The sequence below is a fragment of the Synechococcus sp. SYN20 genome, from assembly GCF_014279555.1.
GTDB lineage: Bacteria > Cyanobacteriota > Cyanobacteriia > PCC-6307 > Cyanobiaceae > Synechococcus_C.
Genome location: NZ_CP047959.1, coordinates 394,186 through 1,294,692, shown reverse-complemented (window position 1 = coordinate 1,294,692; position 900,507 = coordinate 394,186). Strand labels below are relative to the sequence as shown.

Annotated in this window: 941 protein-coding genes, 21 tRNA genes, 3 rRNA genes, 1 other RNA gene and 9 pseudogenes (1 of these 975 only partly in view); 504 read left to right on the top strand and 471 right to left on the bottom strand. The window is 52.6% G+C overall.

Annotated elements, in window-relative coordinates:
* Window positions 1–25: 25 nt before the first annotated feature.
* Window positions 26–232 carry a hypothetical protein gene (locus SynSYN20_RS06770; RefSeq protein ID WP_186525261.1) on the bottom strand — a complete coding sequence of 69 codons (207 nt, stop codon included), beginning with the start codon at window positions 230–232 and terminating at the stop codon, window positions 26–28.
* A gap of 71 nt (window positions 233–303) precedes the next feature.
* Here SynSYN20_RS06770 and SynSYN20_RS06765 point away from each other — a divergent pair, with 71 nt between their 5' ends.
* Window positions 304–486 (top strand): hypothetical protein, encoded by a 183-nt coding sequence (locus SynSYN20_RS06765; protein WP_186525260.1) that lies wholly within the window; start codon window positions 304–306, stop codon window positions 484–486.
* Between the two features lies 1 nt (window position 487).
* On the opposite strand, the gene SynSYN20_RS06760 is transcribed toward SynSYN20_RS06765, so the two are convergent.
* From SynSYN20_RS06760 to SynSYN20_RS06710, 11 genes are all read right to left on the bottom strand, one after another.
* Window positions 488–5,731, bottom strand: a complete 5,244-nt coding sequence (locus SynSYN20_RS06760; RefSeq protein WP_186525259.1) for a zeta toxin family protein — start codon at window positions 5,729–5,731, stop codon at window positions 488–490.
* A gap of 39 nt (window positions 5,732–5,770) precedes the next feature.
* Window positions 5,771–6,061 carry a hypothetical protein gene (locus tag SynSYN20_RS06755; protein WP_222929763.1) on the bottom strand — a complete coding sequence of 97 codons (291 nt, stop codon included), beginning with the start codon at window positions 6,059–6,061 and terminating at the stop codon, window positions 5,771–5,773.
* A 35-nt stretch (window positions 6,062–6,096) separates the two neighbouring features.
* The gene (locus SynSYN20_RS06750; RefSeq protein WP_186525258.1) at window positions 6,097–6,519 is read right to left on the bottom strand and encodes a hypothetical protein; all 423 of its coding nucleotides are present in this window, start codon (window positions 6,517–6,519) and stop codon (window positions 6,097–6,099) included.
* 64 nt (window positions 6,520–6,583) lie between these two features.
* On the bottom strand, window positions 6,584–6,835 hold the full coding sequence (locus SynSYN20_RS06745) for a hypothetical protein (protein WP_186525257.1): 252 nt from the start codon (window positions 6,833–6,835) through the stop codon (window positions 6,584–6,586).
* 144 nt (window positions 6,836–6,979) lie between these two features.
* A complete protein-coding gene (locus tag SynSYN20_RS06740; RefSeq protein WP_186525256.1) occupies window positions 6,980–7,189 on the bottom strand; it encodes a hypothetical protein in 210 nt (69 codons plus the stop codon).
* A gap of 65 nt (window positions 7,190–7,254) precedes the next feature.
* Entirely contained in the window at window positions 7,255–7,479 is a 225-nt protein-coding gene (locus SynSYN20_RS06735) for a hypothetical protein (RefSeq protein ID WP_186525255.1), read from the bottom strand.
* Between the two features lie 52 nt (window positions 7,480–7,531).
* Window positions 7,532–7,756: a hypothetical protein gene (locus SynSYN20_RS06730; RefSeq protein WP_186525254.1), complete on the bottom strand. Its 225-nt coding sequence runs from the start codon at window positions 7,754–7,756 to the stop codon at window positions 7,532–7,534.
* A gap of 132 nt (window positions 7,757–7,888) precedes the next feature.
* The gene (locus tag SynSYN20_RS06725; RefSeq protein WP_186525253.1) at window positions 7,889–8,044 is read right to left on the bottom strand and encodes a hypothetical protein; all 156 of its coding nucleotides are present in this window, start codon (window positions 8,042–8,044) and stop codon (window positions 7,889–7,891) included.
* Window positions 8,044–8,373, bottom strand: a complete 330-nt coding sequence (locus tag SynSYN20_RS06720) for a hypothetical protein (RefSeq protein ID WP_186525252.1) — start codon at window positions 8,371–8,373, stop codon at window positions 8,044–8,046. Before SynSYN20_RS06720 ends, SynSYN20_RS06725 begins: the two co-directional genes overlap by 1 nt.
* A 53-nt stretch (window positions 8,374–8,426) precedes the next feature.
* On the bottom strand, window positions 8,427–8,684 hold the full coding sequence (locus SynSYN20_RS06715; protein WP_186525251.1) for a hypothetical protein: 258 nt from the start codon (window positions 8,682–8,684) through the stop codon (window positions 8,427–8,429).
* A 52-nt stretch (window positions 8,685–8,736) separates the two neighbouring features.
* Window positions 8,737–8,904, bottom strand: a complete 168-nt coding sequence (locus SynSYN20_RS06710) for a hypothetical protein (protein ID WP_186525250.1) — start codon at window positions 8,902–8,904, stop codon at window positions 8,737–8,739.
* A 38-nt stretch (window positions 8,905–8,942) separates the two neighbouring features.
* Here SynSYN20_RS06710 and SynSYN20_RS14695 point away from each other — a divergent pair, with 38 nt between their 5' ends.
* On the top strand, window positions 8,943–9,632 hold the full coding sequence (locus SynSYN20_RS14695) for a DUF3288 family protein (protein WP_370586722.1): 690 nt from the start codon (window positions 8,943–8,945) through the stop codon (window positions 9,630–9,632).
* A 57-nt stretch (window positions 9,633–9,689) separates the two neighbouring features.
* Here the strand turns inward: SynSYN20_RS14695 and SynSYN20_RS06700 are convergent, their stop codons facing one another.
* Window positions 9,690–11,282, bottom strand: a complete 1,593-nt coding sequence (locus SynSYN20_RS06700) for a DUF4055 domain-containing protein (RefSeq protein ID WP_186525249.1) — start codon at window positions 11,280–11,282, stop codon at window positions 9,690–9,692.
* A gap of 287 nt (window positions 11,283–11,569) precedes the next feature.
* Between SynSYN20_RS06700 and SynSYN20_RS06695 the strand changes: the two genes are divergently transcribed.
* Window positions 11,570–12,100, top strand: coding sequence for a hypothetical protein (locus SynSYN20_RS06695; protein ID WP_186525248.1), 531 nt, complete (start codon window positions 11,570–11,572; stop codon window positions 12,098–12,100).
* Window positions 12,101–12,206: 106 nt separating this feature from the next.
* Here SynSYN20_RS06695 and SynSYN20_RS06690 read toward each other — a convergent pair whose 3' ends face one another.
* The 42 genes from SynSYN20_RS06690 to SynSYN20_RS14365 all read right to left on the bottom strand — a co-directional run bounded on the left by SynSYN20_RS06690 (window position 12,207) and on the right by SynSYN20_RS14365 (window position 37,353).
* Window positions 12,207–12,584, bottom strand: coding sequence for a hypothetical protein (locus tag SynSYN20_RS06690; RefSeq protein ID WP_186525247.1), 378 nt, complete (start codon window positions 12,582–12,584; stop codon window positions 12,207–12,209).
* A gap of 5 nt (window positions 12,585–12,589) precedes the next feature.
* The gene (locus tag SynSYN20_RS06685) at window positions 12,590–12,832 is read right to left on the bottom strand and encodes a hypothetical protein (RefSeq protein ID WP_186525246.1); all 243 of its coding nucleotides are present in this window, start codon (window positions 12,830–12,832) and stop codon (window positions 12,590–12,592) included.
* Window positions 12,833–12,842: 10 nt separating this feature from the next.
* Window positions 12,843–13,247, bottom strand: coding sequence for a hypothetical protein (locus tag SynSYN20_RS06680; protein ID WP_186525245.1), 405 nt, complete (start codon window positions 13,245–13,247; stop codon window positions 12,843–12,845).
* A complete protein-coding gene (locus SynSYN20_RS06675) occupies window positions 13,244–13,429 on the bottom strand; it encodes a hypothetical protein (protein WP_186525244.1) in 186 nt (61 codons plus the stop codon). The genes SynSYN20_RS06680 and SynSYN20_RS06675 overlap by 4 nt, the downstream gene beginning before the upstream one ends.
* A complete protein-coding gene (locus SynSYN20_RS06670) occupies window positions 13,429–13,746 on the bottom strand; it encodes a hypothetical protein (RefSeq protein WP_186525243.1) in 318 nt (105 codons plus the stop codon). The genes SynSYN20_RS06675 and SynSYN20_RS06670 overlap by 1 nt, the downstream gene beginning before the upstream one ends.
* Window positions 13,739–14,215, bottom strand: coding sequence for a phycobiliprotein lyase (locus SynSYN20_RS06665; protein ID WP_186525242.1), 477 nt, complete (start codon window positions 14,213–14,215; stop codon window positions 13,739–13,741). The genes SynSYN20_RS06670 and SynSYN20_RS06665 overlap by 8 nt, the downstream gene beginning before the upstream one ends.
* Window positions 14,212–14,394, bottom strand: a complete 183-nt coding sequence (locus SynSYN20_RS06660; protein WP_186525241.1) for a hypothetical protein — start codon at window positions 14,392–14,394, stop codon at window positions 14,212–14,214. The genes SynSYN20_RS06665 and SynSYN20_RS06660 overlap by 4 nt, the downstream gene beginning before the upstream one ends.
* Window positions 14,384–14,554, bottom strand: a complete 171-nt coding sequence (locus SynSYN20_RS06655; RefSeq protein WP_186525240.1) for a hypothetical protein — start codon at window positions 14,552–14,554, stop codon at window positions 14,384–14,386. Before SynSYN20_RS06655 ends, SynSYN20_RS06660 begins: the two co-directional genes overlap by 11 nt.
* Window positions 14,554–14,835 (bottom strand): hypothetical protein, encoded by a 282-nt coding sequence (locus tag SynSYN20_RS06650; RefSeq protein WP_186525239.1) that lies wholly within the window; start codon window positions 14,833–14,835, stop codon window positions 14,554–14,556. The genes SynSYN20_RS06655 and SynSYN20_RS06650 overlap by 1 nt, the downstream gene beginning before the upstream one ends.
* Window positions 14,836–14,880: 45 nt before the next feature.
* On the bottom strand, window positions 14,881–15,555 hold the full coding sequence (locus SynSYN20_RS06645) for a hypothetical protein (RefSeq protein ID WP_186525238.1): 675 nt from the start codon (window positions 15,553–15,555) through the stop codon (window positions 14,881–14,883).
* A gap of 102 nt (window positions 15,556–15,657) precedes the next feature.
* Window positions 15,658–16,152, bottom strand: a complete 495-nt coding sequence (locus SynSYN20_RS06640; RefSeq protein ID WP_186525237.1) for a hypothetical protein — start codon at window positions 16,150–16,152, stop codon at window positions 15,658–15,660.
* Between the two features lie 41 nt (window positions 16,153–16,193).
* Entirely contained in the window at window positions 16,194–16,499 is a 306-nt protein-coding gene (locus SynSYN20_RS06635) for a hypothetical protein (RefSeq protein WP_186525236.1), read from the bottom strand.
* Window positions 16,500–16,575: 76 nt separating this feature from the next.
* Entirely contained in the window at window positions 16,576–19,179 is a 2,604-nt protein-coding gene (nrdJ, locus tag SynSYN20_RS06630; RefSeq protein WP_255476398.1) for a ribonucleoside-triphosphate reductase, adenosylcobalamin-dependent, read from the bottom strand.
* A 74-nt stretch (window positions 19,180–19,253) separates the two neighbouring features.
* Window positions 19,254–19,547, bottom strand: a complete 294-nt coding sequence (locus SynSYN20_RS06625; RefSeq protein ID WP_186525235.1) for a hypothetical protein — start codon at window positions 19,545–19,547, stop codon at window positions 19,254–19,256.
* Between the two features lie 5 nt (window positions 19,548–19,552).
* Window positions 19,553–19,819 carry a hypothetical protein gene (locus tag SynSYN20_RS06620; RefSeq protein ID WP_186525234.1) on the bottom strand — a complete coding sequence of 89 codons (267 nt, stop codon included), beginning with the start codon at window positions 19,817–19,819 and terminating at the stop codon, window positions 19,553–19,555.
* Window positions 19,820–20,243: 424 nt separating this feature from the next.
* Complete coding sequence (locus tag SynSYN20_RS06615) at window positions 20,244–21,680, bottom strand: hypothetical protein (RefSeq protein ID WP_186525233.1); 1,437 nt, start codon at window positions 21,678–21,680, stop codon at window positions 20,244–20,246.
* A gap of 3 nt (window positions 21,681–21,683) precedes the next feature.
* Complete coding sequence (locus SynSYN20_RS14475) at window positions 21,684–21,812, bottom strand: hypothetical protein (protein WP_255476397.1); 129 nt, start codon at window positions 21,810–21,812, stop codon at window positions 21,684–21,686.
* A gap of 49 nt (window positions 21,813–21,861) precedes the next feature.
* Window positions 21,862–22,656, bottom strand: coding sequence for a sigma factor (locus tag SynSYN20_RS06610; protein WP_222929762.1), 795 nt, complete (start codon window positions 22,654–22,656; stop codon window positions 21,862–21,864).
* 62 nt (window positions 22,657–22,718) lie between these two features.
* Entirely contained in the window at window positions 22,719–24,266 is a 1,548-nt protein-coding gene (gene terL / locus SynSYN20_RS06605) for a phage terminase large subunit (RefSeq protein ID WP_186525232.1), read from the bottom strand.
* On the bottom strand, window positions 24,263–24,784 hold the full coding sequence (locus tag SynSYN20_RS06600) for a hypothetical protein (protein WP_186525231.1): 522 nt from the start codon (window positions 24,782–24,784) through the stop codon (window positions 24,263–24,265). The genes terL and SynSYN20_RS06600 overlap by 4 nt, the downstream gene beginning before the upstream one ends.
* A gap of 66 nt (window positions 24,785–24,850) precedes the next feature.
* Complete coding sequence (locus SynSYN20_RS06595) at window positions 24,851–25,018, bottom strand: hypothetical protein (RefSeq protein WP_186525230.1); 168 nt, start codon at window positions 25,016–25,018, stop codon at window positions 24,851–24,853.
* A 1-nt stretch (window position 25,019) separates the two neighbouring features.
* The gene (locus SynSYN20_RS06590) at window positions 25,020–25,178 is read right to left on the bottom strand and encodes a hypothetical protein (RefSeq protein WP_186525229.1); all 159 of its coding nucleotides are present in this window, start codon (window positions 25,176–25,178) and stop codon (window positions 25,020–25,022) included.
* 170 nt (window positions 25,179–25,348) lie between these two features.
* Window positions 25,349–25,993, bottom strand: coding sequence for an FAD-dependent thymidylate synthase (gene thyX / locus SynSYN20_RS06585; RefSeq protein WP_186525228.1), 645 nt, complete (start codon window positions 25,991–25,993; stop codon window positions 25,349–25,351).
* Entirely contained in the window at window positions 25,993–26,163 is a 171-nt protein-coding gene (locus SynSYN20_RS06580; RefSeq protein ID WP_186525227.1) for a hypothetical protein, read from the bottom strand. Before SynSYN20_RS06580 ends, thyX begins: the two co-directional genes overlap by 1 nt.
* A 45-nt stretch (window positions 26,164–26,208) precedes the next feature.
* On the bottom strand, window positions 26,209–26,694 hold the full coding sequence (locus SynSYN20_RS06575) for a hypothetical protein (protein ID WP_186525226.1): 486 nt from the start codon (window positions 26,692–26,694) through the stop codon (window positions 26,209–26,211).
* Window positions 26,694–27,644 (bottom strand): PD-(D/E)XK nuclease-like domain-containing protein, encoded by a 951-nt coding sequence (locus SynSYN20_RS06570; RefSeq protein WP_186525225.1) that lies wholly within the window; start codon window positions 27,642–27,644, stop codon window positions 26,694–26,696. Before SynSYN20_RS06570 ends, SynSYN20_RS06575 begins: the two co-directional genes overlap by 1 nt.
* A 32-nt stretch (window positions 27,645–27,676) precedes the next feature.
* On the bottom strand, window positions 27,677–28,159 hold the full coding sequence (locus tag SynSYN20_RS06565) for a hypothetical protein (RefSeq protein ID WP_186525224.1): 483 nt from the start codon (window positions 28,157–28,159) through the stop codon (window positions 27,677–27,679).
* Between the two features lie 266 nt (window positions 28,160–28,425).
* Window positions 28,426–28,824, bottom strand: a complete 399-nt coding sequence (locus SynSYN20_RS06560) for a RusA family crossover junction endodeoxyribonuclease (protein WP_186525223.1) — start codon at window positions 28,822–28,824, stop codon at window positions 28,426–28,428.
* A 54-nt stretch (window positions 28,825–28,878) separates the two neighbouring features.
* Window positions 28,879–29,667: a hypothetical protein gene (locus SynSYN20_RS06555; protein WP_186525222.1), complete on the bottom strand. Its 789-nt coding sequence runs from the start codon at window positions 29,665–29,667 to the stop codon at window positions 28,879–28,881.
* Between the two features lie 3 nt (window positions 29,668–29,670).
* Window positions 29,671–29,880 (bottom strand): hypothetical protein, encoded by a 210-nt coding sequence (locus SynSYN20_RS06550; RefSeq protein WP_186525221.1) that lies wholly within the window; start codon window positions 29,878–29,880, stop codon window positions 29,671–29,673.
* Window positions 29,877–30,269: a hypothetical protein gene (locus tag SynSYN20_RS06545; protein WP_186525220.1), complete on the bottom strand. Its 393-nt coding sequence runs from the start codon at window positions 30,267–30,269 to the stop codon at window positions 29,877–29,879. Before SynSYN20_RS06545 ends, SynSYN20_RS06550 begins: the two co-directional genes overlap by 4 nt.
* 34 nt (window positions 30,270–30,303) lie before the next feature.
* Window positions 30,304–30,705 (bottom strand): single-stranded DNA-binding protein, encoded by a 402-nt coding sequence (locus SynSYN20_RS06540; RefSeq protein WP_186525219.1) that lies wholly within the window; start codon window positions 30,703–30,705, stop codon window positions 30,304–30,306.
* Between the two features lie 37 nt (window positions 30,706–30,742).
* A complete protein-coding gene (locus SynSYN20_RS06535; RefSeq protein ID WP_186525218.1) occupies window positions 30,743–31,627 on the bottom strand; it encodes a sigma-70 family RNA polymerase sigma factor in 885 nt (294 codons plus the stop codon).
* Between the two features lie 21 nt (window positions 31,628–31,648).
* The gene (locus tag SynSYN20_RS06530) at window positions 31,649–31,795 is read right to left on the bottom strand and encodes a hypothetical protein (RefSeq protein WP_186525217.1); all 147 of its coding nucleotides are present in this window, start codon (window positions 31,793–31,795) and stop codon (window positions 31,649–31,651) included.
* Window positions 31,792–32,031 carry a hypothetical protein gene (locus tag SynSYN20_RS06525; RefSeq protein WP_186525216.1) on the bottom strand — a complete coding sequence of 80 codons (240 nt, stop codon included), beginning with the start codon at window positions 32,029–32,031 and terminating at the stop codon, window positions 31,792–31,794. The genes SynSYN20_RS06530 and SynSYN20_RS06525 overlap by 4 nt, the downstream gene beginning before the upstream one ends.
* 33 nt (window positions 32,032–32,064) lie before the next feature.
* Window positions 32,065–32,568 carry a dCTP deaminase gene (locus SynSYN20_RS06520; RefSeq protein ID WP_186525215.1) on the bottom strand — a complete coding sequence of 168 codons (504 nt, stop codon included), beginning with the start codon at window positions 32,566–32,568 and terminating at the stop codon, window positions 32,065–32,067.
* Window positions 32,552–32,701, bottom strand: a complete 150-nt coding sequence (locus tag SynSYN20_RS06515; protein WP_186525214.1) for a hypothetical protein — start codon at window positions 32,699–32,701, stop codon at window positions 32,552–32,554. The genes SynSYN20_RS06520 and SynSYN20_RS06515 overlap by 17 nt, the downstream gene beginning before the upstream one ends.
* Window positions 32,701–33,084, bottom strand: a complete 384-nt coding sequence (locus SynSYN20_RS06510) for a hypothetical protein (RefSeq protein ID WP_186525213.1) — start codon at window positions 33,082–33,084, stop codon at window positions 32,701–32,703. The genes SynSYN20_RS06515 and SynSYN20_RS06510 overlap by 1 nt, the downstream gene beginning before the upstream one ends.
* Window positions 33,085–33,107: 23 nt before the next feature.
* Entirely contained in the window at window positions 33,108–34,628 is a 1,521-nt protein-coding gene (locus SynSYN20_RS06505) for a DNA primase (protein ID WP_186525212.1), read from the bottom strand.
* Window positions 34,628–36,226, bottom strand: coding sequence for a DnaB-like helicase C-terminal domain-containing protein (locus tag SynSYN20_RS06500; RefSeq protein WP_186525211.1), 1,599 nt, complete (start codon window positions 36,224–36,226; stop codon window positions 34,628–34,630). The genes SynSYN20_RS06505 and SynSYN20_RS06500 overlap by 1 nt, the downstream gene beginning before the upstream one ends.
* Window positions 36,227–36,229: 3 nt before the next feature.
* The gene (locus tag SynSYN20_RS06495; RefSeq protein ID WP_186525210.1) at window positions 36,230–37,126 is read right to left on the bottom strand and encodes a hypothetical protein; all 897 of its coding nucleotides are present in this window, start codon (window positions 37,124–37,126) and stop codon (window positions 36,230–36,232) included.
* A gap of 47 nt (window positions 37,127–37,173) precedes the next feature.
* Window positions 37,174–37,353, bottom strand: coding sequence for a helix-turn-helix domain-containing protein (locus tag SynSYN20_RS14365; RefSeq protein WP_222929761.1), 180 nt, complete (start codon window positions 37,351–37,353; stop codon window positions 37,174–37,176).
* 177 nt (window positions 37,354–37,530) lie between these two features.
* Between SynSYN20_RS14365 and SynSYN20_RS06490 the strand changes: the two genes are divergently transcribed.
* The 3 genes from SynSYN20_RS06490 to SynSYN20_RS06480 all read left to right on the top strand — a co-directional run bounded on the left by SynSYN20_RS06490 (window position 37,531) and on the right by SynSYN20_RS06480 (window position 39,881).
* Entirely contained in the window at window positions 37,531–38,274 is a 744-nt protein-coding gene (locus SynSYN20_RS06490) for a hypothetical protein (RefSeq protein ID WP_186525209.1), read from the top strand.
* Window positions 38,275–38,351: 77 nt separating this feature from the next.
* A complete protein-coding gene (locus SynSYN20_RS06485) occupies window positions 38,352–38,867 on the top strand; it encodes a hypothetical protein (RefSeq protein WP_186525208.1) in 516 nt (171 codons plus the stop codon).
* A 69-nt stretch (window positions 38,868–38,936) separates the two neighbouring features.
* Complete coding sequence (locus SynSYN20_RS06480) at window positions 38,937–39,881, top strand: recombinase RecT (RefSeq protein WP_186525207.1); 945 nt, start codon at window positions 38,937–38,939, stop codon at window positions 39,879–39,881.
* A 473-nt stretch (window positions 39,882–40,354) separates the two neighbouring features.
* Here SynSYN20_RS06480 and SynSYN20_RS06475 read toward each other — a convergent pair whose 3' ends face one another.
* Together SynSYN20_RS06475 and SynSYN20_RS06470 are read right to left on the bottom strand one after the other, a co-directional pair.
* Complete coding sequence (locus SynSYN20_RS06475) at window positions 40,355–40,642, bottom strand: hypothetical protein (protein WP_186525206.1); 288 nt, start codon at window positions 40,640–40,642, stop codon at window positions 40,355–40,357.
* Window positions 40,643–40,989: 347 nt separating this feature from the next.
* Window positions 40,990–41,283: a hypothetical protein gene (locus SynSYN20_RS06470; RefSeq protein ID WP_186525205.1), complete on the bottom strand. Its 294-nt coding sequence runs from the start codon at window positions 41,281–41,283 to the stop codon at window positions 40,990–40,992.
* Window positions 41,284–41,444: 161 nt separating this feature from the next.
* Between SynSYN20_RS06470 and SynSYN20_RS06465 the strand changes: the two genes are divergently transcribed.
* Together SynSYN20_RS06465 and SynSYN20_RS06460 are read left to right on the top strand one after the other, a co-directional pair.
* A complete protein-coding gene (locus SynSYN20_RS06465) occupies window positions 41,445–42,047 on the top strand; it encodes a peroxiredoxin (protein ID WP_006852528.1) in 603 nt (200 codons plus the stop codon).
* A gap of 496 nt (window positions 42,048–42,543) precedes the next feature.
* Entirely contained in the window at window positions 42,544–42,786 is a 243-nt protein-coding gene (locus SynSYN20_RS06460) for a hypothetical protein (RefSeq protein WP_186525204.1), read from the top strand.
* A gap of 474 nt (window positions 42,787–43,260) precedes the next feature.
* On the opposite strand, the gene SynSYN20_RS06455 is transcribed toward SynSYN20_RS06460, so the two are convergent.
* Window positions 43,261–46,047, bottom strand: a complete 2,787-nt coding sequence (locus tag SynSYN20_RS06455) for a UPF0182 family protein (RefSeq protein WP_186525506.1) — start codon at window positions 46,045–46,047, stop codon at window positions 43,261–43,263.
* Window positions 46,048–46,079: 32 nt separating this feature from the next.
* On the bottom strand, window positions 46,080–47,975 hold the full coding sequence (ftsH, locus tag SynSYN20_RS06450) for an ATP-dependent zinc metalloprotease FtsH (protein ID WP_186525203.1): 1,896 nt from the start codon (window positions 47,973–47,975) through the stop codon (window positions 46,080–46,082).
* A gap of 87 nt (window positions 47,976–48,062) precedes the next feature.
* On the opposite strand from ftsH (SynSYN20_RS06450), the gene rpmF reads away from it, so the two are divergent.
* Window positions 48,063–48,239 (top strand): 50S ribosomal protein L32, encoded by a 177-nt coding sequence (gene rpmF, locus SynSYN20_RS06445; protein WP_006852524.1) that lies wholly within the window; start codon window positions 48,063–48,065, stop codon window positions 48,237–48,239.
* Between the two features lie 2 nt (window positions 48,240–48,241).
* On the opposite strand, the gene SynSYN20_RS06440 is transcribed toward rpmF, so the two are convergent.
* From SynSYN20_RS06440 to SynSYN20_RS06430, 3 genes are read right to left on the bottom strand one after another with little or no spacing between them, the layout of a single operon-like run.
* A complete protein-coding gene (locus tag SynSYN20_RS06440) occupies window positions 48,242–49,183 on the bottom strand; it encodes a kinase (RefSeq protein ID WP_255476396.1) in 942 nt (313 codons plus the stop codon).
* Window positions 49,173–49,511 carry a DUF565 domain-containing protein gene (locus SynSYN20_RS06435; protein ID WP_186525202.1) on the bottom strand — a complete coding sequence of 113 codons (339 nt, stop codon included), beginning with the start codon at window positions 49,509–49,511 and terminating at the stop codon, window positions 49,173–49,175. The genes SynSYN20_RS06440 and SynSYN20_RS06435 overlap by 11 nt, the downstream gene beginning before the upstream one ends.
* Complete coding sequence (locus tag SynSYN20_RS06430; RefSeq protein ID WP_186525201.1) at window positions 49,511–50,275, bottom strand: HAD-IA family hydrolase; 765 nt, start codon at window positions 50,273–50,275, stop codon at window positions 49,511–49,513. Before SynSYN20_RS06430 ends, SynSYN20_RS06435 begins: the two co-directional genes overlap by 1 nt.
* Window positions 50,276–50,336: 61 nt before the next feature.
* On the opposite strand from SynSYN20_RS06430, the gene recJ reads away from it, so the two are divergent.
* Together recJ and SynSYN20_RS06420 are read left to right on the top strand one after the other, a co-directional pair.
* Window positions 50,337–52,232 (top strand): single-stranded-DNA-specific exonuclease RecJ, encoded by a 1,896-nt coding sequence (gene recJ / locus SynSYN20_RS06425; protein ID WP_186525200.1) that lies wholly within the window; start codon window positions 50,337–50,339, stop codon window positions 52,230–52,232.
* Window positions 52,229–53,593, top strand: coding sequence for a chloride channel protein (locus SynSYN20_RS06420; RefSeq protein ID WP_186525199.1), 1,365 nt, complete (start codon window positions 52,229–52,231; stop codon window positions 53,591–53,593). The genes recJ and SynSYN20_RS06420 overlap by 4 nt, the downstream gene beginning before the upstream one ends.
* Here the strand turns inward: SynSYN20_RS06420 and psb30 are convergent.
* A complete protein-coding gene (gene psb30 / locus SynSYN20_RS06415) occupies window positions 53,572–53,679 on the bottom strand; it encodes a photosystem II reaction center protein Ycf12/Psb30 (protein WP_038013133.1) in 108 nt (35 codons plus the stop codon). The two genes, SynSYN20_RS06420 and psb30, sit on opposite strands and share 22 nt — an antisense overlap.
* Window positions 53,680–53,797: 118 nt before the next feature.
* Here psb30 and SynSYN20_RS06410 point away from each other — a divergent pair, with 118 nt between their 5' ends.
* The 11 genes from SynSYN20_RS06410 to fmt all read left to right on the top strand — a co-directional run bounded on the left by SynSYN20_RS06410 (window position 53,798) and on the right by fmt (window position 64,065).
* On the top strand, window positions 53,798–54,172 hold the full coding sequence (locus SynSYN20_RS06410) for a YkgJ family cysteine cluster protein (RefSeq protein ID WP_186525198.1): 375 nt from the start codon (window positions 53,798–53,800) through the stop codon (window positions 54,170–54,172).
* Entirely contained in the window at window positions 54,165–54,494 is a 330-nt protein-coding gene (locus tag SynSYN20_RS06405; protein WP_186525197.1) for a TMEM165/GDT1 family protein, read from the top strand. Before SynSYN20_RS06410 ends, SynSYN20_RS06405 begins: the two co-directional genes overlap by 8 nt.
* 6 nt (window positions 54,495–54,500) lie before the next feature.
* Window positions 54,501–54,806 carry a TMEM165/GDT1 family protein gene (locus tag SynSYN20_RS06400; RefSeq protein ID WP_186525196.1) on the top strand — a complete coding sequence of 102 codons (306 nt, stop codon included), beginning with the start codon at window positions 54,501–54,503 and terminating at the stop codon, window positions 54,804–54,806.
* A 127-nt stretch (window positions 54,807–54,933) separates the two neighbouring features.
* On the top strand, window positions 54,934–57,315 hold the full coding sequence (locus SynSYN20_RS06395; protein WP_186525195.1) for an RNB domain-containing ribonuclease: 2,382 nt from the start codon (window positions 54,934–54,936) through the stop codon (window positions 57,313–57,315).
* A 13-nt stretch (window positions 57,316–57,328) separates the two neighbouring features.
* Window positions 57,329–57,949, top strand: a complete 621-nt coding sequence (locus SynSYN20_RS06390) for a flavin prenyltransferase UbiX (protein ID WP_255476395.1) — start codon at window positions 57,329–57,331, stop codon at window positions 57,947–57,949.
* Entirely contained in the window at window positions 57,946–58,482 is a 537-nt protein-coding gene (locus SynSYN20_RS06385) for a hypothetical protein (protein WP_186525193.1), read from the top strand. The genes SynSYN20_RS06390 and SynSYN20_RS06385 overlap by 4 nt, the downstream gene beginning before the upstream one ends.
* 45 nt (window positions 58,483–58,527) lie before the next feature.
* Window positions 58,528–58,965: a DUF2996 domain-containing protein gene (locus tag SynSYN20_RS06380; protein ID WP_186525192.1), complete on the top strand. Its 438-nt coding sequence runs from the start codon at window positions 58,528–58,530 to the stop codon at window positions 58,963–58,965.
* 74 nt (window positions 58,966–59,039) lie between these two features.
* The gene (gene acsF / locus SynSYN20_RS06375) at window positions 59,040–60,125 is read left to right on the top strand and encodes a magnesium-protoporphyrin IX monomethyl ester (oxidative) cyclase (protein WP_186525191.1); all 1,086 of its coding nucleotides are present in this window, start codon (window positions 59,040–59,042) and stop codon (window positions 60,123–60,125) included.
* Between the two features lie 61 nt (window positions 60,126–60,186).
* Window positions 60,187–61,650, top strand: a complete 1,464-nt coding sequence (locus tag SynSYN20_RS06370; RefSeq protein ID WP_370586721.1) for a TldD/PmbA family protein — start codon at window positions 60,187–60,189, stop codon at window positions 61,648–61,650.
* A 2-nt stretch (window positions 61,651–61,652) separates the two neighbouring features.
* A complete protein-coding gene (locus SynSYN20_RS06365) occupies window positions 61,653–63,020 on the top strand; it encodes a TldD/PmbA family protein (RefSeq protein ID WP_186525190.1) in 1,368 nt (455 codons plus the stop codon).
* Window positions 63,021–63,030: 10 nt separating this feature from the next.
* The gene (fmt, locus tag SynSYN20_RS06360) at window positions 63,031–64,065 is read left to right on the top strand and encodes a methionyl-tRNA formyltransferase (protein ID WP_186525189.1); all 1,035 of its coding nucleotides are present in this window, start codon (window positions 63,031–63,033) and stop codon (window positions 64,063–64,065) included.
* Between the two features lie 532 nt (window positions 64,066–64,597).
* Here the strand turns inward: fmt and SynSYN20_RS06355 are convergent.
* The 6 genes from SynSYN20_RS06355 to SynSYN20_RS06330 form a co-directional block, all read right to left on the bottom strand.
* Window positions 64,598–71,575, bottom strand: coding sequence for a peroxidase family protein (locus tag SynSYN20_RS06355; protein WP_186525188.1), 6,978 nt, complete (start codon window positions 71,573–71,575; stop codon window positions 64,598–64,600).
* A 664-nt stretch (window positions 71,576–72,239) separates the two neighbouring features.
* Window positions 72,240–73,457: a DEAD/DEAH box helicase gene (locus tag SynSYN20_RS06350; RefSeq protein ID WP_255476394.1), complete on the bottom strand. Its 1,218-nt coding sequence runs from the start codon at window positions 73,455–73,457 to the stop codon at window positions 72,240–72,242.
* 95 nt (window positions 73,458–73,552) lie between these two features.
* Window positions 73,553–73,762 (bottom strand): hypothetical protein, encoded by a 210-nt coding sequence (locus SynSYN20_RS06345; RefSeq protein WP_255476393.1) that lies wholly within the window; start codon window positions 73,760–73,762, stop codon window positions 73,553–73,555.
* 243 nt (window positions 73,763–74,005) lie between these two features.
* Window positions 74,006–74,494 carry a hypothetical protein gene (locus tag SynSYN20_RS06340; protein ID WP_186525186.1) on the bottom strand — a complete coding sequence of 163 codons (489 nt, stop codon included), beginning with the start codon at window positions 74,492–74,494 and terminating at the stop codon, window positions 74,006–74,008.
* A complete protein-coding gene (locus tag SynSYN20_RS06335; RefSeq protein ID WP_186525185.1) occupies window positions 74,494–74,832 on the bottom strand; it encodes a DUF6464 family protein in 339 nt (112 codons plus the stop codon). The genes SynSYN20_RS06340 and SynSYN20_RS06335 overlap by 1 nt, the downstream gene beginning before the upstream one ends.
* A gap of 4 nt (window positions 74,833–74,836) precedes the next feature.
* Window positions 74,837–75,559, bottom strand: a complete 723-nt coding sequence (locus tag SynSYN20_RS06330; RefSeq protein ID WP_186525184.1) for a DUF475 domain-containing protein — start codon at window positions 75,557–75,559, stop codon at window positions 74,837–74,839.
* Between the two features lie 85 nt (window positions 75,560–75,644).
* On the opposite strand from SynSYN20_RS06330, the gene SynSYN20_RS06325 reads away from it, so the two are divergent.
* Entirely contained in the window at window positions 75,645–76,400 is a 756-nt protein-coding gene (locus tag SynSYN20_RS06325) for a hypothetical protein (RefSeq protein WP_370586720.1), read from the top strand.
* 1,347 nt (window positions 76,401–77,747) lie between these two features.
* Here SynSYN20_RS06325 and SynSYN20_RS06320 read toward each other — a convergent pair.
* A complete protein-coding gene (locus SynSYN20_RS06320; RefSeq protein ID WP_186525182.1) occupies window positions 77,748–78,044 on the bottom strand; it encodes a DUF3104 domain-containing protein in 297 nt (98 codons plus the stop codon).
* 464 nt (window positions 78,045–78,508) lie between these two features.
* Window positions 78,509–78,703, bottom strand: coding sequence for a hypothetical protein (locus SynSYN20_RS06315; protein ID WP_186525181.1), 195 nt, complete (start codon window positions 78,701–78,703; stop codon window positions 78,509–78,511).
* Window positions 78,704–79,431: 728 nt separating this feature from the next.
* On the opposite strand from SynSYN20_RS06315, the gene SynSYN20_RS06310 reads away from it, so the two are divergent.
* From SynSYN20_RS06310 to SynSYN20_RS06295, 4 genes are all read left to right on the top strand, one after another.
* On the top strand, window positions 79,432–79,707 hold the full coding sequence (locus tag SynSYN20_RS06310) for a hypothetical protein (protein ID WP_186525180.1): 276 nt from the start codon (window positions 79,432–79,434) through the stop codon (window positions 79,705–79,707).
* A gap of 545 nt (window positions 79,708–80,252) precedes the next feature.
* Window positions 80,253–82,124, top strand: a complete 1,872-nt coding sequence (dnaK, locus tag SynSYN20_RS06305) for a molecular chaperone DnaK (RefSeq protein WP_186525179.1) — start codon at window positions 80,253–80,255, stop codon at window positions 82,122–82,124.
* Between the two features lie 274 nt (window positions 82,125–82,398).
* Window positions 82,399–82,659 carry a hypothetical protein gene (locus SynSYN20_RS14690; RefSeq protein WP_186525178.1) on the top strand — a complete coding sequence of 87 codons (261 nt, stop codon included), beginning with the start codon at window positions 82,399–82,401 and terminating at the stop codon, window positions 82,657–82,659.
* Between the two features lie 2,792 nt (window positions 82,660–85,451).
* Complete coding sequence (locus SynSYN20_RS06295; RefSeq protein ID WP_186525177.1) at window positions 85,452–85,637, top strand: PCP reductase family protein; 186 nt, start codon at window positions 85,452–85,454, stop codon at window positions 85,635–85,637.
* Window positions 85,638–85,662: 25 nt separating this feature from the next.
* On the opposite strand, the gene SynSYN20_RS06290 is transcribed toward SynSYN20_RS06295, so the two are convergent.
* The 11 genes and pseudogenes from SynSYN20_RS06290 to SynSYN20_RS06240 form a co-directional block, all read right to left on the bottom strand.
* On the bottom strand, window positions 85,663–86,055 hold the full coding sequence (locus SynSYN20_RS06290) for a hypothetical protein (protein ID WP_186525176.1): 393 nt from the start codon (window positions 86,053–86,055) through the stop codon (window positions 85,663–85,665).
* A gap of 2,097 nt (window positions 86,056–88,152) precedes the next feature.
* The gene (locus SynSYN20_RS06285) at window positions 88,153–88,728 is read right to left on the bottom strand and encodes a site-specific integrase (protein WP_186525175.1); all 576 of its coding nucleotides are present in this window, start codon (window positions 88,726–88,728) and stop codon (window positions 88,153–88,155) included.
* Window positions 88,729–88,902: 174 nt separating this feature from the next.
* A complete protein-coding gene (gene ccsB / locus SynSYN20_RS06280; RefSeq protein ID WP_186525174.1) occupies window positions 88,903–89,835 on the bottom strand; it encodes a c-type cytochrome biogenesis protein CcsB in 933 nt (310 codons plus the stop codon).
* Window positions 89,836–89,876: 41 nt separating this feature from the next.
* Complete coding sequence (locus SynSYN20_RS06275; RefSeq protein ID WP_186525173.1) at window positions 89,877–91,055, bottom strand: LptF/LptG family permease; 1,179 nt, start codon at window positions 91,053–91,055, stop codon at window positions 89,877–89,879.
* Window positions 91,052–91,780 (bottom strand): LPS export ABC transporter ATP-binding protein, encoded by a 729-nt coding sequence (gene lptB, locus SynSYN20_RS06270; RefSeq protein WP_186525172.1) that lies wholly within the window; start codon window positions 91,778–91,780, stop codon window positions 91,052–91,054. Before lptB ends, SynSYN20_RS06275 begins: the two co-directional genes overlap by 4 nt.
* On the bottom strand, window positions 91,777–92,202 hold the full coding sequence (locus SynSYN20_RS06265) for an LptA/OstA family protein (RefSeq protein ID WP_255476392.1): 426 nt from the start codon (window positions 92,200–92,202) through the stop codon (window positions 91,777–91,779). The genes lptB and SynSYN20_RS06265 overlap by 4 nt, the downstream gene beginning before the upstream one ends.
* 66 nt (window positions 92,203–92,268) lie before the next feature.
* Window positions 92,269–92,628 (bottom strand): DUF309 domain-containing protein, encoded by a 360-nt coding sequence (locus SynSYN20_RS06260; RefSeq protein ID WP_186525170.1) that lies wholly within the window; start codon window positions 92,626–92,628, stop codon window positions 92,269–92,271.
* Window positions 92,625–94,427, bottom strand: a complete 1,803-nt coding sequence (gene typA, locus SynSYN20_RS06255) for a translational GTPase TypA (RefSeq protein WP_186525502.1) — start codon at window positions 94,425–94,427, stop codon at window positions 92,625–92,627. The genes SynSYN20_RS06260 and typA overlap by 4 nt, the downstream gene beginning before the upstream one ends.
* Window positions 94,428–94,490: 63 nt before the next feature.
* Window positions 94,491–95,066 (bottom strand): annotated as a pseudogene (locus SynSYN20_RS06250) (U32 family peptidase); the annotation flags it as partial.
* A 7-nt stretch (window positions 95,067–95,073) separates the two neighbouring features.
* Complete coding sequence (locus SynSYN20_RS06245; protein ID WP_186525169.1) at window positions 95,074–95,220, bottom strand: hypothetical protein; 147 nt, start codon at window positions 95,218–95,220, stop codon at window positions 95,074–95,076.
* Between the two features lie 165 nt (window positions 95,221–95,385).
* Window positions 95,386–96,153, bottom strand: a complete 768-nt coding sequence (locus SynSYN20_RS06240; protein WP_186525168.1) for a M15 family metallopeptidase — start codon at window positions 96,151–96,153, stop codon at window positions 95,386–95,388.
* Between the two features lie 100 nt (window positions 96,154–96,253).
* On the opposite strand from SynSYN20_RS06240, the gene chlP reads away from it, so the two are divergent.
* A complete protein-coding gene (chlP, locus tag SynSYN20_RS06235; protein ID WP_186525167.1) occupies window positions 96,254–97,642 on the top strand; it encodes a geranylgeranyl reductase in 1,389 nt (462 codons plus the stop codon).
* Between the two features lie 15 nt (window positions 97,643–97,657).
* Here the strand turns inward: chlP and glyS are convergent, their stop codons facing one another.
* The gene (gene glyS, locus SynSYN20_RS06230; RefSeq protein WP_186525166.1) at window positions 97,658–99,817 is read right to left on the bottom strand and encodes a glycine--tRNA ligase subunit beta; all 2,160 of its coding nucleotides are present in this window, start codon (window positions 99,815–99,817) and stop codon (window positions 97,658–97,660) included.
* Between the two features lie 146 nt (window positions 99,818–99,963).
* Between glyS and SynSYN20_RS06225 the strand changes: the two genes are divergently transcribed.
* Complete coding sequence (locus tag SynSYN20_RS06225) at window positions 99,964–101,703, top strand: NADPH-dependent assimilatory sulfite reductase hemoprotein subunit (protein WP_186525501.1); 1,740 nt, start codon at window positions 99,964–99,966, stop codon at window positions 101,701–101,703.
* Here SynSYN20_RS06225 and SynSYN20_RS06220 read toward each other — a convergent pair.
* From SynSYN20_RS06220 to SynSYN20_RS06195, 6 genes are all read right to left on the bottom strand, one after another.
* Complete coding sequence (locus SynSYN20_RS06220) at window positions 101,687–102,430, bottom strand: M15 family metallopeptidase (RefSeq protein ID WP_186525165.1); 744 nt, start codon at window positions 102,428–102,430, stop codon at window positions 101,687–101,689. The two genes, SynSYN20_RS06225 and SynSYN20_RS06220, sit on opposite strands and share 17 nt — an antisense overlap.
* 87 nt (window positions 102,431–102,517) lie before the next feature.
* A complete protein-coding gene (gene recG, locus SynSYN20_RS06215) occupies window positions 102,518–105,052 on the bottom strand; it encodes an ATP-dependent DNA helicase RecG (RefSeq protein ID WP_186525164.1) in 2,535 nt (844 codons plus the stop codon).
* On the bottom strand, window positions 105,016–106,194 hold the full coding sequence (locus SynSYN20_RS06210) for a hypothetical protein (RefSeq protein ID WP_186525163.1): 1,179 nt from the start codon (window positions 106,192–106,194) through the stop codon (window positions 105,016–105,018). Before SynSYN20_RS06210 ends, recG begins: the two co-directional genes overlap by 37 nt.
* Before the next feature lie 2 nt (window positions 106,195–106,196).
* Window positions 106,197–106,853 (bottom strand): translation elongation factor Ts, encoded by a 657-nt coding sequence (gene tsf, locus SynSYN20_RS06205; RefSeq protein WP_186525162.1) that lies wholly within the window; start codon window positions 106,851–106,853, stop codon window positions 106,197–106,199.
* 106 nt (window positions 106,854–106,959) lie between these two features.
* Window positions 106,960–107,676: a 30S ribosomal protein S2 gene (gene rpsB / locus SynSYN20_RS06200; protein ID WP_186525161.1), complete on the bottom strand. Its 717-nt coding sequence runs from the start codon at window positions 107,674–107,676 to the stop codon at window positions 106,960–106,962.
* A 135-nt stretch (window positions 107,677–107,811) separates the two neighbouring features.
* Window positions 107,812–108,261: a DUF3531 family protein gene (locus tag SynSYN20_RS06195; RefSeq protein ID WP_186525160.1), complete on the bottom strand. Its 450-nt coding sequence runs from the start codon at window positions 108,259–108,261 to the stop codon at window positions 107,812–107,814.
* A gap of 107 nt (window positions 108,262–108,368) precedes the next feature.
* On the opposite strand from SynSYN20_RS06195, the gene SynSYN20_RS06190 reads away from it, so the two are divergent.
* The gene (locus tag SynSYN20_RS06190; RefSeq protein ID WP_186525159.1) at window positions 108,369–109,013 is read left to right on the top strand and encodes an ABC transporter ATP-binding protein; all 645 of its coding nucleotides are present in this window, start codon (window positions 108,369–108,371) and stop codon (window positions 109,011–109,013) included.
* Here SynSYN20_RS06190 and SynSYN20_RS14470 read toward each other — a convergent pair.
* Window positions 108,993–109,121, bottom strand: a complete 129-nt coding sequence (locus SynSYN20_RS14470; protein ID WP_255476437.1) for a hypothetical protein — start codon at window positions 109,119–109,121, stop codon at window positions 108,993–108,995. The two genes, SynSYN20_RS06190 and SynSYN20_RS14470, sit on opposite strands and share 21 nt — an antisense overlap.
* Between SynSYN20_RS14470 and hslO the strand changes: the two genes are divergently transcribed.
* Window positions 109,080–109,928 carry an Hsp33 family molecular chaperone HslO gene (gene hslO, locus SynSYN20_RS06185; RefSeq protein WP_255476420.1) on the top strand — a complete coding sequence of 283 codons (849 nt, stop codon included), beginning with the start codon at window positions 109,080–109,082 and terminating at the stop codon, window positions 109,926–109,928. The genes SynSYN20_RS14470 and hslO overlap by 42 nt on opposite strands.
* 9 nt (window positions 109,929–109,937) lie before the next feature.
* On the opposite strand, the gene SynSYN20_RS06180 is transcribed toward hslO, so the two are convergent.
* The 5 genes from SynSYN20_RS06180 to SynSYN20_RS14460 form a co-directional block, all read right to left on the bottom strand.
* Window positions 109,938–110,627: a CPP1-like family protein gene (locus SynSYN20_RS06180; protein ID WP_186525157.1), complete on the bottom strand. Its 690-nt coding sequence runs from the start codon at window positions 110,625–110,627 to the stop codon at window positions 109,938–109,940.
* A gap of 64 nt (window positions 110,628–110,691) precedes the next feature.
* Window positions 110,692–110,928 (bottom strand): hypothetical protein, encoded by a 237-nt coding sequence (locus tag SynSYN20_RS14465; RefSeq protein WP_255476419.1) that lies wholly within the window; start codon window positions 110,926–110,928, stop codon window positions 110,692–110,694.
* Between the two features lie 59 nt (window positions 110,929–110,987).
* Window positions 110,988–112,652: a peptide chain release factor 3 gene (locus SynSYN20_RS06175; protein ID WP_255476418.1), complete on the bottom strand. Its 1,665-nt coding sequence runs from the start codon at window positions 112,650–112,652 to the stop codon at window positions 110,988–110,990.
* Window positions 112,653–112,701: 49 nt separating this feature from the next.
* Window positions 112,702–113,397, bottom strand: coding sequence for a trans-aconitate 2-methyltransferase (locus SynSYN20_RS06170; RefSeq protein WP_186525156.1), 696 nt, complete (start codon window positions 113,395–113,397; stop codon window positions 112,702–112,704).
* 742 nt (window positions 113,398–114,139) lie between these two features.
* Window positions 114,140–114,271 carry a hypothetical protein gene (locus SynSYN20_RS14460; protein WP_255476391.1) on the bottom strand — a complete coding sequence of 44 codons (132 nt, stop codon included), beginning with the start codon at window positions 114,269–114,271 and terminating at the stop codon, window positions 114,140–114,142.
* A gap of 158 nt (window positions 114,272–114,429) precedes the next feature.
* Between SynSYN20_RS14460 and nrdJ (SynSYN20_RS06165) the strand changes: the two genes are divergently transcribed.
* On the top strand, window positions 114,430–116,772 hold the full coding sequence (gene nrdJ, locus SynSYN20_RS06165; RefSeq protein ID WP_186525155.1) for a ribonucleoside-triphosphate reductase, adenosylcobalamin-dependent: 2,343 nt from the start codon (window positions 114,430–114,432) through the stop codon (window positions 116,770–116,772).
* Between the two features lie 362 nt (window positions 116,773–117,134).
* A tRNA-Ser gene (locus SynSYN20_RS06160) sits at window positions 117,135–117,221 on the top strand.
* 95 nt (window positions 117,222–117,316) lie between these two features.
* Here SynSYN20_RS06160 and SynSYN20_RS06155 read toward each other — a convergent pair.
* The gene (locus tag SynSYN20_RS06155) at window positions 117,317–118,165 is read right to left on the bottom strand and encodes a sigma-70 family RNA polymerase sigma factor (RefSeq protein ID WP_186525154.1); all 849 of its coding nucleotides are present in this window, start codon (window positions 118,163–118,165) and stop codon (window positions 117,317–117,319) included.
* A gap of 429 nt (window positions 118,166–118,594) precedes the next feature.
* Between SynSYN20_RS06155 and SynSYN20_RS06150 the strand changes: the two genes are divergently transcribed.
* Window positions 118,595–118,735 (top strand): hypothetical protein, encoded by a 141-nt coding sequence (locus SynSYN20_RS06150; protein WP_186525153.1) that lies wholly within the window; start codon window positions 118,595–118,597, stop codon window positions 118,733–118,735.
* A gap of 298 nt (window positions 118,736–119,033) precedes the next feature.
* Window positions 119,034–119,387, top strand: coding sequence for a heavy metal-binding domain-containing protein (locus tag SynSYN20_RS06145; protein WP_186525152.1), 354 nt, complete (start codon window positions 119,034–119,036; stop codon window positions 119,385–119,387).
* A 280-nt stretch (window positions 119,388–119,667) separates the two neighbouring features.
* On the opposite strand, the gene SynSYN20_RS06140 is transcribed toward SynSYN20_RS06145, so the two are convergent.
* Window positions 119,668–119,934: a hypothetical protein gene (locus tag SynSYN20_RS06140; protein WP_186525151.1), complete on the bottom strand. Its 267-nt coding sequence runs from the start codon at window positions 119,932–119,934 to the stop codon at window positions 119,668–119,670.
* A 324-nt stretch (window positions 119,935–120,258) separates the two neighbouring features.
* Window positions 120,259–120,693, bottom strand: coding sequence for a thermonuclease family protein (locus SynSYN20_RS06135; RefSeq protein ID WP_186525150.1), 435 nt, complete (start codon window positions 120,691–120,693; stop codon window positions 120,259–120,261).
* 692 nt (window positions 120,694–121,385) lie between these two features.
* Here SynSYN20_RS06135 and SynSYN20_RS06130 point away from each other — a divergent pair.
* Together SynSYN20_RS06130 and SynSYN20_RS06125 are read left to right on the top strand one after the other, a co-directional pair.
* Entirely contained in the window at window positions 121,386–121,592 is a 207-nt protein-coding gene (locus tag SynSYN20_RS06130; protein WP_186525149.1) for a hypothetical protein, read from the top strand.
* Between the two features lie 649 nt (window positions 121,593–122,241).
* Window positions 122,242–122,475, top strand: a complete 234-nt coding sequence (locus tag SynSYN20_RS06125; protein ID WP_186525148.1) for a hypothetical protein — start codon at window positions 122,242–122,244, stop codon at window positions 122,473–122,475.
* A 1,276-nt stretch (window positions 122,476–123,751) separates the two neighbouring features.
* On the opposite strand, the gene SynSYN20_RS06120 is transcribed toward SynSYN20_RS06125, so the two are convergent.
* Window positions 123,752–124,399 (bottom strand): DUF938 domain-containing protein, encoded by a 648-nt coding sequence (locus SynSYN20_RS06120; RefSeq protein ID WP_186525147.1) that lies wholly within the window; start codon window positions 124,397–124,399, stop codon window positions 123,752–123,754.
* Between the two features lie 500 nt (window positions 124,400–124,899).
* Here SynSYN20_RS06120 and SynSYN20_RS06115 point away from each other — a divergent pair, with 500 nt between their 5' ends.
* The 4 genes from SynSYN20_RS06115 (at window position 124,900) to SynSYN20_RS14685 (ending at window position 128,767) form a co-directional block, all read left to right on the top strand.
* Window positions 124,900–127,071, top strand: a complete 2,172-nt coding sequence (locus tag SynSYN20_RS06115; RefSeq protein ID WP_186525146.1) for a glutamine synthetase III — start codon at window positions 124,900–124,902, stop codon at window positions 127,069–127,071.
* Between the two features lie 14 nt (window positions 127,072–127,085).
* Window positions 127,086–127,622, top strand: a complete 537-nt coding sequence (locus tag SynSYN20_RS06110; protein ID WP_186525145.1) for a thermonuclease family protein — start codon at window positions 127,086–127,088, stop codon at window positions 127,620–127,622.
* Between the two features lie 78 nt (window positions 127,623–127,700).
* Window positions 127,701–127,928 carry a hypothetical protein gene (locus SynSYN20_RS06105; protein ID WP_186525144.1) on the top strand — a complete coding sequence of 76 codons (228 nt, stop codon included), beginning with the start codon at window positions 127,701–127,703 and terminating at the stop codon, window positions 127,926–127,928.
* A gap of 569 nt (window positions 127,929–128,497) precedes the next feature.
* Window positions 128,498–128,767, top strand: a complete 270-nt coding sequence (locus SynSYN20_RS14685; protein WP_186525143.1) for a phycobilisome rod-core linker polypeptide — start codon at window positions 128,498–128,500, stop codon at window positions 128,765–128,767.
* Window positions 128,768–129,607: 840 nt separating this feature from the next.
* On the opposite strand, the gene SynSYN20_RS06095 is transcribed toward SynSYN20_RS14685, so the two are convergent.
* The 5 genes from SynSYN20_RS06095 to SynSYN20_RS06075 form a co-directional block, all read right to left on the bottom strand.
* Window positions 129,608–129,760 carry a hypothetical protein gene (locus tag SynSYN20_RS06095; RefSeq protein WP_186525142.1) on the bottom strand — a complete coding sequence of 51 codons (153 nt, stop codon included), beginning with the start codon at window positions 129,758–129,760 and terminating at the stop codon, window positions 129,608–129,610.
* Window positions 129,761–130,035: 275 nt separating this feature from the next.
* On the bottom strand, window positions 130,036–130,509 hold the full coding sequence (locus tag SynSYN20_RS06090) for a hypothetical protein (RefSeq protein WP_186525141.1): 474 nt from the start codon (window positions 130,507–130,509) through the stop codon (window positions 130,036–130,038).
* 261 nt (window positions 130,510–130,770) lie between these two features.
* Entirely contained in the window at window positions 130,771–131,655 is an 885-nt protein-coding gene (gene ppk2 / locus SynSYN20_RS06085) for a polyphosphate kinase 2 (RefSeq protein WP_370586728.1), read from the bottom strand.
* A 152-nt stretch (window positions 131,656–131,807) separates the two neighbouring features.
* Window positions 131,808–133,151 (bottom strand): ATP-binding protein, encoded by a 1,344-nt coding sequence (locus SynSYN20_RS06080; protein WP_186525139.1) that lies wholly within the window; start codon window positions 133,149–133,151, stop codon window positions 131,808–131,810.
* An 8-nt stretch (window positions 133,152–133,159) separates the two neighbouring features.
* Window positions 133,160–133,870: a response regulator gene (locus SynSYN20_RS06075; protein ID WP_186525499.1), complete on the bottom strand. Its 711-nt coding sequence runs from the start codon at window positions 133,868–133,870 to the stop codon at window positions 133,160–133,162.
* Between the two features lie 188 nt (window positions 133,871–134,058).
* Here SynSYN20_RS06075 and SynSYN20_RS06070 point away from each other — a divergent pair, with 188 nt between their 5' ends.
* The gene (locus SynSYN20_RS06070; protein ID WP_186525138.1) at window positions 134,059–134,514 is read left to right on the top strand and encodes an EF-hand domain-containing protein; all 456 of its coding nucleotides are present in this window, start codon (window positions 134,059–134,061) and stop codon (window positions 134,512–134,514) included.
* 12 nt (window positions 134,515–134,526) lie between these two features.
* On the opposite strand, the gene SynSYN20_RS06065 is transcribed toward SynSYN20_RS06070, so the two are convergent.
* Genes SynSYN20_RS06065 through SynSYN20_RS06050 form a run of 4 tightly spaced genes read right to left on the bottom strand, consistent with a single transcriptional unit; the run spans window position 134,527 to window position 136,468 of the window.
* Window positions 134,527–134,976: a hypothetical protein gene (locus SynSYN20_RS06065; protein ID WP_186525137.1), complete on the bottom strand. Its 450-nt coding sequence runs from the start codon at window positions 134,974–134,976 to the stop codon at window positions 134,527–134,529.
* A complete protein-coding gene (locus tag SynSYN20_RS06060) occupies window positions 134,973–135,218 on the bottom strand; it encodes a hypothetical protein (RefSeq protein WP_186525136.1) in 246 nt (81 codons plus the stop codon). Before SynSYN20_RS06060 ends, SynSYN20_RS06065 begins: the two co-directional genes overlap by 4 nt.
* Window positions 135,219–135,266: 48 nt before the next feature.
* Complete coding sequence (locus SynSYN20_RS06055) at window positions 135,267–135,902, bottom strand: DUF4335 domain-containing protein (RefSeq protein ID WP_186525135.1); 636 nt, start codon at window positions 135,900–135,902, stop codon at window positions 135,267–135,269.
* An 8-nt stretch (window positions 135,903–135,910) separates the two neighbouring features.
* On the bottom strand, window positions 135,911–136,468 hold the full coding sequence (locus SynSYN20_RS06050; protein ID WP_186525134.1) for a DUF3038 domain-containing protein: 558 nt from the start codon (window positions 136,466–136,468) through the stop codon (window positions 135,911–135,913).
* A 627-nt stretch (window positions 136,469–137,095) separates the two neighbouring features.
* Between SynSYN20_RS06050 and SynSYN20_RS06045 the strand changes: the two genes are divergently transcribed.
* A complete protein-coding gene (locus SynSYN20_RS06045) occupies window positions 137,096–137,614 on the top strand; it encodes an adenine phosphoribosyltransferase (RefSeq protein ID WP_186525498.1) in 519 nt (172 codons plus the stop codon).
* Here SynSYN20_RS06045 and SynSYN20_RS06040 read toward each other — a convergent pair.
* From SynSYN20_RS06040 to dapB, 5 genes are all read right to left on the bottom strand, one after another.
* On the bottom strand, window positions 137,605–137,817 hold the full coding sequence (locus tag SynSYN20_RS06040) for a DUF2949 domain-containing protein (RefSeq protein ID WP_006852436.1): 213 nt from the start codon (window positions 137,815–137,817) through the stop codon (window positions 137,605–137,607). The two genes, SynSYN20_RS06045 and SynSYN20_RS06040, sit on opposite strands and share 10 nt — an antisense overlap.
* Window positions 137,818–137,836: 19 nt before the next feature.
* Window positions 137,837–138,559, bottom strand: a complete 723-nt coding sequence (locus tag SynSYN20_RS14680) for an FAD-dependent monooxygenase (RefSeq protein ID WP_370586719.1) — start codon at window positions 138,557–138,559, stop codon at window positions 137,837–137,839.
* Between the two features lie 455 nt (window positions 138,560–139,014).
* Window positions 139,015–139,266, bottom strand: coding sequence for a high light inducible protein (locus SynSYN20_RS06030; protein ID WP_186525132.1), 252 nt, complete (start codon window positions 139,264–139,266; stop codon window positions 139,015–139,017).
* A 17-nt stretch (window positions 139,267–139,283) separates the two neighbouring features.
* Window positions 139,284–139,958 carry a hypothetical protein gene (locus tag SynSYN20_RS06025; protein ID WP_186525131.1) on the bottom strand — a complete coding sequence of 225 codons (675 nt, stop codon included), beginning with the start codon at window positions 139,956–139,958 and terminating at the stop codon, window positions 139,284–139,286.
* Between the two features lie 11 nt (window positions 139,959–139,969).
* Entirely contained in the window at window positions 139,970–140,821 is an 852-nt protein-coding gene (dapB, locus tag SynSYN20_RS06020) for a 4-hydroxy-tetrahydrodipicolinate reductase (protein ID WP_186525130.1), read from the bottom strand.
* A 118-nt stretch (window positions 140,822–140,939) separates the two neighbouring features.
* Here dapB and SynSYN20_RS06015 point away from each other — a divergent pair, with 118 nt between their 5' ends.
* On the top strand, window positions 140,940–144,947 hold the full coding sequence (locus tag SynSYN20_RS06015; RefSeq protein ID WP_186525497.1) for a magnesium chelatase subunit H: 4,008 nt from the start codon (window positions 140,940–140,942) through the stop codon (window positions 144,945–144,947).
* Window positions 144,948–145,207: 260 nt separating this feature from the next.
* Here SynSYN20_RS06015 and SynSYN20_RS06010 read toward each other — a convergent pair whose 3' ends face one another.
* The 4 genes from SynSYN20_RS06010 to SynSYN20_RS05995 are packed head-to-tail and all read right to left on the bottom strand — an operon-like array spanning window position 145,208 to window position 147,437.
* On the bottom strand, window positions 145,208–145,609 hold the full coding sequence (locus SynSYN20_RS06010; protein ID WP_186525496.1) for a thiol-disulfide oxidoreductase DCC family protein: 402 nt from the start codon (window positions 145,607–145,609) through the stop codon (window positions 145,208–145,210).
* Between the two features lie 25 nt (window positions 145,610–145,634).
* A complete protein-coding gene (gene folP, locus SynSYN20_RS06005; protein ID WP_186525129.1) occupies window positions 145,635–146,468 on the bottom strand; it encodes a dihydropteroate synthase in 834 nt (277 codons plus the stop codon).
* Window positions 146,469–146,474: 6 nt separating this feature from the next.
* A complete protein-coding gene (tpiA, locus tag SynSYN20_RS06000; RefSeq protein WP_186525128.1) occupies window positions 146,475–147,206 on the bottom strand; it encodes a triose-phosphate isomerase in 732 nt (243 codons plus the stop codon).
* 33 nt (window positions 147,207–147,239) lie between these two features.
* Window positions 147,240–147,437, bottom strand: coding sequence for an RNA-binding S4 domain-containing protein (locus tag SynSYN20_RS05995; RefSeq protein ID WP_255476390.1), 198 nt, complete (start codon window positions 147,435–147,437; stop codon window positions 147,240–147,242).
* A gap of 42 nt (window positions 147,438–147,479) precedes the next feature.
* On the opposite strand from SynSYN20_RS05995, the gene SynSYN20_RS05990 reads away from it, so the two are divergent.
* Both SynSYN20_RS05990 and SynSYN20_RS05985 read left to right on the top strand, forming a co-directional pair.
* The gene (locus SynSYN20_RS05990) at window positions 147,480–149,219 is read left to right on the top strand and encodes an ABC transporter ATP-binding protein (RefSeq protein WP_186525126.1); all 1,740 of its coding nucleotides are present in this window, start codon (window positions 147,480–147,482) and stop codon (window positions 149,217–149,219) included.
* Window positions 149,220–149,272: 53 nt separating this feature from the next.
* On the top strand, window positions 149,273–149,512 hold the full coding sequence (locus SynSYN20_RS05985; protein WP_186525125.1) for a DUF6447 family protein: 240 nt from the start codon (window positions 149,273–149,275) through the stop codon (window positions 149,510–149,512).
* On the opposite strand, the gene SynSYN20_RS05980 is transcribed toward SynSYN20_RS05985, so the two are convergent.
* The 3 genes from SynSYN20_RS05980 to carB are packed head-to-tail and all read right to left on the bottom strand — an operon-like array spanning window position 149,487 to window position 154,883.
* Window positions 149,487–150,827 (bottom strand): sodium:alanine symporter family protein, encoded by a 1,341-nt coding sequence (locus tag SynSYN20_RS05980; RefSeq protein WP_186525124.1) that lies wholly within the window; start codon window positions 150,825–150,827, stop codon window positions 149,487–149,489. The two genes, SynSYN20_RS05985 and SynSYN20_RS05980, sit on opposite strands and share 26 nt — an antisense overlap.
* Before the next feature lie 34 nt (window positions 150,828–150,861).
* Entirely contained in the window at window positions 150,862–151,533 is a 672-nt protein-coding gene (locus SynSYN20_RS05975; RefSeq protein WP_186525123.1) for a DUF3386 domain-containing protein, read from the bottom strand.
* A gap of 26 nt (window positions 151,534–151,559) precedes the next feature.
* Window positions 151,560–154,883 (bottom strand): carbamoyl-phosphate synthase large subunit, encoded by a 3,324-nt coding sequence (gene carB, locus SynSYN20_RS05970; RefSeq protein WP_186525122.1) that lies wholly within the window; start codon window positions 154,881–154,883, stop codon window positions 151,560–151,562.
* A 119-nt stretch (window positions 154,884–155,002) separates the two neighbouring features.
* Between carB and SynSYN20_RS05965 the strand changes: the two genes are divergently transcribed.
* From SynSYN20_RS05965 to SynSYN20_RS05945, 5 genes are all read left to right on the top strand, one after another.
* Entirely contained in the window at window positions 155,003–155,638 is a 636-nt protein-coding gene (locus tag SynSYN20_RS05965) for a DUF3318 domain-containing protein (RefSeq protein WP_186525121.1), read from the top strand.
* Window positions 155,631–155,999, top strand: a complete 369-nt coding sequence (rsfS, locus tag SynSYN20_RS05960) for a ribosome silencing factor (protein ID WP_186525120.1) — start codon at window positions 155,631–155,633, stop codon at window positions 155,997–155,999. The genes SynSYN20_RS05965 and rsfS overlap by 8 nt, the downstream gene beginning before the upstream one ends.
* An 11-nt stretch (window positions 156,000–156,010) precedes the next feature.
* Entirely contained in the window at window positions 156,011–156,505 is a 495-nt protein-coding gene (locus SynSYN20_RS05955) for a CGLD27 family protein (RefSeq protein WP_186525119.1), read from the top strand.
* Window positions 156,506–156,538: 33 nt separating this feature from the next.
* Window positions 156,539–157,510 carry an asparaginase gene (locus SynSYN20_RS05950; protein ID WP_186525118.1) on the top strand — a complete coding sequence of 324 codons (972 nt, stop codon included), beginning with the start codon at window positions 156,539–156,541 and terminating at the stop codon, window positions 157,508–157,510.
* A gap of 53 nt (window positions 157,511–157,563) precedes the next feature.
* A tRNA-Met gene (locus SynSYN20_RS05945) sits at window positions 157,564–157,640 on the top strand.
* 443 nt (window positions 157,641–158,083) lie between these two features.
* On the opposite strand, the gene SynSYN20_RS05940 is transcribed toward SynSYN20_RS05945, so the two are convergent.
* On the bottom strand, window positions 158,084–158,836 hold the full coding sequence (locus SynSYN20_RS05940) for a hypothetical protein (protein WP_186525117.1): 753 nt from the start codon (window positions 158,834–158,836) through the stop codon (window positions 158,084–158,086).
* Between the two features lie 468 nt (window positions 158,837–159,304).
* On the opposite strand from SynSYN20_RS05940, the gene SynSYN20_RS05935 reads away from it, so the two are divergent.
* Window positions 159,305–160,963 carry a GMC oxidoreductase gene (locus tag SynSYN20_RS05935; protein WP_186525116.1) on the top strand — a complete coding sequence of 553 codons (1,659 nt, stop codon included), beginning with the start codon at window positions 159,305–159,307 and terminating at the stop codon, window positions 160,961–160,963.
* Here the strand turns inward: SynSYN20_RS05935 and SynSYN20_RS05930 are convergent.
* A complete protein-coding gene (locus SynSYN20_RS05930; RefSeq protein WP_186525115.1) occupies window positions 160,917–161,207 on the bottom strand; it encodes a DUF2811 domain-containing protein in 291 nt (96 codons plus the stop codon). The genes SynSYN20_RS05935 and SynSYN20_RS05930 overlap by 47 nt on opposite strands.
* Before the next feature lie 393 nt (window positions 161,208–161,600).
* Window positions 161,601–162,716: a sirohydrochlorin chelatase gene (locus SynSYN20_RS05925; RefSeq protein WP_186525114.1), complete on the bottom strand. Its 1,116-nt coding sequence runs from the start codon at window positions 162,714–162,716 to the stop codon at window positions 161,601–161,603.
* A gap of 171 nt (window positions 162,717–162,887) precedes the next feature.
* Between SynSYN20_RS05925 and SynSYN20_RS05920 the strand changes: the two genes are divergently transcribed.
* Together SynSYN20_RS05920 and SynSYN20_RS05915 are read left to right on the top strand one after the other, a co-directional pair.
* Window positions 162,888–164,102: an FAD-binding oxidoreductase gene (locus SynSYN20_RS05920; protein WP_255476389.1), complete on the top strand. Its 1,215-nt coding sequence runs from the start codon at window positions 162,888–162,890 to the stop codon at window positions 164,100–164,102.
* A gap of 36 nt (window positions 164,103–164,138) precedes the next feature.
* Window positions 164,139–165,710: a SulP family inorganic anion transporter gene (locus tag SynSYN20_RS05915; protein WP_186525112.1), complete on the top strand. Its 1,572-nt coding sequence runs from the start codon at window positions 164,139–164,141 to the stop codon at window positions 165,708–165,710.
* A gap of 7 nt (window positions 165,711–165,717) precedes the next feature.
* Here the strand turns inward: SynSYN20_RS05915 and SynSYN20_RS05910 are convergent, their stop codons facing one another.
* Complete coding sequence (locus tag SynSYN20_RS05910) at window positions 165,718–166,050, bottom strand: hypothetical protein (RefSeq protein WP_255476388.1); 333 nt, start codon at window positions 166,048–166,050, stop codon at window positions 165,718–165,720.
* A gap of 114 nt (window positions 166,051–166,164) precedes the next feature.
* Between SynSYN20_RS05910 and SynSYN20_RS05905 the strand changes: the two genes are divergently transcribed.
* The 6 genes from SynSYN20_RS05905 to SynSYN20_RS05880 all read left to right on the top strand — a co-directional run bounded on the left by SynSYN20_RS05905 (window position 166,165) and on the right by SynSYN20_RS05880 (window position 172,636).
* Window positions 166,165–167,217, top strand: coding sequence for an amino acid ABC transporter substrate-binding protein (locus SynSYN20_RS05905; protein WP_186525111.1), 1,053 nt, complete (start codon window positions 166,165–166,167; stop codon window positions 167,215–167,217).
* On the top strand, window positions 167,214–168,113 hold the full coding sequence (locus SynSYN20_RS05900; protein WP_186525110.1) for an ABC transporter permease subunit: 900 nt from the start codon (window positions 167,214–167,216) through the stop codon (window positions 168,111–168,113). Before SynSYN20_RS05905 ends, SynSYN20_RS05900 begins: the two co-directional genes overlap by 4 nt.
* A gap of 25 nt (window positions 168,114–168,138) precedes the next feature.
* Window positions 168,139–168,642: an HdeD family acid-resistance protein gene (locus tag SynSYN20_RS05895; RefSeq protein WP_186525109.1), complete on the top strand. Its 504-nt coding sequence runs from the start codon at window positions 168,139–168,141 to the stop codon at window positions 168,640–168,642.
* The gene (locus SynSYN20_RS05890; RefSeq protein WP_186525108.1) at window positions 168,642–169,670 is read left to right on the top strand and encodes an amino acid ABC transporter permease; all 1,029 of its coding nucleotides are present in this window, start codon (window positions 168,642–168,644) and stop codon (window positions 169,668–169,670) included. Before SynSYN20_RS05895 ends, SynSYN20_RS05890 begins: the two co-directional genes overlap by 1 nt.
* Before the next feature lie 25 nt (window positions 169,671–169,695).
* Window positions 169,696–170,439 carry an amino acid ABC transporter ATP-binding protein gene (locus SynSYN20_RS05885; RefSeq protein WP_186525107.1) on the top strand — a complete coding sequence of 248 codons (744 nt, stop codon included), beginning with the start codon at window positions 169,696–169,698 and terminating at the stop codon, window positions 170,437–170,439.
* Between the two features lie 403 nt (window positions 170,440–170,842).
* Entirely contained in the window at window positions 170,843–172,636 is a 1,794-nt protein-coding gene (locus tag SynSYN20_RS05880) for an iron uptake porin (RefSeq protein WP_186525106.1), read from the top strand.
* 581 nt (window positions 172,637–173,217) lie between these two features.
* On the opposite strand, the gene SynSYN20_RS05875 is transcribed toward SynSYN20_RS05880, so the two are convergent.
* The gene (locus SynSYN20_RS05875) at window positions 173,218–173,433 is read right to left on the bottom strand and encodes a hypothetical protein (protein WP_186525105.1); all 216 of its coding nucleotides are present in this window, start codon (window positions 173,431–173,433) and stop codon (window positions 173,218–173,220) included.
* Between the two features lie 84 nt (window positions 173,434–173,517).
* Between SynSYN20_RS05875 and SynSYN20_RS05870 the strand changes: the two genes are divergently transcribed.
* Window positions 173,518–174,474 (top strand): AEC family transporter, encoded by a 957-nt coding sequence (locus tag SynSYN20_RS05870; protein WP_186525494.1) that lies wholly within the window; start codon window positions 173,518–173,520, stop codon window positions 174,472–174,474.
* Here the strand turns inward: SynSYN20_RS05870 and SynSYN20_RS05865 are convergent.
* Together SynSYN20_RS05865 and SynSYN20_RS05860 are read right to left on the bottom strand one after the other, a co-directional pair.
* Entirely contained in the window at window positions 174,416–175,003 is a 588-nt protein-coding gene (locus SynSYN20_RS05865) for an alpha-ketoglutarate-dependent dioxygenase AlkB (protein WP_186525104.1), read from the bottom strand. The genes SynSYN20_RS05870 and SynSYN20_RS05865 overlap by 59 nt on opposite strands.
* 513 nt (window positions 175,004–175,516) lie before the next feature.
* Window positions 175,517–176,731, bottom strand: a complete 1,215-nt coding sequence (locus SynSYN20_RS05860; protein ID WP_186525103.1) for an outer membrane protein — start codon at window positions 176,729–176,731, stop codon at window positions 175,517–175,519.
* A gap of 524 nt (window positions 176,732–177,255) precedes the next feature.
* Between SynSYN20_RS05860 and SynSYN20_RS05855 the strand changes: the two genes are divergently transcribed.
* Window positions 177,256–177,594 (top strand): hypothetical protein, encoded by a 339-nt coding sequence (locus SynSYN20_RS05855; protein ID WP_186525102.1) that lies wholly within the window; start codon window positions 177,256–177,258, stop codon window positions 177,592–177,594.
* Between the two features lie 107 nt (window positions 177,595–177,701).
* Here the strand turns inward: SynSYN20_RS05855 and SynSYN20_RS05850 are convergent, their stop codons facing one another.
* A complete protein-coding gene (locus tag SynSYN20_RS05850; protein WP_186525101.1) occupies window positions 177,702–178,151 on the bottom strand; it encodes a DUF533 domain-containing protein in 450 nt (149 codons plus the stop codon).
* A 103-nt stretch (window positions 178,152–178,254) separates the two neighbouring features.
* On the opposite strand from SynSYN20_RS05850, the gene SynSYN20_RS05845 reads away from it, so the two are divergent.
* Window positions 178,255–178,512 (top strand): hypothetical protein, encoded by a 258-nt coding sequence (locus tag SynSYN20_RS05845; RefSeq protein WP_186525100.1) that lies wholly within the window; start codon window positions 178,255–178,257, stop codon window positions 178,510–178,512.
* Window positions 178,513–178,883: 371 nt separating this feature from the next.
* Here the strand turns inward: SynSYN20_RS05845 and SynSYN20_RS05840 are convergent, their stop codons facing one another.
* The 6 genes from SynSYN20_RS05840 to SynSYN20_RS05815 form a co-directional block, all read right to left on the bottom strand.
* Window positions 178,884–179,777: a homoserine O-succinyltransferase gene (locus tag SynSYN20_RS05840; protein ID WP_186525099.1), complete on the bottom strand. Its 894-nt coding sequence runs from the start codon at window positions 179,775–179,777 to the stop codon at window positions 178,884–178,886.
* A 174-nt stretch (window positions 179,778–179,951) separates the two neighbouring features.
* Entirely contained in the window at window positions 179,952–181,274 is a 1,323-nt protein-coding gene (locus SynSYN20_RS05835) for an O-acetylhomoserine aminocarboxypropyltransferase/cysteine synthase family protein (RefSeq protein WP_186525098.1), read from the bottom strand.
* Between the two features lie 24 nt (window positions 181,275–181,298).
* The gene (locus SynSYN20_RS05830; RefSeq protein WP_115071790.1) at window positions 181,299–182,003 is read right to left on the bottom strand and encodes a hypothetical protein; all 705 of its coding nucleotides are present in this window, start codon (window positions 182,001–182,003) and stop codon (window positions 181,299–181,301) included.
* Between the two features lie 64 nt (window positions 182,004–182,067).
* Window positions 182,068–183,075: a transglycosylase SLT domain-containing protein gene (locus SynSYN20_RS05825; RefSeq protein WP_370586718.1), complete on the bottom strand. Its 1,008-nt coding sequence runs from the start codon at window positions 183,073–183,075 to the stop codon at window positions 182,068–182,070.
* 22 nt (window positions 183,076–183,097) lie between these two features.
* Entirely contained in the window at window positions 183,098–183,682 is a 585-nt protein-coding gene (locus SynSYN20_RS05820; protein WP_186525096.1) for a DOMON-like domain-containing protein, read from the bottom strand.
* A complete protein-coding gene (locus SynSYN20_RS05815; RefSeq protein ID WP_186525095.1) occupies window positions 183,683–184,837 on the bottom strand; it encodes a phosphotransferase enzyme family protein in 1,155 nt (384 codons plus the stop codon). It abuts the gene before it with no gap.
* A 121-nt stretch (window positions 184,838–184,958) separates the two neighbouring features.
* Here SynSYN20_RS05815 and SynSYN20_RS05810 point away from each other — a divergent pair, with 121 nt between their 5' ends.
* A complete protein-coding gene (locus tag SynSYN20_RS05810; RefSeq protein ID WP_186525094.1) occupies window positions 184,959–186,152 on the top strand; it encodes a DNA repair exonuclease in 1,194 nt (397 codons plus the stop codon).
* The gene (locus SynSYN20_RS05805; protein ID WP_186525093.1) at window positions 186,143–188,794 is read left to right on the top strand and encodes an AAA family ATPase; all 2,652 of its coding nucleotides are present in this window, start codon (window positions 186,143–186,145) and stop codon (window positions 188,792–188,794) included. Before SynSYN20_RS05810 ends, SynSYN20_RS05805 begins: the two co-directional genes overlap by 10 nt.
* Here the strand turns inward: SynSYN20_RS05805 and SynSYN20_RS05800 are convergent.
* A complete protein-coding gene (locus SynSYN20_RS05800) occupies window positions 188,791–190,320 on the bottom strand; it encodes a hypothetical protein (RefSeq protein WP_186525092.1) in 1,530 nt (509 codons plus the stop codon). The two genes, SynSYN20_RS05805 and SynSYN20_RS05800, sit on opposite strands and share 4 nt — an antisense overlap.
* 338 nt (window positions 190,321–190,658) lie before the next feature.
* Between SynSYN20_RS05800 and stpA the strand changes: the two genes are divergently transcribed.
* Window positions 190,659–191,852, top strand: coding sequence for a glucosylglycerol 3-phosphatase (gene stpA / locus SynSYN20_RS05795; RefSeq protein ID WP_186525091.1), 1,194 nt, complete (start codon window positions 190,659–190,661; stop codon window positions 191,850–191,852).
* Window positions 191,853–192,050: 198 nt separating this feature from the next.
* Window positions 192,051–193,028: an arsenosugar biosynthesis radical SAM (seleno)protein ArsS gene (gene arsS, locus SynSYN20_RS05790; RefSeq protein ID WP_186525090.1), complete on the top strand. Its 978-nt coding sequence runs from the start codon at window positions 192,051–192,053 to the stop codon at window positions 193,026–193,028.
* On the opposite strand, the gene SynSYN20_RS05785 is transcribed toward arsS, so the two are convergent.
* Window positions 193,021–193,284: a cell division protein SepF gene (locus SynSYN20_RS05785; RefSeq protein ID WP_255444500.1), complete on the bottom strand. Its 264-nt coding sequence runs from the start codon at window positions 193,282–193,284 to the stop codon at window positions 193,021–193,023. The two genes, arsS and SynSYN20_RS05785, sit on opposite strands and share 8 nt — an antisense overlap.
* A gap of 55 nt (window positions 193,285–193,339) precedes the next feature.
* On the opposite strand from SynSYN20_RS05785, the gene SynSYN20_RS05780 reads away from it, so the two are divergent.
* Window positions 193,340–193,813, top strand: coding sequence for a hypothetical protein (locus SynSYN20_RS05780; protein ID WP_186525088.1), 474 nt, complete (start codon window positions 193,340–193,342; stop codon window positions 193,811–193,813).
* On the opposite strand, the gene SynSYN20_RS05775 is transcribed toward SynSYN20_RS05780, so the two are convergent.
* The gene (locus tag SynSYN20_RS05775; protein ID WP_186525087.1) at window positions 193,814–194,260 is read right to left on the bottom strand and encodes a Fur family transcriptional regulator; all 447 of its coding nucleotides are present in this window, start codon (window positions 194,258–194,260) and stop codon (window positions 193,814–193,816) included.
* 129 nt (window positions 194,261–194,389) lie between these two features.
* On the opposite strand from SynSYN20_RS05775, the gene SynSYN20_RS05770 reads away from it, so the two are divergent.
* Window positions 194,390–194,602, top strand: a complete 213-nt coding sequence (locus tag SynSYN20_RS05770; RefSeq protein WP_186525493.1) for a hypothetical protein — start codon at window positions 194,390–194,392, stop codon at window positions 194,600–194,602.
* 3 nt (window positions 194,603–194,605) lie between these two features.
* Here the strand turns inward: SynSYN20_RS05770 and SynSYN20_RS05765 are convergent, their stop codons facing one another.
* Window positions 194,606–195,010 carry a hypothetical protein gene (locus SynSYN20_RS05765; protein WP_186525086.1) on the bottom strand — a complete coding sequence of 135 codons (405 nt, stop codon included), beginning with the start codon at window positions 195,008–195,010 and terminating at the stop codon, window positions 194,606–194,608.
* A 163-nt stretch (window positions 195,011–195,173) separates the two neighbouring features.
* Between SynSYN20_RS05765 and SynSYN20_RS05760 the strand changes: the two genes are divergently transcribed.
* The 4 genes from SynSYN20_RS05760 to SynSYN20_RS05745 all read left to right on the top strand — a co-directional run bounded on the left by SynSYN20_RS05760 (window position 195,174) and on the right by SynSYN20_RS05745 (window position 198,067).
* On the top strand, window positions 195,174–195,413 hold the full coding sequence (locus SynSYN20_RS05760; protein WP_186525085.1) for a hypothetical protein: 240 nt from the start codon (window positions 195,174–195,176) through the stop codon (window positions 195,411–195,413).
* A 28-nt stretch (window positions 195,414–195,441) separates the two neighbouring features.
* Complete coding sequence (locus SynSYN20_RS05755; RefSeq protein ID WP_370586717.1) at window positions 195,442–196,515, top strand: SDR family NAD(P)-dependent oxidoreductase; 1,074 nt, start codon at window positions 195,442–195,444, stop codon at window positions 196,513–196,515.
* A 261-nt stretch (window positions 196,516–196,776) separates the two neighbouring features.
* Window positions 196,777–197,358 (top strand): glutathione S-transferase family protein, encoded by a 582-nt coding sequence (locus tag SynSYN20_RS05750; RefSeq protein ID WP_186525084.1) that lies wholly within the window; start codon window positions 196,777–196,779, stop codon window positions 197,356–197,358.
* Window positions 197,359–197,407: 49 nt separating this feature from the next.
* Window positions 197,408–198,067: a DUF3598 family protein gene (locus SynSYN20_RS05745; protein WP_370586716.1), complete on the top strand. Its 660-nt coding sequence runs from the start codon at window positions 197,408–197,410 to the stop codon at window positions 198,065–198,067.
* On the opposite strand, the gene SynSYN20_RS05740 is transcribed toward SynSYN20_RS05745, so the two are convergent.
* From SynSYN20_RS05740 to SynSYN20_RS05710, 8 genes are all read right to left on the bottom strand, one after another.
* Window positions 198,055–198,522: a nucleoside 2-deoxyribosyltransferase gene (locus SynSYN20_RS05740; RefSeq protein ID WP_186525083.1), complete on the bottom strand. Its 468-nt coding sequence runs from the start codon at window positions 198,520–198,522 to the stop codon at window positions 198,055–198,057. The genes SynSYN20_RS05745 and SynSYN20_RS05740 overlap by 13 nt on opposite strands.
* Window positions 198,523–198,530: 8 nt before the next feature.
* A complete protein-coding gene (locus SynSYN20_RS05735; protein ID WP_186525490.1) occupies window positions 198,531–198,926 on the bottom strand; it encodes a phosphoribosyltransferase in 396 nt (131 codons plus the stop codon).
* A gap of 176 nt (window positions 198,927–199,102) precedes the next feature.
* Entirely contained in the window at window positions 199,103–199,279 is a 177-nt protein-coding gene (locus SynSYN20_RS14360; RefSeq protein WP_222929760.1) for a hypothetical protein, read from the bottom strand.
* 372 nt (window positions 199,280–199,651) lie between these two features.
* Window positions 199,652–199,828 (bottom strand): hypothetical protein, encoded by a 177-nt coding sequence (locus tag SynSYN20_RS05730; RefSeq protein ID WP_186525082.1) that lies wholly within the window; start codon window positions 199,826–199,828, stop codon window positions 199,652–199,654.
* A 200-nt stretch (window positions 199,829–200,028) separates the two neighbouring features.
* A complete protein-coding gene (locus SynSYN20_RS05725) occupies window positions 200,029–200,235 on the bottom strand; it encodes a hypothetical protein (protein ID WP_186525081.1) in 207 nt (68 codons plus the stop codon).
* A gap of 251 nt (window positions 200,236–200,486) precedes the next feature.
* Window positions 200,487–200,648: a hypothetical protein gene (locus SynSYN20_RS05720; protein ID WP_186525080.1), complete on the bottom strand. Its 162-nt coding sequence runs from the start codon at window positions 200,646–200,648 to the stop codon at window positions 200,487–200,489.
* Between the two features lie 413 nt (window positions 200,649–201,061).
* Window positions 201,062–201,382: an MgPME-cyclase complex family protein gene (locus SynSYN20_RS05715; RefSeq protein WP_186525079.1), complete on the bottom strand. Its 321-nt coding sequence runs from the start codon at window positions 201,380–201,382 to the stop codon at window positions 201,062–201,064.
* Window positions 201,379–202,128: a pyridoxine 5'-phosphate synthase gene (locus tag SynSYN20_RS05710; protein WP_186525078.1), complete on the bottom strand. Its 750-nt coding sequence runs from the start codon at window positions 202,126–202,128 to the stop codon at window positions 201,379–201,381. Before SynSYN20_RS05710 ends, SynSYN20_RS05715 begins: the two co-directional genes overlap by 4 nt.
* Window positions 202,129–202,306: 178 nt before the next feature.
* Here SynSYN20_RS05710 and SynSYN20_RS05705 point away from each other — a divergent pair, with 178 nt between their 5' ends.
* The 4 genes from SynSYN20_RS05705 (at window position 202,307) to grxD (ending at window position 204,197) form a co-directional block, all read left to right on the top strand.
* Window positions 202,307–202,960 (top strand): 1-acyl-sn-glycerol-3-phosphate acyltransferase, encoded by a 654-nt coding sequence (locus SynSYN20_RS05705; protein WP_255444465.1) that lies wholly within the window; start codon window positions 202,307–202,309, stop codon window positions 202,958–202,960.
* A 26-nt stretch (window positions 202,961–202,986) separates the two neighbouring features.
* A complete protein-coding gene (locus SynSYN20_RS05700; protein WP_186525077.1) occupies window positions 202,987–203,526 on the top strand; it encodes a hypothetical protein in 540 nt (179 codons plus the stop codon).
* Window positions 203,527–203,594: 68 nt separating this feature from the next.
* Window positions 203,595–203,828: a BolA family protein gene (locus tag SynSYN20_RS05695; RefSeq protein ID WP_186525076.1), complete on the top strand. Its 234-nt coding sequence runs from the start codon at window positions 203,595–203,597 to the stop codon at window positions 203,826–203,828.
* A gap of 45 nt (window positions 203,829–203,873) precedes the next feature.
* Complete coding sequence (gene grxD / locus SynSYN20_RS05690; RefSeq protein ID WP_186525075.1) at window positions 203,874–204,197, top strand: Grx4 family monothiol glutaredoxin; 324 nt, start codon at window positions 203,874–203,876, stop codon at window positions 204,195–204,197.
* Between the two features lie 35 nt (window positions 204,198–204,232).
* Here the strand turns inward: grxD and SynSYN20_RS05685 are convergent, their stop codons facing one another.
* On the bottom strand, window positions 204,233–204,505 hold the full coding sequence (locus SynSYN20_RS05685; protein WP_186525074.1) for a DUF6761 family protein: 273 nt from the start codon (window positions 204,503–204,505) through the stop codon (window positions 204,233–204,235).
* Between the two features lie 118 nt (window positions 204,506–204,623).
* Here SynSYN20_RS05685 and SynSYN20_RS05680 point away from each other — a divergent pair, with 118 nt between their 5' ends.
* On the top strand, window positions 204,624–205,346 hold the full coding sequence (locus SynSYN20_RS05680; protein WP_370586727.1) for a response regulator transcription factor: 723 nt from the start codon (window positions 204,624–204,626) through the stop codon (window positions 205,344–205,346).
* A 559-nt stretch (window positions 205,347–205,905) separates the two neighbouring features.
* Here SynSYN20_RS05680 and SynSYN20_RS05675 read toward each other — a convergent pair.
* The 7 genes from SynSYN20_RS05675 to SynSYN20_RS05645 form a co-directional block, all read right to left on the bottom strand.
* Window positions 205,906–206,451, bottom strand: coding sequence for a hypothetical protein (locus SynSYN20_RS05675; protein ID WP_186525073.1), 546 nt, complete (start codon window positions 206,449–206,451; stop codon window positions 205,906–205,908).
* The gene (locus SynSYN20_RS05670) at window positions 206,448–206,729 is read right to left on the bottom strand and encodes a hypothetical protein (RefSeq protein ID WP_186525072.1); all 282 of its coding nucleotides are present in this window, start codon (window positions 206,727–206,729) and stop codon (window positions 206,448–206,450) included. Before SynSYN20_RS05670 ends, SynSYN20_RS05675 begins: the two co-directional genes overlap by 4 nt.
* A gap of 80 nt (window positions 206,730–206,809) precedes the next feature.
* Window positions 206,810–208,345: a carotenoid isomerase gene (gene crtH / locus SynSYN20_RS05665; RefSeq protein WP_186525071.1), complete on the bottom strand. Its 1,536-nt coding sequence runs from the start codon at window positions 208,343–208,345 to the stop codon at window positions 206,810–206,812.
* 31 nt (window positions 208,346–208,376) lie between these two features.
* Window positions 208,377–209,330, bottom strand: coding sequence for a cation transporter (locus tag SynSYN20_RS05660; protein ID WP_186525070.1), 954 nt, complete (start codon window positions 209,328–209,330; stop codon window positions 208,377–208,379).
* Window positions 209,311–210,690: an FADH(2)-oxidizing methylenetetrahydrofolate--tRNA-(uracil(54)-C(5))-methyltransferase TrmFO gene (gene trmFO, locus SynSYN20_RS05655; protein WP_186525069.1), complete on the bottom strand. Its 1,380-nt coding sequence runs from the start codon at window positions 210,688–210,690 to the stop codon at window positions 209,311–209,313. The genes SynSYN20_RS05660 and trmFO overlap by 20 nt, the downstream gene beginning before the upstream one ends.
* 43 nt (window positions 210,691–210,733) lie before the next feature.
* On the bottom strand, window positions 210,734–210,856 hold the full coding sequence (locus SynSYN20_RS05650; protein ID WP_006852358.1) for a photosystem II protein Y: 123 nt from the start codon (window positions 210,854–210,856) through the stop codon (window positions 210,734–210,736).
* A gap of 72 nt (window positions 210,857–210,928) precedes the next feature.
* Window positions 210,929–211,432, bottom strand: a complete 504-nt coding sequence (locus tag SynSYN20_RS05645) for a gamma carbonic anhydrase family protein (protein WP_255476417.1) — start codon at window positions 211,430–211,432, stop codon at window positions 210,929–210,931.
* Between the two features lie 94 nt (window positions 211,433–211,526).
* On the opposite strand from SynSYN20_RS05645, the gene SynSYN20_RS05640 reads away from it, so the two are divergent.
* Together SynSYN20_RS05640 and SynSYN20_RS05635 are read left to right on the top strand one after the other, a co-directional pair.
* A tRNA-Lys gene (locus SynSYN20_RS05640) sits at window positions 211,527–211,598 on the top strand.
* A gap of 62 nt (window positions 211,599–211,660) precedes the next feature.
* A complete protein-coding gene (locus SynSYN20_RS05635; RefSeq protein ID WP_186525068.1) occupies window positions 211,661–212,014 on the top strand; it encodes a response regulator in 354 nt (117 codons plus the stop codon).
* Here the strand turns inward: SynSYN20_RS05635 and SynSYN20_RS05630 are convergent.
* Window positions 212,005–213,207, bottom strand: a complete 1,203-nt coding sequence (locus tag SynSYN20_RS05630) for a PAS domain-containing sensor histidine kinase (protein WP_186525067.1) — start codon at window positions 213,205–213,207, stop codon at window positions 212,005–212,007. The two genes, SynSYN20_RS05635 and SynSYN20_RS05630, sit on opposite strands and share 10 nt — an antisense overlap.
* Complete coding sequence (locus tag SynSYN20_RS05625) at window positions 213,197–213,580, bottom strand: PAS domain-containing protein (RefSeq protein ID WP_186525066.1); 384 nt, start codon at window positions 213,578–213,580, stop codon at window positions 213,197–213,199. The genes SynSYN20_RS05630 and SynSYN20_RS05625 overlap by 11 nt, the downstream gene beginning before the upstream one ends.
* A gap of 78 nt (window positions 213,581–213,658) precedes the next feature.
* Between SynSYN20_RS05625 and SynSYN20_RS05620 the strand changes: the two genes are divergently transcribed.
* The 3 genes from SynSYN20_RS05620 (at window position 213,659) to SynSYN20_RS05610 (ending at window position 214,647) form a co-directional block, all read left to right on the top strand.
* A tRNA-Pro gene (locus SynSYN20_RS05620) sits at window positions 213,659–213,732 on the top strand.
* Window positions 213,733–214,083: 351 nt separating this feature from the next.
* Window positions 214,084–214,410: a hypothetical protein gene (locus tag SynSYN20_RS05615; protein WP_186525065.1), complete on the top strand. Its 327-nt coding sequence runs from the start codon at window positions 214,084–214,086 to the stop codon at window positions 214,408–214,410.
* A 36-nt stretch (window positions 214,411–214,446) separates the two neighbouring features.
* Window positions 214,447–214,647 (top strand): hypothetical protein, encoded by a 201-nt coding sequence (locus tag SynSYN20_RS05610; RefSeq protein ID WP_186525064.1) that lies wholly within the window; start codon window positions 214,447–214,449, stop codon window positions 214,645–214,647.
* Between the two features lie 133 nt (window positions 214,648–214,780).
* Here the strand turns inward: SynSYN20_RS05610 and SynSYN20_RS05605 are convergent, their stop codons facing one another.
* Complete coding sequence (locus tag SynSYN20_RS05605; RefSeq protein WP_186525063.1) at window positions 214,781–215,167, bottom strand: hypothetical protein; 387 nt, start codon at window positions 215,165–215,167, stop codon at window positions 214,781–214,783.
* A 274-nt stretch (window positions 215,168–215,441) separates the two neighbouring features.
* On the opposite strand from SynSYN20_RS05605, the gene SynSYN20_RS05600 reads away from it, so the two are divergent.
* The 4 genes from SynSYN20_RS05600 to SynSYN20_RS05585 all read left to right on the top strand — a co-directional run bounded on the left by SynSYN20_RS05600 (window position 215,442) and on the right by SynSYN20_RS05585 (window position 225,339).
* Entirely contained in the window at window positions 215,442–215,642 is a 201-nt protein-coding gene (locus SynSYN20_RS05600; protein WP_186525768.1) for a hypothetical protein, read from the top strand.
* Window positions 215,643–215,656: 14 nt separating this feature from the next.
* On the top strand, window positions 215,657–215,971 hold the full coding sequence (locus SynSYN20_RS05595) for a hypothetical protein (protein WP_222929759.1): 315 nt from the start codon (window positions 215,657–215,659) through the stop codon (window positions 215,969–215,971).
* Between the two features lie 72 nt (window positions 215,972–216,043).
* Window positions 216,044–216,310 carry a DUF1651 domain-containing protein gene (locus tag SynSYN20_RS05590; protein ID WP_186525061.1) on the top strand — a complete coding sequence of 89 codons (267 nt, stop codon included), beginning with the start codon at window positions 216,044–216,046 and terminating at the stop codon, window positions 216,308–216,310.
* Window positions 216,311–216,570: 260 nt separating this feature from the next.
* Window positions 216,571–225,339 (top strand): cadherin-like domain-containing protein, encoded by an 8,769-nt coding sequence (locus tag SynSYN20_RS05585; RefSeq protein WP_186525060.1) that lies wholly within the window; start codon window positions 216,571–216,573, stop codon window positions 225,337–225,339.
* 53 nt (window positions 225,340–225,392) lie between these two features.
* On the opposite strand, the gene SynSYN20_RS05580 is transcribed toward SynSYN20_RS05585, so the two are convergent.
* The 4 genes from SynSYN20_RS05580 to SynSYN20_RS05565 all read right to left on the bottom strand — a co-directional run bounded on the left by SynSYN20_RS05580 (window position 225,393) and on the right by SynSYN20_RS05565 (window position 231,963).
* On the bottom strand, window positions 225,393–230,039 hold the full coding sequence (locus SynSYN20_RS05580; protein WP_186525059.1) for a DNA polymerase: 4,647 nt from the start codon (window positions 230,037–230,039) through the stop codon (window positions 225,393–225,395).
* A 95-nt stretch (window positions 230,040–230,134) separates the two neighbouring features.
* Window positions 230,135–230,290, bottom strand: a complete 156-nt coding sequence (locus tag SynSYN20_RS05575; RefSeq protein WP_186525058.1) for a hypothetical protein — start codon at window positions 230,288–230,290, stop codon at window positions 230,135–230,137.
* Window positions 230,291–230,399: 109 nt separating this feature from the next.
* The gene (locus SynSYN20_RS05570; protein WP_186525057.1) at window positions 230,400–230,549 is read right to left on the bottom strand and encodes a hypothetical protein; all 150 of its coding nucleotides are present in this window, start codon (window positions 230,547–230,549) and stop codon (window positions 230,400–230,402) included.
* A gap of 169 nt (window positions 230,550–230,718) precedes the next feature.
* Window positions 230,719–231,963 (bottom strand): site-specific integrase, encoded by a 1,245-nt coding sequence (locus SynSYN20_RS05565; protein ID WP_255476387.1) that lies wholly within the window; start codon window positions 231,961–231,963, stop codon window positions 230,719–230,721.
* A gap of 190 nt (window positions 231,964–232,153) precedes the next feature.
* Here SynSYN20_RS05565 and SynSYN20_RS05560 point away from each other — a divergent pair, with 190 nt between their 5' ends.
* Window positions 232,154–232,300, top strand: a complete 147-nt coding sequence (locus tag SynSYN20_RS05560; RefSeq protein WP_186525056.1) for a hypothetical protein — start codon at window positions 232,154–232,156, stop codon at window positions 232,298–232,300.
* A gap of 420 nt (window positions 232,301–232,720) precedes the next feature.
* On the opposite strand, the gene SynSYN20_RS05555 is transcribed toward SynSYN20_RS05560, so the two are convergent.
* The 3 genes from SynSYN20_RS05555 to SynSYN20_RS05545 form a co-directional block, all read right to left on the bottom strand.
* Complete coding sequence (locus SynSYN20_RS05555; RefSeq protein WP_186525055.1) at window positions 232,721–233,101, bottom strand: hypothetical protein; 381 nt, start codon at window positions 233,099–233,101, stop codon at window positions 232,721–232,723.
* Window positions 233,102–233,403: 302 nt separating this feature from the next.
* Window positions 233,404–234,135 carry a triacylglycerol lipase gene (locus tag SynSYN20_RS05550; protein WP_186525054.1) on the bottom strand — a complete coding sequence of 244 codons (732 nt, stop codon included), beginning with the start codon at window positions 234,133–234,135 and terminating at the stop codon, window positions 233,404–233,406.
* A gap of 58 nt (window positions 234,136–234,193) precedes the next feature.
* Complete coding sequence (locus tag SynSYN20_RS05545; RefSeq protein WP_255476416.1) at window positions 234,194–234,478, bottom strand: thermonuclease family protein; 285 nt, start codon at window positions 234,476–234,478, stop codon at window positions 234,194–234,196.
* 241 nt (window positions 234,479–234,719) lie between these two features.
* Between SynSYN20_RS05545 and SynSYN20_RS05540 the strand changes: the two genes are divergently transcribed.
* Window positions 234,720–235,175: an ester cyclase gene (locus SynSYN20_RS05540; protein ID WP_255476386.1), complete on the top strand. Its 456-nt coding sequence runs from the start codon at window positions 234,720–234,722 to the stop codon at window positions 235,173–235,175.
* 464 nt (window positions 235,176–235,639) lie between these two features.
* Here the strand turns inward: SynSYN20_RS05540 and SynSYN20_RS14675 are convergent, their stop codons facing one another.
* The gene (locus SynSYN20_RS14675; RefSeq protein ID WP_370586715.1) at window positions 235,640–235,993 is read right to left on the bottom strand and encodes a hypothetical protein; all 354 of its coding nucleotides are present in this window, start codon (window positions 235,991–235,993) and stop codon (window positions 235,640–235,642) included.
* Between the two features lie 354 nt (window positions 235,994–236,347).
* Between SynSYN20_RS14675 and SynSYN20_RS05530 the strand changes: the two genes are divergently transcribed.
* Entirely contained in the window at window positions 236,348–236,923 is a 576-nt protein-coding gene (locus SynSYN20_RS05530) for an outer membrane protein (RefSeq protein ID WP_255476385.1), read from the top strand.
* 2,368 nt (window positions 236,924–239,291) lie between these two features.
* Here SynSYN20_RS05530 and SynSYN20_RS05525 read toward each other — a convergent pair.
* The gene (locus SynSYN20_RS05525; protein WP_186525051.1) at window positions 239,292–239,762 is read right to left on the bottom strand and encodes an early protein (E6); all 471 of its coding nucleotides are present in this window, start codon (window positions 239,760–239,762) and stop codon (window positions 239,292–239,294) included.
* Between the two features lie 576 nt (window positions 239,763–240,338).
* Between SynSYN20_RS05525 and SynSYN20_RS05520 the strand changes: the two genes are divergently transcribed.
* A complete protein-coding gene (locus tag SynSYN20_RS05520) occupies window positions 240,339–240,482 on the top strand; it encodes a hypothetical protein (RefSeq protein ID WP_186525050.1) in 144 nt (47 codons plus the stop codon).
* A 69-nt stretch (window positions 240,483–240,551) separates the two neighbouring features.
* Window positions 240,552–240,818, top strand: a complete 267-nt coding sequence (locus tag SynSYN20_RS05515; RefSeq protein ID WP_186525049.1) for a hypothetical protein — start codon at window positions 240,552–240,554, stop codon at window positions 240,816–240,818.
* A 1,597-nt stretch (window positions 240,819–242,415) separates the two neighbouring features.
* On the opposite strand, the gene SynSYN20_RS05510 is transcribed toward SynSYN20_RS05515, so the two are convergent.
* Entirely contained in the window at window positions 242,416–242,598 is a 183-nt protein-coding gene (locus SynSYN20_RS05510; RefSeq protein ID WP_186525048.1) for a hypothetical protein, read from the bottom strand.
* Window positions 242,599–242,735: 137 nt separating this feature from the next.
* Here SynSYN20_RS05510 and SynSYN20_RS05505 point away from each other — a divergent pair, with 137 nt between their 5' ends.
* Window positions 242,736–242,900 (top strand): hypothetical protein, encoded by a 165-nt coding sequence (locus SynSYN20_RS05505; RefSeq protein ID WP_186525047.1) that lies wholly within the window; start codon window positions 242,736–242,738, stop codon window positions 242,898–242,900.
* A 708-nt stretch (window positions 242,901–243,608) separates the two neighbouring features.
* Here SynSYN20_RS05505 and SynSYN20_RS14450 read toward each other — a convergent pair.
* Entirely contained in the window at window positions 243,609–243,740 is a 132-nt protein-coding gene (locus SynSYN20_RS14450) for a hypothetical protein (protein ID WP_255476384.1), read from the bottom strand.
* Window positions 243,741–243,903: 163 nt separating this feature from the next.
* Between SynSYN20_RS14450 and SynSYN20_RS05500 the strand changes: the two genes are divergently transcribed.
* A complete protein-coding gene (locus SynSYN20_RS05500; protein ID WP_186525046.1) occupies window positions 243,904–244,353 on the top strand; it encodes a hypothetical protein in 450 nt (149 codons plus the stop codon).
* A 249-nt stretch (window positions 244,354–244,602) separates the two neighbouring features.
* Here SynSYN20_RS05500 and SynSYN20_RS05495 read toward each other — a convergent pair whose 3' ends face one another.
* A complete protein-coding gene (locus SynSYN20_RS05495) occupies window positions 244,603–245,145 on the bottom strand; it encodes a tetratricopeptide repeat protein (RefSeq protein WP_186525045.1) in 543 nt (180 codons plus the stop codon).
* Window positions 245,146–245,459: 314 nt separating this feature from the next.
* Between SynSYN20_RS05495 and SynSYN20_RS14670 the strand changes: the two genes are divergently transcribed.
* The 5 genes from SynSYN20_RS14670 to SynSYN20_RS14445 all read left to right on the top strand — a co-directional run bounded on the left by SynSYN20_RS14670 (window position 245,460) and on the right by SynSYN20_RS14445 (window position 247,721).
* Window positions 245,460–245,828 carry an NAD(P)-binding domain-containing protein gene (locus SynSYN20_RS14670; RefSeq protein ID WP_370586714.1) on the top strand — a complete coding sequence of 123 codons (369 nt, stop codon included), beginning with the start codon at window positions 245,460–245,462 and terminating at the stop codon, window positions 245,826–245,828.
* Complete coding sequence (locus SynSYN20_RS14665; protein WP_370586713.1) at window positions 245,807–246,118, top strand: NAD-binding protein; 312 nt, start codon at window positions 245,807–245,809, stop codon at window positions 246,116–246,118. Before SynSYN20_RS14670 ends, SynSYN20_RS14665 begins: the two co-directional genes overlap by 22 nt.
* Before the next feature lie 13 nt (window positions 246,119–246,131).
* The gene (locus SynSYN20_RS05485; protein WP_186525767.1) at window positions 246,132–246,401 is read left to right on the top strand and encodes a hypothetical protein; all 270 of its coding nucleotides are present in this window, start codon (window positions 246,132–246,134) and stop codon (window positions 246,399–246,401) included.
* Window positions 246,402–246,728: 327 nt separating this feature from the next.
* A complete protein-coding gene (locus SynSYN20_RS05480; protein ID WP_186525044.1) occupies window positions 246,729–247,142 on the top strand; it encodes a hypothetical protein in 414 nt (137 codons plus the stop codon).
* A gap of 447 nt (window positions 247,143–247,589) precedes the next feature.
* On the top strand, window positions 247,590–247,721 hold the full coding sequence (locus SynSYN20_RS14445; protein WP_255439736.1) for a hypothetical protein: 132 nt from the start codon (window positions 247,590–247,592) through the stop codon (window positions 247,719–247,721).
* Between the two features lie 255 nt (window positions 247,722–247,976).
* On the opposite strand, the gene SynSYN20_RS05475 is transcribed toward SynSYN20_RS14445, so the two are convergent.
* Both SynSYN20_RS05475 and SynSYN20_RS05470 read right to left on the bottom strand, forming a co-directional pair.
* A complete protein-coding gene (locus SynSYN20_RS05475) occupies window positions 247,977–248,231 on the bottom strand; it encodes a hypothetical protein (RefSeq protein ID WP_255476383.1) in 255 nt (84 codons plus the stop codon).
* Between the two features lie 340 nt (window positions 248,232–248,571).
* Window positions 248,572–248,850, bottom strand: a complete 279-nt coding sequence (locus SynSYN20_RS05470; RefSeq protein WP_186525043.1) for a hypothetical protein — start codon at window positions 248,848–248,850, stop codon at window positions 248,572–248,574.
* Window positions 248,851–249,220: 370 nt separating this feature from the next.
* Between SynSYN20_RS05470 and SynSYN20_RS05465 the strand changes: the two genes are divergently transcribed.
* Complete coding sequence (locus SynSYN20_RS05465) at window positions 249,221–249,487, top strand: hypothetical protein (protein ID WP_186525042.1); 267 nt, start codon at window positions 249,221–249,223, stop codon at window positions 249,485–249,487.
* Window positions 249,488–249,994: 507 nt separating this feature from the next.
* On the top strand, window positions 249,995–250,423 hold the full coding sequence (locus SynSYN20_RS05460; RefSeq protein ID WP_222929758.1) for a DUF3750 domain-containing protein: 429 nt from the start codon (window positions 249,995–249,997) through the stop codon (window positions 250,421–250,423).
* A gap of 296 nt (window positions 250,424–250,719) precedes the next feature.
* Here SynSYN20_RS05460 and SynSYN20_RS05455 read toward each other — a convergent pair whose 3' ends face one another.
* Entirely contained in the window at window positions 250,720–251,148 is a 429-nt protein-coding gene (locus SynSYN20_RS05455) for a cupin domain-containing protein (protein ID WP_186525040.1), read from the bottom strand.
* A gap of 17 nt (window positions 251,149–251,165) precedes the next feature.
* On the opposite strand from SynSYN20_RS05455, the gene SynSYN20_RS05450 reads away from it, so the two are divergent.
* From SynSYN20_RS05450 to SynSYN20_RS05435, 4 genes and pseudogenes are all read left to right on the top strand, one after another.
* Complete coding sequence (locus tag SynSYN20_RS05450) at window positions 251,166–251,516, top strand: hypothetical protein (protein WP_186525039.1); 351 nt, start codon at window positions 251,166–251,168, stop codon at window positions 251,514–251,516.
* A 585-nt stretch (window positions 251,517–252,101) separates the two neighbouring features.
* Window positions 252,102–252,421, top strand: a pseudogene (locus SynSYN20_RS05445) (DUF3303 domain-containing protein).
* Window positions 252,422–253,473: 1,052 nt separating this feature from the next.
* Window positions 253,474–253,674: a hypothetical protein gene (locus tag SynSYN20_RS05440; protein ID WP_186525038.1), complete on the top strand. Its 201-nt coding sequence runs from the start codon at window positions 253,474–253,476 to the stop codon at window positions 253,672–253,674.
* A 142-nt stretch (window positions 253,675–253,816) separates the two neighbouring features.
* Window positions 253,817–254,125, top strand: a complete 309-nt coding sequence (locus tag SynSYN20_RS05435; protein WP_222929757.1) for a hypothetical protein — start codon at window positions 253,817–253,819, stop codon at window positions 254,123–254,125.
* A gap of 209 nt (window positions 254,126–254,334) precedes the next feature.
* On the opposite strand, the gene SynSYN20_RS05430 is transcribed toward SynSYN20_RS05435, so the two are convergent.
* Window positions 254,335–255,189, bottom strand: a complete 855-nt coding sequence (locus SynSYN20_RS05430) for a bile acid:sodium symporter family protein (protein ID WP_186525036.1) — start codon at window positions 255,187–255,189, stop codon at window positions 254,335–254,337.
* 292 nt (window positions 255,190–255,481) lie between these two features.
* Here SynSYN20_RS05430 and SynSYN20_RS05425 point away from each other — a divergent pair, with 292 nt between their 5' ends.
* Window positions 255,482–255,871 (top strand): putative quinol monooxygenase, encoded by a 390-nt coding sequence (locus SynSYN20_RS05425; protein WP_186525035.1) that lies wholly within the window; start codon window positions 255,482–255,484, stop codon window positions 255,869–255,871.
* A gap of 55 nt (window positions 255,872–255,926) precedes the next feature.
* Here SynSYN20_RS05425 and SynSYN20_RS05420 read toward each other — a convergent pair whose 3' ends face one another.
* Window positions 255,927–256,214, bottom strand: coding sequence for a hypothetical protein (locus tag SynSYN20_RS05420; protein ID WP_255444457.1), 288 nt, complete (start codon window positions 256,212–256,214; stop codon window positions 255,927–255,929).
* Window positions 256,215–256,267: 53 nt separating this feature from the next.
* On the opposite strand from SynSYN20_RS05420, the gene SynSYN20_RS05415 reads away from it, so the two are divergent.
* The 8 genes from SynSYN20_RS05415 to SynSYN20_RS05380 all read left to right on the top strand — a co-directional run bounded on the left by SynSYN20_RS05415 (window position 256,268) and on the right by SynSYN20_RS05380 (window position 268,822).
* Window positions 256,268–256,876, top strand: a complete 609-nt coding sequence (locus tag SynSYN20_RS05415; protein WP_186525034.1) for a metallophosphoesterase — start codon at window positions 256,268–256,270, stop codon at window positions 256,874–256,876.
* Window positions 256,870–260,193 (top strand): exodeoxyribonuclease V subunit gamma, encoded by a 3,324-nt coding sequence (locus tag SynSYN20_RS05410; protein WP_186525033.1) that lies wholly within the window; start codon window positions 256,870–256,872, stop codon window positions 260,191–260,193. The genes SynSYN20_RS05415 and SynSYN20_RS05410 overlap by 7 nt, the downstream gene beginning before the upstream one ends.
* Window positions 260,190–263,849, top strand: a complete 3,660-nt coding sequence (locus SynSYN20_RS05405; RefSeq protein ID WP_186525032.1) for a UvrD-helicase domain-containing protein — start codon at window positions 260,190–260,192, stop codon at window positions 263,847–263,849. Before SynSYN20_RS05410 ends, SynSYN20_RS05405 begins: the two co-directional genes overlap by 4 nt.
* On the top strand, window positions 263,846–265,525 hold the full coding sequence (locus tag SynSYN20_RS05400) for an ATP-dependent RecD-like DNA helicase (protein WP_186525031.1): 1,680 nt from the start codon (window positions 263,846–263,848) through the stop codon (window positions 265,523–265,525). The genes SynSYN20_RS05405 and SynSYN20_RS05400 overlap by 4 nt, the downstream gene beginning before the upstream one ends.
* Window positions 265,526–265,879 carry a phosphomannose isomerase type II C-terminal cupin domain gene (locus SynSYN20_RS05395; RefSeq protein ID WP_186525030.1) on the top strand — a complete coding sequence of 118 codons (354 nt, stop codon included), beginning with the start codon at window positions 265,526–265,528 and terminating at the stop codon, window positions 265,877–265,879.
* A 103-nt stretch (window positions 265,880–265,982) separates the two neighbouring features.
* Window positions 265,983–267,788 (top strand): DEAD/DEAH box helicase, encoded by a 1,806-nt coding sequence (locus tag SynSYN20_RS05390; protein ID WP_186525029.1) that lies wholly within the window; start codon window positions 265,983–265,985, stop codon window positions 267,786–267,788.
* A gap of 48 nt (window positions 267,789–267,836) precedes the next feature.
* Window positions 267,837–268,091: a hypothetical protein gene (locus SynSYN20_RS05385; protein WP_186525028.1), complete on the top strand. Its 255-nt coding sequence runs from the start codon at window positions 267,837–267,839 to the stop codon at window positions 268,089–268,091.
* A 374-nt stretch (window positions 268,092–268,465) separates the two neighbouring features.
* On the top strand, window positions 268,466–268,822 hold the full coding sequence (locus tag SynSYN20_RS05380) for an RNA-binding protein (protein ID WP_186525027.1): 357 nt from the start codon (window positions 268,466–268,468) through the stop codon (window positions 268,820–268,822).
* Window positions 268,823–268,841: 19 nt separating this feature from the next.
* On the opposite strand, the gene SynSYN20_RS05375 is transcribed toward SynSYN20_RS05380, so the two are convergent.
* Window positions 268,842–269,027 carry a hypothetical protein gene (locus tag SynSYN20_RS05375; RefSeq protein WP_186525026.1) on the bottom strand — a complete coding sequence of 62 codons (186 nt, stop codon included), beginning with the start codon at window positions 269,025–269,027 and terminating at the stop codon, window positions 268,842–268,844.
* 96 nt (window positions 269,028–269,123) lie between these two features.
* Here SynSYN20_RS05375 and SynSYN20_RS05370 point away from each other — a divergent pair, with 96 nt between their 5' ends.
* The 6 genes from SynSYN20_RS05370 (at window position 269,124) to SynSYN20_RS05345 (ending at window position 278,236) form a co-directional block, all read left to right on the top strand.
* Window positions 269,124–270,932, top strand: coding sequence for an ABC transporter ATP-binding protein (locus tag SynSYN20_RS05370; protein WP_186525025.1), 1,809 nt, complete (start codon window positions 269,124–269,126; stop codon window positions 270,930–270,932).
* A 30-nt stretch (window positions 270,933–270,962) separates the two neighbouring features.
* A complete protein-coding gene (locus SynSYN20_RS05365) occupies window positions 270,963–273,053 on the top strand; it encodes a cation:proton antiporter (protein WP_186525024.1) in 2,091 nt (696 codons plus the stop codon).
* A 67-nt stretch (window positions 273,054–273,120) separates the two neighbouring features.
* Complete coding sequence (locus SynSYN20_RS05360) at window positions 273,121–274,029, top strand: LCP family protein (protein WP_186525023.1); 909 nt, start codon at window positions 273,121–273,123, stop codon at window positions 274,027–274,029.
* A gap of 27 nt (window positions 274,030–274,056) precedes the next feature.
* Window positions 274,057–275,016, top strand: coding sequence for an aromatic acid exporter family protein (locus SynSYN20_RS05355; RefSeq protein WP_186525022.1), 960 nt, complete (start codon window positions 274,057–274,059; stop codon window positions 275,014–275,016).
* Complete coding sequence (locus SynSYN20_RS05350) at window positions 275,016–276,152, top strand: FUSC family protein (protein ID WP_186525021.1); 1,137 nt, start codon at window positions 275,016–275,018, stop codon at window positions 276,150–276,152. The genes SynSYN20_RS05355 and SynSYN20_RS05350 overlap by 1 nt, the downstream gene beginning before the upstream one ends.
* 272 nt (window positions 276,153–276,424) lie before the next feature.
* Entirely contained in the window at window positions 276,425–278,236 is a 1,812-nt protein-coding gene (locus SynSYN20_RS05345) for a TolC family protein (protein WP_186525020.1), read from the top strand.
* Between the two features lie 196 nt (window positions 278,237–278,432).
* On the opposite strand, the gene SynSYN20_RS05340 is transcribed toward SynSYN20_RS05345, so the two are convergent.
* Together SynSYN20_RS05340 and psbP are read right to left on the bottom strand one after the other, a co-directional pair.
* On the bottom strand, window positions 278,433–279,656 hold the full coding sequence (locus SynSYN20_RS05340) for an NHLP bacteriocin system secretion protein (RefSeq protein ID WP_255476382.1): 1,224 nt from the start codon (window positions 279,654–279,656) through the stop codon (window positions 278,433–278,435).
* Between the two features lie 202 nt (window positions 279,657–279,858).
* Window positions 279,859–280,413 (bottom strand): photosystem II reaction center PsbP, encoded by a 555-nt coding sequence (gene psbP, locus SynSYN20_RS05335; protein ID WP_186525482.1) that lies wholly within the window; start codon window positions 280,411–280,413, stop codon window positions 279,859–279,861.
* 104 nt (window positions 280,414–280,517) lie between these two features.
* On the opposite strand from psbP, the gene recR reads away from it, so the two are divergent.
* Together recR and lipA (SynSYN20_RS05325) are read left to right on the top strand one after the other, a co-directional pair.
* Window positions 280,518–281,087 (top strand): recombination mediator RecR, encoded by a 570-nt coding sequence (gene recR / locus SynSYN20_RS05330; protein WP_370586562.1) that lies wholly within the window; start codon window positions 280,518–280,520, stop codon window positions 281,085–281,087.
* A 31-nt stretch (window positions 281,088–281,118) separates the two neighbouring features.
* Window positions 281,119–282,021 (top strand): lipoyl synthase, encoded by a 903-nt coding sequence (gene lipA / locus SynSYN20_RS05325; protein WP_186525479.1) that lies wholly within the window; start codon window positions 281,119–281,121, stop codon window positions 282,019–282,021.
* Here lipA (SynSYN20_RS05325) and SynSYN20_RS05320 read toward each other — a convergent pair.
* The 7 genes from SynSYN20_RS05320 to lysA are packed head-to-tail and all read right to left on the bottom strand — an operon-like array spanning window position 282,003 to window position 288,488.
* Window positions 282,003–282,506 carry a hypothetical protein gene (locus SynSYN20_RS05320; RefSeq protein ID WP_186525480.1) on the bottom strand — a complete coding sequence of 168 codons (504 nt, stop codon included), beginning with the start codon at window positions 282,504–282,506 and terminating at the stop codon, window positions 282,003–282,005. The two genes, lipA (SynSYN20_RS05325) and SynSYN20_RS05320, sit on opposite strands and share 19 nt — an antisense overlap.
* Complete coding sequence (locus SynSYN20_RS05315; protein ID WP_186525018.1) at window positions 282,506–283,483, bottom strand: DUF952 domain-containing protein; 978 nt, start codon at window positions 283,481–283,483, stop codon at window positions 282,506–282,508. The genes SynSYN20_RS05320 and SynSYN20_RS05315 overlap by 1 nt, the downstream gene beginning before the upstream one ends.
* Window positions 283,484–283,518: 35 nt before the next feature.
* The gene (locus tag SynSYN20_RS05310; RefSeq protein ID WP_186525017.1) at window positions 283,519–284,466 is read right to left on the bottom strand and encodes a rhodanese-related sulfurtransferase; all 948 of its coding nucleotides are present in this window, start codon (window positions 284,464–284,466) and stop codon (window positions 283,519–283,521) included.
* On the bottom strand, window positions 284,466–285,443 hold the full coding sequence (bioB, locus tag SynSYN20_RS05305) for a biotin synthase BioB (protein WP_186525016.1): 978 nt from the start codon (window positions 285,441–285,443) through the stop codon (window positions 284,466–284,468). Before bioB ends, SynSYN20_RS05310 begins: the two co-directional genes overlap by 1 nt.
* 49 nt (window positions 285,444–285,492) lie before the next feature.
* Window positions 285,493–286,266, bottom strand: a complete 774-nt coding sequence (locus SynSYN20_RS05300) for an isoprenyl transferase (protein WP_186525015.1) — start codon at window positions 286,264–286,266, stop codon at window positions 285,493–285,495.
* Window positions 286,263–287,096: a diadenylate cyclase CdaA gene (gene cdaA / locus SynSYN20_RS05295; RefSeq protein WP_186525014.1), complete on the bottom strand. Its 834-nt coding sequence runs from the start codon at window positions 287,094–287,096 to the stop codon at window positions 286,263–286,265. The genes SynSYN20_RS05300 and cdaA overlap by 4 nt, the downstream gene beginning before the upstream one ends.
* A 30-nt stretch (window positions 287,097–287,126) precedes the next feature.
* Window positions 287,127–288,488 (bottom strand): diaminopimelate decarboxylase, encoded by a 1,362-nt coding sequence (gene lysA / locus SynSYN20_RS05290; RefSeq protein ID WP_186525478.1) that lies wholly within the window; start codon window positions 288,486–288,488, stop codon window positions 287,127–287,129.
* 41 nt (window positions 288,489–288,529) lie between these two features.
* Between lysA and SynSYN20_RS05285 the strand changes: the two genes are divergently transcribed.
* The 5 genes from SynSYN20_RS05285 to SynSYN20_RS05265 all read left to right on the top strand — a co-directional run bounded on the left by SynSYN20_RS05285 (window position 288,530) and on the right by SynSYN20_RS05265 (window position 294,415).
* Window positions 288,530–289,027: a GNAT family N-acetyltransferase gene (locus SynSYN20_RS05285; RefSeq protein ID WP_186525013.1), complete on the top strand. Its 498-nt coding sequence runs from the start codon at window positions 288,530–288,532 to the stop codon at window positions 289,025–289,027.
* A 166-nt stretch (window positions 289,028–289,193) separates the two neighbouring features.
* Window positions 289,194–291,776 (top strand): ATP-dependent Clp protease ATP-binding subunit, encoded by a 2,583-nt coding sequence (locus SynSYN20_RS05280; protein ID WP_186525477.1) that lies wholly within the window; start codon window positions 289,194–289,196, stop codon window positions 291,774–291,776.
* 7 nt (window positions 291,777–291,783) lie between these two features.
* The gene (locus SynSYN20_RS05275) at window positions 291,784–292,917 is read left to right on the top strand and encodes an iron-containing alcohol dehydrogenase family protein (RefSeq protein ID WP_186525012.1); all 1,134 of its coding nucleotides are present in this window, start codon (window positions 291,784–291,786) and stop codon (window positions 292,915–292,917) included.
* Complete coding sequence (locus SynSYN20_RS05270; RefSeq protein ID WP_186525011.1) at window positions 292,914–293,789, top strand: alpha/beta fold hydrolase; 876 nt, start codon at window positions 292,914–292,916, stop codon at window positions 293,787–293,789. Before SynSYN20_RS05275 ends, SynSYN20_RS05270 begins: the two co-directional genes overlap by 4 nt.
* Window positions 293,777–294,415 (top strand): DUF2993 domain-containing protein, encoded by a 639-nt coding sequence (locus tag SynSYN20_RS05265; RefSeq protein WP_186525010.1) that lies wholly within the window; start codon window positions 293,777–293,779, stop codon window positions 294,413–294,415. The genes SynSYN20_RS05270 and SynSYN20_RS05265 overlap by 13 nt, the downstream gene beginning before the upstream one ends.
* A gap of 17 nt (window positions 294,416–294,432) precedes the next feature.
* On the opposite strand, the gene SynSYN20_RS05260 is transcribed toward SynSYN20_RS05265, so the two are convergent.
* Together SynSYN20_RS05260 and SynSYN20_RS05255 are read right to left on the bottom strand one after the other, a co-directional pair.
* On the bottom strand, window positions 294,433–295,353 hold the full coding sequence (locus tag SynSYN20_RS05260; protein ID WP_186525009.1) for a phosphatidate cytidylyltransferase: 921 nt from the start codon (window positions 295,351–295,353) through the stop codon (window positions 294,433–294,435).
* Complete coding sequence (locus tag SynSYN20_RS05255; protein WP_186525008.1) at window positions 295,350–296,774, bottom strand: aminotransferase class I/II-fold pyridoxal phosphate-dependent enzyme; 1,425 nt, start codon at window positions 296,772–296,774, stop codon at window positions 295,350–295,352. The genes SynSYN20_RS05260 and SynSYN20_RS05255 overlap by 4 nt, the downstream gene beginning before the upstream one ends.
* On the opposite strand from SynSYN20_RS05255, the gene SynSYN20_RS05250 reads away from it, so the two are divergent.
* From SynSYN20_RS05250 to SynSYN20_RS05240, 3 genes are all read left to right on the top strand, one after another.
* Entirely contained in the window at window positions 296,660–296,959 is a 300-nt protein-coding gene (locus SynSYN20_RS05250; protein WP_186525765.1) for a hypothetical protein, read from the top strand. The two genes, SynSYN20_RS05255 and SynSYN20_RS05250, sit on opposite strands and share 115 nt — an antisense overlap.
* A 72-nt stretch (window positions 296,960–297,031) precedes the next feature.
* On the top strand, window positions 297,032–298,681 hold the full coding sequence (locus SynSYN20_RS05245; protein WP_186525476.1) for an AarF/ABC1/UbiB kinase family protein: 1,650 nt from the start codon (window positions 297,032–297,034) through the stop codon (window positions 298,679–298,681).
* A 43-nt stretch (window positions 298,682–298,724) separates the two neighbouring features.
* Window positions 298,725–299,204, top strand: a complete 480-nt coding sequence (locus tag SynSYN20_RS05240; protein WP_186525007.1) for a hypothetical protein — start codon at window positions 298,725–298,727, stop codon at window positions 299,202–299,204.
* Between the two features lie 8 nt (window positions 299,205–299,212).
* On the opposite strand, the gene SynSYN20_RS05235 is transcribed toward SynSYN20_RS05240, so the two are convergent.
* Window positions 299,213–300,178, bottom strand: coding sequence for an RpoD/SigA family RNA polymerase sigma factor (locus SynSYN20_RS05235; RefSeq protein WP_186525006.1), 966 nt, complete (start codon window positions 300,176–300,178; stop codon window positions 299,213–299,215).
* 176 nt (window positions 300,179–300,354) lie between these two features.
* Here SynSYN20_RS05235 and SynSYN20_RS05230 point away from each other — a divergent pair, with 176 nt between their 5' ends.
* Entirely contained in the window at window positions 300,355–301,089 is a 735-nt protein-coding gene (locus SynSYN20_RS05230) for a pseudouridine synthase (RefSeq protein ID WP_186525475.1), read from the top strand.
* A 13-nt stretch (window positions 301,090–301,102) separates the two neighbouring features.
* Window positions 301,103–301,951 (top strand): RodZ family helix-turn-helix domain-containing protein, encoded by an 849-nt coding sequence (locus SynSYN20_RS05225; RefSeq protein ID WP_186525005.1) that lies wholly within the window; start codon window positions 301,103–301,105, stop codon window positions 301,949–301,951.
* Here SynSYN20_RS05225 and malQ read toward each other — a convergent pair.
* Entirely contained in the window at window positions 301,918–303,444 is a 1,527-nt protein-coding gene (gene malQ, locus SynSYN20_RS05220) for a 4-alpha-glucanotransferase (RefSeq protein ID WP_186525004.1), read from the bottom strand. The genes SynSYN20_RS05225 and malQ overlap by 34 nt on opposite strands.
* Before the next feature lie 148 nt (window positions 303,445–303,592).
* Between malQ and SynSYN20_RS05215 the strand changes: the two genes are divergently transcribed.
* Window positions 303,593–304,681 carry an NAD(P)-dependent oxidoreductase gene (locus tag SynSYN20_RS05215; RefSeq protein ID WP_255476381.1) on the top strand — a complete coding sequence of 363 codons (1,089 nt, stop codon included), beginning with the start codon at window positions 303,593–303,595 and terminating at the stop codon, window positions 304,679–304,681.
* A 215-nt stretch (window positions 304,682–304,896) separates the two neighbouring features.
* Entirely contained in the window at window positions 304,897–305,874 is a 978-nt protein-coding gene (locus SynSYN20_RS05210) for an LCP family protein (protein WP_186525003.1), read from the top strand.
* Here the strand turns inward: SynSYN20_RS05210 and SynSYN20_RS05205 are convergent.
* Window positions 305,843–306,394, bottom strand: coding sequence for a hypothetical protein (locus SynSYN20_RS05205; RefSeq protein WP_186525002.1), 552 nt, complete (start codon window positions 306,392–306,394; stop codon window positions 305,843–305,845). The two genes, SynSYN20_RS05210 and SynSYN20_RS05205, sit on opposite strands and share 32 nt — an antisense overlap.
* A gap of 96 nt (window positions 306,395–306,490) precedes the next feature.
* On the opposite strand from SynSYN20_RS05205, the gene SynSYN20_RS05200 reads away from it, so the two are divergent.
* The 3 genes from SynSYN20_RS05200 to SynSYN20_RS14355 all read left to right on the top strand — a co-directional run bounded on the left by SynSYN20_RS05200 (window position 306,491) and on the right by SynSYN20_RS14355 (window position 309,167).
* On the top strand, window positions 306,491–307,486 hold the full coding sequence (locus SynSYN20_RS05200) for a ribose-phosphate pyrophosphokinase (protein ID WP_186525001.1): 996 nt from the start codon (window positions 306,491–306,493) through the stop codon (window positions 307,484–307,486).
* A 70-nt stretch (window positions 307,487–307,556) separates the two neighbouring features.
* Window positions 307,557–308,690, top strand: a complete 1,134-nt coding sequence (locus tag SynSYN20_RS05195) for a glycoside hydrolase family 10 protein (RefSeq protein ID WP_186525473.1) — start codon at window positions 307,557–307,559, stop codon at window positions 308,688–308,690.
* A 216-nt stretch (window positions 308,691–308,906) separates the two neighbouring features.
* Complete coding sequence (locus SynSYN20_RS14355) at window positions 308,907–309,167, top strand: hypothetical protein (RefSeq protein ID WP_222929756.1); 261 nt, start codon at window positions 308,907–308,909, stop codon at window positions 309,165–309,167.
* A 416-nt stretch (window positions 309,168–309,583) separates the two neighbouring features.
* Here SynSYN20_RS14355 and pepN read toward each other — a convergent pair whose 3' ends face one another.
* The 3 genes from pepN to SynSYN20_RS05180 all read right to left on the bottom strand — a co-directional run bounded on the left by pepN (window position 309,584) and on the right by SynSYN20_RS05180 (window position 313,431).
* On the bottom strand, window positions 309,584–312,229 hold the full coding sequence (pepN, locus tag SynSYN20_RS05190) for an aminopeptidase N (RefSeq protein ID WP_186525000.1): 2,646 nt from the start codon (window positions 312,227–312,229) through the stop codon (window positions 309,584–309,586).
* A gap of 100 nt (window positions 312,230–312,329) precedes the next feature.
* Window positions 312,330–312,791, bottom strand: a complete 462-nt coding sequence (locus tag SynSYN20_RS05185) for a cAMP phosphodiesterase (RefSeq protein ID WP_186525472.1) — start codon at window positions 312,789–312,791, stop codon at window positions 312,330–312,332.
* A gap of 67 nt (window positions 312,792–312,858) precedes the next feature.
* Window positions 312,859–313,431 carry a hypothetical protein gene (locus tag SynSYN20_RS05180; RefSeq protein ID WP_186524999.1) on the bottom strand — a complete coding sequence of 191 codons (573 nt, stop codon included), beginning with the start codon at window positions 313,429–313,431 and terminating at the stop codon, window positions 312,859–312,861.
* Between the two features lie 103 nt (window positions 313,432–313,534).
* On the opposite strand from SynSYN20_RS05180, the gene SynSYN20_RS05175 reads away from it, so the two are divergent.
* On the top strand, window positions 313,535–314,686 hold the full coding sequence (locus SynSYN20_RS05175; protein ID WP_186524998.1) for a histidine kinase: 1,152 nt from the start codon (window positions 313,535–313,537) through the stop codon (window positions 314,684–314,686).
* A gap of 46 nt (window positions 314,687–314,732) precedes the next feature.
* Window positions 314,733–314,805 (top strand) — tRNA-Glu (locus tag SynSYN20_RS05170).
* A 210-nt stretch (window positions 314,806–315,015) separates the two neighbouring features.
* Here SynSYN20_RS05170 and SynSYN20_RS05165 read toward each other — a convergent pair.
* The gene (locus tag SynSYN20_RS05165) at window positions 315,016–315,513 is read right to left on the bottom strand and encodes an SRPBCC family protein (protein ID WP_186525471.1); all 498 of its coding nucleotides are present in this window, start codon (window positions 315,511–315,513) and stop codon (window positions 315,016–315,018) included.
* Between the two features lie 186 nt (window positions 315,514–315,699).
* Here SynSYN20_RS05165 and SynSYN20_RS05160 point away from each other — a divergent pair, with 186 nt between their 5' ends.
* The 6 genes from SynSYN20_RS05160 (at window position 315,700) to SynSYN20_RS05135 (ending at window position 322,246) form a co-directional block, all read left to right on the top strand.
* On the top strand, window positions 315,700–316,854 hold the full coding sequence (locus SynSYN20_RS05160; protein ID WP_186524997.1) for an FAD-binding oxidoreductase: 1,155 nt from the start codon (window positions 315,700–315,702) through the stop codon (window positions 316,852–316,854).
* Window positions 316,855–317,012: 158 nt separating this feature from the next.
* Entirely contained in the window at window positions 317,013–318,536 is a 1,524-nt protein-coding gene (gene zwf / locus SynSYN20_RS05155) for a glucose-6-phosphate dehydrogenase (protein ID WP_186524996.1), read from the top strand.
* A gap of 56 nt (window positions 318,537–318,592) precedes the next feature.
* Window positions 318,593–319,888 (top strand): glucose-6-phosphate dehydrogenase assembly protein OpcA, encoded by a 1,296-nt coding sequence (locus tag SynSYN20_RS05150; protein WP_186524995.1) that lies wholly within the window; start codon window positions 318,593–318,595, stop codon window positions 319,886–319,888.
* Between the two features lie 16 nt (window positions 319,889–319,904).
* Window positions 319,905–321,293 (top strand): cobyrinate a,c-diamide synthase, encoded by a 1,389-nt coding sequence (locus tag SynSYN20_RS05145; RefSeq protein ID WP_186524994.1) that lies wholly within the window; start codon window positions 319,905–319,907, stop codon window positions 321,291–321,293.
* On the top strand, window positions 321,242–321,592 hold the full coding sequence (locus tag SynSYN20_RS05140; protein WP_186524993.1) for an acylphosphatase: 351 nt from the start codon (window positions 321,242–321,244) through the stop codon (window positions 321,590–321,592). The genes SynSYN20_RS05145 and SynSYN20_RS05140 overlap by 52 nt, the downstream gene beginning before the upstream one ends.
* 60 nt (window positions 321,593–321,652) lie before the next feature.
* Complete coding sequence (locus SynSYN20_RS05135; RefSeq protein WP_186524992.1) at window positions 321,653–322,246, top strand: histidine phosphatase family protein; 594 nt, start codon at window positions 321,653–321,655, stop codon at window positions 322,244–322,246.
* Window positions 322,247–322,266: 20 nt separating this feature from the next.
* Here the strand turns inward: SynSYN20_RS05135 and SynSYN20_RS05130 are convergent, their stop codons facing one another.
* Window positions 322,267–322,422: a hypothetical protein gene (locus SynSYN20_RS05130; protein ID WP_186524991.1), complete on the bottom strand. Its 156-nt coding sequence runs from the start codon at window positions 322,420–322,422 to the stop codon at window positions 322,267–322,269.
* A gap of 256 nt (window positions 322,423–322,678) precedes the next feature.
* Here SynSYN20_RS05130 and SynSYN20_RS05125 point away from each other — a divergent pair, with 256 nt between their 5' ends.
* A complete protein-coding gene (locus tag SynSYN20_RS05125) occupies window positions 322,679–323,110 on the top strand; it encodes a hypothetical protein (protein ID WP_186524990.1) in 432 nt (143 codons plus the stop codon).
* Window positions 323,111–323,556: 446 nt separating this feature from the next.
* Window positions 323,557–324,243 carry a GAP family protein gene (locus tag SynSYN20_RS05120; RefSeq protein ID WP_186524989.1) on the top strand — a complete coding sequence of 229 codons (687 nt, stop codon included), beginning with the start codon at window positions 323,557–323,559 and terminating at the stop codon, window positions 324,241–324,243.
* A 212-nt stretch (window positions 324,244–324,455) separates the two neighbouring features.
* On the opposite strand, the gene SynSYN20_RS05115 is transcribed toward SynSYN20_RS05120, so the two are convergent.
* The 5 genes from SynSYN20_RS05115 to folD form a co-directional block, all read right to left on the bottom strand.
* Window positions 324,456–324,632, bottom strand: a complete 177-nt coding sequence (locus SynSYN20_RS05115; protein WP_186524988.1) for a hypothetical protein — start codon at window positions 324,630–324,632, stop codon at window positions 324,456–324,458.
* A gap of 2,258 nt (window positions 324,633–326,890) precedes the next feature.
* Entirely contained in the window at window positions 326,891–328,363 is a 1,473-nt protein-coding gene (locus SynSYN20_RS05110; RefSeq protein WP_186524987.1) for an AAA family ATPase, read from the bottom strand.
* A complete protein-coding gene (locus SynSYN20_RS05105; protein ID WP_370586712.1) occupies window positions 328,360–328,845 on the bottom strand; it encodes a divergent PAP2 family protein in 486 nt (161 codons plus the stop codon). The genes SynSYN20_RS05110 and SynSYN20_RS05105 overlap by 4 nt, the downstream gene beginning before the upstream one ends.
* Window positions 328,846–328,877: 32 nt before the next feature.
* The gene (gene crtE, locus SynSYN20_RS05100) at window positions 328,878–329,816 is read right to left on the bottom strand and encodes a geranylgeranyl diphosphate synthase CrtE (RefSeq protein WP_186524985.1); all 939 of its coding nucleotides are present in this window, start codon (window positions 329,814–329,816) and stop codon (window positions 328,878–328,880) included.
* Between the two features lie 41 nt (window positions 329,817–329,857).
* Window positions 329,858–330,739: a bifunctional methylenetetrahydrofolate dehydrogenase/methenyltetrahydrofolate cyclohydrolase FolD gene (folD, locus tag SynSYN20_RS05095; RefSeq protein ID WP_186524984.1), complete on the bottom strand. Its 882-nt coding sequence runs from the start codon at window positions 330,737–330,739 to the stop codon at window positions 329,858–329,860.
* Window positions 330,740–330,810: 71 nt separating this feature from the next.
* Between folD and SynSYN20_RS05090 the strand changes: the two genes are divergently transcribed.
* Window positions 330,811–332,916: an HDIG domain-containing metalloprotein gene (locus SynSYN20_RS05090; RefSeq protein ID WP_186524983.1), complete on the top strand. Its 2,106-nt coding sequence runs from the start codon at window positions 330,811–330,813 to the stop codon at window positions 332,914–332,916.
* Between the two features lie 7 nt (window positions 332,917–332,923).
* On the opposite strand, the gene SynSYN20_RS05085 is transcribed toward SynSYN20_RS05090, so the two are convergent.
* From SynSYN20_RS05085 to SynSYN20_RS05060, 6 genes are all read right to left on the bottom strand, one after another.
* On the bottom strand, window positions 332,924–333,586 hold the full coding sequence (locus tag SynSYN20_RS05085) for an RluA family pseudouridine synthase (RefSeq protein WP_186524982.1): 663 nt from the start codon (window positions 333,584–333,586) through the stop codon (window positions 332,924–332,926).
* A 3-nt stretch (window positions 333,587–333,589) separates the two neighbouring features.
* Complete coding sequence (locus SynSYN20_RS05080; protein ID WP_186524981.1) at window positions 333,590–333,997, bottom strand: hypothetical protein; 408 nt, start codon at window positions 333,995–333,997, stop codon at window positions 333,590–333,592.
* Between the two features lie 41 nt (window positions 333,998–334,038).
* Window positions 334,039–334,335, bottom strand: coding sequence for a hypothetical protein (locus SynSYN20_RS05075; RefSeq protein WP_186524980.1), 297 nt, complete (start codon window positions 334,333–334,335; stop codon window positions 334,039–334,041).
* Window positions 334,328–334,882 (bottom strand): hypothetical protein, encoded by a 555-nt coding sequence (locus tag SynSYN20_RS05070; RefSeq protein WP_186524979.1) that lies wholly within the window; start codon window positions 334,880–334,882, stop codon window positions 334,328–334,330. Before SynSYN20_RS05070 ends, SynSYN20_RS05075 begins: the two co-directional genes overlap by 8 nt.
* Before the next feature lie 124 nt (window positions 334,883–335,006).
* Window positions 335,007–335,309 (bottom strand): MTH1187 family thiamine-binding protein, encoded by a 303-nt coding sequence (locus SynSYN20_RS05065; protein WP_186524978.1) that lies wholly within the window; start codon window positions 335,307–335,309, stop codon window positions 335,007–335,009.
* 10 nt (window positions 335,310–335,319) lie between these two features.
* Window positions 335,320–335,547 carry a hypothetical protein gene (locus SynSYN20_RS05060; protein ID WP_255476380.1) on the bottom strand — a complete coding sequence of 76 codons (228 nt, stop codon included), beginning with the start codon at window positions 335,545–335,547 and terminating at the stop codon, window positions 335,320–335,322.
* Window positions 335,548–335,673: 126 nt separating this feature from the next.
* On the opposite strand from SynSYN20_RS05060, the gene SynSYN20_RS05055 reads away from it, so the two are divergent.
* Window positions 335,674–336,132, top strand: coding sequence for a hypothetical protein (locus SynSYN20_RS05055; RefSeq protein ID WP_186524977.1), 459 nt, complete (start codon window positions 335,674–335,676; stop codon window positions 336,130–336,132).
* Between the two features lie 101 nt (window positions 336,133–336,233).
* Window positions 336,234–336,440, top strand: coding sequence for a hypothetical protein (locus SynSYN20_RS05050; RefSeq protein WP_186524976.1), 207 nt, complete (start codon window positions 336,234–336,236; stop codon window positions 336,438–336,440).
* On the opposite strand, the gene SynSYN20_RS05045 is transcribed toward SynSYN20_RS05050, so the two are convergent.
* Window positions 336,437–336,718 carry a 2Fe-2S iron-sulfur cluster-binding protein gene (locus SynSYN20_RS05045; RefSeq protein ID WP_186524975.1) on the bottom strand — a complete coding sequence of 94 codons (282 nt, stop codon included), beginning with the start codon at window positions 336,716–336,718 and terminating at the stop codon, window positions 336,437–336,439. The two genes, SynSYN20_RS05050 and SynSYN20_RS05045, sit on opposite strands and share 4 nt — an antisense overlap.
* Before the next feature lie 84 nt (window positions 336,719–336,802).
* The gene (locus tag SynSYN20_RS05040; RefSeq protein WP_186524974.1) at window positions 336,803–337,048 is read right to left on the bottom strand and encodes a Nif11-like leader peptide family natural product precursor; all 246 of its coding nucleotides are present in this window, start codon (window positions 337,046–337,048) and stop codon (window positions 336,803–336,805) included.
* Between the two features lie 142 nt (window positions 337,049–337,190).
* Between SynSYN20_RS05040 and SynSYN20_RS05035 the strand changes: the two genes are divergently transcribed.
* Window positions 337,191–337,565: a hypothetical protein gene (locus SynSYN20_RS05035; RefSeq protein ID WP_186524973.1), complete on the top strand. Its 375-nt coding sequence runs from the start codon at window positions 337,191–337,193 to the stop codon at window positions 337,563–337,565.
* On the opposite strand, the gene SynSYN20_RS05030 is transcribed toward SynSYN20_RS05035, so the two are convergent.
* Window positions 337,555–338,406: a carbohydrate ABC transporter permease gene (locus tag SynSYN20_RS05030; protein ID WP_255476379.1), complete on the bottom strand. Its 852-nt coding sequence runs from the start codon at window positions 338,404–338,406 to the stop codon at window positions 337,555–337,557. The genes SynSYN20_RS05035 and SynSYN20_RS05030 overlap by 11 nt on opposite strands.
* A gap of 10 nt (window positions 338,407–338,416) precedes the next feature.
* Window positions 338,417–340,039 (bottom strand): annotated as a pseudogene (locus SynSYN20_RS05025) (2-isopropylmalate synthase).
* 131 nt (window positions 340,040–340,170) lie between these two features.
* Here SynSYN20_RS05025 and SynSYN20_RS05020 point away from each other — a divergent pair.
* On the top strand, window positions 340,171–341,745 hold the full coding sequence (locus SynSYN20_RS05020) for a glycoside hydrolase family 57 protein (protein WP_186524972.1): 1,575 nt from the start codon (window positions 340,171–340,173) through the stop codon (window positions 341,743–341,745).
* A gap of 9 nt (window positions 341,746–341,754) precedes the next feature.
* Here SynSYN20_RS05020 and crtL read toward each other — a convergent pair whose 3' ends face one another.
* Entirely contained in the window at window positions 341,755–343,026 is a 1,272-nt protein-coding gene (gene crtL / locus SynSYN20_RS05015) for a lycopene beta cyclase (RefSeq protein WP_186524971.1), read from the bottom strand.
* Window positions 343,027–343,028: 2 nt separating this feature from the next.
* The gene (gene gyrA / locus SynSYN20_RS05010; protein WP_186524970.1) at window positions 343,029–345,650 is read right to left on the bottom strand and encodes a DNA gyrase subunit A; all 2,622 of its coding nucleotides are present in this window, start codon (window positions 345,648–345,650) and stop codon (window positions 343,029–343,031) included.
* 130 nt (window positions 345,651–345,780) lie between these two features.
* Between gyrA and SynSYN20_RS05005 the strand changes: the two genes are divergently transcribed.
* From SynSYN20_RS05005 to rsmD, 5 genes and pseudogenes are all read left to right on the top strand, one after another.
* Window positions 345,781–346,413 carry a CAAD domain-containing protein gene (locus SynSYN20_RS05005; protein WP_186524969.1) on the top strand — a complete coding sequence of 211 codons (633 nt, stop codon included), beginning with the start codon at window positions 345,781–345,783 and terminating at the stop codon, window positions 346,411–346,413.
* A gap of 64 nt (window positions 346,414–346,477) precedes the next feature.
* Window positions 346,478–347,641 (top strand): GuaB3 family IMP dehydrogenase-related protein, encoded by a 1,164-nt coding sequence (locus tag SynSYN20_RS05000; RefSeq protein WP_186524968.1) that lies wholly within the window; start codon window positions 346,478–346,480, stop codon window positions 347,639–347,641.
* A 197-nt stretch (window positions 347,642–347,838) separates the two neighbouring features.
* Window positions 347,839–348,162, top strand: a complete 324-nt coding sequence (trxA, locus tag SynSYN20_RS04995) for a thioredoxin (protein ID WP_011618905.1) — start codon at window positions 347,839–347,841, stop codon at window positions 348,160–348,162.
* A gap of 42 nt (window positions 348,163–348,204) precedes the next feature.
* Window positions 348,205–348,855 (top strand): imidazole glycerol phosphate synthase subunit HisH, encoded by a 651-nt coding sequence (hisH, locus tag SynSYN20_RS04990; protein ID WP_186524967.1) that lies wholly within the window; start codon window positions 348,205–348,207, stop codon window positions 348,853–348,855.
* A 7-nt stretch (window positions 348,856–348,862) separates the two neighbouring features.
* A pseudogene (rsmD, locus tag SynSYN20_RS04985) lies at window positions 348,863–349,402 on the top strand (16S rRNA (guanine(966)-N(2))-methyltransferase RsmD); the annotation flags it as partial.
* A 10-nt stretch (window positions 349,403–349,412) separates the two neighbouring features.
* Here rsmD and petG read toward each other — a convergent pair.
* Complete coding sequence (gene petG / locus SynSYN20_RS14440) at window positions 349,413–349,526, bottom strand: cytochrome b6-f complex subunit V (protein WP_071778027.1); 114 nt, start codon at window positions 349,524–349,526, stop codon at window positions 349,413–349,415.
* A gap of 56 nt (window positions 349,527–349,582) precedes the next feature.
* Between petG and SynSYN20_RS04980 the strand changes: the two genes are divergently transcribed.
* The 7 genes from SynSYN20_RS04980 to SynSYN20_RS04950 all read left to right on the top strand — a co-directional run bounded on the left by SynSYN20_RS04980 (window position 349,583) and on the right by SynSYN20_RS04950 (window position 356,107).
* The gene (locus tag SynSYN20_RS04980) at window positions 349,583–349,972 is read left to right on the top strand and encodes a cytochrome c (protein ID WP_186524965.1); all 390 of its coding nucleotides are present in this window, start codon (window positions 349,583–349,585) and stop codon (window positions 349,970–349,972) included.
* Window positions 349,969–350,697 (top strand): RNA methyltransferase, encoded by a 729-nt coding sequence (locus tag SynSYN20_RS04975; protein WP_186524964.1) that lies wholly within the window; start codon window positions 349,969–349,971, stop codon window positions 350,695–350,697. Before SynSYN20_RS04980 ends, SynSYN20_RS04975 begins: the two co-directional genes overlap by 4 nt.
* Window positions 350,698–350,723: 26 nt before the next feature.
* Window positions 350,724–351,848, top strand: a complete 1,125-nt coding sequence (locus SynSYN20_RS04970; RefSeq protein WP_186525468.1) for a serine hydrolase — start codon at window positions 350,724–350,726, stop codon at window positions 351,846–351,848.
* Between the two features lie 14 nt (window positions 351,849–351,862).
* Window positions 351,863–353,251, top strand: coding sequence for a DUF3370 domain-containing protein (locus tag SynSYN20_RS04965; protein ID WP_186524963.1), 1,389 nt, complete (start codon window positions 351,863–351,865; stop codon window positions 353,249–353,251).
* Window positions 353,248–354,336 carry a magnesium chelatase ATPase subunit I gene (bchI, locus tag SynSYN20_RS04960; RefSeq protein WP_186524962.1) on the top strand — a complete coding sequence of 363 codons (1,089 nt, stop codon included), beginning with the start codon at window positions 353,248–353,250 and terminating at the stop codon, window positions 354,334–354,336. The genes SynSYN20_RS04965 and bchI overlap by 4 nt, the downstream gene beginning before the upstream one ends.
* Before the next feature lie 6 nt (window positions 354,337–354,342).
* The gene (ruvC, locus tag SynSYN20_RS04955; protein ID WP_186524961.1) at window positions 354,343–354,825 is read left to right on the top strand and encodes a crossover junction endodeoxyribonuclease RuvC; all 483 of its coding nucleotides are present in this window, start codon (window positions 354,343–354,345) and stop codon (window positions 354,823–354,825) included.
* Between the two features lie 931 nt (window positions 354,826–355,756).
* Window positions 355,757–356,107 carry a hypothetical protein gene (locus SynSYN20_RS04950; protein WP_186524960.1) on the top strand — a complete coding sequence of 117 codons (351 nt, stop codon included), beginning with the start codon at window positions 355,757–355,759 and terminating at the stop codon, window positions 356,105–356,107.
* A 15-nt stretch (window positions 356,108–356,122) separates the two neighbouring features.
* On the opposite strand, the gene SynSYN20_RS04945 is transcribed toward SynSYN20_RS04950, so the two are convergent.
* Window positions 356,123–356,458 (bottom strand): hypothetical protein, encoded by a 336-nt coding sequence (locus SynSYN20_RS04945; RefSeq protein ID WP_186524959.1) that lies wholly within the window; start codon window positions 356,456–356,458, stop codon window positions 356,123–356,125.
* A 303-nt stretch (window positions 356,459–356,761) separates the two neighbouring features.
* On the opposite strand from SynSYN20_RS04945, the gene SynSYN20_RS04940 reads away from it, so the two are divergent.
* The gene (locus tag SynSYN20_RS04940) at window positions 356,762–358,465 is read left to right on the top strand and encodes a protein adenylyltransferase SelO family protein (RefSeq protein ID WP_186524958.1); all 1,704 of its coding nucleotides are present in this window, start codon (window positions 356,762–356,764) and stop codon (window positions 358,463–358,465) included.
* A gap of 5 nt (window positions 358,466–358,470) precedes the next feature.
* Window positions 358,471–358,863 (top strand): hypothetical protein, encoded by a 393-nt coding sequence (locus SynSYN20_RS14435; protein WP_255476378.1) that lies wholly within the window; start codon window positions 358,471–358,473, stop codon window positions 358,861–358,863.
* Window positions 358,864–358,905: 42 nt separating this feature from the next.
* Here the strand turns inward: SynSYN20_RS14435 and SynSYN20_RS04930 are convergent, their stop codons facing one another.
* Window positions 358,906–359,172 (bottom strand): hypothetical protein, encoded by a 267-nt coding sequence (locus tag SynSYN20_RS04930; RefSeq protein ID WP_186524957.1) that lies wholly within the window; start codon window positions 359,170–359,172, stop codon window positions 358,906–358,908.
* Between the two features lie 1,281 nt (window positions 359,173–360,453).
* Here SynSYN20_RS04930 and SynSYN20_RS04925 point away from each other — a divergent pair.
* The 3 genes from SynSYN20_RS04925 (at window position 360,454) to SynSYN20_RS04915 (ending at window position 362,214) form a co-directional block, all read left to right on the top strand.
* Window positions 360,454–360,822 (top strand): AbrB family transcriptional regulator, encoded by a 369-nt coding sequence (locus tag SynSYN20_RS04925; protein ID WP_186524956.1) that lies wholly within the window; start codon window positions 360,454–360,456, stop codon window positions 360,820–360,822.
* A gap of 106 nt (window positions 360,823–360,928) precedes the next feature.
* The gene (locus SynSYN20_RS04920) at window positions 360,929–361,153 is read left to right on the top strand and encodes a hypothetical protein (RefSeq protein ID WP_186524955.1); all 225 of its coding nucleotides are present in this window, start codon (window positions 360,929–360,931) and stop codon (window positions 361,151–361,153) included.
* Between the two features lie 320 nt (window positions 361,154–361,473).
* Window positions 361,474–362,214, top strand: coding sequence for a carbonic anhydrase (locus SynSYN20_RS04915; protein WP_186524954.1), 741 nt, complete (start codon window positions 361,474–361,476; stop codon window positions 362,212–362,214).
* A 262-nt stretch (window positions 362,215–362,476) separates the two neighbouring features.
* Here SynSYN20_RS04915 and SynSYN20_RS04910 read toward each other — a convergent pair whose 3' ends face one another.
* Window positions 362,477–362,698, bottom strand: coding sequence for a hypothetical protein (locus SynSYN20_RS04910; RefSeq protein WP_186524953.1), 222 nt, complete (start codon window positions 362,696–362,698; stop codon window positions 362,477–362,479).
* Between the two features lie 295 nt (window positions 362,699–362,993).
* On the opposite strand from SynSYN20_RS04910, the gene SynSYN20_RS04905 reads away from it, so the two are divergent.
* From SynSYN20_RS04905 to SynSYN20_RS04875, 7 genes are all read left to right on the top strand, one after another.
* Entirely contained in the window at window positions 362,994–363,575 is a 582-nt protein-coding gene (locus SynSYN20_RS04905) for a 5-formyltetrahydrofolate cyclo-ligase (RefSeq protein WP_255476377.1), read from the top strand.
* 42 nt (window positions 363,576–363,617) lie between these two features.
* Entirely contained in the window at window positions 363,618–364,094 is a 477-nt protein-coding gene (locus SynSYN20_RS04900) for a hypothetical protein (protein ID WP_186524951.1), read from the top strand.
* Window positions 364,095–364,102: 8 nt separating this feature from the next.
* Complete coding sequence (locus SynSYN20_RS04895; RefSeq protein ID WP_186524950.1) at window positions 364,103–364,564, top strand: SufE family protein; 462 nt, start codon at window positions 364,103–364,105, stop codon at window positions 364,562–364,564.
* A 36-nt stretch (window positions 364,565–364,600) separates the two neighbouring features.
* Window positions 364,601–365,917, top strand: a complete 1,317-nt coding sequence (locus SynSYN20_RS04890) for a homoserine dehydrogenase (RefSeq protein ID WP_186524949.1) — start codon at window positions 364,601–364,603, stop codon at window positions 365,915–365,917.
* Between the two features lie 112 nt (window positions 365,918–366,029).
* On the top strand, window positions 366,030–366,275 hold the full coding sequence (locus SynSYN20_RS04885; protein ID WP_186524948.1) for a hypothetical protein: 246 nt from the start codon (window positions 366,030–366,032) through the stop codon (window positions 366,273–366,275).
* A 25-nt stretch (window positions 366,276–366,300) separates the two neighbouring features.
* Window positions 366,301–367,911: an ABC transporter substrate-binding protein gene (locus SynSYN20_RS04880; protein ID WP_186524947.1), complete on the top strand. Its 1,611-nt coding sequence runs from the start codon at window positions 366,301–366,303 to the stop codon at window positions 367,909–367,911.
* A complete protein-coding gene (locus SynSYN20_RS04875) occupies window positions 367,911–368,930 on the top strand; it encodes an ABC transporter permease (RefSeq protein ID WP_186524946.1) in 1,020 nt (339 codons plus the stop codon). The genes SynSYN20_RS04880 and SynSYN20_RS04875 overlap by 1 nt, the downstream gene beginning before the upstream one ends.
* Here SynSYN20_RS04875 and SynSYN20_RS04870 read toward each other — a convergent pair.
* Window positions 368,924–370,570 carry an alpha/beta hydrolase gene (locus SynSYN20_RS04870; protein ID WP_186524945.1) on the bottom strand — a complete coding sequence of 549 codons (1,647 nt, stop codon included), beginning with the start codon at window positions 370,568–370,570 and terminating at the stop codon, window positions 368,924–368,926. The two genes, SynSYN20_RS04875 and SynSYN20_RS04870, sit on opposite strands and share 7 nt — an antisense overlap.
* An 11-nt stretch (window positions 370,571–370,581) precedes the next feature.
* On the opposite strand from SynSYN20_RS04870, the gene SynSYN20_RS04865 reads away from it, so the two are divergent.
* The 3 genes from SynSYN20_RS04865 to SynSYN20_RS04855 are packed head-to-tail and all read left to right on the top strand — an operon-like array spanning window position 370,582 to window position 372,896.
* Complete coding sequence (locus tag SynSYN20_RS04865) at window positions 370,582–371,877, top strand: MFS transporter (RefSeq protein ID WP_186524944.1); 1,296 nt, start codon at window positions 370,582–370,584, stop codon at window positions 371,875–371,877.
* Window positions 371,843–372,523, top strand: coding sequence for a Coq4 family protein (locus SynSYN20_RS04860; RefSeq protein WP_186524943.1), 681 nt, complete (start codon window positions 371,843–371,845; stop codon window positions 372,521–372,523). The genes SynSYN20_RS04865 and SynSYN20_RS04860 overlap by 35 nt, the downstream gene beginning before the upstream one ends.
* Before the next feature lie 7 nt (window positions 372,524–372,530).
* Window positions 372,531–372,896, top strand: coding sequence for a hypothetical protein (locus SynSYN20_RS04855; protein WP_186524942.1), 366 nt, complete (start codon window positions 372,531–372,533; stop codon window positions 372,894–372,896).
* Window positions 372,897–373,173: 277 nt separating this feature from the next.
* Here SynSYN20_RS04855 and SynSYN20_RS04850 read toward each other — a convergent pair whose 3' ends face one another.
* Window positions 373,174–373,569 carry a hypothetical protein gene (locus SynSYN20_RS04850; protein WP_255476376.1) on the bottom strand — a complete coding sequence of 132 codons (396 nt, stop codon included), beginning with the start codon at window positions 373,567–373,569 and terminating at the stop codon, window positions 373,174–373,176.
* 764 nt (window positions 373,570–374,333) lie between these two features.
* Complete coding sequence (ychF, locus tag SynSYN20_RS04845) at window positions 374,334–375,425, bottom strand: redox-regulated ATPase YchF (protein ID WP_186524941.1); 1,092 nt, start codon at window positions 375,423–375,425, stop codon at window positions 374,334–374,336.
* Window positions 375,426–375,593: 168 nt separating this feature from the next.
* Here ychF and SynSYN20_RS04840 point away from each other — a divergent pair, with 168 nt between their 5' ends.
* The 3 genes from SynSYN20_RS04840 to cysS all read left to right on the top strand — a co-directional run bounded on the left by SynSYN20_RS04840 (window position 375,594) and on the right by cysS (window position 381,531).
* Window positions 375,594–376,769 (top strand): efflux RND transporter periplasmic adaptor subunit, encoded by a 1,176-nt coding sequence (locus SynSYN20_RS04840; RefSeq protein WP_186524940.1) that lies wholly within the window; start codon window positions 375,594–375,596, stop codon window positions 376,767–376,769.
* Window positions 376,770–376,793: 24 nt separating this feature from the next.
* Complete coding sequence (gene polA, locus SynSYN20_RS04835; protein WP_186524939.1) at window positions 376,794–379,775, top strand: DNA polymerase I; 2,982 nt, start codon at window positions 376,794–376,796, stop codon at window positions 379,773–379,775.
* A 259-nt stretch (window positions 379,776–380,034) separates the two neighbouring features.
* The gene (cysS, locus tag SynSYN20_RS04830) at window positions 380,035–381,531 is read left to right on the top strand and encodes a cysteine--tRNA ligase (protein WP_186524938.1); all 1,497 of its coding nucleotides are present in this window, start codon (window positions 380,035–380,037) and stop codon (window positions 381,529–381,531) included.
* On the opposite strand, the gene SynSYN20_RS04825 is transcribed toward cysS, so the two are convergent.
* On the bottom strand, window positions 381,528–381,767 hold the full coding sequence (locus tag SynSYN20_RS04825) for a hypothetical protein (protein WP_186525465.1): 240 nt from the start codon (window positions 381,765–381,767) through the stop codon (window positions 381,528–381,530). The genes cysS and SynSYN20_RS04825 overlap by 4 nt on opposite strands.
* Window positions 381,768–381,833: 66 nt before the next feature.
* On the opposite strand from SynSYN20_RS04825, the gene SynSYN20_RS04820 reads away from it, so the two are divergent.
* A complete protein-coding gene (locus SynSYN20_RS04820; protein WP_186524937.1) occupies window positions 381,834–382,253 on the top strand; it encodes a DUF2721 domain-containing protein in 420 nt (139 codons plus the stop codon).
* 26 nt (window positions 382,254–382,279) lie between these two features.
* Here the strand turns inward: SynSYN20_RS04820 and SynSYN20_RS04815 are convergent, their stop codons facing one another.
* A complete protein-coding gene (locus tag SynSYN20_RS04815; protein ID WP_186525464.1) occupies window positions 382,280–383,617 on the bottom strand; it encodes a sodium-dependent transporter in 1,338 nt (445 codons plus the stop codon).
* Between the two features lie 84 nt (window positions 383,618–383,701).
* On the opposite strand from SynSYN20_RS04815, the gene SynSYN20_RS04810 reads away from it, so the two are divergent.
* Window positions 383,702–384,955, top strand: coding sequence for a 1-deoxy-D-xylulose-5-phosphate reductoisomerase (locus SynSYN20_RS04810; protein ID WP_186524936.1), 1,254 nt, complete (start codon window positions 383,702–383,704; stop codon window positions 384,953–384,955).
* 8 nt (window positions 384,956–384,963) lie between these two features.
* Window positions 384,964–385,299, top strand: coding sequence for a ferredoxin (locus tag SynSYN20_RS04805; protein ID WP_186525463.1), 336 nt, complete (start codon window positions 384,964–384,966; stop codon window positions 385,297–385,299).
* Here the strand turns inward: SynSYN20_RS04805 and SynSYN20_RS04800 are convergent.
* The 4 genes from SynSYN20_RS04800 to SynSYN20_RS04785 are packed head-to-tail and all read right to left on the bottom strand — an operon-like array spanning window position 385,292 to window position 389,261.
* Window positions 385,292–386,392: a YheT family hydrolase gene (locus SynSYN20_RS04800; RefSeq protein WP_186524935.1), complete on the bottom strand. Its 1,101-nt coding sequence runs from the start codon at window positions 386,390–386,392 to the stop codon at window positions 385,292–385,294. The two genes, SynSYN20_RS04805 and SynSYN20_RS04800, sit on opposite strands and share 8 nt — an antisense overlap.
* Window positions 386,393–386,400: 8 nt before the next feature.
* Window positions 386,401–387,816 carry an NAD(P)(+) transhydrogenase (Re/Si-specific) subunit beta gene (locus SynSYN20_RS04795; protein WP_186524934.1) on the bottom strand — a complete coding sequence of 472 codons (1,416 nt, stop codon included), beginning with the start codon at window positions 387,814–387,816 and terminating at the stop codon, window positions 386,401–386,403.
* Window positions 387,816–388,121, bottom strand: a complete 306-nt coding sequence (locus tag SynSYN20_RS04790) for an NAD(P) transhydrogenase subunit alpha (RefSeq protein WP_186518600.1) — start codon at window positions 388,119–388,121, stop codon at window positions 387,816–387,818. Before SynSYN20_RS04790 ends, SynSYN20_RS04795 begins: the two co-directional genes overlap by 1 nt.
* Window positions 388,122–389,261 (bottom strand): Re/Si-specific NAD(P)(+) transhydrogenase subunit alpha, encoded by a 1,140-nt coding sequence (locus SynSYN20_RS04785; RefSeq protein WP_186524933.1) that lies wholly within the window; start codon window positions 389,259–389,261, stop codon window positions 388,122–388,124.
* A gap of 120 nt (window positions 389,262–389,381) precedes the next feature.
* Here SynSYN20_RS04785 and SynSYN20_RS04780 point away from each other — a divergent pair, with 120 nt between their 5' ends.
* Window positions 389,382–389,972, top strand: a complete 591-nt coding sequence (locus SynSYN20_RS04780; protein WP_186524932.1) for an EF-1 guanine nucleotide exchange domain-containing protein — start codon at window positions 389,382–389,384, stop codon at window positions 389,970–389,972.
* A 19-nt stretch (window positions 389,973–389,991) separates the two neighbouring features.
* On the opposite strand, the gene SynSYN20_RS04775 is transcribed toward SynSYN20_RS04780, so the two are convergent.
* Entirely contained in the window at window positions 389,992–390,168 is a 177-nt protein-coding gene (locus tag SynSYN20_RS04775) for a hypothetical protein (RefSeq protein WP_186524931.1), read from the bottom strand.
* 148 nt (window positions 390,169–390,316) lie between these two features.
* On the opposite strand from SynSYN20_RS04775, the gene SynSYN20_RS04770 reads away from it, so the two are divergent.
* The 3 genes from SynSYN20_RS04770 to trxB all read left to right on the top strand — a co-directional run bounded on the left by SynSYN20_RS04770 (window position 390,317) and on the right by trxB (window position 393,563).
* Window positions 390,317–391,726, top strand: a complete 1,410-nt coding sequence (locus SynSYN20_RS04770) for a DEAD/DEAH box helicase (protein WP_370586726.1) — start codon at window positions 390,317–390,319, stop codon at window positions 391,724–391,726.
* Window positions 391,727–391,822: 96 nt separating this feature from the next.
* Window positions 391,823–392,071, top strand: coding sequence for a hypothetical protein (locus SynSYN20_RS04765; protein WP_186524930.1), 249 nt, complete (start codon window positions 391,823–391,825; stop codon window positions 392,069–392,071).
* Window positions 392,072–392,198: 127 nt separating this feature from the next.
* Window positions 392,199–393,563, top strand: coding sequence for a thioredoxin-disulfide reductase (gene trxB / locus SynSYN20_RS04760; protein ID WP_186524929.1), 1,365 nt, complete (start codon window positions 392,199–392,201; stop codon window positions 393,561–393,563).
* Window positions 393,564–393,579: 16 nt separating this feature from the next.
* Here trxB and infA read toward each other — a convergent pair whose 3' ends face one another.
* A complete protein-coding gene (gene infA, locus SynSYN20_RS04755) occupies window positions 393,580–393,849 on the bottom strand; it encodes a translation initiation factor IF-1 (protein WP_006041809.1) in 270 nt (89 codons plus the stop codon).
* Window positions 393,850–394,078: 229 nt separating this feature from the next.
* On the opposite strand from infA, the gene SynSYN20_RS04750 reads away from it, so the two are divergent.
* Together SynSYN20_RS04750 and SynSYN20_RS04745 are read left to right on the top strand one after the other, a co-directional pair.
* On the top strand, window positions 394,079–394,327 hold the full coding sequence (locus tag SynSYN20_RS04750; RefSeq protein ID WP_186524928.1) for a Nif11-like leader peptide family natural product precursor: 249 nt from the start codon (window positions 394,079–394,081) through the stop codon (window positions 394,325–394,327).
* Complete coding sequence (locus SynSYN20_RS04745; RefSeq protein WP_186525461.1) at window positions 394,306–394,941, top strand: pseudouridine synthase; 636 nt, start codon at window positions 394,306–394,308, stop codon at window positions 394,939–394,941. Before SynSYN20_RS04750 ends, SynSYN20_RS04745 begins: the two co-directional genes overlap by 22 nt.
* Here the strand turns inward: SynSYN20_RS04745 and SynSYN20_RS04740 are convergent.
* The 5 genes from SynSYN20_RS04740 to SynSYN20_RS04720 form a co-directional block, all read right to left on the bottom strand.
* Complete coding sequence (locus SynSYN20_RS04740) at window positions 394,916–395,716, bottom strand: methyltransferase domain-containing protein (protein WP_186525460.1); 801 nt, start codon at window positions 395,714–395,716, stop codon at window positions 394,916–394,918. The two genes, SynSYN20_RS04745 and SynSYN20_RS04740, sit on opposite strands and share 26 nt — an antisense overlap.
* A 61-nt stretch (window positions 395,717–395,777) precedes the next feature.
* On the bottom strand, window positions 395,778–395,993 hold the full coding sequence (locus SynSYN20_RS04735) for a hypothetical protein (protein ID WP_186524927.1): 216 nt from the start codon (window positions 395,991–395,993) through the stop codon (window positions 395,778–395,780).
* A 71-nt stretch (window positions 395,994–396,064) separates the two neighbouring features.
* Window positions 396,065–397,027: an NAD(P)H-binding protein gene (locus SynSYN20_RS04730; protein ID WP_186525459.1), complete on the bottom strand. Its 963-nt coding sequence runs from the start codon at window positions 397,025–397,027 to the stop codon at window positions 396,065–396,067.
* Between the two features lie 55 nt (window positions 397,028–397,082).
* A complete protein-coding gene (gene petM, locus SynSYN20_RS04725; protein WP_006852199.1) occupies window positions 397,083–397,181 on the bottom strand; it encodes a cytochrome b6-f complex subunit PetM in 99 nt (32 codons plus the stop codon).
* 27 nt (window positions 397,182–397,208) lie between these two features.
* Window positions 397,209–398,390, bottom strand: a complete 1,182-nt coding sequence (locus SynSYN20_RS04720; RefSeq protein WP_186524926.1) for a N2,N2-dimethylguanosine tRNA methyltransferase — start codon at window positions 398,388–398,390, stop codon at window positions 397,209–397,211.
* 37 nt (window positions 398,391–398,427) lie between these two features.
* Here SynSYN20_RS04720 and SynSYN20_RS04715 point away from each other — a divergent pair, with 37 nt between their 5' ends.
* Together SynSYN20_RS04715 and ilvN are read left to right on the top strand one after the other, a co-directional pair.
* Complete coding sequence (locus SynSYN20_RS04715) at window positions 398,428–399,408, top strand: alpha/beta fold hydrolase (protein ID WP_186524925.1); 981 nt, start codon at window positions 398,428–398,430, stop codon at window positions 399,406–399,408.
* Window positions 399,405–399,935: an acetolactate synthase small subunit gene (ilvN, locus tag SynSYN20_RS04710; RefSeq protein ID WP_186524924.1), complete on the top strand. Its 531-nt coding sequence runs from the start codon at window positions 399,405–399,407 to the stop codon at window positions 399,933–399,935. The genes SynSYN20_RS04715 and ilvN overlap by 4 nt, the downstream gene beginning before the upstream one ends.
* Window positions 399,936–399,944: 9 nt before the next feature.
* Here the strand turns inward: ilvN and SynSYN20_RS04705 are convergent, their stop codons facing one another.
* Together SynSYN20_RS04705 and SynSYN20_RS04700 are read right to left on the bottom strand one after the other, a co-directional pair.
* Window positions 399,945–400,628, bottom strand: a complete 684-nt coding sequence (locus tag SynSYN20_RS04705; RefSeq protein ID WP_186524923.1) for a peptidylprolyl isomerase — start codon at window positions 400,626–400,628, stop codon at window positions 399,945–399,947.
* A gap of 29 nt (window positions 400,629–400,657) precedes the next feature.
* Complete coding sequence (locus SynSYN20_RS04700; RefSeq protein ID WP_186524922.1) at window positions 400,658–401,194, bottom strand: photosystem I assembly protein Ycf4; 537 nt, start codon at window positions 401,192–401,194, stop codon at window positions 400,658–400,660.
* A 219-nt stretch (window positions 401,195–401,413) separates the two neighbouring features.
* On the opposite strand from SynSYN20_RS04700, the gene psbD reads away from it, so the two are divergent.
* Together psbD and psbC are read left to right on the top strand one after the other, a co-directional pair.
* On the top strand, window positions 401,414–402,469 hold the full coding sequence (psbD, locus tag SynSYN20_RS04695; protein WP_115071676.1) for a photosystem II D2 protein (photosystem q(a) protein): 1,056 nt from the start codon (window positions 401,414–401,416) through the stop codon (window positions 402,467–402,469).
* Window positions 402,453–403,841 (top strand): photosystem II reaction center protein CP43, encoded by a 1,389-nt coding sequence (psbC, locus tag SynSYN20_RS04690; RefSeq protein WP_115071677.1) that lies wholly within the window; start codon window positions 402,453–402,455, stop codon window positions 403,839–403,841. The genes psbD and psbC overlap by 17 nt, the downstream gene beginning before the upstream one ends.
* 86 nt (window positions 403,842–403,927) lie before the next feature.
* Here the strand turns inward: psbC and SynSYN20_RS04685 are convergent, their stop codons facing one another.
* Both SynSYN20_RS04685 and SynSYN20_RS04680 read right to left on the bottom strand, forming a co-directional pair.
* Window positions 403,928–404,182 (bottom strand): hypothetical protein, encoded by a 255-nt coding sequence (locus tag SynSYN20_RS04685; protein WP_186524921.1) that lies wholly within the window; start codon window positions 404,180–404,182, stop codon window positions 403,928–403,930.
* A 62-nt stretch (window positions 404,183–404,244) separates the two neighbouring features.
* Complete coding sequence (locus SynSYN20_RS04680) at window positions 404,245–404,847, bottom strand: nucleoside triphosphate pyrophosphatase (RefSeq protein ID WP_186525458.1); 603 nt, start codon at window positions 404,845–404,847, stop codon at window positions 404,245–404,247.
* A gap of 90 nt (window positions 404,848–404,937) precedes the next feature.
* On the opposite strand from SynSYN20_RS04680, the gene SynSYN20_RS04675 reads away from it, so the two are divergent.
* From SynSYN20_RS04675 to SynSYN20_RS04645, 8 genes are all read left to right on the top strand, one after another.
* The gene (locus SynSYN20_RS04675) at window positions 404,938–405,315 is read left to right on the top strand and encodes an Npun_F0494 family protein (RefSeq protein WP_186524920.1); all 378 of its coding nucleotides are present in this window, start codon (window positions 404,938–404,940) and stop codon (window positions 405,313–405,315) included.
* A gap of 17 nt (window positions 405,316–405,332) precedes the next feature.
* A complete protein-coding gene (locus tag SynSYN20_RS04670; protein WP_186525457.1) occupies window positions 405,333–406,838 on the top strand; it encodes a cobyric acid synthase in 1,506 nt (501 codons plus the stop codon).
* A gap of 95 nt (window positions 406,839–406,933) precedes the next feature.
* Entirely contained in the window at window positions 406,934–407,185 is a 252-nt protein-coding gene (locus SynSYN20_RS04665) for a 2Fe-2S iron-sulfur cluster binding domain-containing protein (RefSeq protein WP_186525456.1), read from the top strand.
* Window positions 407,186–407,192: 7 nt separating this feature from the next.
* Window positions 407,193–408,065, top strand: a complete 873-nt coding sequence (locus tag SynSYN20_RS04660) for a DMT family transporter (protein WP_186524919.1) — start codon at window positions 407,193–407,195, stop codon at window positions 408,063–408,065.
* A gap of 52 nt (window positions 408,066–408,117) precedes the next feature.
* Window positions 408,118–408,246 (top strand): hypothetical protein, encoded by a 129-nt coding sequence (locus tag SynSYN20_RS14430; RefSeq protein WP_255476375.1) that lies wholly within the window; start codon window positions 408,118–408,120, stop codon window positions 408,244–408,246.
* On the top strand, window positions 408,243–408,968 hold the full coding sequence (locus SynSYN20_RS04655) for an MBL fold metallo-hydrolase (protein WP_186524918.1): 726 nt from the start codon (window positions 408,243–408,245) through the stop codon (window positions 408,966–408,968). Before SynSYN20_RS14430 ends, SynSYN20_RS04655 begins: the two co-directional genes overlap by 4 nt.
* Window positions 408,969–409,022: 54 nt before the next feature.
* A complete protein-coding gene (locus tag SynSYN20_RS04650; RefSeq protein WP_186524917.1) occupies window positions 409,023–409,688 on the top strand; it encodes a secondary thiamine-phosphate synthase enzyme YjbQ in 666 nt (221 codons plus the stop codon).
* A gap of 305 nt (window positions 409,689–409,993) precedes the next feature.
* Window positions 409,994–410,173 carry a hypothetical protein gene (locus SynSYN20_RS04645; protein ID WP_186524916.1) on the top strand — a complete coding sequence of 60 codons (180 nt, stop codon included), beginning with the start codon at window positions 409,994–409,996 and terminating at the stop codon, window positions 410,171–410,173.
* 19 nt (window positions 410,174–410,192) lie between these two features.
* Here the strand turns inward: SynSYN20_RS04645 and SynSYN20_RS04640 are convergent, their stop codons facing one another.
* Window positions 410,193–410,480, bottom strand: coding sequence for a hypothetical protein (locus SynSYN20_RS04640; RefSeq protein WP_186524915.1), 288 nt, complete (start codon window positions 410,478–410,480; stop codon window positions 410,193–410,195).
* Between the two features lie 87 nt (window positions 410,481–410,567).
* On the opposite strand from SynSYN20_RS04640, the gene SynSYN20_RS04635 reads away from it, so the two are divergent.
* Window positions 410,568–411,869, top strand: coding sequence for an MFS transporter (locus SynSYN20_RS04635; protein ID WP_186525455.1), 1,302 nt, complete (start codon window positions 410,568–410,570; stop codon window positions 411,867–411,869).
* 5 nt (window positions 411,870–411,874) lie between these two features.
* Here the strand turns inward: SynSYN20_RS04635 and SynSYN20_RS04630 are convergent, their stop codons facing one another.
* A complete protein-coding gene (locus SynSYN20_RS04630) occupies window positions 411,875–412,147 on the bottom strand; it encodes a hypothetical protein (protein ID WP_255476374.1) in 273 nt (90 codons plus the stop codon).
* Between the two features lie 1,035 nt (window positions 412,148–413,182).
* A complete protein-coding gene (gene psaK / locus SynSYN20_RS04625) occupies window positions 413,183–413,440 on the bottom strand; it encodes a photosystem I reaction center subunit PsaK (protein WP_186524914.1) in 258 nt (85 codons plus the stop codon).
* Between the two features lie 14 nt (window positions 413,441–413,454).
* On the opposite strand from psaK, the gene SynSYN20_RS04620 reads away from it, so the two are divergent.
* The 4 genes from SynSYN20_RS04620 to SynSYN20_RS04605 all read left to right on the top strand — a co-directional run bounded on the left by SynSYN20_RS04620 (window position 413,455) and on the right by SynSYN20_RS04605 (window position 416,040).
* A complete protein-coding gene (locus SynSYN20_RS04620) occupies window positions 413,455–413,685 on the top strand; it encodes a hypothetical protein (protein ID WP_186524913.1) in 231 nt (76 codons plus the stop codon).
* A gap of 56 nt (window positions 413,686–413,741) precedes the next feature.
* On the top strand, window positions 413,742–414,407 hold the full coding sequence (locus tag SynSYN20_RS04615; RefSeq protein WP_186524912.1) for a L,D-transpeptidase: 666 nt from the start codon (window positions 413,742–413,744) through the stop codon (window positions 414,405–414,407).
* A gap of 118 nt (window positions 414,408–414,525) precedes the next feature.
* A complete protein-coding gene (gene gap / locus SynSYN20_RS04610; protein WP_186524911.1) occupies window positions 414,526–415,536 on the top strand; it encodes a type I glyceraldehyde-3-phosphate dehydrogenase in 1,011 nt (336 codons plus the stop codon).
* A 252-nt stretch (window positions 415,537–415,788) separates the two neighbouring features.
* Window positions 415,789–416,040: an RNA polymerase-binding protein RpbA gene (locus SynSYN20_RS04605; RefSeq protein ID WP_186524910.1), complete on the top strand. Its 252-nt coding sequence runs from the start codon at window positions 415,789–415,791 to the stop codon at window positions 416,038–416,040.
* A 41-nt stretch (window positions 416,041–416,081) separates the two neighbouring features.
* Here SynSYN20_RS04605 and SynSYN20_RS04600 read toward each other — a convergent pair whose 3' ends face one another.
* Complete coding sequence (locus tag SynSYN20_RS04600) at window positions 416,082–416,297, bottom strand: Nif11-like leader peptide family natural product precursor (RefSeq protein WP_186524909.1); 216 nt, start codon at window positions 416,295–416,297, stop codon at window positions 416,082–416,084.
* 989 nt (window positions 416,298–417,286) lie between these two features.
* Window positions 417,287–417,586, bottom strand: coding sequence for a hypothetical protein (locus SynSYN20_RS04595; RefSeq protein WP_186524908.1), 300 nt, complete (start codon window positions 417,584–417,586; stop codon window positions 417,287–417,289).
* Window positions 417,587–418,065: 479 nt separating this feature from the next.
* Between SynSYN20_RS04595 and SynSYN20_RS04590 the strand changes: the two genes are divergently transcribed.
* Window positions 418,066–418,260, top strand: coding sequence for a hypothetical protein (locus SynSYN20_RS04590; protein WP_186524907.1), 195 nt, complete (start codon window positions 418,066–418,068; stop codon window positions 418,258–418,260).
* A gap of 93 nt (window positions 418,261–418,353) precedes the next feature.
* Here the strand turns inward: SynSYN20_RS04590 and SynSYN20_RS04585 are convergent, their stop codons facing one another.
* The 4 genes from SynSYN20_RS04585 to SynSYN20_RS04570 all read right to left on the bottom strand — a co-directional run bounded on the left by SynSYN20_RS04585 (window position 418,354) and on the right by SynSYN20_RS04570 (window position 419,966).
* Window positions 418,354–418,605: a hypothetical protein gene (locus SynSYN20_RS04585; RefSeq protein WP_186525763.1), complete on the bottom strand. Its 252-nt coding sequence runs from the start codon at window positions 418,603–418,605 to the stop codon at window positions 418,354–418,356.
* Entirely contained in the window at window positions 418,602–418,754 is a 153-nt protein-coding gene (locus SynSYN20_RS04580) for a hypothetical protein (RefSeq protein ID WP_186524906.1), read from the bottom strand. Before SynSYN20_RS04580 ends, SynSYN20_RS04585 begins: the two co-directional genes overlap by 4 nt.
* 60 nt (window positions 418,755–418,814) lie before the next feature.
* Window positions 418,815–419,189 carry a hypothetical protein gene (locus SynSYN20_RS04575; protein ID WP_370586711.1) on the bottom strand — a complete coding sequence of 125 codons (375 nt, stop codon included), beginning with the start codon at window positions 419,187–419,189 and terminating at the stop codon, window positions 418,815–418,817.
* A 510-nt stretch (window positions 419,190–419,699) separates the two neighbouring features.
* A complete protein-coding gene (locus tag SynSYN20_RS04570; protein ID WP_186524905.1) occupies window positions 419,700–419,966 on the bottom strand; it encodes a hypothetical protein in 267 nt (88 codons plus the stop codon).
* 779 nt (window positions 419,967–420,745) lie between these two features.
* Here SynSYN20_RS04570 and SynSYN20_RS14425 point away from each other — a divergent pair.
* On the top strand, window positions 420,746–421,063 hold the full coding sequence (locus tag SynSYN20_RS14425; protein ID WP_255476373.1) for a hypothetical protein: 318 nt from the start codon (window positions 420,746–420,748) through the stop codon (window positions 421,061–421,063).
* 143 nt (window positions 421,064–421,206) lie between these two features.
* Here the strand turns inward: SynSYN20_RS14425 and SynSYN20_RS14660 are convergent, their stop codons facing one another.
* Window positions 421,207–421,608 carry an NAD-binding protein gene (locus SynSYN20_RS14660; RefSeq protein ID WP_370586710.1) on the bottom strand — a complete coding sequence of 134 codons (402 nt, stop codon included), beginning with the start codon at window positions 421,606–421,608 and terminating at the stop codon, window positions 421,207–421,209.
* A complete protein-coding gene (locus tag SynSYN20_RS14655) occupies window positions 421,497–421,913 on the bottom strand; it encodes an NAD(P)-binding domain-containing protein (protein ID WP_370586709.1) in 417 nt (138 codons plus the stop codon). Before SynSYN20_RS14655 ends, SynSYN20_RS14660 begins: the two co-directional genes overlap by 112 nt.
* 117 nt (window positions 421,914–422,030) lie before the next feature.
* Here SynSYN20_RS14655 and SynSYN20_RS04555 point away from each other — a divergent pair, with 117 nt between their 5' ends.
* Window positions 422,031–422,225 (top strand): hypothetical protein, encoded by a 195-nt coding sequence (locus SynSYN20_RS04555; RefSeq protein ID WP_186524904.1) that lies wholly within the window; start codon window positions 422,031–422,033, stop codon window positions 422,223–422,225.
* A gap of 700 nt (window positions 422,226–422,925) precedes the next feature.
* Here the strand turns inward: SynSYN20_RS04555 and SynSYN20_RS04550 are convergent.
* A complete protein-coding gene (locus SynSYN20_RS04550; RefSeq protein WP_186524903.1) occupies window positions 422,926–423,150 on the bottom strand; it encodes a Nif11-like leader peptide family RiPP precursor in 225 nt (74 codons plus the stop codon).
* Window positions 423,151–423,866: 716 nt separating this feature from the next.
* Entirely contained in the window at window positions 423,867–424,025 is a 159-nt protein-coding gene (locus tag SynSYN20_RS04545) for a protochlorophyllide oxidoreductase (protein WP_186524902.1), read from the bottom strand.
* Window positions 424,026–425,695: 1,670 nt separating this feature from the next.
* Between SynSYN20_RS04545 and SynSYN20_RS04540 the strand changes: the two genes are divergently transcribed.
* A complete protein-coding gene (locus SynSYN20_RS04540; RefSeq protein ID WP_370586708.1) occupies window positions 425,696–425,980 on the top strand; it encodes a glycine zipper 2TM domain-containing protein in 285 nt (94 codons plus the stop codon).
* A gap of 1,372 nt (window positions 425,981–427,352) precedes the next feature.
* Here SynSYN20_RS04540 and SynSYN20_RS04535 read toward each other — a convergent pair.
* Window positions 427,353–427,655, bottom strand: coding sequence for a hypothetical protein (locus SynSYN20_RS04535; protein WP_186524900.1), 303 nt, complete (start codon window positions 427,653–427,655; stop codon window positions 427,353–427,355).
* Window positions 427,656–428,236: 581 nt separating this feature from the next.
* On the opposite strand from SynSYN20_RS04535, the gene SynSYN20_RS04530 reads away from it, so the two are divergent.
* Window positions 428,237–428,512 (top strand): hypothetical protein, encoded by a 276-nt coding sequence (locus tag SynSYN20_RS04530; protein ID WP_186524899.1) that lies wholly within the window; start codon window positions 428,237–428,239, stop codon window positions 428,510–428,512.
* A 2,126-nt stretch (window positions 428,513–430,638) separates the two neighbouring features.
* Window positions 430,639–430,938: a hypothetical protein gene (locus SynSYN20_RS04525; RefSeq protein ID WP_186524898.1), complete on the top strand. Its 300-nt coding sequence runs from the start codon at window positions 430,639–430,641 to the stop codon at window positions 430,936–430,938.
* 383 nt (window positions 430,939–431,321) lie between these two features.
* Here SynSYN20_RS04525 and SynSYN20_RS04520 read toward each other — a convergent pair whose 3' ends face one another.
* Entirely contained in the window at window positions 431,322–431,720 is a 399-nt protein-coding gene (locus SynSYN20_RS04520) for a hypothetical protein (RefSeq protein WP_186524897.1), read from the bottom strand.
* Window positions 431,721–432,265: 545 nt separating this feature from the next.
* Here SynSYN20_RS04520 and SynSYN20_RS04515 point away from each other — a divergent pair.
* Window positions 432,266–432,607, top strand: a complete 342-nt coding sequence (locus SynSYN20_RS04515) for an alpha/beta fold hydrolase (RefSeq protein ID WP_186524896.1) — start codon at window positions 432,266–432,268, stop codon at window positions 432,605–432,607.
* Window positions 432,608–433,134: 527 nt separating this feature from the next.
* On the opposite strand, the pseudogene SynSYN20_RS04510 reads toward SynSYN20_RS04515, so the two are convergent.
* Window positions 433,135–433,329: pseudogene (locus tag SynSYN20_RS04510) on the bottom strand (carbamoyl-phosphate synthase); the annotation flags it as partial.
* A 262-nt stretch (window positions 433,330–433,591) separates the two neighbouring features.
* The gene (locus tag SynSYN20_RS04505) at window positions 433,592–433,849 is read right to left on the bottom strand and encodes a hypothetical protein (RefSeq protein ID WP_186524895.1); all 258 of its coding nucleotides are present in this window, start codon (window positions 433,847–433,849) and stop codon (window positions 433,592–433,594) included.
* 286 nt (window positions 433,850–434,135) lie between these two features.
* Here SynSYN20_RS04505 and SynSYN20_RS04500 point away from each other — a divergent pair, with 286 nt between their 5' ends.
* The gene (locus SynSYN20_RS04500) at window positions 434,136–435,386 is read left to right on the top strand and encodes a hypothetical protein (protein WP_186524894.1); all 1,251 of its coding nucleotides are present in this window, start codon (window positions 434,136–434,138) and stop codon (window positions 435,384–435,386) included.
* A gap of 39 nt (window positions 435,387–435,425) precedes the next feature.
* Here SynSYN20_RS04500 and SynSYN20_RS04495 read toward each other — a convergent pair whose 3' ends face one another.
* Window positions 435,426–435,812, bottom strand: a complete 387-nt coding sequence (locus tag SynSYN20_RS04495; protein ID WP_186524893.1) for a helix-turn-helix domain-containing protein — start codon at window positions 435,810–435,812, stop codon at window positions 435,426–435,428.
* A 283-nt stretch (window positions 435,813–436,095) separates the two neighbouring features.
* Between SynSYN20_RS04495 and SynSYN20_RS14350 the strand changes: the two genes are divergently transcribed.
* On the top strand, window positions 436,096–436,266 hold the full coding sequence (locus SynSYN20_RS14350) for a hypothetical protein (protein WP_222929755.1): 171 nt from the start codon (window positions 436,096–436,098) through the stop codon (window positions 436,264–436,266).
* A 267-nt stretch (window positions 436,267–436,533) separates the two neighbouring features.
* On the opposite strand, the pseudogene SynSYN20_RS04490 reads toward SynSYN20_RS14350, so the two are convergent.
* Window positions 436,534–437,102, bottom strand: a pseudogene (locus SynSYN20_RS04490) (IS5/IS1182 family transposase); the annotation flags it as partial.
* Here SynSYN20_RS04490 and SynSYN20_RS04485 point away from each other — a divergent pair.
* From SynSYN20_RS04485 to SynSYN20_RS04465, 5 genes are all read left to right on the top strand, one after another.
* Window positions 436,996–437,727 carry an EF-hand domain-containing protein gene (locus SynSYN20_RS04485; RefSeq protein ID WP_255476372.1) on the top strand — a complete coding sequence of 244 codons (732 nt, stop codon included), beginning with the start codon at window positions 436,996–436,998 and terminating at the stop codon, window positions 437,725–437,727. The pseudogene SynSYN20_RS04490 and the gene SynSYN20_RS04485 sit on opposite strands and share 107 nt — an antisense overlap.
* A complete protein-coding gene (locus SynSYN20_RS04480) occupies window positions 437,721–438,482 on the top strand; it encodes a Coq4 family protein (RefSeq protein ID WP_186524892.1) in 762 nt (253 codons plus the stop codon). The genes SynSYN20_RS04485 and SynSYN20_RS04480 overlap by 7 nt, the downstream gene beginning before the upstream one ends.
* Before the next feature lie 40 nt (window positions 438,483–438,522).
* Window positions 438,523–439,656 (top strand): MFS transporter, encoded by a 1,134-nt coding sequence (locus tag SynSYN20_RS04475; RefSeq protein ID WP_186524891.1) that lies wholly within the window; start codon window positions 438,523–438,525, stop codon window positions 439,654–439,656.
* Window positions 439,657–439,764: 108 nt separating this feature from the next.
* The gene (locus SynSYN20_RS04470) at window positions 439,765–440,826 is read left to right on the top strand and encodes a fatty acid desaturase (RefSeq protein ID WP_186524890.1); all 1,062 of its coding nucleotides are present in this window, start codon (window positions 439,765–439,767) and stop codon (window positions 440,824–440,826) included.
* Between the two features lie 45 nt (window positions 440,827–440,871).
* On the top strand, window positions 440,872–441,246 hold the full coding sequence (locus SynSYN20_RS04465; protein ID WP_186524889.1) for a hypothetical protein: 375 nt from the start codon (window positions 440,872–440,874) through the stop codon (window positions 441,244–441,246).
* Between the two features lie 151 nt (window positions 441,247–441,397).
* Here the strand turns inward: SynSYN20_RS04465 and SynSYN20_RS04460 are convergent, their stop codons facing one another.
* The 12 genes from SynSYN20_RS04460 to ftsH (SynSYN20_RS04405) all read right to left on the bottom strand — a co-directional run bounded on the left by SynSYN20_RS04460 (window position 441,398) and on the right by ftsH (SynSYN20_RS04405) (window position 450,839).
* Window positions 441,398–441,886, bottom strand: coding sequence for a hypothetical protein (locus SynSYN20_RS04460; RefSeq protein ID WP_186524888.1), 489 nt, complete (start codon window positions 441,884–441,886; stop codon window positions 441,398–441,400).
* 91 nt (window positions 441,887–441,977) lie between these two features.
* Window positions 441,978–444,416 (bottom strand): DUF3854 domain-containing protein, encoded by a 2,439-nt coding sequence (locus SynSYN20_RS04455; protein ID WP_186524887.1) that lies wholly within the window; start codon window positions 444,414–444,416, stop codon window positions 441,978–441,980.
* Entirely contained in the window at window positions 444,413–444,745 is a 333-nt protein-coding gene (locus tag SynSYN20_RS04450; protein WP_186524886.1) for a hypothetical protein, read from the bottom strand. The genes SynSYN20_RS04455 and SynSYN20_RS04450 overlap by 4 nt, the downstream gene beginning before the upstream one ends.
* Before the next feature lie 2 nt (window positions 444,746–444,747).
* Window positions 444,748–444,963 carry a hypothetical protein gene (locus tag SynSYN20_RS04445; RefSeq protein WP_186524885.1) on the bottom strand — a complete coding sequence of 72 codons (216 nt, stop codon included), beginning with the start codon at window positions 444,961–444,963 and terminating at the stop codon, window positions 444,748–444,750.
* 398 nt (window positions 444,964–445,361) lie between these two features.
* Window positions 445,362–445,434 (bottom strand) — tRNA-Ala (locus SynSYN20_RS04440).
* A 64-nt stretch (window positions 445,435–445,498) separates the two neighbouring features.
* Window positions 445,499–446,122 (bottom strand): transcriptional repressor LexA, encoded by a 624-nt coding sequence (gene lexA, locus SynSYN20_RS04435; RefSeq protein ID WP_186525450.1) that lies wholly within the window; start codon window positions 446,120–446,122, stop codon window positions 445,499–445,501.
* Between the two features lie 54 nt (window positions 446,123–446,176).
* The gene (locus SynSYN20_RS04430; RefSeq protein ID WP_186524884.1) at window positions 446,177–446,647 is read right to left on the bottom strand and encodes a hypothetical protein; all 471 of its coding nucleotides are present in this window, start codon (window positions 446,645–446,647) and stop codon (window positions 446,177–446,179) included.
* Window positions 446,644–446,892, bottom strand: coding sequence for a hypothetical protein (locus tag SynSYN20_RS04425; RefSeq protein WP_186524883.1), 249 nt, complete (start codon window positions 446,890–446,892; stop codon window positions 446,644–446,646). Before SynSYN20_RS04425 ends, SynSYN20_RS04430 begins: the two co-directional genes overlap by 4 nt.
* Entirely contained in the window at window positions 446,889–447,059 is a 171-nt protein-coding gene (locus tag SynSYN20_RS04420; RefSeq protein ID WP_170952885.1) for a hypothetical protein, read from the bottom strand. The genes SynSYN20_RS04425 and SynSYN20_RS04420 overlap by 4 nt, the downstream gene beginning before the upstream one ends.
* A gap of 3 nt (window positions 447,060–447,062) precedes the next feature.
* Window positions 447,063–447,815, bottom strand: a complete 753-nt coding sequence (locus SynSYN20_RS04415) for a carboxylesterase (RefSeq protein WP_186524882.1) — start codon at window positions 447,813–447,815, stop codon at window positions 447,063–447,065.
* Entirely contained in the window at window positions 447,812–448,759 is a 948-nt protein-coding gene (gene argF / locus SynSYN20_RS04410) for an ornithine carbamoyltransferase (RefSeq protein WP_186524881.1), read from the bottom strand. The genes SynSYN20_RS04415 and argF overlap by 4 nt, the downstream gene beginning before the upstream one ends.
* Window positions 448,760–448,955: 196 nt before the next feature.
* Window positions 448,956–450,839 (bottom strand): ATP-dependent zinc metalloprotease FtsH, encoded by a 1,884-nt coding sequence (gene ftsH / locus SynSYN20_RS04405; RefSeq protein WP_186524880.1) that lies wholly within the window; start codon window positions 450,837–450,839, stop codon window positions 448,956–448,958.
* Between the two features lie 51 nt (window positions 450,840–450,890).
* Between ftsH (SynSYN20_RS04405) and SynSYN20_RS14345 the strand changes: the two genes are divergently transcribed.
* Together SynSYN20_RS14345 and SynSYN20_RS04400 are read left to right on the top strand one after the other, a co-directional pair.
* Complete coding sequence (locus tag SynSYN20_RS14345) at window positions 450,891–451,040, top strand: hypothetical protein (RefSeq protein ID WP_222929754.1); 150 nt, start codon at window positions 450,891–450,893, stop codon at window positions 451,038–451,040.
* Window positions 451,041–451,042: 2 nt separating this feature from the next.
* Complete coding sequence (locus tag SynSYN20_RS04400) at window positions 451,043–451,783, top strand: potassium channel family protein (RefSeq protein ID WP_186524879.1); 741 nt, start codon at window positions 451,043–451,045, stop codon at window positions 451,781–451,783.
* A 52-nt stretch (window positions 451,784–451,835) separates the two neighbouring features.
* On the opposite strand, the gene ribD is transcribed toward SynSYN20_RS04400, so the two are convergent.
* The 3 genes from ribD to SynSYN20_RS04385 form a co-directional block, all read right to left on the bottom strand.
* Entirely contained in the window at window positions 451,836–452,954 is a 1,119-nt protein-coding gene (gene ribD / locus SynSYN20_RS04395; RefSeq protein WP_370586707.1) for a bifunctional diaminohydroxyphosphoribosylaminopyrimidine deaminase/5-amino-6-(5-phosphoribosylamino)uracil reductase RibD, read from the bottom strand.
* Entirely contained in the window at window positions 452,921–453,418 is a 498-nt protein-coding gene (locus tag SynSYN20_RS04390) for a DUF3122 domain-containing protein (protein ID WP_186525448.1), read from the bottom strand. Before SynSYN20_RS04390 ends, ribD begins: the two co-directional genes overlap by 34 nt.
* A gap of 175 nt (window positions 453,419–453,593) precedes the next feature.
* Entirely contained in the window at window positions 453,594–456,677 is a 3,084-nt protein-coding gene (locus SynSYN20_RS04385) for a glycosyl hydrolase family 18 protein (RefSeq protein WP_186524878.1), read from the bottom strand.
* Between SynSYN20_RS04385 and SynSYN20_RS04380 the strand changes: the two genes are divergently transcribed.
* Window positions 456,676–456,873, top strand: coding sequence for a hypothetical protein (locus SynSYN20_RS04380; RefSeq protein WP_186524877.1), 198 nt, complete (start codon window positions 456,676–456,678; stop codon window positions 456,871–456,873). The two genes, SynSYN20_RS04385 and SynSYN20_RS04380, sit on opposite strands and share 2 nt — an antisense overlap.
* A 240-nt stretch (window positions 456,874–457,113) precedes the next feature.
* Here the strand turns inward: SynSYN20_RS04380 and SynSYN20_RS04375 are convergent, their stop codons facing one another.
* Entirely contained in the window at window positions 457,114–459,615 is a 2,502-nt protein-coding gene (locus SynSYN20_RS04375) for a GH116 family glycosyl hydrolase (protein WP_186524876.1), read from the bottom strand.
* Window positions 459,616–459,838: 223 nt separating this feature from the next.
* Between SynSYN20_RS04375 and SynSYN20_RS04370 the strand changes: the two genes are divergently transcribed.
* Complete coding sequence (locus SynSYN20_RS04370; RefSeq protein WP_255476371.1) at window positions 459,839–461,326, top strand: MFS transporter; 1,488 nt, start codon at window positions 459,839–459,841, stop codon at window positions 461,324–461,326.
* On the opposite strand, the gene SynSYN20_RS04365 is transcribed toward SynSYN20_RS04370, so the two are convergent.
* Entirely contained in the window at window positions 461,311–461,580 is a 270-nt protein-coding gene (locus SynSYN20_RS04365) for a hypothetical protein (protein WP_186525447.1), read from the bottom strand. The two genes, SynSYN20_RS04370 and SynSYN20_RS04365, sit on opposite strands and share 16 nt — an antisense overlap.
* 74 nt (window positions 461,581–461,654) lie before the next feature.
* On the opposite strand from SynSYN20_RS04365, the gene SynSYN20_RS04360 reads away from it, so the two are divergent.
* Window positions 461,655–462,155: a hypothetical protein gene (locus tag SynSYN20_RS04360; RefSeq protein ID WP_186524874.1), complete on the top strand. Its 501-nt coding sequence runs from the start codon at window positions 461,655–461,657 to the stop codon at window positions 462,153–462,155.
* Window positions 462,152–463,114: a hypothetical protein gene (locus SynSYN20_RS04355; protein WP_186524873.1), complete on the top strand. Its 963-nt coding sequence runs from the start codon at window positions 462,152–462,154 to the stop codon at window positions 463,112–463,114. Before SynSYN20_RS04360 ends, SynSYN20_RS04355 begins: the two co-directional genes overlap by 4 nt.
* Before the next feature lie 14 nt (window positions 463,115–463,128).
* Here SynSYN20_RS04355 and SynSYN20_RS04350 read toward each other — a convergent pair whose 3' ends face one another.
* Window positions 463,129–464,193 carry a sulfotransferase gene (locus SynSYN20_RS04350; protein ID WP_186524872.1) on the bottom strand — a complete coding sequence of 355 codons (1,065 nt, stop codon included), beginning with the start codon at window positions 464,191–464,193 and terminating at the stop codon, window positions 463,129–463,131.
* A gap of 149 nt (window positions 464,194–464,342) precedes the next feature.
* Here SynSYN20_RS04350 and SynSYN20_RS04345 point away from each other — a divergent pair, with 149 nt between their 5' ends.
* The 4 genes from SynSYN20_RS04345 to SynSYN20_RS04330 all read left to right on the top strand — a co-directional run bounded on the left by SynSYN20_RS04345 (window position 464,343) and on the right by SynSYN20_RS04330 (window position 467,305).
* The gene (locus SynSYN20_RS04345) at window positions 464,343–465,371 is read left to right on the top strand and encodes a helix-turn-helix domain-containing protein (protein WP_186524871.1); all 1,029 of its coding nucleotides are present in this window, start codon (window positions 464,343–464,345) and stop codon (window positions 465,369–465,371) included.
* A gap of 325 nt (window positions 465,372–465,696) precedes the next feature.
* Window positions 465,697–465,984 carry a hypothetical protein gene (locus SynSYN20_RS04340; protein WP_186524870.1) on the top strand — a complete coding sequence of 96 codons (288 nt, stop codon included), beginning with the start codon at window positions 465,697–465,699 and terminating at the stop codon, window positions 465,982–465,984.
* 89 nt (window positions 465,985–466,073) lie between these two features.
* The gene (locus SynSYN20_RS04335; RefSeq protein WP_186524869.1) at window positions 466,074–466,928 is read left to right on the top strand and encodes a bile acid:sodium symporter family protein; all 855 of its coding nucleotides are present in this window, start codon (window positions 466,074–466,076) and stop codon (window positions 466,926–466,928) included.
* Between the two features lie 206 nt (window positions 466,929–467,134).
* On the top strand, window positions 467,135–467,305 hold the full coding sequence (locus tag SynSYN20_RS04330) for a hypothetical protein (protein WP_186524868.1): 171 nt from the start codon (window positions 467,135–467,137) through the stop codon (window positions 467,303–467,305).
* On the opposite strand, the gene SynSYN20_RS04325 is transcribed toward SynSYN20_RS04330, so the two are convergent.
* The 5 genes and pseudogenes from SynSYN20_RS04325 to SynSYN20_RS04305 all read right to left on the bottom strand — a co-directional run bounded on the left by SynSYN20_RS04325 (window position 467,289) and on the right by SynSYN20_RS04305 (window position 472,418).
* A complete protein-coding gene (locus SynSYN20_RS04325; RefSeq protein WP_255476370.1) occupies window positions 467,289–468,848 on the bottom strand; it encodes a metallophosphoesterase in 1,560 nt (519 codons plus the stop codon). The two genes, SynSYN20_RS04330 and SynSYN20_RS04325, sit on opposite strands and share 17 nt — an antisense overlap.
* On the bottom strand, window positions 468,845–470,155 hold the full coding sequence (locus SynSYN20_RS04320; protein ID WP_186524867.1) for a diacylglycerol kinase family protein: 1,311 nt from the start codon (window positions 470,153–470,155) through the stop codon (window positions 468,845–468,847). Before SynSYN20_RS04320 ends, SynSYN20_RS04325 begins: the two co-directional genes overlap by 4 nt.
* Window positions 470,156–470,178: 23 nt before the next feature.
* Entirely contained in the window at window positions 470,179–471,033 is an 855-nt protein-coding gene (locus SynSYN20_RS04315; RefSeq protein ID WP_186524866.1) for a phosphatase PAP2 family protein, read from the bottom strand.
* Between the two features lie 93 nt (window positions 471,034–471,126).
* A pseudogene (locus tag SynSYN20_RS04310) lies at window positions 471,127–471,345 on the bottom strand (formylglycine-generating enzyme family protein); the annotation flags it as partial.
* 62 nt (window positions 471,346–471,407) lie between these two features.
* Window positions 471,408–472,418 (bottom strand): neuromedin U, encoded by a 1,011-nt coding sequence (locus tag SynSYN20_RS04305; RefSeq protein WP_186524865.1) that lies wholly within the window; start codon window positions 472,416–472,418, stop codon window positions 471,408–471,410.
* 144 nt (window positions 472,419–472,562) lie between these two features.
* Between SynSYN20_RS04305 and SynSYN20_RS04300 the strand changes: the two genes are divergently transcribed.
* A complete protein-coding gene (locus SynSYN20_RS04300) occupies window positions 472,563–473,636 on the top strand; it encodes an outer membrane protein (protein ID WP_255476369.1) in 1,074 nt (357 codons plus the stop codon).
* 73 nt (window positions 473,637–473,709) lie between these two features.
* On the opposite strand, the gene SynSYN20_RS04295 is transcribed toward SynSYN20_RS04300, so the two are convergent.
* Complete coding sequence (locus tag SynSYN20_RS04295) at window positions 473,710–474,855, bottom strand: DUF1254 domain-containing protein (protein WP_370586725.1); 1,146 nt, start codon at window positions 474,853–474,855, stop codon at window positions 473,710–473,712.
* Between the two features lie 131 nt (window positions 474,856–474,986).
* A complete protein-coding gene (locus SynSYN20_RS04290; protein WP_255476368.1) occupies window positions 474,987–476,099 on the bottom strand; it encodes a DUF1254 domain-containing protein in 1,113 nt (370 codons plus the stop codon).
* 141 nt (window positions 476,100–476,240) lie between these two features.
* Here SynSYN20_RS04290 and cbiE point away from each other — a divergent pair, with 141 nt between their 5' ends.
* Window positions 476,241–477,512, top strand: coding sequence for a precorrin-6y C5,15-methyltransferase (decarboxylating) subunit CbiE (gene cbiE, locus SynSYN20_RS04285; protein WP_186524864.1), 1,272 nt, complete (start codon window positions 476,241–476,243; stop codon window positions 477,510–477,512).
* Window positions 477,513–477,561: 49 nt separating this feature from the next.
* On the top strand, window positions 477,562–477,687 hold the full coding sequence (locus SynSYN20_RS14420) for a hypothetical protein (protein WP_255439906.1): 126 nt from the start codon (window positions 477,562–477,564) through the stop codon (window positions 477,685–477,687).
* A 29-nt stretch (window positions 477,688–477,716) separates the two neighbouring features.
* On the opposite strand, the gene SynSYN20_RS04280 is transcribed toward SynSYN20_RS14420, so the two are convergent.
* The 3 genes from SynSYN20_RS04280 to SynSYN20_RS04270 are packed head-to-tail and all read right to left on the bottom strand — an operon-like array spanning window position 477,717 to window position 479,751.
* The gene (locus tag SynSYN20_RS04280) at window positions 477,717–478,163 is read right to left on the bottom strand and encodes a DUF192 domain-containing protein (RefSeq protein WP_186524863.1); all 447 of its coding nucleotides are present in this window, start codon (window positions 478,161–478,163) and stop codon (window positions 477,717–477,719) included.
* Window positions 478,163–478,846 carry a response regulator transcription factor gene (locus SynSYN20_RS04275; RefSeq protein ID WP_186524862.1) on the bottom strand — a complete coding sequence of 228 codons (684 nt, stop codon included), beginning with the start codon at window positions 478,844–478,846 and terminating at the stop codon, window positions 478,163–478,165. The genes SynSYN20_RS04280 and SynSYN20_RS04275 overlap by 1 nt, the downstream gene beginning before the upstream one ends.
* Entirely contained in the window at window positions 478,843–479,751 is a 909-nt protein-coding gene (locus SynSYN20_RS04270) for an NAD(+) kinase (RefSeq protein WP_186524861.1), read from the bottom strand. Before SynSYN20_RS04270 ends, SynSYN20_RS04275 begins: the two co-directional genes overlap by 4 nt.
* 139 nt (window positions 479,752–479,890) lie before the next feature.
* Between SynSYN20_RS04270 and SynSYN20_RS04265 the strand changes: the two genes are divergently transcribed.
* Complete coding sequence (locus SynSYN20_RS04265) at window positions 479,891–481,510, top strand: FAD-dependent oxidoreductase (RefSeq protein WP_186524860.1); 1,620 nt, start codon at window positions 479,891–479,893, stop codon at window positions 481,508–481,510.
* A gap of 29 nt (window positions 481,511–481,539) precedes the next feature.
* Here the strand turns inward: SynSYN20_RS04265 and SynSYN20_RS04260 are convergent, their stop codons facing one another.
* From SynSYN20_RS04260 to SynSYN20_RS04250, 4 genes are all read right to left on the bottom strand, one after another.
* Entirely contained in the window at window positions 481,540–483,183 is a 1,644-nt protein-coding gene (locus SynSYN20_RS04260; RefSeq protein WP_186524859.1) for an AarF/ABC1/UbiB kinase family protein, read from the bottom strand.
* Window positions 483,184–483,556: 373 nt separating this feature from the next.
* On the bottom strand, window positions 483,557–483,664 hold the full coding sequence (locus SynSYN20_RS14650; RefSeq protein WP_186524858.1) for a DUF4278 domain-containing protein: 108 nt from the start codon (window positions 483,662–483,664) through the stop codon (window positions 483,557–483,559).
* A gap of 277 nt (window positions 483,665–483,941) precedes the next feature.
* Window positions 483,942–484,064 (bottom strand): hypothetical protein, encoded by a 123-nt coding sequence (locus SynSYN20_RS14415; protein ID WP_255476367.1) that lies wholly within the window; start codon window positions 484,062–484,064, stop codon window positions 483,942–483,944.
* Window positions 484,065–484,537: 473 nt separating this feature from the next.
* The gene (locus SynSYN20_RS04250) at window positions 484,538–484,900 is read right to left on the bottom strand and encodes a hypothetical protein (protein ID WP_255476366.1); all 363 of its coding nucleotides are present in this window, start codon (window positions 484,898–484,900) and stop codon (window positions 484,538–484,540) included.
* A gap of 1,046 nt (window positions 484,901–485,946) precedes the next feature.
* Between SynSYN20_RS04250 and SynSYN20_RS04245 the strand changes: the two genes are divergently transcribed.
* Together SynSYN20_RS04245 and SynSYN20_RS04240 are read left to right on the top strand one after the other, a co-directional pair.
* Window positions 485,947–486,438, top strand: coding sequence for a hypothetical protein (locus SynSYN20_RS04245; RefSeq protein WP_255476365.1), 492 nt, complete (start codon window positions 485,947–485,949; stop codon window positions 486,436–486,438).
* Window positions 486,439–487,011: 573 nt separating this feature from the next.
* Window positions 487,012–488,259: a hypothetical protein gene (locus tag SynSYN20_RS04240; RefSeq protein WP_255476364.1), complete on the top strand. Its 1,248-nt coding sequence runs from the start codon at window positions 487,012–487,014 to the stop codon at window positions 488,257–488,259.
* 363 nt (window positions 488,260–488,622) lie between these two features.
* On the opposite strand, the gene pheS is transcribed toward SynSYN20_RS04240, so the two are convergent.
* On the bottom strand, window positions 488,623–489,630 hold the full coding sequence (gene pheS / locus SynSYN20_RS04235; protein WP_186525439.1) for a phenylalanine--tRNA ligase subunit alpha: 1,008 nt from the start codon (window positions 489,628–489,630) through the stop codon (window positions 488,623–488,625).
* A gap of 74 nt (window positions 489,631–489,704) precedes the next feature.
* Here pheS and surE point away from each other — a divergent pair, with 74 nt between their 5' ends.
* Window positions 489,705–490,502 carry a 5'/3'-nucleotidase SurE gene (gene surE, locus SynSYN20_RS04230; RefSeq protein ID WP_186524857.1) on the top strand — a complete coding sequence of 266 codons (798 nt, stop codon included), beginning with the start codon at window positions 489,705–489,707 and terminating at the stop codon, window positions 490,500–490,502.
* Between the two features lies 1 nt (window position 490,503).
* Here the strand turns inward: surE and SynSYN20_RS04225 are convergent, their stop codons facing one another.
* On the bottom strand, window positions 490,504–491,064 hold the full coding sequence (locus SynSYN20_RS04225; RefSeq protein WP_186524856.1) for a DUF3611 family protein: 561 nt from the start codon (window positions 491,062–491,064) through the stop codon (window positions 490,504–490,506).
* Window positions 491,065–491,124: 60 nt separating this feature from the next.
* Here SynSYN20_RS04225 and SynSYN20_RS04220 point away from each other — a divergent pair, with 60 nt between their 5' ends.
* The 5 genes from SynSYN20_RS04220 to SynSYN20_RS04200 all read left to right on the top strand — a co-directional run bounded on the left by SynSYN20_RS04220 (window position 491,125) and on the right by SynSYN20_RS04200 (window position 494,792).
* Entirely contained in the window at window positions 491,125–492,069 is a 945-nt protein-coding gene (locus SynSYN20_RS04220) for a bifunctional riboflavin kinase/FAD synthetase (protein WP_186525438.1), read from the top strand.
* 137 nt (window positions 492,070–492,206) lie between these two features.
* The gene (locus SynSYN20_RS04215; protein WP_186525437.1) at window positions 492,207–493,268 is read left to right on the top strand and encodes a thiamine phosphate synthase; all 1,062 of its coding nucleotides are present in this window, start codon (window positions 492,207–492,209) and stop codon (window positions 493,266–493,268) included.
* 19 nt (window positions 493,269–493,287) lie between these two features.
* The gene (gene thiS, locus SynSYN20_RS04210; protein WP_186524855.1) at window positions 493,288–493,494 is read left to right on the top strand and encodes a sulfur carrier protein ThiS; all 207 of its coding nucleotides are present in this window, start codon (window positions 493,288–493,290) and stop codon (window positions 493,492–493,494) included.
* A gap of 25 nt (window positions 493,495–493,519) precedes the next feature.
* Window positions 493,520–494,491, top strand: a complete 972-nt coding sequence (locus tag SynSYN20_RS04205) for a DUF1517 domain-containing protein (RefSeq protein ID WP_186525436.1) — start codon at window positions 493,520–493,522, stop codon at window positions 494,489–494,491.
* 97 nt (window positions 494,492–494,588) lie between these two features.
* Window positions 494,589–494,792: a hypothetical protein gene (locus SynSYN20_RS04200; protein WP_186525754.1), complete on the top strand. Its 204-nt coding sequence runs from the start codon at window positions 494,589–494,591 to the stop codon at window positions 494,790–494,792.
* Window position 494,793: 1 nt separating this feature from the next.
* Here the strand turns inward: SynSYN20_RS04200 and larB are convergent, their stop codons facing one another.
* The 11 genes from larB to era form a co-directional block, all read right to left on the bottom strand.
* Window positions 494,794–495,459 (bottom strand): nickel pincer cofactor biosynthesis protein LarB, encoded by a 666-nt coding sequence (gene larB, locus SynSYN20_RS04195; protein WP_186524854.1) that lies wholly within the window; start codon window positions 495,457–495,459, stop codon window positions 494,794–494,796.
* A complete protein-coding gene (locus SynSYN20_RS04190) occupies window positions 495,456–495,839 on the bottom strand; it encodes a TIGR03792 family protein (RefSeq protein ID WP_370586706.1) in 384 nt (127 codons plus the stop codon). Before SynSYN20_RS04190 ends, larB begins: the two co-directional genes overlap by 4 nt.
* A gap of 74 nt (window positions 495,840–495,913) precedes the next feature.
* Entirely contained in the window at window positions 495,914–496,435 is a 522-nt protein-coding gene (gene ispF, locus SynSYN20_RS04185) for a 2-C-methyl-D-erythritol 2,4-cyclodiphosphate synthase (protein WP_186524852.1), read from the bottom strand.
* Window positions 496,436–496,816: 381 nt separating this feature from the next.
* A complete protein-coding gene (locus SynSYN20_RS04180; protein ID WP_255476413.1) occupies window positions 496,817–497,896 on the bottom strand; it encodes a carbamoyl-phosphate synthase in 1,080 nt (359 codons plus the stop codon).
* A gap of 83 nt (window positions 497,897–497,979) precedes the next feature.
* The gene (locus SynSYN20_RS04175) at window positions 497,980–498,303 is read right to left on the bottom strand and encodes a DUF1651 domain-containing protein (RefSeq protein WP_255476363.1); all 324 of its coding nucleotides are present in this window, start codon (window positions 498,301–498,303) and stop codon (window positions 497,980–497,982) included.
* Complete coding sequence (locus tag SynSYN20_RS04170; protein WP_186524851.1) at window positions 498,285–498,449, bottom strand: hypothetical protein; 165 nt, start codon at window positions 498,447–498,449, stop codon at window positions 498,285–498,287. The genes SynSYN20_RS04175 and SynSYN20_RS04170 overlap by 19 nt, the downstream gene beginning before the upstream one ends.
* Window positions 498,450–498,837: 388 nt before the next feature.
* Window positions 498,838–498,996 carry a hypothetical protein gene (locus tag SynSYN20_RS04165; protein ID WP_186524850.1) on the bottom strand — a complete coding sequence of 53 codons (159 nt, stop codon included), beginning with the start codon at window positions 498,994–498,996 and terminating at the stop codon, window positions 498,838–498,840.
* A gap of 42 nt (window positions 498,997–499,038) precedes the next feature.
* On the bottom strand, window positions 499,039–499,293 hold the full coding sequence (locus SynSYN20_RS04160) for a hypothetical protein (RefSeq protein WP_186524849.1): 255 nt from the start codon (window positions 499,291–499,293) through the stop codon (window positions 499,039–499,041).
* 223 nt (window positions 499,294–499,516) lie between these two features.
* Window positions 499,517–500,233 (bottom strand): tRNA (guanosine(37)-N1)-methyltransferase TrmD, encoded by a 717-nt coding sequence (trmD, locus tag SynSYN20_RS04155; protein ID WP_186524848.1) that lies wholly within the window; start codon window positions 500,231–500,233, stop codon window positions 499,517–499,519.
* A 6-nt stretch (window positions 500,234–500,239) separates the two neighbouring features.
* Window positions 500,240–500,716, bottom strand: coding sequence for a phycobiliprotein lyase (locus SynSYN20_RS04150; RefSeq protein ID WP_186525434.1), 477 nt, complete (start codon window positions 500,714–500,716; stop codon window positions 500,240–500,242).
* A gap of 24 nt (window positions 500,717–500,740) precedes the next feature.
* Window positions 500,741–501,694, bottom strand: coding sequence for a GTPase Era (gene era, locus SynSYN20_RS04145; RefSeq protein WP_186524847.1), 954 nt, complete (start codon window positions 501,692–501,694; stop codon window positions 500,741–500,743).
* 242 nt (window positions 501,695–501,936) lie between these two features.
* On the opposite strand from era, the gene SynSYN20_RS04140 reads away from it, so the two are divergent.
* Window positions 501,937–502,506 (top strand): hypothetical protein, encoded by a 570-nt coding sequence (locus SynSYN20_RS04140; RefSeq protein ID WP_186524846.1) that lies wholly within the window; start codon window positions 501,937–501,939, stop codon window positions 502,504–502,506.
* Window positions 502,507–502,744: 238 nt separating this feature from the next.
* On the opposite strand, the gene SynSYN20_RS04135 is transcribed toward SynSYN20_RS04140, so the two are convergent.
* From SynSYN20_RS04135 to SynSYN20_RS04115, 5 genes are all read right to left on the bottom strand, one after another.
* Entirely contained in the window at window positions 502,745–503,476 is a 732-nt protein-coding gene (locus tag SynSYN20_RS04135; RefSeq protein WP_186524845.1) for a Bax inhibitor-1 family protein, read from the bottom strand.
* Between the two features lie 99 nt (window positions 503,477–503,575).
* Entirely contained in the window at window positions 503,576–504,595 is a 1,020-nt protein-coding gene (locus SynSYN20_RS04130; protein WP_186524844.1) for a PhoH family protein, read from the bottom strand.
* Window positions 504,596–504,603: 8 nt separating this feature from the next.
* Complete coding sequence (gene rpsP, locus SynSYN20_RS04125) at window positions 504,604–504,999, bottom strand: 30S ribosomal protein S16 (protein ID WP_186524843.1); 396 nt, start codon at window positions 504,997–504,999, stop codon at window positions 504,604–504,606.
* A gap of 76 nt (window positions 505,000–505,075) precedes the next feature.
* Window positions 505,076–506,539, bottom strand: a complete 1,464-nt coding sequence (ffh, locus tag SynSYN20_RS04120; protein ID WP_186524842.1) for a signal recognition particle protein — start codon at window positions 506,537–506,539, stop codon at window positions 505,076–505,078.
* Window positions 506,540–506,635: 96 nt separating this feature from the next.
* Window positions 506,636–508,774: an ARC6/PARC6 family protein gene (locus tag SynSYN20_RS04115; protein ID WP_255476362.1), complete on the bottom strand. Its 2,139-nt coding sequence runs from the start codon at window positions 508,772–508,774 to the stop codon at window positions 506,636–506,638.
* An 87-nt stretch (window positions 508,775–508,861) separates the two neighbouring features.
* Here SynSYN20_RS04115 and pdhA point away from each other — a divergent pair, with 87 nt between their 5' ends.
* Window positions 508,862–509,968: a pyruvate dehydrogenase (acetyl-transferring) E1 component subunit alpha gene (gene pdhA / locus SynSYN20_RS04110; protein WP_186524841.1), complete on the top strand. Its 1,107-nt coding sequence runs from the start codon at window positions 508,862–508,864 to the stop codon at window positions 509,966–509,968.
* Between the two features lie 11 nt (window positions 509,969–509,979).
* On the opposite strand, the gene SynSYN20_RS04105 is transcribed toward pdhA, so the two are convergent.
* Window positions 509,980–510,894, bottom strand: a complete 915-nt coding sequence (locus SynSYN20_RS04105; RefSeq protein ID WP_186524840.1) for a histone deacetylase — start codon at window positions 510,892–510,894, stop codon at window positions 509,980–509,982.
* A 372-nt stretch (window positions 510,895–511,266) separates the two neighbouring features.
* Between SynSYN20_RS04105 and SynSYN20_RS04100 the strand changes: the two genes are divergently transcribed.
* From SynSYN20_RS04100 to SynSYN20_RS04080, 5 genes are all read left to right on the top strand, one after another.
* A complete protein-coding gene (locus tag SynSYN20_RS04100; RefSeq protein ID WP_222929753.1) occupies window positions 511,267–512,586 on the top strand; it encodes a hypothetical protein in 1,320 nt (439 codons plus the stop codon).
* A gap of 1,117 nt (window positions 512,587–513,703) precedes the next feature.
* The gene (locus tag SynSYN20_RS04095) at window positions 513,704–514,555 is read left to right on the top strand and encodes a hypothetical protein (RefSeq protein WP_186524838.1); all 852 of its coding nucleotides are present in this window, start codon (window positions 513,704–513,706) and stop codon (window positions 514,553–514,555) included.
* 214 nt (window positions 514,556–514,769) lie between these two features.
* A complete protein-coding gene (locus tag SynSYN20_RS04090; RefSeq protein WP_186524837.1) occupies window positions 514,770–515,654 on the top strand; it encodes a hypothetical protein in 885 nt (294 codons plus the stop codon).
* Between the two features lie 684 nt (window positions 515,655–516,338).
* Window positions 516,339–516,872: a hypothetical protein gene (locus SynSYN20_RS04085; RefSeq protein WP_186524836.1), complete on the top strand. Its 534-nt coding sequence runs from the start codon at window positions 516,339–516,341 to the stop codon at window positions 516,870–516,872.
* Window positions 516,873–517,808: 936 nt separating this feature from the next.
* Window positions 517,809–518,768: a carbamoyl-phosphate synthase gene (locus SynSYN20_RS04080; protein WP_186524835.1), complete on the top strand. Its 960-nt coding sequence runs from the start codon at window positions 517,809–517,811 to the stop codon at window positions 518,766–518,768.
* Between the two features lie 245 nt (window positions 518,769–519,013).
* On the opposite strand, the pseudogene SynSYN20_RS04075 reads toward SynSYN20_RS04080, so the two are convergent.
* Both SynSYN20_RS04075 and SynSYN20_RS04070 read right to left on the bottom strand, forming a co-directional pair.
* Window positions 519,014–519,754: pseudogene (locus tag SynSYN20_RS04075) on the bottom strand (transposase).
* Window positions 519,721–520,131: a hypothetical protein gene (locus SynSYN20_RS04070; protein WP_186524834.1), complete on the bottom strand. Its 411-nt coding sequence runs from the start codon at window positions 520,129–520,131 to the stop codon at window positions 519,721–519,723. Before SynSYN20_RS04070 ends, SynSYN20_RS04075 begins: the two are co-directional and overlap by 34 nt.
* A 368-nt stretch (window positions 520,132–520,499) precedes the next feature.
* On the opposite strand from SynSYN20_RS04070, the gene SynSYN20_RS04065 reads away from it, so the two are divergent.
* Together SynSYN20_RS04065 and SynSYN20_RS04060 are read left to right on the top strand one after the other, a co-directional pair.
* Window positions 520,500–520,676: a hypothetical protein gene (locus SynSYN20_RS04065; RefSeq protein WP_186524833.1), complete on the top strand. Its 177-nt coding sequence runs from the start codon at window positions 520,500–520,502 to the stop codon at window positions 520,674–520,676.
* 1,712 nt (window positions 520,677–522,388) lie between these two features.
* On the top strand, window positions 522,389–522,541 hold the full coding sequence (locus tag SynSYN20_RS04060; protein ID WP_186524832.1) for a hypothetical protein: 153 nt from the start codon (window positions 522,389–522,391) through the stop codon (window positions 522,539–522,541).
* A 296-nt stretch (window positions 522,542–522,837) separates the two neighbouring features.
* Here the strand turns inward: SynSYN20_RS04060 and SynSYN20_RS04055 are convergent, their stop codons facing one another.
* The gene (locus tag SynSYN20_RS04055; protein WP_186524831.1) at window positions 522,838–523,608 is read right to left on the bottom strand and encodes a transposase; all 771 of its coding nucleotides are present in this window, start codon (window positions 523,606–523,608) and stop codon (window positions 522,838–522,840) included.
* 122 nt (window positions 523,609–523,730) lie between these two features.
* Here SynSYN20_RS04055 and SynSYN20_RS04050 point away from each other — a divergent pair, with 122 nt between their 5' ends.
* The 3 genes from SynSYN20_RS04050 (at window position 523,731) to SynSYN20_RS04040 (ending at window position 526,261) form a co-directional block, all read left to right on the top strand.
* Window positions 523,731–523,949: a hypothetical protein gene (locus tag SynSYN20_RS04050; protein ID WP_186524830.1), complete on the top strand. Its 219-nt coding sequence runs from the start codon at window positions 523,731–523,733 to the stop codon at window positions 523,947–523,949.
* Window positions 523,950–524,486: 537 nt separating this feature from the next.
* Complete coding sequence (locus SynSYN20_RS04045) at window positions 524,487–525,146, top strand: outer membrane protein (RefSeq protein WP_186524829.1); 660 nt, start codon at window positions 524,487–524,489, stop codon at window positions 525,144–525,146.
* 890 nt (window positions 525,147–526,036) lie between these two features.
* Window positions 526,037–526,261: a hypothetical protein gene (locus SynSYN20_RS04040; RefSeq protein ID WP_186524828.1), complete on the top strand. Its 225-nt coding sequence runs from the start codon at window positions 526,037–526,039 to the stop codon at window positions 526,259–526,261.
* A gap of 803 nt (window positions 526,262–527,064) precedes the next feature.
* Here SynSYN20_RS04040 and SynSYN20_RS04035 read toward each other — a convergent pair.
* From SynSYN20_RS04035 to SynSYN20_RS04020, 4 genes are all read right to left on the bottom strand, one after another.
* A complete protein-coding gene (locus SynSYN20_RS04035; protein WP_186524827.1) occupies window positions 527,065–527,430 on the bottom strand; it encodes a hypothetical protein in 366 nt (121 codons plus the stop codon).
* Window positions 527,430–527,636, bottom strand: coding sequence for a hypothetical protein (locus tag SynSYN20_RS04030; RefSeq protein WP_186525752.1), 207 nt, complete (start codon window positions 527,634–527,636; stop codon window positions 527,430–527,432). The genes SynSYN20_RS04035 and SynSYN20_RS04030 overlap by 1 nt, the downstream gene beginning before the upstream one ends.
* A gap of 216 nt (window positions 527,637–527,852) precedes the next feature.
* Window positions 527,853–528,794 (bottom strand): RNA polymerase sigma factor, RpoD/SigA family, encoded by a 942-nt coding sequence (locus SynSYN20_RS04025; RefSeq protein WP_186524826.1) that lies wholly within the window; start codon window positions 528,792–528,794, stop codon window positions 527,853–527,855.
* A gap of 152 nt (window positions 528,795–528,946) precedes the next feature.
* A complete protein-coding gene (locus tag SynSYN20_RS04020) occupies window positions 528,947–530,449 on the bottom strand; it encodes an NAD(P)H-hydrate dehydratase (protein ID WP_255476412.1) in 1,503 nt (500 codons plus the stop codon).
* A gap of 102 nt (window positions 530,450–530,551) precedes the next feature.
* Here SynSYN20_RS04020 and mnmA point away from each other — a divergent pair, with 102 nt between their 5' ends.
* Window positions 530,552–531,727 (top strand): tRNA 2-thiouridine(34) synthase MnmA, encoded by a 1,176-nt coding sequence (gene mnmA / locus SynSYN20_RS04015; RefSeq protein WP_370586704.1) that lies wholly within the window; start codon window positions 530,552–530,554, stop codon window positions 531,725–531,727.
* On the opposite strand, the gene SynSYN20_RS04010 is transcribed toward mnmA, so the two are convergent.
* Window positions 531,651–533,168 carry an apolipoprotein N-acyltransferase gene (locus tag SynSYN20_RS04010; protein WP_186524825.1) on the bottom strand — a complete coding sequence of 506 codons (1,518 nt, stop codon included), beginning with the start codon at window positions 533,166–533,168 and terminating at the stop codon, window positions 531,651–531,653. The genes mnmA and SynSYN20_RS04010 overlap by 77 nt on opposite strands.
* A gap of 52 nt (window positions 533,169–533,220) precedes the next feature.
* On the opposite strand from SynSYN20_RS04010, the gene SynSYN20_RS04005 reads away from it, so the two are divergent.
* Genes SynSYN20_RS04005 through sodX form a run of 4 tightly spaced genes read left to right on the top strand, consistent with a single transcriptional unit; the run spans window position 533,221 to window position 535,124 of the window.
* Window positions 533,221–533,550: a phasin family protein gene (locus SynSYN20_RS04005; RefSeq protein ID WP_186525430.1), complete on the top strand. Its 330-nt coding sequence runs from the start codon at window positions 533,221–533,223 to the stop codon at window positions 533,548–533,550.
* A 34-nt stretch (window positions 533,551–533,584) separates the two neighbouring features.
* Complete coding sequence (locus tag SynSYN20_RS04000; protein WP_186524824.1) at window positions 533,585–534,199, top strand: FKBP-type peptidyl-prolyl cis-trans isomerase; 615 nt, start codon at window positions 533,585–533,587, stop codon at window positions 534,197–534,199.
* 59 nt (window positions 534,200–534,258) lie between these two features.
* Window positions 534,259–534,726 carry a superoxide dismutase, Ni gene (sodN, locus tag SynSYN20_RS03995; protein WP_186524823.1) on the top strand — a complete coding sequence of 156 codons (468 nt, stop codon included), beginning with the start codon at window positions 534,259–534,261 and terminating at the stop codon, window positions 534,724–534,726.
* A gap of 47 nt (window positions 534,727–534,773) precedes the next feature.
* The gene (sodX, locus tag SynSYN20_RS03990) at window positions 534,774–535,124 is read left to right on the top strand and encodes a nickel-type superoxide dismutase maturation protease (protein ID WP_222929752.1); all 351 of its coding nucleotides are present in this window, start codon (window positions 534,774–534,776) and stop codon (window positions 535,122–535,124) included.
* Here sodX and SynSYN20_RS03985 read toward each other — a convergent pair.
* On the bottom strand, window positions 535,107–535,775 hold the full coding sequence (locus SynSYN20_RS03985) for a hydantoin utilization protein A (RefSeq protein ID WP_186524822.1): 669 nt from the start codon (window positions 535,773–535,775) through the stop codon (window positions 535,107–535,109). The two genes, sodX and SynSYN20_RS03985, sit on opposite strands and share 18 nt — an antisense overlap.
* Before the next feature lie 96 nt (window positions 535,776–535,871).
* Window positions 535,872–536,756: an indole-3-glycerol phosphate synthase TrpC gene (trpC, locus tag SynSYN20_RS03980; protein ID WP_186524821.1), complete on the bottom strand. Its 885-nt coding sequence runs from the start codon at window positions 536,754–536,756 to the stop codon at window positions 535,872–535,874.
* A gap of 415 nt (window positions 536,757–537,171) precedes the next feature.
* On the opposite strand from trpC, the gene SynSYN20_RS03975 reads away from it, so the two are divergent.
* Genes SynSYN20_RS03975 through SynSYN20_RS03965 form a run of 3 tightly spaced genes read left to right on the top strand, consistent with a single transcriptional unit; the run spans window position 537,172 to window position 539,473 of the window.
* A complete protein-coding gene (locus SynSYN20_RS03975) occupies window positions 537,172–538,230 on the top strand; it encodes an ATP-binding cassette domain-containing protein (protein WP_370586703.1) in 1,059 nt (352 codons plus the stop codon).
* Window positions 538,231–538,254: 24 nt separating this feature from the next.
* Complete coding sequence (locus SynSYN20_RS03970; RefSeq protein ID WP_186524820.1) at window positions 538,255–539,115, top strand: ABC transporter permease; 861 nt, start codon at window positions 538,255–538,257, stop codon at window positions 539,113–539,115.
* A gap of 4 nt (window positions 539,116–539,119) precedes the next feature.
* Window positions 539,120–539,473, top strand: coding sequence for a hypothetical protein (locus SynSYN20_RS03965; protein WP_186524819.1), 354 nt, complete (start codon window positions 539,120–539,122; stop codon window positions 539,471–539,473).
* A 22-nt stretch (window positions 539,474–539,495) separates the two neighbouring features.
* Here SynSYN20_RS03965 and lpdA read toward each other — a convergent pair whose 3' ends face one another.
* From lpdA to SynSYN20_RS03945, 4 genes are all read right to left on the bottom strand, one after another.
* A complete protein-coding gene (gene lpdA, locus SynSYN20_RS03960) occupies window positions 539,496–540,941 on the bottom strand; it encodes a dihydrolipoyl dehydrogenase (RefSeq protein WP_186524818.1) in 1,446 nt (481 codons plus the stop codon).
* On the bottom strand, window positions 540,938–541,810 hold the full coding sequence (locus SynSYN20_RS03955; RefSeq protein ID WP_186524817.1) for an RNA methyltransferase: 873 nt from the start codon (window positions 541,808–541,810) through the stop codon (window positions 540,938–540,940). The genes lpdA and SynSYN20_RS03955 overlap by 4 nt, the downstream gene beginning before the upstream one ends.
* 4 nt (window positions 541,811–541,814) lie before the next feature.
* Window positions 541,815–542,063, bottom strand: coding sequence for a hypothetical protein (locus SynSYN20_RS03950; protein WP_186524816.1), 249 nt, complete (start codon window positions 542,061–542,063; stop codon window positions 541,815–541,817).
* Between the two features lie 34 nt (window positions 542,064–542,097).
* Window positions 542,098–542,179, bottom strand: a tRNA-Leu gene (locus tag SynSYN20_RS03945).
* Between the two features lie 150 nt (window positions 542,180–542,329).
* Between SynSYN20_RS03945 and murA the strand changes: the two genes are divergently transcribed.
* The 7 genes from murA (at window position 542,330) to SynSYN20_RS03910 (ending at window position 549,830) form a co-directional block, all read left to right on the top strand.
* The gene (murA, locus tag SynSYN20_RS03940; RefSeq protein WP_186525427.1) at window positions 542,330–543,628 is read left to right on the top strand and encodes a UDP-N-acetylglucosamine 1-carboxyvinyltransferase; all 1,299 of its coding nucleotides are present in this window, start codon (window positions 542,330–542,332) and stop codon (window positions 543,626–543,628) included.
* An 84-nt stretch (window positions 543,629–543,712) separates the two neighbouring features.
* Window positions 543,713–543,794: transfer RNA gene (locus SynSYN20_RS03935), tRNA-Leu, on the top strand.
* A gap of 131 nt (window positions 543,795–543,925) precedes the next feature.
* Window positions 543,926–545,167, top strand: coding sequence for an aspartate aminotransferase family protein (locus tag SynSYN20_RS03930; protein ID WP_186524815.1), 1,242 nt, complete (start codon window positions 543,926–543,928; stop codon window positions 545,165–545,167).
* A complete protein-coding gene (locus tag SynSYN20_RS03925) occupies window positions 545,164–546,408 on the top strand; it encodes a folylpolyglutamate synthase/dihydrofolate synthase family protein (protein WP_255476361.1) in 1,245 nt (414 codons plus the stop codon). Before SynSYN20_RS03930 ends, SynSYN20_RS03925 begins: the two co-directional genes overlap by 4 nt.
* Window positions 546,409–546,536: 128 nt before the next feature.
* Window positions 546,537–547,871, top strand: a complete 1,335-nt coding sequence (locus SynSYN20_RS03920; protein ID WP_186524814.1) for an extracellular solute-binding protein — start codon at window positions 546,537–546,539, stop codon at window positions 547,869–547,871.
* The gene (locus tag SynSYN20_RS03915; protein WP_186524813.1) at window positions 547,868–549,172 is read left to right on the top strand and encodes a mechanosensitive ion channel family protein; all 1,305 of its coding nucleotides are present in this window, start codon (window positions 547,868–547,870) and stop codon (window positions 549,170–549,172) included. Before SynSYN20_RS03920 ends, SynSYN20_RS03915 begins: the two co-directional genes overlap by 4 nt.
* Window positions 549,173–549,296: 124 nt before the next feature.
* Window positions 549,297–549,830, top strand: coding sequence for a pentapeptide repeat-containing protein (locus SynSYN20_RS03910; protein WP_186524812.1), 534 nt, complete (start codon window positions 549,297–549,299; stop codon window positions 549,828–549,830).
* On the opposite strand, the gene SynSYN20_RS03905 is transcribed toward SynSYN20_RS03910, so the two are convergent.
* The 3 genes from SynSYN20_RS03905 to SynSYN20_RS03895 are packed head-to-tail and all read right to left on the bottom strand — an operon-like array spanning window position 549,831 to window position 552,838.
* Window positions 549,831–551,162, bottom strand: coding sequence for an FAD-binding oxidoreductase (locus tag SynSYN20_RS03905; protein WP_186524811.1), 1,332 nt, complete (start codon window positions 551,160–551,162; stop codon window positions 549,831–549,833).
* Window positions 551,163–551,198: 36 nt separating this feature from the next.
* A complete protein-coding gene (locus SynSYN20_RS03900) occupies window positions 551,199–552,455 on the bottom strand; it encodes an amidohydrolase family protein (protein ID WP_186524810.1) in 1,257 nt (418 codons plus the stop codon).
* Complete coding sequence (locus SynSYN20_RS03895) at window positions 552,452–552,838, bottom strand: DUF4359 domain-containing protein (RefSeq protein ID WP_255476360.1); 387 nt, start codon at window positions 552,836–552,838, stop codon at window positions 552,452–552,454. The genes SynSYN20_RS03900 and SynSYN20_RS03895 overlap by 4 nt, the downstream gene beginning before the upstream one ends.
* 83 nt (window positions 552,839–552,921) lie before the next feature.
* On the opposite strand from SynSYN20_RS03895, the gene SynSYN20_RS03890 reads away from it, so the two are divergent.
* Window positions 552,922–552,994 (top strand) — tRNA-His (locus SynSYN20_RS03890).
* 1 nt (window position 552,995) lies between these two features.
* Here the strand turns inward: SynSYN20_RS03890 and SynSYN20_RS03885 are convergent.
* Window positions 552,996–554,042, bottom strand: a complete 1,047-nt coding sequence (locus SynSYN20_RS03885) for a DUF1611 domain-containing protein (protein ID WP_186524809.1) — start codon at window positions 554,040–554,042, stop codon at window positions 552,996–552,998.
* 146 nt (window positions 554,043–554,188) lie between these two features.
* Window positions 554,189–555,262, bottom strand: coding sequence for a dipeptide epimerase (locus tag SynSYN20_RS03880; protein WP_186524808.1), 1,074 nt, complete (start codon window positions 555,260–555,262; stop codon window positions 554,189–554,191).
* On the opposite strand from SynSYN20_RS03880, the gene miaB reads away from it, so the two are divergent.
* The 5 genes from miaB to ftsZ all read left to right on the top strand — a co-directional run bounded on the left by miaB (window position 555,210) and on the right by ftsZ (window position 560,388).
* Window positions 555,210–556,781: a tRNA (N6-isopentenyl adenosine(37)-C2)-methylthiotransferase MiaB gene (gene miaB / locus SynSYN20_RS03875; protein ID WP_255476359.1), complete on the top strand. Its 1,572-nt coding sequence runs from the start codon at window positions 555,210–555,212 to the stop codon at window positions 556,779–556,781. The genes SynSYN20_RS03880 and miaB overlap by 53 nt on opposite strands.
* Before the next feature lie 38 nt (window positions 556,782–556,819).
* Window positions 556,820–557,881, top strand: a complete 1,062-nt coding sequence (locus SynSYN20_RS03870; protein WP_186525423.1) for a D-alanine--D-alanine ligase family protein — start codon at window positions 556,820–556,822, stop codon at window positions 557,879–557,881.
* A 19-nt stretch (window positions 557,882–557,900) separates the two neighbouring features.
* Window positions 557,901–558,311: a hypothetical protein gene (locus SynSYN20_RS03865; RefSeq protein ID WP_186524807.1), complete on the top strand. Its 411-nt coding sequence runs from the start codon at window positions 557,901–557,903 to the stop codon at window positions 558,309–558,311.
* Window positions 558,308–559,177: a cell division protein FtsQ/DivIB gene (locus SynSYN20_RS03860; protein ID WP_186524806.1), complete on the top strand. Its 870-nt coding sequence runs from the start codon at window positions 558,308–558,310 to the stop codon at window positions 559,175–559,177. The genes SynSYN20_RS03865 and SynSYN20_RS03860 overlap by 4 nt, the downstream gene beginning before the upstream one ends.
* A 107-nt stretch (window positions 559,178–559,284) precedes the next feature.
* Window positions 559,285–560,388, top strand: a complete 1,104-nt coding sequence (gene ftsZ, locus SynSYN20_RS03855; protein WP_370586702.1) for a cell division protein FtsZ — start codon at window positions 559,285–559,287, stop codon at window positions 560,386–560,388.
* A 5-nt stretch (window positions 560,389–560,393) separates the two neighbouring features.
* On the opposite strand, the gene ffs is transcribed toward ftsZ, so the two are convergent.
* Window positions 560,394–560,490: signal recognition particle sRNA small type (ffs, locus tag SynSYN20_RS03850), an RNA gene on the bottom strand.
* Window positions 560,491–560,533: 43 nt separating this feature from the next.
* On the opposite strand from ffs, the gene panB reads away from it, so the two are divergent.
* Window positions 560,534–561,352: a 3-methyl-2-oxobutanoate hydroxymethyltransferase gene (panB, locus tag SynSYN20_RS03845; RefSeq protein WP_186525421.1), complete on the top strand. Its 819-nt coding sequence runs from the start codon at window positions 560,534–560,536 to the stop codon at window positions 561,350–561,352.
* Here panB and hemW read toward each other — a convergent pair.
* On the bottom strand, window positions 561,273–562,523 hold the full coding sequence (hemW, locus tag SynSYN20_RS03840) for a radical SAM family heme chaperone HemW (protein WP_186525422.1): 1,251 nt from the start codon (window positions 562,521–562,523) through the stop codon (window positions 561,273–561,275). The genes panB and hemW overlap by 80 nt on opposite strands.
* Window positions 562,524–562,593: 70 nt before the next feature.
* Here hemW and SynSYN20_RS03835 point away from each other — a divergent pair, with 70 nt between their 5' ends.
* The 5 genes from SynSYN20_RS03835 (at window position 562,594) to cbiB (ending at window position 567,174) form a co-directional block, all read left to right on the top strand.
* Window positions 562,594–563,742, top strand: a complete 1,149-nt coding sequence (locus SynSYN20_RS03835) for a PIN/TRAM domain-containing protein (RefSeq protein ID WP_186524804.1) — start codon at window positions 562,594–562,596, stop codon at window positions 563,740–563,742.
* Window positions 563,743–563,781: 39 nt separating this feature from the next.
* On the top strand, window positions 563,782–564,447 hold the full coding sequence (locus tag SynSYN20_RS03830) for an ATP-dependent Clp protease proteolytic subunit (protein ID WP_038014693.1): 666 nt from the start codon (window positions 563,782–563,784) through the stop codon (window positions 564,445–564,447).
* 80 nt (window positions 564,448–564,527) lie between these two features.
* Window positions 564,528–565,130 (top strand): ATP-dependent Clp protease proteolytic subunit, encoded by a 603-nt coding sequence (locus tag SynSYN20_RS03825; protein ID WP_186518389.1) that lies wholly within the window; start codon window positions 564,528–564,530, stop codon window positions 565,128–565,130.
* 56 nt (window positions 565,131–565,186) lie between these two features.
* Window positions 565,187–566,182: a ketol-acid reductoisomerase gene (ilvC, locus tag SynSYN20_RS03820; RefSeq protein WP_186524803.1), complete on the top strand. Its 996-nt coding sequence runs from the start codon at window positions 565,187–565,189 to the stop codon at window positions 566,180–566,182.
* A 17-nt stretch (window positions 566,183–566,199) separates the two neighbouring features.
* On the top strand, window positions 566,200–567,174 hold the full coding sequence (gene cbiB / locus SynSYN20_RS03815) for an adenosylcobinamide-phosphate synthase CbiB (protein ID WP_186524802.1): 975 nt from the start codon (window positions 566,200–566,202) through the stop codon (window positions 567,172–567,174).
* Here the strand turns inward: cbiB and SynSYN20_RS03810 are convergent.
* Complete coding sequence (locus SynSYN20_RS03810; protein ID WP_186524801.1) at window positions 567,168–567,926, bottom strand: sugar transferase; 759 nt, start codon at window positions 567,924–567,926, stop codon at window positions 567,168–567,170. The genes cbiB and SynSYN20_RS03810 overlap by 7 nt on opposite strands.
* Window positions 567,927–568,140: 214 nt before the next feature.
* Here SynSYN20_RS03810 and SynSYN20_RS03805 point away from each other — a divergent pair, with 214 nt between their 5' ends.
* Complete coding sequence (locus SynSYN20_RS03805) at window positions 568,141–568,398, top strand: hypothetical protein (RefSeq protein WP_186524800.1); 258 nt, start codon at window positions 568,141–568,143, stop codon at window positions 568,396–568,398.
* A gap of 199 nt (window positions 568,399–568,597) precedes the next feature.
* On the opposite strand, the gene SynSYN20_RS03800 is transcribed toward SynSYN20_RS03805, so the two are convergent.
* The 4 genes from SynSYN20_RS03800 to SynSYN20_RS03785 form a co-directional block, all read right to left on the bottom strand.
* Window positions 568,598–568,996 (bottom strand): hypothetical protein, encoded by a 399-nt coding sequence (locus tag SynSYN20_RS03800; protein WP_370586701.1) that lies wholly within the window; start codon window positions 568,994–568,996, stop codon window positions 568,598–568,600.
* Between the two features lie 479 nt (window positions 568,997–569,475).
* A complete protein-coding gene (locus SynSYN20_RS03795; RefSeq protein ID WP_186524798.1) occupies window positions 569,476–569,730 on the bottom strand; it encodes a hypothetical protein in 255 nt (84 codons plus the stop codon).
* A gap of 137 nt (window positions 569,731–569,867) precedes the next feature.
* A tRNA-Ser gene (locus SynSYN20_RS03790) sits at window positions 569,868–569,954 on the bottom strand.
* A 6-nt stretch (window positions 569,955–569,960) separates the two neighbouring features.
* Window positions 569,961–570,479, bottom strand: coding sequence for a hypothetical protein (locus tag SynSYN20_RS03785; protein WP_255476358.1), 519 nt, complete (start codon window positions 570,477–570,479; stop codon window positions 569,961–569,963).
* 126 nt (window positions 570,480–570,605) lie between these two features.
* On the opposite strand from SynSYN20_RS03785, the gene SynSYN20_RS03780 reads away from it, so the two are divergent.
* The 6 genes from SynSYN20_RS03780 to SynSYN20_RS03755 are packed head-to-tail and all read left to right on the top strand — an operon-like array spanning window position 570,606 to window position 576,123.
* Window positions 570,606–572,195: a tyrosine-type recombinase/integrase gene (locus SynSYN20_RS03780; RefSeq protein ID WP_186524797.1), complete on the top strand. Its 1,590-nt coding sequence runs from the start codon at window positions 570,606–570,608 to the stop codon at window positions 572,193–572,195.
* Window positions 572,196–572,254: 59 nt separating this feature from the next.
* Window positions 572,255–572,431, top strand: coding sequence for a hypothetical protein (locus SynSYN20_RS03775; protein ID WP_186524796.1), 177 nt, complete (start codon window positions 572,255–572,257; stop codon window positions 572,429–572,431).
* Window positions 572,431–574,365, top strand: a complete 1,935-nt coding sequence (locus SynSYN20_RS03770; protein ID WP_186524795.1) for a hypothetical protein — start codon at window positions 572,431–572,433, stop codon at window positions 574,363–574,365. The genes SynSYN20_RS03775 and SynSYN20_RS03770 overlap by 1 nt, the downstream gene beginning before the upstream one ends.
* A 50-nt stretch (window positions 574,366–574,415) precedes the next feature.
* Window positions 574,416–575,150, top strand: coding sequence for a hypothetical protein (locus SynSYN20_RS03765; protein WP_186524794.1), 735 nt, complete (start codon window positions 574,416–574,418; stop codon window positions 575,148–575,150).
* Between the two features lie 33 nt (window positions 575,151–575,183).
* Window positions 575,184–575,582: a hypothetical protein gene (locus tag SynSYN20_RS03760; RefSeq protein WP_186524793.1), complete on the top strand. Its 399-nt coding sequence runs from the start codon at window positions 575,184–575,186 to the stop codon at window positions 575,580–575,582.
* A gap of 1 nt (window position 575,583) precedes the next feature.
* Window positions 575,584–576,123: a hypothetical protein gene (locus SynSYN20_RS03755; protein WP_186524792.1), complete on the top strand. Its 540-nt coding sequence runs from the start codon at window positions 575,584–575,586 to the stop codon at window positions 576,121–576,123.
* A gap of 36 nt (window positions 576,124–576,159) precedes the next feature.
* Here SynSYN20_RS03755 and SynSYN20_RS03750 read toward each other — a convergent pair whose 3' ends face one another.
* The 17 genes from SynSYN20_RS03750 to rppA all read right to left on the bottom strand — a co-directional run bounded on the left by SynSYN20_RS03750 (window position 576,160) and on the right by rppA (window position 590,066).
* Window positions 576,160–576,885, bottom strand: coding sequence for a hypothetical protein (locus SynSYN20_RS03750; protein WP_186524791.1), 726 nt, complete (start codon window positions 576,883–576,885; stop codon window positions 576,160–576,162).
* Window positions 576,886–576,950: 65 nt separating this feature from the next.
* Window positions 576,951–577,316 (bottom strand): hypothetical protein, encoded by a 366-nt coding sequence (locus tag SynSYN20_RS03745; RefSeq protein WP_186524790.1) that lies wholly within the window; start codon window positions 577,314–577,316, stop codon window positions 576,951–576,953.
* A 65-nt stretch (window positions 577,317–577,381) separates the two neighbouring features.
* Window positions 577,382–578,506, bottom strand: a complete 1,125-nt coding sequence (locus SynSYN20_RS03740) for a hypothetical protein (RefSeq protein ID WP_186524789.1) — start codon at window positions 578,504–578,506, stop codon at window positions 577,382–577,384.
* 517 nt (window positions 578,507–579,023) lie between these two features.
* Window positions 579,024–579,449, bottom strand: a complete 426-nt coding sequence (locus SynSYN20_RS03735; RefSeq protein ID WP_186524788.1) for a hypothetical protein — start codon at window positions 579,447–579,449, stop codon at window positions 579,024–579,026.
* Complete coding sequence (locus tag SynSYN20_RS03730) at window positions 579,449–579,745, bottom strand: hypothetical protein (protein WP_186524787.1); 297 nt, start codon at window positions 579,743–579,745, stop codon at window positions 579,449–579,451. The genes SynSYN20_RS03735 and SynSYN20_RS03730 overlap by 1 nt, the downstream gene beginning before the upstream one ends.
* 73 nt (window positions 579,746–579,818) lie before the next feature.
* A complete protein-coding gene (locus tag SynSYN20_RS03725; protein WP_186524786.1) occupies window positions 579,819–580,379 on the bottom strand; it encodes a hypothetical protein in 561 nt (186 codons plus the stop codon).
* A 137-nt stretch (window positions 580,380–580,516) separates the two neighbouring features.
* Window positions 580,517–580,918, bottom strand: coding sequence for a hypothetical protein (locus SynSYN20_RS03720; protein ID WP_186524785.1), 402 nt, complete (start codon window positions 580,916–580,918; stop codon window positions 580,517–580,519).
* Window positions 580,919–580,990: 72 nt separating this feature from the next.
* Window positions 580,991–581,350: a hypothetical protein gene (locus SynSYN20_RS03715; protein ID WP_186524784.1), complete on the bottom strand. Its 360-nt coding sequence runs from the start codon at window positions 581,348–581,350 to the stop codon at window positions 580,991–580,993.
* A gap of 169 nt (window positions 581,351–581,519) precedes the next feature.
* Window positions 581,520–581,834, bottom strand: coding sequence for a hypothetical protein (locus SynSYN20_RS03710; RefSeq protein WP_186524783.1), 315 nt, complete (start codon window positions 581,832–581,834; stop codon window positions 581,520–581,522).
* A gap of 744 nt (window positions 581,835–582,578) precedes the next feature.
* Window positions 582,579–583,388 carry a hypothetical protein gene (locus tag SynSYN20_RS03705; protein ID WP_186524782.1) on the bottom strand — a complete coding sequence of 270 codons (810 nt, stop codon included), beginning with the start codon at window positions 583,386–583,388 and terminating at the stop codon, window positions 582,579–582,581.
* 365 nt (window positions 583,389–583,753) lie between these two features.
* Window positions 583,754–584,572 carry a hypothetical protein gene (locus SynSYN20_RS03700; protein ID WP_186524781.1) on the bottom strand — a complete coding sequence of 273 codons (819 nt, stop codon included), beginning with the start codon at window positions 584,570–584,572 and terminating at the stop codon, window positions 583,754–583,756.
* Between the two features lie 67 nt (window positions 584,573–584,639).
* Window positions 584,640–584,912, bottom strand: a complete 273-nt coding sequence (locus SynSYN20_RS03695) for a hypothetical protein (RefSeq protein ID WP_186524780.1) — start codon at window positions 584,910–584,912, stop codon at window positions 584,640–584,642.
* A gap of 952 nt (window positions 584,913–585,864) precedes the next feature.
* Window positions 585,865–586,779 carry a multicopper oxidase family protein gene (locus tag SynSYN20_RS03690; protein ID WP_255476357.1) on the bottom strand — a complete coding sequence of 305 codons (915 nt, stop codon included), beginning with the start codon at window positions 586,777–586,779 and terminating at the stop codon, window positions 585,865–585,867.
* Complete coding sequence (locus SynSYN20_RS03685) at window positions 586,776–587,531, bottom strand: MauE/DoxX family redox-associated membrane protein (RefSeq protein ID WP_115070382.1); 756 nt, start codon at window positions 587,529–587,531, stop codon at window positions 586,776–586,778. Before SynSYN20_RS03685 ends, SynSYN20_RS03690 begins: the two co-directional genes overlap by 4 nt.
* On the bottom strand, window positions 587,524–587,934 hold the full coding sequence (locus SynSYN20_RS03680; RefSeq protein WP_115070381.1) for a DUF411 domain-containing protein: 411 nt from the start codon (window positions 587,932–587,934) through the stop codon (window positions 587,524–587,526). The genes SynSYN20_RS03685 and SynSYN20_RS03680 overlap by 8 nt, the downstream gene beginning before the upstream one ends.
* Window positions 587,935–587,994: 60 nt before the next feature.
* Entirely contained in the window at window positions 587,995–589,362 is a 1,368-nt protein-coding gene (gene rppB / locus SynSYN20_RS03675) for a two-component system sensor histidine kinase RppB (RefSeq protein WP_186524779.1), read from the bottom strand.
* Window positions 589,362–590,066, bottom strand: coding sequence for a two-component system response regulator RppA (gene rppA, locus SynSYN20_RS03670; protein WP_115070524.1), 705 nt, complete (start codon window positions 590,064–590,066; stop codon window positions 589,362–589,364). The genes rppB and rppA overlap by 1 nt, the downstream gene beginning before the upstream one ends.
* Before the next feature lie 38 nt (window positions 590,067–590,104).
* Here rppA and SynSYN20_RS03665 point away from each other — a divergent pair, with 38 nt between their 5' ends.
* From SynSYN20_RS03665 to SynSYN20_RS03650, 4 genes are read left to right on the top strand one after another with little or no spacing between them, the layout of a single operon-like run.
* On the top strand, window positions 590,105–590,755 hold the full coding sequence (locus tag SynSYN20_RS03665; RefSeq protein WP_255476436.1) for an efflux RND transporter periplasmic adaptor subunit: 651 nt from the start codon (window positions 590,105–590,107) through the stop codon (window positions 590,753–590,755).
* A complete protein-coding gene (locus SynSYN20_RS03660; RefSeq protein ID WP_115070379.1) occupies window positions 590,748–593,879 on the top strand; it encodes an efflux RND transporter permease subunit in 3,132 nt (1,043 codons plus the stop codon). The genes SynSYN20_RS03665 and SynSYN20_RS03660 overlap by 8 nt, the downstream gene beginning before the upstream one ends.
* Window positions 593,876–595,045 carry an efflux RND transporter periplasmic adaptor subunit gene (locus tag SynSYN20_RS03655; RefSeq protein WP_115070378.1) on the top strand — a complete coding sequence of 390 codons (1,170 nt, stop codon included), beginning with the start codon at window positions 593,876–593,878 and terminating at the stop codon, window positions 595,043–595,045. Before SynSYN20_RS03660 ends, SynSYN20_RS03655 begins: the two co-directional genes overlap by 4 nt.
* A 27-nt stretch (window positions 595,046–595,072) precedes the next feature.
* Complete coding sequence (locus SynSYN20_RS03650; RefSeq protein ID WP_186524778.1) at window positions 595,073–595,594, top strand: DMT family transporter; 522 nt, start codon at window positions 595,073–595,075, stop codon at window positions 595,592–595,594.
* A gap of 558 nt (window positions 595,595–596,152) precedes the next feature.
* Here the strand turns inward: SynSYN20_RS03650 and SynSYN20_RS03645 are convergent.
* Window positions 596,153–597,985, bottom strand: a complete 1,833-nt coding sequence (locus SynSYN20_RS03645) for a DUF3987 domain-containing protein (RefSeq protein WP_186524777.1) — start codon at window positions 597,983–597,985, stop codon at window positions 596,153–596,155.
* A 330-nt stretch (window positions 597,986–598,315) separates the two neighbouring features.
* Between SynSYN20_RS03645 and SynSYN20_RS03640 the strand changes: the two genes are divergently transcribed.
* Window positions 598,316–598,687, top strand: a complete 372-nt coding sequence (locus tag SynSYN20_RS03640) for a hypothetical protein (RefSeq protein WP_186524776.1) — start codon at window positions 598,316–598,318, stop codon at window positions 598,685–598,687.
* A gap of 108 nt (window positions 598,688–598,795) precedes the next feature.
* Here SynSYN20_RS03640 and SynSYN20_RS03635 read toward each other — a convergent pair whose 3' ends face one another.
* Window positions 598,796–599,170 carry a hypothetical protein gene (locus SynSYN20_RS03635; RefSeq protein ID WP_186524775.1) on the bottom strand — a complete coding sequence of 125 codons (375 nt, stop codon included), beginning with the start codon at window positions 599,168–599,170 and terminating at the stop codon, window positions 598,796–598,798.
* Window positions 599,171–599,489: 319 nt separating this feature from the next.
* Here SynSYN20_RS03635 and SynSYN20_RS03630 point away from each other — a divergent pair, with 319 nt between their 5' ends.
* From SynSYN20_RS03630 to SynSYN20_RS03600, 7 genes are all read left to right on the top strand, one after another.
* The gene (locus SynSYN20_RS03630; RefSeq protein WP_186524774.1) at window positions 599,490–600,173 is read left to right on the top strand and encodes a hypothetical protein; all 684 of its coding nucleotides are present in this window, start codon (window positions 599,490–599,492) and stop codon (window positions 600,171–600,173) included.
* A gap of 259 nt (window positions 600,174–600,432) precedes the next feature.
* A complete protein-coding gene (locus tag SynSYN20_RS03625; RefSeq protein WP_186524773.1) occupies window positions 600,433–601,224 on the top strand; it encodes a hypothetical protein in 792 nt (263 codons plus the stop codon).
* Window positions 601,225–601,233: 9 nt separating this feature from the next.
* A complete protein-coding gene (locus SynSYN20_RS03620; RefSeq protein WP_186524772.1) occupies window positions 601,234–602,382 on the top strand; it encodes a hypothetical protein in 1,149 nt (382 codons plus the stop codon).
* Between the two features lie 4 nt (window positions 602,383–602,386).
* The gene (locus SynSYN20_RS03615) at window positions 602,387–602,587 is read left to right on the top strand and encodes a hypothetical protein (protein WP_186524771.1); all 201 of its coding nucleotides are present in this window, start codon (window positions 602,387–602,389) and stop codon (window positions 602,585–602,587) included.
* 295 nt (window positions 602,588–602,882) lie between these two features.
* Entirely contained in the window at window positions 602,883–603,311 is a 429-nt protein-coding gene (locus SynSYN20_RS03610; protein ID WP_186524770.1) for a hypothetical protein, read from the top strand.
* Between the two features lie 1,053 nt (window positions 603,312–604,364).
* On the top strand, window positions 604,365–604,889 hold the full coding sequence (locus tag SynSYN20_RS03605) for a hypothetical protein (protein ID WP_186524769.1): 525 nt from the start codon (window positions 604,365–604,367) through the stop codon (window positions 604,887–604,889).
* 35 nt (window positions 604,890–604,924) lie between these two features.
* Window positions 604,925–605,326: a hypothetical protein gene (locus SynSYN20_RS03600; RefSeq protein WP_186524768.1), complete on the top strand. Its 402-nt coding sequence runs from the start codon at window positions 604,925–604,927 to the stop codon at window positions 605,324–605,326.
* A 58-nt stretch (window positions 605,327–605,384) separates the two neighbouring features.
* Here SynSYN20_RS03600 and SynSYN20_RS03595 read toward each other — a convergent pair whose 3' ends face one another.
* Window positions 605,385–606,191, bottom strand: coding sequence for a hypothetical protein (locus tag SynSYN20_RS03595; RefSeq protein WP_186524767.1), 807 nt, complete (start codon window positions 606,189–606,191; stop codon window positions 605,385–605,387).
* 163 nt (window positions 606,192–606,354) lie between these two features.
* Here SynSYN20_RS03595 and SynSYN20_RS03590 point away from each other — a divergent pair, with 163 nt between their 5' ends.
* Window positions 606,355–606,858: a hypothetical protein gene (locus SynSYN20_RS03590; RefSeq protein ID WP_222929751.1), complete on the top strand. Its 504-nt coding sequence runs from the start codon at window positions 606,355–606,357 to the stop codon at window positions 606,856–606,858.
* Window positions 606,859–607,541: 683 nt separating this feature from the next.
* Window positions 607,542–607,730 (top strand): hypothetical protein, encoded by a 189-nt coding sequence (locus SynSYN20_RS03585; protein WP_186525419.1) that lies wholly within the window; start codon window positions 607,542–607,544, stop codon window positions 607,728–607,730.
* Between the two features lie 65 nt (window positions 607,731–607,795).
* Here the strand turns inward: SynSYN20_RS03585 and SynSYN20_RS03580 are convergent, their stop codons facing one another.
* The 8 genes from SynSYN20_RS03580 to hisF form a co-directional block, all read right to left on the bottom strand.
* Window positions 607,796–608,113, bottom strand: coding sequence for a DUF3104 domain-containing protein (locus SynSYN20_RS03580; protein ID WP_186524765.1), 318 nt, complete (start codon window positions 608,111–608,113; stop codon window positions 607,796–607,798).
* Window positions 608,114–608,276: 163 nt separating this feature from the next.
* On the bottom strand, window positions 608,277–609,716 hold the full coding sequence (locus tag SynSYN20_RS03575) for a ComEC/Rec2 family competence protein (protein WP_255476356.1): 1,440 nt from the start codon (window positions 609,714–609,716) through the stop codon (window positions 608,277–608,279).
* Between the two features lie 288 nt (window positions 609,717–610,004).
* Complete coding sequence (gene glyQ / locus SynSYN20_RS03570; protein ID WP_186524764.1) at window positions 610,005–610,898, bottom strand: glycine--tRNA ligase subunit alpha; 894 nt, start codon at window positions 610,896–610,898, stop codon at window positions 610,005–610,007.
* Window positions 610,899–611,372: 474 nt separating this feature from the next.
* Window positions 611,373–611,969, bottom strand: a complete 597-nt coding sequence (locus SynSYN20_RS03565) for a hypothetical protein (protein WP_255476355.1) — start codon at window positions 611,967–611,969, stop codon at window positions 611,373–611,375.
* Window positions 611,970–612,156: 187 nt separating this feature from the next.
* Entirely contained in the window at window positions 612,157–612,510 is a 354-nt protein-coding gene (locus tag SynSYN20_RS03560; protein WP_186524763.1) for a hypothetical protein, read from the bottom strand.
* A gap of 97 nt (window positions 612,511–612,607) precedes the next feature.
* Entirely contained in the window at window positions 612,608–613,309 is a 702-nt protein-coding gene (gene ubiE, locus SynSYN20_RS03555) for a bifunctional demethylmenaquinone methyltransferase/2-methoxy-6-polyprenyl-1,4-benzoquinol methylase UbiE (RefSeq protein WP_186524762.1), read from the bottom strand.
* A gap of 7 nt (window positions 613,310–613,316) precedes the next feature.
* Window positions 613,317–613,517, bottom strand: coding sequence for a hypothetical protein (locus SynSYN20_RS03550; RefSeq protein ID WP_186524761.1), 201 nt, complete (start codon window positions 613,515–613,517; stop codon window positions 613,317–613,319).
* 47 nt (window positions 613,518–613,564) lie between these two features.
* Complete coding sequence (hisF, locus tag SynSYN20_RS03545; RefSeq protein WP_186524760.1) at window positions 613,565–614,356, bottom strand: imidazole glycerol phosphate synthase subunit HisF; 792 nt, start codon at window positions 614,354–614,356, stop codon at window positions 613,565–613,567.
* A gap of 54 nt (window positions 614,357–614,410) precedes the next feature.
* Here hisF and SynSYN20_RS03540 point away from each other — a divergent pair, with 54 nt between their 5' ends.
* The 3 genes from SynSYN20_RS03540 to SynSYN20_RS03530 are packed head-to-tail and all read left to right on the top strand — an operon-like array spanning window position 614,411 to window position 617,600.
* Window positions 614,411–614,632, top strand: coding sequence for a DUF2862 domain-containing protein (locus SynSYN20_RS03540; RefSeq protein ID WP_186524759.1), 222 nt, complete (start codon window positions 614,411–614,413; stop codon window positions 614,630–614,632).
* An 11-nt stretch (window positions 614,633–614,643) separates the two neighbouring features.
* Window positions 614,644–615,597 (top strand): chlorophyll synthase ChlG, encoded by a 954-nt coding sequence (chlG, locus tag SynSYN20_RS03535; protein WP_186524758.1) that lies wholly within the window; start codon window positions 614,644–614,646, stop codon window positions 615,595–615,597.
* The gene (locus SynSYN20_RS03530) at window positions 615,594–617,600 is read left to right on the top strand and encodes a transglycosylase domain-containing protein (RefSeq protein ID WP_186524757.1); all 2,007 of its coding nucleotides are present in this window, start codon (window positions 615,594–615,596) and stop codon (window positions 617,598–617,600) included. The genes chlG and SynSYN20_RS03530 overlap by 4 nt, the downstream gene beginning before the upstream one ends.
* Here SynSYN20_RS03530 and SynSYN20_RS03525 read toward each other — a convergent pair.
* Together SynSYN20_RS03525 and SynSYN20_RS03520 are read right to left on the bottom strand one after the other, a co-directional pair.
* Window positions 617,578–618,933, bottom strand: coding sequence for a 16S rRNA (cytosine(967)-C(5))-methyltransferase (locus SynSYN20_RS03525; RefSeq protein ID WP_255476354.1), 1,356 nt, complete (start codon window positions 618,931–618,933; stop codon window positions 617,578–617,580). The genes SynSYN20_RS03530 and SynSYN20_RS03525 overlap by 23 nt on opposite strands.
* The gene (locus SynSYN20_RS03520) at window positions 618,926–619,303 is read right to left on the bottom strand and encodes an MGMT family protein (RefSeq protein WP_186524755.1); all 378 of its coding nucleotides are present in this window, start codon (window positions 619,301–619,303) and stop codon (window positions 618,926–618,928) included. Before SynSYN20_RS03520 ends, SynSYN20_RS03525 begins: the two co-directional genes overlap by 8 nt.
* Before the next feature lie 124 nt (window positions 619,304–619,427).
* Between SynSYN20_RS03520 and SynSYN20_RS03515 the strand changes: the two genes are divergently transcribed.
* The 3 genes from SynSYN20_RS03515 to trmH all read left to right on the top strand — a co-directional run bounded on the left by SynSYN20_RS03515 (window position 619,428) and on the right by trmH (window position 625,902).
* Entirely contained in the window at window positions 619,428–619,631 is a 204-nt protein-coding gene (locus tag SynSYN20_RS03515) for a hypothetical protein (RefSeq protein ID WP_186524754.1), read from the top strand.
* 1,692 nt (window positions 619,632–621,323) lie between these two features.
* On the top strand, window positions 621,324–624,482 hold the full coding sequence (locus tag SynSYN20_RS03510; protein WP_186524753.1) for a S8 family serine peptidase: 3,159 nt from the start codon (window positions 621,324–621,326) through the stop codon (window positions 624,480–624,482).
* A gap of 730 nt (window positions 624,483–625,212) precedes the next feature.
* Complete coding sequence (gene trmH / locus SynSYN20_RS03505) at window positions 625,213–625,902, top strand: tRNA (guanosine(18)-2'-O)-methyltransferase TrmH (RefSeq protein ID WP_186524752.1); 690 nt, start codon at window positions 625,213–625,215, stop codon at window positions 625,900–625,902.
* Window positions 625,903–625,939: 37 nt separating this feature from the next.
* Here trmH and SynSYN20_RS03500 read toward each other — a convergent pair whose 3' ends face one another.
* Window positions 625,940–626,200 carry a hypothetical protein gene (locus SynSYN20_RS03500; RefSeq protein ID WP_186524751.1) on the bottom strand — a complete coding sequence of 87 codons (261 nt, stop codon included), beginning with the start codon at window positions 626,198–626,200 and terminating at the stop codon, window positions 625,940–625,942.
* A gap of 20 nt (window positions 626,201–626,220) precedes the next feature.
* Window positions 626,221–627,039 (bottom strand): ABC transporter permease, encoded by an 819-nt coding sequence (locus SynSYN20_RS03495; protein ID WP_186525417.1) that lies wholly within the window; start codon window positions 627,037–627,039, stop codon window positions 626,221–626,223.
* A gap of 223 nt (window positions 627,040–627,262) precedes the next feature.
* On the opposite strand from SynSYN20_RS03495, the gene SynSYN20_RS03490 reads away from it, so the two are divergent.
* Window positions 627,263–628,666, top strand: a complete 1,404-nt coding sequence (locus tag SynSYN20_RS03490; protein ID WP_255476353.1) for a sensor histidine kinase KdpD — start codon at window positions 627,263–627,265, stop codon at window positions 628,664–628,666.
* The gene (locus SynSYN20_RS03485; RefSeq protein WP_370586699.1) at window positions 628,663–629,016 is read left to right on the top strand and encodes a hypothetical protein; all 354 of its coding nucleotides are present in this window, start codon (window positions 628,663–628,665) and stop codon (window positions 629,014–629,016) included. Before SynSYN20_RS03490 ends, SynSYN20_RS03485 begins: the two co-directional genes overlap by 4 nt.
* Before the next feature lie 70 nt (window positions 629,017–629,086).
* Here the strand turns inward: SynSYN20_RS03485 and SynSYN20_RS03480 are convergent, their stop codons facing one another.
* From SynSYN20_RS03480 to SynSYN20_RS03465, 4 genes are read right to left on the bottom strand one after another with little or no spacing between them, the layout of a single operon-like run.
* Entirely contained in the window at window positions 629,087–629,662 is a 576-nt protein-coding gene (locus tag SynSYN20_RS03480; protein WP_255476352.1) for a prepilin-type N-terminal cleavage/methylation domain-containing protein, read from the bottom strand.
* Between the two features lie 16 nt (window positions 629,663–629,678).
* A complete protein-coding gene (locus tag SynSYN20_RS03475; protein WP_186524748.1) occupies window positions 629,679–630,197 on the bottom strand; it encodes a Tfp pilus assembly protein FimT/FimU in 519 nt (172 codons plus the stop codon).
* A complete protein-coding gene (locus SynSYN20_RS03470) occupies window positions 630,194–630,622 on the bottom strand; it encodes a type II secretion system protein (RefSeq protein ID WP_186524747.1) in 429 nt (142 codons plus the stop codon). The genes SynSYN20_RS03475 and SynSYN20_RS03470 overlap by 4 nt, the downstream gene beginning before the upstream one ends.
* Complete coding sequence (locus SynSYN20_RS03465; RefSeq protein WP_255476351.1) at window positions 630,622–631,185, bottom strand: hypothetical protein; 564 nt, start codon at window positions 631,183–631,185, stop codon at window positions 630,622–630,624. The genes SynSYN20_RS03470 and SynSYN20_RS03465 overlap by 1 nt, the downstream gene beginning before the upstream one ends.
* A 44-nt stretch (window positions 631,186–631,229) precedes the next feature.
* Here SynSYN20_RS03465 and SynSYN20_RS03460 point away from each other — a divergent pair, with 44 nt between their 5' ends.
* Window positions 631,230–632,051, top strand: coding sequence for a response regulator transcription factor (locus SynSYN20_RS03460; protein WP_186524745.1), 822 nt, complete (start codon window positions 631,230–631,232; stop codon window positions 632,049–632,051).
* Here the strand turns inward: SynSYN20_RS03460 and SynSYN20_RS03455 are convergent.
* The gene (locus tag SynSYN20_RS03455; RefSeq protein ID WP_186524744.1) at window positions 632,020–633,330 is read right to left on the bottom strand and encodes a HAMP domain-containing sensor histidine kinase; all 1,311 of its coding nucleotides are present in this window, start codon (window positions 633,328–633,330) and stop codon (window positions 632,020–632,022) included. The genes SynSYN20_RS03460 and SynSYN20_RS03455 overlap by 32 nt on opposite strands.
* 114 nt (window positions 633,331–633,444) lie before the next feature.
* On the opposite strand from SynSYN20_RS03455, the gene SynSYN20_RS14605 reads away from it, so the two are divergent.
* From SynSYN20_RS14605 to SynSYN20_RS03395, 12 genes are all read left to right on the top strand, one after another.
* Window positions 633,445–633,918, top strand: coding sequence for a type IV pilin protein (locus SynSYN20_RS14605; RefSeq protein WP_304623040.1), 474 nt, complete (start codon window positions 633,445–633,447; stop codon window positions 633,916–633,918).
* Between the two features lie 111 nt (window positions 633,919–634,029).
* Complete coding sequence (locus SynSYN20_RS03445; protein ID WP_186524743.1) at window positions 634,030–634,548, top strand: type IV pilin protein; 519 nt, start codon at window positions 634,030–634,032, stop codon at window positions 634,546–634,548.
* 136 nt (window positions 634,549–634,684) lie between these two features.
* Window positions 634,685–636,331: a hypothetical protein gene (locus SynSYN20_RS03440; protein ID WP_186524742.1), complete on the top strand. Its 1,647-nt coding sequence runs from the start codon at window positions 634,685–634,687 to the stop codon at window positions 636,329–636,331.
* 124 nt (window positions 636,332–636,455) lie between these two features.
* The gene (locus SynSYN20_RS03435; protein ID WP_186524741.1) at window positions 636,456–636,968 is read left to right on the top strand and encodes a prepilin-type N-terminal cleavage/methylation domain-containing protein; all 513 of its coding nucleotides are present in this window, start codon (window positions 636,456–636,458) and stop codon (window positions 636,966–636,968) included.
* Window positions 636,959–637,609, top strand: coding sequence for a Tfp pilus assembly protein FimT/FimU (locus SynSYN20_RS03430; RefSeq protein WP_186524740.1), 651 nt, complete (start codon window positions 636,959–636,961; stop codon window positions 637,607–637,609). Before SynSYN20_RS03435 ends, SynSYN20_RS03430 begins: the two co-directional genes overlap by 10 nt.
* Before the next feature lie 126 nt (window positions 637,610–637,735).
* Entirely contained in the window at window positions 637,736–639,406 is a 1,671-nt protein-coding gene (locus tag SynSYN20_RS03425; RefSeq protein WP_186524739.1) for a vWA domain-containing protein, read from the top strand.
* A 392-nt stretch (window positions 639,407–639,798) separates the two neighbouring features.
* Complete coding sequence (locus SynSYN20_RS14600) at window positions 639,799–640,305, top strand: type IV pilin protein (RefSeq protein ID WP_186524738.1); 507 nt, start codon at window positions 639,799–639,801, stop codon at window positions 640,303–640,305.
* A gap of 548 nt (window positions 640,306–640,853) precedes the next feature.
* A complete protein-coding gene (locus tag SynSYN20_RS03415) occupies window positions 640,854–641,387 on the top strand; it encodes a prepilin-type N-terminal cleavage/methylation domain-containing protein (RefSeq protein WP_186524737.1) in 534 nt (177 codons plus the stop codon).
* Window positions 641,388–641,869: 482 nt separating this feature from the next.
* Window positions 641,870–643,012 (top strand): hypothetical protein, encoded by a 1,143-nt coding sequence (locus tag SynSYN20_RS03410; protein ID WP_186524736.1) that lies wholly within the window; start codon window positions 641,870–641,872, stop codon window positions 643,010–643,012.
* A 2-nt stretch (window positions 643,013–643,014) separates the two neighbouring features.
* Window positions 643,015–643,485: a hypothetical protein gene (locus SynSYN20_RS03405; RefSeq protein WP_186524735.1), complete on the top strand. Its 471-nt coding sequence runs from the start codon at window positions 643,015–643,017 to the stop codon at window positions 643,483–643,485.
* 26 nt (window positions 643,486–643,511) lie between these two features.
* Complete coding sequence (locus tag SynSYN20_RS03400) at window positions 643,512–644,054, top strand: hypothetical protein (RefSeq protein WP_186524734.1); 543 nt, start codon at window positions 643,512–643,514, stop codon at window positions 644,052–644,054.
* Window positions 644,055–644,799: 745 nt separating this feature from the next.
* Window positions 644,800–646,134: a hypothetical protein gene (locus SynSYN20_RS03395; protein ID WP_186524733.1), complete on the top strand. Its 1,335-nt coding sequence runs from the start codon at window positions 644,800–644,802 to the stop codon at window positions 646,132–646,134.
* A 4-nt stretch (window positions 646,135–646,138) separates the two neighbouring features.
* On the opposite strand, the gene lepA is transcribed toward SynSYN20_RS03395, so the two are convergent.
* Window positions 646,139–647,953: a translation elongation factor 4 gene (gene lepA, locus SynSYN20_RS03390; RefSeq protein WP_186524732.1), complete on the bottom strand. Its 1,815-nt coding sequence runs from the start codon at window positions 647,951–647,953 to the stop codon at window positions 646,139–646,141.
* Between the two features lie 89 nt (window positions 647,954–648,042).
* On the opposite strand from lepA, the gene SynSYN20_RS03385 reads away from it, so the two are divergent.
* Both SynSYN20_RS03385 and SynSYN20_RS03380 read left to right on the top strand, forming a co-directional pair.
* Window positions 648,043–648,372: a multidrug efflux SMR transporter gene (locus SynSYN20_RS03385; protein WP_186524731.1), complete on the top strand. Its 330-nt coding sequence runs from the start codon at window positions 648,043–648,045 to the stop codon at window positions 648,370–648,372.
* Window positions 648,373–648,380: 8 nt separating this feature from the next.
* Window positions 648,381–648,740 carry a hypothetical protein gene (locus SynSYN20_RS03380; protein WP_186524730.1) on the top strand — a complete coding sequence of 120 codons (360 nt, stop codon included), beginning with the start codon at window positions 648,381–648,383 and terminating at the stop codon, window positions 648,738–648,740.
* 45 nt (window positions 648,741–648,785) lie between these two features.
* On the opposite strand, the gene SynSYN20_RS03375 is transcribed toward SynSYN20_RS03380, so the two are convergent.
* Window positions 648,786–650,255 (bottom strand): malate:quinone oxidoreductase, encoded by a 1,470-nt coding sequence (locus SynSYN20_RS03375; RefSeq protein ID WP_186525415.1) that lies wholly within the window; start codon window positions 650,253–650,255, stop codon window positions 648,786–648,788.
* A gap of 84 nt (window positions 650,256–650,339) precedes the next feature.
* Here SynSYN20_RS03375 and SynSYN20_RS03370 point away from each other — a divergent pair, with 84 nt between their 5' ends.
* Together SynSYN20_RS03370 and SynSYN20_RS03365 are read left to right on the top strand one after the other, a co-directional pair.
* Window positions 650,340–650,585 carry a NifU family protein gene (locus tag SynSYN20_RS03370; protein ID WP_006854698.1) on the top strand — a complete coding sequence of 82 codons (246 nt, stop codon included), beginning with the start codon at window positions 650,340–650,342 and terminating at the stop codon, window positions 650,583–650,585.
* A 461-nt stretch (window positions 650,586–651,046) separates the two neighbouring features.
* Window positions 651,047–651,757 carry a hypothetical protein gene (locus tag SynSYN20_RS03365; protein ID WP_255476349.1) on the top strand — a complete coding sequence of 237 codons (711 nt, stop codon included), beginning with the start codon at window positions 651,047–651,049 and terminating at the stop codon, window positions 651,755–651,757.
* On the opposite strand, the gene SynSYN20_RS03360 is transcribed toward SynSYN20_RS03365, so the two are convergent.
* The gene (locus tag SynSYN20_RS03360; RefSeq protein WP_255476348.1) at window positions 651,751–652,635 is read right to left on the bottom strand and encodes an alpha/beta hydrolase; all 885 of its coding nucleotides are present in this window, start codon (window positions 652,633–652,635) and stop codon (window positions 651,751–651,753) included. The two genes, SynSYN20_RS03365 and SynSYN20_RS03360, sit on opposite strands and share 7 nt — an antisense overlap.
* A 57-nt stretch (window positions 652,636–652,692) precedes the next feature.
* Entirely contained in the window at window positions 652,693–653,403 is a 711-nt protein-coding gene (locus SynSYN20_RS03355; protein ID WP_186525413.1) for a DUF4079 domain-containing protein, read from the bottom strand.
* 338 nt (window positions 653,404–653,741) lie between these two features.
* Here SynSYN20_RS03355 and SynSYN20_RS03350 point away from each other — a divergent pair, with 338 nt between their 5' ends.
* Entirely contained in the window at window positions 653,742–654,005 is a 264-nt protein-coding gene (locus tag SynSYN20_RS03350) for a hypothetical protein (protein WP_186524729.1), read from the top strand.
* Window positions 654,006–654,034: 29 nt separating this feature from the next.
* Here SynSYN20_RS03350 and SynSYN20_RS03345 read toward each other — a convergent pair whose 3' ends face one another.
* Window positions 654,035–654,388, bottom strand: a complete 354-nt coding sequence (locus SynSYN20_RS03345) for a hypothetical protein (RefSeq protein WP_186524728.1) — start codon at window positions 654,386–654,388, stop codon at window positions 654,035–654,037.
* Window positions 654,389–654,934: 546 nt separating this feature from the next.
* On the opposite strand from SynSYN20_RS03345, the gene SynSYN20_RS03340 reads away from it, so the two are divergent.
* Window positions 654,935–656,164: an aminotransferase class V-fold PLP-dependent enzyme gene (locus SynSYN20_RS03340; RefSeq protein WP_255476347.1), complete on the top strand. Its 1,230-nt coding sequence runs from the start codon at window positions 654,935–654,937 to the stop codon at window positions 656,162–656,164.
* Here the strand turns inward: SynSYN20_RS03340 and SynSYN20_RS03335 are convergent.
* Window positions 656,153–657,391: a hypothetical protein gene (locus tag SynSYN20_RS03335; RefSeq protein ID WP_186524726.1), complete on the bottom strand. Its 1,239-nt coding sequence runs from the start codon at window positions 657,389–657,391 to the stop codon at window positions 656,153–656,155. The two genes, SynSYN20_RS03340 and SynSYN20_RS03335, sit on opposite strands and share 12 nt — an antisense overlap.
* Between SynSYN20_RS03335 and SynSYN20_RS03330 the strand changes: the two genes are divergently transcribed.
* Window positions 657,306–658,598 (top strand): ABC transporter substrate-binding protein, encoded by a 1,293-nt coding sequence (locus tag SynSYN20_RS03330; protein WP_370586724.1) that lies wholly within the window; start codon window positions 657,306–657,308, stop codon window positions 658,596–658,598. The genes SynSYN20_RS03335 and SynSYN20_RS03330 overlap by 86 nt on opposite strands.
* Before the next feature lie 48 nt (window positions 658,599–658,646).
* Window positions 658,647–659,792, top strand: coding sequence for a calcium/proton exchanger (gene cax / locus SynSYN20_RS03325; protein WP_186524724.1), 1,146 nt, complete (start codon window positions 658,647–658,649; stop codon window positions 659,790–659,792).
* On the opposite strand, the gene SynSYN20_RS03320 is transcribed toward cax, so the two are convergent.
* Genes SynSYN20_RS03320 through yidD form a run of 3 tightly spaced genes read right to left on the bottom strand, consistent with a single transcriptional unit; the run spans window position 659,785 to window position 661,835 of the window.
* Window positions 659,785–661,308 carry a UDP-N-acetylmuramoyl-L-alanyl-D-glutamate--2,6-diaminopimelate ligase gene (locus tag SynSYN20_RS03320; RefSeq protein ID WP_186524723.1) on the bottom strand — a complete coding sequence of 508 codons (1,524 nt, stop codon included), beginning with the start codon at window positions 661,306–661,308 and terminating at the stop codon, window positions 659,785–659,787. The genes cax and SynSYN20_RS03320 overlap by 8 nt on opposite strands.
* 25 nt (window positions 661,309–661,333) lie before the next feature.
* Complete coding sequence (locus tag SynSYN20_RS03315; protein ID WP_186524722.1) at window positions 661,334–661,654, bottom strand: glutaredoxin family protein; 321 nt, start codon at window positions 661,652–661,654, stop codon at window positions 661,334–661,336.
* On the bottom strand, window positions 661,635–661,835 hold the full coding sequence (gene yidD / locus SynSYN20_RS03310; protein WP_186525412.1) for a membrane protein insertion efficiency factor YidD: 201 nt from the start codon (window positions 661,833–661,835) through the stop codon (window positions 661,635–661,637). The genes SynSYN20_RS03315 and yidD overlap by 20 nt, the downstream gene beginning before the upstream one ends.
* 136 nt (window positions 661,836–661,971) lie before the next feature.
* On the opposite strand from yidD, the gene SynSYN20_RS03305 reads away from it, so the two are divergent.
* A complete protein-coding gene (locus tag SynSYN20_RS03305; RefSeq protein ID WP_186524721.1) occupies window positions 661,972–663,129 on the top strand; it encodes a hypothetical protein in 1,158 nt (385 codons plus the stop codon).
* A 37-nt stretch (window positions 663,130–663,166) separates the two neighbouring features.
* Here the strand turns inward: SynSYN20_RS03305 and SynSYN20_RS03300 are convergent, their stop codons facing one another.
* Entirely contained in the window at window positions 663,167–664,057 is an 891-nt protein-coding gene (locus tag SynSYN20_RS03300) for a DUF3365 domain-containing protein (RefSeq protein ID WP_186524720.1), read from the bottom strand.
* Window positions 664,058–664,242: 185 nt separating this feature from the next.
* Here SynSYN20_RS03300 and rpsD point away from each other — a divergent pair, with 185 nt between their 5' ends.
* Window positions 664,243–664,851, top strand: coding sequence for a 30S ribosomal protein S4 (gene rpsD / locus SynSYN20_RS03295; RefSeq protein ID WP_186518330.1), 609 nt, complete (start codon window positions 664,243–664,245; stop codon window positions 664,849–664,851).
* A 185-nt stretch (window positions 664,852–665,036) separates the two neighbouring features.
* Here rpsD and SynSYN20_RS03290 read toward each other — a convergent pair whose 3' ends face one another.
* Entirely contained in the window at window positions 665,037–665,300 is a 264-nt protein-coding gene (locus tag SynSYN20_RS03290; RefSeq protein ID WP_186524719.1) for a hypothetical protein, read from the bottom strand.
* 517 nt (window positions 665,301–665,817) lie between these two features.
* Between SynSYN20_RS03290 and SynSYN20_RS03285 the strand changes: the two genes are divergently transcribed.
* Window positions 665,818–666,219: a hypothetical protein gene (locus SynSYN20_RS03285; RefSeq protein WP_186524718.1), complete on the top strand. Its 402-nt coding sequence runs from the start codon at window positions 665,818–665,820 to the stop codon at window positions 666,217–666,219.
* Window positions 666,220–666,289: 70 nt separating this feature from the next.
* Here the strand turns inward: SynSYN20_RS03285 and SynSYN20_RS03280 are convergent, their stop codons facing one another.
* Window positions 666,290–666,547: a hypothetical protein gene (locus SynSYN20_RS03280; protein WP_186524717.1), complete on the bottom strand. Its 258-nt coding sequence runs from the start codon at window positions 666,545–666,547 to the stop codon at window positions 666,290–666,292.
* A gap of 189 nt (window positions 666,548–666,736) precedes the next feature.
* On the opposite strand from SynSYN20_RS03280, the gene SynSYN20_RS03275 reads away from it, so the two are divergent.
* Together SynSYN20_RS03275 and SynSYN20_RS03270 are read left to right on the top strand one after the other, a co-directional pair.
* Window positions 666,737–667,894: a PLP-dependent aspartate aminotransferase family protein gene (locus tag SynSYN20_RS03275; protein ID WP_186525411.1), complete on the top strand. Its 1,158-nt coding sequence runs from the start codon at window positions 666,737–666,739 to the stop codon at window positions 667,892–667,894.
* Entirely contained in the window at window positions 667,891–669,384 is a 1,494-nt protein-coding gene (locus SynSYN20_RS03270) for a PLP-dependent transferase (RefSeq protein WP_186524716.1), read from the top strand. Before SynSYN20_RS03275 ends, SynSYN20_RS03270 begins: the two co-directional genes overlap by 4 nt.
* On the opposite strand, the gene SynSYN20_RS03265 is transcribed toward SynSYN20_RS03270, so the two are convergent.
* Complete coding sequence (locus SynSYN20_RS03265; protein ID WP_255476344.1) at window positions 669,381–670,127, bottom strand: outer membrane protein; 747 nt, start codon at window positions 670,125–670,127, stop codon at window positions 669,381–669,383. The genes SynSYN20_RS03270 and SynSYN20_RS03265 overlap by 4 nt on opposite strands.
* Window positions 670,128–670,289: 162 nt before the next feature.
* On the opposite strand from SynSYN20_RS03265, the gene cysK reads away from it, so the two are divergent.
* From cysK to SynSYN20_RS03250, 3 genes are all read left to right on the top strand, one after another.
* Entirely contained in the window at window positions 670,290–671,276 is a 987-nt protein-coding gene (cysK, locus tag SynSYN20_RS03260) for a cysteine synthase A (RefSeq protein ID WP_186525410.1), read from the top strand.
* 96 nt (window positions 671,277–671,372) lie between these two features.
* Window positions 671,373–671,843, top strand: coding sequence for a hypothetical protein (locus SynSYN20_RS03255; protein WP_186524714.1), 471 nt, complete (start codon window positions 671,373–671,375; stop codon window positions 671,841–671,843).
* A gap of 158 nt (window positions 671,844–672,001) precedes the next feature.
* Window positions 672,002–672,235, top strand: coding sequence for a hypothetical protein (locus SynSYN20_RS03250; RefSeq protein ID WP_186524713.1), 234 nt, complete (start codon window positions 672,002–672,004; stop codon window positions 672,233–672,235).
* Here SynSYN20_RS03250 and SynSYN20_RS03245 read toward each other — a convergent pair.
* A complete protein-coding gene (locus tag SynSYN20_RS03245) occupies window positions 672,232–672,699 on the bottom strand; it encodes a hypothetical protein (RefSeq protein ID WP_222929749.1) in 468 nt (155 codons plus the stop codon). The two genes, SynSYN20_RS03250 and SynSYN20_RS03245, sit on opposite strands and share 4 nt — an antisense overlap.
* 358 nt (window positions 672,700–673,057) lie before the next feature.
* Here SynSYN20_RS03245 and SynSYN20_RS03240 point away from each other — a divergent pair, with 358 nt between their 5' ends.
* Window positions 673,058–673,324, top strand: a complete 267-nt coding sequence (locus SynSYN20_RS03240) for a hypothetical protein (RefSeq protein WP_186524711.1) — start codon at window positions 673,058–673,060, stop codon at window positions 673,322–673,324.
* A gap of 257 nt (window positions 673,325–673,581) precedes the next feature.
* Here the strand turns inward: SynSYN20_RS03240 and SynSYN20_RS03235 are convergent, their stop codons facing one another.
* Window positions 673,582–673,866: a hypothetical protein gene (locus SynSYN20_RS03235; protein WP_186524710.1), complete on the bottom strand. Its 285-nt coding sequence runs from the start codon at window positions 673,864–673,866 to the stop codon at window positions 673,582–673,584.
* Window positions 673,867–673,868: 2 nt separating this feature from the next.
* On the opposite strand from SynSYN20_RS03235, the gene SynSYN20_RS03230 reads away from it, so the two are divergent.
* The 9 genes from SynSYN20_RS03230 (at window position 673,869) to SynSYN20_RS03190 (ending at window position 684,066) form a co-directional block, all read left to right on the top strand.
* A complete protein-coding gene (locus tag SynSYN20_RS03230) occupies window positions 673,869–674,450 on the top strand; it encodes a hypothetical protein (RefSeq protein ID WP_186524709.1) in 582 nt (193 codons plus the stop codon).
* A 342-nt stretch (window positions 674,451–674,792) separates the two neighbouring features.
* Window positions 674,793–675,281 carry a hypothetical protein gene (locus SynSYN20_RS03225; protein ID WP_186524708.1) on the top strand — a complete coding sequence of 163 codons (489 nt, stop codon included), beginning with the start codon at window positions 674,793–674,795 and terminating at the stop codon, window positions 675,279–675,281.
* A gap of 774 nt (window positions 675,282–676,055) precedes the next feature.
* Window positions 676,056–676,859, top strand: a complete 804-nt coding sequence (locus tag SynSYN20_RS03220; RefSeq protein WP_186524707.1) for a hypothetical protein — start codon at window positions 676,056–676,058, stop codon at window positions 676,857–676,859.
* 515 nt (window positions 676,860–677,374) lie between these two features.
* Window positions 677,375–678,235, top strand: coding sequence for a hypothetical protein (locus tag SynSYN20_RS03215; protein WP_186524706.1), 861 nt, complete (start codon window positions 677,375–677,377; stop codon window positions 678,233–678,235).
* A 583-nt stretch (window positions 678,236–678,818) separates the two neighbouring features.
* A complete protein-coding gene (locus SynSYN20_RS03210) occupies window positions 678,819–679,643 on the top strand; it encodes a hypothetical protein (RefSeq protein WP_186524705.1) in 825 nt (274 codons plus the stop codon).
* A gap of 348 nt (window positions 679,644–679,991) precedes the next feature.
* On the top strand, window positions 679,992–680,678 hold the full coding sequence (locus tag SynSYN20_RS03205; RefSeq protein WP_186524704.1) for a hypothetical protein: 687 nt from the start codon (window positions 679,992–679,994) through the stop codon (window positions 680,676–680,678).
* A gap of 1,186 nt (window positions 680,679–681,864) precedes the next feature.
* Window positions 681,865–682,455 (top strand): hypothetical protein, encoded by a 591-nt coding sequence (locus SynSYN20_RS03200; RefSeq protein ID WP_186524703.1) that lies wholly within the window; start codon window positions 681,865–681,867, stop codon window positions 682,453–682,455.
* Between the two features lie 81 nt (window positions 682,456–682,536).
* Window positions 682,537–683,046, top strand: coding sequence for a hypothetical protein (locus SynSYN20_RS03195; RefSeq protein WP_186524702.1), 510 nt, complete (start codon window positions 682,537–682,539; stop codon window positions 683,044–683,046).
* Between the two features lie 393 nt (window positions 683,047–683,439).
* Window positions 683,440–684,066 carry a hypothetical protein gene (locus SynSYN20_RS03190; protein WP_186524701.1) on the top strand — a complete coding sequence of 209 codons (627 nt, stop codon included), beginning with the start codon at window positions 683,440–683,442 and terminating at the stop codon, window positions 684,064–684,066.
* A gap of 383 nt (window positions 684,067–684,449) precedes the next feature.
* On the opposite strand, the gene queA is transcribed toward SynSYN20_RS03190, so the two are convergent.
* The 5 genes from queA to lipB all read right to left on the bottom strand — a co-directional run bounded on the left by queA (window position 684,450) and on the right by lipB (window position 690,237).
* Window positions 684,450–685,556 carry a tRNA preQ1(34) S-adenosylmethionine ribosyltransferase-isomerase QueA gene (gene queA, locus SynSYN20_RS03185; protein ID WP_186525409.1) on the bottom strand — a complete coding sequence of 369 codons (1,107 nt, stop codon included), beginning with the start codon at window positions 685,554–685,556 and terminating at the stop codon, window positions 684,450–684,452.
* A 100-nt stretch (window positions 685,557–685,656) separates the two neighbouring features.
* The gene (locus SynSYN20_RS03180; RefSeq protein ID WP_186524700.1) at window positions 685,657–686,976 is read right to left on the bottom strand and encodes a dihydrolipoamide acetyltransferase family protein; all 1,320 of its coding nucleotides are present in this window, start codon (window positions 686,974–686,976) and stop codon (window positions 685,657–685,659) included.
* 44 nt (window positions 686,977–687,020) lie between these two features.
* A complete protein-coding gene (locus SynSYN20_RS03175) occupies window positions 687,021–687,464 on the bottom strand; it encodes a YlqD family protein (protein ID WP_186524699.1) in 444 nt (147 codons plus the stop codon).
* Window positions 687,465–687,547: 83 nt separating this feature from the next.
* On the bottom strand, window positions 687,548–689,494 hold the full coding sequence (locus SynSYN20_RS03170) for an AMP-binding protein (protein WP_186524698.1): 1,947 nt from the start codon (window positions 689,492–689,494) through the stop codon (window positions 687,548–687,550).
* 20 nt (window positions 689,495–689,514) lie between these two features.
* Window positions 689,515–690,237, bottom strand: a complete 723-nt coding sequence (gene lipB, locus SynSYN20_RS03165) for a lipoyl(octanoyl) transferase LipB (RefSeq protein WP_186524697.1) — start codon at window positions 690,235–690,237, stop codon at window positions 689,515–689,517.
* A gap of 11 nt (window positions 690,238–690,248) precedes the next feature.
* Here lipB and hpf point away from each other — a divergent pair, with 11 nt between their 5' ends.
* From hpf to SynSYN20_RS03140, 5 genes are read left to right on the top strand one after another with little or no spacing between them, the layout of a single operon-like run.
* Window positions 690,249–690,824 carry a ribosome hibernation-promoting factor, HPF/YfiA family gene (gene hpf, locus SynSYN20_RS03160; RefSeq protein ID WP_186524696.1) on the top strand — a complete coding sequence of 192 codons (576 nt, stop codon included), beginning with the start codon at window positions 690,249–690,251 and terminating at the stop codon, window positions 690,822–690,824.
* Window positions 690,825–690,846: 22 nt separating this feature from the next.
* A complete protein-coding gene (locus SynSYN20_RS03155; RefSeq protein ID WP_186524695.1) occupies window positions 690,847–691,527 on the top strand; it encodes a 2-deoxyribose-5-phosphate aldolase in 681 nt (226 codons plus the stop codon).
* On the top strand, window positions 691,524–692,357 hold the full coding sequence (locus SynSYN20_RS03150; RefSeq protein ID WP_186524694.1) for a DNA repair protein RecO: 834 nt from the start codon (window positions 691,524–691,526) through the stop codon (window positions 692,355–692,357). The genes SynSYN20_RS03155 and SynSYN20_RS03150 overlap by 4 nt, the downstream gene beginning before the upstream one ends.
* 19 nt (window positions 692,358–692,376) lie before the next feature.
* On the top strand, window positions 692,377–693,759 hold the full coding sequence (locus SynSYN20_RS03145; protein ID WP_186524693.1) for an MFS transporter: 1,383 nt from the start codon (window positions 692,377–692,379) through the stop codon (window positions 693,757–693,759).
* 28 nt (window positions 693,760–693,787) lie between these two features.
* Window positions 693,788–694,969, top strand: a complete 1,182-nt coding sequence (locus SynSYN20_RS03140) for a glycosyltransferase family 4 protein (RefSeq protein ID WP_186525408.1) — start codon at window positions 693,788–693,790, stop codon at window positions 694,967–694,969.
* Between the two features lie 7 nt (window positions 694,970–694,976).
* On the opposite strand, the gene proC is transcribed toward SynSYN20_RS03140, so the two are convergent.
* The 6 genes from proC to der all read right to left on the bottom strand — a co-directional run bounded on the left by proC (window position 694,977) and on the right by der (window position 699,746).
* Window positions 694,977–695,807, bottom strand: a complete 831-nt coding sequence (proC, locus tag SynSYN20_RS03135) for a pyrroline-5-carboxylate reductase (RefSeq protein WP_186524692.1) — start codon at window positions 695,805–695,807, stop codon at window positions 694,977–694,979.
* Between the two features lie 7 nt (window positions 695,808–695,814).
* Window positions 695,815–696,390, bottom strand: a complete 576-nt coding sequence (locus SynSYN20_RS03130; protein ID WP_186524691.1) for a cell division protein SepF — start codon at window positions 696,388–696,390, stop codon at window positions 695,815–695,817.
* Between the two features lie 108 nt (window positions 696,391–696,498).
* On the bottom strand, window positions 696,499–697,173 hold the full coding sequence (locus SynSYN20_RS03125; RefSeq protein WP_186524690.1) for a YggS family pyridoxal phosphate-dependent enzyme: 675 nt from the start codon (window positions 697,171–697,173) through the stop codon (window positions 696,499–696,501).
* Window positions 697,173–697,439: a PipX family protein gene (locus tag SynSYN20_RS03120; RefSeq protein ID WP_186524689.1), complete on the bottom strand. Its 267-nt coding sequence runs from the start codon at window positions 697,437–697,439 to the stop codon at window positions 697,173–697,175. The genes SynSYN20_RS03125 and SynSYN20_RS03120 overlap by 1 nt, the downstream gene beginning before the upstream one ends.
* 18 nt (window positions 697,440–697,457) lie before the next feature.
* Window positions 697,458–698,372, bottom strand: a complete 915-nt coding sequence (locus SynSYN20_RS03115; protein WP_186524688.1) for an energy-coupling factor transporter transmembrane protein EcfT — start codon at window positions 698,370–698,372, stop codon at window positions 697,458–697,460.
* 6 nt (window positions 698,373–698,378) lie between these two features.
* On the bottom strand, window positions 698,379–699,746 hold the full coding sequence (gene der / locus SynSYN20_RS03110) for a ribosome biogenesis GTPase Der (protein ID WP_186524687.1): 1,368 nt from the start codon (window positions 699,744–699,746) through the stop codon (window positions 698,379–698,381).
* Between the two features lie 133 nt (window positions 699,747–699,879).
* Between der and SynSYN20_RS03105 the strand changes: the two genes are divergently transcribed.
* Window positions 699,880–700,263 (top strand): L,D-transpeptidase, encoded by a 384-nt coding sequence (locus SynSYN20_RS03105; RefSeq protein WP_186524686.1) that lies wholly within the window; start codon window positions 699,880–699,882, stop codon window positions 700,261–700,263.
* Window positions 700,264–700,502: 239 nt separating this feature from the next.
* Here the strand turns inward: SynSYN20_RS03105 and SynSYN20_RS03100 are convergent, their stop codons facing one another.
* A complete protein-coding gene (locus tag SynSYN20_RS03100; protein WP_186525407.1) occupies window positions 700,503–700,964 on the bottom strand; it encodes a DUF1823 family protein in 462 nt (153 codons plus the stop codon).
* A 100-nt stretch (window positions 700,965–701,064) separates the two neighbouring features.
* Between SynSYN20_RS03100 and dusB the strand changes: the two genes are divergently transcribed.
* Window positions 701,065–702,060, top strand: a complete 996-nt coding sequence (gene dusB, locus SynSYN20_RS03095) for a tRNA dihydrouridine synthase DusB (protein WP_186524685.1) — start codon at window positions 701,065–701,067, stop codon at window positions 702,058–702,060.
* Window positions 702,057–704,072, top strand: coding sequence for a glycosyltransferase (locus SynSYN20_RS03090; RefSeq protein WP_186524684.1), 2,016 nt, complete (start codon window positions 702,057–702,059; stop codon window positions 704,070–704,072). Before dusB ends, SynSYN20_RS03090 begins: the two co-directional genes overlap by 4 nt.
* Here the strand turns inward: SynSYN20_RS03090 and SynSYN20_RS03085 are convergent.
* Together SynSYN20_RS03085 and SynSYN20_RS03080 are read right to left on the bottom strand one after the other, a co-directional pair.
* Complete coding sequence (locus SynSYN20_RS03085; protein WP_255476343.1) at window positions 704,058–704,621, bottom strand: DUF4079 domain-containing protein; 564 nt, start codon at window positions 704,619–704,621, stop codon at window positions 704,058–704,060. The genes SynSYN20_RS03090 and SynSYN20_RS03085 overlap by 15 nt on opposite strands.
* A gap of 59 nt (window positions 704,622–704,680) precedes the next feature.
* Window positions 704,681–705,427, bottom strand: a complete 747-nt coding sequence (locus tag SynSYN20_RS03080) for a precorrin-2 C(20)-methyltransferase (RefSeq protein WP_186525406.1) — start codon at window positions 705,425–705,427, stop codon at window positions 704,681–704,683.
* 105 nt (window positions 705,428–705,532) lie between these two features.
* Between SynSYN20_RS03080 and SynSYN20_RS03075 the strand changes: the two genes are divergently transcribed.
* The 4 genes from SynSYN20_RS03075 (at window position 705,533) to SynSYN20_RS03060 (ending at window position 708,150) form a co-directional block, all read left to right on the top strand.
* Window positions 705,533–706,075, top strand: a complete 543-nt coding sequence (locus SynSYN20_RS03075) for an acireductone dioxygenase (protein WP_186524682.1) — start codon at window positions 705,533–705,535, stop codon at window positions 706,073–706,075.
* Between the two features lie 616 nt (window positions 706,076–706,691).
* A complete protein-coding gene (locus tag SynSYN20_RS03070) occupies window positions 706,692–707,396 on the top strand; it encodes a response regulator transcription factor (protein WP_186524681.1) in 705 nt (234 codons plus the stop codon).
* Between the two features lie 189 nt (window positions 707,397–707,585).
* Window positions 707,586–707,954: a hypothetical protein gene (locus SynSYN20_RS03065; protein WP_186525750.1), complete on the top strand. Its 369-nt coding sequence runs from the start codon at window positions 707,586–707,588 to the stop codon at window positions 707,952–707,954.
* A gap of 52 nt (window positions 707,955–708,006) precedes the next feature.
* Complete coding sequence (locus SynSYN20_RS03060; RefSeq protein WP_186524680.1) at window positions 708,007–708,150, top strand: chlorophyll a/b-binding protein; 144 nt, start codon at window positions 708,007–708,009, stop codon at window positions 708,148–708,150.
* Between the two features lie 45 nt (window positions 708,151–708,195).
* Here the strand turns inward: SynSYN20_RS03060 and SynSYN20_RS03055 are convergent, their stop codons facing one another.
* The 5 genes from SynSYN20_RS03055 to aroQ form a co-directional block, all read right to left on the bottom strand.
* Window positions 708,196–708,534, bottom strand: coding sequence for a phenylpyruvate tautomerase MIF-related protein (locus SynSYN20_RS03055; RefSeq protein ID WP_186524679.1), 339 nt, complete (start codon window positions 708,532–708,534; stop codon window positions 708,196–708,198).
* Window positions 708,535–708,891: 357 nt separating this feature from the next.
* Window positions 708,892–709,374 (bottom strand): Coq4 family protein, encoded by a 483-nt coding sequence (locus SynSYN20_RS03050; protein ID WP_255476342.1) that lies wholly within the window; start codon window positions 709,372–709,374, stop codon window positions 708,892–708,894.
* Between the two features lie 556 nt (window positions 709,375–709,930).
* Window positions 709,931–710,437 carry a hypothetical protein gene (locus SynSYN20_RS03045; protein WP_186524678.1) on the bottom strand — a complete coding sequence of 169 codons (507 nt, stop codon included), beginning with the start codon at window positions 710,435–710,437 and terminating at the stop codon, window positions 709,931–709,933.
* 303 nt (window positions 710,438–710,740) lie between these two features.
* Window positions 710,741–711,367: a tRNA-(ms[2]io[6]A)-hydroxylase gene (locus SynSYN20_RS03040; RefSeq protein WP_186524677.1), complete on the bottom strand. Its 627-nt coding sequence runs from the start codon at window positions 711,365–711,367 to the stop codon at window positions 710,741–710,743.
* Window positions 711,367–711,822 (bottom strand): type II 3-dehydroquinate dehydratase, encoded by a 456-nt coding sequence (aroQ, locus tag SynSYN20_RS03035; RefSeq protein WP_186525405.1) that lies wholly within the window; start codon window positions 711,820–711,822, stop codon window positions 711,367–711,369. The genes SynSYN20_RS03040 and aroQ overlap by 1 nt, the downstream gene beginning before the upstream one ends.
* A 67-nt stretch (window positions 711,823–711,889) precedes the next feature.
* On the opposite strand from aroQ, the gene SynSYN20_RS03030 reads away from it, so the two are divergent.
* From SynSYN20_RS03030 to SynSYN20_RS03010, 5 genes are all read left to right on the top strand, one after another.
* Window positions 711,890–711,971 (top strand) — tRNA-Tyr (locus tag SynSYN20_RS03030).
* A 10-nt stretch (window positions 711,972–711,981) separates the two neighbouring features.
* Window positions 711,982–712,053 (top strand) — tRNA-Thr (locus SynSYN20_RS03025).
* A 399-nt stretch (window positions 712,054–712,452) separates the two neighbouring features.
* Window positions 712,453–713,007 (top strand): response regulator, encoded by a 555-nt coding sequence (locus tag SynSYN20_RS03020; protein ID WP_255476341.1) that lies wholly within the window; start codon window positions 712,453–712,455, stop codon window positions 713,005–713,007.
* A complete protein-coding gene (locus SynSYN20_RS03015) occupies window positions 713,007–715,082 on the top strand; it encodes an ATP-binding protein (RefSeq protein ID WP_186524675.1) in 2,076 nt (691 codons plus the stop codon). Before SynSYN20_RS03020 ends, SynSYN20_RS03015 begins: the two co-directional genes overlap by 1 nt.
* Window positions 715,083–715,161: 79 nt before the next feature.
* Window positions 715,162–715,692, top strand: a complete 531-nt coding sequence (locus tag SynSYN20_RS03010) for a hypothetical protein (protein ID WP_186524674.1) — start codon at window positions 715,162–715,164, stop codon at window positions 715,690–715,692.
* A 765-nt stretch (window positions 715,693–716,457) separates the two neighbouring features.
* On the opposite strand, the gene SynSYN20_RS03005 is transcribed toward SynSYN20_RS03010, so the two are convergent.
* Complete coding sequence (locus tag SynSYN20_RS03005; RefSeq protein WP_186524673.1) at window positions 716,458–717,915, bottom strand: glycoside hydrolase family 13 protein; 1,458 nt, start codon at window positions 717,913–717,915, stop codon at window positions 716,458–716,460.
* Between the two features lie 21 nt (window positions 717,916–717,936).
* On the opposite strand from SynSYN20_RS03005, the gene glpK reads away from it, so the two are divergent.
* Both glpK and SynSYN20_RS02995 read left to right on the top strand, forming a co-directional pair.
* Window positions 717,937–719,448: a glycerol kinase GlpK gene (glpK, locus tag SynSYN20_RS03000; RefSeq protein ID WP_186524672.1), complete on the top strand. Its 1,512-nt coding sequence runs from the start codon at window positions 717,937–717,939 to the stop codon at window positions 719,446–719,448.
* Window positions 719,441–721,024, top strand: a complete 1,584-nt coding sequence (locus SynSYN20_RS02995) for a glycerol-3-phosphate dehydrogenase/oxidase (RefSeq protein ID WP_186524671.1) — start codon at window positions 719,441–719,443, stop codon at window positions 721,022–721,024. The genes glpK and SynSYN20_RS02995 overlap by 8 nt, the downstream gene beginning before the upstream one ends.
* On the opposite strand, the gene SynSYN20_RS02990 is transcribed toward SynSYN20_RS02995, so the two are convergent.
* On the bottom strand, window positions 720,961–722,697 hold the full coding sequence (locus tag SynSYN20_RS02990; RefSeq protein WP_186525404.1) for an alpha-amylase family protein: 1,737 nt from the start codon (window positions 722,695–722,697) through the stop codon (window positions 720,961–720,963). The two genes, SynSYN20_RS02995 and SynSYN20_RS02990, sit on opposite strands and share 64 nt — an antisense overlap.
* Before the next feature lie 112 nt (window positions 722,698–722,809).
* On the opposite strand from SynSYN20_RS02990, the gene SynSYN20_RS02985 reads away from it, so the two are divergent.
* Both SynSYN20_RS02985 and SynSYN20_RS02980 read left to right on the top strand, forming a co-directional pair.
* Entirely contained in the window at window positions 722,810–724,210 is a 1,401-nt protein-coding gene (locus tag SynSYN20_RS02985; protein ID WP_186524670.1) for an aldehyde dehydrogenase family protein, read from the top strand.
* Window positions 724,211–724,304: 94 nt separating this feature from the next.
* The gene (locus tag SynSYN20_RS02980; protein ID WP_186524669.1) at window positions 724,305–725,333 is read left to right on the top strand and encodes a LysM peptidoglycan-binding domain-containing protein; all 1,029 of its coding nucleotides are present in this window, start codon (window positions 724,305–724,307) and stop codon (window positions 725,331–725,333) included.
* A 29-nt stretch (window positions 725,334–725,362) separates the two neighbouring features.
* On the opposite strand, the gene SynSYN20_RS02975 is transcribed toward SynSYN20_RS02980, so the two are convergent.
* Both SynSYN20_RS02975 and SynSYN20_RS02970 read right to left on the bottom strand, forming a co-directional pair.
* Window positions 725,363–726,853: an ATP-dependent DNA helicase RecQ gene (locus SynSYN20_RS02975; RefSeq protein ID WP_186524668.1), complete on the bottom strand. Its 1,491-nt coding sequence runs from the start codon at window positions 726,851–726,853 to the stop codon at window positions 725,363–725,365.
* Between the two features lie 50 nt (window positions 726,854–726,903).
* Complete coding sequence (locus SynSYN20_RS02970) at window positions 726,904–727,866, bottom strand: hypothetical protein (protein WP_255476410.1); 963 nt, start codon at window positions 727,864–727,866, stop codon at window positions 726,904–726,906.
* A 218-nt stretch (window positions 727,867–728,084) separates the two neighbouring features.
* Between SynSYN20_RS02970 and SynSYN20_RS02965 the strand changes: the two genes are divergently transcribed.
* Window positions 728,085–728,294: a photosystem I reaction center subunit IV gene (locus tag SynSYN20_RS02965; RefSeq protein ID WP_186524667.1), complete on the top strand. Its 210-nt coding sequence runs from the start codon at window positions 728,085–728,087 to the stop codon at window positions 728,292–728,294.
* 5 nt (window positions 728,295–728,299) lie between these two features.
* Window positions 728,300–729,169: a DNA-formamidopyrimidine glycosylase gene (locus SynSYN20_RS02960; RefSeq protein WP_186524666.1), complete on the top strand. Its 870-nt coding sequence runs from the start codon at window positions 728,300–728,302 to the stop codon at window positions 729,167–729,169.
* Between the two features lie 411 nt (window positions 729,170–729,580).
* On the opposite strand, the gene rrf is transcribed toward SynSYN20_RS02960, so the two are convergent.
* The 5 genes from rrf to SynSYN20_RS02935 form a co-directional block, all read right to left on the bottom strand.
* Window positions 729,581–729,697: ribosomal RNA gene (rrf, locus tag SynSYN20_RS02955) — 5S ribosomal RNA — on the bottom strand.
* A gap of 113 nt (window positions 729,698–729,810) precedes the next feature.
* Window positions 729,811–732,676, bottom strand: a 23S ribosomal RNA gene (locus SynSYN20_RS02950).
* A gap of 418 nt (window positions 732,677–733,094) precedes the next feature.
* Window positions 733,095–733,167: transfer RNA gene (locus SynSYN20_RS02945), tRNA-Ala, on the bottom strand.
* Window positions 733,168–733,176: 9 nt separating this feature from the next.
* Window positions 733,177–733,250 (bottom strand) — tRNA-Ile (locus SynSYN20_RS02940).
* A 184-nt stretch (window positions 733,251–733,434) separates the two neighbouring features.
* Window positions 733,435–734,919 (bottom strand): 16S ribosomal RNA (locus SynSYN20_RS02935).
* The 16S, 23S and 5S rRNA genes sit together here with 2 tRNA genes alongside, the layout of an rRNA operon.
* A 672-nt stretch (window positions 734,920–735,591) precedes the next feature.
* Here SynSYN20_RS02935 and SynSYN20_RS02930 point away from each other — a divergent pair.
* On the top strand, window positions 735,592–737,049 hold the full coding sequence (locus SynSYN20_RS02930) for a glycoside hydrolase 100 family protein (RefSeq protein WP_186524665.1): 1,458 nt from the start codon (window positions 735,592–735,594) through the stop codon (window positions 737,047–737,049).
* Between the two features lie 74 nt (window positions 737,050–737,123).
* Here the strand turns inward: SynSYN20_RS02930 and petD are convergent, their stop codons facing one another.
* Together petD and petB are read right to left on the bottom strand one after the other, a co-directional pair.
* Window positions 737,124–737,606, bottom strand: a complete 483-nt coding sequence (gene petD / locus SynSYN20_RS02925) for a cytochrome b6-f complex subunit IV (RefSeq protein ID WP_006854933.1) — start codon at window positions 737,604–737,606, stop codon at window positions 737,124–737,126.
* Between the two features lie 77 nt (window positions 737,607–737,683).
* Entirely contained in the window at window positions 737,684–738,340 is a 657-nt protein-coding gene (gene petB / locus SynSYN20_RS02920; RefSeq protein ID WP_006854932.1) for a cytochrome b6, read from the bottom strand.
* Window positions 738,341–738,407: 67 nt separating this feature from the next.
* Between petB and ctpZ the strand changes: the two genes are divergently transcribed.
* The 7 genes from ctpZ to SynSYN20_RS02885 all read left to right on the top strand — a co-directional run bounded on the left by ctpZ (window position 738,408) and on the right by SynSYN20_RS02885 (window position 743,172).
* Entirely contained in the window at window positions 738,408–739,706 is a 1,299-nt protein-coding gene (ctpZ, locus tag SynSYN20_RS02915; RefSeq protein WP_255444392.1) for a carboxyl-terminal processing protease CtpZ, read from the top strand.
* On the top strand, window positions 739,703–740,959 hold the full coding sequence (locus SynSYN20_RS02910) for an HD domain-containing protein (RefSeq protein ID WP_186524663.1): 1,257 nt from the start codon (window positions 739,703–739,705) through the stop codon (window positions 740,957–740,959). Before ctpZ ends, SynSYN20_RS02910 begins: the two co-directional genes overlap by 4 nt.
* 27 nt (window positions 740,960–740,986) lie before the next feature.
* A complete protein-coding gene (minC, locus tag SynSYN20_RS02905; protein ID WP_255444391.1) occupies window positions 740,987–741,697 on the top strand; it encodes a septum site-determining protein MinC in 711 nt (236 codons plus the stop codon).
* A 31-nt stretch (window positions 741,698–741,728) separates the two neighbouring features.
* The gene (minD, locus tag SynSYN20_RS02900; protein WP_186524661.1) at window positions 741,729–742,544 is read left to right on the top strand and encodes a septum site-determining protein MinD; all 816 of its coding nucleotides are present in this window, start codon (window positions 741,729–741,731) and stop codon (window positions 742,542–742,544) included.
* Between the two features lie 4 nt (window positions 742,545–742,548).
* The gene (minE, locus tag SynSYN20_RS02895) at window positions 742,549–742,833 is read left to right on the top strand and encodes a cell division topological specificity factor MinE (protein ID WP_186524660.1); all 285 of its coding nucleotides are present in this window, start codon (window positions 742,549–742,551) and stop codon (window positions 742,831–742,833) included.
* A 7-nt stretch (window positions 742,834–742,840) separates the two neighbouring features.
* Window positions 742,841–743,110 carry a response regulator transcription factor gene (locus tag SynSYN20_RS02890; RefSeq protein ID WP_186524659.1) on the top strand — a complete coding sequence of 90 codons (270 nt, stop codon included), beginning with the start codon at window positions 742,841–742,843 and terminating at the stop codon, window positions 743,108–743,110.
* Window positions 743,101–743,172 (top strand) — tRNA-Thr (locus SynSYN20_RS02885). Before SynSYN20_RS02890 ends, SynSYN20_RS02885 begins: the two co-directional genes overlap by 10 nt.
* Before the next feature lie 49 nt (window positions 743,173–743,221).
* Here SynSYN20_RS02885 and SynSYN20_RS02880 read toward each other — a convergent pair.
* From SynSYN20_RS02880 to SynSYN20_RS02860, 5 genes are read right to left on the bottom strand one after another with little or no spacing between them, the layout of a single operon-like run.
* Complete coding sequence (locus SynSYN20_RS02880) at window positions 743,222–743,362, bottom strand: hypothetical protein (RefSeq protein ID WP_186525748.1); 141 nt, start codon at window positions 743,360–743,362, stop codon at window positions 743,222–743,224.
* An 8-nt stretch (window positions 743,363–743,370) separates the two neighbouring features.
* On the bottom strand, window positions 743,371–743,988 hold the full coding sequence (locus SynSYN20_RS02875) for an L-threonylcarbamoyladenylate synthase (protein ID WP_186524658.1): 618 nt from the start codon (window positions 743,986–743,988) through the stop codon (window positions 743,371–743,373).
* Window positions 743,985–744,905, bottom strand: coding sequence for a peptide chain release factor N(5)-glutamine methyltransferase (gene prmC / locus SynSYN20_RS02870; RefSeq protein ID WP_186524657.1), 921 nt, complete (start codon window positions 744,903–744,905; stop codon window positions 743,985–743,987). The genes SynSYN20_RS02875 and prmC overlap by 4 nt, the downstream gene beginning before the upstream one ends.
* 9 nt (window positions 744,906–744,914) lie before the next feature.
* A complete protein-coding gene (locus tag SynSYN20_RS02865; protein ID WP_186525402.1) occupies window positions 744,915–746,021 on the bottom strand; it encodes a DNA-processing protein DprA in 1,107 nt (368 codons plus the stop codon).
* A gap of 29 nt (window positions 746,022–746,050) precedes the next feature.
* Window positions 746,051–746,500: an acyl-CoA thioesterase gene (locus tag SynSYN20_RS02860; RefSeq protein ID WP_186525401.1), complete on the bottom strand. Its 450-nt coding sequence runs from the start codon at window positions 746,498–746,500 to the stop codon at window positions 746,051–746,053.
* 52 nt (window positions 746,501–746,552) lie between these two features.
* Between SynSYN20_RS02860 and SynSYN20_RS02855 the strand changes: the two genes are divergently transcribed.
* Window positions 746,553–747,401, top strand: a complete 849-nt coding sequence (locus tag SynSYN20_RS02855) for a universal stress protein (RefSeq protein ID WP_186524656.1) — start codon at window positions 746,553–746,555, stop codon at window positions 747,399–747,401.
* Between the two features lie 28 nt (window positions 747,402–747,429).
* On the opposite strand, the gene psbM is transcribed toward SynSYN20_RS02855, so the two are convergent.
* Complete coding sequence (gene psbM / locus SynSYN20_RS02850) at window positions 747,430–747,540, bottom strand: photosystem II reaction center protein PsbM (protein WP_006854919.1); 111 nt, start codon at window positions 747,538–747,540, stop codon at window positions 747,430–747,432.
* A 60-nt stretch (window positions 747,541–747,600) separates the two neighbouring features.
* Window positions 747,601–748,068, bottom strand: a complete 468-nt coding sequence (locus tag SynSYN20_RS02845; protein ID WP_186524655.1) for a 2Fe-2S iron-sulfur cluster-binding protein — start codon at window positions 748,066–748,068, stop codon at window positions 747,601–747,603.
* A 243-nt stretch (window positions 748,069–748,311) separates the two neighbouring features.
* Between SynSYN20_RS02845 and psbB the strand changes: the two genes are divergently transcribed.
* From psbB to SynSYN20_RS02795, 10 genes are all read left to right on the top strand, one after another.
* Complete coding sequence (gene psbB, locus SynSYN20_RS02840; RefSeq protein WP_186524654.1) at window positions 748,312–749,874, top strand: photosystem II chlorophyll-binding protein CP47; 1,563 nt, start codon at window positions 748,312–748,314, stop codon at window positions 749,872–749,874.
* A 21-nt stretch (window positions 749,875–749,895) separates the two neighbouring features.
* Window positions 749,896–749,991 (top strand): photosystem II reaction center protein T, encoded by a 96-nt coding sequence (locus tag SynSYN20_RS02835; RefSeq protein ID WP_006854916.1) that lies wholly within the window; start codon window positions 749,896–749,898, stop codon window positions 749,989–749,991.
* 135 nt (window positions 749,992–750,126) lie between these two features.
* Window positions 750,127–750,603: a transcriptional regulator NrdR gene (nrdR, locus tag SynSYN20_RS02830; protein WP_186524653.1), complete on the top strand. Its 477-nt coding sequence runs from the start codon at window positions 750,127–750,129 to the stop codon at window positions 750,601–750,603.
* Between the two features lie 101 nt (window positions 750,604–750,704).
* Window positions 750,705–751,805: a 30S ribosomal protein S1 gene (locus SynSYN20_RS02825; RefSeq protein ID WP_186524652.1), complete on the top strand. Its 1,101-nt coding sequence runs from the start codon at window positions 750,705–750,707 to the stop codon at window positions 751,803–751,805.
* Window positions 751,806–751,818: 13 nt separating this feature from the next.
* Window positions 751,819–752,610 carry an HAD family hydrolase gene (locus tag SynSYN20_RS02820; protein WP_186524651.1) on the top strand — a complete coding sequence of 264 codons (792 nt, stop codon included), beginning with the start codon at window positions 751,819–751,821 and terminating at the stop codon, window positions 752,608–752,610.
* 37 nt (window positions 752,611–752,647) lie between these two features.
* Window positions 752,648–753,907 carry a methionine adenosyltransferase gene (gene metK / locus SynSYN20_RS02815; protein ID WP_186524650.1) on the top strand — a complete coding sequence of 420 codons (1,260 nt, stop codon included), beginning with the start codon at window positions 752,648–752,650 and terminating at the stop codon, window positions 753,905–753,907.
* Between the two features lie 10 nt (window positions 753,908–753,917).
* Entirely contained in the window at window positions 753,918–755,189 is a 1,272-nt protein-coding gene (locus tag SynSYN20_RS02810; protein WP_186524649.1) for an FGGY-family carbohydrate kinase, read from the top strand.
* A gap of 162 nt (window positions 755,190–755,351) precedes the next feature.
* Window positions 755,352–755,639 (top strand): DUF2470 domain-containing protein, encoded by a 288-nt coding sequence (locus tag SynSYN20_RS02805; RefSeq protein WP_186518197.1) that lies wholly within the window; start codon window positions 755,352–755,354, stop codon window positions 755,637–755,639.
* Between the two features lie 19 nt (window positions 755,640–755,658).
* Window positions 755,659–756,288 (top strand): ComF family protein, encoded by a 630-nt coding sequence (locus SynSYN20_RS02800; protein ID WP_255476340.1) that lies wholly within the window; start codon window positions 755,659–755,661, stop codon window positions 756,286–756,288.
* A 30-nt stretch (window positions 756,289–756,318) separates the two neighbouring features.
* Window positions 756,319–756,391: transfer RNA gene (locus SynSYN20_RS02795), tRNA-Phe, on the top strand.
* Between the two features lie 180 nt (window positions 756,392–756,571).
* Here the strand turns inward: SynSYN20_RS02795 and SynSYN20_RS02790 are convergent.
* Window positions 756,572–756,766 (bottom strand): hypothetical protein, encoded by a 195-nt coding sequence (locus SynSYN20_RS02790; protein WP_186524648.1) that lies wholly within the window; start codon window positions 756,764–756,766, stop codon window positions 756,572–756,574.
* A 571-nt stretch (window positions 756,767–757,337) separates the two neighbouring features.
* Between SynSYN20_RS02790 and SynSYN20_RS02785 the strand changes: the two genes are divergently transcribed.
* The 3 genes from SynSYN20_RS02785 (at window position 757,338) to SynSYN20_RS02775 (ending at window position 759,411) form a co-directional block, all read left to right on the top strand.
* Window positions 757,338–757,814, top strand: coding sequence for a hypothetical protein (locus SynSYN20_RS02785; RefSeq protein ID WP_255476339.1), 477 nt, complete (start codon window positions 757,338–757,340; stop codon window positions 757,812–757,814).
* A gap of 458 nt (window positions 757,815–758,272) precedes the next feature.
* Window positions 758,273–758,752 carry a hypothetical protein gene (locus SynSYN20_RS02780; protein ID WP_186524646.1) on the top strand — a complete coding sequence of 160 codons (480 nt, stop codon included), beginning with the start codon at window positions 758,273–758,275 and terminating at the stop codon, window positions 758,750–758,752.
* Window positions 758,753–759,156: 404 nt separating this feature from the next.
* Window positions 759,157–759,411 (top strand): hypothetical protein, encoded by a 255-nt coding sequence (locus SynSYN20_RS02775; RefSeq protein WP_186524645.1) that lies wholly within the window; start codon window positions 759,157–759,159, stop codon window positions 759,409–759,411.
* Here the strand turns inward: SynSYN20_RS02775 and SynSYN20_RS02770 are convergent.
* A complete protein-coding gene (locus tag SynSYN20_RS02770; protein WP_255476338.1) occupies window positions 759,403–759,831 on the bottom strand; it encodes a hypothetical protein in 429 nt (142 codons plus the stop codon). The genes SynSYN20_RS02775 and SynSYN20_RS02770 overlap by 9 nt on opposite strands.
* A 339-nt stretch (window positions 759,832–760,170) precedes the next feature.
* Here SynSYN20_RS02770 and SynSYN20_RS02765 point away from each other — a divergent pair, with 339 nt between their 5' ends.
* From SynSYN20_RS02765 to SynSYN20_RS02720, 10 genes are all read left to right on the top strand, one after another.
* Window positions 760,171–760,617: a hypothetical protein gene (locus SynSYN20_RS02765; RefSeq protein WP_186524643.1), complete on the top strand. Its 447-nt coding sequence runs from the start codon at window positions 760,171–760,173 to the stop codon at window positions 760,615–760,617.
* Complete coding sequence (locus SynSYN20_RS02760; RefSeq protein WP_186524642.1) at window positions 760,614–761,216, top strand: phycobilisome polypeptide; 603 nt, start codon at window positions 760,614–760,616, stop codon at window positions 761,214–761,216. The genes SynSYN20_RS02765 and SynSYN20_RS02760 overlap by 4 nt, the downstream gene beginning before the upstream one ends.
* A 92-nt stretch (window positions 761,217–761,308) precedes the next feature.
* Window positions 761,309–762,055: a phycobilisome rod-core linker polypeptide gene (locus SynSYN20_RS02755; RefSeq protein WP_186524641.1), complete on the top strand. Its 747-nt coding sequence runs from the start codon at window positions 761,309–761,311 to the stop codon at window positions 762,053–762,055.
* A gap of 5 nt (window positions 762,056–762,060) precedes the next feature.
* Entirely contained in the window at window positions 762,061–762,747 is a 687-nt protein-coding gene (locus SynSYN20_RS02750) for a pentapeptide repeat-containing protein (protein ID WP_186524640.1), read from the top strand.
* 172 nt (window positions 762,748–762,919) lie between these two features.
* A complete protein-coding gene (locus SynSYN20_RS02745) occupies window positions 762,920–763,804 on the top strand; it encodes a phycobilisome linker polypeptide (RefSeq protein ID WP_186524639.1) in 885 nt (294 codons plus the stop codon).
* Between the two features lie 98 nt (window positions 763,805–763,902).
* Window positions 763,903–765,549, top strand: a complete 1,647-nt coding sequence (locus SynSYN20_RS02740) for a phycobilisome rod-core linker polypeptide (RefSeq protein WP_186524638.1) — start codon at window positions 763,903–763,905, stop codon at window positions 765,547–765,549.
* A 106-nt stretch (window positions 765,550–765,655) separates the two neighbouring features.
* The gene (locus tag SynSYN20_RS02735) at window positions 765,656–766,390 is read left to right on the top strand and encodes a phycobilisome rod-core linker polypeptide (protein ID WP_186524637.1); all 735 of its coding nucleotides are present in this window, start codon (window positions 765,656–765,658) and stop codon (window positions 766,388–766,390) included.
* A 300-nt stretch (window positions 766,391–766,690) separates the two neighbouring features.
* The gene (locus SynSYN20_RS02730) at window positions 766,691–767,230 is read left to right on the top strand and encodes a phycobiliprotein lyase (protein ID WP_186524636.1); all 540 of its coding nucleotides are present in this window, start codon (window positions 766,691–766,693) and stop codon (window positions 767,228–767,230) included.
* A 15-nt stretch (window positions 767,231–767,245) separates the two neighbouring features.
* The gene (locus tag SynSYN20_RS02725) at window positions 767,246–767,851 is read left to right on the top strand and encodes a chromophore lyase CpcT/CpeT (RefSeq protein WP_186524635.1); all 606 of its coding nucleotides are present in this window, start codon (window positions 767,246–767,248) and stop codon (window positions 767,849–767,851) included.
* Between the two features lie 30 nt (window positions 767,852–767,881).
* Window positions 767,882–768,190 (top strand): CpeR family transcriptional regulator, encoded by a 309-nt coding sequence (locus SynSYN20_RS02720; protein WP_186524634.1) that lies wholly within the window; start codon window positions 767,882–767,884, stop codon window positions 768,188–768,190.
* A 10-nt stretch (window positions 768,191–768,200) separates the two neighbouring features.
* Here SynSYN20_RS02720 and SynSYN20_RS02715 read toward each other — a convergent pair whose 3' ends face one another.
* Window positions 768,201–768,806, bottom strand: coding sequence for a Nif11-like leader peptide family natural product precursor (locus SynSYN20_RS02715; protein WP_186524633.1), 606 nt, complete (start codon window positions 768,804–768,806; stop codon window positions 768,201–768,203).
* A 2-nt stretch (window positions 768,807–768,808) separates the two neighbouring features.
* Window positions 768,809–769,120, bottom strand: a complete 312-nt coding sequence (locus tag SynSYN20_RS02710) for a hypothetical protein (protein WP_186525399.1) — start codon at window positions 769,118–769,120, stop codon at window positions 768,809–768,811.
* Between the two features lie 119 nt (window positions 769,121–769,239).
* Between SynSYN20_RS02710 and SynSYN20_RS02705 the strand changes: the two genes are divergently transcribed.
* The 3 genes from SynSYN20_RS02705 to mpeA all read left to right on the top strand — a co-directional run bounded on the left by SynSYN20_RS02705 (window position 769,240) and on the right by mpeA (window position 771,672).
* Window positions 769,240–770,448: a HEAT repeat domain-containing protein gene (locus tag SynSYN20_RS02705; RefSeq protein WP_186524632.1), complete on the top strand. Its 1,209-nt coding sequence runs from the start codon at window positions 769,240–769,242 to the stop codon at window positions 770,446–770,448.
* Window positions 770,449–770,586: 138 nt separating this feature from the next.
* Complete coding sequence (locus SynSYN20_RS02700; protein ID WP_186524631.1) at window positions 770,587–771,132, top strand: bleomycin hydrolase; 546 nt, start codon at window positions 770,587–770,589, stop codon at window positions 771,130–771,132.
* A 42-nt stretch (window positions 771,133–771,174) separates the two neighbouring features.
* Window positions 771,175–771,672: a class 2 C-phycoerythrin subunit alpha gene (gene mpeA, locus SynSYN20_RS02695; RefSeq protein WP_186524630.1), complete on the top strand. Its 498-nt coding sequence runs from the start codon at window positions 771,175–771,177 to the stop codon at window positions 771,670–771,672.
* Window positions 771,673–771,755: 83 nt separating this feature from the next.
* On the opposite strand, the gene SynSYN20_RS02690 is transcribed toward mpeA, so the two are convergent.
* The 3 genes and pseudogenes from SynSYN20_RS02690 to SynSYN20_RS02685 all read right to left on the bottom strand — a co-directional run bounded on the left by SynSYN20_RS02690 (window position 771,756) and on the right by SynSYN20_RS02685 (window position 774,012).
* On the bottom strand, window positions 771,756–772,697 hold the full coding sequence (locus tag SynSYN20_RS02690) for a HEAT repeat domain-containing protein (RefSeq protein ID WP_255476337.1): 942 nt from the start codon (window positions 772,695–772,697) through the stop codon (window positions 771,756–771,758).
* A 45-nt stretch (window positions 772,698–772,742) separates the two neighbouring features.
* Window positions 772,743–772,967 (bottom strand): annotated as a pseudogene (locus SynSYN20_RS14645) (HEAT repeat domain-containing protein); the annotation flags it as partial.
* 538 nt (window positions 772,968–773,505) lie between these two features.
* Window positions 773,506–774,012 (bottom strand): DUF2656 family protein, encoded by a 507-nt coding sequence (locus tag SynSYN20_RS02685; RefSeq protein WP_370586697.1) that lies wholly within the window; start codon window positions 774,010–774,012, stop codon window positions 773,506–773,508.
* On the opposite strand from SynSYN20_RS02685, the gene SynSYN20_RS02680 reads away from it, so the two are divergent.
* Window positions 773,982–774,902, top strand: a complete 921-nt coding sequence (locus tag SynSYN20_RS02680; protein WP_186524629.1) for a HEAT repeat domain-containing protein — start codon at window positions 773,982–773,984, stop codon at window positions 774,900–774,902. The two genes, SynSYN20_RS02685 and SynSYN20_RS02680, sit on opposite strands and share 31 nt — an antisense overlap.
* Window positions 774,903–774,950: 48 nt before the next feature.
* On the opposite strand, the gene SynSYN20_RS02675 is transcribed toward SynSYN20_RS02680, so the two are convergent.
* From SynSYN20_RS02675 to cpeB, 3 genes are all read right to left on the bottom strand, one after another.
* On the bottom strand, window positions 774,951–775,559 hold the full coding sequence (locus SynSYN20_RS02675; protein WP_186524628.1) for a HEAT repeat domain-containing protein: 609 nt from the start codon (window positions 775,557–775,559) through the stop codon (window positions 774,951–774,953).
* Between the two features lie 155 nt (window positions 775,560–775,714).
* On the bottom strand, window positions 775,715–776,209 hold the full coding sequence (gene cpeA / locus SynSYN20_RS02670) for a class 1 C-phycoerythrin subunit alpha (protein ID WP_006854882.1): 495 nt from the start codon (window positions 776,207–776,209) through the stop codon (window positions 775,715–775,717).
* Window positions 776,210–776,262: 53 nt separating this feature from the next.
* Entirely contained in the window at window positions 776,263–776,817 is a 555-nt protein-coding gene (gene cpeB / locus SynSYN20_RS02665) for a class 1 C-phycoerythrin subunit beta (protein ID WP_115070741.1), read from the bottom strand.
* 338 nt (window positions 776,818–777,155) lie between these two features.
* On the opposite strand from cpeB, the gene SynSYN20_RS02660 reads away from it, so the two are divergent.
* The 10 genes from SynSYN20_RS02660 (at window position 777,156) to SynSYN20_RS02615 (ending at window position 783,351) form a co-directional block, all read left to right on the top strand.
* The gene (locus SynSYN20_RS02660) at window positions 777,156–777,374 is read left to right on the top strand and encodes a hypothetical protein (protein ID WP_006854880.1); all 219 of its coding nucleotides are present in this window, start codon (window positions 777,156–777,158) and stop codon (window positions 777,372–777,374) included.
* A gap of 119 nt (window positions 777,375–777,493) precedes the next feature.
* A complete protein-coding gene (locus SynSYN20_RS02655; protein WP_186525396.1) occupies window positions 777,494–778,054 on the top strand; it encodes a phycobiliprotein lyase in 561 nt (186 codons plus the stop codon).
* 1 nt (window position 778,055) lies between these two features.
* Window positions 778,056–778,757, top strand: coding sequence for a 15,16-dihydrobiliverdin:ferredoxin oxidoreductase (locus tag SynSYN20_RS02650; RefSeq protein WP_186524627.1), 702 nt, complete (start codon window positions 778,056–778,058; stop codon window positions 778,755–778,757).
* Complete coding sequence (locus SynSYN20_RS02645; protein ID WP_186524626.1) at window positions 778,754–779,530, top strand: phycoerythrobilin:ferredoxin oxidoreductase; 777 nt, start codon at window positions 778,754–778,756, stop codon at window positions 779,528–779,530. Before SynSYN20_RS02650 ends, SynSYN20_RS02645 begins: the two co-directional genes overlap by 4 nt.
* Window positions 779,531–779,710: 180 nt before the next feature.
* Window positions 779,711–780,229 (top strand): phycocyanin subunit beta, encoded by a 519-nt coding sequence (locus tag SynSYN20_RS02640; protein ID WP_186524625.1) that lies wholly within the window; start codon window positions 779,711–779,713, stop codon window positions 780,227–780,229.
* 40 nt (window positions 780,230–780,269) lie between these two features.
* Window positions 780,270–780,758, top strand: coding sequence for a phycocyanin subunit alpha (gene cpcA, locus SynSYN20_RS02635; protein ID WP_186524624.1), 489 nt, complete (start codon window positions 780,270–780,272; stop codon window positions 780,756–780,758).
* Between the two features lie 85 nt (window positions 780,759–780,843).
* Entirely contained in the window at window positions 780,844–781,434 is a 591-nt protein-coding gene (locus tag SynSYN20_RS02630; protein ID WP_186524623.1) for a chromophore lyase CpcT/CpeT, read from the top strand.
* The gene (locus SynSYN20_RS02625; protein ID WP_186524622.1) at window positions 781,425–782,234 is read left to right on the top strand and encodes a HEAT repeat domain-containing protein; all 810 of its coding nucleotides are present in this window, start codon (window positions 781,425–781,427) and stop codon (window positions 782,232–782,234) included. The genes SynSYN20_RS02630 and SynSYN20_RS02625 overlap by 10 nt, the downstream gene beginning before the upstream one ends.
* Window positions 782,231–782,866, top strand: a complete 636-nt coding sequence (locus SynSYN20_RS02620; protein ID WP_186524621.1) for a HEAT repeat domain-containing protein — start codon at window positions 782,231–782,233, stop codon at window positions 782,864–782,866. Before SynSYN20_RS02625 ends, SynSYN20_RS02620 begins: the two co-directional genes overlap by 4 nt.
* A complete protein-coding gene (locus SynSYN20_RS02615; RefSeq protein WP_186524620.1) occupies window positions 782,863–783,351 on the top strand; it encodes a low molecular weight protein-tyrosine-phosphatase in 489 nt (162 codons plus the stop codon). Before SynSYN20_RS02620 ends, SynSYN20_RS02615 begins: the two co-directional genes overlap by 4 nt.
* A gap of 4 nt (window positions 783,352–783,355) precedes the next feature.
* Here the strand turns inward: SynSYN20_RS02615 and SynSYN20_RS02610 are convergent, their stop codons facing one another.
* Both SynSYN20_RS02610 and SynSYN20_RS02605 read right to left on the bottom strand, forming a co-directional pair.
* Window positions 783,356–784,840: a bifunctional pantoate--beta-alanine ligase/(d)CMP kinase gene (locus SynSYN20_RS02610; protein WP_370586696.1), complete on the bottom strand. Its 1,485-nt coding sequence runs from the start codon at window positions 784,838–784,840 to the stop codon at window positions 783,356–783,358.
* Between the two features lie 62 nt (window positions 784,841–784,902).
* Window positions 784,903–785,412 carry a septal ring lytic transglycosylase RlpA family protein gene (locus SynSYN20_RS02605; protein ID WP_186524619.1) on the bottom strand — a complete coding sequence of 170 codons (510 nt, stop codon included), beginning with the start codon at window positions 785,410–785,412 and terminating at the stop codon, window positions 784,903–784,905.
* Between the two features lie 337 nt (window positions 785,413–785,749).
* On the opposite strand from SynSYN20_RS02605, the gene purM reads away from it, so the two are divergent.
* Window positions 785,750–786,790, top strand: a complete 1,041-nt coding sequence (purM, locus tag SynSYN20_RS02600) for a phosphoribosylformylglycinamidine cyclo-ligase (protein WP_186524618.1) — start codon at window positions 785,750–785,752, stop codon at window positions 786,788–786,790.
* A gap of 138 nt (window positions 786,791–786,928) precedes the next feature.
* On the top strand, window positions 786,929–787,561 hold the full coding sequence (locus SynSYN20_RS02595; RefSeq protein WP_186524617.1) for a histidine phosphotransferase: 633 nt from the start codon (window positions 786,929–786,931) through the stop codon (window positions 787,559–787,561).
* Here the strand turns inward: SynSYN20_RS02595 and SynSYN20_RS02590 are convergent.
* Window positions 787,549–788,508, bottom strand: coding sequence for an aldo/keto reductase (locus SynSYN20_RS02590; RefSeq protein WP_186524616.1), 960 nt, complete (start codon window positions 788,506–788,508; stop codon window positions 787,549–787,551). The genes SynSYN20_RS02595 and SynSYN20_RS02590 overlap by 13 nt on opposite strands.
* Between SynSYN20_RS02590 and SynSYN20_RS02585 the strand changes: the two genes are divergently transcribed.
* Window positions 788,471–788,737 carry a hypothetical protein gene (locus tag SynSYN20_RS02585; RefSeq protein ID WP_186525746.1) on the top strand — a complete coding sequence of 89 codons (267 nt, stop codon included), beginning with the start codon at window positions 788,471–788,473 and terminating at the stop codon, window positions 788,735–788,737. The two genes, SynSYN20_RS02590 and SynSYN20_RS02585, sit on opposite strands and share 38 nt — an antisense overlap.
* A gap of 4 nt (window positions 788,738–788,741) precedes the next feature.
* Window positions 788,742–789,254, top strand: a complete 513-nt coding sequence (locus SynSYN20_RS02580) for a hypothetical protein (protein ID WP_186524615.1) — start codon at window positions 788,742–788,744, stop codon at window positions 789,252–789,254.
* 116 nt (window positions 789,255–789,370) lie between these two features.
* On the opposite strand, the gene SynSYN20_RS02575 is transcribed toward SynSYN20_RS02580, so the two are convergent.
* Together SynSYN20_RS02575 and SynSYN20_RS02570 are read right to left on the bottom strand one after the other, a co-directional pair.
* Window positions 789,371–790,144 (bottom strand): ion transporter, encoded by a 774-nt coding sequence (locus SynSYN20_RS02575; RefSeq protein ID WP_186524614.1) that lies wholly within the window; start codon window positions 790,142–790,144, stop codon window positions 789,371–789,373.
* A gap of 497 nt (window positions 790,145–790,641) precedes the next feature.
* Window positions 790,642–790,712, bottom strand: a tRNA-Cys gene (locus SynSYN20_RS02570).
* 54 nt (window positions 790,713–790,766) lie between these two features.
* Between SynSYN20_RS02570 and SynSYN20_RS02565 the strand changes: the two genes are divergently transcribed.
* Together SynSYN20_RS02565 and SynSYN20_RS02560 are read left to right on the top strand one after the other, a co-directional pair.
* Window positions 790,767–791,996, top strand: coding sequence for a lipid-A-disaccharide synthase-related protein (locus SynSYN20_RS02565; protein WP_186524613.1), 1,230 nt, complete (start codon window positions 790,767–790,769; stop codon window positions 791,994–791,996).
* A 20-nt stretch (window positions 791,997–792,016) separates the two neighbouring features.
* Entirely contained in the window at window positions 792,017–792,286 is a 270-nt protein-coding gene (locus tag SynSYN20_RS02560; protein ID WP_186524612.1) for a hypothetical protein, read from the top strand.
* Window positions 792,287–792,323: 37 nt separating this feature from the next.
* On the opposite strand, the gene SynSYN20_RS02555 is transcribed toward SynSYN20_RS02560, so the two are convergent.
* Entirely contained in the window at window positions 792,324–792,968 is a 645-nt protein-coding gene (locus SynSYN20_RS02555) for a ribonuclease D (protein WP_186524611.1), read from the bottom strand.
* A 125-nt stretch (window positions 792,969–793,093) separates the two neighbouring features.
* Here SynSYN20_RS02555 and SynSYN20_RS02550 point away from each other — a divergent pair, with 125 nt between their 5' ends.
* From SynSYN20_RS02550 to SynSYN20_RS02540, 3 genes are read left to right on the top strand one after another with little or no spacing between them, the layout of a single operon-like run.
* Window positions 793,094–793,477, top strand: coding sequence for a helix-turn-helix transcriptional regulator (locus SynSYN20_RS02550; RefSeq protein ID WP_186524610.1), 384 nt, complete (start codon window positions 793,094–793,096; stop codon window positions 793,475–793,477).
* A 30-nt stretch (window positions 793,478–793,507) separates the two neighbouring features.
* Window positions 793,508–794,062, top strand: a complete 555-nt coding sequence (locus SynSYN20_RS02545; protein WP_186524609.1) for a cofactor assembly of complex C subunit B — start codon at window positions 793,508–793,510, stop codon at window positions 794,060–794,062.
* A gap of 5 nt (window positions 794,063–794,067) precedes the next feature.
* A complete protein-coding gene (locus tag SynSYN20_RS02540) occupies window positions 794,068–794,967 on the top strand; it encodes an N-acetylmuramoyl-L-alanine amidase (protein ID WP_186524608.1) in 900 nt (299 codons plus the stop codon).
* On the opposite strand, the gene hemF is transcribed toward SynSYN20_RS02540, so the two are convergent.
* Window positions 794,894–795,979 carry an oxygen-dependent coproporphyrinogen oxidase gene (hemF, locus tag SynSYN20_RS02535; protein ID WP_186524607.1) on the bottom strand — a complete coding sequence of 362 codons (1,086 nt, stop codon included), beginning with the start codon at window positions 795,977–795,979 and terminating at the stop codon, window positions 794,894–794,896. The genes SynSYN20_RS02540 and hemF overlap by 74 nt on opposite strands.
* Window positions 795,980–796,093: 114 nt before the next feature.
* Between hemF and SynSYN20_RS02530 the strand changes: the two genes are divergently transcribed.
* The 8 genes from SynSYN20_RS02530 (at window position 796,094) to SynSYN20_RS02495 (ending at window position 806,584) form a co-directional block, all read left to right on the top strand.
* Window positions 796,094–797,176, top strand: a complete 1,083-nt coding sequence (locus tag SynSYN20_RS02530; RefSeq protein WP_186524606.1) for an Mrp/NBP35 family ATP-binding protein — start codon at window positions 796,094–796,096, stop codon at window positions 797,174–797,176.
* 2 nt (window positions 797,177–797,178) lie between these two features.
* Window positions 797,179–798,450, top strand: coding sequence for a rod shape-determining protein RodA (gene rodA, locus SynSYN20_RS02525; protein WP_186524605.1), 1,272 nt, complete (start codon window positions 797,179–797,181; stop codon window positions 798,448–798,450).
* Between the two features lie 7 nt (window positions 798,451–798,457).
* Window positions 798,458–799,867 carry a sensor histidine kinase KdpD gene (locus SynSYN20_RS02520; RefSeq protein WP_186524604.1) on the top strand — a complete coding sequence of 470 codons (1,410 nt, stop codon included), beginning with the start codon at window positions 798,458–798,460 and terminating at the stop codon, window positions 799,865–799,867.
* A gap of 93 nt (window positions 799,868–799,960) precedes the next feature.
* Window positions 799,961–800,392, top strand: a complete 432-nt coding sequence (locus tag SynSYN20_RS02515) for a photosystem I reaction center subunit II PsaD (RefSeq protein ID WP_186524603.1) — start codon at window positions 799,961–799,963, stop codon at window positions 800,390–800,392.
* A 47-nt stretch (window positions 800,393–800,439) separates the two neighbouring features.
* Window positions 800,440–801,972, top strand: a complete 1,533-nt coding sequence (locus SynSYN20_RS02510; RefSeq protein WP_186524602.1) for an anthranilate synthase component I family protein — start codon at window positions 800,440–800,442, stop codon at window positions 801,970–801,972.
* On the top strand, window positions 801,969–803,114 hold the full coding sequence (gshA, locus tag SynSYN20_RS02505; protein ID WP_186524601.1) for a glutamate--cysteine ligase: 1,146 nt from the start codon (window positions 801,969–801,971) through the stop codon (window positions 803,112–803,114). Before SynSYN20_RS02510 ends, gshA begins: the two co-directional genes overlap by 4 nt.
* On the top strand, window positions 803,111–806,122 hold the full coding sequence (gene ppc / locus SynSYN20_RS02500; protein WP_186524600.1) for a phosphoenolpyruvate carboxylase: 3,012 nt from the start codon (window positions 803,111–803,113) through the stop codon (window positions 806,120–806,122). Before gshA ends, ppc begins: the two co-directional genes overlap by 4 nt.
* Entirely contained in the window at window positions 806,123–806,584 is a 462-nt protein-coding gene (locus SynSYN20_RS02495) for an N-acetyltransferase (RefSeq protein ID WP_186524599.1), read from the top strand.
* A 21-nt stretch (window positions 806,585–806,605) separates the two neighbouring features.
* On the opposite strand, the gene SynSYN20_RS02490 is transcribed toward SynSYN20_RS02495, so the two are convergent.
* A tRNA-Arg gene (locus tag SynSYN20_RS02490) sits at window positions 806,606–806,679 on the bottom strand.
* 104 nt (window positions 806,680–806,783) lie between these two features.
* Here SynSYN20_RS02490 and recF point away from each other — a divergent pair.
* Both recF and speD read left to right on the top strand, forming a co-directional pair.
* Window positions 806,784–807,881, top strand: coding sequence for a DNA replication/repair protein RecF (gene recF / locus SynSYN20_RS02485; RefSeq protein ID WP_255476408.1), 1,098 nt, complete (start codon window positions 806,784–806,786; stop codon window positions 807,879–807,881).
* A gap of 30 nt (window positions 807,882–807,911) precedes the next feature.
* A complete protein-coding gene (gene speD / locus SynSYN20_RS02480) occupies window positions 807,912–808,433 on the top strand; it encodes an adenosylmethionine decarboxylase (protein ID WP_186524598.1) in 522 nt (173 codons plus the stop codon).
* A 15-nt stretch (window positions 808,434–808,448) separates the two neighbouring features.
* Here speD and SynSYN20_RS02475 read toward each other — a convergent pair whose 3' ends face one another.
* Complete coding sequence (locus SynSYN20_RS02475) at window positions 808,449–809,843, bottom strand: glutamate decarboxylase (protein ID WP_186525393.1); 1,395 nt, start codon at window positions 809,841–809,843, stop codon at window positions 808,449–808,451.
* Between the two features lie 84 nt (window positions 809,844–809,927).
* Window positions 809,928–810,755, bottom strand: coding sequence for an ATP-dependent sacrificial sulfur transferase LarE (larE, locus tag SynSYN20_RS02470; RefSeq protein ID WP_186525392.1), 828 nt, complete (start codon window positions 810,753–810,755; stop codon window positions 809,928–809,930).
* Window positions 810,756–810,827: 72 nt separating this feature from the next.
* Here larE and SynSYN20_RS02465 point away from each other — a divergent pair, with 72 nt between their 5' ends.
* Window positions 810,828–812,021: a cob(I)yrinic acid a,c-diamide adenosyltransferase gene (locus SynSYN20_RS02465; RefSeq protein WP_186524597.1), complete on the top strand. Its 1,194-nt coding sequence runs from the start codon at window positions 810,828–810,830 to the stop codon at window positions 812,019–812,021.
* 9 nt (window positions 812,022–812,030) lie between these two features.
* Here SynSYN20_RS02465 and moeB read toward each other — a convergent pair whose 3' ends face one another.
* Both moeB and SynSYN20_RS02455 read right to left on the bottom strand, forming a co-directional pair.
* Complete coding sequence (moeB, locus tag SynSYN20_RS02460) at window positions 812,031–813,194, bottom strand: molybdopterin-synthase adenylyltransferase MoeB (protein WP_186524596.1); 1,164 nt, start codon at window positions 813,192–813,194, stop codon at window positions 812,031–812,033.
* Entirely contained in the window at window positions 813,187–813,654 is a 468-nt protein-coding gene (locus SynSYN20_RS02455) for a M67 family metallopeptidase (RefSeq protein WP_255476336.1), read from the bottom strand. Before SynSYN20_RS02455 ends, moeB begins: the two co-directional genes overlap by 8 nt.
* An 89-nt stretch (window positions 813,655–813,743) precedes the next feature.
* Between SynSYN20_RS02455 and SynSYN20_RS02450 the strand changes: the two genes are divergently transcribed.
* Window positions 813,744–814,130, top strand: coding sequence for a CAAD domain-containing protein (locus SynSYN20_RS02450; RefSeq protein ID WP_186524595.1), 387 nt, complete (start codon window positions 813,744–813,746; stop codon window positions 814,128–814,130).
* 24 nt (window positions 814,131–814,154) lie between these two features.
* Here SynSYN20_RS02450 and SynSYN20_RS02445 read toward each other — a convergent pair whose 3' ends face one another.
* Window positions 814,155–815,027, bottom strand: a complete 873-nt coding sequence (locus tag SynSYN20_RS02445) for a fructosamine kinase family protein (protein WP_186524594.1) — start codon at window positions 815,025–815,027, stop codon at window positions 814,155–814,157.
* Between the two features lie 36 nt (window positions 815,028–815,063).
* Between SynSYN20_RS02445 and crtD the strand changes: the two genes are divergently transcribed.
* Window positions 815,064–816,593 (top strand): C-3',4' desaturase CrtD, encoded by a 1,530-nt coding sequence (crtD, locus tag SynSYN20_RS02440; RefSeq protein ID WP_186524593.1) that lies wholly within the window; start codon window positions 815,064–815,066, stop codon window positions 816,591–816,593.
* Window positions 816,594–816,602: 9 nt separating this feature from the next.
* Here crtD and SynSYN20_RS02435 read toward each other — a convergent pair whose 3' ends face one another.
* Complete coding sequence (locus SynSYN20_RS02435) at window positions 816,603–817,499, bottom strand: prephenate/arogenate dehydrogenase (protein ID WP_255476335.1); 897 nt, start codon at window positions 817,497–817,499, stop codon at window positions 816,603–816,605.
* A gap of 66 nt (window positions 817,500–817,565) precedes the next feature.
* Here SynSYN20_RS02435 and SynSYN20_RS02430 point away from each other — a divergent pair, with 66 nt between their 5' ends.
* From SynSYN20_RS02430 to SynSYN20_RS02420, 3 genes are all read left to right on the top strand, one after another.
* On the top strand, window positions 817,566–819,020 hold the full coding sequence (locus tag SynSYN20_RS02430; protein WP_186524592.1) for a helicase: 1,455 nt from the start codon (window positions 817,566–817,568) through the stop codon (window positions 819,018–819,020).
* Between the two features lie 41 nt (window positions 819,021–819,061).
* Window positions 819,062–819,301: a DUF2839 domain-containing protein gene (locus SynSYN20_RS02425; RefSeq protein ID WP_186524591.1), complete on the top strand. Its 240-nt coding sequence runs from the start codon at window positions 819,062–819,064 to the stop codon at window positions 819,299–819,301.
* A gap of 91 nt (window positions 819,302–819,392) precedes the next feature.
* Window positions 819,393–819,743, top strand: coding sequence for a DUF1815 family protein (locus SynSYN20_RS02420; protein ID WP_186524590.1), 351 nt, complete (start codon window positions 819,393–819,395; stop codon window positions 819,741–819,743).
* Here SynSYN20_RS02420 and recA read toward each other — a convergent pair.
* From recA to SynSYN20_RS02390, 6 genes are all read right to left on the bottom strand, one after another.
* A complete protein-coding gene (gene recA / locus SynSYN20_RS02415; RefSeq protein ID WP_186524589.1) occupies window positions 819,740–820,888 on the bottom strand; it encodes a recombinase RecA in 1,149 nt (382 codons plus the stop codon). The two genes, SynSYN20_RS02420 and recA, sit on opposite strands and share 4 nt — an antisense overlap.
* Window positions 820,889–821,041: 153 nt before the next feature.
* The gene (locus tag SynSYN20_RS02410; protein WP_186524588.1) at window positions 821,042–821,806 is read right to left on the bottom strand and encodes an HAD family hydrolase; all 765 of its coding nucleotides are present in this window, start codon (window positions 821,804–821,806) and stop codon (window positions 821,042–821,044) included.
* Window positions 821,807–821,822: 16 nt separating this feature from the next.
* A tRNA-Gln gene (locus tag SynSYN20_RS02405) sits at window positions 821,823–821,894 on the bottom strand.
* 107 nt (window positions 821,895–822,001) lie between these two features.
* The gene (locus SynSYN20_RS02400; RefSeq protein WP_186524587.1) at window positions 822,002–823,636 is read right to left on the bottom strand and encodes an AAA family ATPase; all 1,635 of its coding nucleotides are present in this window, start codon (window positions 823,634–823,636) and stop codon (window positions 822,002–822,004) included.
* A 66-nt stretch (window positions 823,637–823,702) separates the two neighbouring features.
* A complete protein-coding gene (locus tag SynSYN20_RS02395) occupies window positions 823,703–824,674 on the bottom strand; it encodes an LdpA C-terminal domain-containing domain (RefSeq protein ID WP_255444489.1) in 972 nt (323 codons plus the stop codon).
* 68 nt (window positions 824,675–824,742) lie between these two features.
* Window positions 824,743–825,204, bottom strand: coding sequence for an NAD(P)H-quinone oxidoreductase subunit N (locus SynSYN20_RS02390; protein ID WP_186524586.1), 462 nt, complete (start codon window positions 825,202–825,204; stop codon window positions 824,743–824,745).
* A gap of 389 nt (window positions 825,205–825,593) precedes the next feature.
* On the opposite strand from SynSYN20_RS02390, the gene rplC reads away from it, so the two are divergent.
* The 30 genes from rplC (at window position 825,594) to prfA (ending at window position 842,184) form a co-directional block, all read left to right on the top strand.
* Window positions 825,594–826,250 carry a 50S ribosomal protein L3 gene (gene rplC, locus SynSYN20_RS02385; protein WP_186524585.1) on the top strand — a complete coding sequence of 219 codons (657 nt, stop codon included), beginning with the start codon at window positions 825,594–825,596 and terminating at the stop codon, window positions 826,248–826,250.
* The gene (gene rplD, locus SynSYN20_RS02380) at window positions 826,250–826,885 is read left to right on the top strand and encodes a 50S ribosomal protein L4 (protein WP_186524584.1); all 636 of its coding nucleotides are present in this window, start codon (window positions 826,250–826,252) and stop codon (window positions 826,883–826,885) included. Before rplC ends, rplD begins: the two co-directional genes overlap by 1 nt.
* Complete coding sequence (locus tag SynSYN20_RS02375; RefSeq protein WP_011618397.1) at window positions 826,878–827,180, top strand: 50S ribosomal protein L23; 303 nt, start codon at window positions 826,878–826,880, stop codon at window positions 827,178–827,180. The genes rplD and SynSYN20_RS02375 overlap by 8 nt, the downstream gene beginning before the upstream one ends.
* A gap of 15 nt (window positions 827,181–827,195) precedes the next feature.
* The gene (gene rplB / locus SynSYN20_RS02370; RefSeq protein ID WP_186524583.1) at window positions 827,196–828,059 is read left to right on the top strand and encodes a 50S ribosomal protein L2; all 864 of its coding nucleotides are present in this window, start codon (window positions 827,196–827,198) and stop codon (window positions 828,057–828,059) included.
* Window positions 828,060–828,094: 35 nt separating this feature from the next.
* A complete protein-coding gene (rpsS, locus tag SynSYN20_RS02365) occupies window positions 828,095–828,370 on the top strand; it encodes a 30S ribosomal protein S19 (RefSeq protein ID WP_186524582.1) in 276 nt (91 codons plus the stop codon).
* A gap of 4 nt (window positions 828,371–828,374) precedes the next feature.
* On the top strand, window positions 828,375–828,740 hold the full coding sequence (gene rplV, locus SynSYN20_RS02360; RefSeq protein ID WP_186524581.1) for a 50S ribosomal protein L22: 366 nt from the start codon (window positions 828,375–828,377) through the stop codon (window positions 828,738–828,740).
* 21 nt (window positions 828,741–828,761) lie between these two features.
* Window positions 828,762–829,493, top strand: coding sequence for a 30S ribosomal protein S3 (rpsC, locus tag SynSYN20_RS02355; RefSeq protein ID WP_186524580.1), 732 nt, complete (start codon window positions 828,762–828,764; stop codon window positions 829,491–829,493).
* Window positions 829,494–829,509: 16 nt separating this feature from the next.
* Window positions 829,510–829,977: a 50S ribosomal protein L16 gene (gene rplP, locus SynSYN20_RS02350; protein WP_186524579.1), complete on the top strand. Its 468-nt coding sequence runs from the start codon at window positions 829,510–829,512 to the stop codon at window positions 829,975–829,977.
* A 2-nt stretch (window positions 829,978–829,979) separates the two neighbouring features.
* A complete protein-coding gene (gene rpmC, locus SynSYN20_RS02345; RefSeq protein ID WP_006854820.1) occupies window positions 829,980–830,189 on the top strand; it encodes a 50S ribosomal protein L29 in 210 nt (69 codons plus the stop codon).
* Between the two features lie 19 nt (window positions 830,190–830,208).
* Entirely contained in the window at window positions 830,209–830,475 is a 267-nt protein-coding gene (gene rpsQ, locus SynSYN20_RS02340; RefSeq protein ID WP_186524578.1) for a 30S ribosomal protein S17, read from the top strand.
* The gene (rplN, locus tag SynSYN20_RS02335) at window positions 830,472–830,837 is read left to right on the top strand and encodes a 50S ribosomal protein L14 (protein WP_186524577.1); all 366 of its coding nucleotides are present in this window, start codon (window positions 830,472–830,474) and stop codon (window positions 830,835–830,837) included. The genes rpsQ and rplN overlap by 4 nt, the downstream gene beginning before the upstream one ends.
* A 1-nt stretch (window position 830,838) precedes the next feature.
* Window positions 830,839–831,195: a 50S ribosomal protein L24 gene (rplX, locus tag SynSYN20_RS02330; RefSeq protein ID WP_186524576.1), complete on the top strand. Its 357-nt coding sequence runs from the start codon at window positions 830,839–830,841 to the stop codon at window positions 831,193–831,195.
* 49 nt (window positions 831,196–831,244) lie between these two features.
* The gene (rplE, locus tag SynSYN20_RS02325; protein ID WP_006854816.1) at window positions 831,245–831,784 is read left to right on the top strand and encodes a 50S ribosomal protein L5; all 540 of its coding nucleotides are present in this window, start codon (window positions 831,245–831,247) and stop codon (window positions 831,782–831,784) included.
* A 19-nt stretch (window positions 831,785–831,803) separates the two neighbouring features.
* Window positions 831,804–832,205: a 30S ribosomal protein S8 gene (rpsH, locus tag SynSYN20_RS02320; protein ID WP_186524575.1), complete on the top strand. Its 402-nt coding sequence runs from the start codon at window positions 831,804–831,806 to the stop codon at window positions 832,203–832,205.
* 15 nt (window positions 832,206–832,220) lie between these two features.
* A complete protein-coding gene (rplF, locus tag SynSYN20_RS02315; RefSeq protein ID WP_186524574.1) occupies window positions 832,221–832,760 on the top strand; it encodes a 50S ribosomal protein L6 in 540 nt (179 codons plus the stop codon).
* Between the two features lie 33 nt (window positions 832,761–832,793).
* Complete coding sequence (gene rplR, locus SynSYN20_RS02310; protein WP_186524573.1) at window positions 832,794–833,162, top strand: 50S ribosomal protein L18; 369 nt, start codon at window positions 832,794–832,796, stop codon at window positions 833,160–833,162.
* Window positions 833,163–833,175: 13 nt separating this feature from the next.
* The gene (rpsE, locus tag SynSYN20_RS02305) at window positions 833,176–833,835 is read left to right on the top strand and encodes a 30S ribosomal protein S5 (RefSeq protein WP_186524572.1); all 660 of its coding nucleotides are present in this window, start codon (window positions 833,176–833,178) and stop codon (window positions 833,833–833,835) included.
* A gap of 9 nt (window positions 833,836–833,844) precedes the next feature.
* Entirely contained in the window at window positions 833,845–834,297 is a 453-nt protein-coding gene (gene rplO / locus SynSYN20_RS02300) for a 50S ribosomal protein L15 (protein WP_186524571.1), read from the top strand.
* 109 nt (window positions 834,298–834,406) lie between these two features.
* Window positions 834,407–835,726: a preprotein translocase subunit SecY gene (secY, locus tag SynSYN20_RS02295; RefSeq protein ID WP_186524570.1), complete on the top strand. Its 1,320-nt coding sequence runs from the start codon at window positions 834,407–834,409 to the stop codon at window positions 835,724–835,726.
* A gap of 26 nt (window positions 835,727–835,752) precedes the next feature.
* Window positions 835,753–836,304 (top strand): adenylate kinase, encoded by a 552-nt coding sequence (locus SynSYN20_RS02290; protein ID WP_186524569.1) that lies wholly within the window; start codon window positions 835,753–835,755, stop codon window positions 836,302–836,304.
* 47 nt (window positions 836,305–836,351) lie between these two features.
* The gene (gene rpmJ / locus SynSYN20_RS02285; RefSeq protein ID WP_011618382.1) at window positions 836,352–836,465 is read left to right on the top strand and encodes a 50S ribosomal protein L36; all 114 of its coding nucleotides are present in this window, start codon (window positions 836,352–836,354) and stop codon (window positions 836,463–836,465) included.
* Window positions 836,466–836,539: 74 nt separating this feature from the next.
* Window positions 836,540–836,905 carry a 30S ribosomal protein S13 gene (rpsM, locus tag SynSYN20_RS02280; protein WP_186524568.1) on the top strand — a complete coding sequence of 122 codons (366 nt, stop codon included), beginning with the start codon at window positions 836,540–836,542 and terminating at the stop codon, window positions 836,903–836,905.
* A gap of 66 nt (window positions 836,906–836,971) precedes the next feature.
* Complete coding sequence (gene rpsK, locus SynSYN20_RS02275) at window positions 836,972–837,364, top strand: 30S ribosomal protein S11 (RefSeq protein ID WP_006854807.1); 393 nt, start codon at window positions 836,972–836,974, stop codon at window positions 837,362–837,364.
* 50 nt (window positions 837,365–837,414) lie between these two features.
* Window positions 837,415–838,353: a DNA-directed RNA polymerase subunit alpha gene (locus SynSYN20_RS02270; protein ID WP_186524567.1), complete on the top strand. Its 939-nt coding sequence runs from the start codon at window positions 837,415–837,417 to the stop codon at window positions 838,351–838,353.
* Between the two features lie 33 nt (window positions 838,354–838,386).
* Window positions 838,387–838,737: a 50S ribosomal protein L17 gene (gene rplQ, locus SynSYN20_RS02265; protein WP_006854805.1), complete on the top strand. Its 351-nt coding sequence runs from the start codon at window positions 838,387–838,389 to the stop codon at window positions 838,735–838,737.
* A 35-nt stretch (window positions 838,738–838,772) separates the two neighbouring features.
* The gene (gene truA / locus SynSYN20_RS02260) at window positions 838,773–839,663 is read left to right on the top strand and encodes a tRNA pseudouridine(38-40) synthase TruA (RefSeq protein WP_186525388.1); all 891 of its coding nucleotides are present in this window, start codon (window positions 838,773–838,775) and stop codon (window positions 839,661–839,663) included.
* Window positions 839,664–839,832: 169 nt separating this feature from the next.
* On the top strand, window positions 839,833–840,285 hold the full coding sequence (rplM, locus tag SynSYN20_RS02255; protein ID WP_011618379.1) for a 50S ribosomal protein L13: 453 nt from the start codon (window positions 839,833–839,835) through the stop codon (window positions 840,283–840,285).
* Window positions 840,282–840,689 carry a 30S ribosomal protein S9 gene (rpsI, locus tag SynSYN20_RS02250; RefSeq protein ID WP_011618378.1) on the top strand — a complete coding sequence of 136 codons (408 nt, stop codon included), beginning with the start codon at window positions 840,282–840,284 and terminating at the stop codon, window positions 840,687–840,689. Before rplM ends, rpsI begins: the two co-directional genes overlap by 4 nt.
* A gap of 32 nt (window positions 840,690–840,721) precedes the next feature.
* Window positions 840,722–840,988: a 50S ribosomal protein L31 gene (rpmE, locus tag SynSYN20_RS02245; RefSeq protein WP_186524566.1), complete on the top strand. Its 267-nt coding sequence runs from the start codon at window positions 840,722–840,724 to the stop codon at window positions 840,986–840,988.
* Between the two features lie 101 nt (window positions 840,989–841,089).
* Window positions 841,090–842,184: a peptide chain release factor 1 gene (prfA, locus tag SynSYN20_RS02240; RefSeq protein WP_186524565.1), complete on the top strand. Its 1,095-nt coding sequence runs from the start codon at window positions 841,090–841,092 to the stop codon at window positions 842,182–842,184.
* 11 nt (window positions 842,185–842,195) lie between these two features.
* On the opposite strand, the gene SynSYN20_RS02235 is transcribed toward prfA, so the two are convergent.
* On the bottom strand, window positions 842,196–842,696 hold the full coding sequence (locus SynSYN20_RS02235; protein ID WP_186525387.1) for an HNH endonuclease: 501 nt from the start codon (window positions 842,694–842,696) through the stop codon (window positions 842,196–842,198).
* Window positions 842,697–842,770: 74 nt separating this feature from the next.
* On the opposite strand from SynSYN20_RS02235, the gene alr reads away from it, so the two are divergent.
* Together alr and SynSYN20_RS02225 are read left to right on the top strand one after the other, a co-directional pair.
* Window positions 842,771–843,952, top strand: coding sequence for an alanine racemase (alr, locus tag SynSYN20_RS02230; RefSeq protein ID WP_186524564.1), 1,182 nt, complete (start codon window positions 842,771–842,773; stop codon window positions 843,950–843,952).
* 38 nt (window positions 843,953–843,990) lie between these two features.
* Window positions 843,991–844,079, top strand: a tRNA-Ser gene (locus SynSYN20_RS02225).
* A gap of 339 nt (window positions 844,080–844,418) precedes the next feature.
* Here the strand turns inward: SynSYN20_RS02225 and SynSYN20_RS02220 are convergent.
* Window positions 844,419–845,318, bottom strand: coding sequence for a serine hydrolase (locus SynSYN20_RS02220; RefSeq protein WP_186524563.1), 900 nt, complete (start codon window positions 845,316–845,318; stop codon window positions 844,419–844,421).
* A gap of 17 nt (window positions 845,319–845,335) precedes the next feature.
* Here SynSYN20_RS02220 and SynSYN20_RS02215 point away from each other — a divergent pair, with 17 nt between their 5' ends.
* Both SynSYN20_RS02215 and SynSYN20_RS02210 read left to right on the top strand, forming a co-directional pair.
* Entirely contained in the window at window positions 845,336–846,073 is a 738-nt protein-coding gene (locus SynSYN20_RS02215; protein ID WP_186524562.1) for a C40 family peptidase, read from the top strand.
* Between the two features lie 49 nt (window positions 846,074–846,122).
* Window positions 846,123–847,127, top strand: coding sequence for a glycosyltransferase family 2 protein (locus tag SynSYN20_RS02210; RefSeq protein WP_186524561.1), 1,005 nt, complete (start codon window positions 846,123–846,125; stop codon window positions 847,125–847,127).
* Here SynSYN20_RS02210 and SynSYN20_RS02205 read toward each other — a convergent pair.
* Window positions 847,085–847,576, bottom strand: a complete 492-nt coding sequence (locus SynSYN20_RS02205) for a hypothetical protein (RefSeq protein WP_186524560.1) — start codon at window positions 847,574–847,576, stop codon at window positions 847,085–847,087. The two genes, SynSYN20_RS02210 and SynSYN20_RS02205, sit on opposite strands and share 43 nt — an antisense overlap.
* Before the next feature lie 111 nt (window positions 847,577–847,687).
* Here SynSYN20_RS02205 and SynSYN20_RS02200 point away from each other — a divergent pair, with 111 nt between their 5' ends.
* From SynSYN20_RS02200 to SynSYN20_RS02180, 5 genes are all read left to right on the top strand, one after another.
* On the top strand, window positions 847,688–847,804 hold the full coding sequence (locus tag SynSYN20_RS02200; protein WP_006854791.1) for a photosystem I reaction center subunit VIII: 117 nt from the start codon (window positions 847,688–847,690) through the stop codon (window positions 847,802–847,804).
* A 60-nt stretch (window positions 847,805–847,864) separates the two neighbouring features.
* Window positions 847,865–848,356, top strand: coding sequence for a photosystem I reaction center subunit XI (locus SynSYN20_RS02195; protein ID WP_186524559.1), 492 nt, complete (start codon window positions 847,865–847,867; stop codon window positions 848,354–848,356).
* Window positions 848,357–848,467: 111 nt separating this feature from the next.
* A complete protein-coding gene (locus SynSYN20_RS02190; protein WP_186524558.1) occupies window positions 848,468–851,605 on the top strand; it encodes an efflux RND transporter permease subunit in 3,138 nt (1,045 codons plus the stop codon).
* A gap of 71 nt (window positions 851,606–851,676) precedes the next feature.
* Window positions 851,677–852,813 (top strand): fatty acid desaturase, encoded by a 1,137-nt coding sequence (locus SynSYN20_RS02185; RefSeq protein WP_370586695.1) that lies wholly within the window; start codon window positions 851,677–851,679, stop codon window positions 852,811–852,813.
* A 102-nt stretch (window positions 852,814–852,915) separates the two neighbouring features.
* Window positions 852,916–853,869, top strand: coding sequence for a cupin (locus tag SynSYN20_RS02180; RefSeq protein ID WP_186524557.1), 954 nt, complete (start codon window positions 852,916–852,918; stop codon window positions 853,867–853,869).
* Between the two features lie 194 nt (window positions 853,870–854,063).
* Here the strand turns inward: SynSYN20_RS02180 and psaB are convergent, their stop codons facing one another.
* A complete protein-coding gene (psaB, locus tag SynSYN20_RS02175; protein ID WP_186524556.1) occupies window positions 854,064–856,280 on the bottom strand; it encodes a photosystem I core protein PsaB in 2,217 nt (738 codons plus the stop codon).
* Between the two features lie 21 nt (window positions 856,281–856,301).
* Window positions 856,302–858,605, bottom strand: coding sequence for a photosystem I core protein PsaA (psaA, locus tag SynSYN20_RS02170; RefSeq protein ID WP_186524555.1), 2,304 nt, complete (start codon window positions 858,603–858,605; stop codon window positions 856,302–856,304).
* 405 nt (window positions 858,606–859,010) lie between these two features.
* Here psaA and SynSYN20_RS02165 point away from each other — a divergent pair, with 405 nt between their 5' ends.
* Both SynSYN20_RS02165 and cobJ read left to right on the top strand, forming a co-directional pair.
* The gene (locus tag SynSYN20_RS02165) at window positions 859,011–860,471 is read left to right on the top strand and encodes a hypothetical protein (RefSeq protein WP_186524554.1); all 1,461 of its coding nucleotides are present in this window, start codon (window positions 859,011–859,013) and stop codon (window positions 860,469–860,471) included.
* A gap of 89 nt (window positions 860,472–860,560) precedes the next feature.
* Window positions 860,561–862,363: a precorrin-3B C(17)-methyltransferase gene (cobJ, locus tag SynSYN20_RS02160; protein ID WP_255476407.1), complete on the top strand. Its 1,803-nt coding sequence runs from the start codon at window positions 860,561–860,563 to the stop codon at window positions 862,361–862,363.
* A 15-nt stretch (window positions 862,364–862,378) separates the two neighbouring features.
* Here the strand turns inward: cobJ and SynSYN20_RS02155 are convergent.
* A tRNA-Pro gene (locus SynSYN20_RS02155) sits at window positions 862,379–862,452 on the bottom strand.
* Window positions 862,453–862,479: 27 nt separating this feature from the next.
* On the opposite strand from SynSYN20_RS02155, the gene lipA (SynSYN20_RS02150) reads away from it, so the two are divergent.
* A complete protein-coding gene (lipA, locus tag SynSYN20_RS02150; protein WP_186525385.1) occupies window positions 862,480–863,349 on the top strand; it encodes a lipoyl synthase in 870 nt (289 codons plus the stop codon).
* A 43-nt stretch (window positions 863,350–863,392) separates the two neighbouring features.
* Here lipA (SynSYN20_RS02150) and SynSYN20_RS02145 read toward each other — a convergent pair whose 3' ends face one another.
* Both SynSYN20_RS02145 and gltB read right to left on the bottom strand, forming a co-directional pair.
* Window positions 863,393–863,701, bottom strand: coding sequence for a YciI family protein (locus SynSYN20_RS02145; protein WP_186524552.1), 309 nt, complete (start codon window positions 863,699–863,701; stop codon window positions 863,393–863,395).
* 24 nt (window positions 863,702–863,725) lie between these two features.
* Entirely contained in the window at window positions 863,726–868,324 is a 4,599-nt protein-coding gene (gene gltB / locus SynSYN20_RS02140) for a glutamate synthase large subunit (RefSeq protein ID WP_186524551.1), read from the bottom strand.
* Between the two features lie 113 nt (window positions 868,325–868,437).
* On the opposite strand from gltB, the gene SynSYN20_RS02135 reads away from it, so the two are divergent.
* The 9 genes from SynSYN20_RS02135 to SynSYN20_RS02095 all read left to right on the top strand — a co-directional run bounded on the left by SynSYN20_RS02135 (window position 868,438) and on the right by SynSYN20_RS02095 (window position 877,019).
* A complete protein-coding gene (locus SynSYN20_RS02135) occupies window positions 868,438–870,150 on the top strand; it encodes a phosphodiester glycosidase family protein (protein ID WP_255476333.1) in 1,713 nt (570 codons plus the stop codon).
* A 22-nt stretch (window positions 870,151–870,172) separates the two neighbouring features.
* Window positions 870,173–870,499 carry an AIR synthase gene (locus tag SynSYN20_RS02130; RefSeq protein WP_038014828.1) on the top strand — a complete coding sequence of 109 codons (327 nt, stop codon included), beginning with the start codon at window positions 870,173–870,175 and terminating at the stop codon, window positions 870,497–870,499.
* A gap of 77 nt (window positions 870,500–870,576) precedes the next feature.
* Window positions 870,577–870,951, top strand: coding sequence for a 30S ribosomal protein S12 (gene rpsL, locus SynSYN20_RS02125; RefSeq protein ID WP_186524549.1), 375 nt, complete (start codon window positions 870,577–870,579; stop codon window positions 870,949–870,951).
* A gap of 50 nt (window positions 870,952–871,001) precedes the next feature.
* On the top strand, window positions 871,002–871,472 hold the full coding sequence (gene rpsG / locus SynSYN20_RS02120) for a 30S ribosomal protein S7 (protein ID WP_186524548.1): 471 nt from the start codon (window positions 871,002–871,004) through the stop codon (window positions 871,470–871,472).
* A 76-nt stretch (window positions 871,473–871,548) separates the two neighbouring features.
* The gene (fusA, locus tag SynSYN20_RS02115) at window positions 871,549–873,624 is read left to right on the top strand and encodes an elongation factor G (protein WP_186524547.1); all 2,076 of its coding nucleotides are present in this window, start codon (window positions 871,549–871,551) and stop codon (window positions 873,622–873,624) included.
* 41 nt (window positions 873,625–873,665) lie between these two features.
* Window positions 873,666–874,865 carry an elongation factor Tu gene (gene tuf, locus SynSYN20_RS02110; RefSeq protein ID WP_186524546.1) on the top strand — a complete coding sequence of 400 codons (1,200 nt, stop codon included), beginning with the start codon at window positions 873,666–873,668 and terminating at the stop codon, window positions 874,863–874,865.
* Between the two features lie 154 nt (window positions 874,866–875,019).
* Window positions 875,020–875,340 (top strand): 30S ribosomal protein S10, encoded by a 321-nt coding sequence (rpsJ, locus tag SynSYN20_RS02105; protein WP_006042265.1) that lies wholly within the window; start codon window positions 875,020–875,022, stop codon window positions 875,338–875,340.
* 57 nt (window positions 875,341–875,397) lie between these two features.
* Window positions 875,398–876,060, top strand: a complete 663-nt coding sequence (locus SynSYN20_RS02100) for an LON peptidase substrate-binding domain-containing protein (protein ID WP_186524545.1) — start codon at window positions 875,398–875,400, stop codon at window positions 876,058–876,060.
* Window positions 876,060–877,019, top strand: coding sequence for a methyltransferase domain-containing protein (locus tag SynSYN20_RS02095; protein ID WP_186524544.1), 960 nt, complete (start codon window positions 876,060–876,062; stop codon window positions 877,017–877,019). Before SynSYN20_RS02100 ends, SynSYN20_RS02095 begins: the two co-directional genes overlap by 1 nt.
* On the opposite strand, the gene pheA is transcribed toward SynSYN20_RS02095, so the two are convergent.
* A complete protein-coding gene (gene pheA / locus SynSYN20_RS02090) occupies window positions 876,995–877,834 on the bottom strand; it encodes a prephenate dehydratase (protein WP_186525384.1) in 840 nt (279 codons plus the stop codon). The genes SynSYN20_RS02095 and pheA overlap by 25 nt on opposite strands.
* A 31-nt stretch (window positions 877,835–877,865) precedes the next feature.
* On the opposite strand from pheA, the gene SynSYN20_RS02085 reads away from it, so the two are divergent.
* The gene (locus SynSYN20_RS02085; protein WP_186524543.1) at window positions 877,866–878,441 is read left to right on the top strand and encodes a DUF1997 domain-containing protein; all 576 of its coding nucleotides are present in this window, start codon (window positions 877,866–877,868) and stop codon (window positions 878,439–878,441) included.
* Here the strand turns inward: SynSYN20_RS02085 and SynSYN20_RS02080 are convergent.
* The 3 genes from SynSYN20_RS02080 to SynSYN20_RS02070 form a co-directional block, all read right to left on the bottom strand.
* Entirely contained in the window at window positions 878,424–879,017 is a 594-nt protein-coding gene (locus SynSYN20_RS02080; RefSeq protein WP_186524542.1) for a ribonuclease HII, read from the bottom strand. The two genes, SynSYN20_RS02085 and SynSYN20_RS02080, sit on opposite strands and share 18 nt — an antisense overlap.
* Window positions 879,018–879,035: 18 nt before the next feature.
* Window positions 879,036–881,060, bottom strand: coding sequence for an Rne/Rng family ribonuclease (locus SynSYN20_RS02075; protein ID WP_186524541.1), 2,025 nt, complete (start codon window positions 881,058–881,060; stop codon window positions 879,036–879,038).
* Window positions 881,061–881,321: 261 nt separating this feature from the next.
* Window positions 881,322–883,904, bottom strand: coding sequence for a TIGR03960 family B12-binding radical SAM protein (locus SynSYN20_RS02070; protein ID WP_255476332.1), 2,583 nt, complete (start codon window positions 883,902–883,904; stop codon window positions 881,322–881,324).
* 165 nt (window positions 883,905–884,069) lie between these two features.
* Here SynSYN20_RS02070 and SynSYN20_RS02065 point away from each other — a divergent pair, with 165 nt between their 5' ends.
* From SynSYN20_RS02065 to SynSYN20_RS02055, 3 genes are read left to right on the top strand one after another with little or no spacing between them, the layout of a single operon-like run.
* Entirely contained in the window at window positions 884,070–885,296 is a 1,227-nt protein-coding gene (locus tag SynSYN20_RS02065; RefSeq protein ID WP_186524540.1) for an LL-diaminopimelate aminotransferase, read from the top strand.
* 41 nt (window positions 885,297–885,337) lie between these two features.
* Complete coding sequence (clpS, locus tag SynSYN20_RS02060; protein ID WP_186524539.1) at window positions 885,338–885,649, top strand: ATP-dependent Clp protease adapter ClpS; 312 nt, start codon at window positions 885,338–885,340, stop codon at window positions 885,647–885,649.
* A complete protein-coding gene (locus tag SynSYN20_RS02055) occupies window positions 885,649–886,464 on the top strand; it encodes a CPBP family intramembrane glutamic endopeptidase (RefSeq protein ID WP_186524538.1) in 816 nt (271 codons plus the stop codon). Before clpS ends, SynSYN20_RS02055 begins: the two co-directional genes overlap by 1 nt.
* Before the next feature lies 1 nt (window position 886,465).
* Here the strand turns inward: SynSYN20_RS02055 and SynSYN20_RS02050 are convergent, their stop codons facing one another.
* Window positions 886,466–888,070 carry a photosystem II high light acclimation radical SAM protein gene (locus SynSYN20_RS02050; protein ID WP_186524537.1) on the bottom strand — a complete coding sequence of 535 codons (1,605 nt, stop codon included), beginning with the start codon at window positions 888,068–888,070 and terminating at the stop codon, window positions 886,466–886,468.
* A gap of 163 nt (window positions 888,071–888,233) precedes the next feature.
* Between SynSYN20_RS02050 and psbA (SynSYN20_RS02045) the strand changes: the two genes are divergently transcribed.
* Window positions 888,234–889,313, top strand: a complete 1,080-nt coding sequence (gene psbA / locus SynSYN20_RS02045) for a photosystem II q(b) protein (RefSeq protein WP_006854385.1) — start codon at window positions 888,234–888,236, stop codon at window positions 889,311–889,313.
* A gap of 122 nt (window positions 889,314–889,435) precedes the next feature.
* Here psbA (SynSYN20_RS02045) and SynSYN20_RS02040 read toward each other — a convergent pair whose 3' ends face one another.
* Entirely contained in the window at window positions 889,436–890,491 is a 1,056-nt protein-coding gene (locus SynSYN20_RS02040) for a metallophosphoesterase (protein WP_186524536.1), read from the bottom strand.
* A 185-nt stretch (window positions 890,492–890,676) separates the two neighbouring features.
* Between SynSYN20_RS02040 and psbA (SynSYN20_RS02035) the strand changes: the two genes are divergently transcribed.
* Window positions 890,677–891,756 carry a photosystem II q(b) protein gene (gene psbA / locus SynSYN20_RS02035; protein WP_006854385.1) on the top strand — a complete coding sequence of 360 codons (1,080 nt, stop codon included), beginning with the start codon at window positions 890,677–890,679 and terminating at the stop codon, window positions 891,754–891,756.
* 134 nt (window positions 891,757–891,890) lie between these two features.
* Here psbA (SynSYN20_RS02035) and SynSYN20_RS02030 read toward each other — a convergent pair whose 3' ends face one another.
* The 4 genes from SynSYN20_RS02030 to SynSYN20_RS02015 form a co-directional block, all read right to left on the bottom strand.
* Window positions 891,891–892,376, bottom strand: a complete 486-nt coding sequence (locus SynSYN20_RS02030; RefSeq protein WP_186524535.1) for a hemagglutinin — start codon at window positions 892,374–892,376, stop codon at window positions 891,891–891,893.
* 36 nt (window positions 892,377–892,412) lie between these two features.
* Entirely contained in the window at window positions 892,413–892,835 is a 423-nt protein-coding gene (locus SynSYN20_RS02025; RefSeq protein WP_186524534.1) for an OsmC family protein, read from the bottom strand.
* A gap of 89 nt (window positions 892,836–892,924) precedes the next feature.
* The gene (locus SynSYN20_RS02020; RefSeq protein ID WP_186524533.1) at window positions 892,925–893,734 is read right to left on the bottom strand and encodes an HAD-IIB family hydrolase; all 810 of its coding nucleotides are present in this window, start codon (window positions 893,732–893,734) and stop codon (window positions 892,925–892,927) included.
* On the bottom strand, window positions 893,731–895,548 hold the full coding sequence (locus tag SynSYN20_RS02015; RefSeq protein WP_186524532.1) for an alpha-amylase family glycosyl hydrolase: 1,818 nt from the start codon (window positions 895,546–895,548) through the stop codon (window positions 893,731–893,733). The genes SynSYN20_RS02020 and SynSYN20_RS02015 overlap by 4 nt, the downstream gene beginning before the upstream one ends.
* A gap of 10 nt (window positions 895,549–895,558) precedes the next feature.
* On the opposite strand from SynSYN20_RS02015, the gene SynSYN20_RS02010 reads away from it, so the two are divergent.
* Entirely contained in the window at window positions 895,559–896,839 is a 1,281-nt protein-coding gene (locus SynSYN20_RS02010; RefSeq protein WP_186524531.1) for a glycosyl transferase, read from the top strand.
* A gap of 15 nt (window positions 896,840–896,854) precedes the next feature.
* Here SynSYN20_RS02010 and SynSYN20_RS02005 read toward each other — a convergent pair whose 3' ends face one another.
* Genes SynSYN20_RS02005 through SynSYN20_RS01995 form a run of 3 tightly spaced genes read right to left on the bottom strand, consistent with a single transcriptional unit; the run spans window position 896,855 to window position 899,891 of the window.
* Window positions 896,855–897,832 (bottom strand): glycine betaine ABC transporter substrate-binding protein, encoded by a 978-nt coding sequence (locus SynSYN20_RS02005; protein ID WP_186524530.1) that lies wholly within the window; start codon window positions 897,830–897,832, stop codon window positions 896,855–896,857.
* On the bottom strand, window positions 897,829–898,752 hold the full coding sequence (locus tag SynSYN20_RS02000) for a proline/glycine betaine ABC transporter permease (RefSeq protein WP_186524529.1): 924 nt from the start codon (window positions 898,750–898,752) through the stop codon (window positions 897,829–897,831). Before SynSYN20_RS02000 ends, SynSYN20_RS02005 begins: the two co-directional genes overlap by 4 nt.
* Entirely contained in the window at window positions 898,752–899,891 is a 1,140-nt protein-coding gene (locus SynSYN20_RS01995) for a glycine betaine/L-proline ABC transporter ATP-binding protein (protein WP_186524528.1), read from the bottom strand. Before SynSYN20_RS01995 ends, SynSYN20_RS02000 begins: the two co-directional genes overlap by 1 nt.
* Before the next feature lie 275 nt (window positions 899,892–900,166).
* On the opposite strand from SynSYN20_RS01995, the gene SynSYN20_RS01990 reads away from it, so the two are divergent.
* Window positions 900,167–900,507 carry the 5' portion of a class I SAM-dependent methyltransferase gene (locus SynSYN20_RS01990; RefSeq protein ID WP_186524527.1) on the top strand. It continues 502 nt past the right edge of the window, so the window shows 341 of its 843 coding nt (coding positions 1–341); its start codon is at window positions 900,167–900,169; its stop codon lies off the right edge, out of view.

The following is a 900,507-nucleotide window of genomic DNA, read 5'->3' as shown; positions in this document are numbered from 1 at the left end:
AACCTTCCGGCCAGGCCCTGTCCACCTATTCCTCGTCTTCTTCGAGGCGTGCCCTGCCAATCAATTCCAGATCTTCCGGACCATTGGCCGCTGCATACAACGCCTCAAAAAACAGACCCACCATCGGATCACCGTTCTCTGCTTTGTAGAGCTTGACGAGCTTGGCTGGGATCGTTTTGTCCTTTGGCCAGCGCATCGCCAATTTCTGAGCTTTGTCGAAATTGGATTCCATGTCGTCAAGCTATGAGTCGCAGCAGTGTTCCGCTGACAGGAAACCTTGGCCGCACCCGGTAGCTTGTGAGCATGACCAAGGAACGACCCACGGACGACGGCGCTGAAGGCAGGTTCACCGAGCATCCGCACGTCACTCGAGAGGAGGCAGGTCCGGTCACCGGCAAAGACGGCAAAGAGCTCTGGGCCGGCGATCCTGGATTCATGGAAGCGATGGCCGAAGAGATGGGCTTCGACTTCATCGACCTCACTTAACTCAATCGATCAGCTCGAGGTCGACGTCATAGATCACCTGCTTATTGCCGCCGATCTCTAGATCCTCATCGATGCGCTTGGTCACGTTCTTGACCCGGTAACTCTGGCCACTTGGCACCAGAACCTCGCTCTCCGTGGAGAAGTTGGAAGCGCCGGCAATCGGGACGCCGCTCTTGTTCTGCACGCTGAGCACAATCCCGACCATGCCTTTGCGGCCATTTGAGAATTGCTCGGCGGTGGCGTAATCGTCTGACCAACTCTCGACCGAATTGGTCTTCGTGCCCTTGCCCAGGTTCTTGATGAACTGCAGAGCAGACGCGTCGTCGGCCATGTGCAAGCCGCGCATGACCAATCCGTCGTACTTGGGCGCCTTGGCGATGAACTTCTCGAGCTCTTCGGCTGCTTCCATGTCCCTCTGCAGCTTGAGGGCGTTCTTGTTCTTGATCGCCTCCTTCGCCCTGGCTGTCTCGTAAGCGGTCAACTTGCCGCCTGCCTGCAGCTTCTGCGCCCATTGGGCATTCATGAATCGCTTGTAGCCCTCGTCGGTGTACTCCGCCACCTTCTGCAGGGCGCTGGTCATCTCCGCCCGGCTGTTGTAGCCGTAGGCCTTGAAGTCTTTCGCCCGGTAGATGTGCTCGACGTCGGTCGTCGTCCGATCGATCTTCGTGACAACGTCGCCCGGCTCCTCCTGCATGAGCTCGCGCTTCTGCTTTTGCAGTTCGGCTGCGCGTTTCTGCTCTGCTGCGGTCACCTTCTGGCCCGTGAGCGCCTTCTGTGAGATCGCCTTGATCTCCTTATTGATCGCCGCGATCTGATCCTCGACAGCCTTATTGGCGCTCTTCGCTGCAGCCTTGGCGGCCTTGGCGGCCACCTCAGCGTCGAGCTTGGCGATGTCAGCCGCGAGCTTCTTCTGAGCCTTGGCCTCGAGGGCTGCCTCGTACTTCGCCTTGGCTTCCTTCGCTTTCACCTCAGCAGCGGTGAGCTTGGGCGCAGCCGCTTTCTTGGCGGCCGTCTTCAGCGTGAGCGTCTTGGCAGCGTCGCTCTTGCTGCTCCACTGCTCCTTGCTCAGGCCGAGCTGCTCATTGACGAGCTTGAAGTCCTTCTCCGCCTGCGTCAGGTTCTTCTTGGCCTTGGCCTTGCTGGTCTTGATGCCTGCAGCCTTAGGCGCAGCTGTTGCCTCCTCCAGGACCTTGACGAGGTCGGGCTTCTTCAGCTTTGAGTAGCCCTTCAGTCCATTGGCCTTGGCTTCAGCCTGCAGTTGCTTGACGGTTTTCTTGCCGTAGTCGACCGGCTTGACCTCTGGGGTCTTAGCTGCAGCCTTTGGCTTTGCAGGTGTGCCTGTAGGGGAAGACTGTGTCTTTGCAGGGGCAGGCGTACCCGCAGATCTTGTCTTTGAGAGGGCCTCGACGAGCTGCGGCTTGGTCAGTTTCGAGTAGCCCTTCAGTCCGGCTTCCTTGGCCATCGCCTTCAGTTGCGGCACCGTGGCGCCCTTCTGCTTGGCCAGCACCTCGGCTGGGTTGAACAGGTCGTCCGGCTTGACGGTGCCGTTGTTTGCCCAGCGGTTCACCCGGCCTGGGGTGTCCGACATCGCCCGCTTCACGATCTTGTCCACGAACTTGAACGCCTCGGGTGAGGCCGTCTTCAGTGCGTTGGGGGCGATCGTGTACTGGACGAGAGTTTCCGCGAACCACTCCTCCTTGTTGGTCCTGCCGTATTGGCTCGGGGAGTAACGATCCTTGCCGCGGTACTTGGGAGAACCTGCCGCGAAGTGGATCTGGTGGCCCATTTCGTGGACATGGGTGAGCAGCCAGTCGTGATCACCGCGCTGGAGGACCTGGCCATTGGGGCCCTTGATCATCCGGTTGCCCACCCCTGACTTGACGTTTGCCGGTGCGTTGAAGTCCGCTGCGTCCCTGATGCCCTTCTCGATGTTTGAGCGCATCTTTTCGAAGGTGCCGCGATCGATTGGTCTGTCGGTTGCCAGGGTCTTGACCTTGGTGAATCCCCAGCCCTTTGCTGTTGTGCCGTTGACTCCGAAGGTGGGGTCGATGCCCAGGTCCCGGTCGAGTAGTGGAGTGCCGGCGTTGCTGCCCTTGCGCCTGTTCTTGATTTCGAGCAGGGCGGTGTCTTGCCATGACCGATTCGAGCTGTCGCCTCGTGCCTGAGAGGACTTGATCGAGCTCTCGAGCTGCTTGGCCCACTTGCCCCGCGTTGCATACGGCATCTGAGCTGCTGTTTGTCCGCCGGAGCCCATGACCGTGGAGATGTTGTATCTCTCCGCGAAATCCATCAGCTTCCGGAAGTTCGCGCCCGATGCACCGCTGGCCGATGCCAACGTGTTGAAGGTGTCCTTGATGCCCTGACGTGTGAGCCCACCATCGAAGCTGTCCTTCATCAGCAGCTTCTGCTCAGCGACGCGATCCGCTGAGGTCTTGCCCTTGAAGGTGCCCTTGGTTGCTGCTGGCCCTGCAGTCTTCGCAGTGTCGACCGTGCCCAGATTCCTGGCCTGCTTCTTCGCGAGTGCTTCCGCCCTGGCTTCCGCGACCATCTTCTTGGTGTCGATGCCGGTCTTGGCGAATTGCTCTTTGGCTTCCTTGCTGATCGCTGAGAAGAAATCGTCCTCGAGGTCTTCGCCCGAGCGTCCGTTCTTGAACTTGGTCTTCTTGACCGCCTTGGCGTAGACGTCGATCGCTTCTGCGCGGGTGATCTTGTTGGTCTTGACCCGATAGTCGATCTCGTCGAGGTAGTCCTCCTTCGCGCTAGCGACCTTGGCTGAGTTCTTGGCCTTGATTCCCCTCAGTGCGTCCTTCCTGGCCGCCTCACCGGCCTTCCTCATCGCGCTCATGAACGCGTTATCGATGGCCTCGTTGTAGTCAGCGCCGGGCTTCATGCCCGATTCTTTGATCGCCTTGGCGTAAGCACCTGTGGCCGCTTTGATGCTGATCCCGAACTGCTCAGCCCTCCACACGACCTCGTCGTAGTAGTCCTTCTTGCGTTCCTGGGTCTCAGCTGACTTCTTGGCCTTGATCGGCTTGAGCGCCTCGGTGCGCTTGGCCTTGGCTGCAATGCCCTCGACCTTGGCGAGGAGCTTGGCCTGCTGTGCCGGCTGCTCGGCCATCAGCTTCCAGCCCTGCTCGAGGCCCGCATCGATGATTGCCTGAGGAGCCTTCTTTGGTGCCTTGGCCGCTTGCATGTCGGCCTTGCGCTTGGCGATCATTGCGTCGCCTTGTTCCTTAGTGACCTGAGGGGCCTTGGCCTTGTTCAGGAAGTCATCCCAGAGCTTCGGATCGTTGATGGTTGGCTTCTTGCCGCCCACCTGTGTGATGACCTTGCGCAGTTCGCCCGACTTGTTGGTGTCGTAGAGCTCGACCTTGTCGAAGATCCCCTTCTTGATGGCTTCAGGGAGAGTTTTGGAGACATCGGCGTGAACGTTGCGGAGCATCCACTCGGGTGGAAGGCGTCCGGTCTTGAGGAAACGATCCCAGTTGCGTTGCGCTGCAGTGTTTGTGTCGGCGCTGACGTACTTGGCCTCGACCCTGTAGCCCTGGTCGCGCATCTTCTGAACCTTCTTAGACAGGGACTTGATGCCGCTGTCCCCTGTTCCATCGAGAACGACGTCGAACTTGCGCTTGGAGGCCTCGCTCATGATCCGCTTGGCCAGGTAGCTCGATTCCTCGTGCACCAGACCCGCTGCTGCCTGCTGTGCCTTGCCGCCTGTCTTCTGTGCCTTGGCGTACTCAGGGATGAGTTTCTTGATCTCGTCCGCGTCGATCACGACCTTGCCGGGTTGATCCAGGCCGGTCTTCTTCAACATGAAGCCCTTGCCTGAGGCAGGGCCACCACCAGACATGGTGAAGGTGGGGTTCTTGCTGACCACCCCGTTCTTCAGGAATTCGTTGAGGATCTTGTCGTGCAGCTTCTGCCGCTCCTTGGTCCAACGGGTATTGGGCCCTGGCTCTCCGTCCGCGTCGCTGAATCGCTGGTGGGTGAATTCCTCGCTTGGGCGCTCTTGAACCTCTGTGTCCCTGAGCTTCTGGGCCTCAGCCTCTAGCCGCTTTCTCTCGACGCGATTGGTCTCATCCGCTGCGGCTTGCTTGGCCGCTGTGGCCGCCACCTCGACATCGGGAATGATGCTGCCGCTTGGCGCATACAGGGGAGGGGAAGCCGGCTGGCCTGGGCGCAAATAGTTCTGCGTGTTGGTGGGCGTCTGGGCGTAGTTGCGCAGAGCCTGGTCAAGTTCGCTGTTGCTCTTGAGGATCGACTTGGGCTCGCCTCTCTTGTTGAGGTTCTGCTCCTTCTTCCACTGGTCGAGCTTCTGCTTCCTGGAATTGGACCAGTAGCCATCGTCGAGCTCCTCAGCGGCCTGCTTGGGCGTGATCTTCTTGCCCTTCATGTCCTTGGGCACATCGACCGGGATGAGGTCGCAGCGGCAGCGAGGGTGCGCAGGGATTGCGCTCTCGATCTCCTCGGCTGGATAGACCAGCCCGTCACGGCTCATGCAAAAGCCGCAGGTGCGCTCGGCTGCAGCGGACCACCTGACGTGGTCGTATCCCATCTCTCTGTATGAATCGAGCTTTCCGCCGATGTAGACGTTGGAGAGCTCTGTTCTGGCAATCATCTCGGCCCGTCCTGGGATGCCGAATCGCTTGTTGACGGCCTTGGACCTGTCGCTCTGTGTGCCCTGCTTCTCCTCAAGGATCAGCAGTTCGCGGATGTTCTTGCTCAGCTGCCGCCAGCTCATGCCCTGGGCTGCGGCGTTGCGAGTCATCGCCTTCACCCGATCGGTGAATTGCGAGTTTTCCTTCTGCCAGAACTGGTTCAGCCGCCTGTTGGCTGCGTTGACGGCATCGACGTTTGGCTTGGCGTTCTGATTGAGGGTCTTGTCTCTGTTTTTGAGGATGTTGTTGAGATCAACGCCTGACTCACGACCCAGTCGGTCGGCCTTCTTCAGTTCGGCGTCATAAAGGCCCTCAAGTGCCTTGCGCTGCTTGGCCGGCAACAGTTCGATCGTGCTCTCGATCCTGTTGGCCAGTTGCTGCGAGGTGTAGATCTGGGACCTGCTGTTGGGGTCCTTGGCTTTCTCGTCAGCGAGTTTTGTGTAGGACTTGCGCAGCTCAGCGAGCATCTGCTCGGCGCTGTTGGCCAGGATTGCGTTCTGAGCTTTCGTGGTGCCATCACCTAGCCCGTCGAGCTTGTCGACCCAGGCCAGGGTGGAATTCTCAAGATCAGCTCCAGTACCTGCCACTTGCACCAAATCTCAGCGCACAAGTGTTCCGGCGCCTGGCTATTCGTCGAGCTCGTTGATGGCGTCCATGCGCTTGGCCCAGGTGGTGCCGGTGTCGTTGCCGCGCATCGGGTTGATGCACTGCTTGTCGCCGAGGGTGTTGCAGACCAGGCCAGCGAGGTCCTCCTCTTTTGCCTTGGCTCCGGTGGACCAATACAGCTGCCCATCAATCCACTTGGCGCCACATTTTCCGCAGGCTTTGATGTCCATGACGCGCTTGTAAGAACAGCGCAGGATTCCGAGGGCGCTAAGCCGCGGCCCCCGCGCAGCTGCTCCCGGAAGCGAAAACACGAGGCACAAAAAAAAGGGCCCTTAGGCCCGGTGTCTCAGTCCTGTTCGACGTGCTCCCAGTAGCTGTGCTCAGGGTGGAAGACATAGAGGTGCTCAATGTCCATCAGCTCATCCCAGCAGTTCGCGGGATAGTTGCTGGTGATTGGCTCCATACCGTCGCCGCGCTCGCAGTGATAGAGCGGGCCAGGCTCCTGCTCGGTCTCGTAGCGCAAGAGGCCTTCGGCGTCACGCACGAAGCCGCCTTGTGCGTCGCGAAGGACAGAGCCGTTGTCCCAGGTGCTGCGGGTGCGGAGCTGGCTCATCGAGCCATGGGCCACCAAGGCCACGACGGCCTCGGCTGTGGTGTAGTGCTCGGTGAGGATGGGGAGCTGGTGCTCGGGATTGCCATCCCAGTGGCAGTAGCTGGCTCTGATGTTGCCGTTGGGGAGCTTGTAACCGATTGCAGATCTCGTGGCCATGATGTTGTTGGGGTTGTTGGGGTTCGAATAGTGACAGGCTATGGGCCCCGAAGGGCCCAGGTGATCAGGCGGCCTTTGGCTTGCCCAGGCGGGTCAGGTTGCGGGCAACGCCGCAGAACTTGCCATCGACGAGGCGAACCTTGCCGACAGCGCCGACATAAGCGCCGATCTCCTTGGTCTCGATCTCCTTCTTGATCAGGAACTCGACCTCCAGTGGCTGCATCTCACCGCGTGTGACGGTGATGACAGCCAAGCGACCGTGGATGGCTGTGAGGCGACCGACGGCGGTGTAATCGAAGGCGGTGGACTTGGTCATGTTCCGGTTCTTTCGGGGACTCCTTAAGTATCGCCCTTGGTGGACGTGGTGTCAACACTGCAAGCTGAGAGCTGGCTGAGAATCGGCAGCGTCGGCGATCTGACATGGCGCCTATAGGAAAGGGCCACGAAGGGCCCAGGTGGATCAGGCGTTGAGGTGAGCCGTCCCGATGACGTGGTTGGCCACGTCAAAGCCGAAGCGGTGGTGGAGCTCATCGACCATGGCGCGAACCTTGCCGTGTGGTGCTGTGTGATACAGGCCGCGGACGACAGCGATCAACTGATCGTCGGACATGTCAGCCATCTCGAGATCCCAGAGGAAGGAGTCGGTGGCGGTAAAGAGTGGAGCGGTCATGATTGTTGTTGGGGTTGTTGGGGTTCGAATGGTGACAGGCTATGGGCCCCGAAGGGCCCAGGTGATCAGCGCTGGCCGGCCATGGCCTGCTGTCTCGGGTGGATCATGTCCCGCTTGTCCTCGTGGCCCCAGGGATCGAGGCTTGGGCGGCTGGCGATCGTGTCCAGGCTGTCCAGACACTCGGGGTGGTATTTCGCCCACCAGCCCTCGGGGTTGTAGGCGGAGAACCACCACTCGGTGGTCATGTAGAGCGGGCGGCCTGTGGCGCTGTGGGTCTTGGTCTGTTTCATGTTGTTGCGGTTAGAACTCGAACAGAAGAAGGGCCCAGAAGGGCCCGCGGGATCAGGCTCCCTCGGCCTGCTCATCGGCGAACTCATCGGCGAGGCGCATCTCCTTGAGCTGGTCCGCGTTGTCCTGCAGCGTGTCGGTGAGCTCATCGATCTCGACGCCTGCGTTGATGGCGAAGTCCTCAAGGAATCCGGCGCAGTCGCCGGCCTGAATGAACTCAGCGGCGTAGGCGGTGATCGCGGCGATCAATGCTGCAGCCTTGGTCTCGGTCTTGGTCATGTTGTTGGGTGTCTTGTGGACTCCTCCAGTGTAGATCCTGAGGGACGTGGTGTCAGCAGCAGGGATGAGAGTTCGCTGAGAATCCGGCTGAGACTTCGCTGAGGATCTTTCGGCGGGCCCGAGAGCCGCTGCTCATGGCCGCGGCTTAACGACTGGCGTCCCCTGAGCTGTGCGGTGCAGGGTGCCCCGATGCTTGGAGGGGTGCTCCGCCCCATCGGGATCCACCAGCACGACGCGGGCGAAAACCTGGCCTGTGGCGGACTCGATGAGGCGGACTTGGTAGGTCATCAGGCGTTGACCGGAACAGCAACACCGCGAACCGACTCGAAGAAGATCCCAGTGGCGATCGTGCCTCCGTTCTCCCGGTCGAACTCGAGGAGCTCTTTGCCCTGGCGGTAGCCGGCCAGAGCCGTGACCCGCTTCATGGCCTTCTCCACCAGGTCAGGACGTCCAACCCAGGAGGGCGTGTAGTTCACGACCCGGCCATCGCTCATGGTGGCCTCCATGTAGACCGCGTGGGTGTAGGTGTTCTTGGTCTTGCGGGTGAACACCTCGCCGCTCTCGGCGGTGGCTGTGAGCGCGGTGGGCTTGGGTGTGGCGGCTTTCTTCTTGGCCATTGTTGTCAGGGTGCGAATGGTTACAGGGAAAGGTTCCGAAGAACCCGTTCAGGTCAGGCGGCGGCGGCCATGGCTTGCTGCAGCTCGAGGGGGATGTCAGCGAACACTGCGGCCATCACGGCCTCCTCTGTGCAATCTGCGGGGAGCATGTCCCAGCGGCCCTCGCCGATCACGGCTTCGAATGCTTCCTTGGCGGTAAAGCCTGCGGCGTTGATTGCCAGGATTGCAAGGCTCATGGCCTGGCTCTTGGTGGCTTCGAAGTCGACTGCGATCTGGTAGGCAGCGGTTCTGATGGTGGCGATGTTGGTCATGGTTGGCTCCGGTTGCTTGGCTCCTTAAGTGTGCATTCTGTTGGACGTGGTGTCAAGCAATTCGTCTGAACAGCTCGGCCTGCAGCTCCTGAAGCTGAGTGATGTTGCGCTCTTGAGTCACTTGCAACCTCAAGCCTGCCTGGTGTCTGGTGGTGGCCTCGATCAGCTTGATCAGGTTCTCGGTGCGCAGGCGGGTGACGTAGGTGTTGTAGTTGGCCATGATGTCAGGGTGCGAATGGTGATAGGTGAAGGGCCCAGGTGGGCCCGCTTGGCTCAGGTGTTGTTGGCGATGCCCTCGGCCATGTGGCGCAAGAAGTGGTGGATGTCGCCGTTCCTGCAATCGATCTGGCGGATGATCTGCTCGATCTGCTGGCGCTCTTGGCCCTTGGTGCCCTTGATCGCTTCGATCACGACGCCAGTGGGGATGATGTGAGTGGTGCCAAAGATGCCGGCGGCTGGGCGCTTGTCGGTGACCTCGTAGATCTCCTCGGTCAGGTTCTTCTCGTCGAAGTAGGTGGTGAAGAAGTCGGCCATGTTGTTTTCCTTCGGGACTCCTTCATTGTGCTTTCTAGTGGACGTGTTGTCAATGAGAGGACGCTGAGAGTTCGCCGCTGGCAAGATCAGCTCATGAGCGACAACAACGAACAGACCCATCCCCTCTATGCGACCGACCGCGACCGGCTGGACGCTGCGCTTGGCCACCAGGGCGATCCGACGAACACGCACCTCACAACCGTCGCGATGCTCTTCTCCAGGTACGCGGAATTCCCTGGCTCGCCTGACATCAAGCAGGACTTAGAGAAGCTCCTCAAGATCTGGAAGCTCAGCCGCGACGAACTGAACATCAAGACCCGCAAGATCTGGACCAGTGGCTGGAGGCCAGGCCGGGAAGACCAGGTCGACGATGAGGTGGGATCAGGAGCAGACGTCGAAGGATCCGAGCCATAAAAAAGAGCCCCTCATGTGGGGGCTCGCGGGCAGATCTAGATCTTGAGAGGCCTCCGATCAGCTCTCCTTGGCTGGCTTCTTGGCGGCCTTCTTATCGGCTGCCACCTCCTGCTCCTTCTTGGGGTCCTTCTTCTTGGCCTCAGGCGCTTTGCTGAAGTTGCCCGCCGCAGGTGCCATATCCTCAGGGCCACCGGTTAGGCCGCCCATCGCCTCCATCTGGGCCATCGCCTCCTCTTGGGCCTTCTTCTTCTCCTCATCGATGCGAGCGATCTCCTCCTCGATGTCGATGTCATGGCTCAACGCATGACCACGCTGCAGCTCCTCGAGCAGGGTCTGATGACTGATCGCGCTCTCACCAAACAGGTTGAGGTAGCTCTGAACCTCCGTCGCCTCGAGCGGGCGTTGGATCAGGTTGTCGCTCACCTCGATGCCTGACTCCTCAGCCACCTTCTCGCCGGTATAGATCGCCCACAGCTTGAGCACCATGTCGAACAGGCTCTCCTTGTTCTCGATCAGCGTCTTCACCTGGGCCTGAATCTGAGCGCCCTGCAGGACGGCCTCTGTCGCGGTCTTGGTCTGCTCGCTGCCATACATGAAGGCAAGGCTCGAGCGATCCATCAGCGCCTCTACGTGCTTGATCTCCTCTTGGTGCTGGGCCAGGGAAGATCCACTCGGCTCAGCGAAGAAGAAGTCGCCCTCCTCAGGTAGATCGATCGCGGTGTTGGGTCCAATCGTCAGAGGTGCGGGCCTGCCGTGTTGATCAGTCGGTGCTCCCTTGCGCACAGGAACAGGCATCGACAATTTATGGATCAGCTCAGCCAGGTCGCTGCGCAGCTGGAAGTGTTGGATCGAGAGATCGGCCAGGCCATAGAGGGGCACGTCACCGATGCCGAAGCGGCTGCCGGTTGCACCCATCCAGACCAAGGGCACAACAGGGAGGCTCGTTTCGCCCTGGGCCACCACAACTTGGGTCCACTTGCTGTCAGCAGCTCCGCGAACCAGCTTGAACTTCGTGTATCCGCCTGGGTAGAGGTAGCAATAGACCGGCTCGAGCTTGGTGCCGAACTGACCGTCTTCTGAGGGCTCCTCGACGATCGTGCGAATCACGCACTGCTCGACCATCTCCCGGCCAGCTCGCATCGTTGTCCGCCAATTGATGATGTTGGCTCGCTCAACGGGCACCAAGTACGGCCGCTTGCCCGCTTCTGATTCCTCGAGCGCTGACTCCAGGCCTTCGTCTTCAGGTGGCATCTCCACCAGCAGAGCAGCGCCACCATCACGCAAGACCAGCTGGTCCAGGTCGTTGAGCAGCTTGGCCAGGCTGGATCCCATCAGATCCACGTTGCTCAGGTTGTCCTCGAGGGTCTTGGGTAGCTCGTGCTCTTGGTAGTTGCCCAGCAGGCCAGCGAAGGCCTTGATCGCATCGCGAAAGACCGGGGTGTAAGTACTGCGGCTCAGCCGTGATTCGAACGCCTCATCAGGCTCGCCTGGCTCTTGCGTTAAGTAGCGCCCTTTGCACTGGGGGCTCCTCATCAGCTCGTAGCAATCACGAACTTTCTCCAGCTCGGGAAACAGTGCCCGGAGCTCGGGTCTCACATAGCTGACGAGTTCAGGGTCGTCGATCGGATGGGCGACAAGAACGTCAAGCATTGGAGCCCTCTCGGCTGAAGTGTGATGAGACGAGGCATCACGCCTGCGCTGTCAGAGGATTCCGGCCCTGTCTATGCAACATCTGCTCCGCCATGAATGCGGAAGTTGCAGTTGCGTGTGTTTTCTGGTTACTGTGGTGACAACACACGCAGCCTGAGGGAAGCTCGACAAATTACGCAGCCGACCTCCTCTCGGGAGAGAACTTTCTGGCCATTGGCGGCTATCCGATCGATCTTGACCGCGCAGAAAAGAACCAAAACTGGTGTCCGGTGATCCTTCTTCCTGGCATGGAGGTCGCCAATGAGATTGTCGTCTACGACATGAACTGCAGTTGCATCTCCCTGGTCGTTCAAGTCACAGGCTTCAAGCACCTCGGCGGCAACGCATGGCAGCCCAACGTCTCATCAGTCGAGGCGATCGAGACATACAGCGTCCCCTACAGCCTGGAAGCTCGAGTAAACGAAGCCATCACCGGCAACGCCTGCATGATGGGCACGGTTCCTGGCTGGGAGGCCACTTCTTACCGCTACGACTTGCTGAATGGTCTCGCCGAGCAAGAAGGCAACGTTGAACAGACCGAGCTCATCATCGAGGAGATCATCAACGTCCGGGCCACTCAGGCCAAGGAACACCGCGCCAGCAAGAAGGACATCGTCAAGACGGTGAGCCTCCTGCTCGAGGCCCACTGCCAGCCTGAGCTCTTCATTCTGAGAGATGGGCGCGAGATGTTGCGCCGTGCAATCAATCAAGGCTTCATCAACCGCCAGGACCTCGAGGACACCCTCCTGGTCCCTTATGCGTTCGACTTCAACATCTAGGCAACAAGAAAGCCCCCTTTCGGGAGCTCCTGAAGTCATGTGCGGCTGACTTGTGCCGAACTGTGAGCCCTGCCCTTGGGTGTGGGTCTTGCAGCTATGAAACAAACTACGAGGCGACGTCACCCATGGTGGACGTGGTGACAGCGATGATCCGGCCATCACAGAAGCTGAGCCGAGCACAAGGCCTCTTCTCCCATGGCCCGGAGTACTGCGAGGCATAGACCAGGACTGGCCCCCACCATGGCGTGATCAGAACCCTGCCTCGGTTGCCATTGCGTGACCAGGTCAGGGTGTCCCATGGGCCGCGGCGTTCGTCCTCAGGCTTGGCGACATAGTCGGCGGTGTCCCTCAAGCTGATCTCGTACAGCTGACCCTTTGGGCTGATCCAATACCGGCCCATCGAGCACATCAAGTCCTTGGTCTGTAGCTCGTGATCCCAGGGACAGCCAAGGATCTTGTAGCTGCTGGTGACCGTGTCGAACATGCCCATCACTTCCTCGCCCTGTCCTGAATGCGGACAAACTTGAAGGGAGGCAACGGAGCCCAGCCCCGCTCCTTGTGAGCGCGTTGGAGCTGCTTGTACAGCTTCCACTGCATCCGGCGGAGCTTCCAGTTCAGGTGCATCAGCTCCAGCTCGAGGCCGATCTTCATGGCCACCAGATAGGTCTCTTCTGGGAAGCAAACAGCGCAAAGGAACAGGGTGATGGAGATGAAAGCCGTTGAAGCGGTCATAGGGTCACAATCAAAGATCAGAATTCGAACCAGGACTGATGCGGGCGAAAGCTTCAAGCGCCTCCTCCAGCGTCTGGAAGCAGTTGTTCCGCTTCGTGAGTTCAGGCGGCATCTCAGGCATCGGATCGGTGCACCATGCGAACTCGATCCCCATCACGGACATCTCCCACAACTTCATGTGGATCTCCTTGAAGGGATCAACGCCTTGGCCCACGACATAGTCGAAAGCCACAGCCCAGTGGTTCTTGACCAGCCATGGCCGCGGCTCGACATTCAGCTTGTCGCCCAGGGCCTTAGCTGCCTCGAGGTTGGAGCGGATACCGACGAAGGCAAAACACAAAGGGACCCGAAGCTCATCCATCTCGGTGGCTGGGTCCCATGTGGCCAGGCAGTAGTTGCGCTGGCGCAAAGTCACGCGACGATCTCCTCAGCTCCACGCCGGGTGAAGCAAGGCTCCATCTCGGTGTCGAAGATCCTCAGCGCCTCGTACATGCTGTTGGCCTTCACCACCAGCTGTTGATAGAAGTGCGAGCTGCCGCAGGTGTAGAAGATCCGGAAGGACTTGGCCTGTGGCTTGCGAAAGAGAAAACGGAACATCAGTCCACCTCCCCGCGCTCTTCTTCCTCGTCGCTGATCTCGTGCAGAACAGGAAACGGGGCCATCATCTCGACCAGGTCGCGAACCAAGGTGTCCCGGCCGCGCTGCAGGATGTTCAGCTCCTGCGCCTTGCTGGCCAATGTCTGATCAGCGAAGTTGATCACACTCACGCCCTGAACAGCTTCAGGAGTGAAGTCGGCTCGGGCATAGACCTTCTTGTTGATGACGATGTGGAGGTCTTGGTCGTAGGTGAAGTCAGCCATGGAAGAAGTAGTGGTGGTGGAGTGTTCCGGCGAGTGGGTTGAGGACTTAGTCATCAATTCGCCGGGTTTCGGAGTACTGGCCGATCAGCTGCAGAGACCCTTCCTCTGAGAAACCAATCGTTTGCCTCAGGCGGATGTTGTCTCCGATGAAGCGGATCTCCTCGCGGTATTTCGAGCCGCCATAAGCGGTGTGGAACACGACGGTGTCCTCGTCGACGAGCTCGAGACGGCAGGAGGTGGGCTCCTTGGAGAAGTACCCGATGTCACGGACGAGAAGATCGCCGGACAACTCGAGGCGCATCGTTCCTGCTGATGCCTCGCGAAGAACCTCACCGCTTAGGTCGACCATGTCGGAGGACCAGGCCACCTCGTACTTGCAGGTGCCGGTGTGGGTGGTGACGAAGCGGGTCTTGATCAGCTGAGGGATGGTGCCCTTGGGCGTGAAGTAGCGATAAGAGCGATCGGAGTTCCAGGACCCGACGCAGCGGTCAAACCAGGAAGTGAAAGGTGAATAGCAAGTCATGGTTCGAACTCAGATAGGACAGAGGGATAGGAGAAGCAGCGCTCGAGGTGTGAACAGGTTTGGCGTGCCTGGCTGTACTCATCACGCTTGATCGGGTAGCGGAGCATCGTGCTCTGGTCAGCGGATTGGAACCACTCGCAGAGGGTGGCGAGCCATGGTTCGCGGATTTCAGCGTTCATGAGCGGGGACGTCGGTGTAGAGGAGCTCGAGGCGGAGGAGGAGATCCTCTGTTTCTTCAACTTGAACAAGGATGTGAGTGTCGCCACGGGCTTCAGCGACGTCGCGAGAGAGCTGGATGATGTCCCAAAGGGGCCAGTTCTGAATGGTTTGAGGATCCATCAGAAGCACCAAGCACGTGCGATCGAAGCAGCAAAGGCTTCGGTGTTGGCGCCGTAGCTGCTCCAATCGAAGGGGGCACAACGGACCTGAATTTTTTCGAGGCCCGAGGGGCCATAAACGTGAATGGTGTCGGTGGTTCCGTAGCTGCCGGAGTCGTAGAGGTAGGAGACTTCGTAGCCATTGATGTGGCCTCCGGCCTTAGCTGGCTGGGTCACAGCCATGGCGAGGCTGAGGGCAGCGCCGGTTCCAGCAGATGCAGCAAGGAGTGCGAAACGGTTCATAGAAAAGAGGGGGAAGAAGTCGGGGGTAGTTCGGGGTGATACAAACTACGGGTGTTGTGTATGGCTTCGCATACGCTCTCGCGTCTGTTCCAACTCAGATAGGATCTCTTCACGCGAAACGTGGGCGCGATCTCCTCCGCCGTAGTAAGAGCGGCCATCCCAGTAAGCGATCGAGGACCACTCACGAGACATCGCATCAGCAGCGCCTAGGCCATTGCCTGACAACCCGTTGATGTAGAGCCACACCAGCGGACGCTTGTTCTTCAGCAGAGCCAGGAACAGACGATCCTGATTCTCAGGACTGAACATGTCGGCACCTGATAGCCCTGCAGAACGCACAGCCATGGGCATGGTGATCCCGATGATTTGATAGCGGCCTGCCGCATGAAGACGCCTCTGGCCCTGAGCCAGGAGGATTTCACCGATGGTGATCTCACTACAGTCACGCCCGCCAAAGACAGCGCTCAAGCCATCGCGTCCAAGGTCAGAAGCACGCCCACGGTTCGCGGCGTTGTATCCGCCCATGGTTGTGGACTCACCTTTGGCCACGAGATCAGCCAGCGGTGCAAGCACTGAGCGAAGGGTTGAAGTTGGCTCAGGGTTGACCGTGACCTGGATGGTCGTTGCTGGGCCGATCGATGAGAGGGCCTGATCGAGGCGAGACGGTGTAGCTGCTGGGGCCAAGAGAGAGAAGAAGAGGAGAAGAGCTGCGGTAGGCATGGAGCCATGCGAAGAGAGCATCCGGGGATTGACAGGGGGTGTGAGCAGACCCGGCTCCGAGGCTGTGCCTTCTGCTCCCTGTTGCTGTTCTAACTCGAACAGCTAGTTGACAGCAGAGTTCCCGTTGACCTGCACAGCGCTGCAAACGCTGAACTCTGGAAAGGATGCAACGTCGATCTGAATGCCCTGAGCCGCAAAGCCTGCGCATTGGTGGATCATCGTGACCTGGGTGTCGAGCTGCCTTTGCCTGGCGATCTCAACGGCGAGTTCCTTGCAAGCTCTGCCAATGGAGCCACCAAGCGGCATCACATAGGACACAGAAGCTGAATAGCCATCGAAACCACCACTCCCGCCTGCATAAGAGGAGGAGAAGGCAAGCCCAGGAGTTGGGCAGTTGATCCCAGGCCCGAAGCTGTACTCACTGATCGAGTTGTTGTTGATCTGAGTGTTGTGGTTGACCCCGCCTATTGGGCTCTGGTTGACCATGCCGCTGTTGTTCTGGTTGTTGACGGAGTTCTGCTGTGCCGAGCCACCAGCAAAAGCTGGCGCACCAATAGCGGAAAGGCCGAGCAACAAAGGAAGAGCAAAGCGGTGCATGGTTCAGAAAGGAAAGAGGTCAGAAATCAGATCAGCGCTTCTCAGCGAGAGAAGGTGGCGGACTCGGTGAAGCCGCTATTGGCACCACCAGAGAAACGTTCGCGAGTGTTCGTTGTTGAGCCGTAGTTCTCAGTCACGGTGCGGAAACCACCTGAACCACCAAACAAACGAGCACCACCACCAGAGACGGAGTGCTCAGTCACAGATCCATTGACGTGGGAGTCGGTGACGCTGCGGCCTTCGAAGGTGGAATAGGAGGATCCGTGGCTGTGACGGACACCGACTTCAAGAGCCATGGCAGGTGCTCCAAGCAGCAAACCAGCAGATACAAGGAGAAGAGCTTTCATGAATGAATAGGAAAGAAAAAGGGCCCGCCTGCGCGAGCCCTACAAACTACGAGTCCCTGTTCGAACTAGAACAGCTTCAAACCTTGCCTTCTGCTTCTGCCCTGTCCGCTGATGCGATGCAGGCGGCTGACGTGCAAGCAGCTGAGGTTGTCAGCTCGAAGTCAGCGCTGTCGTGCTTGGCCAGGGCCTGGTGGAAGTCCTCGCAGCCCTCACCACGGATCGAGACGCGCTCAACCATCTCGTCGTACACCTCTTTGCTGATCGGTTCAAAGGGAAGACGGGGGAAGGTGGCATTGGCGTCAAACCGCGCAAGCAAAGCGGCGCTGATGTAGCCCTTGCCCATGTGGCCATGGATGAGTTCGGCCAGCTGGTCGATCTCGTGCTCACGGAACTCGATGGTGGCTGAGGTGTTGTGCTCGGTGTAGTGGGTCTGAACTGACATGTACAGACCGAACTGGGCCGCGGCTGACAGCTGAGACAGATCGTGCTGATCAACGCCTGGGATGTTGGCCCATGAAACCTCAGTCGGGATCTCAATCAGCCACTCGGTCGAGCGTGGATCGTTGATGTCGTCGAGCAGGTTGCCCTCCTCATCGCGTGCGCTCTGAGCTGGAATCACCGAGAAGCCGTACTCCATTGCAGCCAAGGCGACGGGATCGTTTGCCCCAACAGTGATCCGGCGGATGAAACGCTGCGCTTTGGGAGGGTGCCAGCCAGAGGAGGCTCCTGTAAGGAGGCTCTTTGTGCCTGCGGGCTGAACTGTTGTCGTGCGGTTAGGCACCTTCAGGTCATGACGCTCGCAGTACTCCTTGACCGTGGTGTGAACAGCACGGCGCCAGATGCCGAGATAGCCCTTCTCTTTCTCGATGAACTCATAGCCCTCCTGAGTATTGGGGCGGCCAGCCATCATCCAGGCGAGCCAAGGCTCACCAAAGGCGTGCACGAAGAAATCGAACAGGCCGGTGAAACTGACGCCAACGATGGGGTCCATCATCCGGCTGTAGGCATAACGGTCGACGGCGAACTCGTGATGGAGAAGAGCTGCGACCTGTAGGCCTGCGGCTTGGAAGGCCTCGATCTGGGCGTCGATGTTGCGGGGGTCGATGGTGTTGAGGTGCACCTCGGCCAGGTTGCAGTGGAAGTCGTGGCCAAGGATCTCACCGCAAGGGTTGAGTCCATAGCGCTGCAAGCGATCGGTCAACTCTTCTTCCTTCTCTTCCTTGTGCATGTCGGGGCGTTCGACATCGATCAGGGAGCAGAGAAAGTCCTTGCCATAGCCCTGCTCGTACATCTCCATGAATGCCTCCATGTCGTCGCGTGTCTCGAAGAGATCAGCGGAAGACCTGGCGATGGCCTCGGGCACGTACTGGATGGCGCCTTCTCCTGAGAAGAACTGCTTGGTCACCGCAGCCTTGACGTCCTCGAGGCTTGGTTTGGTGTGAGCGCAGCGGGTGTGATTCGCCATGCGCAGGTTTTCCTTGATCGGGTCCACCTTCCAGTTGCCCTTGGCGTCCTGCGTGTACAGGTTGTCTTTGGCGTCCTTGGCCTCCAGGTCATCCCAGGAGAACTGACGCATCCCTGCAGACCTGCGGATATTGCCGGCCACGATGCAGGCAGCCGCTTCATCGATCAGCAGGCAACACTCAACGGCTGAGAGCTTGCGGCCCTGGGCCTGGGAGAGCAGCGAGGCCACCTTCTTGAACATGTCGCCCAACTTGACGGGGTTGGATGTTCCGCCAAAGCCTTTGAGCTTGCGGCCAGCGGGGCGAACCTGAGAGAGATCGATGATCACCTTGAGGCAGTCGTTGCCGTCCTTGTTCAGCCTGGCTCTGAGATTCGGGTCGTAGGCCAGTTCGATCAGTCGCTGATAAGCAGAGACCCATCCCTTGCGGGAGTCGCCAACGATGATTCGTGCGCTTGCTTCGTTGAACTTCCCGATCATCCGGGTTTCGGCGTCACCACCATCTGTGCCCAGCTCTGTGACCTTCGTGATCTTGAGGCGGTTCAGGATCTTGGGAAGCTTGGCCACCATGTCCTTCTCGAGGATGGCGCCTGTGCCTGAGCCCATCATCGCGAGCTCCATCATCAGGCCGAAAGCTTCAAGGCTGTCGACGTTGGTGCTCGTGCAGTTGTAGGCGCCGGAGAAATTCTCCTGTTGCTTGATCCATTGGGTGCCACCAACCCAAAGCCAACGGCCTGAAGGGAGAGCGTGCTGCCCCAAAGCCTGCTTCAGGACAAGGGCTTCCTCATCTTCTGTGAACTGGCCAAGCTCCTTGATGTCCTTGGCGACGCGATGGATGGCTTCCTTGAAAGTCTCGCGCTGATCGCTTTCGGTGCGGCGGCTGTAGGTGCGATAGAAGACCACATTTCCCGAGGGTGCGTGCTCGCGGAATTCCTCGGGGTCATAGGTGCCCAAAAGGACGGCATCGACCAAGGTCTCAAACAAAACAGAGGTGATCCGGCCCTCGGCGCGGAAAAGCTCCTCTCCCTCGTTTACGAGAAGGATTGTTGGGATGACCTTGGCGTTGTACTTAGCGGCCTCAGCTTCCTGACGATCAGCGTGGATGATGCGAATTCCAGCGGATGTGAGGGGCTTGAGTTCGAGAACTTCCTGAATACGCGCATCCATGTCCCGGCATGGCTCGCAACGGTCTGGAGCTGAAATAAGAACGATCTGCATCGGGTGGGATAAGGAATTGGGAAAAGAAAGCCCCGGCTAGGCCGAGGCGGTGTACGTGTTCGAACCAGTACTGGTTAGACGTAAGTGGAGAAGAGGGTGAACAAGGTCTGCGCGAATGCCTTGCCGTCCTGATAGCCAGGCTTGTTGTAGACCTGTGTTTCGCCCTTGGTGGCGATCAAGCAAGGGATGCCTCCGGAGAAGCCCAGCTCGGATGCTTTGGCTTTACCTGCTGGTGTCGAGAGATCAACCTCCTCGACCATGGCCTGGCTGCGTGGGTTCATGGCCCTGGTGTTGCTTTGCAAAACCGGGCGGAACTTCTTGCACCAGCCGCACGTCTGGTAGTTGACGATGGCGTAGAGCTTGAACATGGGCGTCAGGGGTAGGAGAGCTGAAAGACCATCGACTCGTCAGAGTTGAAGCGGTCTTTTGTGAGCAGGGCTTCAGCCTCTGCCTTCGTGGCATACGGGCCGAAGATCTCGTCGGGCGTGGCTAGGACGAACCATTCACCGTCGAGTCGCGTCTGCGAAGCAGAAGAGGATTCCGAGACGTCGAAGCCGAGCTTCTTGTCGAAGTTGACGTCAAATGTGTAGACATCGACGCCCTCATACCCATAAGGGTCTTGAGTGAATTCAGTGCTCATGGGTCAGTCCTCATAAATGCGGCACTCGATGGCGCCTTCGTTTTCCTCGCAGAAGCGCTCGAACTTCCTCTCGAAAGTGAGCTCAGTGACTGGGGCGTGATCATCAGGGCAAGTACAGGTGCCGGTCTGTGCGCAGTAGGCGCAAGAGGGAGGGCAACTGCAGTCCTTTTTGGTGCGTTGTCCGGGAGCAGTCATGGAAGTGAAGAGAGGGGTTTTCAGAGATCAGCGACGTCCTTGGCCGCGGTACTTTTTCTTGCCCCTGCCGTAGGAGCCGCGCTTGCGCCTGCCGTGCCCGATTGAGGTGCGTTTCATGGTGTGAGATGCGTCGACAGGACAAGCTACGAGTCCCTGTTCGATTCCGAACAGACACAAAAAAGAGGCCCGAAGGCCTCCTGGTGTCTTGCTTGTTCCAAGTCGAACAGGATCAGATCACAACAACAATCGGCTGGATCTGATGAGTCGAGCGGTGGGCCTTGTCATGGCTCTTGGCGTTGTAGGCCTCGAGCTCTTCGATGATGTGATAACCCTCGATGCCCACGACGTTCTGGAGATCAACCTTCAGCCCGAACATGCTCCCGCCGTGAGCGGCGTCGACCACGTGAAAGTTCTGAGCTGCCTTGGAAGCCAGCTGCAGTGCTTGGCCGCTGTAAGCGTTAGCCCCAGCGAGTGAAGCGTTGCGGCTGATGTAGTCACCAATCCTCGAAGCGTGGATGTGTCCGCACAGGATGTGGGTGATCCGCTGGCCAATGGAGGCTGACTTCTGGCCGATGATCGCCTGGACCTTCTTTTGATCGTCGGCGTTCACCTGGTGACCATGGATCAGAAGGATGGTCTCCTGGTGGACTTGGAACACCTGCTCGTTGCCCTTCAGGGAGTGGAAGCGAAGACCTCTATCGCCGGCCATCACAAACCCGAGGATGTCGTAGATCATCGCGTCGTAGTTGTCGGTGACAGCGAGGTCGCCCCAACCGAGTTCCTGCTTGGCCCTGCCTTCGTTACCGGTGATCCCGAAGCAGTCGACAAAGAACTCCTCGCGGAGATCCATCACGAACTGGCGCAGGATGTGCACCGCAAGGATGGTTGCCCGTGCCCGATTGGTGGACATGGAGAGGAGTTCGTCGAGGCGACGATCTGAATTCAGCAGATCACCGCCGAAGCAGATCACGATCTTCTCGATGCCAAAGACCTTGGCCTGCAACTTGACCACAGAGGCGAGCTTCTGGAGGCGCTTGGCAGCGATTTCGAAGTCGTAGTGATTGTCGACCTGGTCGATCAGCTCGTTGAAATGGAGGTCGCTGAGGTGAACAAGGCCAACGGCAGAGTCAGAGTCATGGGGGCCAGTGCGGACCGTGTAGTCCGGCATGTACTCCTGCATCACCTTGGCGGCTGCAGTTAGCTCGCGGGCATAGGCCTCGATCGCGTTTTCGACGCGGGCGTGCTCACGGAAGGACTTGGCCTCGATGCGGTTCTTGTCGCGCTGTCCTTGGAGCTGCTTGGCCAACCTGACGTTCTGAACCTGGATCTCAAGGTCAGCTGCATCGAGCTTCTCCTCAAGAGTCCATTCAGCGACAGGACTGGGCGGGTGCTCGACCTCCTCAGCAATCGAATCGAGGAAGAGCTGGTCTAGATAGTCGGGATCGTCGCGCTCACCACCAGCGCCAGGGCGTGGGGTGAATTCCTCGGGATAGGCCTTGCGGTACTTAGCAAGGGTGTTCTGTTCGGCAGACATCGGGGTGCCATAGCCATCCATGACCTCGGGGAATTCGAGGGCAAGAGCATCGAAAGCGAGCCCTTTTGTTGCGTACAAGCCCGACTGCAACAGGGAGTGCAATCGCTTGAGGTGGTTAGAAGAGGCAGCCATAAATCAGCGGCGAGGGTTGGACAAGGTGTCGAGGCCGATGGCAATTCCCGCGAAGAGGGCGCCCACTGCAAAGGCCCCGCCATAGAGGGCGAGACCTTGAGACCAAGACGTGATGGTGAAAAGTGGCTCCATAAGGGCCGCGATTGGAGACAGAACAAGCTACCCTTGTCTGTTCGAACTCTTACAGGTAGTCCTCAAAGAGAGAACGCTGCTCTCTGCCGTTGCCCAGATCCTGCGATTCGATCACGAAGATCCCGGCGTCATCCACCTGGGCGCTGGCGGATTGGATCCCGTAGGTAGGGCGGGATGCTTCAGGCGTGCAGCCGTAGTCCATCCAGCAAATATCCCGGCCGTCGTAAATGGCCAGGGAGTTGGAGACGAAGGTGTCTGCGGCGTGTGGCTTCAGCAGGTGGTCGAAACGGTAGTGAGCAGCGAGGTTCTTGGCGAAGACCTCTCCCATTCGTGACCAGGACTTCTGAACGGCCAGCTCGAGGCGGCTGAGCCTGTCGTCCTCCTTGGCTTCCAAAGACTTGTCAGCAACATGGAGGCTCTCCTTGAGTTCAAGAGGTGCACCGCTGCAGGCCTGACGGGTGTCGAGCCACTCAGCGAGCTTGATCTTCAGCTCATCGGCGACCTGCTGATCGGTGTGACCTCGATCAAGGAAGCGCCTGCCCTTGACCCAGTTCTCACGCATCCGGTGAGAGAGCCTCAGCAAATAGGAGTGATCGCGCACGTAGTGCAGCAATTCCCCGCGGATCACAGGCACCGCATAGGTGGAGAACTTCCAGCCCCTGCCAACGTCGAACTTGAAGCAGGCCTTCATCAGGCCGATGAAGGCAACCGATTCCAGGTCGTCGTAGGTCATGTCGGTCCGACGCTGGAAGCGCCAGGCCTCACGGCGAGCCAGGTTCATGTTCTCCTGTGCCTTAAGGGCCTGAGCCTTGGAGAGCTTGAAGCCAAGGGGTCGCACGCCCATAGATGCCACTAAGAGTTGTGACAAGCTACCAGTCGTGATACGAACACTGATAACTTAGAAGGTTAAGCCCAGCCGATCCCTTGCCTTGTTTGAAGGTCCGGAGGAAGCACGGTGCGGGCGTGGTTTGACCGGCCCCAGGTGGCGGTGATCTGACGCATTGGCTCCCGGTCCCGCATCCAGTTCAGGCCCTGGGTGATGCTGTCCACGCAGTCATCGTTACGGCCCACGGGAAAAACAGCGAACTGATCGAGCACAAAGCGCAGCCAGTGAGCTGTGATTGGCATGAACACCATTCCCGCCTCGATCATTGGAGCAGCGCCTGAAGCTCTGGCGATCTTTGACTTGTCGGGCTTGATCGGGATGATGTTCGGGATCTTCTTCTTCATCATCTGGATCACCGCGTGGCCATTGGCTGCCGCTTCGATCAGAACTGCAGACGGCCTCCATCGGTTCACGGCTCCGCGGATGGCGGCCATGGTGTCGACTACATCCAGCCGCTCGTTGATCACATCGATCACGTCGTAGCTGCCGTCTTCGCGCTGACCAAGGGTGGCGATTGACACGAAGTCGCTGTTGGCTGTGGCGGTGAAGGCGCAGTCAACCGAAAGGATGATCCGCTGCCACTTCGCCACGTCTGGATCCATCTCGCGGAACTGCCACCAGCTCGGCTTGAAGATTGCAGCGTCGGTTGCTTGCGGGTTCTGCTGATACAGCGAGCCGTACTCCCGGCTCCCGATCGATGCCTTGATCTGGCCCAGGGCCTGCTCGTTGTAGCGCTCAGGGCAGAGTGCTTCGCCCTTGGTCGTCCGGAAGTCCTCCTCGACGGTGATGCACTCAGGGATGTGTGGCCGGTAGTCCCATTCCTCATACTCAGCGGGAAAGTCGACCATGTGCCAGCCCTCCCTGAACTCAGAGGGTGCGCTCTCCTCGAGATCCATCACCAGGCCGATCGCATCGGTCATCGACCAACGGGTCTGGATGATCACGATGGCGCCACCTTCAGGGTTGATCCTGGTTCTGAGGGTGGATTTATACCAGTCATGCAGCTTGCGGATGTAAGCCGGTGATTCCGCTTCCTCTCTGCCTTTCACCGGGTCATCAAGGATCGCCAGGTGAGCGCCCTTGCCGGTGATGGAGCCGCCTGAACCTGCAGCCCAGCAGCCGCCTTTCTTCTCTGTCTCCCAGAACTGAACGGACTGAGAGGCAGGGTTGAACTTGCCACCAGCGTCTCCGTAGTAGGCCCTCGATGCACGCGAGAAGGTGGAAGCCAAGTCCATCGAATAAGAGGACACGCCGACGAATCGGTTCTGATACCTCAGCAGGTAGTAGCCCGCGAAAAGCTTTGCCAGCTCTGACTTGCCGTGGCGAGGAGGGCACTGGACCAGCAGCCGGTTCATCTTCCCGTCGGCCACCTCCTGGAGGCGGTCAATCAGGATCTCGTTCCACTGATAAAACTGAAACGAAGGCATCACCACCTGGATGTACTCCTTGAAGGTGAGGTTGGTGACGCTTGCTCCCGTGGTCTTGAGTTTCTTCTCGCGAGCATCGGCGACAAGCGGTTGATCCCTGCTGCCCTTGCGCAGGAACTTCGTTCCGAGTCCCTTCTTCACTCCCCTAGCTCCGTCTCCAGGGTGTCGACCAGTTCATCGATCCCGAGGCCGGTGGCCTGGAGATTCATCGCCATGTCAGCCAGTGAGGCGACGGTCTTGGCCAGGTTGCTGATGCTCTGTTCGCTGGGCAGCTCGCCTGCAGCCCTCATCGCCATCAGCTTCTCGGCGGTGAGCTCCATCATCAAATCGGCCAGATCGCCCATGCCCTGGGCGCGGTTCATCTGCTCGTCGCGGAAGCGCTTGATCGCAGCCTTGTGCTTCTTCTGGCTCTCGGCTTTGGCGTCGGCGAAGTTGGCCCGCACCTGATCGGCGTCGTACTGGGCGCAGCGTTCGCGCCAGTTGTACTTCTTGGCGAACTTGCGGATATTGCCTTCAGTTGTGCTGACGATTTCGCCGACCTTTCCATAGGAACGGCTCCTGCCCAGCTCCATGTAGGTGACGAAATAGCCATAGGCCTCGGGGCTCTCTCTGGATCTCCCGCTCGTATCGAAGCCTTGGTTGTGGTCGTAAACGGCCATGAATCTCGTGCTGTTGGGAATCACTCCCAGTTGCACCTGAGGCTTCCGAACAAAAAAAAGCCCCCCTTATGGGAGGCGGTCAAGTGCTCGGTCGAGGCGCTTGAGGAATCGTTCAGGGTCCCAGCCGTTGATGGCGTCGGCTCCTCCGGTGATCTCCTGGCATCGGAGAGCGTCGATGATGCCGAGGATGTCCTCGCGGGTGAGCTTGATCTGGGTCTGGTGGCTCTTGGTCATCTCAGAACTCGATAGAACATTCGTCCTCTGTGGAAGCTACGAGTGGTGGTTTGGTCTCGTAGCCCATGGCCCTGACCGTCTCTTCGTAGCCCGGAGGTTTCAGGTCTGGCCGACGCTTGAACAGGTTGACCCAGAAGCTGGATTGAGATTCAGCGGTCATAGCCAAACGGGGAGAGCAGGGCGAGGACAAAAAGGCCGAGACCGAAAGCCATGAAGGCCGACAAGATGAACGCGAACGAATAGCTGATTGGTGTCACGATAAGAACCCGAACAGGAAGAAAGAGAAAAAAGACCAGCAGACGAAGCCGATCCCCAGGGCGTAGAGCGTGGTCATCCGAAAGCGGCCTCGAAGATCGTCGGGAACTGCACCTCGAAGATGTCCTTGATGGCATTGGCCACCAGGCGATGCTCGAGTTGCGTCGACTCATGAGTCCGGTTCTTCAGATAGAAGATCCAGGTGCGCAGATTGGTTGTCGCGTAGAGCTTCGTGCGTGTGCCGCCGATCGGCAGGATTGAACGAGCTGTCTCCTTGGCCACGCCCTGGCTGAGCATGTACTCATAGAGATCGAAGGCTTGCCCATAAAGGGTCTCGATCTTGCGTTCCATCAAGTGCTTGAACTCAGGGTCCAAGTCGTCATGGGATGACTGCCTGTTCTTGTCGTCTTGGCGGCGAAGGTTCGGGACCACCCAGCCACCAAGCTCGGACACGTCCTGGTAGCGCTGGGAAAATTCCTGGAAGCGCATGTCGTGGTGGCGAAGGATCTGACGTGAGATCTCGGGTGTGGTCTCGATCTGAACCGTCATGTGAGCCTGCTCGAAAATCGAGAAGTGCCCCTCACGCATACAGAAGCGGAGCAGACCAGCGATCGATTCGTTCTCCTGGTTCTTGCTGCTGACACGTGCGCAGTAGGCGATCTGCTTCTCGGCGTGAGGCGTGACCGAGATCAGTGAAGCGGTGTGAATATCGCGCTGCATCACAGACCCTCTTCGCCGTAGACGATGGCGGTGGTCAGGGGCCGGATTTCACAGGCCTGCTGAGTTTCCTCGAAATGCTCCTGCGCCCAGTCGGCTGCTTGCAGGGGCGAGGAAAACGGGCCATAGATGTCTGGCCTCTTGCCTCGGATGGTTGCGATGACCACGAACATGTCGGAGCAGTGCGGTGTGGCACAAGCTACGAGGCCCTGTTCGACTTAGAACCAGGTCTTGAGGTTCTGGGGGACTTGCTCTTTGAACTCTTCAAAGCCGTCCACGATCTCGTCACCCTCCTCAGGGACCAGGCCTCTCGAGGCTCGGTGAGTCAATGCGAAGTGCACGGTCACCCGGCCATCACTCCAAACCACAAAGACCGGGTGGTTCTCAGCACCAACCTGGACTGATGCTGTCAACGCTTTGCGAAGGCTGGCGAAACCCTCCGCCGGCTCTCCTCCGTAGTACCAAATTCCCCAGACCTCACTCTTGATCTGCTTCGCTCTTCTGACTGCCTTGCCTTCTGGGGTCTGCCTCCAGTGGGTGTAGCAAAGGCCCATGTCGTAGGCACGGTTAGCACCCGCGCCTTTCTTCAGCCGCTGGCCGCAGACCGAGCAGGTCTTGACGGGCGCAGCTTCGCCCTTGTCACGCAGCTTTTTAAGCCGCATCCGCTCGGTGCTGGTAGTAGGCCTGCCTTTGGGCAAAGTCACTAGAAGGACTGATCCTCAGGACTGTATAGGCCCCAACCAGGAAGGTCCAGATCGTGAACAATTGGGTCATAGGCAGGCCAGTAGTCCAGGGCTTGGCATTGAGCGAATAGGTCCAAAGCCTTCGCCATCTTTTTTTGCCCGTTCAGGATCAAGTTTGGAGAAGCGCGGAAAACGCTGATACCAAACGGAGGCTTTTTCTCGATCGCGCAGAACAAGAACTCGACCTCGAAGCCTGGCCAGCAACGCTGCGCGAGGTTCGTGTACCAGGCGGCTTGAAGGTCGTAGGAGAAGTTGACGCAGGACTTTTGGAAGTCCTTCAACTCAGCGGACTGGGTTGTCTTGAGATCGAGGATCGTGACCTTTTTGCCCGCCTCATCCAGCAGCAAACGATCGAACCGACCTTTCAGGGTCTGACCGTTTTCGTTCTTGATGTAGGCCGAAACTTCGTTGAACTCCCGATATCCCTCATTGCCAGGGCAAAACCACTCACCAGTGATGTCGTGGGTGCGAAGCGTTTCAGCTGCGCGGATGACGTTCCCGAAGTCGGTCGGATCCATCGAGGTCCTGCTGTCCTTCTTCTTGCCCTCAGGCCAGAGCAGCAACTCAAGGTCGGCCTTCTTGGCGCTCTTTGGATACTCGACCTGCGACTCGTCGAGCATGTCCTTCAGCTCCTGGACCGTTGGCTCCTTGGCCTTGCTGCTCCGGTCGTAGAAGAGATTGTCAAATTTCTCGGGTTCGAGGACCCGTGCATGGAGAGCCAGTCCCCAAGTCATCGCCGCAGTTGCAAACCGCGGTTCAGCATTGGGGCCATAGGCGGACATGTAGTGAGCCGGGGACTTCAGCAGCTCCTTCATGGCTGACTGACTGAGTCCCTCGGTCCTTCTGTAGTCGGGGTCTGGTTGATAGAACGCGACCCTTGGTGCGTTTGGAGCTAATCCCTCGAGCTGCATGAGCCTCTGACAGACGTGGTGTCAAAAACAAGCTACGAGCGGTGAACAAGAGCCTCCATTGCTTGCCGTGTCGAGTCGAAAGAGGAGAACTCCGCTTGAAGCAACCCACGCTTGACCATCTCGTGGTTAAAGCTTCGGCGGTTGACGATCACCTCATCCACGATCTGGCCGGCCAAGTAGTCCACCGAGGTCTCAAGCTCATCGGGGTCAATGTTCACGGCTTCGATGTTGAGCGTGGGAACGCAATCAAGAACCCACGTGTGGTTCAAGGCTGAGGAGGAGATCTCAATTGGCTCCATCAAAGGCATGAACTCGACAACGTTCGGAGTGAAACTGCCGTCAGGCATTGCGATGAAGGGCTGCCCAGCGTGGAGCAAAGCAACGTTTTCGATGGTGTCAGAGCCCATTTCGAGAAACAGGATCTGAGTCGCTTCTGTTTGGTCTGGCCGGAGTGCCATGGCTGGCATCTCGAAGGTTTCTGCTTCGATGCGCTCAATCCCTCTCGCATCGGTCATGACAAGCAGTGCTAGATCGAACATGGGTTTCAGAGACTTGGGTTTGGGTGGGAGCTTGTGCCCTCGTGTACATACTGTCTCTCCTCGTCGACGTGGTGTCAATAGGTGTTCGAACCTTTTACACACAGATTTGGTATAGGAAGATACAGACTCAGATAGTTCTCACTAAAACGGGGATCCCAGTCGTGGGAATGGTTCTCATCGCTTTGGTTTCACTCCCCCATTTGGGGGATTGACAAGCAACAACATCTCCCCCATCTGGGGGATCAGTCCTTACTTATGCGTTTATCGCTTAACAGGACAATTCGAATGTCCCAGTACTGCTCCTTGTCTCTGATCCAGCGAAAACTGATGTAAGGAATCACGGTGACGCGATCGTCTTTCCAAGCACCACGCCATCCCGTCTTCTTGCATGGAAGCCCAGCGTCCAACAGGGCTCCAATCAAATTGTCGGCATCACAGCGACCAGGCCCATGAGCCTCAACATGCAGTTCAAATTGCTCGAGGGTCTCGAGATCGAAGTCGACCCAGTACTGCTTCAAGTGATCACGCGTGGCGTTCTTCCATTCCCTGTAATCCGCTGGAAGGAATGCTCGACCCTTGCCAAGTCTTGGCCTTGCCTTGGACTTCAAAGGCATGTCGAGCCGAAAGTTGATCTCAGCCATGAAAAAAGCCCCGGCAATAGCCGAGGCTTCCGATCCCTGTTCTAACTCGTACAGCTACAGATCAAGCGGAGAAGCCTTCTTGATCTCGTCGTAGAGGTTGTAGGTCCCAAGGATCCGGACGTCTCCGTTCTTCTGTGTTCCGAGGATCGCGCCGTCCACGTAGTGAGTTTCATAGATCTCGTGGGGCTCAAACTTGCTGAGGTCCTTCTTGATCTCAGGGTGCGGGGCGTACAGCGGACCGGCGTAGTTGCCGGCGAAGTGCGAGCGCTCTGCTTCCCAGACGTCCTCCTGATACTCCTCCCACATATCCTCCGGACGCATTTCAAAAGGGACATAGGTTTCACAGTCCGGACCAGGGATCACGGAAGAGGGAATGCGGAACTTTTCCCCCATCGCCAAGAACTCAGCCTCGTCCTGGTCGAATGCTTCATCGATGGTTGGAGCCGAGTCAGAAGCAAAGGTCATCGCGACCATGTCCTGGAGCTGCTCGCGGGTGCGGGTGAGGTCCATGGGCTCGGGGGATCTCGAGAGGGCAATCTTCAGAAGGACCAAGTAACCAATGAGGTCTTGGAGTGTGTCTTCATCGGCGGCGGAGAATCCGGTGGTCTGGATCCTGGAGAGCTTGTCGTCGATGCGGACCTTGATCTGTTCGATGGGGTCTGCGCCTGAGAAAACGCGCTGGGGGTTGAGAGCCGAATCCCCGTACTTCTGATTCTTCTCAAGCAGCAAATCGCGGATGTCGTTGCAGGTGCTGACGATCGCTGAGCGGGTGGGAGTGGGGGCAGGGCTTGCAGAAGGGCGGTTGAAGGCCAACCATTCAGCATCGCGGCGTGCGTTGTTCATGGTTCAGAGAGAAATGATGTTCCGCGCATCACGGACGCGGGTGGTTTTTCGGAGCTGAGACAGATAAACCGTGCAGCCGTCGCGATCTGACTGATTGACAGTGCCCTTGGCCCAACCGGCACCCATAAAGACCTTCACGTCTTGGTTGCGCCTGAAGACAGGCATGGGATGGGCAGGCATTTCGAGGCGCTGCTGTTCGGTCTTCTTGCTCATCGACCAGCTAGGTCGTGGAGCAGGTGATCTGGAAGCTGAGCGTCGAGCTGAGTGACCAGGGAAACCGTTCTGGCGAGAGCTTCCGGCTTGAGAACGTAAAGATCGCCGTTGAAGCGGAGGACATTCGCCAGAACCAAGTTGGCCAGGCAGTCGTCGACAGTTACTTCCAGCGTTGAGCGATCAAGGGGGTCGTCCTCGACCCGGATGTCTTCGTCGCGAACGTGACCGCTGAGTGCACCAACGACCTCGTGTCTGCGGACAGCGCCGCGGAGCAGTAAGTAGGCCCAGATAAAGGGACGAACTCGGCCGGGGGTGACGCGGGGTTGGTCATCAAAGGCGACTGCTCCAAGACAGCCGCCGAGATGTTGAAGGGTGCACTCGTCGATCATGAGGGGTGTCCGTGTTCTAACTCGTACAGGTTGATCAGAAAGGAATCTCTTCGGTAGACGGTGCTCCGAACGAGCCACCGCCACCAGCTGCAGCCTTGAGGGCTTCGGCCTCTTCCTTGTTGTCGAGGAAGGTCACGTTGGGATCGTTGACGCGGAGAACCTTGCGTTTCTCTCCCGACTTGTTCGTGTACTCCTCCCAGACGGCCTTGCCGTGAACAGCAACGCGTGACCCTTTGACGACTCGATCACTGATGATCTCGGCGTACTTGCCCCAGACCTGAACGTCATAGAACTGGCCAGCAGCTTCGTCCTGCCCCTTAGCGGGGCGGACGTACTCCTTGTCGATAACGCTGAAGGTGCACAGCTGTGAACCTGAGTCGAAGAACTTGATCTCAGGAGCGCGAGTGACTTTGCCAGCGATGGAGATAGAAGCCATGAAAAGAAATCAGTGTAAGAACTAGAACAGGTCGTTGTTAGACCTTCTCCAAGATACGAGTCATGCACATATCCGAGGCTGCAGCCGCCTTGGTCAAGCGCTTGATCAAACGTTCGTGGTGGTTCCTTGCATAAGCCGGGTTCATACCCCAATCGCGACCGATGGAGGCATAGGTGCGGGGGTTTTCGCCTTGGCAGTTGCGGGCAATAACCAGCGCCCTGTCTTTGTCCTCAAACCCTGCGGAATCCATCAGGATCTCGAGGATCTGGCGGAGCTTCTCGCCCTTTGCGTCCATCTCCAGGTCGTAGTCAGCACGGCCCATGATGATGTCCTGCAACTGGCCAACGTCATCGCCCTTGACGACGGTTGGTCGGTTCAAGCTGCTGTTGCTGGTGGTGAGGTAGCGCTCAAAGAAGAAGTCGACTGTGTTCAAGGGCTTCTTCACCTTGGCGGCGATGGCCTCCATAGAGGGACGCTGACCTGTGCGAGCCAGTTCATGACTGACGAACTTGCGAGCAGTGTTCACAACAGCGAAGCAGTCAGCGCTGATGCGGATGTTGCGGTCGCGGTCGCGCAGATAGGCGAACATCTCCTTGCGGATCCAGTTGATGGCGTAGGTCGCAAAGGTGTAGCCGGTCCGATAGTCGTACTTCTCAGCAGCACGACGGAGACCAATCGTTCCTTCTTGAAGCAGATCGGTCACACGAGCCTCGCTTGGCTTCACGTAGGCGAACTGCGAGCGCCAGATCTTTGCGACCAACCGGAGGTTGCAGCAGATCAAACGATCAATGGCTCGCACGCGAACTTTTTCACGTGTCGTTGGTTCCTGGATCAAACGAGAAAGCTGAATGACCTGAGGAGTGGTGAGTAGTGGAAAGCGACCTGCCGCATCAAGCCAGCAGGAAAGTGAGTCGGTTGCCATTGAAGAAAAAGAAGAAAGTGATCAGTTGTCCAGGACGTCCTGGATGAGTTGCTTGGTGGTCTTGCCCTGCTTCGCCCGGTGCTTGGCGATCTGGACGTAGATGTTTTCCGAACGCCGACAATTGGGGTTCAGCCGCACACCTCGACAATCGACTGGGTGTTCGCTCATCGATCGCAGAACTCGAGGAGCCCTGCCTCGCAGTACTGGGCGACGCGACTGTCGACGATCAGCTGAGCTTTCGACTCAACCTTGCTGACGGCAGCAATGCCGGCTCCGAATCCGAACGTCCAGATACCAAGGAGACAAACAAAGAAAAGGTTGTTCATGGCTTTGAGTGGATGTGGTGTGATCACGATACGATCACGAACAAACAGAACGTAGCAATAAAAAAGACGCGGTGTCAACAACACCACGCCCATCTCATGCAACTTTCAGAATCAAAGGGTTGAATCCTTACAGTCCTCGACTTCGGTCGCTCCTGAGTACCTGCCAGTGAGGCTGTAGTCGCGCTCAGGGAGAGCATCGAGCCCTGAGAGCTTGAGCTGCACCATCTGCATCCCGGTCTGAATGGTCAGGTGCTCGTACTTCAAGCAGTTCACGAACTCGAGGGTGAGCCGGCCTTCGTAGCCGGGGTCGACATAGCCAGCGAGAGCGTGGTCCCATCCACGCCTGGCGGCGGAACTGCGAAGGATCACCTGTGCCTCGACGTCTGAAGGAATGGAGATCAACTCCTCCACATCAGTGAGGATCCAGCCACCGGGAACGACCTTGAAGCCATTGGTCAGATCAACAGTTCGCCTCCCGCGGGGGGTCTCGATGATTCCCTTGGTTCCAATTCGGAGGTTGTAGCTGGCGGGGTTGAGTTGCTCCTCGCTGTAGGGCTGGATCGCGTCAGCCGAACGGGCCAGGTTCCTGATCTGGTGGTCAACGAGTGTTGACATCGCCCACCTCCCAACAGATGTAGCCAGCGTCGGTGGCAGCTTTGCGAGCCGCTTCGCGCTCTTCTTTGGTCTTGAATTCAGTGGTCTTGGCACCTGCGGGATTCCACAGGCCCAGGCAAAACGTGCGCTGCATCAGTCGAGCTCGTCGGAATCGGTATCTCCGAAGGCGAAGAAGCCATCGGTCAGGTCGTCCACGAAGTCCTGAACATCTTCTGGGTCCCAGCCGTGTTGCTCGATCAGCACACCGGACACCATGTCGAGGCCAATCCCGTGGTGGTTGGCCCAGCCCCCCTGGCCCTTGGCCAGCTCCTTGATGTCGAGCGCAGCATCAAGCGCTTTCAACTCTTGAAGCTCCGGCCCTTGGACCATCACTGCCTCGTAGTACTCGAAACAGGTGGGATCAGCGGCCTTCATGAAAAAGGCGCCGATTTTGGCTGTCAGAACTTTCTGAGCATCGAAGTGGGCCATGTGACGGGCAGAGATCCAGCCAATGGCGTGGAAGATTTTGGTCCGCACGAGTCCTCCTCGAATGGGATAGGCTACCGGTCTTGGTCAGGGTTCGAACTCGAACAGCATTCGGAAAGCAGGACGGCCATCGCTCCCTCCAGTTCATTCACGGGGTTCGCCTCGATCACGCGGGCGACCTCCTTGATCGGGTTGCACAGCGAAGACAGCTCATCAGAGAGATCACGCTCGAGCTTCTGGATCACCGCAGCGAATGCCATACGCAGCATCCGGTCTTGCCCCATTCCCTCCAGGACTTCGATGATCTTCCAGGCTTGCTGCATCCTCGGGTCCGTGTAGCTGATCTCAGCAAGAGCAGGCCTGCACCCCTGATCCATCAAATAGAGACGGATCGCACGACGCTCAGCCCAGGAACACCTGTCGATCTGCTTCTGGGTCTGAACCTTGGCCGGCTTCACGTCAGGGATGGCCTTCAGGACCTCTTTAGCCCTGCGCTGCACCCACTCGCGAAGTCCGCCTTTCGGGAGGATCTGGAGGATTCGCTTGACTCCACGCTCTGCGGTGGTGATCGCATACGGGTCAGTCAGGTCGATCTTCTCGACCGCACGCTCGAACATGTACTCCACCCAGGAGACCGCCTCCTCAAGAAGGAAGGGGAAAACCTCAGCGCAGTCAGCGGGGTCGAGGGTGTCAGGCATCACCAGGATCCGCAGATCCAGCTCACCACGAAGGGCGAACTCCTGCAGTTCGTTGATCGCACGTTCGGCGGCCTTCTGCCCGCCAAGATCTCCGTCGAAGCAGAGGACGACCTGAGTCACGCGGGTGGTGCGGACCAGGTTCTCGATCATGCCCCTGGTCAGGGAGGAACCAGACACCGCGATCACATTGCGCACGTCTTCTTGCCAGAGACGGACCACGTCGAACTGGCCCTCGGTGATGACCACCTGGCTGGTGGCCATGATCCGCTCGCGTGCCTTGTGCAAACCGAAGACAAGGTTGGCCTTCTGGTAGATCGCGTCGTTCTGAGAGTTCTTGTACTTGGGCTTGGAGTCATCCAGGACCCGGCCAGTGAAGCCAACGGTCCGGCCTTGAGGATCACAAAGAGGAAACATCACCCGATTTCCGTTGAAGCCGATGCCCCATTCCTCGATCGTCTCAGCTGTCAACTCACGGCCGAGCAAATACTCGAGGCCTGGTGAATCCCAGATCCGCTCGCTGAATTGCTCTTGCTGCTGTTCGCGCTGGCGAAACAAGGAAGCTCTCTCAAGACGTTCTTCCTCGAACTTCTTGGCGTCCTCCTCGTCAGCGGCCTGGACCTCGATGTTGTACTGGCCCGCCAGGTTCATCACAGCCTCGGAGAAGCTCAGGCCTTGGCGGTCCTGAACCCAGCCGATGGCATCCACGCCTCGAGCGCAGACGTGGCAATAAGCGAAGTTTTTCTGCGGGCTGATGCTGAGGCTGGGGCGACGATCGTCGTGCCAGGGGCACTTGGAGGCGAACTCATAGCCCACCTTCTTGAGGTTCTCCTGTGAAAACTGATCGAGGATCTGAGCGCGATCCCGGACTTGGTCGATCGTGTTTTGGTGAAGTCTCATCAGACGTGAGCCTCTGAAGTGATGGTGATGTACTCGCGGTTGATCTGGAGGATCGACTGTTCGTGATTGACGAAGTCGTCTCCAATTCGCTGGCCGTTGCGGAACTTGCCGTGGAAGCAATCGAGGACGCCGGGATTGAAGGCGACACCCTCTTCTCTTTTCGGGAACTCGAGCAACCAGGCAGCTGTTGCCAACTGACCGATCGCATCGGTGCCATTGATGTGCTCGATGCTTGGCTTGTTCGCCAGGCAGGCGTCACGGTTTAGCTGCGCCATCAAGAACAGATCCACATGGCAAGCTTTCGCCGCTTGATGAAGGAAAAGGATGCGGGCTTCCATCTCCTGGGAGCGGTTGCTGTATCCCTTTGAAGGGCGCAGGGCATGGAAGTGATCCAGGAATACAGAACTCAGGCGGGGGTTCTTCGCCTTGGCTGCATACATCGCGTCGACCATGTCCTCTGCTGATGCGTGGAACATCGCCCTGAAGTTGATGTCGCCGATCGTTCCGTCCTGCTTTTCAGTGGTCCACTGCTGCATCATTTCCTCGTAGCCCTGCGGGATCTCCCGCTTCTTCCCGCGTCCCTCGAGAACCCAAGAGCGGCACTGCATGAAGTTCCGGTGGTAGGCGTAGTGGCTCAGGCAACGGGCACCGATTTCGCGGGTGTTCAGCTCAGTCGACAAGAACAAGGTGTTTCCGCCGTTAAGAGTGAGGCCCATCGCTGCAGCGGCTCCGAGCGTCGTTTTGCCGACTCCGGTTCTCGCGCCGATCACGTTGAGCTTCCCCGTATCGCTCGGCTGAACACCTCCCTGAAGATCCATGTCCAGAGCGACGATGCCGGTGGAGATCGGCAGATCTTTCACTGCAGTCATGGCGTCAGCGAGCTCGTCCTGGATCGAGGCAAAGCTGCTCAGCTCGATGTCCTCACCCAAGCGACCAGCGACCAAGGACTTGGCGCTCTCGATGGTGCGCTGCATGTCCTGCACAACGGTCTCGACATTGCGATCCCGGCGGAGGGCGTTCTCGAGGTTCCGGTTGGCGAGCTTCAAGATCGAGCGGGCTCTGCTTGATTGCAAAAGCTCGATTGCGATCAGCATGTCGTTCTCGACGAAGCTGCCTGCTTCTTCGCGAAGCTCAACCACCATCTGTGAAAGAGCCTGCACCGAGCCGTGAGCTTGATCACGCTCGACCCGGAGCTTGTAGCTCTCGATCAAGGTCCGGCCGTTCAAGGTCCGGACGTCACGGTTTCCGCGGAAGATCGCATCGATCTCCTCAGCGAGGCGGTGGTGGGTGCCCTCAGACCAGATGCTCTCAGGAACGGTCTGGTCAGGACGTAAGCCAAGCGCTTGGCGGAACTTCGCCCAGATCGGGCCGTTGTCCTTCTCACCATTGAGAGTGAATCCAAGGATCAGGCGTTCCTGATCGCTGGAGTCATCGGTGTCGATCTGGCTGGCCTTGCGCTCTTCGCGGCGATCATCCAGCGAGTCGAGGGTGGCCTGCTCGTCGGCAAGGCTGAGGCCCTCGGGGCCATTCACGAAAGTTCCTTCGGCGATCAGCTCATCGACTGCCGAAAGAACCTGGTCTTGGATCTGGTCGGTCATGGATCAGCCCTCCTGGAGTTGGGTGTAGAAGGCGCGGGCGGACTCTTCGGCTGCCTTGCGATCCTCTGGACTTGCGAAGCCATGCTTGGGTCGCATGTCGCCGGTCTTTGGATCAGGCGCAAAGAAGTCCTCGTGCTCCACAGGGTACGGGGCGTTGTTGGAGTTCGAACCCAGACCAGCTGAAGGAACAACTTCCGCCAGCGAGTGCAGATGCCCCTTTGGTGTCGTGCCGCTGCCGATCAGGTTCTCCCAGGTCATGGGCTTGCTGTTCCAGAACCGGGTCGCCTTGGCGCCGGCCAACGAGGAGGGCAACAGATCGATCACTTCCCGGTAACCGCCGAGAGCTTTGATCGAACGCTCACGAGAAGGGGAGATCCCTTTCATCGTCGGCCAGACCTTTGGCTTGTGTGAGTTCCAGGCAGAGATGAGTTCTTCCTTGAGAGAAGGGGTTGGTGCCTTCTTCTCCTCCGAAGGAGGTTTCTTAAAAGCCTTCTTATCTGTTGAAGACTCAGTCGTCACCTCAGTGGAGACCTGCTCGTCACCTAGCGAAGACTCTCTCGTCACCGACGACCTACTCGTCACCGAAGAGCTGCTCTTCACTGGCGCCTCATCGAAGGGGATGTCATGCACCTCGACAGACGTGCCGTTTGCAGTCGTAAAAACCTCGATCCAGCGCCGAGCCGACAAGGTCGCAAGATCTCGGCGGATGGTGTCGCGAGTGAAGCCAGTTTTCTTGTGATAGACGGTCTGCTTAAAGCAGACAGCGTTGCCTTCCGAGACGATGTGCTCGAGGTATCCGTAGAGCTGCAGGAGGCGAAGCGCCTCGTTGGACTTGCATCCGAGGGCCTGGATGATCCAAGCGATCTGATCAAGACTGATGTTCAAGACCTTTCGGGTCATGCCGTGTTGGAGTTGGAACAGGACAAGCTATGAGTCCTGATGACGACCTACTCGTCACCTCCTCGATGTGCTTTGACCCAAAGCTGAATTGTTGTTCGATCGATCAAGCCTTTCATCCGCCTGCCGATCTCTTCAGCTGAAAAACCCTGGTCAACAAGCTTCAAGACCCGTTCGCGAACGCTTGGCCGGTGCCTGTTCGTTGTCACATCTCCCGCTCGGCCAGGCATTGATCTCAATGTGTACTCACCAATTCTTCCTGTTTCGCTGTGTATCAAAACAGACGATCAACCCTGTTCGCCTAACCAGATGATTGACACCTCGACCTGTCCGATGTATGACAGAGGGGTCGAACCGATCAACTCGAAGCCACGGCATCGACAACCTGCTCACTGAACCCACCCCCCATGACTACTGCAACCATCCCAAGCACCCTCGATCGCTCCCAGGTCCTTATGGATAACGCGGCTCGACGTGACTTTGGGAAGACACACACGTCCGCAGTTCTTGTTTACTGGCTGAGCCGAAACAATTGGAGCCACCCAAACCTTGAGGAGCTGGCCAGCTGGGCCCTCTCTGAGGAAGGTGCACTTCACACCAGTCAGATCAGCCACATTCGCAACGGCCGGATGCGGATGCTCGGAGTCAAGACAATCGACGCCCTCGGCGCGATCAACCTTGCAACCTGGGCCTACAAGAACGAAAAAGCAGTTCTCAAAACCCTTGGCACATCAACGCTGACCGCACGCATCGAAGAGATGCTCAAGGACGCTGAGCCAATCATCGACCCACGCACCAACGAGCCCCTGACTCAAGGCGGCTGGATGGAGCTCTATCTCGGATACATCAAAGTTCCCGGCGTTGTCGGCGGTGCCTCTGAAAGCCAAGACTTCTCAAAAGTCGCAGCCCAGCTCGGCACATTCATCGAAACTGTGATCCGCGATTCCGGCAAAGACTTCAGTTCAGCCAAGTCGATCTTCACTAAGAAGCTCAGCGCAGCCCAGGCCACTCGGATGATCTCTGCAGCTGCTCACCTCGAGGAATTCACTCCTGATGAAGTGACCGCTGAAATCGGCAACATCTGCACTGCGCTCGAAGCTCTTGATGGCAAGAAGCGCAACCCTGAAGCCGTCGTCACAGCGATCGGCTGATGCCTGGGAGGGCCTTCTCCCTTGCGCAACACCTGTTCTAGTTCTTACTCGTATCTTTCTTCTATCAATTTCTTATCATGACTGTCGAACTCCTGCTTGCAACCCTTGCAACTGATGCAGACATCGAAAGCCTTTTGCGCACTCGGAGCTGGGACTGCATGTTCCTCACAGAGGACATGGCCAACGTCGGGAGAATCGAGCTGATCGATTCGTCAACAGCAATGGTCAGCCACGGCTTTGACATCAAGTGCTGGGAACCAGTCGATGAGCAGCGCCGGCTTTTTCGCCCCGTTCCACAGAACATCGACTGCTACATCGACCCGTTGAGTCTTCAGGCAACACTGGCAGAACAACTGGCCACACGGGTGTTTGGAGCCAAAGGAAGACATCGGGTCGCGATGCACATGCGCAACGAGCCCCACATTCACGACATGAACTACTGGTACGACGCCGAGGAACCTGAAGCGTTCGAGCAGTTGATCACCACCTGCGCTCAAAACTCACGCGACGTTCGGGACATGCCTGAATTCAGAACCGCGATGAGCACCGTGCAGAGGTTCGAAAAAAAGCAGAACACCTGGGGCGTGGTTTGAGGTAACACGAATCAGGATTCACGTTTTGACACCTCGTAGCTTGGGGGGCACACTCAGCCTCCCCAACTTATGAGTCCTGAAGCATCTGCAAGGTGGGACGACCACACCAAGAAGCTGGTCGCAGCAACTGTTGGCAAGGGCCTGGACGCCGCCAATCTCGCTCTGCTCGAGCACATGGCCATCAGTCGGGGCCTTGATCCACTGAACAACGAGCTCTACGCGATCCCCAAAGGAAACCGCGCAACCTTCATCACCAGCATCAACGGGATGCTCAAAGTGGTGGCCGCTCAACTCGATGGCGTCGATGTTATCTTCTACGACGCTGAAGCAAACAGCACTCCGGTCTGGCTGCCGAAGGCACCACCAGCTGCTTGCGCCGTGACCGTGTATCGCCGCGGTTGTTCTCGCGGTTTCACTTCTGCCGCACGCTTCGATGACTACAAAGGAAGCAACCTCTGGCAGAAAATGCCATCGACGATGATCCGCAAGGTCGCCCTGGCCGCTGCACTTCGTCTCGGTTTCTCCGATCTGCTTGGTGGCTTGTATGCCCAGGAGGAGATGGACCAAGCTGGCTTCACTCGCCCCGAGGCTTCATCACCCGCACCGAAAAGCGAAAAGAAGGTGACCAAAGCCGACCCAGAGGAAGGTCAGAAGATGGCCGCCGCACAGAACGCGATCAAGGAAGCGTTCGCGGGGAAGGAGGTGGAGACGGAGATGAAGGAAGCGCCTTCGGTCTCTACTCCGGAACCGGTGAAGACGGAGACGGTCCCTGCGGTGGATGCCAAGGTGTCTGACGATCTGCCAGAGCGGACAGATCTGAAGGGAGCAATCGGTGCTCTTTATAAGCAGGCACGTTTGTCCGGTCTGACCGTCGACGGTTGGTCCACGCTTGAGAAACAGTGTGGTGGAGAAATCACATCCAGCTCCGCTGCAAAAGCTCTCCCTGCTCTTAAGAACGAGGAGAAAGTTGCACACCTAAACGCTGGCCGAACCACTACTGGGGTTGCGATTTAAGGACGACTCGTAGCTTGTCTCAGGTCGGTAGTCGGCCTGGTTGTTGGGAACGGACCCGCTCTTCACAGGGCGGGTTTTTTGTTGCCCATGCGGAATCTATTGAGCCCCCATCTTGATCAACACGCGGGTTCGATGCCAAACAAATTCACCTCTGGGAGCTAGCGGATTCTTCTTTCTGCAGTGCCTGCCCTCGGACAAGTAGCCGGCCTGCTTAAGCCTGTAGAGGGTCCTCCTATGGCAGCAAAGCAATTCACACATCACCGTTGTGTCGACCCAGTCCCCTTGAAAGCTGCGTTCAGTAGACACCAAGCAAGAAGCGAACATTCGACGCTAAGACATCAATCACAACCCGACAGGAGTGAACTCCCGACCTTCGGGTGAGTTACCCGACGAGCAGGAAAGACCTTCGTGCGAGTTACCCGACGGGCAGGTTTGACCTTCGGGTGAGTTACCCGACGAGCTGCAAAAAGGATCTAGTCAGGTATGCGACCAGCATCAAACTTGGCCTGCAGAGGTGCACGACCTGGCGTGTAGTTCTCCATCTCGAGATACATCGCTTTTGGAAGTTGGCGCCATAGAGCTTTTGCCTCTTTCAGATTGAGGCCAGGAGTCTTTTCTCCCGTCTCCATATTCAGGACATAAAACTGACCACCACTGGGCCCATCTTCATGATCGGGACGTGGTTGGTATTCAGCAATCTGTTGCTCGAGAAGTTTCTTTTGACGCTGCCTTCTGCGGTGCTTGTCTCCACCTCGAGCCATGGAATCAATCGCGGTTCGATGAAGCCTTCCGAGGGGACGCTTCAGAGCAGCTGATCAGCAGGTCAAGAAACAAGCGTCGAAATCTTGAAGGCCTCAGAGCACTACGAACGCCGCAACCCACTGGCACAGCAGTGGCACATCAGATCTCGGAACACTCGAAATAAGAGGCCACACCCCGGCGAGATGGGGAGGGGGCAGGTACAGATGCAGGTACACCTGTTTTGAGCAGGCCAGTCATAGCCTTGTTTCAAGGGTGTGATACTATCATTCATAACCCCAAGGTCGGGAGTTCAAGTCTCCCCCGAGCCATTTTTTGTCTTCATTAAACCGATTTGTTCGACTGATTTTCAACGCATTTCGATCGCATTCAGTCGATCTCTGAATGATGTTGGATTGTCCTTCGTCGTTTCCTCAAGCGTCAAAATTGGTTGATCTTCTGGAACAGGATTTGGCCGCCGCTGTTGTCGTACAGATTGTCCATGGTGAGGCCTTGCCTGAAGCGTGAGCTTTCTGGTCTGAGCGTCACGGTTCAGTGGCTGACTTTTGAGCTCGCTGCGAACTTGATTTAAAAGTCGGAAGTGACCTGTACTGCTGAATTTCCGCAATAAGGCCTGATCCCAAGACATTGGTTGATCCATCATTCTTTGATTTTAGGACTCCATCAGCAGAGTGCTCTCTGCGATTCAAGCCGGCCGCAAGCAAGGGGAGAGCGTGATAAATTAAAAGATGTAACTAGAAGTCGGACCGACTTTGGATTGAGTCTGGTCCGCTGCTTCCGTCACGTATCCATCGACCTTTCATCATGACCGACAACGGTTGCCTGCGCGTGGGCCAACAGGCCCCTGATTTCACAGCTACCGCTGTAGTTGATCAAGAGTTCAAAGAGATCAGCTTGTCTCAGTACCGCGGTAAGTACGTGGTGCTGTTTTTCTACCCTCTGGACTTCACCTTCGTTTGCCCAACTGAAATTACAGCGTTCAGCGATCGCTACTCTGATTTCTCCAGCAAGAACACTGAAGTTCTGGGCATCTCCGTGGATAGCCAATTCAGCCACCTGGCTTGGATCCAGACCGCACGTAATCAAGGTGGAATCGGCGATATCAACTATCCGCTCGTTTCAGACCTGAAGAAGGAAATTTCCACTGCTTACAACGTTCTCGATGACGCTGAAGGCGTGGCTCTGCGTGGTTTGTTCATCATCGACCCTGAGGGTGTGATTATGCACGCCACGATCAACAATTTGCCTGTTGGCCGGAATGTTGATGAGACCCTGCGCGTCCTTCAGGCGTTCCAGTATGTGCAGTCCAATCCAGATGAAGTCTGTCCAGCGAACTGGACTCCAGGCGAGAAGACCATGAAGCCTGATCCCAAGGGCAGCAAAGAGTTTTTTGCTGCGATCGGCTGATTGCTGCCGTCATAAGCCTGTAAGGATTAGTACCTACAGGGACTTGAGGTCGTATGGCCTGATCATTAAAAACACGGGATAGGTCACTGATCTATCCCGATTTTTTATGCTTAGTCTCTCTGTGTTTCCAATACTTCACGAGTCCTTCTGGTTGCCCATGCTCAGGCGCAACACCTACCTGAATACAAATATTGCGGACTGATCCAATCGGACAGTACCCTGCTGACTTGTGTAATTAGTGTCATCGGAGACAGGCAAATGATGACTTGTGGCCAACGATGAGACTGTCTTTCAATCATTCTGATGGGTCTCGTCGTTGTTGCAAGCTGTCTTGTCGTAGTAGCCACCTATGATTCAGGCTTATGAATGAATAAAACCTGCTGACTCATTGGCAGCCGATCAAGTGCAGGTGCAGAGAAGATGAGTATGTATCACTACGGACATTCATACGACGTCTGGCCAACCTTGCCATGAAGCCAATAGCCCTTTGATATCAATGCCCCGATTGCCAGGCGTGATTGCTTTTGCTGCAATGGCTGCAATCACTGTTGTTCCCGCCCATGCAGGCATGGTGGACAAGATCATTTTCGGCAAGTGCTCCTCTGCCATGAGAAAGGAATACGAGAAAGCTGGGAAACAACTGCTCTTGAACCATTTGAATGCCACCTGCAACTGCGTCGTGAAGGAGATGAAAAACAAACAAAGCGTTGAGCAAGCCAAAACCTTCTGCACCTCATAAAGCAAGCGCGTGTACGTTGCTAACCAGAAATTTTTCTTTAACCTCAATTCTTCGACTGGAGAGGTGAGCTTGGAAGGCTTGACTATTTCAAACAGTTCATTAATCGACTGGTGATTCTTTTTTAGATCCTTGGCATCAATATTGGACTGTGCTTATTAGTGGGATTGGAGATCACTGCCGAAAACTGGAATAAAACCTATCATCACTCACAACAATTGCAGCATTTGCAATCATGGTACAAATTGACATTCGAAGGCTAAACGACATTGGAGTCAGCCCTTGGTGGTTAGCACCAGTCTGGATTCTGAGCCAGATTCCAGAGCCTCTTTATGGTTCACCACAGGTTGGCACTTATACATTATTAGTGGTCATACCTTTGTTTCTTTGGGGCCTATTTATTTTATTCAATCCTGGAAAAACATTGAGAGAAGCACTTCGTCAAATGGAATAAGTTTATCCAAACAAAAACTAGGTCTATAAGGCTTTATCCAGCTCCTGTACAACAACATCTCTAGACCCACTCCCCTGCACGAGTGCATCAAGTCCCGTACGCAAATCCTTGGCCATCGCCACACGACTGCCATCACTGACAACCACACGCCGTAAGGCCGGTAAACCACCTCGTCGTGCTCTGAGATAAATCGGTTCAACATAGAGAAGAGCATTTCCGAGCTGTACGACCAAAAGATTTCCTTGGACGACTTGAGAGCCCGCTCGGTCCCAGAGGCCAAACTGCTGGCTGATCAAAGGCTCCTGGTTGATCAGAGCCTGGATCTGCTCAGGGCCAAAAATCGGAACATCACTAGGAAAGCGCAGCAAGACTAGCTCTCCGTAATGGTCAGCATCGTTTCTTGCTGCCAACCAACCAGAAAGATTGGGGCGAGCGAGCGGAGTAAGTGGCTGTAAGAGTAAGAATTCAGAGTCAACGCTTGGCTTTACTTGCGCAGTAATGTGATATGGAGCTACAGGAATCTGTGTTTTTCCATAAAGCTCCATTGGAACCTGCCAAACATCATCTCCGCTATAAAAAATACGTGGATTCGTGACATGATATCGAAGCAATTGCTGCACCTGTAATTCAAACAGGGCACTAGGAACCATCAAATGCTGTCGCAAAGACGAAGGCATAGCGGCCAAGGGCAGGAACAATTCGGGGAACACCTTCTGCCAACCACGAATCATCGGATCATCCGGTTCACTCACATAGAGCCGTACCGTTCCGTTGTAGGCATCAACAATCGCTTTCACTGAATTGCGTATGTAGCGCATCTCCTGTCCATCAGGAAGCGTTGAGGCATAGGGATAGGTGTTGGAGCTGGTGTATCCATCAACAATCCAATATTGATGTTGATCTTCCTGATACTCATTGAGATCAGACTCCATGGGAACGGAGACAAGATAGGGATCACCTTTCAACTGCAAAAAGGGTGCCAAAGCCTTCACACGCTTTTTGACATCGCGTCGAAGCAATAATTTTGAATCAGCTTGCAAGACGCCCGTATTCATCAACCTCGGGTCACGGATATAAATTGATGCAGCAATCCGTTGCCCTAAAGATGCCAGTGGGATACCAGCTCGTCCTGAGTAATGGTTATATGTGTTTTCCTCACCTTCTGGATGATTGAACTCCTCAATTTGAGTTGGTGCAACGGCGTAGGGAGATGGAAGCATTCCAAAATAGAGAGCAGCCCTTCCAATCGGCACATTCTTCTTGACATCGGCGCGACTAATATCTAGGAATTCATTGCCTTCAATACGCGCTGAACGACCGATATCACTAATGAAATAATCCGGAAGACCATCTTCTGCCCTTGAATTCACCGGACTCAATGTGAATCCATAGCCATGCGTAAACACAAAGTGACGGTTTTGCCAGGTGCGTGACCGCTTGGGGAGAGCTGCCTGATCGAGTTCACGCGCAGAAAGAATCACCTGCTGACGTTCAAGCAAATCAGGACGCAACTGATAGCGATCAACTGCTGCATTGGTGAAGCGGTAGTAAACCCTGAGCTGCTGCAGCTGTCGGTTCGTCGCGAGAAGAGGTTGGCTATCCCACAACCGGATATTGCGTAAGGTACTTGCCCCGTCCTGGAGATCCTGGGGACTCAAGCGAGGAGATGGTTCAACCTGGGTGGTGGTAATACCATCCAATTGATAAGCCTGACGCGTGGCCTCAATCGCACGACTGATATAGGGGCTCTCTAGCTGTAATTCCCGCGGACGCAATACAAGCCAGTGCATCAACGGAAACAACACCATCTCCAGGGCAAACGACACCACTGCAATACAGGCCAGGATCAGCCGTAACTGACGGCGACGAAGACTCGAGAATGGTGATGGCAAAACAACAAATGCCAACACGAGCAGCGCAATCGAGCCCACGGATCTCAAAGGAAGCAGCAGATGAACATCAAGCCATCCGGCGCCTGCAACGATTCCATCCTGAGTCCAAAGCAACTGGTGCCTTGAGAGCCACATCAGTCCTGAGCAGGTAAGCAGCACCAAAGCAAAACCTGGCCTCAAACCATGTCGCTGACGCACGGTTAAACCTGGAAAAGCCCAATCGCTAAGGCAAGTTGAACGTGTTAATCGACCCCATAACGCTGTACTCAGCGTGAGGGATAGCTGTAAAAGAACTAACTCAAGGCCAAGCGCGATTGCAGAAAAACGACCCAAACCAAAACTCACATCAGAGCCGAGCATCGGTTCAATGCGACCGAGATCAGGAATCGCAAAAGCAAGGCTCCAGAGTCCCCAGCTCCGGGCAACGATCAAACAAACACAAGCGCTTCCATAAACCTGGGCAAGGCCTAACCGTCGGCTGCGCGTGAGGCCGAACATGATCAACATCAACGCCAAAATTGACACACTCATCAGCGGCCAAGCTGTCGAAAAGGGAAGACTCCACCAGTACGGCAATGAAAAAGGGTCGCTCCAGGCCAGCCAGGCCAGACGGGTATCGATCGCAAGAACGGAGAGCAAAACCAAGAGGCATGCCAACAGGCTGAAGCCAAAGCGATATCCGGTCAGGACAGATTTTTTCTCATCCTTGAGGGATTCAGGTAAGCGCAACCAAGATTGACGCCAAAGCGCACAACCGCCAACAAACAAAAAGGCAAAGAGTGCGCCTGCTAATTGAAGACATAAACGTTTGCCATAAACAGATCCAAGTTCAAACTGATCGAACCAATACCACTCCACCTGCAACCTGGAGACAATCACAATCAGTGGAATCAACAAGATCCCAAAACGCCCCACCATCTGGATGATTTTTGCCACTGGAGTGGAGCGAATCAAGTCGAAGCTGGCTTTTGAGCCAGAAGGGGTTTATAAAAATCGTCATTCGTCAATTGATTTTCCCTACTTTGCGGCTGATCTAGACCCCCTATTTCATAGAAGCGCGAACTCGATAGCGTTTCTTCCGTAATCAAGGCCTCAACAAGACGATCCATGACTTCACGACGGGGCTCTAATAAGGCGATCGCCTCATCGAGAGCTTGGATTGCCAGCTGGCGAACACAACCATCAATCGCTTTACCTGTGCTCTCTGCGTAAGAAGGACGGGTATGGATTAAGTCTCTACCTAAAAACACCTCCTGATCTCCACCTTCAAGAGCAACGGGCCCCAGAGAAGAAAATCCAAAGCGAGTCACCATTTCTCTGGCGAGCTGAGAGACCATTTGCAGATCTCCACTCGCTCCCTGGGTGATCTCACCAGGACCAAAGACCACCGTCTCTGCTGCACGTCCACCGAGTGCCATGACAAGACGCGCCCGCAAATACGCCTTGCTGACCAGACCGGAATCAATCACCTCCTCATCAGGGAAGAATCGGGTAAATCCGCCTACTCCACCACTGCGTGGAAGCAAGGTCACCTTGTCCACAGGATCGGCGTGAGGCGTAAGGGCTGCCACCAAGGCATGGCCAATTTCGTGATATGCGATCAGCCGTTTCTTGGCACTGTCCTGGAGGGGAGACGCCGATAAGCCCATCGTGATGCGTTCAAGGGCTGCCTCTAATTCTGAGCTGCCTACGAATGAACGGTCATGTCGCGCCGTGAGGATCGCGGCCTCATTGATGAGATTGGCCAGATCAGCACCAGAAAATCCTGGTGTTCTTAGGGCCCAATCAGCCAAAGACACCTCGTCTGAAAGAGGTCTACTTCGGGCATGAACCGCAAGGATCGCTTCACGCCCCTTGCGATCAGGCAGGTCGACATGGATACGACGATCGAAACGGCCTGGACGCATTAAGGCCGTATCGAGCACGTCAGCCCTGTTGGTGGCGGCAAGCAAGATCACACCTGAATTATCAGCAAAGCCATCCATTTCAGTGAGCAACTGATTCAGGGTCTGCTCCCGTTCATCATTGCCCCCGCCGATTCCTGCACCGCGTTGACGGCCAACGGCATCAATTTCATCGATAAAAATGATGCAAGGCGATTTCTCCTTGGCCTTGCGGAATAAATCGCGAACGCGACTGGCACCAACGCCCACAAACAGCTCTACAAACTCAGATGCCGCAATCGAGAAAAACGGAACCCCAGCCTCCCCAGCAATGGCCTTGGCCAGCAGTGTTTTTCCCGTTCCCGGCGGTCCTACCAACAGAACACCCCTAGGGATCCGCGCTCCAAGACGAATAAAACTCTCGGGCTGCTTCAGAAAGGTCACGACCTCCTGGAGTTCCTCCTTGGCTTCGCTGATCCCGGCAACGTCCTCAAATCGAACGGTTATTTCATCTTGAGGGCGGATCCGAGCTTGACTGCGACCAAAGCCCATGGCTTTGTTTGCGGCCTGCGCCGAGCGACGAAGCAGAAAAGAAAGGCCGATCACAATCAAGGCGATCAGGGCCAAATTTCCTGCCAACCCAGCCAAAGCTTGTTCCTGACGAACATCTTTCACCGTCAAGGGAACGCCAGCAGATTCAGCTGTACGCAAGATCTGTTGATCGTTCGCCAGTGTGGAAACAGTGGCATTGCGGCCGTCGTCGTATTCCACGATCACTTCCCGACGAGCAGGAACCAATTGCAGATCTTTGACTTTTCCCGCTGAAATTTGCGTCAATAACTCGCTGTAACTCGGCGGGGGATCCGATTTAAAGCGAGCGAACGGATTGGTGGGGCTTTCCTTGGCATCGGTCCCAGATGCCTGGGAGACGATGATTTCACGATCTTCCGGACCTGAACTCACACCGTTCCTGCGATGTATTAAGAGTAGCGATTTGACGAGCGGACTCTCGAAAGTAGATTATGGGCGTTTGGAAGAGTTCCGGCTGCAATGGCTGTACCGAAGAAGAAAACCTCTAAGAGCAAGCGCAATCAAAGGCATGCTGTTTGGAAGGCAAAAGCAGCCACTGCTGCACAACGTGCCATGTCAATCGGCAAGTCAGTGTTGAGTGGCCGTGCTCAAGGTTTTGTGTATCCGGTTGCTGATGCTGATGACAGCGAGGACTGAGTTCATTTCAAGGTGATCTCACGAACGGCGCGTTGGTTTGTGAGATCAATCACAACATCGGATTGATGCAGATCCTGCAGCCAAGGTGCTGGAAATGCAGTTTCAATCATCCGAACAAAATCTTGGACAGCGGATTCAGACACTTGAACACCGGTGGTCCTGGTTTGGGTTTCCACCTGCTGTCGCTTCCAAAGCCGGCTCGATGTACCGCTTTGAGATTTGAGGTGCCAGAGCTTATCGATTCGATTCCAGATCGGTGCATAGTCAGGGACGAGCCGAATGAGCCGCTCGCGATACAGCATCTCTTCGCTTGTGAGCTCAAGCGAGTGCAAGTTCTGAGCGGAACAAATCTCATCAGGCACGCAAACGCCCACGAACCATCCCTCCAGCACCACTAAATCAGGAGTGGAGCGAACCCATTCACTGCGATCCCCTCGACCTTGACGGAGGGATTTATCAAAGCGAGGGGCGTTCAATATCCCTGTCTCTCGCCACTGATCAAGAGCTATGGCCATCAACTCCAGATCGTGACTACCTGGTATTGCCCTGGGCACACCCCAGGGATTTCCTGCCATCCGTCGATCAAGCTCTGGACCAGGCCAATAAAAATCATCGATTGAAAGAAACGCGATCGACCATCCCAACTCGGAACTGGCTTGCACAAGCCAATCGCAAAGGGTGGTTTTTCCGCATCCAGGAAGAGCACTCAGTCCGAGCAGGGGACGACCACCCATCTCCATGAGGCTCTCTACCTGCGAGAGCAATGGAAACGCCACACCCAGCAGCCATTCATCGTTCACGTTCTCGGGCCAGATGCAACGGGCAAGTTCAAAACCACCGCGTTGCTGCCAATGGCCCCACCAGCGCTCGGGTTCGGACCAACCCAAGGCTTCAAGGAGCAAAGGCAACCCTTTTGGAGCCATTGGAGACGGATCAAGAGCCAAGCTTGAAGGCCTCAAACACAACGGAAAAGACGGCTCCAACGCGGATGTTGTCGAGAGCTAGCCAGCCCAGGGGCCATGGTTCTTGCTTCACATAGCTGCGTCCTCGAATCAACAGCTCAATAACAATCACCATGTAAAACACCACGAAAGGGCGTTGTTGATCGACCTTTTGAAACCAATACATGGTGAAGTTGCTGCCCAAAAGGAACCCCAGCAGCAGGGAGAGAACACCCAGGCTGCGGCGACGCCAAGATCCAGTTAGCGCTCGTGTGAGTTGAACACCAATCCGTCTCTGAAACTGTTCATAGCGGGTGAGATGGGTCGTCATCAATCAGGTAAGACGAGAAGCATCTGCAAGTACTCCAGCGTGACAAGCCCATCCAGACAAGGGGGGCCGCTCGAAACAGTGCATGGGATCTGGGCACTCCCCAGATGATCCAGCATCGCCACGGCCTGATCTTGATAGCGATGGAGCTCCTGATCCCATGGAGAAGGCATCAGCAGACAGCGCAGGCCAGCCGTTCTGGCCGAAAGAAGGCCCGGCGTTGAATCCTCAAACGCCAAGGCCGCATCAGGATCGGTGTTACTGCATGCAAGCGCCTTCAAATAGGGATCAGGATTGGGTTTATGCCTCGATACATCATCGGCACTAATCACACCAGCAAACGGATGGTCGCCGCCGGGAAACAGGGTGTCTAACAACGCGGATACGGAAGGACCACCACTACTGGTCACAATCCATTGAGGAATCGCCCGCGCCTGAAGCTCACGAAGAAGTCTTTCCACGCCTGGGCGAAGAGTCACAGCTCCGGCACGCACTGCATCGAGATAGTGACGCTGTTTGGACATGCGCAGCTGAGCAAACTGCGCATCGCTCAAGACCTCACCCTGCTGCTGCGCAAAAGTTTTCATACGAAGGATTCCACCAGGAATGCTGAGCAAACGCTTGTAAGTCTCTGGATCCCAGGTCCAATCCAAACCCTGTTCAACGAAAGCTTGGTTGAAGGCTGGTCGATGCCCATCCATTTCAGTGTCCGCAAGGGTGCCATCCACATCCCAGAACACGGTCTTCAAGACAGGCATGACAGCCATGCAATTCATGGCAACAGCTTGAAGGACGAAGCACAATGCAGGCTGCCTGCGCTCCTGCCCATTGCCGTCTGCCGCCTCAATTCAGCAATGGCAACTACCGCGGGGCATTGACCTCACTGCTCTCGATGCGGTTCCCCTTCCTCTACCCCTGCGTGCACTGCTGTTCCGCCGCGGTCTGACAGAACCAGATCAGGTGAATGCCTTACTGAGTGATTCCCCCTTACCCAAGCCGGATGGCCACTTCCCTGAATTGGAAACGGCGGTCCAACGCTTGCATCAAGCCTGTTTGAAAGCAGAACGCGTTGCCATTTGTGGTGACTACGACGCCGATGGCATGACGAGTACGGCGTTGTTGCTGCGCACCTTGCGCACCTTGGGGGCGGAACCCCAAGCAGCGATCCCAAGCCGTATGGCTGATGGCTATGGCTTGAACTGTTCCATGGTGAATGAACTCCACGATGGTGGCGTTCGGCTCATTGTCACTGTCGATAACGGAGTGGCGGCTCACGAGGCCTTGAGTAGAGCTGAAGATCTGGGCATAGAGGTGGTGCTCACCGATCACCACACGCTCCCAAAGACACGCCCAAAAGCTCTCGCTCTAATTCATCCGGCCACCACGCCGGACCACTCTCCCTATCGAGGATTAGCAGGCGTTGGACTCGCCTATGTCCTGGCGCGCGAACTCGCAGAACGTATGCGCCAACCAACAGCCATCGCCAGTGCTCGTGATTTGTTTTGCATTGGAACGGTGGCCGACATGGCACCGCTGACAGGAGCCAACAGGACACTATTGAGAGAAGGGTTGCTTCATCTCCATCGAAGCAACTGTCCTGGAGTGCGCGCCCTGCAGCAACTTGCTGGACTCGGTGATCGGCCACTGCGCGCCGATGACATCGGCTTTCAACTGGCTCCCAGAATCAACGCCGTAGGGCGAATCGGCGATCCCCAATTGGTGGTGGATTTACTCACCGCCGACGACCAAAACAGCGCGATTGAGCTTGGCCGCCAATGCGACAGTCTCAACCGACAGCGGCGGGAACTGTGTGATGCCATTGAGGCCGAAGCCTTGGCCCTATTGGAGTCTGACCGTGATCCATTACCACCCTTTCTTCTTCTCGCTCAAGGCCACTGGCATCACGGGGTGATTGGCATCGTTGCGGCACGCCTCATGGAACGATTCCAACGTCCAACCGCCTTACTGGCTGCTGATGGCGATGGCCTGATGCGGGCCTCGGTGCGGGCTCCAGCAGGGTTCGCCGTCGACAACGCTCTCAACCACTGCACAGCCCTTCTCGAGCGCCATGGCGGCCACCCCGCCGCAGGGGGATTCACGGTGAAAGCCGAGCAAGTGCATCGCCTGCATGAGGAGCTCAATGCCTTGGCTCTGACCTGGATTCAAAAGCGTGGGGAAGGAATCCTGGTGGAACCAGAAGCACTGTTGTCGCTCGCAGCGATCAATCACGAACTCTGGTCCGCATTGCTCTCTCTGGAACCTTTTGGAATCGGCCATCCAGCACCACTGTTTTGGTCGAGAGCTTGCACAGTGACATCCCAGCGATTGCTCCGCGGCGGTCACCTCAAACTCACCTTGGCGCAAGACAACTGTGAGAGGGAAGCTATCGCTTGGCGCTGGCAACAAAGCCAACCACTGCCAGCCATCGTGGACGTGGCGTTTCGAATCAGCCTCAACCGCTGGCAAGGAGAAGCAAAACTGCAGCTCGAAATCCAGGCCCTACGCGAACATCACGCCTGCTTGGATCTGCACCGCGGCCTTGGCGTTTATCGCTGCACGAGCCCCCACGGATCAACCGTAGAGATTCGGAATCCATCTGGGGAAAGGCTGTCTGGATTGGTCAACAGCAACGGTGTCTTTGAAAGTGAAGACAACAGAGCAAGACACCCTTACGTTGCTGGCCTCATTCAAGACGCTTGCATTGGCCTTGGCCTTCTTCCATGACCTCTGAACTCAACACAACAAACTCACGATTCCGTGGCCCAGCGTCGGTCTTGAACGAAATCAATCGACTTGGGCGCCATTTCATTGGATTGCTAGCTGTTGGCGTCTTGATTGGCCTGGCTTGCCTCCCCCTGAATCTCGTCGATCGCATTCAGGAGTGGTTGTTCGATTTCTTGCCAACAACCGGCCAAACCCGCTGGACCTCCATTGGTCTGCTGATTGCCATGGCTCCCGTTGTGGTGATGCCGATCCTGTTGATGCTTCAACGAGGACCGTGGCGAGGCGGCGCTGGATCTGGAATTCCTTCAACGATGAACGCGCTGGAAGATCCATCGTTGATGCCAGATGCGATGGAAGCAGGCAGCACGCTGCACAGAGGAATCCTTTGGTCGGTAGCGACAGCAGCCATGTTTCCTCTGGGACGAGAAGGTCCAGTGGTGCAATTTGGCTCAGCGGTGGCACGCGCCACGCAAAAACGTTGGCCCAATTGGATGCCAGCTCTCACCGAACGACAGATGGTCGCCATTGGCGGAGGAGCGGGTCTAGCCGGTGGTTTCAACACTCCTTTGCTGGGCGTTGTGTTCATGCTTGAGGAGCTCACAGCTGAATATTCAATCGTCACGATCTGGCCGGCTTTGCTGGTGTGTGTGGCCGCGGCTGGATTTTCAAACCTTGGAGGAGAACCGATCTTCGGCTTAGGTCTCATCAATGTGTATGCGCCAGAAAAAGAACAACTGATGCTGGCGATTCCGATTGGAATCGCCGCTGGTCTTGTGGGCGGATTCTTCAATCGAGGACTTGTGTGGACCACAGCACGCTTATCTCCATTGGTCCGACAGCGTCCCCTGCGCACCGGTCTGTGCCTAGGCGCCGCACTGAGTTTGCTCGCCCTGTTGAGCTGGGGAACAAGCACTGCGGATGGTGAGGCACTCGTGAAACAACTGCTTGAGCGAGGCTTGCCGGAACTTGGCTCTGAGCATTCTGATTTCAGCTCGGGGATCGTGAGCATTTGGATCACCGTTGTCCGGGTGATCGGTCCCATGCTCGCCCTCGCACCAGGAGTACCAGGCGGGTTAATCGACCCATCGCTCACCTTCGGTGCCGTTCTCGGCTACACGGTCTGTGCGGTGATTGGATTCAGCACCCAAGTGGGCGTAGGGCTTGGCTTAGCAGCAGGACTAGCTGGGGCCACCCAATTGCCCTTGGTCTCCTTAATTTTTTCCTGGCGACTCGTCGGCGATCAACAATTATTTGCAGGAGCTTGTCTCACGGCCGTGATTGCCGCTTACACCGGCCGGCTGGTCTCGCGAACACCGGTGTATCACGCACTCGCAAAGCTTCAGAGAGCTCCGCGCCTGTAGAAGAGGATGAAGATCACTGCTGGGCCAGCAAGCGTGATGAGAGCAAGAGCCCCAAAATTTGCAATCAGGTGGATGTCAAATCCCATGGAAGGAAAGCAGTTGATCAGCGTGATGCCTCCAAAAGGGTACGGGGCGTTCCACCGCATTGCCCTTATCGAGAGGTATCACTGTGATGCCTTGTCACAGCAACCTCTGAATTGAACCATGAGCCGCCCGCCCCTTCACTGGTCCTGCCTGAATCACTGCGGTGCTTGTTGCAGGCTTGCTCCGGCTGAACGACAGGACGCTCTTGAAGTGTTATCGGACGATCAGCAAACGATCTATCTGGAGATGGTGGGGGAGGACGGATGGTGCAGGCATTTCGACCAAGGAGGCCGGCGCTGCAGGATTTATGAAGACCGCCCTGACTTTTGCAGGGTGAGCGGATTGGCCGATTTATTTGCGGTACCTAAGGAGGAAGTCAATGCCTTCGCTATTGATTGCTGTCGGCAGCAAATTCGATCGGTTCACGGCGGAAGAAGCCTGGAACTGCGTAAGTTCGAGCGGTTGATTCGCTCACCTCAGAATTCCGATGACTGAAGCAGGTAGCGACAGCAAGCTTGGTTTTAATGCCGTTCTGCTGAGCACCTTTACCACCGTTTTCCTCGCTGAATTGGGTGACAAAACCCAATTAGCCACCCTCCTTCTGTCCGCCCAATCCGGCGAGCCATGGTTGGTGTTCATCGGGGCCGCGCTGGCGTTGATCTGTTCAAGTCTGGTGGGCGTACTGGTGGGACGTTGGCTCTCCACCATCCTTCCCCCAGAACGCCTGGAACAAATGGCTGGTTTGCTGATGGTTGGACTGGGTTTGTGGCTGGGAAGTCAAGCCTTGCAGTCACTGATAGAGACCCAATCACGCTGAATTGTTATGGACTTCACCCTTCTCATTTCCACGTTTGTGACCGTGTTTTTAGCAGAGCTCGGTGACAAAACCCAACTGGCAACAGTGGCGATCAGCGGCACATCGGATCGACCGTTGGCGGTGTTTCTCGGATCCTCCAGCGCCTTAGTCCTCGCCAGCTTGATTGGAGCTGTTGCTGGAGGGTCTTTGTCCGCTGTGATTCCCGCCGACTGGCTGCAACTGGCGGCCTCAACTGGATTTCTGGTCATCGGAGGCCGCTTGCTGATGCCCATGCTCCAAGCCGGACTGGGATCCAGCCAGACCGACGACTAAGAGGGGGATTGCGCCCAGTCGGGCGATTAGAGTTGGATTGTCATTGACTGATTGCATTACCAACTCTTCGAGTGCAACGGTTTTGATTCAACTCCCGGTCCTGAAGGCCGGTTTCTTTCACGCTCCGATGAAATTCACGGTCGCCGACCTTCTCGACCAGGTCCCCCAAGACGGCTCGCTTGAGGTCAGCAAACTCGAGAAGATTCTCCGTCTAACCAACCGAGCCGACAAGCAGTCACTCAGCATTGCGCTAAAGGGCCTTAACCGCCTTGGTGTGCTGAGCCTTGAAGACGAGAGTTCGATCTCCCGTGGTGACGACATTGGCTTCATTGAAGCCCGTTTGCGCTGCAGCAGCAAAGGATTCTGTTTTGCCATTCGTGATGACGGCGGCGAAGACATTTACATCCGTGACCATCAGCTGAATCACGCTTGGAATGGCGACCGCGTGTTGGTGCGCATCATTCGTGATGCAGGCCGTCGTCGATCTCCAGAGGGCGGGGTGCAATGCATTTTGCAAAGAGCCACCACAAGCCTGTTGGCCCAAGTGGAACAACAGGATGAGCGACTGCTCGCCGTCCCCCTCGATGATCGTCTTCTCGCCTCCATCGAGCTACCCGAGGGAGATAGCAACTACCAACTCGAGGGACCAGCCACATCAGTGGTGGAAGTGCAGCTAGACCGATACCCGATCGCTCAACACCCAGCCCGCGGCCATGTGGCCCGTTCGCTGCCACTCAACGGTGGTGTCGATGCTGATCGCGATCTTTTACTGACCAAGGCCCATTTGCACTCCAGGGCCAGTGCCCCCAGAACAACGATCAAGGCTCCAGCAGATAAACGCCGCAAAGACCTCACCGATCAGCCCTGTTTACTGCTGAATAACTGGGAGATTGATGGTGCTCCCCACCTGCCTGCAGTCCATGTCATCCCCCATGACGGTGGAACCCAGCTGTGGATTCATGCTCCTGCTGTCGCTGAACGCGTGAACCCGGGCAACAGCCTTGATCAGTGGCTGTGCGAACAAAGCGAAGCGCTTTGTTTGGGCAATAAGTGGATCCCATTGCTGAGCGCCAACCTTTCCAAAGCAGCCGCTTTCAAGGTTGGGGACTCACAAGCAGCAGTGAGTCTTCGTGTTGATCTCGATGCAGAAGGCGAAGCTCGCGACTGGGAATTTTGTCTGACTCAGATTCGGCCTGTCGCTGAAGTGACGTCGGAGGCTTTGGCTGCTTTGGCGGGGCGCAAGCCCCGATCTCGTGCCATCCCAGCAGCACTCAAATCGATCAAAGATCAGATCGGACAACTCGAGACTCTGATCTTTTGTGCCAAAGCTCTTCATGCCGCAGATTTGAGACATGGCCAAATTGAATTGGATCTCCCAACACCCGATTTGGAAACGCTTGGAGACCTGCGAGTCACCGAACCTGATGGTGGCAATCGGCAATGGATTGAACCGCTAAGGGAAGAGGATCCCTTCTCAATCTTGGCTGTGTTTCTGCGAGCAGCTCACGCCACCTGGACTGAGCATTGCCTGGATTTCAATCTTCCAGCTTTCGTGCTGCAAGCCAATGATCCCGACAGTGGACCGCTGAACGATGTCGCCAAAGCAGCCATTGCCTTAGAGCTGCCTCTCTCTCTCGATGAAGAGGGCACCACCTCAGCTTCAGAACTTGCACAAGCCTTAATCGCAAGCCCATCGAGACGGGTGCTCAATCTGCAGCTGCGACACACCCTCCCCGATCCCCAGTACCGCCTGATCCAGTCGAAGGCCAAGCACATCGCACTCGCCGGTGAAGAGGATCATTCATCGATTGAGACGGAAGATGGTCTTGGAGACATCGACACTGCAAACGACACTGATGAGATAGCTGGTTCTGCTCAGGATGGATCGACTCTCCTATTGGCTCCTTGGTGCTGTCCCAGCCTGCATTACGCCGATTTATTGAACCAGCAGGTGTTGTGTCAGCTGCTCAACGACGGCAAGGATCGTCCAAGCGTTCGCCAAAAAGAAACGGTCAACTTGGGCAGCAAAGGTGCCGCTTCAAGGATGACCTGGCCGCTGTTTAGCGGGTCGCTCCAACAACGCTTGCAGGAGCTTCTCCAAGAACGCCAACTGCAACGGCTCAATTCCCGGCGTCGCCAGCAGACAGAGCTTCGCAGAGATGTGATTGCAATGGCTCAAGCACGAAGCGCGGAACCGATGCTTGATCACGAGCAGCAAGGCGTCATCAGCGGCGTTCAGAGTTATGGATTCTTCGTGGAGATTGCCCCCTCCATGGTGGAAGGTCTGGTGCATGTCAGCTCCTTGAACGACGATTGGTACGAATATCGCTCGCGCCAAAATCGATTGGTGGGGCGTCGTAATCGCCGCGTTTACAAACTTGGAGATCCCGTCACGGTTCGGGTCACCAAAGTGGACGTCCTGCGCAATCAGATCGACCTGGACATCGTGTTGAGCTCGGAAGAAACACAGGAAGAGTCACCGATGCCTGTGGCCGTGAGTGAGGGTTAGGGACGTGTCCTTCTTGGAGCAACCTGATCGTCCCTATGTCTTAGGGGTGAGCGGTGCCTCAGCCCAACCGCTTGCCGAGCGGGCCCTCCAACTATTGCTTCAGCAGGGACGCAGCGTTCACCTGATCATGAGTCGGGGGGCTCATGAGGTTTGGCTAGCCGAGCAATCCATCCAGGTTCCCGTCGATCCTGAGCTTCAGGAACGATTTTGGAGATCGCGGCTGAATGTTGAAACTGGATCGTTGATTTGCCATCGCTGGGGAGATCAAGCCGCCACCATCGCCAGCGGAAGTGTGGCAACCAGGGGCATGGTGATTGTTCCTTGCTCAATGGGCACCGTGGGGCGTATCGCCGCCGGAGTAGCCAGTGATCTGCTTGAACGTTGTGCCGATGTTCATCTCAAGGAGGGACGACCACTGGTGCTGGCACCGAGAGAAATGCCATGGAGCCTGATTCATCTTCGCAATCTCACAACTTTGGCTGAGGCGGGAGCGAGAATTGCACCACCCATCCCTGCCTGGTACAGCCAGCCCCAAAATCTCAGCGAGATGGTTGATTTCTTGGTGGTGAGACTCTTCGATTCCCTTGGCGAAGATTTGAGTCCTCTGAACCGTTGGCAGGGTCGCCAGCCATGACATCATTTCAACGCTTGCTGCTGATTCCCTGTCTGAGTCCGGTGGTGTTGATGTTGTTGATCGCCTCACTCAATCTCGGACAAGCGTCATCGTTGCGGGTGCTCACATGGAGATTGCCCACATTGCCCATTGGGGCCTGGATTGCGGTCGCAACGGCCTTGGGATCGAGCGTCACTGCTGTGGCTGGATTGGCGATGGTGACCTCGAGACCTGTGCTGCGCCGAGAGGTTCGTCGGCCGGCAAAAGGGCCCGATGTTCAAGAGCCGTTGCCTCGTGAGCAACCCCATCAGGCCAGATCAGCTCAACCCACGCCTTGGCCAGAAAGGGATGTGCGCGATCCCGCCCCAACCGTCTCAGTGCCCTTCAGGGTGGTGCATCGAGGCAGCCAGGCCAACGCAACACCAACCCAATCCACAGACACCAAGCCCGTCCGGCCAAAGCAACAACAGGCCGACCCATCGACTGCCGATGCAGGGGGAGGAATGGGGGCTGATGCCGACGATTGGAATCAACAGATTGGCGATGATTGGTAGAGAGAGCACTGGGCTGTCTACAGTTCGCCCAGCAATCAAAGTCCGGTGAGCGAAACTCCCGCAACACCCAAAGCTGAAGCCAAATCAGCGGCTAAGCCAGCAGCAAAACCCGCTCCGAAGCCAAAGCTGGAGGACAAACCCTTTCAGGCGTTCATTAAGGACGATCTCATCCCATCCCTCAGCAAAGCGCTGAGCAGCAATCACCAAATCACCGCTTCGATTGAGCTCATCGAAGGGGACCGTCCTGTCGTTGGTGGCCAATGCTGGATGGTCACCGGTGCCTTACCAGGAGACCGGCGGTTCTGGGTCTGTTTTGAATCGGATTCGATTACATCCGGTAAAACCATTGCGCTTGCAGAATCCGGAACGGAACCAAGTTTGCTGGAATCCTTTTTGATCGATGAGAAGCGCATCAACCTGGCCCTTCTCCAGTCCCGATTGCTACAGCGGCTGAATGGACAAAAATGGCTGGGTGGGAATTAACTGAGAGGTCGTAACACTGGGCTGTTTGTTACCGGAGGGCGACCTACGATGAGTCGTAGTGACTGACGCAACCGATGGTGCCTCCAACAGCCGTGACGGAAGCCACAGCAGCACCAGGGTCCAACGTTACGGCGAAAGACCCGGAGAAGGACACGATCCTGACCCCTCGTTTTTACACGACAGATTTCGAGGCGATGGCCGCGATGGATCTGCGTCCAAATGAGGCAGAACTAGAAGCCATTTGCGAAGAGTTCCGAAAGGATTACAACCGCCATCACTTTGTTCGCAATGGTGAATTTGATGGAGCTGCAGATCAGCTTGATCCAGAAACTCGCAAAGTGTTCGTTGAATTTCTAGAACAAAGTTGCACGTCTGAGTTTTCAGGGTTTTTGCTTTACAAAGAACTCAGCCGTCGGATCAAAACCAAAAACCCACTTCTCGCCGAATGCTTCTCGCATATGGCCCGTGATGAGGCGCGGCACGCCGGCTTCCTCAACAAGTCGATGAGTGATTTTGGTCTGCAGCTGGATCTTGGCTTCTTAACAGCCAGCAAAAGCTATACATTTTTTAAGCCAAAATTTATTTTTTACGCCACATATCTTTCTGAAAAAATTGGTTACTGGCGTTACATCACTATTTTCCGCCATCTCGAACAAAATCCCGACTGCAAGATTTTTCCGATCTTCAACTTTTTCGAGAATTGGTGCCAAGACGAAAATCGCCACGGTGATTTCTTTGATGCCTTAATGAAAGCTCAGCCAGACACCGTGAGGGGATTGCGCGCACGACTGTGGTGCCGTTTCTTCCTTCTAGCGGTGTTCGCAACTATGTATGTGCGTGATGTGGCACGCAAGGAGTTTTACGAATCCCTGGGTTTGGATGCTCGTGAATACGACCGTTTGGTCATCGACAAGACCAATGAGAACACCGCACGGGTGTTTCCAGTGGTTCTCGATGTCAAGAATCCACGCTTCTTCAATGGTCTGGAACGCTTGGTGAACAACAACGCTGCGCTCAGCGCCGTGGATGCCACCCAAGCCCCTGCACCCATCAAATTGCTGCGCAAACTTCCCCATTGGGTGGCCAATGGTGCTCAGATGGCATCCCTGTTCTTGATGGCACCGATCCGCAGCGAGCAATACCACCCAAGCGTTCGTTGAGAGCTGGCAACTGACTTGGGCCTCTGTCTCCGATGTCTTCCGCGATTCTCCATAATCAAGGTTGACGCGCACGAGGGGCTTGGTCCAAACCCATCCCGCTCTTAACCAGACCTTCACTCTGGATCCGAGCCACACTCCCTGGAAAGATCGCCTGGAAACGCTTCTTCAGACAGGGGTTCGTGCTGGTGCTGATCTTGTTGAAGTGTTCCTAGAACGCACGGATCACTTAGGTGTTCTTGCAGAACAGGAGCGCATCACGAGTGTGTCTCCATCCTTTGGAATGGGCGCTGGAATTCGCGTCTTCATGGGTCATCGAGATGGGTTCGTGAGCACAAACGATCTCAGTGAATCCGGTTTAGCCCAAGCCCTTGATCAAGCCTTAGCCATGCTCGAATTGGAGCACAATGCTTTGCAGCATGAGCGAGGCTTTGAAGGACTCAGTCAGCTCAGGGATTTCGGAGCCAATAAGGACACCTGGCTCACGCAGTCTCCTGAGCTCAGTGAAATCACGCAGCGACTTCTGGAAGGAACAGCTCGACTCGATCAGATCGGACAGCACCTAGAGGTCCGTCGAGGCAGCTTTTCACGAGACTGGCAAGAGGTCCTTGTCGCTGCCAGTGATGGGACCTATGCCCGCGATATCCGCCTGCATCAGTCCAGTGGCCTCAGTGTTTTAGCCGCCGATGGCGAGCATCGAGCGAGCATTGCCCGCCGATTTGGATCGAGCGACCGCCCGGATGATTTACGGGAATGGGATGTGGATGCAGCTGCCAATGAAGTGTGCAGCAGTGCAGCAACCATGCTTCATGCCGATTACGTGGACGGAGGACAGATGCCCGTGGTCCTCGCCAATCGTTTTGGAGGCGTCATTTTTCATGAAGCCTGCGGCCATCTGCTTGAAACCACCCAGGTGGAACGCGGGACAACCCCATTTGCAGATCAAGTTGGAAAAACGATTGCCAACCCTGCAGTGACCGCCATTGATGAAGGTCTCAGTACCGGCGCCTTTGGGTCCCTGTCCATGGACGATGAGGGGATGGAATCGCAGCGCACGGTCTTAATCGAGCAGGGCGTCTTAAAAGGATTCCTGAGTGATCGTGCCGGAGAACTACGCACCGGTCATGCGCGGACCGGTAGCGGCAGGCGACAAAACCACGGTTTCGCAGCGGCAAGCCGCATGCGAAACACTTACATCGCAGCAGGTCCCCACAGCACCGATGACCTGATCCAATCGGTTGACCGTGGCCTGTATTGCAAGTCCATGGGCGGTGGAAGTGTGGGACCAACCGGTCAATTTAATTTCTCTGTGGAAGAGGGCTACATCATTGAAAATGGCCAACTTGGCCGTCCGGTCAAGGGAGCAACGCTGATCGGTGAAGCCAAGGAAGTGATGCCAAGGATTTCCATGTGCGCCAACGATCTCGACTTAGCTGCTGGCTACTGCGGATCGGTGAGCGGCAGCATTTTTGTGACCGTGGGGCAACCCCACATCAAGGTTGATTCGATCACCGTGGGAGGCCGTTGACCATGACCCATACACCTCTCAATGTGGAAGAGCTGCGGGATCAGCTCCACGCCCTAGCAACCAGGGACGGGATCCGTCAGTGGGATCTTGGAGCCAGCCGAGGAATGAATGCCTCGGTCCAAGTGGACCGTGGTGAAGCCAAGCAAATGAAGGCGGCTCAACGCAGCTCAATCACGGTGCGCGTGTGGAATGAGCAAGGACTAGTTGGTGTGACAAGCACTTCTGATCTTTCACCAGGAGGACTCGACAAAGCCCTCAAGGGCGCTTATCAGGCAAGTTCCTTTGGCAATGCCGAAGACATCCCAGGTTTCTCACCGCTGGCCACGGCAGCGATCCCCGAGCTTGATCGACCGCTGAAACCCTCTCAGAGCATTCAGACGTTGCTGAGCACTCTGAAAGATGTGGAAGGTGAGTTGCTTGCCAAACACCCTGCGATTGAAACCGTCCCCTACAACGGTTTGAGCGAAGGCAATAGCGAGCGGATTTACCTCAACAGCGAGGGGGCACTCCGCCACATGCAACGGACGCAGGCCAGCCTCTACTTGTATGCACGCGCAGAAGAAAGCGGCAGAAAACCACGCAGCGGTGGGGCCGTTCGTGTGGCACTAGGTAGTGCTGATCTTGACCTGGGTGGCTGCATTCAGGAAGCCGCAGAACGCACCATCAGCCATCTCAACTACCAACCGATCGATACCGGTCGTTATTTGGTCTGTTTCACACCGGAGGCATTCCTAGATCTTCTTGGTGCATTCAGCAGCATGATGAATGCCAGATCCATTCTTGATGGCGTCAGCCTGAGCAGCAAGGAATCACTTGGCCAACAACTCGCCGTGCCATTTTTCAATTTGCACGACAACGGCTTGCATCCCGCTCATGTAGGAGCAGCTGCCTTTGATGGAGAAGGCACACCAACCAAACGTCTCTGCCTGATCGGCAACGGAACGTTGGAAAATCTGCTTCATTCAGAGGCCACGGCTCGTCAGTTTGGAGTGCATCCCACCGGTCACGCCGGACTCGGAGCCAAGGTCTCCGTTGGACCCGATTGGTTTGAAGTGAGTTCAAGCTCAGGCGTGAGCAGCGCCGCCAGCCATCTCGACCATCGCAACGCCGGCGAACCCTTTGTGTTGATCGAGAGCTTAAATGCACTCCATGCAGGCGTGAAGGCTAGTCAAGGTGCTTTTTCACTGCCATTCGATGGCTGGCTCGTGAAGGATGGTGAGCGAATCTCTGTGGAAGCAGCCACGATCGCTGGCGATATCCGAGATGTTCTGAAAGGGATTGTTCACTTAGAACCCAACGAAGTGGTGACCCATCAGGGCGTTTCACCCCATGTTTGGGTGGATGGCTTAGCGATTACAGGCGAAGCCTGAGCTCGCAACGATGAAGATCTTGTTCTGGGGGACCCCCGACTATGCAGTGCCAACGATGGTGGCACTGCATCAAGCAGGCCATACGCTTGTGGGAGTGGTCACGCAACCAGATCGACGCCGGGGTCGCGGGAAAACATTAATTCCATCGCCTGTGAAGGCCACAGCCCTTGAATTGGGTTTGAAAGTATTCACGCCCCAACGGATCAAGCAAGACGAAAGCTGCCAAAAGCAACTCGCAGAGCTACAAGCAGACCTGTCCGTGGTGGTGGCCTTCGGACAAATTTTGCCAACAAGTGTGTTGAATCAACCGCCACTGGGCTGTTGGAACGGCCATGGATCTCTGCTCCCAAGATGGCGTGGTGCCGGACCAATTCAATGGTCGTTGATGGAAGGGGATTCTGAAACTGGCGTCGGTGTAATGGCAATGGAAGAAGGACTCGATACGGGACCAGTACTTTTGGAACGAAGGCTAAGTATTGGCCTTTGCGAAAACGCATACGAACTGAGTACACGACTCAGTCACTTGACCGCATTATTAATGGTGGAAGCGATTCCTTTGATTAAGGAAGCAGGTACAGGTACGGAATCAGAGAGATGGGAGAAACTCGGCGTAATGCCTCAAGCCAATAACAGCTCATACGCAAGAATGCTAGGAAAAGAAGATTTTAAAATCAATTGGAATCAATCCGCATTAACAATCCACAGAAAAGTGATGGGTCTATACCCAGGCGCGACAACGAACTGGAAAGGAAAAAAACTAAAGGTAATAGCAACTGAACCGTTAATAAAAAGACTGAGTGCTGATCTAAGCCATGAGGCAGCAGAACTGACAAAACAATGGGGATTGGAACCAGGCGCTGAAATTGATTCATCGCTTTCGCCAGGACAAATATTAGAGGTTGTTACTGACCTTGGAGTTATTGTGGCAACCCGAGGCTGTCCTCTATTAATACGAGAAGCACAGATAGAAGGCAAAAAACGTGCATCAGGCAAACAACTACTTCAACAGCTCCAGATCAACAACGGCGATCAGTTTGGTACTTAAAGACAAAGAATGGAATTAAACAAAAACACCCCAACCCATCATTCAGAATGAATCACCCCCGCCGAAAAAAATTAAAAAGATAGAACCATCAAGATTTTGAATCAGCAGAAGCAGGAATAATAAATCAAACATACCCGCAAAAGAACAAATCCAATGGAACACATTGTGAGAATTTTGGTATTTTAATAAAAAACCAAAACCCAGAAAGCCTGCAAACCATGACTCCTAAAAGCGAAAAGAGAGAACCACCAGCTACCAAAATTTAACGGGATGCAAAAACGTTAAACAGCAGATTCAAGAAAATAATCTTAGAAATAAAACAGGATCAACAAAGAAAGAAAGCCAATACAAACATGCATTGGCCAAAATCTTCAAAGCACAACAGACGAAAAAATATATAACAATCAAAACAAGGCTCAAACAAAAAACGTGCAATGACACATAAATCTAGTCTTTTGCAGTAAGACAAAAAAATACCCCAGCAAGTGCTGGGGTAACTTTTACAATAACAGCAGGAAGCTTGAGAACAGAATCAAACCATCAAAGCATCATTTTGAAAAGCATTGAATTCACTCTGGGTAATGAATTGACCAGCAATCAATTCACCACTTGGATCAAGATCCCAGGTTGCAAAGTTAGAACTTAGTTGATTTTCCCAAAGAAGGCTGAAGCCAGTCTCAGAGAGTGAATAATCAACAACCTCCCAACCGCTGCCGGGTGAAGACTCAGATGCAAAGCCACCGCTAAAGGTAACTTGAATTTGCTCATCCATAGCACTCAAGAAGGCATAGCCCAATTGATTGCTTCCGAAGGAAGATCCAGGCGAGAAATTCGTGAATTGAAGACCAGTTACGCCATCTGAATTGAGATCCTGACCTGAGACAGACTCCCAAGTAAAGAACTCTTCGTCAGAAAGGAAAGCACCTTCAAGGAGATCACCAGTAGCAGAAACAGACCAATTGGCGAACTGTCCAGTTACTTCATTCTCCCAGAAGATGCGTGTGTTCTGTGCGTTGCCAGTGGCTTCATCAACGATCCCTGAATGCGCCTTCCAACCATCACCTGGAGCGTTCTCAGATGCAATAGTGCCTCCGCCATACGTGATGTGATGCAATCCATCAGAGTTGGAAATGGCATAACCAACCTGGGTAGAACCAAAGGTCGCTAAACCAGCAGCCATGGAAGTGAATTCAAGGCCAATCACAACATCAGAATTGAGATCAGTGCCAAGTGCAGACTCCAATTGGTAGAAGGATTCTGCATTGAGGAACTGTCCATCAACCAATGCAGCATTGGAATCAAGTTCCCACTTAGCAAACTCGCCCGTCAGGGAATTTTCCCAGAAAAGATCGAAACCATCAGCAGTCTGAATGGCAGCATGTGCCTCCCAACCACCGCCTGGATTGGACTCATTCACTGGCATTCCATTCGAGGTGACTAATGCACCACCAAGAGAGCCATTCGCGATGGAATAATAACTCGCATTCGTCACTAATGGGTTCTTGTCATCAAAGCCCATTGCCGCTGCATCAGTAACCGCAGACATGTTGCCAGCGACATCAGTTTGACGAACAGCTGCATTTGGAAAAGCAACAATCGAATTTGTGGAGAAAGTACCAGCAAAACCATCATCAGTGGAGGTCTCAAGAACTGCACCATCCTCAATAGCAAAGGTGGAGAAACCCTCTAAATCGTTGCCTGTAAGAACAGGAGCAACAGGAGACACAGTGTCATATATGAATGAGATCTCAGCAACATCACCTAGACGAGGTGCATCGTTACCATCCTCCACGAGTCGGAAGAAGGCGGAATTAGAACCCTGTTGAAGACCCATCACCTGTGCAGCGATGGCCTCATCAGGATTGCCGAGAAGTGCAAAGCTTTGAGATTCCTTGAGCAAAGCCTCAAAATTAGCTTGAGTGAGACCATCTCTAGCGTTAGCCCCCTCACCGACCATTAGACCAACAGGAACTCCAACCCAAGTCTCAGGCTCACCATTGAATGAGATTTCATAGTGAGTGCCCATTGTGCGTCCATCAAGAACAACGGCAGCATCGGCAGTGATTGCATCCATGTCGGATGCACCAGTGTCATTAAAGAGAGATACGGCAACAGCAGGCATTGGAGCATTAGGCGCCTGAGGACCGTTCTGGGCAAAAGCAGTCACTGAGTTGGCCGCAGCCGCTTCCCGAAGACGCTCAATGTTGGCTGCATTGGCCTCACTATCGAAGACAACACTTGAAGATGCTGTCTGAGCAAATGTTTCACTGATATCCAGTTCAACAATCTGAGGAGAAACTTCAACAGAGGTTGGGTCAAGAAGGATTGGATTCACAAACCGCAGCGATTCAAAGTTACGCATGAAGTCGTAACCCTGATCAACCTCAGCTAATCCAACCTGAGCAGTACGGGCAGGATCAAGAGCCTGAGCAGCCGTTGGATGATGGAATGAACCTAAGAATCCGTCACCAGCACTCCGAAGATCGGAATGAAGTTCGTCACCATTGGGATCAAAGCCGGTATCAGAAACACTGTCTGCAGTGAAACCAGTAACAGACCAGCTGAAGACTCCAGAACCAGGAGTTACTTCAGCGCCATCTGGATCAAGAACTGCAGGAACTGTTTCCATAAGGGTGTAATCAATAGCTACACCATCAGCACCAAAAACTCGAGTCTTAGGGAAAGCACTAGCAAGACCAGCTTGGTTGATAAACGTTGTTCCTACGGGAACATTGAGTACCAAATCAAAGCTACTTAGAGGAACACCGTTAACATCATCTTCAATGAACATCGGCTGGCCATTACCATCCAAGGGATAACCGACCGGAGCACCAGTTCCAGGTGCTTCGATGTAAGTGACAGCATCCGCAATGTCAACTACAAGGAGGCCAGTTGAATCAACTGGCTCACCTGCATTATTGACATAGACTCTCTTCATTCCTTCAAGAAGGAATTCATCGGGACTACCAATGAAGGCTGCAACATCAGCCTGACCTTCGCTCTGTTGGGTTGAGCTCAGAGCACGATGAATCTCAAGATCAGTAGGCTTAATAACCCTGTTTAATACAAGGTTATCAGCGTTGATTTCAGCCATATCGCTGAAATAGACCTCTGTTCCAGCCTCAAGTCCTGCAATATTACCTTCGGGGGCCGTGTACTTAATCTTCACCTCAAGATGAGCATCGCCATCAAGTACATCATCGCCACCGAATCCGTAGATGGTATCACCATGGGCACCACCAATGATGACGTCCCCACCGTTAAAGAAAGGATTAACCTGTCTCAAGTTAGTAGCTGAATCCTCATTCACTGCATCAAACACAGTGTCTACTTCACTGGTTTGAATCAGTGCATTGGGAATCAACTGGGAGAAATTCCGATCAGCAACGTCGGAGAACAAACCATCAATACCACCATCATTTAATGGAAGATCGAAAAGACGGTTATCAGACATGGCATCAATCGCAACGCCTCGAGGAAGCAACCCTGCCTCAGGTCCTACAGGATTACCAGATGCATCCAAGACCTTGCTAATGGTAATCGGCGTAAGATCATTCTCATCAACAACACTGTCATCATTCCAATCTCTGATAACGCCAATATCAAATTGGTCAACAACTCCATCAGGAGCACCACCAGGTCCACTGAAATCTGTAATGCCCAGATCACGCAATGCTTGCAAATCAGAATCCAGAACGCCGTCCATATCAGTAAGAACGCCATCCTCATTGAGATCAAGGAACTGGTTGCCAGCCGTGATCTCAACCAGGTCACTGCCCAGCAATTGATCCGCAAGCATGGAACCAGAAACAGCTTCCGCCGATGAATCATCGACTCTTGGGGATATACCTGCAACACCCAAACCAGCTGCGCGTTGATCGCTCATGCTGAATGCCGCTCCACCAGCATCAGCACCAGCACCAACACCTTCACCATTACGGGCAAAGCTCAACCAGTCGAAACCGGAACCAGCGTCATAACGGTCATCGCCACTACCGTCGATAAAGATGTCATTTCCTTCATCGGCCTGAATCGAATCGTCGCCAGCCTTGGACATTGACACGTCATGCCCTTTCGTCCTTAGGGCACTTTCAACAAAGAGACCGAGAGCATTAACGGCTTCACCATCATCAAGTGATGCCTCATCAGCACCACCTTGGCGGCCCTCAAACCAGTCATTTCCGTCACCACCACGAGCAAATGTTCCAGCATTACTGCCCAACATAAAGTCGTGGCCAGTTTCACCGAAGGTTTCACCACCTTCACCACCGGCAGAAACGGCTAGCCAGTCGTCACCCATACCACCGAAGAGCAACATGCCGCCGAGCATGACGTCATTGCCTGCTTCGCCGCGCATGAAGTTCTCACCTTCACTATCAACAACAAAGTCATTTCCATCACCAGCGAAAACCTGGTCATCACCCATACCTGTATAAATCGTGTCATCACCAGCTCTACCGTAAACAGTGTCATTTCCAGGTCCCGTAGCAATCAGATCATTCTGATCAGACCCGCCAATAGTTACATGTACGGCGCCATTATAGCGAAGTACATTATCAGCTTCGATACCGATCTGATCCGTTGTATGTTCACCATCCTGAACATTAGCGGGATCAACGGCTAGAGAAGTGCGATGCACTTCTTCTAGGCCTGAAGACATCGCTCCACCAGTTGGGTCGGAATTATTAGCAGGACCTAGATTTGTATTCTGCTTGGCTTTATCAATCTCCAGAGTCCAATAAGGGGTTGTGAAGATATTGCCTGCAAGACTTGAGATATCTCCATCTAAAGCCCGAGTGGCCATGGAGGCGAAGGTATTACGTTCAATTTGAGTATTCAAATTACCCGTAAGACGAGCTAAGTAGTAGAACCTATCTGAATTTTGAAGAGCAACCATCTGCTGCTCAAAGACTAAGGCAAAAGTGGTACCAAACGTCTTGACGGCATCTTCAGGGCGCTCTGCAAGACCACCAATCCAAAGATCAATATCGTCTACACCAGCTCTATCAGCGTAATCTCCCTGAGCCAACATAAAGTCGCGAGCATCAGCGTTGGAACCTTCAATGAGTGCCGCTGCTGCAGTACGTTTTTCAGTATTAGTTTCTGCTTGCTCAATGGAGGAATGGGTGCCGTAAGCGGCTACGAAATTCAAAAGTGAATCGTAATGCTTAAGGTGCCCACCGAAGTCAGCCCAACTGGAGTAGGGGGTAAGACTTGAGTTGCCATCCGTTGCTTCAAAGAATTGACGACGCGTTTCATTAAGTTTAGGAATCCCAAGTTCTCTACCACGAGCAATATTAATGGTAGCAAGATCAAGGGGCATTCCCAAAAGGTTTGATCTCAGGGGAGAAGTTACAAACTCATCAATAGCATTACCTTGCTGAGTAGTCATGCCTCGCAAGATAGAGGCAGCAGCTTCAGTAGAAGTAAGAGTCTTAGCAACACCGTTAATAGGGTCAGCAACACCAGTGGTAGGGTCAACTAATGCGCCCTCCAGTGCACCCCGAGGATTCAAGAAAGCTTCAATGAGACTTACAGAATTGTTTTGCCATTCACCATCAGGTCCAAGATCAAATCGATCCACTGATGGGGTCAACATCGAGTGACCATAACGGTAAACAGCATGTGAAAACTCCTGAGTAATTGCAGGATCTACATCAACTTGATAACCAGCGAACAAAGCAATCGCGGGATCAAGATTAGCTCGTACAAAGTCTTCAAATACACCATGCTGATACTGCATCTCAGTCATAAAACGAGACGCCTGGAAGAGACGCTCACCATCCCAAGCATCCGCTGGAATCTCCTCAATCGATGCAGGGACTTCGGTAATGGCAGCGCTAGGACGAAGCCACAGACTGATGAATTCAGGATTCTGGGTTTCGAAAGCAACGCGCTTATAGTCTTCAACTAAACGATCATGCTCATTGTGGAACATGACATGGAAGGCTAGAAGTCCAATGTTTTCATTGGTTCGTCCGTCACCACCAATCAAGTGAGCATCAAGAAGAGCTTCATCGTAATTTAAAGCCTTACCTGTACGTGGATTAATTTGACCTTCTTCGATAGGATTACCATTAACATCAAATAGTATATTATTAGTGATTTGATTATCACCATCAACCATCGGCTCTGCAGATTGATTGATATCGATCAAAAACTGTTGTCCTGTTTGAACAACTCTGAGTCCAGGCTGGACTAAAGACAGTGGATTATCTTGATTACCCTCAAGCAACTCGTAAGTACCAGTACCTACGCCGTCAGCATCGAGAACCTCAAAAACAATTTGTGGAAGACCATTTTCACCTGGAGTAAACTTGCCATATTTATCAGCTGCAACAAGAGGGATATTGCTTACAAAAGAATCAGTTAGCTCAATACCAAGAACGGTTGTGGCCTGATTTTTTACATCAGCCCAAGTTGGCAAGCCATTACCATCTTGTCCGTTAAGGAACTTACCTGTACTGAGTACTTGGCCAAAATTGATTTCAGCCTGTCCCCCAGTAATCAGAGGATTGTTACGTTCCTCGACTGAACTAAGAGCTTCGAATGATGAATTCTGGGTGTATTCACGTAGGAAAACCTGTTGGCTTGAGATATTTCCATACGCCTGGTTCATATCGATCCAGGGTGTTGTCTGATTATCGATTCCTCCCTCAGCATTACGCGTTGCACGCGAAAGAACCATGAAATTTGTATGCGATCCTTCCACATAGAGAGGATCATCTGAGTCAAGAGGCACATAAATTGTCCCTTCACCACCTTTCTCAACATGACCAAGACCATGATCAAAACCCTGTGCAAACAGGGTCAAAAATGCGTTGTATGGTGCACCTGCTGGGTCAGGAGCAACATTACGAACATTGACCTCCAATGGCTCCGTTAGATTGCCATCTTGATGACCAGTAGTGATCACACGGCCGTAACGATCAACAGGCTCCCCATAAGCATTGAGGTTTTTACCAGCAAAGGGAAGTGGGTCAATTTCAGTGTCAAGATTTTCCTGTAAGGCAATAGCCGCAGCAGGATTATTGGTTGTGGTATCCGCAATCAGATTTGAAATGCGACGAGGGCCTGCATCATTGACATCACCAAACTGGAGGTTTCCATCAGCATCTGTCGTTGGTGCATAGCTATCACCGAGAACAACAGGTGGGCCCGGCACTCCTAGAAATGGATTGACACCTGGAGTGCTATCTCCGTACTGAGGTGCGCTAGTGACCAGTTCAGCAGAAGCAGAATAGGGACGGTCAGCAGCACCAAAGTCTCCTTGTCCTTGTTGAAGGTTGTTTAAGGTGCCATCAACTGTTCTCAAGCCGGTTGGGCTTTCAGTAAATCCAGGAATGAGGTTAGCCAAGAATTGGCGATCCTCCTCTACATCTAAACCTTGGCCGTTCTCTATAAGGGCAGTAATACGCGCTAGTTGACTTGTCGATGAATGAGCTTCTGCTACTTGGATTTGTTGCAGAATATTGAGTAGGTCATCAGAAGTAATAAGCATGTTTGCCATGAGTAAATCCTCGGAGAAACGCGAAAGCTGGGTTTGACATCACAGGAATAACCAAGAGCTTTCACATGGAGTGCATAAAAAGAGTGTTAACGCAACAAGCACATTCATTGCGCAAATTGGACAGGGGAATTCTCAGCAAACGATGCGCATTACGAACAAACAATTCGCAATAGAAATCGTTCACGAACGGAATGCAGCACAGCACAAGACAAGAAACCTCGATACTGATCAGCCAAAATCAGTTGGTATACCTGAAAAACATTGTGAAAAGGCTGCACCAGAACCTCCATCGCACTAACAATCTTGCAAGCCATGAGATCAACTCATTTGATCGATCAGTTAAAGCTTGGAAGCAACGACACTGATCAGACGTTGATCAATAGGTCCGAGCAGATAGAAGTCGTTCACCCTTAGTGAACAGAACAGGTGTAACCCAACCGTTGGTAAACCGCCTGCACTCGACATTCATTGGGCGGTCATGGTCCTGTGCCGGGCGAAAAACCACTACCAGCTCAGTTTCGATTTGGCCAGCCAATCCGCTGTAAACCCTTAATCAATCGACAGAGAGATCAGTCATGAGGAGTGCCAGGCGTCGTCTGATCGGTAATCACCAACTAGAACCTCACCAATCTCAATGCCAAATAAGTATTAATGATGGTTATGCCTAACGGCGATACGTTCTCGTGCTACGCGTCTCTTGTCGTCGGCGCGACGAACCTCCTGAGCGGCGACCCCGGCCACCGCTTAGGTCGAGCGGTGGAGCACTGAGAACGGTGGGCTCGAACCCGGGAACATTTTCACGACGCAGAGACTCACCCGTGAGGCGCTCAATCGCCTTCAAGAGCTGTGCTTCTTCAGCAGCAACTAGAGAGATGGCGTGGCCGGTTTCTCCAGCACGACCTGTGCGACCAATGCGGTGCACATAGTCTTCAGCAACGTTTGGCAGGTCGAGATTCACCACATGAGGAAGCTGCTGAATATCAATCCCGCGCGCAGCGATATCCGTAGCCACAAGAACGCGCACCGAACCATCCTTGAATCCCTGCAAGGCCCGTGTTCGCGCACCCTGGCTTTTGTTGCCATGAATAGCAGCCGCTAACAGCCCCTGCTGACTCAGGCGTTCCACGACACGATTGGCACCATGTTTGGTGCGAGAGAAGACCAAAACCTGGAGCCAATCTCCACTGCGAATGAGATGGCTTAGCAGATCAATCTTGCGGACCATATCGCAAGGGTGGACAACCTGTTCCACAGACCGCACCGTTTGGTTGGCAGGTGCAACCTGAATTTGTACAGGATGGTTCAGCAACCCGTTCGCTAATTTTCGAATTGGCGCACTAAAAGTGGCCGAAAACATCAAAGTCTGACGACGATCAGGAAGCCGTGAAATCACCCGTCGGATGTCATGAATAAAACCCATATCCAACATTCGGTCGGCTTCATCAAGCACCAAGAACTCCACCCGATCAAAACGCACAGCGCCCTGCTGGAGCAGATCTAACAAACGCCCTGGAGTGGCGACCAACACATCCACACCCTTTTGCAGACGCTGAATTTGAGGGTTGATTTTCACGCCACCAAACACCACATCACTGGTGAGAGGTAGATGCTTGCTGTAGTCACGAACACTGGCCAGCACCTGGGCAGCGAGCTCGCGAGTGGGGGTGAGCACCAAGGCACGAATTTGACCTCGCCCTGGACGAGCACCATGGTTAAGGCGCTCCAACATCGGAAGCGTGAACCCTGCGGTTTTACCCGTTCCTGTTTGTGCAGCAGCCATCACATCCCGCCCGGATATCACAGCCGGAATGGCCTGCAACTGAATCGGCGAGGGAGCGGTGTATCCCTTCTCCTGCAGAGCCTTCAGCAACGGCTGACTCAAACCCAGTGAATCAAAACCAGAGGTTGCGGAATCCGATGCGACAGGGGAAGCGGAAATGGCCTGACAAGCGAAAGATTCAGCCTAGATCCACACCATCAACATTCCGTATAAAGGATGCGAGCTTGATTCCAAATCTGCTCAAGGTCTTCATCGGAGAGATCAAGCGCTTGCGGGTGGACCAATGCCAACCACTGACGTCGATGCTCCAAGCCCGTACTATCAAAAAACTCCTCACCAGCCGCTAAGACCCTGAATTTCAAAAATTCAAGCAATACTGAGCGAGTTTTAATGCGATCGGCGTCCATCATCAAGTTTCCACCAGCGCAATTGAGAACCCACTCACTAAGTGTTGCTCATTACAGAACAACGGTCAAACCATGCTCATAGAATCCGCAAAAGGCAAGCAAAGCGAGCAGCAAAAAATGATTCAATCAAGCAAAAGAATGAACAACATGCAATAACTCACAGAAAGAAGACGCTATTCTTACCACCAAGCAATTCGCAAAATTGACGACCCAAGAGATTGTCTATAAACCATCAAAACTATATTAAACAGCATATAACAGTTGAATCGCCGTAGGATCCACCCCAAGCTCAAACGGTTGATTGACACAAATGGGACCAATATAGGGAGCCAAGATTTCCAGTACAGATGGATTTTGCCAATGCCTGGCCTTCGTTTCTGGATGCGGATAATAAACCAAACCAGGCACATCAAGACCACAATGACCAATGGAACGCAATCGAATCTTCCAAAACGAAAAAGTCTCAGGAGGATGCAAATGGGTCCATTCAAGATCTTGAAAAAAATAATCAGGATTACTAAGATGGAGCTCTACAGGTGAAAATGAAAGATTTAATGTACCAGGCCAAAATGGGGAAAGATCAAGACCTAACGCTGCAAAATAGGGTGATTGCATCGCAATCGTGCCCTTGGGGTACGGAGATGTCTTTAAATGAACTGAATTCAAAGCTTGACCAGAAGCGACGCCGTGTCCCTCAAGAAGAACAGCTGCATGCCAGCTAAGGGAGGACATCAGCGCGCTTCTCTGTGAATACAGCGATCACATGGTCCATCAGGCAACACAGCGCAACGAAGCAGAGGACTCAAAGCATTAAAGCGACAATCAGAGTCTCCAATCACCCAACCATGACCAACGAAGTTAGCATCAGCAGGCTGCTTTTGTGCTTTAACGTGGAGAACAATCGAAGAGAGTTCATAACAACCGGAGTGCAACTTATAGCGATGTCGTCGCTGTAAAACGAGGTAGCTGACATGATCATGCAGAAACCATTGGCCAGGCGTTGGAGGATCAGTCGACTCCATGCGGGCGAGCAAAACATGACTGACGGACTGACGAAGTTCAACAATCATCAGATCAAACTTCGTGTACCAAAGGCTCTTTCCGCTCTGAAAAGCCCCAAATCATCAGTAGCGCAACAGTCAACAACGTCCACCATTCAGGCAGTTGCCAGTCAGAAAAGATCAATGTAGAAATAAGCTTGACGCCTACTAAAGCAACTGCAATATAGCCCGCAGTTTCTAATCGTGTATAAATATCAAGCCAACGAATGAACAGCCCCGAAGTAAAGCGTAATGCTACAACACCAATAAAAGCACCGGTAATAACAAGAATAAGTTGGTCGCTAATTGCAACAGCAGCAGCAACACTATCGACTGAAAAAGCTAGATCGGTTAAGGCCAATGCAATGATCGTCTTTGTAAAGGAGATCGGAGATGCAGGCCTTGAGGATCCCGAGGAAGTCTCAGAGCTTGATGCTTTGATCCAGACATGAGAAAGGAAGAGCCACAGCAAGTAAACACCGGCAAGGAGTTGCAACGGCTTAAACGTCAAAACCCACTGAGCCAATAAAATTAAGGCAACTCTAAGAAAAAAAGCAATCGCAATTCCATAGTCGAGCGCTTTCTTTTCCTGAGCTGGGTCGTTTTGCTTTCGAGCAACAGCAGCTAAAGCAATGGCATTGTCGGCAGAGAGTACCAGCTCCAAAGCCACAAGCACTGGAAGGAGAGGTAAGAGCTCAGCCCATCGATCAACGCCATCGAGAAAAGGCGTTAGAGACGGTAGGGCTGCTGAATCCATCGCAACAGTTTAGAAATGGTTACCCCCCTCCAGAGGCATGAAGACAAAGGTCGAAATTTGCCACATCGATAGCGACCGATGTGTCGTGCGTGTCAGCGGCATCGAAGGTGAACAGGATCTCGGCAGCTCGCTAGGAGAGGCTGCTGATGCAGAAAAAGCAGAAGACCGTGCACGAGAGCGGCTCGTACAAAGGGTCCTTAAGGCAAAGCCGCCCACTGAACTCAAGCATCCCGTGGAAAGTTCCGTAAAAAAACAAGAACAGGGAGAAGCCAAGCCACCAAAAAAGCAACAAGTTGAAGCTAAAAACGAACAAAGCCAATCAGAACCATCGCGATCAGCCCCGTCTCAAGATCAGGCAACGCAACCAAAAGCAGTCTCTGGAGAAATCGCCGAAACGATCACAAAACAGATCTCAGAACCGAGCGAGGCACCGGTCGACCCAGACGATTGGAGCGAAGAGCTCACCGCTATCGATCTACAACTTAAGCGAATCGGATGGACCCGTGAGCATGAACACATGTATTTAGAGCGAGCATATGGACATGGGAGCAGGCACAAATTAACGAGGTATAGAGATCTAGTGTCCTATCTCAATAAGCTGAAAAGCTTCGAAGTAGGAGCAGAAGCCAGTGCAGTCAAGACTCCTCTACGCAGAGGTGACTTGATCACGCAAGGGGACGAAATACTCACGACGCTAAAATGGGATCAAGAACGAGCAAAAAGTTTCCTTCAATCAAAATCAGGAGCAACATCAAGGCAGCAACTCAGCGATGAACAATTATTTGAATTCAATATGTTTCTAGAGGAGCAGCTGATAGCAAAATTGCCAAAAGGAAATTAACCAGTTAGTAGGCTCCTATGCTGAGTCAGAAACAAGTTGTATCGATCATTAACCAGGCTGAAGAGCAACACACATATCAAAGAACAACTTGAAGAGGTGGAAATTGCATTAATAGAATGGGAGCCTCAGCTCGATCTACTCAAAATAAGTGGAAATACTCAATTATTCAAAAGAAGAAATCTGAGTGATGATGCAATTAAATCCAGAGACGTCGCATCACCTCAATAGGGAACCAAAGACCAATTAGGACAAACAATTGAGGAGGAGTAGCTTTCCATACATGACCTGCTGTCGCGCTGAGAGCTTGAAGACACGCGATCAAAACCGCAAGGAAACAACACGCCGTCGCAACAGTCGCAATCAAGACTTCTTAAGGATTGCTCCATGGCAAAGCAAATGTGTGCGCATACCGTGACAGAACAGACAGGGTTCATTCAATGGTCAGCACTCCCAAAAAAGGTGTTTTCTGCATGAAGTGGGATTCGGATGGCGAGCTTTCTAGCCATGACACGGATGCATTGATCAAACGCCTGGCCAACGCTGAAAAATCTCGGCGCACGATGCTCGACCACCATGAACTCCGAAGATGGCACTCACGGATGAATGAAGACTTTCCAACGTGCCACACACTGGCTAGTTAGTAACTGCATCCTTAAAGATTGAAGCAGCCACGGACACAAATCAAACATTCGATTAAAATTAAAAATATGTTTAATGATTTAAAACCGTTATTTGCAAGTGAAAACCTACCAACTCATGAATTTACAGGAAACCACGAGTGGGATTCTTAGAAGAATCAATGAAGCAAGCGAAATATGGTGCATCTCGCGATGACCAGCAAAGATGAATTCATCAAGGCTAAACCCATACAAAAAACGGCACAGTCACATCAAGTGATTGTCAAACAAGCATCGGGTCTCTAGAGTTTACTGAAGAACTGGAGACGCATCATTTGGCAAAACAGAAGAAGATCAACCTTCCCTATTCAAGGAAAGAGATGGTGGATTCGCTCTGTGCCAAATGGAATTCGATGTGCCACAGCAGCAAAGATCAGAATCAACTAAGTTCTGAAGAATTTCGAGACTTAGCGAGGACAGAGACAGATGATGAACTTTTTAAGGATTGTTGCACTTCTGCAAAAAAAGAAGGTCTCACGCTATCTGAATTCATGGCGCGGTATGTGTAAATAAATACTAGGTTATACGTTCCAAAAATCCATCCGCCTATAAAGAAAAGCTGGGAATATCAATATGCTGAAGACTCTCAAAGATTGACAAGTACACAGTGCAAAAAAGAAACGTTAACGCCAATAACCATTATCCATAACAGCCTGAAAAAGAAGTATTGCTAGTCATTTGACAATCCATCTAGCCCATATAGAACATGTGATACTTCAGCTACATTGACCCAACTAATCTTTTCGTCATCAACATCAACAACTTGAATCACATGATGACCACTAGGGTCTCTAGCCTCTTTTTTACAGGACACAACCTGGCCCATCCACCAACTGTGGTCTTTCTTGAGTGTGACTTGATTATCCCCTTTTACAATGATGTAATCACCAGGCTTTACACCAAGAAAAGCAGGATAAGCAACCTGTCCATAGGGAAATGGCATTCGCTCCTTAGCTTCATAACTCATGACTTCAGCCCTATCTGCTACCGCTCTAACCCACTCAAACAGGAAATGCCAACTTGGATAGCGAAATGTAAAGCAAATCTAAAGAGCTGATCCGCTTTGCCCAGCTGTAAGGGGTTGAATGGAAATCGCAGTAAGAAACAAAGATAACGCCTAAGGACTGGAAAGAATAGGATTGTAATGACATTAAAGAAGGAAAGTCACTCCCAACGACACATCAGCGAAGAAGAATTGATGTTAAACAAAGAACTTTCACATGCAATACCAGATAAGTCAATAAAGCAATATCAATGGATAGATTCATTTAATATCAATGTCAAGCGATTTTTTTAAACATTTTTTGCAATTTGAATTATTTACGTGAAATACACTACATAATAAGTCAAAAAAAAGAACTGTAAGAATATCATCAGCGAAGATGAATTCTCACAGTACCAATTTAAATAGATGAATTAAAAAGATCCGAATCAGCAATCAAAGACTTTGCACATGGGCGAACCAGGATGGGTATCACAGATATCGTCGAGTACTTTATCCTTGTGACGGTTAGCTGGATTATCCAAGCCACCATTCTCTTTAGGGTCAAACTCCTCTGAGGAGTGCTTTTCATTGGTGCTGTAAGGCACTTTGAACTTTTCGTACTTATCAGTGATGTCTGACATGATAGGCGTACAACAACCTTATTATTATAACGAACACTCCTGTCAATTGGGTTAAGTCAATATGTAGGTCCAGACACATAGTATCAACAATCACAATGAAATTGGTGTGGATCTGAAAACAATTTGATTTCATCTCATTTCCTTGACAGGACTAGATGAAAACGATTGAACAAATCGGAAGCCTTGAACTTGTATAGACAGCAGCTTGAATCAAAATAATATTTAAATAGAAACGGAAAAATTTAAAAAGCTCTGCTAGCACAGACTAAATGAGACAAAAAAATGGGAGGTGCATTACTTCTCCCACTAGGCCTTGGTTTTACCCTTCAATTCTGACTGGTCTGACAACAGAAGATGTGACTGAGAACTAGCGAAGCATTGCTAAGTGCAGCGAGGAGTATTACATAACTGTTAGCAAACACATGAATCGAGATACTGAGATACCACTTGATAAGCTTCAGGCGTATCTAGGACGAAGACAATGGATCTCTACTTGACTTAGGTTTGTCTTTAGAAAGGGTATGCGAATCTTAAAATGTTTAATTTAGAAGACTTGGAGATACGCAGTTGTGAGACCAAGGGAAGATGGTATGCAGCTGTTGATGAGGCGAAGGCTATAGTGAAGGAGATCCAAGCAGCGATGGTTCAGCCTTAGCTTCACGCTTTTTATTTTTTAATCCTACCTCTGCAACTTTCATAGAGGAATGGGATAATTCAAATCTGATCTAATGTTAAACGCTAAAGATACAGTATCAGACCAGCGTATTGAAGAGATCAAAAAAATGATTTGGGAGATCTTTGACACCTACAAAGATGGCTCAAGCATCGCTAGACAGTACCAACTATTTAAAGACATGAAAGACCTGAATGTTGAAATTCTAGCCAACAACAATCAGTTTAGGATGGAGAACAAGCAGCTAAAACAACAACTACATGACATCAAAGATTATCTATCCACTGATATCGAAGAAAACTATTTGCCAAATAGAATGATGGGCGAGTAAGTTTAACGCAACCATACCATTTTCGGCTTCAAGGAGTAACTTTATTCCAATTCGTATGAATTCGGTCAGATCCTTGACAGGTTCTATATATCTGGCTGATGTAGATGACCAGGGCAGCCTCCTAGAAGTGAGGAGTTCTCTCTAAGTCAATGAACAGAAGGGCAAAAACTCACTAATTCCAATCGGGAATTGGCATCAGAAGCGGATCTCGAAGGTTGGATCATGCATGGCTTGATGGATACCGAGGCACATGAACAAAGTTGGGATGCACTGCATTTTGGTTAAGAGCTCTTGCTGGATCGGGAATTTCCTCTTTTAGCGGTGCATTGGGAAGAACACTGAGAGCATTCACTAATTGTTGCTTGATGAGTGGGATTCTCCTCAGTAGCGAGACTTAATTTCTTGTTAATCCTCTTATCGTAATAACCCAACCATAACCGAACACCCTCTGTAATAACTAGGGTTTCCCTCACCTGCCTGTAGGGTTTGCCCCCTTCTGCATTGTTGTTTATTTCAATAAGTATGTATGAACACGAAATAAACAAATGACAAAAGTTGTTGGCATTGACTTGGGCACAACGAACAGTTGCGTCTCAGTAATGGAAGGTGGCAATCCCACCGTGATCGCCAATGCAGAAGGGTTCAGAACAACCCCCTCTGTTGTTGCCTACACCAAAGGTAAGGACCAATTGGTAGGTCAGATCGCAAAACGCCAAGCAGTGATGAATCCAGAGAACACCTTTGGATCCATTAAACGTTTTATTGGAAGGCGAACCGATGAGGTGGCTGATGAGACCAAAGATGTTCCCTATACCGTTGAGTCAGTGGGAACCAAGGTGAAGATCAAGTCACCACTGATGGAGAAGTCCTTCTCTCCAGAGGAGATCAGCGCCTGTGTGCTCAGGAAACTTGCTGATGATGCTTCTAAGTATCTGGGTGAAACAGTCACTAAGGCCGTTGTGACCGTTCCTGCTTATTTCAACGACTCTCAACGCCAGGCCACGAAAAATGCTGGCAAGATCGCTGGTCTTGAGGTTCTGAGAATCATCAACGAACCCACTGCGGCTGCTCTCGCCTATGGATTGGACAAGAAGGATTCAGAGAAAATCCTGGTGTTTGACCTGGGTGGTGGAACCTTTGATGTTTCCATCATGGAAGTAGGAGAAGGCGTCTTTGAAGTGATCAGTACCTGTGGTGATGCCCACCTTGGTGGAGACAACTTCGACAAAGTCCTTGTCGATCACATGGCAGAAACCTTCAGGAGTGCAGAGGGAATTGATCTGAGAAACGACAGTCAGGCACTACAACGCCTCACTGAAGCCGCTGAAAAAGCAAAGATCGAACTCTCCTCCTCGATTCAGAGTGAAGTGAACTTGCCCTTCATCACAGCAAGCGCTGATGGCCCTAAGCACCTAACAATGACGGTGACCAGATGCAAGTTTGAGGAGATGTCCTCTGATCTGATTGATCGGTGTAAGATGCCAATTCAACAGGCCATCAAAGACGCAAAACTCTCACCCAGTGAACTCAATGAAGTGGTGATGGTGGGTGGAAGTTCACGCATTCCATCAGTGCTTGAACTGGTGAAGTCAGCTACCGGGAAAGAACCAAACCAGACGGTGAATCCTGATGAGGTAGTGGCGATTGGAGCGGCTGTTCAAGGTGGTGTTCTTTCAGGTGATGTGAAAGACATCCTCCTCTTAGATGTCACGCCCCTATCTGTAGGAGTGGAAACGATGGGCAGTGTTGTGAATGTGATGGTTCCTCGGAACACCACGATTCCAACCAACAAAACTGAGATCTATTCCACTGCCATGGATGGCCAAACCACAGTGGAGATCCATGTTCTCCAAGGTGAAAGGCAAATGGTGTCAGATAACAAGAGCCTTGGAACCTTCCGCTTAGATGGAATCCCTGCCGCCCCTCGTGGCGTCCCTCAGGTGGAAGTGGCTTTTGATATAGATGCCAATGGAATCCTTAGCGTCACTGCAAAGGACAAAGGCTCAGGCAAGGAGCAATCGATCACCATCACCGGTGCATCCACCCTGAGTGAAAGCGAAGTGGATCGGATGGTGAAAGACGCCGAAGCAAATGCTGATTCCGATCAGCAAAAGCGGGAAGCGATCGACACCAAAAACCAAGCAGAATCCTTGATCTACCAAGCTGAGAAGCAGGTAGAAGGACTAGGTGAAAAGGTTTCTCCTGTGGCCAAAACCAAGGTGGAACTAGTTCTGACTGAACTGAAAGAGGCCCTTGCCTCTGATGACACCCAGAGGATCAAGAAACGAGTGGAGGGTCTTCAGACAGCATTGATGGAGATGGGAGCTGCTGTTTATTCAGGAGAAGAGAAACCATCGACCACCTCCTCCAAAGATGACGATGTGATCGATGCTGAGTTCGTAGATTCCCCTCAATAGGGAATCAAAACAATCATTGTGGTGGGGGTGTCTCAAGAATCTCTGAGATAAATGCGCTCTCACCACCAAATGTGGTGTCCTGATGCCACCACGCTGACGCTCGTAGTAAGACTGGTCTCTAAGCGCAGGTCACGGCGTCGCAAGGTCACTCCCCAGTGGCAAAAAGGAAAGTCTACCATTCCTCTCAATCCTGCCCCACCCTACATAGCAAGAAGCGAACCACAAATTCGAGAAAGAAAATTTTATTCTGAAAGAGGGGATTACACCTTTAAATGTGATCATCATCTTCAAACCCCCAGCCAAGAAATTATTTGCAATTGCGGTCTTAGCTGAATTTGCTTCGTCATCCCCTCTCCTCGCGCAATCTCCATCGAGAACTGAATTCACTGTCGTTGATCTTGACGGTAACGGTCAAATTAGTCTTCAAGAAGCATCTAAAGCAGGAATTTCTGAACTCGTATTTAGAAGAGCTGATCTCGACAGAAGCGGATTTCTGACTTTCGATGAGTATCAAAGAACAAACTCGATTGGTTGATTTTAAAGCAAACCAAATGATATAAGCAGAGCTCTCACACGAATGGTAGAGTATGTCTCTATTCAATAGTGAGCTAATTTACATACAGAAAGAAAAATTTCCCCAATCGCCATTATTTTTGCGTTAGCCAAATTGCCTTATTGGGATAGCTAAGTAATAGCCAAGAAAAAACTAATAATCTAAATAACAAGCCAACTCTTAGAAGACGGCTCGTAATGGTGCCTAAGGGTTGGTAGAAAGATGCAAGGCAGAACTAATCATGAGGGATGTAGAGACACCATAGAGAGGAATACAGAGGCGTATTAGAGGGATTTAGATGATTAATGGCAATAAAAAAGAACCTGGAACGAGAACCAGAGGCTTATTTGGGGGAAACCACTCAAACAAATAGATTTTCGAACCCTCCGTGATTAACAAGACCAGTTGAGGGCAGGAAAGTTCTGCCATATAACGGAAGAGGAGTTATTTAGTTACATTCGCAAAGACCCTTCGGGTGACAAGTCAGTCATGTTATACGTGACTTAGCAGCCTCTGTTCCATTGCTAATTAATATATCAAGCATAACATTAATAACAAGAAGTGTATACCCTTATCAAATATCCTTCGCAAGAGAAGGCAAAATGGTATCCATAACTTTCCCTTAAAGTGATACTTAAGGTATCTTGTAGGGTGTTCTGAAGGTTTTAGAGAGAGACTTCTGCATGAACCACCAACCAAATACGAACGATGCGACAATGTAGATTGGAAGTTTCTTGTTAGAAGTCTACAATTGTTGTACCTGATTCTGTAATTCCAGGCATTGTGAAACGAGTGCGCCTTTCTTGAGACGACTTAATGTTGACTTTGTCATAATAATAAATGCATATAAAGTAACAGGATCGACCATCAGGTGCTTAGAATGTTCATACTAGCTAGAAGAAAAGTATAACCTCAATTAACCCCTTTGTTATTTGGTTATAATTATTCTATTTGATAGAGGTATGCCTAGAGGTGAAATAAAGAAGTAGAATAGCAAGGTAACATATTCTTATTAGGAATCCACCGATTACCTTATAGAGCTTAAAAACAACAAGGTATAAGCTATTATAGTCATAAGGTAACGCTCAAAGATGGTTATCTTATAAATAAAGATAGTTACATTGTTAAAGTGATTAAAGAAACCGAATTCCTAACCGCGATGAACACCAAATGGGTGAACCACGGTAATACATTACTCCGAAACGAACAGAGGCATGGAAGAAGATTCTGAGTGCCTTTAATGCCCAGTTAGGCGGTGTTGGTGGGTTGCATGTATGTGTTGCAGTTTGTGAAACAGGTAAAACCACAGGTCTGGAAAAGGCATGTGCAATACTCGCCAAGAGAAATCCCAAAGTTAGTGTGTTAGTAGTTGTACGACTACAGCAACAAGAAGATAGAACGGTAAGAGAAATTAATGAGTCGGCAGGTGAGGATGTTACTGTCTCAGTACACACAGGAGGTCGAAAGAACGACCCTGAACGTGTCAGTATCCATGAGAAATTGGAATAAGCCCAGGAAAGCAAGTCGAAGGCAAGAGAGACGATTAAGAATACTCAGATTGTTATAATTACACATGCCGCTGACTTGTGTTCATTGAGTAATGCTAGTGGTAATACATCATTTAAGAGATGGATGAGAGGAAAGAGACAATTTCGTGTCGTAGATGAGGCACTTGACCTGATAGAACGTCATCACTTGAACATGAGCGAACTACTTGAAGTTAAATGCAGTTTCGATACTCATAGGATTTTCTACCTGGGACTTAATAAAGAATATAAGGAAGAGTTTAAGTTCTTGAACGAGGTAAACCAAAGAATTTCCGAGATGGATGATAAGAGATTGGGAATTATTGACCATTGATTTGATGACCTATTAACCAATATGAATACACCAGTATCTTGTTCGGTCTTCAGCATATCCAGCAGAGTCTTAGCAAGGATGGCAATGCCTTCTCCTCGAATCAAATCAATGTTCTTATAAAGCGTAGTCTCACCTTCAGGCAGCCAAGACAAAAGAAACTCATAAATATTACAAATAGTGGTTAAATCAAATAGGAATGGAAATCGAACTGCAAGCAGTCCTTTTGGTGTTTAGAAAGTATCTTTTCCCGTATTATTGTTTTATCACACCTGCAGAGGCATCGTATAGCGACACCGTTAATTAACAGTGTGAGGAGACTCAGTAACATTCAACTGTTACCCAGTCCAGTTTCCAAAGTCCTTTTGTCTTGCAATAAGGATGTCCCAGTCATTCTCTTTTTTTCCGGCATCGTATGAGAATGCATAACCCACATTGATAAGTCTTTGGTTGAAGCACTCTTCGCCTCTCAAAAATTCATCAAGTATCCTACCTTACTTAACGTCCTTCGATGTTTTGACAATAATCTCACCATCCTGAGAGAACCACTGTTTCGCAAACTCAGAGGCATCTCTGCCCAATGACTTTTCCAGTAAGTCTGTTGTCCATACTTCAGGAGTGTCTACGCCATACACTCTTACCCTCTCCTTTTTTGTCAGGGAAATCGCAAGTCAATAAGAACATCAATGGTGCCACCATCGACAATTTTGATTACTTCTTTTGCCTTATATTCATACATTTATTTTTAGTTATACTGTACTATTTACTCTCGATATCTCTGTATTGTCCTTCTTGCGTAACTATACCTATGCCAGCACAGATGCGCAAATTCAATGTATGAAAAGCGTAGACTTTTCTGTATATCTGACTTTTGTCTCTCCACTAGTCAAACTGAAGTTTGAACTAGGTGTGGACTCATGTACTGGTCTCCTATCGCCGAGCAAAGCTTGAAAGAGGTTCCCTTTTTTATTCGTGGTGTTGTTAAAGAGGGAGTCGAGATTATGGCACAGAATTGCGGGAAAATGTCTATTGATGATGCTTTTTATCGAAAAGCAAATGAATCTAGGTGGCAAAATTTATACGGGAGTGATTCGTTGGATTAACGCTGGAAGTCACTTTCAAAATTTATTAGATTTCGTAACCTAGTTCCCTTGCTAATGGTGCCATTTTCGTTGCATAAATGACAGGGATGCTTTGTTTACCACATCTATTGTTTAATGTCTTAAGAGTCATAGTCTCAAATTTCCTTCCTTCTCCTTTCTTTATCACCATATCACCCAAATTAGGATGCAACATTACCGTTTCTAGCAAAGCAAGTCTTGCCGCTTCTTTTCCATTTGCACCACTGAATATTTGTTTACATGCGGCGATAGCATATGTATCTGCAGCAGGATAATAATTATCATATTGTGCTCTTACGGGTGCTGCAACCATAGTTAGGGCAGACAATGAAACTAGTAGTGTCTTCATCATTGTAATTTCTTCTTTATCCTTTAAGTTTGTTTGGAATTGAATTCCCACCGCCTAATATCTTCGACCATCATGATTTTGTCAACAATATTATCTGAGAGTTTACTTAGAGTCTACCCAGTATTCAGGTTACTAATACACTCAATCTCTCTGTATTTTTTATCCATCAGAGTCACCTCAGAATCCATGTAAATCCCTCTCCAGATAGACCAAACCTGGGGCAAAATTTTTGGAGGATAGGTTGAGGATGGTTGTATTTTTCGTTGAGTTTTCTTCAAGACACTTTTGAGGTTCTTTGAGACTCTCGGAGTTGCTGGCAAAATATTTTTAGTTTTATCTTTTTAGAGAAGTTGAATTTCCTCTGAGTTAAGTAAAGACTGGTGGAGCATTCACATGACTTGATATGGGTTTATAGATAACCCTCTATGAAATTATCATATAGTTTCCTCAAGATGGTATCTTGTCTAGACATAAAAAAGGAACCCTGAGGGTTCCCTGTATGGCTCTGTGTGGTGTCTCTTAGAAGAGGAGACTCCATATGGTTACGACACCTAGGAGAACGAAGAGAGACGTCTGATGCTCTTAAAACCAGTAGGAATTCAATTAGTAATAGTAAAAATATCATATTTTACTAGCAATTTCCTCAATTACATCGTCAGTTAATAGTTGTATTTTGTTAATTGCGTATTGAATATAACAACGCTCTCGTGAAGACTCAAGTGTGGTCTCCCACTGTGAGATAGTCATACCGTATAGTTTTGAGGATGCATAATCACTTTGAGACTTTGCTTCGTCTCTATAGGTTCGTGTGAGATATTGAGAGCAATCTAAATTTGTAATGGATTCATAATAAGTTCCTTACTTGTACTGAGTTAATAGTTCAACCGTTTAGCGATTCACCAGACTCAATTAAACGATGTATAGTCTGAGAGTTGTTGCAATTACCAGTAATTGAGGTTAATACTTGACGAATACTCTTAAAGATAAGCTAATTTTCTTTGTAGTCAGATGCCGTAATTACAGAACGACGATTAGTACTTGATAGAGGTTGTGCAAACTCATCACTCTGGTATCTAAACAAATCACCATCTACACTACGAACACTATAGACATAGTAATAGAAGCCTTGAACGCTTATACTATTTTCACGAGCGGCAGATAATATACTCGGATAACTCTTCACGAGTTTGGCTTCGAGGTTGTACTTATCAACAGGTCATGAACGTTTACCAGGACGTGATTTCTTAGCAATAACTACATCTTCGGACTTAGGGCAACTGGCAGCATCAAAGGTCATAAACCCACCAATTATTAATTTTGCATCAACAGGAGACTTCAGTGAACGCTTAATACGTGACTGATATCTTTCACTACCATGGGCAAAGACTGCTGCTTTGCGGATGGTGTTGTGTGTCGAGTAATTCCGATCGGAATCGTATAGGGAAACTTTTCTCATAATTTAATCCTCTTTGATTTTAGAGTACGGATTTCACTTTCAAGTTCGGTGATTAACTTTGCAAATAATTTGATATACTTGATATAATCATTGTCGTCAGACATTGTCATTTAGGTTTTGTGTAGAGTTTTCATTATTCCAGCGCTCTTCTTCAGTACCAGACCAGGAAAACGTATAAGGAATGAAATTGAGATTGTCAGTGTTAAACCAATCACCATGGAACGTCTCAGAATTTGATTCATTAACTCTAAATTCACCACGGAATATAGGATAATCGTATAGACCAAGAAGTTTCAGACTGTTTAACAGATACATCGAAATATCTTTGGCATCATCCTGAGGGAATACTTCCTCATCAGATTCATTCTTATGAATTACTGTGAGAGATTTGTCATAATAGTGGATAATGGAACGAACGATGCCATTTTGTTGTAACAGTTTTCTGAAAATTGCTTAAGAGCGAAGACCTACTATGTATCGCTCATCAAATACCTAAGTTTATCTACACCCTGGCATTATAAAAGAGACCCGAAAGTCTCTCTCTGATCAATATGAACTAGGATGACGAAGTCACACGAACTGTCCCAACTACCATTTAATACTTGTGATTAGAACATTGCCAATCATTCAATATCAGTAATGTAATCACATAGAACAAAGAGAGCATCTAACAGAAGAATCATGGTAATCACCTATACATTGCCAGAGATAATGTAGCATAGAAGAATCAGTATTATTACTATAGGAAGAATCAGACGAATCTGTTTTAAGTCTCCATCAGCAAAAGGTTCACCACCTGTTCTGTTTTCTATTGCTTGTCGTAACTTCGGCATATCCCAAGGACGTGCAACTAACTCTTCACTCTGTAACCAACTCCAGAACATCCTGAAATAGACAACTTCTAGGTTCACCGTATTTGGACTGAGGCCATCTTTACTGACCCTATCCATGGCATACGACCTAAGCGATGTTCTCTCTATGTCAGAGAGTCTCTTATACCCATTACACAGCAACCATTTCATAAAGTGCCTACCACTCTTGTTGTAAATCGTCAGGGTTGCCTCTGAGATTTCACCTACTAGCTGTCTTTGCTGTTGATATTCAAGATGTGTGCTTATCAAACGAATCAATGAAGACACACCTCCACCTCTCTCCACTGGTTTGAGAGCAAATAATTCATGTAGGTGAGTCATCACCCATTGAGTTGCTTCTGGAACCGTTTCCTTTCCTGTACTCCTTTTGATATACCACTGGGCATTCTTTTCCAAGACCCTTACAGATAGGTATCTCGACTTCGGTTGCTTGAAGAGTTGGACTCCGAGCAAGACTTCAGTGACGTTCTTTGCCCTGATATCACCTTGTAATGGCATACCACCCTCCTACTGAGACCAGTACAACCGGTAGGTAACGGGTAGGAAGATGCGAGATGCCAGTTTGAGCGGTTAACTAAAGAACCAGCCATAGCTATGAAGACCAATACCAAGAAGATTCACTCCGATATAACAAACCCCAATCACAACCAAACCTGCGCTCGCCACTAGGGCAGGACGCCTGCCCTGCCAACCTCTACTTAAACGCGTATGTAAGTACGCCGCGTATACCAACCAACAAATCAGGGCCCAGGTTTCCTTGGGATCCCAACTCCAGTAGCTGCCCCAGGCCTCGTTGGCCCACACCGCGCCGCTAATAATTCCAACGGTAAGAAGCAGAAATCCAACCGTAATCGTGCGATAACTAAGGCTGTCCAACAGCTCATTACGCGTGAACTGCACAGAAGACAACTGAACGTCAGGCTCGCCCACGCTGCCCAGGGGAGTTGCAAGGGCAGCACGCCGATATCCTCCACTTCCAATCGAGCTGCTGCGCAGTTCCAAGGCATGACCACGATCCGTCACCAAAACAGCGACTGACAACAGAGAGCCCACCAAAAGGGCGGCGTAACTCACCATGATCACGCTCACATGCATCACAAGCCAGCTCGATCGAAGCGCTGGAACGAGCGGAGAAGCCTCTTGTAACTGATCAGGAAGCGCAAAGCTGGCAAAAGCAATACATCCCAGGCCCATTGGAGTCGCTGACGCAGCAACGATCGGTGTTGGCCAAGATCTCTCCACCAACAGCTGAGTAAGCGTGCATGCCCACGCAAGGAAGCAAAGCGATTCATAGAGGTTGCTGATCGGGAAATGCCCCGACTGCCACCAACGGAAAACGAGTTGAGCGGTCAAGGCGAGGTTTGCTGTTGCGATCAACATCGTCACAAGGCCAGACGTTTTCTCTGAGCTCACTTTCCAGAAGGCGAGCGGTAGGGCCAACAGCAAAAGAGCGAAAGCAAACAATCCCAGCCCAAGAACCGGATCCATCCCAGCCATCTCCATGAACCACTTCACCGTTTAATACCTGATTCTGACGTGTTTGCTTACCGGCTGGCCTGCCGCAACAACACTCCACCACCTGCAAGAGAAATCAAGACAGGCCCCCAAGCAGCCAGAAGGGGTGCCAACGTCCCTTTGACACCAAGTGAACTGAAGCTAAAACTCAACACGTAGTAAACAAAAATCAGCACCACACTGATACCAAAGCCCTGACTGCGGCTCGTTCTGCTGTTGGGCTTGGCACCCAAGCTCGATCCAATCAAACCAAACACCAAGCAAGCCATTGGAACGGTGAATTTCTCTTGAATCCGAACTCTGAGCCTGCGAGCTTCTTTACGGTCACCAGCATCAGATAAAAGTTGTTCGGCCTCTATAGCCTCAGATACAGTCATATTATTGGCATCTTTTGGCAATCTTGCGATACGTAGAGGCGCAGGACTCAGCGGGTAAAGGTATCGATCGAAATCAGCTGATGTTGTACTACCGGATGGCGTAAGAGTAAGAATTTGGCCATCTTTAAACTCCCATTTAGCCTGAGATTCGTTCCAATTTGCCTTGTCAGCAACAAGCATCTGAGTAAAGCCAAATCTAGAAAAATCTAAAACAGTTACGCGACTCATCGTTCCATCCCTGAACTCACGTGCATAGAACAATTGGGTTAATCCCTTACCCATATCACCATCGGGACCAGAAACTCGGCCGAAGCGAGAATAAACAATATTGTTTCCCTTCTCAGCTGCAATAGCCTTACCAAGAGCGCGTTGTAACGTGAATTCAGCGGAACGATTTGTTCGTGGAACGATCACATCATTGAAAAGAAACGACAGACTCGTCATCAGCAGGGCCAAAGCGATTGCAGGTGCAACCATTCGACTCGCAGTTACGCCAACACTACGAAGCGCGGTGAGTTCACTATTGGCAGAAAGACGGCTGTAGGCGAGCAAAGATGCCATCAATGTGGCCATCGGAAAAGAAATCACCAAAAAGCTTGGCAGCTTCAGCAACAGCACTTGAACAGCAATCGTCCATGGAAGGTTTGATTCAACAATCTTGCGAACCAGATCAAACATCACCCCTACGGATAGGGACACCACCGTGAATGCTGTAAGAGCAAACAACAAGGGCCCGATCAGTTCACCAAGAAGCCAACGATCAATTAATGGAACGCGATGAACAAGCCTGCGGAGCTGACGTTGCGCTGAAATCCAAAGGTCATTGTTCAAAGCTGGAATCCCTCCCCTAGATAATGGCGTCGTACAAGTGGGTCATGGGCTACTTCATCGGAACGACCGGACGCGAGGATGCTGCCATCCGTCAAAATGTAAGCCCGATCAGTAATGGCAAGGGTTTCGCGAACGTTATGGTCGGTGATCAGAATGCCCATTCCGCGCTGGCGTAGTCCATGGATCATTTGCTGAAGATCCGCAACAGCCAATGGATCTACCCCCGCGAAGGGCTCATCGAGAAGTAGGTAGCGAGGACCTTCTAAACCAACAGCAAGAGCTCGGGCCACTTCGCAGCGCCGACGTTCACCACCCGAGAGTTGGTAGCCACAACGATGGATAAAAGGCTCGAGATGGAAATCCTCGATTAATTGATGCAAACGTTGATGACTATCAACCTTGGAAAGTCCGCTTTGAACTAACACAAGTTCCAGATTTTCTTGAACCGTCAATTGGCGAAACACGCTGGGTTCCTGTGGTAGGTAGCCAATTCCAAGACGCGCCCTTTGGGGCATCGACAGGTCAGCGACGGGATGCCCATCCAGAAGAACTTGACCACTATCAGGACGCAACAACCCAATCACTAAATTGAAGCTGGTGGTTTTGCCTGCCCCATTGGGCCCCAGCAAACCAATGACTTCACCTGGCTTCAAGGTGAGCGAAAGGGAGCGCACCAAGGTCCTGCCACCGAGGGTCAGAGTGACCTGATCAAGACTAAGACTCATGGCGTTAAGGGAGTCTGCGAATCGAGACTCTGCTTCAAGAACAGAGTGGATTGAACTTGCTGACCTGGGATAGGGTTCGCCAGAGCACGTTCTTCATCAAGGTTGTAAGTCACGCGCTCAGCGCGAATACTGTTTCCATCGTCCTGCACCACATCCACATCTCCGCTTAGAACAAGCATCGCTTCCCTGCTGAAGTATTGCGCCTGACGCGATGTTGCCACTATCCCACGAGCGGGATAAACAATCCTGACATTGCCAACTGCTGTCACCACACCTGTGATGTTGTCTGCGCTTTGGGTATCCGATTCAATCGTGATCAAGCTGTCTTCGCCTGTCGCAGTCTGGGCAGTCACTGGAAAAAAAGAACCAGCAAAAACCAACAGGGCAGCAACAGATGAGAGCTTGGCAGTCCAAGTGGTCATTACAAGAGCGAGGGATCGGAAGAACATCAGGTCACCCTCATTATCTCAGCCAATGTACCTAGAAATTCAGGAGTGATCACGCAACTCAGGAACTGGAAGTGCGACAGGATCGGTCTCTCGTTGAAGCGCTTCCAGTCTCAAACGAGCCTGCTCTCGAACGAAAGGCAAATCGAGACCAAGATCCCCTGATTTTGCAGAAGAAAGTCGACCTACGCCTTCACCCAACAAGATTGTTGCACCTCTAAGATTGCCTCGTTCTAAATGAACATGAGCAACTGCAATTTGAAGTATTCCCTGTAGCAATCTCCGATCGGATCCAGCGGTTTCATGCCAAATTTCTTCAAAAGCATCGTGAGCTTCATACCAGGCACGTCGATTGAAGAGATCGACGGCCTGCTGAAATCGGGGATCTTCGTGGGCGCTCAACGCTTAGCCATTTTTTTGGCAGGTAATTTTCTTAACCGCATCGAGTCAGGAGTGACCTCAAGCATTTCATCAGGTCCGATATATTCCAAAGCACGCTCTAAAGTCATCTGAATCGGTGACTGAAGCGAATCTAAAACATCAGCGCCAGCAGAGCGAATGTTCGTTACTTGCTTGGCTTTGCAGATATTGATTTCCATATCTTGCTGACGTGTGTTCTCACCAATAATCATTCCTTTATAAACTTTTGTGCCTGGAGTAATAAAGAATTGCCCACGATCTTCAGCTCCTTTTAGAGCATAGAAAGTAGCTGTACCTTCTTCAAAAGCAATCAAAACCCCATTCCTTCTGTTATCAAAATCACCCTGCATCGGACGATATTCGAAAAATGAATGGCTCATGATTCCTTCACCGCGAGTAGCGCGAATGAATTCTCCGCGGAAACCAATGAGTCCCCTAGACGGGACCACAAATTCAAGCTGCGTGCGGTTGTCAGCGCCGGTTTCCATATTTTGCATCTCACCCTTACGCGTTCCCAATTTTTCAATACAGCTACCAACAGCAGCTTCAGGAACGTCCATCACCAGTGTTTCCACAGGCTCACAAGGTGTGCCATCAATCGTGCGGAAGATCACCTGAGGCTGAGACACTTGAAATTCAAATCCTTCACGGCGCATCGTTTCAATCAAAATTCCGAGGTGAAGTTCACCACGACCACATACAGAGAAACGATCAGGAGAATCTGTATCTTCAACTCGTAAAGCGACATTCGTGAGCAATTCGCGCTGCAGGCGATCACGAAGCTGACGACTGGTAACAAACTTGCCCTCTTTTCCAGCGAAAGGAGAATCATTGACCACAAAGGTCATCTGAAGCGTGGGCTCATCAACTTTGATCAATGGTAACGCTTTTGGTTCATCCGGGCAGGCAATCGTTTCACCGATGTTGACGTCATCGAAACCAGCAACTGCAACAAGATCGCCAGCAGACGCTTCTTCGATATCAACTCTTTGCAGACCTTCAAAGCCCAAAAGCTTACTAATACGTCCTCTCTTTACACTACCGTCATCCTTAATAAGTGATGCTTTCTGACCCTGCCTGATAACACCATTATGAACTCGTCCAATAATGATTCGTCCAAGAAAATCTGAGTAATCAAGGGTAGTAATTTGAAGCTGTAGTGGCTTTTCAGGATCACCAACAGGAGGTGGAACATGACGCAAAATCGCATCAAAGAGAGGACGCACGTTGTCGCTCTCTGTTTTCATGTCGGGCTTCGCGAAACCGCCTAAACCACTACCAAACAAGTAAGGGAAATCACACTGATCATCATCAGCACCAAGCTCTATAAAAAGATCAAGAACTTTATCAACAGCTGTTTCTGGATCAACACGCGCACGGTCAATCTTATTAACGAACACAATCGGCCTCAAGCCCTGTTCAAGGGCTTTTTTGAGGACAAAGCGGGTTTGGGGCATGGGCCCCTCATTGGCATCAACGATCAGCAAACATCCGTCCACCATGCCGAGCACACGCTCGACTTCTCCGCCAAAATCAGCGTGACCAGGCGTATCAACGATGTTGATTCTCGTGTCGTTATAGGTAACTGCCGTGTTCTTAGAAAGGATGGTGATCCCGCGTTCCCGCTCTAAATCATTGGAGTCCAGAACGCAGGTTGGAACGGCCTCGTTATCGCGAAAGATTCCGGACTGGCTGAGCAGAGCATCCACAAGAGTGGTTTTGCCATGATCCACATGGGCGATGATCGCTATATTGCGAATCGCCTTATTCTGGGCGCTCATGAGGTCCGTAACGTTATAAGGGAAACTTGGGAACGCCAGCTGGCGCAGCCGCGACATGCTATCTCAAAGTGAGACTTGTAACGCTTTATTTTCGCATCCGATGCGCAAACTGCCACGCGTAACGCCGAGCCTGTGATCGATTTGCTCCCTCCGCCCTACATCAGCTGAGAGGGTGAGACCCAAAAGCGCATCGCTGTAAAGCTGAACCCCCCGGCGCGTTGCCTTGGCGTCTTCATCGAGAAGATCCAGCCGAAAGCGTTGAATCCCTCCATGACGCAAGGCCTGTAGAGCCTCGACCCCTGTCTGCGGCTTGCCATTGAACAGAGTATGACGACAACCAAGATCCGCTTTCAGCGGATGCTCCACTCCACTTCGGTCTCTGAGCATGAGGGTGTGCTGCTCAAAGGGCCTCCCACAATCGGTGTGATCGTGGCCGTCCCATAGGAACGAACAGAACAAGCAGTGCTCCATATGAAAGATCGGCATGTGTTGATGCAGCACAACTTCGATCCGTACCGGTGGAGAAGCCTGCACCAAGTCAAGCCATTGGCTGAGATTCAAATCACAGCTGGCTGTCAGCCGATCTAGCCCCCAGGTCTCGAAAATCCAAATCAAGCGCAGCGGGTTCGCAACATCCAATTAGACGTCACCAGCGCAAGAGACCAGCCCGTACCGCCCAAACGCTCACGATCCAAACCATGATCCCGGGTGATCTCCAAAACGGCCTGACTCCTGGTGTTACAGCGCTCTCCATCAGCAAAACGGGCTGAAGCCCAAGATCAAGCGGAGTCACCACACGTTCTGATCGACACTGACAGGTGCTTTGACATTTCGAATCATTACTGAGGCACTGATAGAAATAGGCCACGCATAAGGCCCCTCTCACAAACACCTCTAAAGGCATGGCAAGGGAACGCTCTAGGAGCTGGGAAAAGTAACTCTGGAAAAGATGGTGTGTCTAACGTCCAAGAGCTAGCTGACGTGCTGGTTCAAATTGACGCAAAGCATCGGCTGACCCTTCAAAACGCCAATGCCATGGCTCATAGCTCACACCCTGTGGGTTCACTTCAGGAAAGGACAGAGTGAAGTGATAAATGGCGGCGTAATCCTGCAACCAACGAAATGCCGGAGTCGTCTCAAAGGAAACCGAAAGATTGGTATCTGGGCGACTGCCATCACCAAGATCAATCGCATAGCCAGTGCTGTGTTCGGAATAGCCGGGCGGAGCAGAAACCTTGGCCCGTTCTTCGGCCGTTTGATTTCTTTCTGATTTCACATCAAAAAAAATCCCCTGCTGCAAGTTATGAGAGCGATAACCACTGATCAGCCTCAGATCGATTCCATCTGAGGCTGCGGCACGGCGCATCGAATCCAGTGCGAGTGCTGCATCTTGATGCAGCTCAATTCCTGCCTCAACGGGCACAAGTTGGCTGACAATCGCCTCCTTATAAGGAAAGTGTCCAAGCAGACGACCATCTTGATCTGGCGGCGCTTCAATCCCATCCACCACTGGAACTGGAGCCGATGGAAACAAAAAAGAACGACTTGCCAGCAAACCAGGGCCTAACCAAACAGCAGCCAAACTGCCTCCCCCCACAAAGAGACACGCGAAAAACACACCAAACCCGCTGCCACGCTTACGAAGAGCAGGTTTCGAGCGACGGGCGACAGGAATGTCATCCCGGGTGCTTCGGCGAGTGGCGGCGACCCTTCCCAGAGGAACCATGCAGTGTTGTTTCAATCGTAAGGGGGTCGGCTAGGGCCGAGTAGCCCTTTTCAAGATGCGTGATTAGTTTGAAATCAATGACCCGGCGGAGTTTGCTGAGATGCTGAGAGTTGCCGTTGTCGGTGGTGGACCGAGCGGATCCTGTGCCGCAGAAGTGCTTGCACGGGCCGGCATCAAGACTTGGTTATTCGAGAGAAAACTCGATAACGCCAAGCCTTGCGGGGGAGCGATTCCGCTTTGCATGGTTGAGGAATTCGATCTTCCGGATTCGATCATCGACCGCAAAGTTCGGAACATGAAGATGATTTCACCCTCCAATCGGGAGGTTGATATCAAGTTGGACCCACTCGGTTACGACGACAATGCCTATATAGGTATGTGTCGTCGCGAAGTGTTCGACTCTTTCCTGCGCAATCGCGCTGCCGACTTAGGCACCACTCTGATCAATGGGTTGGTGCAAAAGATCGACACAGGTGACAAACGCCAAGGTCCTTACACCATTCATTACGCCGACTACAGCTCAGGCGGTCCCACCGGCGAGATGAAAAGCCTGGATGTGGATTTAATCATTGGTGCCGATGGAGCTAATTCACGCGTCGCGAAAGCGATGGACGCCGGTGATTACAAAGTGGCGATTGCCTTCCAAGAGCGCATCAAGCTGCCAGCAGAAGAAATGGCTTACTACGAAGATCTCGCCGAGATGTACGTAGGAACAGATGTCTCACCTGATTTTTATGCCTGGGTGTTCCCTAAATACGACCACGTCGCCGTGGGCACAGGGACCATGCAAGAAAATCAATCCCTAATTAAAGGTCTTCAAAAAGGCATTCGCGAACGCGCCCGTAAGCGCCTGTTCAAGGGCGAAGTCATCAAGGTCGAAGCGCATCCGATCCCAGAGCATCCCCGTCCTCGTCGAGTGGTGGGTCGCATGGCGTTGGTTGGAGATGCAGCTGGCTACGTGACCAAAAGTTCAGGTGAAGGCATCTACTTCGCCGCAAAAAGTGGTCGCATGTGTGCGGAAGCGATCGTGGAAATCTCCAAAAACGGCACCCAAATGCCTACTGAAAAGGAGATCAAGAACACCTACCTGAAACGTTGGGACCGCAAGTACGGAGCAACGTACATCGTGCTCGATATTCTTCAACGGATCTTCTATCGCACCGATGCTGCCCGTGAAGCATTCGTCGAAATGTGCGATGACCAAGACGTCCAGAAGCTGACCTTCGACAGCTATCTGTACAAAAAAGTGGTGATGATGAATCCCTGGCAGCAGGTGAAACTCACAGCTCGCACCCTTGGGAGTCTTCTGCGCGGTCAAGCCTTAGCCCCTTCGAGCTATGACTGCGTACCTTCAGCAGTGGGGCGATCCGATGGTGACTTCCTTGCCGACGAAGCGGCCCAAGCCATCAAAGCGCAGACCTCTGGTCATGCAGTCAAAAAAGGTGAAGCGGAAATCGAGGAAGAGCGCACCAAGGTCACAGCAGGCTGAAACCCTGGTGAGGCATCAGGACTGGATGCAATCAAATTGCGCCAGGACTGATGCCTGATTTTTCAAGACACCAAGAAGATTGAGGCGATTGCGGCGGACATCGAGATTGTCCGCCATCACCATCACGCTTTGCGGACCATCAAAAAAGGCCTCCAGCGCTTTCGCAGCACCCTGCAACCCTTCAGCAAGCTGGTTGTAATTGCCTGATTGAGCAAGGGGAGACAGCTCATTGAGCGATTGCAATAGAGCCGCTTCGCTTGCTGATTCGAACAAATCAGAGGCAACCACACCCGAAGTTGTGAGCTGATCGGCGCCAAGATCACCTTTCTCGGCAAGTTTTGCAGCGCGCTGCACCACAGCCTGGACCGCCTGTAGGCGCTGATCGCGACGAAGCTGATGCAGCAAAACAAGACGTTCGCGAGCATCCACTGGATCACGAAGCAAACGCGCATCGCCGACGGCCTCTCCTGCTACGGATTGAACCAAATCAGCTGGGAAGCCATCCTCCTCGAACTGAGAGACCATTCGCTGCCGCAGTAAAAGCGACAGATCGGCCACTAAGGCCTCAGGTTGCACCGCAAAGGAGGGGAATCGTTCCGCCCAATAACAGGCTGCATCCGAAAACAGGCTCTGCAAAGAAAGACGCCAACCGCGATCCCAAAGAATCTGAACAATGCCATTTCCAGCCCGACGCAGGGCATAAGGATCGGATGAACCACTGGGGCGATCGCCCTTGGAGTAAATGCTCAGTAGCAGTTCCAAGCGTTCCGCAAGGGCCAACAACGCTCCTGCATCACTAGAGGGAAGAGCATCTCCAGCACCACGGGGCTGGTAGTGCTCAGCCACTGCAAGAGCGACCTCACGATCTTCCCCCTCCTCTAGCAAGTATTTACCGCCGATCAAACCCTGCAGCTCAGGGAACTCGCCCACCATCTGGCTCACCAAATCATGCTTGCAGAAGTGAGCTGCTCGCTTGGCATGCATGGCGATGTCTGAAGGAATCGAAAGCGATTCGATCAACCGCTCTGTCATCCAAGACATCCGCTCACATCGATCGCGCAAACTTCCGAGCCCCTTCGCGAAGGTGACGCGATCCAGGGCATCCCGGCGCGACTCGCTCGGATGTTTCCGATCCACATTGAGGAAAAATTCCGCATCGGCCAAGCGGGCACCCAACACCCGCTCATTGCCCCGCACGATGGTTGCGTCCGCAGGCTCGAGGCCATTGCTCACCAGCAAAAACTTCGACAGCAGGACGTCGCGTGCCTGAAGTGCCAAAGGATCGTGATGCGCGTTTTCGCGTTTCAACGGGACATAGCGCTGGTGGGATTGCATCACCGTGACAATCACCTCAGGTGGCAAATCGAGATAACAATCAGCAATCTCCCCACTCAGCACTCTGGGTGCCTCCACCAGATCAACCAACTCTTCAAATAAACCTTCGGGACAGTCAACAGAGGCAGAGCATGCTGCGGCCTCTGTGTCCAAAGCTGAGCGAATCAATTGCTCGCGTTGGGATCGATCCACCATCACACCAGCCTTCATTAAGGCATCGAAATAATCATCCGCGTGCTCGATCTCCAATGTGCTGTCGCGAAGACGATGGGATCGACTCAAGCGACCGCTTTGAACAGGTGGTTGCGCCGCAGAAAGGGTGACCGGAATCAGCTCAGATCCATACAGCGATACCAGCCAACGCACAGGACGGCTAAAGCGTTGATCGCCATTGCCCCAACGCATGAATCGCCTGCCTTGCAAGCCATTGATCCAGGTAGGAATGCGCTCATTGAGAAGGGTTGTGGTGGTGTCACCTGGGGTACAAACCCGAGCAAATAAACAAGGCCCCTTCGGCGTGTCACGCACTTGGAGTTCTGAAGGATCCACACCGCAACGCTTGGCAAAACCCAGCGCGGCAGGACCGGGTTGCCCATCCACCAGGGCCTGCTTCACGGGAGGTCCCTTGCGTTCTTCCTCTAAATCAGGCTGTTGATCAATCAACGAGTCCACCACCACAGCAAGGCGTCTAGGTGTCCCCGACACCCTGACTTGGCCATGGCTTAAGCGAAGGTCCTTCAGGTCGGACGCCACCATTTGCTGAAGCTGCTGCAGTGCCGAGTGCACAAACTCTGCGGGCAGTTCCTCGGTACCGATTTCAAGCAGGAATGTTGAGGACACGCCGATTGGATATGTAGGAATTGACTGTATTGGAAGCCGCTTCGCTAGTTTCAAAAGACCTATCCCTTGAATCCGTGAACGAAGGTTTGACGACAACCTCAGGGACGCAAGAAGCAGGGCGCGATCGGAAGCTTGATGGCCCTTCAATACCTACAGAATCGATTGACACAGCTCTGTCTAAGGCTGAAAAGCGGAAGCTCTACAGCGGGCATCTTCGAGAACCGTTATTGACAGAGCTGAGCAATGAAGAAATTCGCTTTAGTGAAGATGCAGTTCAGCTACTGAAGTTTCATGGGAGTTACCAACAGAATCATCGAGAATTAAGAAAAACGGATAAAACCAAGTGTTGGCAGATGATGCTTCGCCTTAGAAATCCAGGCGGAAGAGTACCGGCACAACTTTTTTCGGCTCTGGACGACCTTTCTAATCAATACGGAAACGGAACACTACGCATCACTACACGCCAAGCCTTTCAAATGCATGGCATCCCGAAATCCGACCTTAAAACAGTCATTGGCACGATCATTAAAAATTTGGGTTCTACTTTAGCCGCCTGTGGTGATATCAATAGAAACGTTATGGCACCAGCAGCACCATTTGAAAACAATGGATACCCAGCTGCCAGAAAACTTGCTGACGAGATTGCTGACCTGCTAAGCCCCAAAGCGGCTGAAGGTTCTTACTTAGACATGTGGGTTGATGGTGACCTTAGTTACCGATTTAAACCTGCAAAGCCTGTCAAGCAAGCCCGAGAAAGGCAATTCGAAGAAGGGATATTTTCCGGAAGCCAGGATGAACCAATTTATGGTGATACTTACCTTCCTAGGAAATTTAAAGTTGCTGTCACCGTACCCGGAGACAACTCAGTTGACCTACTCACACAAGACATCGGACTCGTTCTATTCACAAACAAGAACGGAAGTATGCGCGGATGCAATGTTTACGTGGGTGGAGGCCTAGGAAGAACGCATAACCAAGACGATACGTTTGCACGCATTGCAGATCCCTTGGGTTATGTAGAGGCTGAGAATATATTTGACCTCCTGCAATCAATCATGGCGTTGCAAAGAGATCATGGAGATCGCGAAGTAAGAAAACATGCTCGCATGAAATATCTTTTGCACAATCGTGGGATTCAATGGTTCCGCGAAACCTTGATCAAGGACTATTTTAAAAAGGATATTAAAAGTTTAATTCAGGAACCACCTGCAAAATTAATGGATTACCTAGGTTGGCACCGCCAAAAACCAGGTTTATGGTTTGTGGGACTCCCTTTCATGTGTGGCCGGCTGGAAGGAACTGTTAAGGAAGGGATTCGCTCCATTGTTGAAAGATATCAATTAGAAATACGACTCACCCCAAATCAAGATTTACTCCTCTGCAATATCGGTTCTAGTCAAAAATCATCAATCAAAAGTGAGTTGTCCGAATTAGGGTTTGAGCTTCCAGCAGAGGTTTCTCCCCTTGTCCGGCATGCCCTCGCCTGTCCAGCCCTACCCACCTGCGGACTAGCCGTTACTGAATCGGAAAGAGTTCTTCCCGATGTTCTTGAAAGACTGGATTCCCAGCTCAAGCAGTTAGAGATTAAAAAATCCATTCTTGTTCGCATGACCGGATGCCCGAATGGGTGCGCCCGTCCATATATGGCTGAACTTGGCCTTGTAGGAAGCGGTGTCAATCAATATCAGCTCTGGCTTGGTGGGAGCGCCAATTTGCAGCAATTAGCCCGTCCGTTCCTACAGAAGATGCCTCTTGAGAACCTTGAAGCAACGATCGAACCCTTGCTTCAAAGTTGGAAAGAGGCTGGCGGGCGGCGGGGCTTTGGCGAACACATCAGCAAACTTGGTGATGCCACCGTTCAAGAGATGCTCAAGGTTTCAAACTGAACAAGTCTGGATCCCGTCCATAAATGGCACGATCCGCTTGAACAGTCCAAGCCCAAAGCTGATCACCAAAACTGAAGTGCCACCACTCGTTCGGGTGACGCACAAATCCCGCCTGAGTCATCACACGATGCAGCAAACAACGACGGCTATGGAATAAAGCAGCGGTCCCATCAGGATGATTCAGCGCTGCATCAGCATGGTGAAGCGGTAAAGACTCGGGGCCGATCGCATCAATTTCCCCCCCCATATCCAAGGGGTTGCCCTTTGCATCAATGAGAGTGAGATCCACAGCAGCTCCGGTGCTGTGGGGAGGCGGTATCGAAAAATCAGAACAAGGTGGAGCCCAAAAACGTGCCACCTCAGAGCGAACGCTTTCCAAACGATTCAGCTGTTCTGAATCCTCTGGATCAATGCCTTGGCGTGCGCACTCCTGCTCAATGGCGTGGCTCACCATGAAGGATTGAACTGACACGGGACGCCAGGCATCGAAGATTCCAAACCGAAGTGGTTGGAGTCCAACCCCGCTTGTGATTCCTTGGAGATGAACTTGAGCAGCCAGCAAACGACTTCTCACTCCTTGGCGAAGACAAAAGGGATCTGCTGCATTCCCGTAGGGCGCCCCCAATGACACATAGGGGTGTGGCTCCATGCAGATCACAACAGAGCGCAGCGGTCGCAGGAATTCACCGCAATCGTCAATCAAGATCGAATGCCATGGACGCAGCATGATGACGCGACACGAAAAACGCTGTCAGCAGATTGCCAGGTTCTTGATCACAACGCATCCCGGATGCGATCTCGAACGAGTGAATGACTAATTGAGTTGTACAGCGGCGGCTGAACGCTTGCGTTGCTGTTCCAACAGCACACGCATCTGCTCATAACATTTGAGGTCGGGATCCTCCTTGAGGATGCTTGCCGCCTCATCCCGGGCTTCCTCCAAGACAGAGCCATCGTCTGCGAGGCTCGCGAGCGCCAAATCAGGCAAACCCGATTGACGGGTGCCCAGCACCTGACCAGGGCCTCGAAAGCGCAGGTCCATTTCAGCAATCTCAAATCCATCATTGGAACGGACTAAAACTTCAAGACGTTGTTTGGCCAAAGGATTACGGCTGTCGTTCACGAGTAAGCAGTAGGAAGCGGCCGCTCCACGACCCACCCGTCCCCGCAACTGGTGCAACTGAGCCAAGCCAAACCGATCGGCATGATCAATCACCATCACACTGGCTTCAGGAACATCCACCCCCACTTCCACCACGGTGGTAGAAACCAAAATCTGTGTGGCACCGCCAGCAAATTCAGCAATCACGGCCTGCTTGTCAGCACTGGCTAATCGGCCATGGAGCAGTCCGACGTTGAACTCAGGGAACACCTCCTCCGAAAGCTGACGATGCACATCAACCGCTGAGCGAAGATCCACTTTTTCTGATTCCTCCACCAAGGGAAGCACCACATAAATGCGCTGGCCCTGAAGCACCTGTTCCCGGATGAGTTCATAGGCCTCCTCACGCTCAGAGCTCTTCACAACCTTGGTGCGAATCGGTGTTCGACCCGGAGGGAGTTCATCGATCTGACTCACGTCGAGATCACCATGGAGCGAAAGCGCCAGGGTTCGCGGAATCGGTGTAGCGGTCATCGTGAGTAAATGGGGTTGCAAGCCCTTGTCGAGAAGACGGTTGCGTTGACGCACTCCAAAGCGATGTTGCTCATCAACCACCACCAGTCCCAGACGATCGAAGGCAACTGGATCCTCCAAGAGGGCATGGGTTCCCACAAGGATGCGCAACGTTCCGCCGGAGAGATCGCTCAAAATTTGCCGTCGGCTGCGTCGTGGAGTGGAGCCAGTGAGCAGCTCCACGCTGACGTGCAATGGAGGCAACCAACTGCACAAATTGCGGTAGTGCTGCGCCGCCAACACTTCAGTTGGCGCCATCAAGGCTCCTTGGCACCCAGCTTCCACGGCACGCAGCAGCGCGGCAATCGCCACAACGGTTTTTCCACTTCCCACATCCCCTTGCACGAGCCTCGCCATCGGTTCGGGGCGCATCAGATCCTGTTCAATTTCCGCGAGCACCCGCTTCTGAGCACCCGTGAGTTCAAACGGAAGCAGAGACAAAAAACGACCGACCAATCCTTGGTGCTCCACCCCCCCATGCAGCACAGGCGCTGAACGCTGACGCAGGGCGGCTCTGCGTTGCATCAAGTTGAGCTGAAGGAGCAGAAATTCGTCAAACACCAAGCGATGACGTGCTTGCTGCAGTTGCTCACTGGTTTCTGGTCGATGGATGGCAACCAGCGCTTGATCGCGGTCTAGCAAGCCACGGGCTTCACGGCGCGGCGCTGGCAGGGGGTCAGGCCAAAGACGGACAGCGGGCAAAACCGCTTCCACCAAGCTTCGAAAACGATCGGCAGTGAGTCCTTCAGTGAGCGGATACACAGGCAACAACCGGCCGATCTGGCGAGAACGCAACGGTGCATTGGCGCTCTCCATTACCTCAATGATCGGATCTTGAAAGCTGATGCCATACGGCCCGCTTTTCACCAAACCACTCACCGCCACGGTGGCACCGGCAGGGTACTGACGGGTCTGGCCATGCAGGTATGCAGGATTACTAAATCGTTTTCCTGCCAAAAATCGCGTCACCTTGATCCGACCGGTGGGGTCTTGAAGCTGCAACTCAATAATCGAAAGATTTGGGTTGCGAGGACTGGTGAAGCCATGGGATCGACGCACCGTGGCCACAATCGTGGCGGTTTCTCCAGCCTCCAACGCCTCAATTCTGCGCAAGGCGGAGTAATCGACGTAGTCGCGTGGGTAATGCTGAATCAAATCCCGAACGACAAGCAGACCAAGGCTTGCTAATCGTTCCGCCAACTTCGGACCAATCCCATGAACCCTGGCAAGCGGCGACTCCAAATCGAGCGTAAAAGGTTGGTTCGCTGATCGCCCAGCAGCCTGTGGAGACGACGACACCCTGATCCGCGGGGGTGCCATCGGTGCCGATGGCTCAAGACGAGCGCGCAAACCGTGAAGCCATTGCCGGGTGCCAGTGACGAGCCTGCGGCGACCGGCATCATCAAGTTCGGGATACGCAGCAAAATCAGTCGCTAAAGACTGCAGACGCATCAAGCTGTCTTTAGGCAAAGTCACCGGTGGTGGCGTTGCCAATTGGCGGCTCAAGAAGGCATGAAACCGTTCATGACGACCCTGAAGATCGAGAAATCCCTTATCAGCTTCTAAGGAGAGAGACTGCTGAAGCGGCCGAAGCCAGGCAAGAAAACATTCCAAGCCCTGACGATCCAGCGGCGGGGTCAGTCCTGAGCTGTCGTCGGCGGATTGGGCCACCACTGACTCTGCACCTCCTGACTAGTAAGACGGCTTTGCCAATGCCGCTGCTGCTGCACCATTGTGAGCAAATTGCTGCGATGTTGGCGCAATCGGTAGCGGCTCTGCCGCAGCGAACCATTGTCATATTCCAGATCAGCGGGCCTCACCAAAACGCTGAGGATTTCCAACTGCTGGTCTGGAGAGGGAATCGGCAAGGGAAGCTTGAGCCTTAAAAGATTCGATGGCGAAGGAAGCGCCTGCAGCTGTCCAGCGATCGCTGCATCCAGAAGCGTGGTTGGAAGAAGGCTGCTAACCAAACCTGCTCTCAGCAACTCAACATTGAGCGCGTGGGACAAATTTCGAATCCTGCGGCTTAAGGCGGCGTCCTGTCCGTCGAACCAGTTCACCAACTCCACTGGCATCGAGGGGAGCAATTCCTCCTCCAGCTGAGCTGATGGGACAACGGATGCACCAAGTCCGGAGGCATCGGATTCAAAACTCACTGGCTCGCTAGCCGAATCACCCTGCTGCATGGCCTCACCTGCCATCAAAAACAGGGAGCGCAACAGATCAAAGTCAGCTGTCGTGCCATCGGAAGCAGCCTCAGAATCAATCGGATCTTGAACAGGATGCGTCTGCTCATCCACTGCCTCAATGGATGGGAGATCAACCTCATCCTCAGCATCCATTCGTGGAAGCAATCCCTCCAGAAGATCAGGATGCTCAATGGGAGGGCTAAGGCTCAACTCAATCCCACCATGGTGGATCTGTTGCGGTTCACTCTCAGCGTCAGCCTGAAGAGACTGGTTCACCTCGCGTTGGGCTTGCTGGCGAAACTCCGATGCTTCTTTCTGAAGACGCCTGGCGAGATCCATAAGCTGCTCAACCGTCAGCAGGCTGGAGCAGCGCTGGACAAGTCCATCAAAGGTTTGCTGCAGTTCCGCCTGTTGCTCTACGGACATCCGCGACAGTCGTTCACCCCGTTCGCACAAGAGATGGCCAACGGCATTACGCACGCTTGGCAACAAGAGCTCACGCAAAAGTTGTAGGTAAAGCGCTTGCTCTCGATACAGCAGAGGAGCCAGGCGTCTGCATCGTTGTTGAAGCCGACGCAGCTGTTCCTTGGGGTCGTAACCGCTTGTGGAGTGTGTCTCAGCCGTCAAGATCAGCTGTTTGTCATCGAGGCCACTTCCGTAGCAAAGTCGACTTGCTCGATTTCAATGCCTTCACCAAGGGTGTATCGGGTAAAGCGACGAACCTTGACGTTCTCACCAATTTTCCCGGCCACTTCCTTGACCAAATCAGCCACAGACATGGAACTGTCACGAATGAAAGGTTGATCCAATAAGGACAATTCCTTCAAGCGTTTGCCGATCCGTCCTTCGACAATTTTGGTCTTCATCTGATCTGGCTTGCCATCCAGGTCATCGCGACCCATTTCGATCGATTTCTCACGATCGATGATGTCTTGAGGAATCTCGTCGGTGCTGACGTATTCCACGTTTGGGCAGGCTGCAACTTGCATCGCAACGTCGCGAAGCAATCCCTGAAAGAGATCACCACGGGCGACGAAATCAGTCTCACAGTTGAGCTCTAGCAAAACTCCCACGCGAGCACCCGTGTGGATGTAGCTGCCAATCGCTCCTTCTGCAGCTGCACGACTTGATTTCTTTTCGGCACTTGCGATGCCTTTCTGACGAAGCCATTCGATGGCTTTCGCCGTATCACCACTGGTTTCTCCCAGGGCTTTCTTGCAATCCATCATCCCTGCGCCGGTTTTGTCGCGCAGTTCTTTAACCAGCTTGGCTGAAACGGCCGCCATGAGGTGAATTAAGTGGGGGGTCTATGTGAATGCCGCTACGGCTATAAACACGCAGCGGCGAAAGCTAAGGCTTTAAAAGCGAAAGCTAAGGCTTTAGAAGCTGATGTCAGCCCTGGCCATCATCGCCACGGCCGTCCTGACCGCCATGGCGTCCTTCGTTGATTGCATCAGCCAAACGGCTCAACACCAACTGAATCGAACGGACCGCGTCATCGTTGCAAGGAATAGGAACCTCACACAAATCGGGGTCGCAGTTGGTATCCAACATCGACACCAAAGAGATATCGAGCTTGCGTGCCTCGAGGACTGCGTTGGTTTCACGGCGCTGATCGACAAGCACCACGACGTCGGGAATCCGACGCATGTTCTTAAGACCACCCAAGTACTTCTGAAGTCGCTCGAGTTCACGACGCAAAACTGCACCTTCTTTCTTAGGGCGCATCGCGATGGCACCACTCGATTCCATCCTCTCAAGATCTTTAAGTCGATCAATCCTGGCCTTCATCGTGGTCCAGTTGGTCAGCATTCCGCCCAACCAGCGCTGATTCACATACGACGATCCGCAGCGAAGGGCTTCTTGAGCCACAACTTCAGACGCTTGCTTCTTGGTACCAACAAAGAGGAAACGCTTGCCGCTACGAGCAGCTGTGCGCACCCATTTGTAGGCGTTATTCATGCAGACAGCTGTCTGCACCAAATCAATAATGTGAACTCCGTTGCGCGCACAATAGATGTAGCGCGACATCTTGGGGTTCCAACGACGTGTCTGGTGTCCAAAGTGGGCACCAGCCTCCATCATCTCGGCGAGAGTGACAACAGCCATGTTTGTTTAGGGGTTTCGGGTTCGCCTCCACCTGTCAGGTATGGCGTGTGGTGAGCAAAAACTCAGAGCACAACGTCCAGCACCCGAAACGGACAGGTGTGCGGGGTGAATAGGACAACTGATTTTAACAAAGAGTCAGTTCATGTTTGGAAACACGCTGTCGGGGTGATCCTCAACAGGCCAATCTTCATTGACGCCACCGATCAGCACTTGATCCAGCTGCACAACATCAGAGTCGAGTTGCCTCAACGCATTGATTAAGACGTCTAGGCCAATTCCATCACTGGTACCCAAATCCAACCAGCAGCGAGCCCACTCCTCGTGGTACTCGAGTTGACCCATGTTGTGCATCAAAGCCGGCATCGCTGAGGAGGCATCGTCGTTGTCGTAACGCATGAAGCTCAGGTCTTCTGCTTCTTCATGCACCTGAAGGTTTTCGGCATTGAAGCCACCAAGCCGACCGATCACATACCAGCTGTCAAAGATGCCATCCACATAATTTCGCTCCCCTTGACTAGGGATTTCACTAAACCGAAGCCACACCCAGCAATTGAACGGATCAACCTCTCGAAAACGAACGTCCATGGCCTATCTGAGACCTTCTCATCATCGCTGCCTCAAAAGAGAACGGCCACGATCATGATCAATCATGCTGAACACAGCACTGCAGTCAACAGAATCATCGAAGCCCAATGCTGGAGCTGAACAACATTCGATTCCGGCCGGCGACGTCAGAACGCATGGTCCTGAACGACATCAACCTCAAAGCATCGCCAGGCGAGCCGGTGTTGATCTCAGGAAATAGCGGCAGTGGAAAAACAAGCCTGCTCGAAGTGATCAGTGGCTTAGCAGGAGCACAGAAAGGCTCAATCCACTGGAATCAGGAAGAGCTCACGCGACGGCAAAGGCGCTGGCTGTGTGGCGTGGTGTTTCAGTTTCCTGAACGCCACTTTCTCGGATTGAATGTGTCTCAGGAATTAAAGCTTGGTCACAAACGGCTGAGGAGTGAGGAGAGAAGCAATGTGCTGAGGCGCGTAGGTCTCGGTGATGTGGATCTGAGACAGGCCCCAGAACGCCTGAGCGGAGGGCAACAACGACGCCTTGCCTTAGCTGTGCAGTTGCTACGCCGCCCACAAGTGTTGCTGTTGGATGAACCAACCGCTGGTCTTGATTGGTCTGTGCGCTCCGAAGTGCTCGAGTTACTTCAAGATCTCGCCCAAGATCGACTGCTGATCGTGGTGACCCATGAACCGGATCTCTTTGAGGAGTGGAGCGGAAACCATTGGACCTTGAGAGAGGGACGACTCCACGCTCTGTCACCATTGCCCCTGCGATGAACAAACGCCATGGGTGACTGCCTTGTCCGGGCCACGGCAGCTGGCGGAGGCATCAGGCTTGTAGCGGTGATCACCACAGAGGCCACTCGCGAGGCGAGGCGGCGGCATCGCCTCTCCTACTTAACGACCGTGATGCTCGGGCGTGCAATGAGTGCTGGGCTGTTGTTAGCCAGCTCGATGAAGGTGCGACACGGCCGTGTGAACTTGCGCATTGGCTCCGATGGACCCATCGGTGGACTGTTTGTCGATGCAGGTAGGGATGGGAGCGTTCGCGGGTATGTAGGACACCCAGAACTTGAATTAGATCCGATTGAAGATGAAGCCGGTCACTACAGCTTTGATTTCCATGCTGCTGCTGGCACGGGTTATCTTCATGTTGTAAGGGACGAAGGCAAGGGAGAACCATTTAGCAGCACTGTTGAATTAGTTCGTGGAGGAATTGGCGAAGATGTTGCATCGTATTTACTGCACTCAGAACAAACACCCTCAGCCGTCTTTGTTGGCGAAACAATCAATCAAGAAGGGCTAGAATGCAGTGGTGGACTATTAGTACAGGTGCTACCTAAAGCAGCAGAAGAGCCAGCCTTGGTCGCCTTACTAGAGGAACGTTGCAGTGAAATAAATAACTTTAGCAAACATCTGCGTGACAATCAGGATCACCTTGAGAATCTTCTCAAAGATGTGTTTCCAGACTTAGATCCTCAACCAATCCCGGCTGGAGAACCATTACAACCAATCCAATTTTCTTGCCCTTGCAGCAGAGCAAGAAGCATCAACGCAATGAGATTATTTGGCAAAGATGAGCTCAACATTATGCTCAAAGAAGACAAAGGCGCTGAGATCACATGCCACTTCTGCAGTGAGCTTTACAAACTTAACGAAAAGGACTTATCGGAGCTCATCGATAGCCTATGAATATCTAACTCAAACCAACAACAATATTCCTGCAAGAACAATTAGATACGCTGGTAATGCTTCTAGGAGAATCGGATTCAAGGGCAAACCCGCCTGGGTAGCGAATACGGCACCAATCACCGCACCCAAAACCAAACCCAAGGCAACTAGAGCCAAACTCCAACCCAAAGCACCCAGTGGTCTGCGACCACGCTTGACCTGAGAAATAAACAAGCCAATCGTGGAGAGGGCTAGAACTAAATCGACAGCTGTTGGAGCCGCAAGAAGTAGCAGTAAACCGATCCCTCCAGCGATGAGTCTCACCAGCAGCCCTTGACCCTCCACCAAACTCAAGCTCGGAAGAAAACCTGCTGAGTTCAACTTGGGGCTAGGTAAGGAGAGGTTACGAATTCTGGTTAAGAGAGCAGAGGTGTTAACTGGCGACGTTGAGGGCTTCGATGCACTTTGATCCTCAAGTCGAGAAGCGGTAACGGCAGCAGAACTAATCGTTCCCGACTGTCGTTCGCGCAAGCGACCCATTAAGACAGCGTCATAGGCCGTCTCAATACGAGCCCTTGCCATTGGATCATCACCAGCGGCTTTCAAGGACGTTTCACGCGCCATCTGCACCTCTTCAAACCCCGCATCAGCAGAGATTCCAAGCCTTTCATAAGGATCCTGGGACTCTGAGCTCGAGCCGAGATCAACCCCTGATGCCATTAATTCAATTCACTCTTTAATGAGCGTATCGAGCGGAGCACGCAATCGGGAGAGCTGAGTTGAATCAAAACAGAGGCTGACCATGTTTGTAACCTTGGATCTTTTCAAGTTGCCGTCTGCAATGGGGTACTTCAGCACTATCGAGCCATTTTCTGCGTTTGATTAAAGGCATCTGGGGGGGGAGGTGATAGCCCTCAACCACCTCGACACGATCCTGGCCAGGACGAAAACATACATACTCGGTTCCGCCGTCGGAACACGGACGTAGAAGCCAGACGTGACGCAACACAAACAGATCCATCGGACCAGTCTGGCGAGCGGGGAGCGATGCTGTGAGTGACCAAGAGCAACAATCGCGACTCAAAGACTGATTGGCTCAACACCACTCACCACAGGCGCAACGGTATTGAGTTCAAGCTCAGGGTGCTCCTCAACAAGTTGGTTTAAATTCCACTCATTTTTGAACAACAACACGGGTCGATTCCATGCATCACGCACGGTCTTGCAATTGAAGATACGGCCCACGTCCTCTAAGGAAGACCAACCACCCGTCACCCAGCGAGCAACCTGGTAACCAAGAGGTTCGAGACGCGTATCAACGCCATATTCATTTTCAAGGCGATACTGGACCACTTCCAACTGCAACTGGCCAACGGCAGCAAGGATGGGATCGCGCTTACTCTCGTCTGTGTCATAAAGAATCTGAACAGCACCTTCCTCACGTAGCTCATTCACTCCTTTACGAAAGCTTTTAAACGCAGAAGGATTTGGATTGCGCAACCAACTAAAGATTTCAGGACTAAAGCAAGGAATCCCTTCATATTCAACCTTTGTCCCGGTGTATAGAGTATCTCCAATAGAGAACATTCCAGGATTATTTAAGCCTATCACATCGCCAGGATAAGCATCTTCAACAACAGCCCTGTCTTGACCAAATAATTTCTGAGGGCGCGAAAGACGGATGGTACGACCTGTACGGGCATGACGTACAGACATATCTTTTTCGAAACGCCCACTACAAACACGTACAAACGCCACACGATCACGATGACGAGGATCCATATTCGCCTGCAGTTTAAAAACAAACCCACTGAATTCTGGGCGTAAAGGATCAACTGGACCATCAGTGCCAATCCGTGCAACAGGCTTTTGGGCCATATCCATAAACGCATCGAGAAATGGACGCACACCAAAATTAGTCATGGCCGATCCAAAAAAGACAGGGGTGAGTTCACCGGCATGAACCAATTCAAGATCAAGTTCAGCGCCAGCTGCTTCAAGAAGTTCAAGATCTTCAACCGCCTGAGCGAGCAACTCTGGTTCCACCAAATCTTTCAATTGCGGATCATCCAAATCCAACAGCTTTTCCTCAGACTGGCGACCACGCTCAGCACGACTGAACAGAACAACTTGACGCGTCCGACGATCGATCACTCCACGGAACAGTTCACCGCTACCAATCGGCCAATTCACAGCCCATGGAGTAAGACCTAATTCAGCCTCGATTTCATCCAGCAGAGCTAAGGGCTCTCTTCCAGGACGGTCCATCTTGTTGATGAACGTAAAAATAGGAATCTCACGCATCCTGCAAACCTCAAATAGCTTCCGCGTTTGCGGTTCGAGGCCCTTTGCAGCATCTTCAAGCATCACCGCGTTATCAGCAGCAGCGAGAGTGCGGTAGGTATCTTCAGAAAAATCCTGGTGACCAGGCGTATCCAATAAATTAATCGTGCTACCGGAGTAGTCAAACTGCAGCACGGTCGAAGTAATCGAAATGCCGCGCTGTTTTTCCAGTTCCATCCAGTCAGAGGTAACTTTACGTTGCTCGCCTCGAGCCTTCACAGCACCAGCTTGCTGAATCGCACCTCCGTACAGCAACAGTTTCTCCGTAAGCGTGGTTTTTCCTGCATCTGGGTGGGAGATAATCGCAAAATTGCGACGTCGAGCCACAGCTTCAGCCAGACCATCCTCACCATTTAGTGCGTCCAACGACTCGCTGCTCTCAGTTCCCAAACGCGTGCTCATGATCTCGGTATTGACACCACCAGCCTGACAGTCAATGGTCAAGGAAGCATCAAGATCTCCACCGACCAGACACCTCGAGGTATCTGTCACCAATCTCTTTCACCGTGAATTGGCTCAATCCAGCCAGGACAAGCTGTTCAGAGACCTCAACAGCCGTGAAGGCAGCCATCAGGGATGCTCGAAAGTCCCTTTGCAAGACGGCAGGAGCCTCACTGACATAGCGATCACAAAGCACATCGACCTCCTGCTCAGTGGAGGGTCGACGTAAATCGCGATGCAAGATAAAGGCGTTGGGTGCAGCAAGCTGCTTGACAGCATCCCAGAGCGTATGAGGGTTATGGAGATGATGAAGAAGGCTGTTGCTAACGATTACAGAGGCACCTCTTATCTGCTCCAGATCTTCAGGACAACATTGGCTTAAGTCAATATGTTGATACTTCAAATTCTGAATAGCAGGCTTTCGAGTGAAAAGTCTTTGATTGGCCACGCTGATCATGGAGGAGGCCCCGTCAATACCAATCACATCAGACAAGGGCCAACAAGAAGCGAGCCGCTCAGAAATATTCCCAGGTCCACAACCTAAATCCAGAATCAAACTAGCTGGAGGAAGGGTGACACAAGAATGATCAATCAATGCAAGTAAACCTTCCAAAACAGATTGATCTCCAGCACTAAAGTCTGCTTCTGCATAGGCAATCACCTGATCAGAAGCATTCATCAATTCTGGTTCGGGACAACGTTGCATCAGACTTCAGAACGAAGAGACTCGACAAAAAGACTCAGAGAGGGGAAAGGAATTTCAGCCATACGCACGATCCAAGTAGAAAGCATCGATAACATTCGAATGCACCAGACATCAAGAAGAAAAGATAAAATTTTAGCAAAACGAGAAGTTACAAAAGATTGATTGACTGGTCAATGGCTTTAGGTTTTCCATAGAATAGATGAATCGATGAGACCATAAGACTTGAAAAGAAAAAATCATGATTAATGGTATCACTTTAAAGCACAGTCGTCAGCATAATTAGCGTGCTTGGAAGCCGATAACAAGCAATTTGATCAGGCCCTTCGTCACTAGATGATTTCAAACAACAATGTCAGGAAAAAGGATTGCGTAATCACTGCGAGAAAGACATGGTCAAGGACAATTTTAAGTTGAATCGCACCTCATCAGCCATATCGTTAGGGATAATGTCCAAAAACATGAAGAGTCAAGCAACTTAATAGACAAAAAACAAATTTGTATCTTCAATTTGCTTTCAGCGGTACTGAAAAGAAAAAAAATTACTTATCAAGTGTTGCCTGTTCTCAGAGCGATTCGGCAAGATGGCCACCCTTGCCATCACCGACTAAAAGGACAGGAAAGTGGCTTTTGAGCTTTCCCAAAGACTTGGTGCACGATGTCAGCCGATGACGATGAAATTACTTGCAGAGAAGGATCAAAAGGATCTTCTATTGGAATGGCACTCGAAGGAGCTGGAAAGAAGTCAAACGAGCGGGCTATCGCTGATCTGAGTCCAATCGTTGGAAGCACCGACAGCACACCGGGAACCACATGAACCAACCAGTACACACCAAATCCAGGGGCGACCGCTGCTGCGGCGCTTAACGATGGTCATGTGTAGATGAGTACAAACTTCCATCGTTGCAGCGAGCGAGTGCTTCAGGGGTAATTCACGCCGCCATCACAGACCAAACACTGTCAATAGTGCCTGTAAAGACATACACACCCCATTGGTGGCGTTAAGATCCTACGAGGACAAGCCATCGATCGCTAGTGACCCTCACACCAAGCCGCACTGAAAAGCTAGATACGCAAACCACTGGGATCGCCCCAACAAACGGTGATTTCCCTGTCAGTGCGCCCGCAGCCAACCCTGTGTTTTATCGCACTTACAGCCGTCGATTGCCCAAGGGTCGAGAAAGCTGGCACGAAGTAGGGGAAAGAAATCGATCAGGACTCCTAAAACTTGGCTCCCTTAATGCTGAGGAAATGGATTTGTTGGCGAGGATGCAGGCTGAGAAGAAAGCACTTCCCTCAGGTCGCTGGCAATGGATTGGTGGCACTCCTTGGATCGAAAAGCCTGAAAATTTTTCAGGGGCTTACAACTGCACTTCCACAAATCTTGTGGATTGGGAAGCGTTCGGTCTGATGATGGATTTAGCGATGATGGGATGTGGAACAGGCGCCATCATTGAGCCCCACTTCATTGATCAGCTTCCAGTCGTCACCAACCCGATCGAAGTACGAAGCGTTTCAAATATTGGAATCACACCTGCAGAGCTGCGTCAAGAAAAAACGACTTACAACATCACCGATCACAACGTTTCCATCAAGGTGGGGGATACCAGACGAGGTTGGGTTGATAGCTACCAATTGCTCTTAGAACTGAGTAGCGATCCTCGTTTCGAAGGACGAAATGTCAAGGTCGAAATAGACCTATCTGATGTACGTCCCGTCGGCGAAACCCTCAAGGGTTTCGGAGGCATGGCGAATCCAGTGAAACTGAAAGATCTATATGGACGAGTCGCAAAATTGCTTGGTAAAGCGATTGGCAGAAAGCTCACTTCGATTGAATGTTGTCTGTTAATTGATGAAGCAGCCGTCACGATTGTGGCTGGCAACATCCGCCGCAGCGCAGGAATGCGTCAATTCGCTTCCGATGACACATCAGCAGCCGGAGCCAAGGAGAACTTGTGGCAACAAGATTCGGAAGGGAACTGGAGAATTGATCCTGAGCGTGATGCTCTGCGAATGGCCAACCACACACGTGTTTATCACACTCGCCCAAGCAGAGAAGTGCTGCTGGAAGCTGTAACGCGTCAATTCCACAGCGGAGAAGGCGCCATCCAATTCGCCCCAGAAGCACTCGCTCGCTCTAACGCTGATTTGCTATCCACTCAAGAATTAAGAAGCGAATTTATCGAGATTTACTGTGACCAAGGTCGCAAGGAAGCTGGTCTCTGGCTTCAACAAAATCATGGTCCTATCTCTGAAGAAGAACTAGAGCATCGACTGAGCCGTTACGGCTTAAATCCATGTGGTGAAATCCTTGGCGCAGATTTTCATTGCAACCTTGCGGAAGTGCATCTCAACCAGATTGACCCCAAGGATGAGGATTCACAACGTGACGCTTTCAGAGCAGGAGCACTTTCAGTTGCGTGTCTACTCAATCACAACTTTGAGGTGGATCGCTACCGCCAGAGTCGCGCGTGGGATCCAATTGTGGGTGTGAGTTTTACTGGCTTATTTGACTTCTTCGTCCATGCTTTTGGTACACCATGGTTGAAGTGGTGGGAGGCTGGTAGGCCTGAAACCGAGGAGGGACTCAACTACAAGAAGCAAGAGGCTGAGTACTTAAAACGGTGGAAGTCCATCGTGAATGAAACCGTTTGGGATTATTGCGATCGGCATGATTTACGACGTCCAAACCGCTGCACCACAGTTCAACCGGCTGGGACAAAAAGCCTACTCACAGGTGCTGCACCAGGATGGCATCCGCCCAAAGCTCAACGATTCATCCGCAGGATCACATTTCGCAAAAATGATCCTGTAGCGATGGCCTGCATGGATTATGGCTACACCGTGGTTCCATCCCAGTCGGATAAGGATGATCAAGGTCGTCTTTTGAACGATCCATTTGATACCCGCTGCACTGAATGGTTAGTAGAAATCCCAACAGAGGTGAGCTGGGCCAATCTGCCAGGAGCAGACACTGTTGATATCAATGCTTTTTCAGCATTGGCACAGTTTGACTTCTACATGCAAGTCCAATCGAACTTCACCGCTCACAACACATCGGCAACAATCGAATTTCGTGAGTATGAGATCGAACCTTTAACTGATGCTCTTCATCAAACCATCCAACAGGGTGGTGGATACATTTCTGCGGCACTCCTTGCACGATTCGATGCCAATGCAACCTTTCCACGCCTGCCGTTTGAACCCATCGATGCACAAACCTATGAGCGCATGCAGAAGGAAGTCATTGAACGCCGAGTCAATGATGACTTTTTTGATGCCTTGCAAAGGTATGACAATGGTGAGCTTACGGAAGCAGGTCCGGCTGGATGTGATTCTGATAAATGTCTATTACCCTTAGCAAAGCCAAACAGCTAAATACAAAAAAGGGTTCAAGCTATTTGCTTGAGCCTTTTTTATGCCTAGAATAAACTTCGATAAGCTTAAGGCAAGAGAATATGCCACAGGAATTATCTCAATCCAGCAACTGTACTAAAAACTACATAGAACCAGACTCTAGTATTATCAACGCGACTAATTACCAGTCAAAGCAAGAAAAAAGAGGGAGAATCCATTCAAGACAATTTCAGGCAGGGCAACAAAACTGATGACATCTGCAAATCTTCTTGGAGCAGCAAGAACTCACTTTCCGGAAAAGTTATACGATTAAGGCTTTAAAACAGAGGCAAGTAAAGCCCTAGCCTTAATGTTGGCGAGATGATAAGATATCAGGGTCTCCAGGAGAGGTGGTCGAGTGGTTTATGGCTCTGGTCTTGAAAACCAGCGTGTCTGCAAGGGCACCGTCGGTTCGAATCCGACCCTCTCCGTTCAATAAGTAGCTAAAGCCCAGTCACTCACTGGGTTTTTTATTGCCTAAGTGCCTGAAAAATCACTGTTAAAGGCAGGGAAGAGACATCTGCATTCAAGCTACTAACTCACGATGCTCGATCAACTTAGATGCAAGTTGTTTTTTTGCGCGTTCAACTTTCTGACGAACACGCTCACGGCTAATACCAATTTCATTGGCGATTGATTGAAGGCTTTCATCATCAATAACATTACGGCGGAGAAGCACTTGGTCATGATTCATAGCAAATTCCGTTTGCATTTCTAACATATCCCTAACAATCTCCCACTGGAATATATCAATATCGAGTGTTGACTGCTCATCGCAAAGCATTTCGTTATGGGTAGAACCATCACCATCGCTGCCAAGTTTCATATCTAACGAAGTGGTTCTTTTTGCAACTAGAGCGTGGCGAAGGTTGCGTAGCTGTACAACGCTAATATCTAACCGCTCACAAACCTGCTGCTCATTCAATCCAGGAGGCAAATGATTCAATTTGATAAGCATGTGGTGCATAGAGGTTGGCACCCTGATCGTTGATGCAGTTTGATCAATTGCCCTGCTGATTGCTTGACGAATCCACCAATAGGCATAGGTACTGAATTTATAGCCCAGCTCTGGATTGAATTTCTCAACTGCGCGAGTCAGACCAATGCATCCTTCTTGAATCAGATCACCAGATTCCAATTGGCCCACCTGGCGGTGCATATATTTGCGGCTTACGTTGATTACAAGCCTAAGGTTGGCTTTGATCATCCGGTCCTTGGCCCGTTTGCCAGCCCGTTGTTGACGTTGTGTAGCCTCTGGTAATTGACCGCGCTGTATAGCAGTTCCAAGCGTAATTTCTTCAGCTGGCGTGAGCAGTGGAATCCGCCCCATCTCGGCTAGGAACTGATCAATGTTTCCGTTGACAAGAAATGGCATTGAGTTCAGAAGAATGGTCGATAGATTGCATCGTGGCGTGCATCGCCATTCGTGACTGTTAAATCCACCACCTTAAGAAAAACTAGCGAGTCAGAAACACTCCGCGAATGTGGCGGAGCTTATCGCTGTTGAGTGAAAGCGCCATTGGAACTGGTCTGGGAGAAGCTGAGATAAAGGTCTTAGTGAAGGACTATCTCTGAAGAAGCAACTGAGTGCTGTATTTGCGTCATTGTCAGAAGATCACACGGAGAGCGATGACTAACAACTCAAGGGTTTTCTCAGGCACCATCCGGAAAACAGTGGTGACTGCTGTTATTTGCTTCGGAATAATCGGAGCCACCACATTGGCCGTAGCTCAGTCAGCTGAAGCAAACCAGCACAACAGGCAGATACGCCGTGAAAATAGGCAACTACGTCGTGTCGTGCGTCATGACCGACGGGATTGGAATCGATATCGCCGTAATAGCTATAGCAATGGAAGGTTTGGCGGTTACAGGCCTCTTCGTCCTACCTACGCCTATGGATATGGATACAGAAATTGAACAAGGTATTACCGTCCTTCAGGCTTGAATGTTCAAATTAGGCTTTGATCTGGAATCGACCACCCTTATCGTGGGCTCACCATTTCGAATATGCCCATCCAGGTCATCCATAAAAGTTGATTGATCAGTAATGGCTCACTCATCTGGGCCTCGGTCTGGCCTAAGTCATGGCTGCGCGAGATCCCCATTCCGAATGTTTGTAAGCCATGAATCAGAATAAAAGATCTGATTTACAAATTAAAAAGTACAACCAACAAGTTCAGCACACCAATTCACCTCACCAGTAAAATCGTGAGTTACAGTTACCTAATACTTAATGAATTCACGTGCTGATTACAACAACACCAACGGTGGAAGGTAGGAACATCATTCACTACCGAGGTCTTGTCACAGGTGAAGCGATCATCGGTGCCAACATTTTCCGTGACATGCTTGCAAGTATGAGAGACATCATCGGCGGTCGCTCGCGTGCATACGAGGAAGCGCTGCAGAAAGCACGCCAAGTAGCCACCGAAGAAATGGTGGTTAGAGCTACTGCAATGAAAGCCAATGCGGTAATCGGGGTTGACATTGATTACGAGGTATTCAGTGAAGGAGGGATGATGATGGTTTCACTCAGTGGCACCGCTGTCCTTTTAAGTGGTGAAATCCCCCAAGAAAAACTTCCAACAACAAAATAGTATCAATAAATCAACGCAGAAGCACTTTAAGCCTCTCCTGATCATCACTCAAAAAGATAGGATCACGATATGCAGTCAGCTATAACAAGCTTTTAAATGATGCCAATATTGAAATAAACTACACATGTAAATCAAAAGAAGAAGCAGATTATCGAGAGCTGTGTCTACTGCGAGAAGTCAAGGCAAGGATGCTCGCTACAGACAGAATCAGCTGAAAACTGCTTTGACATCCACAAACGCAATCAGTATTGATAAAAGGAATGCCACTCCATGATCAAAATCAGGTTGCAGGCTTAAAACCAGGTCCTGGCATGACAGGAGTACCACCATTGCAGAAGTTGGAGGCAAAAACTTCTTTGTCTTGAACCGTCCAATCAGGTTTATTGGCCTGATACCAAGCAATGCTGTCGTCGTAGCAGAGGTTCCAACGAGTCGAATGCTGAGCAATCGGACGCAGCGAAATCGCAACAGAAACTGAACTCACTGTGGCTACAACTGCCAGAATTGGAAACAAGTGAGCATTGATCATCTCGCGGGCTTGGGACATGACTGGATGTTTCGAGTACGACCATTCTTAACCATGGTGCAAACCCAAAACACTCCTACATTTGCCGAGCAAACGACGCAAGCCAAACACGCAATCAACGGGAGCATCAGACAAAAGAAAACCCCGCCAAAGGCAGGGGTTCTCGGCTTCTAAAAGGAAGTGTTGCCTCGTTTCCACTCCATGAAGGAACCCTCGTAACACATGCTTTCTGTTTTTTAGCGGGCACTGTGCAAGTGATCGTCAACACTTAGCCAAGTGTCACAGGATTGGCTTCTCAGCGTGGCCAAACCATCAATTGCATCAGTTGAACGAGCCACATGACGGTCATGAGCGTGATGACCACGCACATTGCCAAGCATGTTCCCGAGAAATCACCGCGAACCCATTCAGCACCTGCTGCTGCCCAACATTCTTGTCGTCAATGAAAAGCTCGGCAACAGTACGTCCATAGCGATCTGTTGTGATTCGGCGAATACCCACCAGTCGACCTAAAACCAAGGCCCTCAAATTGTCAGCAGAACGTTCGAAGGCGCTATTATCATACGAAGTGGGGCGCATCCTGGTGGCCCTAAAACGTTGACGTTTGGCAATATCAGGCGCATCGATACAAGCCAACCTCACTTTTTCAGCGTCAGTTGTCGTACACGTATCCCCGTCATAACACCCCTGAAATCGCACGAGAGGAAGACGTGGATCACTAGCTTCCGCCACAGTGGTTGGAGCTAGCAACAAGAGTGTGACCAAGGCAAACTTCAGCATGAAGCAATTTTTACCATTGAGATGGATGATCTCAATGGTTTAGGTGAGAAAAAATGCCTTGCATATGAAGTCTCAGCGCAATAGAGAAATCCTGAAAGAAAAGCTAGTCCTCCGACCATAACGAGGGTACAGAACTTAGGGAGTTGAGAACTTGTGGACGTCGCTTACCTAGCAGATGAAGCCCAGTAACGGCGGTAGATCGATTGCGTTTTGGGGAGAACAAAAAGGATTGCCATAGCAGGGTTTGATGCGGACTAAAGCTTTAATAGCTCGATCGAATACGTCATGCAAGCATTAAATGACACAAAACTGCGAACCTTGGAAACTTTTAAGCATCAAGGAGGGAAGGTATTAATACTTATCAACCTTTAGTGAGCTAGAAGACTCATTCAGGTCCTAACCCAATGACACACATATCAATAGTCTCAGCGCTAGCAATCAACACTATTGGAAGTTTGGTATTGCAAGCAAACAGATCGAAGCCTGGCCACCTTGAAAGGATAACAATAGATTTTGAGTATTATTATACAAATACAGGCATTTATACCATCAAAAACAAAGACATTCAAAACAAAACGCAGAAAGATGCACAAGAAAAAGCTTGTAAGAAATAACTTAACTTCACACCCAAGGCATAATCGAAGGCCGTGCTCCAGAATTCAGATGAAACGAATTAAAGGAATCTGGATCGAATGGAAAATTTTATCGATGTACGACTCAGCGCAGAAGAGGCTGAGCTAATCGACTTTGCACTAGATCTGGTGGTTGATGCTTACGGAAAGAACCTTGATCAAGGCGGAATCGTTGATCAGCTCAAGGAAAAGTACAGAGGTACAGAAGCACGAGCTTTTGTGGACCAGCTCCGAAGACGTTGCTACATCGCCACGGATCTAGACTAAACATTCAAATCAAGTCAACAAAAAAAATTCGGAGATACGCATCGCCCATTAACCTCTGCTGGGGTGTCTACGAAGGCAATCATGCCTAAAAGAGTTGAGTTAATCCAGAAAACAAATATCTTTCTACTTCAAACCTAAGAAGTCCATGCGAGTACCCCTCATTTTGACAATCAAAACGTCAGAACCTAGCTCTATCGGCCTCAGCAAAATGAGTCATAGCAAAGAGTCCGGTAGCCAACCAACTCCTAACCCAGATCAAGTTGAAAATCTCAACCTACCTCTTAGAGGAACAATTCGAGTTTTAGATCATAATCCTACCCATTAGAGCCATGAATGACACTTAACAATGGCGCCAGATTGGATTAAGATTCACCAGCACTAAAAATTCGGCGAGCTGCACACACATTCAAAAAAGTAAACTACAAGTGAGATGACAGACTGCAGTTGCTATTCCTTTAAAATATAAGAGCAGGCGAAGCCCGGCAATTAATCTAAAACATTCATATCTATTCTCAATTTAAAGTATCAGACCAAACAGATGGGCAGATCAGTTGCACACCAATATTCAGCCCTTGGTTTGGATGTGAACACTTTGCTTGCTATTTGGAGCCACAGTGCGAGAACATAAGGTCAATAAGTAAAATTACTCATGATCAGTATTGAGCGGCTCACTCCCAATGGCTGGAAACCGAGTGCTAGCCAGGCCGATATTCATTCGGCCGTCACCTATGCCAAAGCGCTATGCATGGAAGAACCTTCCACATACAGAGTTCTTCGTAACAGTGATTTAATCTGTTTAGTAAGACAACAGGGGATCATCTGGATCAATGCCAGCTCAGAGGTCATGGGAGAAACCCAGATTGAAGAAACCGTCTCAGTTTGATCGCAATAGCTGAACATTCTGACTCACATTACTAAATCAAAACGTTCTTCCTCTCTTGGTCCCACTAAACAACACAAACAGACGTCGGATACGACAACAGACCGCTTAATGCGAAAGAAGCAAAAAATAGATTATTGTCAATGTAATCACCTACCGATAAATCCATTCATTACCACGCCAACGAAACTGATCGCCTACAAGGTATTCTCTACCCACACATCATTCAATCGCAGTATTTTTATGCGACACAAGATCTCAACATAAATCCTGTCTACATCAAAGATTGACGAGAGATCTCATTTCCAGAGCTACAACTTAATGGCAAAAGCAATAAGATTTATTTATTCAGCATAAAAATAATCTACCAAACGGCCGCAGGGCCTACATAGAGTGGCTCATCCGTACTATTGATTCGCTTCTTTGCTTGCATTGCGTACAACAAAAAGCCCCGCTTAGCTGAGCTATGCGGGGCGGGTGATGGGGAACCTTCAGCATGACACACTTTGGTCAGTTTTCCACAAAATCAGCCATTCAGCACCCTGTTGCCAGTTTTATCCACAACGTGGGGGAAAACTACTGGGCAGCCGCCCAATCTGTGGAGCGCTAGCCAAAGATCGTGGAGAACTGCTAAACCACACAGTGGGAATCGATCTATCCTTCGTTGGGCTGGGTGATGGGGATCATTCCAGTGAACTCTCCCTCCCTGTCGAGGGAATTCTTATTCTTGAGCTAAAAGGATGTGTCATCGACCTGAGTTGGTCATGGAACCTATCACTCAATAAAACCTTTCAATTGCCAAAGACGAAGAAATAAAACAGGCATCATGTGTTTTGTTGATAATGATTCAAAGGATCTATTGATTTATCAGAAAATACCGCAATAGATCATCACTCCGCTGATCATTCCAAGGAATCAATAGTCTTTAGCAGCATGACATCGCTCCTCAAAGGAGAATATCTATCTAAAACTGATTGGGTCTAAAAATTGATGTCAAATAATAATCTCTATTGGCTAGCATAGAGCGCCTTAATTGCTCATCACAAGTAAGTAACAAGCGAAAGTATTGACCTTTTAGTATTTTAATGACACACACCTATGAACAAGTAAGGCTTAGGATAAATGCGCCAGTGATGCGCTTCAGATCATCACGTTTGTGACGACAACAGTATATAAACAAATCCATCTTACCAAAGTCAAACGACTGAAAGACACAGAAAATTAGTATCATTTAAATTCAAGAAGGTCCATCTCGTAATAAACCAGACACGCAGAACATCTATCGATTGGGACAAACAGACTTTGAAAAACTGATCATAAGATTATTGGCAGGTAATTCCTGGACATGCATGCTTTTGAGGTTAACATCCGAACAAATTTTCTCCACATCTCCAAGATCACGTACCCCCCATAATGTATTGCGCTCACGCAACGATTGATCAAAGGCCTCATTGCTCGAGCTCGTATGAAAACCATTTCGGCGATAAGGTCCATAAAGAATTAAGCGACCTCCAATTGGAAGAGATTCAGAGGCCTGTCTCACTAACGATTGAGAACAAATCCAAGGGGCAATATGAACAAGATTGATCGCAACTATAGCTTTTAATTCAACACTTACCGGCTCAGGAAGCGGCCAAGGTCGTTCAAGAACATCGAGTTGTAAGGCTTGTGGCATCTGAGCACCCAGACATTCATGTTCAATCCAAGCGTTAATACTTTTGCAATGATCCGCATCAGGATCACTCGCTTGCCACAAAACACCGGGAAACCGACGCTGAAAAGTTACAGCATGTTCACCACTTCCGCTCGCAATTTCAAGGACAGAGCCCTGTTGCGGCAGAATTTCAACAAGAGCATCTCCAATTGGGCCACGATTCCGCTCTGTTGCTGGGAAATAAAGACGATCTTGATCAGTGGGTGAAACCATCAATACAAAAAAGCTGAGAAATCAATCTGTAATCAAAACGAACAAGGAAGCTAAGAATTAAAATACAAATCACTCGATCCATATTAGCTCATCCCAATGCGATACAAATACATCAGCAACAAAAACGAACCAGACGCCTCCTGAAGTTGATCAACTCTATTCGCATCGAATATACTATTAAAACCAGAAATTGAGCCTTTACCGATACAAACATTGTCAAGAACGTATCAAGCAGATCGTGCAGAATCCTAATCAATAATCAGCTCTTTTTTTTCAGAGACAGTCCTGATCAGCAACGCTATAAGTAGGGAACACATCGATCCTGAGTGCAAGACTTGAGATTGAGAACAGCCTAAAAAGCTTCTCGACGGTTCCCATGCTCTGCAACGACGCTATTTATTTCATGAGCTGATGTCATGGAACTCAAGCAGCGAGGCTTTGGCCCCCATGCGAGGGCTTAACTTAGTTGATAAAAATATGCCCTGAGGGGCCTAGAAGCGATGCCCCATCCATCACGACTGGCAGCTCTACAGGCCATTCAACAACGCAAGCCCATGGCTTGCGAGACAACTCCTCTTCTGGAAGAGATATGGGCCAGTGATGTCTTCACACTGGCGCGCATGAAAAATGCACTCCCCAAGGAAGCTTTCAAGGTGGTTCGTCGCGTGATCCGTGATGGAGGCAAGCTGAACTTAGAAGTAGCTGACGCGGTTGCTCAGGCGATGAGTGATTGGGCCGTCAGCAATGGTGCTCACTATTACGCGCACGTCTTCTACCCCCTCACAAATTCAACGGCTGAGAAACACGACGGTTTTATTAGCCCACAAAGAGACGGTCAAGCCATTCATGAATTTTCGGGCAAACTCCTTATCAAGGGAGAGCCTGATGGGAGTTCCTTCCCCAATGGTGGGATTCGCTCCACATTCGAAGCCCGTGGATACACAGCGTGGGATATCACAAGTCCCGCGTATTTGATGCGAACGCCTAATGGCGTCACCCTATGCATCCCCACTGTGTTCGTGAGTTGGACAGGCGAAGCTCTCGACAAAAAAACCCCACTCCTGCGCTCAAACGCAGCAATGAATCGTCAAGCGCAACGGTTGCTTCATTTGCTTGGCAACAAGGACGTAGCTGCAGTGAACAGCTCTTGCGGCGCTGAACAAGAATATTTCCTGATCGATAGTCAATTTGCAACGCTCCGACCAGACCTCCTTCTCGCAGGTAGAACCCTGTTCGGCGCTCCATCACCCAAGGGGCAGCAATTTGATGATCATTACTTCGGTGCAATTCCTGAACGTGTTCAGGTCTATATGCAAGACGTAGAACACCAGCTGTACAGGCTCGGAATTCCTGCAAAAACTCGCCACAACGAAGTTGCTCCTGGGCAATTCGAAATCGCCCCTGTTCATGAAGCCGCCAACGTGGCGACGGATCATCAACAAATGATCATGACTGTGTTGCGCAGCACGGCAAAACGCCATGGATTTACCTGTCTCATGCATGAAAAGCCATTTGCTGGCATCAATGGCTCTGGCAAGCATGTGAACTGGTCTGTGGGCAACAGCACTCAGGGCAATCTTCTTGACCCTGGCTCAACCCCCCACGACAATCTGCAATTCCTCTTGTTCTGCGCCGCCGTGATCCGTGGTGTGCATCGCTATGGCTCACTCTTAAGAGCAGTCGTTGCGACAGCAGGAAATGACCATCGATTAGGAGCCAATGAGGCTCCACCAGCGATCATCTCGATGTACCTGGGCAAACAGCTAGAAGAAGTCTTCCAGCAGTTCCAGCGTGGCGAGGTGACCGGAAGCAGCACAGGCGATGTGATGCGTCTGGGTGTCGACAGCCTGCCTGAGTTCAAGAAGGATGCTGGTGATCGCAACCGAACATCCCCGTTTGCATTTACAGGCAACAGGTTCGAATTCAGAGCTGTGGGATCTGGCCAATCCGTTGCTGGTCCACTGGTGGCGATGAATACCGTCCTCGCAGATTCACTGGAATGGATTAGCGATCAAATTGAGGCACACATTGCCGAAGGGCAATCCTTGGAAGCATGTGCGGCAGGCGTCCTAAAGCAAGTGATGGACCATCACGGTGCAGCTGTCTTTGGAGGTGATGGATATTCCGATGCATGGCATCAGGAAGCCACCGAGCAACGGGGATTGGAAAACCTACGCAACACCGCCAACGCCCTTCCAGTGCTGCGCCGGGACGACGTAAAGGAACTGTTTCAGCGTCAAGCTGTGATCTCACCAGTGGAATTAGAGAGCCGCTACGAGGTGTACAGCGAGCAATACACGCTGGCCGTAGAGGTTGAAGCCAAAGTTGCACTGTCCATTGTTCGGACACAAATCAGCCCAGCTGTTCAGAAACATCTGGGCTCATTGGCACGCAGTATCAGCCAACAACAAGCCGTAGGCCTGAACCCTGATCAACGGACCCTGCAATATGCGGCAGAGCTACAGCAACGAATGCAGGATCAAATCAATGCTCTCGATGATGAATTGCACCAGCTGCATCACGGCGACACCACTGCATCAATGAACCACGCAGCAAACGTTCTTCTACCGCGTCTCCTGCAGCTGCGGGATGTTGTGGATGGGCTTGAAGGCCTCGTCGATGACGATCGTTGGCCTCTTCCTTCCTATCGGGAGATGCTATTCGTCAGTTGAGCAAAGATCCCGTCATGGCATCAACCAGGAAGGCAGTAGGTCAAAGCATGCTCTTAGGCCTACTGATGGGTTCAGCTTTACCCATTGCTGTTATGGGCGAAACGACCCATCCCAGCCAAGTTGTGACCGTACTCAAGATCAACAATGGCCAGGAGGTGCTGGTTGACATCAATGGAGAAGGAAGAGCGGTTCGACTGGCCTGCATTCAAGCTCCCTTACAACAGCAACAACCCTGGTCGGCTCAAGCGAAATCAGCGCTGAGCAAAGCACTGCCGCAAGGCTCAGCCGTACAGATGGAATTAAGGGCCAGGGATGTCTATGGGCGTGTTGTAGCAAGGCTCCTGAAGGGAAAAACGGACATTGCCTCCCCTCTCATTCGCAGTGGTCAAGTCTTTGCCTACGACGGTTATCTGGGCCGATGCGACGACCTTAACTATCAAAAATTGCAGAGTGAGGCTCAAAACAGGAAAGCAGGCCTATGGGCCGTGCAAGGCGGAATTGCACGACCATGGGACTTGATCGAGGCAAGTGGAGAGCAACAAGAGCCCTAGAAATACGCCGCTTGGTAAAAATGGCCACAACCTCGCAGGAAACAATCATGCTGAATTAGAAAAAGTTTCAGATTTTTCATGGGCTACGAACCTGGAAGTACCGATTGCCGCCTGTTGATTGATGCAAAGCACCATCTCGAGGAAGCGCTGTTGACCCTATACGCCATGCCACACACAGATCACATTCAAAGACAGTTGAAAGCCGTCTATCGACAGCTTGAAGGAATGCATGATCTCAAACGTGCCGGAGGATCTCAGGTGTCGCTTCAAAATGCAGATTGGTATTCAGAATCCGTTCGAACATGACCCAGCAAGAGCGTTCAAATGATTTCATGGTTTTCAAACGCTGATCAGGCAGACTTGAAGGGTCACTTCCCCCGCATTGCATGTTTGAGAACCGTGATCGCCCCGCATGGGTGAACTGGCTGTTTCTTGCGATCTTCCTGTTCAGCTCGTGGCAACTCGCCGGATACTGGTTTCAGCAGCTTCATGGCTAACGACGCGACTGCAGGCTTCCCATAAGGAAAGTCCAAGAAACAATCAGCGCAATCAAAGATCAACGCATTCAAAATATATAAGTGAAAAATTAGCAGCATTAAAGTTTTAATTTTATTATTGAGAGACTGAAGCAGGAGAAGCAAGCGAAAGCCACCATTGATACACTGCAATGTAACCAATAGACGACGAAAGATAGACCGGAATGCATATCATAAACTTATTAATGACACGATATAGCAATTCCTCCAAAGAATTTCACTCTCACAACTCAAAACTCGAGGGTTGATGGAGTCAGCAATCAAAGCATAGAGATAAACACAGAAAACAAAATTTAAAAACTAATAAGGAAATGTTATGCACAAGTATTTTTCCACCGATTGGAAAATGATAGAGAAGAATATCTTGAATCACAGTTACGCAATAATTCAATAACCGTACGCGACTTCATTCGTGGGCTAATTCTCTCTGACAGATTCCGACGAGGTAACAAAGACTGCAATAATAACTACCGTTTGGCAGAACAAGTCGTCGCAAGAGCATTGCGAAGGAAAGCATACAATGAAGAAGAAGGGCAAACATCATCGATAATTATTGCAGAAAAGGGATTTAATTATTTTATAGACTATATTCTGAATAGCAACGAATAAATATCAAGATTTGGCTACGATATTCCGCAAAGTGAATTTTCACGCCTTTTTCCTGGTCGAGCAACAGGGTCTATACCCTTGCATCAACAATACACAAGATACGGCTTGGACTGGCAAAAGAAACTAACATCTAATAAATCCATATTGCCGATTACGGATTATTTAATTTTCAGCAAAAGACATCACTTGAGAAACTACTTTACGACAAACCGACAAGAAAAACTCTAAAACTCTAGATACTTACGCTGGCAGCAACCATCGGGATTACGATCTGGATTACATTGGCAATACTTAGATCAACCTTTACAATCAACTGATCGAAGACTCATGAAGGAATAGTGACATTCTAATTTTAATCCAAGACGGATTAAAATCAAAAACCCACTAATAAGACTAATTAGCAAGCATAAGGAGGTAAACTCTTATCCTTAACATACGAAGAACTGATCAGTCCAATAGGACCAAAAACTAATCCGGCAATCAGCCATATCCAATATTGTTTGTTTTTGGATACTGCCAATGCTGCACTTAAAAGCCCACAGGAAAGCAAAACAAAAAATATATTAATTAGAACGTTACTATTAAATTTGCGAAGCTCGTAGCAATGACTTTAGAGATTGGGATGTAAAATTAGAATGTCATTATTGACAGGCAAATATGTATCCATAGCAGCTGAAACATGTATCAAAGTCGTGAAAAATAAAAACACCGAAGAACCATAAAAGAGACATCAAAATCAAAGCGATACAAAATTGAAGTGATAAAGTATCCAAACAAAAGACAACTATCAAAACAACTAACCGAGTAAAATCCCATCTCTAGATTTGAGCAAAACACTTACTATTTACTCTCCCTTTTAATGGTGCCACGCGCAATCTTCATGCTTCCCATGATTTCAAGAGCCAATGGTTGGGTATGGTTGAACCATCGCTCAATCGCTTCAAGCTCTTCTTCTTGGTACTTCCCAAGCAACGCAACAAGACGAAGATCCATCTGTAAGCATTAAATTTAACATTGAAATATTAGATGCTGAGACGTAATGCACTTGAAAAACAATCACAATCAATGGTGATATATGAAATCAAAGCCTGTATCTAAGAAAAGGCTTGAGCAGTGAAGTGATCTGATCTGCAAAACCCAGGAATGTAGAGATCAATAATCAATAGGCTTAGAATCCCATATCATTTCAACAATCGATCAGATACATGAAATATAAAATGGCACCTTGTCCCCTACTGACTCTCTCTTGCTGGCAAAAGAGTCATTACTCAATATCGAAAATATTTCACTTTTACCATTCTTCCTCTCATTCCATCTTCGTCTTTCCAAACACCATCTTGAATCTTCTTGTTTTCATAACCTACAAATAGTTTTTCTTTTGGCTCATACTCACACATGCGTGAATAAATTTTCATTGCTTTTGTGGGGTGCTGCTTGACAAGAAAATTCTCCACTAATTGATTCCATTTATAGAGCCTATCTGCATATTTTAATTGATCTATTGTCGAACCAGAAGAGTTGGATGTAGGAGCTAGATTCTCAAGACCGAACCTTGAAGCCTCCTCCGCTATATTAATATTTGTCGCGTAAACAACAACATTCCCGCTATCCTTCCAGTCTTCGCACTCCTCAAAAGCTTCTGCTTTTGAGGTAAACAAGCCTGTATCTTTATCGAAGTCAAAACCTGACAAGCCAACCATCAAAAAAGCTAACGTGGGAATTTTTAAAAACCTCATTGCCATACATTCTTGACGATGTTCATCCTAGCCGATAGAAGAAGCATAAACTATATCGAAGCATCTATTAATATGAATCAAAGAGAAAAAAATGAGGCATTGACCAAGGCAATGAAAAGCCTAGACTTAAAAAGCTTTCGAGATCCCCAAAAATGAATGCCCCATAGCTTAGAAAGCTTGACGTGACAATGGCTTACATCTGCCTACCTAGGCACAAAAGAATTAACTGATTAAGCAATAGAAGCTAGGGTTAAACAGCCAAAAGAATTATTCACTAGTTTGATCATAAGGATAATGATTGGGAACAAAAAACTGTTCATTAATAGGTGGCCTATCATAGGAGCCCTGTTTTGGCCTTGGTGGTAATTCAATCGCTGGCGGAGTCATATCTTCCCATGGAACCTTGCTAAGAACATGCCTGAGACAATTAAGCCTTGCACGTCGCTTATCATCGGCTTCTACAGTGAACCAAGGTGCCTCAGGGATATTTGTGCTGGCAAACATTATATCCTTTGCCTCTGAAAACTCCACCCAACGATTACGTGCTTCAAGATCCATCGGACTGAGCTTCCAACGCCTGGTTGGATCATCAATGCGTGATTGAAACCGTGCCTCTTGTTCCGTATCACTCACAGAGAACCAATACTTCAACAACAACACACCACTACGAACCAACATTCGCTCAAACTGAGGGCAATCTTCAAGAAAATCCTCAACCTCATTAGGGGTACAAAACCCCATCACCCTCTCCACACCAGCGCGGTTATACCAGCTGCGGTCAAACACCACAATTTCGCCAGCAGCTGGAAAATGTTCCACATATCGCTGGAAATACCACTGCGTTTTCTGCTGATCAGAAGGGGTTCCCAAAGCAACAACTCTTGCGCCACGGGGGTTTAAAGGTTCAGTTAAGCGTTTAATCGTGCCTCCCTTACCAGCGGCATCCCGTCCTTCAAACAGAATGATCATGCGGAAGCCAGTTTCCTTGATCCAGTACTGCATTTTGACGAGTTGAGTCTGAAGCTCTTCCAGTTCAGATTCATAGATCTTTTTCTTGAGTCGTTCTCCGTTGTAACGAGGTCGTTGGAGTCCATCTTCCTGTCGATCAGTTAGAGCCGCAGTATTGGACTCACGTCCATCAAGCCCACCCATCTCCTTATCAGATAGGGGTTTGGAACCATTAGGTAGTGCCATTTCTTTGCTTTTGCTGTTGTGTTTTGACTTTTTGTTTTCCTTATGGCCCATAACGAAGCAATCAGCGCCCTCCCATTGGTGCCTCCCAAATCAACAAAAGGAACAGGACTTCATCTTTTCGCAACGTTCTGCATCATGAGGTCTATTGGCAGTGACAAACGAATAGCGAAGCGCCCTGGAACCTTCGAGTCATTCAAACCATCGGCATAACGGCAGTCGAGGTCGCCACCATGCAGACGTGCCACATGCACAACAATGGCCAATCCCAATCCACAGTGGCCCTGTCCTCCACGCGAGGAATCGAGGCGGTGAAACGGTTGAAGAGCCTGCTCAAACAACCGCTGAGGCATGCCATCTCCCTGATCCCAAACTTCAATCGAACATTGATCTGCAGTGCGCAACAACCTCAACACCACAGGGGCTTGGCCATAGGTGAACGCGTTATCAATCAAGTTGGCAACAGCTCGACTCAAGGCCACTGGCTTCACCATGACCTCAAATGTGTCCAACTGAAGCTGCAATTGATCGGCGGGATGACTGCTCGCCACCTCTGCCAGCAGTTGATCCAAAGGAACAGGCACAGAGAGTTCTTCATCACCGCCTCCTGCAAACAGAAGGAACTGACCTGTGATGCGTTCTAGAGATTGCAAATCTCCAGCACAACGTTCGCGTTCTTTTGCACTGAGTTGAGGTAAAGACAATCGAAACTGCAGCCGAGTGATGGGCGCGCGTAAGTCATGGGCTATCCCAGCAAGCATGGTGGCTCTTTCATTTCGATTGGCAGCCAAACGTCGGACCATTGCATTGAAACGGCGCGTAAGGCGCTGAACCTCAGGTGCACCACGAGCCGGAACAGCATCAGGATCAATTCCGTCACCAACCCGGGATAAGGCCTTTTCCAATCCTCGTAACGGTGCCTCTACCTCCACGAGAAGGAACAAGCCGCCACAAATCATGCCCGCCCCAACCAGTGATAACCCCAACAGGGTGGGCTCAGGCGGCCAGCTCATCGGAGCACGCACATTCACACGCAGCCAAATCGGTTCCAACGGTGAAATCAGCTCAATCCAAATTCCGCGTTCGCCCTCGTGATCTTGATCCGCCACAACCATCGGACAATGGGAGAGCCGCTCACAAAGCTGCGTCTGAAGCGCTTTCGCCTGGCGTTGAAAGCCTGCGGAAGGAATCTTTTGAACCGATTTGGGGTGGATCGCAACTGTGAGGTCAAGACCGGTGAGTTCAGTCACCAAATGGGGTGGATAGCGCTCTAGAGCCAACTCAGTGAGCCTTACATTGAGGGCCAAATCACGGCCGAGCTGCACCGTCTGAAGCTGCTCAAGCTGCTGTCCAAACAACACCTGTAAAACCAACAAGCAAAACGCCCAACTGCCGAGAGCAAGGCCACTCCAACCGAATAAAGATCGCAGTCGAACTTGCCACACCCGTGGGGTCATTCCATCCCTCAACGCGAACGAGGTTGTCCATCAGGAACGAAGACATAACCGTATCCCCATACCGTTTGGATATAGCGAGGACGCGCAGGATCTGGTTCAACCAGCTTGCGTACCCTCGAAACTTGCACGTCCATGCTGCGACTATCCGTATCAGACCCTGGTCCGCGAGCCAGCTCGATGAGTCGTTCTCTAGACAGAGGTCGATGGGGGTGCTGCACGAAAGCCGCCAACAAGCTGAACTCACCACTGGTAATAACAACAGGCTCGCCCTCGCGAAACAGGGTCCTGGCAGAAAGATCAAATTGATTTTCTCCGAACGTCACATCACCACCTTCAGCCAGGGGAGTTCCGGCAGGAATCGAGCTACGCCTTCTAAGCACTGCTTCGATGCGTGCTGACAACTCACGGGGAAGAAATGGCTTAGCGAGATAGTCATCAGCCCCCTGCTCCAAGCCAATAATGCGATCAACTCCATCTCCTCTGGCCGTCAACATGACCACGGGTAGATCGTCGCCAGCATCTCGCAAGCGACGTAAAGCTGACAGGCCATCATCGCCAGGCATCATCAAGTCGAGCACGATCAAGTCTGGGCGCTGAAAGTCCAGCCTTGCCTCTAGCTGCTTGACATCACTAAGACAGCGAACGTCATAGCCCTGATCAATCAAGTAGGTGCCCACCATCTGACGAAGCTCCGGATCGTCATCCACGACCCAAATCATCGAAGCTTTTTTGGCCGGGGAGTGCGAAGCGGTGCCGGAAGGTTGGGTCATCGCCACTTCAATTGAATGCTCCGATCGTATGGAGCATCAAGCAAACTGTCTCGCTGAGGCGGACCATGTCACAGTTAATTGACGATCTGTCATCACTCAGACATCTCTTCAGCAATCACACTGCATAGTCTTCTGTGATGGAGAAATGGGTACCTTTCACACTCGTTGCACTGGGGGCAAGCCTCCTGCTGCCAGACCAAGGTGCTCAAGCCAACCCTGTGCGTCGTTACGGCACCCGGATGGAGGCCTTATTCGTTCGGATGGATTCCAATCGTGATGGACGCTTAGAGAGAAGAGAAGTCAGTGGCCAGCCCTACCTCGAACGGAGATTACAGCGACACACAACCCGAAACTATTTGTTGATTGAAGACATCAGGCCCTCCGCTTCCCACCCAAGTGGTCTGCGATTGCAAAGACGATTTCAACAAGCCGATCAGAATTTTGATGGAAAACTTGATCGTAAGGAGGTGGCATCCCTTCCCTGGCTGCAACGGAATTTCGAAAGCCTGGACCGCAATGGAGACGGAGGCCTGACCTTGAATGAACTGTGGATGATGCAACGATCACTCGCCCCTCGATCGAGATCACGATAAGGAACAGTCAAGTTAGAGCATTTTTCGCAACCGGCGAGTCCGAGCCGAGCGGGAGTTTCGTTTTGAAGCTTCAGAAGAATATTGCGATTGCCTACGCGGAGATGATTTAAAAACAACAGAAAACGTGCGAATGAGTCTGATCAAACCTGAGAGAAGTGCCAACAAAGCCAATACAAGAAGTGCAGCAATCAGAATCACTGCCGACAAACCAAGAAATGCTTCCAACAGTTGACTGAGTCCACGAATTAAATCAGCGATCGCTTCACTCACAACAACGATTGCATCGACTTTGGAAGGTAACCAGCTCAAACCTGCAAGCAATCCGGAACCAACCATTAACAGAAGAACCGACTCCAAAAACAACCTCCAGACAGGCACTCGGCGGGAATGTCGTTTGTTTTTGCTAAAAACACGAAGTTCTCTTTGAGTGCGAGGAAGACGGGGCATATTCTTCAAGGTCATGACACTAATGACAACTTGGCTCGACGCATCCAGCGCTCAAATTCAATGAGAACCAACTCATTCGGGCACTCGATCAAACTGAGATCACCAACCGTGCAATCTCCGTAACCGCTGTGATGAAGGGTGAGTTGATAATCAGCACCACTTAAGCCACAAACCTCCGGATCGCTGCGCACAACGACATCCAGTGAAGCTCCAATCCTTGCGACACGACGTCTCAGATCAGACCAACTGGAGGACATAGAAGCCAAGCAATAAAAGCCAATATATGGGCGAAAACCACAATCGGCTCAACGTGATGGATCAGCTTGTGAAGGATCACTCACAGGGTCTGGACGGGGAGCCTCTATGGAGTCAGTAGGAGCCTTGGTGTCTTGGCTGGGCAATGGAACAACCATGGCCATGACCCCAACGACAACAAGAGCTACACCACCAAACATAGGTGCAGCCAAACGACGAACCAAGGGAACCCGCTCCACTAATTCACGACGACTCAAGGGGTGATTGATGATCTCGGGCCAAGAAATCGCCACGCGTTCGTCAGCACGAAGCGCATCTAGGCAGCGCAAAAGATCAGCAAGATCAGCATCATCCAACTTGATTTCCAACGGGGGAACATCAGGCTGACTACTGGTGAGGCCAAGCTGATGGCCACCATCAACAGGGCGGATGCTCACTGGATGATGCGACCAACCTTCAGGCCTGGAAACACCGGAGATTTGATGGCGTGCATAGGGAAAAACAACAGCCATCAACGCTTCAAGGTGATCGCGTTTCCCCTCCAGTTCAGGAGCACCAACCAATTGAAGACGCCAAGCAGACAAGATCCCAATCACGCTGTCGCCATGTCCAGACGAAAAGTCAGGAAGTCCATCCACCTCAAGCCTGGCCGCCGTTTGGTCGTAGCGATAAGAGAGTTTGAGCATCGAGATCATCAGGGTGTTGGGTCAAGAAGACTGGCCCGAAGGCGATCCACTCCACCGGGACCTGCAGCCAGCGCAAGAGTCAAAACAAGCTGTCGTTGAATCGACGAAGAGTGATCGGTGCTGAGCAAACGTTGAACAGCCCCCCGGCGGAGATTGAAGCGCTCAGCGATCAAATCCTTCAAGCGTTGGTCAACTAAAGCCCAACGCTGCTTGCTGAGGTCAGCGGGTTCACGACTCGAGAGAAGCTGGTGAAGCATCGGATAAAGCCGATCAGCCATGGCACAGAGAAGCCTGATAAGGGCCTCTGTTTCAGCCGAACCAAGTCGTCCACGACGCGTAGAACGACGAAGCGGGTTATGGCATCGACGCTTCCAAAGCTCTACCCGGTTTGGGAACAGACTTTCGAAGCCGAGTTGTTGGGTGGCCCAAAGCATGGCCTCCCCACCGTTGAAATCCAAGGACTCCACTGTGAGCAAAAGGAGATCGAGACGCTCCATCCCACGACGACCAAGCACAGCTATTGGCAAAGACGCTTCTGGAAGAGGAGTGACTGTTGCTTCAGTCATGGCTGGGTGGCGTACCGATTCGAGTCATACAGCTCCGAGTTCAATCAAGACAAGCTTGGATGCAGTGCTAACACACGATCAGAAAAGCCTGGACACGGCCTCCTGATCAGCAACCAAAATGTTTGACCTTATTCAAAACAATCCAACCTTAAGGCTTTAAACAATTCTTTCAAGGGAACGGCAGCAACAGCTGGAATTGACACAAGATCCCTGCCAAACAAGAGACGAGAGAACCAAGCAGAATAAGATTCTCACTCATCAATCGGATCTACGATGCGCAGACGGGCTGCACGAATAAACCCATAAAATGGGCACAAAGCAGCAACAAACCAACTCTAATTCACTCAGAAGACAACAAAAGATCTCCACTGCTCATAACGAGACAGTCCCTTGATCTGGCATGATACAAACGATTACTTTATCGATTGAAACTAATTTTCGAAGTCATAAGGCTCTATTGCGCCAGAGAAAAACTAAACTTTTGGAATAAGGTAGATCTTCTCCTCTCATGGATCAATTGAATCTGAGAGAATCAGCAGGAACGAGCTGATTAGAGGACACACGTCATCAAGCTCATCCACAGTCTTATCTGCGATAATTGCGTGTAAGTCTCACTAGAACATGTCCTTGGATCTTCGTCATTACATTCAAGATATTCCAGACTTTCCAAAACCAGGAATTCTCTTCCGAGACATATCACCGATGTTGCGTGATCCCGTGGGCTGGGCAGAGGTCATGGATCGTCTTGGAACGCTATGCGATTCGTTGAAGCCAGACCTGATAGTGGGAATAGAAGCCAGGGGTTTCATTGTGGGAATGGGTTTGGCAACGCAGGAGAAGCTGGGATTTGTTCCAGTACGCAAACCAGGAAAACTCCCCGGGCAGGTCTACGGAATTGATTACGCCCTGGAATACGGGACGGATCGCCTCGAGATTCATGCAGATGCCATGAGAGACGAACCGAGAATTTTGATTGTTGATGACCTTCTAGCAACAGGCGGGACTGCCTCGGCCACAACCGATTTAGTCAAGAAAGCTGGCGGTCAATTGGTGGGCTGCGCCTTCATCGTGGAACTCACAGCTTTAGGTGGACGCGGGCGTCTTCCCGATGACATCCGGGTTGAATCTCTGATTCACTACTCCTGAGCTTGCTGCCAGTCCAAAACATCTTGGTAACCCTGCAAGCTGAGCAGTCCAAAACTCCAGAGCACCACTGGCAGGGGAGCCTGTTCTAATTCGGCTTGGCGCAGGCCAAGATTGATGGCACTGGCACTCAAGCCAAGCTTGCCCTGCAAGTAGGCAAGCAAAGCAGCAGAAGGCTTGGGTTGTGGGTCACTACTAATGACCATTAAAAGCAATCAGTTCCACTCACTTTGGCAAGTTGTGCAGAAGGGTGCTTGGTCCATCTGACATCGCCTGCAGTGAAACCCTCCGAAACAAGCGAGAGTGCTTGAGCATGAAAAGACCGAGACGTCGTACGAACAGAACTGCTGACTGGCGGTTGGAGAACAAACGCACAAGAAGATCTGTGGCAAGCCCAACGGTTAGGAGATCGAAAAAACGGAGCCTGGTGTAGCGACCAGGAACAGCTTTTAGCCCACGCCGAGCACAGGAAGCAGACGTCATCAGTTGAAGGAGAGTTTCAACATCTCGCCAACAAAGATTGAGCCCCTGCCCCCCTACAGGATGACAACGATGACCAGATTCACCAACGAGAACAACATTCTGTTGATGCAGTTTTGGAGCAAAACTAATCTCTAAGGGGAAAGCAGCAGGTGAATCGAGCAACGCATCAGGTTCGAGACCGTTCGGAAGGATCGTGCAAAGCTGGTCAAGAAAGGCAGATGTTTCAAGAGCAGCTAACTGACGACATTGATGAAGAGGAGCACTCCATACCACCTGAAAATCAGTTTTACCCAGTGGGAGGATGGCTAAAGGACCTTCTGGCCTGAAACATTCGAAAGCTTTCTCTGAATCAATATTACGAAAACGAATTTTCGCTGTTAAACAACCCTGGGAATACGAGTGCGTCCACCAAGGAAATTTGAAATATGTGCGGGTCGGTGAACGTGGACCATCTGCTGCGATCACCAAACCAAAATCATGACTAAGAGGCAAAGAATGGTTGGCCACTTCGCCAAAAAAAAGATTGACATTATTAGATTTCTCTAATCGACTTATTAAAAGCGTCATCAAAGAGCAATGATCCAAAATCCAACCAATCGCTTGGGATGATCTGTTTGCTACTTGGAGATCTAGCTCAGTAAAATTTACTGACTGGTTGATACCACGATCCTCGAGACCCAAGGTCCTAAAGGGTGATAAAAAAGGAGATAAATCATCCCAAAGTCCTAATCGCGTCAGAAGACGTCTGGAGGAATGAGTTAGTGCGTATGCCCGACTACGAGAACAAATTTGATTGGAACTCAGAGGGTCATACAGATAGACCGTATACCCAAAGTTTGCCAGCCCAAGGGCAAGCAAACTTCCAGTTGGACCGGCACCATTGATCCGAATCGGAGCTAGGTAGCCGGTCATCACTGCGTTCAGCCGATGCCAAGAAGTCCACGGGTGAAGGCTTCACCACCCATGGCCAATTCAGTTGCAAGCAAGGCAATGAATCCGAGCATGGCCATGCGGCCATTCAACTTTTCTGCGCGCTCATGAAAACCCCAACCGCTCTCAACGTCCACGACTTCCATGCGTGGCTCGGTTGCGAATGCATTAAGACGGCCACCATCTTCTGTGGTGACGGTTGCACCACGGATGGTTGCTGCGTTTGTAGAGGCTTGAGTCATGAAGAATCTGTCGGTGTTTAAGAATTGTAACCCATTTGTGAAGAAACTTTGCGCAAGCGCATCCTGCAGAGGTCTTCGAACGCAGGTCGCAGCAGATATGGGTATTCTCCGATCCAGATCCGAAGACTTGGAAGCCAAGCATCGGTAAGGGCTCCCAATCTCGAAAAATCGTTGCGATCGCTCAGCACTACACAACGGATCAACGCTCCAGAGCGTATCGATGCATGCTGCTTGGTCATTGGGAAAGAAATCCGTCCGAGATAGCCGTCTTCATCAGCCAGCTCAAGCACCAACCACGTCCTTCGGTTTTCAATCAATTCGAGCCGACCGCTCGCATCAGCCTGCTCCCGTTGATTTTCAACGCGCTCCTGCCGAGAAGCCTTAACAACCTCCCCTTCAAAAAGAGCCGCCGCGGGGTAACGGCGCAACACTGCATTTTTTCGACCGGCTTCCACGATCGGTCCCCACAAGATGTAGAGAAAAAAAACGACGCCAATGATCAACAAAATCGAACCCCATCGACTGGATAACTGGCTCTGACTAATTAAGAGAGTGATCACCCCCCCAATCGTGGCAATCAAGAGTCGTTGAAGAATCTTTCGGGGATTACCAAGGGATGCTCTGAATTGCTGGCCTGTTGCCACAGCAGGAATCAACCGATACAACTCACCGGGACGAAGCGGAATCAACATCGTGCAACCCCTTAAAGAAGACGCTCGAGGCCGTACACGAGCGCCGGTAACTGTCGGACCTTACGGACGCAGAGCAAAACGCCTGGCATGTAGGCAGCCCGGTCAATCGTGTCGTGGCGCAGGGTGTAGGTCTCACCAGGGGAGCCAAACATCACTTCCTGATGCGCCACGAGACCAGGCAATCTCAAGGAATGCAAGCGCAGGCCACTTGGCCGCTGTCCTCCCCGACTTCCAGCAAGCGATTCATGCTCATCCACTTCTGATTCATTGAATTGTTTGCCTAGCTCCTCCATCAGTTCGGCAGTTTTGATACAGGTTCCACTAGGAGCATCGGCCTTGCGGTTGTGATGGAGCTCCGTCAGCTCTGCATGGTCATAAAAACGAGCAGCAGCGGCAGCCGCCTGTTGAAGCAACACCATCCCCACAGAAAAATTGGGAATCACAGCCCCACCAATAGATGCCTTATCAGAAAAGGATTGGAGGTCATCGAGTTGGGCGGGCGATAGCCCCGTGGTCCCGATCACGGGATGAACGCCGTAGGCAATCGCAGCTCTGGTGTTGGCATACACCACAGATGGATGGGTGAAATCCACCATGACGGCTCCTTTCCCAGGCCCTGCATCACGAACCGCCTGACTCGCAGAGCACAAGCAGCCCTCTAGATCAGCAGTCACAGCCACCTCAAGAGCATGAAGCCCAAGTAATTCGCCTACGTCTTGGCCTTCTTTACCAGGCGTGTTGTCCACTGCACCCACCAAATGGCAATCAGGAGCCATCTGCACAGCCCGAATCACTTCTGCACCCATTCGACCCAGCGCACCGGTCACCACAACGGGGATCGAGCCGGTCTGGATGTCGCTCATGAACGTGCTGCAGATGGACTCAGCCTATGGGGCCAGGCGCGGATGTAACACGAAATGCAGATCTCATGCAGAGCGGCACTCACACCCGTAAGCTTCTTTACATTGCTCATAAGTGCTGATGTTTACGCAGGTCCGTTCCGCTGATCGTCGGATTGTTCCTGCTGAGAACAACAATCATCAATCGGTCATGAAGGCCGTCTACGTCGTTCTTGAACCGCAATATCAGAGTGCGTTAACCCAAGCAGCGATCACCCTTAATGCGCAAAATGGTCCGATTGGGATCGAACTCTGTGGCTATCTCATTGAGGAACTTCGTGACGAAAATAATTATGCAGATTTTCAAAAAGATATTGCTGAAACCGACGTCTTTATTGGGTCCCTTATTTTTATTGAAGATCTCGCCCAAAAAGTTGTTGATGCAGTTAGTCCTCACCGCGATCGCCTGAAGGCCGCAGTGGTTTTCCCCTCAATGCCAGAGGTGATGCGACTCAACAAGTTAGGCAGCTTCTCGATGGCTCAACTCGGCCAGAGCAAAAGCGCGATCGCTGGCTTCATGAAAAAGCGAAAAGAAGCAGGTGGTGCAGGTTTTCAAGACGCCATGCTCAAACTCTTGAACACGCTTCCAACCGTGCTCAAGTATTTGCCTGTCGAGAAAGCTCAAGACGCTCGCAGCTTTATGCTGAGTTTTCAATATTGGTTGGGTGGCACACCAGATAATCTTCGAAATTTTCTGTTGATGCTGGCCGATAAATATGTATTTCCCGCATCAGAAGGTAATGATCGTCCTGATCTCGTAGTTGCAGATCCAGAAGTCTTTCCTGATTTAGGAATTTGGCATCCACTAGCACCTCAAATGTTTGAGGATTTAAAGGAATATTTGAATTGGACGGCAAGTCGTCCAGATCTCAACGACAAAGCCCGCAAGGGGCCAGTGGTTGGTCTCGTCCTTCAGCGCAGCCACATCGTGACGGGAGACGACGCCCATTACGTGGCAACCATCCAAGAACTTGAATTCAGAGGCGCACGCGTTATCCCGATCTTCTGCGGAGGCCTTGATTTCTCAAAACCAGTCAATGCGTTTTTCTACGACCCGCTCAATTCAGAGCAGCCCCTGGTGGACAGCATTGTGTCTCTTACCGGTTTTGCCTTGGTTGGCGGTCCAGCGCGTCAGGACCATCCCAAGGCCGTTGAATCGCTGAAAAAGCTCAATAGGCCTTATATGGTTGCCCTTCCATTGGTCTTTCAGACCACGCAGGAATGGGAGAAAAGTGATCTAGGCCTTCATCCAGTGCAAGTAGCACTACAAATCGCGATTCCCGAATTAGACGGCGCAATCGAACCGATTGTTTTGTCTGGTCGTGATGACGCCACTGGCAAAGCCCACACTCTTCAAGATCGCGTCGCCGCAATTGCTGAGAGAGCGATCCGCTGGTCATCATTACGCCTGAAACCACGGGCAGACAAAAAGCTTGCGATTACCGTTTTCAGCTTTCCCCCAGACAAGGGCAACGTGGGAACAGCGGCCTATCTGAATGTTTTCGATTCCATTCACAGGGTGCTTCAAGAGATGAAGGCCAAGGGGTACGACGTGCAGAACATGCCACGTGATGCCAAGGCACTGATGGAAACAGTGATCAACGATCCCGAAGCCCTTCAAGGATCACCAGAACTCTCGATCGCCCATCGAATGAGCATTGAAGAATATGAACGGCTAACACCCTATTCCGAACGCTTAGAAGAAAACTGGGGAAAACCACCTGGTAATTTAAACAGTGATGGGCAAAATTTATTGATTTATGGGCGTCATTTTGGAAATATCTTTGTAGGAATTCAACCAACCTTTGGTTACGAAGGCGATCCTATGCGCCTTCTCTACTCACGCAGTGCAAGTCCACACCATGGGTTTGCCGCTTACTACACCTATGTAGAGAAAGTTTGGGGAGCAGATGCCGTGCTCCACTTCGGCACGCATGGTTCTCTTGAATTTATGCCCGGCAAGCAAATGGGTATGAGTGAAACTTGTTACCCAGACTCCCTCATCGGAGCCTTGCCAAACCTCTATTACTACGCAGCCAATAATCCATCTGAAGCAACGATCGCAAAACGACGGGGGTATGCATCCACGATTAGCTACCTCACACCACCAGCGGAAAATGCTGGCCTCTACAAAGGACTTAAAGAACTTGGTGAGTTGGTAGGTTCATATCAACAACTGAGAGAAAGTGGTCGGGGCATTCAAATCGTTAATGCAATCGTAGATACCGCGCGTTTATGCAATCTTGATAAAGACGTCACTCTTCCCGACGATGATTCCTCTTATTTAACCCTCGAAAATCGCGACGCCGTTGTTGGGGCTATTTATCGCCAATTGATGGAAATTGAAAGTCGACTTCTTCCTTGCGGCCTTCATACCATTGGCAAGCCGCCCACAGCAGAAGAAGCCATTGCAACTCTGGTGAGTATTGCTGCTTTGGAGCGTGAAGAAGAGGGCCTACGTTCGTTACCCGGACTACTCGCTGAATCTCTCGGCCGCAAGATTGAAGACATCTATAAGGGAAATGACGATGGTGTTCTTGAAGATGTGGAACTCAATCGCACGATCACGGAAGTTTCGCGGGCGGCTGTGGGATCCATGGTGCGATCTCTTACAGGGGGCGATGGTCGCGTCAATATGCGCGAAAACTTTGGATGGTTCCTGGATCTGATCTCACGCTTTGGATTCAAACTGCCAATGCCTTGGTTCCGAGCCTGTTCGGCTGGTGGTTTCACAAGCGTCGACAGCACTGCGCTTGACACCCTCTTTACCTATTTGCGTTTTTGCCTTCAACAAATCTGCGCAGATATGGAAATGGAGAGCCTCTTAAGGGCTCTGGATGGTGAATACATTCTTCCTGGCCCCGGAGGAGACCCAATCAGAAATCCAGGCGTACTGCCGAGTGGCAAAAACATCCATGCTCTTGATCCTCAAGCGATTCCTACGAGGGCAGCCGTGGCTGCAGCAAAAATTGTTGTCGACAAATTGATCGAACGACAGAGAGAAGAACAGGGCGATTGGCCTGAAACCATTGCTTGCGTGCTCTGGGGAACAGACAACATCAAAACCTACGGAGAGTCACTCGCACAGATCCTTTGGTTCATTGGAGTTCGCCCCGTTCCCGACTCCTTAGGCAGGGTCAACAAACTAGAGCTCATTCCGCTTGAAGAATTAGGAAGACCAAGAATCGATGTTGTTGTGAATTGTTCGGGTGTGTTCCGAGATTTATTTATCAATCAGATGGCCCTGATTGATCAAGGTGTAAAAATGGCCGCCGAATCCGAGGAAGCCATTGAACAGAACTTTGTTCGAAAACATTCTCTTGAACAAGCAGAAAAAGAAGGAACAAGTCTTCGTGATGCTGCTTGTCGAGTGTTCTCTAATGCAAGCGGTAGCTACAGCTCTAATGTAAACCTCGCCGTTGAAAACAGTAGTTGGGAAGAGGAGGGAGAACTTCAAGAGATGTATCTCTCCCGTAAAACATTTGCCTTTAATGCTGATAACCCTGGTGAAATGGATCAAAAGCGTGACGTCTTCGAGTCAGTCATGAAGACAGCGGACGTAACGTTCCAAAATCTCGACTCCGCTGAAATTTCACTGACCGATGTTAGTCATTATTTCGACAGCGACCCCACCAAGCTGATTCAGGGACTTCGCGAAGATGGAAAATCTCCAACGAGCTACATCGCAGACACGACAACGGCGAATGCTCAAGTTCGCTCTTTAAGTGAAACGATTCGCCTCGACTCACGCACCAAACTCCTCAATCCAAAGTGGTACGAGGGCATGCTTGATTCGGGTTATGAAGGCGTGCGTGAAGTAGCTAAACGCTTGAACTTCACCTTGGGATGGAGTGCGACTAGCGGCTCTGTCGACAACTTTGTTTACGAAGAAGCCAATGAAACATTCATCAATGATCCAGAGATGCGCAAACGCTTACTGGAGCTAAATCCTCACAGCTTCAGGCGCATTGTTGGCACCTTACTTGAAGTCAATGGACGTGGATATTGGGATACATCGGACGAAAACATTCAACAACTTCAAGAACTCTATCAAGAAGTTGAAGATCGAATTGAAGGCGTCACGCCATAAATCTATAAAGTCCACAACAACGCATCACCCCTAAATCGTAGAAATTAAAGAATAATCTTAAATCATTAATTTAACCAGCATTCGAATTCAGATGTCGATTTTTTAATAATTTAAGCAATTCCTAAAAAACAATCAATAGTGCGTTGCCAAGTCAGAAAGTTTTCAATACCATAAATTCAATCAGGAACAAATACAGCGAAGCGCTAACAATGGAAAAATATCACTAATAAGCCTTATCGTGGCATCTGATAGCGCTCTGATTACGATGCAATCTGCTTGCAATTGCACAGTTCATTGAGACTTGCACGCCCAGTCATTCGCAGACGCTGCGAGGCCCAAAGTGCATAGATCCTGTTGATCAACGTTCCAATCAAAGGCCATTGAGTCGGGGCATAGATCCAACCAAGGCCAACCCAGCGATAAGCCTCTCGGAATACAGCTACATCCTGAAGAACCTCTCCGTCAGCTCGAATGGCGTGAATGCGTGCCATCGCCTCTCTATAACCAATTCCCTTCCATTGGGCTGGGTCGTATGTGTCCTGATCGATATCGACAAAAGCAAGCCTTCCATGAAGATCTCGGCGTTTCAAAAACTTGACTTCACGTAGACACAGAGGACAAGCTCCGTCATACAAAAGAGTGAGACTTGTTTCGCTCATCATCGACACTTAGAAATAGAGATCAGTTCTAGCGATTTGAACCAATAGCTGAGGCCATCGTCACCACTTGATGAATAGGTCCTACGTCGTGCACTCGTAAGACAGCTACGCCAGCATCAACGGCTCGAGCGCAAACCGCTGCCGTTCCCCAAAGACGAGCACGAGCCCTTGGTTCATCCAAAACAGCACCAATAAAACGTTTGCGCGAGGGTCCCAACAACAGAGGAATCCCTTCATCGACAAGGGTGTTGAGCTGCTGCAGAAGGGTGAGATTTTGGGCTGTTGTTTTGGCAAAGCCAAGGCCTGGATCCCAGATCAACTGGTCACGGTGCACCCCAGTCTCAACAGCTCGATTTGTTGCGACCCGTAATTCGTCCAGAACCCCCTGCACAACCCCATGTTCTCCGTATTCCGTACAGCGATCCATCGTTCGGCTCGTCCCGCGACTATGCATCAGGACAAACGGACAGCCTGCACGCGCAATCAACGGAAGCATCTCAGAATCACGACGTCCGCCGCTGATGTCGTTAATCCAATCAGCTCCTGCTTCAAGAGCTTGGTTGGCAACCGCAGCCAGAAAAGTATCGATTGAAATCAGAACCTTGGGGTGAGCCGCACGAATGGCTCTCAGTGTTGGCAACAAACGCCTGAGCTCCTCATCTGCGCCCACTTCATCAGAGTTAGGCCTCGTGCTTTGGGCTCCCAGATCCAGACAATCCGCCCCAGATGCAATCTGACGCGACGCCTCGGCCAAGGCACGATCGAGTTGATTGAACTGACCACCATCGCTGAAGGAATCGGGAGTGAGGTTGATCACTCCCATCACTGCCGTACGCGTGCCCCAATCCTTTGGCCAACGCATCAACCGTCAACTCTTGATGTAGTTCGCAATCCGCCCAAAGACTTCAGGGTCGAGCGAGGCACCACCCACCAACACCCCATCAATGTCGCTCATTCCCATCAACTGATCGATATTGCCTGGTTTCACCGAGCCCCCGTACTGAATGATCAAATCCGGTGAGCCAACCCAGCTGCGAATCAATCCACAGATTCGATTCGCTTCACTCGCTTCACACGTTTTACCGGTACCAATTGCCCAGATCGGCTCATAGGCCACCACCAGCTGGCTGGGATCAAGACCCTCTAAGCCCTGTTCAACCTGACGACGGATGACCCGCTCAGCCTCACCCCGGCTGCGCTGCTCGTCGCTTTCACCAACGCAAACAATGGGAATCAATCCATTGGTTTGGGCTGATCGAGCCCGGTGGTTGATCTGTTCATCACTCTCACTGAAGTACTTGCGCGGCTCGCTGTGGCCCACGATTGCGTACTCAACGTTGTGCTCCTTGAGCATGCTCGGAGAAATTTCAGCGGTATAAGCACCCTCTCCCTCCCAGTGCACGTTCTGACTGGACAATTCCAGGCGGGTGCCATGGCTCAGCTCAGCAAGCGTGCTGATGGCCGTGAACGGTGGTGCCACCACCAAATGCCGGTCATCGGGCAGCTCTGCAATAAGGGGAAGAAACGTGCCCATCCAGGCCCTGGCTTGCGCACATGTCATGTGCATTTTCCAGTTGCCAGCAATCACCGGTTTGCGCACGCTTCGTTCCTCTGCATCTCAGCAGCTGACAACTTAAGGCCCAGCCTGAAGAGAATCCGAAACTTCAGCGGAGTCGACACCCATTTGGACGCAATCGCCGGCTTTCAGTTGACGGCCACGCCGCTGCTCCAGGTCACCATTGACGAACACGTCACCCCCCTGAATCCTCAGCTTGGCTTCTCCGCCCGTCGCCACCCATCCCATCCATTTAAGGAATTGATCAAGTCTCATTCCTGCACCTATCAATCCAATCACCATTGATAGTCTGACCTGATGCTGAAGCCATCAGAAGCGGGATTCCGCAGGTTGATACCACTGCTGCGACCTCACAGGCGGCTCCTAACGATCGGCACACTGTGCATGCTGGTTTTTGTCAGTAGCCAGTTGGTGTTGATGCGACTGATGGGCCAACTGTTGCCCGATGTGGGATCAGGCGATCTAAAGCGCATCCTGCCTGTCATAGGCCTGGTTCTGTTGGTGTTCGCGATCCAAAAACTTGCTCAATTTGGCCAAGACTCCCTACTCGCAGGTCCTGCTTTACAAGTCAGCCAGTCGCTGAGACGAGACCTGTTTCAGAGGCTTCAAAAGGTACAGCTCGGTGCCTTGGAAAAGATGTCGTCTGGAGATCTCACCTATCGGCTCACGGAGGATGCTGACCGTGTGAGTGAGGTGATTTATAAAACCCTCCACGACAGCATCCCGAGTGCTCTGCAATTGGTGGCCGTTCTTGGCTACATGCTTTGGCTTGACTGGAAATTAACCCTCGCAATCCTGCTGCTCGCACCCTTCGTTGCCTGGCTGATCAGCCTGTTTGGAGCGAAAGTGATGATCGCCACAGAACGCAGTCAAAAAAAAGTCAGTGAGCTGGCAGGTCTACTGGGAGAGGCCATTGAAGGGCTACCTCTCGTACGCGCCTTTGCCGCAGAACCCTGGTTAGAGAGCCGTTTTGAACAAGAAATCGATCAACACCGGCAAGCTCGTTACAACACCTATCGGCTTGTTGCTCTTCAACATCCCGTGGTCGGGATCATTGAGGTCCTGGGTTTCGCCACAGTTCTGGTCTTGGCAGCGATCAGGATCAGTAGTGGGGATCTAGGTGTCTCTGAGCTGATTACCTACCTCACCGGGTTGGTGCTCCTCATCGATCCGATCGCCCATGTCACCGCGAATTACAACGAATTTCAGCAGGGACAATCCTCGCTTCGCCGTCTGCGTGAAATCGAGAAAGAACCCTCGGAACAGGCAGATCCGGTTCCATCGATTCCCCTAGACCGCCTGCGCGGAGACTTGAACTTCGATCAAGTCGAGTTTGCTTACACACCAGGACAACCCGTTCTTCAAGACTTCAATCTCTCGATCCAGGCCGGACAAGTTGTAGCCCTTGTGGGACCTTCAGGTGCTGGCAAGACCACCCTTTTTTCTCTGCTCCTGCGGTTTAATCGCGTTAACAAAGGTCAGCTTCTTTTTGACGGTAAAGATCTCAGCAAAGTCAGCGCGCGCGACTTGAGACAACAAGTGGCTCTGGTGCCGCAACGCAGCAGTGTCTTTTCTGGAACGATCGCAGAGGCGATTCGATTTGGTCGGCAGGCCACGCAAGAACAGCTCCAACAAGCCGCAAAGCTTGCCAACGCCCACGACTTCATCATCCGTCTCCCAGACGGCTACAACACGCGTCTTCAGGAGCGAGGCACCAACGTTTCAGGGGGACAGCTCCAGCGCATCGCCATCGCGAGAGCTGTGCTTGGAAATCCCGCAGTGATGTTGTTGGATGAAGCCACCAGTGCCCTCGATGCAGAAGCGGAGGCCTCCGTTCAACTGGGACTTAAGCAAGCCATGCTGGGCCGAACAGTGATTGTGATTGCCCATCGTTTGGCAACAGTTCAGGAAGCCGATCTCATTGTTGTTCTCGAACATGGTCGTATAAGCCAACAAGGCAGCCACGACGATCTAATGAGTCAGGGCGGTAGATATCGAGAACTCTGCGAAAGACAATTCATCCGCGTCAACGAATGATTGGTTTCAAATAACACACCAGCCAATAAGATCTTTGCGGTTGCTTTCCATTGATGACCAGTTCTTCCGTTTCCCAAGACCAGAATCCAATTCTGACCTTTGAAGGAAAACGCTATGACCTCAATAAGCTCCCAGATGACCTGAAAGAGCTCGTGAGAGGAATGCAGGTCGCCGACGCCCAACTACGCATGCATGAGGACACCCTCAAAGTGCTGGCAGTAGGACGTCAGTCCATGGCCATGCAACTCAACGACCGACTGAAAGAAGTTAGCCCTCTTCCTGAGAACGGTTGAAGTTGTAGTCGCTGGTGAGTTTAAAAATCACTGGCGACAGCAGGAGCAAAGAGACAAGGTTTGGAAGAGCCATCAGGCCATTCAGAGTGTCAGCGACACCCCAAACAACACCACGATCTCCTGCCACTGAGCCGATCACAACAACGGCAACCCAAACAAAGCGGAAGGGCTTGATCGCCCTTTCGCCAAACAAGAATTCAGTGCAGCGCTCTCCGTAGAAACTCCAACCGAGCACGGTGGTGAACGCAAACACAACGAGACCAGCAGTAACGACCCATCCAGCTCCGTTCAAGCCCGTGTTGAACGCCAAGATCGAGAGGTTGGCCCCGGACTCACCCCCGCCATAAACACCGCTGGTAATGATGACCAATGCCGTCAACGTGCAGAGAATCAAGGTATCAATCACGGTGCCCAACATCGCCACGGTGCCTTGACGGACTGGATCATTCGTTTTGGCAGCCGCATGAGCAATCGGTGCACTGCCTAAACCGGCTTCGTTGGAAAAAATACCGCGCTTAAATCCCATCAAGACCACCTGTCCTACCGCTCCACCAACAGCAGCTTCACCACTAAAAGCATTAGAAAAAATGGTTCCAAAGGCAGCAGGGACATCAACGATATTTATTCCTAAAACAACAATGCAAGCAAGGATATAGAAGATCGTCATGGCTGGAACCAGGGCTGAGGCTGCTTGAGATATCCGGTCAATACCACCAATAATCACAGCAAAAACAAGAACACCAAGAACCAATCCGGTCACCAACCTGGGGATACCAAAAGCTTCCAAGGCACTAGAGACTTCAAAACACTGAACGCCATTACCGATCCCAAAGCCAGCCAGCATTCCAAACGTGGCAAACAACACCGCAAGCCATTGCCAGTTCTTACCTAGACCGTTGCGGATGTAATACATCGGACCACCGACGTGATTTCCAAGAGCATCCACTTCCCGATATTTCACAGCCAACACAGCCTCGCCATATTTGGTTGCGATACCAAACACAGCAATCACCCACATCCAAAACACAGCCCCTGGTCCACCCACGGCGATGGCCCCAGCCACACCGGCGATATTGCCCGTACCGATCGTGGCAGACAGGGATGTCATCAAGGCTGCGAAAGGGGAAATATCTCCTGTTTCAGAAGCCGTAGACCTAGTAGCCAGCACACGAACGCCAAAAATCAAGCGTTGCAATGGCATCAATCGCAAGCCGAACATCAAAAGAATGCCCGTCGCTGCGATCAAGATGACCATTGGCCAACCCCAAACGACCCCATTAATGGGGTCGTTGATCGCCGAAATAAGTGTTTCCATCCATCAACTGATACTCAGCAGATGATGACACATTTCAGGCGCTTGTCAGGTCAATAAAGCGAAAAGTCTGCTCACTAGCAGGAGAATCTCCGCAAGCATCCGTACGAATTGTGCGCTCGCTCAGCACCCAAGAACCACCATCAGAGACGGGGACAAAGGTGTCGGTAAAGCGATTCATTCCTCCGCGCACGTCTCCCGTGGCTGGATCTGAGTATTGACTTGTGTAGGAATGACTGAGGTAGCCATCTCCTGTATCGGTCGTACTTTCGGTGTGAATGGTTACAACCGTTCCATGAATGTGGCGATGAACCATGGTGACAACATCATTTTTAATGCGGTACTTATCACCTTGACCCTTGCCACCAATAATGACTTCAAGGCCCTCGTTCGTGCAATCACCAGCGGTAAATGTATTTTCAGAATGAGTCTGTTCGAAAGTGCGACGCACACGATGAATGCACACTTCCCACAACTGTGAAGCAAATGCCTTTTCAACTTCAGCATCTGAAACCCCTTCAACCTTGGCCTTTAAATCAGCGCCAACACGGAAAGTGCCTTCAACAGAGCGATCACCTTGTAGCCAGATGCAACGACCTGAATATCCAGCAAATCCTGGATCCCAGGTGTAACGGTTTTGATAAGCGGCACGAAAAGCATCCCGGCAATCGCTACCTGGAGCGATCACTGTCTTGGAGGTCGTGGTCAAGAGATCAACAGCAAGCTTTCAAAACCCTACTGGTCAGCAAGCGATGAATGGACGTCTTGCAAAGCATGGATCACGATTGTTCGAGTTTGCAAGGCCTCAATGGCCTCAACGGCAGCACGCGCACCAGCCAGTGTGGTGAGGGTTGGAACGGAGTAGTCGAGAGCGGCCCTTCGTAAATAACGATCATCGTGAGCAGCTTGGCGTCCAATTGGAGTGTTAATCACAAGCTGCACGCCCCCTGAGCGAATGAGGTCTTCGATATTGGGCCTTCCCTCATGCACCTTGAGAACAGACTCAACCTCCAACCCTTTCTCACGCAGTGCCATCGCCGTTCCGGAGGTCGCAATCAATTTGAAACCCAATCCGATCAGCTGGCTCGCCACAGGCACGAGTGCCGTCTTATCGCGATCATGCGTGGAAAGAAAAACAGTTCCACTCGTTGGTAGCGCTTCACCTGCCGCTAGTTCTGCCTTGGCAAAAGCCATGCCGAAATCCGATGCAGAACCCATCACTTCACCCGTTGAGCGCATCTCCGGACCCAAAAGAGAATCGGCTCCAGGAAAACGCCGGAAGGGGAGCACTGCTTCTTTCACAGACTGCAAAGGAGGAACAGGCTCGCGCAGCAGACCAACCTGGCCCAACGTTTCACCAGCCATTAGGCGCGTTGCAAGACGGGCCAAAGGAACACCCGTTGCTTTTGCCACAAAAGGAACAGTTCGAGACGCACGAGGATTGGCTTCAATGATGAACACCTTTTCTTCCCCATCAACAGCCCGTTGAACCGCGAATTGCAAGTTAATCAATCCTTGCACTTTCAATGTGGTTGCTAACGCCTCACTCCAACTCCGAATAAGAGCTAGAGCATCTTCACTCAGAGAAATGGAAGGCAAACAACAAGCTGAATCTCCGGAGTGAATTCCTGCAGGTTCGATGTGTTCCATCAAGCCACCAATCACAACCGTGCCCTCATGATCACAAAGGGCATCAACATCAACCTCAACAGCATTTTCTAGATACTGATCAATAAGCACTGGATGGTCTGGCTCAACTTGAACGGCTTCTTTCATGTAGCGATTGAGTTCTGCCTCGTCATACACAACCTCCATGGCGCGTCCACCCAAAACGTAAGAGGGGCGAACAACAACGGGATAGCCAACGTTGTCAGCAATGGACCGGGCTTCCACTTCACTTCGGGCCAGACCATTACGAGGCTGACGAATCTCTAACTTGCGAAGAATGGCCTCAAACTGCTCCCGATCTTCTGCAAGATCGATGGACTCTGGTGAGGTTCCCCAAATCTGAGTGCCAGTGGACAGCCCTTGCGGTGTGGCAAGCCAATTCAAAAGTGGCAATGCAAGCTTGAGAGGTGTCTGCCCACCGAATTGAACAATCACTCCATTCGGACGTTCTGCCTCAATCACATTCAGCACATCCTCAAGTGTGAGGGGCTCAAAATAAAGGCGATCACTGCTGTCGTAATCCGTAGAGACCGTCTCAGGATTGCTGTTCAACATCACCGTCGCGAAGCCCTGATCCTGTGCCGAAAACGAGGCATGGCAACAACAATAATCAAATTCAATACCCTGCCCAATGCGATTAGGACCGCCTCCCAAAATCATCAATTTGGGTCTCGTTTCAATGGCAACCTCAGTGGATGGAGCCAAGGGCTGAAGTTGTCCATCCTCTGTCAAACGGAGAAGTGGACGTTCATAGGTTGAATAGTGATAGGGAGTGGAGGAAGCAAATTCAGCAGCACAGGTATCGACTGTTTTGAACACGGGCATCACACCCAACTGGTTTCTACGCTCTCGCACATTCAGTTCTTTACTATCAACGAACCAAGCAATCTGGCGATCGGAATACCCCAAAGCTTTGAGCTTGAATAGCGTTGACTCGTCAAGCTCTTCTAAAGTACGACCGTTTAAAAGCTCAGACTCGGCATTAATTAATCCTCTTAATTTTGCAAGGAACCAAGGATCAATATGGCTTAATTCATAAATACGGTCATCAGTCATTCCAGACAGCATGGCGCTGCGCACAGCCAAAATCCGATCAGGAGAAGGTGTCCGCAGGGAGCGTTCAAGATCGGTTTTGGAGCAGGAGGGCTCCGGACGATCACCCCCCCAGCCAGATAGGCCTGTTTCCAGCGATCGCAATGCTTTCTGAAACGACTCTTCGAAACAACGACCGATCGCCATCGCTTCACCAACCGACTTCATTGCGGTGGTCAGGACCGCGGGAGATCCACGAAATTTTTCAAACGCAAAACGAGGGACTTTCGTGACCACGTAATCAATGGTGGGCTCAAAACAGGCCGGCGTTTGTCCAGTGATGTCGTTGAGGATCTCATCAAGGGTGTATCCAATCGCCAACCTTGCAGCGATCTTGGCGATTGGAAATCCAGTGGCCTTACTCGCCAATGCAGAGGAGCGACTAACCCTTGGATTCATTTCAATCACCACCACTTCGCCGTCAGCTGGATTGATGGCGAACTGGATATTGCTTCCACCCGTAGCCACACCGATCTCACGAATGATCGCGATCGACTGATCTCGAAGCCTTTGGTATTCGCGATCTGTGAGCGTTTGGGCCGGTGCAACGGTGATCGAGTCACCGGTATGGACCCCCATGGGATCCAAATTCTCAATGCTGCAAACAATCACGACATTGTCTGCCAAATCACGCATCACCTCAAGCTCAAACTCCTTCCAACCGAGCAGAGATTTCTCAATCAGGATCTGAGAGACAGGACTGGCATCAAGACCCGTCTTGCAAATGGCGCTGAACTCCTCTGGGTTGTAAGCGATCCCTCCACCACTTCCGCCAAGCGTGAAGGCAGGTCGAATGATGCGTGGATAACTGCTGATCGAGGCTCCAACCGATTCAGCTTCCTCCAAATTGGACGCAATTCCTGACGGGCATACGTGAACGCCAATGCGCTCCATCGCCTGCTTGAACAGTTTCCGGTCTTCCGCTTTTTGAATCGCTTTGAGATCAGCTCCGATCAGCTCGACACCAAAACGATCCAGCGTTCCATTTTCGGCAAGAGCAACCGCAAGATTCAGAGCGGTCTGCCCGCCCATGGTTGGGAGCAAAGCATCGGGCCGCTCGAGTTCAATGACTCGAGTGACAACGTCGGGGGTGAGCGGCTCGACGTAAGTACGATCCGCCATTTCCGGATCCGTCATGATCGAGGCCGGATTTGAGTTGATCAGGATCACCTCATAGCCCTCTGCCCTCAGGGCTTTACAAGCTTGAGTTCCTGAATAGTCGAACTCGCAGGCCTGACCGATCACAATCGGACCGGAACCCAACAGGAGGATGCGACGAAGATCGTTCCGCCTGGGCATGGGCCTTCAATACAGCCAAACCAGCCAATACTCCCATGTGGAGCCCTTGAAAGATTTCATCAGCAACCTTTCGGGTCGGTTGGTCGCTAGCGTTAGGCGAAAGGAGTGCTTAATCCACCATGAGTGAGCTCCAGCGACTGAAAGGGTTGCTGCCACCTGAGATGCAGAGCTGGGTGTTCGTAGAAGCTGCTGCTGCTGTGGAACCTGCTTTGATCACCCTTGAAGAGATCGGCAGAGATGAGGTTGAGATTCAGGTGGATCTTGATCCGTGGGACAGCTTTGCTTTAGATCACAGAAACCTGCTGTTTTGGCACGAGGTTGGTCGTATCCAAAACGACACCATTCCAAGAGATGGTTGGGAAATGGCTGCTTTAGCCATCGGCTTAGGTGGTGCCATTGGTGAGCTTTGGGTCCAAGACGGTCTGCTGCTGTTTATGGCCCTGGGCTTGTCTGGATTTGCTGGCTATCGCTTGTATCTCAAAAACAACGCAGAAAAGCGTCTTCGTGATGCGATTTCAGCTGACGAGCGGGCCATTGATCTCGCTTGCCGCTTTGGCTACAGCGTTCCGAACTCTTACAAAAGCTTGGGTGGAGCCCTGAAAGAGTTGGTGGAACAAACACGCAAAAAGAAAAAGAGGAGCTTCTACGAAGATCGGCTCGAGGCACTACGTAAAAGTGCAGGCAAAGCGAGGGCAGAGATGGCTCAGCAACAGGGCTCCAATCAATCCGTTACCAGCGAGAACGTTTATGGATAGTGAACAGCTGGCTGAGCTGGCAGCGGAAGCTTGCGACGATCGCAAAGGTGTAGATATCCAGCTGATTCGGGTTGACGAGGTTTCAAGCCTTGCCGATTGGTTAGTGATTGCAGGCGGTCAGAGCGACGTCCAGGTCAAGGCAATGGCCCGATCGGTTGAAGATCGTCTGGAAGAAGATGCCAAACGACTCCCCTTGCGCAAAGAAGGGATGAACGAGGGCCGTTGGGCCCTACTCGATTACGGCGAATTGATCGTGCATATCCTTCAATCTCAAGAACGCAGCTATTACGACCTGGAAGCGTTTTGGAGTCACGGTGAACGCCGTTCTCATCAAGCTTCCGAACCATCCGTAGGCCACTAAGACCTGTTCGTATGGCTGCGACTATCTCCTGTCCTGTTCCTCCCGACCAACGTCCTCAGGAAGAGTTCACCCAGCTAAGTCAATCGTGGTTTTTTGCCTGGCCTCGTCATCGACAAATTGATTTAGACAAGGCTTTGCTCTTGAGTTGGCTGCTGATCGTTCCTCTCACTGTGCTGATTGCAAGCGGTAGTTGGAGCTTGAGACACGATCCAATCCGTCTCGTCCTCGCAGGGGCTGTTTCTGGGCTGATTTTGCCAATGTTGTTATTGATACGCCAATGGTTGGGTTGGACCTACGTCCACAAGCGTCTTCTTTCTGAGCGGGTGGAATACGAAGAATCCGGTTGGTATGACGGGCAAGTCTGGGAAAAACCTTTGTCCTGGCGCGAGCGCGATCTGCTGCTTGCACAACATGAAGTACGCCCAATCCTGGGACGGCTCGGCAGAGCCATGGCCACAACAACGGGGCTCATTCTTGGTGGAGCCAGTCTCTGTCAGGCTCTCTAATTTCGCTGACATTATTTCACTAGTACTCCCTCTATGACACTTCCTCCTGGCTACGGCAGATCGTCCAGAAATGCAGGCTCTCCTGCTTTTGAGGTTGTGCTGAAGAGAGGTTCATCGGTGGAATCCATCCATCGGGTGCATGCCGTTGTTTGTGATTCAAAGGGAAGAATCCTGATGAAGGCTGGACGGCCTGATCATGAATCTTTTGTTAGATCAGCACTAAAGCCTTTTCAAGCCTTGCCTGCCCTCAGCAGCGGCGCCTCTGGAAGCTATGACTTTGGCGATCGCGGTTTGGCCATTAGTTGTGCCTCCCATGCCGGAACGGCTGAGCATGCCAGGGAAGCCTTCCGACTGCTTTGGAACGCCCAACTAGAAACGGACGCTCTCCAGTGCCCAATTCCAGCATGGGGTCACAGTCCCCTGGAGCACAATTGCTCCGGCAAACACGCTGCATTTCTTGCCACATCACGAAAAATGGGGTGGCCCTTGGAGAGCTATCTCCAGGGTGATCATCCACTGCAGCAAGAGATCAATCGACGTGTCGGAGAATTTCTCGGGCTCCCCGCAGAGGAATTAGTCGCAGAGCGCGATGACTGCGGTGCACCCACCCTGCTCTTGCAACTTTCCCAGATGGCCTTGCTCTATGCCCATCTCGGCTCTTCAACCCATGCTGAGCTGGAGCAAATCAGCAGAGCCATACTCGCCCACCCCAAGCTTGTTGCTGGAGAAGGCCGCTTCGATACCGAGCTCATGTCCCGCTCTCATCAACAGGTGATTAGCAAAGGTGGCGCCGAGGGCATTCAGTGCCTCAGCAGAACGGGAGATGGCTTAGGTGTGGCGATCAAGGTGGAAGATGGCTCTCGCCGTGCCAAACAGGCTGTAGCACTCCATCTACTGCGGCAACTTGATTGGATCACGCAAGGGAGCCTGGACGAACTGGAAGACAAGATGTTGATCATTGGTCCAGGAGTCCGACTTGAAGTGAAGGGAGAACTACGCGCGTGAACGCTCACAATCCCCCGGCGTGCGAACCCCAAGTTGTATAGTTTTGAGGTCAACGCGGGGTAGAGCAGTCTGGTAGCTCGTCGGGCTCATAACCCGAAGGTCGGGAGTTCAAATCTCCCCCCCGCCACCAATTCAATGACCAGCAAGGGACTGTAAAAGGTCCTTTTTTATTGTCTAGAACTATGGAGTTCTAGATCTGACAGAAAGAAGACTTCTTTCGTTGATCGGACAGGTACAAAATACAAAATCCCATAGACCAGTTGAGTCTGGTGTGCGAGTCGGATTCAGCTTTGCACCCTTAAAGATGGCCTCCAAGAAGCGCACCATTTATAAACCTTTCCCGAATAGCCCATCTAAAAACTATCCTCAATTTGGAGGGTTGCATAGACACCAAACAGAAGATATTCAAGACGCAACGAATCCAGATCACCCTCGCATTGATCCATCCCTCTGGGCTGCGTACTCATAAGAGGAGGGGGCATCTTTGGCCAAAAAAATTAGCATAACCTGTCAATCCACGTACAACATATTGCCAACAAAAACTGCTACTTTTTAACGCTGAATTCTCATTCTTTACCTCTTCAGGATTCCAGCTCTATCCATCGCATTTATGATCATATCAACAGCGTCATCGGTATCTTGTTGATCAGTATTGATCACAATGTCGTATTTCATATCATGACTATGGCATAAATCAGCACTCCGCCTTGCAAGCCCAAGAGGCCGCACCTCTAAACCACCATCGCCACGATCAGCTTCCCTCCTTTCCATTTCATCAACTGCACAAAAAACTCCGATCGCAAAAACCCTCGCTCCGGACTCTCCCAAGACACTCATTACTTCTGTATACCATTCTTCATTCTGAAGAAAGTGGTCAATGATTAAATTTGTCCCCAATTGAAGATGCATGCCCCAGCTTTGATGCATTCCTTGAAGAATTCGATGCGCCCAATGGCTCAATTCTAATCTCAAAGAAGGCTTGCCATTATTTTCATCTGTGACCAGTCGATCGTCAATATATTCCCATGCTGCGAGACCATCATTAAATACTTTAGAAGCTAGCTTAGAAGTATCTCCACCTTGAGCACTAACAAAGCTTATGGGATACATCTTTGTGCAAAATTTCAACAAGATGTCGTCAAAGGCAACACTTGCAAACAAGCCTCGCGGTTCTCCACTTGCCAGTTCACTAAATCGTGCCTGCAGAGCTCGGCAAAGGGTTGACTTACCCGATGAACTCCCGCCATTGATCAGGATTGCGATTGGAGGCATTGCTTCATCAAATTCTGGATTCATAAAACTACCTTTTAAAAATTCAACATCCAAACCATAGCTTTGACCCCAAATTCAGCAATAAGACTCATCAGCAAGTGGATCAGCATTAGAAAATCCCAACAAGGACCTTTCTAAAGTGTGGAAAAAGCATTTAACACATACATGTAAGGGACTTCTAATTTCTCACAACGAAGGAGCTTCAAACGATCATATTTAGCCAATGCGAGCCATCTCAAACCAATCGGTTGACAGATTCTCAAACTAGTCTCAATCCGCCACACATCTATGGCAGCGCTTAGGGATGAGTGAATCCACACTATTTTCATTAAGCCACCGTTGCCTCATACGAACCCTCGCGATTAAGCCGTTCGCATGAGGTCTGGTGGATCAATACCCTGAGTCCTTAAATTGTCGCTCAGCTGCCAAGAGCACTGCAGCGGACCACGGACATCCACTCAGCTCACAAAATCAGTACCAATGGGCTGGGAGGGACACTAAGTACAGGTCATCGCTTGAGCTGTGCCGCTGAAACCCTTCGAAGCCATCGTGATCGGTTCTGGTGCAACCGGTGGGGTGGCCGCCCAAACCCTTGCTGAAGCTGGGGTACGCGTCTTGGTGGTGGAAGCAGGGCCAGACCTCAGCGCGCAAGCAGCACTGGGGAGCGAACCAACCAACAGCATGCGACGCGTCCGTGGCCTTCTCAGCGGTCAGCACCGACAACAGGCTCAGCATCCCGGCTACTGGAAACACAATCCACGTCTCTATGCCGATGAGCGGCGCTATCCCTACTCCACTCCAAAAGATCAACCTTTTCTCTGGACACAAGGGCGCCAGGTTGGAGGTAGGAGTTTGACCTGGGGTGGAATCACCCTGCGACTCTCTGATCTGGAATTCAAGGCTGCAGAGCGTGATGGACAAGGACAATCCTGGCCTATTTGCCATCAAGATCTTGACCCGCACTATTCCGCACTGGAACGGCAATTTGCCGTTCATGGCAACAGGGATGGACTCGCTCAACTCCCAGATGGTTGCACCACCACGCCGCTAAGTTTCACCCCAGAGGAACAACAACTTGCTGCTGACCTCCAGGGCTCGGCAGACATCGAGATGATTCACTCGCGCGGTTTTTCAGTGCATCAACCGTCCGCAGAGTGTCCATGGCCGCCATCGAGCAGTCCTGGCAGCAGTCTCCAAACAGCACTCTCCACTGGACGCGTGGAGGTGCTCTCAGGGCACCTAGCAGAACGCCTGCTGATGAATCGTGATCAAAGTCGCGCTCGAGGCGTCGTTGTCATTGATCAAGGCAGCGGGATGAGAATCGAGCTGGAGGCACCTTTGGTGGTTCTCTGCGCTTCCACCATCGCCTCCCTGAGATTTCTATTGCTCTCAGAACACTCAGCAACAGAAGGAGGCTTTCAAGATCCCTCAGCAAGCCTCGGGCGTCACTTGATGGATCACGTCTCAACCTGCCGCTTCTTTCAAGTGCCAAGCAGGAGTGGCCGTCAATCCCTCCAAGACCTCGATCCCTCCAGCCAGTTGTCAGGGGCCGGAAGTTTTTTCCTTCCCTTTGGAAGTCTTCCACCACAACGCCCTGAAGCTCTTCCGTTTTCAAGGGGATATGGACTTTGGGGCGCGATCAATCGCTTTGATCCACCTTGGTGGTTAAAAAGAAATTCAGACTGCCGTTTGGGTTTTCTGATTGGTCATGGGGAAGTTCTTCCCTCCGCTCAGAACAGGGTCACCTTGTCGGAAACGGTAGATAGCTGGGGAGTTCCCATCCCCCATATCAGCTGCCGGTGGGGAGAGAACGAGACAGCGATGGTGGATCACATGCACTCGATGATGGCTGAGGCCATTGGTCTGGGGGGCGGGGAGATTCAACCTCTCACCGATCTAATCAAGATGCCGCTGATCGAACCCATTATTGGAAACATGGAGGCGATGAAAGCAGGCGCGCCTCCGCCTGGCTACTACGTGCATGAGCTGGGTGGAGCACCTATGGGCAGCGATGAGAACCACAGTGTTGTGGATGCCTGGAATCGCCTCTGGCGCTGTCCGAACGTGTTGGTCGTTGATGGCTCGTGTTGGACCACATCAGCGTGGCAAAGCCCAACCTTGACGATGATGGCAATTACGAGGAGAGCTTGCCTGAGGGCGCTCCGACCTGAGAGCGAATAAAAAGATCGTCGAGATAACGCTCAGTGACGGCTCGATCTGTACAACCGTTTTGAACTAAAAATTGAGCAATTGCAGAACTAAGAAGTTGATATTGGTCCCAAGATGGATTTAATCCAATGAAATCTTTCATTCCGCGATATAAGACTTCAGGGATTTCCGCTTCCATGCTCACTAAGGAAATTCCAACATCACTGATTGATTCAGAGACAGAAGTATCACAATGATCAAAGTGAAATCGATTCATGGAGTGGGGGAAACCTCAGATCGGGATGACACCTAGAAAGACACATGGAGGGGGTCGCCGTCAAAGCCGAAGAAATCAGGTGGACCAGAGAGAAGCCCTGATGAGAATCATTCCAGCCCAATGGGTTTCGAAGATCGTGGAGCAGAAGTTTTAAACCGAGTACTGCTTGCAAGACGATGTCAAGTTCAATTGAAGCCAAATTCAAAAAACCACAGACTCTGAGCAACGAGCCACGATTACGTCCAAAAGCCGGTGGAAAACGCCGCTAATTCTGTGGAAAAAGAGCGAACAATAAGCTTGATCGTTGATTGATAAGCCTCACTGATGACTTCAAGTCTCTTTGGACTTGCCTGAGACGAATTCATGAAGAAACTGCGTGGCAGAAAGAGTTCTTCAGGGTTCAGAAGCATCCGTCTTCGAATCCGCACTGCGACCACGAAGGGTGCTTGGACCTAAAGGATGTTCTGCATGTGGGTAGGGATGATGGCCGTGGTCGTGGGGATGCTCGTGGGCGTGGTCTCCATGCGTATGAGGCTCATGTCCACCCCCCAGTGGAATTGGCACACCATCGGGCTGACAGGCCCCGGTGCATTCGAGCTCACACAGATCGCAGCCCTCGGTCAATCCCTCCACATGGTGATGGTGACTGGCCTGGGCTAGACCTACCTCGGTTTCAAAACCCAAAACCTGGGCTCTGTACTTACAGAGCGAACAATTCATCGCTGTCTCACCACCGAGAACTTCATCCACCCGCTCTATAAACGTGTCTTGCACCCTTGCGTGATCTCCGAGATAGGAGGCATGCAGAAATTCCACCTCGGGATGATCGTTAGCGACGCGTTCACTGTGCTGGCGGATCCTGGTCACCAGAACCCCAGAAAACAGAAAATAAGGAAACACGATGATGCGCTTAAAACCAAGGCGCACCACATGCCGCAGCCCTGGCTCCACCAGCGGGAACGTCACACCGGAATACACGGTTTCGCCCCAGCCGAAGCCAAAACCTTCCACCAACATTCGCGCAACCTTCGCAACGTTGGAATTGGCATCAGGATCCGATGACCCCCGTCCAACAACCACCAACATGGTTTCAGATAGAGGAACATCTGAATTGGCATCCAACGCTTCTTGAATCCGAGCGCCTGCCGCTGCAATCATCAAGCGATCAACACCGAGTTCTCGGCCGTAATCAATCTCCAAGCCCGTTTCAGCGCTGTAGGTATTCAGCACCGAAGGGATATCGTTTTTGGCGTGGCCTGCCGCAAACAACATGGCCGGAATCGCCAACACCCGCTCCACCCCTTGCTCTCGTAAGCGATCTAAACCATCCCTAAGAATCGGATTGGCAAATTCCAAAAAGCCGTATTCAACAGGGATAGGGCTCATTCGCCGACGCAGACCGATCGCAAGACGTTCAAATTCTTCAACCGCTAAGCGATTCCTGCTTCCATGACCACAAATCAAAACGCCATAGGGCGAAGGTTGCGACGCAATCGGCTCTGAACTCACTCGGTTCGTTCAACTCCCACGACACTATCCTCGGCGTTGTTGAATCGCGCCTGATGGTCTTGCCACGACCACCGGCTTCATAGGAGCTCCAACGTGACAAAGCATGCAGAGCTTTGGAATCCGTTGGCGGATGATTCACACCCAGCCGGTTGGATCTCGTCTGATGCAATCATGCTGTCCAACCTGATACGTCAAGGAATCAAGCCAACCCCATTGATCGTTTGCGCAGGGGGCACCAGCAGTCGCTGTGCTGCAGATGGGCTCTGGACAGTCGATTTAAGAGCGCGTCATCGCCAGCTGATCATCAACGAAGAAAGAGAAGAAGTAGAAGTTGGCACCGGGCTGACCATGGCTGAGGTTCTACAAGGTCTCCAACCCCGTGGACGATCTATCCCTGTTGGCCTCTCCACCATCCCAGGCTGCGGATTTGTTTTAACGGGTGGCATCGGCCCCCTAACCCGATCCCAAGGCCTGGCCTTGGATCACATTGTGGGTCTGTGCGGTGTCTGGGGAAACGGCAACATCTTTGACCTTTCAGCGCCGACCAACCCTGCAAGCCCTGGAACAGCTAGTAAGAACGAAACGCATCAGCAGTGGAAAGGACTGCTCGGTGCCGCTCCATTCCTGGCTGTTGTCACTGCGATCCGACTGCGGACTCAGAAACTCACACCCTTAGTGATTTGGCGGAGTGTATGCAGTGTTCAGCAACTTGAAATCGCCATTGAGGCGGCGGAAACATGGGAGCACAGCGCCAGCTTGCAGTGGGCCTGGAACGACAACATTGAACTATTCATCACTTGTTGCGCTGACGACCCGGCAGCAATGGAAGCGATGCAGTCTCTGAGAACACATCTTGGCTACTGCCCTGAATCCAGCATGGCGATCGTTGCCGGACAACATGCTCAACCCGCATTCGGAACGATGGCGCGGGCTGCAGATCCGCAGGAACGCATCCACAGCGAAGTGATCAGCAGGCTCGGGCCGGCTTGGGGCCAGCGATTGCCATCACTCATGGCAGACCTCAAGGAACTCATGAACAATCGTCCTCACGCCGGCTGTCAAATCAGTGCCCAACAACTTGGTGGGGCGAGTGCTCAGATTCCCGTTTCACGCACATCTTTCATCCATCGCAATGCCATCTGGAAGCCATGGATCAACGCAACTTGGATGGCATGTGATGCGAAGGGGCAAGAGAGCGCACTCGCGTGGTTAATGCGCGCCAATAACCTTCTCTCTGATTACTGTCCGGGGGTTCACCTCGCTCAGATCCATCCACATCTGTCTTGCCATCACCAAGAACTCAATGACGCCTTTAAAAACTGGCTTCCAGGCCTTAAACATTTGAAGTCACATCTTGATCCCTATGGGTTGCTGCCACCGCTCTGAGATACGGTCCCTGAAAAGACAGTGGCACTGACGCCCATGGCTTCCTCTCCCGCAATGGGACTTCAGAACTGGTTCAGCAATCCGAGACGAGATGTTCTCTCGGGTCTGGTCGTGGCCTTCGCCATGATTCCGGAAGCGATTGCATTCTCTGGGATTGCAGGCGTGGATCCAAGAGTTGGCTTATTTGGAGCCTTTTGTCTCTCCATAACAATTGCCTTCGTCGGCGGACGAACGGCAATGATCACCTCCGCGACCGGGTCAACAGCGCTGTTGATGACTGGCTTGGTGGCGACAGGGAATGCACGAGGAGAAGGACTAGGGCTGGCCTACTTGATGGCCGCAGGCATCCTCACAGGCGTGTTCCAAATTCTCTGGGGTTACTTACGCCTTGCTTATCAGATGAGGTTCGTGCCTCTGGGTGTTTTAAGCGGGTTTGTCAATGCTCTGGCTCTATTGATCTTTCAGGCTCAACTTCCGCAATTGGGAATCAATCTTCACTTTGGAGACGCTGGGAATGACCATGCGATGCACGCCTTAAGCGGAGGTCAAATCCCCGTTGTCTGGGCACTCGTCTTGCTTGGACTTGTCATCATTTATGGGCTACCGCGCATCACACGCGCCCTGCCTTCTCAGCTGGTCGCAATCATTGTGATAACAGCGATCAGTATGGGCCTAGAACTAGACATCCCCAAGGTTATGGACCTAGGAGAGCTTCCCAATGGCCTGCCAATTTTCAACCTTCCCTTTGGCGATATCAGCAATCAAAGGGTTCCCTTTAGTTTGGCAACATTTGGAATAGTCTTGCCAACAGCTTTGTCAATCTCACTTGTTGGATTGATGGAAACGTTCCTCACACAAGACATTCTTGACGAGAGAACTGATTCCAATTCAAACAAAAATACAGAGGCCAAAGGCCAGGGGATTGCCAATATCGTGTCCTCCCTATTCGGAGGAATGGCTGGCTGCGCTCTTGTGGGCCAATCCGTCATGAACATCGATAACGGTGGGCGAACACGCCTCTCCACTCTGTCGTCCGGAATCAGCTTATTGGCCATGATTTTGTTGGCCAGTACTTGGCTCAAGCAGATCCCAATGGCAGCGCTGGTTGCCGTCATGATTGGAATTGCGGTCAGCACAGCAGATGTAGCTGGCTTACGGAATATCCGAAATATCCCCAAAAGTGATACTGCTGTGATGGTGATGACTTTTGCAGTCACCATGCTCACAACACCCCACAATTTGGCTCTTGGCGTCCTTGCTGGTGTGGCTCTTGCAGGTATTTTGTTCAGCCGTAAAGTTGCAAAAGTCATTCGCGTCGAAGCGATCAAAATCAGCGACGACGAATGTCGCTATGTCGTCAGAGGGCAATTATTCTTTGTGAGTAAAGTTTATTTCCAACAAGGCTTTGATATTCACGAACATCCAGCACGAATCACGATTGACATGAGTCAGGCACATATTTGGGACCAAAGTGGTGTTGGAGCACTCAACCAACTGATCCGAAAGCTCAGGCTTGGTGGCTCTGTTGTCAACGTGGAGGGGCTAAACAAGGAAAGCTTGAATCTGTTTGAAAGAATTGGAAGCCAACCCGAAGGAAGCCATGGATGATCTTGAGCTAGCTAGACGGCTGTTTTTTGTTGTAGAGAAGCGCCAAACAAGCGGTCATATCGTTCCGCATACCATCAAGACGATTAGTGATCTCAACGTCGTTAGGATTCAATTCGACGTAGCGAATCGTCACATCATTACCGATGCTCATAATGAGACATAATGTTTCTAAATCATTTGTTTCAACTGCCCTGATTCGAGCCCCTTCAAGCATGACTTTTAAAAGGGACATTTTATTGTGATAAGCCTGTTGGTCAGTCTCCTCCCAAGCCATGGATGGGGAAACCATTCCAAATAAAATCAATGCCGAAAGCAGGGCTGATCCCGCAAAGGTTCGCATCATCGAATTGTTAGCGAACACTTGCGGAAGCTAAAGCAGTTCTTTGAATTGACAAGAAAGGTGAGTCCAAATAACCGAGCTCTGACACACTTGTCCCTTACCAGAGACAAACAGATGAGAATCCATCTTCTTGCATTGCCGCTGGTTTCTCTCCTGTTCATTTTGAATGGATGTGCCACGCTCGGCGAAGGTGGTGCGTCAAGACTCGATCTCATCAAGCGAAGAACTGAGCTTCGTTGTGGAGTGAGTGGCAAGATTCCAGGCTTTAGTTTTCTGCAAAGGGATGGATCCTTCGCTGGACTTGATGTGGACATCTGTCGAGCCTTTGCAGCAGCATTTACTGGCAGCCCAGATCAGGTGCAATACAGGTCACTAACCGCTCCAGAACGATTCACTGCACTACGTACCGGAGAAATTGATCTCCTATCCCGCAATACCACGTTCAACCTCAGCAGAGATGCTGCGGGAGGTAATGGCGTCAGCTTTGCTCCTGTTGTCTTTCATGACGGGCAAGGGCTCCTGGTTAAGAGCAGCAGCGGAATCTCCAATCTCAACAACCTCAAAGGCAAAACCATCTGCGTGGGCTCAGGAACGACGACCGAGCAAAACCTCAACGATGCCTTTCAGGCCAAAGGCATCGATTACAAACCCATTAAGTATCAGGATCTCAATCAAGTCATCGCGGGCTACCTCCAAGGTCGCTGCAGCGCCATGACCTCCGATCGCTCGCAGCTCGCCGCGGCCCGATCTGGGTTTAAAGACCCTGAGCAACATGTCATTTTGCCTGAAGTCTTGAGCAAAGAACCCCTTGCTCCACTAGCTGCAGGAGGTGATCAGCGCCTTGCGGATGCGATGCGCTGGGTGATCTATGCATTGATCGCTGCAGAAGAATTAGGCATTACACAAGCGAACATCGAAAATAAGCTTGAAGAAGCCCAACGTCGTCCTGAACTCACACAACTAAGGCGTTTTCTTGGCGTAGAAGGCGATTTAGGCCAAAAACTAGGTTTAAACAACGATTTCATCGTCAAAATGATCCAAGCCGTTGGAAATTACGGTGAGATCTATGATCGTCATCTCGGATCTAAGAGTGCCGTTCCGATACCAAGAGGCCTCAATCATCTTCACAGGAATGGAGGCGTACTGACCTCACCCCCATTCCAATGAATCGTTCAAAACGCTGGTGGTGGCAGGTCATCATTGTGGCTGGGCTCCTCACGGTGATGGGGATTCTGATCAATAATCTCGCCGTTAATCTGATTCGAACAGGCCTAGGCCTTAGTTTTGATTGGCTGTGGAGACCGGCAGGTTTCGCTCTCAGTGAGCACCCCCTTCCTTATCAATCTTCAGACAGCACAGCCTGGGCACTGCTGATGGGATGGCTGAACAGCTTGCGCGTAATCGTTGCAGGGATTGTGCTGGCAACTCTGCTGGGCGTCACCACCGGCGCTGCTCGCCGGAGCCTGAATCCGTTATTGCGGCTGTTAGCAGCTTTGTACGTGGGATTCATTCGTCAGATCCCTCTTCTCTTGCAGCTTCTGTTTTGGTATTTCGTTGCCTTCCTGGGACTTCCTTCAGAGCCATTTTCACCACTGGGAGCGTTGATCCACCTCTCCAATCAAGGCATCAGCTTGCTGGGAGTCACGCTCAGTGTGGAGTTTGCAGCTGTCCTCCTTGGGCTCAGCGTGTTTTCAGGAGCTTCCATTGCAGAAGTGGTTCGCGGTGGCCTCGATTCAGTCCCCCGCGGCCAGTGGGAAGCCTTCCGAAGTCTGGGCATGACAGAAGGCCTCGGCCTACGCCGAATCGTCCTGCCCCAGGCTCTTCCTGCAATCCTGCCAGCACTCAGTAGTCAATATTTGAACCTGGCCAAAAACAGCACCCTGGCCATTGCGGTTGGCTACGCCGATCTCTATGCGGTGAGTGACACAACCATCACCCAAACGGGACGAGCGATGGAAGGATTTTTGCTGCTTTTGCTGAGTTTTCTACTCTTGAACTTGCTCATTAATGGTGGGATGCAGCTGTTGAACCGAGCTGTTTTAAGAAGCCAGCACCATCATTAAACTGAAGATGTCACAGTTGGCTTTCATGAATACTCGTCGTATCGCCGCGATCTTTTTAATTGTGGCGTCTATTGCAGCCATTTTGCTGCCCTTTGCATCAGCAACTCTTCTCACCATTGGATTAGGCGGGATTGTGTTTGTTGCAGGGCTCAATCAACTGCTTCGGATTGGAGATATTCCAAACAATCAAGGCAAACTCTTTAAGGGCTTGTCAGGGCTGCTTTATATCGGTGGTGCGGTCTTCATTCTGATCGACCCGATCGACAGCGAAATCAGCCTCACGCTGTTTGCCGGTGTGCTCTTGCTCGTTGAAGGGTTAATGGAATTAGCAACAGGAGCTAGTTCCAATGCATCAGCGCGTGGTCTTGTCGTGGTGGACGGAATCGTGACTGCCGTCCTCGGGTTGCTGTTAGTGATCGAATGGCCCTCTGACAGCCTTTGGGCTTTAGGGACCATCTTTGGAGTGTCTCTTTTCCTCTCCGCCTTGAACTTGCTCAAGCCCACAGATGCTCCCCCTGCCGCTAGCTAATGGCGAGCCAATTCACACCTCGGCAACAGCACTACCGGCGTTGGAAGCACAAACCAATTGAGGCTGCCTTCAGTGTTCTCATCGTCGGCTTGATTCTTTGGGCTGTCTGGTCAACAGGATCCTGGCTGATCACCGGAGCTGATTGGCGAGTCGTCACCCACAACCTCCCTCTTTATGCCTTTGGCAGCTATCCCGCTGATCAACGCTGGAGGCCTTTGGTTTGGATGGTCCTCATTCTGATCTTGACGATCACCACGCTGGGAAGTGATCGCTTACCTGAAGCTCTGAAACGCCTCCAGCCTCTCTTGCCATGGGCGTGGATCCTGATGGTGCCGACCGGAGTTGTTCTGCTTGCTGGATCCGCCAACCTTCAAGCCGTGCCATCTCGCGCCTGGGGCGGGCTCACACTCACATTGCTGCTGACAACAGCGAGTGGGGCGTTAGCCCTACCGATGGGTGTCGCGCTCGCGATCGGCAGAACATCCCATTTGGGTTTGGTGGCGATGCTTTGCCGCGTTTATATCGACCTCATGCGTGCTGTCCCTCTTATTGCGGTGCTGTTCTTCGGGCAACTGCTCCTGCCTCTCTTCCTCCCCGTTGAGATCGAAATCAACAGAGTGTTGAGAGCTGTATTGGCCTTTGCACTGTTTGCAGCTGCCTACGTCGCAGAAGATGTCCGAGGAGGACTCCAATCCATCCCACCCACACAAGCGGAAGCGGCAGCGGCACTCGGACTCGATGGGTCTCTCACCATGAGACTGATCATTCTTCCCCAGGCCCTAAAAATCGCAGTTCCAGCTCTCACCAACCAAGCGATCGGGTTGCTGCAAAACACCAGCTTGATGGCCATTCTCGGCTTGATAGAGCTACTGGGTATTAGCAGAAGCTTGCTCGCAAACCCTGAATACATCGGCCGTCATCTTGAGGTTTATGTCTGGCTCGCCGGTGTGTATTGGTTGCTCTGTTCAGGAATGGCCCTTTTAGCGAAGCGAATTGAACGACAAGGCTCCTTATCAACTGGCTCTTAACACCGCTCATACCCACACAACAGCTATGACCATCGCCATTCACGCGCAATCCGTTAGCAAGTCTTACTCCGATGATCATCGAGCTCTTGATGAGGTGAACCTCAGCGTCAACCTTGGCGAAGTTCTCGTGGTCATGGGGCCCTCTGGTTCAGGGAAAAGCACCTTGATCCGCACGTTCAATGGCTTGGAAAGCATTGATGAGGGCCGGTTGGAAATCGTGGGGATTCGCTTGGATTCAAACCACGACGAGCGACAAATCAAACGAATCCGACGCAGGGTTGGAATGGTTTTTCAACAGTTCAATTTGTTTCCCCATCTCTCGATCCTCGACAACATCACCCTGGCTCCTATCCGTGTCAAAAAAACAAAGAAAAAAGAGGCCGAACTCAGGGCAATGTCGCTCCTAACCCAAATGGGAATTGCCGATCAGGCCATGAAACACCCCGCTCAACTCAGTGGCGGGCAGCAGCAACGGGTGGCGATCGCCAGAGCGTTGGCAATGGATCCAGAGGTGATGCTGTTCGACGAACCCACCAGTGCTCTCGATCCAGAACGCGTCAAAGAAGTTCTCGATGCCATGCGCACGCTTGCTTCAGCAGGAATGACCATGGTGGTCGTCACCCATGAGCTGGGATTTGCTCGTGAGGTTGCTGACCGGGTGTTGTTTATGGATGCGGGAAAAGTAGTGGAATTATCAGATGCAACGACATTTTTCAGTCATGCCAAAGAAGAGCGCAGCAGGCGATTCCTCAATCAAATGCAACACTAACGAACAGAACTGCTCAAAACGCACTTAAGAAACAAATCAAGAGCATCCATCAAGCGTGCATTAAAGTTGTAACTTTTATAGGCAATACTTTTCAATAAAGGCTTTTCAGACAGCAAGCAAGTGGCGCCAATTTATCGCTTGAAATATTTACCATCCCTAAAAATGTTTAGAGAGTATTTAGGGATTGCAAATAAAACTCTAACTTGATCTAGCTCAATCACCAAAAGAAACACAGCTATTTCAGCAGATCACTTTTTAAAAGTACTTAAGAAGGGCGGTTAGAAGTTTTGTTTAGATTGGAGGAAGCATGAGAAAAGTGGGACAGATTCTCATGTGACACAAAAAGCATTGCCTATAATGTGACAACTGTTTTCAGTTCAATTTTTTGGTGTGAGGACCGAAAATGAAACTTTTCCATCAATTGCTGGTGGCCCCAGCTGCCCTGGGCCTTTTGGCACCTGTGGCTGCTAACGCCACTGAGCTGAACATCAACGGTGTGTCTGACTACGCCGCTTCTGGCGAGCAAGTCACCAGCATCACTCAGTTTTCAGACGTTTACCCAACCGACTGGGCTTATCAGGCACTGAGCAACCTGATCGAGCGCTACGGCTGTGTGGCTGGTTACCCCAACGGCACCTACCGCGGTAACAGGGCCATGACCCGCTTTGAAGCGGCTGCTCTGTTGAACGCCTGTCTCGACCGCGTCACCGAAGTGACCGACGAGCTGAAGCGCTTGATGAAAGAGTTCGAAAAGGAACTCGCCATCCTCAAGGGCCGTGTTGACGGACTTGAAGCCCGCGTTGGTGAACTGGAAGCCACCCAGTTCTCCACCACCACCAAACTGAAGGGTCAAGCCACCTTCGTGATCGGTGCTAACAGCTTCGGTGGCGACGCTAAAGTTATTAACTCTCCGTACGTAAACCTTGAAAACCCACAAAATTTACGTTCACCTGAAAAGCGTGTAAATATAGCTGCTGCACAATCAGGTGCTACTAGTTTTAACTACGATCTGAAACTTTTTCTAGACACCAGTTTTACGGGTAAAGATCTTCTTCGCACCGTATTACGTGCAGGCAACTTTCAAAATTCCACATTTGGAGATGACAAATCCTTTGGCGGTTTTGGAGATGGAAACAGTGTTTATCGGAGAGGCGGAACTGGGCTTGACTCTTTGGAGGTTGCATTTCAAGAGCCCGACAGACCAAATAATGTGGCTGTTAATCGTCTCTTCTATCAGTTCCCTGTCGGGGAGAGCATCACTGCAACCATTGGTGGTTTAGTGCGCCAAGACGATATGCTTGAAGTCTGGCCTAGCGCTTACCCTGCAGACAGTGTATTGCAGATTTTCAATTATGCTGGCGCACCAAATACATATAACTTGTCGCTAGGTTCAGGTGCCGGTCTATCGTGGGAATCTGATGGCTTCAGTATCAGTGCTAGTTATCTAAGCGGAAATGGTGGCTTCAGTCAAACTTCTAATTCTCCGGATCCCAACATTAGTGGAACCCTCAATTGTATTAATTCAGGGGGGATCTTAAACGATTGTTCTGCCACAAGTGGAACTCTTCAGGTTGCTTACGCACCAGAGAACTGGGGGGTTGCAGCTGCATACAATTACTACTCAGGCAACAACAACCCAAACAAGACATCTGGTGGCAGTACACCCTTTGCGAAAGCACTTTATAATTTAGGTAATAATAATTCTGTAGGCTTGAGTGCCTGGTGGTCTCCTCAAGAGTCTGGTTGGATCCCCAGCATCAGTACAGGCTGGGGGCTGAGTCAGTCTTTCAATTTTAAAGACAGCTATCTGTTATCTCCTTTCCTCTCACCAAGACAAAATGCAGAAGGAAGCAGAGTTGAAGTGAATAACTTTACCTCTCAATCTTGGTATGTTGGATTACAGTGGTCAGATGCTTTCTTAAACGGAAATACTCTAGGTTTAGCCATTGGCCAACCGACATTCGTCACTTCTGTTGATTTTAAATCGAACGATGAAAGCAACTTTGTTGCCGATGGCAATTACGCTATGGAGCTTTGGTATGCCTTCCAAGTGACTGACAACATCACAGTTACTCCTGCCATCTATTACTTGAGTCGTCCACTGGGACAACTAACCAATGGAGCTGGAAGTGAAGGTGATCGCAACGATACCTACAACAACTTTGGTGGACTCCTTAAAACCACCTTCAAGTTCTAAATTCCTAATCTACATTCCCAAAACCCTTTCCCTCTTGGGGAAAGGGTTTTGCTATATTTAAAACATTAGCCCTAAATTAATGCTTTTATTTTAAAAATTTAATTTTTTTGTAAGTATATACTGTAACGTCTATTTTTCTTTCACAAATCAGAATAACTTTTTGCAATCATTGATCTAGTTCGCTTTCCATCAATGTCATTAATACTGCCCAGACTCTTCGCTTTAGCTCACACCCATCACGCAAGCAGTCATCAACTATTAAAATCATCGCTTATAAGTTTTTTCCAAGTAATCAAAAGTCGTCAGGTTCACTCACTTCGCTCAAATACTTGCAAGCAATTGTCATATAAAACATTTCAACAGCTTATAAAAATCAATTTAACAAAATATATCCTCCTCGGATTCAGCAACCCGTTGGGATACTATGCTTTACGCATAAGGAGATCAAAAGCATTCGCACAGTCAGGACAATTTGTCAATAAATATATTATTTAAATCAGTCGTAGCATTAAAGACTGATATTTACACCAACATCTACTTTTAAAAGATCGTAGATTCAAGAAAAGTACAATTTTCCTCAATCAAAAGACTAACTGACAACGGCCATCCAACTGGTGCAGGGCTCGCTCAGCAGCGACGAGCTCTCTTTCGGTTTGCAGCCAGCTTTCATTACCAACGGGGAGGCTATGAATTTGCTCAGCCAACCGCTCCTGCAGACGCCCACGTTGAGCTTGCAGGGCTTCACTGAGCCGTACCACTCTCTGGGGGATGGAACAGAAAGGAGCCGAAACAGCCACTGAGCACCTGTCGTGGGACAGCTGTGACTTTGGCACATCATCGCGAATGTTCCTAGTCTCTACCGAGATCTGGCAGACATCGCGATTCTTCGCCTCCTGGTTGAACTCATTCCAGGCCTACTTGGTGGATATTTGCTTGGACGCTTTAAACCAGGGTGGGTCAAGCCATTAGCAACCCCACTAGTGCGCTATGGCGTTCCCATCAGCCTGATGGGCTTGCTGTTGAAGGGTGGAATGAACAGCTCCCTGCTCAGCACAGCCGCCATAGCGGTGGTTGTCATCATGGCCATGCTGATAACGCTCAGACGTTGGCGTCGAGCTGGTGATCAGCTGCTCTCGCCCACACTTCAACTTGGCTGTTGCGTTGGCAATACAGCCTATTTCGGGATTCCGGTCGCGCTGGCCATACTCCCCCCGGAAGCCCTATCGATCAGCATCGGCTACGACTTCGGCGCAACGCTCCTGGCCTGGGGGCTCGGACCGATCTGGCTTGCAGGATCACAGCAGGCGGGTCATCCGCAGCGTTGGCGTGTGTTGATCAACCACCTCAGTTCCAGTCCTGCCTCACGAGGACTCCTGGGCGCCTTGCTTGTCATGGCAACACCATGGCAAGCAACCATCACAGCCGCACTCTGGATGCCGTCAAGGGTTGTGATCGTGCTGGCCTTGATCGTTGTAGGCATGCGACTGGCAAGCCTTTCAGAAGCAAGTTCCATCGCATCAAAGGCAGAGGTCTCCGAGATCAGCGAGAGCATTCATCCCAAACATTTGAATGCAGCTCTGGGGTGCAAGCTTGTGCTGTTTCCTGCATTCGTCCTGGGACTCAGCCTGATCCTTCCCATCAGCGCTTTCGCGCGTCAGGCCTTGGTCCTACAAGCTGCAGCACCCACGGCTATTTCCGTGATCTTAATGGCAGAAACAGAGCAGGCAGACAGCAATGCAGCAGCTCAGCTGATTTGGCGCAGCACCCTCGTAGCACTCATCACGGTGCCAATTTGGGCTGTGCTGCTGAAGACATGGGCAGAAAGACTCGGAATGTGAGGTTCAACCTTGGCGTATGTACCTTCTTGCGAACAGGAAGGGCGTGCATCCATAACCGTTGGCAATCAGGTTCCATCACCAGCAAATCTCCATCCGCGAGGGCTAATTGCTCTCGGCTCCGGCTCTGGCGGTGACGAAACTGCAACGCCCTGGTGGCACCAAGAGAGAGAGATGCGATTGGACATCTGGCATCAATCTCCGGTTCGTCATCGGCATGCCACCCCATGCGGTCGTCTCCATCGCGATAGAGATTGAACAAGCAACCATTGAATTGAGCAGAGCAACTCTCATTCACCTGCTCAAGCAAGGGCATAAACCAATCGGGCCAACCCTGGCCTCGATGAATCACACCGCTGTAGCGGTAAGACACCGAAGCATCAGCGAGAAAAGCGGACAATCTCGGCACACGGTGACACTTGCCGTACACCCGAACTAGGGGCTGCTCCCAGGCAATCTGTTGCTGACATAGGTCAAACCAGTAAGAAGATGCCTGAGGTTCAAGCCAGCCAACATGGTGGTTCCAGCTCATCGATTCTGGTTCTTGCCTGAAACAAACCAGTAACGAGACATAACAGCAATTTTTCTATAAAAACTAGTCAAATTCAAAGCTTGGGCTGAGGTGCTATGGATGAGTCTTTCAGACACTGAACGATGAGCTACCTATAATGCAATTCATAAATGAAATGACATAATTATCGCCTACAAGACTGCTTAGCCTGTTGATCACAACACGCGAGAAGTGAAGACAAGTATAATTTCTCCTGAGTAGGAAAAGTGGTAGTTCACCCCTTAGCCAAAACCACGCTCGCAAATACTATCAAAAAACAAAATAAGTCAAAACAGTGATGGTCAAAGCCCTGGAGAACTAACTGTGACTAGCGATCTATAAACACAAATTATGCAACAAACAATATTCCAAACACAAGTGGAAATCAAACATCAACTCACCTCTCTCGTAGCAAATAGATACGACACTTGCAAACAATCAACAGAATGCAATTACAAACTTAGACATTGTAATTACAAAATTAGAATGTCTCTCTTACCAGAGACCCCGTACAGGAACATTTATTAGCTCTGGTTGAACTTCAGACACGGGGTCTGGAGCAGAACTCTCTTCCATTGCTACAAGATCATCATTGGGTTGGTTGAAAAACCATCGAAACCCTACTTTCAAGCTCCAACCATTGCCAGGGCCAAAATCCAAATCACCGAAGACAGGATTTGATGTAATAACTGTTCCTTCTTCAATTAGCTTGGTTGTAGTAGTGGTTTTTGTGAAATTTTCATCGATTGTCCTCTCGAACTGTATCTTGGTGAAGCAATTTGGGAATTTAGCCCTATCAGATGCAGAAACCTGACCACACTTTACCTCTACACCTCCCCCCCCATCTCCACCTGGACGGGTGAAGGCAATCTTGTTCGCATTAAAAATCGTTCCTTCGTCTCCTGGTACGCGCTCCTCCTTAGTGACAGTCTCAGTTTTAGTTGACGTAACAAGCTCATCTTCTTCAACGATTCGACGATTTTTTCCTTTGGCCTCTAATGCAAAATTGTAATCGTCTGTACGCAGATAAGCGCCTTCGACAAAGACGTCTAGCTTACGAGAAGCTTGATACGCCAATCCAATTTTTCCTCCGTAGACCAAAGCCGATTGCGACTTATCCTTGACTGAATATTTAACATTATCGACCTCAAAACTTGTATCACCCAAAGCAAGCCAGCCAGCACCGACTGTACCTCCGACATAAGGAGTCCACTTGGAATTTGTATTAATATCGTACAGCAATCCAAAAGTCAAGGTTTGCATATTGGCATCGCCAGTTTTTTTATTATTTACATTGGGAACACCTCTAAAGTTAAAGCCTGGTCCTGGCATATCACTGTAACCATACAGAACCTCTGTTCTAAAATTTCCTACTTTATAACCGAGACCAGTTTCTCCAGAGAACCCAGTTCGTCCATTTAACGAACCATTATAAAAGTCTTTATTGATCGTATCATTGACATCAAAACCGGAAAACTGCTGCCCACCAATGGCAAGCGGAAAATAAAATCCATTAACTCGTTCTTCACCTTCATCCTTCTCAAATGATTCATTTGGATAATAAGAATTATCTGCTTGAGCAAGAACTTGTTTGCTCTTTAATGCTTCTGACAATGTGATCGTTTTCAGAAGTTCATTGCGGTCTTCAGCAAGGGCAGGATTGAAAAGAGTGATAACACTCAAAGCAGCAAGCGAAAACTGAGATTTCATTGCTAGATAATTTTTAATTTTTGACTCGTATATTAATATTGTCAAATTTTCTTTATATTTCCTTTATACCGGTCAATCTGTAAACTGGTTCTGATATTTAAAGGCTTGTGAGTACTCGAGCCATTAAGCTTGGCCTAATCGGAAGCATTTGCATACGATTCAGAACAACAAGTTTCGCAAGTAGTAAAAACCTAGCAATCGTTCCACATCTCTAATTCAGGATGAGCGTCCAGATCATGTATGAAACTTGAGGCGGGAACCTAAGTCATTGCGAAGTTGATCCTTTTATGAAAGCCGGATTCACTCGTTGAGACTGATAAAGAGAACAGCTTCACCCAAAGCACGTTCGTTACAGATGGATGGGCTGGAGGAGAATTACACTAATGAATCACGGCAGCGCATTTATCATGAGCCATAGTCATGTTGATAAAAACGTAGCAAATCAATTGATAAGAAGCTCTTTTTAATCTTAAGAGCCATAACAGAGAGGAAAACTTCGAGGCAACACCCCATACATTCTTCCCATGGCAGCTCGTATCACGGAATCGGAATTTCTCAAACGGGCGCATGAGCGCTTCGGTGATCACTTCGATTATTCAGAGATTAAGTACCGCAGCTACAAAAGCCCGGTCAAAATTCGTTGCAACCACCATCCGGTCCAACTGATCAGCATCACGCCTGAAAAGCATCTCCAAACCACGGGAGGCTGTCGTCACTGCTTGCGAGAGAGACGGATTGCCGCCTTGGAGCGGGAACTCAATCGCGATGCTGCTCAGAGGCAGATAGAAACAAAGATGATTGAAACAACAAGGCAAAAAACGGCTCAGTACTCTTCAGAACTAAAGACTAACGCGAAAGGCTGAGATCCAAGGCACACCAGTGGATCTCCTCTTGTCAACACGCATAAATAGTATTTTCAGTTGTCTAGACCGAGGGATTTAAATCGTTGTTTGCTGTGTTATGTAGTTATTTATATAAGGCCGGGGTTCTGGAATTGAGAGCCGAAGCAGGAGTAAAGCACTTCCCACAGGTTTGGTTGCTTGCTCAGCTCTTGCGCAGCCTGGTGACGGATCGCTTCGATCTGCTCCAAAGAAAGTTCGAGAGTGGCGGCCAAGTTGTTGAGTAGCTGGTGTTCCTCCGTGCAAACAAATTCATCTTCACCATCGGCTCGGGAAATACTGGCCACCATGATTGCTGTTTTGTAGGCCAGCTGATGATGCTCACTCGCAATTTTCGAAGCTAAGGAGTTGATATTTGTGGGTTGATCGAGGTCATCCTGCCAAGAAATAATTTTGGACTGCAGCTTGTGCTGCGTTGTCAGTAATTCAAGCAAGTTTTCTTCTTCTGCCGATATGTGTCCGTCTGCCATGGCTACCAGGTTCAGGACTTTCAGTAGAGCTCCGGAGGATTGGATGTCCATGACAAATTGAATGGCTTGTTTATTTTTACCACGGCCCTTGATGTGGCTGTTGTAGCAGAACTTTGATCAGATCAATAGCTGGGGGTCAGAGAACCATCCACAAATGTCCTATAAGCATGCTCGCATTGGTGGAGTAAGTCCTGGTGCGTTAGTGATTGCAGGTATCGAGCTTGATGACATCTTCGGAATGTTATTCAGCCCAGTCATCAAAGCACGAGAAACCTATGAAGCTCTGATTACTGGAGCACAGCAAACAGAAGGAGGCGCTAATTGCGATAGCAGCCGTCAGCTGATGCAAACCAACCAATGCCTGGGGCTCAGGTCTGCCTTCCAAGGACAAAACCAAGGTCCATTGCCCTAGTCCTGACAACGAAGCTGCGTTGGAGCGAGGAACTACGTGCTGAATTCCGTGACGACCAAGCGGGCCGAAACTTACGAAGCTTATGAGGAACATTTTCGTATGCCACTGTGGGCTTAAATGGCTGTCCCCACACTTAACGCTGCTGATATATTCATCACTGGACATTTAGTTAATGGAATAGAAACGCAATAACGAACCTTGAGCTAGCATTCGAAAACCTTTAAATCGAGTTAGCACTAGACACAAATCAACCAACATTTTACATCAACAGATCATGGCAGCCATAGAAGACAATACATCAATACCAACAAGAACTTTAAATGATTAAGAAGACCACTCAGGTAAAACCTAGCCATTTACTTAAATGCTAATTAATGCTGAAGGCTAACGCGGTGATAGCAGAACAATAACCACTGCTGAAATAGCAAATTGCGATGGGAACGCCATAGCGTTCTCGGGTGGTCAGAGTCAAAATTTTCCGGCGGCGGAACATCGCCACGAGCGAGATCGCGCTCCATTTCCGCCTGCAGCCTGCCAACGTTGTATTCGGGATGACCAAGATGCATGAGCTGACGCTGATCTGGCGTCTCAAAAATGGTGTATCCCACCCTCTCGCCATGGGCGAGAAGCCTCAATCGACCTTGGCGTTGCGCCGATTCCATCGCCGCGTCTGGTAATCCCGCATGACGGCTTTGGGGACAAAGAAATTGATCATCCTGGGTTCCCATAAGAGAATGACCAGGCACAAGACTTCTCATCGGAAACACCCCAAACAATTTCCGATCAAACGTCACCTTATTCACTCCTGCGAGATAAGCCAGAGCAAACCCAGCCCAACAGAGGCCGAGCGTGCTGGCACAAGAATGACGCGCCTCGTTGATCAGATCAACCAATTCGGGCCAATAGGTGACGTCCTCAAATGCCAAGTGCTCCACTGGCGCACCGGTGATAATTAATCCATCCAATGGACGCTGTGACTGAGCTTCGTCCCAGCTCACATAGTGCTGATTGAGGTGGGATTGATCCCAGCTTCGGTACGCATGAGATTGGAGGCGAATCCAGATCGGTTCAATTTGAAGAACCGAGAGTCCTAGAGGATGCAGCAGATTGAATTCGTACTGTTTACCTAAAGGCATGATGTTGAGAATGCCAATGCGCAAGGGTCGAATATCTTGACGCTCGGCTTGCTCGGGTTCAATCCAAGAGATCCGGTTCCGTTCAACAGCGGTGATCTTGTGATAATTCCTAGGAAGTATCAGTGCCATCAGCTCAGATCCCCTCCACTGACTGAGTTTGGTTCATCATGTGTGCAATGACGAGCGGCCTTTTTTATGCAAGGTGTTGTTTATTCAACGTAGCCACGGCTTATGCCAGTGACCCCACGGCGGTCGATCACCTTGGCCTTGGGCTCCACAAGTGACCAACCCCCTCTCCCCTACTTAGGTCGCTAGCGCCTGCTCAAAATCAGCTTTGATGTCGTCGATGTGTTCCAAACCGACAGACACCCGAACCATGGTGGGAGTTACTCCAGCCGAGGCTTGCTCATCAGCACTGAGCTGCTGATGAGTCGTGGAGGCTGGGTGAATCACAAGCGTCTTGGAGTCGCCCACATTGGCGAGATGGCTGGCCAACTTGAGACTGTCGATGAAACGCACCGCATCGTCGTAGCCACCCTTCAGGGAGAACATCAGCATGCAGCCCATCCCACGGTTGGTGAGATAGCGCTTGGCACTTGCGTGATAAGGGTCGCTGGGCAATCCGGGATAGCTCACGTGAGCAACACTGGAATGCTCCTGCAACCAAGTGGCCAGCGCCATCGCATTTTGCGCATGTCTCTCCACGCGCAAGCTCAGGGTTTCAAGGCCTTGCAGCAACAAAAAGCTGTTGAAGGGACTGATGGCCGGTCCCCAATCGCGGAGACATTCCACTCTTGCCCTTAGTGCAAACGCGATATTGCGCTCATCAGGCAATCCCAGCATTTTGCAGATGTCACTCCCGAAACCAAAGGCGTCCCAGTGCACAAGGCCGTGATACGCGGCACTCGGCTGACTCATCAACGGGAACTTGCCATTGCCCCAATTGAAAGTGCCGGCATCCACAATCACTCCACCAAGGCTGGTGCCGTGACCACCAATCCATTTCGTCGCACTCTCCACCACCACATCGGCACCATGCTCAATCGGTCGAATCAAGGCTCCCGCCGCTCCGAGGGTGTTGTCGACAATCAGCGGGATGCCCCGTTCCTTCGCGAGTGCAGAGAGGCCAGCGAAGTCGGGAATGTTGAAGCGGGGGTTGCCCATCGCTTCCACATAGATCGCCTTGGTGTTGTCATCAATCTGCGCCGCAAAGCTGGCGACATCGTCGCCATCAGCAAACTTGACCTGGATTCCTAGGCGCGGAAATTGCACCTTGAACTGGTTGTAGGTGCCGCCGTACAGAAAGGATGTGGAAACAAAGTTGTCTCCTGCCTGCATGCAGTTGGTGATGGCCAAAAACTGAGCTGACTGCCCCGAGGCGGTGGCGACAGCCGCCACCCCACCTTCCAAAGCAGCAACGCGCTTTTCAAAGACATCCGTCGTGGGGTTCATCAAACGGGTGTAGATGTTCCCGAATTCCTTCAACCCAAACAAGTTGGCACCGTGTTCAGCGTTGTTGAACACGTAGGAGCTGGTCTGGTAGATCGGGACCGCCCGAGAGTTTGTCGTGGGGTCAGGGGCCTGACCAGCATGCAACTGAAGGGTCTCGAAACGTTGTGATGTCAAGGCCGAAATACGGATAACTCCGTTCTAGCTCGCAACTTCCATTGCAGGGTTCCAATTGTCGTCAGGTGCCGGTTTTTCAGTCTCAGCAAGGGATGGAAGCGTGTCACGCATCAGAGGGCCAAAGCGACTGCGCACTTCTGATCGGAAGGAGCTTGCTGCTTCAGCACTGAGGACTGGATAGGGCTGGTCACCCTCCTGCTCGCGCAGATGACGCCACTTGCTGTTCTCTTGCGCCTTGAGTTCTTTTAAGGCAGCCATGAAGTCGTAATTCTTGGTCTGACCATCTGCAGCAGCGAGAGGACCAGCCTGGGCTGCGAGTTCTTCCCGGACCGCATCAAATGCTTTGGCCTTAATCGTGTCGGGAAGCCCAAGAACTGGCTGGTAGTAATCGAGCAAACGTCTCTCCTCCTCCAGCAAGATCGGCCAAGCCCCACGGGATCCTTCGGGTAAGGCATACCCGGCTTCAGCCGTATCCATGGCCTCTAGATGGAAACAGAGCCAGCGGTAATAGGACTTTTCGTTGATCGCCTTTTTGGCTGCAGCCTTGCCCGAAACAATCGCAGGGAGTGCGGCTTCAGCCTTACGCAGGAACAAACGATCCTCGCGTTCGAGGTTCATTGCTCCCCAACGCTGGCGATAGTCCCAAAGCTCGGCGTATCGGGCCACTTCATCCGTGGACCAGCCAAGGGTCTTGAGCTCATCGGCCCGATGCGTCAATTCCTTCGCCAAAGAGCTCAGCCTTCATCTGATCGGAATCGTAGAGGTCAAAGGCGATCACGCCAGTCTCTAGACCTCAACCTGCAGGACGGCTGTGCGGGTTCTGACGCAAATACTGCAAGACATCGGTGGGCTGTGGCTGGTTGTACCCCTCATGAAGCCAGAGATCACCGGCCGAAGAGGCGTAGTGAATTTGCCAGTGATACAAGCCGCGATAGGCGAGAGGATCCCGTTTCAACAGGTCGGCGTAATGAACCACAGCCTTGCCGTAGTAATCGCTGTTGTTGTACCCCCAGAGTCCTTTTCGGATGTCCTGAAGGCCTCCACGACGAACCAAATAGCGCGCAGCCGCATGGATTGCATCCCAAGGATCGCGAATGTCACCACCACGGCCAATCCCAGGCTCCGTCCAGGTCGTGGGTAGGAATTGCATCGGCCCTTGCGCATTGGCGACGGAAATGCCATCAATGCGACCCATTCCCGTTTCGACCAAATTCACAGCAGCCAACACCTCCCAATCAATCCCTGTAGCTGCTGAAGCACTTCGATAAGCCTTGAGCAATTGATCGGGAGGAGCCGGGGTCTGGATACGCCAAGCAGGAAGCCTGGATGAAGCCGGACCACGATGCATGGCAAGAAACGAGCGACGAGCTGCGATGTGCTGATCAAACACCCAGCGCCAACGGTCATCAAGCTTCGATCGAACCTGGTCGGCGAGAGCAGAGCGATGCGACAACACCCGATAGATCACCTGCTGCTGATGAGCAAGGGAAGGAATGGCCTCTGAAGAAACGTCGGGGTTGCGAATGGCAAGCTCAATCTCTGACAACAATTGAGCCAGCTGATCGGGGTTGGCCAAAAACAGCGGATAGTGCGCTCCCGATGGAGAGCGGGGAAGATCTGACCTTGTAGGGAGCGACGGAAGCGCGAGATCCTCTGGTTCAACCTGTTCAAGAACCTCCTGTTTAGAGGCGTCCTGCTCTTGTTTCGGGGTGGACTGGAGTGCAGGTGAGCGCCTGCAGCCCAAGGCCAGGGGGACCACAAGCAGCGGAAGACAAATCAGCAGGCGGCGGACTGAAGTCATCATCTAAATCGTGGACAATCCATCAACAGATCAGAAAGCTGCGACGGTCATGAAAGTCTGCAGCGTCTCCTGGATGGGAGAGAGCCCAGTAGCTGAGACGACCATTGATTTCCTCCACAACCATCGTCAAACCGAGTTCTGGCATGCCCTCAATCGGCCACCAGGGAAGTAAATCCAAGACCACATCACAACGGCAGTCCCGTCGCGTTTGTCGCACAGTTACAGAGGGTGGCAAGGCCTCAACCAACCCAGAGCCACCCTGTCGGTAGCGCTCAAAGCTGTAGAGGTTCCAGTGACCTAAGGGCGATACGTTGAATTCCCAGTAATGCTGAGAGCCAGGCACACCGATAAATGCCTCAAAGCAACTGTGCTTCCAAAGTTCATCGCGGCGATCACCCTGCATTGGAACGCACGATGGCTGAATCGAAGGCAACGAAATGGCAAGCAAATCTCCATCACGCTGAGCCGGCCGAAGGTTGTAGCTGAGTTCAAGAATGCCCCCCTCACGCCAGACAAACTCAGCACTAAGAAGGAGATCAGGGGATTCTTGGTGGTCTTGAGGAAGGAGCGGGCAAACCTGCCGGACCATCACGGGATGGCGCGACATTCAGCTCGCTCCTGAAAGTTCGAGAATCATGTGCTTGAGGTCATCCTCTTGGGCTTCGATTGATTGCGTGAGCGCAAATTGCACCAAGGCTCGATCCAAATTGTGAGAAGGCCGATCTGTTCGGAAGTAACGATCGCCATCCAGGTAGTCGGTTAAAAAGCGCAACCCAAGCTCAAACGGAATCAGACGGATGCAGTCTGGTAGATAGTGAAAATCCTGGTCGGAAAGAAAGGATCGACCGATCGTGAGATAGCCCTCAAGAATCGCCCGACAGAGGTTGAGATCGAACGTCACCAACTCAACCTGCAAGGTCTCTTCGCCAAGAGGATTGCAACAAGAACGCAGGCAATCTCCGATGTCGTAGTGAACCAAACCGGGCTTAACCGTATCGAGATCGATCAATCCCACAGCAAGACCACTTTGCTCATCAAGCATCACGTTGTTGATTTTGGGGTCTCCATGAATCGGTCGGTGTTGCAGTTCGCCGCGAGCGCAGGCAACTTCCAACACATCCACACAGTCGCGGCGACGTTCCACGAAATCAAGCGCACGTTTCAGCCGCGGATCGAGTGATAACCGTTTCTCAAGCCTCTCGAATTGATCGCGGCAAACAGTGTCGTAATGCTTGAGATAGCTCGGAGTGATGTGAAAGCCTTCAAGGGTGTCTGCTAAGTCGCAAGTCGGTAAATCACTGATGAGGTGATGGAACATCCCCAATCCATACCCCAGCTCGCGCGCATGCCCAGCATCACGGATCACATCACTTGTGGTGGCAGCTCCGATATAGGAGATCGAGCGCCAAAACTCTCCGTTGTGCTCAACCCAATGGCCTTCGCTGTGGCGCGTTGGCAGAACCGTTGGAATTTCCCAACGCCGTCCAGCCAATTCAGGTGGATCCGTCGCCAACCGTTGTTGTACATGCGAACCAAGAGCAAGCAAATTGCGCATGACCAGCTCGGGCTTTTCGAACACGCTTGTATTCAGACGCTGCATCACGAAGGCCCGACAATCCGCATCCGCAGTCAAAGACACCAAGAACGTGTCATTCACGTTTCCAGATCCCAGCGTGTCAATCGAGCTGATTTGCTCGGGCGGATGAAACAGACCTGCGATCGCGTCAAGCGATGGATAAATCCTGGTATTGGCATCGGCCATGACGAATCGCATGAGACTCAGCACGAAACAATGCCGTGTATCTACAGATCCGCTAGCGCTGAGTGTGCGGAAAAAGAGCCGGGAAGCGGCAGCATGGTGTCAGAACACCCGATCAGCAACGGTGCCACGTTTTCTTCACACTGCTGACTGGCAAATCGGCAAGCCTTATCACTGGATTGAGGATCCTCAAAAACGGGCCCGTCTTCAGCAAGAACGGGTCAATGCCGTTTCACGTATCGCTGCAGCAGCAAGCGATCAAAACGTCGATGCCGTGATGGTGGCCGGTGATCTGTTCGACTCGAGCACTGTGGCTCCAGCGGTAGTGATGGAGGTGATGGAAGCCATCGCTTCGATCCCCTGCCCTGTGCTCGTGATTCCTGGAAACCATGACCATGGAGGAGCCGGTGGCATCTGGCAGCGCCGAGATGTGCAACGTCAAATGCGGGAACGCTGCCCCAATTTGCAGCTCTTGCTTCAAGCGGAGCCTCAGGTTATTGCAGAAATGGTGCTGCTCCCTTGCCCGTTGCTACGGCAAAGAGACAGTCGAAGCCCCGCAGATTGGCTGGACTCCCTGAACTGGAGTTCCTTGCCCCACAATCAGCCCAGGGTCGTACTCGCCCATGGCTCGGTACAAGGTTTTGGCGCAGAAGGACAGGTCAACCAATTGCATCACGATCGATGGCCTGCAGAGGAGGTGGACTACATCGCTCTGGGTGATTGGCATGCTCTAACCAAACTGAACCCGCGCACTTGGTATTGCGGCACTCCTGAACCCGATCGTTTTCCCACAACTGATCATGATCAGCGTTCTCAAGCCCTTCTTGTTGACCTGAAACGGCAAGACATTCCTGAGGTCACTCCGATTGCAACAGGTGCCATGTCCTGGCACAGGATCGAAGCCAAGGTGAGCAGTGGGGCAGATCTTCAACGCCTTAAAGAGACGATCGAATCCTGTGTGCAGCGAAAGGTAGGCAAAGATCTTTTGAGAGTTGAGCTAAGCGGCCAACTGTCTTTTCAAGGGTACCAACAGCTACAACAGCATTTGCAGGATTTGGATCAACAACTCCTCCACCTCAGAATCCGCGGATTGCCGCGTCGAAGACCGGAGCCAGGAGAATTTCAAACCTTTCTGCAACGCGACGATGCACCCTTGATTAAGGGCATCAGCAAAGATCTTGCGACTGAGCTCGATGACAACAGTGCCCAAGGCCCTGAACACAACGACATCGATCGAGCCATGCTCGAAGAAGCGATGCTCGAGCTGCGCAGGATTGTGCTGGAAGAGGCGGAGGATCAGGAGGCTGTATGCGGCTGATTCGCAGTGAGTTCTCCAGCGTTCGCCGCCATCAAGAACTGGTTCTGGACTTTGATCCAGGGTTAACGGTCATTGGCGGAGCCAATGAGAGCGGCAAAAGTTCCTTGGTCGAGGCTCTGCATCGAACGCTGTTTGTCCGTGCTGCATCCAGTGGGACAGCAGCGCAGGACCTGCGCTCCCAACTCCATGCTGGCCATCCCCAAATCAAGCTGGAATTTGAAACCAGCGAACAGCACTGGACCCTTCTCAAACGCTTCAGCGGTCCCAGTGGCACCACCCAATTGCAAGCCCAGGGGCAGGTGGCCCTGATTGGATCAGCCGCTGAGGATCAACTAGCCCACCTACTTGGCGTTGACGAGATCCTCAACAGCAGACAGGTGAATAAAACATTGCCCAGCCGCTGGGCCCATCTTTGGGTAAAGCAGGGTGAATCGGGTCGCGACTTGCTGAGTCTCAGCCATGACCACTACGACCTCAATACTTTGATCGAGTGCTTGGAACAACAGGCTGAGCAATCGTTGCAATCGCCATTGGATCAACGGGTTCACTCCGAACTCGAACGGCTCGTGTCTGAAAGCTTGAGCACGCGAGGCGTCCGTCAGCAAAGCGAACTATGGAAGCGTCAAGAGGCTCTTAAAGCAGCCAAGGAGCATCACACGGCAAGCCTTGAGCAACTGAAGGCATTTGAGTTGTCATGCGAGGAACTCGATCGGGTTGAAGCGAAGCTGAACAACCTGGAACTGGAGCGGTTACCGGAGCAGCGACGGCAGCGCCAATGCTTGCTTCAGCTGCAAGAAGCGCTGCAACAATTGAAGCCACTCACTCTCCAACAACAGCAATTCGAAAAAAGCTGCGCCGCTCTTCGCAAGCTGTTGGCTGACAGCACGGCCTGCGCAGGCAACTTGGCCAGCTTGGAGCGTGAACTCAAAGACTTTGAGACGACCTACAACGCGGCAAGCAACCAAATCAAAGAGGCACAGCACCGAACGGCAGAACTCGAGCAACAAAGACAGGCCCTGGAAGAACAGGGTCTCTTGCTGAGACAACGAAAAGACCGCGATGAACTTCAACAACGCCTTGAAAGGCTTAGTCGCGAAGATAAGGAGCGCCAACGCTTAACCGAACAACACCAACAACTCATCGCTGCGTTCAACGCGATCGAGGGCGGTAGCGCTCAAGATCTTCAACAACTGAACAAAACGCAAGAGGAGCTTCGGGCCCTAGCCATCCGCATCGAAAGCATGGCATCCACCGTCCTGGTGGAATCTGCAGATCAGACCATTTCAATTGAGGGCTCCGATCTAAAGGAAGGTGAATCGTGTAATCAAGCAGGTGTCTTCCGGATTGATGTTGGAAAACATGTACGCCTCAAGGTCAGCCCCGGCGAAGGCACAGGACTGGCTTCACTCGAGCACGCACAAAAGTCTCTTCAAATAGCTTTAAAAGCTGGATTAAAGCTTTGGAACGCAAGCTCGGTAGAGGAGGCTCAACAACGCAGCGAACAACGCAACCTTCTCTTCCAACAACAAGAGCTCTTAAAAGCCCAACTCAAACAACTCGTCCCCCCTCCAGACCAAAAAGCTCCCAACCTCGACGAGTTGCAACTCCAGTTAGAGACACTCAACCAAGGCCTTCCATCCGGAAACCTAAAACAAGATTCAGATCATGAGAAAGAACTTGAACAATGCCGAATTCGCTACCGAATGTTGAAAGGTGAGAGCGAAATCCATCAAAAACAAGTTCGAGAACTTGAGGTTCAGCACGATGCAGTACAGACACAATGGCAGCAAAAGCGCCTCCAACAAGAACGTCTAAAAGCAGAGCAAGAGCAACGCTTAAGGCAACATCAATCGCTTGAACAAGAGGTGGGATCTCAGGAAGAACTCGCTCGATCAATCGAAGCCTTGACATCTCAACAGCTGACATTAAAAGCACATATTCAGGCCCTTCAGCAACTTGATCCAGCCCAAGGCAATAGCGATCCAAAGCTAGAATTAGAAAGGCTTGATCGCCAAGAACATCAGCTCACCGAACAACGTCACGAGCTTGGAGTCCAGCGTGGTGCACTCTTAGAGCGATGCAACTCTCTAGGACAAAGTGAGCTCCATTCAGCAGTGGCAGAAGCTTCCGCAAAGCTTGAATTAGCAACGCAAGCTGAACAGCAAGAAGCACTCTTGGTCCGCGCCCGTAGCCATCTACTCCAGCGTTTTCAACAGGCTCGCAGTGATCTCTCTCAGCGTTATTCCACTCCTTTGAAACACAACATCAATCAAGTCCTTCAACCTTTACTGAGAAACCCAACAGACAGCTGTTCAATCCATTACGACCCACAGGATGGGTTACAGCAACTTGGCCTACAGCGTGAGGGGACTCTGTTTGCCTTTGACCAGCTAAGCGGCGGAATGAAAGAACAGTTGAATGCTGCCCTACGTATCGCCATTGCTGACACCCTTAAAGAACGGCATGGGGGATGCCTTCCCCTGCTCTTCGACGACGCCTTCACCAATACTGATGCTCAACGCTTAGAGGGAGTCTTGGAGATGTTGCAACAAGCCGTCACAAGAGGGCTTCAGGTCATTGTTCTGAGTTGCGATCCTGATCCCTACAAATCTGTCGCCAACAAACTAATCATGATTGATTAAAGCGCATTTTCAATCACATTCATGGCACGGAGGTAGGCAGGAGGATCATCATCAACCTCCATATCCTCTAGGCCTGAATCGCCTCGAATTAAGCGTCGGGCATTATCAGCAATCACAGCATTAACAATGAGATCCATCGCTTCAGGCATATCCAGATTCTGCAAAGCCTCGGCGTAACGACGGCTATGGGTAGGTCGCACAGATTCCTGGCAATAAGTAGACAATTGACGGCTATCTGTCATGACTGAAAAAGCAACATCTTTGGTTGCTTGGCGCCCATAAATAGCCATATAGAGCAAATTAATCATGGATGCATCATGAACCGGAATTGAATATTTACGTGCAATCTGTGGCCAATAACGCAATGCCTTCAATCCCTCTAAGCCACCCTTGCGTAAACCGGCAGCTTCACACCACCCTTCCAATTCCTCCATGCTTTCAGGACAGCGCTGCTCAAGACGCATATGGTCTGAGAGCACCTGACCAACCTGAAAATTCCGCGTCGGCTTACCTGAAACAGGCATCATCATGCTGCCTCGCACATCAGCAACCATCGCCGTGAGCTGGGCAAAGGTGTGATCTCGAACTTTCTCCATATCTCCCTCACGCACAAGGGCCGCTTCGATTCTCGGGACCCCATATCCCAATTCAGTGAGTGAAAACGGCTGACGGTTATAAAGCCGTTGACGATCGCGTCGTGCCATCGAGACCGTAGCGGCCTGATCCAGGCATTGATCCAGGAGAAGCGTCAGCAAGGTGGGCAGAACGCCTGGATTTTGTTTGTGGAATGAATAGCCAAAGCCGGCAAACACAGATGCCATATTTTTAGCCGCCTTGATGTACTGACCCTCCACGTTGTGAACACCCGGTGAAACCTGAATATTCGGCGACAGACGATCAAGCAAACGCGCACCCAACAAAGCCGTTAAGGCATTGGGATGACAGAAATTGGCCGTAAAACTATCCAGAGGATTTCGCAAGGCTCCATGACGATGAAAGCCTGAGAAAAAAGCCAAATTGGGCTCTTTTTCGCAAAGCACATAGGACTCATTTGCAATTTGGTCATGACCAAAGGAGCCTGCAAGACAAGCGATCACCACCTGCTCTCTGTTGAGCTCCGCACGCAGCCGACAAGCCTCTCGCAGATCATCCTCAACGTGATTGCTGTTAGCACTGAGAATCACCAACTCACAGCGCATGAGCAGGTCCGCTAGGGAGTTGGTCACACGCTTGCCAGCAAGCTCGTGCGTGGCCATGGCCTCAATCGTTGCAACATGGACTTCGTCCATACCATCAATCACATCGTCGGGAAAAGCTCCAAGCAAGTCCCGACCTGGGCGAGGAGCCAGCAACAGGTGCCCCTCACTGTTCTTCTGCATGGCGCAGTTGTAAGCCAGGGAGGCGGGATAGAGCCCCACGCTGTAGAGGCCAACCTTGCCTTTCTCCAGCTCCAGTATTCGGCGGTGGATGGCGTCCCGATCAAGAGACGGTGAAAAAAATGAGTTGCTATCCAGCACCGTCTCCATCAACCCACCACTTTGCACACCCCAACATTAAAGAAGGCCTGGCTAGGCGCGATGTTTGAGATAAGAACCCACACGGGCCCGTACAAGCTCTGCAGCTGGAGCGATCTCGTGCCTTTGATGCTTCCCCACATTGAGCTAGCGCCCTATCCATCAATCCAAGCAACAATCAAACAGGTGACCGTCGTCCCGCCTATCGCAAAGCCATGGGACCAGCTTGAGCTGTCTCCTCAATGGAACAGAATTAAAAACCACTCAGCCCACATAGGAGATCTGCACTACCCCAGCTCATCTCGCTATCAAACTCCTCCACAACTCCTGCAAGGAGATCGTTTCAAACAATGGCACCACTAAGCCTTGATGCACTCCGCGACGAAATGAGGGCGGAGACAGACTTGCTGATCGTGCAAGACCTCGACGGAGTTTGCATGCCCCTCGTTAAAGATCCACTCACACGCCGTCTTCGCGCTGACTATGTGAAAGCTGCTGCAGGTATGCAAAACCAGTTCAGTGTGCTGACCAACGGAGAGCACGAGGGCAGCCGTGGTGTGAACCGACTGGTTGAACAAGCTCTAGGCGACAACGAGAAGGCACAACGCGAGGGCCTCTACTTACCAGGACTTGCCGCGGGTGGGGTTCAATTTCAAGATCGATTTGGGGTGGTCTCACACCCGGGTGTCAGCGATGAGGAAATGAGCTTTCTGGAATCCGTGCCTCAACAGATGGGAGATCTGTTGCGCTTAAAACTGAGTCAAGTCTTGCCAGAGTTGCAGGGCCAAGCACTCGAAGAAGAGCTCAAGCTCGCGATTCTCGATACCCAGGTCTCTCCAACCATCAACCTGAACAGTTTGTTCAGCCGAATCAAAGGAGATGTAGAGCGGCAGAGAAAGCTGCAACTGATGTTGTCCGATTTGATGGATTCCCTGATGTCAGCCGCAGCAACGGCTGGACTACCCACGTCGTTTTTTCTGCATGTCGCCCCAAACCTGGGACCTGATTCCACTGGTCAAGAAAGAATCAAACCGGCAGCACCTGGGGATGTAGGCACCACTGACATCCAATTCATGCTGAAGGGAGCCATTAAAGAAGTGGGATTGCTGGTGCTTATCAATCGCCACGTCGCTCAGAAAACCGGAACAGCGCCGCTCGGTGACACCTTTAATGTGCGCACGGCCCCCCACGACCATCAAGCCCTACTGGATCTCTGTCATCAGCACATTGAGCGGGATGCCATTCCCATGCTGGTCGGAGTCGGTGACACCGTAACGTCCACGCCCTGCCCGTCAGGTGATGGCTGGCTGAGAGGAGGAAGTGACAGAGGATTTCTGACCCTTCTTCAACAACTAGGCGCAAGCTATAACCGCCCAGCCCGTGTTGTTCTTGTTGATAGCAGCCATGGCGAAGTCGATCGCCCCAACTTGAGCGACAGCAAGCTGTCAGGAGTGAGCGATCCAGACGACCCACTTCGTTTTGACTGCCTCGTGAAAGGAGGTCCAGAAGAGTATGTGGATTGGTTTAAAACGTTGCCTCAATAATGCTTTGCCTGATGAATGCATTCAAGGCTCACAGCATGAAAGATGTTGATCACATCAGCACTACGGATCAAAAAAGCAGGACCTCAAGAGAGAGTCATCCGATCCAAGATGGGCCTCGTTCCACACCCATACCCCTGCTGTCAAAAGATAAAGTTTTGATTCATAAGGATTAGCAAGCACTCCTCTACCCCCTTCACCTTGACCTCCATCTCCCCAGCGACTGAGCAGCAACACCGACAAAACACAAACCGATTCCCTGCACTGAACCGTGGCGACCTTGAAACGCTTCAAGTCAATCTCGGTTACTGCTGCAATCAAAGCTGCAGCCATTGTCATGTGAATGCGGGACCGTGGCGGACGGAAATGATGGAGGAAGAACAGATCAATCTCATTCCCAAGGTTCTTCAGAAATTGAACCTCAACTGCCTGGACTTAACCGGGGGTGCGCCAGAACTGCATCCTCAATTCCGATCCCTCGTGCACGAGGCACGGGGCCTTGGCGTTCAAGTGATTGATCGCTGCAATCTCACGATACTGCAAGAGCCTGGCCAAGAAGACTTGGCTGCATTTTTGGCCAATGAAGGAGTGAAAGTCGTTGCCTCTTTGCCTTGTTTTGAAGAGGAGCGAGTGGATAATCAGCGAGGGTTGGGTGTTTTTCAGCGCAGCATTTCTGGACTACAAAGCTTAAATGCACTTGGTTACGGACTTCCCAATAGCAAGCTTGAACTGGATTTAGTGTTCAATCCTTCAGGTGCAAAACTACCACCAGAACAAGGCGAACTTGAACTCCTATATCGCGAAAAGTTATTGCAGAATCATGGCATTCACTTCAGTAGATTATTAACAATCACAAACATGCCTATCCAGAGATTTGCTCAAACCTTGAAAGCCCGGGGCGAGCTTGAGACTTATTACTCCTTGCTTCATCAATCGCATCGTGACACCAACCTCAACTCAGTGATGTGCAGAAGTTTGATCAGTGTCAGCTGGACCGGAACCCTGTTCGACTGCGATTTCAATCAACAGTTAGGCATTCCTGTGGGTTCTGGAGCAAAGACACTGATCGAGCTCCTACATCAAACTGAACCCATCAATAACCAACCGATTGCTGTTGACACTCACTGTTTCGGATGCACGGCTGGAGGAGGCTCAAGCTGTAGTGGGGCGCTCAACTGAGCTGATCAATGTCAACAGAGGCCGGCGCGAATAACAACACCCGCTCTCCCACACGTCGCTCTTGGCCCTGTAGGGCGTAGACCCCCCCTGAAACGAAGTCAGCAGTGCGCTGAGCAAGTTTCGCCTCCATCTCTGAGAGGTTGAGCAAAACCGTGCGTTGTTCCCGCACAGCCATAACCGCATCCAACCCCTCTTCGAATCCGCGGGGTGTGAGAACGATAATTTCGTGAAAGCCTGAAACGCCAGAAAGGTCCATACTCACCAGATTGACGGAACCTTCTGCTTGCCACAAGAGCAGTAATAATTAATCAATGATTGATTCAGACCCAAAGACCAACGGGGGACACTGCGGCACGAAGCCAAAGAAATTCGCAATCGGAATTGCTCCACTTGGAACCGTCTCCATTGGAGTTGTGCCAATGGGGGTGATTTGTATCGGGGTCGTTCCAATGGGAGTGGTCTCGATCGGGGTCGTTGCGATGGGCGTGATCAACCTGTCAGTCGTTGGGATGGGACTGCTGGCGATCGGGGTTAACACCATGGGCGTTTGGACAGCAGGACCGATGAGCATGGGCCTTGTGCAATTAGACAAGAGCACAACAGACCACAGCCGGCATAACCATGGCCAGCCAAACCAGCATCAGGAGGGTGATGACCCAAGGTTCATGGCTTACCCCACCAGGGCCGAAGCGGAAGCACAGGCCACTGCTCAAGGCTGCAAAGGTGCCCACGCGATGGGTGACTTCTGGATGCCCTGCTCGGAGCATCCATCAAGCGATCCATGATCACAGGCAGTTAGGACAAACGGCGCGAACAGTCAAACTCGATTCGATCAATTCAAAGTTGAAACGCTTGGCTGCTTCACGGCCAGCCTCAAGTACGGGAGTGCTTTCAAATTCTTCGGTGCGGCCGCAGCGAACGCAAATTAAATGATGATGATCTCCATGATCACCGCTTGAAAGCTCAAAACGACGGCCCCCATCACTGAGTTCGAGCTCTTGGAGAAATCCCATTTCAACCAAGAGTCTCAACGTCCGGTAAATCGTCGCCAATGAAACCCGCGCCTTCGAATCGACCAGCAAGCGGTGGACATCTTCAGCGCTTAGGTGAGTGCCCCCGCCAATTTGTTCAAAAAGATCGAGAATCAAGCGCCTCTGTGGCGTTAAACGCCTGCCGTCCTGGTGCAACCCACGCTCAAGAGGCCCTTCAACCGGAACTGGCAACGAGGCCATTGGCGTCTGCACCGGAATAACTCTTCTCAACAGTACCCATTAATGCGAGAGGAGAACAACGCAGGAATAAAGACCGGTAAGGTTTGAATCTGTTTCGCAAACGCTGTGTCTACCTCCTGGCGAGTGTTGATGCGCTTCGCTGCCAGCGGGTTGTTCCTGCTGGCACACGGATTGCTCGTGCTCGAGTACGTAGCGCTAGGAACAGCCCTTCATGGAATTGCTGAGATATTTCTGGCTCCGTGGGCTATCCGTCATCGAGCCTGGGACTTAATCGTGATCGGGGTGATCTTTTGCGTCTTCGATCTTTGGGGAACGCTCCGGCTCACAAACGCCATTGGCTAAAAATTATTCGATCCACCAACGCTGCACCAATCCAGACACATCTGACGAAGGTGAAGGAACCGTGACCACCGAAAGCCTCTGTCGGTCACGGGCATAGTCGTAGCGACAAAAGCCAATTCCAGTGCCAGAACAGGACGAGAGGGCAGGAAGTGTTGGTCCAGATGATTCCTGCTCAAGGCCCTCAATGGCTGGATCGGGTTTTGGCAGCCAACCAGATGCCAACAACGATGCATCGGCAGCGCGAATCGGCTGACCAACCTGCAATTGAATCAGCGAGGAAGAAATGGAGTCGGCGTAGACCACACCACCACTCAGGAAGGGCAAGACGCAGAGTGCCAAGCGCAGTCCATTCATCGCTTCCAAACCATGACTGACTTCGGCATAGCAACACCGCAAGCCGAACGTCATCAACGCAACGAAACGCTGAGAACCATCAGGAGCCACGCCTGCCCTGGAACTCAAAGGGGCTAGAGGTTGTCAACAGATCCGTCACAGGAACATCCGATCAAGCGTCAAGCAACCCAAAAGGCGGATATCGGCGCTAGCAAAGAGGAGTACATACAAAAAGCCAATGTCCGCTCAGGCCGTCATCGACCTTGCCAATGCGATCAAAGCGGATGCGACTTTGAAAGCGCTCTGCGCGTCAAGTCAGTGCGCTGACGTTGATGATCAATGCAGCATTGCCAAAGAAAAAGGATTTGACATTCACCCCCATGACTTTGATCAATTCAACAACGGTGACCTAATAGAGACAGACCGCGAAGACACATTTCTAAAGCCATCATGGTGGGAACGCATTCCACAGCAATAAAATCATCAACAAGGAATGAACAAACAACTTGCAGAAAGGGTTAACGGATACACCAAAACTTATAAGTCCAATATTTAGCCAAATAAATACCTCAATGAAGCATGAACTATCGCGACGAATCCTAATCACAGGAGGAAGTTCTGGCATCGGACTGGAGGCAAGTAAACAGTTGATGCAAAGAGGGCATCAACTCTTACTCCTCTGTCGTACAGAAGAGCGATGCACGGAAACAGTCAAGGCACTATCAGCAAGTGAAACAAAACAAACAACAGCAAAAGGAATAGCGATCAACCTTAAAAATCTTGAAGAGATTGAAACTGGTTGCAGCAGACTCCTTCAGATTAATGAGCCGATCGATACTTTAATTCTCAATGCAGGGATTCAAAATGTTGGAATCAGAAACCCACAATTTACAAAACAAGGAATAGAAGAAACGTTCTGCATCAATCACCTTGCCCATCAACTCATCCTCATGCGTTTATTACCATTACTACAAAAAAGTAAAAGGCCAAGACTGGTGATTACCAGCTCAGAAGTGCACAATCCGAACAGCGGAGGAGGACGGGTTGGTCAACCTGCAACACTTGGTGCTCTCGAGGGATTAAGGCCGCATGAAAGCATCGCCATGCTCAATGGCCAAAAGATCTTTGATGCCGACAAAGCCTATAAAGACAGCAAACTCTGCAATATCCTGATGGGACGACATCTTGCCAACCAACTCAAGCAAAGGGGAGAAGAGATACCCGTGTTGGCATGGAGTCCAGGCCTGGTCATTCCCAAAGGAAGCGGCGGATTTTTTAGAACAAGTCGACAACAAAATCCCGTCGGCCTTGCGCTCTTCAGTTTCGTCGCAAGAGATTTGCTAAGACTGACAGAAACACTACAAAAAGCAGGCTCCCTACTTGCAGAACTAGCCGATGGAGATAGCTACGAGCAGAGTGGATTCCGATACATGAGCAATCAATTGATCAGACCTGGACATCATCTTTTTAAAGAGGCGGAACCCAGCGATGAAGCCAGTAACGAACAACTCGCAGAAAAGCTATGGACCCTTAGCAAAAATCTAATAGATCAAAAGTTGCATGAGAGCCTATCAATTTAACTCAACATTGAAGAGTCGCGTAGCATCAATGTGCATCAGAAAACCAACAAGCCGCACCCCCAAGCTGGGGGAATTCATCAGACTTACCAACAACGCCCTGGTTTAAGCAAATACAAAACAAAGCCTACATAGGTTAGTAAGCAATGATCAATCCATATGAAAACAAAAGACGATAATATCAATCCGTATCAACAGTTTGAAACCAGCGAATAAAACCATCCATCAACTAATATTGCAAGAGAATCAAAAACCTCATCAGCGATGGCAATCATCCTTTATGGCGGAAAACAAACTAGAGCCAGCATGCCTCGCTGGTATATGGAAGAAATGGGCATACCCTACGAACTCGTAGAACTCTCTTTGGCTAACGGTCAACATCTAAAAGATGATTTCTTGGCGATTAATCCTTTCGGAAAACTTCCAGCAATGAAAGATGATTCCGTTCTCGATGCCAATAATCAACCTCTCATCTTATTCGAATCAGGCGCTATTCTGTTGCACTTAGCAGAGCATCACGGAGCTGAAATCCTAAGACCTGGCGATCGATCGTTAATCAGCCAATGGACACACTTTGCAAATTCAACATTAGCATTTGCAATCTTCGTTCCCGATCAAAAAACGAAGATCTTGCCTCGACTTTTAGCCAAACTCAATTCAGAAATCGCTAAAGGGTATTTCATCAATAATAAATGGGGCGCTGCTGATTGCGCAATCTCATCTTACTTGGCATATATCAAGTTATTCTTTCCGAACGAGGACTTAGGCGCATATCCCGCTGTGGAATCACTGATACAAGCCACTCGTGAAAGGCCTGCCTATAAAAAAATTATGGGACTTTCCTGATCAACAGGAAAATAATGAACGCCAAAACAGATTATAGAAATCTGGATTAATGGTGATTATTAACACTCTTTACCCCCTCCCTATGAACGATCCTCGAAACATATTGCTCTTGCATAATAGCGGGCATTGGCAGGGATGCTTTATCAGGCTAGATCACACTGCCAAAGAACAGGAACGCTTTTCTACGTCTCTTAAAGTAGAGGAAACTGAGGGCGTCATTCAGACATGTTTGACCTACATAGAGAGTGGTCGTCAGCAGTCAATGAATTTCGAATCGTTACCTCCAACCATGCAAGTTAGCCAAACAGGAGACTGGTCAACAGGTCCCGATTACATCACGCCATGGAGCTGGGTAGCAGAGCTTTGTGTTGTTAATCAACAACAACGACGACGCATGATCGTTCGCCATGGTGTAAGCGGACTGGATCGCGTCATTTATGTCGTCGAAACAAAAAAAGGCACAGATCAAGTCAGTCCATCGCAGCCACTTCACTGCCAATCAACCACCTTTGGATCGTATTTGATTTGGCAACCAGAACCAGGCGTAGAACTATTCATTGACCCCAGAGATCGCCAACAAGGAGACATCACAGGCTGTGGTATTCGCTGGTGCGATCACCATGGGATCACACATCAAATCCTGCGTCAGTACAACTCGGCAGGAGCGCTTACCCCGTTGGCCGACGATTGGATTGATCAACCTGATTGAGCCCATTGTCCTAAAGCACTTCCTTGATCTTTAATCGAATCAATTGAATGGAATACCATCTCTTCCCAGTTGGTTTCAGGCAACCCGGCGAACAGCATCAAGTTGAGAGGGTACTGATCAGAATCAGTGCAACGGCGAAAGTCATCACGGAACAGGAAAACAGGCTTATTGAGTGCATAAGCAGCTCCAACCTCCACCATTACCCCTTCATCTGGAGGGGTTCCGTTAACGATGGCAAAAACTCCGTCAGCGTCTCGAACATCCTGCATGCATTGCTGAGCTACCCGAAATGCCCATCCAGGCTTGGTGGTGTCGACATGCCCATTGCGCTCAAATGGCTCCCAGACCATGAGGCCTAAATGGGACAGAGCCGCAACAAACTCTGGAAGCAAAAGACGTTTGCATTGTGCGGAGAACCCGTATGGAGAAGCGAGATAAATCGTTTTCGATGTCATGAAAAGTCTTAGGGAGTCTTGGATCTTGAGGCCCGATAGCGAGCTTCATCCTCTGCCGCAAACGCTACTTTCTCCCAAGGAAAAACCAACCATTCATCGGGTGAGATTGTTATTGCAGCATTCCACCATTCTGGAGGAACTTTGCTCATCCAAACTACAAAAGTGGCATCAAATTGATCACGGATCGAGGACAAAGTCTGGCCAGTTTCATACACATCATCCACAACAAGACATCCGTCTTTTGGCTCTGAGAGCCAGGGAAGGGTGAGCGAGTGACTCAAGGCCACTGCTAAGCAAACTCCACCACGCGGAACTCCATAAACACCAGAGAATGAATGAGAGACATAGCGTGAAGTGATTGTCTCCACCGCCCAATCAAATTGGATCCAAGTGAGTTGCTGAATCAAATCGTTAGCCGCATAAACTCTAAAGGGTTTCATCTTAATCCTCTCAACAAGAGATTAGTGGCATAACAGCTATGACACCGAGAGCCTTGCCCGATATTGATCAGAGCCCTCATTGATACCAACTTGGATCAAGAAACGACCACTTAGAGACAAAAAGAAGCGAAAGGCAACGATTAGCCATCTATCACAGAAAGACAATGCAGAACATTTGGAGCTGACAAACGAGAAACAAAACAAGAAAATGAGTGTTTTGTTTGCAGGTAATTTGGTTCTTCTTTAAAGGGCATTGCCATTTTTTTTACGAGTTCTTGACGCTCTTCCTTGAGCGTGAGCTTGGGCAAAACAGGCATCATCTCAGTTGCTTGGATGCTTATTCTGAAGAACTCTCCAACCAGTGTATGACAAGAAAGAGAGTGATTAATGACTAATTATATCTGTGCTTGCTGCTGTCAGCCGAATCAATTGACTTGAGCTTTCGTCTTGGAAGGTGCATGCGGGCTTAAAATGAAAGCAAGCATCCATGAACATATTTAAACAAGTTCAATGCACAAGAACATGAATTAATCCGGCATGATGTATCTAGTAATTCAAAACCACATTAATGCTATCAACAAGGTGAATCACTATCTGGAGAAGCAATTTATGCTGAGCTGATAAGAGCTACAGCAAAATGCTAAACCTCCCTGAATTAACACCCGAACGATCAAAACCAATACAGAAACTCAGCAGTCGTATTCCACTTCTGAACGCTGTTGATGCCTAATCACGTCGTCATCCCTCATCTGGGATTCGTCATAATCAAGTGCCCGAATTGGACATGCCGACGCCTTAAATGGCTGGTGCTCGCCTTCGCGAATCAAGGTACCAATGGGCTGTGCTGAGGCGATACTGATCTGCATCAATGGATGCTGCAAACAACGTATTACTAACGACTTTGAAGCGAGGTGCCAGCGTCTGTGCTGTCTTCCGGATCAAGAGAGCTGCCGTTCATCGTGCAAAAGACAGCGACAGCAAAGGAGGCGTAATGGAGGCATCGATCTATTGAAACAGCAAAAGAGCGAGAGCTTGGAATGCAAGCCAAGACAATCCCATGCTTCGATCATCCATAACGCTTCATAAAGTCATCGATGGTGTAGAACTCATTATCTGTTGAGGTTTCCTTAATCAGCTCTTCAAGAGTTTTTGCTTCCATCTCTGATTGATACTCTTCAAACGACAAGTCGACCGCTGGATCATAAGCATCTTTAAACAAATGTTTATATTCATTGCATAGCGCTTGAATAATGTCCCTGCGACTAAACTCCACTAGAGGCTCTGTATACCTTTCTCATTATTACGCATCGGCACTATCACAGCTCGCTGGGGGGCATATCTATCCCTCTTCTATTCACATCAGCGCCAGAAATCTATATCTTTGATAGCCACACAATAAAAACGACCTGATCAAAGAGAAAAAGATTTGTACATGATTGAAAAATCATGTAGCCATAAAATTACGCTCTAAATTCTGAAAGCCATCTTTTCTAGTTCGCAACGATTAAGCACAAACCAATCGATCTAAAACTCACAAACCTTGAGATCAACTGGACAGCCTTCACAACAGAGCTGTCGCTTCAAGAGTTCCTGGTGAGCATTGGATGCCGCTGCCAGGCCAACTGCCAAAACAAACGCAGAGATGGCTGCAAGCAAAGGAAGTCGAATCACCATTGCCGATGTCAAGATTTTAAGAAATAGCCTTACGATTAGCATTAAAACATTATTTCATTAGCGCAACAACTAAAATTGATCCCAATCGTGCAGGGTTTTACGCAATTTCGAGTTTTCTAACGAAAACAGCGATATCAGATACACAATCTCCACCAATCACCTAACAGCCAATACAAACCCTAGCTAGACAACCAATAAGAATGATCTAGCCGATCAAGCTCAAAGAAAAACAATCAACTTTTCAAAAATGCCTTAAAGCAGACATCAATGCATGCACTTCAAGCGTTCTATTTAGAATCAGTTGACCTACCTCACGTATCCCTATCTCTATATAAATTACGTCTCATATATATCCGAAACGAACATCACTTTCATTAGCCATCTGGTTAGCCATCGTCCTTTGGAAGCAGACTTAACCGAATCCTTTAGTCTCTTTCCGCAAGAGGGTTTGGAATGGAATCAGTTGGAGCATCGAATTGCCCCTCCACAACATATTCCAAACGCAACTTCATGAATGTAATGAAGGTGGAGTCTGTAGAAACGACTGCGGCTGAAGGTTGTGGCACCTTCGCTTTGATCTCAGACAATTCAGGTGCATCCAGAAAACTTGGATTGCGAACAAGCCAAAAGTCGATCTCCTTGCCTTGTTCGCCGTAATGCCTGCGTCTTTCTTTAAGCACTTCTTCAAGGGGTTCTTCTTCTGTCAAGAAGCGAGTACTGGCTGCAACAAAATGATGTGTGGTCATGAGCTACTGCTTCCGAACAAGGGGTCACGTCTGGGATTCTGAACCAAGCTCTTCATCTCTCTCACCGCTTCTTGCAAACCCACAGACAGAGCCCGGGCCACGATGGTGTGCCCAATATTGAGCTCTTCCATTCCTGGAATTGCAGCAATGGGCTCCACATTTTGATAAGTCAAGCCGTGGCCTGCGTTGACCCGCAATCCCATCGAACGCGCTTGCTCCGTGGCCTCGATGAGACGTGCCAAGGTCATGGGTTGCTCCCTCCAGCTGGCCTGCGCAAAACGTCCGGTATGGAGTTCAACCCAACGAGCGCCGCTTTGCTGACACGCCTCCAGCTGGTTTCGATCTGGATCCACGAACAAGCTCACAGGAATGTCGTTGCTCTGAAGGGTATCGATCACAGAAGACAAGCTCGTGCACTGACTTCGGACGTCTAAGCCTCCCTCCGTTGTGACTTCCTCTCTCCGTTCTGGCACCAGGGTGACCATGTCTGGTTGCTCTCGCAACGCAATCTCCACCATCTCCTTGGTTGCAGCCATTTCCAAATTCAAACGAGTCCGAACCGTTTGGCGTAAGAGGGTTAAGTCGCGATCTTGGATATGACGGCGATCCTCCCTGAGGTGAATCGTGATCCCATCGGCTCCACCCAACTCCGCCATCAAAGCCATTGGCACAGGATCAGGTTCGACCGTGCGCCTGGCTTGCCGAACATTGGCAATGTGATCAATGTTGACCCCGAGACTGGCCACAACCCTCGTCCAAAGATCTAATTTTATGCGCGGGTGGTCTGCAAGCGAGACGCCGCTCTAACTGCCCAAGCTTCCGCGATACAGAGACTGAGGCAACCTAAATTCCAACCCTGTAGGACAGCGCTATCTAGCCGTGGGCAGTGCTCTGAAAACTAGAGGTGAAGTCTTGGGTTCAGCAATGAACCCATTCTGGTCATCGCTTGCGATGTTGTTTACGCAAGACCTTGCATTGCCTTGGTATTTCCGAGAGCGTCATGTCATCGGAGCTCATCATCTGCCCAAGGAAGGGCCTGTGCTTCTGGCCCCGACCCATCGAGCCCGGTGGGATGCCCTGATTTTGCCGATGGCAACGGGGCGACGCATTACTGGCCGTGATTGCCGCTTCATGGTGACGCGTAGCGAAATGGAAGGACTTCAGGGCTGGTTTCTCTATCGACTCGGCTGCTTTCCCGTAGACCAAGGGCGTCCGACCCTTACGTCGCTTCGTTATGCCATCGATCTTTTAGCGGCTGGTCAGCAGGTTGTGGTGTTTCCCGAGGGGCGAATCAACCGCACCGATGAACCAATCCGCTTAAGGCAGGGACTGGTTCGTCTTGCCCAGCTGTCCAAGTCCAATGGAATTCCTGTCAGCGTTGTTCCCGTAGGGATCGCCTACAGCGAGGCCAGTCCCCCAGCTTCTAGTAGTGCTGCAATCTGCTTCGAAGCCCCCCTCTTAGCCGATGGAACAGGGAGGGAAGCTGCAGCTCATATGAGTCAGCAGTTAGCAGATCGAATGCATACGGCTGAACAAGCGGCCCGAGAAGCGGTAGGCCGACCGCTAAGAAGCCACTAAAGTCCGCCCACTGTCCTGCTCAGTTCATGCGTTCCCGTCTCACCATCACCGCCTTAGCCCTTTTGGCCGGTTTGGCTGCTGCTCCCGTGCAGGTGTTGGCTCAGTCTTCAGATGGAACCAACTCATCTGTGAGCAAAGTACTGGCTTCAAGTGGTGCTGGTTTCAATGTTGCTGCTGTCCGCAGCCTTCTCAATCGCGGCGATGCCGCAGTGGCATCAGGAAACCTCGATCAAGCCAAGACCGATTACGACAGTGCCCGGACTGCTGCAAAGCAACTTCTGGCTTTCTACAGAGATCTCAGCGGTGCTTTCAGAGGTCTAGATGCACGTATTCCAAGGGAGATGGATTCCAAAGGTCGTGAAGCGCTCTCCCTTTTGGCTCAAGCCAATTTGCGTTTGGCCGCTTTGTTCAGACGTCAAAATCAGCCAGAAGTTGCGGTACCAGTGCTTGTTGAGGTCGTCCGTCTCATGACTCCGGCCAGCAGCGAAGGTCAGAAGGCCTATCAAAGCTTGATTGAGCTGGGGTTTGTCGAAACTCCTTTCGCTGGGGCGAAATCAGCCAAATAAGAAGTGATCCACAGGAGTCATTCACGACGTTGATCTGCCAGCATCAGCTCAGTTCAATCCCGCGTTGCATGGTTCAGTCAGAGGCTGTGAGTTCGGCGATTCGCCGAGCTCTTCCAGATGCTCAAGTGTCAGTGGAAGACCTCACAGGAGGTGGAGATCATCTTCAGGTGACTGTGGTGTCTGCACAATTCGAGGGTCTCACCCGAATCAAACAGCACCAATTGGTCTATGGCGCTTTGCGTGAAGATCTTGCGAGTGAGGCGATTCATGCCTTAGCGCTCACCACTTCCACGCCTGGCTAAATATTGGCTCGCTACGCCCTCATCTTCTTAAGCCATTTTTGATTCATGGATTCCCAAACGAAAGAGCGCATTCAAACGCTGATCCAGTCCAGTCCAATTTTTGTGTTCATGAAGGGCACAAAATTAATGCCTCAGTGCGGCTTTTCAAACAATGTCGTGCAAATTCTCAATGCCCTCGGCATGAGTTTTGAGACCTTTGATGTGTTGTCTGACATGGAAATTCGTCAGGGCATCAAGGATTTCTCAGAATGGCCCACGATTCCTCAGATTTATGTCAAAGGGGAATTTATGGGTGGATCCGACATCTTGATCGAGATGTACAACAGCGGCGAGCTAAAGGAAAAGCTCGAGATCGAGCTCGCCAGCTAAAACTGAGCGATTCGATTTCATCCAGAGATTTATTCTCACCAATCGCGATGGGGATGGCTGTACAGCGTGCTGACGTCCCCATCGGGCCCAATAAAGCTTGATGGGTCCATGATCCACCGCTCAACAAGCGACTCAAGGCGAGCCATTTCGCGCGTTTCCAGTGCACTACTGCGCCTCAACGCATGCAAATACCCATCGGCATACAGCCTTAGCTCAGATGGGCTGTGATACCTGGTGGTTAGCTCTTGACAGGCATCGCACAGCGATTGGAAGTGTCGAATGGCTTCCGGATGCTGAAGGGATGTCATCTTTAGTGTGAGCTGCAGCCTCTGCTACCAGCAAGCTGTGGATTGGTACTAGCGTAAGCGCGGTTTTCCCTGCTGTGTGACCTCATCATCCCGGGACCTTCTGGACAACAGTCCTGACTTGGTCTCCACCTCACAATTTGTGCCGTCTGCAGGTCAGCCTCGAGAACCGTTCAGGGTTCTAGTGGTTGAGCCCCATCCCACGCTGCGAACTGTTCTGGTTCAACGTCTGCGTCAAGACGGTCACCTGACGGCAGCGGTTTCAACCCCTGCTGAAGCTCAGGAGCTTTGCCAGGACCAATCTCCTGATTTATTGGTTTGCGCTGAGCTCCTCGAGCAAAGTTCCGCTTTGCGCTTGGCCCAGCAATTGCGCGCACCAGTCATCGTTTTAACCGCCCGTACCGGTGCTGAGCCGGTCGTAGGACTTCTTGATGACGGAGCTGACGATGTGCTCCGCAAGCCCTTTGGGCTTGAAGAGCTTGCTGCTCGCTGTCGCACCTTGCTTAAACGAGGCCACAGCGGTCTTCAAGAGCGCGTCAGCGTGGGGCCCTTAGAAGTACATCTCCTGCTTCGACAGGTCACCCTGCGCGAAAAGCCTGTTGAGCTGAGCCCTAGGGAATTCGCCTTGCTCTGCGCTCTGTTGATGCCACCCGGAATGGTGCGGAGTCGTCAGGAATTGCTCCGCATGGCCTGGCCCCCCTTCAGTGGAGGGCCCAGATCCGTTGACACCCAAGTGCTCACACTGCGGCGAAAGCTTGAGCAAGCAGGGCTAGGAGATGGGGGCGGTATCACGACCGTTCGCCAGCAGGGCTACCGATTCAGTCTTGAAAACATCAGGGACTAACGGTCGGCGATGCGATGGCAGTTTGCAAAACGTAACAAGGGGCAATCGATTAGGGAGATCCGCCAATCAAATTGCCCCATCGGAATGCATTCAGCGACTGCGATCCAGATCAGGGTTGGGCTCTGTCAAAGCGAAGAGACCCTTGTAATAGCAGGACCTCTTTCTGCACTTTGCTTGTTCAAACAGCTGTTTTGAGGTTGTCTCGACCCAAAACGAAACGGGCAAAAGATTTGAGAAAAGATTCAATTGCTTGTGAACCAGCAGCGGGAGTGGAATAACAATGACTAGGAGTAGAAAAAAATACTGCTATATACGTAATTCTTGAGTCCAATGGCATAGCTGTCACTGATCCAAATCCATGACTAGTTTTGTTATTGCGGGCAGCCTCGTACTTTTAAACGTGGCTCTGATCTCCACGATTTGCTATCAGTGCCGTTAGTTAAAACTGGGTCTAAGACATTAGATCATTGGAACAGCTTGAATCTCTTGAAATGATTCAGGTTTTGACAATACAACTCAAGCTTTAGATTGAGTCTTGTCGTCCTCTAGTTCATTCGAATCATGAGGGGATGGTGATTAATCCCTGCTGCACAGCAAACGCTACCGACAGCTCACCAACAAGCATCAAAGCCGCTAAAAAAGCCAGCAGTTGATAGGTCCATGGTGGTGTCAATCTGCCAACGCCCGTTGTTCGCAATGAGCTATGGGATTGAATGAGATCGAGAAAGCGATCAAAATGTTCAAGTCGCTGTGGAAGCAGACGTTGGCTCTGATCGTGGGTTGTGATGTAAAACACTTTCCCGCCTTGACTCGTCCCCACAGGAACGAGCGCTTTCATTTCGGTCCAGTTCAGGCTCCAACCACGACGCAGCAACCAGCTACACCAGGAAGGGTGACCAACAGTGATTCCAGAGTTGGTCACGGTGACTTGTTCGCTGAGCATCGCCAACACAATGAGCAATCCCATGGGAACAGCCGCAAGCAGCCACAACCTCAAAGATTCAGTTGCCAGGGCTGGTAACGGCAGTACCAAAGCTAAGTAAACGGTGATCAACGTCCCGCGAATCAACGGGGAGAGTTGAAAACGATGGTTGGTTTCGTTCATCGATCCTCCGGAGAGCCAGGCAGGGGCTCGATCACATCATTGGGGCGATACACCCCAGAAAAAACCTCCGCCTCTCGGCCTTTCCAGAATTCCCCCAAGCGCATGAGATCGGAGTGTGCCTGCCTAATGCTGCACATGTAATCCTCTTGGCTCATGCTGCCGCGAGTTTCCTTGAGCTTGGCCAAGCGCAACATCTGCAGCATCCAAGGCTTACTCAGCTCACCCCTGCTCTCGAGATAGCGAGCCAATTCAGCGGCGCTGGGAGGAATGGGCTCCACGATGGGCGTTTTTGCAGAGACCAAACCATAAGCACAGACAACCACCTTTAGCGCGAAATCCCGATGGTGCTGCTATCGATTCAAGCTGGGAGAGACCAAGGGTTCAAGCCAAGATCGGCCCCGATTCGGTGGCTACAGGCATAACCACTAAAAGCCACGGCATTGAGCCCTTGGCCGGGGAAACAAGAATCACCAACGCAATACAGATTTTTCAAACCGGTGCGATTAAACGGCATCGGCAACAATCCAGGGAGTCGGTTCGCTGGAACCGGTCCGTAGCTCCCACCCATGCGACCAAGGAAGCGCCGATGCGTGCGGGGCGTCCCAATTTCCTTGAATTCAATGGCGCTCTTCAAGCCAGGAAGGAGAGCTTCTAAGCGATCGATCAAGCGGTCAGCATCGTGTTGTTTCTTCTCGGCATAAGTCAATGGAGAGAGCCCCTTCCAATGGCGCATATCGCTCTGCGTAAAGGTGTGCAAGATGTGACGTCCAGCTGGAGCCAAAGAAGGGTCCAGAAGAGATGGCATCGACACAAACACCACGCCTTGCTCTGCTTCCATCTCAGCCCAGTCTTCAAGCAAAAGGTGATGGCAATGAAAACCCTTGGGAACCACCGAGGCATCAACGCCGAGATGGAGAGACAAGAATGATGATGAAGGCTGGTAGCGCTTGCGCCAAGTGGTTTCAGCGGCTGGCGTGTGCTCCGGGCCAACCAGCGTTGACTGTGCTGAACCTTCCCCAGCGAAGGTGTCCCAGCGCGTGGCATTGCTCACGATCCGCTTGGCCCGCAGCTCCTCCCCATCAGCAAGGCGAACCCCAACGGCCTGACCCTGTTCAATCAACACGTTGGTCACGCGATGCTTGTAGCGAATTTCGCCGCCATTGGCCTCCAGGCCAGCCACGAGTTTTTCAGCGATCACACCCACGCCACCTTTCGGATAGTTGATGCCACCGGCATGCCGATCGGAGAACACCATTCCGGCATTGATCATGGGTGTGCGATCTGCTGGCATCACCGACCAGCAGAAACATTCCATGTCGATCAAACGCAAAAGATCCTCATCCTTGATGTGCTTTTTGGCCACATCACCAACATTGAAGGGAAGCCACCGAGCCAAACCAAGGCAAGCAAGTGGGGCCTTAAAAAACACTTTTGCGAGATAGGCCGGATCCTCCAGAGAGAGCAATGGCATCGCATCTAAACAACGAAACACCTGCCAGCAGGTCTCGTAAAAGGCGCGAATCCCCTTGGCTTCATGGGGAAAACGGGCACTCATTCGCGTAATGAAGTCGTCGTAGTCCCTGTCCACGGCCATGGTGAGACCATCTGGCAGGTGATATTCGAGCTGCACAGCGTCGGGAACCGTCGCGCAGCGCTGACCAACGTCGGCCAGGGCTCTGGTGAGCAGGTTGGTATGCCCCTTCTCTCCAAATCCAAAAATCATCGAAGCACCCACATCGAAGGTATATCCCTCCCGCCGAAAGCTGCCTCCAGATCCCCCAGGAATCAGATACCGCTCGAGGACCAAGGTCTTCGCTCCCTTGGCAGCCAGTTGTGATGCTGTGACCAGGCCACCGATCCCGGATCCGATCACGATTACGTCCCAGTCAGGCATCGGAGCGCCGATTCATGCTTCGAACCAGACCCTAGGAGGCTCCGGTCGTGGAAAAGGGAGGGGTAGCGGTCAAAATCACCTCTGATCCCACTGGCATGGCTAAGAGCTCACGGCAACGCTCCTCAATGCGTTCTCGGATCAAATCGATGGCAGCGCCATCCATCGGTTGATTCGGGTTGAGATACACCACCACAAAAGCCGTGCGCCCTACCTGCATCACGGTGAGATCCAGCAGCCAACACGACAATCCGGCCAGCAAGTCTTCTAGAGCGAGTCGAGTGCTGCGAACAATCTCCGTTTCGGCAGATGCTCCTGCAGCCTGTCCAAGCGTATTCAAGAAGGTCTGCACTGGGTCTTTCAGGATGACCAGACTGACGACCAACACCAACAATGAATCGGTGATCGGACTGATGGCTGCCAAAGGGGTTCCCTTTAAGAGCGGTGAGCCCAGCAAAGCAAGACCCGTAAGCCCACTGATTAAGGCATCAATTCGCGCGGCCCTCGCTTCCATCAACAGCAATTGAGATTGCCGACCGGAGCGAATCCAATCAAGGTGATGCCGCCATGCCAGACCCCAACAAATCGCCACCATCGAAGTGGAATAAAACGCCACGGGGGAAAGGGTGACCACAGCAATGGATCTTCCGCTGAGGTAATCAATCAACGTGCTCAAGCCACTGATCGCGGCAAAGCTGAGAACGCCAATCAGCACGAGGGAGCGGAAGAGGACGTACAACGCTTCTTGACCGTCGTAGCCATAGGGATAGGCCCGATCAGGAGGACGCACCACATTGCGACTAATTCTCGAAGCGACAAGCCCAGAACCCACCATCACCGCGGAATAAAGACCATCGAGGAGAAGGGCATTCGACCCTGAAAGCACATGAACACAAACGCCAGCAACCGCCATAAAAGCGCTGGCACAGATGCCAATGTGCAACGAACGTCGTTCAATTTGTCGTGCCTTAAGCGGTGCAAGCGACATGGGCGACCTGGCTCTTTTCAATGGTTCGCTGAAGATCTGCCAAAGCTCTGTCGCGGTAAGCGCCGTAGCGGGCGCGTTTATCTCTAATGCGCTCCGGAAGTTCAGGCATCAAGCCGAAATTTGGAGGCATCGGTTGGAATTTGCCCGATGGTGCCTCACTGATGAAATGGGTGAGTGCTCCGATCATCGTGGTGTGAGGCAACTGAATCGGGTCTTGCCCCTGAACCAACCGTGCTGCATTTGTGCCAGCCAACCAGCCTCCGGCAACAGCGGCGGCATAGCCCTCAGTGCCTGTGATTTGGCCGGCGGCAAGCAGATGAAGGCGGCGGCGGAACTGGAGAGTTGGCTCCAACAGTTCTGGTGCCTCCAAAAAGGTGTTGCGATGCATCACCCCAAAACGAACGAAATCGGCCTGCTCTAAGCCTGGGATCAAACGCAGCACCCGTTTCTGTTCCCCCCACTTGAGATTGGTCTGGAAACCCACGAGATTCCAGAGTCGTCCGTCCTTGTCTTCCTGTCGCAATTGCACAACGGCATAGGCCCGTTTTGCGCGGCGCACATCACGGTCAGTCACGTCTCCCCAGCGCGGATCCCACAAACCGATGGGCTTGAGCGGCCCGTAACGCATCGTGTCCTCCCCACGACGGGCCAATTCTTCAATCGGCAAGCAGCCCTCGAAAAAAGTGGCACTGTTTTGGTCAAAGTCCTTGAGTTCGGCCTGTTCGGCCTCCAAGAGAGCCGATCGAAATGCCAGAAACTGGTCTCGATCCATCGGGCAATTGATGTAATCGGCGTCGCCTTTGTCGTAGCGGCTGGCCCGAAAAGCCCTGGACATATCGATACTTTCACCTTCAACGATCGGACTGGCCGCGTCGAAAAAATGGCAATCGTCTCGGCCGGTGAACGCGCGTAAATCATCGGCCAACGCTTCACTGGTGAGAGGACCTGTGGCCAACACGGTGATCTGATCAGGATCAGGAAGCGTTAGCTGCTCTTCTCGACGAATCGTCACCAAGGGGTGCTCATCTAGGAGAGACGTGAGTGCAGCGCTGTAACGGCCACGATCGACAGCGAGAGCCCCACCCGCCGGAACGGAATAATGATCCGCCGTTTGGATCACAAGTGATCCAAGACGTCTTAATTCTTCCTGCAACAAACCTGCTGCACGGTCACTGCTGAGAGCTCCAAAGCTGTTGCTGCAAACAAGTTCAGCAAACTCAGAACTGTGATGGGCCGGCGACCGCTTGATCGGACGCATTTCCCAGAGCGTGACGGGAACGCCTGCTTTTGCGACCTGCCAAGCAGCTTCAGTACCGGCAAGACCAGCACCAATCACAACAACCGAAGAGTGTTCGCTCAAGGACGATGGGATCGAGAACTCAACTCAACCCTATCGATCACGATCAAGCCCGGCTTCGTTTGATCATCAACTGCAGCTGACCAACAGCAGCACGACCGATATTGAACCCAGCCCAGGCAAGTGCCAAAAGGATCGGAGAAGCCACGAGCACGAGCCGAAGGTCCATGAGTTCATCTACAAAAGCCTTTGGAGTTTAAGGACAGTCGGGAGAAGCCGGGATCAACAGTGGGCAGTCCGTTTAGTTTTGCAGCAATTGAGACCACTGCGCCGCTAGCTCGGCGTAGTGGTCTGCGTGCTGCCATTGATCCTCGATCTCTTCTTGACTCAGCTCACGTTTCACCTTGGCGGGCACACCAGCCACAAGCATTTGGGCTGGGACATCCTTCGTGACGACAGACCCTGCAGCAACGAGCGCTCCACGCCCAACTTTGACGCCGTTGAGCACAACGGCACCAATACCAATCAAACAACCAGCCTCTAACAAGGCGCCATGAACAACCGCTCGATGTCCAATCGTCACGTTTTCAGCAATGTGAACCGGGAAATTTGGATCCCCATGCAAAACAGCTCCATCCTGAACATTGCTGCGGGCACCGATAAAGATGGGTGCCATATCTCCACGTGCAACGGCCGTTGGCCAAATGCTTGCCCCAGAACTCACAGTCACATCTGCCATCAGCACGGCTCCAGGTGCAATAAAGGCATCCGAAGCAATGCAGGGCTGGGGGCAAGGGTGGTTCATTCCTAACTTGGTGATCAGTACATGGAGGAAGATCTTGCGGGAGGATCGCTGAGTGATATCCTCCATGAGTGCCTGAATGGCAAGTTCATGTGGCGGGTCGCTAGCTCAGCGGTAGAGCACTCGGCTTTTAACCGATTGGTCCTGAGTTCGAATCTCAGGCGACCCATATGTTCAAAGTTACATCTTTTTTTATGATTTCATGCGTCAGTTCTCTTGATCAAGACAATCATGAAATGCGTCGCCATCGTTGATGATGACCCACGATTACGAAGGTTAATTCGTGACGAACTGATAGACGAGGGAGTTGAGCCTGTTGTTTGCTCGGATGGAGAAGAATTACTTGAACTCCTAGATCAACGCCAGATCGATTTGATTTTGCTCGATTTAATGATGCCACGAATGGACGGAATTACCTGCCTGAAAAGGCTGCATGAGCAGGGCAATGTTGTGCCGGTTTTGATCGTGACTGCTTTTAATGAAAACAATAAACGTAGTGAAGCTAAAGCACTGGGCGCTCGTGACTACATTCTCAAACCAGACTTATTTGAGGTCTTACCAAAATTGCTCGAGAGCTATCTCTGATCAGAGCGATCCATCCCACGATTTAGCTTTAGACGAGGAAATTTCAATGTGACAACGAGACCCTGACGACCTGCACCAAGCAGTTCTTGAGAAGACGAGCAACTTACCGAGCCTCCCATTCCCGCCATCAGACTTTTGACTAGAGAGAGGCCAAGTCCACCTCCATCAGTGATGACTGCGTTTCGATGCTCCTCAATACGAGTAAATCGTTCAAATACTGCAAGGCAATCATCATCATTTTTGATACCAGGACCATCGTCAATGAATTGAAGAATGACGTGAGACGACGCAGCTTGGACTAAGCGAATCTGAATGAACGGCTTAGAACGACAAAAGCGACGACTATTACTAAGAAGATTATCGAGAACCAGATAAAAAGCATCTTGATCCAGCTGAACCTGATAAGCATCAGATTCAGTCGTAGAAAGGACATGAATACAACCTCTCGATTCAGAATCCAGCCTGACAATCCACTGATCGACGAAATTCATCACACTATCGACTTGCAACTTCCAAAGTCGACAATCAGTGTCGAGCTCAGATAGCAACAAAAGATTATCAACAAGATTTACCATTCTCTGAGTTTCCTCGGCAGCATCGGCCAAGGGTTGCATAATATTGCTTGCAAACTGTTTTTTGCGTCTCAACCGTCTCAAAGTCCCAGCAATAATTGCAAGAGGAGTTCTTAACTCATGGGCAAGATTATCAATAAATTGTCGTTGTCTTGCCAAGGCTTTCTCTAATGGATCAAGATCACGAAAAATCAGCAAAATAAAGCTCTGATCCAATTGCATAATTTGACGCCAACTTACCGTTCGCCTTATTAATTGAGTCTGGTCAGGAGCATAAGCAGTGAGGGCTCTTATCAGATAGGAATTTCCACCTTCTGCTGATAGAGCTTGTTGTAAAGGGTGACTAGGCTCTTCTTCGCCAAGTGGGCTTCGATCAAGGTGGTAAAACTGCAGCAAAGTGGAAAAAGACTTGCCAACCATCTGCAATGTGATGCCTCCTCCCCATAGATCTGCAGCTTGCTGGTTGGCCCAACGCACCGCTGCGGATTCGTCGACGATCAACATCGCTTCACCAGTGGAATCGAATGCAACCCTTAGGAGTCCTAGCGACTGACTCATTTGCTGAATCAGAGCTCTGGATTCAGATTCTGCAGACCCTAAAAAGCTGTCTTCAGCAAGCATGGGGACCCTCTAAGGGCCTCAGCGTTGCCGCAAAGCTCCATCCACCAGCATCACTGCGTTCAGCAACAATGAAATGTTCGCTGCGAATCTGAGCTCCATCACTACAAACGGTCGCTAACTCGAGAGGATGATTAATAAGCTTTGAAGTCTCTGTCAACTTAAATCTAGAGAAGCCTGCGTGATGGAGCTCACGAAAGGATGCAGGAAGAATCATCCCAATCGTTTGCCCAATTAAGCGATCATCCCAACCGTAAATCAGGCGAAAACGGTCGTTGAACTCAACCACCTGGCCTTGAGCATCCGTTCGAACAAACGGGAGATCGTGTAGCTGCCTCAACGCGTCAACCGCGCCAGGAGTCCAGGAAGTTGGCATGCCCGGAAAAGCTTTTTGTCAGCTTAGACACGCATCGATGAGATAAGGAGAACCCATTCCTTTAAAGTGGATGAGCTACGGGGTGTAGCGCAGTTTGGTAGCGCGCCTGCTTTGGGAGCAGGATGTCGCAGGTTCGAATCCTGTCACCCCGACTGCAAAACAAGTCAGTCCAGCACTGACATCTCAGCCGCCCACCCAAGGCGGCTTTTTTGTGCTCTCTTTTAGTCGGCACGCAAAACACACGCAAAAGGGCAGAATCACCCGCACAGGAAATCGAGTCTGTGCGGCGTTTCTCTTCCTGCTTGCTGATGAAAGCGGCCAAGGTAAACGGCTGAAATCTTTTAGAGAAAGCACCAACACCTAACAACCTGGAAACAAGGTCTAGACAAATCAGTGACCGAGAGGTTCCACTGACCGATACAACTGATCAAGCTGCCTCTCAAGCCTGAGGGAACGTGACATGGGGTCAGCTTGAGCTGTATTTACGCGGTTACTGCATGGGGATGGACCCGGCACGTGAGGCCAGGGCCAAGGTGAGGGCATTCATGGTCTCCAGGCTCGATAACTATGAAGAAATTCAAAGAGTGGTTTACCGCACCCGCTTGGTAGTTGTGGCTGATCCAAGAACGAAGCGAACCGAGATCAACCCAGCAAAGATTATCGAGATCGGGATCGTTGAAATATGGGAAAGTGAATGGATTCTTCCCCACTTAAAAGGTGAGGACCGAGATCGCTACCTAGAAGACACGGTAAAAATAAATCTTGCAAATGGAGATTGCGGAACCAAAATATCGATCTCTGTTGGTGATGATGAATTCACCTTCGGTTGAGTTGATGCAGATATTCAATATTGCCATAATCAGTCCATGGCGGATAAGACACCAGACAAAAGGGAGCAGGAGCTGCTGGCGATGTACGACCGCCTGGACGCGCTTTTGACCAACATCAGTGTCAACCTCTCGGGACAGTTCGGAGGACCAAGCGACCAAAGGCGTCGATTAAGCGAAGTCCGTACCCTTCGTGCAGAGGTGACAAAAAACTCGGATACCAACCTCAATCAACGCTAGACAGGGAGATTGAGGCGATGAAAAACGGTGAGGACCTCTCCGCCCCGCCATTGCACTTACCTTCTTGTGGTGATCCAATTTTCACCGGCCCAAGAGGCGGCCGCTATCGGTACAACAGCAACGGAAGGAAGAGCTACGACGTATGAGCTTCTTCGGTTTCACCGATTAGGTCTTCCATGCCGACCTGAATGGTTCCAGCCAAGACCGCCCACTGCTGACCGCTCCATGGTGGTGCAGACCAAGCACCGCAATCAAGGGTTTTGTTTGCAGTTTCTGCGATGATCTCCCATTGCTTCTCAAAATCGATTGTTGTCTTGCTCTTTGCCTGTGAAGCCTGAGCCTGAGGCTTATCAATTCTTGGACGGGTTGATCTAGCAAAACGTGTTTCAAGACCTTCCCTAAGCAGCAACCGCCGCCGTACATCGTGATAATGCAGCCTTGGCGGCGATACATTTAAAGCAGCATAAATTGTACTTTTGGATCGTCCGAGAATTTCAGCAGCTTCAGCAACAGAAATCAATGTCTTAGTAGCACTCATGAATTAGTCTATACGAGAGAAAAAGTCTGCAGTACGTGTAATCTTCTAACTATTCTTTCGCGTATTGCCTACAAGAGCAGCGTGCCTCGAATCACCCCACTTAATATTAGCCAGTAAGGACCCTTTTGTTGTCAAAGAAGATATTGCAATTACTGCCACAACTAAGTATTAACCAGACCCAACACGAGCGGGATTTTTTATTTCAGCGGGGAATGCTTTAAGCAGTTGCCCCAAACTAATGACTCTCGAAACTCAGATGACGCTGGCTCTGCTTCAGGAGCTGCTTATGCCACTGAGAGCTAATGACGCTGATGGCTACAAGTCTTGGCTTCCCCTTGGCATTGAAGAGCTTGGGAGGGATGTAGCTGGTGAGGTCGAGTCCGACTGGATGGTGCCCTTGTTTGTTGAGGAGGAGAGAGACAGACTGATGGCTTGGCAGCTGGGCGTGAGCCTTTAACCCGTTTGGGGGATGTGATTGCTGGGCTATGCGATTACTTTTTGGAAATGACCAGAACAGACGCACAAAAGGAACTTGAGCGAATCGAGCAGGAGCTGAATGCGAAAGCTGCTCCACCAGCAGATGAAAGCCGCATTGCAAGGGTCAACCGAAAGCAGCCGCATCTTGATGCAATGCTGATCGGCGTTGTTGCTCTGCTTGCTGCTTCGTTCCTTCTTCCAATCATCAAGTCATTGAATAATGACAATATTGATTCGCTTAGTGCTGGCACTCTTGGTGGTGCCATTGGGCTGGCAGTTGGCTATTGGATAGGTCGCATTCGAAAATGACTTCAGATGTAGACGGCGCAAAAGCGGTGGGAACGCCATTCACCCAATCAGCAATCTCGCCAAATTGCAGTGATGTGGCAGCAGCAGCCTGATTACGCCCGATACAAGGAGAAGCTCAACGGTGAGGGCTGGCTGGTCAACAGGCAAGAAGGGATGCTCTTGCAGATCAAGCCCGACACACCAACACAACATGCTCAGTTCGTTTTGGTTACTTACTACCGCTTATCAGCACGCATTGGGCAACCTATTCGGCAGCAGAGGATGCTCAGGCATCTAGGCATCGATATGTGGATCAACCTGCAGAAGATCGGTTGGCAACGCTGCACGCCGCCTAACTGACTACCTACTTGGGGGATAGCTCAGCAGATGCAGGCCAAAAACCAAGCTGTTCAGCTCATACCCAACATTTAATGCAGATCCTGCATTCCTTTTAGTGGGGAGGGGCTGAATCCATTGCAGTTAAAGGCATCTGGACCTGTGAATACGAGTGAGCAACGCCTGAAAAAGAGCTTAGAAATTACAGTAGAGTTGCAATCAGCTTTCGAAATAGCTCGGAGTTGGTCCTTTACACCACCGCGTCGGGCACGTCATCTACTTTTTTGCTGACGCTGCTTGAAATCTGGCAAGCACAGCTGTTGGATTGGGCAGTTGAGGGATCGATCAGTAAAGCTGCCAGATCTGCGCTTGCTTTGGAAGGGGAGCAGCCACTGCTTAAGGACCTGGAATCAGCTTGGGCTGCAGGTAATTTCAGCGGATTACCACCGGTTGAGCTGTTGCCAGCAAGTTCGATGCCGAGTGCAGCTGGTGCTTATGCAGCAAGCACGGGAACGATTTATCTCAATCAAGATTGGCTCAACACTGCTAGTGAAGACCAAATTCAAGCAGTTCTGACAGAAGAATTAGGGCATCACCTAGATGCTCAATTCAACGAAGTCGACACCCCTGGGGATGAGGGCGAGTTATTCGCTGCTCTTCTACTTAATTCAGAAGCCAATAGTAGGCAAGAACAGGTCTTTCGTCAGCAAAGTGACGAGACGCAGATTCTTGTTGATGGGGAATGGATAACAGCAGAAGCGGCTGGGTTCTATACACCTACAGACACTTACTACTATATTGCTTACGGGGGCATTTCTCAGGTAACCGGAGAGACTATAATCTTTCTAGGGCAACTCGGTCCAGGTACTAGCGTTGGTACAGGCCAGCCATATCTAGAGATTTTTAATTCTGATCAAGAAATTCAGTGGAGGAATAGAGCAAGAGCGCTTGGTTTCTTATTTAGAGACGAAACAGATGAAAGAGTTGTTATTAGTGGTAATTATGTTGTTGGATCTACTCTAACAGCTACATATGATGGTCAGGCTCTTGATGCTTTTGGTATTTTCGAATGGCAGTTAAATGCCGGCGGAGGGGCATATGGCGCTACACCTATTTTCTTCAACGGGTCCTCTATAAATCTGGATGAAAAATCTATAGGGAGAAATGTATACGTGTCCTATAGTGATTTTGAATTTGATTCAAGCGGTAATATTGTTGCGGCTTGGAGTAATCCAGTCGATCAGAATATAGTCCTTAATTCTAATGGCGTTGCTGTAGTACAGAAGCATACTCGGATGACAGAAGGAGGCCGCGACTACTCATACAATGTAGTTGGCCTTAATAAGGGCGAACAAGTATACTATGAGTTCATAGGTGATTCGATCAATGGAGATGATCTTCTGGATGGGTTCAACCTGTTTGGTGTTACTACGGTTGACGAAAAAGGCAGCTTCCTAATAAAGAATCCATTCGCAGGCGATGGGATAGATGAAGGAACAAATGGATTTGAAACCGGTGAGTTGCTATTCTGGTCAGATCCAAATAAAGAGAATATTATTGGTATTAGTGATTTGTTTATTAGTGATAGCCCGCCATCTTTTCGTGCCGATAGAGGATCAGGCAGCCCAGGTGTCATTGCTGGCGATGGAGCATTGCAAGAGGGAGTGACATTAATTGCGCCAGAGGTAAGCGGAGATCCCGATGGAGATTTAGGTATTTGGGCTGATGCCAACCCGGAGTATCAGTGGCTGAAGAATGGTGTAGTGATTGCTGGTGCAACATCTGCAAGTTATATGGTCCCTGATGATGCAATTGCTGCGTCGAATGCAGCAGCAGATTACAGCGTTGGGATCACTTATACGGACGCCCAAGGGTTTCGGAGTGAAACAGCTTTGACTAGAAGAGCTGTAAATTTCGAGATTGGAAATATTGAATCATTTGTTGCGCTTGGTGATGGATCTCTAATAGTACGAGCTGAACAAAGGGCCGATTATTCTGCAACTCAAGGCGCTACATACGGAGATACTTCAGCTCCCCTTTTGGTCGACCCAGTTGGTTATTACAGTTCATTGACCCTGCGAATACTTCCTGACGGTACTTATAACGTTTTAGATGTTAATGATTTTAGTGGTAATAGTTATGTGGCAGATCCAGTAGATCCTCAAGGCTATTTTGTTTCTAGTAATTTCCGTAGTTTTGGAAATAGTAGTCTTCCAACTAATTCTAGTGGTAATATCGTTAGGACAGGCGGGGATGGATCCGAGCTTTTAGTTGCTAGTTTCGAGATTGGAAATATTGAATCATTTGTTGCGCTTGGTGATGGATCTCTAATAGTACGAGCTGAACAAAGGGCCGATTATTCTGCAACTCAAGGCGCTACATACGGAGATACTTCAGCTCCCCTTTTGGTCGACCCAGTTGGTTATTACAGTTCATTGACCCTGCGAATACTTCCTGACGGTACTTATAACGTTTTAGATGTTAATGATTTTAGTGGTAATAGTTATGTGGCAGATCCAGCAGATCCTCAAGGCTATTTTGTTTCTAGTAATTTCCGTAGTTTTGGAAATAGTAGTCTTCCAACTAATTCTAGTGGTAATATCGTTAGGACAGGCGGGGATGGATCCGAGCTTTTAGTTGCTAGTTTCGAGATTGGAAATATTGAATCATTTGTTGCGCTTGGTGATGGATCTCTAATAGTACGAGCTGAACAAAGGGCCGATTATTCTGCAACTCAAGGCGCTACATACGGAGATACTTCAGCTCCCCTTTTGGTCGACCCAGTTGGTTATTACAGTTCATTGACCCTGCGAATACTTCCTGACGGTACTTATAACGTTTTAGATGTTAATGATTTTAGTGGTAATAGTTATGTGGCAGATCCAGCAGATCCTCAAGGCTATTTTGTTTCTAGTGGTGCAAGTGTCACACAGATTGATTCGTTATTTACTTCCGTGATTTCTGATCCTGTCAGTGTCGCGAAGATTGATAACGGTGATGCGGGATATCAGTTGCAAACAAATGGTGCGCCATTAAGCGGAGCGGTTGCGATTGGCACGGTGATTACAGCAGCGCAGATTGCAGGTGATGTGGACGGAAATCTGCTGAATGGCAGCACTGTTGGGTATGAGTGGCAAACAGCAGCAGCTGGCACTGAGGCTTGGAGCACGGTTGGAACAGAGAGTACGTATACGGCGTCGACAGCAGATTCAGGTAAGGACTTGCAGCTGTTGATCAGTTATCGCGATGGCCAGGATTATCTGGAAGAACTTGCTCCATTTGTTGTCAATGTCAATGATGTACCGATTCTTAGTGGCACTCCTGCTGTTCTTGACAACGGCACAGAAGATCTTGCCTACACAATCAATGCCTCTGATCTTCTTCAGGGATACAGCGATGCTGATGGAGACACGCTTTCAGTTAGCACTTTAACGAGTTCTGTTGGCTCTCTTGCCGACAACGGCAATGGCACATGGACACTCTCTTCCCCTAAAGATTTCAATGGCAACATTGATCTTTCCTACTCCGTCATTGATGGCAATGGTGGTTCCATTGACGCAACACAGAGCTTCTCGCTCGCTCCTGTCAATGATGCACCAACAGGCACCGTCACGATTAGTGGAACAGCAGCAGAAGATCAGGTTTTAACTGCTGCTAATACCATCGCCGATGAAGATGGTTTAGGAACGATTTCCTATCAATGGAAGCGTGATGGTTCAGCAATTAGTGGTGCAACAGCATCTACTTATAGTTTGATCCAGGACGATGTTGGTGCTGTCATTACGGTTACTGCTAGTTATAGCGATGGGCAAGGAACAGCAGAAAGTGTGACATCAACTGCGACATCAGCTGTTGTCAATGTCAATGATGCACCAACAGGATCAGTCACGATTAGTGGAATAGCAGCAGAAGATCAGGTTTTAACTGCTGCTAATACCATCGCCGATGAAGATGGTCTCGGGACAATTTCCTATCAATGGAAGCGTGATGGTTCAGCAATTAGTGGTGCAACAGCATCTACTTATAGCTTGATCCAGGACGATGTTGGTGCTGTCATTACGGTTACTGCTAGTTATAGCGATGGGCAAGGAACAGCAGAAAGTGTGACATCAAGTGCGACATCAGCTGTTGTCAATGTCAATGATGCACCAATCCTAAATACATCACCAAGCCCAGAACTCACTGCCATCTCAGAAGATAGTGGCACTCCCTCTGGTGTTGTTGGAACACTCGTTTCCTCCCTGATTAATTCCGGCGGAAGTCTCAATAACTTCAGTGATTCCGATGGTGATTCGCCTGGTATTGCCATCGTTGGCACCAATCTTGCTGGTGGAGCGCTTTATTTCTCGACCGATAACGGCAGTAATTGGAGTGATGTTGGCACGGTATCTGACACCTCAGCTCTGGTTCTCTATGCCGACAGCGACACCCGCTTGGCCTTAGTGCCAGCTGCTGATTACAACGGAACCATCAGTGATCTGATTACTTTTAAGGCATGGGATCGCAGTGGTGGCGTAACCAATGGTGCGGCTGACACAAATACCGTCAGCCCAATTCTTAAATCTACCGTCGGACTCCTTTCGCCACAAGAAGTCAGCCTTTCGGCCGATGGCAATACCGCCTTCATCTCATCTGGGAGCAGAGGAGGACTGCAGATCATTGATGTCAGCAACCCAGCCAGCCCATTATTTAAGGGCAGCTTAGCCACCACGGGCGAGGCCTATGGCGTCACCCTCTCAGCCGATAGCAACATTGCCTACGTGGCCGATGGCTATAGCGGCCTGCAGATCATTGATGTCAGTGATCCCACCAGCCCAACGCTAATTACCAGCGTCGATACCTTGGCCGTTTGCGTCATCCTTTCGGCCGATAGCAACATTGCCTACGTGGGCGGAGGCAATAGTGGGCTCCAAATCATTGATATCACCGACCCCGTCAGTTCAACCCAGATTGGCAATCTCATCACCCCTGGATTCCCCCAAGACGTCAGCCTTTCGGCCGATGGTAAAACCGCCTATGTGGTGGACTCCAATAGTCTTCAGGTAATTGATGTCAGTGATCCCACCAGCCCAACGCTAATTACCAGCGTCGATACTCCTGGATCCGCAGTTGGTGTCATCCTTTCGGCCGATAGCAACATTGCCTACGTTGCCGATTTCAATAGTGGTCTGCAGGTCATTGATGTCAGTGATCCCACCAGCCCAACTCTGATCGCCAGCCTCCTTATAACTGGAGTCGCCAGGGACGTCAGCCTTTCGGCCGATGGTAAAACCGCCTATGTGGTGGATGAGAATGGTCTGCAGGTCATTGATGTCAGTGATCCCACCAGCCCAACGCTAATTACCAGCTTCGATACTCCTGGATCCGCAGTTGGTGTCATCCTTTCGGCCGATAGCAACATTGCCTACGTGGCCGATTTCAATAGTCTTCAGGTAATTGATGTCAGTTTTCAATCGTCATTTTCAAGCAATACCGACACCGCTCAAATTGTTGTTGTCAATGTCAATGATGCACCAACAGGATCAGTCACGATTAGTGGAATAGCAGCAGAAGATCAGGTTTTAACTGCTGCTAATACCATCGCCGATGAAGATGGTTTAGGAACGATTTCCTATCAATGGAAGCGTGATGGTTCAGCAATTAGTGGTGCAACAGCATCTACTTATAGCTTGATCCAGGACGATGTTGGTGCTGTCATTACGGTTACTGCTAGTTATAGCGATGGGCAAGGAACAGCAGAAAGTGTGACATCAACTGCGACATCAGCTGTTGTCAATGTCAATGATGCACCAACAGGATCAGTCACGATTAGTGGAATAGCAGCAGAAGATCAGGTTTTAACTGCTGCTAATACCATCGCCGATGAAGATGGTTTAGGAACGATTTCCTATCAATGGAAGCGTGATGGTTCAGCAATTAGTGGTGCAACAGCATCTACTTATAGCTTGATCCAGGACGATGTTGGCGCTGTCATTACGGTTACTGCTAGTTATAGCGATGGGCAAGGAACAGCAGAAAGTGTGACATCAACTGCGACATCAGCTGTTGTCAATGTCAATGATGCACCAACAGGATCAGTCACGATTAGTGGAATAGCAGCAGAAGATCAGGTTTTAACTGCTGCTAATACCATCGCCGATGAAGATGGTTTAGGAACGATTTCCTATCAATGGAAGCGTGATGGTTCAGCAATTAGTGGTGCAACAGCATCTACTTATAGCTTGATCCAGGACGATGTTGGCGCTGTCATTACGGTTACTGCTAGTTATAGCGATGGGCAAGGAACAGCAGAAAGTGTGACATCAACTGCGACATCAGCTGTTGTCAATGTCAATGATGCACCAACAGGATCAGTCACGATTAGTGGAACAGCAGCAGAAGATCAGGTTTTAACTGCTGCTAATACCATCGCCGATGAAGATGGTTTAGGAACGATTTCCTATCAATGGAAGCGTGATGGTTCAGCAATTAGTGGTGCAACAGCATCTACTTATAGCTTGATCCAGGACGATGTTGGCGCTGTCATTACGGTTACTGCTAGTTATAGCGATGGGCAAGGAACAGCAGAAAGTGTGACATCAACTGCGACATCAGCTGTTGTCAATGTCAATGATGCACCAACAGGATCAGTCACGATTAGTGGAATAGCAGCAGAAGATCAGGTTTTAACTGCTGCTAATACCATCGCCGATGAAGATGGTTTAGGAACGATTTCCTATCAATGGAAGCGTGATGGTTCAGCAATTAGTGGTGCAACAGCATCTACTTATAGCTTGATCCAGGACGATGTTGGCGCTGTCATTACGGTTACTGCTAGTTATAGCGATGGGCAAGGAACAGCAGAAAGTGTGACATCAACTGCGACATCAGCTGTTGTCAATGTCAATGATGCACCAACAGGATCAGTCACGATTAGTGGAATAGCAGCAGAAGATCAGGTTTTAACTGCTGCTAATACCATCGCCGATGAAGATGGTTTAGGAACGATTTCCTATCAATGGAAGCGTGATGGTTCAGCAATTAGTGGTGCAACAGCATCTACTTATAGTTTGATCCAGGACGATGTTGGTGCTGTCATTACGGTTACTGCTAGTTATAGCGATGGGCAAGGAACAGCAGAAAGTGTGACATCAACTGCGACATCAGCTGTTGTCAATGTCAATGATGCACCAACAGGATCAGTCACGATTAGTGGAATAGCAGCAGAAGATCAGGTTTTAACTGCTGCTAATACCATCGCCGATGAAGATGGTTTAGGAACGATTTCCTATCAATGGAAGCGTGATGGTTCAGCAATTAGTGGTGCAACAGCATCTACTTATAGCTTGATCCAGGACGATGTTGGCGCTGTCATTACGGTTACTGCTAGTTATAGCGATGGGCAAGGAACAGCAGAAAGTGTGACATCAACTGCGACATCAGCTGTTGTCAATGTCAATGATGCACCAACAGGATCAGTCACGATTAGTGGAATAGCAGCAGAAGATCAGGTTTTAACTGCTGCTAATACCATCGCCGATGAAGATGGTTTAGGAACGATTTCCTATCAATGGAAGCGTGATGGTTCAGCAATTAGTGGTGCAACAGCATCTACTTATAGCTTGATCCAGGACGATGTTGGCGCTGTCATTACGGTTACTGCTAGTTATAGCGATGGGCAAGGAACAGCAGAAAGTGTGACATCAACTGCGACATCAGCTGTTGTCAATGTCAATGATGCACCGATTCTTAGTGGTACTCCTGCTGTTCTTGCCAATGGAACAGAAGATCTTGCCTACACAATCAATGCCTCTGATCTCCTTCAGGGTTATAGCGATCCCGATGGCGACACTCTTTCAGTCACTGCTCTCAAAAGTTCCGTTGGTTCTCTTGTCGACAACAGTGATAGCACATGGATACTGACAACAACACAAGACTTTTATGGAAATATTGATCTCTCCTATTCAGTAACTGATGGCAATGGTGGTTCAATCGACGCAACTCAGAGCTTCTCTGCTCTGAGTTTCAGCGGTGCAGCTATTAGCTCGAATGGCGGAATCAATCTCGGCTTGATTGCCCAACCAGGATTTGGCTACGGCATTCAAGTGGGTGCAGGCGAGCTCACACCGATTTCCTATAGCGGTGGATATGCCGGAACCAGTAATCCTGGTGCTGGTTGGGCAGCTGTTGGTATTAGCCCAACGGCGTCAGGTTCCACGTTGTATTGGCGAAATAGCACCAACAACACCTATGCGAGCTGGGATCTCAATGCTGCTGGTGAATTAGTCACTGGCCGTGGTCTGAGTGCAGCAGCGCTGTATCAAGCAGAAGTGGGGCTTGGCTTTGACATCACTGGTGATAGTGAAGTTGGTCTGAGCTTTAGTGATGCGCCTATTAGCTCAAATGGCGGCATCAATCTTGGCTTGATTGCTCAAGCAGGATTTGGCTACGGCATTCAAGTGGGTGCAGGCGAGCTCACACCGATTTCATTTTCAGGTGGTTATGCCGGAACCAGTAATCCTGGTGCTGGTTGGCAAGCTCTGGCCGCTGGTGCTGGAGAGTCCAGTCTTGAGTTGTTCTGGCGTAATGGATCATCCATCGCCAAGTGGGATCTTGATTTGACAGGGCAATTGATCAGCGGCGAGCTATTAACTGGTTCTAGTCTTGCCGTTGAGGAACAACAATTAGGGATTGACTTAAACCAAGACACATTGACTGGCTTTAGTTTCAACTCGCTTTCAGTATCGAACACAGCAACTCTTGGCGAGACGCAATTTGGTTATGGCATACAACTGGACCCAGACAACATTGTTCCTATTACATACGGCAATGGGTTAGATGCATCGCCATTGAGTCCAGGCGGCGGATGGAATGCAGTTGCTGCTGCAACTTCAGGATCTAACTTTGATGTGTACTGGAAAAATGGTGAAACCTATGCAAAATGGACGATAAATGCAGAAGGTGCTCTGATTCCTCGTGGTGGAAGCCTTCTTGATGCGGCTCTTATTCCTCAAGAAGAACTATTGATTGGGGTTGACATTAATGGGGATACGACAGTTGGATTTGCAGTCTAACTAAAAGAATAAACCTCTTTTTTGTAGGTGTTCAGGGAGCATTAAGTCCGCATCTATGGCATCTCAGGTGGGTTGTGAGCCACCTCCCAGTTCTCCCCGAAGTTGGCATCAGCCACCAAGGGAATGTCGCCGTAATAGCGATCACGCAAGCGGTCACTTGTCATTGCACCGACAACAATCGCCTTCACTTCCTCCGCCATAGAGCGAGGAACTTCAAGCAGCAGGGCATCGTGCACCAAGCCGATGATGCGTGTGCCAGGGAATCGATCCAGGGCTGGCCAGATTTCTGCCAGGGTCTCGGACATCATGTCTGCACCGCTGCTTTGGATCGGCCAATTAACGCCATTGGTCCTGCCGATACGGAACTGGGGAACCGTGCCATCAGGCTTGGGTGCTTGACCCCAGAGGCAAACCCTGCGACCTGCCAGAGAGCGGCATTCGTAGATGTTCCCGCCACCAGGCTTCTTGGGATCGAAGCGGTCCATCTGCAGTGACGTCTCGCGGTGGAACTCGTGCCAGGTGTCGTAAACGGCCTGAGCTTTCTCCCAGCTCACTGCAACATCTTGTGCTGCCGAGAGTGCTCTGCGGAGAGAGGCAACAAAGCAGCCGTATGGCAAAGAAAAGTTGGCTGGCTTGGCTGCACTTCGCTGGGCTTTCTCCACCCAATCCTTTTTCACGATGCCGTCTTCTGGCAATTCCAAGTCGAACAGCGTGCACGCCATCAAGGCATGGGGATCGATCCCGTCGAGGATCATGCGGCGGAAGCCTCTGTCGTTGTAGAGGCGCGGGCTTGCCTGCAACCGGATCTCCTGGCTGCCCCAGTCGATATCCAGCAGCAAAGAGTCAGGGTTGCCAGTCCACAGCGCGCGCTTCACTCTGGAAGATAGACCTTGGAAATTGGAACCGATCTGGCTGGGTAGCTTGATTTCCCGAGGCAAGCCCTTCCGTTTACCTGTCTTGTAAACCTCAGAGTCGGATGTGATCCGCTCCTTCTTCCCATTAATCACTCGGCCTGTAGTGCCCAGGTCTTTTGCGCCGATCTGACCGCTTGTGGTGATCCTGCCGGTGTTGGCCCCCAGCAGCCTGTAATCGGGGCGAGTACGACCACCTGCAAACTCCAAATCACGGCGCAACTGATTCACCTCCAACAGCGTGCGGTCCAGGTCTCTTACCTCCAGCAGTAAATCCACAACAGGAACGCCAGCAAACTTCTGGAGAACTTTTTTCTCTGTAGAGGGACGATCCTCCCACTCGCCGGTTTCCTTGTTCTTCATACCCTTGGTGAGTTGCTCACCATCTAGTGCTTCAACTAGGCGTGGGTGCACCTGCTCCGTTGAGGCATAAGGCTGGCTCTCTGTGGGTTCAGGGTTCGGCAGCCCGAGCATTGCGTGGAGTTGCGTCCGCTTTGGATCCCATTCCGCTGTTGCCGCCGCCTCAATCTCATCGAGAGCAGCAGAGTCAATCGCCAGGCCACGATCCTGCCCATCGGCAGCAGGGCTGATCCGGCAACAGTCCAGCCTGTGCACTTCCACCTGCTTGGTTGCTTCCAGCTCCGCTAACAACGCTTCACGCAGAGGTAAGACAACCTGCGCATCGATAGCCGCGTAACGCAGTTTCGACTCGGTGATTGCATTGCCCCAATCACCAGCCTGTTCGATCTTGCTGAGGTCCTCTCTGATGTAGTGCTTTGCCACCGCCTGCAGGTTGGCCTCCTTCAAGCCACCAATGGTCTGGCTCGCAAGCATCGTGTCCCACCAATTGCACAGCGGACGAATCCCAGCGCCGATCAAATGGGTTGCCTCGAACAACAAGTTGTGGCCAACCAAGGTGCGCTCGCAATCCCGGGCAAGTACGCGGAGCCAATCGATTGCTGTCTGGCCGATCAACGCCACATCGATCACCAGGGTGTTGGTGCCATCGAACACCTGGGCTAAACGGATTTCACCGCCCAGGAATGGGAACAACGAAGCTTTGTGCCGCCATATGTCAGTGCGCTTGTTCCAGGTCTCCAAGTCGAAGCCACACAACATCGGCAGGCCATCGGGATTCGGTAGATCCTGCGCGCGGTGGACGTAATCGATTCCAGGGAGTGGCTCTCCTAAATATGGCCGCAGCACTGGTGCAATGACAGCTGGAGGCGGTGTTAATAACGCAGCGGACTTGTGCCCCAGTTTGGCCTTCTTTTTAGTTGAAGAGGATTTGAAAACTGGCTCAATGTCAATTTTCAATGCATCTTGAGCTGCAGATTTTGTTTTATAAAGCGGCGTTTTAGTAGCTGTTTTTAGGTCCGCAGTTTGGCTCGGTGCGCAAGCCCCATCTACTGGAACGGGATTTGGCTTGGGCACTAGTGCACCAGCAGTTCCCGAAAGCCCTTTTACATGTGGTTCAACTTGGGAGGACTTTCTATTAGATCCATTGGTGTGACTGGGATTTGCCTTCTTCCCGATATCTTCCCAAGGGTCAAGATCGGGAATAACTCTCGACTCTGGAGAAGTTCCCGATTCAGGTGGTCGGGAAGTTGACGGGATATTGCTAGAAGCCTGTTCAGAACTTGAATTAGAAGAAGTTCCTCCCGATTCAGACCTCACGCTTTTAAGAGCATCTAAAAGGCGGGGCGCCAATGCATACAGACCGCGACCCCGTCGGCATATCTCAGGGTGCTTTGCCCTAGTGGCTGTGGTCAGAGTGTTAGCGACCGTCTTTGCTCCATGCGTGGGGCAAACCTTATAAAGATCTTGCTTACTTGATGTCTCAAGGCCCGATCTGAGATATTTCTGTCTCATCCCCTCCACCAACTCTGAATGGCAATTGCCATGAGTTGTTTGCCCTTTCAAGACCGATAACTCTCCATCGGCAAATGTATAGAGAAAATCTCTGGTGCCGCCAAGCCTGTTCTTCTGAACAAACCATTGGCGATAACTCTTGACTGGTCTCTTTGTCTCCTCATCAAACGGCACCGTGATGTGATGCACAGTTGATGGAATTTCCTTCCACGCCTTTGCGCCAGCAGGACAGTCACCCCCTCGTGACTTTGCACCGTCATGGTTGACCCAGATAACCGTGGTGTGCGGACAGATCACCTCCTTAAAGAACGTCAGAAGAGCTGTTACACCTTTGTTGTCGGTGTATTCGAGATCAGTCCCTGCAAGAGCGGCCTTACAGCTGTCGATGATCACCAGGTCAATGCCGTACTCCTTAACGAAATGGAGGAGCTTTATGCATCCCTGTAGGTCCGCAGACCAAGCACTCATGCCTTGATCTTGATCTGATGCCCAGACATGAAAGCGTTTGCCTGGCCCTTCATTGAATTCAGGTCGCTCGGCTACACCGAAATCTTGAATCGCTCCTTTAAGTGGTGCAGCACCGCTGTCAGAAGCAATGAATAGAACAGCACCACGCCTTGCCGGATGTTCGTGGTCAAGGAAACCTTCGCTGTAAATCACGCTTATGGATATGCCGACGGAAACTGTCGTTTTGCCGGTACCAGCGTTGCCCCAGATTTGGGTTTGATCGTTTTGGACGATGAAACCATCAACTTGATAGTCCTGACCTGTGATACGACTCAGATCAAGAGAGTCAGGAGGAGCCTTGGTCTTACTGCCTGTCTCCTTCTGCTGCTGCATCTTGAATAAAGCGGCTTCTACTTGGGCTCCGGTCACGCGAAATCTGGAGATCAATTCCGATCGAAGTGGCATTGCCTCATCAGGTTGATTCCGCACCGTGGCATCCAAAAGCTCATTAAGCAGCTCTAAGTAGGTGCGCTGCTCTACTTCTTTGCGTGTGGGGTCTTGTTTCCGATGCCCAAATGAGGTGGCGTTGTTCTTCAGCTGATAGCCGTGTTCTTGGGCATGGAACCAGAACGATCCTGCATTGACTAAATCACCACCAGAGTTTGCAACTTGGTCGATGTCAGTCCACTGCGGGCTGTGTTGCTTCATTAGAGCAATTGCATCGTCCTTTGTTCCACCTGCTTCTCCAACAGCTTTGATCAAGCCCCACAGGATGTTGCGGTATTGGATGTAAGTGCCAGTACCAGGCACCCGTGGGGGAATTGTGCTTAGGGCATCGCGAATCTCCTCTAATGATCTTGGTTCGTACTTATACCGGCGTGCCTTCTTCTCCTTTTTAACTTCTTCAAGTGGTGGCAGCAGTTGATCAAAAAATGCGTGGTCATATTGATACCCCGTATTACTGATCAGCTGAACAGGTTTGCCATCACCACGACAGGTGCCAGGAAGGCGCATCACTCGTGATGGATTGAAAAGGGTGCTGTCAGAGTTACAGAACTCAGCTAGGCGCGTTTGTAGCCCTCTGAATTGCTTAGCTGATATCGAATCACTTAAGACCCAATAGGAGTGAATGCTTTTATTACCTGAATCGGCCTGTATTGATGGTTCAGGCAGACCTAGGGCTTTCCATGCTGTTCTCTGCCATTCCTTAGGCTGATCATCCCATTCGTTGAACAATGTATTGCAGTGGGTGATGTCTTCGTCCCTATCGCCTCCTTCGTTAATAACGACATAAACACCACGACCATCCTCCTGCCATTCATTGATTAGATTCGGGCATAGATTCCCTTTGCGACCACCTTTTCGAAGATCAGTTTTTTCATAGAAACCTCGAATCCTTGTGGTCTCGGGCTCTTTACCAAGAGCACCTAAGAACTCTTGTGCCTGTAGCTGGTCGAACTTGTGGTCCATAAGTCTTGCCTCGCAAGTGTCTGAGAGCGCATGTCATTTATTGAGGTTGATTAAGTAAGCGCCCTATGAACCCGGGAAGGATCATGTCAGTCGAACTATTTGCGTTTAAAACGCTGTCGATACTCAGCACGTAACTGATCACGTATCAGACGAATTTCGACATCTGATTCAATCCAATCCTTATCAGCTTCAATCACCTCTTGGGCACCAATTTCAAGTGCTGACCAGAAGTCTTCTATGCCGTTGGTCATTAGAATTAAGGGGGTGTAATTTGCATGAACGATCCCTCCAGCCCGGCAAGGCAGGGGGGATTTTTTTAGGCTTGTTCGAGTATTCGATGATCTCTCTGAAAGTGAGATTTCAGCTGAGCTTCAGTCGAGAGAAGGTCGTAAACGACGCCTGAACGCTCGCTTTGAAACTTTCGCCGATAGTGCTCGCCAGGCTGAAGTACGCCTGCTTGCCTAAAACGAAGAAGTGTTCGCTCAGACACACATAAAAAATCAGCAGCATGACGCTGTGAAACCCATTTAGGCTCTACCATTTTGAGTCAAGAGTGAATGTTCAAGGCGCAGATGCATGTGCGTCCCGATCTGACAGTACACGCAAATGCACAAGCTGACAATCAAATATGGGATCTAATTTAAGCTCTAAATTATTATCTAAGAAGCAATTCGCCTGTTTATCTAATTTGCAGTGCGTTTTGCATTGCACGATTAAATGCTTCTTCAGTGCCAGATTCAGTCGCCCACGGATAACTACGGCAATGCACCTCAATGTTGTGTCCCATCGCAAGCGACATATGGCTGGTATCAAGTCCCCTCTGGTGTCCGCGTACGGAGTAAGAGTGTCTAAAGGAATAGCTTGTGACTTTCTCGTTCCTTGACTCGGCAGCAGTCAGGAGAGATTTCCAAGCTTCGCGACGATTGAGGTACTGAGCCATATTCAGCGCCACACGCGATGTCTCATCCATAGGTGGTAGCTCAAGTGTTCCTGCTTCCCACTTCTCAAGCAAATTCCAATGCTGAATCAGACCTTCATTACTAACCAAGGGAAGTGCATATAGTTTCCGAGGTTTAGTTACGCCTCCGCCTGAACGCTTCTGGTAGGAGCACCACCAATAAGTCTGCTTTGTTTTTGGGTCTCTCCTGAGGCTCAGGTGCCTCAGTTCTACGGGGCGGAGTCCAAGCTCTGCAATCAGTCTTACGGCGTTACCCCATCGATAACCAGCTTCATCGCTGGGAAATGATGCCAAGACGTCGATAATTTCTTGATCGGTGATTGGATCACTTCCTCCGATCTCTGCTGTCGCAGGCTTCCGCCCGATGTGATCTTTCAGATTTGATGGTGGCTGCCAAATAGAAGGAAACCGTTCACGAGAGACGCAGTAACGAAGAAATTGCGCGAGATTTCGAGCACGCTCTTGTCGGGTTCTGCTACCAGGCTCCCACTCACGAATGCAGCTGTCAAGAAGATCCGCAGGTGAAGTAGGAGGTCTTTGACTAGTAAGAAGACCAATCGCATCCGTAATCACCGGCTCATAACCACCTAACCAAGTCCGGAGTTTGATCACGTTGCCGTGATGCAGCTTTTGATCCTTAAAACGCTGCATAGCACCAACCCAATCAGTCTCCTCTGTAAATTTTGGGGCTTTACCCGCTGCCACCTCGGCAGCTTGCTTGAGAGTGAAACCCTCTCCGCTGACTAATGCGTAGATATTTCGAATGCGGATATAGGCATCAGCAGCTTCAATTTCATTCCATCCAAAGCTCAACGTTGTGTTTTGTGGTCTTAGCCCTGGGGGCCGAACTTCCACAGTTACACGTTTACTACGAGGGCTTTCGCGCACAGACCAGCCCTTGGCAAGGGATCTGACCTGCTTGCGAATAGTGGCTTCCCATGGAGAGTCGTTTTTAATTCGCGGCACTACATGCACGCAAAACGCACGCAAAACATACTGATGTGGTCGTGACAAGGCAAGTCAAATCCATACAAAACCTGATACAGCTTTGAAATCGATAGCAAGCACTTAGTCATACAACTGCTTTGGGAGCAGGATGTCGCAGGTTCGAATCCTGTCACCCCGATACCCGAGACGTCAGTAATGACGGGCTCAGTTGCCGCCTCCCCAAGGCGGCTTTTTTGTGCTCTCTTTTAGTCTGCTTGCAAAACACACGCAAAAGGACAGAATCGCCCGAACAGTAAATCCAGTCTCTGCGGCGTTTATCTTCCTGCTGATGAATGCGGCCAAGGTGAACGGCTGAAATCTTTAGAGAAACCACCAACACCTAAAAACCTGGAAACAACGTCTAGAAATCAGTGACCGAAAGGTTCCACTGACCGATACAACTGATCAAGCTGCCTGTCGAGACTGAGGGAACGTGACAGGGGGGCAGCTTGATCCGTATTGACGCGGTTACAGCATTGGGACAGACACGGCACGTGAGGCCAGCGCCAAGGTGAAGGCATTCATGGTCTTCAGGCTCGATAACTTCGAAGAGCGAGAGAAGTTCAATGAGTGGTTTCACAGCACGGGTTTAGTGGTTGTGGTTGATCCAAGAACGAAGCAAACCGAGATCCTGCCAGCAAAGATTGTCGAGAACAGGATCGTTGAAATATGGGATAGCGAATGGATTCTTCCCCACTTGAAGGGTGAGGACCGAGATCGCTACCTAGAAAACACGTCAAAACTCAGTCTCAAAAATATGTAATGCTGAAAACTGATCTTCGATTGAGAAGATCCGGTCAAACCTTCTACGTTTCAGCGTCCAGTGCTTCCATGCCGATCTGAATAGTTCCAGCCAAGAGCGCCCACTACTGACCTGTCCATAGAGGAGCTGACCAAGCACTGCAATCAATGGTTTTGTTTGCAACTTCTGCAATGGAATCCCATTGCTTATCAAAATCTCCTGTTGACTTGCTCTTTGCCTCTGAAGACTGTGCCTGAGGTTTATCATTTTTGGACGGGTTGATCGGGCGAAACGTGCTTCAAGACCTTCCCCAAAGTCAGGTCTCAGTTGGAAGACGAGCAGCGTTGCCAACCGATCTTTTGCAAGTTGATCCACATCTCGATGCCTAGATGCCTAGATGCCTGAGCATCCGCTGTTGTCTAATGGGTTTCCCAAGCCGTGCTGACAAGCGGTAGTAGCTCACCACAACGAACTGAGCATGGTGGGTTGCTGATGCATGGCTTTACATTTGGTGCGGAGCGTCCACTTCAACATGATCACTAGCTTCTGATCGGTTGCGATCAACATCAAACATTCACCGCAGCAATAATGAAGATGCACCTCAATTGTGTGCCCCATGGCTTCGCTGATATTGGCAATAGGAAGGTTCTTGGCATGGCTATTATTTGTGAATCAATTTAAGAATTAATGTTGTCCTTTGAAAATTCACCACTCAATACAAATTTCCACCAGGCTTCAAGACGTTCAATAGACGCAAACCAGATTTCACCAAATAAACCACCGTGGGCAGTGTCGTCTTGAATGAGATGACGTGCGCCTTTGAGCAAGGCTGATTGCACTGGAACCAAGCCATCCCCTATGCACTCCTCATCGCCAGCAGCCCTTTGATAACTGGCCTTTGCGCCGCGCTGGCTGAATGCAGATGCAAAACCACTCGATAAATCGAGTTTTCCTGCAATAGCGACGTAGTCGACGCCCGGTTCATGGCATCCGGGAAAGCGACGATCCACCATCTCTCTAAGTGGTGTGGCACGCAACGCTTGATGTGGACTTCCGAGTGTGACTAAGCGATTACATCGTTTTGCACCGTTGTAAACACGTCCCAGAAATGGTGCATCGCTGAGATAGAGACGCATCATCACTCCACCGGAACTGTGTCCAATCAAGGTGACTTTTCCTTTAGGTGAATGGTTATGGAGCTGTTTCACCATGGCCTCGACTCGGTCAAGAACGCGACGCCATCCGAACCCCCAAGCGGTCAAAAGCCAATCCAACTTCGACATCGGAACCACCAGAACATCACGAACTCCCTGGTCCTTGAGCCATTGCGCCATCGGCTCATAAGCCTCTTCCGTAATTAGGAAGCCTCCAAGAATTACAACTGGCTGCTGGGGATCCACTGTTGTCATTTTGTTTGCCTCCTTTTCAAGAGCCTGGCCTCTTAGCCCTTCCTTTCACTAAAGCCTTCTATCTAGTCCAAGGGCATTGGTGCGCATACTTCCAATAAAGCTCTGCACGACCACTAGCGACAAGTTGCTGCTGGACATTCGATCCGTTTACAAACAACTCAGGCAAAGTGCGGCCATACCCGTCAGTGGTGATACGACGGATACCGACATTGCGCCCAACAACCAAGTTTCGTAGATAGCCCCTTGCTGCTTTTGCAGGGACTGGATCAGCACGTTTGCCTCTCAGCTCTGGAGTGTCAATACAGGCAAGCCTGATCCTGTCTCCGCTGCTTGTACGGCACATATCACAGTCGTAGCAGGAGGCGATACAGACAGAAGTAAGGGCCGCTAGAAGCATCAGCTGGCTTTCAGGAGTGAGTTTCAGCTTTGCTGGGGTTCAGTAGGCAATAAAAAACCCCGCTCGTGGCACTGCAGTTGTCACTGTGAAATTCTGCGCGACATTGTTTAGTCCCTACAGTCAATGAAGAGGAAAAATTACGATGACGGATACGCACTCCAATGCATCTGAACTATTTGAGGCACATATGCAGGCAGAGCTTGCCGCTGATTTAGACGCCACCATGGAAACAATGGTTGCGAACCCTCACTTAATCAACCTTGGGTCCGGATCAGGTGGTGTTGGTCAAGAAGGTGTTCGTAAGTTTTACGCAGAACAACTCATAGGTCAGTTCTTCCCGCCAGATGCAGAGTTTGTTCCAATTTCACGCACTATTGATGGAAAACGCCTAGTGGATGAAGTAGTCATCAAATTCACCCATACCCAAAAGATTGGTCATCTACTCCCCAGTGTGGAACCAACAGGGCGGAAAGTGACGATGGCTGTTGTTGTCATTGTGGGACTACAAGATGAAAAGGTTTCCTATGAGCACATCTACTGGGATCAAGCCGGACTGCTTGTTCAGCTCGGGCTGCTTAATCCCAAGGGTCTTCCCATTGATCCAACTGCCCCAAAACGCTTACTTGAGGCTACCGGTCACTGATCTGATCCCATAGGGGCAAAATCGAATACTCATAGCTTGAAGTCTGCCCCGCTGCAGCAAAAGCCCGCTTGTGGCGGTGCTAGGTATTAATTAGTGACAAGTATTGAAGGGCGACATGGGCTGTTATTAGAGCGAATAAAGAAATAAAAAGCCCCTGTTGATGCAGGTGCCTTGGAAGATAGCCTGACTAAAAAGTCTAAATCATCATATTGTGTATACTGTCGAAGTCTTTTTTCGTCAATCTGAAAATCCAAGGAGATCATTCTCCTTGACTAAATACTCCATTGCGTCCTTGAGGTCTTTAAAAAAAAAGTAAAAGAAGCGTAAGGACCTATAGAAATCTTGGGCAATTCGATAGTGGAACCGATTAGATCAGAACAAGCATCATCGTGAACCCGCACAACCCTGTTGCCTGGTGATAATGTTACAGCTTTAATAACAGGATTCTCTTGTACTTCTTTGCGCTACGCTGATATACTTGCACCACCAAAGCGAACTTTAATATCGGCTGAAACTCTGGTATCGAATGCTTCGTCATAGGAGATATTCACTCCAGCTACCAAGCCATTGGAGATCTCATAAGCCAAGCGCCCAAGAACACCTAAACCATCAGCTGAACCGAGGTCACCTTTCTGGTAGTAATAGCCAACAGATGCATTCAGCTCAAAAGTAATGAAATAGCCGATATCAAGCCAGTAGGTATCAAGCGAACCTCCTTGGTAGAACCAGTTGAGGTCCTGCTGAGTATCACCAATGGGAATCAAGGCATAAGCATTGAAATTCCAGCTATCAGAGACTGCTTCTGCATTCACTGCCACCTGCTAGAAGAAAGCGCTCTACTACGTTCCAAAAGTAGGAATGCCCGTTTCCGTTCCACTACTGTTCATGGGTCTGCTGTCATAGCCAGCATTCAGCCCATACATCCAAAAGAAAGAGCGTTGTGCGAGACATAATCAAGCCTTGATAAGGTGCTGATCGTGGTGCCAGCAGCAGTGGCATTAATGTTGAAACATTTATTGGCGTATTCAGCAAGCAGGATAAAAACATATCAGTGCTCACTGCAAAGTTACAAATCTAAAACTGCTTACTGCAGCAAGCAACAGCGACACTTGAAAGTAATCCTTAAACTATCAGGTTAACGCTCTATACAGCATCGTCTCTCCCTTGGGCTTTTGGCTTCAGCTATCTCTCTTGCCAGCTCACCTGCCATCGCAGAAGATGAAAGAAATGTGGATTTCCCCTATTTATATTTAACTGGTGCAGCTAGAGCCAATAATCCAATGACACGGACAAATACAGAAGAAGCAGGCACTTTTGAAGAATATACCAACCCTTGTGTGTCTGAAGAATTAGGATTAGGAGTAAATTTTGATGGTTTGAGAATCGAGGCAACTTATGCACTTGATGCAAGCCGCTTGAGTGGATACACTAACCTAAGAAATATTGATTTTGATTATGTTTCAGGCGGAGAAGTACGAAAGCAGTCAACCTTCTTAAGCGGATATTGGGATATCTTACGTAGAGAGAATTGGACACCGAACCTTGCAGCAGGAATAGAATATTCAAATTTAGACGTGCGAAATTTTTCCGATCCAGGTCTCTCTCATAAAGCATTCAATCGTTCCCAATGGGGTTATCAATTCAAGGCTGGCATGTCTGTAGATATTTCAAAAAGTTCTAAATTATTCATTGAAGGCGTATACAGAGCAACATCATCTTTTGACACAAATGATGGATTCGATGATTAGAATAATGCTTCTTGGAGCAGCTAGGGATGTCAACTAGGAACAAGGGTGGCGATTTAGTTTTTATCACTACATTAGTTCACAAATAATCGTAGAATCGTAAAGCGACTAATTTAAAATCGAAGCCAACACCAAAGAATATCACAAGATACCGAAAGCCATTAAAATCTTGCACCAATCAGGTTGTAATTTGAGCAAGTACTTACATCAGGCGATTTAGGTTTACTACATACCTATACCAGGAAGACTCGACACCATACACGAAGAAAATACATGACAATTGATGATAGCCATTCCAAATCAAAAACCAAGTATATACCTCTAACTTGAATCAGGTTCAAAATACAATGCAAATACTAATGCAAGTATAATTGAGCCAATTCAAAACAACTCGTTGACACCAAACTAAAGAGATTTACCCACAAACAGTATTCGCAATACTATAAATAAGCTATTGCTTAAGGTACGCTAGACTCCAGCCAAATGTCTTGAGTTGTTAATGGATGAAATAATTGATACCCATAAACTCGCCTACTACACTCAAAATAGATTAAAACTGTGCCCTAATCTCAACGAAGCTTCCATGTTAAATAAAAATTATAGACAAAACATTTCGTAATCAACAAGAAAGATAATACCCTAGGTTGAATTGATTAATATCAATGGTAAATCCAAGTTGTCAACAAAATTCGAGGAAACTATCAAGACCAAATGAAGAAGACACCAAGAACTTACAAGCTCATTCGTCGACCAGGGGTAGAAAAATGTAATTGATCCTAGCGTTCAAATGCAACTGCTATACCTCCCTCTAGACAGCAAAAAGCGAACCCTAAAGATTTAACTCGTGAAACAACGGAGAATCCAAATAAGAGCCTTGATAGATAGATCGCAGAGAATGGATGCACTAAATGCCTTGCTACGTACAGATTTCTCGGAGAGAAGATATCTCCAACCACAACATTCCGCTGACGGTGATTGGAAACGCTATGAATACAAACAAAAAACCAGAACCTAAGACTAAATAACCAGATTAATTCACAAAGAAAGCTAGAGAAACAAAGAAACATTATTTCTCTATTACCTTTGTCAATGAGACTAGAAGTATAGATCAAGAATAGGGATACATGCTCTCCTGACATGCTATTGCAATTCAACAGTCTGAAAAGGATGCAATCAAGGCGGAAACCAGCACAAGATTCAGCTCCGCCGCGCAAAGGATGTACTGAAGCATCCGTTCACTGGTTGCACTGAAAAAGCTAAGCGCAGCAGGAAAAAGAATTTAAGGCGCTTCATGTCTATGATTTCGGTGTGAGAGGGAGACCTCTTCGGGCGTGGTTGCTTGTTTTGGTGGGTGGGGTCACGCCTACTGCCTCTCTCACACCTCATTTGCCACGAACAACGGATGGAACAAGAGCTTCATTCCCCTGGGTGGACCTGATCTATCACTTGCCGCTGCATGACGGGAATCAGATGGATGCCTGCACTTCAGGGAGTTACCTCCTAAGCGACTATCAAACCAACAGGGGGACCATCAACTCAGATTTAACCTCGACGGATAATTCCCTTCTAATCTCTTCAATACCCAGTACAAGCCAAAAAGTCATCAGCATCACTTGTTTCTATCGACATTAACATCGCTTGCAGATGAGCAAGGAACAGCTAAAAACTGAGGGTCACCAATAAAATGTCAACAACATAGGAAATTCATAGCGTCAAAATCATTTACACCGCACTTGTTCACAATTGGCAGACATTTTGAGATTATTTCACCCATCATCATCCTATTAGGAAGATAATTAGCATTGCTATCAGCAGCTAAAAAATCATTAATGTCTTGCAGTTGCTGCTTTAGCAGTTTGTTCTTGAGTCGAAACTGGTTATTACTAGCCAGGAATTAAATATTCAAATCTTTCATGTAATGGAAAAGCTGATACTGTCTAGAGATACTTGCTCCATCTTTATAGGTATCAAAAATCTCCCAAATCATATTATTGATTTCGTCAACCCTCTGCTCCGAGACAGCATCTTTTGCATTGAACATTAGTACAGAAGATAATTGTTCAAGTCCTTTACAACTAGTGTACAGACAGAATGAAAACGAATCGCATGAAGTTTAGATTTAAACCTTGGCTGCTGGAATCGGCTTCTTTATAGCCTCCGCTTCATCAATGGCTGAGCACCACACTTCTTTGGCCTGAGACCCAGCTGATCAAGAGATTTACTCCACTGAATACTTCCGCACCAGGATTGCATTTCCAACTCACGAATAGAGAAGTGAATTTCATAGAAAATGCGATATAGAAATTTTTAGTAATGCCCAATTAGGTATAAGTACCACGATCCGGGACAGATCATTTGATGCTGCGCAACACTAAACAGACGCAGAAGGCTTTTGTCCAGAGCAGGTCAGACAACCCCCATTGATTCGATAAGGAGCAAGATGCCCTCGGAGGCATAACGTGCCACGAAAAAACAGAACCTGCCCCAACTCCCTTGCATGGGCGTCTGTAAGCGGCAGAGACAACCATCCATCTGGAACAACACCGTTCAGTAGAGATCGACGCTGCTCCGCATCAATCCGTCGCTGATGCTCCTCACGGTCATTTTTGGCACAGACACCTTCAACCTGAAATTCTCGAGAACAATCCAAACAGGCAGTCACTAAGGGTTTTTTACGCGCTGAATTATGCGAGAGCTTGTCACCTGGAACCTCACGATCCTGACCACAAGAACATCGACACCACCAATAGGCATTTCCGCTTTTGGTACGACGCTCTGAAGCACCGACGACCGTAAGCTTTCCATAAACCTCACCAACTCGGTTTCGGGGCTTGGAGGGCATCAGCAATGGCAAGAGAGAGACCTACTTAGTCATTCTGGCTCAACATTGTTAGAATGATGATATTAGACATCAACCTGGAAATATAATAAGCTTCATGAACCCTGAGACTATTGAGTAAAAGCCTAGGCTCGTCACAGATTGCTGGAGAAAGAGATACAGGTTTTCGGTCGAGACCATTCACGTTGAGAGGAGTAGCAATGCATCCTTCAATTATGATTAACAAGTGAATCTTCTTTATCATACTAGCTTCAATCAAAACTCGCATCTGGTTTAAAAGATGCAGTCACAAAAATAACAGTGGTTATCTTGAAAGCGACAGAATCATGACATAGCAAACAGAACAATGCGATTAGCACTTACCGCTCTGCTGTCCCTAGCAGCACTCATTTTTGTTCTAGCGTCAAGCGCAAACGACAACGACACAATCCATATCGGCAGAAGAACACCTCCTGCAGAGGCTGGCTGCCGTCAAGTCGGCCTGAAAAGAACTGATGCGGGAAGGCTATTGAGGATCTATTCCTGTCCCGCATAGCTCTTCACGTTTACTGAATAACGTGGAACCATAAAATTTCACTCTTGGCAGGTTCATTGAATCATTTGCCTGGGAATCCAATCCATAGCGACAACTACTCCACCAGCGCGATCTTGCACTGCATGGAAACTGCCAAACAGCTCAGGGTCGGTGATGATGATGAGGCAAACGCAGACACCCACGACTGATCGATGAAAGTCTCAAGACCCAGGCTCGAAGAGAGCGACCATATCCGTCAAGAGTTTGGATGTGATGGGATGTGGAAAACTGAAATCACCATCCCAGTCACATTCACTGTCGAGGTCTTTGGCAACAAAGGGCAAGCCTCAGAAGAATGGCTGACAAAGGCAATTGAGCATGGTGCTGGTCTGATTGACATCGACGGTGAGCAGAGGTCAGACCCATGTGAATTGGTCAAGTGGCTGACGGATGGCTCTCGGCACACGACCGACTCACAATTTAGGGGCAAAGTAAATCCTGAGCTGATCAAGAGGCTAAAGACATTCATCCAAGAAGCTGAGTAACAAGCAGCACCGCAACCTCCTCATCTACCATCCGAGTTGGCTTTCCTGCTGAGAAATCCCCCGCACGGGTAATCGGCTGCCCCAAGATGCCCAAATCATAAAATTGCTGAGAAGTGTTCTGAGCCCTACTATGTATAAACATTTTGAATAAACCAGCCAAGACATACACTCCATGCATAGATAACGCCCGCAATCACGGATTATGTTTCTTTGACGTGGTTCAAAGACTGAAATGATGATCATCAAAGAAATATATAACGACCAAAATACAATATTAATACTGACGATGACGCTATACCTTGATCGTTAAAACACTAAGCCAAAGACCTCATATACTATTTTTAACTGATCATTATTGATCAAAAAGGTAAATTTTCGTTTGATCCGAATCGATGAACGGCGCATCTCACATGCAAGTTGATGAAATAGCTTATGTGGCTCATTAATAATTTAAATACCCATGGGTTCCGAATGAGAAGTTTAAGTTTAATGTGTACTGACACGATTTATACTAATAATGAAAACGACAAAGCCACCCCTCCCTATATGGGGACATTCAGTTGGTGAACCAAACAGTGAAGCCGAGGTTCATCCACATAGGAATCGAGATCTCATTGAATTCGGCCGTACCCATCAGGGCATAGCAATAGGCGGGATACCATATCCTATTGGGTATTCATACTTACAACAGCTAAATAAACTGAGGAAATTCACATACTTATAATAACCATCTATTGAGAGTAAAATCAGAAATAGCACTCATGGCAAAATTTAAATCCTGCTCTAAGTTACAGATAATTGATCGTGAATAAAATGTCTTCGAAAGTCAGTGACGCCCTTTCCATGCTTAAGGCACTACTCAAAAAGGATGACAACTTAGCCGCTCAGATGCGACTTGAACCTACCAGTTCTTCTGCAACAAAATTGGCATATGAACATGGCATTCAGATTTCGCCTGAGGCTCTATGGAGTAATCGAGGAGTGCTTGTAAGCGATGGACATCCAACTTGGAGAGATTAATTTTAAGCTCTAAGAGATACGAATACTATCCACGATGTAAACTAAGTCCAATGCAAGCTTTTAGATAATACTTGGCAGATGCTATTTCCCAACGACAAGACTCAAGATTGGTCAACACCTGCAATTAATACGCACATAATTCCGTTATAAGCAAATCCAGGCAATTTTTTTTATTCCTGAAATCACAGCGATAGCCACAACACTCCTTCTAGGAAAGGTTCAAGCAAATCGTGAGAATAATGATACCAATCAGATCAATTTTTATTAATCGCGACATTAATCAATCTACGCTCTACTCATCATTTTTATATAAACTTAGTTTTTGCAGAATATTCTGATAGCTTGGGAATACCCGCAGCTACGCTTCATCCCAGCCGGAAAGGACTGGACTGGTAAAATCGAAGAATATGGCTCGAGGTTAAACATTTAATTTCTCACCATAACCAGCGTAGCTTCACATTAGTGGGGGGGGGGTTATGAACGAGCTAGGAGAACAAGGATGGGAACTAATGACCTTCGCTCAACCATTTACTGGATATCATGGGGGCTGTTACACTTTGAAACGCAAGAAGTGAAATCACACAATTTTTACTGAAGCTGTTTTCATGGCTTTGCGTTCAAGCTGCTGTGAGCTAACTAATAATATCCCACCGGCATCAAGCGGAGCACCAATCCACAAAGCCAAAGCATCAGATAAATCATCAGAAATGCTCATAATGTTGCGCAATTGGCTGCTATTAAAACCTGTGACAGCAAGCATTCCCTAAACACTGAAGTTCTCAGACCACGAGCCCGCACGCACACCACCACCCCAACCGTCAGAATTCCAAGCAAGAGCCCTAAGGAGTGATCTCCCTAACGGAGCATGGATATTTAGAGAGCATTGACTTACTAGCTATGGCTGATCACGAAGGACAGCAGCTCACACCTCGCGAGATGGTGCGAGCGCATCTTCCAATCGTTTTTGATCTGATCAAAACGGGATCGCTTGTCGTGATCGCTACAACCGGTATTCATTTCATCTCAGTCATCACATCCATGAAATGGCTCATGATGGGATGATCTGGCAAGATGCTCCTAGTGAGACTGATCACGGCGGGCATAAGCACTGACCTGGATTTAAGATCGAGGTCTTGCAAATCAACCGTCGATTAGTTGCTGGTCTTCCACGCACGCCAGCATGTTGAACCTTCCGTCTAATGCAGCGCTGATTTCATGGCCAACTTGTTTCCTGGGTTTCATAACAGCTACGCGTACTTCATTAGCTACGTCATATAGCAACAAGTGCTCAATCAGAATGTGCCGTTAGATCTGACGATCAACCTTCATATCGCTTTGATGGTGAAGCACCCGGTTTGGATGACTTGGTGGCGCATGCAGTAAGCCGCTCCTGGACAGGGCGGCTTTTTTATAAAAAATAAGCACTTCTCACTACTGACGCCTACATCCTTCGTTGCCAAGTTGATAGCAAGGTGAAGCACCCCCATGCTCGCTGAAAAGAACAGTCAGCAGAGGACGACTGTTCTTTTTTTATGGCGGGCCAAAATGAGTATGTATCACTACGGACTTTCCTTTATCCATAAGGCATCCTTGAAGTGAAGCCATGACTGGGGAGTTCAGGCTTCTTGATAAGAGGAACGGTCATGAGAATGTGGCCGTTCTTTTTTATTGGTTAACGATGCTCATGGGTTTGTGTCTCGTTGCTCATTACACCATTCACAAAGCTATTACAGGCTATTGGCAAAGAAAAATAATGATTAAGGCCTTGATCTAATAGGCCCGCTGCCGGTAGCGGGCCAAAAGAGCCTCCGCTCTCCTCAATGTGGAGAATAGGAGAAAAGGTTGTTGTTGCTGAAGGTAGAAGAAATCATGCCACTGAGAAGGACGAATTGATGAAGACATGAAACGTAGGAACTTTCATGGCTGTTCAGACTTTTAGATCTTGATTTAGTTTAATCAGCAAGAGATCACATGCTTAGGAGCAGAAGCTACAACTTAAGTCTTGATACTAAGCTCATCAGCATCTTAAGAGCGTTATACTTCGTTCAATATGATTAGCACATCGATGACAGGGAAGAAGGCAAAACCATTTAGCACAAAACAAAATATTTCTTCCCTGAACCAGCAGATAAAAACAAAAGAAAAACTTGTTCAAAAAATCATTGATCAAAAGCAAGACTTAAGACAATCGTACATTGAAGCGATGGTAGAACTACGAAAGAATGCAGCCAACAAGCTTGCCGGTATCAAAAATAATCAGGCTAATTTCACATCAACAATGGATCGATTAGACAACGAAGAAGAGATCTTTAGCCTCGAAATTAAAGAGCTTTTAGATCGAAGAGCTCAACTCAGCAAAAACCTCATAGATCAAAATGCAAGCATATTTATACCTAAAAAAGTAACTTTAAAGCTGATCGTCATCGCTCTTGTCGCCTTGGGCTCAGGATTGCTTTTATCACGAAATTATCAACTATTCAATCAGCAATGGCCTGAAAAAGGAATTCAGAATTAAACATTTGCTCAACAACAGCAGGTTGAAAGGCAAAATATTGATCAATCTCAAAACTAAATACCACCAAGCCCTGCCACGAACAAGCTCGTATCAACCCGATCTCTGGACATGGAAGCGAACAACATAGTGAATCGACTAATTCCTCTCTATGCATCCTTAAAAATTAATCATAGGAAGGGATAGACCTCGCACAGACAGCAAAAATCAGTCCCAGAAGATAACATTCTTACCAAAATAACAAAATACGAATTACTGACAATTCTTGTCTAAAAACTTAGCAGCAGGAGTATGACCCAGCTCTAATGCTTTTCTCCAATCAACACACGCATCATTCATATCACCAGACATTTCCATTGAAATGCCATGATTGAAATGAGCATTCCCGTCCTTCGGGCTAACCTCTATTGCCTTATCAAAATCTTGAATTGCACCATCAAGGTCACCCAATCTTGCTTTAGCAATTCCACGGCTGCCGTAGGAATCAAGATTGTTTGGATTCAGTTTAATTGCTTCATCGTAATCAAAGATAGAACCCTGAAAGTCACCTGATTTTGCTTTTGCAAGACCACGATAGAAGAAACTTTCGGGATCCTCCGGATTTAGCTCTATTGCTTTATTGAAGTCCACAAGTGCTCCTCGATAGTCACCTGATCCAAGCTTTTCAGCACCGCTATTGAAATCATTCAGGTCAGGAGCAGCAAAACCAGCCGATAAAAGCGCAAGCAAGGAAAGCAAAACTGCGACTACGGTGTTACGAATAGGCACTTCAAAAAGCCGCTTAACTGCGGCCATCGTAGTCAGAGAACTGCTTGCAGTGAATAGCAACCTGTTTTGATTGAAAAACTATCGCTGCAAAACCTACCCATGAGGGCAACATACTGATCTATTTAATACACCCAAGCAAATAGGCCTTCGCCAACTTCTATCAGGATTTCAGCCTTATTTTTGAACCATTTAACTTGTCCCTTTTACAGAGTGGGAAGGGAACCAGTTGGTATCGCTCAGAAACTCCTTGAACACAACAAAGAAATGATCCTTGGCGCAGATCACATGATTGAAACCAGCTCAGCCGGAGTCTCTACTCATGTAGCAGCCCTAGCTGGGTGATGATCAACGAGTTCGACAATTTCGATTTAATGCCCACTATGGCGTTGCTCGGCACCAGTCTGCTCGGTGAGGCGATCGGCCGCCGTCTGCCCGAGCAGGGAGTGACGTTGAAAATCTGGAACCGAACCACAGAAAAATGTGAGCCGCTCCTGAAGCAGGGCGCTGCGCTGATCGAAAACCTCGATGAAGCAGCAAAGGGCTGTCAAGCCGTGATCATGGTGTTGCGTGACGGGCCCGAGAGTGCAGATGTGATTGCTGAGCTGGGTGACCTCCATACCGACTGCTGTCTGCTGCTCCGAACCAGCTCATTGCCAGCCTCACCCACGGCTATTCCTTGGCACTGCGATTGGTTCAAGCCTCAGGCTTAGAGGTTGAACGTTTTATGGAGGTGCTTCGCCCATCAGCCCTCTATGCACCAACCGTCGACAAAAAGCTCGACCGGATGCGCTCGAACGACTTCAGCAATCCCAACTTCAGTACCGCCCTGCTGCGCAAAGACTTGCAGCTTTTTGTACGTGAGGCGACCCTGGCTGGAGTGAATGCTGAGGCGCTCGCGGGGTTGGTTGAACTCCTGACACGTGCGCAAGGAACCCCCCTTGATGCAGGCGATTATTCAGCGCTACATGCTTTGACAGCAGGTTTAGCTAAGGATCATTGAGGTCTTGTTTGCCTTGAAATGCATAGCGACCTGTGACTCCATCACTGGAACAAACAGCCGTGACATCGACTCCTCGTCGATGTCAGAGATGGATGGCGGTGGCGCCATGGCTCTGATTCCTCGCTGGCAGTACATGTCTGACAGCAGCAAAGCGATCGTCAAAAAAGTTGCTGGCACAACATTGGTGCTCTTGATTGGTTTAGTGCTGCTCCGAGCCATTTTCGGGTGGATCGTCCTCGCCACGATCATCTGGGCAGGCTGGAAGGTCCTTAACCGCAAGTAGGCCGGATACGACAACTCCGATCACTAAGGACCTAGCCATACTGACGAGATGAAACGTCTATTGCGGCTCCTTAAGCGACTGACAGGCAAAACGCAGAAGCCCCCGCTGCACACCACGGAAGAGTTGGACTGCTTCAAACGAGACGCCATTGAAAACCGTGGGAAGCACTACTAATGCAAGGCGCATTTGAGTTAGGGCTAGTTGCCATCCTGTTTCTCGGTCTCCAGGTTTGGTGGCTCAGCAAAGTCTTTTTGAATCGACCACGTCAGCCCAGACCCATGGGGGCTTCAAAGCCAATGCGAGCCAATTCACTCCAAAACGATCGGAATGTCCTGGAGAAGATCTTCGGGAAATCCTGATCACCACCACGGTCCCTCCATAAGTCCCCACTGGGCGCTCAACCAAACCAACTCAAATTTCCCTAAAAATAAAGAAGGCTTGATCGGCACAGATGAAGTGCCTCACGTGCCGAATCCAGCGATGCCTTGTTTGGCGGAGTCAAACCGTTTGGGACGACGAGTGCGTCAGTGCGATCCAGGCGAACCCGCGCAGAGAACCACGATCCACCGCCAGGTAGAGATGCACGACAAACGTGATTTTGTTCGCCATCAAGCTTGCGCTCAATCAACCAACCATCAACCCGATCAATCGTCTGAAAACTCTGAGCCAGTGCTGATGTTCCGATCAGCGAAAGAAGAAGCAAAAAGCATTTCATCAGCCCAGCTTGTCAGCGCAAGCTGATGATGCCGAGTTGGCCGCACCCCCGTTGAAGGACAGCAGTCACTCGTCTGCAACGGAAGCATCGTGCATGCTCTCAATAGCTCTTGGCACGCTGCAAGAAAGCCAAAAGAAAACCCCGCCAAAGGCAGGGTTTCTCGACTTCTCTTTGGGCGTGTTGCCTTGTTTCCACTCCGTGAAGAAGCCCTCCTCACAGATCAATCATGCCTCAGAAATCCCACTAACCAAGTCCCGACATAGCAGTTAGTTGACTGACCTACGCAACCTGCTCAGCATGTGCTTCGCCAACTCCTCACAAGGTTGGGCTCCACACACCTCCAAAGAAGGCTTCGTCTCCCTCTTTTTTTTATGCCTGATCACTCAAGCAAGAAGCGGGCAAATGTTCAGCATGCTTTACAAAGCGTCACCAGATCCCCTAGAGTCTGTTACATAAGTTCATAAGCGCTATCGATGACTGACTATTCCACTGCCATCTTTGGTTTGATCGCCTTCACCGGAGTTGTTTCTGCTGCTGTCGTCTACATCCTTGCCCAGCCTTCCGACCTGCCAGTCGTAAAAAAAGCAAAAGCAGCTCAAAGCTGAGTCTCAGCCAGAAACACTCTTATCGGTTCAAACCATGACCACACAAGATCTTCTCGTTCTGCTCGTGAGCTTCGGGACCGCTTGCTTCGCTCTTAACATCTACAAGTTGAACCAACAGCCACAACGCTGAACCTTACAAGCCGTTACAGAAATCTCACGGTATGAAAAGCGTTCCTTGGACGGGATCCGCGAATCAAATCCTCTGGGAAGAGGCTCTAATTTAATACCGAGGTCTCTGTGGAAGGAGACCTTATTTTATGCCATCTCCTTCAGAGATCGATAGGTGAGGGGCTTTTCGATCTTCACTTCCCCATAGCCGAGAAAAACCAGCTCCTGAACAACCTCAGCAAACTTTTTTGATCCCATGCCTCGGATCGCTCTATCCCCACGCTGTTTGGCCAGCTGCCATGTACAGCCATCAGACTGGAATCCGAGGGCCTGAACAAGGCGCATCAGCAGCATCACGTCTGTGGCTTCCACCCAAAGCTTGTCAGCCTTTGCATCAGGCATCAGTCCTCCTCATAGCTGAAGGCAAGCATTTCGTCATGATCTTCCCTATCAATTCCGATGTTAAACATCACAGCATTTTCGTGAACGTCGAAACTCAGATGAAGTTAGCTCTGCATCTGGAGCTAATAATGACACTAGGAGCGTCAAAGCTAATGGGACGTCGCAAAGGAGGTCATCAACTATTCGCTGGGATTTCCTGAAGGCATTAGGTTGAAGAAATGCGTATTCTGATGCCTACTACCACGAACGGGATTACTACATAGCCATTTCCATAATCTATGCATAAAGCATATTATGCCGACTAAATTTTAGCTCTGAAACCTAGGTTGCAATTAGCTTCCTACATCATTTCGCCATGAGAGAAAGCCATATGCATCGATTGCTTTTTAGCGATCAATGTTTTATTCGCCTCAATTTCATCGCTTTCATCTGCGAACTCGATTTGATGAATCTCCTTAAGAGTGTTCAAGTACGCAAGGCAGTGTTGACGAACCTCCATAAGCTCTGCATAACAATTCCCATACGCTGCATTTGTTCTTAACTCATGGTCTGGTTTGATGACAGATTCAGTAAACAGATCAAGAGCGCGTCGGTACGCATCGGGATATGAGGAGGACATGGATTTATGAATTTCTCTTATTAAAGCGAGCTATCGCTTGTCAATTGTTTGAGATTTGACAAAAACAGACAGTAAATATGCCTAAGACTCGGCATTGGTAGCGCAGCATACTTCTGAGCTCAATGCCCCTGAAAACAAAACCCCATTGAAATTACCAGAGAGCGCATTGCTGTCGCGATCCATTTCTCAAATTAACATTAAAAAGCCCTGCCACAAAGCGTGTTGTTTGTTGAAGCGTAAACAACAGGAGCAGAAGACAATAGTAAAGGAAGGCAGCATTAAGTGAGCGGGGTTGAATGGGTTATCGCCATCATTGATACATGCAAGAACCTGAAGCATTACTAAAATAGAGATATTGATCTAACTATCGATGCAGGCATTGATGTTCCTAGCCCTTGCGCTCGGCAACATTGCACTGCTCGTCCACTTAACGGAAAAAGTACTCGGCTTTAGGAAAAGGTGGAGAAACAACAAGCTCTTGGTTAACGACCATCCCGAAATGAGGACCGTAGATCCAGACCAAGGGCTTCTGGCTTTTGAAAGCGATGATGTAACTCGTGCTTTTGTGCTGGATAACGATCAGCCAGGCGCTAGTGACCCTTTCTTCGAGAGCGGTGATGAAGAATCAGAAGAGTGACATGCATGGTGCGGGTCAAGGAATGAGATCTTCAGGTCAAGGGACTTGGATGAGAGGCAAGAAGCTTTTATTCAATTGCATTGACATTGGTTATGGATTGAGGATAATCCACCAATTGAGATCAATTGAGGTTCAGTGAACAAGCATATAAAGAACTGGATTATTAAGCCCATCCGTGCCACTATCTTCGCTGATAGAAATGCTTACTATTGGATTCAAAGTAAGCTTGGACTTGGCAACTATCAGATGGCAGCTCTTGTATGGGCTAAGGGGCTAATCATTGGAATGTTATTCGGGGCATTCTTTCTCTGATCTCAAGCGTCAAGCGATCCATACCGGCATCTCTTGCGTCTATGGCTGGCTAGTCGATCTAGGCATCTTGCAGATGGCATTGAACCAGCCAGATGAATAACTAAGCTTCAGCGCATAGCGGGTTTTTATTGAAGAACAATTCGTCTATCAGAGACATTTCTGTGCATTCGCCTTTAGCTCTATATGACACGAATAATGCACAAGGTTGAGCTTCGGGCAGCCAAGATTCCTGGATTAACCGGCATCGTTGCAGATCATTATTGGCTGCTTGTTCTTCGTGGTATTGAGGGAAGGCAATACCAGACTTGTGATCGTTGGGAAGTATGGCAACATCCTCACCAGAATGACTCTTGCTGGGGGCACCTCCATAAGAATCTTTTGGATCCCTATCAGGGAGTGGGCAATGGACAATCTCAATTAATACAGCAATGGGAGGGGAGTGATGCTTTGTTAATGGTTGAAAAGATTGAATCATCCCCAAGCACCTATCCATTCATTAGAAAATACAGATACTGGCCAGGTCCAAACAGCAACACTTTTGCTCAATGGATCGTTAGAGATAAAATAGAACTAGGTGTTCGAGCGATTGGCAAAAGCTTCCCTGTGCCAGAAATGGTCAGATAACAATGCAATGAACCTCTAATTGTCAGCTTCTCTGGAATGGCTGGCATCATCACCTGCCAATCAGTTCATCACAGTTGATCAACATCTTTCAAAAGCTCTAACACAAGTAGAGGAAGTCTGATGATCACAGGAGCATGTTCTAATGAAAAGTCATCAATGGCAACGAAAAACATATGCGCTACGCTTGCTGACCCTCAAATTGATGAGATAAATATGATCTCTCTATACAGCGGGGAGACAATCCGGGAACTCGATAGAGCCGTAAAGAAAGCCATAGAAGTCAGCTCGAAACTTGATCACTCAACACGAACCATGTTTGGCATTCCCTCCACACTGGCAAAAGTGACAAAGCTTATGGCTGGTTCAGTTCCTGTGTTGATCACATAGTGTGGCTCACCCGGGTGACCTTCAAGAAAGCCGTCTCCTGCCTTAATCGTGTCAGTCACCTCAACACCATCGACGATCCTTACATTGCGTAGTGTTCCCTGCTCAACCATCACCACAACTGGCGAAGGATGGATATGCAATGGAATCTTGGCCCCAACAGGAAGAGTGATCCGATAAACCCGCATCTCTGGGGTTCCTTCGGGATACACAACAACTCTCCCTCCGAGGGTTCGATTCGCCGTGAAAAGTTCTTCTACAACTGGCTTGGATGATGCCAGTGCATGGCCCGAACAAAGCAGTACGGTCGCAGCGGCAATTGCAAAAGACTTCGAAACCATGATCTTTCTACAAATGAGTGAATCAATCTAGATATAGAGCAAGAGTTGTTTTAATACGGTGGCTGACGGACTTTTTTGATAATGACCACTTTAAAGCTGTATCAGCCAACATCTGGAACAGGCTTTGCAAATTTCCGTCTGAATTGAAGGTGTTTTACCGTAAGAAGGTTGGACTTGATGAGCCAAAAACATTGCGGGAGAACTGGTGGTCAGTGTTCACAGACCCTTTCGCAATGGGGTGTACAAAGGTTGTCAACAACTTGCTACTGAATTACATCGGAGATGATGAGATAACCCTGGGAACAGATGAGGACTCTGTGGAAGCGATCTCAGAAGGTGATGTCAGCACCTCTATCGCCGGCTGGTGAGAGGACCGCCAAGTAGAGGCTGCCGAGCACCGAGTGGGCGTTTTCAGCCAAGTGCTTCTGGACATCATGTTCTTAGCCGCTTGTAAAACTCTCGAGGAATTCAGGTGTTTTGTCGGTTAGTCCCGAACATATTTCTCTGATAGAGCCAATGCGTTCGCCATCGGCTGTGTGGATTTCCATCAGGACAAGATTTCTCCACATGGACTAGAGGTTGGCCTGGGGCAACCGTGGTGCGAATAACTACTGTTTTTCGCAAAAAGTATCGCAAGCACCATTCGGCTCTCAATAGCTATATTGGTGTATTAGGCGCTGGCATATCAACACTTTGGGCGTGGCAGATAGGAACGTCCCAATCCGAATACAAAAAGCCGTGATCACCCTAGAATCGCTATACGGGGCAGGATTTCAGGCTTTTCGAAAAACACTTACTGGCTGACCAAAACAAGGATGGTGCTCCTCTTACTGGAAGTGGAGAGGGAAAGGCTTATGGCTAGGCAACTAGGGGGAAGCCTTTAGATCTTTCAGTCTGATCAACAACATTCAGTCATTTGAGTATCTGGTAAAACTAGATTTTATTGAACCTCCATGCAGCATTATCTGATTGTCTGGAGCTTCCCAACCGTTGAAGGGTCTTGGGAAGCCTGCACTCCATTTGCTGAATACATCAATTCTGGTGGGCCTTGAGATTGTTTTGAAGGCTTTGAACTGAAATATCGAGTCTGTGAGCCAATTGGTGGAAGAGGTATGGCGATTGCTGTTGCCAGCGACATCGGCAAGGTGTGGACTCATCTCGCCCCTTGGATCAAGGGCTTTGGACTCCAGTTCGAAGTCACCCCGGTTGTCTCTGATAAGGAGTTTCAGCCATGTGGCCTGGAGTTCAAGCTGCTGCCGCCGCTCACAGCTAACCGAAAGGATCACGGCTTGCATCCATTTGAGTGAGTGCGATTAGCCCCGCCCCAAGCGAGGGGGCTTTATTTTCCTGAATTAACCACATACGAATTTCCAAATCCAATCCCACTCTTGTATCGCTATGAACTACTGAGTGGCTGCTCATATGGTTATAAAGGTGAAGTAGCAACAGCTACATACAACGTTCACCTCACATCTGTGAGGCGCAGACTCGCCAGGCCACGGAACGGGGACCTGGATTTCTGAGGAACCTCAAATGACACTGACCTATCGCGGCAAGAAGTATGTGCAACTTCAAGGTGCTTGTTTTGATGCAACCAAGAAGGCACAACTGACCTATCGCGGCTTGTCATACACAAAGTGAGCTCAAGGGTTCACGTCAAACAGCCCCGCCTTGAGTGGGGTTTTTTTATTGCCCTTTACCAGCTGCACAATCGGATGGTTCCTCTGGAGCAGGGAACCCATTCATCACTGCTCCTCCAAGTCCCATCCAATATTGGATTGAGGCCATGAAAAGGTACGGATCATTGCATCAGCGGGTCAGCGATCTAAATCCGCAAGCACATCCTTGTCTGAATCCAAGGCTCCCATTATTCAACGGATCATCCAGGGGCCTCGTTTCACCTGGAGGGAGTATCGGTCTCTAAGGGGAAAGTGATGAACACTAAATCTTGGATGTGTTCTAGAAAAACCCGTCATGATGATCTACATTCACCAGTCATGCATCAATCCTCGACATGCACTAATCCTAAGAGGAAGCAGAGATTAAAAACAAACAAATAGGTACGAACTTACCAGCAAGTTCATTGAGCTCTAGGGTACCTACTTAGCAAGAAGAAAAGAATACAAAGCCTTGCTAGGGGAAATATTTGCAGCGAAGCATCCTCAGCAAAAGCCAAAGGGAATGATTCAAAAAGTGCAAACAGCATCCTGCAACTAATTGCACAGCCAGATTATATGACTATAGTCAAAGAGACTACATCGAAGAATTGTAACGCTAGTTTGCTATTCGCTCGCGCACTACTTATTCAACTTTAAACTTCAAACAATGGATTACTCACAAAAAATAACCCTGCTCGCCACCATCACAGTGAATTTGAATGTCCCCGAACTTCAGAGCAGAGAACAGCTCAATGAATGGATCAAATCGGATGCTGCCCGCATTCATTTCATTGACCATTTGAAGCCGACGTCGTTTGATGACCTGGAAGTGGTGAAAGCAGCCTCAGAGGCAGACGTCGTGAGTTAGCTGCTGGATATGTAGACGGCATCGATCATGGCGACAGGAGGCTGAGTTCGTTGCCACAAGCTCAGACGCCTGATCACCAAGGTTTGTGGATCAGCACGACGAGAGCAATCGGACACCGAGGCATCAAGAATGGGGTTTATCAGTGTTCGAACTGCAGGCCATGGCTAAGTACACACACACCATCGGCTTCACCTTCACAGCCTTTCATGCATTCAGCGTGACCACTGAGAACCCATTGATGAGTGTCGAAGAAGCTCGACACTTACTTTTAAAGGATGAGATGAGAAAGAAAATAGCAGACGAGGCTGTTGATGAGGTCACCAACGATCACAATCCCTCCGAAAAGCTGGACAATATCAAGTTCTATGCAGACCATTTTGTTGAAGAAATGGTTGAAGCATTAGGCGATGGAGACGTTGTGGTTCAGGAAGTCATAACCGAAAAAAATTAGTTCAAAAATGAAGCTTCTTTCACATGGAAAACCGCAATCAGTATAGAATTCTTTGCATCAAATTCAGAATCAATAGGCCACCTAGGATTTTAATTAATCACCAACAAAGAAAAATCATATCCATTGGAAAGATGATTTAAAACCAACCGATCCACACGAAGTAGCATTAGCCCTTGACTTGACAATACAAAGAGAGTATTTATTGCTTATCACAGACTTCTTCTCCAAAAAACAAAGGGAATAATCGTTACTAACATCAAAACGCTATAAACAGCCGAAGGGAGACTAAAGCGACTCAATCCACCTTGAATAAACTCTTCACCGATCAGTGAACCAACAACAATACCAATCGTTCCATTCTGAAAACCAGCCTCTACAGAAAGCGAGGTAATCTGAGATTTCCTTAATCTCAGCAAATGACCAACAACTAAACCGATGACAAGCATTAATAGATTGAGCAGCAGCAGTAAGGGTCCCAGGAGTGGAAGGTTAGCGATAAACACATCCCACTGACCGATCAAGACTCCAATCAAAACTGCAACAAATAAACCATTTGCCAATTGACTGCTTGGCAACTGCCAACGAACAGCCAGTTTTGGGATCCACTGGCGAATAGAAACTCCCAATACAACAGGTAATGTTGCTAAAGCAAAGACTTTTAGACTTAAGGGTAATATTGACAACTCAACGTCTTGCTGTGGGATAAGCAATGGCGTTGTTAAACTCAAAACAAGAGGTAAAGTCACTGCCGTCACAAGACTAGCGAGTGCGGTATAAGAAATTGAAAGTGCTACATCTCCTCGAGATAGTTTAGTAATAATACTCGATGTTATGCCTCCAGGACAGCAACTCAAAATCATAATGCCAAGAGCAAAATCACCTTGCAAACCAAAGATCCTTAGCAAGGCAAAAGCAATCACTGGAAGCATCAACAGCTGAGCCATTGCTCCTGCAATCAAGGCTTTTGGCTGGTGAAATGCAACTCCAAAATCTTGCGGCTTCAGTGATAACCCCAAAGAAAACATAATAAAAGCGAGACTTCCGGTTAAAAGAAGTTCGATCACAAGTCCACAAGCGCCATACCACGTAACAATAAACCATCCACTGGCTCGTATATCGAACACACATTCAGTAAAAATATCACCAAATCATCAAAGTCTTAGAATTAAAGGCCATGGGATTCAGGCAACAAACATCAAACTAAACCTCTTGGTCAATGCATCAATAAAAGACTACCAATGCAACAGAGCCATGTTCACAGTCAACATGCTTTTCAAGCGAATCAGAGAGACGCGTTTGAACCGAACAGAAGATAGACGTACTGTTTGAGAGAATCATCCAACTTCACTGCTCACCATGGCAACGTTCGATCGATCCACTCCCTTCATGCTTCTCGCACGCATCCACGTCAAGGCGGATTGCCTCGATCAATATCTGGAACTCGCCCGCATAACTGACGTGGCCGTTCAGTCTTCCGAACCTGGAATGCTTCATCACACCTTTGATCAAGATCCTCAAGACCCACAAGCGTTTGTGTGGTCAGAGGTCTATGCCAATGACGAGGCATTTGCGGCCCATGTCTCCAACCCTCCCGTTCAGGAGTATTTGCAAAAGCATGCTGAACTTGGTGACGGCTTCAGCATCGAGGTTTATGGAACTGTTGGAGATGACTGCAGAAAACTGATGGAGTCTTTCGGACTTCCACTCAAAATTTATGAATCTAAGCTTGGATATAGCAGAGTTTAAATAGAAATAACAAGGCAGCTTCAAGACTTTAAATAAATAACAAAACAAGCCATTTTTAATTCCCAATCGTAACAATCGCTTGCTTATTTTTCCACCAGACCCAATCTCGAATCGGTGGAGTGTCACGGAGCTGCTCGCGCGTGAGGCCGAGCCTCAATTTCATCGATGCTCCGAGGAGTACATCAAGCATCTCTTCGCCATTGGCACAGGCAGCAAGAGCCTCATTGGTGCGTTGGGCACCATCAAGGGCGTTCACGAGCAAGCTCACGCGACGAGCCACTGGCAATGATCGTGGATCCACACCAAGTTCACAAGGGCCATAAGGGTAAGCATTTTTACGCATCGCATTCGTACAAGTAAAGGGAATTAATGTGATTAGGCCATCTGCTGTTTGGCATGCCATCACTCACGGGCAAGCACTGGGTGATCGGTGACGTGCATGGTTGTTATCAGCCTCTGCAGCGGCTACTCAGCGTTTTGCCGAAGAGTGATCACCTCGTGTTTTGCGGAGATGTCATCAACCGCGGGCCTGATACCGCGTCCACCATGCAGTTGGTTTGGTCCTTGGTCACTGCTGGACAGGCCACTTGGCTGCGAGGAAATCATGAGCAGGCACGACTCCAAACCCTCAAGGAACCTGAAGTAAGCAGTCCCAACCCATGGCTCATGCGTCTCCAACATCTCCCTACTGTGTTTTGGGGACACGGCTGGGTAGCGACCCATGCAGGATTTGATTCCAACGGTCATCCCGACCTGACCATTCGTGAGCCCTTCTGGGAGCATTACGACGGAAGCCATGGACTTGTGGTGATTGGTCATACCCCCCGACCTGATGTGGAGCGTCATGGCCGGATCGTGATGGTGGATACGGGTGCGGTGTACGGAGGAAAACTCTCGGCGTACTGCCCAGAGACTGCAGCTGTTGTGCAAGTGGAGGGAGTTCGGGAATCAACAGCTTCTCCACGAAACCTGACGGCTCCATCGCTGCAGGCAGATCGTTGTTAACGGTTTACCGCAGCAATCGCACAGAGTTTCTGGCAACGCTTCTGGCTCAAACGCTGACGCTTGACCCACCGGGTCCGTTTGAGGAGCTGGAAATTGTCGTCAATACCTGGCCCACAAGCCGATGGCTCGGCGAGCAGCTTGCCAAAGCCAACGGCATTAGCGCTCTGGTGCGTTTTCCCTTTCCTGGATCGCGCTTACGCCAGCTGGTGCGCTGCATCTTGGATCTCGATCCAACCACTGAAGATCCTTGGCGCGCAGAACGACTGGTTTGGTCTGTTTTAAAAGTGCTCCCCGCTCTTCTCGACCACCCCAGCGCTGAAAACCTGAAACTCTGGTGGGAACAACACGCAAGCGTTTCTAAACGGCTCAATCGTGATCATTGGCAACTGGCGCGCTGCCTCGCCGATGCTGTGGATGACTATGCCCTTTACCGACCACAGGAACTGAGCCAATGGATTGAGGGCCATGGAGACGCTGATCTGCCGGCCCATTTGCACTGGCAACCACAGCTCGTTCGCGCCCTTGCAGAACTTCTCCCCTGTGATCCCTTTGGTCTTCAGGTGCACAAGGCCGTTCAACGTCTGCGGGAAGGAGATGTTTCGGCCGCCGCTCTACCGCCTCGATTGCGCCTATTTGGCATCAGCAATCTCGCCCCGGTGCAGGTGGAACTCCTGCAAGGCCTCTCAGGCCTGATGGCTGTCGAGCTCTACCTACTCACGCCATGCCCAGATCTATGGCAACGCTCCGAACAAAGGCGAAGAAGCCTCGGACAAGCGTGGAACACCCCACCCGATGGGCCCTGGCTCCTGGAATCGCCAAGACTGGAAGCGATTTTGGGACGCATGGGGGCTGAGTTTCAGTTGCTTTTAGAAGGCAACGGAGACTGCTTGCTCGGCCAATGGGATCAGGGCGATCTCTTCGCCGCACCGATTCAGATCGCTGCATCCGAACAGCGGCCAGCCACGCTCTTAGAACAAGTGCAACAACAGTTGGTGGATGGAAGTGCGCCACCTCTCACCCCTGTTGATCACGACAGCTCATTGCGCTTTTTGGCCTGTGCAGGTCCGTGGCGCGAGGTCCAACTGGTTCGCGATCAGATCCTGCAATGGCTGGCCTCTGATCCAAGCCTGGAGCCACGCGATGTCTTGGTGATGACGCCGGATGTAGAGCGCTATGCCCCGCTCCTCAGCTCCGTCTTCGGTGATCATGACGCCACTGGGATCAGCATTCCCTGGCGACTCACCGACCGAAGCCAGCAGAACACCCCAGGACTGAGCCAAGGGTTTATGGCCCTTTTGAGACTGGCCAGTGAGCGCTTCACGGCATCGGGGTTAGAGGCTCTTCTGGCGAACCCAGCTCTCCAAGCGCTGCAAGGCATCACGGCCACAGATGCCGTACGTATCACCCAGTGTCTTCAGCAGACCGGCTTCCGTTGGGGGGTGGATGGCAAGGAGCGGGGAGGCGATGACACCCATAGCCTCAGCTGGTGTCTTGATCGCTGGCTGCTTGGCCTCGTGCTGCCTGCCGAGCCAGGTCTCGCTCCTGGTGGCTGTGCTCCCTTCCAAGGAGGTCTCACCATTCAGCAGCTCGAACAATGGTGGCCGCTCTTGGATGGACTAGCTCAATGGATCATTCGCCTACGTCAACCCCACAGTCCCAGCGCTTGGACCACGCAGTTAAATCATTTTCTCCAGCATCTCTACGGCGATGGAGGGGACTGGGCCTGGGAGCAACAAGCGATCGTCGAAGCACTCGACACGATGCAGCAACAGGCCTCTGCATGCACTCTTGACCTTGATCTCTCCGTTGTGGTCTCGATTCTTGATGAGGCCCTCTCCGCCGATAGCGGTCGCTTTGGACACCGCAGTGGTGCCCTCACAATCAGTGCTCTTGAGCCGATGCGGGCGATTCCCCATCGGCTGATCGTGCTGATGGGGCTTGATTCGCAAGGCTTTCCACGTCAGCGGGAACGCCCTGGCTTTCACCTTCTGGAGCAGCAACGCCGACTCGGCGATCCATCGAGCACAGATCAAGACCGTTACGTGCTGCTGGAGGCGTTGATGTCCGCGCGACAACATCTCCTGATCAGTTGGAATGCACGTGATGAACGCAAGGGCGAAGAGCTTCCCCCCGCGCCGCCGGTTCAACAATGGCTCACCTTGCTCAACGAGCAACTCACCCCCGAACAGTTCGAGCGCGTGGTGTTGGAGCAACCAGCAAATCCCTTGGATCCTCGCAATTTTCTCGTCAATCGCTCCGGCTCAGCCTTCAGCTCTGATCGTCACCACCTCGACGCCAGGCGCAATCTCGATCGCCATGATCACCGCCGTGATCACCATCGCCTGAGCGACAACTCTCTGGGCCTAGCCCACCCCCTGAGCTGGGCTCCAGATTTAACCCCCAACAGATTGGATTCAGACGGCGTTGATTTAGACGCAGTCAGTCGCTGGCTTGAGGCTCCCCAGCGCTATTGGCTCAAAGCGCGGGGATTAGACACACGGGAGTGGTCCACCCCCGTGGAAGATCTCTCAGCGCTCGAACTCGAAGAGCGGGAGCGTCAATTCCTTCTGAACCAGTCTTTTCTCAATCAGCTCGACTGGCTGGCGACCGATTCGAGCTTGATCTGGGAGCAGGCTCTTCCGGGGGAATGGACCACACAGCTACGAGGCCAAGGAATACTTCCGCCTGGAGCGGCAGGCCTACTGGCGGCCAATCGCCTCGAACAGCGCTGGCAAAACCTGCAACAAACCCTGTTGCGACTTGGCCCTTTGCACTGTGAATCGATCCGCTCCGAGTCCGAGTCACGCACCGTTCTGAGGGCTGGGGCAACCACGGTTTTAGTCAGCGCAGGTCGGCTTCAATCGCGTACCGCTCTTGGCGGCTGGTTCACCCACCTCATCCAGCAAGCGTCGGGAGTCTCTACGCCAACGGCTGTGATCTGTCGATGTAACAGCAGCACCAAAGCTGATCACTTTGAGCTTGCCCTTCACTGGCAGCCATTGGATCCAGACCGAGCTCAGGAGCTGCTCTTTTCCCTCCATGCTCTCGCAATCGCAGGAGCTGAATCCTGCTGGCCGGTCCCACCTGCCAGTGGATTGGCCAGAGCCCTCACGTTGAGCAAAAGTCTGGAACAAGCGAACCGAGCGTTTGAAAGCCGCTGGGACGGGGGATTCGCAGGCATGGGAGAGCGGGAGCGTCCAGAGATGCAGCTTTGTTTTGGCGACCACTTCGAAGCGGGCCATTTTTTAAGCGAAGCCTGCTTTGAAGACGCCTTTCATTTGTTGTATGCACCGATGCTGGAGGCGCAACGGCCATGAGCAGCCGTTTTCAACCCAATCAGTACCCCCTCAATGCCGGAGTGCGTCTCCTAGAAGCCAGTGCTGGCACGGGCAAAACCTTTGCTTTAGCCCACCTGGTCTTGCGGCTGGTGACAGAGCGAAAGCTCAACCTCAAAGAGCTTCTGGTTGTCACCTTCACAGAAGCCGCCGCTGCGGAATTGCGGGATCGGATTGGACGTCGTCTCAACGACGCCTTACAGGCCCTGCTCCAACACCAAGCCAACGACTCAGACGCGCAAAGCGACTCCCCACCCCGCGATGCAGTGTTGGAAGAATGGCTGGCACTCCATGGACAAGACCCCAACACCCGTCGCACGCTTGCCAGCAACCTGCTGGAAGCACTGGAAGGGCTTGAACGTGCCGACATCACCACCATCCATGGCTTCTGCCGGCGCAGTCTTCGCCGGCAAGCGCTTCAGAACGGCACAGCGATGGAGGTATGTCTTGAGAGTGACAGCCAGCATTTGTGCCAAGAGGTGGCTTACGACTACTGGGAACACCAGGTGCTGGCCCTGCCTGCCGACGACGTATCAGGGCTGTTGCATGCCGGCCTCTCCGCTGATCAGTTAAGCCATGCCCTAAGTCGCTTGGACAGCGATTGCGCTGTTCGGATCGCCGGTACTGAGGGAGCTCACGATCAAGAGCGTCCGCTGATCGAGTGCTTTGACCACTGGCTCCAATCGAGCTGGACAGAATTCGAAGCGCAATGGACAACCAACGGTCACGTATTAGAAACGGCCTTTCGCAACTGCGCAACGGATTGGAGAAGCCAAGGCCAAACCGATACCAAGCCCTACTCACCGAAACCAAAAAAAGATCGCGCTAGCGAACTCAGCGCCTGGATCTTACAGCTAACTGGCACGCAACAGTTACGTATCAGTTACGGCACCGTGCGCAAACAGAGCTTACTGGGTGACTACTTCCATCCCGGATGTTTCAGCAAAACAGCCCGCCGCTGCAGCGAACTCAATCCAAACCTTCCCCAGCCAACCCTGCAAAAAGCCATTGCAGCGCTGTGGGATGGCCCAGCTGAGCAGGTCTGGCGCCATGCGCTTACGCACGGACTCCACACCCTGGCCGCCCGCCGTGCGCAACAGGGCGTGATCAGCTTTTCTGGCTTACTTGATGCCCTCGATCCCAAAGCGACAGATGCTGACCCGCAACGCTGGCTGGCCCCGATTCAGCAGCGTTATCGCGTCGCTCTGATCGACGAATTTCAAGACACGGATCCACTGCAGTGGCGCCTGCTCCAGGCCTGCTTCGCAACGCCAGACCATTTATTGCTGATGGTGGGTGATCCCAAGCAAGCGATCTACCGCTTTCGAGGAGGAGATCTCAACACCTACAAACAAGCCCGACAAGCAGCTGATCAAATCGACAACCTGCTCGACAACAGGCGTACAACCCCGTCCCTGATGGAGGCGATGAACCAATGGATGGCTCCAGGCCTCACCCTGTCGAACCTCAAGGTGCCGGCTGTCACTCCCTGTGCCAGCGCCCTTCCCTTGGAGCTCCCGGACGGTGAACAGCCTCTCCAACTCATCGATCTGCAGGCCGATGACCCCGATGAACCACCCACCCGCACAGCACTCGAATCGACCATTCCGCCCGTGGTCGCTTGCCATGCCCTCCACCTCCTGGACAGCGATCCATCCCTAACCCCATCAGACCTATGCGTTCTTGTCAGCCGGCATCGACAAGCCGAGGCGGTGCGAGAGCAGCTCGCGCAACGAGGACTACCCAGCCGACTTGTGAGTCCTGGAGATGTCCTCAGCACCTCCGGCGCGACGGAGCTGCAACATCTTCTCGACGCCCTCACCACCCCTGCCGATGGCGGACGATTGCGGCGACTGGCCTGTTCTGCCTTGATGCAATGGACAAGCCGTCAGTTGCAAGACGCGGAAACCAACGGTGATCTCGATCGACTCGCAGGGCAACTTCGCAAGCTGCAGGACGACCTGCCTTTCCTGGGTTTGCTCGGTTGCTTGTCGCAACTCCTCGAGGGCCGAATGCTTGCTGATCTCTCCAGCCGCGGGCGTTTGTTAGGCGACATTCAGCAATGTGCGCGACTGGTGCAAGACGCCATGCATCGACAAGGCCTCGACCTGGGCAGCGCCGCAGATTGGCTGAGGCGACAACGCTTACAACCCATCGAACCCACCCCTGATATCAGGCAGCCCCACAGCGATTTAGCGGAAAGCGCGGTGGCTGTTGTCACCGTGCACCGCAGCAAAGGCCTGCAGTACCCCGTCGTGATCTGCCCCTATTTGTGGCAAGCACCAGCTGATGGCAAAGGCCCTCTCTGGCGAAACCCTCCCAACGATCCAGAAGGGACCTGGCAAGTGGCACTCAACCCCCATTGGGACCGAGGACACAAAGCTGCAGAACGAGACCAACACGACAGTGCAGCAGAAGCAGAACGACTGGCCTACGTGGCCTTAACGCGCGCAGAGCGCCATCTCGTGGTGTTTTGGGTCGCCGCTGCTGGACAGGATGCCAATCCTTTAGCCAGCTGGGTTGCGGAGCTGTCCAAGCTCGACAACCCCCTAACGAGTCATCACTTACCACCTAAGAACACATCCCTGCAGTTCTGGCGTCCAGCTCCGCGGCTCGAAACCTTGCAGCTGTCGGACGTTCCTCAACGCAGCCTCGACCGCAGCTGGGGTCGGAGTAGCTACTCCGCCTGGATCTCCTCTCAAAAAGGACATCACAAGCCCGCTCCTATTGATCCACGCAATCTCGAAGAGGGACGCGACATCGATGCCGTAGCCAACACCGATGCCGTGCCAGACAGCGAAGCTCTTGGCAGCCAGGTGGATTCAGCCGATCAGAATGGTCCTCTTGCAGAGTTCCCAAAAGGTCCGGGAGCTGGCGATTGTCTGCACAGAATCCTTGAAAAGGTGAGCTTTCAAGGTCCTGCAGACCAAGCTGCCAATCAGGCGGTGGTAGCGGAAGAGCTTGGACGAGCCGGAATTGACCTCGAGCATGGCGATGCCGTGATCTCAGCGCTCAAGACTGTGCTGATGGCACCTCTAGGCGGCCCTCTCCAACACTTGAGGTTGTCCGATTTGGACGCTAAACGGCGTCTTCATGAACTCAGCTTCGATCTGCCAGTTGCCCAGCAAGGCGATCCAGTGCGCTCCGCTGGTTTAGCCCATGCCTTCGAAGCAGACAGCGACCATCGTTTTGGGAAGAACTACGCAAAAAGCCTGCGCCAATTAGACATTCGCAGTCGCGGGTTTCTGACGGGATCGATCGATCTGGTGTTCACCGATGGGGATGATCCCTCCACAGCCCGGTGGTGGGTAGCGGATTGGAAAAGCAATTGGATTGGCGAACGGGACGACTCTGGCCGTGGAATCGCCTGCGGCCCTCGCCACTACAGCCAAGCCGCGATGGAGGAGCAAATGCTCGCCCATCACTATCCGCTCCAAGCCCATCTGTACCTTTTGGCCCTGGATCGCTACCTGCGCTGGAGGCTCGACGGCTACGACCCGAACCGCCACCTCGGCGGCTATGCCTATGTGTTTTTAAGGGGCATCAGCCCTGCAGGAGGCTCTGGAGTAGTCATCGAACCTGCACCTTTGACACGAATCCGCCGTCTGGACCAATGGCTTGAGGGGCTGTCGTCATGAAATCGGCAGCGACGGATGCTCTCTTTGCCCTGCAGCGTGGATTGCTCGCAACCCTGCTCCGGCGGATACCGCCGGAGCAAAGCAGTGAACCGCTGATCGAGCTTGTGCATGCACTCACCCTTGCCCTTAGCCGAGGTGACATCTCCCTTCAACTCCACGATGAAGCGGAGGCTCCAGAGGGGATCGAAAGTAAGGGCTGGCCGAAGCTTCACCGTGAAGCCTTGGTGGCGAGTGGATGGCTCGACGGTGATCAATCCGTTTTGGTTCTGAGCCACAACACGCTGTCCTGGCGTCGTTGGCATGGAGCCATGCAAGAGCTCGAACGCGAACTTCAGCGTCGCTGTTTCCAGGCTCCAATCCATGCCACACCCCACAGCGCCACATCCAGCCAGCTAGCCAAGAACAACGATCTCAGTTCGGAGCAGCGATCGGCTGTCCGTGCGATCGATCACTACGGCGTGGTTCTGCTCAGCGGCGGGCCTGGAACCGGTAAAACCAGCACGGTGTTGCACATGCTGCTCCGCGCTCTTGAACATCAACCCAAGCTTCGGGCGAGGCTGGCCGCTCCTACGGGCAAGGCCGCACGTCGGCTCCAAGACGCGATTCGCAGCCACCCCAAAACTGCATCCTTGCCCTGCACCACGCTGCATCGATTGCTGGAGGCCCGTCCTGGAGGCTTTGGCCGTCATCGACGCAACCCACTGCATGTAGACCTGCTCATCGTCGATGAAATGTCGATGGTGGACTTAGAGCTAGGCCGTGCCCTGTTGAGTGCTCTACCTCCCCATTGCCAACTGGTCCTGGTGGGAGACAGCGCTCAGCTGCCACCGATTGGTGCAGGAGCCGTTTGGCAGCATCTCCAAGAACCGGATCAAATCAGGCGCTTCAACGATGGGGCCATCACTCTCACGAAGGTTTATCGCAATCGAGGTGCCCTTGCTCAGATGAGTGCACTACTCCGTGATCAAGGCCTGAGACCGTTCTGGTCCCAACTCAGCGCGTTGCCTAAAACCTCAAACATCAGCGTTGCTTGCCCCAAAACCAAACAGATTCCTGAGGCTGTGCACGCCGCACTGATTCAGCATCTCGACCATCTCAAGGAGAGGGCAAGCGCTTTAGAGATCAACGCCCATGGACAACCCCATCAACAACAAGCCCAAGACCTTCTGAACATCCTTGACGGCTTGATGGTGCTCTGCCCGCGTCGACGCGGGCCATGGGGTGTTGATGCCGTCCATCAACGGTTGCTTGATGGCGCTGAACCGAACCGCTGGCCGTCGGGTCTACCAGTGCTTTGCAGTGAAAATCAGCCAGAACTCGGACTCGCCAATGGAGATCTAGGGGTCATGGTCGGAGAGGGGGCGCATCAACGGGCTCTTTTTCTCAGCAGCGACCCCTCTGGAGAAAGCCGGCATGCGCTTTTGCATCCAGCCCGTCTTCGGCACCTAGAGCCAGCTTTGGCACTCACCATTCACAAAGCTCAGGGATGTGAGATGGACAAAGTGCTGCTGCTCTGGCCTGCTCTCGACGATCGCCAAAGCAGCTCGCTTCTTTACACGGCCATCACCCGCGCTAAACAGCAACTGCTTTTATTTGCAGATCCAACAGCGATGGTTTTAAGCCGCACCACAGGATCTCGGCATCCTGAGGATCAAAGCAAAATCGGGAATGGGTAGGTGAGCGCGTCCGAGAGAGTGATCCGTCCTTGGGGTTGGTACGAGGATTTAGGCAGTGGCCAGGGTTACAAGCTGAAGCGTTTGCTGATTCGGCAAGGGCAACGTTTAAGCCTTCAACGCCATCAACATCGCAGCGAAAACTGGACGGTGGCCCAAGGAAGCGGGGAGCTGTTTTGCCAAGATCAATGGTTGAAGGTCTCAGCCGGAGACACGTTGCATATCCCCAAGGGAGCCATCCACCGCGCGTTCGGAGGAGAGGGGGACTTGCTGATCATTGAGGTCCAGCATGGCTCGATCCTCGAGGAAGGCGATATCGAACGCTTAGAGGACGATTTCGGCAGAGTGTTAACATAAATTTTCAACCTTTGATCGAAAGGCAAGCAATACAGCGCGGCTCAGGCCGATTGGACGTTGCAAGCCTGATTTAAAGGATTAATCAGGCAATTGCCTTTCAAGAATGACCAATACACCAGCTCAGGACTCAGGGTCCTGTTCAGTAGATCTCAGCATGTCTGAGATTTCTGAGAGCACCGCTTCTCAGACCACCGAAGAGGTTTTTACAACAGTCGTCGAGAGCGTTGAAGAACCAGAAGCTCCATCCGGATTTTCGGAATTCGGTTTCAGTGACGCACTCTTAAAAACCCTTGCTGACAAGGGCTACAAAGAACCCTCACCCATCCAAAAGGCGGCCATCCCTGAGCTCATGCTGGGGCGCGATCTCGTGGGCCAAGCGCAAACAGGCACGGGAAAAACCGCAGCTTTTGCTCTGCCTTTACTGGAGAGATTGCAAGGCGACAGCCCGCTCCCGAGCGTGCTTGTGCTGGCACCAACCCGTGAACTGGCGATGCAAGTGGCGGAAGCGTTCAAGGCTTATTCCGCTGGGCATCCCCACCTCAACGTGTTGGCGATCTACGGAGGGTCTGATTTCCGCTCCCAAATCAACGCCTTAAGACGTGGCGTTGATGTTGTGGTTGGGACTCCAGGACGCGTCATGGATCACATGCGCCAAGGAACGCTGAACACAAGCGGATTGCGCAGCCTGGTCCTAGACGAAGCAGATGAAATGCTGCGTATGGGTTTCATCGACGACGTCGAATGGATCCTCGAGCAATTACCTGAAGAACGTCAGGTCGTGCTGTTTTCAGCGACGATGCCGAACGAAATTCGCAGGCTGTCCAAGCGCTACTTGCGTGAACCTGCAGAAATCACGATCAAGACGAAGGAGAAAGAGGCGCGCAGGATCCGTCATCGCTGCATCACGATGCAGAACTCTCACAAAATCGAAGCGCTTAACCGTGTGCTTGAAGCAGTGACTGGCGAAGGCGTGATTATTTTTGCGCGGACCAAAGCCATCACACTCACGGTTGCGGAATCCCTGGAAGCCGCCGGTCACGACGTGGCTGTGCTCAACGGCGACGTGCCCCAAAACCAACGGGAACGCACCGTGGAACGCCTCCGCAAAGGAACCGTCAACATTCTGGTTGCCACCGATGTTGCAGCGCGTGGTCTCGACGTTGACCGCATCGGTCTCGTGATCAACTACGACATGCCTTTTGATAGTGAGGCTTACGTCCACCGCATCGGACGTACGGGCCGAGCTGGACGCAGCGGGGAAGCAATCCTCTTCATCACACCCAGGGAGCGCAGGTTCGTCGGCAATCTCGAACGCGCTGTGGGACAGGCCATTGAACCAATGGATATCCCTAGCAATGCCGAAATCAACCAGAGTCGTCTGGACCGACTTCGCACCCGCCTCAGCGCTGAAGCTACCAGCGAAGACAAACCTGAAGAAGAGACCGCACTGCTTCAGGAGCTCATCCAAAGAGTGGCCCAAGAGCTCGAGGTAGAGCCAGGCCAACTCACTCTGGCCGCCATGAGGTTGGCTGTTGGTGAAGGCCCACTGTTGGTCCAAGGCGATGAAAGCTGGCTGAAAGCTCCCATGCGCAACGACCGGCGCGATGACCGACGCGGAGACCGAGGCAACGACCGCGGCAGGAGACCAGAGCGTGCATCACGCCCGCCAGAAGACGACATGGAACGATTCAGAGTTGAAGTCGGTCATCGCGATCGCGTGAAACCGGGCAACCTCGTTGGCGCAATTGCCAATGAATCAGGACTGGAAGGACGCATGATTGGCCGGATTCAGATCTTTGAAACGCACAGCCTTGTAGACCTTCCCAAAGGCATGCCAGAGAACGTCTTTAATTCTCTTCGCCAGCTCAAAGTGATGAACCAGGAGCTTCAAATCCGCAAGGATTCCTAACTCTTGAATCTTCGTCTCCGGATTGTGATCAGTCTCTGCTTATCACCGATGCTGATCACAACTTCAGGATCGTTAGCGCAAGCTTCCGATGATTCAGAAGAAATCAAAAAGTTCTGCATGGCTAGCGTCTCTGCCGCAATGTCTCAAGCTGGGCTAACTCTTCCCGAAGGCATGGGTGATTTCACTTGCTCATGCTTCACCAAAGAGATGAACGGGAAAGGCATTGCTTCCATCCTGCAAGCCCAAAAATTCTGCAAAGAACGCGCTAACGAGAAGTACGGGCCTCTCCTTCAAACACAGTGACATCAATCAGAGTCAAGATGCTCTGAGCAGCACAATGTCGTTGTTGAGTCATTGTCGACCTAGCTCAAACCGCCCTTCCCCATGGCCTGAACTGATTCGTTCAGCAAACCTTTGAGTAGGGAAAAAACATGATGAGCATGGTCAGGATCTCCTGACCATGCAACAGAACAGCGAAAAAAATGAAACTTTTCGATTTTCTGTTCGAATGTTGAGAAATTGCACCAGGCAAGCCTGTAGCGTGGTGTTGCATCAGCTTCATGTTCGGCTCTGATCGGCTCGCTCCCCCAAGCTTCAGCTCTCCAGCTTCAGCATCAAGGACTTTCCTTTTCGGACCAAAACTTTTCTGATCAAATGTCCAACGGTCCCCTCAGGTAATGACCATCTACATCGGCAATCTGTCTTTCCAGGCAGAACAGGAAGATCTTCTCGATCTATTCGGTCAATACGGAGAGGTTAAGAGCGCAAGTCTTCCTCTCGATCGCGAAACAGGTCGCAAACGCGGCTTTGGCTTCGTTGAAATGGCCACAGACGAAGATGAGCAAAAAGCCATCGACGACCTCCAAAACGTGGAGTGGATGGGTCGCATGATCCGCGTCAACAAAGCAACTCCACGTGAGCGCACTGGCGGCGGTGGCGGCGGCGGCGGCGGTGGCGGCCGCGGCGGTTACGGCGGTGGCGGCAACGGCGGCGGCGGCGGCGGCGGCGGTTACGGCGGCGGCAACCGCTGGTGATCCGAATGGAGGAGACAGCTCATCGAGCCGTTTCCTCCATTTCGAGCCTGTCATCCAAAACGAAACTGCGATCCATCAATTTTTGAATGTGATCCATTGGTCTTGTCTCATCAGCAGGCAAAACAGAAGCGGCATTCCGTACTTCATCTCGATGCTTCCGCGCTAAGAAGCGATGAAAACGATTGAACGCTCTTGAACGAGTCATACAGTTCCCCGATCTCTAGTTCCGGTCTACACCGTTTCAAGAAATTTGACGCTGTTGGGCAACACAACGCTTGAATAGAGCGTCTTGCCATAGATGATGGCCGCTCCCAATCCAGCTAGGCGCATAAAGCCTGCCCTACCAAGGCTTCTGAGCCATCTTCAGCCCTACAGAAGACGGGTATGGATCGCGGTGAGCTGCTCGATCATCAACAAAGTCTTTGATTTACTTCCTCCTGTTCTGATCGGCCTGGCCGTTGATGTTGTTGTTCAACAGGATTCATCGTGGCTGGCAGCTTTGGGTGCCACAACAGTGCCAAGCCAACTCATCGTGCTTGCGCTGCTGTCCTTCCTGGTCTGGACAGCAGAATCACTTTTTGAATATCTTTACGGCGTTTTGTGGCGCAATCTTGCACAAACCACGCAACACAGCCTGAGATTAGAAGCCTATGACCATCTCCAAAAGCTTGAGATGGATTTTTTCGAGCGAGACAGCACTGGACGGCTACTCACCGTGCTTGGTGATGACATCCATCAACTCGAACGCTTTCTGGAACGTGGTGCCAACGAAATTCTGCAATTAGTGACCACCGTTCTGCTGGTCGGTAGCGCCATGGCACTCCTGGCACCAGGCGTGGCACTCTTCGCATTTGTTCCGATCCCAATCATCCTTGTGGGATCACTCAGTTTTCAACGCCGCCTCGCTCCGCGATATCGCGACGTCCGCCAAAGAGCTGGAGATCTCGCCTCCCGACTGTCTAACAATCTTGGTGGAATGCTCACCATCAAAAGCTTTGCAACTGAAGCATGGGAACTCGAACAACTTCGTACAGCGAGTAATGCCTACCAGCAGTGCAATCGTGAGGCGATTCGAATCTCTGCCGCCTTCATTCCCCTTATTCGCTTTGCGATCTTATTTGCCTTTTTAGCGATTCTTCTGATCGGAGGCATCCAAGCCTGGCAAGGACTAATCGCAGTGGGAACCTACAGCTTTCTGGTTTTCATAACCCAGCGACTGCTGTGGCCTCTAACCACCTTAGGGCGAACCCTAGATGATTACCAACGATCAATGGCCTCCACTCAGCGCGTTCTAGATCTCATCGACACACCGATTCAGATCGCCAGCGGAAACATTCGCCTCAACCCAAGTGATATCAAAGGAGACATACGCTATGAACAAGTTTGCTTTTCCTATAAAGATCGCGAACCACTGCTGAACAAGTTCGACCTAAGTATTCATGCTGGACAAACAATTGGCATTGTGGGTGCTACAGGTTCAGGTAAAAGTTCATTGGTCAAACTACTGCTGAGGCTCTATCCGCTCAGTAGCGGCAGGATTCTTCTTGACAACCATCCAATTGCATCGCTGCATCTGCAAGATCTTCGTCGCTGCATTGCACTCGTGAGTCAAGACGTTTACCTCTTCCACGGAAGCGTCGCTGAAAATATTGCCTACGGATCTTCAGAAGCATCCAAGTCGTCCATTATTTGGGCAGCAGAACAAGCCGAAGCCCTAGCCTTTATTCAAGGCCTACCTCAAGAATTTGATACGGTTGTAGGAGAGCGTGGTCAGCGTTTGTCAGGTGGTCAACGCCAACGAATCGCCTTGGCTAGAGCCATTTTAAAGAATGTGCCCGTATTGATCCTCGATGAAGCAACGGCCGCTGTTGACAATGAAACAGAGGCTGCGATTCAGCGTTCACTAATGCGCATCACCGCGAATCGGACCACACTGGTTATTGCGCATCGACTCAGCACCGTGCGGCATGCCGATCAAATCATTGTGATGGACGCTGGTCGCATTGTGGAACAGGGAACCCATGATCAACTTCTGCACAAACCAGGCGCTTACTCCGACCTCTGGCGGGTTCAAGCTGGCTTACGTAGTGACGAAGCGCTGAGCCTCTAACGCCAAAACCTTTCTTCCAAGACTTCACTGATGGCTGCTTCGCTATCCCACCTGATGCATCACCCACTGGGCATTTTTGCCCAGCTTGTTGCGATCAGCGTCTTGGTTCCACCCATCACAAGACGGTTAAGGCTTCCTGATCTTGTCGGACTCTTAGTCGCTGGCGTACTGATCGGTCCCCATGTGTTGCATTGGATCGATGCCAAAAGTGAAACGATCACCCTTCTCTCCGATATCGGAGCCATCTATCTGCTGTTCACAGTCGGGCTAGAGATCGACCTTGAAGAGTTCAACAGAGTCAAAAGACGCTCTGTGACATTTGGGGCCCTGATCTTTGTGCTCGGAGTTGGTACAGGGTTCGGGATCGGCCAGATCTTTGGCTTCCCCTTAGTACCCAGTCTCCTATTGGGAGCCCTGATGGCAACGCACACTCCGCTCGGCTATCCGATCGTGAGGAGTTACGGCGCCCAGCGTGACGAGTCCGTAATTGTGAGCGTTGGAAGCACGATTTTCACGGACATTGCAGCGCTGGTCTTGCTCGCTGTAGCCCTAGGCCTTGGCAAGGGAAATCTCACACCGAGCAGCTTTATTGCGCTGCTCATCAGCATCAGCGTGTTTGCTTGTGTCGTCGTCTTGGGCATTCGAATGATTGGGCGACATCTATGGATGCGCAACGTCATCGATGAAAACAGGGTGTTTCTGGCGGTGTTACTCACCTTGTTTGTGGCCTCCCTCGGTGCTGAACTCGCGGGGGTTGAAAAAATCGTGGGCGCTTTTTTGGCTGGGCTCGCCGTGAATTCCGTCCTTCCAGAAGGCAAGGTCAAAGAGCAGGTGATCTTTGTAGGGGGAGCCTTATTCATCCCCATTTTCTTCATTCATTTGGGACTGCTGCTCGATCTCGGCAGCATCGCCGACAGCATTAGCAACATTGAGTTCACCGCCCTAATGCTCACTGGAGCTTTGGGATGCAAGGCACTTGCTGCTGTGATCGCTGGGCGCTGGTTCCGCTACAGCCGCAATCAAATGCTGCTGATGTGGTCACTTGCCATGCCCAAGGTGGCTGCCACGCTTGCAACCGCGTTCATTGGTTTTCAGGCCGGCTTACTCGACAACACAGTTCTCAACGCCGTTCTTGCCGTAATGGTTGTGACTGCAACTCTCGGTCCAACTCTCACCACACGCTCCGTTGTGGCCCTGATGGAACCAAATGAGCGCTCCCCATACGGCACAACAGGGCTCGATGAAGATCAAGAGGTCCCCGGAGAAGTGGTACGCCGCCCTCTCAAAGTGTTGGTCCCAGTTGCCAATCCAGACACAGAGTTGAGCCTGCTGAAATTGGCCGCTCGACTCTCCCAGGGAGAAGGCGATCACAACGGACAGCTCCTGCCCCTCGCATTAGTGAGTCCAAGCCTTGAAGAGGCCCGCGGTGGCTTAAATCGAGCGCTATCAGCGGCAAGAGCCCGGCTGAATCAGGCGGCAAGCAACGGAGAGGGCCTCACAGCAACCACGCGATGTCTGTTGCGCGTGGATGATGACATCGCTGCAGGCATGAGTCGAAGCGCTTTAGAGGAGGGTGCCGATCTGCTTTTGATTGGAGCAGGACGGCCTGACCCACTGCGCAAATGGCTCCTGGGAGACCTGGTCGACGGGGTCTGCCGAACCGCGCATTGCCCAGTGGTCGTTGCCAATCTTGGCCGACGAGAACTCAATGATCTCAACCAAATCCTGGTTCCAATCAAAGATCTATCGGCGAGTGCCCGCGAACAATTTGAGCTCGCCCTTCGGCTCCTATCCACCGCACCAGACCCAAAATCCACCACCATTAGTCTTCTCCACATCCATGATCCACGCTTTAACCGACACGAACGCTCCTGGATGGAGCAGCAACTGATGAGTTGGTGTCCTCGCAACATCTCTAGCCAACAAATTCAAATCAAATTGCTGCAGGGACCAGGCATCGATTCAAAAATCCACTGGTTCAGCAAAAACCAAGATCTCGTGATCTTGCGATCACAACGACGGCGGGTCGCGGGCCTCCCCATTCCGGCTAGTGATCGCACGAGCAATTTGGTCCATCAGTTGGCCTGCCCAGCCCTAATGATCAGCGATCCCCTCAATTAATCGTGATTCACACCACACAAACTTCAACACAATCGAACTGTTGGAGGAACAGACCTAAGATTTGCAGATGAACGGCCAAAGAAGTCCGAACAGAAAATCCCTGCTCACAGCGGCAGTGCTTGGACTCTTTGGTGGATTGCTCCTATCGATACCTCTGAGTCGATCTCTCCTTCCATCAACAGAACTCCCCAAGCTGACCTCAATCAGCAACCCATTCGAAGGCTGGTCGAGCTTTGATAATGAGAACATCGTTGTTCTCGGAATGGATGCTGGAGGCGGCAATACAGACACTATTTTTATTTTAAGCATTGAGAACGGTGATACTTCAATCATTCAAGTTCCAAGAGACAGCTATATCGATTCGCGCAGCTTTGGACCAATGAAGGCCAACGCACTCCATGCCAGAGGTGGGCCAGATGCTGTTAAAACAGAATTAACACGCCTAATGGGTCGCCCCATTAATCATCATATACTCGTTAATTTAGAAGGGATCCGCACCATTAGTGATTTACTTGGGGGTCTAGAAGTTGATGTACCAAAACGCCTCTACTACCAAGATAAAAGCCAAGGATTATTGATCGATCTTCAACCAGGTCGCCAGGTCCTCAAAGGCCGTGAGCTCGAAGGGTTTCTACGCTGGCGCCATGATGGACAGGGTGATTTAGGACGACTTGACCGACAACAACTTGTGTTAAAAAGTCTCTTCAACAAACTCATCCAACCTCAACATCTGATCAGCCTGCCAGCCCTAATCACAGCAGCTGGACGTAATCTTGAAACCGATCTTGGTCCTATGGAGTTGGGCAAGTTAATCACCACTATGGGAACAACAGATCTTCAAACGAGTCGACTAAAAGCCCGTCCTTTTTATCAAAATGGGGTGAGTTATCTCGACACACAATGGCCCGGGAAGGAGACAACAAGGGGAGTCGATGCGACTGAGTCCAGCAGCAGGCGCTTCCAATTGTTGTTCTGAACGCGTCTAAAAGCTAGCACTTCCAGCATGAACGACAACCTTGTCAAACAAAGCCTGCGACTGGGAATCAGTGTCTTAATCACCTGTGCAATCGCTCAACACTTTGACCGCATCAACTTCGTTTGGTATCCGGTCTTGGCCGTAATATTCGTAGTAGATGATCAAGATGAAAACACACTCCGAGCCGCTCGGGGCAGGATTCTCGGCACGGTGACTGGGGGGTTGGTTGTTTTTTTAGTTCACACGCTTCTATCAGGCTGGATCGGAATTTTGGTCAGTCTTCTCATTACCGTTCCCTTGCTTCGGCGCCTCGGTTGGACCAGCGGTTTGTCGACTGCTGTTGTGATCACTGTGATGTTTTTAGGGATCCATGATTACACGCTATTGGATTGGAATTACGTTCTAAATAGAAGTATTGATACCCTAGTTGGTATTTGCGTAGCGTTAGTGATAAGCCATTTGCTTTGGCCTAAAGATCGCTTGAAGCGTATGGAAGAGCTCCATGAACTATTAATGGCGACACTAAATCAGCGAATGTTTCAACATATGCAAGCCCTTCAGGGACTCACACCAATGCCAGCCCCCTTGAATCCTGTTTCGCTCACGAGAAATATTTTAGAAATCCAGCGTCTGATGAATATCGAGCAACAACTGAGTCCGCGGCGTCGCGATCAGCTCACTCGGCTGCGCTGGAATCAACGCATCAGCCTTTGGCGTAGTCTTCAATCACATTGGATATTAATCGAGCGACTTCTAGATTCTTTATCCAGTAAGTACCAGCCTCTGCGATTACCTGAATTAGCGCAACAATTAGATCCAAACCATGTGATTGGTTGGAATCGATTACAACTTCATGATCAAAATCAGCTTCATCCGATTGGTCTTGCACAACAGATCCTTCTGGAGGAGGAGTGCACACGATTCCTTCGACTCGTCAGCAGTCAAAGGAGACTCAATCGCATTTTGATTCAAGGAATGCATCGATGATGGACGATATCCACCATTCCCAACGTGGACACCAGCAGCGACACTGGTTTACACGACAAGATCTACGACTAGCAGTTGTAACCGGATTAAGTGCCGGGCTTGGCCTCCTAAGCCCCATTCCCTATGGGTATTACCTACCGTTAACAACAACAGCTGTCTTATCGAGCACCTACGGCAATTCAATGAAGCTCGGCATTCAAAGGCTGCTGGGCTCACTCATGGGTGTCATTATTCTAATTATTTTTACACGTGGGCTTGAGCTTCCTCTTGCTTTAGGACTAGGTCTCGCACTTGCTATAACCAGGCTTTTTGGAGGAATCCTAGGACTGCAAGTGGGCTACAAAGTGGCTGGAAATATCATCGTGATGGGATGGCTTGTCCATGAACAGAACGCAACTGTTTGGGGTCCCATTCGCCTCTTCTGGACTGGGCTTGGCATTGTCATTTCACTGTGGGCCTCACAATCGATATGGCCCAGTCGAACAATCCCCAACTTACATGGACAATTTGCATCACTTCTTTCTTCGATCGGACAAGAATTAATAAATGAAAGTAGTCGACTCAAACAACAGTTTCCAACTGCGACTTCGCCAAAACAACAACAGGCAATCCGCATCTCCCTCCAGAAACAACTCAATGCCGCAAGACAACAACAGGTCTTGGCACAGATGGAGCTGGGTGTCAATCCTGAACAGCACCCATTGCATGGCCTTTGGTGCAGAATCGATCTTTTAACTTCACAGCTACTCACCTCTTTATGGGCCATAAAAAGCTTGACAATGCCCATTCAGAAGCCCGATCATATCAAGCAACTCCACTACAAAGAATCAGAGTTAATCGACATAATGAGCAATCAAATACTGAGAATCAGCGCAGAACTAAAAAAACCCAAAACGATCAATTGTCAAGAGTTTAATCCTCAAGCAATGCTTGAAATCAAGACTCTAACTCAAGATTATAATCAATGGCTTGAACAGACTACAGAAGGAACTTTTACCACTGATATCAAACAGATAAGCAAACAACAGGTCAGACAAATTATCCTAAGAGTGACCCTCATTGATTACATCAGATCAGCAATCGTAGAAGCGACATCTCCCCACTCCAAGTCAACTATCACAAACATTCACAGGTGAAGACTTCAAGCACTTTCAATCACAGAGAGTGAAGTCGATCTCCATATTGGAATCTGTTTGCCAACTACTCAGACTATTCACTTAAAAAATAATTGAAGATGTTGGCGATCATTGGTTGGAGCATCGTTCAGCTTACAAACAGTCTCATGGTCACCATCGATCTGGATCGCTAGCGATCAAACTCAACGAAGTTGGGCAATGGGCACCTATCACACGTGACCAATGTGCGTAAACATACCCAAAAGTCGTATTGAAGAGATTATCCGAAGCACGTGTTGAAATCCTCCCGCTGTGATCTGGTCCTAACCCGCTACCTATCCGCGATCGGATTGATTTGCGGCACCTACGCGCCTGTATCTGCCCAGACCAACGTGGCACCTCTTGATGAAGGTGGCACAACAGAACAACTTGAAAAAAGTTGGGAACGTCTCAATAACCAAGTTGACGCCATTGACACGTTGACCGGCCCAGCACCAGCGATCGAGAGCAGTGACGATCTCAGATCCCTAGAAGTGCCCAAACTGCTCATCGATGTCAATGCCCCCGCATCCGCTGAGCTGACAGATCAAGATACGGAGCCAGACCCTCTTCTTCGCCTTCCTTCTTCGGCTGACGAGCCAGCGCGCATTCTTTCTCTCACGCTTGAAAATGCTGTCACGCTTGCCTTCCGCAACAATCCTTCCCTTGGTGCTCAGCGGGATTTAATCAAGGCCCAGGCCGCCACCATTGCATCCGAATCAAGTCGCTACTGGCCAACGATCAGCATATTCGCCAATGTCGATGGATTTCAAAGCGGAACAACCACGTACAACCCCTACGGCAACAACACTTACGGGCTGGGATCACTCTTTAACCGAAAAGGTCAAACGCCCAATTTTGCTTTCACAAACGATGGAAACCAGGTCAGCGGAGCAAGCGCTGGCCCCTTCTACGTCCCATCCGGAGGGGGTCTCGGCGCTGTAATGAATGGCGTTTCCGCCGATGCGGGCCTTCAAGTCGACTACGACATTATTAATTTTGCTCGAACTCCCAGAGTTCAAGCGGCGCAAGCCCGACTCACACAACAAGAAAATCTCTATGCCGACCGGTTAAGAGTCATTCAGCTTGAAGTGAGTGAGGCCTATTACAACCTTCAACGTGCTGAGCAACTTGTACAGATTCGCGATGCAATCGTTCGTACTGATCTGGTTGTTTTGGAGGACACTCTTGATCTCAAACAAGCTGGTCTTGTTCCGAGAGTAGATCTGCTGAGACGGAGCAGCCTTCTCGCTGCAGATGAAGAAAGCTTGATCCAAGCGATGGCTGATCGTGCGGTAGCCCGACGCGAACTTTGGACTGTTCTCAACCTGTCAAGTGAGGTCACACCCAGTGCACAGGATCCCATCAGCCTCCAACCACGATGGCCCCTGAACTTAGAAAAAACTGTGTTGGCGGCTTATGACGACAATCCAGAACTCACAGCAATTCTCACCACACAACAGGCCCTCATCCGTCGCCAAGACGAAGCGGCTGCCCAGCTACTACCTCGACTCAGCCTGTTTGCAGCAGCCGGTGGCCTGGGATCCGTGGAGCGAACCTTCAATCTTGCGCCGATCGGGGGTGGATGCTGCGGAGATACTTTTCTTCCCCTCGAACAGGTGAGTGGGTACGAATGGTCGGTAGGGCTGGCTTTCAACTGGATGATTTTTGATGCCGGTGGAACGTCAAACAGAGTGAAAGCACTGCAACTTCAAGAGCAAGCAACCGCCGAACAATATGCAAACACCCGAAATGCGATTCGCTTACGCCTGGAGCGAGCTTTTTTAAACCATGAAGCCAGCTTGGCGAAATTAGTCTCAGCCAGACGAGCGGTAGGCGCCAGCAAAGAGGCCTTCCGAGACACGCAATTGCGCTATCAGACTGGGCTCAGCGATGAAATCGACCTTTCCATTACCCAGGAACAGCTCGTGAATGCCTTGGTACGACGGTTATTCGCCACTGTGGATGTGAATGTCACCTATGCACGCATGCTGCGTGAACTCTTGCCCATGCCTAAAAATCCAAACCATCCAGTTTTAACCCAATTAACTCTTAGTTTTCCTTGAAAACAGTCCTAGCTAGTTAGTCCTTGAAGTCCACCAGCGCTCAATTCGATATCCAAAAATCACTAAAAAGACAACAAACCAAAACCATAATTCTGGTGGATTGGCATTTAATAGAACGATCAATAAAACCAACTCAGAAATCAACCAAGGAATCTCTTGCTTCAGTAATGGGCGTATGGACATTTTAGAAACAGAATCAGGGAAGAGTGTCAGGTTGACGCAGGAAAGGTCGATCAAAAAGGCGATCAATCCTCAATGAGCGATAACCGCCTGTGAGCGAACGAAGCCCTGGCAAGACATAGGTAATCGGTGAGCGCCATTCCACATAAGCAAAGGCATCCACGGTCAAACCATCGCGAATCGGGAAGACTCCACTGCCATCAGAAAGCGTCCAAAGGAAACCATCATCAGACGTTGATTGACGCTGCAGAGTGATCTCAGTACGCATCACTGGGCCATCTCCAGCCAAGTCATTCGCTAACTGTGCATTACCGGTTGTCGTGGCGATATCTTCCTGCGTTGCAGGCAACGTGAGCACACTCTTCACCTTTCCTTCAATGCCACCAAAACGCCCTCGTTGGTTCCAGCGCGGAACCACTTCAACAGGCAACCCAAGGGGTAGTCGACGCGCATCCGCAGGTGGGAAGTAGGCAACAGCGATCAGATCGGGGCCGTTACCTCGTGCCACATCACCACGGCCAATCGTGCCAAGACGATCCCCCATTTTGATCGTCTGACCAGGAATCACCTGAAGATCCAGCACGCGGCCGTCGCGCTGCGCTGTGATCGTGCCATCAAAGGCCAATTTCGCCTCGCTAACGCGAATTTTCCGCTTCAGATCATCAATCACGAAGGTCCGATCGAGCTGCTCAGACTCAAGATCAAGTTTGATTTGTTGAAATGATGTAAGGGCCTGTTTGCTTTGAATCTTGAGATCATCCAAAGCAACGCTGGTACTTGTCAGTCCTTGCTGCGCCGACACCACATCGCTAGACAGTGGAGCCACCACAGCCCGCCGCGATAACCATTCAAGATTGCGAAGCTTCCCGGCAAAAGTGCTCTGAAGTTCACCCAGGCGGCGCTCGTCGTCTTTGAGCTTAGCGAGAGTGGTATCAAGAGTTTGTCGTGCCGTCTCAAGCCTCAATGCATCGCGCTGATTTAACTCGATATTTTGTTTTTGAAGCTGATTTAAATTGCCTTTCTCTTGCTCTAGTTCACGTTCAAGCTCAGGTAAGTACAGCGTCATCAGGACCTGCTGTTTCTCAACGCGATCGCCTACACCTACATCAACGTTCAAGACTTGACCAGCAGACCTGGCATTCAAAACACCAGCATTATCTGGATAGATCAGAACACCTTTACCCTCAACTTGAGTAGGAACAGGCCAAAACAGAAGCCAAATGCCAAGCAGTCCCCCCATTCCCGCCAAACAAGCACCAACTTGTTGATGGTCATCAAGACCATCCCAACGAGTTTTGATCTTATAGAAGGAGATCAAAGACACAATAATTGTCGCTGTTGCAGGACCATCGTGACAACCAGGGATGAGGACGAACCTTCGAACATCAATCGTCTGTCATCGATGTTCAAGGCTCATTCCTTCCCACAGTTGCAAACACAGATCAGATCAACAACGTAAACGATGTAATCACAGATTCAAATAAGTCTTTAACGCGAGGCCAGCGGCTTTCATTGGTGCTTGTGGCAAGGGTGTACAAGCGGCCTCGATCCACAACGACGGTGGCCAGCTCATGGCGATCGCGATCCTGAAGATGCACGGCGTACTCCAAGTCATAGAACGTATGACCTGAGGCCTCCCGCTCTCGTGCCTCGATCAACTCAGCATTGCGGCCGCTGCCATCTGGAGCGATCACGTCACGGCGCAAACGTTCCCCAACGGCAACAGCACTGCCCAGTGCCTGCAGGTCGTTATCAGCATTCACTTCCGAGACCACAAGGCTCACCGTTTCATCGCTGTTGATCAGATCGTGAAAAACAACCGTGGGGCCCCCCGTAACCGCCACCCGGGTCCAACCCGTGGGATAGAGGAAGGCATATCTGCCGTCAGGACTTTGGAACGAGTTAAGGCCGGCTCCAGCACCGCTGCAAGCGGTAAGCAACACAACACAGACAATGCTGAGGAGCGATCGGAGCGGAACTTGCAACGGAAAGCGCATCGAATCGTTCATGAATCGATCCCATTCTGCCCGGAGATCTCCCTGCCTAGATTTCAAAGACTTGCAAAAGAGTTCTGAGCGGCTTCACCCGACCGTTAGCACGGTTGATCGACCAGTTCGAACGTCTCCCCGGCATTGGTCCACGGACCGCACAACGGCTGGCCCTTCATTTGCTGCGCCAACCAGAAGAGCAGATCCATAGTTTTGCTGATGCTCTCTTGGCAGCAAGGAGTCAGGTGGGGGAATGTCAAACCTGTTTCCATCTCAGTGCGGAACCCACCTGTGAGATCTGCAGGAATCCAGAGCGCTCCATCGGCTTGCTTTGCGTCGTTGCCGATTCAAGGGATCTGCTCGCCCTCGAACGCACCAGAGAATATGTAGGCACCTACCACGTTTTGGGTGGCCTGATCTCTCCAATGGACGGCATCGGACCAGAAATGCTGCAGATCAGCAGCCTCGTCAAAAGGGTCGCAGCAGATGAAATCAAAGAGGTGATCCTTGCTCTCACCCCAAGCGTGGAGGGGGATACCACGAGTCTTTATTTGGCACGCCTACTCAAACCGTTTACGGAAGTGAGTCGAATCGCCTACGGCCTTCCCGTTGGAAGCGAACTGGAATATGCCGACGATGTCACCTTGAGTCGGGCTTTGGAAGGGCGTCGAGCAGTTGAATGAAACTCCAAGAGCCGCGGTCATGAAAAAGAGCATGAGCCGTTACAGCGAAATCCGCCCCAGTGAGCGCTTACCCGAATGGTTGAGACGTCCCATCGGTAATGCCTCGGCGATTGAGCAGGTGCAATCCCTGGTCAAACAAAACGGGCTGAACACGATTTGCGAGGAGGGACGCTGCCCTAATCGGGGGGAGTGTTACGCAGCCGGCACCGCAACCTTTTTGCTAGGCGGCTCCATCTGCACCCGTAGTTGTGCGTTCTGCCAAGTCGATAAAGGCCGTGCGCCCGAAGCCTTGAACCCTGAGGAGGGGGAACGGGTGGCAGAAGCCGTGCTTCGCATGGGTCTGCGCTACGTGGTCCTCACGGCCGTAGCCCGCGATGACCTTGAAGACCATGGAGCCAGCTTGTTCACAAGCGCAATGGCGGCGATCCGTGCCCGCAATCCCTTGATCGCTATCGAAGTGCTCACCCCAGACTTCTGGGGCGGTGTAGCCGATCAAGCCAAAGCCCTCCAGGCTCAACAGCAACGTCTCGCCAGCGTTCTCAAGGCACAGCCCGTTTGTTTCAACCACAATCTTGAAACGGTGAAGCGACTGCAAGCCGAAGTCCGCCGTGGGGCGACTTACACACGCTCGCTTGGGCTGCTTGCCGCGGCCAGAGAACTTGCCCCATCGATACCCACCAAAAGCGGCCTGATGCTCGGCTTGGGCGAGAGCAAAGAGGAAGTCATCGACACCTTGAAAGACCTACGCCAAGTGGATTGTCAGCGCATCACACTCGGCCAGTACCTCCGACCATCTTTGGCCCATATCCCCGTAGCGCGTTACTGGCACCCCACGGAATTTGCAGAGCTTGGGGCCATCGCCACAGACCTTGGTTTTACTCAAGTGCGTAGTGGGCCATTGGTTCGCAGCAGCTATCACGCAGCGGGAGACTGAGCCGTCCAGCGCTGCACAGCTCGCTGCTGCACCTCGGCACAATCCGCCGTCATCAGAGCGCCAGCACCACCCCAAACCATCCGCAGAGGCAAGTCCCAAACAGCGGCTTCCACCTCATGCACCGTGCTGAATCCACGTTGCTGGAAGTAACGCACCAAGCGACGATGCTGGCCCTCTGCATCCCGTATCGCTAACAACCTGGCCCTTAGGCAAGGGGTGGACTCAAGCGCCCAAGCCATGGTGGCGGCCCAGATCAGATCTCCCGTGCCAGCGGGAGCTTGGGGCCGAACTCGCATGGTGTCGAGCTGCAATCCAGTGGTAGCGCCATAGGCCCAAGCTTTCATCTCGCCCTGGAGTTGCAAGCGATCAGCTGCCAACTGTTCAGCCACCACCAAGCGCAAACTCCAAAGCCCTAGGGGGCGTCCAACTTTGAGGCGCAGCAGCAAGCCACGTTCGCGTGCCTGAGCTTCTAGATCATTGAGCATCAGCACGCGGGCAGAAAAGAGAAAGGACTCACCTCGACCACCGAGGCAATGGGAAGTGGGCCATACAGATGCGGGAAAAGCACGCCTGTATGGATGGCATCTGCTCGCAGGGGGGCAGACACCAGCTTCGGATTGATTCTGAGCGTTAGGACGGCACCAGCGTCGGCATAAAACCGGTCAAACGTGGCTTGCAGCTGCTCTTGCCAAGACAGATGAATGAATCCCACCTGTTCGAGGGACAAGCCGCGCGTTGAAACGCGATAGTCGCCTCGCTCTAGAGCAGCCTGCCAATCGGATTCCAAGGCGAGATGAAACAGCGGTTGATCCATGGGAATTGCAATGGCATCAGCCGGAAAAATCGGTTGCATTCCACCTGACAACCAGGGATCAGCACGTTGCATCAATCGTTCCATCATCGGATCAGCGAGAAAGCGCATCAGCCATTCCCGCAACGGTGCCAAGTGAGGATCAGCATCAAATCCAGCCGCATCGGTCAGACGCCACTGCCGTACAAACGGCCATAGGGCCGCATCCGCCAAAGCCATCCGATCAGCCAGCAACCAGCCGTTCCTGCTGATGCGTTCGCTCCAGCTGCGCAAAATGACAAGACCAGCCTGGCGATGGTCCTCTTTTAAGGCTCCGGGATAACGGTCGGAGTACTTGAAACGATCGAGATGATGCTTCAACGACCGATCATTTTCTTCAATCAAAAGAACTGAGTCTTCAGCCTCCAACACGCCACAGGGATCAGCCTTCTGCAAAGCCCAGCGCATGATCGCCAAACTCTCATCGATCACGCTGCCGTCAGCTAAGACCAGAACCGGAACCGTGCCCTTAGGAGAGGCCTCCAACATCGCTGCAGGCTTGGCTTTGAGTTCAATTTCTCTCCACTGCACCATGAGACCGGCCTGGAGCAGGGCCCAGCGAGCACGCATCGCATAGGGACAACGGCGAAAGCTGTAGAGGATGGGCAGCAAGCGAAGTCTGAAAGCAAGACATGGCCACTGAAGCACTAGGCCTGAAGCTGGTCGATCTGTTGTTGGCGCATGGCAAATCTGCGGCGATCGGCCTCTGTGAATTGATCGATGCAATGCAAACACTGCACGCCTTTGATGTAGCTCGGCAGGGTTTGCTGCTCAGAGGAAACCGGCAAACCGCAGGCATGACATAGGCAGTAGTCACCTCGTTCCAACTGATGATTCAGCGCAACGCGCTGATCAAACACGAAACACTCCCCTCGCCATCGGCTGTTCTGCTCTGGAACCTCTTCGAGATAGCGAAGAATGCCTCCACGCAAATGATGGACTTCACCAAAGCCCTGCTGTTGCAAAAAACTGCTGGCCTTTTCACAGCGAATGCCACCGGTGCAAAACATGGCAATGCGCTTAGGGCCCTCTTGCGCAACGCGAGGACGAAGCGTCTGATCCACCCAGTCGGGAAAGTCCCGGAAGCTTTCCGTTTGCGGATTTAAGGCCCCTGCAAAACTGCCGATCTCCACCTCGTAGGTGTTGCGCGCATCGATCACCAGCGTGTCGGGATCATCAATCAAGGCATTCCAATCCTGAGGATCCACATAGGTGCCAACACTGTCACGAGGATCCACTTGCGGTTGTCCAAGCGTCACGATCTCTCGCTTGCTCCTGGCCTTAAAGCGTCGAAACACTTGATCAGGATTCCAGCTGCGCTTCACCTCCAGGCAGTCGTAATGGGCCTCACCAAGCGGAAGCTGGCTGCGTAGAAGGGCTAGCAATCGCTCGACTCCCAACGAAGGACCACAGACCGTGCCGTTCACACCTTCAGCAGCGATCAACACCGAACCAAGAACGGTTTCAGCCTGCGCCAGGGGGGGCAGGGCGGTTAGCAGCTCCTGTTGATCGGCGTCCGCCAACGGGGTAAAGGCATAAAAAGCTGCAACTAGCAGATCGTCCTGAATCCCATCTGCTCCCATCGCAGCTCCCATCAGGCAGCCGCTGGGGAGTGCCAGTTGGCCTGCACACCGGCAGTTCGAAGCAGCGCACGGTCAGCCTCCACCGCGGGATTTCCAGTCGTGAGGAGCGTTTCGCCATAAAAAATCGAATCCGCACCAGCTTGCAAGCACAAAATCTGCGCCTCCTGGCTGAGCTGTTCCCGACCCGCACTGAGGCGAACCCGACTGCCGGGCATGAGGATCCTCGTAACGGCAATCATGCGAACCAACTCGATGGGATCGATGGGGGGCAGTTCCTCGAGCGGAGTGCCCTCTACCGCCACCAAAGCATTAATCGGAACGCTCTCCGGATGGGGATTGATCGACGCCAGCACCTGCAGCATGGAGGCCCTGTCCTTCACAGTTTCCCCCATACCAATGATGCCGCCGCAGCAGAGAGTCACACCTGCTTGACGCACCCGCTCAAGCGTCTCCAGGCGTTCTTGGAAGGTCCGCGTCGTGATGATTTTGTCGTAGTGCTCAGGGCTGGTATCAAGGTTGTGGTTGTAGGCCGTTAGACCCGCCTCAGCGAGACGCTTTGCCTGGTCATCGGTGAGCATCCCGGCGGTGACGCAAGCTTCCATCCCCAAGGCACGCACTCCACTCACCATCTGCAACATCGCCTCGAATGGGGCACCTTCGCGGATTTCACGCCAAGCCCAGCCCATGCAAAATCGGTCCGCACCAGCCTGCTTGGCAGCTTTGGCTCGCTCTAAAACAGGAGCCACCTGCAATTCGGGCTGACCTGTGACATCACTGCTGTGATGCATCGATTGGGGGCAGTACGCGCAGTCTTCTTCGCACCCTCCCGTTTTGACACTCAACAGCGAAGCCAACTGGACGTGATATCCAGGGTTGGTGGCACGATGCACCCCCTGAGCACGCCAAAGCAAATCCATCAGGGGAAGATCCAAAAGCGCTTCGATCTCGCTTCGCGTCCAGTCATGGCGCACTTCAACCGCTTCCGTCATCAACCCTGAGAGAGAACCTCGAACCCTCAGGATCCCAGAGCATCGGCGATTAGACCACTAACCCCCCAAAGCGACGGGTTCGACCTTGATAATCCAAGAACGCGCTTACTAAGGCCTCACGATCGAAATCGGGCCAGAGAACATCGGTGACGTGGATTTCGGCGTAAGCGAGCTGCCACAACAAAAAATTGCTGATTCGATGTTCACCACTCGTGCGAATCAAGAGATCGGGATCAATTTCTCCCGCTGTGAACAGTTCTCCAGCGAGGGTCTGCTCGTCGATCATGGAGGGGTCCAGCTCACCAGTTGCTGCCCGTTCAGCCAGCCGTCTGGCTGCGACAACCAGCTCATGCCGTCCTCCGTAGTTGGTGCAAACGTTGAAATGAATTCCATCGTTCAACGCCGTACGCTTCGTCGCTTCGTCGATCAAGGACTGCAGACGGGACGGCAGAGGCTCAAGATCGCCAAGAAAACGGATCCGAACCCTCTCCTTTTCCAAAGCCTGAAGCTCGCGTTCGAGCACCCGCTCAAACAACGTCATCAAAAAATTCACTTCATCTCCTGGGCGAGACCAGTTTTCTGTGGAGAAGGCGTAGGCGGTAAGAGCCTTCACACCCCAATCGCTGCAACGACGCAAGGTCGCTTTCAGAGCCTCAACACCTGCCCGGTGCCCCATTACACGCGGTAAGCCCCTTGATTGGGCCCAGCGTCCATTGCCATCCATGATCACTGCCACATGGGCGGGCAAACGCTGAGGATTGATCTCGGCAGGACAAACCTCAATCCGAGCGTCATCTGAACTAGTGACCAAGCGTTGACTCAAAGCGATGAGTCCTGGGAAGCATTTTTCACGCTACGTGAAGACCCGGTTTTCGCTGAAGCAGAGGACACCGGAGCCGCCATCAACTCGGTCAATAAATCCTGAAGACGCGAACTGGTGATCGGACGTTCGAGCTTGCCCTGATTCGCGAGCGACAACGTGCCTGTTTCTTCAGAAACCACCACACAAATACAGCGGTCAAAGCGTTCGGTAATGCCTAAAGCCGCGAGGTGTCTTGTGCCATAGCGACTGATACCTTGACGCGACAGCGGCAAGATCACGCCAGCAGAAAGAATGCGATTTCCCTTCAGCACAACGGCACCGTCATGGAGAGGTGTGTCGGAAGCGAACAGATTGAGAAGGAGTTCACTGCTCAACTGAGCGTCGACGGTTACCCCTGGGTTCAGGAAATCCTCGGGGCGCAAGTCACTGCCTAAATCCACCACGATCAAGGCACCGCGGCGAGATTTAGACAGCCGACCTGCAGCATCGGTTAATTGAGCGACAGTGCTGGCGGTCGCTCTGAGCTTGCTTTGAGGATTGCCCAACAGAACGGCGAGCCGCCCTGTGCCGAGGAGCTCCATCAAGCGGCGCAATTCGCCCTGCCAAAGAATGGCCAGAGAAAGGGAGCAGGCGAGAACTAATGCATCGACCAACGTCGATGTCAGCGGAAGATTGAAAAACCGCTTGACAAACCAAGCCAGAGCAACGAGAAACAGGTAACCCCTCAACAGCCAAAGGGTTCGCTGCTCGTTGACTCTCGTAAAAAGAAGAAAACCGAGAGCAGAAGCGCATAAAACGTCGATCAGCAGGCGAAGTTGCAACACCGCCATTCCGTTTATGCACCTCTCAATAGTTCAAGCTCAGTGTACCGAGCGCAGGCGATCTGGCATCAGGTCATAACGCAGTAAATCCTCTGGCTGCTCACGCCGCTGAATCAGTTCCGCCTGTCCTTGATGCACCAACACAGCAGCGGGTCTCGGAATCCGGTTGTAGTTCGAGCTCATCGATAGGTTGTAGGCACCTGTTGCCAGGACCACCAGCACCTCACCGCTGCGGCAAGACGGAAACGACAAATCCTTGAGCAACACGTCGCCGGATTCACAGTGCTTCCCAGCCAAGGTGATCGTTTCGTCTGCCGGCGCCAGGGGGCGGTCCGCAAGACATGCCGTATAGAGCGACTGGTAGGTGATCGGACGCGGGTTGTCGCTCATGCCACCGTCAACGGAGACGTAGGTGCGAACGCCTGGAACCACCTTGCGAGCGCCCACGGTGTAAACCGTCACGCCACTGGACGCCACCAGAGAACGACCTGGCTCGCACATCAAGCGTGGCAATTCAAGACCGCGCTCCCGGCACGCCACGGTCACCGCGTCTGCCACCACCTTGACCCAAGCATCGATCGACGGTGGATCGTCGGATTCGACGTAGCGAATTCCGAGTCCACCACCAACATTGAGATCACGTACTGGGTGACCGAGCTCACGGGCCAACTTGAGGGCATCAGCCATCACAGCCGCCAAATCCCGATGCGGATCCAGTTCAAAAATCTGCGACCCGATGTGCGCATGTAGACCTTCAACACGAGCCCACGCACACCCTGCCAAGGCTATTAACACGGGCTGCAGCTGATCGGGATCAAACCCGAATTTGCTGTCTAGATGTCCTGTGCGGATGTACTCGTGGGTATGGCATTCGATGCCCGGTGTGAAACGCAGCATCAAGCGCACGGGCGCTCCGCCCTTAGGAACGAGCTCAGCCAGGCAATCCAGATCGTGCTGGTTATCAGCTACGACCATCACGCCATGGCTGTAGGCGAGGGCGAGCTCCTCAACAGATTTGTTGTTGCCATGCAGCACCATGCGCTCCGGTGGCATGCCGCCGTTAAGGGCTGTAAGCAGCTCTCCAGCGGAGACGGCATCAAGACCAAGCCCTTCTGAGGCCACGAGGCCTGTTAAGGCCAGGGAGCTATGGGCTTTGGATGCATACACGGCAAGGGAATCACCGGGGTAATGACGCTTTAAGGCTTCCCGATACTCCTGAGCGGAGGCACGAATACTGACCTCATCAAGGACGTAAAGCGGGGTACCGTATCGCTTTGCGAGTTCGCTCAGACAGCAGCCCCCCACCATCAGACGGCCTTGATCATCGAGCTCAGCCGACACGGGAGCCAGATTGCGATTGGGGCTGACGGGATCACAGCCGGATTCATAAGGTGTGGCCAAGGCGTCGTCAGGAATAGGCGATCGAAGCAATCTAGGAAGCGATGCTTCTCAATCCTGACCCCAAAACGATCCGACTCCAGCGAACGCATGCTTTGGCATGCCTGAAACTCGATGCCCTAGCCCTCAATGGCCTTTGGACTTCAGACCATTGGGAGCGAGAACTCTCCGACCCCCAGCGGATCTGTATCGGGATTGCTGCTAGCGCAGACACGTTGTTAGCAATGGCCTGCGGCTGGGTTGTTTTGGATGAACTCCAAATCACAGTGCTTGGGGTTGAACCAGAGCATCGGCGCCGCGGACTGGGCCGAGCAGTTTTGAAACGGCTGCTACTGGATGCCAGCAGCGCAGGGGCGAGACACGCCATCCTCGATGTGGCTGAAGACAATTACGGGGCACGAACTCTTTACAGCGCGTTTGGCTTCCAAACCGTTGGTCGCCGTGACCGCTACTACCGAGACGGCAAGAACGCTTTGATTCAGTCGTTAGAGATGCAAAGAGAAATGAAACTGAATTCAATCAATTCAGCACTCAGCTGGTAGGGATACCCGCCCTGATCGAACAGAAACCCGCACTACATTTCTGCATTGATTAACACTTTTTCAGGGCCTCAGCCCAAATCACTACTGGGATCTGGGTTGGTATCGAGAGTGATCACAACAACTCTTCATCCCTGATAGCTTGGTTTCACCATTAACGGCCCTCAAGATGTTCGAGCGGTTTACCGAAAAGGCCATCAAGGTGATCATGCTGGCCCAAGAAGAGGCCCGTCGCCTCGGCCACAACTTTGTTGGAACAGAGCAAATTTTGTTAGGTTTGATCGGTGAGGGTACCGGCGTCGCAGCCAAGGTGCTCAAGTCGATGGGCGTCAACCTCAAGGATGCTCGAGTTGAAGTTGAAAAAATCATTGGTAGGGGATCTGGCTTCGTTGCCGTTGAAATCCCCTTCACACCACGTGCCAAGCGTGTTCTTGAGCTCTCTCTAGAAGAAGCAAGGCAGCTTGGCCACAACTACATCGGCACCGAGCATCTCCTCTTAGGCCTCATTCGTGAGGGAGAAGGCGTTGCAGCACGAGTACTCGAAAATCTTGGAGTTGACCTGGCGAAGGTGCGCACACAAGTAATTCGCATGCTCGGCGAAACGGCTGAGGTGGGTGCTGGTGGCGGCGGCGGAGCAAAAGGCTCTACCAAAACCCCAACTTTGGATGAATTCGGCACCAACCTCACTCAACTTGCGACTGAGGCAAAGCTGGATCCGGTTGTAGGACGACACAAAGAGATCGATCGAGTCATTCAAATTCTCGGCAGACGTACTAAAAATAATCCCGTTCTTATTGGTGAACCTGGCGTTGGCAAAACGGCTATTGCCGAGGGCTTGGCTCAACGGATTCAGCAAGGTGATATTCCAGATATTCTTGAAGAAAAACGAGTTCTCACCCTCGACATTGGCTTGCTTGTTGCAGGTACGAAATATCGCGGGGAGTTTGAGGAGAGGCTGAAAAAGATCATGGAAGAGATCAAGTCAGCCGGCAATGTGATTTTAGTGATTGACGAAGTTCACACGTTGATCGGTGCTGGTGCAGCCGAAGGTGCGATTGACGCAGCAAATATCCTTAAGCCAGCATTAGCTCGAGGTGAACTTCAATGCATCGGAGCAACAACCCTCGATGAATACCGCAAACATATTGAGCGCGATGCGGCTTTAGAACGTCGTTTCCAGCCCGTCACGGTGGGGGAACCTTCCATTCCGGAAACCATTGAAATTCTGAGGGGACTGCGTGAGCGCTATGAACAGCACCATCGCCTGAAAATCACTGACGCGGCTCTCGATGCCGCTGCAACATTGGGGGATCGGTACATCTCTGATCGTTTCCTTCCAGACAAGGCCATTGATCTGATTGATGAAGCTGGAAGCAGGGTTCGACTGCTCAATTCCAAGCTTCCTCCTGCAGCCAAGGAAGTGGATAAAGAGCTCCGCGCCGTCCAGAAGGAAAAAGAGGATGCGGTTCGCGAACAAGATTTCAATCGTGCAGGAGAACTGCGTGATAAAGAAGTTGAGTTGCGTGAAAAGATCCGTACGTTGCTGCAAAGCAGCAGAGAAGATACCTCCGTCAATACTGGGGATGAGGCTCAAACCTCTGAGACAGTAGTTGGTGAAACAACGGCCTCTGAACCCACAGAGAGATCAGTAGCAAAACCACAACTTCTCACCACTCCTGTTGTGGACGAGGAAGACATCGCACACATTGTGGCCTCATGGACCGGGGTTCCCGTTCAGAAACTCACCGAAAGTGAGTCCTTCAAATTGTTGAACATGGAGGAAACTCTCCATCAGCGGTTAATCGGACAAGATGAAGCCGTGAAAGCGGTGTCCAAGGCAATTCGTCGTGCCCGAGTTGGCCTGAAAAACCCCAATCGTCCTATCGCAAGCTTCATTTTCTCTGGTCCTACAGGCGTAGGCAAAACAGAGCTCACCAAGGCTCTAGCCGCCTATTTCTTCGGCAGCGAAGAAGCGATGATTCGCCTTGACATGTCGGAGTTCATGGAGAGACACACGGTCAGCAAATTGATCGGTTCTCCTCCGGGCTACGTGGGATTTAACGAAGGAGGACAGCTCACAGAAGCGGTTCGTCGTCGTCCCTACACCGTTGTGCTCTTTGACGAAATCGAGAAAGCCCATCCCGATGTTTTCAACTTGCTTCTGCAACTTCTAGAAGACGGTCGTCTGACCGATTCCAAAGGAAGAACCGTTGATTTCAAAAACACTTTGATCATCATGACTTCGAACATTGGTTCGAAAGTGATTGAGAAAGGTGGCGGCGGACTTGGTTTTGAATTCTCTGGTGAAAATGCTGATGAGAATCAATACAACAGGATTAAGTCTCTTGTTAATGAGGAACTAAAGCAGTACTTCAGGCCTGAATTCCTGAATCGTCTCGATGAAATCATTGTCTTCCGTCAACTCAACCGTGAGGAAGTGAAAGACATCGCGGAGATCATGCTTAAAGAAGTGTTTGCTCGCATCGGTGACAAGGGAATCACTTTGACGGTCTCCAATGCCTTCAAAGAGCGTCTTGTGGAAGAGGGCTATAACCCTGCCTACGGAGCAAGACCATTGCGTCGTGCAGTGATGCGCCTTCTCGAAGACAGCCTGGCGGAGGAAGTCCTCACCGGCCGTATCAAGGAAGGTGATTCAGCTGAGGTGGACATCGACCATGACAAAAAAGTGGTTGTCCGCCACCTCAACACCTCGACCCCAGTGACACCCCAATTGGCCAACGCTGGGGTTTGAGGCAACCATGACCACATCGTTGGCTTGCCATGCCCATGCCATCGCTCCTTCCCGGGTCATTCGGGGGGAGCAGGCCTGGCAGCGAGGACTTCCTGCCATTGCTGCTCTCTGTCAGAGACCTGCACTGCTCGGACGTAGTTCTGCAACCCAATCCATCCGTGCCGGATTAAAAGCAGATCTCACTGGAAGCGATCTCATGGTTGTAGAGGCTCAACTCAATTTCGACTGTTGCGAGGAGGACCTCATCCGCCTTGAAGCTTTTCTGAAGGAATCTGCTTGCGATTGCGTGATTGCAGCCGGTGGAGGAAAGGTTTTAGATGCAGGAAAACTCTTGGCATTTCGCCTCAAACTTCCATGCATCACGGTGCCGCTTAGTGCCGCAACCTGTGCAGGCTGGACAGCTCTCGCAAACATCTATTCCAGAGATGGAGCGTTTGTTTCTGATCAGTCCCTTGATGCTTGCCCGGATCTCTTGATTTTTGATCACGGTCTAGTGCGTCAAGCACCGAACCAAACCCTGGCCAGTGGCATCGCCGACGCCCTCGCGAAGTGGTATGAAGCCTCTGTAGGAAGCGGATCCAGTACCGACGGAATCATCCAACAGGCCGTTCAAATGGCTCGGGTGCTTCGCGATCAACTCTTGATTGATGCCCTTGATGCCATGGCTCGTCCTGACAGTGAGTCTTGGGTGCGCGTCGCTGAAGCCTGTGGTCTTACCGCTGGTGTGATCGGAGGCCTTGGAGGAGCACAATGCAGAACGGTTGCAGCCCACGCGGTGCACAACGGCCTAACGCAATTGCCCGCCTGTCACGGCAAATTGCACGGCGAAAAAGTGGGTTTCGGCATTCTTGTGCAGCTCCGGCTTGAAGAACGCCTGGGTGGAAATCAATTAGCAGCTCAATCCCGCCGTCAACTTCTGCCCTTGCTCAAGCAGCTTGGACTCCCCATCACGCTCCAAGATCTTGGTCTTGGAGAAACCGGCTTGAATGACTTGCGCGCCATTTGCAGCTTCGCCTGCCGGCCAGGATCCGATTTACACCATCTCCCCTTCGAAGTCACAGAGACCGATCTGCTTGAAGCTCTCGTGAGCACCGACGCGGACAGTCGCTCCGTCAGCACGTCGCTGGAGACTGAGGCTTGACCAACAAGCGCATTCTCGAAAACGCAGCCTCCACACTTCTCGATCCTCTGGCCCGTGAGCAGCTCCAAGGATTGGACTGGTTGGAACTCTCTTGCACCAATGCGGGATCAGACCATTACCCAGTGGTCACAGTGGGCAGTGGGCCGCCCGTGCTGTTGCTGCATGGATTTGATAGCTCCAATCTGGAATTCCGACGCTTGGTGCCTCTGCTCAAAACCAACAACACGCTGATCATTCCCGATCTCTTCGGGTTTGGGTTCTGCCCAAGACCAGAACACACCAACTACGGACCTGAGCTGGTTCTGAACCACCTCGATGCGCTGCTCGACACCCTGCCAACAGACCAAACCATCGGTGTGATCGGGGCATCAATGGGTGGATCTGTTGCCATGGAACTCGCGCGGCGTCATCCCCATCTGATCGATCGCCTGCTGCTTCTGGCTCCAGCAGGTCTGGACGGCAAACCGATGCCACTGCCTCCGGTCCTCGACCAAGTTGGGGTTTGGTTTCTAGGAAGACCCAGCGTGAGACGTGGGTTATGCAGACAAGCCTTCGCCGATCCAGACAGCAATGTTGGAGAGCCTGAAATTGAGATTGCATCCCTGCATCTCAAGGTGCCTGGATGGGCGCGTTCCCTGGCGTCCTTCGCCCGCAGCGGAGGCTTTGCCGGTTGTGGCAACCCGCTTCCCTCCCAGCCATTGCATGTGCTCTGGGGTGAACAAGATCGGATCCTGCGCGCTCCTCAAAAATGGTCCGCTCAGGAGTTATTAGGAGACAAGCTTGAATCCGTTGCCAATTGCGGGCATCTTCCCCATATCGATCAGCCGGAGTTGGTGGCACAACGCTGGCTCGGACCAGAATGCCTTTCATGAATGCAACTAGCTCAGGACCGCTGCTTCAACTGCTCTCCAATGGTCTACAGCTTTGGATCCGCAGCCAATGCGATCACGTGGGTGAGTTGAAGCTGACCCTGCAAGGTTCGGCCTTGCAACTCCTGCGAGGCAAGCTGGACGGTGTGTCCTTGACGGCCCGAAAAGTGAGTTTTCAGAAACTCCCACTCCTGCGTGCTGAACTGAAAACAGGTGCCCTTCGAGCACACATCAACCCCTCCCATCCTGGCCAGCCCATTCAGCTCTCCCATCCCTTCAACATTGATGGGGAGGTTGTTTTAAGCGGAACCGATCTCAATCGCGCTTTCGCCAGTGATCGTTGGAGGTGGCTGGGAGATCTCCTCAGTGAGCAATTGATCGGGCTAACACCTCTTCGTGCTTTGAGCATCGACGACGACTTACTGGAATTGCAGGCTGCCGTGATTGCAACGCAAGATCCTGTTCGCGCTCTATTTGGTCTTCAGGCCGCAGAGGGCACCATTGAGATCACCCATCTCGAGACAGGAAAATCGTTTTTATTGCCGATGGATCCTGGCATTCACATACAAAATGCGCACCTCAAAGCAGGCCAATTAATTCTTCAAGGGAAGGCAATCGTCAGCCCCTAGCTTTCAGCATCTGAGCATTAGTTTGCAATCAAAGGCATTACCAAAATCAAGGCGTAATACACCACCGCAGGGGTAAACAAGTAACTATCGATTCGATCCAGAATCCCACCATGACCAGGTAGAGCATCACCAGAGTCTTTGACACCTGCGTCTCGTTTCATCATCGATTCAGTTAAATCACCGACAAGAGCAAATAATGCCACCAATGCTCCAAGCAAACCACCGCTCAGCCAACCCAAGGTCCAACCCATCAAGATTGCCATCGAAGCTCCTACCAAGACAGAGCACAATGCACCTCCGATCGCCCCTTCAATCGTCTTCGAAGGAGAGATTGGAGACAGGGGACTACGGCCGATCCGACGACCAATCATGTAAGAACCAATATCACTAGCAACAACCATCAAACAAGCCGCAAGAGTAATTAATAAACCCGACGAAAACCAGGAATTATCAATACTTAAACGTTGCAATACAGGAGCAATATCAAAATCTGTCAGATTGCGAAGTCTCAGCCAATGACTTGGAAGGAAACCGAGATAAAACAAGCCAAAAATTGATGCTGCAATATCAGCAATGGATCCGGTTTTGGGCTGCAAGAGCAACCAACCACAAATTGCCGCACCCGATAAGGGCAGCACGGCATCAGGTAATAGAGCAGGAAGACCTCCTGAGTTGGCCCACTGCGTGCTGAACAGCAAGAGCTGGCATGCCACAAGCGTTGTTTTTGTGGCAGGTCTCATGCCTTTGAACTGGGCCATTCGGAAAAATTCCAACAACCCCAAATGCACGATCACCCCCAACGCGAGCGTGAACCACCACCCGCCAAGACCCACGACCAGCAACCCAAAAGCGCCAGCCAGCAATCCACTGAGCAAGCGCTTGCGATCAAAACCCTTCTTGGTTTTGCCCTGGCTGCTGCTTACTACGTCTGAAATCACCCCAGTAGCACCTGCGGCTCTTCAGCCAGGACTTTCACCTTACCGGGCACGAGTTCCGGCCATCTCCGGTGCTGATCCAACAACCATTCCAACCGATCCGATCCAATTCTTTCTCCAGGAATGAGCAAAGGAATCCCTGGCGGATAAGGACAAATCATTTCAGCGGCAATTCGACCAGCACTGTCCTGAAGAGACAGCTCATAGGCTGGAGCCCTAACGGCAAGCGCTGGAAGCAATTCAGGCGTTGAGCTGGTCTCCAAAGGCGGCAAGAGAAGCGGTTCCAAAGGCCCAGAACTGGCTTGAGACATCTGGAGTCTTCGCCAAAGCCGTTGCATGCGTGAAGCCAAGCCACGCTGGGATGCCAAACCCAAGCAAAAGGTCAAACAAAAAGGTTCTGGGAGTTCAGCGATCAATCCCCGTTCCATGAACCAGGAATCAGCATCCAAACCGCTGATTCCCTTTTCAGCAGTCACCAATATCAAACGCAATGGGTCATCACTTCGGCTCAACGGCAGTCCTGCAGCACGAAGGCGATCTACAAGCTGATGCGCCTCCTTGACTCTTCGATGCAGCAGGCGCTCCCACGCCGGAGTGAGCATCCAATTCAACGTTGCCTCACAAGAGGCCAACAACAGAGCGCTAGGGCTGCTGGTCTGAAATCTGAGCAACGACGCTTGCACCTCTTCAGACCTCACACGCATGCCTTGGAGCCAAAGCACGGCTGTCTGCCCAAGACCAGGTGCTGATTTATGCAACGAATGCACCACGAGATCAGCGCCCGCATGGAGGGACGAGCGCGGTAGCGCCTCACCACCAGCGAAAGCAAAGTGGGTTCCATGTGCTTCATCCACAAGCACGGGCAAGCCATGACGATGCAGTGCTGCGACAAGGGGCATGGGGTCGGAGGCATAACCGTGATACGTGGGATGCACCAACACGGCGCCCACGATCGCCTCGGGGATGGAGGGCAAATCCTTGATCGCTCTCTCCAAACACTGCGCAGACATCGCACCGGGGTGTCCACGATCAGACAGGAATGGAACGGGTAAAAACACAGGTCGGATGCCTCCCAACACGCAGGCAGCAATCAAGCTGCGATGGGCATTACGCGGCAACAACACCGCTTGCCCAGGTCCAGCAAGGGCCGAAAGCGCTGCTTGGAGCAAACCGGTTGCCCCGTTCACACCGAACCAACAACCAGCCACACCCAATCGGGAAGCCAGTTGCGCTTGCGCCTCAGCAACGGCACCTTCCCCCTCAAGGGGACCACCAATCTCTGGAAGTTCTGGGAGATCCCAACTACCGGGTGGCTGCCGCAGCAAGCTCTTTAAAGCAGGTGGCAAGGCTCTGCCCCGACCATGCACCGGCAAGTGAAGAGGCCACCGCCGATCAGGCCGTAGCAATGGAATTAAGGAGTGCATGGGGGCCTGCGCTTCTTCAGTCCAGCCAAATCGATCGCCTGACGCAGGGCAGGAATCGCGCAGAAGCCAAGGAATCGAACAGACAACAACCCATCAACGATGCCAATGCAAATGATGGCAACGCCCTAGCCAATAAAACGACTTCAAGGAACGATCTGCCTAAGATCCACGATCAGAAGTTTTGAGATGCGTTGGATATGGAAGAGCGAACCAGTTTGGCCAACACAATGCGATCCAATGACGCTTCTGAAGCACGCATGCGTTATTCACCTGGCAAAGATGCGCGCTGGCTCTTACTGAGACCTTGGATTTATTTACCGCGGGTGATCCAAATCATCTGGGCTCTCACTGGTTTAGTGGTCAGCTTGCTCCTACGCGGCAGAAGCAAAGATTCCGAGGTGCAGCGCAAGCTGGCCAGAACCCTGCTCCGCACCCTTACCAATTTGGGGCCCTGTTTCATCAAAGTGGGACAGGCCTTGTCCACTCGGCCTGATCTGATCCGTCGCGATTGGCTCGATGAACTCACCAAGCTTCAGGACGATCTCCCCTCCTTCGACCACGCGATCGCGCTCCAAACCGTGGAAACAGAGCTAGGCGCTCCGGTGGAGCAACTGTTTGAAGAGTTTCCAAACGTCCCCGTTGCAGCAGCCAGCCTGGGGCAGGTCTACAAGGCGCGTTTGCATGGTCAGCATTGGGTTGCCGTGAAGGTGCAACGCCCCAATCTCGCCTTCATTTTGCGCCGCGACATGGTGCTGATTCGCACCTTGGGAGTGTTGGGTGCACCGTTCCTACCTCTCAACTTGGGTTTCGGATTGGGAGAGATCATCGATGAGTTTGGTCGCAGCCTGTTTGAAGAAATTGATTATTACTGCGAAGCCGACAATGCTGAACGCTTTTCAGCCCTGTTTGCTGATAATCCAGCCGTAACGATTCCAAAAGTTGAACGACTGTTATCTGCCAGGCGCGTGCTCACCACCTCCTGGATTCATGGAACCAAGATGAGAGACCGGCAGGAGTTGAAATCTCAACGTCTCAACCCGCCAGCCCTGATCCGCACGGGTGTGATTAGCGGCCTGCAACAACTTCTGGAATATGGATATTTCCATGCCGATCCTCATCCAGGCAATTTATTTGCCCTGAGTGGTCAAACGGGAGACCTCGGTCACGTGGCCTACGTGGACTTTGGCATGATGGACTCAATCAGTGATTCCGACCGTTTAACGCTCACTGGTGCGGTCGTTCACCTGATCAATAAGGACTTTTCAGCTTTAGCTAATGATTTTCAAGAGTTGGGATTTTTAGCACCCAATGCGGATTTGGAGTCGATCATTCCGCCGCTGAGAGAGGTGTTGGGCGGAAGCTTGGGTGACTCCGTGGGCACCTTCAATTTCAAAGCGATTACCGATCGCTTTTCTGAATTGATGTACGACTATCCATTCCGAGTGCCAGCTCGCTTTGCCCTGATCATCCGCGCTGTTGTGAGCCAGGAAGGTCTTGCCCTTCGTCTTGATCCAGATTTCAAAATTATTGCTGTGGCCTATCCCTATGTAGCCAAGCGCCTCCTGGCTGGTGACACCAAAGAGATGCGCGAAAAGCTTCTGGAGGTTTTGTTTGATTCCGAGGGCCACCTTCGCCTCGAACGACTGGAAAGCCTCCTAGACGTGGTGGGAAGCGATGCACCCACACCTGGGGCTGAGCTGATCCCAGTGGCAGGAGCTGGATTGCGCTTGTTGCTCAGTAAGGATGGCGCCGACCTTCGCAGAAGAATGCTGCTCACGCTTGTGCGTGACGATCGCCTCAGTACAGAAGACCTCAGGTCGCTTACATCCTTGCTCGGACGCACCTTCAGTCCTCGTCGCATTGCCGGACGCATGCTGCAACAACTGAACCCGCTAGCTGCCGCCTAGGGTCCCCCCAACGCTTTCACCTCACACTCACACCCTCACTGTTATGGGATTAGCCCCTGACCTCATGCCCATCGAGTTAGACCAAGCCGACCTCGATGCGCTCAGTGATTTCTTTGGTGATCTTGATCCCAGTGAAATTTTTCTGGAATACGCGCCCATCAGCCAACCGCCTTATCTCGTGGCGGGCCTGGGGCTCGCGATCGGTGTGTTGTGCGGGCTCACGTTTGCGAAGCTGATCCAGATTCGCTTAGACGGCTGGAAGCAAGATCGCCTCGCTCTTTTGCCACTTGGTACGGCAGAAGTCACGATGAGTTATGCAGGAACTCTGCTCGGCATCACCCTGTTCATCGGCGGTTCACTTCAAGTGTTCGGCTTCGCCTCTGGCGCTGGATATTTAGTGTCCATGCTCCTTTCTCTTCTTACAGGTGGAGCTTTATGGGTGCAGCTAGAACGACTCATGACTCAGGTGGAGTCAGGGAATTTCAAAGCAGTTGATTTCGACAATTTTGACGAATTCTTCTAAATCAAGTTTTAAACAAGTACATAGGCCTGGAGTTGTGCATCACCCTGGCGCAACATCTCTAATCCTTCACGTTCAAGTCTTCGGGTCCGATCGCGACTCATCTTCATCGATTTGGCAATCCCCGTGAGGCTCATCGGCTCCTCTCCGTCCATCCCATAGCGCATCCGCAAGACTTTCCCCTGCAATTCAGGCAGCTGGCTCAGCAGATCGCGCAGGTCTCCCTTCAGACATTCCCCTTCCACCTGTTCGGATGGCAGCTCTCCGTCACCGGCCAACAATTCCAGCAGTTCGGTGTCATCACCATCGCCCACCTTCATCTCCAAGCTCACAGGCTGGCGGGCCCGGCACATCAAATCCTTCACCTCATCTTCTGGAAGTTCCACAAATGACGCCAATTCCGTCACCGATGGGGTGCGGCCCAGCTCTTGACTTAATTCCCGTTGACCCTTTTTCAGCTTGTTCAACATCTCGGTGATGTGAATCGGTAGGCGAATCGTGCGGCTCTTTTCCGCAATCGCACGGGTAATCCCTTGGCGAATCCACCAGTACGCATAGGTACTGAATTTGTAGCCCCGGGTGGGATCAAATTTCTCCACACCACGCACCAAACCGATCGTTCCCTCCTGGATTAAATCCAGCAGTTCCATATTCCGCTTGGTGTATTTCTTGGCGACGCTCACCACCAACCGCAAATTGGCAGCCACCATGCGCTCCTTGGCGCGGCGACCAGCCTGCAGCTTGCGCTTCAGTTGCGCTGCACTCACACCAGCAGCTTTCGCAACCTCTTCTCTGGCGACCTCTTCTCCGCCGCGCTGATCCTTGAGTTCTGCTTCTAGCGCTTCGAGATCCATCAACTCCTGAACCTGACGGCCCAGCGTGATCTCCTGTTGGTGACTCAACAACGGCACGCGGCCGATGTCGCGCAGGTACGAACGCACGAGGTCCGCATCGGGGAGCAGAGCCAAAGGCGCCATCGACGATTACGAAACACTTATGTTTCCTAATCTACCACTTCTTGCGATTTTCTTCATGTTGGCACCCCTCTTCTCCCCTTGACAGAATGAGCCATTACACCTTCGAAACGGCGGTAGCGACCATGGCGTTTGTCCTATCCAACGATGATCACTGATCGATGCCGAGGAGTGAACCGGTGACCCGCCAACGGCTGCAAAAACTGATCGCAGCTGCAGGAGTCTGTTCGCGACGACATGCTGAGGACCTGTTGCGCGAAGGCAGGATCAAGGTGAATCAAGTCACAGCTGGACTTGGCGACCAAGCCGATCCGAACATCGACCGCATCGAGTTGGATGGCCGTCCCCTATCTCAACCATCGAGCCCCAAGCTGATCCTGCTCAACAAACCCCCCGGTGTGATCAGCAGCTGCAGTGATCCTCAAGGACGCCAAACAGTTCTCGATCTCATTCCAAAGTCGCTCAGGCGAGGCCTCCACCCTGTTGGTCGGCTGGATGGAGACAGCCGCGGAGCTCTCCTTTTAACCAATCAAGGTGCAATCACCTTGCAGCTCACCCATCCCCGCTACTCGCACCGCAAGACCTACAAGGTTCAGGTGAGAGGTAAGCCCACCACCACCGCACTGAATCGCTGGTGCAACGGTGTGGAACTGGATGGCATACCCACACAACAAGCAGAGGTCTCACTGCTGAAACAAGGAGCGAACCAAACCCTTTTAAAAGTGATCCTCAGGGAGGGCAGGAATCGCCAAATCCGAAGGGTGGCAGAGGCCCTTGGCCACCCTGTGCTTGATCTTCAACGAACAGCTATCGCCTCCATTGATCTCGGTTCTTTACCTGAGGGCCACTGGCGTGAGTTGACACGTTCAGAATGGACTTCCATCCGTTTAGAGCGGAACGAGTGCCCCTCATAACGGCATCGCCGAGATGAAGTTTCCCCTCCCTTGGCGACGTCACAACAACAGGCAACACGCTCCAACCTCGCTTGAGAGCAGCAACAACTCCTTAGAGGAGGCAGGTCAGCTGCTGCGCGAACAAAGGGAACGAAAAGGTCTCAGCATTCGAGACCTTTCAAAAGAAGTGAGAATCACAACGCCGGTCCTAGAGGCCCTCGAACGCGGCTGGCAAGACCGCTTACCAGAAGCCGCCTATCTCGTGGCGATGTTGCAGCGCTTGGAGACCTACTTAGACCTTCCAAGCAACAGCCTTAGTGCAGCCCTGCTTAACAGACCAGGATCGAATCGATTGGAGACCAATGGTCGAAGCACGCGCTTCACTCTCGGCAGCATCGATATCTTCACCACATGGCAAGGGAGCGTGGTGTACGGCGCTGTGATGATCGGCTCGATTCTGGCTCTGAACCATCAACAAAGACATCTGATCAATCTCAACGCCTTCTCTCCAAAGCCCATCCCAATCAATACACCGCTGGACTCTGACCAAATCCTGAAGGGCTTGCGCCCGCTGGAGGAGGAGCTCACAGCCAGCCTCGGACAGGTCGATCTCCCTCTCGATCAACCAACAAGACCAGGCGTTCTCGAAATCAACCTCAACCAACCACGGCAGATCAGCCTGAGCAGTGAAGGAGGAGATCGAACCAACCTTCAAGGCGCTACCGGAACAGTGACCTTGCAGCTCTTACCCCCAGTTGACCTCAGCATCAACCCTCCACCAGGCGAGGCCGACTCCGTGCGCTGGAACGGACAGGCCCTTACTCCAAAAACCAATCAACCTGGTTCCTATCACCTGTCCCAGGCCGCAGCTCTCTCGCCATAACCCTTGAGAGCCCCTTGCAAGGCCTCATCAAAAGAGCCCATCCTCCAGCACCAATTGCCGCCAACCGTGCCTGGAGTATTGAATCGTGCTTGATCATCCAAATGCAGCAAATCCTGTAAGGGAGACACCACAAGCTCAGCAGACGTTGCCATCCCGAGTTCCATCAATTGCCATCCGGGTGCTTCCACATGACACCCAAGCAGCTCGCCCACCTGGCGCCGAGACGATTCATCAAGTCGCTGCCACCACCCCATCGTCGTGGGGTTGTCATGGGTACCGGTGTACACCACCCACCTGCGACCTTTGATATTGCTTGGCAAATAGGGGTTACGGGGGTTGCCATCAAAAGCGAACTGCAGCACCTTCATTCCCGGTAGACGAAAGCGATCACGGAGCCGTTCCACATCTGGGGTGATCACGCCAAGATCTTCGGCAACGATGGGAAGCGTCCCACCCGCGTCGCGACGCAGAAGCCGCAGCAATTCATGGCCGGGTGAGCGCTGCCACTCCCCATTTTGAGCCGTGTCGTCATCGCCAGGGACCGCCCAAAAGCCAGCCAGAGCGCGGAAATGATCCAGACGCAACCGATCGGCAAGTCTCCACTGCCGCTTCAAGCGATTGCGCCACCAACGAAATCCAGTACGCCGATGACGCGCCCAGCTATAGACAGGCGTCCCCCAGAGCTGACCAGTCTCTGAAAAATAGTCGGGTGGAACGCCACTCTGCAGCCGTAAACGTCCATCGGCAGCAATCGAAAACAAGGATCGATGGCTCCAAACATCGGCGCTATCGCGAGCCACATAAAAGGGCAGATCTCCAAGAATCTCGATGTTCAAATCCCGAGCTTGCACGCGCAGGCGTTGCCACTGTCGATCGAGATGCCACTGGAGAAGTTCCTGCTCCAGCAAGGCCTCACCATGCTGGAGCCGCCACTGAGCCAAGGCAGCAGGTTGTTGAACTGCGAGCGGATGGGGCCAAGACCACCAAGGCAAACCGTTGTGTTGATCACGCAGCACCACGAAATTGACGTGGTCCGTCAGCCAATGGGTTTGGTCAACCCTCCAGCGTTCAAATTGTTGTTTGCGCGCAGAGGATTGCTGAGGCCAATGGGCGGCAAGGGCTCGGCCCAGTGCAGAAGCACGCGCATCGGCCAGCTGGAAATCCAGCACAGAGGTAGCTTCCGCCTTGGCATCAGCTCCAGGAAGACTCTCGAGAGCACTGGACGCCAAAAAGCTCTCCCCTGCCAAATCTTCGGCATCTAGGAGCCACGGATTCAAGGCAAAACTGGAAGGTGAGCTGTAGGGCGACCCTGTGCCATCCGGCGGAGCAAGGGGCAAAATCTGCCAGACGGATACACCATGGCCCGCCAAAGCCTTTATCCATTCGCGGGCAGGCCGTCCAAAGCTTCCACACACAGGTGAATCTGGCAAAGCCGTTGGATGAAGGAGGACACCAACCCGCCGATCCCTTTCGCTTCTGGATTGATTAACCATCGAAGCAAATCATTCGGAGTGCCAGACGGTCGAAGGGAATAAAAGTGATCCGACCTTTGTGATCTTACGGAGCGTCTTAACAACGATCGAAGCTCGTTGCTCAGGCTGATCGCAATGACGGTGGTCTCCTAGCTGGCGTCGTTTGTAAATGAAAGATTCACGCTTTAGCGTTGGTCCAGATCGACCGAGTCACGACGTGCTCCCCCCCCTATTACCGCGCCATGATTTTCGAGAACGCTCTCCAGATCAAGTGAGGGTGGCCGTTTTCGGGGCCACCGGATACATCGGACGCTTTGTCGTGAAAGAGCTGGTTGAGCGTGGATATCAGGTGATGGCATTCGCCCGCGAATCCAGTGGAATCAGAGGACGAAAAGGTCAAGCCGATGTGGTGGCCGATTTCCCCGGTGCAGAGGTGAGATTTGGCGATGTCACCAATCCGGCATCACTAGCAACACATGCCTTCAACGAGCCCACCGATGTGGTGATTTCTTGCCTTGCATCAAGAACGGGCGGCAAAAAGGATTCATGGGCGATTGATTATGAAGCCAACCTCAACACCTACAACGAGGGACGGAAGGCTGGTGTAGCGCATTTCGTGATGCTGTCAGCCATCTGCGTACAGAAGCCAATTCTAGAATTCCAAAAAGCGAAGCTTGCCTTCGAAACTCGGCTCCAGGAAGACGCAGAAATCACCCATACGATCGTTCGACCTACAGCCTTTTTTAAAAGCATTGCAGGCCAATTTGAGAGCTGCAGAAAAGGTGCACCTTATGTGATGTTTGGCAATGGAGAGTTAACAAGTTGCAAGCCAATCAGTGAAAAAGACCTTGCATGCTTCTTGGCTAATTGTGTAAATGAAACCGATAAAGTGAACCAAACCTTGCCCATCGGAGGGCCTGGCCCAGCCCTCAGCGCTCGCACACAAGGAGAAATGCTCTTTAAAACACTAGGCCGCTCGCCCAGAATGCTTTCGTTACCAATGGCAGTGATGAAAGCGCCCGCTGCACTTTTAGAAAAAGTGGCAACGCTGGTACCAGCTGTCGAAGACACCGCCGAGTTTGCCCGTATCGGTTGCTATTACGCCAGTGAATCCATGTTGGTTTGGGATAAGAAGCGTAATTGCTACGACCCCAGCGCAACCCCTTCGTTTGGAGAAGACACCCTCGAACAGTTTTTCGCAAGAGTTTACAAAGAAGGAATGGCTGGACAAGAATTAGGGGATGCTGCTCTGTTTTGACGAGACGTCCTATGTCATCCCCAAAAGTATCCATCGGCTACTGAATCAGAACACAAAGAAGACTTATCCCCAGCTCTTCAATCAATTCCTGGGACCAAGATCAATCAGGAGAAGCACCCTTACTTTGGATCCAATGTCAGTTCGCTGCTAAGGCTTTGATTCCCAATTCAGCGAGGCTGAGCGAGACTGGCTGATCAAAGATCTGAACATCACGCATGGGGGAGCCAGCGTTGAGTGGGGACTCGCAGCAAAAGCCGAGCAAAAGTTGGTTGGGTGACCGCCCCGGACGCAGTCTTCTGCGAATCAGTGCTGCATTGCTGGGCATTGCCTTAGCGGGCACAGCGCTTGCAACGATCTGGCCCAAACCAGACCCTGACGGCGCCGATGTGCAGTCGTCCGAGGGGCCGTTAGCCCTCGCGCCTCTGCCCGAACAAGCCGTGATGGTTTTGGTTGTCGGCCTCGATGCAGACACCTTGAATGCCCCCTCCAACAACGCAGCACCTCAAGGGCCTGCCAATGCCGACAGCTTGATGCTGGTGAATATCAGTACGAAACAGCCTGTTCAGATTCTGCAGTTGCCGACAGAACTGGCCGTTCAACTGCCAGGAATCGAGGAGATCCAAGCTCTTTCTAAAACGTGGCAACACGGTGGAATCGCTCTCACCTCTGACGTCGTTGGCGAGCTGATCGATCTGCCGACGAACAAGCCAGATCGCTACTTAGTCCTCTCCAGACAAGGCTTGCGCAGATTTGTGGAAGGACTTGGAGACATCGAAGTTACTCTCAACCAAACCTATAAGTACGAGGACAAGTCCCAGGGCTACAGCGTGAACCTGCAGGCCGGACTGCAAACACTCAACGGTGCTCAGGCAGAACAACTCGCACGTCACAAACCCAAGGCCAATAACGACCATCAGCGCAGAGTGAGGCAACAGCTGCTGCTCCAAGGCGTGCATCAGCAGTTAGCGGAAATCGATGCAGTCACCGTGGTGCCCGAGCTGCTGAATGTGTTTTCCAATCAAGTCACAACGGATATCAGCAGCACAGAGATGCTCAGCCTGATTGCTGCTGCGATCAGTGCGCCCTCACCACCAGTGATTACGGAGCTTCCTCTTGCACCTCGGGTCGGTCAGCAGATGCTGCGCGAATTGAAGCCAGATCTCAGCCTGCCAATTTGGCCAGATCAGAACTGATCCCTGGGTTCATGCGTTTCCAGCGCTGCTGGATGGAGCGGACCAGTGCATCAGAAGCAGCCCCACCACCATCTGCTGTGTCCAACAGGCCACACCAGGGCAAACCATCCATTCGGCGGGCCGCCGAATCCCAGCTGCCCCCAAGTTGCGCCAAACCAACCAAAGGAATGCTGAGCGAGTGACACAAGGCAACGGAGGCAGGTGCGATGCCAGGGATCAAACCAGCTGCATTGGGCTGGGCCAACAGCAAAACGGGACATCGCCAAGCGGCTAAAGCATCAAACCAGCTTCCAGAGGAGCCTTGCAGCATCGCCGCATCACCGCTCAAACGCAGCAGAGTGGGTCGGTTTCGATCGCGCTGACGCGATGCCAGTTCCTGCAAGCCACTGTGGGGTTCCGAACCACAGGCAAATGAAACTAATTCAGCCGAAAAGCGATCGGCTAGATGGTGGGCACCCTCGCGCATCGAGAGCTCAGGAAGGGGGCCAGCGCCAACAAGAGCCAAGGTGAAATCGAGCATGAAGCGACCTTAGGGAGATCCGATCCATACCGTTTATGGATAGGAAGGCGATGCAGCACTACGATCGGTTCATCGCCGTTTTCAAGCGCGGGCATCGTGACAAGTTTTCTCACCGCTGCCCGAGCCGAGCAAGAGAAGTTGCAGCACGACACTCGACGTCTTCGCCTGTTTAGCGGCACTTCCAATCCTGCACTCGCCCGCGAAATTGCGGCCTACCTTGGCGTCCCCGATGGCCCGAAAGTCTGTAAGCGCTTTGCCGACGGTGAGCTGTATGTGCAAATTCAGGAATCGATTCGCGGCTGCGATGTCTTCCTGATCCAACCCACCTGCGCTCCGGTGAACGACAACCTGATGGAGCTGCTGATCATGGTGGATGCCTGCAGACGAGCATCGGCACGACAGATCACCGCAGTGGTTCCCTACTACGGCTATGCACGCGCAGACCGCAAAACAGCCGGTCGGGAATCGATTGCTGCCAAGCTCACCGCCAATTTGCTCGTCAAATCAGGAGTCGATCGGGTGCTGGCAATGGATCTGCACTCAGCTCAGACCCAGGGGTATTTCGACATTCCCTGCGACCATATTTACGGTTCTCCCGTGCTTGTGGATCACCTCGCCGCCCAAGACCTGGGAGAGGTGGTTGTGGTGTCTCCTGACGTGGGTGGTGTGGCCAGAGCCAGGGCCTTTGCTAAACAAATGAACGGTGCTCCTCTCGCCATCATCGATAAGCGCCGAACCGGTCACAACATGGCTGAAAGCCTCACCGTGATTGGCGATGTGAGCGGTCGCACGGCGATCCTGATCGACGACATGATCGATACCGGAGGCACGATCTGCTCTGGTGCCAAGTTGCTGAGAGAGCAAGGCGCTACTGGCGTCATTGCTTGTGCCACCCATCCCGTTTTCTCTCCACCAGCGATCGAGCGATTGTCTGTTGATGGACTGTTCGAACAGGTCGTGGTCACCAACAGCATCCCAATCGCATCCAATCACGTCTTTCCCCAGCTGCATGTGCTTTCTGTCGCCAACATGCTTGGCGAAGCGATCTGGCGCATCCATGAAGAAAGTTCTGTTAGCTCGATGTTCCGCTAACTCAACCCAAGCTTGATCTGTGGTGTTGCGTCACTTCTTTTGGGCGGTCAGCCTGCCATTCACCCTGCTCATGGCCCCGCCAGCCACGTTTGGTCAGAGCACAAACGCGCTGCTGAGTAAAAGTCGTTTACCGAGTGTTGAGCGAAAACAGGCGTTGGGGGTCTGGCTCACCAACAGTCCTAGCCCGCTGTACTACGACCAGCAGAACATCAAGCAAGCCGTCGATGAGCTTGAGCAAGCAGGATTCTCCGTGCTTTATCCCAATGTTTGGAGTCGTGGAACGACTTTTCACACCAGTAAATTCGCCCCGCTAGAGCCCGCCCTAAAGAGCGCTGGTGTCACGGTTGACCCCATTTGCACCCTGAGCAAAGAAGCTCACAAACGCGGAATGAAAGTGGTTCCCTGGTTTGAGTACGGATTAATGGAGCCCGCCTCCGCAAAAGTGGTTCAAGGCAATCCGGACTGGGTGTTGTCACGGGCCAATGGTGACCCCGTGATGAAAATGCACGGCAAGGAGATGGTGTGGCTCAATCCTGCACACCCACAAGTGCGAGAGCGATTCATTGGTCTCGTGGTTGAGGTCATGAAACGCTGCCGGATGGACGGCCTGCAACTCGATGACCACTTTGCTTGGCCTGTGGAATTGGGTTACGACCCTTACACATCTGGGCTTTATGAAGCTGAATTCGGGATTGATCCACCCCGCGATTACACCAATCGTTATTGGATGACCTGGCGTCGCCGCAAACTCACTGGTCTTCTTCGCGAGCTACGCATTCGCTTGGAACAAGAATCGCTTCCAGTGCGAATAAGTTTGTCACCAGGGCCATTTCGGTTTGCCTACAACAATTGGCTTCAAGATTGGGAGCTCTGGGCAGTAGGACAGCTGATTGATGATCTTGTTGTTCAAAACTATGCCTATTCCCTCAGGGGATATGCCAAAGATCTCGACCAGCCTGCTCTACGCAAAGCCCGCGAATGGGGCATCCCCATCCAGATTGGCGTCTTAGCTGGCTTTGGCAAACGAACAACCTCGATGGATATTTTGAAAAAGAAGGTTCGGTTAGCGAATGATCGCGGATACGGGGTAATTTACTTTTACTGGGAAGGATTATGGGGAAAACACTCTGGATCAGAAGGGTCTCAGTATCGCAAAAAAATATTTACACAGATGGGAAAAAATATTACTTACAACCCAAGATAAAAGCTTAAATTAAACTCAATGAAGCGTAAAATTATTACCTAGAGTAATTTTTATCGCAAAAGAATATCGCATATTCATAGAACTTGCTGCATATAGCTTGCTCTTTATTTTATATTTCTTGAAAATCACGACAGGATGCAGGCTTTGCATCGACAAGTTCATTTTAACACCAATGCATTATATTAATAGAGGTGCCACTAAAGGACCAATTCAAAAATGGATACAAATCAAGCTCCCAGCCAAGAGAGAAAACATAATGGTGTACAACTAGGAGTCGACTCGGAGCTAAATCATTGGGAATACAAAGTAATACATATCAATACCAATGCCCAGAATACTGCCAAAACACAGACTTCAACGCCAGAAAGAGATAGCCAAAAATTACAAGGAGCACTAAGCCCAGAATTCATTAAGAAAGAATTTCCAAAGATGTACCAGCAAAATACGGAAAAACTAAACATCCCGCCCAACAATTAGAAACATTTTTAAATACACTCGGTAAAGACAGATGGGAACTCGTAGAGACAAGTCAAGTTGGTGAATTATTAATGTTCTTTTTCAAGCGATTGCTATTAACAAGTTCAGACAACAAGACTGAAAAGCAAAGAGACTCAAACTATTCCAAGGCGCATGCTGCTGATACCTAAACAACGGATATAGGCGTCGCAAGGTTTTAATCACATTGATTATTGGGTCAACGGGCTTCCATAAACAACTCTAATCATACAATTGAATACATCTTTCAACCCTTATAACGGCGTGACTTCCATCGCGTAACATCTTCAAACTCCAGCATTTTCTCTGCGGGAGAAGCCTTCAATTACTGATAGCTAACACTCTTTATCTTTGAGCAATAAGGACGAGCAATGAGGATGCAAAGTACATCTTTCAGATCACTGTCCAGTGCACGTCCCTTTCATCATCTCTACAACTTCGCGGGTGTTGGAAGAAAGCTGAGCCGCGGAGAGTTGATCCAATGCCGCCTTCACAAGCGCTTGACGCTTGCTGCTGTAGGTGCCCCAACGGCTAAAGACCTTGGCCAAGCGCGACGCGGTAATCGCATTGCGCTGATCCAAGGCAATGATTTGTTCCGCCATGAAGCGATAGCCACTGCCATCCTCTGCGTGAAACACCAAAAGGTTGCCAGCGAATCCACCCAACACCGCACGCACCGCATTGGGCGCCATCGGATCAAAGCGTGGATGCTGCAAAAGGGAGGCCACCCGTTGCAAGCCATCCGCCCGAGGCGTTGATGCCTCCAAGGCAAACCAGCTGTCAAAGATCACTGGCTTCTCTTGCCAACGATCGTGGAATTGACGCAACGCTTCCTCTCGTTCTGAGCAATCCAAAGGCTGAAGAGCCCGCAGAGCGGCACGCGCCAAGGTCATCGACGGACCACCGACGGCAGCCAAAGCAGCTTTGCGCACCGCTGAATCACCAGCTGCAGCCAGCCAAGCCCAGACCAAGCCGGTAAGTTGCCGCTGCCCCTGACCCTCGGGCCAAACCAGTGCCAGATCGGGTTCGACACCATTCAGCCGCTTCCGAAGCAATGGGGCCAAAGACTGGCCAAATTGCTCGCGCAGCTCGCACGCCGCTCGGTACAAAGCTGGGGGGTCAGCCTCCTGCTGGAGTGCTTCCAACTCAGGGCCGCCAGGAAAGGCCATCAATGTGGAGAGCACTGCTGAATCCTGTTCTCCATCTGGGGCCAAGAGCTTGGTCAAAGCCTCCAACATCTGGCCTTCCAGATCGGCATTCGGAGTTCCAGAGGCCCGAGCCAACAACAGCCTCCGCCAAAGCTGCTGCCCCGCATCCCAACGGGCAAATGGATCGTTGTCGCAGGCCAAAAGAGTGAACAGTTCAGCAGGGTCTTGGCTGGCTTCCCAATGCACTGGAGCAGAAAATTGCCTGAAGAGTGAAAGAGCAGGGGGCTGTTTTGAACACGGAAGCCCCTTGAGTTCCAGCGTGTGCTCCTCCTGATCGAACACGAGCAGCTGCTCTTCCCCAGGCTCCCCATTGGTTGGGACCAGGGCCCATAGCAAGGGAATCACCAAGGGCTGCTTGTGCGGCTGCCCCGGTGTTGGAGGCGTGCTTTGACGCAAGTTCAGGCGCAACACCCCGTTGGTGGAATCCCAGGCGCGCTTCACCGTCACCGTGGGAGTACCGGCTTGTTCATACCAACGTTTGAACTGATTTAAATCAAAACCAAGCGGCTCACCTTCAAGACATGCACCCTCAGCAATCGCCGCTACAAAATCGTCCGTCGTGGCAGCTTCTCCGTCATGGCGTTTGAAATACAACGCCATGCCACGCATGAATCGTGTCTCGCCCAGAAGCGTTCTGAGCATACGAATCAACTCAGCACCCTTCTCATAAATGGTGGTCGTATAAAAATTATCGATGGCTTGATAAGCATCTGGCTTCACAGGGTGGGCTGTTGGACCTGCGTCTTCTCGAAACTGCGTATTGCGGAGCATGGCCGCATCCTCAATACGCTTTAAAGCCTCTGAATGAAGATCAGCCGTAAAACATTGATCCCTAAAAACAGTGAGTCCTTCCTTTAAGGACAGCTGAAACCAATCACGGCAGGTGATGCGATTGCCAGACCAATTGTGGAAATACTCGTGGGCAACAACACTTTCAATCCGCTCAAGTTCGGCATCTGATGCTGTTTCTGCATCAGCAAGAACCAACTTGGAGTTAAAAATATTGAGGCTTTTATTCTCCATCGCGCCCATGTTGAAGTGGCGCACCGCAACGGTATTGAATTCATCAAGGTCATATTCCAAGCCATACACCTGTTCATCCCAGGCCATCGATCGCTTCAACGACTCCATGGCATGGGCTGTGAAGGGCTCATCGCCTGGCTCCACGTGAAGCCTCAGGCTCACGTTGCGTCCCGAAAGGGTGACGAACCGATCGCGAACCTCGTGAAGATCACCGGCCACAAGGGCAAACAGATAGGAGGGCTTCAGGGACGGGTCCTCCCATGTCACCTCATGGCGGGTGGGATCACCAGCGAGGGGCCCAGCGCTTAAGGCGTTGCCATTGGAGAGCAACACCGGATAACGCTCGCGATCGGCCTCGATGCGAACCGTGAACCGACTGAGCACATCGGGACGATCCGGGTGGTAGGTAATCCGCCTAAATCCCTCGGCTTCGCACTGGGTGGTCAACATCCCCCCACTGGCATAAAGGCCTTCAAGCGAGGTATTGGCCTGCGGGTCAATCCTGCACACCGTCTTGAGCTGAAAAGGCACCTGCGGGGGCTGGTGAATGATCAGTTTTTCCGAAGTAATGCTGTAGTCAGAAGGTTTGAGCTCGTGGTGATCGATGGCAATCGATTGCAAGCGCAAATCCACCCCTTGAAGCTCGAGGGCTTGCGGCTCCGATCCCAACACCGGAGTCAGCTCCATGCGCGAGCTGACCTCAACCGAATCAGAGCCGATCACCACATCCAAAGCAATGGATGGAATGCGACAGGGAAAAGGCTTGTAATCCTTCAGCCGGATCGTCGGAGCAGTGGTGGAGGCGGTAGCCATGGGCAGGAGTCTCTACATCGATCTTGGCGTGCAGACGTCACTGCCGTGGAGGCACCAGGCCTGGACTAGGCGTCTCCACTCTCACTCCGAGAGGATCGACTTATTTTTTTGCGGCCTTCGCTTTTTTCAACGCTTCTTCCACCTTGGTCTTGACGTCGGCAGGCACCTTGTCGGGACAGAACTGCATGGCACCAGTGATGATTTGAAATTCGGCACCGGCAAACAGCTGCTCATTGGTCAGCTTCTTATTGCCTGTGGATGCAACCTTGCCACCATGGCGTCCATTCAGAAGTTGGACATAGGTTGCCGCCGCAACGCCAACAGCTTTCGGAAACTCAATCCCTGCTGTGCGCGCGTTGCAAACGAAGGACGACCCCATGCCGCGATACAGGAAGACGTCATCATTGCTGGCAGGCTTTGGCGCCTTGGCGGCCGACTGAGCCATCGCAGCAGGAGCTGCTAAGCAGAGAGGCAGCAAAAGCAATGGTGCCGACAGAGCAGAACGGAGTCGGTTAAGGGGACGCAAAGGATCAAACCGGAATACGCAGCCATGGTGCCGCATCTTCACCGCTTAGGGCTAGTGGAAAGATGTCCAAATTTGACCCAAATTGACCCAAACAGGATCTTTTTCAGACCGGAATCGGAGCTGATGCATCCTCCATACGCGTTTCGTGGTGATGTTCAACGATCTCGAGCACGTTGTTTTGCCAGCTGTAAATAGCTCGAGAGCGATAGCGGTCGTCATAAATCATCCGGGTGTACTCCTGCACATCCCAGTCTCCATAATGAGATTCGAAGATCATTTCGTGTTCATCCACCTGCCTGATCTGCGTGCGGTGAGCCGTTGGCTCTAGGTAGGCACGATTCCGCTGGAGTTGGTGGCCCATCAATGTGGCTTCCATGACGCCGGCCTTCTCGTAACGGGGTTTTCGATCAAAAAAGTCTGTTTCCCGTTCAGGCCACCAACTGAAGCGGTAGCGAGGCTCACCAAATTGAAATTCCGAGAAGATCTCAACCCGGATCATCATGTCCAGGAAAAAGACTTCCTCATTGTTGAAAAGATATTGACGTCTAGACCTCCAGAGTCCAAGGTTCCGCGCAAACCACCGCCTCAGATTGCTGTCTAAGTACATCCTTTCGGAGACTGGAGGCTCTCCGTTCGGTGGCTTTGAGCCCCGTTGTTCAAGCGGCAGAAGGGACATGCCGTCTCCTAGGTAACAACAGAGTGTTCTCCTTCTTCTTAGCGGATCTGCGGGACAGGTCAAAAACCCATAAGGTAAGCCTCAACATTGCGAAGCTCCGTCGGTGGATGGGATTGATCGCAATCCGCGCCAACAACTGAGTTTGTTACTCGTTGCTGGTCGCCACCATCTGTCCAGCCGCGACCTCCGCGAGTTGGTCGAATTCCTGCAGAACGAAGATTGCGGGTTCGACGTCAGTCTTCAAATCTCAGATCCAAGCCAACAACCTGAGTTGCTGGAACTGCACCGCTTGGTTGTCACCCCATCGTTGGTGAAGCTGCAACCGCAGCCAAAACAGGTGTTTGCGGGCAGCAGCATCTTTCAGCAATTGCGTGGCTGGTTGCCGCGCTGGCAGCAAGACGAGGTGGTGAGTGGCCTTGGCTTGAGTCTCAAGCCAACAGAGCTCGACGGCAGCCGCACCCAAAGAGAGCTTCAGCTCGAGGATCAGTTGCTGGTGCTGCGTCAGGAAAACGAAACCCTGATTGACCGCCTGCAAGCCCAAGAGCGCTTGCTGCGCATGGTGGCCCATGAAGTGCGTACACCACTCACCGCGGCCACGCTTGCTGTGCAAAGTCAAGAACTAGGCCAAATCGATATCCATCGATTCAGGGATGTCCTCAAAAGACGCCTCGAGGAAATCGCTTTGCTTTCCATGGATCTGTTGGAGGTGGGGAGCACACGCTGGGAGGCCTTGTTCAATCCCCAGCGCCTGGATTTAGCCAGTGTTGCCGCCGAAGCGATTCTGGAACTCGAGAAACTTTGGCTCGGCAGAGATGTGACCATCCACACCGACATCCCTGCGGATCTTCCCAAGGTGTTTGCCGATCAGCGCAGGATGCGCCAGGTGCTCCTGAATTTGCTGGAAAATGCGCTGAAGTACACACCCAACGGAGGTTTGATCTCCTTGACCATGCTTCATCGCACGAGTCAGTGGGTGCAGGTGAGTATCTGCGACAGCGGGCCAGGGATTCCGGAAGAAGAGCAACAGCGCATTTTTCTTGACCGCGTCCGGCTCCCTCAAACATCAGCTGGAGCCTCAGGCTTTGGGGTTGGACTCTCGGTCTGCAGGCGCATTGTTGAAGTCCATGGCGGCCGGATCTGGGTGATCTCAGAACCAGACAAAGGAGCTTGCTTCACCTTCAACGTGCCCGTCTGGCAGGGCCAAGGTCAAGAGAAGGAGAACGTTGTCTTGACGGAGGGTCATGCTGAACCTTAATTTCACTAGGTGGCGGAAGTTCAGAAGACTTTTCGATCACGTTCTTGGCCCCATCGTCTAGAGGCCTAGGACACCTCCCTTTCACGGAGGCGACAGGGGTTCGAATCCCCTTGGGGCTACTGAAGAACTGGATGAAATTTCATCGAGTTTGATCAAAGACTCTCCTCTCGGGGGGAGTTTTTTTATGCCAAACCGTGGATGAACTAGGCCGCAAGCAGACGGCACACACAAGGATCTGGAGATCTAGACCACCACGATCGGACGCAACAACAAAAAACCAATCCCAATCCAATGGATTGCCATCAGGCTGTCAAAAGATCAGCCAACAACTAACGAGATCTGCGTCGCGCTTCTGCTTCAACTGCTTTGAGGTTGGTGGTGAGATCGTCACGCAGTCGTTGTTCAATCAAGCCAATTGGCATCCCTAAACATCCCTGAACCGTGAGTTCGTAGAAAAGAGCCGTTGCTTCTGGCATGGTTTTCAACCTCCAGGTTCCCTCAAAGCGCCGAAAATCACCCTTTTTCATCTTGAATTTCAGCGTCCCCTCAGGAGCAAATTCTTCAAGCACCAGCTCTACGGAAGCCGAAAATTTCATTCCTAGGAATTGCTGACATCCCTCTTGTTGCAAATGAACTTTATTTCCTTCTCGAAGCAGTAACCGGCTGCTTGCAAGGTTGGGAATGAAAGCACTGAGTTGGTCGTAATCCGTCAAAACAGCCCAGATCTGATCCGCAGAAACCGGTGTGAGCAGCTGAGCAGCAAGGCGGCGAACGCCATCAGACATCCTTTCAACAGTCTGTTCAATGGGCTTGTGATGCGACGACATCGCCTTTCCTCTGGGCGTTTCGCCGCGCTTCAGTTGTGTCAGCCCACTGAAAGATGCCAAACCGTTTTCGCTTCTAATCCTGAGAGATTGATGACGCTGACTCTAAGGAAGAAACTTCGATTCAGCGAAAACTGATTTGCAAGTCAGTGGTGACGCTTATAGTCGCGCCATAACAGGACGTTTTCAATGCGAGTAAACGCGTCTCCGCAGACAACCTTTAATGAAAGGACATTCACGATTGTCTTCACAGGATTGGGTGGACGTCGCGTAGAGCACACTCGCCTAAACGTCCTTTACAGCCGGCTTCGCGACACGATGCGCATGCTCCTCTCTTCAGGGGCACGCATCCAGTCTGTGACTCCAGCGGGATCAGAGCCGGCAGCCGCACCCACTAAATCCGCACCCCCAGCACGATCGAAGCCTGTGACTACTTCCCAACCAAAGCCCGCGGCCAAAGCTGTGCCGGTCAATCTCTACAAACCCAAAGCTCCCTTTTTGGGAACAGTCACAGAAAATTATTCACTCCTTAAAGACGGCGCGATTGGTCGGGTGCAACACATCACCTTCGATCTGAGCGGTGGTGATCCACAACTCGAATATGTGGAAGGTCAAAGCATCGGCATCGTTCCCGCTGGTGAAGACGCCAAAGGGAAGCCCCACAAACTGCGCTTGTACTCCATTGCAAGTACTCGCCACGGCGACAACCTCGAGGGCAACACGGTGTCCCTCTGCGTGCGACACCTTCAGTACGAACTGGATGGAGAAACCATCAACGGTGTTTGTTCGACTTACCTCTGTGATGTTGAGCCTGGAACCAAGGTCAAAATCACAGGACCCGTTGGCAAAGAAATGCTCCTCCCTGAGGACGAGGAAGCCAATGTGATCATGCTGGCCACCGGCACCGGCATCGCGCCCATGCGCACCTATCTGCGTCGCATGTTTGAGTCGAAAGAACGGGAACAGAATGGATGGAAATTCCGAGGCAAAGCTTGGTTGTTCATGGGAGCACCCAAGACAGCCAACCTGCTTTATGACGAGGACTTCCTTCATTACGAGAAGGAATATCCCGACAATTTCCGCTACACCAAAGCCATCAGCCGCGAACAGCAGAATCCCAAAGGTGGTCGGATGTACATCCAAGACCGGGTGGCTGAACACGCTGATGAGATTTTCGCGATGATTGAAGACCCGAAAACTCACGTCTACATCTGCGGTCTGCGTGGCATGGAGCCCGGTATTGATGAAGCCATGTCTGCGGCAGCCGAGGCCAAAGGCCTCGATTGGTCCGAGCTTCGCCCTGCACTCAAGAAGGCTCACCGCTGGCACGTTGAGACTTACTAAACCTCTGATTTAAATGAATCAAGCCCGCCAAAAGCGGGCTTTTTTAATGTCTAATCCTGTTGTTTTTCAGGAGACAGCCACAAAACACGGCCTGCAGGAACAATTGCGCTGCCCGATCGAGAAATCCTGGTTAAACCTGCCTAAGAGCTGCTGTAGCCATGACCGCAACGATCACGAACCCACTCAGGGTTGGGCTGCGACAGGAACGGGTTATCGCTCCACAGTGCCTGGTGATTTTTGGAGCGAGCGGCGACCTCACCCATCGCAAGCTGGTTCCAGCCCTCTTCGAGTTATTTCAGCAACGACGACTTCCCAGCGAATTTGCCCTCCTGGGCTGCGCCAGAAGACCTTGGAGCGACGAAGAATTCCGCAGCAAGATGGCTGAGGCGATGGGTGACAAGGTTCGCGACCATCCCGAAGCGTGGGAGCAATTTGCCGCCGGAATGTTTTACGAACCGGTGGACCTTCAGAAACCTGAAGACGTCGTGAAGCTCGGGGGTCGACTTCAGGAGATCGACCGTCAAAGAGCCACACGAAGCAACCGCACCTTCTACCTATCGGTGTCGCCAAAGTTTTATGCGGGTGGCTGCCGAGCCCTGGCCGATGCTGGTCTGCTGAAAGATCCCCAGCGCAGCCGCGTTGTCATTGAAAAACCATTCGGACGGGACTACGGCAGCGCTCAATCCCTGAACAAGGTGGTTCAAGGCTGCGGCCAAGAGAACCAGATCTTTCGCATCGACCACTACCTCGGGAAGGAAACGGTCCAAAACATCATGGTGATGCGGTTCGCCAACGCGATTTTCGAGCCCATCTGGAATCGAAACTACATCTCCAGCGTTCAGATCACTGCCTCTGAAACCGTCGGAGTGGAGGAACGCGCCGGTTACTACGAAACCTCTGGCGCCCTGCGCGACATGGTGCAAAACCATCTCACCCAAATGTTGGCGATCACCGCCATGGAAACCCCTGGACGTTTTGATCCAGAGGCCATCCGCAGTGAAAAGGCCAAGGTTCTTCAAGCGGCACGCCTGGCCGATGAACTTGAACCCTGGAACTGCTGCATCCGCGGTCAATACGGGCCTGGAGGCAGCGATGGCGCACCTCTCAGCGGCTACCGGCAAGAACCAGGCGTCGATCCCCACAGCACCACGGAAACGTACGTGGCGATGAAGCTATTCATCGATAACTGGCGCTGGCAGGGCGTTCCTTTCTATGTGCGCACCGGCAAGCGCCTCGCCAAGCGTCTGAGCGAAGTGGTCTTGACCTTCCGCGAAGCACCCGTTCACCTCTTCGATGCTGCCGGTGGCAGTCCAACAGCCAACCAGCTCATCCTGCGCATTCAGCCCGATGAAGGTGCTGAGTTCAAATTTGAAGTGAAATCTCCAGGTTCCGGCATGCGCAGCCGGCCTGTAGAAATGGAATTCTCTTACGACGAATCCTTTGGTGAACCCTCTGATGAGGGCTATGTACGCCTACTGGCGGACGCGATGTTGAGCGATCCAACGCTGTTCACGCGGAGCGATGAAGTCGAGGCAGCTTGGAGGCTCTATACCCCTCTGTTGGAACTCATCGAAGACAGCCCCTGGAAGTTGCCCATCCATCCCTACGAGTCACGCACCTGGGGACCTGCCGCTGCTGACGCCCTGCTGGCACGAGACGGCCTGCACTGGCGTCGCCCCTAGACAGCCCCAAACAACACCCAAGCTCACCTCGATACCGCTCTCCTTCAGGCCGCAGCATGTCCCCTCAGCTCACGCTTCAAACTCCCCTCGAGCTCCCTCCATCGGAGGTTTCCAATTACCTCAATCAATTGTGGTCCCGCGACCAAGCCAGCAGCATTGGGGCCCACACCTTTTGCCTGTTGATCTGGCAGCCAGCCTGGGTGGAACAACAGCTGGTCCGCACGGGCAGAATCGAGGGCCCAATCGTGGGTGTCCAACGCGACGAGGTGGAAGAAGCTGGGCGGAAAGCAATCCTTGAGCTTGATCTCCCCCTCAGCACCCCGCCCTTGGGGAGCTCGGTGTCAAACAGTCTGGCCAAGGTTGATGGCAGCAAAACCAGTGATGACCTTCGTGGTCAACATGTTGACGGGGCCTTAAGCACGCTCAGACCACGGCGCTTGATCACCCTGGCGCCAAGTTTGGATTCCACACGCCCGTTGGAAACCCTGGTGGCCGCTTATTGCCCCTTACCGGAAGAAGGCGGGGGCACCGTTGCCTGTGGTGATGTGGTGGTGCTCCGCGGTGGAACGAAAGCCCTGCAGGAAGGACTCAACACCTTGCAGCCCCTGCTCCCCGACGACCTGCCCTCTTGGGTGTGGTGGAACGGGCCGCTCGATGAATCACCTGAGCTGTTAGAGCAGCTCTCGATCAGTCCTCGCAGGCTGATTCTTGATTCCGCTCTTGGTGATCCCTCTTACTGCCTGAACCTTCTCGCCACCAGGCTCGCAAGCGGGCAAGCCGTGAATGATCTCAACTGGCTGCGGCTGGGCAGCTGGCATCAAACCCTGGCGATGGTGTTTGACCCCCCACACCGCCGCGATGCCCTCAGCCATGTGGTGCAACTCGACATCGATGTCGAGGGAGATCACCCTGTCCAAGGCCTCCTGTTGGCCTCTTGGATTGCAGATCGACTGGGTTGGACCCTGAAAGAGACCGGTCGGCATGATTCCAAAACCGGCGATTCCGATATCAGTGGGATGTTCCAACGTCCTGATGGAACAGAGGTGCCGCTGCGGGTGTCTCCCGTACCCATGGGGCAACCCAGCATTCATCCAGGACAAATCGTGGGACTGCGGATGATTTCCAAACCCGAGCATGGCGGGGCGATGTGCGTGATTCTCTGCGCAGAATCCGGGGGTTGCATGCGCCTTGAAGCTGGGGGCATGGCCAGCATGGAACTCGTGGAAGAAGTGGTGCCCTTGCTCCATACCCATGTGGAAGCCGACATGGCTCGCCTCCTTGAGGGTGGGCACGACTCCTCAAACCCGCTCCTAGCTGCAGCTGCCCCTCTGGCTGCCAAGCTTCTGAGTTGATTCCTAGCTGAGCAGCATGGCCTGTGTGATCGCTGCTCCATCGAGCAGCAGCGGCAAAACTCTGCTCAGCCTCAGTCTGATCGCCTGGGCCCAACAGAGGGGATTGAGCATCCAACCTTTCAAGGTGGGGCCTGATTACCTCGACCCCCAAGTGCTTGGGGCCAGCGCCGGGCGCCCTTGTCGCAATCTCGACCTGCCCTTGTGCGGACCCGACTGGGTGAAGACCAGTTTCCATGGCTATGGAGGTCGCTGCGACTTATCCCTCGTGGAGGGGGTGATGGGCCTATTCGATGGGATCGGCTCAACGGGCGAAGGAAGCAGCGCCGCCGTAGCCAAACACCTGAATTTGCCAGTGGTGCTGGTGGTGGATGCCGGCGGCCAAGCGCGATCGCTCGCCGCCCTCGTGAGCGGATTTCGTGATCTCGACCCCGACGTGCAACTGGCTGGTGTGGTGCTCAATCGCGTCAGCACTGAGCGCCATCGCTTGCTTCTCGAAGATGTCTTGACGTCCATTGACGTGCCCTGCCTGGGCTGTCTTCCGCGGGATTCAAGCCTCGAACTACCCAGCCGGCATTTGGGCTTAGCTCCAGCCCACGAACTCGATCAACTGAATGTTCGCCTGGGGCAATGGGCAGCGATCGCTGATCAACATCTGGAGATGGGGGTCTTTGAGAGGCTGATGGCAGCGCCAACGCGAGGTCCAGAACCGATCCAAACCGTGCTCGCGAACGCTCTGGCACAGGACACCCAGCGAGAGCCACTGCCAGTGGCCGTCGCCCAGGACAACGCCTTCCATTTCCGTTATCCCGAGATGCAGGATTGCCTCGAGGCACTGGGGATGCCGGTAATCCCTTGGCACCCATTAGAGGACGAGCCGTTGCCGCAAGCGGCCTATGGACTTGTGATCCCTGGAGGCTTCCCTGAACTGCATGCCGAACAACTGAGCCGATGCCAACAAAGCCTGTTAGGCCTGCGCAACTGGGTAAAACACAAACCGCTGTACGCCGAATGCGGCGGGATGTTGATGCTGGGAACCAGTTTGATGGATGGGGAGGGACAAACCCATGCCATGGCAGGGGTCTTACCGTTTCACGCCCAACGCGGGAGATTGCAGGTGGGCTATCGCCACTTAACGGCATCCCACGACAGCTTGCTCCTGAAAGCGGGTGATCAGTGGATGGGACATGAATTTCACCGCTGGGAGCTCAGCGAGGAACCTATGGGCAGATGGCAACCGCTGTGGCAGGTTGATGGCTGGCATGTTGATCGCAGAGAAGAGGGATGGGCACTTCCGACCGTTCACGCAAGCTGGGTGCATCTTCACTGGGCCAGCTCTTCGACGATCTCATGCCGATGGCGCGCCGCTCTCGAAACCGTGGCGACACAGATCGCGACGGATTCATAAAGACCACGCGTCAGCCACAGCAACCCTTAAGGGAACGCTGGAGATTTCTGATCGAAGGCAACGTGCAAGGGGTGGGATTCAGACAGAGTTGCCGACAACGAGCCATCGATCTTGGTCTTTGTGGCTGGGTTCGCAACCTCAAAGACGGGAGAGTGGAAGTTCAGGCGGAGGGAGGCGAAAGAGCCTTGAACGAATTACGTCTGTGGTGTGAGTGCGGCCCAAGCACAGCAAGCGTGAGCAGGGTGTTGTTCTCAAAGATGCCCGTCACTGGACATGACTGGTTTGACATTCGGACTTAAGAGGAACAAGACAGCCACCAGATCAACAGCCACCAGCACAACAGCGCACTGATTCACACCATGGATAACGAACGTCAACTCTGGTTGCTTCGACACGGAGCCACGGAATGGGCCAAAAACGGACGACACACAGGCAGCACCGATCTGCCTTTATTGCCAGAGGGCGAAGAAGAGGCAAAGCAACTTGCGCCTGCGCTCACAAATCATCAGTTTGCAGCCGTTTTTAGTTCACCACTGCAACGGGCAACACGCACATGTGAGCTGGGCGGCCTTGGCCAACAACGTCACATCATGGACAGCTTGCGCGAGTGGGATTACGGCGATTACGAAGGAATCACAACCCCCGAGATTCGCAAGACCAATCCGAACTGGACGGTATGGAGTCATGGCTGCCCCAATGGGGAAGACGCGGAATCTGTACAACAACGCTGCGAACACACCATTGCTATCGCCTTAGCGGCTCCGGGTGAGGGGGATGTTGCCCTCTTTGCCCATGGGCACGTGCTACGTGCCTTAACAGGCACATGGTTGGGACTCGGTGCAGCAGGTGGGCGCTACTTCCAGCTCGGCACAGGAACAATCTGCATCCTGGGCTTCGAGCGGGGGCAACGCGCGATCGCCCGCTGGAATGCCCCTACCAACGGCTTATTTTGAGCGGAATAAACCTTTCAGGCTCAACTCACAAGATTGAGATCCAAGCTCATGGATCGACTGACCGCAGGCACATCGAGCTCGGCAATAGAAATGAAATGCATGAGGAATAGGTCGCTGCTTACAGCCATGCAGTGCGCCACCGTCAACACAATCACCTGAGTTGACGACTTGCTCACAAGAAATCATATTCAATAACGCACTCACCATTAAGAGGTGCTTTTTATACATTCCTATCCATCAATTCACCTCTTGACTGAATCAATCTCCACATAAATAGGTGTTGAAACAAACACAAGTCCCGTTCTGCCTCAAGCCCGTTAGGGTTGCGGGGGAAATAAATTCTGTGACCTATTGGTAACCTTTGAACTAACGAGTCGAAACATTTACGAAGGGCTAAAAAAAGAGGGGTATAAATGCGACTTAGACATCTGGATGAAAGAACCAGAGTGGGCAAAAGTAAATGTTTTACTTGATGGGATGACTTGGACCATTGAGGGCATTGACGAAGTAGGATCAACCAAATCCACAGAATCAGAGTTCGCTAAATCAGACGAAGCCGAATTCAACCCACAAGCGAATGCAGGAAAGGATAAATATATACACTTCCAGATCGATAGGGTATTTAAAAAAGGGCAAGACGCTATGGCTCAATTAGCAACAAAGCGCCTGTGCTCCTCATTCATCTATCACGAAAGGACCAACCTTATTAGCATGGATGGGTCATTTACCGTATCCTTTCATCGCCAGTATCCCTTGCTCACTGATGACGACGAGGCTGGGATCAAAACAATTGTCGATCAACTAAATAACTTTAAAATCATCGTCCAGTCTGTCTTCTATTCAGTCCAAGAAGACAAACAATAACGCCTTACAAATCCAACCAAAAGGCATAGCTCAAACGCAATGCATGGCGGCCTAAATATTACATTTTTTACTCAAGAGATCCAATCATTTAATGCAGAGGATGCGATTTTTCAAATTGCATATAAACATCCTATCAACATTTACTACCTGCTAGTTAATCGGCTTTTGTCTAAGGGCGTTATCGAAATTTTCATACCTTCCCCTTGAATCGGTTTGGAGCATTACTCAACCCTGCAGTGCATGCATCTGCATCACACCCCACGCAACTCAGCCGCTGATGTTCCTCGTCATTGTGGATAAGGCACCAATCAGTCCAGATCTCAGCTCAAATCCTGTGTCTGACAAGGATCTCAACGGTTCACTACTGTGCAAACTCTTGTTTTGAGCAGTTGCTTGGGCGCAAGCCCTAATACGATCACTTTGGAATTTTGTGTTTCGGCTTAACGATGAGCGACACCACGCTCTGGGCTGAGCTACTGGCCTATGGCACTGGCATCGGCCTATCCCCGATCCACATCGCCGTTCTACTGCTGCTTCTCCTGGGACCGAAACCTTTACAACGCGGGGGCTGGTTCGTTGCGGGATGGGTTGTCACCACAATGGCGACATCAGCTCTATTGGTGACTGTGGGGCATTCACTGGTACTGGACATGACGCAGGGCTCCCATCACCGAACGGGCTTGGATCTCCTCGCTGGTGGGGCCTTAATCGCCGTTGGCAGTAGGGAATTGCTGCGATCGTTCACCGATGGAGACACACCGCCGGCATGGACCGCAAGCGTGGATCGCTTTGTGAACATGCCCCTCCCTTTGCTGTTGGTGTTAGGTGCGGTCGCGGAAGTTGCCAGTCCTGATGATCTGGTGCTGTTCGCGAAATCAGCAGGCGTTGTCTTAGCCGCTCAACTGCCTACCTGGCAAGAACTGATTGGCCTTTTGGCCTTCACGATCGGAGCAAGCCTGTTGATGCTTACCCCTTTGATCGCCGTTGCGATTGGTCGAGAAAAAGTCGTGCCTGTATTAGAACGCGGAAAAGAGGTGCTGTTTGCTCGAGGCGAGCTGGTTTTAGCCGGCGTCAGCATCGGAATCGGGGGCTATCTCGGCTGGCAAGGAATCAGCGGTCTTACCCTGACTTAGAAGTGAGATGAAGGTGGAACGTGAAGCCGTGCCGTGGGGCAGCACTAAACATCACGATCCATTGTCTAAAATCAAGTTCCACGAGTAAAAAGATTGAACCTACGCAACAGTTTCCTCTATGGTTATTATTTAGAATTCAAATTTTCTCATTATCCAGAGAAACGTCTGGCAACTATTTCTCTAAGCCGGTTTGATGCTGTCTTTCAACGCATTCAAAGTCCCTGTTGCTGACGGATGATCCAAGCAGATGCAGCTTGCTGCTGTTTCCAAGCAACAAGAAGGTTTTTAGCGATAGATTGCAACTCCTCAACGTCTTTAGAGCTATCAATTTCTCTTGAAAACTTCTCGATCTCGAACATTTGTCCGATCGTCAAAGCAATTGGATCCATTGGTCTTTTTGCTAGATGCACTTAAGTTAGCCCGTAAGGCATAACATCGCAAATCAATCAGGTAGTGATTGCAACTGATTTGAGGATTACATGCTCAAGTCACTACATTTCCCATATTACAGATCGTTGCCTAAAGGCCCTTATACCTTTGATTGAAACCGCTAATTAGCCTAAAAAGCATGGTGACGCCTGGTTTCAATGCACTTCTCCTGGAAACAACACCTAGAACTTTCCAGAAAGGTATCTAATAGTGCAGACACCCATCAAGGCCTAGCTCTGGCCCTGATGGGTGTGGGTTTATCGATGCTGGCCAAGGATTTATTGGCGGCCGAGCTACTCAATCATTCGAACTCACACACACCAACAAAGGGCTAACCCTTCCGTAACAAATTTTCTACAGCTTGCATACGCCAAGAGCGTCTGCTGTCAGGAGCGGTTCAGGGAGATAGCTAGAGGTTGGAAGGGTACAGATACAGACGGCTTCTTTCTTTCCATACTGATCGCCTCGCATTGCCAAACTTGTTAAGAGCTCAATACTGAGTACATACACCGCAAGAATCACGATGTAACTTTCGCTACTAAGCAAAATCTGTAAGCCTTCAATCTTAAGACCAACCAGATTCAATCTATGTGGAGTCCTTCTGCGTAGGCTTCATAACAAAGAGAGTGCCTATAGATACAAACACTGTCAAAAGCAAACAATAAACTAACGACTCACTCAATGTCCTACTCGTGGCAGATCCGCAGACCTCAACGAATGAAAACATCCCAAATGGACAACTGATGCATTTGGCATTAGAAGTTGTTAGCAAAGTAGCTGAATCTCCACAGGAGATCGATCAAAGTAGAGACTTTACCTACGATGTTAAAAATAGTGCCTTGCCTCCGGTATGCGCTTTATAGCTTGATTCGCTTTACACGATCAAAGAGAGTAGTTACTACTTGATTGAACATTAGCTCTTCGGACTGTGCTTGAGAGCGAAACTTCTTACAATCAGGTCAAAGATTAAAGAAAATGCAATCAAGACCATATTCAAGACAACTTCATCCTGACACTCAATTCAACTTAGGCACAATTTGCTGCAGCGATTCAATCCACAGAAGAGAAATCTCAAAAACGCTACGCCTTATTAAGCACAAAATGCCAAAATGATAGCGAAACAAACATAGCTGCCTAGGTATTATTACTCTTTAGAAGAATTATGTAGCTCTTAATGCCAAAGAAGTAAATTCCTCCTATTAAGTTACTGTTATCCACAGGAGTAATCATGAGCTTTACAGTTCCAGCGATCTCAATTGGTATCGCCACATACACATTATTTCATCTCTGCTTTTCAGCTGTAATACACTAATTACTGCATATTAAAAATCACTTCAACAGAATCCGCTTGTACCCCTCGGTACAGGCTTTTTTTATTGCCAAAGAATGATCGATAACTGGCAAATATTAAGCGAATACAAAGAGGCCGGATCTATCTTGCTTGCCCTTAATTCATCTCAGATGGGCACATTAACCTAGGAACAATTTATATCGTAATGATTTACTTGCCAGAAAATAAAAACCATCGTAATCAATTCCCACTTGGGAGCATAAGATGAGAGCATTCAAAAATGAACATAGTTGCAAATCAATCACCGAACGCTGGGATGCTGTCGATGCTTATCTCGAATGCGTCACAAGTTGCGGACTCAAGGATGGAGTTTGCGTGACGATGTGCATCACGAAGCATCTGGAACCTGGGACTTTTTTAGAGGATAGGGAGAGACAAGCATTCGATATAGCCAAGCATTAATACTTATCGCAAATCCCTCATAGACACTTTGGATGGGTTTCTACGTAAGAGACCCATGCCATTCCTGCGATTAATACGATCAAAACGACAGTTCCTACCCAATTAATTGTCAGCATAATTACTCACCTTTCTCTCTAGTTCTATTAAAGCAGAAATAATCATCAGCGTCAATCAATTCATTGCAAACAATGCAGTCGCAAATCATCGAGGCCAATGGCTCCTACTGAGGGTACTGAGCAACCAAGAATTGTGTACAGATTCCAGCTAAGACAGTGCTTTTGAGCAATTCATTCATTCAAATCATCTGACACTTTTGCTTCGAGCTAATTTGCAGGGCATCAAGACATGAATGCACTGCTTTAGATGAGCGTCTTGCTATGAGGTGGAACCTCATTCAAAGCTGAAATCCTGCCAATTGCAGCTGAATAGGCAGTCAGGGAGTTAAGCCCAGAACTCTCATTGGTGTTATTCAGTCCTCAGCGCCCGAGTCCAACGTTCCACGGCTTTGACTGATGACGACCTTCCCGCTATCCAGACCGCCTCTTGCGCTCGACTCACCGCGACATAGGCCAACTGCCGCCGCAGGACAAGATCCTGCGGCCAGAACACGTCATCGGCAACAAACACCTCTCCAAAACTGCTGCCTTGACTGCGGTGAACAGTCAGCACGGCCGCTGGACCCAACGAGGCAAAAGCATCACGGATCAAAAAATACTGACGCCAAAGAGGCCGTCCACCCCGCTTTCCCGCATCCCTTGCCTGGGTGCGTAACCCCTGAAGGACACCATCAAGGCGCTGCCTTGCTGCACTCCCGGAAGGCGGCTGCAAGCGCAAACTGAGCTCTAGCTCTCCACTACGAACCCTCGCTGTCACGGTGTCAATCACAGGTGCCTCGAATCCAGCGAGTGCCATCTGCGTCTCCCCCGCAAACCCAAATTCAGCGAGGTCACAACGTTCGGGGGTGACATCCTCCACCACCACTTCCCGATTCGAGCCCAGCACTAGATCGGGTTCTTCCCCTGTTTCTGCCCCATCGCGGGAGGCAGGCGCCATCACCGCTGTACGGCTGATCAAGACTTCTCCAGGAAGAACAGCCATCTGATCCGCCATCGCACCATGAATGGCGCGTCGTGCATGGGGCACAAGCGCATCCAGGGTGCGATTGGTATAGCAAAGAATGCGTGCTGCATCTGGGTTGTCACAGGCCGCAGCCCGGCGCAGGCCATCTTGAGCCTGGATTAGCCAAGCCGAACGATTGAGCACACCCACCTGACCCAATTCGCTGCGCAGCGGAGGCATTAAGGGCGGCAGCTCACAGGGCAAGCGTCCATCCCGCAAGCAGCTCGCCAGCTGCAGCACAGGACCTTGATGACGAACCACTTGCTTAAGTGACGCTGTGATCGCGCGGTCCATGGAGAACACAGGGCTATCCGCTTCTCCCACCGGCGGAAGCTGGGCCGGATCGCCAACAAACACAAGCCGAGTTTTGAAAAGATGCGCGCACTGCAGTGCGACAGACAACAGCGAGCTATCGACCATGGAGGCCTCATCAACCAGGACTAGGCCGAGATGTTCCAACGAGGCCGCCGTTTGTTCGGTGGATTCGCAAACCTCCCGATCCCCCTGGCGACGCAACTTGAGCCGCAACAGTCGATGGATGGTGGAGGGGTACCACGTGGGGTGGAGCCCCTCCAAATCAAGGGCATGGCGCAACACCCCAACCGCTTTATGGGTGGGGGCGACAACGGTCCAACACAGCCCCGTCGCTTCCACTTGGCGCAGCAAACGCATCGAGAGGAAGGTTTTGCCACTGCCGGCGTAACCGCTCAACACAAACGGAATACTGGGATCCTCGTTTGCCAGCCAGGTCTCAAACAATGCAGCTGCCGTCTGCTGATCGTTGGTAAGGATGGCCTCAGAGGGCTTGAGCCTGCTCACCCGCTCAACAAACCAAACGTTTGGGCCATATGAAGGGGCGACCCCACAAAAAAGAGTCCAGGGAGTGCGATTAAAGGTCCCAGCAAACTGCCCACCAACACCTCCGTGCGCGTATGACCGAGCCGCTCTTTGAGGGGCTTCTCCGGAGGGTTGGGCCAGAGCGAATCAGGAAGTTCGTTGAGGCGAGCGGCCGTAAATCCAGCCGCTCTGCGCACCCCACTGGCGTCGTACATCACCACAAAAGCCACCGTGGCAGCTAGCGCAAACGCAGGCTGATCAAAACCCATCTGCCAGCCCACTCCAGCGGCTGTGCCAGTGACCAATGCCGAGTGACTCGAAGGCATCCCTCCGGTTTCAAACAGCACCGCCGGCCTCCAGCGCCGATGCAGCACCAATTCAAGGAACAGCTTGGAGAACTGCGCCAACCCGCAGGCGGCCAATCCCCAGGCGAGCACAGCATTATCCAAAATCTGAGCAGGCATGGACAGCGTTGAGATCATTGATATCGTCATGGTCAACAATCGCGACTGGCCACGTAATCGGCGAGAGCCAACAAGGGAGCTGCCTTGTTGCGCCAAGGCTCAAGCGCAGCCTTGGACTCCCGCACCAACTGCAACGCCTTCTCCCGCGAGGCTTCAAGTCCCAAAAGCTTGGGATAGGTCGTTTTATCGGCGAGCAGATCCTTGCCGGCCGTTTTGCCAAGCACTTCGCTGCTAGCGGTTACATCGAGGATGTCGTCAATGATCTGGAAGGCCAAACCAATGCCATTGGCGTAAGTGCGCATCGCCTGCAGTCGGTCATCACTCGCGCCTCCGATCAGAGCTCCGGTCACCACACAGGCACGCAGCAACGCCGCGGTCTTGTGAAGGTGGATGTACTCAAGGGTCTCAAGGTCAACCGCTTTGCCCTCGGATTCAAGATCCACAACCTGACCACCAACCAAACCGGGGGCTCCAGAGACAAGAGCCAACTCACCAACAACCCGCAACAAGCGATCCGCCGGCACGTTTGGACTGCGGACGGCCACCATTTCAAAAGCACGGCTGAGCATGGCATCACCCGCAAGGATGGCCATGGCATCGCCATACACCTTGTGGTTGGTCGGACGTCCCCTGCGCAGGTCATCGTTGTCCATGGCCGGTAAGTCGTCGTGAATTAACGACATGGTGTGGATCATCTCCAGAGCCACCGCCGTTGGCATGGCCAGTTCGGACGATCCCCCGACTAATTCACAAGCGGCAAGACACAAAATCGGCCGCAAGCGTTTGCCCCCCGCCAGAAGGGAGTAGCGCATCGCATCACGCAAGGATTCAGGACGCTCGGGCCCCATCGAGGAATCCAGGGCAAACTCCACACGATCGCGGGAGAGCTTGAGGTACGCCGCAAAGTCAAACGTGGAGGGGAGCTCACCGGAGGGCGGCACGCTTTCGGGGCTAGTGGCCGCAGCGGACATGGTGAGCGCAGTGCTGAGGGAATTCTCTCAGGCCGAGGGGGTCAAACCACCAAATCAGACAATTCCATTGCAACTTGATGGCGTCGACACCAGGCCACCACAGTGTTAACCAGCAACATCGTGACCGTCATGGGGCCAACCCCCCCAGGGACTGGAGAAAGAGCTGAAGCAACGGGTTCTAGCTCCTCCGCGCGCACATCACCGCAAAGCCCGCCTTCAGGTCGGCGATGGATACCAACATCCACCACCACACAACCCGGTGTGATGTGATCGGCACCGATCATTTCAGGGCGACCTGCTGCCACCACAAGAATCTCAGCCTGACGGGTCATCGATTTCAGATCTTGCGTACGCGAATGGGCCACCGTGACGGTGGCGTTCGCCGCCTGAAGCATGAGGGCCATCGGCTGGCCCACCAGGATGCTGCGGCCCACCACGACGGCGCGCTTGCCGGCGGGATCGATGCCCTGATCACGAAGCATCACCATCACGCCTGCAGGTGTGCAACTTCGTGGACCCTGCTCACCCTTCAACAGGCGCCCGAGATTCAAGGTGTGCAATCCATCAGCATCTTTGTTCGGATCGATTTCAGCAAGCAGCGGGGTCTCATCCAAACCCTTTGGCAGCGGCAGCTGGAGCAGGATTCCATCCACCCGTTCATCAGCATTGAGCTCGCGGATGGCTGTCAACACCTCCTGCTGTGAAGCATGAGCTGGGAGATGGGAACCAAAGCTCTCCACCCCAATGCGTGCACAGGCCTTTTCTTTGTTGCGCACATAGACCGCACTGGCGGGATCGTCGCCAATACGGAGCACAGCCAGGCCTGGTGAACGCCCTGCTGAAGCCATGCCATTTTGAATCTGCTGCTGCAAACGCACTTCAAGCTGCGCGGCGAGCTGCTTGCCATCCAGCCTGAGAGCCATCGAGGTCTGTTGACACTCACCCCAGTTTGCTTCCTCAGTGGGGTTAGCGTCTGTATCAGTGATCAACAGCTGTGTTCCGATCTCATCCCCTAGCCCAGCTCTGGAGAAGCTGGTTGCGGAGTGAGTCACCGCGACGCCCTGTGCTGCGCTGGAACCGCCTTCAGAAGGCGGGATTGCTTGTGGTCTGCATTGCCGTAGCAATGGTCTCCAGTTGGCCATGGCTGGTGGAACCCGACTTACGACCTGGAATCCCAGCGCCATTCGATTCGATTGCTCCGAAGGCAGCGAGGGTCGTCGACAGCGAAGCGCTCGATCAAAGGCGATCAAGCTTGATGCCCAACACCTTTGTACAGGTGGTGGATGAACAGCAATCAAGCCTCCTCAAGCTCAGACTCGAGCGTCATCTTGCCGAATTAGAACGGGTCGCCAGAAGTCAGAACATCGACCGAATTGGCCCCGTCAATCTGACCGCAGACGAGCAACTTTGGCTGGAAAAACGCTCGCAAAACGCTCGCAAAAACTGGGACATGGCGATCCGTAGGGCTGTCGATCGCATGCTCAGCCAAGGCCTAGTGAATACACTGGCGATTGAGCAGCTCAGAAAGGCTTCATCACTGCAACTCGAAGCCCTTGGACCTGAGAACGTTCCAGCAAGAACCCTCGGCAGCAAGATCGCCACCACAACGCTTCAAGGAGCTAGCAACCTCCAAACCGATCCGCTGCGCAGTCAACGACTGATCGAAGAGCTGATCACCAAGCAAGGAATTCCAAGCATTGAAGTGAAAGCTGGCGATCTGATCACCCGCAAAGGCGAACCAATTAGCTCCCAGGCCTACGACGTGCTCGATTTCTTTGGGCTGATCAATCGCAGCCCGAAACTCGGAATTTGGTTGTTGCGTTTCACCGAAGCCCTCGCAAGTTGTGGAGTGATGCTGCTCGTGATGAAACGGGAAAGGCCCTGCCTTGAGGCCTCCCACGGATTTCTGGCGATCGGCCTGCTGTTGATCAGCCAATTCAGCAAGATTTGGTTCGGTGCAGCGGTGAGCCCACTGGCTGTGATCGTGCCACCCACCCTGCTTCTCGCTCAAGGCCTCGGGACCACCAGTGGTCTGACCTGGATGGCGGTGAGCTGTTTGCTTTGGCCGACTCCAGTGAGCGGATTGGGCGAAGGCCGGCTGCTGATTACCGCTGCCGTTGCGGCGATCGCCGCCATTGAGGCCGGACGATTACGCAGCCGAGCTCAGTTGTTGCAACTAGCAGTGTTGCTGCCGTTGGGTGCATTAGTCGCCGAAATGGTGGTGCTGCGTCAACCGTTTGAAGCCGTGAACCTGTCATGGACACGGCTCACTCCCGATACCGGAGAACTCGCCTCTGAGGCCTTGCTGATGGGTCTGCTGATGATGCTCACGATTCTGCTGTTTCCGCTGCTGGAAAGCTCATTCGGCCTGCTCACTCGGGCCCGTTTGATGGAACTGGCCGATCAAGAGCGCCCACTGCTGCGCCGGTTGTCGTCAGAAGCACCTGGAACGTTTGAACACACATTGATGATCTGTGGGTTGGCCGAGGAGGGAGCGCGTGCGATTCGGGCCGATGTGGATCTGATCAAAACAGGATCTCTCTATCACGATGTGGGCAAACTCCATGCTCCGAACTGGTTCATCGAAAATCAAACCACCGGCGAAGAGAATCCACACACCAAATTGAATGATCCGATCGCGAGTGCCGGAGTTCTCCAAGCCCATGTGGATGAAGGCCTCAAATTGGCTCGGCGCTACCGCTTGCCGCGGCCGATCGCGGATTTCATTCCAGAGCATCAAGGCACCTTGCGAATGGGCTTTTTCTTGCATCAAGCCCAGCAAAAAGATCCAACGGTTTCAGAACACTTATTTCGCTATCGAGGCCCCACGCCTCGATCGAAAGAAACCGGAATTTTGATGCTGGCTGATGGTTGTGAGGCCGCCTTACGATCGCTTCCCCCCGACACCAGCGACAGCGAAGCGCAAACCACAGTGAAACGCATCTTGGAGGCACGCTTGGCCGATGGGCAGCTGAGTCAAAGCGGTCTGAGTCGCGCCGAAGTGGACCTGATCATGCATGCCTTTGTGCGCGTCTGGAGGCGCATGCGGCATCGCCGAATTCCCTATCCAATCCCGGCGAAACGCAGCTTCAGCGCCTAAGACATCCCTAGGGCCAAGGCAAGGGAGAGAGCACCCTAATGCGCTGCCCGCTGAAGGGATCAGCAAAGCTCAAACCAGGCGCATGCAGGTGAAGACGTTCAAGAGAGGAGCCCTGCTCAGGTGCTGCATAGATCGGATCGCCGATCACGGGTAAGCCAATCGCGGCCAAATGCGCCCGCAATTGATGGGAGCGGCCTGTTCGAGGAGCGAGCCAAAGGCGTGAGCGATTGGTTCCCAGCTGTGCACAACGCCACAAGGTCAAACAAGAGCGACCATCCCGGTGAGGCCCATAACGGGGTGGGTGAGTAGACATACGCGCTAACGGCAAGCGCACCGACCCGGACAGGGCCTCGGGATGGCCATGCACTTCGGCCGCATACAACTTGTGCACTTTGCGATCGGCAAACAAGCCTCCGAGCGCCTTCAAGCTCGCTTGATCCCGGGCCAACAACAGCAAACCGGAGGTGTCGCGATCGAGCCGATGCACGAGCCGAAGTTCCGGCCGAACAGCTTGCACCCGGGTGATCAAGGAATCGCTCTGGGCATCGCCAAGACCGGGCTGACTGAGCAACCCGGACGGCTTCTCCACAACCACAAAATGTGGATGCCAGCAATGAATAGAGAGTCCCGCGAGGGATGAACCTTCAAGCGATTCCGATACCTCGGCCATCGCTCAGAGGCGACCACCACGGCGATGGCCGGGACGGCACCAATACAGCAGGGCCAACACGTTGAGAACGCCCAACACAATCGAGGCCACACCCAACGCAATCGCTTGCTCCCCTCCCCCAAACGCAAGCAAGGAGAGGCGCACGATGCCGTAGGGCAGAGATCCAGCCAAAGCCATCGACAGCGAGACGATGGCCAAAATCACCCCCCAGTGCCGCTCACCGAGCAAGCCAGCAGAGGCCACGATCCCCACGATTGCCGCCGGCCAGGCGAGCGCAAACGCCACGCTGATGGTTGCAGCCTGAAGGCTGGATGCCTGGAAAGCAACAAGACCAATCACCGGCAAAGCCAGGAAATTCCCGGTGAGTCCAAGCCAGGTCATCAACCAGTAGCCGGGCAACTTGGGACCCATCGACGATCAAACCAGGAATGGCCACCGTAAACACCGGAGTGTCAGCTCTCGTCATCCAGCAAGGTCTCAAGGGTCGCCAGCAGTAAGGCAACCGCTTCTGCCCGGGTTAAGGCAGCGTCACTTACCTCATCCACCCAGCCCTGGCAAAGCGTTTCAATTTCCTCAAACAAGGTTCCAGCACTACGCAGTGCGTCCATGACGGCGGCTGAGGACGTTTCATCCCGTTCGTCGCCATCCATCACCACATAACGACGTCCGTCCTCCCCCATGTAAGTGAGACGGCCCTCTTCATCGATATTGGGACCGGTAATCGGCGTGATCGGAGCGTCCTCATCCATCGCCTAACCCCACAGCAGGAATACTCTTTGGAGCATGCCGCTTTAGCCGATCGCCACAAAAACCTCGAAACAACGCCTCCACCTCAGCCATCGGCAATCCCTGTACCAGCCTGGCCTCAATTTCATCGCGGCGCTGGGACTGGTGGTACAGCCGCAATTCCTGAAACGCGCTCAACGACCGCTTCTCAATTTGGGCAAGGGCATTGCCAATCTGATGATCAAGCAAGAGAGGACCTTGTTGACAATGCTGCATCACGTGCGCTGATTCATGGGCCAGCACAGTCCACACTTGAGCCGGATCATCTCGAAGGTTGTTAGAGCACAAGAGCAAGGCATTCCGTCCGGCATGAAAAGCACCAAAGAGTCCAGAGGGGCAGTCTTTTGCCACCAAGGTTTGGGTGCCGGCACGACGCAGAAGAGTGGAGTAGTTGCCGATGTCAGCCCATGACTGGGCACTCACTGAAGTTCCAATCGAGATTGCCCCGATCAAGGGGGCACCCAGCACCACGAGGGCGAACCGCTTGGAACGAAGATTGGATTGCCACATCAACGGCCTAGCCGACGCTTGATCTCATTCAAGACACAGGAGAGACAAATGAGAACGCGCAATGTTGGATCTACAGATTTGCGGCAGACCCAAAGCCCTGCTGATGCTCAACGCTAAAAATTGCTCAACACTGGATCAAACGCTCAACGCTGGGAACTTTGTCGCGGAACGACTGTTCTCGGTCCACACGCGTATTCACGCGAAGCGTGGTGTGAATCCTTGGCACCCCCTCCCCGTGCAGGCGCTCATGACAGCGCTTCACGCAAGCAAATACAGCATCCCAATCCCCCTCAATCGCCGTTCCATTCGGACCGAGCTCGTACTCAAGTCCCGAGTCTTCGATCAGCTCATGACAAATCGCCACCCACGGCGCCAACGATCCTTCGAGGCCAACCGGCACAACACAGAGATCCACACTCACGTTCATCGGTTAAAGCTCAATGAACGGGGGAGTGCTCTCCGCTATCACGCAGACAAGCCTGCGGGTAGCGAATCGTTCTCCAAGCTCCGCAACTGGTTTGCACCTCTAAACCAATTCCACGCTGCTGAAGGGAGAGATCACGCCCCTGACCAGAGCACCAGCGCTGGGCGGCTGCTTCAGCGGCATCCATCGATTCATAGGGAGCATCCAGCACCGGATGGGGACTGCCGTCTAATGCGATCAATCGGTATAAAGAACGAACAAGTTTCGGCAATGTTCCAATCACGCAACTGTCCCTAGTCTTCCACCTCTGTGCCGCAACGCCAGGGGGGAAGCTAGAAGACAGCCGAAACGTCACGATCAGCTCACGATGAGCCACCCACAACTCCAAGACGCCCTTGAGCAGCTGATGGTGCGCGCGCCCTCAGCACTGTTCAAGCGAGCACGACGCCTCTACCTCAACAAATACCCCTTGGATGGGCGCGATTGCAGCAGTGCGTTGCGGTTGTTTGTAGCGGAAGAACGGGTCGAAGAATCGGTTGAACCAGACCCGGAGAAGGCACCGCTAGGAAAGATTGCGGTCGTAACGACTCGGCCCACGCGTCTTTCTTTGGTGCACTGGCAACAAAACGAAGCTGCATCAGAGCAGATGTGCTCCGCCTACCTCCAAAACACCTGGGGGCTCGACCCCAGCTGCTTCGAAGCGTTAAACGATCCCTGGTTCCGCAATGGGGGGCATCAGCAGCAAGCACCAGCCCCTCATGGGTTGATCTGGACGCACCGAACTTCATTCACTTCAGAAAACAATGCAACAGACCCCAATCAGTAACTCAGCAACAATGTCAAGGGCTAAAACAAAGGAAATCCTGTAGGCCGAATGAGTGCGCTTCAGCCACCGCTAACCAGGAATTAAGCCTTGATGAGAACGCCATGAGAGCCCCAGTTGCTGAACGCTATGTGCTGCGTCAAAACTGCACGGGTAGCTACTTGAGCCTGAATCATCAAACCCAATCGATTGAAGGGGTTTCCAGCGTTGAAGCTGCATGGCGTTATTACAGCCATGAGGGAGCCGTGAGCCATGCCTTGTTAATTGGCCAGACCCATGGAGAAACGCCTGAAGTAATCAAGCTTTCTTAGAGCTCGTCTTCTACGTTGGCCTTGATCGAGCAATCACTCAACGGATAGCTCACACAGAGCAAGGCAAAACCCTTTGACATCTGGTCGTCATCCAGGAAGCTTTGGTCAGCCTGATCAACGCTTCCATTGAGGATTTTTCCAGCGCATGTGCTACAAGCACCAGCACGGCAAGAATAGGCGAGATCAATGCCTTGATCTTCAGCTGCATCGAGGATGTATTGATCATCGGCGCAGCTGAAGCTGGATCCACCCTCGATATCGATCTTGAAAGAGGCCATAACTCAAATGAAATATGACCTTTTTAACGAGATTGAACAGCAGGGTCTTGGATCGTCAGAGATCCCAAACGCTGAGCGCCAAGATCAACCTGGAATGAAGTGCCTAAGCCGTCTGGACTCGGGGGCCATTTGTTGCTGGAGATCAGCGGCGCTGGCCTTGGTCTGCTCACGCTGTTGAGCCTGAAACACGTCGTCTTCCGTGATCGTGAGGCCTCGTGATTGAGCCAGGGTGATCAACTCCTCCAAGGGCAATGGCTGGGCGAGTTGCTCTGCCAAAGTCGGATCGTCATGACGCAAGCCAAGCAATTGATCGAGATCTTGCAGCGACATGGCTCAGGGTCAACTGAAATTGATCTACACCAGCACCCCACCCGTTCAGCGTTTAGCGCGCAACAAGCTGACATCGTTCAAAGCAGGACAGACCTGACTTCGGCAATCATGGGCAGACAAGAAACAAGCCTTCTCGCCGCCCATGGTTTCTCGATGGCGTGTCATTGAAGCGGTAGCTCTACCCATGCTCACCCTGTTGTTCCTGAGGCTCTGGCAGGGATTCCGTCATCACACCGATGCGATACGTGCGCTGCAACGGCAACTCCATGAGCTCGAACAACAACAACAAACCGAGGTGAACAAGCCCAACTTGATGGAGGAACAGCTGGAGTTCCTGCAACGCCGTCAACAGGATCTCGAAAAGCAGATCGGCGAATCAAGGCGATCCCAGCAGTACTGGCTCACGCAGGAACGTCAACGACGCCAGAGACTTAAATCAACACCCAAGCCCGTAGAACCAGAGATGAGGCCTGTGCACAAACCAGACACCAGCCTGGACTTCATCCCTATCCCTTAACGGCATCCCCACTGGCATTGGGAAGGATGAAGCGCTGGAGCAGCACAAACATCACCAGCACCGGCAGGATCGACACCACTGAACCGGCTGCCACAATCCGCCAATCGAGGGAAAAGCTGCTGGCCAGTTGCTGCAGTCCGAGCGGCAGGGTGAACAAGCCTGGATCATCAAGGATCACCAAGGGCCAGAGGAAGTCACTCCAGGTGCCGATGAATACGAACATCGCCAGGGTGATCAGATCAGCCCTAGCTGCAGGAATCATCACGTTCCACCATTCACCAAGCTTGCTGCAACCATCGATGCGGGCGGCCTCTTCAAGCTCAACAGGCACACCAAGAAAGCTTTGCCGCAAGAGGTACAGCCCAAAGGCGGTTGCCGCCTGAGGAATCACTAGCGCCATCAGGGTGTTGCGCAGGCCAAGCTGCACCATCAGCAGATACAGCGGAATCATCACCACCTGGAAAGGGATGAGAATCGTTGCCACCACAAGGGCCAACACAAGACCCCGACCAAGGAAGCGCATCCGCGCCAGGGGGTAAGCCGCCAGGGAGCAGAACAGAAGATTCGCCACCACCGCAAGGAAACTGACGACGGAGCTGTTGAAGATGTAGGTCCAGAGCGGATTATCACGAAACAGCCGCCCGTAGGCATCGAGGCTGGGCTGGGTTGGGAAGAGCGAAGGAGGGCTTGTGAAGATATCTTCCGCCGGACCTTTTAAAGATGTGCTCACCAGCCACAGCAGGGGAACCAGCACGGCCATGGCCAGCAGAATTAGCAGCAGCAACTGCAGCAGGGGAGCCGGACGCAGGGTGGACTTGAGCGACATGGATTTGAGCGCCATCGAGCCCTAATTAATGGACCGGGCTGGAATCCAGCTCAGCCATATCCCGTTGCGGATGGATGGTTGGTCCGGCTGTTCCTGCCACAAGACGATTGAGAGCATTCACAAAGGCCTCAGCGGCGGCCACCACCACATCGGTATGAGCGGAATGACCGGAATAAAGCTGGCCGTCGCGACGCAGACGAATGGTGACATCACCCATGGCATCAATCCCTTCGGTGACCGACTTCACAGAAAACTCGACCAATTCATTGGGCTCACCAGCGAGTTGGTTGAGGGAACGTCACACCGCATCCACCGGTCCAGTACCAACAGACGCCGCGGTTTGTTCCTGGCCATTTTCATCGGCGAGGGTCACCGTGGCTGTGGGCTGAAGACTGCTGCCGCAGCTCACCTGCACCAGCTTGAGCTGATATTTGGCCTCAGGTTGTTGCACCTGAACGCTGACGATCGACTCCAGATCGCGGTCTGTGATCTCCCGTTTGCGATCGGCAAGATCCTTGAAGCGGGCAAAGGCATCATCAAGGTCCTCACGGCTGAGGTCGTAGCCGAGCTCTTCGAGGCGAGCCCGAACAGCGCTTCGACCACTGAGCTTGCCCAAGGAGATCCGGTTATCGGTGAGCCCCACGGTTCGGGCATCAACGATTTCGTAGGTGAGCCGGTTTTTGAGCACGCCGTCTTGATGGATGCCCGATTCATGGGCAAAAGCATTGGCACCCACAATCGCCTTGTTGGGCTGCACCACCATGCCGGTGAGATTGGAAACCAAACGCGAGGTCTTGGTGATTTCCTCCGTTCGAATTCCCGTGAGGGGCGTTGGTGAATCCTCCTCTCGTCCAAAGAAGGGGTTGAAATAGCGCCGCCGCACATGCATAGCCATCACCAGCTCTTCGAGAGCGGCATTACCAGCGCGTTCACCGATGCCATTCACCGTGCATTCCAGCTGACGGGCCCCCGATTTCACGGCCTCAAGGAAATTGGCGACGGCCAGCCCGAGATCGTTATGGCCATGCACAGAAATCACCGCGTCCTCGATGTTCGGCACATGCTGATTGATGCCCGAAATCAGGCTCCCAAATTCAGACGGTGTGGTGTATCCCACCGTGTCGGGAATATTCACGGTGCTGGCACCAGCAGCAATCGCCGCTTCGATCACCTCATAAAGGAACTCCGGATCACTGCGACCGGCGTCTTCACAGGAAAACTCAACGTCGTCCACAAAGGAACGGGCATAGGCCACCATCTCGGGAACGATGCCCAGCACATCTTTTCTGCTCTTGCGCAGCTTGTGCTCGAGATGAATGTCGCTGGTGGCAATAAAGGTATGGATCCGTCGGTTAGGGGCCGGAGCCACAGCCTCAGCGCAGGCCTTGATGTCGCCGCGGGAGGCGCGGGCTAAACCACAGATGATCGGGCCATTCTCACCACCAACCTGCTGGGCAATGCGCTGCACAGCAGCAAAATCACCATGGCTAGCGAAGGGGAAGCCAGCCTCGATCACATCCACGCCAAGACGGGCCAGTTGCTGCGCAATCGCCAACTTCTCCTCGAGGTTGAGGCTGGCCCCGGGGGATTGTTCACCATCTCTAAGAGTGGTGTCGAAGATCAATACGCGGCCTGGATCCTTGGCCATGGCTAAAGCCTCGAAGGGTTTTAGTCGGAATGACTATGAGTTACGCCATCTTAATCGAGGCGGGCGTTACGAGCCGGCGGCTTTAGGGAGAAATACCGGTACATTCACATCAGTGATCAAGCAGGTGAGCGTTGGCCCAAGGAGCACTAGCCCTTGTTCTCCATGCGCACCTTCCCTATGTGCGGGCAAGCGAAGCGAATTCGCTGGAAGAAGACTGGTTTTTTCAAGCATTAATCGAGTGCTATCTCCCCTTGGTGGAGATGTTGGAGGCGGCTGCAGGCGATCCAAAACAGCAAGCACGGCTCACGATGGGAATCTCACCAACCCTGTTGTCGCTGCTCGCAGACAGCACCCTCCACGAACGCTTCCCGAACTGGGTTCAAGCGCGCTTGCAGCTGCTGCAACAGGCCCCCAGCGATCGCAAAGCCGCTGCACTGCACCTTCAGAGTTGCTTTGAGCGCTACCTGTGCAGCTGGCACAACAGCAACGGTGATCTGATCGGACGCTTTAGCGCCCTGCAACAACAAGGAGTGCTCGACCTGCTCACCTGCGGTGCCACCCACGGCTACATGCCGTTGCTGCGAGAACACCCGGAAGCTGTTCGGGCCCAGTTGCGCACTGCAGTTCGAGAACATCATCGGCTGATCGGCCAGCAACCACTGGGGATCTGGCTACCGGAATGCGCCTACTACGAAGGCCTTGATGTATGGATGCGCGATGCAGGTTTGCGCTACGCGGTACTGGATGGCCATGGTTTACTCCACGCCAAGCCAAGGCCCAGATACGGGGTCTACGCCCCGATTAGCAGCCGCAATGGTGTGGCCTTTTTCGGGCGCGACAGCGATGCCACCCTGCCGGTCTGGTCCGCCCGTGATGGCTACCCCGGCGATCCTGCCTACCGGGAATTCCACCGTGATCTGGGCTGGGATCTCCCTCAAGAGCAAATCGAAGCCTTTGGACTGCCCACCCAAAGACCACTGGGCCTCAAGTTGCATCGCGTTAGCGACCAACGCGCTCCGCTGGATGCCAAGCAGCCCTATGAACCAGAGCTTGCTCAGGCACGCACCAAGGACCACGCCAAGCATTACCTCGAGGGCCGGCGTCTGCAACTCGAGGCCCTTGAAGAGCGCATGGAAACGGCTCCCTTATTGGTGGCGCCATTTGATGCCGAACTGTTTGGCCACTGGTGGTATGAAGGTCCATCGTTTTTAGCTGAGCTGTTCCGGCAAGGACCGGAGCAACAGGTGACGTTCACCACCCTGCGCGGGGTGCTCAGCAAAACTCCCAATCTGCAAATCTGCGATCCCTCTCCCTCCAGCTGGGGACAAGGGGGCTTTCATGATTATTGGCTCAACGACAGCAACGCCTGGATCATTCCGGAATGGAGCCGCGCCGGCAGAGCGATGAAAGAACGCTGCAGCCGCGGGGTTGGCAGTGAACAAGGGCTGCGCATGCTCCATCAAGCTGGCCGCGAATTGCTGCTGTCTCAGTCATCAGACTGGAGTTTCATCCTGCGCGCAGGCACCACCACTGGACTGGCTAAAGAACGCATCGAACGCCACTTAGAACGCTTTTGGACGCTGATGGCCTGCATCGATGGCCGAGACAGGATGAGTGAAGCGTGGCTGAACGATGTGGAGGCGGAAGATTCACTCTTCCCGCTCATTCAACCGGCTGATTGGAAACAAGTGGCAGTCAACAGCTGACCAAAGTGATCACGTTGACGTCGACAGCGATCTCACGACGTCTTTGCATCCATTGAGGTAGGAGGCCGCCCCCAGCACCAACCCGCGCCTCACATCCCAAGGTGAAATCGCAAACAAGCGCAGCATCACAGCCATCAGCTGCGGCAATGGCAAGGTGTTGGTGAGGAAGCCACTCCAATCCGCTTGCGATAACTGAAAAAAACTGGTGAAGTGGCGGCGCAATAGCCGTTCATCGAAGCCCATTAAACGGCCTAAACCAAATTGAAACAGGCGATGGCGCCACACCAACTCCATTGGCCACAGCGCTTGCCAACCCACGCGCGCCAGCGCTGCAGATCCCATTGCTGGTTGCTCTTTTAAAGCCGCGGCCAAGGCTTCTGCCAAACCTGGCCCACGTCTTAATAACGCTCCCACCATGTAGCCAGAAGCAGGGTGCACCATGCTTGCTGCTCCGCCAAAGGCGAGCAGCGGCTGGTTGAAATCAGGCAGCGGCAAATTCATGGGGAACAAGCAATGCTCCTCATCCATCACTTCGGTGATCGCGTTCCCCGCCTTGGCCAGGCGTTGCTCGAGCCGTTGCTTTAACTCAGCTTCAGGAAAAGCCGGTGCGAGAGCTAGCGATGTTTCCTCCACGAAATACACCCCATCACCAAAATCCATCGCATACAAAAAAGTAGGGGGTTGCTTGCGTTGTTCTGGGCTGAGGTGATCGCAGCGAAAATCCATCAGCACGAATTGGCCTGGCTCCACCGGGGGCTTACTAAAGCGACCCACCACGCCATAGGCCGCTTGGCCAGCCACAGGCCCCTGATCTGGGCGGCGGATATGGGGCGATCGATGGCCTGAGGCATCAATCACCACCCTGGCCAGGCGTTGTTCGCCGGAAGCGCATTGCACCCGGGTGCGATCAGCCTCCAGCTCGATGCGATCCACGCTGTCTTGATGCCAGGTCATCCCCTGGGCATGGCCCAGCCAGTACTGCTGCAGCTTGTGGCGATCAAACAGCCCGTAATCCAGCCCGTGCTGCGTGGGTTGATCGTCTAAATCAGAGCCACCCGCGCCATAAAAACTCACCGTGTGGCTCCAGCGGTGCTCGAGCAAATCCTCAAGACCCAGCAGTTCGAGTTCCTTCGCCCAAATCCCGTAGGTGTTCGGCCAAGGGGCTTGCACCGGATTCGGTGCAATGCCCTCCACCAGCACCCCGCGCTGATGCAATTCAGAAGCGATGCAAAGGGCGGCAGGACCGCCCCCAATCACCAGCACATCGGCGCCATCAGCCAAGGTCAGCCCTCAGCTGATGGTTCAGACGACTCCTCTGCACTGGCTTCGTTGTCGTCGTCCGTCTCCGCCTCGGGCGGCACCAGCACCACATCGGCCAAGCGATCGCCCTTATCGAGCCGCTGCAAGCGCACACCCGTGGCGGCGCGGGATTGCTGAGGAATGGCATCAGCGCTGGTGCGCACAATCACACCCTTTTCACTCACCAGCAGCAGCTCCTCACCCGCACCCAACACCCGCAAGCCCACAAGCTCATCGGCATCGGTGCGGAACTTCATCGCGCGCAGGCCCATGCCAGCCCGCTTTTGCAAACGGAACTGCGTAACCGGCACCCGTTTGCCAAGTCCAGAGGCCGAGGCCACGAGCACCCAAGGGCCTTCTGCTACTGCAGCAGTGTCGCCCTCATCACTGCCTTCGTCGCCCTCATCGCTACTAGCAGCGATTTGATCCGCCAACTCCACCGGCAACACGTCCATGCTCACCAAGCTGTCGCCTGCGCGCAGATTCATCGAGCGCACACCTCGAGCCGTACGGCCCAACGGGCGCAGCTCGTTGTCATTGAGCCGGAAGTGGATCGTCATTCCCGCGCGTGACCCAATCAGCACGCTGTCTCCAGGTACAGCAAGCCGCACCCAAGTGAGCGCATCACCCTCTTCCAGGCCGATGGCAATCAAACCGTTGGAGCGGATGTTGCTAAAGGCCGAAAGCCTGGTGCGTTTGATGTATCCGCCCGTGGTGAGCATCAACAAGTCGGTGTCGTCGTTGAATTCCGACACCGCCAGCAGCGAGGTGATCGCCTCTTCCCGAGGGATAGGCAATAGCTGCACGATCGGTGTGCCCTTAGCGGTACGGCTGCACTGAGGCACCCGGTAGGCAGGCACGGCATACGACACTCCTCGATCGCTAAATAGCAACAAGGTGTCGTGGTCGTTGCAGCCAATAAAGAGTTTGACCGCCTCTTCCCCTTGGCTGCGCGTGCCGGCCTTGCCGCGCGTGCCACGGCTGGTGGCTTCAAATTCACTCACCGGCATCCGCTTGAGATATCCCGTTTCGGTGAGCAACACCACGGAGCGCTCATTCGCGATCAGATCAATGTCTTCCAGACCGCCAGCAAGATCAAGAATCTCGGTGCGGCGAGGAACGGCATGGCGATCGCGCAGCTGCCCCAGCTCGTCTTCGATGATCCCGAACACCCGCTCCCTACGGCCAAGGATGTCCTTGTAGTCGGCGATCTTCGTGACAAGATCCTCGTGCTCCAAGCGGATCTTGTCCGCCTCCAACGCCGTAAGACGCCTGAGCTGCATCTGCAAAATGGCGTCTGCTTGCACAGCAGACAAACCATGGCGCTCCTGCAACTGCGTGCGCGCTGTTGCAGCATCGGGTGCCGCACGAATCAGAGCAATGATCGGATCAAGTTGGTCCAGGGCCAGCAACAAGCCCAGGAGAATGTGATCGCGCTCTTCCGCCTTGCGCAGCAGATAGCGCGTGCGGCGTTCAATCGTCTCAACCCTGAACTCGAGGAACACCTCGAGCATCTTGCGCAAGGTGAGCAGGATCGGCTCACTGTTCACCAACGCCAGCATGTGGGCGCTGAAATTGCTCTGGAGCGGGGTGAGCTTGTAGAGGTTGTTGAGCACCACCTGCGGATAAGCATCGCGGCGCAGCTCCACTACCACGCGCATGCCATCGCGATCACTTTCATCGCGAATATCGGAAATCCCTTCCAGCTTCTTGTCGTTCACCATCTCGGCGATGCGTTCAATCATCGCCGCCTTATTGGTCTGGTAAGGCAGGGCCGTGATGATCACCGCATCACGATCCGGGCGACCAGTCGCCTCGATCGTTTCGATCACCGCAACCCCTCGCATCGTCACCGAGCCGCGCCCGGTGAGATAGGTCTCACGAATGCCGCTGCGACCCAGGATTTGACCGCCGGTGGGGAAGTCAGGGCCTGGGATCAGGGTCATCAGCTCCTGATCTGTGATCTCAGGGTTGCTGATTAAGGCCAACAAGCCAGTGATCAGTTCCCCGAGGTTGTGCGGAGGAATATTGGTGGCCATGCCCACCGCAATTCCCGCTGATCCATTTAGGAGGAGCTGGGGAATCCTTGATGGCAGAACGGTGGGTTCTTGCTGCGAGCCATCGAAATTGTCGGCGAAATCAACCGTTTCGGCCTCGATATCTTCAAGGAGGCTGTCGGTGGTGAGCGCCTGCAACCGCGATTCGGTGTAACGCATGGCGGCCGGTGGGTCGTTATCGACCGATCCGAAGTTGCCATGCCCATCAATTAAGGGCATGGACATCGAGAAATCCTGGGCCATCCGCACCAGGGCGTCGTAGACCGCCGTATCACCGTGAGGGTGATACTTACCGAGCACCTCACCCACCACACGGGCGCATTTCCGGTAAGGCCGATCACTGGTGAGACCGAGCTCGTACATGGCGTACAAAATTCGCCGGTGCACAGGCTTAAGCCCATCTCGAGCGTCGGGCAGCGCACGCCCAACGATCACGCTCATCGCGTACTCCAGATAGGAGCGCGACATCTCTTTGCGCAAATCTGTCTGGATGATCCGTTCGTCGGATTCGCCGGGACCGCCGCTGCCGGGTCCCACTGGATCCGCCATACAAGACCTAAATGCCTTTTCTCATCTTATCGCGGGAAGGACGCAGCAATACGTCAGGGTTTGCTGCGTCTTCAAAACGGCACGAGAAAACGCCCTTAAAGTTGCGCATCCGCGCAGTGCTACCAAGGCCATGGAAACCGATCCGATCAATCCGTCGCCCTCTGACTCCACCCCATCGATGGAGATCAACAGCACCGATCCGATCGCATCAGGTTCGCCAGAACCAGAGACTTCTGTCGAAGAGTCCTCAGCAGCCGATCCCGCTGCAACAGAACCCGTCAGTCCAGCGGCCCCGATCACTCCAGATCCTGTGATCGCTCAGAAACCCGAGATTGTTCAAGAACCTGCTACCGCATCCGCTTCAACGCCCGCAGCATCGGAAGCGATCGCTGAGCGCATCCAAGTGGCAGCCACAGCCAGCAGCGACGACGCCTCCAGCGCTGGCGGGGAGTGGGATCTGCTGAGCTCCAAAGTGCGTCAGTGGTGGGATGACAACAACCTTGTTGAGCTCTGGCAACGGTCCCGCCGGCCCCTGTTTCTGCTTGTGGGCCTGATTGGCTTCACCCTGCTGATCAGGATTTACAGCGGAATCCTGGCGGCGATTGGCAGCATCCCTCTCGCTCCAAGATTGTTTGAACTGGTAGGCCTTGGTTGGGTGATCTGGTTCTCAACCACAAAGCTGATTCGCAGCGAAGAGAGAAAAGCTCTGCTTGCAAACGTGGGCGGCATTTGGGCTGCCTTCAGGGGCTCCGTTCGTCCCTGATCACGGCCACCCACGTAGCGCATGACCGGTTGGTAGTTTGTACTGATCCTTAATACGACTCGCGGTGGACATTCAGCTCGGACGCTCCAAAGTTGTTCGCCGGGCCTATGGCATCGATGAGATCGCCCTGGTGCCGGGGGGTCGCACGGTTGATCCGGAAGTCACCAACACCAGCTGGTCCCTCGGGGGAATCGAACGTGAAATCCCGATCATTGCTAGTGCGATGGACGGAGTGGTGGACGTGGACATGGCGGTGCGGCTCTCCCAGCTAGGAGCGCTTGGCGTCTTAAATCTTGAAGGCATTCAGACCCGCTACGAGGACCCCACCGAGGCTTTAGATCGCATCACATCCGTCGGCAAGGACGACTTTGTGCCGTTGATGCAAGAGATCTACAGCAAACCGGTTCAAGAAAGCCTGATTCGCAAGCGCATTGAAGCGATCAAATCCCAGGGTGGAATTGCAGCGGTGAGCGGCACCCCCGTCGCGGCATTGCGCTTTGGGAAAGCGATTGCAGAAGCGGGGGCCGATCTGTTTTTTGTGCAAGCCACCGTGGTCTCCACGAACCACATCGGCCCTGAAGGACAAGAGACTCTCAATTTGGAAACGCTTTGCCGCGAGATGGGTGTGCCCGTGGTGATCGGCAACTGCGTGACCTATGAGGTTGCCCTACAACTGATGCGCGCCGGTGCTGCAGGCGTGATGGTGGGGATTGGTCCTGGTGCTGCCTGCACGTCCCGTGGCGTCTTAGGCGTCGGCATTCCCCAAGCAACAGCGGTTGCCGATTGCGCCGCTGCCCGTGCTGACTACGAAAAAGAAAGCGGTCGCTACGTCCCGATCGTTGCGGATGGCGGAATCGTCACCGGTGGTGACATCTGCAAGTGCATCGCCTGTGGCGCTGATGCCGTCATGATCGGATCTCCTATTGCCCGCTCAGAAGAAGCGCCAGGCCGTGGATTTCACTGGGGAATGGCCACCCCAAGCCCAGTGCTACCGCGGGGCACGCGCATCAACGTTGGCAGCACCGGCAGCCTCGAACGCATTCTGCGAGGTCCAGCCAAACTCGACGATGGAACCCACAACTTGCTCGGTTGCCTCAAGACCTCGATGGGAACCCTCGGGGCTCGCACCATCAAGGAGATGCAGCAGGTTGAAGTGGTGGTTGCGCCATCACTGCTGACTGAAGGGAAGGTGTATCAAAAAGCCCAGCAGTTGGGGATGGGCAAATAAGCCTTAATCTCAGGGCGTGCGGGCTTCGGCCCACACACTCCTCACACCCCCCGGCCCGACGCGTTCGGGCTTTCTGTCTTCGCCCAATTGTGTTCGAGTCTGAACGCGAAACCGTCACAGTTCTGTAGACCCCACAAAGAATCCGAGAATTCTTCTGAAGTGGTTGCTAAATTGACTTGATAACGACGACAAATGGAATGTCCAGCGCTACCGCTGTAACCGACGCATCCTTTGAACAGGATGTCCTTCAAAGTGACGTTCCTGTCTTAGTTGACTTCTGGGCTCCCTGGTGTGGTCCCTGCCGCATGGTTGCTCCGATTGTTGATGAGATTTCCAAGGAATTCGAAGGCAAGATCAAAGTCTTCAAGCTCAACACCGACGAAAACCCCAACGTCGCAAGCCAGTACGGGATCCGCAGCATCCCCACATTGATGGTGTTCAAGGGCGGCCAGAAAGTTGACACCGTTGTCGGTGCCGTTCCAAAAGCCACCCTCTCCGGCACGATTTCGAAGCATCTCTGAACTCCTTACTGGTCTTCGTCATTTGCTTTGCCACTGATCCCCATGTCTCGTTCAGTTCAGACCATTGGACTGATCGATTACGGCATGGGGAATCTTTTTTCTGTTCAAACCTGTTTTAAGCGCTTGGGGAGCTCCCTCAAGGCTGTGCAACATCCAGAGGATCTAGAAGGCTGCCAGGCCTTGATTCTTCCTGGCGTCGGCGCCTTTGACCCAGCGATGGACCGATTGGAAGCCACAGGGCTGATCCCTGAGTTGGTCGCTTGGAACAAAGCCGAGCGTCCACTTTTAGGGATTTGCCTTGGGTTGCAGCTGTTGTTTGAGTCCAGCGAAGAAGGCCAACGCCAGGGACTCGGCTTGCTCCCTGGACGGGTGAAAGCGCTTCCGAAGGACCAGGGAGAGCGCATCCCCCACATGGGCTGGGGCAGGCTGCAGATCGATCAGCCTTCCCCCCTACTGCCTGATCCCTCCAGCACGGAGTGGATGTATTTCGTGCATTCATTCGCCGCTGAGCCCCACGACGCGCAGGATCGAGCGGCAAGCGTTGCATTCGGCTCAGGCCATGCCACAGCAGCGGTTTGGCGCAAGCGGCTAGGAGCCTGTCAATTTCACCCTGAAAAATCCGCCGTTACCGGCCAGCGTTTGCTCTCGCGATGGCTGGAATGGCTGCAAAAAGGCGCGCCGTTGATGCCGTGAGGATGCCGTGAGCGGCCTGTTACGCCTCAGTGGGGGGCGTCGGCTACGTAGTCCTATTGGGACCTCCACAAGGCCCACCACAGCCCGTGTCCGCGAAGCGGTCATGAACATGCTCGCCTCAGAGCTGCAGGGCGCCTCCTGGCTCGATCTTTGCAGCGGCAGCGGCGTGATGGGATGCGAGGCCATTGAACGCGGTGTGAGCAGGGTCTGGGCCGTGGAAAAGGATCCCAAAACAGCCTCCGTCTGCCGAGACAATCTCATGCTGATCGCTGGAGGCCGTTCTCCCTCTCCAACCATTGAGGTGATCCGCCGAGATCTGGTGCGTTGGCTCCAAACAGGTCGTCCAAGCTCCCTGCCCGCCTTCGATGTGGTGTATTTCGATCCTCCCTATGGATCGGAGCTTTATGCGCCAACCTTGCTTGCCTTGCTCGAGGGCAACTGGATCAGCAGCGAGGGATTATTAATTTGTGAACATGCCCGCCATAAAAAATTGAATGCACCAGCGTCCTGGACGGTGGTGGATCAACGACGGTATGGAACGAGCGCTCTCTTGCTGCTCAGCCCCCCAGAGCACTGCCCCGGCGGTACTGATTCCATGCAGCAACAAACAACCCCATCAGGGTGATTGGGATCAACCCCAAAACAATGCCGCAAAGAAGGGGTTCGATCATGTCGTCGCGCCCAATGAAAAGATTGAGCACAATTGTTCCATGGCCTGGTCTCTTCTGTGACGGCACCGTCATCAACTGCTGCAGCAATCCCAGAGCGGAGTCGGGGGCTGATCGCCGGCCTCACGGTGTTCGCGGCGATGGCTTGCATCGTCTTGTTGGTGTGGATGCTGGGCAACACACGCCAGGATCCCTACTCCAAAGCAACCCTGGCTTTGGATGGATCCGAGCAACACGGCGGCCAGATCTTCCGCATCAATTGCGCCGGCTGCCATGGCATCGCAGGCCAGGGCCTGGTTGGGCCGAGCCTCAAAGGGGTGAGTGATCGACGCAAAGACATGCAGATCATTCACCAGATCGTGAGTGGTGAAACACCTCCGATGCCCCGCTTTGAAATCGAGCCTCAAAACATGGCTGATCTGCTCGCCTATCTCAAAACATTGTCTTGACCTTGGCCGTGGTGCTGGTCGAGCCAGCGGGACCTCTCAACGTCGGCAGCGTGGCCCGATTGTGTGCCAATTACAACATTCAAGACCTCAGGCTCGTAGCACCAAGATGTGACCCAGCTGATCCGGAAGCCGTGCGCATGGCCGTTCACGGTGATGCCGTGCTCCAACACGCCTCCATTTTCCCCTCGTTGCTCGATGCTGTCGCCGATTGTCAACAGGTGGTGGCCAGTTGCGGGCGCATCGATCACGGCGAAATCCCCCTGCAATCACCGGAAGAGATCGCGCCTTGGATTCAAATGGGTAGGGCGCAAGGCCTGCGTTCTGCCCTGGTGTTTGGACGGGAAGATCGAGGGCTCTCCAATGAAGAACTCCTGATCAGCCATCGGGTGTTCAAGTTGCACACCGCAGACACCTACCCGTCTCTCAACCTCTCCCATGCCGTCGCTGTGGTGCTGCATGAGCTGGAGCGAGAACGACGCTTGCAGGCCCAACCTGATGCGCCAGTGAGCGAGATCCCAGCCAGTGCTCCAGAGCTGGATGGCTGCCTGCGCGATGCGGAAGAGCTACTGCTCGAGGTGGGCTTTCTGCTGGAGCACACAGCAAGGGCGCGAATGGCCAAGGTGAAAGGGCTTGTGCAACGAGCCCTGATCCGCAGCGATGAAGTGGCTCTGTTGCGCGGCATGGTGCGTCAATTGCGTTGGGCAGCGAGGCGCAACCGCCCGTAACCTCAGGCTCTCCTGCACCCCACCCCTTGGGCTCGAGTCGTTCCAGTCAACAGTCCCCTGGTTGGGGTCGTCCCCTGAGGTTGCTGGTGCGCCTGGTCCTGATGGGTGTGGGCCTTGGCGTGATCACAGGATCGGCCCTGAAGCTGGCAGGTCCTGCTGTCCAGCGCGGAGAGCTCAACCTTCCCAACTGGCTCACGCCACCCATCACACCAGCCCATAAAGACGAACAACCAGATCCAGCGGCCGCTGTGATCCATCCACCGAGCAGCACCGACACGCTGGGGCGCTTTGAAACCAAACAAGAGCTCAGCGCGTTGAGCCAACGCTGGAAGGCACTAGCAGCTCAGGATCCAGACCTCGAGGTGAGTGCCTTCATGCTGGCGCTCGATGATGGCCGCTACGCCCAGCTCAATCCAGACACGGCATTGCCAGCCGCCAGTGCCATCAAAACACCGATCTTGCTGGTTGCCCTCGAGGAAATCGATGCCGGCAGGTTGAGCTGGAATGAACCGCTCACCCTCAGCAAAACGGTGGTGGGGGGTGGCGCTGGCTGGATGGCAAGCAAACCACTGGGGACTCGTTTCCCCACCTATGAAGTGGCCACAGAAATGATTCGCGTCAGCGACAACACCGCGACGAATCTGCTAATTGAACGGGTGGGCGGTCAAGTGGATCTCAACGCCCGCTTCAACAGCCTGGGGCTCAGCGCCACCAAGGTGAACAACTGGCTTCCGGATTTAAAGGGCACCAACACCACCAGCGCCCGTGATCTCGCCAGAGCGATCGCCCTTGTCGATACCGGAGAAGCGCTCTCGATTCGCGGCCGCGACCTATTCCGAGAAGTGATGGGAACTTCCGTCACCAACCGCTTGCTCCCTGGTGGATTGCTCAAAGGTCTGGGTGGCTCCCAAGGCAAACCCGATGACAGCCTGATGATCAAGGGCTATCGGGTGTTCAACAAAACCGGTGACATCGGCATCGCTTACGCCGATGCCGGGCTGATCGAACTCCCCGATGGTCGCCGTGCCGTTGCGGCCTTTGTTGTGAAAGGTCCATTCAATGATCCCCGCTCCACGGAGCTGATCCGCAACATGGCTGCCGCCATGGCACCGGTGCTCAAACCCAAGACAGCGCCTCCACGTCAACGCTGATTCCTGTTTTCACCATGCGTCATTCCTCGCTGCTGGCCCTCGCGGCTTTCTGCCTCATCACCATCCCTGGCATGCCATCAGGTGCGGACAGCCAGGTGGAAGATCCGTTCCTACGCCAGCAGCAGCTGCGTCCACTTCCCGGCCAATTGGATGAGGTGCTGCTACTCAATGACAACAACCCCGAGCTGATCACCGGTGAAGGAGTGTTGCTCTCCACCTTTCCGGCCAACCAAGGGCTCAATGTTGCCTTGGACGGACGTTTTGATCTGTTCAGCCATCACGTGTACGCCGGCAAACCTGAGGAGCTGGCCTCCACCCTCTGGTTGGCCGTGCTTGCACAACCACTAGGAACAGAACCGGTCACGCTCGATGTGATCAGCGGCAGCACCTCGCTGTCCCAGGGCACGAAGCCAGGCCAAACAGCGGCTCCTTTCCTCCCTCTGCCCTCCCTGATGGCGGAAACCACCACGCCCATCGCCTCTGGACCAGGAAGCCGGGTCGCTGGCGACTTGCTCCGTGGGGAGCAGGCTCCTGAGCTTCCCAAGCAAATCAAGATTGACCCTGGGCATGCCAGTGCGTTGCTGGTTCTTCCGATTCCCGTGGCAGGCCTCGACCCCTTGCTCAATGGCCGAAACCTGCAGCTGAGGCTGAACAGCTCCGCACCGGTGTATGTCGCCACCGTGGCGGCCTACGGCAACAACGACACGCCACCCAGCGATCAACGCTGGAGAGCCCTGCTCAGCGCCGGAACGCGCAGCCCAAAAGAACATCAGCCCACGCCACGAGGCAGCAAGGGTCGGATGATCTATTCACGGGTAAGTGGCGTTCAAATCGGCAGCACCTGGACCGGAAGCTTGCATGATCCAGGCTCCAAAACCCTGAACATCAACGCAGCGCCGATCTCGTGGCCGATCAGCAGCCTGGAGCGAGGTGACCTGGGTACCGCTCAAGTGCAAACCGCTGAACTCAAAACATTTGACAAGGGAACGGCCTGGGCCGCGCACGGCAATTACGGCGTGGAATACGACCTCACCCTTCCGCTACACAACCCTGACAGCAGCACAAGAATGGTGGCGATCGCCCTGGAATCCCCCGACAAACGCGGCAGCAGCAACGGAAAATTGCAGTTCAAGCCTGGAAACAGCGGACCGGTCATGTTTCGCGGCCCCATTGAGGTGACAGGCCTAGATGGAGCCAACGGGCGGGCGATGGGACGGCGGCGCTTCCACCTCGTGTTGCGACGTGGGCAGGAAGGACCAGAATTAGGGACGATATCCCTGGCCCCAGGTGAGAGCCGACGGGTGCGCGTGCGACTGGTCTATCCCGCCGATGCCACACCACCGCAGGTGCTCACCGTGCTGCCTGTGAAACAATCCAATTCATCAACCGACGTTCACCCGTGAGTTCACCGCGCAAGCGCAGAGTCTTTCCCTTCACCGCCGTCATCGGCCAGCAAGAGATGAAGTTGGCGCTGCTGCTCAACGTGATCGACCCGCGCATTGGCGGCGTGATGATCATGGGAGACCGGGGAACGGGCAAATCCACAACGATCCGCGCACTGGCAGACCTATTGCCCGGCATTGAGGTGGTTGCTGGCGATTCATACAACAGCTCACCCACCGATCCCGACCTGCAAAGCAGTGACGTGAGGCAGCGCTTAGAACAAGGCGAAACCCTTGGCACGGAACAACGCCAAGTACCGATGGTGGACCTTCCCCTGGGAGCCACAGAAGATCGCCTCTGCGGCACGATCGACATCGAGAAAGCCTTGAGTGAAGGCGTTCGCGCCTTTGAGCCGGGTTTGCTCGCCAAAGCCAACCGCGGCCTGCTCTACGTCGACGAAGTCAACCTTCTCGATGATCACCTGGTGGACGTTCTGCTCGACTCCGCAGCCTCCGGCTGGAACACGGTGGAACGGGAGGGTGTCTCCGTGCGTCACCCCGCGCGCTTCGTGTTGATTGGATCGGGAAACCCAGAAGAAGGGGAGCTGCGCCCCCAGCTGCTCGATCGCTTTGGAATGAGCGTGGAGGTGCGCACCGTTCGCGATCCGCAGTTAAGAGTGCAAGTCGTGGACCAGCGCACGGCCTTCGATAGTGACCCCGATGCCTTCAGCATCAGCGTGACGGCCGGCCAAGACGCCCTACAGGCCAGGGTGGTGGAAGCGCAGCAACGCCTTGAGCAGGTCACGATTGACGATGATTTGCGCCTGAGCATTTCATCGGTCTGCGGAGAATTGGACGTGGATGGATTGCGTGGCGACATCGTGACCAACCGGGCAGCCCGTGCCCTTGCAGCCTTTGAAGGGCGAACAGAGGTCAGCGAAGACGATGTTGCCCGCGTGGTGTCTTGCTGTCTGCGTCATCGGTTGCGGAAAGATCCCCTAGAACAAATCGACTCCGGTGACCGGGTTGTGAAGGTGTTCTGCAAGGTGTTTGAGCGCAATGAATCGGACGACCGCTCTGAATTCGAACTGGCCTTGGCCAGCTAATTCCCGTTGCGGATCCTTGGCATTGATCCAGGCCTAGCTCGGGTCGGCTACGGCGTGATCGACGTTGAGCCACGCAAGGGGAGCCAGGAAGGCTCGCAACGGATGGTCGACTGCGGAATCATTCGCACCGATCCAGGCCGAAGCGAGGGAGAGCGAATGGTGGAAATTGCGCGTGATCTGCGCCAAATCATTCGCATCCATCAACCAGAACTGGCCAGCGTGGAGAAGTTTTTCTTCTACCGCTCCAGCAACACCATCGCCGTGGTGCAGGCCCGCGGGGTGCTGATCATGACGCTCACGCGCTTTGGGCTGCCGATTGTGGAATTCCCGCCGATGCAAATTAAGCAGGCATTAACGGGTCATGGCCATGCCGACAAAGACGAAGTTCTTGAAGCCGTGATGCGTGAACTCAATCTCGACACACCCCCACGACCTGATGATGCTGCCGATGCTCTAGCCGTTGCGCTGACCGCATGGTTTCAAAAGTAAATAGCGAGAAAACTGAGAAGCGAAAATCTTGCCTAGGGAAGAGGCCTAAAGAGTAAAAAAATAACGCCAATCAGGCGTTCAAACAACTCCAAAAGTCACTACAGGAGTAAAAAATTGAACTTATATATCAATACTAACGACAGCCACGCATCACCTCAAAATCTAATATTACACCGGTAAAGAGTTAAATAACACAATACACGAAGCGAATTCCTACAAGGTAGCCCATAAATACCAGTCTTTTAGTATGCTCCGAAAGGCATGGGATAACACTATTAACGACAAAAAGCCGAAATACTGAATCATTCATCGAAGATATTCAGCAATGATGATTAGGCAAAAGGAATCTAAATAAGAAATTATGCAATTAGCAAGATAGCCAACAGCATCATTGCAATTCTGCTAATGCAGTTTTTCAACCAATCCACTGATCAACAGTAAGGACTGAAGAAATGAGAGCAACGTTGAGCAGGAGAAGCAGGCCCGCGACCGAAAGAGTAATCATTGTCACATTTTGACAAATACAAAAGCCTCACTGCGAGGCGAAATCTGTAGTGAAACCAAAAATCTTGGCAGTGATAGCGAGTCCATATCAATGCAGGCCAAGGCCCTCAAGGACTCCAGACTTACAGGATCAGCATTGATGGAACGCTCAGCATGAGCTTGGATGGTCATAAGCAGCACACCGATGGCATTGCAAAATGGGACCTGACACACAAATCGGACCTGTTGTTCTCGTGGCAGCCACGGTTGTGATCATCTTCATGGCGATGGCAGCCTCCAGCACTGGAAGCTTCGAGTGCGTCGGCGCCTGCGGATAGGAAAAAGAGCGTTTGCGCTGATGCCGGAGAAACGGCAACACAGCTTGTCTTTTTAATCAGTAACCAAGAAGAAAAGCTGCTATCAATGGGGGATTGAATGCCCTGCTTCTATGAACGAGAAGATGGAACAAAGCCTGAACTGGCTTGGGCTTACCGCTGACGAACAAGCAAAGATTTACCGGAAGGTTCCAGAATCTGCAAAAGAATTTGGCGAGTTCTATCGACTCGCTGGAGAAATTTATTATGCAGGTAATGACAGCAGCTGGTTTATCACAATCCCCAATGAGTATCGAAACCTCTACCCGGATAGATTTGCATACCAAGAAGGGAGGGCAGAAGAACCAGCCTTTATCCACACACAAGTGATTGAATGCCTAACAGGCGAATTCAACGAAAATGCTGTTTTAGAAGATTATATTGGCGTCAAAAGAGAACACATAGGAGAATTCTCAATTTGCTAATTAAAAAAGCAGGATTCAGATAACTGGGAACGAGAAAACAGAAGCATCAGAGAGGGTTTTTTTAATCGATTCCAAATAAGACACATAATCCTTCATTAAGGATTCTCTTATCCAGATCGCATAGATCGTATAGCCATTTTGATCAACAGCCTTCACCCTGACACCATCAATTTGTTGACGAACCCAAGAGCCAGAGTTATTGCTTGGCTTGATAAAAGCATCAAGCTCCTCCTTCAAAATAAAGTCAATAACGAGGTTCTTTTCCACACACAGTCGTACGAATTCAACCACATCTTCAACTGATGCCAGTCGATGAAGAGTGGTAATAGCATTGGATTGGATTAAGTCCATCGTCAATGGCAGAGGCTAAAAAGCCCAAAGCTGAAGCTGAGAGCTTTTTATTATCATAATTATAGTCACTAATCGCATTTAAATCAATACAGCATGAATAAGAAAAAGAAAGTGAGCCGTAAAGGACAGCACAATCTTTGAGCAATCATGGGACGTTGGCACAAAGCATGGATTAAGGAATGGTCTCCTATCAAGCTATCAATCAATGAAAAGAGCGAGGAGTGCAATCACAAGCCAGCAGGATGAGCAGAGGAGATGCAACTAGCTATGATATTCAAAAGATGTCTGGCGCAGTCAACGAGAATGTCACTTCCTCCTAAGCAAAGTTCTAAACAATCCTTAGCCTCTTTTGATGATTTTATTCAACACTCAAATTATTCACTACTAAACACCCTTAATCCTGATCCTGAATCCACAAAAGATGGGCAAGATCATCGGCCTCGACAGGTCCGCTCTGGTCATTTTGTTCCTGTTATTCCAAAGCCCCTGGCACAACCCACCTATGTAAGCCATAGCGAAACATTATTTTGCGAACTTGGCTTGGATCAAGATCTGGCCTTCAACGAAGAGTTTAAGAAACTATTCTCGGGTGATCTTTCTGAAATGCGAGAGCCAATGCGACCTTTTGGCTGGGCCACAGGATATGCATTATCTATTTATGGAACTGAATATAATCAACAATGTCCATTTGGAAATGGCAATGGATACGGGGATGGTCGCGCTATTTCTGTTTTCGAAGGAATCCTTAAAGGTCAGCGTTGGGAGATGCAATTAAAAGGCGGTGGCCCCACTCCTTACTGCCGGGGGGCTGACGGGCGTGCCGTTCTGCGCTCAAGCGTAAGAGAGTTTCTCGCACAGGACTTGATGCATGCCCTCGGGGTACCGACGTCACGTTCTTTGACACTCTATGTCTCACAAATAGAGACCGTTAGGCGGCCTTGGTATTCAGAAAACTCCAACTCTTCTGATCCCGATATTTTAGTAGAGGATCCAGTTGCCATTTCAACCCGTGTAGCACCCTCCTTTTTACGCATTGGTCAATTGGAATTATTCGCACGACGTGCTCGAAACAGTGACCATCCAGACGTATTAAAAGAGTTACGCATGATCGTGCTGCATTTAATCGATCGAGAATACAAATCTGAAATCGATCAAACTCTAGATTTTTCTACTCAATTAATACAGTTAGCAGAGCTCTACAAAGATCGGCTCACGAACTTAGTTGCCAATTGGTTACGTATTGGTTATTGTCAAGGAAATTTCAATAGTGATAACTGCGCAGCTGGTGGCTTCACCCTCGACTATGGACCGTTTGGATTTTGTGAGGTCTTTGATCCGCGTTTCCAGCCTTGGATTGGGGGTGGCGAACACTTCTCCTTTTTTAACCAGCCTGTCGCAGCAGAAGCCAATTTTTATATGTTTTGGAAGTCCATCAGGCTACTTGTCATAGATAATGCGGCAGCTTTAGAGCAATTAGACAAGATCTGTGGTGGGTTTAAACAAAAAATCAATACCACTATTGAACAGATGTGGGCAGACAAGCTTGGCCTTACCAACTACAACGAAGTTCTGGTCAATGCGTTATTTCAGCTCATGATCCAAACCAAAGTTGATTTCACAATTTTCTTTCGTGAGCTTTGCAAGATGCCAAAGCATTGGTCTGATTTAAAAACAAGCTTTTATACATCGATCCCCACAGACCTGGAGCATCAATGGCAAGCCTGGCTTCAGAGCTGGAACGAACTCATCGGAGACAGTGAGGATCGAACCGGGATCGCGGAAAAAATGAAGCGCGTTAATCCGAAATACACCTGGCGCGAATGGCTCATTGCTCCTGCTTATCAACAAGCTAAGCAAGGCGACTATGCACTGATCAAAGAGCTGCAGGAAGTCTTTAGCTATCCCTACGACGAGCAATCAAAAGCCATCGAACAAAAGTACTACCGGCTAAAACCTGATCAGTACCTCAATGCGGGAGGAATTTCTCATTACAGCTGCTCATCATAAATTTAATGCAGCTCGTCGATTTGCAAGTTGCTCTTTCCGTCCATGAGGTTGCATGCAATCGCTTTCTCAACCGCCTCAGCCATCGACTGAACAACATGAACCCACCTGATCAACAAGGAATAGCGACAGAAGCAACAATCGAATCCATCCAGCAAGCGCTCAATGATCTTCTCCATCAGCTTGCTCCCTCTTTGAGCAAGAAAAGCGAGGCCATGGCCTCAGACCCCATCAGCAGAATTGAGTACTGCATGACGCTGGTTAAGTCGGAAGCCTCATTAGCGGCCTCTTTGATCGCAGATTGTGCGCCCCAAGGGCGCCCAATGTTGGCACAGGCCCAGCAAACACTTAAGAGCCTAGAAAGCTTGCAAAGACTGGGTAAAACAGCCATCAAAGCTTGATTCGCGGCACATCCAAACAACCTGCTTTGTTTGAAAACCTGATCACTGAGGCTCAGTGGGATACAGCTTCCACTCCGCATCGTCTGGAACGGAGGGAGGCGACAGCAAATCAGCAGGCTCCGAGAACAACACCCTCCACTCCGGCACCCTGCACGGCACATAGTCGTGATGCTCAATCCTCACGCCTCCAATCACGGAAGGAGCTCCGTACCAGCCCCCCTTCCAACTTCCCTCCGTCTTCAACGGGTCGCCCTTGAACCAAACCCAGCAACGGGCGTTGGGTTGGGTTGTGGATTTTGGTGCGGGCATTCACTCACCAGCAGAACTCAGGTTCTAATCAAATCTTGAGAAAGAAACCATCGATAAAGACTGCAACGACTTTCTCGGCCGAATATTTGCTTCATGGCATTGAGGAGAGCTCTCAGCAACAGGGCGTTGTCCATGCGCGTCAAAGAATCACGGATCGTTTTCCCCCAAGAGCTAACTCAACGCTGATCCCAAGCCTCGCTGCGTTGCTGCCAAGACTCTGAGGTGAGAAACCCCGGCAAAGACAGGGCTTGATATCAAACTAAAGATGGATTGAGGGGCTGGATCACTCGTGAGCGGTCAAGGGTCGCCTTTCGACGCAAAACCGGCCTACACCAACAACTTGATCATCTGCGCACCCTCCAGCACGACGTGATTTGCGATTTGCATCACATCGAGGTCAGTAAAAAGCTGGTCATTTCCTCAACATGCGTCAAAACCCTGCACAAGCTTGATGGCAGCCGGTGAGATCAAGTCGCTCCGACGGCTCGCTCAGCTGATAACGACTGAAACAGCTCGCAATTGAAAGTGCTGAAATCTTGAAATCCACTCACTGAATAAAAATCGTTAACGGTGGATTCCTCTGTCTGCTGTCGTGCAGCGTTAGAGCTAAGACGCACGATCTCATCAAGCTTTTGTGGTAAAGCATCAAGCGACAGCACAAACCTCAGCGCATCAATATTGACTTCAAAAAAGGCAGAGGCTGACTTAGTGCTGCACTGTCTTTACCGTTGCGATACGCAAGCAATAAGCAATGGATTCGCGAGGCCTGCTTAATCCAATGGCTTGAACTGGCCTGGTGAGCTGCATTCTGAGGCTGGATTGATCTCAGGAGATCAAGCTGCTGCAGGGCCCGTTGGTATTAACAGCCGCTCACCTGAGCACAACCGAGGCAACCACCAAGTTGACAACCTTCTTAGTAGTCAATACAAGCCGAAACCATTCGACGAGCTTGTTTATCCCATGGATCTTCGGCACAAGGAACGACCACATCAGCTCCTCAGCATATGGATGTAAGACACGCTGCTGGATCAGACCGCAAATGAGCCAGGCAGCACAAGATCTCCATCTGACTCTTCTCTAGGGATAGAGCATTATCACCAAACTCTCAAAAGCCCTGCGGCACCTTGTGAAAGTGAGTCAGAGCATCCCTGTTGCTGAAGAATTATTGAATCGGAATCGTTTTCTGACAGAGAAAGAGGCAAGAGGAAAGGCAACTGATATGGGCAAATAGTTGACTAGTAGGCATGGAGTTTGTTAGTAATAGTGAAACGCAAGTTTCAAATGCTCACCGGTTCCGACCTGCTCACCAAGGTAAAAGACCTTGGAGATGTATCCAAGACTGATCTCGCCACAGCATGTGGCTACGTCTCTAAAAAGAAAGACGGCAGTGACCGGGTCAATTTCACCGCCTTTTATGAAGCTCTCCTCAATGCCAAAGGCATTGACCTCGGCGGCGGAAACGCTGGCGTTGGTAAAGGCGGACGCAAGCTTTCTTACGTTGCAACAGTTCAGGGCAACGGCAATCTGCTGATCGGCAAGGCTTACACCGCCATGCTCGATCTCCAAGTTGGTGACGAATTCACCATCAAGCTTGGCAAAAAAGCGATTCGCTTGATTCCTGTGGGTGGTGAGGAAGAAGGCGACGAGTGAGTCCTTCTCCTATCGATTGAGTTAAGCCCCGCCACCAGCGGGGTTTTTTATTGCCCAGCACTGAAGAGATCAGCCGAGTAGAACGTCAAGATGACGTAAAGGTGCAATGACCAGGGTCGAAGAAACTGCGATCAACCTCACCGTGCAGTGGCTTCAAAACAATGGATACGAGAGCGCCGATGACTATTTACAGACCGGCGGAAATCTTGTGCAGCTCGCAGAAGATCTTTATCACAAGGAAACACAGGGAGATCTGCAATGTGTATGGGGTGACCGAAAACGACGCGATGGATTTGCTGGTTCGCTGTATCTCGCCGCAGAATCGATCTAAAAGCTCCCTACATCTGTAAGCGGGCCAGCGCGCGGAATCGATTAGTCAAAGGCTTATCAACCAAAGGAGCACAGACTCAAATCGGTGCTCATCATGAAGAAATTATGGAAGGGATCGCTCAGGCTGATATTTGGCATCGGTCGATCGAGAGAAGGGCTTCACGCTCACAAATTGGTGCTGAGCATCAGCGCGCAAACCAACCTGGCTGCAATCAGTCCCTCTAACAGCTAGGAATGAGAGGCCTGTCTAAACTTTTCAAATCGTTTTCACTGGGTCTTGACCAGCATCCTGGGAATTGAGTCTCACTTCAAGCAGGTTTCGTGACACTCAATCGACGCTCTTTTTTGTTTCGTAGTGGCCTAAACGCGTTTGGTCTCGCGGCTGCGCTGCAGTTGATCAAGCCGGCTAAGGCCGAAGCAGCGGTTCTAGCGCAGAAGGAATCAGCCCAATCCTGCCGGCCAGACGATTCACTCACGGCCCTGATCGATGGAAATGCGCGGTTTGCAGCAGCTTGGCAAGCGAAGAACAAGGCCACGAGTTTGAACGAACGTGCCCAAGTGATGTCCAACCTTTGGTTAGACAATTGCTTCCTTCCTTCCAGCGTTCTGGAAGAGTCTCAATCCCCTTGGGCTTCCATCATCAGCTGCGCCGACTCCAGAGTTGCTCCGGAATGGATTTTTGATGCTGCTGCTGGTGATTTGTTTGTTGTGCGTAGCGCAGGAAACACTCCTTTTGACGAGGGAATTGCCTCTCTCGAGTTTGGCGTTGCAGTCTTAAAAACGCCCTTGATCTTGGTTTTGGGCCACAGCAATTGTGGCGCTGTTCAAGCCGCTCGAGCGAATAAAACACTCACGCCACTCTTCGATCAGCTCATCAAACCGATTCGAGCCAATTTATTCCCAGGAGACACCTTGACGAACGCCATCAAGAACAATGCCAGTGCAACGGCTCAACAACTCACGACACGCAGCGACGTTTTGGCTAACGCAGTTCAATCAGGAGATCTTCAAATCTTGGCCGGGTATTTCGATATTGCCTCCGGAAAGGTCTCCATCGTCTGAGTTGAAGATAGTAAAAACATTGACCTCACTCCTCAAGAACTCATTGCTGCACTGCTTTTATGGGAAACAAGCAAGGCCGATGGGTAAGAGAAAAGTCATTAACTAACGAGTACAGAGCTCTTGACTGAGTCCCTTGCAATCGATCCTCACAAGAACTTGATGAACAGAGACCAGGGCAATCATTTGGTGACCCGGTTTGCCTTCGATCGACATACCAAACCACCCAGAAGAAAATCAAGAATGGACGTGAAAGCCACGCTGATTATTGAGCCCAATGCACTGAGCATTGAAACCGATAGGTAAAGGCACCAACACCAATTTCTTTGCAGGTGGTATCCACAACTGTTGCGCCCTTGGGGACGCTGCGCATCGCTTGAGCCGTTGCCATCTGTTCATTCACACCCTGGGCGGTCGACGTGCCCTTCTCAGCTGCAGCCATAGGCAAGGCCAGCAACAGAGATGCACAAAAGAAAAAAACTCTCATCAATCAAAGCAGCGTGTTATTCACGTTTTAGACAAAGAGAAGACACAACAGGAACGATCATCATGCAGCGCAACGATCAAGTCTTCAAGGCCACCGTTCTTCAGCGCTTTCTTTCAACCTCCCAGGTCTGAAGATGCTTGTTTGCATAAGCATTGAGCTGCTTCAGCCAAGTTTTGACCTTGTCCATCAGTTCTCATTTTTTGATAAAGCGAAGTTACTTCAGACATCACCCTTTCGACCCAGACCATGGCCAGACCCAGATCGCTCTCACAAACTGATTAAAAGTGGCTTCAAAGTGGTTGCGACAAAAGAGGCCCTGAGATCTGAATACCGCCGCATACGCCATGGGCTGATGCCAAAGCTGAATGCCTCACTGGTAGAGAGCGTGCTTGCCCATCTGAACGCCCAGGGGCCTCCTCACCACCATGGGGCCATCGGAATCACCTGGCCCCTTGCGGGGGAACCCGATTTACGCCTGTTGGCCGAACTGCAGCCTGCACCCCTTGCCCTGCCTGCAACGGCAGCGGATTACAGCGTGACTTATCACGCTTGGAGAGAGGCCCCATCGCCAAGAGAGCTTCGCGGCGATGCCTTTTCTATTCCCGCCCCACTCACATCACCAGCGTTAAAACCCACCGAACTCTCCCTCTTGCTGATTCCAGGCCTTGCCGTCGATCGAAACGGCATGCGCCTGGGCTACGGAGGCGGTTGCTATGACCGCTTGCTCAGTCAACCTGGGTGGTCAACGCTGCCGACGTTTGCCGTCTTACCTGAGGCGTGCGTCCATCCCACCTTGCTACCGGCAGAACCCTGGGATCAGCCCTTGGATGGATGGATCACCGAACAAGGCTGCCGCTTGCGTAGGGCTAGCCATTAGAGCGAATGTTCTGCAAGATGAAATTCTTCTAAGCCCGCTGCCATGACCGTGTTTTCACGCCGCCTGCTGGTCACCTGTACCGCTTTAGGTCTGGCAGTCATGGCAGGCCAGCAGGCGCAGGCCCATGGAATTGAAAGCTCACTGCGCTATCTCGATGGCCAATTAGAGCTCAGTAGCAGCTTCTCCACAGGTGAGCCAGTTGAAGGTGCCGCTGTGCGTCTGCTCAATGCCGATGGAACACCTGGAGAGGAACTCGGTGAGATCGGAGCGAATGGACAACTGGTCTTAACACTTCCAGACCTGGTTGAAGGCGTCTTGGATTTGCAAGTGGATGGTGGCCCCGGACATCGCGACTATTTGGAATTACCGATTCGACAGGGCAGCGTCTTGCTGGACGAGGTGGTGCAAACCCAAAACCAATTCACCGCGCTGTCGGCTTTCGCCTGGCTGGGGGCACCTGCCCTGCTCGGACTTACAGGCCTGATGGTTAAGGTGCGCCAACCCAGCCTGAATCGCTGAAACCGTCCATGGCAGACCCCTGCTGCTCCTCGAGCCAATACGGAAGCGAGGAGCTAGACCGCCTGGCAGATCGACTTAGCGGCACGCCAGACCCACGCAAGCGTTACGAGTACGTGCTCTGGCTGGCCAAAAAGCTCCCCGTGATGCCCGCAGAACTCCAAACCGAAGACCGCAAGGTTCAAGGTTGCGTGTCTCAAGTGTTTATTCATGCCGCTCTCCAGGACAACCACGTGTGCTGGCAAGGAGAGTCCGATGCCTTGATCACCAAAGGGCTACTTGCCTTACTGATCAAAGGAATGAGTGATCTCACTCCAGATCAAGTTCTCGCCGTCAATCCCGACTTCATTTCCGCTACTGGCTTGCAAGCAAGCCTGACGCCCTCAAGAGCCAACGGCTTTTTGAACATTCTGCGAGCGATGCAATCCCAGGCTCATGCCCTAAAAAACACCGATGACGCTATGGATTCATAGAGTCTGCTGATCAGCGACACAAACGGAACCTGTTCAATGTCCACCCGGATCGGAATTGGCCTTCTCGGTCTCGGCACTGTGGGTGCCGGAGTCGCAAGCATTCTCCAGACGCCAGAAGGGAGACACCCTCTGATTGCTGATCTGGATCTGGTCCGTATAGCGGTAAGAGATCGAAACCGCACGCGGCCCATTGCTCTAGACGAGAGCATCCTCACCACATCCCCTGAAGCCGTCGTCGACGACCCAGCCGTGGACGTGGTGGTGGAAGTGATGGGAGGCATCGAGCCAGCTCGCACCCTGATCATGCGTGCGATTGCTGCTGGCAAGTCGGTTGTGACCGCCAACAAGTCTGTCATCGCCAGGCATGGCGAAGAGATTGCCGCAGCCGCAGCCGCCGCAGGTGTTTACGTGCTGATTGAAGCCGCCGTTGGCGGCGGGATTCCGATCATTGAGCCGCTCAAGCAATCGCTCGGCAGCAACCGCATTCAACGCGTGAGCGGAATTATCAATGGCACCACGAATTACATCCTGAGTCGGATGGCTGAGGAGGGTGCTGATTACAACGCTGTCCTGCGCGACGCCCAGGATCTGGGTTATGCCGAAGCCGACCCAGCCGCAGATGTGGAAGGGCTCGATGCCGCCGACAAAATCGCCATCCTGTCCGGATTGGCCTTCGGGGGGCCGATTGATCGCAACGGCATCTACACGGCAGGGATCAGCACGCTGCAAAGCAGAGACGTGGATTACGCCACCCAGTTGGGCTACGGCGTGAAGCTGCTTGCCGTGGCCGAAAGCATGGAACCCGACCCCAGCCATCCCACATCGCTGCCTCTGGCGGTGAGCGTTCAACCCACCCTGGTCCCCAATGACCACCCCCTCGCCGGGGTGAATGGGGTGAACAACGCGATTTTGGTTGAAGGTGATCCGATCGGAAGGGTGATGTTTTACGGACCTGGCGCTGGCTCAGGACCGACCGCTTCGGCCGTGGTGGCCGACATCCTCAACATTGCTGGCATTCGCCAACTCAAACCAGCAGACGGAAACCTCGACCCCCTGCTTGCAGCCTCCAGCTGGCGCGCTTGCCACCTGGCCAACAAGGAGCAAACAAGCCAGCGAAACTATGTGCGTTTCAAAACAGAAAATGCGCCAGGCGTGATCGGCCGCATCGGCAGCTGCTTCGGCGATCACAACGTCTCTATTCAATCCATCGTTCAGCTCGAAGCCAGTGATGCGGGAGCTGAAATCGTTGTGATCACGCACGTTGTTGGCAATGGGCAAATGAGTGCGGCGCTCAAAGCCATTCATGCCATTGAGGGGGTTCTAAGCCTGGATGCCCATCTCGGCTGTCTTTGAGCAGGTTCAGATCACCAACGCACCCCTGGCGGTGGAGCCCCGAGATAAGGCAAAGTTGTAAGAACTATCACAGAGCAAATCTGCGTTTGCAGATCTGTGCTCTCAACCGTTCATGTCGAACGAACTGACACTCACCTTGGGATCACACTGCGATCAGCAGAGTGCTCGGTCTGTCATGACGCTTCATCAAGGTGACTGCATCAAGCTCCGCTCTGGAGAAGGTCCATTTCAAGTGATCGGCATCGATGACGACCATGACCGGTGTTGGATTCGCCAATGGCCTCTCGATCCCCACGGTTGCCCCGTGTTTGAAGTCGCTCTTGAACAGATCTCAACCCTTACAGAAGAGTTCGAATAATTACGGCAGAGCCTTAAGGGTTTGAATGGCGGTTGATCTCAAGAATCGCTGCGTGACTGATCGCCGTCGCTCCCGCCTTCAGGCCAGCGTGTTGATCGGCTTCGTCCTTGCCTTCAGCCAAAGCGCCTGCCAGCCCAAACGCCAAAGCGAGCGCCTCACGGTGGCAAGCGCCGGACGCATCTCCTCCCTTGATCCAGCACTGGCGAGCACGACAGGGGTCTTGCAAGTTTTGAGCGCTCTCGGCGACACGCTTTACATCCGAGGCACCAAAGGAAAGCTTCAGCCCCAATTGGCTGCATCCAAGCCTCAGTTCAGTGATGACGGACTCAGCCTGACCATCCCTCTACGCCGAGATGTGCTGTTCCACGACGGCACTCGCTTTGACGCAAAAGCGATGGCCTTCAGCTTGAAGCGCTTCCTTCGCATCGGCTCCCAGCGCTATTTACTGAACGATCGCATTGCAGCGATCGATGCACCCAGCCCGTTTGAACTGCGCCTGCGGCTCAAGCAGCCCTCCAGCTCGATCGAAAGCCTGCTGACCTCCCCCTATCTCACCCCCGTCTCCCCAAAGGCCTACGCCGACCATGCCGATCGCTTCCTCAATGATCGATTTGTAGGAACGGGGCCCTACGTCCTCAACAGCTTTCGCAACACCCAACAACGTCTTCTGCCCTTCCGCAACTACTGGGGAGCAACACCAAAAAATGTTGGTCTCGACCTCATCAATCTCAGCAATTCCACAGCACTGTTTGGAGCCCTGATCAGCGGCGAGGTGGATGTATTGCTCTCCAACTCCATCGATGAAGATCAAAAACGAGCCCTAAGCGAACGGGCAGATAAGGCCCTGCTGCTCGAGAGCAAAGGTCCGGCCATGAACATCACCTTTGTGACTCTGCGCACCAATAGTCCGCCGCTGCAACGTCAAACCGTGCGTCGGGCCCTTGCCCACAGCCTGGATCGCCGCTTGATCAGCGCCCGCGTGAGCTACACCCAAAGAGAGCCCTTACGGTCCCTCATTCCCCCCAGTTTGCGGGGAGGAAAAACCGAGCCCTGGCCCGCCTACAACCTCGCCACAGCCCGCCAGTTGTATCGAGAAGCCGGGTACTGCACAGGGCGTCGCCTGCAAGTCCCATTCACGTTTCGCACCAACGTTCCCTCCGATCGTTTGATGGCTCTCACCTGGCAAGCGCAGCTGAAACGCGATCTGCCCGATTGCGTCCAGATGACCCTCAACGGCGTGGAGTCCACCACGGTGTATAAACAGCTCAGCGAAGGATCGTTCGAAGCCGTGATTCTTGACTGGGGTGGCTCCTATCCAGATCCTGAGGCCTATCTCTCCCCCTTGCTCAGCTGCAAGCGCTCGGAAGGGAATATCTGCAAGGAGGGTGAGGCCGTGGATGGAGGCACCTTCTGGACCGAACCAGGGCTACAAGCAGCGTTAAGCCGTAGTGACAGCCTTCAGGGCAAGGCACGTCTACAAGAACTGAGAGCCGTGGATGCAATGGCAGCAGAAGGAGCTCCTTACCTCCCGGTCTGGGTTGTGGCTCCAAAAGCCTGGGCTCAGCTTCGTTTAAGTGCTCCGATCTTTAATGGCAACGGGCTCGTGGATCTGGCCCAACTGGGAGAGCGACGCTAATGGCACGAGGAAGGGAGCTTTTCCGCTATTGCGCAACCCGACTCGCCCTCGCGCCGCTCATGCTTTGGCTGATCGCCAGCCTGGTCTTTCTGCTCCTGCGTGTCGCGCCGGGAGACCCGGTGGATGCAGTACTCGGAAGCAGGGCCCCAGAAGCCGCTAAAGCCGCTCTGAGAAGCAGCCTGGGCCTCGATCAATCGCTCTGGAATCAATATTTTGATTTTCTCAGCAAGCTGGTTCATGGAGATTTAGGCAATGCACTGATTAATAACGAGTCGGTGCGTTCGATCATCAGCAAAACGCTCCCGGCAAGCCTGGAGCTTGGGATCACCGCCTTGATCATCGCGGCCGTTCTGGGCTTGGCCGTGGGGTTTAGCGGGATTGCCAGGCCCGAGGGGAAATTTGACTTCGCCGGCCGCTTTTACGGCATTGGCACCTACGCATTACCCCCATTTTGGGCGGCGATGCTCATCCAACTCGTGTTTGCGGTCATGCTCGGCTGGCTGCCCGTTGGCGGCAGATTCCCTCCCAGCTTGATCCCCCCAGAAGGCAGCGGCTTTCTGATCTTTGACAGCGTGATCAGCGGCAATTGGGCTGCATTGCAAGGAAGCGTTCGGCACCTCGTGCTGCCGGCCTGCACCTTGGGGCTCCTTTTGAGCGGCGTGTTCACGAACGCCCTACGGCTCAATCTGAACCGCACCTTGAAATCGGATTATGTGGAATCGGCGAGGAGCCGTGGACTGAGCGAAGTCCAGGTCGTACTGCGCCACGCCTTGCCCAATGCTCTGCTGCCCGTGCTCACGATTGCAGGCATCACGGTGGCATCACTCATCGGTGGGGCACTACTCATTGAAGTGACCTTCTCCTGGCCAGGCATTGCCATGAGCCTTTACGAGAGCATCAACCAACGCGATTACCCGGTTGTCCAAGGCATCGTTGTGGCCATCGCCGCCCTCGTCGTGATGGTGAGCGTGGCGGTCGATCTCTTGGTGGCCGTGCTCGATCCACGCATCCGTTATTGATGTACCAGGGCTGAGGCCGCTTCGCGATCGAGCCGATGAAGATGAAGCTCTCCCCGCTTCAAATGCAGCGTCTTGGCAGCGGTTCGCTGCTCACCATTGCTCTGTTCTTGATCCACTAAAAACTGCACCACTTCCTGCTCCAACAGCGCTTGCACCTGGAGCGGCTGCACACCCACGAGCTCTTCTCCCAGCTGAAAGAGATCCTCACCTCGTCCGCCTTGCCTCTGCCCCTCAACGCGTACGGGTGAGAAATGACTTGCTCCCTCCACAAGCACAACGCGGCTGGAAGGATCCGCAGGCATCGCCAATAACAACCCCAACTGTTCGCTGATCGGCGGCGTGATCAGATCGAGGGTGCCGCCAGTCAATAAGACAGGCACTTTGACGGTTTTCGAAAGAGAGCCAGCAGGCCAGAGCAGGCTGCCAAAACTGTTGAAGCCAATCACAGCCGACAAACCCTTGGGTGCGACTTGCTTTGGCAACGAAACATCCACCAACTGACACTGCAACAGTCGTGACAAGTTGCTGAGCGGCAGATCACGCAAAACCGAAGTACAACGCCGTGCAAGACCTCGAGCAGGACTGGCACCGGTTGACAGCAACGCACTGAAGGCACCCAGGGAGTGGCCAGCCAGGACCAAGCGTTGACCCGGCACCTGAAACACACCCTGCTCGCGGGCCTTCAGCAGGGCATCAAGATCTTTCAGCCGAGCGGGAAGAACTTCCGCACCGGGAGGGGAGAGACGCCCTTCCAATAGCCCCTGGACCGCTTCGTCATCGCTGCCAGGGTGCTCTGGAACCAAGACGGCCCAGCCGCGACGACTCAGGCCGCGGCCCAGCCAACGGAAATGATCTGGGCTTCCGCCTAATCCAGGCATCAGCACCATCCATTGCTCGCGCTTTGGCGCCCCCTCCACAGGCAACCAGAGCTGAAACCCCAATGGCTCCTCGCGATGAGGAACCGCCAAAGACATCAAGCGCGGTTCCAAAAACGAGTCGGCGTCCTGAGGAAAGACGGCAGCAGGCTCAGAAACTGTGGCCGTCAGTGGAGAGCGATCCAGGCTGCGCACCAACTGTTGTTGGCGCTCCAGTTGCATCCGCCAACTGGATGCCAGCTCGAGCAAGAGATCGAGATCAAGACGAACGCGTTCAGCAGGCAAAGCCTCGAGCAAATCCAAGCTGGAGACCTGCTGCTGTCGAGTTAAAAGGTCGTTGATCGTTTGACGCACAATCACCCCCTCCGTGTCGTCGTCGACCCGCACCAAATCAGCAATTTGATCCAACAATTGCCGGCCAGCCCAGCTGTTCAAGAGCTGGCGCGCCATGCTGCGATCCAGGATCACAGGAGCCTGAAGCAGCTCCAAAACGCCTGCTCGACTCTCGGGCGCCAACAACGAAAACCAAGTACTGAGTTCGGAGCGGTGACGTCCATCAGACCGCGCCCATTTCGCCAGATCACCAATGGAAAAGGGAATTACCGTGCCATCGATCTGCACTTCCAGCTGAGAAGCAGCCCACAACGGACGCGGTGAGATGCCAAAAAACAGCAGACTGCATACACAACCTGCAGCTAATCGCAGTCCTGTTGAGCGTCTTCGCAAGGCCAAGACCAGTCCACTGGTGGAACCAGTTTCCCGCACCTTTGCAAGAAGTGGCGTTCATTCGCCTGCTCGCCTCTTTTGGAGCGGGTGGTGTCATCTATCTGACACCGATTGTGTTTCACCAGGCCAGCTTCACGGCAGTGCAAGTGAGTCAAGGGTTAGCGGCCTCTGCCTTGATCGGCACGGTGGCGAGGCTGCTGAGTGGTGTCTTGCTGGACCGCGGGCTGACCTGCTCATGGCCAGTCCGAGCGGCTGCCCTACTCGCCTTGATGGCGGATTTAGTGCTGTTTCAGGCCACAGGCTTCAACGGATACCTCGTTGGACAGTTGCTGATCGGTTTGGCGGCCGGCCTTTATTTCCCTGCGATTGAATTGGCCGTTCCCTTGAGCTGCAGCGGTTTCAATTCCAGCCGCGGATACGCTCTCGCGCGCAGCGCCGACGCCTTGGGAGTCGCCACTGGCGCCTTACTTGGTGCGGTGTTGTCCTCCATGGAGATGATCCGGATGGTCTACGCGGTGGAGGCCGCGGCCGTGTTGAGCATGCTCGTGGTGTTGTTGCTCACGCCGCTACCAGATGGACGGGCAGCGCTATTGCATGCCAGCGCCGCGACAACCAACAACCACAAACTCAAGGCTGAGTCGGCGCCGAACGGAGACACCAAGTCAGAAGCTAAAACCAACCAAGAGGCAGACTGGCGCTGGCTTCTGCCCCTCATTCCAGTGCTGGTTGTGAGCGTTATCGCCACTGGAATTGTTTCTTTAATGCAAAGCGCCCTCCCCCTCGACATGGTGCGAGGGGGACTGGCGCGCGCACCGCTGAGCGAAACGTCCAGCGGCGGCTTAATTGCTTGGCAGCTTCTTCTGTTGATGGTGCTTCAGTGGCCCATCGGCAACTGGGTTGCAAAGCGAAGTTTGCGGTTTGGGCTCGGCATGGGTCTGCTCGGATTCATTACAGGCTGCCTCCTGTTGGCTGGGTCCGCGCTTTGGTCGGGAGGCAGCAGCCTGATTGCGCTTGCGATGGTTCCGATCGCCTTTGGAGAGGCGGCTTTTTTACCTACTGCGGCAGAGGCCATGGTGGAAGAGACACCACTCCAACATCGCGGTTTAGCGATGGCCTTGTTCTCGCAGTGCTTTGCGATCAGTGCCATCGCAGCTCCTCTGCTTGCAGGTGTCCTTCTCGACCACCAGGGTCACGGCTTGGTGCTTTGGTTGTTGATGGCTGGCACCTGTTTAGCGGTGGTGCCCCTTTTGAAGGCCATCCGTCCCCGCTACAAGCCAAATTTGAGTGCGAGTCCGGTTGAGGAACCCTTAGATGCCACGAACCCTCGAACTGCTTCGCTCCATTAAAAATTTGCGCATCCTGCGCGAGATTGCTGTCACCGAAGGTGCACTCAATGGGGTGGGTGACCTGATCGACAACTTCCTCGACAGTGAGGCTATGGACTTTTCGATCGCGCGCTTTAAGGCTTTACCTGGCGGTGCCGAGATGATGGACCAGCGATTCCCAGCCTTTCAACCAAACATTGAGACGCTGGAGTTGCTTCCGGAAGGAACACTGGGCCGGGCCTATGCGGGAATGATTCGCCGATTGAATTACGACGCTGAGTTTTTTCGTCCTCGAGACACGAGCACAGAAGCCCTTTGGCTCACCCAACGCATCGCTACCACCCACGACATCCATCACGTGATCGCTGGGCTCAACACCCAATCGCAGGGGGAGTCTGCCGTGTTGGCGATCACCGCCACCCAGATTGGCTTCCCCGCTTATGTGCTCCTCAATCTTCTGGCCAGCTTTAAGGCTTTCCGTTTTCAACCCACTGACCACGAAGCAATCAGTCGCGCCATTGCGCACGGACAGCGCGTCGGCCTGCAGGCCAAGCCCCTCGTCTTACAGCGCTGGGAGGAAGGCTGGGAGAAACCTCTGAGCCAATGGCGCGAGGAACTCGCCATCCCGATGGCCACAGGCGAGACTTTCAGCGCGAACTATGAGTAGACCCAAGATGCCCCGCAGACATTTGCTCTGGATCAGCCTTGGTTTGATGCTGAGTCAGGCGATCGCTTGGAGTAGCGCACAAGCCCAGACCGACCAAACGTCCGAGCAAGACATGCGCCGAGGACTTGTAGGTCACTCGGCTTATGCAGCCTGCAAAATGCTTCACGCTGACTACAGCAAAGAGCGTGCTGATTTGATCGTGGAAGCAGCAATTAAAAATAACAACTGGGAGTCGCAAAAGAACTGGCTAAAATCTTCCCAAGCCACCCAAACCATCAAGCTGGTGAGCGAAGCCATGAACAAAGAATGCACAGACTTCAATCAAAACAGCACGCAGTTTGTTCCAGCGATGGAGGCGATTGAGACTCTTTGAGAAACAACTAAACAACGTTGCCATAGACAAGACTTATCTAATATTTAAATCCCAAAAGTTCGCTTCCCTTTCTTATACGGTGCTGGACTCTTGTCATGACAGCAAAGCACATAGGGCATTCCATTCGCCACCCGCTTGAATACTCAGCGCCAAAAAGCTTGAAAGAAACATGATCAACGAACCAAAGCAAAATCAAACAGCGCCATTACCGATAGCGTCAAAAGTACATTCGTGGCAACATAATTCAATGATAGGATATATATACAAGATGCTCTGATTAATCATTCAATTCAAGGAATGCAGTACTTGACCTGTATGTTGCCTCATGGATTTCCTCTGCTAGCTGCTTAATAGCAATAAGTGTCTTGCTGTCTGTATCAGCCTGCTGCTCTGCAATATTACTCTGAATATTCTGTCCAACAATGATAATTGGAAGAAGTACAAGCTGGAGAAAAGTCTGCGCTCCCCAGGAGACGATCTTCAAAGGGTCTTGCGAAGCCAATGCTTCAGGCAAAGAAATGAATGCAAGCAAGCAAAATGCATAAGCGCACCACATCGTGCCAACCTTCTCTGTAACCCAAAGAGCGATTCGCTTATTGACAGTCCTTAGTCCCATTGGATTGTTTGGTGAATGCCTAATAAAGCCTAAGCGGTAGTTGACTTCTTTAGACATTTCAAGCTTCTCTGTCTAAAGATGTAGCCCCGCCACAAGCGGGGTTTTGCTATCTACGGGATAGCAGCAATGCTGAAACTGCCTACTGCAGCTATCAACAGCAACACAAGCGAGTCATCATTTCGGTAAACAATTTACCCTCCATGCTGCGACGCCTTTCCCTAGGGCTCTTCGCTTCTGCCGTCTCTATTTCCTCCCAGCCTGTCATTGTTCAAGAAGACAGAGACGATTATCCCAAACTATATATAACTGGATCAGCTGGAGCCAATAATCCGACGACCGAACAAATACAGGAAAGGCAGGAACTTTTGAAGAATATACAAACCCTGGCTCATCGGCAGAGCTAGAACTTGGGATTGATTTTAATGGTTTAAGAGTCGAGGCGACTTACGCCATTGATGCAAGCCAATTAAGTGGTTACACCAATGTTAGAGGAATTGACTTTGACTATATTTCAGGTGGAGAAGTTCGGAAGCAATCAGTCTTCATGAGCGGATACTGGGATCTTCTGCGCAAGAAGTCCTGGACACCATATTTTGGTGCTGGAGTAGGGCATTCAGACTTAGAAGTAAGAAATTTTTCTGATCCAGGCCTCTCTTAAAACGCATTCAATCGCTCTCTCTGGAGCTATCAATGTAAAGCCGGCATGATTATTGATATTTCATCAGACTCTAAAATATTCGCTGAAGGTATTTATAGGGCAAACTCACCTTTTAACACTAACGATGACTTTAATAAAGCGAAATAACATTTAAGCTCAATAATCATACATTAAACAAAAATTCCATTACATCACCCTCAGCCACCAGATATTCCTTCCCTTCACTACGCAACCATCCCTTATTTCGAGCCTCTGAAAGGGATCCAGCCTCTAGCAACTTCTCCCAACCGATGGTTTGTGCACGGATGAATCCACGCTCAAAATCAGTGTGAATCACCCCTGCTGTTTGCGGTGCAGTCATCCCGGCACGGAATGTCCAAGCCCGCGTTTCTTTTTCACCCGTCGTGAAGTAAGTACGTAAACCCAAGAGTCGATAGGTGGCACGAATGAGACTGCGCAAGCCTCCTTCACTCACACCAAGACCCTGCAAATAATCAGCACATTCTTCTTCGCCCAACTCAACCAACTCGGCCTCCACCTGCGCTGAAATACGCACGGACTCAGCACCTTCTTTCTCTGCAAGGGCCGCAACTTCTTCGCAGTAGCCATTGCCCGCGGCCAAATCGTCTTCGCTTACATTGGTGGCGTAAATGATCGGCTTCGCGGTGAGCAGTCCGAGCGGTTTGATCATCAGGGCCTCTTCATCCGTCAGCTCGATGCTGCGGGCAGCACCACCGGCTTCGAGCACCTCTTGGATGCGCGCGAGCGCCCCATCTTCCACCTGAGCTTCCTTGCTCGTACGCATTTGTTTCTTCAGCCGCTCACGCCGCTTCTCGATCTGAGAAAGATCGGCCAAGCCAAGTTCAAGGTTGATCACCTCGGCATCGCGAGCCGGCCCCACTGATCCAGACACGTGAATCACATCGTCGTCTTCAAAGCAGCGCACCACGTGAACAATCGCGTCGACCTCACGAATGTTGGAGAGGAACTTATTGCCCAAGCCTTCGCCTTGACTGGCACCCTTCACCAAACCGGCGATATCAACGAACTCCATCCGCGTGGGGATGAGCTCTTTGCTCTTGCTGAGGTCAGACAGCTTCTGGAGGCGGTCATCGGGAACCGCCACCGTTCCCACATTTGGCTCAATCGTGCAGAACGGAAAGTTCGCAGCCTGAGCTTGCGCGTTGGCCACGAGGGCATTGAACAAGGTGGATTTGCCGACGTTGGGCAATCCGACGATTCCAGCTTTAAGCATGTAGGCAAATCTATCCACCGACCCTCAACCGCTTCTGCGCCCAATAACCCCGAAAAACACACGCTGACGTCTCAATTGCGTGACTTTGGCGTGCAAATTCCAAGCTGGCACGTCAATTTACCTATCCACAGGCGAGACTATCTATGAAGTTCTGATACAAGCGATGTCATGGTCAGCCAACAACGGCAAACCCCATTACTCGCCAAGGACCATAACTTGACCTCTCCTAGTCGCTTCAGTGCAGATCGACGACGACGCAAACGCTTGCTGATTGCTGGCGTCGCTGCAGCGGTTGTGGGCGGCGGAAGTTTGATGTGGATGCTGAACAGCAGCCTCAGCTCAAATCGCGATCCATCCGACTACACAATTGAAGCCACCCGTGGCTCTCTTCCTGGTGTTGTCACCGCGAGTGGGGAGCTAGAAGCGATTCGCCGCGTGAATGTGAGCCCAAAGCGGCAGGGCTTGCTCGAAGCCTTGCTCGTTGACGAAGGGGACCGCGTTGAGCAGGGGCAGGTGCTGGCCCGCATGGACCGAGGTGACTTTCAGGACCGTATGGATGAACTCCTGGCTAAGGCACGTCAAGCAAAAGCCGATTACGAAGCCAAAGCCTCTGACTACAGACGACGTCAGGCTTTATTCGCTAGTGGAGTAATTAGTGCAGTCGATCGGGATGAATATCGTGCCCGCTATCTCAGTAGCAAAGCCAATTTTGAAGCGGCCCAGGAACGAATTCAACAACGAGATGTGGAGGGTAGTGAACTCCTTGTTAGGGCTCCGTTCAACGGGGTGATTACGGAGCGATACGCCGAACCAGGATCCTTCGTTACACCCACCACAACTGCCTCCACCTCAGCAGGGGCCACCAGCTCTTCCATTGTTGAGCTCTCCCAAGGCCTTGAAGTCACCGCAAAAGTGCCTGAAAGTGATCTCAGCCGTATCAAAATTGGCCAGGCTGCCAACGTCCGCGTTGATGCCTTCCCTGATCAAAGCTTTGCCGCAGAAGTACGCGACATCGCACCGCGCGCTGAAAAAACTAACAACGTGATCTCATTTGAGGTGGAACTCACCCTTCTGAATCCGCCTCCCATCCTGCGTATCGGCATGACCGCAGACGTGAACTTTCAAACCGGACGTACCGCAGAGAGCACCTTGGTACCAACCGTGGCGATCGTGACGGAAGACGGCAAACCAGGCGTTTTGCTCGTGGGGAAGAACGACCAACCCACATTCCAGGCCATCGAACTAGGCGCCAGCGGTGGCAGCCAGAGTGCGATTCTCTCGGGAGTGAAACCGGGAACGCGGGTGTTCATCGACTTGCCGCCTTGGGCGAAACAGCGCGACTAATCCAGCCCACCCCTGCCGAAACCCATGAGCTCCACCGCCGATCAACCCCTGCTGCTGCTGGTAGACGGACACTCACTGGCATTCCGTAGTTTTTACGCCTTCAGCAAAGGCGGTGAGGGTGGACTCAGCACCAAAGACGGAATTCCTACGAGCGTCACCTATGGGTTCCTCAAGGCCCTGCTCGATAACTGCAAAGGGCTGAAGCCCAACAGCGTGACGATCGCCTTCGATACAGCTGAACCCACCTTCCGCCATAAGGCCGACCCCAACTACAAGGCCCATCGCGACGTCGCACCCGACCACTTCTTCCAAGACCTGAGGCAGCTTCAAGAGATTCTGAAGACGCAGCTGCATCTTCCTCTCTGTCTGGCCCCGGGATTTGAAGCCGACGATGTGCTCGGCACCCTGGCCAACCGCGCAGCAGCAGATGGATGGAGCGTGCGCATTCTGAGCGGTGATCGCGACCTCTTCCAACTGGTGGACGACAGCCGCAACATCGCTGTTCTTTATATGGGCGGCGGTCCCTATGCCAAAAGCAGTGGCCCCACCTTGATCGATGAAGCCGGCGTGCAAGCCAAGCTCGGCGTGGCTCCCACCAAGGTGGTTGAACTCAAGGCTCTCACTGGCGATAGCTCCGACAACATCCCTGGAGTGAAGGGAGTGGGTCCCAAAACAGCGATCAGCCTGCTGAAAGACAACGACGATCTCGATGGGGTGTACAGAGCCCTAGCCGAGGTGGAAGCAGAGGGGCCAAAAGCGAGTCGTGGCGCTATTAAAGGTGCACTGAAAGCCAAGCTTGCTAACGACAAAGACAATGCCTACCTGTCACGGCACCTGGCTGAAATTCTGGTGGACATTCCGCTACCAGAGGAGCCCAAACTCGACCTGGGCAGCGTTGATGGCGATGGCCTGAGTCAGCGCCTAGAGGAACTCGAGCTGAACAGCCTGATCCGCCAGGTCCCCAACTTTGTGGCCACCTTTTCCAGTGGTGGTTTAGCGGCTAACGCCCATCTCCTCGCCAAAGCAGAGGAGCCAGGCCCCGCCAAGGCTGAAGCCAAACCATCAGGGCCCGAGGCGGCATCAGAGGCTGAATCTGAGGCAACGTCCAACCAAACCCAACCGGTCTTACATCCTGGGCTCGTTCAAACCCCTGATCAACTCGGGGCACTGATCACGCAGTTAATGAACTGCCGTGATCCCCTAGCCCCCGTTGCCCTCGACACGGAAACCACCGATCTCAATCCATTCCGCGCTCAGCTCGTTGGCATTGGCGTTTGTTGGGGGCCTAACTCTGGCGATTTGGCCTATATCCCGGTGAGTCATCGGGGCGATCCCAGCCCAGAGCAATTGCCACTGGAAACGGTGCTGCAAGCCTTTGCTCCTTGGTTGGCCAGTGGCGAGCACCCAAAAGCCCTTCAAAACGCCAAATACGACCGTTTGATTCTGTTGCGTCATGGCTTACCGCTTGCTGGTGTCGTCATGGACACCCTGCTGGCCGATTACCTCAGGGATGCGGCAGCGAAACATGGCCTGGATGTGATGGCCGATCGGGATTACGGGATTCGTCCCACCCTGTTCAGTGATCTGGTGGGCAAAGCCAAAGACGGCAAGGCCAGTACTTTCTCCGAAGTTCCCCTGGAACAAGCCGCTCAGTACTGCGGCATGGATGTGCATCTCACCCGCAAACTGGCAATCGACCTCAACAAACAACTCGAGGACTTAGGCCCCCAACTTCCAAACTTGCTTAGCAATGTTGAGCTGCCGCTTGAGCCCGTGCTGGCGGTGATGGAGGCCACAGGGATTCGCATCGACGTGCCCTACCTAGCGAGTCTCTCCTCAGAGATTGGTGCCACTCTCGAACAACTGGAATCGAAAGCCAAAGACGTTGCGGAGGTGGATTTCAACCTCGCGTCCCCGAAGCAACTCGGTGAACTGCTGTTCAACACCCTCGGGCTGGACCGCAAAAAATCACGTCGCACCAAAACCGGATACAGCACCGATGCCACCGTGCTCGAGAAGCTGGAACACGATCACCCCGTTGTGCCCCTGGTGCTTGAACATCGGGTGCTGAGCAAATTAAAGAGCACCTATGTGGATGCCTTGCCGCAATTAGTAGAAGCGGAAACAGGACGGGTCCACACCGATTTCAACCAGGCGGTGACCGCGACTGGCCGGCTGAGCAGCAGCAATCCCAACCTGCAGAACATTCCTGTTCGGACCGAATTTTCCAGAAGAATTCGTAAGGCCTTTCTGCCCCAAGACGGCTGGAAATTGCTCAGCGCTGATTATTCCCAAATCGAACTTCGCATCCTCACGCACCTATCCGGGGAAGAGGTCCTGCAACAGGCCTATCGCGATGGAGACGACGTGCATGCCCTCACCGCTCGCTTGCTTCTCGATAAAGACGAGGTCTCGTCAGACGAACGACGGCTAGGCAAAACCATCAATTTCGGCGTGATTTATGGCATGGGTGCCCAACGCTTTGCGCGCGAAACTGGTGTAAGTCAAAGCGAGGCCAAAGACTTTTTAAGCAAATACAAACAGCGCTATCCCAAGGTGTTCGCTTTCCTTGAACTTCAAGAACGTCTTGCCCTCAGTCAGGGCTATGTGGAAACCATTTTGGGACGCAGGCGTCCTTTCCACTTCGACCGCAATGGGCTCGGCCGCCTCAGCGGCATGGATCCACTCGAGATCAATTTGGAAGTAGCAAGACGCGGCGGGATGGAAGCGCAACAACTTCGGGCCGCGGCCAATGCTCCGATCCAGGGTTCGAGTGCTGACATCATCAAGCTGGCGATGGTGCAGCTTCAAGCACAGCTGGAAAGCAAACATTTGCCAGCCAGACTTCTCCTACAAGTTCATGATGAATTGGTATTAGAAGTTGATCCAAATGCACTTAAAGACATTCAGCAAATTGTAGTGCAAACGATGGAAAAAGCCATACAACTAAGCGTGCCACTTGTCGTAGAAACAGGCATTGGCGATAACTGGATGGACGCGAAATAAACACCTCAAAAACAAAAGAAAAGAACAGCAATTGAGGATCAGTGACATGGCAAGCAGCGAGTAAGCCTTACTTCACAACGCATCCACTCCAATCCACCGCTCTTAAGGTTCAGTGATCTGAGTTCAGCTAACGGTTGACAACGATCCCACCCAAAAGCGGGACTAAGGGGCAACACCAGCACGGATCTACCATCCACTACAGGTTTTTGGTCTGCTTTGGCGGGCATCAACCGCAATTTGATTCCCTTTTTTGAGCCTGATGTCTTCCCTGCGGTTTACAAACACCATCACCCGCCGCACGGAACCCTTTCTCCCACTTAAACCAGGAAAGGTCAGCATTTATTGCTGTGGGGTCACGGTCTATGACCTCTGCCATCTCGGTCATGCACGCAGCTATATCAACTGGGATGTTTTACGTCGCTATTTGATCTGGCGCGGCTACATGGTGACGTTCGTCCAAAACTTCACCGACATCGACGACAAGATCCTCAAGCGCGCCGCTGAAGAATCCTCATCGATGGATGAGGTCAGCGAACGAAACATCGATGCTTTTCATCAAGACATGGATGCTCTGGGGATCTTGCGCCCTGACCGCATGCCCCGCGCCACCCGTTGTCTTGACAGCATCTGTGGCTTAATCGCAGAGCTTGAGGCCAAAGGTGCGGCCTACTCCGCAGATGGCGATGTTTACTTCGCCGTGATGAAGCACGCGGGCTACGGGAAGCTCAGCGGTCGAGACCTCAGTGAACAACAAGACAATGCTGCTGGTCGCGTCGCCGATGCGGAAGAAGCACGCAAGCGGCACCCCTTTGACTTCGCCCTTTGGAAACGCGCAAAAGTCGATGAGCCAAGCTTTCCATCCCCCTGGGGTGACGGACGCCCCGGATGGCATATCGAATGTTCGGCGATGGTTCGTGAAGAGCTCGGCGACACCATCGACATCCATCTCGGAGGAGCCGATTTGGTGTTCCCCCATCATGAAAATGAAATCGCCCAGTCGGAAGCGGCTAATGGAACCGAACTAGCGCGGGTTTGGCTGCACAACGGCATGGTGAACGTGGGTGGAGAAAAGATGAGCAAATCACTCGGCAACTTCACCACCATTCGCGCACTTCTAGAAAGCGGACTCTCCGCGATGGCCCTGCGCCTGTTTGTTTTGCAGGCCCACTACCGCAAGCCCCTGGACTTCACCCCCGAAGCGCTGGAAGCAGCAACCACTGGGTGGAAAGGATTGAATGCGGCCCTCAAATTGGGGGAAAAGCATGCTGCTGCCTTGGGATGGGGCGATCAGACGGCCCTCAGCGTGGAAGCGGTTAGCGCTGTACTGAGTGCAACTGGCCCTTTTGAAGACCTTGAGCAACGGTTCATTGCCGCCATGGACGATGACCTCAACAGCTCTGGTGCCTTGGCCGTGCTGTTTGATCTCGCCCGTCCACTCCGCGGTTTAGCCAATCGCCTGGATCGAGGCGACCAGCCTGACCAGCCAGCCAACGAGCTGAACGAACAGCACACACGCTGGATGGTGTTGCGCGAACTGGCCGCTGTTCTTGGTTTACGCAGCGAAACCAACAACTCCAAACCATCAGCCGACGGTTCCGTTGATGCACAAGCGGTTGAGCAGGCGATCGCCGATCGCAAAGCAGCAAAACACGCGAAGAACTATCAAGAAGCCGATCGCATTCGCAAGGCCCTCAGTGACCAAGGCATTGAGCTGATCGATAAGCCAGGTGGACTTACCGATTGGAGAATGCTCTAACGCTGCTTTCCAGCCATCATCGCTTCGATCTTGCGAATGCGTTCCATGGTGGTGATCCATACCTCCAGACGGAAGTTTTGATCGCCAAGCTCAGGGTCAGTCGTATCCATCGCTTCGATACGGGCCTTGAGCGCATTCACCATCGCTTCAATATCCTCCTTGGCTTCGAATGCATCCCAAAGCTCCCGTTCCAACCGAGCCCGTTCAATAAAGTTCCAACGTTTCAGCCACAACATCGAACCGCGTCCACAGAGGTTCCTGTCTACCGGATTGCTGCCACCATTTGACGGACTCACCAACTCTTGGACTTCTCAACCTTGCATCCTGAAAGCCTGTCCAAGGCGATTCAGCTCTCCGTCTCACCGGTGTTTTTACTCGCTGGGATCGGGGCCCTGCTTAATGTTCTTTCCGCCAGGCTTGCCCGCATTGCTGATCACTCACGCCGGCTCAGCGAATCGGATGCCAGAAGAGATGACTTTGAGCGCAGGCATTGCAAGCGGCGCATGCAACACATTCTTCGGGCGATCTGGCTGCTCACCTGTGCCACCCTGCTTCTTTCCATCGTGGTTTCAGCGATGTTTATGAGTGTGATCACTCAAGTGAATCTCACTGCAATCGTTGCACCTCTGTTCATCACCACAATGGGAATGTTGATGATGGCTTCCATCTCATTTCTTCTAGAAGTTCGCTTGGCGAGTGAATTTGTTCAGAGAAAATTTTAAAAAATTGCGCCGCATGCTGTGAGCGATCAAGCTGCTGGAAACCATTGACGCCATAAATCAACAACGCTGATTAACAACCCAGCAGTAATCACCACAGGAGACACCCAGCGCAGGAAAAACAGCATCAAACGGATTAAGCCCGCTGAGGTTTTTGATTCTTGAAGGTCGTCTCGGAACCGTTTCGGAACTGCCCAGCCCACCAGCAGGGCGATAAGAAGTCCTCCCAAAATCAACAGCACACCCCCAAAAATCGAGTCCATCACCTCCAACACCGGGATCGACATCGCAGCGGGAAGGCCGGCCATAAAGATCAGCAACGCCATCAGCCATGCCGATCGCCTTCGGGACCAGCCCAAGCGATCCATCAAGGAAGCCACGGGGACTTCCAGCAGAGACACCGATGAGGTGATGGCCGCGAGATAGGCCAATGAGAAAAAGAGCACAGCCACCAAGCGCCCTGCAGCGCCCAGGGAAGCAAGTCCGGTGGGTATCGCTAAAAACAAAGCCCCAACAGTGGACTCGCTCACCGTTTCCTGCAGACCAAAACTGATCACCACGGGGAAAGTGATCAATCCAGCCAAGAGACCGACGGCCGTATCCAAACCAACCACTGCGATCGCTTCCCTGGGCAGTCGCGCACTGCTTTTCAAATAGGCCGCATAGGCAAGGATGCAACCGATTCCAGTACCGATGGAGAAAAAGGCCTGGGTAAAGGCATTGCGAATCGTGGTGGGATTGAGCAGCTGCGCTGGATCCCAGCGCAGCAGAAAGGTTTGGTATCCGCCCATCGCTCCAGACAATGTGGCTGCCCAAATCCCCAAGCCAACCAACAACACAAACAGCAGAGGCAGGGCCCAACGCGAGAGACGCTCAATGCCTCCCTGCACACCAGAAGCCACAACCGCAGCGGTTAAAACAAGACTGCCCCCCTGACCCAGCAAGGCACTATTTCCAGTGCTCACCGATGCAAACAGCGATTCAGCTGTGTCCATATCTCCTGGCAGCCCCACCCATAGGGCATGCACAAGGGTGTGACCGGTCCAGCCCATCAGCACCGCATAGAACGCCAAAATCCCGCACGAGGCGAGCAAAAACAGCCATCCCATCGGCCGCCATGCTTCTCCCGCCGCCACAACAGGAGCCAGCAAGGGGCTTTGGGCCGTACTGCGACCTAACACCATCTCCGCCACCAACACGGGCAAACAGACCAGCAAGACGATCAGCACGTAGAGCAGCAGGAAGGCGCCTCCACCTCCCTGGGAGGCGCGATAGGCAAAGCCCCAGAGGTTGCCAAGACCCACGGCGCTTCCAGCCGCGGCCAACACAAATCCCAATCCGGACCGCCAGTGCTCCTTCAGCGCCATCAGCCCTAGTCCATCCGTAATGCTGCGAAGTTTGCCAGGCGAAGGCATTGAGGTGGGAAACTGTGATCAATTGCCCGGATCCCTGTGAAAGCCATCAGCGTTCTGGGCTCCACTGGCTCCATTGGCACGCAGACCCTGGAGATCATTGAGGATTTTCCCGATCAATTTCGGGTGGTAGCCCTCAGCGCGGGACGCAATCTCAGCCTGCTCGTGTCTCAAATCCAGAGGCATCGACCTGATGTTGTGGCCCTAGCGGATCCAGCGCTGCTCGCTGAGCTCAAAGACAGGCTGATGGCCCTGCCTGCCGACACACGACCGGAGCCCTTGCCACAATTGGTGGCTGGACCTGAAGGCCTCGATGTGGTGGCGTCTTGGGATGCAGCTGATCTCGTTGTCACCGGAATCGTGGGCTGCGCCGGATTGCTGCCCACCCTGGCGGCGATTCGCGCCGGCAAAGACCTAGCCGTTGCCAACAAGGAAACGCTGATTGCCGCTGGTCCAGTGGTCCTGCCTGAGCTGAAGAAAAGCGGCAGCCGGCTGCTTCCTGCCGACTCGGAACACTCCGCCATCTTCCAGTGCCTGCAAGGAACACCTTGGAGCGACACCGCCCGTCTCTCCACTGGGGTGCCAACACCTGGACTGCGCCGCATTCAACTCACCGCCTCCGGTGGTGCCTTTCGTGATTGGTCAGCCGCTGATCTCGAAAAGGCAACGGTGGCCGATGCCACCTCGCATCCCAACTGGAGCATGGGCAAAAAAATCACCGTGGATTCAGCCTCGCTGATGAATAAAGGGCTGGAGGTGATTGAGGCTCACTATCTGTTTGGACTGGATTACGACCACATCGAGATCGTGATTCATCCTCAAAGCATCATCCATTCGATGGTGGAGCTTGCCGATTCATCGGTTTTAGCCCAGCTCGGCTGGCCCGATATGAAGTTGCCGATCCTCTACTGCATGAGTTGGCCTTCAAGGCTGGAGACCCCTTGGCGTCGGCTCGATCTCACCGAAGTGGGGCAATTGAGTTTCCGCGCACCGGATCCAGCCAAATATCCCTGCATGGACCTGGCCTACGCCGCAGGCCGGGCCGGCGGCACCATGCCTGCCGTGCTCAATGCAGCCAATGAGGAGGCCGTTGCCCAATTCCTTGAGGAGAAGATTCACTTTCTCGATATTCCCAAAATGATCGAGGAAGCCTGTGAACAACACAAAGGCGATCTCGCCGCCAACCCTTGTCTTGATGATGTGTTGGCGGTGGATCAATGGGCACGCCAGGCCGTGCGCGAGCATGTGAACCGCGGCACGACGCAGATCAGCAGCGCATCGATGGCCGCATGAGCCAGGAGATGAGCCAGCGGATTAGCCATCACTTGTTGCTCTGCGCCACAGCAACGAAAGCCAAGTGCTGTGATCCAGACATCGGAGCCGCAAGCTGGGATGCTCTCAAGCGGCAGGTGCGTGAATTGAACCTGGAGAATCCAAGCCGGGCTCAAGGCATCGTGCTGCGCAGCAAAGCCGATTGCTTACGCATCTGCGAGCAAGGCCCAATCCTGTTGGTCTGGCCCGATGGCACCTGGTACGGAGGTGTTACGCCAGAGCGCATCAGCAGCATTCTTCAGCAACACATCATCCAAGGGCAACCAATCGAAGAGTGGGTCCTGAAAACCACCACGTTCACTTGAGCGTTTGCAACCAGGACGCAGCAAGCGCATCGGCCCAACAGCCGGCTCGTCCGTGAAAACCGTTGTGACCCCCCTCGCGGGTGAAGATCAATTGAATGGTCTGATCAGTGGACTCATCCATAGAGACAGCCTCACTTAGCTCGAGGGCCGACCGCGCAGGCACCCAAGGATCATCCAGAGCCTGAAGCATCAGGGTGGGAGGCAAACGCTGGGGCGATTGGATTAAATGCTGGAGCGGTGAAGCCTCCCAGTAGTAAGCATCCACGTCTACAAATCCCCAGCGAGGCGCTGTCACGCTGCTATCAAAAGCACGAATCGTGCGTGGTTGCTCAGCACCACCCATCCGCTCAAGATCCAAATCGCTCACCCCAAAGGGATCGGCAAGGGTCTGACGCACCAAGCGCTGCAGCAACCAGCGTTGGTACACACGATTGCGGGGACGTTCAATCGAGGCACTGCAGGCCGCCAAATCCAAGGGACTGCTGGCACAAAACAATCCATCCAGGGGCTGACCTGCTGGGTCGAGTCCGGCGGCAACGCGTTCAGCTGATGTTGAGAGGCATGCATTGAGAAGCATGGTTCCCCCCAGGGAAAGCCCAGCTCCAAACAAGGGCAGCGGCGTCCCTTCTGAAGTCAGGGTGCTGCAAAGCTGTCGCGCTCGATTCAACACGGGAAGAAGGTCGCTGTTGCACTGGGCTGCATAGGTGCCACCCGCCAGATGTCGGCCAGGATCAGCTCCGCGCATGTTGAGGCGCAGCACCGCATAACCCGCTGCTCCAAGGGCGACACCAAGCCTGCGCACGCCTTCGCGACGACTCGACCCTCCTAGCCCATGCAACACAACCACCAACGCCTTCGGAGCTGGTGGACAATCCAGGAAGGAGAGCAAGGCTCCAGAACCCGCCGCACCGCTGCTCAGGGCAGGCACTTGGACCTCTAGGGGTTGACCTTGATCGATCGGCAAATCAACGGGACGGAGCGTGTCCCTCAAGGTTTGAAGGTCGCCTCCCCACCAGGGAAGACGCTGTTGAAATGGAGCAACCCCCAGTTGCTTGAGCAGCTGAGGGTCTGGGTGTGGATCAGGCCAGCTCACAAGCGAATCTATTTCTTACCGACACCTAACTCCTTGAGCTCTCCCAGCAGATCGCCAAGCACCTTCTTGGCATCGCCAAACACCATGGAGGTGTTGCCGAGTTCAAACAGGTCATTTTTGATGCCCGAATAACCAGCACTCATGCCGCGCTTCACCACAAACACAGTGCGAGCCTGCTGAACATCCAGCACAGGCATGCCATAGAGCGGTGAATTGGGATCGGTCTTGGCCTGGGGATTCACCACATCGTTGGCACCCAAAACGAGCACCACATCAGTTGCAGGGAAGTCAGGGTTGATGACATCCATTTCCTTGAGCTGCTCGTAGGGCACATCGGCCTCAGCAAGAAGCACATTCATGTGACCGGGCATCCGGCCCGCCACAGGGTGAATGGCGTAGGCCACTTCAATTCCAGCGGCTTCGAGGGAGCGAGTCACTTCCCGCAGCGTGTGCTGGGCTTGGGCCACAGCGAGGCCATAGCCGGGAACGATGATCACCCGTTCTGCCGCTTCAAGGGTGAGGGCGCACTCCTCAACACTGCAACTGGTGATGTTGGTGTATTCACCACCACCACTAGAGGCGGTGGATGAAGCGCCAAGCGCTCCGCCAAACAGCACCGACACCAGCGAGCGATTCATGCCTTTGCACATCACCTGGGTGAGGATCAAACCGGCAGCTCCCACCATGGCGCCAGCCACGATCAGTAGCTGACTGCCCACAACGAAACCAGCAGCAGCAGCAGCCACGCCGGAATAGCTATTCAGAAGGGAGATCACGACAGGCATGTCGGCTCCTCCGATCGGCAGAGTGACGCCCACTCCAAGTAGCGCAGAGGCCACAACCAGCAGCCACAGGCCGCTTCCACCGTTGCGGATCATCTCGACCGCAGCGATCAACGCCACCACCGCCAAGGCAATGTTCACCAAATGGCGCGCCTTGCTCTGCATCCATGACGGAGTAGATAGCCAACCCTGGAGCTTGGCCATCGCAACGATCGAACCAGTAAAGGTGATCGAACCCACAAACACGGAGATCACAATCGAGACCAAGGCCACGATCCCGGTGGCATCCAGCGCCGCTGGATAGAGAGCCGCTGCCAGGGCAACAAGCAACGACGACATGCCTCCACAACCGTTGAACAAGGCCACGACCTCCGGCATGGAGGTCATCGGCACGCGCTGAGCAGTGATCGCACCGAACACACCACCAACGGCCGTACCGGCAAGGATCCATGTCCAAGCCTGGGCATTAAGGCTGGGCTGTCCGAGATAGCTCAAGAGCAGTCCGATCACCGCCAAACCCATCGCCACGGCTGCCAATTGATTGGCACCCCGGGCAGAACGCACCTTGGATAGCCCCTTGATGCCGAAGGCCAACAGCAGTACTGCAACCAGATCGATCGCGTATTTAAAAAAATCAGACATCAGCGGTTCTCCTTACGGGCGGGCTTGCGGCTGAACATGGCCAGCATTCGATCGGTGACGAGGAATCCGCCAATCACATTGAACAGAGCAAATCCAAGAGAAATCGAACCGAGCACCAGCAGTGCTTGATTGCCATCCGCCTTAATGATTGCCGTGAGTGCGGCCAGCACCGTGATGCCCGAAATCGCATTCGCACCGCTCATCAGCGGCGTATGCAACGTGGGGGGGACTTTGCCGATCAGTTCAAGGCCTAAGAGGCTGCCTAACAACAGCACCCAGAGAAATTCAACGAAATTCGCATCCATTTAGTTAGCTCCAGGGGTAAGAACATCACCACGGCGAATGCTGCCGTCATGAGCGATCAGACAACCAGCGATGAGCTCGTCTTCGATGTCGAGCGTGAGCTGGCCGTCTTGAAGGGTGGGCTGCAGCAAGGCCAAAAGATTTCTGGCGTACAACGAACTGGCGTGATTCGGGACGCTGCAAGGGAGTTCGTTCGCACCAATCAGCTTCACGCCTTTGCGGTTCACAGTTTGGGACGGCACGGTATCGGCACAGTTTCCGCCTTGTGCAACAGCCAGGTCCACCACCACCGATCCAGGGCGCATGCGATCAAGCATGTCCTCACTGATCAAGCGTGGGGCTCGCCTGCCCGGCACTTGGGCTGTACAAATCGCCACATCAGCCTGGGCGAGCTGGTCGGAAAGCTGTTGTCGCTGCGCGGCCAGAAATGCATCGGAGGCTTGCTTGGCGTAACCGCCTGACTCGGCTGGCTTGTCCTCCATCTCCGGAGGATCGATGAAACGGGCTCCAAGCGACTCCACCTGCTCTTTAACAGCAGGGCGAATGTCGCTCACGTAGACAACCGCGCCCAAACGGCGCGCGGTTGCAACCGCCTGAAGACCTGCCACACCAGCACCCAGCACCACAACCCTGGCGGGTTGCACAGTGCCTGCTGCCGTCATCAGCATCGGGAAATAGCGATCCAAGGCCGCAGCACCGAGCAGCACGGCCTTGTAGCCAGCGATGTTGGCCTGGGACGAAAGCACATCAGCAGACTGGGCACGACTGATACGAGGCAGAAGCTCAAGGGCCATGGCTGAAAGACCACAGCCCTTCAACGCTTCCGATAGCTCGGAATTGCCATAGGGGGACAACATCCCCACCACCAGAGCACCCCGTCGCAAACGACCGAGCGATGCCGGACTAGGGCTTTGCACGCAAAGCAAAACGTCGGCCTGACCCCAGGCTTGAGCCTCTCCTGGAGCAACCAAATCGGCTCCAGCACTGGCGTACGTCTCGTCTAGAAAACCGGATGACACTCCGGCACCACGCTCGACGGCTACGGAGCAGCCGAGGGCAATGAATTTTTTAAGGGTCTCGGGTGAAGCCGCCACACGGGTTTCAGCCGCTGCGCTTTCAATCGGGATAAGGAGTCTGGGCAAGTTCGTTGTGCCGCCACCCAGGTGAGATTACGAGGTCGTCGCTCCCGAAACTCATCTTTTCTGTAGAAGCTGACTTAGTGAAGCAGCTGTGGCTAATTAGAGAATTCTGTCTATAAACGCATGGGTCTCTCCGCAATCGAATGTCCTGATGGTGTTTGCCACAGCCATCACGGCGGGCATGCCGTCAATCGCCACACCATGGAGGAACTTCTCGCCGAACACGGCCGGGAATGGTGCGAGCGACTCGCGGAACGGATCTACGAGATGTCCGTCGACACCTTTTCCCAATCAGTGATGCCCAGCCTGCACGCCGCGGGCTGGCAACGACGCCACCTGGATTGGGAATTCAAACTGCAAAGCAAACAGTCCGAAACAGAAGCCGAACCGGATCGGACCTTAGTTGATGGAATGATCAACGCCACCGAAAGCTTCCTGCGCAGCAGCGAAGTGCACCGTTTATTCATTCAGGAGCTCGTCCAGGGAACCTTTGACGAAGCCTCAGATGATCACCTGCGCAGCAACGCCGTGCGACAGCTGATCGAAGATGAAATCCTGACGATGCTCCAAGACAAGAAAACGACCATGTTGGAGCGAGTCGTGGCCCAGCTCACCAGTGCGGCTGGCGGCGATCCGCAACGGGCTCAAACCGCTGCAGAGGCAGGATTAATTGAAGTAGAGCGCTTGCTCTGCAACCACAGCGAATCCCTTTAATTCAGGGTCTCGACCCCGGTTAAAACAACGGAAGGAGCTCCTGCTCAACCGCCTGCACCAGGGGCCATTGCCTCTGGTGCTGCAACCAACGCAGCCTCAGGATCAAGGGATCGATGTCACATTCCAGGGGCCAGCAATGCTCCAGCTGTTGGCGCTGATCAGGATTGGATGGGTAACGAGGACGGCTATTGGCCATAGCGGCAGGGGGCCGGAAACCCCAAGAGCTGTTGGCTGGAAGCTAAGGGTGGCGTCAACCGATGGAATGGTTAGAAAGACCTAACTTTCGCGGCTGACCGATCGCACGTCCCTCGTTTCAGCTCCCAGGAGACGGCTCGCGGAGCAAGATCCAACCCCGTCAGTGGCAACAGCAACTCGTCCAGCTGCTGCGCAGACGACTGGAGCCAGAAGCAAGCCATGGGCGTGATGTGCTGATTCATGCAGGACCTGGTGCGGGCAAGACCTTGGGTGCTCTGCTCGGATTCCAGGCCATGCAACAAGAGGGGAAGTTGAAGCGCTTCTTGGTGATGTGTCACCGCACATCGATCCTCAGCCAATGGCGCACATCAGCCGAACGGCTGGGGCTACGCCTAGAGCCATGGAATGAAGCCAGCCCCCACATCCAGAGCCAAGCCATCCAGAACGCCGATGGCTGGCTCGTCACCTATCAAGGGGCAGCAAGTCAGATCGAAGGGCTCAAACAGGCGCTCGAGTCATGGGCTGGTGATCAACTCTTGGCGATAGCGGACGAGGCGCATCACCTTGGCGTCGACCCTGACGAGCCAGATGGTCCCGTTTGGGGACGCACCTTTTTAGAACTCAGCAGTCAGGCTCGACTGAGGCTGGGACTCACCGGCACACCGTTTCGAGCGGACAATCTCGCCTTTTGTGCCGCGAGACGGATCCGGATCCAGGAAGGCGGTCAGCTGGTGGAACAAATCAGCCCTGACCTCTGCGTTGAACCTCGAGAGCTGATTGCGGCGGGCGATGTGCGACCACTGGAGTTTCGCTTCCAAGACGGTTGGGTGGAGCACAGCCGTGCAGGGAAGCCTGATCGCGATGTGTCGCCACTCTCTGAAGAGGTGCGTGAAAGTTGGAGAGCACGCAATTTGCGCCGGGCGATCCGTCTGTCCGATAGCAGCAGCATTGCGCAGCAACTCTTGATCAGGGCCAGGCGCAAGCTGGAGCAGGTGCGTGAACATCACCCGAACGCAGGCGGTCTTGTGATTGCCAAAGACATTGCGCACGCTCGATCGATCAGCTCCCTGTTGAGGGAACAGGGCGATCGGGTCGATCTCGTGCACTCTCAGGATCCAGAGGCTGCTGAACGACTCAGCAGCTTTCAAGAGGGTGGTGCCGACTGGCTTGTGAGCATCGACATGTGTGCCGAAGGATTCGACGCTCCAAGGTTGCGCGTTGTCGCCTATCTCACCACTGTCGTGACCCGAAGTCGCTTTGTGCAGGGCATCACTCGCGCCGTGCGGATGTGCAGCACGCGGACAGCCACTGAAACGGTGCCAAGAGACCCGTCCTACGTGTTTGCTCCAGCAGACCCGTTGCTGATGAGCTACGCCCGCAGTTGGTCACTTTCAGAGCCTTATCGGATTCAAGCCCAACAACAGGAAGCGGATACCGATGAACCGCTGCAGTCCAGCGCATGGAGAGGTCCAAGCCTGCCTTTGGAAGCCGTTAACGATGGAGCCGGTGCCGTCATTCGACTCAGGACCCCGGAATTACCCAATTTTTTGCATCAATGAAAACTTCTCTGTAGAAATAAAAATGCGACGTTGTGCGAAATCACACACGATGTTGGCTCTCCAACAGGCAATGTGGTCTCTATCTGGGAGTCAGTCATGGACGCAGCACTTGAACGACGAGTCAGTGTTGCCACCTGCTGGGCAACAACCAGAATCAAAGCTCTAGACAGCGCTGAGCGCTATGAAGACAGCTACGCGTTGACCCAAGAATTCCGGGAATGGATCACATGTATCGGCGAAAGTCCGGAACTTTTCGCTGAATCCGTGATGAGCGTGGGTCAAATTTCAGAGAAACGACACGGCCTTGACCTCGAAGAAGGGGCGGAAGATTCGGTCGAAATCTAAATAAATCATTAAGCCTTGTTTTTGCGGCCGATATTTTTATCCAAATTTGATTGCGCTGCGGATTAAAAACAAAGCGATCGCCAAGAGAGTCCGTTTAGATTCAACTCATACTCATTACGCATAAGCCATGGGCGCGAGCGAGAACTTAGTGATCGTTGGATCCGGCCCTGCTGGGTATACGGCAGCCATCTACGCGGCCAGAGCCAACCTCAATCCGCTCTTAATCACCGGATTTCAGCGCGGCGGGATCCCTGGTGGTCAACTGATGACGACCACCCATGTTGAAAATTTTCCCGGCTTTCCTGATGGGGTCCTAGGCCCCGACCTGATGGATCTGATGAAGGCACAGGCGGAGCGCTGGGGCACTCACTTGCTCGAAGCCGACGCTGACGTGATCGACTTAAGCCAACGTCCTTACAGGATTCAGGCGGAGGGCAAGACGATCGAAACCCAATCGATCATCATCGCCACTGGCGCTAGCGCTAACCGCTTGGGCTTACCCAATGAAGATCGCTTCTGGAGCCAGGGAATCAGTGCTTGCGCCATTTGCGATGGCGCCACTCCTCAGTTCCGCAAGGAGGAGTTAGCCGTGGTGGGAGGAGGAGATTCCGCTTGCGAGGAAGCGGTCTATCTCACCAAGTACGGCAGTCATGTGCACCTCTTGGTGCGCTCAGACCGCCTGCGCGCCAGTGCGGCTATGGCTGACCGCGTTGAAGCCAATCCCCAAATCACGGTGCATTGGAACACGGAGGTAGTGGACGTTGAGGGAACGGACTGGATGAATGGCCTGCGACTGCGTAACCGAGACAGCGGCAAGGAGGAAACCTTGGCCGTGCGCGGGATGTTTTATGCCATTGGTCACACGCCCAATACAGACCTGCTGAAAGGCCAACTGGATTGCGATCGCAGCGGTTATCTCGTCACCCAACCCGGCCGACCAGAAACCTCCTTGGAAGGTGTGTTTGCGGCGGGTGACGTCGCCGATGCGGAATGGCGCCAAGGAATTACGGCCGCTGGCAGTGGCTGCCAAGCAGCCCTTGCCGCTGAACGCTGGTTGAGCCATCACGATTTGGCCACGCTTGTGAGTCGTGAGGTGGTTGAACCTCAAAAAGCCAAGGCACCTCAAGCCATAGAAGCAACTACGGAAGCCACCTATGACGCCAATGCTGAATGGCAAAAAGGCAGTTATGCCCTCCGCAAGCTGTATCACGACAGCAACAAGCCCCTGCTTGTGATTTACAGCTCCCCAAGCTGCGGCCCCTGTCATGTGCTGAAGCCGCAGCTCAAACGGGTGCTGTCAGAACTGAATGGGCAGGCTCAAGGCATCGAAATTGACATCGAAGCCGATCAAGACATTGCCGAGCAGGCGGGCGTTAACGGAACCCCAACCGTTCAACTGTTTTTTGACAAGTCTCTGCAACAGCAATGGCGCGGGGTGAAACAACGCAGTGAATTTAAGGGTGCGATCGAGGCCCTTCTCAAGGGCCAATAAGGCAAGAATCCCTGACTTAACGGCGGCGTGGGCCACCAGGACGATTCCCGCCTGGACGTCCACCCGGTGCACCCGCATTGCGCTCGCGATAGGTGATCCGGCCACGGGTTAGGTCATAGGGGCTGATTTCCACCAAAACCTTGTCGCCTGCGAGCAGTTTGATGCGGAATTTCGTGAGCTTTCCGGCGGCTCGGCACAGGCACTGGTGACCAGCGGGCTGCTCCAGGGTTACGAGGTAAAACCCGTTCCCCTGCTCTTTTTCAATCACACCCGAGGTCTCAATCATGCGCCAAGGTCAACGTCGTCATTGACTTCAGTTTAGGAGGCCACCTCCAACCCAATTCCACCGCTGCGCCGTCACTCTCTTTAGGGTCTGAACTGCTACTAACAGCCATTTGATGCTCCCACCGCTTTCCCTCGACCTTGGCCTGTTGCTTATTTCTATCGGCGCGGTGAATCTCTGGCGTAACAGGCAGAATGCGAACTAGCTTGTTTTCAAGTTCTGCTGTGTTTCTGTGTCTGAATCAGCTCTGATTGCTTTCACATCTCTGGTTCAATCCGATTCGCAGTTGCGGGAACAGGTTCGCCAGGCAGCCACTCCGGCCCACGTTGTGAATCTTGCCTCTGAACAGGGACATGTCTTCAACCAAGCCACACTCATGAAGATGCAAGCAGAGAAAACGAAGCATCTTCATGACGATCATCTCAACAATGCTTCCAGCTGGGGAGAAGCACTACTGCTCTGCTTTGGAGCTCACAACTGACCCTTCTGCTGCATAAGCCCTTTGGGGTTCTGAGCCAGTTCACACCTGAACCTCAGAGCCGCTGGGGATGCCTAGCTGAGTGGGTCCCCATTTCGAATGTTTACGCTGCAGGGCGCCTTGATGCCGACAGTGAAGGCTTGTTGTTGCTCACCGATAACGGTCGGCTACAACAACGCCTCACCGATCCTCGCTTTGGGCATTGGCGACAGTATTGGGTTCAAGTAGAAGGTTGTGCAAACGACAGCCACTTGGATCAACTCCAGCAGGGAGTGATGATTCAAGGGCACTTAACCCGGCCCGCCAAAGCAAGGCTCCTGTCGGATCACGAGAAACAAACGATCGGTGATCGCAATCCACCGATTCGGGAGCGTCGCTCGATTCCAACCTGCTGGCTTTGTCTTGAACTTCGCGAAGGTCGCAACCGCCAAGTCAGGCGGATGACCGCAGCTGTGGGTCTTCCCACCCTCAGGCTGATTCGTCACTCCATCGACTTGATGGATGGAGACACAACGTTGAGCCTCAAAGGCCTCAGCCCTGGGATGTGGCGAGAGGTCACCAGCGCGGAAGAACAGCGCCTACAGCGGCTGCTTAGCCGTTCGGCAGCGCACCGGTGAGGGTGACCGCGCGAAATTCAATGCCCTCAACAACTCTCCAGGGCGTTTCAGAGCGTTCGGCGTACTGAACCTGCTCGAACCCCAGCGCTCGGAAATCCTCCAGAAAAGCCTCCTCTAACCAGGCCCCGCTGATGCAGCCACTCCAAAGCTCGGCGTCCTGCTGAAGAGCCATCGGCACCGAACGATCACACACGATGTCGCTGATGGCAACGCGACCAGCAGGGCGAAGCACGCGCCGAATGTTCTGCAGCAGCTGCTGACGCGCGGATGGATTCACCAGATTCAGTACGCAGTTGCTGAGCACCACATCAATACTGGAATCAGCCACCAGGGGCTCTCCCTGAGCATTGGTGGCATCAAGGGCCTCAATAGCACCCTCAAGAAAGCCAACATTGGCGTAACCAATTCGCTCTGCCACCACGGGTGCAGCAGAACGCGAAAGGGCCAGCATGTCCGCATTGCGGTCAACACCAATCACTTGGCCTGTTGCCCCGACCACCTGAGCACAAATAAAGGCATTCTTTCCGCTTCCACTACCGAGGTCCAACACCGCATCTCCAGACCGCACCCAACGGGTGGGGTCGCCACAGCCGTAATCCCTATCCACCACGTCTTGGGGGATAGGTTTCAGCAAGGAGGGATCAAACGCCACTGGAGTGCAGAGGCAAGCTTCTTGTTCCGCTGCTGCAGCGCCGTAACGGTCCTCTACCGCCTGCGTTTGATCAAGTGAAGACGGATCCAGTGAAGACGGAGTGGGACCGCAACAAGACGACATCGGCAACAGCGCAGGAGTGCCTCCATTCTGAACAGGGCTTAGCCCCAACGAGGTATCGCCCTTAACTCAGGACATCCTGAAGTTCACGAACGGTTTGCCATTGCCCGTAGTAGTAATTGGCGCTGGCACGGCGATCGACATCTTCAATGCCATCAAAGGCATCAAAACCAACGCTTTGCCAAAGCTCATGACCACAGGCTCGGTTGAGCTCGGTTTCCGCTTCCCGGGCGAGATTGTCGAGCCGTCGCTGAAGATTTTTAACTTGGGCGACAGACATGATGACGATCCAAAAACTAATCAATCCTAACGAGTGGATAGTACAAACACACCACTCTTGCGTCAATGCGCTTAGAAGGGCAGCTTTTTCTTGGCGTTCTTGTCGAGATCGGCCTCCATATCCCTGAGGCGCTTCAAGATCGTGTCGTAGTACTCACGGATGTAGGTCTCCATCTGCGTGGTTTGGTCGAGCTCTAAGCCGAAAGCGCGATAACTGGCCTCCATCGGTGCATCAAGGGAGCCACCACCACCTGTAACTTCAGCAAAGGCAAGGCGCTCTGCCACATTCACGGCTGGTTCAAAGAAAGAACAGATGCCTTGCATCAGATTGAGCAAGGCTCCAGGCACGCGAAACACCCTTGCCGAGCGAGAACTCGCCAACTCACAGAGTTGAATCACTTCTCCGGTGTTCCAGGCTTTGGGACCAACGACAGGGTAAGAACAACGGATCGTTTCTGGATGATCAACGGCCGCAACAGCAAAACGAGCCATGTCTTGCGTGTTCATATAAGCGATCGGGGTTGGACTACCACTCACCCAGACCGTTTGGCTTTCCAAAATTGGAATGGCAAATTGACTGATCACGCCCTGCATGAACGCCGCTCCTTGCAGGATTGTGTAGTCAAGATCTGACTCTTCCAGCAAGCGCTCGGTGCAGTGCTTGATGTCCATCAAAGGGACATTGCGGTGATTAGAAGCACCCAAGAGGGAGAGAAACACGAACCGCTTCACATCGGCTTTCTCACAAGCCCTGAGCAGGTTGAGCTTTCCTTCCCAGTCAGTCTCGTAAATGCTGTTGGGATCCGTTGGCCGGCTGGTAGCGGCATCAATGACCGCATCAATGCCATCGAGTGCGTAATCAAGACTGGCCGGCTCAAGAAGGTCGCCTCGGGTGAGCTCACAACCCCACTCCTGTAAGAAGGCTGCCTTTCGAGGTGAGCGCACTACGCAACGCACTTTATGGCCAGCATCAATCGCTTGTTTTGCGATTTGACGGCCAAGCGTTCCTGTCCCACCAACCACCAGAACTTGCATCGGGTCAGTCATTGCAAGCGTGGAGCCTAAAGGGAGCAAAGGCCTGTCGCGCCGATCAGTCGCCTTGAAGTTTCAAAAGCAAGGCACCACCAGCGAGGCCCACGGGAATCAACACCCAGAACACGACAGCAATTCCGAAAATTTCCGAAGCCATGAAACGGGATTCACAATCAACATCTATTTAACGATCTTTCCCGTCAAATTCGCTGCATCGTCGTAACAAAATGCCGAGAGGGGCATTGGTTCGCACCTGCCCAGCCATCACACCACTCACGGAGGCGCTGTGCCCGGAGGCCAGAAGAGCGGCAACCAAAGGCTCGATCGCCGGTGGCCCTTTGAGCTGAAGCCGTCGAGATAACTCAGCCGTTGACCAGCAACAGGCCGGTTGACCTGGATCCGCCATCAATCCGTCGAGCAGCCGCCTGCTGCGAGGGGCAAGGGTCAGGTCTTGCCCCTCAGGCAACCCCTTGCTCAACGCTGCATCCAAGCGATCACTGATCTCCAACAGCCCGTTGATCTGGGAACCATCCTGAAGCGGACCAATCCAGAGCGGACCACTCACCGCCCAGCGTCCGCAGCCATCGGTACAGGCGCAGGGTCTCCAGCCCTGCAGGTCCAACATCGCTTGAACAGCCTGATCCCCGCAGCGGTCACAACGGGCTAGGAAGCCAAGCTGCTGCTCCTCACCCGAACGAATCCGCTGGCGCATCCGCACCGCTACACGAAACGTGCGGCCATCGCTGAAGCTGAACAAGGGCTCAAGACCGCGTCCCAGTAGCCAAGCCTCACGGGCGAGAGCAGCCAATTGCAGCCGCAACGCCAGCTCCCAACTCGAAGGGTGGGCACGAGCGGCTGCACCAAACCGACGCACAGCCGCACACCGGTCATGCCCCGTGGGTGAGCGACCGTCGGTGCTCGCAACTAACAGCACACCGCCAAAACGCATCGCCTGGAGCGTGGACTGGAGCAAAACATTCGGGCAGCCAAAAGGATCGAGATCGATCAGATCAAAAAAACGATGCTCGAGATAGGCCTCGCGCAGCAGCCGCTCCGCCGGCTGATGGCTCAAGTTGAGCGAAACCCCATCACAGGCGTGCAACGGTTCGAGATTGGCGGCTAGCAGGGGCCCACGCTCTTGATCCGCGTCATTCACCCAAAGGTCCACAGGCTGGTCGGACGCTCCCCTTGCCTCCAGTCCCCAGCGCAGAGAACGAATCCCGCAGCCAGCCATAAGGTCAAGCCAGCGCAGGGGGCGATCCCTGGGGGCGCCCACCAAGGTTGAGGCGGCGACCAAGACGGAGAGGTCTCGCGCCGGTCTGGAGTCGGGGCGAAAAAAACCAGCCCCGGTCCGCACCGATGCCATCCCTTCGCGATAGTGAACGTTCAACTCCGTCAGGCGTGTGCACGCAACTGCTCTTCAGCCTGCCTCCAAGGGTGCCGATTGGGGCGAAAGCGCTGTATGGACCTGGAAGGGCTACCGCTGTCACTGGCGCGTACTCGGTGATCCCAAAGCTCCCGCGATGGTTCTGCTGCATGGGTTCGGTGCCAGCAGCAGCCATTGGCGTCACAACGCAGCGCCTCTCACCAAGGCTGGATATCGGGTTTACGGACTTGATTTGATCGGTTTCGGCCGCTCCGAACAACCAGGGCTTCATCCCCATATCCGCTTGGACAACCGTCTTTGGGCGCGGCAGTTGGCAGCATTTCTGGAGCAGGTGGTTCAACAACCCGCTGTGTTGGTAGGTAATTCCCTGGGAGGCCTCACCGCCCTCACCACTGCGGTCTTTCGTCCGGAGTGGGTCACAGCCGTGGTTGCAGCACCGCTGCCGGACCCCGCCCTCATGCAGCCATTGCCACGACGTCAGCCACGCCGGCTGCGCCAACTCAAAAGACACACGGTTGGGTTGCTCTGCCGGTTGCTGCCTCTAGAACTCATCGTCCCCTTGATCAGCCGCACAGCTCTGCTGCGCATGGGCCTGCAAGGGGCCTACTGCCACTCGATCCGCTCAGACCGGGAATTGCATCAGCTGATTGCCAGCCCAGCCCGACGCCGCACCGCCGCACGCAGCCTCCGCGCCATGAGTGTTGGCATGGCCTTACGTCCACGCGGGGCCACGGCACCGGAGCTGTTGGAGCGGTTAGCCGGGCATGACCAACCTGTTCCCCTTTTATTGCTTTGGGGACGACAGGATCGATTCGTGCCCTTGATCATCGGCGAAAAACTGCAGCAGCAGCATTCCTGGCTGAAGCTACGCGTGCTCGAGGGAAGTGGACATTGTCCCCACGATGAAAGCCCCGAACATTTCCATCAAGAGCTTTTGCGCTGGCTGGACCTTAATTTAGGAAGAACAAGCGAGCTGGACGCAAAGCAACGGGCATGAAGCACACCCTGTCCGTCCTGGTGGAGGACGAATCCGGCGCACTGAGCCGCATCGCCGGCCTCTTCGCCAGACGCGGCTTCAACATCGACAGCTTGGCGGTCGGTCCTGCTGAAACCAATGGACAGTCGCGGCTCACCATGGTGGTGGAAGGCGACGAACATACCCTGCAGCAAATGAGCAAGCAGCTCGACAAGCTGGTGAACGTGCTTCAGGTGCTCGATCTCTCGCAATTGCCCGCGGTGGAACGGGAGCTGATGCTGATGAAGGTGTCAGCTCCAGCTGAACAGCGGGGCGCCATTCTGGAGTTGGTGCAGGTGTTCCGCGCCAAAGTGGTGGATGTTGCCGATGACGCGCTCACCCTGGAAGTGGTGGGAGACCCAGGCAAATTGGTGGCCCTGGAGCGCCTCATGGCTCCCTACGGAATCCTGGAAATCGCCCGAACCGGAAAGGTGGCCCTGGAGCGCGCTTCAGGGGTGAACACCGAATTGCTCAAAGCCGCCATCAGCGGCGGGCGCGTGCCCGCTTGATGGCTGACATCAAAGGCCTGGGGTGAGCAGCTTGGCTTTGATCAATTTGTCGTCCTGTTCAATCGCATCCACCACTTCCAAGCCATCGGTCACACGACCGAACACGGCATACCGGCCATCCAGCTCAGGCAGAGGCTTCAAGGCTATATAAAACTGAGCGCTGGCCGAATCGGGAGATTGGGAGCGAGCCATGGCAAGAGCGCCACGCTCATGACTCAGCGTGAGCTGCTGCAGATCACTGGGATTGGTGCTCTGGCGGCTGTAGCGCGGCTGATCTTCATTTTGATACGACAGCTCAAGGGGAATGAATCGCGCCTGCCCACTGTCTGGATCCACAAAACTTCCTGTTCCGTACTGAGATTTTGAGGTATTCGGATCACTGGATGTGGGGTCACCACCCTGCACCACAAAAGGCACAGGCTCACGAATCACCCTGTGAAACACGGTGCCGTCGTACGCACCTCTTTTGACAAGGTCCACAAAATTGCCAGCGGTCACAGGTGCCGCATCACCATCGAGTTCAAGCTTGACCACCCCACGGGTGGTTGTGAGTTCCACATTGGCCTTCCCCTGAAGACAAGGACTACTGGCCTGACTGCAGCCCGTAGGGACTGAAGCCGTTGACGCTGTATTGGACTGAGAGCAACCAACAAGAAGTGGCAAGCAGACAGCAAGAGATAAAAGCGTCCGCATGATTGAGCGCTGCATGAGAGGAAAGAAGATCAAAGTCCTTCGAGATTGACACCTAAAAAACGTGCCAACTCGGCTCCGTCCTGTTCCAACTGGGCCAGCGGGAGGGGTTCACCAACACGGGTGAGGGGCATGTCCCTCCTTCCGCGAACACGCAGCGAAACCCGGCGCCGGGTGTTGAAGCCATCCCTCACCTCAACTTTCACCGCCTGGATGTCTTTCATGGGGATCTCAACGCTGATCGGCTTACGAAATCCACGCCTTGAGATGGTCACCACACCTGCGGAGCGATCAAAACGGTTGCTACCCGAGCCCACGTTGATCGTGATCACGGCCCACAAATAGGTGGCGAGAAGGGCAGCCGCAAGGCTGTACAACCCCATGACCAGTCCCTGAGGAACAAACACCAAGCCAGCGGGATGGCCCAGGGGGAGGAGATCCCTACCCAAGTAGCTGGAGAGAGAAGCAAACAGAAAACCAATACCGCCAATCGTCACCATCAAGGCAACGAGAATGTTCGAAAGCCGGCGCGAGCCGAGGACGGGTTGTTCGAGCAGTTCAGCGGCCATCAAAGCCCAAAATCAAAGGTCATTTTGGACTGCGAAGCCAATCAGCTGAGCCCGCTACAAAGCATTGCCACGAAACGAGGACTCAAATCGAAAGAAACCCAGAAGATGCATTCCGATACAACGGGTTTCAGCTGAGCCATCTAAGCCCCGAATGACCCAACAAGATTGTTAAGGTCGCCGGGAACCCAATGCATGCGGGTTAACCGCAACGTTCAATTCATGACGATCGCTGCAGGTCGCATGCCGCAGCGGGGATGGTTCGACGTCCTCGATGATTGGCTCAAACGCGACCGATTTGTTTTTGTCGGCTGGTCCGGCATTCTTCTTCTTCCCACGGCCTACCTCTCGATTGGTGGCTGGTTAACGGGAACCACCTTTGTAACTTCCTGGTACACCCACGGCATTGCGTCGTCGTACCTCGAAGGTTGCAACTTCTTGACCGCTGCTGTGTCCACCCCCGCTGATGCGATGGGTCACAGCTTGCTGTTGCTCTGGGGCCCAGAAGCCCAGGGTGATTTTGTCCGCTGGATACAACTTGGAGGCCTTTGGGCTTTCGTTGCTCTCCACGGCGCTTTTGCACTGATCGGTTTCATGCTCCGTCAGTTTGAAATTGCTCGTCTCGTCGGCATTCGTCCTTACAACGCCATCGCCTTCTCAGGTCCGATTGCGGTGTTCGTCAGTGTCTTCCTGATGTATCCCTTGGGACAGAGCAGCTGGTTCTTTGCACCCTCCTTCGGTGTGGCTGCAATTTTCCGCTTCCTGTTGTTCCTCCAGGGCTTCCATAACTGGACCCTGAATCCATTCCACATGATGGGAGTGGCCGGCATTCTTGGCGGTGCACTGCTTTGCGCCATTCACGGCGCGACCGTGGAAAATACTCTTTTTGAGGATGGTGAACAGTCGAACACCTTTAAGGCGTTCGAACCCACCCAAGAAGAAGAGACCTATTCAATGGTCACCGCCAACCGTTTCTGGAGCCAAATCTTCGGAATTGCGTTCTCCAACAAGCGTTGGCTGCACTTCTTCATGCTGTTTGTGCCAGTGATGGGCTTGTGGACCAGTTCCATCGGCATCATCGGCCTTGCACTCAACTTGCGTGCCTATGACTTCGTGTCACAGGAAATCCGCGCTGCTGAGGATCCTGAATTTGAAACCTTCTACACGAAGAACATTCTTCTGAATGAAGGTCTGCGTGCCTGGATGGCACCGGCTGACCAGCCGCATGAAAACTTCGTCTTCCCTGAAGAGGTTCTGCCCCGTGGAAACGCCCTTTAATTCCGGTCTTATCGCCACTGGCGGTAAAGACCTCGACTCCACCGGCTTTGCCTGGTGGGCCGGTAATGCTCGTCTCATCAACCTGTCTGGCCGACTGCTAGGTGCCCACGTGGCCCACGCTGGTCTGATGGTGTTCTGGGCTGGCGCCATGATGCTGTTCGAGGTGAGTCATTTCACCTTCGATAAGCCGATGTATGAGCAGGGCTTGATCCTGTTCCCACACGTGGCCACTCTTGGCTATGGCGTTGGTCCCGGCGGAGAGGTCACCAACCTCTACCCCTTCTTTGTTGTTGGTGTTCTGCACCTAATCAGTTCTGCCGTGCTTGGACTCGGCGGCCTGTATCACGCTCTTCGTGGTCCAGAGATTTTGGAGAACTACTCCACTTTCTTCTCCCAGGATTGGCGCGACAAAAACCAGATGACCAACATCATTGGTTATCACCTCATCCTTTTGGGTGTGGGCTGCCTGCTCCTGGTCTTCAAGGCCATGTTCTTCGGTGGCGTTTATGACACCTGGGCTCCAGGTGGTGGAGACGTTCGTTTAATCACGAACCCCACCCTCGACCCCGGTGTGATCTTCGGTTATCTGTTCCGCGCTCCCTTTGGTGGCGAAGGCTGGATTATCGGTGTGAACTCCATGGAGGACATCATCGGTGGCCACATCTGGCTTGGTTTGACCTGCATTTTCGGTGGTATTTGGCACGTGATCACCAAGCCTTTCGGCTGGGTGCGACGCGCCTTCATCTGGAATGGTGAGGCTTACCTCAGCTACAGCCTTGGCGCTCTGAGCTTCATGAGCTTCATCGCTTCGGCTTACATCTGGTTCAATAACACCGCATACCCTTCGGAGTTTTACGGCCCGACCAACGCCGAATCCTCCCAAGCCCAAAGTTTCACCTTCCTTGTGCGTGACCAACGCATGGGAGCCAACATCGGTTCAGCCATGGGCCCAACGGGTCTTGGTAAGTACCTGATGCGTTCACCAACCGGTGAGATCATCTTTGGTGGTGAAACGATGCGTTTCTGGGACTTCCGTGGCCCTTGGTTGGAGCCCCTTCGTGGACCCAACGGCCTGAGCCTCGACAAGCTTCAGAACGATATTCAGCCTTGGCAGGTTCGCCGTGCCGCTGAATACATGACCCACGCTCCTAACGCGTCGATCAACTCTGTTGGAGGCATCATCACCGAGCCAAACTCGGTGAACTTCGTGAACATCCGTCAGTGGCTTGCCGCGACGCAGTTCATCCTTGCCTTCTTCTTCCTTGTTGGTCACCTCTGGCATGCAGGCCGCGCCCGCGCTGCTGCTGCTGGTTTCGAAAAAGGAATCGATCGTCAAGCAGAGCCCACGTTGGCCATGCCTGATCTCGACTGATCATTCTCTGATCACCTGTCTCAACCCTCGCCGCAAGGTGAGGGTTTTTTATTGGCCAAAAACAGATCGACAAATCAGCAACAGGCTCAAAATCCCACATCCAACAGGGAATATCCCTTCGGTGCCCGGCCTTTTTCTCCAGGAGCTGCTGGTGTCACCGTTAAGGATTCCGCCTGCCTCAGCTCATCAGAAGAGAAGTTCACATCATCAACACTGAGCTCACTGGATGCGTCTTGAGGCGTTGCATCAAAAGATTTTTGAAGGGGTTCAAAGGCAAACGCAGGCGCCACTCCAGCCGTCACGATCATCAAGGCAAAGCAGCGGCGAAGCAGACGGGTCATGGTGCGCGCGATGCGACAACTGTCTTTGACTTAGCTACGCCCAGAGGAAAATGACAACGGTATTAAGAGAGCGCCAGCCAACGTCGGAGCAGCGGCAAGCTAAGGCCGATCACATTCGAATAACAACCATTGAGTTGCTCCACACAGCAACCTCCGCGTCCTTCCAGCGCAAAACCTCCAGCACACTGCAAAGGTTCGCCTGAGGCGACGTAAGCCTTCACTTCCGCATCCGTGAGATTGGCAAACAGCACACGGGTCGTGACACACCTGCGCTGCATCTCAGCGGCTTCACCTGCCCTTGAACGTGCAAAGGATGGAAGCACTAAACAGTGTCCGGTATGCAATTCAGCCCATTTGCCGCGCATCCGTTGCCAGCGACTGATGGCCTCTGCCTCATCCCTTGGCTTGCCAAAAACCTCGCCCTCAAACGCGAGCACCGAATCACAACCGAGCACGGCCTTGATGGATGGGCTGAGCTCCGCGCTCTGCTCCACTTTGAGCTTCACCGCTGATGCCTTGGCCTCAGCCAGTAACTGCACCAACTGAGCTGGATCAGGGTGCTGAATCTGATCTTCATCCACGCCGCTCACCATCACCTGATGGGCAATCTGAGCTTGCTCCAACAGACGGCGCCTGGCTGGAGACGCGGATGCCAACAGCAACACAACAAACAAGCAACGTCCTTCAGTTTGATGTTGGTCACAGCCACGCTCGGAATGAAACGGGAGGAGAATGAAAGATGAAGCAGCAAGGTCGTGACCTCATCCACCTCCCTGGTATCGGCACGAGCCTTGAAACGGGCACGTCAGGCCATGCGCTGTCTGCCGTTTCGCCACGCCTTTTATGCCGAACTGGAACACGAAGCCAGAAGCAGCACGCAACTGAGCAACCAACAGAATTGGATGGCCATCAGCCGCAAACCTCTCTCTCGTTCAAAAACAGAGGATGACTTGATCTGGTTGATCCAAGTGGGCGTGCTTCGCCGGGAAGTGGATGGCCAAGGGCTCACAGAACGAGTGCGGCTCACTCCGATGGGGCGAGACCTCCTGGACGATTGGGATGGAGAGATTCCAAACGCAGATGCGCTACAAGTAATGCATCACTGGCTTCGCCGCCATCGTCCGCGTCTGTGAAGTCTCCCCCTGCTCTCATGGTGCTGGGCACCTCCAGTGGTGCCGGAAAATCGTTGATGACTGCTGCGCTCTGCAGGGTCTTGCGCCGTCGAGGAGAAACGCCGCTGCCGTTCAAAGGGCAGAACATGAGCAACAACGCCTGGGTCGATCCAACCGGCGGTGAGATGGCCTACTCCCAAGCCCTTCAGGCCTGGGCAGCGGGGCTTGAGCCTGTGTGCGCTATGAATCCAGTGTTGCTCAAACCTCAGGGAGACTCAACTAGTGAGCTGATTCACTTGGGCCGCAGTGTGGGATCTGCTCGCGCTGAGCACTATTACCGCGACTGGTTCAAGCCGGGCTGGAAAGTGATTCGTGAGGGCTTAGATGCATTGCAGAGCAGCCATCCAGGCGGACGCCTCGTGCTCGAGGGCGCTGGAAGCCCGGTGGAGGTGAATCTTCAACGGCGTGATCTCACCAACCTGCGCCTTGCTCAATATCTACGAGCGCATTGCGTTCTCGTCGCAGACATTGAAAGGGGAGGCGTGTTCGCGCAAATCGTGGGCACACTGAATCTGCTCCGCCCGGTGGAACGGCCGCTCATCAAAGGGCTGTTGATCAATCGTTTTCGCGGCCGGCGTGAACTGTTTGACGAAGGTCAACGCTGGCTTGAGGCCCATACAGGTGTCCCGGTGTTGGGAGTGATGCCATGGCTGGATGAGCTATTCCCGCCGGAGGATTCCCTCGACCTGCTCGAGCGACGCGGGCGCAAACGTAGCGCCGAACTCGAGATTGTTGTGCTCAAACTGCCGTCCCTCAGCAACTTCTCTGACCTCGATCCACTGGAAGCCGAGCCCACGGTTCAGTTGCGCTGGGTCGCCCCAGGAGAGGAACTTGGCTTGCCAGATGCCGTTGTGATCCCAGGCAGCAAACAAACGCTCCGTGACCTTGCCGCCATTCACAGCAGTGGCCTGGGCGCAGCTCTTCAGGCCTACAGCGCCGGTGGTGGCCATGTGTTTGGCATCTGCGGCGGCATGCAGATGCTGGGCGAGGAGCTTTGCGATCCGGAGGGTCTGGAAGGCGGTGCTCAATCGGTCAACAACAGCCATACAGGCCTAGGCCTCCTGCCGCTTCGTACCGTGTTTTCCGCTGACAAGGCGCTCCGGCAGCGCAACAGTGTGGCCCGATGGCCCGCTGGAAGCAGCGCTCTCAAACTCGAAGGATTTGAGCTCCACCATGGCCGCACCGCCAGCAAAGAATCTGAACCCTGCCAACCGTTGTGCCTTGATGCTGAGCTTGGCTGGGTGACTCCCATCAGCGAGCGAGGAGGGTTTGTGGCAGGCACCTATCTGCATGGGGTGTTTGAAAGTGGCCCTTGGCGGCGACGCTGGCTGAATCAGCTGAGAGCACGCAAGGGATTGCCGCCGCTCAGTGAACAACAACCGCACCACAGCCGGCAGCGGGAAGCATTGCTCGATCGCCTCGCTGATGCCTTCGAGCAACACATCAACATCGAGCCCCTACTCAGCAGCAGCCCACAAGCTTGAAACCTTGTTGTTTCAAAGGCTCGTTAAGGTGATTTCAACAATCAAATAGGGCACTCTGCATCCATCACAGGGTGCCGTTTTCCCTTAACCCAGCGATGGAGAACAAACAGTCCGCCATCACGATCCAATGGCCCAACGGAAGCCAAAGCCATTGTTCCAAAGGCGATGACTGGCTCGAGGCTGCTCAAGCGGCAGGCATCCACATTCCAACGGGCTGCTTAGGGGGAAGTTGTGGCGCCTGCGAAATCGACGTGAATGGGCAAACGGTGCGTGCCTGTATCAGCACGGTGCCTGCATCAACCTCAGGATCCCTCTCCGTGGAATTCGCCACAGACCCCTACTGGTAATTGATCAATGGGCGTTATCGCGGGGTTGGTCGCAGCGCTGGCTTGGACCCTGGCCAGCAGCCTTTGGCGTGGCCTATCCACCTCACTCACGGCGCTCGAACTGAACGGGCTCAAGAACGCAATCGCTTGTGCTTTGCTACTTCCGGTTCTGTTGTTCCTGCCATGGAAACTTGAGAGCCAAGCACTGCTCTGGCTATTGATCAGCGGTGGGCTAGGGATCTCCTTAGGAGACAGCTTCTATCTGGCTGCCCTGCGTCGTCTTGGCACACGACGCACCCTCACACTTGAGTCGCTTGCCCCCTTGATCGCAGCCCTCGGCGGCCTTGTCGTGATAGGCGAACGCATTGAAGTTCAAGCTTGGCTAGGAGCCGCGATGGTGTCCGTTTCGGTGTTGCTGGTGGCGCGTCAAAGTCCACCGGACGGAACGCGCCAGCTGGATCGCGCGCGCAACGTGCAATGGCAGGGGATTGTGTTTGCTCTCCTCGCCGTGTTGTGTGGCGTCAGCGGAGCAGCCGTCTCCCGCAGCGTTTTAATCAGCACAGATTTAACGGCATGGCAAAGCGCAGCAACGCGCCTGTTGGGAGGGCTGCTTCTCTTATTGCCTTGGCTGCGGCTTCGCACGCTGTTTCCCAAGCCTCGACCCAACCACAAACGCTGGCCAAGAGTGCTCATCGCCACCCTGCTCGGCACCAATGTGGGGATTGTGTTGCAGCAGGTGGTGTTGAAGCAATTACCCCTTGGCATCGGCATCACGGTTCTCAGTACAGCCCCCGTGATGGCGTTGTTGGTGGCAGCACCGGAAGGCGATCATCCACGCGCAGCTGGAGTGTGCGCATCACTCCTGGCCGTGAGCGGCATTGCCTTGGCCGTTCTCTCCTAACTCGCGGGACAGGCCAACGCCCTTCTACGGTTCAGCCACTCACGAAGCATTCATGAAAGCGCGGCGCTTGGTTCCACTGATCGGCTCCGTTCTTGCCCTTTTGGCCATGGTGGCTTGGATCGGCGAGATCGATCTTGGCCTCGATGAATCGCTTCAGCCCCCACCCAAAGAGCAGTCATGACCGCGCAAGCAACGTACTTCGGTGCCAATGGCTGGCTTTTAGAAATCGCTAATTGTCGGGTGCTAGTCGACCCCTGGCTTAGTGGTCCCTTGGTGTTTCCGCCTGGCGCTTGGATGTTGCGCGGCGAACTGCCTCACCCCTGGCCGGTTCCGGAGAATCTTGACCTTCTCCTACTCACCCAAGGGTTAGCGGACCATGCCCATCAACCCAGCCTGAAACTGCTGCCACGCACCCTCCCCGTAGTGGGTTCAGGAGCTGCAGCAAAGGTGGTGAAACGTTTGGGTTTTGAACAGATTGAAACCCTCAAGCCTGGTGAAAGCTGCACCGTGAAGGGCATCAGCATCCAGGCCACAGCTGGAGCAGCGGTTCCCAATGTGGAAAACGGATACCTGCTTGATTGGACCGGTGGCTCTCTCTATCTCGAGCCCCATGGCGTTCTTGATCCCACGCTCGCCACCCGACCTGTCGACACCGTGATTACGCCGGTGATCGACCTCGGACTACCACTGGCCGGAGACTTCATCACTGGCGCAAGCGTGCTTCCAGACTTGATCGAACGCTTCACTCCTCGCACGGTGCTCGCCAGTACAACGGGCGGAGACGTGACCTTCAGCGGATTGATCAGTGCCCTCCTCAGTGGGGCGGAGATCAAAGAACAGCATGATCCACGCGTTGTCACTCCAGTACCAGGAGAGCCTGTACGACTAGAAACGCACGCTTGAAGCTCAGAATGATTCAACACGGCTAAACCGTGGACATCTCTGGATCGCGCCGTGATGACCCTTGCACAGTCCTTGACGCAACTCCAGATCCAAACGAAGGGGAAAGGGTTTACGAGGCTGAATGAACAGATCGAAACCTGGCTCGAAAGCAAGGACATTGCGCAAGGGGTGTTGCACCTCACCTGTCTGCACACCAGCTGCAGCATCACGATCAACGAAAACGCAGATCCACGCGTCCTCAGTGATTTAGCCGCTTGGATGGAGGCTGTTGTCCCGCAGGACGGGAGAGGGCCAGCAGATGCCCAAGGTCAACGTCGCCGTTACCTCCATGACGATGAAGGCGATGACGACATGCCTGCACACATCCGAACGGCACTCACCAGCCAAACCATGACGCTCAGCGTTCAAAACGGTCGTCTGCTGCTGGGCACCTGGCAGGCGGTGTATCTCTGGGAGCATCGCCAGCTCGGAAGCACAAGGCAGGTCGCTTGCCACTTGATCGGAGACGAACAAAGCAATCTCCAACAAACATCCTCAACGCGTGCAACCGCAACAACGCAAACAGCCAGCAATCAAACCCTGCTCAATCTGCGCAACGCAACGCGACTCAATCAACAAATTCAAGACAGGATTCATCCAGAAGCCTGGGCTGAGGATGGTGGAAATGCAACCGATGTTGACCTGTTGATCGACAGATTGCATGACATCAGCGACAGCTAATTCAATCGAACGATCCGTGCTTGGTCTCAGCCGCTACTGAAGATTCAGGCAACCCTCAACAACATGGAATTGCATAAGCAGGAATCGCTCACGTGATTGGACTAAGACGGCTTTATTGCAACCGCAATGGTGTGTTTTTGATGGTTGATGTACCAGCCTCAAACGTCGAACCAAAAAAAGCAGAACTGATCCTCAAAGGCTGGCTAATCGAAGACGATATCCTTGTGTAAACCAAAAACCAAGAAGAAGTCCACAGTTGGGCAGCACAAGACGACAAGCTAGAAGGAGAATTCGCTTCTCTCTTCATGGAACCGATCACTTGGCTGATCATCACCTGGGCCACCTATGGAGCCCATCGCACCACTGCTGCACTGGAAAAAGTTCCACAAACGTCCAGAGATCAGTGCGAAGCCAACGCAACATTGATCAAGGCTTGGCAACCTAAAGCAAGCACAATTTGTATTGAAGGATTGGGAACACCTTAATAAGGTTTAGTCCTCATCATTAACGACGGGCAATTCCTCGCCCGCCACCGATCAAACCAAGATCAATTAACAAACCAATACCAACAATTAAAAGCCCGCTAAACGAACTAATCCCGCCATAGGAGGCACTCGCCCAGCAGTATCCCAAGGTGGTGGTGGGCAACATCACCAAACCAATCAAGGGCGCTACAAAAGCTGGGAGGGGTGTTCCACTGAAGGGTCCAAGCACAAAGGGCGCATTCACAAACCAGAGAAGAATCAGAATCAACCTGGGAACGTAAAGGCCCAGAGCAGCCAGAAGGCACATCAGCGTTAGGGAGTTTGAACACTCTCTAGCCACGTGAGTTCAAACTTGCCCGGTCGTCCAATGTGGAGAATCGGGGCTGCTGATTGGATGCTTAAAGAACAAGAAAAGGGATCGAAAACGCCTTCCAAAGCAAGGGTCTTAATCGCCGGCCTGATCGGCAACGTGATGGAGTGGTACGACTTTGCGCTCTATGGCTACTTCGCCACGGTGATTGGCCAACAATTCTTTCCCTCAACCAACCCAACGGCGTCACTGATTGGTGCCTTTGGAGCCTTTGCTGCAGGATTCATCGTCCGTCCACTGGGAGGAATTGTGTATGGCCGGATCGGCGATTTGGTTGGACGTCGCCGTGCCCTAACCCTGTCGGTGATTGCAATGGCAATCCCAACTGTGGCGATGGCGTTTTTACCCAGCCATGCCCAGATCGGAATTACAGCGCCGATTGCCGTAGTGCTTTTACGCCTTCTGCAAGGAATTTCAGCAGGCGGTGAGTACACAACCTCAATCATTTTTCTTGCCGAAGCCGCTCCGGATCGACAACGGGGCTTCTACAGCATTTGGGGGCTATGGGGGTCTGTGTTGGGGATGCTGATGGGGTCGGCCTTTGGTGATCTGCTCACGAGAACACTCACACAAACGCAACTCGATGCTTGGGGTTGGAGAGTGGCCTTTGCCCTGGGCTCCTTGGTGGCCCTAACGGGAGTAATTATTCGAACGGGCATCGGGGAAGACAAAACACCCGAAACAACCAAGACCCCGCTCGCTTCAACCTTGGGAGTCCACCGTCCTGCTTTCCTCAGAGTTTTAGCGCTCAACATTGCCAGCAGCGTTGGTTTTTATGCGGTCTACGTCTACTTAGTGACCTATGTGGAAGATGTAGATGGAATCTCAAACAGCCTTGCTCTCAGCCTGAATACGGATGTGATGGCCGTGTTGCTGTTGCTCTACCCAATCACAGCCTGGCTTTCAGACCGCATCGGCAGACGTCCGATGTTGATGGGTGGAGCAGCCCTGCTCTGCATTGGAGCGATTCCATTCCTGCAGTTGATCCACAGCCAAGACCCAGCATCGATCGCTCGCGGGGAACTGGGATTCACGCTGGCAATTGCGCTGGTGGACGGTGGCAAAGGCCCTGCCAATGTGGAACTGATGCCAGCAGAAGTGCGCTGCACGGGGACGGCCTTGGCGTACAACCTCGCCGAAGGATGGTTTGGTGGAACAACGCCATTGATTGCTGCTGTGCTAATCGCTCGCGCCAGCGGAAATCCAATCTATCTAGGAATTTGGGTGGGACTCAGTAGCCTATGCACTTTTGTGACTGCTGCTTTCTTTACAAGAGAGACAGCGTTCAAACCGTTAGCGAACAAACCTCAAAATAAAACTATTTAGCGAGATCAAGCAGCGAAGAATTCTTGACCAGAAACGTCATCTTGATCAATGAAATTTTGACCTGCTTCGAGATCCTGTAATTTATAAAGAGCCATAGCAGCTTCAGCCCAGGATTCGCTTTCAACCGAACTCTGAAGCTGCTCAAAGACCAGAATACTCACCACATCCAGATCAATCGAGTCCATAAGAACAGGGCATTTGGCGGTAGTGTAACGCTGACAAATCAAAAAGCAATCCCCGGCAAGCAGTGGACCAACAACGAGAGAAAACGGGTGCAAGCGAAGACCACATGAGCCAGGACCTGTTGTCAAAGGGCGAAAGGGAAAGACTCGACTCTGGAGATCCTCAATCAAGACAAGCGCATGCAACCAAAGCGAAGGCAAGAATATAAACTAATAAGAAAATTAACACTTAAAAAGAGTAAGTAAAATAGCAAGAAGAAGTCAAGATCAAAAACTTATACAGCCAAAACGCGAAAGATGAAAATATTCAAGCCTCCAAAATCAAGGATCAATAAAGTCAGGAAGGGGGAATGGATTACTTGAAGCGACCACACACGATAAACGGGAATTCAATTACTGTTGCTATGGCCACTGCTGATCTCAATCCGACCCACATATACATTCCGCGGTGAAAGCACAATTTGGAGAATAGGCACAAGGAAACCGTTGAGATTGGAGCACTAAAGTGCATGATTATTCTGTATCCAGCGATAACAAGTACTACAGGTTCAGCGCTTGCTCAGAACTCGGGAGCTGGAGACAGGCCTAATCACAATCCTTATCAACGAAATCGTTTTTCCTAAATGCATGCTGGGCACGAAAAAGCAGGAGAGAAAGAGTAAAAAACCAACAACAGAGAAAGCAAGTAAAACAAAGGCTCTAATCAGTCTCAAAGCAAATATAATTGCATAGTCACAACAGGGCCGTTAATGACACTCCGTAGAGGATTTACGATCTAGCAGCTTACCAGAGTGAAACATGGTTAAGAAAATCCCCTAGAGCACTTATCTTCAGCCTAGAGCTGATTGAAATACCCATGATGACATTTGGAGTCGAGTCTCAAGCAAAAGGAAACAAATGCTTGGCGTGGCCAAGAGTATGGTCCTTGAAATGGCTGCTAGTACAGGAGTGATGTGAAGATATCAAGGAAGAATTGCGAAGCAGCCTATACGATGATGACAATATCGACTTTTTGCATGAATCAAAGCCAGAAGAACCAGGCAAGAAGCACTCAATAGCGATAAACAACGAACTACTGAAGAGAACTTCTAAGCCTGTATTCTATCCAACTAAGATCAAAGAACTTACAACCTAAAGCAAGCCTGCAGCTCCGACACCGAGAATGACACCAAAGCCAATCACATGACCAAGACTGGTTGTAGCCAATAAAGCCTCTAGGCCCAAGCCACCAAAGTATTTAGGATTAGGAAGCTGAGTTCCTTCCCCAGCCTTAAAGATTTTCGTGCCTAGATAGATCACAAAAATATTGCATAAAACCATCAAGAGACCCACCTTTGGGGACCAACTGAAGGTTTCAGGAGACGCAGCCGCCAAAAGAAGTGAAGTCATGAATAGAAGTGAAGGTGGTTCATCATCAGGCCAATGGCATCACCTGGAGCCATTTCGTAAAAAGCCTTCAACTGGACGATATGCGAACTGTGGAGCTACTCATCACCGCTCGACATTCCACGGCGAACAAGAAACTGAGTGAGGGCCAGCAAACCCAGAAGAAAAGCAGCCGCGATCAGAAGCGTCAAATCCAAAACATTCAGAACACAACCATTTTTGCAGGCATTTCAATCGCAGGCATTTGAATCGCAGGCATTCACATCAAACCACGCCATGATGTGGGGAATCCACCAAAACGATCATGCGTGTAGCACAGATGCTGATGGTCACATCATCAGCTCTCATGCTTTCAGGATGCATGCAGCAACCAAACACAACAAAGGTCTCGTCACAAGGAGAGAAGCCCATCGAAATCGAACTCAATCAACTAAGACCACAAGAAAGCCAAGGGACAGCACCAAACGAAGGCAAAGGGATGGTGTTTGAGGTGGGCTATGGGAAGAATGGAGTGGGATGCATAGGCAGCACATTTGAGGAAGGTGTTACACCACTTGGAACCTTTAAAGTTAATGCGATTATGAGTAAAGACAGATTTGAGATGGATGAATCACTGATCCAACAATCAGGAAAAACCAAAAGCTATCTGTCAGAAAATTTATTTAATAATATGAACTCCATAGACTTCAAAGGTGACGGAGAAACAGGTGAGTATGGATCAGGATATATCAGCCTAACCCCAGTACCATCAACACCTCAGCCCTTTAGTTTTAACAAATACGATGGGAAATACCGATGGTATAGCTTTGCCATTCACGGAACAAATGATGAAACTCGCATCGGTAAACCCGTCACAGGTGGCTGCATCAATATGAAGAACAAAGAGCTCAACAAACTAATAAAGAACATTAATCTTGGTGATGAAGTTGTCGTGACATCAAAACAACCCTGTAATCGCCCAAAGCAGTAACCGACCTGCATCGAAAATGGCTGTATGAGTGATAGTACTCAATCACATGTGAGCATCCTCAAATGAGGAGATGCAAAGAGATGCACAGCACCTATAACTAGTTTTTAGGAAACCACCCATGACCATTCGCATTGGTATCAATGGGTTTGGACGCATTGGTCGCCTGGCTTTTCGCCAGGCGGTATCAATGGATGATGTTGAAGTCGTAGCAGTGAATGATTTAATCGATGTGGATTATCTCGCCTACCTACTTCGGTATGATTCAACCCACCGAAAATTCCCAGGCGATGTAAAAGTCGAAAACAACAATTTAGTCGTGAATGGTAAGTCAATCCGTATCACAGCGGAAAGAGATCCAAATCAGCTGAAGTGGGGGGATATTGGTGCCGACTACGTCCTTGAAAGCACAGGCTTTTTCCTCACAGATGACAAAGCGAGAGCACATATCAATGCTGGAGCTAAGCGTGTTGTGATGAGCGCACCATCAAAAGATGAAACTCCAATGTTTGTAATGGGTGTAAATCATAAAAACTATCAAGGTCAGCAGATCGTATCGAATGCAAGTTGCACTACAAACTGTCTCGCACCATTAGCAAAGGTTGTTAATGATAACTTTGGAATCGTTAGCGGATTAATGACAACAGTCCACGCAACGACAGCAACACAAAAACCAGTCGATAGTCCCTCACACAAAGATTGGAGAGGCGGACGCGGAGCTGGGCAAAGTATTATTCCAAGTTCAACAGGAGCTGCAAAAGCTGTTGGAAGGGTCATTCCAGAATTGAATGGGAAGCTCACAGGCATGGCATTCAGGGTGCCAACGCCTGATGTATCAGTTGTTGATCTCACAGTCAATCTGGAAAAGTCAACTAGCTATGAAGAGGTAAAAGCTGCTATGAAAGCAGCTGCAGAAGGAGAATTAAAAGGAATTCTCGGCTACACCAATGATCAAGTGGTATCGAATGACCTGCTCGGTGATAGTGCAACATCAGTATTTGATGCAGGTGCTGGAATGGCACTGAATGATCGATTCATGAAACTCGTTGCCTGGTATGACAACGAATGGGCCTACAGCTGTAAGTGTATTGATCTCATCAAACACATGGACTCTTCAACATACGCCAAATAACTTCTCAAGGGTCAAAAGAAAATGATTCCAGGCGATTAGAGCATCACTTTATATCAGACTGGGATAACTAAAAATAGAGACAAGAGACAATTCCTTTTCTTGATACGAGTTAGAGGATTTTCAATCAGCGTTGTAAACACTCCAGCCATCTCAAGACGGATCAATAGGGTAGTGAGCATACACAATATGCAAGGATCACCAGAAAATATGCAAAACTAGCCACAGAGCAACAATGTGGATCGAGAGCACACCATGACAACGATGCCTGATTTCAATTCGTCAACAGAAAAACGGGCTCGGTTTGGCAAAGTTTTTTCATCAAGAGTAGAAAAACTGATAGAAGATTTACAAGCAATGGCAAAAACAGCGAATTTAGAGATTTATGAATTTGACGACGAATTAGTCAAAAAACTATTTGTTGAACTAGCAAAACGATTCAGAGCAACGGCACATCGATTCGGGATTGAATTTGAAATTAGCATCGATGGAGAACCAATCGAATAAACAAAACCCCAAAAAAGGAAGATTAACCCAATTGCGATCAATTAATTGTATTCGCCGGGTGTTTCTTGCTTAGAGACGGTCACGCGTCCTACCTTTTTACCCGATTGACGTAGCAACTCGTCTCCAGAAAACTCATAACCAAGCTTGGCCGCAATTTTGGCTACATCATCCGCTGTTGATGCCGAAAGAACTGTGGATTTGAGCCCCTCGTCATCTTGCATCTGGATGAGAAAAGCCTTGAGTTGATCAAGAGCCATGGGAAAACCTAAACAGCGCCAAAAAGAATGGGTCAATAGGCCATAGCCGTATTGAAACGAGCAAGCCATTAAAGAAGAGATCCTAAAAGCATGGTCAGCACTGGGGCCACTGGTACAAGACCAACAACCATCAAAGACGACAATACCAAAGAAAAAATTAAGCCAAATGGACTTTCGTGAAGGAGGAGCCTCAGCTGAGTAATCCTATCTTACTTTCAACACATTCAAGGTCGAGGACAAAATGCATTCTCTCGAAAAGGCACCATCCTGCTTCATGCATTGGTGCGTGCAGAAGGTTACATCAAGGCTCTATTCGGTCTCTGCAACAACCAATGGGGTGGATTACGACCATGTTGGAAACTTCAGATCTGTAAGCGAGGCCCATATTGCAGGTCGGCGCTACGCAGCCACTCAGTCTCATCATCAGCAAAGATGTGCGTAGACAAGTAGGAATACTTTAGGCGATTGAATAAAAAGATTCTATCAATACAATCTCGTATGCCTAGAGCAATGAGGAAGGGAAAAAATACGGGAAACAAATTAACAACTACCAGCTCATTCATCCAACACACACTGTACGCTATCAGCATATTGTTTATTTTTAAAATCAAGTTTGTGACGCCTAAGCTTCAGGACATTGCATATCTGGGGTAAAACAACAAAGTCCATAATCGCAAAGCTAACAACACAAGCAGGAAACCCTTCCCAATAAATTTACAAATGAGCCTGCTTCCGTCTAGCTGACAAACAACCAGCTCTGCAAACCAATAAATCGCGATTTTGATTAAAAAAATCTTAACCGCTAATAACAAGGCAGCACGCTGAGAACCCATTAAGACATAAAAGATAAAAGCTACAAAATGCTAACGCCTCAAGAAAGCATGCAAGGCAAAACCAAGAAAATTATTATCAACAAAGGTACGAATTGCCTGAGAAATAAATATCTAATTCAATTAAATACGTCGACTTAAAGACAAGAAATTATCAAGCTAGTCAACAAACAATTCAAGGTGGCGATTGTCAACTTCTAACATTTCATCCTCATTCTGGTGGAACCAACATCCATACATCAGATTAATAATACGGCCCACTTCAAGATCACGATCGGCAACCTCCTGCCACAGGCGACGAGATAACTCCCGATCATCAAGCTTGAACTGTGCCTGAACCAGACTTCTTGTGATGGAAAAATATGTCTGACGATCGTTGCGAGAACGACATTCAGAGGCAGCTCCAACGGACATCAGGGAAGGCTGAGTCTGAGAAGCGGTCATCGCAGCTTTGTTCATGAAGATTCTCCAAATTTCTGAAAGGGAAGCAGGCCTGCCTCCCACTGAATACGACAGCCGAGCTCACTGATTGATGCTGGTTCCATCTCTGTTACCGGGGATCGGAAGGCTGCTAAAAAGCAACTATCTTCAGATCTAAAGGACCATGGCTCTAGGCTGGGGTGCTCATTAAGCCAACACAAGGCCAAACAAAAGAAGCACGCATCTTGTTGAGACTGCCTTTATTGAGGCTGTTAAGCAGGCATCTGAGATCAGCCTGCATCTGCTGAGCACTCAGGTGGAGTGTCGTCTGCCAAAGCGCCTCCGATCTCACTCTCTACAGTTTGGGGCAGCCAACAGCCACTGGCATCGGTGTAAAGGCGCATTGCCAAACCAGCAAAAGCATCCAAGGATTTAAGGCTGTAATGATGAGAAGATCTGATGACGAAGGCTCTGAAGCCTAAGGTTGATCCATCGTTAGCGATAGCCACAAAGGATCAATGAGCGATTACGAAAAGTTGTTAGAGGGATTAAAAAAGGTGCTAAGCATTGCCAAAGCCAATGGAAATAAACTCTTTATCGAAAACATTGAACGAGACATTAGAGCTTTGGAAGCAGGTAAAGAATCACCAATCATTAAAAAGTGCCTAACACCAGAAGAGAGAATGCCCAATGATTCTGAACAACAAACCTAATCGGCTGGGTTAGACATTTCAAATGGCGAATAAACCAGGAAAATTTAAGGCTTTACAGCAACACAATCAAAGTTACAATCGTAAACAGTTTTATTACTGCTTTGGCTTTTTACTGATATCGCCAAAGTCATCATCGTTGGGCTGCAAAAATTGCCAGACAACAGGAACAGTAAAAACAATCACAAGACCAATGGTTGCAAGAATGGCAACTGTGTAATTTCCCAAAATCTTGATCTCCAAGGAGTCAGAGCATAAAGCTTTATAGCCGTGATCACAACGCGCTTCGCCACATGCCAGACGTACCGCAGCCTTCCCTATCAACAGACCAGGGATAAGGTTGATCATGGTCGATCAGGCTGCGCTTGAAGCGGAGCCACTTGGCGGTTGCGAGGGTCAAGGTCATTCCTCCATGGAGTGAACATCACAAAATTTCCAAGCACGAGTCCAGCCGTAATGATCAAGGCGGCTACCTGCTCAACTTTCTCAATCCGCATGCAACGACCTTGATGCTCTAGCTGTCACAAACAAGCTCCAAGCCGATATTGGGCCCAATCTCAAGCATCGCTGGGACTCACGGATTGAGCCTCACTGAAATCCACCACAAGGTCACCATCACCATCCCGTTCAATGACGAAGCGAAACCCATTCACTAAGCCAGACCATTCACCCTCTTCAGGTTCTGCACTCTCACCGGTCTGCTCCAAAACCTTGGTTTCAAACAATATGAAAAACACGTGGGCTGCAACCTCAGCAGCTTGAGCAGCATCCATGTCATCAAGATCATGGGCAGCAACCGAGCAACCCTCAAGAAGCTCTGGATCAATCACGATCCCTTCTCCCAAATCAGAGATCAACGCTTTAAGAGCATCGTCTTGCATCGCTGCCATCCCAAAGTGTTCTATCAAACTCGTCACTAGGACGTTGGTCAAGGGAGACAGCCCTCAAGCAGCTTGCAACAAAACGGGATTGCAGGGCCGCAACGCCCCACAAAGCCCCTTTAGCATCAGTGGATCACCGATGGAGAAAGAGTGCGTTTCGTCTACTTCAGTGTGCTGTTTGCCACCGCATACTGGTTTTTGGTTTCCCTCGTACGCTTGATTCTTGCCAAGCGAAACGTCAACGTCATCGTTGAGTCTCCTGAAAGAAGTGCAAACGTGAATGCACTCGAGCGAGCATGGACAGCAGAAAACTCCAAAGTCGAAGAAGAAGATTAGGAGACAAGTAAACAATCGCCGACAGACAAGAATCCTCGCATAAGTATTTATTCAATCTTGCCTTTAACGAATCAGCAAGAACTGATCCAAAAACATACCCAAAACGAAAGTATTAGCGTCTCTCGAAAACTTGGATTTCAGCGATTCAAAAAACAACCTCGTGAAGCCATCCAAATAACTTGAATAATCAAGCCTCCATATCCCAGCAATGATCCACAAAACCGTTCAAGCTCCAATATGTCGCCTGCAATAGTCTTCTAAGACGGCAAGGAACTCTGACTCCTCGGGCGGTTCACTGAATCGGCTAGCAGATTGAACGCAAAACTTGATCCATGTTGTAGAGGCATCAGTGCCAGATTGAACAACCAAGCTATACGCACGATCAAAGTCAACACCGTCCTTCAACATCTCTCCAATCGCTTGATAGAGACCATCCATCCCGTCAAGCTGAGGATCCGCAAATACAGCCCGAATCGTGTCTCTAGATGCCATTGGACTTAAAGCAAAGGAATGCTGAACCTTGGGATCAACCTCGCATTTTAATCGCCGCCGCCTCCCCAAAACACCCCAAAGAAGAATGAAAAGACATCTTTATCGTTCAACCAAGAGAAATCAAGACAATGATGACCGCCTTCGACAGCGGTCGTTTGGAAAGAAAGGATTCATGCACATATCAAAGACTTTCAAGAGGTGGTACGGCCATCTCCAAACAAAAATCAGAAGTCTTATGGCGCCAAATCAACATATAGCCGCCATCTGAACGATGGGCCAAGAAATCTCCATAAGAACCAAGAAACAGGTTAAACAACTGGACAAACGATAGAGAATACCCAGCAATAAATACAGGATATTAAAGAATCGTAGATTTTAAGCCCTAGGACGCCACTCACCACCATTAACATTACTGAAGCGATGACTGAAGCTGCCATCGATCAGCTTCAAAGCACGATTAACTCATACTTTGTGAAAGCTTGGGGAATCCCCATGGATGGTGGTTTTATATTTTTTTATCGAACGAGAAAGTCACAAATGCGCATCAGTCAACCATCTAGGCGATTCAGCGATCAGGCCAGCCGCCCCTACTACTTCAGATCACGTCTTCACCCAGAAGAAAGGAGTTAAAGATTGAGCTCTTCCGTGTTCTCCCTGAAGAACTGGAAAAACAAGATTTCGCAAAGAAGACCTCTTCATCAGTATTAGTCCCACACAACGTGAAGACTGGTCTTTTGGAAATGGCGTAGCACAGTTGCTACAAAAGAAGGCGAACTCAAGTGTCTGAGGTCATCAACGGGATCTCTCTCGGCAGCCAAGGAACACAACTTGACCAGCAGATTCAGACCACTCCACTCCAGCAGATGATCTGTGAGACTAGACACTATTTGAACGATTTGGCTATGCAGGAATGGACAGATGAGTTCATCATCAATGCTCAGCATGAGCTCATTGGCATGGTTAAAGACTGGAAATACGACTACGGCGCTGATGAAAAGGCCTGCTCAGCAATGCTTTTATGGATGGTTTTGAAGCTCAATCCAGAGGCTAAGATCGATGCAACTATGCTTCAGCCCTTTGATCACTTTCCCTGCTGATCAATACTTAGATGCTCCTTTCAGGCCGAGACGGCTTGCGGCAATTGACGAATGGGTAAGAGGTTGGATGATCATTCGATCTTTTATCTACGGACGGTGTTCGTATCAGTTAGGACGCTAAGAAAGCAACCCATGGAGAAGGTTCATTTCTCCTCCACTGACCCTCCTGTGAAAGCATGAAGCGCTGAATAATCACCTACATCCAGCGGGGTTCCTTGCCCACGTGTCAGGAGTTCAACCAACCCCGCGAGTGCCTCAGCATTCACCCCAGCCAGGGTCGCCTCACGTACAAAAGGCTGCAAGTCTTTGCGCAGCAGGGCGGTACTGAAGTTGGGATTGCTGAAGTCGTTCGAGCGCATCCGGTCGAGCTTTTTGTCGACGGTTGGTGCATAGAGGGCTGATGGGCGAAGCACCTCCATAAAACGTTCAACCTCTAAGCCTGAGGCTTGAACCAATCGCAGTGCCAAGGAATAGCCGTGGGTAAGGCTGGCAATGAGCTGGTTGAGAGCCAGCTTGCTGGCAGCTGCACTGCCGGTTGGCCACATCCACTTCGGAGCAGCAGACAGCAGTCGGTATGGAGGTCACCCAGCTCAGCAATCACATCTGCACTCTCGGGCCCGCCATGCAATACCATGATCACGGATTGACAGCCCTTTGCTGCTTCATCGAGGTTTTCGATCAGCGCAGCGCCCTGCTTCAGGAGCGGCTCACATTTTTTTGTGGTTCCGTTCCAGATTTTCAACGTCACTCCCTGCTCGAGCAGACGGCGGCCGATCGCCTCACCGAGCAGACCGGTGCCGAGCAACGCCATAGTAGGCATTAAATCGAAATTGTCGAACTCGTTGATCATCATCCAGCTAGGGCTGGTAAAGCAGATATAGATGGACTAGTGCAACTTCTTTGGAGCAGTCCTATAGAGACGGAAAAGATCACACAGAGGCTCAGCAAACAAGCCGCCACTAGGTTGATGGAAACAACCATGACAGGGGAAGCAGGAAACGAACAGGAAGGCGTCTACCCAAGAAGCAAAAAGTTCAGCAAGAATCGGCTAAAAGAAGCTTTAGCAGAAACAACCAAATGCTTAAACAGCGTGGACAACGGAACCAAGTCTGGAGCTGTCAGGCCAGAGGGATGTAGTGCTGATAAACACGCTTTCATCTAAGCGCACATCGCATGCGTTAGCCATTGTCTCAAATGTCATGTGGTCGTGCTCAAAAACCAAGCCTTAAGAATGACACAGGTCCAACAAAGACATTACTGATAGCGGAATCGAGAATAAAACAAAAAGGAACAAAAACACAAACCAAAAATGATGAGAATTCCAAGCATCTATAACCATCATTACTCCTAAACCAGACGGGACAAAGTTCAATGCACAACAGAACATCTCGACACAATAAGCCTGGATCTAGAAGAGTAAGTTTATGCCTGAAGAGAATGCCTCGACTCAAGGCACACCCCCTAACTGCGATACAACAATTACCTTAAAAGCTCAAGAAACAGATCCTATGAGCAATGAATGGTACTAAAACAAAAAGAGCCTCAATCCCTGCTTGAAATCAAAACGATAAATCTAATAGAACAACAACTATCTCTGAGACACATTAGAATAATCAAATAAACCCTTACAGCCTACACTTAGCGCAAGAAAAACAGCTCGTAACCTCTAAAGCAATAACATACTAAAGACAATTCTATCTTCGCTTAGGCAAACAATCAATAGAAAGATTATTGGTAAAAAAGGGACGAACCTCTAAAAGTCAAAAAGGTGACTTTGCAACCAAGCTAGAGGGGAGAGTTAATACGCAGGCTATCTAGTCCATGGACCTTATCGAGAAATGAATGTATTAATCAATAAAAAATTAGTCTCCACCCTCTAGATCTGCTTCCTGAAGCTCCCACAGCAACATACGTAATCCATTATCAGGATCGAGTTGAAAGCCCATATCCGCAGCAATAGCAGCAACTGCTTCCACATTAGGTGCAGACCTTATCCTAGCCTGAAGACTACTATCAGACTTAACCACGGCCTGGAATGCTTTAAAATATTGTTGTGACATGGCTTCAGGTGGGTATAGAACATTCATAGCACTGGTACACCCAAAAAACCAATGGTGGCGAGATTAAAAGTTATAGGCCTTGAGAAGAATTCAACAATAATTAAAGCAAGCATTAATTACATTATTCCTGGTAGAGCAAAAACAAAGAAAGGATATCAAAACTGTTACAAAGTCTTGGGATTCACGTGGTCACTACCAAACAAACACCTATACTTTCAAGAATGTCTAAGCGATCCCCTGGTGAAGGCATACAAATAACAAGACTATATTCCAAGGGTGGGGGATCAGCCCATAACTAAACCCTAAGATTCACTCAAAGCTACATATTTATGGAACGGCATGTCTCTAAAATTCTGAAAAAGTTTTACAAATCATGTGATAACGAAAAGAGGCAATACATTAGCAGACGACAATAAGCTGCATTAGCAAGACAGGAAAAGGATATTCAATGTTAAGTGGGTAGTTGGGGTTGCAGCCTCTTAACCGCAAAAGCGAACATGTTAATAATTCGGCTAATTGCACTTCGTATCACTTTCGCTAACAATACAATCAGAAGAGCATATTGCAGACGAAAACCGAGGGACTAAGTTTATCGAAAGACAAGGAAACGCAAAAATAGGACTTAAAGCAATGAATGGCAAATCATGCATTGAGAATTCAATCTCGACCATAATTGCGTTTACTTCTCTTCCACTACAAGCACCTAAATTATTTTGCAACCATTTTTTTTGAAATCAATGCCATCATCGCCCCCTAGATGATTTTACTTTGAGATAAAAAGCATCGTCAATTTCAGCTTGTCCGCATTTCGTCGCCATACTCTCGACGCCCTTCTTGACAACACCACGAATAAAAAAAGGAACTGCCTTGAGGCTTTTTTCGGCTGTAGGGGTCCAATGCATGAGTCGGAAGCGGCTTCAACCTTTAGTTTTGACACTAGAGAGGGAAGAGTTGATAAAAAAAGGAATGTCTGCGCTTTTCGTACAAACCAAATGCTTCTACGCTGACAGACAAGAGATTACAAAAGCTGTCTTCCGGGAAATAATTCTATTAATATTCTTTCGTTAATCATATCTTTCATGATCAAACAAAGCTAAGCAGACAATTGCTCAGATCGGTTACGGCATACACTTGCTTCCTAGAAATAGCTAGCCCATTACATATGACAATGGCTCAGACGCATCACCAAAGAGTCCTGGCACTGAATGGAAAATGGTTGCTGCTGCAACTTCACGATCTACTTTGATGGGTACTTGAAGTTTGGCGAAATCTAAGCGAAATCGACGATTGGTGCTGAAACTGCTCTAATCCTGATGGTGGAATTCTGCTTGCTGCGACTCCAATCGATCAAGAAGAATGATTGATGGGGCTAGTAATGATGGGGCTTCCAACTGAATATGCTGTATCAATGAATAAAAACATGGCTCCATTTAATAAATCATATTGGCATCTTTAAATATCTTCTATCTAATCAGAGAGTCTGAACGCTCTCTCGTAGCAGAAACTTATTAAATCCACAAAAAACATTTAAGCGGTCGTCTGTCTCCAAGATTTTTTCACCATTGGCTAAAAGACTAAGCCAGGAAAGCTGAGCTGAAGCTAAATAATTTCAGACATAGAGTTATCGACAAATTCCGCGACCAAAGGAACCAAAGGAATATGCGCAGACATTATTTGAAAAGCACTATTCAAGTACTACAATAAATTATAACTCCTCGGGAGAATCACTTAATCACATCACGCTTGACTTACAAAAGATGACTCAAGCCTTGACTGAGTCATCGGCTGCATAAATCACTAATAAATAATCATTTAAAAACTCAGCAGCATCTTTCAGCATTACCCCAATGGTCTCATCAATCGTTTCTATGCCATCGAGTAAAACCTGCAGCGAAAAATCCTAGAAAACGGCCCGCATCAACAAAATTTGTCATGTCAGCGAAATGGCATCAGTGTTCAGAAATCCTGTTGCTTTTACGCTTCGATTATTAACCTCAAAGTAGTTTCAAATGATCTCAGATTGCTCCTGAGTTTCAGCATCGACGCACTTAGGAGATTTGACGTTCTTGAGTTGGTGGGCAGCCAGTCACAGTTGATCAGTTTTCAGTGAACCACTATCACTAGCTTTTCTGTCCCAATCTTGCTTATGTAGAAGGAGTGAGGAGCTGATCAGGCTCCTCCCACCCAGCTGAGCGTCTGCCCTGAGGTGACATGGCTCGTTCTTAATGTGGCGAGTCCCAAGGCGCTCGGTTTTTATTGATCCACATGACGCAGATACTGGACAATCAGCTCGCAAACCGTACAACGGTTAACGCTTATCGCTTCGCGATCGGCATTCATTCCTGATGCCTTCGCTTGTAATCACAACAACTCAGAACAATATGCTTGAAGAGATCTGAACTGACCATAAAAACTATTCTCTAATCCATATCAGTCACATCCAGACGCATCACCGAGCTGATTCAGTCATCAAGTTCATGCTTATTTGGAGAAGGATGGTGTCGTTGCTTCTCAAACCATGAAAAGATCTGGGCTGGCTTTAGCTTTTATGCTACTAACAGCCACACCTTCATTGTCCGAACCATACACGGTGTATGACTACGAACGAGATAACTATGAACGAGACAACCTCTATAAGCGTTATCGCAGATCACCTCAACATTCCCAGGCCCGTTCAAACCGTGATGTCAATGTCATTAATGAAGATACCAATAGTTGCTTAGAAGGCAGTGTGATCGGAGGTCTATTAGGTGCTGGCCTTGGCGCAGTGTTGTCACGAGGCAATGGCCGCTGGATCGGTGTACCCGTTGGTGGTGCCGCTGGAGCACTTGTGGGTTGCCAAGTCGATGGGGGCTGATTCTCTGCCCAAGTGAATTCTTGAGTCAATCCTCAACCGTCATCCTCAGCACTCGCTGAGGACCAAAAGATTTCCATTGGTTGATGCGTGCGTCGAGCCCCGAGGAGATTTGACGTTCTTGAGTTGGTGGGCAGCCAGTCACAGTTGATCAGTTTTCAGTGAACCACTATCACTAGCTTTCCTGTCCCAATCTTGCTTATGTAGAAGGAGTGAGGAGCTGATCAGGCTCCTCCCACCCAGCTGAGCGTCTGCCCTGAGGTGACATGGCTCGTTCTTAATGTGGCGAGTCCCAAGGCGCTCGGTTTTTATTGATCCACATGACGCAGATACTGGACAATCAGCTCGCAAACCGTACAACGGTTAACGCTTATCGCTTCGCGATCGGCATTCATCCCTGATGCCAGCAATTGAACATATATAACAATTGGCAACGCTTCTTCCCAGGCCTAAGGAGGGAGCCGATAATCAAATGCTGGACCAGCACTTGATTATCGGCGTTTGAGGGCTTGGAAAGACCTTCCCTCACGCTGGGGTGATCTGCCCTTGAAGTCCCTGAAAGATTTGAAAACAGCTTTGAGGTAGGGGAAAAATCTATGGGACGATTCCGAAAATCGAAACCTAAGCAAACCACCTACCAATGATCGCGATAAGAGCTTTTCTCGCGGCGCCTCATAAATTGATATTGATGGAGAGACAAGGATCTACCAAAACCCAAAGAAACGTCACGCTGTCCAGAGATGGCCATCAGCATGCTGGCCCCTTAGGAGGGCCATCAATCATTTGTGCTTGTCGAAGCTGCGAGCTACTTGAAAATCATGTGCCCTCCGGCAGCTGCTCGGACTTGACACCTTCGACACCATATCTAGTAGTTATAGGGCATCTTCAAGCACCATGTTTAGCGTTTGCCTATCAGTTCCTCCCAGGTGATTAATTCTGATTGCTTTTTGGTTGTCGTTGCCCCGTTTGGTCTCGAAGCTACGGTTCCCCGCTTTGTTGGCAGTGTTTCTTGGTTCATTGAAAAAACGCTTATCTGTTCTCGCGCAGTGGGCTCTTTTTCGGGCACTTTGGCGTGATCCAGTGATAGCACAATCGATGGATCAGCGTCGATCACTTGAACAAAACGTCCATTTTGGACTTTGAAACAAGATTATCGGATGAATGGAACTTCTAGCCATCCCCACATACAAATCACATCTTGCTAAGTGATGGCCTCAAGTTCTGAAAAAGGGAAATCTGGATGCACTGACATGCTGTTGCCTTCAGCTCTGCAACGGACGTTTGAGTCAGGACCTGGCTCTACAACAATCCGTCTTTGAGAACGATGTATCGAGCAGGGCTAGATCTTCTTGCTGAAACTGGAGACAGCACGCAATCAACGACGGTTAGGACCTCGAAAAGGCCTGTCCTCAAACTGAAGAGACTTCCCCTCGAACTCTCTCAACGCTCTAAAAGCAGGGTCGAAGTAAAAGAAAATCTTAATAACATTTCCAAAAGTCGAAGCCCAGGCGATCCTGGTTCCGATGAGGGCAATCAGAGCGAACGGTACAGGTTGCCAGGTAATGCGAAAGTGCAACGGACGCTTGGTGTCGATGGTGCTCAAAAGGAAGAGAGTCGGGGCAATGATTACAGGATCAGTAACGACCGCAGCTGGATATTCGACGTAGATGAAGGTCATAACAGCCGCCCAATGAATACGGGACGGGAGGTACGGATACAGGCATCAATGTCAGTAGCACAGAGAAGAGTGCGTTCTTTTAGCAGGTGAAGCAGTCTCTAATAGCAGGAGTGAATATATCCTCAAACGAAGCTTTCGATACGCGAGTATCTACAGACTTGTACTGACGAAATGCGCGCTTCAAGCGCCTTCCCATAGCATTCTGTAGAAAAAGTGAGAGTTGAATGAAGACTTAATTAAAAATCTAAACGGGTACTATTACTTTCGCAATAACTGAATTGACAGAATAGATAAACCTCGACTATTCCAGTCTCATCCGAGAGGAAATCATGAGAGCTTTCAAAGGCGAACATAGCCACACCTCAATTACAGAGCGCTGGCAAGCTGTTGATGCTTACCTGGAATGCGTAACTCACTGTAATTTGCACGATGGGATTTGCATAACAACTTGTATCGCAAAATATCTGGAACCAGGTGATGACAAAAGATCGTAATTAGCTGTTAAGATTGATTGACCTGCTTCTCTAATCAGGCAGTGCAGGTTATGAATTCTTAAGGGACTACTTATGAGAAAACTTTTCATGAGCCTTGCTGCGATCACTTTTGCATACTCATTCTCTCCATCAATAGCAATGACTATTCTGGAGAAACAGAAGTTAACTCAGGTGTCAATTGCCACAGGTTGGATGCAAGCAACTTGCTATTACTACACAATGAATAAACTCAGCGAAGCAATAGCAAGAGACACAATCAAAGAAATGAGAAAAAATATGGCTGAGACAATGATGGAAGAATTTTACGATGAGACAAAAATATTAGTCGTGAAACAGCAGCCAAAATGTGAAGCACTATTTTGAGACTAAAATCAATGAGAAGAACAGATGGCTAGAGTTGACAAAGATCTGGCTTTTTCTTGCATAATTTTATTCTGAAATATCACAAAAAGCGAAAGAATGTCACGCTAGCCACGAATTAATCTCACCTCTTAAGCCCTCCTAGGGAAGAAGCCCCACCAGAAACACGGCATCCACAAGGGATTGGGAAACTCAATTAAAACCATTGCAACAACGCATATGCGCAACACGTCTTAGTGAGTATCTAACACTTGGCAAACGATGTGGTGTGATCTTTAGATAGCTGCGGATGTCCAGTAAACATGGCATCGAGACATACATCAACCTAGAAAAGATAGGTAGACAACGCGGCAAAGGATTGGGCGGATAACTCTTTTGGGGAACGCATTGATAGGGAGAATGACGGGGAAAAGCGTAAATTCCTCAAGAAGACAAAGTGAAAACTGAGCAAAGTAAATTTAAACTCTATTGAATATCAATAACTTAAAGCAAAACAAGATTGAAGACAACAATAAATACATGATGAGATCCATAGGCGTATCCAACAAGACAATTTGACGCCAAATCAAACCATTAATAAATAACTGCCTCGCTGCGGCCAGCGAGAAAAGTATTCTAAGGCATATTAAAAATTCAAAAGAAGAGAAGAGTACAGTAACAAAACCTGAGAACCTGGAAGTAGAATTACTGTTCAACCCAGCATAAAACTAATCTATAAAAAATTGATCCACGCTTTAAGGTGAAAAGACTTAAATGGCATTCTCTAGAAGCAATATATTTCTATATCGAGTGATGAGCTCATCAAGATTTAGGGGCAAATATTAGCCAATAGGTGCATAATCTGCTAATCAGTTATCGGTCGAATACCAACAAAACGAAATTTGCTAGGAGTATTTGAAAAAAAAGGAAAAGTTTCTGGAAACTGACATTAGCAAAGAATCCTCAATAGGCGGATAATGCTAGATATCAAAAAGAAATCATTATATCAACTAGAGGGTTTTAGGAAAAATTTTATCAAGAAACAGATCTAGTTTTCCTCCCAAGTGATTGTGCAACGATATGACGTATCTAACCTAATCTGAATTTCTTTGCAGGATGTATCAGTAATGGTTGCATCTTGTGGGACTTTGGACCGTAGGAGATTGAGCGTGATCTCCTCGCTTACTCCAGACCTGGTCATAGATTTGGTATTGGCCTGAGCATCAACTCCTAGCAGAAGCAACCCAGCAAACAATCCCAAATAGATTTTCATTGGTAGCAAGAAGCGGATTACATTAAATCACCTTAGACATGATGCATTGCAACCACGTGATCTGTTTACAAGAAAGGACATTCTTAGGGCATCCTCAAGCTTCTAAACCAAGTTACTCTTGCCCTATAGGTATGATTATTAATTTGAAGCAATATTCGCTTTGAAGATGGCTCGCCTTTTTATCTAATGAAATCACCAAATATCATTGGATAAATAAAATTCAAAAAATAAAAACCTTAATCAGATTTACTGTAGTCCTACACAAGCGAAATTCAATAACGCGGTGAATGATTTCAGGTGTTGCTCTCACCAAGGACAATCTACACTCAGATGATACTCTAGATGTATCTCGCGTCCGGATATTTGCAGTTAAGCAATGCACAACAGACAAGACCTGGCTTACGCCTGACTAGGAAGGAATAAGCCTGCTCATTAGCATCAAAGCAGAAGCAAAAGCTGACAGACCGGAAATCAAGCTAGGGCAACTGTTGATGCGGCTGGAACGCCTTGAGGATGTACCCAAATGACGTCTAGTTGTAGGCTTCGTTGGCTTTTATGGAGTAAAACCAGCAGAACTCATTGCCTTGTCGTTCGTAGCTCGCTAACTCAAGGTGGGCAACATCACATGCAACCTCAAAATAACATCAGCACCAAATAAGCCACGGACAGCTCGGGCTCTCAACTTGAAAGAGTTACCCGATAAAAGCGAAATACTTGTTCAGCTTTGGAAACGAAAGATCCCTAGTCATAAACAGATGAAAAGCCACAATTAGCTATATTAGTTAAAACCAACAATGAGAGACTCAAAATGAAGGATTTAGACCTACCTGAACTTATCGAAAGAGCCGGAGAAGTCTGGCTCTCGTGCATGCTCTTCATGGTTCAAGGGAACCTAGCTGCCATAACGATGAACCATGGCATCACAGCACTGAAGGTCAGTCTAGGAGTCGTAACTACTTACTTTGTTGCCAAAAAAATATTAAAAGTCGAGCAATTCTGGAAGACCCTTATTCTTTTAGCAATAATCACAATGATTATAGACTATCTGATACACCCAACCCATTTTGGAGAAGCATGGACAGAAGCAGTCATGACAGGCCTAGGAGCAAGTGCTTTTGCCACAGTGGGTCATTTTATAGCAAATCGTCGTACAAAAGGAATCAGACTGCGAAAATAAAATATACAATATGAGCATTTCAAAATAGTCTCATTGCAAGAAAAATACCTGCACCAAGAAAAGTTTTTTTCAATCAATAGAATCACCAATAACTCTTTTATAGCATGAACTGCTAGTTACAAGAAGAATCAGAAGATCCCTAAGCAGCGCAAAATATCGTCTTATTCTTGATAATCATCAGTTGAGAAGCAACTGCCTTAAGCCTTGGTGGTGAATGTCAGTCAGGAATGAGGAAGATGTCCCTCCATCCAGGCTTAAGCGAGAGACTGTCTGTTGCCTAATAATGAAAGATTAGCCCAAATATCATTATCTTATGCTTGACAGATAAAATTGCGACCATGAGAAGTTTTATTTATATCTGATTCGAGAAACTCAACCATATGTCACAGACCAGCAATCACAAAATGATTTCCTAATCCTTGGAAAAGAATATCCCAAAGATTAGACTGACTACTCATCTCAATCAGTGCCTCCTGGATCACGATTTGTACTTCATCGTCATTCAGCTTAAGAGCATTTGTAAGCTGCTTGAAGGCATTTCTTTCGTCTACATTAACAACACATCCTGACTCATTTCTTGACGAAGAAATAACCATGTAGGAGAGCCTTGCAATCAATAGTCGCGAGTCTTCATGCACACTTTCAGCAACAACCTTTAGGTCCTTAGAATCACGATATGCCTCATCCCAATTGCTAATCTTAATTTTATCAAAGTACTGATTTTCGAGATGAATAATCATTTTTTTCTCTTCCGTAGAAATATCATCATCGGCCAAGGCCATGAGATTGAGAATAATACGGAGGAAGGCGCCAGCTGTTTGCAGATCCACAAATAAAAAACGCTCTTCGTTTGAAAAGGATATCAATAAAAGGATTCATATACGGTTATTTTTGCTTTTCGTATTGAAAAAGCCTATGGCATTTCATCAGCGCTTATTTTTCAGAGTTAAGCGGGTCTGCAATTCGGAACTAATCGTTCATGGCAGTCCTTTTTGCAAAACCAAGCCATTGAGATTAATTTATTTGTTCTCTTCACATGATTCGAGAAAAAGTCTTTACTCATATTTTATTGAAGTGTTTTGATAAATAATTCTATGGGGAGATCGATAGCTACACACACGACCCCTGTGGGTGTTGTAGAGCTCTCAGTGCCATCAGCGGCTCAATCAGTTTCGTCGCAGGAAGTCTCACACGCAAAAGAATCAACCTCAAAACATGGGTTCCGTGCCCAGTTAATCGGCAATAAAAAATCCCGCTCGTGACGTAGCAATAGCTTGCACTTTCTCGCTTATTAGTAGTGTGCACATAAGTCTCCAGTTTCTTCATCATGGCTATCAATCGCCATTCGCTCGAACAGGTGCAGTTCGTCTCAGTGGATGGCGGAGCAATTCAAGTTCGTGTATATCAGCCCCATGCTGATAAAGCACTCATGCGGACTCCTTTGTTGGTTACGCACGGAGGACCAGGAGGTTCCAGCATCGGTCTATATGACGCTCTCAATCAGCTTGCAGATCAGAGACCGGTGATCTTCTATGACCAGCTCGGCTCGATTTCATCACCCGCTGAACTATCTCCAAAACAGATGACACTGGAGCGGTTTGCTTCTGAGCCACTTCAGATTCTTGATCAGCTGCACCTCAAGCGAGTGCACCTCTTAGGACACTCCTAGGGTGGCAGTGTCATGACTCAGTTTTGCTTGAGTCACCCAAAACGTGTAATCAAGTTGATACTCTCCTCTCCATTACTTTCAACACAAAAATGGATTGAGGATTGCAATCATCTATTACAAGCAATAAAGTCAAATTTAAGGGTTGATGCTGATATCAAAGATGAATTTGAGAAGCGTCATTTCTGTTTAAACAAGGAGGCGACTGATTTCATATGCAGTGAGAGCCGACGAACAAATAAACTTTTATATGAGTGCATGTGGGGATCCAGTGAGTTCGTACATTCTGGGGTCCTTTCTACCTTAGACTTTTCCCCAGATTAGATCGAATTTCAGCATCAACACTGTTGATCTGTGGTGATAACGACACGGCAACACCCTCAACACTTCAGAATGCAAAAGACAGGATTGGTCTAAATGCTCAACTGAAAGTGTTATCTAATGCAGGGCATAAGACATACATCGACCGTAATGAACAGTTTATTGAAATTATAAATACTTTTTTTAGACGAAAAATCTAACATTACAGCGCCGTAATCAGCAAAATTGGCATTGAGAAGCACATCAGCAAAGAACACACTGTTTTCGACAACAGACAGTGGCAAGAAGCCGCCGATTCCCGCTTGGTTCGGTGTACCAGCGCCCTGCAAGGCACCTTGAAAACCAAAGTTGGGCTTGACCACATCCTTAAGACTGATGCTCATCACACTAAGTTCATCAGCACTGCTTCTGGATTTTTTTTTAAAAACTGAAGGTAATATAATTTAGCCTTTGGAGTCATATTATCTCATTCAGATTAATCAAAAATGCTGTTTATTTAATAAATAATTAAGGCTAATTTGCACGGCTGCAGCTAGAAATCGGCTCGCCCAGTTCTACATCAACTCATTTGCTTGATGAGCCCAACTCACTCGAGGATGAGTGACATTGCCCCTTCGGATTAGCCCTATTCCTTCATCTGTTCGTCTTCTAAACACGCCATATCACTCAAGCAAATACAGCCAACCTGGTGACCCGCAGCAGTACTTCTTGTTGAAGCTCATCTATGGCGAGCATGAGGCGCACCACATAGCTCTCAGCACAAGTGTGACGCCATCCAGATCGACTCCAGAGATGGCAAACAACTGCTTGCTGGGCAAAGACTGTTCGCATGAGATAACGGAGGAAACAGCCGCGGCCATTCAGGACACCAAATTTTTGCGCATCATTTTGTGCATCAAAAATGATATTGAGTTTTTTCGGCATTAAAAAAGCGACTCTTGCAAGCCGCCAAAAAACCTGTTAGTAACTGGTTTTATTCTTGAAATGGAGCCAAGCGGATTCGAACCGCTGACCCCCTGCATGCCATGAAAAGCCAGCAGAACCTGAGAAGCGTTGCGACAACAGCAAAAACCTAAGTGACACTAGGCTTTCTTAGGGAAGACGCGACAACCTGCCACAGCCTGCTGCAGCAAGAAATAGCAGAAATCAGACTTGAAAATCAGACTCATTTCTGACATCCTTAAGTCACCTGCCCGCCAAAAAGAGACTCATGGCTCAGGCGCAGCAGTGGTTAAAAACACTCCGGCAAGGCGTCAAAGGTGACTACGGACCTGGGTGGGGCCTCAAAGATCAATACGGTCGCTTCAAAATTGGAAAGGCTGAAGCTGGCAATGCTCGCCACGGTCGAACGCAATTCATATCGACCGATCTGCTCTTCACGCGAGGGAGTCATCGCAAGGTTCTCAACCTGATTGGTGAGCTCGTCGACCGAATGGATCAACTCAACATTGGAATGACTGACGCATATCAGTTGGTCAGAAATAGCCCTGAAGTCACTGGTGTCGACCTGAACTGGAGCGAAGTCCAAGGACGTTACAAAGACAGTCGGGTTGGTTCAGGCACCGTAAAAGCAACGAACTACGCAGAACACGAGGAATATCGAATCAATAGAGCCGTGGCTCTAATAACTGCTCGAAGTGGTGCCGCACACGATGGTGGTGGATTGATGCGGCTCTATGCCAGAAAACACCTGATGGAGATGGAGCCAGGATCATCAGGGCGAAAACGCAACATGTTGGACGTCGCACGGTTCCTGAAGTTTGCCGTCAACAAATGCGGAGCGAGCAAAAAGTGGTTGCCATTGGAATGCGACGACATGAAGGAGCTGATCGGTAAGCGGCAATCCACGCCCAAACCAACAACACCGATCAAACCAGAAGAACTTTTAGTCCTGCTGAATAGTTTGGAGTCAGATCCTGAATTAAGGCTCGCCGTTGGGCTCGTTGGCTTATTTGGTCTTCGTCCAGCGGAACTAATGGTTCTGAACGTTGAAGATGGCGAGTTGATGGTCGGCAACGTAAAGCGCAACGCTCACACTGCCGATGAGCGAAAACCACCAAGGAATGCTGTTGAGCTACCGCTAAAGGAGATACCAGGCGAAGGTGCCCGACTCGTTCAGCTGTATGCCAGCGGATTGGTGAGGCTCCCAAAAAGCATCAGAACCCTCGAACCAGACGCCTACAAAGCCTGCGGCCACACATTCCGCCAATACCTCGATCGAAACCCAACCTGGCAAACGCTGAAACAGAAAAATCCTGAACTAACTCCCTATTGCCTAAGGCATGGCTATGCATGGAGGTCGGCAAAGTATTATCCCCAGCCAGTTCCCTTAAGAGACACTGCGTGGATGATGGGGCATGACTTACGAACCCACATTCGCCATTACGGCCAATGGACTGACACTGCCTCTACAAAAATCGCAGTTGATGCTGCGATTAAATCCCTAGAAACAATCACTTAATTAACACTCTGAAAAATATTTTCTAGTGGTCACACCGCCTCAAATCTCGGAGTTGACCTCTTCAATAGCGATATCAATACATCCAGCCAAGACCGCCCACTGCTGACCCGTCCATGGCGGTGATGACCAAGCACTGAAGTCAAGGGTTTTGTTTGCAGTTTCTGCAATGATCTCCCATTGCTTCTCAAAATCGTTTGTTGTCTTGCCCATCGGCGCTGAAGGCTGCACCTGAGGTTTATCAATTCTTGGACGCGTTGATCGGGCGAAACGTGCCTCAAGACCTTCCCTTGAAAGCAACCGTCGCCGTACATCCTGATAATGCAACCTTGGCGGCGACGAATTCAGAGCGGCATAAACAGTACTTTTGGATCGACCAAGAATTTCGGCAGCTTCAGCAACAGAAATCAATGTCTTAGTTGCACTCATGAATTAAATTAGGCGTGGGAAAAAGTCTGCAATACGTGTAATCTTCTAACTATTCTTTCGCGCATTGCCTACAAAAACAGCGTGCCTCGAATCACCCCACTTAATATTAGCCAGCAAGGACCCTTTTTACCACAGAAGATATTGCAATTACTGCCCCAACCAAGTATTAACCAGACCCACCACGAGTTGGGGGTTTACTTGATGCGGTGAATCCTTCGAGAAGTCCCCTTTTACACATGACCCTCAACACTCAGATGACGCTGGCTCTGCTGAAGAGCCATTGATGACACTAAGAGCTAATGACGCTGATAGCTACAAGTCTTGGCTTGCACTCGGCATCGAAGAGCTTTGTGGGGATGTGACTGGTGAGGTTGAATCAGAGTGGATGGTTCTTCTATTGATTGAAGAAAAAATGTACAGACTGATGGCGTGGCAACTGGGCGTCAGCTTTTAGTTCTTTTGGGGGATAAGCCCCTGAAAAGAATCACTCGAATGGGGGGGGGGGGGGGGATGAGATCAACAGCAATAATGGCGATGATGTATTCATAGGAAGGATATTCGGTTCTCCCTTAAGTCAATTCTCATCAAATTGGCTTCTCAAGCTTAGACATACTCTTCATAAACAAGAGTATTGTGAATTTAAGGGGAGGGCAATTCTCGTATCACTCTTATTAAATGGAACTCCTCCCTTCAACTTATTAAGATTTGATGTAAGTGCTCACTGTTCAGCGCCGGTGGTCTTCTTGTGAGTACCGGGACGATCTACCGCCATCACCTTGGCGGCACTCGCTATCCGGTGCCCGTCGCTTGGGTGACGCGGCAGCCGACGATCAGGGCATAGCGGTTGTCCATGAGAACGTGGCTCCGGTAGCTGGACAGTGCAGGATGCGCCTTGGATTTACGGCACAGGAATGAGTCGGGATCGGTGCTGGAGCGGTGGGTCTTGTTGCTGAGCTTGATGCCTCGGAAATTCCCTTTGGCTCACTTCTTGCCGGACTTTGGAGCACCAAAGCCCTCACCGGAGCCTGAGGGTGGCGGCGGTGGATCGTCCTGCCCATTGATCCGCTCCAGGGATGCATGGGACGCCCAGGCCTGCAGCAGCGTGCCATCCCCTGAGAAGTACTCGTCGCTGAGTAGTGGTTTCACTTCTGGAGATGCCATCCGCTTCTCCAGGAAGCGCTCCATGATCTGTTCGTTGAGCAGCCGCTCTCGGTTTTTGGTAAACGTGATGGGATGCAAGATCGGATCATCAGGGCTCAGCCCCACAATCCAGCTGAACAGGAGGCTGAACACCACCCAGCTAGCTTCAGAATTCCTGCTGATCGGCAACTCGATGGATCCCGAACTCCAGCGCCGTTATCGGCAGTTGTTTCGGTTTTACGACGTGCAGGGTGATGGCTCCCTGAGTGTCGAAGGCGACTTCCAGCAGGTGGCGGAAGCACTGGCGGCACGGTGGCAACATCGAAACACCCCATTCCCCGACATGCTTGGGCTGCTATTGGGCACCTATGCGCATGAATCAGAGCGGCGCGATCTGAACCACGACGGTGTGGTGGATGAGCTGGAATTCGTGGACTCACATGCCCCCGTGGTGCAGGCTTTTTTGGGGATGCGCCCACAGGCTGAAGCTTTCATCGCACGGGCTGCCGGCGCATTCTTCGACTGCCTGGATCTTGATTGCGACGGTGTGCTTGAGGTGGGGGATTTAGAAGCCTATGCAGCGGCCTATCGTAAACCCACCGAAGGGATCAGGGCGAATCTGGCACGGATGCTGGCGGCTTTCGCTCTGCCGCCGGATCGTTTGCCCCGTCAGGTGTTTCTTACATTGGTGGAGCAGTATTGGTTCGACCCTTCGCCGGACGTGCCTGGCCGCTGGCTGTTCACCCTCGATTGCCCGACCGACGCCTCATGCTGAACATTCCGAACCTGTTCGCGGAAGCCGAACGGGACGATGCAAGAACGCCGCAGCCCACCAGCGCCTTCGCAGAAGAGCAGAAGCCCCATCTGGAGGCCACGTTGCCGGCGCTACTGGAGCTGATTGAAAAGCCCGACCGAGTGCCCAGCGCCCTGGCGATCCTCAACCACAGCTATTCCAGTCCACTGGCAAGGATGGCCCGTCAGCGGCTGCGGGCTAACCCAGAGATCGCCGCCTTAGTTGGCGAGCGCTATTGGGGCCATTGGCCCAGCATCGAGGAGCTGGCCGCTATGCCCGCCGGAAGCCTAGGCCAGGCGTTCGGAGCGCTGCTACAACAGGAAGGACTCACCCTGATCCCCCGCCCTGAAGGGCTGGACCAACTCACCGACGACGACCAATACCTGCAGCTGCGCACGCGCGCCTGCCACGACCTGTGGCACCTGATCACAGGTTTCCCCACCACGCTGCCGGGCGAGGTGGCGCTCAACGGTTTCGGAGCACGGCAACTGCGCCAGCCCGGCCCGGTGCTTCTGCTGGCAGCCGATCTGCTCTCCCGCGCGCACCTCAACGACACCACACCCGATCTGGCCGACGCGGTGAGCTTCGGCCTGCGGCTCGGTGGCGTGTGTGCACCTGTGCTAGCCCAGCGCTGGGAAGAGGGCTGGGAGCGGCCACTGAGCGAATGGCGCGTTCAGCTGGGCATCAGCGAGGAACTCCGACTCAGTCCGTTTGCGGTGAGCCCTGCCGTTGACTGACCCTGCAAGCAAGCCACCTGCCCTGCCGCCCTTGGGGCTGATGGCCCTGGCCATCGGGGTGAGCGTGGCAAATCCCTTTTATTCCCAGTCGCTGCTGCCGGCGGTGCAGGGGGCGTTTGCGCTGCCCCCGGGCGCGGTGCTGCAGGGGCCGATGGCCACCCAGCTGGGCATGGCGCTGGGTTTTCTGTTTCTGCTGCCGCTGGGGGATGGCAGCGAGCGGCGACGCATGCTCACGCTGCTGGCCCTGGGGATGGCCCTGGCCTGTGGAGCGGTGCTGCTGGCGCCGAGCTTCGGGGTGCTGGTGAGCAGCTGGTTTGCTCTGGGCCTGGTGGCCCTGATCCCCTCACTGCTGCCCAGCTTCCTGGCCTCCTTCACGCCGGATGCCAGCAGCGGCAGGATGCTGGGCATCGTGCTAAGTGGGCAGTTCAGCGGAATCCTGCTGTCACGCAGCGTGAGCGGGGTGGCGGCCCAGCTGTGGGGCTGGCGCGCGATTTATGCCCTGTCGGCCGTGGCGATGGTGGGGGTGGCGCTGCTGTTCCGTAGCCGCCTGCCGCCCTTGCCGCCCACCAGCGGCGCGTCGTATTGGTCATTACAAAAATCACTGATAACGCTGTGGCGCCGTCATCCGCGCCTGCGCCGCTCTTGCCTGTCGCAGGGGTTGTTGTTCGGTTGCTTCATGGCGCTTTGGAGCGCGGTGGCGCTGCACCTGGCCGGACCACCCTGGCGTCTTGGGCCGGCGCTGATCGGTAGCTTCGGGTTCGTAGGGCTGGTGAGCATCGTGGCCGCCCCAACCATCGGCCGCTTGGTCGACCGGAAGGGGCCCGACCGCATCGTGCTAGCAGGGGTGCTGTGCACCGGTGGCGGTGTGCTGCTGCTGGGGTTGCAGGCGAGCGCTATTCCTGCCCTGGCCCTTGGGCTGATGGCGGTGGACCTGGGAGTGCAGTGCAGCTTTGTGGCCAATCAGGCCCGCATCTATGCGATCGATCCAGCGGCGCGCAGCCGGATGAGCGGCCAGCTGTTTCTGATCGCCTATTTGGGGGCAGCGGCTTGCTCAGCGGCGATCGCTACGTTCTGGGGCCAGTGGGGCTGGGGTGGCACCTGCGTCTTCGCAATCAGCCTGGTGGGACTAGCCGTACTAATCGAGCGCGGCAGCTGGTGGCCTGACAAGAACTGAGTTGGGTGGCTTTTATTGGACAGTTCTGGCCCCTGAAATCGTTAACCCTGGACAACAGGAAAAGGAGTCTAGACCGCATAGTTGTAGTGCCCAGTGAACGGTGCAACCATGGTGAAAGCAGATGGGACCTTGGATGGCCCTTCTCGCCCCCCGCTCCCTCCTGAGTCGGCCTGGCGAAAGCCATGGCTGGCATATGGGGTTTACTTCGGGTTGGGGGCGACGTTGTACCTGGCTTGCATCGGGCTGGAAGCCAGTCTCTTTTGGGGCTCACCCATCGCGGATTGGCTGGCCTTTGCCGCAGGGGTTTTTGCGCTGACCATCCTGAACTTCCAGCACGAGATTCTCCACATCCACGGCGATGGCCTTGATGGTGCGGAAGAAGATGCCTGGTTGAATCTCACCAGCCTAGTCACGGGGATGAATGCCCAGCAGTGGCAGACCCACTACAGCCATCATGCGTTCACGGGTGACTACCAAGGCCAGCTGATCCAGAAACGGTCCGCGAAGCCATCCCAGGAGAAGCCAGAGCTGCTGAGTGATGGTTCGATTGATGTGGGCAAGCTGGTCGATAAGGATCTGGATGACTACATCGGCCTGCTGCGCCGCGATGGGATGTTGCGCAGCTTCACCCGTTTGGCTCTGCCACTGCGAGCTTTGATCACCACCCTTCCGTTTTTGATCACCATCCCCGCCTTTCACCTGTTGATGGTGGGGATCAGCACATATCGAGCCCTGAGTCAGCACCAATGGCTGCAGGCCCTATTGCCGGGCCTGGGGCTTGGCCTGCTTGTTGCCCTCACCGGTGTGCGCTGCGCCCTGATCACCAGCGTCGTGTTCAGCACGATGTTCATGGTCCACATCGCGGCGTTCCATATCCCCACCTCAGCGGAGGGGAAGGGCTACAGCTACTGGCAGCAGCAGGTGCTACAAACACGCAATTTGGCCCATGCGCGCTCCCCGATCATGCGCATCGTCACCTGGTACGGGAGCTACCACCTGGGCCATCACCTCTGGCCGAAAGTACCGATCCCCAATCTTCCGGAACTCGAAGCCCTGGCACGCGGCTACGCCAGCCAGTGGAACCTGCCGGAAGAGGAGCAGGAACAGAGTTTGGCGTCTGGCCTGAAGCTCTGGATCCAGGAAGCCTGGAGCCTGGCTGGCGTGGGTTGAGTCGAAGGGATCAGGCAGTTGGTTCCTCGCGGCCGGTGCCGATGCGTGTGGGTGGGTCGCCGCTTCGCTGATCTCCCTGGATCAGCCTGCTGGTCGACGAGCCGGCAGCGGAACTGCCTGCCCCATCTGCGCGCCGCCGCGGAGGTCGCCGCGGATGAGCTAATCAATCTGTTCACCTACGCCCAGGCGCTGCTGGGCTGTTCGTTCATCTTGTCCCGAACAACGGACTCAGCACAGCCTTGGCGGCTCAGCCATGCAGAAGTTGCATCACTGGATCAGACGGTCACGCCTCCAATACTTCGTCCACCCCCAGCGCCACCGCAGCCGTCCAGCCGGACGCCTCCAGCGCTCGCGCCGCTGCGCTCATGGCTTCTTGGGACAGGAGGGGTGCAATCAACCGGGCACATGGACAGGTCTTGAATCACCCCACTTAATATTAGCTAGGAAGGACCCACTCATAAACATTGACTCTTGTTTTGGAAATTAATGCGCTAGATATCCAATACCGCTTACTTAGTCATACTTGATGCAGAGGCTCTTATCCTGAAATAGCACCTCGAACGATCGGGATTTAACCAATCAAACCCATAGTATTCGAAAAGAGGGAATCGGATTCTTGGATCAGTGACCCTGTAATTAGAATATCGTCAACATTGACACGTTCCTTGCTAGCAGACATTGACCCTCTAAATCGAGCTTGAACTTCTCCGCCAACCCAATCATTTAGATCGATAGATTCTTCAATCCAAGTATTTTCTTGATCTTGGTTGCCTCTAAGGATTGCAACACCTTCTTCCCAATTTTGGCCATCTTGCGAGAGATCTAATGCAACAAATTCACCTCTATCAAGGTTGCGTTTAATTCGCCAATCAAAAGTCATCTCCGCAGATGAGACGGCAGTGAGATCAATAAGCTTCGATGTAATCGAGCCATTTACGATGCGGCCATTGAGTTCACCAGACCAGCCACCGCCATTTTTGAGCATTGCGCTAGTGGCCTCGTAAAGCGCCTCCATGCCATTGAATTGCGGATTGGCAAAGACTGCGCGGATTTCTCCCATGGTTGCTGTGAGATTTCAGCAGATAGTTGAGGAAAAAACAGCAAAGAAGATCAGGAGGAGTGCTCATCAGCACTCCCAAGCACTGGTCTCGTTAACAGACCAGCTCTGACACAACTCCCTCCTGCTCTAGGCGTTTCATCACTCTTCGGCACTCTGTGCGGCTCAGGTTCAAATTCCGGGCAGTGCACCATTGAAGAATCAAATCTTCGTTGCGACATCCAGCCTTCATCGCGGCCTGAACACGCGCGGTGCATGTGCTCGGTGGAGGGTGTGGAGGGTTATTTTCACCACCTTTCTCTATAGAGACAGAAACAACATCTTCAGAACCATTGAAGTGAGGCTGCCCTGAACTATCCATACCCTCCACCTTTGATCCAGAACCATTGCAATGGCTTTGATCTGGAGGTGGTGGGTTGGCCTCTGAACGCTCCACCGGTGGTGGGTTGGACCCACCACCACCACGTTTGATCCCAAAGAAGTCAGCCCAATCAACATCCTTAAGCGGCTTGATGTCGTACACGGTGCAGTGTTTGGTGGAGCGTTTGTGGAGGGTTTGCCGGTAACCCTCCACCCTCCTCAGCTTTCGACCGAACCTGGTATTACTCATCGGTTTGCGCCCTTCTGCCTCACACCATTCGCGGTAACGGACATAGAGATTCCGCGCGGGGATTTCTTTAATTCCATCCGGATAAATTTCAATCAGATACTGCAGCCATGGGTTGGCATCAAGTTGCGCGTCGACGGACGCCGCTCCCAGGCTTTCCACTTCGCCTGCACCGGCAAATGCCTGTGCCATCTCCTCCTCGCTCATAGTCATGGCCCACTGGTAAATCCCAGGAAGCTCTTCCATAAGCTTTTGCTTGAGGTGCGGATCCTTGTTGCTAACCGAAAATGGAATAGAAAAAGTAATAATCCTGCGGGACATTCCTTCCACCCCGCCATCATCAGCAACACGCGGCTGGTCATTATAAAAACGCCAGATCACGCATCCCAAGCGGGCATCGCACTTGTTCTTGTATTTGATCCAGATCTGAACCGGTTCATTGCTAACGATGCTGTTGAAGCATCCAGGATCGGTCACAATTCCAGAGCTATCGAAATCAATCGCGGCCTTCTTATTCAGCAAGCTGGCCAATGAATCCGGGTCACCAAACATTTTGGATCTAAGTGTCCCAACGCCATGGCTCCCGCCATTCAGTGCCCGCAACACCTCGGATGTCACGCCCTTACCGCATCCCTTAGGGCCGCCAACATCAAAGGCAACTTCATAAGGGAAAGCCGCATCAACTGGCTTAGAACAAATCGTCCAACGGAATGCGGCCCTAAGCACATTCACAACAGCTGGATCGGGCGTGCCATCAGCTTTGGTATAGGTTTTCTTGATGAAATCAAGCCATTGGGGACACTCTGCTTCTGGGTCATAATTGAACGGAAAGCAAAAAGTGAGCCGATCGGTTTGCCGGTGACCAGACAACAGCTGATTAGTAGTTAAATCAAGAGTGCCATTGGAAAAGGCCACCAGATTTTCGTTATCCCAATTCCTGGCCTCTAAATAGGCTGTGATCTGGTCATGGATGGAGTTCATGCGGCCATTGCCGCGGGTATGAAAGTCGTGTTCATCCATCAGCTGATGGATGGGCCTCATGAGGGGCTTACGGTCTTCCATTCGGCTCCAATGGTTGCCAATCCATTCGTACGTGCCAAAAGATGGATGTTCGGCGTAGTGCTCTTTTAAGACCGTGCTGAATGGTGTTGCGATGTAGTGAATGTTGCTTGGTTCTGGCGTCCAGGTAAAAGTAAAAAAGTACTTTTTCTTCTTTTTATCAAAAATCCACTCACCAGAGGGCTGGGCAATCTTGACCAGCCGGTACAAAGCCTCGAGCCCGTGACGCACCATGAAATCATCAGCACCATTCTTGTCACCATTGAGTTCACAAGGAAGTTGAACAACTTTGGGGATAAAGGGATGACGAGATTGATCTGCAAGCCATTTGCATAGTGCAACGAGTGCCGCCCGAATCTGAGGTTTGAGAGTCAGGTCTGAGTCAAAAACCACATACACATCTCGTTTCCAATCAATCACCTCGAGCTCAGGAATTGGCTGTGAGTCTCCCGACCGCTGGTCTTTCCAGCACCAAATACCAGACAAGCCAATGGCTGGAACGTCATTGAAATTCAAGCAATCAGTCTTTTTCTCTCCCTCAGTAATGAACAAGTTCCGCCCTGTTCCAAGGTGGCCTTTAGGGAAAAGTGGGCTGAAATAAGGCCTGCAGCCAGCTTTTGCAGGACTGAGATACTTGGGAGATCCGTCCTTGAATCCGCGTGGCTTTAGGCGATAAAAGTCCTTGCCGTTGTGCTGATAGGGCTTGCCATCAGGGTCGCAGTACGGAACAAGCCAGCCCTCCTGCGCATGTCCAGTAAGTTTCTTTGCCTCTTGAATAGTGACGCTGCAGTAGCCAAGCTGATCATGGATCTCTGGAGGTAGCCCAGAGCCAACAAGCTCTTGAACAAGCTGGGGATCATTGATCATGATTCTTCCCCATAGCGTTCATCAAGGGATGCCCAAATACTGCGGATCCAGATCGCAGCTGCAATGACGCTGGCTTCATCTAGTCCGCCTCTTTCTAAGGACAACGCAACCAAACAACGGGCAATGTGCGCCATTGTTTCTCTGCCATAACCAACAAAGGGATCAGGATTGGTACCTTTCTCCTGTGCTTCTAAATCCATCTCGCACAGGCGTTCAAGCACCAATTCCTGTGCGCTGGTCGTTGGATGAGGGACGTGCTCCTGAAATAGAATAAACAAATCGATATTGGGCCTTTCGCTATTGCCGTAGCGGGGGTCTTTTTTTTGCACGATCAACCCTCCTTTCTTACAAGAAGACCGCGCTGATTGAATGCACTACGTACGTTTTCAACGTTCCAGGTGATCGATGAATTGCGGCTCGGACCGAGGTTGTAATCGCGTCCGTTTTCTAAAAATCCACCAGCGATATCGCGGCGGCGCTTGAGCGTGTCGGTTGAGACGCCGAGCTGTTCAGCAGCATCAGGGGTGCGCTTCCAAGGCGAAGTCATTGTTGTCAATTAACAACGAAATCCAATACCGGCTATCTGTCCACGATCCGGCTGGTTGATCCCGTTTTCTCTCGTCTGCTTATCAAGCCCAGGGGGAAAGCGTTCCCGAGTCCTGTGACACTGACGTCTCCAACCGTTTCACCTGGTGCACCAGCAGACCGTCAGCTGCTCTAGTGACTTGTAGAGCCTGCGGCGATGGGTGATCATCGTGATTCCACAGACGAATCGTTAAATCGAGAAAATTCGAGTTTCGACTAAATCAAGCTACATGCTGTGGCAAGTAACTGCAAGATTCAAGATCACCACCACTTGTGGTGGAAAAGGTCAAGCAACCAGACTACCTGAAATCAGACTTAAGAATCAGACTCACTCACCAGTCTCAGGGAGTGAGATCCCAATGGAGCCAAGCGGATTCGAACCGCTGACCCCCTGCATGCCATGCAGGTGCTCTACCAGCTGAGCTATGGCCCCATTAACAACTACAAAGCCCGCAGGCTTGTTCGCTGTCGTGGCGAAGCTTACACCGCCATGGAGCTCAAACCTGGCGCCACACCGCCATTAATTTGCCCTGCACCTGCACCTGCTCTGCCGGCAGCTCAATGGGGTCGTAAGCAGGATTCGCCGCTTCCAAGCGCACCACACTTCCATCAAGGTGAAAATGCTTGAGGGTGGTGCCACTGCCTGCCACCAAAGCACTCACAATCGTGCCCTGACGTAAGCGACCCGGCTCTTGCACAGGTTCCATCAGCACCACATCACCATCGGCGATGTGGGCATCCACCATCGAATCACCATTCACAGTGAGGGCAAACAAGCCCCGGGTTTCGAGCACGGGAGCCAGATCAAGGTGTTCCTGCACATCGTCGAAGGTTTCCACCAATCCACCTGCCGCTACAGCGCCAAGCACCGGAATACCCGACGCCACATCCCCCAACAATTGCAAGGTGCGCGCTTGTCCCTCCTGCCAAGTGAGCCATCCCTTCTGCTGCAAATGGCGCAATCGACTTTGCACAGGAGCGGGGGAACGCAGCCCCATCGCCTGCATCATCTGACGAATAGAGGGGCTGTGGCGATGGCTACCGATGTAGTCCGACAGCCAGTCGTAAAGCTCCTGCTGAGCAGTGGTGAGCGGCTCGGGGGATCCAGTGGTCACCGGGATGATCCAATTCAGTCAATACATATGTACCTATTCCTAAGAGTTTTGGCAAGGGGCTCAGGGATTGGGAACTTGTGCACAAATCCAATTCACCTTGGATGCCGTTCCCTGTCGCCCTGGGTAAACACTCCACCCTCCCTGTTGATCCTGGCGTTCCAACACCCCCTCAAGACACTGGGCGCGCATCGACAACTGGCGACTTCCCCAGGGATTGCCATCCCCTTTGCGCATCAACAACAAAGCCGTAAAGGTCACAGCCTGATCCCGCCGGCGAGGGTTACGCAGATATTCAGCCGCGTCGATCTTTGGGGATTGCATCGCCTCCATAAACGTCCAATCCGATGGTGCAGACGTTTCCTGATCCATCATTTGCTGGCGTACCTCACTCCAAAACTTGGGCTCAGGTTTTGGCGCCCAGCTGGCATGACTCGGCCATGCAGAAGCCAACGAGACGGCAGCAGCCGTAGATCCAGTGATCGCCATGGTTCGCAATCCAACCGAGATTTTCAGCCTGGAAACAATGCTCATACGTTCTCCTGATTGACGTTTTTTTGCTTGATCAATTCCGCCAACATTTCCAATTTGGCGTTTTCGGATTCAGAAGCACGTGTTGCCATCCAGGCACTGGAAGCCTTGAGCTGAGCGAGTTGCTGTACCAAAGAAAGAGCTGTTTCTCGAAGGGTGTCGATGTCATCGCACTCACGGATGAACCGGCCCCACTTTTCGAGCTCAAAGGACTGTTCCAAGCCTCGCTCGATCGGGTTCATGCTCATGCGCTTTGCTCTCTCTGCTCCTGATCCTGCCGCTCCTGCTCGAGCAAGGGATCTGGCTCACCGTTGCAGATCGCTTGAGCCCTGCGATAAAAGCCGCTCTCACGGTCACCGGCCGCCTCTAGGGCTTCCAAAACCCTTTGCCAATTGTCTCGTTCGACTTGATCCATGTTTCAAGTTGACGTTGAAAAAATCTTACGTAAAAAGTTGAGACTGAGATCACGCACCACCATCCATTCAGCATCCACCGTGATCGCATGCCCACTGCGCTCTAACCAGCAAAGCTCTCGAGGAGAGGACTGCACATTGCGCATCAACAGCTCAATGCCACTGGCTGAAATCACCTTGTCGCGACGACTCGCAATCACCATCAGCGGTTGCTGAACCTTGGAGAGCTGCTTGCGCGTGCAGGAGATGAGATCGAGCACGCGAGCACTGGTGGCAACGGGATAGCGGTCATAAGACCAAAGCCGCTGGGCCGCGATCGGATCAAAGAAATCAGAGGCGGGCTTTGGCAGCGATTGCGTGAATCGGATCAGCAAAGGGGCCAAAAAGCGGCGGGGGTCTCCGCTGCGAATGGGGGGTGAGTACAGCAAAAGAGCCTTAATTTGCGGGTAACGCAACGCCAGTTGCAGGCTCAAAATCGACCCCAACGACAACCCTGCCAGCACCACTGTTTGCCCCTCTACTAACAGACGAGTGATCAAGGCATCGAGAGGGTCGATCCACTGCTGTGGCTGCACCTCCATCAAATCGCTGAGGGTGGTGCCATGACCAACGAGCAGGGGAACTTCCACGCCGTAGCCCTCGGCATTGAAGGCAGCAGCGAGAAGCTCCATCTCAGAAGGCGAACCGGTAAATCCATGAATAAGAACCACCGTGATCGCCCCTCCAGGCAGGGAAAACGCCTGGGGCGATGCGCTCACAAACCACCCAGCAAAACAGCGAGGAGCGCCTGCTGGGCATGCAAGCGATTCTCCGCTTGGTCAAAGATCCGGCTGGACGCACTCTCCATCACCCTGGCACTGATCTCCTCATCGCGATGGGCAGGCAAGCAGTGCAGCACGATCGCTTTGGGATCCGCTTCTGCCAGCAGGGCCTCGTCCAAGCAAAACCCTTTGAAGGCCTGCTCCCGCTCCGCCTGCTCCTCCTCCTGGCCCATCGACGCCCAAACATCCGTATACAGCGCCTGGGCGCCGCGCACCGCCGCCACCGGGTCGCTGGTGACCTCAATCTGAGCGCCAGCAACGGCAAGGGCTCGGGCTTGATCCAGCACCCCGGGAAGGGGCTCAAAACCATCGGGACAGCCGATGCGCACATTTACGCCGAGCAAGGCACCGCAGAGCATCAAGGAGTGGGCCACGTTGTTTCCATCTCCCACATAAGCGAGGGTTTGGCCTTGCAGATCACCAAAGGCCTCCTGCATCGTGAGGAAATCAGCCAAGGCCTGACAGGGATGTTCGAGATCCGTGAGCGCATTGATCACCGGAATCGAAGCCCAGTAGGCGTAATCCACGAGCTCCTGTTGGGCATAGGTGCGCACAGCGAGAGCGTCGCAAAAACGGCTCAAGACCCTGGCTGTGTCTTCTAGGGGTTCACCCCGACCGAGCTGGGTGACCTGGGGATTGAGATCAACGGTTTGACCACCGAGGCGGGCCATCGCCACTTGAAAGCTCACCCTGGTGCGCGTGGAGGCCTTGGTGAAGATCAACCCAAGCACCCGATTGCCGAGATCGATGCGCCGGTCACCAGACTTCAGTTGGCGCGCAAGGTCGAGCAGAGCCTGGGTTTCCTGCGCAGAAACGTCTGCAGACGACAGGTAATCACGCCCGCTTAAGGAGGTGAGAACAGCAGCAACGCCCTTATCCATGCCAGCGGCTTCAAAGGAGTGTTATCGGGGATGAAAGGGCTGCTCGTCAAGCCTTCCTGCCCCCTTCGTGCTGGAACCGATGCTGTTCGCGGCGGCTGGAGCTCAGCGAACACACAAAAAAACTGCCCCCTTCAGGGGGCAGTTCATGCAGCGAGTCAAAACAAAAAGGAAGCAGCTCTAAAGTCAGAGCAGGGACCTAGGCCGCAACGGATTGCTCTTCGGGCATCACACTGGCCGAGAGCATCTCCCTGAGGTCATCGCCTTCGATCACTTCTTTTTCAAGAATTTTTTGGGAGATCGTTTCGAGCAACGCCATGTTTTGACGCAGGATCGACAGAGCTTGGTCGTGGGCACGGTCCACTAAGCCACGCACTTCACGATCGATCGCTTGAGCCGTGGCATCACTCACCGCGCGGCGGGGATTGTTATTTCCGCCAAGGAAACGACCACCGCCCTGCTTGTCATAGGCAAGGGGACCGAGGGTGTCGCTCATGCCATAGGTTCCAACCATCTGCTCAGCGATATCGGTGGCGCGCTGCAAATCATTGGCAGCTCCTGTCGTGATTTTGCCGAAGACAATTTCCTCTGCAGAGCGACCGCCAAGAAGGGTGGCAATCTGACCTTCCAAATCTTCGCGAGAATTGAGGAAACGCTCTTCGGTAGGGAGTTGCAGGGTGTAGCCAAGGGCACTCATGCCGCGGGGCACGATCGAAATCTTGGCCACTTTGCTGCCGCCTGGCATGAGGTGACCCACGATCGCGTGGCCAACCTCGTGGTAAGCAACAACCTTTTTCTCGTCGTCTTGCATTACCCGGCTCTTTTTCTCAAGGCCGGCAACAACCCGCTCAATGGCTTCATTGAGGTCGCCCTGAACCACTTCTTTTTTGTAATTACGCGCCGCCAGGAGGGCTGCCTCATTCACCAGGTTGGCGAGATCGGCACCGGCAAAACCACTGGTCGCTTGAGCAATTTTGTCTAAATCGACAGCATCAGCAAGTTTTACTTTTTTGGCGTAGATCTCAAGAATTGTTTTACGACCAGAAAGGTCGGGACGGTCCACGAGCACCTGACGATCAAAGCGACCAGGACGAAGTAGGGCTGCATCTAAGACTTCAGGCTGGTTCGTAGCAGCCAACACGATCACAGGCTTATCTGTGGAGGCAAAACCATCCATTTCGGTGAGCAGTTGATTCAGCGTTTGTTCACGCTCGTCATTACCGCCAACCACACCCATCGAACCTGAACGGCTCTTACCGATCGCATCGAGTTCATCAATAAAAATGATGCAAGGAGCGTTCTTTTTGGCCTGTTCGAACAGGTCACGAACCCGAGCAGCACCAGCTCCCACAAAGAGTTCTACGAATTCAGAACCGCTAATAATGAAGAAGGGAACACCTGCCTCACCAGCCACGGCTTTGGAGAGCAACGTTTTACCTGTACCTGGAGGGCCAACAAGCAACACACCCTTGGGAATGCGTGCGCCAATCTCGGTGTAGCGCTCAGGTGTTTTTAAGAAGTCAACAATTTCATTGAGCTCATCCTTGGCTTCATCGACACCTGCCACGTCGGCGAACGTAACCCGTGATTGCTCATCAGGCACATACACCTTGGCTTTGCTCTTGGTGAAATTAAGTGCACCTTGAGCTCCGCCGCCGCCCATCGAGCGACGGGCAAAAAACTGCAAGACAAGAATGAAAATTAGCGGGGGGACAACCCAGCTCAAAATCGTGGTGAAAATATTGGGTTTCTTGGGCGGAGCAGCAGCAAACTCAACGCCTTTGCTTTCCAAGCGTTGGGGAAGATCCATATCGAAGATCGGCGTGGTTGCGAGCACGGAGGGGGCACCCTCCTCAACCTCACTGAGCTCATAGCGAATCTGATCTTGGGTAATGAAGGCGCGCTTGACCGCCCCATCGTTCACCTGATCAATAAAAAGTGAGTAAGGCACCCGAGGCACCTGCTGCATGCCTTGGTTGGGGATGAAGCTGCTGAGCAGCAACAACACTCCGAAACCGATCAAAACAAGATTGATGATTCCGAAGCGCCGATTAGGGCGATTGTCGTCTTCTCGAATCGCCATGAAGCTGATTCCCAATTGCGCACCAAACTAAGTCGGTTGTTTCCCTGATGGGTGCGCGTACTGGGAGGAGAACCGAACGCCTTGGCGTCTAGACCAGCCAGTGCGTTCGCAAGGACCATGAACAACAGGCAAACCAAGCACCTTGCTGGGCTCGTTGGCGTTCGCGATTGTTGGAATCCTGAGCCTGGCGGAATGCTCTGAAGATGAAATCAGATCGATCAAAGCGCCGCCATCGAGAAAAAATCTATGAGCTGCTTCTGGGCCTGTGCGTTGTCGTGCTGGTGAGCTTTGCTTTTCCACGCTTGAGCTGGATCGGCCCCCTGGGTTACGGCCTCATCGCCCTGCTGCTCACGCAATTGGTGATGATCCGCAAAGAGACGCTGACGCTGGGAGATCGTTTGTACCAGCTCCTAGGCCTCGGAGCTCTTAGTGCCCTGCTGTTGTGGCAAATCACGCCTGTGCGCTGGGTGGTGAGCGGCGTACCACTCGTGCTCACTTGGAGTGTTTTGGTGGGCTGGAGCGTGATCCGCTTGGTGGAACGGCTCTCCCAGGAACGCAAAGTGACGGCTGGCTTGCTGATGGGTGCGGCCGCTGGCTATCTGCTTTTGGGTCTCACCGCTGGATTGGTGATGAGTGCGGTGGAAACCATTCAGCCAGGCAGTTTCGAACCACTCAACATCCTTCAAGAATCTTCCAGTGGGCCCAACGCCAGCGTGCTGGTTTCCGTGAGAGCTTTTTCCCAAATCAACTATTTCGCTTTTATCTGCTTAACCACGGTGGGCTTTGGAGACATCCAACCGGTCATGCCGGTCTCGCGGATGCTGGCGGTGGTGACAGGAATCATTGGACCGCTTTATTTAGCGGTGGTGATGGGAGTTCTGATCGGTCGCTACACCAACCAAGTGGAAGAAAAAGACATTTTTGAGCACGACGATCGACGGTGAGTGCAGAGGTCAGCCAAGGGAAGATCTTGAAGTATTCGATCAAAAGGTTGGGTTAAGGATCCTGAGTAAGAGCTCGCAAGAGCAGATCACACCCCAACCGCTCTGCAGTGTGCGCTGACAGCGAAATGACCTGATCCATCTCCAAGAAACCCAGGTCACCAAGGGGCGTTCGCGCCAATGTGCCTCCAAGAAGCTTGGGGGCAATCACAACCGCCAACTCCTGCACACACCCTTGCTGTAGAGCTGCTGCTGCCAAGGCCGGGCCGCATTCCCAAAGCACCCGGTTGCAGCCTCTTTGAGCCAAGGCTTCCAGAAGGTCCAAGGGCTCGCTGGCCAAAAGTTCAAGAGGTTCCGGGCCCTCAGGCAGAGAGCGATCAGCTCTAGCTGGCCCATGGGCAAGAAGCGTTGATGCCAGGCTTGTGTCCCAAAGTTGTGCGTAAGCAGGCAGGTCAAGGCTCCGGCTCAGGACCACGCGCAAGGGTTCGGGCGAACGGGCTCCACGGCTGGTGAGCAGGGGGTTATCAGCGCGCACGGTGCCGCCTCCCACAATCACCGCATCACAGTCAGCCCGCAACTGATGCACCCAAGCGCGAGCTGGAGGGGCACTAATCCACTGACTTTCGCCATTCGGCAGGGCGGTGCGGCCATCCAAGCTCATCGCCCACTTGAGAAGGCCCCAGGGACGTCCGGTTTGAACGCGATGCACAAAGGCTCGGTTTTGTTGCGCCGCTTCTGCATGCAGCACCCCTGTGATCACCTCCAATCCAGCATCTCTCAAACGCTGAATGCCACCACCAGCCACTCGCGGATCAGGATCTTTAAGGGCGACGACCACGCGCTGAATGCCGGCCTGAATCACTGCCTCCGTGCAGGGGGGCGTGCGGCCCTGATGACAGCAGGGCTCAAGCGTGACGATGATCGTGCCGCCCTTGGCGCGCGTCCCAGCTTGGGCAAGCGCACCCACCTCGGCATGCGCCTCGCCTGCTTTGGCGTGAAAGCCTTCGCCCACCAGGGCTCCTTGCACGTCAAGAACCACTGCCCCCACCAAGGGGTTGGGGCTGGTTTGGCCGTCCGCCAAGGCTGCTAATTGCAGCGCCCGGCGCATCCAAACCGTCCAGCGATTGGGGCCGGTCTGCATCAACTCAGCGGCTGGGTTTGGACGTCGCGCCATTCACCCACCACATAGGGAGGAACGGGCAATTCGTTGAACACGCCGGGGAGAAACAAACGCAGCGGACGATTGTTGCTCAGATCAGCGAGGAGAGGATCAAGCGCAAATTCGGCGGCAGCTTCACGGCCATCACTGGCAAGAGCAGAATTCTCAAGAGTGATGTCGTCTAATTTCCACTCCCTCACTCCAGCCTGAACAAGCAACGAGACGGGATGATCGAGCCTGACCTTGCCGGGATAGCCCACAATCCGCAGCACCACCGGATTTCCTGGCTTCCCAGTGCGATAGGCAACGGCCTGCCAGCTGTCGTAATCAAGGTCACGCAAACTTTCAAGACTGCGCAGCATCGGTGCTCCAGCCTCATCGTTGTGCTGATGCACCTGAGCAAGGGCTGCATTTGGGGTGATCAGCAGCAGCAGCATCGCCGCTAACAAGGAAACCAAAAGTCGACGCAGCACGCCCATTCCTTCAAACCAATCGATGCAGCCATCATCGGCGCTGCCTGCAAGGACTGCGGGACTCAAAGGCCTCAGAAAGACAAAAATAAAAACATCCTCCCCCCTAATCGGAAGAAGGATTGAGCTGATGCATGGGTCTTAGCATTACTTTTTTTTTTAAAAGCAATGAGCGAAACTTGATTCAAGCAAAAGCAGTAAAATCACTCACACTAAACACACCATTACCGCCAAGAATAGCATCAAACTCTGGGGCATTCTCAACCGCTTCCGAATAGGAACCACCCTGACGAAGAATGTCATCAGCAGCTTTCACTAAACTCAGATCACCCTCAGCATCATTGCTTATGGCCCAGAACATCATTCCACCGAGATCCTTCTCTTGCACATAAGCGGCTTTGCCAGCAATCGTGGCGGTGGTTTCAATCGAACTCCATTCATCACCGTTATAGATAAAGGCCGCTTTGCTGTTGTCATCCCAGTAGAGATTGGTCTGCCCCGTGATGACATCAGACACGATGTCTTTGTAGTCATAAACCCCAGCTTCAAATGACCCTTGCGCCGCAGCACCCATGCCTAATTGTTGATAACCAAAGGTGCCACCATCCTCAACACCACCCCAAGCCCGGGTATAAGCAGGAGCTCCTAAAACAACCTTATTGAGGGCAACCCCAGCTTCTTCAAAGACAGACACCGCTGTGGTGACATCGTAATTGTTGGCATCACCTGTCATCGCGGCTTGATGCCCCGTTTGATTCTCCCAACCTCCGTGGAAGTCGTAGGTCATTACATTGTAAAAATCGACATAGGAATCGATTCCAGCAAGATTGAGATTGGCGAGTTTTTCTGAGCCTCCCGCCGTAGCGATCGAGACCTCATAGTTTCCGCCAGTTTGCAACTCGAGTGCATCAAGCTCGCTGCGCAACTGTTCCAGAACTAAAGCAAAATTTGCCCCATCATTGGAACTCGATGCATTTCCCAAATCACCACCACCGCCGGGGTATTCCCAATCAAAATCCACCACACTGAAGAACTCATAGGTGTTGAAAATATCCACCACATCACTTGTGAACTGATCACGGCCTGCTTGCGTTGCAAAGGCCGTGCTGAACTCATCGGAGAGCGTCCATCCACCAAGGGCAAAGCCAAGCTCAACATTGGGGTTGAGATCCTTGAAGCGGCTCAGTTGCTCGAAATTACCGGCATCTTGAGGTCCCGCATTATTCCAACCAACGGGAACACTGGTAACCGTGACAGAGTCAGCCGTTTCAGTGATGGTGTAGCGATCTGAGTTGTAAGCAGCAATCAGAGCTGGATCAACGGCCTGATACTCAGCTGTTGTGAAGGTACGACTCACTTGATCAGCAGCATCAAAGCGCTTCTCCTGTGCTGCATAAGTATCAAACAGCTGAACAGAGCCATCGGCTTTGACATCAAAAAAGCTGTAGTTGAGATGGGTCATCGCTTGCCCATTCACATCAGACAGATTGATATCGCGCTCATACACACCCCATTCCTCGAAATAGGTGACGATGCGCTTATCACTACCCCCATTCGGAGTCTGAACATCAACCGAGGTTGCAACAGTGGCTTCAATAGAGGGCTCAACCATTGGTGTTGAAGCTGGGCTTTCTGCAACAACAACACTCTCCCTGAAATCAAACACCTGAGCAGGGTCGATGAACTCACCAGCTGCCTGGTAATAGGACGCCTGCGAGGCACCTGGAGCCAATGGAGCAGCCCATGACTTCGGAGAAATGGAGACGTCGTAGCGACCATCGCTACGCAGCGCAGACGTCACTTCAAAGTTGCTAACCATTGTGAGTGGAGCATCCATCACAACATCCACACTCCAATCGTTTCCGGCAGAACCATCACCAACATTGGTCACGGTGATTTCGCCCGCGAAGATCCCAGACCATCCGTCGGTGATCGTGGCCGACACAGAGAGTCCTTGCGGATCTGGCATTACAGAGGGGGCATCGATCAGCGGTGATGTCTGATCAACAGGTGATGTCTCAACAACAACAGGTGTTTCACCAACAATCGGTGCGACGGTGCCGCTGACTTCGTTATGAACGGAAGCAGGATCCCCCACAACGCTTGTTTCAACGAAAAACATTGCATTGGTGAGGGCCCCCGAATCCGACAGTCCCGTACTCCCTGCGTTGAAAGACAGACCCACAGACCCACCAGCCGGAATCTCAAGACCCCAAGCTGGAGGAGTGATCATCACCTGATAAGTACCGCCACCGAGATCAGTCACGGAGGATTCCGCCGACCAACTCTCAAAACCGGGTTGATTGGTCAAGAAAGTGAACGACCAATCCTGCAGCCCAACATTCGAATTGTTTGAGAGTGTGAGCGTTCCACCCATTCCGCCGGAATAAAGTTGGCCCGCAACCGAGGCCTGAAGTTCAGCTGCACTCGTCAAAACAGTGTCGATATCTGAAACCACCATGGTCTTGCCCATGGCAGCCATTCCTTCGGAAGACATGCCATCGCCAGGCATCGAATGCTGATGCATTGAATGGTCATGCATGGAGTGAGGCGACTCCATCGCCATAACGGTGAAGTCAGGACTCACCATCTGACCAGCTCGCACCTGTTCGCCATCGGTGGAAGCACCACTGGGAGCCTGGGGTGTGAGCAGACCAGCTCGGCTCACCAGGGAAACCTCGTCTTCCGTGAAGCCAAAAGGAACTTCGAGGTTGTCTTCCATCACCTGATCATGATGAAACTCGAGATTGGCGCCGATCAACTCGCTGCGCTGAACTCCCTTTAAGAGAACACTTTGATTTGTGGGCTCAAACTGAATCAACAATCCCTGATCCGTATCAACAACAAACAGGCGTTCGCGTGTGCCCGTATACAGAAAACTTAGTTTTTGGGTTTGAGGATCAAAGTCATTAATCACCTCTTGAACACCAAACTGATGGGAGCGCACGTACACGGTTCCCGGCTCTCGAGCACCAATATTTTTCTCCCAAGACAGCACAGCTCCAATGTCTTGGCGCAGGTGTTCATTACCAACAACACCAAGATTATCCAGGCTGAGATCGTTCCAACTTAAACCCAGCATTGCTTGTACTTGATCGGCCCAGGGATTCACAATCGCTGCTGTGCCATCAGGCAAGGCACCAAGAATGAGGCCATGAACAGAAATCTCACCAAAGTCAAGGCGATCTCTTGTTGGATCAAAATCAGTGATATCAGATCCTGCAGGATTGGCCTGATAAGTCATACCACCGCCAAAGAAATCAGACATGAATGAAGATCAAAAAGGAATAGAGCAAGGAATAAAAGATCGATTAATCGATAGCCAGCAGCAAAGAATTTACCAATACCAAACCAACAGGTCTAAGACCAAAGACCAATCCAATCGCGATGCATTTAGTGCACAGCAAAAGCAAGAGTGGCAGCTACTGAGAAAACTTGGCAGCTCTATTCAGAACAGCAATTAGCCATGATTAATCGGTACTTTTCCAAACTCAACAACAATTTTGACAGCAGGACTGAACGCAAACATGCCCCAAATTCAACAAATCATGACTAATTACTTCTGGGCCGCAACAAACAAAAAATCCTACTCAAAGAGCAGGCGTAAAAACAAAAACCGAAGCCAATAGAAACCACTCATTTGATCAACTTTGGTCAACTAGAGAATCAAAAGCTGGTAAAGGGCTGACTCAACTGTTCACTCTTCAAGCCCGCTGCGCGCCCGGAATCGTTTCCCAATCGGTATGCGTGGCCCAGAGGCCCCAGATCGCCATCGCCCGCAGATAGTGGCAGGCCCGAAATGTGTTCACCGCAGTGATCGCCTCTGGGGTGCGGAATTGCAAGCCCCCCGAATACACCTGGGTGACCACCGCTGAGCAGATCGCTTCTGCGGTTTTGCCCTCTCCCATCAAGCGGTAATAGCTGGCGATTCCAAAATTGATCCCCGTCCACACCTCCAGGGGATGGGTGCCATTCGGATCCAAGGGCGTGCCATCACGGCGCAAGCCATTGGCCACCCCGAGCGATCCGCCAGCAAAGTTGTCAAAGCAGGCTTCCTTCACCGCCTTCAAGGTGCTGCGGCTGTTGGCTTCACTCACCACCGGTGGTAACTCCAGCAAGCGCGCATAGAAATCACCGCAGAGCTGATCTGCCATCACCACGGGTGTGCCGCTTTCGGCATCGATGTCGTAGTACTCGCCGTTCCAAAGGAGCTTGTCGAAATTGGCGCGTGATTGCTCTAGCCAGCCACTGAAGGTGTGCTGCTCCTCACCGGTCTCCAATCCCAACTCCAGCTGCAGTCGTTGGGCCATCGCCAAGGCCGCCTCCAAGGCCGCAATCCAGAGCGCACCGCAATAGGCACTCACCCCCTTCAGCGGCCAATCATCAAAGGTTTGATCCGGGGCGCCGCCGTTATCGGGCAGGCCATCGTCATTCACATCAAATTGCTTGAGGTAGTGCAACGCCTGCACCGCCGCTGGCCAGCACTCCGCCAGAAAACCCAGATCTTCTCCGGTGGGCGCCAATTTGAACGTGCGCCACACCTGCAACACGTAGTCACTGGCGAGATCTTTCCAGAGATTGCAGTCTTGATAGGCGGTGTAATTGGTGGCATCAAACGGCACCTCATTCGGTGCTCCCAAATCGTGGGGTGTAGCCCCCTTCACCTTGCGGTCTGCTTCCACCCGGCCGCGGCCCTGGGTGAAATACCAACCGATCGGCCGTTGGGTGGCATCCGCCGCCGGAATCGCCCGGGCAAAGCTGCGAATCACCGCCTTATCCAGCTCCGGCCAAAGCTGCAGCAAGGCAAAGGAGCCGTACAAACGCACATCCAGGCTTTCGTACCAGGCGTAATCGAGGCACTCGAGCACCCCAAAGCGGCCGTAGGGATCCTTGGAGCTAGCAGCCGTCCAGAGGCTGCCGCCACTGGCAAGGTCGTAGAGCTCGTTGAACAGCGCCATGCGCAGCTCTTCCGGCAACTCCTTGCGCGCCAACACCGGCGCTTGCCAGGCTTCGATTTGCTCGTGCCACGACGTCCAATCGCGCAGGGCTTCTGCCGCAATCGCCGCCGCGTGGCAACCATCAACGCCATAAAAATCGCTATATCGGCGCAGGTCGCGCACCCCCGTCGCAAAGCTCGTGACCGGTAGATCCCAGCTGATCGCCACCGGAATCTCTCGGATTTCACCCGGCGCGAGGGTGAATTTCACGGCGATCGCCGCACTGGCGTGCTCACCCTTGCGGCTGGCGCGATCGTTGTTGCTATCGGGAATCACCCCGTCCGCAGCAAAGGGCTGCCAAAGCTCGGCACCATCACCACTGGGATCCCAGCGGCTGCAGCGCATCAGCTCCACCCCTTCCAGCGTGTCTGGCAGAGCCAGACACCACTGCCCTTCCCCTTCCGCCAGCGGCGTTGAGCGCTTGCCATCGAGCAGCACCCCGCTCAGGCCATCGCCATCAACCCAGCGGTTCCTCTGACCCTCGCCAGCTCCAATCGCCGGGGCGTAGTTGTGCTCGGGGCTGCCGTCATCACGAAAGTGCACCTCCGCCGAGGAATCGGTATTGGTGAACCAGCCCACCGTGTTGCGCCAACTCAGCAGCAACGACAGCTCTAAGGGCTTGTTGGTGGGGTTGCTGAGCGTCCAGCGGAACACCGCCACCGGATAACTGCTGCGTTGATAATCACCCGGAAGGATCGGGCTGAACGCCTCGCAGCTCACGCCAGCGCGAAACACCCCTTCGTAGTGGTTCCAGCTCAGGGGGTAGCGAGCGGCATAGGTGCCGGTGCTGGTCTCCTCCGTACTAGCGGGATACCACTGCCAGCTGCTGAGCGGTTTGCCCGACTCCGGCCTGGAATCATCGCGCGTTGGCTCTGTGGCCAAGGCATGCACGCGCACCTGATCGCCCTGCTGTTCCCAGAGCGCGAATTGGCAATCGGGAATGCTGCCGTACCAATGCTCACCGCCATCGAGGTGCCAAAGGTTGAAGTCACCGCGGGAGCTGCGGCCGATACAACCGGCACCAAAACCACCCAGGGGCATGCCATGCCAGGGGCCATCGTCGAGGTTGCTGGCGTAGCGCACCGTGAACGGGGACTGCCAACCCAAGCCAAACGAACGGCTCCAGCTGGCTTCTGGTGGTTGCCAGTCCTTTGCTGATGAGCCGCGGCTCAGCCGTGAACGCAATGCGGACAGTCCGAGCGGTGCCATGCAAAGGCCGAAAGTGGACCCAGATTGCCAGAGCTGGCCAGAAGAGCCAGGGCCTTGCTATTAGCTAGGCGACTGAACCCTTCGCAACTGCAGCCTTTAAAGGCTCACCGGCAGCCAAGCCCCCACCCCTTCGCCGTTAGCGATGCCCTGATGGAGAACGCGTGAGAACCCAGTGAGAGTAGGCAATTTAAGGGAATTGCAATCGCTAGCTTGCATCCCCTTTTTGGGCATCCTTGCCAGCCTGCAGCTGATCGATCCCAGCGTGGCCAATATCGCCTTGGTGAAAGCCAGTGATGCCTTGCAGATGCATGGCGCTGTGTTGGCCCTGGGCGCCAGCGTTTCCACCCTGGCCCAAGCCGCATCGGTGCTGGTAATGGGCTTTTTCGGCGATCGTTTTGGCCGGCGCAGGGTGCTGGCAGCCTCGCTGCTGCTGGCTCTGTTGGGGAATCTGCTTTCAATGCTGTCCGGCGAGGCGGGCCTCTTCCTGCTCGGCCGTGCCCTCACCGGCATCGCCCTCGGCTCGGTGCTCACCAGCACCTTTGCCAGCGTGCGCTTCGTGACACCCGCCGCTGGCGTAAACGCAGCCCTTGGCCTCTGGAACCTGCTAATCGTGGTGGGCTTCATCAGCGGCTCCCTGATCGGTGGCTGGATGGCCACGATCCATTGGCGCCTGTCTTTTTTGCTGGTGCCGATCATTTGCAGCTCCAGCCTGCTGCTCTTACCAGCACTGCTGCCAGCGATTCCAGGCAATCGCGCCCTCAAGCCCGACCTCCCTGGCCTGGCGAGCATCGCGATCGCCATGGTGCTGTTTTTATTTGGCATCAACCACGCCGCTTTAGGGCTGCGCAGCCCCAGCTTCTGGCTGCCGGCCTGCAGCGGACTGCTGTTGTTTGTGCTGCACATCAGCCTTGAGCGGCGCAGCCGCAAACCGATGTTTCCGCCGCGGCTGTACCTGCGTGGTTTCTTTGCCGCAGCGGTGATCAATGGGATCGGCTGGAATGTGGCCCAAGCGGTGGTGCAGCTGCAAACCAGCAACTTCTGGCAGCTGGTGCAGGGGTACAGCACCAGTGCGGTGGCCTTCGCTCAGCTGCCCTTCCTGATCTGTTTTGGCGTGGCGGGGATCTACGCGGGGCGCTGGATGGGTCCTGGCCGGCGCACCTTGGAGTTGATGGCGGGCGGCAGCCTGACGCTGGTGCTCGGCCTCGCTCTGTTCGCCATCGTGCAAGTGCAAACGCCCTATTGGCAGCTTCTGCCGGCCCTGATGCTGGCCGGCCTCGGCCTGGCCTTTGTGGCGGTGCCGCAATCCGCCTTGTTTGTGCAGGAAGCACCGCAGGATTGCTTTGGATCAGTGCTGGCCTTTCGCACCACCAGCGGCCAGCTGGGCTTTGCCTTTGGGCTCGCCGCCAGCGGCACGATGATCAGCGGCTTTGGCTTCCATGATCTGCACAGCCGCATGCAAGCCGCCGGACTGGGCTTGGAGCATTTGCCCCAACGCGATGAGCAGATTCGTTTGTTTTTGCGCAATAGCCCGATCTCGCTTGAGGGATCGGCGTCTCAGCAATGGCTCAAGCTGCTGCGTGAGGCCTACACCCAGGGGCTAGCCGGAACGATGTTGGTCGTGGCGGTGCTCACGGGGCTGCTGTTTGCGATCAGCTTGCTGCTGTTGATCATTGGCCGCGAGCAACAACTGCTCCATCAAGAAGGTTCCTGAGCGATACCGTCTTCCGCATCAAGCAGGGCATCGAGCGTGACCGCTGTACGCACCAGCGCTTGATAGCGCTGCAACACCCGACGATTTCGCTCCAGCCAGCGGGCTGCATCGGCTGGTGCATCGCGGCTGCCCCCAGCCACCAAACCAGAGGGATTATCCACATCCATCAGCTCTAAATCACCCTGTTGGGCTAGGAGGGCCAAAAGAATGTCGTGCAGACGTTGCCGGCGCTCCTTGATCCCATTGGTGCACATTTTCACCACACCGCAAGCGTTGTGGCCATCTTGAAGGGATGGAGGTCATATTCCTCCGCGCATCCACCCTTTTCATGCTTGTTTCCAAACGAAGCAAGGTGCTGACAGCTCTGCTGGCGCTCTGCAGCGGCCTTGGTGCTCCAGCGGTATTTGCCGAGGAGCTTTACGTGCTCGACACCACCTGCAGCACCCCAACCTCCCCCAACTTTTCTTGCCAAGTGAAGGCCATTGATGTGGATGACACCACGGAATATCGCCATCGCTTTGGCTCACGCACGGTGAGTTACCGCGTGATGGAAGACCCCTACGTCCGCATCGAAGGACAGGCCTATCAAGGCGCACCGTGGACATCGGTGAAAAACGCCTCGATCAATTTCAAAAAGGAAGAGCTTTGCTTCAACAGCAAGGCCTTTTGCGTCAACAATCCCACCTTTCTGGCCGATGTGTTGACCCAAGGGGGGCAGGCCATTCAAGGCCGCACCCGCCTCGGCATGGCTTTTGCCGGCAACGGCCGCGTGGATGTGACCTGCTTTGACAACGGCTGCGATCGACTGATGGAGGCGATTCAAAAATGACGAACAAAGCCAAAACAAAAGGCCTGGCAGGAGCGATCGGCGTTTTGCTAATGCTGCAACCAGCAGCCGCCCTCTCCGCCCTTGAGACCACACCAACGTCTGCCGCACCAACATCAGCCACAGAAGAGCTGCTGATCAGCCAACGCGGCGGACGCGGCGGGGGCGGCTCCAGAAGTGGTGGATCGCGCAGCAGTGGGTCGCGCAGCAGCTCTCGTCGCAGTGGTTCGCGCTCCAGCAGTCGCTCCAGCAGTGGCCGCACCGGATTTAGTTCCTACAGCGGCAGCCGCCAAGGGAGCCGGCAGTCCACCCGCAGCAACCGCCAAACCACACGCAGCAGCACGAGCAGCAACCGGCAAAGCGCGCGCAGCGGCACCCGAGATACGCGCCAAACCAGCCGCACCGACAACCGCGGAACGCGCCAAAACTCGCGCAGCAGCAATGTTGATTCCCGTCAGCAGGGACGCACGAGCCGCACGGATCAACGCCAGAGCGGCCGCAGTGATCGGGTGAACAATCGTGCCGAGACCCGCCGCGATGCCGTGAACAACTGGGATCGCTACGGCAACGGTTGGTACAGCGGATCGAACTGGTCGAACAATCGCCCCTGGAACAACGGCTGGTATGGCGGGTCCTATTACAACAACTGGGGTTGGTACCCGGGTCAAGCAGCCGCCTGGGGACTCGCTGGCATGGCCACCTTTGGCACCATCAACAGCCTGGTGAATTCAGCGCAGTCCAGCCAAGTGAGCTACATCGATGTTCCCAACTCTGATTACACGCTGTATTACCCCAGCGTGACGGCCACGGGGGATGTGGTGAGCTTTGAAGCCGACAACGGCTACAACACCGTGCGCTTCAACGCCAACTGCCGCGATGGCACCCTCAACGGCGGAGCACCGCTCAATGCCAATGAGGCCCAATTGCTGAATGCGGCCTGTCAGGTGGCCTTCGGTCAATAAAGGATCACACCGGCTCAGCTGAGCAACGCCTGAAGGCGTTGCTCAGCCTCCGGCTCCAAGACAACAGGCTCCGCTTGATACGCCCTGCCCTTGGCAATGCGGGCCGCAATCGCCTCGCGCGCAGAGTTCCAGCCTCCAATTTCAAGAGCGCCGTAAATCCGCTGCAGCGTGTTCAGCGGTGACTGCACCAAGTCGTCGTAAGCGATCTCCACCAGCTGCCCCTTGGGGATCAAATGCCGCGACCGAGCAAAGGCCTCTTGCAATTGGTCATGGGCCGCCGCTGTTTCCTCCACTTGACGCAGGCTGGATGGAGGCTCTTGCAGGCCTACCAATTGAGCTAACCGCTGCTTGACCTGCGCAAGCGAACGAATCGAATCGATCGGCCACCGGTACAGATAGACAAACCGGGCCCGCGGAAACAGACGCAGTAGCAAAGCAACCCGTGCGGTATGCGCAGAATTTTTGATCACCAGGTGGTTTTTACCAGCTCCCTCATGCAACCAGGTAAGGCGAGTGAAATGAAGCAACGTCTGCTCAAACTCGGGCGTGCTGTTGAGCACAGCGCGGCGGAAATGCGTTGGGTAGTGCTGAGGAAAAGCAATGCCCGCCATGTTGGTGTCCATGGTGAGCCGGGCCAACCCCACCTCGTCTTCCTGGGGATCCTCTGCTCCCCAGGGCACAGCATCGATGGGGCGATGCTGTGTCATCCCCCACTTCAACAGGCGCTTGAGCAGCGGTTTCAGCACCAAGGCGGCCTGCGGCGCAATCGTGAAGTGGTTGCGAGCGGTGGCGGCAGCTGGATCAGCCGCCAACAGCTGGTGCAGATAGGTGGTGCCGCTGCGCCAGTGACCAATCACCACCACTGGGTTATCAGGGCAGGCGCAAGCCTGAATCCTGCGCCCATAGATCAGGGCTTGCAGCCAGGCAAACGGCTCGACCGCCAAGCCGCTGGCCGTAAGCAACAACGCAACGGGAAAACGCCTTGGGGACACGGATCCATGCCTTAACCCAGCAAGCAGCGTGGTGGGGCGAATGCATCCCCCAGCGACCAGCACATCGAAAAGGCGAGACACAGACATCACAAATCTAGAAACCCGCAGCCCGCAGGGACAGAACGAAGGCTCATTTCGAAACCGCAATGGTCCCCAACAAAGTACTTAGGGAGTTTTATTGCCATTTTTAGAGAAAACTATGCATAATTTGCACACCATTGCGTGAGGAGCCGAGCATGTTGCAGACCCCAAGCGCAATAACCAGCCAATATTCTGTCCCTCCCGGCTCATCGCAAAGCATTAGTTGGAGTACCAAATTTAACTCCGCCAGCGAATTAGCCGCTGTGCTCTTAAGGCTTGGCAAACAATTTGATGTTTTACAGCTGTCTACCGGTCAACTTCAAGGCCACTTCTCTGTTGTTCACCTCAATGAGCTCAGCATTTTTAGTATTCAAACCAATCAGCTGCTTTTACTCAACGGCGAACGCGGACAAGATTGCATCACGTTTAGTTTAGAAACGAGTGGAAACCATTCTGATCACAAAGTTTACTGCCAATCCATTGAATCCCATTCCCTGCATGGATTCAAACTAGATCTCAACGAAAGCCATTTCCAATTAACAGCAAGCTCAACAACTGTTATCGCCATCACCTCAGCCAAAAAATTCTGTAGATTTCTTGAGTGCTGCGGAGCGTTTGAATTACGGGATAGTCTCTATACCAGCAATTCATTACAGCTAAATCCAGCACATTATTCTGCAATTGCAAACAATCTTTGCTGGCATTTAAACAACCCATCTAACAACCCAGAATTGCGTTCACTGCATACAGGAGAGATCTTCGCGCTGATGCTGGAAGCGCTTTCAAGCAGAAACAATCACTCCTTCAAGGCATTCGAACTAGTACCACGCCAACAACTGGTTTGCAAATTGATCAGTTGGGGATTCGATAACAGCACAAACCCGCTCAAGCTTGATGATGTCAGCAACATTCTCTTTAGCTCAAGGCGCACTCTCATACAAGGTTGCAAAGAAAACTTCCGAATGGGACCAATGGAGCTGCTTCGCTTAATCCGCCTCGAGGAAGTGAACCATTTCCTCAGATCCAAAGAGCTACGCAGGGAACTAAAGCTAAATAAGGTAGGAGAAATTGCAAGTCATTTTGGCTTCTCAAGTCGAGGACATTTTTCAGCTTCCTATCAAAATCACTTTGGCGAATCACCAAGGCAAACACTTTCGAAAGCAAACATGATCCATACGATGTAAGCGAAAATGAAGTTGAGAAAGACCAATCCCTACTCCTTCAAGACGCACACTCCCTCGATGCATCAAAATCATTGATGCAGAAAAACTCGCTTACAATGAGGAGGTCTAAGTAACGATCGTGTCTGCCAGCATCATCAGCTCATCGCATCTTGAAACCTTCTCACAACTATCAAATAGTGATCAGGTTGATTAGCACATAACAATTGGATTTCACTCTGCAAGCGAACTGAAGCAGCTGTTCATTCTGATCGGAAAATCCTTTGACGTGATTCAAGTCAGCTGAGGTGCACTGCATGGACAGTTCAGCCTGACAGAAATAGGCAGTATGGTCCTGCTAGAAAACCGCACCAATCAACGCCTACTCCTGAATGGAGATAGAGAAGCCGATTGCATGAGTTTTTGTTTTGAAGCCACAGGACTGGCCGATGAACACCTGATGTACAACAAACCGATTGCGCCCTATTCCCTCAATGGATTTCGCAAAGGGCAGAAAGAATCACACTTCCAACTCACAGCAAACACAAACGTGAACTCATTCGGCTACGCAGCGACCCCTACCTCTACCAAGACGAGCCTTCCCATTCGATTGCCACAGCAACATCTGTTTTGGTAATCGGAGTCTTGGCATTCTTATTGCTGCTTTCCGGATTGATCTGAGCCAGCAACCATTCCCCCTTTGTCAAAACATCTTTCCCTATTCCGATGTCACTCCTGATTTCACTGGTCCTCTTTTTCATCATGGTGTCACTGGGCCTCAACCTGCCCAGCCTGCAATTCGGGCTTCTCAAGCGCAGGCCTGCTTTGATCATTCGCGTGTTGCTTGCCACCTGCGTTGCCATGCCAATCGCAGCACTTCTGCTATTGCAATGTCCTCTGGGAGATGGTCTTTCGCCTGCGATCAAAATGGCAGTCATGCTGATGGCAATCTGCCCAAGCGCTCCCATGATTGCCTTGAAGAGCAGAAAACTAGTGGAGAACCCTGAATTAGCAACAAGGCTGCAATTTTGGACAGCTTGCGCAGCCATCATCAGCGTCCCGCTTTGGGTCAGTCAGCTGCCAAGCGAAGCAGGTGAAACCGTGTGGAATATCCCAAGTCAAGACGTTGCCTTCCAGATCTTGACCGTGCAGTTGATTCCACTCCTGGTGGGAGTATCACTCCGACGATGGCGAAGTGAGTGGGCGGAACGCTGGAATTCACTGATTCAAAAAATAGCAACTGCGCTGTTATTAGCCCTCTTGGTCTTAATCCTGATTGTGGCTTTACCACAAGCAGCGCCGATGCTGATCGGCAACCTCAAAGGTGCCTTATTAATGCTGATCCTCACCTGGATCGCACTCGCTCTAGGGTTTGCGATTGCGGGCGAGGATAGTGTTGAGCGCAGCACTATTCCGCTGGTTCTTTCCATGCGCAATCCAGGCCTAGCGTTATTGATCGTTCAACAGATGGCTCCCGGCGCGATGGACATTAAGGCTGCTGTCGTGGGCTACGTCGTGATCACAGCAATCGGATCTGTACCGTTCATGAAATGGCGCAAAAAAACCACATCACAGGCTTAATGCGTCGAAAACAACGAAATCACAACCATGCAAAACGATCCAATTAATAAAGCCCCGCTCAAGTTAAAACCTCATAGAGGATCCAACTTGAGCCCTTATTTATTTCCGCTGCGATCGGTTACGTTGTCACACTTAAAGCACCATTATTTGCAAGCTTAATCATAAGCTGCCTTTTGTTAATCTTGCTAAGCAGACTGCACAATCGCTTGCATCAACCTTTGCTCTGGTGGTCTGGGATCGGACTCTGCAGCGGAAGTTTCCAGGGAACAGCGTCATCGTTCTTGGCCTATTGGGCCCTGGATGGATCAGCCACCAGCTCAGGATGGTTCAACGCAATCAGTGATTCGTTCAATCAAGAGTTCACGACCTCAAGCTGATCGGATCAGGATCTGCATCCAGCCAACTCTTGCCATCTCGGCACGACACCAAAGGCGTTAAACGGATGGTGAGGGGGCGCCCCTCTGCAACGTCAACACGCAAACCGCTGTAGCCATCGCGTCCCCCTGCATCAGTCGAGTTTCGCCCAATAAACAGCTCGCTCGTTGCCACCACCCTGGTCTTTCCATCCACTGTTTGTTCCGTAATCTCAGCACCTTCCCGTCGCTGAGCTCGCAATCCATAGCCACTGCCACCACAAATCACCCAGTTGATGTGGCTGTCTGCATGTCCCGTGTCATGGGTGCGAAGCACCTCTAGGCAATGGGCGTGCCCACTGAGCACAAGATCAACGGGTTTGGCCGATCCGAGCTCCTCCCCGAGGGCTCTCACAACAGCATCGAAAACAGCGCGCAATTGCCTGCGAATCGCATGCGTATCGGCCTGGTTGCATTTTGTTTTCTCGGTGACATAGGCCGGGTGATGCATCGTCAAAATCCTGCCCCTCACTTCTGGATCGCGATGGGATGTGATTAACCCCTCCTTGAGCCATTCCAGTTGCTCATGATCAACTAGCGCTGCTTGATTGATCTGATTGAGTTGCTTAATTTGACGTTGAAGATCGAAGCATTCCTCCTGGAGCGTTTCCAACGCATCAAACAGTTCATCTCGGTGGGTTTCATCGAGGTTGCTACTCGCCAATGTTTTGTAGAGAGTGGTTCGACGTTCTTCAAGACTGCGCAAATCTCCTCGCAAGTTGCGAAGATTATTCGTTGGTTTTTCGGGCGTCATCAGGGTGTTCGAATCGATCGCAAACACATCAACACCAGCCTGTCGGAAACGAAAATAACGATTGGGGAGACGCGTGTTCACACCAGGCCGGTATCGCAAACATCGATGTCCATCCCAAACAGCGTCGTAATGCAACTCGAGATGGTCCGTCAGCCGGGCTGGGGGGATTTGATTCAGAACATCCAAAAACACGCGGGCATAGGTCTCACCCTGCCGAGAGCCGCGCCAGCCAGCATCGACATCATCAAACCATTGCAAATAGCGGCGCAACGGAAGGGTCAGCCCCGCGAGCAAGGCAATAGGCAGTGAAAGGTCGTAGTAATCGTGATTACCAGGAACTGGCAAAAATGGTTGATTAAAGACCAAGCCTTCAGGGCTCATGCTTTTCCAAGCGTTGCCGTGATCAAGCCATTCCCGGTAGGGCCTTAGAAAGTTGGCGCGGTACTGATCCAAAGCGCCAACCAGATAAACCACATCTCCGGTGTGCAGCAGAAATGCTGCATCCGCCTTATGGGGTAGCAGTCGTTCAGCAATCCGACGGGGAGGACTCTGGAAGCGATGACGACCAGTACCACTATCGCCAAGAACCAAAAAGTGAAAGGCATCGTCGATGCCGGGGTTGTCATTCCCCTGGTCAATCACGAGTCGGGTCTGATCAATCCCTTGGCGAATCAGCTCTGGATGCTTCCAGCGCACGCGAGCGGCCATCTTGCTGATCTTCCGCTGGATGCTGGGATCACTGGCGAAGTTCAAGATTTCAAGGGGATTGGAGCGACCACCTGCAGGGCTCCAGAATTCACACTCAAAGTAATCGTTTTCGCATCGAGAACTTCACCATCGATCACCAATTTCTGAACATCATCCAGTTCAATTTGTAGTTCTTTAGTTCGAAAACAAGCAATGTTGTTGTTGTGATTGGCGCTACTGCTCATGATCGCTGACCAAGCAAGACTTGAGAGCACCGAAAGCCCACTGATGCGGTCCTTCGGAGAAGCGACAATCACCTCGAGCAATCCATCGTCTGGAATCACCTCTCCAAAACCCTGGGCCATCACGGATGTGGCCGGAGCGGCATTGGCCATCGTGATCGCGCTGGCATCAAGCCTGTATTCCTTTCCATCAATCTGCATTGTGGCGCGGAAAGGTTGCTGATCCACCAGCTGCCGGGCACCTGAAAAAATGTAGGCCATGGGTCCGAGAATGTTCTTTAATTCACGGCTCGCTTTATCAACCATTCCTGCCTCAAAGCCGAGGCCAGCCAACAAAATCATCGGTCGGTTATTGCACAGAGCAACATCAACCCGACGCAGGTTGCCAAGGAGCAAATTAGTGCAAGCGGCCTTCAATCCCGTAGGAATTCCCAGCGCAACCGAAAAGGCATTGGCGGTGCCACGGGGAATGATGCCAAGGGGAATATTGCTGTTTTGAAGGGCACTAGCAACGGCACCAACCGTGCCATCGCCGCCCGAGGCAATGATGATCGAATCTCCCTCCCCTTCAGCATCAAAGGCATTGATCTCCTTGATCAAGTCTTTGGCTTGTTGCGCTGGGTCTAAGTCAGATCGAGTTCTCCAAATCTGCAGCATGAACTGAGGTTCAAGATAAGAGCGAATTTCGGCCAGCTCGGCTTCAGGATCTCCTTGACCGGAGACGGGATTAAAAATCAGATACCCCCTGCGGCTTCTTTTCACGCCCTGCATCAACGCCGATGCCGTCGCTGGATTCAGGGCAACCGGCAGGTCTTGGAGCAGTGCTGCACGAACCAACGGCTCAGACAACACATCCCTGGCATGACGTTCAGGGGGTGAGGGGAAGTGAATGAGACCACTGATCTCACCGTTGAGGATCGTGGCGGCCATCGCAATATCTCCGCCTTGGCGAATCGCCCGAGCCTGAACGATCGAGAGGCCCTGCAAGGGATAGCGCTTCGCGAGCTCCTGCAGCACGTCTTCTGCGATCAAGAGTGAAAACCCAGATAGCAGTTGGGTGTTGTTGATGATCCACGTCCCAAGGGCTGGGCAGACGTCTAAATCAGCGTTCAGGACAAGGGTTGAGGGCATGGCTTGGTCATGGGATAAGTCGTTCAGGGACGCAGCGCTTGTTGCTCGAGCTCGCAGTCGATGCCGTTTGCGTTTTGATTCAGCGCTTGTTGCGCCTTAACTTCTGCTGCTGCTGCACGTAAATCAGCGCGAAAGACGGGATTGGCGTGCAGCTGGGCCACGGTTGCTGAGCCGATGAGCTGCCCCGCCTGCACGTCGCTGTACCAGTGCACATTGCAGACGTTTCGGCTCTTTCCATACTCAATCCCACGTTGGAGAATTTGATCCTGTTGGCTTGGAGCAATCTCACTGAGGATCAGAGCCCAGGCCCAGCCCACTGATGTGTGCCCCGACGGATAAGAACCGTCGGATCGGAGTATCAACTCATCTTCAGGGGTGCAGATCGACTGTCTATTGCTCACGAATGGCCTAGGCCGTTGGTAATGCATCTTTGCTTTGTAAGAAGCAAGTCCCGCGTCGGTCAGTGAGCGACGCAGGAGCGTGTACAGCCTGGGTGTTCGCTCCTCAGAAATCTCAACTCCCAAACTGCAGGAAAAAATTGACGCAGCAGCAGGGAAGTTGAGATCGGCATCCGTTGCGGCTTGGTTCCAGCGTGGGGTCTCCTGAAGAGCAATGTTGAGGTTGGCGTACTCATCATCAAGCGCCTGTGCCGCTGATCCTGGAGCAGGCGGCGGAGCAAGCAGCTTTAGGGAATCAGGAAGAGTGTCCTGTGCGAGGTAGCCCTGCACAAGACCGTGTTTCAGCTCCTTCAGATCAGAAGGGGATCCCACGTTGGATTCACAGTGGCTTGGTGCATCCGCGGCTTGAACAGGACCTCCAAGCGGCAGCCCCCCACCGAGCAAAGCCAAGATCAACAGACTGGTTTCAAGCCGGGGCATCAGAGAACAAAAACTTCCCTAAGGATTAGCTACTGGATTCGAGAGCAAACATCGGAAGGGATGAATTGAGCACGATTCGGATCAACTCACATCTCAGCCTGAATCCGCCGCACAACGGAATCCCATATGGCAGGTTGCCGTATCAGTTGTTTGTCCCATCAAAGCCGCTGGCCTGAAGCGATGGCAGTAGTTCTCGGCACAAAGGAAGGATCCACCTTTGATGATCCGACGCTCCTGCTCACCTTTGGGAACCGGAAACAAGGTTGCGGTCCACTCCCAAACATTGCCGCACATAAGGTGATTACCATCAGCGGCAGGGTGAAAAGATCATCTTTACACCCTGCCAAGAGCATCATCAATGAAACTGAAAGTTCTCAACCACCAGTTGGGAACAAGAACTGAACCTGTGCACGTAATGTCCAATCGCCGATGAGAGTTTCACCAGCAACCTCTGGCTTAATCGCATTGTAATAAGCGCTAAGAGAAGCATTGACTGGCTGCTTCCCGAGCACAAAAACGCGACCGAAGCCAGCACCAACAGGAACTGTCCAACCCTTATTATCAGGGGTATTCCAATTTGCAGTAATGATTGGAGAACTGGTTAAATACCACCCCTTAGGAAGGTTGTAATTCAAAAAGGGCTGGATCAACATTTTGTTGACATCATTTTTCTTGCCATCCCCAGCAAACGACCAAATGTTATTAATCAAACCACCGGCAACGATTTTTCCTTTTGTGTAAACCAAAACGCCTGTAGGACCAGCACTCCACTGACCAGAACTAAGCCTACTGTCAGTAGCTGTTGGGAGAACCACTGTGGGTCCCACACCAACCGTGAAATTGCCTTTCAACGTGGGTACCAAGAACACCGATGGATTGATATCTCCAAGTGCCTGAATCGAGGTACCGCCAACCCACGGCTGGGAAATAAAAGGCACAATCGTACGTGTGACCAATGTCAGGCCATCGCTCACCTTGAAGGGAATAACCGGCTGAACATTGACTACATTTTGAGTCTGATTCTGCTTGGCCTTGGGGTCCAAAAGATTCGGCGCCCATTGCGTATTTGGAGTGCTGTTCCACTGAATGGGAAGGCTGATCAAACTGGCAATCGGGTTTTGCGCCGCCTTCGCCAATGAACCCTCCTCCGCAGCAACCGATTCGCCTGGAGTCACCGTGACCGGTTGATTATCCGTACCAGGAGGTTGACCGTCTGCAGAAGCCTGTGCAATTTCACTGTGGACGAGAGGCGTGAAATCAAAATCAACAGGGTCAGCGACCAAAAAATCAGACTTCTCTTGCGCCTCAGCAACGGAAGGGGCCAGAAGGGCCACACATCCAAGCAGCCATACAAGGCCTAAACGCCCACGGAAACGCGAAATCATCAATTTGATCCAAAAACCGATTGAGTTTTATTGCATCAAACCAAGCCGACAAGGGCATCCCACAAAAATCAGCACGAATGGGATCAGATTCGGCAGCAATAACAAATGGCCCCGCTTAAATTTCAGCGAATCTCAACTCCATACGTGACACGCTTTCTGCCCCTGGCTCTCATCGCTCCACTAAGCATGCTGTGCGTGGAAGCATCGATGAAACCGTTAAATGCGGCAGAAATCACTGATACCAATGAAACTAAGATTGAGACCGATGTAGTAGCCAACGTCGATCCTGAAATCTCACAAACAGAAGAAATTGCACCCCTCGTGCTCAGTCAAGCGAATAATGAAGACACGCAACCCGAACAGGAACAAGATGAGGAAGACAGCTGGCGTGTGTACCTAGATCTCTACGCCTTCTTAGTTCCAACCACTTACAGCTCAACAACCATCAACGGCAATAAAAATGACGCCGAGCTTCCCCTCTCCGATGTGATCGACACCATCGACGAAGCGCTCACCTTTAAAGCCCAGGTTGAATATGGTCGGTTGGGTTTTATGGCCGGTGTTTATCACGGGAGCCTATCCTCAAGCGGGTCTAAATCCTTCTTCAAGGAAACAACAAACCCCCTACGCAATCAGCTCGGACTTCCTTCCGCACTCAGACAGCGCACGATTCGCGTCGATGGAGATCTGGATCTCGATGTTGATGCCAATCAGACCATCGTTGACCTCGCATTTCGCTACCGGGCAGGAGCGATTCAGAAACCACGGATGAAAAAAGGAAGTAGCAGTTTCCTTGGCCTGCTTGGAGCCCGAGTGATCGACGCCAACCTCAACACCAGCTGGTCCGTTCGCAATGAAACCACCGTTTCCGTGGAGGGGCAACGTGTAAGCCGCGAGAACACGCGTGAACTGGAGAAATCCTCCAGCGAAAGCTGGGGTAACACCTGGGTGCAACCGCTGATCGGTGCCTTCGGCACCTACGCCATCAGCGAAGACTGGCAAGCGTTTGCCTACCTGGATGCCGGCGGCTTCGGCTTGAGCGGAGAACAAGATCTGAGCGGAACGGCGCAGGCAGGCATTGCCTATGCCCTGGGAAACTCAGCCCAAATCTCCCTTTCCTATAAGTACTTCGGGCTTGATTACGCCGGAGGCGGTGGCAACGCCTACAGCGTGGACCAAAGCGGCGTGAACCTTGGCCTGCGCTGGCTGTTTGACTGATAATCAATCACACAACATCGGGCATACAAAACGTCAAGTCAAAAAGCCCGGGTTAAAAACCCGGGCTTCAAAGTTATTGAACGGGCTGAAACTGAGGTAGTTTCCAGCTGCCATCGAAATACGACTTTGTTGGAGAGTAAACACGAATAGCCACATTCCAACCCGGATAAATATCAAGATAATTATCCTGATTTTTATCTCCACCTAGATGAATAACATATTCACCTTTTTCATTGGCCTTGGCAAATGCACTGTTGACATTATATTTTTTACCGGTTGAAAACCCTTTGGCGTCATACACCGTGACGGACCAGAAAGCCCGAGGATCATTGGGCACATCCTTCATCACAAGAGTGTGAGGCTCGATGGAGTCAACAATCTTGGGGAAGGGATAGACAGCTCCTTGCTTAGGCAATCCACCCCAGCCCACTGCAACGCCGAAATTACGCAGCTCATCGCTGATCTCTCCCCTTTTGCCAAAAGCGTTCTCCGAGGTCACACCCTCGGGTTCACGGCGAGTGTTGTAATCGGCACGGAGATCAAGAATCTCCTGCATGTTGTAGCGATGGTTAGAGATAAATTCACCTTTGCTGGCCTGCTCCAAGCCAATTTGCTTTTGAACAGCAGCGGCGGCTTGCAAATCAGCGGGATCCTGCATGTTCACCTGTGTGCGCACAAACGCGAACACATAGCGACTCCCTATGGCCTCCTTCGTTAACTCATAACGACCGGGCTTAGCGCTAACAACCGGAATCCAATGCTCCTCATCAACCACTTCAAGGATTTGATAGCGGTCTGTTTCAGGTAAGACAACGGTTGCAGGGCTGTCAAGATCCAGCACTGCAAAGGAGTACAACGTATCGAAATTGGGCCTCAGGATTGTCCGATCCGCTGGATCCATGGCCTTACTGAGGTGCATAAACTCTCCAACACCCGTGCCACACGTTCCCTTGGCAATTTTGCGGACATAATCTTCAAGAATCACCTCCGTCTCAGCGACGGCGTAATTGGCCTTGGTCACCGGTGTGACCGCAGTGGCTTTGGTCTCAATCGCAGCTTCAGGGCAGTTGTGCTTCGTTGCATGCGAGTGACCACTGTCAGCTCTGGTTTGCGAACCAACAAGCAACCCTGCTCCAAGAGCTGAAGCCATCAAGATGGTGCGCGCTTGACGCCTGAACAAACGAAATCCCACTGAGTCGATCATTGTTTTTTTAGTCATAACCATGAATGAAGGGCCTGCATCACTGCAGACCAGCAGCGATGCAGCATTACGCACCATTGGGATCAAAAATGGGGCCTATCCACGGTTGAAGCCATAGGACGCTGATCTTTCGCGATCGCATCAGACACTCACTTCAGCACCAACTCCGGACGCGTCCAGGAGCCATCAAAATAAGCAGGCGTAGGGTTGTAAATCCTCAAGGTGGCATTCCAACCTGGGTAAACGCCAAGGTAATTCTCTTGACTGGAATCACCACCAAAATTCAGCACCACTTCACCTTGATCATTCGCTGTTACGAAGGCACTGTTGACGTTGTAATTGTCACCAACAGGGAAGCCATCCTTGTCGTAAACAGTTAAAGACCAGAATGCATTGTTTCCATAGGGGACATCTTTGAGAGTGAGCGTTTGAGCTTCATCCGAAGACGGCGTATAGAAGAGATAGACAGCCCCTTCTTTTGGTAATCCTCCAATCCCCACAGCAACGCCCATATTATTGCGCTCTGGAGAGATAACACCCTTACGGCCATAGAGGTCTTCAGACTTCACACCTTGCTCATTCCGTTCTTGATTGTAAGCAGCGCGTAAGGCAAGCATCTCCTCGAGGTTCCATCGATTGGGCTGCACAAATTCACCACGATTCGCCTGGCTCACCTTTAATTTCTTCTGCAAATCCCGAGCTTTGGCGAGGTCTTCCGGATCATTCATGTTCACGCCGGTGCGGAACCCTACCAAGGCATTACGACTGCCAACATTTTCCTTGGTTAATTCATAATCGCCAGGGTTCTTGTACACAGATGTATATCCCTGATCATCCACAACCATGGCGCTTTGATAACGACCACCTGTTTCGGGAAGCGTGATCGTTGCCGGATCATTGAGATCCAAAATCAACCATGAATACAAGGTATCGAAATTGATGCGAATCACCGTTCGATCCTTTGGATCTGCTGCTTTGCTGACGTTCAACAGCACACCCATCCCACCGCTGCAGCTTCCCTTGGCAACGTTGGCGATGTACTTGGCAAACACGGTCTGTGTTTCAGCCGCTGCATAGTTTGCCTTCGTGACAGGAACGACTGCATCACTCTGAACAACAACAGCGGGCTCTGGGCAGGTGTTCGAGGGTGCAACCGCTTGTGCTTTCGCGGCAGGGAGAACGGCAACAGAGAGCAGTCCGAGGCTCAGGGCCGACGTGAAACCAGCCAAGCGCCCTGAAACCGAACCAATACCTTGTGCCATGAGCTCTTTCTTTGCTTTTAACGTCCTAATCAAGCTGCAGCGTCTTGTCCGGCCATTCCCTTGTTTTATGGCGCCACTAAGCACAATCGGGAGCAAAAGGGCGAACAAAGGACGGTGCTCTGAACGCAGCACAATGGCGTGATGATCGATGTGATCGGCACCGACGCCGGTGCGCCCGGCTCGCTCCCACCCGGAGCTCAGCTTTTGTTGGAGCAGGCCCACCTGCTGGCAGCCCCCAAACGGTTGCTGCCTGCCCTGCAGCAATGGCGTAACTCTGAACCAAACCAGCGTTGCATCGCCAGTGACAATCCAATCGCTCTAAGCGAAGAGTTGCTGGCCCTCGGGAGCGATCAGCGCGCGGTGGTGCTGGCCAGCGGTGATCCGTTGTGGTTCGGCATCGGCCGGATCTTGATCGAGCGCCTGGGACGCGAACGTCTGCGCTTTCATCCAAGCCCCTCGTCCTTGCAGCTGGCATTTGCCCGATTGGGCAGGCCCTGGCAGGACGCGCAATGGCTCAGCCTGCATGGCCGTGACCCAGCACCCCTCGCTCAGCGCTTGCAACAACGCCCCAGCGCCTTGGCCGTGCTCACCGATCCCAGTCGCGGTGGCGTAGACGAGGTGCGCCAAAGCTTGCGCAGCAGCGGCCTGGAATCGGCCTATGCCCTCTGGCTCTGCGAATCGCTTGGTCACAGCAGTGAGCGCGTGCAACGGCTGGCCCCCTGCCAAGCCACGCCTAGCGATTTGCACCCCCTGCATTTGGTGGTGTTGCTCGCGGAAGCTCAAGCAGCTCCACCCGCCAATCAACTTCCTCTGTTTGGCCTGGAGGATGGTGTGTTTCTCCAACACAGCGACCGCCCCGGCTTGATGACCAAACGGGAGGTGCGGATCCAATTGCTCGCTGAGCTCAACCTTCCTGCACGCGGCGTGCTCTGGGATCTGGGTGCTGGCACAGGCAGCGTGGGCCTGGAAGCGCTGCGGCTGCGGCCGCAGTTGCAGTTGCTTTGCATTGAACAGCGCAGCGGTGGTTCTTCGCTCATCGCCGCCAATGCCGCACGCCTCGGGGTTCAACCAGCAGCAGTGCTGGAGGGGGATGCCATGGAAGAACTCCCCAACCTCCCCGCTGCCTTAGCTGCCCCCGACCGGGTGCTGATTGGTGGCGGTGGCCGCAAACGCAGGGCCCTGCTGGAGCAGGTGATCCAGTGCATGGCCCCCGAGGGTGACGTGGTGATTCCTCTTGCCACCTTGGAAGCCTTAGCGGAGCTGAGGCCAGTGCTCGAGGCCGCCAAGTACTCGGTGAAGGTGAGTCAGCAGCAGGCCTGGCGCGGCCAACCGCTGGCTGATGGCACCCGGCTTGCTCCGATGAATCCGGTGTTGATCCTCAAGGGAAGCGCTCCCCGCCAGAACGGGGCCTAACGCGATTGATCAGAAAAAGGTCAGAATCAAGCACTTTGAAGCTCGCAGGATGGCCATCCGAGAACGCAAACCCCAGGTCTCACCCCTGCGCCTCAAGATCACCCTTTTCATTGCAGGGGTTGGCCCGTTGCTTGCCGTTGGGCTGTGGCTTCAATCCAAAGGATTCTTCAGCTAGGCACTCTTGAGTTACGCGAGCGTAACGCTTTAGTTTCTAGGGCGTGCCACCTCTGCTTCATTGGCTGACTTTACCGGTTGGATCGTTTCGATCACCACCGCGTCTCCAACGCCAAGCCCCAGGCGCTTGGCCTCTCCAGCCCCTAGCTCAATCACGCTGTCCGCATCAGCCATCGGCCCAAAGCTCTTGCAAGGCAACGCCGGACAGATCGGCACCTCAGCCTCGATCGCAATCACCTCGTCCTGGTGCACAAACACCATGTCGAGTGGCGCAATCGTGTTGAGCATCCAAAAACGCAGCGGACGTGCTGGCTTAAACGGAAACCACATCCCCCTCAGCGGTGGCAGAGCCGGGCGTTGCATCAGCCCAAGCCGTTGCTCATGGGGCTGATCTGCCACTTCCAACAGCACACAGCTGTCGGGGCGAACGCACCATTGCGCCTCAAGGGGCAACTGCTGGGGGGGAGACACGTCCATTAAGAGCTCTTCAGAAAAGGAACGCCGTTGTTGAGGCAATAACCACGGCCACGAATGGTGTGGATCAAGCGAGTATCGCCACCCTCCTCAAGCTTTTGGCGCAGATAGCGGATGTACACCTCCACCACATTGCTCGACACGCCTTGCTCATCGTTCCAAACCTCGCGCAGGATTTGACTGCGGCTCACGGCCTTGCCCCGCTCCTTAAACAGCAACAGCAGCAACGACGATTCGCGCTCCGTTAGGCCAATCGGCCGCGTGCCACGACGCACGAGGCCGCTGGCGGTTTCAAGCTGCAAATCACCAACCACCACCACAGAACAGTGCTCTTCCCTGCGTTTCTGAAGAGACAGATGGAGGCGCAAGCGTTGCAAGAGATCGCTTGGTGCACTGGTGGATAGCCAGAAGTCATCTGCTCCAGAACTGAAGCAAAGCTCTCGAGAGGAGATGCTGTCTTCGGTCACGCCCAACAGAATCGGCAGCGCTCCAAGCCACTGGCGCAGCTCAGCCACTTGAGGCAGCTGGCCCGGCGACACAAGCGCAGCCATCGGCTGCTGGCCATCAGATGCAATGGCTCGATCCCCAGCCCCCCACTCCAAAGCTGTGTAGCCCGAGGCTTCTAGACGATCTTTGAGCTGCAGGGCCTCAGCACCAACCAACACCAACACGCCCTGCTCGGTCATGGACGATCCGGCTTGGCCACATGGGGCAAGCCCCAGCCCAGCTTGTTGCGCAACACCTGGAAAAACTCATGGTCCGAGAGGCGTACAAAGCGCACGGGATGATCACTTCGCCGGATCAAAACCCGGTCCTCGGGCCACACGTAACAACCTGCGCTTCCATCCACCACCATCATCAGGCGCTCGGGAGTGGCTGGAAAGACGGTGACAGGTTCCTGGTCACTGAACACAAGCGCACGCGAGGCCAAGGAATGGGCTGCAATCGGCGTGAGCTGCAACACCGGACATTCGGGGGTGATCACAGGTCCGCCAGCGCTAAGGGCATAGGCCGTCGACCCTGTGGGTGTCGACAGGATCACTCCATCAGCGGAAATATCAACAGGTGCATGCCGGCCAATCGCAATTTCGAAATGGCACATGCTGGTGAGAGGCTCACGGTGCAAGGCCATCTCATTAAGGGACAAGGCTTCCCAACGCCGTTGGTCTCCGCGCATCACGGTCACAACCATGTTGGCGCGCTCCTCGATCGTCCAGCGATCGGTGAGGATCTGCTCGAGGGCCTTATCGAGATCACCGAGATAGGCCTCGGCGAGAAAGCCGAGATGACCGGTATTGATCGTCAAAATTGGCACACCAATCGGTGCTGTTTGACGGGCTGCTGACAGCACCGTGCCATCACCTCCCAACACAATGGCCAGCGCCATTGAGGCATCGAATCCCTCTGGCACACAGGCGTTGTACCCAAGCATCCGCAAGTGCTGGTCTGGGTTGGCAAAACCCACCATGCCGCCGGAACTGCTAACTCGGACCACCTCATGGCCGGCCCGTTCGAGCCGCTCCTGAATCGTTTGAGCAGTATCAACGGCGAGTGACTTTCCGTCATTCACGATCAGTCCGACCCTGGGCACCGATCGCGTTTCAAAAGAACGCGCCCATTTTATGAGAAAAATCCGCTTACAGCAGCGTCAGGTTGTTTTTTGAAGCCAGGGCCGCCCCGCCACCAGCCCTGCTTAGCGTTCAGGCAACTCCCCGAGGCGAGCCCAAGCGATGCCAAACAACACGCCGTCCCATGTGGTCGTGATCGGAGCGGGGTGGGCAGGGTGGGGCGCCTCCAAATCTCTCTGCGAAGCAGGTGTTCGCGTGACCCTGGTCGACGGGATCAGTGATCCCACCGGCAGCACACCACTGATGACCAAAAGCGGCAAACCATTCGAGGCAGGCACGCGGGGGTTTTGGAAGGACTACCCCAACATCAATGCCCTGACGGAAGACCTCAACCTCGGCGCTATCTATACCGAGTTCACCACCAGCGCCTTCTGGTCTCCCGATGGCCTAGAAGCCACAGCTCCGGTGTTTGGCGACGCACCAGCCTGGCCCAGCCCCCTAGGCCAGATGGTGGCCACATTCACAAACTTCAAACGGCTTCCTTTACAAGATCGTCTTAGTATTAGCGGACTTCTTTATACGATTTTAGACCTGAATCGAAGCGAAGATACTTTCAATGAATACGACAAACTTAGCGCCCAAGACCTATTCATCAAGCTAGGAATTAGCCAACGTTTGATCAATGATTTCCTAAGGCCCATTTTGCTTGTGGGCCTGTTCAAGCCACCAGAGGAGTTATCAGCAGCCGTGACGATGGAGCTGCTGTATTACTACGCATTAGCCCATCAAGATTCATTTGATGTGCGCTGGATCAATGCAGAAAGCATTGCCAAGAAACTCTTTGAACCCCTCAGTCAACGCCTGATCTCAGAGCATCACCTTCGCGTGTTGGGCGGCACCCTGGCCACCAGCTTGCGCTTCGCACCAGGAACCAACCAGATCAACGCTGTTGGCATTCAATCCGTTGCAACGGACAAAACCGATTGCATTCAAAACGTGGATGCGGTGGTACTTGCCGTGGGCTCCAAGGGCATCCGCTCGATCATGTCCCAATCTCCAGAGTGCCGAGAGGCAGCACCGGAGCTGGTTGCAGCTGGATCGCTTGGCGCCATTGATGTGGTGTCCGTGCGGCTATGGCTCGATCGCTATGTCCCGATCCCCTACCCGGCCAATGTGTTCTCTCGCTTCGAATCCTTACAAGGAGCAGGCGGCACCTTCTTCATGCTCGACCAACTGCAGAGCAAGGCCGAACAGGCTCTCTGGGGCGGGAGTGAACCACAGGGATCCGTGATTGCCAGCGACTTTTACAACGCCTCCAAAATTGCGCTGATGGAGGATCAAGCCATCATCGAATTGCTCACCCAACAATTGCTACCGATCAGCGATCCGCGCTTCAAGGAAGCCACGGTGCTCGACTCTGAAGTGCAGCGCTATCCCAAGAGCGTGTCGCTCTTCTCCCCAGGAAGTTTCAAGCAAAGGCCACCCTTAGAAACCTCCATCGCCTCGATCGTCTGCGCTGGCGATTGGGTACGGATGGGCGCGCAAGAACATGGCGCCAAAGGGCTATGCCAGGAGCGCGCCTATGTGTGCGGTTTAGAAGCAGGAAACTCACTGCTCAGACGCAAGGTCATCGCGGGAACAGCGAAGTCTCAAAGCGTTGAACACCCTGTGATCCCGATTCGCGCGGACGAGCCACAGGTGGTGTTCGGGAAAACCCTCAACAAAGTCGTGATGGATTCACTGAATCTGTTTGGACTGAAACATCCTTGGCTTCGTTCATAACAAGCAAACCCGCCTTTGCTTCATCGCACTCACCGGCGACTAGAACGCAGCAGCGACACAATCAACCAAAGACCAAACAAGGTGGCTCCAACAAATAATCCCTCGCTCACATCCCTCAGCAAAGGTTGTTGGGCCAACGTGGCCATCACCGTGGCACTCAGCAACAGCGAGGCCACAAGAATCGCCAGTGAAATCCGTTGCGACAACCGTTCCAAACTGGAGCGAACAGCCTCAAGCCCTTCCAGTTGAATGGCAAACACCAATTCATCACTGCTAAAGCGCCGCAACAGCTGACTCAGCTGACGCGGGGAATCAATCGTGAGATTGCGCAAATCAAGGCCAAATTGCATCAGCCGCTCTTGAGGCAGCATCACGGCACGGGCGAGCAGCTGCGCCACCAAGGGCTGCATCTCCCCGGTAAAACTAAATGCCGGGTTTAAAGAGTTGCCCACCCCCTCCAAATTGGTGACGGACTTCACAAACAGGCCAAGGGTTCCAGGCACCCTTAACCCAGAGCGATTCGCCAGCTGCAGCAAGGCGGCAAGGAACAGGGCGAAATTCAGTTCCTCCAAAGGCTTGGAAAAACTCTTGGCAATCAGCTGATCCAGCTGGCGTTGCAAGTGCTGACGATCCACTTTGACCCCCCGAGCCGGGGGTGCAATTTGCTCCAACACATCCGTTGCCCGGGCGCCGTCCTGATTGATCAGTGCCAAGACAAGATCCAGCAAGTTGCTGCGCGTGCGCGGATCAAACAGGCCCACCATGCCCGCATCCAGCAGGATCACCCTTCCATCGGCCAGCACTTTGAGATTACCGGGATGGGGATCCGCATGAAAAAAACCCTCCACAAAGTACTGCTCTACAAAGGCACCAAGAAGAGCAGTGGTTGTTGCCACCAACCCAGGTCCAGTCTCTAGAGCCTCTCGAGCTTCAGGGCTGAGGATCGATGCGCCCTCAATCCACTCGAGCACCAAGACGCTGCGGCTCGACAATTGCTGCACCACATGGGGCAGACGAATCTGACCATCAGGAACAAAGCTTGAACCCTCCAAACTGCGCTGCAGCCGCAAGGTGTTGGAGGCCTCAATCCTGAAATCGAGCTCCCGCACCAACGCCTCAAGCACCTGATCAGCAAGACCTACAAAGTCATACAAACTGCCGAGAGACGTTGCTGCAGCGAGGGCGGCAATCTTGCGAAGCAAGCGACCGTCTTCTTCCACCTGGGCAGCGATCCCTGGCCGCAACACTTTCACGGCCACAGCACCCAGCTCAGGCAAGGTCGCCTTGTACACCTGCCCCACACTTCCAGCCGCAATCGGTGTGTCCACGAACGTTGAAAACGCCTTGTCAACAGAGCAGCCCAGCTCTTGCTCCAGCTGGGGTCTCAATTGCTCCCAGGGCACAGCCGGAACATCCGCCTGCAATTGGCTCAATGCCTCGATGTAATCCTCCCCCAGCAAGTCGGGGCGCGTACTCAACAGCTGGCCCAGCTTCACGTACACAGGCCCCAACTCCGTCAGGATGTTGCACAGCACTGAGGGCAGGGGCAGTCGCGTCTCGGAGGCATCACCACGGTTGAGGAGCTGAGAGAGAAACGACCACTCATGGCGCGAGACGATCCGAACGATCTCCAAGGCTCGCGAGGAACCATCGAACACACTAAGAACAGACATTGATGACGCAGTGAACAGCGTGCGACCACATCTGCAGGACTTGATGGGGGGCAAGGCCACAGTTTGCAGAGTTTTGCCCTGCGAAACCACCAATCGCGGGTCCGGTTAGGGCACAAAAAACGTCAATACAGGCGCATCAGACCAAAGTTCCGGCATCGATCAACAGATAAAAACGACAAAAAAACACCACGTCTACGCATAGTCTCGAACTCATCTTTAACCTAAACGTACAGATCTATCAACAATAAAAGCAATGGACTACGACTCTCTTGAGTGAAAAGAGAAATGAGAGCAGCAAAGCTTTACCTCTAGAAAAATGCACAAAAAAGCCCCCGCTCATTAAGCGAGGGCAATTTGACATGAACCGGTTGAATCACTTAGCGTAGACAACACCTCTGTAAGTAAGACGAATTTTATTGGAAGCAGATGTCGATGCACTCTTGGTTTGTGCATACTGCTTGCCGCGATAAGTCAGGGTCATGAGAGATTGCTCAGAAAGACAGGCCCCCGTTCCGTGACCTGAGAATCTGCGCCTCACAGATGGGGATGTGAGGTGAACGTGATTGGTAGATAAGCTACATCTCTTTTATACCAATAGCGTCAACCGATATCATGTTCAAAGTGTTACAAAACAAGCTTGCTTTTGTGCCTTAACAATACAAAACAGAGCGAGAAGTAGCACAACTGTTGTTCAAGTCACTACACAATCCTGACGCAACCTGTCAGCTTTGTGCCATACCAATACAAAACAAAGACTCCTACCAAGAAGGAGAGCACCCTCCATAATCGTTAGCGACGATGACCGCTAAAGACCGATCAAGTCCAGCAAATCCAGAGGCGAGCAACAAAAGATCAGCAATGCCGATAGTCAGCGTTGCCATTGAGGGTTGCTTAATGACAACATCTGAAACAAACGCCCCCGACCAAAGGTTAGGAGTGATCAAACAGGCAGCGCATCCTGTTCTTCTATGAATTTATTCACTGCCAAGCAGACACATATAAGCGCGTAGGTATACCGACTGATGCCAAGAATGGGATGTGTGCTCAGAGTGGCAATATCGGGAACAGCTATGACATCCTTAAGAATTGAAAACATTTGTCTACAGGCAAGCCTCGAACTAAACGAGACCGTTGACGCCTATAGAGATCGAATTGATGTCAGTCGAGAAGCCCATTTGACTGGCTACCTCATGTCACATTTCCTGACAACAATGTGTTGCTTAGCAGACACCGTTCGGTTTGATCTCTTGATGGAGTCACTGAAGACTGATGTGGTAGAGGTTTAAATATGATCAGAACTTCGCTGATCAAAGAGCCAACTTTTTAACAGTAAAAGGAGCAAAATAAATAGTGATTACTCCATCCAAAGCTTTTTGAACGCATAAGGGGCTGATTCACGCCGTTCCATCGATGCTTCTCGAATGAATGTGATGCAGGCATTTGAGCCATCAAATTGCTTACTTTTGATGACCATTGCCATCGCATCATTCAGGCTTTTCCCTTTCTTTAATCCTGCATCAAGAGTTTTGACTGCGCCAACAGGGTCGCACTTACCAAGTTTGAGTGGTGCGGGATCTTTGGCTTCACTCGTTGGGATGAGGACAACAGACAGGACAAAGCCCAAAATCAGCAGATTGATCGACGCCATGGCCTTATCGCTATGGCTAATGAGTAAAGCATCAATGTCTTGAGTGTTTCGCCTTGGACGATGAAGCAAGATTCCTCGCCAATAAGGACTTATGGAGTCCCAATTAGAAAAGTCAACGGCAAACCTTTGAACATTGACCAACAAGATGTATCAAAAAGAACCTTTTTAATAATTTCTCCCGTTAAAAGGTGTGCAATGACTAACACCAGCTCCGCCACTCCCCTTAGGGTCTCGTCACTCGTTGAATTCAAGATGTCAACTCATCACCTATCAAGCCTTAAGTGGAATGAAGAGGGTGAGCTCTCACCGCAAGACACATGGAATCTGGTAACAAAGCTAACAAAAGCTGAGGACGAGTCAAAAGCATCTAACCTCCTGCATCTGTCTTCTAAGCACAGCCATGCAAGGGCCAAGAAAAGGCCTAAAGCTTAAATGTAGATACACAAAAAACGCCTAGACATAGATGACCTAGACGAAGAGTCTTAAAAAAGAGTTTTGAAAAACACATACCTAAAAGCTTCAAATACTTAGTATCATATGCCAATTTAATTTATTACTTCAATCAATCTAATGAATTGGCATATTTTAAGGCATGAAAGCGAGATGCTCATAAAAATGGGAGGCTGTATAAACCTCCCAAAGAGTCACTTGCTTTAGCCCCTTAATAATACCTTTTCAAAACGCAATAACGATGAGAGAACGCTGAGCAAGTCTTACTAAATGTATCTGGCACTAAATCTCATCACAGAAAGGTCTCGCGCTTCCCCAGCTTTCAGCCACATTTGAAGGATGATTTCTCTTCTCTGTCAATCCAATCTGCTTCCACTTGCTAAGCAGCCTACTCGTTGACTTGGATGATCACGATGTTACGGGCCTGAACGCTTAGAAATGTGAAAGCTTTCGTCCCGGCCAGTGGTCTGACACCGAGATGAGATGGTCAACGCTAGGGAAACACGTCAGCAGGCTCGAGCGCTATCCAGACGTTGAAGGGTCGGACATCTCGATCTACATCTGAAATTGCGGGCTTGAGCAACGCGATAAACACCAGCACGAGGAGACGGGGTGATCCCAACGAGGAAATGATGCTAAAAAGTCGGGAACAGGATGCCTTGAAGATGAACGAAAACAGCTCCATAACCCTGCTTCAGCTTGTTCAGGAGGTGGCCTACTGCGACGGATCAATGTCTCAGGAAGAAGAGAACTTGATCATTACATTTATGGATAGCCACGGTCTTAAGGAAGATCATGATGCCTTGAAAAACCGGTTAATTGAAGGCTATTCATCGCCATCAAGTCATCAAAGTGTGGCAAGAGGAAGTACCAAGAGGATTGAGCGTGATGAACTTTTGAGCCGCTTGAGAGCATTGACGTCAAAAGAAGAACGAGATCTTGCCATCAAACTTTCCTATCTCACGGCAATGGTCTCAAGAGACCAGGATGACTTGACAGACGTCAATGCCCAGGAGCTTGATTTTTTTCAGTCGGTCGCTGAGGCAGTGCAGTGCCCAGAGCAACGCGTTCGGGCTATTCAGTGGGCGGCGGATGAAGAGCTCAAGCAATGGACCCTGCCTTCTCTCAAGCAGGTGCTGCTGAGCTGGTTGGGTTGACTCGCAGCTCAAGGGATTGATTAGACATAAAACGATGCCATTAGCTGACCTGTACAAAAAGAGCCAGGGAATACGACTAATATGCCTGAACGAATCAAGGGGTTAAATCAGGTCGAGCACTTTCTTGATGACATAAAAAGAATCGCAAACCCAAGATGATCAAGCATGATTTTGTTCATGTGATCAAGACAAGAAACAGAGGCGCAAATTTAGCTTCTTATTATTTATGTTGCGCGAAACGGTCAACAATCAAACTCCGAAAAGATAGACATCTGCCGGAAAGATGCCACGACGTAATATCGCGAAACTTTTCGTGGACAAATACGATTAAAATCGAAATCGTGACTCGACTGTAACAAGCATCACAGACACGACACAACTGAAAGCGAACATAAGAACAAATAAGCGTCTATGCGAATAGTATAAAATTTAGACATTCATGCAGTTCAAAAGGTGAATAGATCAATACGATGGCGAGCTCTACCCGGATTCTACCGACCAGGAAAGGCAAACTTCAAATCAATTCAAACCTTGTTCTCAGAGTTTCTACGAGATCGACATTCCCCTAGCTTATTGCAAAATTATTACGACGATGAAAATATAAATTCCACTAATTTTGGATGGGGTGATGCTGCTCCACTAGAAAAGGAAATCCTATCCCAACAAGACTTAGACCTTCTTATCACAACTCCATTTACATATAATCAATCACTTTGCATCATCGAACCTGCTGAGCATGTTGGACATAACACAATTGGTGAACCCGTAAGAGCCTCAATCAATGTTGCTTGGCTTGCTCAAAGAATCGCTGATTGCGATTCGATCGTTTTCCCTTTGTGGAAATCTGGCCTTATGGACAGAAAAAAACTTTCCCATGTCCTTACATCTTCACTAGCCATTATATTTGAGGGAGGTCATTCAACAGTAAGAAAGAGCGAATCATTTGCTGGTACAAAATGTTCCCATGCGGATCTCCTCGACCTAAGCGAAGAACTCATTTTATCAAGGCGCCTTAGAAGTGCACCGTCTATATTCATCTGCCTTGGCCATCAACTTGCCGCACAAGCACATATTCGATTAATAAAAAAAGCAGTCCAAGATATTCTGGAGAATATTGATGAAACTCTAATTAATCAACCAAACTCTAGCGAAGCTTTGCAACAAGTATGCAATAGAATCAAGTCTCTAGGAACGAAACTTAGAATAGTAAAAGATGGCAATATTATTGCTACTGGTTGGGATCATCCAGAGTTTGCAGTGGGCATCAACGAGGTTCCTGAAGCAGGTCACTGTGAAATCGTGCACTATGAAAAAAAAGACTCCCATCCCGACCCTGAGCTAGCCGAGCTGCTTACAACTCAAGCAATCACTGCGGAGGAATATGATGGAGTGATTGAAGAGTCAATCTCTTATGAGAAAGATCTAAACATTGTCATGTTCCATACCGATGAAGTTAATGAAGAAGCAATCTTATTTGCTAATTGGGCTTATCGCAGTCTTTACCAAGCGCTCTTACCCGCACGGAACGAACTTGTAATATCTCAACTTTCTTGGCTATTTAATCTTCCAAGTAGCATTGAAATCCTTTGCTCCACTACAGCTGAAGGCAAATTATGCACTGAAGTGGCAGCAACATGTATCAACTATAGAGACTACGACACTCGACAAACTCGAAGATCATTCACTTGCCAATTCCATCCAGAATTAAGAGATGATCTTCGAGAATTCAAAAAAAGCGGAATTCCTAGCTTTGAAGACTTGAAAAAAGATGATGGAATTAGGCTGTTAATACGAATTTTACACGATAGCTTAATGGAATAGCAATGACAACTTCAGGACAAGTAAAACATGAATATAGCAAGAGCATTAAACTAATTTTTTGGATCCTGCATTCCGAAAATTTATCAGGAAACCGTTTTACTAGAGGCAAGAAATCCTGAGATTTACGAAGCAAAGCATTAATCAATAGAACAAGGAAATCAATCCTAAAAAGCAGGCTTAGAAACAATCCTTAATAGCGCAAAAACAATCGACATACATGAATTGTAAAATTAAATTTTCTTGTCACAGCAGATCATTAGCCTGAATAAAGTAATATTTTCGCTTCATAGATTTTATATCTATTTCGGCATTGAGCTCAATTCAGCAATGACAGTCTTCAGAGAGAAAAACAATCCATTCGAATCAGAATTGATCCAGGAAGCGCAGATCACTGGTGTACAAACGGCGGATGTCATCAATGCCATGACGCACCATGCAGAACCGCTCTACTCCCAAACCGGCAGCAAAACCGCTCCATCGATCGGGATCCAGGCCTAACCCTTCGAGCACTGCTGGATCCACCATTCCGCAGCCCATCACCTCAAGCCAGCGCCCTCGCCATTGCACATCCACCTCAGCCGAGGGTTCCGTAAAGGGGAAGTAACTGGCGCGAAAGCGCACCGGCAGGTCCCCAAAGAACGCCTTGAGGAACTGCATCACCGTGCCGCGAAGGTGGCTGAAGTCCAAGCCCTCATCAATCGCCAACACTTCTACCTGATGGAATACAGGCGAATGGGTTGCATCAACCGCATCCCGTCGATACACCCGGCCGGGAGCAACGATCCGCACCGGTGGTGGATTGTTTTCCAGGTGTCGGATCTGCACCGGTGAGGTGTGGGTGCGCAATAACAGGTTGTCTTGCAAATAAAACGTGTCCTGCATATCGCGCGCAGGGTGCTCAGGCGGAATGTTCAGCGCTGTGAAGTTGTGGTGATCCGTCTCCACTTCAGGACCTTCTTCAACCTGATAACCAAGGCCACAGAACAGATCAACAATCTCTTCCGTCGTGGTGATCAACGGGTGCCGATGCCCCATCGGTACCCCCAGCGGAGCCGCCGTGACATCAAGAGTTTCAGCGGCGATCCTTGTCGCCATCGCAGCACTGTTCACCGCCTCAAGGCGCTCAGATAGCAAATGCTGCACCTGAGTCTTCAAGACATTGGCGCGCTGGCCTACAAGCGGGCGTTCCTCCCCTGGCAGCTTGCCCATCGCCCCCAGAACGGCTGAGAGGCGCCCCTTTTTACCCAGCAATCCAACGCGAAGCTGCTCGAGAGCGGCGGCATCGGCGGCCGCTTGAATCTCAACGGCCGCCTCCGCCTCTAAGGCGTCCAGCTGATCAGTGAGCTGCTGCAGGGAGATCGTGGCGCTCAAGGCATCGGTATCGCGGTCATGACTGTAGGCAGCCATCACGACTAGGTTCCACCTAACGCATATCACCCCCCCTGATGAAGCCCCTGCGGATTCTGATCAGCAACGACGACGGCGTGTTTGCCGACGGGATCCGCAGCCTGGCGGCAGCGGCAGCCGCTGCTGGTCATCAGGTCACGGTGGTTTGCCCCGACCAGGAGCGCTCCGCCACGGGCCATGGCCTCACCCTTCAGACCCCCATCCGTGCCGAACGCGCCGATGAACTCTTTGAGCCTGGAATCAAAGCCTGGGCCTGCAGCGGCACCCCCGCTGACTGCATGAAATTAGCTCTATTTGAACTGCTTCCCGAGAAGCCAGACCTGGTGCTGTCGGGGATCAACCATGGACCCAACCTCGGCACCGATGTGTTTTGCTCCGGCACCGTGGCAGCCGCGATGGAGGGCACGCTGGAGGGCCTGCCGGCGATGGCCGTGAGCAGTGCTTGTTTTCAGTGGAGAGAATTCCAAGCCGCCGCAGACTTAGCTGTGCAGGTGGCGGAGGCCGCCCTTGCTGATCAATGGCCTGAGAACCTTTTGCTCAACCTCAACGTGCCGCCCTGCAAGCAGGAGGCCATGGGAGAACTGCGCTGGACCCGTCTTTCCATCCGTCGCTACGACGAACAGTTCAGTCCTCGGGTCGACCCCCGTGGGCGCACCTACTACTGGTTGGCCGGTGAAGCCGTCGAAGATTTCGAGTCGGGCGGTGATGGCCCCCGCGACTGGCCCACTGACGTGGCCCAAATCCAAGCGAACGCACCGTCGCTCACACCGATTCAACCGGAGCTCTTCTGGCGAGGAGGTCTCTCCTCCTTGCCCCAACTACGCATCAACCAATAGCTCAGCTCGTTCGATAAATCCGCTGCAGCATCCAAAGCGAGAACAGCAAACCAATGAGATGGGCAAACAACACCTGCGTGTTGCTCAGCACCGAAAGCATCTCTAGAGAAGTGATCGCCATATTTTCTCCCGCTCCCCTCGCACCAATAGCAATGCCTGGTGTCTGCATCGAGGCCTGCACAAACAGGGCACCAGCCAAGGATTGATAGCCAACAGCGGCAAACACCAGGCCCAACAAATCAGCGAACAAACTGCGCTTAATCGTGCGACTGGCCTCCCCTCGACTGGGTCGCGCACCACTCGCCAAAGACCGTCCCAGCCGAACGACCAACCAGCCCTGCCAGAGGCTGAATAACAACACAAAAAACGAGAGCGTGGTGAGCGATAGGCCCGGGCCTAATCCCAAGGCTTTATCGGCATTTCTGCTCAAACTCCCGCCGATGTTGTTGAACATCAACACCCCCAAAATCACAATCCCCAGACCGGTTTGCGTCCAAAAGCGAATCCATGCGGTGCGGCGCAAGCCAAGAGCGAGCAGTTGGAGATCGAGCCGATCGGCCATGCGATGTAGGAGGTCTGTCGTCCAAACTTGCCATCAACCACAGATCCGTGCACAACGCCGTTGATTCCTCTCTGCTCTCCACAGCAGGCCAAAACCCCCACCACCCTGGCGTTGGGCAGCTTCGACGGCCTCCATGCGGGTCATCGGCGTGTGATCGCGTCCGTTACCCAAACGGATCACCTCCATGCCATTCCCACGGTGGTGAGCTTCTGGCCCCATCCACGCGAGGTGCTGCATGGTGAGCCTCGCCTGCGTCTCGATCTCCCAGAAGAAAAGCTCGAGCTCCTCGAGCCCCTTGGTATCCAGCAGCTGGTCTTGGTGCCTTTCAACCGCCAACTGGCGCAGCTCAGTGCCGCTGAGTTTGTCGAGCAGGTGCTGCTCGGTTGCCTCAAGGCACGCCAAATCGCTGTGGGGGCCAACTTCCGATTCGGTCGGGGCCGGGAAGGCGACACCAACACGCTGCGGGCTTTAGCGGAAGCCGCTGGGGTGCAGGTTTCGGTGATGCCAATTTTGGAGGATGCCGGAGGACGGATGAGCAGCAGCCGCATTCGCGAAGCGCTCTCGAATGGCGACCTACAAGCCGCCAGCACCCTGCTCGGCCGCCCCTACCGCTTCCGGGGAACGGTGGTGCGCGGTCGAGGCTTAGGGCGCGAATTGGGCTGGCCCACCGCCAACCTGCAAGTGGATGGGCGCAAGTTTTTGCCAGGGCTTGGCGTGTATGCAGCTCGCGCCTGGATTCAGCGAGATGGCAAAGGGAGAGAGAGCGAAGCATTACCCGCCGTGATGAATCTCGGCCCCCAGCCCACCGTGGACCCCAACTCACCTTCAGCCGTTGAGGTGCATCTGCTCGACAGGCGCATCGAACTGGTTGGCCAGGAGCTTGTCGTGGAACCGGTGGAACGGCTGCGCGGACAACAACGCTTTTCAGGCCTCGAGGAGCTCAGTGTGCAAATCGGAAAGGACGCCGCAGCAGCCCGTCAACGGCTTCAAGCCACAGCTGGGTAAGCGTTCGATAGTCCCCAGACGATGAACACACCAACCCCGCCCAAGAGGATGATCCCCCAAACCAGCACGTGCATGGTGCTCTCGGATCCGCTGTTGTCCATGGCCGCCGTAGAGCATGCGATCCTTCTCAGACTGCCATGGAGCCGATGGTTGTCGAAGCAGACGCCAACCTGCGCGTGGCGCGGCTGATCGACGCCAACCTGGATCGAGCACGAGAAGGGCTGCGTGTCATTGAAGACTGGTGTCGCTTTGGACTGGATCGGGACGATCTCGTCATTCCGCTTAAAGACTGGCGGCAGCGACTGGGGCAACAGCATCACGATCGCTACCGCCGCGCCCGTTCCACGGCAACAGACGTTGCCGCTGGCCTGGGCCATCCCGCTCAAGCGAGTCGTTGCACAGCCCAAGCGATTGTTAAAGCCAATGCCAGCCGAGTGCAGGAAGCCCTGCGCGTTTTGGAGGAATTCGGGCGCAATCTCGATCCAGAGCTAGCCAGCAGCGCAGCTGAGATCCGCTACGGGCTCTATGATCTTGAGGTGCGCATTCTCGATGCCTGCGGGCGTCAGCACAGGCAGGAACGCCTCGAGGCCGCCAAGCTTTGCCTGATTACGGATCCCGATCGAGACAACAATCTGGAGCGATTGCTTCAGGGGGTTGAAGCCGCTCTGATGGCCGGCGTCAGCCTGGTTCAGTACCGCCGCAAACAGGGCAATGACCAACAACGCCTCGTTGAAGCGCAAGCCCTGAAAACACTTTGCAGCCGCTTCGGAGCCCTGTTCATCATCAACGACCGCATTGATCTCGCGCTCTTGGTGGATGCCGATGGCGTACATCTCGGCCAGGACGACCTCCCCCTTTCAGAGGCGAGACAGCTGCTCGGCCCGGAGCGCTTACTGGGACGCAGCACCCACCGCTTGGAGCACCTGCTCGCGGCCCAGCAAGAGGGCGCCGACTATCTGGGCGTTGGCCCGGTGTTCGCCACCGCCACCAAACGCGATCGCAGCCCAGCCGGCCTGAGCTGGGTCATGGAAGCGAGTCGACATGCCGTCGTGCCCTGGTTTGCGATCGGTGGCATCGATGCTGAAACGATTCCCTCGGTTCGTGCTGCCGGTGCTCAGCGCGTCGCCGTGGTGAGCGCGATCATGGGCTCCAATGATCCGGAAGAAGCGAGCCGGACCCTGCTCCAAACCCTCACGTAACCCTCCTTGCCTTGGTGCCATGCAATTCACGGTGAACGGCGAACAGCGCAGACTTGATCCATCCGCCACAAGGCTGGATCAAGTGATTCAGCAGCTTGGCCATCACCCACGACTGGTCGTTGTGGAATACAACGGCTTGATCCTGACGCCGGAACTCTGGGAAGCCCAGCAGGTTCAAGCCGGTGACAACCTCGAGATCGTCACCATCGTGGGCGGTGGTTCCTAGAGTTAGCGGACTGCGATATGCCGTCTTGGCCTCCTCCAAACTCCGCCCCCAGGCTGGTCAAATCAGACGCTGGCTCTCGGGATTGCTGGTGCCAGTGTTCGTGGTTGGTCTGCTGCTGATCAGTCCCCAGCCCAGTGAAGCCGCCCGCGGCGGCCGCATTGGAGGCGGCAGCTTCCGCGCCCCGTCCATGCCGCGAGGTGGGGGATACAGCCGCAGCTATGGCGGCGGCGGATACGGCCGTGGGTATGGACGCGGAGGCGGAATGGGCTTTCCGTTCATCATCCCGATCTTTGGTTTTGGCGGAGGCGGCCTGTTTGGCTTCTTAGTGCTCGCGGCGATCGTGGGTGTGGTGGTGAATGCCGTGCGCAATGGCGGCGGTGGCGGATCCCCTGCGATCGGCGGTGGTTACCGAGCCCCCCGTGAACTGTCCACCGGACCTGTGTCGTTGCTGCAAATGCAGATCGGATTGCTTGCGAGTGCCAAGTCGCTGCAAACAGACCTGCGTCAGCTCGCCGCATCCGCTGACACCAGCACATCATCTGGCCTGCAGCGGGTGCTTCAGGAAACAACCCTCGCCCTACTGAGACAGCCCGAGCTCTGGGTCTACACCAACGTGGAATCAGGAAGCGTTCCCTTCAACGCATCGGAGTCAACGTTCAACCGTCTGTCGATGACTGAACGCAGCAAGCTGCGCGCTGAAATCACCACCAACGTGGGCGGTGTTCGCAATAGCAACGCAGCAGAATTAAGCAGCAGCGGAGAGGCGGACGCCACCAACGAATTCATCGTGGTCACGGTGCTTGTGGCGAGCCGTCAAAGCGTGAAGCTCAAGCAAGCCAACAGTGGTGAAGACCTGCGCGAAACGCTGCGCATCCTTGGCTCCACGTCCTCCTCTGACCTGATGGCCCTCGAGGTGATTTGGCAACCCGATGGAAGCGGAGACGTCCTCAGCGCCGATGAGCTGGTGATGGCCTATCCAAACCTCCAGCACCTCTGATCTGATTTAAGAAAATCTTCCGCCACATTCTCGCCATCAAACAAGCGGTCAGGGATTCAACTCAATAGGTTTAAATCATTACCTCCCGAGTTGAGTCTTGACCTCCACTGCTTCGCGCTTAGACCCCAGAGCCATGCGGTGGCAGACGAATGGAGAGCTCAATCAAGGCGATCTCATTGAGCTGGTTTGCCATCTCCGCAACGTGGAATGCGACCAGCACAGCGACGAGCTTTCACGCTTAGGCCAAAGTCACACAGAGGACAACCAAACCGGCAAGATCCCCCAAAAGCAGGCCGCTTAAATCAGGTGCTTCTTTGCAAGATGCGCAAGGCAGCCATCGCTGCGCCATAGCCGTTATCGATATTGACCACCGCCAGGCCTGGTGCACAACTCGCAAGCATTCCATCGAGAGCGGCACGGCCACCAGCACTGACGCCATAGCCCACAGAAACAGGCACGCCGATCACAGGTTGGGGCAACAGACCAGCGAGAACAGTTGGCAGCGCACCTTCCATGCCAGCGCAAGCAATCAGAACCGACGACTGCTGAAGGTTGGGCAGTTGATCTAACAATCGATGCAGCCCTGCAACCCCCACATCCAACAACAGGTCTGCATCAATGCCATGCCAATGCAAGGCAAGTTGCGCTTCTGCAGCGATAGGAAGATCACTGGTGCCGCCACTGAGCACCGTGACGGTCCCAAGCTCAGGTCGCAGCGGCGGCGGGGTTCCAGACGTTAAACATCGGGCCCGGGCCTCGAAATGCACAAGCTGCGTGTTGCAGCGCTCAAGAACAGCCTTGGCCTTGGTCTCATCCACACGCGTGACCAGAGCTGGCTGATCCCTAGCCGCAAAGGCTTCAAGGATCGCCACGATCTGATCCACCGTTTTATGCAATCCCCAGATCGCTTCACTAATGCCGAGACGATCGGTCCGTTGCCAGTCGAGACGGACGTCGTCGCTACTCATGGGGGCAACAGCTCTCCTTCAAAAACCAGCGGAAACGGATTGTCCATTGCCTGAGGAAGGGACATGGCGTCGCGCGCAAGCTGCTCAAAGCGAGTCTGAACCTCTTCCACCTCTGCGCTGGGAATCGCTTTCCAAGCCTGACGACTCGACCAGCGAATCAACAGGGTGCCCTCCTCAGTTTCAGGGTCCCAGAGCAGATCGCGTCCAAGAAAACCCATTTGTTGCGCCAACCATGGTTCCCAGCTGCCTCGCTCGGCTTCCAGCCACGCTTCACGCCCTTGCTCTGGAACCGAAAGACGTAGATGCTCAATCACCGCAACGTCATAACCACCCTCTGGATCTGCAAAAGCAGCGAAACGCACGTCAGCCGATTGACCCATCAGGACGAGAACAACGCAAAGAAGAGTGCTGACCCTAATCATCAAAGGCTGACATCGCTGGTAAAGGCTTTGCATCAACATGCCTGCAAGAGGGCCACGGCCTGACATGAGATGCCCTCTTCCCGGCCTTCAGGACCCAACTTTTCGTTGGTTGTTGCTTTCACACCCACCTGATCTGGAGCAACACCAATCCTGAGGGCAATGGCCGAGCGCATCGCCTCAATGTGAGGCTTGAGCTTGGGCCTTTCAGCAATTAATACCGCGTCCACATTGACCACACCCCAACCCCGTGCCTTCACCAAAGCGACAACTTGCTCCAAGAGCACGAGGCTGTCGGCACCTTTCCATTGAGGGTCGTCGGGAGGAAAGTATTTGCCGATGTCCCCCAAAGACAACGCCCCCAACAGGGCATCCATGATCGCGTGCACCAATACATCCGCATCGCTGTGACCATCAAGACCTAGCCCTGCTGGATGCTCCAGCTGCTGACCACCAAGAATGAGAGGTCTGCCCGGCACCAAACGGTGGATGTCATAGCCGTTGCCAATACGCAAGGAGGTTGTGGTCACTGGGGTTTGTGGGGTGCTGTTACTCATCTGTTATCCGATACAACCAGTGCTGAGGAGATGTTGAGACTGCCCGTTGAACGCCCCAAAGAGGAGGATTGAGGTGATGTGAGACCAGAAATCGCCAACTCCAAAAACGCAACGTTGTCGATCAAACCATTCTCTCCACTCGCACCGCCAACTGCACAGAACAAATCAATGAACAATTCCCCTAACGAGGTAGAGCCTTACGCCCAATGCCAGCCAATCTTTGGTTCCATCAACGTCATTTGCCCTTAGTGCCATCAGTAGCTCCTGCAGTAGAGCCAGCGCCAAGCATTCCCCGCTGCAATACCAAACCCCGCTCGTGGCGAGGCTAAGTATTAATTAGTGCCAGACATTGAAGGGCATTTAGGCGTGATTAGGCAGTGATTAAGGACAGTCCTCATTCTGCTCCACAAATGTCCCATCTACTTGCTCTCCAGGATTAGCAATACATCTTGTTATCTTTCCTTTTCTTTCTAGCACTAAATCCCTTGTTTTGAATTGTAGTAAACCCGAACATGCACCCTTTCCAATTATTTTCGATAAATAGATTGAACAGTCGTGAACCCTCACATCCCGGTTGTTCGGTGATGATGTTAAGGCATTGATTACAGGTAGTTGTTGAACCGCTTTCCGTTGCGCTGTTGTACTTGCACCACCAAATCGCACTTTAAGGTCTGCTGAAACTCTTGTCTCAAATGCTTCGTCATAGGAGATGTTCACTCCTGCTATTAAGCCATTGCTGAGCTCGTAGGCAACTCGTCCGAGCACACCAGAACTATCAGCTTCTGTTCCGTCGCCATCCTGGTAGTAGTAACCAACAGAAGCATTCACGACTGGGGTGATGAAGTAACCAACATCAAGACCGTAAGTTGCCAGTGAGCCCGCTGAGTAGAACCAATTAATCTTTTGCTCTTTATCACCAACTGGGATTAAGCCATAAGCATTGAAGTTCCAATCATTGGAGACAGCTTCTGCATTCACAGCCACCTGCTGGAAGAATGCACTCTCCTCTGTGCCGCTCACATTGATGCCGGTATCAGTTCCACCTGTATTCATTGGGCGGCTGTCATAACCAGCATTCAGCCCGTACATCCAGCTGCGGTCGCTATTCAACCAGCGATAACCAAGCCTTGATGAGGTGCTGATCGTGGTACCAGCGACATCGGTGTTGATGATGCTGCTGTTGTTTTCGTAATCAGCGAAATTAGCGTTAGCGAGGACATCAAGGAACCAGACGCTGTTGTCTCCAACAGAGAGAGGCAAGAACCCTCCGATGCCTGCTTGATTTGGTGTGCCTGCTCCTTGCAGTGCTCCTTGAAATCCAAGGGTGGGTTTGACCACATCCTTAAGGCTGATGCTCATCACCCCAAGGTCATCAGCACTGCCGTCCTCTTGAGCAATGGCAGGTAGGGCAGCAACAGAGATGGCAGAAGCCAAAAGCCCCAGGGACAGACGACGGAGAATGGAGCGTTCAATAGATGCCGTAACGATGCCTCGCTTGAGCTGCTGTTGCCAGCTGCAGTAGGCAGTTTCAGCTTTGCAAGAAGTCAGTTAGGCGGCGTGCAGCGTTCCCAACCGATCTTCTGCAGGTTGATCCACATCTCGATGCCTAGATGCCTGAGCATCCTTTGCTGCCTGAGGGGCTGCGCAAGGCGAGCTGACAATCGGTAGTAGCTCACCAGAACGAACTGAGCATGTTGGGTTGGTGCATCTGGCTTGATCTGAAGGAGCATCCCTTCCTGTCTGTTGACCAACCAGCCCTCACCGTTGAGCTTCTCCTTGTATTGGGCGTAATCAGGCTGCTGCTGCCACATCAGTGCAGTTTGGCTCGGTTGCGTGCTCCAGCTGCTGTCTAGTGCTGGCTGATCCAATCCACCTGCTCTTGCAGCTCGTCGCAATGGGTGCTGACTCCGGGGTAAAGCATTCGTATCTGATCTGCGGATAGCTTCATCACGGCATGGCGAACAACCTCCTTCCAGCTGGCTTCTAGCTCTTTGACTGCATCGCGCTTTTCCATCCGCTTCTGCCTTAGCTGTGCAGCGACGTTCTCGCCTTGACCAGTTGCAAGCCCATAAAGAGAGGCCGCCCCTCCCGGATGGAAGAGACGGCCTAACTCGCTCGTTTATGCATATCGCAAACCATTAATCAGTGAACCTGTATCGCTGAAGTTTGAACCTCGTATCGAAAACAGTGAACTGAAAGGGTGGTGCGAAGCGACTGTCTGCAGGATCACCTGGGGCCGGGGCTCTAGGTGTGGGGTCGTGTTCTCCGTAGGGCACCTAAGACGGTGCAGATGGAGCATCGATTGGCGTGGCGCGCAAGGCATTGCCTACCAAAGGAACAACCCACGTCTTGTTGAGACTGTTGGAGCAGGGACCTGAAGTCAGCTTGCTTCTGCTGATAACTCAGGTGGAGTGTCGTCTGTCAAAAGCGCCTCCGATCTCGATGTCCATAGTTTGTGCCAGCAGCGCACCCTTGCCATCGGTGTAAAGGCGCATTGCCTTCACAGCGAAAACCACCGAAATTAGGAATGGCGTGCCCATGGTCTGGCTTGCTGACTTCAAGCATCCCTACACGCTTGAACCCGAAGATTTCAGGGGCCTTCATCAAAAAATCCCTAGGGGCCCTTTCTTTTTCCTGCAGTAGCCAGCACCGATATTCATCCAGCCAGACAGACAGGCTTTTCCATAGGTTGGAGCCACCTCGTAATAAATCGGAGACACGCAAGTACTACCCAACGTATTGACGTAGCCGAGTGGGCATTGATCGTGTCCTTCGGCTTTAGGAATTTCGCGTTGGGCAAGCGCGGCGGGTGCACCAACCGATGACATCAACACAAGCGCAGCAATCAAGTGACGCATCAGAAACCTGAATCCAACAATGATTATAAAGCTAGATCAATATGGTAAAAATGAGGATAAAGACTAAACCCTTAAGCGTTAAAATCTACAAATTATATTTTTAGTCTTGAAGACATACATCCCTTCATTATATTCAATCTTTTCAACAAGAATGGAATGACATGAATTTAACCTGCAAAACCTCAGCATCCACATCTGCAGAGATTTTTTCTGATCCAGAACACTAAGGTTTCGCAGGTGGATTTTGGATCTGCTGCCAACGCTTCCATAGATCTGGCCGGCGTTCCTGGGTGCGCTGCTCACGCTGCTGCTGACGCCAAAGGGCCACAGCTCCATGATCACCGCTGCGCAATACATCGGGCACGGTCATGCCGCGGAAATCCGCCGGGCGCGTGTAGTGCGAATGCTCAAGCAACAGATCGCTATGGCTTTCTTCCACTAAAGATTCCGGCGTGCCCACCGTGCCTGGCAGCAAGCGCACCACTCCATTGATGATTGTCATCGCTGGAAGTTCACCGCCCGTGAGCACGAAATCCCCCATCGATACTTCCTCATCAGCCAGAGAGCGGATTCGTTCATCAAAGCCTTCGTAGTGGCCGCACAGAAACACCAATTGGTCGTACTCCTTCGACCAGCGCTGTAAATCCGCCTGACGCAAGGGTTGACCCTGGGGCGACATCAACAGCACTCGCCGGCGTGGGCAAACCGGCACCGCCTCATAAGCGGCAAACACCGGTTCCGGCTTCAGCACCATGCCGGCCCCACCCCCGTAGGGCACATCGTCCACCTTGCGATGCCGGTCAATGGCATGATCGCGCGGATTATGGAGGTGCAGCTCCGCAATACCTGCCCCAAAGGCACGACCAATCACCCCAACCTCAGGCAATGGCGCAAAGGCCTGCGGCGCCAAGCTGATCACATCGAGGCGATAGGGAGCCATCCGACCTCAGCTCTGCGGACGACTAACGCGCCTGATCTCCGAGCAAAAGCTGCCCTGTCTGGGCTGTCCATTCCCATCAACCGCCGTGGTGCTGCGCAGGCGCAGGTTGGGTTTGGTGAACCAAATACGCTCCAGCACCTGATCACCATTTCCGGCTTGCAAATAAAGCTCGAGGCTGGAATCAGGAAGCAACTGCCAACGCCCCGTCTTCTCGCTGCCCCCTGCGTGAATCACAAGAGATCCCTCGGCTTGAAAGGCCAGGCTGCTCTTGGCACCCTCAGCGGGAGTGACGTCCAAACAGGGCACCCCAGCGGCAACGGACGCCGACACCTCCACCTCGCCCCGTTCACTGCTGTGCCATTCCTGCTCGGAGGCATTAATCAGGAAGCGGCTACGCAAGCTCATCCACCGGCCCACGCAGAGGGCAAGAAAACCGTCGAGATCAGACGGAGGGAACGGAGTTTGATCGCTCATGTCTTGCATCTTCGCAGGTGCAGTATCCACCAGTTAATCGCCCACATACCCCAACTCCGCGAGTCGGGCCGGCTTGCTGCGCCAATCGGGAACCACCTTCACGAACAGCTCGAGGTACACCGGACCATCGATCAACGTCTGCATCTGCAGACGTGCGCCCTGACCAATCGTTTTAAGCATGGACCCGCCCTTGCCAATCAAGATTCCCTTCTGGCTTTTGCGCTCAACCAGCACCGTTGCCAATACCGCGGTGCGCCCACTGCCCTTACCTTTCGCGGGCACCTCCTCAATGCGATCAATGCTCACCGCAACACTGTGGGGCACCTCTTCGCGCGTATTGAGCAGCACCTGTTCACGGATCAGCTCTCCCATCAGCAAGCGTTCGGGCTGGTCGCTCACCATGTCCGCTGGATAAAGCTGAGGTCCCTCAGGCATCAACGCACTAATCGCCTTCACCAACTCGGGGCAGCCGTCACCACTGAGGGCACTACAGCGATGCACCGGCCAATCGGTTTCGCCCAGAAGCTCGCGATAGGCCGAATCGGCAGCATCTTTCTGCTCTAACGGAACCAGATCCCACTTATTGAGCAACACCTGCACCGGCAAAGGTTGCTGACGCAGCAATTGCACGATGAAGGCATCACCACGCCCTGGAGCCTCGTTTCCCTCGAGCAACAGCAGCACCTGATCCACCTCACCGATCGCTGTTCGGGCACTGCGAACCAACCTCTCTCCCAATAGGTGATGGGGCTTGTGGATGCCAGGTGTATCCACAAGAATCAGCTGAGCTTCATCAGTGGTGAGGATCGCGCGCAGCCGATTGCGGGTGGTTTGAGCCACAGGCGATGTAATCGCAATCTTGTCGCCGATGAGCTGATTCACCAGCGTGGATTTGCCCACGTTGGGGCGACCAATCAGCGCCACAAAACCAGAGCGAAATCCCTCAGGCGTATTGCTTGTAAACGAACGAGACAAAGACTCAACCATCGTTTAAGTGTGCGCTGTCACCGACTGACTCCTGAGGTTTGGTTTCCGCCTTGTGGAGTTGCTCACTGATGTCATTAGAAAGCTCAACATCGAGACATGCAATTCAATCTCAAAAAATCCGCTTTGCTTTCCAGAACATGACACCTATTAAGAGAGGCCAATATCGATGACATCGCGACTACCTAAAGGAAACCAAATCAGGCTCTGTCTTCCTAATCTGCTGAAAATCCTACCCCCGCGCCATGACAGATCAGGACACAACTGTTCCGTCAGAAACCGATCCGCAAACTCCAGATTCCGTGCAAGCGCCCAGTTTTCAACAGGCGATGGAAATTGCCGCTATCTGGCTCCTGCAATGGGACCAAGAAGAAATCAGTGATGAGGTGATTGCTGATCGCGTGGGAGAGCTGGTGGAGAGCCGCGATGGAGCACGAGGCTTTTTTGTGATCAGCCTGGCTGGCGACAGTGCCCTGATGGATCGATTGCCTGAAGCGCTTGTGGGCAAATTGCGTTCCTGCGGGGAAGGAGTTGTAGACCTCACCGTTCGCAATCTGGCAATGAGCGCAGCGATGGTGGTGCACCACCGCAAGCAAGCGGATGACTTGCAAGCTGCAGGTTCAGAGCGCGTGAACCTGCGCTGCACCGAGTTGCTACGCCAACTCGAACCCCATAGCGTTAAAGCGCGCTTAGAGACCTTATTGGCAGCAGCAACCAACAATCAAGGCAGCGATGTGGCCTTTCTGGATCGTTGGGGATACGACGCCAACCAGAAACAGGCGATTGCGCAAGCAGTGGATGGTGTAGCGGACTAATTGCAATAGCGGACTGGTTCTAATTTTCAACCCAGAACTTAAGAGATATTTGCATCCCCAAAACCAAAGCATCTGGCACCGAGCCTGTAGCTGAAGGATTGAACACGTCTTCAATGTTGGACTGAAATGAATCGGAGCCATTGATTGCTCAAAGGTCGACTCACACTGTCCATAAAAAATCCCGGACAAAGCCGGGATTGAAAAAGAAATGAAAGTACGTGTTGCCGCTTAGAGCAAATCAGTTGCGACGCCCACCACCCTGAAGGGCAATGATTAAACGCAAGATGAAGATGAACAGATTGATATAGGTGAGATACATTCCCAACGCACCGGCGAGATATTGATCATCGCGGTAAGTGCGAGGCATCGTGTAAAAGTCAACGAATGCCATACCCACAAACAACACGGTTCCAAATCCTGCAATCGCAAGATTGGTAGCTGCAAAGATTCCAGGAATGAAGAAACCAGCAACAAAAATGCCGACCATCGCGATCAACAGGCCGATCAAGCCAAAGCCCACCACTGCCGTGAGCGCTTGACCCACGCTGTCACTCATGCGCCGACCGACGATCGATGCAACCGCAAAGGTGAGGCCGGTCGCGAGCGCAGCGATACCTATTGAAGCAACACCGGCAACCGCAACGGCTTGCACCACTAGACCGGTCAGCGTGAAGCCCGTCAGCAAACTGAAGGCAGCCATCAACGGCAAGGCGGTGCCGTTATTGCCTTTTTTGGCGGCATTCTGTGCAACGAAGAACAGAATGAACCAAGGAATAATCGCAACCATCGACAGCCCATTGAAGGCTGGACCCATGGCAACCATGGTGGACATGCCACCAAGGACACCTGCGGCGGTGAGCACCATGCCGCCGCCTACATAAGGCAGGGCTTTATTGACAACATTGGGGCCCACAAGAGCACTGGATTGTGCCTCGCGGATGGCCTCTTGAAAATTACTGCTGGCTGGCATGCCTTTCACTGAAGACTGTCCATATCCTGACAGCGCTTGCAACGAATGGCCCGCTACTGAAGTGTGGATCCCCCTATCGATTCCTATGCAGGGTCATCCCTACTCAGGGCCCGTGAGCAGGCTGATGCCATGAACTGTTGATGGATGAGCTTGTTCATCAAAGCTGGCATAGGCCTCCACCACCCGTTGCACCAGCGGGTGACGCACCACATCAGCTGCGGTGAGATGGCAAACAGCAACTCCGGCCACCCCGTCCATCACCTCTGCCGCTTCCACCAAACCACTCAACTGCCCAAGTGGTAGATCCTGCTGCGTGACATCACCGGTGACCACCATGCGTGAACGCTCCCCTAAACGCGTGAGCACCATGCGCATCTGGGCTGGCGTGGTGTTTTGAGCCTCATCGAGAATCACAAATGCTCCCGCCAAGGTGCGGCCGCGCATGTAAGCCAAGGGAGCGACTTCAATCACACCTCTCTCGAGCATGGAGGTGGTTTTCTCAGGTCCAAGCAGGGCATGCAGGGAGTCGTACAGGGGCCTGAGATAGGGGTCAATTTTTTGCTGCAAATCACCGGGAAGAAAGCCAAGACGTTCGCCAGCTTCCACAGCTGGCCGCGTGAGGATCAGTCGCTCAACCTTTCGATCCATGAGCATGCGCACAGCCAAGACCGCCGCGAGAAAGGTTTTTCCCGTACCGGCGGGTCCGAGCGCAAAGGTGAGGTCATGGCGCTCCATCGCATCCACGTACTTCTTCTGACGCAAGGTGCGCGGACGCAGAAGGTTGCCCTTTTGGTTGCGGGCGAGGACCTGATCGCCCATGGCGACATGATCCTCAGCTTGGCCCGTGTTTAGAGCACCGAGCGCTGATTGCAGATCAACCAGAGACACCGCTTGGGCGTCCTGCCAGATCGGCCGGACCAACTCAACCACCGCGGCGGCGCGTTCGATCTGGACAAGACTGCCCGACATTTCAAGCTGAAGACCCCGCATCACGAGGGAAGCACCGGTCAGAGCTTCCAGTTGATGCAGGGTCTGTTCCGCCGAACCTGCCAAGGCAAGAGCGGCTTCAGAGTGAGGTAAATCAAGGACGAAGCGACCTGTTGCGGCAGCCTCGGGCATGGATTTGATCAGCTTTCGGTGGATTCAGTGGCTGAATCGTCAGATTCACTGGCTGCTGCTGCTTCTGCAGCTTTCGCTTCTGCCGCATCTTTTGCAGCCTGCTTCACGGCAGCTTCGCGGGCCGCAGCTTGCTTCAGCTTGCCGATGGTCTCAGCGGGTCGCACCGTCTTTTCGAGCAGTCCGCCCTTCTCGAGCAGGAAACGAACCGCATCGGTGGGTTGAGCACCCTGGCTAAGGCGCACACGCAAGGCCTCGGCGTCGAGACGGGTCTCCTTGGTGCGTGGGTTGTAAAAACCCAGCTCCTGAAGGGGGCGGCCATCTCGGCGTGACGTGCTGTTGCAGGCCACGAGGCGGAAACTCGCTTCCCGCTTCTTACCGAACCGCTTCAGGCGGAGCTTGATCATCGTGGCGCTTGCTTAAAGGTGGATTTAAGCGCAACAAAAAAGTTGCGCTAAGCAACCAACTTACCGTGCCGCCGACTCAAAGCTGACCAAAACCCTTCTTCTTTTTGTAAGGACGCTGCCTGCGGGGAGCCGCTCCAGGCTGCCCAGCAGGCATGCCACCCCCCATGCCAGGCATCCCACCACCCATTCCGGGGAAACCACCGCCACCCATTCCAGGCATCCCGGGCATTCCTGGCATCCCGCCACCTTTGGTCATCTGCTGCATAAAACCGCGCATCTTTTGAAAATCCGCGAGCACCTTGTCAACATCCGCAGCTTGATAGCCACAACCGGAGGCAATCCGCCTGCGCCTCGAGGGTTGAGCCGCCAACAACTCGGGCTGCGAGCGCTCCGCCGCAGTCATCGAACCGATCATCGCTTCGATTTTTATTAATTGCTGCTCCCCCTGCTTGAGCATGCCGTCATCAATTTTGTTCATCCCCGGAATCATTTTCATCAACCCCCCAAGGGAGCCCATCCGCTTGATCAAGCGCATTTGCTGCAAGAAGTCGGAAAAATCAAACGACGCCTCCTGCAGCTTTTTCTGCATTTTTTCAACGTCAGCGAGTTCAACCTCCTTCTGCGCCTTCTCCACCAGCGTGAGCACATCCCCCATCCCGAGGATGCGACTCGCCATCCGCTCGGGATGGAAAGGCTGGAGAGCCTCAACTTTTTCGCCCGTACCGATGAATTTGATGGGCTGACCGCTCACCTTGCGAATCGACAGCGCCGCGCCACCGCGGGAATCACCATCGAGCTTGGTGAGCACCGCTCCTGTGATCCCCACCTGATCGTGGAAGGCACGGGTGAGCTCGGCTGCCTCCTGGCCAATCATCGAATCCACCACCAACAGCACCTCATCGGGCTGCACGGCGCTACGAATCCGCACCATCTCCTCCATCATCTCGGAGTCGATTTGCAGACGGCCTGCGGTATCGACCAAAAGGGTGTCATAACCCTCCTCTTTCGCCTTCGCTAAACCGGCCGCTGCGATGTCCTCAGGCTTGGCCTCGATCCCAAGACTGAAGACGTCCACACCAATTTGACCGCCGAGGGTCTTCAACTGCTCAATCGCAGCAGGGCGGTACACATCAGCCCCAACCATCAAGGCCTTACGCCCCTGATCCTTGAGATGGAGCCCCAACTTGGCCGTCGCCGTGGTTTTGCCTGCCCCCTGCAAACCAGCCATCAACACCACCGTGGGCGCTTGATCGGCCTTCGCGAGCGGGGCATTGCCGCCCCCCATCACGTCGACCAGCTGCTCATGCACCACCTGAATGAACTTCTGGTCGGGCGTTACACCACGAACAACCTCAGCACCAATTGCTTTCTCACGGATTTCGGACACAAAATCCTTGACCACCGGCAGACTCACATCCGCATCGAGAAGCGCCCGCCGGACCTCCTTAAGCGCCCCCTCCACATTCGTTTCGGAGATTGTGTCCTGGCCTCTCAGCCCTTTGACGGCATCTTCAAAACGGGCTGAAAGCTCGTCAAACATGGAGCAATTCCGCGCAGCACTTGGTCTAACTGTAAAAGTCCTTCCCCTTTGTTGAACTGGTTGGGTTCATCCAGAGACAGCAGCTAGGCCAAATTGTTAAGAGGGGATGTACGCCTGCAACCGCCAACCATCAGGATCTCGGCCAAGGATGTAGGTCACCGACAAGTTGCCAACGGGGGTCTCAGCAACCACTTCACCCTGATCGTTCAGAGTCTGGTCATCGTAAGTGAGCTGGGCCCTCACTTCAATGCGTGACGGCGTTGCGCTCAGCGTCTGAATTGAGGTGATCGAAGCTTGGACCTTTTGGACGAGGCCATCCCCCGACAAGGCCTCTTGCTGATCACGCACACGACCGACAAGAACAGGACGGGCTACCTCAGCCAGGGATTCGGTACCACCGTTTTGGAGCAACGCAGCTGCCTTCAAATCAAGCCATGTCTGAAGCAGGGCTTGCAGCTGAACCTCACTAGGGTTAAGTGCCGCTAAGGGTGCAATCAGCTGATTGGATTTGGGCCGCTCCTGCTTGAGGGTGGCCTTCGGCTCAGAAGACACAACATCCTCGGTGGGAAGGGCCTCCTCGGTGGGATTCGTTGTTGCAGTGGATGCTGTTTGCTGCTGCGTCTCACGCCTCAGCTCCACAATGCTGAATCCCACCAGCGCGACCACGACAACCACACCTGAACTGATCAACACAGAGCGCTTGAGTTGCAACCAGGAAGGCCGATTCTCCGACAACCGAGAAAGCGAAAGCTTGGGCAGGGGAAGCCAAGACAACGAGAGTCGGTTCAGGGGCGGGCGGCGAATCCTCAGATTTGTCCAGGCCAATGGAATGATCCGGCGCAGCCCACTCCCTCTGGCCTCCTCCTCCCCTGGATCTGAGCTGAGCTCAAGAGAAGAGGCCACATCGCCAAAATCAACAGGCAGCGTTTCCTCTGTATCAAGGTCGAGTGGAGGGAGATTGCTGAAGCTCCAATCGGTATCAGGACCTGATCTTGAAGATGGTATAGGCGTACCAACGCTTCTCCCCTCCTTGCGCTCAAGTCGCTCCACATAAGCCTGCACATCGCGATCAGCAAACCAAGCCTCCAGGTCCACAACCTGGGCATCCACATCGCGGTAGCCGGGAAGAACATCCCGGCCCAACCAGCTGCGGCAGTAATCAAACAGGGCCGCGAGATCGTCACTGGGATGGTTCGCCAACCACGCCTGCAGATCAGGATCTGGACTGGCATAGACGTACTTCAACGCCCGGTCCACATCACCAAGCAATAAATCCATGCACCCCAGAATGGGATTGAGATCTAAATCAACAAGAACCAAGGCTTGAAGTTTTCCGCGCGCGTCTTGAACACGCTCAGGCTTGCGTTGAGAAAATCCAGCGGCTGCCAATGCCATCACTGAAAGGAAGCCGGCATCCGACGAGCCAAACCGCTCCCAACGCTCATAAAGATCAACTTGTTCTTGAACGGTAAGAAACCGGCGAATCTGTTGAAAAAACAGCTCAAAGCTGCTCTGATCCATGCCCACAGTCGTTAACTCTGCAGCCCCACCCTCGAGGCCTCCGCGATGTTGGACAAAGCTTTCCAACATCGCCAAGCCATCCTTCCGAGCTGTTTGCTCCGCGAGGTCACGGCTCAGCAAATCCAAAATCCGGTAGGGAGTGAGCTGCTCCAGATCCGTTTGAAGCAGCTGTCGATGATCGGGAAGCTTGCCTATGCGCTGGAGCAACTGCAGTCCCTCCGCCAGCAAACCAGCTGCGGATTCATAGCGACGCTGATCCTGGTCTAGGCGGGCCGCATCACGGCAAGACAGTGCCGCTAACAGGGCAAGGTCCGACTCACGTCCACTACCCAGGGCGGGCGCCTGAGGAGGTTGCAGCGCCTGACGGGTGAGCTGAAAAGTCTCGTGGGGAGCATTGGCCTCCCACAGCAGCATTAAACCGGCAACCTCCCGACTGGAGGGCATCTCTAGACCAGCGGTCTCTTCCGGATGATCACTGCCCAATTTGAGCAGGGTGCTCTCGTAGTCCTGCCGTCGCGCCGCATCGCTTAAAAGGTCGGCAGAAAGCCTCAACAATTCAGCCCTCTGCATGAGGACCTCATGGGTGAAACCCTGATCGGGGCAGCGATCGAGACGCAACTGCAGCGTCCGCAACACCGACTCGGTTTCAGCTGAAGGGCTGACGCCCAACAGGCGGAAATGATCGATGGGCAATTCCACCAGCGTTGCGCTCATTAGCAGTGAGACTTTAGGCAGTGAAAGGGGTTTTTGCCCATTGCCTCAACACGGCCCCTTAAAGTTGGTTGTCAAAGAGGTGGTGCCATGAGTCAGGACATCGCAGTAAGCGCAGCTGCAGGCATCGATCAAAAGCTTGCGAATGAGGCGTCCCTGGTAGGAGCTCACGCCGAGCGATTGTCGTCTCTCGTGACGACCAAAAGAGCCAGCGTGGACCGCGAGACGGGCCTGAGGCTCTATCGGGACATGACCCTCGGTCGGCGTTTCGAAGACAAATGCGCGGAGATGTATTACCGCGGCAAGATGTTTGGTTTCGTTCACCTTTACAACGGCCAAGAGGCGGTGAGTACGGGCGTGATCGGCGCCATGAAGCGTCAGCACGACTGGTTTTGCAGCACCTACCGCGATCACGTCCATGCCTTGAGCGCAGGCGTCCCGGCCCGCGAAGTGATGAGTGAGCTGTTTGGCAAGGAGACCGGCTGCAGCAAGGGCCGTGGCGGCTCAATGCATCTGTTCTCAAAGCCCCATCACATGCTGGGGGGGTTCGCCTTTATTGGCGAAGGAATCCCTGTGGCCCTAGGCGCTGCCTTCACCAGTCGCTACAAGCGTGATGCCATGGGGGATTCCAGTAGCGACTCCGTCACCGCAGCCTTCTTCGGAGACGGAACCTGCAACAACGGGCAATTCTTTGAATGCCTGAACATGGCCCAACTTTGGAAATTGCCCATCCTGTTTGTTGTGGAGAACAACAAATGGGCGATCGGGATGGCCCATGACCGCGCCACCAGCGATCCGGAAATCTGGCGCAAAGCGGCTGCCTTCGGAATGGCTGGAGAAGAGGTGGATGGGATGGATGTACTCGCCGTACGAGCCGCTGCAGAACGGGCCATCGAACGGGCGCGAGCTGGCGAAGGTCCAACAGTTCTTGAATGCCTCACCTATCGCTTCAGGGGCCACTCGTTGGCCGACCCTGATGAGCTCCGAGCCGAGGAGGAGAAGCAATTCTGGGCCAAGCGCGATCCCCTCAAAGCCTTTGAGCGCGATCTGGTCTCCGATGGTTTGGTGAATGCTGATGAGTTGCGTGCGATCGAGAAAGAGATCGATGCTGAGGTTCAGGACTGCGTGGACTTTGCTCTCAATGCACCCGAGCCAGATGGCTCAGAACTGACGCGCTACATCTGGGCGGAAGACTGAGTCTTGTCCACTCAAAGACCATGCAATCTCGCTTGGTCGGTCGCTGCCCTGAACACCAGGGCATGACGCTTCACCAGGGGATCAAGGGCGTCATAGCCACCACCAATCACGCTTGCGACTGGGATCTGACGACGAAGGCAGGCATCAAACACGAGATGATCGCGTTGCAAAAGTCCTAGGTCGGACAGGCAAAGCCGGCCCAAGCGATCGTCTCGATGCGGATCCACTCCAGCGTTGTAAAGCACCAGTTCGGGCTTAAAGCGATCGAGGAGTGAAGGAAGCGCCTCACCAATGGCAGCTCCATAGGCCTGATCCTCAACGCCATCTTCAAATGGCAGATCGCAATCACTGCTCTGTTTCCGAGACGGAAAGTTGGATGCAGAATGAGCAGAAAAGGTGAACACCCGCGGATCGTCAGCAAAGATCAGCGCCGTGGCATCGCCTTGATGCACATCCAGATCCACAATCATCAAGCGCTCCAGGCGACCCTCTTCAAGCAAGACCCTGGCAGACACGGCGATGTCATTAAAGATGCAGAAACCACTGCCGTAGTCGGGGAAGGCATGGTGCGTCCCACCAGCGAGATGGCAGGCCACACCGTGCTCAAGAGCCAATCTGGCCGTAAGCAACGTTCCCCCCACCGCTAACCAGGTGCGTTGCACCAAAGGCGTGGTGGCCGGAAGACCAATCCTGCGTTGCGCTTGCCGATCAAGGGTGCCTCGCGCAAACGCCTCGTGGTACGGGCGCAGATGAACTGTTTCGAGCCAGCGGCGAGGCACAGGCAGAGGGGTATGGATCTGTTTCGATTCAGCAAGACCCAACTCACTGAGAGCCACAAACAACATCTTGAACTTCGCCATCGGAAAGCGATGGCTCGACGGCAGAGGCGCGCTATAGGCCGGGTGATAAACAAGAGGGATGGCCACTAGCTTTCTAGCTCCTGCAGTCGATTTTGATTACTTCCGAACAAGTGTGTTGTGACAGTGCGTTGTGATCTGTGTTGTGATCCTCTACGATGGCGGGATGACAGCGTGTTGTGGTGCGTTGTGATTTGCTTGTTCTGACAGTTGCTTAATTCCGGCATCCAAAACCTGATATGGCGCAAGAATCGACGCTCAGGATCCTGGGTCGTGACGCTCAACGTGCCAAAGGAGCTGCAGTCACGTCTTCCATCAAAAACAGGCACACCCGTCAAACGACTCCAGCAATCCACAGGTACTGACAGCCTTGCTCTGGCTAAGAAAAGATTTCCGCAGATCATGGCGGATTTGCAGAAGCGACTAGCTGTTGCCTCTGAGTTGCTCCATGAATCAGAAGATGATCGCCTTAGGCGTCAGCTAGGGACTTTGTACTTAGAGACAGCTGACAACCCTCAAAGGACACAAGCCTCTCAGGCAAAAGCATCCAAAACAATCAACGAGATCCTTCAAAACCTTCTTCAGGCCAAGCCATCGCGAGATCAAATTGATCACTACCTAGAAGGGGTCACAAATGACATGAAGGCGTTGCTGGTGGAGCAGGCAAGACATCACGCTGCACAAGCAGGCATAGCCCTAGATAACGACCAAGCCGCTGCCTATGCAGCAGCCTCTAAAACAGCAATCCTCGAGGGCAGAACAAATGCCGGCTCAATCTTCACCTCAGGATTACTTCACCAGGAAACAGAGCTTGGCCAGAGGCTGAGAGCAGAGGCGGCCAAACCACTTCCAGTCACCCTGGAACAAGCTTTGGATCTCAAACGTTCTGACTTAGGTGAACGAACACTGAGCAACTACAAAACACAAATTGCAGCCTGGGAAGAACACATCAATGCATCAACGCTCTCTTCACTCACATCCTCATCTCTCAACAGCTTCATTCGATGGCTAGCTTCACCAGTTGCAAAGGGTGGACGAGGGATGTGCAAAGACTCCGCCAATAATTACGGACTAAAGCTCAGGAGTCTGATCAACGTTCACAACCAGCACTGCAAGCAAGACAATCAGAGAGTGGCTGTGCCAGGTATTGACCTAATGCAGCATTCAGAAACAGAGAAGCGGCAAAAAGTTCTTAAGGATCGAGAGCGTGCCGCAAGTGACGAAACTTGCATGGCAATGCAAAGAGGAATGCTTGAAATCTATCCAGAGCTTGAATTACTAATCCCACTGTACAGACTCGCTGGACTAAGAAACACCGAAGCCCCATTTTTAAAATGGCAACACATTCGTAAAGACCCTTCAGGAACTTGGATGATTGACCTACTTTGGTCTAAGACAGCGGACGGCATCCGTTTAATACCTATTAACGAAAAGCTAAAATCAATGTTGCTACCAAGACGAGGAGATCCCGACTCCTATGTATTACCATCAAAGATTCATGATGTCAAAAACATAAAGGATTGGATTGGCAATAGAATACGAGCTGTGGCTGGTCATGTGAAAGAAAAGGGTGCAGCAAATGCGCACTCCTACAGACACGCTTTTGGTGGTGACCTTAGCTACCACTGCACTGAGGAAGTAAAGCAAAAGCTAATGGGTCACAAAGGGAATCTCACATCCCACTACACCAGTGAAAGAATGAAAGCATTAGCTACAGCTGTTGAATTTGTCGGGACTGAAATCAATTTCAAATACAATTAATGACTTCAAAAACTTACATCACCTCATTGGAAAGCACCAGAAACAATCACAACACCGCTTAAAGAGCTAAAAGGTGTGTATTCCAGCAGAGTCACATTCACAACCCATGTGGAAGCCCGTAGAGGCTGTTGAGAGGTGGCTTCCTTGTACGGGATAAACGATCCCACCCGTATACAGGAATAGAGATCCGACCCTTAGAGAGGGAAAGAAAACATGAATCGAAATTGTAATGTTATGGGCGGATGTATACAGGAGAAGCGATCCCACCCTTATAAAGTGAGATATCCAACCCCACCCTTATATAGAGAAAGAGATCCCACCCTTTACAGAGGGAGAGATCCGACATCTATACAGAGAGATGTTTAACCCGACATGTATACAGGAAGAGATTTAACCCGCCCCGTATACAGGAGGAGATCTAACCCCACATCTATACAGAAAGAACGATCCGACATGTATAGAGGAAAAGCGATCCGACATCTATACAGGAAGACAGATCGGACCCGTATACAGAGAGATGATTAACCCCACCCGTATACAGAGGGAGAGATCCCACATGTATACAGGGAGATATCTAACCCCACCCGTATACAAGAGAAGAGATCCCTTACGTATACAGAAAGAGCGATCCCTTATGTATATAGGAGGAGATCTAACCCTTTATCTATAAAGGGATGATTTCAGTCATCTCAAATTATTTGTCAAAGAAAAGACAATAAAACACGTGGATTGGAAATCACGTAAAAGAAATGGATAACGCTGAATGCCCTTTGGGAGTAAGTCGTTATCCGCGCTATCAGACGCTAGGGAGAGCAAGCCTTCAGGCAGCTTGCAGTAATACCCGTTATCTGATCCCGTTAGCCCGACGCTTTAACACAGCGGCGGCACCATAGAACTCAAGTGAAATGTCATCGACTGATCGATGATAAGAGTTCTGGTTTCGGAGTATGTGCTACAGGCGGAGCCTACGGCAACACTTCCCTAACCAGAATCTAAGTGAATACATAAACATGTACTTCACACATTCATAACCATTTATCAGGACAAGGAGTTACCAGTAAGTGGTTGAAACTTTTCCCCAGGGAAAAATAAGAGCAAATCACAAGGAGTTACTAAATTGAATATCACTAAAACACTTACGCCAAAGAACGAGAACGGAAACCTTGATCAAAGGTTTATCTCTTACGTCAAGAGTCTGATTGAGCATTGCGGTCAAGAGTGCATCGACACTCTTTATCAATTCCATAAGGAAACAGAGGAGAGTGAGAGAAAAGCAGGAGGTGCAGCACTGCACATGATCGTAAAGCTTTACTCATTAAAAATGGAGGATTGGGAGAAAAAGCGATTGGCAAAAAGCCTGAGAGACGCTCTTCAAGAGATTGGGTTTAAGCCCTCAAAAGTAACTAAACTAATGGGAGCTGGTAAATTTAAAGCAGATCAATGGAATCGACTGCACCATTGCATTGGATATAAAACGGATCAACAACTAAAGGAAGAGCAACATGATTTTCTAAACAAGTATGGAGTAACTGCTCTATATGAAATCTCACGAATGAATGATGTTGGGCAGGCGCAAGTCCGATCTGCATATGTCGATAATGGAAATATCATGAGTAAGCATGCTCTTGAGGAGATTCGAAAAGCAAATCCTGCCATTGTCGATGAAAGGCAAGGGAGATACAAAAGCTCTATTGAGAGATCAAAGGAATCACAACCTCAACAAGCAGATGAATCGGACAATCTGACTGCATATAAAGACCTGGTGTCGGCAGCAGATAGTAGTGAAGCACTTCAAGTTTCGGCGCAAAAGACTGTTGTTAATTTCCTGCGCTCAGTGGAGCCTGACAATTTAGACAAGCTACTAAATGATTACACCCCACATGCACAGGATCAGATCCTTGGCATGCTTTCAGAAGCGGTTACGAAACTAGCCAGTTATGTAGCTACAAAGCAACTCGTGAATATTTAAAAAACTACCCTATTCATATCAGAATGAATCAAGAAAGAAAGCTTGAGTCCTGCTTCAGATTTTGGTGCCATGGCTCAATAGAAATAGTGCAAAATCACGTATCGACAAAATCATTACCGTGTCTCAAAAAGATGCAGAAGCAATGATTGAAGAGTGGGTGATCAAACAAAACTAAAACTATATGCATAAAAATAAATACCAAAGGCGCAGAGGAATGCGTCCTTCAACCTCTGCTGCCTCAGCAACACAACAAGAACTAATTCAAGGACCAATTCAACAACCTTCTGGTGCTCAACTATCTAATGATTTAGGCAGAGAAACAGCAAGACAGCTAAGGGAGAATGCAAACCCCAATACAAGGTTCATTGACAAGCCAACACCAACAACAGATAGGAACCTTTTACGTCAAGCTACAGAACGTCAACAGTCAATGATTAGAGATGCTCAGCAACAAGCGTTTGGTAATCGTAAAGTTCTTCAGGTAAAGCCAGGTGGAAGATTTGCAGCTCCTTCTGTACCAACATCAAATCTTGTCTTCAAAGGCGGTGGAGTTCATTTTCAGCCAACGATGCGAGGGAACTTACTAACAGCAGTTGCTGGTATTGCTGCTGAACTTCTTATTGATCCTGTTGCAGATGTCATCAGTGACTATGTAATACATCCGATGATTGGTGCTGTTCTTTGCAAGGACATCCCATCTGCTGAAGAACTTCGTCGCATCGAAACGATGAAGAAAGAGATTGAATTAAAAGATGCGGAGAATAAGCGTCTTTATCAACAGAAATTGGATTATTCTCAATTACCAATTATTGAAAAAGAAGCACTGCTACCTCCGGCGCTCCCTGAGCCTGCTTCATATGCCTCTACAGCAGCTCCAAGCCCATATCCGCATAGAAGTAATAGTGAAGCCAAGTCAGACGCATCACAGAGGTATCTCAGCGGAGTATTAAAAGCACATTCACGATCACAAGAAGATCCCAATCGTGAATACAAGATCCGTCGTGCTGCACTTGGAGATAGTCCAACCAAAGAAGAAATAGATGCTGTTGTTGTCTATGGGTTAACTCAACATAGGAAGAACTTTCCACATCTCTATTAATTTTTTTTTACAAGCTACCGAAGGTAAACGCTCGAGGCAATTAAAATTATTGCGTTCGCTTGGTCTTACGACGCATGAATTACCTAACGGGTATTTAGGATTTATTTTGCTTTCCTTGCGCTCATAGCTGTTATTTGTTCTCTGTTTCGTTGATGGCTTTACATAATTAGCAGGAGGTTTTTTACATGTACTGTTCCACCCAATCTGAGGCTCACCCGAAGGGCATGAATTATTGACTGATGCACGACTAAGTGGCCCTCTTAAAGTAAGATCATTCCTCATTAATCCCATAAAACCCATTTTACACTTCCATGTTTTGCTGGCCATCAATGTTCATGGTCGAAATGCGCCAGTTCTCCGGAAAATTATTTTACCACTAACGTCATGACCTTAAGCAAGTACTTGAAAAAAGACTAACTTGCGCTCTTATAATGAGCGGGCTTTGTTATTCATTATGTTGAGTGTGTTTTGTGACGTACAGCCAAAACTGTCGAAAGCGATTGCGTTGATCATTTGCACGAGCACTGCCGAAAAAATTGTTAGACCAATAGGGTTTATTCATGAATTTTTCCTGTTCAGTCGGGCGTGTTATTGGGGTAACATACTGGAAACAGTTCATTTTTTGTCTCACACTTCTTCCGGAAATTTGGTTCATAATAGATAATTCCCAAAACTGGTTAATCTATGGACATTGAAAAGCTATCCACTCGTTCACGTTTTTCGTTTCAGCTCTTCCTTCCCTTGCTAATAATCCTCGGAATATCTGGTTTACTTGCCCCCTCGAGCGTCCTTGCCAATGCGGTTACATCCAAATTGACAATTGAGCAGTCGAAGCCAAATTTGGCGCACGTTGACTTGGGCCCAAAAGGGGAAACTAATGGCGATATGCTTACATTTAATGCCGAAGTGACGACAGACGCTGGGGTTAAAGGCACACTGAGTGGGTTCATATTACTGGTTGCTATAACGAAAGAAAGAGGTGAGTTTTCGGAAGAACGCATTGTCAGCATGGCATTTGATCTAGGAAACGAAGATACGCTGGTGATTTCTGGAAAATCGGTCTATCCATATCGGCATAAACCGCAAATGGACAAAAATAATCCTCAAATTCGAGCAGTGATAGGCGGTACTGGAAAATATATCGGCGCAAGGGGCCAAATTACAACAACTCGCAATGAAGATGAAACGTATTCGCACCTTATTGAACTGATTGACTAGTTCGTCGTTGAAGTACGGGTTAACGAAGGTACTGTCAGTTAGCTCGCTTAAAACCTGAGCCTTCTCAAGCCTGCCGAGTGCGGGTTTTTGTTGGTTGTTCTGTCGTAATCATTACCACCTTGCTTGGGGAAACACCAAACTGCTTGGCAATTTCCACCTCCTATATATTAATTACCAGAAGGACATTGATTTCCTTCAGCAATATCCGCTCCTTGTGAATTGATTTGTCTCGATGTTGGCATCGTCTCGCCCTTCATTGATCTGACGCATCCCGAATAATCCTTTGCCTCTATGCAAAGCTTGTGGATCTTGGGATCAACCTCGGCTAAGGCTGGCACTGAAACCGCAAGCAGTAGTGGTGCTAAAAGGATTTTGATTACTTAGAACCTTTACGCAATAGTAGCTTTTATCCTTGCCATTGAACCGTCTATGATTATTTACTTCCATCTTTTACCTTCCTTCTCGCATTGATTGATGTCTGGCGTTAGGAAGGTTGAGTGAGCCGAGGATTTCACGCCACGGACATTAGACTAGGTGATAAGCAAAAGATAGACTTGCTTTATCGGAGCTTGCTAGACTGCAAAGGACTCTATTTCGATGGGCTCAACTTCAGCGCTAATAGTAAGTCCTGCAATGGTGGCTACCGAAAGGGTAAAAGTTAAAAGTTTTTTACATGCTTTTAATGTCAAGTAATTAAACTAATTATACTTTAAATTTACTCGTCTAAACAAGTAGCACCTCTACAACGCCCCCAAACACCTCTCAGAGCCGCTCTAAAGCGTTGTTAAAGTATTTTCTTCAAGAAAGAATTCAATGCTTCGCAGGAGCATTCAAGAGTTTTGTTGCCTGCTGAATAGCATCAAAGCTGAAACCGGCTACTGCAGCTCGCAATAGCTGCACAAGCAAGGCATTATCACGGCATCTAATCAACGCCTCATGCTGCGTCGTCTCTCCCTGGGGCTGCTGGCTTCTGCCATCTCTCTTGCTTCCCTGCCTGCCATTGCTCAAGAGGAAGGCAGTGCTGATGACCTTGGTGTGATGAGCATCAGTCTTAAGGACGTGGTCAAACCCACCCTTGGCTTTCAAGGCGCATTGCAAGGAGCAGGAACGCCGAACCAAGCAGGCATCGGTGGCTTCTTGCCCCTCTCTGTTGGTGACAACAGCGTCTTCTTTGCTGATGTGCTGCTCAACGCCAACTTTGCTGATTACGGCAATGACAGCAGCATCATCAACACCGATGTTGCAGGCACAACGATTAGTACCTCAACGCGATTGGGTTATCGCTGGCTGAATAGCGACCGCAGCTGGATGTTCGGGCTGAACGGCGGCTATGACAGCCGCCCGATGAATACAGGTGATGCTGATACAGGGGTATCCGTCACAGACAAGAGCAGTGTGTTCTTCCAGCAGCTTGCTTTCAATGCAGAAGCGGTCTCAGACAGTTGGAATTTCAATGCTTATGCCTTAGTTCCAGTCGGTGAGAAAGAAGCTCAACTCAACAGCGTTTATCAAGGCGGTTCACTCAACACCTATGGGCTTGATGTGGGTTACTTCATCACTCCAGTGGTGAATGCTTCTGTTGGGTATTACTACCAAAATGGTGATCTAGGCACGGCTGATGGTTCTGGTGTGCTCGGACGAGTTGCCTATGAAGTCAGCAGTGGCTTAACAGCAGGCGTGAATATCTCCTACGACGAAGCATTTGAGACCAGAGTTTCAGCAGACCTTAAAGTTCGCTTTGGTGGTGCAAGCACAACAGCAAAACGCAAAGAAGTTCAACAACTTCCTGTAATCAATGCCCTAACATCAACACCAAGCAACCGGGATGTGAAGGTGCACGACGATTCGGGGCCGGCGATTGATTATCGGATTTATGAAAATGGCGTGGCGGATTAAGAATCCAACACACACCACTCTGATGACCCTAACCCCCAAAGCCCTTGCAATTGCTGGGGCTTTTTATTTCTTTAGCCAACACCATAAACCCTTAAATCAGCCTTTAATACCTGGCACCATTGCAATGTAGAAAGTTGCCTTGATGGCTTATTTGGAAGGAACTAATCAGAAATAATTTTACGTATTCACAACAAATCTACCCTTGACTTAATTTACTCTAAAGCTATTTATATTCCCTAGCTTAATCACCAAAGCTTGAGTATTTGATCGCCATCACGAATGCCATTTGCCCTTCTAAATCTCACCGCAACTTGATGCCACTCCTCTGGAATTTGATTGAGTCGAATATCAAATGCAAAGGGTAATTTCTGCTGTCCTGGTGAGACCCGGTTCTTCCTGCTTTGACTGCTCCTACCTTTTTCAACTAATCGTTTCAGCATCCTTGAGCCCCAATGGCACCTAGAGCCACCTTTGCTTTTGTGCCGCTAGTACTGGCAGAACCGTGCATATCGCCTGGAACATCCTTTCAGGCTTGATGCCAGTTGCAAAAAGCTGGGGTGCCACTCACTGATGCCATCACATTCCAGCCTTCCGTAATGCCCGTAATTGGAATAGGGGTCATAAAACCCTTTTCTGATTCCTGCTGCCTTTGGATTGGCGTGGATGTAGCGCAATGTATTCAGCACTCGTCTGTGATCTTTTGGTGCAATCGCAGTGGCGTAATACCTTGCCTCCCAAAAATGCCCGCAACGCCCCGATAGGCGATTGAGTGCCATTGCCGCATACCAACCAACCCAATGCATCAGTTTGGGTAACTGTGTGGCATCTAAAGGACGCAGCAGCAGGTGAATGTGATTTGCCATCAGGCACACCCCATACAAATTGTGAGGCACCTTCTGCTGTGCTTTGGCGAGCACTACTAACAGCAGATCACGGCGAATGCGTTTTGAAATCAAGAATGCTCTGCTATTACACCTAAGCGTGATGTGAAAGGAATGCCCCTCGGGTAGATGGCGATGAGGTCCTCTACATCACTCCGTCGCTTGAGGGGTCTGCCGTAGGCAAGCAGCAGGCGGTGGGCGTGGATGACGCTGGATTGGCGGGTCGCTTCTGCCTTCTTGCTGAGGGCAGCGAGCAACCCAACTTCTTTGCCTTTGACGGCAGGTTGATACGACAGCAAAGAAGCATCCAAGATGCCCTGTTGGTGGTCTGCCCAGATTTGAGCAGCGATGGCGGTTGCCTTTGCTTGGGCAACGGGGTCATCCCACCTGCCGATGCGATTGATAAAGCGGTCACGCCCATCCAGGCGAAGACGCACCTGCACCACGCCGTTGTTGTTGCGAAGGGCGGGTGGTTTCTTCATTTGGTGCTGAACATCCAACACAAGAAGTTTCTAAATGCTCTGTGCTGCAGTCATTCTGGTGGATTGTGCTTGATGATTTACGGCGAAAGTGTTGGGTTGTAGCTGTTTGTAGCTCTTGTCTCCCAGATGTAGTCAAACCAGCTTGATATGTAGCTTGTCTAACTATCAAATAGGCGAAAGCGTAGTGCTGGACTGTTTTTTGCCCTATCAAGCTGCTGAGACGCAGTAGTGCATACCCCCTGAGCACCTCTTTAGTACTGTCTCTGCGATACCTATGGGGAGTGGTGGGCCGCAGGTGCTGAAGAGTGAGGCAGCACCGCAGCAAGTAGGTTATTATACCTTTTATCCGCTGTGTACCTTCCTGACTGATGACTTCAGCTGAGCGCAACAACGACTTGATTTCACAACAAGAGAAGCTGGAGTGGGTCACGCCGAAGATTTCGCTGATGAGCGCAGACTCGACAATGAGCAAGGGTACAAAAGCGAAGGCCGAAGCAACCGTATCTTTTCCCTATATAGGGACACTTGTTACCGGCCCCTCCTGACCAGCAAACTAAAACTTCATCCAGCACCAGCAAAACCCAATTGAATCAATTGAATCAACAGGTTCTAAAGGACCTTTGCTGATGACCGCAACGCGAGATGAATTTACAACGAATTGATGAGCACTCAAGAGAAGTAGGAGTGGGTTACCCCGAAGATTTCGCTGATGGAAGCGGAGAATACTGCAGGGAGCACAAAAACCACTGGTAGTGTTGAATACGGCTAACGCATAGATCGCTATGAGGAAGGAAGGGATGCCATACACGGCAGGTCCTTCCTAACTCACTTACCGCAAACCCTGCCACACCTACAAATACCAGTCATCGTAAAGGGTCTGTAAATAACCTTTTTAGTGAGTTGCGGTCATCTAAGGCGTTGATTACCTGGCACAGTTGCCGCTGATTTTGGAATGGTCAGCAGGGTTGAGGGCGCTGCTGATGTTTTATTTGCCAGTAGATAGATAAGTTGCCGCAGCAAAGCAATGGCGACAATAAGTGTAACAAGATAACTGCTTGGCGGTCTATTTATATGTTTATTTTTCCTCCAATACAGCATTCTGTGCCCTAACTGCTATTCAGGCATTCGTCATCTACCCAACGAGGTGCATTGCATTGGCGAAACGTCTGGGCGATGTACTGCCATTCATCTGGTAGTTGCTGCAGCATTGGCAGTCAGATGTTGAGGTATTGGTAAGTGCTTGAGAGATGCCTGAGGGCATTTTTTGATTGGAAACTGGATTATTGATTGACGTGTTCTGCTGCTGCTGGGATGCATACAAAAGAGATGCAATGGCATCCATTTATCCTTTTTGTATAACTGAATACATCTAGAAAGTATCGTTGCTATGCAGATTCATGGTTTTTGTATGATTTTATACACCTACAAAGTGTCTCCGTTCGTTTATGAGGTTTGATTAGTAACTGCGCGTTCTATAGATGACTATCAATCATTCTTCCGCTCTAAACGAAGATTTAGTGCCCGCTCAAGAGAAATTAGAGTGGGTTACCCCAAAGATTTCGCTGATGGAGGTGGAGAATACTGAGAGTAAGAAATATTACACACGAAACGAAAAAGTTACATTTCCAGACAGGGTCTTCATTAGTGGTCCTTCCTAACCAACTTTACCTCAAACCTCGCCACACCTATAAATACCAATCATCGGAAAGGGTCTGCAGAGACCCTTTTTTAGTAAGTTGCGGTCATTTGAGGCGTTGATTACCTGGCACGGATGGCGCTGATTTTGGATTGGGCAGCAGGGTTGAGGGTGCTGCTGATGTTTTATTTGCCAGTAGATGGATAAGTTGCCGCAGCAAAGCAATGGCGACAATAAGTGTAACAAGATAACTGCTTGGCGGTCTATTTATATGTTTATTTTTCCTCCAATACAGCATTCTGTGCCCTAACTGCTATTCAGGCATTCGTCATCTACCCAACGAGGTGCATTGCATTGGCGAAACGTCTGGGCGATGTACTGCCATTCATCTGGTAGTTGCTGCAGCATTGGCAGTCAGATGTTGAGGTATTGGTAAGTGCTTGAGAGATGACTGAGGGCATTTTTTGATTGGAAACTGGATTATTGATTGACGTGTTCTGCGGCAGTTGCATTGCCCTGTTGGGTCTTGCGTGAGCGAGTGCTGAGGAGTGCGGTAGGTGCTGGTCAACCGAGGTAAGGTGGATCAAAATACAACCAATGATTGCTTACTACTGACTTCTTATGACTTCTGCTGACCGCAACGACGACTTAGTTACTCACGAGAAGTTGGAGTGGGTCACCCCGAAGATTTCGCTGATGGAGGCGGAAGATACGGAGGGTAAAAGCTTATTCTTTGACGTGGAGACATTTTATGACAGCAACGGTTTTTCCTGACTTCCCAAAACTGTACCTCAAACCTCGCCACACCTACAAAAACTAGTCAGCGGAAAGTGTCTGAAAGGATCCTTTTTTATTGAGTTGCGGTGATTTGAGGCGTTGATTACCTGGCACGGATTGGGCAGCAGGGTTGAGGGCGCTATTGATGTTTTCTTTGCCAGTAGATAGATAAGTTGCCGCAGCAAAGCAATGGCGACAATAAGTGTAACAAGATAACTGCTTGGCGGTCTATTTATATGTTTATCTCCGCTCCAATGCAGCATTCAGTGCCCTAACTGCTATTCAAGTAGTCATCATCTACCCAGCGTGGTGCATTGCAATGGCGAAAAGGTGCTCGCAACCTGCTGCCAATCTTCTGGTAGTTCCCGCAGCGCAGGCAGGTTGAGTGGCAGTGATTGCTGACCAATGCAGGATCGATGGCGTTTGCTGTTGCCTTGTGCTCTTGCTGTTGTGCATTTGAGTCGGGCAATCAACTTGCTGCCCCATCGTCTGGTTTTGATTGGTTTTGATTTACAGCGGTATTTCCTGCAGAAGTGCTCATACCGCTTGGAGCACCCCGTCAGTGTGGGTGCCAGTTGCAGAAAGGCAGGATGCCACTGGGTGATGCCATCAGTTTCTAATCTGCTGTAGTGCCCGTAGTTGCTATAGGGGTCATAAAATCCTTTCCTTACTCCTGCTGCCTTTGGATTGGCGTGGATATAACGCAACGTACTTAGTGCCCTTTGATGGTCTTTAGGTGCAATCGCAGAGGCGTAATACCTTGCCTCCCAAAAATGCCCGCAACGTCCAGAAAGGCGGTTTAGTGCCATGGCTGAATACCAGCCAATCCAATGCATCAGCTTTGGCAATTCACTTGCATCATCAGGACGCAGAAGCAGATGCAGGTGATTAGCCATCAGGCACACTGCATACAACTTGTGTGGCACCTTCTGCTTGGCTTTAGCGAGCACAGCTAGCAGCACATCCCTTCTCAAGCCTTTGGCAATCAGAAACTTACGGCTATTACACCTGAGTGTGATGTGAAAGGAGTGACCTGCTGGAAGCCGACGAGATGATCGACCCATTGAATCAACAACCAGATTGGTGAATTGTCGCTAACGATCTCCCGACAGAATATTCACTAGCCCCGCAACGAGCAGCGTTTTTTATTGCAGCGGGGAATGCTCTAAGCAGTCGCTTCTCACTAATGACCCTCAACACTCAAATGACGCTGGCTCTGCTGCAGGAGCTGCTAATGGCACTGAGAGCTAATGACGCTGATGGCTTCAAGGGTTGGCTAGCCCTTGGCATTGAAAAGCTTGGAAGGGGTGTAGCGGGTGAGGTTGAGTCGGACTGGATGGTGCCCCTGTTGGTCGAAGAAGAGAGAGACAGGCTGATGGCTTGGCAGCTGGGTGTGAGTCTCTAGTTGTTTGAGATTGGCTAGTGGTGCAAGAAAATAATAAAAATTTGTGAGGTGATTTACATACATGCCGCTCACTTTTATTGCCCCCATAGCCCTATGCCTCTCTAAGACATAGCAAAGAATGACATGAGCAAAAGCCTTTCTCACGGCTTTAAAGACTTTGGTTATTAGGCTTATGGCTTACTACGGCTAGAACTATCCAAGAGCACGACAGAGATCTCTTTTTAGCTACGGATCGCACTTTGAAGCTGACCCTGCGTTGAGAACTGGGTTGTGATTTAGGATCACAACACACCTGCAAACCCATTGCAATCACTAGATCTAAATGCCATCACCCCATCGGAAAGCGATGGCTAGACGGCAGAGGCGCGCTGTAGGCCTGGTGATAAACGAGAGGGATGGCCACTAGCTTTCTAGCTCCTGCAATCGATTTTGATTACTTCCGAATAAGCGTGTGAGGACAGCAAAGCTGAAACTGCCCACTGCAGCTGGCATCACCAGCACAAGCAAGGCATCGTTACAGCATCTAATCAACGCCCCATGCTGCGTCGTCTCTCCCTGGGGGTGTTGGCTTCTGCCATCTCTATTGCTTCTCTTCCTGCCATTGCTCAAGAAGATGGCAGTTTAAATTTTCCCTATCTATATATCACTGGTGCGGCTGGAGCCAATAATCCAACGACCCGAACCAATACAGGTGAAGCAGGAACTTTTGAGGAATATACAAATCCTGGTGCATCTACAGAGTTAGGATTAGGGGTGGATTTTGATGGTTTGAGAATCGAGGCAACTTATGCCCTCGATGCAAGTCAATTGAGTGGATACACCAACGTTAGAGGTATTGATTTTGATTATATTTCAGGCGGAGAAGTCCGAAAGCAATCAGCTTTCATGAGCGGATACTGGGATATTTTTCGAAGGAAGAGTTGGACCCCATACCTTGGCGCAGGAATAGGGTATTCAAATTTAGATGTACGAAATTTTTCCGATCCAGGTCTCTCTTATAAGGCATTCAATCGTTCCCTATGGGGGTATCAATTAAAAGCTGGTATGTCTGTTAATGTTTCAGCAAGCTCAAAACTCTTCGCTGAAGGTATTTATAGAGCTACATCTCGTTTCAGCACGAATGATGGATTCAATGACTGGAATAATGCTTCTTGGAGTAGCTGGGGAGGTCAGCTAGGGATACGAGTAGCACTTTAATTTTTACTTCTGAATTGATTTATAGGCAACTATCAAATCTTGCAATGTTGACCTGTGCGGTTAGTACCAACATCATTAATTGGTTTTTGAATTAAAGCCATATTGCAATCGCAAGGCAAAAACAGGGGCGTAGGCGTCGCCAATTATCTCCCTGCTGAATATTCACTAGCCCCGCCACGAGCGGGTTTTCTATTGCAGTGGGGAATGTTTTAAGTAGTTGCTTCTCACTAATGACCCTTGAAACCCAGATGACGCTGGCCCTACCTCAGTAGCTGATGATGTCACTAATGGCTAATGACGCTGATGGCTTGGCAGCTGGGTGTGAGTCGCTAGTTGTTTGAGATTGGCTAGTGGTGCAAGAAAATAATAAAAATTTGTGAGGTGATTTACATACATGCCGCTCACTTTTATTGCCCCCATAGCCCTATGCCTCTCTAAGACATAGCAAAGAATGACATGAGCAAAAGCCTTTCTCACGGCTTTAAAGACTTTGGTTATTAGGCTTATGGCTTACTACGGCTAGAACTATCCAAGAGCACGACAGAGATCTCTTTTTAGCTACGGATCGCACTTTGAAGCTGACCCTGCGTTGAGAACTGGGTTGTGATTTAGGATCACAACACACCTGCAAACCCATTGCAATCACTAGATCTAAATGCCATCACCCCATCGGGAAGCGATGGCTCGACGGCAGAGGTGCGCTGTAGGCCTGGTGATAAACGAGGGGGATGGCCACTAGTTTTCAAAGCTCTTTAATAGTTTTGATTGAAAGCAAACAACCGCATCAATCAGCTGCGTAGTGGCTAAGAGTGGATGGAGATGGCTTGATTGGTTGCCTGAGGCGCACTCTTCTCTTCGTAGCACTGGGCCTATCGGGGCTTGCTTCAACGATGACTGCAGACGCTTCGATGCATGCACAGATTCAAAGCTACGCAGAAATGGTTTGCGGGACAAACCTGAAAACAGGACATCCTGAAGAAGCGTCGGCAAAGAAGCGATGCATCTCTGGATTAATGAGGATTGGCAAAAATGCTTTTAAGCTCGCCTCACCAAGCATCCAAAAATGTAAGCAAGAATCAGATTTCTTTTATGCATTAGAGACTCACCATAGATAGAGATGAGATTAAACAAGCAGCGAGGGAACATGGACGTGAAATCAAAACGATGTCTAAGACTCCTCATCACATCAACAGTCCAAGGCTCGATAGATTAGGAGAAGCCATCCAAAAAGTCCTTAGACAAAGGGCTATTTTTTGGTCAAACAATTCTAAAACCTGGGGATGCAAAGGTAGAAATTAATATGGCTATTACTAAATCAAAAATGAATTATTGGTGATGCGCCAGGGGTTTTACAATGGTGATCTTGATGAATTAATTGACACGCCAAAGCATGAGGGATGACATGCAGTTCAACACCGTTGTCGCAATGGAGTGCCTTATCTTGATGACGAGAAAATCGCATCACGCCTACCACAACGTGATGCAATCAATGTCCATAGCTATCACCCAAAGCAACAAAGGCTAGAGAGCGAGGCAAGAGTGATGACAAAGATCGATGATGCGCGGTGGATTCAATTAGTTAAACATGAATGCAAAGGGAAAGAGAAAGGGAAAAGGCCATACAAGCCAGATCTAGGCTTTCCCTACTCAACTTTTTAAGCACTAAAAGCAATCATAAAACCATTGCATCTTGCATTGACGCAACAGGATTGATTGACGAATACCTATAGGAATTACGAAGTGACCGAATCAACAATCTGCTCTTTGAAGAGCTGAATGGTCACGATTTTGTCCAACCCTTCATGAGCACAACTAGGGCAAATAGCAGTTTTGACCCGTCTGAACTGCGGAGGTAGCGGGACACGCATTGAGCAGATGCGGCAGGGCAGTTCATTTCTCATCACAAAAACATTCACTTTCAACCGAACCTTGAAATCCACATTCCTTCCATAAGGTCGTCCTCAAGATCACAGTGCTGACGCACGAACTCCTCAGCCTCACTCTTGGACGGCTCGATCTCCAGCCGCCTGTTCGCCAGCATCAACAGGTTCGAAGCCAAGTGACTAACGAGAGAGTCTCTCGATTCTGCATAGCCCTCCGCATTACTTGGTGCAGCTCCAGTTTCGTATTCCAGTTTGATGTGAAACCTCAGGTTTCTGTCAAAAACAAGCTCTGAAGCTTCACGCCAAGCCTTGGTGCTTTTGCTAGCGACACGTCTCTTTCGAAACTCAGCGATCAAGTAGGCAAGAAATGCTGAGACAACAAGGCAAGCAAGCGCACTCATCAGATCCCAGTATCACCACCAATGTGATGAGCTTCAGTGTTGAAGGACTGCTCGAGGTGCTCGACAGAGCGCTCAAATACGACCCTTCGTCGCTGCAGGTTCAGCTCTTGCTGATGCGTTGCGCTATCTATTTGTTGTTGTCCACCGTTCATCATTTCCGTATAGGAAAGAGCCCTGGGCTTGCTCGGCTTTTTGGGTTCGTCCAAGTGTTTCGTCTCAGCGATGAAGGCAGGAATGACTCACCTTCATATTATTCGTACGTACTTGAGCACAACGGGATAATAGTTTGTGGCTTTGGCCGTTTTGACCTCAACGCTTGCATCTGGGATGAAACTGGAGCCCCACAAGACTCGCAGTTTCAGGTTCTAGGCATCCATCAAAAAGTGATGAAATCCGTTGATGAGCAGCAGCTGATCGATCCATCAGAACGTTGGAGACATCCGGCGGGTGAGATTACGCAGCTTGCGCAGCGACTTCAATTCCACCTGGCGGACGCGTTCACGCGAAACATCGAGCAAACGGCCAATTTGAGCCAAGGTGTGGCGCTCGTTGCCGTTTAATCCAAAACGGAGCGTGAGCACGTGTTGCTCTTGCTCACTGAGATGACTCAACCAGCGGCCGAGTTGTTCATGGTGAATGCGCTGCTCAACCTTGTCGAGTGGTTCTTCCGCAGAAGAATCAGCAATCAAATCACCAAGGAAGCTGCGACCATCTTCTCCATTCACGGGAGCATCAAGACTGCTGGTGGTGAGCGCTTGGCGCAGCAAGGAGTCGAGCTCCTCAACAGGCATGTCCAGCGCCTCCGAAATCTCGAGACGACTCGGCATCGCTCCGAGCTTGTGAGCTAAATCCAAACTCACCTTGCGGATCGTGGTGAGACGCTCGCTCAAGTGCACCGGGAGGCGAATGGTGCGTGACTGACAAGCGATTGCCCGCGTCATGCTCTGGCGAATCCACCAGAAGGCGTAGGTCGAAAACTTATAGCCGCGGGTTGGGTCAAATTTCTCAACAGCCCGTTCCAAGCCCAGCGATCCCTCCTGGATGAGATCGAGAAGCTCAAGGCCTTTGCCTTGATATTTCTTCGCGACGCTCACCACAAGACGAAGGTTGGCCTTCATCATCCTCTGCTTCGCACGCTGACCAACGCGAATCAAGCGTCGATCCTTGGAACTGAACTCCTCGCTGTCAGCAGAGACCGAGCCGTCCTGCGTGAGCTCCATGAACTTCTGAACCTGATTTCCAAGCTCAATTTCTTCAGCAGCGGTCAGTAGTGGTATTCGGCCAATCGTCGAGAGGTACCAACTAATCGGGTCACTGCTTCTGCGTCTCTGGGTCTCGGAGGTCCGAGCTGTTGAGGAAACCATGTCAACTCGTCTCTTGGGCGTGGAGAGACTTTCCTATGAAAAAACGATAAACCCAAATGTTTTCAGAAACCCTCCATATTCGTGAAAGGAAAACGACACATTTGCGCGTTTTGAATTGTGTGCATTTTCAAACTTCATCAATTTTTTAATTATTAATTCGCGCAAATCTGACGGGTGAGCGCAGCAAGGGTTTGGCCAATCTCACTGGCACTCGTGGCTTCTTCACTGGTTTGTGACGCCTCAGCATGGAGCAAAGCGGCGCTGGCAAGGACTGTTCCCCGCGGCTCCTCTCCGCAAGCCCAGCAGCGCGCACCCCAGCCAACAGCAAATCCAGCCAACAGATCGCCCAGGCCTGTGCGAGCCACCTGCACCGAGGTGTCAACAAGTTGATGCACCACCCCATTCGGATCGGCAATCACCGAATGAGCCCCCTTAAGCAAGACAACGGCTCCGCTTTCTGCCGCAGCCGATTGCGCGCTCTCCAGCGGCTCCAGCCTGCTGAAGTCAGGGAAAAGCCTTGCAAATTCGCTGGGATGCGGGGTGATCCAGGTTGGGAACTCACGCTCACAAAGCCAGCGCCAGCCGTGCTTCGAGGCGGCCAAGGCATTGAGCCCATCGGCATCGAGCACGAGCAGCCCCTCGAACGACAGCAAGGGCTCTGCCCAGGCATCCCACTGCCCGTCTAACGCACCAATCCCAGGCCCCAGCAACAGCGCATCCAAACGGGAGAGATCGGCATCAGCCAGCCATGGCCCCCAGGGCAATCCCCCCGAGGCGGTGGCTGGCAATCCCGCCGACAGCACCAACTCAGGAATCCATTGCCAGATGGCATCAGCAACGGCCTCAGGCAAGGCCGCTCTCAGACTTCCCACCCCACTGGCCATGGCCCCTTGTGCCGCCAGGAGTGCTGCGCCGCGATAGCGCTCGCTTCCTGCCACCAACAGCACACGGCCGCGCTGATATTTCATCGCCGTTGGCGCATCTTGGGGAACCGGCAGGGTTGCCAGATCCTTTGCCATCACCCGCAGCAAAGCCGCTGGCCTCAGTTGCTCGATCAACTGGGAGGGGACACCCGGATCCAAGCGATGCACCCGCCCCACGTTGGCCAGAGCTGCGTCCTGAACCAACCCCCGTTTCACCAGGCCCACGCACAACGTGTCGGAGGCCACCGCCCCTCCGCCTGCCTCGACCCGGCCGTGGTTGGAATGCATCCCCGCAGGCACATCCAAGCTGATCAGCCGGCCGGGCTGAACACGCTCGCGTTCGCTGAGCAACAACGCCAATCCTTCCAGTAGTGGACGGTGCTGTCCCAAGCCAAACAGAGCCTCCACCCAGAGACCTGAATCCCTTGGATCCGGCTCCGTCTTCAAAACTGATGTGCCAAGCCACTCGAGATGACGCCAATGCGTTTGGGTGAGTGCTTGACGGAGCGGCAGCGGCGCCCACAGCCTGACCTCCACTCCGGCATGCAGCAGTCGTCTCGCCACCACCAACCCATCACCACCGTTGTGGCCAGGTCCCACCAACACCAATACGCCCTGGTCCAAACGCTTTGGCCTCTGAAGACACCACTCAGCCATCGCTTGGCCAACGGCCTCCATCAAGGCGGCAACGGGCAAACCACTGCCCAGCCATTCCTGCTCCAAGGCCAACATTTGTTCGGCACTGACCAGCCAGTGCTCCGCATCTAGGGGAGGCCAGACCAAGCCAAAAACAGACGGGGCCCTCACTATGGAGTGATACAGCGATGCCCGCCCATGTCGGCCGAGGCCATGATGAGCACCCTTACAGCAACCCCAGCCGGTGCCGAGGCCCTGGAGCGATTGCGCCAATGGCCTGGAGAGCATCGTGTGGCCGTCGGCCTTTCCGGCGGGGTAGACAGCTCACTCACCGCAGCATTGATGGTGGAAGCCGGCTGGGAGGTGGAGGGCCTCACGCTCTGGCTGATGAGCGGGAAAGGAGCATGCTGCGCCGAAGGCTTGGTGGATGCTGCCGGAATCTGTGAACAACTCGGGGTGCCCCACCACGTGGTGGATTCAAGGGATACGTTCGTTCGCGAAATCGTTCAAGGCTTGGTGGATGGCTACCGGGCTGGCATCACACCCCTGCCCTGTTCGAAATGCAACCGGGCTGTGAAATTCGGGCCGATGCTCGCCTGGGCCGAACGGGAACGCAATCTTCCAAGAATCGCCACAGGCCATTACGCCCGCATCCGTCTGGGCAAGGAAGACGGCCGCTGGAAACTGTTGCGAGGTCTCGACAGCCGCAAAGACCAGAGTTATTTCCTCTATGACCTGCCCCAGGAGGTCTTGGCGCGCGTGGTCTTCCCACTCGGTGAACTCACCAAGGCCGACACCCGCCTTGAAGCCGGGCGCCACGGATTACGCACCGCCGACAAGCCAGAAAGCCAAGACCTTTGCCTGGCCGATCACCACGGCTCTATGCGCGCGTTCCTTGATGCCTACCTTCCGCCACGGGACGGCGAAATCGTGCTGCAAGACGGGACGGTGGTCGGACAGCACGACGGCATTGAACATTTCACCATTGGTCAGCGCAAAGGCTTAGGAATTGCCTGGAGTGAACCGCTGCATGTGGTGAAACTCGATGCCGCCATGAACCAGGTGGTGGTCGCCACGAGGGCAGAAGCTGGCCGCACAGGCTGCGAGGTTGGCGCTGTGAACTGGGTCTCGATCGCCGCACCCCCACTCGGCTCAGCCATGGAGGTGGAGGTGCAAGTGCGCTACCGCAGCGAACCCGTGCGTGCCCATCTCACCTGCATCGAAGCCAATGCTGAAGATCAAGCCGGAAATCGCCCTAATCGCTGCAAGCTCACCTTCCAGGAGCCACAGTTTTCGATCACGCCTGGTCAAGGGGCGGTGTTTTACGACGGCGAGGCCGTGCTGGGCGGGGGCCTGATCGACTCGCCGATTTGATCAACACCAGCGACGAGGCTCCGATGGTCAACAGCAGGGGCGCCTCTCCCCAGCGCACATATCCCGTCAAACCCTTTTGGGGTTGAAATGGCACCACCAACAGGCCTGGATCAAACGACGCCAAGCGCTGAGCAACCTGCCCAGTCGTTCGGATCATGGCCGTTGGACCGGTATTCGCTGTTGATAACAGCGGTCTGGCCGTTTCCAAACTGCGCAGCTGAGCCAAAGCCAAATACTGCTGCTGAAGGAGGCGGGGATAGGGGTCAAGGTTGGCTGCAGCAAGGATCCACTCCGCCCCATCTGCCACGGCGCGAGCTAAGGCCGCTCCGTTGCTGATCTCGTAGCAGATGGCAACGGCAGCGGGTGGACCGCCCCAACGCCACAGCCTGGATGGCTCTCCAGCCTCCAGGCCGCCGATGGCCGAAAGGCCGCTGAGGCCTGGCCAGGACGGAACCCACTCCCCCAATGGAACCAGTCGATGCTTATCAATCGAGGCCACCGGAGTGGTGCCTCCAGCCTCCACCAAAACCATGGCGCTGTGCTGACGTCCCCGCGACCAACGAAACCCCCCGCTCATCAATGGAATCGGAGCCGGTGCGCTGAGGGAATCGTTGAGCGGCAATGTGCCTTCTGGTGCCATCAGCCAGTCCGCAGCAGCGGCATCAGCCTCTTGAAGCGCAGCTTGTAGGCGTCCGGGCAGATCCCGTTGGCGTTGCGCAGAAAATTTTTCACGGGTGGGAATGGCGGGTTGCCAGAGGCCAACGCTGTACTCCGACAGATCGGCTTGCCCTCCAATCATTGGAGGGGTCTGCAGCAGCCGGGCCCCTACCCCGTGAACAACAACAAGGCTCAGCAGGCCGCCAGCGAGCAGTCCAGGCCAACCCGAGTCTCTCCGAGACATCGTGAGCAAACGCCACAGCCACCAGCCGAGCAACAGTTGCAGAGCAGCCAGTCCGCCCTCACCGATCCAGCGACTCAACGCAGCGAGGGGTGGATCGGCCGGAAGCACACTGCCACCGACGCCAATCCAAAACACAGGGCTTTGCGATAGGGCCACTTCCGCCAACCCCCAAACAGCCGCAGCCAGCACGGCATGGCTCAAGCTTCCCCGCAAGGGCAGGCGGTTCACAAGACCACTCCAACAGGCCAGCAACAGGGCGGCCAGCAGGGCACAGGCCAACCAGATCCCAGCAGCCACTGGCAGGCTGAGCCAGGCGGGAACACCGATCCACATCAAGGGATGCAACCCCAGCAACCAGCGATGGCTCACGAGGACGGCCACTCCACCCCAGAGCGCGGAGGCCAGAGAACTAGGAGACGCGGCCCAGAGCAGAGCCAGAGCCGGCACCATCCACCAAGGGCCCGACATCGTCAGGGCAACGCCTGCCAACAGTCCCCCCAGCAGCCCCTGCAAAAGCACCAGGGATCGGTCATTTCCCATGGTCAGTGGCGGGAGATCAAGCCATCCTGAATCCAGACGCGCCCGTATGGCTATGGATACCGGTAATCCCCTGCAACAGCTTCTTCTTCGAGGACTCGGCACCACAACGCTTGTTGCCGATCGGCTGCGTTACGTCACCCAGGAATGGGTAAGCAGCGGCCGCCTTGATTCAACCCATGCCTCGGCCCTTGTGGAGGATGTGCTCAAGGCTTTGCGCGGCGAAACACCAGAACTCGAGCAGCAGATGGGCCGCAACCTCGAACGCAATCGCGACAACATCATCCAGGACCTCGGTTTGGCCAGTCAGCGAGAACTGGATGAGCTGCGCGGAAGAATCGATCGCCTTGAGCAGCAGTTACGCCAGAAAGAGCGCGAGGAATGAACTGCCAGAATTGGATTGAATCGAGCAGAAATCTGTGCGCGAGATCTTGATCAGCACCGCTGTGTTTGTGTCCTGTCTGATGGTGGCGTTCATCAGCCAATTGGTGTCGCCCTCCACGGTGATTGCCGCAACGCCATCCACCATGGCCAGCAGCAATGCGACGACTGTCCAAGAGGCTGTCGTTCAGGCCGTGGCCAATCCCATGGAACTCGACCCCGACAACCCCAATCCCACTTTGTTTGCGATGGCTGCCGATACCAACCTGGCTGACGCCTCAGCCCTCGGCGGTCCGATGGAAGCAGAGAAACCTCAGGTCACCGCGAGTGGCCTAAAAATCACCGATCTCGTTGTGGGCACTGGTGACGTAGCCAGCTCTGGACAAAACGTGGTGGTGAACTACCGCGGCACCCTCGAAGACGGCACGCAATTTGATGCCAGCTATGACCGTGGCACCCCGTTTGAATTTCCGCTTGGGGCCGGTCGGGTGATCAAGGGTTGGGATGAAGGCGTGCAAGGCATGAAAGTGGGCGGAAAGCGCAAGCTGGTGATCCCCCCTGACCTCGGCTACGGCAAGCGTGGTGCAGGCCGCGTGATCCCTCCAAACGCAACCCTGATTTTTGAAGTGGAACTACTAGACATCAAAAAGTGATCCCTAAGAAGGTCATCCATAGGTAGGCTTGTCGAACCGAAAATTCTGTTTCAAACCCGATGCTTCGCTCGGCTCTATCAGCGATCGTTCGCTCCTTGCCCGCTTCCACCGTTGAAGCCCACTGCGACGGACCCTGCGGTGTGTATGACCCTGCTTCAGCTCGTGTTCACGCTGAAGCAGTGCTCGCGATGACCAAGAAGCTCAAGGCGCTTGAGGCTCCTGCTTCTGCTGGAGACCACCACGCTGCTCTCAACACCTTTGCTCGCTTCGTTGCGGTCAAGGAAGATGAAGCCCAAAAGACCAAGAAAGAACTCTTGATCCTCTGGACCGACTACTTCAAGCCCGAGCACCTGGCAACGTTCCCCGATCTCCACGACACCTTCTGGAAAGCGGCGAAAGTTTGCAGCGCTTGCAAGGTGCATATCGACCAAGGCAAAGCGGAAGAGCTTCTCGCTGCTGTTGAGAAAATTCACGGCATGTTCTGGCAGTCCAAGGGCCGCAGTGATGCCTGGGTCACCGCCTCCTGAGTCAGGTTCTGAGCTCTTCATCAGGATCTCAATCATCTCTTGCAGCAGTGGGTCTTCTCGACCTACTGCTGTTTTTTTGTGGCCGGCGACGCGTCATGCAAGTGAAGGGGTATTCGATGTGGCCAACGCTGAAACCCAAGGACCGCGTCATCGTGCGGCCCCTCAATCAACAAACTGAGCTCCCCGCCATTGGATCCATCATCGTTTGCATCCATCCCCAACAGCCTTCACTCCGGGTGATCAAACGGCTGAGCTCTGTCGCTGACAATCAGATCACCATCCTCGGTGACTGTCCAGATGCCAGCACAGACAGCCGGCAATGGGGAAGCATTTCGCAGAGCTGCTTAATCGGAGAAGTTGTGGCCCTCGCCTCAACGCCGTTAAAACAAGGCAGCTGATGTTTTCTGGAGCCAGATCGCTCCTGTCACGATCGACAATCCACCGGTACAGCCCACTAACAGCGGCAGGAAACGAGCGCTGCTGCGCATCGTGAGCATCGAGAGGGTGCTCACCACGGCGAGCATCGCGCCCATTGACCCGCACAAATAAGCAACCAAATACAAAACGGCACCATGAACCGGCAGCGCAAGCGCTGGGATCACGGCCAACAAATGCCCGGCACCAGCCAAGCCATGGAGCAAGCCAAGGCCCGATGCCGCATGCGCATGGCGGCGATGGTTGCTTTGCCCGCGAAGATGCAGATGGAGATGGCGATGCAAGGCCGAACCATCATGGTGATGGTCATGGGTATGCAACTCCAAGCCAAACGCGGTTCGAATGGCGAGAGCGCCAATCACAAGCAACGACACCCCCACTAAAAATTCAGCCCATGCCGAAATGCTTTCGGCGTGGATCAGATCTTTAAAAAAGATCGCAACAACACCGAGCAACACCACCCCAAGCGAGTGGCCACCGCCCCAAGCCATTCCTGACTTCACGGCCTGCAACGGTCGCCTTAGGGAAAAGGGGGCCATCGCGACCAAATGATCAGCACCCCCAACAACGTGCACAGCACCTGCCGCGAAGCCCGTCAGAACACTGATCAGCAAGTCGCGATCCCAAGATTCAGCAATTCTGCCGGACAGAGATCGAGGCCATCCGATTCACAGCTTGTTGATGCTGATCCCAGCGTCACAACCTCCCTCTCAACCATGGATCAATGCTTGGAGTGCTGCCTCTACATCCGCTTGCCGCATCAGGGCTTCTCCCACCAAAACAGCCTGTGCTCCAGCGGCTTGAACCCGATCGAGATCAGCGCGATGGAACAGTCCCGATTCGCTCACCAAAAGAATCTGCTGCTCCGCCAATGGCTCAGCGAACTGAGCCGTGAGCGTTTCGGTTGTTGCTAAATCCGTTTCAAAGCTGGTGAGATCGCGATTGTTGATGCCGATCAATGGGAATCCACCGAGGGCCAACACCCGCTGCAACTCTTCAGCGTCATGCACCTCCACCAAAACCGTGAGCCCCAGTGCTGCGGCCACCTTGGAAAAATAGGTCAGGTCTTGATCGGAAAGAATCGCCGCAATCAGTAGTGCGGCATCGGCTCCAGCTGCCCGCGCTTGATAAAGCTGATAAGGACTAAGGATGAAGTCCTTACAAAGCAGTGGAAGATCCACGGCTTCACGCACCTCAATCAACACATTGAAACCACCCTGAAAAAAAGCTTTATCGGTGAGGACCGAAAGACAGCTCGCTCCTCCAGCTGCATAGGCCTTGGCAATGGCAACAGGATCGAAGTCCTCTCGAATCACACCTTTACTGGGACTCGCTTTCTTCACCTCAGCAATCACAGCAGGCCTCACCGCTGCAGTGCTTAACGCGGCGAGAAAATCACGGGCTGGAGGCAAGTCGGCCACCTTGCGGCGCAACTGCTCCAAGGGCATGCGCTCACGCGCAACAGCTATCTCGCGATCTTTTTCCCAGACGATTTTTTCAAGAATATTGCGAGGTTCACCGTTTTGATCAGGAACGGCGTACTCCAGATGCGCAACTTGCACCTTTGGATTGGGGGGACGTCGACGGATCACCATTAATAATTTCGCATTACTTTACATATCATCGCAGAACAAGTCGTCAGGCAACGACGCAAACACGACAACTGTCCACAATTTGAAAATATTGTCCGAAAAGAGCATTGGCGCCAATCACTTCGCACCACTCCTACTCAGATCGATAGGTTTCCAACATCAGGCGACTTAAAAAAGTTCCTTGATTAATTCTTCTCAAAGTTCTAGCCATGACCTCTTTCCACTCAAACAGCAACCATCACCAAGCCACCCCTGGAACAGAGAAATTTCGACCACCACACAATGGGGGATTTTCCGCATTGGAACAGCAACAAGAAACTCTAAAAGAAATAATTCACTACTTTCAAGGCGATTATCTGTATACCGGATCCAAAGAATAGGCGGCCTTAAACACTTTACTTAAGTACACTACATCAAAATGAGAAGAGTCATGCTAGAGGAAAATCATGAATCCCCGCGAAACCGTTACGCAATACAAATCAACCACTTGCGCAAAGCTTATAAAAACATTGAAGCTATTAATGGCCTGTCCTTGAAAGTCCCACATGGATGCTTCTTTGCACTGCTGGGCCCGAATGGATCAGGGAAAACCAGTACTCTCCGTATCTTGGCAACCCTTGCAGCAGCAGACTCAGGATCCGTAATAATTGATGGCATTGATGCACATAAAAATCCTCGAGAAGTCCGCAAACGTATTGGATATGTAGGTCAAGAGGCAAGCATTGACAAAATATTGACAGGTGAGGAGCACCTTCGCTTTACAGCTGACTTGCATCACCTTCCCCGAAATCAAGGCAAAGAACGCATTGAAGCCGTTATAGAACAACTCGATCTTCGGGAATGGATAAAAAGAAGAGCAGGAACTTATTCTGGAGGAATACGTCGAAGACTGGAATTAGCCTGCGCACTCTTACATAATCCAGAAATCTTTATCATGGACGAACCTGGAGTTGGATTAGACCCTGAAAGTCGTCACTTAATATGGAATATTCTCAAAGGTTGTGTCAACCAAGGGAAAACTATCTTAATGAGTACACATCAATTAGACGAGACCGAATCATTGGCTGATCAGATTGCCATTGTAGATAAGGGAAGAATTTTAGCCGAAGGCAGTCCGTCAGAACTAAAAGAAAAGATTGGGAAAGAAAAACTGACGATTAGAACTAAAGAATTCTGCACTTCAGAAGAAGCTGAAGCAGTGAGCACAATTCTTAAAAGTAAAATTGGCGTCGAAGAAATTATCATTAATCCATGCCAGGGGTACGCACTGACAGTTATCTTGAATCAATTGGAAAAAACGCCTGAGATTATTGACACTATCCATTATGCAGGCCTACCTCTATTCTCCTATAGCAATAGCAAAATCAGCCTTGATGACGTCTACTTGCGATCCACGGGCAGAACATTAATTGATGCTGAACTTGCTACGGTTGGAACAAGAGATTTAAGGAAAGAACGTAAACAAGCAATGCGTTAACAATTCAAATCATCCAAAAAAACAATGACTATTTTATCTTCTCACAGAACAAAAGGAATTCTTCAGAGGCTTCTCACAATTGGAAGAGAGCGCCTACAGGAAACACTGGCCTTGAGCATGCGCCAGTTCTTACAAATAAAAAGACGACCTTCGTCTTTTGTGGTAGGAGTCATACAACCTCTCATCTGGTTAATTCTTTTTAGTGCACTCTTCAGCAATGCACCCAAAGGTTTTTTACCGTATAGCATGGGATACGGACACTTTATTACAGCAGGCTTAATCGTATTTACAGCATTTAGCGGCGCATTAAATGCTGGGCTTCCCGTGATGTTCGACCGCGAATTTGGCTTTTTAAATAGAATTTTAGTAGCTCCACTCCGCTCTAGAAGCTCTGTAGTTTTAGCATCAGTTGTTCACATCGGCGCAATCAGCTTAATCCAAAGTATTTTCATAATGATTGCAGCTGGATTACTGGGCTACGGATGGCCATCTGGATTGGGTGCTCTTACGACACTTACAACTCTTTCCATCCTCACCATTGGAGTAACAGCATTAAGCCTGGGGCTTGCTTTCGCACTTCCTGGACACATAGAGCTTCTCGCAATCACATTTTTGATTAACTTACCTCTTCTTTTTTCAAGTACAGCATTAGCTCCTCTTGAATTCATGCCAGTCATATTGAGATGGTTAGCTTGTCTTAATCCTTTGACCTATGCAATCGAACCAATCAGAGCAGCGTATCAAGGCCCTGTCGACCTTGGAACTGTCGTCTTGCACGCTCCATATGGTGATGTTTCTTCTGGAACTTGCATTTGGATTCTCCTAACATTAACGATAGCAACTTTAATACTTGTCAGACCCTTACTTCACAGAAAACTAAGCTAGTTCCATGAAATATTCATTTTTCATTCTTTCTATACTATTCCACGTCTTAGGGATGTCAGCATTAATTGCTGGCTCTCTACAGCAAATTTTAAAATCAAGAAAAACGATTAATATAATCCAGCTTTACGGGGCTTTTATTGTTCTTGGTAGTGGGCTTTCACTAGCTCTTCTACAAGAAAATGCGGCCCCACTTGACTCATCAAGTCAAGCAAAAATCGCAACAAAACTAATTGTAGCTATCTCAATATGTATCATTACATCTATGGGAATCGGCAGAAGAAGGTGGTCGTCAGGTTATTACATTGCAAGCTTTTTAGTTGCTTCTAATATTTTTACAGCAATACTCTGGAAACCATAAATAATTACCAAAGCATTCCTTTTTAGTTGGCAGAAACTTGCAATGCAGCTTGTTTATAGGCAACTTCTATCACCTCACTAAGAGTTGGATGCGTGTGCACCTCATTGGCGAGTTGGGTCACGCTTTGACGACGAGACACCGCGTTCGCAATCTCCTGGATCAGATCAGCGGCATGCAAACCGAAGATGTGGGCCCCTAGGACCTCCCCACTGGTTTTGTTGAACAACAACTTCATCACGCCATCACTTTCCAATTCAGCAAGCGCTTTGGAATTGGCTTTGAAATAGCTGCGTACGGTACCCAGCTCAAAACCTTCCTCTCCAGCGAGCTCCTTGGCATCGGCTTCCGATAAGCCCACAGAGCTGATCTCTGGATGCGTAAAGGTGGCAGCAGGAATGCTGCGGTAATCAATTTGGCGGGGGTGGCCAAGGATGTTGTCGACAGCGACCGAACCCTGAGCCGCGGCCGTGTGAGCGAGCATCAACTTGCCGGTGACGTCTCCAACAGCCCAGAGATTGGGATTAGGAACACCATTCACCAAGACGCGCATGTTGTCGTCCACCGGAATAAAGCCCCGATTGGTCTCCACTCCCACAGACTCGAGATTGAGATGCTTGCTGCTGGGTACACGGCCGGTTGCCACAAGCACCGCATCCACTTCCAAGGTCTCAACTGGCTCTCTGGTTTTCATATCAACCAGCTCAATTTGCACCGGTGATCCGGGTTGAATCGATTTAGCCAACACTCCAGAGCGCGCATCAATATCGCGGCCATCGATCAATTTGCGCGCTGCCAGCTTGGCGATATCAGGATCAAAGGTGGGCATCACCCGATCCAAGGCCTCAATCATCGTGACTTCACAGCCCAAAGCCGTATAGACATCGGCAAATTCCAGGCCGATATAGCCGCTGCCGATAATTGCAATCCAACGCGGCAGCCATTCCAGATTGACCGCCTCATCACTGGTGAACACACTGCGCCCATCGGTTTCGATGCCCGGGGGAACAAAGGGATCAGAGCCCGTGGCCAAAATCACATCTCGTGCGGTTAAGACGCGGTCCACTCCGCTGAGCTCACGCACCCCAACCCGTTGAGGCCCCTCAAGCCGACCTTGACCGCGAAGGATGGTGACCCCTGCCCGCTCCAAGGTTTTGGTGAGATTGGCCCGAATCGTGGCCACCAGTTGATTGGCGTGATCAGCAATCTTCTTGCGCTCAAAACGCACTGGGGCCGCATGAATTCCAAACCCCGCGAGATGCTCAGCATCAGCCAGCTCGCGCACGCGTCCACTGGCAGCCAATAAGGCTTTGGACGGGACACAGCCACGATTAACGCAGGTGCCACCCATGTCGCGCGATTCAAGGACGGCCACCTTGAGGCCATGATCGGCTGCATGTTTGGCTGCATCAAAGCCGCCATATCCGGCGCCAATGACAATCACATCGAAGTCGAAACTGGCGTCGCTCACCCGATCTTCTGCGTTAAAGACGTCATTCTCGCCCGTCGCCTCTCCAAAAGCACAGGGACCGCAGCAGCAGCCACATTCAGAGATTCCACGGCAGAGCTATGCGGAAGGGTCACACCATGGGAGCAGCAGGCCTGCAACAACGGGTCTAGACCGGCTCCTTCATTTCCGAGCAGGAGCACCGTGGGCAGGGTCCAGTCCAGCTCCCAGTAGGGCTGAATGCTTAAATCTGCCGCTGCATCTGGCACCAACGTGGCCACAATTTGAAGCCCAGCCTTGCGGGCTTGCCTGAGTCGTTCTGCGAGTTGAACAACCCCTTCCGCTGGATCAGGGCCAAAGCGCTCGACCGGCAGGTTCAAAATCGCTCCAGCCGACGATCGGACCACCTTTGGCGCCAACGGATCAGCACCGGATGCGCACCAAACCTGCTGAATGTCAGCGGCCCGAGCGGTGCGAAGCAAGGTGCCAAGGTTGCCTGGATCCTGAATGCGATCCAGCGCCAAAACAAAGTTGGGAGCCGGAACCGCGGTAGGCAGGCAAGACAACGGCAGCAAGCAGGCAACACCATCGGGCTGAACGGTTGTTAATCCGGCTTGCAACGCTTCGGCACTCATCCTCTGCACACGCACGGAGCCGGGCAATGAGCGAATCAAGCCAGCATGCGCCTGCAACCAAGCAGGAGTTGCAACAACATCAAAGGCAACAGATTCTTGCCAAACACGGTGCTGGAGTTCTTGAAGTTGATGTGTTCCTTCCAGAAGAACAACACCCTGCTCGTCTCGACCTGCACGGGATGACAACGAACGCAGTCGTCTCACAAGAGGATTACGACGACTGGTGATCAGCTCGTCGTACTGATCTGCCAACGACACCGAATCAGAAGCTCGTGTGCTTACGCACCTTCATGCCGTCGTGAAGCTTGAGATCCTGACCATCGAGATCAATGCCTTGAACCGCGGCGATTTCACCCTTGATGCCTTCAGCCGCCAAGTTCTCAACTAACTTTTTGATCACTTGATCTTCCACCGTGGATTGATCAATCGAATCCGGTGTCAAAAATTCGAGAAACTTGCCAACTTTGGAAGCCACTACCTCCGATGAGTTGGAGATCTTGAGCACAATCATGAAGGAGTTGGGAGTCCTGACTCGATCACAGTAATGCGGTTAGGGAGACTTGAACTCCCACGTCCGAAGACACATGTACCTGAAACATGCGCGTCTACCAATTCCGCCACAACCGCTGGCGTCACAAACGTGACCTGTCGACCATACGACATCAGCTTTGAAGTGACAGACACGATCTGAACCCAACAGAACCAGTTTGAGCGCCGGCCGTCTAGACGGTCTCATACTTGATGGTCAATATGGTCATGAATTCAGTAACCACGGGCATGACGGCAGCGGCTCTTGCGTCTCAAGACATTCTCAAGCCGCACCTGGAGATTAATGGTGGAGAGAAGTTGATCGGAGAGCTCCGCGTCAGTGGCGCAAAAAATTCAGCTCTCGTGCTGATGACGGCCTCCCTTCTGACCGAAGACCCTCTCACCCTCCGCAACGTCCCACCACTCACGGACATCGGCGGGATGACAGAAATCCTGTCTTGCTTGGGCGTCAAGGTTCAACGCACTGGCGAGGTGGTGCGCCTCCATGCCGATCAAATAACAGGAGCAGAGCCTCCCTACGAATTAGTCAATGGCCTGCGCGCCAGCTTTTTTGCGATTGGCCCGCTTCTCGCCCGTATGGGCCACGCACGGGTGCCCCTCCCCGGTGGATGCCGCATTGGTGCGCGTCCGGTGGTGGAACACATCCGTGGATTGAAGGCGCTCGGAGCTGTTGTGAATGTGGAGCACGGCATCATTGCCGCCTCGATCCCAGGCAGGGAGCAACGTCTCAAAGGTGCAGAGATCGTTCTGGATTGCCCCAGTGTGGGCGCCACAGAAACCATTTTGATGGCAGCAGCCTTGGCGCGAGGCACCAGCGTGATTTCAAATGCAGCCCAGGAGCCAGAGGTTCAGGATCTCGCCAACTTGTTGATTGCCATGGGCGCCAACATCAGCGGTGCTGGCGGACCCACCATCACCGTGGAAGGCGTGGACCAACTCAAGGGTTGCGATTACACGGTGATTCCCGACCGCATTGAGGCCGGCACCTTCCTCCTTGCTGCTGCCATCACCCGCTCAAAGCTAAGAGTGGCTCCCGTGATCCCTGAACATCTCAGTGCCGTTCTGCAGAAACTGCGCGACTGCGGCTGCAAACTTGATATCGATCAAGAAGGGATCACGATCACTCCTGGTGAGATCCGGGGCATCGACATCACCACCCAACCATTCCCTGGTTTTCCTACCGATCTGCAAGCACCGTTCATGGCCTTACTGGCTACAGCACAAGGAACAAGTGTGATTACGGAGAAGATCTACGAAAACCGGATGCAGCATGTCGCAGAGTTGCAGCGCATGGGAGCCTCCATCAGGGTTCAAAGCAACACTGCTGTTGTGGAAGGCGTATCCGCACTCAGCGGGGCTCCAGTGAATGGAACCGATCTCAGAGCCTCAGCCGCCATGGTGTTGGCAGCACTGGTGGCAACAGGGAAGTCACAAGTGAGCGGCCTCGACCACCTCGACCGTGGCTACGCAGATATCGAAGCGAAGCTTGGCCGTGCTGGAGCCAAATTGATCAGGCGCACACCCTGAGAGAGTCTGAGACTCGAAACGTGTAGGGTAATTAGAGAGCTCTCAATCCATTGATGGGCCTTATGCGTCTAGAGACGTGAACGAGCAGGTGTGGCGGAATTGGTAGACGCACCGCACTCAAAATGCGGCGGGGAAACCCTTGTCGGTTCAAGTCCGACCACCTGTATGACCGAATCGGGATGATCCCACCCACTGAATGGGTAAATCAATGGGCGATTTTTTGATGCGTGACCCACTCCATTCAGGGCGGTCAGCTTCAATGGAACAACGAAAGCCACTGGTTCACAGTAGGGCGAAATGTTAGACACATCCCCAAAAGCCACTGGCATCACTGAGCCACCCCCCACTGCTGTGATGGGGACCTACAACCGTTACCCGCTCACCCTGGTGCGTGGGAGAGGTTGCTGGGTCCGTGACCACAAAGGCCATCGCTACCTCGATGCCGTGGCTGGGATTGCCACTTGCACCCTCGGCCATAGCAACCCCGCACTGCGGCGTGCGCTGAAGGATCAGCTCAGCCGCCTCCAGCACGTCTCCAATCTTTATGAGATTCCTGAGCAGGAAGAGCTAGCCCGTTGGCTCGTGAACAACAGCTGCGCAGACAGTGTGTTCTTTTGCAATTCTGGTGCGGAAGCCAATGAAGCGGCCATCAAATTGGCCCGCAAGCATGGCCATCAACGCCGGGGAATTGAACGGCCCGTGATCTTGACGGCGGCCGCAAGCTTCCATGGCCGCACACTTGCAGCGGTGAGTGCCACAGGACAACCCCGTTATCACCTGGGATTTGAGCCGATGGTGGAGGGGTTTGAGACCTTCACTTACAACGACATCCAGAGCTTTGAACAGCTTTTAAACCGCCTCGAGACCCATGGCCCTCGGGTTTGCGCTGTCCTGATCGAGCCGCTCCAAGGCGAGGGCGGTGTGAATCCAGGTGATCCCGAGGTGTTCCGTGCGATGCGTCGCCACTGCGATGAACGCAACATTCTCTTGATCTTTGACGAAGTTCAAGTGGGAATGGGTCGCAGCGGCAAGCTCTGGGGCTACGAGCAACTGGATGTCAAACCCGATGTGATCACCTTGGCCAAAGGCCTTGGTGGTGGCCATGCGATCGGTGCCCTGCTAACCACCGAGCACGCCGACCTGTTCACACCTGGAGATCACGCCAGCACGTTTGGCGGCAACCCCTTTGCTTGTCGCGCTGGTCTGACCGTCGCCTGGGAATTGGAACGGAAACAGCTGCTCCGCAACGTCTCAGAACGGGGTGCGCAATTAAGAGCTGGACTCAACCAACTCATCCAACGCTTCCCTCAACAACTCGAGGACGCCCGCGGTTGGGGCTTACTGCAGGGTTTGGTCCTACGAGAGGACTGCAATCTCAATGCTGCTGATGTTGTGAAAGCGGCCTTAGCGCAAAAACTCTTGCTCGTTCCTGCCGGAGCCAAGGTGGTGCGGATGGTTCCCCCCTTAGTGATCGATCGCCGAGAGGTGAACGAGCTGCTCTCCCGCCTTGAACGGACGCTGGAACTGCTGAACACGTGACCCGCTCCAAGCTGGATCCCCTTGATGAGTTGGCGGATCTGCTCTCTCCCTTTGAGCAGCGGGGAATGGATTTATCGCTTGAGCGGATGCAGGCAGCTCTTGCCGCTCTAGCCAACCCCTGCGCTGGTGTTCCCGCCGTGCAGGTGGTCGGAACCAATGGCAAAGGCTCGATCGCCTGCATGATTCACAGCGGACTAACCGCAGCAGGTCTGCGCTCTGGCCTCACCACGTCTCCCCATCTCACGAGTTGGTGTGAACGGATTTGCGTGAATCAGCAGCAGATTGAGCTGGCTCAACTACGCCAACTTTTAAGACAACTCCAACCCGTGGCAAGGCATCACAACCTGACCCCGTTCGAGCAGCTGATCACTGCCGCCATGATTCATTTTGAAGCCAACGCCCTGGATTGGCTCGTTTTAGAAGCAGGTCTTGGAGGGCGGCTGGATGCCACAACAGCCCATCCCAATCGACCTCTCATCGCCATTGGCTCGATCGGAATGGATCACTGCGAACATCTCGGGAACTCCTTAACGGCGATCAGCAGCGAAAAAGCAGCGGTAATCGGCCCTGGAGCCCATGTGATCAGTGCCCCTCAACACGATGCGGTGACCAAAGTCTTGGAGGCGCGCTGCCAAGATATGGGCGCCACGCTGGAGTGGGTGAAGCCGCTCACTAACGAGTGGGAGCTGGGACTGTCTGGACACCTGCAACGGCGTAATGGAGCCGTGGCGCGCGCAGCGCTGCGACGGATGAATGCCTTTGGCAGCGCGATCACAGAGGAGCAGATCCGGCGCGGGCTGGCCCAAGCCCGTTGGCCTGGACGGCTTCAAACGTTGCACTGGAACCACCACTCTGTGCGCGTGGATGGAGCTCACAACCCCGATGCAGCCGAGCAACTCGCGCTCGAGCGTCGTGACTGGAGCGAGTCAGGGCATCAGCAGATCTGGATTCTTGGCATTCAGGGCCACAAGCAAGCCCCGGAAATGCTCAGGATTTTGTTGGAGCCAAACGACGAAGCCTGGATCGTGCCGGTGCCAGGGCATGTCAGCTGGACAACCGATCAATTGAGCGAGATCTGCCCAACGCATGCGCATCAACTAAGGAGCGCCTCATGCGTGGAGGACGTTCTCGTCAACCTGTTCAAGAACGATTCAGGCAAACCAAAGCTAATACCCGTGATTGCAGGCTCCTTGTATTTAATTGGATCGTTGTTGGCAGAAAAAGTGCTGAAAGAGCCCTAAGGACTCTCAGCACTGAACTTGATGAACAGGAACGCAATCAACACTCAGGCTGATCAGAGCAAACAAAATCAGGCAAATAAAGCTGAAGGCCCAGAAGCTTCCTACCTTGAACAAAACAAGGAAATAAAATGCTGGGCAGACCATCTCAGACCCAGAGAGCCAAACGTTTTTTAGCCAGTGTTCTTGTTGCTCTCAGCGGACTCACACTGATGGGTTGCAGCCCAAAGAGCACTGAATCAGGAGCATCAATAGGCACTTACAACGCGGAAATCAAGGCGAATCCTTTGTATGCAGGTCGCTACCAATTGGTGCCATCGCAGCAGAATCTGAAGGGAACTCTTCTGGTTTGGACGCAGCGATATCAGGGCATGGAGCCAATGCTTCAAAAGATGATGAACAAGAGCATTCGCACCATGACGCGGTCCTTTGAGCAAATGCACCCAGAGGTGACAGTGGTTGTAGAGGAATATCCAGACACAATTTTCTATCAGAAACATCAACAGAGCCTGAAGTATGGATTAGGTGCTGATGTGATCTTGGTCCACACCCTGATGCTAAGCAGCCTGGCTCAAAACAATCTGATCAAGCCAATTCCTTCCAAGGGAATTAAAAGTAAAAATTTCAGGCCCAGACTTTTAGCACAGGCAAAACAAGGTGGACATCTTTATGGCCTGCCATTCATCTTGGATGTACAAGCCTTATGTTACAACCACGATCATGTTAAATTAGCCCCAAAAAGCTTAGAAGAACTCAAGCAATTAGCCAACAATGGAATATCCGCTGGCCTAAGCAGCAAATTCCTGCAAAGCATCTGGGGAGCATCAGGTTTTGGAGCCGAAGTGTTTAACAGCGATGAAGAACCCTCGATGAATAAGAAGAGATGGGGCCAGTGGATCGAGACCCAGCGAACTCTCGACCGTGAACCAGGGATTATTTTAATGGAGGATGGTCAAACCATGCGCCAGTATTTCATCAAGGAAGAACTCAGCCTCATTCCCTGTCGCTCTCATGTCCTCCCATACTTACGAGAAAAGCTTGGTGGCAAAAAACTTGGAATTGCATCACTTCCGAGCATTAACGGAATACCAGCGAAGCCAGAAATTGCCGGACTTATGCTCGCATTAAGCCCAATGATGAGCAAGCGGCAGGAGATTTTAGCGCAGGAGTTATTACTCCATATGACCAACCCAGATGTCCAACAAATCATGGCCATTGAATGGAAAGCTCTGCTTCCAGTCAATTCAAAAAGTGATTTCAATCGACACCTCTTCCCAGAGCTAAAACAGCTCAATGAAATTTACGAGAACTCGGTGGCTTTTAAGATGAATGAATGGAATGCAATTGTTAGGAATTTTGCGCTAATCAATAACACATACAAACAGGCCATTAATGGAGAGATCAAGGCCGATACAGCCATCCAACGCATCAACACAGCCCTTAAAAAGACAATGGCATCCCGTTGACTGACACCTCACCCCTTGACCTCAACACAATCCAAGCCCTGGGCTTCGAGCTCATTCATGGACTAGAGCGCCCCTCCGTTCTTGGACAGCTCGTGATCAGTGCAATCGCGATCGCTAGCGCAAGCCTAGTAACCCAAAAACTTAAGCCCTGGCTTCGAAAATATGATCACTGGCTCGCCCCCCTTATTCCCATCACGATCAGCATCCTGCTACTGGTCATCGCAGGATTCTTTTACAGAGCCCTAGACACAAAATTTGGGCTGATCAACAAAGCAGCTGAGCTTGCAGCATTGCTTTGGTTGATCAATTTGTCAATGATCCTGATTAAACATTTCACCCAATCAAATCGGATCAATTTTTACAAACGCCGACTCGTACTCCCAGTATTTGTTGCTTTTTCAGTATTTAGCCTGACCGATCTTATCAGCAATAGCACTCAGGTTTTCAATGCCGATTTATTTAGGCTATTCGGAACAAATATAACCATCGGAGATCTACTTCTCATCACCTTTGGTCTGTATTGGTGGATTATTTTATCATCACTACTTACCGAGTTTCTGCAGTGGTCTTTTGGGCTTGGCTCCACTGGAAACCTACAAAGCAACAAAGGTTTTTACATCCTTATTCGCTACGCCTTGATTAGCTTTGGAAGTTTCGCAATCATAGGATATGTTGGCATTAATCCTACTATTTTTGGATTAGTAACAGGAGGCCTATCTGTCGGGCTAGGCCTAGGCCTCAAAGAGGTAGTGAGCAACTTTGCCAGCGGCATCTGGCTCTTAATCGAGGGAGCGCTAAAACCCGGTGATATCATTAATTTAAGCAGCATCGATCAATCCAAGGACCCTTATGAAATTGGATTCATCTCTCACCTAGGACTACGGGCAGCAACAATTGTTGTCTACAGTGATAATTCAGAGCGAATTGTACCAAATCAAACTTTTTTCACAAACCAGATTCAAACATATACACGCAGCCAGAATATTATTGCCAGAAAAGTTTGGATTGGCGTTAGCTATGGCACAAACCCAATCCAAGTTATTGATCTCTTAGAGCAACTTGGGAGCAATCATCCACGCATTCTTAACACGCCGAAACCAAAAGCCTATTTCACAACTTATGGCGAATCATCACTCAACTTTTGTCTCAAGTTTTGGATTAAAGAGATCAGTGACGGGCTCACCGTCTCTAGCGAAATCAACTGTCAAATTTGGGAATTATTTCAAGAAAAAGGGATCGAGATTCCATTCCCACAGGCTGTTGTGCACATGGTGACCTCAGATCAAGACCCAGACACCTGATCGTCAAAAAAACAACGCCTTCAGCATGTCTCAACAGCAATTTCAAAAAAACAAACCGTCGGCCAGCATTGATCAAAGCGTCCGGATTGAAGGCAGAGTGAGGTCAGCTATCGATGCACCTGTCATGCGCTATCGGACTTTGCGCTCAATCTTTGCGATTGCTCTGCTGGCGTTCATAACAGCTCTGCCATTCCCTGTCATCGCTCTCGATACCTCTACCGGTGTGGGGCTCCAAGATCGAGCCTTGTTCCAAGAGCGCGTGGATTACACCCTGACCAACCAAAGCGGTAGTGATTTTCATGGCCAGAACCTGTTCAACACATCCTTTGCAGGAGCGACGGGTAAAGGTGCAGATTTCAGCGGCGCCAACCTCCAAGGGACGATCTTTACCCAAGCAGAATTTTCAGAGGCAAATTTCCATGGCGCCGATCTGAGTGATGCCTTGATGGATCGTGCCGATTTCTCCAAAACGGATCTTCGCGACGCCTTGCTCATTGGTGTGATCGCCTCCGGAAGCAGCTTTGCCGGTGCAGACATCGAGGGCGCAGATTTCACAAATGCCTTGTTGGATCGGGAAGATCAACGCCGGCTCTGTCAGGACGCTGATGGCGTCAATTCCAGTAGCGGTGTCTCCACCCGCGACAGCCTGGAGTGCTAACTACTCGGGAAATCCACCCAGCTTTCCTGGATTGAGCAAGCCATCAGGATCGTGGCGATGCTTCGCTGCCACCTGATCGCCATCAATCACACCCAGGCCGCCTCCCTCAACGGTGAGCACATGGGGATTAAACACAAACGCTCCCTCGGCAAGACAGTCGTCGATTAAGTCCTGGAGAGCCTTCGCTCCTCTCCAATAGACCACCGGCAGAGCCGCCAATCGGAAGGCCCCCTGCTGACGAACGGCCTCGAGATGCCAGACGAGATCGTCGCCCCAGCGCTGCTGGAGCGATTCCATACAAACCAGTTCAGGCTGGGGCAACAACATCTGCAGGTAGGTCCAGTTGGGATCGTGATTGCGCAGATGCAGGGTTGTGTGATTCCAGCTCAACTCCCGTAAACCGTTGCCCTGATGATTGTCCTCATCCCCGAGCACTTGCACCTCCGCCTGAACAGAGCTCGCCAGACGTTCAACCGTGCTCACACCATCGGGAGCCACCAACAACAGCAACCGGTGCTGTCCCCGTGAGGAACCACTCCACGACGGGAGACGATCCACAATCGGCGACTGTAAAACAGTGCAGAGGTTCAACTCAAGCGCAGCTTGACCACAACGCAGGGCCAGTTCCACCGCCGTCGTCCAGTCGGGACAATCCACAACAACCTCCTGCCAGGCCACCCGCGCCGCCGAGGAGAGGGTGAGCGCCGTGATGATGCCATTGGTGCCATAGGCGTGATTGAGGGCTTCCGCCTCCGCAGCCTCCAGTTGCAACAGCCGAGGGGAGGCCTCCATCGTCACCACCTCCAAGCCAAGGAGGTGGCCAGGATCCCGCAAAAATCCCCAGCGCACCGATCCGATTCCCCCAGATCCGCCTCCGATAAAGCCACCGATCGTGGCACTACGCCAAGTACTCGGAAACAGCCTTAATTGACGGCCATGAACAGCCAAGGCGCGGTCAAGATCGCGCATCAAGCAGCCGCATTCCACAGTCACCATGCCAGACACCGGATCGATGGAACGCACCTCGCGCAACGCATCCATCAAGAGCACCACGCCCCCTTTTAAAGGCACGCTCTGCCCATAATTTCCCGTTCCCGCTCCACGCAAGGTGAGCGGAACACGATGGCGATGACATGCCGCGGCCACCGCTTGCACCGCCTGCACCGAAGCCGCACTGACCACGAGATCAGCGCGGCATTGCCTGAGCTGTTCTCGCAGCACCGGTGAGTAGTCGTAGGCATCGCGGGAATAGCGATCCAAGTCAGCTGGACTCGTCAGCAAGCTGAGATCGGCAACGGCTGCCAGCTCGTTGTGCAAAGTATCGAAGACCATGGCGATTCAGAGCTGGACTGGAGGTGATCCTCAGATTCAATCCTGCACCCACACCCCACGCACCATCAAGCGACGCTCTGGAGGTGTTGCCAAGGCTTCCGCCCAGCTTTGAACGGGAAGCTGCATCGCATCAGCGGGTGCACCCGCTCGGATCACACCGTCCCACTCCATCTGCATCAATCGAGCTGCCGCCGTTGTGAACGGCGAAAGACCCAAGCGTTCCCATGGAGCGAGCTGGGCCTGAGCCAGGCTCGCTGCAATCAAAGCCAAGGGGTCGAAGTTGCCAGCCGGAAACCATGGATCCTGCACGTTGTCACCGCCCACGGCCACACACACCCCGGCCCGCTGCAACTGACGAATCGGCGCCAATGGTCGCCGCAAAGGGGTACCGGAATCCTGCCGACCCAACAGCCAGCCATTGGTCAGGGGGAGAGCGACCACTTGAACGTTGTGACGCGCCATCCGTTCAGAAAGGCGCTGCAAGGCAGACGCTCTGAGCAGCGACAAGCTGCTGGCATGGCTGCAGGTGATCGGCACTGAAACGGTCATCCGCTTGAGAACGCGCATCAACTGAACCATCCCGGCAGCAGGCTCAGAGCTGGCTTCGTCGATATGCAAATCCACCCCACATCCATGCCGATCGGCCAACGCCAAGAGGTTCCGCAACGCTTGGCGGTGCCCACGCCCAGAGCAGGGGGGGGTGATCACACCGCCAAGCAAGCCACCGGACGCTGCCACCCGAGCCGCCAGCTGTTCCCCTTCTGAGCTGCTCCAGTGCTCCACAGGAACCAGGGCAACCGGCTGAACCGTGACGCGGTCTTGCCAACGAGACGCTCCTTCAAGGATGGCGTCCCAGCTGCACTGGGCCCCAGGTCCCAGGCTGTCGATGTGGGTGCGCACAGCACGCAAACCATGGCGCCAAGCCAAGTGCATCGAGCGCTCAAAGCGCTCTTGAACCACCTCCAGAGTTCGGCTCTGGTGTTCTCTGAGGTTGGCTGCCATCGCTCCGGCGTAGGTGCCACTGAGGTTGGGATAGCGGCTCCAGCTGAATGCCTTATCAAGGTGCGCATGGGGCTCCAGCAAACGGGGAAGCAACATTCCATCCGGTTCCTCTGCCCCCTCATCAAGGGACTGCACTTGCACAATCCGTCCCTCTCGCCAGGACACCTGCAACGCACAGAGACCATCAGCGCGCGTGATCGGCGTTGGCGACCCAACGCGTTCATGATCGAGCTCGACCAGTCCCCTTGGAATCCAGGCACTGAGTGTGCCATCGCCAACACGAGGACTCATTCGATGTTGCCGGCATCACTACTGGAGTGAAGGATGACAAATTGTCCGGCGATTCCGAGGGTCCTGACCGAATACTCCGGAAGACGCAAGGTGGGAAGTAAGTCCTGTCCACCAAGCTCGGTGGTGTAAACGCTGGCTAAGCCAAGGTTGAGACGACGGCTGAATTGACCAGCAAGCTCCGCCAACGCTGGCTCCTGATCGCGAATCAAGCGCGGGCAATCTTTCACCCAAAGCTGCAGCACCATCGGCAGTCCACCTCCACATAACTCGTCGCTGATCAACGCAACGAGCTGGCCGCCTGCATAGCTCTTGAAGTCTTGAGGGGAGGGATTCGTGAAGGCGAGTGCCGCACCTGAGGCGGCCAGTGCCAGAACAGCGACCACTGCATTGGCCGATGGCTTACGGAAAGGACCGATGAGCGTCTCCAGAAGAAGTTTGGTGAATTGGTAGATTCTTACCCGACACGGCGGGTGTCGCCAAGTGGTTAAGGCAGCGGCTTGTGGTGCCGCCATCCGGGGGTTCGAATCCCCTCATCCGCCCTCAACGATGAAGGAAGACCTTGAGAAGGCCGTCTGCACGATTGCGGATGGGGTCATCACAGGGAAGCCCTAGAGCGTCTTGACAAGACTCGATCGCTCTTTGCGCCTGCTCGGCCGACAACTCCGCTGTGTTGAGAGCCAGGGCTTGAACCCTCGGAGGAGGTCCTGCCCCTCGCGGTCGCGCGATCGCCGCCAGCGACTCACAAAGACTGATGCATTCCTTCAACGGGGGCAGCGGCACCTCAGGCAAACGCCCAATCGTGGACTGACCAGCCCGATGCACCATCAGCAAGGCCGTTGGCTGACTGCCGCGCATCAAGGGGAGAGTGGCCGTTGAGCCTGGGTGACAGAGCGAGCCTTGCCCTTCCACCACCAAGAAATCCTGCTCTGACAACCCCGAACCTGCGTCTAATAAAGCCGCTTCCACCACACCAGCCGCGTAGTCCACACGCACCGCATCCAAAGGAACGCCCCGGCCGCTGATCAAAATTCCAGCCTGACCGGTTCCTACAAACCGGCACACCAGCTTGTGCCGTTCTGCTGCCGCTTGTAACGCCAAACAGGCGCTCATCTTTCCCACAGCCATATCGGTTCCCACCGCTAAAATCCGCTGACAGGAGAGCAAGGCCGCGCGGGCCTGACCCACCTGCACGCTCGGGGGCTCCCGGCGTAAATCCCAAATCCATTGCCCGGGGTGACAAGCCGCCTTGAAATCGGGATCCTCTCCCAACTGCGTGTGTAACCCACTGGCCAGGCTTAACCCGGCCTGCAGTGCAGCCAAGGCATCTCGTCGCAACGGGTCGGGCAACACTCCACCGGAAGGCGCTAAACCCACCACCGCAACAGCAGGGCGATAGGGCAAAGCCGCAGCCAGATCGGGGACGATCGGCACCGTCCGATCAATCCCTGTGATCTCAGCCAGGGAGCCGTGGGCATGGTCGGGGTCAATCACAGCAGCAATCGGCCCCCGTCGATGTCGCAACATTGCAAGGCCTGTCTTCCCGGTTAGGGACGTGAGACCACCGTGCTGAAGCAGCAGCACAGGCATCTGTTCAAACCCCTCAGGACAAGGGTTGTTCAATCCAATCCCGTTGCGATGACGACCCGAGCGGACCAGAACAACTCAGGCAGCTCTTCTCTACGCCTTTAGCAAGACTTTGGGGCAACAACACAAAAGAGCGTTCTTTGTCGCAGTCAGGCGCGGGTGATTCCAAGCCCAGCCGCCGCCGGGGCTCGCATTTGATCTCCTACCAAGTCGAGCCCCCGATAGGGGTCATCGACAAGATTGAGATGGCTGTCGAGATCAGGCCAGCGGATCAAGGGCAACAGCTGGGCGGCCGCCCCATTGAGCAAGAGACTGTCGGAGTAACAGCCAATCATTAGATCCACATCCAAGCGCTGAGCCACCTGAGCCATCAGCCAAGCCTCACTGAGCCCTCCGCTTTTCAGCAACTTGAGATTCACCCCATCCACGTAAGGAGCGAGGCGCAACAAATCCTGGAGATCCCAACAGCTCTCATCGGCCACAAGGGGCATGGCGCAATGGGGCTTAAGGGCCGCAAAGGCAGCCGTATCACGCTCGGGATCGAGTACGGCCGCCATGGGCTGCTCCAGCAACACCACCCCTGCCTGTTGCAGTGAGGCCTGCATCGCCTTTGCCTCCTCGAGACTCCAGCCGCCGTTGGCATCCACTTGAAGCTCCATCTGCTGCTGATGCTGTTGCCCGTGCTCCTGCAAGGCTTGGGCTACCGCCTCCAACAGGGCCCGATCGTGATCGCAGCCATCAGCGCTGCCAAGTTTGAGTTTGATGCGTGTTGCTGGCAACTGCCGCCACCAACGCTGAAGGCGGTTCACAACCTCATCGACTGACCCGAGCCCCAGGGTCACGCTTGTCGCAACAGAGCCACTGCCATCGAGACCAAACAAGCGCCAAACCGGCTGTCCCAGCCGTTGCCCCCACCAATCCCAAAGAGCTAGGTCGACAGCACAACGGGCCGGGGGTGACAACGGCTCCAATAATGGAGCGAGTCGCTGGCGATCAGCAGGATCTAGATCGCCCAGCTTTGGCAGCAAAGCCTCGAGCTCCGAAGCCAAGTGATCGGTGCTGAAGGCACGATGCCCAGTATCAAATCCTCCCGTTTCGCCGCGGCCAATGCAGCCATCCAGGCTGAAGGTGAGCTCAAGATGTTCCACCTGGGCGGTGGTTCCGCGGCTAATGGCAAGCGGCACCGCTTTGGTAAGAGAAAAGCGCCGAAGAAACCAGCCCATCGTCCTGAAACGCCAATCCCCAAGCTGCCACAAGTTGGCGGTGACTCAAACTAAAAGAAGATTTCACCGTCGTCGGTCTCCAGGATCGCCACCCGCTTTGGCTCTCTCCAGTCCCGCCAGCCCCAGTCTGACCAAGACCAACCCCGAATCCTCCAATCGGGACGAGCAGCAGCGGGGCAGCTACTGGATCACCACGTTTGGCTGCCAGATGAACAAAGCCGATTCCGAGCGGATGGCAGGAATCCTGGAAACCATGGGTTACCAGGAAGCCAAGGCTGAACTGGACGCCGATCTCGTTCTCTACAACACCTGCACCATTCGCGACAACGCCGAACAAAAGGTGTACAGCTATTTGGGTCGCCAGGCCATCCGCAAGCGAACCAATCCGAACCTCACCTTGGTGGTGGCTGGCTGCGTCGCTCAACAGGAGGGAGAGTCGCTGCTGCGCCGCGTGCCAGAGCTGGATTTGGTGATGGGACCCCAGCACGCCAATCGCCTCGAGACCCTGCTCACACAAGTCCAAACCGGACAACAGGTGGTCGCGACGGAAGACCATCACATCCTCGAAGACCTCACCACAGCCAGGCGCGATAGCAGCACCTGCGCTTGGGTGAATGTGATCTATGGCTGCAACGAACGGTGCACCTATTGCGTCGTGCCCTCGGTTCGTGGCAAGGAGCAATCCCGGCTGCCGGACTCGATCATTTTGGAAATGGAAGGACTAGCAGCGCGTGGATTTAAAGAGATCACCCTGCTTGGACAAAATATTGATGCCTATGGCCGCGATCTACCAGGGATTACCGCCGAGGGCCGACGCCAACACACCCTCACGGATCTCCTCTATGAGGTGCATGACGTGGAGGGCATCGAACGCCTGCGCTTTGCCACGAGTCACCCGAGATATTTCACCGAGCGCCTGATTGATGCCTGCGCTGACCTCCCCAAAGTATGCGAACACTTTCATATCCCTTTTCAAAGCGGTGATAACGAGCTTCTGAAAGCCATGGCCCGCGGGTACACCGTTGAGCGCTATCGCCGCATCATTGATCGCATTCGCGAGCGCATGCCCGATGCCGCCATCAGTGCCGATGTGATCGTGGCCTTCCCCGGCGAAACCGATGCGCAATACAGACGCACCCTGGCGTTAATTGAGGAGATTGGCTTTGACCAAGTGAATACAGCCGCCTATTCACCAAGACCCAACACACCAGCTGCGAACTGGAACAACCAGCTGTCAGAAGACGTGAAAGTGGCCCGCCTGCAGGAGATCAATGCGCTTGTGGAGTCCACGGCAAAAGAGCGGAATGCTCGTTATGCCGGCCGGGTCGAGCAAGTGCTCGCCGAGGGGGTCAATCCAAAAGATCCAAGCCAACTCATGGGGCGGACGCGCACCAACAGGCTTACCTTTTTCTCAGCTGACTCCCCTCACGGCAGCACGCATTGTGCCGGAGATCTTGTCGATGTTCGAATCGATCAAGTTCGCTCGTTCTCACTCACTGGCACACCGGTGATCAACTGATACCTTTCGGGTTCGCTTCTTGAATGAACGGCCGCACCATGCCCTTTTCTCCCGTTCGCATTGGCGTGGTGTTCGGAGGAGCATCCGGTGAGCATGCCGTGTCGATTCGCTCAGCGATCACGATCATTCACGCCCTCCAAGAGGGGAAAAATCAAGATCACTTCGAGGTGGTTCCGGTTTACATCGATCAGGCGGGGCGTTGGTGGCCTGAGCAGATTGCCAATGGCGTTCTCGAGCAAAAGCAGCCACCGGCAGATGACAGCCTTCCCCAGCCATTACCACCAGCGGGATTCCGCTCCTTACCGCTCGACAATGACCGCGTGGACGTGTGGTTCCCCGTCCTTCATGGTCCAAATGGGGAGGACGGCACGGTTCAAGGTTTGTTCACTTTGATGGGGAAGTCCTATGTGGGCTCCGGCGTGCTCGGTTCAGCCGTAGGGATGGACAAGCTGGCTATGAAAGCTGCTTTTGCAGCCGCAGGTCTACCCCAAGTTCCTTACGTGGGGCTAAACGCTGCGGACCTCAACCACCCTGAACGCCACAACAAGCTGATCGCCAGGATCGAAGCGGAATTGGGATATCCCTGCTTCGTCAAGCCGGCAAACATGGGCTCATCCGTTGGAATCAGCAAAGCGCGTGATCGAGACCAACTGCTTGCGGGCCTGCAGGAAGCGACACGCCATGACACCCGGCTTGTCGTGGAACGTGGCGTGAGTGCACGCGAGTTGGAATGCGCCGTACTCGGACGGCAACAACTGAAGGCATCTGTGGTGGGCGAAATCAGCTTTGATGCCGATTGGTATGACTACGACACCAAATACAACGACGGCTGCAGCCAAACGCTGATTCCCGCCCCTCTTCCCGACCAAGTGAGCGCCCAGGTTCAGGCGATTGCCCTGCAAGCCTGTACGGCTGTTCATGCCTATGGCTTGGCACGGGTGGATGTTTTTTACGATGAGAAAAGCGGTGATATCTGGCTCAACGAGATCAATACCCTGCCTGGATTCACCTCCCAAAGCATGTATCCCATGCTTTGGGAGGCCAGTGGTGTCGCTTTATCAGACTTAGTGGCCCAGCTGGTCTACACAGCGCGAGAATGAATCAACATCCAGACAAGCGATGATTGAAGGTCTGCTCTGGCTTCCACTCCTCGTCGCCTTTGTGCTGCTCGTAGCACTGGGGTGGCTCGAGCGTCGTCGTCAAAATCTGTTCCGAACCTGGAGCGAAGGGTCTGAGTTAGCCAAACTCGATGGCTGCGGCGCAGCACTTCTCAAGGATGGAGAACTGCGCTGGAGCAGCTTCAGCGCTGGATCCTTCCAAGACGAGGGGCAGTTTGTGATTAAGGGCCTTGAATTGGTCGAATTAATGGCCTTGGCATCAGGGGAGGCGCCCCTGGCCAGTGAATCTCAAGGTCGTTGCCGTCTCAGGTTGATCGGGAATGGCCGTCAGCTCGACGTGCCCTTTGCTGATGCTGATCGTGCCAGACGTTGGATGGATCAGCTGATGTCTCGTGCGCGCTGCGACTTGTGAGCCCGGACGCCTCCAGCAAGAAGGGCCTCAAGCTCGGCAAACGCAAAAGCCAAGGCCCGCTGCCTCCTGGTGTGGAACGGCGTCGCAGATTGCGCCAAGAGCGCAGGCAAGAGCGATTGATTCAACTGTGGCGACTTACTTTTTTCCTGCTCACTGCCACCGGCCTGAGCTGGTTGTTGCTGATCCTGGGCTGGAACCTGCGGTCCGCGTCACAAATTCAGATCAGCGGAAGTTTGCGGATTGACGAAAACGTTGTGGTGAAGGCTGCAGGCCTCTCCTTTCCACAATCACTGTTAAGCCTTGAGCCCAGTCAGATGGAGGCCAACTTGATGCAAGAGCTTCCTGTGCAGGAGGTGTCCGTTCAGCGCCGCCTTCTTCCCCCAGGCCTCGACATTCAAATCGTTGAACGCAGGCCGATAGCGGAGGCCTCCCGTATGAGCCCCACGGGAATCGAGCGCGGCATGGTGGACCTTGAGGCTGAGTGGATGCCGATCGACATGGCCAGGCATGGAGAGAAGCCAGCTAGCGCAGTGAAAGTAGAAGGTTGGATTTCCAATCGCCGCGCTGCTATCGCCCGCATTCTTCAACAACGCGACCTGCTGGGTCGCCCGCTTAAATCCATCGAAGTGGAGCCCGCCGGAGGCATCAGTCTGCGCATTCAAACGCTTGGTCTGGTCTATCTCGGCGCCGATGAGGCCTTGTTAAATCAACAGTTCAAGACGATTGCCCAACTCACTCAAAGCCTTCCTCCAATCCTCCGCGGCACGTCAAATGAAGGCCTCGATCTCAGTGACCCAAGTCAACCTGAACTAAAGTTGCGTCCAAAGCCCAAGCCAACTACTCCGGCCAAAGTCAGCAATCGTTAACGCAATCAAGTTCCTGTATCAGCTATGTCGGCAAAATCAATTAACAGTCCCATAATGCAACCGATTCCAGGGGTTCAAGCCAGATAATGGAGATTGTGAGCAGTGAGATGGCTTCATCAATGAATCCAGACGACATCTCGCCTAGCCAATCAGCCCGGATCGAAGTGATCGGTGTTGGGGGTGGTGGCAGCAACGCCGTCAATCGCATGATTTTGAGCGATCTGGAAGGGGTTGCCTATCGCGTTTTAAACACCGATGCACAGGCGCTGATTCAATCTGCTTCAGACAATCGCGTTCAGTTGGGGCAAACGCTCACCCGTGGACTTGGAGCTGGAGGCAATCCCAGCATTGGCCAAAAAGCGGCCGAAGAATCACGTGCTGATCTTCAACAGGCCTTACAAGGCGCTGATCTGGTCTTCATTGCCGCGGGTATGGGAGGTGGCACAGGAACTGGTGCCGCTCCCGTTGTCGCCGAAGTGGCCAAGGAAAGCGGAGCTCTCACAGTTGGCATCGTCACCAAACCTTTCAGTTTTGAGGGTCGCCGCAGGATGCGCCAGGCCGATGAAGGCATCGCCCGCTTAGCTGAGCACGTTGACACCTTGATCGTGATCCCCAACGATCGTCTTCGGGATGCCATCGCTGGAGCACCTCTACAGGAAGCCTTCCGCAGCGCTGATGATGTTCTGCGTATGGGAGTGAAGGGAATCAGCGACATCATCACCCTCCCAGGCCTGGTCAACGTTGACTTCGCTGACGTTCGCTCCGTGATGACCGAAGCCGGTACTGCCCTGCTGGGTATTGGTGTGGGTTCAGGTCGATCAAGGGCAGTCGAAGCGGCACAAACCGCCATCAACAGCCCCTTGCTCGAAGCCGCTCGCATCGATGGTGCAAGCGGCTGCGTGATCAACATCAGTGGCGGCCGGGACATGACCCTGGAGGACATGACCACCGCATCAGAAGTGATTTATGACGTGGTGGATCCAGAAGCCAACATCATTGTTGGTGCTGTGGTGGATGAACGCCTCGAGGGTGAGATTCACGTGACCGTGATCGCTACGGGCTTTACAGACGGAAATCCTTATCGCTCAGAGCGCAGCAGTGCGAGGCCAGCTGTCTCAGCTTTTGAACCAAGCGCAAACATTGCCCCTGAAAGCGGAGCGCGCATTCCTGATTTCCTCAGGCAGCGGCAGCAACGCCAGTACGACAACTAAAAGTTGGTGACCCGGAGTCCACGCCTGCCCAGAGCATCCCGTGTGGCTGCTCCCTTCCGGTTCTGACCAGGTTTGGGCGTCTGGACCGCATGGATCCGAATCAATGCAATGTTAGCAATGAACCTCTTTTATGGCGGTAGGGCCGATGCGCCCAGCTGAATTGATTCGCTTCAAGCAATCAGGGAGAGCGATCACAATGCTCACAGCCTGGGATGCTCTCAGTGCTGCCTTGGTTGAGGAAGCAGGCGCGGATGTGGTTTTAGTGGGTGATTCACTCGCGATGGTGGTTCTTGGCCATGCCACCACCCTTCCAGTAACGCTTGAACAAATGCTTCACCACAGCCAGGCCGTATGCCGGGGTCTGAGCAAACCTCTCGCCCAGCAACCTCTGGTGGTCTGCGATCTGCCATTCCTGAGTTATCAGTGCGGCCTCGATCGCGCCGTCGCCGCTGCAGGCACCATTCTCAAAGAGTCGGATGCCGCCGCCGTCAAGCTTGAAGGGGGAGAACCCGAGGTGGTTGCCGTTGTGGATCGCCTCGTCCGCATGGGCATCCCAGTGATGGGCCACCTCGGACTCACCCCTCAGGCCGTGCACCGCCTCGGCTACCGGCGTCAAGGCATCGATCCGCGCAGCCAGGACAAACTGCATCGCCAAGCGGAAGCTCTACAGGACGCCGGTTGCTTCTCTCTTGTTGTGGAGCATGTGCCTGGCGAACTCGCCGGTCGCTTGCGACGCCACTTGTCCATTCCGGTGATCGGGATCGGCGCCGGAGCCGATTGCGACGGACAGGTCAGCGTGACCGCGGACCTGTTGGGCTTAACGCCAAGCCAACCACCCTTCACTCCGGCCCGCATGCAAGGCCGTGAACTCAGCATCACCGCTCTTAAAAGCTGGCTAATGGAGCAACGGGATCAGGGAGCAACTCCCACCACTCCACCACCTCCACAAGCACCTGATTGCTAACAGCCATCCCCTCGGGATCGCTGAGGCGCCAGCGACGGCCAAGGCGTTCCATCAGGCCTATGTCCACGAAGGGTTGCCAGCGTGCCTCTAGGGCAGGCAAATCACGGTGGCAACGCCGTTCGTCCCAGCCGCAGCGTCTCGCAAGATCCCACAGGTCCACGCCTTCATGGCAGCGCAGTCCCACAAGCAAGCGATCATCCAGAGGCAAGCTCCCCGCTGACTCTCGAACCAAGCTGGAATCGAGCTCTTGCCTTTGGTCCTGCAACCAGGCGGCATAGGCCTCACGGGTTCGAGGACGGGCCATCCGCTCTCCCCAGGGAGCACTGGTCGCACCCAGCCCAAACGCCCACCAGCCCGCGCCACTCCAGTACACCCGGTTATGCCTGGAGGCATGGCCTGGTCTGGCGAAATTTGAGATTTCATAGCGGCTGTAACCAGCGCGCCGCAGCCTGCGGCTGGTGAAGGCGATACGGTCGGCGGCAGCGTCCTCCTCGGGAAGCGCCAACTCACCACGCTTCTCGCGCCAAGCAAACACCGTGCCTGGCTCCACGCTGAGGTCATAGATCGATATATGGGGGGCTTGCACAACAACGGCCTGCTTCAACTGCGCCTCCCACTCCTCGTCCCCCTGGTCTGGAAGGTTTCGAATCAGATCCAAGCTCCAGCTCTGCAGTCCACCAACCTGCAACGACTCTTGGAGCCAATGGCAAGCATCCAGCAAATCCTGCCGGCGATGTCGGCGCCCAAGGGCCGCAAGCCTGACATCGTCAAAACTTTGCCCTCCCAAACTCACCCGGGTCACGCCCGCAGCGATCAGGGATTGAAGATCACTCTGTTCAAACGTGGCAGGGTCCATTTCCAAGGTGATTTCGGCACCCTGCTGGAACCCGAATCGGCCCCTGAGCTGCTGCAATAGCTCTGCAATCTGATCAGACCTCAACAGCGATGGGGTGCCACCCCCCACGTACACAGTGGCCAGTGCAGGGCCTTGGGGAGACAGGCTGATCTCTGCGCTGAGTAGATCCAGATAGGCCTCGATCGAACCACTACCAGACCCACCAAACGCATCAGCTCGATCGCCGAGAGGCACCACCGCGAAATCGCAATAAAAACAACGCCGATGGCAAAAAGGAATGTGTAAATAGGCGCTGCGAGGTGCAGATGCGATCATCTGCGCAGGCAGAGCGAAGGAAGATGGTGCATGCTGCCTGCATACGGAGTGAACGGCGCGACCGATTGCCATGGTTGAAGTTCTCATCCTGGTCCTATTTCTGATCTCCGGTGGAGCCACCGGCTGGATGGGAGTTCATCTCCTTCCACAAGAGATGCTGGACGATGTCACCGATGTCCAACGGGTGCGCCTCGGGCTCACAGGTGTTGGCACCGGCATAGGCCTCGTAGCAGGCCTTGTTTTTAAGCGGTTGCGCCTGCAACTGATGCAGCAGGTGCGCACGATGCCCACCGATTTATTGATCAGTCGGTCGGTGGGACTGATCCTTGGTTTGCTCGTTGCCAACTTATTGCTGGCACCGATCCTGCTGCTTCCCCTCGCCGGTGGCGTCACGCTGGTCAAACCCTTGGCTGCGGTGCTCAGCAATGTGTTTTTTGGGGTTCTGGGCTACAACCTCGCTGAGGTTCATGGGCGCACACTTCTGCGCCTGTTCAACCCCACAAGCACGGAAGCCTTGCTTGTCGCAGACGGGGTTCTGACGCCTGCGACCCCCAAGATCCTTGACACCAGCGTGATCATCGATGGACGCATCCGCGGCATGTTGGCCTGCGGCCTACTGGAAGGTCAGGCGATCGTTGCTCAAACGGTGATCGACGAGATGCAGCAGCTGGCCGACTCCACCAACCTGGAGAAACGAGCCAAAGGGCGTCGTGGCCTCAAACTTTTGCGCGATCTCCGCGACACCTACGGACGCCGACTGGTGATCAACAGCACCCGTTACGAAGGCACGGGTACCGACGACCGTTTGCTCCTGCTCGCTGGCGATACGGGCGGCACGCTTGTGACCGCCGACTTCAACCTGGCCCAGGTCGCCGAGGTGAAGGAGATCAAAGTGATGAATCTGAGCGAATTGGTGATCGCACTTCGCCCTGAGGTTCAGCCTGGTGATGAGCTGTTGCTCAAAATCGTGCGCGAAGGCAAAGAGGAGAGTCAGGGAGTGGGCTATCTCGAAGACGGCACGATGGTGGTGGTTGAGGAGGGCCGGACCCTGATCGGATCCCGTCAGCCCGTCGTGGTAACCGGTGCTCTGCAGACCCCAACAGGGCGCATGGTGTTTGCACGCCGAGACAAAAACGGGCACAAGACCAATCGCAGCAGCAAAAACGGCAAGAGCAAGGGTGTAAGAACCGACAACGCTGAAGAGCACCCTTCCGCTTGACCCCGCTAGGCTCCCTCCACGACAGGGATGCTTAGCGGAATGACCACATCAGCGCCTTATTACGGCGACTCAGGCGTGATGCGCACACCGCCGCCTGACCTTCCCTCTTTGATGCTCAAAGAGCGGATCGTGTACTTGGGCCTTCCGCTGTTTTCAGACGGAGACACCAAGCGTCAGCTCGGCCTTGACGTCACTGAGCTGATCATTGCCCAACTCCTCTTTTTGGAGTTCGACAACCCAGACAAACCAATTTATTTCTATATCAACTCAACGGGTACGAGTTGGTACTCGGGCGAGTCGATTGGCTTCGAGACAGAAGCCTTTGCCATCTGCGACACGCTTCGCTACGTGAAGCCCCCTGTGCACACGATTTGCATCGGTCAGGCGATGGGAACGGCTGCCGTCATTCTTTCCGCTGGTACCAAAGGGCAAAGGGCGGCCCTACCCCATGCCTCCATCGTGTTGCATCAGCCCCGCAGCGGCGCTCGCGGCCAGGCCACGGACATTCAGATCCGCGCCAAAGAAGTGCTGCATAACAAGCGAGCCATGCTCGAAATCCTTTCGACCAACACCGGTCGCAGCGTGGAAGAACTCTCTGCCGATTCAGACAGAATGAGTTATCTCACTCCTCAAGAAGCCGTGTCCTACGGCCTGATTGACAGGGTCCTGGACAGTCGCAAGGACCTGCCGGCTGCAGTGGGTTAATTACCCATCCACCATCAACTGCGTTTGTAGTTGTCTCAATAGACCATTTCTTTCATCTCCTTCAACCCATCTAAGGACCCATGCCGATCGGTACCCCCAGCGTTCCCTACCGCCTCCCCGGCAGCCAAATGGAGCGCTGGGTCGACATCTACACCCGCCTTGGCGTTGAGAGGATTTTGTTCCTCGGCTCTGACGTGAATGACGGAGTTGCCAACAGCCTCGTCGCCCAGATGCTGTATCTCGATTCCGAAGACAGCAGCAAGCCCATCTACTTGTACATCAACTCCCCAGGTGGATCCGTAACAGCTGGTTTGGCGATTTACGACACTATGCAATACGTGAAGAGTGACGTCGTCACGATCTGCGTAGGACTGGCCGCATCGATGGGTGCGTTCCTGTTGACGGCAGGCACGAAAGGCAAGCGCTTGGCTCTTCCCCACAGCCGAATCATGATCCACCAGCCTCTCGGTGGCACGGCACAACGGCAGGCGAGCGACATCGAAATCGAAGCCAGGGAAATCCTGCGGATGAAGGAAATGCTCAACCGCTCGATGGCCGATATGACAGGTCAGAGTTTTGAAAAAATCGAGAAGGACACCGACAGGGATTATTTTTTGAGTGCAGCAGAGGCCAAGGATTACGGCTTGATCGATCGGGTGATTTCCCATCCCAACGAAGCTTGAGGGCCAATCCGGCCAATCCGTAAACTTCACTATTGTCCTCAGCAGGTTCCGACTGGATGGCTCAGCTTTTCTATGACTCAGACGCCGATCTCTCGCTTCTGAGCGGCAAGACGGTAGCCATCATCGGTTATGGATCTCAGGGTCATGCCCATGCTCTGAACCTCAAAGACAGTGGCGTCAATGTGGTTGTTGGTCTTTATGACGGCAGCCGCTCAGCCGAGAAAGCCAAAGCCGACGGCCTCGAAGTCTTGAGCGTGGCGGATGCTTCCGCTAAGGCCGACTGGATCATGGTGCTGCTACCCGATGAGTTCCAGAAAGAGGTCTACGAGAAAGAAATCGCCCCACATCTCAGTGAAGGCAAGGTTTTAAGTTTCGCGCACGGCTTCAACATTCGCTTTGAGTTGATCAAGCCACCCGCAAACGTGGATGTGTTGATGATCGCTCCGAAAGGACCCGGCCACACTGTGCGCTGGGAGTATCAGAACGGTCAGGGTGTTCCAGCCCTCTTTGCGATCGAACAGGACGCTTCAGGGAACGCTCGCGGCCTGGCTATGGCCTACGCCAAAGGCATCGGCGGCACGCGCGCGGGCATCCTCGAAACCAATTTCAAGGAAGAAACCGAAACCGACCTCTTTGGTGAACAGGCCGTTCTCTGCGGCGGTCTCTCAGAGCTGGTCAAAGCCGGCTTTGAAACCCTTGTGGAAGCCGGCTATCAGCCGGAGCTCGCCTATTTCGAGTGCCTGCACGAAGTCAAGTTGATCGTTGACTTGATGGTGAAGGGTGGTCTGTCCTCCATGCGCGACTCCATCTCCAATACGGCGGAATACGGCGACTACGTCAGTGGCCCTCGTCTGATCACCGCCGACACCAAAGCGGAGATGAAGAGGATCCTCTCGGACATCCAAGACGGAACCTTTGCCAAGAACTTCGTTGCGGAATGCGCAGCCGGCAAGCCTGAGATGAATAAAGTTCGCGCTCGTGATGCCGAGCATCCGATCGAGAAAGTTGGCAAGGGCCTGCGCTCAATGTTCAGCTGGCTCAAGACGGCCTGAGCGATCCCGTTCTGCTGGTGATCGCCGCCGCAGGCCTTGACCTGCTGGTCGGCGATCCTCGTTGGTCCCCCCATCCAGTGGTGGCCATGGGTGGTGTCATCACTGGACTACGTCAATGGATCGAAGCCTGGGCCGGAGACCGGCCCTTTCGATTGCGTGCCGGTGGTGTCTTAATCACGCTCGTTTTGGTGTTGGGAAGCGGTGCAACGGGCTGGCTGCTCGAGCGTCTGCTGTTGCCGCAGTCTCCGTTACCCCAACCGCTTTCAGCACTACTCGTTGCGATTGCCCTGGCGAGCGCCCTGGCCGCACGCAGCCTTCGCGACAGCGTGCTGGCCGTGCTTCAGGCCCTACCAGACCTGCCCTCAGCAAGGGATCGCCTGAGTTGGATTGTGGGCCGGGATGTAAGCCAATTGGATCAAGACGACATCCTGCGGGCCAGCGCAGAAACAGCCAGTGAAAATGCGGTGGATGGACTGTTTGCCCCCTTGTTTTGGATGCTGATCGGAGCAGGCCTATGGAAGGCAGGGTTTAGCCAAGGTCCAGGACCACTGGCCTTGGCATGGGCGTTCAAAGCAAGCAGCACCCTCGATTCCATGCTTGGTTACAAACAAGGTCGGCTGCGCTGGCTCGGCACTGCTGGAGCCCGGCTCGACGATCTCCTCACCTGGTTGCCCTGCAGGTTGGTGCTGATAACGCTTCCACTGGTGAGCATGCGCTGGTCCCAATGGCCAACAACAGTGCGTGCCGCCGCTGCAGACGGGAGGCCTGATCCATCGCCAAACGCAGGACTCTCCGAATCCATTTTTGCCCACTGCGCCGATGTGCAGATGGGCGGACCCAATCGCTACGGCAACACCTGGATCAACAAACCACTGCTTTCCTCTCAATCCGAGAAGGCAACGGCTTATGGAGTGCGCAAGCTATTGAACCTTGGCCTCAGGCTGGAAGGTGCTTGGTTGGTGGTGGCAGCCGGGTGCTTCTTCCTTCAGTAGGCACCCCGATCCATTGGAAGCAGAAGCACTCCAAACGTGCGCAGGATAATCGCCAAATCCAGAAGGAAAGAACGTCCTCTCGAATAGGCCAAATCAAGCCTGACCCGCTTGGCATAACTGAGATTGTTGCGACCGCTCACCTGCCACAACCCGGTTAAACCAGGCCGCACAGCCAACACTTCATCCATGAAGGGGCCATAGCGCTCAATTTCCTTATCCACGATTGGCCGTGGGCCCACCACGCTCATCTCGCCGCGAAGGACATTCAAGAATTGAGGGAGCTCATCCAGGCTCGAGCGTCTTAGGAAACGCCCGATCGGAGTAATGCGAGGGTCTTGGCGGAGCTTGAAATCACGCTCAAACTCAGCTCGCATTTCCGGTGACTCAGCCAACACCCGTTGCAGAACAGCGTCGGCATCTGCGCGCATGGTGCGAAATTTGATGCAGCCAAAACGGCGATATCCCCGTCCAACCCGTTTCTGCACGTAAAACACAGGTCCTGGCGAACTCAGGCTCACCAAAGCAGCGATCAACAAAAAGGCTGGCGATCCAAGCCCCAAGGCCAGCAACGAGAAGGCAATATCACCACTTCGCTTGAGCGTGCGCCCCAACCTGCTCTGCTTACGAACCAGTGCCACCGATGTGAGCACCGAGGGAGGCGCTGACAACAACTCGAGATGCCGCTTCGTCGCACGCCGACTCAGACTGGATCCACCGGCCTGAAGCGACGCACGACGCAGACTGACTTGCATCAAGTGTCCCTTGAGTCTCAAACCACTGAACCGCAACAGGGGCAAAGCAAAAGAGTAAAAGGGTCAGTCACCGCAACGGCACAGGAACAACTGCTGATTTCGACTCGCTGGCGCACAGGCGTCGGATCAGCAAATAACAGCATTTGCTGATCGAAACAGGTCAAGAAGTCTCTCAGCCAATTGCGGCAAAGAGCAAGTATTCCGAAGCTGGGGTATGACTTCCACCGACACGTCCATCAGCGCCCTTCTCGAAGAAGCTCTCCAAGAACCAACGATTGGAGACACAGGGAGCTTTCGGTGGCACGCCACTGCGATTGGAATCGCAGCGTTATGGATCGACGCGTCTCCGCCTTCCACTCCACCCTTTGAAAACGCGTTGAAGGAAGGACTAGAGATTGGCTTGGATCTAAGCCGAGAAGAACGTGAATTTCACCAAGTCAGCGAAGGGCTCGTCCTCCTGTTTCATTCTTAATTGATGAAACCAGTCCCCTCAGAAAACAACTTAAACAATCCAAAATAAGCCATCAATTTGAACAAACACCTGCTCATCGTCGCAAAATACTGGCTAGGTGGATTCGTGGCATTAATGCTTTTATTTTATGCAATTATTTCAATACGATAAAAAGTTTAATCAAAAAGGCATGAATAACAAAGCAATCTGTGAGCAGCAATCAATCAGGCCTCAAAATGGCGCCATCCCAAAGAGGGTTTGACAAAATCGCAGTCAAGTCATTAAGCAGAAGCGTCTGGTCCTCGTGCATCCAACCGCGATCGATAACCTGAATCAGATATTCATGCTGAACACCATCCCCGCGCTGACGTGAGCAAATAACAATGACATCATCGTAGGAAATCGGAAAATCAACCGTTAAAGCTCGGCAAAGAATGCCTTCTGATACGAACAATAGAAAATCACAAACAACCTGACTCAAAAACTCTTCCCCCTCAGAAAGGTCACCACAAGCGATCATCTGCTCTTTGGTCTGTGGCGTATAGGTCACAAACGAATAAACGAATGGAGCACCTGTTTTCTGTAAATATAAGCCTTTAAATGGACGAGACATCTTCATCACACCTCTAATCACAGTTGCAAACTTCTAAAAAACAAATTCTCAACTCTCTTGCTTAATAGTCCATAGGAGCGAATGGCTCAAGAAACATCAAAAGCCTTTTGCATCCTACACCAAACCTTTTATCCTTTTCAGCGATACTTGCTGCGAAAAGAATCCTTGCCGGCAAAAGAGGAAGTGTCACGCATGGGGGAAAAGAATTAACAATTATCAATCTGCAATCAATCCTTAGCATCAATGCATAACAATCAAAACGAAGCCTAGAAAGAAAAGAAAAGAAAAGAGAGGCCTCCCCAGACCTCCCTCATAACGACGCATTCCCAAGGACTGCATCCTTGGGTCATCATGAGTTTCAAAGATCTATTCGAACTCTTTTGTAGGAACAGGCACCAAATCTCTATGAGGTGAGCAGACAAAAAAAAGACCCCTAAGACATGCTCCTCAAAGGTCGCTTAGCAATGATTTGCGGAACGACCTATTCAGTTCCCACCATTACAGAAGCGAACTGCTTGCGCATTGGTCTTGCCCTCGGCAATAACTTCTTCAACGCAACCATTAAATGCCTTGCTCTCTTGCTTCACAGCACAGAAACCAAGAGCAATTGCTGCCAAGGAAATGGCAGAGAGGACAGTGGCAGAGATCTGAATCACGCCATAGGCAAGCATCGCTTTCTTCTTGCCACCGCAGTCTTTGCTCTGGCTGCTGGTTTGTTCACTGGAGGTCTCGTTGGACATGGAAAGGGAAACACTGGATCAACCCTATGGACTGGAAATGTTCCATAGAGGCAGATAGCAGCAGGGATAACCGCCCCACAGTTCAGACCATGACAGGGAATTGGGACAAAAGAGTACTTATTCAGACTCGTCTAAAACGGAGAGGGTGGGATTCGAACCCACGAGGGTGTTACCCCTACACGATTTCGAGTCGTGCGCATTCAACCGGGCTCTGCCACCTCTCCAAACGCTTATCCAGCGTGATCCCATCTTAAAGCTCCACCGCTTGATTGCTTGAGGCGATGGGATTGCCCATTCACGCGCAAATTCCAACGTCGGTCTTGACCATGCAGGGGACGAAGCATCAAGCCAGGGCTCTGGAGGCGTTGACCTGGCAGCAATGGGGGCTGCCCCTGATGCTCAGCCCGCACGGTGTGAGCGAGTTCCGTCCAACAATCAATCTGCTCACTCGCTACTGGATCCATCACCACCAGCCAATCCAAACGCTGGTGTCCGTATCCGTGCCCAAGCTGCTGAGCCAACTGGCAACTGAGCAAATCTCCATGACTGCTCATCAGCGCAGCACGCCCTTGGTGACGGGCCAACAACCACTGCCTCCCCCACTGCTGCACCAACATCACCTCATCGCTGAGCTGAACACCGGCTTGCATCAGCGTGGCCAAGAGCAGCATCGGGAAAGCTCTCCAGCGCCAGAATTGCAGCGACGGCAAGGCCCAAGGCAGCAGAGCCAGCACGACGAGCAGCACCACCCAAGGCTGCGGATGAACTGTGAACTAGCAAACGAAACCTGCTGACATCACAGGAATCTAGTGTGTATCAATGGTCTCGAGGAAGAAAACGTAGTAGGTTACTAGCAAATGTAGTAGCAAACTCTCTTGACACCACGTCCGTTAGGTCAATTGCCCTACGTCCGTCTCTCAAGAGTGGGGAAGCTGGAATATTCACGCAGGGTTCCGCCACATCTGCGCGAATTCATGGGGAATAAGGCCACGATCTGCCGTGTTCTGCCCTGCGACACCACCAATCGGGGGTCAGTTGCGGCACAACAAGCGTGGATGCAGGTGCATACGCCCATCGAAGCGGCATTCACCGCAGCAGAAGCGGCATATCAGGCAGGCATTACGCAAACAGCAGAGGTAACGCCCGTCTCTCCAAAGAATGCGGCGGGTATTGGTGCTGAACCATGGCGAAACCTGCTGAATGCAGGGGATAACGGGCAGATCACCACCGATATGGAGGACCTGCTCGCCCGACTGGTGCTTGAAGTGGCGACAGGTCTGGCATCAGCCAAGGAACAGGGGACATCCGCTCCGATACAGCAAGCAAAAGCGAATGTGACTGAACGATTACTCAGTAATGTCTTGTCACAGTTGCAGATCACACCTAATTCGCAGGCATATCAGCAGATACAGCAACGACTGTTTGGATATCTGCCGATGATGGAGGGTGATGTAGCGAAGAGAGCGCAAGGAGACTTCAGTCCAGGGGATATAGAAACGAAAGCACCAGCACTACCTGAACGGAAGGTGACATGGGAGCAATTAGTGGAGGCATTGCAGTTAGATGCGGGTGGCATCCGTCATATCGATGGCGTTGGAATTACAGAGGACAGAATCAAAAGATATTGGCAAGTCATTAGCGAGATCCAACAATCATCAGACAAATCATTTCCAAATGAACTAGATGTCAGCGATGCTCGCAGATATGTGCAGGAATTACAGCGATCATCCTGGGCAATCCGCTCTCAACAGAAACGAGTAGGTGTGATGCAGAAGTTATTCAAAATCGCAATTCAATATGGCTACACAGATACAAATCCGTTTCAATCAATGGCCATTCGTGCACCAAAAGGTAGCGAACAAGGGACATATAGATCATTCACACGTGATGAGCTGGTATTAATTTTCAATCACATCAAACAAAAGGCATACACAGAGAAATCACTGGTACCACTAGTGTTACTGGCAACTGGTGCACGTATGTCAGAGATAACGCAGCTAAGGCATGGTGATTTAAAGAAGACAGATGCAGGTGTCTGGTATTTAGATATGGTGCACGACGCTGATGGAGAATTCCCGCATCCACTAAAGACAGAGCAACAGAATGAAAGACATGTGCCACTGCATCCAGTCGTAATACAGTCAGGCTTCCTTGATCTGTTTAAAGCTGGAGAGAATGGATACATATTTGCAGGCAGTAAGGATCCATCCGTGTGGTCAGAGTGGTTTCAAAAGATACTGAAGCGGGAAGGTATATACGAAAGGAAAGTAACTACAACACACAGCATCAGGAATACAAGCATCGATGCGTGGAGAATGGCTGGCATCACACCAGAGTTTCGCCGTGCATTTACTGGACATACCAGCAAAGACGTGCAAGAAAATACGTATGGAGTCGGACTAAAATTCATGCCCGATCTTTTATATAAGGAGATAATCAAGGTCGACTGGAGCTGGATACCATGAGCTAAAATGTAATACAAAAGCTTGTAGAATATAGATATAGATTGAAAGTAATGCGAGCAATGAGAGCAGCTAAACGTAAAGAAAGCAGCAGCAGAAACGCAATGATCTCTGTCCGTGCAAGCGAAGAGACAAAGGCACAAGCACAAGCAATCAAAGAACTGATGAAGGTCAGCTCAACTTCACAGGTGATTCGTCAGTTGCTGAATGAGAAAGCATCACAGATGGGTGTTGCGTGATGGCTAACGAAGAGAGGAAGAAGCGTGAACAGGGAATACTGAGTGATCTAAAGCGTGGACTAGCCGAAGGATTCCGCATCACGCCAGAAGACAGACGTGATCTGTTGTGGGAAATCCGTGATGCAGAAGGCAAGTCGGAACCACCACGTGGAACTCAGGTCTTTGGGACGCAACCGATCTTTGATGCCGCACGTCAGGCAAAGACCGTTGACCCCAAACGATTTGGCTGGCTGCCTGTTGATGCAATCAATAACGAGACGTTCATCAGGCGAGCCAACACAGGACTGAACTTCGGTCCATCACCGATAGATCTGATTGGTGAGCAAGTTACCGACGCAAATCTCCAGCAGTACAAGGAGGCACTGCATAACCAAAGCCGTGTAAGGAAGGGTGCCTTTCTTGGTGGATCTCTAGCATCTGATGTGGTTAACGACGGATTGCGTGGAATTTACTGGCTACTTAATGCGCCACAAGCAACGACAAATGTAATTAATGAGCAGGGAGCAGCGATGCTGAATCCTGATCTCTTCGCTAACCGTGTTGTCCCTCTGCAAGAAGCACAGGAAAAGGGATGGGTTGCTTATCAAGAACCACAGCTAGACCCTGAAGTATTTCAAGCACGAGTCAAGAAGATTCGAGAGCAGAACAGCAATGAACTGTTCACCTCTCTCGCTGAAGGTGAATTTGATATGTCTCTCATTGAGGAAATCGATCAGGCATTAGAGGCGGATGTAACTAAGCGAGCACGGGATGAGCTGATAGAGGAATCAAAACTGCAGCCACAGAATTACAAGAACACAAGGCCAGGTGTGAAGATCAGGAGCAACCGCATCTTGAAGCGTCGGTTCAATCCGAACATCGTTCAAGCTGCAACGCTTATCCCTGCTGGTATTGCAATCAACAGTGGCATTGGATTGCTTGGTCGCAATGAAGGCTACGCAATGACCGTACCGAAAGATGATGATCCTTTCTCTACTGACAATGTGATTGCAGAGGTCGCAGCAAAGTATATAACCGGACGTGAAGGTCGGCTACTAGAGGCAGAAGATTTTCTCCTTGAACGACCTGACGTTACCTATGGTGAGTATCAGAAATACAAAGGATACCTACGTGATCGTGATGTCGATCTGAATCCTTTTGATGATGCCAAGATTAATCTTGGTGGCCTGCTGAAGACAAACCCAGACGGTATCAGAGGTGCCGAGGTTTCATTCATGGGTAAAACATTGCCTGTAAACGACACGCTCCTCGGTACAGCTGGTGCAATCCTCGGTGCAGCTGGTGGTGCGGCACTTACAAACCTTGGTTCCATTCGGTTGAGGGGTGGAGTGAAAGCACGCAAAGGACTTGGGAAGCTAGGAGCATTTGTTCCTGAAGTTCTGCCTCGTCAACGTGATGGCACAAGAACACAAGCCCATCCAGGCAATCAGTTTATTAACGACATGCAGGAAGGATTTGATAAAGACGATGGCTGGCAGCACAACGCACGTGTCCTTGGCACCGTGTTTGGTGGAGGCATGGCTGGCTTAGCTGCTGGTGAACTTACGGGTAACAGCATTGAAGATGAACGCCGACGCAGGAACTTTGCAGAGAATAATCCAGGCGTTGACTACGATATCTACAAAGAAAATGCCAAGCAGTTGCTGACAGATAAGTATGAAGTCATGCGTGCTAATCCTAATGCTCAACAAGAGAAGGACAAGTCACGCACTGGTTTCAATAAGCGTTCACAACAACAATCACTGAACACCAAGATGCTGCAACAGCAGGCATTGGTAGATCAGCTGATTGATGAAGACCGCCGTGCTCAAGCTGGTAAAGCACTGGGCACACAGCAATGGGCATCACAAAAGTTTGATGCTATCGAAAGTGAAATCGGTAAGCGTAACGCTAAGAAGAAAGAGGAGGAACAACAATCGATGATTCAGTTTTAATCCCACAAGCTACAACAACAGTCAATAGAATTTAATTAACGGAGCACATCATGTCACCACGTAAGTATAGAAACCCAGGCCAAACACCTCAGCAACCTGATGGCAGAGGGTTCTTTAGAGGACCTAATCCACAGGAGCAGGCTGCATATTTAAAGCAACTAGAGCAGCAAGCAGCCATCAAGGCAGACAACCGGAAGGCAGCACAAGCCAGGCAGCTTATGCAAGGACTACCTGACGGCATGAAGAACGACACCGTCCGTTCAGCTGCTGATCGTGCTGTAGATGCACGCGAGTATCTGTCTAGTCCAGGCTTTCGTAATGCAGCTGGCCTGACAGCACTTGGAGCAGGTGTTGGTGTCGTCGGTATCGAGGGGCTCAAGGCATACAGCAATCAGGCTAATGATTACCTACCTACTGACCCACTTGCTATTGCAGGACGGATGGCTAACAACATCGGCGGCAGTGGAGCGGTAGGACTTGACCCACTTGCTGAAGCAAGGAACAACGTTGCAGCAGCAAGGCAGATCGTTGGCTCCGAGAACATGCTGGCCGCACTAGCTGAAGATGAAATCGCTCAACTCAGGGGCGAGCAAGACATCGCAATGCAGCCCACGGAGTACTCACAATTCGGCGTTCAGCAGATGATCGACCAAAGAGTGGGCGAACTAATGCAACAGCCCATCCAACGCAGCGATGGTTCAGTGGCACCAATGCCATACGACCAAGCTCAACGCATCGCAACCGAGCAGGTCAATATGGAATTGCGAGCAGGTTCTGCTTACTAATAACAGTTACTAACTAAACACAGGAGAAATCAAATGGCCCACAACATTACAGAAGCAGAATTGAATCAAGCATTAGCGGCACTTCGCTCTAAGGGAATCCCTGACGACGAGATTGCTGGAGTATTGATGGCAATGAAATTTGGTGAACCAAAGATGAGTCAATCAGATGGCGTAAGCATTACGCAATCAGAAGCTGATGTGCCTGGAAGTTATATCAGTGCTGAGCAAAAGCTTCAAGATAAGTATGCAGGTGGTATCGCAGCACAGCAAGCACAGCAAACGTCAGGAATGCAGGCAGACCCGCTGTATTTCTTGAAGACACCTGACCATAACGTCAGCGTTGTTATGTCAAGTGCTAATCCGAACTACTCGGTCGTCACTGAAGGTCAGCGCCAGACCGTTGATTCAAACGGTAACGTCGTCATCTATTGATATGGAGTCGGAACTTAAAAGAGAACTTCGGTTACGTGCACAGGAATGCACGACCGAAGCTGAAGTGAAGAACCTAGTGGAGGGAATGAGCCAAGACAAGAAGATGCAGTTCGTCTATGACATTGCTGTCAACGAGATGTTTGATGAGATCAAACTGAAGTCACTGGAGTTTATCGATTACTGCGAATCATCAGGTTGTGTCAATGATCTGGAGCGTGGTGTAGGTAGGCAGGAGAGTTTGGTCGGTGTAATTTTGGTTGCGACAAAGATGCTGCAACAACAAGCTGAGTCACAGGCAAGGCATGAGATGCAATGCCTATCAGAGGAAACGCAATGGGGAATGGAAGTAGCTGACGCAATATCAGATCATTCAGTTGCTATTTATTCAGCAGCCGATCAGTTGGCTACGTTGAGCAGTCACTATGCAGCTGTGCTTAGAGGCAGGCGTATGGGCTGGCATTTCACAGATGAGGAAGGTAACGGCTTACCTATTGATGACACTGATACTGAGCAGCTTCGCCTCGACTTAGAAGGAAAGTAAAAAAGCCCCCACCCGTTAGGGCAGGGGGCAGAGGGTTTAAGCAGTTGCCTCTACGGCAGCTGCATTTTTATGGGGACGTTTAGCTACCCGCTTGCGTGGACTACGTAAGTCTTCAAGCAGGTTGTCCAGTTCAGGTAGCTCAGTAGCTACAGGCTCAGGCTCAACTTCAGATTGACCGAAGTAATTCGGAGGTACTGCATCACCAGATGTGATCGACTGATTGATAAAGGTCAACCCGTCTTGCAGCTGATCGAAGTCAAGCTTGTAACCCAACGCTTCCTTAGGCAGGGCAGCAGGGATGTAACCGTTGTGAGTAGCCGAGGCAACTCTTGCAAAGACAGCCGCACCTTTACTGATGAAGCTGATCTCCAACTCACCAGTCAGAGCAACGGAATTGAGATGAGACAGACCCAGCACCAGTGACGATGCTGTGTAGCTCATCATCCCGCATCTCGTAGTAAAACCATCGCCCCCAGTGGTGGTGAAGGACATCAACAGCTTGTCCTGCTTGCCATACATTTCATTCTCATACTCGACTGTGACTATGGATAGTTCAGTCAGATACAGGTGAATGGTGTTGGGCAAATAGCAGCGACCGCCATTGCTATCGATTAGATACAAGCAACTACCATCACTGTCAGCAGAGGGCCGCTGAACAAAGATGGTTTGCGACTGAGCTTTGATCTGCTCGGCATAGCCTTCAACAAATCCATCGGGACGAAGGAAGCTGACGGCTTGAGGCTGATCTTGTGTTGAGTTCATCAGTCATGCTGATAAAGAACACGTAAGAAAAAGGCCCCTGATAAGGGGCGGATGTTTACTGGTGTTCAGTATTCGACCGCAAATAATACAGTCGTGTACTTATGTGGACCACCCCAATCTTCTGTAATGCAGTAGATCTTGGATGTTCCATTCCTATGCCACACCGAGAGAAGTCTCCCTCCACAACCAGGATTCTTATAAACCTCTTGGTTAAGGATGTGATCTTCATCAGAGGTATCGAGCTGACTACCAGCAAGGTGTTCACTTACGAGAACAGCAAGTGTGTGCTGGCGAAAGTCATGGCTCAAGGTATTTGGATTGGGCTCACTGTCATAGGGTTCCACACCCGTGGAAACCCAGTCACGGATGCCGCTGGTGACGATAAGTCTGCCGCCGTGATGTATACGTTCAACAGGAGATAGTGTAGTCATTGAGGTTAGGCTCAATAAAGAACACAAGTAAATACAGCACCTGATAAGGTGCGGATTTGTAATTGTTAGTCAATGTATTGTGCAGTAAACCCTGCGTGAGTTTTCTGCTTACCACGACAGACTGCATGTAGGTCACTGCCTCTCAGCTGAGGATAAAAAGAAGTGATAAAACTTGCACTGCCTGTAACTGTTGACAGAGTAGACAGATCCACATTCTCCATGCGTCTGTACTCGCCAGGCAATGGCAGAGAAGAGTTCAAGAATGCATCTAATGACAAGAGATCGGAAACATAAGCCGCATACCAACCGTAAGCAGACTCTTTTTTACCTTGAGCAACACGGTGTAACTCATTAGATCTTTTAATTGAGAGATCATGTCTACTAATTTCTGAGGCTGTTCCAATAACAGCGCTCATGGAACCACCACGCTTTGCAATCATCAGTCTATGACGATGAGTTTGAGTTGTTAGCATTGGACGAATTTTTAGATCTTCATAGTCCTTGAAGTAACAAAAATAAAGCGGGGTAGAATACTTCCTGTTCCAGAGTCCAAGATATGTACCCTGACAACAGTTAATTATATTGGCAGATGAAGCTTCTAGTTTGCGAGCTAACTCAGCAGCACTGCCACGATGAATGATGGTTTTGTCTGGTAGGAGACACAGAATGTCTGACGCGGTTGCCTTAATAGCTGCCGCAACTCGAAGTGCAGTGGTTGCATTAGAACTCTTTCGTATCTGATAAAGATGAGACTCAGTAAACGCACTAACGCGAGGACCAGACTTGTAGTAGCTGAGATTAACTAAGCAGCCATCTACCCTAGCTTCATCGCAGATGCAACCTAGGCATTCAATTATTTGCTTTTCAAGTTCGATTGAATCATGCTCAGAAATACCTTCCTTAACTTTCAATCGTAGCTGAGACGATGGGAATACAGGGTGGTTTTGTTTCTCTCGTATTCTTTTGCCAGATCCTTGCCCTGTATAGGAAACACAATTAGTTTGTGACTCATCGACATGCCATATACGCTTCGACATCAGTGCCTGCCCATCAATTACAACATAGGCAGACGCATCGTAAGTTGCTTTGCCTAAGTAGATATAGACGTAGTAATCACCTGGCGACTCCTGCGGAACAAAAGTATCGGCGACGAGCTGTGCTCGCTCAAGCTGTGACAGATGTTCAGACATCAGTCCAACTCAACGTGAGCCTTGCGTTCACCAAGCGTGTACTGAATTAACCCGTGCTTATAGAAGAGGTCACGTCGGTTAAGCATTAGATGAAAGCCTGACTCCTCAAGAGGGCCGAGCTGATCGATGATGTTAATAGGTAATTGTGCTACAACTGCATCATCATTGAGTGAAGCATTAGCTTTGATTGGGTATGTAATCTTAGAAGTATTATTCATTTGTAATCCTTGAAATGTATTAGCATTACTACTGTTATTCAGATTTAAGTCTAGCTACTAGTAACAGTAGATGAGAGGTGGGCCTTACATAGTGATCAGCCAAAAACGAACCACCGAAAAATGCTGACACTAATGCCCAGTGATTTAATCCTTAGGTGGATACGGGGCGAGGTTCAGGAGACAACGCAACCGAGCGTGTCTTTCACCAACGTTATCGAGATCGACAAGCAGGCGATATTCCAAGTCATCGATGTACCTCTGCTTGTCGTATGGGGATAACTCAGGTGGCGAAATGTATTTCATTCCTTCCAAGCAGTTGGATAAGAGGTGATGACTTGCTTCACTTCACTGGCACCACCGAGAAGGCGAGCTTCAGTTGGGACTGTTAAATACTCTATGTAGCCAGTCACAAACCAAACACCTTTATGATTTTGTTTAGGGCGTGGCTGACAATACGTTTTAATGATAGTCACTGTCTCGAATTTATCTGAATGAAGGAAGTCCCATTCGAAGTTATCGTAAAAGTCTTCACGGTCTCTATCAAATAGGTAAGGCTTAGCCTTGATTAGCTGTTGTTCCTTTTTGACCTGACGCATAACGTTTTCGTTTTCGGATGCGCAGATTGCCATCGCTTCTGCACGGCTTGAAGCCTCTATCGTTAGGGGAGCAGAGCAAGCAGCCATACCGATAACAAACGGAATGGCAAGCAGGGGTTGGAGTTTCATCAAGAAACCTCGGTAATAGAAGCATCATCAGCTGCAGGTGCCAAAGATGAATCCCTCAAGCGAGTGATTGTTGAGGGGGTCTTTGGCTTTCGACGACGGGCAGGACGTGGCGTTGCTGGTGCTTTAGTCGCAGGCTCTTTGACTGGTGCAGCAACAGCAAGCACTGTTGGAGCAGGTGCTTCAACATCAGCAGTCAGCTCAGTGAAGATTGCTTGTAGGTACGGAGCAATCACCCGTGATGTGAGGCAGTGGACAATGGCTGCTATGTAAAACAGCACAGTAATAGTCGTGTTCATAGTGATAAAAGATAAGGACGAAATGTTAAGAGAATATATACCTGCCATCAATAGATAGCAGGCGTTGTTTGTATCAGCCGAAGGAAGGCAGCGGGTCTGTCTCCGAATAGCCAGCAGCAGAAGGTTTGGCTGGTGCTTCATCAACAGGCAGGCCTTGAATTGTGACACCAGCTTCAGCAGCAGCCTTGCGTAAAGCAGAGACTTGTGTGTCATCAAGAGCATCAATGAATGCCCGCACCAAACGGACAGAACAGACGCTCATACCAACCACCGAAGCAGCGGCGAAGATTATCCCTGTGCCAGGTAGTAATGAAACAATCAAGGCAGCGACGATTATGTATGCCGCTTTTGATTTAGTGCATTCCCAGGAAGCAGACAAACACTCTTTGACGAGAGCTTGGCGTGAGATTTGACCTGCCCTATATAGAGGGATGAGCTCAAGCCCACGCATTACGCCAGCGTAAGCAGCAGTAATGGTGGCACCACCTGCCGCAAACTCTGCGGGAGCGTCAAAGCCCACGGAGTTAGTGTCAGCATTTAAATCCCAAGCCACAGCACCTGCGAGTGGAACTGTTTCGTAGCCTGGCTGACGAGGCTTGATAATATAGTTACCATCTTGGTCTTTAATAAGCATTTGTTTTCTCCAGTAAATGAATGTGAAATATTGGTTGGTTCAGCTCGGTTGTCACCTGGCACAACTGGCTCACTAACTTTTAATCCTTCTGAACCACTTTGAAAAATGCCCACCGCTAGGTGGGAGATATGTATCAATCAGTAGCGATAAAGCAGCAGCTCACTGCTGTTGTCGGGATTGACAGCAAGCAGGCCGTTAGCAACCTCGTGTGTCTGGCAATACTCATTGAGAGCAGCAGCAACTAAAGGAGCTGTGTGCGAGTTGAAATCATCAATGTCAAAGCACTGTGGAGCGCAATCAGCTTGGACATATTCACCATCTTGAAAAGCGTATGGTGTGTAGTGAAGGGCGGTGGCAGTGTCTGTAAAACGCAGAGCATCGACACCTTCAACGCTATTGATGTGCTCGGAAATCACACGCTCAGTAAGCGTAAACTCTTCTGATTGACGAACGGTAGCGACGGTAGTTCTAGTAGCAGTAGTCATAGTTTTTATGGTGGTAGTTTTTAATATGGAAAGGACAAGGTCAATGAAGACCACCCCGCCCTAAAGCGCCTGATAAGGCGCAAGGCTGTTGGTTCTGTAGACGCAGGGCTCCGTAGAGCCTGACAATCAGAATGAGAATGAGACAGGCGAACTCTCAGTTACATTGCCTTTGAGTTGTGGATATTTACCTTCGTCATTCAGCAACAGAGTTCCGCCAAACTCAACGGTATAGTCCGTAATGATTTCAGTGCTATCGAGAGCAGCCATCAATAGCTCACGGATATCAGCTTCATCTTGGTCTCTGTTGTAGTCAAAGGCAGGGACCTTGGTTGAAAGCACGCCAGCCTCAGCAGTGCTGGCATAAACAGTGAAGTCCTCAAACCCAGTAATCGCAGTCCAAAGAAAGTCGATGGACACCACGCTGTAGCGGGCAGCGAATACTTGAGCGAGTGTGCTGACAGCTGAGGTAGTAGTAAAAGTAGTCATAGTATTTACAGTGGTGGTAGTTGTTTAATGTGTAAGGCTTTATCTGTCCCTTACTGATAATACCCTAGCAAGGATAAGTGATAACAGGGGGGCTCATTATTGTATAAAGAATAGAACAAGGCGGAATACTTATTACTAAATATGACCCGCCCTGCTTATCAGACAGAAATCAAGCTGTTGCTTCTGAACCGACGACAGTTACATTCAATCCAACGAGAGCGAACAGGTCATCGCTGAGGCTATCAATGGCTTCATCGGTAGGCTCAAGCTCAAGTCCAGTATCAGGGTCGCAAGCACCATTAAGTTGAGCGCTGAGAAGGTTACTGGCATACTCACGACAGGCATCTGATAAACCTTCAAACAGATAATCAAAAGCGTGGTCCGAGCTCTGAAGCAACGCAACCCGAAGGTCAGCTAGCTGTTGTTGTGAAAGAGTATTGACAGAAATCGTAGGCAGTGCTGGTGCTGAGATAGCAGTAGTCATTATCGTAGTGGTGGTAGTTATTTACAAGGAGGAATGCTTCTTCCCCATATCAATATTGTAGCCGAGATTAGTGATAATAGCAACCCTCTTTATTGTATAGAGGATATAGATAGGGAAAGAAGTATGTTACTAAATATGCCTGACTGTGCCCTGCTTGTAGGCATAAGTCAAAGACAAATGCCTAACAAAAGCACGACAGCTCTACGGCATTAAACAGAGGTACCAACAGATGCGCGACGACGGATAATCGTGTGCGTCACAGCAGTGGAGCCAATAGCTGAGCGGATGGTACCGAAGCTTTGGCGACGGTTAGCCGTAGAAAAAGTACGGACAGCAAAATTTGATGTGAACATTAGAAGTCATAGATAAGGAGTTATGAACGTTGCACTGCCGTAGCTTCGAGGTCTCGGTTGGGTAGGCGTCCCGCCAACCGTCAACAACCTGTCTGCGAACAGAGTAACCACAGAACAGTGGCTACGTCAACCAGATGCAACAACAGAAACGGATGTGACTAATCAGTCACCTCAGTAAGAGTTAGTCACATTCGATAGCGTTAGATTTAATCGAAAAGTTTCACGAAAATAGTGAGACATTTGGGACACCCCTGTAATCGACTGCGACAACAGCGATGTGCTGTCTCACTGCTTGGGTAGAGGAGGAGGTGCTTGTCACAGTCAAAGGGCTGTTAACAGAGCGAGCTTGCGAGCGTTAAAGGCTGTTCGGGCTGTTGGCTTGCCCTGCCTGTTAACTGTGGATTAATGAGTACTCACGATCGTTGATAACTATTGAAGGCTGTTGCTTGAGCTGAAGGCGTAACGTCTGATAGGCATCAGACATATCGATAGCATCAGCAAAGTTTCTAATAGATTTGAAAGTATCACCAGTAGTCAGGCACTTCACTTGCAGGCGGCCATGCGTATAGCCAATGGAACAGTTGTGACAGCAGGTGGACTTGCCAGACCTCAGGTTTGTAAGGCTGACGCCATCAAAGGTATTGCCACACTTCTTACAAAGAGCACGCACAAAATAATTGCTACCCTGTTTCGTCCAGTCACCAGCAACGACTAACCAGCTGCCATACTCAAGACCAGCAAATTGATGGGTGAGGAGGTCAATACCTTGCTCACGTACATAGGTATAGAACTTGGTGCTGTTGAACGGAATGCCAAGAAGCCGTGCCGTTGCCTTAGGTCTGCCGCCATTCTGTTTGATGTGGTCGATGATCTGGCGAAAGGCTTTGACCTGCTTTGATCTGATGTGTTCATCGGTGTACTGAGCCAGCATCTTGCTGACATAGGGACCACTGCAACCACAGGCAATGGCGATCTCCTTCTGTGTCATACGACCTGAGCGATACGCATCGACATAGGACATCACATCACCAGTCACAGGCTTGCGAACATGTGGCATCTCCATGCCATTGCGTTGAATCCACAAGCGCAGTGCATTGACGTCACGCCCAACAGCAGTAGCAGCAGATGCTTGAGGCATACCACCCCGCACCAGGCTGATGAACTTGGTGATTGTATCTATGGTGATCAACGGGTACTTCATATTAGTATCGATTCGATTACATTTATTCTACAACACAAAGTATTATCGTGCGTTGATTAATCGTAAAGATAAATGAAATACATTTGATTTAGATTTGCTGTGATTAACTGCAGTGATTGAAATAATATCTAACAACATTGGTTAGCATCATAAGCTAGTTATTTTTTTTGTTTGACCGCCGATACGGGTACAGAGGGTATTAAACACGTCTAAAATTTTGTAGCATTTTTACCAGCCTATGGGCGGTTTTCCTCTGAGCGGCTGTGAAGTGAAGGGGGGTCTGTATATATCGATGAAATTTTTTGCAGCATATTTAGGGCCATATAGGGTCTTTATATTTTCTTTAAGGTTGTATGCGTTAGGCGTTACGCAAACCCCTTGGCGCTTTTTTCCTTATGCAATGCTGGAACCCCAACTGATTTAACTCGACGCTGACCGTGAAAGATCTGTGTCCGAGGAGTAGTAGTGCGTCTCCCGGCACGGTTGACAGTGCCTTTCACTCCAGCTTTGATCATCCATTCAGAACGCCAGCAATTATCCATCGCCGCTTTAAACGTAATGGCATTATCGCAAGTTAGATGCATGGTGCCTTCGTTCACCATTGCCAATGCATCATCACAAAGTTGATTAATAATTCGTGCTCGCTCAACCAAAGGAAGAGTGAATAAAATTGTGGAAGCAAGGCAATCCATATCAGCAAAAAAGCCACTGTCCGTACATCTACCTACCTGCTCTAGACCTTTCCTGAGATCAGAATAATAAGGAGGACTACAAATTGTCCCCAACGATAATGAACTATTACCCCGTTGATATAACACTATCTGACCAAACATACTATTCTGTTCGTATAGGGCGATGCGCTGACTTTCTTTTACGTGGAGCCATAAATGATCTAGTGGTATTTTGTCACGCTCTTCTGGAAGTAGATTATTGTTTGAGATCTCAACTTCAGCGTCTTTCATTAAGACAAAGCTTTTGAAGTTACTGATCCCAGTAGTGGCCCGTATCTCTTCCTTGGCTGCAGGTGGAATAGCTGAATACTTAACAACAGTGCCATCGATGAAAGCCCAATTGCCGAGATAAGGCAGCAGCTCTATGCGATCGATGGGAGCACCCACCAGCTCATCAGGTAAATCGCTGAGGCTTGAGATAGGAGTGCGTAACAGAAGCGGGAGGTTTGTCATGCCTCAGTTCTACACCTCGCATACCCCAGCTGTCAACACGTTGTCACTACAAAGAGGATGCAGTTAGTCAAGAGAAAGGGTCTTGAGCACCGAAGCAATGAGCTTCCAGCTTGTCGATGCGAGAAATTAGGTCCTTAACGACCTGTCTTGCTCTCTCATCCACGACGTTTATATCGTCGATAGATACGGGAGGGGCCTGAGGGGTGATGCCTTGAAGCTTCTCGCTACAAGCCAGACGGATCCAATTGGAACGATCCATGCCGCAAGCAGAGGCAGTTGCATCAATGCTTTCGAGTAAATCAGCAGGGATGCGGAGGTTGATCGATTTAGGGCTAGGCATAGGTATGGCAAGCGACTTGAACATAATGACCCTACAAGGACAAGGCTCTGTGCGCCACTGTCGAGGCACGGTGTATTGACAGAGGGGATGCAGCTGGTCTACAACAGGTGTATGAAAGAACTACGTACTTACAGCGTCACCATCCGTAAAAGCGGCAGCCGATACGAAAGGCGCATCATCGTTAAGGCATGCGTCTCACCTATGGCCGCTTGCAGAGTTGCGCACTTGACCAAGACACGTCCAGGTGAAACAGCGATCCTTGCCTATGCAGGGCGGTGAGCATTGCACGATCGGGAGCAAACAACCCGAGAACCATTGCTACAACTAAGGTAATCAGAACTAATCATGGGAATATCCACCCAATCCAAAGTCGCATTCATCTGCAAGAACGACGAGAGCGAATGGGCTGATCAATTTAAGGAACGCTCGTTTGTTCCTGGTGGTGGCTTTTGGGAGCACGAGATGGATATGACTGTTCCTATGGAGCTAGTCGAAACACGTAATGGCGGACGGGTACTGCTATTCCATTCGGATTACTACGGAGTCATATCACCCGCTCGTATCAATCTCCCTGTCTCAGTGCAGGCTGTCGTCTGTCAGTCGTATTCCTGCCAAGGCGAACCCCAGGATCCTGTCTATGCGATCCTTGCAAGCAATATCCGCTCTCACGATTTCTCAGATGAAAACCCAGCCGTAAAGCATTGCTGGTTTGATTTAGATGGAGAGTCTTCCAGAATAAGCGAAGCAATTGATGAAGCTGGTTGGGATGAAGAGACACAAGTCAGCTCCTTTTCAGGTGATGACTTCTACGACAGCATTCAGGAACAACTAACGGCAAAACGAGAGACCGCTTATCAGGATTTGATTACTGCTGTAGAGCAGATGAAGGATCTTGAAACTCCTTTCATTGATACTCCTGATGTCGCAACAATGTTGGGCTATTTCAAATCCATCAATCATGAACAAGGTTCAGATCTTGAGTGGTGGGGTGAATGGAATGGTGATCCTCTCCCACCTGCACCAACACATCGGCACGCTCGCCGGGCACCAGCAGCAACTCCTGCAACGGCAGTGGTTGCTCCAGTGCACCACCATCAGTGGCAATCAGATGCATGGTGTGACCCTCCAGCGCCAGTCGCCAGAAGCGGGCATTGGAGGCGTTGAGAAGGCGTAGGCGCAGCAAGCCGCCGGCTGCAACCTGCAGCTCGGGCTTCACCTGGCCGTTCACGCTCAGAATCGAGCCTTCTCGGCCAAGCATCACACCAGAACCGGAGCGCTGGTTGGCGGCTGGAAGATCCTTGAGCACAAGCACTTCTTCCTGGGCCGCCTGCACTTCAGGGATGCGATCGAGATCGCCTCTCACCAGCAGCGCACCACCCAGGCCACCAAACACCTGGTCAGCCACCGTTCCATGGTGATGGGGGTGGTAGTAGAAGAGGCCCGCCGGGTGATTGTCCGGCAAGGAGAAGCTGTAGCTCTGTCGCTGGCCAGGAGCAACCCTCAGGAACACATTGTCGGCTGCTCCGCTGGGTGGAATGTGCAGGCCGTGGTAGTGCAGATTCGTTGGCTGAGTCAGGCGGTTGTGCAGCTGGATCCGCACCGCATCACCAGGCTGCAGTTCAAGCTGGGGGCCAGGGAGTAAGCCGTTGTAGGTGAGTGCCCGTCCTGATGTGCCAGGGATGCTGATGGACGTTTCCTGCGCTACCAGATCCAGCTCCAGCAGGCCAGCTTGAGAGCGCACTGGCGACGTCGCCGCCGCGTTGATGCTCCTCCGTGGATCTGCGTCCCAGCCATGGCGCAGAGCCGCGACTGAGGCTGCTGCAGTGCCACCGGCTGCCAGGGCGAGAAAGGAGCGCCGGCTGATCACAACGCACCCCCAGAAGCAAGAGCCATCACTGGCTGAATCAACATCGCCAAACCCATCAGCCCCATGATCAGATTCTCAGCGAAGCTCACCACCCCCAGCGGTGTGCGGGAGTTGCCGCCCACGCAGGCACAGTTCAGTGCCAGGTGATCGACGAACACGGCTTTGCCGACGGAGACCATGCCCATCACACCGAGAAGCACTGCTGTCACGCCAATCACAGCTTCAAGGCCCATACTCTCGGCCGATTGCAGCATCCCAAGTCCCACCAATAGCTCAACAGCGGGATACAGTTTTCCCCAGGCCTGCCAACGCTGCGTGAGCAGGTCATATTTGCGGAAGCTTGCAGCGAATGCCGCAATATCCATCAGCTTGAGCATCGCCAACAGGCAGATCGCCAGGCCCATGTAGCCCCGGATTTCGCCCCCTAATGCCAGGTTGATCAACAGAGCGCTCAGGAACACAGCGATCACTGGTGCGTAGGACACCTCTGCTGTTTCCGCGGTGACACCAAGCCGTTTCGCCAGCTCGGTGTAGCCCCCAATGCGCTCCGCGCCGGCAAACACCTGCGGCGTGGTGGTCACACCGTGGGCATGCTTGAAGGCTTCCACCTCCGCCTGGCTGCGCAGAGGATGATCCTCAAACGGAATCCCCTGGGCGCGCAGGAGCTGAAGCGCGCGCTGCCCCCACGGACAGGCATGCTCGGGCGTCTCCATCCTGTAGAGACGCACAGCGCTGAGTTCCGGCTTAGCCATCACCCTCCACCGTCTGGAAGGCTTGGGTCCGGCCGGATTCGGTGAAGGTGAACACCGTGTAGCTCTCTGTCTTGAACGGTGATTCCATGCCGGGCGAACCGAGCGGCATACCGGGTACGGCAATTCCGGCCACCTGTGGGCGTTCCTTCAGCAGCCGCTGAATCGCCGACACTGGAATATGACCCTCAACCGTGTAACCCCCAATCCGGGCGGTGTGACAGGACTGCAGCTGAGGTGGAACGCCGTAGCGCTGCTTGATGCTCGCAAGGTTGCTCGTCACGTAGTCCTTCACTGTGAAGCCGGCTTGCCTGAGGTGGTCCAGCCAGCCTTTGCAGCAGCCACAGCTTGGGGAGCGATAGGCGGAAACCACCGCAGGCACAGGTATGGCGGCGACTGGAGGCATCAACAGAGGCACAGGAGGACGGCGACTGCTTCCACCGTAAACACTCCAGTCGGTGGAGAGTCAATGGGGTGGCTCAGCCGCCGGAATCTCCAGGGAGAAGCAGCTGCCGCATCCAGTCCTGGAGTGCACCTGGATTGCTGCGCGATGGCGGACGGCGATGGCTTGCGCGATGGCCAGCCCCAGCCCACTGCCACCCTGGAGGCGTGAGCGAGACGGATCCAGTCGCGTGAAGCGATCAAAGATTCGGCCCTGCATCTCCTCAGCGATGCCAGGTCCGTTGTCGGTGATTGAAAGCTGGAAATGGCGACCCTGGTGCTTCAGGGAGACGTCGATCGCGCCACCTGCTGGGCTGTGCTGCATCGCGTTGCTCAGCAGATTGATCACAAGCCGGCTGAGTTCTGTCTCCGCCCCAAGCACCTTGGCACTGGACATCCATGACGTGTGAATCAGGCTCACCTGAGCAGCCGCAGCTGTCTCTGAAAAATCCTCCATCACATCGGCCGTGATCTCGGCGAGATCACACACCGTTGCCGGCTCCCGCTCGCAGGGTCGTTCAAGGCTGGCGAGCACCAACAGGTCGCCGATCAGGTTCTGCAGGCGCCGGCCCTGGACAAGCACCCGATCCCAGCTCTGGATTGACGGCTGTTCAGCCACCATGGAACGTGTGGGGCGTTCTGCCTCCACCAACGCCAAGAGATTGGCAAGAGGCGTGCGTAATTCGTGCGCGACGTCAGCGCTGAACTGCTCCTGACGCTGATAGGCCTCTAGCAGTGGTGCGATCGCCAATCCAGCCAGCCACCAGCTGGCCGCGCCGATCGCCAAGAGCGCACTCAGAAAGACACCATGACCCAACCACAACACCTGTTGGGCTTCCCGATCGAGATCGTTCAGGCTGCGTGAAATCTGGAGGAAGCCCCACACCGGTTCTCCGCTGCCGTTGGAGTGGTGGAGATGGATGGAATAGGTGAGCCAGCGCTGGCCGAATGCTTCTTGCGTGAGCTGCCAACCTTGATCCGCAGCTGGAGATACAGCCTCCGGAGTCCCGGGAGAGCTGGCGATCAGAGCACCGCTTTGATCGAGAACACGCAGCTTGTAGCGGTCGGGATCAGTGGCACTGATTACATGGCGTTCAACCAGTGAATCTGGTGCCTTGCAAGGCTCTCCTGCGATACAGAGGCCCGGCAGAACCGCAACGAGTGCGGATGTGGGCCGGGCTCTCTGCGGCAGGACAGGCTTAAGACTGTCGTGCAGGGTTCCGGCAAGAGCCTGCAGTTCACGTCGGATCGCACTCTCCTGGCTCTGCAGCAACAGCCTTCCCATCGCGAAACCCGCGCCGTATAGGAGTGCACCCATCACCAGCAAGGAGAGTCCCGCCAGCCTCAATCGAGCTTGAAACAACAGGCGATGCGCCGGCGTTCGGATGGTCATCACAGCAACACCGCAGCGTGCGGATTCAGCCGATACCCCTTACTCGGGACGGTTTCAATCGGGGAAGCAAGCCCATGAGCAGCAAGCTTGCGCCGCAGCAATCGCACTTGAGCTGCAACAACATTGCTGATGGGATCTTGCTGGAGATTCCACAGTTGGTTGCGCAAGCGAGAGCCTGAAATCACCTGACCTGGGTGATCCATGAGATAGCTCATCAGTTGCTGCTCTTTCGTGGACAGCTCAATACTCATCTCAGCTGTGGCTGTTGTCACGACCAGTTGCCCCGTGGCGAGATCCAGCCGGAAGCAGCCGGCTTCCAGGACTGGTGCGCGATAGCTGGGATGACGCCGCTGCAACGCCCGTACCCGTGCGAGAAGTTCCTCCATCGCAAATGGCTTGCTCAGATAGTCGTCCGCGCCGGCATCCAGCCCCTCGACCCGATCGGCTGTGTCGCCGCGTGCCGTCAGCAGCAAGAGCGGCAGCTCCAGGCCCCGCGATCGCGCTCGCCTACACAGATCGAGGCCGCTGAGGTCTGGGAGCATCCAATCGAAAATCCCCAGCTCATAGCGGGCCTGATCACTGCCAAGCAGCACCCAGGCGTCCTGGCCGCTGACGCAGTGATCCACCACATGCCCGTGGTCCTGCAGAACGGCCTGGATGGATCCCGCCAGATCCGTCTCGTCCTCCACTAACAGGATCCGCATGGGCATCAGCGTGGCGGATCAACGAGGCTCAGATCCTAGTGCGCGCAGCCGGTTTCATCTGTTTTTCATCCCGGTTGCGCCATCCTCCGCCCATCCACTGCTTCCTCAGGCCTTTGCTTCTACGAATCCTCCAGCTGGCGGGAAGCGCCAGCCTTGCTGCAACGGCTCTGCTGGCCTCCCCCATCGCAGCCCCCCTCGCTCTTGCCCATGTGGGCCATGGCGATGAGTTTCAGCAGCAGGGCGACGCACGCCAGGTGCGCCGCAACGCCGAAACCGATGCCCTGTTGGGGGTGGCCACGGCAACGCCGGAAGAAGGGCCGGATGGGCTCTCGGTTCCCTCCACTGCTCTAGTCGATGCGAATGGCAAGCCACTGCTGTTCGTGCAAACCCAGACCACCTACGACCCTGTTCTCGTGGTGACGGGTTCCAGACAGGGTGACCGGGTTGTGATCACCGAGGGCCTTGATCCCACCGACGAGGTGGTGATCTCTGGCGCCCTCTCGCTGTACGCCGAATCGAAGAAGACACCACAGGCTGAGCCGGCAGCAGATAACAAAGCCGCTGCGCCACAGGACAGCGCGACGGCGAGCCCGTCCGCTCTACCCATTCCCGCCCTGGCAGCTGGCGCGGTTGTCGTACTCACCGCTGGGGCTATCTGGCTGAACCGCCGCAGGAAGACGGATGCTTGAGCGGTTGCTCAACACAACGCTGCGGTTTTCGATCGCTCGCCGCTGGCTGATCGTTGCCGCAGCCATCGCCATCAGCCTCTGGGGCCTGCTGGCGGTGAGCCAGATGCCCCTGGATGTGTTTCCCCCCTTCGCGCCGCCGCAGGTGGATGTGCAAACCAGCGCCGCTGGGCTCTCACCGGAAGAAGTGGAAACCCGCATCACGCTGCCGATCGAATCGGCAGTGAATGGCATTGCCGGGGTGGAGACCGTGCGCTCCTCCTCCAAGCCGGGTTTGTCGATGGTGCAGGTGGTGTTCAACCAGAACGCCGACATCTACCGCGCCCGCCAATCCGTGGCGGAGCGGCTGCAACAGGTGAGCGCCCAGCTGCCCGCCAACGCCGACGCTCCCGAGGTCTCCCCACTGGTCTCGCCACTGGGCACGATCCTGCAGGTTGCCTTCACGGTGACCGGCGATGGCGCCACATCGCTCATGGATCTGCAGCAGCTGATCCTGCGCTCTTACCGCCAGTCAATCCTGGCGGTGCCCGGCGTCGCCCAGGTCACGATCTACGGCGGCGATGAGCAGCAGTTTCAGGTGCTGCTTGATCCCCAGGAGCTGCAGGCTCAGGCTGTCTCGCTCCAGGCGGTGATGGAGGGTGTTGGCTCGGCGATGGCTACCAGCCCTGGGGGCTTCCTGATCGGGGGTGGCCAGGAGCGGTTGATTCGCCCCCTGGCTCAGGTTACGCAGGTGAGTGATCTCGCCGATGCGGCGGTGCAGAGCGAGCAGGGACGCCCGGTACTGCTCTCCACCTTGGGCCAGGTGAAGCGCGGTGTGGCGCTCAAACGCGGTGATGCCAGTTTCAACGGAAATCCCGCCGTTGTGCTGATGGTGATCAAGCAGCCCGATGTGGATACACCCACCGTGACTCGGGCGGTGGAGCAGCGGCTGACTGAGTTGAACCGCACGCTGCCTAACGATGTACAGGTCCAGACCACATTTCGTCAGAGCAATTTCATCGATAGTGCCATCCGCAATGTGAGCGAGTCGCTGCTCCAGGGGGTGGTGATCGTTTCGGTGGTGATCGTGCTGTTTCTCATGAACTGGCGCGCCGCCGTGATCAGCCTCATCGCCATTCCGCTGTCACTGCTGATTGGCCTGATGTTGATGAAGAGCCTGGGCCTGGGCATCAACACCATGACCCTGGGTGGGCTGGTGGTGGCGATCGGTTCGGTGGTCGACGACTCGATCGTCGACATGGAGAACTGCTATCGGGGGCTGCGCCGCAACCGGGCCAGCGACACGCCCAAATCGCCCCTGCAGGTGGTGTTCGACACCTCGGTAGAGGTGCGCCAGCCCGTGCTGTTCTCCACCGTGATCATCGTGGTGGTGTTTGCGCCGATCTTTTCGCTCACCGGCGTGGAAGGGCGCATCTTTGCGCCGATGGGCCTGGCTTATCTTCTCTCCATCGCGGCCTCCACATTGGTGGCGGTGACCCTGTCACCCGCGTTGTGCGCGATCCTGCTCGCGCCTGCGGAGCTGCCAGAGGAGAACACCTGGCTGGCTAACCAGGCCGAGCGGCTCTACCGCCCGATCCTGGATCTAGTCCTGCGCTCACCCCAGCGGGTGTTGGCGATCGCACTGGCCCTGATCGTGGCAACCACCCTGATCTTGCCGGCCTTGGGGCGGGTCTTTCTTCCGGAATTCCGCGAAAAGTCATTGGTGAATTCGATGTTGTTGTATCCAGGTGTGTCGTTGGAGATGACCAACCGAGCAGGGCTGGCTCTGACCCGTTCCCTGCAAGACAACCCTTTGTTTGAGTGGGTGCAGGTGCGCACGGGCCGCGCTCCAGGCGATGCCGATGGAGCTGGTGTGAACCTGGCTCATGTGGATGTGGAACTGAGTGACAAGGCCATGGCGAATCGGCCCGCTGCCATCGCCGAGCTGCGGCAAGCCTTTCTTAAGCTTCCCGGCGTAGCTCCCAACATCGGCGGCTTCATCTCCCATCGGATGGATGAAGTGCTCTCGGGGGTGCGCAGTGCCATTGCAATCAAGATCTACGGCACCGATTTAGGCGAACTGCGCCGCATCGGTGAGGCGGTGGAGAAGGCCATCAAACCCATTGATGGAGTGGTGGATCTGCAGTTGGAACCGCAGCTGCCGATTCCCCAGGTGCAGATCCACTACGACCGCCCGCTCGCGGCGGCGCTCGGGCTCACGGTGGAGGAGCTGTCGCAAGCAGTGGAGATCGCGCTCAACGGCAAGGTGGTGGGCCACGTGGTGGAAGGGGGTGTGCGCAGCGATGTGCTCGTGCAGCTTCAGGAGAATGCTCGCCAGAACCTGGAGGCCATCCGCTCGTTGCCGGTGGCCTTCAGCAATGGCATGACCGTTCCTCTCGGCAGTGTTGCCTGGGTTGAGGAAGGTCTGGGGGCCAACATCGTCAACCGAGAAGATGTTTCCCGCTTGATTGTGGTCTCGGCCAATGTCAACGGTCGGCCCCTTGGCAGTGTGGTGAAAGATATTCAGCGCACCATCACCCGGGATGTGCGTTTACCTCAGGGCTACACCATTCGCTATGGCGGTCAATTTGAATCAGAAGAGCGGGCAACCGCGTCTCTGGTCTTCTACAGCGCTGTTGCCGCAGTGGTGATCGGTGTGCTGATGGTGATTTCGGTGAAATCAGTGCCCGCCACAGTGGCGATCATGCTCAACCTGCCCCTGGCCCTGATCGGAGGTGTGGTGGCGGTGTTGCTCACGGGAGGAGTGCTATCGATCGCCTCGTTGATCGGCTTCATCACGCTGTTTGGCATCGCCGTGCGCAATGGGTTGTTGCTGGTGGACAACTACAACCGCCGCCACGGCGCAGGGCAACCCCTGGGCGAGGTGATCCGTGAGGGAAGCCTGGAGCGCCTCAACGCCATCCTGATGACAGCCCTCTCCTCGGCACTCGGAGCCTTGCCTCTTGCACTCGCTTTCGGGGCCGGGAATGAAATCCTGCAACCGTTGGCTGTGGTGGTGCTCGGTGGATTGATCACCTCCACGGCCCTGACCCTGCTGGTGCTCCCGGCGCTCTATGCACGCTTTGGCCATTGGCTGCTGCCCGCCCGCGACGGTTCGGCGTCGTCTCTTGCCTCTCTCCCGTCATGAACCTGAGCCTTAACCACCTCACGCATCACCTGCGCCAACCCGGCGTGCTTCTTCCTCTGGCGATCTCCGCATCTCTGCTGGTTGGAATCGGTGTGGGTCGCCAGAGCAGCCGGCCGGTCTCTGCGCCATCGGTTGCGGCGATGGACCGTGCGGATGCCAATGGCAGCGTGGCTCTCAGCGAAGACCAGCTTCGGCGATTGGGATTGACCACTGTTCGCCCCGAACTGAGCTCGGGCACGGAACGTCCGATCACTGGTTTTGTTGAAGCAGCAACATCGTCGCGCTCAAGCGTGGGGATGCCTGTGGCGGGACGTGTTTTACGTCTGATGGTGTCACCGGGCACCCGTGTTCGTGCTGGCGAACCGATCGCAGAAGTCCAAAGCGCTGATGCGGCTGCTGTACGCGCCGATGCCGATGCAGCGCAGGCCACGGCGCACTCGCTCGCATACCTGTACCGCCTTGCCGAACCCATGGCACGGCAAGGTGCACTCTCGACCCAGGAGCTGGAAAGCCGCCGCATCGCCAGCGTTACAGCCGCGACGACAGCCAGGGCAGCCGCTGCCAAGGCTTCAGCGCTAGGGAAGCCTGATGATTCAGGGCGTCTGTTGATTCGCAGTCCAATTGCCGGTCAGGTCACTGCTGTGAGCACCTCACCCGGTGCCGTCCTGTCTGTGGGGGAAGACGTGGCCCAGATCAGTGATGTCACAGGGGGTGAGCTTCGCTTCCTCGTGTCACCGGGACTCGCCACGAACATCAGGACCGGACAGCTGCTGCGCGTTCGAGCGGGAGCTCAGACGCTGCAGGCACGGGTGATCGCTGTGGCACCTGATGCGCAAACCGCCGGGCGCGTGATGCTGCTCCGCGCGCAACCTATTGATGCTCAACTCCCACCGATCGGAACAGCTATCACGGCCTTTGTGCAGATCCCATCCTCCGAGCAACGGTTCATTGTTCCGCAGGATTCCATTGCCCTGATCAATGGATCACCGGTGGTCTTTCGCTATCAACGGGGGGCTGTGGAACAGGTTGCTGTGGTGGTGGCCCAGCAAACGGCGGGGCAAGCGGAAATCCTTCAGGGTGTTCGTCAAGGTGATGTGCTCCTGAGAGGCAACACGCAGATGTTGCGCAACGCACTGGATGCTTCCAAGGACAGCAGCCAGAACTGAGTGAAGTTCAGCAACCCGATCAAACCGATGGCATCCTTGAGATGCGGTCAACTCTCTGGCTTCGCTGCGGCCGTGCTGTTCGGATGCAGCGCCCCACTGATCAGTACGTTCACGGCCAGCGGTTCGTCCCTGAGCATTGCCGGGTTGCTCTACGCAGGGGCGACTCTGGCTCTGGCGATTGTTCGGCTGATGAAAGGCCGAACCCAGGATGAAAGCCCCCTCCAACGGCGTGATGCGCCTGCCTTGGCTGGGTTGATCCTTCTGGGCGGGATCGTCGGGCCCGTTGCCCTGGTTCACGGCCTGGCGCGGTTACCAGCCGCATCGAGTTCACTGTTGCTCAACCTTGAGACCGTCTTCACCCTGGCCATCGCTGTTCTGGTGGGGCGTGAACATCTCGGCAAACGCGGCGCTGCGGCAGCAGCGCTCACCATCGCTGGGGCCATCGTTCTTTCGGATGGATCACTCGGCGGTGTCAATGCCACCGGAGCTGCCCTGATCGCTAGCTTTCTTGGGACGTCCCGGTGCAGCAGATGTGATCCCACCTTGTAAAACTTTGAGGGGTTCAGGTGAAGGATTGAACGTGAACTTGGTCATTATTGATATTCGATTAACAGTTCCAATCTATCTAAACAATCTGGATTAAGTGAAGTATTTAACCCTGTGTAAGTGAATCAACCCTGTGTAAGTGGTTAGAGTAAATTGCTATTTGAATTAACCCTGCACGTTTTTCACACTACGCTCTCACCGTATGGAGCCTAAGTCAGTAGTAGCAGTGCTTCTCATTTCAGAAAGGGCATTATGTTTTTTCTGAATGTCGCAGAGCAGGAGCAAGCGGGTAGAGCATCCCTGTGTAACCCTGTGTAGCTTTTAAAAAACATCTCCTCTTCTTGAAAATCAAGAACCCAGTCATAGCCTCAATCCTGCTAATAATAATAATATTTTTAAAAGCGTCTTATTAAATCCGTACAGGGTTAAAGCAATAGAAAGTGAAACGATTAACCCTGCACAACCCTGTGAAGTCAGTAATTGCAATGGGTTTGAGACATAAAAAAGCTGGGTCAAAGCCCAGCAAAGGAGATAATTAATTGAAATCGGATTGAAATTCAATCAATCACGAATGGATTTGACGTAGTTCAGTTCGTTAGTTCGACCTGTTGGTGTCCTGGTAATACAACCACGACGAGCCAGCTCTTTCAGTTGCTTTGTGATTTCAGATGAGGACAAGGTACGTGAGCGAATCTTTGTCTTCAATTCGTTCTCACGAATGCTTCCAACATTACGAACCGCTGTAAGAACAGAGCGGAGTTTGTCTAGCTCTATCTGCTTCTCTAATGCGTGTTCAGCCAGGTATGAAGCAGAGCAAGCGTCCTCACTGATGTGCTGATACTCCTGACGGATCCAGTACTCCAGCTTGATTGCCTTCTTTAACGTCTCCAATGTGACGCCTGTGCAGACGTTGTCCTTCCAGTTGAAGGTTTCCTCAGCGAAGGGATGATCGGGAGTTGCTGCCATCTCGATTTTGCGAGCACCTTTGAGAGCTTCAAACAGATGGATAAGCAAAGCGAACTTCAATACACGCACCTGACCTTTCTTTAGATAGGTGGCATAAGCAGGCTCCGTGTTTGCCTCGTGCAACCGCTCGGCTTCAAGATCCACCCTTGAGTGGAACTGTGAATACTCTTCCTGTGCATCAGGGTCAAACACCAGTGTGGTGCTGCTGTTCTCGCCAGCAAGATTGACTGTGCGTATGGAGGTGAGGAAGGGGATTAACCGCTCCTCCATAAAGGAAGTAATTGGAGACACACGCTCTAGCGGTGCTTTCTTCTTCTCTGTCGTTCCGTCATTGGCACGAACAAAGACCCAGCGACTTGTCCAACCGTTGTTGTCGATAGCAAAGTCAAGGAACTCAGAGAGGTACTTGTTCTGCAGGCAACCAGAGATGCTCAGTGATTGGTCTCTCGCTGCTCGGTCTTTGTCATCAGAAACACGAATGCTCTTGACCTTGAGGCTCTGGTTCCATCCAGTAATCAGGATGTTTGAGAACTCATCGGTAGAGCTATCGCCTGCGTTGCTCATCGCACCAGCACCACCAGACCAACGCTTGTAATGGAATAGTCCAGATGCTTCATCACGGTGGATGAGGAAACCTGCTCGTGGCTCCTGACGGAATAGCACCTTGCTTACTGCTTCAGGTGAGAAAGAACCAACTTCCCAGAAGAAGTCCTGCCTGTTCTGTTGAACCTTGGCAATCTTTTCTTTCTTGGCTAGGGCATCATCATTACTTCTGTTGATAGCTTCCAGCTTCTCAGCGACTTCACGTTCCTTTGCTTCTGACAAGGCTGTCATTGCAGTAACGAACGGCTCCATAGCAATGGATTTATTCTTGGAGCTATTGCCAGTGATGAAGAAGTAAAGATTAGGAGGCACAGGCTTACGCTGCACTCCTGACATAATCTCAACCTTAGAACCAATAATAGAAGCAGCTGAAGTCAGCATCATCAGTGCTGATGCAATTTCTCTTGCTCCAGTTTGAGAGCAGTCTTTCTCGATAACGCTTGCAACTGTTGAAGGCAAGATGTCGTCGAGTGTGAATTCAGCTTTGACTTCAGGTGCTAGGGACAGGTTATAGAAGTTGTCCTGCTCTTCAATTTGTTTGCTCGCTGCTTCTACTGCTGTCGAGACTTGTGTGTAACTCAGGTTGGGAAGTGAAGCCGTGATTGCTTGTATAACATCCGCCCGCCTCTCTGGGTATGAAGCAACAATAATTGCCGCATCCTTAAAGATAGGTGAAACAGTAAATACTGCTGATACTTCCTGTGTTCCTGAATTGTTGGTAGCAAAGCTAGAGACCTTGCTTTGGAAATCTTTTACAGCATCAATACCAGTCAGTTCGTTAGAGTTATTCACTGGATTTATAACCTTCTCTGTAGTGGAGTTCATCGGGCTCCCTGGTTAAGTTCACGCTGCTGATCGATCCAGCTTTGCAAAAGGTTCCTGATGACGGCACTTTTGTTGTATCCACCAAGCTTGAGGTAACCCTCGAACAGTTCGCTTAACTCTGTCTCGGCACGGAAGGTATGCCTGATCTCTAAATTGCCATTTCTTTTGGACATAATGTTATCTGTATAGGGTATTGTGTGCCTATGTATGACACTCCTTACCAATATACACACATAATTATGCAGCCGTGGGGTTAAAATGGTAGTAACGAATTAAACGCAGAGGTGCATTGTCGGTGCTATTGTTAATTAAGAGGAGGACTAGTTAATGATGAACCCATATAAGCATAAGGAAATCAGTAACCACCTGGATCACCGCATCGTTGATGTCTTTGTAAATCAGAATCCCTGCAATGAGTGGCTTGTATCAGCTGACGTAACGACTTGGGTATTTCAAACGAACAAGACAACTGCCTATCAGCAGAATTATGTCTATACAAAGTTGTTTGCATTGCTCGGTATGGAATACACAATCGAGGTGGAGCAATCATTCTTGGAACGGACACGGATACAGCAAGGTGAGTTCAAGGTGGATGCTTTCCGATTGAAGGATGCCACACTGGTTAAAGCTGATATCGCTCTCCCTTCATTGGAAGAACAAATTGAGGATGTCTTTACGATACAATCAGCTCAGCGACAGTGATGTAAGCCACGCTGTCTCTGTATCTTTGTTTATAATTGAGGGGTATAGGGTACAAAGTTAGACCGCTCAGCTGGATAGTTAGAGCGGTTTTTCTTTGTCTGCTTTATTTCAAGTTCCTTGCGAAACAATTGCATTAGCAATGTAGGTCATTACCGAACCTAGTATCTTCATAAAGGAAGGAATTGCGATGAACCAAATTGCAATATTGGCGATGAGAAGGTCCTTATCATTTTTACAGAATGGGACTTTAATGAACCAGAAAGACTTCCTGTTAAACCAGTATCCATGCTTCTTCTCATTCCTGACGACCCTGATGTGTTCGAAGCGTACAAACCTTTTTGTTTCCACTCTCTTCACACCAAATCGAGCTCTACCTGAAACATCAAAGAACATCCATGATGGTCTAGCTCCCCAGTCATATTCGTCGGAAGGAACGTCACCTTCCTTGTATGCATTACGGGATGTTTGAAGTAATGAAAACATAGTGACATCAGGCTCAGTCTATGGATAACGCTAATCCCCAGCTAGATATAGAAGCTTATACGCTCTATTGTTTTAAGGTTTATGTAAGCGCTGGAAGGATGCGAGTGAACTCAAACTTTGGAGTATTGTTGCTAATGTAGATATGGATAACGAGGTCACGGCAGAAGTTATAAGGGATTAAATTTAAACAAGCACAAGCTAATGGTCGCAAAGAATGAAGACGCAATCTATCAATCAGTTTTTCAATACACTCGGGATACAAACAGAAGTAGTAAATCAAAGCAAGGGGATCATCGAACTGCCTTACGTCAGCGGAATGATGGTGGCAGTTAGTGAAACACATGAAGCACAACTGGCAGCAACAACACGCTTCCGTGAAGTCAGCACAGCTAATCAGACAACCATCGCTTCATCTGTTGATCTGACACAGGCAGGAGGCACAACGGTTGTCCCTGGCGTGGATGTGATGGTGCCTGTCTTCTCTGTGTATGCAGGTCAGTTCCAAGACAAGTACGCAACCAATGGGAACAGGGTCACCAACAACAGGCTGCTCACCCTGATGAGCGAGATGGATGAGCTGAACAGTGGGAAGGCAAGGGTCAAGACGCCTTACCTGTCGTGGCTCTGTCAGTCACTTGGTATCAACCGTCCTCGGACATTGGAAGCACTTCAGGATCTGATCATCGAGGCAGCACAGCACCCTGATGCAGCAAGCGTTCCAGCGATAGAGCAACTGCTTGTAGGACGTGGGACTAGACACGCCGTTCTGACTGTCAGTTCAACCGTCGAATACAGGGACACTGAGCCCACCGTCAATGAAAGCGATTGGATGTTCTGTGATCTAGAGCGTTTAGTTGCTGGAGGTATCACCGATGCTCAAGCTTCCGTACTCAGGAAGACAAGCAAGGCGATGTGGAAAGCACTGGATTACAAGCCTGCTCCTGCTGCTACCCCAGTAGTCCTGACACAGAAGGCACAGACAATTCAAATGCTTGTCGCATAGCAGAGAGAAAGCCTGAAAAATCTATAGTCTTATTTGTAAGTACAGCCCTATCAATCAGATAGGGTTTTTTTATTGCTGTTAGATAAAGGGACTAGAATGGATAGAAGGCGTAAATCTACGGCGACGTTAGGTTAATACTAGATATCCAAGAAAGTTTTTAGATAATCCACGCACAATCTTTCTAGTTGTTATATTGGTGTTGTGATTGTTATGAATAAAGAAACTCATAGGTCACATTACTCTATACGTACAAAACAAAATGTCTAACATTATCAATCCAAGCAGTAACGCAGCACTTGCAGGTCAAGGCGGCATTGTTCTCAAAGCAAACATTGACAAGCTCATTGAGAATGCTGATGGCTCAGTGTCATTGGAAGCAGGAACACAAGGAGCGAACGATCAGACCTTCAAGGTAAACATCGTTGCGTTTGAAACTGCTGCCGATCAACTGAAAGCAGAGAAGCAGAAAGCAAAAGCGAAAGGCTCGCAGATCATGAGGGCAATGGTCTTTGGTCCACTCGAAGTTGATATCGAAGAGAACGCACTAGGTAAAAACGTCCCGCTTGCACTGAACCTGAATGCAATCATGGCCCGGCCTGTTCATCCAAACGAAGCAGTTGAACCACTGCAGAACAACTGCGTGATCATGGGCAAGGTCGTCAAGACTTCATTCCAAGGTGGCGGTGAGAAGGTCGAAGTCCAGTTCGGTCACCTTGCTTCCGCTATTGAAGACGGCTCATCACCAGCAGCAGTGAAGCTGTCAGGTGGAACCGCAAAGCTCCTTGCTGACTACGACGGTCAAGACGTTCAGCTCTGTGGAGCATTCACTCGCTACAAAGCAGAGAAGCCTGAAGGTGATATCCCTGCACACGACAGTGTTTCGTTTGCTGCTTCATCAGGACAGCTTGTTCAGATTGCAGGCGGACGCACCCGCTATCAACCGAAGAAGCAGAACAAGTCCAACGTGATCACCGCTAGCTACGAAGACGGATACGACGTGCCTGTTGATAAGGAAAGCGTCAAGGCAAGCCTGGCTGACCTCGACTTCTGAGGCTGAGAGATGCCTACGAAACCCTTAGACCTTCTGATTGAAACTGCGATCACTAAGAACACGGTTAATAAATCAAGGAAGGGACACGACGGAACACCAGAGCAAGGCACCTGGACGACTTACGTGGGCTCCCTAGAGGAGCTCATGCAGGATCACATCCTCAAGGGACACGGACTTGCTCAGACCCTATTCATGAAGGGTCATAGGGAGAGTGAGACTTCTTACGGCGGGAACCTGATGGTTCTCGATATCGATGACGCTGGATGTGACTACGAGAAGATCCTGGCTACTGACTTCTACAAGCAGTATTGCCTCGGTCTCTATAGCTCGTGCAGTGCATACAACGTCGGTCCAAAGAACGGACACGATGGACGCTTCCGTTGCAGGATCCTCGTTCTGCTCGGTCGTTCAAAGCAGACAGACTTCTATGAGTTGCAGCCAGGCGAGCACATCAGCCTGGACCGAGTGCATCTCGAGCACACAGCTATCGGTAACTGGTTGAAGGATCGGTTCTGCGAGCAGATGGGTTTGCCCAAGCTCCAAGACACCTGCAACCTCACAGTCAGTCAGATGTTCTACGGGAACAGTGGTGAAGGAACCATCGTTGATGGTGATGTCTCTTATCCCTGCTCGTCTCCCGTCATCTGGCATATCAATAACGGATACCTGCCAGCAGAAGACATCGATCTAATCGTTGGCCTTTACAAGGAAGAGCACCCAGAGATCTTTGAAGTACGGATGCTTCGGAGTGATGAGGAGCGAGACAGGGACTTCCTGCTAGCTCAATGGATGCTGCAGAACGACCTGTTCGACCACGATGATCTCACTAACAGAGAAGTGGCAGAGAAACAAATCGGTGCAGCTTGTGCCTCTATCAGTCTTGACTTATGTGAAGACTACCTAGAGATGATGAGCGTTGTAGATGATGGACATCCTTGGAGACAAGAGCACACACTACGAGCTTCATTCTTACGCTTCAAAGAAGATACAAGGATGACGCTAGGAACCTTGCGGATGTATGCATCACAAGGCACTCCAGGCTGGGAAGCACGCTGTCCTCTGCTTAATGGTTCAGGACAACGCACACACTTTGTCCCACCACAATCACCAGGCTTTAACGGTCTGAAAAGCACAAACCCTATCAACATTATTATTTAAAGCTATGTCTAAAGAAACAAAGCCTGATGCGCGCATCGGTGTGACTACTCGCTACACACAAGAAGAACTTAACAAGCTTGATTGGCTAGCCGAAAGACTTGGATGTGATCGAGCTAATGCACCAAGACATCTGATGTCTGGCTACTTAGTAGCTCACGCTGATCTGGCTGAGCAATACGACCGCAGCAAGGAGACAAGGCAATGAAGCAGACAAACCCCTATGCATCAGTGGGTGCATTACGTAAGGAAGACGACCACATTGTTGGAGGTCGGGTTCTTTTCGGAAAGAATAAAAAGATCGAGCGGTCATTAGCAGTGATGAGAAGCAAAGCAACTGGACAGGTCCGACTTGTTGATAGCGCTTGTCGGTCTGATGTTCCTATTAGTAGCGGCAAACAGCTGGTTGAACTGTTTATTACTGATGAAGCTACAAGCTTTGATCGGAAGACAGGGCACTGGTTTTACACACATTATTTAACTTAGATAACGGAGACAAACAAATGAACGAAGAGAACGGACCACAGTGGGATGAGAACGCAATCCTTTCGCAGTCAATGAACTGCGTGCCTGCTGATTTATTCAGAAGCACCAAGACAAAAGCAACCGTCATCGATAAGAAATTATCGAAGCAACTACAGCTACGAGCAGGGGCAGAGACCATCAAAGACTTGGCAGCAAAGCTGATTGAGTTACAGAACAAGCCACCTGTCTTTGCTCATGCTGCAATGTCTGATTGCATCTTGTCTTTGGAAACACTTATCAAACAGCACGCAACAACAGACCCAGAGACGCTGCAGATTATCTGTGGTTCGTTTGGTGTAGCTCTTGCTAATGCTGCGACGCTATACAAAGGTGAGATCATTCAATGTGATGACGATGAAATCATCTACGACTACAGCGTAGAAGAAGTCCTAATGGATGACGACTAGGTATCAAGAACAATCAACAAACAACTCAAGGAAAATAAAATGGAACAATCAGTAGAAAACTTCAGGCAAAGTCTAATCAATCAGAATCCAGACGTCAGTCATACAAGGGAGGTGACACTAGTCAGTGCAATCGACAATGCATACAATGCAATGGATGCCCTGACTGACATGCTGCTAGTGGAGATGGAGGAATCAACTTGCATTCACTGTGCCAAGATGCATGCATCATCCTTTGGTGAAATGCGTTTAGCGTTTAATGCTGTATCAGAGATGAGAGAAGCATATGCAGAAGACAGCGAGGTTCACGAGTAGTGCACATATAAGCTAGATTAAATATAAGCAAGTGCATTAACTCTCAGCTTGCTTGTGCTGCTGCCCTGCAGTTATTATTATCAACACGAGAGACGACAGCATTTAAACCTGTGACGTTGTAGTGCAGACACTGCCCACTCGGTTTGCTCCGGTGGGTTTTGTTGTATATAGATAGGGGACTACTAAATAGCATCAAGCTTAAGCGAATGATAGGCTCTGCTTATTAATTAGCAATCACACTACCTCCTCTCCCCCTCGCCACACCCCCTCCAATGGGGTGAGAAAACGTGCTTTATTTTATAGATAAAGTTGTATCGTGATGATACATAATGAGTGGTGCGTAAGGGGTTATATAAATAAACTTCTTACATTACTTACTGCTTAAATTACTTAACCGCAGGTGCCTGAGAAAAAAGGAATACAAGGAAAACGAGCGTGGCTTGCGTAGCTAATACCTGCAAACCGTTGGCATCACTGACGTTGTTGCGACTACGCTACCTGTAGTCCATCACTTGAACCGTATCTAAATGTTGCCAGAGTTGTAGGTATAAACGTATCAGCTCTATATGCGATACATAAGGCGCTCTGGGGCAGCCGAAAGGTACCTCTCTGATGGATGACACCTGACGACTATTTAAGGCATGCTGTAGAGGCATATAGATACAATTAACAGACCAAAGATAATAGTAAAAGCAATGATTAGATCCGCTTATATGTCAGTAACAGCAGCGGTATTTATGTGTGAAGCTCACGAAATCTACACTACATACAGGTCAAGGCGGTAGCTCTCGGTTATCAGCAATCAATCGTAGAATTGAAGATGAGCTGATGATAAAAGCAATGTCTGAAGATAACAAGAAGCCCAAGTTAGAAGAGTTAATGGAAGTGGTCGAGGCCTCACCACCTGAAATGAAGCAAAGGTTTTACGCAGGGATGGAGGGTAAGAAGCTAGACCGAACCCACGAGGTTCCAGATGTAATTAACACTCATCAAGACTTGAGCGCACATACGATTGATTGCATGAAGACTTTCGGCATCGATGCAGCTGCAACTCTAAATGATTACAGCTGCTCAGTGGAGGATGCTCTGATTCAACAGATAGAAAAGGTGAGGGAATATAGAGAGGCATTATGCAATATCGACATCATGCGTAAGGAGAGCGAGCTTCAGAATGCTCTGCTTAATCGTAGGCTTCGATTGATTCAAGATTTAATTCAACGAAAGCAAGTGGACAGTATCTCAGAGCTTATGAATGAGCCGCTTTAGTTTGTACAATTAGAAATAACTAAAGCGTTAATGTTATGCGTAAAGCTGGTGATGTATTGAAGGATGGCTCAAAGGAAGCAGCCTTCATGGGAGATGCGATTACTAACGCTGTAAATAATCCAAACCCAATGTTGGGGCCAATTGCATCGGAGCATATTGACCTTGACCGTGGTGTCAAAGGGTTGATTAATGACGGGGACGACAGGTCCATCATCTACAAGGGCAACAACAGAATCGAGGGACGCTTCGATGGTCTAGGCAACCCACTGCCTGGTCAGCCAACAGGTGCGAAAGACCTAAGGCAAATGCCAGAAGCAGAGTTCGAAGAGTATCAAAACATCTGGGAACAGAACGACATCAGGCGCAACGGCACAGGCAATATGGCAAAGGGCAACCCGTGGACAGGTGGCGTCAGCAATGAAGTGCCATTCACCTGATTAGTAGGCATTAAAAAGCAGCCCTCACTGAAGGCTGCCTGATAGCTATGGGTCGTTGTCAGTAGATGACTGCACTGCTGCCGTCATTCTTCATTGCATCCAAGATTTGAAGAAGAGCCACACCACCAGCAGCAACGCTTGCTCCACGTAACCCGCCACGAACGGCACGCTCTTTGACCTTGCGGTTGTATTTCTTGCCGTAGTTTTTCTCGAAGGCTGCATCACGTTCGTAGCCAGAACCTGAGCCACGCTTACGGTCTTTAGCCATATCAACTGCCATCTCTCGTGATGGTGCATTGCTTAGGTGATAGCCAGTAAGCCCACCGAGACCAGCTGCAATGCCAGTGCCAACAACAGTTCCAGTCACTGGATTGACGATGACGTTTGCATCACGGTCATCACCTTGAGAGTTGTTGATAACAGCAGCAGTAGAACCACTAGCTAGTGCACCTAAACCAAGCATCATTAGTTTGTCATCAATGATCTTGCGTGTTGCCTGTTGAGCTTTCAGTTCACGTGGTGTTAGCTCTGCAGCAGGTGTGTTCATCGAAACCTTACGGTTGTTTGAATTAAGTGACGGCACACCAACCTGATCCATCAATGTGCGCTCGGCCATATCTTCAAAGGCATCAGCGTCTCTGGTTGTATATGACCCGGTCCAAGGATCTGCAATTTCCTCCATCAACCTTTCATCATCCAAACGTTCTCGAAGCATTTGTTGATTCTGCAACTCACGAACGTTCGTCCCACCAGGTAGGTAGCGTTGGTCGAGGTCAATCTTGTCAATAGCAGATTGAATCTGACGAGGTGACCCACCACCATTCAATAGTTGCAGTGCTTGGTTTAGGCGGCTGATGTTACGCATCGTTCTTTATCTATTTCTTTTACCATTGTAGTTAGCAATAGGTACAAATTAGATGGCGAATAAAGTAGGCCGACCAAAGACACAACCCAAGTCGCCACATCAGCTAAAGCAACTGGCGCTTGAAGGTATTCATCGAACTCAGCGAAGATATCGAGAACAACTAGTGCCCGATGTTGAAGAGTTATGCGACACTGTAGATAATCTCACGCATCGCAATCGCTTCACTCAAGAAGAGATGGACGAACTGAAGTTGAAAGTCAATCGTTTATACGATGAGTTTGTCGTCACACAGATGGCTGATGATGAAGTCATGTGGTCAGCCACTGAAGCAAGGATTGATAGTGCATTAGCTGAAGGTAACTCCGCTCCATCAAAACCAATGACAGAAGAAGAGTGGAGAAAACTCCATCGTCTTCGTCCTAATGGCAAACGAAAGCCAGGACCGTTGCCTAAGAAGAAGAAGAATATTTACGAGATACCAGCAGGAACAAGCGGACTTGCAGAAGAGAGGACGCCTTCACTTGACTGCGATGAGCTCGAACGTCAATGGCTGGAGAACTACATCGAAGAACAGAAGAATGAACCACAGTTCCTAAAGGGAAAGCGTGTTCGTAATGGCAGCGTGCCTATGCAACCAGTGAAGCCAGCAGCAAACATCTGGATTTAATAAAACGAACGAGGGTCAAGCAATAGTAGATATAACAATCCAAATTATTTTTGAAAATCTTTTGGATATGTAGAGAGCATTGGTAGTGCAGTGTGTATATGAACTCACGGCAGTAAACCAATTAAGGGTGGCTGTGTATTTATTACTAGAGTAAGCACTAGCCAAACAAAGGCTGTCTGCCCTTGTTGAACCTAGGCAATTCCATTGAGGCAACTAGCGTTGAGCAATTGATAACTTATGCTGATGTTTGTTGATAAGCAGGTCTTATGAATGGCGACTCTTGATATGCATATACGTAGCAATCAATTGAGTGTATTTGCGTGGAGCAATCAGCTAACTATGCTGCCGCATGGGCGAATGAGAATGATTCTCAAAGCGGGAATGATTCAGCCCTGCTTGTAGGCAAAAGCAAGGAACATATGAGTCAACAGTTTTCAACTGTTTAACGCCCGTCCTTTGACCGGTCAGAAGTTTTCCAATAGTGCATTGGACATAACAGCGGCAATGGCTAGACAACTGGCGACAGCGAGGAAGCCCATGGGAGCAAGTTGAACACTGCATGATCATTTCCCTTTGAAGCGACCATCGTCTGTCTCAGATGAGACTATTTCGAGATCGCACAAAGCTAAGCAAGCTTCAATCAAACAGCGATCCACCAGGCAGAACTCAGGTGGGTGGAAACGATGTCAGCCAAAGTGGTGAACATGGAATGGACAGACGAATTCATCACCAACGCTCAGCACGAGCTGACGGCAATGGTGAAGGACTGGAAATACGACTACGGAGCGGACGACAAGGCATGTGTCGCGATGTTGTCGTGGATGATCCTCAGATTGAAGCCTGATGCCGAGATTGACCTTGGCTCCTTTTGAAGTGCAGAAATCTGGCGGGTGGAAGCGTTGCCCGCCCAGGTTGTGATTGGTCGTAAACCAAAGGTTCACCATTCTGTGTGAGCTTTTTTGTCAAACGACAGTCCATCCAGTGATCGGACGACATGCGTGACTTCATCCCCGTTAACCCACGTGATGCAACCGTCATCGACGTTGGCGACCTGAAACATTGTGTTCACCCTCGGATCTCTGGCTCCTCCTTCGCAGAAAACAACCTGACCCATCCACCAGTTGTCGTTGAACTGCTGTGCAACCTGCTGCTCTCCCTCAACGATCACCCAATCACCAGCCTTGACGGTGAGGAATGTTGGAGGCTTGGTCCCTTCAAGTGGACTGATTGCTGGAGAGAAATGGTCAACGCTCACTAGTACGCCTGAACTATTGCGTGAGTTCTAAGGCAGGCGAATCAGCAGGTCAAGCCCCTGCTTGCCGAGTCAAAAGTAGTCGCAAATGTAGTAGCAAACTCCAAGCAATCGAAAGCTACTACGGGTTTCACATCAGCTCACTTCCCCTGCCACAACTTGAGTCTCACACTGGTCTTAACCTGTACCATGGGTGCGGATGTCCCGTCAGTAACTGGGCATGGGGCCACGTGCTCATCCAACGCACCAACGCGATCAAGAACAACGCCAACTGCTGCACTGGCCAGATCAATACCGGCATCACCACTGCAGCGATCGCCGTTGGCAGCATCAATGTGAGCAGCGCCAGGATCATCGCCGCAAGGGTGAGCGGTGCCAGCAAAGGTGCAGCGATCAGGTTGCTAACTAGCGAGTACAGGGGCACAGAACCGAAATGCAGGATTTGCAGGGGAAGGGTCCAGAGAAGCGCCGCCACTGGCACCGATACGGCGGGAGCGAGAAGCCGCATCCAAGGATGAGAACAACGCTGAAGGAACCACTGCTCTAAGGGCTGCGAACTGAGCACTAAACCCGCCGTCGCAGCGGCACTGAGCTGGAAGCCAATCGATCGTGCCCATGAAGGATTCACCAACAGCATCAAAACCAATGTGCTGAGCAGCACGCCTAAGGGTTGGGCGCGAGAGCCCCGCTCTCGGATCAAGAGAACGGCAGCTCCCATCAACACCGCGCGAACAACTGATGGCTGACCGCCCGCTAGTGCAAGAAAAACAGCCATCGCGCCCACTCCAGCCGCCAAGCGCAAGGGCGTACCAACCCTGCGCGTTAGGGCAAGGGTGGCTCCCAACAACACGGAAAGGTGAAATCCAGACGCCGCTAAGGCATGGGATAAACCGGCGACGCGAAAGGCCTCTCGCAGCTCTGAGCTGAGCTCAACTTGGGCACCGCCCAGCACCAAAGCCGCCAACAGGCCACCTGAGTGCTCTCCTGCTAGATCTTGAAATCGAGTAGCGATCCGACGACGCCCATCCGCCAGAGGCGTGTGATCTTGATGGATCAGCTCCACTTGCTTGGTACGGAATTGGGTCCAGCACCCGCGAGCTGCGAGCCGCTTAGACGGATTAGGAAGCAAAGGATGGCTTGCTACTGCAGGAGTCACGAGCTGACCTTGAGCCCTCACGGAGGCGCCTTTGCGCAACATCTGGTGGCAAGGATCCACCACCAACTCGGTGCGGCCATCAAGAACCTGGCCCGAAAGATGGTTCACCTGCAGCAAGGCTTGGCAGCGCTCCCTACGAACAGGTGCATCCGCGAGAGCACGGCCCTCAATCACCAGCGGTATCTGATCGGAACCGCTTGGCACAAACTGAAGCGGATCGAGTGGTGTGGGCGTGGCCGCTTGCCCCGTCAACGAGCGCAGCAACAAGCCACCCAGCACAACAACAAGAACAAACAGCTTCCATCGGAACAATGAAAACTGACGGCAGATCAGCAGAACAGCCGCAGCAAGCCCTACCAACACCACACACCAGTGTTGAGTGGCCTGGGACAAGGCCGCCCCAAGCTGCGTGGCAAGCATTAATAGAACCAGCCAAAGAGCAACGTTCATCAACGCAAGGTCATCGAGCTGGTTGAAGGATTCCCCTTAAGTTGGAATAAAAGCGATGCATGCAAATGCATCATCAAACAGTTTTTTCTATTTCAAATCAAGATCAGCAAAATAAAACCCATACGAAAAACAATAGAACCCTTTATCCATTCATCTATTCATTCATTCAAGCCGTTAAGCACCAATGAACTTAAGAGTGAAGAATTGGATTTTTAATGCTTAAACAGGAACAGACCCAACATCCACTGCGATATCAAATAACCACAACTTTAGTAATGAATCAGAGTCTCAACGACCTGCAACCGCCGCCGCTTTTTGCTTCAGCAAAGGAAAGCCGAGAGCCTCCCGTTCGGCCAACCAAGCCTCAGCTACTTTTCGGGCCAGATTGCGAATCCGCCCAATCGTGGCGGTGCGTTCTGTCACCGAGATCACACCACGTGCTTCTAAGAGATTGAAGGTGTGGCTGCACTTCAAAACAAAGTCGAGGGCAGGAGCTGGCAAGTTTTGTTCGATCAGGTCACTGGCTTCTGCCTCATAAATGGCAAAGAGCTGTTTGAGACGATCAGGATTAGAGGCTTCAAAATTAAATTGACATTGCCCCTTCTCAAAAGGAAGCCAAATATCTCCGTAGCTGCGTTCTGTATTCCAGCTCAAATCCCAGATGCTTTCCACATCCTGCAAGTACATCGCTAAGCGCTCTAAGCCGTAGGTGATCTCAATGGATACGGGCTTGCAATCAATGCCGCCACATTGCTGGAAGTAGGTGAACTGGGTGACCTCCATCCCGTCTAACCACACCTCCCATCCCACACCCCAAGCACCAAGCGTTGGCGACTCCCAGTTGTCCTCCACAAAACGAATGTCGTGATCCGCAGCGCAAATTCCTAGGGCCGCAAGGGAGGCGAGATAGGTTTCCTGAATGCCATCGGGAGAAGGCTTGATCAGCACCTGATATTGGAAATAGTGCTGCGCACGGTTGGGGTTATCGCCATAACGACCATCGGTGGGGCGCCGGCAAGGTTCTGGATAGGCAACCGCCCACGGCTCAGGTCCAATCGCCCGCAGCACCGTATGCGGGCTCATCGTTCCAGCACCCTTTTCCGTGTCATAGGGCTGCAACAACACACAGCCCTGCTCTCCCCAAAAGCGATTCAGCGTGCTGATGATGTCCTGGAAGTGCATACCGAGCAGGGGCCTAGTGGGAACAGTTGGACTTGCTCACTGAGTTCTGCGCTATTGCAGGCTTTGGAACGCGCATCGGACGATGGCGAAACCGGCGAGCAACGCAGAGAACCTGTGGAGCTAAAAGGCTAGTCGAGCACAGGCTTCTGGCCTAAACCGACAAGCACGCGCGCGCCTCAGGCGGATTTAGTAGCGACTTGCTCACGATTTCGTCATACCTCCGCTGACGGAAAAGCCAAAGTGATGGAGCGAAAGCAAGACGCGCTGAGAGGGGTTGAGAGCCCTCTCTTTTTATGGTCCACAGCCAGAGCCCCACACAGGATCTGTGGCCTCCACCCCTGACGTCGCAAAGCCTTCCATAGCTGCTCTGCCCTCATCCACGAAGACCCGAGGACACCCAGTAGCCATCAGGACCCTTGAGCCAACCCTCCCCTTCCATCCCACGCAAGCAACCAGAGTGGGGGTGGCAAGCCCTTAATAACGAAACTGCTGAAAGGTCTTAACGGGTATCGCTTCGTCGTCATCTGAGCGACTCACGACGGCATCACGCGCCACACCTAGCTCAATGCATTCAAAAGAGCGCAACTCTTGATCATCAGTGCATTCTCGACGCTGATACTCAACTTTGTTTACTTTGCGATCCTGAATGGTCTTTTTCTGGGGGATCTTCACTTCATCAACTGCCATTCCTTCGCGCGGGCCAAACGAACACAACTCCCTAGCAAGATCTGTCTCAGCCTTGTCAAGACAAACACTATATTCGGCCTCTATCTTCCGCCTCATAGACTGATCATTCTGGGTCTTTAATTTCTTTTTTTCCAGCGCAGTCAACGGCACCGTGCGCCGAACCGTCGTCAGCGTTTCCACCACATAACTACCGCCGAGCGAGATCCATTCGTTCGCCGCCTGTTCAGCCTTCTCCTTCGACTGAAAAAGGGAACTATCCATCTCACTAGGGGCAGGAATTGTGCGCCTGGCCTTGGAGTAGAAGAGACCCGCATAAACCAGCATGCCAATCAAACCTGTGCCGACAACAGCCACAAACAAAGCCGGAGTAGAAGGCCCTTTCAATCAATAACGAGCAAGCAATAAAAATCTAGCAGGCATCAGCCAGGCAATAAGAATCAAGGATCTAAGCAAATAACAAAGATCTAAATTCAATTCATTCAGATTCGTTCAAATCCAAAGATTGAGGCCCAGATCAAATCTTGCTCCAATCAAGTTGTTCGATCAAGAGGAAAGCCGGCAACGCCTGGTCTCACCCCTTTGCAAAACAGCGATCCAAATGAGCGACAGCGTGCTGTTGACGCGAGCGAGAGCGGGAGATGCTGGGGCTAATAATCCCCAACCAAAAGCGTCCACCTCCCTGAACGACCAGCACAGGTTTGCTCGCCCGTTTCCCCTGGGACTTCAGCAGCGACAGGCTGAGTTTGTCTGCGACCTCCGCACCCCGCGGTTTCGATCGCAGCCTGGCCAGCACAGGGTTGACTTGAGCGATGGGCAGAAAGCTCGCTGTTTGAGATTCCGTGACCAGGATCATCCCGTCTAGCCATGCCACCTCCACCAAGAGATCTTCAATCGAAGCCAGCAATGACGGGAGCGGGAAGGCCAAACGGATACCTCCGTTTCTTAACGTTTTCTTCCTAATCCCTTTTTAGGGTCACCGCGCAAGGGTCTCAACAGGCCTCAACCATCCTTAACGATTTCAATCAACGAATTAAGAGCAGCACACCCATCTGTCCGCCGACCAATCGTCGATGCTGTGCCGCGGTAAAACCAGCAGCAACAGCCTGCTGCTCCTGCTCCGCTCCCGTCAGGAATTGCTCCACGCTCGTTTCGAGATAGGCGTATTGGTCGGCAAGCCCCATGCCAGCAGCGACAGGAACCACGATCCGGCGCAGGTAGGTCCGTTGAAACGCTGCCGCTGCACTGCCTTCTGGCAACCGATTGAAATCCAACACAGCGGCGCGCCCGCCAGGCTTCAGCACCCTTGCCATCTCCTGAAAACCCAAGAACGGGTCCGCCAGGTTGCGTAACCCATAGGCCATCACCACCCCATCGAAATCTTGATCTGGCAACCCGGTTTCAAGGGCATCCGCTTGCATCCATTGCACCGGCAACCAGGGCTCGCGGCCCGCTCGCTCCGCAGCCAAGGTCAAGGGCGCCGCTGCAGCATCAAGCCCCAAAACAGAACCCTCCGGTCTCAACTTTCTTGCCAACGCAAGAGCGAGATCACCCGTTCCACAACACAGATCAAGCCAACGCTCACGCGGTTGCGGACTCAGCCAAGACAGGAGTTGACGCTTCCACTGTCTGTGCAGCCCCAAACTCAGCAGGTCATTCAGGCGGTCATAACGGGGAGCAACAGCGTTAAACAACGCCTCAACTGCAGCAGGATCACGAGGTTTCACAAGCAGATCAAAGAAGCAATCCGTTCAAAGTCATCACCATCACCGTGGCCAAACCAACAGCGGCTGAACACACCAAGCAGCCCGCAAGCATCAACGAAAATTCCTGTTGGTCGATCGCCGACTGCATCAATTGCAGTGCCCACGCCAGCAAGGCAATCACTACCAATACCAACACAATTCCCACAGGCAAGGCCTGCTGACGTGTCATCAATGGCAGACCTCCTGTCAAAACCTGCCCTGTTAAGTCTTTTCAATTTAAGACGCAATCTTTGGTTCTAAGGGCCTGATCAGCAAACCGCGTCCTTGCAAATCCAATTTGATTTGCTCAACGCTGAGAACTCCGTCATGGAGAAGTGAAGCCAGCAAGGCCGCCGATGCCTGGCCGCCCTCTGGCCCGGAATCCAGAGCTGCAGCGATGTGATCCATGCAGCCGGCCCCACCCGATGCAATCACAGGTACGGCAACGGCCTGCGCCACTGCACGCGTCAGCGCCAAGTCATAACCAGCTTGGGTTCCATCGCCATCCATCGACGTGAGCAAAATTTCCCCTGCACCAAGGTCCGCAACCCGACGCGCCCAGTCCACCGCATCCAATCCAGTGTTTTCGCGGCCGCCTTTCACATAGACATCCCAGCCACCGCTCGACCGACGCCTCGCATCAATCGCCACAACGATGCACTGACAGCCAAACCGCTCAGCTCCCTCTGAGACCAGTTCAGGGCGACGAACAGCCGACGAATTCAGACTCACCTTGTCGGCACCGGCACGCAGCAGCTCAGTGATGCCCTCCACGGAAGCGATTCCGCCACCCACGGTGAATGGGATCGTCACACTCGCAGCCGTGCGACGCACGAGGTCCACCAACGTGGCGCGCCCCTCATGGCTGGCGGCAATATCGAGAAACACCAGTTCATCAGCTCCGGCCTCGCTGTAACGACAGGCCAATTCCACCGGATCGCCTGCGTCACGCAGGCCCACAAAATTGACACCTTTCACCACCCGGCCCTTGGCCACGTCGAGGCAGGGAATCAAACGAAGAGCGACCATGTCAGTTGAAAAGAGGCTGTTAGTGTTGCGGCCACTTCTCAAGCCTGGCAGGCCATGTCACAGCAGACGTCAGTCACGATCGACATCGGCTCGAAGGTTCGGGTCACCCGAGTCCGCGATCGCATTCCCGGTGCCCTGGTGGAACTCCTCAAGAAAAACTCCTCCGGCACCGTGGTTGATTTCCGCACTGTTGACGGAAAAGGAATCGGCGTGGTCGTTCAGCTCAGTGATGGCTCTACCAGCTGGTTCTTCGAAGACGAAATCGCTCCCGGCTGAGGATTGACCTAGTGAGTGACGCCCGTCAGCTGCTCGGAATGAAAGGTGCCAGTGGCACCTCCAACATTTGGAAGCTGCGCTTGCAGCTGATGAAACCAGTCACCTGGATTCCCCTGATTTGGGGAGTGGTGTGTGGGGCCGCGGCCAGCGGGAATTACGAATGGCGTGTTGACCACGTGGTCGCTGCCTTGGCCTGCATGGTGATGAGTGGCCCCCTGCTCGCCGGCTACACCCAAACCATCAATGACTTTTACGACCGCGAGATCGATGCGATCAATGAGCCCTACCGGCCGATCCCATCAGGTGCCATCAGTCTCGGCCAGGTCAAGGTTCAGATCTGGGGCCTGCTGATCGCTGGCTTAGCGGTGTCTTGGGGTTTGGATGTCTGGGCTGGACACAGCACTCCAGTGTTGTTCCTGCTCGCCCTTGGCGGCTCTTTTGTGAGCTACATCTATTCAGCTCCTCCCCTCAAGCTGAAACAAAACGGCTGGTTGGGCAATTACGCCCTCGGCGCCAGTTACATCGCTCTGCCCTGGTGGGCGGGCCAGGCTCTCTTCGGTCAACTCACCTGGGCTACGGCGCTGCTCACGCTCGCTTACAGCCTTGCTGGCTTGGGCATTGCTGTGGTCAACGACTTCAAAAGTGTGGAAGGTGATCGCGCTCTCGGGCTTCAGTCACTCCCTGTTGCATTTGGAATTGGGCCCGCAAGCTGGATCAGCGCTGGGATGATCGACCTCTTCCAACTCCTGATGGTTGCGGTTCTGATCGCAATCGGGCAGCATTTTGCAGCCGTCCTGCTGGTGTTATTGATCGTGCCTCAGATCACTTTTCAAGACATCTGGCTGCTTCGCGATCCAGTGGAATTCGATGTGAAATATCAAGCCAGTGCCCAGCCCTTTCTCGTGCTTGGAATGCTGGTCACAGCGTTGGCTATTGGCCACAGTCCCCTGACTCAGGGAATGTGAATCGCACCCGTCGTCACTGGTTCCTGATCGCGGGTGTCGCCGCTGCAATTGGCAGTGGTGCTGCGCTCGGGCAGGCCGCCATCACGCGAGCGATTGATGCGACCTTGCCCGATGCAAGAGGGGTCAATCTCTTCAATCGGCCTGGCACGATCACGCTCCTGTCGAGCAACGGCAAGGTGATCCAAAAACTCGGGCCAGCGACCCGGGAGAAGATCAAACCAGGGCAAATGCCCCAGCTTGTGATGCAATCGTTCATCGCAGCGGAAGACCGTCGCTTCTTTGACCATGACGGCGTTGATCTTTGGGGAATCGGACGGGCCGTTGTCACGAATTTGAAGCAGGGCGCTGTTCGTGAAGGAGCGAGCACGATCACCCAACAACTGGCCCGCACGGTGTTCTTGAGCCAGGACCGCACGATCACACGCAAGCTCAAAGAAGCAGCACTGGCCTACAAGCTCGAGCGTCAACTGAGCAAGGAGCAGATCCTCGAGCAGTACCTCAACTTTGTATATCTCGGATCGAGCGCCTATGGCATCTCCGATGCAGCCTGGGTGTATTTCTCCAAGCAACCGGAGGAACTCACCCTCCCAGAAGCGGCTCTGATCGCTGGGATGCCACCCGCACCCTCGCTCTATTCCCCGCTGGTGAACCCTGAGATCGCCCTGCAGAGGCGCAGCATCGTGATCAGCCGGATGGAGCAGGAAGGATTCATCACCTCGGGCGAAGCGGAAGCAGCGCGCAACAGCCCCTTGGCCCTCAAGCCAGCCATCCCGAAGTATTACAACAGCACCGCTCCCTATTTCACAACGTGGGTCGCCCAACAGCTGCCCACCTTGCTCACCCCCGAACAACTGGAAGTAGGAGGCCTCAAGATTCGCACCAGCCTGAATCTTGATTGGCAGCGCAAAGCCCAGAAGGTGGTGCGTGAAATCGCACCAAATGGCACGGAGGGCGTGATCGTTTCGATCGCACCCGGTACCGGATTGGTGCGGGTGATGGTGGGAGGCAAAAACTTTTATTCCAGCCAGTTCAACCGCGCCACCCAGGCCCTGAGATCGCCAGGCTCAACCTTCAAACTGTTTCCCTACAGCGCAGCGATTAATGCAGGCGTGAAAGCTGAAGATATTTTCTTAGACAAACCCCGTTGCTGGAATGGTTACTGCCCCAAAAACTTTGGCAAAAAATATTTTGGCAAGATTTCTCTCGCCGACGCATTAAAAAATTCACTAAACACCGTTGCGGTGCAATTGCAGGACAAGGTGGGCTTTGACCCAATCATTGCGATGGCCAACAATCTCGGAATTGGCAACCAACGCCCTCTCGGCCGGTATTACCCGATGGCGATCGGTGCCTATGAACAAACCGTTCTGGACATGACAGCCGCCTATTCCGCTGTGACCAACCGCGGTGTGTATGTAAAACCCGCCGCCTTTGAAGAGATCCGTGGACCGGGTGGCGACGTGCTTTGGAGCAGAAGAGTAAATGGCGACCGCGGAAAACGGGCCATGGATAGTGATGTGGCCGACACGATGAATTGGATGCTGCAACGGGTTGTGAGCGGCGGCACAGGAATCGCAGCCAAGCTTGATGATCGCCCTGTGGCAGGAAAAACTGGAACGTCAGAGGGTGGACGGGACATCTGGTTCATCGGCTCCATTCCCCAACTCACCACTGCCGTGTGGTTTGGTCACGACAACAACGCCGAGACCAAGAGCAACAGTGGCGAATCCGCGTGGGCTTGGAAGCAATTCATGACTCAAATCAAGTCTGAATTCCCGGCGCAAAAGTTTCCAGCCAAGCCCAAAACGGTACGACCGGTTCTGCAACGACCTGGGAAAAAGAAAGCGAGCGACCCCAACAAACCGAACCCTGGTGACGGGCCCCTTCCAGATCTTGACCTATTCGGTGAAACGGATGATCCACCCGCACCCACTCCGCGCTACGTGAGCCCATCGGGCGGCCCGCCGGTGGATGAATTCTTTAGGCCTTTGCCGGTGCAGTGATCGGTGCAGTGATCACTGCGGTGTAGAACCCATCACCCCCATCAGGGTCAGGCCAGCGCTGCTGCTCGGACTCCAACTGAAAATCAGCATGCCCCTGGAGAAGCTTGTTGACCTGCGCGCCGTTCTCAGCGGGATGGACAGTGCACGTTGCATACACCAAGCGGCCACCACGAGCGAGTAAGGGCAGCATCGCCGCCAGCAATTGCGCTTGCAGCGGCAACAGCTCCTCCACCGTGGCAGGCGTCACGCGCCAACGGGCATCGGGGTGACGGGACAAGGTCCCCAGCCCCGAACAAGGAACATCAAGCAGGATGCGTTGAAAGAAACCACGCCACTCAGGCTTTTGCCCAAGCAGGTCGGCCGCATCGGCTGCCAGCGCATGGATCGAACTGCATCCCAAGCGAGCGGCATTTGCAGCCACTCGTTTCAAGCGACCAGCAGAGCGATCCACGGCCCAGATCTCCCCCCCATCCCCCATCAGCTCCGCCAGGTGGGTTGCCTTCCCGCCTGGAGCAGCGCAGGCATCAAGAATCCGATCTCCAGGCTGAGGCGCTAACAGCGGAGCAACCCCCTGGGCCGATCGATCCTGAACGCTCCAATGCCCCTGTTCAAAACCAGGCCAAAGACGCAAATCTCCCGCAGGCGCCAGCACCTGCAGGCCATCTGGGCAACCATCGATCGGCTGTGTGGGCACCCCCGCCTCAGCCAATTCAGACGCCACCACCTCAGGGGTGGAGCACAAGCGATTCACACGTAGATCCAAGGGCGGCACTTGATTGCAGGCGATCGCCACACGCTCGGCCTGGTCAGGACCAGACCAGCTCAAGAGACTCTCAGCAAACCAAACGGGAAGGGAATGGCACAACGCCAGTCGTTGGGCGGGTTGTTCTGGCAGAGACAGCGTCTCGCCGGCCTCCTTGGCGCGTAGGGCCGAGCGGAGCACCCCATTCACCACAGGAGAGAGCTTGGAGAGCCGGTGGCGCTTGGCCAGCTCCACCGTGGTGTCCACTGCGGCAGCTGCGGGGATGCGCTGCATACGCAGCACTTGATAGAGCCCGAGATGCAACAGCCAACGCAGCCGAGGCGGCTGTTTATGGGCTGGAACTTTGCCGAGACGGTCCAACCAACCATCGAGCCATTGCCGCCAGCGAATACATCCATAGGCCAGTTCGGTGGCCAGACCGCGATCCGATGGAGACAGGGAGCTTTGGCGAATGGCCCGCTCTAAGGCGACGTCGGCATAAGCACCCGCAGCAACGGCCTCCAGCACCTCCCAGGCCAAACGACGCGCCGGTAAACCAATTTTGGCGCCGTTGACTTCGGGCTCACTCACGGGCAATGGCGAATTGATGGATCTCTAGAGCTAGCGCCTCGAGGTCCGGCCTCCAGAGAAATCGCTGCAACGGGAGCCGGCCTTCTGCATCCACAGGGATGCCCTCCGCAATCAAAAGCTGGCGCTGCATCCAATCCGAGCCCTCGCGACTGAGGCACATCGAAATCCGTCCCTTGGCGTTCACAACGCGCTGCCAAGGCACATCAGAAGGCAAGCTCAGCCGTCGCAGAGCCCATCCCACCTGACGCGCACAGCCCCAGGCCCCGATCCAGTCAGCCACCTGGCCATAGGTGGCAACATGACCATATGGGATCAAGCTGACGGCATGCCAGACGCGCGCATCGAAGGCCTTATCGCTGCTGGGACGCATCAAATGTTTTGTTCCTCAGAAACTCACGACTAGGCCGCTCGTTGCGAGCCAATCTGAGTGAACTAACCATCCTTTCGACAGTTCGAACAACTCACCTCAACGATCAGGTTTTCTTTCAGACCTTATGACAACCCAAGACAACGGTGATTTACGAATTGATCTGTCCTTAAGTCCAGCAGACCTCAGGCTGCTGCTTGATGCCGTGAGCTACCGACTCGAGCGTTGGTCAGGCGGTGAGCCCCACGAGCAAGAGAATTTGTACACCATGCAAACCCTTTTACAAGCAGCCATCTTGGAAGCTAATTTTGGCTCAACGTGGGAACGCTAAACACAAGAATCGCTATCACCACCATTTCAACAACCTGAAAGATCTCCAACAGAACTTCACAGATAGATCCTCTCAAATGCCGTTAGGCCATAACCAAAACCTTAAAAATATTAAGCCAAAGCGCCACAATTAGCCACAACCTAAACAACTATTTGCACCTTCGCCATTGACACAATAGACACGCTTCTTTTCAGGACAAGAATCAACCAGAGACGCTCCACAGAGCAGATTTAGACCCAAGATAGAAAAGCTATATAATTCCTCATTGAGTAAAACATGGAGCAGCCATCATCAGCACAAACTCAGCAAAATTATACGCTGCTCAGAAGAAAAAAAGCAGATCAGTTCATCCGAAATACAACTTCTCATCTGCAATGATCAGAACAGATCATGCTTCTGATTACATTAAAGGTAAAACTCGTTACCCAATGCAGGCTATCCTCACGCCATCGATGAATGAATCTCCAGGACATTTTGGATAAGCTCACAAGAAACAGAACCATCAAGGGAAAACCAGATATTCATAAAAATGCACAAAAAGAGCATAGAATCACTCGGCCATCTTGGCGACAGTTGGTCTAAAAAGTAAACCCATAGATAAAGAATAAGGCGCCTTCGAGAGAACCATTGAAGAGCAGGCCTTGGAGACAAATACTACCTATACATAAAGAGCAAAAACGAAAGGAAACTCCAAATTCTCATCAAGAAATCAAAAAACCCTCAACAGCGACTTAAACTCAGAACTAATATTCATATATATACCAACAAAGGCTTCATTCATTCCAAACACAGGCGAGATCAAGAGCAAATCAAAACTTGAAAAAGAGAGCAAATACATACAACAGAATTCGCCATAAATATCAAAATAATGGAAAAATAATACAATCAATCAAATAAACCTATCAACCTCTTTTCCTGCTTAAATCATAACCATCCGTTCCAAAAACGGAATTGCTATCGCCTGCACAAGGATTACCAAGATACGGCTAACCTAATTCGCTAGCACATCAACTTAAACATGTACACTGCTAAAATACTTGAACATACAAGCATAAATAAAGCAAGTCGCATAAATCAATAAATTAAAAAATCAAAGTCAACATAAAATAAAACAAATCCAAAACTTACTGGAATCAAAAACAAACTTCAAATCCATGACTGACATACGCAAATAGGCCAACAGCAATGACCAAAAAGACTAGCGAATGAATTCAATCACTCAAAAGAACAACAAACCGAATGCATGAAAACAGTTATAAATACACTAAGGCTTTACTCACCTGATTTCAACAAAACTATAATACAAGGACTTCACAACTCGAAGATAATTAATTCAAGACACACTGGTCGCAAATGCGAACTCAACCTCACGGGCTACGCAAGAGGCATTCCCCAAGAACAGGAGGGAGCAGTAGGGGTTGCCAAAAGCAGAAACACTGCTTTAGTTGAAACGAGGTAATTCAACCAGTGAAAACCGAAAGCAACAAGCAATCATTCCTCGCTCAGACAAAAATGCAAATTCTTGTCTTTTCAATCAATGAATTTAAAAATATACCTTTAAACAGAATAAACCATAGCTTACGAATTGCACATCAACAAGGGCTAATTCTATTATCCAATTCGTAAAACATAATCTTATCGCTTTTTTTAGCAGTATTCCAATCGCCTCATCCCCCTCCACAACCAAAAAAAATGAAGGCAAATTCACCAATAATTCTCGAAATAAGCAGTATTTTTCATTCCATTAAATCTTCGTCCAATAGTCAAAGCATACATATCTTAAATGACAATAACTTACTACTCAAAACTTTAACAATACAAGCCAAGAAATTTCTAAGGAATCAGCCTTTCCGCTTCTCAGAGCAAGACTTTATTGCTGATTCAATTGAGCAAGGAAGAGTTGCTGGAGCTCCTGACGCTGGAACAGGCTTGACTGAAAGCATAGGATTTGAAATCCTCTTAAAGCCAAAAAACAAACCCACTGAGAATGAATCCAACCAATTGCCAATTCTTTTTGGAGAAAAAAATGACAAGCAAGATAACGATTTACCATCGATAACAATATCATTGGCGACCTTAGTAATTAAAAAAAACCCCGAAGAGATAATTTCACTTAAAAGCACAATACAATCCAGCCCAAACTCACAAGGGGTTGAACAAGAAATATCTCTAGACCAATATTTTGTAGAATCAAATATCAAGCAAACTAGTAAATATTCAAATTTAATAAGTCCATTGGCTGTTCCTATTTACAATAATGCACTGGCAAGCACTGGAGAAGTTCTTCCTTACGGGGTTCAGGCTGTTTGGGGAGGGCTCGATATCTCTAGGCAGGGAAACTCCGGTGCCAATTCTCATGTTTTTGTGATTGATTCCGGAGTCTTGGATACCACCAATGATCTAAACCTGAATACAGAGTGGTCAAAAAGTTGGATTAGTGGCGAAAGTGCTTTCACAGATGGTGCTGGACACGGAACGCATGTGGCTGGCACTATCGCTGCCTTGGCAAATGGAAGAGGAGTCGTTGGAGTCGCACCAGGTTCAAAAGTGACCTCACTAAAAGTTTTTGACAGCAACGGACGTGGAGCAAGTTACAGCACAATCATTGATGCAGTCATTTACGCCACTCAAATCATTAATGATAATGAACTTGATAAGACAAAAGTTGTTATCAACATGAGCCTTGGCGGCATTTATAACAAAAGTCTTGATGCTGCAATTAGAAATGCGGCCGATCAGGGAATTGTTTTTGCAATAGCCGCCGGTAATAGTGGTCATGATGCCGACTTATATTCTCCAGCCAGTGCAGGAGATCATCAAAATGTTTACACTATTTCAGCTGTTGACAATCAATATCAAATGCCTAGTTGGTCTAACTGGGATGATCAGATCAATGGTGATGACGTGAGCTATGCAGCACCAGGAGTGAATATTTTTTCTTATTATAAAGGAGGTCAGCTTGCATATTTAAGCGGTACATCGATGGCAGCGCCACATGTTGCAGGTTTACTTTTGATGGGCGGCGTCAAAGAAGGAGATATGGTTTTAGCGAATTCATCTGGCGAGTCCGATCCATTTGCTTTAATACAATCCAGTTATGCAATTAACTATATAACAATAAGTACTGTAGGTTCAGTTGCTCTTCAGAGAGACTCGGGTACTGGCCTCTATGCAGTCACTGAGGAGGGTGGCAAAGCTATTCCTATTACTATTGACAATGCCCAAATTTATGAAGGCATTTATGTGGGTTGGCAAGCAGTCGCCGCCGCAACCATCAACAATAACAATACAATCGCATGGAAACATATCTCTGGCAACATCTCTATCTGGAATGCGGATGATAACTGGTCTTACCTTGATACACCTTTTTCTGGCTATCTCAAAGGTTTAGAGGCATTACAATGGGAAGCTGCTTTTAATCAAGACTTTAATGGAGACAACGCTATAGGTCTGAGCTTTAGTGATGCACCTCTTAGCTCAAATGGCGGTATCAATCTTGGCTTGATTGCACAAGCAGGATTTGGCTACGGCATTCAAGTGGGTGCAGGCGAGCTCACACCGATTTCATTTGCAGGTGGATATGCCGGAATTAATAATCCAGGTGCTGGTTGGTTAGCGATTGGGATTACCCCAACAGCATCGGGCTCCACGTTGTATTGGCGAAATAGCACCAACAACACCTATGCGAGCTGGGATCTCAATGCTGCTGGTGCATTAGTCACTGGCCGTGGACTGAGTGCAGCAGAGCTGTATCAAGCAGAAGTGGGACTTGGCTTTGACATCACTGGTGATTTGGCAGTTGGTCTGAGCTTTAGTGATGCACCGATTAGCTCAAATGGCGGTATCAATCTTGGCTTGATTGCACAAGCAGGATTTGGCTACGGCATTCAAGTGGGTGCAGGCGAGCTCACACCGATTTCATTTGCAGGTGGGTTTGCCGGACCAAGTAATCCAGGTGCTGGTTGGCAAGCGATTGCGGCTGGGCGTTCAGACGTCAATCTTGAGCTGTACTGGCAAAATAGAAGCACCTTTGCAAAGTGGGACCTCACATCCGACGGTCAACTCATCAGTGGTGAACTTCTTTCAGGTTCCAGTCTTGCTTTTGCTGAACAGCAACTAGGGCTGAATCTGAACGGCGATGCCCAGACCGGTTTTACATTCAGTGCTCCTATCTCAATATCTCCCACCGCAACCCTTGGTTTCACGCAATTTGGTTATGGCATCGAACTTACGACGGGCGAAATCGTGCCAGTCACCTACGGCAATGACCTAGACGCCTCACCCTTAAGTCCTGGCGCTGGATGGGAAGCTATAGCCGCTGCTGCTGGAGAGTCCAGTCTTGAGTTGTTCTGGCGTAATGGTTCAACCATCGCTAAGTGGGACCTTGATTTGACAGGGCAATTGATCAGCGGCGAGCTATTAACTGGTTCTAGTCTTGCTGTTGAGGAACAACAATTAGGAATTGACTTAAACCAAGACACATTGACTGGCTTTAGTTTTAACTCGCTTTCAGTATCGAGCACAGCAGATCTTGGTGAGACGCAATTCGGTTACGGCATACAACTGGCGCCAGACAACATTATTCCCATCACATACGGCAATGGGATAGATGCATCGCCATTGAGTCCTGGTGCTGGCTGGAATGCAGTTGCTGCTGCCACTTCAGGATCTAACTTTGATGTGTACTGGAAAAATGGTGAAACCTATGCAAAATGGACGATTAATGCAGAAGGTGCTCTGATTCCTGGTGGTAGAAGTCTTCTTGATGCGTCTCTAATTCCTCAAGAAGAACTATTGATTGGAGCTGATATCAATGGTAATGAAAGATCGGCCATCGATCCAACAATATAAAGGGAAGCAATGACAATATATTTAACTTTTGAAAAATATTTTTCAAAAAATCTCTAGACATGCAAGTTGACAGCCCTAAAATGCACCTTTCGGCCTTTGAAAATATTGACTTTGCAGAAAGGCTCAAAGCTTAGATGATCCATTCACAATATAGTGACGCCCAAAACTTCAGCCCTGAAACTCAACTTCGGCGCATGACACACCTACATCTCAATAATGCCACGTCACTGCATCAATAGCAAGCAACAATTAAGCCCCTATGCATGACCAATCGATTATGTTATGCATTCATCCTATACTCACTCCCGCAAAATTAGCTTTCGTCGATTCGCGACTCTTTTCCCATAAGCCTGTTACTTGCATAGAAGCGGGCAAGCGGCGGCAATCAGACTGCCTAATAACTCTATCTCTCACGCTTCAGGAGATACCTCAACGTAGTAGAAGCAACATTCTCATTAGATTATGATGCGACAAAGCAGAGTGAAAGGATTACAATATTCAAAAAGTTAATTACTGAGCAGGCGGTTATAAACGATTTAGGCAACTAGGTGTAGTCATGATCCGTTTTTAATGGGATCTCAACTCACCAGTAGCTGAGATCCCATTAGTAAAGCAAACAGACCTAGGCGAAGGTGAATGCATACGACAGGGAAGAATCTGCTTGCAAATCTGAAAGGATGGCTACAAGCGAAGCCTGAATTGCCCGCATTACTAAACGCAGACTTTCACGATGCCAGTTCTACCTCGCAGATTCCAGCGATTACAAGCGGTTCTCAACCAACGGATGGCCAACCTCACCGTGCTGGTTGAGCACGTGGACAAACCCCACAACCTCTCTGCCATCCTGCGTAGTTGTGATGCAGTGGGCGTGCTGGAAGCACATGCCGTGAGCCTCAGTGGCCGCTCGCGCACATACAACAGCACCGCTCAAGGCAGTCAACGCTGGGTGCCTTTGCACGACCATCCCAGCATCGATGCAGCTGTCAAAACACTTAAAGACAAAGGCTTTCACCTGTATGGCACCAATCTGAGCGTGGATTCGGTCGATTACCGCGACTGTGACTTCACCGGTCCGAGCGCCTTTGTTTTAGGGGCAGAAAAATGGGGATTAAGCGAAAACGCCACCAAACTGATGGATACAGACGTGTTCATCCCAATGCGCGGCATGGTGCAATCGCTCAACGTCTCCGTGGCCACTGCCACCCTTTTATTCGAGGCACTGCGTCAGCGGGAAGCAGCTGGACTGGCCCCCTCCGATGGAGAGGGAATCCCAGCAGAGAACTACGACAATCTGCTGTTCGAGTGGGCCTATCCAGACGTTGCACTCTGGTGCCGCGAACAAGAACGTCCTTATCCAACGCTCAACGAAAAGGGTGAAATTCAGGGCGATTTACCGCGCACCGCAAAACTACGCTGTTAACCCCCCATGGATGTCAACCTGACCCCAGCCCGTGCCATTAGAACGGCATCAGCATGTCTTTTCCGGCTTTTGAGCGTGCTGCCACGGGATGGTTGCGCCGTGCCGCAGGTAAACGCAGGGCGAACATCAACACCAGCACTTCCAACAGCAAACTGCGCCCAATAAAGAGCACCACCAAGCCGAGAGTGATCGCCAGTATTTGTTCTAAGAGACCAATCACGTCGTCGGGATTGCTGCGCCCTGCCAGCCACAAGTAAGTCATTAGGCCCAATAAAACCAAAGTGGCCCAGAGCGTCATGCGTGAGACACCAACTGTTCTTAGTTTGCCGCGTCGCGACCCGTACTGCTCACCCACGCCTCCAGTCCTTCACCAAGGAAGGACAACCCCAGCACCAGCACAAACATTGCCAGACCTGGATAGAGGGCCGTCCACCAAATGCCGGTGGGCACAGCCGCCAGCGCCAGGTTGAGATCGCTTCCCCATTCAGGCACGGTTTCTGGCAAACCCAAGCCCAAAAAGCCCAATCCTCCCAGCACCAACACTGCATCAGCCGCATTCAAAGTGAGCAGCACGGGTACGGAGGTGATCACATTGCGGAACAGGTAGCGCCGCAAAATCCAGATCGGACCAGCACCGAGGGTTTGTGCTGCCTCCACGAACAGCTCCGATTTCACCTGAGCTGTTTGATTGCGCACCACCCGGAAATACTGCGGGACATAAACCACACACAGAGCAGCTGCTGCATTCGGAATCCCTCGACCCAACAGAAACGCCAACACCACAGACAGCAACAACACTGGCAAGGTGTAAAGCGTGTCCATCAGCAAAACCAGCACACGGTCGACCCCACCGCCCAGATAGCCACTCAACATTCCAACAGGCACTCCCACCACCAAGGCAAGAACCACCGCTAGCAGCACCACTTGAAGGGCAACACCACTTCCTTGCAATGTGCGCACACATACGTCGCGACCGAGCCGGTCGGTACCACACCAATGCTGCGGAGAGGGCGCTGCATAGATCGCATTATCTAAACCGGCATTGGGATCAGGAAGTAAGCCAGCGCTGATCAGTACGGGCGTGAGTAGGGCAACGGCGATGTAAAAGCCCACAATCACAAGACCCCATCGGGCCATACGAGCCGAGAGGGTAGGGCGTGCGATGCCAAGGGGAGAGACCGCAAAACTCAAGACAACAGGTCAATTGACGGATTTCATTCTCACTGGTCCAGCTGCCAAACTTGCAAATGAAAATGCGTCCACGCTGGAGTGAAATTTCGTGGCATCTGCAGCCAACTGGCGATCGCGACTTCTCGGCAGCCTTGAGGGCCAACTCCAGCTGGCCACCTACACAGCTGTGATGATTGGATTCACAGGAGCAACAACGACTGGGCTTTGGCTCAGTAATCGCAACCAGATCCGAAACGGAGAAGCGGAATTACAAGCCAATGCTGAGCATGTACATCAAGCCCTTGTAGAACATGCTCACCTAGGGCAAGGACGTTCATCCAAAGATTGGAGCCCTACGGAGCATGCCGAAGTACGCCAAGAATTGCGCGATCACTCAGGCGTATGGGCCACACTTTGGATCCAACAACCTGATGGAAAGCTGGTGTTACCAAATGCTAGCCACATCAAAATTGATAAAAACATGATTCGGGCCGCCATGAAGGCTCAAAAGAAGACTCAAAAGAAGGACCCAAAGATCTTAATCATCAATCATGAAGGAAGGAAATACCTATCGATATTAAGTCGTACATACCCGTCAGGGGAACAACTTTGGAGTGCCACAAAAGCACGCGACACAGAACGAAGTCAAAACGAATATCTGGGGTGGATGATCCTCATTGGAGTTGGTTCAATGCTGCTCTCACTTATGACCATCACCCTGATGGTGAGGCGCATCGTGAGACCTCTCATGCAACTTAGTGAACGTTGTACAGCCCTCACTGCAGACACCCTAAATCAAGAACCAATTCCTGAGATAACTAATGCACCGAAGGAAGTTCGCCAACTAGCCAGGACCTATGCCGAGTTGATGGAACGTTTATCCCTGTCATGGGATGATCAGCGTCGATTTGTGAGTACCGTGAGCCACGAGTTGCGCACACCACTAACGATTGTTCAAGGTTATCTGCGCCGAACTATTAAGCGCAGCAAGGGACTCACGGCGGACGAACGTCAAGGATTACAAACAGCAGAAGAGGAGAGCATTCGCATGCGCATGCTCCTCGATGACCTCCTCGACCTGTCGCGCGGTGACTCCGGTCAACTTCAACTCAACCAAGAGCTTGTGAATCTTGGGCAATTGGTAGACAAAGTAGCTGATCTCAGCAAAAGCAATCTCACGCATCACAAGTTAGAAGTGGTTAATAACATGCCTGAACATGCGACTAGTGAGGCACTCGCTGATCCTGCTCGCCTGCAACAAGTGCTCTTGGATTTAATCGACAATGCTGCTAAGTATGCACCTCAGGATTCACTGATTACGCTGCTGCTTCACCCTCACGCAGACGGGATCGCAATCGACGTGAAAGACGAAGGCATCGGAATACCTGAAAGTGATTTGCCGAATATATTCAACCGCTTTTACCGTGCTAAAAATAGCTCAGTGAGCAGCGGCACGGGACTTGGATTATCTGTTGTCGCACTCTTAATGTCCGCCATGGGAGGACAAGTATACGTTCAAAGCAAAGAAGGAGAGGGCAGCTGCTTCACCGTGATCCTTCCAAAAACAATAACAAACTTTAAAGCTAAATCATGATGATCTATTACTTAATTTTTTGCTCCCTACTCATTCCTGTAAATCTATGGGCTGCGATCACGCCACATTTACATAGCGAAATAAGCATGCAGATTCTGCATGCATTTTCTACGCTAATTTTACTGCCTTTACTGGCAAGCCTTTGGAGACAACGCAAGCATCTCAATCAAATAGTTGCCTTCATTTTGAGTATTTTTCTTTGCGTGATGGTGGTGATCAACACTTGGATTGCCTTTATGGGAATGGGAGTACGAAATGGCTGGATTGATCATCTCTTTCTTGCACTAGCGGCTGCGAGCGTCGAGGCCTACTTCCTATTCATCCCGGCACCAGCAACTGAAAAAGCTTGAACCAACGGATCAATGCAAGCAAACATTGGCAGCAATCCAATGTCATTCGATCAATCCCAACGAAGCGTCGTCAAAACACGGCAGCAGATCGCAGTGGACTTGAGCCAGCCAGCGATTCCTGCTCCAACAAAAGATGCAGCACTCTGGAACGAGGATCCTGACGGGCTTGAAAGCCCAAACCCTCCTTGGGTAAGGCATCGATAAGAACGCGATTAAGGGCCCTACCCCCTGGCCTAATCACACCATCGAGTCCGTAGGCAGGCCCGCAGCGCATCAACACCTGGCCGCGCCAAATCGGAGAAGGCGCAGCACCCACGCTGTAAACAATGGTTTGAGACGAAACCTGGTTGTTGCTGGAATCCAAGCGAATAGCCAACACGGGCTTGCGCCCAGCCATTCCGCAGGACCATTGATTGGAAACAACAGGATCCACATCCCATCCAGAACCAATCGCTAATTCACCTCGAATCAACTCCAAAGTGTGGCGTTGTTGGGCTGATTCACGCATACGACTCGCCATGCTGTTGCCTAGGCGTAGATCAAAGCCAATCAGCTGCAGCAACACAAAAAACAGCATGCTGCCAAGGCTGAGCGATAGCAGCAGCTCAATCAACGTGAAACCACTCTCCACTCGTGCTTCAGACATTCGTTTGATCATCGACCTATCTCGTAGCGACATCAGGAAGGCATCGGCTACTCAACAGATGCCCGCCATTTGAAGGAAGTGCATCTTGATAGGAGCCAATCCGGCTCACGCCCAAGGGCAAACTCACAACCAAACATCGCGCTTTCGCTAGGCGCTGATGGCTAAGCACCGCAATCCCGCCATCAAGGAGCAAACCGTTGGCTGTAACGCGCAACACCGAGGGCAGGTTGGTGTTTAAGGCAACAGGCCCCTGTTTCAGTTCTTCCTGCAACGCCATCCCAATCCCAGGACAGGCAGGAAGAGAGGCCGGGAGGATCCCTTCATCAGGAGCCATAAAACCCTTCTCGCTCAGGTAGAGACCGCAAGCTCGTTGCTCTCGCCGAACGATGCTGCGGGCCCGATCCAAACCGCTGTGCAAGCGGCGCGCACTGGCATCAAGCTGAAGTTGATCACGATCGGTGCGGCCTGTCACGATCGGAATCGATGCCAAGATTCCTACCAAGCTCACCACCGTGAGTTGCTCGATCAAGTTCATGCGCTCACATCCTGCCTTTGGCAAAGGCCATAAGCCGCAGGCGACAACAGCAAACGCCTCTTAAAGGAAGGTATTGCTTGCTGAGACGTCGTACTGAGCTCAAGCCAATGACCAAGGCCCTGCGGGTCGGCACTCCAACGGATGCTTAATTCAGATCCAAGCGGCAAGCGCTCAGCAACAGCTGCTTCTAAGGCTTCAGGGTTAAACCTGCAATTAGACGAGCTTGGATCAATCACGACAGACGCTGCCGCATCCGACTGAAGCCAGCGATCCGTAGCGATACGCGCTGTCTCCAACTGAAGGGCCAGCGCATCCAACTGAGTGGCGCTTTGTATTTCGCTCGCAGCCTGGTTCCACACACCCAGAGCAGCACTGCTGCTTCCAGCCAACACAACAGACGAGACAACAACCTCGATCAAGGTCATTACTCCCCCCGCAACTGAGACACTCGGCCCTGAAGCTGAACATCTCCAATACCAAGTACTGCAGGTGCAATGGGATCTAACCCAACCCGAAAGCTTCCGGTTCGGCCATCTTCCAATTGCAGTGTCAATTGCCCAATACCAGTGCTGGGCTGCCAATCAAGAAGAGACCACGGAATCTCACCAACTACACCATGACTCAACGCGAATGGATCAGCACCTTCGCAGGACTGGACGACAGCAGACCAATCCGTGAATGGCCATGGCAGCAAACAAGATTCAGGCCCACGGGCAGCTGTAGCAAACGCTTGCGCCGCAGAACGCAACTGATCAGCAACAAGCTCACGACGTCGAAGGACAGTTAGACGCAACCGACCTTGAAGACTCAGCGTATAAATAGACAAGCTCCCTAAGAGCAACACGGCTGACGCAGACAAAGCCAGCGGCAAAACAAAACCAGCCTGGGCTGGAAGCCGAAATGCCGTTACAAGAGACACAGGATCAACACGCAACTGGATGAAGTGTTCCCCGTGCACATCGCACAGCGACGCCCTAGGCAAAAGCATCCAACAAACAATCCGTACCATCACCCATCAGAGGAATCCAAAGAGTGCAAACAATCCCCCAAAGGGGGGATGTCTCAGATCCAAATCCATGTGAGGCTGACGAAGAAGAAAGAAACAACGAAGGGGGGGGGGATGTGAGCAAGCACGACTACAAAGGCCAACAACCCAAAGCTCAAGTGCTGCTCGTCGATGACGATCCAGAGTTGCTGCGCTTTCTCTATCAAGAGTTCACAAGCGACAAGGTGACCTGTACGTGCAGCACGACTGGTGTTAAGGCCCTAACACTGCTGCGACAGCAAAGCTTTGACCTTGTGGTTTTGGATTGGACCCTGCCCGACTTCGATGGCCTGGAGATTTGCCAACGCCTGCGCAACAGTGGCAACACCACACCGGTGCTGATGCTCACGGCCCACGATGATCTCGATGCACGCGTGCAAGCCCTCGACTATGGAGCGGACGACTACCTCAGCAAACCCTTTGAACTCAGGGAGCTGCATGCACGGGTTCGAGCCCGGCTTAGACGTGGCACATTCGCCGCTGCCGAAAAACAAAAGGAACAACTCGAGCTCGGCGACTTGCGCATCAACCTCCTACAACAAGCGGTGCATCGAGGCGAGCACAAGCTCTCGCTGACACGACGGGAATTTGATCTCCTCTGCTATTTGATAGAGCGACCTGGAGAGGCGCTGCACCGCCAAAACATCTTGGAAGGAGTCTGGGGGGCACCTTTCGTGGGTGATCCCAACACCCTGGATGTCTATATGGGGTACCTGCGCCGCAAAATCGAGAAACCAAATCATCCCCAACTTCTGCACACTATTCGCGGGGTGGGATTCATGGCGAGGGTGGAGAACATGACCGCCTGAGTCGCATCTGACAATCGGCGCCACCGTCGGGTACATCAGCAATCTGCAAGTTGCCATCCATCGCTTTGAGCAGGGCATCCACAAGCGATAAGCCAATTCCAGAGCCACGAAGGCGAGACGAGCTGGTTCCACTCCTGAACCGCTGCAACTCTAAAGAGCGCTCTGATGAGGACATTCCATTTCCAGAATCAAGCACATGCAGCACGATCCAATCCTCCTCAATCGAGGCCTCCAAACTCACCGGGCCTTCGCTGTCGAGCAGCGCATTGCTAACCAAGGCATCAAGGCAGTCTTGAAGCAGGCAATAATCACCGATCAAGGTTGAAGGTGATTCAGAGGCCGGTGATGGAAACAGCAAACGTCCATCAGCAACAAAAGCAAGACGTTCATAAGCAATCAGCAACTGCTGATCGACATCAAGGGGCTCCAGATGCAAGTCCAAACGCCCCGCATTGGCGCGGGATAAGTCACGCAACATCGTGATCATCAACCCCATCCGCTTGGCTTCTGAGGCCATCACCGAGATAGGTCGTTGCAACTCAAGGGGGAGCGGATGCCGCTGAAGACGTTGGGCATGGCCCGACATCAAGGTGATGGGCGTACGCAGAGCATGGGCCACTCCATCAACAAAGCTGCTCTCAAGCTTCCAGGCGACAGCCAGGCGTTGCTGCAGGTGATTGAAAGCCAAAGCGATTGGGCGCAACTCGTGCGGCAGATGATCCTGATCGAGGAGGTGATCGCCAAGATTGTCAGCATCAAGAGCCTGGAACTGACGATCAAGCTCTTGAAGCGGCAACAGCAGACCACGCCGAAGCACAAGACGCAACAAAACAAAGGTCAACAAGATGGACCCACCAGCCACCGCGAGCAACAAAAGCTGGCTGAAACGCTCATGGGCTAGGGAATGGGTGATGTTTTGACGCAGCTCCAACCACTGCCAATCACCCTGCACTCTCGACACCCGACGACGACTCACCAGCCACTGCTCTCCTCCTGCAAGAGATTGCTGCTGAGGGAGCAACTCAGGCCCCTGGGAATGCAGGCGGATCTGCAACGTCTGGTTTTCTAAAGGCAAAGCTGGAGGTGTTGTACTTCTGAGCTGCAGGAGCAAGGAGGTGGCGAAGCGCTGGTGATTGTCACGGCGCTGGGCATCCGCCAAACCAGCATTGATTACGAACAACAGGACATAGCCTGCGATCACGGAGAGCAGAGCAGCGGACTGCAAGCCAACCCGCAGGGACGGCAAAGACTGATATTTCCGCGGTAAAGCCAGAACCATAAGAACGTTCTTAGAGAGCTCTAGCTGTTTTCACTGCTACTGGCCATTCACAAAAGAGACGATGGATAGGAGAGCACAAAACGTGCCGAGGAAACGTCAAACCCACACAACATCATGACTTCACTGAATAGCCGCATGCAATTGGCCCTGATCAACCGCAAGAAAGGCCGCAATCTGCTCGAAAAGGGCTTCACCTTGGTGGAGCTGATGATCGTGATTGTGATTGTAGGGATTCTTTCTGCTGTGGCACTTCCCAATTTTCTAAGCCAAAGCGCCAAAGCTAAAATAACCGAACCTATTGGAAAAGTCTCAGCAGGTCTAAAACAAGCACAAAGCCTCTGGGTTGAAACTGGAACATTTGCAAATGTTAACTGTAACGACATCGGGTTTACTGCCACTGATGGGGCATTCACGGAAAATGGATGGACTTATGTATGCACACCCGCTGCGAATGGATCATCCTTAACAATGACTGCCGCGGGCGTTGGTGGCGGAGCCAATGCAAATCTTGGTCTGACGGGATGCACAATCACAGGTGCAACCGGAATAATTACCGCCTGCGTTAAAGATACAGACGCCCAAGCCTAATAAAACAATAATAAAGATGCTCACAACGCAGCGAGTATCTTTCACAAAACTTCAATAGCTACTAGCATTACCAATCAGCCTAAGGATTAACGAAAAAACCAATAGCAAAAGATGAACACAAAAATACTTTTATGCAAGTCTAAAGGATACACAATTACAGAGTTGCTCATAGCTCTGAGCATCCTTGGGATATTGAGCGCTATGGCATTGCCAAACTTCTTCAACCAAGTACAAAAGACTCGCCTAAGTGAAGCCACCTCAGCACTGGTCCAATTGCAAACAATATTAGTGGCCTATGCAGACGAAAACAACACCACAAATAGTGGATGCAACAACGGCACTGCTCCTGCCTGGGGGGATTTAAACGGAATCGCCGCAATCATGACCAACAACGGTCCAGCAAGTGACTGCATAATTCTTACCTCAGCAATCACAATGCCAAGCGGGCATTACACCCTTGCTCGAACCGGCAACACATCAGACAGCAACTATTACGAGTTCACAGCAAGTGATAGCAACGCTCCTGAATTCAATGCCATGGCCTGCGTAGATCTCGTGAACGGAGCGAGTGATATCGAGAAAGGAAACAGCAATACAGCAATCCAAAGTTCAGACCTAGACTGCCGGTAGGAATAGCGACATGAAGCTTTTCAAATCCAAAAGACCACACTTCAGCAAGACATTGAGACTCCGGCAAAGAGTCAAATTGATACAGAGCAGGCCAGACGAACAAGGCATCGCTCTCTTGCTAGCCCTATTAATCGGCATGATCCTGATTGTGGGAGCTACAGGTTTAATGATTCGTCAGCTCATGGCGCGCAAACTAGGGGCAAATGAAAGTTACCAGCAACTAGCAGAAACAGCAGCAGTGAATGGCTTTAACCGTATTCTTGGAAAGCTAAACAACAACAAGCCAGATGAATATCTTGGGTACTTATACGCAGTAAATAATCGAGAAAAGGAAGGTGAACCTGGTCTTCCCGCTGCAGGATATCAATGGAATCTATATGCAACAGAAACCCCACCTCTCCTTCCGCAGCTCTGCACAAATACAACAGGGATCATTAATACCAATGGGATCACTTGGAATCCGCTACAGGAAACAGAACTCACAATCCCAACGGAAGCAACACTGGATGAGGGCAGCAACGGAATGCGCAATGATGGTAACAAAGGAGCGATAAAAACTTCCTACCGTCTTAGGGGATATGCAAAACCAAGTGGTGAGGGTATTTTTGAAGTAGAAGGTTTTGTACGCCGTGATGGCGACCAAGAAGATGAGTACTTCTCTCGCGCACTTCTCACCAGAAGTCTAAGCGTGGTACCACTGATATTGCAGGCAAAAGACTGGGGGGTGATTGCAGGCAACTACCTTGAATTAGGGACCACCTCAGTGGCTGGCGCATCAACAGAAAGCAAAGGCAAAATTGTATGGAATGTAAGCAGTAGTGAAAACTTTCAAAATGCAACTAACTGTACAACAACCAACTACCTAAAAAATCTACCAGGTTTGAATTTCAGTAGCTCCAACACGAGCACTGAAAGTGCAATTGCAAGAGACTTATGGCCAATAGTACAGGGAGCAATACCTCTAAGCCACTACGACAAGGGAAAAACAATCGACAAAATGCCCAGCAACACCAACAAAGTGCGAATATGGAGCTTTGACGATCAGGGGGGAGCTGCTTCGGGCTGTCATAACTCTGTGGTTTGCACAAGGGCACATGACACCAATTCCACAGTAAAGCCACAAATCAGTGAAACTCAAGACAGTAATACTGGACAATGGACTGTCGAGGTGAGTGCAGATGATATCTGTAAAGAGAAAACAAATGTAGACAATGTTTGCCATGTATTCGTAGAGCATATCAACCTGGAACAAACAAACCTATTTTTTAAGGTCTTGAATAGCAACATAGAGGCATTAGTGATTCATCTAGAACTTCCCTATAACACAGCCAAGGCAAGTGATTTAAGTGGTCGAATCCAACTGTCTGAAAACAGCAGCCTTTGTCTAACCAGTAAATTGAGTGAATCAGGAAGTGGATGCGAGAACTCAGAGCCTGAACGACTCGTCATTAGCTCTTCTACAGGACCTCAACCCATCCAATGCAACAACATCAACAACAAACCCTATGTACTTCAAATTGAAGGGAGTGCATTACCTGGAGCACTCATTCACATGCCAAAAGGAAGCTTATATCTTTCAGGGGACGCCCAGTTAAGAGGAATCATCTGGGCCCACGATATTTGCGCTGGAGACCATGGCATAGAACTCACTACGGAAATAGGAGAAAAATCAATCATCGAGACTGCTCAAAGCCTTTGGGGTTGGAAGCCTGAACAAGGCTATGGGCGCATGGTACTTCGCGGGATTCGAGGAACTGGCTTAGATGTATTTAAGAGATTTTAAACACTCTCATTTGAACTTCAGCAAACTCTGGCTCAGCAATAATACAGAAAAGGTGAAAAAGAAAGATGATATAGAAAGAAAAGAATAATCCTTTCCAAGACCCAAAGATCAACCTTTCAACTCAATGATCCGCAGCCGATGCTGGCATTGGCGGACTGCACGACAACGTCAACAGTCCGGCTTCACTTTGATAGAAGTGCTAATTGCCGGTGTCGTTTTATCAGGTGTGATGGCAGCCGTTGGGAAGCTCACAGTGGCAGCAATCGCGGCGAGCCGAATACAAAGTGAACGCACGCGAATCGAAGCTGTCGTGACCGAAAACATTCAGCTCATTCAAAAAGCAGACTCGGAGTTTCGAGTTGACGCAATCGATATCATCGATCAACCATTACCGATCCATGATTGTTCTAATCCAGCCAGAGCCTTAAAGACCTACATCGAAAACCGAAGCAATGAAAATACGGAAACAGCCAGGAAACTCAACCTGCGGAGTCCTGATATCACACGTTCCCTCAAGGAGGGAGAAACCAACAAAACTCTAGTAATCAGTTATTCATTTGAAGCTCCAGAAACAAATATTACCAAGGAATATCGAATATTAGAAATCAATCCAAACTTCCAGGCACGATGCCCGTAAAAACCATGAAAGTACAACAAAAGAGAAAGCAAATCAATGGAGAAGATGCTTTCACATTGATAGAGTTACTGATTACGATAGTGATCGTAGGTCTAGCAAGCACTTGGGCTCTACCAGCTTGGCACCGTCAACTACTGCAGGGGCAAGTTGATCAGTACACAGCGCAGCTAGAGACAGGCTTATTTGATCTCAAGGCAATGGCTGGAAAAGAAAAAATCAGCTTTATTGCCACACCACCTTATATCGATAAATTTAGGGAACCATGGGAAATGATTGAATTCACGAAAAACGACGGGACGCGAATCAACGGGAGTGATCAAAGGCTGTGCGTCATACATGGAGATAATCAGCCAGCATGCGATACAACAAGCGTGAATAATCCCCGCAATCCAAGATTCCGCTTTCTAAAGCTGGAAAACAGCAGACAGTCTCGAGAAATAGAAATAAAAATCAAACTCAATAGTCTACAAACTAAATTTCAAATAACACCACCAGGAACAATTAATTACGAGGATGTTGTCTTCATCATACGATCAAAAAAAGCCAGCGAAAGCTCCAATCAGAAAGTAAAGGAACGTTGCATACTACTTTCAGGTAACGGCTACCTGCGAAGTGGAACCTGGGAAGAGACCTGCCAATGAAACCAGTCATTGCTCGAAGAAAATTGTTCATTCTTTTCTCAGCCTAGGTTCACACAAGTCTAAGCAGATGAGCCAACAATTGCATCATACTAAGAGGAGAAAAGTCCCGCCAATAGACACAGAAAAATGAAAAATCAATTATTCAATACCAAGCAATCCTTCTGCAAGAAATCCAAAAGGGAGCGTGGATTAGGAACAACAGAAGTAATCGTTTCTATGGCAGCAGGATTATTAGTGATTGGCGCTGGAGCAATGGCCTTAAGATCAACTGATGTACTATTAAATCGAGCCGAAATCAAGTCCACGTTAAGACAAAATACAACTAATGGTCTTCGATTATTGCGCTCAGAAGTAGAGCGCAGCATGTATATCATGGTGAATGGAAGTGTAGCGAGCAAGGGTTCAGACTTTAACTTATCGGATGAAAAATATACCGAGTCATTGCAAGCTTGCTCTGAAAAAGAATTTAAACCTGTATTTGGGCTGAGAATGGTTGAGCTTACAGAGCCAGTCTATTATGGAATTAGCACAAGCTCTGACGGGACGGGATATAGCCTTTTGCGCTGCGGAGCTTCACTCAGTATCGACGGGACATACAACGAAACGGAAGAAATATTCATGGCAATTGTGATTGATGATATAGGTATGATGCCATGCTCAGCAAAAAAATGTACTGACAAGGAGAAAGCCATGAAAGAGAACAATATACCTACAATTATTAATGGGTTGGACATGAGCTTTGGTGAAATAGCCTACAAAACACCGCAACGGATACACAGAGAACCATCCCTACGAATCGAAACAGATCCAAGTTACAAGCTGATCAAGTTTATAGATCCAAATACAGGCGATGAATATAACGACTCTATCAATGAAAGCTACCTCGAAAGAAAAAGTAGCAGCCGCTCCATCTCAGTTTACCCCCTATATTTAGCAGCATTTGCACGGGCCGATAAGCGCTTAGAAAACTATGGTGAAACTGGAGTCGCTATCGACTCAGCATTCTTTCCGGAACTTAACAGTGATCGCGTCGCTTTTCTTGTAGACGGCTCAGGATCAATGAGTGCGTGTATTTTATGGGGGAGTAATTATGGAGACAAAAAAACTTACTGGAATGGCCAGAGTTACCAAAAAACCAGACGCGCCTGCGCCATGACAAGGATGACAAGTCTTCAGAAAGAACTACTTGCAGTGCTCACAGATCTACATCACAATGCTCCGAATACAGAAATTACCCTTACTTCCTTTAGCTCTAAGGGTTATACGAATCATCGTGAATGGAGCAAGTCAAGGGTTGAAGGACTGGTCCAGATCGGCAATGAAGACAACTATCTATCAGCTAAAGAGTTTGTCAATTCACTCAGCAATGGTGACGTCAAACGTTGGGGCGGAACGGCCCCTTGGGATGGGCTTGACAAAGCATTGGAAATAGAAGATGTCAACGCACTGTATTTCTTATCTGATGGTGAGCCTAATCGAGATCGAAATGGGAACACATGGAGCAAAAAGGATTATGCCTCAACAGTGTCTCACTATATAGAGGTCAACAACAAGCGAGCTGCACCCACCAAAGTATTCACCACAGCCCTTGGGTTGGAATCTGTCTGGATGCAAATGTTTGCCCAACAAGGTGGGGGAATTTACACACAGATAGATCCTGACTCACTCAAGAGCAACAACGGAATTGGTAACAACGCTGGGTTCTGCGATCCTAGTAATCCAAGTGCCAATTTCGACTACTGCAACAATGCAGACGACATTGAACTAACTGGAGCTGGCCAGTTCCGTTCGCCTTGAATCAAATAAAATCATTTTAGCAATGCAGAAGAGAGAAGAATTACAAAAGAAAAGATAAAAAATGGGCACCTAAAGGCTTACTAAACAATAAAAGCGCCATGGGTCAGTTCAACAGCTGGACTAAAGAGAAACGGGGTGAAGACTGAGGCTGCGAACAATCGCTCAAAGCAAGGACAATCGACATCGACTTGGGAGCTAGCACGAACCCTGAGAGAGCAGAAGGAACCTGAATCAACCAAAACTCATTGGTATCACTGGGATGCAGGCAAACAGCCACGGCCCTCAGGCATTTTTAATGCATCTCACATCCAACCCTTGCGCACGCATCAATCAAAAGTAAAATCCATCTGCAATAGCACAGACCGTGCAGATCCCCTATTACACCCAAAGCCATGAGCATCCTCAACAGCCGCATTCAACTGTCAATCCTCAGCAGAAAGAAGGAGTCTGGTCTGATTCAAAAGGGCTTCACGTTAGTGGAGTTGATGATAGTCATTGTAATTGTAGGAATTTTGAGCGCAATCGCTTTGCCGAATTTCCTTAATAACACCACCAAAGCAAAGACAACTGAGGCCAAGACTAAAATTTCAGCAATCTTGAAAGATGCTCATGCTGAATATCAACTTGATGGACAGATAGCAACTGCCATATCTGCTGCTGATGAGCAAGCAGAAGAAAATAATTCTGAGAATTTTACATACACAGCAGATGAAGGAGCTGCTGATGATCAAGTAACGGTTACTGCAGAAGCCAATCCAAGCGCTGATGGTGGTGATGCAACCCTAGTTACTGCCGAGACGGATGGAACCCCACTTGATGGGTGCGTGAATCTCACAACAGGAAAAATCGAGATCAGAAAATCATTTAAAGACGACACTGCTCTTGACTGCAGCGCGTAAATCAGTTTCGAGCTAAATCTAAAGTCAAAAATCATCAAACCATCTCAATGATGGTTTGATGATTTTTCATGTCAATAACATTGCAATTAAACGCTGTCTCAAAAAAAGCTGATAACAAGCAAGGGGCATCACAAGCGGCAGGGAAGCAAGATGTTCAGGCATTTGTGACATTATCAAAACCAGAAACCGCAAAGAATCTAAAACCAAACAACAATTAACTAACAAAAGGAATAAATACACCAGCCAAGTATTCTATCTAAGAACTAATTGAATCCTAATCTTTTCCCATTCACCGTCTTAGTGACCTAAGCAGGTATTAAAACTCATAGTTCAGTTCTATTGTTACCACTTTTTTTAAAGTTGGATTCCAAACCTTAAAGAGCAATGATGATTGGGACATAATTTGAAAGATAGGAGTCGTAGCAGAAGCGGCTGAAATCCCATCCATGCCTAGCCTGTTGGCACTAAGAAGAAAAAAAAAATTTGCGCCTCCTCTGGCTTTTCCTTGAATCGCTCCTTAATATTAGCTGATGAAAAGATGAGAGTTCGTGTCTACCTGGCTCAACAGACGTGATTGCTATAGGCCCCTAGGGCTCAAAGGCTTCACCTTGACAGAGGTGATCATCACCGTGGGAATTGTCGGCATTTTGAGCTCAATTGCCCTGCCCAATTATTTTCGTCAAATCCAAAGAACGCACCAGGCTGAAGCGAACGCGACGATGGCACAGATGATGGCAACGGTCGCTGCATTTGCTGATGAGTTTGGAACGCAACCTAAGCGATGGGTTGATCTAAATACCATGACAACCTTGATGACAAATCAAGGCCCAGCCGTGATAGGAGACGGCGAATTAACGAAGGCCATTACCCTAATTGGTGAACGCTATCAATTGAATCGAATCAATAGCATGAATGCAGAAAAATACTACGTATTTGAAGCAAAAGCAACCAATACAGCAGCTTCAGATTTAAACATCATAGCTTGTATTGATCTTCAAACTGGTGCTAGTGATCAAATCATTGGCCGCAAAGATAATGCAGCAAATATTAACTCACTAAAATGCCAAGGGAGCAGCGGATGAAGATCAATACCACTAAAAACAAACATTTCAGGGAGGACGAAAGCGGTATCGCAATATTGCTAGCTCTGATGCTGGGACTGGTACTGAGTGCCGGAGCGAGCGCTTTATTGATTAATCAATTATACGCAAAAAGGCTAAGCAGCTCAGAAAGCTATCAGCAAATATCAGAAGCTGCTGCGTTGAATGGATTTAACAGGATATTAGCGCTGCTGAACAACCCAGACAAAGATCAATATCGGGGGTTCCTCTTTACGATCGACAATCAAGAAAATACGTCTGCCGCAAATAATGGCTTCACTTGGTTGAATTTAAAAGACAATCCTGAGCTTAATTTAGAGGAAATTTGCACAGATACCAGTATAGGAATGCCCGATCATCCCATTGCATCAAGCTCTTGGCCAACCAACGAAATACCGTTTCATACGAGTGATCGTAAAATATTTCGGGAGGATTCGCAGGGGAAAATTCATGCTTTTTATCGCATGCGTGGCTACTCAAGCCCAAGCAAAACTGGGGTTGGAGAAGGTGTCTTTGAGGTAGAAGGCGTCGTCAAACGCATCAACAATTCTGGCGAAGAGCAGGTGCTTGCGCGTACGCTCCTGACCCGCTCCCTCTATGTGAATGGAAGCGTCTCAAATGAGAATGATTGGGGCGTCTTAACAGCCCAACATTTGGATTTGGGCCCAGCCCAAATCGACGGACCAGGAAGCATTCTTCAATTGGTTCAAACCAATCAGCCCTATCTCCGTACTGATGGATGCTCAAGCAACACACTGCTCACAGAAGCACGTGGAGAAACCGATAGTGACAACCAGTTGGGATTACGGATCTGGCCTGTCTTGAATCGAACTCTTCCGCCTAGCAACCTTTATGCAATCAGTCCCAAGATTGATGAGCATATTTGGAGTTTTGATGACACTGAAAATGAATGCGGACCACGGAGGAATCGCTCTTCTATCTGCATTAGAGACAAAACAGACAGCCGTCGGAGAGCACCTATGGATGTTATACGGGACGGCAATTCAGTGCGCATTCCCGCAACAGCGATTTGCCCTGGCCACAGTGGCGACTGCCATGTCTATGTGGAGCACATCAACTTACAAAAAAACTCTCGATTGCTGATCGAAAACGACAGCCGTCCAGTGGTACTGCACATGGAATTACCCCAGGGTGCTTCACCCTCTCCATCCGGAATGAGTGGAGGAATCCAGCTCGGAAACAACGCTCAAATTTGTGGGGTTAATACTGGATCAAATCTCTGTAACAACCAACCTGAACGCCTTGTAATCACAGCTAGCTCTGGAGATTCACCTCAGAACTGCCAACCATCGCAGCAGCAACTGAAGATACAAGGATTGAGCCTTCCTTCAGCCATGGTGTCTCTGCCCCGCGGAAGCGTCCATCTAACAGGTGATACTCAAGTACGAGGAATGATCTGGTCCCATGCATTCTGTGCGAATGGACATCAACTCAAACTCACCACAACCGACATAGACAGCAATCAACATCTCAGCGTGCATGCAGGTGAACTATGGGAGTGGAAGAACAGTGGTTTCACTGGCATTGGACGAACCATCAACCGGGGCATTCTTGGCACTGGCATCGATACATTCCGTCAGTGGTAGTCATGAGAAATCAATGCAGCAACTCCTGCGAAGGATTTACCCTCCTAGAGGTGCTAATCGGAGCCCTAATCCTGGCAGGGGTGATGATCGGCATCAGCAGAGTCTCAATCTCTGCACTCACCCGAACCAGCATCGAACAACAGCGAAGTCGTATCGAAGCAGAGATCAACAGCAATATGCAACTCATTCAGCAAGCGAATAGTCGTCTCACCCTGGAATCCATCCCACCTCTCGATCGAGAGCGAGCGTGCTCGGCACCAGAAGCCTATTTAATTTCCCGAATTAATCAGGCTGGCGCTACTCAGCATGTTCCACGACCAGCCATGGCCGAACGCACATTCACGATCACCTCTCTAGGAAAGGGGTGGGATGTCATTGAAGTCGCTTATGAATTCCAAGCACCAGAGCAAACCATCTCCACAGAACAGAGAATGGTTGAACTTCATCCAACCTTTGCTCCCCGTTGTCGATGAGAGGCATAAGGACGGGTGGCTTCACAATGCTGGAGGTTCTAGTGATCGCCACGATTGCAGCGCTCACAGCAAGCTGGGTGCTACCGACATTTCGTCGTCAAAGTCTTCAAGGAGAAGTTGACCAGTACTCTCGCCTCGTCGAAGTAGGCCTTTTTAATCTCCGCACGCGCTTGCGTGAAGAGCGCCTCTCACACTGCATTTGCTTTGTGTCAGACAATTGGGCGCCTCCAGCATCAATGGGATTAGAGCGGCAACAGCCGGATGGCAGCCAAGCCGAACCTCTTAGTCATTGCAGCGAAGAAGATCCTTCTAGCCGTCTGAGGATCATGAACTTAGAGGGAAGTCGCATGAGTAAAAAAGTTCAAGCACGATCTCTAGAATCGAAATTTTGCATCAGTCCACCGGGAACAAGTGCCACTCCTCAGACGCTCACGCTTCTACTGAAATCGATCCAAAGCGATTCTGACCCAAGACTGTTGGTGCGATGCCTACACATGAATGGCAATGGCTACTTGATTAGAGGCAACTGGAAACAATCGACGCAAACATGCCTACCCCAATGGGGGTAACAAAAAGAGAGCTGGCTCCATAACCCTGGATCACTTGCGAGAAGATACGCTCTCACACTGCACAAGCTTTGAGGCAAACAATTGGGCACCTCCGTCAGCAGTGGGATTAGCGCTCCAACCCCCAATGGAAGCAAAGAAAATCCCTCAACTAACTGCTTAATGCAGTGAAGAAGAGGCTACCAGTCGTCAAAGGGGCATGAAACTCGAATCTCATTCTGCCTAAGCCCACCGAGAACAAGTTCTATTACCAAGTCGTTCACACTCCTGCTGAAATCACTTCAAAGCAGCTCTGATCCAAGACTCCTCGTGCGATGCGCGCATATAAACGGTAATGGCTACTTAATTAGAGGTAATTGGGAGCAAACGTCTCAAACATGCCTACCCAAATGGGGGGTGACGCCTACACAACTGGCACCAAAACCCTGGATTGTCTTGTCGCCGCCTGGCAACCGTGATTACCAAAAGAAGGTAGCTCTGGCGCAGAACCCATCTCATGATTTCGCGCAATCCACTGTCGAAGAACTTGGCGGCACTTCGGAAATATCGTGGACGCCGAAACGGATTCGGCATGGCCGAAGCAGTCATCTCACTAGGCGCGAGTGCTGTTCTCGTCGGCGCTTCAGCTGCTGCGTTAACGACAACAGGATCCATCATCACCCACACGGGAGAGAAAACATCTCTTCGTCAGAATGCCTCAGGTGGCTTGCGCTTGCTTGGATCAGAGGTTCAAAGGGGCTTGCACCTATTGATCAAGACAAAAGACACACCGAAAGCTGAGCTAGCCCATACAGACCTGAGTAATCAACAATATTCGTCCTCGATCCAGGAATGTGAAGCGCTTGCCATTGCACGCAATCGCGCTTTCCGTCCTGCCTTCGGCATTCGCATGGCTGAGCTTGACAGGCCAGTGCTCTATGGATTGAGCACCAGTGCCCGTGGAAACAGCTACGCCCTTGAACGCTGTGGAGCGCCGCTCACCATGGATGGCCGCTACGGCGAAGTGGCTGAGACTTATCTCGCGCCTATCCTCCAAGACATCGCTGTGATGCCTTGTCAGGGCGATCCAGAGAATTGCAAGTCCCAAGTGAATCCCGATGGAACCGAAAAGTCTCTGAATGACATCGTCAAACAACTTGATTTAGATTTTGCAGTCATTGCGAATCACGGCGAACGTACTCCAGCGCGAGTTGCAAAAGAACCCGCCTTCGCCATTGAAACCGATTCTGCTCGCAAACTCATAAAAATTGTGAGTCCAAGAACCCAAGAGGAACAAAATCCAAGTTATCTAGAAATCAAAAATGGCTTGCGCAGTATTAGCCGACATGACCTTCATTTCGCGATGTATTCTCGCGCATCAAAAATCGTAGATACAAGCTCCAACGAGCAAGGAGCACTACTGAACGGAGCTTTCTTCCGCAACATTAGTTCAGATCGAATGCGCTTTTTAGTCGATGGATCAGGATCCATGAGTGCCTGCATTCTTTGGGGAAGTGGCCGCGGCCAGCGACGCACATATTGGAACGGCAACCGCTATATCTCAACTCGAAAAATCTGTGCACTCACACGCATGGAATCTCTTCAAAATGAATTAGTAATGATCATCAACGGCTTACCTGATAACACCAAGATCAACATTGAATCTTTTAGCTCAAGAGGATATCTCAATCACAGGAGATGGAAGCCTTCTGTCGACGGCCTTATCTCCCTAGACGATTCTGAAACACGTCAATCAGCGATTTCTTTTGTACATTCACTAAACGATGGCAGCGTTACACGCTGGGGCGGCACCATTCCATGGGATGGATTAGATACAGCACTCAAGGATCAAGAGACCGATACGCTTTATTTTCTCTCCGATGGAGAGCCGAATACGAACCCTCAAGGCCGTCAATGGTCAAACGATGATTTCAGCTCTACTGTTGACAACTACATTTCCACAAACAATCAGCGCGACAAAAAAATAACGATCAACACAACTGCACTTGGATTAAACTCAAACTGGATGAAAGATTTAGCGAATCGCAGCACAGGAGACTACTTGATGATTGACAAGAATTACATCACAGTGGCTCAACAATAAAATCTTAAGGGGTTTGATTTAATTTCAGCACGGCCATAAAAGCCTCCTGTGGTACATCAACCTTACCCATCGCTTTCATCCGCTTCTTACCCTTTGCCTGTTTCTTCAATAGTTTCTTCTTGCGCGAAATATCACCGCCATAGCACTTCGCAAGCACATCCTTACGAATCGCACTGATGCTCGTACTGGCAATAATCCGGCTCCCAATCGAAGCCTGCAAAGGAATTTTGAATTGCTGGCGGGGAATCAATTCCTTGAGCTTTTCAACCAAGCCCTTGCCCACGTTGTAAGCCTTATCACGGTGCACGATCGTGGTAAGCGGATCTGCCCTTTCAGCATTGATCAACACATCCAAGCGTACCAATTCATTCTTGCGATACCCAATCAGGTGGTACTCCATTGAGGCATAGCCTTGAGTGCGCGTCTTCATCTGATCAAAGAAATCAGTCACCACTTCTGCCAAGGGCAATTCATAGATCAAGGTCACCCGTTCTTTGGTGATGTATTTCATATCGAGATACTCACCTCTACGCTCCTGACATAAACCCATCAACGCCCCATTGAACTCATTCGGGGCATAAATCTCCATGCGCACATAGGGCTCTTCAATCGATTCACGCTGCTGAGGATCGGGAAGTGTGGCCGGATTATCTACCAAGATTTGCTCACCATTGGTGAGATTTACGTTATAAATCACCGATGGAGCGGTAACAATCAGATCCAGGTTGTATTCACGCTCTAAGCGCTCCTGCACAATCTCCATGTGCAACAAACCAAGGAATCCGCAACGGAATCCAAAGCCCATCGCACTGCTGGTTTCAGGTTCAAATTTCAGCGCGGCATCAGAGAGCTGCAATTTGTGCAGGGCTTCCCGTAAATCCGGGTACTGATCTGCTTCCGTCGGGAACAAGCCACAAAACACCATCGGCTTGGCTTCCGCATAACCAGGCAGCGGTGCATCGGCCGGCTCATTCACCAAGGTGATCGTGTCGCCCACCCGTGCATCAGCCACGGCCTTGATCGATGCCGCGAGATAACCCACCTCTCCGGCGTGAAGCTCATCCACCTTTTGCTCATCCGGAGCCATGATCCCGACTTCATCGAGTTCATAGGTTTTGTTGCTCGCCATGAGCAACACCTTGTCTTTGCGACTAATGCTCCCGCTCATCACGCGGAAGTACACAATCACACCGCGATAAGGGTCGTAATAGGAATCAAAGATCAGCGCTTGGGTGGGCTCTTTCACCTTGTCGGCCGGTGGCGGCACCCGATCCACCACCGTTTGCAGGATTTCAGGGACGCCCATGCCGGTTTTGGCCGAGCAAGGGATCGCATTCGAGCAATCCAGGCCAATGATCGCCTCGATCTCCTCCTTGATCCGATCGGGATCGGCACCTGGCAAATCAATCTTGTTGAGCACTGGAATGATCTCGAGATCGTTCTCCAGCGCCATATAAACGTTGGCCAGGGTCTGAGCCTCTACGCCCTGGCTTGCATCCACCACAAGCAAGGCCCCTTCACAAGCCTGAAGGCTGCGGCTCACCTCATAGGAGAAGTCCACATGACCAGGGGTATCAATGAGGTTGAGGACGTACTCCTCACCATCCGCTGCCTTGTAATTCATGCGGGCGGCTTGGAGCTTGATCGTGATCCCCCGTTCCCGCTCGAGCTCCATGTTGTCGAGGAACTGCTCCTGCATATCCCGATTCGCCACCGTGCCTGTGTCTTGCAGCAACCGGTCAGCCAACGTCGACTTGCCATGGTCGATATGGGCAATGATGCAAAAGTTGCGAATCCTTTTGACGGGAGCGTCGGTCATGCGGTTGGCGAAATCCCGGCTCGGGCTTCTGAAGAAGGCTGTGACCTAATCCTAAGGAGCCGCCACCAATTCGAGGAGAAACACGCTTCATGCCCGCACCCTGGATTCTTTTATTTCTGGCGATCACTTCCGAAGTGATCGGGACGTCCTGCCTCAAGCTCTCTGAGGGCTTCAGTAGGCCGATTCCCACAGTCGTTGTGCTCGCTGCTTACTCCACTTCGATGCTGTTGCTCTCTCGAGTGGTGCAGACCATTCCTCTCGGCATCACCTACGCCCTATGGAGTGGAATCGGGATCGTCGCGATCGTGCTGGTTGGATTGCTTGCCTATAAGCAAGTGCCAACTCCAGGTCAGCTGGTGGGAATCGCCACAATCACAGCTGGGGTGATCATCGTGAATCTCACTAGCAAGCATCCCTGAACTCAGCCATGGTTCTCCTGCACATCCCCCCTGGATGGTTCAAGCCAGCCCTAGGGGTGGCCACAGCCCTCACCATGGCGGCACCTTTCGCCCCATCCGCTTTGGCATGTGAGCAGCACCAAGCGAAGCCGCTGCAAATTGGGTCGCCTCTCAAGGAGCAGACAACCCAATTCGTTCCTGAGGATCACAAAGGAATGGTTTGCATGGCAATCGCACCTCAGTGCATGACCAAGAAACAGTGGGCGGCTCATTGCCTGAGCAACAAAGACGGCTCTGCAAACTTGGTTCCAAATTCAAAATCAAAATTGATCGATTCCCAAAGCTGCAGAGATGCTCTCGATGAGTCAGCTCCAAACGTAGACTTTTAAACATTAAGGCCGCCGATCAACAAAGGCGCGGTTACACCTCATGCGTTAGCGCGCAATCTGCAAACCAAGCAGCGCATCACTGCGATCGCGGCTGCGCTGAAGAAGCTCCCCATCCGCATTGAGATCTTGCCCATAGCTCGGCAATAACGCTTGCAAGCGCTGCTGCCAGGCCTGGGAAGCCAACCGATCCGGAAAGCAGCGTTGAAGAATTTCCAACATGATTGTGACGGAAGTGCTGGCTCCCGGAGAGGCACCAAGCAGGGCGGCCAACGACCCATCGGCGGCAGCAACCACTTCCGTACCCAATTGCAAACGGCCTCCAGCAGGGGTGCGTTTGATGATCTGAACGCGCTGACCCGCCACCGACAAGGTCCAATCGTCCGCGCGAGCGGTGGGGAGGAACGCTTTTAAGGCCTCCATCCGATCCTCATCGCTTTGGCGCAGTTGATTCACGAGATAGCGAACAAGCGGAATGTTGTTCACCCCCACCTGAAGCATCGGCAACAGGTTGGAGGAGCGCACGGAGCGGGGAAGATCGAGCAACGACCCCTTCTTTAAAAACTTGCTGCTGAAACCGGCATAGGGCCCAAACAACAGGGAGCGGCGGCCATCAATCCAGCGGGAGTCAAGGTGGGGCACCGACATCGGCGGAGCCCCCACCTTGGCTTTGCCGTACACCTTGGCGAAGTGATGCTCCGATAAATCCGGGTCATTACAGACCAGCCATTGCCCGCTTACGGGGAAGCCGGCATAAGCCGCCGCTTCAGGAATACGCGAACGCTGAAGAAGAGGAAGGGCACCACCACCGGCTCCGAGGAACACAAAGGGCGACGTCACGACGCGGCGTCCGGAGGGGCAGCGCAGTTGCAGCTCCCACCCCTCTGCGCAGCGTTTGAGATCGGAGACCGAAGTTCCAAACACCAGATCAAGGACCCCCGATGCTTGCAGGGGAACAAACAAGGAGCGAGACAGAGCACCGAAATCCACATCTGTACCGCGCTCAATCCTCGTTGCCGCAACAACCATTTGAGGATCACGCCCGGCCATCACAAGCGGAATCCAAGACGCCAGCTCGCCCTCGTCGCGGCTCCACTCCATGGCAGCAAAAGCAGGAAGCTCCTTCATCTGCTCGTAACGCTGGCGCAGGTAGGCCACATCTCCTTCACCCCACACAAAACTGATGTGGGGCACCCGATGAATGAACCAAGAAGGATCTAAGCAACCTCGCTCACACAAGGTCGACCAAAACTCGAGGCTGCTCTCAAAACTGGCATTGATTGCCAGCGGTTTCACCGTTGAAACCGTGCCATCTGCCAGAGGAGGCGTGTAATTGAGCTCACAGTTGGCGGCATGGCCGGTGCCAGCGTTATTTCCCGCAGCGCTGCTTTCTAAAGCTGGGGCCTCTAATCGTTCAACAACCAACAACCGCAACTCAGGGTCGAGTTCATGCAGAAGGGTTGCCAGGGTGGCGCTCATGATCCCAGCACCCACGAGCACAACGTCGTAGCGGTCCAAGGGGCGAACAGATCTGCTGTTCACAGGCTATGAGGCCGAGCGTCTACAAAATGCCTACACTGAGCTGAATTCGAAGATCGAGCGATGAGCACCGAGACCATGGCCCTCACAAACGAGAACGTGGAAAAGGTGCTCGACGAACTGCGCCCCTTCTTGATGGCCGATGGTGGCAACGTGGAAGTGGTCGAGATCGATGGTCCGATCGTGAAAGTCCGCTTGCAAGGCGCCTGCGGAAGCTGCCCCAGCAGCACAATGACTTTAAAAATGGGGATCGAACGCAAGATGCGCGAATCGATTCCTGAGGTAAGCGAAGTTGTTCAAGTGCTGTGAATCAATCGCCTCAAACAAAAGCGAACAAAGAAATCACCTTGATCATATAAAAATAAATTCACGTAAAAATTAATTCATCACATCAACTATTAGATGCAATGAATTGATAGCCTTTGCTTATTTAAGCACATGTCAAGCTCATGCTTTTCGACCTCAATTAAATCAGCAAATACTTCGCAAGACAGCATTCAAGACCTCAAATGATTTTCTGGTCGAAACATTGCTTCCACCCAGCACTTTCAAGATATAGAAATACTTTGAAAATCCTAACGCGACACTCAAATCATTAATCACTACGGACTTAGCCGCCTCAGCTATAATCCAAAAGACTAACAAACAGCTTATAATTACGAGAAACTGATCCGTAATAGTTTGAGAATTGTACGGCTTGTTCGGAACAGCCACACTGCGTCAGTCAATAGAAGCCAATCGCGATGCTCTGGATCGCTTCCATTCTGTGCGTGACAGCGATCGCCTCTGCCCATTGGCAAGCAAGCAAGGTGGCAAAGCAACCTGATCGCGAACAGCTGCGCTGGGCCTCCTTTGGAGGTGGGGCGGGAATCGCCTACGTATTTGTGCATTTATTGCCAGAACTTGCCAGCCATGGACAAGCCTTATCCAAAGCCCCTGGGATGGAAACATTCGCCCCTACCCCCATCACAGAGGCGTTGCTATTTCTGATCGCCCTAGCTGGAATCATCGTGACGTACAGCATTGACGTGCTCGCCAGCCATGAGCGACAGGCTGGAAGGATTGCGGGATCACTGCACACTCTTCATTTTGCGGCGATCAGCTACCTCTATGCCTATTCCCTTCCATCCCTGATCAGCACCGGGTTGGCCTATGGAATCTTGTTCACCATCGCCATCAGCGCCCATGTCCTTCTGGCCGATCGGACCATGGCCGCCCGGCATCCCGCAATCTTCCGCACACGCCTGCGCTGGGTAGGAACGGCAGCCCTAATCCTGGGCCTATTGCACGCAGCACTCTTCCACCCGCTGGACGATCTTCATCTCGCCATCGCCACGGCATATCTAGGGGGGGGACTGCTCATGGCCGTCTTCCGAGAAGAACTTCCTGCCGTGAATCGCACGCGCCTTGGTTGGTTTGTGGCTGGAAGCGTATTAATGACCAGTCTTTTGCTTCTTGCTCTCACCCATGCCACTCACTGAGGTGCGTTAAGGGCAGCGAATCCTTCGCGGAGGAAGAGGGCTGCCTCAGCCGTAGCGCGTTGGCCAGGTAAAAAGTCACGAGCAAAGAGCTGCCCGCAATGAATCATTCCAGGCACAACATGCAAAGCCACATCGTGACCTGCTGTTTTCAACGTTGAGAAACAAGCGATGGCATCACTGAGCAGCACTTCACGATCACCAACCTGGAACAAAGTACGGGGATAGGACACGTAATCCTGCTGCATGCAAAAAAGATCTCGGGAATCATAGGAACCATCACCCGGAAGATAATGGGAAGAGACAGCCTCGAGTCGCTGCAACGACACAAGATCATCACTGGCATTAAAAGCAACAGACTCTCCCCCGTAGCTGAAGTCCATGACCCCTGCCATCACCAATGCCAGCGAAGGCATCGACAAGCCCTTGCTCTGACAGCGATGCAGCAATTGCGTCACTAATGTTGCACCAGCAGAAATTCCCGCCACAGCAATCACCTCAGATCGATAGCCCTGCGCTAACAACCAGCGATAAGCCTCTTCTGCATCATCAAGTGGTGCAGGAAAACAATCATCCGGGCACAAACGATAATCAACACCCAAAACACTGATGCCAGAGCCTTCAACAAGTGAAGCAATCAGTTGCAAGTGATCATCTGTAGATCCCATGGTGTAGCCGCCACCATGGAAAAACAAACTCACACGCTCACTACGGCCCGAGGGAGGATCAATCCATGTATAAATCGTGCCATCAACAGGAGAACAACGAACACGCGTTACAACATCGGTCTGAAAGCTTCGATAAAGAGCAGAAAAAGCTTGCGACATCGCCTCAAGCTCATTTCCCCCCAAGCTCACACGTTGCAAAAACAGTGTCTTCAACGCTGAAGAATCCATAGGTTGAAGCCACAACCCTCTCTCTTTAGCCAAAGGGGTCAGTCAGGACTGCGCATTGGGATCGCGAGAAGGACAAGTTTTGGCATTGAAGTCACAGGCATAGATCGTGGATTTCTGCCAACTGAGGGGAATCTCCAGCAGGTCGCGGGTACCCGTGAGGCCTTGCGTCAAAAACAGCAAGGCCGCAAGCACATTGGCCGTGACATGCAAACGGCGAACCCGGATGTCACGCAGGATCTCGGCGCGAGCACCAAGGGAAAACAACATCAAGCCCGTCACCCCAACGCCAGCCCAGTAATGGGACTGCCAAAACGCGGGCGTAAAGGGGTTATCGGAAAGCCGCCATACCTCAGGTTGGGCGCCAAGCCCCAGAACTCCAGCCCAAGTGATGAGAGAAAAAGCCAACCTCAACACGGGGCTCTTGCACCTCCAAAGGGCGAGCAGGCTCACGATCGTTCCACACAACACAAGCAATAGCTGGATTGCACGCGAAGGGCCTCCTTCGAACTGCGCTATCGGAGCCTTCGTGCCAATCACCACTGAGAGAGCAATCAAAACCACGACCACCACCGCCGCTGATAGCCAACGACCCAGATCGCTGTGATCACGCCCCACCGTGACGGGGAGCTTTTGTTTCTGGAGCCGGCGTGCACGCGTCTGCACTGCTAAACGCATCACCACCCCAATCAGTGGATAAATCAACACCACTGCAAGAAAAGGATGCAGGATCCACAACCAATCCACGCCGGCCATGGCCAAGAAAGCATCGACTCAAAACGTAGCCATGGAGCCAAAAAATGAGAGCACAATCCAGCCGAGGAAAGATCAACAAAGACACAACATCAATGCCAAGCAATCGCATCCTTAGCGAGAGCGATTCAAGCAACAAGTTTCAAACCCTATCCAACAATGGCGAGCAACACAGCGCTAAGACGTTGGCCTACGTTCTCGTGGACAGACCCCAAACAAGGCAGAAACAGAAACTCGCCATGAACTGATGCGACAGCAAGACAAGGCCCCGTCGCCGAACAAGACGAAATCAAGAACGAGAATCATTCTCGGCTAGGCTTTACCAAGAGGCTTGGATGTGTATGCAGGCATTGGTATTTCTTGGTCTTGTGCTCGGCAACCTTGCTTTGCTCGTGCACCTATCTGAAAAAGCGATTCGCCTTAGAAAAAGTTGGAAAAACCACAGGCTTCTCGTCAACAACCATCCCGAGATGGAGTCAGTTGATCCTGAGCGGGGGCTTTTGGCCTTCAAAAGCGATGACTTGATCCGTGCTTTTGTATTAGACAACGAAGAACCAGGCATCAGTGAGCCCTTCTACGTATCTGACCACGAAGCAGATGAATAAGTTGATAACATCAGCGATGCTGTTGTGGATTATTCAGGTGGATTTGCGTATGTATAGCTCTCAATGGTGACTTCAAGATGCTCTGTGATTGCTTGGGCTCCAACGAAGCGTTCAACTGGTTTCTCTACATAGTCACAATCTTCATCACCATCGGCATCGAGCTCACAAGAAACGCTTTCGTGCGTAACGACCAACGTCGGGGCACTATCAACATTTAACTTTTTAGCAAGCTCTGTGAGCTCTCCATCATCAGTGCGTAGTGCCACATATTCAATGGTTGCCTGCTGCGCCTTCGTAAGCGTTAAGACAAAATTTCTCACCTTTGTACAGGTTTCGGGCTCATCTACGGGCAGGGTGAACAGATACAAGACGTAGGGGTTCATCATGCTTGAGCACCTTCAGCGAGGTAAAAGCCACCAGCGCAGTGCGCGGTGCCTGAAGCAACAGTGTATCTCCTGTATTGGCCTAGATTCAGCGTATTGTGATAATTGACACTAATTATTTCTGGCTTGCTCGAGTCAGCGTACCAAGCACCAATTCAGATCGAATACTTATCCCTCATTTAAGCTGCATTAGAGACCTCTCCTGGATGAATACAACAGGTGTAATTTGCAACGATCAATCTACCCATTTTGAAGAAAGAAAAGATGATTTACAGATCCTTTCAAGCCGATCCAGCAGAGACAATCTAGGCTTATGTAATGCACTTCAAGTAAACGGACCACTGTTGTGGCTTCGGCTCCAGCATCTCCTTCTTGGCAAGGATCTATCCAGGATTAACTGATTCATCGTCTGGGGCGAGCCATAAGCCTGGCTCTTTCCGCATTTCTTTGCCAACGTGAGATTGACAATCGATAAGCACACCCCACTGCAGTGGGGTATCAGCACGTGCTCTAACGATGGCGCTAGGAACCTTTCGGACGACAACCTTGACCCACGCACACAGGAATAGCCTCCGCGATCTCTGTCCAGCACTGGGAAACAAGACTTATTTCAACTACGGCGGCCAAGGGCCGTTGCCATCGCCTTCGTTGGAGGCCATGACAACGAGCTGGAAGCGCATCCAAGAGCTGGGCCCCTTCACCACCGATGTATGGCCTCATATCAGCGCGGAAACAAACAAAACACGTGCCTTGCTCGGTCGATTATGTGGTGTGGCACCCCACCGCCTAGCGCTCACCGAAAACGTAACCAGCGGATGCGTTTTACCCCTTTGGGGACTTCCCTTCAAAGCCGGTGATCGCCTTTTAATCAGTGATTGCGAGCACCCAGGAGTCGTCGCCGCTTGCCTTGAACTTGCCAGACGGGAGCACCTTGATGTCGACAACCTCCCTGTTCAACAATTCAAACAGGGACGTGAAGGACAACACAAAACCGACGCCGGCGTCCTTCAAGCCTTAACGGACTCTCTACAACCACGCACCAAAGTGGTGGTGCTTTCGCATCTGCTTTGGAACACTGGACAGCTGATGCCAATCCCTGCGGTAGCAGACCAGCTTCGTCAACATGCTCAGCAACCATTTCTGCTCGTCGATGCAGCCCAAAGCATGGGACAAATTCCTGTAGAAGCTGCAGCGCAGGCAGCTGATATTTATGCATTTACTGGGCACAAATGGACCTGCGGACCCGAGGGGCTCGGAGGCGTGGCCTTGTCAGAAAGGATCCTCAATCAAGCCAATCCAACGCTGATTGGATGGCGCAGCTTGCGCGATGAAACACGGGCTGTCATGAATGATCCAGACCCCTTTCACCACGACAGCCGACGCTTTGAAATTGCAACGAGCTGTGTGCCACTGATGGCAGGCCTGCGTCAATCGTTGGGCTTGCTAGCCAAAGAGGGAAATGAACAAGAGCGTCTGCAAACCATCCAGTCCCTTAGCGGCGAGCTCTGGAGGCAAATCAAAGAGCTTCCAGGAACCACACCCCTGCTCGAGGGGGAGCCGCCCGCAGGGTTGGTTAGTTTCAAACTGAATAGCGAGAACACGCGAAGCACCGCCGAAATCGTAAAAATTCTCGGGAGCAAGGGAATTTGGATTCGAAACCTGGAGGAACCAATCTGTCTAAGAGCTTGTACCCATATCACAACCGAAGCACAAGAAATTTCTCAACTAATCAATTCTCTTAGAGAACTCACAATTACCGCCTATTCAAGTACCTGATGGAATCAGATACCAGGAGAAGAACACCGCAATCGAGCAAAATAAAACCATCATGAGAGGCCAAACCTCATCAAGAGTTTCAAGCCGACGAGAAAGATTGTCTCGAGTTTCCCCTAGAGGCATACTTTCCATATCTGCATAGCGGCGTCCAATCCAGACCAACAGTACGAACGCAAACAATGTGATAACATAAGCAATCACATAGACCTGATCTAAGAAGGTAAGGAAGGGAAGATCAGGGAGTTCACCTCGGTATACCTGCTGTAAAAACACCAAGGTTAACAATACAGTTACAGGAATTCCAGCCCGGGCATCTTGTTCGTCTGGACGGATCTTAAACACAAGAAGAACCATCACCATCACAACGAGAAGAGGCAACATCAAGCGCCAAAATGCTGACCAAGCAGAAGTACCAAAGGTAATGTCATAAACGATTAAACTATAATCTCGATCCAACCCACCTAGGCCAAAGTTAGTAGCATAATTATGACGATATTCAGCAATTGACCAACCACGATTCAACCAACCAATAATTCCAGTTCCAGCAAAAAGCCCCATCCCACTGTTACGAATATCGGGCTCAAAACGCAGGCTCGAATAGCCAAGTCCACCCTCAACATCATCTGCCTCAATAGCAATTGGCAAGCCAATTGTGAGAAAGGGGAAGCGCCTGAAGCTTGTTTGATCAATAAAAAATCTACCTACATACGTATACAGCTGATAGTAGGTGCCATCAGACAAAGTCGCAGGCTTATCCTGAACAGGATGCAAAACAGGTTCTGCATCAGATAAGAGAGCATTTAAGAGCAGAATATGCTCTTCCAGGGAATTATCGTTTGCCTCTAAGTAATCCTGGAGTGGCTGCTCCCAACGCAACCAAACATAACCACTAGACGAAAAGCTTGGAACACTTAGATCAAGGTCATATGTACTATTTGAATACACCCCAAGTTTCACGTGGTATTTAGCATCATTCAAAGCATCAAGATCTGCCTGGATTTCACTGCCACTCAGAGACTCACCTCTTTGTGAGCTCCAGCCATCACGAGGCAAGCGGTCTAAAGAAGTATTTAAAGCACGAGAAGCTGAAGAAAGCCGCAAGGAATCGCGACCTGGAACTTGATCCACATCTAAACTAGATATTCCAAGAACAAGAAGCAAAGCTGCCAGCACGACTGACACAATTGCTAAGAAATTCCATTTCCTCCGTCGTCGAATCTTCGTCATGAAAACGAGAGTAACCAATCAAATCATAATTTCATTATATAAGCACATGGGCAAGTTGATACCAAGCAATAGATCCATTGCCATTGGAATCATTTTAGCGATAATGCCAGCTACCGCTCAACAGCAAAACGCACGCACACCATTCAAAAATAAAAACAATATCATTCTTGGTCAATCCCTTCCACTCAGTGGCCCATCCGCTCAAATAGGGCAAAAATATCGAGCTGGAGCCAATGCCTGGTTTGACGAAGTCAATCGGAAAGGAGGGATTAAAGGGAGAAAAATAGAATTAATCAGCCTTGACGATCAATACGAACCAGACCTCACTGTTACGAATACAAAAGCTCTTCTCGCAAAACCAAATTTATTAGCATTATTTGGATACGTAGGAACCCCAACAACGAAAGAAATACTCCCATTAATTGAAAAGAAAAAAGTTCCACTCATTGCTCCACTTACTGGTGCTTCTCTTCTACGTAAAAATGATCTCGAAATGGTAGTAAATCTAAGAGCTAGCTATAGAATGGAAATCGACAAAATCGTTAATAGTCTTATACGTAGTGCCCGACAAAAAATTGCTGTCATCTATCAAGATGATGCATTTGGGAAAGATGGTCTACGCTCAGCAGAAGCAGCCTTGAAAAAGCATGACCTAAAGCCTGTAGCGATAGCAACAGTTCAAAGGAATTCTGCAAAAATCAACCCCGCGTTAAGAGTTCTTGAGAAGGCTCAACCAAATGCCGTTATTATTATTTCCACATATGTAAGTTCAGCAGCACTGAGTAAGGCATTACTGCAAAAAAACATCAAAGCTCGGATTATGAACGTCTCTTTTGCTGGCACCAGGGCTCTTGAGAATTCTCTTCCTGTGGGGCAAGCCAATGGCATTGGAGTCAGTCAAGTTGTTCCCTTTCCCTGGGACCGCTGGATTCCAGTCGTCGCAGATTATCAACGGCTCATGCGCGTGAATAATTCTTCAGCCCGATTTGGATTCACAAGCTTGGAAGGATTTATGGCTGCTAGATTAATCACTGAGGGCATCAAGAATGCCCAAGGTCCTCTCACCAGAGAAGCTCTAATCACAAGTATAAGGTCGATAAAAAAAGTAGACCTAGGAGGATTTCAGTTAGACTTATCAAGGAACAATAAGCAAGCAAGCGACTACGTTGAGCTTACATTTTTCGGGGCTCAACAATGGGAGCCATAACCTTATTCTCAACAAGGTTCTTAAACCAATCCCACTATCTAACAATACATGCTATCAAACATTAAGCAAGCCGGTGATTCCATACCTGAGAGCTTTAGATCTTCCTTTATAAAATCTGGGCGCTGGAAGGTTATTCCAGCATTCATCATGCTGGGGCTAACCCAGTTGGCCTCTATGCAGGGTTGGCCAACCCTCATCTGTTTTGTTGTTTCAGCAACTGGCATCATTCCGATTGCCTTACTCCTCAGCGATGCGACTGAAGAGATTGCAGACCATAGCGGACCAACCATTGGGGCAATCTGCACAGCAGTTTTTGGAAACTGTGCGGAATTTATTATCGCCCTATCAGCACTAAGACTTGGTCTTATTGATGTTGTGAAAGCAAGTATTACCGGAGCAATTCTCTCGGATCTTCTGCTCGTTACAGGAATAGCAATGCTTGTAGGAGGCTTGAAATATAGCGAACAAAGTTTTCAGGAAACGATGGTTCGAACCAATGGTGCCGCCATGACACTGGCGGTCATGGCGATGGCCCTGCCTGCATCCCTGATCAGCACATCAGGGATTGATGATCAAATCGCGATCCACGGCCTATCCATGACTGTTGCGGTCATACTCATCGTTATTTACGTCCTAACTCTCATCTTTTCTCTGGCAACCCATAGCCATCTCTTTGATCCCCAACACATCCAGAACGATGAGACTGAGTCACCCCAAGAAGAAGAAAAGAGTATCAATCTATTACCCTGGATCATCCAATTAATTGCTTGCACTGCACTTTTGTCTTATCAGTCCGAGAGCTTTGTTCATTTTTTAGAGCCCGCAACAGAACAGCTTGGGCTTAGCGCATTATTTACAGGAATCATTATCATTCCAATCGTTGGGGGCTTTTCTGAATATGTGCCTGCTGTGAAAGGAGCCTGGAAAGATCAAATGGATCTTCCCATTTCATTAGCAATGGGATCTAGCTTGCTCGTTGCCCTCCTGATCGCTCCAGCACTTGTCATTATTGGGGCTCTGATCGGTCAGCCCATGAATCTCGACTTCACAGCGTTTGAAGTCATCGCACTCATATTTAGTGTCTTAATCGTGAACCTTGTAAACATGGATGCAAAATCTAACTGGCTGGAAGGCGTATTACTTCTAGGAATGTTCTCCATATTTGGAGCAGCTTTTTATTATTATCCTAGTTAGAAACTGAATCATTCAGCTTGCCTTGAAGTGCGTTTAAAGCCTGTTCACGGTCATCAAAATGCACTTTTTGGGTTCCAAGGATCTGATAGTCCTCATGCCCCTTCCCGGCAATGAGGACAAGATCTTGAGCCCCAGCATCCTGAATCGCAGCAGCAATCGCTTCAGCGCGATCCAAGGTCACATTTATGGCAGTACCGCTAGGAATCCCCTTCACAACATCATCCAAGATTTGTTGAGGGTCTTCCGTGCGTGGATTATCAGAGGTCACCACCACAGCATCAGCAATCTCCGCTGCAATCTCCGCCATCTGCGGACGCTTGCCTCGGTCTCTATCACCACCACAACCAAACACACAAATCAATTTGCCGCCCGCGAAGGGGCGACACGCCTTCAGTGCGCTGCTTAAGCCGTCAGGAGTGTGGGCGTAATCCACCAAGACCGTGGGCAGCTCTTTCCCCTTTGCGTCCACAACAACCCGTTCCATCCGACCAGGAACGCCCCTGAATGTGCTGATGGCTTTGAGAAGCGACTCCAGAGGGAGACCTTGCTGAAGCAAGACCCCAACCGCCTGCAACAGGTTCATCACATTGAAGCGACCGAGCAATGGGGATTGGAACGACCCCTCACCCAGAGGACTGGAAAGGCGCCCTTCCACCCCAGAAGAGCCCATCACCAGGTCTGACATCGTCAGTTCTGCGTGCGCTGAACCCGTAGACAACGAACTCCGCCAGCAGCGATCGCCCAAGCGCTCCGCAAGTTGTTGGCCCCAAGGATCATCCACATTGACCACGAATTGAGCGCCATGGTCAGCCACTAGAGGTGGTGCAAACAATCGCGCTTTGGCTTCGAAATAAGACGCCATCGTCTCGTGGTAGTCGAGATGGTCTTGGGTGAGATTGGTAAACACAGCGCCGGAAAAACGGCATCCAGCCACCCGATGCTGATCAAGCGCGTGGGAGCTCACCTCCATGGCCGTTAACTGCGCGCCAGCGGCACACGCCTCAGCAAGCTGAGCCTGGAGCCGGTCTGCCACGGCTGTGGTGTGTGTTGCGGTCACGCTGTGGCCAGGCCAGCGATTCAGAAGCGTTCCAAACAGGGCGGACGGACGTCCACAGGCCGAACTCAAATGTTCAATCAGATGGGTTGTGGTGGTTTTGCCGTTGGTGCCCGTCACCCCAATCAAACCAATGCGATCACTGGGGTGATTCCAAAACGCTGCTGCCAACTCTCCGGCCCAGCGCGCAACGGGATCGGGCACAACCAGCACAGCGTCACTCTGTTCAGGAGGCTGAGCCACAGCTGCTGCTGAGCCAATCAGGACGACTGCAGCCCCATCAGCAAGAGCCTTGGGCCAAAAGCTGCCTCCATCGACCCGCCCCCCGGGAAGGCCGATGAACATACTTCCAGGGGCCACGCAGCGTGAATCACAGGTGATCGATTCGATCACGGCATCAGCCAAGCCCAGAGGCACAGGCAAACCCACCGAATGCAACAAGGCGTGGAGTGTCTGGGTCATCACTGGGTCAACACAGATGGGTTTTCTAATCCGAACCTGGCTCCTTGGCGCAAACAGTGGCGCAGACCCGCTGCAACCAATGGCGCAATCCATCCCCACTCAGCCTGGGGGACACGCGAGGAAGCTCTGTGTCCTCAAGGACCAAAACGGGCACTTCAAGGTCATATTGCGCTCGCAATGGTGCTGAACAGTCGGAGGAATCGATATCCACCACAACGAGTGTTAGAGGGTGGATGTCTTGCTCGAGGTTGAGGTCTCGCAAGCGCTGTTCCAGCCCCTCACAAAGACAACAACCTGTCCTGCTGTACAGAAACAATCGCCGAGAATCAGTCGGGGACAGGGTCACAGCCGCAGGGGGTGAAGGGATGGCAGCGCAGCAAGCGGCGCAGGGTTAACCAGCCGCCATGCCAGGGTCCATGGCGCTCAATTGCCTCGAGACCGTAGGCACTGCAAGTGGGAATGAACCGACAGCGAGGGCCGATCATGGGGGAAATCCAACGGCGATAGAAGGAAATCATGCCAAGCATAAACCGACTGACCCATGTCTCGATCACGACCAATAGACCAATTGAATGGCTTCATCTTAACGAAGGAGTGCTTGTGAAAATTATTTAGAATCCCAATCAGGGATTACCATTTCAACACCCTGCAGTGCTTTGATACGTGGCACGAAGCAAACAGATCGGTATATTTATTGCAGCATTATTAGCCGTCTGCCTCTGTGCGGGAGGTCAACCTCCTACAAGTGCAGTTGAATACATACCTGGACAAGCCAATAGAATCAAAGATTTATCCCAGCTCAATATTGCCGAATACGGATGCCCTGAAAAAGAGCTGCTACCAAACAGCCCATTAGCACCACCACAACCTATCTCCAAACTAAAACCGATTCCGGTGGGCGTGAGCATCCACATTAATGAATTACCGTCGATTTCCGATACATATAATAAATTTCAAATCGATGGATTACTCACTTCTACATGGTGTGATCCACGCATTTTGAGCGATATTCCTGAGGATCAAAACAAGCTCGTCTTATTCAACACTGCTGCAGAAGACTGGATGGGATCACATTGGGTGCCTCAACTGGAATTCACAAATCGCGTTAGCGAAGCCTTTTACCAAACTCAAACCATCACCCTGCATCGCAATGGAGCAGTCGAAAGAAAAGCTCGTTTTGAAGAGGGACTTGGCTCTGAATTTAGGCTCGAAAAATTTCCTTTTGACCAGCAACTTCTGCACTTATACGTACAATCATTTAGCTGGGACAAACAGATCGTCAAGCTAGTAGAGCTGGGAGATGTGGTAAGCCTCAGCAAAAACTCCAAATTACCGGAGTGGAAGATTAAAAATCTGAATTATGTGATTCGAAACCATGACGATCCCGAGCAAGGGAGCAATGAATTTTCAAGACTGTCGGCTGCCATTACGATCTCAAGAAGATCAGGCCACTTTATTTACAAAATATTTCTGCCATTGGGAATATTAACCTTTACAAGCATCTTTTTTCTAGCCATCCCTCTAGAAGCCTTTGCAGACAGATTGGCATTCATCTCAGGGCTTTTATTTACAACTCTTGCCTATCAAATTATAATTACAAGCTCAGTACCTAGAGTCCCCTATCTAACATTAGGCGATACCTATACGATCTTTTTATTCGTTTTCATGGTATCAGAAGTATTCATTGCCTATTACATCTCACAGACCATTGCCAAGCAAGGCTCAGAACAAGTCCCAACTCTTGAAAGAATCATGGAAGTCTTTCTCCCCACAATTTTCATATCATCACAAGCTCTATTCGCTTGGATTGCGCTGAGCTAAGCTTCTCAATAAGTAAAAAAAACTGACAAAGGAATTTTTATCTTCGCTTTAACTCTTCGCGCAATTTGAAGATCCATCGAGACAACGAACCAAACTCATCAGCCCGTTGACGCAAGTGTTTTAAACTATCTTCTGATTCATACGATTCATTGCTTGCTAGACGCAAGATTTGCCTTAAGGGGCGTGCAATAAGACTTTCAAAGAAGCGTTTACCCACTACAACCAATGCCAAGGACATTAAGCCAACAGCTAATACGAGTAAAAGAACAAAACGCGATGGAGATGGTAATCCAGAATCAATTGGAAGAGACACTATTTGAGCACCTACAACATCACCAAGCTTCCATCCGAATCCGTTTTTATCTCCATAGGCAATTAATTGGCTTTTAGGAGCCCTATCGGGAGTTGAGTGACAAGACAAACAACTTTCTTTTGAAAGGCGGATTGGCTTGGCCAGAAAATATTGACTATGATCACTATTGTCTGTCAAAATGCCATTAACTTCCCTCAGACGAGGATTATTCTCAAATCTACTAATAATTTCTGCCTCATTAGCATTGGCACGATCCGAAGGACTTGTTGGATTTAACGAGGCTTCCCTGTATTGAAAGTCAGCATAGGCATTATTCAATCTCAGATATTCGAACACCTTCGTAGCAGAATAGCTAGGAACAGCTTCAGGCATAAACGCCTCTTCGGAAGAGGCATTTATGGGCGCAATTAATGGGTTAATTTTTCTAGATGTATATTCGCGTACAGCTAGCATTACATCCATCACCTGTGATGCCTGGAAGCGAACATACGTCCTTGTAACCAGGGTATACCCAAAAACAATCAATATAATGGCCAATACAAATGCTACAAACTGCAGTCCTACAAAACGGAGAAGGAAACCAGTAAGAACAGACTTAGGTTGGTTGATTTTCACGAGAAAAGATATTAATTGATTAACCCCAACGTGTTTAAGGGCTCATCAACAAGAGTCGCCCTTTAGCGTCTAGGCAGGTCGAGAGGTATATTAAATGGTTGTTGTCGACCGTCTCTTCACCGTCTGCATTCGGTGATCACAGGCAGATCCGACACGAACAGCTCACTACCGATCTCAATCGACCTATGTCCAGATACCGCGGCCCTCGCCTGAGGATCACGCGGCGCTTGGGAGACCTACCCGGTCTCACCCGGAAGGCCGCAAAACGGTCCTATCCACCCGGTCAGCACGGCCAAGCCCGTCGCAAGCGCTCCGAATACGCAATCCGCTTAGAAGAAAAGCAAAAGCTTCGCTTCAATTACGGCGTCTCTGAACGTCAACTTGTGCGCTACGTGAAGAAAGCGCGCGCTCAGGAAGGTTCAACAGGAACTAACCTGCTCAAACTGCTCGAGAATCGTCTCGACAATGTTTGTTTCCGCATTGGATTTGGCCCAACAGTTCCAGGTGCACGTCAGTTGGTGAATCACGGTCACGTCACCGTGAACGGACGGGTCACCGACATCGCCAGTTATCAGTGCAAATCTGGTGATGTGATCGCCATTCGCGAACGCAAGTGCAGCAAATTACTTGCCGAAGCGAATCTGCAATTCCCAGGACTTGCAAATGTGCCTCCCCACCTTGAGCTCGACAAGCCCAAGCTCAGCGCCAAAGTGATTGGCCGCGCTGAACGCGAGTGGGTCGCCCTTGAGATCAACGAACTGCTGGTGGTGGAGTACTACTCCAGAAAGGTCTGATCTTCAATCCCGGATTTTGGTCTGGGACTGTTTTCAATCCATTTCAAATCCTGTTGGCCTTGGACATCAAGCCGGCAGGATTTTTTATGCCCAGACTGATCGTGAAAGGGGGTAAACAGTTACGGTTGCACGCCTGGAAAAGCGATTAGCTTTCCTAAACAAGCCAAAGACCAAAGCAAAAGTTTCTAAGAATCACCGAATCCAGTTGATTTTTTAGATGATTTCTTGCTCTTGCCCTTTTTCACAGCATCAGGAAGCTTTTCGGGGGTTGCATCATCCTTAAAGAAGACTCCATCCAGCCATACAGTGATGATATAAACAACGATCAAAACCGGAATCAAAACAGCCCATTGATTCGGAAATTCATAAGGAATCTGTTGAATACCAAAAATCGCCAAATAGCCAGTGATTAATGTAAATATAAACCGACGGATACTAGCTTGATTCAAGAGAGATTCTCAACATGATGCAACTATAACGCTACCTCTACAAGACTCCAAAACAATCACGTCTGTTTTCGCCACAATAATTGTCTTTAATCAGACACGGATGCTGTCAATGGGGCAAGCTCTTGCTCTCACAGCCTTGACTCTCAGCAGGAATCGAACACTCTGGATCCTTTTCTCCGTACTGACTAGGCTCTCGCATAGCCCAATACTCATCGACAACACCAAGCAGATAAACCATGGCTTTTTTGAGTGATTTCCTCAGACCCATGGCAATGCCCCTTTACAAGCACTTTGGCAAACAATCGCTGGTCGTGCAATCAATGACACACAATCCTTTCGCATGAGCAACTGGATCAACCCTTCGCCAAAAGAGTGGACTAAATTCACCGATCAGATCTTCATGCACTTAGCCCAAAGAAAGTCCCTTGAACACAAATAATGACGCCTAAAATCGTCATCCAAAAGACACACCATAATAGGTATGATCAGCTGAAAAACAAATCAACCAACTCACAACATGATCAAATCTAGACCAGTCCTAACAGCTGATCTCTTTGATCAAGCGCTATCCAATGCCTCACTCAAAGAGGAGGAAGAAGCATTGATCGAATTCGTGAGATACACAGGTGTGATAGACGAATTAATACTAAGAAAAGGTTTGTCCCTACCGGCCAAACCTCCTGCCCTCTGCAGACTTTCAGATATCTGCGAGAAGATTGGTGCCACCATCCCTGAGCATTTCAGTGCTGTCATGGAATGGTCAGCGGAGCAAAGTCAAGACAACATTGCCTGGAAAGGAAATTTGATTTGCAATATCGCCTTTAACAGTGATGGAGTCGAGCTTTCACCCAATGCAGGCACAACCTTGTATTACACCTATGTAGTCCATCAAGAACTATTCGTCGGCTTAGGATTTTAGGCCCTAACCACAACGCGGCTCGTGAATAGCTCAACATCTTGAGCCAAGAGATCAAGAGATTTCCTTGGATTCAGCGAATTAGCGTTGCCTTGAAAAAGCCAAGGCCTAATCCCATACCCTTGGGCTTATCTTCCAAAAATGTGATCGCCAATTCAAAATCCATCAAACCCTTCTCTTCGATAAAATCTCGTGGAAGCTGGCCGCGTCGTTGTTCGAGATAACGCCCATGGATCTCTTCTTTATTACTACTTAAAAATCCAACAATCTCTTGGAGAACATGATCTCTCCATTCATCCTTATCGCTTTGCTGAACCTGGTTTTCCCTCATGATGCATCACTAAATCTTCTAAAAGCTAAGACGACGTAAGCAGAATTGCACAACAGAGGCTCCGCATCTTTTAAAAGGACTCGATCAGCAGAGGCCTGGTCCAGGCCATGACTCACCTCAGATTGAAGGCCAACATGCGCGCTCAATAACAGACCATTGAATAGCCTTCTGGTAGATCGCATCAACGCCTTGCAGCGTCCTGTCCCAGAACCGGCGACAGCCACCCGGGCCATTCACCATGGCGAAAGCTTCGCCAGCGAAACCGGCACGGTGATGCCACCCATCTACGCCACCTCCACCTTTGAGCATGGCAACCCAGGCGGGTTCGATTACACCCGCTCGGGCAACCCCAATTTCCGCATTCTTGAAACGGTGTTGGCCTCCGTAGAGGCGTGTAGCCATGCCACGGTGTTTGGTTCAGGAGTGAGTGCGATCACCGCAATTGCCTCCAGCCTGAGCCAAGGGGATCTGGTGCTCTGCGAAGAGAACCTCTACGGCTGCACCGTGCGCTTGTTCGAACAGGTGTTTGCCAAGTTTGGGGTGCGCACCGAATGGGTGGATTTCACCAACCCCGAGGCGGCAGCCCGCATCATTGAGCGGCAGCCAGCGATGGTCTGGCTGGAGAGTCCCACCAATCCACTGCTCAAGGTGATTGACCTCAGTGCGGTCTGCAGCGCTGCCCGCTCCGCCGGCGTCCCCGTGGTGGTCGACAACACCTTCGCCACCGCCTTGGTGCAACGTCCTCTGGAGCTCGGCGCCACCCTTTCCCTCACCAGCACCACCAAATACATCAACGGGCATTCCGATGCCCTCGGTGGTGTGGTGTGCACTGATGAGCCCAGCTGGCATCAAACGATGGTGTTTGCCCAAAAAGCATTGGGGCTGATGCCCTCACCCTTCGACTGTTGGCTGATCACCCGAGGCATCAAAACGCTGCCCCTGCGCCTCAAACAACAGATGGCGAATGCCGCTGCGGTGGCGGATCATTTGGCATCCCATCCCGTCGTGTCGTGGGTGCGCTACCCCGGACGAGACGATCATCCGCAGAGGGCTGTGGCCTTGCGCCAAATGAATGGTGGCGGAGCGATCGTGACGATTGGATTAAATGCAAGCCGTGAACAGGCCTACGCCGTATGCAAAGCCCTGCGTTGGTTCACGATGGCCGAAAGCCTTGGCGGAGTTGAAAGCTTGATCTGCCATCCAGCCACCATGACCCACGCCGCCGTTTCTGCGGAGATCAAAGAGGCCCTAGGAATCAGCGATGGATTGATCCGTCTCTCCCTTGGCTGTGAAGACATCACGGACCTCTTGATCGATCTCGATCACGCGCTCGCCCTGCTTCCGTGAGTCCCCGCGATCTGCTGCGCAATCCCTGCTGGCAAGGCGAGGACCTCGGCCATCCGTTGCCTGACAGCACCCATGCCGTGTCTGTGGCCCTACCGCGCTGGCGCGATGTGATCGCCTACGAAGACAACGATCCGCAATGCCGGTCGCAATTGCGAGCGTTTTATCCACGCTTTGCGCTCCATCCGTTGGTTGCGGAGGTAGCGCAACAAGCCTTAGCGATGCTCCCTACTGAGATGTGCTCGGCTGGATCGAGTGCTTGGCCCTACCCCAACGCAGCTGCCGCCCAGCTCGCCCAACACCATTGCCAATCTCAAGCACCTGGTGCTTCCACCCAAATCGTGGATCAGCTCGGACTCTCCGTCTTGATTGCCAACGCTGACGCAAGCCCCCATGCCAAGGCGTTCTGGCAACACGCTGGTTTAGGGGCCTCCTCTCGACGTGCTGCAATCAGCTTGAACAAGGAAGCAGCACCAGCGGCTGCGAGCGCTGAACAGGCCAAGGCCCTTGTGATCGAGCGACTGGCCGCCATCTATGGATGTGACACCCAGCAGTTGAGCTTGCATCCCTCCGGAATGGCTGCTCTTCATACGGCTCTTCAATCAGTCACGGCGTTGCGCCCCGGACGCCCCACCCTGCAAATCGGCTTCCCTTATGTAGATGTGCTGAAGCTGCCTCAGGTGGTGTTCGCCGGCAGCGAACTGCTGCTCGACAGCAGCAGCGCAGCCATAGAAGCCGCTCTTGATCGCATTGATCCAGCAGCCGTGATTGTGGAACTACCCAGCAATCCACTCCTTCAATGCATGGATCTGTCCACCCTCTCCCGCTTGGCTCACGCCCGAGGGATTCCAGTGATTGCAGACGACACGATCGGCTCTTGCTTGAACATCGATCCCCTGCCTTATGCAGACCTGATCTTCAGTTCACTCACGAAAAGTTTTGCCGGTCGTGGTGATGTGTTGGCTGGAGCACTGGTTGTAAGTCCATCCTCCCCATGGGAGCAAACCTTCCGAGATCAGCGTTCAAGAACAGGATGTATTGGCCTTGGCGATGCCGATGCGATGGCCTTGGAGCAAGGAAGCCGCGATGTCCAAGCACGCGTTCCTCAACTCAATCGCCATGCCCAAGCCCTAGCGGCACAGCTCAGCAACCACCCGGAAGTGGCTCGCGTGTATTACCCAGATCAATGCGCCAATTTCCGCAACCTCTTGCGCCCCAACGGCGGACATGGCTGCCTGCTTTCGTTTGAGCTCAAGGGCGGTAGCGATCAAGCCCAAGCCGTCTACGACCGGTTGGCGGTCTGCAAAGGGCCAAGCCTGGGTACACCCTTCACCTTGGTGTGCCCCTACGTGCTGTTGGCTCACTACGACGAACTGCCATGGGCCAAAGCCTGCGGGGTGCCCTCTCACCTCCTACGCGTCTCGGTCGGACTCGAACAACCTGAGGAGCTTTGGCAACGGTTTGAGCGCGCCCTCTCTGCATCAAGCCACTAAAAACGAAAACGCAAACTCGCAAGCACAGATTGAGATTGGAGATCAATCTGAGTGCCGGCAATCTTGAGATTAGATCGGCCTGCAGGACGCACAATTTTGGCTGATCCTGCATTGGTTTTAACCGTACCCAGATCGGTCCAGCGATAGGCAAGGTCAAGGTCAAGAGTCTCGCTGACAGGGATGCTCACACCAGCCGTGAGCAAGTAAGCGAATGACGTGGAGCTCCCCCCAGAGGTCACCGTGACTGCATCACTGGAAATCGCTGGAATGCGATAGGTAACCTGCCCAAGGGAGGTACTAGCAGCACCCAGGCCAGCTCCGATGTAGGGACGCACAGTGGCAAGCTCAGGTCCATCCACATAAACCACTCCAAACCCCGCTAAGGCATTCCCGGAGGCACTCACCGGTTGGTTTGACCCCCGACTGAGAAAATTGCTGTTGCTGGACAAGCTGAGCTGGGGCGACCAGTTGAGTAGAGCTTCCGTCCGCAGCCATGAGGCCCAGCGGTAACCCACAGCGGCATCCACCAGCGGGGACTGATCAAAGCCGCCGTAGGCACCAAGGCTCCGTCCGTCCTCCCCTGGCCCACATCCGAACAAGGCAGGTGGATTAATGCTTGAACAACTCTGATCCTCAATAACACTGCTCTCCGGCCATTGCATCCCCGCACCAAGTCGCAGATAGGGGCCACGCGTCTGCTCTTCAGACTCTGCCCAAACAGCGGAAGGGGAAACAGCAATCATGACGCACGTCAAAAAGGAGGCGTAGCGAGGATTCATGGAAGCAAGAATGATTGAGCTGGCACGGCAATGCCACATCAATGTCACGGAAGTCTTAACAAGATCTAAAGGGGGACTGAAATATCAAACTTGGCAATTAAATTTGAACATATTTATACCAACTGCATGTCACGCGTCTACGCCGATAACAGCCAAGCCATCGGCAATACTCCACTCGTACGTCTGAACAACGTCACCAAGGGCTGTAAGGCAACCGTTTTGGCCAAAATCGAAGGCCGCAACCCTGCATACAGCGTGAAATGCAGGATTGGAGCAAACATGATCTGGGATGCCGAGAAACGCGGTGTTCTTAGCGAAGGGAAAACAATCGTTGAACCCACTTCGGGGAATACAGGCATCGCCTTGGCATTTACAGCTGCCGCTCGTGGCTACAAGTTAATTCTCACAATGCCAGAATCGATGTCAATCGAGCGAAGGCGTGTGATGGCAGTTCTGGGTGCAGAACTCATTCTCACAGAAGCAGCAAAAGGAATGCCTGGTGCTATTGCAAAAGCAAAAGAAATTGCTGACAGTGATCCAGGGAAATACTTCATGCCTGGGCAATTCGAGAATCCTGCAAACCCAGAAATTCATGAAAAAACAACAGGTCCAGAGATCTGGAATGACTGCGATGGAGCCATTGATGTACTCGTGGCTGGGGTTGGCACTGGCGGAACCATCACTGGAGTCTCGCGTTACATCAAAAAAGAAAAAGGCAAAAAAATTATATCGGTAGCTGTTGAGCCGAGCAGCAGCCCTGTAATCACCCAAACAATGAACGGTGAAGCTCTTAAGCCTGGACCACACAAAATTCAGGGCATCGGCGCAGGCTTTATTCCCAAAAACCTTGACTTAACAATCGTCGACCAGGTTGAGCAAGTAACAAACGAAGAGTCAGTGGAAATGGCACTACAGTTAGCCAAAGAAGAAGGCTTGTTAGTTGGTATTTCATGCGGAGCAGCGGCAGCAGCAGCAATCCGACTAGCCAAACAAGATGAATACGCTGGCAAAACGATTGTCGTTGTTCTACCTGATTTAGCAGAGCGCTATCTATCTTCAGTGATGTTTGCGGAAGTTCCAACAGGAATCATACAAGAGCCCGTCAGAGCTTAGATTCCAGAATCGAAAATAAGACATAAGCAAATAAACAAGTAGATCGAAGAGAGGCTATATATAGATCTTGTCCATAACGCACATAACACCTGCGTTATGGACAAGCTCACCAACGAAAGACTAAACATGAAACAAATCGTACTGATTACAGCACTGTTAGCATTAACAATGCTAAACAACACAAAAGCACAGTCAAATGAAGAAAACAAAGTTTTCGATTCGAGGAATTTTTATCCTCTTAACATAAACCAGGACGAAGAGAAAAACACTATTTACCTTGATTGTCAATACGGTCAAGGGAAATGGATCTCATTGACAATTCAAACTGGCTCAAATATTGCAACAGGGGAAATCAATGATGGAACACCTCTATTATTTACAGCGGTTCACGGTAGTGAATCGGTAAGCCTGACACCTAGAAAGGCTGGAAAAAAATTGATTATAAATCTACAGACAAAGACAGTACAAAGAGAATGGTATTTAAAGAAAGCTGTGGGGAGCGCAGGGTCGGGCGAATGTGAGTCGAACACAGGCGGAGAAAACGAGTTCACAAACAATTCATTCTGAAACAAAATTTAATTTTTGAGGAAAAGGATATTGCCGCATATGAGTATTGAACCAAAAGACGATCGTGCGCCAAGGCACTAACGATCCAATGTGCGATTCAAGAGGGCCACAAGAAAAGCGCTGGCTATCTTGAAAAGGCAAGTCAATTCAACAATCCAATGACTCTAGCAATGGATAATGGTGGAGAAAACACAATGGAAACTGCTAAGAAAAATTATCCAAAATCAGCTACATGCGATGACAAAAAAAGAATCTCAGTATTACTACCCAAGGAACTGCATCGACGACTGCGCATAAACGCAATCAATGCAGATAAATTACTAAGTGATTATGTTATGGAGATAATAGAAAATGACATCAAAATGAACCACTCAACACTTGAGGAAATCTAGTATTGACCAAAAGAAAAATTAGAATGAGAATCGTCAAGGAAACCAACTGAGGAGAAAGAATCAGCACGAGAGACATTCTCAAAAAACTGAACATCAAAAGCATGAACAGGTGAGGTGAACATAAAATTGTCCTGACAAGATAAATTTATGTCATTAGCGTAGTCGTTGGTCAAACCCAAGCTCAAAACATCAACATTTACCGAAAGATATGAGGAGTTAGAAGAATCAAAGCAATCGAAAGGACTTTTATCTAAGAAGCTGGTAGCCAGGCATGGTCGGTTAAATGTACAAGTTGGTGCATTGGCGTAACCATTATAAAAACTATTATAGCGATATAAATATCGACTGGGAGAATCGATAAAATCTTGATTTGGAATGCTGTGAGCATGCCTTGACTCAATACAAAAAGCGCATAAAATCATTTGCGCAAAAACGATTAAGCGCAAAGCAAGACCAAAAGGCAACGACAAGCGAACGGAGAACAAACGTTATGCTCATAAAACCATCAGGACTCTATACCAAAAATTAAAAAAAAACAAATTAAGATCAGATGAAACGGTATGCAGACTTACAGTCACCAATAGGAGCAATACAATTAGAATGGAGAAAAAACACTTACAACAAAAGCAAAAATAACAATAAAACCTAACAAATAACAAAAGCATAAAAACAAAGAAAGTAAAGAGAATTCCAGTACATATGCATGAATGAATTAAAGAGAAGAACAATCAGGCCAAAATGGCTCTCACAAAGAAGTGAACATTGTGTGTGGAAATGAGGACATAAAAGCAACTCTATAAAAATCGGCTATGTTAGTGAAAAATGAAAGAACAGCAAGTAGATAAAGAACTAATCAACAATGCAAATAAATCCTCTGAAAAGGATACCAAAGCCAAGCCAGGCGATCATTCAACAAAAAGAATCTCTCTTCAAGTAACGAGCTCTATGCACAAGAAGTTCAAGGAGATAGCACTAGAGCAAGAAGAAACAATGAATTCATTAATAGTATTCGTACTAAAACGCTACTTAAAAGAGATAGAAGATTTAAAAATAAAAAATGAAAAACTTCGACAACGTCTCAAGCGGTGAAAGAGTAATATATTAATAGCCCCACCATCGAAGCATGACACATGCAAAACGATGAAAACTCTAATTCGATAAAAACTTTCCATTCTAATTGACAAGGAAATTCATAAAGAAACAAAAAAGGCATTGCCAGAAGATCTTATGCTATCCGAATTAAGGAACAAACTCATACAAGAATACCGGCAACGCTGATGACAAGCAATATTTAACTATTCAACATAAAACAAGCTTGGGGTTGCTCCAAACTAAAACAGAATATTTTAAGCAATAAAAGAATATCCAAAGACAAAGAGAAGAATATTAAAATATACTTTTTGCGAAAATAAAACTTTAAGGCACTTACGATGAGCAAGTAAAAACCCAAACGACTTCACTGCAACGGAAAAAAGCGGTAATAAGACTAAAAGTTTTTGCAAATATGGGTTGTACCCATTTTTTGGATTTTGTTCCATTTGCGCTGAACCAGAAAAAGAATGTGTGAGGGCTCCTGGCCTTTGACATCTTGGAAAGGAACCACCAAGTACCAATGAAACCTCATTTGGCATTAGTGATCGTCACCTCAACAATACTTTGTGTGCCTAGCAATGCCCAAACCGCAAATCCAGCTCAGAACAACGAGAATAATGCAATATCACAACCGGTTAATACTCAACAGAATCAATCAAGATCAGAATCTATAGGTGGAGGAATATATAATTACCAATTAAATCCGGCACAAGGTGACTTGGGAGAAATGACCGTAGGAGCAAGAGCAATTAGTTGTCAGTCACCAAGTTTCTTCGCCAACGCTGGAATATTGCCTTACGATAATCAATATTTTGGAACATTCGATAATAATAATCGAGAAAAAGACTGGATGCCGCAAGGGACGCTGGGATTACAAATGCCATTCGGACCACAAGTTGCAAGTTGTATTAGCGCTATGAAATATCAAACAGTACAAACTCAAATGACTACAGAAACAGGAGTACTTGCAAAATGCATTGAAACAATGAAGCTGGTAAGCCAAATAAAAATAGAGACATCAGTATTGAAAGAGAAGTTTTCAGGATTATACGAGAACTGCGAGAGCATATGGCACAACGCAGAAATAGATCCAAAGGAAATCAATGTGAAGCGTAAAAAATAAAACACTCATCCATCTAAACTAAAACCATCGCATTAAAATCATGACTACACTAAATTCAGTACAACATCAGATGAACAAAGAACAGGCAGAGGACATTAGAGAAAAAAAACAGTCTTCTACGGATGATCAATCACTTAAGAAAATCTCAATTTTAATATCCAAGGAAATGCATAGAGCTATTAAGCTGCATGCGATCAGAAACGATACAAGCATAAAAGATTACATTACAGAACTAATACTATCAAGATTCGAAGAGGAGAGCTAACAGGAAAACGAATATATTAGCAATAAAAAATTAGTTAATCCTTCATACTCATGAACCACAAAATACTCATCTTCCTGATGTCCTGGGCTTTACTCTGTCCTCAAGATTCTTATGCACAAGGCTTAAAGTCAACAGTTTTTGGGAATGGAAGCACATCCACAGTTTCTAAGGTAAGCAAAGGAAATGAAATAATCAAAATCATAACGCATAAAGATACAAATATGACAGGTAGTACAAATTCACAAACAATGTCATTTAATCTAGCGGGAAATGGATTAGATGGAGACGCCAATGGATTAGTAATTGATTTAATAGACTCCAACCTCAATCCAAACACAGAAAACATACTTCACAACAAAACAGATGGAAGCATTAATGGAAGCCTTGCAGTAGGTAATAGCGAAGCAGGTTTTTCAATAACTGGTCAAATCAATCATGTGAACTCAGATTCGGATTTCAATACTATAGAGAATAGTGTTAGTGATATAACAAGGGACGATGACTTTAGGATCGAAACCTTCTCTGAAGCATTCAATACAGAAACCGGTACATTCAGTGGATTGTAAATAAAAAATAATGTGCCAAAACAAGTTCACTATAAAAGGCTAAAAATCAAGTGCGTATCCGCAACAAGCTTAAGCAGGGATTCTTTATTGAAAAAAACAATTTCGATCAAAGGAGAAAATTATCTACCATGAATTTAATCAAGAGAATGTAGGCATCGATTGCTGGATGATATGCAGATAAAGAATAATGCCAGAGAACGGTCCAAGCCTGGGTGATGGGTGAAAGAAAAGCCAAGGTCAAAAACTTCAACCATTTCATTTACTATTTGCTTATAGAAATACAAGACAAAACAAAATCTACAGATGAAGTAGAGAAGCAACATGGCGAATCTGGCTAAAGATGCATTGATCCATTAATGCATTAATCAACAAAAAACTATTATCGGTAACAAGTAAATCTAAACTATAAGAGCAAGCTTCACGCAAATTCCAAATGCCTCAATCGAATCAAAGAGGATAGGCGCAAAAGCATCTAACACCAAATAAACCCGGAGGAAAGCATTAAAAAAAACTTCAGCGTTACTAGGTGGACACGCAAGTACTGTTTAATGCACTCAATACAAATAAGCAATTGAGAGCATGTGGTCACAAAAAATAAATCTCATGGTTAAACAAGTGATTTTTGCAACCTAAGCCTCGAAGAAATATTTAACTGCCAAACATAAAGATGTGAATCATATGATTTTGGGCAGTGAAGGGAAGTAGAAATAGGTCACCTGAATAAAACAGGTTTACTAGAAAATCTCTAGTAATCAAACCACAACTTTTAAACTAATGAAAAGAGCACTCTTCATTTCTGGTATTGCAGGTCTTGGCCTATTGATGCCAACAGGGGCAATGGCTGGATCATTGGGCAATAATTTTGGAGCTTCCAGCTCTGAATTCACAGGAACATCCACTGGCACAAGCAACATTGGTGTAGTTTCGGCGATCAATATTGATAATGAAGTCAATATTCAATCACACACTCAATCTGCAAGTTTGGACCTCAATGGAAACAACGGCAGGTTGATGACACGTGGTGAAGGTCACGCCCACTACAGCGAAAGCAGCGGAATGGCATCTGGAACCGGGGAATTTAGTACCTCTGGTGAGCAACAAGATTATTCCTCTCATGCTGCCGAAGGCAGCGTGGATGTTGAGGCATCTGGATCAACAGAATCGAGTGCATCAGGTGAAGGTTCTGGTGCAGCCGCTGCACTTGGTAGCCCATTTGCCGGATTGGGATTCGGCGCAGGACAGGGCGAATTTGAGACATCAGAAGGTGAGTCTGGTGAGGTCGATGTAGTCGCTTCTGGTTCAGTATCTTCCTCCGATACAAGTAACTCCTCTGATTCTCATTCAGGAGATGCAACAGGTCAAGGGTCATTCAGCTCACAAGATACTGGCTGGGCGGGGATGCAAAATGAAACCGCTGTTGATGGCCAGATCAGTGGTTCAATTCAAGTAGGTACCACCGATATTGACGGTACAATCCGTGAAAGCGGCTTAACAACGACTACTGTCGACTTAACTTCGATTACAACAGGAACGAGCTTCGGTTCAGAAGCAAAATCCTTCCGCAATGCTTCATTCTGATAAGTCAAATCGGCTAATCAAGATTGAAAGGGGCTTACGCCCCTTTTTTTATGCTTTAACTTCAACATGAACAATTACACTACAATGACAATGAAACATTTTATTTAAGTATCCCACTTGCATCCAATCACTCATCTGAAATGATGTACTAGAAAAAACTCCGGAATGGCATGGTGAAACAAAGAGAAAAAGAGCAAAAATGCAATTACGGCAAACAAAAGAAAGAATCAATAGAAAATGGCCCTAGATGCGGATATGCGCTAAAAGATAAGTCTTCAAAAGAGGTGATGAAGAGCAAATACCAGAACACTTAAAGCATATGCACACAAAGAAACAAAAACAGTGCAGACACTTAATCTTATAACAAAGCCAAGCGCATCGACGCAGTAAAAACATATAGGTTGATTTGCATAAAACAAATCAAGGCAAATCGATTCACAGCAAAAATATCATAATGCTGTCGATATGACCAAAAATATTTAGAACAGAATTGTCTGAGGTACATCATCCAACGATTGCTGCCCTTAGCAAAAACCAAAACATTAACACCAATGAAAAGAGCACTTATTTTTCCGGGAATTGTAAGCATCAGCATATTAGTTCCAACAAGTGCAGTTGCAGGGTCGCTAAATAACAGCTTTGGTGCTTCCAGCTCTGAATTCACAGGAACCTCAACTGGCACAAGTGTGATAAATGTCATATCAAAAATTAATATTGATAATGAAATCAATATTGAATCACACACTCACTCTGCCAGTTTTGACATAGATGCAAACAATGCACGTCTCATAAATCGCGGATCAGGAGTAGGTTATTATTCCGATTCTGCTGGGATGAGCGCTGGCAGTCTTGGCTTTACTGGTGAAAGGAGTAGCAACGAATCGTCAGATACTAAACTCTCAGCCAATGCCAATATTAACATTAAAGACAGTAAAAAAGGAATTAAAGATATTGAAAAACCTTACAGAGATGACCATAGTACTGGGAGCGATACTTATGACAGTCAAAGAAATTACAACGGTCACGGACAAAAAAACAAAGGGAAACCTCATTCAAATGAAATAACAGAAAGAGAGCTCATGGGAACCGCAGATTCCGAGTACTCAACAATGACTACAAAAGCTGATCAAGGATCGATTCAAGGAGATACAACAGCGGGCGGATCATTTAGCACGACTGGACTTGGCTGGGCCGGGATGCAAAGTGAAACCGCTGTTGATGGTCAATTCAGTGCTTCAGTTCAAAGCGGTACTACCGATATCCATGGCACAATCAGAGAGTACGGATTAACAACAACTACTGTCGACTTAACTTCGATTACAACAGGAACGAGCTTCGGTTCAGAAGCAAAATCCTTCCGCAATGCTTCATTCTGATAAGTCAAATCGGCTAATCAAGATTGAAAGGGGCTTACGCCCCTTTTTTAATGTCAATCATTCAAGAAAAGAGCAACTAGCTATCCTCAACAGGCTTCTAGACTTTCCAGTCTGCAAAGGATGAGACTGAATCTCAAAATCGTGTTACCAAAGCGGATCACCAAGACATCAGGAATTTAGCCCTATATTCGCATGAAACAATCGACAACAAATCCGGGAGAATGCACAAAAGCGCTAAAAGTCATGAGAGATGACGGGACACTGCGCCTAATGGAACCATCATAAAAAAGCAAAAGAATTAAAAAGGCAAAGCAGTTCTACCAACATAATGCAAAAACAGTAAACGGCTCCAGCTGCTTAAAAATGAAATGCTTAAAGGTCAAACCCGCATGATGCTCATACTTCACAAAATCTCGTCTGCAAAATATAGGTTAAAACCGAAAGAGGCTTTAGTAACAACTAATTTACCTCCAAACTGTGATAGCAAGGTCAAGTGGACTTAAAGTACTTATAAATAAGTTGTAGGGGGAGACAAATCAGACAATGATTTCATCCTTCACTTAAAACCATAACTTTCAAACCAATGAAAAGAGCACTCATCATTTCTGGTATTACAGGTCTCGGACTGCTAATTCCAACAGGTGCAATGGCTGGATCATTGAACAATAATTTTGGAGCTTCCAGCTCTGAATTCACAGGAACATCCACGGGCACAAGTGCGATTAATGTCAAATCAGATATCTATATTGACAATGAAGTCAATATTCAATCACACACTCACTCTGCAAGTTTGGACCTCAATGGAAACAACGGCAGGTTGATCCACCGGGATGAAGGTCAAGCCCACTACAGCGACAACAGTGGGCAAGCATCTGGAGCACTTGATTATCAAGGTTCAAATGCTTCGGAGCATGCATCTCATCACGAAGCCTCAGGCGAACTTGATATCAAAGCAAGTGCCTCAACTGAATCAAATGAATCCGCTAAAGTTAAGGAATCCGCTAAGGGATGGGATTCAGATGCCGCAGATGAAAACTCCTGGATGACATCTCTTACCCCAGGAAAAGGAAAAGGTGACGACACCAGTTCAGAATCTGCATCTGGTGAGCTAAGTGTAGATATTGAAGGTCAAAAGGCATCTAACCAAAATTCAAGTAGCTCTGGCTGGGTTCAAGGAGATGCAACCGCTGGTGGGTCGTTCAGCACACAAAATAATGGCTGGACAGGTACGCAAAGTGAAACCGCTGTTGATGGTCAATTCAGTGCTTCAGTTCAAAGCGGTACTACCGATATCCATGGCACAATCAGGGAGTCCGGATTAACAACAACTACTGTCGACTTAACTTCGATTACAACAGGAACGAGCTTCGGTTCAGAAGCAAAATCCTTCCGCAATGCTTCATTCTGATAAGTCAAATCGGCTAATCAAGATTGAAAGGGGCTTACGCCCCTTTTTTTTCGAGAAAAATCTTAGTTAAGATTTACTGCAGTTACCGCAAAAGCATGGACAGTATCGACGAATACCAATAAGGCGTTATTCAATTCTGCTTCCTGGCCCTCATTCGTTGCCATGAGAACTCGCATGCTGAATCGACGCGCAAAGACGAAAAAGCGCTAAAGCGCAAATTGTCAATAGAACCTAAGCGAATTAATGCGGCCTAGGTACACAGTGTTTAAAAATTCAGCTATCAATGGTTTGTCTGGTTGAGGCCAGGCCTCAAGAAGCAAAATTGAATGACTAGCTGCTACGCACATCATGAAAAAAATCAGCGCAACGATCGGGCTTCTAAGCCTGTTATTTCCTTTATCCGTTAATGCCGGTGGTCTTAGCAGTAGCTTTGGCGTTTCTGCCAAGCGAATGACCGGAAACAATTGGGGGAATACCACTGGTAACGTCATATCAGCAATTACTCAAGACAATGAGATGCAAGTAGAAACATATTCTAAAAACTATCAAGTTGATATCAGTGCGGAAAATGCACGTATCGGCTTTAGAGAGAGAGGAGATTCAACATCAACAAGTGAATTGGGTGTCTTACCAAATAATTCCTGGAACCAGGGCACTATTCATGATCAGGCATCTAATCATGATCCAAATCAAGACTCAGTTACCATCGAGACAAGCTCGAGTATTCCCACTACAGAATCAATTCCTGAATCATCCATTAGCTCAATTGAAGAGGAGATTCACAGCACAACACAAGGTATTGCTTCAAGAGCAAACCAACTATCCAGCTCCGGCCATCTCAATAGTTGGGAAGGACTTCAATCAGAAGGGTATATTGATGGAACTCTTAGTGCATCAGAAGGAAGTGGTTGGACATCTACAACGGGGACAATTAGGGAGGCCGGTACAACCACAACAGACTTAAAAATCGATACATTTAATGATGAGAAAAGCTTCGGAAATACCGCAACATCATTCTCTTCTACTTCATTCTGATCGTAAATTACAAGCACTACAAGGAGCTTAATCGAAAAATGTAAGCAGCTACAATAATTATATAAAACATGCTCAAGGTTGCGGACCAGTAGATTACATCCCAACTTGTCAAATCAAGTCAAAAGACGATCAAAAGTATGCAGAGCGCTTAGCAAAAGATGGTTCAACTACTCAGTCGCGTAAACTCCATTATCAACCAACTCAGAAAGTATCATCAATGATTCCATGCTGTTAATCTTTCTTTTGCATCCCTCTGTTATATATGTGTTTCCAGTTGCAAAGGCTTCATCCATCTCAGAAAGAACAAGTGCATGACACTCCTTGATCCTTAGTTTTGTATTATTTTCGTATTGAGACGTAGCTCGAGCAGTTGATGAGCCAACAATTAAGGACAATAATTGATTTAATGCTCTTGAGGCCTGAAATTTACTATGATTCATTGGTTTAAGTTTGTGGTTAAGTAAAGCTGAAAGCGTAAGAGCTAAGCAATTAGACGGCAATTAACAACATTCTGCCTTTAGTGCAACTTCTTTGGTGTTCACCCAGAATCCTCCCAAGGGGACAGAAGTCAGTCTTAACTCGCAAAAAAAGAATTACTCACTTCAAAAGGTTAGCACTTTTGCAACACCTAAGGCCTGATTCGTTTACCTCAATTCTACGCACATGATAGCAAGGCATGAGTCATTCAACCACGATTAAATCAATTGATTCCTGCAACATAAGCTCAAAAACTGCGCATAGACTTTACCCTTATGCTTCTCTTGCATTTTAACGTATTGCAGGATTATTGACTGCGATACATTTATCCATTTGCAGGCAACACATAAAAGAGACAATGATAATTCTCTTCAATTCTCAAGCGATGCATTAAAATACTTCGGCAATTACCTTAAAATCTACAAAACTTTTAACCGCACTTATGCCCATATAGGCTGAACACAAAAAGCGCTGAAATTATAAATTCTCTATTGACCTAAAAAGGAAGTATCCTCACCAGCCCAAGCCCTAATTCTAAAGAAAAGATGAAATTCCATAGCGGCAAAGAGGCAAAGAGGCAAAGAGGCAAAGAGGCAAAGAGGCAAAGAGGCAAAGAGGCAAAGAGGCTTATCCCTTTCACACCAAATGACGGTAATAGGCAAACTTGTTTGCCATATTAATCTTGTTGAGCTAGATCTCATTTGTGTTTATGAAGCATAAATCCTATTTCGCATTACTGGCACTTTTTCTGTTAGGCCAAAATGCTGTTACCCAAGCATCAGAACAAAACAATACTAATAAATCTATTTTAGCACCCATAAATACTCAACAAAATCAGTCTAGATCTCAGACGATTGGTAGAGGCCTTTATAGCAATCGGAACAATCAAAGTCAGGGAAAATATGGAGATATGACGATTGGATTCAAAGCAACAACGTGTCGTTCTCCTAGCTTATTTCTGAACGTTGCGATACTTCCATATCAAAATAAATATTTTGGTACTTTTAGCGGTAATTCGAATGATAAAAATTGGGTGCCTCAAGGCACTATTGGTGTTCAACTTCCTTTTGGTCCGCAAGTAACTAGTTGTGTTCAAGCAATGAAACAGCAAGCCAAGCAAACAGAGATCACAACAAAAATGGGGGTATTAAACGAATGCATCAAGACCCTAAGGCTTACTAAAAGTATTCAACTAAAAACAAAATATTTAGCACATTCATTTCCCACTCTACATAATAATTGCCAGGCAGTCTGGAACCAGGCAAATTCAGTAAACAAAGATCAATTCAAATCACTTTAACTTTGCATGAATTACATCAAATACTCTCTACTTACATTCAGCATAGTAACCTTGTGGCCTAATCATGCTTACTCTCAGGCCATGAAACTTTCCTCATTTGGAAATGCAAATATTCCAGGACAGAACAGAACTAAATGGGGAAGAGAAAAAATTGAATTAAGAACTGAAAGTAGATATGACATTCAATCGAGCAAGCAGTCGCAATTTGTTGGCATGAATTCTATTGAGCAAGATATCGGGAGTTCTGCATCTCGTCCAATGGATAATCAACAATCAAGCATTATTCCCGAAACACAACTAACTTTATCTTCCGTTAATCAACCAGGCCAAGTGAATAACAGCCAAGTTACAGACTTTATTGACTCTGATGAATTTGATGAGGGGCTGCAAAATTCCTTAGCAGTAGGAACTAGTAGTAAGAATACCTCTACAACAAGTGGTACTTTTACTCATTTAAAAACCAATTCAAGGCTCTCCAAGTTAGAGGCTTTAGAAGTATTTAATCAAGTTGATTCTCACTTTGTAGAAAATTCATTTTCAGAGGCATGGAGCAGCACCAGCGGATCTCTAAGGACATTTAATTATGATTGAGTGGCCTAGACATTGTCACTAAATTAGCAAAAGCCCAAGTCTCTATTTATCGCATCAAGCATTCCGCTTCAATTCCATTCAGTCTTGCTGCATATTTTTACGCAAATATTCGGCCAACCGTTTATAATCGCAAACATTTTACTTTAACCTTTTAAGCCTAAAAGTAATTTTTGCTTTCAATTTTTTGGCTTTTTAGTTGTTTATTAGTGCCAACATGAAACCCAGGCCAAAATGCTTTTTCTCCTTTGTGAATATCAAGATTTTTTGTATTAATTTAAGTCAATCATGCAAGATCGCTATGCGCACCCTCTTGATCGAGAAGCGCAACAGTGTCTCATTAGGTCTTGTTGCATATGAATATTGCCATATTTGATATGAATTTCCGTTTGGTCGATGCCTCTATATTCTTACGCAGAAAGATTCTCTCATGCATCCACTCAACTACTTAAATATTTTTATCGCCCAAGTGTTGAAAAAATCAGTATCTCCATCTTGCTTTGTTTCGTTACTACTACTATTCCAAATTCATGCCTCTCTAAAGGTCTAAAAACTCCTTTTAAAAGTCAAAACAGTTCGTCTCTAAAACGAAGCCGAAGTGGCAATGAAAAAAGTCAAGTCAAAAAGAAAGTAATTAGCTCATACGAAAGTGATGTTGACCTTAAAATCATTTCCTTCTCTCTTTTGAACAATCAAGACAATATCCATACTGAACGTCTAGCATCCACACTAGCAGATCAATTTAATGGTAACATTCTTATTCCTAGTAATGTTGATCAGACAGAGGTTAACCATAGTTTTCAAGAAGAAGAGTCTACAATTAATATGACTGAACTAACCAACACCACTCCTGACTCAAGCATTCCTCTTTTGCCCTCAGGTACTGTCAATCAAACAAGGAGTAACGCTTCTATTAAGATCTCCAGCAGAAATAAGGCTTTCACTAAAATTGATCAAGACTTTACTGAGAAGACATTTGCGAGTTCATTCTCTAAAATGTCAGGAGTTTATCACGGATTCTAATTCGTCAAATTCTCTTTCTAGGCAAGACTTTCTGCAGGCTTTCTTCTATTAGCCTGTGCAACATCCAATCAAATATGTACCAGCAAAAAAATAATAACTGTAATGTCAATAATTGTTTTCCCTTGAAAAATTAGGTCTCACCTCGCTCTGTTCTTGCTAAACAATTTTGTCAGGGGCTATTCATTACTTGAATCAGCTTTTCATAAGACTATTTTAGTGAAGAAGGGCTTTCGGACCGAAACGTTGCTATTGGAGGAATCAGGCATTAGTTCATCTTTTTTGATATTTCAGTAGCCTAGAATTCAATCGACTATGCCCTGACAAGGGTTAACCAAGAAAAAATTATTTTGACCAACCCCAATCAAATTTTTAGGGGATCATACTTATCGCTTATGGATAACTGCACTAGGAGAGATCCACATTGCATCCCCATACGAATAAAAGCGATAGGCCTCCTCAATTGCAACGTTATAAAGAGATAGCAAACGTTTTCTCCCAATTAATGCGCTGACCAGGAGAAGCAGAGAACTCTTTGGCAAATGAAAATTTGTTAGGAGGCCTTCCACCACCTGGAAGCGATAGCCGGGCTGAATCACTAGATCCACGGGCCCCTTCAAAGGCTTCAAAATCCCTCCACCCGCTGCAGCTGCAGCCTCCAGTGCGCGCACGCTCGTGGTCCCCACTGCAATCACTCGGCCGCCTCGAGCCCTACAGGCCAACACCGCCTCCACCACCTCAGGACGCACCTCCACCCACTCACTATGCAGGGTGAGATCGCTGAGATCCTCTGTCTCCACGGGCCGAAAGGTGCCCAAGCCAACATGCAAGGTGACATGGGCCAAGGCGACACCCCGCTCAGCAATCGCTGAGAGCAAGGCATCGCTGAGATGCAGTCCCGCAGTCGGAGCAGCAACCGCTCCTGGACGGGTGGCGTAACGGGTTTGATAGCGCTCTTGATCCAAGCTGTCATGCCGAGTGATGTAGGGCGGCAGCGGCACTTCTCCGTAGCGCTCCAACAGTCCTTCCAGCGCAAGGGCATCCACACAATCCGGAGGAAATTGCACGATCCGGCCACCGCTAGCAGCGTCGCTTGCCAGTACAGCGAGGGAGAGCGGTTCTTGCTCCAAGGCCTCGAGCCAAAGCTGATCACCAGGCCGCATGCGTTTAGCAGGCCTCGCCAAACACAACCACCGCCCCTCGCCACGGGGCTCGAGCACGAGCAATTCACCCAAACCTCCGCCACTGCGCCTCACCCGAAGCCGCGCCTTCAGGACGCGGGTGTCATTCACCACCAAAAGATCGCCGAGTTGCAACTCCTGCTGCCAGTCCCAAACGCGCTGGTGCCTTAGCTCAGAGAGGGAGCACTCTGCCGGGGGCACCACCAACAGGCGCGCATCATGCCGCGGTTCCACCGGCGCCTGTGCAATTCTCTCTTCTGGCAGAACGTAGTCATACGAACTGAGCTGAAGATCGCGTGAGTCAGCCATGATCTGGCTCCCCTACAACACCAGCCCATGCTGCCAAGTCGGTGTTGTCTCCCTTGCTAGCAGGGAGAGCGGTCAACAATGAAGCGGCAAACATGGCCGCAACTTACAGAGCCAAACTTTCAGGACGCGTATCGATCAGCTCCGCCAGATCCTTCAGGAAGGCAGCACCATCGGCGCCATAAATCACACGGTGATCGGCGGTGAGGTTCACCTGCATCTGACGCTTCACGGCGATGGATCCATCCTTGCCTGCCACCACGGTGGGACGAGATGCCGCAACAGCCAGAATCGCGCCGGTGCCTGGAGGCAAAATGGCATCAAAGCGATCCACTCCAAACATTCCAAGGTTGGAAAGGGTGAAGGTGCCGGTGCTGTATTCCTCCGGCTGCAACTGCTTGCTGCGGGAACGCTTCACCAGATCTCCCCACTGTCGCGACAACTCATACAGATCGGTGCGATCGGCATTGCGCAACACAGGCGTAATCAATCCGCCGTCTTCCATCGCTACAGCGACAGCCACATTCACCTCAGCGGGATAGCTCATACCAGAGGCTGTGGTGGCGGCATTCACCTGGGGATGCCTGGCCAAGGTCACGGCCACAGCTTTGGCCAGAAGGGCCGTCATCGTGACGCCTTTGGGTTTTACCTGCTTGTAGAACGCATCGAGCTTGTCAGTGGTGATCGTGTATCCAACGCGGAAGCAGGGCACCGCCAGGCTGGCTTCCATGTTGCGGTTCACGGCCGCTTGAAGGGTGTTAAAGGCCACGGTGTCGCCCGGAGCCCCAAAACTGTTGCCCGCAGGAGCCGACGGTGAAGCCGCAACCGTGGCACCAACCACGGCAGCTGCCGACGTGCCTTCACCCACCCGTGGTGGCGTTACAGGACGTCCGGCCGCTTTTTCAACGTCTTCCGCCTGGATCCGGCCATTGGGGCCAGTGCCGCGCAGACCGGCAAGGTCTACGCCCATTTGGGAGGCCAGCTTGCGGGCGCGGGGGCTCACGATCAAGCGTCCGTTGCTTGCGGGTGCAGCCACTGGAACGGAGACAGGAGCCGCTACAGGAGCGGGGGCAACCGGCGCAGCTGGGGGCGCTGGAGCAGCAGGTGCTGCAGCGGCTGAGGCTGTCGGTGCGGCGGTCGGCGCTGCGGAAGGGGCTTTGGCCTTTGCGTCAGCAATTTCCGCTTCCGTCTCCACAATCAAGCCGATGGTTTCACCCACGGGGGCCGTGCTCCCCGCAGGCATCAACACAGCAGCCAGGTAGCCCTCCTGAAAGGACTCCACATCCATATCGGCTTTATCTGATTCAACAACGAGAACGGATTCGCCTCGCTCCACCTTGTCTCCGGGCTGTTTGAGCCACTCCACGATTTTGCCCTCCGTCATGGTGGAGCTGAGGGCAGGCATAAAAATGTCGTGGGTTGCCAAAACCGTCTCCAGAAGAGCTAATCAGAGAGATTTTACGGCCCGGGTTAGCCCTGATCGATCGACTCGATCACGCCATCGCGCACAACGACCGACACCTGCATCTTGCTGACCAAATTATCGCCAACTTTGATGTCACAAAAACTATCGAGTTGACCCTGTTCCACGATCTGATCCATCTCTAGCTCACGAACCTGAGCCTGTTGCTGCAAGAGGTTTCGCTTTTGCTCCTCTAGCTCAGAGCGTTTTGCCGCCACCTGTTGCTGCACCTGAGCCACCTGCTCTTGCACACGGGGGTCGAGCGGATTCGCACTCTGACGACGGACCTGGTCAACGACCTGCTGACCCTCTTGCTCCAGCTGGGCAAGCTGCTGATCCGAGGTGGCGATGCCGTTGCTCAACTCGCGTTCAGCCTCCTCCTTCCATGCGGGAGTGACAACCGCACGAATGGTGATCGAGCGCTTAATCGTGAGGGTGTTGCCGTCCATCATGAAATTAATGACGTGATGTCAAGCGTCTCAGTCCAGTGGCTGCAGGTCAACCCAAATCAGGGGATGCAGGTATCAGCATCAATTCAGCATCCATAAAGCGCCTGAATCGACTCCCGATCACGTCCGCTGATCCGATCACGACGCTGCTTCAAGGTCTGCGTGAGTAAACCGTTTTCGATCGTGAACGGCGCCACCAACACCACACCCATCACCCGTTCATCCGAACGGGCACCAACGCGCAAACTCAGCAGACGATTCAGTTCCCCACGCAGCAAACGCCGCAAGTCTTGATCGCCTGGAGTCCCACCGAGATCAGCCGGCAAGCTGAGGCCCTGCTCTACGCCCCAGGCCAACATCGCCTCGAGGCGCGGCACAACCAAGGCCGCCAACTGGCGTTGATCTTGGCCAACGAGCATCACCTGTTCGATCAAGGGGCTAGACACCAGCTCCTCCTCCAAAGGTGCCGGCTCGATGTTTTCACCACTGCTGAGCACAATCGTGTCTTTGGCACGACCCGTCAGCACGACCGACCCATCGGGCAAGAGCATGCCCAGATCACCGGTATCAAACCAGCCATCGCCGTCCAGCACTTTTGCGGTGGCTTCTGGGCGACGCAAATACCCAGCCATCACCTGGGGGCCACGCACCAAGACAACGCCACAATCTCGAAAGCCAAGGGGCTGACGTGTCTCAGCATCCACGATCCGGAACTCCGTATCCGGCATGGGTTGCCCTGAACTTCCACGAATGTTGCGCCATGGACGCCGGCAACTCACAACCGGACTGGTTTCCGTGAGGCCATAGCCCACCAACAACTCAATCCCTACCGCCTCAAAAAAGGAATCCACGTGAGGAGCGATCGCTCCTCCTCCATTGATGGGGAAGCGCAGCTGACCCCCACTGAGCTGCAACCTCAGTTTTGGCCAGATCAGCTTGGACGCCAGGGCATGGGCGGGCCAACGCCCGGCAGATTTCAGGCGCGCCATCAAGCGTTGACGGCGTCCCAAGGGCATCAGCATCAGGTTGCGACGCTGACGCCGGGCCAAGCAATAGGCACTGCTGTTAGCGAGTGCCGCACGCAGCAGGCGCTGCCTGGATGCAGGAAAGGTTTTCAGAACATCCTCAAACCCGGCTTGCACCGCCTCCCAGAGGCGCGGCACCGTGACCATCACCACAGGTTTCACCCTGGGGAGATCCCGTTTGAGCTGTTTGATCGTTGTATAGCTCTGCGCACAGGCGCAGGAAAAGAAGTAGTACTCCGCACTGCGTTCATAGGCATGCCAGATCGGCAACACGCTGAGCACAGGGGCGCCAGGTTCAGGCCGAGCAACGCAACTCAGGCTGCGCATCTGATGCAACAGGTTGGCGTGGCTTAGCGGAACGCCCTTCGGCTGACCGGTGGTTCCTGAGGTGTAAAGGATGGTGGCTGTTGTGCTGGCAGCGCTGGCCGCATCGCGACCTGCATCTGGATCCGGAGCCTGTTGCGTGACGCCAGCCGCCAAAAGATCAGCCCACGAGATCACGCCTTGATCCACAGCATCACCTTCGAGCTGCAGCACAAAGCGCAACTGACTGCGCAGCTGCGCAGGTAATTGGAGACGTTGCCAAAGGTCCGCGTTTTGAACCACCAGGGCCACAGCCTTGGCGTCCTCAAGGATGTAACGCAGCTCCTCTACTGGAGCTGAAGCACCACGCACCGCATCCGCTGCACCAGCGCGCATCAGGCCTTGATCTGCCATCAGCCAGCGGGGACTGTTTTCGGCAAACAGTCCCACCACATCTCCCTCTCGAATCCCCAAGGAACGAAACCCTGCAGCCGCAGTCGAGATCCGTTGCGACAACTCCGCGTAGGTGAAATGCTCCGGATGGGCGGCATGGGGTGCATCCACAGCCATGAGCGCACCATGGCGTTGCTCAAGCCACGGCCAGAGTTGATCCACTCTCCCCAGGCTTTGCACATGCTGCTGACGGGCGAGTGATTTCAACTCCCAAGGCGTTGGTCGCCAGCTGGCCTGTGCAAACGAACCCACAACGTTGTTTCAGCTTGCGCCTAGGAGTACCACCCAGAATCAAGACCAGCAAGGTCGCACCAGCTGAGTGACAGGCGCTGGGCCAAGGCATCCCGCAGGAGTGGCTGCACAACGTCAGGTGTGATACCGGGGATCCAGCGCTGCAAACGATCCACCGGACGATCAGAAAGTCCACAGGGCACCACCTGCGCAAACCCTTCCATGTCACACGACACGTTGAGAGCAAGGCCGTGCTGCGTGATCCAACGACGACATCCCACCCCGATGGCCGCCACTTTTCGCCCCTCCAGCCAAACCCCCGTGAGCCCTGGGATGCGTTCGCCCGTCAGGTCCAATGCCGCCAACACATCGATCACCACCTGTTCGAGCTGGCGCAAATACCAATGCAGGTCTGGTTCACGCCGGCGAAGGTCCAACACCGGATAGGCCACTAACTGCCCGGGGGCATGGTGCGTAACCTCCCCGCCGCGGTCGATGCGATACAGGGGAGCTGGGGCATTCTCGGGATCAAAGCGCAAGTGATCTTCCGTCGCTCCGCGACCAAGGGTGAAGCAAGACGGATGTTGAAGAATCCAAACCGCTTCTTGGTCTGAGCCTTCCGCAGCGAGTAATTGCTGCTGCCATTCACGTTGCCACTCCCAGGCCTGGGAGAACGGCACGGGTGCAACCGGCTCAAAAAGAAATGCCGCAGACCGCTGTCCTGCGCCTGAGGCAGTTAGTAGGTTGCCGGTAGAACCAGGCAAAGGGGACCGCCATGAAGCTTCTGATCCATGGTCGCAATTTGGATGTGACGCCCGCACTGCGGGAATACACCGAAACAAAACTGGAACGGGCCATCCATCACTTCGACGACCTCGTCAAGGAAGCGGACGTGCACCTGTCAGTGGCTCGGAACCCCAGGGTTCCGCAACAAACCGCAGAAGTCACTGTGTTTGCCAATGGCACGGTGATTCGCGCCCAGGAAAGAAGCGAAAACCTCTACGCCAGCATCGATCTGGTCGCCAATAAGTTGGCGCGGCAGCTGCGACGGTTCAAGGAACGCCACAGCGACCATGGCCATCGGACCACCCCAACAGCAGCGAATGATGTGCTGCTCACGGAACGCGCTACAGAAGACTCACTGCTCGAAGGCAAAGAAGCGCAGCTTCCCAGCCCAGGGGTTCGGCGCAAATACTTCGCCATGCCAGCGATGAGCCTTGAAGAGGCGCGCCATCAGCTTGAAGTGATCGACCACGACTTCTACCTGTTTCGAGATAAGGAAAGCGGTGAACTCCAGGTGATTTATCACCGCAATCACGGTGGGTTTGGCGTGATCCAAGCGCGGAACTAAGGCCCGTGCTTGCCCCTCAACGATGACCGCGTCGCCGCGTCAGCGGGAGCTTCCAGAGCTCCCGCCCTTGATACATCAAGCCGTTTTAGATCCACTTTTAGAAGAAGAGGCTCTGCACAACATCTGTGATGCAGCCCGACTGCTCGGCTTCGGGGGGCTCTGCACCAGCCTCTGCCACCTAGAAGCAGTGCGCAACCGCATTGGACCAAGCGGGCGTCTTCGCTTGTTTGCTGTTGTGGACTTCCCCTTCGGAACGATTCCAGCGGAGCTGAAACGGGCGCAAGCGGAATGGGCCGCAGCCCGAGGGGCTGATGCCCTCGATGTCGTGCCCAATCTCGCTGCCATCACGGCAGGGCGGGCGGAAGCCTATGCGGAAGAACTCGCGCAGATCTGCGATCTCGGCCTACCTGTGACGGTGATTTTGGATGTGAACCGCTTGCAGCCAGAGCGCCTGAGCTTGGCGGTAGAAGCCGCGATCGATGCCGGTGCTGCGTTCTTACAAGCGGGCAACGGATTTGGAGCGGCCACCACTCCGCTGCAAGTGCGCAAGCTCAAAGAGCTTGCAAGGGGGAATTGCGCGATCAAAGCGGCCGGGGGGATTCAACGCTTGGAAACGGCGCTGGACCTTGTGGAAGAGGGCGCCACGGCCCTGGGAACCAGCCATGGTCCAGCGTTAATTCAGGCCCTCCGGCATCCGCAATGAGCCCGGAACGGCGGATCGAAGGATTGGCTTTAAAGGTTGGCCCCCTCGGAGAGCACGACAGGCTGCTCACCCTGCTGAGTGATGACGTAGGCCTGATTCGCCTGGCCGTACCAGGGGCACGTAAACCACGCAGCAGCCTGGCGGCGGCGGTTCCTCTCACCACCCTGGAACTGCAGGTGGGAGGACGCAGCGGCCTGCTTCGGGTACGCCAACTTCGGGTCCAACACAATTTCGGCAAGGTGGGGCAGCGATTAGAAACGTTGGCAGCCGCCCAGGCCCTATCGGAGCTCTCGATCGCATTGGTCGCTGGCGATGATCCCGTACCAGGGATGCTCAGTGCGGTTTTGATGCATCTCGAGCGTCTCGAGCTGCTGGCCCGAAGGCAGCGTGAATCCGAGCTTGGAAGCGCTGAAGGCGAGCGTGTTGATCGAACTTTGGCAACCCTTGTTCAGGCCTGCGTTCATCTGCTCGCTCTCGGCGGTTATGGCCTCCCACTCCAAACCTGTTGCCGCAGTGGAGCCGCCCTGGCTCCACCGATCGGACATTGGGACTGGCGCTGCAGCCTGCTGGCCGAGGAAGGTCTGGCCATCGGGGCTCAAGCTGGAGCAGCCATTCAGATCAACCCGTCCGAACTCGCTCTACTTCAGCGGTTAACGCGGCTTGAATTACCGCAACGCCAAGACGGTGGATTGATGGGACCCAGACCGGTTTGGCTCCGCCTATTCACGCTTGTGGAGTGCTGGTGCCGCGTGCATCTCCCAAGGCCAGTCCGCTCGTTTGCCATGGTGAGAGAGGCTGTTCACGCTACGGCCTGCGGTGGGCGATCATGATTCCGCGAATGAATCCATTTTGAGCGGTCCCCCCCTAAACAGCCCGGACCCGGCCCTGCCCACCAGCGCCAATCCAGAAGGTCGCCGCGGCCTTCAAGCCGTGATCCATCTCGATGGCTTCCGACGCCTTTGGGTCGGACAGATCTTCTCCCAACTCGCGGACAAGTTCTACATCGTGTTGATGGTGTATCTGATCGCCCAGTACTGGGTGACCAATACACCGGATAGCAATGGCGCGCTTGCTGAAATCGCCTCTGCGATTCGCATGGATTTCGAGACGCGAGCCCAACGCATCACCTTGCTGGCTACCGGCATCTACGTGGCCAACACCATCCCAGCGATGGTGCTCGGATCCGTTGCCGGTGTCTGGGTCGACCGCTGGCCTAAACGCAGGGTGATGGTGGCCTCCAATGGCCTGCGGGCCCTGCTTGTGCTGTGCACCCCTCTATTCCTTATCCCTGGCCCTCACTGGTTTGGTCTGAGCTGGGGATATTGGGCTCTGCTGGTCATGACCTTTCTGGAGTCGGTTCTGACCCAGTTTTTCGCCCCCGCTGAACAGGCGACGATCCCACTGCTGGTACCAAGAGAACATCTTCTAGCCGCCAATTCCCTCTATCAAGCCACGAGCATGGGGGCCACGATCGTTGGCTTTGCCTTAGGCGATCCAATTCTGCGAGGACTCAATCACCTGCTTCAAATGGTGGGCATCAACGGTGGCGAATTTCTGCTTTTGCCGTTCTGTTACGGCATGGCGGCCATCAGTCTGAGCACCATCCAGATGCGCGAACCACCGAGAAAAGACAGCAGCGATTCGGTTTGGAAAGAAATCGTGGCGGGGATACAGGTGCTTCGAGAGCAGGCTTCCGTCCGGGGAGCCATGGTGCATCTCGTGGTGCTTTACAGCCTCTTAGCAGCGCTATATGTCCTGGCGATCAGCCTGGCATCAGCCATCCAAGGGCTGGGGCCAACAGGCTTCGGCACCCTGCTAGCGATGAGCGGCCTAGGGATGGCCATTGGCGCTGTGCTGGTGGCTCAAATGGGCCATCGCTTTAGCCGTCGGCGACTCGCCGCAGCCGGACTGGGCGCGATCACCTGGTGTCTGATCATGCTCGGACAACTGCGCGGAAATCTCAGCATCACCTTGGTGTTGTGCGGCATCCTCGGCATTGGTGCCGCTCTCGTCGCGATTCCGGCTCAGACCACGATTCAGGAAGACACTCCAGAGTCCCAGCGAGGTCGGGTCTTCGGGCTTCAGAACAACCTGATCAATATTGCTCTCAGCCTGCCCCTGGTTCTTGCCGGCGCCCTGGTCAGCAGCATCGGCTTGATCCCGGTGCTCTGGGTGCTTGCGGCACTGTCTTTAGCTGCCGCTTTGTGGGAGCGACCTTGGGAGCGCTGCTAACTTCAGACTCGGCTTCGCGACGGTGCCAGTGGCCCACATTGCCTGGCTCGGCAAAAAAACTCCGTTCTGCGGCAATGTCACCTACGGGCTGAGCACCACAGAGGCCCTAAAGAAACGCGGCCATCAGACCAGCTTTATTCATTTCGATAACCCTGGCGCTCCTGGCAGCAGCAACACATCGTTGTTGGCACACGATCCAGATGTGAGCCTGCCCTATTTGCTGAAGTCTCAGGTGTACACGATTCCCTCCCCTCGGGCACAGAGGGAGTTGCGTGAGTCTTTGAAGAGGCTTCAGCCCGATGTTGTGCACGCCAGCCTCACCCTTTCCCCCCTCGACTTCAGGCTTCCGGAGCTTTGCCAGCCGTTAGGCATTCCGCTTGTCGCAACCTTTCATCCTCCGTTTGACGCGGGCTTGCGCAACCTCACAGCGGGCACCCAACAGCTCAGCTATCAGCTCTATGCGCCTGCTCTCTCCCGATACGACCGCGTCATCGTCTTTTCCGATCTTCAGGCGGATGTTCTGAACCGTTTAGGGGTCCACGAAACTCGCTTAGCCGTCATTCCCAACGGCGTGGATCCAAACCGCTGGTCTCCCGCCCCAAACCATCCCGCCGCGATCAGCAAGGAGCTGCATGACGTGCGCTCACGTCTTGGTGATCAGCGCATTTTTCTGTACATGGGGCGGATCGCCACCGAGAAGAATGTGGAAGCGTTATTGCGGGCCTGGCGACTCGTCAAGCCAGCGGGATGCCGACTCGTGATCGTGGGTGACGGGCCCCTGCGCAGCACGCTGCAAAACGTGTACGGCAACGGGATCGGGGATCTGTTGTGGTGGGGCTACGAAGCCAATCTCAACACGCGCATCGCCCTGCTCCAGTGCGCTGAAGTGTTTGTGCTGCCATCTCTGGTGGAGGGGCTCTCCATCGCCCTGCTCGAAGCGATGGCCTGCCAATGCGCCTGTGTGGCGACGGATGCAGGAGCTGATGGAGAAGTGCTCGCAGCTGGGGCTGGCATCGTTCTCAGCACCCAAGGGGTGACCACCCAGCTCCGCACCCTGCTCCCCGTTCTCCGTGATCAACCTCTGCTCACCCAGGAACTAGGACGGCGAGCACGGGAGCGGGTCATGGAGCGCTACCGGATGGTCTCCAACATCGATGCTCTGGAAGAGCTGTACGAGACCCTTATCGCCAAGAAAGCCTTAGCCGCTTAAAGCAGAGCTACTTCGCCATGCCCTGACCATGTTGCGTAGCGGCAACAACAGCTTCGATCAAGGCTGAACGCAAGCCCGCTTTTTCGAGATGACGCAACGCAGCCATGGTGGTGCCACCAGGAGAGGCCACCATATCTTTGAGTTCGCCAGGATGCAGCTCTTGTTCCTGCAGTAAGGCCGCGGTTCCAGCGAGGGTTCGATGGGCCAAATGATGGGCTTGGGCCCGAGGCATTCCCACGGCAACGGCACCGTCTGCCATCGCTTCTGCGATTAAAGCCACATAGGCAGGACCAGAGGAGGTGAGCGCAAGAAATGCATCCAGCCGTTCTTCGGGGAGCTCGAGAACCTCACTAACCGGCTCAAAAAAAGAGCGCACCTGCTGCTTCTGTTGATCAGAGATGCCATTCCCCCAAGCCAAGCCCGTGAGTCCCTGACCCACCAGGCAGGGGGTATTGGGCACGGCACGCACACAGATCCGGCCAGGAAATAATGTTTGAAGCCGCGCCAAGGGAACCCCTGCAAGCACGGAGATCAAAAGGCTTGAGCCCGGCGCAGGCGTGGCTGTTGCAGATGGCGCAGAGGCCGCAACAGCATCGAGCATCTGGGGCTTAACAGCCAAAAGTTGAACCGATGCCCCCCAAGCTTCTTTTGCCGCAGGATCACTGGCAGCAACAACCTTGACGTCGGAGGGCACTCGCGCAGACACCGTCGCAACGGAGTCCTGACGGCCAACAACCGCGATCACCTCACCGGCGGGGATGAGTCCCTGCTCAATCAGGGGGATCACAAGGGCCTGAGCCATCCGGCCCAGACCAATTACACCAAAGGCAAATGGCACTGATGGTTCAAAGGGCGGTGGCGCTTGTGGCACTCCAGGCGGGAGTCGGAGCAATGCTGGCCTCAGAGGAGGCTTGCTCAACGTCCTTAGAAACGTGGGTCGGAACGGAGGTTTCGTCCTGGGTGGCGTTGGTAACGGTTACGCAGCTGGGCGCGAACAGAAAAATGCTTTCGCCCACACGCTCTTGATGACCATCAATGGCAAAGGTTCCGCCTGCCACGAAGTCCACAGCGCGTTGCGCTTGATCCGGTTCCATCATCGTGAGATTGAGGATCACCGTTTTGCGCTCACGCAGAGCTTGGATCGCTCCAGGCATTTCATCAAAACTGCGAGGCTCCATCAAAGAGACCTCTGCGGTTCCGGTACTGATGCCAGGCATCCCGATCACATTCGATCCAGTGAAGGATTGCTCAGTTTCGAAGGGATTGCTCGACTCAAGAGTTGCCAAAGCACTCGACATGGAGTGAGAAGGACCTTCTTCGACGTCGTCCTGTTCGCCAGTGTCGTAATCGAGGTCGTCATAATCACCATCAAGGTAATCATCACCCGCAACGACAGCACGAAGACGAGAAATCAGCGACACCGGAAACTAAATCAAACCTGAACCCTGAATAGCGCTCTACAGAGTTGTGAGCAAGAGTGACTGGGCGATTTGATCATCTTCACAACAGGCTGCCCTGACAAGTGGGGGTCAAACCAAGCGTTCAGGCCGTGGTCCAAACAATCCAGACCCCACGCGAACCCAGGTAGCACCTGCCTTAGCAGCCTGCTTCCAGTCCCCGCTCATCCCCATCGAGCAATCGGACAAATCGAGCTCATCCGCAAGGGTTCTGCAGTCGGAGAAGAGGCTCTGGCGGTCTTCGGGCTCTAAGCCAAGGGGGGCCATGGTCATCAGCCCAATGGGCTTCAAGCCTGGAAGCGATTGCAGCTGTGGCCAAACCTCACGCAAGGCATCCGGCTCCCAGCCACCCTTCGCCGGGTCGTCGCGAAGTTTGACCTGAAAAAACACCTCCGGGTTTTGGTTTTCCTCCACCGCAATCCTTGAGGTGCGTTCTGCGAGTCCCTGAGAATCGATCGAATGAATGACGGGAAAGGCACGCACGACTGCCCGGACTTTGTTGGCCTGCAGGCGGCCAATGAAATGCCAACGCAAGCCGCTGAGGTCATCTAAGTCTTGTTGTTTCGGGAGTGCTTCCTGCACTCTGCTTTCACCAAAATCAACTTGCCCCAAGGCCGCCAGCTCACGCACCGCTAGAGCCGGGTGGCCTTTGCTGACAGCCAGAAGATGGACAGCGTCTGGACACTCAGCGTGAATCGCCTGCCAGCGGGACTCAATCGTTTCAGATTCCGGGCTGCTGGAGGCCATCAAATGAAGGTTTGATCGAACAGCTGCTTCCAATCGGCAAAATCGTCAGCGCGATCACGGCGACAGCGCGCCAGGTGAAGCTCTGCATGATGCCGGGCGTCCTGATAAGGAATCACCTCAAACTGAGCCCCTCTGGGTTGCAGCGTCACCAGGAAAAACATGCGCTGGGCATAAAGCGTGGCGTATAGGTCCCGTCCTTCGCCCGCGGTCGACACCTGATAAAGCATTCCAAAGGTGGGGTGATTGAGATAACGCTCCGCTCCCACAACTCAGTCCATCAAGATTTAGAGAGCACCGTACTTGCCTCTCAATCCCACCACCGCGAGAAGAACCACAAAGGACAGCAGGTTCAAGCCACGCGCCAGTGCAGACGTGTTCTGAACAGGGCGAAAGCAATCCGCAGGCAACCAACGCCCTCCCCTGGCAATCAAGGCATCAGCTCCTTGCTCAGCCCGCAACAAAATATTGGCAAGAAGTCGCTCCCCCACTGAAAGGAGCAATCCGAATGACGCCTTGAAACCCAGCTGACGCAGATTGACCGCTCGACTCGCCACTGAGCGCACCAAATTCTGCAATTCCTCTTGCACCAGGGGCAAAAAACGGAGAGCCAACAACAACTGAAAACAAAGACGATCCACTGGCAAACCAAGCTTCGTCAGGGGGAACAAACACCAATTCAGGGCCCACATCAGATCTTCGCTTGGTGTGGACAGCAGCATGAGATTCACGCTGTGCACCACGGTGACAATCAACGTTGCACTGTTGAGACCGAGCTCAGCCGATCTCCGATCCACCGAGAGTGGACCCAGGTTGAGCGGCCCAAGCTGAACAGGACCCAGACGCAACAACTCCCAGCTGGACGATTGAAGGGACAAACCCTGCAACTCCTGCACAGGCCGTATGGCCTGCGTGGCTGCTGGGTCTCCCGTTGGCAAGAACATCGCCAGGAGGCCAAAGCCAACCCCGAGACAAAAGACCAGCAGTAGGGAGCGCCACCACAACCTGGCCGGCAAGCCACTCAGGGCAGTGATCACCATCAAGGCCAGAACGAGCCCCAGACGCCACAACGGACCAGCCAGAACAGGGGTCAGCAAAAACATCACGACCCAGCCCAGCTTCAAACGAGGGTCGATCAGACGCAGCCAACCAGAGCTGCCATCCACGTACTGCCCGATCGGAATCTGTCGCAACCAATCCATGGGAGATCAGCCTTGGCGGTTCTGCTGACGGGACAGCTCCTTTTCCGCATCCCGCTGTTGCTTGCCTCGCCAGAACAACTTCACCGGAGTGCCATCAAAGCCGAGGCCTTCACGAATTTGACGCTCCACATAGCGGCGGTAGGTATCACCAAAAAGTTTGGGCTCATTCACAAACAACGTGAAACTTGGGGGACGACTCGCCACCTGAGTGCCGTAGTACAAACGGCCCTGCCGGCCACCGCGGGTGGTGGGAGGACTGCGCCAGCTGAGGGCTTCCTTGAGCACTTCGTTGACAACTGACGTGCTCACCCGGCGGCGGTGCTGTTCCACGGCCAGAGATGCCAAGGCGAAAATGCTGTCGACCCGTTGCCCCGTCAGCGCAGAGGTAAACAGCATTGGCGCCCAATCGAGGAAATAGATCTTGGCGCGCAGCTCCTTTTCCATCGCCGACATGGTGTGGCTGTCTTTTTCAACCGCATCCCACTTGTTCACCACCACCACGCAAGCGCGACCGTCCTCTTCGATCCGTCCTGCTAAGCGTTGATCCTGCTCGGTTACACCATCGAGAGCATCGATCACTAAAACGCAAACATCACTGCGTTCGATCGCCTTAAAGCTGCGGTTTATCCCAAAAAATTCTGGCCCGTAATTCACGCTGCGTCGCCGGCGTATCCCTGCGGTGTCGATCAATCTCCAGGGACGATTTTCCCGTTCAATACGCGTATCAATCGTGTCGCGAGTCGTGCCACGAATCGGACTCACAATCGCCCGCATTTCACCACAGATGGCGTTGAGCAAGCTGGACTTCCCCACGTTGGGGCGGCCAATGATCGCGAGCTGAATCGGCTCCTCTTCATCACTCTCCTCATCCTTGGGAGGAAGGAAGGTGAGCACCTGATCGAGCAGCTCGGCGGTGCCAGCACCATGGATCGCTGAAATCGGATGGGGTTCGCCAAGACCGAGCCTCCAAAACTCCGCGGCCATCCCCAATCCCTGCTCAGGAGACTCACACTTATTCACCGCCAACAGGGTCTTGCAGTTCTGCGTTCGCAGCCATTCCGCGATCGATTCATCAGCAGCCGTAAGCCCTTGCTGACCATCCACAATCACCAATGCCACGCTGGCTTCAGCGAGGGCGAGGCTGGCCTGCTCCCGAATCTCAGGAAGGAACTCACTGTCGTCATCGAAGACCAAGCCTCCGGTGTCCACCACCTTGAATTCTCGATCGCCCCAATAGCCGTCTTGATAGGTGCGATCTCTCGTCACACCTGGCTGGTCGTGAACGATCGCCTCACGACTTCGGCAGAGACGATTCACCAAGGTGGACTTGCCGACGTTGGGACGCCCGATGATTGCGACGACCGGACGCGCCAAAACAGGAGCCCAAAAAAACTTTCTTGACAGTACAGAGGTGACCCATCACAGAAATGCGAAATCATTCAGAAAGAGACGGATGAGACGCATGCGACACAGCTAGGTCTGTGACAGCGACGTCAGCGGCACAACCATGCTTGAGCTCATTGCAACGCTCGTGGTCGACCTTTCCGACCAGACCCTCACCGTGCTCAACGAGCAAGAACAAACCGTTCGGGTCATTCCCGTGAGTACAGGCAAAGCCTCATCCCCCACACCCACGGGCCATGCCTCCGTACTCACGAAATACCGCTCGGTCACCATGCGCGGACGCACCTATGTTTCCCCTGGCGTGCCCTACGCGATGTGCATCACGGCCAATGAAGCCATTTGCATGCACGCCGCTCCCTGGCAAGAGGATGCCGGCCAAGCTTTTGGCGTGCCGAGAAGCCACGGCTGTGTGCGCATGCCAACCCTGCAGGCGCGCTGGCTGTTTGAAAACACACCCAAAGGCACCAAGGTGATCATCCAAGCCTGAGGATTAATCCTGCAAACAGGTCATCAACGCGGATGACGTCTATCTCCTTTAGGTGAATGAGGACGCAATGACGTATGTCGCCAAAAGATCTGCCGCTGAGCGCTTACCCCGCTCGCGAGGAGGAGAACCGCCCTTCCCCTCGAGAGTCAAGAGTATTACATTTTGTAAATAGGATGCTTCGGTGGAACGGAGAGCCTTTTCGGGAGGGGTTAGACACCCTCCTTTTTTATGCCTGCTGTTCAACGCACAGGAAGATCACCAGGATGGCCGCTCACAGGATTGAGTGGCGGATCCAGTAGCGGTGGCAGCGGTCCCTCGTCTGCCAGCAACTGCTCATGGGATGCAAGCCAGGCCAGCAGCCAATTCACGGCAGTAGCGCGACGCGTGCGCCGTGGGTAAAGCTCCCCGATCCGATACCCCGCAAACTTCAACTGCTCTTTCAACAGCTGTTTGTGCTCGCGGGGGATCGAGCGGGTGAGTTGCACGGAAGCAGGGCGAATGCTGATCACTTCGGGGGCCTGGGGGAATGCCTCTCGCCACGCCGAGGGCGTCTCAGGTCCAGCAAACCAGATCAACCCTTCGCCTTGAGGCTGGTACCCCAAGCGTTCCCAGACCCGCTCCGCCACAAAGCGATCGCTCATGCGGTCTTCCAGGATTCGATTCAACAACAAACGGCTCAGCGGCCAAGGGGTAGGGGGCATACGAGCAGAGACCGGAGACCTCCATCCTTCGCCCCATCGCCTTGCCTTGACAAGCCCAACGGCCTGACCAGCAGAATGAGGATGTCTTCGGCCTTTGGCCATGCCGCTGAAGATTCAGGGTCGACTGTTAGAGCGACAACTCAGGTGCCGCGTCCTGCAATCCCCCCTAGCTGGCGTCAGCGATCGGATCTTCAGGCAGCTGGTGCGCCGCTGGGCTCCCGATGCACTGCTGTTCACCGAAATGGTGAATGCCACCAGCCTGGAGCTGGGGCACGGACGGCTCAAAATGGATGGCCTGCAAGATGAAACAGCGCCCATCGGGGTGCAGCTGTTTGATCACCATCCCGACGCAATGGCGGATGCAGCACGTCGTGCGGCTGATGCCGGAGCCTTTCTGATCGACATCAATATGGGCTGTCCTGTTCGCAAGATCGCCCGAAAAGGAGGCGGTAGCGGCCTGATTCGCGACCCGGATCTGGCTTGCAGAATTGTCGAGACCGTGGTGGCTGCAGTAGGGCTTCCCGTAACGGTGAAAACGCGCCTTGGCTGGTGCAGCGATCACAACGCCGTGGGAGTTGAGACGGCTGTGAACTGGTGCCAACGCTTAGAGCAAGCGGGAGCGCGAATGCTGACGCTGCATGGCCGCACGCGAGAGCAACGCTTCAGCGGCAGTGCGGATTGGAACGCGATTGCCGCTGTCAAAGCAGCCCTCAGCATTCCTGTGATCGCCAATGGGGATGTGAACAGCCCTGAGGAAGCGCTGCGTTGCCTGAGGATCACCAGTGCCGATGGCGTGATGGTGGGTCGCGGAACCATGGGTTCCCCGTGGCTTGTGGGCCAAATCGATGCCGCACTCAGTGGCTTGCCGATTCCAGCCACCCCCGCACCAGCTGCACGCTTAGCTCTCGCCAAAGAACAATTGCTGGCCCTAATCGAGGCACGCGGAGATCACGGCCTGCTGATTGCGCGAAAACACATGAGCTGGACTTGCACTGGCTTCCCCGGCGCATCCCAGTTTCGGCAACAACTGATGCGCGCACCTACTCCGGCCGCGGCCCTTGATTTGCTCGATCAACAGATGCAGCAAATCGAATGAATGCGCTGTTGCCTCTGCTGCTGATTTGGCCGCTCTGGCTGATCCGTCGCCCCGAACAAGACACCCCAATTTGGGGACGCCGCAGCCTGATCCTGCTGATCAGCCTGTTCACCCTCCGCTATCTGGTCTGGAGAGTGACCTCCAGCCTCAACGTCGAGAGCCGCTTATCGATCACCCTCAGCGTGCTGCTCCTGCTCGCCGAGGCCTGGCTGCTCCTCGTTGGCTTAATCCCTTTATGGCTGGCTTGGAGGCGGTTCCCCGATCGCCGCCTAGAGATCAACGAGCGCCAAAAGCGCTGGGCAGAGAGAGGCTGGAAACCCCACGTCGACATTCTCGTTCCCACCTACGGCGAACCAATCAAAGTGCTCGAACGAGCCCTGATTGGCTGCACAAACTTGTCCTATCCCCACACCAAGGTGTGGGTGCTCGACGACAGCGGTCGCCCTGAGGTGAAAGCGCTCGCTGCCGAGCTCGGCTGCCGATACCTGCACCGACCGGAGCGCGTCAATGCCAAGGCCGGCAACCTCAACCATGGTTTGCGCCACTGCCGAGGAGAGCTGGTTGCCGTCTTCGACGCCGACTTCATTCCCCAACGCACCTTTCTTGATCGCAGCATTGGATTCCTGCTCGAACCGGAAATTGCGCTCATTCAGACCACTCAAACCTTCATCAACGCCGACCCGGTGATGCGCAATCTGGGGATGGAGAACTGGCTTCTCTCTGATGAAGAAAGTTTTTACCGCTGGATTCAACCGGTTCGCGATGGCTGGGGGGCTGTGGTGTGTGCAGGCACATCGTTTGTGGTGAAACGCAAAGCACTCGATCAAATCGGTGGCTTCGTGGAACAAGCCATCTCTGAGGATTTCGTGACCGGCATCAGCCTGACCCGTCAGCACTGGCGACTGATTTATCTGCAAGAAAAACTCAGCGCCGGTTTGGCAGCCGAAACCATGGCTGATTTCGTGCACCAACGCCAACGCTGGGCTTCTGGAACCTTGCAAAGCCTTCGGCTCAGCAGCGGCCCCTTGCATCCCAAGGGATTATCTCTTGGGCAGCGCATCGCCTACCTCGAGGGCGTGATGCATTGGTTCAACAACGTGCCAAGGCTCGTGCTGATGCTGATGCCACTTAGCTATGGCCTTCTGGGCATCATTCCTATTTTGCTCACTAGCCAAGCCGCATTGACCTTGCTCTTACCCCTTTGGGGCTTGCAAGTGTTGACCCTGGGCTGGTTAAACCGTGGGTCACGAACCGCTTTTTTGAGCGAACTCACCGGCTGGGTGCTCACCGTTCCTCTCACCATGACCGTGCTGTCCAACCTGATTGGACGCATCGGTGGATTTCGAGTGACCCCCAAGCATCAGCGCCGTGATCGAGGGAGCTGCAGCGTGGAGCTGCTGCTGCCACTCCTGGCCCTCGTGCTGCTCAATCTGGTGAACCTCCACGGGCTGCTCTCAAACGCCAGCGATCTGCCAGCTCAGGTGCTCGCCGGCCGACCGGTCGGATTGGTGTGGGGCGTGATCAATCTGCTCAGCTTGATCGTGGCGGTTCGTGCTTGTTGGGACCCTGCCGCAAAGGATTTCGCCCCGTGGCAAAAGCTCAAAATGGAAGCCTGGATCGAAGACAACGGTGGGCACCGCTACCCCTGCTGCATCACGGCTTTAAGCGAAAGCGGCGCCAGGATCACCTGCTCTCCTTCGACCCTTCCATGGGTTGCCAGTTCCAAGCTGCGCTGGTGCCAAGAGCTGCCTGCATTGCCAGTGATCTTGACCAACAAAACCGATACAGAAGTCCTTCTCCACTGGGGAGACTTGCCTCGAAAGGAGCGCTATGCCCTGATCCGCTGGCTCTTTTGCCGGCCAGGATGCTGGGTCGACCGGCAGGCGCCTCAGGAAAGTCGTGCCTTGCTGGCCTTACTCCGGCGACTGATTGCACCACCCAAACGCGGGCCTCTCAACCCGAGCCTGATCCCACAGCACCCTCCAACAATCCAGGCCTCAATGCATCAATAAATCACGCGTCCCCGTGATGGCCTGCGTCGCTAGCAACAAAGCAACAACAACATTCATCGACACATGCAGCCGTCGCATCCAGAGCCGACCCGCAATCTGCTTTTGCATCACCACCGCAGCCAACATCAGGGCGATTAAGACCGAACCACCCCAAAGATGCGACTGCCAAACCGCAGTTGGGAAAGCCTGGCGCCACTGCAGCAGCGCAGGCTGGGAGGCAATCAAAATCAGGGTGAACCAACAGGCTGCTGCCCACAACATCTTTGCGATCACGCCTTTGGCACCCAACAACGCCACATAAGCCGCTGCAGCACCCACAACCGCCAGCAGGAAGCCCAACATCTGATCAGCCTGCATCCCTCCAGCAAGGGCGTTATGAAACAGCGCCACCAGCACCGCCAACACTATTCCCCCGGTGACCCAGCGACCGTGATCGGCGTGTTCTACCGGCACTGTTGGCGCAATCGGATTGAGAGCCAACCGCCGTTCTCGGGCCAAAATGCCCAACCGAATCGTGGCACCCACCACCGGATAGACAAACAAAATCATCAAAATGGGATGAACCAGCCCGAGCCAATTCAAAGACGTAAGCAACGAAACGCTTTCTGTCACGGCAACACCTCAGGCCAAGTCTGCCGAATGAGCAGCAGAGAAAAATAAGGCTTCGACTCAGCGGGAATATCGATCGCTCGCGCCAAGACCTGATCAGGCCAACCCACCCGTTGCGCAAAGAGGGAGGCCTCGAGCAGCTGACGCCTTTCCAGGCAAGCCCGAACCCATGGCCATCGCTGACCGAGCTTGATCAATGCCAGCACCATCGAGCTCGATTCAGCTAATTCAAGCAATCTCTCCAGATCTGATTCATGGTCTGGGCAAGGACGAATCAGAACCCCGTCTTGCTGCAAAGCCAGGGGCCAATCAATCCCCGTCTCCGCGCCAGCAGCAGCTGCAGCACAAACCGCCGGAACGCCTGGAATCAGCTTGACCGTGAGATCAGGGTGCCGCTTACGCAGCGCCAGTTGCACATAGCTGCTCGAAGCAAAAAGAGAGGCATCGCCTTCGCAGAGCAAAACCACCGATAAATCACGTCGCAACTCAGATGCCAGCGCATCAGCGGCATGCCGCCAAGCTTTCAATCTTGGCTCGGCTTCCGCCACCATCGGAAACACCAGAGGCAGTCGGCGCTGACTAGAGCGCGTCCAGCGAGAAGCAATAGTCCAAGCCATCCCATCAGCATCGACGCGAGCAACGGGGTACGCCACCACATCGGCAGTTTCAATCGCGCGAACAGCGGCAATGGTGAGAAGCTCTGGATCACCAGGGCCCACTCCGATCAATTGCAGAGCGTGAGGCACAGGATCCACGACCAACAGGTCAACAATGACAGCGTCCGGTGGAGCGAGCGCCACGGCAAAGATTCATCAGGGCTAAAGAGGTGAGGTTCAAACAACGCCGCGCTGATGACGGAGCTGAGGATCTACGCAACCCAGGCAGCGCCTGAGCCACTCCTAAGCACCAGCAATGCTGCACAGATCAGTGCAGAACTCAAAACGCGCGGGATCAAGTTTCAGCGTTGGCCAAGCAAGCCAGAGCTAGAGCGAGGGGCCATGCAAGAGCAAATTTTGGCGGCCTATGCGTCACTCATCTCTTCCGTCCAAAAAAACGAGGGCTACCAAGCAGTGGATGTGATGCGCGTCGGGGGCGATCAGCACAACACCACATCTTTGCGCCAAACATTCCTGCAAGAACACCAGCACGCAGAAGATGAGGTGCGCTTTTTCGTGGAAGGTTGCGGGCTCTTTTCACTCCACATCAACGATGAGGTGCTGCAAGTGGTCTGCGAAGCCAATGATTGGATCGCCATTCCAGCTGGAACCCGGCACTGGTTCGACATGGGCGCCAACCCAAACTATTGCGTGCTTCGTTTTTTCAAAAACTCAGCAGGATGGGTCGCCACCTTCACCGATGATCCAATAGCCGCTCACTATCCAGGCCTTCCTTGAGCAAAGGAACAGACAACCAAAGACTGATCGATTGAGGATTCGGTCTCATCGGAGACAGTCAACAGGCACCTCCAAATCAAATGATGCTTGAGCCATTAAACAAATCTCATGGGCTATCTGATCGTCGCTGGCTGTGTTGCTCTTGCAGCTGCAATGTCCAAGTCATTAACTGACAAAAACTGATCAACATGTGAAAAAGCATGATTCCCATGCGTTCAGCAGTTACAAATTAAAATGTAATTTTTCCGCCTGATCCACAAAAGGGGAGGTTTCTTGACCCAAAGCTGTCAACACCTCATAGCCAGAAGTACATGCTCAGAGCTGCTCATTGATCGGAGCAGCTTTTTTATGCAAAAACAACAATTATGAACCGAAAGAGAACCCACTTAATGAATAGAAGCTCACGACTTCCAAGCAACACACCCAGTCCTTCACGAATACCGATGAGTTGCTTGAAAACAAAATCCAGTCGACAGCACGTCACATTGGTCTAAAACAATAGAGCTGAGGGCAATCAGCGAAAAGGAGCTGATCACAAATAAAAGTTTAATGTTGATAATGATTTGCAGACGGACATCACAGCAGTATCATCATTCTTCTATCTACACAAAAACAGGTGAGGATTCACCCATCTGAAGGCGCATTACAGAAAGCAGTTGATGCCTGCAAGCAAATGCTGGCAAACAAGAGAGTTTTGGTTTGTTCTAAAAACCGGCTCACGCTCACCGCGGTGAGCCTTGCTGAGCCGATCCTGCAATCTTTGATTGGGGGCGCGACAACGGAAGATGAGGCCCTACAAATACAACTTGAAAGCAATCCAGACCTCTTAATTACGAGCGAAGACCTAGAAAGAGGATATGGAATAAGACTTGTCGAAAAAGCAAAACAACAATCCCCAGACCTCAAAGCTCTCATTTTCTTGTCACGCGAAACACCTGAGGTGGTTCAAGAAGCGATGGAGGCTGGGGCAGACGGAGTGATGTTCGTCTCTTCAATCGGCACTGGGGATGGGGACTTCATTCATGCTTTACGCACAACCAACAGTGGGGGTATTTACTATCCGAGGGCTGTCCTTGAAGCAGCAACGGCAAAAGTTAAACCAGCACCGATCCTTGTAGACCCATTATCAGAAAGAGAGCTAGAGGTTATTCAATGCATTATTCAGGGAATGAAGAACACAGAAATCGCTGATTCACTTATTGTTTCTGCTGAAACAGTTAAAAGCCACGTTAGTACAGCCATTCATAAGCTTGGAGTAAGAGACAGAACACAGGCAGCGGTCTACGCCTTGACGCATGGATTGGTTGAAGTAGACATTTGAAAACATAAGAGACAATTGCTTCCGTATTAGCGAAGCGAAACCAAACGAACTGGGCATCCTCAGGCATAGGAGCCATGAAGCGAAAGCGAGCAGAGAAGCAGTGACCGCTATGAAGCGATGCTGTGATGTTGACCACAATTCCAAGAAAGCAATTAAAAAATCCACTCGTGGCGGGGGTGATGTGGTTCGTTGCTTGTCTTTGCCTCAAACGTCGTCACAGCCAGGATCTGCAATACCGGCAACTCGAAACCCAAGGTGAACATGCAGCACCAGGCGGGGCTTATCGAGAAGCGACTCGTTTCGCGTGTTCGGTTCCTTGGCGGATTTCACTGTCACGACCACGTCACCTGGCTGGCGATGCTTGTCACATCAACAAATCAACCTCAAATGTCTACTGAAGTTCGTAACTGGGATGTCGTCGCCAAAGCAATGGAAGCGGCTGGTGCCACATCAAGTGAGATGTACGTCCGCGCGAAAGCGTTGGCATTAGGCAAGCTCGACCCAATGCCTACAAGTTCCCCTGAAGCTCCCTACAGCATTTCAGCTGTAGCTGGCTGATTACAGAAAACAACGCCTCACTCATGTGAGGCTCTCCCACATAATCAACAACATGACAAACTCAACTCAATCTCGATTCGGCTTCAGCAGCTTTGCTGAGACATGGAATGGTCGTTTAGCGATGCTTGGCTTTGTTATTGGCTTAGGCACCGAGCTGCTAACTGGCCAGGGAATCCTCAGTCAAATAGGTCTCTGACACGGATCTAACCGGACAATTTTAATTGGTGGATTGATGGAATGTTCAGCCAAAAGTGCTCCCATTCCACCCCCAGTGCGAAGCACTAACATCATCAAATCCAATATAAATCCGATCTTTAGGGATTCCCAAAGATGCCTTGATCAACTCACAAAATCGATCTGACATTTCCGGCGGGGTCAATGCTCCGATGGACTTAATTTCTACATAAGCGCAGGGGTCATTACTACCAGCAAAAGTCATTGGAACACCGAAATCCAAAAGTGTCATTACATACGATTCGGGCTTTCCCGTAGCACTAGCAAGAGCAGCCGACAGCTTTTTCAAAAGAGCATCTGAACCCTGGACATCAGAAACATTGGTCCTGAGATTAATGAGAGGCATTTTAGTAATTCAATAGATACATATTATTGTCCATTGAACTATTGCACGCTGGTGACTTTGATCAATCTGATTGGGGAATTAGTATGGTGACGCAACAGCCAATTATTCAAGGGGAAGAGCCTTTATCACTCAACTTATCACAATCCAAATCAAGGCATATGAAATCATGATTGTACTTAATCTACGTTGAGCTCCTGCAGCAGAGCCGCCCAGCAACATCAAAGCATCTTTCCCCATATTGCCGTTGGAGAAGTTACTATCACCAGCGCTTTCTAGGAAATCATTGCAACCCATCATCCGATACTTGATATTTGCTTGACCTGTTAGAGAATCGTCAACGTCAGTGAATTGGCATATTCAGAGACTTAAGCCATAGATGTTTACAAAGTCGTCTTTAAACGGAGACGTCTTCAATAGCTGGGTGATGCCCAGTTCCTTCTGCCAATCGATGATCGATCTTTCCCAGCCATCTTCCCAACGAGGAGAGAAAAGTTCAGGCACCGTCTGACCAACTGCGATACCGAAACCGATACCATCCCAAATCAATCTACGCTCACTCGGTGCATAGGCACCACGCAACATCCATGAAGACAGAATTCCAATGTCAAAAGGCATCGACCCAGTACTCGCATAAAACGCCGTCGCAGCAGCTTCACCTGCAACTGTGATCGGTAGACCAAGAATCGTATGGTGAATTTCATGCAAGCGAACGGATCTACTTATCACGAACTCCTCTTGAGATTCTGGCACCGGAGATTGGTTCACTAAAAAAGAAAGTCCAAGCTTCTGCAATCGCAGTTGTACGCACCATCCAAGGCTCCCTTTGGGCATTGCGGCCATTTGCTCAAGATCTGGTCACATTGATGAAGGTCGATTGGCAAGCAGATTCTGAACCTTTGGGTATCCATAATCCTTTCCATACACTCTTGCTGCAGTTTGGTGTTGCCTGGAATACCAAAATATCGACCATGTTGGAATATTTTTTCAGGTTGCTTTGCTATCTGCAGAATTGAAATGCCTAATTTTGATGCATATTTGGAAAATGATGACCGCACGAAACCCTGCTGTTCTGTCATCTATTTATAAAACTTCTATGCATAAAGTAGGCCCACTTTCCTGGATCCGCCTCCCCAATTCGGGTGAATCCCTGGTCTTTTCACTCGCCCAAACGGGTGAGGCAATAAAAAACCTCGCCAGTAGCGGGTCTAAGCATTAATCAATATCCGGCATTGGAGGATGATTTAAGTGATGTAAGGGTTCTTATTCCCTCCCCCAGGCAAGCGTTCCAGCTCTTGATGTGAAAGCTCGTATTGAGAGTGGCTTTGAGTGATGTCATTAGCAGAGATAGTGAAGCCTGCTTTCTTCGCAAAGGAAAGCTCTCTATTCCGAGTGGAGATCAAAAACTAAAAGGGACGCCGCAAGTGGTTAGTTCGTGCTGACCACTGCTCCCTGTATGCAAAATCGCCACTGCTATTTCACGATCATCAAAACAGTCGCGCGACTTAGTTACGAAAGCTGAGGCATCTGCAGCTCCCCAGACCATCTGACCATTCTTTCTCTCTTTTTGATATTCAGAAAACAAATCAGAGAATTCTTCGGCATCCTCGCCATTCATCATGAAACTCAACGCTTCATCATCTCCACGATCCTGATAGAGCTCAAACAGCTTTCGCATCAGAGGGTGATCGCAAGTCGTTGAGATCCTGAGAACGTTCCCGATCGTACCGATGGGAGACACGTGGAATTTTGGTGCTGAAGTTTTTGCCTTTGCCTTTCTGGCATCAACGATTGCCACTGGAAGAGAGAGATCCCACCCATCACGCCGTTGAACCTGTTGCCCCAAGTCCAGCAGTTGCTTTTTGACTGTGCCGAGAATCTCGGAAATTGCGCTCTCTTTGCTCATTCCTACAGCGTAGGGAAATCGAGGCACGGCTCAACCCCTACCTCAGTCGCTTACGTCCTCAGGAGCATCGGGATCAATGGTTTTGATGACCACGTCGGAGCTTTGAACAATGAAGGCGTAGCGGCAGACAATTTCCAAGGGGCTATTCCCGACCTTCGTCGTTTCTCATAAATGCCTGGTTTTTGTGGGGCGACGAATCCGCCCCTCTCCTTCAGCCCGCAAGAAGAACTGCCAAACCGAGTCAGAATCAGGCTTTCGCTGATACAAACGTCTGACTCAGGACGACAGAGGGTGTGGCACAAATCAGCGAGATTCGACGCCCACAGAATGCATTCTGACGTCCTCCGGATTCTCCAACTCTCCAGTAAGAGCCTGCACTTCAACCTGTGCAAGTTCCTCCAAGCGGGGCACGATCACCGACCGATCCCAACGCTGTTCGCACAGCACCCAATAAAGACCAAAGTGACGTGCCTCACTCAACAACAAGCTTCCATAAAGGTCTTTTAAATCCTGCTCCGGGCTGTGCTCAGCCAACAACGCCATGCGTTCGTGGCTGCGGGCTTCGATCAAACCCGCCACCAAAAACGAATCCAGCATCCGCAGCGGCTCTCCTTTGCGAATGTGCTTAGCAAGAAAGCCGCCATATCCCGGAGAAGGCAAGGGCTCCAGATAGCGACCTCGCGCCTTCAGCAAGGCAAGCACCTGCTCGAAATGCTCCAGCTCCTCGCGCGCCAACGGACTCAACACTTCCCCCAGACCTGGTTCGCAGAGGTAACGAAACATCAGCTGCACCGCCGACCCCGCTGCTTTGCGCTCGCAGTGCGCATGATCAATCAAGACCTCCATTGGTCTCGAAATCGCTTGCTGCACCCAAGACGCACTCGTAGGTGAAGCCAACCAGCGGATGCTGGCCACAGACGTTGAGACCATCAACCCTCAACTCCGCTCGCAGAGTTCCGCAGGTGGCGGACCAAGCCATCAAGAGCCAAGTCGTAACTCACGGGTCCAAAACCACAAATCACGCCAACGGCACGGTCGGCCAGAAACGAGCGATGCCGAAATGGTTCACGCGCATGGGTGTTGCTCAAGTGCAGCTCCACATAAGGGATGGCTGTACCCAACAGGGCATCACGGATCGCAATCGAGGTGTGGGTATAAGCCCCTGCATTGATCAAGATCCCATCCACCGTTCCCATCGCCTGATGGATGCGATCCACCAGGGCTCCTTCAAAATTGCTCTGAAAACACTCCAGAGTTAAGCCATCAGCGCTGGCCCGCTCACTGAGTGCTGTCTCGATCTGATCCAGGGTCTGACGTCCGTAGAGGACTGGTTCCCGCTGACCCAGCAGATTGAGGTTGGGGCCGTTGAGCAGCAATAGGTGCATGGCCCGACTCGTAAACATTGGTTGATCGTATCGACAGCCTTGCTGGTAACCTCTCTTGGTGTGGTTCGGGTCGGTGCCCGAGTGGTTAATGGGGGTGGACTGTAAATCCACTGGCTCTGCCTACGTTGGTTCAAATCCAACCCGGCCCATCCACCACACGCCCTTGTAGCTCAGCGGTAGAGCACTCCCTTGGTAAGGGAGAGGTCTCGAGTTCAAGTCTCGACAAGGGCTTCAATCTCACACCAAGTTGGTTGTTGAGCCGGTCCAACAGGGATGGTGTTCAGAGCAATGAGCTTCTGGCCTATAAAGCGAATTAGCAAAACCTGATCACCTTCTATTGCTCATTTATCAGCAGACATTGCCTTTAGGAAAAATCAGGTTGCGCCAGCGATGAACCGTCCCATGTGCTTTGACGAAACCTTGGTCGTGCACCTCCGCAATCATGGCTAGATCACGTTCCAAAGTTCGATCAAGTTTTCAGAACAGGGTTGCGGAGCTTGCAGGGCTGCTTACCCGAAATCCAATACACGCCCTTGAAGCTATGCAAATAATGCATAGCTGCTCTTCCTTGTCATAAAAGGAGCGAACGGGTCTAACATCAAAATTTGCACGATTTGCATGAACTGCCTCGTGCTGGAAGACCAGCAAATACTTCTCGACCTTCTTGGCTCCATCTTGGCGAGCTTCAACGAGATATCAGTTGTCTTCAAAGCAGACAGCATCGAAGCTGCTAACAACATTTCTGATGATCATAAGCTTGACCTCGCGATTCTGGATATCTATCTACCAGATGGCCACTGTCTTGACCTAGCACAGCAGTTGGTCTCGCAACATCAAAACATCAAAATAATCATCCTGTCTGGCGCAGCACAGGAGTTTGCTTGCCCCAAAAGTCTTAAAGAAGCAATTTATGGAATTATCGACAAAACCGATGCATTCGATGCTTTACGACATTGCATTAATGCAATCGTAAAGCCTGCTCATCATGAGTTAACCCAGCGACAGCAAATTATCTACAGCCTTATGGGAGAGGGAAAAACCACAAAGGAAATCGCCAAAGAGCTTGGTAGCGCTTATTCAACGATAGAAACACATCGCAAAGCCATTGCCCAAAAACTGAATGTCAGCGGCGCTGAACTCATCAGAAGAGCAGCTTTGACTCGTACCATTCAAAGCATCAATTAATGAAACACCAATCCAAATCATTAGCAAAAAAGCTAACTCGCACGACAGGCCTTCAACTGATTCTCGTAGCAGGATCTCTTAGCATTTTAGGATTTAGTGTTGGTCGCAACAATGTAATCGAGCAGAAAGAATCCCATCGAGCACATCTTCCAGTCATACAAGTATCAGAGCGATTAATCAGCAAGATTAGTTTCCCAACAATTATCAATCAACTCAACGAAGAGGCGATCGCTGCTGACCCAGCGTTACTCAAGGATTTCGACAAGCTTAGTAAGCGTTTCTGGAGACAGCTTCGCTCATTCCCTGTTGATTACATCAACTATGGGTCGGAAGATGGGTCATTTCTAGGCATCGAAAAAGGCGAGGATGGAAGCTTTTTCCACAACGAAGACAGCTCGCGATTAGGGCGGGGGAAAATGTTTGTTTACAGCATGACGTCAACAGGAGAACGTCTTCAGCAAGAAGATGTCATCCCAGGGATGAGCACAAACCATCAAGAAGCTTGGTATGTCGACACCGTTAAAGCAGGCAAACCAACGTGGAGCAGAATTTATGCCTGGGAAGACCAGCCAGAAACTTTTTCAATTTCCTACAACGCACCAATTTTCAATCAGGAGGCAAAACTGATCGGTGTTGTGGGCGTTGACATGATCATTGACAAACTTAGCAACTGGCTGCAAGAAGTATGGAAAGACCGGTCAGGATTAGCACTAATTATCGAGAAAAATGGGAGTATTGTTGCCAGCTCAAATCCTGAAATAGTGCTTGTTCGCTCTGAAAAAAGTGTCCAGAGGGCTAATATCAAAGAGCTAGAGTCTCCCATTGCGAAATCACTTTCAAAGCAATACTTATTACAAACAGATGGAAAATATCTTGTCAACCAGAACAGCTTTGGCCAAGAACTTGTCCAGATCTCAAGCCTGGATTCACAGCACTTTTTTTTAAGAGCGACCCCCTGGGGTAGAGAATTTGGACTCGATTGGTTTTTAGTCACGGGTACATCTGCAGATCAAGAAGTAAGCGTGGCAGAGAGAAATTTGATAATGATGATTTTTATTAGCGTTGCTGCACTCCTCATGGCATTAGCGATCAACCGCCGCCTGATCAATGCCTTACTCACTCCCCTAAGTGCCTTAACCTCTGCGAGCCAAAGCACAGAACATCAAATTAAAGATATAACCAAACAGCCAGAGGTTCTTAACTTTAATTGCGAGCTCGAAAAAGAAGGAACCAAAGAATTTAGCGATCTCCATCAAGCCATAACGGCCATGGTAAAAGCATTCAACAATCTCACTCAAAGCCTAAGAGAAAAAGAGAAACAAATCATCGAACTTTTTCAAGACAAACAACAAAAAGATGAGCAAGCACTGGCACTAGTGAGCAAAAAATTGAAAACAAGCCTCGAGGCCGGATCTATTGCTCACGAAATCAACCAACCTCTCAGCATCTTAAAACTTACATCTCAGACCCTGATTAATACTCTTAACGATACCAGTAAAATCCACAATTTCTCCGATCTAAAGCATCAGCTTTCAACCATCAATTCCCAATCCGAGAGAATTGCTTTGATCACTAACAAAGTGCGAGCCCTTCTCCGCAATACCCAGACAGAGCTCTCTGAGCTCGATTTAAAGCAAGTCATTGAAAGTAGTCTGCGCTATATCAACTCAAACAATCCAGATATTTACGGATGGATTAATAGTCAGCAAGTTCATTCGATTGCAGATTCAAGTGCAATGATTAATGGAGATGCCGTACAACTGCAAATTGCCCTCATCAATATTTTAAAAAATTCCATCGAATCCTTGCGAGACTCTAACAATCCAGATCCATTAATCCTTATTAGAATGAAGGATAATGAGAATTTTTGGATCATAGAGATTGAAGATAATGGAGGTGGTCTTTTGCCAGAAATTAATGAGGAATTACTGATGGAAACTAGCAAGCCTGATGGCACAGGCTTGGGTTTGTTCATTGTGCGCACAGCAATGGAAAGCCATAAAGGTCAACTCTCACTTTCCAAAGGTTCGATCGGTGGGCTTCTTGCTCGACTAAGCCTGCCCAAAAACCTCTGAACAGACTCCCTACCCAATACTGGGGATTGATTACACAATAAACATAATTTAGAGTTTATAAAATACATCTATTAATGATGTGGTCAGCGTAGATCTACTCTCAAGCCTTGATGGACTGATTTGGCTTCAATCAGGTTCAAAAGTAGGAGCATTGTTTCAGCAACACCAAACAACGGTGAGCCGCAATCAAAAAAAATGTGCTCAAGTCTTTGGGATTACCGTTAGCAAAAACAAAAACAAGTGGGATGCCCATGGAGATTTAATACTGCTTCAGCTTGAACGCCAAGTGCATCAAGTGGCCCGTCTACAAGGAAAATCACGTCTGAGGATTGAAGTTAATGGATGGCTGGATAATCCACATTTCAACCCACCTCCCTCAGGATGGATTGCAGGATCAGCCAATAAACTTAGTGATCCTCATGGCATCCAATGCTTAAAACAGCATATTGTGGATGCTTGCCTATGCCCGCTCACCGATCTACCCGTTGAATCGCAAGATCTCGCCACGATTCCACTCGATATCACGTCAGAGGCAGGTTTAGTAGTGCTCCAGAAAAATGAATATCAAGAACATATACTAGACCTAAGAGACAAGCTAAAGCAGATATGAAAAAGATGCTACAAAGGAGTTTAAGTCAACAATCTTTCCTAATTCATATCCTCCTAACCCAAGCTTGATTACATGGAGGATTGCCAGGTGAGACCAGCGAACTCTTGGTTATTGCAGTAAAAATCACTCATTAAGCCATCCATGATCCCAATAGTGCACGACTTTCACGCATTACCCCCAATCGTCCAAACAAGCTTCATGATAAAGCTTGGAAATTAGTTTAAGCGCAGTCTTCTTGACTAGATCTCATTAAAACACCAGCATCATGGTCAGCTTAGATTTACTGTCTAGTTTCGATGGAATGATATGGCTTCAGTCTGGGAAGAAAGTGGGCGCTCTCTTTGATCAACACCAAACAACCATAAGTCGAAACCAAAAAAAATGTGCTCAGGTATTCGGGATCAAACTCCAAAAAATAAGCAGCTATTGGCAACCCCAGGAGGATTCTCTGTTACTTCAATTAGAGCGAAAGGTTCATCAATTAGCGCGCTTACAGGGCAAATCAAGCTTGAGGCTTGATGCCAATCAATGGCTTGATAGTTCTCTTTTCGATCCACCACCCGCTGGATGGCTTATAGGTTCGGCCAATAATCTCAGCGATCCCCATAGTCTTTTATGCTTACAACAAAGGATTGTGGACCTTTGCCTCTGTCCACTCACTGACCTCCCAGTAGAGACCGAAATTCTGAAAAGGATTGAACTCAATTCCAAGAGAGAGATTGGGGTGGTATTACTGCAAGAACATGCCAATCAAGGGAGCGAAGCTTATTCCAGAGTCTTAAACAACACCGCTGATTGTGGACCAAGTACATGGCGATGCACCTGATAGGTGCCAATCAACGCACCATCCGTCTCCCAGCCAACTTGGGCAACGTCGTGAGCCTCCAGGGACAAAGCTTTCCGCCGAGAGCGGTTCACAACAACCACCACCCCAGGTGCGCGTCCCACGAGGCCGTCGGGGGTGGTGGCCTGCCACGACAGACCTCGCTCGCTCACAGCAACAACCTGGTGGCGGATGTTCGTCAACGTCACGATCATTGAGCGCAAATCGTGGGGCCATGGGGCCTCCCACGGCATCGCCTCGCGACAGGCTGGTTCAGGACCGCCCTCCAGTCCCACTTCCGTTCCGTAGTACAGGCAAGGGGCCCCAGGCTGAAGCATCAACAGCAGCAACGCCAAAGACAGCGCAGCTACATCTCCTTTGAGGCTGTGCAAGGCACGGGGCACATCGTGACTATCCAAAAGATTGAGTTGGCAGCGGTTCACCTCCGGCGCATACCAACCCTGCGTCTCAGACCAGATCTGCAGCAAGGCCTCCGTCTCCAGGGGGCGCAACGGGTACATCGGGTTGCGGTAGCTGCGTCGCAAACGCGCGCCCGCCACCCAACAAAGGCTGCTCCAGCCCAAGCGGTAATTCATCACGCCATCGAAATGCTCTCCCTGAAGCCAAGTCCTGGCATCTCCCCAAATTTCACCCACGATCCAGGCCTCGGAGTTCACCGCTTTCACCATGCGCCGGAAGTCCACCCAAAAGGCAGCAGGCACCTCATCGGGCACATCTAAGCGCCAACCGTCGATGCCGCGTTCTAACCAGTGCTTACCAACCGCTAAGAGGTACTCCTGCACGGGAGCATGGTCATGGTTGAACTTCGGAAGCGCCGGATCATTCCACCAGCAGCTGTAACCACAGTCTTGGCCCTTCCGCGGATAGGGCCGCAGCGGCCACTGATGCACATGGAACCACTCGCGATAGGGAGAGCGATCCCCGTTTTCCAACAGGTGATGAAACGCCCAAAAGCCGCGGCCGCAATGGTTGAACACCCCATCGAGGATCAGACGCATGCCCCGTTGATGCACCGCCGCAATCAGGGCATCAAGCGCAGCATTCCCTCCCAATAAAGGATCCACCTCGAGATAGTCGTAAGCGTGATAACGATGATTGGCGGCCGAGCTGAAAACGGGGGTGAGGTACAGACAGGTCACCCCCAGCTGCTGAAGGTGGTCCAGAGCCTCGATCACTCCGTAGAGATCACCCCCCTGGAACCCCTGTTCGACAGGGTCTGTCCCCCAGGGCTGCAACGCCAACCCCTGCTGCGCTTCCACCCGGCCGCTGCGGCGAAAACGATCAGGAAACACCTGGTAAACCATCGCCTCAGCGACCCAAGTGGGGAACTGGCCAATGCGTGATGTCTCCGCCATTCCTTTGCAGGCCGTTGGTCCCATCGCTAGCAAGTAGGAAACGAGATGGCTATGGCAGCACCGCCCCTCCTGCTCGCACTAGATCAAGGCACCAGCAGCTCACGCGCTGCTCTCTTCCATACGGATGGCCGCCCAGTCGCCAGCGCTTCCGCACCTCTTGACATTCACTACCCCGCCGATGGCTGGGTGGAACAAAGTCCTACGGCGATCTGGGAGAGCCAGCGTCTGGCGATGAGCCGCCTTGAGCAGGCGATCACTCCGGAGCAGCGGCAAGCCGTGATCAGCTGCGGCATCACCAATCAGCGCGAAACCACCACGCTCTGGAAACGCAGCGATGGCAGCCCCTGCGGCCCAGCCCTGGTCTGGCAGGACGGCCGCACCGCCGATCTCTGTGAGCAATGGAAGGCAAGCGGCCTAGAAACGAGCTGGAGAGCCAAAACCGGCCTGATGCTCGACCCCTATTTCAGCGCGAGCAAAATTCGCTGGCTGCTCGACCATGAAACCGCCGCAAGCAGTGCCGCGGCCCAGGGTGATCTCTGCTTTGGAACGGTAGAGAGCTGGCTCCTATGGCAGCTCAGTGGCGGCACCATTCATGCCACAGACATGAGCAATGCCAGCCGCACCCTGCTGATGGATCTTGAGCAGCGGCAATGGATCGATGACGCCTGCGCTGAAATTGGCTTACCCAAGCAGGCCCTCCCCGAACTCAGGCCCTGCCGTGGCGATTTCGGAGTGATCCAAGCGGGTTTGCCCTTTGCTGGCGTACCCATTCAAGCCCTACTTGGCGACCAACAGGCCGCCACCCTGGGGCAACTCTGCCTGCAACCAGGCGAAGGCAAATGCACCTACGGCACAGGCGCCTTTCTCGTGGTGAACACCGGCACCAGCATCCGCCATTCCGACGCTGGCCTGCTGAGCACCCTGGGCTGGACCGATGAGCATGGCACCCCCACCTATTGCCTAGAAGGGAGCCTGTTTAATGCGGGCACGGTGGTGCAATGGCTGCGCGATGGCCTCGGCATCATTCGCAGTGCCGAAGAAGTCAATCCCCTCGCGCAAGAGGTGGAGAACGCCGCCGGGGTGATGCTTGTTCCAGCCTTCACCGGATGGGGCACACCCCACTGGGACCCCAGTGCCAGGGGTTTATTAATCGGGATCACCCGCGATACCCGCCGAGGGCATATCGCTCGAGCCGCCCTGGAAGGAATTGCTCTCTCCGTTGCCAGTCTTGTGGAGTTGGCAGAGCAAGCCATGGAGCAAAGTCTCGGGGAACTTGCCGTGGATGGGGGAGCCGCAGCTTCTGACCTTCTCCTGCAAGCCCAAGCCGACAGCACTGGTTTGCGCGTGCGCCGCCCTGTTCACCTGGAAAGCACCGCTCGCGGTGTGGCCCTGCTGGCTGGCTTGCAAGCCGGCGTGATTGCAGACCTCAAAGACCTAGTGCCAAATCGCAGCCAAGACTCCAGCGTGTTTGAGCCCCAACAAACCATGGAGCAACGCCAACGCTGGCGCCAACGTTGGAACGATGCTGTGAGCAGGAGCCTTCGCTGGAATGGCTGATCAACGTTTTGACCTCATCGTTATCGGCGGTGGCGCCAGCGGATGCAGCGTGGCCTATGAAGCGGTCCGCCGCGGCCTGCGTGTTGCTCTGCTCGAGGGCCATGACCTCGGCAGTGGCACCAGCTGTCGCAGCACCAAACTCCTGCATGGAGGGGTGCGTTATCTCGAACTTGCTTTTAAAACAGCCGACCTCGCCCAATTGCGCTTGGTTCGAGAAGCCCTGCTGGAGCGGGGCCACTGGCTGGAACAAGCTCCGTTCTTAGCCCAACGCCTTGAACTGGCCCTGCCCAGCGACTGTCGTCTTGGTCAGGCCTACTACCGCATCGGGCTTGGGCTGTATGACGCCCTATCCGGTCGTGCCGGGATCGGCAGCAGCCGCATGCTGTCCTCCAAGCAACTCCACCAAGCACTTCCTCTTCTGCGTCCTGATGTTCAACGCGGAGTGGCCTACAGCGACGGGCAATTCGATGATGCTCGCCTGAATCTGCTGCTAGCCCTTACCGCTGAACGGGCCGGTGCTGTGATTCGAACCCGCACCAAGGTTCGAGAGCTAGAACGCAACAGTCAGGGGCAGATCTGTGCTGCCATCAGCGAAAACAACCAAGGAGAGCAAGAACGCTGGGAAGCCAGGGCCGTGGTGAATGCCACAGGCATGCATGCGGATGCCATTCGGCGGATGGCCGACCCCAACTGCTCCATGCGCATGCTCACGAGTAGGGGAGTGCATCTGGTGTTAAGAGCCAACCTCTGTCCTGAAGGACTTGGTTTGTTGTTGCCATCCACCGATGACGGCCGTGTTCTGTTCATGTTGCCGTTCTTTGGTCGGACCCTGGTCGGCACCACAGACACCAAGTGCACACAAGCGAGTGCAGCCGCTCCATCGGAAGACGAGCAAACCTATCTGCTCGATTATGTGAAGCGCTGGTTCCCCGATCTGGGCGATCCCGATGTGGGGAGCTGTTGGGCTGGCGGACGACCGCTGCTCAAGCCAGCCGGTGCCGAGGTGAACAGCAGCCGGGTCGTGCGTGAGCACGAAGTTGAGACGCTGGACAGTGGCCTCATCAGCGTGATGGGGGGCAAATGGACCACTTGCAGGCCGATGGCGATCGACACCCTTCAGGCGGTGGAAGCGCAATTGGGGAGCACCCTTTCAGACCCCTCTGCGTTGCCGCTGATCGGCGCAGATCAAGACCCCAAACGCACTCCCGCACTGCTGCAAGAGCAAATCCGCACCCTGGAACGTCTGCTGCCGAAGACCTCTCTACGTGATCAACAACGTGCCCACCTCCAATCCAGTTTCGGATTAGAAGCCGCTGCACTTGTAGCGAGCTGGAGTGAAAGCGATCGTGAGCCTCTGAGCGACGTCATCCCCGTTTGCCGTGGTGAATTACGCCATGCGATCAGCGCCGAACATGCCTGCACCGCAACGGATGTTCTCGCCCGTCGCTGCCGCCTAGCGATGGTGGACCAAGACGAGGCCGAGCGGCTGCTCCCGCAGGTTCAAACCCTTCTTCAAGAGGCGGGAGTGGGAGATCCCAAGACTCCAGAAGGAGCAGGACTGAACTTGTCCTCCTGAACCCCGGAGTCCTCGCTGCTGCTGTCTGTTTCTTCCACTTCGCCGATCAACCACCAGCTGAACCCATGGGCGGCGAGGTACACAAACCAATCAGCATCCGCGGGTGGGAAGTCACACCCCCACAACACCTCTCGGGTGCGTTCGCCAGACCATCGGCTCAGATCGAGGCGAAACGATGCTCCAGCGGCGGAGAGATTGGCCGCCACCATCACCGTCATGGTGGCGTTCGTGCGCACATACACGATCACCCCAGGGTGGGCACAGTCCAATAGCTCAAAGTCACCATTGCGGAGGGCTGGAAGCAGCTTGCGGCAGGTGAGCATGCGCCGATGCCAATTCAGAAGCGAACCAGGCAGTTGCTTCTGAACCTCTACGTTCACCACCCGATAGTCATATCCGGGAGCCGTGATCGGTGGCAACACCAACAGAGGGTCGGGAGCGGTCGAAAACCCACCATTCCGTCCCGGCGTCCAGGCCATCGGAGTGCGGTTCGGATCGCGGTCGCGCAGACCCGGCCAATCCCCCATTCCCAGCTCATCTCCGTAATAGAGGCACGGAAGTCCTGGAAGGCTGTAGAGCAGAGCATGCATCACCCGGTTGGAACCAGGATCACCATTAAGCAAAGGAGCAAGACGCCGGTTGATGCCCCAGTTCAGCCAATGCCCCTGCCCCTGATGCAATCCGGCTCGGATCGTTTGAATCACATCCTCTGGAACCAGATGGCCATCGCCAAGCCAAAGCTCATCGTGATTGCGTAGAGGCAAGGCCCACCTACAGCCACCCACAGCGTTCTGAGCTGCCTGCAAGCAATCGCGCAAGGCCTCTACCGTTCCGCTGGCAATCGAGGCAAACAGATGCGCCGTTAGGGCGAAGTTAAAAGCTCCATGCAGTTCGTCATCGGCGAGGTAGGGAGCAGCCTCCTCCACCGGTTGAATCGCTTCCGCGAGGAGCAACACATCCTTGCCGTGGCTATCCACCCTTGCGCGTAAGCGCTTGAGGAATTCATGGGTTTCAGGCAAGCCCTCACAACGAGATCCCTCGGCTTCAAAAAGGAAGGGAACCGCATCGAGACGGAAACCGTCTACGCCTCGCTCAATCCAAAAATCCACCACATCGAGCATCTCCTTTTGCACGAGTGGGCTGTCGTAATTGAGATCGGGTTGATGGCGCAAAAAACGGTGGAGGTAGTACTGCTGCGCCACCTCGTCCCATTCCCAGTTCGAAGACTCGAAATGGCGAAACAGCACTGGAGCATCTGCGTAGCGCTTGGGGTCATCGCTCCAGACATACACATCCCGCTCCGGACTACCTTCTGGAGCCCAACGGGCGCGTTGAAACCAAGGATGGAGCGTGCTGGTGTGATTCAGCACCAGGTCCATGACCACCTTGATGCCTTGAGAGTGGGCAGCAATCAAGACTCGATGAAAAGCCGCTAAATCCCCCAGCTCGGGGTGAATGGACTTGAAGTCAGTGATGTCATAACCACCGTCTTGCAGTGGCGATGGATAAATCGGTGTGAGCCAAATCGCTTCCACACCCAACCAACGGAGATAGGGCAGGCGATTGGCCAGGCCCTGCAAGTCACCGATCCCATCACCATTGCCATCGGCATAGCTGCGCACGATCAGCTGATAGATGACGGCACCGTTCCACCACGGCTGCTGCTTAGTCATCACGCCGGCACCATTCCAACTTGTACTAACCCCGATCGGCCGCGACGTCATCCCCTCTTTCGCAATCCATCGATCAGGACTGCGAGCATGGCCATAGATCCCACAGCTTCTGATGGTCAGCTCCTCCCCCAACGAGGCCTTTCAAGCTGCTGATTTGAAGACCCTTCGCGCCACTGTCGTCTCGGGTCAAACCCGACCGGAAGCTTGGCGGCGCTTGCAATTACAACGTCTGAGCGACCTGCTTGATCGCCATGAGGCAGACATTCTCCAAGCCCTTCGTATCGACCTCGCCAAGCCAGAGCTCGAGGGGATGTTTGAGATCGTGGCTTTGCTTCAAGAATTAAAAATCACCCGGCGGCGACTCAAGGCCTGGATGCGGCCTCGACACATCCCCGTGCCGATCATGCAACGGCCAGGGCGGGCCCAACTCATCCGAGAGCCCTTGGGCTGTGTGCTCGTGATCGGGCCATGGAATTACCCCTTCATGCTCACGCTCCAGCCCCTGATTAGTGCCCTTGCGGCGGGAAACAGCGTTGTCTTGAAACCCTCGGAGCATGCCCCTGCCGCAGCAGCCCTGATCACGCGCCTCATCACGGAGGGATTCCCCAGTGATGTGGTGAGAGTGGTGAACGGGGATGGATCCACCTCGGCAGCTCTCGTGGACCTTGGCTTTGACCACATTTTCTTTACCGGTAGCGGAACGATTGGAGCCAAGGTGCTGGCCGGTGCCGCCCGTCACCTCACTCCTGTCACGCTGGAGCTTGGAGGCAAAAATCCTGCTGTCGTGCTCGATAGTGCCGACCTTGCCGTCACCGCCCGCCGCTTGATCTGGGGCAAGGGGATTAATGCAGGACAAACCTGCATCGCCCCTGACCACCTCCTGGTTCAAACCAGCATCCGAGATCGCCTCGTAAAGGCATTGAAAGAGGAGCGCCGCAATCTTTATGGAGATGAACCACTCGCTTCTGCTGATCTCAGCTCCTTAATCCACGATCGACATTTTCAACATCTTGAAGGCCTGCTAGCCACTGCTCGAGCCGAGGGACGCATCCTGTTTGGAGGCGAATGCTGCCGCCAACGCCGCAAGATCGCACCCACCCTGATTGAGGTCCAAAGCGATCAAGACCCCTTAATGGAAGCGGAAATCTTTGGCCCTTTATTGCCACTAATGACAGTGAAGACCTTGGATGAGGCCATCACACGCATCCAACAGCAAGACAAACCGTTAGCCATTTATCTCTTTGGCGGGGATCACAACGACCAAAGCGCGGTTCTGAAGCGCACCAGTTCAGGTGGGGTTTGCTTCAACGACGTGGTGATGCAAAAGGGAGTTCCGGAATTGCCATTCGGTGGAGTGGGGCCCAGTGGTATGGGCAGCTATCAAGCAGAAGCCGGCTTTCAAACCTTCTCCCACGCACGTTCAGTGCTGAGCCGACCCTTTTTTCTCGACATTCGTCACCGCTACCCGCCCTACACGTTGAATCCTGCAATATTTCGCCGTTTTGTGGGCTGAACATCGCTCCAAATCAACCAATACAAATGAATTCGCGCGAGGGACTGGCGAGTTGGGCCAGACACCTTATCTTTCGCCCAGCACAGAAAGAAGCATGCGAAGCATTGTTGCCGCCGCCCTAACCCTGTCGGCATTGATGCCCCTTCAAGCGGGCGCGGCATCGATCACAGTCAAACCAGGAGACACCATCTCCGAGCTCGCTGATCGCTACGGCGTCTCGGTTGAACGCTTGATGAGAGCCAATGGAATCCGTAATTCCAACCATGTGGAAGTGGGGCAAACGTTGCGTTTGCCCAGTGGTGCCAGAGGCGTTGTCAGCGCTGGCCAAGGACGTCACACCGTAAAAGGGGGAGACACCCTCGGTGGAATTGCAGCTCGATATCGCGTCAGTTCAAGGGATCTGATCGCCATCAATAGCCTTCAAAGCGCCGATCATGTTGAGCTTGGCCAAACGTTGAAGCTGCCCACCACGGCCGTGCTTCCCAAACCAAAGCCAGTAGCGAAGGCCAAGCCCACGCCGATCAAAGCCAATCCAAGCGCCACCTCTCACACCGTGGCCAGAGGTCAGACCCTCACCCAGATCGCTCGCGCCTATGAGGTTCCCGTGGCCTCTCTAATTGATCTCAACACCATCAATGACCCCAACAAGGTGACGATTGGGACCAAGTTGATGCTGCGGGATACCAGTTCCACCGAATTGGTCAGCACATCGCTGCAAACCAGCAGCACACCAGAAGCAAAGCCCGTTCTCACTGCAACGGCGAGCCAACCGACCAAGACGGTTCAAACCAAGCCAGTTCAGGTCAAAACGGCTGTCACGAAGACAGCTCCTAAAAAAGCGGCTCCAGCCAAGACAACTCCAACCCAAGCAGTGGCGGCCAAACCCGCGGCATGGCGCACGTACGGCCCACTTCAAGTGGACTGGAGCAACTGGCAATCCATGGGCGGCAGCATGGTGGCCCCAACCTTGAACAGCGAAGGCAAGCCTCTATACGTCGCGGTGAACTGCTCCGCACGCAAAATCAATGTCACCAGTTCTGATGGTGCATGGAAAAGCTGGATTGCCCCGCAGACCAATTTTGAAAAGGACCTTGTGAAGGATCGCTGTATCAAAACCGCCTAAGCCAAGCTGATGCTTTGCAGAAGCCGCGGTCAAGCCGCGTAATGCAAAGGCCAAGGGGTATGCAGGAATTGTCTGCCGCTATCCCTTAACGACAAGCGTTGGGCGCCGTCATTGCTCTCACGAATGAGCTCCTCTTGCACGAGCCTGCGCGCAAGCCAACCCCAACGCTCTTCGCTGCCATCAAGCTTCCGCAATCTTTCGGTCAAGCTGCGGATGTCTGCTCCCTGTCCGGCATCGATCACCTCCAGTAATTCTTGGGCACGATCTGACCAATCCTTGGCACGCACATCAGCCAGGCAACGATCACAGCGGCCGCAAGGAGATGTCAGCTCCCCCACCGAGAGAAGCAAAGCTTGCTCACGGCAACTCTCTCCCTCAGCAACGGCCTCCATCCGCCTCAATTGCTGCTGTGAAAACTCCACACGCCAAACGTCATCGTCGGACGCCTTGGCTTCAGCTGCGCGACGCAAGCTGGACTGCATCGCCCAGCCCAAGCTGGTTCGGTCTCCAGGCGAAAACAAGACAAGGCAATGGGCCGGTCTGCCATCGCGTCCAGCGCGACCTGATTCCTGGAGGTACCCCTCCGGGGTCGCAGGCAAATCCAAATGCAACACCAACCCCACGTCCGAGCGGTCAACGCCCATCCCAAACGCCACCGTGGCTACCAACACCGGCGCATCAGCTTCCAAGAAATGCCTTAGAGCCTCCTCACGGCGCTCTACCTCCAGGCCCGCGTGATAAGTAATCGCTGGAATTCCTTGTGATTGCAAGCGTTCTGCCCAGAGCTCCACAGAACGACGGGTCCTCGCATAGATCAAGGTGGCACCCCGTGACTGCTTCAGGGCCTCTAAAACATCAGGCAGTGGATCGCTCGGACGCCGCCGCATCGTGTAGTGGAGGTTGCTGCGTTGTGCCGACGACACCTGGATGAGCGGTTTGCATAACCCAAGCAAACGGAGAATGTCGGCCCGCACCCTTGGGGCTGCGGTTGCACTCAAGGCAACGAGCGGAACACCGGGGCACAGGGCCCGAAGCTGACCAAGACGTCTGTAATCGGGCCGAAAATCATGCCCCCAAGCGCTGATGCAATGGGCCTCATCCACGGCCAAAGCCACCAACTGCCCTTCCCTTGCATGTGCAGAGAGCATGTCCCTCGCCGCCTCACCTTGAAGACGCTCAGGGGCGAGGTAGAGAAGACGCAACGAGCCAGCGGATAACTGCTCATGAATCAAGCGTCGTTGTTCGGGTTGAATCCCGCGGTGCAAACAGGCGGCAGCAATGCCTCGCCTCTGCAATTGCAACACCTGATCATCCATCAGAGCGACAAGTGGAGAAATCACCACGACCAACCCTTGTCGCACCAAGGCAGGGAGCTGAAAGCAGAGTGATTTACCGCCTCCTGTTGGCAGCACTGCTAAACAATCGCGACCGCTTAACAGGGCTTCGATCACCGGACGTTGCCCGGAACGAAAGGAGTCCCAGCCGTAATGCCTGTGGAGAGCCTTAAGGAGTGGATCCAACGCTCACCCTCACTCCACAGATAGTGCCTTCACCTTAACGAGCACTAGATCTAGGGGATCACCGGAGGCTCCAGTTGGTCAGGAGCCTCCTCAACAAGTTGAAGTCTCACCCTTTTGCCCCCAGCAAGTTCCCCGAGCGACACCCGCATCGTGGCTCCACTCAAGGTTTGTAGCGCTGTTAAGACATCGCGTAAGTAAGGGGTGCTGCTTCCGCTTTCAACCCACAGCCGTTCATGCAGACCACCTAACCGCCTCCAAGAGGTATGCAACTTGAGAACCGCGGCCTCAAGCGTCTGCGCCTGGCCTACGGCATCGGCGAGCAAGCCCAGAGCGTCGAGACGCTGAGCCTCCTGCATTGCTTTCTCCAGGTCGAGTTCCCCCTGTTGAAAAGCACGAACAGCAACACCTGATTCCGTGGCTTTGGTGATCCAGCGCGCCGTATGGGTGACGTCCTTGATCCGATCGAGTTCCGGCTCATCGCGTAGAACCTTGCGGAAGTCTTCCTGCTGAAGCTCAGGAAGCTTTGACAATTCGCGTACGAGAGGCGCAACAACCTTGGATGGCAACAAATTCTCTTGCGCCCTTTGACGGATTTCATCCGGAAGCAAGGGACTGGTTGCAGAGGTGAAATCATCCGTAAGCCTGCGCACCTGCTTGCGGGTGATTTCCTGCCCCTCGTTAGCAGCTTCCGCAATCATCACCTGCACTTCAGGAGCTGCCAAAGCGGTTTCAAGAAAAGCCCGTTTTGAAAACTGGTTCACGCTTGATGGTTCAAGCAAACCGTCACCAACCAAACCTTGCTCCGATTCAGCTAACTGAATCAATCCATAGGCCCTGGTCTTACTAATTTCCCGTTCGCGAAGCCATTGCAAAAAGCCCGCACCGCGTCCTTCACCACCGCGTTTTTCTCGATCGCGCACCGATTTCAAGATGCGACCACGCCAAATTTCGGTTTGTAGATCAAATTTGTCGCACACATCCCAAGCCTGCTCCAGACGAGCCAGGAATTCCATCGTGCTGATGTCATCCCGTTCAGGATCGGGAAGATCGAGATTGAACGCGGGTGCTTCGGGACTCTGGTTCGTCAAAGGCGGGGTTGAAGGGGTGGTGATGGATGCTGCCATGGCGCTGCTGCGATCTTGGCAAGGCGCGAACGACATTCTGTGACGCTCCCTCCATCTTGTGACCACGCAGCGATACTCTCGGATTGCATCAACGTTTCTGCGCAGCGATGGCTATTTCCCGCGGTGACAAGGTGCGCATTAAGCGCCCTGAGTCCTATTGGTTCAACGATGTCGGCACGGTGGCGTCCATCGACACCTCAGGTATTCGTTACCCGGTGGTCGTTCGCTTCGAGAAGGTGAACTACAACGGGATTTCCGGATCAGAAGGCGGAATCAACACCAATAATTTCGCTCAAGCGGAACTCGAGCCGGCCTGAGGCCGTTGCCCGAACTCCCAGAAGTTGAGACGGTTCGGCGTGGACTAGCGAATCGTCTCGATCAATTCGTCATCAGCGATCTTGAAGTGTGCCGGGACAGGGCGATTGCAAGTCCTGGCGGACCAGAGTGCTTTGAGTCAGGACTCGTCAATTGCCGTGTTGGCGATTGGACGAGAAGAGGAAAGTACCTCTACGCAGAACTGCATCGTCCTGGATTATCCAAACCAGATTCTCCTGAAGAGAACGCTGGATACTGGGGAGTCCACTTACGCATGACAGGCCAATTTCAGTGGATTGAGGGCGACACTCCACCCTGCAAACACACACGGGTGCGCTTCTGGAATGCAAAGGGGCAAGAATTACGCTTCGTTGACCTCAGAAGCTTCGCAGAAATGTGGTGGGTCCCACCCAATATTGCAGTGGAGTCGATTATCACGGGCTTAAAAAAGTTGGGACCCGAACCCTTTAGCCAAGACTTCAAAACGCAATACTTACAAGAGCGATTCAAAGGATCCACGCGCTCCATTAAAGCAGCGTTGTTGGATCAGTCCATCGTGGCAGGCACGGGCAACATCTATGCCGATGAAAGTTTGTTTGCTGCGGGTATTCGCCCGGAAACCGCAGCTGGCCAACTCAATCGCAAACAATTAGACAAACTCAGGGAATGCCTGATCGAGATCCTGGAGCTAAGTATTGGCGCCGGAGGAACCACGTTTAGTGATTTCAGGGATCTAGAAGGCGTGAATGGCAATTACGGAGGACAAGCGGCGGTTTACAGGCGGACAGGACAGCCGTGTCCAAGATGCGGGAAAGCAATCGAGCGAATCAAGCTGGCAGGACGCAGTACACACTGGTGCTCTAGCTGTCAGACATAGCAGTGCAATCTAATCACAAAAAAAGAAGGAATAACATAGAACAATATTACATAAAGCCATGGCCAGGCCAATAAAACAAGAACGCTATATAACGATCACTAAATACATCAAATGCATCTCTACTCTGGAGTAAAGGCCTCTGCCGTAGATTTGTTCAGGCAAAAGAACGAGAAGGCGCAATAGCCGAAATGTAATCACTAAAGCTCTTTAGCAAAGGCACTGGTTTCACGGCAAGAGCGGCTTAACTTTGCTTGCATTCCTCACTCGCTCATCTCAAGCGAACCAACCTATTGAGAGGTTTAAATGTAGCCATGGCAGGTGCTGGCAGCAATTAAAACGAAACTAACAAGACAATAAGCACAAAAAAAGCCACCCCTTCAAGGGATGGCTTTCTTCGTTTGGAATGTTTTTACCTGGCATCGAGCTATTTTCTCAGGGGGCTACCCCCCAAATATCGTCGCCGCTGCTGCGTTTCACAACCGAGTTCGAGATGGATCGGAGTGGTTCCACAGCGCTATGGACACCAGGATAGAAAATTCCCAAGGTTTGACCCCTGAGAACTGCATAGCAGCATCAACTTAACTTTCGTTTTATTGATGCAATCTGAATTGAATAAAGTCTTTAAAGGCAAGAACCAAGTGTTGGTCAAGCCCTCGGTCTATTAGTACTCCTCCGCTGCATCCATTACTGAACTTCGACGTAGAGCCTATCAACGGGTGTTCTTCCCGTGACCTTACTGGGTTACCCCATGGGAATACTCATCTTGAGGTGGGCTTCCCACTTAGATGCTTTCAGCGGTTATCCACTCCGCACATGGCTACCCAGCGTTTACCGTTGGCACGATAACTGGTACACCAGAGGTGCGTTCCTCCCGGTCCTCTCGTACTAGGGAGAAATCCTCTCAATATTCCTACGCATACACCGGATATGGACCGAACTGTCTCACGACGTTCTGAACCCAGCTCGCGTACCGCTTTAATGGGCGAACAGCCCAACCCTTGGGACCGACTTCAGCCCCAGGTTGCGATGAGCCGACATCGAGGTGCCAAACCTCCCCGTCGATGTGAACTCTTGGGGGAGATCAGCCTGTTATCCCTAGAGTAACTTTTATCCGTTGAGCGACGGCCCTTCCACTCAGAACCGTCGGATCACTAAAGCCGACTTTCGTCCCTGTTCGACTTGTTGGTCTCACAGTCAAGCTTCCTTCTGCTTTTGCACTCGTCGGCTGATTTCCAACCAGCCTGAGGAAACCTTTGCGCGCCTCCGTTACCTTTTAGGAGGCGACCGCCCCAGTCAAACTGCCCACCTGATACTGTCCGCTCCCCGGATAACGGGTGAACGTTAGAACCCTAGCTCTGAAAGAGTGGTATCTCACCATTGACTCCCTAGTACCCACGAGCACTAGATCAACATCTCCCACCTATCCTGCGCATTCAGAGCCCGGGCACAATACCAAGCTACAGTAAAGCTTCATAGGGTCTTTCTGTCCGGGTGTATGTAGTCCGCATCTTCACAGACAATTCTATTTCGCCGAGCCTCTCTCCGAGACAGCGCCCTGATCGTTACGCCTTTCGTGCGGGTCGGAACTTACCCGACAAGGAATTTCGCTACCTTAGGACCGTTATAGTTACGGCCGCCGTTCACCGGGGCTTCAGTCGCCAGCTTCGCTTACGCTGACCGGCTTCCTTAACCTTCCGGCACTGGGCAGGCGTCAGCCCCCATACATCGTCTTGCGACTTAGCGGAGACCTGTGTTTTTGGTAAACAGTCGCCAGGGCCTCTTCACTGCGACCACATTGCTGTGGCACCCCTTCTCCCGAAGTTACGGGGCCATTTTGCCGAGTTCCTTAGAGAGAGTTACCTCGCGCACCTCGGTATTCTCTACCACCCCACCTGTGTCGGTTTCGGGTACTGGCAGTTATGTCTTAACGGGTATAGAGCTTTTCTTGGAAGCATGACATCACCAACTTCGCTGCCGTAGCAGCTCGTACTCACGCCTCAGCTCGGATCGTTTTCGCCGATCCTCAACGCCTCGGACGCTTGAACCAGTAACCAACATCTGGCTTGGCTAGCCTTCTCCGTCCCTCTTCCCAAAACATAACCGGTACAGGAATGTTGACCTGTTATCCATCGACTACGCCTTTCGGCCTCGCCTTAGGTCCAGACTAACCCTCCGCGGACGAGCCTGCCGGAGGAACCCTTAGGGTTTCGGTGCATGGGATTCTCACCCATGTTTTCGCTACTCAAGCCGACATTCTCACTTCTATGCAGTCCACGCCCGCTCACGCTAACGCTTCGCCCCACATAGAACGCTCCCCTACCATAAATCCGCAGCTTCGGTACAACACTTAGCCCCATTCATTTTCGGCGCAGGATCGCTCGACCAGTGAGCTATTACGCACTCCTTTGAGGATGGCTGCTTCTAGGCAAACCTCCTGGTTGTCTGGGCAATCCCACCTCCTTTATCACTTAGTGTTGATTTGGGGACCTTAGCTGGCGGTCTGGGCTGTTTCCCTCTCGACCATGGAGCTTATCCCCCACAGTCTGACTGCCTCGCTACACACAGGGTATTCAGAGTTCATCTCGATTTGGTACCGCTCTCGCAGCCCGCACCGAAATGGTGGCTTTACCCCCCTGCTGGAGCACGAGACGCTACGCCTCAACGTATTTCGGGGAGAACCAGCTAGCTCCGGGTTCGATTGGCATTTCACCCCTAACCACAGCTCATCCGCTGACTTTTCAACGTCAGTCGGTTCGGACCTCCACTTGGTATCACCCAAGCTTCATCCTGGCCATGGTTAGATCACCCGGGTTCGGGTCTATAAACACTGACAAACGCCCTATTCAGACTCGCTTTCGCTATGGCTCCACCATTTCCGGTTTAACCCGCCAGTGCCTATAAGTCGCCGGCTCATTCTTCAACAGGCACACGGTCACCCTATTAGTAGGGCTCCCATTGCTTGTAGGCTCACGGTTTCATGTTCTATTTCACTCCCCTCCCGGGGTTCTTTTCACCTTTCCCTCGCGGTACTGTTTCGCTATCGGTCACACAGGAGTACTTAGCCTTACGAGGTGGTCCTCGCTGATTCACACGGAATTCCACGTGCTCCGTGCTACTCGGGATACAGCTAGGTCAGTTCAGTTTTCGTGTACGGGGCTTTCACCCTCTGTGGCATGTCTTTCAAACACTTCCACTAACATTCCTGATCCACGTTGCTGTCCCACAACCCCAATGGTCGAAACCATTGGTTTAGGCTCTTCCCCGTTCGCTCGCCGCTACTTAGGGAGTCGTTTTTACTTTCCTTTCCTCCAGCTACTAAGATGTTTCAGTTCGCTGGGTTGGCTCGCGCCAGCCTATAGATTCAGCTGGCCGTTTTAAGGGTTGCCCCATTCGGAAATTCCCGGATCAAAGCGTGTTTCCAGCTCCCCGAGACTTATCGCAGGTAACCACGTCCTTCATCGCCTCTGTGTGCCAAGGTATCCGCCGTGAGCCCTTTGTAGCTTGACCAATGTATCTCCAACACGATTGCTGTCGTTGAAACAGATTCTTCTAACTTCTACGAATAGAAATTAAAATCAAACTCTCAAATGCTCGACACATTTGAAAGAACATGCTGGAGTCTCGGCTCTTGCTTAGAATTAACACCATCCCATCATGAATTAACATTCAAGAATGATGCATCCATAAAGATGCTTTATTCTTTCCAGACTTACTATGCAGTTGTCAAGGTTCGACCAGACATCAAAACAATGCATCGATCTCTCAATACATTGCATCGAGCCCAGCATCCTATCAATTAAATATCATGGAATCATTTCCATGCCTTAAAATGACAAGAAGCTAGGGTCATCTAGCGGACACATCTAAATCACAATCCATACGAGTTCATACTCCAGGCTTTGGAGATGGGGATTTTGGTAGTCAGTGGAGGTTAGGAGACTCGAACTCCTGACATCCTGCTTGCAAAGCAGGCGCTCTACCAACTGAGCTAAACCCCCTACACCGAATGGGCCATCCTGGACTTGAACCAGGGACCTCACCCTTATCAGGGGTGCGCTCTAACCACCTGAGCTAATGGCCCAGGAGTCTCATCCCTAATGGGTTGTGAACTAGACAAAGTTTAGGAACTAAAAATCTCCACTAAGCAGGCATCCATTGCTGGATTCTCTTAGCTTCAAAGTTGAGGTACCGATCGACCTAAGGTGACAGGATTTTGGCCTAAGAATAAATAAACTCAGACATCAAAATCGTTGTTTGTCTCCCTGTTAGGAGGTGATCCAGCCGCACCTTCCGGTACGGCTACCTTGTTACGACTTCACCCCAGTCATCAGCCCCACCTTCGACGTCCTCCTCCACAAGGGTTGGAGTAACGGCTTCGGGCATGGCCAACTTCCATGGTGTGACGGGCGGTGTGTACAAGGCCCGGGAACGTATTCACCGCAGTATGCTGACCTGCGATTACTAGCGATTCCTCCTTCACGTAGGCGAGTTGCAGCCTACGATCTGAACTGAGCTACGGTTTATGGGATTTGCTTGTCCTCGCGAACTTGCTGCCCTTTGTCCGTAGCATTGTAGTACGTGTGTAGCCCAGGATGTAAGGGGCATGATGACTTGACGTCATCCACACCTTCCTCCGGTTTATCACCGGCGGTCTCTCTAGAGTGCCCAACTAAATGCTGGCAACTAAAGACGTGGGTTGCGCTCGTTGCGGGACTTAACCCAACATCTCACGACACGAGCTGACGACAGCCATGCACCACCTGTCACTGCGTTCCCGAAGGCACTCTCAAGTTTCCAAGAGATTCGCAGGATGTCAAACCCTGGTAAGGTTCTTCGCGTTGCATCGAATTAAACCACATACTCCACCGCTTGTGCGGGCCCCCGTCAATTCCTTTGAGTTTCACACTTGCGTGCGTACTCCCCAGGCGGAACACTTAACGCGTTGGCTACGACACCGGAGGGGTCGATTCCCCCGACACCTAGTGTTCATCGTTTACGGCCAGGACTACAGGGGTATCTAATCCCTTTCGCTCCCCTGGCTTTCGTCCATGAGCGTCAGTGATGGCCCAGCAGAGCGCCTTCGCCACTGGTGTTCTTCCCGATATCTACGCATTTCACCGCTACACCGGGAATTCCCTCTGCCCCTACCACACTCTAGCCCAACAGTTTCCACTGCCATGATGGAGTTAAGCTCCACTTTTTAACAGCAGACTTGTTGGGCCGCCTGCGGACGCTTTACGCCCAATAATTCCGGATAACGCTTGCCACTCCCGTATTACCGCGGCTGCTGGCACGGAATTAGCCGTGGCTTATTCATCAAGTACCGTCAGATCTTCTTCCTTGATAAAAGAGGTTTACAGCCCAGAGGCCTTCATCCCTCACGCGGCGTTGCTCCGTCAGGCTTTCGCCCATTGCGGAAAATTCCCCACTGCTGCCTCCCGTAGGAGTCTGGGCCGTGTCTCAGTCCCAGTGTGGCTGATCATCCTCTCAGACCAGCTACTGATCGATGCCTTGGTGAGCTCTTACCTCACCAACTAGCTAATCAGACGCGGGCTCATCCTCAGGCGAAATTCATTTCACCTCTCGGCATATGGGGTATTAGCGGCCGTTTCCGGCCGTTATCCCCCTCCTGAGGGCAGATTCCCACGCGTTACTCACCCGTCCGCCACTAACCCGAAGGTTCGTTCGACTTGCATGTGTTAAGCACGCCGCCAGCGTTCATCCTGAGCCAGGATCAAACTCTCCGTTGTAGATCAACCCCTTTTGGCTTTCACCTCAGATTGACTTGCTTCACCCACTCCACAGCACTGGCGTACTGCTTGCAGTTGTCGCACCCTTCCTCTGACAGAAGGATTCACAAGAGTGCAAATTTAGAATTTCTTCCTTGTTTGACTTTCCAGGATCTCAGATCCGGTCGTTGCTCCACATTGCGCACACCGACAACCAAAAGGTTCGTGAAAACCTTCAAGTTGTAAGCACAATGCTTCTACGCAACTAAAATTTTGTTGACGGGACCTCACACCTCTATCGCAATATCATTCAGCTCTCCTTAAAACCTTGCGGTCTTAACTCAAACTAAACGCGATAAAAGCGTCAGTTCCTAAACTTTTCGGTTGTCCAGGTTCTAGCCTTGCGTCCCCTTTCAGAGACGTGCGGCCTGCGGTCTCGCGACCGCCTTTGAAACTTACAACATCGTGGGATCGCTCCCTCAATCTCGTAAGAACCCTCAGAACACTCCAAGCTTTCGCTCTTTACGTCCCGAGACTGCGCGTCGGAGCAGTGCTCCCCTGCGCAGTCCAAAACCATAACCCAATCACTGCCCTTTTTGCAACTCTCACCCTTCCTTCCGCATCTCAAGACTTGCTTCCACTGGCCAAAGCAAGCTCCATCACTAAGTTTTGAGCAATGGTTGCAACAGCACCTTGGCCGAACGCTTCAGCCAACAGAACCAGCGGGTTCGTCCCAGCTCCAAAGAAGACCAGGTCGTTCAAAAGGCCAAAGAGCATTTCGAACGCACGCTGATTCCCATTGCAGGCAGCCTTGCGGGCAGCGTTGCTGCTCTGCAGCACCCCAGTGCCGACGAAGCTCTCAACTACGGCGAAATCTTCCTGCGCGACAACGTGCCAGTGATGGTCTACCTGTTGACGCAAAAACGGTTCAAGATCGTCAAACAGTTCCTGCAGATCTGCCTCGACCTCCAGAGCACCACTTATCAAACCCGTGGCGTGTTCCCAACCAGCTTTGTTGAGGAGAACGGAGAACTCATTGCCGATTACGGCCAACGGTCGATCGGAAGGATCACCTCTGTCGACGCCAGTCTCTGGTGGCCAGTCCTCTGCTCGATGTACGTCAAAGCCAGTGGAGACGAAGAATTTGGATCCACACCTGGCGTCCAACGAGGAGTCCAACTGTTGTTGGATCTCGTGCTTCACCCCACGTTTGAGGGCACACCGGTGCTGTTTGTGCCCGATTGTGCCTTCATGATCGATCGTCCGATGGACGTATGGGGTGCGCCCCTAGAAGTTGAAGTACTCCTGTATGCCTCCCTCCGTTGCTGTGCTCAGCTCATGGAGCTCGGCCGACGGAATCAAAACAGTCGTCTGCTCGACCAACGCTTGGTGCTTACGCGCCAGTGGATTCATGACCTCCGCAAGTTTCTGCTGAAGCACTACTGGGTGACCAGCAAGACGATGCAAGTTTTAAGGCGAAGACCCACAGAGCAATACGGCGACAATCAGCACCAAAACGAATTCAATGTGCAGCCCCAAGTGATCCCTGATTGGCTGCAGGACTGGCTCGAGAACCGCGGTGGCTATCTCATCGGCAACATCCGTACAGGCAGGCCCGATTTCCGTTTTTACAGTCTTGGCAACTCTCTTGGCTGCCTCTTCGGACTTCTCACAGCGCCACAACAACGAGCACTATTTCGCCTCACACTTCACAACCGCAATCATCTGATGGCCCAGATGCCGATGCGTATTTGCCACCCACCCATGGAAACCCTGGAGTGGCAGAACAAGACCGGATCGGACCCTAAGAACTGGCCGTGGAGCTACCACAATGGCGGCCATTGGCCGAGCCTTCTCTGGTATTTCGGGGCCTCGATCCTCCTCCATGAGCGCCGTCATCCCAATGCAGACATCCTGCTGATGGGACAGATGAAGTCAATGCTGGAGGATTGTTACTGGAGCCAACTCAACCAACTGCCAAGGCAGCAGTGGGCAGAATATTTTGATGGCCCAACAGGCACTTGGATGGGCCAGCAATCACGCACCTATCAGACTTGGACCATCGTTGGATTTCTTCTGCTCCACCACTTCCTGAGAGTGAATCCTGATGATGTGGAGATGCTCGACCTTGACGGAACACCGGGGTCTTAGAGCAACAGCTCAAAAACGCCGCACATTAAAAAACCCCCAGCGATGAGCTAGGGGTTTTTTTTGAGCTAATCGGTTCAGAACAAACCGAGAGTGAGTGACTTGTCGATAGGCATCGCAGCACCGATTCCCAAATAAATGGTGGTAGCTGTACCGAACAAGAACACTGCCATCGCGATAGGACGACGGAATGGGTTCTGAAACTTGTTGAAGCTCTCGATGAAGGGGATGAGCATCAAACCAAGGGGTACCAAGGTTTGCAATGCAATACCCAGAAGCTTGTTAGGAACAACCCTAAGGATCTGAAACACCGGGTACAGATACCACTCAGGAAGGATCTCCAGAGGAGTTGCAAAAGGATCAGCCTTGTCACCCAGCATGGCTGGATCCAAAACAGAGAGCCCAACGATGCAAGCGATGGTTCCAAGGATCACTACAGGAAAGATGTAGAGAAGATCGTTGGGCCATGCAGGCTCACCGTAATAATTGTGCCCCATGCCTTTGGCGAGCTTGGCCCGCAGCTTGGGATCGGTGAGATCAGGCTTCTTGAGAATATGCATGGTGCGAAGCGGTAATGAACGAACGGTAAGTGGGAAAGTTCGAAACTTGAATCAGTGCGTAAAGCAACTGAAATGGATCACAAAGGACCAGAAATGCCCTGCTTACGGATCATCAAGAAGTGCATGAGCATGAAGACAGCAAGCAACCAAGGCATCACAAACGTGTGAAGGCTGTAGAAGCGAGTGAGTGTGGATTGACCAACGCTCTCACCACCACGCAACAGTTCAACCATGAAGTCACCAACAACTGGAATGGCAGCAGGCACTCCAGAAACAATCTTGACGGCCCAATAGCCAACTTGATCCCAAGGGAGTGAATAGCCGGTGACACCGAAAGAAACGGTGATCACAGCCATCGTCACGCCGGTGACCCAAGTGAGCTCACGGGGACGTTTAAAGCCACCCGTGAGATACACGCGGAAAACGTGAAGAATCAGCATGAGCACCATCATCGAGGCGCTCCATCTGTGAACTGAGCGAATGAGCCACCCGAAGCTCACATCTGTCATCAGGTACTGAACTGAGCTGTAAGCCTCAGCAACAGTGGGCTTGTAATAGAAAGTCATCGCGAACCCGGTCGCGAACTGAATCAAGAAACAAACAAGTGTGATGCCGCCCAGGCAATAAAAAATATTGACGTGGGGCGGAACGTACTTGGTGCTGAAATCATCAGCGATGTCCTGGATTTCAAGACGTTCCTGGAACCAGTCGTAGACAGGTGAGGAGTTCGCCATGCAAAGGTCGGTTTGGATTGCGGCAGTCTACCGATGACGCTCCAGCCGACGCGACAGAATGAAGCTGATGTTGCCGATTGTTAATTACATGAAAAAAGGCCTGCAGCAGCTGGCCTCCGGCTTGGCCGCCCTTTTGGTTTGCAGCCTCTTCATTCCAGCGCCTGCTCTGGCTCTCAACGACGCCCAGCAGTTGGTAGTTGAAACCTGGCGCCTGGTGAATCAGAGCTATGTCGACCCCTCGAGTTTCGACCGTATTCACTGGAAGCGTCTACGACAGAAGGCTCTCGAGCAAACGATCGAAACCAGCGAGCAGGCCTACAGCGCCATCGAGACCATGCTTGAGCCCCTCGATGATCCCTACACACGCTTATTGAGACCTGACGATTACTCCGTCATGAAGTCCAGCAACTCCGGAAGCCTGAGTGGCGTAGGACTTCAACTCGGCCATCACAACGATGAAGACTCAGTTGTTGTGATCGCTGCACTCGAGGGATCACCCGCCGCTGACGCTGGCGTGGTCAGCGGCGCCGCCCTGCTGGCGGTGAACGGAGAATCCACCGCTCTACTGGGACTTGAAACCACCGCAGCACGCTTGCGAGGGGATGTGGGAACGCAGGTTTTGCTGACCGTGCAACCCCCTAATGGAGAAACAGAAGAGCTTTCATTGGAACGGCGCAATGTTGACTTGCGCCCTGTTCGCACTCGGCGCCTTCGGAGTGATACGCATACCCTTGGCCACTTACGCATCACGCAGTTCAGCGAAGGCGTGCCGAAACAAGTGCAAGAAGCTTTGCAAGAACTCACCGATAAGGGAGTGGAAGGCGTGGTTCTTGATCTTCGAAACAACTCTGGGGGGCTCGTCAGCGGCGGACTCGCCGTTGCTGACGCCTTCCTGGACCAAGACCCCATCGTGGAAACACGCAATCGAGACGGGATTGCTGATCCCATTCAATCGAACCCAACCACGCTGTACGACGGTCCGATGGTGACCCTCGTTAATGCCGGCACCGCAAGTGCAAGCGAGATTCTTGCGGGGGCTCTACAAGACAACGATCGTTCGCTGCTGCTCGGCAGTGAAACCTTTGGCAAAGGGCTCATCCAGACCCTGACCAACCTGAGTGATGGAAGTGGTTTGGCCGTGACCGTGGCCGGCTATGTCACCCCAAGCGGACGTGACATTCAGGGGCAAGGAATTACACCAGATCGCTTGCTGGATCAGCCCGAGCCACTGAACCCCGGGGGCGAAGGAGACCGCTGGCTTACGGATGCAGCACGGGTACTGGAGGCCATCATCGATCGCAAGACCGCCGAATCTCTTCCAACAGCCGATGCCATTAATTCAGAGGAGATGGCAGAAACGGCATGAGCAGCCGCACCTATCACGACCCTCTTCATGGCGGCATCGCACTTCATTCAGACGACCCAGCTGAAGCGCTGGTGCTCGAGCTCGTTGACGCAGCCCCCTTCCAAAGGCTTCGGCGCATTCGTCAGCTCGGGCCTGCGTTTTTAACCTTTCACGGCGCTGAATCGAGCCGGTTCACCCACTCTCTTGGCGTGTTCCACATCGCGCGACAGGCCTTTCAGCGTCTGTTGGCCATGGATTCATCACTGGAACCTCATCGGGGAGTGCTCTATGCGGCAGCCCTGCTTCATGACTTGGGTCATGCGCCCCTGAGCCACACCGGGGAGGAAATGTTTGGTACTCACCATGAACGATGGTCCGCACGCATCGTTCGAGAGCACCCTTCGATCCGGGAGCCACTCGAACGATTCCAACCAGGAAGCTCAGAAGCTGTGGCTGCTCTCCTAGAACACGGCACCTCAGAGCGGAGAGTGATTAAAGACCTCGTTAGCAGCCAACTCGATTGCGACAGGCTCGATTACTTGCTGCGAGATAGCTACAGCACAGGGACGAGCTATGGCCAACTGGATTTAGGGAGAATTCTGGCCGCACTGACCCTGGCACCAGATGGAGAACTCGCGATTCATCCCAAGGGTCTAATGGCGGTTGAGCACTACCTCGTGGTGCGAAACCTGATGTACCGCAGTGTTTACAACCACCGTCTCAATGTGGTGTGCAATTGGCTGCTGGAGCAAATGATCCGCCTAGCCCGTGAGCTAGGCCCCGATCAGGTTTGGACAGATTCCACGATGCGCTGCTGGCTGTGGTCAGCCCATGAGCTCGACCTGGAGGCCTATTTGGCTAACGATGACCTGCGAACGGGCTATCACCTGTTGCGCTGGCGAGAGGAAGCCCCTCGCCCGCTCGCTGATCTCTGTGATCGGTTTCTCAACCGCCGACTCCTCAAAGCTCTCGATGTGGACAGCCTCTCCAAGGAGAAACAGCTCGAATGCTTGGCTCTCGCACGGGGATTGGCCGAAGCAAAGGGATTGGATCCGAGTTTGAGTTGCGGTCTACGCCATCAACAACTGCATGGATATCACCCCTATCGCGGGGGGCTGAGGCTCTGGAATGGCCAGCAACTTCAAGCACTCGAGCAAAGCTCAGCACTCGTTAAAAGCTTGAGCAAGCCTGTCAGCACCAGCTGGCTGATCTATCCAAAGCAAATCAGTCAGGAACTGAAACGAAAGGTGGGCCAATACCTGGCGCAGATTTAACGTCAATTTCCACTCTTGATCACGTCGGTGGCTTTGACCGAAGAGACCCTTCAAGCGGCATGCCATCGCCTGGTTCTGCCCACCAATCGGCACATCCCTTGGCAAGACACCCTGGAGGACCAACTCAATGGCCTTGAGGGCAAGGATCTCGAATTGGACAGCGGCGAGTGGTTACTCAATGGCCGGGTGCTTTCTGCCTTTCAAGCTCAACTAAAAGAACGCAGATGTCGATTGCTCTCGATCAAAAGCTGCAATCCCCTCACCGTGGTCAGCGCCAACGCCCTGGGCATTCCAGCTCAGCTCACCACCCCGCAGCTTGCTGATTCGCTTTCCAATCGCCCTGAAGAACAGCAGGCCCCAGCCCTATTGACGCATCGTGCAACCCTGCGATCGGGAGACCACCTCAAAGCACGCCACCACGTTTTGCTCATTGGCGATGTCAATCCTGGCGCCCAAATCAGTGCCGGGGGGAACGTTCTGATCTGGGGACGCCTTCGTGGCTGTGCCCATGCAGGAGTTGAAGGCGATCGAAATGCACGCATCACGGCATTACAACTCCGTCCCCTGCAGCTACGAATTGCGGATCTAGTAGCCAGGGGACCAGAGGAGAAACCCCAACCTGGACTTGCGGAGGAAGCCCGGATTGTGGATGGAGTGATTTCGATCGAGCCTGCTGATCCCCGCAGTGACTTGTCAATGCAAGAGCTTTCTGCCGATTCGAACAATCAAGAGCACTAGCCCTTAACCTGGCCAAATCCACCGCGACAACGTGACGTCAAATTCGCGAACAATCCTGATTTGCTCCGGCAAGGGTGGCGTCGGTAAGACCACCCTGACGGCCAACTTGGGAATTGCCCTGGCCCAGCGTGGGTCCAGCACCGTTGTCCTGGATGCCGACTTCGGTTTGAGGAACCTTGATTTGCTGCTAGGACTCGAAAATCGAATTGTCTATACAGCTCAAGAGGTTTTAGCCGAGACCTGCCGCTTGGACCAGGCCCTTGTGAAGCACAAGCAAGTTCCCAATCTGGCGTTGTTACCCGCTGGCAACCCGCGGATGCTCGAGTGGCTCAAACCAGAAGACATGCAGGCCATTGCCTCCATGCTTGAAAAACGTTTCGATTACGTGCTGATCGACTGCCCCGCAGGCATTGAAGACGGATTTAAGAACGCCGTTGCCGCAGCGCGTGAAGCGATTGTGATCACCACTCCTGAAGTGTCAGCTGTGCGTGATGCGGATCGCGTGATCGGATTGCTCAACACCCATGGGGTGAACCCAGTTCAACTCGTTCTGAATCGGGTAAGACCCAAGATGATGGCCAATCAAGAGATGTTGGCTGTGGATGACGTCACCGATATCCTGGCTCTCCCCTTGCTCGGATTAGTGCTGGAAGATGAGCAGGTGATCGTGAGCACCAATCGAGGTGAACCTCTCACCCTGAATGGAACAAAATCACCAGCAGCCAAGGCCTACGGCAATATCGCTGGCCGCCTTCAAGGAGAAGATATCCCATTGCTGGATCCTTCCAAGGAGCGTTCGGGCCTTCGGGCCACAGTGCGCCGCTTGATGCAAACGAAGATCTTCTGAACCGATGACTCTCCGTGACCTCGTCGACAAATTGCTGGGACGTCAACCAGCAAGCGCCAGTACTGCTAGAGACAGGCTTCAACTCGTTCTGGCGCACGACCGCAGTGATCTAAGCCCTGAGCTCCTCGACCAAATGCGTCGTGAAATTTTTGAAGTAGTGGCTAAGTACGTTGACATTGATCTGGAGGAAGGCGATGTGAGCCTGGAAACCGAAGATCGTGTAACGGCCCTTGTTGCCAACTTGCCGTTTCGTCGACCGGTTGCATCAACCAATCCCAAATCTGATTAAAGGGGGAATGGTTCTGGAAGCAGTTCCAGAACCCATGGCTGAGCAAGCCTTCACCCCCGCAGAAATCACCGTGGTCCAACTCCTCCTGGAGGGGCTTAGCAATCGAGCTATTGCTTCCAGGCTGGTGGTGAGCATCCGCACGGTTGAAAGTCACATCAGCAACGCACTCGATAAAAGTGGTTGCCGGTCACGACTTGAACTTTCAATGTGGTGGCTCCGCACCCATTCGGAGTCCACGAGAACGTGCAGCGGTAAACTCCCTTCAATGCCGGCTTAGCTCAGTGGTAGAGCAGCGCTTTTGTAAAGCGAAGGTCATCGGTTCAAATCCGTTAGCCGGCTTCAGAGAAGATCCATCCATCACGCTCAGCTCTGCAGCTCCACGGTGAGCTCAGCGGCTTGAACGACCTGTAAAAATCCAAATCCCAATGATGGCCAATAGCCATGGGAGCAAGTCCAAACCAAGCCATGGCGTGAGCAATTGGACCACAGGTTCAAACAGCCAGTGAATGGCGGTTTGAAGCAAAATCAACGAAGCAATCAACCAGAGCATTCAGGAAGGCTCACTACTCCTGCTGGCATCACAGCGCCTCTGCGAAGCCAATGCCAGCCTTGAGGTCCTCGCCAAGCAATCACTGAACTCGCTTGACAGGACGGGGCAGGCCAAGGGATCGGTGAAAGCAATGGCAAATCTGGAAAGGCTCGAGCCGCCTCTATTTCAGTTCGACTCGAGGGCTCTCCCGACACATTGGCACTGGTCGTAGCAAGCGGACCGCTGCAACGCAGTAGATCCAACATGGCCTTGCAAGCTGGGATGCGCAAACCAAGGGTTGCCACTCCAGGATTGAGGACTTCTGCAACGGGACCAAAAGCTGGTAGCACCAGGGTGAGGGCCCCTGGCCAGTGCCGTTGGGCAAGGAAACTGGCATCAGCTCGAGCAGCTGGGGAGACATGACACAACAACCCTTCAACATCAGCACCCATCAGAATTAACGGCTTGTCTTGGGGCCGTTTTTTTAAGCGCCAAATTTGAGCCGCCTGCTCTGGCGCCGCAACCAGTGCCGGAAGGGTGTCTGTTGGGAGTAGGGCGGCGCCCCCAGCACGCAAATGCGCATTGATACCGTCGCGATCCAACAGATTGAGAGGGTTGATCGTCATCGTTCCTCCATCGACGGATCGGAAGTTATGGATTGGCAAGCTCGCTGAGCAAGAGCAAAGCGGGGAATGCCCTGAAGGTCATAACGGGCTTCTGGCCGTTCAAGACCTGCATCAGTGAGCAACTCCAGCACCATCGCACTCTGGTCGTGGTGGTGTTCCAAGAGAATCCAGCCGCCTGGCGCTAATGCTTTGCGGGCATCCCGAATGATCTGCCTACAGCAGTCGAGTCCATCACCACCGCCACACAGAGCCAGATGGGGCTCATGGTCTTTAACGACGGGCTCGAGTTCATCGATCACAGCCGTTGGGATGTAGGGCGGGTTACTCAGCACAAGGCCAAACTGTCCCCACCATGGTTTGAGCGGTTCCCACCAACTGCCGCGATGGAGTTGCCAACCACTGTTGCCAGCGAGGGCCATCAGATTGCGTTCAGCAAGAGCAAGCGCACTGGCACTGGAGTCCACGGCATGCCCCTGCCAGTGAGGGAGAACACGGGCAAGAGCCACCGCCAAAGCTCCAGAGCCCGTTCCCAAGTCGGCCCAGATCCCTTCCAGATGGCATGCATCCTCTGGCAAACACTGCAAAGCGAAGTCGATGAGCAGCTCAGTTTCTTGACGGGGGATCAAGGCGTCGGACGACACCTCCAGCTCAAAATCTCGCCATGGACAAAGGCCAACCAAGTGCTGAAGAGGAATGTGCTGATCGCGATGCCGAGTCCAAAGATCCGTGAGGTCGTGCAACGGGGCACTCAGTTCGATCTCAACATCTGGGCAAATTCGTAGTTTTTGAAGATCACCCCAAGAGCAATCTGCGGCCATCGAAAGCAGCCAATCCAAATCCACAGCGCGTCCACCCCGACGGATCAGCTCACGCCTCCACACCAGTAGATCTGTTCCCTTGCAGCGAATAACGCCCATCTGATCAGATTAAACGGACCGCCAACGCAAACCAGGCTTGGGCTCGATGACACCCTCGAGCTCAAGCTGCAACAACTCATGGGCCACCTGCGTTGGACTGCAGCTCAGTGCTGCAGACAGCTGTTCAAGCGTGAGCCCTTCATCAACGCAACGCAGAAGTGAAGGATTCCGCTCTGCTGAAGACCGGGATCGGTCCAATGGCATCGACGCAGACCTCGCGGCGGCAAGCGGTCCTGGTCCAAGGACAGCCAGCAATGACTCAGGCGATAACAAAGGCGTTGCCCCCTCCTGCAACAAAGCATTGCTGCCCTCACAAGACCAACGCAGCGCATCCCCTGGAACCACCCAAACAGGACAATTCTGAGTGCGCGCGATCTGGGCGGATAGCAGCGAGCCGCTTGTCTCAGGGCACTCAACCACCACCAAGGCACAAGCCACACTCACCAACAGGCGATTCCGCAACGCAAAGTTGGATCGCTGCACCCGAGCACCGCAAGGCCATTCGCTCAACAACAAGCCAGCAGCCTCAACTTGGGCCTGCAGAGCCTCATGCTCAGGCGGATACACACGATCCAATGGCGTGCCCAAAATGCCAACCGGAAGTCCACCCGCTGCAAGACAACCACGGTGAGAGGCGGCATCAATGCCTTCAGCAAGACCACTCACCACGGGCCAACCAGCACGGGCGAGGCACTGACCAAGCGCATAGGCCATCCGACAGCCATGATCCGATGGTCGGCGCGTTCCCACCACCGCGACAGCCTTTTGAGCGGATAAGAAAGGCCAGCACTGCGTCCTCCCTGACCAGTGCACAGCAAGTGGAGGACGCTTCAACAAATCGAACGAGATCGGCCAGTCCTGATCCAGGGGAAACAGAGCATTGTCTGGAACCAAAAGGCTGGGGGACGTCCCTTTGCTCAACCGATAAGCCTCGACACGCGCCATCAAGGAGTCGGGCCAGCGCAGGGCTGCTTGCAAACGCAAGAGGGGCCATGACCACAGCTCTGCCAAGGTCACCTGATGGGCTTGAGCAACAGCCCTAAGAGCCCTAATCCTGGCAACACCGAGGCCGGGACATGAGATCCACAGCCACCACCAGCCACGCTCTCCCAACAGCTCAGAGCAAGTATAAATGTACTAGCACATTATTGGGACGGTCCTTGGATCAACAGCTCTAGCGCTCCTGCAACAGACGCTGGTGGTCGGCGCAAAACCTGACGCCTGTCTCCGTTGAGACGGACCAAAACCAACTCCACATGGGCCTCGAAGGCGCAATCACCATCGGCCCTTAACAGCTGCGTCTGCCAGCGCCAGCGGGGACCCTCTGGCGCAAGTGCGTGGCTTTGAAGCACAACCTGGTCGCCATGCATGAGGGCTCGCTTGTAGGACATCTCCAAGCGAACAACTGGCATTTCCAACCCTTCAAGCGCCATCAGTCGATAGGGCAGGCCTACCGCCGCGAGTGCTTCAACACGAGCCTCTTCCAACCAACCGACGTAGGCGCCGTGCCACATCACACCGCCGTGATCGGTGTGTTGTGGCAGCACACGCTTGTTCAATCGCCAAGGAAGGCGCGTAACGCTCTCAGTCACCATCAACACGGCCTGGAGCATCAGCCATAGGCTGAAGCAGACCTAACTCTTCATCGTGTTCAAGAATCTTCTGATTGCTGATTCCGGCAAAGGGCATGTCGGAGAAATGGTGCGGATGCTCCGTGACCTTCCAGGGTTCAGAGCAGCTCGTATCAACCTGCTCCACGTGGTTTCTGAGCAAGGCAAGGTCAACTCAGAAGACCACTGGACGACAGCAGGAAGCCTGCTGTCCAAGGCGGTGACTCAATTAGGCCTTGATCCGAGTGACGTGAATTCGATCATCCGCCAAGGGGATGCCAAGCAAACCGTTCTCAAGGTGGCTGAAGAAATCAATGCCGACTTAATTGTGATGGGATCCAGAGGCCTTGGTCGCCTCCAGTCGATCCTGTCCAACAGCACCAGCCAATACGTGTTTCAGCTCTCAACACGTCCGATGTTGCTGGTCCGTGACGACCTCTACGTCCGCCACGTGAATCGGCTCATGGTGACCATTGACGGAACTGGGGTTGGCGATGACGCACTCCGGATTGCTTGCGAAATGATTCGCGACATCCCTGGCGGTCAGCTCACTGGCGTTCACATTGCCAGGCAAGACTTATCAGCCTCCCGTGGAGGAGACAACAAAGCCGACGGCTTGCTGACTGCCGCAGTTCAACGCGCTCGGAGCATGGGCGTTGAACTGAAACCAATGCACGTGGCGAATCCGGACATTGGTCGAGGTGTTTGCCAAGCAGCCGAAGAGATCGGTGCCGACCTCGTGGTGATCGCGTCACAGGACAGGCGACCTCTTGTTGCAAGAGGTCTTGTGGATCTGGACAAGCTCCTTGGCGGCTCAATCAGCGACTACATCCGAGTCCACGCGCCTGCTCCGGTTCTTCTGGTCCGCGAACCAGAAAAGAATTAAACCGGAGCAGACCTGTGCCAGCAGTCGATCAGGAGGAACCTTCTCGGCTGTTGGTCTGGATGAACAAGACGATCAGAAACACCGTCGGAACCAGGACGAACATGAGGCTGGCAACGAAGCCGAGATCGTTGGTTTCCATGGGCGATTAATGATGCAAGGCCGAACGTATCATCGTTCGGGAGCAACGATGAACTTCAGCTCACCCCTCGTCACTGGGCGTAGCAGGCGAATCGGTTGCAGTCTCCTGTTCAGACCCTTCCTCCGCCTCGTCAGCGCTCTCGTCAATCGGCCATGACGTTGGCCCGGCTGGCAGGGCTTCAGCGCGAGCCGCTGCCTTTTTCTTATCAAGTTCCGCCAAGCGAACCTGCGGACGAGTCAGCACGATCACGGATTGCTCTACAAGTGCCTGACAAGCCAATCTCCAGGACTCAGGGCGACGCCTGAGCTTGTTGTCCTCAACAACGGTTCGAGCTGTTAGGGGGGAGTCGGCGTCGGATCCCACAACATCAACAAAACAGGTGATGCACTGACCACACCCACCGCAATTTCCCAGTTGCCCCTTCAAGCCGTAGAGCTCGATGTTTTCGCGCAGAGCGACATCACGCAGATTTTCACCTGGATAACACTCCACATCACGTCCCTCACGCAGAAAACGAATGACTGGCATGGAGTGCTCCAGCAATAAACGCCCACTTTGCGCCCAAAGGTTGCGTTTTGTAACCCCCTCAGCCAGAGCCGAATGCGGCAGCCAAAGGGCGGAAGCACTGACAGGACAGTGAGGAAAACAAATCAAGGGGTCTCAACACAAGACATTGCAGCTCGCGACAACACGCCCCACTCAATCGAGCGAACCCCTTACGATCGCTAGGTCTGTCTGCATCAGCAGCTCCGTTCCACCTGAACCTGACCCATGGGATTGCCCTGGTATCGGGTGCACACCGTCGTTATTAACGACCCAGGCCGACTCTTGGCCGTGCACCTCATGCACACTGCCCTCGTTGCCGGCTGGGCCGGCTCGATGGCCCTCTACGAACTCGCAATTTTTGATCCATCGGATCCAGTTCTGAACCCCATGTGGCGTCAGGGCATGTTTGTCATGCCCTTCATGTCACGACTGGGCGTCACCGGAAGCTGGGGAGGCTGGAGTATCACCGGAGAAACAGGAGTCGATCCTGGCTTCTGGAGCTTCGAAGGCGTCGCAGCCGCTCATATCGTCTTCAGCGGCTTACTCATGCTTGCTGCGATTTGGCACTGGACGTATTGGGATCTTGAAATCTGGCAAGACCCCCGTACGGGCGAACCAGCTCTAGACCTTCCGAAAATTTTCGGCATCCACCTCCTTCTTGCAGGCTTGGGTTGCTTTGGATTTGGTGCTTTTCACCTCACCGGTGTCTTCGGACCTGGCATGTGGATTTCTGATCCCTATGCGTTAACCGGTCATCTAGAGGCGGTTCAACCGTCATGGGGACCGGAAGGCTTCAACCCATTCAATCCAGGAGGAATTGTTGCCCACCACATTGCCGCAGGCATCGTGGGCATCATTGCCGGTATTTTCCACATCACGACTCGACCGCCGGAGCGCCTCTATAAGGCCTTGCGGATGGGAAACATCGAGACTGTTCTTGCTAGTGCAATCGCAGCTGTGTTCTTCGCTGCTTTCATCGTGGCAGGAACCATGTGGTACGGCGCAGCTGCAACCCCTGTTGAGTTGTTTGGCCCCACTCGTTATCAGTGGGATCAGAGCTACTTCAAAACCGAAATCAATCGCCGCGTTCAGACGGCCCTTGATGAAGGGGCCACCGTCGATGAGGCCTACGCTGCCATTCCTGAAAAACTCGCCTTCTACGACTACGTGGGCAACAGTCCTGCCAAAGGTGGCCTGTTCCGCGTTGGCCCGATGGTGAATGGAGATGGTCTTGCAACCGGATGGATTGGTCATCCTGTCTTCACCGACAAAGAAGGACGCGAACTTCAAGTGCGTCGTCTTCCCAACTTTTTTGAGAACTTCCCCGTCATTCTCGAAGACAACGACGGCATCGTTCGCGCCGACATTCCGTTCCGACGCGCCGAGGCCAAGTACTCCTTCGAACAGAGAGGCGTTACTGCAACTGTCTACGGCGGTTCTCTTGATGGGAAAGTCTTCACAGACCCTGCCGAAGTCAAGCGCTTAGCTCGCAAGGCCCAACTGGGAGAAGGTTTCGAGTTCGATCGCGAAACCTATAACTCAGACGGCGTGTTCCGCAGCTCGCCCCGCGGCTGGTTCACCTTCGGCCACGCAACCTTCGCTCTGCTCTTCTTCTTCGGTCACATCTGGCACGGTGCTCGCACCCTCTACCGAGATGTGTTCGCAGGAATTGATCCTGATCTTGGCGAACAGGTTGAATTCGGCCTCTTCCAAAAACTCGGCGACAAATCAACACGTCGCCTACCCGAGGGATACGTTCCTCCCACGGGATCCACACCCCTCAGTTGATCGCTCTCTAGGAGACTCTCGATGGAAAGCTTCGCTTACATCCTCATCCTCGGCCTGGCGATTGCCACCTTGTTCTTCGCAATCGCATTTCGCGATCCACCGAAGATCGGTAAGTAGTCCATCCAGCAGATCAAACCCCGCTCAAAAGCGGGGTTTTTTTATTGCTCAAATCAGATTCTTCCTTCACAAACACTTTTCAAGGGTCCACATCTTCTATACAGTGTGAACAATTCAAATTGGATTGATTAGGGCTTGCAGTGCCCCTCCTGCCAAAACACGGATAGCCGGGTTCTCGAATCGAGAGCAGCCGAGGGCGGAAGAAGTGTGCGCCGGCGTCGTGAATGCCTCAATTGTGAATTCCGATTCACGACATACGAGCGGGTAGAAATGGTTCCAATCACCGTGATCAAACGCAACGGACACCGTGAAATTTTTAATCGCAGCAAACTTCTACACGGCCTGAGCAGAGCTTGCGAAAAAACTGAACTAACCCCCTGCAAACTCGAAGCGATTGTTGACGAGCTCGAACTCAGTCTTCAGCAAAGCAATAGCCGTGAGATCACCAGCTCGGAGATTGGTGAGTTGGTGCTTGGTCATCTCAAGGGGCTTAGCGAAGTTGCTTATGTGCGTTTTGCCTCGGTGTATCGACACTTCCGAAGCGTCAGCGATTTCGTCTCCACGCTCGAAGGAATGAACGCAGATAAAGCTGAGCTCGCGGCACTCGTCTAAAAAGCCAGGCTGTTCTGTAAAATTAAAAAATACTGATTCTTTGTCGGCGGGCACTGGGTCATTTTTTATCGCACTGTCTCCGGGCAGACCGCCAACCATCCATGACTGTTACCCCAACCGATCCGGCTCAGGATCTTGCTGTGGAGACCACCACTCCCGTCGACGAGAGCACTGCCGTCGAAGCCACAGCAGACCAAGCCGATTTTGGAACGGATGAAGATCTCAGCATCCCGGAAGAGATTCCTACTGCCGACGATCCCAGCAGTCGTGCCAACCCTAAGGATTTGGATGGGGCCGGCTTCACCATTGATGATTTCGCCTCACTACTTAGCAAGTACGACTACAACTTCAAGCCAGGCGACATCGTTAACGGCACAGTCTTTGCGCTGGAAACGAAGGGGGCGATGATTGATATCGGCGCTAAAACCGCCGCTTTCATGCCCCTTCAAGAGGTCTCCATCAACAGGGTGGAAGGTCTCAGCGACGTGTTGCTACCCGGTGAGATTCGGGAATTCTTCATCATGAGTGAAGAAAACGAAGACGGGCAACTCTCTCTCTCCGTTCGCCGTATCGAGTACCAACGCGCCTGGGAACGGGTGCGTCAGCTGCAAAAAGAAGACGCCACCATTTATTCAGAGGTGTTCGCCACCAACCGTGGTGGTGCTCTCGTTCGGGTGGAAGGCCTTCGTGGCTTCATTCCTGGATCCCACATCAGTACCCGCAAACCGAAAGAAGAGCTGGTTGCAGACTTCTTGCCTCTCAAATTCCTTGAAGTCGACGAGGAGCGCAATCGTCTAGTGCTCAGTCATCGCCGCGCCCTGGTCGAGCGCAAGATGAATCGCCTTGAAGTCGGCGAAGTCGTGATCGGAACCGTTCGTGGCATCAAGCCATACGGCGCCTTTATCGACATCGGTGGTGTGAGCGGTTTGCTTCACATTTCCGAAATCAGTCACGAACACATCGAAACACCCCATTCGGTGCTGAACGTGAATGATCAAATGAAGGTAATGATCATCGACCTCGACGCCGAACGCGGTCGGATTTCCCTGTCTACAAAGGCTCTGGAACCGGAACCCGGTGACATGCTCACCGATCCTCAAAAGGTCTTTGACAAGGCAGAGGAAATGGCAGCTCGCTACAAGCAGATGCTTCTTGAGCAAGCGGAAGAAGGAGAAGAGCCATTGAGCTCGATGATGGTCTGAGCTGCATGAGCCCATGGCTCATTTATCTCTAAGAGGCCATTCACTTGGCTTGATTCGTGGGGTGCTGTTCGACAAGGACGGCACCCTTTCCCATAGCGAACCCCATCTCATCGAGCTGGCCGACGCCAGGATTGAGGAAATCATTCGCGTCTTTGCCTCCCGTGGCGCATCCACCGACGTCCAAGTCCAACTCCTGGGCTTACTGAAACGCGCGATGGGCCGGTGCGACTCCGGCTTGATTCCTGATGGAACGTTGGCCGTCGCGTCCCGTCAACACAATCTGTTGAGCACCGCCACCATCTTCTGTCTCTTTGATCTCAGCTGGCCTCAAGCGCTCGTGCTCGCTGAAGAGATCTTTGACAGCGTGGACCGCCGCCATAAGCACAACGCAACGGAAGCAAGCCTCAGCGCCAGAACCCCTTTGCCCCACTCAAAGGAATTGCTCAACGAGCTGCACAGCGCAGGTGTGATCTGTGCCGTGATCAGCAATGACACCCGCCATGGAATCGAACAGTTTCTTCAAGACCATGGCTTGAGCTCCTTCATCACAGGAATCTGGAGCGCAGATGACACCCCTTGCAAACCAGACCCAGGCGCCGTGCATGGTCTATGCAAAATGCTGGATTTGGATCCAGCATTTTGCGCACTCATCGGAGATGCCGACTCAGATCTGCTGATGGCACGCCGCGCAGGTATTGATTGTGCGCTTGGCTATGTGGCGGGATGGCATCGAACCCCCGACCTGACATCCCATCAACATTTGATCCATCACTGGCAAGAGCTAAGGGTTGAACAAGCTCAGTAGGGGCAACCCGTAAAATCTCATCACGCCCTAACTACTTATGAGTCGATACGTTTTCACGTCCGAATCCGTAACGGAAGGCCATCCTGACAAGATCTGCGATCAAGTCAGCGATGCCGTACTGGATGCTCTCTTAGCCCAAGACAGCACGAGCCGTGTGGCCTGCGAAACGGTTGTGAATACCGGTCTGTGCATGATCACAGGCGAAGTCACCTCCAAAGCGCAGGTGGATTTCATCCATCTCGTACGCGATGTGATTCGAGATATCGGCTACAGCGGAGCTCGAGCCGGTGGCTTTGACGCCACGAGCTGTGCCGTACTCGTTGCCCTTGACCAGCAATCACCTGATATTGCCCAGGGCGTGGATGAAGCCGATGATCACGAAGGTGATCCGCTCGACAAGGTGGGCGCCGGTGATCAGGGAATCATGTTCGGCTACGCCTGCAATGAAACGCCCGAGCTGATGCCTCTGCCCATCAGCCTTGCCCACAGGCTTGCAAGGCGCCTGGCCGAAGTTCGCCACAACGGAACACTCGATTACCTGCTCCCTGACGGCAAGACCCAGGTGAGCGTTGTCTATGAAAACGACAAGCCAGTTGAGATCGACACCATCCTGATCTCAACCCAACACACCGCAGAGGTGACTGGCTTAACCGATGAGCAGGAGGTGCGCAATCGCATCAGTGAAGACCTCTGGACGCACGTTGTGCTGCCAGCGACAGCTGATCTACCTCTAAAGCCCGATCGCGCCAATTGCCGCTATCTGGTCAACCCCACAGGCAAATTCGTGGTCGGAGGTCCTCAGGGTGATGCCGGCCTCACGGGTCGGAAAATCATCGTTGACACCTACGGCGGCTATGCCCGTCACGGCGGTGGTGCCTTCTCAGGCAAAGACCCCACCAAGGTGGATCGCTCCGCTGCTTATGCCGCCCGATATGTGGCGAAAGCACTCGTGGCAGCTGGACTTGCCAACCGTGTGGAAGTTCAACTGAGCTACGCCATCGGAGTGGCCAAACCAGTGTCGATCCTTGTGGAGTCTTTCGGCTCAGGCAAGGTGTCCAATGCAGAGCTCACCGACCTCGTGCAAGAGCACTTTGACCTGCGTCCTGGCGCCATTATCGAGCAGTTCAAGCTGCGGGAAATGCCTTCCCTCAACGGTGGTCGCTTCTACCGCGATACGGCTGCCTATGGGCACTTTGGCCGCCCAGATCTGAACTTGCCCTGGGAAAATGTCGCTGATAAAGCGGCATCCCTGAAGCAAGCGGAAGCGAGCCGCATCCAATCCGGAAGCAGCCTCTAGGTCCAAGACCATGAGCCAAGATCCGCTGGTGCTCGGCATAGACCTAGGCACCAGCGGTGTCCGCATTGCTGTCATCGACAGCAGCTGTTCTCTACTCCAGACCGAAAGTTCGCCGTACCAGATCGGTCTGATCAACCCCTTCGACTGGCGCGAGCGCTGTTGCACGTTGATCGGTCGCCTCAAGCCCGACTACCGACATCGCCTCAAAGCCATCGCCGTGGATGGCACCTCAGGAACGTTGCTGGCCTGCGATCAAAAAGGGTTACCTCTTGCCGAGGCCCTGCCCTATTCATTCGCATGCCCAAATTTCACGGCGCAACTCCAAGCGTTGAGTACACAGGGTGGACCCGCTTCAAGCGCCAGTGGCAGCCTTGCGCGGGCTCTGCACCTCGTCGACCAACACAAAGCTCCGCTCCTGCTTCGCCATCAAGCCGACTGGATTAACGGCTGGCTTCTTGACAATTGGAGCTATGGAGAGGAAGGTAACAACCTTCGATTGGGATGGGACCTCAGCAAAAGTGCGTGGCCAGACAGCTTCACAAGCCAACCCTGGTGGGATGCACTTCCAGAGATTCGCGCCAGTGGCTCAGTGCTTGGCCCCCTTTCGCCCCAACGCGCCATGGATCTAGACCTGCCAAAGGACCTGCTGGTCGTCGCCGGGACAACCGACTCCAACGCGGCCGTTCTCACAGCTGATGCTGACGACGACGAGGGCATCACAGTGCTGGGGAGCACCTTGGTGCTTAAACGATTCACCAATCAGCCCCTATCTCCAGGGCCAGGGACGTCTACCCATCGCGTGGGAGGTCGTTGGTTATGCGGAGGAGCCTCCAATGCTGGTGCTGCGGTGCTGACGCAACTGTTTCCTGGCATCGACCTCGCTGAACTGAGCCGTCAAATTGATCCAGATCAAAACAGCGGCTTACAGCTGCGGCCACTTCCCAAATGCGGAGAGCGCTTTCCTGTTGATGACCCCCACCTCGAACCCATCCTCACGCCACGTCCAGTCAGCGATTCCCTTTATCTCCACGGCCTTCTAGAGGGATTAACGCAAATCGAACACGCAGGATGGCAACGCCTCACAAGCCTTGGAGCCGATCCTCCGAGAAAGATCGTGACTCTTGGAGGCGGAGCGCGCAGTCCTCAATGGCGTCGTCTGCGCGAGCGCCAACTTGGTGTTCCGATTCGCAGCTGCAACACACCTCCAGCGGCAGGAGTGGCTCGTCTAGCTCTACAGGCTGTAAAAGCACCAGACAAGACGATTCATCTAGGGGAGAATTAAGCAAGCATCACCGATCCCTTGCCCAACCGACTTCGTGACGGCCTTGCCCTTGGCCTGTTCATCGTGCTTGCCGGATATGTGGGATTCAGCGGGTTTCGGCTCGCCATCCTGCTCTGGCAACGCTTCAGCTGAGCCACTCCCCCACCCTCGCCCTTTTCCACCATGACCGCTGATCCGCTTACCCCCGCTGTTAGCGAACGCATCTGTCGTCACATGAATGATGACCACGGAGATGCAGTGCTTCAGTACGCCCTCCATTACGGCGGAGTGAGTGCTGCAAACATCGCCACCATGACAGCAGTGAACGCTGATGCCATGAGCCTTGAGGTGGACGGGAAACCCCTCAGGATCCCCTTTGATCACACACTCACTGACAGTGAAGACGCCCACCGCACCATGGTGGCCATGCTGAGAGCCATGCCCTCTGACGGGAGCAAAGGGGAATCCTGAAGGCAGTCGTTCTGATGCCTTGCTGACCGCACTCCACGATTGCCTTCAAGACCTGTTCGTTGTGCCTTCTTGCCCGATTTGCAAGAAGGTGATCCATACCCATCAACACGCGGATCAACCTTGCAACGACTGCACGCAAAAGCTGGGCCTCATGGAAAGGGGGCTTAGGGGCGCCACTCCTGTTCGCTTCAACGCGGCGGGCTGGTATCGGGGAAAGCTACGCCGAGAGATCCTGCGCCTAAAGCTCAATCAAGACCTATCAGTGCTGAAGGCGATCACCTTTGCACTACGACGAACTCTTCCCGCCAAGGCTCTCCTGGTTCCGATCCCGAGCTGGAAAACGCAGAAGCGCGCTAATCCGCTGCCAGCATTGATCTGCCTGAGCCTGGGACGCACCACCAAGACGTTACTGAAACGCTGCCGGCCCACCGTGGGGCAACACCATCTCAGTCGCCGTCAGCGGCTTGCAAACATGCAATCTGCATTCGCGATCAATCCAGATCAACAATCTTGGTGCGTTTCAGAAACGCCCATCTGGATTGTCGATGACATCCTCACCAGTGGAGCCACAGCTCGAGAAGCACTCAACACGTTGAAAAGCGCTGGGTTTGGAGTCAGGGGATTGATCTGCCTGGGGCGCACCCCGTGATTTAAGATTCCGATGTCGTGAAAGCGACGTGCCGGGATAGCTCAGTTGGTAGAGCAGGCGACTGAAAATCGCCGTGTCCCCAGTTCAAATCTGGGTCCTGGCATTAACTGCGACTCGATCAAAACAGCAGCGCTGCGGACCAGGGGTTGCAGATCGATTGCCACGCCGCCCGAACGACGGAATCTCCGATCAACTCCAAGGTGATGGGAGCTGAGGGAGATCGCTAAGTCGCTGATCAAATAGCTCGTTTCTATTGATCTGCAGAAAGACAGAGCCTGAACAGCTAATCAATTTCTGGACGACGGCGCCCTGCATGGATGGTGGCAACCTCTGTAATCTCCTCAATCACTAAGCGCTTCCTCCATTCCTGTGACGCGTTCAGCAGCTCATCAAGCTCCTCAGACGTCATTTTTTTGTCAAGACCGCCAAGGGTGCCCTTGATCGCGCACTTGATGATGACCTCTTGCTCGTACGTCATGAAGCGAAAATTGCAACTGCCATCTTGCCGAAGAGGTGAGACCGCTTAATTCCTGATCAACCACTCCATACCTTTAAACCGAATGCATCAACCTTCCATTCCTTTCAGCGCAGCATTGAGACCAACGCTGAAAGGATGGAGAGCCACCAAAGGGAATTAAACGATTACGGATGCGAACCCACTGAAACAAACCGAATCAACTCAACTACCTTCACCTCAGAGTTAGAGCCAACAAACCGAGCACAAACAAATAGATTACAGAAAAAGCAGCAAGTTGAACAATTCCGCAAGTAAGACCATGAGTCATTAAAAGTATAGAGCATAACAACGACATCGCCAACAATTATGGTTAAAACAATGCAAACATATCTCTCAGTTCACGGATGAATAACTCAGAATCAAAGCGATCAAAATACAATCATAAAGACAAGACAACTAACAGGACTCTCGCTCAGAAAGGCCTATAGTGGTAAACCATTTTACCGACTATTGCCATGACTGGAGAATAATGAATAGCAAACTAAACAAAGAACTTGTGACAAGGTCACTACAATTGGCATCACTTGCTGAGATGCAACCTGACGATCGTATTGCGCGCATTGCTTGGGACAGAATCCAAGACGACTTAGAGAAAGCCGACAGCATGGTATTTGGAATGCAATATTGCGTTACCAATATCTCTGCATTCATCAAAACATCTTTCAAAGAAACCGAACACACCATCGCTGCTCTGAAATCATGCCATCAACTCATAACTTGCCTTGGATGGAACAAAGAAGAGGTCGTAACGATGGAAGAGTCAAACACAATCTTTATTGATTACATCATGGACGTTGTCTCCATGTACAACGACATAAAGCAGAATCACTGTGAAAATGCACAGTGTATTCTTGCCATGAACATGAATTCCATGCTCTTACAAGACCTCGAGTATGTAATGAAGCAAAGCCCTCAACGCCAACGCAGCCTTTCACCTGCGCTTGATACGGCAGCACAACTGAGGGGACAAATGATTCAGGTCTTTGGCTGGAATGCATCAAAGGGATGAGGGGGAACCGAATCCCCTAAATCACCAGGAAGACCACAAAGGCTCCAACTCGTGGCATTTCCTCTCCATTCAGCTCCTGGCCATTCACTGTGCAGCGTCCAACATACGCTGCTCTCAACCGATAAAGGCCTAAATAACCCCAACCTGTTGTACCAGGACAAGTGCCATGAAATCGAAAACTAGGCACATGGAAGGCCTGAAAAACTGATGAGACCTCACACGCGCGAGGTAAGCTCAGTGGATTAAATCATTCAGAAGAGATTTAACGAATCCAAATGGGTTTTCTACTTTCTAGTCGATCCGGCCATCTTTGTGTTGATGGGAAAAGGGTGTTAAAGCCGCACATTGATGGCCTATTTCCATCCGATCAGTTTTGCGATGGAGATCTATCAATCCCATCAACAGATCGAAATATTCTCACGATCTCTCAGTGCTTCCTAGATCTCTACATCAATCGGATGGGAATGCTGCAAGAGAAAAGGTCGAAAGGGAAAAAGTGGTTGCATTCCACTCATGAGATTGAAAAAGAGTTTGGTGAAGAGATCAAGATAGAGGATCCAGAACAGTCAACAAAAAGCTCACCCCCTTCGCCAGTGAGCCAGACAAGAGGGTGGCATGGATTTGCCATGCATACGTTGCATCGCTTCTTTTGGAAAGATTTTGACTGCATCAGAGGTTTACGTAAACTAGAAGAAACAGATGACTACCACTGGTGGCTTGAGAACAGCAGTGGAGATATGATCGATTTAGCCGAAGAACAATATCGAGCAACCAAGATACCCACATTAAGAGATCAGGGGAAAAAGCTCAAACCATTAGGACATCGATATTCTGCAACATCTAGAGTCATGGCACATAAAATTACAGAAGTCTTATCCTCCCGACATTACGATGCAAGAGTCATTGATCAGTACGCTAATGCGTACATGAGACGCTGAAAACAAATACAAAAGGGATGACCTAATACATCCAACCAGAGGCAATGAGGGTCAACCAGGAAACAAAATATTTTTTGACAAAATAGATCTTCTAGCTTCCCAGCAATAAAGAGAGCTGTCTGCCATAGTCACAACTGAGCGCATCAAACAACGCAGTCAGGCTCAACAAACCAATTGAAGCAGAAGAGGAATAGAGTTCTGGTATCGAATGCAAGCCTCAGGGATGCATTGGAACTACCGAACAACATGCTCTTAGGCTTGGGGAAGGTAGAGCAGCAACAAGCAAGAACGCCTCCTAGGCGCTTCTTAGCAGCACTGCTACACCAATTTGAATGCTTCAGGGGGCAAATTGTCGAAACGCCCCTAGTTCAAATCTGGATCCTGGTATTTGCTTCCAACCACGAATGATACGCGTACCGATTGATGATGATCGCACCTTCAACAATGCCGACGGATTTGCGATGGTGTTCGACCGAACATGGAAGCAATCAGCAACAGCGAAGGCATTTGAAGCTCTTTCCGTTGATGAACGCATCGACGTCGTAATTGCACAGATGAACGACCATCCCTTTCTCCAGACTGAGCCCGAGCAAGCACGTCAGGTCGCCATCTTTAGGGTTCGATTGCTCAACCTGGATGGATCAGACCGATCAAGCTGATAGTAGATCGTCAGCTTGCTCTATGCCTCGATCGATGGTGTCTAAGGGTGGCTCCTGTGAATCATTGATGTACACGGTTTGCTCCAGATCAGAATTTTCAAGCTCATCCAAAACGTCGTCTGAGTCGTGATGAGAATCGGTCACGGCTTCAAGCCGAGGGACCTCTGACTGTGTCTGATCTTCAACCCTCTCACTCAGCAAACCGCGGAGTTGCTCGAGGCGATCGCTACTATCGGCAAGCAATAAAAAGCTTTCAGAATCCTCAGCTTGTTCGGACTCATCAGACTCCGAAATAACGGAGAGTTCGTTAAATCGTTCTTCGAGCGCAAGCAATCTGAGCGTCAAAGATTCAGCAATTTCACTGACCAAGTGCAGTTGTCCGCTCAACTGCTGAACCATGTCTTGACTAGAAATGGTCATTGGTGTGAACTCCGAGCTCATCGAAAACTGATGGTATCGATCACAAACAACTTGTCCACTCTGATCTCAAACTCTCGTGAATGAGACGAATGCACCATCTGATAATTTTTCCGAAAGATCCAGACAGTTGGTTGCCTACCAGATCAGTGCGCGGTTTCGCGTGCAGTTCGCAAGGGACATAGGCATCTTGAGAGGGGCTGCGCTCAAAACCCCTAGGTCCTAAAGACTCCAGCGATGGTTTTGTTTGTCTGCAAACCTCAAGTCAGGGAAGGCAACTCCTTCCCGTCCTCGAACGCCTTTAAGAAGCAGAGATAAGATTCTGCGATCTGAGCTGTTGTGATGAACGGTGAAGCCGATTCCGCGATCAGAGCTCTGATCCAAAAGATTCAACCTGAGAATGAATGCCAGCACTCCATCGGGGATGGGGTGCTGAGAATCAACCTCAAAGCTGACGATCTCAAACTTTGGCGCGACACCCTGCTTGGCCTCAAGGAACCTGGCAACGTCCTGTTGGCTTGCGAAAGCAACAGTGATGCACTCGAGGCAACGAGCCTCACGTGGGTTGTTGGCGCTGCGATTCGCGCAGCGCGCATCGACTCGTCTCAAGGGATCGTTCCTTTATTGAGCGAGCTCGGCGTCTCCCTGGACCTTGCCCAAGCCTTGCCAGACCACTGCCCTGGACTCGGAGCAGACATCACCTGGGCTTTTTACCTGGAGCGGCACGGTTGGCTAACCGCTTCGCCAATCGTTGATGAACAGCTTTTAGATCTGGCCATCACGCCATGAGCACATCGCCATCACCTGAACAAATCCGATCTCTTGCCCAACGAGCACAGATTTTCGGATTGCCAGATAAGCAATCTCTCAACAGTGATCTAAGAGACATCCTTGCCAATGCAAACCGCGAAGTAAGGCTCCTCACAGCGGAGGAAATCACTCATGCCTGCCACTACTCCGGAGTGACATCTTCTCCGCTGATTCAGCTTCAAAACCAAGCTTCTAATTTGGTTGACAGCGCTCGCGAAGCACTGCTCGATCAACAGCCATGCCTCGTTTTAGCCGGAGGTGCTCTTTACCCTCAGGAACGTGCTGATGCCTGCTGGCGCGATTGCTTTCACTTTCTAAGGATCAGTTTCTACGCCGTTGCAGCAGGCGAGAGCACATTCACCGACCCCTCTGGGCTCAAGGCCATGGAAGAGCTCTATGCCCTTCTCAATGTTCCTGTGCCCGCCTTACTAATCGCCCTCTCTCACCTTCGCGATTTCGCCTGCACGGCCTATTCCCATGCTGGAGCCAATCACGATGTGGGCTTGCTGGAAAGTGCCCTTAACCACCTCATCAAAAAAATCAGTGCGTTTCAGTTCGATCACGAACAGAAGAGTTAAAAATCTTTAGGACGTAAAGAGAGACGAACGATTGATAGTCCTTGGGGTATCTCAAGGGAAACTATCACCACATTTATGGGCACAAACACCTAATGCCTCTGCCACGGCTTGACTACCCCCTCACCAGCCAAAACCAACGCGTTGGCGATCTTGGCGGCCTGGAGGCACCTCTCGATCAAACTGTGATCGCAGCAGCAGCAAACGGTGAGAACTGGACGTCTCTCACAAATCAAATAGAAAGCGCTTACAGGCAAGTGTTCTTTCATGCCATGAAGGCAGACAGAGATCCCTTTCTTGAGTCGCAGCTGCGCAACGGAAGCATCACGATGCGCGACTTCATTCGCGGCCTCTTGCTATCCCGGCGCTTCACCGAGGGATACGTGTCCTGCAACAGCAATTACCGCCTCGTGGATCAAGTTGTTGGAAGAATTCTTGGGCGCCCTGTTCATGGAGACGGTGAACGGCTGAGCTGGTCGATTGTGATTGGCAATCTCGGATTTGCTGGCTTTGTCGACGCTGTACTCGACAGCGGCGAATACATGGATTCGTTTGGCTACGACCAAGTTCCAAACCAGCGATCAAGAGTGATACCTGGCGCCGCAACTGGCGAAATGCCGATCTACCAGCGCTTCCCTCGCTACGGAAGCGATTGGCGTGACATGCAGTGGACCCAAAAGTTGCAAACCCGCGACATGGCAGGCGGAAGCGTCACTCCTGCCTGGATCAAAGAGCCACCAGCCTGGGTTAAGAAGTTCTGGTTGGGTCTGGCCCTGGTTGGCAGTGTCGAAGTTCTACGGGTGCTGATCATCGTGGCAGGCTCAATGCTCAGCACCCGTTAATTGCCGTGACCGCTGAGCTTGAGCTCTCCACCTGGCTACCACCTGAACAAACTCTCCCTGATGCAGTGGCATCGGGGAGAAAAGATGCGAGAGGAGCCGACTGGCGAGGCCAATCGCTTGGAACACTTGATCTCAGCGGGGCTTCACTCTGCAGAGTTGATCTAAGCGGTTGCGACTTATCGCACTGCAACCTTGATGGCGTTGATCTGCGTTTAGCCCGCTACGACAGCACTACAAACTGGCCTGAAGGATTTGACGTTCGCAGCTCAGGCGCAGTTGGGCCTGGAGCAAAGCTCAATGGAGCATTCCTGAACGGAGCTGATTTACGGGCCATGGATTTGCGTGGAGCCTCTTTGATGGGCACCTACCTCAGTGGAGCCGATCTCAGCGGAACCCTGCTCGACGATGTTCGCCTCGTCGGAGCCGACCTCCGCCATGCCGTGCTGAGGGCAGCCCGCTGCCGAGGAGCACGCTTTGGTAGCTGCCAACTCGACTATGCAGACTTTCGAGGCGCAGACCTCACGAATGCAGGACTTGAAAGCGTGGAGTCCATCAAAGGAGCCGACTTTTCTTTGTGTATCGGCTTAGGAGAGCAATTGGGAGTCTTGCTGGCACGTCCGTATCTCGAACTGGACTGCTGGAACCCCATGACGCGTAAAAACACGCGTGAATCACTGGAATCACTGTCCTGAACTGGCTTCAGCCACATCTTCTTCGGCTATCACTTATCAGTCCAGCCGCCGACACAAAGCCAAAATGGTCATGTCACGCAACACTCCAACACAATTGATTGAGCTTTATAAAGAATCGCCCTGCTAACAAAAGGGTTGTCAGAACATATAGAGCGAACACCCAGCGAGCTCTATGCCTTTCGGTCCCGCTTCGTTACTCGGCGTTGAGCGCTTCTCAGCAGAGAGCGAAGCTCCCCTTGAACTGATTCCAGGCGATGAAGACGCCAAGAAGGAGCAAATCATCACAGCCGTGTACAAGCAGGTACTCGGCAATGCCTACGTGATGGACAGCGAGCGTCAGCTCGTCGCCGAATCCCAGTTCAAACTTGGCGAAATCAGCGTGCGCGAGTTTGTTCGCGTCGTTGCCAAGAGTGAGCTGTACAGCGCACGCTTCTTCGATGCCTGTCCTCGGTATCGCTACATCGAGCTGGCCTTTCGCCACCTTCTTGGTCGGGCTCCGGTGGATTTCCAGGAGATGCGCACCCATGCGGAACGCCTGGACAGCAAGGGCTACAACGCCGATATCGACAGCTTCTTGGACTCAGACGATTACCAAAATACGTTTGGGGAGTGGACCGTGCCTTACCAGCGAGGGTGGAAGACCGAAAGCTGCACCACCATGCAGGAATTCACTTGGAGCTTCCAGCTTCTGCGTGGCAACAGCAGCAGCAGCTTGAAAGGCGACCTCTCTGGAATCACCAGCAAATTGGGTGGTGCTGCTTATCAGAACCGTCCTTTAGCCGTCGTGCCTCCGTCGTCCATTGACACGCAGGGTTGGAGTTTCCGACCCTCCAAGAATCTCCAGGATGCTCCAACACGCCTTGGCGTTGGTGCTGGCGACGAAGGCAAGACCTATCGCGTGGAAGTTACTGGCTACAGCGCCAACAACGTTCGTCGCATCTCTCGATACACCCGCTCAAACCGTGTGTATTACGTGCCCTTCGACAAGCTCTCCGAGCAGTTCAAACGCATTCATGCCGAAGGCGGAAAGATCGCCAGTATCACCCCCTCGAACTGAATCGAATCCTGGATTGGCAGTTGCATGACACGCCAATCCATCTTTCCTTGTCGCCCTAAGTAAGCGACCACCTCTCCCTTCCCTCTCCCCCAACCCCCATGTCCGCCTCTCAAGGTTTCGGAGCCAGCTCCCTCAACTCGAACCCTGTCTCATTCAGCAGGAATCGCAATGCAGCCAACAAGCCAGCACTGAGCAACGCTGAGTTTCTGCGCCAATCCTGCGCCTCAATGAAAATTGCGATCGGCCCGCGGAATCACGAAGATTGTCCCCATGGCGGAACGATGCAGCGTTACGCCGTCGACGATGCAGCTGGGCTCGAAGCAGCAATCAACGCTTCCTACCGTCAGGTCTATGGAAATGCTCATGTGATGGAACATGAGCGCTCGAGAGAACTAGAGGCTCAGTTCTGCAATGGCGAACGCAATGTACGCGAATTCGTGAGAGGCCTTGCAAAGACTGAGTTCTATCGCGCACGTTTCTTCCAAGGCGTTGCCCCCATGCGCGGTGTTGAACTAAACATTAAGCACCTGTTGGGTCGTCCTCCAACATCCCAGGCAGAGATGTCTGCGCACATCACTCTGCTGGCAGAAGCTGGTCACGATGCTGTCATCGACTTCATCGTTGATTCTGCTGAATACGCCGAAGTGTTTGGCAATGACGTGGTTCCTTACACCCGTTCCTTCACCTCTGCCGCAGGCATCCCCACCAGCAGCTTTGTCAATATCGCCGCTCTTGAGCGTGGTTTTGCCATCAGCGACAGTGCCGTTGGCGCTCGCAGTCAGCTGAGCAACACCCTTGCCCGAGGAGCCGTTCCTTACATTCAGCTTCCCAGTTCCGTCTCCGCCGCGGGTGGAGCGAAGAGCAGCGGCATGGGAACAAATGTCAAGTTCTCCTCCAAGGTCCGCAGAAGCAGCGATGGGGGCGACTCGATGCCAGCACGGGGCGACGCCTATGTGGGCTTCGGTCTTGGTCAACGGGAACAGGAGGTTTTCCAACGGTGCCCTGGTGACAGCGCGGATCAAGTCAACGCCTTGATTCGTGCCACCTATCGCCAAGTGATGGGCAATCCCCATCTCATGGAATCAGAGAGGGCCTTGTCGGCGGAAAGCAAGTTCACTGAGGGTTACTACAGCACTCGTGAGTTGGTTCGTGGCATCTGCCTGTCATCGGAGTATGTGCGTCGTTTCTTTGAAACCAACGCGCCATATCGCTTTGTTGAGCTGAACTTCAAGCACATGCTTGGACGTGCACCCATCTCTCAAGCAGAGGTGAGCGAGCACATCCAAATCCTTGCCAACGAAGGCTACGAAGCTGAAATCAATAGCTACGTCGACAGCGCCGAATACCAAAGCACATTCGGCGAGGACACGGTTCCATACATGCGCATCCTCTCTGAGCAGGGACGCTCACAACTGGCCTTCAACCGTCACCTGTCTCTCTCCGAGGGCTATGCAGCCAGCGACACCGTGGCGAACAGTTCGTCTCTTGTTACATCCGTAGCTACGAAAACTGTGCCCAGTGGATGGCGCACAACCACAGTCCGCAGCAATCGTAATAGTGCCATTGCTGGCTCCCCTGATCCCACCAAGCGGCGTTTCCGCATCGTGGTGCAGGCACAACCGGCCGGTGGACGTCAAAGGACACCGAATGCCAGCTACTTGGTGTCAGGCAAGGACATGACAAGCCAAATGAAGTACATCCACCGCCGTGGAGGTCGGATCGTTTCCATCACCGAAGTGATGTGACCTAGCAAGGGATCCAATGCGTCCCTTTTCATCCTCCTTGACGCTCTTTGGCTTCATCCGACCACCGTCTGTGATGAAGCCTTCTTTTTTTCTTTCCCCCACCACCATGACTGCCCCTTTGACCCTCACCTGCGCTGCCAATCAGGACAGAGAGCAAGCCTCCATTGTTCTAAAAGCCGCTTACCGCCAGGTGTTCGGCAACCGTTATCTGATGGAACTCGATGTCTGTCCCTCCATCGATGCGCTGTTCATGAACGGTGACCTCACCGTTCAAGGGCTGATCACTGCGTTAGCCCAATCGGAGACCTATCGGCGTTACACACTCGAACCGAACAGTCCTTATCGCTTTGTAGAACTGAATTTCAAGCACCTGATGGGACGCCCTCCACGTAATCAGGCTGAGATCAGCGAGCACGTCAACAGACTTGCAACAGAGGGATTCGAAGCTGAGATCGCCAGCTACACCTACAGCGACGAATATCTCAAGAGTTTCGGCATCGACACTGTTCCTTTTGCCAAAACAGCGACGTCAGTTGTTGGCGAAAGTACCGTTGCGTACCAACGCAACAACGCTATCGACCCCGGCTTCGCAGGTTTCGATGGGAGCAAAGCATCGATCCTGCTCACCAGCATTGCCTCCAACACCAATCCCACAGCAGCTAGAGCTCGCAAGGCCGTTGGCGGTGGTGGCCGTTACACAATTATTTGGACCTCACGTGTTCAGCTTGGAACGGCACGCCGTTCGGCCCAGCGATCCGTGGTCAGCTACAACTCCCTGTCCACAACAATCAAAAGCATCCAAGCGCAACGCGGTCGCATCATCTCTATTGCGAATGCTTAACCCTTAGGGAGATCTGCTCAATGAGCAGATCGAATCAGTCATGATTGGGGTCTGACATTTCCAGCCCCAATTTGGCTTGATCGCAGCCAAAGCCGTTAGCTCCTTCAATTACTCAAAACGACATGCCAATCTTTAGAAACCCCTCCAACCGAAAAACGTCAGGAGAAAACGAGAGTTTCCATGATTCGGTTTCTGGCGTTCCGATGGCCATGTCGATGATGATTGACTCCATGGTGAATATGGTGCACATCAATCAACCTCATCAAACTGTCACGTCGGCAACGATTGACGCACATCTGAATGAATATTGAGTCCTTCGTCCAACAAAGCGAAGGCAAATGGCGCTCAATGCGTTCTGGTCACTCTTTAGCCTTCCAGCAATTTGAGGATGTACTCAGCGAAGTTGAAATCAAAAGCGTTGATCCCTCATCTACAAGTGTTCAAGAATTAATTCAATCGTCAAATATAGCTCCAAAATCAACATCAACATGTCCCTTTCAGATGGACTGGAAAGCTGAAAGCGACTGGGAACCTGACGATCCAAGCGATGTAACATCAGGATCCTGCATTCTCGTTCCGCTTCCAACCAACGAGAGAGAAGGGAAAATAATCAGAAGCGTAGGTTACGCAGAATCAGAATTCGCAGTCTCAGATTATCAATTCCTCGAGGATGGAACCTTCTTACTCAAAACACAGTACGAACAATCCATTGCAGAAGAAAGAATTTGGTTTGTATCTGAAAATGTAAGATGCCGTTCCTCCGTATTACGAACATCAGCAGGGTCAGGGATCTTACAAACTTCATTTGCGTCAGAAGTAAGGCGTTTAAACATTCAGTAACTACATCAATGATCGATGCGCTCTAAACAAGAATTATTGAAATTTGCAAAAACACTGGCTGGGCATTACAGCAATTTCGAGCAATCCCAAGACAATCCCAAAGACTTTGCCCACATCAATATCTATTTCAGGCCTTTAGTCTGGGAAATATTAAAAGGGCCTGGATTCTACTCAGAACAAAGCTACGACCATGATCCATGGAGTCCCTATCGACAAGGGATCCATCGACTGAAGCTCATCGAAGACGTCTTTGTTGTTGAAAATTTTGGATTTTCTGATGCCTTGAGGCTCGCCGGTGCAGGTCAACGTCCGGAATTGCTGAGCAGCCTAAAAGTGGATTCCCTCGCGCCTCGCTGTGGATGTGACATGCATTTTCGCGAGGTCGGTGCTGGATGTTATCGGGGCGAAGTAGAACCCGGTCACAAATGTTTGGTCCCACGCGATGGGGAAATGACCTACCTCATCAGCGAGGTGGATGTTGACAGCACCACTTGGGTTAGCCGTGATCGAGGTTTCAATCCAGAAACCCATGTACAAAAATGGGGCTCCGAACATGGGCCCTTAAAATTCAATCGAGTTTCCTCACTTGGAGACTCTCTAAGCCTCGACTGGCTTCGATAAGATGATTCAACAATGCAGCATGTGGTTTGAATGTCCGCGCTAGATGCGGAAAAACAATTAAAAGCATGGATCCGGTCGCAACACTTGATCTGTGTTGGAACAGATTTTATTTTCGAGACTGTCGATCAGAGCCATCTCGAAAAATTCGAGCGATGCATCGAGTTGCTTGGTGGAAAGATTCGTTCCGTTTCAGCTGCAGGCAATTGGCCCATGGGCCCAAATCGAACATTCAAAATACTTCGTGCTAATGCACCAGTGCCTCGCCCAGGGGGAGAAGGCATTGTGACTTACTGGGCGAAGCGCGGAACATCTCAAACGCGATATGCCGAGATCAGCTGAAAACGGATGATTACTCGTCAAACCAACCAAACCAGGTCGGCTTGGAGAAGTCTGAAACTTTGTTCCATCGACGCAAAAGCGTCAATGAGTCAATAGGGAAACCCTCAGCATTGGCAAGTTCAATAACTGCATCCTGATCCCTGGCAAACTTCACTTGATCCTTTAGATCAGGCCTGCTTTTAAGCATTTTGATAAAAGATTCAAGGGCTTCATCCCGCTGAATATCGCTGATCGGCCTCAGATCATGAGCAACAGTAGTTGGCTCAGTAAACTCATTTTGATCACTTTCTTGAGGGATAGAGCCAAAATCAGCCGTACCCAGCAATCCTTCAGTGAGGGTACCTTCCATTAACAATGGACGCCAACTTGACAATTGGCGAAAGGCCCAACTCCAGTGAGCTGGGTCCGCGCATTGGAGTAATTCCAACTCTGAATCAGTAGACTGAAGCGAGTCCATCGCAATATGCCGCCCCCATTCAATCAACGAAATCGAAAAGCCCCTGATATTTGCGTAAGCCACTAAATCATAATGTGTCGAAAGAGTCTTAATTCCAGTAGCAATGCCGTGATCAGCAATAACAGCTTGAACAAACCGATCAAGTTCAGATGATGCCATATTCAGCACTCCTCAATCCAAAGAGCAAAATTAACTTTTTCGCAAATCATTTGTAGTACAAGAGGTCCACCAGGACATTGAAGCGTTCGCCAAGGGATTCCAGCCTGAGTAATACCAGAGTCAACAAGGATCTTTGGAATTCGAGTTGCCTGCTCCAGTGGAATCAAGGATCCAGAGAGCGGACTGTCAAAATCTACGAGAAGTGTCTTGAGATCCTCGATACTGGCAACAGCATTCAAAGCATCGTCCAGATCAAATGCTTTGACAAAGCGAGAGATCTCACTCAATGCAGAAGATTCGGACGTCACATTGATACTCCAATGAGCCTGGACCCTAGTATAGAGATAAGGCTCAAACCCAGAGCTAAAGGCTCGGGCCTTGTGAGGCATTAAGCCAAGTGCCGGCATCAAAATCCCATTCTTCCCTTTCGGCAATGAGTGAGCGCTTTGACACATTATTTTCAGGGATGAGTGAGGAGAATGCTCTCAATCTCATTATTACTGATCCAAGCGAACTCGATAATCCCGGTGTTAAGTACTTAGCAGCATCGCGCCTTGGAGCTTGTACATCGCAACAGTCTCTTGATCGATTGATTGAAGTTGCATCAAAGGAAAGCGACAACCTTTACGAACGAATCACCCGCCGAAAAGCTCTTGAGGCGCTTGGTCGACGCAAACAAAAAACAGCTCTCCCTGTCTTGATCGATGCTCTGACCGATCAAGACGAACCAACGGTCGTTAACGCTGTTGACTCCATTGCACGCATTGGCGCAGCACTGACTACTACACAGCAGCAGCAATTACTGACTGCACTGAACGGTCCTGACAACCAAAAGCGTGCCGTTATTCAGGCCTTGATGCGTCTGAACCTTCCAGATAGCAACGGTGTGATTGCGGAACTGCGCGCAGATTTAAATCCTTTAGTCGCAGGAGCGGCCCATGCCCATGCCCTACGGCTAACCAATCGAGACGAAAGCTTGGGGCCATTGCTGAATCAATTACAAGACACCAACCCAGGACGCCGCCGGGCAGCCGTCATTGATTTAGGTGATGCCCAACACTTGGCGGCCTTAGAAGCGCTCACCCGCTGTCCCGTTTCCATGCCCCTGAGGGCTAAAAGCGCATTTCTCATCGCCAAGGCCCAAAGCGAAGTCAGCCGCAACGCCAACAGCAAAGACAAGACGAGCACCTTCCTGGAAACGCTCCTTCAAGATGATCCGCGAACGCTTGCCCTCGATCCACTGTCTCCGATTTCCCCGGAAGCTCAGGCAATACGCGATGGCCTGCAACACCGCGATGAAGCCCGTCAATACGCGGCAGCCAAAGCGTTGTGCGAGATGCCCGCTGCTGAACGCCTTGCTCTCATCGACGACCTTGAAGAGCATCAGGGAAGCGACTATGGAGTGCACTATCTCCTGGCCAGCTGCGTTGGTCTGCTCGAGCTGCATGAACGAAGCGACCTGGTGAGAGGAGCCCTACAAGAAACCGGCCCTCAGTACTCCAAATCAAGAATCGCGGCCGCTTGGAGCTGTCTTCGCCTTCGCCTGGATGACCAAAGGCCCCTGATCAAAGAACTCGCTGCGGAACACCCCTGGGAGCCCCTGAGATGGTCGTGTACCCGGGTTCTGGAGAAAATGAACTGAGGCTTTATATTTTCTTCATAATTTAAGTGCAAACTTGTATTGAGAAGCCAGAGAAGAATGCTTCTCAGCTGTCAGATGAAGGTACGGTCCCGTGGTGATGCATCGCATCTAAGTCCCCCCTCTTGTAAGCATTTTATTATGCTCGACGCATTCTCCAGGCAAGCTGTTTCCGCCGATTCCAGCGGCAGCTTCATTGGTGGCGACCAGCTCTCCGCACTTCGCTCATTCATCTCTGAAGGCAACAAGCGTCTCGACGCTGTGAACGCCATCACCAGCAACGCTTCCTGTGTTGTGTCCGACTCTGTTGCAGGCATCTGCTGCGAGAACACAGGACTGACAGCTCCAAACGGTGGTGTGTACACCAACCGCAAAATGGCAGCATGCCTGCGTGATGCTGAAATCATCATGCGCTACGTCTCCTACGCACTGCTGGCAGGTGATGCCTCCGTACTTCAGGATCGCTGCCTGAATGGTCTGCGCGAGACCTACGCCGCATTGGGCGTTCCTTCCGGATCCGCTGCACGTGCTGTGGCCATCATGAAGGCATCTGCCTGTGCCCACATCACCAACACCAACAACAGCACTGGCCCCCAGCGCAAGATGGCTGTGACTCAGGGTGATTGCAACGCTCTGTCTGCTGAAGCTGGCTCCTACTTCGACATGGTGATCAGCGCCATCAGCTGAAGCTCATCTGAGATTTTCAACCAAACACATCTCTAAAAATCAATGAAGTCTGTCCTGACCACCGCCATCGGCTCCGCTGACAGCGGATCACGTTTCCCCACCAGCTCCGACTTGGAAGCTGTGCAGGGTTCCCTGCAACGCGCTGCTGCCCGTCTTGAGGCTGCTGAAAAAATCGCTCAAAACTACGATGCGATTGCTCAGCGTGCTGTTGACGCTGTGTACACCCAGTTCCCCAACGGCGCCACCGGCCGCCAGCCTCGCCAGTGCGCCACTGAAGGCAAAGAGAAGTGCAAGCGCGATTTCGTGCACTACCTTCGTCTGATCAACTACTCCTTGGTTGTCGGCGGCACAGGCCCTCTCGACGAACTGGCTATCAATGGTCAGCGCGAGGTTTACAAGGCCCTCAGCATCGACCCCGGCACCTACGTTGCTGGTTTCACCCAAATGCGTAACGACGGTTGCGCCCCTCGCGACCTGAGCCCACAAGCTCTCACCGAGTACAACGGTGCACTTGACTATGTGATCAATTCACTCGCCTGATTCAAGGCTGAGTTTTTCATCCATATTGATTGGGGCGAATTTTTCGCCCCTTTTTTATGTCAAGCATCAAATAGATCGTCTGGCTAAATCACATCTCGCATCATCGCCTGAGCTCGAGCAGCAACAAAGGGGTTAGGGTCAAGACCTGATGATTCCAAAAAAGCACCCCTATCTGAGTCAAACATCGAATCGGACAAAACCATCAACGCTGCATATCTCGATTCCCAAAAAGGCATTGAGCTAGACGATAAGAGCTCAGCAAGTCTGCATTGATCAAAGACAATTCCCAACCGATACAGGGACAAGACCGCAGCAGACTTTGACTTCATGAATTGTGGTCGCTGAGAAGCAATCGCTTCATCCAAGATCTGTTCAATCACGGATAAAGCATCCTTAGGCCAGTCACAACGATTGCCAAACAGTCTCACGAAAAAGTAGTGTGCACCATAATCATTGTGAGCTTCTTCAATCCAGCGCTGATAGAGCAATGGCCAAATTTCAACAGCCGACCGATCACTAAGAGTTTTCAGAGCTAAATAACAGCGACTAAAATCTGTTCCAAAAAGTTCTTGAATCAAGAATTCATTCGTCGGTGGCTGATCATATTGATGAACCAGTTCTAAATCGCCGGGAAAATCATTGAGAAGAGAGTCTAAAACTGAAAGCAGCGATAGTTCACCCAAGCCCAAGTCTCCTTCTGGCCAAAGTGCACGAAGAGCGCGCATTCGGAAGACCGGAGAAACTGGGGCCTGCAAAATAGAGGGAAGCAATTCCTTTGCACAACAATCGATTGCATCCTGAATTCCAGATTGTCGATCCATCTGATTGGGCAGCAAAAAATGCTCTTTGAGTACATCGAGATGAAGACAGGGTGCACCTAATTTGATACATGCGCTGATGGCTGCTCCACGGACTCCTGCACTTTCACTATCTCGGAGTGGCTCGATGACCCCAAGAGCAGAGGTCACATTCAAACCCGCCAAACTCTGGATCAGGACACGTTGATTTTGATCAGAACGAGACAACAACGAAATCAATTGTTGATGGAGAGCATCAACCTGGCAATCCAATTGAGCGAGGGCCCATGCTGAATTTTCAACAAGATAGGGATCATCACTAGTCAAACAACGACCGATTGCAGGAATCGCATCTTGACAATGCAAGCGGCCTAAAACTTCAACAGCCTTACGACGCGCCAAACGCCTCGGCTGAGACTGGTCCTGATCATCAACAAGAGCAAGCAAAGCCTCCTCTGTGGATGGACCAGGAAAATTAAGCAAGTGCGCAGCCGCCATGTAGGGATCGCTCTGCGACTCCAACTGATCGATTGGCGTTAACAGCAGTCGAATTGCTTCAGGCTGCGTCAGCCCTGGATGGATGTTGTCGAAAGCACCGCTCATCGCTGTCGCCACCTTTGGGTCTTGATCTACTAAGTCTGAAGGATGCTGAGACAAGCAATGGGCAAAATCAATCTCTAACGAAAATTAAGCAACTCTCGCCAAACGAAAAAACTGCGAGAGACTAGGTAAAGGTTCGATTAGCAAGCATGGGCCCTACACAGGCTTCTTCTGTCTTAATAAAAACCACGATTGAGCAGGGCTCTCGTCTTTCCTCTCAACAGGTCATCAGAATCCCTCTCCAGCATCTTGCCAGGACCATCCAGGCGATGCATAGCAAAGGGATTGCAATCGAATCAATCGACATGGGCTTCGCCGCATCATCAGGATCAGGGCATATGGGAAAGACTCCCCCCAAAGTGGCTTCATCAAAAGAAGACAATTCTGAGAAGTCCAGAAAGCGAGCTGGTCGTAAGCGCCGCCAGTAAACAACTAACTACTGATCAATGACCTGGACAACACCATCGGCTGGACGCCCTGAGATCAATCCACTCCAATTGATTGCGATCAAAAATGCTTCAGGATCGGTGGTCTCAACAACATCAACCCCCCAGCCTCCTTCCTGAAGGGGGGCACCGGGGTTGCCGGGGCTGTCTTTGCGGCCGCCCAACGCCATCACAGCATGGTAGGTACCGTGACTCATATTTTTTCGAACAGCACGCCATGACGAAGTGAGACGATCCGCAAACGTCTCAGGATTGAGAGAAGATTCGATTTTCAACTTCCAATGAGGATGTGTCAGCGCTTCTACTGAGGTGAAGGAGGCGTCTTCATTCTTCAAAGCAGTAGCAAGCTCCTCGAAGCTAAGGGCAGGAACAGAAGAATCCTGAACTTGAAGATTATGAGAAAGAACGTAGCTAGTCACACAAGTCTCGTTGCTTTCATGACCATAGCGATCGAACGAGGTCGATAATGGATTATCGCGTTCATCATCCAGTGTCACACCCTTCAGCTCAGCCCAATAGCTCTGATCCGATTCAACTGAGTGGAGAAGAAGCAGCGCAGCTTGCCGAAGGACTTAAGCAACAGTTGCGCCAAGGAGAAATACCTGCAGGCGACAGTGATGCCATTGAAAAGATGGTGGCTGGATTAGGTGATAAACGTGGCTTATTACGACTTACTTTTGCGGAAAGTTTGGGTGCGATCGGCAGCGCTGCCGTACCCTCACTTTGCATTGCGATGCGACGGCACGAGAACGTCACGGTTCGTCGAGCTGCTGCCAAAACGCTGACGTTAATTAATGACGTGAAAGCACTACCCGATCTCCTTGAAGCTCTCTTGGAGGATCCAGATCCTGTCGTCCAAGGGTCTGCCGTAGGCGCTATGGCATGCATTGGTGCAGCGTCCGTTGATGGCCTTCTTGATGTGCTCATCAACCCTAAAAGCAGTCAAATGCAAATAGGACTAGCTAGTTGGGGGTTGTCTTTTGTGGGAGCAAAAGCACCAGAAGCCCTGCGCAAAGCAGCCTGTTCAGAACATGCACAAGTGAGAACAGCCGCCATTGCAGCACTGGGTGATCAGATCCAACAACTTGACGATCTTGACGCCCGTGAACTTCTGCAAAATGCACTGAATGATCCAGAAGAAGAGGTTCGAGCCGAGGCAACCACATTGCTAGGGAAGCTTCATGACACAAACTGGGGAGCCCCACTCCTACTACCAATGTTGAGCGATCAACACCCCCAAGTACGGAAAAATGCAGCGCTTTCATTGATGAAACTTGGTGACCCGCAAGTTATCTCAAAACTGCGCACTGATCTTCAGAACGAACAAGACAGCAGCGTGATTACCATCTTCAACCTTGCGATCAATCAATTATCTCGTGACGAATAAGATTGATCGATGTCAAAGCCTTGGCCATCAGCTTCTATGGCATTAGCGTTAGCCGATCATCCGACTTAAAGAAGCATCGACAGTCTCACGCGAGAGTGGATCTGTTTCAGGGTCAGCCAAAATGTCTCTTAAGCACTGTTCTGCCGCAGGATCTGGAATTTCTGCGAGGGCCATGGCTGCAGACTGAATATGAGCAATATTGCCACCCTTACAAATGCGAATCAAAAGAGGAAGTGCTTGCTTGCCCACTTGGCCCAATGCCATCACGGCAGACTGAGAAACAACTGGCGAGGCATCATCGAGAGCAACTTCTAAGAGAGACATCGCCTCGGAGCTAAAGTCTTGCTCTGGATAGTTTGAAGCGATCTGAGCATAGGCTTTCACACAACTTGCCCGCACCGTTGCATCGGTGCTCTGAGCAAACAAGTCAGCTAGGGGGTGCAGAGTCGACACTCCAAAAGCACCTAAACCTCGCACCGCGGCGCGGCGCAAAGAAACATCTGGTTGATCGAGTAAAGACAACAAGCGTGGAACAGATTCTTCCGGCCAATCATCAACCATTGCTGTATAAGCCTCTTGCTGAATCCTCGGATTGGGATGGGCTAGATCAGCGAAGAGATCATCCAATTCACGACGCTGGTCATTCGAAGAAGCCATGAAATCAAAGCAATGAAAGACGATTGAAACCCATCAAATCGTCCATATAAATCTACTAGAAAACCAATCCACTTCATCGCTAGCTTGGGAAGTGGCATAAAAAAGGAGGCCAATTGGCCTCCTTTCGTTCCGTTTAAGGACCTAAATCAACGTCTTCAGGAAAGAGCGTTGATGGTGTAATCAAGGTAGGACTTGAACTCGTTCAGAGCCTGGGGGCTCATGTCACGAGGTGCACAAGCGCGGTCACGGGTGTAGGTGAGAGCTTCCACGTAAGCAGAAGTTGGCAGGCCTAAGCCGCGATAAACCTCGCGAGCACCAGCGATGCCCCACTCATCGAGAGGGCCTGTACCACCAACAATCAGGCAGTAGTTGATCAGGCGCATGTAGTGGCCCAGATCGCGGTAGCACTTGTCCACCTTGGTCTGGTTCTCACCAGCCTCACCGGGCTGCTTGAGGTAGGGATACTTGTTGAAGCAAGCATCACCAGCTTCTTTGGTGACTGCATCGAGACCAGAAGCCAGCTTTTCAGCAGCTTCGAGACGGGCAGCAGCACGTTGGATGTTGCCTTGAACGGCTTCGAGGTCGTTCTGTGAAGGGAAGCGACCTGCTGCATCAGCAGCAGTCACAACGGTCGTGACGACGGATTTCATCGTTGAGATCCTTTAGATGGAGGTTTGCGTTGAGAAGAGAAAAACCGGATGACTCAGCTGATGGCGCTGATCACGCGATCGAAGTAAGAGGCAGCCTCAGCAACCAGAGCAGAGCAGTCGCCCTGAATGGTTTCCATCTTGCGGAACTTGGTTCCACCCAGTGCGGGGGTGTTGGTCTCGCCGATGTGCGCAGTCGCTGAAGCCTTCATGATGGCAACAGCACGGCCTGCGGACTGTGCAGGCACACCAAGAGCGATGTAGGTCTCTTTAAGACCATTCAGGCAACGATCGTCAAGGACAGATGCGTCACCGGCGAGCAATGCGTAGGAGATGTAACGGAGAACAATCTCACCATCACGCAGGCAAGCAGCCATGCGTCGGGTGGGATAGCAGTTACCACCGGCCTGGATCAGACCTGTGTTCTCACAAATCATGCCTGTCACTGCATCGGAAACGATGCAGGAAGCATTAGATGTAATTGCGTTGACAGCGTCCAGTCGCTTGTTGCCTGCGGCAACGTACGAACGGAGAGCAGCGATGTCGCCAGAACCAACAGGAGCGGTTTTGGCGTCAGCGCTCAAAACTGAGCGGGAGAATGCGTCGAGCATTGGGAGCCGGACTAAGGGAGCTTGAGGCCTAAGACTTGATAAGGGGTCAAGAGAACCTGACGTATCCGTTTCGTGGTCGAAAGCTCAATAAACTTAAGGGGCGCAAACTGGGGGGCCGTGCATTTTGAGCAGATCACGCAAAGGTTCGTCACCGTTTTGAACTGATCACTGAAAGAGCTTGTCCTGGAAAGGGTTACATGACCGAGAGAAGTCCAAAATTCTGCTCAACCAGCGCAGGGAGGGCCAGTATTTAACATTTGCTTCAGATTTGAACCACTAGCGCCAGCGGTTTTCCAAGCAAACCCCTCTATTAGCCTTTTTAAAACCTTTGACTGTCGATGGCTGAATCATCTTTGAGCGAACTTCAGGAGTCGATAGAAGAGCTAACGGCCTACATGGAGCGTCTTCGCAAAGATGTTATTGGCATGGGGCAAAAGCTCAAATTGCCGCAAAAGCGCATCGATGCCTCCATTGCGGAGCACCCAGAGCTTCAACGTCTGACCCAGATCCTCCATCAACTCGAAGAACAAGTTCGAACGGTGAAAGCCTCCAATTAACAGAGACAGTCCCTACCTTTCAGTCGAATGGCCCTATGACAGTGAGCGACTCATCATTAGAGGTCATGGGTTCTGCCGGAGCATCTCTTCAAACTCCAGGATTTGAATCACCCATGACGATGACGGCGTTCCTTGAGGCCAGCGCCGGTATCTGGATGATTCGTCGCGTGGTCCATCACCAAGACCATCAAGACGATGAAGATGGAGATTCAAACCTCATCATTGAGCCCTTCGGCCCCAATGACGAGAGCGTGGCAGCGATCTGTGCAGCCCTGGCTGTGGACCCATCACGAGGCTGCGGAGGTGCGCGCTTTTGGTGGGAAAGCAATCTCAAACTGAGCGATCGCAGTGACGATCGTGCAGCAGCACTCGTGAATGTTGTGAACCCGGAAAATTCAGCCACAGGGTTCCTCGTGCGTGACAAGGGGTACGTTGAAAAACAAGCGGTTCTGAGCTCTTACTGCTTTGCTGAAGATGGAGTGCTCACGATCACGACCCGATACGACACCAGCGTGGGTATTGAACGCTGCTGGTTCGTAACCGACCAGCTGCGCATGCGCGTGAGCTCGGTACAAAACCTGGACGGCGTCACCATGACGACTTACTGCACAGAGCGTCGTTGCCCAAGCGACGCTGACATCCTGGCCCTTGCCAGGCACACCGCAGAACGAGAGATCTGACATGTTCGACCCCTTTCTCGAAACTCTGCATCAAGACATCAAAGCGAGGGGAGGCCAGGTGCAAACCATCTCTCCTGAATTTGAATTGCAGCGATCTGAGCGCAACGCAAGCACGATTCGCAGCTGGTTATGGGACGTTCCAGGCTTTCGCCGTTGGCGGGTCACACGTCTCGATGCCGGAGAGAGTTTGCAGGTTCTCAATTCCGTGGCTTATCCCTCCCATGACCTCGATCATCCAATTCTTGGAATTGATCTGCTGTGGTTTGGCGCCCGTCAAAAATTGGTAGCCGTTCTCGACTTTCAGCCCTTGATCCAAGACGAGGGTTATCTGAAACGTCACTTTTCAGGCCTGAAAGCACTCAACGAACGCTTCCCTGAACTGAATGGAGAAGAAACGATGCGCTCTTTTGACCCCCATCAGTATTTTTCTCCATGGCTGTTGTTCTGCAGGGGAGGAGCTGAGCAAGCCCACGAATCACTTCCCACAGCTTTTAACGAATTCATGAAATGTTTCTGGGACCTACATGACACAGCCAAAGCTGTTCCATCGCAGCTGCCTCCAGACGAAGTCGACAGACTTCAGATTGCATACGACGTCTACAGCGCAGAACGCGATCCTGCTCACGGTTTGTTTACCAGCCATTTCGGGAAAGCCTGGTCAGACAAATTCCTGCATACCTTTCTTTTCCCTGCTGCGTTATGAGCGATTCACGCCAATCCAGCCTCGACCCCGTTCAATTAGAAGGATGGCGTTGGGCACCGTTTCTCGATCAGGCCATCGAGCAACTGCTGCCGATGCAGCCCGTGGCCTATCCGATTGAAAAGACCTATTTGCACAGGCACAACACCGGTGGCTCAGCAAAAAAGCCCTTCAGTGCGACCACAGAGACATGGGGTTGCAGCACTGAAAAGCTTCGACAAGTCAGAGCCGCATGCGTAGAGGCCGGTTCAGCCGCATCTGTTCTCAACCTGGTGATGAATCCCAGAACGAGCTACGACCTTCCTTTTTTTGGCGCCGATTTAGTCACGCTCCCAAACGGACACCTCATCGCCCTCGATCTTCAACCAGCACTCAAATCGGACGCGAGCCACACTGAACACGTCTGGGCAAGGCTGACTCCCCTCTTTGAGCGCTGGAGACAAGAGCTCCCCGATGGAGGCCCAATACCGGAAGAAGCCCAGCCCTTTTTCTCGCCCTGCTTCCTATGGACGCGCTTACCGCTTGGGGATGAAGGTGATGCACTGATTGAGAAGGCTGTGATGCCGGCTTATCTCGACTACCTCCACCTCTATATAGATCTCGTCAAAGAAGCGACGTCAGTGAGCTCGGATAGGGAACAAAATCTCTTAAGCGGGCAGCGAAAGTACACCGCCTATCGATCCGAGAAAGATCCAGCCCGCGGAATGCTTGGACGCTTCCATGGCCCCGAGTGGACCGAGAACTTCATCCATGGCGTGCTATTCGACCTCGAGTAAGGGTGAAAACGGCCTGGTCAGAGGTGCTCCACCGTCTGGGGAGTTAAACATTATGAACAGCTGTCGAGGACAACAAGCCTCTTTAGGCAGAATCGGGCTCGACGGGATGGGCACAGCTTCCGTGCCGTCCTCATCCAGGTCTGAAGACTTTTCCCTCCAGACGTTCCAAGGAGTTCTCCCATGTTCGACGCCTTCACTAAGGTTGTCGCCCAGGCCGATGCCCGGGGCCAGTTCATCAGTTCCAGCGAAATCGATGCCCTGTCGGCAATGGTTTCCGACAGCGACAAGCGACTTGACTCTGTCAGCCGTCTTTCCAGCAACGCTTCCACAATCGTTGCCAACGCTGCTCGCCAACTGTTTGCTCAGCAGCCTGCACTGATCGCTCCTGGTGGCAATGCCTACACCAGCCGTCGCATGGCTGCATGCCTTCGCGACATGGAGATCATCCTCCGCTACGTCACTTACTCAGCATTTACAGGTGACGCATCTGTCCTTGATGATCGTTGCCTGAATGGTCTGCGCGAGACCTACTTGGCTTTGGGCACACCCGGCGCCTCAGTTGCAGCTGGCGTCAACTTGATGAAAGAAGCTGCTCTGGCAATCATCAACGACAAAGCCGGCATCTCTTCAGGTGACTGCTCCTCACTCACCAGTGAAATCGGCACCTATTTCGACCGTGCTGCTGCTGCAGTGGCCTGATCAGGCATAGCTGACTCGACGATTTAATCCCTTTTCAACAATGAAAACTCCCCTCACCGAAGCTGTAGCAGCAGCCGATTCACAAGGCCGCTTCCTCAGCAATACTGAAGTTCAGGCTGCTTCTGGCCGTTTCAATCGCGCCAAAGCTAGTCTCGAGGCTGCCAAAGGACTCACCGCCAAGGCTGATTCTCTGGTGAACGGTGCTGCGCAAGCCGTCTACACCAAGTTCCCCTACACCACTCAGATGCAGGGTTCGAACTACTCCACAACCCCTGAAGGTAAAGCCAAGTGCGCCCGTGACATCGGCTATTACTTGCGCATGATCACCTACTGCCTGGTAGCTGGTGGCACTGGCCCAATGGACGATTACCTGATCGCTGGTCTCGACGAGATCAACCGTACGTTTGAGCTTTCCCCATCCTGGTATGTGGAAGCCCTCAAGCACATCAAGGCAAACCACGGGCTGTCTGGCAACGCCGGTACCGAGGCCAACAGCTATATCGATTACGCCATTAACGCTCTGATCTGATCTGGATCAATCCAAGAGTTTTTGGTCCAAAGAGCCCCCAGCTAGGGGCTCTTTTTTATTGTCAATCAATCCCTAAAGGCGGAACATGACGCCATCCGTACTCCGTTTTCTTCAGCAGATATGTGGTGAATACAGCAATCAAGAGCAGGCATTCGAAAACCCGCCTTTTTTCGCTCACATTTTTCTGCGCTACACACCGCTCCTCCACCTGAAACCTGGATCCATTTTGTTAGAGCAGACCTATGCCGTGGATCCCAGTCATCCTTACCGCTTACGCGTGATTAGAGCGGAAGAACGCGCTCCAGGAGTGATCAAGCTTTGGAATCAAACCTTCCTGGACCCAGAACGCTTTGCCGATGCCACGTTTAATTCAGACTGTCGCAAGCAAATTCAGGACAGTGATCTGATCTCCATGGATCAATGCCATTACCAAGTCACAGAGGTTGATGGTGGCTACCGCGGTGAAATGGAGCCTGGTTGCCAATGCATCGTGCATCGCGATGGGAAAGACACTGTTTTAGTCAGCACCTTTCATCTCAAAGGCGATGCTTTAGAAACTCTCGACCGAGGGCATGACCCGTTGACCCATGAACGCTGTTGGGGGTCGATCGCGGGCGAGTTTCGCTTTCTACGAACCAAAACGTGGGATGAAGAAATCCCTTCGCAATGGACTTAATCAATAGCTCGCCTGCAGCAACTAACGACACCCCCCCACTCAGTGAGGAGCAAGTCATCAGAAATTTGCGACAAGAATCAGATCTATCCGATCAGTACTACGCAGCATGGTGGCTCGGAAGGATGCGCAGTCGACATCCACAGACTGTGCCCCTACTACTCAAAACGTTGACAGCACTGGAGGATCATCCGCTCGATCAAGATCGTCGCGGGGTTGCACTCAATGCAATTCGGTCTCTTGGTTGGCTCCAAGACACCTCCACATCTCACATCCTTTCAAGCCTCCTGCAATCAAATGACTACGGCATTCGTGAAGCGGCTGCACGCAGCCTGGGTTCGATGCAAGCCTCCAACGCCGTAGAAGCGCTTTGCTCCCTTCTCGCCAGCGGGCCAACCGTCGCTGGCAAAGAACGTCCGAACTCAGCACTGTTGCAAGAGCCCTGTGAAGCAATTCTTGAAGCGCTTGGATCGATTGGCAGCAACGGAGCCGACGTGCTGAATGTGATTCGTCCCTTTTGCAACCACGCTCGAGCTTTAATTCGTAGTGCAGCCTGCCGGGCCATGTTGCAGCTCACCCAAGACGGACGATGGGCTCAACAGTTGGAACAACTGCTCAACGATCCAACCCCGCTTGTTCGCCGTGGGGCGCTTCTCGATCTAGGTGCCACAGGATGGCTCCCCTCGCTACCAGCCATTCAGGCCACAGCCGCTGAAAACAGCCTCAAATTGGTTGCCTTGCGCGGATTGGCCGAACAATCTGGTGATTCCAATGTTTTGGATGCCATGGATTCACTCTTGTGACCAACTCCGACCTTCTCTGCAGCGCGATTCGAGACCTCGATCATGCCCGCACAACCCTGGATCTGATCCAAGCCACCCGATCACTATCAACATTGAGGGATCTCAAGGCAGCACCAAAGCTGATCGAAGTCCTCAGTTTCAACAACCCAGCGGTAGGAGCTGTGGCGATGGGAGGACTGATTGCTCTAGGCCCCGATGTGGTGCCAATCCTCCTCAGCAATCTCAATGCCCATGATTACGGCGCTAGGGCGTGGGCCATTCGCGCCTTGGCTGAACTCAAGGATTCACGCGGAACAGATGTTCTGATTCAGGCCCTCCAACAAGACATCGCCCCGAGCGTGCGTCGCGCCGCGGCCAAAGGCTTAGCAGCCATCAGTGCGGCATCGGTTGCGTCGCCTGACAGGACAGAGCGTTGCATTCAGGCCTTAAATCGTGCTGCGGATGATGGAGAGTGGGTTGTGCGCTACGCCGTAGCCTACGGATTGGAATTTTGCCACCTCCATAGCGCTCTTCTGGCGAGACAAAGCGAGCAAGCTACTCACACGCTGAACACCCTTGCAGGGGAATCTGAAGAAGTGGTCGTGGTGCGCCTGCGGGCAAAGTTGGCTTTACAGCGCGTGAATCCCTCATGACAACAAAATTGCTATTTGTTTGTCTCGGCAATATCTGCCGTTCACCCGCCGCTGAAGGCGTATTCCTTCACCTCATCGAGCAACGAAAACTCACGAACCAGTTTCTCGTTGATTCCGCTGGGACAGGGGGCTGGCATGTAGGAAATCCAGCCGATCGACGCATGCAAGCAGCCGCGAAGCGCCGCGGGATTGATCTGCCCAGTCGTGCTCGCCAACTTGAACGCAGCGACTTAGAGAGTTTTGATCACATCCTCACCATGGATCAAGACAACCTGCGCAACGTGAGCAGCATGGCCAAAGAATTCGGCCCCCGAAGCACAGCCAACATTCGCCTGATGCTCAGCCATGCACGTCGGGCAGACACGCTTGAGGTTCCAGATCCCTATTACGGAGGTGAGCAGGGCTTCGAACATGTGCTCGATTTACTCGAGGATGCCTGTGAAGGGCTTCTTGACGGCCTCTTAGCTCCGCCCCCTCAGCGCTAAACCGTTAAACAGGAGTGGGCCAGACCTCTTCGCCCACACGACGACGGAACAAATCTTCCAGCGCATCAATCACCTGCTCGATGCTCATCCCATCGCTGATCAGCTCAATGGCATCGTCTGCTTGAAGCAGGGGCGCCACCTCACGGGTGCTATCAAGACGATCCCGTTCCAGAATCTGTGCCTCCAGCTCAGGAAGAGCTGGCACCTCGTGTCCTCTGGCTTCCAAATCGAGAGCACGACGTCGGGCCCGCTCTTTGGGAGTTGCCGTAAGAAACACCTTGAGCTCTGCATCTGGGAACACAGCAGTGCCAATATCTCTCCCCTCAGCGACGAGACCGCCCTCCTCACCCATTCGCTTTTGCTGGGCAGTCATTGCAGCGCGAACGCAAGCATGGGCCGCGACCGCTGATACAGACGCCGTCACCCGCGGATCACGAATCGCGTCGGTGACCTCGTGGCCATTCACACGCACCACCTGCACACCCTGCTGTAACGGCTCAAGTTCCACCTCGAGACCATTCAAGACAACGTCCACAGCCGCAGAATCAGCAGGATCAACCCCCTGCTCCAGCACCAACCAAGTCACGGCCCGATACATCGCTCCGGTGTCGAGGTACACAAGCCCGAGGCGCTCAGCAAAGGCTCTGGTCACCGTGCTTTTGCCAGCTCCTGCAGGACCGTCAATCGCAACGAGGGGAGAACGCGTCATTAAAAAAGCATGATCGATCAGGCGGGTGCTGCCGCATCGAACAGCAGCTGCAAGCAAATTAATGGATGCCTCATGGGGCTGGGAAGGCTTTAAGAGCCAGGGGTCAACAACGTCGACGTATTCCACTCCGAGTCCTCCCTCCTCAAGATGACGGCGAACTTGACCAGGGTCCGGCGACATGCCGCCACTCAAGAACGCAGATTTCGCATCGCGTAGAACCTGGGCAAACAACACCCCTTGCTGGCGCTCTTGAGCGTTGAGGTAGCGGTTGCGCGAACTGCTAGCCAGACCATCACCATCCCTCACGGTGGGCACACTGCGCACCCGGACGTCCAAGCCCAAGTCCACCACCATGCGGCGAAGAATGGTGAGTTGCTGCCAATCCTTTTCCCCCAAAAACAACTGATGCGGCCTGGCCAATGCCAACAGACGGCAAACCACCGTGACCACACCATCGAAGTGACCAGGCCGTGTGGATCCGCACAATCCTGACTGCAATGAGTTCGGGGCCTGAATCCGCCAGGTTTCAGCTATGCCACCGGGGTAAATCTGCTGCTCGTCTGGACACCAGATTGCCGAAGCACCAGATAGCTCCGCCAGTTCGCAGTCCGCTTCAAAGGTTCGTGGGTAGCGAGCGAAATCCTCATTCGCACCAAACTGCAAAGGATTGACGAACACGCTCACCAAGGTCTCTGCCACACCTGCCTTTGGGCAGGAGGCCGCCGCAATCAGGCTTGAGTGGCCGTGATGAAGCCCCCCCATCGTTGGGACAAAATGCACGAAGGCGTCACAGGATTGACGCCAACGTTGAAGTTCATGCAGGGATTGACAAACCTGAATGCTCAGCGGAGCACCTCGAGGCGCACTTGAGCAATGCCGCTTGACACCAACCCAAGGTGCTGAGCGGCGCCATGGGCGATATCGATGACGCGATGGCCACTGAATGGGCCCCTGTCATTAATTCGTACGATCGTTTCTTTGCCGTTTCTGAGATTCGTCACCTTCACTTTCGTTCCAAAAGGCAACGTGCGATGCGCTGCGGTCATGGTTCCTGGCCTGAACACCTCTCCATTGGCGGTGCGATTGCCAAAAAAGCCAGGTCCATACCAGCTGGCTTCTCCCGTTGAGGTGGAAACAACCAACGTTTTGACAGGTTTCGGCGGAGCGACGGCAGGGGGAGGAGCCACCGCCGGGGCTGTTGGAGCAGAGGCCTGAACGGACTCCGAGCTCAAGGGTTCGAAAGGGTCGTAGAGATCAAGGGTGGGTACATCACGCGCCAACACTGGAAACAGGGCAAAGCCTGTAGCGAAGAGCCCAGTGGCGAGCGTTGCTAAGGGGAAAGATCGGTGCATGCAAGTCGATGGTTCGGACTTCTTAGAGCGACCCTTGCCCGAAAACAAAGCGGAAAAGGTCGTCTGGTCCGAACGATCTCTCGTTTCAAACTTTGAGCAAGCTAAAAACCTTTTTCAATCTTGTTCAGGAACGCTGAGACATCTCGCTTGGACGAAATCGTTGACGCAACCCTGAGATCTCACACCCGCACAGGGCTGCACAACACAACAGAACGAATAACGCATTAGGGAGCCTGATCTCAGAGAAAAGCCACACTCATCAATGGCTCGGACGATCTCAGATCAGGCACAGCACGAGCCATGAAAGAGGAGGATCATTGCAGTGAAGCATTTTTGAATGGACTACAAAACCGCTGGGGTCGATGTGGAGGCGGGGCGCGCCTTCGTCAACAGAATCCGCAAGAGCGTGGAAGCCACGCACCGGCCAGAGGTCGTGGGCGGACTCGGTGGTTTTGGCGGCCTGATGCGCCTTCCCGAAGGCCTAAAGAAACCTCTACTGGTCTCGGGGACCGATGGTGTTGGCACCAAGCTTGAACTTGCTCAAGACCATGGCGGTCATCACAACGTGGGAATCGACCTCGTGGCCATGTGTGTCAACGACGTGATCACCAGTGGGGCTGAACCCCTATTTTTCCTCGACTACATGGCCACAGGAGCGCTGAGCCCTGAAGCCATGGCCACCGTGGTGGAGGGCATTGCCGAGGGATGTCGCGTGAGTGGTTGCGCTTTGTTGGGTGGCGAAACCGCTGAAATGCCCGGGTTTTATCCACCAGGGCGTTACGACTTAGCAGGCTTCTGCGTGGCCGTTGTGGATGAGGAGCAATTGATCGACGGTCGGCAGATCCGAGCGGGCGATCGCATTTTGGGCATTGCCAGTAGCGGCATTCACAGCAATGGCTTCAGCCTGGTCCGCAGGGTTCTCGCACAAGCTGGTGCCAATGCTGAAACCACATTCGGCCCCAGTGAACAACCTCTGATCGAGACCTTGCTCACTCCCACACAGCTCTATGGGCGGCTTGTGAAAACCTTGCTCGACGCAGGAACGCCCATTCATGGAATGGCCCACATCACAGGAGGAGGTCTTCCTGAGAACCTGCCGCGTTGCCTTCCACAGGGCCTAAAGGCAAGCGTGGACCCATCGAGCTGGACACGTCCGGCGATCTACAACTGGTTGCAGTCCTACGGCGACATCCCCGAGCGGGACCTCTGGCACACCTTCAATCTCGGAATTGGATATTGCTTGATCGTTCCTGAAGAAGGGGTTTCTATGGCTGAGAAAGCATGCGAATCGGAAGGGATTCAGGCCTGGAGCATCGGACGTATCGAAAGCTCACCAAGCGGCGATGGAGACGGGTCCGTCTTGGGACTCCCAGCATGAGGTCCGCTCCATCCCTAACAGTTGACGTCAGCTCCTGAAACTGGCTGGACTCTCAAGCCTTTTTAGGGTTTAAATCGTTAGTGTTGATAGAGCACTTCGGCATCAGCCGCAAGAAGAGCGTTAAATCTTTAACTAGAAATGGCTTTCGATAGAATTCAAAGGACGACTCGTAGAAGAGCTTCTGCTGGTCCTACGCCTCCCCGCAGGCCTCTTGGCGGAAATTACGACCGTGCATCAGGGCATCGGCAAGGGCCAAGGCCAACTTTTTTAGCCCTCAAAGATCATGGAAAAGTCTTTGTTGCAGACATGCCCTTCCTATCGGACGGACAACTCGCAAACATCACGAAAGAAGCTGCCGAAGTGCTCGAGAGCCTCGAGCGCAGGATTGTTGAACTTGAAGAGATTGCTGATCAGCCGATTGCCGACCGAGACACCCTGATCAAAGCGTGTACCAAACGCGATGTGACGCATCGCTTCCTACGCGCGATTGAAGATGAGCAACAGCAACGCCGTGAGAACCCTGCTGTCCTGAGTGCAGCGGGTGAGTCTCTACCGAGAACGTTCCTAGAGATTGCCAGACATCGTTTGCCAGGAGCCACATTCGATTCTCTGCTTCAGGAAGCTTTGAATGCCTGTGAACAATCCAAGGCGCAGGAGGAAAGTGAAAGTTCCAGTGCATCCCCGGTAAAGGTCATTCCCTTCCAGAGCAAATCATCGTCCTTGCCAGTGGTTGTGAGTCCAGATCCTGATCCTGCTGATCAGGCACTCTGAAATGGATTTGCTGGCATGCGCGCCAATGTTCGTTCACTGAGTTGATCCAACGCTTGCCTCTCGGTTGTATTCAGCGACCACTTCAACGCGGCTGCCGCATCGAGAGCTTGGGCTGGGCGCCGTAGCCCCGGAATCGGGCACGCTCCGTGGGCCCGGCACCAATTCAAAGCCACTTGTGCCATCGAGGCGCTTCGTTTTGCAGCGATCTCACCCATCACAGAACGCAAATCCTCACTGGCCGGCAGCAACCGCTGAAACAACCTTGAACGCAGCACCGTTGAGGTGGTGCCTTGCACGCCCGAAGGAATCGCCAAAATCCCTAGGGCTAGGGGGCTATAGGCCAACAACTCCACACCAAGCTCCTGGCACACCTGCACCAACTCGCCACGCAAGACCGGTTCAGGTGCGAGCAAAGAAAGCTGAACTTGAACGCTCTGAAGGCGGATCCCTCTGGTCAAGAGATGCCCATGCAGGAAGCGAAGACGCTTCGGGCCCACGTTGGACAAGCCAAGTTCTGGCACCAACCCTTGCTCCACGAGGTCCCCAAGCCCATCGAGCAGAGGCAACTCTTGCCAAGGGGCATACCGAGCCGTGCTCCAGTGCAATTGGATTCGATCCAAATGCCCTCCCAACCGCTTTTGACTGGCATCAAAGGCACGCTTAAAGCCGCCGCGACCCAGCCGCCAAGGGAATGGAGCCAGCTTGGTGGCCACCTTGAGCCGCCTGGACTGAGCAGGATCCATGGCGCGGAGGAACTGACCCAGCAACAGTTCGCTACGCCCATTGAGGCGACCCGTGCCGTAGGAATCGGCAGTGTCTACAAGCGACAGTCCGCCTTGAACAGCTGCGCTCAGCGTGGCCTCAAGATCGGGATCGTCGCGCTCTGGTTGGTAACCCCACAGCAATTGGTTGCCCCAGGCCCAAGTTCCAAATCCGATTCCCGTCACGCCGGCCTTTCACTCTGCACGCCATGATCGCCATAAAGCAGCGCTCGCCATGGCATCGATCGCAGAATCCATCATCAGTACAAGCAAAACAGCTGGGGATGACACAGATGGAACAGGGGATGGCATCACAACTAGCCAAACTGAAAAGGTCCTCTGTCCCCACTGCCGTCGGACTGCCTCCAACGGCATCCGATGCATGGGCATCTGTGTAGCCGACAACGATTACTAAACAGATGCTCGATCGCTCATTCTCTCTGCGCCTCAGCACCTTCCTCCTGCTGAGCAGCATGCTGAGCTTTCCGATCAGGGGGGCTGCCGATCCGAATCCCAAGATTGGCCGCTACGAAACCGATACCAAGGAGTGTTCCTATACCGACAGCACGCAAGACAGCATTCCTTGCATCACCTTGCAGCTAAAAGGACGAAGTCCATCCGTTGTAGCGGTGCAACTCATTAGTCAAGGCACCACCGAAAATTCCCGTAGGCAGCTCACGTTCGTGACCTTCACAACGCAAGGAGAATCGCCTTTGACATGCAGCACTGGAACCTGCCGCCTAGATGCCGAGTCCTGGCAAAGCACGGTCTCAAGCGTGGCAGAGGCATCCTTCAACTCCAATGGAATTGCCACAGGCTTACCCAAAGCTTGGGCCGCTAAAAGCGGAGAATGCAGCTTAAAAAACCGAGTTTTACGCTGCAGCGCTTTGCACTTCAATGGCGAGATCTATCAAGCGGAGGCCCATCTCTAGGCTTCGAAACTTTTGCATTCGACTGGATCAAACAACGCAGAACCAGCACCCTCAACGGCACCCTTAGAGCCCTCCCCAAAAGCCTCACGATTCGAGACAGCTCATCAGCAAGGGGCTCAACCATTCTTGGAATCTAAATTCGCTTTTTCCAAACTCAAAGAATCGGTAAAGCCAGACGAAACAATTCCGATAGGAATAGCGATGACTGCAATGCCAAACAATGCCGTGATTGCAGCAACAATCTTTCCCGCTGCAGTTTCTGGAGACACGTCGCCATAGCCAACCGTTGTTACGGTAATCACAGACCACCACAGACACCTGGGAATGGAACCAAATTGCTCAGGCTGAACACTTCCCTCAACCAAATACATCAAAGCACTACTAAGACTAATAACCACAGCTGAATAAATTGCCGAAATTTGCAGCTCTTCCTTCTTCGATGCGATGGCATGATTGAAATGCCTTACGCTTTTCTGAAAACGCTTAGAACGCCCTATTCTTCCAATTCGCACAAGACGAATCACGCGAAGAAGATAGAGCTCAGGAGTAATAAAACCCAGAATCGTTGGCGCAATCGCGACAAGATCAAGAATTGCCATTGGAGTGATTGCAAAGTCCAAAGCTCCTCGCAATCCCTTACGAGCCCCATCTCTTAGCGGTGCAATCCACAGACGGAAAAGATATTCTGCCAGGAACAAGATTGCAACAACGAGATCTAATTTTGCCAAAAGATCAAGATGAGGGCCACGAATCACTGGCTCTGTCGCAAGAATTGCCAGAACTATTGAAAAGACAATCAAAACACCAATCGCTTTGACAACGAATGTGCTCTTTCGACCACTTTCCCCTTCCCCAAGCAAAATATGAACCCTAGTCCTAATATTTTTCACCCAATCCGCCTGTCAAAGTGCATTTATTTTGATACCGAAAACCCTCAACGACCACTCAGCCGCTAGGACAACCGAACCCCAATTGACGGCATTCCGTAAGCACAAATACTCAGCCACTCACGTAGAAAGGGGTGGTCGCATGAGAACGACTCAGGCCTCAGGAGATCGAACTCTCCTGGGGCCTTTTTTTTGCTTGCCCCATGTCCTCCAGCGCGTTATTCACAAGAGCTTCTTCCTTAAGCCAAACCGCCATCCCTGACCTCATCGCAGCCCTCTGAGGAGACACAAGCCAATCGCAAGATCAACACTTTCAGCTCACGAAGATCTGGGAAGATGCCTGAAAGGAGAAGAGGCGCAAGCTCCTGAAAAACCCTCAAACGACAAGACCACAATTCATCCCAAATGAGACAGATTCTGAGCAAAAAAATTGAGGATTTTGCGTAGCGTGGGGATACGCAAAACAATAAAAAGAACCCTTTCGGGCCTATTGAGTTCAAAGGCGGCACCCAGATTCGAACTGGGGATAAAGGATTTGCAATCCTCTGCCTTACCACTTGGCCATGCCGCCGTTCAGGGAGCGTCAACTCCACAAACGGATCGTATCAGCGAGGGTTCAGGGTCTTTGCTCATCATCAGCAATGGACACGGGGAAGACCTCATCGCCTTGAGGATCATCGAGGCACTGCGCAACCAACGTCCGCAACTAACACTGAAGGTGTTACCTCTCGTGGGAACAGGGGGAAGCTTCCGGACCGCCACGGAACAAGGCTGGGTTCAACAAATTGGACCCTCTGCGCCGCTTCCAAGCGGCGGTTTTAGCAATCAAAGTCTGCGGGGCCTCCTTGCGGATTTAATCGCCGGACTACCCCTTCTCACCTGGCAGCAATGGCGATGCCTGCGCAAGCACCGATCAGAAATCGACGCCGTCCTTGCTGTGGGAGACCTGCTACCGCTCTTGATGGCGTGGGGTTCGGGACGCCCCTTCGGCTTCGTTGGCACCCCAAAAAGTGATTACACCTGGTCCAGCGGCCCTGGTCGTCACCTCAGCGACAACTATCACGCTCTTAAGGGAAGCGAATGGGATCCCTGGGAGTGGCTGCTCATGCGCAACAAACGCTGCCGTTTGGTGGTAACCCGTGACCGCTTAACCGCTCGAGGGCTACGCAGACACGGGGTCCGCGCCGAAGCCCCTGGCAATCCGATGATGGATGGGTTGAGCAACGCAACCGCCCCTGCCAGCCTGAATCGCTGCAGGCGCATCCTGCTGCTTTGCGGAAGCCGAATGCCAGAAGCAGAGCGCAACTTCAGCCGTTTGCTGCTCGGGTTGGCACCGTTGCCCAGCGACCGACCGATTGCCGTGCTGGTTGCGCTTGGCAGCACGCCAGGCCTTCAATCCCTTGGGTCAGAACTCAAGCGTCAAGGGTTTCGATCCAGTCCGCCACCCAGTGATGCCTTGCGGGCAGGAGCCTGCTGGCTGAAGGGGCATGTTCTTGTCTTGTTGGGACCCGGTCAGTTCGACCGCTGGGCTCCATGGGCTGAGGTGGGCGTGGCAACGGCAGGAACAGCCACCGAACAACTCGTAGGGCTGGGCATTCCCGCTCTCTCCCTCCCAGGAAAGGGGCCTCAGTTCACCCAAGGATTTGCAAAACGCCAAAGTCGCTTGCTCGGTGGAGCTGTGCGTTCTTGTCAATCGAGCCATGAGCTCAACACACGCCTGAAGCAGCTCCTCGAGGATCCTTCCCTGAGATTGAAAATGGGTCAAAGAGGTCGCCAACGCATGGGCCCTGCCGGGGGCGGTGAAGCCATCGCGAAGCGAGTTCTGATTCAACTGCCGCTCGGCCACGGATACTGAGAGGCAATCGTCCTTCAGCCATGCCCGCGATTCAGGACCATGACTACCTCAGGCTCTGCGCGGAATTGGCCACCCACCTTGGCATCAGCCAGTCATCAGCGCGCCGCAGAGTTGAACTCGCCGCAAGCAAGCAAGGTGCCAAAGATTTGACCTCTCGCAAAGAGGTGGCCGCAACCCTGCTTACAGACGCACAAAACGAACGTTCAAAGGGAGAACACGATCAGGGGCAAGTCCTCGACCGCTTGCTCGAAGCAGAGCCCCTGGACGAAAAATTCATGCTGGAGGATTGATGTCTAGATCAACAAGGGCTGCAGAACGTTGAGGTCATCAATGTTCAAACGTCTGGGTGAAACGAAAGCGATCGAGATCGGACATCACTGGTATGCAAGCGAAGCAACGCTCGGCCAACTCCCACCGTCCCTCACGCTGCAACATCTCCTTCAGGCGGTCTCGGGCTGGCAGTAGGTAGCGCGCATCATTAGCCGCATAGGCGAGCTGTGTCTCACTGAGTTCATCCACACGCCCCCAATCACTACTTTGGGCCTGCTTATCCAGCTCCACACCCACTAGCTCCATCACCACCTCTTTGAGACCATGGCGCGGGCTGTAGGTGCGGGCTAATCGGCTCCCCACCTTGGTGCAGAAAATGGGATTTACTCTGATGCCCAAACCGGTTGCAAGCGCCGCAACATCAAATCTGGCGAAGTGGAACACTTTTTCAATCGAGGCCCGCTCCATCAACGCTTTAAGGCGTGGAGCCTCTGTTTGCCCCAGAGCGATGCGAATACAAGACACCTGATCTTCGGCATCACAGATTTGAACCAGGCAGAGACGATCCCGTCCGTGAATTAAACCCATGGCTTCCGTATCCACGGCCAAAGCGGTGGCATGGCTGTAGCGATCCGCCCAGTCCGCATCAAGATCGCCATCGAAAACAGCAAACGTTCGAGGCTGTGCGGAGAGGTCAGTCATGGCAATAGAGACGTGGGACGCAGCTCTCCACTTTGACCGCTTGTCCGCACGCAGAATGATTTCCCATTCGCGGCTTGAAAATCAAACCGAGACCGAGCTAGACCAATCTGAGATCGATCGGCTTTATGCTCCACCGTCGCAACGCCACTCACAACTGCCTGGCCGATATCGAACATTATTTTCAGCAACCACCGCCACTGTTCTTAGATCTCGAACTTGCGGTGTGCTGGATCGTGGACTGTCTGCTTCAACACGACAGCTACCCCTCTGGACTGCTCCAAAGATTGCAACGGGAACACCCACAGTTGCGCGTTTCTGAAACCGTTCTGCACCAGGCCGTTGATTTTCTGAATCAGCAAGAACTGCTCGATTGCTACAGCAAGCGTTGCCCAAGCCGCGGCCGTCCTCGCCGCATGCTCCATCTCCATGACGAAGCCAGAGCTGAGGCTGAGCGGTTAATGGAACCATGGCATCGCTGGCTCCACGAACATGACCCCGTTACCACCTAGAACAGGTGGATTACAGACCAAGCGCGGCGGATGCCAACCACACAGACGTCCACATTGTTGCTGACTCTGCTGCTGGCGATTGGACTGGTTTTCTTCTTGCGAGCCGCCAGCAAAGATCGCACCACAGTGGTGGAGGTGCACTCGCCGCGCCCCGCACTTGAAGTGATGGAAGGCCTCTGCGCATGGCTCGAGAGTCGCGGCTGGATTCGCGATGGCGGCGATGCTGAGCGTTGTTTGCTCGAATATCGCGGGCGTGTGGCCTCCAGTAACCCCTTAGCGGTGTTGCTCTCCATCCTGGGCGGGGTTGGTGCAGGTTGTCTTGGACTGGTGCTGCGAGAGCTCAACCCATCGCTCGGATGGTGGCCGGTCGCGCTCGTCCTGCTTGGGCCTCTCGCCGGTTGGATTTACAGCCGACGGGCGGCGCGTCAGGAGGGGATCCAAATCCGTTTAATAGAACCATCGCCCCAAGAAGGCAGCACCCTCAGGCTTCGCGCGCATAGGGACGAATTGATCGCTCTTGAGCTTGCTTTAGGGGAGCCCCTTCAACTCGCCAGTGATGGCTCCTTGCTCTCCTCCCCCATCTGAAACCCATGCCCCCCATTCCGGCCTGGATGCAACGCAAACGGGTCACCATCCCGATCAGCGTCATCCTGCTGTCCATGGTCGCCCAGGTTCTTTCTCAGGCAAAAGAGCAGAGCCTCTTGATGCAAGGCAGCGCCGCTGCGAAGTCGGACGGCACTCTTCCACCACAACCGGTCTGCCCAACCCCGGCCAACCCTGACCCTTTATTAGGGGCTAGGACCCGTAAGCCTGGCCGCTGGGTAGGAACCACCCCCATGGCGAAAAACTCCCCGATTGTCGTCATGGCTGGGCATGCCGACTCCCAAGGGATGGACAGTGCAGGCACCCCTGGATTTGCCGTTGGCATGAAAAGGCAAGCGCCGATGGATGCACGCATGCGCGACGAGCTGTATTGGAATTTGAAGGTTCAAGCGGCAGTGGTTCGTCTGGGGAAAGCAAGAGCTCTCAAGATCAGTGCCTACAACCCACCGGCTCTCACGATCCGGAATAACAACCACCCCAAGACCAACTGGTCGCAAGCGAGGGTGCGTTCAGCCAAAGGCGATTACATCCTCGAAATTCACTTCGATGCCTATAGCCCCTATGGATTCGGCTCAGGCTTAATTCCTGCACTTAACAGACCCCTCAACACGATTGATGAAAGTCTTGGCAAGGCCTTTGGGCGCTTCCCCAGATTGTTCCGAGGTGGATTAGGCGGGCCCCGACGGGGAATCGGCATTCTCGAAATTGGAATGCTGGAACCACCACTCGAGCAAAAGCTCCGCAATCCCAACACCCAACGCCAAACGATCGATTGTTTGGCGCTACGCGTGGTGGATGCTTTAGAGAAAGGCGTCAATCAATCGCCTGATGAGGGCGGCAACGGTCCTCAAGGGTCGGATCCTCAAACCAATTCTGCGGACGGGTAAACAGATCAGTGAGTAATTCCTCCCGTGATCCTTCTGGGGCTCGGTAGCCGTACTGCCAGCGGGCCATCGGCGGAAGAGACATCAAAATCGATTCAGTACGACCGTTGGTCTGAAGTCCAAAAATCGTGCCCCGATCCCACACCAAATTGAATTCCACATAGCGGCCACGGCGGTAGAGCTGAAATTGACGCTCTCTCTCTCCATAGGGAAGCGGATTGCGCTTCTCCACAATCGGCGTGTAAGCAGGCAAGAAGGCTTGTCCACAGGCCCGCGCAAGATCGTGCAGCTGATCCCAACCGAGGCGACATGACCCGATCTCAGCGGCTTGACGCGCCGCAGGCCCCTCTGGATCCTGCCCCCGATACAAACGACCACTGCCGTCTTGGTAGTCGTAGAAAATCCCGCCGATGCCCCTTGTCTCCTTGCGGTGCTTCAGGAAAAAATATTCATCGCACCAAGGCTTAAACACCGTGTAGAGCTTGGGATCGATGGAGTCACAGGCCCGCTTGTGCTCTCGATGGAAGTGACGGGCATCCTCAAGAAATGGATAAAAAGGCGTGAGATCAGCACCACCTCCAAACCACCAAACAGGGCCCGCCTCGAAGTAGCGATAGTTCAAGTGAACGGTCGGGATGAAGGGATTGCGCGGATGCAACACCATCGATGTTCCCGTTGCGAACCAGGGATGCCCCTTGGCGTCAGGCCGCTGCTTAAGGATCGATGGTGGCAATTCTTTGCCGTGCACCTCAGAAAAATTCACCCCTCCCTGTTCAAACACCCGTCCTTCGGTCATCACCCTCGAGCGCCCGCCACCACCTTCTGGACGATCCCAACTCTCTTCCTGGAAATGGGCGTTGCCATCCAGTTGCTCAAGACCAGCGCATATTTCATTTTGAAGGCCCTGAACCAGCGCGCGGGCTCGCGCGCGGGAATCAGTCGGTGGTCGCTCCCCCGTGGCATCCGAGGAGAGCAAGATCTTGCCCTTGAGGCGCTTGAGTAAAGAGCGAACCATAAAAAGGCGATCAACAATCAATCGACCATTTCAGCCTGACACCGGTCCCGACAAGCATGTGTGAAGGACTGTCATGGGCGACGCCCCTAGGATCCACTCCAAAGCAACAGATGCATGGCCACAGCAGAACAGGCAGCTGAGTTGCTCAAAGGGATTGTGGATGCAGGCAGCAATCGATCTGTTGTGGATCTCGGTTGGCTGGATCGCGTACGCGTTGACCCACCCCGGGCGGTGCTCCGTCTCAATCTCCCTGGCTTTGCCCAAGGGCAACGGGACCGCATCGTCGCTGAAGCACGAGAACGCCTCCTAGCTCTTGAATCCATTCAAGATGTCCAAATTGAAATTGGCACCCCACCCCCACCGTCTCAAGGTGGAATAGGTCAAGCCGGTCATGGCCAAGCAGCTGAACGGCAGCCCATCCCTGGTGTCAAACAGGTGATTGCCGTAAGCAGTGGGAAAGGAGGAGTCGGCAAAAGCACAGTGGCGGTCAATCTCGCTTGCTCACTGGCAAAACAGGGACTCCGTGTTGGCTTGCTCGATGCCGATATTTACGGGCCTAACGCTCCGATCATGCTTGGCGTTGCTGATCAAACCCCTGAAGTCAGTGGATCTGGTGATGATCAGCAAATGATCCCACTGGAAAGCTGCGGAGTTGCCGTGGTCTCGATGGGGTTATTGATCGAGGAAAACCAACCGGTGATCTGGCGCGGACCGATGTTGAACGGGATTATTCGACAGTTTTTGTATCAAGTGAACTGGAGCGAGCGCGATGTCCTGGTTGTGGATCTTCCTCCCGGAACTGGCGATGCCCAGCTTTCGCTTGCACAGGCCGTTCCAATGGCTGGAGTGGTGATTGTGACCACTCCACAAAAGGTGGCGTTGCAGGATGCCAGGCGTGGCTTAGCCATGTTTCTTCAGATGGGGGTCCCGGTTCTTGGTGTCGTCGAGAACATGAGTGCCTTCATCCCACCAGATCAGCCCGACAAGACCTATGCCCTGTTTGGATCAGGAGGTGGACAAACATTGGCTGAAGCCTTCGACGTTCCTCTCTTGGCCCAGATCCCGATGGAAATGTCCGTGCAAGAGGGAGGTGATCAAGGCCGTCCCGTTTGCATCAGCCATCCCGACTCCGCAAGTGCGCAGGCCTTTAGAGAGCTGGCTGAGACCGTTAGCAACAGCCTTCAGGCGATCAGCTGAGCATGAAAATGGGCCCGATAAGTCGTGAACCTGGCCTGTTCACCCTCAACCGGCAACGCAAAGGCTGGCGACTCAAGGAACCGGTGTTATGGGGTGTCCCCCTCGCCATGGTGATGGTGGCGGGTCTCTTGATCGCAAGCACCCAGCGCCAAGCGGATTACGCCGACTGGTATCACCACTGGATCACGGCCGCTGTCGGAGTTGTCATCGCTCTGGTGACAGCCAGGCTTCCATTGCTGCGGTTGAAACCACTGCTGATTCCGATTTACGCCATCACGGTGATCAGCCTGGTCGCCGTTCGCTTAATCGGCACTACTGCGCTGGGCGCTCAACGCTGGCTCAGCATTGGCGGGGTGCACGTGCAACCGTCAGAGTTCGCAAAATTGTCGGCCATTCTTTTGCTGGCGGCGGTGCTCGATCGGCACCCTGTCGAAAGACCTGTCGATCTTCTGCGTCCGTTAGGAATCATCTCAATTCCTTGGTTACTGGTATTCATCCAGCCCGACCTCGGAACATCGCTTGTGTTTGGGGCTCTACTTCTCACGATGCTCTATTGGTCGGGCATGCCGATTGAGTGGCTCATGCTGCTGCTCTCTCCCCTCGCTACGGCCTTGCTCGCGGGACTGTTCCCCTGGGGACTGGCTGCCTGGGTCCCGTTAACGATGATCATTGCCTACCGATCGTTGCCATGGAAACGGGTGGCGCTTGCACTGGTGATGATCGTGCAATCTGCTGCGGCCCTCGTCACCCCTTGGCTGTGGATGCACGGCTTGCAGGACTATCAGCGTGATCGCCTCGTGCTGTTTCTTGACCCAGCAAAAGATCCCCTCGGAGGCGGCTACCACCTGCTGCAAAGCACCGTTGGCATTGGATCGGGAGGCTTGTTCGGGATGGGGCTGCTACAAGGGCAACTCACTAAATTGCGCTTTATTCCTGAACAGCACACCGACTTCATCTTCAGTGCTCTGGGAGAAGAGACTGGATTCTTAGGCACGATTTTGGTTGTTATCGGATTTGCACTGTTGATGGGCCGCCTGCTTCAGGTGGCCGGGCAAAGCCGTTCAGATTTCGAATCGCTCGTGGTGATTGGCGTCGCCACCATGCTGATGTTTCAAGTTGTCGTGAACATCTTCATGACCATTGGCCTTGGTCCTGTTACTGGCATCCCCCTTCCGTTTATGAGTTATGGCCGAAGCGCAATGGTTGTGAATTTCTTAGCCCTAGGACTGTGTCTTTCGGTGTCGAGGCGCTCCAAACGGTCCCTGAACCGATGAGCCAGTGATGTTGCTCCAGAGCATTCACCAACAGATGGCTCAGGGAGTGAGCACGGGATGCTCCGATGACTCGACGGCGCGGCGCATGTGGTGGGCTGCGTTGGAAACGCTTCAAGAAACGCTCCTCCAGAACGAAGAAGCACCGGCTGGTATTTGGCTTGCGGCCCCCCTACCAGCTCTCTATGCCCCCCAACTTCTGAACTGCCTGCAAGGTTGGGTCTGGGCACCTGAGGCACTCGGAGCCCTCACATCGCCCAGCACAAGCCTCCTGCCTCCAGACCTCTCAAGAGCTCGCCAGAGTCATGCAAGCACAACCCATTGCTTACACACATCAACCTTCAGACGCTTGCCGCTTCACGAAAGCGACAGCCATGACCCGCTCTTGGTGGTCATCACAGCCAAAGTGCAAATCGCCCTAGCCCTTCATGGAGGATCAAGCCAACGGCAGTTGCTCATGCGCAGTGAGCCTGAGACCCTTGGCAGCGTGCTTGGCCTGATCGAACAGAGGCTGAAACTGGATGCCCCCGATCAAGCACTGGCTCTTCATCAAGCCCTCGAGGCGCTTGGCCCTCTTGAAAGCAGCAGTGCCCTAGGCCAAACGTTCTGGCCAACCCTGGCCGCGCGACTCGCGAGCATGGCCCCCACCGTGACGTTGCAGGCGTCAACATCAGCTCCCGCTCACAGCCATCAGCAGCCACAAACGACGAGTGAACAGGGATCGGCGGCGAATAAAGCCGATGAAGAGTTGTCCTTGCTTGAAGCAATCGCCCACGAAGTGCGGACACCTCTCTCGACAATTCGCACCCTGATCCGATCTTTGCTGCGGCGCAATGACTTACCAGAGACAGCCATCAAGCGCCTTCAAATGATCGATACCGAATGCAGCGAACAAATTGATCGGTTCGGCCTGATCTTTCAAGCGGCAGAACTACAACGCCAACCAGAAGGTCCCTCTGTTTTGGCTCAGACTGATCTAGGCAGGATGATCAGTCTGTTGACGCCCTCGTGGGAACAGCAGCTCCAGCGACGGGGCATTGAGCTGAGCCTTTCAATTGCCAGCAACCTTCCTTCCGTCCTCAGTGATCCAAGTCGCCTGGAACCAATGCTCGGAGGCCTGGTGGATCGTTGCAGTCGAGGTCTGCCCAGTGGAAGCCAGCTCTTGCTCACCCTTCAACCCGCTGGAGCTCGCCTCAAGTTGCAACTGCACGGTCAGAGTCCTGCAGAACGTGGAGAGGCGGTCGCCAGTCCAGAACCCATCGCCCAGCTTGGCCCCGTACTGAGCTGGAATCCAGACACGGGAAGTTTGCAGCTCAGTCAGACCGCGACCCGGCGCTTACTGGCCCGGCTAGGAGGGCGACTCACCCAGCGACGAGATCGCGGTTTGACCGTATTTTTCCCGTTAGCCCCGCATTGTTGACGGGTATGAAGTTTCCAGGTCAGAAGGGCGATCAGGCCCTAACCGCGATGCTAATTTTTTGGCATCACGGCATGCCGAATTTCGAGGACCGCTATGACAGCATCCGCCTTAACCGGTCAGCTCCCCCAGTACATCGGCAGCACCGGCGGCCTGCTCAATTCCGCTGAAACGGAAGAAAAGTACGCCATCACCTGGACCAGTAAGAGCGAGCAAGCCTTCGAACTCCCCACAGGTGGAGCCGCGGTGATGTCTTCTGGCGAAAACATCATGTATTTCGCTCGCAAAGAACAGTGCTTGGCCTTGGGCACCCAACTCCGCACCAAATTCAAGCCCAGGATCGAAGACTTCAAGATCTATCGGATCTTCCCTGGTGGCGACACCGAGTTCCTGCATCCATTGGATGGCGTCTTCTCAGAGAAAGTGAATGAGGGACGGCCCATGGTTGGCCATAACCCAAGAAGAATCGGCGCGAATGTCGAGCCTTCCAGCATCAAGTTCAGCGGTCGCAACACATTCGACTCCTGATCAGCGTTTGGCCATGATGCCCAGCGGTCGGTTGCGACAATCACCTCATGCTCAGCCCCGACCGCTCCGCCTTTTTTGAAGCCGCCCGCTGCGGGGCCACGTTTATTCCCGTCGCCCATAGCTGGCCCGCTGATCTGGAAACCCCTCTCACCACCTGGCTCAAGGTCGGTGAAGGCCATCCGCCCGGTGTCTTACTCGAATCCGTCGAAGGTGGCGAGAACCTTGGACGATGGAGTGTGATTGCCTGTGATCCCCTGTGGACACTCTCAGCCAGAGGGGACGCTCTGACGCGCCGCTGGCGAGATGGCCACGAAGAGAGCTTTCAAGGCAATCCCCTAGAGGTGCTTCGAGAATGCACCAATGCTTATAAGCCGGTCTCTCTTCCAGGCCTGCCACCTCTTGGGCAGCTGTATGGGATGTGGGGATATGAGCTCATCCGTTGGATCGAACCCAGCGTTCCAGTGCATCAAGCCGACGAGAACGCTCCGCCTGACGGCGTTTGGATGTTGATGGACAGCATCTTGATCATCGATCAAGTGAAGCGTTTGATCACGGCAGTCGCTTACGGAGATTTGAGCGGTACAAGGGCCGCGGCCAAAACCGCAGATCAAGCCTGGGATGGTGCCATGGGTCGCATCCATGCGCTTGAAAACCAAATGGCATCACCTCTGCCTCAGGTGCGTCCTCTGCGCTGGAAGCCTGCGGCGAGGCCTACACCAGAAACAGAAAGCAATCGATCTCCTGAGGATTATCAACAAGCCGTTGCCACGGCTCAAGAACACATCGCCGCAGGAGACGCCTTCCAGCTCGTGATTAGCCAACGTCTGGAAACTCGCGTCTCTCAGCCCCCCTTAGAGGTCTATCGGAGCTTAAGGATGGTCAATCCATCCCCCTACATGGCCTTTTTTGATTTCGGAGATTGGTACCTGATCGGTTCAAGCCCTGAAGTCATGGTCAAGGCCGAACCAGACCAAGGAGGCATTCGTGCCAGCCTGAGGCCCATCGCCGGCACGCGCCCACGCGGGCGCAATGAACTGGAAGATCGAAATTTTGAAGTCGATCTGCTTGCTGATCCCAAAGAACGGGCGGAGCACGTGATGTTGGTGGACCTTGGACGCAATGACTTAGGCCGGGTTTGCACCGCTGGCACGGTGGAGGTCAAAGAGCTGATGGTGATCGAGCGCTACTCCCATGTCATGCACATCGTGAGCCAAGTCGAAGGACGCTTGGCTCAAGGTCGAGACATCTGGGATTTGCTGATGGCCTCGTTCCCGGCGGGAACGGTGAGCGGCGCGCCAAAAATCAGGGCCATGCAGCTGATCCATGAGTTAGAACCCGATGCTCGAGGGCCTTACTCCGGCGTCTACGGTTCTGTAGATCTAGCCGGCGCCCTCAACACGGCTATCACCATTCGCACGATGGTGGTCCGTCCTCACCCTGAGGGGGGGTGGAAGATTCAAGTGCAAGCCGGCGCTGGCGTCGTCGCCGATTCCGACCCTGCTTCTGAGTATCAAGAAACCCTGAACAAGGCCCGCGCCATGCTCACCGCTCTCGCTTGCCTTGAGGATGCGAAGTCATGATCCAAAAACTCAGACTCAAAGGATTTGAAGTGGAGCTGTTCACCGGTCGAAGCACCGGTGAAAACGTTGGTGTAGCAGAGCTGGTCAAGCAGGATCTCACTGAATTTTGCGTGGAGCCCGACCACCGCAATCTGGAATACATCACAGAGCCTGAATCCGATTATGGAAAACTCAAAGAAGCCCTTCTGGCCCCGCGCCGGCGCCTACGAACTTGGCTTGCAGAACGTGATCTCACCTTGCTCCCAGGCAGCACTCTCACCTTGGGAGATGCCACGCGATTTGAACGATCCAATCCAAACGACCCATATCACGACCTAATCGAAGCCACCTATGGCACCACGGTCGTCACAGCCAGCATCCATATCAACTTGGGGATCAGTGAACCGGCCGATTTATTTCCCGCTCTTCGGCTTGTGCGTTGTGAAGCAGCCCTTCTGCTTGCTCTGAGCGCTAGTTCACCCTTTCTCAACCGCCAGATCACCGGCGCTCACTCACAACGTTGGCTGCAATTCCCCCTCACTCCCAAACACGTTCCTTTGTTTCGCGATTTAGAGCATTTCGTGGAATGGACTGACACCCAGCTGGTGGAGGGGCGCATGCACAACGTGCGTCATCTGTGGACGTCCGTCCGTCCCAATGGTCCACAGCGGCCCTTTGACCTCAACCGGCTCGAGCTACGGATCTGCGATTTGGTCACCAATCCAGATCTGCTGCTGGCGATTACTGCCCTGATGGAACTGCGCGTGTTGATGTTGCTTCGGGAGCCCGATCAACTCGACCCCTTCAAGGCAAGTGACCTGAGCGCCGACCAGCTCATGGTGCTCAGCGATCGCAATGATGCCGCTGCTGCCAGGCATAGCCTCGATGCGCAGTTGCATGACTGGCGTGATGGTCGCCAACGGTTATGTCGTGACTGGCTCAAGTACATGATCAATGCCGTGATGCCTGTAGCGCACGAGCTTGGCCTTGCATCTTGCCTGTCTCCTCTCGAAGTGGTTCTCGCGGAAGGGAATCAAGCCATGCGTTGGCTCAAAGGAATCGAGAGTGGACGCAGCCTTGAAGACGAATTCCGCACTGGAATTCTTGCGATGGAACAGGAAGAACAGCCGGTCGACCGATTCCTCGCTGACGCTTTGGGATGATCATGATTCCATCTGATAGCGGTTTCCCATCGATGCATTCGTCCTCAGCCCTGATTCCTGAGAGCACACAGCCCAGGGCTGATGGCAACGAAGCGGGTGGAGGACAGCTCCTGCAGCAACGTCTTGCTCTGGTTGAAGACCTGTGGCGAACGGTTCTGCGCAGCGAATGTCCACCGGAGCAGGCCGAGCGACTTCTGAGCATGAAGCAGCTCAGTGATCCGGTCCTTCCTGGCGAGCATCCAGCTGGAACCGATGCACTGATTGATCTCATTAAGGAGATGGATCTTGCCGAGGCCATCGCTGCCGCAAGAGCTTTCTCGTTGTATTTCCAGCTCGTCAACATCCTCGAACAACGCATCGAAGAGGACACCTACCTCGAGAGCATTAATCGATCCCAGGACCAGGCAGAGCAATTCGATCCCTTTGCCCCGCCTTTAGCCACCCAGACCGAACCGGCAACGTTTAGAGAATTATTTGAGCGCCTGAGACGACTCAACGTTCCCCCAGCCCAGCTTGAGAACCTGCTCCAAGAACTCGATATCCGTTTGGTCTTCACAGCCCACCCCACGGAGATCGTGCGCCATACCGTGCGCCATAAACAGCGACGCGTTGCCAGTCTCCTGCAGCAACTTGAAACGCAGCCACTGACACCCTCAGGGGCTGCGGACAGCGTGCGACTTCAACTTGAAGAAGAGATTCGGCTTTGGTGGAGAACCGATGAGCTCCATCAGTTCAAGCCATCGGTTCTGGATGAAGTGGACTACGCCCTCCATTATTTCCAGCAGGTTCTGTTCAATGCCATGCCGCAGCTGCGGCGTCGGATCGTCGCGTCTCTTGCTGCCAGCTATCCAGACGTGAGGGTTCCTTCTTCATCGTTCTGCACGTTTGGATCATGGGTGGGATCCGACAGAGACGGGAATCCATCCGTCACCACTGAAATCACCTGGCGTACAGCCTGTTATCAGCGCCAACTAATGCTTGAGCGGTACGTCAGTGCCGTGCAACACCTTCGCAATCAACTCAGCATTTCCATGCAATGGAGCCAAGTGAGTGCTCCACTGCTCGAATCCTTGGAAATGGACCGACTGCGCTTCCCAGATGTCTATGAGGAGCGTGCCACCCGATACCGGCTTGAGCCCTATCGGCTCAAGCTCAGCTTCGTGCTTGAGCGCTTACGTCTCACACAGTTGCGCAACCAGCAACTGGCTGATGCTGGTTGGCGAACCCCACCTGAAGGATTGCCATCTAGTACTCCAGGTAACGCCCCAGGTGATGCTCTTCACTACGGCTCGATTGCTGAGTTCCGTAGCGAGCTCGAACTGATCCGCACCAGTTTGGTCAACACAGATCTGAGCTGTGAACCCCTCGACACCCTGCTCACGCAAGTGCACATTTTTGCGTTTTCACTAGCAGGTCTCGACATCCGGCAAGAAAGCACGCGACACAGTGATGCGCTCGACGAAATAAGCCGTTACATCAATCCAGATCGTGCCTACGGAGAGATGGACGAGGCGGAGCGGGTGGCCTGGTTGATGGAGGAATTGCAAACGCGTCGTCCCTTGATTCCACCGGCTGTTAGCTGGTCTGCGGCAACAGCTGAAACGGTGGACGTGTTCCGGATGCTGCACCGTTTGCAGGATGAATTCGGCAGCCGTATTTGCGGAACCTACGTGATCTCGATGAGTCACAGCGTCTCCGATTTACTCGAGGTCCTTCTGCTCGCAAAAGAAGCGGGATTGGTTGATCCATCATCCCGCCATGCCGACCTCCTTGTCGTCCCACTGTTCGAGACCGTGGAAGATCTCCAGAAGGCTCCTGAGGTCATGGAGCAACTGTTCCAGACCCCCCTCTATCGAGATTTGTTGCCCAAAGTCGGCACCCAGGGGCTGCTTCTACAAGAGCTCATGCTCGGATACTCCGATAGCAATAAGGATTCAGGGTTTCTCTCCAGCAACTGGGAGATCCATCAAGCCCAGATCGCCTTGCAAGATTTGGCATCTCGTCAGGGCATTGCCCTGCGTTTATTCCACGGGCGTGGCGGGTCCGTCGGGCGTGGTGGTGGCCCGGCCTACCAAGCGATCTTGGCTCAGCCAAGTGGCACTCTGCAGGGACGCATCAAAATTACGGAGCAAGGCGAAGTCCTGGCCTCGAAGTACAGCTTGCCGGAGCTGGCCCTCTACAACCTTGAGACAGTAACCACCGCAGTTGTCCAAAACAGCCTGGTGACCAACCAACTCGATGCAACACCGAGCTGGAATGAATTGATGTCCCGGGTCGCCAAGAGCTCACGGCGCCATTACAGGGCCTTGGTGCACGACAACCCTGAACTTGTCGCCTTTTTCCAACAGGTCACTCCCATCGAGGAAATCAGCAAACTGCAGATTTCCAGTCGCCCCGCACGAAGGAAAACAGGCGCTCGGGACCTTTCCAGTCTGAGGGCCATTCCCTGGGTGTTCGGTTGGACCCAGAGCCGCTTCCTACTCCCCAGCTGGTTTGGAGTTGGTTCAGCCCTTAGTGAAGAGCTGGAGGCCGATCCAGACCAACTCACGTTGTTGCGCACCTTGCATCAGCGCTGGCCTTTCTTCCGCATGCTGATTTCCAAAGTGGAGATGACCCTCTCCAAGGTGGATCTTGATTTAGCGCGTCATTACGTGACCAGTTTGGGCAGTGCTGAGAACCACGAAGCGTTTGAACAGATCTACACGACAGTGGCCGAGGAATACGCACGAACGAAGGAGCTTGTGTTGGCCATCACAGGCCAGGAGAGGCTTCTTGATGCCGATCCCGCCCTGCAGCTCTCGGTTGATCTACGCAATCGCACGATCGTTCCGCTTGGTTTTCTTCAAGTTGCGTTGTTGCGCCGACTGAGAGATCAAAACCGTCAACCACCCATGAGTGAATCGCCCAGCAGCGACGGAGACGGACGCACCTACAGCCGTAGCGAGCTCCTGCGCGGTGCACTTCTAACCATCAACGGCATCGCTGCAGGCATGCGCAATACAGGCTGAGTGTCACCGCTTCCCTTCCGGCAGCAAGCCGCTGCACCAAGACTGCCTGCCCATTACCGGTTGCAGACTGAGCCCCATCCGAGCGGTGAGGCAATCAACGCGCTGCTGATCTCATGCGGTGAGCCCACTCATCCCGAGGAGCGTTGGTCCTTAGCTCTTAGTCGCAGCCTCTGGCAGCTCAGCATCGTCGACGAGCGCGATCAAACGCTGGTTGGCTTCATTCGAGCCACGAGCGACCTGGCCTTAAATGCCAATCTCTGGAACCTCGCCGCCTGTCCTGGCGACGACCAGAACGCGCTACTAAACGCCTTGTTGTATCACGCCCTTGCACGCTTAAAAAAAGAATTGCCAGGATGCAGCATCTCGATCTCCGCACCCGCAATTGCACTTGAGGGATTGAAAAAACAAGGGTTTATCCTTGACCCTGGCGGGATTCGCGCCATGGGCTTGAGGCTCCGATAAAGGCTGGAGCCTGAACTATTACGAGCATGGAGGGACTCGAACCCCCGACCCTCAGAACCGGAATCTGATGCTCTATCCAACTGAGCTACATGCCCCTGCGGCTGCCGCGACAGCTGCCGGTATTGATCGGCAAAATCAGCCGATCCAAGTACCTTAGCGACACGACGCATTCGGACCAATTCGGCTTCTCCAGCTTCAACTGCAGGCCTTTCGCAACCACAGCAACCTGCAGCTGGAGATCGAAGCACCACGCCTCCTGGTGATCGGTAGCAACGGCGTTGGCAAGTCAAACCTGCTGGAATCCGTGGAGCTCCTCGGAAGCCTGCGCTCACACCGTTCCAGTCAGGACGGAGATCTCATCCATTGGGATTCCAGCCGTGCACTGCTGAGGGCAACCTGCGCAGACCAGCAGATCCTTGAACTTGAACTGCGTCGCCGCGGCGGACGCCAAGCCAAGCGCAATGGGAAACCACTTCAACGACAGCTGGATTTAATTGGTCCTCTACGCTGTGTGGGCTTCAGCGCTCTTGACCTGCATCTTGTGAGAGGCGAGCCAGCGCTGCGCCGGCAGTGGCTCGATCGTGTTGTCCTTCAACTTGAGCCTGTTTACGCCGATCTCATCAGTCGCTACGGACGTTTGTTGAGGCAACGCGCACAGTTTTGGCGGCGGGGAGGTCTGTATTCCGGCATGGAACCGCAGGCGCTCCTCGAAAGCTTTGATAGCCAAATGGCTTTAGTGAGCACGCGTATTCATCGCAGGCGTCTCCGAGCCCTTGCCCGTTTAGAGCCCCTAGCTGCTGCATGGCAAGAAAGACTGAGTGAGGGTCGAGAGCATCTCCAGCTTCGCTACACCCCCGGCAGTGCATTGATCGGAGACGAGCAGGAAGAATCCTGGCGACTTGCGATTGAGCAACAGCTCCGCGCACAACGCAGCGAAGAAGAACGTTTAGGGAGCTGCCGGGTTGGTCCTCATCGCGATGAAATCGAAATGCAGATCAATGGAACTGCCGCACGACGCTTCGGCTCCTCTGGCCAACAACGCACCCTGGTGCTGGCTTTGAAGATGGCGGAGTTACAACTGGTCGGTGAACTCTGCGGCGAACCCCCTCTTCTTTTGCTCGATGATGTACTAGCCGAACTCGATCCCACACGCCAACTGGCCCTGCTAGAGGCCGTGGGTAAAAACCATCAATGCCTTGTCAGTGCCACCCATCTCGACGCATTTGAAGGCGGCTGGCGTGAGCAGTCGCAGATTCTCGATGCCGACAGCTTGAGATCACAGTCCGTGTCGCGGTAAGGTCGCGGGCCATTTGCATGAAGAATCTTGATGGAGCAGTCCTTGTCCAGCCTGCACCCCAACCCGGGATGGGCGACTTCAGAGCGCACGCAAGACCTCAGCTCCGGCGCGATCAAAAGTGGCACGACCAACAGCAGTGCAACCGACACCAGTGCAACCGACATGGTTGGTAAACACTGCATTCTCGAGCTCTATGACTGCGATCCTACGAAGCTCGACGACGAAACTTTTCTAAGGCACACCATCACGACAGCAGCCCAACGTGCTGGTGCAACTCTGCTCAACCTGATCACCCACCGCTTCGAACCCCAAGGGGTGACAGGTCTGGCACTTCTGGCTGAATCACACATCTCTATCCACACCTGGCCTGAAAACGGCTATGCAGCCGTGGATGTTTTCACCTGTGGTGACCACACCATGCCGGAGAAAGCCTGTGAGGTGCTCTGCGAAGAATTAGCGGCTGGTCGTCACGCCCTGCGCAGCTTCTTACGGGAGACGCCGGCAACGCTTGGAACAACCGAGCGCATGCCGGCCATACCAATCGCTGCCTGATTGCAGGACTGCGTTTCAGAGGTGGTTGTAAGACGCCGCCTCTGTGGCGAGCAGATTGCTTGTAAGCGGGTGTTTTTGAAAATGTGCAATGGCTTGCCGGATGTCTTCCAGAAGCAAGTCAGCCATGTCACGAGTGAAATCTCGCTTCACCAAGATCCTCTGGAAGGCTGTGGATTCAAGTTCGCCCGTAAACGGATAGGCAGGCACCTGCCAGCCCCGCATCCGCAACCGATCGGCGAAGTCATAGAGGTTGAAGCCAGGCTTCGAATTGTCATCCAGAGTCCAAACCACGGTAGGAATGCCCTGGTCAGGGGCACCGTCATGGATGATTTGGAAAAGATCGATCTCCCCTAATTTGTCCGCGAAGTACTGGGCATTGGCATGACTGGCCATATGGAGCATGCGATAGCCCTCTCGCCCCAAACGCACAAATTCGTGATATTGAGCAATCACCTGACCCGCAGGCCTTGAAAAATTGATCTGGAACGTGGGCATGTCCCCACCTAGATAGGTCACATGAAAAACAAGCTCATCAGGTAGATCCTCCTGGTGGCGCCAGAGCACCCAGCCAACACCAAGGGGCGCCAAACCAAATTTATGGCCTGAAGCATTAATCGATTTCACCCGCTCCAAGCGAAAGTCCCATAGAGGGAGATCGGGTGCACAGAACGGAGCAAGAAAACCACCACTTGCCGCATCCACGTGAATCGGCACATCCAGACCTGTACGAGCCTGGAGATCATCCAAAGCCTTGCTGATCGACTCAATGTCCTCGTAAAGACCGTGATACGTCACCCCAAGAGTGGGTACTACAAAAATCGTGTTTTCATCTACGGCCTCAAGAACACGCTCAGGGCTGATGCACAACTCGCCGGTAAGCATCTCTAATTCACGCATTTCAATATCCCAATAACGCGCAAACTTCTTCCAGCAGATCTGCACGCTTCCGCACACCATGTTGGGCTTATCGGTTGGCAAGCCTGCCGCCTCACGACGTTTGCGCCATCGCCACTTCGCGGCCATCCCTCCAAGCATGGCCGCTTCACTACTGCCAATGGTGGAGCATCCAACGGCGGCACCAGGGGCATTCCACAAGTCGGCCATCATTGAAACGCAGCGACTCTCAAGCTCCGCCGTCTGAGGATATTCATCTTTATCGATCAGATTTTTATCCACTCCCAGAGTCATCAACTCCATCGCACTTTGCGCTTGATAGGTCTGACAAAATGTGGCCAAGTTCTGCTTACTATTTCCATCAAGAAGCAACTCTTCTTTCAAAAGTTGCACTGTGGAATTTCCCTCACGCCCTACTCCTGGGAAATGATGTTTTGGCAGCGGAGAGAGCATGGCATCAACCATGGCCTGCTCCTCACTGTCATGGAGATGATGACTGGATTGATGCAGTGCCACAAGACAGAATTCGTCTTGATAAAAACTATTCAGAGCGGGCAACCAGCGCCAAAGTCGTAACGAAGTCGATGTTTAATCGAACGTCTAAATGCGGTTGAGCTTGCCGCTCACCAGCCCCTCCACATCCACACTCACCGAAGTGAAACCCTGGCTGAGAAGGGTTTTCACCAGCTCACGTCTCAGTAAGGGCTGTAAAAGATCGGCAATTCGCTCTTCTGGGACCTCCACCCGAGCCGCCAGTCCGTGGCTACGCACCCGAACCTGATCAAATCCATGCTGAATCAACCAGGCTTCTGCCTGTCCCACCCGCTGAAGGCGTTCACTGCTGATTGATTCTCCGTAGGGAAAACGGGAGGCAAGGCAAGGCTGCGCAGGCTTATCCCACCAAGGGAAACCAAGCGCCCAAGACAAGCGGCGAACGGTCGCCTTCGTGATGCCAAGTTCAGCCAGAGGAGAGCGAACACCAGCTTCCTTCGCCGCCGCAATCCCAGGACGATGATCTCCGAGATCATCGTGATTGACCCCATCAAGAACGAGAGCGCCGTTAGCTTCAGACGCAATCGGAGCGAGATGGCGATGCAACTCTCGCTTGCATGCGTAGCAACGATCCTGAGGATTACTGGTGTAACTCGGATCCTGAAGCTCAAGGGTTGACACCTCCTGATGCCGCATCCCAAGCCAGGCCACCTGCTGGCGCGCTTCAACCAGGAGATGGGGCGCTAGGGAAGGAGAGACTCCGGTAATCGCTAAGGCCTGTTCACCAAGCTGCTCATGAGCAATCGCGGCAACGAGGCTGCTGTCAACACCACCCGAGTAGGCCACACACACATGCTTCTGCGCCGCCAAGAAATCACGCAACCGAGTCAAGACATCACATTCCAGCTCTGACAATGATTCGAGCTGGCGGAACATCCCATTGGTCACTGTCTTCGCTTCAAAACTCTGTATGCTCCCAGCGTAAGAAGACTCATCCTTTCGCCGCCAATGGATGCAGTCTCATCCGGTACGTCACAAGCCAGCCGTGCTCGCAGCAATCGCGGCGTCGGAATCGTCACAGCTGCTGATAGCCGCGAGCGAAGCCTTGGCCAACTTCACGTGTACGACGGCGAGGGCAAGGGCAAAAGCCAAGCAGCCTTAGGAGTTGTGCTGCGCACCATTGGACTTGGGATCTGCGAGCAACGGCGCACCAGGGTGTTGTTGCTGCGCTTTTTGAAGGGACCAGGGCGGGCTTACGACGAAGACGCAGCCATCGAAGCTCTACAACAAGGTTTCCCTCACTTAATCGATCAGGTTCGAACGGGCCGAGGAGACTATTTCAGTGTGGATGAAGCCACACGTTTCGACCGACAGGAAGCCCAACGGGGCTGGGATATCGCCAAAGGTGCCATTGCAAGCGCTTTGTACTCCGTCGTCGTTCTCGATGAACTCAATCCAGTGCTCGATCTCGGCTTACTGGAAACCGAAGATGTGATTCGGTCGCTAAAGAGCCGACCGGAAGGCATGGAAATCATCGTCACCGGGCGTGGTGCTCCGCGTCCATTAGTGAAGATCGCAGACCTGCACTCTGAGATGCGCGCTCACAGACGTCCCGAGGTGAATAACAACGCAGCGCTCTCGTTTGTCACGGCAGGCGGCATTGAGATTTACACCGGAGAAGGGAAAGGAAAATCAACCAGTGCCCTTGGCAAAGCGCTGCAAGCGATCGGCAGAGGAATCAGCCAGGACAAGAGCCATCGCGTACTGATCCTCCAATGGCTCAAAGGAGGAAGTGGGTATACAGAAGACGCCGCGATCGCAGCGTTGCGTGAGAGTTATCCCCATTTGGTCGATCACCTTCGCTCAGGGCGTGATGCCATCGTTTGGCGTGGCCAGCAACAACCCATCGACTACGTAGAAGCAGAACGCGCCTGGGAAATCGCCAGAGCTGCGATCGCGAGTGGGCTCTACAAAACCGTGATTCTCGATGAGTTGAACCCCACAGTGGATCTCGAGCTTCTGCCGGTTGAACCCATCGTTCAAGCCTTGCTCCGTAAGCCCACAGAGACGGAGGTGATCATTACCGGCCGGTGCAAACACCAGCCGGCCTATTTCGACCTTGCAAGCGTCCATTCAGAGATGGTGTGCCACAAGCACTATGCCGAGCAAGGCGTTGATCTCAAGCGCGGTGTTGACTACTAATCTTTGCGCTCAATAGCGCGGAACGGAAGGATCGATCTCCTCTGACCAGGCATCAATCCCCCCTTGCACGTTGACCGCATCAATGCCGTGGTTGGCGAGGAATTCCACTGCCTTTGCCGAACGCCCTCCCAGTTTGCAGTGCACATAAACCGTTTTGCTCGCTGCGATGGTCTTGATTCGCTCGATCACCTCCTCGCGGTCCAGAGTGGCCAAGGGGATCAGTTCAGAGCCAGGGATCACAGCAACCTCCGCTTCTGAAGGATTACGAACATCGATCAACGCCAAATCACCTCCCTGATCCAGCTTGGCTTTGAGCTCCACCACAGAAATACTGTTCATTGTCTTTGACGTCTCCCCGGAGAGCGAACCTCCGGCCGTACAGAACGCTTGATAGTCAATCAGCTTGTCGATGGCGGCGCGATTGGGGCTTCGTTTCAACGTGAGCTCTCGAAAACGCATCGACAAGCCATCCACTAACAGCAAACGGCCATCGAGAGGAGTCCCAATTCCTGTGATCAACTTGACTACCTCAGCGGCCTGAATCAGGCCAATCAAACCAGGCATCACGCCCATCACTCCTCCGTCAGCACAGGAAGGAACGAGGCCTGGCGGCGGCGGCTCCGGCACGAGGTCGCGATAGTCGGGGGACTGGCGCCCCAGATTGAACACACTGACCTGCCCTTCAAAGCGCTGGACTGAGCCATAAACAAACGGTCTCTTGGTCAACACACAGGCGTCATTAATCAGATAGCGGCTGGCGAAATTATCCGTTCCATCAACCACCACGTCGTACGCAACAAACAGCGCAAGCGCATTGCTTGCCGACAAGCGAAAGCCATGCTCCTCAACCCGGCAAAAGGGATTGAGGTCTTCAATTCGAGCGCGCGCCGATGACGTTTTGGCCTGCCCCACCGTTCCAGTGCCATGGATCACCTGACGTTGAAGGTTGGAGGGCTCAACAAGGTCGTCATCCACAATCCCGATCCGACCAACCCCTGCAGCCGCTAAGTAGAGCAGAAGTGGGGAACCCAATCCACCGGCACCAATGCACAAAACAGAAGCAGCTTTTAAACGTTGCTGTCCTTCAACGCCCACCTCGGGGAGGGTGATGTGACGGGCGTATCTGGACCTCTCCTCTCCACTTAGCTGAGGAGCACCCCCCGCGTCAGTCATGGCGAATCCCAGGATCTCCTGGACAAGACTGCCAAGAAGTCTCCCCCACAACTCGAATCGGCAGCGGATGCACAGCGGCGAGAGTGCAATGGGGTGCGACCACATCCAACCACCAAGCCGCCAAAGCATCGTTGGGTCCCATGATCAGCATCAGTCCAGAGCTCCCAGCCCAGAGTCGGTCTCTTCGACTGGGCACGACTGAAGCTCCCGGATGGGAATGGGCACTTCCAAGCACTGTCAATGCTTTGGCGCGCCCCCAACGTTGAGCGGCGATCTGTTCACGGGGGTCAATCTCAAAACGATCATGTTCGCGCTGACCCACCATGTTTCTGCAAGGCCAAATCAACTGCACATGCCATTGGTCTGACGCTGAATCCAGAGCGCCATGCGCCTCCTGTCCGAGCAACAAAGCACAGCCTTCTGCAGGAGAAGGAACCAGCAGATCGTGACGGAGAACCATCAGACATTCCGCACCAATGACCAACTGGGATGGCGCTTGTGAAGAAAGCCCGATACTCTCAGCCAAAATCTGCCCCGAGCATTAGTGACATGAGCGAGGAGACCACCACGCCGGCGAGTGAGTCAACTTGGACCGCCAACACCAGCGAACCTTCTACCAACACAGAAACCGCTAATTTTTCTGAGCGCTACAGCGAGATCCTCGGAAAAGTCAACGAGACCCTCGACAAGGTGGATTGGAGCCAAGCCGGTCGCATCGGCAAAGTTGTTGGCATTTTTGCAGCTGTCATCGTTGCTCAAATCCTGATCAAGGGCATTCTCGACACCATCAATCTTCTCCCTGTCGTACCAGGGCTCCTCGAGCTTCTCGGTGTTGTAGTGGTGGGCCAATGGAGCTGGAAAAATCTCACCACAAGCGATAAGCGCACCGCTTTGGTGAATCGGGTTCAAACCATCCGCAGCGAATACCTCGGCTAAAGCCAGTTCAATATCCTCTCTCATTTACAACACCATTGACCTCATGGCTTTGATTGCCATGAGGCATTGGTTTTTGTAGCCACCACCGAACAGGTTGGCGTGGTTTAACAAGTGATAGAAGTTATAAAGGTCGATTCGATCGCGATAGCCGGGATCCAAGGGCCACTCTTTTTGATAGCCCTCATAAAATCGGGCACTAAATCCTCCAAACAATCGGGTCATCGCCAGATCCACCTCCCGGTCAGCCCACCAACAGGCTGGATCGATCAGTGCTCCCCGCTCGTCTGCGAGCACTGAAGCGTTTCCACCCCAAAGGTCGCCATGCACGAGACAGGACAGGGGCTGATGTTGATCCAACCAAACCCGTGTTGCGGCTAACAAAGGTTCGAGTTGATCAAGAGCCAAGCCCCAGCTTGATGCCAGCTGAAGCTGAGGGGTCAGCCGCAAGGTCACAAACGCGTCTCCCCAAGACGACAACCACCCAGATGGTTGAGGACCTAAGCCAATAAAACCTTCTTCATCCCAACCAAATCGATCCATCCCAGCATCAGCAGAGGTTCGATGAAGGCGAGCCAAGCCTCGTCCAAGCTCATATTGATCCCCTCGCCCAAAATCAAGCCAGGGCAAAATCAAGGCAGCAAGCTCTCCCACTGGGACCATCGCAAGCGGATCAGGGATCAACAAAAGCGCAGGGTCTGCCCAATGCTTCAGGGAGCGGAGCCCCCGTGATTCCACCTTGAGCATGGCTGGTGATGCCAGCTTGAGGAAGAGCGATCTCCCATCCGATACCTCCGCACGCCAAGTGGAAGAACTGCCAACGGGCTCCAGGCTCGTGCACTGACAGCCCTGCAGCTCAGCACAATCGTTTTGCAACGCCTCCAGCAGTTGCGTTCGCATTCACGATCCCCCTAACTCAGCTGTCAGCATGACCTGATGCAAAAACGCGACGACGTGATCGTGGTCGGCGGTGGCATCGCTGGACTCACTGCAGCGGCTCTGCTGGCACACGACGGTGTTTCAGTCACCCTTTTGGAAGCGCATTATCAGCCGGGGGGCTGTGCAGGGACCTTCCGGAGAGGGGAGTACACCTTTGATGTGGGTGCCACCCAAGTGGCAGGCCTCGAACCTGGTGGCAGCCACGCCCGCATCTTTCAACATCTGAATCTTCCTCTCCCAGGGGCCGAACTGCTTGATCCAGGCTGCGTGGTTGACCTAGCCGATGGGTCAGCCCCCGTGCGCCTTTGGCATGATCCCCAGCGCTGGCAGGAGGAACGACAACAACACTTTCCAGGAAGCGAAAGGTTCTGGCAGCTGTGCAGTTTTCTTCACCAGAGCAATTGGCAATTTGCTGGTTCCGACCCTGTTTTACCGATTCGAAATGGCTGGGATTTAAAGCAAACGCTTGCTGCAATCCATCCAGGAAATCTGCTCAGTGCCCCCCTAAGCCTCTGCACAGTTAAAGACCTCCTAACGCTGTCTGGATGCGGCAGTGATCAACGCCTGCGTCGTTTTCTCGATCTACAGCTCAGGCTTTACTCCCAACAACCTGCCGATCAAACCGCAGCGCTTTACGGAGCGACGGTGTTGCAAATGTGCCAAGCCCCTCTTGGCCTGTGGCACCTCCACGGATCGATGCAGGTGCTGAGTGAATCGCTGGCAGCTGGGTTGAAGCGCGATGGAGGAACCATGCTTCTGCGTCACCGCGTGCAGCAACTTCAACAAAACGCAGATGGTTCAGGCTGGCAACTACGCGTCGAAGGACCAGGTCGAAAGGAGCAGATCTTTCGAGCTGGCGATGTGATCAGCACGCTCCCTCCTCAGTGCCTGCCTGAATTGATCGTTCCTCAAGGCAACGCTGACCAGACCCCCATGCCAGCGCCCTATCGCCAACACCTCACTGAGCTCGTGGCTCCCAGTGGGGCCCTGGTGTTTTATGGCGCCATCGACAGGGCGGATCTACCGGACGACTGTCCAGGCCATTGGCAACGCGATGCAAGCGATCCTGGCTCTGTCTTTATCTCCATCAGCCGTGAGGGAGACGGCAGGGCTCCGAAAGGGCAATCCACCGTGATTGCCAGCGTGTTTACGACCCCTAAGGGATGGTTCTCAGGCTCAGAAGCCGAGTACCAAAGCAAAAAAGAAGCCTGTCAAGCCAAGATCCGCAGCACGGTGGAAGCCGCCTTGGGCTTGTCGGAACACACCTGGCGTCATCAAGAGCTGGCGACACCGCGGGGCTTTCTCCGCTGGACCGGACGGCCAAACGGCATCGTCGGTGGCTTGGGGCAATCCCCCAGTCGTTTCGGACCCTTTGGCCTGGCAAGCCGCACCCCGATGCCTGGGCTCTGGCTTTGTGGAGATTCCATTCATCCAGGTGAGGGAACGGCCGGGGTCACCCTGTCTGCCCTCATGGCCTGTAGGCAGTTGCTGGCTCAACGCGGTCAAACCCTCCAGCTGCACAGTTAAAGCCCTCGGTTAATCCGAAAGAAACTGCGGTCTTAGCGATTGCGTCTTTTCCAGCTCTTTCTCGAGCTGAGCCCAATGCCCCTCAAGAATTGCTTCTTCGAGCTGCTCCAAACTCCAGCGATACGCCGCTAAAGAACGAAGCACCGCTTGGGTGTTGCGTGACGCCATTGCAGTCCCGAGGGCCGGGTTGCCACCCCCAACGCGACTGGTGTCGGCAAAGCCGCTTGAGGCCAGAGTCCTGGCCAGTTCGAGGACAGCAGGATCACGTTCTTCTCCTACCGCTCGCAACAGGGCAGCACTAACGATGACAGGGAGATGGGAGATCAACGCCACGGCCTGGTCATGACGGGCAGCATCAGCGGTAAGCCAGTGGCTGCCGAGACGGTCGGCCAGCTGCTGGATCACCGCAAGCGCTGACGCATCCGTGGATGACTCAGGTGTTGACACCCAGGGACGGCCACAAAAAAGTCCCGTCAGGCCAGCATCAACGCCTGCTTGAGCCGTTCCTGCCATGGGGTGACTCCCCACAAAGCGCGGATGAAGATCGCGCCAAACCGCCAGCACCTCTGCCTTCACCGAGCCCACATCAGTGACCACCGCCCGCTCGGGGATGGCCTTGATCAGGCTTTCTTGGGGACTCAGCAACGACTCCAAAGGGAGGGCAAGGATCACCAGGTCGCAATTCTGAAGACAGCTGGGATCGGTGCTGACCAAGGGAGCCAGCCCTCTGCTGCGGGCCCGCTCCGCCGTGACTTCACGGTGAACAAGGCCTTGCACCTCAACCCCTTGCTGGCTGAGATCAAGGGCGATCGAGCCACCGATCAACCCCATCCCCACCACGCCAACACGATCGATCGACCATGGCTGCGCCCCTTGCCCCTGATCCATCGGATCGATTTCGCTCATTAGCCCATGTTGATGGATCAATCCACCTGAACCAAACACGTTCAGTGCACTGCTTAGGCTCATTTAATGCTGGAAGTTCAAGCCCATCAGCAGCTCAAGCAGCTTCTCCATCTGGAGGAGATGCCTTGGGAGCACCACCTAACGCTCAGCCGTCTGATCGGTCGCAGCTTGCGCAGACAAGATCGCACCCGCATTCGCTTGTCTGCTGGAGAGCGGGATCGCTGGTGGCTGGGGTTGCTTGTTCCTCTTTGCCTGAAATCCCAAGACTGCGTGTTGGTGCTTGATGAACGCCAACGGCAACGCTTCCTTCATGTCGAACTGCCTCGTCTGCGCCAGGGAGGATTAAGGCTTGCCTGTTGGAGCGGCAGCACGGCTCCTCCCGGCTCACAACTCTGGCTGCTCTCTCCCGCCGAACTGGTCAACGTTCACCGACGCCGCGGCTTCAAACCTTCGCATCAGTTGATCATTCCTGAAGCGGAATCTTTGGCTCAGCATCTGCGCGAAGCGATGGAACTCAGCATCGAAACCCAGGATTGGGATCGGTTACGTCAGGCCTACCCAACAGCAGGTCCTGCACTCCTCGACCTCCACGAACGGCTCAGCCGCCAATTGTTCGCCGCCTCCAGCCGATCCACTTGCGACCTCCCAATGCCAGGTAGCGCGTTGGTGAGCCTGCGCGACTTGATCGGTTTGCTTGGGGCTGCGCCAGAGCCCTGGACTGAATTGTTGACCCTCCAACCTTCGCAGTGGGCCAGCTGGGCACACCTCGATCAACACCTGCTGCAATGGACCTGGACTCTCCAACCCCTGGAGCCGCTCCAAACCCTTCATGGCCTGCTGGAGCAACACCCCTCGATTCTTCTTCAAACGGATGGCGTCTCTCTGGAGCGAATCAGACGGACCGGTGGGAAGTCAACAGAAACAGGGGCCGTGGTGGACATCCAGCTCCACGATCGAATGCGTACGGAACCGCTGCGTTTGTTCGCACCCAGACGACAACCGTTGCCGAACACGGCGATCTATGCGGAGCACCTTCTTGATCAATGCCGGCGCTTAATTCTTGGGCGTCGTGGGCTGACCGTTGTTTTGCTGGACGATCCAGGGCTCAGGCAAAAACTCACCACCGAACTCGCTGGAGAATTTGGCAGCAGAGTGATTCATCAAGACACAGCGCCGGACGTCAACGGAGTGATCTGCTGCGGTTGGTCTTGGTGGATGGACCATCAGAACCAGCTACCGGCCCTGGATCAGCTCATCATTGCCCTACTTCCTGTGTCCAGCCTGGAAGATCCGCTCACAGCCGCTCGGGTGGAATCGTTGAAACAACTGGGGCAGGATTGGTTCCGCGATCTGCTTCTGCCGGAGGCTCTAGCAAAGCTGGTTCCAGCAATCACCCCCCTCAGGCAGAGCGGCGGACGGCTCGCCATTTTGGATGGAAGGGTCCGCGCACGCAGCTGGGGCAAACAGGTCCTACGAGCCCTCGAGCCCTGGTCTCCTCTGCAGAGGCTGTTACCGGACTGACACCGTCCCTAGTCTTGAGATCTGCTCACTAGCCTGCCTCGATGGGAGAAGCTCGACGTCGCACCAGCTTGGGACTACCTCCAAAGCAACGCAAAACAGACCCCAAGGACAGCGAGCGAATCGTTGCCTGGCTGCCATTAACCCGGAGCCAATCCCAGCAATTCGTTGCCCTCACAACAAAGGGGGCCTGGATTGGGATCGGAGGACTCGTGGTTCTTTGGATCGTGGTGCGTTTTATTGGGCCAGCGGCAGGCTGGTGGACGCTCTCCGACATGCCATAACCCACCGACCGAAGCCAGTACAGCCAGAAGCGGCGCAACCGGAAACCAGTCAAAACCTTTAGGCTTGCTAAAGGTTTTCCGGACATCCGTGATGTTTTCACGCCTTGCCGATCAGTACCGCTCCGTCGTCAAAGATTTGGTCATGAGCCTTCATGCCCTTGCTTCAAGTCTTCAAAAGCAAGGGATCGTTGCCACTTGCTACAGCTGCAATGACGGCCACAGCCCTGACGGAAATGGCGCTTCATTCGTGGCCGAACTCGGCGATCAGCACCTCGTGCGTTTTCTGGTGTCCGATTTCGGAATTAGCTGGGTTGAATCCCGTAATGGGCGCGAACTCGTGAAGTTTGAGGGTGCTGAAGCCATTCAGGAGCTTCAACGAATCGCCACCTCCATTCAGGAGCGCTCCGCAATGGGCAGCACCCCTGAAATCGCAAGCCGTTAAGCAGCCCCATCAGCAAGGGACTTTTTATCCGTATCAGCAGGTTTCGCCAACGGCTTTGCAGCCGCTGAGCGAGCCGCAGCAGCCAAAGGGCGCATCGAATTCGAGGTCACTTCCGATCCTTCGGTCAACTTCCGACGCACAAGCACTTCGATGGCGTCCTTGGCTTCGGGGTTTTGCTCGAGCCAACCAATTGTGTTGTCACGACCTTGGCCAATGTTGTCGCCCTCGTAGCTGTACCAGGCCCCTTTACGCGTGACGACTCCTGTTTCCTCAGCCAGATCGAGAATGCATCCGAGCGTACTGATGCCACGCCCAAAAAGAATATCGAATTCGGCAATCCTGAACGGAGGCGCCACCTTGTTTTTCGCCACCTTCACTTTCGCCCGAATGCCGTACTCCTCAGTGCCACGTTTGAGAGTTTGGATCCGGCGAATATCAAGCCGCACTGAGGCGTAGAACTTCAGCGCATTTCCACCCGTTGTGGTCTCAGGATTGCCATAGGTCACTCCGATCTTCAGACGAAGTTGGTTCAGGAAGATCACGGTGCAACCGGATTTACCGATGTTGCCAGTGATCTTGCGCATGGCCTGACTCATCAAGCGAGCTTGGCCCCCAACAGACAAATCACCCATCTCTCCTTCAATCTCAGCCCGAGGCGTCAACGCAGCGACGGAGTCGATCACCACGATGTCAACAGCGGCAGAACGAACGAGCTGATCGACGATTTCAAGGGCCATCTCACCCGTATCTGGCTGGGAGACCAGGAGATTTTCTACATCAACACCAAGGGAAGCCGCATAGACAGGATCTAGGGCGTGCTCAGCGTCGACGAATGCCGCCACCCCTCCACGCTTTTGCACCTCAGCGATGGCATGCAGCGTGAGTGTGGTCTTGCCTGAACTTTCAGGCCCGTAAACCTCCACCACTCGCCCCTTGGGATACCCACCGCCAAGGGCAAGGTCGAGGGTGAGAGCGCCCGTGGAGATGGTTTCCACCCGCATCCGGGAGGCATCTCCCAAACGCATAATTGAGCCCTTGCCAAAATTTCGCTCGATCTGACCGAGCACAAGGTCCAAGGCTTTATCCCTCTCACCTGGACGGGGATCTCCTGCGGAGGAATGAGAGGCTTTCACGTCGGCTGGCATAGCAATGAACAGTTAAGGAGCAAACAGGTGCCGCAGGTCGCCGATTCAGCCAGCGGAAGATCCGCAAACTGAAGTCGACATAACACTGGACAGATCATCCAGTGCCCCGACTAACGCCACTTGTCTCACCTAGTACACATGTACGTTATCGAATCAGGGCCAGATCGCCAAGGGGGCTGCAAATTTGCTGGTTGAGAGCAAATCCAGCCCTTCCGGCAAACCCTCTCGGTCGGCCGGACGCAGATATCCCCAATCGGCCAAAAAGCACTTCAGGCCTTCAAGCCCAGGGGTCTCCAACACCACTTCAAGGGTGGCCCGCCGGTCTTCCACAAAACCCTTTAGCGCCCATTCGCGGCGCAAGCGGAGTAACACCTCAGGCTTTGGGCCGGACTCTCTGCCATCGAGGCGTACGGGTCGAAGCTGAAACGCATCAAGCAACTCATCCGTGAAATCTCGCCCTTTTGTGGTGAGCACAGACCAAGCCACACCCTCCTCCTCCAACCCAGCCAAACGCTCCTGCACCCCTTTAAACGGCCGATGCAAGGCCACCCAACCAGCACGATCGCCCGAGACGGCCTGACGACGAACACGCTCGAGAGAGTCTTGTAGCAGCGACGGTTTCCAGCCAAACCGATCGAGACCAGCTCGAAGCTGTTGGTCATAGTCCGCGGCGAAAGCATCAACACCAAGACGTTGCAACGGTCCGTCTGACTCTTGAAGGAACGCAGCGATCAGGACCATCTCCCAGCCGTGATGAACCCAGGGGCGCAATTGACGAAAGCGACTCGGTGTTTGCTCAGGCAAAAGCACTCCCTGGAGAAGGGATAGACAAGCTTTTCGAGAACTCGACCAGTACTCATCCATCCCGTCGAGGATCACCCCATCGAAATCGAAAACGAGGAGAGGCTGCAACGACACCGGAAATCCGGAAAAACTGGGCCGCTAGGATTCGAACCTAGGAATGGCGAGACCAAAACCCGCTGCCTTACCGCTTGGCGACGGCCCATTAACCCCAGCTCAGCACCACCAAACTGGTGATCCCTGCTAGCGCATACATAGTTACCCACAACATAGTGACCTTCGTCAATCCACCTCTCACAACCAATCCCTGATTCAGGGTGGAAATACTCTCAGGCGCCGCTGGCCACTGCTGCCGTATACATCGCTGCGAAGCCGATAGCGAGTCACAAGGTCTGCCTGCATTTGGCGCACGTCTTCGCTGCGGGGAAGGAGCTCCACGGGACGACCCTGCGGAACCACCACTTGCTCGACAGCCAAGCGGCATTCCTCAAGAGCGGCAGAGGCGTCGAACTGATCACCAGAGTCCGCTGCGTCTCGATGGCTTACACCTGAATCACGTCGCATCAACAGACGCTCCAAAGCCCTCTCCACTTGAGGAAGGGTGTCGGATTTGATCACCAAAATCGGGACACCAGCGTCTCTCGCTTGACGACGCAGTTCAGGTTGACGGCCAAGGCCTTGGCGAACGCTCAGCACCACATCGGCCTGCATCAGATCTTCCACGGCCTGAACAGCCCAGTCATGACGGCGAACCGCTTCATCCAGCCGTTGCTCACTCAGGCCGCAACACAGAACCTGGAACAACTTGGGCGGTGCCTGAGGCATCATCCTTTCTGGCTGCGCAACACCCACTCCTAAGGATTGACCTGGGGTTGAATCCACGGGGTCTGGAAGCGGAACCGGCGCCAAGGAAGGACGCCTTAAGGGCGAGGGCGACACCTGGAGAGATTTCACTCGAAGAACGCGTCCATCCGAAGCCATTTTTCGCTCTTCAGAACTGGGCACTTGCCCGCGCAGCAAGGCATCAACCGCTCGTCCCACCTCTCGATAAACAGCCCAGCGACTGCGACTGTGCATCTCCACAGCCATGGTGAAGGTGGGTTCCGCTGCCCGTTCGAGCACCGTTTTCTGACTGCGACGACGGCGAGCCTCATCATCGCCAAGGGTGACGGATTCAATGCCGCCAATGAGATCACACAAAGTGGGATTTTTGATCAAATTGGACAGGGCATTTCCGTGCGCTGTCGCCACCAAGGTCACACCCCGTTCAGCAATCGTGCGGGCTGCACGCGCCTCCAACTCGGTACCGATTTCATCTATGACGATCACTTCGGGCATGTGGTTTTCCACGGCCTCGATCATCACGTGATGCTGAAGCTCTGGTCGAGCCACCTGCATGCGCCGCGCTCGACCAATCGCTGGATGAGGGATATCACCATCCCCGGCAATTTCATTGCTGGTATCGATCACCACGACACGCTTTCCCAGGTCATCGGCGAGCACACGAGCGATCTCGCGCAAAGCCGTGGTTTTACCGACCCCAGGCCGGCCCATGAGAAGCAAGGAGTCACCGCTATCGAGAAGATCGCGCACCATCTCCACCGTCCCAAACACAGCGCGCCCAACGCGGCAGGTCAGGCCCACCACTTCACCTCGACGATTACGAATGGCACTGATGCGATGCAAGGTTCGCTCAATACCCGCCCTGTTGTCGGAACCAAACTCACCAAGACGTTCCACCATCGCCTTCAGATCAGCACGCGTAATGCTGCTGTCTCCAAGAGGGATCGACCAACCGGAATAACGGGCTTCTGGGACACGTCCAAGGTCGAGGACAACCTCAAGGAGTTGGTCTCTCGACTCCGGCGAAGCCAACGAGGCTTGGAGCTCTGCAGGAAGCAAAGAGATGAGTCGGTTTAAGTCGTCGGTAATGCGCTCGGTCGTCATGGCTCACTCGCCCATCAGTCGGACCAAAAACAGTCATAGCAAGTGGAACACGGGGTCGGTGTTCGATCAGCTACGCCTCAACCAGGGCGTAATCAGTGTGCGCGCAGCTTGAAGAGACTGAGCCCAGCCATCCGGCCAATCGCGCAAGCGAGATCCTTGGTCTTGCGCAGCTTGAAAAAAGGGCTGAACGAGCGTTCTAGCTACACCACCAAAAGCAACACCAGCAGGTCCAATCGACCCGCCTTGGCATGGGAGCAAACCAAGTGTTGCTGTGTTGGTCCCACCAGCCAACTGCAATGGCCCAGGCGGTGCTAGGGGCTGAATCTGCTCCCAAAGACCAACGGCCGAACGAGCAGTTCCAACCCCAAGATCTCCGCTCATCGGACGGCCATCAAGTTGCCAAAGCGGGCGTTGCTGGTACGCACGCAAGGCCTGATGGCGCTGCCACAGTTCTTTGGAAAGCGACTCCACCGTGACCTGATGGCCTTCAAGTCCACAACTCACGGACAGCCGCTTCAAGGGAACATCAGCGAGACGAACCTGTTCAAGGGTGGCCTGAAAAGCATTCAAGCGCCCTGGAGCCGTGTGTATTTCCAATGCATCCGGACGCAAGTCGTGAAGAAGGGGAGCCAAGTCATTCAGACCCACTCGACGATCCAAGGATTCGATCAATTGAGGTGGGCATGCCGGCCAACAGCGACCGCACCCATAGCAAAGCCGTTCATCAACCCCAACCGTCGCTCGGATGGCATCGGCTGGACACACCCGTTCGCAAGGCCGTGAACAATCGGGGGGACAAAGGCCTGGATCGAAAACCGCCTTACGGAAATGGGCATCATTTCCATCGCTCACACTCACCATCAACCAAGGGCGGCGCCCAGTACGCTCCCAGGCCCAATCCAATCCGTCGCGGGCAGCACGCACAACGGCAGCATCAGCGGCCACGTCCACGCAATGAACACCTGCAACTGAAAAGAGCGCACACAGATCCCCAATCGAGGCCAAGTCTTGATTGCTGGCGCCACAAATCAACTTCACCCATGAGCCCTTGGCCAGAGCAAGCTCACCGGCATCCGCTCCCTGAAGAGCCGTTTTAACGGTGCAATTCAGTTGCTCAGCAGCTCCTTCATCGGTTGCCAGCGAAGACTTCGAGCGCCACCCATCTCCACAACCACTTTCAAACGAGGCTCTCGGCGACAAAGATCACATAGAGCCGACAATTCAGAGCGAGATAACACCTGGCCTTCAAGAAGCCAAAGCGCAACAGGCTTTGAGCCAAGCATCGCCTCACCGAGCAGTGGCATCACCTCTTGGACCTCGCCCACAGCGGCACCACGGCCAACGCTTTGATGCCCGAGATGGGGCGGACGGATTCCATGCTTTTGAAACAAAAACACCTCGGGGTCGCCCAAACCGCGGGCAGACGAAAGCTGCGTGCGATAGCCAGCTCCACGCAATCGCCTTAGCAACCGAGTTTCGGCTCCCCCTTCAAGGGGCGCGAAGAATGCCATGCAACCTGCTGACTCCAGCTCACGGCGGAAACCACGACCAGACAGCAGCAGCGGCATGAAATTGGATCGAATGACGAGATTCTGGCAGTTAATCGCCGCCAATTAATAACTTGATCGCAATGCTGTAGTGTCTTTGTTTGCACTGTTGAGCTGTGCCCGTCCGCTAGCCGGGCCTCCAGATCACAGAGCAGGTTCGGCGTTTGCGCCGGATCCTTAGGCCAGCGCAGTCTTACCAATTCATTGGTGGTACTGCCGAGAAACTCACCGAGCAAACCATTGCACGGAAAGTCTCAGCCAGCTGATTCGCTCGCTAGCTCCAATCCGGCTTCTTTTCCGCCACTGGCGAAAGGATGACGGTCATGACTGCGTTAATACGATCAGCGCCCTCTCAGGCCTCTTCATTCCTTAGTGAATAAGCGGTTGTTCACGCTGGCGTTCTTACCTCCATGTCTATCGGCATTCTTGGGAAGAAATTGGGTATGTCCCAGTTCTTCGATGAGCAAGGCAAATCCGTCCCGGTCACATTGATCGAGGCGGGTCCTTGCCGTATCACCCAGCTCAAAAGTTCAGAAACTGACGGCTATCAAGCCGTACAGATCGGCTTTGGCGAGATTCGCGAAAAGCTGATCAATAAACCAGCGAAAGGTCATCTCGCTAAATCTGGCGAAGACCTCGTTCGCCACCTAATTGAGTACCGCGTCGACGATCTCGACGGGATTCAATTAGGTGGAGCGGTCACCGTTGGTGACTTTGCGGCTGGTCAAAAAGTAGACGTCAGTGGCGACACCATGGGTCGTGGCTTTGCTGGTCTGCAAAAGCGCCATGGTTTTAGTCGTGGTCCAATGACGCACGGCTCCAAAAATCATCGCCAACCCGGTTCGATCGGTGCCGGCACAACGCCAGGCAGGATTTATCCAGGCAAACGGATGTCCGGCCGCTACGGAGGCAAAAAAATCACCACGCGTGGTTTGACGATCCTGAAAATCGACAGTGATCGCAACCTTCTCGTTGTGAAAGGTTCTGTTCCTGGAAAACCAGGTTCATTACTGAACATCCGTCCCGCAAACCGGGTGGGCGCCAAGCCCGCTAAAGGAGGTAAGTGATGGCTAATTGCATCGTTCGCGATTGGCAGGGTAAAGAGGCTGGCAAGGCAAGCCTTGACTTAAAGGTTGCCAAAGAGACCAGTGCCCTTGACCTGATGCATCGCGCTGTGCTGCGCCAGCAGGCTCACAGTCGCCAAGGCACCGCAAGCACCCTCACCCGTTCAGAGGTGAGAGGTGGTGGACGCAAGCCCTACAAACAAAAAGGTACGGGCCGTGCACGCCAGGGCTCTGTTCGCACCCCACTCCGTCCAGGTGGTGGCATCATTTTTGGACCCAAGCCCAGGTCCTACAACCTTGCAATGAACCGCAAGGAACGTCGCTCAGCCCTTCGTACCGCTCTCATGGCGCGTATTGAGGATCTCGTGGTGGTGAAGGATTTCGCGACCACGCTGACGACTCCCAAGACCAAAGAGATCATCGACGCTCTGGCGAGGCTTGACGTTTCCGCCACGAGCAAGGTTTTGATCATCCTCATCCAACCTTCCGAAGCGGTGCAACGCTCCATTCGGAATTTGGAAACGGTGAAGCTGATCGCAGCCGACCAACTCAACGTCTTCGATCTGCTCCACGCCAACAAGCTGGTGGTGGGCGAGGACGCTCTCGCAAAGATTCAGGAGGTCTACGGCGATGACTGAGCGCTTCACCGGACGTCTGGCCGATGTGATCCGCCGCCCGCTGATCACTGAAAAGGCCACCCGTGCTCTGGAACAAAACCAGTACACATTCGAGGTGGACCATCGAGCCGCCAAGCCCGACATCAAGGCTGCAGTCGAACAGCTCTTCGATGTCAAGGTCACGGGCATCAGCACCATGAATCCTCCTCGCAGGAGTCGTCGTATCGGCCGTTTTGCCGGTAAACGCGCTCAAGTGAAGAAAGCAGTGGTGCGCCTGGCTGAGGGCAACTCCATCCAACTCTTCCCTGAGTCCTGAGGGGGCTGAATCGTTATGGCAATTCGTACTTTCCGCCCCTACACCCCCGGTACCAGAACCCGGGTAGTCACAGACTTCAGTGAAGTCACCGGCCGCAAGCCGGAACGCTCCTTGGTGGTGTCCAAACACCGCCGCAAAGGACGCAACAATCGCGGTGTGATCACCTGCCGTCATCGCGGCGGTGGTCACAAACGCCTTTATCGCTTGGTCGACTTCCGTCGCAACAAGCATGGTGTTACCGCCAAAGTGGCCGCGATTCATTACGACCCCCACCGCAATGCGCGGTTGGCCCTTCTCTTCTACGCCGATGGCGAGAAGCGCTACATCCTCGCCCCGGCTGGGATCAGCATCGGCCAAACGGTGGTGTCAGGCCCTGAGGCACCGATCGAGGTCGGCAATGCCATGCCGCTCTCAGCCGTTCCCCTTGGTTCCAGTGTTCATTGCGTCGAGCTTTATGCCGGACGCGGTGGTCAGATGGTCCGTACCGCAGGAGCGAGTGCTCAGGTCATGGCCAAAGAGGGCGATTACGTCGCCCTCAAGCTCCCCTCCACAGAGGTACGCCTCGTGAGGCGTGAGTGCTTCGCCACTCTTGGCGAGGTTGGCAATGCCGAAATTCGCAACACCAGCTTGGGTAAAGCTGGTCGCCGCCGTTGGCTGGGGCGTCGTCCCCAGGTCCGAGGCAGCGTGATGAACCCTTGCGATCACCCTCATGGTGGTGGTGAAGGCCGTGCTCCTATTGGGCGCTCGGGTCCTGTCACTCCATGGGGCAAACCCGCTCTTGGCCTAAAAACCCGCAAGCGGAACAAGCCCAGCAACAAGTTCGTCCTCCGGAAACGTCGCAAGACGTCCAAGCGGAGCCGTGGCGGACGCGATTCCTGATGTCACTTACCGCTTTGCAGTTCGCTTAATCCGCCATGGGACGTTCTCTCAAAAAAGGCCCATTTATTGCTGACAGCCTTCTTCGCAAGGTTGAAAAGCAAAACGCTGCTGACGACAAGTCAGTCATCAAAACGTGGTCCAGGGCCTCCACGATTTTGCCGATGATGATCGGCCACACCATTGCCGTTCATAACGGCAGATCCCACGTTCCAGTCTTCGTGACTGAGCAAATGGTGGGGCACAAATTGGGTGAATTCGCACCCACACGCACCTTTAAGGGCCACATCAAAGATAAGAAAGGAGGCCGCTGAGACCATGACAACGTCATCCCCAACGGCAACCACTGCCCAAGCTCACGGCCGCTTCATCCGCGGCTCCGTCTCCAAGGTGCGTCGTGTACTCGATCAAATCCGTGGCCGCACTTACCGCGACGCGCTGATCATGCTCGAGTTCATGCCCTACCGCTCCACCGGTCCGATCACGAAAGTGCTTCGCTCCGCTGTAGCCAATGCCGAACACAACCTTGGACTTGACCCAGCAACCTTGGTCATTTCCCGGGCCATCGCTGACATGGGTCCATCCATGAAGCGGTATCGGCCTCGCGCTCAAGGTCGCGCCTTCGCGATCAAAAAACAGACCTGCCACATCAGCATTGCTGTGGCAGCTCAGACCGACTCCTGACCCCCCGAGCACACCGTCTGAATGGGAAACAAAATCCATCCAACCGGCTACCGCCTGGGGATCACCCAGGAGCACCGGTCACGCTGGTACGCATCCAGCAAAAATTATCCAGCCCTCCTGCAAGAGGACGATCGGATTCGCAAGTTCATTCACAAGAAGTACGGCTCAGCCGGCATCAGCGATGTGCTGATCGCTCGGAAAGCTGATCAACTTGAGGTTGAGCTCAAAACAGCACGCCCCGGTGTGCTGGTTGGCCGTCAAGGCAGCGGAATCGAAGATCTGCGCAGCGGCATTCAAAAGACCGTTGGTGATTCGAGCCGTCAGGTTCGGATCAACGTGGTTGAAGTAGAGCGTGTGGATGCAGACGCTTTCCTTCTTGCTGAGTACATCGCTCAGCAACTTGAGAAACGCGTGGCCTTCCGCCGCACCATCCGCATGGCCGTTCAGCGCGCTCAGCGAGCCGGCGTCCTTGGCCTGAAAATCCAAGTCAGCGGACGCCTGAATGGTGCCGAAATCGCCCGTACAGAATGGACGCGTGAAGGACGTGTGCCCTTGCACACCCTTCGCGCCGAAATTGATTACGCAACCAAAGTGGCCAGTACGACTTATGGCGTTCTGGGCATCAAGGTTTGGGTCTTTAAGGGAGAAGTTTTGAGCGACGACTCCCAGCAGCAGATCCCGGTGGGAGCCAATCCCCGCCGTCGGGGCGGTCGTAGGCCCCAACAGTTCGAAGACCGCTCAAACGAGGGTTGAACCGGAGGCCTAAATCATGCTGAGTCCCAAAAGAGTCAAATTCCGCAAACAACAGCGAGGCCGCATGCGCGGTGTCGCAACCAGAGGCAACACCATTGCCTTTGGTGAATTTGGTTTGCAAGCCCAAGAGTGCGGCTGGATTACTTCGCGTCAAATCGAAGCCAGCCGACGTGCCATGACCCGCTACGTCAAACGTGGCGGAAAAATCTGGATTCGAATCTTTCCTGATAAGCCCGTCACCATGCGTGCCGCCGAAACCCGTATGGGTTCTGGTAAGGGCAACCCAGAGTTCTGGGTTGCTGTGATCAAGCCAGGCAGGATTCTGTTCGAGATGGGCGGTGAGGAAATCACCCCTGAAATTGCAAAGGAAGCGATGCGCCTCGCGCAATACAAGCTTCCTGTCAAAACAAAGTTCATCTCTCTCGATGAACAGGAACAGCCAGCCGGCACTAAGGCTGCTGCCTCTTCAACCGTGGAGTCCTGACCATGGCACGTCCTACAGCAACAGATCTGCGCCAATTGTCTGACGCAGATGTCACCGAACAAATCGACGGCCTCCGCCGCGAATTGTTCGAACTCCGATTCCAGCAGGCCACTCGCCAGCTGGGCAACACGCACCGCTTCAAGGAGAGCCGTCTCAAACTGGCTCAGTTGCTGACGGTGCAATCGGAGCGCAAGCGCTCCGCTGCTTCCTGATCCTTAAGGAGAACCTTCCATGGCACTCAAAGAAAGGGTCGGCACCGTCGTCAGCGACAAGATGGACAAAACGGTGGTTGTGGCGGTCGAGAACCGCTTCCCCCACCCCATCTATCAAAAGACGGTCAGCCGCACCACCCGCTACAAAGCCCACGACGAAGACAACGCTTGTCGCGTTGGTGACCGTGTCCGGATTACCGAGACGCGTCCACTGAGCCGCCACAAGCGCTGGGCGATTGCTGAAGTTCTCAGTAAGAGCCCAAAAGCTGAGGAGGTGTCCAAGTGATTCAGCAGGAAAGCTTCCTCACCGTTGCTGACAACAGTGGCGCCAAACGGATCCAATGCATTCGTGTTCTCGGCACCAATCGTCGCTACGCGCACGTTGGTGACGTCATCGTGGCCACCGTCAAGGATGCGATGCCCAACATGGGCGTCAAAAAGTCAGACATCGTCAAAGCCGTCGTGGTTCGGACCAAAGCCACCATGCGTCGCGATACGGGTAACTCCATTCGTTTTGATGACAACGCAGCCGTGATCATCAACGACGACAAAAATCCAAAAGGCACTCGTGTCTTTGGTCCGGTTGCCCGTGAATTGCGGGAACGCAGTTTCACCAAAATCGTGTCCCTCGCTCCGGAGGTGATCTGAAATGGCTACCGCAACATCCAAAGCAGCCCCAGCTGAGCGCATCAAGATGCGCCTTCGTAAAGGCGACACCGTTCAGGTGATTGCCGGCAAAGACAAAGGCAAAACAGGAGAAGTCCTGCGCACCTTGCCAGACGTAAACCGGGTGATCGTGGAGGGACTCAATATGAGGACCCGTCACGTGAAGCCCACACAAGAAGGCGAAACTGGACGAATTATCACTGAAGAAGCATCACTCCATGCTTCCAACGTGATGTTTTATTCCACAGCCAAAAAGGTTGCCAGTCGCATTGAACTGATTACCGAAAAAGACGGCAGCAAAAAGCGCCGCCTCAAGAAAACAGGCGAAGTGATCGACTGATCACCTCAATTGCTCTTCTGACAAAGCCCAGAAGTCCTTTCCCCCAGCCATGTCACTAAAACAGCGCTATCGGGAGACCATTCAGCCAAAATTGCTGAAAGACTTGAGTCTCTCCAACATTCATGAAGTTCCCAAGGTGCTGAAAGTCACCGTTAACCGCGGACTCGGCGAAGCAGCCACCAATGCAAAATCTCTCGAGGCTTCGGTGAACGAATTGGCCCAAATCACAGGCCAAAAAGTTGTCATCACCAGAGCCAAGAAAGCCATTGCAGCTTTCAAAATCCGCCAGGGAATGCCGATTGGATGTGCTGTCACCCTCCGAGGTGATCGCATGTATGCGTTCCTAGAACGCTTCATCAACTTGGCGCTGCCCCGCATTCGGGATTTTCGAGGCGTCAGCCCGAAAAGTTTTGATGGCCGTGGGAATTACACCGTGGGAGTTAGAGAGCAAATCATCTTCCCTGAAATCTCCTTCGACAAGATCGATGCCATCAGAGGCATGGACATCACAATTGTGACGTCTGCCCGCACGGATGAAGAGGGCCGGGCCCTCCTCCGCGAGATGGGAATGCCATTCCGCAGCAACTGAGCCCCCCTCGGAAACCACTATGGCTAATCACGACCCAATTTCCGACATGCTCACTCGCATCCGCAATGCGAGTGAAAAACGTCACGAGTCCACAAAAGTTCCAGCTTCTCGCATGTCCCGCAGCATTGCCAAAGTGCTGCAACAAGAGGGATTTATCGCTGAAATCAGCGAGCAAGGCGAGGGCATTCGCACCGAATTGGTGCTGGAGCTCAAGTACAGCGGCAAACACCGCCAACCCACCATTCGCTCCATGCAACGGGTCAGTAAGCCTGGCCTTCGCATTTACAAAAACACGCGCGGCCTGCCCAAGGTCCTCGGAGGACTAGGGGTAGCCATCATCTCCACCTCCAAAGGAGTGATGAGCGACCGCGACGCCCGCAAGCAAGGCGTGGGCGGCGAAGTGCTCTGCTACGTCTATTGACCCGGAACCTGAACCATGTCACGTATTGGTAAAAACCCAGTCCCCATTCCCGACAAGGTGAATGTCACACTCAACGGTCTCGCCGTCACAGTGAAGGGACCCAAGGGTGAGCTCAAGCGCACCCTTCCTATTGGTGTAAGTGTCAGCCAGGTGGATAACTCCATCGTGGTGGCACCAACCAGCACAAAACGCACATCCCGTGAACGCCACGGTCTTTGCAGAACTCTCGTCTCCAACATGGTGATCGGAGTCAGCGAGGGTTACTCCAAAAAGCTGGAGATCGTTGGCGTGGGCTCAAGAGCCCAGGTCAAAGGCAAAACCCTTGTGGTGAGCGCTGGCTACAGCCACCCCGTTGAAATGGTGCCCCCTGAAGGCATCACTTTCACGGTTGAGAACAACACCAACGTCACCGTTTCAGGCACCGACAAGGAATTGGTTGGCAATGAAGCCGCCAAGATCCGCGCCATTCGTCCTCCCGAGCCCTACAAAGGCAAAGGGATTAAATATGCGGGCGAACGCATCCTGCGTAAGGCAGGCAAGTCGGGCAAGAAGTAATTCCCTGCCAGACACCCTTCAGCTTTACCCACCATGTCGACCCTTTCCCGCAAACAGCAGACCCAGAAACGCCACAGGCGTCTGCGTCGCCATCTCAGTGGCACTGCCGATCGTCCCAGACTGGCCGTGTTTCGCTCCAACAGTCACATCTACGCTCAGTTGATCGACGACGAAGCTCAGAGCACTCTGTGTTCTGCTTCAACCCTCGATAAAGATCTGCGATCCAGCCTCAAAGCTGATGGCAGTAGCTGTGATGCGTCAGTTGCCGTTGGTGACTTAGTGGCCAAACGTGCCATTGCCAAAGGCATTCAACAAGTTGTCTTCGACCGAGGCGGCAACCTGTACCACGGCCGGGTGAAAGCCCTTGCCGATGCCGCCCGGGAAGCGGGCCTTCAGTTCTGATCCTGCTCTCACTATGACGACCGAACCCAACAACCAGACCACCTCCAACGACGTGCCATCGGCTTCTGACGTTCCGGCAGCAGCTGAAGGTCAGGGCCAACAACAGGAGCAGCGCCGCGGCGGTGGCGGCGGCGGCGGTCGCGGTGACCGTCGCGGCGGTCGCGGCGACCGTCGCCGCGGTCAAGAACGTGATTCCGAATGGCAAGAGCGCGTAGTGCAGATCCGAAGGGTCTCCAAAACTGTCAAAGGCGGCAAAAAGATGAGCTTTCGCGCCATCGTTGTTGTCGGCAATGAGCGCGGTCAGGTCGGCGTTGGTGTCGGCAAGGCCGGCGATGTCATCGGTGCCGTACGCAAAGGCGTGGCCGATGCCAAAAAGCACCTGGTGAAAGTGCCTCTGACTCGCCACAACTCGATCCCGACTCTGTCGAATGGTCGTGAAGGCGCAGCAAGTGTTCTCATCCGCCCAGCAGCTCCTGGTACTGGTGTAATTGCCGGTGGATCCATCCGCACAGTGCTCGAGCTCGCAGGCATTAAAAATGTCTTAGCGAAACGCCTAGGAAGTAAAACTCCTCTCAATAATGCTCGGGCTGCCATGGTGGCCCTACAACTGCTCCGCACTCACAAGGAGACAGCCAAGGAACGGGGGATCTCCCTCGAGCAGATCTACTCCTGATTTCCTCCCATGACTCTCAGACTCGAATCTCTTAAACCCAATAAAGGTGCTCGTCGGCGCAAATTGCGTAAGGGACGTGGCATTGCAGCTGGTCAAGGTGCCAGCTGTGGTTTCGGCATGCGCGGACAAAAGTCCCGCTCAGGTCGTCCCACCCGCCCTGGATTTGAAGGCGGTCAGATGCCGCTTTACCGCCGGGTGCCGAAGCTCAAGCACTTCACCCTGGTCAATCCGAAGTCATTCACCGTCCTCAATGTGAGTGCCATGAATGACATCAAGGCAGGCAGCACGGTCAATCTCGACTCGCTTGTCAAAGATGGCATTGTGACCAGTCCTAGGAGTCCTCTCAAGATTCTTGGCAACGGTGAACTCAAAGCAAAGCTCACCGTTCAGGCTGCTGCCTTTACAGCCTCTGCACGCGCCAAAATTGAAGCTGCCGGTGGGACCTGTGAGGTTCTCGACTGATCTCGCCCATACGATCTGCTTCGCGCAGATCTAAGGTCTGAGCCGTCCCACTGGATTCCGATCCGGGGACGGCTTTGCTGCATCAGCCCCATTCTTTTCTTCCTTCTCCATGCTTGTCAGTCGGGGACGTAACCCCAGCGCCACTGAAGTAATTACCCAGTTGGTGCAGAACCCTGAGCTGCGCGGCCGGGTTCTCACAACGTTGGGGCTGCTCATGCTTGTCCGTTTGGGGATCTACATCCCCATGCCTGGGATCGATCGTGTTGCTTTTGAGCAATTTATTGAGCAGGGCGGAACACTCATTGGTTTCCTTGACATCTTTACTGGCGGAGGAATCTCCACGCTTGGCGTTTTTGCACTGGGCATCCTGCCGTTCATCAACGCCTCGATCATTATTCAATTGCTTACAGCCTCGCTCCCCCAGCTCGAGGACTTACAGAAAAACGAAGGCGAAGCAGGGCGTCGCAAAATCGCCCAAATCACCCGCTACGTGGCATTGGGATGGGGAACGGTCCAGAGCGTCATTTTTGCGATGATTCTTCGCCAATACGCCGTAGAGGGATTAAGCGACGTCGTCTTTGTCGTGCAGACAGCGCTGGCGTTGGTCACTGGCTCGATGATTGTGATGTGGCTCAGTGAGGTCATCACAGAACGAGGCATCGGACAAGGAGCATCCCTTGTGATCTTTCTGAATATCGTTGCCACCCTGCCGAAGGCATTGGGTTCAACGATTGAGAAGGCTCAGACGGGAGACCGGGGAGATGTCGTTGGAATCATTGTCCTGGTCTTGGTGTTCCTGATCACAATTGTTGGAATCATCTTTGTCCAGGAGGGTGCAAGACGTTTACCTATCGTCAGCGCCAAGCGCCAGGTAGGAGGTACAGCGCTCCTCCCTAGTCGTCAGAGTTATCTCCCCCTCAAGCTCAATGCAGGTGGAGTGATGCCAATTATTTTCGCGTCAGCCCTCATCTTTTTGCCGATCACAGTCGCGAACGTCACCAATAATCCACTTCTGATTCGAGCAGCGAGTGCCTTAAATCCGAGCGCAGCCAATCCATGGCCATACGCGATCGTGTTTTTCTCCCTGATTTTGGGATTCGCCTATTTCTATTCGTCGCTTTCCCTCAACCCGAGTGACATCGCCACCAACCTCAAACGAGGCGGGGTGGCTATCCCAGGAGTGAGACCCGGAAGTGCAACAGCGGCCTATCTAGAAGGAGTCAAAAATAGATTGACTCTTCTTGGCGGACTTTTCCTCGGCGCTGTGGCCATTATTCCCTCAGCCGTTGAAAGGGCCACAGGAGTGACAACCTTCCAAGGGCTTGGAGCCACCTCACTTCTGATCCTGGTAGGTGTCGCCATCGACACCGCCAAGCAGGTTCAGACCTACGTGATCTCGCAGCGTTACGAGGGACTCGTTCGCCAATAAGCATCCCACCAGTCAACCCAATTCCCATGAAACAACGACTGCTTTTTTTAGGCCCTCCCGGCGCTGGTAAAGGAACCCAAGCGGCACTTTTATGTGATCGTCATGGCTTGCGTCACCTCTCAACCGGCGACCTCCTTCGAGCGGAAGTCTCTGCTGGAACCGAACTTGGCAAACAAGCCGAAACCGTGATGAATCGCGGTGAGCTTGTAACCGACTCACTCGTACTCGCCATCGTGAAAGCTCAGCTCGGAGCGCTGAATGGCCAAGGATGGCTGTTGGATGGATTCCCCCGCAATGTTGCACAGGCAGAAGCGCTCGATCCACTGCTCCAAGAGCTCAACCAACCCATCGAAGCCGTGGTGCTCCTTGCCCTGGATGATGCTGTCCTCATCGAACGTTTGCTCTCGAGGGGACGTGACGACGACAACGAAGCCGTGATCCGCAATCGACTCGTGGTCTACGCAGACAAAACAGAGCCCCTGATTGAGCATTACCGACAACGTGGTTTGCTCCAATCGGTGGAAGCCCATGGCAGCATCGAGGCGATCACCGATCGCATCGAAGGTGTTCTTGCCTAGGTCGCTGTGTTAAATTCGCTGTTTGGAATTTTGGAGAGCCACACCCCATGAAGGTGCGCGCCTCGGTCAAGAAAATGTGTGAAAAGTGCCGGGTGATTCGTCGCCACGGCCGGGTGATGGTGATTTGCCCAAACCCTAAGCACAAGCAGCGCCAGGGATGATCCCTAGCTCCACACTCTGACCGCATCATTCGCTGCCGAAAGGCGGCAACTGTCCCCCCTCGATTATTTGCTCAGTGGCAAGGATTGCTGGTGTTGACATTCCCCGCGACAAGCGGATCGAAGTCGCACTTACTTACATCTACGGAATCGGCTCAACTCGGGCCAAGACCATCCTCACCAAGGCCGGAGTCAGCCCTGACATCCGCGTTAAGGATTTAGAGGACAACGATGTGCAGAAATTGCGCAACGCCACTGATTCCTTCACAATCGAGGGAGATCTGCGGCGACAAGAGGGCATGGCCCTTAAGCGCCTGCAGGACATTGGTTGCCTGCGTGGTCGTCGTCATCGGATGAGCCTTCCAGTGCGCGGTCAACGCACCCGCACCAACGCCCGTACCCGCCGTGGCGCAAGGAAGACCGTGGCCGGCAAGAAGAAATAAGCCTGCCCGATTCAATCGGTCTCTCTCTTCATTCATTACAGCCCTACCCCCCTCAGGCTCTAGCCCATGGCCAAGCCAGCAAAAAAATCAGGCCCCAAGAAGGCCAAGCGCAACGTCCCCAACGGCGTTGCCCATATTCAAAGCACGTTCAACAACACGATCGTGTCGATTACCGACACCACTGGAGAAGTTATCTCCTGGTCATCTGCTGGAGCCAGTGGGTTTAAAGGGGCTCGCAAAGGCACACCTTTTGCTGCTCAGACAGCTGCAGAAGCAGCAGCTCGCCGCGCTCTCGAGCAAGGCATGCGCCAAATTGAAGTTCTTGTTCGTGGACCAGGTTCAGGACGGGAAACAGCTATTCGCGCCCTCCAAGTTGCTGGCCTGGAGATTACCCTGATCCGCGACGTCACTCCCCTACCCCACAACGGGTGCCGCCGCTCTAAGCGGCGGCGTGTCTGAAGATTTCAGCGAATTAGTCCAGGCCCACCTCACTCTCTCCGCTTCAGCCCGTGTTGCAATACCAGATCGACCGTATCGAGCATCAGATCACAGATGATCGCTCGCAGACCGGTGTTTTTCTCATCGGCCCACTCGAGCGTGGTCAAGCAACGACTCTCGGGAACTCCCTACGAAGGATGCTCATGGGCAACCTCGAGGGCACAGCAGTCACCGCAGTGCGCATTGCTGGTGTTAATCACGAGTACGCCACCATTCCTGGTGTTCGCGAAGACGTGCTTGACATTCTTCTCAACTGCAAGCAGCTCACTGTTAACAGTCGTACAGATGAGCTGGAAATCGGCCGTCTGATCGTCTCTGGGCCCGCAACAGTAAAAGCCAAGGATCTGCAGTTTTCATCACAAGTTCAAGTGGTGGATGGTGAGCGTCAGATTGCCACTGTCAGCGAGGGGCACAGCCTCGAGCTGGAAGTTCACGTTGAGCGCGGCGTTGGTTATCGCCCCGTTGATCGCCACAATGAAGACACCAGTGCAATCGATCTTCTCCAGATCGATGCCGTGTTTATGCCTGTTCACCGCGTGAATTTCACGACGGACGAAACAGCCGTTGCGGAGGGTGGATCGGCTCGCGAACGACTCCGCATGGAAATTGTTACCGATGGGTCAATGACCCCTGATGACGCGATTGCACAGGCTGCCAATCAGCTCATTGAGCTGTTCCAGCCCCTAGCCACCGTCACCATGGTGGAAGAGCCAGGGTTAGAGCCTGAACCTTCTGCTGAAGCTCAAATTCCACTTGAAGAGCTTAATCTTTCTGTCCGGGCTTACAACTGTCTTAAGCGCGCACAGGTGAATTCAGTCTCTGACCTGATGGGTTTCAGTTACGAAGATCTTCTCGAGATCAAAAACTTCGGCTCGAAGTCTGCGGATGAAGTGATCGAAGCTCTCGAGCGCATCGGCATTTCGATTCCCCAAAGTCGCACTAGCGTCTGATCCTTACATCCTTCAGTTTTTTCTCTTAGAACCATGCGCCACCAATGTCGAGTTCCCTTGCTGGGCCGCCCGGCTGACCAACGCAAGGCGTTGCTTCGCGGACTCACAACACAACTCATCCGCGAAGGCAGGGTGACGACAACCAAAGCGCGAGCAAAAGCTCTGCGTGATGAAGCCGAGCGGATGATCACGTTGGCAAAGAACGGCAGTCTTGCCTCAAGGCGTCGCGTGCTGGGCTACGTCTATGACAAGCAGTTGGTGCATGCCCTGTTTGATAAGGCTCCAACGCGTTATGGGGATCGCAACGGCGGCTACACCCGCATCACCCGCACGGTGCCCCGTCGTGGTGACAATGCTGAAATGGCCATTATCGAGCTGGTCTGATTCATTCAATCAGCACAGCTTCATCCGTGTTGCCTGTGGTGCAAAATCCCTCGTCTGAGGCTGAAAGCCCAATTCTTCAAAGAATTGCGATCAGCTTGCAGTACGAGGGATCCTTTTTTTGTGGTTGGCAACGTCAGACCCAGGGTCGTGGTCAGAGCGTGCAGGCAGTCCTGGAAAAAGCGATTGCGGCACTCGATCCGTACCGCCCCATTAAGGCAATTGCCGCTGGAAGAACAGACGCCGGTGTCCATGCCTCAGGGCAAGTGGTGCACTTTGACTCCAACGGTCCGATACCAGCCAGTCGATGGGCACCAGCGCTCAACGGGCGCCTTCCTTCAAGCATCCGCGTGAGAGAAGCAATCCAACGTCCCCTGAGCTGGCATGCCTGCTATTCAGCAAGCTATCGCCGATATCGATACACGATTTACAACGGACGTCGTCCCAATTTATTTTTAGCTCCCTGGAGCTGGCATCGATACCACAGACGACTTGATGAGCAAGCGATGGCACAAGCGCTCTTGGCGTTAATGGGAGAACATGATTTTGCGGCCTTTCAACGAGCAGGCAGTCGCCGATCTCACTCAAGAACAACCATCCAAGACGTCAATATTGAACGTGACGGAGATCTCTTGAGCGTTGAGATTCAAGCCAGCGGCTTCTTATATGGAATGGTTCGACTTTTGATGGGGCAGCTCATCGCTGTCGGTGAACACCGCCTAACCCCAAAGAGATTTGAACAGCGCTGGCGGGAATGTCGACGTGACGAAGTAAGAGAAGCCGCCCCACCCCATGGCCTTTGCCTGCTGAGAGCCGGATACCCGGAGGATCTATTCAGCAAAGGTGGCTGGTACGATTGCCAACCGCGGTTTGCTTTGGCGACATGTGATCCTCCTCCGGATCCTCCGCCTTGGCCGCAAAACCAATAAGCCCATTGCCTGAGCGAACCAGTTGCCTCGGTCTAGGAATCAAAAACCAAGACCAGCGACAAGGTAAACTCGATCTTTGAGCTTTGATCGGATCACCAAGGTGGTCTGATGCTCCCTGCCCAGCTCCGCCGCTCGCGACGGGGTATACGAGAACCGGCATGCCGGCGCGATGAACAAGACCTCCGTTCCCTCCATTGATTCGATCGACCGCCAGTGGTATCTGGTAGACGCAGAGAATCAAACCCTCGGTCGCCTAGCGACTGAAGTAGCTTCTGTGCTTCGTGGAAAAAACAAAGCCAGCTTCACCCCACATCTCGATACCGGCGATTTTGTGATTGTGGTGAACGCGGACAAGATCCGAGTTTCAGGCAAGAAGCCACAGCAGAAACTGTATCGCCGGCACTCAGGCCGTCCAGGTGGCATGAAGGTTGAAACCTTCGAGCACCTCCAGGAGCGTCTACCAGAACGCATCGTTGAGAAAGCCATCAAAGGGATGCTTCCTCACAACGCCCTTGGCCGTCAGTTGTTCCGCAAACTTAAGGTTTATAAGGGCACCGAGCATCCCCATGCCGCCCAGCAACCCAAGACCCTTCAGCTCGACCCTGCCGCTTCCGCACAATGAGTAGTTCAAACAACACCGTCGTTTATTGGGGCACAGGGCGCCGTAAGACCTCTGTCGCTCGCGTTCGCTTGGTTCCCGGCAATGGCACGATCACCATCAACGGACGTCCTGGCGACAACTATCTGAATTACAACCCCGCCTACTTGGCTGCTGTCAAAGCACCTCTTCAGACCTTGGGGCTCAGCACCGAGTACGACGTGCTTGTCAATGTGCGTGGTGGTGGTCTGACAGGTCAGGCTGATGCCATCAAGCAAGGTGCTGCTCGTGCACTTTGTGAACTCTCGGTTGATAATCGCAAGCCACTTAAAACAGAAGGCCATCTCAGCCGAGATCCCCGTGCGAAAGAACGCCGTAAGTACGGACTGAAGAAGGCTCGTAAAGCGCCTCAGTTCTCTAAGCGCTGATTTTTACACCATCACCCACTGTTTTGTTTGCCATGCCTAAGCCCGACATTCACCCCACCTGGTATCCAGACGCGAAGGTCATTTGCAACGGCGAAGTTGTGATGACCACCGGCTCCACTCAGCCTGAAATCAATGTCGATGTGTGGAGTGGAAACCATCCCTTCTTCACAGGCACGCAGAAGATCCTCGACACAGAAGGACGTGTGGACCGTTTCATGCGTAAATACGGGATGGGAAGTGTTGACAGCACCTCGTCTGAGAAGAAAGCTGACAAAGACGAGACTGCCAAAGAGTCCTGATTGCTTGTAGCGCCCATAAGCTCCTCTAACTCGGGAGCCCAACCTCCTCTCGCAGATTTTTTCTGCGCTTGGAGGTTTTTTAATTACTGCTCCCTGAGGGGATGGACACAACAACTCTGATCAGTCGCCTGGAAGCGGCCAGCAGCAGCTTCCACAATTTGGAACGACAGCTAGCAGATCCTGATGTGGCAGCTGATCCACAGCGGCTGGAAACGATTGCCCGTGAGCGTTCACGCCTCGAACCACTGGTGCTTGATTACGCCAGCCTTCAGAAGGTGGAAGCGGAGCAGGTTCAAGCCAAAAGTCTGCTCAAGGAAAGTCGTGGTGATGCCGCCATGGAAGAGTTGGCTCAACAAGAACTTCAAGAACTCGATCACCAGCATGCCGATCTCGTTCAAAGGATCACATTGGCTTTGTTGCCAAAAGATCCAAGAGATGAGCGCAGCGTGATGCTGGAAATCCGGGCTGGTGCTGGTGGAGATGAAGCCTGTCTTTGGGCTGGAGACTTGGCGAGAATGTATGAACGCTTCAGCAGTCGGAGGGGATGGAGCGTGAAACCGGTCAGCGCTAATGAAGCTGATTTAGGTGGCTACAAAGAATTGATTCTTTCGGTCAAAGGGGATGCCGTCTTCAGCGAACTGAAATTTGAAGCTGGAGTCCATCGGGTGCAACGGGTGCCATCAACAGAATCCCAAGGGCGCGTTCACACTTCAACGGCCACGGTTGCCGTGATGCCAGAGGCTGATCCCGTTGAAGTGCAGATCGACCCCCGCGACCTCGATATCAGCACGGCTAGGTCGGGCGGTGCTGGTGGCCAGAACGTCAACAAAGTCGAGACGGCGGTTGACCTCATGCACAAACCAACCGGCATCAGGGTGTTTTGCACCCAGGAGCGCTCGCAAATGCAAAACCGCGAACGCGCCCTTGAGATTCTGCGCGCCAAGCTCTATGAACTCCAACTCGCTGAGGCGAATGCCAGCGAAAGGTCAGCAAGACGCGCCCAAGTCGGCACGGGGGATCGCAGCGAAAAAATCCGCACCTACAACGCCAAAGACAATCGAATGACAGATCACCGCCTCGGCCGAAACTTCAGTCTGGATCCTGTTTTGGAGGGGCAAATGGATGATGTCATCGACGCCTGTATCGCCGAAGAACAACGAGGCAAACTCGCCGATCTCAGCGAACAGGCTGATTGAACAGAGATCGATTAAGCACCGATCACATACTTGGCCCACTCGAGGTAGCGACCAGAGTCGATCTGGCGTACGGCTTCAAAGCTGAGACTGCTATGCGGACGCCGTGGTACACGATTCAAGGGCATCCCCGCCTCTTCAGGCGTTCGGCTTCCCTTGCGAACATTGCAGCTCAAACAAGCGGTGGTGATGTTGTCCCAACTGTCACCTCCGCCACGACTGCGGGGCATAACGTGATCAATCGAAAGCTGTTCAGAGCGCGAGCCGCAGTACTGACAGCAATGGTTATCGCGCTGAAACACGTTGCGACGCGTTAATGGAAGCTGGCGAAAAGGCACCCTTACGAACTGAATAAGGCGAATCACGGTTGGCAAATGCGTGCCTTGACGGATCAACTTGCTTTGGTCATGCTCTAATCCTTCCGCTTTACCTTTCATCAACATCACCATGGCTCGTCGCCAAGTGGTGATGTTCAGTGGCTCGTAGGAGGCGTTGAGTACGAGAACTTGGCCCATGCAAGCCCCCTCAATAACAGCCATGCTATCGAGAATCACAGGGATATCACTGTGATCTTCACTACCCTGCTCGCATGCGAGATCAGATCGCCGCCGACCGAAACACCCACTGGATTCAGAATCCAGCGGAGGCCAACCCTCGCCATCGCGCCTGGCTTGAGGTGTCGGATTCTGCGATCGAAGCCAATGCCCGTTCCCTAAAACGCCACCTTGGTCCTTCCTGTGATCTGATGGCTGTCGTCAAGGCAGACGGTTATGGCCACGGAGCAGAAACCGTGGCCAAAGCCTCTGTCCGTGGGGGGGCAACGAGCTTTGGTGTCGCAACCCTCCAAGAGGGAATCGACCTGAGGAATGCAGGGCTCGATCAACCGGTGCTTGTGTTGGGGCATCTCTCCCAACCCGATGACCTGAGAGCCTGTCTGCAATGGCTGCTGATGCCCACCCTCAGTAGCATGCGTGAGGCCTTGCTTTGTCAAAACCTGGCCGATAGCAGTGGTCGACGTTTCCCCGTCCAACTCAAGGTGGACACAGGGATGACCCGCCTGGGATGTGACTGGAAGGAAGGCAACAGGCTGGCCGATGCAATCCAGCAGTTAGACCAGCTCAGCCTCTGTGGCGTCTACAGCCATTTGGCCTTAGCGGACGGAGAGCGGAACGGACATGCAGCCCAAGTCACCAAGCTCCAAGAAGACCGCTTCGAGAGCATCACACGCGAACTGCGTAGCCCAACACTGAAACGTCATCTCGCAAACTCAGCAGGAACCCTGCGAGATTCGCGCCTTCACCATGATCTTGTACGCGTGGGGCTCGCTCTTTATGGTCACTGCCCCAGCGAACATCTCGATGGGATTCTCAATCTGGAGCCTGCGATGAGCGTTAAGGCCAAAGTGAGCCTGATCCGCGACGTCCCGAAAGGAGTTGGCGTCAGCTATGGACATCGTTTTGTCACCCAGCGACCCAGTCGTCTGGCCGTTGTCAGCATCGGCTATGCCGATGGAGTAAGCCGTTGCCTTTCGGGCCGCATCCATGCGCTACATGCTGGCCACATGCTTCCTCAAGTGGGAGCCATCACCATGGATCAGCTAATCCTAGATGCCACGGAACACAAGAGTTTGGAAAGCGGTGATGTTGTCACCTTGCTTGGCCGCGATGGCGAACAAACCATCAGCCCTAGATCCTGGGCTGAACTTGCGGATTCAATCCCCTGGGAAGTGCTCTGCAGTTTCAAACATCGCTTGCCTCGCCTAGTGATCTGAGCATTTGGCAGACCTCTTGGTACGATGGCTTTGCTGCTGGAGAGGTGGCTGAGTGGTTGAAAGCGGCTCCCTGCTAAGGAGTTACAGGAGGCAACTTCTGTCGAGGGTTCGAATCCCTCCCTCTCCGTTTTGAACAAGTTTCTACATTTGAGTCACTTCGCTTCGCGCAGAGACCTCAAAGTGTACAGATTAGTCTTTGATTAATTTTAATTGCAGCGGCCTATTCCTCACGAATGGGAATCGTAAATAAACAAATTTAAAAATAAAACCACAGCAAGACAAATCTGCAACTCATTGCAATTCGCCTGACCGAGATAGATTCACAGGGAGAAAGTCTCAGCAAATCAGAATCAAAACAAACCAGCAATCTTGACAATCTAAAGCAATTAACTAGCATCCTAAACCTTTAAACAAAGATAAAACTTTTGACGCCACAAATGCACTAAGACTGTTAGCTATTCACCAGTTAAGAATCCTGCCGAAAAGCGGCCAATTCCCTCGCAATTCCTGGAAGCAACTGGTTGTCATTGGCACGTTCAGCGCCCACGCTGAACACAACAAGTAGCTGTGTTGTGCCCTCAGGCTCACTCCACCACGCAGCATCATGCCTGGCCTGACTCATCCATCCAGCCTTACTCCAAAGCCTGCTGTTCGCTGGCAAACCTTCCCCAAGAAAGCCATCCACTTGATTTTCAGGATCAGCGTCCCTCTCACCTTGATCTAATGAACGTGCGAGCGCTGAGCGCAAGCGATGGCAAGCCGGAGGAGAAAGCAGGCCATCGGTCATTACCGCCTCTAACAATCGAGAGACTGAAGCCGTTGTTAATGCATTGCGGTTGCAGTTGTTCTCTCCATAAAACCTCTGTTCCCTCCCGTAGGGACCATCTCCCCAGGTTTTCTGGCAGCAGTTCACCCGCTCAAACTCACCCCAACCAAAGTCCGACAACCACTCATTCACGAGTTGACGCTGACGCTTCCAGCTCACCCACGCTTCGCCTTGAAGATCTGGTCCACTGGAGGTGCCAGTCAGACAGTCCACCACCAATCCAGTGGCATCGTTGCTGGAGATGGCAATCATGTCGTTGACGGCACGCCGTAACTCCTCCGTTTCCAGAAGAAGGCCATTTTGCAGCCAAGCCTCCACCGCAACGGCGTAGACCAATTTCACAACGCTGGCTGGATAGAGCGGTTTCTGATCAGCCCAGGCAGCACCAAATCCGCTCCCCGTCGACAGATTGGCTTGGTCGTAGCGCACCCAATTCACGGCAATCTGCTCGTGCAATCCAGGGCGTCCTTGGTCGGCGAAATGGTCAATCAAGCCGACGAGATGCTCCTGCATCGCCGGCTCGGCACGGTAGAACGCCATATCTCTGGCATCAGTCAATGCCGACCTTAGGCACAGCGCTCACTCCCGAACAGCTGCACAAAGGAAGCTGTTGGACCCTGAGTGCTGATGTCCAAGGTTATGCACGCAGCCATGGCAGCGGGTTAGCAACACAAGCCTGTGCTGGCAGAGGCTTTCGAGTTCTAGATCATCTGGCCCCGAGCGCACAGCGCGTCAGAACGGTATTAATTGAGGATGGCTATCCCTGTTGGATGGCCATCGATGACCTCAACAATCAGGCTGTGGCCCGCGCCAAATGGAGCCCACGCCTACTCGATGCAACGCACATTCAAAAGCGTCTTCCCTTGGTGCTTCGGTGGTTGAAGGACGCTGCTCAGATCCCTAATACCTACTTATGGGGGGGCACGATCGGGCCTGACCTCGATTGTTCAGGCCTCGTGCAAACCGCCTTTGCCAGCCAAAGCATCTGGTTGCCTCGAGATGCCTACCAACAAGAACGGTTTTGCAGCCCGGTGGCGGTCCGCCCCGGGGATGATCAATTGCTGCGCCCTGGAGATTTGTTGTTTTTCGGCACGGCACAGCGCTGCACCCATGTGGCCATTCACCTGGCACAAGGTCGCTACATGCACAGTTCGGGGCAAGAGCACGGCCGCAACGGCATTGGCATCGACAGCATCCATCCCTCTGACCAAAACCCCGTGGCCTGCCACTACCGATCAGAACTTCGAGGAGCCGGCAGGGTGACGCGCTGTCATGACGGCTCAACGCTTCCGTGAAGAGATCCCTCGTTGACGGCTTAAGTTGCTCGCATCGCTCCACATCTGGATGTCTCTGAGCTCAGCAGCACCCTCGAATGCGCCCGCAAACGAGGAGAGCAGTCTCGACGTATCCGTAGTGGTGCCGCTCTACAACGAAGAAGAGAGCCTGCCCGAACTGGTGGAGCAACTTCTCGGATCACTGCGGCCCACAGGGGAGCGCTTCGAGCTGGTTCTCGTCAATGATGGATCGTCTGATCAGACCGCAGCAGTGCTCGAGCAGGTCAGTCAAGAGGTCCCAGAGCTCGTTGGCGTGCTTCTGCGTAAAAACTACGGTCAAACAGCTGCGATGGCAGCGGGTTTTGATGTGGCCCGTGGCCGAGTCATCGTCAGCCTGGACGGCGATTTACAGAATGATCCAGCAGACATTCCCTTGCTCTTAGCGAAGCTGCGAGAGGGATATGACCTCGTAAGCGGTTGGCGTCATCAACGACAGGACGCCGAACTTCAGCGAAAGTTGCCATCGCGAATTGCCAACAGACTGATTGGCAGGGTCACAGGCGTGAAACTCCATGACTATGGCTGCTCCCTAAAGGCCTACGACAGGGCTGTTCTCTCCGACATGCGCCTGTATGGAGAGCTTCACCGCTTCCTGCCCGCACTGGCTTTCATTGAAGGCGCCCGAATCACTGAAGTCAAAGTGAATCACCGGGCACGGCAGTACGGCAGCAGCAAATACGGAATTGACCGAACCTTCCGCGTGCTCATGGACCTACTCACCGTGTGGTTCATGAAGCGATTCCTCACCCGTCCGATGTACGTGTTCGGATTTGCGGGATTGATTGCGATCGCGTTGAGCGTGATTTCCAGTAGTTATCTGTTGCTGATCAAGATTCAGGGAGCAGACATTGGCAATCGCCCCCTACTGACACTGGCCGTAGTTTTGGGGTTGGCAGGAATTCAATTGTTCTGCTTTGGACTGTTGGCAGAGCTGCTCATTCGCACTTATCACGAAAGCCAAGGAAGACCGATCTATCGCATTCGCGCCACGTTGCGCGGGGGCCGCACCGGTTGAGCCGCAGCAGGAGAGTGGCCAGCACGATGACGTTCGATCGCAGCAGCTGATAACTGCACAATGCGAGCATCCGCATCTCGCAGTCCTCTCCTGAAAAGAGATACGCAGGAACGATGCCCCCATTCAAAAGCGATTTGAATCGCTTCCAAGCGCTCATCCGGATGACCTTGGTTGAAGGAATCCCGTAATCGCTTTCTCAGAGCAATCGCTTGCGCCTCTGATGAAGGTCTCTGCCAAACCTGCTGAACATCTGCTGCATCAGCCATCGGCTCAGGAGAGGGCGCCCCGTTGTCTAAGCCACTATCCACAAGCCCAAGTTGAGCTCGATTGATGGCCGCAACCATGCCTGCATCCGTACTCCTCAAGATTGTTTTGGAGGGTCGCCGCCCTAATCCCCACAAGACAAGGACCAAAACAAACGCAGCGCCACCGGCAATGAGCTGATTCATCTGAAGGAGATCGCGAAGATGAAGGATTGAACTTTTATGTCACCGTCCCGATTGAGGACGGGCCGCATCAAAGGCTTTCTATACAGTAATTAGACACCTTTTGGCGTCGCCATGACCGGAGAATTCGTCGCTGCCTGGATGCCCTCGGTGTTTGTTCCACTTGTAGGAATCATGGGACCAGCCGTGGCTATGGCTCTGCTTTTCAATGTGATTGAAGCCACCGACTGATCTGCGGAGTCCTCTCCCCAGATCAACTCTGCCCATCGCAACCAACTCGCCTTCCCTTCCATGACAGTGACCCCCGTCGCCGACCCCACCGTCGGCAACCTGGCCACCCCTGTAAACAGCAGCTATTTCAGCAAGGCTTTCCTCAATGCCTTGCCCGCCTATCGCCCGGCTTTATCTCCAAACCGCCGTGGTCTTGAAATTGGCATGGCCCATGGATTCTTCCTCTATGGACCCTTCACGGTGTGTGGGCCTATGCGCCTAACGGACTACGCCACCACAGCGGGGCTCTTGGCCACGATTGGATTGGTTTCGATCCTGACCATCTGTATGTCGATCTACGGCAGTGCAGGAAATGGACCCAACGTCCAGCCCCCTGACGCCACGATCGATAATCCTCCTGCTGATCTGTTTACCAAAGCAGGCTGGGCTGAATTTGCTAGCGGCTTCTGGCTGGGCGGATGTGGCGGTGCTGCTTTCGCCTGGTTCCTCACAGGAACTGCACTGGTGGCCCCACTTGTCGACATTGCAGGAGGAGTCTGGAGCGTGGGCTAAGTCACGACAACCCAGATTTCAATCGACCATCAAAGCCCCTGTTGAGCGGAAAGTCGCTCAACAGGGGCTTTCAACTGCCAAGATCGATTTGCTTGTGCAGCAGGTGCCGCCTTGCGGTCCATCTCCCAGCCGTTTCTGCGACGGCCTGTCCTCACCGTTGTCTGCAGCCTGCTCGTTCTGTTGGCAGGACTTGTATCGCTCTCTGGCTTGGGTCTAGAAGACCTACCCCAGTTGGCCCCAACGCAGGTCAGCGTGACAGCTCGCTTCCCCGCTGCGTCTCCTGATGTGGTGGAGCAGAGCGTCACCACTGTGCTGGAGCAACAACTCAATGGGCTCAGTGATCTCGACAGCATTCAGTCCACAAGCAGTGAAGGGCAATCAAGGATCAGCCTCCGCTTCAAGAAAGGCAGCCCTCAACTGAACGCGATCAAAGTCCAAAACGAAGTGAATTTGGCGCTGCGCCGATTGCCGCAAGCCGTTACTCGCCAGGGGCTCAGCGTGAATCGCTCCTCTAGCGACTTACTGATGATCCTGGGCTTTAGCCATCCTCAAGATCTCTACGTCCCCACGTTTCTCCCAGGCTGGCTGGAACAGTCGCTCAGAGAATCGCTCAGATCCGTTGGAGGAGTGGGCGACATTCGTGTGTTCGGAAGCAGCGAATTGGCCTATCGCCTGTGGATGGATCCTCAAAAGCTAGAGCAAGCCAATCTCACGATTACGGATGTGAGCACAGCGCTCATTGAGCAAAACGTTCTGGCAGCGATCGGCGCTATCGGCAGCGCACCGACTCCAATAGGACAACTGCTCAGCCTTCCTGTCGAAGCCGACGGTCGCTTGCGCAGCCAGGACGAACTGGAAAACCTGGTGATCACACGATTGGGCAATGGGGGACTGATTCGACTCAGAGATGTCGGCCGCGTCACCCTTGGACAACGCAGTTATGGAAGAGCTGCGATCAATCTTCAGGGAGAACGCTCCGTTGCTGTAGGGATTTATCAAAGAGATGGAGTGAACGCCCTTGCTCTCAGTCGAAGCATTCGCCGCAATCTCGCGAAACTCGAATCTGGATTTCCGCCCGGCATCACGATGCAAACCATCGTCGATTCGGCCGACACCATCCAGGCCAATCTCGACCGCACCGTTGCGACTCTCCGCGATGCAGTCCTGCTGGTTTTAGTTGTTTTGGTGCTTTTCCTGGGGCGATGGCGATTAGCCATGGTGCCGGGGATCGCCGTACCCATTTCCTTGGTAGGCAGCTTGTTGGTGATCCGCCTCAGCGGTTCAGATATCAACAGTTTGATTCTGTTCGGGCTGATTCTTGCAACAGGCATTGTTGTGGACGACGCCATCGTCGTGAGCGAGGAGATTGCCGATCGCATCGAAAAAGGAGATCCGCCCCTAAAGGCAGCTGAAACAGCGATGCAGGAATTAGCCGGGGCAATTGTGGCCACATCCTTGGTTCTTGTGGCGGTGTTCGTTCCTGTTCTGCTGATTCCAGGGTCGATTGGTCGCCTCTACGAACCCATTGCTTTGACGATTACGGCTGCCATTGTTTTTTCCACTCTGAACGCCCTGACGTTCACACCGATGGCATCAGCAAGGGTCCTCACTCCTGGGAATGGGCGCTTGCCAGGCGTGATCAGACGACTCAGCGATCGTCTCCGCAAGGCCATGCAGGGCACTGAAGTGCATTACTCACGACTGCTGCGCAAACTCTTGAATCGCCCCAATCGGGTGGGCATCGTTTTAATCATCAGCTTGATCGTCACGGGAGTTGTCCTGAGCAACACGCCTACAGCCTTTATACCCAACGAAGACCAGGGCCAAATTCGGGGATATTTCACCTTGTCGGAAGGCGCCAGCTTGGAACGAAGCATGGCAAGCATGGATGCCATTCGCGCTGTCGTTGAACAAGAGCCACTGATCCGGTCAGGGAACTTCTATGCAGGGAGTTCGTTCGGGCAAAGCGGGGAAGACAAGGGTTCTTTTTACCTGAGATTGAAGCCGTTGCAGGAGAGAAACGGTGCAGAGCAGAGCGATCAAGCCATCAAGCGACGCCTGCAAAAAGCCCTGAATCGTTCGATTACCGATGCCAGAGTGGTGTTGATTACACCGCCAACCGTGCGTGGGTTTAGCGGCGATTCAGCCTTAAACGTTGAGCTTCTAGACCGCAGCGGCGGCCAACTGAGCCTGGTCCAATTTGAACAGGTCGCCAAAGCCTTCATTGCGAGCGCAAAGCGAACGGGCCAATTCGAACGGGTCAGCACCCGTTTTGACTCCAGCGCCCCGAGATGGCGCCTCGTCTTAGACCGGGACCAAATGGCCGCACTGAATCTCCCTTACAGAGAAACTCTGAATTCGATTGGTATGTCGATCGGCGGACGCTATCTCGATGACACCTACGCCGACGGAGAGATTCGCAGCATTTGGATTCAAATGGAAGGCAGCGACCGCAATCGCCCAGAGGACATCCAATCGCTCATGCTCCGGAACCGTGATGGGGAGCTCGTCAGCGCTGAAAGCGTGGCGCGACTTGAAAAAGTTGAAGGCACAGGATCGATTGATCATTACGCCCTCAACCGTTCCATCCGTGTGAGCGCTGTGCCGGGGAAAGGGACGAGTAGCGGGCAAGCCATCAACATCCTCGAGGCAGCAGGCGAACAAATTGGAGGAGGAAACATCGGGCTTGCTTTCACAGGCCTTGCAGAGGAAGAAAGGGTGGCCGAAGGAGTCACTTGGGCCTTCTTTGGTTTGAGCGTGGTGGTGGTCTATTTGTTACTCGCTGGTCTCTACGAGAGCTTTCTCGACCCCCTTGTGATTTTGCTGACAGTGCCCCTGGCACTGCTCGGTGCGCTGATCGGAATCAAACTGCGCGGGCTACCCCTAGACGTTTACGGCCAAATGGGCCTTCTCGTGCTCGTGAGCTTGGCAGCAAAAAATGGGATTCTGATTGTGGAATTTGCCAATCAGAGGCTTCGTGCAGGCCTGCCTCTTCGCGAGGCCATCACCGACGCCGCGGAAGAGCGCATGCGTCCCATTGTTCTGACAGCGATTACCTCTTTGGCTGGATTTCTGCCCTTGCTGCTGGCCCGCGGGACGGGTTCAGCAAGTCGAATCAGCATTGGCACAGTGGTCTTCAGCGGCTTGCTGGTCTCCACACTGCTCTCTTTATTTGTAGTTCCAGCCGTTTATTTGAGCCTTAAAGGCTGGAGGGAGAGGGCTCAAATTCGGCATTCACCAGGCAATTGAAAAACCGGTTGAAGCAAAAAACAGATAGGTTCTTTCACTAAGCCGATTGCGGCACCCCACGTGGAAGCTGCATGACAACGACCGATAAGAGGATGAGCCAAGACATGGCGCCTAGTCATTACCCCAAACGGATCGACTTCAAACTCGCTCCCTTTATGGCCAGTGATGACCGGATCGCGAGCTGGCAGATCCTGAACACCGTGGTTCCGATCATTGCAGTGGGGTTTGCGATGTCTGCGGTGACAACATCGTTCAACATCACAGCGATCGTGTTGACACCCTTGCTGTTGGTGTTGATGGTTTTGCTGCTCAGTCGCAGCTTTTCCCTAATGCATGACTGCGGACATCAGAGTCTGTTCCGTTCCAAGCGGTCGAATCGAATTGCTGCCTTCGGATTGAGTTTGATTCACGGCATGCCACAACATCCCTGGTCGCGAGGACACGCCTTCCATCACAAACACAATGGGAATTGGGACCGTTATCGCGGACCATCCGCTCTGATCACACGCGAGCAATACGACTCACGATCTCCACGCTCTCAGTGGCTCTATCGCCTCTTGCGCCATCCACTGCTGCTCTTCCCTGGTGGATTCTTCTATCTCATCATCAAGCCAAGAGTTGCCTTACTTTTAAGCTTCTTTGAATTCGTTGGTCATTCCATCAAAAGCACCATAAAGATGGTGACGACCGGAGACTGGATATCGCCAAAAAAAGTTTGCTCTAATTACAAATCCAGCTTCTTTTACACCAGTGGTGAATGTGTAGACATGATTGCTAACACAGCTGTTGTTGGAATGTTGTGGTGGTGGATCGGGAGCTCTATTGGCTATGCACACTTCTGGATCCTTTACGCCTTGATCATGAGTTGCAGTGCAGCAGTAATGATTGCTGTCTTTTTCATCCAACACAACTTCCCTGAATCCTATACAAGTGATGAAGATAATTGGAGTTATTTCCGTGGTGCTCTTTCTGGATCTTCCTTCCTACAAATGCCAGCTATTTTAAACTGGTTTACCGCCGATATCGCTTATCACCATATCCACCATCTTTCGGAGCGAATTCCCAATTACCGACTAAAAGAATGCCATGAAGCAAATATCCACCTTGTGCAGAATGTCCATAGGCTTTATTTGTCTCAGGTTAGCGATTGCTTCTCCCTCATCCTCTGGGATAGGGAACGTTTAGAGCTTATTTCACCCTTCGCCTGAACTGAGCTCTAACTCCATGCTGTGTCGCAGTGCTGCTGGCCTAAGGCTGGCTTCCAAGAATGATAAAACCCATACAATCCATACCTCACTGATCGATAAGGTATGCATCTCGTTGAGGTCGAATCCTTGGTAGCTCCCACATTGCATCAGGCCTCCTCTGAGCAAGCCCGTTTTTTTGATTACCGCTCCGCTGCAAACCCTCAACAGAGTGGCCTGATTGCATCGGTCCCCTTTCGCTCGTTTTCACCAGATTTTTTTGATCAAACCGGTTGTGATGTTCTTCCTCTCGATCTGAGTGAACAGCTTGGCTGCTCTGGCCCAGCCACCGGCCCTTCTCTTTGCGCCAATTTTGTGCGCCTCGACCGTGGTGAGCAACGCACCAGTGCCATTGCGACAAGTCAGCTGTTTTTCATCACGAATGGAGAAGGGGAGACACAAGCCTGTGGGCAAACGTTCCAATGGTCAAAAGGAGACCTGTTGGTGCTGCCTGCAGGTGGAGACGCGATTCACACCACGCACAAAAAAGCAGGTTTGTATTGGGTGCATGATGCTCCACTCCTGCGCTACCTGGGAGTTGAACCAGCTCAATCTCGCTTTGAGCCCAGCTTTTATAGCCATCGGGACAGCAAACTACATCTAGAAGCGATTGCAAATAGCCCTAACGGTGCTCGTGCCAACCGTGTGAGCGTTTTGCTGGGCAACAGCAATTTCCCTCAGACACGCACGATCACCCATACCCTCTGGGCCATGCTCGGAATCTTGCCCGCTGGCCAGATCCAGCGACCACACCGCCACCAATCCATCGCTCTTGATTTCGCTGTTGATTGCCAACCCGGCTGCTACACCATGATCGGCACGAAGCTCGATGCCAACGGGATGATTCTCAATGGACATCGGGAAGATTGGGTCCCGGGAGCGGCCTTCGTGACGCCACCTGGTTATTGGCATTCTCACCACAACGAGTCCGGTGAAGATGCCTATGTGCTGCCGATTCAAGATGCGGGCCTTCACACCTATCTGCGCACGCTGGACATCGCCTTTAGCGGCGGCAATTAAATAAAAACACCTTCCTACCAGCAGACATACATCAGACCAAATAATGCACGAGGCCGAAGCTGTTCTTGGGCTTGAGGGTTTTTCAGATGTTTGTCTCGCTGGATGATTGATTCACATAAAAAACCCGCCAGGGAAACCGGACGGGTGAAATCTCTGAGAAACGGCTCGTTAATCAAGCAGAGGTTTAGGCTGAATCAGCCAAACTTGCCAGAGGTGGAGGCGATCAAGAAGGCGGCGTACGTGAGGATGTACCCGATCGTGAAGTGAGCAAGACCCACAACCCGAGCCTGGACGATGGAGAGAGCCACAGGCTTGTCGCGCCAGCCAACAAGGTTGGCCAGAGGAGTGCGCTGATGAGCCCAAACGATGGTCTCAATCAGCTCTTGCCAATAACCACGCCAGGAGATCAGGAACATGAATCCTGTCGCCCAAACCAAGTGACCGAACAAGAACATCCAAGACCAAACAGCCAGGTTATTGCTGCCAAAGGGGTTGTAGCCATTGATCAGCTGTGAACTGTTCAGCCAGAGGTAGTCGCGGAACCAGCCCATGAGGTAGGTGCTGGACTCGTTGAACTGAGCCACGTTGCCCTGCCAAATCGCAAGGTGCTTCCAGTGCCAGTAGAAGGTGACCCAACCCACTGTGTTCAGAGCCCAGAAGACAGCTAGATAGAAAGCGTCCCAGGCAGAGATGTCACAGGTACCGCCACGGCCAGGGCCGTCGCAGGGGAAGGAGTAACCGAAGTCCTTCTTGTCAGGCATCAACTTGGATCCACGTGCATCCAGAGCACCCTTCACAAGGATCAGGGTGGTGGTGTGGAGACCCAGAGCGATGGCGTGGTGAACAAGGAAGTCACCAGGGCCAATCGGCAGGAACAAGTCGTTGCTACCACGAACACCGTTGATGGCATCCATCCAACCGCCCATGTAGGCAGCGTTGGCATTGGCAGCAGCACCACCAGCGTTCGCTAAGAGAACATCGAAGCCGTAAATCGCTTTACCGGAAGCAGCCTGGACGAACTGTGCAAAGACAGGTTCAACCAAGATCTGCTTCTCAGGAGTTCCAAACGCCACAACCACGTCGTTATGGACGTAGAGGCCGAGGGTGTGGAAGCCCAGGAAAAGGGAGACCCAGCTCAGGTGACTGATGATTGCTTCTTTGTGCTCGAGCATCCGAGCCAGGACGTTGTCCTTGTTGGCTTCGGGGTCGTAATCGCGGATAAAGAAGATCGCACCGTGGGCGAAGGCACCACACATCAAGAAGATGGCGATGTACTGGTGATGGGTGTAAAGCGCTGCCTGGGTCGTGTAGTCCTTCGCGATGAAGGCATACGACGGCATTGCGTACATGTGCTGTGCAACCAAGCTGGTGATCACGCCAAGAGAGGCGAGAGCAAGACCGAGTTGGAAGTGCAGGCTGTTGTTGATGGTGTCGTAGAGACCTTTGTGGCCAGCACCCAAGTTGCCGGGGGTTCCGGTTGGTGGGTTGTGCGCTTCAAGGATCTCGCGAATGGAGTGACCGATTCCGAAGTTCGTCCGATACATGTGGCCGGCGATCACGAAGATCACGCCGATGGCCAAATGGTGATGGGCGATATCAGTAAGCCAAAGGGCTTCGGTCTGAGGGTGGAAGCCACCGAGGAAGGTGAGGATTGCAGTGCCTGATCCTTCAGCGGTACCAAAAACCTGACCTGTGGTGTCAGGGTTTTGGGCATACACGCCCCAATTGCCGGTAAAAAATGGACCCAGCCCAGCTGGGTGAGGCATCACGTTGAGGAAGTTATCCCAACCAACGTGCTGACCACGGGACTCAGGAATAGCCACGTGAACCAAGTGGCCGGTCCATGCAATGGAGCTGAATCCGAACAGAACGGCCAGGTGGTGGTTCAGGCGGGATTCGGCGTTTTTAAACCAAGCAAGGGACGGACGGAACTTGGGCTGCAAGTGCAGCCAACCAGCGAACAGAGCCCAAGCCGACAGGATCATCATGAAGATGGATCCCTGATACAGCTCGGCATTCGAGGTCATGCCGATCGTATAAAACCAGTGATAGAGACCTGAATAGGCAATATTCACTGGGGAGGATGCACCCGCTTGGGTGAAGGCGTCAATTGCGCCTTGACCGAAATGGGGATCCCAAATTGCGTGAGCGATTGGGCGCACGTGCAGTGGGTCGGCGACCCACTGCTCGAAGTTGCCCTGCCAGGCGATATGGAACAGGTTTCCCGAAACCCAAAGGCCAATGATGGCGAGATGCCCGAAATGGGTGGAGAAGAGCTTTTGGTAAAGCTTCTCCTCCGTCATTCCGTCATGGCTCTCGAAGTCGTGAGCCGTGGCGATCCCGTACCAGATGCGGCGGGTTGTCGGGTCCTGTGCCAGACCCTGGCTAAACGAAGGAAATTTCGTTGCCATTAGAGGGAAAGGTCAGGTAGGTCAGCCGACCACAAGGATGTGGGCGTGGAAGAAGGCCCATGTGGTCGCGATGCCGCCCAAGAGGTAATGAGCGACACCCACGGCACGGCCCTGGGTGATGGACAGCGCACGGGGCTGGATGGCAGGTGCCACCTTCAGCTTGTTGTGAGCCCAAACGATGGACTCAATCAATTCCTGCCAGTAGCCGCGGCCACTGAACAAGAACATCAAGCTGAAGGCCCAGACAAAGTGAGCACCAAGGAACATCAGGCCATAGGCACTGGTGTTCGAGCCGTAGCTGTTGATCACCTGCGCGGCCTGAGCCCACAGGTAGTCACGCAGCCAGCCATTAATGGTGATTGCGCTGTTGGCGAAGTTGCCATTCGTGATGTGTTGGACACTGCCATCAGCATTCACAGTTCCCCAAACATCGCTTTGCATTTTCCAGCTGAAGTGGAAAATCACGATGGACAGGGAGTTGTACATCCAGAACAGGCCTAGGAACACATGGTCCCAAGCAGACACCTGACAGGTGCCACCTCGGCCGGGTCCGTCGCAAGGGAAGCGGAAGCCCAGGTTTGCTTTATCTGGAACGAGGCGGGAGCTACGGGCATAGAGCACACCTTTAAGAAGGATCAACACAGTCACGTGAATCGTGAATGCGTGGATGTGGTGCACCATGAAGTCAGCGGTCCCAAGAGGAATCGCTGCAGCAGCAACCTTGCCACCAACGGCAATCGTGGAGCCGTTGAACACTTCGCTAACGCCAGCAAGTGCGTTGGGAGCGGTGCTACCGGCAGCTCCTGCATGCAAACCCTGAATCCACTGAGCGAACACTGGCTTCAGCTGAATTGCTGAGTCACTAAACATGTCCTGGGGACGCCCCAGAGCACGCATTGTGTCGTTGTGGATGTAGAGGCCAAAGCTATGGAAGCCCAACCAAATGCACACCCAGTTCAGGTGGCTGATCAGGGCATCGCGCGCTTTGAGCACACGATCGAGCACGTTATCCACATGCTTGGCAGGGTCGTAATCGCGAATCATGGCGATAGCTGCGTGAGCAGCAGCGCCAACGATTAGGAAACCACCGATCCACATGTGGTGGGTGAACAGTCCGATCTGAGTCGGGTAGTCAATCGCCATGTATGGATACGGAGGCATCGCATACATGTGCTGGGCCACGATGATGCTCAGCGAACCGAGCATGGCCAAGTTGACGCCCAACTGAGCATGCCAAGAGGTCGTCATGAACTCAAAGAGTCCGTCATGCCCCTTGGTGGCAGGGAACAGGAGGGGATCACCCTTCTGACCTTCGAGGATCTCCTTGATGGAGTGCCCGATGCCCCAGTTCGTGCGGTACATGTGACCAGCCACGATGAACAGCACCGCAATGGCAAGGTGGTGATGAGCGATATCGCTCATCCACATACTTCCTGTGACTGGATTAATTCCACCTTTAAAGGTCAGGAAGTCGCTGTAGGCAGCCCAATCACCAGAGAAGAAGGCGCCAATACCGGCACCGAATCCTGGATAGAGCTGCGCGATCAAATCCTGATTAAAGAATTCGTGTGGCAGTGGAATGTCTGCGACAGAAGCAATGGTTTTGCCATTGAGCACCAGCGGCTGGCCGGCGTCGATGGCATCCATCAACTTGGTGGTCGGCAGAGACACATGCAGAAGGTGCCCGGTCCAGGAAAGGGAACCGAGACCAAGCAAACCTGCCAAGTGGTGGTTGAGCATCGACTCAACGTTCTGGAACCACTCGAGCTTGGGAGCTGCCTTGTGATAGTGGAAAACACCGGCATTCAGCATGAGGCCGGCCATCACCAGAGCGCCGATGGCAAGCGACATCAGCTGGGTCTCGTTGGTGATGCCCCATGCACGCCAGACGTGAAAGAGGCCAGATGTGATCTGAATGCCTTGGAAACCGGCACCCATATCACCGTTGAGAATCTCCTGGCCAAACACGGGCCACACCACCTGAGCACTTGGCTTCACGTGGGTGGGGTCGGCGAGCCAGCCGGAGAAGTTGGAAAAGCGGGCTCCGTGGAAGAAAGCGCCGCTTAGCCAGATGAAGATCACGGCCAAATGGCCGAAGTGAGCACTAAAGATCTTCCGAGAAACCTCTTCAAGGTCACTCGTGTGGCTATCGAAATCGTGAGCGTTGGCGTGGAGGTTCCAGACCCATGTTGTGGTCTTGGGGCCTTTCGCGAGAGCTCGGTCGAAATGTCCGGGCTTGCCGAACAATTCAAAGGTTGCTGGATTGTCAACCTTTTCGACTTGGCTCTTCGCGGTGCTCCCACGCTCTGGTGGGCTGATGGTCATCGAGTCGTTCCTCGAGGGACGGGATCGAGGTGGAGGGCCACCCCTCCGGAGAACCGGACAGTTCGCCGGGGCCCCGGCCATAGCCCGAAGGCTGTAGCCGGGCGCCAGTTCAAGCCAGGAAAAGCCTGTCCATCACTGGTGCTTTGGGCCCCAAAGAGGGGACCGCTGATTTGAGCATAGAGTCGCGAGAGGGCCTTAACCCTCATCGAGTTACAAAGGTTCAATCCGGCGGCGATCCAGTCTGCAACTGGGGTCTGGTTTGCAGGTGGTGTCAGCGAGAACCACCCAATCAAGACACAAAACTATCAACAACCTGCTTATTTTCTTTCGCTAATTAATACTCAGCCAGTGCCCTGGACCTGCGAAGTGGGGCCATTCAGAATGGCGGCACATCCTTCCCGCTCCATGGATAAATCGGGCCGGCGACACGCAAGCATCCGATGGTTCGCAGCACTCTTCGCCCTGATCCTCCTCTTTGGAACGGGACAACCCGTGCTGGCCATTCCGTCGTTGCCTTGGGCCAATCAGCCCAACTCCAAATCCGCTCCTAATCAAGGCAAGAATCTTCCGACCCAAAACCCATCAGGCCGTCTTCGAGAAGTGGAACCACCTGGTGCGGTTCAGCAGCTCCATCAAGCCTTAGGGAAGCATCATCCCCTGCTTTCACTCATCAGTCCCTTGGATGGGAGCCAGCTACAGGGCGGTCCCCTCAACCTGGAATTAAAAATCGAGGATTGGCCCCTCGCGAACGACCGCGAACTCGGTCTCGGAGCCCACGTCGCGATTCAAATTGATGATCAAGCACCCGTTCGCATCAGTGAACGGAATGGAAACCGCATATCGCTTGAACTCCCTGCCCTTAGTCCAGGGAGCCACAGGTTCACGGCCTATGCCGCTTACCCCTGGGGAGAAGCCGTCAAAACTCCTGGCGCCAGCTTGCATTGGGCTGTAGATCAGCTGCGCCCGCTGATGGGCACGCAGCCAAAACGCGATTCCCCTTGGCTGGCGATGGTGAGTCCGGCTGAGCTCGGGGGGGACAGCCCTTTGCTGCTCGATTGGTTGGTATGGAATGCGCCTCTGCAAAACCTCCGAGCTGGAGACGCTCGCTGGCGCCTACGCATCACGGTTAACGAGGACAGTTTTGTCGTGGACCAGCAGGATGCCCTTTGGCTCCAGGGAATCGACAACCGCAAAGGGATCAACACTGTTCAGATGGAGTTGCTGAACGGGATCGGTGAATCGCTCGAGCCGATGTTCAACAACCAATTGAGAGTGGTCCCTAAGCGGCAGAACCCCAAACCAATTTGGTTGCAATCAAGCCTGAATGACAGCGAGCTAGCGCGTTTGCTGGGTGAAGCCAAGCCTGAAGACCCGAGCGCAACGCAAGAGCTCGTGGGTGAAGACGACATCCTTGGACTGGAGGGCGCCGGGACCACGGCACCAAAAGAACAAGTATTGAAGAAAGAGCCCATAAAAGAAAAGGCTGTGGATGAAGGGGCTGTCGATGAACCAGCCATCGTTGAACAAGGTATGGATGACAAGGCTCTGGACAGACAAGCAGAGGAAGAAAAGCTCGCTGAGCTCGAGGATTTGAAGATCAACCCAGCCAAAACAACGTCATTGCCAGAACCGGCGTTACAAGAAACAGCGATGCCAGAGAAGGGAGTGGAGACAGCAGAGGGACCCGTTTCAAAAGCAGGGACTCCTTCGGAACCCTCACCTACACCCAGCGAGCCCGTCGCCCCGGAACCCCAAACCCCATCAAGGGCACCGAGGATCAGCATCGAACCAGAAAGAATTTCTCCAACCAGCACCCTGGGAGGATCAGCCCGGGAGCTATTGAACCCCGATGGCACCCAGCGTTGACCTCCGAAACTCCTGTCCTGAACGACTCCTCTCCTCCTTTCGCTGCCAGGCGATTGGCCCTAGGTCTGACCTCGAGGGCCTGGCCTTTGATGCAAAGACTTCAGCAATCTGGCCTCACTGATCAACTGGCACTCACTCCCGGTGCAGCCGCCACCATTGCTGACCTAGACGGAACGTGTCTGGTGAACTCAGCTGCGATGTTGATCCAGCAGCACTGGCAAGAGGAGGGAGTGCTGATGGTGATCGGAGCCACAGGTGCCGTCACCCGTTTGATTGCTCCACTGTTGAAGGACAAAGAAAGTGACCCTGCAGTCCTGGTTCTGGATGCAGAGGGACAAAGAGTGATCCCATTGCTTGGCGGTCACCAAGCTGGTGCGGAACAGTTAAGCCGGGAGATCGCCGCCACGCTTGGAGGGGAAGCGGTTCTGAGCGGAGATAGTGCTGTTTCGGGCCGTCTAGCAACCGATGTGTTCGGTCATGCTTGGGGATGGAAACGCGGCGGAACAAGCGCCAGCTGGACCCAACTGATGAAGGCCCAGGCGCGTGGAGAGGGACCCCGTCTCATCCAATCAATGGGAAGCAAGCTGTGGCAAAGCAGTTCGGCCGCTCAATCCAGCCAGCTCCTCGGCCTTGATGCCGAGGCAGGCAGTGCTAACTCAGACAGTGCAATTCCAGCGCTGGAGATCAGCACATCCATCGCCCATGCGGGGGCATGCACTTGGCACCCAGCACTCCTTTGGCTTGGAATTGGCTGCGAACGCGACACAAGCTTGAACCTTGTCCAGCGTGCTGTAAGCAGTGCCCTCGAGGAGGCGGACCTGGCAGAGGCCGCCGTTGCAGGCATCAGCAGCATCGATCGCAAGGGCGATGAACGGGCGCTTCAAGACCTCGCACAGCTTCACCATTGGCCCTTCCGTTTGCACACAGCATCAGCATTAGATGCTGTGCCGGTGCCAACCCCATCCAAGGTGGTTGCTGCAGAGATGGGAACGGGATCGGTTGCAGAAGCAGCTGCACTACTGAGTGCCGGACCCAACGCACAACTCAAGCTGCACAAACGAATCACCCACGCCAACGACGAGGAACGCGGCGCCATCACCGTGGCGATTGCCGAAAGCATGGAGGCCCATGCACCTCAACGGGGCGAACTGCATCTCATCGGCAGTGGGCCAGGTGATCTGGCCCTCCTCACTCCTGCAGCCCGCAGTGCCCTAGCGCGCTGTCCTGCCTGGGTGGGATACGGGCTCTACCTCGACTTATTAGAACCGCTGCGCCGTCCAGATCAGATCCGGCTGGATGGGCAACTCACCATGGAAAGGGACCGCTGCCAGCAAGCTCTGAGCCTCGCTCGCCAGGGCGTTCGCGTGGCGTTGGTGTCGTCTGGCGACAGCGGGATTTATGGAATGGCCGGGCTCGCGCTTGAGCTCTGGTTGGACTTAGCAGAGGACGACCGGCCTCGCTTTGCCGTGCATCCAGGAATCTCCGCACTACAACTAGCAGCGGCAAAAGCTGGTGCACCGCTCATGCATGACTTCTGCACCGTGAGCTTGAGCGATCGCCTTACCCCATGGGAAGTGATTGAACGACGACTAGAAGGTGCCGCCAAGGGCGATTTCGTCGTTGCGCTCTACAACCCCCGCTCCAAAGGACGTGATTGGCAGCTGCAACGTGCCAAAGACATCCTGCTCACTGAACGCCCTGCCTCCACACCTGTTGTGATGGCAAGGCAATTAGGTCGACAGGAGGAACACGTCTCGTTCTGCCGGCTCGACCGCTTGCCCGTAGAAACCATTGACATGCTGACTGTTTTGGTCATCGGCAACAGCAGCAGCAGACTGGAGGGGGGCCGAATGGTGACTCCGCGCGGCTATCCAGGCGCAGAACTCAGTTGAGCGCTACTCATAGAGTCGGGATGACAGGATTCGAACCTGCGGCCCCTTCGTCCCGAACGAAGTGCGCTACCAAGCTGCGCTACATCCCGATGAGGCGACTTTAAAAGATGACGTCCATTCAGAAACCTGACTGGTTGCGCGTCAAAGCCCCCCAGCGCGAGCGCATTGGCGAGGTGGCCGACCTGCTGCTGGACCTCAAGCTGAACACTGTTTGCCAGGAGGCAAGCTGCCCGAATATCGGCGAATGCTTTGCCGGAGGGACCGCGACGTTCCTAATCATGGGGCCCGGCTGCACCCGCGCCTGTCCCTACTGCGATATCGACTTCGACAAGAGCGTCCGAGAACTCGACCCAACCGAACCCCAACGGCTCGGGGAGGCGGTCTCCCGGCTTGGGCTCAAACACGTTGTGATCACCTCAGTGAACCGCGACGACCTGGAAGACGGAGGCGCCTCTCAGTTCGTGGCTTGCATCGAGCAGGTGAAGCAACACTCGCCGCTCACCACAATTGAGCTGCTGATTCCCGATTTCTGTGGCAACTGGGATGCGCTAGCCACGGTGATGGAGGCATCACCCCATGTGCTCAATCACAACATTGAGACGGTGCCGCGGCTGTATCGCCAGGCTCGTCCGCAGGGAATCTATGAGCGCTCCTTGGAACTCCTCAAACGGGTTCGTGATGGCTGGCCACGGTCTTACAGCAAGTCGGGATTAATGGTGGGCCTCGGCGAGAGCGACGCGGAAGTGATCGAGGTGCTTCGCGATCTAAGAGAACACCGAGTTGACATCGTCACCATCGGCCAATACCTATCACCAGGCCCCAAACACTTGAGCGTGGACCGGTTCGTCACTCCGGAGCAGTTCGAGAGCTACCGCCTCAAGGGAGAACAAGAGCTGGGGTTTTTACAGGTGGTCAGCACTCCGCTCACGCGCAGCAGCTACCACGCTGGAGAAGTGCAGAAACTGATGACCATTCACCCTCGCTGAACGCTCCAGCTCAACACCAAGAGCAGCAGTGACTAGGTCTGAACTAAGCCTGAAGACTTCCCTCAACCGGCTTCCACTCATGCAGCGTCCAGTCCACCAGGTTCCTGGCAATCATTGGATCAGCAGCGATGAACGCTTTTGCTGCCGTGTAGCTGTCAGCTTCGAAGACCAATAAACCGCCCCCACCTGGCTTGTGTTGCTCATCCACAAGAAAACCGCTGGCCATGGCACACCCTGAAAGCCGTTGAGCCTGAACCCAACGGCGATGGTCATGGCAATGAACACGACGCTGCTCAGCAGATAACGATGTCATCGCTGCGGTAAACGTTTCCTGCTTGATAAACCAGGGCATGGCGATAGGGACAGTACGGAGGAATCAGGCTGCAACCACCTCACGCGCTTCAAGCCCCATCGCTGCTCGCTCGCTTGGGGGCACCAACAACTTGAACAACGACTTGGCGTTGGTCCAATCCGAAAGCAACGCCTTGGCTTTCTCACTAGAGGTGGTGTTGACATGAGCCTCAAGGAGTGATTTCAGCAAAGACTCCTGTTGTGGGGTGGTGATGCTGACCACCTCCACGATTTCAGGATTCACGCGGGCCTGGACGCCGCCCGCTTCATCCAACAGGAACGCCACACCTCCGGTCATACCGGCACCCACATTGCGACCGGTGCCTCCCAGCACCACAATCACGCCTCCGGTCATGTACTCGCAACAGTGGTCCCCGGCTCCCTCCACCACGGCGCGAGCTCCGCTGTTACGAACGCCAAAGCGTTCACCAGCCCGGCCATGGGCAAAAAGCTCACCCCCAGTGGCGCCATAAAGACAGGTGTTTCCAAGAATCACCTGATCGCCAGGGTTGGCGACACCATCACCAGGCACGAGAGTGATCCGACCACTGTTCATGCCTTTCCCGACGTAGTCGTTGGCCTCACCCTCCAAGCGCATGGTCATGCCTTGAACAAGGAAGGCCGCAAAGCTTTGGCCGGCAGCTCCGCGGAAGTTCAGATTCAGCTGCCCATTAAAGCCACGATTCCCATGGCGCTGAGCGATCTCGCCAGCGAATCGTGCACCAACACTGCGATCGGTGTTGACGATCTCGATCGTGCGGCTGAGAGAGCCATGGTTCTCGACGGCATCCATGAACGCGCCATCAGCCAGGAGATGATCTTCAAGAATCGGACCATTCCCATGGGCTTCAGGGCTGTGCTTGAGCCAGGAGCGGTCGTTGGCGTCTCCCACTGGAGCCAACAAGCTGGAGAGATCCACGCATTTGGTCTTCTCAAGCTCGACGGAACGCGGCTGCAGCAGCTCGCTGCGTCCAATCAGATCTTCAAGACGCGCCACTCCCAAGACACTCATCAATTGACGCACCTCTTCCGCCACGTACCAGAAGAAATTCACCACATGTTCGGGCACACCGGTGAAGCGTTTGCGTAGCGCTTCTTTCTGCGTGGCCACGCCTACGGGGCAGTTATTGGTGTGACAAACACGGGCCATGATGCAGCCCTCAGCGATCATCGCTACAGACCCAAAGCCATACTCCTCTGCGCCGAGCAGGGCAGCGACGACCACATCCCAACCGGTCTTGAGACCGCCATCGGCACGGAGCAAGACGCGATCACGCAACCCGTTCTCCAACAACGATCGATGCACTTCGGTTAAGCCCAGCTCCCAGGGACTGCCGGCGTGCTTGATCGAGCTCAGCGGCGATGCTCCCGTGCCGCCGTCGTGACCAGAAATCTGGATCACATCGGCATTGGCCTTCGCCACACCAGCCGCGATCGTGCCGATCCCAATCTCAGCCACCAACTTGACACTGACAGGGGCTTTGGGATGCACCTGGTGCAGATCATGGATGAGCTGGGCGAGATCCTCAATCGAATAGATGTCGTGATGGGGCGGAGGCGAAATCAGCGCCACGCCGGCTTTGCTGTTGCGCAGCCCAGCGATGTACGCGTCCACCTTTGGCCCAGGCAGTTGGCCACCTTCACCAGGCTTAGCTCCCTGAGCCACCTTGATCTCAAGTTGCTTGCCACTGCGCAAATATTCCGCTGTCACCCCAAACCGGCCCGAAGCGATCTGCTTGATCGCTGAGCAGGCGGTGTCACCATTTCTCAGCCCACCGATGCTTGGGAAAGACGACGAGCGGCCGTCTCCATCCACATCATGGAGAACCTGAAAACGAATCGGGTCCTCACCACCCTCACCGCTATTGCTCTTTCCACCGATACGGTTCATGGCCACGGCCAACACCTCATGGGCCTCTCTAGAGAGAGCTCCCAGGCTCATGCCGCCTGTACAAAAGCGAGTACATAGGCTTTCGGCACTCTCCACCTGATCCAGCGGCAAGGGCGTCGCAGCCAGCTTGAACTCGAGCAAATCGCGAAGAGCTGTGACCGGCCTGTTTCCCAACAGGGTTTTGTAGGTGGAGAAGTGGTCGTATCCAGGACCAGCTTTGACGGCACTGTGCAGAGCCTTCGACATCTCCGGGCTATTGAGGTGGTACTCACCACCCGTGCGGTATTGCACAAAACCCATGAACTCAAGCTTGCTGCGATTCAGCTCAGGGAAAGCCTTGGCATGCAACGAGAGCGTTTCATTGGCAAGCTCTGGAAGGGTCATCCCAGCAACGCGACTGGTCGTCCCCGCGAAAGCCTTTTGAATCACATCGGCGCCTAGTCCGATGGCCTCAAAAATCTGAGCTCCGTGATAGCTCGCTAGGAGCGAAATACCGATTTTGGAGAGGATTTTGCGGAGCCCATTCTCAAGGGACAAGCGAACATTCGCCTGGGCCTTATCGGGATCCAAAGATTGCAATTTGCCTTGTTCGATCCGCTTCTGGGTCTTGGGATGAGCGAGCCAATGGCGCGTCGTTTCCCAGGTGAGCCATGGGCAAACAGCGCTGGCGCCGTAACCAATCAGGCAAGCCATGTGATGGGTGCTCCAACACTGAGCGGTCTCCGAAACCAGCGAACAGTGGAGTCTCAATTTCTGGCGCAAAAGGTGGTGGTGCACCGCTCCTACCGCCAATAAAGAGGGCATCGCCACAGTGGTGGCCATCAGTTCCGCAGGCTGCCCGTCAGCATTCACGCGGTCCGACAGAACCAACACCTGAGCGCCGTTGCGGACCGCCTCTTCCGCCTGTGAGCAGAGAGCATCCACGGCCGACTGCAGCCCACCCGCGCAGGCTTCGACTGCAACCTGGGTCGAGAGGGATCGCACCACTAGCCCTTGATCAGACAGAGCACTCAGCTCCGCCTCATTGAGCACTGGAGTATCGAGGTGAATCAAGGCCGCGGCCTCTGCCTGAGGCTTCACAGCAGGCCGCCTCTGCCCTAAGTGCATCTCCAAACTCATTACCAATTTCTCTCGCAGGGGATCAATCGGTGGATTGGTGACTTGAGCGAAGCGCTGCTTGAAGTAGTCGTAGAGAAGGTGAGGCTTGTCGGAGAGCACCGCCAAGGGGATGTCGTCACCCATGCAGTAGGTGGGCTCTTTGCCAAGACCTGCCATGTCCTCAATCACAAGATCTAGATCTTCTGCGGTGAAGCCCATCGCTGTTTGCAAGCGCAGCAAATCAAGCTCACTGATTTGGCAGTCTTGAATCCAAGGCTGAGCCGAAACGGAGCGGCGATACTGCTTTAACCAATCGCCATAGGGAAAACGTTTGGCCGCGTCTTCCTTGACCGCCCAATTGGTCAACAGCTCGCCGCGCTCAAGATCAACGGCCACCATCTGACCTGGACCTAAGCGCCCTTTTTCAATAACAGTCTTTCCGCTGAGATCCACCACTCCGGTCTCGGATCCCATGATCACGAACCCATCAGCCGTTGTGCACCACCTCGCAGGCCTCAGCCCATTGCGATCCAAGGTCGCGCCCACGCGCTTCCCATCCGCAAACACCAACAATGCTGGGCCGTCCCATGGCTCTTGAGTCCCGGCATTGAATTCGTACATCGCCGTGACATCAGGGCGGCTGTCGAGATCGGGCTGATTTCGGAAGGCTTCCGGCACCAAAGTGATCAAGCTGTCGGTGATTGAGCGTCCACTCCTCACCATCAGCTCAAGCGTGGCATCAAGATTGGCCGAGTCGCTGAAATCGGGGTTCACAACCGGGATCAAGTCGGCTGAAGCTTCACCCCATACGTCTTCCAAGCCAGCTTCTGATGCCTTAGCCCAGTTGAGATTGCCCAACAACGTATTGATTTCACCGTTGTGACCCAAGAGGCGCATCGGCTGAGCCAACGGCCAGCGGGGAAGCGTATTAGTGCTGAAACGACGGTGGTAGACCGCAAAACTCACAGCAAAGCGAGGGTCACGCAGATCGGCGTAGTACTGGGCGAGAACCTCGGAACGAACCATCCCCTTGTAAACAACAGTTCGACCACTCAGGGACGCGACGTAAAAATCGCGAGCGCCTTCGGCTCCAAATTCCTTGCGAACCCTGGCTCCAACACGACGGCGCAGGCGCAAAAGCAGAGATTCCAGAGCATCAGCATCAACATCTCTCTGCACTAACCACTGCTGAATCACAGGTGCTGTTTCACGCGCAAGCGGGCCCAGAACCGCTGAATCGATCGGAACCTCTCGCCAGCCAACGGAGGTCAGGCCAAGGGCTTGCGCCTCTTGATCACAAAATCGCTGAACGTCGGCACGGCGACCGGGATCTTTCGGCAGAAACATCATGCCGAGACCGTTGGCATTCGCAGCTTCTGGCCAAATCGCTCTCAAGTACTCCCAGGGGATTTCGCACAAGACTCCTGCACCATCTCCTGAATCACCATCACCACCGCACCCACCCCTGTGCTCCATGCAACCCAAACCACGAAGGGCCTGCTGAAGCACCCAATGACTGCGCTCACCCTGCAGCTGTGCCAGAAAACCCACACCACATGCGTCCTTCTCCCCGGCAACCGCAGCAGGTGCACTGCTGTCGCAATAGGGCCAATCGGAACCGGTGAGTTGGGTCATAACCTGCAGTCGAGACGTACAACAGCAACGGCATTCGCAATCCGTAGCTGTTGAGCTATCCCGAATCCTAAGGATTCGCCCACCCCAGCTAGCGTCGAGTCATGGATGCAGCAATGCCACCTCCTCCGCCAGTACCCATTGCGGAGGTTCGCCTCACTGATCAGTTCAGTGGAGATCGCCTAACGATTGGCGGCATCAACAGCTCGAGCTCATGGCTATGGCAGGGCCAGGGAGCAACAAACCCAAAGCGGCTCTGGCTACCTCTCGATCTCCTTATCGGGCAGATGGGATTTCAGCGTCAATCCGATGAAGGCGGAGAACGTCTCGAGTGGTACGGCGTGCAACTGCCCTTGAGCGGTTTGCAGCAACGCACGATCGGAGATGAAGTTGCCCTCGATGCTCTGCCCTGGCTGAACGCACTTGGGGTTCAAGTGAACCGAAGCAAGAACACTCTTGAAGTGGAGCTTCCCCAACCCCATCTGAAAACACTCAGACAAGGCAAAGGAAGCAGCGCCAATCGTCTTGTGATGGACCTCAGTGGGCCTGCCCTCGTTCAGCGCCAGGGCGATGATCTACTCCTACAAATAAAGATCACGCCTCTGCAGGAAAGCCATCTGCGCAGGATTGGCTTGCAAACACGACGGGGGCAGGGCGGGCTGAAGCTGCTGGGCCAATCGAGCAAGCTTTCGACCTTGACGCTTAAAGAGCCATGGCGGGTTGTTCTAGACGGCATCACCCCCACAAATCCGTCGACAAGCCGGCGTCAGTACCAAGCCTTTCAACGTGCGCTACTCGCCCCAGAGATGCAAGGTCCGATCAAGAAGGGGTTGGTTCTTGATCAGCGCGTGGTTCAAGTTGGCGTCAAGCCCATAAGGCTGTACCGAGCTGGCGTTCAGCACAACAGCTCAGCTCTGCTTTTACGCCCGCTTGCCCCCAGCCATGCCCAACCCGGACTGCGCTACCTCAATCAGTTGGCGCAACCTGCCAAAGCGCTTGTGGCGGTGAATGGAGGTTTTTTTAACAGAGTTCGCCAACTTCCTCTTGGAGCTGTTCGTCTTAACAACGAGTGGCTTTCAGGTCCAATCCTCAACCGAGGGGCCATCGGCTGGGACCGCAACGGCCCCCTGATGTTTGGACGCCTGCAGTTGATCCAGGAGATGACCGTGGTTGGGCAACGTCGCTGGCCTCTTGGGATGCTTAACAGCGGCTATGTCCAACGCGGACTCAGTCGCTACACCAGGGCTTGGGGCCCAACGTATCGCGCGCTCAGTGGAGAAGAGCAAGCGTTGACACTCATGGAAGGACGCGTTGATGCGGTGTACGACCAAGCCGCCCTCGTTCGCGGTGTCCCTTTGCCTTTAGGGGGAGACCTGATCGTGGCCCGAGGAGGAACAGCACTTCCAGCTCGGGTTGGGGATGCAGTGACCATCAACACCCGCAACTCAAACCCGTTGGGTGAACGTCCTCAAGTGCTGGGGGGAGGGCCCCTTCTCCTAGAAAAAGGCAAGGTTGTTCTGAATGGACGCCAGGAAGGCTTTAGCCCTGGCTTTCTTACCGGTTCAGCACCGCGCACCGTTGTGGCTCAAGACAAGGAGCGGCTTTGGCTCCTTGCCGTCAAAGGCGCCAATGGCAGTGATCCCACCCTTCTGGAAACAAGCCTGGCGCTAAGTCAACTTGGGATAACGGAGGCACTCAATCTCGATGGGGGCGGCTCAACCACCATGCTCATCGCCAATACAACAGTGATGACCGGGCGGGGCATCACTCCACGCGTACAAAACGGTCTTGGCTTTGTGCGTGCTGGATCCAAGGTGCTGGCAAACTGAGTTCATCAGCATGCGAACGGCTATGGGCGCCACGTTCTCCATCAGCGCCTCCGCTGCGGCGGAACTCGGTCGCCAGGCTGCGGTAGCAGGGACTCCAGGATTGATGCACCTCGACTTGGTATCCGGAAGTTGTGAGCAACACGTGATCCGCTTGCGCCCAGGGCATCTCGCAGGAATTGCCATGGCTCGAGCCGACGGAGTCACGCTTCACGCTCCAGAGGAGCAACTTCATCTACTGGAAGGTCTTTGCCTGGATTACCGCGGCGATCTGAGTGGCGGTGGCTTTCTGATCAGCCCCCAGGACAATGTGCGTTGCTGTCTATGCGGGAGTGCATTTTCCCGCTGTTGAGAAGAAAAGGTCGGACGAACCAGTATGGTGACGGATTGTCGAACTAGGTCGGGTCTCCGGCCGCATCCCGACCGTCGATGCCAACCATCCAGCAACTAATCCGCCACGAGCGTCAAACCCTCAAGGCGAAAACAAAATCTCCTGCGCTTAGGGCTTGCCCAGAGCGCAGGGGTGTATGCACCCGCGTGTATACCTCCACTCCGAAGAAGCCGAATTCGGCCCTACGGAAAGTGGCCCGTGTTCGCCTCACCTCAGGATTCGAGGTCACGGCTTACATCGGTGGCATTGGCCATAACCTTCAGGAACACTCCGTGGTCCTCATCCGTGGAGGACGCGTTAAAGATCTTCCTGGTGTGCGTTACCACATCATTCGTGGAACCTTGGACACCTCTGGTGTCAAGGATCGCCGTCAATCCCGTTCGAAGTACGGCGCCAAGGCGCCCAAAGAGTGATCCTCACTCTTTCTACTTTTTTCACCCTGTTATTCCCCACCTAACGGTTCATGTCACGCCGTAACGCTGCAGTCAAACGTCCGATCCTGCCGGATCCACAATTCAACAATCGCCTCGCCACGATGATGGTGGCGAGGTTGATGAAGCATGGGAAAAAGTCCACCGCCCAACGCATTCTTTCGGATGCTTTTGGATTGATTGGTGAACGCACCGGTGGTGACCCCGTCGAGCTGTTCGAAACTGCAGTCAAGAACGCGACTCCACTTGTAGAAGTGCGTGCACGACGTGTTGGTGGCGCGACCTATCAGGTTCCGATGGAAGTTCGTCAAGAACGGGGCACAGCAATGGCCCTTCGTTGGCTCGTGAATTTCTCAAGAGCCCGTAATGGTCGCAGCATGTCTCAAAAGCTTGCTGGAGAATTAATGGACGCTGCGAACGAAGCCGGTAGTGCGGTCCGCAAGCGGGAAGAGACCCACAAGATGGCTGAAGCCAACAAAGCTTTCGCCCACTATCGCTACTGATCTTCAGTCAACCTGATTATCTCAGGTTGACATGTAGAGTCACATTTGCTTTTAACGCCCCACCCCGGAGTATCCTGTGGCACGCGACTTTCCCCTGGAACGCGTCAGAAATATTGGTATTGCAGCCCATATTGACGCTGGTAAAACAACCACCACTGAGAGGATTCTTTTCTACTCCGGTGTGGTGCACAAGATTGGTGAGGTGCACGACGGTGCAGCCGTAACCGACTGGATGGCTCAAGAGCGTGAGCGTGGGATCACGATTACTGCCGCTGCAATTTCCACAAGCTGGAATGACCACCGGATCAATATTATTGACACTCCTGGACACGTTGATTTCACCATCGAAGTTGAACGCTCCATGCGCGTTCTCGATGGGGTGATCGCAGTTTTTTGCGCTGTTGGTGGCGTGCAGCCGCAATCAGAAACGGTGTGGCGCCAAGCCGATCGCTATTCCGTGCCACGGATGGTGTTTGTCAACAAGATGGATCGGACTGGTGCTGATTTCTTGAAGGTTTTTGGACAAATCAAGGATCGCCTCAAGGCCAATGCGGTTCCCATTCAGCTTCCGATTGGAGCCGAAGGTGAACTCAGCGGAATCATCGATCTTGTTGAGAACAAAGCCAATATCTATAAAGATGATTTAGGCCAAGACATCGACGTCACAGATGTTCCGGCAAATATGAAAGATGAGGTTGATAAGTGGCGCAACATTTTGATGGAAACGATTGCAGAAAATGATGAAGATCTCATCGAAAAGTTCCTGGAGTCAGGCGAACTCTCAAATGCTGATTTGAAGCAAGGCATCCGTACTGGTGTTCTTAAGCACAAATTGGTCCCCGTGCTGTGTGGTTCGGCCTTCAAGAACAAGGGTGTTCAACTTGTTCTCGACGCGGTTGTTGATTACCTTCCAGCTCCGATTGATGTACCTCCAATCCAGGGACTTCTGCCAAACGGCAAAGAAGCTGTTCGTCCATCCGACGACAGTGCACCCTTCAGTGCTCTGGCCTTCAAGGTGATGGCTGACCCTTACGGAAAGCTCACTTTTGTTCGTATGTATTCAGGCGTCCTTGAAAAAGGGAGTTACGTCTTGAATTCGACCAAAGACACGAAAGAACGTATCTCTCGTCTCGTTGTGCTGAAAGCTGACGATCGCGAAGAAGTGGATGCCCTTCGTGCCGGTGATCTCGGAGCTGTTTTGGGTCTCAAGAACACAACCACCGGAGACACCCTCTGCTCAACAGACGATCCAATTGTTTTGGAAACGCTGTTTGTGCCTGAGCCCGTGATCTCGGTTGCGGTCGAACCCAAAACCAAAGGCGACATGGAGAAACTCTCCAAAGCCTTGGTGTCATTGGCCGAAGAAGACCCAACGTTCCGTGTCCGTACGGATCAGGAAACAGGTCAGACCGTGATTGCAGGCATGGGCGAACTCCACCTCGAAATTTTGGTGGATCGCATGCTGCGCGAATTCAAAGTGGAAGCCAATATTGGTGCCCCTCAAGTTTCTTACAGAGAAACCATTCGTGGTTCATCGAAAGGGGAAGGCAAGTTCTCCCGGCAAACTGGTGGTAAAGGCCAATACGGTCACGTCGTCATCGAGATGGAGCCTGGCGAACCAGAATCTGGCTTTGAATTCATCAACAAAATTGTTGGTGGCATCGTTCCCAAGGAATACATCAAGCCTGCAGAGCAGGGCATGAAGGAGACCTGCGAGTCAGGTGTGATTGCTGGTTATCCCCTGATTGATGTCAAATGCACGATGGTCGATGGGTCTTACCACGATGTGGACTCGTCGGAGATGGCTTTCAAGATTGCTGGCTCTATGGCCTTCAAGGATGCGGTCAAGAAGTGCAATCCTGTACTTCTTGAGCCGATGATGAAGGTCGAAGTCGAAATCCCCGAGGATTTCCTCGGTTCGGTGATCGGCGACCTGTCCTCTCGCCGGGGACAGGTAGAGGGCCAGTCCGTCGATGACGGAACGTCTAAAGTCTCTTCCAAGGTGCCCTTGGCCGAGATGTTCGGCTATGCCACCGAACTCCGATCCATGACCCAGGGTCGGGGTATTTTCTCGATGGAGTTCAGTCACTACGAGGATGTTCCTCGCAATGTGGCCGAGGCCATCATCTCCAAGAATCAGGGCAATTCCTGATCTCTACACTCCCTTAATTCACCCCTAGATTCTTTACCAAAATGGCTCGCGAGAAGTTCGAAAGGAACAAGCCCCACGTCAACATCGGCACCATCGGCCACGTTGACCACGGCAAAACCACCCTCACCGCAGCGATCACAAGCGTGCTCGCCAAAAAAGGTCAGGCTGAGGTTCAAAACTATGCCGACATTGATGGTGCTCCTGAGGAGCGCGAACGCGGCATCACCATTAATACTGCTCACGTTGAGTACGAAACGGATAAGCGCCACTACGCCCACGTTGACTGCCCTGGTCACGCGGACTATGTGAAAAACATGATCACAGGTGCTGCTCAGATGGATGGCGCCATCCTTGTGTGTGCAGCCACCGACGGCCCTATGGCTCAAACCAAGGAGCACATTCTCCTTGCCAAGCAAGTTGGCGTTCCCGCCCTGGTTGTTGCACTAAACAAGTGCGACATGGTTGATGACGAAGAGATCATCGAACTCGTTGAGATGGAAATCCGTGAGTTGCTTTCCAGCTATGACTTCCCCGGCGACGATATTCCTGTCGTTCAAGTCTCTGGCCTAAAAGCCATCGAGGGCGAAGCAGAATGGGAAGCCAAAATCGAAGAACTGATGGCTGCAGTGGATGAAAGCATCCCCGAGCCAGAGCGAGAAATTGATAAGCCATTCCTGATGGCGATCGAAGATGTGTTCTCCATCACTGGACGTGGCACCGTCGCAACGGGTCGTATCGAACGCGGCATCGTCAAAGTGGGCGAAGAAGTCGAAGTCGTGGGCATCAGAGATCCCCGCAAAACCACCGTTACCGGTGTGGAGATGTTCCGCAAACTGCTCGATGAGGGCATGGCCGGCGACAACGTAGGTCTCCTTCTTCGCGGCATTCAGAAGGAAGACATCGAGCGCGGCATGGTGCTCGTGAAGCCCGGTTCCATCACCCCTCACACCAAGTTTGAGGGCCAGGTCTACGTGCTCAAGAAAGAAGAAGGGGGCCGCCACACACCTTTCTTTGCTGGCTACCGCCCGCAGTTCTACATCCGTACCACTGACGTGACAGGGCAGATCACCGCATTCACAGCGGAAGATGGCTCCAACGTTGAAATGGTCATGCCTGGAGACAACATCCAGATGACTGGTGAGTTGATCTGCCCAGTCGCTATGGAATTGGGCATGCGCTTTGCTATTCGCGAAGGTGGTCGCACCATCGGAGCTGGCGTGGTCTCCAAGATCATCGAATGATCTAATCCTCAAGCCCTGTAAGGGTCAGGCTGACTGCGGTGAGACCGTCCCTTACAGTTCTTGAGTGGAAGAGCTTCATTGCCTGAGGCTCTTCCTGTCCGAACCTAGACAATCCAACTTCTCGGTCTCTTTTTAGGGACTTTCTCCCGCCTCCATGTCCACCGCAATCGCTCAGCAAAAGATCCGCATTCGTCTCAAGGCGTTTGATCGCCGCATGCTGGATCTCTCTTGCGACAAAATCATTGAAACTGCCGACAACACGGCAGCAACGGCCATCGGGCCAATTCCTTTGCCAACGAAGCGCAAGATTTACTGCGTTCTGCGCTCGCCCCACGTGGATAAGGATTCACGCGAGCACTTCGAAACGCGGACCCATCGCCGCATCATCGATATTTACAGCCCTTCAGCAAAGACCATCGATGCTCTGATGAAGCTCGACCTTCCTAGTGGAGTTGACATCGAGGTCAAGCTCTAATCGGAGCCCCATCCAACGATCAGCTGCCTAGTATTTCGCTCTTCGCTTGAATTCTGCGTGGCTGATCTGTCCGTCAGAGAACTTCCTCTGTTTCCTCTGCCGGATGTGGTCCTCTTCCCAAGTGATGTTCTGCCACTGCATATCTTCGAGTCGCGCTACCGAATGATGTTGCAGAGCGTCTTAGAAACAGATCGGCGCTTTGGCATCGTGCGTTGGGATCCGGATCAACAAACGATGGCCGCTGTTGGCTGTTGTGCTGAAATCATCCAGCATCAAACTGGAGACGATGGTCGCAGCAACATCGTGACCCTCGGACAACAGCGCTTTCGAGTGCTCAACGTCACCAGAGAGACACCCTTTCGTTCGGCAATGGTCAGCTGGATCGAAGACGATCCTGTCGACAACATCAGCGAATTGCAGTCCTTAGCTGCGACCGTAACGCAAGCCTTGAAAGATGTTGTTGAACTCACGGGCAAACTGACCGACTCCAAATCTTCCCTGCCTGACGACCTTCCAGACCTTCCTCGCGAGCTTTCCTTTTGGATTGGAGCGCATTTAGGAGGGCCGGTAGCAGACCAACAGCAGGATCTCCTGGAGCTCACCAGCACACGCACGCGTCTAGAGCAGGAGTTCGAAATGCTCGATGAGACCCGTCGTCAGCTTGCTGCTCGCACCGTTTTACGCGACACGCTGTCAGAGACCGATCCGAGCAACGGTTAATGCCTTCACCAACTGTTCTCATACCAACAGCAGCTGGATTACTGCTCTTGGCTGGCGCCTACCAGCTCTGGAATCGTCGCAACCGCGCTTACCACTCCAGTGAGAGCGTTGCTGCCGCCTATGACGCCTGGACCGACGACCAATTACTGGAATCTCTTTGGGGTGAGCATGTTCATCTTGGTCATTACGGATCGCCACCACAGCCTCGCGATTTCCGGCAGGCCAAGGCCGACTTCGTCCATGCGTTGATCCGCTGGAGTGGCTTCGATCAATTACCACCAGGATCGCGTGTTTTGGACGTGGGTTGCGGTATCGGAGGAAGCGCCAGGATCCTTTCCCGTGACTACGGTTTAGACGTAGTGGGTATCAGCATCAGTCCTGCTCAGGTGAACAGAGCCACCCAGCTAACGCCAGACTCGCTGCCCTGTCGCTTCGCAGTGATGGATGCCCTCAACCTCCAACTTGAGGATCAAAGCTTTGACGCCGTTTGGACGGTCGAAGCCGGTCCGCATATGCCCGATAAGCAGCGATTTGCCGACGAACTCCTACGAGTTCTGAAACCAGGCGGGCGTCTGGCCGTTGCTGACTGGAACCGCCGCGATCCTGTGGATGGTGCCCTTGATCGGCGCGAACGCTGGGTGATGCACCAATTACTCACGCAATGGGCGCATCCTGAATTCGCCAGCATCCGAGGCTTTCGCCACAACCTTGAAACCAGCCCTCATCAGCGCGGCACGATCAGCACCGCCGATTGGACAGACGCCACGTTGCCCTCTTGGAATGAGTCCATCCTTGAAGGCATCCGCAGGCCCAATGCGATCCTGCGTCTTGGCCCCAAGGCCGTCCTCCAAGGCCTTCGGGAAACACCAACGCTGTTGTTAATGCGCTGGGCTTTTGCCCGAGGAATGATGCAGTTTGGCGTGTTTAAAACGGATCACTCCAACACCGAACTGGGGTAAGCCCCAAAGTGGAGAAGGTGTTCACACAGCGGCTGCAGGCTTGTGCTCAGCCGCTCAAGCAATTCATACGTTCCTTGCCCGGGCAACTCCACATCCACAAAAAACACATATTCACCAAGCTCACGCTTTGAAGGACGCGATTCAATCCGGCTCATGTTGAGCCCGAGATCGCCGATGGCTTGCAAGGCCTCGATCAACGCCCCAGGCGCGTTTTGATGCAGTGAGAAGGCAAGGCTGGCAACATCTCCCTCGCCACTCACCGCACCGTTCTGAAGCAACAAGAAGCGGGTACGGTTTCCAGCCACATCATTCACTGGATAGGCCAGCTCCTGGAGTCCCTGCTGCCCCGCTAATGAGCGATCAGCAATGGCTGCTCTGAAGCGACTGCCACGCACCATCCTGGCCGCTTCAGCGGTGGAGCTTGCTGGAAGTAGCACAGCCTGCGGCAAGTGACGTGCCAACCAGCCGCTGCATTGGGCAAGAGCCTGAGGATGGGATAAGACTTCCGAAATACCATCAAGAGAGCCGCTGCTCAGCAGCGCATGACGAATCGGTAGAACGACAGCGCGACGAATTCTCAAGTTCGAATAAGACCAGAGAGCGTCAAGGATTGCCGTGACCCCACCCTCAACGGAGTTCTCCACAGGAACCACGGCCGATTCGCAGCGACCATCAGCAACATGTTCCACCACAGACCGAAGCCCCGAACATGCCACCAGCACTGGGTTCTCGATATCTTCAAGCTTCATGAGGCTGCGAGCAGCCCGCTCTCCATAGGTCCCCTCCGGCCCGAGAAAAGCCACACGCATCGGCATCGGATCAAGACACACATCGATCGATAGGATCATGCCGCGTCAGGACACGGTCATGGCCCTGGCCTTTCGAGCCAGTCAGCATCTCGATCTACCCATCGCAGATGAGTCAGAACGTCTGCGGGCTTATTTGCATGAGCACGACCGCGTTGTCAAAGCGCTGCTCGACTCCGACCAGCTCACAGCCTTGGCGCCAGGGCGCTACCGCTACACCGTGACAACGCTGCAGGTGTTCCAACTGCATGTCAAGCCAGTGGTGTCGCTCGAAGTCGATGAAGTGAGCGGACAACTTCGGATCCGTGCTCTTGATGCAGACCTCGAAGGTTTGGGGTTAGTGGAAGACTTCCAACTGAGGCTTGAAGCCCTGCTTGAGGCGACGCCCAGGGGACTGCAAGGAGAGGCCACGCTGAGCGTGGAGGTCAGCCAGCCTCCGCTGCTACGTCTGATTCCCAAGCGAGTGCTGGAGAGCACAGGGGAATCCATCCTGAATGGAATTCTGCTCACGATCAAAGGCCGAGTCGGTCGTCAGTTAGTGGCTGATTTCCAGTCCTGGGCCAAGGATTTAGAGAACCCTCCCGCCAGCGAGTCCGCCCTACCGGGTGGCGAATAGCTTCTTCAAAAACGATCGCCGGTGCAAGGGGGTGGGGCCAGAGGCCAGTAGCGCTGCTCGATGTTGAGCCGTTCCATATCCAGCATGTCTCTCAAGCCCGTACCCCGGAAATCGAGTGGACAGCCGCCGAATCAAAGCGTCGCGAGCCTCTTTCGCCAACACACTCGCAGCTGCTATGGCTGCATGGCTGCTATCACCACGCACGATGGTGCGTTGAGAACCCTCCCACAATCGCAATGGGAGCACTCCATCCACCAAGACCAGCTGAGGCGGGCTAGGCAAGCGCTGAAGAGCACACAACATGGCCTGCTCAGTCGCGCTGCGAATCCCGTGGTGATCGATGGCCCGCGCAGAGCTTTGACCCAATCCCCAGGCATGGGCATGAGCCTCAATCAGGGGAACCAGTGCAGCTCTACGACTCGGCGTTAATGCCTTGCTATCGGTGAGACCAGCCGCCTGCAAATGCAGTGCGGCTTGATCGCTCAACACAACTGCGGCGGCAAAAACGGGCCCAAACAAACAGCCACGACCCACTTCATCCACCCCAGCGATGCCAAGGCCATCGCTGTCATTCAACGGACCTGACACCGCTACTTAGTCGTGATCAGACGTCGATGCAGAGGCGCGACGACGACGGCGACCGGGCCTTGCTTCAGAGGTGTCAGCAGGCTCAGGATCAGGACTGACCTCAGGCTGAGAACTCGCGACCGGTTCAGAGATGGATACGGAGACGGGTTCAGATACTGAAACCACTTCAGGCTCAGGAGACATCACCGGGAGTGGGGTCTCAATCAAAGGCGTGATCTCCACAAGCAAAGGCTGTGCATTCACGTCTTGCTCCAGGGGAGTGACGACGGTCGTGGGTGCTGAATCATCTCCGCCAGCTGATGCAGCAGAACGACCCGAACCAGTGCCCGCGCCACGTCCATTCCCCCTCGGCCCACGGCGGCGGCGGCGACCTGCGTTAGCCGACATTTGCTGTCGAGCCTGCTCAAGCACCTGCTCTGCATCTTCGCCGGGACGGACAACGCGCACCATCAAGTTGTCCAGCTCCGGCTGAGACTCCAGGAGCAAGGCTGGATTCAGACCAAGCCATCCATAGACCTGCTCTTCGTCTTCATCCATAGGAACCGCAACCAGCTCAGGGTCCTGACGTCGGCTCACGCTGGCAGGCTCAATGGCAGCAGACGTCGATACGGACGTAGACGCACTAGCAGTCTCCATCTCATCCAAAAGCGCATCGCTGCTGTCGACAGGACCTGACGCCGCCACAGCCTTCCCTCGGGCACCACGACGCCGACGGGCATTCGAGGCCTCTCCAGACTGAGGAGCTTCAGCGCGAGCCGACGCTGCAGAACGCACCAGCCCCGTAGCCGTGGCGAGGGGCTGCATCAGATCCTTTCCAGGAAGCACAGCAACGTGGCCAAGTCCCCCGCAACTGGGACAGGCTCGCCCGAACAGCTCATAAATATTTTGGCCCTGACGCTTACGCGTCAGCTCAACAAGACCGAGTTCCGTGAGCTGGGCAATTTGAGGGCGAGCGGCGTCATCACGAATCGCACTGGTGAAATGCTCCAGCAGCTGCAACTGATCACGACGGGAGTCCATGTCGATGAAGTCGACGATGATCACCCCACCGATGTTGCGCAAACGCAACTGCCGGGCAATCTCTATGGCTGCCTCACAGTTGGTCCAGAGCACCGTTTCCCTGGCATTCGCCGAGCGGGTGAACGAACCAGAGTTGACATCAATCACCGTGAGGGCCTCGGTGGGCTCGATGATCACGTAACCACCGGAGGGAAGATCAACCCTCGGCTTTAGGGCATCACGAATAGCCCCATTGACTTTGTAGTGCTCGAGCAGCTCAGAAGGCTCGGGATGGGCTTCCACCACAACGTGACTTCCCTCGTCTCCGAGGAAGGAACGCACCCGTTCCACAGCAGCGGGTGACTCCACCACCACCCGGTCCAAATCCAAACCGGTGTGATCGCGAAGAATGCGATGTATGAAATCCTCATCGCGGTTGAGAAGAACCGGGGGGGAAGCCGTCTCAGCAGCTTTTTGGATCGCCTCCCATTGACGTAACAGCGATTCGAGGTCGTCAATCAGCAATTCTTCGCTGATTCCATCGGCTTCCGTACGAATCAGCAGGCCCGCCCCTGGGGGCTTCACCAACACACCCAGGGCGCGCAACCGGTTCCGCTCTCCTTCCGAACCGATGCGCCTGGAGATATTGACCCCCTGACCGCTGGGTTGAAGCACGAGGTAACGACCTGGCAGCGCCAGATTGCCTGTTAAGCGTGGACCTTTGGTGCCCGTGGGCTCCTTCATCACCTGAACCAGCACTTTTTGGCGTGGTTCGAGCAGTTCTGTAATGCCTGCGGCACCTTTTTTAAGGCGTAAAGGGCCTAAGTCAGTGACATGAATGAAGCCATTTTTTTCACTTTCGCCAATGTTGACGAAAGCCGCATCAATCCCTGGGAGAACATTTTCAACAGTGCCCAAATAGACATCACCGATCTGGTAACGCCCTTGGGCAACAATTAATTCATCGACGCATTCATCTGTGAGAACTGCGGCAATGCGCAGTTGCTCAGCAATAACAATTTGTTGGGGCATAAACAATGACTGACGACGCCCGTCAGGACTGAAGCCCGATCAACAGCCAGCCAGCATGTCGCACGGGGTTGGAATGAATTCAAGTGACCAATTAGGTCTAAGCATTCGGAGTGAATAACTCCTCTGATTTGGAGCTCGACTGCAACGCCTGGGCGTTGATTGAAACAGGAGACTCTGGCCTCTTATTCCGCAGGATGTGGGAGCAAGAAGGTCGGGACGAAACCGTGGCGCAGGCCCGTGGTTTGACGTCTTGTTTTCAATTTAGCACCGCACAAGCCGTAGTTCGAGGCGACGCACATTGTGGAGATGCAAAGACTGCTCGAAGCCTTCAGACAACCAGTGCTGGAGCTGAGCGGGCTTAAGGCTCCTGCCTTGATCGTCGATGTGAGCGAGGCACTCAAGCGTTACCCCGCTCTCCACCGCTCCATCAACCGCTCCATCAACCGGAGCCACGATTTCAAGCGTCTCTAAAGCTGGTCTGCAATCGCGCTGACGAGGACGTCCTTTTTTATCGGTGTCATCCCAAACGAGAGTATCTCGCGACAACAAATCATCCACCACCTGCCTCCACTGATCCAAGGAAATCGAAGGGTCTCCCGCTTGAGTTTTCAGCTCAAAGCTCCATCGGGCTGCCTCCAATTGTTGAGAGAGGCTCTGACCAGACACGGGCACTTCATAGGCCTCCATCAACAAAAGTCCTGGGGGAAGGGTCTGTTGCCAACGCTTCAAAACCTGAAGCGCCTCAACCTGTTCAATGAATTCCAAATCCATCCATTCCCCCTCTCCTTGCACGCCAAGCGGCAAGGCCAAGGCGAGCTGAAGGCGGGGAAGCGGGTGAAAGCCACCGGTGAAACTGATCGGTAATTCAGCACGTCGAAGCGCACGCTCAAACAAGCGCACCAAATCGAGATGGCTGAGCAAGGCCATCGCGCCTGTTTTGCTGAAACGAAACCTGATCCGGCAGACCCGCTCGCTCGGTGGAGCCTGCCTTGGCTTCTGAACAGGAATCTCAGGAGGAGCAATCACAACGTTGTGGCCTAGGTCCGGGCCACAGACCCCACAACTGCTGCATCCCTCGAACGAACAATCCGGAACAACGGCCGCTTCAAGAGCTCGCTTGAGATCGTCTGCCAACCAGCCCTTATCAATCCCGGTATCGATGTGGTCCCAAGGCAGCGGCTGAGAACAGAACGCATCCAACCCTTCCTCGCTGAGCGCATTCGCACGTCCCCAGCCACCGAGCTCAAGGGCCCGGTAGCGGCCCTCAAGACCTGCTGCTGCGATAGCGCCAGTCCAAGCCTCATAGGTGCGATCGAGGGCCTCAAACCATGCATCCATCCCTGCACCCGCTCGCCATGCCGCTTCGATGACAGGCGCCAAGCTCCTGTCTCCGCGACCGACGAAGTCCTCCATAGCGGAAAGCCTCACATCCGTGAAGTTGAAGCGCACTCCGCGAAGACGCTTTCCGGCTTCCCTCAGCAACTGCTGACGCCTTAAGAACTCCGCCGTCGAAACGCTGTGCCACTGAAACGGCGTATGCGGCTTCGGGGTGAAATTACTGATGGTGATGTTGAGATTGAGGCGACCTAAATCGCGGCAGCGGTCGAGCAACATCCGACAGGTCTCGGCGATGCCCAGCACATCGGCATCGGTCTCACCCGGCAACCCGATCATGAAATAGAGCTTCACCTTGCGGAAGCCGTTTTGCATTGCTGTGCGGATTCCATCCACAAGATCGGCATCCGTGAGGCCTTTGTTCACGATGTCTCTCAGCCGTTGGGTGCCGGCTTCCGGTGCAAACGTCAGGCCCGACTGGCGGGAGCCCCCAAGGATGTGAGCGATGTCGTCATCAAACCGATCCACCCGCTGACTGGGCAATTGAAGCGTGACATTGCGATCGGCGAGACGATTGCGAAGCTCGACCCCCACAGCGGGCAACGCCAGGTAATCGCTGCAGCTCAACGACAGCAAAGAGAAGTCGCTGTAACCCGTTCGCTGCATTCCCGTTTCAATCGCCTCAATCACGGCCTCAGGCTCCACGTCCCTCGCTGGTCTTGTCAGCATTCCCGGCTGGCAAAAACGGCAGCCTCGGGTGCAACCACGACGAATTTCCACCGTCAATCGGTCATGCACGGTCTCCACATGAGGAACGAGTCCCATCGCGTAATGGGGCATGGGCGTAGCAACACGCCTCAACAAGCGGTCCGGAAGACCATCCTCCAGCGGCTCCACGCTGATCCCTTGCTGATCAGGTCCATAGAGAGACGGCACATAAACCCCTGGGACAACAGCCAGGTCACGAAGCAAGTCCGTTCGAGACAGGCCCGCAGCTTTGGCTTCTGCCACCACCAATCCAATCTCAGGGAGAAGTTCTTCGCCATCGCCTAAAGCAATGAAGTCAAAGAAAGCTGCATAAGGCTCAGGGTTGCTGGTGGCTGTGGGACCGCCAGCAAAAATCAGAGGCGGAGACTCGGGGTGAGAGAGGGGCAAGTCTCCTCTCTCTGCCGCATAAAGCGGCACTTTCGCCAAATCCAACATGGCGAGAATATTGGTCGCACCCAGCTCATAGCTGAGGCTGAAGCCCAGGATGTCAAAGGCGGGGAGCGGCCTCCTGCTCTCCACCGCAAACAAGGCTTGCTTCCGCTCTTTCAGCCTCTCTGAAAGATCCGCTGCCGGGAGATAGGCCCGATCACACAGCTGACCAGGAACAGCATTAAGGATGGAATAAAGAATGATGTGGCCGAGGTTGCTGGAGCCCACCTCGTAAATCTCGGGATAGGTCAGAGCCCAGCGCACACGCGCCGCCTCCCAATCCCGTGGCTCCACCCCCAACTCATGTCCCATGTACCGGGCGGGACGATTGATGGAGGCATCAACAAGTTGATCAAACGCCACAACAGCATTGGGATCGGGATCCTGCTTCGTGGGGGACGGGGCGACAATCACGACCACCAGGCCCTGCTTCTTTCATCGTATGTAGCAGGATGCCCGAAGCAACCCCAGTCATTCGTGGTCAAGGTCAACGGCAATTACCTGAAACTCAAAGCGGGTTATCTGTTCCCGGAGATTGGCCGCAGGGTGAAGGCCTTTAGTAGCGCCAACCCCGAGGCCCAGCTGATTCGTCTCGGCATCGGAGACGTCACAGAGCCGCTACCGCAGGCCTGCCGTGACGCCATGAAATCAGCCATCGACGAGATGGGAACTGCGGAAGGATTCCACGGCTATGGGCCGGAACAGGGCTATGCCTGGCTTCGCGAGTCGATTGCCCACGTTGACTTCCAAGCCAGGGGCTGTGAGATCAGCGCAGAGGAGATCTTTGTATCGGACGGCTCCAAATGCGACAGCAGCAATATTCTCGACATCCTGGGGAGTGGAAATCGCATTGCAGTGACCGATCCGGTGTATCCGGTTTACGTCGACAGCAATGTGATGGCTGGCCGCACAGGCGAGTCTGGCGATGACGGACGTTATGGCGGCCTGACCTACCTGCCGATCAGCGCAGACAACGGGTTTGCAGCACAGATTCCCAGTGAACCTGTTGACCTGATCTATCTCTGTTATCCCAACAACCCCACCGGCGCTGTCGCAACGAAGGCCCAACTGAAGGAATGGGTCGACTACGCCCGTGCCAACAAGGCCTTGATCCTGTTTGATGCAGCGTACGAGGCGTTCATTCAAGATCCCGAGCTGCCCCATTCCATCTATGAGATCGAGGGTGCTCGCGACTGTGCGATCGAATTCCGCTCCTTCTCCAAAAACGCCGGATTCACAGGCACCCGCTGCGCCTTAACCGTTGTACCCAAAGGGCTCAAGGGCAAAGCCGACGATGGTTCAGAGGTGGAGCTTTGGGGGCTTTGGAACCGTCGGCAGAGCACCAAGTTCAACGGCGTGAGCTACATCATTCAGCGCGGCGCAGAAGCGGTGTATTCCGCTGCTGGGCAACAGGAAGTGAAGGCACTCGTGAGCTTCTACATGGAGAACGCCGCCATTATCCGGCGCGAGCTCAGCGCTGCAGGAATTGAAGTGCATGGCGGTGAGCACGCCCCTTATGTGTGGCTGAAAACACCTTCCGGAATGGACTCCTGGAGCTTCTTCGATCACCTGCTTCAGAAGGCCAACGTGGTGGGGACCCCAGGGAGTGGCTTCGGGGCTGCAGGAGAGGGCTATTTCCGCCTTTCCGCCTTCAACAGCCGTAGCAATGTGGACGAAGCAATGGCCCGCATTCGCAACCTATGACCTAATCACTCCTAGATTGGGGTTAATGGGAATCAGTGGCAATGGTGGATACACCCAGCCGTAGCCCCGGTGGGGCTGCGGTTCTTGACAAGCAAACCGAGCGGGTGCGTAAGACATCGCCCCGCTACAAGGTTTTGCTTCACAACGACCCTGTCAACAGCATGGAGTACGTCGTCGTCACCCTTCAGCAGGTGGTTCCCCAACTCAGTGAGCAAGACGCGATGGCCGTGATGCTGGAAACGCACAACACGGGGGTAGGCCTGGTGATCGTTTGCGACATTGAACCTGCAGAGTTTTACTGCGAAACCTTGAAGAACAAGGGCCTGACCAGCACCATCGAACCAGAAGAGTGATGCAGACCCCCACCAGATCAACGTTGCACTGGTGGGGAACGCTTTTTTATGTACCGGTGCTCTACGGGCTGGGTTGGCTGAGCGCACGACCTCTGGCGCTGATCTTCCCCCAATGGCGCCCGGACCAGGTGAATCTGGCCGGAGTGGTGGTGGCGTTGCTGCTGCTGTTGCTCACCCTCCCTTGGCGCTTGCGACGGAGCTGGGGCGTCGAGCATCCCTGGCAAGAGCTGGGGATTGTCGTTCCTACCGCCGCGGGTCTACGCGCCTTCCTTCGTGGATTCCTGAAGGCAGCTGCTCTTCTTTTTGGCGTGGTTGTGGTCCTACTGCTCAGCGGCCAAAGCCAATGGCAGGGGCAACTCACAGCCGGACAACTCCTTAATGCCGTCGCCCTGCTGGTGGGGGCGGGATTCGCTGAGGAGCTGCTTTTTCGTGGTTGGCTCTGGGGTGAATTGGAGCTGCTGGGAGGCCGTCAACGGGCCATTGGCTTGCAGGCCGCCTTCTTTGCTCTAGTTCATCCCTGGTATCAGCTGCCCGCGATCGAAGCGATTGGTCTGGTGGTAGGGCTGACTCTCTTGGGGCTGGCATTAGCGCTGCAACGGCGTGCCGATCAAGGTGCGCTCTGGGGATCGGTTGGACTTCACGGCGGACTGGTCGGGGGCTGGTTTGCCCTGCAATCCGGCCTGATCAGCGTGCCGGCGACAGGGCCGGTTTGGCTCTTGGGTCCCGGCGGGGACAATCCCAACCCGATCGGAGGTCTCCTGGGCTGGGTCGGGCTGGCGGGATTAATTCTGGTGCGTCGCCGCTGGTGGAACTGAACTAGCGGGTCGCCGTCGCCAAGGCCTTGCGGCCTTCAACCGGTGCTCGCAGGGCTTCTTCAAGTGGAGCTGTGCCGTAGTCGCGTTCCAGAAGTCCCATCACCGTTTTGCCAAAACGACTGGGATCACGATCAAACGCTTCAAGGCAAATCCTGCCAAACGTGCTGCCCATCGGCTCAGGATTCCAGAGAAGCTTGCGAGCCGTCCAAGGCATCATGCTCATCGGGTTGTAGCCAGGCTTGATCAGGCCTTGATCGAAGCCGTATTGCTCAAGATGCGTATGCGGCTGTAAGCCGATGAAGAAAATGGCAGGCTCCACCAGATCTTCACCAAAAATTGCTTCAAGTTCACGGTGATATGCCACGGTTTGCCGAATCGTTTCCGGCCGCTCATCAATCACGTTGAAGGAGTAATTCACCGACACGTGATCACGGAAGCCCGCCTCGGCAAGCATCCGGCAACTGTCCAAAACAGTGCGCAGGTTGTACCCCATGCGCATCTTGCGCACGAGCTCCTGAGACCCAGAGGTAATGCCAATTTCGAAATAACTCATGCCCGTTTCAACCATCAACTGAGCCAACTCAGGATCCAAGTTGTCGGCTCGGATATAGGCCGCCCAACGAATCCCCGTTAGACCTTCAGCCTTGATCGCGCGCAACAGCTCCTTGGCATCCTCGATGTATTTGCGAGCGGGGATGAACTGAGCGTCGGTAAACCAGAAGCCACGCACTCCACGGTCGTAAAGCTGACGCATTTCAGCGACAACCTCCTGCACAGGATTCACCCGAACTTGCTTGCCTTCGACAACGGTATAAACGCAATAACAACAGTTGTGGGGGCAACCTCGTTTGGTTTGAACGCCAACGTAAAAGTCTCCACCCTCCAAATACCAATCCAGCTGTGGCCAGATGGAAGAGATGTAGTTGTAATCACACGCAGTTTTGGGCTTGCTCTCGGGTTGCTCGTGAATCAAACCCGGGCGAGGCGCCTCCCCCACCACAAAACAACGCTCTCCATCAAGTGGCTGTTGAGCCAGAAGCTTTTCTAAAAGCGGTTCACCCTCACCGATTGAAATGATGGTGCCTTTGGGCAAGGACCGGCCCAGCTGTTCATAAAAGACGCTGACTGCTCCTCCACCAAGAACAGCACGAGCCTCGGGACGATGGCGACGCGCCCTTTTCAAACCATGGCGCACCAATTTTTGATTGCGATGAAGCTCGCCGTAATGACTGGTCATCAAGCGCAATCCGCCCAAGGCCCCTTTGATCCGCTTCAAAGGATTGCGTGCGTAAAAAACTTCAAAAGAGTTTTGAAGCGGGTTGCCACCCCTGCCATCCACAGGTGCATAAATCTGGATGTCTCTCCAGGAGAACACGAGCAGCGTGGGCTGAAACTGGTCCACCACATTGAGCAGAACACCCTCGACATCAAGAACCGGCAGGGCTGCCAAATCAAGAATGCGCTGAGGCAATTCCGGAAAACACTTGTGCAGGTGATCAGCCAAATAAATCGGGCCAATCGGGAAGATCGGATTGCATGGCAAGCGCACAAACAGGACTCTTTCGCCTGCTGCCCTTGAAGTCTTTATTGGCACTGCGTTGCTCATGTGCGGACGCTAACAACTGCATCTGCTGCAACGCCCGGCAGCGGGCTTAAGGATTACCGCATGAATAAGTGGTTACAAACCGCAAACTTGCTTTACAATGCATTCGGCAGGGCGTCCTGCCCTTCCGTAACCGTCTCCTTGCGAGACCTTCTTTTCCGTATTCATGACTACCACCATCCAGCAGCGCTCCGGCGCTAACGGCTGGCAGCAGTTCTGTGAGTGGGTCACCTCCACCAACAACCGTCTTTACGTCGGTTGGTTCGGTGTGTTGATGATCCCCACACTGCTTGCCGCAACCACCTGCTTCATCGTCGCTTTCATCGCCGCTCCTCCGGTTGATATCGACGGCATCCGCGAGCCTGTTGCAGGTTCACTGATGTATGGCAACAACATCATTTCTGGTGCTGTTGTTCCTTCCAGCAACGCCATTGGCTTGCACTTCTACCCAATCTGGGAAGCTGCCTCACTCGACGAGTGGCTCTACAACGGCGGTCCTTTCCAACTGGTTGTGTTCCACTTCCTGATCGGCATCTACGCCTATATGGGACGTGAGTGGGAACTTTCCTACCGCTTGGGCATGCGCCCTTGGATCTGTGTTGCATACAGCGCACCTGTTGCTGCTGCATCTGCAGTGTTCCTGGTCTACCCCTTCGGTCAGGGTTCTTTCTCTGACGCCATGCCTTTGGGCATCTCTGGAACCTTCAACTACATGTTGGTGTTCCAGGCTGAGCACAACATCCTGATGCACCCCTTCCACATGCTTGGTGTGGCTGGTGTCTTCGGTGGTTCACTGTTCTCCGCCATGCACGGTTCATTGGTGACCTCCTCCTTGGTTCGTGAAACAACCGAGACCGAGTCCCAGAACTATGGCTATAAGTTCGGCCAAGAAGAAGAGACGTACAACATCGTGGCTGCTCACGGCTACTTCGGTCGCCTGATCTTCCAATACGCCTCGTTCAACAACAGCCGTAGCCTTCACTTCTTCCTTGCAGCCTGGCCTGTGGTCGGCATCTGGTTCACCGCCCTTGGCGTGTCAACCATGGCCTTCAACTTGAACGGCTTCAACTTCAACCAGTCAATCCTTGATGGTCAGGGCCGCGTCCTGAACACCTGGGCCGACGTCTTGAACCGTGCCGGACTTGGCATGGAAGTGATGCACGAGCGCAACGCTCATAACTTCCCCCTCGACCTGGCAGCTGCTGAGTCCACACCTGTGGCACTTCAAGCACCTGCAATCGGTTGATCTGGAACCCTTCAAAAGTTCAGATCAACTGAACTAGAAAGCCCCCTCCTCACGGTGGGGGCTTTTTTGTGCGCTGATGACAGCATCAAGAAGACTTAACTTCTTCAATTCAGGAAGTGTTTTTAGGCGCCATAAGACCAGTTGGTGTTTCGCAGATTCAAGGTTGGAAATGAATTTGCGCTCAACTGCTTTGGCAAGGAGTCAAGGCTGATTGACTCCAATGTTTTCAAACTGAATGTGGTTTCACGAACTGCCCTCGTCGTTTGAAAAAGATCAAGCACTGTGAGGCTCGGATCAGATGTGCGTTGCGTCCCCAATAACCGACGAGGTCCGTTCCCCATGGCACCAAGGCTGAGCAGGCGCTGTCCCTTGAGTTCGCCCGGAAACCAGGCGTGATGATGTCCTGAGAGATAGAGGTCTACTTGATGACGTCGCATCAAATCGGTGAGGTTCATAGCATCTTCGATGCACTCGCCGGCACGATCCCTGCCAACACTGATGGCGGTCAGTGGGAGATGTCCCATCACCATGCAGCAATCGTCTGGTGATCTCGACTCCGATGCCAGTGCTTGCTCAAGCCACTGCCGTTGACCTCGATCAACAGTTGCGGATGAAGCATCAATTACGACGACGAATAAGCCAGGTTTTTTAACACTGAACTGAAAGGGGTACTGCGACGCATCGATGAACTTGAGCCCAAGCCGGTTCTTCTGATGATCCCAAAAGGCTTCTGCCTGATGGCGCTCTCTTGCAAAAATGTACTGAGAAGCCTTTGTTTGACTGGATGCGTCGTGATTTCCCATCGTTGGAATCATTCCAATCCCCTGCTGGAGGAGGGGATTGAGAATCGTGGATTGGAAGCTGCTCCACATCGCTTCAAGCTGAGAATCCGTCAGGCTGATCTTCTGGCCGGCCACCATGTCCCCTGCGCAAAGCACCAGATCTGGTTTCAGTTCAGAAAGCAGATCAATCCCTGCTGTCACGGTTGGGCTGTAGCGGGTTGATCCGTAAGGACCGTTGAGATCACTGATCAAGGCCAGGCGAAGATCTCCCCGCTCTGAGGCAGCCACGGAGTGAAACGTTTTTTGATTGGGCGCTGCTTGAACGGCATGAAGCAAACATCGACTGGCTGCCGTGGTTGCTAACAGCCTCAGAAAGTAACGCCGACTTGTTTTCATCTTTCCAACGGTATGAGCACACCAGTAAGAAGGCCACTGATCAGCTGAGCTGATCAGTGGGATCAGGAGCGCTCACGCCGGGAATCGTGTCAGCAGCGCAAACTTCCTTTACATTACGTAAGTCGGGTTAACCGGCCTTTTTTATTCGCCACCGGGATTCATCCCACAGGCTCTTTTCCGTATTCATGACTACCACCATCCAGCAGCGCTCCGGCGCTAACGGCTGGCAGCAGTTCTGTGAGTGGGTCACCTCCACCAACAACCGTCTTTATGTCGGTTGGTTCGGTGTGTTGATGATCCCCACACTGCTTGCCGCTACCACTTGCTTCATCGTTGCTTTTATCGCCGCTCCTCCGGTTGATATCGACGGCATCCGCGAGCCTGTTGCAGGTTCACTGATGTATGGCAACAACATCATCTCTGGTGCTGTTGTTCCTTCCAGCAACGCCATTGGCTTGCACTTCTACCCAATCTGGGAAGCTGCCTCACTCGACGAGTGGCTCTACAACGGCGGTCCTTTCCAACTGGTTGTGTTCCACTTCCTGATCGGCATCTACGCCTATATGGGACGTGAGTGGGAACTTTCCTACCGCTTGGGCATGCGCCCTTGGATCTGTGTTGCATACAGCGCACCTGTTGCTGCTGCATCTGCAGTGTTCCTGGTCTACCCCTTCGGTCAGGGTTCTTTCTCTGACGCCATGCCTTTGGGCATCTCTGGAACCTTCAACTACATGTTGGTCTTCCAGGCTGAGCACAACATCCTGATGCACCCCTTCCACATGTTGGGAGTGGCTGGTGTGTTCGGTGGTTCACTGTTCTCCGCCATGCACGGTTCATTGGTGACCTCCTCCTTGGTTCGTGAAACAACCGAGACCGAGTCCCAGAACTATGGCTATAAGTTCGGCCAAGAAGAAGAGACGTACAACATCGTGGCTGCTCACGGCTACTTCGGTCGCCTGATCTTCCAATACGCCTCGTTCAACAACAGCCGTAGCCTTCACTTCTTCCTTGCAGCCTGGCCTGTGGTCGGCATCTGGTTCACCGCCCTTGGCGTGTCAACCATGGCCTTCAACTTGAACGGCTTCAACTTCAACCAGTCAATCCTTGATGGTCAGGGCCGCGTCCTGAACACCTGGGCCGACGTTCTTAACAGAGCTGGACTGGGCATGGAAGTGATGCACGAGCGCAACGCTCATAACTTCCCCCTCGACCTGGCAGCTGCTGAGTCCACACCTGTGGCACTTCAAGCACCTGCAATCGGTTGATCTGGAACCCTTCAAAAGTTCAGATCAACTGAACTAGAAAGCCCCCTCCTCACGGTGGGGGCTTTTTTGTGCCTTCCTTTCTTCCTCAACAACACAGAAAAAGCGATCACAAGGCTTACGCCAGAGCAATTAGATCAATGAAAACGGCAAATGTGGCCGTCTTTCCAACTCCATACCCATGGAACAGAGGCTTGTGCCTGTCGAAGATCTTCTCGACCCTCCAAACTCACGGGAATGAACTCCGTCTTGAAATCAAACTGGGGATCACGCAGCGATTGGTTCAACACCATGCTTCCTGTTTCACCAGAGGTTGAGCGGTGATAGGTCCCTACAGGGATCTGAAGCGCACCCATCTCGCGGATCAAATGAATGACGTGATGGGACTGATCCCATGCAGGATTCAAAAGGACGAAGGTGCGCTGCCCCTCGAGCACCAAATTGTGATCCACTTGATGCTGATGGACGTAGTACTGCTCAAATCCATTCACATCGGGTGGTGATGTCGCTGCACCCCTGTGGACCACAACATCTGTTCCATTGGTACCAGACACTCCTGCATCGAAAAAGGTGACAGACGGTGTTTCACGAAAGACATGAATAGGTATGAATTGAAGTCTCATCAAAATCTCCTCGCCTGAATGGCGTTGATAAAACAACTAGAGAGCCGTAGAACTTGCGTCGCTCCAGATCAAATCAATCGTGATTGAAGCGTCGAGGTTTCGTTTCACAGGGCAATCATTCGCGACCCGCTTCAACAAGGCCTTTTGTTCCTGACTAAGAGAAACAGGGAGGCTGATCTGAGCTTGAAGGCTTTCAATGCGGCGTGGTCCCTCGATCGTCATTGTTTTTTCAACGACCACGTTGGCGTCAATGAGGTCCCAGCCGCGACGCCGTGCGGCGATTCCCATGATCGTCAAGATGCATGTGCCAAGCGCTGTCGCCAGAAGATCAGTCGGCGAAAAGGATTCACCAAGGCCGTCATGATCTGTTGGTGCATCGGTGTTGAGGACGGTGCCGGAGGGTCCGTGCTGAGCCGTGCAGTGCAAGTCACCGGTGTATCGGCATTGAATCGCTGTCATCCGTGCTTGATCATCTCTCTGATCAAGTCTGCTCCCCTTGCAAGCAGAGTTTCACTCTGTCTTTGTGGAAACAATCGATGTGCATGGCATCAGCACCGTGCATTGAGAATGTACTGAAACACCACCTCTGCCCAGCCCTGAGCGTGGCAAGCAGGCGCTAACTGGTAGCGGCCTTGCGCGATCGCTTCAGCAAAAACTGGATGGGGACCATTCGCACCAGGCACAACAACGGAGAGATCACCAGCCTCAAGGAGGGGCTGGTCATTCGGAGAGTCACCCAAAGCAAGTACACGCACAGGGAAGCCACCACTGCGCTGCTTCAAAACCTCAAGCGCTCGACCCTTGCTGACATCTGCGCCGAGGAGGTGACCCATGCGGTTGCCCTGAACCACAGCGAAACCAAGCCGGTTGGCGAGTTCTGGCAACCGTTGCCGAGCTGATGCGGAAGGGGGAACAAACGGCAAACTCCAACGCCTCGTACACGCCAACTGCAGCGCTTCACCCTGCAACCCAAGCAGGGCTGAAGCCTCTTGATCCGAAAGGGCATCAATCGGTTGCAACGGCTCACTGAGCAGCTGCGCAAGCTCTTGCAAAACCGGGCGAAGTTCAGCAACAGGGCATCCCAAAGCAAGCTCCCATGGCTCACCATCACTGGTTTCCCCATGAACAGCCCCTCCGTTTTCAACGATGAACGGATCCTTCAGCCCAGCTGCAGCCCTGAAACTTTTCACCTCCTCGGCCGTTTTGCTCGTACAAGGAATCACGGGAATTCCCTTTAGCTGCAAGCCACGGATCGCCTCCCTTGCCGGCTCCCAGTTGTAGGCATGGTCCATCAGGGTCCCATCGAGATCGGTGACGACCCACCAGCGGATTGAGGACAGAGCATCTGTTGTCTTCATCGGGTTAACCAATGCACAGCAAACGGCTCAAGATCGAGAGCCGTTTGGCCCTCAACCAGAGAATGCCCGTTCAACACGTCATGCCAAACAGACCCTGAGTTCGTAAGGGTGCTCAAAGGGAAACTGAGGCGAACATCACTGAAATTGTGAATCGCAAACAGAGTGCCTGGCCCTTCACCCCTTTGCAGAATCACCAGATCAGAGCGCCCTTCGCTCAGGACCGTCATTGGGGCAAAGGGATCTAAGGCCGCCTGCCCACGACGAACAGCCATCGCTTGTTGCAGTGACACCACCACCTGACTGGTATCGCTTTCGGAATCAGCCAATAATCGCGCTAAACGGTCGAGTTGAAACTGAGGACGATTGAGATCGCGGCGATGACCGCTGATACGAAAGCGAGCATTGTCATTCGGGGTTGCCAGTAAAGCCGGCAGATAGAACGCAGGCACACCGGGCAACGCAAGCAGCAGCAACTGCGTCAACAAAAAACGCGCTCGTTGATGGTGTGATGGATCCCGCCCAGGAGCCGCCATGGCACTCCACCAGCTGATATTGATCTCATAGGGAACCTCCAGACCATCGGCCAAGCGCCGGTGACTCACCAAACCACCCCGCTGCTCGCATTGCTTCAGCAACTGGAGCAAACGCTCCGATTCCATCAAACCCTCGAGTGGCCGCAAGCCAATCCCGTCATGACAGGCGGTGAAATTGAGCAGCCCTGTCTGCTGAGGGAGCTGGGGCCAACGCGCCAGCCAGGAATTCAACAGATCAGCATGACGACTGAGACAGGCCTCGAGGACCAGCGGGGGTAAGGGGAAGTTGTAGGCGAGGTGAGCTTCGGAGCCAGTGGCCAAATAAGACAGATTTTCCTGCTCGGGAACATTCGTTTCCGTTACCACCACTCCTTGAGGACATCGCGATTCCAAGAGAAGGCGCAACACTTCAACCAACCGGTGGGCCTGCGGCTGATGGATGCAGTCACTGGAAGGCTGTTTCCAAACAAACCCCACGGCATCAAGGCGCAACCATTGGACGCCATAACTGACAAAAAGATCGAGGAGGCGTGTGAATCCAAGCAACACTTCAGGCTCTCGCCAGTTCACATCCACTTGATCGGGTCCAAACGTGGTCCAGACCGTTTCGGGGCCCCGATCTGTCGCCAGAGTGGTGAAAAGCGCCGAGCTACGTGGACGTACCACATTGTCCCAACAAGGGTTGGGAGCAGCAGCCAACACACATCGAGATCCAGGTTGCTCTCCCTTCAGAAAAGCCCGCACCCAGGGGTGAGACGCTGAAATGTGGTTGAGAACCAGATCAGCCATCAACTGGCGACCTTCAGCCAACGCGGCCAAATCATTCCAATCGCCGAAGCGTTGCTCAATCTCCTCATGACTGGCAACAGCAAAACCTCCATCGCTGGTTGAGCGCAAGAAGGGCAACACGTGCACGACCGATGAGAGCCCATTGAAATGCTTCTGGAGGAGGGATTGCAAACAACGGAGCCCAGGCTGATCCTTGGCGCTCACCGTATCGGCGTAGGCAATCAACACACAACTCGAGGAATCCCAACGCGCACCCGTTGCCGTTGCATCTGCACCCCCAGCATCAAGCGACTCTGAAACGGCACTCTCTGACGCGGACTGCTCGGAATGCAGCAATTGCGACGACAGCAGATTGAGATCCTCCGAAGAATGGTGTTCATAGAGCTCCGTCAGAAGCGATGGCAACCACTTATGCGCCATTAACAGCTTCGACACCGTGCCTTTGCCAAGTGCATCAGGTATGGAACAGAGCTCCGCAAATTGTTGTCGCATTGATCACCGCATGGATTTTCAGCAGGGATTAATCGCCACAATTCATGATTATGGGCTCGGGAAGCTGGACCTCCCAGACTTTCGGCGTCAGCTGAAGCAACGGCCAACGTCCTTGCTGATCCCATGCCTCATGGAGGAATTCAGCCGTCCTGCGCTCGGACTGATCCGTGAGGTTCTGGCAGAACTAAGCGGCCTCGAAGAACTCGTGATCGCGTTGTCCGCGGAAACCAGCGACGATGTCTCTGCCGCCGAAGCGTTCTTTTCTGGCATGCCATTTCCGGTGAGAGTGCACTGGACCAATGGCCCCGCCGTTGCCGAATCACTTCAGTCCCTTCAGACCCTTGGCCTCAATGTGACCGGACCACCCGGGAAGGGCTGGGCTGTGTGGCAAGGGCTTGGTGTGGCTTGCAGAAACGCTGAGATCGTTGGACTCTTTGATGCCGACATCCGCACCTTTTCACCGGCCTATCCACAAAGAATGCTGCGGCCGTTGCTGGATCCCTCTCTCGGTGTGGCTTACGTGAAAGCGTTTTACAGCCGTCTTTCGCTCGAGACCCAATCTCTCCACGGAAGGGCAACACGCCTGTTTGTGGGTCCACTGCTCACCAGCCTGGAGCAGATTTTTGGCCCGATGCCTTACTTGCGCTATCTCCAATCCTTTCGCTACCCCTTAGCCGGCGAATTCGCGTTCACCAGAGATCTGGCCATGAATTTGCGCATTCCTTCCGACTGGGGACTCGAAATTGGTTTGCTTTCGGAGGTGTATCGCCATGTGGCTCCTCGGCGCATCGCCCAAGTGGATCTCGGCTTGTTTGATCACAAGCACAAAACCCTGGGCAATGCTCCCTCAGAGGGGTTGCAACGCATGGCCGGTGAAATTTTTGCCACGGTGCTTCGTGGACTCATGGAGCATGAGGGTCGGATGTTGTCTCCAGACCAAATCCCAACGCTTGAAGTGCTGTTCCGACGAGTGGGCGAAGACCGTGTTCAGCAATTTGGCTTGGATTCAACAATTAATCGTCTGCCTTACAACCGACACAGCGAGGAGCTTGCTGTCCAGAACTTCGCCACCTTGTTGCGTCCCAGAGTGGAGGACTTGATGGCAGCTCCCGTGGCCCATCAGCTGCCGAGCTGGTCGAGGTTGCTGTGCTGCACCGAACGCTTACAAGCAGACCTTGCCGAAGCAGGCCAGCAACGCAACATCACGACAGCACCCAACAGAACGCCACGACGTCATCACCATCGCCCCCTGATGGCCTGTCCACCAAGACGTCCTGCGGCAGCGGCATGACACCAGCTTGTGCTTTTAGCTGATCATTCCAGTGGTCCAGTAGCGAATTCGGGCCGGATGACGATCGAGGTAGTCCTCGACTGCCACACCGGCCGATCGCTCATTGGCCATGAGCAGCAAATCAGAGAGTTCACGATCAGGGATCTGAAAACGCGAAAGGAATCCGGCCAGATCTGGATGGTCGCGATCCAAACCCTTTCGACCTAAGGCATGAATCCACTCCACTCCACCAAAAACAAGCTGGGGATCTTCCAAGAAGCGGAGCTTGTAGCGAGCAAACATCCAGTGCGGAGTCCAACTTGTGACCACCACCCAACGTTGCTCTCGAATTGCTTTATCAAGAACAGCTGTCATCGCTGCGCTACTGGAGGCAACCAGGCGCATGTCACCCAGGTTGTAGTCCACCAACGCTTGTTCAGAGGCCTGATTAAGCCCTGACCCTGGGTCAATGCCTTGAACCGTGTTGTCGAACCGCGCCGCCAGTTCAGGCTTGCGCAAATCAGCGATAGAGCGAAGCTCAGAGGCATCCACGTAATCGGGTACAACCCAGCCAAGGCGACCGGAATACATCGAACCGAAATCAAGCACCCTGTCACGCACGCGCGTCCAATAATCCTTGTGCGTTAACGGCAACCAGGCCATCAGCATGAGATCGAGATCGCCTCTTGCGACAGAGGCGTACTGAATGCCGATATCCGCCATCACCCGCTCGATTGGGAGGTTGTAAGCCTGCTGAATCACCCGCTGGGCGATCAAGCTCATCACTTCAGCATCAGCCCATGGAGACCATCCCAAGCGCAATGGCCCTGTTGCGCCCGATTGAGACCCCTCAGGGCCCAATTGTGAGGCGAAGCCTTTTTGCGTGGAAGACGTAGGTGCGGTGGCGTCAGCCTGGCGCTGCCGGCTCAAGCGCACTTGGCTGGATAGGGAAGCCGCAGCCAAACCGAGCCCTGACAGCAAAACGGCACGTCGACGCCAAAGAGGAGCTGTCATGGTGTCCTCCACAGCGAACGCCACCGACGGGAGCGCGCTTCCAATGTCCTCTCGCCTTCAAGCATCAAGCTCTGACTGAGTCGATCGAGGATCACAGCGAGAATCACAACGGCAATCCCGCCCTCAAAACCAAGGCCCACATCCAGCTGTTGAATGCCGCGCAGCACGACATCACCCAGGCCGCCTCCACCAATCATCGAGGCAATCACCACCATCGATAACGCCAGCATGATCGTTTGATTGACGCCACTCATCACCGTGGGCAAAGCGCTCGGCATCTGCACCTTCCATAGCAATTGCAACTCACTGCACCCAAAAGCACGACCCGCCTCCATGAGATCAAGAGGAACCTGACGAATCCCGAGCTGGGTGAGACGAACCACCGGCGGCATTGCAAACACCAAGGTGGCGATGATTGCTGGAACAGCACCTGTGCTGAACAACATCACCGCCGGAATCAAATACACAAAAGCCGGCATGGTCTGCATGAGGTCAAGGCAAGGTCGTAACAATCGCCACACCGACTGAAGACGCGCTGATAGCACCCCCAGAGGGAGACCAATCAGCAAGGCCAAAAATGATGCCGTCAACACCAGTGCGAGGGTCGAAATCATCGGATCCCAAAGCCCCATCGCCAGCACCAAGTTCAAACCAAGCAGTGCAAACAAGGCGAATCCACCGCTCACTCTCCAGAGGCCAAGACCAGCCACGATCAGCGCAAAACTCCAAGGAGCGGGCGCTGCCAGCAAGGTCTCTGCGAAGGCAACAAGAGCCATGACTCCTGCATTGACAACGTCAAAGAGGCCTTGTGCGTAGGTGAGCAACCACACCACTGCAGCATCAACAGCGAGGCCTAAGGCTCCGGCTTGATGCACTGCAGCGAAACCATATGCAGATCCGAAAGGCAGAGCTTGAAGCATCAAACGTTGACCTCCAGGGAACGCAACAGCAGACGGGGTGTAATCACACCCAAGAAGCAACCTTCACGATCCACAACAGGCGGTGGATAGGCAAGCGAGGCAACAAGCGGCATCGCATCACGAACCCGCGTACCAGCACGCAGCGTTGCTAGCTGATCAGCCTCAATCCAGCCGTTAGAGATCGTGCGTACTCCTCGCAACCGCTTGCTCTCATCGAGGACGTACACCGGGTCACCAACGAAGGCATCCAAGGCAGCGGATGGACCAGCAGCGTTCACCAACAGACAGCTCGGCATTGCAGCAATCGCAGCGACATCCAACACGGCTGCGGAATCGATATCACGGAAAAAGTGACGCACGGCAGGACTGGCCGGGTCGCTGAGGAGGGACTGAGCCGTTCCGCATTGCAGCACTTGGCCGTCCTGCATGAGGGCAATCCGATCGCCAAGCCGAATCGCCTCATCAAGGTCGTGGGAGATAAAAACGATGGTGCGTTGCCGCTCAGCCTGTAATTCCAACAGCAACTCCTGCATGTCGCTGCGAATCAACGGATCCAACGCGGAAAAGGCCTCGTCCATCAGCAAGATTGGTGGATCAAGCGCCAGCGCTCGCGCAAGACCAACCCGCTGCTGCATCCCCCCAGAAAGCTGATGAGGATGCTTTCGGCATTCATCCCCGAGGCCTACACGCTCAAGAGCCTTTAAAGCCAAGTCTCTGCGCTCTGGTCTAGACACACCGGCCACCTCAAGGCCAAACGCCGCGTTGTCGATCACGGTTCGATGCGGGAAGAGCGCAAAGGACTGAAACACCATGCCCATCTGCTCACGACGAAGCTTGTTGAGCTCCATTGGACTCAGAGAAGACAGCTGCCGCCCCTGAATCCTCACCTCACCTAAGCAAGGCCTCACCAAGCCATTAAGGAGACGCAGCAGGGTGGATTTTCCAGACCCCGAGAGGCCCATCACCACAAAAATTTCGCCCGTTTGGATCTCAAGAGAGACATCGCGAACAGCAGCGCGGAGGCCGGTTCGCTGATACAAATCAAGTGGATCTAGACCAGACTGAAGTTGCTTAATCGCTGAATCTGCCGACCCTCCATATATCTTCCAGAGAGAATTAAGGCAGATCTCCGAATTCATCTCGGATTTGCCCCAGCATTCATTAATTACAACGTAGCTAGCGCGAGAGCATCACAATGCTTTCCTTCACGAAAACAGCATAAATTCGACTTATTGCTCCAGGCTGGCAATCAAAGCCGATCGAATTTGCTGACACTTTCAAAAACGAGCGTTAGCTTGAAGAAATATCGTTCACAACAGCCACCAGAATTCGGAAGCTTTTGGTGTGAGCATGCATTTGTCAATGCATCGATACGAGATCTTCAAGATCTCTGTTCCCACATTAAAAGTCATCTATGTCATCGTTCACGAATCCCTCTCCAGTCGAGCAGAAAGATGCTCAGAAGTTCGGAGACTCACCTGAACGGGTTCGCGAAACTGATCATTACGAACAGGAATACATCGAACAATTTGTTGATCGCTGGGATCGATTGATTGACTGGGAGGCAAGAGAAAAAGCAGAAGGAGATTTTTTCATCAAACTATTGCATCAGCATGGAGCCAAATCCGTTCTTGATGTTGCCACTGGCACAGGTTTCCACTCCGTTCGTTTATTGCGAGAAGGATTTGATGTTGTCAGTGTGGATGGAAGTCCAAACATGTTGGCTCGCGCCTTTAAAAATGCACGCGAACGCGA

Excerpts from the sequence above, each read along its gene's own strand:
- SynSYN20_RS06595 (WP_186525230.1), bottom strand. The coding sequence starts at position 25,018 with ATGACCAAGAGCCACCAGACCCAGATCAAGCTCACCCGCGAGGACATC.
- SynSYN20_RS02540 (WP_186524608.1), top strand. The coding sequence starts at position 794,068 with ATGCCCCCCATTCCGGCCTGGATGCAACGCAAACGGGTCACCATCCCG.
- SynSYN20_RS05715 (WP_186525079.1), bottom strand. The coding sequence starts at position 201,382 with ATGACCACACATCATTTTGTTGCAGCCAGTACTCGCTTCTTGACAGAA.
- SynSYN20_RS04805 (WP_186525463.1), top strand. The coding sequence starts at position 384,964 with ATGAGCCAGCGGATTAGCCATCACTTGTTGCTCTGCGCCACAGCAACG.
- SynSYN20_RS02455 (WP_255476336.1), bottom strand. The coding sequence starts at position 813,654 with ATGGTTCTCCGTCACGATCTGCTGGTTCCTTCTCCTGCAGAAGGCTGT.
- SynSYN20_RS06490 (WP_186525209.1), top strand. The coding sequence starts at position 37,531 with ATGACTACTGCAACCATCCCAAGCACCCTCGATCGCTCCCAGGTCCTT.
- SynSYN20_RS04420 (WP_170952885.1), bottom strand. The coding sequence starts at position 447,059 with ATGGATCAAGTCGAACGAGACAATTGGCAAAGGGTTTTGGAAGCCCTA.
- SynSYN20_RS14650 (WP_186524858.1), bottom strand. The coding sequence starts at position 483,664 with ATGACCCTGACTTATCGCGGCAAGCAGTATGCACAAACCAAGAGTGCA.
- SynSYN20_RS05905 (WP_186525111.1), top strand. The coding sequence starts at position 166,165 with ATGAGAATCCATCTTCTTGCATTGCCGCTGGTTTCTCTCCTGTTCATT.
- SynSYN20_RS04065 (WP_186524833.1), top strand. The coding sequence starts at position 520,500 with ATGACTTCAGCTGAGCGCAACAACGACTTGATTTCACAACAAGAGAAG.
- SynSYN20_RS02445 (WP_186524594.1), bottom strand. The coding sequence starts at position 815,027 with ATGCGAACGCAACTGCTGGAGGCGTTGCAAAACGATTGTGCTGAGCTG.
- pheA (WP_186525384.1), bottom strand. The coding sequence starts at position 877,834 with ATGCCGATGCGTGTGGCTTTTCTCGGGCCGGAGGGGACCTATGGAGAG.
- SynSYN20_RS02615 (WP_186524620.1), top strand. The coding sequence starts at position 782,863 with ATGACAACAAAATTGCTATTTGTTTGTCTCGGCAATATCTGCCGTTCA.
- SynSYN20_RS05150 (WP_186524995.1), top strand. The coding sequence starts at position 318,593 with ATGTCCCCTCAGCTCACGCTTCAAACTCCCCTCGAGCTCCCTCCATCG.
- SynSYN20_RS05125 (WP_186524990.1), top strand. The coding sequence starts at position 322,679 with ATGAAAGAACCAGAGTGGGCAAAAGTAAATGTTTTACTTGATGGGATG.
- SynSYN20_RS05475 (WP_255476383.1), bottom strand. The coding sequence starts at position 248,231 with ATGCCTGATGCAAAGGCTGACAAGCTTTGGGTGGAAGCCACAGACGTG.
- SynSYN20_RS02625 (WP_186524622.1), top strand. The coding sequence starts at position 781,425 with ATGGACTTAATCAATAGCTCGCCTGCAGCAACTAACGACACCCCCCCA.
- SynSYN20_RS06615 (WP_186525233.1), bottom strand. The coding sequence starts at position 21,680 with ATGGCTGCCTCTTCTAACCACCTCAAGCGATTGCACTCCCTGTTGCAG.
- SynSYN20_RS05365 (WP_186525024.1), top strand. The coding sequence starts at position 270,963 with ATGGCTGCTTCGCTATCCCACCTGATGCATCACCCACTGGGCATTTTT.
- SynSYN20_RS02095 (WP_186524544.1), top strand. The coding sequence starts at position 876,060 with ATGCCTTCACCAACTGTTCTCATACCAACAGCAGCTGGATTACTGCTC.
- SynSYN20_RS04925 (WP_186524956.1), top strand. The coding sequence starts at position 360,454 with ATGCTCACCGGTTCCGACCTGCTCACCAAGGTAAAAGACCTTGGAGAT.
- SynSYN20_RS03050 (WP_255476342.1), bottom strand. The coding sequence starts at position 709,374 with ATGGCCGCAATGCCCAAAGGGAGCCTTGGATGGTGCGTACAACTGCGA.
- lptB (WP_186525172.1), bottom strand. The coding sequence starts at position 91,780 with ATGAGTCTTAGTCTTGATCAGGTCACTCTGACCCTCGGTGGCAGGACC.
- SynSYN20_RS06495 (WP_186525210.1), bottom strand. The coding sequence starts at position 37,126 with ATGACCCGAAAGGTCTTGAACATCAGTCTTGATCAGATCGCTTGGATC.
- SynSYN20_RS05030 (WP_255476379.1), bottom strand. The coding sequence starts at position 338,406 with ATGGCGCTCAAATCCATGTCGCTCAAGTCCACCCTGCGTCCGGCTCCC.
- SynSYN20_RS06710 (WP_186525250.1), bottom strand. The coding sequence starts at position 8,904 with ATGGCCAACTACAACACCTACGTCACCCGCCTGCGCACCGAGAACCTG.
- SynSYN20_RS04585 (WP_186525763.1), bottom strand. The coding sequence starts at position 418,605 with ATGATCAACCTTATCCCTGGTCTGTTGATAGGGAAGGCTGCGGTACGT.
- SynSYN20_RS04965 (WP_186524963.1), top strand. The coding sequence starts at position 351,863 with ATGCGTCATTCCTCGCTGCTGGCCCTCGCGGCTTTCTGCCTCATCACC.
- SynSYN20_RS04875 (WP_186524946.1), top strand. The coding sequence starts at position 367,911 with ATGGCACGAGGAAGGGAGCTTTTCCGCTATTGCGCAACCCGACTCGCC.
- SynSYN20_RS02555 (WP_186524611.1), bottom strand. The coding sequence starts at position 792,968 with ATGACTGACCTCTCCGCACAGCCTCGAACGTTTGCTGTTTTCGATGGC.
- SynSYN20_RS04895 (WP_186524950.1), top strand. The coding sequence starts at position 364,103 with ATGGCAGACCCCTGCTGCTCCTCGAGCCAATACGGAAGCGAGGAGCTA.
- clpS (WP_186524539.1), top strand. The coding sequence starts at position 885,338 with ATGGTGGATACACCCAGCCGTAGCCCCGGTGGGGCTGCGGTTCTTGAC.
- SynSYN20_RS05760 (WP_186525085.1), top strand. The coding sequence starts at position 195,174 with ATGTCCGCTCAGGCCGTCATCGACCTTGCCAATGCGATCAAAGCGGAT.
- rpsP (WP_186524843.1), bottom strand. The coding sequence starts at position 504,999 with ATGATCAAGCTCCGCCTGAAGCGGTTCGGTAAGAAGCGGGAAGCGAGT.
- SynSYN20_RS04190 (WP_370586706.1), bottom strand. The coding sequence starts at position 495,839 with ATGGGTCAATCGGCTGACGTGCGTTTCGCTGCTTTTGCAGATCCAGAG.
- SynSYN20_RS03150 (WP_186524694.1), top strand. The coding sequence starts at position 691,524 with ATGAGCCCGGAACGGCGGATCGAAGGATTGGCTTTAAAGGTTGGCCCC.
- rplP (WP_186524579.1), top strand. The coding sequence starts at position 829,510 with ATGCTGAGTCCCAAAAGAGTCAAATTCCGCAAACAACAGCGAGGCCGC.
- SynSYN20_RS05115 (WP_186524988.1), bottom strand. The coding sequence starts at position 324,632 with ATGGATCCAATTGCTTTGACGATCGGACAAATGTTCGAGATCGAGAAG.
- SynSYN20_RS04705 (WP_186524923.1), bottom strand. The coding sequence starts at position 400,628 with ATGCGGACGCTTTTATCTCTTGCTGTCTGCTTGCCACTTCTTGTTGGT.
- SynSYN20_RS03465 (WP_255476351.1), bottom strand. The coding sequence starts at position 631,185 with ATGCTTTTGCCTAGGGCGTCGCTGTGCGATGTGCACGGGGAACACTTC.
- SynSYN20_RS03805 (WP_186524800.1), top strand. The coding sequence starts at position 568,141 with ATGACTTCCACCGACACGTCCATCAGCGCCCTTCTCGAAGAAGCTCTC.
- SynSYN20_RS04135 (WP_186524845.1), bottom strand. The coding sequence starts at position 503,476 with ATGCCAGCCAGCAGTAATTTTCAAGAGGCCATCCGCGAGGCACAATCC.
- murA (WP_186525427.1), top strand. The coding sequence starts at position 542,330 with ATGACGGCAGCGGCTCTTGCGTCTCAAGACATTCTCAAGCCGCACCTG.
- SynSYN20_RS14660 (WP_370586710.1), bottom strand. The coding sequence starts at position 421,608 with ATGTGGCCAACCGGCAGTGCAGCTGCCAGCAAGCTGGCTCTCAACCAG.
- SynSYN20_RS14655 (WP_370586709.1), bottom strand. The coding sequence starts at position 421,913 with ATGATCAACGAGTTCGACAATTTCGATTTAATGCCTACTATGGCGTTG.
- SynSYN20_RS03105 (WP_186524686.1), top strand. The coding sequence starts at position 699,880 with ATGCTTGAGCTCATTGCAACGCTCGTGGTCGACCTTTCCGACCAGACC.
- SynSYN20_RS02400 (WP_186524587.1), bottom strand. The coding sequence starts at position 823,636 with ATGACGACCGAGCGCATTACCGACGACTTAAACCGACTCATCTCTTTG.
- SynSYN20_RS03005 (WP_186524673.1), bottom strand. The coding sequence starts at position 717,915 with ATGGGACCAACGGCCTGCAAAGGAATGGCGGAGACATCACGCATTGGC.
- SynSYN20_RS06040 (WP_006852436.1), bottom strand. The coding sequence starts at position 137,817 with ATGGTCATTAGTAGTGACCCACAACCCAAGCCTTCTGCTGCTTTGCTT.
- SynSYN20_RS04265 (WP_186524860.1), top strand. The coding sequence starts at position 479,891 with ATGCCAAACAACACGCCGTCCCATGTGGTCGTGATCGGAGCGGGGTGG.
- SynSYN20_RS03710 (WP_186524783.1), bottom strand. The coding sequence starts at position 581,834 with ATGACTACTGCTATCTCAGCACCAGCACTGCCTACGATTTCTGTCAAT.
- SynSYN20_RS05375 (WP_186525026.1), bottom strand. The coding sequence starts at position 269,027 with ATGACTCGTTCAAGAGCGTTCAATCGTTTTCATCGCTTCTTAGCGCGG.
- cpeA (WP_006854882.1), bottom strand. The coding sequence starts at position 776,209 with ATGAAATCCGTCGTCACGACCGTTGTGACTGCTGCTGATGCAGCAGGT.
- SynSYN20_RS04345 (WP_186524871.1), top strand. The coding sequence starts at position 464,343 with ATGTTGCAGACCCCAAGCGCAATAACCAGCCAATATTCTGTCCCTCCC.
- cpeB (WP_115070741.1), bottom strand. The coding sequence starts at position 776,817 with ATGCTCGACGCATTCTCCCGCTCAGTTTTGAGCGCTGACGCCAAAACC.
- SynSYN20_RS05685 (WP_186525074.1), bottom strand. The coding sequence starts at position 204,505 with ATGACATCCCTTCAGCATCCGGAAGCCATTCGACACTTCCAATCGCTG.
- SynSYN20_RS04570 (WP_186524905.1), bottom strand. The coding sequence starts at position 419,966 with ATGGCATCTAGAGACACGATTCGGGCTGTATTTGCGGATCCTCAGCTT.
- SynSYN20_RS05165 (WP_186525471.1), bottom strand. The coding sequence starts at position 315,513 with ATGTCGTCGCATCACAAGCCCATTGAACAGACTGTTGAAAGGATGTCT.
- glyQ (WP_186524764.1), bottom strand. The coding sequence starts at position 610,898 with ATGCACTTCCAGGACATCATCAGCACGCTGAATCGCTTTTGGGGAGAG.
- SynSYN20_RS04390 (WP_186525448.1), bottom strand. The coding sequence starts at position 453,418 with ATGGGCGTGCTGCGTCGACTTTTGGTTTCCTTGTTAGCGGCGATGCTG.
- infA (WP_006041809.1), bottom strand. The coding sequence starts at position 393,849 with ATGATTGAGACCTCGGGTGTGATTGAAAAAGAGCAGGGGAACGGGTTT.
- petG (WP_071778027.1), bottom strand. The coding sequence starts at position 349,526 with ATGATCGAACCCCTTCTTTGCGGCATTGTTTTGGGGTTGATCCCAATC.
- SynSYN20_RS05460 (WP_222929758.1), top strand. The coding sequence starts at position 249,995 with ATGCACAAGGTTGAGCTTCGGGCAGCCAAGATTCCTGGATTAACCGGC.
- SynSYN20_RS02430 (WP_186524592.1), top strand. The coding sequence starts at position 817,566 with ATGCTGGAAGTTCAAGCCCATCAGCAGCTCAAGCAGCTTCTCCATCTG.
- SynSYN20_RS02195 (WP_186524559.1), top strand. The coding sequence starts at position 847,865 with ATGACAGTGACCCCCGTCGCCGACCCCACCGTCGGCAACCTGGCCACC.
- SynSYN20_RS03870 (WP_186525423.1), top strand. The coding sequence starts at position 556,820 with ATGCCCTTTTCTCCCGTTCGCATTGGCGTGGTGTTCGGAGGAGCATCC.
- SynSYN20_RS03155 (WP_186524695.1), top strand. The coding sequence starts at position 690,847 with ATGACCGCGTCGCCGCGTCAGCGGGAGCTTCCAGAGCTCCCGCCCTTG.
- glpK (WP_186524672.1), top strand. The coding sequence starts at position 717,937 with ATGGCTATGGCAGCACCGCCCCTCCTGCTCGCACTAGATCAAGGCACC.
- SynSYN20_RS06555 (WP_186525222.1), bottom strand. The coding sequence starts at position 29,667 with ATGAACAACGCACGCCGCGATGCTGAATGGTTGGCCTTCAACCGCCCT.
- rpsS (WP_186524582.1), top strand. The coding sequence starts at position 828,095 with ATGGGACGTTCTCTCAAAAAAGGCCCATTTATTGCTGACAGCCTTCTT.
- SynSYN20_RS04055 (WP_186524831.1), bottom strand. The coding sequence starts at position 523,608 with ATGGGTCGATCATCTCGTCGGCTTCCAGCAGGTCACTCCTTTCACATC.
- SynSYN20_RS05995 (WP_255476390.1), bottom strand. The coding sequence starts at position 147,437 with ATGAGACTTGATCAATTCCTTAAATGGATGGGATGGGTGGCGACGGGC.
- SynSYN20_RS02810 (WP_186524649.1), top strand. The coding sequence starts at position 753,918 with ATGAGCCAAGATCCGCTGGTGCTCGGCATAGACCTAGGCACCAGCGGT.
- SynSYN20_RS02165 (WP_186524554.1), top strand. The coding sequence starts at position 859,011 with ATGGATAAATCGGGCCGGCGACACGCAAGCATCCGATGGTTCGCAGCA.
- SynSYN20_RS05660 (WP_186525070.1), bottom strand. The coding sequence starts at position 209,330 with ATGTCGCTTGCACCGCTTAAGGCACGACAAATTGAACGACGTTCGTTG.
- SynSYN20_RS06750 (WP_186525258.1), bottom strand. The coding sequence starts at position 6,519 with ATGGCCACGAGATCTGCAATCGGTTACAAGCTCCCCAACGGCAACATC.
- SynSYN20_RS14430 (WP_255476375.1), top strand. The coding sequence starts at position 408,118 with ATGAAAGCGCGGCGCTTGGTTCCACTGATCGGCTCCGTTCTTGCCCTT.
- SynSYN20_RS03410 (WP_186524736.1), top strand. The coding sequence starts at position 641,870 with ATGCGTGGCTACTCAAGCCCAAGCAAAACTGGGGTTGGAGAAGGTGTC.
- SynSYN20_RS03905 (WP_186524811.1), bottom strand. The coding sequence starts at position 551,162 with ATGGTCTTCGATACTTTGCACAACGAGCTGGCAGCCGTTGCCGATCTC.
- SynSYN20_RS06135 (WP_186525150.1), bottom strand. The coding sequence starts at position 120,693 with ATGCTGAAGTTTGCCTTGGTCACACTCTTGTTGCTAGCTCCAACCACT.
- SynSYN20_RS04355 (WP_186524873.1), top strand. The coding sequence starts at position 462,152 with ATGACGAACAAAGCCAAAACAAAAGGCCTGGCAGGAGCGATCGGCGTT.
- SynSYN20_RS14470 (WP_255476437.1), bottom strand. The coding sequence starts at position 109,121 with ATGCCGCCGCCTCGCCTCGCGAGTGGCCTCTGTGGTGATCACCGCTAC.
- SynSYN20_RS02145 (WP_186524552.1), bottom strand. The coding sequence starts at position 863,701 with ATGCCCTGGTTTATCAAGCAGGAAACGTTTACCGCAGCGATGACATCG.
- SynSYN20_RS06665 (WP_186525242.1), bottom strand. The coding sequence starts at position 14,215 with ATGACTTGCTATTCACCTTTCACTTCCTGGTTTGACCGCTGCGTCGGG.
- SynSYN20_RS04260 (WP_186524859.1), bottom strand. The coding sequence starts at position 483,183 with ATGTCTGTTCTTAGTGTGTTCGATGGTTCCTCGCGAGCCTTGGAGATC.
- SynSYN20_RS05285 (WP_186525013.1), top strand. The coding sequence starts at position 288,530 with ATGCTTCTCAATCCTGACCCCAAAACGATCCGACTCCAGCGAACGCAT.
- rplR (WP_186524573.1), top strand. The coding sequence starts at position 832,794 with ATGTCGACCCTTTCCCGCAAACAGCAGACCCAGAAACGCCACAGGCGT.
- SynSYN20_RS05550 (WP_186525054.1), bottom strand. The coding sequence starts at position 234,135 with ATGACAACAGTGGATCCCCAGCAGCCAGTTGTAATTCTTGGAGGCTTC.
- hisF (WP_186524760.1), bottom strand. The coding sequence starts at position 614,356 with ATGGTCGCTCTTCGTTTGATTCCCTGCCTCGACGTGGCCAAGGGCCGG.
- SynSYN20_RS04430 (WP_186524884.1), bottom strand. The coding sequence starts at position 446,647 with ATGAGCATTGTTTCCAGGCTGAAAATCTCGGTTGGATTGCGAACCATG.
- SynSYN20_RS03795 (WP_186524798.1), bottom strand. The coding sequence starts at position 569,730 with ATGTCCAACGAGACCTCCAGTGAACAAACCAGCAGCCAGAGCAAAGAC.
- SynSYN20_RS06105 (WP_186525144.1), top strand. The coding sequence starts at position 127,701 with ATGGGCTACGAACCTGGAAGTACCGATTGCCGCCTGTTGATTGATGCA.
- SynSYN20_RS04545 (WP_186524902.1), bottom strand. The coding sequence starts at position 424,025 with ATGCATTGGACCCCTACAGCCGAAAAAAGCCTCAAGGCAGTTCCTTTT.
- SynSYN20_RS05265 (WP_186525010.1), top strand. The coding sequence starts at position 293,777 with ATGCCTTTCATGAATGCAACTAGCTCAGGACCGCTGCTTCAACTGCTC.
- rplQ (WP_006854805.1), top strand. The coding sequence starts at position 838,387 with ATGCGCCACCAATGTCGAGTTCCCTTGCTGGGCCGCCCGGCTGACCAA.
- SynSYN20_RS03175 (WP_186524699.1), bottom strand. The coding sequence starts at position 687,464 with ATGATGGACGGCAACACCCTCACGATTAAGCGCTCGATCACCATTCGT.
- SynSYN20_RS04930 (WP_186524957.1), bottom strand. The coding sequence starts at position 359,172 with ATGCCCGCACCAAAATCCACAACCCAACCCAACGCCCGTTGCTGGGTT.
- SynSYN20_RS05440 (WP_186525038.1), top strand. The coding sequence starts at position 253,474 with ATGGATTACTCACAAAAAATAACCCTGCTCGCCACCATCACAGTGAAT.
- SynSYN20_RS02055 (WP_186524538.1), top strand. The coding sequence starts at position 885,649 with ATGCAGACCCCCACCAGATCAACGTTGCACTGGTGGGGAACGCTTTTT.
- SynSYN20_RS04020 (WP_255476412.1), bottom strand. The coding sequence starts at position 530,449 with ATGTTGGCCTTGGAGCAGGAATGGCTGGGCAGTGGTTTGCCCGTTGCC.
- SynSYN20_RS02760 (WP_186524642.1), top strand. The coding sequence starts at position 760,614 with ATGAGCACATCGCCATCACCTGAACAAATCCGATCTCTTGCCCAACGA.
- SynSYN20_RS02025 (WP_186524534.1), bottom strand. The coding sequence starts at position 892,835 with ATGACAGCGATTCAATGCCGATACACCGGTGACTTGCACTGCACGGCT.
- psbA (WP_006854385.1), top strand. The coding sequence starts at position 888,234 with ATGACTACCACCATCCAGCAGCGCTCCGGCGCTAACGGCTGGCAGCAG.
- SynSYN20_RS02070 (WP_255476332.1), bottom strand. The coding sequence starts at position 883,904 with ATGGGACATGAGTTGGGGGTGGAGCCACGGGATTGGGAGGCGGCGCGT.
- SynSYN20_RS05850 (WP_186525101.1), bottom strand. The coding sequence starts at position 178,151 with ATGGACATCCAATCCTCCGGAGCTCTACTGAAAGTCCTGAACCTGGTA.
- SynSYN20_RS03205 (WP_186524704.1), top strand. The coding sequence starts at position 679,992 with ATGAAAAAAATCAGCGCAACGATCGGGCTTCTAAGCCTGTTATTTCCT.
- SynSYN20_RS05780 (WP_186525088.1), top strand. The coding sequence starts at position 193,340 with ATGATTGATTCAGACCCAAAGACCAACGGGGGACACTGCGGCACGAAG.
- SynSYN20_RS06675 (WP_186525244.1), bottom strand. The coding sequence starts at position 13,429 with ATGTTCCGTTTTCTCTTTCGCAAGCCACAGGCCAAGTCCTTCCGGATC.
- SynSYN20_RS05700 (WP_186525077.1), top strand. The coding sequence starts at position 202,987 with ATGCGTTCCCGTCTCACCATCACCGCCTTAGCCCTTTTGGCCGGTTTG.
- prmC (WP_186524657.1), bottom strand. The coding sequence starts at position 744,905 with ATGGGCGTTATTCGCTGCAAGGGAACAGATCTACTGGTGTGGAGGCGT.
- era (WP_186524847.1), bottom strand. The coding sequence starts at position 501,694 with ATGGTTGAGTCTTTGTCTCGTTCGTTTACAAGCAATACGCCTGAGGGA.
- SynSYN20_RS03745 (WP_186524790.1), bottom strand. The coding sequence starts at position 577,316 with ATGACTACACTATCTCCTGTTGAACGTATACATCACGGCGGCAGACTT.
- SynSYN20_RS06645 (WP_186525238.1), bottom strand. The coding sequence starts at position 15,555 with ATGCCTACCGCAGCTCTTCTCCTCTTCTTCTCTCTCTTGGCCCCAGCA.
- ftsZ (WP_370586702.1), top strand. The coding sequence starts at position 559,285 with ATGGCTTCATCAATGAATCCAGACGACATCTCGCCTAGCCAATCAGCC.
- petM (WP_006852199.1), bottom strand. The coding sequence starts at position 397,181 with ATGGCTTCGGAAATTTTCGGAATTGCTGTCGTGTTCTGGGTGTTGATT.
- SynSYN20_RS05355 (WP_186525022.1), top strand. The coding sequence starts at position 274,057 with ATGAACGACAACCTTGTCAAACAAAGCCTGCGACTGGGAATCAGTGTC.
- SynSYN20_RS03640 (WP_186524776.1), top strand. The coding sequence starts at position 598,316 with ATGAACCCATATAAGCATAAGGAAATCAGTAACCACCTGGATCACCGC.
- SynSYN20_RS05885 (WP_186525107.1), top strand. The coding sequence starts at position 169,696 with ATGACCATCGCCATTCACGCGCAATCCGTTAGCAAGTCTTACTCCGAT.
- tuf (WP_186524546.1), top strand. The coding sequence starts at position 873,666 with ATGGCTCGCGAGAAGTTCGAAAGGAACAAGCCCCACGTCAACATCGGC.
- SynSYN20_RS06420 (WP_186525199.1), top strand. The coding sequence starts at position 52,229 with ATGACCTCTGAACTCAACACAACAAACTCACGATTCCGTGGCCCAGCG.
- rpsK (WP_006854807.1), top strand. The coding sequence starts at position 836,972 with ATGGCCAAGCCAGCAAAAAAATCAGGCCCCAAGAAGGCCAAGCGCAAC.
- SynSYN20_RS04085 (WP_186524836.1), top strand. The coding sequence starts at position 516,339 with ATGGACATTGAAAAGCTATCCACTCGTTCACGTTTTTCGTTTCAGCTC.
- SynSYN20_RS04855 (WP_186524942.1), top strand. The coding sequence starts at position 372,531 with ATGCCCCGCAGACATTTGCTCTGGATCAGCCTTGGTTTGATGCTGAGT.
- SynSYN20_RS03240 (WP_186524711.1), top strand. The coding sequence starts at position 673,058 with ATGAAAGAACAGCAAGTAGATAAAGAACTAATCAACAATGCAAATAAA.
- SynSYN20_RS04050 (WP_186524830.1), top strand. The coding sequence starts at position 523,731 with ATGACCCTCAACACTCAAATGACGCTGGCTCTGCTGCAGGAGCTGCTA.
- SynSYN20_RS05070 (WP_186524979.1), bottom strand. The coding sequence starts at position 334,882 with ATGTGGCAATCCAATCTTCGTTCCAAGCGGTTCGCCCTCGTGGTGCTG.
- psaB (WP_186524556.1), bottom strand. The coding sequence starts at position 856,280 with ATGGCAACGAAATTTCCTTCGTTTAGCCAGGGTCTGGCACAGGACCCG.
- trpC (WP_186524821.1), bottom strand. The coding sequence starts at position 536,756 with ATGGTGATCCGTCGACGTCCCCCCAATCCAAAGGTGCAAGTTGCGCAT.
- SynSYN20_RS05705 (WP_255444465.1), top strand. The coding sequence starts at position 202,307 with ATGAACCCATTCTGGTCATCGCTTGCGATGTTGTTTACGCAAGACCTT.
- SynSYN20_RS02510 (WP_186524602.1), top strand. The coding sequence starts at position 800,440 with ATGCTCAGCCCCGACCGCTCCGCCTTTTTTGAAGCCGCCCGCTGCGGG.
- SynSYN20_RS06130 (WP_186525149.1), top strand. The coding sequence starts at position 121,386 with ATGGAAAATTTTATCGATGTACGACTCAGCGCAGAAGAGGCTGAGCTA.
- SynSYN20_RS02875 (WP_186524658.1), bottom strand. The coding sequence starts at position 743,988 with ATGACGATCAACCCTCTCAATCTGTTGGATCGCGACGGTATCAATGCG.
- SynSYN20_RS03380 (WP_186524730.1), top strand. The coding sequence starts at position 648,381 with ATGGTTCTCCTGCACATCCCCCCTGGATGGTTCAAGCCAGCCCTAGGG.
- SynSYN20_RS03285 (WP_186524718.1), top strand. The coding sequence starts at position 665,818 with ATGATCAAATCTAGACCAGTCCTAACAGCTGATCTCTTTGATCAAGCG.
- SynSYN20_RS04500 (WP_186524894.1), top strand. The coding sequence starts at position 434,136 with ATGGCTCAGGCGCAGCAGTGGTTAAAAACACTCCGGCAAGGCGTCAAA.
- SynSYN20_RS06635 (WP_186525236.1), bottom strand. The coding sequence starts at position 16,499 with ATGAAAGCTCTTCTCCTTGTATCTGCTGGTTTGCTGCTTGGAGCACCT.
- SynSYN20_RS06725 (WP_186525253.1), bottom strand. The coding sequence starts at position 8,044 with ATGACCTACCAAGTCCGCCTCATCGAGTCCGCCACAGGCCAGGTTTTC.
- SynSYN20_RS06220 (WP_186525165.1), bottom strand. The coding sequence starts at position 102,430 with ATGCTGCGTCCATGGCATTCGATCTTGATTGACGATTGCGGTGAATTC.
- SynSYN20_RS03825 (WP_186518389.1), top strand. The coding sequence starts at position 564,528 with ATGCCGATCGGTACCCCCAGCGTTCCCTACCGCCTCCCCGGCAGCCAA.
- SynSYN20_RS06115 (WP_186525146.1), top strand. The coding sequence starts at position 124,900 with ATGCCCCATCCATCACGACTGGCAGCTCTACAGGCCATTCAACAACGC.
- hpf (WP_186524696.1), top strand. The coding sequence starts at position 690,249 with ATGAAGCTTCTGATCCATGGTCGCAATTTGGATGTGACGCCCGCACTG.
- SynSYN20_RS05590 (WP_186525061.1), top strand. The coding sequence starts at position 216,044 with ATGTGGCAGCAGCAGCCTGATTACGCCCGATACAAGGAGAAGCTCAAC.
- SynSYN20_RS03495 (WP_186525417.1), bottom strand. The coding sequence starts at position 627,039 with ATGGCCCGATGGGGTCTTGTGATTGTGGGCTTTTACATCGCCGTTGCC.
- SynSYN20_RS03700 (WP_186524781.1), bottom strand. The coding sequence starts at position 584,572 with ATGACAAACCTCCCGCTTCTGTTACGCACTCCTATCTCAAGCCTCAGC.
- crtE (WP_186524985.1), bottom strand. The coding sequence starts at position 329,816 with ATGTCCGCTGCGGCCACTAGCCCCGAAAGCGTGCCGCCCTCCGGTGAG.
- acsF (WP_186525191.1), top strand. The coding sequence starts at position 59,040 with ATGGTGCCTCCAACAGCCGTGACGGAAGCCACAGCAGCACCAGGGTCC.
- trxA (WP_011618905.1), top strand. The coding sequence starts at position 347,839 with ATGTCCAGCGCTACCGCTGTAACCGACGCATCCTTTGAACAGGATGTC.
- SynSYN20_RS03200 (WP_186524703.1), top strand. The coding sequence starts at position 681,865 with ATGAAGCATAAATCCTATTTCGCATTACTGGCACTTTTTCTGTTAGGC.
- SynSYN20_RS04885 (WP_186524948.1), top strand. The coding sequence starts at position 366,030 with ATGTCGAACGAACTGACACTCACCTTGGGATCACACTGCGATCAGCAG.
- SynSYN20_RS02845 (WP_186524655.1), bottom strand. The coding sequence starts at position 748,068 with ATGCCAGTCATTCGTTTTCTGCGTGAGGGACGTGATGTGGAGTGTTAT.
- SynSYN20_RS03920 (WP_186524814.1), top strand. The coding sequence starts at position 546,537 with ATGCTGGGCAGACCATCTCAGACCCAGAGAGCCAAACGTTTTTTAGCC.
- SynSYN20_RS06690 (WP_186525247.1), bottom strand. The coding sequence starts at position 12,584 with ATGTTCGACACGGTCACCAGCAGCTACAAGATCCTTGGCTGTCCCTGG.
- SynSYN20_RS03520 (WP_186524755.1), bottom strand. The coding sequence starts at position 619,303 with ATGCGTCCCAGCAGCGATAAGGCCTTCGATGCGCGCGTCTGGCATGCC.
- SynSYN20_RS05390 (WP_186525029.1), top strand. The coding sequence starts at position 265,983 with ATGACCAATACACCAGCTCAGGACTCAGGGTCCTGTTCAGTAGATCTC.
- cysS (WP_186524938.1), top strand. The coding sequence starts at position 380,035 with ATGTCTTCCCTGCGGTTTACAAACACCATCACCCGCCGCACGGAACCC.
- polA (WP_186524939.1), top strand. The coding sequence starts at position 376,794 with ATGAGCTCCACCGCCGATCAACCCCTGCTGCTGCTGGTAGACGGACAC.
- SynSYN20_RS02970 (WP_255476410.1), bottom strand. The coding sequence starts at position 727,866 with ATGGAATTCCTGGCTCGTCTGGAGCAGGCTTGGGATGTGTGCGACAAA.
- SynSYN20_RS02130 (WP_038014828.1), top strand. The coding sequence starts at position 870,173 with ATGGGCGCCACGTTCTCCATCAGCGCCTCCGCTGCGGCGGAACTCGGT.
- SynSYN20_RS06365 (WP_186525190.1), top strand. The coding sequence starts at position 61,653 with ATGACCCATACACCTCTCAATGTGGAAGAGCTGCGGGATCAGCTCCAC.
- SynSYN20_RS04495 (WP_186524893.1), bottom strand. The coding sequence starts at position 435,812 with ATGAGTGCAACTAAGACATTGATTTCTGTTGCTGAAGCTGCCGAAATT.
- gyrA (WP_186524970.1), bottom strand. The coding sequence starts at position 345,650 with ATGGCGGATCCAGTGGGACCCGGCAGCGGCGGTCCCGGCGAATCCGAC.
- SynSYN20_RS03730 (WP_186524787.1), bottom strand. The coding sequence starts at position 579,745 with ATGAACACGACTATTACTGTGCTGTTTTACATAGCAGCCATTGTCCAC.
- SynSYN20_RS03965 (WP_186524819.1), top strand. The coding sequence starts at position 539,120 with ATGAAATATTCATTTTTCATTCTTTCTATACTATTCCACGTCTTAGGG.
- SynSYN20_RS05840 (WP_186525099.1), bottom strand. The coding sequence starts at position 179,777 with ATGGCACTGATACTTCCTAGGAATTATCACAAGATCACCGCTGTTGAA.
- SynSYN20_RS02135 (WP_255476333.1), top strand. The coding sequence starts at position 868,438 with ATGCCACCTCCTCCGCCAGTACCCATTGCGGAGGTTCGCCTCACTGAT.
- SynSYN20_RS03800 (WP_370586701.1), bottom strand. The coding sequence starts at position 568,996 with ATGAAGATGTCTCGTCCATTTAAAGGCTTATATTTACAGAAAACAGGT.
- SynSYN20_RS04780 (WP_186524932.1), top strand. The coding sequence starts at position 389,382 with ATGGGTCTCTCCGCAATCGAATGTCCTGATGGTGTTTGCCACAGCCAT.
- SynSYN20_RS05360 (WP_186525023.1), top strand. The coding sequence starts at position 273,121 with ATGAACGGCCAAAGAAGTCCGAACAGAAAATCCCTGCTCACAGCGGCA.
- SynSYN20_RS06015 (WP_186525497.1), top strand. The coding sequence starts at position 140,940 with ATGTTTACGCAGGTCCGTTCCGCTGATCGTCGGATTGTTCCTGCTGAG.
- SynSYN20_RS05185 (WP_186525472.1), bottom strand. The coding sequence starts at position 312,791 with ATGCGGCACCATGGCTGCGTATTCCGGTTTGATCCTTTGCGTCCCCTT.
- SynSYN20_RS05515 (WP_186525049.1), top strand. The coding sequence starts at position 240,552 with ATGTGGAAAACTGAAATCACCATCCCAGTCACATTCACTGTCGAGGTC.
- SynSYN20_RS06505 (WP_186525212.1), bottom strand. The coding sequence starts at position 34,628 with ATGAGACTTCACCAAAACACGATCGACCAAGTCCGGGATCGCGCTCAG.
- SynSYN20_RS04650 (WP_186524917.1), top strand. The coding sequence starts at position 409,023 with ATGACCCTTGCACAGTCCTTGACGCAACTCCAGATCCAAACGAAGGGG.
- SynSYN20_RS04740 (WP_186525460.1), bottom strand. The coding sequence starts at position 395,716 with ATGTCGTCTTGTTGCGGTCCCACTCCGTCTTCACTGGATCCGTCTTCA.
- SynSYN20_RS06435 (WP_186525202.1), bottom strand. The coding sequence starts at position 49,511 with ATGACGACCCATCTCACCCGCTATGAACAGTTTCAGAGACGGATTGGT.
- SynSYN20_RS06610 (WP_222929762.1), bottom strand. The coding sequence starts at position 22,656 with ATGGGCGTGCGACCCCTTGGCTTCAAGCTCTCCAAGGCTCAGGCCCTT.
- SynSYN20_RS04080 (WP_186524835.1), top strand. The coding sequence starts at position 517,809 with ATGCTGCGTCGTCTCTCCCTGGGGCTGCTGGCTTCTGCCATCTCTCTT.
- SynSYN20_RS02775 (WP_186524645.1), top strand. The coding sequence starts at position 759,157 with ATGATACGCGTACCGATTGATGATGATCGCACCTTCAACAATGCCGAC.
- SynSYN20_RS05240 (WP_186525007.1), top strand. The coding sequence starts at position 298,725 with ATGGGATTAGCCCCTGACCTCATGCCCATCGAGTTAGACCAAGCCGAC.
- SynSYN20_RS05930 (WP_186525115.1), bottom strand. The coding sequence starts at position 161,207 with ATGAATCGATTTCACTTTGATCATTGTGATACTTCTGTCTCTGAATCA.
- SynSYN20_RS03715 (WP_186524784.1), bottom strand. The coding sequence starts at position 581,350 with ATGACTACTTTTACTACTACCTCAGCTGTCAGCACACTCGCTCAAGTA.
- SynSYN20_RS05280 (WP_186525477.1), top strand. The coding sequence starts at position 289,194 with ATGTTCGAGCGGTTTACCGAAAAGGCCATCAAGGTGATCATGCTGGCC.
- SynSYN20_RS04035 (WP_186524827.1), bottom strand. The coding sequence starts at position 527,430 with ATGAGTGCGCTTGCTTGCCTTGTTGTCTCAGCATTTCTTGCCTACTTG.
- SynSYN20_RS03255 (WP_186524714.1), top strand. The coding sequence starts at position 671,373 with ATGGACAAGCTCACCAACGAAAGACTAAACATGAAACAAATCGTACTG.
- SynSYN20_RS05210 (WP_186525003.1), top strand. The coding sequence starts at position 304,897 with ATGGGGGAGCCAGCGTTGAGTGGGGACTCGCAGCAAAAGCCGAGCAAA.
- SynSYN20_RS06055 (WP_186525135.1), bottom strand. The coding sequence starts at position 135,902 with ATGCTCAAACTCTCTTATCGCTACGACCAAACGGCGGCCAGGCTTGAG.
- SynSYN20_RS05865 (WP_186525104.1), bottom strand. The coding sequence starts at position 175,003 with ATGAGCTGGAACCACCATGTTGGCTGGCTTGAACCTCAGGCATCTTCT.
- SynSYN20_RS04060 (WP_186524832.1), top strand. The coding sequence starts at position 522,389 with ATGACTTCTGCTGACCGCAACGACGACTTAGTTACTCACGAGAAGTTG.
- SynSYN20_RS04245 (WP_255476365.1), top strand. The coding sequence starts at position 485,947 with ATGAACGAAAACAGCTCCATAACCCTGCTTCAGCTTGTTCAGGAGGTG.
- SynSYN20_RS04375 (WP_186524876.1), bottom strand. The coding sequence starts at position 459,615 with ATGGCACCGCTCGGACTGTCCGCATTGCGTTCACGGCTGAGCCGCGGC.
- SynSYN20_RS02755 (WP_186524641.1), top strand. The coding sequence starts at position 761,309 with ATGCCTCTGCCACGGCTTGACTACCCCCTCACCAGCCAAAACCAACGC.
- SynSYN20_RS03075 (WP_186524682.1), top strand. The coding sequence starts at position 705,533 with ATGACGGAGCTGAGGATCTACGCAACCCAGGCAGCGCCTGAGCCACTC.
- SynSYN20_RS04525 (WP_186524898.1), top strand. The coding sequence starts at position 430,639 with ATGGTTCAAGGGAACCTAGCTGCCATAACGATGAACCATGGCATCACA.
- SynSYN20_RS02180 (WP_186524557.1), top strand. The coding sequence starts at position 852,916 with ATGCATCTCGTTGAGGTCGAATCCTTGGTAGCTCCCACATTGCATCAG.
- SynSYN20_RS03660 (WP_115070379.1), top strand. The coding sequence starts at position 590,748 with ATGCTTGAGCGGTTGCTCAACACAACGCTGCGGTTTTCGATCGCTCGC.
- SynSYN20_RS05075 (WP_186524980.1), bottom strand. The coding sequence starts at position 334,335 with ATGGATGAGGACGCTCCGATCACGCCGATTACCGGTCCCAATATCGAT.
- speD (WP_186524598.1), top strand. The coding sequence starts at position 807,912 with ATGGAGCAGTCCTTGTCCAGCCTGCACCCCAACCCGGGATGGGCGACT.
- rpsH (WP_186524575.1), top strand. The coding sequence starts at position 831,804 with ATGGCTAATCACGACCCAATTTCCGACATGCTCACTCGCATCCGCAAT.
- SynSYN20_RS02210 (WP_186524561.1), top strand. The coding sequence starts at position 846,123 with ATGTCTCTGAGCTCAGCAGCACCCTCGAATGCGCCCGCAAACGAGGAG.
- SynSYN20_RS02740 (WP_186524638.1), top strand. The coding sequence starts at position 763,903 with ATGTCCGCCTCTCAAGGTTTCGGAGCCAGCTCCCTCAACTCGAACCCT.
- SynSYN20_RS05235 (WP_186525006.1), bottom strand. The coding sequence starts at position 300,178 with ATGGCGCCTTTGGCTCTGCTCCCCGATGCGGACCTCGTGCGTTCGTAC.
- cpcA (WP_186524624.1), top strand. The coding sequence starts at position 780,270 with ATGAAAACTCCCCTCACCGAAGCTGTAGCAGCAGCCGATTCACAAGGC.
- SynSYN20_RS03585 (WP_186525419.1), top strand. The coding sequence starts at position 607,542 with ATGTCAGCCAAAGTGGTGAACATGGAATGGACAGACGAATTCATCACC.
- SynSYN20_RS05615 (WP_186525065.1), top strand. The coding sequence starts at position 214,084 with ATGGACCCGGCACGTGAGGCCAGGGCCAAGGTGAGGGCATTCATGGTC.
- SynSYN20_RS03370 (WP_006854698.1), top strand. The coding sequence starts at position 650,340 with ATGAGCACCGAGACCATGGCCCTCACAAACGAGAACGTGGAAAAGGTG.
- SynSYN20_RS04815 (WP_186525464.1), bottom strand. The coding sequence starts at position 383,617 with ATGGCGCTGAAGGAGCACTGGCGGTCCGGATTGGGATTTGTGTTGGCC.
- SynSYN20_RS03235 (WP_186524710.1), bottom strand. The coding sequence starts at position 673,866 with ATGCCAAATGAGGTTTCATTGGTACTTGGTGGTTCCTTTCCAAGATGT.
- rppA (WP_115070524.1), bottom strand. The coding sequence starts at position 590,066 with ATGCGGATCCTGTTAGTGGAGGACGAGACGGATCTGGCGGGATCCATC.
- SynSYN20_RS04335 (WP_186524869.1), top strand. The coding sequence starts at position 466,074 with ATGTCACTCCTGATTTCACTGGTCCTCTTTTTCATCATGGTGTCACTG.
- rppB (WP_186524779.1), bottom strand. The coding sequence starts at position 589,362 with ATGACCATCCGAACGCCGGCGCATCGCCTGTTGTTTCAAGCTCGATTG.
- SynSYN20_RS02990 (WP_186525404.1), bottom strand. The coding sequence starts at position 722,697 with ATGACTAAGCAGCAGCCGTGGTGGAACGGTGCCGTCATCTATCAGCTG.
- SynSYN20_RS06655 (WP_186525240.1), bottom strand. The coding sequence starts at position 14,554 with ATGGATCCTCAAACCATTCAGAACTGGCCCCTTTGGGACATCATCCAG.
- SynSYN20_RS02580 (WP_186524615.1), top strand. The coding sequence starts at position 788,742 with ATGCTCGATCGCTCATTCTCTCTGCGCCTCAGCACCTTCCTCCTGCTG.
- rpmC (WP_006854820.1), top strand. The coding sequence starts at position 829,980 with ATGGCACGTCCTACAGCAACAGATCTGCGCCAATTGTCTGACGCAGAT.
- SynSYN20_RS06580 (WP_186525227.1), bottom strand. The coding sequence starts at position 26,163 with ATGTTCGTGGTCATCGCAACCATCCGAGGCAAGAGGCCAGACATCTAT.
- ccsB (WP_186525174.1), bottom strand. The coding sequence starts at position 89,835 with ATGGAGATGGCTGGGATGGATCCGGTTCTTGGGCTGGGATTGTTTGCT.
- SynSYN20_RS05510 (WP_186525048.1), bottom strand. The coding sequence starts at position 242,598 with ATGCTTGCTGTCACAGGTTTTAATAGCAGCCAATTGCGCAACATTATG.
- SynSYN20_RS06180 (WP_186525157.1), bottom strand. The coding sequence starts at position 110,627 with ATGGCATCAGGGGTTGATCTCGGCTCGAGCTCAGAGTCCCAGGATCCT.
- yidD (WP_186525412.1), bottom strand. The coding sequence starts at position 661,835 with ATGCTTGGCATGATTTCCTTCTATCGCCGTTGGATTTCCCCCATGATC.
- SynSYN20_RS02785 (WP_255476339.1), top strand. The coding sequence starts at position 757,338 with ATGCAACCTGACGATCGTATTGCGCGCATTGCTTGGGACAGAATCCAA.
- thiS (WP_186524855.1), top strand. The coding sequence starts at position 493,288 with ATGCAATTCACGGTGAACGGCGAACAGCGCAGACTTGATCCATCCGCC.
- SynSYN20_RS03490 (WP_255476353.1), top strand. The coding sequence starts at position 627,263 with ATGATTGGATTCACAGGAGCAACAACGACTGGGCTTTGGCTCAGTAAT.
- petB (WP_006854932.1), bottom strand. The coding sequence starts at position 738,340 with ATGGCGAACTCCTCACCTGTCTACGACTGGTTCCAGGAACGTCTTGAA.
- SynSYN20_RS02085 (WP_186524543.1), top strand. The coding sequence starts at position 877,866 with ATGCCGCGTCAGGACACGGTCATGGCCCTGGCCTTTCGAGCCAGTCAG.
- SynSYN20_RS06660 (WP_186525241.1), bottom strand. The coding sequence starts at position 14,394 with ATGAACGCTGAAATCCGCGAACCATGGCTCGCCACCCTCTGCGAGTGG.
- SynSYN20_RS02545 (WP_186524609.1), top strand. The coding sequence starts at position 793,508 with ATGCCAACCACACAGACGTCCACATTGTTGCTGACTCTGCTGCTGGCG.
- SynSYN20_RS03900 (WP_186524810.1), bottom strand. The coding sequence starts at position 552,455 with ATGAGTCCTCGTGTTGGCGATGGCACACTCAGTGCCTGGATTCCAAGG.
- SynSYN20_RS03910 (WP_186524812.1), top strand. The coding sequence starts at position 549,297 with ATGCGCTATCGGACTTTGCGCTCAATCTTTGCGATTGCTCTGCTGGCG.
- metK (WP_186524650.1), top strand. The coding sequence starts at position 752,648 with ATGAGTCGATACGTTTTCACGTCCGAATCCGTAACGGAAGGCCATCCT.
- SynSYN20_RS05085 (WP_186524982.1), bottom strand. The coding sequence starts at position 333,586 with ATGGCCGAGGTATCGGAATCGCTTGAAGGTTCATCCCTCGCGGGACTC.
- SynSYN20_RS03470 (WP_186524747.1), bottom strand. The coding sequence starts at position 630,622 with ATGACCTTGATCGAGGTTGTTGTCTCGTCTGTTGTGTTGGCTGGAAGC.
- SynSYN20_RS03085 (WP_255476343.1), bottom strand. The coding sequence starts at position 704,621 with ATGATTTTGTTTGTCTATCCGGTGGTGGGTGCCACGATTCGGTTGGGC.
- prfA (WP_186524565.1), top strand. The coding sequence starts at position 841,090 with ATGGACACAACAACTCTGATCAGTCGCCTGGAAGCGGCCAGCAGCAGC.
- SynSYN20_RS03830 (WP_038014693.1), top strand. The coding sequence starts at position 563,782 with ATGACCACATCAGCGCCTTATTACGGCGACTCAGGCGTGATGCGCACA.
- SynSYN20_RS02205 (WP_186524560.1), bottom strand. The coding sequence starts at position 847,576 with ATGAATCAGCTCATTGCCGGTGGCGCTGCGTTTGTTTTGGTCCTTGTC.
- SynSYN20_RS04470 (WP_186524890.1), top strand. The coding sequence starts at position 439,765 with ATGGTGAAAGCAGATGGGACCTTGGATGGCCCTTCTCGCCCCCCGCTC.
- psaK (WP_186524914.1), bottom strand. The coding sequence starts at position 413,440 with ATGACTTCACTTCTTTTGGCGGCTGCGTCTCCTGAAACCTTCAGTTGG.
- SynSYN20_RS03040 (WP_186524677.1), bottom strand. The coding sequence starts at position 711,367 with ATGGTCTCAACGTCTGTGGCCAGCATCCGCTGGTTGGCTTCACCTACG.
- SynSYN20_RS05465 (WP_186525042.1), top strand. The coding sequence starts at position 249,221 with ATGCAGGCATTGATGTTCCTAGCCCTTGCGCTCGGCAACATTGCACTG.
- SynSYN20_RS03620 (WP_186524772.1), top strand. The coding sequence starts at position 601,234 with ATGCCTACGAAACCCTTAGACCTTCTGATTGAAACTGCGATCACTAAG.
- SynSYN20_RS14450 (WP_255476384.1), bottom strand. The coding sequence starts at position 243,740 with ATGTCTTCATCAATTCGTCCTTCTCAGTGGCATGATTTCTTCTACCTT.
- SynSYN20_RS05195 (WP_186525473.1), top strand. The coding sequence starts at position 307,557 with ATGGCCCCGCCAGCCACGTTTGGTCAGAGCACAAACGCGCTGCTGAGT.
- alr (WP_186524564.1), top strand. The coding sequence starts at position 842,771 with ATGCGAGATCAGATCGCCGCCGACCGAAACACCCACTGGATTCAGAAT.
- SynSYN20_RS03100 (WP_186525407.1), bottom strand. The coding sequence starts at position 700,964 with ATGCCCCCTACCCCTTGGCCGCTGAGCCGTTTGTTGTTGAATCGAATC.
- crtH (WP_186525071.1), bottom strand. The coding sequence starts at position 208,345 with ATGCCTGACTGGGACGTAATCGTGATCGGATCCGGGATCGGTGGCCTG.
- SynSYN20_RS05120 (WP_186524989.1), top strand. The coding sequence starts at position 323,557 with ATGAGCGACACCACGCTCTGGGCTGAGCTACTGGCCTATGGCACTGGC.
- dusB (WP_186524685.1), top strand. The coding sequence starts at position 701,065 with ATGCCGCTGAAGATTCAGGGTCGACTGTTAGAGCGACAACTCAGGTGC.
- SynSYN20_RS05985 (WP_186525125.1), top strand. The coding sequence starts at position 149,273 with ATGACCAGTTCTTCCGTTTCCCAAGACCAGAATCCAATTCTGACCTTT.
- SynSYN20_RS03385 (WP_186524731.1), top strand. The coding sequence starts at position 648,043 with ATGCCCGCACCCTGGATTCTTTTATTTCTGGCGATCACTTCCGAAGTG.
- psbB (WP_186524654.1), top strand. The coding sequence starts at position 748,312 with ATGGGATTGCCCTGGTATCGGGTGCACACCGTCGTTATTAACGACCCA.
- SynSYN20_RS04225 (WP_186524856.1), bottom strand. The coding sequence starts at position 491,064 with ATGGCCGATCGGCTCGATCTCCAACTGCTCGCTCTTGGCTTGCGCCGC.
- SynSYN20_RS06395 (WP_186525195.1), top strand. The coding sequence starts at position 54,934 with ATGAAATTCACGGTCGCCGACCTTCTCGACCAGGTCCCCCAAGACGGC.
- SynSYN20_RS05505 (WP_186525047.1), top strand. The coding sequence starts at position 242,736 with ATGGCTGATCACGAAGGACAGCAGCTCACACCTCGCGAGATGGTGCGA.
- SynSYN20_RS04005 (WP_186525430.1), top strand. The coding sequence starts at position 533,221 with ATGGATACCGGTAATCCCCTGCAACAGCTTCTTCTTCGAGGACTCGGC.
- SynSYN20_RS06075 (WP_186525499.1), bottom strand. The coding sequence starts at position 133,870 with ATGATTTGGGTCGTGGATGACGATCCGGAGCTTCGTCAGATGGTGGGC.
- SynSYN20_RS04555 (WP_186524904.1), top strand. The coding sequence starts at position 422,031 with ATGGAAACAACCATGACAGGGGAAGCAGGAAACGAACAGGAAGGCGTC.
- minE (WP_186524660.1), top strand. The coding sequence starts at position 742,549 with ATGACTCTCCGTGACCTCGTCGACAAATTGCTGGGACGTCAACCAGCA.
- SynSYN20_RS03485 (WP_370586699.1), top strand. The coding sequence starts at position 628,663 with ATGATGATCTATTACTTAATTTTTTGCTCCCTACTCATTCCTGTAAAT.
- SynSYN20_RS03125 (WP_186524690.1), bottom strand. The coding sequence starts at position 697,173 with ATGGCCTCCAGCAGCCCGGAATCTGAAACGATTGAGTCCCGCTGGCAG.
- SynSYN20_RS03970 (WP_186524820.1), top strand. The coding sequence starts at position 538,255 with ATGACTATTTTATCTTCTCACAGAACAAAAGGAATTCTTCAGAGGCTT.
- SynSYN20_RS03060 (WP_186524680.1), top strand. The coding sequence starts at position 708,007 with ATGACAAACTCAACTCAATCTCGATTCGGCTTCAGCAGCTTTGCTGAG.
- SynSYN20_RS14445 (WP_255439736.1), top strand. The coding sequence starts at position 247,590 with ATGACTGACTATTCCACTGCCATCTTTGGTTTGATCGCCTTCACCGGA.
- SynSYN20_RS04685 (WP_186524921.1), bottom strand. The coding sequence starts at position 404,182 with ATGACCCGTCTGCTTCGCCGCTGCTTTGCCTTGATGATCGTGACGGCT.
- SynSYN20_RS05580 (WP_186525059.1), bottom strand. The coding sequence starts at position 230,039 with ATGGACCACAAGTTCGACCAGCTACAGGCACAAGAGTTCTTAGGTGCT.
- SynSYN20_RS04160 (WP_186524849.1), bottom strand. The coding sequence starts at position 499,293 with ATGCGTCACTTGATTGCTGCGCTTGTGTTGATGTCATCGGTTGGTGCA.
- SynSYN20_RS05425 (WP_186525035.1), top strand. The coding sequence starts at position 255,482 with ATGGCAACGTTCGATCGATCCACTCCCTTCATGCTTCTCGCACGCATC.
- SynSYN20_RS05525 (WP_186525051.1), bottom strand. The coding sequence starts at position 239,762 with ATGCCCTCCAAGCCCCGAAACCGAGTTGGTGAGGTTTATGGAAAGCTT.
- miaB (WP_255476359.1), top strand. The coding sequence starts at position 555,210 with ATGGCAAGCGGCACCGCTTTGGTAAGAGAAAAGCGCCGAAGAAACCAG.
- SynSYN20_RS06545 (WP_186525220.1), bottom strand. The coding sequence starts at position 30,269 with ATGATCGACGAGTGCACCCTTCAACATCTCGGCGGCTGTCTTGGAGCA.
- SynSYN20_RS04615 (WP_186524912.1), top strand. The coding sequence starts at position 413,742 with ATGCGTGTAGCACAGATGCTGATGGTCACATCATCAGCTCTCATGCTT.
- pepN (WP_186525000.1), bottom strand. The coding sequence starts at position 312,229 with ATGGCTACCGCCTCCACCACTGCTCCGACGATCCGGCTGAAGGATTAC.
- SynSYN20_RS04455 (WP_186524887.1), bottom strand. The coding sequence starts at position 444,416 with ATGATCAATGATCCCCAGCTTGTTCAAGAGCTTGTTGGCTCTGGGCTA.
- SynSYN20_RS02770 (WP_255476338.1), bottom strand. The coding sequence starts at position 759,831 with ATGACCATTTCTAGTCAAGACATGGTTCAGCAGTTGAGCGGACAACTG.
- SynSYN20_RS03600 (WP_186524768.1), top strand. The coding sequence starts at position 604,925 with ATGCGTAAAGCTGGTGATGTATTGAAGGATGGCTCAAAGGAAGCAGCC.
- SynSYN20_RS04295 (WP_370586725.1), bottom strand. The coding sequence starts at position 474,855 with ATGACTAAAAAAACAATGATCGACTCAGTGGGATTTCGTTTGTTCAGG.
- SynSYN20_RS06745 (WP_186525257.1), bottom strand. The coding sequence starts at position 6,835 with ATGACCAAGTCCACCGCCTTCGATTACACCGCCGTCGGTCGCCTCACA.
- SynSYN20_RS06385 (WP_186525193.1), top strand. The coding sequence starts at position 57,946 with ATGACATCATTTCAACGCTTGCTGCTGATTCCCTGTCTGAGTCCGGTG.
- SynSYN20_RS06700 (WP_186525249.1), bottom strand. The coding sequence starts at position 11,282 with ATGCTTGACGTTCTTGTCGCCCATCCGATCGACGACCCTGAACTCGTC.
- SynSYN20_RS14360 (WP_222929760.1), bottom strand. The coding sequence starts at position 199,279 with ATGCCTGTTTTGCCCAAGCTCACGCTCAAGGAAGAGCGTCAAGAACTC.
- larB (WP_186524854.1), bottom strand. The coding sequence starts at position 495,459 with ATGAGTAGCGACGACGTCCGTCTCGACTGGCAACGGACCGATCGTCTC.
- SynSYN20_RS04530 (WP_186524899.1), top strand. The coding sequence starts at position 428,237 with ATGAGCCTTGCTGCGATCACTTTTGCATACTCATTCTCTCCATCAATA.
- SynSYN20_RS02050 (WP_186524537.1), bottom strand. The coding sequence starts at position 888,070 with ATGAGCAACGCAGTGCCAATAAAGACTTCAAGGGCAGCAGGCGAAAGA.
- SynSYN20_RS03725 (WP_186524786.1), bottom strand. The coding sequence starts at position 580,379 with ATGCTTATTAAAGACCAAGATGGTAACTATATTATCAAGCCTCGTCAG.
- pdhA (WP_186524841.1), top strand. The coding sequence starts at position 508,862 with ATGAGTCAGGACATCGCAGTAAGCGCAGCTGCAGGCATCGATCAAAAG.
- SynSYN20_RS05180 (WP_186524999.1), bottom strand. The coding sequence starts at position 313,431 with ATGTCCCTTCTGCCGCTTGAACAACGGGGCTCAAAGCCACCGAACGGA.
- SynSYN20_RS03280 (WP_186524717.1), bottom strand. The coding sequence starts at position 666,547 with ATGAGGGAAAACCAGGTTCAGCAAAGCGATAAGGATGAATGGAGAGAT.
- SynSYN20_RS05845 (WP_186525100.1), top strand. The coding sequence starts at position 178,255 with ATGTCCTATAAGCATGCTCGCATTGGTGGAGTAAGTCCTGGTGCGTTA.
- SynSYN20_RS03610 (WP_186524770.1), top strand. The coding sequence starts at position 602,883 with ATGAACGAAGAGAACGGACCACAGTGGGATGAGAACGCAATCCTTTCG.
- SynSYN20_RS06240 (WP_186525168.1), bottom strand. The coding sequence starts at position 96,153 with ATGGTTCCTCTGGGAAGGGTCGCCGCCACTCGCCGAAGCACCCGGGAT.
- SynSYN20_RS05055 (WP_186524977.1), top strand. The coding sequence starts at position 335,674 with ATGAGCCACCCACAACTCCAAGACGCCCTTGAGCAGCTGATGGTGCGC.
- SynSYN20_RS03455 (WP_186524744.1), bottom strand. The coding sequence starts at position 633,330 with ATGGTTCTGGCTTTACCGCGGAAATATCAGTCTTTGCCGTCCCTGCGG.
- SynSYN20_RS02005 (WP_186524530.1), bottom strand. The coding sequence starts at position 897,832 with ATGACAGCTCCTCTTTGGCGTCGACGTGCCGTTTTGCTGTCAGGGCTC.
- SynSYN20_RS05495 (WP_186525045.1), bottom strand. The coding sequence starts at position 245,145 with ATGGCCGCAGTTAAGCGGCTTTTTGAAGTGCCTATTCGTAACACCGTA.
- SynSYN20_RS02675 (WP_186524628.1), bottom strand. The coding sequence starts at position 775,559 with ATGGCTTCTTCGAATGACCAGCGTCGTGAATTGGATGATCTCTTCGCT.
- SynSYN20_RS04480 (WP_186524892.1), top strand. The coding sequence starts at position 437,721 with ATGCTGAACATTCCGAACCTGTTCGCGGAAGCCGAACGGGACGATGCA.
- SynSYN20_RS06430 (WP_186525201.1), bottom strand. The coding sequence starts at position 50,275 with ATGGCTGTCATGCCTGTCTTGAAGACCGTGTTCTGGGATGTGGATGGC.
- SynSYN20_RS02765 (WP_186524643.1), top strand. The coding sequence starts at position 760,171 with ATGAACGGTGAAGCCGATTCCGCGATCAGAGCTCTGATCCAAAAGATT.
- dapB (WP_186525130.1), bottom strand. The coding sequence starts at position 140,821 with ATGAGCGACATCCAGACCGGCTCGATCCCCGTTGTGGTGACCGGTGCG.
- SynSYN20_RS03440 (WP_186524742.1), top strand. The coding sequence starts at position 634,685 with ATGATCCTGATTGTGGGAGCTACAGGTTTAATGATTCGTCAGCTCATG.
- SynSYN20_RS05035 (WP_186524973.1), top strand. The coding sequence starts at position 337,191 with ATGGTTTCTCGATGGCGTGTCATTGAAGCGGTAGCTCTACCCATGCTC.
- SynSYN20_RS06010 (WP_186525496.1), bottom strand. The coding sequence starts at position 145,609 with ATGATGAGCGAAACAAGTCTCACTCTTTTGTATGACGGAGCTTGTCCT.
- SynSYN20_RS03810 (WP_186524801.1), bottom strand. The coding sequence starts at position 567,926 with ATGCAAGTCAGTCTGCGTCGTGCGTCGCTTCAGGCCGGTGGATCCAGT.
- SynSYN20_RS03045 (WP_186524678.1), bottom strand. The coding sequence starts at position 710,437 with ATGAGCAAAGAGAGCGCAATTTCCGAGATTCTCGGCACAGTCAAAAAG.
- trmH (WP_186524752.1), top strand. The coding sequence starts at position 625,213 with ATGCCAGTTCTACCTCGCAGATTCCAGCGATTACAAGCGGTTCTCAAC.
- SynSYN20_RS03740 (WP_186524789.1), bottom strand. The coding sequence starts at position 578,506 with ATGTCTGAACATCTGTCACAGCTTGAGCGAGCACAGCTCGTCGCCGAT.
- SynSYN20_RS04460 (WP_186524888.1), bottom strand. The coding sequence starts at position 441,886 with ATGGGAGAAATCCGCGCAGTCTTTGCCAATCCGCAATTCAATGGCATG.
- rpsI (WP_011618378.1), top strand. The coding sequence starts at position 840,282 with ATGAGTAGTTCAAACAACACCGTCGTTTATTGGGGCACAGGGCGCCGT.
- moeB (WP_186524596.1), bottom strand. The coding sequence starts at position 813,194 with ATGACTGACGCGGGGGGTGCTCCTCAGCTAAGTGGAGAGGAGAGGTCC.
- SynSYN20_RS05920 (WP_255476389.1), top strand. The coding sequence starts at position 162,888 with ATGCTGTCCAACCTGATACGTCAAGGAATCAAGCCAACCCCATTGATC.
- SynSYN20_RS05980 (WP_186525124.1), bottom strand. The coding sequence starts at position 150,827 with ATGGAAACACTTATTTCGGCGATCAACGACCCCATTAATGGGGTCGTT.
- crtD (WP_186524593.1), top strand. The coding sequence starts at position 815,064 with ATGCAAAAACGCGACGACGTGATCGTGGTCGGCGGTGGCATCGCTGGA.
- SynSYN20_RS06170 (WP_186525156.1), bottom strand. The coding sequence starts at position 113,397 with ATGCAACGTTGTCCCGAACCAGAATTGATGAATGCTTCTGATCAGGTG.
- SynSYN20_RS05775 (WP_186525087.1), bottom strand. The coding sequence starts at position 194,260 with ATGGCCTCGTTGCCAGTTCCGGTTGAAGGGCCTCTTGAGCGTGGGTTG.
- SynSYN20_RS05275 (WP_186525012.1), top strand. The coding sequence starts at position 291,784 with ATGACCACATCGTTGGCTTGCCATGCCCATGCCATCGCTCCTTCCCGG.
- rpsJ (WP_006042265.1), top strand. The coding sequence starts at position 875,020 with ATGTCCACCGCAATCGCTCAGCAAAAGATCCGCATTCGTCTCAAGGCG.
- SynSYN20_RS04475 (WP_186524891.1), top strand. The coding sequence starts at position 438,523 with ATGGCCCTGGCCATCGGGGTGAGCGTGGCAAATCCCTTTTATTCCCAG.
- folP (WP_186525129.1), bottom strand. The coding sequence starts at position 146,468 with ATGCGTTGGCCAAAGGATTGGGGCACGCGTACGGCAGTGATGGGAGTG.
- typA (WP_186525502.1), bottom strand. The coding sequence starts at position 94,427 with ATGAGCGCCCAGAATAAGGCGATTCGCAATATAGCGATCATCGCCCAT.
- SynSYN20_RS06400 (WP_186525196.1), top strand. The coding sequence starts at position 54,501 with ATGGACTTCACCCTTCTCATTTCCACGTTTGTGACCGTGTTTTTAGCA.
- SynSYN20_RS04790 (WP_186518600.1), bottom strand. The coding sequence starts at position 388,121 with ATGGATGCGAATTTCGTTGAATTTCTCTGGGTGCTGTTGTTAGGCAGC.
- stpA (WP_186525091.1), top strand. The coding sequence starts at position 190,659 with ATGGCACCACTAAGCCTTGATGCACTCCGCGACGAAATGAGGGCGGAG.
- SynSYN20_RS06520 (WP_186525215.1), bottom strand. The coding sequence starts at position 32,568 with ATGTCAACACTCGTTGACCACCAGATCAGGAACCTGGCCCGTTCGGCT.
- chlP (WP_186525167.1), top strand. The coding sequence starts at position 96,254 with ATGCTGAGAGTTGCCGTTGTCGGTGGTGGACCGAGCGGATCCTGTGCC.
- SynSYN20_RS04945 (WP_186524959.1), bottom strand. The coding sequence starts at position 356,458 with ATGGACTTAATCCAATCCAATGCTATTACCACTCTTCATCGACTGGCA.
- SynSYN20_RS04045 (WP_186524829.1), top strand. The coding sequence starts at position 524,487 with ATGCTGCGTCGTCTCTCCCTGGGGGTGTTGGCTTCTGCCATCTCTATT.
- SynSYN20_RS04385 (WP_186524878.1), bottom strand. The coding sequence starts at position 456,677 with ATGTCTGATTTCTTTGGCGGTGGTATGACTTATCAGGCCAATCCTGCA.
- SynSYN20_RS05955 (WP_186525119.1), top strand. The coding sequence starts at position 156,011 with ATGGCTGCGACTATCTCCTGTCCTGTTCCTCCCGACCAACGTCCTCAG.
- SynSYN20_RS05570 (WP_186525057.1), bottom strand. The coding sequence starts at position 230,549 with ATGCTGCTGATTTTTTATGTGTGTCTGAGCGAACACTTCTTCGTTTTA.
- SynSYN20_RS05455 (WP_186525040.1), bottom strand. The coding sequence starts at position 251,148 with ATGGTTTCGAAGTCTTTTGCAATTGCCGCTGCGACCGTACTGCTTTGT.
- SynSYN20_RS06330 (WP_186525184.1), bottom strand. The coding sequence starts at position 75,559 with ATGGATTCAGCAGCCCTACCGTCTCTAACGCCTTTTCTCGATGGCGTT.
- SynSYN20_RS06025 (WP_186525131.1), bottom strand. The coding sequence starts at position 139,958 with ATGTTGATTCCGCTTCGTCCCGGTGAGTTGTATCGGTTGATTCCTGCT.
- SynSYN20_RS04900 (WP_186524951.1), top strand. The coding sequence starts at position 363,618 with ATGACCGTGTTTTCACGCCGCCTGCTGGTCACCTGTACCGCTTTAGGT.
- petD (WP_006854933.1), bottom strand. The coding sequence starts at position 737,606 with ATGCATATTCTCAAGAAGCCTGATCTCACCGATCCCAAGCTGCGGGCC.
- SynSYN20_RS05765 (WP_186525086.1), bottom strand. The coding sequence starts at position 195,010 with ATGACGTTCGGCTTGCGGTGTTGCTATGCCGAAGTCAGTCATGGTTTG.
- SynSYN20_RS03400 (WP_186524734.1), top strand. The coding sequence starts at position 643,512 with ATGCTGGAGGTTCTAGTGATCGCCACGATTGCAGCGCTCACAGCAAGC.
- SynSYN20_RS05635 (WP_186525068.1), top strand. The coding sequence starts at position 211,661 with ATGAAATGCGTCGCCATCGTTGATGATGACCCACGATTACGAAGGTTA.
- SynSYN20_RS05065 (WP_186524978.1), bottom strand. The coding sequence starts at position 335,309 with ATGAACGTGAGTGTGGATCTCTGTGTTGTGCCGGTTGGCCTCGAAGGA.
- SynSYN20_RS02215 (WP_186524562.1), top strand. The coding sequence starts at position 845,336 with ATGCCGACCTTAGGCACAGCGCTCACTCCCGAACAGCTGCACAAAGGA.
- rplC (WP_186524585.1), top strand. The coding sequence starts at position 825,594 with ATGTCTATCGGCATTCTTGGGAAGAAATTGGGTATGTCCCAGTTCTTC.
- gltB (WP_186524551.1), bottom strand. The coding sequence starts at position 868,324 with ATGACCCAACTCACCGGTTCCGATTGGCCCTATTGCGACAGCAGTGCA.
- SynSYN20_RS06765 (WP_186525260.1), top strand. The coding sequence starts at position 304 with ATGACCAAGGAACGACCCACGGACGACGGCGCTGAAGGCAGGTTCACC.
- SynSYN20_RS06060 (WP_186525136.1), bottom strand. The coding sequence starts at position 135,218 with ATGTCCTCCAGTTGGTCTGATCTGAGACGTCGTGTCGCAAGGATTGGA.
- SynSYN20_RS04010 (WP_186524825.1), bottom strand. The coding sequence starts at position 533,168 with ATGGGAAATGACCGATCCCTGGTGCTTTTGCAGGGGCTGCTGGGGGGA.
- SynSYN20_RS04950 (WP_186524960.1), top strand. The coding sequence starts at position 355,757 with ATGAACGAGAAGATGGAACAAAGCCTGAACTGGCTTGGGCTTACCGCT.
- rplF (WP_186524574.1), top strand. The coding sequence starts at position 832,221 with ATGTCACGTATTGGTAAAAACCCAGTCCCCATTCCCGACAAGGTGAAT.
- SynSYN20_RS03695 (WP_186524780.1), bottom strand. The coding sequence starts at position 584,912 with ATGCCTAGCCCTAAATCGATCAACCTCCGCATCCCTGCTGATTTACTC.
- SynSYN20_RS06090 (WP_186525141.1), bottom strand. The coding sequence starts at position 130,509 with ATGGCAATGAGGTTTTTAAAAATTCCCACGTTAGCTTTTTTGATGGTT.
- SynSYN20_RS14435 (WP_255476378.1), top strand. The coding sequence starts at position 358,471 with ATGCAGCTCGTCGATTTGCAAGTTGCTCTTTCCGTCCATGAGGTTGCA.
- SynSYN20_RS02735 (WP_186524637.1), top strand. The coding sequence starts at position 765,656 with ATGACTGCCCCTTTGACCCTCACCTGCGCTGCCAATCAGGACAGAGAG.
- SynSYN20_RS04150 (WP_186525434.1), bottom strand. The coding sequence starts at position 500,716 with ATGCAAGACATGAGCGATCAAACTCCGTTCCCTCCGTCTGATCTCGAC.
- rpsG (WP_186524548.1), top strand. The coding sequence starts at position 871,002 with ATGTCACGCCGTAACGCTGCAGTCAAACGTCCGATCCTGCCGGATCCA.
- SynSYN20_RS02985 (WP_186524670.1), top strand. The coding sequence starts at position 722,810 with ATGGTCAGCTCCTCCCCCAACGAGGCCTTTCAAGCTGCTGATTTGAAG.
- SynSYN20_RS02720 (WP_186524634.1), top strand. The coding sequence starts at position 767,882 with ATGTCCGCGCTAGATGCGGAAAAACAATTAAAAGCATGGATCCGGTCG.
- rplE (WP_006854816.1), top strand. The coding sequence starts at position 831,245 with ATGTCACTAAAACAGCGCTATCGGGAGACCATTCAGCCAAAATTGCTG.
- SynSYN20_RS14465 (WP_255476419.1), bottom strand. The coding sequence starts at position 110,928 with ATGGATCTGTTTGTGTTGCGTCACGTCTGGCTTCTACGTCCGTGTTCC.
- SynSYN20_RS02560 (WP_186524612.1), top strand. The coding sequence starts at position 792,017 with ATGCCCGCGATTCAGGACCATGACTACCTCAGGCTCTGCGCGGAATTG.
- SynSYN20_RS04090 (WP_186524837.1), top strand. The coding sequence starts at position 514,770 with ATGCGTCCTTCAACCTCTGCTGCCTCAGCAACACAACAAGAACTAATT.
- SynSYN20_RS03445 (WP_186524743.1), top strand. The coding sequence starts at position 634,030 with ATGAACACAAAAATACTTTTATGCAAGTCTAAAGGATACACAATTACA.
- SynSYN20_RS06720 (WP_186525252.1), bottom strand. The coding sequence starts at position 8,373 with ATGGCCAAGAAGAAAGCCGCCACACCCAAGCCCACCGCGCTCACAGCC.
- SynSYN20_RS03655 (WP_115070378.1), top strand. The coding sequence starts at position 593,876 with ATGAACCTGAGCCTTAACCACCTCACGCATCACCTGCGCCAACCCGGC.
- SynSYN20_RS06735 (WP_186525255.1), bottom strand. The coding sequence starts at position 7,479 with ATGAAACAGACCAAGACCCACAGCGCCACAGGCCGCCCGCTCTACATG.
- SynSYN20_RS05815 (WP_186525095.1), bottom strand. The coding sequence starts at position 184,837 with ATGGCCGATGCCAATACCAGGATTTATCCATCGCTTGACGCGATCGCA.
- SynSYN20_RS05245 (WP_186525476.1), top strand. The coding sequence starts at position 297,032 with ATGCGTTATTCACCTGGCAAAGATGCGCGCTGGCTCTTACTGAGACCT.
- SynSYN20_RS04920 (WP_186524955.1), top strand. The coding sequence starts at position 360,929 with ATGACCAGGGTCGAAGAAACTGCGATCAACCTCACCGTGCAGTGGCTT.
- thyX (WP_186525228.1), bottom strand. The coding sequence starts at position 25,993 with ATGCAGCGCGATATTCACACCGCTTCACTGATCTCGGTCACGCCTCAC.
- SynSYN20_RS04840 (WP_186524940.1), top strand. The coding sequence starts at position 375,594 with ATGGTCAGCCAACAACGGCAAACCCCATTACTCGCCAAGGACCATAAC.
- SynSYN20_RS05950 (WP_186525118.1), top strand. The coding sequence starts at position 156,539 with ATGACACTTCCTCCTGGCTACGGCAGATCGTCCAGAAATGCAGGCTCT.
- rplB (WP_186524583.1), top strand. The coding sequence starts at position 827,196 with ATGGCAATTCGTACTTTCCGCCCCTACACCCCCGGTACCAGAACCCGG.
- SynSYN20_RS06355 (WP_186525188.1), bottom strand. The coding sequence starts at position 71,575 with ATGGCAAACATGCTTATTACTTCTGATGACCTACTCAATATTCTGCAA.
- SynSYN20_RS03435 (WP_186524741.1), top strand. The coding sequence starts at position 636,456 with ATGATCCGCAGCCGATGCTGGCATTGGCGGACTGCACGACAACGTCAA.
- SynSYN20_RS03265 (WP_255476344.1), bottom strand. The coding sequence starts at position 670,127 with ATGATTGCTGTTTCCCCTTCCGCTGTTTGGGCAGAGTCTGAAGAGCAG.
- SynSYN20_RS06590 (WP_186525229.1), bottom strand. The coding sequence starts at position 25,178 with ATGACCGCTGAATCTCAATCCAGCTTCTGGGTCAACCTGTTCAAGCGT.
- carB (WP_186525122.1), bottom strand. The coding sequence starts at position 154,883 with ATGCCCAGGCGGAACGATCTTCGTCGCATCCTCCTGTTGGGTTCCGGT.
- SynSYN20_RS04880 (WP_186524947.1), top strand. The coding sequence starts at position 366,301 with ATGGCGGTTGATCTCAAGAATCGCTGCGTGACTGATCGCCGTCGCTCC.
- SynSYN20_RS04825 (WP_186525465.1), bottom strand. The coding sequence starts at position 381,767 with ATGTTGTGGCTGAAACGTTGGAACTTTATTGAACGGGCTCGGTTGGAA.
- SynSYN20_RS04520 (WP_186524897.1), bottom strand. The coding sequence starts at position 431,720 with ATGGCCTTGGCCGATGATGATATTTCTACGGAAGAGAAAAAAATGATT.
- SynSYN20_RS05350 (WP_186525021.1), top strand. The coding sequence starts at position 275,016 with ATGGACGATATCCACCATTCCCAACGTGGACACCAGCAGCGACACTGG.
- SynSYN20_RS06310 (WP_186525180.1), top strand. The coding sequence starts at position 79,432 with ATGTTAAACGCTAAAGATACAGTATCAGACCAGCGTATTGAAGAGATC.
- rplO (WP_186524571.1), top strand. The coding sequence starts at position 833,845 with ATGACTCTCAGACTCGAATCTCTTAAACCCAATAAAGGTGCTCGTCGG.
- SynSYN20_RS02630 (WP_186524623.1), top strand. The coding sequence starts at position 780,844 with ATGACGCCATCCGTACTCCGTTTTCTTCAGCAGATATGTGGTGAATAC.
- gap (WP_186524911.1), top strand. The coding sequence starts at position 414,526 with ATGACCATTCGCATTGGTATCAATGGGTTTGGACGCATTGGTCGCCTG.
- SynSYN20_RS05340 (WP_255476382.1), bottom strand. The coding sequence starts at position 279,656 with ATGGGGGGACTGCTTGGCATTTGGCTTCTGTTTTGGCCTGTTCCTACT.
- SynSYN20_RS06065 (WP_186525137.1), bottom strand. The coding sequence starts at position 134,976 with ATGACCTTGAAGAATATGCCCCGTCTTCCTCGCACTCAAAGAGAACTT.
- SynSYN20_RS02015 (WP_186524532.1), bottom strand. The coding sequence starts at position 895,548 with ATGCGACAACAATTTGCGGAGCTCTGTTCCATACCTGATGCACTTGGC.
- SynSYN20_RS04350 (WP_186524872.1), bottom strand. The coding sequence starts at position 464,193 with ATGTCTGTGTCTCGCCTTTTCGATGTGCTGGTCGCTGGGGGATGCATT.
- cobJ (WP_255476407.1), top strand. The coding sequence starts at position 860,561 with ATGCAAAGACTTCAGCAATCTGGCCTCACTGATCAACTGGCACTCACT.
- SynSYN20_RS05145 (WP_186524994.1), top strand. The coding sequence starts at position 319,905 with ATGGCCTGTGTGATCGCTGCTCCATCGAGCAGCAGCGGCAAAACTCTG.
- SynSYN20_RS02030 (WP_186524535.1), bottom strand. The coding sequence starts at position 892,376 with ATGAGACTTCAATTCATACCTATTCATGTCTTTCGTGAAACACCGTCT.
- SynSYN20_RS05205 (WP_186525002.1), bottom strand. The coding sequence starts at position 306,394 with ATGCTCGATTTCACCTTGGCTCTTGTTGGCGCTGGCCCCCTTCCTGAG.
- psbD (WP_115071676.1), top strand. The coding sequence starts at position 401,414 with ATGACGATCGCTGCAGGTCGCATGCCGCAGCGGGGATGGTTCGACGTC.
- SynSYN20_RS05050 (WP_186524976.1), top strand. The coding sequence starts at position 336,234 with ATGAGAGCCCCAGTTGCTGAACGCTATGTGCTGCGTCAAAACTGCACG.
- SynSYN20_RS04635 (WP_186525455.1), top strand. The coding sequence starts at position 410,568 with ATGCTTAAAGAACAAGAAAAGGGATCGAAAACGCCTTCCAAAGCAAGG.
- SynSYN20_RS04665 (WP_186525456.1), top strand. The coding sequence starts at position 406,934 with ATGGAGAACAAACAGTCCGCCATCACGATCCAATGGCCCAACGGAAGC.
- SynSYN20_RS05820 (WP_186525096.1), bottom strand. The coding sequence starts at position 183,682 with ATGTCGCGCCATCCCGTGATGGTCCGGCAGGTTTGCCCGCTCCTTCCT.
- SynSYN20_RS04365 (WP_186525447.1), bottom strand. The coding sequence starts at position 461,580 with ATGTGCACCAATGGGATCAAGGAGCGCCGGCAACGTCTGCACGACATT.
- SynSYN20_RS14600 (WP_186524738.1), top strand. The coding sequence starts at position 639,799 with ATGAGCATCCTCAACAGCCGCATTCAACTGTCAATCCTCAGCAGAAAG.
- psbM (WP_006854919.1), bottom strand. The coding sequence starts at position 747,540 with ATGGAAACCAACGATCTCGGCTTCGTTGCCAGCCTCATGTTCGTCCTG.
- SynSYN20_RS04645 (WP_186524916.1), top strand. The coding sequence starts at position 409,994 with ATGGAACCGATCACTTGGCTGATCATCACCTGGGCCACCTATGGAGCC.
- SynSYN20_RS04115 (WP_255476362.1), bottom strand. The coding sequence starts at position 508,774 with ATGAGCGCAACGCTGGTGGAATTGCCCATCGATCATTTCCGCCTGTTG.
- SynSYN20_RS05785 (WP_255444500.1), bottom strand. The coding sequence starts at position 193,284 with ATGGACCTTTCTGGCGTTTCAGGCTTTCACGAAATTATCGTTCTCACA.
- SynSYN20_RS04765 (WP_186524930.1), top strand. The coding sequence starts at position 391,823 with ATGGACGCAGCACTTGAACGACGAGTCAGTGTTGCCACCTGCTGGGCA.
- ispF (WP_186524852.1), bottom strand. The coding sequence starts at position 496,435 with ATGAGTAACAGCACCCCACAAACCCCAGTGACCACAACCTCCTTGCGT.
- SynSYN20_RS03765 (WP_186524794.1), top strand. The coding sequence starts at position 574,416 with ATGTCACCACGTAAGTATAGAAACCCAGGCCAAACACCTCAGCAACCT.
- SynSYN20_RS05255 (WP_186525008.1), bottom strand. The coding sequence starts at position 296,774 with ATGCACTCCTTAATTCCATTGCTACGGCCTGATCGGCGGTGGCCTCTT.
- ctpZ (WP_255444392.1), top strand. The coding sequence starts at position 738,408 with ATGTTGCCGATTGTTAATTACATGAAAAAAGGCCTGCAGCAGCTGGCC.
- SynSYN20_RS04550 (WP_186524903.1), bottom strand. The coding sequence starts at position 423,150 with ATGAATGTTCTATACCCACCTGAAGCCATGTCACAACAATATTTTAAA.
- SynSYN20_RS05420 (WP_255444457.1), bottom strand. The coding sequence starts at position 256,214 with ATGCGTAAAAATGCTTACCCTTATGGCCCTTGTGAACTTGGTGTGGAT.
- SynSYN20_RS03355 (WP_186525413.1), bottom strand. The coding sequence starts at position 653,403 with ATGGCCGGCGTGGATTGGTTGTGGATCCTGCATCCTTTTCTTGCAGTG.
- sodN (WP_186524823.1), top strand. The coding sequence starts at position 534,259 with ATGCTTCGCTCGGCTCTATCAGCGATCGTTCGCTCCTTGCCCGCTTCC.
- gshA (WP_186524601.1), top strand. The coding sequence starts at position 801,969 with ATGATCCAAAAACTCAGACTCAAAGGATTTGAAGTGGAGCTGTTCACC.
- SynSYN20_RS02660 (WP_006854880.1), top strand. The coding sequence starts at position 777,156 with ATGGCTGAATCATCTTTGAGCGAACTTCAGGAGTCGATAGAAGAGCTA.
- SynSYN20_RS05895 (WP_186525109.1), top strand. The coding sequence starts at position 168,139 with ATGAATACTCGTCGTATCGCCGCGATCTTTTTAATTGTGGCGTCTATT.
- SynSYN20_RS04720 (WP_186524926.1), bottom strand. The coding sequence starts at position 398,390 with ATGGCATCGGTGCGGACCGGGGCTGGTTTTTTTCGCCCCGACTCCAGA.
- SynSYN20_RS06190 (WP_186525159.1), top strand. The coding sequence starts at position 108,369 with ATGCTGGAGCTGAACAACATTCGATTCCGGCCGGCGACGTCAGAACGC.
- rpsC (WP_186524580.1), top strand. The coding sequence starts at position 828,762 with ATGGGAAACAAAATCCATCCAACCGGCTACCGCCTGGGGATCACCCAG.
- SynSYN20_RS04290 (WP_255476368.1), bottom strand. The coding sequence starts at position 476,099 with ATGGCACAAGGTATTGGTTCGGTTTCAGGGCGCTTGGCTGGTTTCACG.
- SynSYN20_RS03705 (WP_186524782.1), bottom strand. The coding sequence starts at position 583,388 with ATGAAGTACCCGTTGATCACCATAGATACAATCACCAAGTTCATCAGC.
- SynSYN20_RS14460 (WP_255476391.1), bottom strand. The coding sequence starts at position 114,271 with ATGACCATCGTTAAGCGCCGCAGCAGCGGTCGCCCCTGGATTTGGTGT.
- SynSYN20_RS04380 (WP_186524877.1), top strand. The coding sequence starts at position 456,676 with ATGAATGAAGATCAAAAAGGAATAGAGCAAGGAATAAAAGATCGATTA.
- SynSYN20_RS06685 (WP_186525246.1), bottom strand. The coding sequence starts at position 12,832 with ATGACCGCTTCAACGGCTTTCATCTCCATCACCCTGTTCCTTTGCGCT.
- SynSYN20_RS06560 (WP_186525223.1), bottom strand. The coding sequence starts at position 28,824 with ATGGCTGAGATCAACTTTCGGCTCGACATGCCTTTGAAGTCCAAGGCA.
- SynSYN20_RS02465 (WP_186524597.1), top strand. The coding sequence starts at position 810,828 with ATGGATGCAGTCTCATCCGGTACGTCACAAGCCAGCCGTGCTCGCAGC.
- SynSYN20_RS03055 (WP_186524679.1), bottom strand. The coding sequence starts at position 708,534 with ATGCCTCTCATTAATCTCAGGACCAATGTTTCTGATGTCCAGGGTTCA.
- SynSYN20_RS05805 (WP_186525093.1), top strand. The coding sequence starts at position 186,143 with ATGCGGCTGATTCGCAGTGAGTTCTCCAGCGTTCGCCGCCATCAAGAA.
- SynSYN20_RS04140 (WP_186524846.1), top strand. The coding sequence starts at position 501,937 with ATGACAGATCAGGACACAACTGTTCCGTCAGAAACCGATCCGCAAACT.
- tsf (WP_186525162.1), bottom strand. The coding sequence starts at position 106,853 with ATGGCGGCCGTTTCAGCCAAGCTGGTTAAAGAACTGCGCGACAAAACC.
- SynSYN20_RS05225 (WP_186525005.1), top strand. The coding sequence starts at position 301,103 with ATGAAGTTTCCCCTCCCTTGGCGACGTCACAACAACAGGCAACACGCT.
- SynSYN20_RS04850 (WP_255476376.1), bottom strand. The coding sequence starts at position 373,569 with ATGTCTAAAGAAGTCAACTACCGCTTAGGCTTTATTAGGCATTCACCA.
- SynSYN20_RS04040 (WP_186524828.1), top strand. The coding sequence starts at position 526,037 with ATGACTGCAGACGCTTCGATGCATGCACAGATTCAAAGCTACGCAGAA.
- SynSYN20_RS02220 (WP_186524563.1), bottom strand. The coding sequence starts at position 845,318 with ATGGCGTTCTACCGTGCCGAGCCGGCGATGCAGGAGCATCTCGTCGGC.
- SynSYN20_RS06570 (WP_186525225.1), bottom strand. The coding sequence starts at position 27,644 with ATGCAGCTCGAGGGATTAGCTCCAAACGCACCAAGGGTCGCGTTCTAT.
- SynSYN20_RS04315 (WP_186524866.1), bottom strand. The coding sequence starts at position 471,033 with ATGCCCCGGCTTGAAACCAGTCTGTTGATCTTGGCTTTGCTCGGTGGG.
- SynSYN20_RS06340 (WP_186525186.1), bottom strand. The coding sequence starts at position 74,494 with ATGTCCTCCCTTAGCTGGCATGCAGCTGTTCTTCTTGAGGGACACGGC.
- SynSYN20_RS05310 (WP_186525017.1), bottom strand. The coding sequence starts at position 284,466 with ATGGGAGCTGCGATGGGAGCAGATGGGATTCAGGACGATCTGCTAGTT.
- SynSYN20_RS06600 (WP_186525231.1), bottom strand. The coding sequence starts at position 24,784 with ATGGCCGTTTACGACCACAACCAAGGCTTCGATACGAGCGGGAGATCC.
- SynSYN20_RS02820 (WP_186524651.1), top strand. The coding sequence starts at position 751,819 with ATGGCTCATTTATCTCTAAGAGGCCATTCACTTGGCTTGATTCGTGGG.
- SynSYN20_RS02000 (WP_186524529.1), bottom strand. The coding sequence starts at position 898,752 with ATGCTTCAAGCTCTGCCTTTCGGATCTGCATATGGTTTCGCTGCAGTG.
- SynSYN20_RS02435 (WP_255476335.1), bottom strand. The coding sequence starts at position 817,499 with ATGAGCGAAATCGATCCGATGGATCAGGGGCAAGGGGCGCAGCCATGG.
- SynSYN20_RS02185 (WP_370586695.1), top strand. The coding sequence starts at position 851,677 with ATGACAACGACCGATAAGAGGATGAGCCAAGACATGGCGCCTAGTCAT.
- SynSYN20_RS02425 (WP_186524591.1), top strand. The coding sequence starts at position 819,062 with ATGGGAGAAGCTCGACGTCGCACCAGCTTGGGACTACCTCCAAAGCAA.
- rpmE (WP_186524566.1), top strand. The coding sequence starts at position 840,722 with ATGCCTAAGCCCGACATTCACCCCACCTGGTATCCAGACGCGAAGGTC.
- SynSYN20_RS04700 (WP_186524922.1), bottom strand. The coding sequence starts at position 401,194 with ATGGCCGCTGAACTGCTCGAACAACCCGTCCTCGGCTCGCGCCGGCTT.
- SynSYN20_RS04655 (WP_186524918.1), top strand. The coding sequence starts at position 408,243 with ATGACCGCGCAAGCAACGTACTTCGGTGCCAATGGCTGGCTTTTAGAA.
- SynSYN20_RS14605 (WP_304623040.1), top strand. The coding sequence starts at position 633,445 with ATGACTTCACTGAATAGCCGCATGCAATTGGCCCTGATCAACCGCAAG.
- SynSYN20_RS05915 (WP_186525112.1), top strand. The coding sequence starts at position 164,139 with ATGGCTTCCTCTCCCGCAATGGGACTTCAGAACTGGTTCAGCAATCCG.
- SynSYN20_RS03880 (WP_186524808.1), bottom strand. The coding sequence starts at position 555,262 with ATGGGCTGGTTTCTTCGGCGCTTTTCTCTTACCAAAGCGGTGCCGCTT.
- SynSYN20_RS05080 (WP_186524981.1), bottom strand. The coding sequence starts at position 333,997 with ATGGGTCCCAAGTTGCCCGGCTACTGGTTGATGACCTGGCTTGGACTC.
- SynSYN20_RS06475 (WP_186525206.1), bottom strand. The coding sequence starts at position 40,642 with ATGGCTCGAGGTGGAGACAAGCACCGCAGAAGGCAGCGTCAAAAGAAA.
- SynSYN20_RS06455 (WP_186525506.1), bottom strand. The coding sequence starts at position 46,047 with ATGGTGGGGCGTTTTGGGATCTTGTTGATTCCACTGATTGTGATTGTC.
- SynSYN20_RS04515 (WP_186524896.1), top strand. The coding sequence starts at position 432,266 with ATGGCTATCAATCGCCATTCGCTCGAACAGGTGCAGTTCGTCTCAGTG.
- SynSYN20_RS06640 (WP_186525237.1), bottom strand. The coding sequence starts at position 16,152 with ATGCACCGCTTTGCTCTTCCTTTGTTGCTCGGCCTTTCCGCTATTGGT.
- SynSYN20_RS05415 (WP_186525034.1), top strand. The coding sequence starts at position 256,268 with ATGCCATCACTCACGGGCAAGCACTGGGTGATCGGTGACGTGCATGGT.
- SynSYN20_RS02020 (WP_186524533.1), bottom strand. The coding sequence starts at position 893,734 with ATGAAGACAACAGATGCTCTGTCCTCAATCCGCTGGTGGGTCGTCACC.
- SynSYN20_RS04340 (WP_186524870.1), top strand. The coding sequence starts at position 465,697 with ATGGTCCTGCTAGAAAACCGCACCAATCAACGCCTACTCCTGAATGGA.
- SynSYN20_RS02890 (WP_186524659.1), top strand. The coding sequence starts at position 742,841 with ATGGTTCTGGAAGCAGTTCCAGAACCCATGGCTGAGCAAGCCTTCACC.
- SynSYN20_RS02650 (WP_186524627.1), top strand. The coding sequence starts at position 778,056 with ATGTTCGACCCCTTTCTCGAAACTCTGCATCAAGACATCAAAGCGAGG.
- SynSYN20_RS06125 (WP_186525148.1), top strand. The coding sequence starts at position 122,242 with ATGATCAGTATTGAGCGGCTCACTCCCAATGGCTGGAAACCGAGTGCT.
- SynSYN20_RS05140 (WP_186524993.1), top strand. The coding sequence starts at position 321,242 with ATGGCGCGCCGCTCTCGAAACCGTGGCGACACAGATCGCGACGGATTC.
- SynSYN20_RS04600 (WP_186524909.1), bottom strand. The coding sequence starts at position 416,297 with ATGGCTCTTGATCAACTCAAGGCTTTTCTCATCCAGATGCAAGATGAC.
- ribD (WP_370586707.1), bottom strand. The coding sequence starts at position 452,954 with ATGGCGCGACGTCCAAACCCAGCCGCTGAGTTGATGCAGACCGGCCCC.
- SynSYN20_RS14420 (WP_255439906.1), top strand. The coding sequence starts at position 477,562 with ATGGCCATCCGAGAACGCAAACCCCAGGTCTCACCCCTGCGCCTCAAG.
- SynSYN20_RS04795 (WP_186524934.1), bottom strand. The coding sequence starts at position 387,816 with ATGTCTGATTTTTTTAAATACGCGATCGATCTGGTTGCAGTACTGCTG.
- SynSYN20_RS03430 (WP_186524740.1), top strand. The coding sequence starts at position 636,959 with ATGCCCGTAAAAACCATGAAAGTACAACAAAAGAGAAAGCAAATCAAT.
- SynSYN20_RS03320 (WP_186524723.1), bottom strand. The coding sequence starts at position 661,308 with ATGACCCAGACACTCCACGCCTTGTTGCATTCGGTGGGTTTGCCTGTG.
- SynSYN20_RS05380 (WP_186525027.1), top strand. The coding sequence starts at position 268,466 with ATGACCATCTACATCGGCAATCTGTCTTTCCAGGCAGAACAGGAAGAT.
- SynSYN20_RS14365 (WP_222929761.1), bottom strand. The coding sequence starts at position 37,353 with ATGCCTGGCCGAGCGGGAGATGTGACAACGAACAGGCACCGGCCAAGC.
- aroQ (WP_186525405.1), bottom strand. The coding sequence starts at position 711,822 with ATGCACCTATTGCTGCTCAACGGCCCCAACCTCAATCTGCTGGGTCAG.
- ftsH (WP_186524880.1), bottom strand. The coding sequence starts at position 450,839 with ATGGCGATTCGAGAAGACGACAATCGCCCTAATCGGCGCTTCGGAATC.
- SynSYN20_RS02520 (WP_186524604.1), top strand. The coding sequence starts at position 798,458 with ATGTTGCTCCAGAGCATTCACCAACAGATGGCTCAGGGAGTGAGCACG.
- SynSYN20_RS05990 (WP_186525126.1), top strand. The coding sequence starts at position 147,480 with ATGCTGAAGCCATCAGAAGCGGGATTCCGCAGGTTGATACCACTGCTG.
- SynSYN20_RS06265 (WP_255476392.1), bottom strand. The coding sequence starts at position 92,202 with ATGACCACTTGGACTGCCAAGCTCTCATCTGTTGCTGCCCTGTTGGTT.
- SynSYN20_RS02530 (WP_186524606.1), top strand. The coding sequence starts at position 796,094 with ATGGCCACAGCAGAACAGGCAGCTGAGTTGCTCAAAGGGATTGTGGAT.
- SynSYN20_RS04890 (WP_186524949.1), top strand. The coding sequence starts at position 364,601 with ATGTCCACCCGGATCGGAATTGGCCTTCTCGGTCTCGGCACTGTGGGT.
- SynSYN20_RS06195 (WP_186525160.1), bottom strand. The coding sequence starts at position 108,261 with ATGGACGTTCGTTTTCGAGAGGTTGATCCGTTCAATTGCTGGGTGTGG.
- SynSYN20_RS03225 (WP_186524708.1), top strand. The coding sequence starts at position 674,793 with ATGTCCTGGGCTTTACTCTGTCCTCAAGATTCTTATGCACAAGGCTTA.
- SynSYN20_RS06335 (WP_186525185.1), bottom strand. The coding sequence starts at position 74,832 with ATGATTGTTGAACTTCGTCAGTCCGTCAGTCATGTTTTGCTCGCCCGC.
- SynSYN20_RS04070 (WP_186524834.1), bottom strand. The coding sequence starts at position 520,131 with ATGAAGAAACCACCCGCCCTTCGCAACAACAACGGCGTGGTGCAGGTG.
- SynSYN20_RS02790 (WP_186524648.1), bottom strand. The coding sequence starts at position 756,766 with ATGACGTACGAGCAAGAGGTCATCATCAAGTGCGCGATCAAGGGCACC.
- SynSYN20_RS05860 (WP_186525103.1), bottom strand. The coding sequence starts at position 176,731 with ATGAAATCTCAGTTTTCGCTTGCTGCTTTGAGTGTTATCACTCTTTTC.
- SynSYN20_RS06315 (WP_186525181.1), bottom strand. The coding sequence starts at position 78,703 with ATGTCAGACATCACTGATAAGTACGAAAAGTTCAAAGTGCCTTACAGC.
- SynSYN20_RS05160 (WP_186524997.1), top strand. The coding sequence starts at position 315,700 with ATGCGAGTAAACGCGTCTCCGCAGACAACCTTTAATGAAAGGACATTC.
- SynSYN20_RS03735 (WP_186524788.1), bottom strand. The coding sequence starts at position 579,449 with ATGAAACTCCAACCCCTGCTTGCCATTCCGTTTGTTATCGGTATGGCT.
- SynSYN20_RS05745 (WP_370586716.1), top strand. The coding sequence starts at position 197,408 with ATGGTGATTATTAACACTCTTTACCCCCTCCCTATGAACGATCCTCGA.
- SynSYN20_RS03510 (WP_186524753.1), top strand. The coding sequence starts at position 621,324 with ATGAAGGCAAATTCACCAATAATTCTCGAAATAAGCAGTATTTTTCAT.
- SynSYN20_RS03630 (WP_186524774.1), top strand. The coding sequence starts at position 599,490 with ATGGTGGCAGTTAGTGAAACACATGAAGCACAACTGGCAGCAACAACA.
- SynSYN20_RS03190 (WP_186524701.1), top strand. The coding sequence starts at position 683,440 with ATGCCTCTATATTCTTACGCAGAAAGATTCTCTCATGCATCCACTCAA.
- rplX (WP_186524576.1), top strand. The coding sequence starts at position 830,839 with ATGGCTACCGCAACATCCAAAGCAGCCCCAGCTGAGCGCATCAAGATG.
- SynSYN20_RS02595 (WP_186524617.1), top strand. The coding sequence starts at position 786,929 with ATGGCTTTCGATAGAATTCAAAGGACGACTCGTAGAAGAGCTTCTGCT.
- SynSYN20_RS05540 (WP_255476386.1), top strand. The coding sequence starts at position 234,720 with ATGCAGGCAGAGCTTGCCGCTGATTTAGACGCCACCATGGAAACAATG.
- SynSYN20_RS05370 (WP_186525025.1), top strand. The coding sequence starts at position 269,124 with ATGGCCGCTCCCAATCCAGCTAGGCGCATAAAGCCTGCCCTACCAAGG.
- SynSYN20_RS14475 (WP_255476397.1), bottom strand. The coding sequence starts at position 21,812 with ATGGAGCCACTTTTCACCATCACGTCTTGGTCTCAAGGTCTCGCCCTC.
- SynSYN20_RS02715 (WP_186524633.1), bottom strand. The coding sequence starts at position 768,806 with ATGGCATCATCTGAACTTGATCGGTTTGTTCAAGCTGTTATTGCTGAT.
- SynSYN20_RS06550 (WP_186525221.1), bottom strand. The coding sequence starts at position 29,880 with ATGAGCAAGAAGACCGAACAGCAGCGCCTCGAAATGCCTGCCCATCCC.
- folD (WP_186524984.1), bottom strand. The coding sequence starts at position 330,739 with ATGGCTCTCAGGCTGGATGGCAAGCAGCTCGCCGCGCAGCTTGAAGTG.
- SynSYN20_RS04130 (WP_186524844.1), bottom strand. The coding sequence starts at position 504,595 with ATGCCCGAGGCTGCCGCAACAGGTCGCTTCGTCCTTGATTTACCTCAC.
- SynSYN20_RS06070 (WP_186525138.1), top strand. The coding sequence starts at position 134,059 with ATGGAGAAATGGGTACCTTTCACACTCGTTGCACTGGGGGCAAGCCTC.
- SynSYN20_RS05770 (WP_186525493.1), top strand. The coding sequence starts at position 194,390 with ATGCGCTTCGCTGCCAGCGGGTTGTTCCTGCTGGCACACGGATTGCTC.
- SynSYN20_RS02645 (WP_186524626.1), top strand. The coding sequence starts at position 778,754 with ATGAGCGATTCACGCCAATCCAGCCTCGACCCCGTTCAATTAGAAGGA.
- SynSYN20_RS03650 (WP_186524778.1), top strand. The coding sequence starts at position 595,073 with ATGGCATCCTTGAGATGCGGTCAACTCTCTGGCTTCGCTGCGGCCGTG.
- SynSYN20_RS04320 (WP_186524867.1), bottom strand. The coding sequence starts at position 470,155 with ATGCCCTCAACCCTTGTCCTGAACGCTGATTTAGACGTCTGCCCAGCC.
- SynSYN20_RS05215 (WP_255476381.1), top strand. The coding sequence starts at position 303,593 with ATGAAAGATTCACGCTTTAGCGTTGGTCCAGATCGACCGAGTCACGAC.
- SynSYN20_RS04280 (WP_186524863.1), bottom strand. The coding sequence starts at position 478,163 with ATGGACGTGTCTCCCCCCCAGCAGTTGCCCCTTGAGGCGCAATGGTGC.
- cbiE (WP_186524864.1), top strand. The coding sequence starts at position 476,241 with ATGATCGATGTGATCGGCACCGACGCCGGTGCGCCCGGCTCGCTCCCA.
- SynSYN20_RS04910 (WP_186524953.1), bottom strand. The coding sequence starts at position 362,698 with ATGAGAGTTTTTTTCTTTTGTGCATCTCTGTTGCTGGCCTTGCCTATG.
- SynSYN20_RS05040 (WP_186524974.1), bottom strand. The coding sequence starts at position 337,048 with ATGTCGCTGCAAGATCTCGATCAATTGCTTGGCTTGCGTCATGACGAT.
- zwf (WP_186524996.1), top strand. The coding sequence starts at position 317,013 with ATGACCGCAACGATCACGAACCCACTCAGGGTTGGGCTGCGACAGGAA.
- SynSYN20_RS04535 (WP_186524900.1), bottom strand. The coding sequence starts at position 427,655 with ATGACCTTCATCTACGTCGAATATCCAGCTGCGGTCGTTACTGATCCT.
- SynSYN20_RS05480 (WP_186525044.1), top strand. The coding sequence starts at position 246,729 with ATGTCCTGGAGAAGATCTTCGGGAAATCCTGATCACCACCACGGTCCC.
- SynSYN20_RS04170 (WP_186524851.1), bottom strand. The coding sequence starts at position 498,449 with ATGGAAAAGCGCGATGCAGTCAAAGAGCTAGAAGCCAGCTGGAAGGAG.
- SynSYN20_RS03210 (WP_186524705.1), top strand. The coding sequence starts at position 678,819 with ATGAAAAGAGCACTCATCATTTCTGGTATTACAGGTCTCGGACTGCTA.
- SynSYN20_RS05500 (WP_186525046.1), top strand. The coding sequence starts at position 243,904 with ATGACAGGGAAGAAGGCAAAACCATTTAGCACAAAACAAAATATTTCT.
- SynSYN20_RS03680 (WP_115070381.1), bottom strand. The coding sequence starts at position 587,934 with ATGCCTCCAGTCGCCGCCATACCTGTGCCTGCGGTGGTTTCCGCCTAT.
- SynSYN20_RS01995 (WP_186524528.1), bottom strand. The coding sequence starts at position 899,891 with ATGAATTCGGAGATCTGCCTTAATTCTCTCTGGAAGATATATGGAGGG.
- SynSYN20_RS02550 (WP_186524610.1), top strand. The coding sequence starts at position 793,094 with ATGCTCCACCGTCGCAACGCCACTCACAACTGCCTGGCCGATATCGAA.
- ppc (WP_186524600.1), top strand. The coding sequence starts at position 803,111 with ATGATCATGATTCCATCTGATAGCGGTTTCCCATCGATGCATTCGTCC.
- SynSYN20_RS03250 (WP_186524713.1), top strand. The coding sequence starts at position 672,002 with ATGACTCTAGCAATGGATAATGGTGGAGAAAACACAATGGAAACTGCT.
- SynSYN20_RS06770 (WP_186525261.1), bottom strand. The coding sequence starts at position 232 with ATGGAATCCAATTTCGACAAAGCTCAGAAATTGGCGATGCGCTGGCCA.
- SynSYN20_RS02910 (WP_186524663.1), top strand. The coding sequence starts at position 739,703 with ATGAGCAGCCGCACCTATCACGACCCTCTTCATGGCGGCATCGCACTT.
- SynSYN20_RS06110 (WP_186525145.1), top strand. The coding sequence starts at position 127,086 with ATGGCATCAACCAGGAAGGCAGTAGGTCAAAGCATGCTCTTAGGCCTA.
- SynSYN20_RS06480 (WP_186525207.1), top strand. The coding sequence starts at position 38,937 with ATGAGTCCTGAAGCATCTGCAAGGTGGGACGACCACACCAAGAAGCTG.
- SynSYN20_RS06620 (WP_186525234.1), bottom strand. The coding sequence starts at position 19,819 with ATGAGCACTGAATTCACTCAAGACCCTTATGGGTATGAGGGCGTCGAT.
- SynSYN20_RS06410 (WP_186525198.1), top strand. The coding sequence starts at position 53,798 with ATGAGCCGCCCGCCCCTTCACTGGTCCTGCCTGAATCACTGCGGTGCT.
- hemW (WP_186525422.1), bottom strand. The coding sequence starts at position 562,523 with ATGATCGCATCTGCACCTCGCAGCGCCTATTTACACATTCCTTTTTGC.
- SynSYN20_RS04275 (WP_186524862.1), bottom strand. The coding sequence starts at position 478,846 with ATGACCGAGCAGGGCGTGTTGGTGTTGGTTGGTGCTGAGGCCCTGCAG.
- recA (WP_186524589.1), bottom strand. The coding sequence starts at position 820,888 with ATGCCAGCCGACGTGAAAGCCTCTCATTCCTCCGCAGGAGATCCCCGT.
- SynSYN20_RS05900 (WP_186525110.1), top strand. The coding sequence starts at position 167,214 with ATGAATCGTTCAAAACGCTGGTGGTGGCAGGTCATCATTGTGGCTGGG.
- SynSYN20_RS02200 (WP_006854791.1), top strand. The coding sequence starts at position 847,688 with ATGACCGGAGAATTCGTCGCTGCCTGGATGCCCTCGGTGTTTGTTCCA.
- psaA (WP_186524555.1), bottom strand. The coding sequence starts at position 858,605 with ATGACCATCAGCCCACCAGAGCGTGGGAGCACCGCGAAGAGCCAAGTC.
- SynSYN20_RS06650 (WP_186525239.1), bottom strand. The coding sequence starts at position 14,835 with ATGAACCGTTTCGCACTCCTTGCTGCATCTGCTGGAACCGGCGCTGCC.
- SynSYN20_RS02680 (WP_186524629.1), top strand. The coding sequence starts at position 773,982 with ATGGATTATCGCGTTCATCATCCAGTGTCACACCCTTCAGCTCAGCCC.
- SynSYN20_RS04860 (WP_186524943.1), top strand. The coding sequence starts at position 371,843 with ATGCCACGAACCCTCGAACTGCTTCGCTCCATTAAAAATTTGCGCATC.
- SynSYN20_RS05625 (WP_186525066.1), bottom strand. The coding sequence starts at position 213,580 with ATGCCAACTTCCTGGACTCCTGGCGCGGTTGACGCGTTGAGGCAGCTA.
- SynSYN20_RS05045 (WP_186524975.1), bottom strand. The coding sequence starts at position 336,718 with ATGGCCTCTTTCAAGATCGATATCGAGGGTGGATCCAGCTTCAGCTGC.
- hemF (WP_186524607.1), bottom strand. The coding sequence starts at position 795,979 with ATGGTTCGCTCTTTACTCAAGCGCCTCAAGGGCAAGATCTTGCTCTCC.
- SynSYN20_RS05005 (WP_186524969.1), top strand. The coding sequence starts at position 345,781 with ATGGAAACCGATCCGATCAATCCGTCGCCCTCTGACTCCACCCCATCG.
- SynSYN20_RS03770 (WP_186524795.1), top strand. The coding sequence starts at position 572,431 with ATGGCTAACGAAGAGAGGAAGAAGCGTGAACAGGGAATACTGAGTGAT.
- SynSYN20_RS06120 (WP_186525147.1), bottom strand. The coding sequence starts at position 124,399 with ATGGTTTCACCCACTGATCAAGATCGTCTTTATTTCCCAGCAACAGAG.
- SynSYN20_RS05400 (WP_186525031.1), top strand. The coding sequence starts at position 263,846 with ATGAAATCGGCAGCGACGGATGCTCTCTTTGCCCTGCAGCGTGGATTG.
- mpeA (WP_186524630.1), top strand. The coding sequence starts at position 771,175 with ATGAAGTCTGTCCTGACCACCGCCATCGGCTCCGCTGACAGCGGATCA.
- SynSYN20_RS04425 (WP_186524883.1), bottom strand. The coding sequence starts at position 446,892 with ATGAGCATGAACCCGATCGAGCGAGGCTTGGAACAGTCCTTTGAGCTC.
- SynSYN20_RS05135 (WP_186524992.1), top strand. The coding sequence starts at position 321,653 with ATGGATAACGAACGTCAACTCTGGTTGCTTCGACACGGAGCCACGGAA.
- lepA (WP_186524732.1), bottom strand. The coding sequence starts at position 647,953 with ATGACCGACGCTCCCGTCAAAAGGATTCGCAACTTTTGCATCATTGCC.
- SynSYN20_RS02780 (WP_186524646.1), top strand. The coding sequence starts at position 758,273 with ATGGGAATGCTGCAAGAGAAAAGGTCGAAAGGGAAAAAGTGGTTGCAT.
- SynSYN20_RS03335 (WP_186524726.1), bottom strand. The coding sequence starts at position 657,391 with ATGACGAAGATTCGACGACGGAGGAAATGGAATTTCTTAGCAATTGTG.
- SynSYN20_RS06530 (WP_186525217.1), bottom strand. The coding sequence starts at position 31,795 with ATGAGCGAACACCCAGTCGATTGTCGAGGTGTGCGGCTGAACCCCAAT.
- SynSYN20_RS03475 (WP_186524748.1), bottom strand. The coding sequence starts at position 630,197 with ATGAACTTGATCGAGCAACTCACGGTGGTGAGCTTGGTAGGAATCTTG.
- SynSYN20_RS02375 (WP_011618397.1), top strand. The coding sequence starts at position 826,878 with ATGACTGAGCGCTTCACCGGACGTCTGGCCGATGTGATCCGCCGCCCG.
- larE (WP_186525392.1), bottom strand. The coding sequence starts at position 810,755 with ATGTTCCGCCAGCTCGAATCATTGTCAGAGCTGGAATGTGATGTCTTG.
- SynSYN20_RS04670 (WP_186525457.1), top strand. The coding sequence starts at position 405,333 with ATGGTGCTGGGCACCTCCAGTGGTGCCGGAAAATCGTTGATGACTGCT.
- SynSYN20_RS03090 (WP_186524684.1), top strand. The coding sequence starts at position 702,057 with ATGAATGCGCTGTTGCCTCTGCTGCTGATTTGGCCGCTCTGGCTGATC.
- SynSYN20_RS06465 (WP_006852528.1), top strand. The coding sequence starts at position 41,445 with ATGACCGACAACGGTTGCCTGCGCGTGGGCCAACAGGCCCCTGATTTC.
- cax (WP_186524724.1), top strand. The coding sequence starts at position 658,647 with ATGCTATCAAACATTAAGCAAGCCGGTGATTCCATACCTGAGAGCTTT.
- SynSYN20_RS06625 (WP_186525235.1), bottom strand. The coding sequence starts at position 19,547 with ATGTTCAAGCTCTACGCCATCGTCAACTACCAGACGTGCGGCTGGTGC.
- SynSYN20_RS03760 (WP_186524793.1), top strand. The coding sequence starts at position 575,184 with ATGGCCCACAACATTACAGAAGCAGAATTGAATCAAGCATTAGCGGCA.
- dnaK (WP_186525179.1), top strand. The coding sequence starts at position 80,253 with ATGACAAAAGTTGTTGGCATTGACTTGGGCACAACGAACAGTTGCGTC.
- SynSYN20_RS04580 (WP_186524906.1), bottom strand. The coding sequence starts at position 418,754 with ATGCGGATTGAGAAAGTTGAGCAGGTAGCCGCCTTGATCATTACGGCT.
- SynSYN20_RS04215 (WP_186525437.1), top strand. The coding sequence starts at position 492,207 with ATGGAGCCGATGGTTGTCGAAGCAGACGCCAACCTGCGCGTGGCGCGG.
- SynSYN20_RS06540 (WP_186525219.1), bottom strand. The coding sequence starts at position 30,705 with ATGGCTTCTATCTCCATCGCTGGCAAAGTCACTCGCGCTCCTGAGATC.
- SynSYN20_RS03975 (WP_370586703.1), top strand. The coding sequence starts at position 537,172 with ATGAGAAGAGTCATGCTAGAGGAAAATCATGAATCCCCGCGAAACCGT.
- SynSYN20_RS03865 (WP_186524807.1), top strand. The coding sequence starts at position 557,901 with ATGATTGAAGGTCTGCTCTGGCTTCCACTCCTCGTCGCCTTTGTGCTG.
- SynSYN20_RS02730 (WP_186524636.1), top strand. The coding sequence starts at position 766,691 with ATGAATATTGAGTCCTTCGTCCAACAAAGCGAAGGCAAATGGCGCTCA.
- SynSYN20_RS04025 (WP_186524826.1), bottom strand. The coding sequence starts at position 528,794 with ATGGTTTCCTCAACAGCTCGGACCTCCGAGACCCAGAGACGCAGAAGC.
- trxB (WP_186524929.1), top strand. The coding sequence starts at position 392,199 with ATGGGCGCGAGCGAGAACTTAGTGATCGTTGGATCCGGCCCTGCTGGG.
- SynSYN20_RS02640 (WP_186524625.1), top strand. The coding sequence starts at position 779,711 with ATGTTCGACGCCTTCACTAAGGTTGTCGCCCAGGCCGATGCCCGGGGC.
- SynSYN20_RS04775 (WP_186524931.1), bottom strand. The coding sequence starts at position 390,168 with ATGGCCAATAGCCGTCCTCGTTACCCATCCAATCCTGATCAGCGCCAA.
- SynSYN20_RS03405 (WP_186524735.1), top strand. The coding sequence starts at position 643,015 with ATGAGAAATCAATGCAGCAACTCCTGCGAAGGATTTACCCTCCTAGAG.
- SynSYN20_RS05800 (WP_186525092.1), bottom strand. The coding sequence starts at position 190,320 with ATGGAGACGGTGCTGGATAGCAACTCATTTTTTTCACCGTCTCTTGAT.
- secY (WP_186524570.1), top strand. The coding sequence starts at position 834,407 with ATGCTTGTCAGTCGGGGACGTAACCCCAGCGCCACTGAAGTAATTACC.
- SynSYN20_RS06080 (WP_186525139.1), bottom strand. The coding sequence starts at position 133,151 with ATGACCCCACGGGTGTGGCAAGTTCGACTGCGATCTTTATTCGGTTGG.
- rsfS (WP_186525120.1), top strand. The coding sequence starts at position 155,631 with ATGGATAGTGAACAGCTGGCTGAGCTGGCAGCGGAAGCTTGCGACGAT.
- SynSYN20_RS03750 (WP_186524791.1), bottom strand. The coding sequence starts at position 576,885 with ATGAACTCAACACAAGATCAGCCTCAAGCCGTCAGCTTCCTTCGTCCC.
- SynSYN20_RS03755 (WP_186524792.1), top strand. The coding sequence starts at position 575,584 with ATGGAGTCGGAACTTAAAAGAGAACTTCGGTTACGTGCACAGGAATGC.
- SynSYN20_RS06695 (WP_186525248.1), top strand. The coding sequence starts at position 11,570 with ATGGAGGTCGCCAATGAGATTGTCGTCTACGACATGAACTGCAGTTGC.
- cysK (WP_186525410.1), top strand. The coding sequence starts at position 670,290 with ATGTCACGCGTCTACGCCGATAACAGCCAAGCCATCGGCAATACTCCA.
- SynSYN20_RS05825 (WP_370586718.1), bottom strand. The coding sequence starts at position 183,075 with ATGACTTCAGTCCGCCGCCTGCTGATTTGTCTTCCGCTGCTTGTGGTC.
- SynSYN20_RS04360 (WP_186524874.1), top strand. The coding sequence starts at position 461,655 with ATGCTTGTTTCCAAACGAAGCAAGGTGCTGACAGCTCTGCTGGCGCTC.
- rpmJ (WP_011618382.1), top strand. The coding sequence starts at position 836,352 with ATGAAGGTGCGCGCCTCGGTCAAGAAAATGTGTGAAAAGTGCCGGGTG.
- mnmA (WP_370586704.1), top strand. The coding sequence starts at position 530,552 with ATGTCGGCCGAGGCCATGATGAGCACCCTTACAGCAACCCCAGCCGGT.
- SynSYN20_RS06515 (WP_186525214.1), bottom strand. The coding sequence starts at position 32,701 with ATGCAGCGCACGTTTTGCCTGGGCCTGTGGAATCCCGCAGGTGCCAAG.
- SynSYN20_RS02655 (WP_186525396.1), top strand. The coding sequence starts at position 777,494 with ATGACGGCGTTCCTTGAGGCCAGCGCCGGTATCTGGATGATTCGTCGC.
- ppk2 (WP_370586728.1), bottom strand. The coding sequence starts at position 131,655 with ATGGGTGGGCTTGATGGACGTGAGTCCAATACTGCGGCTCTAACTGAT.
- rplV (WP_186524581.1), top strand. The coding sequence starts at position 828,375 with ATGACAACGTCATCCCCAACGGCAACCACTGCCCAAGCTCACGGCCGC.
- SynSYN20_RS05880 (WP_186525106.1), top strand. The coding sequence starts at position 170,843 with ATGAAACTTTTCCATCAATTGCTGGTGGCCCCAGCTGCCCTGGGCCTT.
- SynSYN20_RS05890 (WP_186525108.1), top strand. The coding sequence starts at position 168,642 with ATGGCGAGCCAATTCACACCTCGGCAACAGCACTACCGGCGTTGGAAG.
- SynSYN20_RS02700 (WP_186524631.1), top strand. The coding sequence starts at position 770,587 with ATGCTCGACGCATTCTCCAGGCAAGCTGTTTCCGCCGATTCCAGCGGC.
- SynSYN20_RS02420 (WP_186524590.1), top strand. The coding sequence starts at position 819,393 with ATGTTTTCACGCCTTGCCGATCAGTACCGCTCCGTCGTCAAAGATTTG.
- SynSYN20_RS02010 (WP_186524531.1), top strand. The coding sequence starts at position 895,559 with ATGGATTTTCAGCAGGGATTAATCGCCACAATTCATGATTATGGGCTC.
- rplD (WP_186524584.1), top strand. The coding sequence starts at position 826,250 with ATGGCTAATTGCATCGTTCGCGATTGGCAGGGTAAAGAGGCTGGCAAG.
- rpsB (WP_186525161.1), bottom strand. The coding sequence starts at position 107,676 with ATGGCTGTTGTCACTCTCGCCGAGATGATGGAGGCTGGTGCCCACTTT.
- SynSYN20_RS03515 (WP_186524754.1), top strand. The coding sequence starts at position 619,428 with ATGACAACCCAAGACAACGGTGATTTACGAATTGATCTGTCCTTAAGT.
- SynSYN20_RS06405 (WP_186525197.1), top strand. The coding sequence starts at position 54,165 with ATGACTGAAGCAGGTAGCGACAGCAAGCTTGGTTTTAATGCCGTTCTG.
- SynSYN20_RS06470 (WP_186525205.1), bottom strand. The coding sequence starts at position 41,283 with ATGATGGATCAACCAATGTCTTGGGATCAGGCCTTATTGCGGAAATTC.
- SynSYN20_RS03625 (WP_186524773.1), top strand. The coding sequence starts at position 600,433 with ATGTCTAACATTATCAATCCAAGCAGTAACGCAGCACTTGCAGGTCAA.
- SynSYN20_RS04595 (WP_186524908.1), bottom strand. The coding sequence starts at position 417,586 with ATGAACAAAGCTGCGATGACCGCTTCTCAGACTCAGCCTTCCCTGATG.
- SynSYN20_RS05740 (WP_186525083.1), bottom strand. The coding sequence starts at position 198,522 with ATGACATCGAAAACGATTTATCTCGCTTCTCCATACGGGTTCTCCGCA.
- SynSYN20_RS05630 (WP_186525067.1), bottom strand. The coding sequence starts at position 213,207 with ATGCTTGCTGAAGACAGCTTTTTAGGGTCTGCAGAATCTGAATCCAGA.
- rplM (WP_011618379.1), top strand. The coding sequence starts at position 839,833 with ATGAACAAGACCTCCGTTCCCTCCATTGATTCGATCGACCGCCAGTGG.
- SynSYN20_RS04940 (WP_186524958.1), top strand. The coding sequence starts at position 356,762 with ATGTCACTTCCTCCTAAGCAAAGTTCTAAACAATCCTTAGCCTCTTTT.
- rpsL (WP_186524549.1), top strand. The coding sequence starts at position 870,577 with ATGCCAACCATCCAGCAACTAATCCGCCACGAGCGTCAAACCCTCAAG.
- SynSYN20_RS03595 (WP_186524767.1), bottom strand. The coding sequence starts at position 606,191 with ATGCGTAACATCAGCCGCCTAAACCAAGCACTGCAACTATTGAATGGT.
- trmD (WP_186524848.1), bottom strand. The coding sequence starts at position 500,233 with ATGGCTCCCTATCGCCTCGATGTGATCAGCTTGGCGCCGCAGGCCTTT.
- SynSYN20_RS05320 (WP_186525480.1), bottom strand. The coding sequence starts at position 282,506 with ATGCTCAATGATCTAGAAGCTCAGGCACGCGAACGTGGCTTGCTGCTG.
- SynSYN20_RS06295 (WP_186525177.1), top strand. The coding sequence starts at position 85,452 with ATGTACTGGTCTCCTATCGCCGAGCAAAGCTTGAAAGAGGTTCCCTTT.
- ffh (WP_186524842.1), bottom strand. The coding sequence starts at position 506,539 with ATGTTTGACGAGCTTTCAGCCCGTTTTGAAGATGCCGTCAAAGGGCTG.
- SynSYN20_RS05645 (WP_255476417.1), bottom strand. The coding sequence starts at position 211,432 with ATGAACCACCCTTGCCCCCAGCCCTGCATTGCTTCGGATGCCTTTATT.
- SynSYN20_RS03930 (WP_186524815.1), top strand. The coding sequence starts at position 543,926 with ATGTTAGACACATCCCCAAAAGCCACTGGCATCACTGAGCCACCCCCC.
- SynSYN20_RS06155 (WP_186525154.1), bottom strand. The coding sequence starts at position 118,165 with ATGCCATTTCTTGTCAACGGAAACATTGATCAGTTCCTAGCCGAGATG.
- malQ (WP_186525004.1), bottom strand. The coding sequence starts at position 303,444 with ATGGTTAATCAATCCAGAAGCGAAAGGGATCGGCGGGTTGGTGTCCTC.
- SynSYN20_RS06320 (WP_186525182.1), bottom strand. The coding sequence starts at position 78,044 with ATGAGTTATGAAGCTAAGGAGCGAATGCCATTTCCCTATGGACAGGTT.
- SynSYN20_RS03645 (WP_186524777.1), bottom strand. The coding sequence starts at position 597,985 with ATGAACTCCACTACAGAGAAGGTTATAAATCCAGTGAATAACTCTAAC.
- SynSYN20_RS03115 (WP_186524688.1), bottom strand. The coding sequence starts at position 698,372 with ATGGATTGGTTGCGACAGATTCCGATCGGGCAGTACGTGGATGGCAGC.
- SynSYN20_RS03345 (WP_186524728.1), bottom strand. The coding sequence starts at position 654,388 with ATGAACCCCTACGTCTTGTATCTGTTCACCCTGCCCGTAGATGAGCCC.
- SynSYN20_RS06485 (WP_186525208.1), top strand. The coding sequence starts at position 38,352 with ATGACTGTCGAACTCCTGCTTGCAACCCTTGCAACTGATGCAGACATC.
- SynSYN20_RS04305 (WP_186524865.1), bottom strand. The coding sequence starts at position 472,418 with ATGATTTCGCGTTTCCGTGGGCGTTTAGGCCTTGTATGGCTGCTTGGA.
- SynSYN20_RS02825 (WP_186524652.1), top strand. The coding sequence starts at position 750,705 with ATGACTGTTACCCCAACCGATCCGGCTCAGGATCTTGCTGTGGAGACC.
- psbP (WP_186525482.1), bottom strand. The coding sequence starts at position 280,413 with ATGCGCTTTCCGTTGCAAGTTCCGCTCCGATCGCTCCTCAGCATTGTC.
- SynSYN20_RS03950 (WP_186524816.1), bottom strand. The coding sequence starts at position 542,063 with ATGATTGTGCTCAAGATCTCCAACTCATCGGAGGTAGTGGCTTCCAAA.
- SynSYN20_RS02860 (WP_186525401.1), bottom strand. The coding sequence starts at position 746,500 with ATGGTGACTGAGAGCGTTACGCGCCTTCCTTGGCGATTGAACAAGCGT.
- ychF (WP_186524941.1), bottom strand. The coding sequence starts at position 375,425 with ATGCTTAAAGCTGGAATCGTCGGATTGCCCAACGTCGGCAAATCCACC.
- fmt (WP_186525189.1), top strand. The coding sequence starts at position 63,031 with ATGAAGATCTTGTTCTGGGGGACCCCCGACTATGCAGTGCCAACGATG.
- SynSYN20_RS02450 (WP_186524595.1), top strand. The coding sequence starts at position 813,744 with ATGAGCGAGGAGACCACCACGCCGGCGAGTGAGTCAACTTGGACCGCC.
- SynSYN20_RS14670 (WP_370586714.1), top strand. The coding sequence starts at position 245,460 with ATGATCAACGAGTTCGACAATTTCGATTTAATGCCCACTATGGCGTTG.
- SynSYN20_RS05105 (WP_370586712.1), bottom strand. The coding sequence starts at position 328,845 with ATGCCTGCTCAGATTTTGGATAATGCTGTGCTCGCCTGGGGATTGGCC.
- SynSYN20_RS02040 (WP_186524536.1), bottom strand. The coding sequence starts at position 890,491 with ATGAAAACAAGTCGGCGTTACTTTCTGAGGCTGTTAGCAACCACGGCA.
- SynSYN20_RS14355 (WP_222929756.1), top strand. The coding sequence starts at position 308,907 with ATGGATACAAATCAAGCTCCCAGCCAAGAGAGAAAACATAATGGTGTA.
- SynSYN20_RS03775 (WP_186524796.1), top strand. The coding sequence starts at position 572,255 with ATGAGAGCAGCTAAACGTAAAGAAAGCAGCAGCAGAAACGCAATGATC.
- SynSYN20_RS03350 (WP_186524729.1), top strand. The coding sequence starts at position 653,742 with ATGCAGGCATTGGTATTTCTTGGTCTTGTGCTCGGCAACCTTGCTTTG.
- SynSYN20_RS02745 (WP_186524639.1), top strand. The coding sequence starts at position 762,920 with ATGCCTTTCGGTCCCGCTTCGTTACTCGGCGTTGAGCGCTTCTCAGCA.
- SynSYN20_RS02515 (WP_186524603.1), top strand. The coding sequence starts at position 799,961 with ATGACAGCATCCGCCTTAACCGGTCAGCTCCCCCAGTACATCGGCAGC.
- bioB (WP_186525016.1), bottom strand. The coding sequence starts at position 285,443 with ATGACGGAAGCGGTTGAAGTGCGCCATGACTGGACGCGAAGCGAGATC.
- surE (WP_186524857.1), top strand. The coding sequence starts at position 489,705 with ATGAAGCCCCTGCGGATTCTGATCAGCAACGACGACGGCGTGTTTGCC.
- SynSYN20_RS03540 (WP_186524759.1), top strand. The coding sequence starts at position 614,411 with ATGTCACAGCAGACGTCAGTCACGATCGACATCGGCTCGAAGGTTCGG.
- SynSYN20_RS02965 (WP_186524667.1), top strand. The coding sequence starts at position 728,085 with ATGGCTATTTCCCGCGGTGACAAGGTGCGCATTAAGCGCCCTGAGTCC.
- SynSYN20_RS06565 (WP_186525224.1), bottom strand. The coding sequence starts at position 28,159 with ATGACCGATGCGAGAGGGATTGAGCGCATCGAAGCAGAAACCTTCGAG.
- rpsE (WP_186524572.1), top strand. The coding sequence starts at position 833,176 with ATGACGACCGAACCCAACAACCAGACCACCTCCAACGACGTGCCATCG.
- SynSYN20_RS02390 (WP_186524586.1), bottom strand. The coding sequence starts at position 825,204 with ATGCCGCTGCTGCTGTCTGGTCGTGGTTTCCGCCGTGAGCTGGAGTCA.
- rpsQ (WP_186524578.1), top strand. The coding sequence starts at position 830,209 with ATGGCACTCAAAGAAAGGGTCGGCACCGTCGTCAGCGACAAGATGGAC.
- SynSYN20_RS04660 (WP_186524919.1), top strand. The coding sequence starts at position 407,193 with ATGGGCGTTATCGCGGGGTTGGTCGCAGCGCTGGCTTGGACCCTGGCC.
- SynSYN20_RS03480 (WP_255476352.1), bottom strand. The coding sequence starts at position 629,662 with ATGTCTGAAGCACGAGTGGAGAGTGGTTTCACGTTGATTGAGCTGCTG.
- SynSYN20_RS06175 (WP_255476418.1), bottom strand. The coding sequence starts at position 112,652 with ATGAGCACGCGTTTGGGAACTGAGAGCAGCGAGTCGTTGGACGCACTA.
- grxD (WP_186525075.1), top strand. The coding sequence starts at position 203,874 with ATGGATTCCCAAACGAAAGAGCGCATTCAAACGCTGATCCAGTCCAGT.
- SynSYN20_RS05600 (WP_186525768.1), top strand. The coding sequence starts at position 215,442 with ATGACGCTGGCTCTGCTTCAGGAGCTGCTTATGCCACTGAGAGCTAAT.
- argF (WP_186524881.1), bottom strand. The coding sequence starts at position 448,759 with ATGGATAAGGGCGTTGCTGCTGTTCTCACCTCCTTAAGCGGGCGTGAT.
- SynSYN20_RS05650 (WP_006852358.1), bottom strand. The coding sequence starts at position 210,856 with ATGGACCTTCGGCTCGTGCTCGTGGCTTCTCCGATCCTTTTGGCACTT.
- SynSYN20_RS05675 (WP_186525073.1), bottom strand. The coding sequence starts at position 206,451 with ATGAACGAAACCAACCATCGTTTTCAACTCTCCCCGTTGATTCGCGGG.
- SynSYN20_RS03615 (WP_186524771.1), top strand. The coding sequence starts at position 602,387 with ATGTCTAAAGAAACAAAGCCTGATGCGCGCATCGGTGTGACTACTCGC.
- SynSYN20_RS03500 (WP_186524751.1), bottom strand. The coding sequence starts at position 626,200 with ATGACGCTCTGGGCCACTTTGGTTTTATTGGGCCTAATGACTTACTTG.
- SynSYN20_RS05405 (WP_186525032.1), top strand. The coding sequence starts at position 260,190 with ATGAGCAGCCGTTTTCAACCCAATCAGTACCCCCTCAATGCCGGAGTG.
- SynSYN20_RS04730 (WP_186525459.1), bottom strand. The coding sequence starts at position 397,027 with ATGCAAGTTCTGGTGGTTGGTGGGACAGGAACGCTTGGCCGTCAAATC.
- SynSYN20_RS04735 (WP_186524927.1), bottom strand. The coding sequence starts at position 395,993 with ATGTCTGTCGCCCAAGTTAAAAATCTTCAGCGACGGCTCGACAATCTC.
- rodA (WP_186524605.1), top strand. The coding sequence starts at position 797,179 with ATGAAAATGGGCCCGATAAGTCGTGAACCTGGCCTGTTCACCCTCAAC.
- SynSYN20_RS14350 (WP_222929755.1), top strand. The coding sequence starts at position 436,096 with ATGACACTAAGAGCTAATGACGCTGATAGCTACAAGTCTTGGCTTGCA.
- SynSYN20_RS03015 (WP_186524675.1), top strand. The coding sequence starts at position 713,007 with ATGAAACACCAATCCAAATCATTAGCAAAAAAGCTAACTCGCACGACA.
- SynSYN20_RS03550 (WP_186524761.1), bottom strand. The coding sequence starts at position 613,517 with ATGACACGTCAGCAGGCCTTGCCTGTGGGAATTGTGTTGGTATTGGTA.
- rpsD (WP_186518330.1), top strand. The coding sequence starts at position 664,243 with ATGTCCAGATACCGCGGCCCTCGCCTGAGGATCACGCGGCGCTTGGGA.
- hisH (WP_186524967.1), top strand. The coding sequence starts at position 348,205 with ATGTCTCGTTCAGTTCAGACCATTGGACTGATCGATTACGGCATGGGG.
- SynSYN20_RS02290 (WP_186524569.1), top strand. The coding sequence starts at position 835,753 with ATGAAACAACGACTGCTTTTTTTAGGCCCTCCCGGCGCTGGTAAAGGA.
- SynSYN20_RS06715 (WP_186525251.1), bottom strand. The coding sequence starts at position 8,684 with ATGACCAACATCGCCACCATCAGAACCGCTGCCTACCAGATCGCAGTC.
- SynSYN20_RS02235 (WP_186525387.1), bottom strand. The coding sequence starts at position 842,696 with ATGGGCCAAGTTCTCGTACTCAACGCCTCCTACGAGCCACTGAACATC.
- SynSYN20_RS05695 (WP_186525076.1), top strand. The coding sequence starts at position 203,595 with ATGGTTCAGTCAGAGGCTGTGAGTTCGGCGATTCGCCGAGCTCTTCCA.
- SynSYN20_RS02995 (WP_186524671.1), top strand. The coding sequence starts at position 719,441 with ATGGCTGATCAACGTTTTGACCTCATCGTTATCGGCGGTGGCGCCAGC.
- SynSYN20_RS06345 (WP_255476393.1), bottom strand. The coding sequence starts at position 73,762 with ATGGACGCCGATCGCATTAAAACTCGCTCAGTATTGCTTGAATTTTTG.
- SynSYN20_RS03195 (WP_186524702.1), top strand. The coding sequence starts at position 682,537 with ATGAAACTTTCCTCATTTGGAAATGCAAATATTCCAGGACAGAACAGA.
- SynSYN20_RS06050 (WP_186525134.1), bottom strand. The coding sequence starts at position 136,468 with ATGACTGAAGCAACAGTCACTCCTCTTCCAGAAGCGTCTTTGCCAATA.
- SynSYN20_RS03425 (WP_186524739.1), top strand. The coding sequence starts at position 637,736 with ATGAAAAATCAATTATTCAATACCAAGCAATCCTTCTGCAAGAAATCC.
- SynSYN20_RS02835 (WP_006854916.1), top strand. The coding sequence starts at position 749,896 with ATGGAAAGCTTCGCTTACATCCTCATCCTCGGCCTGGCGATTGCCACC.
- SynSYN20_RS02805 (WP_186518197.1), top strand. The coding sequence starts at position 755,352 with ATGACCGCTGATCCGCTTACCCCCGCTGTTAGCGAACGCATCTGTCGT.
- SynSYN20_RS04400 (WP_186524879.1), top strand. The coding sequence starts at position 451,043 with ATGAAATCAGATCGATCAAAGCGCCGCCATCGAGAAAAAATCTATGAG.
- SynSYN20_RS14415 (WP_255476367.1), bottom strand. The coding sequence starts at position 484,064 with ATGGCAACGCTGACTATCGGCATTGCTGATCTTTTGTTGCTCGCCTCT.
- ilvN (WP_186524924.1), top strand. The coding sequence starts at position 399,405 with ATGAAGCACACCCTGTCCGTCCTGGTGGAGGACGAATCCGGCGCACTG.
- SynSYN20_RS06095 (WP_186525142.1), bottom strand. The coding sequence starts at position 129,760 with ATGGATCTTCGTCTTGTTGCGTTGCTTGGGAAGTACCAAGAAGAAGAG.
- SynSYN20_RS04590 (WP_186524907.1), top strand. The coding sequence starts at position 418,066 with ATGAGCGATTACGAAAAGTTGTTAGAGGGATTAAAAAAGGTGCTAAGC.
- SynSYN20_RS02980 (WP_186524669.1), top strand. The coding sequence starts at position 724,305 with ATGCGAAGCATTGTTGCCGCCGCCCTAACCCTGTCGGCATTGATGCCC.
- ilvC (WP_186524803.1), top strand. The coding sequence starts at position 565,187 with ATGGCTCAGCTTTTCTATGACTCAGACGCCGATCTCTCGCTTCTGAGC.
- SynSYN20_RS04605 (WP_186524910.1), top strand. The coding sequence starts at position 415,789 with ATGACAACGATGCCTGATTTCAATTCGTCAACAGAAAAACGGGCTCGG.
- SynSYN20_RS06730 (WP_186525254.1), bottom strand. The coding sequence starts at position 7,756 with ATGACCAAGACCGAGACCAAGGCTGCAGCATTGATCGCCGCGATCACC.
- lipA (WP_186525479.1), top strand. The coding sequence starts at position 281,119 with ATGAGCCGTTACAGCGAAATCCGCCCCAGTGAGCGCTTACCCGAATGG.
- SynSYN20_RS03220 (WP_186524707.1), top strand. The coding sequence starts at position 676,056 with ATGAAAAGAGCACTCTTCATTTCTGGTATTGCAGGTCTTGGCCTATTG.
- psb30 (WP_038013133.1), bottom strand. The coding sequence starts at position 53,679 with ATGGGATTTGACATCCACCTGATTGCAAATTTTGGGGCTCTTGCTCTC.
- purM (WP_186524618.1), top strand. The coding sequence starts at position 785,750 with ATGGACTACAAAACCGCTGGGGTCGATGTGGAGGCGGGGCGCGCCTTC.
- SynSYN20_RS06460 (WP_186525204.1), top strand. The coding sequence starts at position 42,544 with ATGCCCCGATTGCCAGGCGTGATTGCTTTTGCTGCAATGGCTGCAATC.
- SynSYN20_RS06030 (WP_186525132.1), bottom strand. The coding sequence starts at position 139,266 with ATGACTCAAGCCTCTACAAACGCAGCAACCATCCGTGGTGCAACCGTC.
- SynSYN20_RS03835 (WP_186524804.1), top strand. The coding sequence starts at position 562,594 with ATGGTTGAAGTTCTCATCCTGGTCCTATTTCTGATCTCCGGTGGAGCC.
- cdaA (WP_186525014.1), bottom strand. The coding sequence starts at position 287,096 with ATGGCGGTGTTGCAACTTCGCCTGCTGATCGACGTTTTATGCGCTTCT.
- SynSYN20_RS05545 (WP_255476416.1), bottom strand. The coding sequence starts at position 234,478 with ATGTGCCGTACAAGCAGCGGAGACAGGATCAGGCTTGCCTGTATTGAC.
- SynSYN20_RS06500 (WP_186525211.1), bottom strand. The coding sequence starts at position 36,226 with ATGACCGACCAGATCCAAGACCAGGTTCTTTCGGCAGTCGATGAGCTG.
- SynSYN20_RS05385 (WP_186525028.1), top strand. The coding sequence starts at position 267,837 with ATGCTGATCACAACTTCAGGATCGTTAGCGCAAGCTTCCGATGATTCA.
- SynSYN20_RS04640 (WP_186524915.1), bottom strand. The coding sequence starts at position 410,480 with ATGTGCCTTCTGGCTGCTCTGGGCCTTTACGTTCCCAGGTTGATTCTG.
- SynSYN20_RS02725 (WP_186524635.1), top strand. The coding sequence starts at position 767,246 with ATGCGCTCTAAACAAGAATTATTGAAATTTGCAAAAACACTGGCTGGG.
- SynSYN20_RS02605 (WP_186524619.1), bottom strand. The coding sequence starts at position 785,412 with ATGCACCGATCTTTCCCCTTAGCAACGCTCGCCACTGGGCTCTTCGCT.
- SynSYN20_RS06740 (WP_186525256.1), bottom strand. The coding sequence starts at position 7,189 with ATGACCGCTCCACTCTTTACCGCCACCGACTCCTTCCTCTGGGATCTC.
- SynSYN20_RS04445 (WP_186524885.1), bottom strand. The coding sequence starts at position 444,963 with ATGACTTCGCCTTGGAAGCGCACCCCTGATGCTGCTGAACAGCTCGGC.
- SynSYN20_RS05730 (WP_186525082.1), bottom strand. The coding sequence starts at position 199,828 with ATGCAGATCAGTATCGCCTCAGCACAGCCCATTGGTACCTTGATTCGC.
- SynSYN20_RS06670 (WP_186525243.1), bottom strand. The coding sequence starts at position 13,746 with ATGACTAAGTCCTCAACCCACTCGCCGGAACACTCCACCACCACTACT.
- psbA (WP_006854385.1), top strand. The coding sequence starts at position 890,677 with ATGACTACCACCATCCAGCAGCGCTCCGGCGCTAACGGCTGGCAGCAG.
- nrdJ (WP_255476398.1), bottom strand. The coding sequence starts at position 19,179 with ATGCAGATCGTTCTTATTTCAGCTCCAGACCGTTGCGAGCCATGCCGG.
- SynSYN20_RS05750 (WP_186525084.1), top strand. The coding sequence starts at position 196,777 with ATGGCAATCATCCTTTATGGCGGAAAACAAACTAGAGCCAGCATGCCT.
- SynSYN20_RS06140 (WP_186525151.1), bottom strand. The coding sequence starts at position 119,934 with ATGTCCCAAGCCCGCGAGATGATCAATGCTCACTTGTTTCCAATTCTG.
- SynSYN20_RS06150 (WP_186525153.1), top strand. The coding sequence starts at position 118,595 with ATGACCGACGGGATTGGAATCGATATCGCCGTAATAGCTATAGCAATG.
- SynSYN20_RS05470 (WP_186525043.1), bottom strand. The coding sequence starts at position 248,850 with ATGTCCTCCTCATATCCCGATGCGTACCGACGCGCTCTTGATCTGTTT.
- SynSYN20_RS06535 (WP_186525218.1), bottom strand. The coding sequence starts at position 31,627 with ATGGCAACCGACTCACTTTCCTGCTGGCTTGATGCGGCAGGTCGCTTT.
- SynSYN20_RS03685 (WP_115070382.1), bottom strand. The coding sequence starts at position 587,531 with ATGGCTAAGCCGGAACTCAGCGCTGTGCGTCTCTACAGGATGGAGACG.
- SynSYN20_RS05965 (WP_186525121.1), top strand. The coding sequence starts at position 155,003 with ATGAGTGAGCTCCAGCGACTGAAAGGGTTGCTGCCACCTGAGATGCAG.
- SynSYN20_RS05610 (WP_186525064.1), top strand. The coding sequence starts at position 214,447 with ATGGCGGATAAGACACCAGACAAAAGGGAGCAGGAGCTGCTGGCGATG.
- SynSYN20_RS05855 (WP_186525102.1), top strand. The coding sequence starts at position 177,256 with ATGGCAGCTCGTATCACGGAATCGGAATTTCTCAAACGGGCGCATGAG.
- SynSYN20_RS02705 (WP_186524632.1), top strand. The coding sequence starts at position 769,240 with ATGAGTGAGCGCTTTGACACATTATTTTCAGGGATGAGTGAGGAGAAT.
- SynSYN20_RS04485 (WP_255476372.1), top strand. The coding sequence starts at position 436,996 with ATGATCTGTTCGTTGAGCAGCCGCTCTCGGTTTTTGGTAAACGTGATG.
- SynSYN20_RS03885 (WP_186524809.1), bottom strand. The coding sequence starts at position 554,042 with ATGCCTGTGCTGCTGCTTCAGCACGGTGGTCTCACGTCCCTAACCGGG.
- SynSYN20_RS05575 (WP_186525058.1), bottom strand. The coding sequence starts at position 230,290 with ATGACCAACGGCATAGAAGACTTCTGGTCAGCACTTGAAATTGGTGCC.
- panB (WP_186525421.1), top strand. The coding sequence starts at position 560,534 with ATGCGCCCAGCTGAATTGATTCGCTTCAAGCAATCAGGGAGAGCGATC.
- SynSYN20_RS03575 (WP_255476356.1), bottom strand. The coding sequence starts at position 609,716 with ATGAACGTTGCTCTTTGGCTGGTTCTATTAATGCTTGCCACGCAGCTT.
- SynSYN20_RS05910 (WP_255476388.1), bottom strand. The coding sequence starts at position 166,050 with ATGCGAACCTTTGCGGGATCAGCCCTGCTTTCGGCATTGATTTTATTT.
- SynSYN20_RS02075 (WP_186524541.1), bottom strand. The coding sequence starts at position 881,060 with ATGCCCCAACAAATTGTTATTGCTGAGCAACTGCGCATTGCCGCAGTT.
- SynSYN20_RS04505 (WP_186524895.1), bottom strand. The coding sequence starts at position 433,849 with ATGCCGAAAAAACTCAATATCATTTTTGATGCACAAAATGATGCGCAA.
- rpmF (WP_006852524.1), top strand. The coding sequence starts at position 48,063 with ATGGCTGTACCGAAGAAGAAAACCTCTAAGAGCAAGCGCAATCAAAGG.
- SynSYN20_RS03635 (WP_186524775.1), bottom strand. The coding sequence starts at position 599,170 with ATGTTTTCATTACTTCAAACATCCCGTAATGCATACAAGGAAGGTGAC.